Below are 922,746 nucleotides of genomic sequence, written 5' to 3'. Positions count from 1 at the left end.
TCAATCTCTATAACCGCATTCTGGAAACTGGCCGCACCCGCCTGTTTATCACTGGCGATCGTCCGCCGCGCCAGCTAAATCTGCATTTGCCGGATCTGGCCTCGCGCCTGGATTGGGGGCAGATCTACAAGCTACAGCCACTGTCGGACGAAGAGAAACTACAGGCGTTACAGTTGCGTGCCAAACTGCGTGGTTTTGAACTGCCGGAAGACGTGGGCCGTTTCCTGCTCAAGCGACTGGATCGTGAAATGCGCACGCTGTTTATGACGCTCGATCAGTTGGATCGTGCGTCCATCACGGCACAACGCAAGCTGACGATTCCATTTGTGAAGGAAATCCTGGGGCTGTAGCCAGCCACTCTTCCTCACTCCCACTCTTTAGACTATTCAGCCTTCGTGCAATAACGCACTGCGGAATGACAGGATGTGCGCCTGCGCAGCGCTGGCGGCGGCGTCGCTGTCCTGTGCGGCCAACGCGCTGATAATCGCCCGGTGTTCATCGATAACTTCCTGCATATGCCCTTCTCGCGACAGCGTGCTGGCCCAGAAACGTTGGGCTCTGGCGTGCAGTACGCTCAGAATATCCGCCAGCATGTTATTTCCGGCAATCTGTGCCAGCTCCTGATGGAACTGATGATCCAGCGTCATCATCCGCACACGGTCACGATCCTGGCTGGCGGTTTCGATCTGCTGGTTCAGTGCGTTCAGCGCGGCAACCTGTGCCTGGGTGATCTTGGCACTGGCCAGGCGCATACACAGCATTTCATTGGCCAGCCGGACATCAATCAACTCTAACGCATCGTCTATCGACAGCGGCGAGACCATCACCCCTTTGCGCGGGATCACCTGCAGCAAGCCCTCATTCGCCAGACGGTGGATCGCCTGATTGATCGGTGTTCTGCCCATATCCAGCTCACCCATTACCTGCGCGGTATTGAGGTATTCACCCGGTTTGTAACTTAACGTCACCAATGCCTGCTTGAAGCGGCGGTAGGCCACTTCATTGAGTGACAAACCGGCTTCATCTGCTACCGGGAACCCTCGATCCTCTGCGTCAATGGTCTTCACATACTACTCCTGCAAGAAGAAATTTTTAGACATGGTACACAAAAACGTCACATGGCAGTCGCTTAGTTGTTAACTGAAGATATAGTGAAATTTCACACCATTTTAACTAAAGGGACACAATTGCCATGAGGCTGACCTTTACTTTACCAGAAACCTGTAGTGCCAAGACGCTGGATGCTGACATCGATCATCTGGTCATCGCTGGCTGGACCGGTCGCGATTATAAGGCAATTCAACATCATATCCAGGAACTGGCCGAGCTGGGTGTCCCTCAACCCAGCAGCGTCCCGCTGTTTTACCGTGTGGCGGTTAATCAACTCAGCCAAGGCGATTGCATCGAAGTGATCGGCGAGGCGACCTCCGGCGAAGCGGAACCGCTCATTTTCAGCCATGGCGGCGAGCTGTATGTCTCATTAGCGTCCGATCATACCGATCGTCAGTTGGAAGTACACAGCGTAGCACTGTCCAAGCAGATCTGCGTTAAACCGGTAGCGCGTGCTGCCTGGCCTTTACACGAAGTGAGCGATCACTGGGACTCCTTGATCCTGCGTTCATGGGTTAAGGAAAATGGCGCGTTTCAGCTTTATCAGCAGGGGACTCTCGCCAGCCTGCGCACTCCCGGTGATTTGCTCGAACGCTATCTTGGTGGGCAGCAACTGCCAGAAAGCGGCATGGCGTTCCCCCAGGTACCAAGTGACGGCCTGGCAATGACCTGCGGCACAGTGGCGGCAATCGGGGGGATCCGGCCCTCAGCCGAGTTCCGTATGGAACTGGTGGATGAGGTGTTGGGGCGCACCATCGCCCATAGCTATCGCAGTATCGAACTGCCGGTGGTGGCGTGATGGCGAAATTAACGCTTGTGCAGGCCGCCGCCGGGTTGGCTAGTGGAGAGTTTACCTCTAGGCAGTTGATCGCCGATGCCATGGCGCAGATCGTCGATCCGCAAGGGGAAGGGGAGCGTACTTTTACTCAGGTGTATGCCGAATGGGCACAACAGCAGGCGCTGGCGGCTGACCAACGTCGTGCAGCAGGCAAACCGCTGTCCCCTTTGGATGGCGTGCCGGTTTCGATCAAAGACCTGTTTGACGTGAGCGGACAGGTGACTACCGCCGGTTCTTGGGTGCTGGCTGATGCTGCGGTGGCCAAGAAGCACGCTGCGATAGTGGAGCGTCTGTTGCAGGCGGGAGCGGTGGTGATCGGTAAAACCAACATGACCGAGTTCGCCTACTCCGGGCTGGGACTCAATCCGCATTTTGGTACCCCTGCAAATCCTTGGGATCGTGCCGTCCGGCGTATCCCCGGCGGATCGTCTTCCGGTGCGGCAGTCTCGGTAGCCGACGGTATGTGCTGCGGTGCTGTTGGCAGTGATACCGGGGGATCGGTACGTATTCCGGCCGCTTTCTGTGGCTTGACCGGCTATAAGCCTACCGCCCGTCGAATGGCCAGCGGTGGACTGCTGCCGTTGTCGCCTTCGCTGGACTCTATTGGGGTGATTGCTCATGACGTTGCCAGCTGTATCGCACTGGATGCGGCGATCGCCGAGCAAGCGCTACGGCCTGAGTCACAATCCTTGGAGAGTGCACGTTTTGCCGTCCCGCAAACGTTAGTGCTGGATAGCTTGGACGAAGAGGTTGCAGCGGCGTTTGAGCGCACCTTGAAACGTTTGGCCCAGGCCGGTGCGCAGATTGAAGCTATCCCTTGCAGCGAATTCGCCGAATTGGCGGAGATCAATGGTGCCGGTGGTTTTACGGCACTGGAGTCTTGGCATTGGCACCAGCCGTTGATTGCCGAATATGCCGAGGGTTATGACCCCCGGGTGCTGTCACGCATTCGCCGTGGCCAGCCGTTGGGCGAGAGCGATCTTCAGCAGCTACGGCAGTTGCGTGCCAGTTGGCAGCAGAGGGTGACGGCCAGAGTGCAAGGCTTTGACGCCTTGTTGATGCCAACCGTGCCGCTGATAGCACCAACCCTTGCCGAACTGGCAGAGGACGACGAAGCTTATTTCCGTGCCAACGGTGCCGCGCTGCGTAATCCTTCCGTCATCAATTTCCTCGACGGCTGTGCGTTATCACTACCCTGCCAGCGGCCAGGTGAGGCCCCCGTCGGCCTGATGGTGGCCGGGTTACCCATGCATGACCAGGCGCTGCTGGGTTGGGCGCTGGCAATCGAACGTTGCCTTGCCGGCGCGTGATTTTTCGGCAGGGTGCCACCTTGCCTTACTGACTCTACCAGGAGAATACCCATGATCGGTTCCCCGAACGGAATGCTGTTTGTTGCAACGGATGTCGCCGCGCAGGATGAGGCGGATTTCAATCAGTGGTACGACCGTGAACACGTGGAAGAGCGGGTGCGTGTTCCCGGTTTTCTCTCCGGTACGCGCTATCAGGCGCTACAGGGGGGGCGCAAATACCTCGGGCTGTATAAAACCGCCTCTCTGGCCAGTTTTACCTCCCAGGCCTATCGCAACGCTTTTACCCAACAGACGCCGTGGTCGGTTGCCTGCCTGGGCAAGATGCGCGATCCCATGCGCCGGGTTTGCACGGTTGAAGCCGTCACCGGCCAGGGCAGTGGTAGCCATCTGAGCATCATCACGCTGGCTGTGAGTGAGCAGGATGTTCTGAAAAACGATGTTAAGCACCTGGGTTCCATGTTGGCTGAACAGCCGGGTTTTGTGCGCAGCAGCCTACTGTTGCCGAACGCCGAGCTCAGTTCACCGCTTCCGCAAGAGTCGCGGGACAATCGTCAGCTGTTACCGATGGTGTTGATCGAAAGCAGTAGCGCAGAGGCGGGGCAGCGTTTGAGTGGGCTGGCTTACCGCATGTTGAAAATCCCTGCTGGCGAGGCGGTGCATTACGCACTTGGCTGGCAACTGACCTCACAGGAGCTGGCATCATGAATACGTCCACCACTGAAACGCCGATTGTGGACTTATCGGTGAAAGATCACGCCGTCGATCCTCCTAAAACCGGCAGGTTGGCGGCCGCCAGTTCGATAGGTACCGCGCTGGAATGGTATGACTTCACCGTTTACAACATCATGGCGGCGTTGATTTTCAACCATGTTTTCTTCCCGTCATTCGATCCGTTGGTCGGCACCATTCTGGCGTTTTCCACTTATGCGGTCGGCTATGTTTCACGGCCCATCGGCGGCATCGTCTTCGGGCATCTTGGCGACGTGTTGGGACGGCGTTTTGTGCTGGTTGCCACGTTGGTGATCATGGGTGTGACCACCACGCTGATGGGGTTACTGCCCGGCTATGCAAGTTGGGGGATTTGGAGCCCGCTGCTGCTGGTGGCACTACGCTTTATCCAGGGCATTGCGCTGGGTGGGGAATGGGCTGGAGCCGTGCTGCTTTCGATGGAACACGGTAAGCCACATCAGCGTGGGCGTAACGCCTCATTTGCGCAGGTTGGTCCCTCCTGTGGTTCGCTGATTGGCACCGGGCTGATCGCGTTGGTGACCATGGCGATGTCGGCAGACGATTTCCAACAGTGGGGATGGCGTATTCCGTTCCTGTTGAGCCTGGTGCTGGTGGTTTTTGGCCTGTGGTTGCGCCGTGGAGTCGGGGAAACACCGGCATTCCTGAAATTGGAAGCGTCGAAGGATGTTACCCATTCGCCGATCCGCGAGGTTTTCACCCAACACCCACGTTCGCTGCTGATCGCCGGTGGTTCGCGCATTGGCTCCGACGTATTGTACGCGTTGGTGGTGGTGTTTACCCTAACTTACGTGACCACGGTGCTGAACTTGCCACGGCCACTAGCGCTGACTGCCACCATGCTGGGGGCGATAGGCAACGCGATTACCGTACCGATGTTTGGCGCCTTATCCGATCGCTTAGGCCGCCGGCCAGTGTATATCGGCGGCGCACTGGCGGGGATAGTCTGGGCTTTTGCCTTCTTCGTGTTGCTCGATAGCAGTCAGCCGGTGTTGATTTGTACCGCGGTGGTGGTTGGCCTACTGATCCATGCGGCGATGTTCGGCCCGCAGGCGGCCTTTATCACCGAACAGTTCCCGACTAGGGTGCGCTATGCAGGTTCTTCGCTGGCTTATACTCTGGCGGGGATCGTAGGAGGTGGCTTTGCGCCGTTGATCATTGCTTCGTTATTCACTTCTTTTGACAGCACGCTGGCGATTTCGGCCTACGTTGTGCTGGCGCTGTTAATTACCTTGTGGGCCTTGCTCGCCGCCCGGGAAACAGCGCATAAACCGTTGTAAATACAGCAGCCGGGCGGGTGAACGCCCGGCTTAACGTCAGGGGATCACAAGATCTCCAGTACCTGCTCTGGTGGCCTGCCAATACGGGCTTTGCCTCCTTTCACCACGATTGGGCGTTCGATCAGTTTCGGATTGCTCACCATCGCTTGCAGCAGTTGTTCTTCACTCAGGATTTCATCCGCCAGCCCCAGCTCCTTGTAGAGATCTTCTTTCTTACGCATCAGTTCACGTGCTGAAGCGAAACCGAGCTCTTGCAACAGCTTTTTCAGCTCGGCGACGGAAGGCGGCGTATCCAGATACAGCACCACCTGCGGTTCAACGCCATGCTGTTCCAGCAGTGCCAGCGTCTCACGGCTCTTCGAGCAGCGTGGGTTGTGATAAATAGTGACGTTTTTCATTTTTTCTCTTTCCTTGTTCAAATCAAGTGCGTTGGAACTTGCTGAAGGTTCTTTGCAACTGACGCAGTTGGTCAATCCGCGCGTCATAACGAGCCTGTTTCAGGCTGCCCAGTTTTTGTAATGAGCTGGCGTTGCTGAGTAAACCGATCGCCTGATCCAGACGGCCTGCCAGCGCCAGGCTTTCTGCCCGGGCGGAAAGTTCTTCATCGCGTAGACCTTGGGCGGCACTGGCCTGAGCCAACAGATCCCAGCCGTTCGGATCGTCCGGATGGGCAAAGGTATATCGGTTGAGGATTTTTGACGCTTGAGCGGGTTGATTACCCTCAACGTAGGCGTTTGCCAGATTGAGCAGCAACACCGGGTTATTGCTTTGCGCCGCATTGACCGCCTCAAGGCGAGCAATAGCCTGAGCCGCCTTATTCTGACCCAGATCGATGTCGGTCAGCAGATCCAGCATCCAGACGTTTTTCGGATCTTTTGCCAGTAGGGGCTGAATAAGATTGCGCGCTTCGTCGTATTTCTTGGCTTCATAGAACAGGATCGCCCGGCCATATTTGGCGGCTATTTGCTCGCGAATGTTGCCTTTGCTGTAAGTGTTCAGCAGGTCTTCGCTCAGACCATAGCCTTCCGAGCTGTACATGCCCAGCGTACGTACCCTTGCTAGCAGATAGTCTTGGCTGGATTGCACCAGATGGCGCGGCATTTGGTTGGCGCGGTTGCGGGCGTCCGAAAGCCGGCTGTCTGGCAATGGGTGCGTCAGCAGCATTTCCGGTGGTTTTGAGGCATAGCGGGACTGATCGGCCAGCCTTTGCAAGAAGTCTGGCATCGCTTCGGGATCGAACCCGGCGCGCTGCAATACCTGAATACCGATACGGTCGGCCTCTTGTTCATTTGCCTGGGTGAAGCTGATCATCCCCTGCTGCGTTCCCGCCAGCGTACCGCTCAGCGCCGCCATGCCCATGGTTGGGTTGGCCATCGCCAGCAGGATAGAGCCCAGTGCGCCCACCCAGGTCAGTGGTGCGTTGCGTTGCTGGTCTTCCATTGCGCGGGCCAGATGGCGCTGGGTCACGTGTGAGATTTCGTGCGCCAGGACCGAGGCCAGTTGGCTCTCGTTGTCGGTTTCACGGAACAGGGCCGAGTGCAGCACCACGTTGCCGCCGAAGAAGGCAAAGGCGTTGATCTCGTCGTTACGGACTAGAAAGAAGTGGAACGGGGTGCGCACCGAATAGGCGCTGGCGACCAGCCGGTTACCCAACTGGTTGATATATTGGGTCAATAGCGGATCGTTGATCAACGGGGCGCTTGCGCGTAGCTGCCGCACGTAAAAATCGCCCATGGTCAGTTCCTGGCCGATGCTCAACGTCCCCCCCGCGGAAGTCCCCATATCCGGCAGTTGGTCTTGCGTTTGGGCGTTAACCGGCGCCAACGCAGAGGTGCAAAGTGAGCCGAGCAGCAGGACTGTTAACGCTGTTTTAGTCAACCGGATGGTCATAGTCAGGTCATTCCCTCAATAAAGTCATCAAGTAAGACGTCAGTATCAGATAAGAGTTCTTCTTCCGTGCCAGACTCTCCAGTACAATCAGCGCGAAAGTGCGTTGGCTCACAAAAATGCATTTTCAGGGGATCGTGCGCCTGAGCGGCAAACGTTATCACATCATAGCCAGCCACAACCCACATTGAAACGTCTGCACGGTGATAACCGGGCTAAAATTATCTAAAAATCATGTCATATCTGCTCGGCCGCATAGGGACTGGCGAGCCTCACCCCCATTGATGGAATAAGGAGCAATCTCTGATGTTGGAGTTGTTATTACAGTGGTACCGACGTCGTTTCACCGATCCACAAGCTATTGCGTTGCTGGTGATCCTGGTTGCCGGGTTCTGCATCCTTTATTTTTTTCACGGTATCTTGACCCCCTTGCTGGTGGCGCTAGTGCTTGCTTACCTGCTGGAGTGGCCTACCGCTCGCCTTCAGCGTCTGGGATGTTCGCGCACCTGGGCGGCAAGTATCATGCTGATCGTGTTTGGCGGTATTGCCATGCTGTTGGTCTTCGTGGTCGCGCCAACCGCCTGGCAGCAGGGCATCAACCTGATGACCGATTTACCGGGCATGCTCAATCAGTTCTACAACTATGCGGCGACCTTGCCGACACGCTACCCGGCGCTGGTGGATGCAGGTATCATTGATATGATGGCGCAGAACCTGCGTGAGCGTCTGTCGGGCATGGGTGAGTCGGTGGTGAAATTCTCGCTGGCCTCACTGGTTGGGCTGCTGACGCTGGCCATCTATCTGATCCTGGTCCCGTTGATGGCGTTCTTCCTGCTGAAGGACAAAGAGCAGATGATCAATGCGGTGCGCCGCGTGCTGCCGCGCAACCGTGGGTTGGCAGGGCAGGTATGGGTCGAGATGAACCAACAGATCACCAACTATATTCGCGGCAAGGTGCTGGAGATGGTGATCGTCGGGGTGGCGACCTATCTGGTGTTCTTCATCCTGGATATGCGTTATTCCCTGTTATTGGCGGTGTTGGTCGGCCTTTCGGTGCTGATCCCTTACATCGGCGCGGTGCTGGTGACGATCCCGGTGGTGGTGGTGGCGATGTTCCAGTGGGGCATTGGTGCCGACTTCTGGACGCTGATTATCGCTTATCTGGTGGTGCAAGGGTTGGATGGCAACCTGCTGGTGCCGATCTTGTTCTCCGAGGCGGTCAACCTGCATCCGCTGGTGATCATACTCTCGGTGATTATCTTCGGCGGCCTGTGGGGGTTCTGGGGCGTATTCTTCGCCATCCCGTTAGCGACGCTGGTGAAAGCCGTGATCCACGCCTGGCCGGATGACATGCTGGTGGATGTGGGGGATGAGGTGAAGTGAGAAAAATAAAGCGCAGCAACTCATGTTGCTGCGCTTTACCCTTTACTGCTGCAGGTAGTTCAGAACGATTTCGTGGTGATTGGTGGTCTTGAAATCATCGAACACTTTTTCAACCTTGCCGTCGGTGCCGATCAGGAAACTGATACGGTGAATGCCGTCATAGGTTTTGCCCATGAAGGTTTTCTCGCCCCAAACGCCAAACTGCTGAGCTACCTGATGATCTTCGTCGGATAGCAGCGTGAAATTGAGCAGTTCTTTCTCAACAAAACGCGAGAGCTTTTCGGGTTTATCGGTGCTGATACCCAGCACTTCGACGCCCGCTTTTTTCAATTCATCCATGTTGTCCCGTAACCCACAGGCTTGCACGGTGCAACCTGGCGTCATGGCTTTGGGATAAAAATAAACCAGTACTCGTTGTCCCTGGAAGTCGGCCAAATTAATTTCCTCGCCATCCTGGTCGAGTAAACTAAATTTCGGCGCTGTATCACCGGCTTTCAATGGGCTCATAACTACTCTCCATCTCTCTCATCATGCTGTGGATAGTTCACCACGCTAATACTGCCTTGCGCATTCAATTCTGTACATAGGCGATAAAAGGCTTGTTCAATATTTGTTGCATCCTGGCCACCTGAACTGTGGGCGGTGATCTGGATATAGAGCTGGGAGGGCTGATCCCCCTGTGCTGGCTGAGTCCGTGACACCAGCTCGGCAATGTTCATCTGGCTCGAATCAAACAGGCCGGTAAACCGCTCGATGATATGCGGGGAGTCTTTTACCTCAACCTGTACCCACACTGTAGCTGGCATTGGCGGTCTTTCTTGCGAGTTTGTGCGTTTCATCACGATCAGTAAATCCAGCTCGGCGCCTTTTTGCGGCAAAGTGGATTCGATCAGGGTAATCGCGTTCCAGCTACCTGAAAGCAGCATGATGAAGGTGAACTCTTCACCCAGCATGGCCAGACGGCTATCTTCGATATTGCACCCGCAGCTACTGACGTGGCGGGTGATGGCGTTGACGATACCGGGGCGATCGGCGCCCAGTGCGGTGATCACCAGATAGTGTTCATCAGGCTTAGGCAAAATGCAGCTTCCTGTCGTGCTGAATGGGGTTACCAAGGTAAACATAAAAAAAACCGCCTGCCAAGCGCTTAGACACGTTGTTTGCTTGCTTTTGGATAGGTGACAAAAGTACCATGGGAACCTATTCAAAAGTTTTTAACCCGCGCCATTACTGCATTAACCCTTATCAGACCGCTATTCACAAACGTTTTAAATCCGATTAAGTCCGGTGCAATCCGGGTATTTTGGGCAAAATGTGGATCACTTTTGTTAGGGCAATCACAAGTAAAAAGCCGCCCCGAAGGGCGGCTAGTGGCTACTTGTTTTGAATGTTCACATTGATGCTGATCTGGTTGCTAGTGATTGACCAGCCCCCGCTATCTAGACCAAAAATCCCACCAAAAACAATGAGTACAACACAGATGTGTTTTTTCATTGTGCGGTTCCGATTAAACCGCAATCCCTGATTGCCCCACCGGCAAAACGACAGCGATACAAGCATGTCTTGTGCTTGCGTTTACGGCGTTTGGATTCCCTATCCTAGGGCCGGTGACCGATTGCTAGTCGGCGATAGGGGCCAGCGAGGATAATAACATCCTTGATCTAACTTGTACGCATCACATCAAGGCTGTTTTAAGGTTGTGCGGATTTGTAGGGATTCTATGAGCTACTTATAGCTGCCTATAGGGGCTAATTGGGTTGAAAAAAGCACTGCGTAGGTTTATAGTCATACCTGTCTTGTGCTTGCGTAATACTTCCTCTAAGACCGCTAATCTTGGAGGAACAAAGAAACCACCTTAGGGTGGTTTTTTTGTTTTCGTTTTTATTGATTTTCCAAAGGATTTAACCGCACTGCATCATTGAGATAATCCGGGGCAAAGTGGGCGTAAGTCATCGTTTGCACAATAGACGAATGTCCTAGTATTTTCTGTAATGTCAGGATGTTGCCGCCGTTCATCATAAAATGACTGGCGAAGGTATGCCGCATAACGTGGGTTGCTTGGCCGTCTGGCAAGTCGGGGATCACCGATTTGAGAACGCGCCGCACGTTTAAGTAATTGACGCTAGGGAATAGGCGCTTGCCATCACCTTCCATGATCTCATCATAGAGAGATTGTGAAATAGGCACGGTTCTGTTTTGCCCATTCTTAGTGTTAAAGAATGTGACCTTATGCTTTATCACTGCGGAACGGGCCAAGGTAGCCGCTTCGTTCCAGCGCGCACCCGTGGCAAGACATAGGCGAGCCGCTTTGAGATCATCCCCGGTTAACGCATTCAAAAAGCTGTGAATTTGGTCTTGTGCGAGAAAGGTCATTTCAGATTGATTTTTGCTAAGTAAATCAATTCCTTTCATCGGGTTAACGTCTTTATACTGCCCGGCTTTAATCAACGTTGTGAAAACACCACTCAACAGCTTTTGATACTTGTTCACTGTTGCAGGTTTTAAACCACGCTTAAGTTGTTCTGCTCTGTAATCTGAAAACATGGCCTTAGTCATTTTCGAGGCCAGTGGGTTACCAACGGCCTGGGCAATGTTCAGCAAATGGAGCTTTGCTTGTGCGCCGGATTTCAAAGACTGTCCTTTATACTTCCACCATAGTTCTATGAACTCGACCAGGGTGCGGCGATCGGTTGGCTTATCCAGCCAATCTTTATTGTTCTGTGTGGCGATCACCCACCGTTCATACTGTTGCGCTTCCCCCTTGGTGTCAAAACGCTTACGTATGCGTTTACCGCCGCGCCCCTGGGGGCGAACGTCGACAAGGTAGCTACCGTTATCCAGTTTACTGATCGTCATTCAAAATAATTCCGTTCGTAGCAAATCCCACCGGTAGACCATTTATTCATGATTTTCAATGCAGTTAGCCAACCTTCTGATCTTTTTGGTGGTTGGATGTGTCGTTGTGCCCATCAGGGGAGAGAGTCGGGGATATTTGCCCCGCCACTTCTGACGTTTTATCACTCATTAACCACATCATGTATTTTTCGAATCTGGGGTGCTGAGTGATTTTTAGAAGAATGTCACTTCCAATGCTCTCAACCCTCCCCGTTTCGTAATACTTCTGCGTACCTGATGGAATACCTGTTAATTCAAAGAATTGAACGCGAGTTAATCCTTCTGCTTCACGAACAGACCTTATTTTTTCACCTATGCTCATTGACATGGTAGAGATTACCACCCTAAACTGTGTCTAAAGGGTAGTGATTACTACCCCTGAATCCGAAAGAGTCCGGTTAAATCCGGCGTGATCTATAAGGATAAACCATGACAACACGCAAGCCAAAGCCGTTGATGGTGAAAATGCCAGATTGCCCTGTAGTTTTTTGCCTTCCATCGCCAAAGCTGACGCTATCGGCTTACGCGGAAGTAACAGGCCAATCAGTCAGAACCGTGCAACAGCAAGCCAATGAAAAGCGGCTCACGATCTCCAAAAAGAAAAGAGGCAGAGAACGCGAAGTAAACATGGTTTACGAGTTCTTGGTTGCTTACGAAGAAGCGCAGGAAGCGCTACGGATGAAGGTTTAAGGGGGAGCATGAGCCAGCCAGCCCACGCGCTGACCAAGGTCAGTGAACATACCAACGTTTATCGGGGGTTCGGGATCACCCGTTTGCCCCGCAATAAATTCCAGCCAGTCACGCGGTACCACGTCAGCCAGGGTGATCAGTCTTATGGCAAGTTTGACGCGCAGGCGCAGGCAACTGGCTATATCGATGAGTTATATCAGCAACGCGAGGGAACAGCATGAAACAGCCATTTTATGAAGCCGCAAATGCCGTTATCAAAATGTATGCATTGCGTCAGGAACGGGCTAGCGTTCAGGCTCCGCCGCATTCACCTGCTGAAATCTATTGGGCATGTGAAATGCTTCAAGATATCGCCTGCGCGGCTGCTTATGCCGGTAGCAGAGAAGCGGTGGCGCTTCGCGCAGCTATAGATCTCTGGAACAGAACAGAGAAAGCCCCTGAGCTTTTTATTGAAGAGGAAGCCGAATAATGACAACCGCGCAATGTCCATCACTGGCATCCATGCTGACCAACGGCCAGAAAATCACCCACCGCCAACACCAGCGCGGATGGATTGAAACCCCGGACGGTCGTCACTTCCAGCCGAAGGCCAGCGAAGTGCAATTCATTAAGGGGTGTCGTACTCCATTTATGGCAAAGCCACTACACCGGCCGCGCTGGTTCGCCCGGCTTATGGGCATATTCGCATGATTACATATATAGCGTAGCCGGGGTAAGCCCGGCCCTATATGTGAGTGCATCCCTTTCCTTCAACGGGTGGCGGGGCGCTACAGGGATGTGCTCACATATAGGTATAAACGGAGGTTGATTATATGAATAGGCAAATTGCTGATATAGGCATCGCACCGAATACAACCCAGATTAAAAAAGGGTTGGAACATTCATATAAAATTATGCAGATGATTGAGGCCTTTAAAAATGGCCCAAATGAATCAAGGTTATTTATTAACTCTTTGCATTCTCGCCATCGTGGGATTTTATATTTCATGGCTGATATTAAAAAGGACAGACACAGTCTTAAATTTGAACAGTTAACAGAACGTGAGCGGTTAGCAGTGATAGAGGCGATGAGGGATTTAAGAGAGCTAGCCGCGACACTGCCTAAAAGATTGTGCAGTAGTGATAGTCTAATAAAAGATAACGTATAGTTAATACCGGGCTAACTGGCGTTTTTTATATTGCACCGGGTTTTCTATTATCTAAATTTGGAGTTGAGTAAATGAATTATTTAACGAAGATATCCGAGGCTATTAAAGGGCTTGATTGTGTTATCCATAATGTTGCGTTGAAAGATTTTGAACACGGGAATTTAGTTGACGCCAAAGCCACGTTGGCAGGTGTTCAATCAGAAATGAATACCCTATACGGAAAACGTACCGTTGCGGAATCTAGCCGCGATGCCTTGTTACTGGCAATTGCGGGAACTACTGAAGGGCGTGGCCTTGATATCACCAGGCCGGATGAGGTTTTAAATCAGGCGATGATAGTGATCAGGACTATGGACGCCGACCTTAGAAGAAACCGTGAGGCCGAGGAAATTCCTTTCGGGGCAGTAGAACAAGACCACGACAAGATGCAGCTACAGCAGCGTGTTGCCGAGCTTGAATTACAGCTTGAATTGAAAGTTGATGAATGTATCGCGATTGATAACCAGTTGCGAGAGTTTAAGGCGCAATGGTTATCTATAATTAATTATATAAATAACATCGCGCCCGGTGAGTTGAGTTGTGCAGATTCGTTCAATTTAAGGAATGGCACTGCGGTGGAGATTTCTAAATCATCGTCGCATGAGTTAAAGATTCTGCCGGAGTTTTTCAGGGCTGTTATATCAGGACATAAAAAGACTGAGATAAGACAAGCTGATAGATTGTTTTCTGTTGGTGATGAGTTGTGGCTTAGAGAATGGACTGTTCAGGATGGTTATACCGGCTGGGATGTGTACAAAACCATAACGCACGTTACTGACCTTATGGGTTATGCGCCGGGTTACGTGATGTTAAGTATTGAATCCAGTGACGAGGTGGAACGCGAAGCGTTGTTAGAGGAAAAGTACATCGAGAAATACAGAGCAAAACACCCATGAAAAAAGGCGGCACAAGTGCCGCCCTCAGTCATTTACCCATTACGAATAAAGAACTAATCGCGATGTTAGGGGGCTGCAATGGCATGTAAATGCTTTGAAAAGTATGAAGAATCTATCAAGGAAAGCATTAATAAAAAAAATCATGACCAGATAGGGGAAATTGTAACCACTGGTTTTGAGCATTCTCTTTGGCATTTTTCTGGCGGTGACCATTCACCTATCGCCATGAATTATCAGTTTCGCTATTTTCGTAAACGGAAGAACGGGCAAAACGAATCGCGTTTAACAAAGGCTGACCACCTTGTGACCATGAATTACTGTCCATTCTGTGGGGCTAAATTCGAGGGTGATAAGCATGATTAGTAGTGCCTATGCAGACGCCATTAATGCCGAATTAGTCACCCTGTTTATTTCTGCCCATCTGGATATTTTGCAGGGCAGCGAATGACCCATGACAGCAGGGGCCGCAAGGCTCCAACCCCGCCAGCCGCCAACCCCGGAAACGTTGAACCGTTTACCGGGGTTTACGCTTGGAACCGGCCCCGTGAATCCATCTGCACCGAAGCAGCCAACCCGCCGATAGATGAATGGGCATTTAGACAGGGCCAGATTCTTGATCCCCTGACCCCTGCGCGCCGGGTTCGCCGTCGCCTGGATTCTTTGCCCTACTTCATTAAGCGATTCTATGCCCAGCAGGCTGACCGGCTGGAGCAACAGCACGGCACAACGCTAGCCAATAAATATTTAATCGGCACTTTTGCCAAGTATGTATTGCCGCGCATTGATGGCGTTAATGATCGGTACCGTCTTGGCGTGGTACCTGGCCCGCTGATCGGCTTTGTGGACGATTTCGCCCGCCTGCCCTGGTACGGTAAGCGCGAATTGAAGCGCCTGGCGCACCGGCTGACTGACTGCATCACCGCCGAATTCATGAACTACTACGAAAACCAGTATGAAAAAACCGGCGATGTGTCGTTTTCGGTGATCTATTCCTATGGCCGCGCCGCCTGGCTAGTGTCGCACCTCAACATGACTGCACCAGGCTGGGGCCAGTATTGCCAAGCACAACTAACGGACGTCGATGCCTTGCGCTGCATGGCTCGGTTAGAGTCACCCGCCTGGTGGTTGCGTCGTCTTAAACGCATTCATGACCAGTGGCGCGAACATCTGATGATCGCAGCCGGTTACGTCAGCAAAAAGGGGACTCCCTATTGCAGTGATCCGGCGCTCAAAGAGTGGCGGGCTCAAAAGAAAGCCAACACCGAATATTTAAAGGCGATGGAGTTAGAGGATCAGGATACCGGTGAACGGATATCACTGATTGAGAAAGTGATCGGCAGCGTGGCTAATCCAGCTAACCGCCGCCGTGAGCTTATGACTCGTATGCGATACTTTGAGGATATCGCCGATGACCTGTGCCTGGTGGGGGATTTCTACACCCTGACCGCGCCATCTAAATACCACGCCATGCACAGCAGTGGGCACCGTAACGACAAATGGCGCGGAGCCAATCCACGGCAAACACAAAAATACCTTTGTAAAATCTGGGCTCGTGTTCGTGCTGCGTGGAAGCGCAAAGGCATCCGGGCCTTTGGTTTCCGCGTCGTTGAACCTCACCATGACGAAACGCCACATTGGCACCTCTTACTATTTATGCGCCCGGAAGATATCGACCAGGCCCGCGATATTTTTTGCCTATATGCCCGCATGGAAGATTCGGAAGAATTGAAAGGGGCGGAAACCCTGAATAATGCGCGCTTCACGGTTAAGCCGATCGACAAAGAGAAAGGCAGCGCAACCGGCTATATCGCCAAATATATTTCGAAAAATATCGACGGGTACGCGTTAGAAGGTCAACTGGATGAGGATACCGGCCAACCACTGCAAGAAATAGCCCGCCGTGTTAGCGCCTGGGCATCACGCTGGAGCATTCGCCAGTTCCAGCAAATCGGCGGTGCACCAGTTACGGTCTACCGTGAATTGCGCCGACTGCGCGATCGTGAGCTTTGCTTACACCCGGAAATTGCACCTGCGCACGATGCTGCCACCGTAGGGGATTGGGGCGGGTATACGATGGCCCAGGGCGGGCCACTGGTTGCCCGCGAAAATATCCGTGTGCGCCTCAACTATGAGGTTACGCCTGACGGTAACGCCTACGGCGACGATGTAAGCAGGATTAACGGTATCTATGCCCCCGCATCGGGCCCTGACTCTTTGATTATTACCCGCACTGCAACCTACAAAATCGTGCCCAAAGCCAAGGCGGGCGAGGGTTTGGCCGTTGACGTTCAGGGCGCACCGCGCCCCCTTGGAGTTCTGTCAATAACTGTACCCGTCGCCGCCAGTACGGCCCAGGGATCGGGGTTGGATGGTACCCAAACAGGTGACGGGGCCACGCCAAAACCGGTCGATTTTGACCGTATGACCAAGGAAGAACGGCGGGATCTGCGTGATAGGTTGAAAAACCAGGCATCGGAAAGAAGCCCGCCACCCGAACCGGCCCATAAACCGCACATTGTTACCCCTGAAATCGTCGCAGGGTTGGACGATTTCGCCGTTCAAGTGCTGGCTTTCGTCCGGTCGATTGGTCTGGAGCCCACGCCGTGGGAGTTTGACGCCTTGTTATCCGGGGCGGTGGTGAACTTTGGGCCGGGGCATGCCTTTAGGTTGGATGGTGCTCGGCTGTTACCGGTCGGGTAATGCATATTGAGAACCCGGCAATGCATTAATCTTGCAGGTTAATGGGTTGCCGTGTTGGCCTGCGGCAGCAAAAGAAAACCCCCGCACTTTGGCGGGGGGGCTTGTTATCCGGCATGCCCTTGCAGCAGGTCTAGCGCAAATTGCCGTTCATCAGGCTTCAACCTTTCCAGCAGTGCCTTGACCAGTTTGTTGCCGGTCAGCCCGCTGGGACTGAGTGAGTGTGAATAGGTCGCGTTGAATACGAAGGTGTGACCACACTCCACGTCTGAACAGGCACAATACAGATCCGCCAGTTCCTTATTCTTCCATTCCGTCTTCCGGATGATTGCCGGGGCATTACACTCCGGGCAATTAATCTTAAATATGCGCATGTTTACCACCCCGCACGCCAGCGTCAACAATGGTGATGATTTTAGCTTAATTATGCTCATTTTTCGCCCTTATCCGTGTTGATTATTGCTGTTTCGACATCAAATTTCAGGTGCAGGCGTTCCGGGACTTCCCGATCGGCGTTGACGCCATTCATAAATTTGCGCTGGAGTGGGATCACTTCGTCCTTGCGGTAGGTGCCTCGGGCGGTTTCAGGGTTGCCCATGACCGCGCCGTTCGTCGGAATGATGCCCCCCAGGCCAGCAGGGAAACGGTGCGCGGTAAAAATGTCCTGGGCAGTAATGCCTTTCACGTTGGCAAACTCGTCCTTTGCGCTGACCTCGCCGATCGACAGCAATTTGACCCCTTCAGGGTCACCGTTTGGGATATTAATAAACATGTTGCGGAAGTTACCCAGCCCTTTGGACTGTTCAATCTTGTCCTTGATTTCGGTTTCCACCTCCTGGGTCATGCTCGCGTCATTGGCATAGAGAATAAAGCCCATATGGGCCCCGTTGTTGTAGTACCGGCGTCTAAAAATCGTCGCCTCACTGTTCAACAACACGGAATGAATGCCGCCGATATAGTCAGGCAGGCCGTAAACCTGCTGGCGCGGGTCATACATTTTGAAAAAGATAATGTCGCGTTGGTCATAGACCAGGGCCGGGCCTTCCTGCAACACCACGAAGTCGCCATTTTTACGGCAGCGCAGATACAGCGATGGCAGTGGCAATAGGTCGATCACTTCCCCGAATACGTTCCTGATTTTCAGGATGGCCACATCGCCAAACAGCAGATAATCAAATGCCATCTGTTCCACCTGGTCAGTCGTCAGCCCCCCGCCCAGGTAACCAGCGGCTACCATGTTGCGGCGGTAATACAATACGCCGCCGTGCTGGCCGTTAAGGTTTGGCAATTGCGCCAGGGCCAGCCGGTCGATGGGTAACCGCCAATGGTCATAATCGTTGTCATACCAGATATTGTGATAATCCGTGCCGGTGGTGAGGATCGGCTCTGGTTCGCCAAAAGTAATGACGCTGCCTTTGCCTGGCGTGAAGGTTTCAGGCTTGACCGCTGGGGTTCCTTTCTGGGTAGCAAATTGCTTACGGGGCTTGTGCTTTTTCGTTGTCATGCTGCTTTTCCAAAGGCCCAGGTAGACGGGCGGTCAAATTCGAAGGTAAGAGGCTCGTTAATCATGGCGTGGGACGTTGCCCAGAAAACATCCGCGTGACCCGTGGTTTCTGAGCGTTCGGCGACAAATGTCAGCGCGTTGCCGCTGGCTGTGACGGTGCGGCGGATAGCCATAAAACTAGGGGCGATCTCCGCCCGCTCTTTGTTGGTTTCGTCCAGGGCATCTTTGGCCCATTCGATGCGTTTACGTTCAATAGTGTCTATCATTTTGAAAACAAGCCGATTTTTGTTTTCTACGCTGTACAGGATAGGGTGAGCCTCACGAGGTGCAAACTTGCTGACCGTGTCATAGATCTGCCGACCAATACCGGTGGTGTCGATGCCGATATAGGTGATATTGAAACGCTTCATCAGTTGCTTGATCTGCTCGGCCTGCCAACTGAAGTTCAATCCCTGCCATTGATGAATAGCCAGGATACGGAACCGCTCACCATCATGGATCGGCGGGGCTACTATCACAAACGTGGAGTTATCGCCCGAACGGGAGGGGTCGAAGCCTGCCCATACTTCACGATTGCCAAATGGCCGTGCAGAAGTAGGGTCGTAATCGCCCCAGGTTGCTGGGTCGACCTCACAAGCCACCAACGTGGTAAATTTGAATACCGCGTCTTTACTGTCGACAAATTCACACATATACAGCATGGCGAATGCCGTTGCGTTGTACTTGTTGCGGAGCCGTTCGATATCGACCAAGGCACCGAGGCCACCTTTAACCGCGTCCTCCATCGTGATGACGTAGCGCCAAATTCCGTCTGGGCAGCGTTGGCCCGCTTCCCGCAGTGCGCCTTTGCCTGGGAAAACGGCGGCCTTACGATCGGACTCATCACCGCGCCAGGCGTCCCCCGTCCACACGCCGTAAGCCTGGTGCGTTTTGGCGCTGGGCGTTGAAAAGTAGGTGGTGCGGAATTTGTTGTGTGTCGCCATCGCCGATGCGACTTCATGCAGTCGGGTAAATTTGGGTATCCAAAACACCTCGTCACCATACAGGTGCCCGTTAAAGCCCTGGGCGGTGCTGGCGTTGGTCGACAGGAAACGCAGGATTGCGCCGTTACTCAGGCGGATGTTCTTGCCGGTCAGGGTGACGTCAAAATACTGCTGGGCGATCTGCACGATGTATTCGCGGAAGATTTCTGACTGTGCGCGGCTTGCCGAGAAAAACACCTGGTTATCGCCGCTGATCACCGCATCTTCAAAGGCTTCCCAGGCGAAATAATAGGTCATGCCGACCTGGCGACTTTTCAGTATAAAGCGCCAGTCTTCATCCTTGTGGTCGCGGCAATGCAGTTGATAGTCAAACAGGTGCTCATTCGCCCAGGCGTCCAGCATTTCCGGCGTGATACCGGACACATCATTTTTCTTGTACTTGCGTTTGCGGTCGTCCCCGCCTTCACCGCCGCCGATATCGCCGTCAAAGGTTGCCCGGCTTTGGGCCTGGATTTCAGCCATCTTTTCGGCGTGCTTATTGCGCTGGGCTCTTAGCTTGACGTCTGCCGCGATCAGGTCGCGCAACTCTTCCAGTTCCAGTGCGGTTTTTTTCTCTTTGTTGGATAACTGATGATAGCGTCGGGAAATGGCCGCTTCTATCGACTCCGCAGGCAGCAGGTCAGCCCACTGGCCGACATCCGCCCAATGGTAAATGGTGCGCGGTGGGAGGTTTAACTCCTGCGCAATATCGCGGGGCGTCCAGCGCTTTATATACAGTGCGCGGGCCGCCTCTTTTATTTCATCTGAATATTTAGCCATGTGTCTATTATGGCGGGGAAAGCGAAGCGAATTTATCATTAAATATCGGATGTATGGGGTTATCCATGAATAACCGAATGCATCCGATATAAAGTCAATGCGTACGCCTGGGCAATTCGTAATACTGAGTCCCACAACGTCCCGTTCATTATATTTACTGACTATTTAAGGTTTGTTATGCCGCAATCCAATTACCGCACTGATTGGTTATGTATTGCCACATCGGGCCAGGCCGTAGACGGTCGGGTCATTGAAAAGCAATGGCTGATTGATGCGGCAGAAACGTACACCCGTAACACCTACACGGCCATGATTTGGCCGCATCACCCACAGTATGATATTGGCGAACGTGAATTCACCTGCAACCTGGGTGAAGTCGACGCGTTGAAAACAGAGTCGGAAGGTGATGTCGTTAAGCTGTATGCCCAACTTATCCCCAATCAGTTTTTGATTGAAGCCAACCGCCAGGGGCAAAAGTTATTTACCTCCGCAGAGTTTATTTCTGACTTTGCCGGTAGCGGTAAAGAGTATTTGTTCGGTCTTGCTGTTACCGATATTCCCGCGAGTCTTGGCACCGAAAAAATGAAATTCATTTTAGCCGGTGAAGAAAAAGACGCAGAACGCGGCAGTCTAGAAACATTTAGCCTGGGAAAACTAAAGGCTAACAAGGTTGAAAAGAAAGAGCCGTCTTTCTGGGGGAAGTTATTTACCACCCGCAAAGACTTCACGCCAACACCAGCCCCTAATACTGACACTAACCAGCCCAATGAGGGCGAGGAAGAGAAGATGGATGAATTAAAAGCCCTCTTGCAACAAATGATGCAAATGCTCACCGACATGAGCGACGCCAGCACCGGCGACGATCCAGACGCTGCCACCCCGGATTTAGCCGCTGACCAGGTCGCTGACATTGCGGGAGAAATCGCCGACGCAGCCGACCAGGTCGCCGAAATTGCCGCAGACGTTGCCGAGAATCCGGACGACGAAGTGAAAGCGGCTGAATTTACCGTCGCAAAAGCCAACCTGGTGAAAGCCATGAAGGCGTTTAACGTCGGTTCGAAACTGGCGCGTACGGCCCGCCGTGAACGTCGCCAGTTCAGTGCCCGCCGTCCAGGTAAAAACACCAAAAGCGACGCGATCACCCAACTGACTGCGCAGATTTCTGACGTCATGACCAAGTTGTCAGCTCAGGAAAATGGCGGCACGCAGCGCCCAAACCGCGCACCTGGCGGCAGCGATAAGCCCCGCAACTTAGTGTAAGCCGCCCGTTTATTGCGTTAACGCGTCAGTTTTTGAGGAAAACATAATGCACCAAAACCAGCAACTGTCCCCCCAGGCCGAAGAACGTCTTATCAAGTTCACGGCGGCCCTGGCTCGCTCGTATGGCGTGCGTGACACCGCGAAATTTTTCGCGATCACCCCGCCAAAAGAAACCATCCTGCGTAATGCGCTGCTTGAGGTATCGGATTTCCTGCGCCTGATTAACGTCACCGACGTCAACCAGACCACCGGCCAGGTCGTCAGCACCGGCAAACCGGGCATCTATACCGGGCGTAAAAAAGGGGGCCGCTTCTCCCGCCCGCTGGGCGTGGATGGCAACGAATACAAGCTGTATGAGACAGATTCAGGTTCATACCTGGACTACAACACCCTGACCAACTGGGCGAATTCCGGCAGCGAAGACGAGTTCTTCCAGCGTATCCAGGCGTTCAGTAATGAATCCTTTGCGCTCGACATGCTGCGCGTCGCGTTCAACGGTACCCACGCTGCCGAAAACACCGATCCGGAGGCCAACCCGAACGGCGAAGATGTCAACTTCGGGTGGCATAAAATCGTCAAAGACCGCACACCGAGCCAGATTATTACGGATACGGTCACGCTTGGCGGCTCCGGGGCTGATTTCGTGTCACTGGATGCGGCGGTCACTGACCTGCTTCATGCCTGCATCCTGGAACAGTACCGCAATGACCCGCGCCTGTGCGTGCTGATTTCCGGCGACCTTATCGGTAAAGACGCCACCACCATGATGAACATGGTCGACCGTCCGACCGAGAAAGTGGCCGCGCAGCTGATGAACCGCCAGATTGCGGGCTTGACCGTCCACACGCCGCCATTTATGCCGGAAGGGCGTTTGATCATCACCACGCTGGATAACCTGCATATCTACACGCAGGCCGGTACCCGCAAGCGTAAAGCCGACTGGAGCGATGACCGCAAACAGTTCGAAAATAGCTATTTGCGTATGGAAGGCTACGCCGTCGAACATGACGAGCTGTATGCCGCGTACGACAAAATCAGCCTGGCAACCGGTGAAGCCGAACCGACACTACTAGCAGTCGGAGGCGTATAACGATGGCCATGTCCCCCTGTCAACGTCACCGGGCACGCATTAAAGCCGCCGAGGCATTGGACAACCGCGAAGCGCTGACCGCGTCGCCGGTCAGCTTCCATCTGCAAAAGCTGGAACTGGAAGCCGATGTCGTGCGGTTGCGGTCGCAGCCGATGACCGCCGATCGCATCGACATGAAGCGCGATGAGCTGTTGCCGCGTTGGTTGCCAACCGTGGAAGCCTACCTTGCAGGTGAAAAGCGCTACATGAACCCGGCTCTGGTCTACTGCGTTATCTGGCTGTTTGACACGGGGGAAATGGAACGGGCGCTCGACTGGGCGGACATTGCCATCAGCGAAGGCCAGGCGATGCCGGAGAACTTCAAGAGCACGATGCCCGCATTTGTCGCCGACACCGTGCTGGCATGGGCGACCGATGAGGCCGCCGCAGGCCACAGCATTGAGCCTTATTTTAGCCGGACGTTTAACAACATCCGTGACAAATGGCGGTTGCATGAAGACATCAACGCCAAATGGTTCAAGTTTGCCGGTCTGTACCTGCTGCGCGACGAGAACGGCACCCCCCGCGCCACAGCGGTGGAGGATGTCGCCGTCCTGGAACAGGCCGACGCCTTACTGGCCCAGGCTGAAAAGTACAACAAAAACGCCGGAGTCAGGACAATGCGCACGAAGATTGCCGCGCGTATCAATGGCCTGACGGCGGAATAAAGACTACCGAAAGCCGGGGCGGGCGCGGTGGAGGCATAAAGCCCGCAAGGCTTTTTGGCCGTGGAAACCGTTAGCCCGCTTCTCTTTTTGCAATGAGGTATGACCCGATGAATGGCCCGAGCTTCAGCATTAGCGGACGTCCGATTGATTACCAGAAAGACGCGATCACCAACGGCGTGGCGTTCTGGCCAGATTTGAACCTGGCCGAGTTTCAAAAGTCGCGCACGTTGCCAGCCGACCTACCCGCAGAAACCGCAGGTATCGCGGTGCTGGCCGCCATTGCAGAGGTCAACGACACCTGCGCATCCGTGGTCAGCTACTGGACAGCCAAAGGCCATGCCCGGGCGGCAGACGTACCGGGGGCCAAAATGGGCGAAGAAACCCAACTGACGGCGCAATACAAAAAGGCCGTGTATGCCAGGGCAAAGGCCGATCTCTTGGGCGAGTTCGCCACCATCGGGCGACGTGAGTCCCACCCTGGACAGGAAAGCGGCGAAACGCGCGCCATTTTGCTGGCTGAGGCGGCGTTTGCCATGCGCAACATGCTGCGCTTGCCGCGCGTTGGGGTGCATCTGATATGACCGAACTCGAAAGCCTGACGGCGTTCATCACCGCCAACCTGCCGGCGCGGGCCATGCAGATGTTTTCCAGCACCCTGGATGACTGCGAGATTATCCGCAATGCCAAGGGGCTGGGGTTGGGGCAAAAACGGATCGGCGTCTTGCGCTACAACGCGACCTTGTCCTGGGACAATTTCCCTTATCGGGAATGCTCGCCGGGGTTGGTCTATGCGCTGGTGCTGACCTGGCTGTCAGAACATGCCAACGACTTGCATGATGAGCTCAAACTCCCCGACCCCACGGTTGACCCTGAGTTTGATGATGAAGGGTCATGCATCCTTCAGGTGGTGGTCGCGGTCGCGGATGAAATCATCCTCAAGCCCAGCGACGCCGGGCCGGTACCCTCGAAGGGGCTACGCTGGGAGGTGGTTTACCCCGAGGTCTGGACGGCTGAAGAAGCCGAGATTATCAGCCAGCACGGTGGTGCATTGTGATCCGGGGCGAACTGAGTCAGCAACAACTTAAACAGTTGCGTGCAGCACTGGCCGCCGCTGACCTGCCAGAGAAGAAGCGCCAGCGTTTGTTATGGCGTATTGCCAAACTCGGCATCATCATGGCGGCCAAACGCAACCAGAGAAACCAGGCAGACCCAGACGGGACGCCATGGTCACCGCGTAAGCGTGGCAAAGGCAAGATGCTGCGCGGCCTGCCCAAACTGCTGGCCGTGCGGGAAATGCCCGAAATCCAGGGCGTGAGGATTTACCTCAAGGGCGGTAACTACCGCAACGGGTCGAAGCCGATTGCGGCGGGCTTGGTCGGCGCGGTGCAACAGGACGGTGCACACATTCAGATGAATGCCAGCAACGCGCCGAGAAAACCACAGGCCAACCGGCCCGCTTTGCCGCGCCAGGCTAAACGGCTGCGTGCCTTGGGGTACAAAATCCGCCAGGGCAAACGCTGGGTGAAGCCATCAAGCAAAAAAATCATGGAAACCATGAGCATGGCTCAGGCGGGATTAGTTATCAGGAAATTACGCGGTACGCCCTCAAAGCGTACCTGGACAATCGACATACCGAGCCGCGTGTTTTTAGGCGTGAGCAATGATGAATTTAACAAAATACTTGTGCGTCAATTGCAGGCGATCGGCTTTGGCTGGGACGTCAACGCGCAGGATATCAGGGGGTAAACATGAGCTGGCCCAACGTCAACGTCAGTCAGATTAACCGCTATAACGGCACCACGAAAGACGTCGAGCGCGTCGTTTTGTTTGTCGGTTATGGCAAAACCAACGCGGGCAAAACCCTGGCGTTGAATACCGGCAGCGACCTGGACAAGGTCTTGGGCGCTGAGGACAGCCTGTTAAAACGTGTGGTGGCAGCGGCCAGCAATAACGCAGGGCAAAACTGGTTTGCGTATGTCCATGTTTTGTCTGATCCGGGCAAAGCTACCGACGTCAAGCCGGATGAAAACTGGATGAACGCCGTCAGGTTGGCGCAAAACGTCGCCTCCGTGGAAGGCGTTGTCCTGGCCTTTGATACTGACAACGCGGCCACCATCAACCGTGCCACCGAGATGCGCGAAACCCTGAAAGCCAAATTCGCCCGCTTTGTCTGGTTCGCCCTGACCGTAGGCGGCCCGAGTAAGGATGAAACCTGGACAGATTACCTCACACGGCTGACCACCCTTCAGGACAAGATCGCCTCACCGGGGGTGCAACTGGTGCCACGACTCTGGGGTAACGAACCTGGCGTGTTGGCGGGCCGACTGTGCAATCGGTCGGTGACCATTGCGGACAGCCCGGCGCGAGTCGCCACCGGGGCCGTCACGGCACTGGGTAACGACAGCCTGCCGGTCGATGGCGCTGGGGTTGAGATTGATCTCGCCGTATTGCAGGCGCTGGAGGTCAAACGCTTCAGCGTGCCGATGTGGTACCACGATTTCGACGGCATTTATTGGTCAGACGGTCGCACCCTGGACGTCGAGGGCGGCGATTACCAGACCATTGAAAATGTGCGCATCGTGGATAAAGCCTCACGCAAGGTGCGTTTGCGGGCTATTCCGAAAATCGCCGACCGTTCTCTGAACAGCACACCGGGCAGCATTGCCGCCCACGTGACCTATTTCGGCAAGCCCCTGCGTGAGATGTCAAAGGCCGTGCAAATCAACGGGATTGAATACCCAGGGGAAGTGAAGCCGCCTAAAGAGGGCGACATTACTATCGAGTGGGCCAGCGCCGTGAAGGTGCAGATTTTTATCGTGGTGCGGCCGTATGAGAGTGCGAAAGAAATCGCCGTCAGCATCGAACTTGACACCTCACTGGAGAGCTAACCATGGGTGAACGTATTAGCGGCGGTTCGTTCGACGTGAACTATGACAGCGTCATGATCCACGTCGAGAACGCCACGGTGACCATCACCGACAACAGTGCAGCCGTACAAACGCGCGGTGTGCCAAACGGGCATGTTAAAGGGTCAGTCAGTGCCGACGTCGAGATTGAAGTTGACGCACTGAACTTCAAGAAATTCACGGCAGTCGCCCGCGCCGCAGGCTCCTGGCGCGGTATCGACGCGAAAGATTTTCTGTTCTACGCCAACTCCGGCGATGAAGAAGAAAAAATCGAGGTGTTCGGCTGCGTGCCGACGCTGTCCGACCTGGTCAACATCAGCCCCAGTGAAGCCAGCAAAACCACCCGGAAAATCAAATTCATGGTGACCAGCCCTGACTTTGTGGCGATTGATGGCGTGCCCTATCTGTCAGCACGCGACACTCGCGATTTGAAAGGGTGACGCCATGCATAACGGTGAAACAACGCTGTTTGCCAAGCTGGTGCTGATCGGTGCCCTGATTGGGGCCGGTCAGTTACTGGTTGGCCAAGAGAAGATCACCGCCCGTCTGTTTGTTGGGCGCGTGATTTTGGGGTCGGCAGTGTCCCTGGTATCTGGGGTCGTGCTGATCCAGATGGGGGATATCCCTGATTTGGCGGTGATCGGTATTGCCTGCATGTTGGGTATTGCCGGACACACGGCCGTCGAAGCTGTCGCACAACGCTGGCTAAAAACCAAGAAGGATAAGACTTCATGACACTGAGCCAAAAACAACAACAGTTTACGCGCATGGTGGGCAAGTTGATTGTCTGGGCCGATGCCAATGGCTATGCGCTGACCTTCGGCGAGGCCCATCGCACGCCAGAACAGGCCAGGCTGAATGCGAAATCCGGTAAAGGGATCGCCAACAGTCTGCATAGCCAACGTCTGGCGGTGGATTTTAATCTGTTCATCGGGGGCGTCTGGCAGACCGATAGCCGGGCCTTTCTGCCCCTGGGTGAGTATTGGGAAAGTCTCGGCGGCAGTTGGGGCGGTCGCTTCAAGACCAACCCGGACGGCAATCACTTCAGCCTTGAACATGATGGGGTGCGCTGATGCGTGCGGCATGGGGGCAATTGCTGATTTTGGTCGCCGTGTTTTATATCGGCTGGATAGCGCACGACTGGCATACCGCCAAGCTGGCGCTGGCTGCTAACGAGTCCGCCGACCTGACCCGTCAGGTGGTGACCGAGATCACCCGCCAGTCGGGTGAAGTGTTAGAAAAGAAACTCGCGGAGTTAAAAGCCAATGAAACGCACACCGAGCGGGTTATTCGTACCGAGGTTATTAAGCCGGTATTTAGCAACGTTTGCGCTACTGATGAGTATGTCCGGGTGTTCAACCAGAGTGTTGACCAAGCCGAGCGAACCCTATCAGGAAAACCAGATGACCCGGTGCCCGGTGAACCTGCCCCGGCTAACGGGCAAAACCGGCATTGATTTTGACGCGGCGCTGACCGCGTACATGCAGATATATACCGCCTGTGCGGTGAGACACAACGCCCTGGTGGACATCATTCGACAACGTAAGGATTTATAGACATGAGCGAAGTAAAAAGCACAACCATTACCCTGAGCGTGGCCGGTGTTGAACTGGGGTTTTCACCGAATAAAACCGCCTTCAACGCATTGATTAACGAAATGACACTGACCAACAAGGTGGCCCCGATGGTCACCTACCTGGGCCGCATCATCGACGCCAATTCAAAAGCGGCGTTAGGGGAGCTACTGGAACGTTATCCCGGTGTCGAGATGCAGATCACCGAGAAGGTCAACGCGATTTACTCGCCGCAGGTTGAGATCGAAATAAAAAACTGACGGCGCGGTTGGCGGCCATACGCGCCAACCCGTTGGAACAATACCTCGCCTTGCGCCGGTATTACCTGCCAGCGGAAGACGACAGCGAAGAAAGCCTCGCCCGTGCCCTGTGGCTGGATGAGTATTTCGCCCAGACGAAAGCCTATAAGACCGCCGAGGGCATTGCCATTGCCCTGAATGGAATATGACATGAGCCATTTGGATTTTACCCTGAGCCTGATCGACAAACTGACGCGCCCGCTGAAACAGGCGCAAGCGTCGGTGACCGGTTTCGCCGAAAAATCGCAGGCGTCATTTACCCGCATCGGGATCGGTGCGGGGGCCGTCTGGGCTGTAGCACAGTCTATCCAGGGGGTATTAGGCCCAGCCACCGAGATGAAAGACGCGCTGGCCGAGTTGGATGCCAAGGGGGTGGCTGAAGATACGCTGAACCGTCTGTCAAACCAGGCGCTTAAATTCGCCATGCGGTATGGGAAAAGCGCGGTCGACGTGGTGAATTCAAGTTATGCCATGAAAGGCGCGATGGTAGGTCTGGCTGACCAGGATTTACCGCGTGTGACCATTGCCGCCAATACCCTGGCCGCAGGGGTAAAAGCCAGCGGTGAGGAAGCCGGGGAATATATGGGAGCCATGGCGGCCCGCTTTAATCGCGAGTTGTCCAGCCTCGGTCATGTGCGTTTTGCTGAGGAGTTGGCAGGCAAGACGGCCTACATGGTGCAGAATTTTGGCGTCAAGATGCAGACCATGCAGGAACTCATGGAAGGCACCAAGAATGCCGGTGCCGACTTTGGCGTCAGCATGAACGAACAGTTCGCTGTGCTGGGCGAGTTGTCCCGCACCATGGGTTCCGAGTCCAGCGGGATATACGAGCAATTTCTCCGAAGCGCCCCCGCAGCTGCGCAAAAGCTGGGCATGAGTTTTGTTGATGCCACCGGCAAGATGTTGCCGATGGGCGACATTCTGCAAAAAATCCAGACCCGATACGGCCAGAACATCGAAGGCAACGTCAAGGCGCAGCAAGCGCTTGACGGGGCTTTCGGTGGTGGTGCAGATGTGATTAAAAAACTGTTGGGCCGCCAGGATGCGCTGAACAAAAGCATTACCGAACTGGGGCGCAATGATGGCATGAAGCGGGCGCAGGAAATGGCCGAGAAGATGGCGAAACCCTGGGAACGCATTACCGCGACCTGGTACGCCATGCGGGCGGCGATCGGTAACACCCTGCTGCCGGTGATCACACCGCTGATTACCCGCGTCGCCGATGTTGGTGCCACCTTCGCCCGCTGGCTGGAGATGTTCCCCAATATTGCCCGCTGGCTGGGTTACATCACCCTGGGCGTTTTATCCCTTGGGCTGGCCGGTGCGTCCGTCAATATCATTATGGGCGTTTTCGGCTTTGTCATGGTGGGGCTAAAGGGGATCATCTTTGTCTTGGGCGGTGCGCTCAAGGCACTGGTCTGGACATTCAACCTGTTGCGCCCGTCACTGCTGGCGACCCGTATCGGTCTGGCCGCGCTGTGGGTGCAGTCCAAATTACTGGCGTTATGGACGGGCATTTGTCGCGTTGCGCTGTTCGCCTGGAATGCGGTGTTAAAAGCGGCGGCGCTTGCCATGCGGGTGTATGGCATCGCCACGATGTTTGCCGGTGTGGCCATGCAACTGCTGACCAGCCCGATCACCCTGATTATTGCCGCGTTGGCGTTGCTGGTCGCGGGGATCTGGTATGTGGTCACTCACTGGGACGAGCTCAAAACCGCCATCATGAATACCGCCGCGTTTCAGTGGGTAATGGAGACGGCCGCCCAGGTCGGTGAGGTGTTCGCCGGGGTATGGAAGTCCATTTCTCTGGGCTGGGACATGGTGATCGCCTTCTTTATGGGGCTGTCACCGGTTGCCGCGTTTGAAGGATTTGGAGAGAAGATCGGCAACATATTCCGTGACCTGTTCGCCAGTCTGAAAAATGCGTTCGCCGGAACCTATAACTGGATAGCAGAAAAACTCAACAAGATCCCCGGCGTCAATATTGACCTGAAGCAGACCGCAGATGCTGCTCCCCTGCCGGTCGTCCCCCCGCTCACGGGGCAGTCGCTGCTGACCGGCAACACTGCGGGGGCTGCCGTTCCGCGTGACGGGCTGATGAAACAGGTTAAATCCGACACAAAAACCACTATCGACAATCGTCGCAGTATCGGCGAAGTGAACTTCGTCATGCCCAACGGCATGACGCCAAGTCAGTTGGCCGAATTTCAGGAGATGAACGCCGGATGAATACTGAACTGCTTTACATCGATCTGCTGATCACCGATGGAGATTTAACCCTGGACAGCGGACACGAGCCCCTTCGTTGTGACAACCGCCAGAGTATCGGGCAGGACATCGTTCACAGCATTGTCGAAAGCGGCATCACTGCCCGGCTCATTGGCGAACGCAGCCCTACGATGCGCGGAGACGTGATCACCCAACTGATTTTATTGGTTGAGAGTGACGAACGCTTGGTACCTGGCACGATTGTGATCGTCGAAGAATCGCTGTCACGCCTGTATATCACCGCTGAAACCTACGATTTCGGCCCTATCAGCACAGGGGTTGATTATGAATGAAAAACCGACCGTCGACTTTGAACAGGTGCTGCGTGATAGCGGTATGCCGACCACCGAAGCCGAGATCACCGCCGAGTTCAAAACCCTGGTACAGGCTGAAGGCTTCATCACCAACACGTCGCGCATGTCACCGTTCTGGCGGTTGATCACAAGGATTGTCAGCACGCCAGTGCTGTGGCTGAAAGATGTGCTCGTCCAGGTCGTACTGACCAACATGTTCGTCGCGACGGCGGGCGGTGCCATGCTGCGCCTGCTGGCCTGGGCGGTCAATATCGAAGCCAAACCGGCCAGCGCGGCGATCGGGGCCGTACGGTTTTACAAGACCACCGCCGCCAATGCGGTGACCGTTATCGCGGGCACTTTGGTGCAAACCGAGCGCATCAACGGGGTGGTGTACGTTCTGAAGGTGACGGAAGACACTCTGTTACCAGCAGGGGCTGAAAATGGCCTGGTGCCGGTTGTCGCCACCGGTACCGGCAGCGGTTACAACCTGGCCCCCGGTTATTACCGCATCCTGCCGGTGGCCGTGAACGGCATCGCCAGCGTGGTAAATGAAGAGGATTGGCTAACGACGCCAGGGGCCAATGAAGAAACAGACGACGAATTACGCGACCGTACCCGTAATCAGTTCAATCTGGTGGGCAATTATCACACCGATGCGGTGTATCGCAGCATGATCGCCAGCGTCGTGGGCCTGAGCGTTGACCGCATTTTCTTCCTTCACGGAGCCCCGCGCGGCCCAGGAACGGCCAACGCCTATTTGCTGCTCGACAGCGGCGAGTTATCAGCGCCCTTTGTTGAGGCGGTCAATGACTATATCAACAGCAAGGGGCATCACGGCCATGGCGATGATATGCAGTGTTTTGCCCTGCCGGAAACCCGTCATGACCTGGCTGTCACGGTGTATGTGCTGAGTAAAGAGAACATGACCGCCGACGCCCTGGGCGAACTGAAAACCGGGGTAACCAATTTGATCCGTTGTGCCTTCAGAGAAAATGCGACCTACGACGTGAAGAAGACCTGGCCCTATGCGCGTTTCTCCATGTCGAATCTCGGCCGCGAGCTGCATAAAGCGTTTCCGGTGATCGACTCGCTGGCCTTCTCGTTGCCGGACATCGTCAGCGAACTGTCGGTACCACGACTGAACAGCCTGAGCGTGGTGATTGCCAATGATTGATTTTGCCCGCCTGCTGCGCGGCCTGCGCCTGCCCTCCTGGATGGACAGGGGCGACCTGGCCAGGTTGCTACGCGCCAGCCGCCTGTTCTGGACGAAGGTCAATGACTGGGTGCAATGGCCACTTAAACAATTTGATCCGCTGACCTGCGCCGAACCGCTGCTCAACCTGCTGGCGTATGAACGCGATATCACCCGATTTGATGGCGAACCGCTCGACCTGTACCGCAAGCGCGTGGCCTTCGCGTTTATCAACGCTGAGGATTCGGGGGAGATAGCCGGGTTCATTGCCATTTTCGACCGCTTGGGGATCGGCTATGTCGAACTGCTGGAGCGTCAGGACGGTATCGACTGGGACGTGATCATCGTACGGGTGACGGACAGCCAGATAGCCGAGAACAGCGACCTGTTACTGGAGATCATCCGCAAGTACGGTCGCACCTGCCGGCGCTATCAATTTGAGGTTATCACCGCGCTGGGTATGCACCTGCGTGCCGGGTGGTACCAAGGTGAGTACGTATGTTATCCGGTGAGTCTGGGTGACGTGAAAACAGAATACAGCGCGACCTATAGCGCACGTTTGTAAGGGTGAATAATGTCACAATCCGTTATTACCAAAGCCTTTGTTGAATGGAAAGCAAAGCAGGCAATCGACAACAAACCGGTGATCCTGGACGAATTCATTTTCGCCCATGTCCCCGGTCTGGACATCAACAAGCCCATCGCCAATACCGAGGGTATACCCGATGCGGGGAAAATTGTTCACCGCCAGGCTGTGGGCAAAGCCGGTGTCGTCAACCTGAACGCCGTCGTGTATTCGGTGACGATGGGGGCCGATGTCGGCGATTTTGATTTCAACTGGATCGGCCTGGTCAACAAGGCCAGTAACACACTGGCGGCAATCATCCATGCGCCGACACAGCGCAAGGTAAAAAATGCCAGTGGTCAACAGGGCAATGTGCTGACCCGATCGGTGTTGATGGAGTACAACGGCGCACAGACCGGGACACAAATCAACGTGCCCGCTGAAACCTGGCAGATTGACTTTACTGCCCGCCTGGCTGGGATGGACGAAGCTGTCCGACTGGCTAGCCTGGACATTTACGGCCAAGGGGCGTTTTTTGATAACGGCTTTTTAGTAGCGAAAACCGCCAATCAGTATTTTGTGAACCAGGGGCTCGGCTACATCGGCGGGCTACGGGCCATGTTGGCGGTAAACCAGAACATTACCCTGGCTGCGAAACCGACCAAGGTCTGGGCTGATGTCAGTTATCACGGCACGGTTACCAGTGCCCACCGGACTGAAATCAAAATCACCGTCGCCGCCAGCCTGGCAGATTACGTCGAAAACGGCATCGCGCATTACGTGTTTGCCCTGGCGAGCATTGACGCTGCCGGGGTGATCACTGACCTGCGTCCGAAAGGGTCACTGGGTGAACAGCAGGGGAACAGCGACTTTTTGCGCAAAGACGACAACCTGGCCGCACTGAAAGACAAGACAAAAAGCCGGGAAAATCTGGGGCTGGGTAGCGCTGCAATCAGAAATACAGGAATAGGAAGTGGTGAGATTGCCCTTAATGGCAGTTTTGGTATCGGCGGGGTGACCCCGGAAGTAGCAAAAGACAATACGCTGTCCGTAATTAAGGGAATGGGAAGTGGTAACTATGCGGTTAATGCCCCTTCACCGGATATGCCATCAACAGCCGTTTCCTATCAACTGGACTGGTCATTAACGTCAGCCAGTGGTAACCGGTATGGGGTTTTGATAGCCAGGGCATTGAGCGATAAGGGACAGGTTAACGATAAACACTGGCGAAACTCGTTGCGCAATGGCGTATGGCAAGGCTGGGTGATGTTCTATGATTCTGAGAATAAACCTACTGCCGCGGATGTTAACGCCTATGCAAAGTCAGAGTCGGATAGCCGCTATGCCTATAAGTCGATCACGATTAATGGGAAGCCATTATCATCAAATGTGAATTTAGCCGCAGGTGATGTTAATGCCTGGAATAAAACAGAGTCTGATGGTCGTTTTATTTATAAGACGGGTGATACAATTAATTGGCTAAATGTTAATAGCAACCTGAATATTGGCCTTGATGCCAGTGTTAACAGGGCGTTGTATGTTAATGGAATGGATTTCATCATTAAACGCGGTTTGCAAGACCCCGTTAATAACGAAAGGCAAACTAATGGCATGCGCATACAAGGTGCAGGGAATTTGTTAGTTGATATATATCATCATGAGCGCATAGGTCAGTATCATCATTTTGGTATTCACCTGGCCGGTGGCGGTGCGGATGGCTGGTATGAATTCCGGGGGGACGGGTCATTCAGCGCCGGTGCCACAGTAGGCGCAGGCGGCGCGAATGGAGCAAAGTTATACCAGGACGGTAATCTGTCAGGTTCGCAATGGGGCGGTTATCTCAGTAATTGGCTGAGTAATAACACCATCAGTCGTGTAATGCGCGGTTCTCAAGGAACAATGGTAATGGATGGTGCATTGGTTGAGGCCCCGACAGGGTGCGTACTGACTGGTGGGAATGGCAATGAAGGCAATCAGATCGGCTTGGCTTTGTATCGTCCATTGCAGATTTGGCGTAGCGGTGGTTGGGTAACTATAGAGGGTTAAGAATGAAACTTGTTAATTTACAGCGTTATGTTCCTGATGTGTTGTTTAATGGTGTTGGAATACAATATTTTATCGATGCTACTGGATTGGATTGGTTTAAATCGCTGCCGCTGTTTACCAAAAAATATAGTATCGCGATTGAAAACGACACGGGGGTAATTCGCAGTATTAGTGAGGACGCTTCCCGTTTATACCCCGTTGGTTTAACAGTGGTCGATGTAGACAACTTGCCTGATGGGTGCGATATTTTTGGCGGATGGCTGTTTGATGGTGAAAAAGTTATTCCTCGCATTGAAACGCATGAGGAGATTGTTGCGAAAGCACAGAGAAACAAAGAAAGGCTTCTAGAAATAGCCACCAAAGCAATGGGGCCACTCCAGGACGCAAAGGATTTAGGTATTGCTACAGAAGAAGAACTGGCGAAACTGAAAGCGTGGATGCTTTTCCGGGTGCAAGTCAATCGTATTGATGTCAATACAGCGCCAGATATTGATTGGCCGGAGGTACCGAGTGTGGCGTAAGGCAACCTTGCGGATAGCTGACGATATGGCCCCGCTGTCCTGCGCTATCGTACCTGCTCACCCCTGGGTTTACGGATTGGGCCAGATGACAGACTCGGGGAACTATCTTAGCCCGGCCAACGCCCTGGGTTATCTGGCTAAAAAACTGGCCGGGAGTGGGGGCCAGGGTGAGGCGATTGTTTTCATGATTGCCGAAAATACCCATGATGCCTTTATGTCCGGGTTGAACAGTCTCGCCGCCGTTTTTCCTGCCCCTGCATTTACCCAGGTCAGCCGGATGGCCCAGGCTGCCGCAGAGCTGAGCACGGTCAAAATGCAGTTGCCTGGCAAAGCCGCCACTGCGCTGCCCGCCGCTATTCCGTTATCGGTGCCTACCAACCGGGCCGCAGTGAACGCACAGCGTGTGGCCGCTGCCCAGATGGCCGCCGCCGTGGGTACCAGCGTCACCGAGTTGCAAGCCCAGGTGACCGGTTTTATTCAGGCCCGCGCCGGTATGCTGACAGCAATCAGTGATGGCCTGGCGGCCCTGAAAGGGGCCAGCGCTGACGCCTGGGTGTTTACGCATTCGGGCGATATTGCGACCGCTGCCGTGGAACTGCTGAAAAATATACCGCAGGCGACGGCTGTCCACACTGCGGCCATGATGTTTACCGGGGATACCTTGGGCGATTTGGAGAAGATGATCGATGAGCCAGGCCGCATTACTCGCTCTTGATGGTGAAGGTATCAGCATGAAAAACATGCTGGTTTCACCGTCTATGCAGTTTCAGGAAAAAGACCAGTCCGGGCAAACGTCCAGCACGGCCAATGCCGAACAGGGCATCAAGGCCAAGGAATTGCGGGTGTCCGGCCTGGTGACTTTCGACGAGGAAGCCACGCTTCAGCGTCTGTTTCAACTGGCATCGGCGACCGAGCCGAGCGGCGCACTGAAAAAATACCGTATCGCCAACGAAACGGCGGCGGCTATTAACTTCAGGGAGGCGACGTTTACCGGTTCGATTGACGCAACCCCCCAGGAAGATCGCCTCGCCTGGCAGGTCAACTTTACGTTACGGGAAAAAATCAGTGTGCCGGAAAAACGCCAGGCCAGAAAAGGCAACGCCACGACCAGCACCAAACAGACCGGTGGCGCCGGGGCCGGTGGCAAAGGGCAAGCCGCCGCCGAGGATGCCGACAAAATGAGTTGGTTCGAAGAAAAAGTGTTGAAGCCTGTTAACGATGCACTGGGATAAGCCACGCCATGAAACCGATTAAGCGCCTGTACCTGTCCGCCGATACCGTTCACCTGGTTGACGTCAACATCATGTTGGAGATCAATGCGTGCGGTCGGGGATTTATCACCGCCCAGACAGAAACGGATTACACCGGCAAAATGGTGCGCCTGGATGTGGGTTACGATGGCCTGGTGTTGCGCTGGTTTACCGGCTACGTGGAGCGCTCACAGCCTGCCGAGAACGGCTTTCAACGCCTGTTTGTTCGTGAGCTGATCGGCGTTTTTGATAAACTCTGGCCGTGCTCTTTCCAGCACCCTACCTTGCGCGACATCACTGCCTGGCTATCTGAGCAAAGCGGCCTGACGGTCACGGCTCCCGAGGGGGCCGCCTATGCCGACAAACCGATCCCCCACTTTACGCACAGTGGTACCGGGTACCAGCTTTTCGCGTCTCTGGGACGCGCTTTCTCCATCACGGATTATCAGTGGTACCAGCTACCGGATGGCGGCATTTTTGTCGGTGCCGCCGAACATGGCCTCATGGCGGGGAAGCCCGTAGACATCCCCAGCGAATTTAGCCAGGCCACGGCGGGCGGGAACTCCATGACCGTGCCGATGATCCAAAGCTTGCGCCCCGGTGCAGAAGTGAACGGCCAGCGTTTAAATCAGGTTAGATTGGAAAACGACAACATGGCGATCACCTGGTTACCGCGCAACAAGACCACCGGCCAGCCGCTGCAAAAATCGCCGATACAGCGCCAGGTCGAAGGGGCGTTTCCTGAATTGGCGTCTGGGTTACATCTGCCGAAGTTTGCCCGCGTGATTGCAGCCAGCGAAGACGTGGCCAGTGGCAATATCGCCGACCCATTTCGTCCCCGCTATGCTGTGGATTTACAACTGATAGACGCGGACGGCAACCCGGTACCCAATACACCGGTGTATCCGGCTGTCCCGCTGCCGGTGCCCTTGGCCGGGAGTGAATCGGGCCTGTTCCAGTTCCCGCCAGCGGGCACGCTGGTTGAGGTCGGATTTACCGAGGGCCGCCCGGATAAACCCTTTGTGCGTCAGACTGTGGCCCAGGGGCAAAACCTGCCCGCAGTTAAACCCGGCGAACAGCTTCAGCAGCAGCGGGATGGTGTCTCGCAGCGTGTCACGGTGGCCGGTGACTGGGTACGGCAGACTGACCAGGCAATCAGCGAATCCTCAATGAATCGTGTGATTAAGGCCGATGACGAAACCCGCACGCTGGTTGTGCGCGACACCACCGTCCAGGCGACGGATAAAACCACCGTGCTGGGCACTGCCACGCTGTTGGCCGGTGCCGTGGTACATATCAGCCAGGGCGACTACAGCCTGGGCACATCGGGAAGTCTGATAGTGACCTGCAGCAAAGACGTTTCTGTCGATGTTGGCCAGAACGTGAAACGCAAGGTCAGCGGTAACCAGGAAGATACCATCGGCGGATCGTTCACGCTCGACGTTGGGGCCGCACTCACTGAGAAGATTACCGGCATTCGCCGCAGCGTTGCCAAGGCACAACAGTTGATAGCACCCGTGGTAAAATTGGGTACCGATGACATTAACGTCCTTACTCTACTGACGGATACGCTTGACGTGCTCAACGAGCTGGCAACGCTGACCGCCAGCCATACGCACCCTGATACCGGGGCAAGCCAGCAGTCTGGAAAGTTCATCGCCACCGCGCAAAAGACCGTGGCGCTGAATAAAAAATACAGCCCGCTGATTGGCTGATTTTCGTCACCCTCACGAAAGCCTCCTGTAACGCCCACCATTGACCGCATGACCTGTAGGCCGACACTGTTCGGCCCTCTTTGCGTTCGTCCAACCACGCCACGCAGACGAAACAGAAACCCACAGACGAAAGCGCATACGAGACGGAAACGGCGCTACACCGCACCCGCCTGCACGTTTTGGATCATAAAAATTTTGCAAAAGAATTTTGGTGCAAATCGACCGCCAGCCAGCGCCGTGGCTGGGGTTCTGGCGTCTGGGTGGTTTTGCAATGTGTGCAAGGTTTTGCAATGTTTTGCAAAAGCCAGGCCGGAGCATGTGGCTAACCTATTGGATAACATCATGTTTATAAAAGGATCTCTTTGCTTTCCGTGAGGATCGGCGCAGCCGGATTTATGCGGGGGTGGTGTCCGTATGAAATGACGACAGGCTAGGCATGGCGCGGGTTGCGGGGCTATTTAATGGGCGAATAAGTTTTGCACTTTCTTGCGCAGACGATCGCGAAAGGATCGCGCTTTATCCGTCATGATGATGCTCGCTATCCGTTATCAAGTTGCCAATTCCGTGATGATTTCGTGACCTGCCCATGCACTGCGTTTCGATCGGTTTTAGCGATCAATTTGCAGGTGATTGATCTGTGCAATCAATTGGAGGTAGAGGGGATATCTCAGTAGGATAAAAAGCGAACAGAATAACGCCATTACCCTGGCGGCTCAGTATCAAGGGCGGAATATGGTTTTTTGCAAGACGTGCGGGAAATGGCTTTACCACCTGTCTGATGGTGGTGATTCAGGGTCTGATTATTGTGATAAATGCAGGCCACCGGGTTTTATACGCCGGGCCGTCACAAAAATTATAAAGCTCGTTCGGACCACCTTCAGCAGCAAAGAGAATTAACCAAACACCAGGGAACGCCATTAAGGCCCGCGAAAGCGGGCTTTTTTGTGGCATACAGGACACAACAGGTTGAGAAGGCAGAAATTTGCAGGGAGGGTGATTACTGTTACACTTCGGGCGGGTGCTCTGGATCTTTCTGTCTGGAGCATTGAGCAAAGGATAGAAAGAGAAAAGCCCCGAATTGATATTAATCAACCCGAGGCCCCTCTATGCTCAACAACATAAAGGTAGCGCCTCATATGCTTAAAAGCAAGGATAAGGAGGCTATCATGCCGCAAAAGTTAGTTGTAATCGCCCTGGTCGTTATCTGTATCACCGTACTGGTGTTTACGTGGATGACCAAGAAAACGCTCTGTGAAATCCGTATTCGAAGCGGACAAACAGAGGTTGCGGCCATGATGGCTTACGAATCCGTGAGGTAATGCAACCCAACGGCGGGGCTTGTCCCCGCCTGTTGGTTGTTTGAGCTAAGATCCAAGAGCACCCATTCTGGTTTTGTCACATATCGCTTTCAGCCAGCCTACGGGCTGGCTTTTTTATGCCTTGAACTGCTGCGATTGAAGATAAACGCTGATACAATTCGACAGATGCTTATATTGTGCTTTCTGAGCTGTGGTCAATATGAGGGCAGACTTTAATTTAAGGCTATACAAATCAAATGATTAGCCTAGCATTTAAAGTACCATGGGTGACTTGTTTGTGAAGGGGACGGCCAATGTTTACGGGAAGTATTGTTGCACTGGTTACGCCGATGGACACCAAAGGTGCTGTCGATCGTGCGAGCCTAAAAAAACTGATTGATTATCATGTAGCCAGTGGGACTGCGGCGATCGTTTCCGTAGGAACTACCGGCGAGTCCGCCACGCTGCCCCATGACGAACATGTGGATGTGGTCTTGCAGACGCTGGAACTGGCCGCAGGCCGTATTCCGGTGATCGCCGGTACCGGTGCCAACGCCACCAGCGAGGCTATCTCACTGACGCAGCGTTTCAGCAATACCGGTGTCGTGGGCTGCCTGTCGGTCACGCCTTACTACAACAGACCGACCCAGGAAGGCCTGTACCAGCATTTCAAAGCCATTGCCGAAAGCACCGATCTGCCGCAGATCCTCTATAACGTGCCTTCACGTACCGGTTGTGACATGCTGCCGCCAACCATCGCTCGTTTGGCCAAAATTAAGAATATTGTTGCCGTTAAAGAGGCAACAGGGAACTTAAGTCGTGTTAGTCAGATCCAAGTGCTGGTTGATGATGAAGACTTCATTTTGCTGAGCGGCGACGACGCCAGCGGTCTGGACTTCATGCAACTGGGTGGCAAAGGGGTGATTTCCGTGACGGCCAACGTGGCTGCGCGTGAAATGGTCGAACTTTGCCGCCTGGCGGCGCAAGGCAATTTTGCCGAAGCCCGCCGTTTGAATCAGCGCTTGATGCCTTTGCATCAGGATTTGTTCGTAGAAGCAAACCCAATTCCGGTGAAATGGGCCTGTAAGGCATTGGGATTGATGGCAACCGATACGATGCGTCTGCCTATGACGCCGTTGACCGACGCTGCCCGTCCTGTCGTGGAGCGTGCGTTGAAAAGCGCCGGTTTGCTGTAACTCTTAGGGAGATTTGATGGCTTATTCATTGCAAAAGTCGACGCTAGCAACGGTCGTGGGATTAGCGCTGGTGATGACGCTGGCGGCATGTTCTACCGATCAGCGCTACAAACGCCAGGTTAGCGGCGATGAGGCCTATCTTGACGCCGCACCGCTCAAACCGCTGAGCGCGCCGTCCGGCCTGATCCTGCCGGTACAAACTGGTAATTATGAAGTTCCGGCAAACGCGCAGAAAGGCGCTGTTGGCAAGCAACTGGATATCCGGCCACCGGTACAGCCGCTGGCACTGCTGAGCGGTTCCCGAGGTCAATATGCCGGTGACAGCGGCACGCTGCTGCTGGAAAGCAGCCCGCAGAACGATAACCTGTGGTCCCGCGTAGCCAGCCTGTTGCAGAGCAAAAACATTCCGATCGCCTCACGTACGGATGCCAGCCAAACGCTGACTACCGACTGGGTGAAGTGGAACCGTCTGGATGAAGACAACCAGTACGAAGGCCGCTACCAGATCACGGTACAGAAACAGGGCTACCAACAAGCGTTGGTGGTGAAAACCCTCGAACTGCGTCAGCAGGGGCAAACCGACAAGGTTACCGACCCTTCTGAAGTTCAGCGCTACAACGGTATGATGATGAACACCATCGTTGAGGGCCTGGACAAGCAGGACAACCTGTCGAGCAGCCAGTCCGCCAACCGTGTTGGTGTGTTGGACGTGCAGAGCGGTGCGGATGACACCGGCCTGCCAACGCTGATCGTGCGTGCGCCGTACACGGTAGTGTGGGATCGTTTGCCACCGGCACTGGAAAAACTGGGGATGAAAGTGGGTGACCGCAGCCGTCCGCAGGGTAGCGTCGCCGTAACCTACAAATCCCTGAGCAGCAGTGATTGGGATGCGTTGGGCGCCAAAGATCCTGAACTGAAAGAAGGCGATTACAAACTGCAGGTCGGTGATTTGAATAACCGTACCAGTTTGCAATTTATCGATTCCAAAGGTAAGCCGTTGACCCAGTCGCAGAACGATGCGCTGGTAGCGGTGCTCCAGACGGCTTTCAGTAAAACCAGCGTGAAATAACTACATCTAGGGGCTGCGGCCCCTTTTTGTTTTGCTGATACGGTATCGTTTGCGTCGCAGATTTGGCACAATAGTTATCAGCAAACCAAAGAACTTATCAGGTCAATTTTGTGCCCAGTAGGCTGCCAGGCAGCCGGAAGGTACCATCTCATTGGAGTAAGTTAAGATGCAAAAGCTAGCTGAACTGTATCGCGGCAAGGCAAAAACCGTCTACACCACCGAAAACCCGGATCTGCTGGTGTTGGAATTCCGTAACGATACGTCAGCACTGGATGGTCAGCGCATTGAGCAGTTCGATCGTAAAGGGATGGTGAACAACAAGTTCAACCATTTCATTATGAGCAAGCTGGAAGAGGCCGGTATCCCAACGCAGATGGAACGCCTGCTGTCAGACAACGAAGTGCTGGTGAAAAAGCTGGAGATGGTACCGGTTGAGTGCGTGATCCGTAACCGTGCCGCAGGCTCTTTGGTCAAGCGCTTGGGGATCGAAGAAGGTTTGCCGCTGAACCCGCCGCTGTTTGATCTGTTCCTGAAGAACGACGCGATGCACGACCCAATGGTGAACGAATCCTATTGCGAAACCTTCGGCTGGGTGAGCAAAGAGCATCTGGCGCGCATGCGCGAGCTTAGCTATATGGCTAACGACGTGCTGAGCAAGCTGTTTGACGATGCGGGCCTGATCCTGGTCGATTTCAAACTGGAGTTCGGCCTGTTCAACGGTGAAGTGGTGCTGGGCGATGAGTTCTCCCCGGACGGTAGCCGCCTGTGGGACAAGAATACCCTGGCCAAGATGGACAAGGATCGCTTCCGCCAGAGCCTGGGTGGCCTGATTGAAGCCTACGAAGAAGTCGCTCGCCGTATCGGCGTGAAGTTGGACTAATCGTTAAATCATGCCCCTCACTTTAGCACTCTCTTACAGGGGAAGGGCTAGAGTGAGGGGCAAAGCATCGAACTGAGCCTCCCACCCCTCATTCACCACTTTCCAGAAAATTACTGCATTCGCTGCGCCACGAACGCCTTATAATAGTAACCAGGGCTAGTTTCCTACGATTATTAAAAATCATCTCTGGAGTTTATTTATGCGTTGGCAAGGGCGTCGAGAAAGTGACAATGTCGAGGATCGCCGTGGGCAGTCTTCAGGTCTGGGCGGCGGCGGTGGCGGCCCCCGGATACCTATCGGCGGCAAAGGTGGCCTGATCATTCTGGTCGTGGTGCTGGTTGCCGGTTACTACGGGGTAGACCTGACTCCTCTGCTGAATGGCGGAGATGTCTCCCCACAGTCTCAGCAGCAAAGCGCCAGCATCAGCCCGCAAGACGATCAACTGGCCAAGTTTACCTCGGTGGTGCTGGCGTCTACCGAAGATAACTGGCAGGGCATCTTCAAGCAGATGGGGAAAAACTATCAGGATCCGAAACTGGTGATGTACCGGGGCGCGACGCGTACCGGCTGCGGCACCGGTCAATCGGTGATGGGGCCGTTTTACTGCCCTGCGGACGATACGGTCTATATCGATCTCTCGTTCTACCAGGATATGAAAACCAAGCTGGGTGCTGGCGGTGATTTTGCCCAAGCTTATGTGGTTGCGCATGAAGTGGGCCACCACGTGCAGAATCTCTTGGGGATTGAGCGCAAGGTTCGCCAGATGCAGCAAGGGGCTAGCCAGGCAGAGGTTAACCGCCTGTCGGTGAAAATGGAGCTTCAGGCCGACTGCTTTGCTGGCGTTTGGGGCCATTACGCCGAGAAACAGCAGATGCTGGAAGCAGGCGATCTGCAATCCGCATTGAATGCCGCGCAGGCGATTGGTGACGACCGTTTGCAGCAGCAAAGCCAAGGGAGAGTGGTGCCAGACAGCTTTACGCATGGCACTTCGCAGCAGCGTTATACCTGGTTCAAGCAAGGGTTCGATAGCGGCGACCCTAATACCTGCAATACCTTCGCCTCCCGTTGATATTACTCAGTGCCGGTGCCTAGAGCCCGGCACTCTGCTTTCAGGCCTCAATATTCATGTTACAAAAAATGCAACAACGCATGCAGCAGCAGGGTATTCGGCGGCTGTTGGTGATCAGCGGAGAATCGCAATGGTGCCGAGATCAGGCGCAGCAACTGGCGGCACAGCTGCCGGGGGACTGGCCTTGGGTCGGTAATGACGTGCCCGCAGGAATCGATGCGTTGGCGAGTCACGCGGTCAGAACCCTGTTGGGGCAGGAGCGGTTGCATGCGGTGTTTGATGCGTTAGCGGGGCTGGATGTCGAAGCGCTGGCCCAGCTTTGCGGGACATTACAAGCCGGTAGCTGGTTACTGTTGCTGGTGCCACCATGGCAAAGCTGGCCGCAGCAGCCAGATAGCGACAGCCTGCGCTGGAGCGATTGCCCACAGCCGATCGCCACGCCCCATTTTATCCACCATCTGCAACAACGGTTGCTGGCCGATAGCGAAGTGTCTATCTGGCGGCAAGGTGAACCGTTGTGCCTGGCTCCCTTACCATTACGGCCAGCTTGGCAGGTTCCCCAGGGTAATCCGAGTGAGGAACAGCAGGCCATTTTGGCCCGCTTGTTGGCGGCCGAGTCTGGGATCTGGGTATTAACCGCTGCGCGTGGCCGGGGGAAATCAACGGTGGCGGGGATGTTGATGGCCAGCAGCCCGTTAACCTGTTGGATCACCGGCCCGAGCCGCGCCGCTACCGACGTTGCCAGCGAGTGGGCCGCAGGGCGGGCCCAGTTTTGGGCACCGGATGCTTTGCTACAGCATTGTGCTGAACAGGGGGCAGAGGGGGTTGGCTGGCTGCTGGTGGATGAGGCCGCCGCGATCCCTGGACCTTTACTGCAACAGTTAATGGACTATTTCCCACGCGTATTGCTGACAACTACGGTGCAGGGATATGAAGGAACGGGGCGCGGATTTTTACTGAAGTTCTGCGCCTCCTTACCGCAGTGGCAGCCGTTAAGCTTGCAGCAACCGATGCGTTGGGCGCTGGGCGATGCCCTGGAGCGGATTATCGATCACGCCTTGCTGTTCAACGAGGAACCGGTATGGGCAGTGGCCGGGCAGTCACCCACTTTGGGTGCTATTGAACAGGCTGAACTGTGCGCCGATCCGCAACGGTTACGGCGTTTCTATGCGTTGCTCTGTAGCGCACACTATAGAACCTCACCGCTGGATTTACGCCGCCTGATGGATGCGCCCGGGATGCACTTCAGTGCGGCGTCGCTGGGGGATGAGGTGGTCGGGGCGTTATGGCTGGTAGATGAGGGCGGCTTATCGGTTGAACTGGCCCACGAGGTGTGGGCGGGCCGCAGAAGGCCGCGTGGCAATCTGGTCGTTCAATCTTTGGCGGCACATAGCGGCCAATGGTGGGCACCTACGCTGCGTTCCCGTCGCATTACCCGTATCGCCGTGTTGCCGGAGTTACGCCAGCAAGGGATCGCCAGCCGGTTGTTGGAACAGCAAAAACGTGACTCGCAGGGGTTGGATTTTCTTTCCGTCAGCTTCGGCTATACCGAGCCGCTGTGGCGGTTTTGGCAATCTTGTGGCTTCACCCTGGTGCGGATTGGCAACAAACCGGAGGCCAGCAGTGGCTGTTACACCGCCATGGCGGTGCTGGCCATTAGCGAGCAAGGAGAGGCACTGTGCCATGCGGCGCATAAGCACCTGGCACGGGATTGGCGCTGGTTGCGGCAACGTAGCGACCTGTTGCTGGAGCTCGACGATGATACCGATCCGCTATTAAATGAAGAAGACTGGCGCGAGCTGGCCGGTTTTGCCTTTGCCCATCGGCCCTTGGAGGCCAGCCTGGGGGCATTACAACGTCTGCTGTTGAGCAGCTCATTGCCCTGTGCGGCATTGCGTGCGCATTTGCAGCAACAACAAACCGTGGCCCAGTGCGCTGCCCAATATGGCCTGAGTGGCCAAAAAGCCTTGCTGCGGCTTTGGCGGCAAGAGGCAGGGCAGGCGTTGCAACAGCTTAATGCGCAACATTGCCGCTACTGGCAGGAGTGGGCGCAGTCGTTGCAATAAATGGAAAGAGTTGTTCAATAAAACCCGATTTTCCTGATTTCTCCGCGGCGTATAGTAAGGGCAGTTGCCGGGTCTGTCCCGGATGTCTCTAACCTGAGGAGTCCCCTATGAAACACTCGCATTTCGTTGTCCAAAGCCCCGCAGCTCCGGCAGAGCAACTGATACTGCTGTTTCATGGCGTAGGGGATAATCCGGTGGCAATGGGGGAGATCGGCAGTTACTTCGCCAAAGATTTCCCACAGGCTTTGGTGGTGAGCATTGGTGGTCCATTCGCTTTTGGCAACGGTGAGGGTCGCCAATGGTTCTCGGTTCAGGGGATCACCGAACACAACCGCACGCAGCGCATTGCCGAAGTGATGCCAACCTTTGTTGAAACCGTGCGCTACTGGCAGCAGCACAGCGGTGTGGGCTACGCGGGCACCGCGCTGGTTGGTTTTTCGCAGGGTTCGATCATGGCGCTGGAAGGGCTAAAAGCCGAAGCCAAACTGGCCGGGCGGGTAGTGGCCTTCAGCGGCCGTTTTGCCCAGTTACCGCAAGCCGATTTTGGTGACAGCGTGGTACACCTGATCCATGGTGAGACGGACGGCGTTATTGCTGCGGAACATGCGCAAGCGGCTGAGGCTCAGTTGCAGGCCGTTGGCGCAGATGTGACGTTGGATATTGAACCAGGCGTCGGGCATGCAATCAGTTCGGGCATGATGAATGCTGCTCTGGAGCGTTTGCATTACTACGTGCCGCAGCGCTATTGGGAAGAGGCGATGTTTGGTAAACGGGGCGATCTGATCGCCTTTAAATAAACAGCAGGGCGCTATGTGCGCCCTGAGGTTATGGCTTTTTCGGCCAGTCGTCTTCGTCGTCCCACTTGGCGTTGTTATCGCGGTGGGGCGGCAATTCAGGCTTGTTGGCCAGGAATTTTCGATGATCCAGGCGGCGTAATTCCTTGATCCCGCTAATGATAATACCTGCCAATATCACCAGGATTATCCACCAGTAGTCAGCTAACCAATGCATGTTTACACCTTTCCTTCAGGGCGAACAAAACGCGAGAATATCGTGGGCAGATGGCTTGCGAGCCAAGCTGCACCAGCAACGTCCTTATCTCGCCAGGCCGCCAGCAGCAGCTCGGGCGTCAGTAAATGCTCGGCCTCTTGCGCCAGCGGGCGATAACTTAAATGCCAGGGTTCCACCGCCACCCCACCTTGATCGGCGGTAAACGGGCGATAGAAGCCAAACTCGGCCATATGTGCAGTCAGCCAAAGATTTAGCGGATGGAAATAACCACCGGCTTCATATTCCCACGGCTCTAACTGCAACTTTTGCCCAACGGGCAGCAGCGACGGATCGTAAACATCCAGATCGCTGCCCCAGTGGTGACGGCTGGCACCCGGTAGGGCCGACCAACGCAAAATGGCTTCACAACGCTCGGCGGCAGACAGTGGCTGGATATCCATCGGTTGGCTATTGTGATCTAATACTGGCCGCTCTCCGCAGAACTTACCATTCCAGATCGCCAGCTGCCGGTCAAAATCGCGAAAGGTGCTGGCCGGTTGCAGATCAAAGCCTGCCGTTTTAGCCGCCTGTTGCATGGCCTGAAAGGCCACCACCGCAGCGGGTTGCAGCCGGTGATTGCCGCTCAGTACGGTAAGGTGCTCCGTTGAGCGCCCGGTGAGCATTTCTGCGCTGATCATGCGACCAGTTGCTCCATGATACGCTGATACATGCGGCTCAGTAACTGCAGATCGGCCGCATGTACGCATTCATTCACTTTATGGATGGTGGCGTTGACCGGCCCCAGCTCAACCACCTGTGCTCCCATCTGAGCGATAAAGCGGCCATCAGAAGTCCCGCCGGTAGTCAGTAGTTGCGGGGTGAGCTCGGCATAGTGTTCTACCGCATTCACCACGGCATCGACCAAAGCGCCTCGAGCGGTCAGGAAAGGCTGGCCAGACAGCCACCAGTCGATGCTGTAGTTCAAGTTATGGCGATCCAACAGTTCCTGCACCCGCTGCTTGATCAGGGTGTCGGTAAGCTCGGTGCTGAAGCGGAAGTTGAACTGCACGAACATTTCACCGGGGATCACGTTGTTGCTGCCGGTCCCGGCCTGCACATTGGCAATTTGCATGCTGGTTGGCGGGAAGAATTCGTTGCCCTGATCCCACTCAATGGCGACCAGTTCGTTTAACGCAGGCATAGCCCGGTGAACCGGATTATCGGCCAGATGTGGATAGGCGACGTGACCCTGGACTCCATGAATACGCAGATTGGCGGTGATCGAGCCACGGCGGCCATTTTTCACCACGTCTCCGACCCGTTCGGTGCTTGAAGGTTCGCCGACCAGGCAATAATCAAGGCGCTCGTTGCGAGCCATCAAGGCTTCCACTACCTTCACGGTACCATGAGTGGCGCTGGCCTCTTCGTCTGAGGTGATCAGAAACGCCAAGCGGCCCTGATGGTTGGGGTTGGCGGCAACGAAGCGTTCTGCGGCTACCACCATGGCGGCCAGGGAGCCTTTCATATCGGCGGCTCCGCGCCCATAAAGCATGCCGTCGCGGATGACGGGCTCAAACGGTGGGTTATCCCAATTTTTCTCGTCGCCGGTTGGCACCACATCGGTGTGGCCAGCAAACGCCAGCGTGCTGCCCTGACCGCGCCAGGCCCAGAAGTTTTGCGTATCGCCAAAGTTCATTGGTTCGACGGTAAAACCGATCGCTTTCAGGCGGGCGATCATCAACTCCTGACAGCCTTCGTCATGTGGGCTGAGGGAAGGGCGCTTGATAAGCTGTTGCGCCAGTTCGATAACAGGGCAGATCATGAGTTAACCTCGGTAATAAATTGCTGATAGCTTTCGCTGCTGAAGCCTAGCAGGGCATGTCCTTTACCATCATCCAGCAAGGGGCGTTTGATCATGGCCGGTTGCTCCAGCATCAGGGCGATGGCGGCATCAGCATTGTCGCAGGCATTGCGCTGGGCTTCATCCAGTTTACGCCATGTCGTGCCACGGGTATTCAACAAGGGTTCCCAACCCAGACGCGCGACAAAATCACGCAACAACTGCTCGTCGAGCCCGTCTGCGCGATAGTCGTGGAATTGATAAGCCACATCCTGTTCTTCCAGCCAGCGGCGGGCTTTTTTGATGGTGTCACAATTTTTGATGCCGAACATGGTCAGCGAGGCGTGCTGCGGTTTGTCTGTCATGGCGTAAAAGCTACCTTTTAATCGTCAAAATCTGTACTGAGTGGCACAAGCGTTGATCACTAACTTATACCGCACGGTGATAGCACAGATAATGCGGGAAAACGGGGTTTAAATCCAGACAGAGATGTACTCATCATTGACAGAGAGAGGTTTTTATTTAAAGGGTAATACATACAGAATACGTCTGGTTTAGGCAAGTTTTTACTCGTTTGTTAGCGTGGAAGGTAAAGCTCCACTCAGTACTAATTGCTGAATTGTTCGAGCTGTATGGCAGTTGGCAAAAGTCACAGTATGGTACAGGTTTTTATACTGATACTATGTGGTTATTGTGCATAAACGACTATTATGATGAATGCTTGTTTTTAAAAATATAATTGAATCTTTAGGTTTTGCTTGTTCTATAGTAATCGATTAAGTTAGAATAAGAGAAATGTCAGCTGCAATAAGATAACAGTAATGCTATGAAAATCAATGAATTAATTTTGAAAAATGGATTCACTTACCAAGAGCTACTAAAATTAAAGAATCAGTATAGAGATAAAAAGAATGAAACCTATGGAAAAGGAGTAAAAGCGACAGATGATGAATCATTAAAAAACTATATTCTGCTAGTTGCTGAGCTATGCGGTGGAAATATGATATTTCTTTCCTCTGTTTTTTTTGTGATGATGTTTGGAGCTTGCTTCTTTAGTGATGATGTAAAGCAGGCTATCTTCTATTTTGTATTGTTAATTATTTTTGTTTTATTTTATATCTGGATTAATAGCAGAGGAATGAAGCTAAGTCTCTTGCTAACAGCAAAATTGGTTAGACTTCGATTCCGTATGTTTTTATATCGAGTTTCACCTCCAAAAGTAGAATGTTTTGATAAATGAATTTTTTCATTCATCATTTAGTTCATATGTACCATCGACAAAAAGAATCTTAGCTTTAACGATGGATGTACCTACCATGAAAATTCTCATTGGAACACCTTTAGTATCCCACTTAGCCCCATAATCAGGTTTAAGATTATTGAATAGCATACCAGTACCGGGTTTTTCAAACAATCCACTTGTCGCGAGTCTATTAGCATTGTTCTTTAAAACTAAGCCACGATACCCAGCATAAGCAGTTATAGCGAAATCAACAGTGCTATAAGCTAAGTCACCATATTTTTGGTCCAAGCCAGCTAATTTAGCTCCTTTTCTATAAGCATCTCTGAGTAAACCAGAGTCCTTATGCTCATGTTCATAAATAAGAGGAGATATAGACTCATATGCATTGTTTAGACCATAAGCAAATAATATAGCACCATAACCTTTCAATTTTCTTGAATGAAGTTTACGGCCAAGATTGGCCATCAATGCACCACCCACAGCTTGACCTGAACCAGTGACAACTCCCCAGCCTATTTTGGCATACTTAACCACTCCCTGATCTTCATATATATCGGTAATAAGATATTTTGTATAATTACCCTGTCTTAAAATCTGATATTCTTGACTTGCTAATTCACTTTCAGAACGCATTTCATATATTAGTCTCATGCGTTCGTTTATATCAAATGTATTTTTAAATTTACGATTGATGTTGTTTATAAACTCCTCAACTTGTCTGAGATACTCTCTTCTTGTCTGGTAATCAGGCATAAAGTAAGCAGAGGCTAATGTAGCAATACGTCTTAGGTCAGTAGCATGCCTATCTAAATCGTACTTCAAGTGAGCTATTGCAGTAGTTCCCATGATTAATACACCCTATCATCCCAGATGCTATAAGCACTTGTTCCAGCCATAACATGTTCCCAAGTGATAGATTCATATTTGATGGAAATACTTTCATCAGATTGAACCTCATTATGCGTTAATGAGTTAGGGCTAAACATTCTGATTTCAGTTAACGTCGCTCCTGTTAGTTTTATCTTAAAGAAAATTTCCAGCCCACCAGATGCATTCATTCTGTAAAACACAAACTCACAGGTTAAACGTTCATTCTGGTTCATTGCCAAGGCTAGGAGTGGAGTGGCTTTATCTATGGGTTTTCTGATTTGGAGAGGGTGGAGTTGAACGTTACTTTCACGAGTCATAAGATTAAGCAATTCAAGGACAAGGATCTGATCCTCATGTCCCTTCTGGTACTTATTTCCTATTGAATCCGGAGTTGAGCACCCCGCAGAGATCAGCCCTTGCTTGTCACCCTGGATGGTTCCGTAAATTATATTAGCCATGAAAATCCCTTACATTAAGTACAGAAAAATTTATAATATATAGAATCTGATCTAAAATCCAGTATCTAAAGGATGCTATGTATTCGCCATATAATTAAATCGGCACAAACATATTCATGGGGTGTATTGATTGGGTGGGGGAGTTATCGTTTATAACCGTATTGCCTCAGGCTTCGGTGGTACGGTATTAGGTAAAGTTATTTAGCGTAGGATCCCAGACGCTAAATCTGTCTTAGAGGCCTCGCGAGTATCTCCACACCATAAAGATTTAGCATTAGACTTTACATATATAAGCTTATAATGTAATTTTTTTAAATTAATTAACCAAAGATGTATTAGAAATGAAATCGATTAATGGAAAAACTAAAACGACGAATAGATTGCTGCTGGAGTCAGGTTTCACTCGGCATGAAATCAGGCAGGCAAAAGCCAATGCTAAAATTTTCAACCTTGATTTTATCTATTCGGTCAGGGATGTGGGGAAAAGGACCTTCAGAACGAGCGTTACTTTAACTGTGATATTAACAATCTTCACGATTGGTACCACGCTTAAAAATGGTGCCCCAGCCTTAGGGATTATCATTCTCATGTTCCTTATGTTAATCATTCCATCATATTATATAACACCAATGAGGTTCTATATTAAATCGATGTGGTTTTTTATTAAGGAGAAAATGCTAAACGTCAATGTGAGCTAGGCATTGAAACGGATATAAGCTGTAAGAAAGTAGGTTGATGGTTTTTCTCTCACATGCTATCCATACACTAGGCTTATTAGGAATCGCGATTTAGCAGTTTGGGGTTCAACGCACATACCCGCTATTTTGTAACCTTTCCAGCGCGCTCCCATCGGCGTACACCATGCCGGTAGTCAGATCGTGGAAGCCATATCGCTTATAAAATGCCAATTTGTCCGGCACCGAGTAAATAAACACTTTACCTAATGGGGCCAGATCATGCATGACGCGATCCATCAACTGCTGACCATAACCTTGCCCCTGGAAGCGCGGATGGATGGCGACATCGGCCAGATAAGCTACCGAGGTCATGTCACTGATGGCATGGGCGGTGGCCATCAACTCACCCTCAATAAAGCCCCAATAGCAGAATTGGCTATTTTGGTATACCTTCTGTAAGACCTGTGGATCACGCTCGCCCAGTCCGGCAGCGGCCAGCAATTCGCCCAACTGTTGCCAGTCGATATTACAGTTACGCAGATCGGTGATGAGCTCCACCATTCTCCCCTTAACCAATACGATCCAAATCCGCAGCATATTGCTGGATCGCACGCTGGTAGCTGCTGATCTCCGTATGTGCCGAGGTCTCTGCCAACAGGATCAGCAGGTCCGATACCGCCTGTTTGGTTTCCCCCAGATTGTAGAGCGTCATGGCGCGGAACAGCGTGATCTCCTTGGCCTGCGGGAACTCGTTTAGCCCGTCGTCGAAAGCGGTTAGCGATTTCTGGTATTCCCCCAATGCGCGATAGGTGCTACCCAGGCCCAGCCAGGCTTCCTGGCGTAACTGTGCAGGCAGGCCGTGCTGCAAGGCGGCGAGATAGCAGGGGATCGCCTGCTGTTCAAAGCCCTGCACATCGTAAAGGCACGCCAACTGGTAATGTAGCGAACCATTCAACGGTGCCTGTTGCAGCATCTGTTGGGCCAGCTCGGTGGCTTCCGGATAGCGACCTTGTTGTTTCAACTGCTCGATGGTGATACTCGAAGACATGATTTTCCCTTTCAACGGTGTTTCGCTAACTCCTGTAGCAACGTTACTCCTTCACTATTCATCCGCAAAGAAATATATACCCGGATAGATCTCTGATGAGTTTGCAATGGTGAGTTCACTCATTCTGATGGATAATGTCCTATGATTAAACAGGTTTTTTTTGACGGTAACCCGTGATATTTTTCACAAAAAATGCCTGCGGGCATACCAGTGAGTAAAAAATGACACCCCACGTTCCATCATATGTTCGACAACTTGTCACCCTGCTGCTATGGGGGATCATCTATTACCTCGCCGGATTGATCTCATTAAAATTTGACGATCCCGATTCGCCGATCGCTATTGTGTGGTTTCCCTCCGGTGTTGCGGTTGCCGCCTTTCTTTTGACTCGCTGGCGCAGTTATTTATCCCTGTTCGTCATCTTGACGTTGGCGGACTTGTTGTTGACGGAAAGCTGGCAGAATAATCCACTGATATCGCTGATCTATACCCTGCTATCCATGCCAGCCAACGTCGCGATCGCCTGGGCCGTTCGCCGCTTTGCACGGCTTAATGACGATCTCCATACAATCTTAATTTGTATCACCGCAACCGTGGTCTTCAGCGGTCTGGATGCGCTAATTATCGGTGGAGGTTATGCACTAATCCACCAGCAGCCTTTGTTCAGCTTGTTCTGGCAGAATTTTATCGCTGATGTTACCGGTATTATCTTTGCCACAGCCGTTATCATGGGGGTTGTCAATCGGCGTTTGGTTGCCGCCAGTTGCAATCTAAAAATGGGCCTTCTGGGAGGGGCACTTTGGCTGCTGCTGTGTGCTTCGATCTGGTTTATCTTCGGCTACCCACTTCTCTGGCTGCAACACAACGCCGCTGCGCTCTACTTTGCCTTGGCATGCCTCCCCATTATTCTGGCTATTATGCTGTCTGTGGCCTGGGGGAATCGTGGGGGATCTCTAGCGCTTCTCACTCTTGGGTTGGGAGTGATTTATTATACCGATAATCAGCATGGACCATTTTTTATCAAGGGGTTACATCTCAATGAGTCTCTGTTATTAGCCTTGAGCTACCTTTCCGCGACGGCGTTGTTGATCGTGTTTATCAGGGTGTTGAAGCACTCTACCAACAGTTTTAACCCAGACACTGGCCGGATAACCGGCAAGGGGGTGATTTATAGCCTCAATCCGCGGACCGGGGTTTTGCACTGGGAGGATGAGCTCGGCAGTTTGTATGAGCAGAAGGTTCCCAGCAAGCTAGACACCGTAGATGACGTGATGCAATGGGTTCACCCGCATGATCAAGGCAAACTGCGTGACCATTGGCTCCTCAATGATAGTCCTCAACCCCGTGCCCCGTTGATATTCCGTATCCAGATGCCACAGGGAGAGTGGTTGACGTTGGTGGATAACAGCTGCGTTCTGCTGGATGAGGAAGAACAGAGCATTATTGTCGGCAACTGGCAAGCAAGCCACTATCACCAGGACAGTTAAATGAACCTATTATTTGCGTATTGTGGAGAGTTGCAGCAGTGATCCAGATTGCCTTGTTATTATTCGGCGTTGATTTTGTGCGCTCCAAAGCCAAATTTTTGGGGGTAATCGGAATTATCTGGGGGCTTATGGGGATCGGTATCTTTATCGATGGCCTTGATGGTGTGCTCTATTTTCCCTTACAGGTTTTTGGTGCCCTGATGCTTCTGGAGAGCCTGGTCACGTTGAGTATTGCCTCCAGCGGGGTTGGGGCGCAGAAAGCCGTGCTCTACTTCAAGGGGGGGATCTTTTGTGTTGTCGCACTGTTGATTCTGGCGAACAAACCCTACAGTAATCTGCTCCTGGCAATTCTATTTGGTTTCTCCTATTTCGTTATCGGCTTGTTTATGGTCGCTTCTGCCTGGATCGTCCGGTTTCCACGTTGGAGGAATGCGCTGGTCAGCGGCATTGCTCAAATACTGTTCGCCATGCTCTTATTTAGCCCTTATCCGGCGCACTATAAGGCCACCATATCGTTTTTCCTGGGCACATTGATGGTTTTCAGTGGCATCAATATCCTGAAATTAGCCAGGCGGGCCAACCTGTTAAGGGAAGGCACCTCGGTGTTTGAATTGTTGGCACCCACCGAGATGTTATATGCCTTTGGAAAGAAATCGGCGGCTCGGCCAGCCGAGGTGGTTGCTCCCAGCATTGATTTTAAACAGCCTTTAACCGTCCATATCTGGACTCCGGAAGGAACGGCGAGTGCGGCCCCAATCCCCCGGCCAGTCATTAATCGCTATATCGCGGCAGTAGATGCTCAAGGGGTTATCTCTACCGGGCATGCTGCATTGGAACTGGTACCGAGCATCTACATCAGCCTGTATCCAGCGGCAGATATCGATCGTTCTCCTTCAGAGTTCCTCAATGTGTTGAAGGCGACGCGAGAAAATGACGTGCCCGGCACCTTCCAGCCGGACTATGTTACCGAGGCGACCAACTGGTGCGATTCGAATCGGCAGATCCAGTTTCACCGTTATAACAGCTCGGCACTGCTACGTTTTTGGAGCGGCTATCAGCAGACAAAAGTCTACAACCTGACGTCGCGTAACTGCTCCAGTAGTGTTGCCTATGCCTTGGAAGCCTCACTGGATGGCGTGCTTGCCAAACAGAGTAAAAGCTGGCTGGGTACCTTACGTATTTTGACCATGCCGGAACTGTGGATTGCCGCGCAGGTACGCAGACGGGCACTCTCAATGGCCTGGACGCCGGGGCTGGTGATGGATTACGCCCGAGCGCTGCGACATATTGTTCACCCCGTGCCTCAGCCATGGTATCAGCGTATTCTCAAGCGCAGGCAGCCGGAAAAAGAGGGATAGCGACGCGTCATGATTATTTTACAACAATAATCAGCCACACAATTGTTTTGGCTAAGGCAGACCGCGGATCATCCAAATTATTCGGCGGGTTTCGTTAAAAAAGTAACATCCGGGTAGGTTTTTGATTAATCTGAAAATATGCTCCGCTCCTGGGTTTTGTTAACTGGCATCGTTCCCAAAAGGCTTCACTTGGTCAAAAAACAGGCGTAGAATCCCTGCGTCCAATAACTGGAGGTTATGAAGTATCATGGTTGATCGAGAGTTAACAAATTGGAAAGACTTTATTGATGAGATGTTGGGTAACTAACACCATATAGGGTTTAAAGCTTGAATAAGGCTATTGGGTTTGTTTTTATTTAAAGCACCTAGGGTAACAATATTAAGTCTTTAGCAAAGCAGCCTCGGTTTCCCGAAGCTGCTTTTTTTACGCCTGCTATTGGCTATCGTGATGGTGAGGCAGCGCCTTACCAGGGAAGCGGCGGCGTACCAATACGAAGAACAGCGGCACAAAGAAAATTGCCAGAACGGTGGCTGAAATCATACCGCCCATCACTCCGGTACCTACTGCATGCTGGCTGCCAGAACCCGCACCGGAACTGATGGCCATTGGCAGAACGCCGAAGATAAACGCCAGTGAGGTCATCAGGATAGGGCGCAAACGCAGGCGCGAGGCTTCCAGCGTTGCCTCCAGCAAATCCTGGCCTTTACTGTTCAGTTCGTTGGCAAATTCCACGATCAGAATGGCGTTCTTGGCCGACAGCCCGATAATCGTCAATAGTCCCACCTGGAAGTACACATCGTTTTCCAGCCCGCGCAGCCAGGTGGCCGTGACGGCACCGATCACCCCCAGCGGTACCACCAACATGACCGAGAACGGGATCGACCAGCTTTCATACAGGGCCGCCAGACACAGGAATACCACTAACAGCGAGATGGCATACAGCGCCGGTGCCTGGGAACCGGACAGGCGTTCCTGGTAAGACATTGCGGTCCATTCCAGACCGAAACCGGTCGGTAGCTGGCTGACGAGTTTTTCCATTTCATCCATCGCGGTACCGGTACTGACGCCCGGGGCAGCCTCACCCACGATTTCTACCGTGGAGTTACCGTTGTAGCGTTCCAGACGCGGTGAACCATATTCCCAATGGGAGGTAGCAAAGGCGGAGAAGGGCACCATCCCACCGCTGTCGTTACGCACGTACCACTTGTTGATGTCCTCTGGCAGCATGCGGAAGGGCGCTCCGGCCTGGACGTACACTTTCTTCACTCGCCCGCGGTCTAAAAAGTCGTTGACGTAGGTGGAGCCCCAGGCGGTTGACAAGGTGCTGTTGATATCGTCGATCGACACGCCCAGCGCCTGCGCCTTGCGTTGGTCGATATCGATCTGCAACTGCGGGCTGTCATCAAGACCATTATGGCGCACGCGCGATAGCTGCGGGTTTTGCCCAGCCAACTGCAGTAATTGATCGCGAGCCTCCATCAGCTTGACGTGCCCCAGCCCGGCGTGGTCTTCCAACTGCATATCGAAGCCCGAAGAGTTCCCCAGCCCGGTGATTGCTGGCGGGCTGCTGGCAATAACGCGCGCTTCGTTAATATTGCTAAAGGCTTTGGTAGCTCGCTCGATGATATCGAACGAACTATTGGCTCCCGAACTGCGTAGATCCCAGTCCTTCAGGCGCAAGAACAGGCGTGCGACGTTCTGGCCGTTGCCGCCTGGCCCGGCACCGATGGTGGAGAACACTGACAGCACGTCGGCTTTCTCTTCGGTCAGGAAGTAGTGCTCGACCTTTTCCACCACCTTGGTGGTTTGCTGAAGTGTGGAGCCTGCTGGCAGCTGCACCTGCACGGTGAACACGCCACGGTCTTCCTGCGGCAGGAACGAGGTCGGCAGTTTGATAAACAGCACCGCCATACCGGCCAACAGCAACAGGTAGATCACCATGTAGCGGGCACTGTGGTGCAGCACGCGCGCTACCCCACGTTCATAGCGTTCGGTATTGCGGTTGAACATGCGGTTAAACCAGCCGAAGAAACCGCGCTTGCCGTGATGATGGCCTTTGGCGATCGGCTGGAGAATAGTGGCGCACAGCGCTGGGGTGAGGATCATGGCGACCAGCACCGAAAGCACCATTGCGGAAACGATAGTGATCGAGAACTGGCGATAAATGGCGCCGGTGGTGCCGCCGAAGAAGGCCATAGGAATAAATACCGCCGAAAGCACCATGGCAATCCCCACCAGCGCGCCCTGGATCTGCCCCATGGATTTACGGGTGGCGTCCCTGGGGGAGAGACCTTCCTCGCTCATCACGCGTTCCACGTTTTCCACCACCACGATGGCGTCATCCACCAATAGGCCGATCGCCAGCACCATGGCAAACATCGTCAGGGTGTTGATGCTGTAGCCGAAGGCCGAAAGGATGGCAAAGGTGCCCAACAGCACCACCGGAACGGCGATAGTGGGAATTAGCGTGGCGCGGAAGTTCTGCAAGAACAGGTACATGACTAAAAACACCAGCAAAATGGCTTCCAGCAGGGTTTTTACCACATCATGGATCGACGCCTGCACGAACGGCGTCGTCTCATAGGCGATCTTGGCTTCCAGCCCGTGGGGGAAATAGTGTGAAAGCTCGGCGATCTTGGCTTTCACCAACTGGTCGGTTTGCAATTCGTTGGCACCGGAAGCCAGCTTGATGTTCATCCCGGCGGCCTGCAATCCGTTGTAACGGCTGAGGTAGTTATAGTTTTCCCCGCCCAATTCCACCGTGGCAACGTCACCCAGGGTGACCAGCGAACCGTCCCGATTGACGCGCAGCGTGATCTGGCGGAACTGCTCCGGCGTTTGCAACTGGGATTGAGCGTTGATGGTGGCGTTTAGCGCCTGCTGATCCACGGAAGGGGATCCGCCCAACTGGCCCACCGCGACCTGGGTGTTCTGCGAACTGATGGCGCTGACTACATCCTGAGTGGTCAGCTGATAGCTGGTGAGCTTGTTCGGATCCAGCCAGATACGCATGGCGTATTGTGAACCGTAAACGTCCATGCTGCCCACGCCGTTAATGCGGCTGAGGGGGTCTTGCAGATTGGAGACGATGTAGTCCGCGATGTCCTGCTTATCCATGCTGCCATCGTTGGAGACAAATGCCACCATCATCAGCGTGGTATCGCCCGATTTTGACACCGTTACGCCTTGTTGCTGTACCGCCTGTGGCAACCGCTTGATGGCGGCTTGCAGCTTGTTTTGTACTTGTTGCATTGCCTCGTTGGGATCGGTGCCGGCATCAAAGGTCAGCGTAACCGAGGCCTGGCCGGTATTGGTGCTCTGGGACGACATATACATCATGTTGTCGAGGCCGGTCATGTTCTGTTCGATAATCTGGGTAACGGTATTTTCCAGCGTCTGTGCCGATGCGCCTGGATAGGAGGCGCTGATACGCACGTTTGGCGGAGCGAGGTTCGGATATTGTTCGACAGGCAGAGAAAAAATCGCCAACGTCCCCGTCAGGCAAAGAATAATTGCCAGAACCCAGGCAAAAATCGGGCGATCAATAAAAAAATTGGCCATGCGGCATGAACCTCGTTGTGACTTATTCTATTTTTGACTGCATCAGTTATGCTTACGCCTGGCACTGACTGGTGGCCGGGCTGTCGCAGGATTTGATTGTACCCAAAGGTGCTACTGCACTTTACTCGTCGAGCGCAGATAAAGCGTGGAGAAAAAAAGGAGATAATGTAAATAACAGTAGTAGAAATCTACAGTTACACATTGCATCGCCACGAAACGCGCCATTATGGCGATTTTATTGCGTTACGGTGAAATAATCAGGATGTTTTCCTCAGCAGGAGTTAAGCATGGAAATTAACCCGGTATTTGCTCGTCGTCTTTATCTGTGTTGGCTGATCAGCAGCAATGAACGCCCTAACGTTCCGCGCCTGATGGAACTGACCGGTTGGCCGCGCCGTACGTTGCAGGATGTACTCAAAGCTTTGCCAGGCCTGGGCCTGGAGTTGCAGTTTGTGCAGCAGGGGAAGCGTAATAATGAAGGCTATTACCAGTTGGTAAACTGGGGCCCGTTAAGCCAAAGCTGGGTTATTCAGCATCATGAGATGCTGCTGGCGGCCATTGGTTGAATGTTCCCCGGCGTGCCGGGGAAGCATTACTGGCTTTTCGCTTCCAGATACATCACGGTCGCTGCCACGCGTGAGCGCACGTTGAGCTTGCGCAGCATATTGCGGATGTGCACTTTCACCGTCTCTTCAGAAATATGCAACTGCGCCGCGACCTGCTTGTTTGACATGCCACGCGCCACTTCCTGCAACACATCCAGTTCACGCTCGGTGAGAGCGGCAAAGGGATCGTGTTGCTCGCTGCGTGACGAAAGATAGTCCGCTACCGCATCGCTAATCACGTTCTGGCCCTCGGCAGCCTGGCGAATATGCTCCAGCAACTGTTCTGGCTCGCTGTCTTTCAGCAGGTAGCCATCGGCGCCCGCATCGATCAGCGCATAGACGTCGCTGCGGGAGTCGGAAACGGTCAGCACGATAATGCGTGCATCTACCCCTTCATCGCGCAGTGCTTTCAGCGTATCCAGCCCGGAAAGCCCCTTCATGTTCAGATCGAGCAGGATCACGTCTGGCGTGAACTGCGCGGCCAGGGCGATCGCCTCAGCACCGCCGCTGGCTTCTGCCACTACGGTGAAAGTAGGATCTAGCCCCAGCAACTGTTTGATGCCACGGCGCATCAATGGGTGATCGTCCACGATCATTACTCGGTAATTATTCATCACAATAAAACGTGCTCCCTGTAGCGAGTAAAGCCACTGCCTACTGCCGGCAGTAAAGCTGACTCTTAAAATATAGTAGTAATTAGCATTGTCGCTCGGCTCGAATGGCCGCCGTGCAATGCTGTTAGCCCTTATGGCGGGAAGCTAAGACAGACCTCCGTGCCCCCGGCATTGCCACGCCTGATATGTAACGTCCCGTTCAGGCGCGATGCGCGTTCGCTCATAATGGTTAGCCCGTAATGGCCTTCCGGTTCATCCAGGCTGTCGATGCCGCAGCCGTCGTCACAAATGGTGATCTCGTTGTCGCCGCTGGGGGAGACTTCGCAATGGATCACAATTTCCTGTGCATCGGCGTGTTTGATGGCATTAAGCACGGCTTCACGCACGATCTGTAGCGCATGAACCTGTTGTTGGGCATTCAACGCCTGTGAGGCTAACCGACAGTGTAACTGAATCCGCGCGCTGGTCAGCAGTTTTAATGGTTCCAATACCTGCTGCAACGCGGCGTTCAGATCGGCATCCTGAATGCTCAACCGGAAGGTGGCCAGTAGTTCGCGCAATTGGCGATAGGCATCCGCCAGCGCCCGATCAAAATCATCAATGATCTCATCCGCCTGCGATGAATGGCCTGTCAGGGTACGTTTGAGCAAGGTAAGCTGGATGCGCAGGAAAGTGAGGGCCTGGGCTAACGAATCGTGTAGTTCACGGGCAATGGTGGCGCGTTCCTCCATCAGTAGGAACTGCATATGCTGCTTTTGTGCGCGGTTAAAGTAAACCCCGCGGCTGAGCATATTGGTCACGCTTTGCATCAGGTGCGGGTGGGGCGGCTGTTGCTCATGTTGCCAGCTCAGGCTACCCAAGGGTTTGTTGTCTTGCATGATCACCTGTGAATGCCAGGCCAGTTCCGCCACGGGTTCACCACTGCTGACCTGCCATTGGCTTAGGCTGTCTTCCACATTGAGCCGGATACAATGTAATTGTTCGCTTAGCTTGATGATATGCAAGACCTTCTCAAACGCCCGCTGATCCAACTGCCCAACGCTCAGCGCCTGGGAGCAGCTGTAGAGCACCTCCAGCGTGCGGTTGGCCTGCTGTAGGCGCTCGGTTTTTTCCTGCACCTTTTGTTCCAGTGACTGGTAGAGCTTCGCCAATTCGCCAGACATGGTGGTGAAGGTTTGCGACAGGACGCCCAGTTCGTTTGGCAATGAAACGTCGAGCGGCGGATGATTAAAGTCACGTTGTTGCATACGCAGGCTGGCGTCCACCAGGCGTTTGAGCGGGGTGACCACTTGGCGGCGCATAAAGCGGATGCAGAACAGCACCAGGGCAATGATGGCGATGTAGCCCATCACGCTGATCGTCGCTACGATGGTCAGTTTTTGTTCGGAGTAGCGCTGCAAAGCCAAGACAAAATGGTCGATCTGGTTAACATAGCTGGCCACGTTGGCCTGATAGTTTTCCGGGTTCCCGGCCAGGATCTGTTTTTCCAGTACCAGCCAGGCCTGGCGCAGCGTCAGGTATTTTTGCCGCACATCGTCAGGCACATAAAATCGATCGAGTTTAAGCAAGGCCGGAGCCATCAGCGACTGCTGATACTGCACCAGGTGCTGCTGCACTTCAGCGGAACCGTTAGTGAGCTCATACGCCAACCGGTAGCTCTGCATGCGCAACGATCCCGCGATATTGATCGCTTCGGCATCTTGCAGGCTGCCGGCCACGGTAGTCAGTGCCAGTCCGGTGGACAGCACGGAAAGGATCACGATACTTATCAGCGCCTTCGCCAGGCTGCCGGTCACTGAGCGTTTTACGAGCAATTAAGCGTCCTTCTGGTTATAGGCCTGAGTGTTATGCGCCGTCAAATTATAACTTTTGCTGGCAAAAAGCATGGCGATTTTGAGCAAACGGCCGATTTAGCGCCAAAAAAAATCTTCGCTATATAATCAATTAAATAGCGATTTGGCGGTCTACCGTTGGCAAAATGCCCTATATCGGCTATCAGTGATTGATCTGGCGCAAGTAATACCTACTTTTACCTATTTAGGGTGATTATCTACCCCCTCCGATAAGCCTATTTTATCCTTGCCTCTTACCCGAGGTGCGAGACAAAAAATAATAAAGTCACACTATAATAATTTTTTACACGCGCGCGTGTTGCCAACTTTGAAGGATAACCCGAATGGCCGAATTGTCGCGACGCAGATTGCTCAGCGGACAATGGCGTCATCAAACTGATGCGATCCGTCCCCCGTGGTCGCGTGAAGCCCCTCTCTTCCTTGCGGGTTGTACTCGGTGCCAGGCCTGCGTTAATGCCTGCGAAACCGGCGTATTGATCAGTGGCAGTGGCGGTTATCCCGAAATCGATTTCCAACGCGCGGAATGTACCTTTTGCCGACAATGCGCAGATGCCTGCGAAGCCCCACTGTTTTACCCACCCCAGCACCAACCCTGGCAACAAGTGGCCTCGTTTTCGGCCGTTTGCCTGGCGATGCAGGGGGTAGAGTGTCGCAGCTGTCAGGACAGTTGTGAAACGCAGGCAATCCGTTTTCGGCCACGGTTAGGCGGCATAGCCCAACCGGCGCTCGAGGCGGCGGCGTGCAATGGTTGCGGTGCCTGCGTTGCCGGTTGCCCGACCTCGGCGATTGCAATAACCCGGAGTGAAAATAATGAGCAGTGAATGGCACGTAAGCGGGTTGATGGTGCAGGCCCGGCCTGACAAATTCCCGGCGCTGATCTCGGCGCTGCTGGCAATCCCTGATACGGAAATTCCGGCACAGGATCAACAGCAGGGCAAACTGGTCGTCGTTATGCAAGCAGCACGCTCCCAGGCGTTGCTGGAAAAAATTGAGTCGGCGCGCAATCTGGAAGGCGTGTTGGCAGTGTCGCTGGTTTATCACCAGCAGGATGAGCAAGGTGAGGTAATGCCATGAAACTCAGTCGTCGAGACTTCATGAAAGCGAACGCTGCCGCGGCTGCTGCCGCAGCTGCCGGGCTGACGATCCCAACGGTTGCCCAGGCCGTGGTCGGCAGTGGTGACGAAATCAAATGGGATAAAGCACCTTGCCGTTTCTGCGGCACCGGGTGTGGCGTTCTGGTCGGCACCCAAAATGGCCGCATCGTGGCTTCGCAGGGCGATCCGGATGCTCCGGTTAACCGGGGCCTGAACTGTATCAAAGGCTACTTCCTGCCCAAGATCATGTACGGCAAGGATCGACTGACACAGCCAATGCTGCGCATGAAGAACGGGCAGTACGACAAAGAAGGTGAGTTTACTCCCATCACTTGGGAAAAAGCCTTCGATGTTATGGAAGAAAAATTCAAAGGGGCCCTGAAAGAAAAAGGGCCAGAGGCGGTAGGCATGTTCGGCTCCGGCCAGTGGACGGTATGGGAAGGCTATGCGGCCTCCAAACTGTTCAAAGCGGGTCTGCGTTCCAACAACCTCGATCCAAACGCTCGCCACTGCATGGCTTCTGCCGTGGTCGGCTTTATGCGCACCTTTGGCATGGATGAACCGATGGGCTGCTACGATGATATCGAGCAGGCCGACGCCTTCGTGCTGTGGGGCTCCAATATGGCGGAAATGCACCCGATCCTGTGGTCGCGCATTACCAACCGCCGCCTGGGCAACGATAAGGTCAACGTCTCGGTACTTTCCACCTTTGAACACCGCAGCTTCGAGCTGGCGGATAACGGCATGGTGTTTACCCCGCAGACCGATCTGGCGATCATGAACTACATCGCCAACTACATTATTCAGAACAATGCGGTTGACCAGGATTTCCTCAAGCAGCACGTCAATATCCGCAAAGGGGCGACCGATATCGGTTACGGCCTGCGCCCAACCCACCCGTTGGAGAAAGCGGCCAAGAACCCAGGGAGCGATGCTTCGGAGCCGATGAGCTTCGAAGATTACAAGGCCTTTGTGGCGGAGTACACGCTGGATAAAACCGCTGAGTTAAGCGGTGTGCCGAAAGACCAACTGGAAGCCTTGGCCAAACTGTATGCCGACCCGAATGTGAAAGTCGTCTCTTACTGGACGATGGGCTTCAACCAGCATACCCGCGGCGTCTGGGCCAATAACCTGTGCTACAACCTGCACCTGCTGACCGGTAAGATCTCCAAGCCGGGCTGTGGGCCGTTCTCACTCACTGGCCAGCCTTCTGCCTGTGGTACCGCGCGTGAAGTGGGGACGTTCTCCCACCGCCTGCCAGCGGACATGGTCGTGACCAACGAGAAGCACCGCCAGATTGCCGAACAGAAATGGCAACTGCCAGCTGGCACCATCCCGGAAAAAGTCGGGCTGCATGCGGTTGCGCAGGACCGTGCGTTGAAAGACGGCAAGCTGAACGCCTACTGGGTGATGTGTAACAACAACATGCAGGCCGGGCCAAACATTAACGAAGATCGTATGCCGGGCTGGCGCGATCCGCGCAACTTTATCGTGGTTTCCGATCCGTACCCAACGGTGAGCGCATTGGCCGCCGACCTGATCCTGCCTACTGCGATGTGGGTAGAGAAAGAAGGGGCTTACGGTAACGCCGAGCGCCGTACTCAGTTCTGGCATCAGCAGGTGAAAGCGCCTGGCGAGGCCAAGTCTGACCTGTGGCAGTTGGTGGAATTTGCCAAACGCTTCAAGGTGGAAGAAGTGTGGCCTGCGGAGCTGATTAACCAGAAGCCGGAATACCGGGGTAAAACCTTGTACGACGTCCTGTTCGTTAACGGTGAAGTGAACAAGTACAAGCTGGAAGAGATCCCGGCCGACCAGTTGAACGACGAGTCGCGCGACTTCGGTTTTTACATCCAGAAAGGGCTGTTTGAAGAGTATGCCGGGTTTGGCCGTGGCCATGGTCACGATCTGGCGGCCTTTGATATGTACCATAAGGCGCGCGGTTTACGCTGGCCGGTGGTGGATGGCAAGGAAACCCTGTGGCGTTACCGTGAAGGGACCGATCCTTATGTGAAGGCAGGTGAAAGCGTGCGCTTCTATGGTAAGCCAGACGGCAAAGCCGTGATCTTCGCACTACCGTTCGAGCCAGCGGCGGAAAGCCCGGATCAGGAGTTCGATCTGTGGTTGTCCACTGGCCGCGTGCTGGAACATTGGCACACCGGTTCGATGACTCGCCGGGTGCCAGAATTGCACAGAGCCTTCCCAGAGGCGGTGCTGTTTATCCATCCGCTGGACGCCAAGAGCCGCAATCTGCGCCGTGGTGACAAGGTGAAGGTAGTGTCACGCCGTGGTGAAGTGGTGAGCATCGTCGAAACCCGTGGCCGTAACCGTGTGCCGAAAGGCCTGGTGTATATGCCGTTCTTTGATGCCGCGCAACTGGTCAATAATCTGACGCTGGACGCTACCGATCCGCTGTCGAAAGAGACCGACTTCAAGAAGTGTGCGGTAAAACTGGAGAAGGTATAAGGCCAACGGAATGAGCCAGCAACGAGATAAAACACCGGCCCGGCGGCGCTTCCTGCGGGATGCTGCGCGCAGCGTGGCCGGGTTGGCAGGGATAGGCGTACTGCTGGGGTTGCAACAAAAGCAGTCTCAGGCACGTGATGGCCTGGCCCTGCGGCCGCCGGGAGCACTGGCCGAAGGGGCGTTTGATAGCGCCTGCATTCGCTGCGGTCAGTGTGTGCAAGCCTGCCCGTACCAGACGCTGAAACTGGCGACGCTGCTGTCGCCGAGAGCGGCGGGAACGCCGTACTTTGTGGCGCGGGATATCCCTTGCGAGATGTGTGAAGACATCCCGTGTGTGGTGGCCTGCCCGAGCGGTGCGCTGGATCCGAACCTGACGGATATCGATCAGGCGCGGATGGGGCTGGCGGTGTTGCTGGATCATGAAAACTGTCTGAATTGGCAAGGGCTGCGTTGCGATGTGTGTTACCGGGTTTGCCCGCAGATCGACAAGGCCATCACCTTGGATCTGCAACACAACGAGCGTACCGGCAAGCACGCCATGTTTCTGCCGACGGTTCACAGCCAGGATTGTACCGGCTGTGGCAAGTGTGAGCAGGCTTGTGTACTTGAGCAGGCGGCGATCAAGGTGTTACCGATGGAACTGGCGCGTGGCCAATTGGGTGAACACTATCGCTGGGGCTGGCAGGAAAAGCAGCGTGCAGGGCATTCACTGGTGCCGGAAGGCCTCACATTGCCGGCACGCGGCGTAAAGGGAGGTGAATGATGGCTAATCCAGTCGCTGAAGCCGGGCGTGATGCCCGTCTGCGCCATGGCTGGTTGCGCAGCAACCGCTTCCTGATCCTGCGCCGTTGCAGCCAACTGTTGATCTTGTTGATGTTTCTCTCCGGGCCGCTGTGGGGCATCTGGATCCTGCGTGGCAACTACAGCGCCAGCCTATTGGCGGAGACGGTACCGTTAACGGATCCGTTGATGATGCTGCAAAGCCTGTTGGCCGGGCATTGGCCAGCTTGGTTGGTGTGGGTAGGCGCGGTAGTGGTGCTGATCTACGGCCTGATCGGTAATCGGGTGTTTTGCGGCTGGGTTTGCCCGGTCAACCCGGTGACCGATCTAGCGGCCTGGCTGCGGCGCAAGTTAGGTTTGCGTCAATCGGCCAGCCTGCCTCGTTCCCTGCGCTATGGCATCTTGCTTGTCGTACTGGTTGGCAGTGCCGTGAGTGGTACGCTGATCTGGGAATGGATTAATCCGGTGGCCCTGATGGGGCGCGGGCTGATCCATGGCAGCAGCGGGGAAGGGGTATTAGCCTGGCTGAAAGGGCTGGGTGCCGCATTTGGTGCTGGCATCTGGCTGATTGTGGCGCTGTTCCTGTTCGACCTGCTGGTGGTCGAACACGGCTGGTGTGGCCATCTTTGCCCAATGGGAGCGCTGTATGGCGCCATTGGTAGCCAGGGTGTGGTGCAGATCAGCGCGGAGCATCGTGATAACTGTACCCGCTGCATGGATTGTTTTCATGTTTGCCCAGAACCGCAGATCCTGCGTGAGCCGTTATTAGTTAAAAAAGGCACACCACGGGTTGCCAGTGATGCCTGTATTGCCTGCGGACGTTGTATCGACGTTTGTGCAGAAAACGTATTCGAAATTAAGAGCAAATTTCATTATTCGGGAGCCAAAAAATGACCAGCAATGTCCTGAAAAAGCAGCTTTCCCTGTGGGGCGCGCTGTTAACACTGGTAGTTGCCAGTGCCGCGTTTGCCGCCAGTGATGTCGATCTCAAGCAATCGCCAGAGGTTTCCGGCACGGCTGAAGGGCAGATCAAAATGCCCAAGCAGCAGGAAAAGATGGCGCTAAACTATGTCAACCAGCCGCCGATGATCCCGCACAGCGTCGACGGCTACCAGATTAGCAAAAACACTAACCGCTGCTTGCAGTGCCACGGCGTGGAGCACTATCGCACCACCGGCGCACCGCGTATCAGCCCGACACACTTTATGGACAGCGATGGCAAGGTGCTGGGGGAAGTTGCTCCACGCCGTTATTTCTGTCTGCAATGCCACGTACCACAAACCGATGCGGCACCAATCATCGGCAATGATTTCAAGCCTATGCAGGGCTTTGGGCACTAAGCGGGGGAGCTATGGCCGAACGTAAGAACGAAACATCCGAGAAAAAGGCCGGACCGATCCGTCGTCTATGGCGCTGGTGGCGCAGGCCGAGCAGGCTGGCCCTGGGGACTTTGCTGCTGTTGGGCTTTGTCGCCGGGATCGTTTTCTGGGGCGGTTTCAACACCGGTATGGAAGCGGCCAACACCGAAAAATTCTGTATCAGCTGCCACGAGATGCGTGAAAACGTCTACGAAGAGTATATGGAGACGGTGCACTACAACAACCGTAGTGGCGTACGTGCCACCTGCCCGGACTGCCACGTCCCGCATGAGTGGGGGCCAAAGATGCTACGTAAGCTGAAGGCCAGTAAAGAACTTTACGCCAAGGTGTTTGGCATTATCGACACGCCGCAGAAGTTCGAAGAGCATCGTCTGACCATGGCCAGCAACGAATGGGCGCGTATGAAAGCCAATAACTCGCAGGAGTGCCGTAACTGCCACAACTTCGAGTATATGGATTTCACCGCGCAGAAAACCGTGGCGGCCAAGATGCATGACAAAGCCATCACCGAAGGCAAAACCTGTATCGATTGCCATAAAGGGATCGCACATAAACTGCCGGACATGCACGGAGTCCCTACCGGATTCTAACTCTGGTAGATATCAACCCCGCAGCGCTGCAAGGCCTGCGGGGTTTTTTTTCAATATGATGAGGTGTCGGATTATTCGCTACCCCGCCCTTCCGTGATCAAATGATGAGTGTTTGTTTCAGAGTCAGCACAACAGGACTGGATATCATTATTTACCCCAATTACATATATTATTTTTATCCAAGTAGGTGCTTGGGTTGGAAAACCAAACGACACACTGACTGAAGAGGATTGATAATATGGACGCTCATGAGTTTATTACTGATGCACGTATGCATGGTTGGGATAAAGAGGATAAGAGTAGCATTTATTCGATGCTGAGTTTTGAAGTTAATCCCAATGTGACAGATGCCGATAAAAAAATAAAAGTTGGTATCTATTTGTTTAATGCCAGCTTTGATTCCGTAGCCGTCAGGGAGGCTATCGGCAATGAGAATTTTTCGGGATTTGCTAGCGGCTTTTATAACTGTTTTAATCAAGCGGCCTTAAATAGCGTCAGTACGGGGTATGCTCAAGTCGGTGGTGATACCGTCGGAGAGGTATTGGCACGGCAGCAGGAACTGATCGCTGCATATCAGGATATGATCGATAAAGGGATCTTGACGCCCAATTCAATGATGTTACCCGCTAATGGAGGGCAATTTACCAGTGCATGGCTCGGTGTTGATTTCTATGATGACGAGGGTAACGTGACCAGTGGAACAAGTTTCCAGTTGGATGCCATTCCTAAACCGTAAATAAGCCAGGTTATTCTCAGGTTTTACAGCTGTCTTTTTGATAAAAACCTTTTGTTGTGAAATGAGAGGTTTTTATCTCATTGGTATATTTCAGCTGTGTGGCATTGGCTAGCCACTGTAATATCATCTCGCTGAAATTTTAGTCGCCCCAAGCCCCCATTTCTGTTCAGCCTGCGGTTTTTTGTTGCAAATCCGCCGTGGCTGCGCTTTGCTAGTGGCCAAAGGTTGCGGTGCGTTGGCTTACGGAAGAAGAGAATATGTCGTCAAAAATAGAAAATATCAGAAAGCAGCTGTTATCGGACAACTGGTACGTATTGAATAAATACACCTTTGAGTTAAAACGTAAAAACGGCGGAACCATCGAACAGGTGCGCGAGGTCTATGACCGCGGTAACGGGGCGACCATTTTGCTGTATAACCGGGCCAAGGGCACCGTGGTGCTGACCAACCAATTCCGTATGCCAACCTACGTCAACGGCAATGCCACAGGCATGTTGTTGGAAGCCTGCGCTGGGCTGCTGGATGACGATCAGCCCGAACAGTGCGCTCGCCGTGAAGCGGTAGAAGAAACCGGTTTTCAGGTTTCGAAGGTGCAAAAGATCTTTGAGGCCTACATGTCACCGGGCGGCGTGACGGAAATACTCCACTTCTTTATTGCTGAGTACCAGGATAACGAACGCCAAACCAGCGGGGGTGGCATTGAGGATGAAGATATTGAAGTGGTGGAATTGCCCTTTGGTGAGGCAATCGCGATGATCGCCGACGGCCGCATCAAGGATGGTAAAACCATCATGCTGTTGCAGTACTTGCAGATCCACCGGGTGATGGAGTAGTTTCCCTCACCCCAACCCTCTCCCACAGGGAGAGGGAGCTGTTAGCCCCAGCTCTTTTGCAGGTAAATAGATAATCTCAGCAAACTCGAGCGACCCCCAATCCAATGCGTATCGCCGGATTTTCGAGCCACGTAAGGGATTAGGAAGAAGAAAGATAGGGTATTACACAGAGTAATCAACGAACTCGATCGGTCCCCTCTCCCTGTGGGCTGAGTGATCCCCAGTAATATGGTCAGCATCCCATGACCATATTACTGTACTCATTCCCTAACTTTTTCAGCATATTAACTATATTCATCCGTCTCACTATTCCCGCTCTGTCTCTCAGGACCTCACCAGCAAGCCTCAGATACGACAGGATCCGTCTCCCTTTCTCACTATTTGCCTGATAATGCCGATGAAGTTGTTTCTTTTCCGCCATATACCCCGTCAGCCACATCACCAGGCTGGCCATCGCTGCCACTACACTCAGAACCGCCAGGCGACCCCAGCCCTGGCTGCGGCTTAGTCTCAGCCCATATCCGAAGCGCGGACTTTTTTCGTCGCGGAAGTTCTGCTCTATCTGCATCCGACGACTGTAGAGGGTCATTATCTGATGAGGCTCCAGGCCTTCAACATTACTGAACAGCAACCACGGTTCCTGAGCGCTACTTCGATGCTCTTTCTCCGTTTTTGACCGTCTGCCTTTTCCGTGACGTCCCGCCGATGGGCGCTTTTGCAGATAAAAGCTACCGTAACAAGGCTCCCTCGGCTTACGAGCAAGTACACCGTAACCGACTTTTATGGGAGTGCTCTCCGCCTGCAAGTCACTGATTTTCATCCAGCGGGTGCTTCCTTCCAACTGGAAGCAGACGAGCCCTCTGACCCTGCCCGTAAAACACCAGCCCAGTTGGCTTATGTGCCTGAACCAGTCAGTTCTGAAGCCCGCATCCGTGATTATTGTGACGGGTTTTCCGTCGGGAATGGCCCCGTGGAGACGGTCAAGGAAGGCGCACTGAACCTGGCTGTTTTGTGCCAGCCAGGCGGGCACCACTTCGCTCATCAGAGGGAGGGAACGGCCATTACAGACTAGGCTTGCTCGCAACAGATGCCAGTTTTTGTCATGCCATCCGCTCCAGTCGACAGCAATAACGCAGAACGGCATCAGTGAGGTGATAGACCGCGTAATCATCTGTTGAATAAGGGGAAGCTCGTGATGAATAGCGGTATTACCGAGGGCCCGATCGACACGTTTAATTTTATTTTTGACGTGAGCTCTGCCTGGAAGCGAACGGCCGAGACTGGTTAGCGTCAAGTCAGCGCCGTTGCAAAGTGCAATGGCCATAGAGATAAGTACATTGATCCGAAAGGAATGAATACCACGTAAAGACGCGGAGAAAAATTTCTGGCAAACTGTTTGTAAAGGCACGATGAGGTCTCTTCTGTTTTGTTAGCGCAACCAGTAGATCACACTTCATCGTGCCTTTCATTTTTTTGTGGGGATTCCTCAGCCCTGTGGGAGCTGTTAGCCCCAGCTCTTTTGTAGGTAAATAGATAATCTCAGCAAACTCGAGCGACCCCCAATCCGATGCGTATCGCCGAATTTTCGAGCCACGTAAGGGATTAGGAAGAAGAAAGATAGGGTATTACACAGAGTAATCAACGAACTCGATCTATCCCCTCTCCCTGTGGGAGCTGTTAGCCCCAGCTCTTTTGTAGGTAAATAGATAATCTCAGCAAACTCGAGCGATCCCCAATCCAATGCGTATCGCCGAATTTTCGAGCCACGTAAGAGATTAGGAAGAAGAAAGATAGGGTATTACACAGAGTAATCAACGAACTCGATCGGTCCCCTCTCCCTGTGGGAGCTGTTAGCCCCAGCTCTTTTGTAGGTAAATAGATAATCTCAGCAAACTCGAGCGATCCCCAATCCAATGCGTATCGCCGAATTTTCGAGCCACGTAAGGGATTAGGAAGAAGAAAGATAGGGTATTACACAGAGTAATCAACGAACTCGATCGGTCCCCTCTCCCTGTGGGAGCTGTTAGCCCCGGCTCTTTTGTAGGTAAATAGATAATCTCAGCAAACTCGAGCGATCCCCAATCCAATGCGTATCGCCGAATTTTCGAGCCACGTAAGGGATTAGGAAGAAGAAAGATAGGGTATTACACAGAGTAATCAACGAACTCGATCGGTCCCCTCTCCCTGTGGGAGCTGTTAGCCCCGGCTCTTTTGTAGGTAAATAGATAATCTCAGCAAACTCGAGCGATCCCCAATCCAATGCGTATCGCCGAATTTTCGAGCTACGTAAGGGATTAGGAAGAAGAAAGATAGGGTATTACACAGAGTAATCAACGAACTCGATCGGTCCCCTCTCCCTGTGGGAGAGGGTTAGGGTGAGGGGCAATTGCTTTGCCGATCTCACTTTTCTATCATCGTCTTACAGCTGTGCGATCAGCATGTCTTCCAGCTTCTGCTGGTCGACGGCGAACAGGCGAATGCCTTCGGCCAACTTCTCAACCGCCATGGCATCCTGGTTATGCAGCCAGCGGAACTCCGCCTCGGCCAGTGGTGCTGGCTGATAAAACCCTTCGGTAGACGGCGTCAGTTTACGTTCGATAGGCTGATTGCTTTGCTTCAACTCTTCCAACAGGTTTGGCGCAATGGTCAAACGGTCACAACCCGCCAACGCCAGGATCTGCTCAACCTTACGGAAGCTGGCGCCCATGATCACGGTCTGATAGCGGTGCTGTTTATAGTATTCATAAATGGTACGAACGGACTTCACGCCCGGATCCTGCTCGGCATCGTAATCGGTCATCGGCTGTCTGGCCTGATACCAGTCGTAGATACGGCCAACGAACGGCGAAATCAGATAGACACCGGCTTCGGCACAGGCACGGGCCTGAGCAAAGGAGAACAGTAGCGTCAGGTTGGTGTTGATGCCTTCTTTTTCCAGCTCTTCGGCCGCCTTGATCCCTTCCCAGGTGGCTGCCAGCTTGATCAGAATGCGGGATTTATCGATCCCCTGGTTTTGATACATGCCGATCAGCTTGCGTGCTTTAGCCACGCACATACCGCGATCGAAGGATAGACGGGCATCCACTTCGGTGGAGATTCGCCCTGGTACGCTTTTTAGAATTTCGACCCCAATATTCACCGCCAGTCTGTCACTGGCGTTAATCAGTTGGGTTTCTTTGCTGCCGCCTTGCTGGCGGGCGTACTCCAGCGCTTCGGTGATCAGTGACTTATACTGCGGCAGCGCCGCGGCCTTGAGGATCAACGAAGGGTTGGTGGTGGCATCCTGCGGTTCGAACTGGCGGATGGATTCGATATCACCGCTGTCGGCAACAACCACGGTCAACTGTTTGAGTGCGTCTAACTGGTTCATTTATAAGCTCCTTGCCCAAAGTCATAACAGTAAATGAGAACGTATTTCATTATGGTTAACACCATGCATCATATGGCTGATGAATGAAATACGCTTTTTCTGATTGTTGCGATGGATAGAAACAATGGGGGCAGAAATACCACATGGGCCCCCCAAGCCGTGACCCTCTGTCGACGTTGGTTCAGCGTTGGCCAACAACCTGTTCGTAATAGCCGATCCTTGCCACCTTAGGCGCCGATCCCCCTCCTTCAAATTCAGAGCTCAACCAGGCTTCGACGATCGATTTTGCCAGTTCCGGGCCAATGACGCGTGCGCCAAGCGTGATGATTTGTGCATCGTTGCTTTTACGTGCGCGCTGTGCCGAATAGGTATCATGGCACTGTGCTGCGCGGATCCCCGGGACCTTGTTGGCCACAATGCTCATGCCAATACCGGTGCCACACAGCAAAATGCCACGTTGGTGTTTCCCATCCTTAATGCCTTGCGCCACCTGAAAGGCGATATCGGGATAGCCGATGGGGGGCGTATCGCTTCCCGGTGAGTAGTCGGTAACCTGAATATCGCGCTGTTGCAGAAACGCAACGATCACATTCTTCAGTTCAATGGCGGCATCATCGGCGCCAATCGCAATAGGCTGCATAACACATCTCCTGTTGATCAAGGGTAAGGCTGACGATCCCCGCTGGCGCGTCATGGCGAATACCATAACCATGATTTATCAAATGTTCAATTGATGTTCATTTGTTTTTATTTTGACTAAGGGATTATGGCCGATAAAGGTGATGAATATCACGAATAAATCGACTTTATGGCCTGTTAGGTGACTTTAAGGGGGCTTCTTGAGCAGGATCACAATTTCAAAGGTTGGTGGTGGGCAAACATGTTGAGAGTATGTAGTGTTTATTTGTTCTTTGTGTGTACTTATGATCATAAAAATAAACCCTACCCGAGGATAGAACTATGTGTCAGAACTGCGTAACAGCGGCAACCATGGCCGAAGGCATTCCTGAAACCATGAAAGCGGTGGTGGCTTATGCCCCGCAGGATTACCGCCTGGAGCTTGTGGAGGTACCGAAAATTGGCCCGCACGAGATCCTGGTGAAAGTTGAAGCCTGCGGCATCTGCGCCGGCGATGTTAAAGCGTTTGAAGGAGCGGCCAGTTTTTGGGGAGATGAAAAACAGCCGGCTTACATCAAAGCGCCGATGATCCCAGGCCACGAATTTATCGGCCACGTGGTGGGCTATGGGGAGGGCGTTGAAGGATTCAAGTTGGGCGATCGGGTGATTTCAGAACAGATCGTTCCCTGCTGGCAATGCCGTTTCTGTAACCGGGGCCAGTATTGGATGTGTGAGAAACACGATCTGTACGGCTTCCAGAATAACGTTAATGGCGGCATGGCGGAATACATGAAGTTCACCAAAGAGGCCATCAACTATCACGTTCCTGCGGATATGCCGATAGAAGACGCCATTCTGATCGAGCCCTATGCCTGTTCTTTCCATGCGGTACAGCGCGCCAACATCAAGCTGGGGGACGTGGTAGTGCTGGCCGGGGCCGGAACGCTGGGCTTGGGGATGATCGGTGCGATTAAAAAATCCGGTCCATCGAAGCTGGTGGTGCTCGACCTGTCAGACGAACGCCTGGCGCTGGCGAAAGAATTTGGTGCTGACGTTGTGCTGAACCCACTGCGCGATGATGTGATGGCGATCGTTAAGGACATGACCGAAGGCTACGGCTGCGATATCTACATTGAAGCCACCGGCGCCCAGCAATCTGTCGAACAGGGGCTGATGCTGATCCGTAAGTTGGGCACCTTTGTCGAGTTCTCGGTATTTAAAGATCCGGTGACCGTCGATTGGAGCATTATCAGCGATCGTAAGGAGCTGGATGTGCTGGGATCGCACCTGGGCCCTTATTGTTATCCGTTGGTGATTGAAGGGATACGCAATGGCGATCTGCCCACCAAAGGCGTCGTCACCCAAACGTTGCCGCTCGAACAGTTTGCTGAAGGCTTCGCCATGATGAAACGGGGCATCGGCTCAATCAAAGTGGTGCTCAACCCAAATCTGTAATGCCTGCATCATTCTTCGGGTGCGGGCTAGCCTGCACCTCCACAATTCAATGTGCTGGGGTGTTTTATGCTGAATGGACTGATTCATCGCATTGGTCTGTCACCAAAATTAATGCTCGGTTATGCCGGTGTGTTGGTCTTTATGATGGGGGAGGGGCTGGAACAAGGCTGGCTTTCACCTTATTTGATCGGCAAAGGCTTAACCATTCAGGAATCTGCGCTGCTGTTTAGCGTTTACGGTTTTGCTGCGGCAATCTCCGCCTGGTTTTCCGGCGTTTTGGCAGAAATCTTTACCGCTCGCCGCGTCATGCTGGCTGGATTGTTGTTGTTCCTGCTGGGCTCAGTGTGTTTTCTGGTGTGGGGATTACCCAGTAACAACCTGTCGGTGATGATACCGACCTATGCGCTGCGCGGGCTGGGCTATCCCCTGTTTGCCTATGGTTTTCTGGTATGGGTCGCCTATGAGGCTCCGCCGGAAAGGCTGGGTTCCGCCGTGGGGATTTTCTGGTTTGTCTATAGCGGTGGGTTGAGCGTACTGGGCGTGCTCTATTCCAGCATCATGCTGCCGTTCCTGGGGGAAATTCACACCTTATGGAGCGCATTAATCTTTGTGGTGCTCGGGGCGATGATCGCACTGATGCTTAACCGCACTCCTGGCCATAGCGACGTGGGGGACAGGCAAAAAGCCTCCCTCAGCTATGTGCTAAAGGGGATCACCATTGCGTTTGAGAACCCGAAAATCGGCCTGGGTGGCATTGTCCGCACCATCAATACCTCTGCGGCGTATGGCTTCGTGGTGTTTATGCCGATGTACATGATGGATATCGGGTTTAGCCGCACTGACTGGCTACAGATGTATGCGGCACTGTGGACGGTGAACATTATCTTCAACCTGATCTTTGGGGTGATCAGCGACGGCTTGGGCTGGCGTAACGTCGTCATGTGGTTCGGTTGCGTCGGCTGCGCTATCACCACGCTGATGTTCTATTACGTGCCTTACTTCCTCGGTCCCAATTATCTGCTGACCGTCGTGGCCGCCGGGCTATTCGGTGCTTGCCTGGCGGCCTTCGTGCCTCTTTCGGCCATTATGCCAACGTTGGCCCCGGAGAATAAAGGTGCCGCCATGTCGATCCTGAATCTTGGCGCGGGGTTGAGCACTTTCGTTGGCCCGGCAGTGGTAGGGTTATTTATCGGCAGCTTGGGGAGCAGCGGGGTGATTTGGATTTTCACCGGCCTGTATTTGTTCAGCGGCGTCTTGATGAAATATGTCACCTTGCCTAAAGCCGTGCCTGCCGCCGTGGAAGAAAATCATCACAGCTTGGCGTAACTAACCGTTTGAGGGAGTTTTCTATGATTACTGGTCAAAGCAAGGGAGCCTTGCAAGGGAAAGTGGCGTTGATAACCGGCGGCGCGGCGGGAATAGGTCTGGCTATTGCCAAATGCTATCTGCAAAACGGCGCGCAGGTCGTACTGTTGGATCGTGCTCCACAGGTGGTGCAGATTGCTCAGCAGCTGGATCAGCGACAGGCGTTAGGCATCGTGATGGACGTCACCGACAAAGCCTCTGTAGAACAGGCGGTTGCGCAGGCTAATGCCCATTTCGGGCGGCTGGATGTGCTGGTCAATAGCGCCGGGATTGTCGCGCTGTATCCGGCGGAAGAACTGCCCGAAGACGCTTGGGATAACACCATGGCGGTGAACCTGAAAGGGGTGTTTCTTACCAGCCAGGTCGTGGGCCACTATCTGATCCGTCAGGGCAGTGGCAGCATTATCAACCTGGCCTCGCAGGCCGGCGTGGTCGCCTTGCCCAATCATCTGGCTTACTGCGCCAGCAAAGCCGGCGTAATTGGCTTGACCCAGGTTCTGGCACTGGAATGGGGGCCGCACAACGTGCGGGTAAACGCCATTTCGCCCACGGTGGTGCTGACCGAGTTGGGGCGCAAAGCATGGTCTGGCGAGGTTGCAGAACAAATGAAGCAGAAAATCCCCCTGAGGCGCTTTGCCGAACCCGAGGATATTGCCGCCAGCGCGCTGTTCCTGGCGAGCGATGCGGCCAGCATGATCACCGGCAGCAATCTGGTGGTTGACGGCGGTTACACCATTCAATAACTCGATACTCAGGCAAAAGAGAGGCCATGATGAACAGAATCATTAACGATCCCGATCGCGTCGTGGAAGATGCCATTCAGGGCTATCTGAAGGCTCATCCGGAATATTTCACCGCGACCGATAATGCACGAGTCCTCAAATACCCTGCCGCACCGATCAAAGGCAAGGTGGGTATTGTTACCGGTGGGGGCTCGGGGCATGAGCCTGCGTTTCTGGGCTATGTTGGCAAGAACATGCTCGATGCTGTGGCCATCGGTGAGATTTTCTCTTCGCCAACGGCGGGGGCATTTCTGGATGCGTTCAAGGCCGCGGACAGCGGGGCGGGGGTCGCCTGCCTGTATGGCAACTATGCTGGCGATAATATGAACGTCAAAATGGCGATGAAGAAGGCCAGCGCCGCCGGTATCACGGTAAAAACCGTGGTGGCAAATGATGATGTTGCTTCTGCGCCCGCCAGTGAAATTGAAAAACGTCGTGGCGTTGCCGGTGAGATTCTGATGTGGAAAATCGGGGCTGCTGCCGCAGCGCTGGGTTACGATCTTGACGGGGTGATCGCTGCTGCGCAAAAGGCGATTGGCAATTGCCGCTCGATCGGCGTCGGGCTCAGTTCTTGCACCATCCCGGCGGTAGGTAAGCCCAACTTCCATATCGCCGATGGCCACATGGAGATCGGGATTGGGCATCACGGTGAGCCTGGGATTGAGGTATCCCCGATCCAGTCGGCGTCCGCGATGGCTGGCACCATGCTCGACTTTGTGCTCAATGATATGCCGTTGAACAAGGGGCAGGAAGTTGCCCTGTTGATTTCCGGCCTGGGGGCCACGCCGGTGATGGAGCTCTACATCTATTATGCCGAGATTGAAAAGCGGCTGACGGAGCGCGGTATCAAGGTTCACCGTCGCTATGTGGGTAACTATTTTACCTCGCTGGAAATGATGGGGGTGACGTTAACCTTGATGAAGCTCGACGACCAATTGAAAACGTTGCTCGATATGCCCGCTCATTCATTGGGCCTAACTCAGGTGGAGTGAATCATGACCACACAAATTTCTACGCAGTATGGCAATGAGATCGTCGCGGCGCTGATTGGCGTGATTGTCAGCAATCGCGAGTATCTCAGTGAAATAGATGGTGCGATTGGCGACGGCGATCACGGCATTAATATGTCAAAAGGCTTCACCTTATGTGGTGAGGCCATCAAGGGCCAAAAACTGACGTTGGCGCAGGCTTTTGACGCGGTCGCGGACGCATTGATGGAAGGGATTGGTGGCTCGATGGGGCCGCTGTATGGCAGCCTGTTCATGGGCATGGCCGACAGCGTGCGTGATAAAATGGCGCTGGATAAACAGGTTTTTCTGGCCATGTTGCGCAATGGGCTCACTGAACTGCAGGACATCAGCAGCGCTGGCGTAGGCGACAAGTGCCTGATGGATACGCTGATCCCTGCTATCGAAGGGTTTGAGCAGGCGGTTCGGCGTGGCGATAGCTTCAGTGAGTCGCTGGAGCAGTTGAAACGGGCTGCCGTTGCCGGGCGTGATTCAACCCGCGATCTGGTTGCCAAGATTGGTCGCGCGAGCCGATTGGGGGAACGTTCGCGCGGCGTGCTGGATGCCGGTGCGGTATCCTGTTGTCTACTTTTATGCCAACTGGCTGATGCGGTGGAACAACGCTTGAATACCGTTGCCGCCTGAACAGGTTATACTAGCGGGCAATGCGATAAGATGGGTTCGGCATGCTGAACCCATCTTCTATTGAAAAAGACCAATCTGCCGTGGGGAAACGTGTAACGGATGGAAAAAAAAACAGGATCCCAGGATAACGAACTGCTGACTGAAATTGCCGTGGCGTATTATCAGGATGAAATCACTCAGGAAGAGATTGCAAAAAAGTTCGGTATTTCGCGGATTAAGGTCGGGCGTTTACTCAAGCGGGCCAAAGAAGAAGGCATTGTTGAGATCACCGTCCGCTATCATCCGGTATTCAGTACCCGGCTGGAGCAGCAAATGCTGGAGCGTTTCTCCCTCAGCCGTGCATTAATCGCGCTGGATCATCAGGATGAGGAAGAACAGCGGCGTCAGGTAGCAGCATTGGTTTCCGGTTATCTGGCCATGTCCCTGAAAGACGATATGGTGCTGGCGGTTGGCCAAGGGCGTAACGTGGCCGCGATCGCCGATCATGTGGGCAGCGTGGCCCCCAAAAATTGTAAGTTTATCTGTGGCATTGGGGGAACACATCGCCCCGGTGACGCCATCAATGCTGACCACATCAGCCGCCGTCTGGCGAAGAAGTTTGGTGGTAGCAGCGAGACGCTGTATGCCCCGGCGTATGTAGAAAACCGGGCGCTGAAAGAAGCGTTTATGCAAAACGGCACCATCAAGGAAACCCTGGATCGGGCGCGCAAGGCCGATGTGGCCCTGGTGGGCATCGGTGATATGAATGAAAACAGCTATATGGTCAAGCTTGGCTGGTTTACTCCCCACGAGATCATTGATGCCAGTCTGAATCAGGGGGTGATCGGTGATATCGCCGGTTATGACTTTTTCAACGCGCAGGGGATGCATGTAGATACGGTGATGAACGATCGCGTCATTGGCCTGAGTATTGATGAGCTGCGGAAAATCCCTTGTGTGATCGCCATTGCTTCTGAGAATACCAAAGCGTTGGCTATTCTGGGCGCGCTGCGTACCGGGGCGATCGATATCATCGCGACTAGCGCCCTCAATATCCGCACCATTCTTAATATGTCACAGTAATCGCTGTGGTAAAAAAGGGTTTAACTGCGTCAGGTTGAGCCCTTTGCCATTTCCCCTCTCACTCACATACACCTACGAACCTTCGTGGTAAACGGTTGACGCAGGCATAATAAAACTGCTGCTTTTCTGTTCGTTTAACTTCCTTTTAACTTTTATTTACGAATTTTACCCAAGGTTATGGCACGCTTCAAAGTTTGTGACGATTCTCTCACTATACTGGTTCAGCGATAAAGCCTTACCTCAACATAAAAGAAGAAAGCAAAGGAACCCATAATGGACGAACAGCTCAAACAGAGTGCCCTTGATTTCCATCAGTTTCCGGTCCCAGGGAAGATCCAGGTATCGCCGACTAAACCGCTAGCGACACAGCGCGATCTGGCCTTGGCCTATTCGCCGGGTGTGGCTGCCCCCTGCCTGGAAATTGCCGCCGATCCGCTGGCCGCTTATAAATATACCGCCAAGGGTAACCTGGTGGCGGTGATCTCCAACGGCACCGCGGTGCTGGGATTGGGGAATATCGGGGCGCTAGCCGGTAAACCGGTCATGGAAGGTAAAGGGGTTCTGTTTAAGAAGTTTTCCGGTATTGACGTGTTCGATATCGAAGTCGATGAACTCGATCCTGACAAGCTGATTGACGTGATCGCCGCGCTGGAACCGACCTTCGGCGGCATTAACCTGGAAGATATCAAAGCGCCCGAGTGCTTCTATATTGAGAAGAAACTGCGTGAGCGCATGAAGATCCCGGTGTTCCATGACGATCAGCACGGCACGGCGATTATTACCACCGCTGCGGTGCTCAACGGCCTGCGGGTGGTGAAGAAAAATATCTCCGACGTACGCCTGGTGGTATCGGGAGCCGGTGCGGCCTCCATTGCCTGTTTGAACCTGCTGGTCGCGTTGGGTCTGAGCAAGCAGAATATCACCGTTTGCGACTCCAAAGGCGTGATCTATCAGGGCCGCGATGCCAAGATGGAAGAAACCAAGGCGGCGTATGCCATTGCGGATAACGGCCAGCGTACGCTAGGGGATGCCATTCCCAATGCCGATATTTTCCTGGGTTGCTCCGGCCCTGGCGTGCTGACGCAGGACATGGTGAAAACCATGGCCAGAGATCCGCTGATCATGGCGCTGGCTAACCCGGAACCGGAAATTCTGCCGCCGTTGGCGAAAGCGGTGCGCCCAGATGCGATCATCTGTACCGGCCGTTCTGATTACCCCAATCAGGTGAACAACGTGCTGTGCTTCCCGTTCATCTTCCGTGGCGCGCTGGATGTGGGGGCCACGACCATCAACGAAGAGATGAAGCTGGCCTGCGTGCACGCCATTGCCGATCTGGCGCTGGCAGAGCAGAGCGACGTGGTGGCTTCGGCGTATGGCGATCAGGACCTTTCCTTTGGCCCGGAATACATCATTCCCAAACCGTTCGATCCGCGCCTGATTGTCAAAATCGCCCCGGCGGTAGCCAAGGCAGCCATGGATTCTGGCGTGGCGATGCGCCCGATCGAAGACTTCGATGCCTACGTGGAGAAACTGACCGAGTTCGTTTACAAAACCAACCTGTTTATGAAGCCGATCTTCTCCCAGGCGAAGAAAGAAGTGAAACGCGTGGTAATGGCCGAAGGTGAAGAAGAGCGCGTCCTGCATGCTACCCAAGAGCTGGTATCGCAGGGGCTGGCTTACCCGATCCTGGTGGGTCGCCCAAGCGTGATTGAAATGCGCCTGAAGAAACTTGGCCTGCAGCTGACGCCGGGTAAAGACTTTGAAGTGGTGAATAACGAGTCCGATCCGCGTTTCAATGAATACTGGGGTGAGTATTACCAGATCATGAAGCGCCGTGGCGTCTCCCAGGAGCAGGCTCGCCGTGCGGTGATCGGTAACCCAACGCTGATTGCTGCCATCATGCTGCACCGTGGGGAAGCCGACGCCATGATCTGTGGCACCATCGGCAGCTACCACGAGCATTATGACGTGGTGGAAAAGGTATTCGGGTTCCGTGAAGGGGTACATGTGGCAGGAGCAATGAACGCCTTACTGCTGCCGAGCGGTAACACCTTCATCGCCGATACCTACGTCAACGATGATCCAACGCCGGAACAGCTGGCGGAAATCACCCTGATGGCGGCAGACACGGTACGGCGCTTCGGGATTGAACCGAAGGTGGCGTTGTTGTCCCACTCCAGCTTTGGTTCTTCCAACTGCCCGTCGGCGAGCAAAATGCGTAAAACGCTGGAGCTGGTCAATCAGATGGCACCAGGATTGGAGATCGACGGTGAGATGCACGGTGACGCCGCGCTGGTAGAAAGTATCCGCCACGATTTGATGCCGGACAGCCCGCTGAAAGGCTCGGCCAACATCCTGATCATGCCAAGTATGGAAGCGGCGCGGATCAGCTACAACCTGCTGCGTGTCTCCTCTTCCGAAGGGGTGACGGTAGGGCCGGTATTGATGGGCGTGTCCAAGCCGGTACATATCCTGACGCCGATCGCTTCGGTGCGCCGTATCGTCAACATGGTGGCATTGGCCGTAGTGGAAGCACAAACCCAACCGCTGTAATAGCGTGAAAGTGACCCCCTGCGGCTTCGGCCACAGGGGGTTTTTTTATGCGTGGCAGAGTTCGGCAATCGCCTGAATGTCGGCAGGCGTGGTTCGGCAGCAGCCGCCAATCAAGCGGGCACCGGCATGCTGCCAATCGGCCAACTGATTGATCAGATGCTGCTGGTGGTTACCGCAACTGTGCCAGGTTTTGCTCACCGCGTCGTAGTGTTCGCCGGAGTTAGGGTAAACCAGTAACGGTTTATTGCTCAGCGCGGCAAGCTGCTGCAACGCCGGCGTGACGTTTTCCAACGCGATACAATTGACGCCTACTGCCAGTACCTGCGGGTTATCGTTAAGCTCAGCCATGACGACGGCCAGTGGTGTACCATCGCTTAGATGTTGGCTATCGCGCAGAGTGAAAGAGAACCACCCACCCAGCGCTGGGAATTCCTCCAGCAGCGCCAGCAGGGCCTGTAATTCGGCGAACGAAGGCAGCGTTTCACATGCCAGGAGATCCACTCCAGCATTGGCCAGAGCAGTGATACGCGGACGATGGAACGCGATCATCTCTGCTTGCGGCAGATGGTAGTCGCCACGGTATTCAGAGCCGTCCGCCAGATAGGCACCATAAGGGCCGACCGAACCGGCCACCAGCAAAGGCAATCGTTGTGGGTGCTGGGCCAGATAATCGGCGCGCGCCTGCTGCGCCAGGTGGACGCTTTGGGCGATCAGTGCCAACGATTGCGGCTCATCCAGACCCCGGCGTAAAAAACCTTGGGGCGTGGCCTGATAGCTGGCGGTAATAGCGCACTGTGCTCCTGCTTTGAAGTAATCCAGATGCACCTGATAAATCAGCTCCGGGTTTTCAATCAGCACCTTTGCCGACCATAGCGGATCGGTGAGATCGCAACCTCGGGCCTCCAGTTCGGTGGCCATTGCCCCGTCCAAAATCAACGTGCGGTTATCGGCCAGCAAGGCGGCCAGAGGGTTGTTAACCGACATGTTCTTCTCCGGTGTTCAGTAGATTTTTCTGCCCGGAACGCCGGGTCAGGTAATAGGCCAGATAGCAGATCGCCACAAACGGCAGGCCGCAATATAGCGCTACGCGTTGCTCTGGGTCGAATGCCAGACCGATACAGGCCAATAAACACAGCGCAAAGCCGACAATAGGCGTCAGCGGATAGCCTGGTGCTCGGTATTTCAGCCCTTCAATCGGTTGACCGCTGCGCAGGTAGCGGCGGCGAAAAACGTAGTGGGCGGCACAGATGCTCAGCCAGACGGCAACGACCGCAAAGCCGGAAATGGCAGACAGTGCCACAAACACCGTATCGGGCGCGATCACGCTGGTCAACAGGGCCAGCACGCCGCCGAGCATGCTGAACGTCAATGCATTCATCGGGATCCCGCGCGCATTCACCCGTGAAAAATAGGCAGGCAGGGTGCGCTGATTGGCCAGCGACCACAGCATGCGTCCCGAGGCATACAGCCCGGAGTTGGCGGCCGAGAGAATGGCGGTCAGGATCACGAAGTTGAAAATATCGGCGGCATAAGGCACTCCAATGCGTTCAAAGACCAGGACAAACGGACTTTTCACAATCCCGGCCTGCTCCATAGGGATCAACGCTGCCAGGATAAATACCGTTCCGATAAAGAATACCATCAGGCGGATCACCGTGGTGCGGATGGCCCAGGGCACCACTTTTTCCGGATTTTCGGTTTCGCCCGCCGCAATGCCGATCAGCTCAGTACCGGAGAAGGCGAAATTGACCGCAACCATGGTCATCAGGATCGGTAACGTTCCATTGGGCAGCCAACCCGATGAGGTCAGGTTACTCAGGAAGGGCGCTGGCGTGCCGTCTTTCATCGGGATCAGGCCAAACATGGCCGCACCGCCCAGCACGATGAATGCCAGAATAGTGATCACCTTGATCAGCGAGAACCAGAATTCACTTTCGGCAAAGAAGCGGGTGGTAATGACGTTGAGCAGAAAAATGGCCAGACAGAAAATCAGACACCACAACCAGACCGGTGATTGTGGAAACCAGTATTGCATACAGAAACCGGCGGCGGTCAGGCTGGAGCCCAACGCAACGGTCCAGGTCAGCCAATACAGCCAGGCAACGGTATAGCCGGTTGCCGGGCCAAGATAGCGTGCCGCATAGACGTGAAATGCGCCGGTTTCCGGCATGGCAACGGCAAGTTCCCCCAGACACAGCATGACCAGATAGACCACGACAGCGCCAATCAAGTAGGCCAGCAGGGTGCCTAGTGCACCGGTCGTGGAGATGATATAGCCGGTGTTGAAAAACAGACCGGTACCGATCACGCCGCCCAGCGACAGCATCACCAAATGCCGGGCTTTCATGGTGCGTTTGAATTGCCCTTCAGCGGCAGGTTGCATAACAATCTATCCATATGGACGTCTAAATGGCTATCAGTTATACCGGTTCCATTACGCGAAATCAACGTAACTCAAAACAAGGTAACGAAAAAACAGCTGTCAGCCACCAGTTGCTGCCAATTTCTATATGCAAATGATAATTATTCTCTATAATGTCGCCACTTTTGTGTAAGGAAAGACGACATGAAATTTCTGATAGTGTTTGCAACGCTGGTGCTTACAGCCTGTAGCCAGGGGCCTGTCTCCCCCCCGAAAAGCGACATTACCACGCTAGGCAAGATTGTTGATTTACGCAGTGGCGAGACGTTGACGCCGCAGCAGTTACTGACGCGCCTGGCAGAACAGCCACGGGTGATCGTGGGTGAAAAACACGACAATCCTTATCACCACCAGATCGAACTGTGGCTGGTAGAGCAATTACCGCAACAGCGGCCACAGGGCAGCGTGCTGATGGAGATGATCACGCCCAGCCAGCAAGGCAAAGTGGATGAAGTAAAACAATGGCTGCAAACCGAACCGACGGTGCGTGATAGCCGCGTAGCTGAACTGACCGCCTGGCAAGCCAGTTGGAAGTGGTCACTGTATGGCGAGGTGGTAATGGCGGCGATGCGCGCACCTTATCCTCTGTTGTCTGCCAACCTCGATCGCAGCGAAATCATGGCGTTTTATCAACGGCCCGAATTCCCCAAAGGCCAGCTTTCGGTGCGGCCAGAAGTCCAGCAGGCGCTCGCTGCCACCATCCGTGATTCCCATGACGGCAAAATTGATGCGGTGCAGCTGCATGCCATGCTGGCTATTCAGCAGCAACGCGATCGCCGTATGGCCGAAAGTTTACTGGCTGCACCCACCCCGGCACTGCTGATGGTGGGCGGTTATCACGCCTCCAGAACGGTCGGTGTGCCACTGCACATCCAGGATCTGCAGCCCGGTGCCAAATTTACGGTGCTGATGTTGGCAGAGCAGGGCGTGGCCATCGATCGGCCTATGGCGGATTACCTTTGGGTCACGCCAACCGCAAAATGATTACGTCAAGATAGCGAAAAGATCTGTCATTAACATTTGCAAATGATTATTATTAGCAAATGTGATCTGCAATCATTCGCGATTAGGTAATCTACTATCCCTATGTTTAGTCAGCCTTATGGCCCTCAGGCGGCAACTCTGCCGCAGCCGCGCTGGGGGCGTGGTTTACTGTATGCGCTAGGCATTCATCTGGCGCTGGTATGGCTGTTTTACTGGCCGCAAACTTCGCTGCCGCCGGTGCTGATGCCACCACCGGCGATCATGCTCAGTTGGGCGGCGCAGATCGAAGCGCCAAGCCAGCCCAAGCCGTTGCCGCTGGGGTTGCAGCAACAGGCGGATAGTTCGGCGGCACAGCCTGTGCAACAGCAGAGGGAGCCAGAGATGCCCGAACTGGCACGTGCCGAAGCGGCAAAAATTGTGGTGGCCGAGCGCAGTAAAAATGCGCATAAGCAACAGCGTAAAGCACCGCCAAAGCCGCCAACGCCTATGGAGAAAGAGCAAGACGTCACGCATTCCGCAGCGGCCAGCACGGCGGCACCCAAGGCGCAAAACCTGGCACAGCGGGTGGCGGCACCGTTAAACAGCGATTCTACCACGCAGGCACAGGCCAAGCTTTCCTGGGAGAGTCAGGTTAAAGGGATGCTCAACCGCGTGAAGCGTTATCCGGCAGACGCCAAACGGCGTCAGCGTTCGGGGGCACCGGTGGTGAGTTTCGTGGTGGATGCTCAGGGGCGAGTGGCCAATGTCGTACTGAAAACGCCCTCAGCTACCGCGTCGTTAGATCGTGAAGCGCTGGCGGTGATATTGCGTGCGCAGCCGTTACCTACGCCACCGGCGGAGATGCTACGCCAAGGCAAGGTTGCCGTGACCATGGCAGTAGATTTTAACCTGGCGCTGTTGTAAGCCAGCCAAAACGTATTTACCCATCAGGCTTTATCTCTTGTTGTGCGCAACAGGAGAGGGGCAAGCTATGCTCAAATTATCGTGAGGGGTTATGACATTACCTGTTCAATCGGCTCGCTGCTGCAGGCCTTTGGTGACTTATTTACTGATTTTTATGGGGTTATTAATCTTTACCACCAAGGCGGCCGTACAGCCGCCCCAGGCTGAAATTATTCCGCATAAATTAACCGCCCAGGGCGAAACGCGAATCGATAATTATTATTGGCTGCGCGATGATGGCCGCCAGAATAAACAGGTGTTGGCTTATCTGACGGCGGAAAACCGTTATACCGAACAGGTGATGCAGCCATATCAGACGCTGCGCGAGCGCTTGTATCACGAGATGCTGGACCGCATGAGTCCGGAAGATCGCTCGGTTCCCTATCAGCTCAACGGCTACCGCTATCAAGAACGCATTGATGCGGGTAAAGAGTTTGCCGTCTACCAGCGGCAGGCCGTGGCAGATGGCTCCGCCTGGCAGACGCTGCTGGATGGCAATCAGCGTGCCCAAGGCCAAGATTATTACCGCGTGGGGGGATTGGCAGTCAGTGAAGATAACCGCCGCCTGGCCGTCGCGGAGGATACTCAAGGGCGCAGGCAATACCGCATTTCCCTGCGCGATCTGGCTAGCGGCGCTTGGGCCAAAGAGGTGATTGAAAACACCTCGGGCAATATGGTGTGGGCCAACGACGGCAACAGCTTGTTCTACGTGCGCAATCATCCCCAAACGCTGTCACCCTATCAGGTCTACCGCCATCAATTCGGTACGCCGGTGGCTGCCGATAAGTTGGTGTATCAGGAAAACGATGAGGCCTTTTACCTGAGCCTGGATCGCTCCTCTTCGCGGGATTACGTGATTGTCACCATCAGCGGGAATACCACTTCCGAAGTGCGCCTGATCGACGCCAACCGGCAGCAAACTTCGGTGCAACTCTTTGCCCCGCGTCAGGCCGGGCGCGAATATTATCTCGACCATTATCGCGGTGAGTTTTATCTGCGTTCCAATCATCAAAGCCCGCACTTTGGTTTGTACCAGACGGCATCCGCGAACCTGCCTTGGAAGCCGCTGATCGGTCCTCAGGAAAACAGTGAGTTGGAAAGTTTTGCCCTGTTTCGTGACTGGCTGGTGGTGAAAGAGCGCAGCGAAGGCTTGGTGCATTTACGGCAGATTGCCTGGCAAGGGGGCGAGCAACGCAGCATTCCGTTTGATGATGCCAGCTATATGGCCTGGCTGGGCTACAACCCGGACCCGGAAAGTGACCGCCTGCGCTATGGCTATTCGGCCATGACCACGCCAACCAGCACCTATGAATGGGATCTCAACAGCGGTAAACGCGAGTTGCTGAAACGGCAGGAGGTGAAGGGTGTAGAACCAGGCTTGTATCACAGTGAGCGCTTGTGGATCACCGCCCGCGACGGGATAAAGGTGCCGGTCTCGCTGGTATACAACAGTGCCAAATTCAAACCAGGCAAAAGTCCGCTGGTGGTGTACGGCTATGGTGCCTACGGCATGAGCATGGACCCGGCGTTCAGCGCCAACCGCATTAGCCTGTTGGATCGCGGTTTCGTCTATGCGCTCATCCACGTACGCGGCGGCGGTGAGCTTGGTCAAAATTGGTATCAGCAGGGAAAATTGGCGAACAAGCCAAACACCTTCAATGACTTTATCGATGCCACTCAGGCGCTGATCGATAAGGGATACGGGCAGCCGGGGCGCGTTTACGCGATGGGAGGCAGTGCCGGAGGCTTGCTGGTAGGGGCGGTGATCAATCAGGCTCCCCGCCTATACAACGCTGTGGTGGCACAGGTGCCTTTTGTCGATGTGCTGACAACGATGCTGGATGACAGCATTCCGTTGACCGTCGGCGAATACGAAGAGTGGGGCAATCCCAATCAGCCGCAGCCCTATGCGCTGATCAAGTCCTACAGTCCGTACGATAATGTGCGCGCGCAGCACTACCCGAATCTGTTGGTCACCAGCGGGCTCTATGATTCACAGGTACAGTATTGGGAACCCGCCAAATGGGTGGCGAAACTGCGCCAATTCCAGCAGGGGGATGCGGTGTTATTGCTGTCCACGGATATGTCGGCGGGCCACGGGGGGAAATCGGGCCGCTTGAGTCGGTTGGAAAATAGCGCACTGGAATACAGCTTTATTTTAGCAATGGACGCAAAAACACAAAAATAAGGATCTTGGCCGCGCGGCTTAATGGCTGCGCGGCAGATAATAACCATAATTAATTTCCGCCTTCCTAGCGGTATTTTCTGCTGAGCATTGATCACTCACTGATTTTGATAGCAATACTTTAGGGGATATATGAAATTTAAACTGCTTATTGGTGCGGTTGGCACCGGTATGGTTTTGGCTGGCCCGCTGTTGGCTGCAGAAAATAAAGGCCAGGCGGTATTCAGCCCGCTGAACGTTTCGGCGGCGGCTAATAACAGCGAACAGGAGGCATTGGAAAAGCCTGGGGCATTCAGTTCGCGCGATGAAAATAAAAATCTACAGTCGATAGATAATATCCTGCGCAGCATGCCCGGCACTTTTACTCAAATCGATCCCAGCCAGGGGTCGGTCAGCGTCAATATCCGTGGGATGAGCGGTTTTGGCCGGGTAAATACCATGGTTGATGGCATTACCCAGAGCTATTTTGGCACCTCGACCTCTGGCGTGATGTCCCATGGTTCCACCAACAATCAATCCGGCGTGCTGATCGATCCGAATTTTATTGTTGGGGTCGATGTGGCGCGTGGTGAGAACAGCGGCGCATCTGGGGTGAACGCATTGGCGGGCAGCGCCAACTTCCGCACTATCGGCGTGGATGATGTGGTGTTTGCCGATAATCCGTTTGGCGTGCGCACCAAGTTCTCCGTGGGCAGTAACGGCATTGGCCGCAGCGGTATGATCGCCGTTGGGGCCAAAGGGGCGGCGTTCACCGATAGCGGCAGTTTGGGCGTGATGGCTGCCATTAGCGGCAGCTCCATCTATTCCAACTTTAACAACGGCGACGGCGTGAGCAGTGAGGACTTCGGCTACGACGAGTTTATGAAGCAAAACCCCAAATCGCAGCTGTTCAAGGTGGATATCAAGCCCAACGAATATCACAGCATTGAATTATCTGCTCGGACTTACCAGAATAAATTCTCGCGTCGCGATATCGACAGCAACGATTTTTATCTCAAATATCACTATGCGCCATTTTCCGAGCTGGTGGATCTGAATATGACCGCCAGCCACAGCAAGGGTAATCAGAAGTATGACAGCGATTCACTGTTCACTTTCTTTAATACCAATGCGGAAAACCGCTCCGACGCGCTGGATATCAATAATACCAGCCGTTTCAGCCTGTGGCAGACCGACGTAGCGTTCACCTACGGCGGTAAACTGATGCGCAACCAGTACGACAAGCACGTTGAATCACAGATTGAGGATCCGCAGACGGCGCATGAGGCGATCGAGAACAACACCTTTGCCCCGTCGGGTGACCAGCGTATCGCCAGCCTGTACACCGGTTTGCAACTCAACCGTGATATCTACCAGCTCGATCTCAATCTCAATTATGCCAACAACAAGCTCACCGGCTTTAAACCGGCCTGTGATTTGCGGGTGGAGTGTTTTCCGCAGGGCAGTGCCAATATCGATCTGAAGGAGCACGGATTTAACCCGTCAGTGATGCTGTCTGCACAGGTCACACCTTGGCTGCAACCTTTTGCCAGCTACAGCAAATCGATGCGTGCCCCCAACATCCAAGAGGTGTTTTTCTCTAATTCCGGCGGCGCTTCGATGAACCCGTTCCTGAAAGGCGAACGTTCAGAAACCTGGCAAGCGGGCTTTAACCTCAGCGGCAACGATCTGCTGTTCAAGCAGGACACACTGCGCTTTAAGGCGGTGGTTTACACCAGCAAAATCAAAAACTATATCTTCAGCGAGTCTTACATGGTGTGCCGAAATGGCCGTAAGTGTAGTTTGGGTGAGAACTTGCAGAATGACTGGAGCGATGCCAGCGAAGCGTTCTCGGATAACATGTATATCTACGTCAACTCCCTGACGCCGGTGCGTACCCACGGGGTGGAGCTGGAAGCCAACTATGATGCTGGCCGCGGTTTTGCCCGTGCCTCATTTAGCAAGCAGCACACCGACCAGCCTACCTCTATCGCCAGTAGTTACTTTGGCGCAGGAGATATCAACGAACTGCCGGATATGTACTTCACGCTGGATAGCGGGTTACGTTTCTTTGACGAAGCGTTGACCGTGGGGAGCATCATCAAGTATACCGGCAAGGCTCGCCGCCTTTCTCCAGACTATGAAACCAGTGAGCAAACCGGGAAGCTGATGAAACAGGAGATGCCAAATATTCCCACCGTTATCGATCTGTACAGCACCTATCAGATCAACCGTAATGTTTTGCTGAAATTCAGCGTGCAAAACGTGATGGATAAAAGCTATTCCGACGCGCTTAACAAGCTGAATATGCTGCCGATCCAGGGAGATGAGGCAACCGCGGCCAACACCGCCCGCGGGCGGACTTATCTGTTTGGCGGCGAGGTACGCTTCTAAGCTGGTGGAGGTTCCTCTCACACTAGCTCACCTTTACAGTGTGAGGGGGCTGAAAGTGCCACAAATTAACGCCCAGCTTCGAGAGGTGGGACGTGCTCCAAATTAGCTCTCGTTGCTGATTCCAACACTGAATCAGCAACGGGCTATCTCTTGTTTTGAAGTTATGAGTAGCAGTCTTTGCGAGTCAGATTCAGGATCAATGAGGCCATAAGGTGTAAAGAGGGGAGCTTGTGGTAGGTTTTTTTATGTTAAGTCCAGGATGACCAACATGAAAAAGACCACCCTCACTTTGCATGATGCATTATTCAAACAGTTTCTTACCCACCCAGACACGGCTCGAGACTTTCTGGAATCGCATTTGCCTCCAGACTTGCTGCAACTTTGCGACCTGGATACGTTAAAACTGGAATCCGGTAGTTTTATCGAAGACGACCTGCGTGTGTATTACTCTGACGTGCTTTACTCGCTGAGCACCGGTCAGGGTGAAGGTTACGTCTATGCCCTTATTGAGCACCAAAGTGTTCCCGACAAACATATGGCATTTCGGCTAGTACGCTATGCGATCGCTGCTATGCAACGCCATCTTCAGGCCGGGCATGATCAACTTCCATTAGTGATCCCAATCCTCTTTTACCACGGCCTGACAACCCCTTATCCTTATTCCCTGAGCTGGCTGGAAGGATTCACTGAACCCGATTCGGCCAGGCAACTTTATACGGGGCATTTTCCGCTGGTTGACGTTACCGTTATCCCAGACGATGAGATCATGAAACATCGCCGCATGGCCATTCTGGAACTGTTGCAAAAGCACGTACGCCAGCGAGACCTGGCTGAGCTGCTAGAACAACTAGTCACATTATTGTTGGCCGGATACACTACTAAAGAGCAGCTCATATCGTTGGTGAACTATATGCTGCAGGTGGGGAAAGCAACCGAACCGGAGAAACTGCTGCGTGAATTGGCCAGACGTGCGCCGCGGCATGAGGAGGAATTGATGACTATTGCAGAATATCTCGAGCAAAAAGGTTTTGAGAAAGGCCTTGAGAAAGAGCGGGAAACCGTGCTGAAAATAGCGAGCTCCATGCTGGCCGAAGGCTTTGATCGTGCGATGGTGATGAAATTGACCGGTCTTTCCGCAGATGATTTGGCAGTGATCCACCGCTAACACGAGCGGCAGGTTGAATGGCATGGTAGTACCGTTCTTACTTAACCTGTCCGCCCGCCCGCTTGTGGTTAATTACCTTCAGCCCGTTTCGCTTGCTGCAGCCACTTGTCCAGCTCATTGGCAAACTGCTGTCTATCGCGCTGGTTGAGGGTGTTCGGCCCCCCGGTCTGGATCCCGCTGGAGCGCAGGGTATCCATAAAATCACGCATGTTCAGGCGTTCACGTATGGTGTCTGGCGTATAACGCTCACCGCGAGGATTCAGGGCGATAGCGCCTTTTTCTATCACTTCGGCGGCCAGCGGGATATCCGCGGTGATCACCAGATCGCCTTTTTCACAGCGGCGAACGATTTCGTTATCCGCCACGTCAAATCCTGCAGCCACCTGCAAGGTGCGGATAAATTTCGAAGGGGGCGTGCGCAAAGGCTGATTAGCCACCAGGGTGACAGGCATTGCCGCGCGGTCTGCGGCACGGAACAGCACTTCTTTGATCACGTTTGGACAGGCGTCGGCATCGACCCAAATCTGCATTATTGTTGCTCCTGTAGCCAGTCGCGCACCGGTAGAAAGTCACGGTATAGCGCGGCTTCCGGGCTGTCGGTTGCGGGCTGGAAGTTATATTCCCAACGCACCAAAGGCGGCATCGACATCAGGATCGATTCGGTGCGGCCCCCGGTTTGCAGGCCGAACAGCGTACCGCGATCCCACACCAGATTAAACTCGACATAGCGGCCACGGCGATACAGCTGAAACTGGCGTTCGTTGTCGCCCCAAGGCTGTGCTTTACGTCTTTCCACGATCGGCAGATAGGCCTCCAGGAAGCCTTCACCTACCGCCTGGGTAAACGCGAAGCAGCTTTCGAAATCCGGGGTATTCAGATCGTCAAAGAATAAGCCGCCGATACCGCGGGCTTCGTTACGGTGTTTGATAAAGAAATAGTCATCGCACCACTTTTTGTATTTCGGGTACACGTCGTCGCCGAAGGGGGCGCAGAGTTGAAGCGCTGTGCGGTGCCAGTGAACGGCGTCCTCGGTAAAGCCATAGAAGGGCGTTAGGTCAAAGCCGCCGCCAAACCACCAAACCGGCTCTTCGCCCGCTTTTTCCGCGATAAAGAAGCGCACGTTGGCATGGCTGGTCGGTATATAGGGGCTGAGCGGATGGATCACCAGTGATACGCCCATCGCCTGAAAGCTGCGCCCGGCCAGTTCTGGACGATGCGCAGTAGCAGAGGCGGGCAGCGTGGCACCGGAAACGTGGGAAAAGTTTACTCCAGCCTGTTCGAATACCGCACCGTTAGTCAGCACCCGGCTACGGCCACCGCCGCCTTCTTCACGCGTCCAGCGATCTTCCTTAAAATCGGCACCGCCATCGGCCTGGGCCAACTGCTCACAAATCTTGTCTTGCAATGCCAGCAGGAAGGATTTTACTGCGGCAATGGTGGGTAAACTCATACGGGTTTTTCGCAATGGGTAACTGAACAGGGCGGCAAGTATACCTTCTCGCCCCGTATTTTGCAGGTCTAGCGCGGCTTACGTTGGTGAACGTCGTAATAGTGGAAGAAATTGATCACGCCGTCTGCGATGGCGCGGGCAATTTTTTCGCGAAAGGCGGTGGTACCTAACAGGCGCTCCTCACCGGGGTTGGTGATAAACGAGGTTTCTACCAGCACCGAAGGAATAGAAGGGGACTTTAATACGGCAAACGCTGCCTGTTCGGTGCTTTCGCTATGCAGGCGGTGAACCGGGCGGATCTGGCCCAGCACGTGGCGGCCCAGGGTCAGGCTGTTGTTGATGGTGTCGGTTTGCACCAGATCGAACAACACCTGCTGTAGATAGTTGTCCTGATTTTTGTATTTGCCCCCCGCAACGTCATCGGCGGCGTTTTCCTTATTGGAGAGATAGCGCGCCATCGCGCTGCTGGCTCCGCGATTGGAAAGGGCAAACACCGAAGCACCGGTGGCATCCGGGCTGGTAAATCCATCGGCATGGATCGAGATAAACAGATCGGCCTGGTGCTGGTGGGCGATCTCCACGCGCTGGAACAGCGGGATAAACTCATCCTCCTCACGTGTCAGGCGGGCTTCAACGTGCTCGTGCTCATGCAGAAAACGCCGCACATGGTTGGCAATTTCCAGCACCACGTGTTTTTCCTGTGAGCCTTCATGCCCCACTGCACCGGAGTCAATACCGCCGTGGCCAGGATCGATCATCACTACTCTTTTGCTCCCAGTGGCTTTGGGTAGCGGTTTGCTGTGCGGTTTTGGTTGCAGCATATTGGCCTGGGTGGCTGAGGTTTTGCCCCCGAGCAGGGCCAGAGCCAGGCCGGAGAGCAGCAGTTGGCGGCGGGTTGATGAAACGGTGAGGGGGCTGAAATTGAGGTAGGTTTTGCTCTGTTTCTTCATCACGCGCGGCTCCAACTCGATCAATCTATTTCGCGACGTTATAGCGTATTGATCCTCATTAATCGACTTGATAACTATTGCCATTTATTACCTGGCAAAACGCTGCAGCTTGAAAGACTGTGGGTATCAGTTAATAATTACGCAATAATCAGAAAAAAGTGCAATTAACAGTAGCGAGCAACGATGGAAATTCGCGTATTTCGGCAAGACGACTTTGAAGAAGTCATCACCCTGTGGGAGCGTTGCGACCTGTTACGGCCATGGAACGATCCCGAGATGGATATTGAACGCAAACTGAACCACGATCCGGATCTGTTTTTAGTGGCGGAAGTGGGCGGTGAGGTGGTTGGCTCGGTGATGGGCGGTTACGACGGCCACCGTGGTTCGGCGTATTACCTGGGCGTTCACCCAGACTATCGCGGGCGCGGCATTGCCAATGCGTTGATTAGTCGGCTGGAGAAAAAGCTGATTGCGCGCGGCTGCCCGAAAATTCAGCTGATGGTGCGTGAAGACAACGACACCGTGATCGAAATGTATGAAAAGCTCGGCTACGAAATTCAGGCGATCACCAGTCTGGGGAAACGCCTGATCGAAGATCAAGAATATTGATCGTCAGGGCGGTGGTTGCCACCGCCCCAAGCCCTGGTTTAAGGCAGTTTTTTGATGTTTTTCACATCGACTTCCACGTTGTTCCAGTCCTTATCCACTTTCCCTTCCAACTGTACCTTGTCTTTTGGGGTGATGGTCTGGCCGTTCCAGCGCTTTCTGTCGATCTCTACCGTCAGCGTACCGGTGGCGTCGCGGAAGGTGTAGGTGTCATCACCCACGCGCTGTTCGATATTGCCCTGCAACATCACCCAGGTATCATCGCTCAACGATTTGACCTTATCTACCGTGGTCAGCGTGGCGCTAGGGCCGGAGAAACCACCTTGCGGGCTGGTTTGCGTTTGAGCCGGTGTCGCGTTGGGGTCGATGAACCCGCCCTGTTGAGCTAGAACCGGTGCGCTGCATAATGCGATGAGTGTAAGTAAAGCGATCTTTTTCATCTGGATTTTCCTTATCAGTGGTCTGAATGATTTCCCGTTAGCGGGACATGACCTGATTAAACCATAAGGATCTTAAGAGCTTCTTAAGCTGCAGATTGAAAATGGTGGCCAGCGTCGCCATTTGCAAGGGTAATCATAACATCGGCAAGGAAAAGTCTTTGAAGGCGTCAACACACCGGTTTTCACCGGACGATTACGATCAGCACGGTATGTTACGGTTGCCGCTGTGGTTTTGGGGCGTACTGATCATACAGGCCCGTACCTGGCTACTGTTTGTGATGGCGGGTACCTCACGCGATCAGGGCGCTGGCTTGTTACAACTGTTCTATCCAGATACTCAGCGCTTTTGGTACGGTATTGCGCTTGGGCTGCCTGCGGCGCTGGCCTTTTTGATTGCTGGCCGCCGCCAGCATTGGCCCCGTCTATGGCGTTGTTGGCGTTGGGTACTGGTAGTGTCGCTGGCGGCAGCGCTGCTCGGATCGCTTTATAGCCTATGGCAGCAAGACAGCAATGAACCTCCGCTGGATCTCCTACTGGTGCTGTTGGATGTGCTGGCGATGGGGTATCTGTTAATGAATCGGCGCTTGAAAGCCTGTTTTATCCCGCAGGATGAGGCGGGTTAATTGTTAAAAGTTGCGGCACTTTTCCCAATTTACGTACTCCAAGCTGGCAATTGATGGCGCAGCCCCAGCGGTTATGAGAGGCTGCATATCGCCGATGTTTTTGATGTTAAGGAGCTATGAATGAATATTCGCCCACTGTTGTTAGGGCTACCGCTGTTGTTGACCGGCTGTTCGGCCATGTCAAACTTCTCCTGGTCCAGCCTGTCGCCGTTCAACTGGTTTGGCGGCAGCGTAGAGGTTAGCGCCAAAGGTGTCGGTGATGTGGGTGCGGGTACTCCCATGACGGAGGCGGCGATTGGCAAGGGCCTGAATAACAACTACCGCATGCGTGGTGGGATGGCGACCAACCAAGGGCAGATCGTTTCCTACTTCCAGGCATTGGACGGCGATGACGTTAAGCTGGTGATCACCGGAGAACCTAAAGGCCACGTGCAGCGCGTTGACGTAATGGACGCCAAGATCGCCACCGAATGGGGCAGCAAGCTGGGTACGCCGTTTAGCGAACTGTTCAGCAAGGCCTATGGTGCCTGTAAACCGGCCGACGGCGAGGATATTGGCAAGGTCGAGTGCGTGGCGCAGCAAAGCCGCAATGTCAGCTATATCTTCAGTGGCAAATGGGCTGGCCCACAGGATCTGATCCCACCGGACGATACTCTGCAAAACTGGACGGTGAGTAAGATCGTCTGGCATGCCAAAGCACAATAATTCTTATTGCGGGCGCACCTTGCGGTGTGCCTGCCTCGCTTGGCGTTAAATCCCTATTTTCTTTGCGTTCGGGCAAGGCAATCAGCCTGCTGTGCGTTATGATATTGCGCGTTTATAACAGGGCAACCTGTTACCCGATTCAGGTCTTGAGGAAATCAACATGACACAGGTTCAGAGCGGCATCCTGCTGGAACACTGCCGTTTTGGTATTTTTATGGAAGCTATGGTGCAGGGCGAATTCGTCGATCTGCGCCAGGGTTGCAAACAGTTCTGTCAGGCGCTCGGTGAGTTGCAGCAACAGTTTCCAGATGCCCACTTGGGCGCGGTTATCGCTTTTGGCTCCGACGTTTGGCATGACCTTTCCAATGGCCAGGGAGCCAAAGAACTGAAGCCTTTCGCACCGCTGGGCAAGGGGCTGGCACCGGCCACCCAACGCGATATGCTGATCCACATTCAATCGCTGCGTCATGACGTTAACTTTACCCTGGCGCAGGCCGCACTGGCCGCGTTTGGTAACACCATTCGTATTGAAGAAGAAACGCACGGTTTCCGCTGGGTAGAAGAGCGCGATCTGAGCGGCTTTATCGACGGTACCGAAAATCCACAGGGTGAACAACGCCCGGAAGTCGCGGTGATTGGTGCTGGCGAAGAAGACGAAGGTGGCAGCTACGTGCTGGTTCAGCGTTACGAGCACAACCTGCGCCAGTGGCAGCGTTTCACCACCGAACAGCAGGAACAGATCATTGGCCGTACCAAACAAGACAGTGAAGAACTGCCGCCGGATCAACGGCCAGATACCTCGCACGTCAGCCGTGTCGATCTGAAAGAGGACGGCAAAGGGCTGAAAATTTTGCGCCAGAGCCTGCCTTATGGCACCGCCAGCGGCAAACATGGCCTGTATTTCATCGCCTATTGTGCGCGCCTGCACAACATCGAACAGCAGCTGTTAAGCATGTTCGGCGAACTGGACGGCAAACACGACGCGATGCTGCGTTTCAGCCGTGCGGTGACCGGCAGCTACTACTTCGCACCTTCGTTGACGCGTCTGTTGTCACTTTGAGGCGTCTCCTGGGGCCAGTTCCTCTGGCTCCGGGCTTTCCTTCCCTCTGCGGTGAACCGCTCCCCTCCTGGCTTATAGCGTTTGATGCTTGAAAATCACTAAACGGTATATAAAAGCGTTACAGGTCTGCATCAAGTTATAAATACACTGGTCAATATCAGGGCATCAGCCCGGCGGTAAGACTCAGTGATAAGGTGCAGAATGAAACATTCCCGGGTTAAAAATACGCTGTTGCAAGGTTGGCTGGTGGCGGCATTGTTAGCCAGCGGTACGGCTTCGGCGGCAGAATTGCTCAACAGCTCTTATGACGTCTCCCGCGAACTGTTTGCCGCGCTGAACCCAGGCTTTGAAAAGCAGTGGGATCAGCAGCATCCGAACGACAAACTGACCATCAAACAGTCCCATGCCGGTTCTTCCAAACAGGCGTTGGCGATCTTGCAGGGGCTGCGTGCCGATGTGGTCACCTATAACCAGGTCAGTGACGTGCAAATCCTGCACGATCGCGGCCAACTGATCCCGGCAGATTGGCAGCAACGCCTGCCGAACAACAGCTCTCCATTCTATTCCACCATGGCGTTCCTGGTGCGCAAGGACAACCCGAAAGGCATCCACACCTGGAGCGATCTGGTGCGTGATGACGTGAAGCTGGTCTTCCCGAACCCGAAAACCTCCGGCAATGGCCGCTACACCTATCTGGCCGCCTGGGGTGCTGCCAGCCAGGCTGATGGCAACGATCAGGCCAAGACCCGTGAGTTCATGACCCGTTTACTGAAAAACGTGGTGGTGTTTGATACCGGTGGCCGTGGCGCAACGACGACCTTTGTCGAACGTGGCCTGGGTGACGTGCTGATCAGCTTTGAATCCGAGGTGAACAATATTCGCAAGCAGTACGGTGCAGACAAGTATGAAGTGATCGTGCCGCCGGTCGATATTCTGGCGGAGTTCCCGGTGGCCTGGGTGGACAAAAACGTTGAGAAAAACGGCACCGAACAGGTGGCCAAAGAGTACCTGAACTATCTCTATAGCCCGGCGGCCCAGAAGCTGATCACCAGCTTCTATTATCGCGTCAATGATCCGCAGGTGATGGCGGCGGCCAAGAGCCAATTCCCTGAGACCAAGCTGTTCAGCGTAGAAGATCAGTTCGGCGGCTGGCCGCAGGTGATGAGTGCCCACTTTGCAACGGGCGGCGAATTGGACCAACTGTTAGCGGCAGGGCATAAGTAATGTTTTCGATGGCCAGCAAGCGGGTTCTGCCTGGGTTTACTCTCAGTCTGGGAAGCAGCCTGCTTTTCACCTGCCTGATTTTGCTGTTGCCGCTCAGCGCGCTGGTGATGCAGCTGGCGCAAATGAGCCTGGCACAGTATTGGGAAGTGATCACCAATCCGCAGGTCGTGGCCGCTTATAAGGTGACGCTGCTGGCGGCCGGAGTCGCCAGCGTTTTCAACGCGGTGTTTGGCATGCTGATGGCCTGGATCCTCACCCGTTACCAGTTTCCTGGCCGCTCCTTACTGGATGGCCTGATGGATTTGCCGTTTGCATTACCTACGGCGGTGGCCGGGCTGACCCTGGCGGGGCTGTTTTCTACCACCGGTTGGTACGGCCAATGGCTGGCTCATTTTGATATCAAGGTTTCCTTCACCTGGTTGGGGATTGCGGTGGCGATGGCCTTTACCAGCATTCCTTTCGTGGTGCGCACGGTGCAACCGGTACTGGAAGAGTTGGGGCCAGAATATGAAGAGGCCGCCGAAACCCTTGGGGCTACCCGCTGGCAAAGTTTCCGTCGCGTGGTGTTGCCAGAGGTTGCGCCAGCGCTGCTCGCCGGTACGGCGCTGTCGTTTACCCGTAGCCTGGGGGAGTTTGGGGCGGTGATATTTATCGCAGGCAACATTGCCTGGAAAACCGAAGTGACCTCATTGATGATTTTTGTGCGCTTACAGGAGTTCGATTACCCGGCCGCTAGTGCGATTGCCTCGGTGATCCTGGCAGCATCACTGCTGTTGCTGTTTGCCATTAACACCTTGCAGAGCCGCTTTGGCCGCCGTATTGGAGGGCACTGATGGCTGATGTTACCGCCCTGAACGGCGCAGAGCGCCCACGCGTGAATTGGGGAAAATGGACGCTGATTGCCATCGGCGTGCTGTTCTCCATCCTGCTGTTGGTCGTGCCGATGGTGATGATCTTTATCGAGGCATTTTCCTCTGGCGTAGGTGCAGTGTGGCATAACCTGTCGGATCCGGACATGCTGCACGCCATTTGGCTGACGGTGCTGGTGGCGTTGATCACCGTGCCGGTCAACCTGGTGTTCGGTACTTTGCTGGCCTGGCTGGTTACGCGCTTTACGTTCCCTGGCCGCCAACTGCTGCTCACGCTGTTCGATATGCCGTTTGCGGTGTCGCCGGTGGTGGCGGGGCTGCTGTATCTACTGTTTTACGGCTCCAACGGCCCGATCGGCGGCTGGCTGGATGCCCATGATATTCAACTGATGTTCGCTTGGCCCGGCATGGTGCTGGTGACGATATTCGTGACCTGCCCGTTTGTGGTCCGTGAATTGGTGCCGTTGATGATGAGCCAGGGCAGCCAGGAAGACGAGGCCGCGGTGCTGTTGGGCGCTTCCGGGTGGCAGATGTTCCGCCGCGTCACCTTACCGAACATCCGCTGGGCATTGCTGTATGGCGTGGTACTGACCAACGCCCGCGCGATTGGCGAGTTTGGTGCGGTATCGGTGGTGTCCGGCTCTATCCGTGGCGAAACCTATACCCTGCCACTGCAAGTGGAATTACTGCATCAGGATTACAACACCGCCGGGGCGTTTACCGCCGCGGCACTGTTGACCCTGATGGCGATAGTCACCCTATTTCTGAAAAGCGGACTGCAATGGCGCCTGGCGCGTCAGGATGCGCGTCTCGAGCGGGAGGAAAATCATGAGCATTGAGATTAACGGTATCAACAAGTCTTTTGGCCGTACCAAGGTATTGAACGATATCTCGCTCGATATTCCTTCCGGTGAGATGGTGGCGTTATTAGGCCCATCCGGTTCGGGCAAGACCACTTTGCTGCGGATTATCGCCGGGCTGGAAAGCCAGAGCAGCGGTAAGCTGGGCTTTCACGGCACCGACGTCAGCCGCGTGCATGCGCGCGATCGTCGCGTCGGCTTCGTGTTCCAACACTATGCGCTGTTCCGCCATATGACGGTTTTCGACAATATCGCCTTTGGCCTGAGCGTGCTGCCACGTCGCGAACGTCCGAATGCGGCGGCGATCAAACAGAAAGTGGAGCAGTTGCTGGAGATGGTGCAGTTGGGTCATCTGGCTAATCGCTACCCTTCACAGCTTTCCGGCGGCCAGAAGCAACGTGTCGCCTTGGCGCGCGCGCTGGCGGTGGAGCCTCAGATCCTGCTGCTGGACGAGCCGTTTGGTGCGCTGGACGCGCAAGTGCGTAAAGAACTGCGCCGCTGGCTGCGTCAACTACATGAAGAACTGAAGTTTACCAGCGTGTTCGTCACTCACGATCAGGAAGAAGCGATGGAAGTTGCCGATCGCATCGTGGTGATGAGCCAGGGGAATATCGAGCAGGTAGGTTCACCGACCGAGATCATGCGTGAACCCGCCACCCGCTTCGTGCTGGAGTTTATGGGCGAAGTTAACCGCCTGAACGGTGAAATCCGCGGTTCACAGCTGTTTGTGGGCGCTCACCAATGGCCGCTGTCGTTCCAGCCAATGCACCAAGGCAGCGTCGATCTGTTCCTGCGCCCGTGGGAAATGGAGATTGGCACCGATTGCAGTGCCCGTTGCCCATTACCGGTACAGGTGTTGGAAGTCAGCCCGCGTGGCCACTTCTGGCAGTTGACCGTGCAGCCGATTGGCTGGCATCAGGAGCCTATCAGCGTGATTATGTCGGAAGGCCATGCCGCACCGGCGCGCGGGGACCGTTACTACGTTGGCAGCCTGAATGCCCGTCTCTACGCCGGTGAACAACTGTTACAACCGGTTGCGTTAGCTAAAAGCGCCTGATAATTTCTAACCATTCCCATTTAAGGCAACCCTGGGTTGCCTTTTTACATTATACGCAGGCAATGATTGTGACCACGCTGGAACAATGCATCGGTAATACACCGTTAGTAAAACTACAACGACTGGCCGAAGGGCTGGACAGTGAAATCTGGCTCAAGCTGGAGGGCAACAATCCGGCGGGGTCGGTCAAGGATCGGGCCGCGCTGGGGATGATCCAGCAGGCGGAGCTGCGCGGTGAAATCCAGCCGGGCGATACGCTGATCGAGGCCACCAGTGGCAATACCGGCATCGCGCTGGCGATGATTTGTGCGATGAAGGGCTACACGCTGAAGCTGCTGATGCCGGAAAACATGAGCATGGAACGCCAGGCGGCAATGCGTGCCTATGGTGCAGAACTGATCCTGGTCAGCCGTGAACAGGGGATGGAAGGGGCGCGTGACCTGGCGCTGGAGATGCAGCAGCAGGGTCAGGGCAAGGTGTTGGATCAGTTCAACAATCTGGATAACCCCTACGCGCATTTCACCACCACCGGCCCGGAAATCTGGCAGCAGACCGCTGGCCGTATCACCCATTTCGTTTCCAGCATGGGCACCACCGGCACCATTACCGGCGTTGGTGGCTACCTGAAAAGCCAAAATCCGCAGGTGAATATCATCGGTTTACAGCCTGCTGAAGGCAGCAGCATTCCGGGCATCCGCCGTTGGGCACCGGCCTATTTGCCGGGTATTTTCCGCCCTGAGCTGGTGGATCAGGTGTTGGATATGGCACAAAGCGAAGCCGAACAGACCATGCGCCAACTGGCTCAGCGGGAAGGTATTTTCTGCGGCGTCAGCTCCGGAGGTGCCGTAGCCGGAGCACTGCGCGTTGCTGCGGCCAATCCTGGCAGCGTCATTGTCGCCATTATCTGCGATCGCGGTGACCGTTACCTGTCTACCGGCGTATTTTCCTAGCTGAGTAATAATCGGTAGGGAGGAGCGTGACTCTCTACCTATTCCCTAACCTCTGCCATTTATCCCCTCAAGATCGATTATCCCCTGAGCCTTAAAGCCCCATCTTTCATTTGTGTCGGGAGAATGTCAATGTGTAAGGATTAGGTAAAACCGGCTGCGTACAGCGACAATAGACGCGAAAATGGCGGCAAATCAGCGGAGGAGTGGGCATGAAAATTTTATTGGTCGATGACGATCTGGAACTTGGCACCATGCTGAGCGAATACCTGACGGCTGAAGGATTCAACGCGTCCCTGGTGCTGACCGGCAAGGCTGGAGTAGATGGTGCACTTTCTGGCGAGTATATCGCGATGATCCTCGACATCATGCTGCCGGACATGAGCGGTATCGACGTGCTGCGCGAGGTACGTAAAAAGAGCCGCTTGCCGATCATCATGCTGACGGCCAAAGGGGACAACATCGACCGGGTAATCGGGCTGGAGATGGGCGCCGACGACTATGTCCCCAAACCTTGTTACCCACGCGAACTGGTGGCACGCCTGCGTGCGGTGCTGCGCCGGTTTGAAGAGCAGCCGGAAGCGGTGGATAAGGTTTCTGTCCTGAGCTTTAACGAATTGACGCTCAACCCGTCCACCCGCAGCAGTGCCTGGCAGGGTAAGACGTTCGACCTCACCGCCTCAGAGTTCAACTTGTTGGAGTTACTGCTGCGTTCGCCAGAACGAGTGGTGTCGAAGGATGAACTGTCAGAGAAAGGTCTGGGGCGGCCACGTGAGGCTTACGATCGCAGCGTGGACGTGCATATCAGCAATATCCGCCAGAAGCTGGGCGCGCTAACCGATAACCGACTGAGCATTGAAACCGTGCGCAGTATCGGTTACCGCATCAGGTAATGCCGATGCGCGGAAGACTGTTCTGGAAAATCCTGCTCGGTTTCTGGCTGACGTTTATCATCATGACCCAGGCGCTGTGGGTGACGTTTACCTTTTATGGTAATCGCCATGAGGTCCCGGAAAACAGCATGACCTGGCGTATCGCTAATCTGCAACTGACCTCTGCGGCCTCGGTGTTGCGCAGCAGTGGGATGCCTGCGTTGAACGCAATGGTTGCCAAATGGCCTGAAACCGAACGCCGCTTCTTAAGCGTAACGCCAGCCATTAAGCCATCGGCTGATGAGTCAGGCCAAAACCCACAGACCAACCAGCCAGCGAAAATGATGGTGGAATGGGTAACCGGTGCAGATAACCAGAGCTACCGGTTGAGCTACGATCTGGCAGGACTGCGTGCCGAATATCGGCCACCCAAGCGCTGGCGTCTGCTGAACATCCCGGAGCCAATGGTGTGGGTCGGTGGGCTGGGGGGCTTGCTGTTCAGCGCCATGTTGGCCTGGAACCTGACGCGCCCGATGCGCCAACTGCGCGCCGGTTTTGAGCGGGTAGCGCAGGGCGATCTGGCGGTGCGGCTGTTCCCGGCGATGCGGAGGCGCCATGACGAGCTTTCTGAGGTGGCTCGTGACTTTGACAGCATGGCGGAGCGGCTGGAGGTACTGGTCAGCGCCCGTGAGCAATTGCTGCATGATGTCTCCCATGAGTTGCGTTCGCCATTGGCCCGCTTGCAGCTAGCCATCGGCCTGGGGCGGCAAAATCCGGAGAACGTGGAGAACTCGTTGCAGCGTATCGAGCACGAAGCCGGGCGGTTGGACAAGATGATTGGCGAACTGCTGGCGCTGTCGCGCACCGAGAACAACGGCCTGTCCAATGATGAAGAGTATTTCGATCTCTATGGACTGGTGGAGGCGGTGGTTAACGATGCGCGCTATGAGGCGCAGATCCCTGGCGTAGAAATCGTGTTGCAGGCCAGTTCCGACGAGGAATACACCGTAAAAGGTAATGCCGAACTGATGCGCCGGGCGGTAGAGAATATTGTGCGTAATGCCCTGCGCTTTTCCAGCCACGGCCAACGGGTGACCGTGGTGCTGACGCGTATCGACCAGCTGTTCCAGATCCAGGTCAGCGATCAGGGGCCGGGCGTGGAGGAGTCGAAGCTGTCCAGCATCTTTGATCCTTTCGTCCGGGTAAAGTCGGCGATGTCTGGCAAAGGTTATGGCCTGGGTTTGGCGATCACGCGCAAAGTGGTGCTGGCCCATGGTGGGCAGGTTGAGGCACACAATGGCGAACAGGGTGGCCTGGTGATCACGCTTCGGGTACCGCGCTGGAGCTAAAGGTTACAGACAAAATAAAGACTGCTGACAAACTCTCTCTGGGCTCACAATGGGGCGCTGCATGCCGCGCCCGTATGGGTTAGCTTGGTACTCAGAGCCACAACCCACAGCATGCTGGCTATTTATTCGGGATCACTGTTATGTAATCACTGACAAAGTCTATCAGCTTGTTATCACTTGTGATCAGAGCAAGTTTGTTGTTTTTCGCCTGAGCGACAATGAGCCGATCAAACGGGTCTTTATGTAGCTTTTCAGGTAAATCACTGACAGCTAGCGCATGTTCGCTTTTAATGGGAATTTCAATCAAACCTGCATCAAACAGTCCTTCCCTGAACTGTTTGGGATCGATAGAAAAATCGGGTTTGTTCAAATTGCTTTTAATGACCACTTCCCATATTGACGCTGCACTAAAACAAAGCGTTTTATCGGTATCTTCCAGGACTTCCACAACATCAGCTGTCAGTTTTTCCGGTTCATAAGCCATGAACAGCAATATATTGGTATCTAACAGGAAATCCATTACGAGTATTTTCCTTCGAATAAATCAACAAGTTCGGTGCTGTTCATATCGTCGAAATTGACAGGAACGCTCCCCTTACCTTTGAGGAAACCCAGCTTGCGCTTAGGTTTATCTTCTCTGTATGCGATGACCTTAACCAGAGTATGACCATTTTTTGCGATCAGCACGGGCTCACCTGTACGAGCAACTTCCTGGACAATTCTTGACAGGTTGGTTTTCGCGTCGTAGATGTTTACCTTTTCCATAACATGACCTCTTATTGTACTTGCTCAAAGTATAGTCATTTTATTGGTCTGGTCAATAAGGTTAGACCAGGATTTACGTTCGCTGCAAGCTAGACGGGCGCTGCATGCAGCGCACCTACGTGTTAGGTCAGTTGAGGGATGTTTGCAGCTTGATTTCAACGATAATGCTGCTTGTCCAGATCGTACTTTTTCATCCGCAGGTAGAGCTTTTTACGCGGGATCTGTAAATATTCGGACACCTCGTTAATCCGTCCCTGATGCAGGTTCAACGCCTCGGTAATGATCTGGCGCTCATAGTCTTCGATACGCTGATCCAGCGGAGCGGGATCGGAGCCGTGCAACAGCGGGTTGGCGGTCTCTGCCAGTGGCATCACCCCTACGGCAAACAGCTCTGCGGCATTGGCCAGCTCGCGCACGTTATTTGGCCATACCCTTTTGACCAAACGCTTAATCAGCTCGGCTGGCAGATCCGGCAACGGATGGTTAAGGCGCAGGCAGGCCTGTTCCAGGTAATGGCGGAATAACGGCTCTATATCGTCAGGGCGCAGAGAAAGCGGCAGGCAGGCGATTTGGGTCATGGCAAAGCAGTAATAGAAATCGGGCAGTAGGGTATGCCCGGCGGCCAGTTCCACCAGCGGTGCAGTCCCAATGCCGATCAGCCGGAAGGGCAGAGGGTCTTGTCCCTGGAGCTGGATCAACCGCGCCTGCTGGGTGATAGACAAGTGCTCGAGGTGGCGTAAAATCAGCGTCCCGCCGCTTGCCTGCTCAATCCATTGTTCTAACGGTGCCTCACCCCCCGGTGTCAACTCACCCACGATCAACGGCTGTTCGCTGCGATGGCTCATGCGGTGTAAATAACGGGCTGCCAACGTCCTGCCGACGCCTAACTCCCCTTGCAGATAAACCGCCAAATCGGTTTCGGCTACCTGCTGCAAACGCACTCGTAGCTGCTTTATCCACTCACTACGGCCAATCAGATTGCTCTGCAGCTGTTCCTGTTGCCAACGACGACGGGCAATGTAAGAACGTCTCTGGGCCAGCGCGGTCGCGACCTGTTCGAGTAGCTGGGCCGGGTTGACCGGCTTTTGCAGAAAGTCCCAGGCCCCTTTTTTCACCGCTTCAACCGCCATCGGCACATCGCCATGGCCAGTGATCAACAACACCGGCAAACAGGCATCGTGAGCGAGCAGTAGCGCCATCAGCTCAATCCCGGAACAGCTAGGCATACAGACATCGCTGATCACGATCCCTGGCCACTCCTCACCGAGCATTTCCTGTGCCTTAAGCGGGTTATTACAGGCCTGAACCTGATAGCCTGCCTGGTTGAGCAGCATGGTATAGGCATCGAGGACGTCGGCATCGTCGTCGATTAACAGAATTTGCGCTTGTTGGCTTAACATGGTTGATCCACCGGTTGAAACTGTAAAACGACGCAGGCGTTCTGCGTCAGCGTAGAGGCCAGATGCAGGCTGCCGCCCATTTGCTGCATCAGCGAAAGCGAGATGGACAGGCCAATCCCCAAGCCCACCGATTTGCTGGTGGTGAAGGGTTTGAGTAACGATTCAGCCCGCGCCAGCGGCCAGCCAGGTCCGTTATCCCACAGCATGATCTGCCAACCGGACGCCTGGCGTTGCCAGCTAATCTGCAATAATGGCCGCTCTTGGCAGGCATCCAGCGCGTTACTCATCAGATTGACCAATACCTGCTGAATGCGTACCTCATCACCTAACACGTTTGGTGAGCCTTCCGGTAGCCGCAGTTCCCCCTGCAGCGGTTGGTGGCGCAGAGCCAGCAACTCCCAGGCGGCGATTAGTGACTGGCGCAAATCAACGGGCTGAGAGGGGCTATCCTGTTCCGTTCGCCGGGTGAATTGCCGCAGCATACGGATGATGGCATCCATGCGGCCAATCAGACCGTCGGCTTTGGTCAGGGCCAGCGTGGCCGCCTCTGGCTGTTGTTTCTCCACCGCATGACGAGCGGTAAACAGATACATCGACAGGGCGTTCAGCGGTTGGTTGATCTCATGGGCCAGCGTGGTCATGGTCTGCCCAACCACGGCCAGTTTGGCGGCCTGCACCAGCTCATCCTGTGTGGATCGCAAATGTTGCTCAATGCCCTTGCGCTCGGTGATTTCCTGCTCCAGTCGGGATTTTTGCTGGTTCAACTGGCCTAGGGTGCGCCGCAACAGACGGGCGATGCGGCCCAGTTCATCGCCACCGTAAACCGGGATCGCCGCGTTGGTTTCCCCAAGGCCGATACGCACCACCACCTGGTTTAGCAGGGTAAAGCGCTTGACCAGGCGGGAACGGATAAAATAGTGATTGAGCAAATACACCAATAACATCGCCAGCAGGGTGGCGATCACAATTAGCCTGCCGCTGACGCGGATGATCTGCTCCAGACGGTGGTTAAAGGTTTGCATCTGCCGGTGGCTGTTACTCAGTTGCGATTCCAGCTGTGTGCGAAAGCGGGCAAGCGTCGCCTCCTTGGCCTGAGTAGCCAGCGTAAGTGCTCGTTGTGCCTGATGATAGTCTTTCATCGCCGCAGGCATACTGTTTTCGGCAATGCCGGTCTCCAGCAGTTCGTCGATGGTTTGCCGCAGCGTGATGGTGCTGGGGTGAGTCTGCAACCCCTGCATATTTTCGTTCGCCGTTTTTTTCAGGTAGGCGAGGTAACGTACGTGCTCGGCAACCGAAGTGGGCTCTTCAGCGCCGGATTGCAGCTCATTGAGGCGATCGCGCAGGGCATCGGCGATCTGGTTCTCGATGCGTGCCAGGGCGTAAACCTGCTGCTGTTCACTTTGCACCTCGCGCAAACTGGCCTGCAAGCGGGGGAGCGCCTGGCCAGAGCCTGTCTCCATCTGATCGAGCAAAGCTCCCTGTTGCCAGCTAAAATCCTGCACCAGCGAATTCAGCTCGGTGGTGAAGTCATCATGTAACCAACTGATGCGTGCGGCGATCTCATTGACCTTTTCCCTGGCGATAAACATGTTGTAGAGCGCATTGTCCAATCGTCCCAACAGTTGGCGGCTTTCTGCCAGCGTCGCCTGAATTTGCTGACGTTCAGGGTTATCCAACTGCATACTGGCCTGCTCGATTTGCTCCAAATGACCGACGATCTGATTTCTTAACTGCAGGCGGGCATTGGTATTGGCGGCCTGCAAAAACTCATTGAGCTGATCGACCAGCGTGTTCAGATTACTTTCGATCACGAACGAGGATTGGATGCGCGGAAAGTAATCATCCAGCGCATAGCGGACCTGCGAGCTTTGCTCATGCCAGGAGTACAGGCTGACCCCGCTGACGGTAAGCGTCAGCAGCGCGCCGGTGAGAAAGGCACCCCGCAGGCAGGCGCTGATGGTCAGGCGTTTGAAGAAGCGCGGCAATAAACGGCTCATTTTAACTCTTCCAGCGCCTTGATGGCCTTTCTCTGCTGTTGCTGAAAGAACAGTTGCCATTCCATGACCTGCTGCTCGCTCTCGCTACGTGCAGCAAACTGTTTAAGGTACTGCGGATCTTCGCTTTGGGCCTGGGTGACGGGAATGGCGGTCAACAGCGCACGGATCTCCGGCAAGGGCCGTTTGAGGCGGCTTTCAGCACCATGCAACGCTTTCCAAGCGTCCTTGAGTTGAGACAGGCGGAAGCTGATGGCCGTATCAAACAGCTTTTGGACCAGGCGCTGGCGTTGCAATATTAGGGAGTCATTCAGCGGTGGCCGCTGTAACAGCTTTTGCTGCTGCGCGAAGCGTGGGCTGTCTGCCGGCAGTGGAACCACCGGGTATTTTCCCGTGCTGGTATCGGCCAGGACCCGCTGCCCCTGTGGGCTGAGGAGGAACTGAATAAAGCGCCGGGCCTCGGCGGGGTAATGGCTATTGCTTGTCACGGCAATATAGGTGGGGGAGGCCGCGGCCTGAGGGAAATAATGGAAGGCCAGGTGTGGATCGTCAAGCAGCAGATTGGCATAGTTATCGATAATCGGCCCGACCGAACCCAGGCCGCTTTTGACTTTATCCGCCACGCCAAAGCTGCGCGAAGAGATGGTGATCAGGTTACCGGCCGCCGATAGCATCGTTTGCCAGCCGGATTGCCACCCCCGCTGTTGCAATAGCGATTCCACCATCAGGTGGCTGGTATCCGAGCGGGAAGGGCTGCTCATCAGCAGGGCCCCCTGGTAGCGGGCATCGGTCAGATCGTCCCAATCGTCTGGTAGCGGCAGCCGTTTCTCTGCCAGATTGGTGCGGTTGATCAGCAGGCCAAAACCCGAAATGGCCACCGCCACGGCGGTATTGCGGATAGGTTCAGGCACCAGCCGCTGTGATTGTTCCGGAGCACCCTCATAGTTTGCCAGGCGCTGATGCTGTTGCAGGTGCTGGAGCAGCATGGGGGAGGAGGTCAGCACCAGATCGACGTTGTCACTGCCGGTGCTGTCGAGCAGTTGTTCCAGGGAGGTGCTGGTGCGGTTCAGCGTGCGGATGACTACAGACTGGGGCTGGCCTTGCCAACGGCTAATGAGGTAGGCGGTTGCCTCTGGTGAAAAGGTGGTGGCCATCACCAGTTCATTTCTTTTGGCGCAGGCAGCAGTGGATAACAGCCAGCAGGCCATTGCCGCAAAAACGAGCGTTGCACGCATAATAAAACTCTCCCTAGACCTCATCGATTGTGATCTTATTCATAAAATCGCAATAACGATAAAAATAACCCGCAAAGCATTTGGGACAAAAATATTTTTCGTCAACCAACAGAATTTAGCCGGGGTTATAACGTTGATGAAGTCAGAATATTACCATCGATAGCCCATCAATACTGTTAACGCCTTCAAAAACATCACCACTTGTGGGCTGGCTTTGTGCGCAACCTTAGTGCTGTGGCGCTCTGGCGCGGGGAAGTGAGCGAGCTGGTTTTTGGTTAATAACGGTAATGTTAATTGATGGGTCAAAACTGGGCTTATTTGTTCTGGGTTTGAGTCAATTTTGACACATATTACAGGGCTTGTCTTATTAATGAATTAATTACACCATCCGCTGCGAGCGTTATTAATAAATAGCAGGCGCATCGAGCCAGTACAGATAAACCTCACAGGGGAATAACATGTTTTCATTATTAAAACCTAGCGCGGCGGCGAAGCGTGTTCCGCCAGAACAGGTGCAGGCAACCTACCAGCGTTATCGCATGCAAGCGTTACTGAGCGTCTTTTTGGGCTACCTGGCCTATTACATCGTGCGTAACAACTTCACCCTTTCGACGCCCTACCTGAAAGAGCATCTGGATCTGAGTGCGACGCAGATCGGCATGTTGAGCAGTTGCATGCTGATTGCCTACGGCATCAGCAAAGGGGTGATGAGCAGCCTGGCCGATAAGGCCAACCCTAAAGTGTTTATGGCTTGTGGCCTGGTGCTGTGTGCCATCGTCAACGTCGGTTTGGGGTTCAGCACTGCCTTCTGGGTCTTTGCCGCATTGGTGGTGTTTAACGGCCTGTTTCAGGGGATGGGAGTAGGGCCTTCGTTCATTACCATTGCCAACTGGTTCCCACGCCGTGAGCGTGGCCGCGTTGGCGCATTTTGGAATATATCCCACAATATCGGCGGTGGGGTAGTTGCCCCCATCGTCGGCGTGGCTTTTGCGGTATTGGGTAGTGAACACTGGCAGAGCGCCAGCTACATCGTCCCAGCAGGTGTAGCAGTGTTGTTTGCGTTGGTGGTGCTATGGCTGGGTAAAGGTTCCCCGCGCAGCGAAGGTCTGCCTGCCTTGGAACAAATGATGCCGGAAGAAACCGTCAGGGTGAAAACCGGTGTACAGGAACAGGCGCCGGAAAATATGAGCGCCTTCCAGATCTTCTGTACCTATGTTCTGCGTAATAAAAATGCCTGGTATGTCTCGCTGGTGGACGTATTTGTCTACATGGTGCGCTTTGGCATGATCAGCTGGCTGCCTATTTACCTGCTCACCGAAAAGCATTTCTCCAAAGAGCAGATGAGCATCGCCTTTCTGTTCTTCGAATGGGCTGCGATCCCGTCCACACTGTTGGCTGGGTGGCTGTCGGATAAGCTGTTCAAGGGACGCCGTATGCCGCTGGCGATGATCTGCATGGTGATGATTTTCATCTGCCTGATTGGTTACTGGAAGAGTGACTCGCTGTTGATGGTCACCATCTTTGCTGCGATCGTCGGTTGCCTGATCTATGTGCCACAGTTCCTGGCTTCGGTACAGACGATGGAGATCGTTCCCAGCTTTGCTGTCGGCTCCGCCGTTGGCCTGCGCGGCTTTATGAGCTATATCTTTGGGGCTACGCTGGGCACCAGCCTGTTTGGCGTGATGGTCGATAACATGGGGTGGCATGGCGGCTTTTATCTGCTGATGGGCGGCGTGGTGTGCTGCATCTTGTTCTGCTATCTGTCACATCGTGGCGTATTGGCCTTGGAGCGTGAAAGACAGCAACAGGAGCTACAAGCGGAACCGCTGGTAGCGCAGTAGGGCTTAGAAGTCTTGGATAAAAAAATGGCGCCGATAAAGGCGCCATTTTTACGATCGAACCGCGATTACTTCTTGATGCGGATGATCGGGGTCTCGCCAACGGTGACGCTGCCGGACAGTTTGATCAGCTCTTTGATCTCGTCCATGTTGGAGATAACCACCGGAGTCAGGGTAGACTTGGCTTTCTCTTCCAGCAGGGCCAGATTGAACTCGATAATCACATCGCCTTTCTTGACGCGCTGACCTTCTTCCGCGATGCGTTTGAAGCCTTCGCCTTTCAGTTCAACGGTGTCGATACCAAAGTGCACGAACAGCTCAATGCCGCTATCAGATTCGATAGAGAACGCATGGTTGGTTTCGAAAATTTTACCGATAGTGCCGTCAACCGGAGCAACCATTTTGTTGCCAGCAGGTTTGATAGCAATGCCGTCGCCAACGATCTTCTCGGCGAATACGACGTCCGGTACATCTTCGATATTGACGATTTCGCCAGAAAGTGGAGCGACGATCTCGATAGTGCCCATGTCTTTCTTGTCATCAGAAACCAGAGACTTCAGTTTATCGAACAAACCCATGATCTTCTCCTAAGCATTAAATTGGGCGGCGTTCCAGTGTCGTGGAATTTTAGCAGAGCGTTTTTTCTTCGATGAACTTATTGACGCAGTTCATCAAATCCTGTGCCGTTGGTTGTTCCAAGGCCTGCGCTGCCAATGCCTTCACATCTTCGAAATTGGTATTACGAATAATTTTCTTGATGCGCGGGATTGCAATCGCACTCATGCTGAACTCATCCAGCCCCATGCCCAAAAGCAACAGTGTAGCACGCTCATCGCCAGCCAGCTCGCCGCACATACCGGTCCACTTGCCTTCTGCGTGAGATGCATCAATAACCTGTTTGATCAGGCCAAGCACTGATGGGGACATCGGGTTATAGAGATGAGAAATCAGCTCGTTGCCGCGATCTACTGCCAGAGTATACTGGGTTAAATCGTTTGTCCCAATACTAAAGAAGTCGACTTCTTTCGCCAGGTGGCGAGCAATCACTGCCGCGGCCGGTGTTTCCACCATTACGCCCACTTCAATGCTCTCGTCAAAGGCTTTGCCTTCTTCACGCAGCTGCGCTTTCAGCGTTTCCAGCTCGCCCTTCAGATCGCGCACTTCTTCCACCGAGATGATCATCGGGAACATGATGCGCAGTTTACCGAAAGCAGAGGCACGCAGGATGGCGCGCAGCTGAGCGTGCAGGATTTCCCGGCGGTCCATCGCGATACGGATCGCGCGCCAGCCCAGGAACGGGTTCTCTTCTTTTGGCAGGTTCATGTACGGCAGGTCTTTATCGCCGCCGATGTCCATGGTACGGACGATGACTGCCTGTGACCCCATGGCTTCCGCAACGGCCTTGTAAGCCGAGAACTGCTCGTCTTCGGTTGGCAGTGAGTCGCGGTCCATGAACAGGAATTCGGTACGATACAGGCCGACACCTTCGGCGCCATTGCGCTCTGCACCGGCGACGTCGCGCACGGTACCGATGTTGGCACAGACTTCAACCTGATGCCCGTCCAGCGTGATCGCCGGCAGGTCTTTCAGCTTGGCCAGATCGTTTTTCTCGGTGACGTATTGGGTATGAACCGCTTTCAGCTGTTCAATCACCTCGGCCGTCGGGTTGACGTAAATCTTGTTGTTAACCGCATCCAGGATCAGGTAATCGCCGTTTTTTACCTGGGTGGTCACGTCGCTGGTGCCAACGATAGCAGGCAGTTCCAGGGAGCGAGCCATGATCGAGGTGTGGGAAGTACGGCCACCCAGATCGGTGATGAAGCCCAGCACTTTGTCCAGGTTCAACTGTGCGGTTTCTGACGGTGTCAGGTCCTTCGCGACCAGGATCACCTCATCCTGAATGGCGGTCAGATCGACAATCGCCAGGCCCAGGATGTTTTGCAACAGACGCTTACCGATATCACGCACGTCAGCCGCGCGCTCTTTCAGGTATTCGTCGTCTAATTCTTCCAGCGCTTTCGCCTGGCCTTCGATCACGGTGTAGGCTGCCGCATCGGCAGACGCCAGATCGTCTTTGATGAGGGCTATGATTTCCTGCTCAAGCTCTTCGTCTTCCAACAGCATGATGTGGCCTTCGAAGATCGCTTCTTTTTCTTCGCCGAAGGTCTCGCCTGCCTTGGTTTTGATTACTTCCAGCTGTTCAGACGCTTTGGCGCGGCCTGCCAGAAAACGTGAGATTTCCTGCTCTACATGGTCTGCAGAGATTTTTTTCCGGTTGATGACAATCTCATCTTCCTTCAGCAAGAGAGACTTACCAAAAGCGATACCCGGTGATACTAAAATGCCTGAAATCATAACCCTACCTTACTCTTGACTGGTGTTAACTAAAAAGACGGGCCGATTACTCAAGCTCTGCCATCAGTTTTACCAAGTGCTCAACGGCTTTCTGCTCGTCTTCACCAACGGCTTCGATGGTGACTACTGTTCCTTGGGTCAGGCCCAGAGTTTGCAGCTTAAACAGGCTTTTGGCGCTAGCGCTCTTGCCGTTGGAAGTCACGGTGATGTCAGACGCGAAGCCTTTGGCTTCTTTTACGAACTGAGCGGCAGGGCGAGTGTGCAGACCATTCGGAGCGGTGATAGTCACTTCTTGCTGGAACATTGATGTTTCCCCAACTTATCGGATTTAAGGTTGTGGAGCTAAAGTTTAGCCTAACGGCGTGATTTTAGCTTGTCTGGTTAGCGCCTGACTATGGTACAGGGGCGAGCATGGATGCAACATAAAACGACGCTTTAAGCATTTCAGATCAAAAAATCCGAGCATCTGGCGTTGTTTCAATCAGCTCCCCATTATGCCGTGTTTTTCGCTGGAGCAACAAATGAGTAAATCGATTCAGCTCAAACAATGGCAGGAAGGTGATTAATTTTGCGCATCGAAATAATTGACCGGTTAAATACTAAAGCCAGCGGTGAAAATCAATCGTTGAGTGGTGTAAACTTTGATCCAGTCCACAAAAAAAGCACCTGAATAGGTGCTTTTTTAGCTATTTGTGCACTGTTTGCGCTATTGCTGCAGTTCCTGTTCGGTGAACAGATCGGCAAACAAAGCGGTGCTCAAGTAGCGCTCACCTGATGAAGGCAGAATAACCACAATTGTCTTGTCGGTAAAGTCGGCTTCTTCGGAAAGTTTGACGGCGGCCGCCACGGCGGCACCGGAAGAAATCCCGGCCAGGATGCCTTCTTCTTCCATCAGGCGTCGTGCCATGCTGATGGCCTCGTCGTTGGTGATCTGCGCGACGCGGTCAACCAGGCTCAGATCCAGGTTGCCCGGAATGAAACCGGCACCAATGCCCTGGATTTTGTGCGGGCCGGGTTTGATTTCCTGGCCTGCCAATGCCTGGCTGATGACCGGTGAGTCGGTTGGTTCAACCGCCACTGTGGTGATAGCCTTGCCCTTGGTGTTCTTGATAAAGCGGCTGACGCCGGTCAGTGTACCGCCAGTGCCGACGCCCGCGATAAAGACATCGACCTCGCCATCGGTATCTTCCCAGATTTCCGGGCCGGTGGTTTGTTCGTGGATTTCCGGGTTGGCCGGGTTGCTGAACTGTTGCAGCAGGATGTAGCGGTTCGGATCGGTGGCCACAATCTCTTCGGCCTTGGCGATCGCCCCTTTCATGCCTTTGGCACCTTCGGTCAGCACCAGATTGGCACCCAGCGCCTTGAGCAGTTTACGACGTTCGATGCTCATGGTTTCCGGCATGGTCAGCGTGAGCTTGTAACCCCGCGCCGCGGCGACAAACGCCAGAGCGATACCGGTGTTGCCGCTGGTTGGCTCCACCAGCTCTTTGCCTGCGCTCAGAATGCCACGCTTTTCGGCATCCCAAATCATATTGGCACCGATGCGGCATTTGACGCTGAAGCTCGGGTTGCGAGATTCAACCTTGGCGAGAATGCGTCCGTTGCCGATACGGTTCAGACGAACCAGCGGCGTATGGCCGATTGTTAATGAGTTGTCTTGGTAAATCTTGCTCATGGCCCGTCCTTATAACTCTATGAAATGTAGGGAACATCGAAAGCATACGCTAACGGTCTCGGCAGGGAAGTAAAGAATTGGTATATCGATATGTTATTAGAGAATAAGTTTTAATCACAATAGCAAGGGCGCACGAAGCGCCCCCAAATAAAGCCGTTAGTGACGAACAAATTGTGCACGATAACGGTCGACCCACATCGCCGTGGCACCGCAGACCGCCACTGGCAGGATCACCAGATTGAGGATGGGGATCATGGTGAACAGGCTGACCAACGCACCAAACTGTAGGTTGTCGGTTTTGTGCTGCCGCAACGCCTGGCGCATCTCGGCGAAGCTGACCTTGTGGTTATCAAACGGATAATCGCAGTATTGAATGGCCAGCATCCAGGCGCTGAACAGGAACCACAGCACCGGAGCCAGCGTTTGGCCGATGCCCGGTATAAAATAGAGCAACAGCAGGCCCAGCGCGCGTGGCAGGTAATACATCAGCTTGCGCCATTCACGGGACATGATGCGCGGCAGATCTTTGACCACGCCGAGCATACCGGTATCCGGCAACGGTTTGCCGGTCAGGCTGCCTTCGAGCTGTTCCGCCAGCAGCCCGCAAAACGGGGCGGCGATCAGGTTGGTGATGGTACTGAACAGGTAACTGAACACCAACAGCACGGAGATGACCGCCATCGGCCAGAGTAAATAACTTAGCCACTGTAGCCAGCTTGGCACATGGCTCATCATGCTCGGGATCCAGTCGCCCAGTTGGCTGAACAGCCACCAGAAGGCAGAGCCCATCAGCAGCACGTTCACCAGCAACGGCAGGACGACATAGCGTTTAATACCCGGGCGCGAAATCAGGCGCCATCCTTGGGCAAAATAATGGAAGCCGTTGGTGGATCCGACAGGGGGAGGCACATAGGACATATCTTAAGATTTTCTCTTTGGCTAAACAGGCCAAGCTATCATATAGGGTTGATTTTCCACTGGCTAGAGCCACATTGGCTGAAAAAACAGCAAAAAAATGCCGAATAATCATCTTTATTGGCATAAAGTTCAGCACGGACTTGCACTTGTGCCTGTGGGCAAATAGAGTTAAAGAGTGAATGTTTGCCGCGGTGGCAATGTCTTGGAACAACAGAGATAGCAATGATGCAGGATTTGCGTCTGATATTAATCGTTGTTGGCGCGATCGCCATAATAGCGTTGTTATTACATGGTCTTTGGACCAGCCGTAAGGAACGCTCGTCCCTTTTTCGCGATCGCCCAGCCAAACGCTCGAAAAATGAGCGTGAACCTACACCACTTGATGATCCTGCCGAAAGCGTGGGAGAGGTACGTATCCGTGCCACTCGCGCAGAAGTTGAGGATGAGCCATCAATGGGTCATATCGATGTCGCACGCGAAGAGCCGGTGATTGCACCAAGGCCAGCTCCAGCAGCTCAACCTGCGCCTCGGCCAGCCCAGCCCGCGCCGCTCTCCCAGCGGCCGGATTACGATGACATCCTGCTGGATAACTATGCCCAGGACGAGGACGAAGAGCCGCAGCAACCTGTTGTGCGTCGTGAGCCGCGCGTTGACGATATGCCCCCGGCTACCGCTCCTGCACCAGAGCCAGCCTTCCAGCATGCAGAGCCTGTGCGTGAACCGCAGCCAGCGCCGGAACCGTTGAAACCGGCAAAACTGCAGGAGACCGTATTGGTGCTGCACGTTGCAGCTCATCAAGGCGGTGTGATCGGGGGGGAGGTGTTACTGCAGAGCGTACTGCAGGCGGGCTTCCAATTTGGTGAAATGGGGATCTTCCATCGCCATATCAGCCCGGCAGGCAGTGGCCCCGTGCTGTTCAGCCTGGCCAATATGGTCAAGCCTGGCTCATTCGATCCGGAAATGATGTCCGATTTCTCCACGCCGGGCGTATCGATGTTTATGATGGTGCCGTCTTACGGCGACGCCAATCAGAACTTCAAGCTGATGCTGCAATCGGCACAACGTATTGCCGACGATGTGGGCGGCGTGGTGCTTGACGACGAGCGCCGCATGATGACCCCGCAAAAGCTGGAAACCTATAAAGCACGCATCCGCGAAGTGTTGGAAAACAACGCCTGACCGGTTGCCTGTGCACTGCATAATCCGTAATCCAGAACCCCCGCCAGCCGGGGGTTTTTTATCTTTGATGGTGAGCCATGGCATCGATTAACGAAACAATCAATCAACTACGCACCTCATTGCGCCATCACGAATATCAGTATCACGTACTCGATGCGCCGGAGATCCCGGATGTGGAATACGATCGCCTGATGCGTGAGCTGCGTGAGCTGGAAGAAGCCCATCCTGAGCTGATCACCGCCGATTCGCCGACGCAGCGCGTCGGGGCCGCCCCCTTGGCGGCGTTTGATCAGGTGCGTCATGAAGTGCCGATGCTGTCGTTGGACAACGTCTTTGATGAAGAGAGCTATCTGGCGTTTTACAAGCGCGTGCAGGATCGCCTGAAAAGCAACGAGCCACTGACCTTCTGCTGTGAGCTGAAGCTGGACGGGTTGGCCGTCAGCCTGCTGTATGAAGATGGCGAGCTGGTGCGTGCCTCCACGCGTGGTGACGGTACCACCGGGGAAAATATCACCTCTAATGTGCGCACTATCCGCGCCATCCCGCTGCGCCTGACCGGCGACAATATCCCGCGCCGGGTGGAAGTGCGTGGTGAAGTCTTTATGCCGCATGCCGGCTTTGAGCAGATGAACGAAGAGGCGCGCCGCAAAGACGGCAAAATCTTCGCCAACCCGCGTAACGCCGCAGCAGGCTCCCTGCGTCAGCTTGATCCGCGTATCACGGCCAAGCGTCCGCTGACCTTCTTCTGCTATGGCGTTGGCCTGCTGGAAGGGGGCGAATTGCCGCGCAGCCATTGGCAACGCCTGATGCAGTTCAAAGCCTGGGGCTTGCCGGTGAGCGATCGCGTCAAGCTTTGCACCGGTAGCGATGAGGTGCTGGCGTTTTATCGTCAGGTAGAGCAGGACCGCATCAACCTTGGCTTTGATATCGACGGCGTGGTGGTGAAGATCGACGATATCGATCTGCAAGAATCTCTGGGCTTTGTTGCTCGCGCACCGCGTTGGGCTACGGCGTTCAAATTCCCGGCACAAGAGCAGATCACCGTGGTGCGGGAAGTGGAGTTCCAGGTCGGGCGTACCGGTGCGATTACGCCGGTCGCGCGCCTTGAGCCAGTTTTGGTCGCCGGGGTGATAGTCAGTAACGCCACGCTGCATAATGCTGATGAAATCGAACGCCTTGGCCTGCGCATCGGCGACACGGTGATCGTACGCCGTGCCGGGGATGTGATCCCGAAAGTGGTCGGGGTGATCGAAGATCGCCGCCCGCAGGACGCGCGTGAAGTGGTATTCCCACTGCATTGCCCGGTGTGCGGTTCCGATGTGGAACGGGTGGAAGGCGAAGCCATTGCGCGTTGTACCGGCGGGCTGATCTGCGGTGCCCAGCGTAAAGAGGCGCTGAAGCACTTCGTTTCCCGCCGGGCGATGGACGTTGACGGCATGGGCGATAAAATTATCGAACAGCTGGTCGATAAAGAATATGTCAAAACGCCAGCCGATCTGTTCCGTCTTTCCGCCGGTATTCTCACCGGGCTGGATCGCATGGGGCCCAAATCGGCACAGAATCTGGTCAATGCCTTGACCAACGCCAAACAGACTACCTTTGCCCGATTCCTGTATGCGTTGGGTATTCGTGAGGTAGGAGAGGCCACGGCAGCCGGACTGGCGGCGCATTTTGGCTCGTTGGAGAAGCTGCGAGAGGCCGATCTGGACGCGTTAAAACAGGTGCCGGACGTGGGCGAGGTGGTGGCCAGTCACGTGGTGAACTTCTTTGCTGAAGCACATAACCAGCAGGTGATAGCAGAGCTGACCAGCCCGGAAATCGGCATTAACTGGCCTGCGCCGGTGGTGGTAGTTGCCGAAGAGATCGACAGCCCATTTGCCGGTAAAACCGTGGTGCTGACCGGATCTCTCAGCCAGCTCTCCCGCGATGAAGCCAAAGATCGGCTGACGGCGCTGGGGGCCAAGGTCAGCGGCAGCGTATCCAAGAAAACCGATCTGGTGATTGCCGGTGAGGCTGCCGGCTCCAAGCTGGTCAAGGCACAGGAACTGGGGATCGAGGTGATCGACGAGGCGGAGATGATCCGCCTGCTGGGGGCCTGATGGAAAAAGAGAACCTGATCGAAATCGCCAACACCGTGATGCCCTTTGGCAAATACCAGGGCAGGGTGCTGATCGACCTGCCGGAAGAGTATCTGCTATGGTTCGCCCGTAAGGGCGAATTCCCCAACGGCAGGTTGGGAATGCTGATGGAAATGACGTTGGCGATTAAAATTGAAGGGCTGGATCACCTGATCAAACCCCTGAAGAAAAGCTGAGTCGATGGGCGTAACGCCCTGTTGCGCCCTTCATCTCAGATATAAACGTCCACGGCGTTGGCGGCGGTTGGGCGGTTCACGCCATCACCGCTCATGGCCTTGGCCATCTGCTCTTGCTGCTGTTTTTCCATTTCTTGTTTCTGAATGCGCGCGATCTCAGCCTGGAGCATTTCGATCTGGCTCATGATCAGCTGTTTTTGTTGTTCGATCTCTTGAGTGTCGCCACCCGAGTCTTTCAGTTCGATCAGCTTTTGCTGCAGGTTCTGGATCTGCTTATACAGCGCTGCAATACGTGACGCCGCGCTGCTATCTTTTGGGGTCACTGGCGCATCATTATCGGTTTTCTTGGATTTCTCCCCTTCAGGGGCATTGTTAACCGGTGCCGACATCAGTGCAGCCCCGCCTTTACCCGTGGCGGTAAACACCTCACGGACTCCGGCAATCGGGTTCTTGATGGGCACCATCATGGTAATGTTGGTCGACATGCGATCCTCCCAGGTAGCTTGTCAGAGGTATCGGCAAATCGCGGCAAAACTTTACCTTGGCGTCAGCTTTAGCTGTGGCCAGAGTTCGAGCCACTGTTTCTCCACCACGCGCTGTTCGAAAGCGGCCAGGTTGTTGCTCTTGGGGTTGAAGGTGATGCTGTGGTTGAACAGCGCCTGTAGGCCAAAAGGGGCGACGAGCTGGATGCTGCCATCGGCCTGCAATCTGGCACCCACGGCGGTTTCGATTTCCGTCCAATAACTGATGGCGTCTTCGCTGTCGCGATAGGGGGCGCGGTGACTACGCAGGTGCATACGCGCCTGATTCTTAACCGACCAGGGTTGTGCTGACCACTCCAACAGGCGGGACTCCAGCATCTGGTCGCGCTCGGCATCGCTATGGCGCGCATCGAAATGGATCACATCGATATCGTTGAGCGGCGTGCTGGTTGTAAAACCATGCAGCCGGTCCCACACCAGATTACGCACAAAGCCTGCGCCAAGGCACCAATCGTTCAGCCCGAGCCGCCGGGCGGTGGCTAATATCTGCATACGTTCGCTGTCTTGGCGTAACCAATCAATAATTTGTTGCTGTGGATCCATCATTTCTCCTTTGTCAGCGTTACTCTAACCCGAAATGGGCAGCAGCGGGATCGGGATGAGTGTGGAAAACGGCAAAAAAAAAGCGCGGCATAAGCGCCGCGCTGAGATTGGCTCGGTAGCATACATTTAGAACTGGGTATTCAGGCTCATAAAGTAAGTCCGGCCCGGTTCGTTATAGGTTGCCGCCCCGGCTCCATAGATATTGACGGCCCCGGTGACTGGGTTACCCACGTTTTGCGAGTTACCGGAACGGAACTGGCGTTTGTCGAACAGGTTCTCGATCCCCGTTGTTACGCTGATATTTTTAGTCAACGCATAGGTGCCGCTCAGGCCAAAGATTGCGTAAGGGCTGACCTCACGAGTTTCCGGCCCGGTGGTTGGCTCCCCACGGTAGTTGTATTTCTTCGGCTTTTGACGGCCATACCAGGTCGCGGTGGTCTGCAAAGACAGATCCTGCGTGGCCTGCCAGCTCAGGGTAGAGTTGATGGTGAACTTGGGAATAATCGACAGGTAATCACCGGTGGTTTTATTCTCGTTCTCAATCATATAGGTGGCGTTATTATTCCAGGCTACCGTTTCGCTCACCGGCACGTTCAACGTACCTTCCAGACCCTGGATCACCGCTTTCGGCACGTTCTCCCAGCGATAGATATCGGTTTTACTGGTGTTAGAGGCCGTTGGCGAATAGCCCGCTTCGATCTTGTTGCGGTAATCGTTACGGAAGTAGGTGATACCTGCCAGCCAGCCTTCATGGTGGAATTCCAGCCCGATCTCTTTGTTGATGCTGTTCTCGGCCTTAAGATCGTCATTACCCATCAGATAGCAGCCGGTTCCCGTTGCGCTGGCAGCACAGCCCTGGCCTTTGCTGTAGAGAATGTAATCGCCGTTGCTCTGGAACAGGTTAGGTGCTTTGTAGGCGCGAGCGATACCCATTTTCAGGGTAAACAGATCGCCCAATTCCTGTGACAGGTTAAGCGACGGGCTCCAGTTGTTACCGGCCATGGAGTGATGATCGTAACGTAGGCCTGGAGTCAGCATTGTGGTATCGGTCAGCTCGATATTATCTTCGGCAAATAGCGAGAAGATATCCGCGGAGGAATACGGGCTGCGGTTGCTACTATCGGTACCTGGGATCGCTCCCCCGGTATTAGTGCCGGTTAGCGATTGGGTGGTCGAAGAAGGATCTTTCATCTTCTGCTGGTTCCACTCGGTACCCAGCGTGGCGGTTTGTGGCACCCACATATCGAACGGAATGCTGATTTCACTGTGGGCCAGGAAATCGTCCAGACGGGTGGTGTTGTAACTGTCGTTGGCGAAGATCCCTTCCAGGCCACCGGCCAACCCTTCGGCTAAACGAGTATTGCGCGTGCGCTCAAACTGGACGTAGTTGTTGGTGCTAACGCCACTATCCCATGCGCCACGATAATTGACCGCATAGGTTTCACGATACATACGGTTGGTTTCTTTACCGTAGTTGCTCTGCACCAGCGCATTGGTGTTGGTGTTCTGGGTATCCCCGGCGTACAGGTTACCCTGGCGGCCATAGGCATATTGGAAATCCAAGGTCTGCAGGTGGGCGAATTCCCAGCTCAGCAAGGCATCGATATTTTTGTCGATCACCCCTTCGCGACCGGCAGGTAAAGTATTGGCATAGGTGCCGGTACGCTCGGACTGATGCCCCTGGTTGATATCCCAGGCGTCGGCCTGCGTTTTGCTGTAGCCACCGAACAGACGGAAGCTCAACTGATCGCTTAACGGACCGGAAAGGCTGAAATCGGTACGCTTGGTGGCGCCTTCTTCCTTATGTTGCGGTACGTTGAAATAACCGTTCAGTGTACCGTGCAGGTCCTGGCCAGCTTTTTTGGTGATGATGTTGACCACGCCACCTGCCGCGCCGTTACCATAGCGGGCAGCCGCTGGGCCACGCAGCACCTCGATACGCTCGATCATCTCCGGCGGTACCCAGGCAGTATCGCCACGGGTATCACGCTCGCCGCGCCAGCCTTGGCGCACCGAGTTACGGCTGCTGGCCGGTTTGCCGTCGATCAGGATCAGGGTATTTTCTGGCCCCATGCCACGAATATCGAGTTGGCGGTTGTTGCCCCGCTGGCCGCTGGTGGAGTTACCGGTCAGGTTGACCCCTGGCATGGTACGGATCAGCTCATTGATATCACGGGCGGGAGGGCGTCTTTGGATTTCTTCGGCAGTGATGGTGGAAACGCCGGGAGCTTGAAGGTTTTGTTTGGCGGCGGTGACGACGATGACATCTTCAGAGGCGGATTCTTTTTTGCTTTTCTCAGCCAGCGCGGCGCTGTCTGAGGTGGTGGCCGTTTGCTCGGCATTGACCGTAACGGAAAATGCAGATGTGCCCAATCCTAACCCGATGAGTGTGGCTAAAGAATAACGAGATAACTTCCGATTCATTTTGAGGTTCCTACCTAACAACCCTTCCTGATGCGGCGCTGTGTGACAACCGGTAACGGAACGGTTTGTTGTAGTTTTATTGTGTAGTCGAAAATAGTAACGAAACCCAGAGGCCAGGCTGACTGGCAGCAAGATCCCGCTCAATAATTCGGCATCCATCCCTGTTGAAGAATGCCCGCTCTATTTCGAGCCTGTATACACTATTGCAAATGCAAATAATTATCAATAGTATTCCTTGTGCCGTTTGGCATTTGGGAACCGGTGAGTCGCACGGCGTGCCTTGCCAACAACACAATGAGTGGGCGTTTTGAAAACTGAACAACAACCAGCAAGCAGTACGTTATTGGCGAGCAAGCATGCAGGGAGCCACGGTTGGTGGCTGGATATCGCCCGGCGTGGTACCCCCTTGGTGGAACCGCAGGATAATGGGCGATGGAAGGTGACGTTCTTGTGGCGCGACCCTCAGGGTGGCGAACTGACCTCGGCTTATCAACGAGTCTGGATCCATATCAACTGCCTCACCGATCATCACCAAGCGTCGCCCCCGCAGAGCCTGCAACGGCTTGCGGGTTCGGACGTCTGGTATTGGCAAACCGAGCTGCAAGGCGACTGGCGCGGCAGCTACTGCTTTATCCCCTGCATGGAGGATCGTCCCTTCGAACCGCAGGGGGACAATTCTCACGCCAACATGCTTTCTATTCGCCACTGGTGGCACCAGGTGTTTGCCCACGCAACTCACGATCTGCTTAATCCTTACCGCGCCTGGCCTGGAGTCGGGGGGCACACGCTTTCCGGCTTGCATATGCCACAGGCTCCCCAACAACCGGCCTGGCGGGACTTTGACAACTATGCCGTGACCAGCGGCCGCTGTACGCCAGCACCGCCTGCCAAACTGCAACGGCATACCTGGCATAGCCAGCGATTGGGAACCTCCCGCCACGTCTGGATCTACTCCACCGGTGAAAGTAACCCGGCGGCGCGGCCATTGGCTATTTTGCTGGACGGCCAATTCTGGGCCAATCAGATGCCGGTCTGGGATCCGCTGATGCAACTGACGCGTACTGGCCAACTGCCGGAGGCGGTCTATCTGCTGATCGACGTGATTGACCAGCAACACCGCGCACGGGAACTGACCTGCAACGATGAGTTTTGGTTGGCCCTACAGGAAGAGTTATTACCGCAATTGGCCGACTGGGCTCCGCACAGCCGTGAGGCTGCCAACACCGTAGTTGCAGGGCAAAGCTTTGGTGGCTTGGGTTCGCTCTATGCTGGCCTGCGCTGGCCGGAATATTTTGGTGCCACCATCAGCCAATCGGGCTCGTTCTGGTGGCCACGCCGCGATATGTTGCAACTGCCCACCGTGCCCGAGGATGCCTGCTGGTTGATCCGCCAGGTAGAAGACGGGCAGTTGGGTGCGCGCGGCAAGCTGAAGGTATTTTTAGAGGCCGGGGCGCATGAAAAGCTGGTCCACCGGGTGAATGACCGTATGGCGGCCCTGTTAAGTGAAGCCGGGCATCAGGTGCAGTATCGGCTGGTGGAGGGCGGGCACGATGCGTTGTGCTGGCGCGGCGGTTTACTCGATGGTCTGCAAGCGCATTGGTCGGAGCTGGTCAACCGCCGTGCCGAATGGAAGCCGTCCGCCAACCCTCTTCATGCTTAAGGAGCAAGTAATGGAAACCTTAAACCCGTTCGATGACGAGCAGCAAATTTGCTACGTCCTGCGTAATGAAGAACTGCTTTACAGCCTGTGGCCGGATTTCAGCGCCATACCGGCCGGTTGGGTCAGCGTTTTTGGCCCGGCTTCCCGGGAGCACTGCGTCAACTGGCTAGAACAGAATTGGCAGGATATGCGGCCCGCATCACTGCGTAAGGCGTGATGGAGACGCAGCAAGAACCGACAACAGGAGCGAACGTCGTGTCAGAAACCTCTATTTTACCCACCGGGCAACAGGTTACCGTTGAGTTGCCATTGGTGGCGGCGCAGCCCGGTATTTGGGTTGCCGATCAAATTTCACCGTACGGCAATGCCTATGCGGTCGCCCATTATATCGAACTGAACGGCCCGCTGGATAAAGAGCACCTGTTACAGGCGATCTCACTGGGACTGGCCGAAGTGGACACCTTAAGGCTGCGTTTCGTTGAGCGTGACGGTGTGCCGATGCAGTATTACGACGCCACGATGCCGTTGGCTGCGCCGGAATGGGTTGATTTAAGCGACTCGGCGGATGCAGAGGCGGCGGCCCACGCGCTGATGCAGATCGACCTTGGTGCCGAATTACGGGTGAGCAGCGGCAAACCGCTGTATCGCCATATCCTGATGCGTCTGGCCGACGATCGCTGGTTCTGGTATCAGCGTTACCATCATCTGGTGGTCGATGGCTTCAGCTTTACCGCCATCGCTCGCCGTATCGCCAATATTTATACCCGCCTATATCAGCACGAGCAGCCAGAGCCGACGCCGTTCACGCCTTTTAGCGATGTGGTGGCGGAATATCAGCAATACCAGCAATCCCCAGGTTATCAGCGCGATGCCGATTTTTGGTTGAACAAGGCACGGCAGTTGCCCCCGCCAGCTACCCTATGCCCGCAACCGTTGGCCGGGCAGGCACCTTCGACGCGTATTCACCGCTTGGCACAGCGCTGTGCCGCGCAGGATCTTGCGCCACTGGTCAGTCTGGGCCAGCAACAGCAGCTCAGCGCAGCCGATATGGCGATGGCGCTGGTGGCCGTGTGGGTGGCTCGTCTGACAGGTCAAACCCGCTACAGCGCCGGGTTTATTTTTATGCGCCGCATGGGCTCGGCTGCGCTTTGTGCCACCGGGCCGGTGATTAACGTATTGCCGGTGGAGATGCACGTCGCGCCGCAGGCAACGCTGGCCGATATCGCCGCACAAATCAGCCGTGAACTGAAGTTTGCCCGCCGCCATCAGCGCTATGATGCTGAACAGGTACAGCGCGATCTGGGGCGTATTGGCGACAGCCAGCCGCTGTATGGCACCGTCTTCAACTTCAAGATGTTCGACTACCAGCTCGATTTTGCCGGTATCAAAGGGATCACCCACGACCTGGCCTCTGGCCCGGTGCGAGATCTGGAAATCGCCTTGTTTATCGATGAGGCGGGCACGCTGAAGATTGAGCTATTAGCCAATGCCGAGCGTTATCAGTTGGCCGAATTGACGGAGCACTTACAGCGCTTGCCGCTGCTGCTGCGGCAGTTTGCGGGCCAACCGACATTGCCGGTGAGCGAAGCCGATTTGCTGAGTGAAAAAGATCATGCGCTGCTGGCCAAGGTGAACGACACCGCTTATCCGGTGGCAGCCCAGACCCTCAGCGGTCTGTTGGCCGAGCAGGCAAAAAAGACCCCGAATGCCCCGGCGCTGGCAGATGAGCACCACCGGTTCAACTACCGCGAAACTCGCGAACAGGTGATCGCCTTGGCCCAGCGTTTGGTGGCTCAGGGGGTGCAGCCGGGCGACATCGTGGCGGTGGCATTGCCGCGTTCGGTCTTCCTGTCGCTGGCGTTAATGGCGATAGTGGAAGCGGGAGCGGCCTATTTACCACTGGATACCGGCTATCCCGATGAGCGCCTCAGCATGATGCTGGAAGACGCGGCCCCACGCCTGATTATCACCGATGCTTCCCAACAGGCGCGTTTTGCGGGGCAGGGGGAAGTGCTGTTATACGATGCACCACGGGTTGCCACCGCTGCTGCACCGAGCGTGATCCAAGGCCCGACGCCGCATCATCCGGCTTATATCATCTTTACATCCGGCTCAACCGGGCGGCCAAAGGGCGTGCTGGTTGGGCATCAGGCCATCGTTAACCGTTTATTGTGGATGCAGCACCAGTACCCGCTGGCAGCAGATGATGTGGTGCTGCAAAAAACGCCGTGCAGCTTTGACGTCTCGGTGTGGGAATTCTTCTGGCCATTGATGGTGGGCGCGCAGCTAGTGATGGCTCCGCCGGAGGCGCACCGCGACCCTCAGCAACTGCAAACGCTAATCGATCGGCATAAAGTCACTACCCTGCACTTTGTTCCTTCGATGCTGGCGGCATTCGTTGGTGCCTTGGACAGCACAACCGCCATCGCCCATTGCCAGCCACTGCGTCAGGTGTTCTGCAGCGGAGAAGCGTTACCTGCAGAACTGTGCCGCCTGTGGCAGAGCCGCACTCAGGTGCCGTTGCATAACCTCTACGGCCCTACCGAGGCGGCGGTGGATGTGACCTGGCATCCGGCCTATGGTGACGCCCTTGCTGCTGTCACCGGTGCTAATGTCCCTATCGGGCTGCCGGTGTGGAATACCGGTTTACGTATTCTCGACGCTCGCTTACGCCCAGTGCCACCGGGTGTAGCTGGCGATCTATATCTGACCGGCGTGCAGCTGGCTCATGGTTATCTGGCCAGGCCGGACCTGACCGCCAGCCGCTTCGTCGCCGATCCGCAGGGCAACGGTGGCCGGATGTATCGCACTGGTGACGTCGCCCGCTGGCTGCCAGACGGTGCGGTGGAATATCTGGGCCGCAGCGACGACCAACTGAAAATTCGCGGCCAGCGGATTGAACTCAGTGAGATCGACCACGCCCTGCTGTCATTGCCGGGCGTGAGTCAGGCGGTGGCTCATGCCTTGGTATTGGAGGGCACGGTCGTTGATGCGATGGGAGGCGATGCCCGGCAACTGGTAGGCTACCTGGTCCCTCAGCCCGGCGTGCATCTGGATAGCGAAGCCCTACGTGCCGCGCTAGCCGATCGCTTGCCGCCGCATATGGTGCCGATCGCCCTGGTCGAAATGGCCGAGTTGCCGCTTAGTGCCAACGGCAAGCTCGATCGCAAAGCCTTACCACAGCCGCAAATCGGGGCTGGAAAGGCCGGGCGCGAGCCGGAACCCGGGTTGGAAAGCGAGATTGCTGCCGTTTTCGCTCGTTTGCTTCAGCGCGAGCAGGTATTTGCGGATGATGATTTCTTTGCCTTGGGCGGGCATTCATTGCTGGCCATGCGCCTGGCCGCCGAGTTGCGGCGCGATCTGGGTAAAGCGGTGTCGGTTGGTCAGGTGATGGTCGCTTCGAAAGTAGAGCAACTGGCTCAGCTATTGGCAGAAGAACGTACGCAGGAAGAGGCCGATCAATGCGGTTTTGACAGCGTGTTGCCGCTGCGCGTTACCGAAGGCCCAACGCTGTTCTGCCTACACCCGGCTTCCGGTTTCTCCTGGCAGTTCAGCGTGCTGCCGCGTTATATCGATCAGCATTGGTCGCTGGTAGGCATTCAGTCTCCACGCCCGGATGGCCCATTGGCGCTGGGTGAGGATATGGATCAGGTCTGCGATGCGCATCTGGCCACGGTATTACAGGTACAGCCACACGGCCCGTATCACTTTATCGGTTACTCCTTGGGGGGAACGTTGGCTCAAGGTATCGCAGCACGTTTGCAGGCGCGTGGGGAGGAGGTGGCTTTCCTTGGCTTGCTGGATACCTATCCGCCAGAAACCCAGAACTGGGACGTGATGCTGGACGACAACGTGCTCAAAGAGGTACAGCGCGAGCGCGAGCAGTTCCTGGCGGTATCAGAAGATACGCTCGATCCTGCGTTGGGCGAGGCGCGGGTCGCGATGTTTGACAATATCGAAGCCAACTATGCGGATTCGGTCAGGCTGTTGTCACACACCCATACGGCGCATTTCCAGGGGCAAGCGACGCTGTTTGTGGCCAAGCGCACCTTGCAACCAGGCATGGATGTGCAGCAGACCTGGGCGGAATATGTCGATGCGTTGCAGGTGTTTGAGCTGGATTGTGCGCATGTGGATATCGTTTCACCGGCTTCGTTCAAGGTGCTAGGCCCCTTGTTGAACCGGGTGTTGCGGGCACTGTAACTGTAAGCCTGGTGCAAACTGCAGGTTAAAAACGACGGTGAGCCGTCCTCGTTGGAAAAACATTTCCTGGTGGAGTGTCTGCGATAAGTGGCAGGAGATCTAACGCGGCACTTGCCCTGTTGCTGTTGCCACCAAGTATGACCTGTCTTATCATCCCAACCGGGCAATAGCAATATTGCCCGTCAATGGAGGCGATCCGCGTGCGCACGGGCAGCGGTGACGGACATTATCCAGTCAGGAAGGAATAAAATTTGAAACAGCTACAGAAAACCCGTGGATACCGGCAGCCACTGCTTGCCTGTCTGATCATCAGCAATGTCCTGCTGATGGCTGGCTGCGCGAATGAACGCCCGGTCACCTCGTCTGTCACACCGACTGCGGAGCCTACGCCTGTTGTCGTTGAAACCCCGCCATCCCCGCAAGAACCGACGCCTATAAGCAGGTGTCAGAGCGATCTTGCCGCGTTGCAAACCGTTAGTCCTCGGACCTATGCCGTCAGGAAGGCTAATTTTGACAGTCTGCTAGCCAACGTCTCGTTTTACAGCGGGGTACGCGGTGATGTGAACGCATTGACCAAAAATACGGTAGACGCACTGTATAAATATAAAACCAATCAGTTGTGCACACAGATCGGGCAGGACTTGCTTAACGGACTGATCCGCAAAATGGAGAGCGTGAAATGAAGTTGGGGTTAAAGTATGGTTTGGCCTTGAGCCTGACGTTGCCGGTGGGCTGCGCATTGGGTGCAGAGCAACTCAAGGATGACAGGGCCAGCACCATCAATGCCTTGGAAGCGATCACCAGCCAAGAGAGCGAGGCTCCGGCGTTGTTGCTGTTGAGCCCTTCTCAACTCAATGAGATCAGCCCTCCCGCAGAAAGGAAAGTGAGTAAACCTTCCACCAATACCAAGACCCGCGAGTCAGCGCCCCTGCAAGCACAAATCAAACAGCTAAATGCTGCCCTTGCCCAACGGGACCAAGAGCTGCAGCAGCTGCGTCAGGCAGCACAGCAGGATGCGGATGCTCGCGCCGAGATTAGCCAGTTGAAAAAGACCCTGCAGGAGAATTTGCAGGCGACGGAGCAGATGCAGCAGGATATGGTGGCTGCGGCGACGGCTAAAGGTGAGAACTCCAACGAAAACGGTAGGCTACAGCAGGCGCTGGACCAAAGCCGCCAACAGAGTTCGGCGTTGCAGAAACAGTTGGCTGCCCTGGCCAAAGCACACACCGATAATAGCGAGGAAAACAAGGCGTTGCAGGCAGAGTTGAACGATAGCCGTCAACAGGCCGAGCAAGCGAAAAAGGCGTTGGCCGAGTTAACGGCGAAGACTGAAGCTAAACCCATCTTGCAGCTTGCGCTGGACGAAAGCCTGCACAACCAACTGACGATGCTGAAAGTAGCCAACGAACAGCAACAGGCGGAAAACAGCCGGCTGCAGCAACAGCTGGCTACGCAGCCACGAGAAATCATCGAGCCGAAGTCAGAGCGTGAGATCCGTGATTATGCCATCGGCAGTTCCCTGGCAGAAGACATGTTGGCCTTGCTCAAACAGCGAGCGGCTCAGGGAGTTGAAGTGGATAGCCGTCTGGCGCTGGCGGGGGTGCAAGATACCTTCGCGGGCAAGCTCAAGCTGCAACCGGAGCAGATCGACAAGGCCTTGGATGCCAGCGAAAAGTTGGTGCAACGTAATGCACAGCAGCAAAAGTTGGACACCGAAAAGGCAGGGGCAGCTTACATTGAGCAGTTCGCCAAACAAAAACAGGTGAAGAAAGAAGCTTTAGGTTACTTTTACCGGATCGATAAGGTCGGTAAAGGAACTATTGGCGCGAACAACATGGTCAGCGTGGCGGTAAAAGAGAGCCTGATTAACGGTAAAGTCGTCAAGGATATGCAGGCGGCAGGCACCTCGGTCACCCAGCTACTGAGCAGCTATCCACCGATATTCAGAACGGCGATCTCGAAGCTGCAAAATCACGGCAGTATCACGATGGTCGTCCCGCCAAGCTTGGCTTACGGCGATAAAGGTCTGCCCCCTGATATCCTGCCGGGATCGACCATGGTCTATAACGTAACGGTATTGGATGTCGCACCTGCCAAGTAAATGGAGCACGGCTGTGGCTACCTGAGTAACGGTTTTTCAACCTTGCACGGCCATAGTTAGTAACAGCTCACGGTGATGAAGTCTCAGTAGAGCCATCGGCTATCAGCCGGTGGCCTGATTGTGCACAGAAAACCTCCAGCTAGGCTGGAGGTTCCGTAAAGCTTTCAGCTTTGAGCCAGTTATAAAAACCCCTTTTGATTTGTTAAAACAGTTTGCGGTCTGGCAACTGCAAACGTTCAACAAGAAATCAAAAGGGGGTCCCTATGAGGGACGAAAAGAGCTTAGCTCACACGCGATGGAACTGTAAATATCACATAGTTTTTGCGCCGAAGTACCGAAGACAGGTGTTCTACGGGGAAAAGCGTAAAGCGATAGGTAGCATCTTAAGAAAGCTGTGCGAATGGAAAAGTGTGAATATTCTAGAAGCAGAATGCTGTGCGGATCACATCCATATGCTTCTGGAAATCCCACCGAAGATGAGTGTGTCAGGTTTTATGGGATATCTGAAGGGAAAGAGTAGCCTGATGCTTTATGAGCAGTTTGGCGATTTGAAGTTCAAATACCGTAACAGGGAGTTCTGGTGTCGAGGGTATTACGTTGATACGGTTGGTAAAAATACAACCAGGATACAAGAATACATAAAGCACCAACTGGAAGAGGATAAAATGGGTGAGCAACTGTCGATCCCGTATCCGGGTAGCCCGTTTACGGGCCGTAAGTAATCCATAAATGCAAATGTCAGATCGCAATGCGCCTGTTAGGGCGCGGCTGGCAAGAGAGCCTTATAGGCGCATATGAAAAACCTCCGGCTATGCCGGAGGATATTTATTTTTCATTGTGAGTTTGCTGGCCGCTATTTCCCCAATGGCACCACCAGCGGCGTATGCGAAACCGGATCGTCGATGATCACGCACTTCAGCCCGTAAACTTCCTCGATCAACTCTGGCGTTACAATGTCTTTTGGTGCCCCCTCGGCCACCACTTTGCCGTCGCGCATGGCGATCAGATGGGTGGCATAGCGGCAGGCATGATTGAGATCGTGCAGCACCACCACCAGCGTGTAATGATTCACCCGATTCAACTGGCGCAGCAGTTCCAGCAGATCGATTTGGTGAGTGATGTCCAGCCAGGTGGTCGGTTCATCCAGCAGCAGCAGCGGCGTTTGCTGGGCCAACACCATGGCGATCCACACCCGCTGGCGTTGGCCACCGGAAAGGGTGTCGACGGGTTGATCGGCCAACTGCGCCACGCCGGTTGAGCGCATGGCCTGTTCCACTGCCTGCTGATCTTCGTCGCGCCAGCGGCTGAACAGGCTCTGATGAGGGTAGCGGCCACGGGCAACCAGATCGAACACCGTGATATCACCTGGGGCAATTGAGCTTTGCGGTAACAGGCCCAGTTGGCGTGCGACTTCTTTGGTGGGATATTCGCGGATTTGTCGGCCATTCAGCCATACTGAGCCCGCCTGGGGTTGCATCAGGCGGCTGAGGGTGCGCAGCAGCGTGGATTTACCGCAGGCGTTTGGCCCGATAATGACCGTCAGTTCGCCGTGAGGAATAGACACTGAAAGATCGCGTGCGACGATTTTCTTGTCGTAGCTCAGCGTCAGGTTTTCGGCACGCAATGGTGCGGTTAACGGGGTTTCAGCATTCATTTTTTTCGTGACTCACGGATTAGTAACCAAATCAGATAGATGCCACCGATGCTGACGGTCAACACGCCGACCGGCAACTGATAAGGCATAAACAGGCGCTGCGCTGCCACATCGGCCGCCAGCAATAATAGGGCACCGGTCAGCGCGGTGAGCAGCAAGACATGCTGGTTGGCGCACAGGCGGCGGGCAATTTGCGGGGCGACCAGAGCAATAAAGGAAATCGGCCCGGCCACGGCGGTGGCGGCAGCGGTTAGTATCACCCCGACCAGCAATAGCATCAGCCGGGAGCGTTCAACCCCAACGCCGAGCGCGCAGGCGGTGTCATCTCCCATTTCCAGCAGCCGCATACGTCTTGTCAACGTCATCAATACCAGTAACGTCAGCAGCAGTACCGCCAGCACCGGCAGGCTTTTCGCCCAGGTGATGCCGTTGAGGGATCCGGCATACCATAGCCCAGCGGTCATGGACGCTTCCAATGAGGCGCTGATGATCATCCAGGTATTGGCGGCCAGCAGCAGGGCGCGAACGGCAATCCCGACAATAATCAGGCGGAAGGTTTCTACCCCGTTACTCCAGGCCAACAGATAAACTACCCCGGCGGTAAGCAGGCCACCGGCCAACGCCCCAGAGGTAATGCCGATAACGCTGCTGTTAAACAGCACGATGGCGACCAGCACGCCGCTATAGGCTCCCGTATTGAAACCAATAACGTCAGGGCTGCCGAGTGGGTTACGCAATAATGACTGGAAAATCGCACCGCTCAGGCCGAGCGCCGCCCCCAACAGTAACGCCATAGCGACGCGAGGCAAACGCCACTGGGTGACGATCACCGCAAGATTGGTCGGACCTTCGCCGCGTAGCGCGTCGATCACCTGCGCCGCGCTGAGTTGCAAGGTTCCAGAACCGAGGGCATATACCGCCAGGGCAAGGCAGGCGAATAACAACAGCAGGGCAGTCGCCAACGGACGCGCCAACCGAAACGGTTTTTTGGTAAGGATTTGGCGGGAAACCAACAGGCTCATCTTATCCTCCCCGCCGGAACATACGGCGCTGGCGCACCAACATAATCAACATCGGCGCGCCGATCAGGGAAAGTACGATGGAGACCCGCAGTTCCCCCGCGACCAGAAAGCGGCCCAGTAAATCAGCGCTCAGTAGCAGGATCGGCGTTAAAACCAGCGTCCAGGGCAGCATCCAGTTGAGTTCTGACCCTGCCAGCCGCCGGGCAATGTGGGGCATCATCAGCCCGACAAAGGCGATAGGACCAACGGCGGCGGTAGCTCCGCCACACAGCAGCGTAATAGCTAACAGGCCAAGCAGTTGGGTGCGAATAATTCCGGTGCCGAGCGCCGCTGCAAGCTCACTCCCCATACTTAAGCTGTTCAACGCCTTGCTAAGCCACAGAGTGATCAACGTGCCCAGCAGGATTGGCAATGCGACGCTGCGCACTACCGCCATATTCTGAATGTCCAGTGTGCCAGCTTGCCAAAAACGCAGCTGATCGAACACCAAAGGATTGAGCAGAGCGATGCCGGTGGTCATCCCTTCCAACACGGCGGCCAGCGCCACCCCGGCTAGCGTCAGGCGTACAGGATTAACGCGGCTGCCGCCCATTGCGCCTACCAGCGCCACCAACAGCGAGGCAAACAGCGCACCGGCAAAGGCGAACCACAGATATTGGCTGACGTCGGTCGCACCAAAGAAGGTAATGCCCAACACCACGGCGAAACCGGCTCCGGAGTTAACCCCCAAGATACCAGGGTCTGCCAGCGGGTTGCGGGTGAGGGTTTGCATGAGCGCGCCAGCCAGCCCAAGTGCGATGCCAGCCAACACGCCGATCAGCGTGCGTGGCAGGCGTGCTTCGGTAATGATGACGCAGTCTGCGCCGCTGCATTGGCCATTCAGCGCGGCAACGACGTTAGTGAAAGGAATGGATTTAGCCCCCAGCGACAGGCTGAGCATCATCACCAGCAACAGCACGACAAAGGCGCACAGCAGGCCAAACAGGCGCAGCCAGAAGGAGCGGGATAACCCCATAAACAGAGTGCCCCTGCGGTCAGGAAGCGGAGGAGAGCAATTAGGTGTAAGCCGGAACATGACAGCCCATTATTAACTGAATATCAATGATATCTATTATCATTATTGATTGTATTTATCTATGGTAGCATGGCAGCCTGACCAGCACTAGCGCTGAGCCTCTCGAATATCGTGTCGTTGTTTGTGGAAGATCAAGGATATAAGTTGTGGTGATAACAAAATGAATAAACCCTCTATTTTGCTCGATTTTAGCCTGCTTAGGACCAACCCCGCTTTTCGTGCCGTATTCTGCGCCCGTTTTATTTCGATCCTGGCATTGGGCCTGATGGCGATCGCCATTCCGGTGCAGATCCAGGCGCTGACTGGGTCAACTCTGTTGGTTGGGCTTGCGGTGACCCTGGCGGGCGGCGGAATGTTTGCCGGTTTGCTGATGGGCGGGGTGCTGGCCGATCGCTATGAACGCCGTCGGTTGATCCTGTTTGCGCGCTCAACCTGCGGTGTGGGCTTTCTGGGGTTGTGCCTCAATGCTGCGCTGCCTGCACCTTCGCTAACGGCGATTTATCTGCTAGCGGTATGGGACGGATTTTTTGGTGCGGTAGGCGTGACGGCGTTGCTGGCGGCGACACCGGCGATCGTTGGCCGTGAGAATATCGTGCAGGCCGGGGCCATCAGCATGCTGACCGTACGCTTTGGGTCGATCCTGTCTCCCGCTATCGGCGGGTTGGTGATCGCTGGGGCAGGTATCAGCTGGAACTATGCGCTGGCGGCCTTGGGGACGCTGATCACTTTGATCCCGCTATTAAAATTGCCTCAGTTGCCACCACCACCGCAGCCGCGTGAACATCCGTTGCGGGCGCTGATCGGCGGCTTCACCTTCCTGTTCCAGAACAAGGTGATTGGCATGGTGGCGCTGATTGGTGCGTTGATGACCATGGCCAGCGCGGTGCGCGTGTTATATCCGGCCATCTCCGGTATGTGGCAGGTCACTACCCAGAGCCTGGGGATCATGTATGCGGCGGTGCCATTAGGGGCGGCGATTGGCGCATTTACCAGTGGCCGGGTGGCTCAGGTGGCGCGGCCGGGCTGGATGATGTTGATAACGGCGATAGCGGCTTTCGTGGCCGTGGGGCTGTTTGGCCTGATGCCTTGGTACGGTATGGCGCTGTTGTGCCTGGTGGTGTTTGGCTACCTCAGCGCGCTGAACTCGCTGCTGCAATATGGCCTGATACAGAACCTGACGCCGGACGCGTTTCTGGGCCGGATTAACGGCCTGTGGACCGCGCAGAACGTTGTAGGGGATGCGCTTGGTGCCTTGCTGCTCGGCGCGATGGGGGCATTTATGCTGCCAGCGATGAGCTCTACCAGCTTCGGTTTTGGTGCGGCGCTGCTGGCCGTGGTGCTGGCGTTTGCCATGCGTGGTTTGCGCAACGTGAGCATGGGCGGGCAGAGCGATAAACTCCAACCCGCCGTTGCGGCTACGGAGAAATAAACAGCTTTTCCAGACGCGTCAGCAAGTTGCTGGCGCTGTAATAATCCAGGCGGAAGGTGTCGTTCCCCAATGGGTAAACCCGCTTATTCTCCACCGCTGGCAGATGAGCCAGGAAACTGTTGCTCATCAGCCGCTGTGCATCACTTTCATCGTTGGCGAATAACAGCAGCGTTTGCCCATTCAAGCCTTCTGCCAGGTTTTCACCGCCAAGTTGGACGATATCTTTACGCGCCCCTTGGCTGGTGCTGGCGTTGAGTTTTGGTGGCAAAGTGGCCAGGGTAAAGCCTAGCTGTTGCAGCAGTTGCCCTTGGGATGAGTCTGCGGTCCACAGGTTGGCATTCTTGCCATCGCTGCGAAATACCAGTGCCGTTATGGGCTGTGGTGGCAATGTCATCTGCTGTTTCAGCGTTTTCTCACGGCGATCAAACTCGCTGACGATCTTCTCCGCTTGTGCTTCATGGCCGGTCGCTACGCCGAGGATGTTGGCCAGTTCCTGCCAGCTTTTATCGTCGTAGTTCACCACCAGCACCGGAGCGATGGCCGACAGCTGATCGTACAGGCGCACCGCAGAATCGGCCCCGGTAGCGGACATCACAATCAGGTCAGGTGCCTCACCGGCGATTGCCTCGGCGTTGGGTTCACCAATATATAACCGCTTCACTCCACGTTTGGCCGCAATCTCTCCCCACTGGTGGAAAAAGCCCTGCCGATCCGATAGCCGGTTGTTTGGGCTGGTGGCTCCGCTGGCGATCACCGGAGCGTCGATCGCCAACAGCGTACCGGTGACCGTCACGCTGGTGGAGACGATGCGCTGTGGAGGTTGTTTAAGGGTGATAACGCCGTGTGAGGTTTCGATACTGCGCGGCCAGGCTTGAGTCTCGGCTTGGGCAACGCTCAACGCCAGCAGGCCAAACAGCGCCAGGCTGAGCCGCAGGGGGATTGACATCGGTGAGATCCTTTTAATCCGAATGATTATCATTCATTGGTCATAAACCACCAAGTTTACCCCTTAATGTGGGTTAGCAGAAGAGGTTACGTTTATTGACATGGTCAGTTCTGGCAGGTACTTTATCGCGGATGCAATACAAATGATAATCATTATTATATTGGTTATTGTTAATGAAACAAGAGGAAGTACCTATGGACGTAGCCGTTAAGGGCGCTGCGCAAAAGGACCTGCAACAGGGTGTAGATCTGGCACAGGCCGCCACAATATCCCCGACTTCAGGTTTCTTTTTTACCTCGCCTTTTCGCAGTCTGAGCACCCAGGGATGCTTTGCCCGCATCACCTTGCCAGCGGTGGATGGCGATGACCTGCAGGGCCAATTCCAGCAGGCGATACAGCAGACATTTGCGCAGGCCCGCAAGGCAGGCATCAAGGATCCGCTGCTGTGCGGCGCAATCCCTTTCGATACTCGTCAACCCTCGTCACTGTTTATCCCGCAACAGACGCAATGGTTCGAACGTGAAACCCTGCTGACCAGCTTAGCGCCTGCTGCTGGACCGATCCCTGAGATTGTCCGCCAAACCGAGTTGCCAGCGCAGCCGCAGTTTATGCAGATGGTTAGCGATGCCGTGCAGGCAACTAGCGGTGATCGATTGGATAAGGTCGTGCTCGCCCGCCTGTTGGACATTGAAACCAGCAAGCCGGTAGACCACGCAGCGCTGATGGCGCGCATCATTGCCCAGAATCCGCACGGCTTCCATTTCCACGTGCCGCTGGCAGAGGGGGCATTGGTGGGAGCCAGCCCGGAGCTGCTGCTGCGTAAATTTGGCGACCAGTTCCATTCCAACCCGCTGGCGGGTTCGGCTCGGCGCGAAAGCGATCCGCTGCAGGATCGGGCCGTCAGCGAACAACTGTTGGTTTCGGGTAAAGACCGCTATGAACACCAGATCGTGACCGAAGGCATGCGCCAGGTCTTGGCTGGGCGTTGCAGTCATTTGCATATTCCCGCAACCCCTGAACTGCTCAGTACCACCACGCTGTGGCATCTTTCGACGCCAATCGACGGTGAAGTGGCCGACCGGGCAGAGAATGCCCTGTCGCTGGCCTGCCTGTTGCACCCTACGCCGGCATTATGCGGTACCCCAACGCTGGCAGCTCGCGATCTCATCGAACAGCTTGAGCCGTTTGACCGGCAGCTGTTTGGTGGCATCGTCGGCTGGTGTGACGCCGAGGGCAACGGAGAATGGGTCGTCACCATCCGTTGCGGCACCGTGAAGGGTAATCAGGTACGCCTGTTTGCCGGTGCGGGCATCGTGCAGGACTCTTCCCCGCAGTCCGAATGGCACGAAACTGGTACCAAACTCAGCACCATTCTGCGTGCGTTTGGCCTTAATCAAGGATAGAGAGTCCCCCATGACTATTGCTTTTACCCCCTGGCCTGAAGAGTTCGCGCGCCGTTACCGCGAACGCGGCTATTGGATCGATCGACCGTTGACCGACATCTTGGCCCGTCAGGCAGATAACGACGCTATTGCCATGATCGACCCGCAACGCAGCTTAAGCTATCGCCAACTGGAACAGCTTTCCGATCGTCTAGCCGCCGCCCTGTTACGGCGCGGGCTACAATCCGGTGATACTGCGTTGGTTCAACTAGGCAACGTGGTTGAATTCTATGTGGTGTTCTTTGCCCTGTTGAAAATCGGCGTGGTGCCGGTGAATGCCCTGTTCAGCCATCAACGTAGCGAACTGAACGCCTATGCCAGTCAAATCAAGCCTGCGCTGCTGATTGCCGATCGCGAACATGCCCTGTTCGCGCAGGAGCCGTTCCTGGATACGTTCAGAGAACAGCATCCTTCGCTACGGGTGGTTGGGCTGCGTAATCAGGCCGAAGGTGAACAGGCGTTGGCTGCTTGGCTGGAAGAGGATCCAGGTGCTTTTGAACCGACGCCAACGGCCGCCGATCGGGTGGCGTTTTTCCAGCTTTCCGGTGGCAGCACCGGTACGCCGAAGCTGATCCCGCGCACCCATAACGATTATTACTACAGCATTCGCCGCAGCGTAGAGATTTGCCGTTTTGACAGTGCTACCCGCTATCTGTGTGCGTTGCCGGTGGCCCACAACTATCCAATGAGTTCTCCGGGCGTGTTGGGGGTGTTTTACGGTGCCGGGCTGGTGGTATTTGCCAGCGATCCTGCGGCTGCCCAATGTTTCAAACTGATCGAACAGCATCAGATCACGGTCACCGCGTTGGTGCCGCCTGCGGTTACCCTGTGGTTGCAGGCGATCGAAGAGTGGGGCAGCAATCAGCCGTTAGCCAGCCTGGCGCTGCTGCAGGTCGGCGGAGCCAAATTGGGGGAAACCCTGGCGGCCCGCATACGCAATGAGATCGGCTGCCAGTTGCAGCAGGTGTTTGGCATGGCTGAAGGGCTGGTGAACTACACATTGCTGGATGACGACGACCAACACATTCTCACCACCCAAGGCACGCCAATGTGTCCGGACGACGAGCTGTGGGTGGCAGATGAACAAGGTAATCCGCTGCCGGTAGGGGAAACGGGTCGTTTGATGACGCGTGGGCCATACACCTTCCGCGGCTATTACCAAAGCCCTGAGCATAATGCCGAAGCCTTTGACGAGAACGGTTTCTACTGTTCCGGCGATCTGATCAGCCTGACGGCGGACGGCTATGTGCAGGTACAAGGGCGGCAGAAAGACCAAATCAACCGCGGTGGTGAAAAGATTGCTGCAGAAGAAATTGAAAACCTGCTGCTGCGCCACCCGGCGGTGATTAACGCCGCGCTGGTGTCGATGCCGGACGATCTGATGGGTGAAAAAAGCTGTGCCTTTGTCATCGCTCACGAGGCCGTCAAACCCGTGGTACTGCGCCGCCATCTGCGTGAGCAGGGCGTGGCCGAATTTAAATTGCCCGACCGCTTTATTCAGGTGGAGTCACTACCGTTAACCCCGGTCGGTAAAGTCGATAAAAAACTGCTGCGTGAACGCCTGGAAGCGCAACAACTGGCTCAGGCCAAAGGAGAATAAGTCATGGCGATCCCTAAACTTAACGATTATGCGTTGCCAACGCCGAGCGAACTGCCGGTTAACAAGGTTAACTGGGCCTTCGAGCCACAGCGCGCAGCACTGCTGATCCACGACATGCAGCAATATTTCCTCAATTTCTGGGGTGAAGATAGCCCGCTGATCAAACAGGTGGTCGAGAACATCGCCGCTCTGCGCCGCTACTGCAAGCAGCAGGGTATCCCGGTGTTTTATACCGCGCAGCCTAACCAGCAAAGTGATGAAGACCGTGCTTTGTTGAATGATATGTGGGGGCCGGGGCTGAACAAGCACCCAGAGCAGCAGGCGGTGGTCAGCGAATTGGCGCCGGATGCTGACGACACGGTGTTGGTGAAGTGGCGTTACAGCGCGTTCCACCGCTCGCCGCTGCAAGAGATCCTGCAAGAAAGTGGGCGCGATCAGCTGATTATCTGCGGCGTCTACGCGCATATTGGCTGTATGACCACGGCTATCGACGCCTTTATGCGTAACATCAAGCCGTTTATGGTGGCCGACGGTCTGGCGGACTTCTCCCGTGAGGAACACCTGATGGCCCTGCGTTACACCGCCGGGCGCTGTGGTCGGGTGGTGACTACCGCCGATCTGCTCCCTGGTATTGCCAGCATCGATGCGTTGCGCCAGCAAATTATCCCATTGCTCGATGAAGATAGCGAAGACATCGGCAATGATGAAAACTTGATCGATTACGGTCTGGACTCGGTGCGTATCATGGAGTTGGCAACCCGCTGGCGTAAAATTCGTGAAGATATCGATTTTATCGCGCTGGCCAAATCACCGACGATCGATAGCTGGTGGGCGTTGCTTTCCGAGAGGAAATCCTGATGGCTAGAGAACAGGAATTTAGCGGTAAACGCGTTTGGGTGACCGGTGCCGGGGCGGGAATCGGTTATCAAACCGCATTGGCGTTTGCACAGAGTGGGGCCGAGGTTATCGGCTTCGATCTGCATTTTGGCGATCTGGACTACCCGTTCCGCACCGAGGTACTGGATATCACTGATGCCGATGCGGTAGAGAGCGTTTGCCAGCGTTTATTGGCGGAACATGAGCGGTTGGACGTGTTGGTCAATGGGGCTGGCGTTCTGCGCATGGGGCTGACCGATGAAACCAGCAATGCGGACTGGCTGGCCTGTATGGCGGTGAACGCAGGTGGTGCCTTTAACCTGTTCCGTCATACCTTGCCGGTGTTCCGCCGTCAGAAGCAGGGGGCCATCGTGAGCATTGCCTCTAACGCAGCCCATGTGCCACGTGTTGGCATGGCGGCCTACTGCGCCTCCAAGGCCGCTATGCGCAGCCTGTGTCAAACCGTGGGGCTGGAAATGGCGCCTTATGGTGTACGCAGTAACCTGGTTTCCCCCGGTTCGACCAATACCCCGATGCTGCGCGGGATGTGGCAGGATGAACACGGAGAAAGCAATATGATCAAGGGTTTCCCCGACCAGTTTAAGTTGGGGATCCCGTTGGGCAAGATTGCCCAACCGCAGGAAATTGCCGATGCGATCCTGTTTCTGGCGTCTGACCGGGCTAGCCATATCACGATGCAGGATATTGTGATCGATGGTGGGGCGACGTTGGCGGCTTGAGTTTGGGTTGAGCGGTTGATTTGAAGAAGGGGGCTGATTATTCGGCTCCCTTTTTTGTTTTTGGGGAGGTTAGTTTTGCAGGAAGACTGGCTGTTTGCGTCCGCCGATAGTCAGGTTGAAGGCGATATTGCTGGTGGCACGGACTGTTCCCTCTCCCTGTGGGAGAGGGTTAGGGTGAGGGGACATCACCGTGGGCTAAGGGGGCGGTTGCCAGGTAGGTCAAAAGAGTAGCAGGGGGCGAGCATTTGGCACCTGTACGGTGGGTCGTGCAGGATGACCGGCCGCCGCCGTTGTCTCGCAAGCGAGACTCGAACCTGAACGCAGGTTCTCACCCACACGACCCTTCTTTGCGTATGTGGTGAAGGAGATGGCACTGTTGTGGGGAGCACATATGCGAAAAAGGCGCCTGAAGGCGCCTTTTTCTAAATGGTGGTGGGTCGTGCAGGATTCGAACCTGCGACCAATTGATTAAAAGTCAACTGCTCTACCAACTGAGCTAACGACCCACGAATGTGGTTTACTGCTTTCTAAAGCTGAAATGGTGGGTGATGACGGGCTCGAACCGCCGACCCCCTCCGTGTAAAGGAGATGCTCTACCAACTGAGCTAATCACCCACTTCAGGACTTCCAGATACTACCCAATGAGAGAATGATGGTGGGTGATGACGGGCTCGAACCGCCGACCCCCTCCGTGTAAAGGAGATGCTCTACCAACTGAGCTAATCACCCTCATTGTTCTCATTTTTTACTGCGTTAACAAGATGGTGGGTGATGACGGGCTCGAACCGCCGACCCCCTCCGTGTAAAGGAGATGCTCTACCAACTGAGCTAATCACCCCGTCTTGTTGGAGTCGCATTATAGGGATAGTTGAAAGTGAGTCAACGGTTTTTAAAATGATTTCAATCGTTCGCCGCAAATTTAGACAGGATGCGATATTTATCGCCGACCAGGACGATTCTTTGCACAGTATCCTGCGTAGTGGGCCGCAAAGCGTAGTGGCCGATAGCGCGTCGGCGTTGAGGAATTAGCATGGAGTGGTAGAATGTCGTCCACTATTTTACATTCCGAGCAATCGTCGGCACTCCGCTGACACGCGTTGCGTAATAAGGCAGTGAACCCAATGAAAATCAAAACCCGTTTCGCCCCAAGCCCGACCGGCTATCTGCACGTCGGCGGCGCCCGTACTGCGCTCTATTCCTGGTTGTTCAGCCGCCATTTCGGCGGTGAGTTTGTATTGCGTATCGAAGATACCGATCTCGAACGTTCAACCCAGGAAGCTATCGACGCAATTATGGATGGCATGAACTGGTTAAACCTGGATTGGGATGAAGGCCCGTACTTCCAGACCAAGCGTTTCGATCGCTACAACGCGGTGATTGATGACATGCTGCAACAGGGAACGGCCTATAAGTGCTATTGCTCGAAAGAACGCCTGGAAGCGCTGCGCGAGAAGCAAATGGAAAACGGCGAGAAGCCACGCTATGACGGCCATTGCCGCGATAGCCAGTGCAGCCACACTGCCGATGAGCCACACGTAGTGCGTTTTCGTAACCCGCAGGAAGGTTCGGTCATCTTCGACGATAAAATCCGTGGCCCGATCGAATTCAGCAACCAGGAGCTGGACGATCTGATCATTCGCCGTACCGACGGTGCGCCAACCTATAACTTCTGCGTAGTGATCGATGACTGGGATATGGAAATCACCCACGTGATCCGTGGTGAAGACCATATCAACAACACGCCGCGCCAGATCAACATCCTGAAAGCGCTGGGGGCACCGGTGCCGGAATATGCTCACGTGTCGATGATCCTGGGTGATGACGGCAAAAAGCTGTCTAAACGCCACGGTGCCGTTGGCGTGATGCAATACCGTGATGACGGCTACCTGCCGCAGGCGTTGTTGAACTATCTGGTGCGTCTGGGCTGGTCCCATGGCGATCAGGAAATCTTCTCTATTGATGAGATGAAAGAGTTCTTCACTCTGGATGCGATCAACAAATCCGCCAGCGCCTTCAACACCGAAAAACTGCAGTGGTTGAACCATCACTACATTAACCATATGCCAGCGGAAGAAGTGGCGGTCTATCTGGCATGGCATGTTGAGCAGCAGGGGATTGAAACCCGCAACGGTCCAGAATTGAAAGATCTGGTCAAACTGCTGGGCGAGCGTTGTAAAACCCTCAAGGAGATGGCGGAGTCTTGCCATTACTTCTACCAGGACTTCAACGAGTTTGACGCCGATGCGGCGAAGAAACACCTGCGTCCGGTCGCACGCCAGCCGCTGGAAGCCGTACGCGCCAAATTGGCCGCTATTACCAACTGGACGCCAGAGAACGTGCACGACGCCATTCAGGGCACTGCAGACGAACTGGGCGTGGGTATGGGCAAAGTAGGGATGCCACTGCGCGTCGCGGTCACTGGCGCTGGCCAGTCACCAGGCATGGACGTTACCGTACATGCTATCGGCCAGGCTCGCTCCCTCAAGCGTATTGATCAGGCGTTGGCTTATATTGCCGAGCGCGAAGCGCAAGCCTGACCGTTAGTTGCCCGCTAAACCGACAAAGCCCTGCGAAGCGATTCGCGGGGCTTTTTTCTTGCCGGTTTATTTTGTACCCAAAGCGGCGGTTTTTTAGCATTAAACGCGCTGATTTGGCGGCTTTTTCAGCGCTTGATCGAGGAATTCAATTTAGCCGTTGACAGGGTTTCTGGGGTTTCATATCATGCGCCCCGTTCACAGGATTTCGTGATTGTGAATTGGGGCTATAGCTCAGCTGGGAGAGCGCTTGCATGGCATGCAAGAGGTCGACGGTTCGATCCCGTCTAGCTCCACCAACCTTTTATCTCAGGAAGGTTGAGGAATACCGTAACGCACGGTTAACGCGTACCACTTTTGTGGGGCTATAGCTCAGCTGGGAGAGCGCTTGCATGGCATGCAAGAGGTCGACGGTTCGATCCCGTCTAGCTCCACCACCATTTGAAAAGCCGACCCAAGGGTCGGCTTTTTGCATTCTAAGGCTTTACCTCTGGACTGAATTATTGTTATCAGTTTTTATATAGACTATATTTGGTCTTTTACTGGCAATAATTTACTGCTGGAGACATTATGAAAACAGAAACTATCAGCTATCTGAAACAAAATGCCGCCAAGCTCGATCTGTCGGAACCTTTGATTGTGACGCAAAACGGTCTTCCTGCTTATGTTATCGAGTCCTACGGAGATCGTATGCGCAGGGATGAAAGTATTGCTTTGCTCAAGCTTATGACGCTGTCTGAGAAAGATATTGAGCTAGGGCGAACCTTCTCCCGTGAACAAATCTTGGATTCACTCTGATGACTGCGAAAGCGGTAACTTTCATTTATTCAGGGACCGCGAAAATGACGATACAAACCATCGCGTATTTTTTGCGCTCTCACCAGATTGACCCGAAACCGGTTATAAAAAGAGCATTGGTTGAGTTTGAAGAGAAAACCGGTGTTTTTCCTGAAGGAAGTCCTGTCTGTGATGAATTGCTAGCTCTTGGGTGCGCTAAATACCGGGAATGTAATACAGCTGACGGATACCGAGTGCTCTATAGCACCACGTTTGGCAAAGAGGATACGCGGATTTACGTCCACGCGATGTTGTCCCAAAAGCAAGACATTGCAAGCTTACTTTTCAACCGCATACTTGAATGGCAGTAAGATTTTCTGAGCGTCATGCCAGCAATAACTATGTCCTCCTCAAAAAATAGAATCGCATGCTTTATCGGCATCAAATAAAAAACGCCCGATAAACTTCATCGGGCGTCTTAAGACTAGAACTTGTCGATTCTAAAGCTGTTAGCCCAGAACCAAGCCTGTGATGGCCGCTGACAGCAGGCTAACCAGGGTAGAGCCGTAAACCAGCTTAAGGCCGAAACGTGAAACCACGTTGCCCTGATGCTCGTTCAACCCTTTAATCGCACCGGCTACGATACCGATAGAAGAGAAGTTGGCGAAGGACACCAGGAACACGGACAGGATACCCATGCTGCGTGGAGACAGCTCAGCACCGATTTTCTGCAGTTCCATCATGGCAACGAATTCGTTGGAAACCAGCTTGGTCGCCATGATGCTGCCAACCTGTAACGCTTCATGCTTAGGCACGCCAAGGACCCAGGCAAATGGATAGAAGAAGTAACCCAGGATTTCCTGGAAGCTCAGGCCGAAGATGGCGCTGAACAGGCCGTTAAGCGCGGCAATCAGGGCGATAAAGCCAATCAGCATCGCGGCAACGATAATCGCCACCTTGAAGCCTGCCAGAATGTATTCACCCAGCATTTCAAAGAAGCTTTGGCCTTCGTGCAGATTGCCGAGGTGCAGCTCTTCTTCTTTACTGGTGTCATAAGGGTTGACCAGTGACAGGACGATAAAGGTGCTGAACATGTTCAGTACCAGTGCCGCCACGACATACTTGGCATCCAGCATGGTCATGTATGCGCCAACGATGGACATGGAAACTGTCGACATCGCGGTAGCGGCCATGGTGTACATGCGTTTTTCTGACATCTTGCCCAGTACATCTTTGTAGGCAATGAAGTTCTCAGACTGGCCCAGGATCAACGAACTGACGGCGTTGAAGGATTCCAGTTTACCCATACCGTTCACTTTAGACAGCACGGTCCCGATGATGCGGATGATAAACGGCAGCACTTTGATGTATTGCAGAATACCGATCAGGGCAGAGATGAACACGATTGGGCACAGCACCTTCAGGAAGAAGAAGGCCAGACCTTTGTCACCCATCCCGCCGAACACAAAATCAGTCCCTTGCCCCGCAAACCCGAGCAACTTGTCGAACATTGCTGCAAAGCCTTTTACAAAGCCTAAACCTGCTTCCGAGTTCAGGAAGAAATAGGCCAGTAACACTTCAATAACCAACAACTGAATAACATAGCGGATGCGGATGTTTTTACGATCGCGGCACACTAACAGGGCCAGGATTGCAACCACCACTAACGCTAACGCAAAGTGCGCAATATGGGACATGTTTGCTCCAAATTTGAGGCAGGCTGAATTTCGGTTGTCATTTTATGTAACGCCAAGTTTAAAAACGAGACATTCATAGCAAATATGGAAAATCATAGTGGAGATAGTCCTAATCTATGACGGCAAAGCACCAAAGATCAAGATGTTAATAAATATGCGTGTTCGTGGCATTTTTGTGCTATTTTTATTATCAAGCGTGATCCGCTCTGAACCTTGTGATCTAGAGTAGATGGAAACGCTAGGATTTCATGCGATCTGTTCGATAAAACCTTCGTTTTTGGCTATCGCAGAGATAACCATTATCGCTGCAAATGCACTTGATAATCATTATCACTTAAGTAAAGATGAAGGTAAGCTAAATTAGTAAGGGTTTTCGCTATGCTGAACAGTCGCGCGGTTAACAATACTTCCTCCAGCCGCCCGTCCAGAAAGATCAAACTTTCTCTGATGGGGCCTGCCTTTATCGCCGCCATCGGCTATATCGACCCCGGTAATTTTGCCACTAATATTCAAGCTGGCGCTTCTTTTGGTTACACGCTGCTGTGGGTGGTGGTATGGGCCAACGTCATGGCGATGCTGATCCAATTGCTGTCTGCCAAACTGGGCATCGCTACCGGTAAAAACCTTGCTGAGCATATCCGCGATCGCTTCCCGCGCCCGGCCGTCTGGGCTTATTGGGTGCAGGCGGAGATTATCGCGATGGCCACCGACTTGGCCGAGTTTATCGGTGCCGCGATCGGTTTCAAACTGCTGCTGGGAGTAACGTTGTTGCAGGGGGCAGTCCTCACCGGCATTGCCACCTTCCTGATCCTGATGCTGCAAAAACGCGGGCAAAAGCCGTTGGAACTGGTGATTGGCGGCCTGCTGCTGTTTGTGGCAATGGCCTATATCGTGGAGCTGGTATTTTCTCAGCCGCAGTTGAGCGGGTTGATTAGAGGGATGGCGATCCCGGATTTGCCGAATGGTGACGCGGTGTTTCTTGCTGCGGGGGTGTTAGGGGCAACCATCATGCCGCATGTGATTTATTTGCACTCCTCGCTGACGCAGACTGCCGGTAAAGACTCTAAAGCCGAACGTTATTCGGCCACCAAGCTGGACGTGGCGATCGCCATGACCATTGCCGGTTTTGTTAACCTGGCGATGATGGCCACCGCCGCTGCCGCATTCCATTTCAACGGCCACAGCGGCATTACCGATCTTGACCAAGCTTACCTGACGTTGCAGCCGTTGCTCGGCAATGCGGCGGCCACCATTTTTGGCCTGAGCCTGGTTGCAGCAGGTCTTTCTTCTACCGTGGTAGGCACTTTGGCGGGGCAGGTGGTGATGCAGGGCTTTGTCCGCTTCTATATCCCTATCTGGGTACGGCGGGTGGTCACCATGATGCCATCGTTTATTGTCATCATGATGGGGATGGATGCGACGCGTATTCTGGTTTTGAGCCAGGTGCTGCTGAGCTTTGGTATCGCCCTGGCGTTGGTGCCGCTGCTGGCGTTTACCGGCAACCGTGAACTGATGGGGGATATGGTCAACGGTCGTCTAATCCAGAATCTCGGTAAACTGATTGTGTTGGTGGTGGTTGGGCTCAACGGTTATCTGCTGATCAGTAACTTGCTTTAGGATCGTTCCTCTCACCTTAGCTTATGTAGAGGGGTTAGACGTGCTACAGACTGACTTCTGCACCTGATTACTATGCCGAACAGCTCCCTCGCCCTGTGGGAGTGTATAGACCGGGGGCATGTTGAACACTTAGCATCCTTTACCCAGCCTTTCTTCTTCTTACATCACTTTCCGAAGCAGTACGAGCTAATCAAAAGCTCCAGACAGCTCCCTCTCCCTTTGGGAGAGGGTTGGGTGAGGAGTCAATCATCATGATCGTGATGATGATTTTTGTGATGGTGCTTATTCTTATGGTGCTGCTTTTTATACTGTTTGTAATAATATTTATCAGCCTTGCGGTAGCGGCCATCATGGTAGTAATAATTTTTATGCCAGTAATCGCGGTCCCGCCAGCGATAGCCATCCCAATAGTAGCCACGGCGGCTGCGCTCCCCTAAATCACGCCCCTGATGGCCATGCCACCAATCGCGATCGCGCCAATCGTAACCGTCCCAGTAATTGCCGCGTTTGTCCTGGTCACCAATCTGCAGCGAGACCCCCGGCAGCAAATCAATATTGACGCTGCTGGCATGGGCGATGTGGGCGATGGGCATGAAAAGCGCCGCCAGAATGGCTGCGGTAAACAGAGGTTTAAACATTTAGGCTCCCTTGGCCGAATACCGATAATGAAGCACGTTCATCGGTATAGGTTTTGGCCATGCAAACGGTTGTTATCCCTCGCTCTTTAACGCTGTGCGTAAAATCCCTGAGGTATTTATCTGAGAGATGTTAACGCCGTGGGGCGACCGCGCCTTTGGGCAAATTCTGAAAGCCATGGAGAACACCGGGGATTGGGAGTTATCTGAGGAGAACGGTGAGAAAACCGCCGATACCCTACCGGCGGCTTGTAAGCGATTACATCAGGATCTGCTCTATCTTGGCGATCTCTTCTGCGCTGAATTTACGGTTGGCCAACATACCGACCGCATCTTCAATCTGGCTGACTTTGCTAGCACCGATCAAAACGGAAGTGACGCGATCGTTACGCAACACCCAGGCTAGCGCCATCTGCGAAAGTTTTTGGCCACGCTGCTCTGCTAGCGCGTTCAGTTGGCGAACCTTTTGCAGTTTCGTTTCGGTAATCTGTTCGGGAGTGAGGGATCGGCTACCGCTCGCTGCGCGGGAATCAGGCGGAATGCCTTGCAAATAGCGATCTGTCAGTATGCCTCCGGCCAGCGGCGAAAAGGCGATGGACCCTACGCCATGTTCTTCCAGCGTATCCAGCAACTCGGGTTCGACCCAGCGTTCAAACATCGAGTACTTTGGCTGGTGGATCACACAAGGAGTGCCAAGCTGCTGCAGAATGGCAAATGCCTGCCGCGCCCGTTCGGCCGGGTAATTCGATAATCCGACATAAAGCGCTTTCCCTTGGCGGACTATCAAATCCAACGCCGCCATGGTTTCTTCCAGCGGCGTATCCGGGTCAGGGCGGTGATGGTAGAAGATATCCACATAGTCGAGCCGCATGCGCTGCAGGCTTTGATTGAGGCTGGCGATCAGGTATTTCTTCGATCCCCAGTCACCGTAGGGGCCAGGCCACATGGTGTAGCCCGCCTTGGAGGAGATAATCAGCTCATCGCGATAAGGCTGGAGATCCTGATGCAGAATACGGCCGAAATTCTCTTCGGCAGAACCCGGCGGTGGCCCGTAGTTATTGGCCAGATCGAAGTGGGTAATGCCAAGATCGAAGGCACGATGCACCAGATTGCGTGCGTTGTCATACAGCGTGCTATCGCCAAAGTTGTGCCACATACCGAGTGAAACGGCCGGAAGTTGCAGCCCGCTGCGTCCGCAACGGCGATATTCCATATTCTGGTAGCGGGCAGACTCAGCTTGATAAACCATAAGATCCTCATCGACAGCGGGGAAGGGTATTCAGTGTATGCGCTTCCACATGGGTTGTCAGAGTGTGAGATCACGCTAATTGTTCGCCATTTATTCAAACTGCTTATGGATGATCCCTGCTGCATGCTGCTGGTGCGTAGATGTAAAGCAGAGTTTCCAGTTCATCTCTGGTGATAAAGTTCGAGATTTCGGCTAAATCTCTAATACTTAATGCTAACCATTCTTCCGTTACCTAGGTGATGATCATGAGCAAGAGCTATACGGTGGCAGATTACCTTCTCGATCGGTTAGCCCAGATTGGCATTCGCCACTTTTTTGGCGTACCGGGAGATTACAACCTGCAGTTTCTCGATCATGTTATTGATCATCAGCAGATAACCTGGGTAGGCTGCGCCAACGAGCTAAACGCCGCCTATGCTGCCGATGGTTATGCCCGCTGTAAGCCAGCCGCGGCACTGTTGACCACCTTTGGTGTGGGTGAATTAAGTGCGATAAACGGCATTGCCGGCAGCTATGCCGAGTACCTACCGGTGATCCACATTGTTGGCGCCCCGGCTTTGCGAGCACAGCGTGCCGGGGATTTGCTGCACCATTCGTTGGGGGATGGGGACTTCGGCCATTTTGCTCGTATGGCGAAAGAGGTAACCATCGCCCAGGCCAGCCTGACGGCCAGCAATGCGGAAGCGGAAATCGATCGCCTATTGACCACCGCACTCTACGAGCGCCGCCCGGTGTACCTGCTGTTACCAAGTGACGTTGCTGAAGCGCCGTTGGCTTCGCGTCCGGCACCTTTGGTGTTGCGTCAACCCAATCTGTCCGACGTTTCCCTACAGGCATTTATCGCTGCCGCACGGGCAAAACTGCAGGCCGCCCATCGGGTTTCCCTGCTGGCGGATTTTCTGGCCGAACGCTTCGGTACCGAACTCGTGCTGGAACAATGGATGAATGAGGTCAATATTCCCCATTCAACAATGTTGTTAGGCAAAAGCGTGTTGGATGAAACTCATGCCTGCTTCACCGGAACTTATGCCGCCGCCGCCAGCGATCCACTGGTCAAGCAGCAGATTGAGGGAGCTGATGTGGTGATTAACGTCGGGGTGCGCTTCACCGATACCATCACTGCCGGTTTTAGCCATAATCTGCCCGTGGATAAATGCATCGATATCCAACCGTTCGAGGCGCGGGTTGGCCAGCAGGTATTCAGCCAAATCCCTATGCGCGAAGCCGTGAAGGCTCTGCACCAACTGACGTTATCGTTAGCCAGCAAGTGGCCGCTGCCGTCGATAAAACGGCCAGCATTGCCGGAGCCGAGTGCCAGCGGTCTGGATCAACATGGTTTCTGGCGGCAAATCCAAGACTTCTTGCAGCCGGGAGATATCCTGATTGCTGAGCAGGGCACTGCCTGCTTTGGCGCGGCATCGTTGACGCTGCCGCAGGGGTGCCGGTTTATCGTACAGTCCTTATGGGGTTCGATCGGCTATACCTTACCGGCTGCATTTGGCGCGCAGACTGCTGAGCCTCAGCGTCGGGTTATATTATTGATTGGCGATGGAGCCGCTCAGCTTACCGTGCAGGAGTTGGGCAGCATGTTGCGCGATGGGCAAAAGCCAGTGATTTTGCTGCTGAATAATGACGGTTACACCATCGAGCGAGCCATCCACGGGCCAGAACAGCGCTATAACGATATCGCGCAATGGAATTGGACGCGGTTATCGCAGGCTTTTTCGCTCGATCGTCAGTTGAAATGCCTGCGTGTCACCGAACCTGAGCAGTTGCGTGCGGCGCTTGGTGAGGTCGGTGGTAGCGATCAACTGGCCTTTATCGAGGTAGTGTTGCCGAAAATGGACATACCTGAACTGCTCGATTGCGTGTCGCGGGCTATTCAATTGCGTAATGCGGCGGCTTGATCGGCGGCGTTTTCCAGTAAGCGATCCAATAACCACAGCCCCGCCGGCCCCGGCGGGGTAAGCTTGGACCATACGGCATCGACCGAGATGGTTTGCGGCCAGCCACGCATTTTCAGCTCTGTCAGACGTTGCCGCCCGTACTGTTTGACCAGCCAGTGCGGTAGTATCGCCCAACCCGCCCCTTGTTCCGCCATCTCCAACAGCATCAGATAACTGGGCGCCGACCAGGTTCGCCCGCGCGGTTTGGTTGCGTTGTTACTGGTATAGGTGTTGAGGTAAAGTTGGCGGCTGCTGGCAAGGTGGGCCTGTGTCAGGGCCGGGAGACGGGTCAGCGGATGGTCATGAGCAACAAACACCCCCATTTCAGTCTGCTCTGGCAGCCTGGCGACGGCGATCTCGGGGGGGTAGGTGGGTTGTACCGCCAGCATTCCCAGGTGAGCGCGGCCAGTCTGTAGCAGATCCAGTACATCCTCCCCTTCGGCGATCATGCATTCCAGCTCAATATCCTGATAACGCCGCTCGAAATGTTTCAGCAGGTTATCGTGATGGTTGGGTTGATAGGTATCGGAAAATACGATGGTTAGCCGCGGTTCGATATTGTCCCCCAAGCGGATGCTCAGCGCATCGAGTCGCTCGCTGGCTGCGAGGATTTCCTGCACGTGGCCCAGCACCTTGCGGCCAGCTTCCGTCAATACAGGCTGGCGCGCCTGGCGATCGAACAGCGTCAGCCCAAGGTCCGCCTCCAGATTGGCAATGGCGGTGCTGATGGTGGACTGGCTTTTGCGCAGTCTGCGTGCGGCAGCAGAAAACGAGCCTAACGCGGCAGCCTCAACAAAGGCCAGTAGGGCTTCTGGGGAATAGCGCATGATGTATCTACTTTATCGATGGAACCTATTTTTAATCTACGCAAAAAACCGATGATAATCACCTGACATTTTCAATAACGGTCACAAAACAGGTGAAGTATGCAGTTGCAAAACAAGTCGTTGGTTGAACGTATCGTTCACGCCGTGGGGTTCGAAGCTATCGCCGTGATGATCTGTGCCCCTTTGGGGGCGTGGCTGCTTAACCGCTCGATGGCGCAGGTCGGGGCGCTGGCGGTCATGTTATCTACCGTCGCCATGCTGTGGAACATCGTCTATAACTCGATCTTTGATCGGCTGTGGCCGGTGAGCCGAGTGGTCAGAACGCTGAAAGTGCGTATTGGCCACGCCTTTGGCTTTGAAGCCGGGTTTGTACTGATTGGTCTGCCGATAGCCGCCTTTATGCTCAATATTTCGTTGTGGCAGGCTTTTGTGCTGGAGATCGGTTTCTTCCTGTTCTTCCTGCCTTATACCATGGCGTATAACTGGGTCTACGATACCCTGCGCCAGCGTTGGTTTGAGCCGCGCCAGGCGAAGGTTAGCAGTTCGCACAGCAAATAATTGCTTCGTCAGTCAGGTCGTTCTCGGGTAATGTCTGGTTGATAGTGAGTCACAGCCAAGGAGAACTGAATGAAAGTGTTGGGATTATTGGGCGGGATGAGTTGGGAATCCACCATCCCCTATTACCGAATGATCAACGAGCAGGTGAAACAGCGGCTTGGTGGCCTGCATTCAGCCAAAATCGTGCTCTACAGCGTGGATTTTCATGAAGTGGAGCGCTTGCAGCACCAAGGTGATTGGGAAGGCGCTGGTCGTTTGCTGGCAGCGGCCGCCGCTTCGCTACGTGCTGCCGGTGCCGAGGCCATTGTGATTTGTACCAACACTATGCATAAGGTAGCTGATGCGGTGGAACAGGCCAGCGGCCTGCCGCTGATCCATATTGCCGATGCCACAGCATTGCAGGTACGCCAGCAAAATATCCGCCGTATCGGCTTGCTCGGCACGCGCTTTACCATGGAACAGGATTTTTACCGTGGGCGTTTGCAGGACAAATTTGCTATCGACGTAGTCACGCCGGATGCTGCCGATCGCGATATCGTACACCGCATCATTTATGAAGAGCTATGCCTGGGCAAAATCGTTGATACTTCACGCAATGAATATCGCCGGATTATTGCCAAGCTGGAACAGCAGGGCGCCGAGGGGATCATCTTTGGCTGCACTGAAATCGGCCTGTTGGTTAGCGCACAAGATGCCACCGTGCCGGTGTTCGACACCACGGCCATTCATGCGCATGCCGCTGCCGAGTATGCTCTGGCCTAGTCTTCATGTGGAGGCTGGTATTTTACTACCAGCATCAAAGGTTTGCCCGCCAGCATCAACCAGGCGGGCAACATTACAATACACAGTATCGGTAACAGGTGCAGCTCTGGCACCACCGCTACGGCCATAAACAGGCTCAGCCAGCCGTCGCGAGTTACCACCAGCACCAACCCCATAATGGCACAGGAAACGGTGATCGCTGCCGGAACCGCCGGGACATGCTGATGCAACATCAACCCCAGCGCGACGCCGATAAATACCGCCGGGAAAATACGCCCGCCGCGGAATCCGCACGCCGCTGCGACCACCAGGGCGGCCAGCTTGGTCAGAGTGATCACCAGCAGTTGGCTGGTGGTGAAACTGCCGTCGACCACCAACAGTTTCATCTCATCCAACCCTTTGAATAGGGTGATATCTCCGCCAATGACCCCAAGGATACCTAGCAGCAGGCCACCTAGCCCGAGCATCAATACCGGGTTTTTCAGCGAATGGAACATGTGGTGCATGCGTGGGAAGCACCAGATCGCCACCATCCCCAGGGCAATAGCGATCAGCGCGACCACCGAGCCGCTGAAGATATCGCGTAGCCGGGTCACATTGTAAGCATCAAGCTGTAGGGTAAAGTTCGGGGTAAAGAACATCTGGGTAGTGACGGCACCGGCGGCAGCGGCCATCAGCGGGGCAAACAGCCGATCCCACAAGGGGACTTCGTTATTTCCCCCTAGCGTTTGCGAGAAAATCAGAGCGGCGGCAACCGGTGTACCAAACATTGCGCCAATCGTGCCAGCGGCGGCGAGGATGATCCAATCCATCTTCGGCACCTTTGGCAATAACCTTGCACCCAGTGCGACCACCAGGGCAATATTGATGGCGGTGATCGGGTTTTCCGGCCCCAAACTGACGCCACCCGCCAGGCCCACCATCAAGGCTAATGCCAACCCCGGTACGGCGGCCAGCGGCAAAGGCATACCAATCAGCGACTCGGTAGCCGGATCTGGCCCGGCATGGCCCGGCACGAAGCGTACGATTAGCCCAACGGCGATACCGGTCAGTGTAAGCATGCCGATGGTCCACCAAGGGGAATGGCTATCGATATTGAGCAGCTCCGGGAGGCGAACCCACAGCCAATTCTGCAGCACGTTGGCACTTTCCATCAGCAAGATAAGGATCAGGCTGGAGGCGGAACCGATAACGATCGCGGGCAGGGCGAAGGCCAACATAGCATTGGCGCGCGGATGCAGCATGCGGGATCCCTTGTTGTCACGTCCCTGATTGGCAGGGAAAACAGAGAGTAAAGCCAGCAGAATCGCCAGGCCTCAGAGAAATGGTTTGCATAGTATATAGCTCCAACGGAGCGATTTCGCTAATGGTAGCCGCACGCGATCGCTTTCATCTCATGTTTTTTGCACCAATCTGTAACCGACGGTATAAATCGGTGAAATAGGGTCTGGCTGAAACGTTTTTTGTGATCTGGATCGCTATTGAGCAGCGGGCCGCAGAATGCCGATTGTTGTTTGGGCGGCGTGATTTTACAGTGTACCCAATTTCGCATTTTTCATTTTAGGGAGAAACACCGATGACCTATGCCCTCGTAGGTGATGTTGGCGGCACCAATGCCCGCCTGGCGCTGTGCACTGTCGAGACGGGCGAGATCGCCCAGGCGAAAACCTATTCTGGTCTGGAGTTCGATAGCCTGGAAGCGGTGATCCGCCAATACCTGGCCGAGCTGCAACTGGAGGTTCAGGATGCCTGTATCGCCATCGCCTGCCCGGTAACCGAGGATTGGGTCGCCATGACCAATCACACCTGGGCCTTCTCCATCAAAGCGATGAAAGAGAACCTGGGCTTAAAGCACCTGGAAGTGATTAACGATTTTACTGCGGTTTCGATGGCGATTCCGATGCTGTCCGAAGATGACGTGTTGCAGTTTGGCGGGGGCAAAGCGCAAAAGGATAGACCGATTGCCGTTTACGGTGCGGGTACGGGGCTGGGGGTATCACATCTGGTACACGTAAACCGTCGTTGGGTGAGTTTGCCGGGTGAAGGTGGTCACGTAGATTTTGCACCGAACAGTGAAGAGGAGGACATCATCCTGGAGGTGCTGCGTGGCGAAGTGGGGCACGTCTCTGCGGAACGCGTGCTGTCTGGCCCTGGGCTGGTGAATCTGTACCGTGCCATCGTCAAGGCAGACAAGCGCCTGCCGGAGAAGCTGCAACCCAAAGATATCACCGAGCGCGCGCTGGCGGACAGCTGTACCGATTGCCGCCGTGCCCTGTCCCTGTTCTGCGTGATCATGGGGCGGTTTGGCGGCAACCTGGCGTTGAATCTGGGGACGTTTGGCGGGGTGTATATCGCCGGGGGCATCGTGCCGCGCTTTATGGAGTTCTTCAAGGCCTCCGGGTTCCGCGCTGCTTTTGAAGACAAGGGCCGCTTTAAAGACTACGTGCGAGAAATTCCGGTGTTTATGATCACCCATTCCCAACCGGGGCTGCTGGGGGCTGGCGCTCATCTGCGGCAGACGCTGGGTATGCATCTGTAATCAACACAATAAAAAAAGGCGCTACCGGTTTGGCAGCGCCCTTTTTTTTACTCGCCTCTTAGCCGTTGGCTTTGGCCAACACAGGCTCTGCGTGAGACACTTCTTCCTGCTCAACCGCTTTCGGCGCTTTGATAAACAGGGTAATCAGCAGTGAAATCACCGACAGCACACCCATCACCATGAAAGTCGCGTGGAAGCCGCCGAAGTGGTTGGCCACAAACGACCCAGCCAGCGCGCCCAGACCAAAGCCCTGATAAATGATGCCGTAGTTTTTGCTGTGGTTTTTCAGGCCGAAGAAGTCACCGACAATCGCCGGGAAGACGGTAATGTTGCCACCGAAACAGAAGGCGACCGCGCCGACGCAGATAAAGAACAGCGTATGGCTCAGCGTCAGGAAGCTCAGTGCGGCAATCGCCAGAATAGTGACCAGCATGGTGAAGCTGATGACGCGCATACGACCTACTTTATCGGACAGGGTGCCTAGAATGATGCGGCCTGCGGTATTGAAGATTGCTACGGCGGAAACGGTGTTGGCGGCGGTGGCCAAATCCATCCCGGCCAGCTGTACGCCCATGTCTTTAACGATACCAATCAGATACAAGCCGCTCATGCAGGCCGCGAAGAAAATCACGAACAGCATATAGGCCTCTTTGCTGGCCAGCATCTGGCGCACGGTGTAATCGTTGCCCAGCGTACCGTGGTTAGCCTGTTGGTTAACCTGTACCGGTTCTTTGAGCAACATGGAACCCAGCACAATCAGCGCCATCACGATCACGCCCCAGTAGAAGAAGGCGGCAGAGACACCGGCACCGCTAATCAGGGCGGCGTTAACGTATTTGAACAACAGGCTGCCGCTGCCGAACGCCCCGACGGAGATGCCGGAAATCAGCCCCTTGTTGTCCGGGAACCATTTGATCAGGTTGGACAGGGTAGAGATGTAAGCGATACCCACCGCAAAACCGACCACCACGCCCGCTAACAGATAAATCATATCCAGCGATTGCACGTGGGCACTGGCAATCAGCCCCAGGCCGACCAGCACGCCGGAAACCAGCGTCAGATTACGAATACCAAAACGTTCTTGCAGCTTACCGGCGAACAGCGTGGCGAAGGCCAGGAAGAAGCTGGTGATCGAGAAGGTAGTAGCGACATCGCCAAGGCCCCAGTGGAACTTGTCTACCAGCGGCTGGTTGAACAGGCTCCAGGTATAGATAGTGCCGAGGCCCATCTGGCAGATGATGGTGCCGAGAACGATTAAGCTGCGATTTGCCGGTTTGCTGTTCATGGCCGGTCTCCTTCCTGTATTGGCGTTGCCCATTGGCAAAATTAGCAAGGCAACCAGAGCCCTGCGGTATGGGCTTATTATAAAGGGGGCGATCGTTGCCAATGGCGGATCGGGAATGAACTGCCGCTGCCGAGGAATGAAATGCCGTTATCGCTGCATGAGTTGCCGAATAAGGGCTAAAAAGCCGTTGGAATGCGGCCTGCCGGGCGTGATCTACATCAAAGATATGTCAGAAAGATGGCCAAAGCGCTGCGGCAAACTGTGTGGTAATTGTGAAGGATATGCCTGAAAGGCGTAATTGGGCTTTCGTCCTATAGAGAACGTACCGGTGCGGAACTACTGTGATCGGTAAATGGACCCGTTCCATGCTCTGGGAGAGACCTGATGAAAAAAGTGCTGTTGTTATTGGCTGCGTTGTTGCCGCTTTCATTGCCTGCGGTGAGCCATGCGGATATTTCTGTCGGCATCAATGTGCCTGGAATGTCGCTGCATATTGGCGATCGTGATGATCGGGGGCATTACTGGGATGGTGGTCGCTGGCGTGAACCGCGCTGGTGGCACGAGCATTATGGCCCCCGCGGATATTACGGCCCACCGCCAAGGGCGGTTTATTACGGCCCCCCACGTCGTGAATGGCGTGATGGCCCACGTTATTACCGCATGCCACCACCACCACCGCCACGCTATTACCAACGGGAACACGGCCCGCGAGGCCCACGTTGGTAACTATAACCGCATCAGTTGGCGAAACGCCTTGACCTTGCTGCGGCTGACCGGGACTTCAAAATCCAGATCGCTCAGCCGCAGAATATAGGTGTTGTTGAACCAGGGAACGATTTCCCGGATCTTGGATAGATTGACGCAATACGAACGGTGGCAGCGGAAGAAAAACTCTTCCGGCAGCCGCTGGTAAAACTCGGTGATATTCATCGGCATTACAAACTCTTCGCGCCGGGTATACACCCGCGTGACTTTCTCATCGGCGGCGGCGTAGTAGATGTCGTTGATGTCCGTGACGATGATGCGCTCGTCTTTGATCAGGTTAATGCTGTGGCTGGTACGATTCGCCGGTGCGCTAGGCTCTGGCGTCTGCGCTGGTCGGTTATGCAATGCCTCCAGCTTTTGCAGCATGGTGATGATGCGTGCCTCATGATACGGCTTGAGGATATAGTCGAACGCCTCGATCTCAAACGCCTCCACCGCATGCTCTTTATAGGCAGTGATAAACACGATTGACGGACGATGCGCAAACTTGCTGATGTTCTGTGCCAACAATACGCCGTCTAACGACGGAATATTGATATCGAGGAAAATGGCGTCAACCTGATGGGTTTGCAGGTATTTCAGCACGTCCAAACCGTCTTCAAAGGTGGCTTCGATGGTGATATTGCTGTGTTTGTTAATCAGATAAGTCAGCTCTTGCTGGGCGAGAAACTCATCTTCCACAATGATGGCTTTCATAGTTGTTCCCCGGCAGGTTGTGGGCTGTTTTCGCTATGCAGTTTATTGCCGTTTTTGGTGACGTAGAAGGCGATTTCCGTTCCCGGCTCCAGCCGCCGGATGCGCAATCCTTCACCGTACAGCAGTGAAACCCGGTGGTGTACGTTGAGCAGGCCGATATTGTGGCCTGGCATTTCATTGCGCGCCACGCGTTCGATCACCAGCGGATCGATGCCGTTGCCAGTATCTTTCACCGAAATCCTGACGCGATCGCCCCGATCTTTCACCGCGATCACCACCACGCCTTTCCCTTTACAGGGCTGAATACCGTGCACGATGGCATTTTCCACCAGCGGCTGGATCAGCAAGCTAGGGATGCGTACGGCAATATCGTCGTCGATATCATAAATCACCGTCAGCTTACTGCCGAAGCGCGCCTGCTCAATGGCGATATAGTCCTGGATCTGATGCAGTTCCTTACGGATATCGATCAGTTCGTCGTTCAGTTCCAGGTTATAGCGCAGGTAACGCGACAGGTTGATGATCAACTGGCGGGCGGTATCCTGATTTAGCCGGATCGACGACGAGATGGCGTTCAGCGCATTAAACAGGAAATGCGGATTGATTTTGCTTTGTAGCGCGCGCATTTCGGCCTTGTCCGCCATTTGGCGCAGATGCTCGATGCGCGAAACCTCCATCTGGGTGGAGATAATCTGCGATAGGCCAACCGCCATCACCTTCAGCGTATTAGTGATCTGATGGGCATGGCAGTAGTAAATTTTCAGCGCCCCGGTCACCTCACCTTTTTCCCATAGCGGGATCACCAGTTGGGAATGGATCTGCGGTGCGGTCTGGTTCTCGAGGTTGTTTTTGATGATGATTTTGCCCTGCTGGATGCTTTCCAGCGTGACTCGGCTCAGCCCTGCGCGCCCGAGTGGGTAATGTTCTGCTCCCACGCCAACGTAGGCCAGCACATGTTGGGTATCGGTGATGGCGACCGCATCGGCATTAATATCGTGGCGGATAATTTCGCAAATGGTGGCCAGCGATTCGCTATTGATATTACGGAAATAGGGCAGCGTTTTGCGGGCAATATCCAGCGCCAGCTTGGCCTGCCGTGCCGCAATCACCTCTTTTTCGTCTTCGACGCTTTGCACCAGCAGCACGATCAGGCCGATACACACCGTGCCGAGGATCATCGGCAGGGCAATTTTAGACACGATATCCAGCCCGAGTTCGGTGGGTTTGGCCCAGACAACGATCAGCAGCATGGTGAGTGATTCGCATAGCATGCCCCCCAAGATCCCGGCACGCCAGCGCTGGCCTTTCTTCACCTTCAGGTTGATATAACCGGCGCCGATCCCGGCAATAATGCTGGTGATCAGGCAGGGAACCGAGGTGATACCGTCGATATCGATCAGATAGCGGTGCAATCCGGCGATAATGCCGGTAATGATGCCAACCCAGGGGCCAAACAGGATCCCCCCGGCCATGATGGCGATCACCCGTACGTTAACCAGAGAGCCTTCGACATTGATGCCAGAATAGGTACTGAACAGGGCGAACAGAGAGAAGATGGCCGTGACTGCGGCCAGTTCCAGCGGAGTATGATCTTCCTTTTGCAACAGCTGGCGAAACAGCCGGGTGCGGGTGAGGAAAAACAGGCAGATCAACATCAGGGCGGCACGATCGAATACCGCTAACAACATTTCAAAAACAGGGTGCACAACGGCGGCTCACTGCGACGAACGGGAGACCACAGTATATCACAGCGTGGCAATGACCGCGGTGGCCGGAGCACACCGCGGTCATCAGGGTTATTTAAACCCCAACTGTTCCTTGCCGAGCGGCGTCAGCAGCTCAACGGTGGCGCGGCCAATGAAATCCACTTCGAAATCATCTGCAGCAAAATCCACCGGGCTTTTACCTGACAGGAAGCTTGGCAACTGCCGTTGCAGATAGGCATCGTTCTTCTCGCAACCCGGCGCGGCGGCAATGTACATCACGTTGCTGTCGAACTCGCCGTTATGCTCGTTTTCTACCGAATGGATCACGTCACAGTGCCAGAATACCGTATCTCCCGGCTCCAGATCGGGAATAGGGGATAACCCACTTAATAAAAGGGGATGCCACTGTTCCGAGATTGATAACGCCCGGCCTGGGGCGGCCCCACACAGATCGTCATCCGCCACATCGTCTTGCAGGGCGCGCAGCAGGATATAGGCCATGGCGTTGGCGATCGGTACTACGTTCAGCGTTCCTGCATGGGTACGTTGCGGCGTCAGCGCTGTCCAGCCCTGGAAAGTGCGGAACATGGAACAAACCGCCGGTGAGGCGATCTCGCGCACTTCGGTGCGGCCATCGGCGGCAAAGGGATCGTATTGCTGCCAGTTGCCGGAGAACACGTGACGATAGACGTAGCGGAAATTCTCATCCAACCAGCGTTCGATGGTGCCGCTATCCACATGCGGAGAAAGGCCCAGTGAAGAAGAGTTTGGCGGACGACGGCGGGTACGATCGGCATAGGTAGCAACGCGCGTTGGGTCAAAGTGCTGTTTGCCGTTGCTCTCGGTTGCCCACAGGCTGTTGAGGAACACCTGCACCGCATGCATGCGCTGATCTTGACGAGCCTCGACCTGAGGCTTCGACCAGTAAATGCCGTAGATCTGTGGCTTACTGGCGGCCAGTTTGCCAAAGTAGTTATCTTCGGCGGCATTTTTTAACCGCTCGACGAAGTTATTGCGTTCGAGATAGTCGCCAATCTCCTGATTCCAGGCCTCGGCTTTGCTGCGTGGGAATACGCCTCGAATAGCGCACACGCCGCGCTGTTTAATCAGGGCAATTTGTTGTTCGGTAACGCGTTGTTGCAGAATATCTTCGGCGTCCACCTGCGGCACCGGGTCCTGGCCGTTGGCCAGTTCCTGACGGATTTGCTCCACCTGCTGGCGAATATTGTCTTCCAGTTCCAGGAAGACTTCGCGATAGTTGGGTAGAGCCTGGCGTAACTGCTGCTTGACGCTTTTTATTGCGGTAGGCACATCATCGATAAGTAATGAAGCCATGGTGTTCTCCTTGGCCCGCCGGTGGGCGAGGATGTTAGTGGTAGGGTAGCGTTATAAAGTTGCTGTTTTGTTGTAACCTGGTTAATGATTATCTGGATTTAATAGGGGAAAATAAAGGGATATCTTTCATTCGTAACTTCCTCTTTTTCGTTTTTCGGAGATTTACCTGATGAAATTGGAAACACCTCGCTTGCTGCTGACATCGCTTACCGCGGATGACTGGCCGTTATTCCTACGTCTGTTCCAGGATCCCCAGGTGATCCGTTACATTGCCGATCCGCTGCCGGAACACGAGATCCGCGAACGTTTCGAAGCACGCTTGCCCGCATGGGATAAGCATTGCGATCGCTGGCTATGCCTGGTGATGAGAGAAAAAAGCAGCGGTCAAGCGGTGGGAATGACCGGGTTTCGCCCTGAGTGGTCCCCTTGCCAGCAGGCCGAAGTGGGCTTTGGCAGCCTGCCGGAAGGGCAGGGGAAAGGTTATGGCAAAGAGTCGCTGCCTGTGGTCTTGGACTTTGCCTTCAATGCCTGCGGGTTTCACAAAGTGTATGCCACGGTGACAGAGGGGAATTTAGCCTCACGGGGTCTGTTGGAGAGCTGTGGTTTTCAACTGGAAGGGACGCTGCGTGACAATTTCCGCCTGGCGGACCGGTGGTGTAATGACTGGCGGTTGGGGTTGTTGGCGACGGAATTTGCGGCTGCCGAACGGTAAAAAAATTGTTATGCGAGGGGCTCGACAGCCTGACAAGGCTGAGTTATGTTCGATGTTTGGCCATTCTATGGCCAACGTCGCTCGGATGGTCCGGGCGCTAACGTCTCTTCGAGGTAACTATGTCTGATAACAACCCGCGCCGTTTCACGCGCATCGAACGCCTGCCCCCTTATGTGTTTAATATCACCTCTGAACTGAAGATGGCTGCACGCCGTCGCGGGGAAGATATTATCGATTTCAGCATGGGTAACCCGGATGGCCCGACGCCGCCGCATATCGTAGAGAAACTCTGTACCGTAGCCCAGCGTGATGATACACATGGCTACTCAACCTCTCGCGGTATTCCGCGCCTACGCCGTGCTATTTCGCACTGGTATCAGGAACGCTATCAGGTCGATATCGATCCCGAAAGCGAAGCCATTGTGACTATTGGCTCGAAAGAGGGCCTGGCGCACCTGATGTTGGCAACGCTCGATCATGGGGATACGGTGCTGGTGCCGAATCCAAGTTACCCGATCCATATTTATGGCGCGGTGATCGCCGGTGCGCAGGTGCGTTCCGTGCCGCTGGTGGACGGCGTGGATTTCTTTGGTGAGCTAGAGCGCGCCATTCGTGAAAGTATTCCGCGGCCAAAAATGATGATCCTGGGCTTCCCATCCAACCCGACTGCGCAGTGTGTAGAACTGGATTTCTTTGAGCGGGTAGTGGCACTGGCGAAACAGTATGACGTGCTGGTGATACACGATCTGGCCTACGCCGATATCGTCTATGACGGCTGGAAAGCGCCTTCGATCATGCAGGTGCCGGGAGCCAAAGACATTGCGGTAGAATTCTTCACCCTGTCGAAAAGCTACAATATGGCCGGCTGGCGTATTGGCTTTATGGTGGGGAATCCTGAGCTGGTTAGCGCATTGGCACGTATTAAAAGCTACCACGACTACGGCACCTTTACGCCGCTGCAGGTGGCCGCTATCGCCGCATTGGAAGGCGATCAGCAGTGCGTGTTGGACATTGCCGAGCAGTATCGCCAGCGCCGTAACGTGCTGGTGAAAGGGCTGCACGAAGCTGGCTGGATGGTAGAGAATCCGAAAGCCTCGATGTATGTGTGGGCAAAAATTCCTGAGCCTTACGCGCATCTGGGGTCGCTGGAGTTCGCCAAGCGTCTGTTGGCGGAGGCTAAAGTGTGCGTATCGCCGGGGATCGGCTTTGGCGATTACGGCGATACCCATGTGCGTTTTGCCTTGATTGAAAACCAGGATCGTATCCGCCAGGCGGTGCGCGGTATCAAGGCGATGTTCCGTGCCGATGGATTAATCAAGCCAGCTAAAACGGCGACTCCTCCTACCAAATAACACCCCATCTTGAGGGGACTGATGTGTTGCCTGAGATTAGGCAATCGCTGTTGCCCCTCACCCCGACCCTCTCCCACAGGGAGAGGGAGCTGGCCGGAGCGCTTGGTTGGTCCGCGCAGCTTCGGAAAGTAGGGAGCAAAAACAAGAAAGATAAGGTATTACGCAAACCAAAAACTAACTCGATCGCCACCCCAGCCAAGGTGTGCCACCGTATTTTCAGACCCACTCGATCGGTCCCCTCGCCCTACGGGAGAGGGTTAGGGTGAGGGGGATCAGTTTCCGCTATTTTTCTTCTACTTAAGGTTATCTTCAGTTGTTATCCGCTATGCTCTGCTAATACCGAATTTAGTGGGAGTCTCTATGAGCGTTCGTTTTGCAAAATCACAAATCCTCCTGCACTGGCTGACGCTGGTGATGGTGATCCTGACTTACAGTGCCATATTGCTGAAGGACTCGGTGCCGGATGACAGCGCGGCATTGGTGAAGGATCTGCACTTTAACTTCGGCCTATCGGTATTTGTGCTGATGTTTATCCGCCTTGGGCTACGCCACCGGCATCCTACTCCACCGATCACTCCGGCCTTGCCGAAACTACAGGCGCTAGGGGCGAAAATGCTCCATTGGGTGCTGTATCTGCTGTTTTTATCGTTGCCGATATTGGGCTTCTTGACGTTGGCCTATGGGGGCAAACAGTGGTTGCTGCTGGGCTGGCAGGTGCCGCAGTGGATCACGCCTGACACGGGCATACGCCGCACGCTGAAAATGGTGCACGAAACCTTGGCAAACACGGGGTATTTCATCGTCGGCATCCATGCCTTGGCCGCGATTTATCATCACTATGTGCGTGGTGACGACACCCTGCGCCGGATGATGCCCGGCAAATAGTTCGCGCTGCAGAAACAACAAAGGGGCGCAGAAGCGCCCCTTTATCAATGTACCTGGCGAGATTGCCGTTAGGCAACCATCAGCATGAAGGTGCCTACCCATGCAACCAGCATGAATGAAACGCCCATCAAAAAGTATTTCACGTAACAACTCCTTGTGGAGTCCTCGCAAACCAACGATCCCGATTGTTGTCTGAGTATTTTGTGGCAAATCAGCGGCGGATGGCGGGTTCTTCAATCAGAAGGAACAACGTCCAGAGCTACGATTTACCGGTCGTTGCGATTCAAGTTCCTTGAGGTTAACCAGGAATCACAACAGGATCGGCGCTAATGTACTCCCAAAATCCTACCCATTTCAATACTGTGTTTTTGATCACATTTTTTGTCGGTTTTTTACCCTGCAGTGAGTTGAAACGGGCGCAGTATGCAGCATCCCTACGAGGTGGGATGGTTGATAAATGCCATAAGTAACAGTTTGTTACAAGGCATCAGGCTACGGCGCTGACGCTGGCGATCAGAATAGCCCAGAAAACCAGACAAGAAAGCAGGATAGCGGCCCAGACATGACGACGGTTGAGTTCCATTTTTAGCCTTCACTTTGCAATCGGTGGTTGTTTAATAACCCTATCGGCGCAAAACGGTAAAAATTTACTCTCTGGGCAAACTATTTATTCTGATTGCTGGCGGATCGCCACTACCGTGGTATGCACTTCGTAGCCGAGCAGAAACAGGGCTTGTTCAAGGGCCTCAACCTTCGAGGCATAGGCCACATCCAGCAACCGATCGATCTGAGCACCGTTAAGGCCCATCTGGCGTGCCAGCAGTGCTTTTGAGGTGTTGCTGCTCAACATATGGTTGTGCAGTTCCAGCTTTAATTTCACCAGCACCGGTAAATGCAGGGCGATGTCACCGCTTTGCAATGCGGAGGCCGCAGGCACCGGGCGCCCTTCTTCCATTTCAATGGCGATAGCCGTCAGCAGGCTTTCCTGCGCCTCCAGTTCGACATCCTCACGTTTGTAGCAGGCGGCTTGCTGCTCGGGGAAATCCCGTAGGGTAATTTGCCAGGCATCGCTTTCGCTATCGAAGGCGTAATGGGCGGGATAGTGGCAAGGCATCATATTTCCTGCTTGGGGGGAAGTGAGCCGCATTGTGACCGGTTGGCGACAACAATGCCAGAGATTGGCGTCCTTAAAGCACGGGGATAATCGCTGTGTAGGCCGCCAAGCTGAAAACAGGGTTATGCAGTATTTTTTTTGGACGGTGACTGATGTTTTATTAGCAACTTATGCCAGAATTATCCTATAGCCCAATGATGATCCGGATTAACATGAAATACAGATTTAACGATCGTGTGCTGTTTGATGGTGATACCGGAACGTTGGGTCCAAGCGACTTTTCCGACGAGCCCACGGCTATTTCCAATCCCGCCAAACGTCTTTTGCTATTACTGATCGCCAACTATGGCAAACCCGTGGAACGTGAGGTGATTTTCAAAAAGGTGTGGGACGACTACGGCATGATCTCCAGCAATAACAACCTTAATCAATGCGTGAGCAAGTTGCGCCGGGTGCTTAAGGTGATGGGGATCGATGATGAGGTGATTGTCACCGTGCCGAAGATAGGGTTTATGTTGCGCCGCGAGATCCAGGTTGAAATCAGCCAGGAAGACGATGGACATTTTACCCCGTTAGTCCCTGCACAGACAGTGAGTGATGAGGCCTATTTGCCATTAGAGAGCGGGCTGGAAACCGAAGCCGAGACTGACGATGATATTGCTTCAACTTCCGAGGCAGACGATGAGCCCGATCTGCCGACAAGCGTAGAGATTGCTGCTCCTGCCAACAAAAAACGTCTTGGTTGGGGTCTGATCGCGACGGTTGCTGGTTTGGTTTTTGTACTGGGGATCGCATCTACGATGTACGCCACCAATTCACTGGCCAGACAGGAGGTGTTTCTTGGCAAGGCGGGGAGTTGCAAGGTATTTATGTCGACATCCACGCAGTCAGGGGTCCCCAGCTCCAGTCTGAATCAGGACATGTTGTCCTATGTGGAGCAACGAAAAGCCGAATGCCGGGCAGATGAATACCTGCTAGTGGTACGCAGCAACCAGGTTCGTTCTTTTATTTCTGGCGTGAGTCGCCTGTTTTTTGTTCGCTGCACTATCGTACGTGAGCACAAAATAGAGTTTTGCTCAGGGCTAGAGAACGACAGTTTGCCGTTGTTGCAGTAAGGCTAAGTAAAAGAATGGGCCTGATCATTGCAACAGTAGTCTGGTTTTTTGGTGGGGTGAGCAACAATTAGCCGAATTGTTTAATTTTTGTATGAAATGAACATAAAACAAACAAGTTTTTTGTGCTTAACAATGAGACCGTGTAGAGTTTTACGCATAAAACAGGCCATTAAAAACATTAAATTTGGATTTTAAACCTAAATAATTCCAATTTAATAGTTAATGATTCTTTTATACCGCTTGTGGGTTAAGATTTTTCTCGTCAACGGGTGGTTAGGATTGTTCTTAAGTAACTGACTGGTGACGCTCACCACGGAACCTGCGAAGTTATCGCAGAACGGTGGAAACAAACAAGTACGGCAGGATGGTAAATAACGGACCGATGACAGTAAAGCTTCTCGGGCGCACCAATCGGCAATGTGCTTGGTTAACTACAGTTATCTTATAACGGATTAGGATCATTATGAAATTTTACAACACCAAAACTACCCTGCTGGCCGCTGTTATCGGTATGACTTTTGCGGGCTCAGCCCTGGCAGCCGATGGCACTATTACCATCAATGGCACCATTACTGACACTACTTGCGATATTTCGGTCAACAACCAGTCTAAAGACGCCACGGTAACGTTGCCGACCATTTCCATCTCTGCGCTGCCAGCCGTTGGGGCAACTGCAGGGGCAACACCTTTCAGCATCGCACTGACCAACTGTGCGGGGGCTACACTTAATACTGCCAGCACCTTCTTCGAAGCGGGCGCTTATGTTGAACAGAGCACCGGTCGCCTGAACAACTCGGCATCGGGCACGGCGACCAACGTCCAGGTTCAGCTGTTGAACGCCAATCTGGGCAGCATCATGGCGGGTAGCGCACATAGCCAAGGCGATTTGGCCGTTGATATTAGCTCCGGTGGCGGCGTAATGAATTATTACGCGCAATACTATGCGAACGGGACGGTCACGCCAGGTACGGTTAATACCCAGGTGGATTACACCATCATCTACCTGTAAGACATCCAGCCGTGGGATGAGGGCAGCCTCATCCCTTTCAGAGGACAGCGCCATGTTAAGAACTCTATTTACCGTTTCCGCCTTTAGCTTGGCGCTGACATGGACAGTTGCCGCTGATGCTGGTGTGATCATCAACGCCACACGCATTATTTATAACGAAAACAGCGGTGAAGCGATTACCCAACTGCGTAACCAAGGGACCAGCCCGGTGTTGATCCAGTCCTGGATCGATAACGGCGATGTTAAATCCAAACCCGACACCGTCAAGGTGCCTTTTACCCTGACGCCACCGGTAGCCCGTATCGATCCGGGCAAAGGGCAGGCGTTGCGTATTGCACGTACCGGCGGCGGATTGCCGAGTAACCGTGAATCACTGTTCTGGCTCAATGTGTTGGAGATCCCACCCAAGGCTACCCAAAAAATAGCCGCGGGCGACAACCTGATGCAGTTCTCTTTCCGCACCCGCATCAAACTGTTCTATCGGCCGAATAACCTGCCAATGACCCCGGCTCAGGCTTACGAAAAGCTGGATCTGAGCTTACGCAAAGGGGCTGCGGGTTATGAAATCGTCGCCAAGAACCCATCGCCTTATTACCTTACTTTCCGCCAGATTGAAATTCGTAGCGCCAAAGGTGCGCCAGTACTGGGCGATCTAGGGAAAACGCAGGAAAGGATGGTGGCACCCTTTGGCGAGTTGGTGATGAAAATTCAAGGAATGAAATCGGCACCGTCAGCAGGCTTAAAAGCGTTTTATAGCCTGATTGATGATTTCGGTGGGGATAACAAAAATGAGCGGACGTTGGCGGGCAGTGGTAAGTCTTGATTGGCGGCCCTCTTTTCTCAACCAGATTTATATTGCGGGAGCCATTTTACTGGCTCCCATAACGTTGGCTTATGCGGATGAAAGTGAGGCTATTGAGTTCAACGAGTCTTTTCTGCGTTCGTCCGTCGATGTCAGCCAGTTCTCCAGCGGTAACCCGGTTGCTCCCGGCATTCACCGCATCGATCTCTATCTTAACGACCAATGGAAAGGGCGTCAGGACGTCAACTTTTCCCTGGCTTCGCCGCAAAGCAGCATCGCTCAACCTTGTTACGATCTGAAACTGTTAAGCCTGTTCAATATTGCCTTGGATAAACTGGACAAGGCGGTGCTGTCGCGCTTGCAGCAAGGGGAACAGTGTATTGCGTTGGGTGAACTGGTACCTGGCGTGGAGGGCAATTTTGATAGCGGTGGCCAACGGTTGGACGTGCGTGCGCCGCAGTCTTTGCTGCAGCATGAAGCCCGTGGTTATGTCAGCCCTGAGCTGTGGGATAACGGCATCACGGCGGCGACCCTGCAATATGACTACAACGCTTACCGTGCTGATCATTCCGACTCATCTGCTCAAACCACCCAATTTCTGGGGTTGCGTGGCGGATTAAATTGGGACGTGTGGCGTCTGCGTTACCGGGCGTCGGCCAATTGGAATGATGACGAGGGTTTTCTCTATCAAAGCAATGAAACCTATCTGGAACGGCCTCTGGTTGGCTGGCGTAGCCGGATGGTGCTGGGCCAATCGACCACCGACGGTCAAGTCTTTGACAGCATTGGGTTCATTGGCGCTCAGATCAGCTCGGACGATCGTATGTACAGCGATTCCCAACGTGGCTTTGCCCCGGTGGTGCGCGGTATCGCCAATACCAACGCGTTGGTGCGTGTAAGCCAGCGTGGCAGCCAGATTTATGAGACCACCGTACCGCCGGGGCCGTTTGTTATTGACGATCTCTATCCTACCGGCAGCGGCGGCGATCTGCTGGTCACGGTGACCGAAGCCGACGGCACTGAACGCAGCTTTACCGTCACCTATGCTTCGATTGCCGAACTGCTGCGGCCAGGTGTAACCCACTATTCACTGATGGCGGGGAAATATCGCAATAACTCGGTGAGCGAAGAACCTGCCATTGCGGTGGGCACCTTGAGGCATGGTTTCACAAACCTGCTGACGGGGTATACCGGTGTGATCGGTGCCGATGGCTATGCGGCGGCCTCGGGCGGTTTGGCATTCAATACCGATTTTGGTGCGCTGTCGGCGGATATTACCCAGGCACAAACGCAGTTTGAGCACCGTCCTAACGAGCAGGGGCAGAGCGTACGTCTCACCTATGCGAAAATTTTGCCGGTAGTGGATACCAACATCACTCTGGCCAGCTACCGCTATTCCAGCTCTGGGTATTACAACGTGGATGACGCCATGTTGCTGCGCGATCGCGACAGTAACGATAGCGGTTTTGCTGACTATAACAGTTGGAAACGACGTAATCGTTTCCAGATTAACGCCAGCCAGTCGTTGCCGGAGGGGTTTGGGACTGTCGCGTTGAATGCCAACGTGCAGGATTATTGGGATCATGACCAGACCGACCGCGAATATCAGCTTAGCTACAACAATCATTATAACAAGCTGAATTATGGGGTTAACTTCGCACGGACACGCAACCTGGCAACCGGAAACTGGGATAACAAAGCCATGCTGACCCTGTCGATCCCATTGGGTTCCAGCTCGCGCGCACCTAACCTGACCAGCAGCTATACCCAGCAAAAGGATCGTCAGGGGTTGCAGAACTCGCTGTCCGGTAGCCTGGGAGAGGACCGGCAGTATAACTACAGCGCCTTTACCAACTACGACTATGATAAAAATGGTAGCAACAGCGTTAGCGGTGGCGTCAACGGCTCATGGGCCGCGCCTTATGCCTTCGTTGGGGGCAGCGTTTCCGCAGGCCAGGGTTATCAACAATATGGCGCCAATATGTCCGGTGGCCTGGTTGCCTATAGCGGCGGAGTGGTGTTTACACCGATGCTGGGGGAAACGTCGGCAATCGTCGAGGCAGAAAACGCCAAGGGGGCCAGGATCACCAACTACAGCGGTCTGCGCCTGGATAACAGCGGAAAGGCGGTGGTCCCTTACCTCAGCCCTTACCGTCAAAATACCGTGGAGTTGGATCCGAAAGGGCTTTCCAGGGATGTGGAACTGAAATACACCAGCCAGAAGATCGCGCCGACCGCCGGTGCCGTCGGGCTGTTACGTTATGAGACCGAAAGCGGCTACTCGATCCTGGTGACGGCCCGAGACGTTGCGGGTAATCCGTTGCCCTTTGGCGCAAACGTGTCAGACGAGCAGCAGCGTAGCGTGGGGTATATTGGTCAGGTTGGTGAAGGCTTACTGCGGGTCAACAACCCTAAAGGCCAGTTAGAGGTGAAATGGGGGGAAGGAGCCGGAGAAAGTTGCCGGTTTAACTATCAGTTGCCCGCCGTATCGCATGGGGATGAACCAGACTATCGCCGCCTGGAGGTAATATGCCAATGAAGCAACGACTGACGTTGGTCCGTTTGTTCACACCGAGGCTCGGCGCAGAGTTCCGGCTGCGGGGTAAGCGCTTGCTTCTTGGCTTATTGCTGATATTTGGCTACGGCGGAGCGACCAGCGCCGAAGGGCTTGCGGTCAGTTGCGCGCGTAACAGCGGTTATTATCAGTTTTTCGACACGGCCACCATTGAGATTGGCAAAGACAGCGCCGTGGGTGACGTGCTGGGGCCTTGGATCAACTCTTACAACTCCACTGCCTGGAACTGCACCCCCAATAGCGCCTACCAGCAGCCGGTGCAGTTTAGCGTACAGGGTTACCCGCCTTACACCACACGCAATACCATCGTGGTCGATGGGCAAACTTACATGCTGTATAACACCACGGTAAAAGCCGGTCTGGGGTATATCGTCCGTTGGCGTTATACCCTGAATGGTAAAACCACCAACTGGCAGCCGTTGACCATTGGCACGGGTGGGCAGCAGACCCATCCTGAGACCATTACCGTCAACTACAGCGGTAACCGCTTCTATTTGGGCGTTGATGCTCAGGTGCGGTTTGTGAAAACGACCACCGGCCTGACCGCTGGCGCAATTCCCTTGTTCGATCCAATTTATCTGCGGCATTTAGAGACGTATAACGGCATTGCTCTGCCGGGCGATCTCACCTACATGATTGCCCAGTTCAAAAGCGGCGGCACTATCGCCAGTGGCGGCACCTGCACCACTCCGAATGTGAATGTCGATCTGCCGGAGGCCAGCGTCGGTCAGTTCAACGGCGTGGGTTCGGTGGCAGGGCGTAAAGCCTTTGAGCTGGCGTTCAACCAATGCCCGGCTGGCTTGGCCAGCATTGGTTACAGTTTTGCCGCCACGACACAGGTGCTGGATGCTGCCAATGGTGTAGTTGCACCGAACGCTACCTCAAGCGCTAGCGGCGTCGGGATACAGTTACTGCGTGGCAACAACCTGCCGGTGACGTTTGGCACTATTTATCTGCTGGATAACTATAATAGTTCTGCCAAGGCCAACTATCGGGTTCCCATGCAGGCTGGCTTGTTCCAGGTGGGTAATGCGGTAACCGCAGGTACGGCCAACACCGCAATCACTTTTACGCTCAATTATAAGTAGGGTAAAAATGGCAGCTATGTCTGGTTTCACGCCACAATATCGCAGGCTTGGCCGTTGGCTATTGATTACGGTGATGGCCTTATTTATCCCACTGAGCCACGCCGAGATATACCTGGGAGCCACGCGCCTGATTGTCAACGGCAAGGATAAGGAAGCGACGCTGCGAGTGACCAACGAGGGCCGCTCTGCGGTGCTGCTGCAAGTCTGGGTGGACAATGGTGATAGTGAGGCGGAACCGGAGAAAATCGCCACGCCGTTTACCGTAGCGCCGCCGATCTTGCGCCTGGACGGGAAGCGGGCACAGCGTCTGAGAGTGTTGTTTACCGGGGCAGAACACACGCTGCCGAGCGATCGTGAGTCGGTGTTTTGGCTTAACGTGTTGGAGATCCCGCCTAAAGTGGCCAGCAATACGGCCAGCCAGATGCAGATGGCGTTCAGAACCCGCATTAAATTATTCTACCGGCCACGGTCATTACAGACGATGAACACGGCCAACGTGCAGGAGCAGTTGCGCTTTAGCCTGGCAAAACAGGGCGGCAACCCGGTATTGGTGGTCAGCAACCCCACGCCGTTTCACCAGACATTACTAGAAATGACGGTGGGCCGCGATAAGCAGCAGGCCGTCGTTACCCTGGTACCGGAAAATGGCATGGTAAGCCCAAAAGGGCAGGCTGATTTTGCCTTAACGGCGGCTAAAGGCCCGGTGAATACTGGCATGAAGGTATTTTACTCGGTGCTTGACGATTTTGGCTCTGTGGTTACGGCAGAGCAAGTCTTGCAGGCGGAGCAATCTTCCTTGCCGCGCTAGGTATTTCTGCGATCTCTGCCCACTTTTTAAGCACACCGCACGTATGGCGTATATTTTTTAGCTTTTGCGAGTATTCTTAGAAGTGCAGCACATTTTACGAGCGATTGTCATCCTGCTTGTGGCACGTCAACTTTACTGTAAAACGTTGAGGAGGAGATCATGGAAACTTTGGAAAAGTGCTATGTCTATGCCAAGAACACCAGCAACATGGATTTTCTCGCTTCTACGGTGGCATTCTTGGAGTTTCAGGGTCGTGAAGTCGATGCTAACGGCGTGGCGGGTAATATGTCGCGTGAACAGAGCGATAACTTCTTCGAACGGCTCAATCATTACCGTTCTATCTACAAAAAGCAGAGCCAGCCAGCTTGAATTCACCCCTAAGGCCCCGTTTTCGGGGCTTTTTTATTTAACTTTTTAATTTAAATAAGATTTTTTGTGATTTACTTCGAAAACGAAAAGATAGGTCGAAATGCCCCTGCGGTTGAGCTCTAGGGGCGTTGTTGCTTAGGGGCTGGTCGCTGTAAGCCTCTGGAAAGTTTGTTTACCACATCAGATCGTCAGGCACGACAAAATCGGCATACGGATCTTCTTCATCTTTAGCCTCTTTACTCAGCTCGGCATTTAATACAATGCTGCTCGCATCACGCTGCGCTATTTTATCGGCCACGATCGCGGGTATAATCGCGTATTCGCCTTCAGGGTTCTTATCGGTAATCAGACGAGCAATGGCAAGGCGGCCACTAATCAACTGAGATTGGGTCGTTTTATCCACATATATTTTTTTAATTAAATTGTTATCTGTGAAGTTATAACCAATATCGCCATTTGCAATAACGATGCGGTTCATTTCAATAAGCTGCTTAACCTGGGCTTTATATTCTTTCGCTAAGGCGGCCTGCTTTTGCTGCTCATTCAACTGTTTATCACGTTCAACCTGAGCCTTTTTGTTTTCTTCCACGGCCTCTCTTGCCTCACGAGCCTGAACCCGCGATTTTTTAGCCGTTCTTTCCACTTTCGCCAGTTTTTTACTGTTGACCAGTCCAGCTTTAAGCAGCTGCTCTTGTAATGTTAGCTTTGCCATGTTCGTTTCCGAAACCGATTAAATAATGCCTTGGATTATACCCTTAACCTAAGAGGTTGTGCCAGGGGACGGAAAATTTCCACGCAAATTACTGATAGCATTGACTATTATACCCTCAACCTAATCAAGGCCTGTGCTCATCAGCCATGGCGATAAACCTGAACAACCTGACAATGGGTAATGAACATTATGCATGAAATTCAAACAATTAGATATGTGACTGGATTAATAGGTTCTGCTTTATGAAGTCTTCAACATCCTCCTTCGCCTGCTTTAAGGATCCCTCCGAAGGTAGCGTGAACAGATATTCACTGTAGCCAAATAGCATCGCGTCTAGCTGTCGTGCTACGCGGGGGGCTTCAACACTGCGAAATGCTCCTTCTTCCATACCGGATCGAATAATTTGGGTAAGAACCTGATGCCACTCTTCTAAAATCGACTGCATCAGACTGGCATAAGATTCATTATGCGTGGAGAGTATCCATAGAGACCCGTACAGTTTCCTGGTAGGGTCAGGCGTTGCAGAAATATTACCATCAATAAATTCTTGCAATTTCTGATGGGCAGGTAATGGTTTAAGCATTATGCGAAACTCTTCCAGTTCCGTAAGCATAAATTTTGTTACTGCTTCGAGACATAGCGATTGCCAGTTTTTAAAGTAGTGATAAATATGGCTACGGGAGAGGCCTAAGGACTCGGTGAGATCACGTGTTTTCACATTCTCAACGCCTTTTTCAATAAACAGTTCGACAACAGCACTGAGAATTTTATCTCTCATCGGTTCTGATTTACATTTCACGGCCCATCTCCTTCTTGACTTTGAGCAACTGCTCAAATAGCATGTTCTTATCATTTGAGCGATTGCTCTATTATTATTTTAACAGAAACCCCTTCAATGAACAGTCGAAATATTCCCGCTCCTCCAGTGGCCGGAAGTGCTTCCAACACTCTGAAATCACTGGCGAGTCGTCACCGAAGAAAGTTATCCCTGACTTTTTTCCTGGTGATTGCCGAGAACGTTACCTACCTGCTCTATCCAATACTGGCAGGTGTGTCCATCAACGCCATCCTGGCAGGGCAGACGTTAAGTGCTGTGCTGTATGGGGTAATGATCTTATTTATCTGGTGCCTTGGTGCGACACGAAGGAGTGTGGATACGCGTGCTTTCGCCAGAATTTATGCCGCGCTGGCGGTCTCTGTGGTGATGACGCAGCGTAAAATAAAGCTGAATTATTCTACCGTGGCGGCCCGCGTAGCGTTATCAAGAGAGTTTGTCGATTTCTTTGAGTTGCATTTGCCGATGCTCATTACTTCTCTGGTCTCTATGATTGGTGCTGCCGTCATGTTACTGCTCATTGAATTTTGGGCCGGTGTGGCTTGTCTGGTCATATTGGCCTTTTTGGCCTGCTTCCTCCCAGGATATGCCATTAAAAATGAAGCACTGTATAACAGACTGAATAACCGCCTTGAAAAAGAAGTGGATTTTGTCAGTACAGCCACCAGGCTTTCCCTGGAACGGCATTATTTGACACTTGCGAGGCTGCGCATAAGGCTATCCGATCGCGAAGCCATAGGCTATCTGTCTATTGGGGGGCTGGTTGCCCTGTTGTTTAGCCTAACTATCGTCTGGATGACTCAGGCGAAGGGCATCAGTGCTGGTCATATCTATTCTGTGATGACCTATATGTGGATGTTTGCTACAAGCCTTGATGATGGTCCGCAGCTATTGGAAAAATATTCACAACTTAAAGATATTGGTAAAAGGATCAACACTGAAATAGTGGAAAAGGACTAATGCCGCTCACTTTTCATTATGTTTGGAATACACACGGTATTTCTAAATAAATCATCATCAATACGGATGTCATTCAATGTCCCAGTTTTTTATCAATAGGCCAATTTTTGCCTGGGTCATCGCCCTATTTATTATTCTGGGAGGGGTCCTTGCTATCCCGCATTTGCCGGTGGCCCAATATCCAGCCGTTGCACCACCCAGTGTGTCGATAACGGCAACCTATCCTGGAGCAACGCCAGAGACGATGAATACGTCAGTTATTTCACTTCTCGAACGCGAGATAGCAGGGGTTGATAATCTGCTTTATTTTGAGTCGTCCAGTGACACGTCGGGTATGGCATCCATTACGGTGACGTTCAAGCCTGGCACGAATATCAACCTTGCCCAAATGGATATTCAGAACCAGATAAAAGTGATCGAACCTCGCCTTCCTCAGGTGGTGCGTCAGAATGGTGTCAATGTTGAAGCCGCCAATTCGGGGTTTCTGATGATGGTGGGATTGACGTCGCCTTCCGAGCAATATGAAGAAGCCGATTTGAGCGACTATTTTGCACGCCATGTGTCTGATGAATTGCGGCGAGTGCCTGGCGTGGGCAAAGTTCAGTTATTTGGTGCCGAAAAGGCGATACGTGTTTGGTTGGATCCCATCAAGCTGTTCACCTATAAACTGTCGGTTAATGATGTGCTCACGGCGCTCGGTCAGCAAAACATCCTGGTTTCACCGGGGCGTATGGGTGATGAGCCCGCCCTTTCTGGACAGCGGGTTACCTACCCACTGACGGTTCAAGGACAGCTTTCTTCACTGGACGAGTTCCGCAATATTACACTTAAAGCAAACAACAACGGCTCGCGATTGAGATTAGCGGATGTTGCCCGAGTGGAGTCCGGTTTACAAAGTTATGCTTTTGCGATCCGCGAGAATGGGTTGCCTGCAACTGCAGCGGCGATCCAGCTCTCCCCTGGGGCAAATGCAATCAGTGCTGCCGAGGGTATCCGTATGCGTCTTGATGAACTGTCCGCAAATCTGCCGCAAGGGATGCAATTTACAGTTCCTTTTGACACGGCCCCGTTTGTGAAACTCTCGATCGAGAAAGTCATCCAGACCTTTGTTGAAGCAATGATCCTGGTGTTTCTCGTGATGCTGCTTTTTCTGCACAAAATTCGCTGTACGGTGATCCCTGCCATTGTTGCGCCAGTCGCTTTGCTGGGCACATTGACCATCATGTTATTCAGTGGTTTTTCCATAAATGTACTGACCATGTTCGGTATGGTGTTAGCTATCGGCATCATTGTGGATGATGCGATCGTGGTTGTTGAGAATGTCGAACGTCTCATGGCGGAGAAAAAGTTACCGCCCAAGCAAGCGACACGTATTGCGATGGCGGAAATTACCCCGGCAATTATCGGTATCACCCTGGTATTGACCGCCGTATTTATCCCTATGGGCTTTGCCAGTGGTTCGGTCGGTGTTATTTATCGGCAGTTTACACTCTCGATGGCGGTGTCCATCCTTTTTTCGGCATTTCTCGCCCTGACGCTGACACCTGCACTGTGCGCTACCTTGTTGAAACCTCATGGACAAAAAGAAGGTTTGGGGAGTAGATTTTCACACGGCTTCAATCGTAAGTTTGATGGCTTATCTGTTCGCTATGGATCTGGATTGAAGTATGTGTTGAAGCGTACAGGAAGAATGATGCTGCTTTATGTTGCTCTATGCGGCTTGCTGTTTTTCGCGTTGCAAAAACTGCCTTCATCGTTTCTGCCGGAAGAGGACCAGGGCTATTTTATGTCCTCAATGCAACTTCCTTCAGATGCGACTATGGAGCGGACTCGTGAAGTCGTACAGCAGTTTGAACAGACAATAGCGACACGTAACGCCATTGAGAGCAATATTTCTATTCTGGGATTTGGATTTTCGGGGTCGGGCCCAAATACGGCAATGGCATTCACCACATTAAAAGACTGGAAAGACAGAAAGGGTTCGACGGCTCAGGGAGAAGCCGATTTTGTTCAGACAACACTGGGCGAGGTGCCTGATGCCACAATTTTAAGTTTGTTGCCGCCAGCGATTTCAGATATGGGGACATCATCAGGATTTACGCTGTATGTTGAAGACCGGGGGGGAAAAGGTTATCCCGCATTAAAGCAAGCGGCAGAAAAGCTCGTCGCACAGGCTAATCAAAGTCCACTATTAACCGATGTCTACATTGATGGATTACCTCAAGGCGTGAGTGTTGCACTGAATATAGATAGGGAGAAGGCTGAAGCATTCGGCGTTTCTTTTGACGAGATCGGCCAGGCGCTTTCTGCCGCCGCTGGTTCTTATTATGTGAATGATTACACGGAACGCGGCCGCGTTCAGCAGGTCATCGTTCAGGCTGATGCCGATTATAGAATGCAGCTTACTGACTTACTGAAAATCTCCGTCAGAAATAGAACCGGTGAAATGGTGACGCTTTCGTCTTTCGTGAGCCCGTCTTGGACTTTAGCCCCAAGTCAATTGAATCGCTATCAGGGATATCCTGCATTCAGGGTAATGGGAAGCGCAGCGGCGGGCCAATCGAGTGGCACGGCGATGGCTGAAATGGAACGATTGGCTGATTCGTTACCTCATGGATTCCAGGCCGAGTGGGCCGGGAGCTCTCTGCAGGAAAGAGAATCTGCATTACAGTTTCCCATGCTTATTTTGCTGTCCATTCTTGTGGTGTTTATGGTGCTGGCGGCACTCTATGAAAGTTGGTCAACGCCTTTTGCCGTTATGTTGGTGGTTCCGTTGGGGCTGGCTGGTGCAGTATGTGCGGTGATCATTGCTGGTATGTCAAATGATGTCTTTTTTAGAGTTGGCATGATCACCATCATCGGACTTTCTACTAAAAACGCCATTCTGATCGTTGAGTTCGCTCGGAAACTACGTATGCAGGGGATGGATACTGTTACTGCAACATTGCTAGCGGCTAAACAAAGATTACGGCCCATTGTTATGACTTCTCTGGCCTTTACGCTGGGTGTTGTTCCCTTGATGCTTGCTACTGGTGCTAGCGATAAGACTCAGCATGCAATAGGTACGGGTGTCTTTGGCGGCATGATCAGTGGGACTTTATTGGCAATATTCTTTGTGCCCGTCTTTTTTGTCTTTGTCAGTGGATGGGTAGAAAGAAAAGGCAACGTTAAATAGATAAGGCAGTATCTGGCCATGGTTATATTTCCATCATGGCCAGCGTTAATCTTTTTTGTCCCCGTTATGATTCTGCTCTGGTTTACTGGCATGAACAGTCCCAAAAGGCCAAAGCCGTTTCCGCTGTCGTGCGTTGTGATACGTATTCTAACGAACCTATATCTATCGATGGTGTTGCTATTTTAGGTTTCAAAACTAATCAGTATTATTGATTGATTTTGCGACCATAACAAAGTGAAATTGATATTTTTGTTTGTGCTGCCAGTTGAGAGTGTTGTTCGGTCTTGTAAAGGTTGTTGTTGTGCTATAACTGGCTATCATCTCTCTTTTAAGTTTTTGCCGCCTTTGAAAGGATTGTCTATCGTTATGCCCGTTAATTTTGATCTCAACGATCTTTATGCCTTCCGCGCTTTGGTTGAATACGGTAACTTTAGGCTTGCTGCGGAGTCCATCTGCCTTTCACCGTCAGCATTGAGCCGCAGGATCGAGAAGCTGGAATCAGCGCTTGGCATAAAATTGTTCGACAGAACCACCCGGCGCGTTACGCTGACACTTTATGGGCAGACCTTTGCCGAGCGTTCAGATCAACTATTGATGAACTTTGAGTTGGTATTAGCGGATATCAATAAGGCCAGTCAGACTCGAACGGGGTTGGTCACTGTTGCCACGGTGCCTTCGGCTGCCTATTATTTTATGCCCGACGTCATTCGTCGCTTCCAGGCTCGCTATCCGCGTGTTCGCGTTAAACTGATTGATAGCAGTGTAGGTAATGTTATCGAAGCGGTTACGAGTGGGCAGGCGGACTTCGGCATCTGTTTTGCGAGAAGCCTGCAACCCAATATTGAATTCCTTCCCTTGATAGGGGATGTTTACGTGGCTGCCTGCAGGCGCGATCATCCCATCGCCAGTAAAAAAAACCTCACCTGGCGCGAATTTTATCAGCAGGACTATGTGGGGTTGGACAAGACGTCAGGAAACCGTAATCTGCTCGATCAGATGTTGGCACATATCATTCCCGAACGCCCCAGTGTCTGCGAAACTCGTCATGTGACGACTCTGCTGGGTATGGTTGAAGCGGGCATCGGCATTGCTGCCGTGCCCGCTATGTCAATGCCATCTTCAGAGCATTCGGTACTGACCCACCTGCAGTTAACCGATCCAATTGTGAAGCGTACAGTTGGTCTAATCAAACGCAGTGGACGCATTCAGTCCTATATTGCTGCCGAGTTAGAAAAGTTGATTACTGAACAGTATCACTCTAGTTAACCGGCTGTTCAGCTTTCACGGTTCTCATCCCTGTGGCCCGAATGACCTTTTGAGCCTGGGCGGAAGACAGGAAATCCAGCAGCGCTTTACCCCCTTGACGATGTTCTGCTTTCGCGGTGATCGCGCCAGCAAAGCGGGTAATGTACTGCACATCTTCTGGCAGTTCGCCAATAAAGGTTACGCCCGGGACAGGAAGCAGTTCACTGACTTGCTGGAAGCCCAGCTCATATTTTCCTTTTGCCACTTCTGATGCCACAGGAATACGTTCAATCATATAAGTTTTCTCTTGCAACTTGGCTTCAATACCCAGCTTTTTGAACAGCTGGCTGCTGACATAGCGGCCGCTGGCACTGTCAGAATAGGCAATGGATTTAGCATGTAGCAGAGCATTACGTAGATCTGCAGTCTTCTCGATATTGGGTATCGAGTCCCCTTGCTTTACTACCATGCCAATTGGCGAGTCGGCCAGCTCCACGCGTGAACCTGGTTGGATCCAATTATCCTTTTCTAAATTTTCCAGTGCGCCTCCAACCATTATCACCACATCGGCCTTTTCACCGCGCGCCAAGCGTGCAGGGATCGCCTGGGGAGTCTTCCCCATGGAGGGGCCGGATACCAAAATGATTTTGTCGCCACTCTTCGCTTCGAATTGTGGGGTCAGTTTCTCCAGTGCGGCTTGAAAGCCGCCTGAAATCATGACGGTAATGTCTTTGGCCTGTACGCCCACGCTGACAGAGGAGAGCACCAGTGTTGCAAGGAGTGAACGAGAGATCTTTTGCATGATGTAATCCCTGATTTAACGTGCTGTTTGTAGTGATAACGTGCTGCGGCGGTATAGATATAGCGTCGCCAGCAATGCGCACAAGGCGGCAAAGCACATCCAATAGCCAGGTGAAGCTTTATCGCCGGTATACTCAATCAGTGCGGTAGAGATAACCGGTGTGAATCCGCCAAAGACCGCGGTTGCCAGACTGTAGGCCAGCGAGAAACCTGCAACCCGAACTTCGGCCGGCATGATCTCTGTCAAGGCTGGGATCATGGCACCGTTATAGAGGCCGTAGATGAAGGACAGCCATAACAGTACTGTCAGCATCATGGAAAAACTTGGGGCTTGCGCAAGCAGGCTGAGTGCTGGATAAGCCGTGAGCAACGTCAACAGTGTCATGCTAACCAGAACCGGCTTGCGGCCGAAACGATCTGACAGGGCGCCGCCTATTGGCAGCCAGAGGAAGTTAGAGATTGCGACCAACAAGGTCACCAGCAAACTGTCAGATGCGCTAAGCATCAACACTTTTTTACCGAAGGTTGGTGCATACACTGTGATCAGATAAAACGCGGTGGTCGTCATGGCAACCATTAGCATGCCAGCGATAACAACTTGCCAGTTCGTTAACAGGGTTTTAAATACGTCACGCATTGCCAGGTGGGTGCGACGGGCAGTGAACTCCTGTGTTTCTTCCAGTTTGCGGCGCAGGAAAAAGATGAAAGGTACAATCAGGCAGCCAAACAGGAAAGGAATACGCCAGCCCCACTCGCGAATAGCGCTTTCTTCCATGGCTGCATTCAGCGCGAAGCCCATCGCCGCGGCCACCATAATGGCCACTTGCTGGCTGCCGGACTGCCAGCTGGTATAAAAGCCTTTACGGCCCGGAGTGGCAATCTCAGCCAGATACACGGATACGCCACCCAGCTCTGCTCCTGCCGAGAAACCTTGCAATAAGCGCCCCCCCAGCACCAGCAATGGGGCCCAAAGACCGATTGTCTGATAGGACGGAATGAGCACAATCAGGAAGGTTCCTGCGGCCATAATCGACAAGGTAACAATCAGTCCTTTGCGTCTGCCTACTTTATCAATGTATGCCCCCAACACCACGGCACCGATAGGGCGCATCAGAAAGCCTGCGCCAAATACTGCAAAGGTCATCATCAACGAGGCGAATTCACTGCTGGCAGGAAAAAAGGTATGTGCAATGTAGGTGGCATAAAACCCGAACAGAAAAAAATCAAACTGCTCCAAGAAGTTGCCAGAGGTAACACGCAGTATCGCGTCGGCTCTTGCTCGAGTCGTCATGGGAATGTTGGGTGAATTCATCGTTATCTCCAGTTGGCTATTGACGCTTTTGTTGCGTCTGTTTCTGAAGACTGGAACAGGAAAATAAACTAATTAAGCGCAATAAACTCATGAACTGATGCGTATCATGCATCAATGGCCATTAACAATTGGATGTGACAGTGGTAACGGCTTGTTAACAAGCTTGGCGTGTGCAGCCTTCTACAAAGCCCACAAAAAACATCATTCACGTTTTGTGACCAGCTTCATACAAGGATAATGGAAGAACAAGCTAAATACGGGTGGAGCAGGGCACTATCTGGTACATCACTGAGCGGGACAAAGTAGAAATCTGAGCGACTTCCGCATTTTTAATGCGTGAGGTTGCGACCTGTTTCAAGGTCAGCATGGGTAAAATATGTTGTCCGATATTTGCCTGCGATGGAGTACCGCCGTCAATGAACCGATGCGAACTGGGTTTAAAGGGATTTTGCGAACTAATACGGAGGGTAGCGAACGATGGACTGGTGTCCCCTGCAGGAATCGAACCTGCAACTAGCCCTTAGGAGGGGCTCGTTATATCCATTTAACTAAGGGGACTTTAGGCGGCTTTGATTTGAAGTGTTCGCCTTAGTTTCTATCCTACCGTAAATCCTCAATTTTTATCAAGCCTTATGTTTCTTTCCTTTCTCTATCATCCCTCCTAGTTTCGCCGTTTGCTCGCTTCGTTCACTTGCCTTTGAGTACAGATTGAGTACAGAATACAATTAACGATTGTGTACAGGATCTATAACATGGCCCTTAGCGATACCAAACTGCGAAGCATACACAACAAACCATATTCAGGGCCTGCGGAGCTTACCGACAGTGACGGCCTAAGTGTACGCATAACCCCGGCTGGTACTGTTACTTTCCAGCATCGATACCGCTGGAATGGCAAGCCGGTGCGCCTAACTGTTGGCCGTTATCCGGTGATATCACTCAAGGATGCGCGGGTAGCCGTTGGCGAGATGCGCGAATTGTACCTGAAGGGCATCAACCCTAAAACCTATTTTGTAGGCGCAACGGGAGAACTGACCCTTAAAGAGTGCCTAGATCAGTGGTGGGAGAAGTATGTAAAAGGGCTTAAGCCTAACACCCAGACGCTTTACCGTTCCGTTGTGTACAACACGATGTACACACAATTCGAAGATGTACCAGTTGCTAAAATCCCCGTGTCGCTATGGGTGCAATTTTTCGATAAGCAGGAAAAACTTAACAAGAAGAAAGCCCGAGTTTTACTGCTCCAACTGCGTTCGGTGGTCAACTGGTGTATCAGCAGGCAGTTGATCCCTTCATGCGAACTAACCAAGCTGAGCGTAAAGAATATTGGTAAAAAGCCCGATACCGGTAGCCGTGTCTTAACGTTCACAGAACTTGCAAAAGTATGGCTGGCGTTGGAGAACAGCAAAATCGTATCTTCCAATAAGTTGCTTCATCAGTTGCTTTTACTGTGGGGTGCCCGGTTGTCAGAACTGCGCCTGGCCAGGGTTGAAGAGTTCAATATGGAAGATCTGATTTGGACTACACCCGGCGCACATTCGAAAATGGGTAACGTGATCCGCCGCCCTATATTTGCTCAAGTTAAACCGTACATAGAGCGGCTGATAGCAGCCAAAAACCCGGTTCTCTTTCCTGGGCAAGAGCTGGATAAATCGATTGATCGGTCTTCGGCAAACCTGTACATGAAAAAGCTTAGGGATAAGATTGATATTCCGGAGTGGCGTACGCACGATTTCCGGCGTTCGCTGGTGACGAATCTTTCAGGGGAAGGGGTCATGCCCCATGTCACCGAAAAGATGCTGGGGCATGAATTAGGGGGGGTGATGGCCGTGTATAACAAACACGATTGGTTGGCAGAACAAAAAGAAGCGTATGAGCAGTATGCTGATAAGATTTTTTGGCACGTTAAACAGCTCGGTTAACGCCACCCTCATCGATCCACTTTTCAACTGCCTGGCGGCTGTAGCGTGATGGGTGGGTAAGAACGGGGGAAGGAAAACCGTGCTTAGTGCGCAGCCTCCATAGCGCTGTGCGTTTTTTTCCGACACGTTCAGAAACTTCTTCTTCAGTCATGAAATCAGTAATCATTTTAAGCCTCTCTTCATTAGGTATAAAAAACCCCGGCGCGTAGCCAGGGAGTTTTCGTTCTACTATTTTGCTATTTAAGCCTTCGCAAAGAACTTGCTTGGTACGTACGGCCAACACGTAGCACGGTGGCGATCAGGGATTCAACACAACGCGCCGCTTGTGGGTCTACTGCCAGTAGATCACTATTTATCTGAGCCCACGATTTTTCAATCGTGTTAAAGCATTCAAAAAAACGCTCAACGTCTATCGCTGAAGCATCAGGTTCTATTTCAGCACTCTCTGTAAAAGGAACTTTATTAGTTGACATAAGGTCTCTCTAATTAATTGAAAATAATGGACAAATGTCCTTTCACGAGTGCGCACTGATTGAGTGTTGTTAATGAGTGATAAACAATCAAATAGAACCTAACGATCAATTACGCTTTATCGATCGCTTTAACAGATCGATGGTGGTAAGTGACTAATTTTGCTGGTGGGGCGCAAGTAGCCGCTGATAGATAGCCGAGACATATTTAGCCTGGTGTATCGCATCATGCAGAGCATTATGGGGCTCGCCGTCGAAGGGCATGTCCCGCTTAGGGTTGAACCCGATTTCACGCCCTAGCTCTACTATGGTGCGTACATCGCGATCATTGAACCAGTTCCAGGGCTCAGGAAGAGCGGTGCGGTTGTAGGACTCACACAGGATGACATTATCGAAAACGGCACCATTTCCCCAAACACGAAGGTAGGCGGGGTTATTGGCGTTTGTCTTGATGAATTCGGCTAACTGTAGAAGCGCCCCATTGAGCGATGGCACTTCTTTGTTACAGACCGCCGCCCTTGCTTCTGCTGACTGCTCCAGCCACCATAGGATGGTTTCTGGTTCAGCAATTGCACCACTGTTCACCGCACTTTCAAGGTTCACTGCGCAATAGAACTGCTCGCCAAGTTCACCGGATAGTGGGTTGAAGAACACTGCTCCGATAGAGAGGATTGGCGCGGTAGGTTTTTTTCCCATGGTTTCGATATCAACCATCAAATGTTCATTAACCATATGTTTTGTCTCTCTTATGTCATAGTTTGCGTGAATGAGTAAAACCCCTAACCGCAAAAAAAAACTGTATGTATAAACAGTATCAGCGAATCAGGGATTGATCAATCTGGGGGAGTGGTAATAAGGACACTTTGCATACAACATAATGATTATTGTGTTGTATGAGGCACTGCACACAACAACTAGTAATTTCTTAGTCTGCCTTGGGAGCTGCCGCGAGCATGGCCTGAAAGATGCCCTTGACACATTCGGCGCTTTCTCGGCAACTGTAAGGCCAACCCTTTTTATCAAGCACTGCGTCAGCAAGCGCATTAAACGCCTCTGACTCAAAGCCATCTATTACCATATCCTCGGTCGGTTCTACCGGAACCAGCTGGAAGCCAACAGGCACGCTCTGCGCCTCCCTTACAGCCAGCAGATCAACATCACGCGCCCGCACCATGTCGATCAGCTTGCGGATTGTTGCGCCAGTGCCGCCAGCATCATCCAGCTTGCAGAGCAAGTCGAAGCTAGCATCCTCATCGCCAGTGGCCTCTTCATGCACGGCAGCTTCATAAATTTCCTGCACCTGCTCACTTGATATGGTCATGCATCCTCCGGTTGGTCTGGAATTTCATCCCAATGAGTAATGTTCACATCTTCATGGCTCAGTTCGACAACTTGGAAATTCCACCGCCAATCACCAGTTTCCTCTCCTCCTAAGGTATGAAAGACACTACGCCAGCCCAGTAACCAGCCTTCGCCGTTTGCATCAAACAGAAGCACGGTATTATTTGGTGCTGGCAGGCTTTCAGACACCGGTTTAGGCTGGCTGATGACTAGATCACGCCAAGCAACGGAAACCAGCTTCCCGCCCAGAATGAGAGTCTCTGCGCTGACTTGCGGCTCTTTCCCGTCTTCATACTCAACAACAAAAGTTACCTTTCCCATCAGCAGCTCCATGCATCGATTTCAGCTTCTACATATCCATCAATTTCAGATAAGTCAGCTTCTTCATCGAGATAATCACGGGCCTCCTTCTCGTACTGAGCCCGTTGCCCGTCATACCAAGCTGCAAACTCGGGTGACCAACCAACAACACCATAATCCACCTGAGCATTACGCTGCGCCATGTCATGTACCATAACAGCGGCGGTTAGCCTGCCGGTTTCTCGGCAAAACTTACCCAGATCGCGTTTTTGCCAGTACGGATTCACTTTCGAATCGCACCAAGGTTTTAATGCAACGCGCCAGCGACGAATACAGCGACCAATTAATGATTTTTTCATGCTTGTTTCCTCAGTGCGGTAAGGATTTCGCACATAGCTAAAGGTGGGACGGCATTACCAGCCATATTAACTACGAGCTGGTGGCTATCGGGGCGCTGATAATGTTCAGGGAAAGACATACCCGCCATAACCTCATCGCCAATAATCATGCGCATGCGATCACCATCGACCACTGCCCAGCGGTCACGGGTAGTAATGGTGCCGATCGGGCGATTCAGGCAACGGCCAGTTAACCCGCTACCGTTGCCGTAATAGGGCATGAGGAACCGATCTCCAAACCGTTTACGGCCAGCCTTAACACGTTCAAGCGTTGCTATTGCTCGGCGAGGTTTGTTAACCAGGCTCCATTTGCCCTTGGTAAAATCAATGAAGGTATCTGCGCCTTTATGGGGGAGCTTAGGCAGGTTCAGGAAAAGCGGGTTTTTGCTTTTGGTGCAAACGATGAATAGGCGGATACGGTTTTGAGGAACACCCAGATCGGCACAATCAACAACGTGAGGAGCAACCGAGTAACCAAGCGCTTCCATGGCTGATTTCCAAGATGGATATAAAGACCACTCAAGGAACTCGCGAACGTTCTCGACAATAATTGAAGGCGGCTCCAGGCATTCAGCAGCGGCAACAACAGCCCATGCAGTAGAGCGACTGGCGTCATGCTGTGGATTGCCTGCTTTGCGCCCCCGCGCCTTACTATGGCCTTGGCAGCACGGGGAGGCCATCATAACATCGTGCTTGGGTACTAATGACCAATCGGCTTGGTGTAAATCCTGACAGACGTGTATAGCTTCAGGATGGTTAAGAGCGTGGGCGTTAACAGCGGGTTGCCAGTGATTAGCAGCCCATACAACCTCAACGCCAGCCTGACGGGCTCCCTCAGAGGAACCGCCAAGGCCAGCGAATAAATCAGCTCCTTTCATGGGGCCTCACTCGTCAACTATTGCGTTGTAATCATTACTGGTAAGCAACTCCCAATTCTTACCTTTATCGCGAGACAGCAAACGCCAGCGTTTGTTAACACGAAAAGTCAGGTAGTTCTTTGCTTTAGTACGGCGGGGAATTAATCGGCTGTTGCTGAATTGAGATAAGATATGCAGCGCCTTTGCTGTTATCCACAAAGGCGCATTGTTAAAGTTAATATTGCTCATCGCTGGTGGCCTTCATTTTGATAGCAGAATGGATTTCGGCACGCAGGATTCTGATGCTTTCCCATTTATCACAAGGGATGGTATCTACAAGTGAAATGAAATCGCCCATATTCATCACTGGACTTTCCGGATCACCCATAGTCTCTGACGAGACATCATGCAGCCGCTCAAACATCGAGTCAGGCACTTCAGCATTACCGAACTTTTCATTCAGCCAGGTTCGAAGCTCTTGAGCTTCCTGATATTGGGTAATAAGTGCTTTGGCCTTATAGATTGTATCTGTTGGCACAACAACGGCTTCTGGATTTTCGAAAGAATCCGCCGCCCAGGTGTGAGCGAACTTCGACTCGTGAAACAGAAAATCATCTTTATCACCAAATGCTGCTGCCGCGCATGCCCATACCTCTATTCCACTCTTACTGATAATGTCGGTTTTCAGTAAAGGGAGTTGATCGCCATCGGTCTTCACTGGTTCACTTTTTGAGGCCGTGTTGCTAGTGCTGGTAGGCTTATTTTCGTGACGGTATTCCTGAAGGATTGAGAGTAGTTCAGCCTTAACGGAAGGATGGACGCGCAAATAGTGCTCGTCGCCGTTCTCTACTGGTTCCGCATCGAACAGGAGCTCAAGCGCTCGACGGGCTTTTTTGGCGCTGAACTGCGGCTGTGCAATACTTTTGGTAACTTTGGTTTTACCAGCACCCTCAGCTTTTTTCATGAGTCGCGCTGCTTCGCGGTCTGCGTAAACGCCATGCTCACGATGGATTCCGATCGCAATCGCGTAGTTCATAGAGCCAGCGCGAACAAGGCTCTTAATATATCCTGAGCATTCTTCTAATTGGATATGCTGAAGAACATCTGACTCTGAGCGTTTTACCTTCTTCGCTATCTCGGCTGGAGTCCAGTTTTGATTTGCCAAGCGCTGATATGCTGCGGCCCGTTCCAGGGGGGTTAACGCTAAACCTTGAGAGCTGGTCACCATGAAGGCGATTTTATCCGCCTCAGTACCTACAAAGTCTTTACACTCAAGACGTGGAATTTCATGCCCGGCCTCAGTAGCGGCAAGAGCACCATAATAACGGTGGTGACCGTCAATTACTTTCACACCTTTTTCAGTAACCTCAACAGCCAAAGGCGGAATATATTCACCTGCAATAAACGCATCGCGGAATTCTTCTACGTGGGGCTGGTTTAATTCACGAACGTTATAGCCTTCTTCGGCATAAATTTCAGAGATAGGAACCAGAAACGTTTTTTTAGTAGAGATTTCTGAGTTTTCTGCTTTCTTATTGGCATAGCGTTGACTTAAGGTTGCCATGATGACTCATTCCTTAATTTATGATTGGAAAGTGCTTCACTATGCGCCACACAAGGCGGCGCATAAGACAGCACTTTATTAAGTGGTTAATACTTAAATGCGGCCTTCAAATACCGGTACATCTGGTAGTTGGTTCTGCAAATCAACTAAAATTGCATCGTATGCATCTTCAATGACTTTCCGAGGTTCAATCAGTTCATACCACAGGGTTAACTTGCCTTCACGCAGTCGGTAGCGAATACGAGCTTTGACCTCATATGCCGGGCCGTTATGGAATGGCGAAAGCGCGAGACAGATTTTTTCCGGTAATTTGGTGTTACCAGCGCCGGTTTTCTCATTGCTGTGTGCAATTTGGAAGGTGCCATCATTTAAACGTGTTACAGATTTAAACTCAGACTGGCGTGTTTCTTGGAATGCTAACACCATTTCTAGCAGTTCGCCGCCAGATGTTGGGTTTTCATCAGAGATAGGGGCAATACTTTTAATGTTTTGCTCAATAAATTCGGCAAACTCAACCTGATTCATTCCTTGCTTATCACTGCCGGTAAAGGCTTTCCACTCTTCAGATAGTGGGCAGTCATACGTAACAATATGCGTGTTTTTGAATGGGCTTTTACTATCCAAATGATAATCCAGTATTCCGCGAAAACGCGTATTATCAGTGTCGGCAAAAATAACGCTACGGTCATCTTTGAAGCGCACAAGATAGGCGATTAGAGAAGAGGCAGACGTAACCATTACACTCTGTTTAATCTGCTCCTTATCAATCATGTATTTTTCAAGCGATGCGAGCTCATAACCGCGCGGCACAACTGCATAAGGAATATCAGTTTTAACCAGGCTGCTTGCTACCGCTAGTTCTGCAACATGCTTAACTGACTCGTTGGTAATATCCATTTTAAATCCTTTCTTTATGGTGAGGGTTTAACTGCGGGGGTTATTAGCCGTTCTGCGTCAAACGAATTGGCGCGGCGGCTGGCTGTGTATCAATAACTTTCAAGTCCATTTGAACTTGTGATGGGTCGTCACGCATCAAATCACCATCAGCGGTTGAGAACATAATAGTGTCAGCCCGGCCAAGTTCAGGGATTGACGTTTTAACGGTTGGCGTGATTTTCATTGTATTTTCATCACGTGTGTTGAGCATTGAACAAGTAAGGACTAAAGTAACCGCACCTTTTTTACCTGTTTCACGCACAGCTTTAATTACTCTTGCCAACTCATCAGTTAGTTCGCTGTCAAGAGTGCCTTTATTGATATATGAAAGATGTTGACTGAATGATGTAACCTTACTTTCACTCATTGATTAATCTCCTGAGTTACAGATTTTTGAGGAAAAACATAACGCGGATGTTATTAGGCCCAGACAAGCGCCTACGACAGCTCCTATCACAAAAGCAATTAGCAGCATTTTGATATTCCATTGAGAAGTAAAAAGGGCGGCTACCCGCTGAACATTGTCGCCATCCTCCGTTAAGTTGATTGGAAGAATGGATACACCCGTCATAGCCGAAGCTGATAGATGTGAGGGCTCATAAAAAACACTCATTGCGTTTCATACCCGACATCATTGGAACCTGGTCGCCGTCACAGCCGGATCGCGACTGGTATTCGTTGTGCGCCAGAATCACCTATGAACCCGGTATTTCATCCGACTTTGCTGATTTTTAAAGAGCGGGCGGCGAGTGCCGGTGGAATGAATATCACATATCGTGTAATTAAAATCAAACACGAATCGTGTCATTTGAGTGTGTGCCATGATCCCCCTTTGATTTGGATGGAGATTTATTTTCAGTAATGTTTGTGGAGACAGGATTTTCAGGCACAAAAAAACCGGCTCAGGGCCGGTTCAGTTTGGGGGGGGGTTACTCATAGTAGGGATGTTGTTAAAACTTATCATCGCCCCATTTTGCAGCAATGACTTTACCCACTAACTTCACCCCACGCTCTATGAATTCAATCATATGGAACGAAGAGTTAAGGGCTACGAGATACTCAGTTCCTGCATCTTTCAAGTATTGCCTAAACACAGCCTCATCACTGTTGTTAACTTCAGAAATGCAGTAATCACCTGATGCTAAGTCTTCAAGCGGGTCTACAAGAATCAGCATTCCAGCAGGAAAGCTAGGGCTTGCGCCTTGTGGGGCGGTCATTGAATGCCCTTTTACCTCTAACCAGAATGAAGCCTCACTTGCTCGCTTATCAGATGTGATCCATCTAATCGGCTCGAGGTCTGCGCCACTGCCTGGTGAGGATATGGGGCTACCTGCCTTGAGAGAAGTAAGAAGCATGTACTTATAATTTTTATAGACGGCTGAGCTTTCTTCACCAAAAAGCAACTCTCCCGGCGAAATCTCCAGGGCAGCACTTATCACCACAGCATCTTCTGCGCTGATCTTTCTAGTACCTAATTCGTAGTTGCCAATACGGGATATAGAACTCCATCCGCAAAGCCTTGCTAGCTGGGACTGGCTAAGGTTTTTGCTTTCTCGGAGCTGCCGCAACCGTTCATTGGGTTTTTGCATCAGCATTTTCATCCCTCAATCCTACCACATAACGTGTTTCTTTCAATTTCACGCTTTGAGTTGATCTCTTACACATATTGTGTGATATTTATCGAAATCAAATTGTGTGGAGTAGTTATGAACAACATAGCCGTACACCGAAAAAAGCTCGGTTTATCTCAGTCTGCACTGGCTTCGCTGATCGGTTGGACTACCTCGCGACTCTCAAATTATGAAATCGAGATTCGCACTCCTAGCCTAGATGACTCTCGTCTAATCGTTAGCGCCTTGAACAGCTTAGGGGCAGAGGTAACGCTGGATGACATTTTCCCGCCGCAAGCTGCTTAGCTGGTGGAAAGAGTATCTCCCGTTAACTCACGGGATGTAACTACCAAAGGAAAAGCGAAATGGTAGAGCAAAACCTTAAAGAAGTTGTGAAGGAGATGTGTGCTGCCTTCCCTGGTGGCCGTTCAGCAATGGCTGGCGCATTGGGTATGAGCAAAACGCAATTCGATAACAACCTGTACGAAAAAAACGGTTGTCGCTTTTTTGAAGTAAGCGAGTTGGAAGCGATCGAAGACCTTTCTGGCACATGTTTGTTGGCTGATTACTTCTCTGCCCGCAAGGGACGGATCAGCGTGAAAGTGCAGTCTCGGGATGATTTGGATCACGTTGAACTATTTGCCCTGGGAACGCTGGTGGCGGCTAAACGAGGCCAAGTTGATTTAACCATTCAGGACTCAATTGCAAATGATGGCGTTATCGACGCTAGAGAAGCTGCGGAAATCCTAACCCTGCATAACCGCCATGTTGCAGCTCGTGAGGAATACGTGAGAGCCGTCATTGCTTTACACAGGGAAAACTGATGAACGCTCTGGCACTGACTGGAGGCACATCACTGTGACGTAAGCCATGGGGGTTGAGCATGTACGAAAACACGTTCGTGAGAACAGTAATGCCCACGGCTTATTGCCGTGAGGATGCCGCATGGATACAGGCAAGGTTGGGTGAATTACCGATCGGGACGCGCAGCAAGGTAGCAAACCAGTATTCGGATGTTTACCAAGAAGCGTTTGACGCTGAGCCAGTGACCTACAGGCAAGAGAACGCGGGGCGCAGGGCAGCAAACAAGCGGTTGAGGTTATTCGCTGACAGGTACGCAAGGGCTAGCGTTGGACATACGCAACCGCCGCCGCTGGCGAGATAAGTTTTATTAATTTCAATTGGAGGTTTAGACGTCTAGAAGTGTCACCCCCTAAAAATGTGAATGGGGGAAAGGGGGCGGTGTTGGGTGTTAGTGCGAAGCACTGGAACAGGCTGAACCAAGAAACAGATCTAACAGATAGATCACAGTAGAAAGCCCACACGGAAGCCTAGCGGTTTAGATGGCTAAATGAGGATTCGAGAATGAATAATATTAAATCTGACGAGCAAGAAAAGTGGTTGTCAGTCCCGTTGGCTGAATATGCCGCTGCATATGAAATCAGCACAATGGGGCGGATTCGTGGAATTAACCGGATTGCAGCATCTGAAACCTTCATTCGCAAAATTCGTGGGGTAGTGCTGAAAGGGCGTATTCGTCGTGACGGTTATAAAACTGTGAACTTGAGCTATCTCCGTAACCGGGCGCAATTTTCTATTCACCAATTGGTTGCACTGGCATTTATTCCAAATCCAAAACGTTTACCGCAAGCAATTCATAAAAACGGCGACAAGTTAGATAACCGTGTTTCTAATTTGATGTGGGGAACTATCAGCGATCGCAATGATCTCTCTGTTACTTCTGGTCGCAACAAAAGCGCTGGCGCTGATAACGCACAGTTCAAAGGGCTGGTAGTTGCAAAGAACATCAAAACTGGTGAAGACAAGGTACTTTGCGGCAAGAAAGAAATCATCACGGCAGGTTTCGATCACTCGGCGGTCTATAGCTGTCTCAACGGAAGGATTAAAAGCCACCGTGGCTACAAGTTTTCCCGCACCCAAGGGGAGAATGCCTAATGTTGACAATCCAGCCACGCGAAAAACAGATTGTTGCATTGAACATGCTGCGCGCGGCATGGAAGCAACACGCATCATTCATGATGTACGCACCTGTCGGATTTGGTAAGACGGCCATAGCGGCGTTGATTACTGCCGGATTTATCAGTCGCAACATGCGCGTAATGTTTGTGGCTCCTTACACCGTTCTGTTAGACCAGACGGCAACGCGCTTTATCGAATACGGCTTGCCTGCTGAAGAAATCGGTTACATCTGGCGTGATCACCCGGCATACGACCCGCGCCGCCTGATTCAGATAGCCTCTGCTGACACGTTGATCCGCCGTGACTTTCCGGAAGATATCGATCTGCTGATCATCGACGAGGCACACCTCAAGCGTAAAAAGATTCTTCAGACCATCGAACACCTAACCACTAACACAGCAGTGAAAGTGCTAGGCCTGTCTGGCACCCCGTTCGCCAAGTTCCTCGGCACGTATTACCAGAAGCTCATCAAGCCAACGACCATGAAAGAGCTAATCAGCATCGGCGCTCTTAGCCCTTACGAGTTTTACGCACCATCCCAACCTGACTTGAGCGATGTAAAAACCTCCGAGCAAGCTGGCTATGGACGTGATTACAACGAAGAGCAGATCGGCGAGATCATGAGCGACGTTAAGTTAGTGGGCGATATCGTTAAGAACTGGCTGGAGAACGGGGAAGACCGACCAACGGTATGTTTCTGCGTGAACGTGGCTCACGCCAATTACGTTACTGTTGAATTCAACCGGGCCGGGGTAGCTGTTGAGATTATGACAGCAGCCACGCCGCATGAAGAACGTCAGCTTACTATCCGTCGCTTTGAGCAAGGTATCACCAAAATAATCGTTAACGTTGGTGTGCTGGTGGCCGGTTTCGATAGTGATGTTCGCTGCATTATCTTTGCCCGTCCTACCAAGTCAGAAATTCGTTGGATTCAGATTTTAGGGCGCGGCCTGCGTCCAGCTCCAGGCAAAGACACCTGCCTCATCTTCGACCATAGCGGCACCATCCACAAATTGGGCTATCCCGACGATATCGAATATGACTACCTGCCTGCCACGTCTGACGGCATGGAAGATGCCCCGGCCAGGGTGGTTAAAACCGATGAACCCGAGTGCCTGCCGAAAGAATGCCCCGAGTGCCACTACGTCAAGCCTTTGGGTATCTACATTTGCCCTAAATGCGGTTTCAAGCCTATCGGCGGCGAAGACGTAGAGACAGACAAAACCCGCAAGCTCAAGAAAGTGAAGCAAACCAAGGAAGTGATCACCAAAGCGGTGAAACAAGCCTGGTGGAGTCAGATCCTCTATTACCAACGTTCCCGCAGCGCACAGGGCCGACCTATCAGCGAAGGCTGGTGTAAACACATGTTCCGCGAAAAATTCAGCGAATGGCCGAACGGCCTGAGCCATATGCCAAGGGAGATCACTCCAGTGGTAAGCAACTTCATTAAATCAAGACAGATCGCTTTTGCTAAGGCGAAGCAGAAAGAAGGGAAAGCCGCATGAATACCAAACAAGCAGTAATCGGGCGTTGGCCCGAAATATTCAAGTTTTACGGCTTACCTCCGGTGACCGGTAAAAACCATTTTAAGGGTGAATGTCCGCTGTGTGGCCGTAAGGGGAAGTTTCGTTGTGATGACAAGAACGGCTCAGGTTCCTACGTATGCACTTGCGGTGCTGGAGATGGTTGGGCATTGCTGACTGGTTCCACAGGCAAGGACTTCAAGACGTTGGCGGCAGAGGTAGACAAGCTGATCGGTAGGGTATTTGTGCCTGGTGAATCTGTTCCTGCCCCCCGTTCTGGAATAGGCCCATTGCGTGAGCGTGTCAGCCATAAGTTTGCAAAGCTTACGCCGCTGCGTGGGACAGGTGCAGATGCATACCTGAAGAAGCGTGGGATCACGTCCTTGCCAATGGAGCATGTTCGCTACTGCGATAGCCAGCGGGCTGCTGGTGGTGAGTACCAATCGATATACGCGCTAGCAACCGATGATAAAGGCGAGCTTTGCTACCTGCATCGCACCTTATTAGATGGTGACAAAAAAGCGGCTGCTGCTGGTGGAGCCCAAAAGAAGATGATGAAACTACAGGAAGACAGCTATCTAGAGCATGCCAGCTCGGTAGCAATCCGCATGTTCCCACCGTCTACCACGTTGGGTATCGCAGAGGGCATAGAAACCGCGCTTTCCTGCCATCAGATAACCCGTTGTAACACCTGGGCGACTCTCAACACGGCATTCATGAAGAAATTCCGTGTTCCGCTTGGCGTTCAGACCCTGATTATTTTTGCTGACACAGACCGCCACGCAGCGGGGCATGCTGCGGCTTTCGAGTGCGCCCGTGCCAACCTTCACGCAAAGAACGATCTTCAACGGGTATTGGTTCGCTGGCCCAAATCTGGCGACTTCAATGATCTGCTGCAAAACGGCTCAGAGGTTTACGAGTGGGTATTCGAGAGGGAAAACAAATGAAGACTAAGCCGAAAAAGCCAAAGCATTACAAGGATAAGGTCTGCGCCCAATGTGGGAAGACATTCACCCCGGTTAAATACCTCCAAAAGGTCTGCGGCCCTCGTTGCGCCATTGACTACAACCGTGCTGCTAAAGCCCGTCAGGAAGAGAAGGAACGTAAAACCAAGTTGAAGATTCGCAAGCTGGCTGTTAAGCCGCTGCGCTACTTCATCAACCAGGCTCAGACAGAATTCAATAGTTATATCCGTGAACGTGACGCCGCCGAACCATGCATTAGCTGTGGGCGCTATCACGATGGTCAATACCATGCCGGGCATTACCGCACTGTAGGGAGTAACCCTGAATTAAGGTTCGATGAGGATAACTGCCATAAGCAGTGCTCGGCATGTAACAACCACTTATCCGGCAACTTGGCAGAGTACAAGCCCCGGCTTATTGCCAAGATAGGGCAAGCCAGGTTTGACCGCCTGGTAGGCCCACCGCCAAAGGTAGCCAAGCCTACTCGTAGTGACTATGAGCACATCCGAGATACATACAAAGCCAAGTGTAAGGCACTGAAGAAGGAAAAAGCAGCATGACACCTAACCAAAAGAGAAAGTTAAAGCATGAGGCATGGGCTCTTGTTGCCGGTATTCCTCGTAAGTATTACCTGGGTAAGTACAAGCGTCTTACCGAGATACAAACCCTCTGGATAAAATCATTATTGCGAGCCTGGGGTGATATGTACGGTGGCCGGATTGATGGAAAGCTGAGGTGTAGCGGCGGCAGCGGCGTATGGGGGCAACTGGTCGCTGAAGAGTGGGACGACGACAACGCTAGCCAGATAGTTAAGGTAATGGGAGAACTGCGCAAGAACGGCTATAGAGGGGAAGCACAGTTAGAGCGGGCAAAAGCCATCTTGTGGCCTAAACAATCACTGGGGGCAATGCTGGTGGCTGCTGACCGGAAGGAGGAAGAGGATTTCATGGAACGTGCAGTGCTCACAGCCATGGAACACCTAAACCCTGCATACATCATCGGTAAAAGCTTCTATGCCGGTCATCACACCGTAACAGAGCTTGGTGAAACCCTCCGTAATCATTACGCGCCGTGGCTCTCTCGCATACAGTCTGAAGATAGAGTTCGCTGGTGCTTGGAAGTGTTCAATTCTGCTGTATTCTGTTCCGTTCGTGTAGCTATCTGCATCGAAAATGAAAAAAATATGGAAAAAAGATTGCAAACGGATAATGAAACTCTATAATTCAGGTATGCTTTCGCAAAGCTGTACCATCAAGCGACTGAACAAAATGACCCGCCATCTGAGCGGGTTTTTTGCGTTTATAGGGAAAGGAAAAATGATGCATTGCCCTCTGTGCGGTCATACGGCGCACACCCGATCTAGTCTGTTAGACGACAATTACAAAACGCACTTTGGCGACAATTACACCGTGTAAACGTGACATAATATTTGGTCAAGATTAACTGGCAGTATTTCGCTTCCTTGGCAAGGCTGTTCGGTGCTCACTATGCTCCGCTCCGCCTCAGCCATACCTCGATAGCGTTGCCAATACTACCTCTGCGTTTTGAACAGCAACATCGCTGTAATTGACGCGAAAGCGGTCACGGTAATTGTCGCCATCGAAAAAGTTACATGTCTACTGGTTGTAACTCAGGCACTCTAATTGACGCCGAACGCACCGTTTTAATTGTCGTGCAACACTAGTCGCTATCTGACTGAAAAAATAGCGTTATCACCAGTGCCGGAATATTGATTGCAGTTGCACGTTTGCAAATCATGAGACAGTGGCCCGTTTAATAGCAACGCCGCAGTTGGTGGGCAAAAAAATGCCCCGAGCTAGTAGTTAGCTTAGGGCGATGGCGTTCAGAAGCATGTTGTTATTCTACATCGGCATGCTACCGATACTACAAGCGTAGTCGATAGGCTGGAATTAACTAGCTAAAAATAAATGGGAAATATCCTAAGCCTCGTGCGGACTGCGCTGATGAGTTGCCTTTTGGCATTAAAAAAGCCCTGCCAGGGTAGTGGATCAGGGCGAGGACATTCAAAGGACGTGATAATTTTATTGGACGGCACGCCACCGTCACTTGATAGGATAGCGCAAGTTCGCTCTATTACAATTTCAAGAAAAAAAACCACCCCCTCCGTTACGGGGGTGGGAGTCAATATGACCAACACCAGGGAATCTGCCTTGCTTGGGGCCATGTGGCTTCTTGATCATTTCAAGGATAAGCATGATTAATGATTTCATGAGTAAAAGCAATACTGTATGCATTGCTAATGTATGAACTGCAACAATACATAGGGCTGCGCTAATGCGTAGCCTTTTCTTTAACTTGAGGAAATGCACATGCAGAACGAACCGTATTTTTACAATCCTGGCATGACGCCGGAACAGCTTGAGGATTGGCTCGGTCAGCAAAAATTGCACCTGAGCCATTACAATCGGTTGGTTTCAGAAAGAGCCGCCTTGATCAAGCGGCTCACGGAAGTGGACAACGATTTAGAGCGATACGCACCTACATTGAAGCCAGAAAAGTTGAGTTTTCCTTGGGAGCCCAGTCCTCTTCTGGAAGCTCTTCAAAAATAAAGGCTGCTTCTGGAAGGTTAGCTGCATTGAGTAAATGCTTTGCTTCTTCTGGCACTCTACTCATCCTAAGCTCGTCTTGGAGCACGAACAAGCATTCCTCAAGTGAAAGCTGTTTTATATCAACGAGTTTCCAATTTGTTTTTGTGAAAATAAGGTGATATAAGGCATCCTTGCCATCTAGAGGTTGAAATATCGTTGCGTACTGCAGGCGGTGTTTGTAGAGGATCATCTCTAATACGAACAGTTGCGCAGTTCGGTTTCTGGCTCGATTGCCTTCGAGGTTACCATTGTTAAAATCTAAAAGGCTAACGCCGTGGTTATGGCAAACCCGTGATTTGATGGCATGCCATAAATTATGAATCGAGCTCATTAAGTTTCCCTTTTGGTTGATTTAAGCACCACCAAGATACCACCACTGCCTGAGATAAAAAATAATCAGGCTCGCAAGGCTCACTCAGGTGAGCTTTTTTTATTTCTTACGCTGGAGCACTGGTAATGGACAATAACAACCTGCCGCCCGGCTTTGTCGAGGCGTTTCTTATGTGGATAAAACTTAACGCCCCTGCGGTATACGGCTCTTTTGCCGCGTTCGGCATGGCGACGCTATTAACGCTGCGTGATGGTAAATCGTGGCTTGACGCGCTTTATGCGGGCCTTATCTGCTTATTAATAACGCTAGGCGTTATCAATTCCCTCGAGCTGTTTGGTATGAGTCAGGACAACGCACTGATCGTCGGTGTGGTCATTGGTGGCATGGGGGTAGAGAGATGCATCTCTATCCTCCGCATATTTGCCAGCATGAAGACCAATACACCGCTGGATGAAAAGGACAGGAAAAATGACCAGTAACTCTAAGTTATCAGAGCATTTCAGCAGTAACGAATTTGCATGCCGTTGCGGCTGCGGTGCGAACCAGGTATCGGCGGAACTGATCAAGGTTCTTGAAGACGCCCGCACACACTTTGCTGTGCCCATTACCATCGTCAGTGGTCGTCGTTGCCCGGCACATAATGCAAAAGTTGGCGGGGCAAAGTCCAGCCAGCATCTGCTGGGTACCGCCGCCGACATTCAGGTAAAAGGCATTCAGCCAGCCGCAGTGGCCGCGTATTTTGAAGGGAAGTATCCGGGCCGCTACGGTGTGGGGCGCTATGCCACGTTTACCCATATTGACGTTCGCACTGGCCCTTCACGTTGGAAGCAATGATGGACAAGTTCGGAACGATAGGTGCGTTGCTGGTGGCTATCTGTCTGGGCTGGTATGCCTCTTCGCTATCAGACGATTTGGATACTGCGCAGGAGGCCAACGGAAAGTTGGTAAAAGCCCTGGAAAGTAGGGATGAAACGATCGGCGCCCTAAAAGGTGCTGCTGATGCCGATCGCCGCGCCACCCAAGAACAACTGAAAATCGAACAGCAGAAGAGGGCCAAGGCCGATGCTGAAAACAGAACGTTACGCGACGCGCTGGAGCATAGCGGTTGCAATAACCAGCGCTTGCCTGATGATGCTCTCCGTATCCTGCGCAGAGAGACCAGCACCCCCGCCAGCCCCTAAGCTGATCTATGTGTACCCGCCAGCGGTACTGCTTCAACAATGCAAACAGACCCCGTTCACAGGGGAAACCTTCGGTGATGCCGTCATTGCGTTGCAGGTGAGCCAGGGTGAACTGGATATATGCGCCTCTCGTATTGAGGGGCTGATTAAGTGGCAGCGGGATAATCCGAGAGGTAATAATGAACATCAAAAACTTAAATAAAGCTAATGGTATAAAAATATTATTAGAAGAACTGCAAGATCAGCACCAGATGATTGTTAGGGGGGATGCATTAGGGGTAACTATCTCAGGTCGTTATCAGGACGCTGCGTTTGTTAAAACCATTCAACCTCATGTGTTGGCTGAATTGAACGGGCGTATTGAGGCAAAGAAACAAGAACTCGCTGAGCTTTGTATTACCTTCGCCTGACTGTTATGGCATTACAGGTGGCATTCACAGAGTGCCATCGATAATGCACGATAACCAAGAGCCTCGGCATAGTCCGGGGCTTTTCTATTTGAGGTACCCCAATGAAACAATTACAGCTTAAAGACGTTATGCAGCGCTTCACCATCACCACCCATGAGGATGGCTATGAGGTAAGCAACCCTGCCGGTACCGCTCAATATGATGCATGTGGCGCACGTACCACCGTGAATGGTATACCTGAATACTTCCCTAGCAGCATTTCCGTGAAGGATGGTACCAAGCCTGAAGCGGTGAGAACTGATGCTGAGTTGGCATCTGGTGGCTTCCCTGATGCTGCCAAGGTGCAGGCAAAGCAATTCAAGGTACACAAGGCAGAGATGAACATCAGCGTTAACGTTGATAAAGACAATCTCGATAAGCTTGAGGCGCAACTGAAACGAATTGCCGCACTGAGCCAGCCGCTCAAAATTAAAGACGGTCAGATATTTATCAAAGAAGCCGTGATCAATAGTTGCACTACAACCCGCTCTGCGATTGAAGGGCAAATAGCATTCCAGAACTGGCAGGAAGCGCACAACCAGCATGCCCGTGATGCAGTGGTGGAGGTCATCAATAAAGAGCTTCAGCCAGGCGGCGTTATCCACCAAGCCTTGAGGCGCTAAGGTCATGCAATGAAAGAGCCACGCATATATGGCAGCAGATGGGACAAGGCTCGGCGCGGGTTCCTGCAACTGCATCCCCTTTGTGTTATGTGTGCCGAGCAGGGGAGAACGGTAGCCGGTAACGTTGTAGATCACATCACTCCGCACCGCCTCAAAGAAGCGCTGAAGTCTGGTAACCGCATGGTGATAGCGAAAGCACAGAAGCTGTTCTGGGATAAAAAGAACTGGCAGACGTTATGCACATCCCATCACAGTGCAACCAAGCAACGCATGGAGAAGAGCGGCGCGGTGGTAGGTTGTGACGCCAGCGGGTTACCGCTCGATCCTAACTCACACTGGAATAAATGATGACTGCTGAACAACAAACATTACTGATGTTCAAAGGGCTGATTGCTTCATTGCCTGAAGAGAGCCAGGCGAAGGTGAAGGAAGCGGCAACAAAGCTTCGCGGAATCATTGCGGACTACCCAGGAGGTGAGGCGACGGTGGCCTTTGGCATGATTGGTGCCGAGCTTCAGATGGGTGATAGTGAAATGATAACAAAGTGAAATCATTCAAATTGCAATCATATAAATGATAATAATTATCAACTGCATCGAGGGGGAGGGCAAAAACTTCAAAAAAAATGCCCCAAATGACCGCTCGCATCCCCTCATTTTAACGCTAACCCGATTTTTTTAGTTTTAGGTAAACCCAATGGTGCAAAAACGAACTCGCTCCGACAGCTCGACGGCGGCGGTTCAGGCCATGAAAAATGCCAGTGAGGACACCATTCCACCACCGGCACATGCTGGCCTGGATAAAAAAGCCGAACCTTTCTGGCATGACAATATCAGATCGAAAGCCCTTGACAGCTGGACACCGGCTGACCTGCTGGCCGCAGCCGAACTGGCAAATAATCAGCTGTACGCGATCGACCTCCGCAAGGCTCTCAAGAAGGAGGAGCGGCAGCGCGGCGAGGAACGTAACGAACCGCTGATCAAAGATTACCGAAAGCAGATTGTCGAGTTACAGCGCACCATTCTGGCGCAGCGTCGTGATCTGCAAATCCATTCCCACGCCACTAACGGTGAAAGCCGTGACCAGAAAAATCGTAATAAAAACGATGCGGATGCTCGCCGGACAGCCGGTAAACACCAGGCAGATGATGGCAACCTGATCGCATTTCCAAAACACGGCTAGGAGTAAAGCATGACGCGAGGTGAGCGCGTGATAGCGTTCATTGAGCGCTATTGCATCGTGCCAGAGGGCAAGCTGATCGGGCAACCGATGTTGCTTGACGAGTTTCAGAAGAAATTTCTACTGGCCATCTACGATAACCCCCACGGAACGGATAAAGCCTATCTCAGCATTGCGCGAAAGAACGGCAAAACTGGCTTGATTGCGGGAATACTGTTAGCGCACCTGGTAGGCCCGGAGGCGGTGCAAAACTCGCAGATCGTCAGCGGTGCAATGAGCCAGGAACAGGCGGCGGTTGTATTTGATCTGGCCGTAAAGATGATAGGGCTTAACCCCGAATTGCAGGACATTGTTCATATCATCCCAAGCGGCAAAAAGCTGTTGGGCCTGCCGTGTAACGTTAAATACAAAGCATTGGCCGCAGAGGGAAAGACGACACACGGCCTTTCTCCTCTTCTTGCCATTCTCGATGAGGTAGGGCAGATCGTCGGGCCGCAATCGGCTTTTGTTGATGCTATTGTCACGGCGCAGGGTGCACACGACGCTCCATTACTTATCGCAATCAGTACGCAGGCGGCGAACGATGCCGATTTGTTCAGTATCTGGCTGGATGATGCGGAGAATTCAAAGGATCCGCACATTGTTTCCCACGTCTACGAGGCACCGAAAGATGCCGAATTAGATGACCGGGAAGCATGGGCCGCAGCAAATCCCGCGCTGGGTACTTTCCGATCTCTTCGTGATATGGAGAGGATGGCGGAAATGGCCGGGCGCATGCCCAGCTTTGAGAACACTTTCCGAAATCTGAATCTGAACCAGCGTGTTTCTACCGTATCGCCGTTTATGTCTCGCAACGTGTGGGAATCATGCCGCGAAGCTCCGCGGGCGATTACCGGTCAGTGCTATGCCGGGCTGGATTTGTCAGCAAGCAAGGATTTAACCGCATTCGTTATTGCGGGTCAGTCAGCGGATGGCTGGTGGAATATTTACCCCTATTTCTGGACACCAGAAAAAACCATGCGTGACAGGGCCAAAACTGACCGTGTGCCTTATGACGTGTGGGCAAAACAGGGCGTTCTGAAAACCACGCCGGGATCGTTTGTCGATTATGCCGTGGTGATCCGTGACATTGCGGAAATCATCAGTGATTTCGATATTGGCGCGATTGCCTTTGACCGCTGGCGCATTGACCTACTGAAAAAAGAGGCTGATTTGATTGGCCTGGCGCTGCCGTGGGTACCGTTCGGGCAGGGGTTCAAAGATATGGCCCCCGCTCTGGATACGCTGGAAGCAGCAATGCTAAACGGGCGTGTCAGGCATGGCATGCACCCGGTGCTGACGATGTGCGCCGGTAATGCTGTTGTGATCATGGATGCCGCCTCAAACAGAAAGCTCGACAAGTCGAAAGCGACCGGGCGAATCGATGGAATGGTGGCACTCGCAATGGCGATGGGCGCAGCAAATGGCGAAGCCGTAGCACCTGGTGGCGACTTCGATGACTTCTTATCAAAACCGTTGAGCATGTGATGGCAGATAAAACTAATTACAGTATCGACCTGCGAACGAATAACGGTTGGTGGGCGCGCGCTGCGTCGTGGTTCGTCGGTGGCCGCCTGGTGACGCCGGATCAGGGTTCGCAAACAGGCCCGGTGTCAGCGGGAGGTACGCTGGGTGATTCCGTTATCACTGACGAGCGTATTTTGCAGATCTCTACGGTTTGGCGTTGCGTCAGCCTGATTTCTACGCTGACCTCATGCCTGCCGCTGGACGTATTCGAGACAGACAAAAGTGACAACCGGATGAAGGTCGGCCTGGACAATCCCCTTGCTCGGTTGCTGCGCTTTTCCCCCAATCAGTACATGACCGCGCAGGAGTTCCGCGAGGCTATGACCATGCAGCTGTGTTTTTACGGTAATGCGTATGCGCTTATCGAACGTAACAGCAGTGGGGACGTGATCAGCCTGATCCCGTTATTGTCAGCCAATATGGATGTTCTGCTGGAAGGTAAGCAGATTATCTACAAGTACCGGCGCGACAGCGAATACGCCAAATTCAAGAAAAGCGAAATATTCCACCTGAAAGGCTTCGGCTTTAACGGGCTGGTGGGCTTGTCACCGATCGCCCATGCGGCTAAATCGGGCGGGGTTGCCGTGGCGATGGAAGACCAGCAGCGTGACTTTTACGCCAACGGTGCCAAGTCTCCGAAAATCCTCTCTGTTGGTGATCGCGTGATGTCCAAAGAGCAACGCGACCAGGTGGAAGAAAACTTCAAAGAGATTGCCGGTGGCCCTGTGAAAAAGCGCCTATGGATCCTTGAGGCCAACTTTGAAGCGCATGACATCGGTGTCAGTCCCCAGGATGCCGAAACCATGGCTTCACGCAAGTTTCAGGTCAGCGAACTGGCGCGATTCTTTGGCGTCCCCCCTCACCTTGTGGGTGATGTTGAAAAATCGACATCATGGGGTACCGGCATTGAGCAGCAGAATATGGGTTTCCTGCAATATACATTACAACCCTATATCACCCGCTGGGAACAGTGCATTCAGCGTTGGATAGTCAAGCCATCTGACCTGGGTAAATACCATGCCGAGCATAACCTTGATGGCTTGCTGCGTGGTGATTCGACTTCTCGTGCTGCCTTCATGAAAGCCATGGGGGATTCTGGCCTGCGTACTATCAACGAAATGCGACGGCTGGATAACTACCCACCGTTACCAGGGGGCGATGTTGCCACACGGCAATCACAAAACGTTCCTCTCACCGAATTAGGCAAGCAGCCCCGCGAAAGCGGGGTTTAGTTTTTATGGGGGATCCATGACCGAAATAAAGAAAACCCTCTCTTTCGAAGAGACGGAAATCAAATTTACCGGCGACGGTACGCAGGGGATTTTTGAAGGCTACGCGTCTGTTTTTGGCAATGTCGATTCAGACGGCGACGTGATCCTGTCCGGCGCGTTCAAGAACACCTTGGAGAAACAGACCCGCAGGGTTGCCATGTTCTTCAATCACCGGGCGTGGGAATTACCCGTTGGTAAATGGGATGCCTTGCAGGAAGACACCAAAGGGCTGTTTGTCCGTGGGCAACTAACACCCGGCCATAGCGGAGCGAGTGACCTCAAAGCCGCCATGCAGCACGGCACGGTAGAGGGTATGTCGGTCGGGTTTTCAGTAACCAAAGACGATTACTCGCTGGCGGCTAATGGCGGGCGCATTTTCAAAAATATCTCCGCACTGCGAGAAATCAGCGTGTGCACCTTCCCGGCTAACGAGCTGGCCGGAGTATCAGCGATGAAAAGCATCGATGGTATCGAAACGATTCGTGATGTTGAGAACTGGCTGAGGGATTCAGTGGGTTTAAGCAAATCACAGGCCGTGGGGCTTATTGCCCGGTTCAAATCAGCTATTCGGAGTGAGTCCGACAGTGACGAGAACAAAACAGAAATATCCGCTCTCATCGAGCGCATCAGTTCATTCCCTCAAACATTAGGTAAATAATATGTCCGAATTAGCGCAAATTCAGAAAGCCATCGAAGACTCACAGAAGAACATGACCCAACTTTTCGACGCTCAGAAAAAAGAGATCGAAGAAACGGGCCGTGTTTCCAAATCATTACAGGACGATCTGGCCAAGGTTCAGGAAGAACTGAAGAAGTCCGGCGAGCGCCTGTTTGACCTTGAGCAGAAAGGGGCCGGTGGTGCAGATGATCCGTCAGTTAAAAAAGACTTCTCAGAACGCGCCGCCGAAGAGCTCACCAAGTCATGGAACGGTAGCACGGGCACGTTTGAGGCTAAAACCTTCAACAAATCGCTCGGGAGTGATGCAGCCTCTGCCGGTTCGCTGATCCAGCCGATGCAGGTACCGGGTATTGTCATGCCGGGACTCCACCGCCTGGTTATCCGTGATCTGCTGGCGCAAGGGCGCATTTCCAGCAACTCGCTGGAATACGTACGAGAAAAGTTGTTCACCAACAACGCGGCATCCGTGAAGGAAAAGGCCCAAAAGCCTGAGTCTGATCTGACGTTCTCAAAAGAAACGGCGAACGTGAAAACTATCGCTCATTGGATCCAGGCATCCCGCCAGGTGATGGATGACGCCCCGATGCTGCAATCTTACGTCAACAACCGGCTGTTGTTTGGTCTTGCCTTTAAGGAAGAAGATCAGTTGCTGAACGGTGATGGTACCGGCGATAACCTGACGGGTATTAACGCCGTGGCAACAGACTATGACACTGCGCTGAATGCCACCGGGGATACGCGGGCAGACATGATTGCTCACGCCATTTTCCAGGTTACAGAGTCAGAATTCAGCGCCTCGGGCATCATTCTTAACCCGCGAGACTGGCACAACATCGCTTTGCTGAAAGATAACGAAGGTCGTTATATCTTCGGCGGCCCGCAGGCGTTCACCAGCAACATCATGTGGGGGCTGCCAGTGGTACCGACCCGCGCACAGGCTCAGAACACCTTCACCGTGGGCGGCTTTGACCTGGCTTCTCAGGTATGGGATCGCATGGATGCCACCGTGGAAGTGAGCCGTGAAGACCGCGACAACTTCGTGAAAAACATGCTGACCATCCTGTGCGAAGAGCGCCTGGCGCTGGCGCACTATCGCCCGCAGGCGCTGATCAAAGGCACTTTCACGGCACCAACCAAGTAACGCGGAGGGGGCGGGTAATTCCGCCCTGATGTTATGGCGATTAAAGTCACTGATGTCGTGCAGGTTGAAGAGTTACGCCAGCACATCGAGTTTGACAGCGATGATCGCGACGCGGTGATCACCCGTTATGCCCAGGCTGCACTGGATTACTGTTTGCGATGGTGCGATGACCCGCGCTGGGTAAAGGCGGGTGATATTCCTTCCCCTGTTGTATCTGCAATGCTGCTGGTTTTTGCTGATCTGTTTGAGCATCGCACCGGGCAAAGCGAAGTACAGCTATACACCAACGCCGCCGCCGAAAACCTGATGTGGTCGTGCCGCAATTGGCGCGGCGTGAAGGTGGAAGAAAGCGAAAGCGAGGAAGAACCGTAATGGAGCCAGGGCGCTTTAGGCATCGCATCATGATCCAGAACTTCGAAACGGTAGAGCTTCCCTCGGGCGGTGAAAAGGCGGTGTGGGTGGATGCATCCATAAAGCCGATCCCCGCCGAGGTGAAGGCTATCAGTGGACGGGAACTATTGGCATCAGGTGCGGAACATTCAGAGGCTACCGTTCGCGTGTGGCTACGCTTTCGTGATGACGTTTCCAGCTCTTCACGCATGCTTTTTCGCGGGTTGGTCTATGACATTGTGGCAGCGTTACCGGATGCGCGTCTGACGCGACTGGAGCTGCTCTGTAAAAGTGGGGTGAAACCATGATCAGCGGCAATCTGGATTTTTCCGGTCTGCTCGACATTTCGAAGGATTTGGAACAGTTAAGCAAAGCTGAGAACCGCAATGTGTTGCGTCAGGCTACGCGGGCGGGTGCAAACGTGCTCCGTGATGAAGTTCGAGCGCGGGCGCCGAAGAAAACCGGCAAGCTGGCGCGTAACGTCGTTGCGGTGAACATGCGGGCAAAAGATGGTGGGGCGGTTGCCGGGGTGCATATCCGGGGCCGCAATCCACGAACGGGCAACAGCGACAACTCGATGAAGGCCAGCAACCCGAAAAATGCTTTCTACTGGCGCTTTGTGGAGCTGGGGACGGTGAAGATGGCACCTGTACCGTTTATCCGACCCGCATACGATGCCAAAGAGGGGGCGGCGGCAGAGGCGGCGTTTGCCAAGGTCAACGAGGCGATCGATAAGGTACTGTCCAAATGACCGAAGCCGATCTTAACCCGTTGTTAAAACCGCTGGTGGGCGGGCAGGCTTATCCCTATGTCGTCAAACTGACGCCGGAGGGGCAGCCAGCGGTAAAGCCACCGTGGATCGTCTACACTGTTCCTGATGAAAATCGGGGTGATGTGTTCTGCGGTAACGCTGAAACTGCCTACATGGTGCAGATCGACGTGTACGCCAGCAGCATTGACGAGGCGAAAGCTCTACGTCAGCAGGCCGAGGCGGCGGTAACCGTGCTGTCACCTGCCGAAGTCCATCTATTTAGCGGTCACGAACCCGAAACCGGCCTTTTTCGTGCCTCATTCGAATTCCGAGTGTGGCAATAACCCAACCCGCTTTCACCACCGCTTACGAGCGGTTTTTTTATGTCTGGAGAAAACTTATGTCAAGTAAGTATGAAAAAACACAAGGCACGTTGATCAGCGTTTCCGCTGGTGAAGTCAGCGAAGCTAATCCTGTTGGGATCACCTGGCTTGCCGCATCGTGCAGCACCAAGGAACTCAGCTACACGGGTGGCCAAAAGGCTGATATCGATGTTACCACGCTGTGCTCGGAAGAACAGGAGATGACAAACGGCCTGAAAGCCCCGTCTGAAATGACCATTGGTAAAAACTGGAGCGGCTACGATGCTGCCCAGGATTCTCTGATGGATGCGTATGACGATGACAGTCGCCGTGCCATTCGTATCGTATTCCCTTCCGGCAACGGCTTTGCCTACCTTGCCGAGGTGCGTCAAAACAGCTGGAGTGCCGCCACATCCGGCATCGTATCCGCTTCATATACGCTGCGCATTATCGGCAAACCGGTACGTATTTACGCTGTAAACATTCCAGTGACTGGCGTCACGCTGGATAAATCCACCGCCTCCGTGGCTGTTGGTGCCAGCATCACACTGACCCCAACTATCGCCCCGGCGTCAGCCACTAACAACGGCATGACTTGGGCATCATCGGCACCCGAAAGCGTCATGGTAACCAATAAGGGCGTCATTACCGGTCTTACCCCTGGCAGTTCAACCATCACCGTCAAGACCACGGACGGCGCTAAAACGGCTACGTGTGTCGTGACCGTCACGGACAAATAGGAGCATTAACCCATGGCAGCAAAGAAATTAAGCCTTAAGGCGCTGGCGTCGGCACCAATGGCGGGTTTTCGCACCAAGCTGGTTGAGGTCGCCGAGTGGAATGGGGCGAAGGTGATCCTGCGAGAACCCTCGCCAGCGGGCTGGGGCCAGTGGCGCGAGATTATGGAGCCTGCAGAGTCCAAAGAGGGCGCAAAGGCGGTCGAGCTTTCAATTACAGAGCAGACGCAACGTAACATCCGCGCTGACGCGGTGATGTTTATCGATGTTCTGCTCGATGAAGATCAAAAGCCGGTATTTACCTGCAAAGAGCTGGACGAGGTGGTGGGTTTTTACGGGCCGGTGCATTCCCGTCTGCTCAAGCAGGCGCTTGCCCTGCAAACTTCGCAGGAAGACGCTGAAAAAAAGTCAGAGAGCCAGAAACCTTCTTCTTGATGCAACTGGCTTTACGCCTGGGTAAAACACTGGGCGAGCTGCAGCAGTCAATCAGCGTCAGTGAATTGCGTATGTGGATGGCCTTTAACCGGATAAGCCCGATTGGCGACGAGCGCAATGATTACCACGCGGCGCAAATCGCCACGGCCGTTTTCAACTCCCAGCGAGCGAAAGATCCTCTGTCTATTTCCAGCCAACTTCTGTGTTGGAATAAAGATGAGGAAGCGGAGGACGCGGAAGAAGATACGTCAGGGCTTGAGGCATTTTTGGGAAATCTGGCTGATTAATACCCGCTCACGTAGCGGGTTTTTTTATAGGTGAAATATGGCATCTTTGCGCGAGCTCATCATTAAAATATCGGCCAACTCCAGTTCGTTCCAATCGGAGATCGCCCGCGCCTCACGCATGGGGGCCGATTATCATCGAACCATGACGCAGGGGAACCGCCAGGCGGCGAATGCGACCCGACAAAGTCAACGGGCTTTAGCCGATCTGAACGGGCAACTTGCCACGGTGCGCGGCAGTGCTCTGGCGATGGCGGGGGCTTTCGCCGGGGCGTTTGCTACCGGCAACCTGATCGCGATGGCTGACAACTGGAACTCGCTGAATGCGCGGGTAAAGCTTGCGACGACGTCTGCGCAGGATTTCAGCATTGCACAAACCGAGCTGATGCGGATCAGCCAATATACTGGTTCAACGTTTGAATCTAACGCCAGTCTTTTTTCGAAAGCATCAAGTTCGCTGCGTGAATATGGGTACACAACCAAGGATATTTTGTCTCTTACTGAAGCGTTGTCTACCGGTTTGCAAGTGTCAGGGGCTTCTGCTGCGGACACCGAATCAACAATCACCCAATTATCACAGGCGTTGGGGCGCGGTGTTCTGCGCGGGCAGGATTTCAACTCCGTTGCGCAGTCCGGTGGGCGGATTATGAAAGCGCTGGCGGATGGTCTTGGCGTTGCGCAAAAAGATCTGAAAGGGCTTGCTGATGCTGGAGAACTGACAAACCCGAAGATCGTTCCTGCTTTGATCAGTCAGCTTGGCCAATTGAGGAAAGAATATGAAACGATGCCTAATAGCGTTAGCGCGGCGTCAACCCGCATCAACAACGCATTTATGCAGTGGATTGGCGGGCAGAACCAGGCGACAGGAACCACGGCAGCACTTTCCGGCATCCTGGATGGATTAGCTAAAAACATTGATACCGTCGCATTATCTCTTGGTGCACTGGTGTCTGTTGGCGCTGTGCGCTATTTCGGCGGTATGGTGTCAAGTGTGGGGAGCGCCACAGCGGGCATGGTATCCGCATACCGTGGCGAAGTCGCTCTGGCTTCTGCACAGGTGCGAGGCACTCAGGTCGCAACAGCCAGAGCAAGGGCTGCTGAATACCGCGCACAAAAGGCGTTGGCCGCTGCGCGGGGAACGGATGGGCAGGCGGCAGCGGAAAGACGGCTGGAGGCTACGCAGCGTGGCGTTACGCGCAGTATTGCAGCCAGAACTGCCGCACAAGGCGCATTGAATAATGTGACAGGCTTGGGTAGCCGATTAATGTCAGGGGCGCTTGGCCTGGTTGGCGGCTTCCCTGGATTAATTATGGCAGGCGCTGCTGCCTGGTATGTTTATAACCAAAGGCAGGAACAGGCTCAACAGACAGCCATTGCCTATGCGGATTCGCTGGGTTCCGTCGTTGAGAAGATGCGTGAGCTTAATCAGGTGCAACTGAAGGGTGCTCTCGCTGAGGCGGGCGATTCCATCAAGGCACAAAGAGACAATATTGACGATCTGACCTCTGCTCAGGCAAATGCAAAGGCTGAGCTGCTTGAGCGGCTGAAACTGGTCAAGCAGTTCTCCGTTACGCAGGGGGAAAGTAACGGGCATACGACCAATGCGGCTAAACTTCAGAGAAAATACGATAAAATCACTCGTGACCTGAGCGATGCCCAGACCAAACTGGGTAGAACAATTGCAGATCAAGCCAAGTTGCAAGGTGAACTGAACCGTGTAACCACTGAGTCCGAAGCATCGTTTAATGTTTTTAAAAAGGGGCTGGTTGAAACTTTCCACCTGTCAGAAGCTGCGGCGGTGGGGTTGGCGTCAACGCTCCAGGTGCTTAAGGAGCTCAACGCCGAACAGGGAAAATCAGGTGCCAGCGTAACCCCTCCTGTTGATACAGCGAAATATGACGACTTCATTAAAAAACAGCAAGAAAGTCTTGCCTTGTTAAAAGTTGAAGGCGTCGAACGGGCAAAACTGAAAGCCGTACAGGACGCCATCAAAGGTGAGGCGCTGAAAGTTGATGGCGCTGGCAATGTCGTTGCTGATATGAAGGATCAAAAAGCAGCTATCGAGGCCAATGCCGTAGCTGAATACAACCTTCAGGAGCAGCAGAAAGAACGCAACAAGACCACCAAGGCAGGAGCCAGTGTCGCGGGTGATTACCAGCAGAAGATCGCCAGCTTGAACAAGGAAATCCAGATTGAAGGTGTCCGGCTAAAAGATGGCGATGCGGCCGCCCGTCTTTTTGCTGCATCAATGGAAGCGGGTACTAAGTGGACGGAAGCCCAAAAGAAAGAGCTGATTGCCCGTAATGACGTGTATGAGAAACTTAAGCAGAAAAATGAGGATCGCTCCGCAGCAATTTCCAACGACCCTTACCGCCAGGCAGCCGAAACCCAGAAAAGGGCTAGCGAGCAACTGCAGCGGCAGATTGCAGATGGTGAAATCAAGGGGGCGGAGGACATCGCCCGCCGCAAGCAGGATATCGACACCGCCTATCTGCAGGCGAAGGCCGAGGCCGCCCAGCGTTACGCGGTTTCCGGTACCGCTGAGCTGGCCGGTAATGTCGATCCTATCCAGAATCTTGAAAACCAACTGGCTAAACGGCAGGCGCTGATCGAGAGCTATGCCACTGCGGGTGTAGTGTCGCAAAGCCGCGCCAATCAGCTGATTGTTGCGGCGGATCGTGAAGCGATGGAGCAGCGTTACCAGGCATCACTGCAACTGTATGCCAGTCAAGGCGATATGCAGAAGGTGGCCGTCGATATGTTCCAGGCAACCACGGAACGGGCAAGCAACATGCTTACCGGTCTGCTGACAGGCACCCAAACGTTCAAGGAGGGGGTAACAAATCTCTTCGCTTCCCTGACTCAATCCATCGTTCAAAACCTTATTGATATGGCCGCGCAAGCGCTGGTTACCAGTTCCATCATGCAGACGATCACCGGCGTAGTCGGTGGGCTTGCCGGTGGCATTGGTGGGGCGGCATCCGGGGTTAGTGGCGCAGCAGGATCGGCAGGAACGGGCGCGATGGGATTGAGCACGAGCTGGACTGAGTATGACCTTGGCGGCTACACAGGTGCTGGCGGTAAATATGAACCCGCTGGTGTGGTGCACCGAGGCGAGTTCGTGATGACCAAAGAGGCCACGGAACGGATAGGCGTAGAGAACCTTTACGGCATGATGCGTGGCTATGCAACGGGCGGGTTAGTTTCTCCTCCCAATGCTAGCGGTTCTCTGGGCGTACGGGCAACGACTGCTAGCCAACCGATCGGTGTGAGCGTTGGCAGTAACGCGCCGATCGTTAATATTACGGTTGAAAGCAGCGGGCAAACGACGACATCAGCACCGCCAGGCATGGAACAGTTTGGTAGTGAAGTGGGCGCGTTTGTCGATCAGCGTTATCGGGCGTTGATTGGTAAGGACTTAGGCCAAGGGGGCAGGATCACCACGGCAATCAGAGGGGGCAGATAATGGCGCTGGAAACGTTCATTTATGCTGCCAGGGTAAACCCGACAGGCGATCACTCCTTCCGGGTTCGTGAGGTGCAATTTGGCGATGGCTATAAACAGCAGGTTGGCGATGGGCTGAATACTGAGCTCCAAAGTTGGTCATTAACCTTTGTCGGCAACTGGAAGCGAACTTATGAGATCAGGAGTTTTTTCAAACGGCATGCCGGGTATAAAGCGTTTAAGTGGACAACACCAAATTTTGAAGCCGGGTTGTTCACTTGCAAAGCGTATCAGGTAACCGCACTGGGTAAGAATGGCCGCGGCGATCAGATGTATCAGCTTGCGGCCACCTTTGAAGTAGCCTTCAGACCGTAGGAAAAACCAATGTCTATCAACACCGATCACCAGACGTTAGAGCCTGGTAGTAAAATACGCCTGTTCGAAGTGGACGGCAGTCAATTTAGCGGGCCGGAGTTGTATTTTCACAGCCACCCGATCCCGTTCACACCGGCAGAGCTGGAAAAGGCCGGTGATGATCCAGCCAAGCTACCGGCAAAATCTATCTGGTTCGGCGGGCGAGAGTACAAGCCGTGGCCGGTAGTGATCGAGGGGCTGGAAGTCACGAGCGACGGTACCGCGCCGAGCCCCACGCTGTCAGTCGGTAATATCGATGGCACCGTTGGCTCGATGTGCCTGGCATACCAAAATCTGGCTATGTTCAAGGTCACGATCCGCGACACCTACGCACATTACCTTGATGCTCGAAACTTTCCGGAGGGCAATACGCAGGCCGATTCGACACAGCAAAAAGTTGATGTGTGGTACATCGACCGCAAGATCAGCGGCAACAATACCGGCATCCAGTTTGCGCTATCTTCGCCTGCTGACCTGCAGGGCATCATGATCCCAACCCGGCAGATCCATAGCCTTTGTACCTGGTGCATCCGTGGTCAGTACCGCAAAGCGTCCTGCGGGTACACCGGTACCAAGTATTTTGACGCAGACGGCAAGCCGGTTAGTGACCCGTCTAAAGATGTTTGTTCGGGCCTGTTGTCCACCGGCTGCGAACCTCGCTGGGGGAAAGGTAATCCGCTGCCGTTCGGTGGCTTCCCCGGCTCCGCATTGTTGAAGAGGTAGCCATGAGAAAGCACATTATCAGCGCCATAATGGCGCATGCCGAAGAAAGTCACCCGGCAGAGTGCTGCGGGCTGGTTGTGCAAGTCGGCAAGCGGCAACAATATCTGCGCTGTCGAAATACCGCCTCGGAGCCCACCGAGCAATTCAGTATGCACCCGGAGGATTACGCCAGCGCGGAGGATTCCGGCGAGATTGTCGCCATTGTTCACAGCCATCCGGACGCTACGACGCAACCCAGCCAACTCGATGTGGCGCAATGTGACCTGTCACAGCTTCCGTGGATTATTGCGAGCTGGCCGGAGGGGGATATTAGAACGATCATACCCACTAATGGTATTAAGCCGCTACTGGGCCGTACGTTCGTGCATGGCATATGGGATTGTTACGCTATCGTGCGGGACTGGTATCAGTTGGAGTGCGATATCAAGATACCCAACTTCGAGCGTTCGGATGGCTGGTGGGAGCGCGGCGAAAACCTTTACATGCAGCACTATGCCGAGGCTGGATTTATACCGGCTACCGGTGATCTGCTGGTGGGGGACGTAATTATTATGCAGGTGCGTGCCGACGAGCCGAACCACGCAGGGGTCTATCTTGGCGATAGTGTGATGCTCCACCACATGTATGGTCAACTAAGTAAGCATGTTCCTTATGATGGATATTGGCAGGATAGGACGATTATCACGCTTCGCTATAGTGCCTGATCTGCTATTATCTTTCCTTGACCATAAGAGGGATAACAGAATGCGGAAGTTACTTTTAGCCTTTGCGGCCACAACTCTATTGTCTGGGTGTGCTACGGACGCGGTTCCAGTAAAAGAGGCCATTACTGCGCCAAATGAGCGCGTTTTTAATTATCAAGATTCATCGAAAGGCGACTCATCCCTCACTATCATTAGAGATAGCGGGGTGGTTGGTGGTGGTTGTTATATAACAGTGTTTTTAAATGGCGCAAGAGTAGCGAAGTTAGATACTAAAGAGAAAGCAACATTTCATATTAATAGTGGTGAATGGATTGTTGGAGCAGGGCATGAAGGAAGGGGGTTGTGTTCTGGGGGGAAAGAAAGGCAAGAGCGTGATTTTATAATTAAGCCTGGTGAAGAGAAGAATTTAAGAGTTTTCACTGATAATAATGGTAATGTGGATATAAAACCAACCACCATTCAGTAAATCTAATTTTCATATAAAAGGTCGCAAAGCGGCCTTTTATGCTTTGGAGGGAGCATGAACACTACACCGCATGAATATAGAATGGTCAGACTATATGGCATTCTTGGGGCGAGGTTTGGCCGGGTTCATAAACTGGTCATATCAACCCCAAAAGAAGCTATCAAGGCACTTTCTATAACTATTCCTGGCTTTGAGCGTTTTTTGAAAACAGCTAAAGAAAGAGGGCTAACCTTCTCTGTTTTTATTGGGAAGAAGAATATCGGCAAAGATGAGCTTGAGTTCTCAGGATGTGAAGATATCCGTATTGCTCCAATGATTATCGGCAGTAAAAAGGCTGGTGTTTTCCAAACAATTCTAGGTGCCGTAATAGTAGCTGCGTCAGCAATCGGCTATTACTTTGCACCAGGAAACCCATTCTCAACTTTTGGTTTTCAAATGGGGGGCGCAATGATGCTCGGCGGGGCGATTCAGATGCTATCACCCCAGCAGGGCGGCCTTGCTCGACGTGAAAGCCCAGATAATAAGCCGTCCTATGCTTTTGGCGGGCCAGTGAACACGATCGCCCAAGGGAATCCCGTCCCGATTCTTTATGGCAAGCGCCGGATCGGCGGTGCAATCATCTCAGCGGGGATTTTCGCGGAAGACCAGCAGTAAGTAACCCGCTTTCCTCATTGGCCAGCCTCGAGCTGGTTTTTTTACGCCTGGAGAAAACCAATGTCTGTGATAGAAGGCCGCAAGGGTGGCGGCGGTGATGCGCGCACACCTGTAGAATCCAATGACTCTCTGCAATCCACCTCTTATGCAAAAATCCTGTTGGCGCTAGCCGAAGGGGAGTTGGCCGGTGGTTTGGATGGTACCAACATTTTTCTTGATGGCACCCCGATCATCAGCCATGACGGATCGGAAAACTTTCCTGGTGTGAAGTGGGCGTTTCGGCCAGGTACCCCCGACCAAGACTATATTCCCGGTATGCCGGATGTCGAGAACGAGATCACCGTTAGCACCGAGCTCACCAGCCTAAAACCGTGGGTTCGTTCGCTGACCAATACCCAGCTTTCCGCCTGCCGTATTCGTTTTTCGTGGTCACAGTTGCATCTGCAGCAGGATAATGGCGATGTTGTCGGTTATCGCATCGAGTACGCGATCGACGTTGCGACAGACGGAGGTGCTTATCGTGAAATGCTGACCGCGGCCGTTGATGGTAAAACCACGACCAAATACGAGCGTAGCCACCGCATAGATTTACCGAAAGCGTTCAGCGGCTGGCAGATCCGTGTACGCCGCCTAACACCGAACAGCACCAGTAACCGGCTAGCCGATAAGATGGTTATTGAGTCGATTACGGAGATGATCGACGTGAAACTCCGGTACCCAGAAACGGCTCTGTTATTCGTCCAGTTCGACGCGAAGCAGTTTCAGAACATCCCGCAAGTTTCCTGTGAGCCGAAAGGTAGCGTGATCCGCATTCCCACGACCTACGACCCGATCAGTCGCACCTATACCGGTACTTGGAACGGCAGCTTTAAATGGGCATGGACGAATAATCCCGCGTGGGTGTTTTATGATCTGCTTATCAATGACCGCTACAGCATTGGCAGCCGTGTGAAAGCCGAGAATCTGGCGCTCACCAAGTGGGACTTGTACGCCATTGCGCAATATTGCGATCAGCTTGTTCCTGATGGTCGCGGGGGTAGCGGTACTGAGCCACGCTTTCTCTGTGATGCTTACATTCAGTCCCAAGAGGAAGCCTGGACGGTTTTACGTGACTTCGCGAACATCTTCCGAGGCATGACCTACTGGGCAAACAACAGTATGAATGCGCTGGCAGACATGCCCCGCGACGTGGATTACATTTATACCCGCGCCAACGTCAAAGACGGGCTGTTTACAGAGAGTAGCGCCAGCGAAAAGACGCACTACAGCACGGCAATGGTGAGCTGGAGCGATCCGGCCAACGGCTACCAGGACTCCGTAGAGTCGGTGTTCGATAATGAGCTTATTCGCCGCTACAACGTCAAGCAGGCCGATCTGACCGCCATCGGCTGCACCCGGCAAACCGAAGCGATCCGCCGAGGAAAGTGGCTACTGCTGACCAATGACAAAGACCGCTTGATTAACTTCACTGTAGGCATGGATGGCAATATCCCGCTGCCGGGGTGGATCATCGGTGTTGCAGATGAGGCAATGGCTGGCCGCCCGCTTGGTGGCCGTATCAGTGCTGTTTCTGGCCGCAACATCACGCTTGATCGCGTGTCGTCGGCAAAGGTCGGTGAGCGTCTGATTGTGAACCTGCCCAGCGGCAAATCACAGGCCCGCACAATCAGTGCCGTGAGCGGAAAAGTAGTCACTGTCTCGACCGGCTACAGCGAAGTGCCAGTGTCAGAGTGCGTATGGGCTGTGGATGCGACCGACCTGGCCATTCAACAATTCCGCGTCACTGGCATCACTGAAAAAGAAGACGGTGTTTCGTTCGATATAACGGCCATCGAGTATGATCCGAATAAGTACGCCCGCATCGACACAGGCGCACGTATCGAAGACCGCCCGATCACTGTCATTCCACCTGGCGTTCAGGCTCCACCGCAGAACGTTAAGATCGGCAGCTTTACAAAGGTAAGCCAAGGGCTGGCTGTAACCACATTGCGCGTTACGTGGGATTCGGTCGAAGGGGCGATCGCTTACGAATCGGAGTGGCGGCGTGATAATGGCAACTGGATACCCGGCCCCCGTACATCAACGCTCGGTTTCGAAGTTGCTGGCATTTATGCAGGCCGCTACCAATCCCGCGTCCGAGCGATTAACGCTGCTGAAATTTCGAGTATCTGGGCAAATGCCATGGAAACGCAGCTTAACGGCAAGGAAGGGAAGCCACCCAAGCCTGTGGGGTTTACTGCATCGCCGTTATTGTGGGGGATAGCACTCAGTTGGGGATTTCCTTCGGGTGCCGAAGATACGCTTAAGACGGAAATTCAATATTCTGATAACCCCGCGGGCAATAACGCCATGCTGCTTTCAGACGTACCCTATCCGCAGCGCAGTTATGAACAATCAGGGCTGAAAGCGGGCCAGGAATTCTGGTATCGCGCGCGATTGGTTGATCGCACAGGAAACCAGGGCGACTGGATTGAGTGGGTGCGGGGGCAATCCAACGCCAATGGAGGGGATTATCTTGAAAATATTGGTGATGGCTTTATGTCGTCAGCTGATGGTGATCGTCTTACCAGCCAGATCAACATGAGCCTCGACGGCATTCTCCAGGATGCACTGGCCAATAACGCCACGGTAGATCACCAGTGGGCGCAGTACGGCGAAGTGCGTGCCGATATCCTGGTTGTCAAAACAACGATTGCTGAGGTTGATAAGGCATTTGCTGACATGGCGACGCAGGTGCAGGCGCAGATCGGGGGCGTTACCGCGGCTCTGGAAGATAAACTGACGGCTACGGTTGATGTTGCTGGCGCAACGGCGGTGCATACGCTGAAAGCCGGTGTAAAGATAAATGGCGTGTATTACAGCGCCGGGATGTCTATTGCGGTATTGGCGCAAGCTGGCCAGCCAGTAGTAACTCGCATCGGATTTAACGCCAATCAGTTCGTACTGATGAGCGGTAGCGGTGAAAACCAATATTCGCCTTTTGCTGTGGTTAATGGGCAGGTATTTATCAGTGATGCCTTTATTCAGAATGGTTCTATTACCTCAGCAAAAATAAAAAACGCATCAATCGGTGGCGCTCAAATTACGGATTATCTCCAGTCAGATAATTACTCTCCGGGGGGCGTTGGTATGAAACTGGGGTTCAGGGATGGATATGTTGAAATCAATGGTTCAGTGCCTGGTCTTGGAAGGACTGTTGTCAATAACGATGGTGTGGCAGTTTACGACGGTGCAGGGCAAATAAGAACAAAGCTCGGGAGGACATATTGAGCCGATATGGACTTGTAGTTTATCCCAAAGACGGTGGTGCGGGTGTTGATATCAGCAACGGTTCTAAAGCCTGCGCCTATCGTGGCTTTTTTAACCCAGAGTTTGACCAAAACGGAGAAACATGGTCATACCCCGACCTCTCGCCTGGAGCCTCATTATTTATTGTCCCAAGAAGAACGGTTGCCATTATTCAAACAGGCGCGGTTCCCAGGGTAATATCATGCAGTGGTGTACAAATATCGGGAGGTACAGTGCATGCCTGGTTTGATGGATTTAATTCCAGGCAGGACAAAGGCAGGCGTCCCATAGAGTTTGATGCCTTTCAGGTATCAGGCGCTGGAGGTGTACCTCGTTATGGACTCCAGCTTATCGATGCAACAGATTACAGCGAAATTAACGATCTGGGCGTTGCGGGGAAATGCGTCTGGCGTGGTGTTGTTACCGTGCGCGGTGCCTGGGCAATCCCCGACATTCCTGATCGTGCCAACGCGATTGTTTTTGCTTACTGGGATCGTGGTGATCGCGCTGTGGATTTTGACCGTGAAAGCATGACTGTGAATGTCTATAGAGAAGCAGGTAGAGATGTCATCAGCGACGGCAGTGCAGATTGCCAGATGTGGATATGCATCTTTTCAAACGGCTCTTATCCGGTTCCTCCACGCTATGGATTGGCAATCTGGAATGCTGCTGGCCAGTGCACCTTCTCGTCGGATAATGCACCGATGCTTTATCGTGGTAATTCATTAAACACGCAGCGCATACCGGGTAACTATGCATACCCCCTCATGGCGACAGCAAAGCCGCTGGTCCCACTCTGCCGCCTTGGTATTCATGATGGTATGAATCTATCGAATAACTATCTTGATTATCGCCATGCTGGAATGCGAATGGCTGGCGGTGGTGTTACGGCTTGGCGCACGAAATACATCAACAGTTACGACCATAGCAAAATCAATATTCAGTATCGGCTGACAACAATCAATCTGCCCGTACTGGACGCCGCAGATTATTTTAGTCTTTAAATAAGGGGCAGCTTATGCCAGCAGGAACTATCACGCTCACGACCAACTCGGCTACCGTTAAAGGCGTGGGTACGGCGTTCATAACAGAACTGAAGCCCGGTGATTTTGTTGTAGCGGTTGTCGGTGGCATTACGTATACACTGCCGGTGAAAACCGTCGATAACGCGACACAGGTGACGCTAATCCGCGTCTACGATGGCCCTACGCAAGCCGGAGCAGCATGGTCAGCCGTGCCGCGTGAAACACAGAACTCAATCACCGCTCAGCTCGTCGCTGAAGCATCAAGAGCGCTGCGCGGGCTGAACTATGACAAAGACAACTGGCAGCAGGTATTCAGCGGCACGGGTAATGTCACGGTCAAGTTGCCCGATGGCAGTGCGTTTACTGGCCCGGCATGGCGTGGTTTTACAAACCAGCTTTCTGAAAAGCTTAGCAAGTCTAATAACCTTGGCGACGTTGATAATGCCGCTACTGCTCGCTCAAATCTAAAGCTAGGTACTGCAGCCACGGCCAATATTGGAGCTAACAAAGACCAGGTGATGTTAAATGCTGCATGGGGGTTGGGTGGTGGTTGGTCAGGCTATCAAGGGTTCTCGCTAAATAATATAAACGATATTCCAGGGGTGGTAGGCGAACGTGGCCTCATTGCTTTTCGCAATAATACGGCCATCAATACCGGAGGATGGGAAACCCCTGCGTGGGGGCCATCGCTCTGGTGCCGCACTCAAGACGTGTATGCCGTGCTTAACTTTGCGACTACTGAAAATCATCTATCAGTATCATGCGGTCAAACAAGCATTGGCTGGATTCGGCATAAAGTTATCTGGCATAGTCTGAATACCGTCGTTGACGGCAACGGATACCTTAAAAAGGCCTCACCGGTAACGAGTATTTATCGGGATGGTACCTGCAAAAACAATATGGAGTCGGAGGGGGTTACCTGCAAGCGGCTTGATGTAGGCATTTATCACGTTGATGGGTGTTTGGGTTTTTATAACGATAATGGTTGGAAATTCGAAGTACCCAAGGACGAAAACGGCAGTGCATTATTGTGGGTGGACTATGAAGTGAAAAAGGACGGCTCAATTATATTCAAGACGTACCACAGGACAAATGATTGTCCCATTTCTGCGTTGCAGAATAACATTGACGGTTACGCCAATGGTGACAGCATCGATATCCCTGAAGGTAAGTTTTTAATGGTTCGCCTAAACGTTCCAAACAGTCAATTCGCCGAATATGTTCCGGATGATTCAATCCCCATACCAGAGTCGGCATTAGCTGACTAAAAAGTCAGGCTAGTCAATGGATATCCAAGGCGGTCGCTGGATTGATCTGCGTGTCGAGATGCCTGGCGGCGATGAGCCAGAGTATGAGCCGAAAGTAGCCCCGGAGGTAACAGAGCCGGTAGGTGGTGAAGAACCCAAGGAGTGATAGTTGCGCCGGGAGAAATCCCGGCTTAAAAATAATGTGTACATTTAAGTGTACTTATTTTGAATTAATTTAATGGTTAAGTCTTTGTTTTTATTGATTTTTAATTAATTTGTTTGCTATATCCATTTAACTAAGGGGACACGGCGGGCGCAGTATACCCATTTTTGCGCTTGGGTTTAAGGGGCTATTGGTCTGATTGCCTGAAATATAATCGGTTTTCTCCCGTTATGCCCCATTTTCCCGATTATCCACCTTTTACTGTGCCGCGAACGGGTTGGAGAAGTTTTATTCGCGGTCTGATTTATCCGTGAGTTCCTTCCTGGGTTGATTCTCCCGTTGTGCCTTCAACCGTTCTGCCTTGGCCTTGTCACTCATATCGTTACGGATCTGCGCATGGCTGATCAGCGCGAAGATAAAGCTGCCGCCGATGATATTGCCCGCCAACGTCGGGATGGCGAACGGGTAGAAGAACTCCTGCCAAGGGAGTGCGCCGCTAAACACCAGGTACAGGATCTCGACGGAACCGACCACGATATGGGTCAGATCGCAAATCGCCACCAGGTAGGTCATCAGTACGATCACCCAGATTTTGGCAGCCCTGGCCGAAGGGAACATCCACACCATCGTGGCGATGATCCAACCCGCCAGGATGCCGTTGGCAAACATCTCTCCCGGGGTGTTATGCATGATTTCCTGTGACAAGCTGGTGAAGGCCGCACGGGTATTCTGATCAAAAATAGGCATATAGATAAATGCCAGCGCGGCCAGGCCAGTGCCGAGCAGATTCCCCAACAGCACTATCCCCCATAGGCGGAACAGAATGACGAAGTTCTTCGGCGTCGGTTTATGCATGATGGGCAACACTGCAGTGACGGTGTTTTCCGTAAACAGCTGCTGGCGAGCCATGATGACGATGATAAAGCCGAAGGTATAGCCGATGTTCTCGATAAAAAATCGGCTTGGGTCGTCCGGTAGCCGTGCGTGAAAAATTCCTTTAGCTGCCAGAGAAGCCCCCATCGACAAGCCGGCGGCCAAGGCTGACAGCAATAGCGCCAGCCAGTCACGCTCCAGTTCTTTCTCCCCCTCCATGCGGATTTGTTCATGCACGGCAGCGGCGCGCGAGGGCAGTTTTTCCTCATCGACCTCAATGGTGGATTTGCCCCGATCGTGCTCTTCGCTTTCGACCTTGACGCTGTTTTCATCGCTGTTGGCTGGACGATCTGGTTTTGTGCTCAATGGTCATTCTCCTATTGGCTGATAACTAAAGCGTAGTTGCTGATGGGGCGAAGGAAAGTGCGCCGGAAAAGTGATTAAAAAGTAACGAAATTTTAACGTTGATGATTTTTTCTACGCAATTTTGATCTGATGCGCAATATTACCCCTAATGGAGTACATCCAAGCCAGGCTGCGGGCTACGAGCGCACTGTGGCTTATGCTATGATTCGCTATCCCAAAGAAAAATATGAGTCCTCCATGCTGGAAGCCAAAAATCTTAGTTGTGTACGAGATGAACGAACTCTGTTTGACAGGTTGAGTTTTTTGGTGAGCCCGGGCGACATTATTCAGGTGGAAGGCCCTAATGGCGCTGGCAAAACCAGCTTGCTGCGTATTTTGGCCGGGTTGGCGCAGCCAGACGCAGGCGAAGTGCTGTGGCAGGGCGAAAATACGCGCCATCGCCGTGAGCAATATCATTTGGACCTGCTGTTTCTGGGGCACCAGCCAGGGATTAAATCCATGCTGACCCCGTTTGAGAATTTGCAGTTTTACCAGGCGGTTAGCCAGTCATCCGATCGTCAGGCCATCTGGCAGGCGTTGGAGCAGGTAGGCTTGGTCGGTTATGAGGATTTGCCGGTGGCGCAGCTTTCCGCCGGGCAGCAGCGGCGCGTGGCGCTGGCACGGCTCTGGCTCAGCAAATGCCCGCTGTGGATCCTGGATGAACCCTTGACGGCCATAGACAAGCAGGGCGTGTTGGAGCTGACCGCGCTGTTTGAGCAACATGCGCAACAGGGCGGTATGGTGCTGCTAACGACGCATCAAGATTTAACCGGTACACGGCAGGCGGTAAGGAAAATTCGCCTGACACAGACCAGCGCGGAGATCGCCTGATGTTCTTCATCATACTGCGGCGGGAACTGAAAATTGCCTTTCGTAAAGGCTCCGAGATCGTCAACCCGCTGTGGTTCTTCCTGATCGTGATCACGCTGTTTCCCTTGGGCGTTGGGCCAGAACCGCAATTGCTGGCGCGTATTGCGCCGGGGATTATTTGGGTAGCGGCGCTGTTAGCCTCGTTGCTTTCGCTGGAGCGATTGTTCCGTGATGACTACCTCGATGGCTCTTTGGAACAGTTATTGTTATTGCCAACGCAGCTGCCAATGACGGTGTTAGGCAAAGTGTGTGCTCACTGGGTAGTGACCGGGTTGCCGTTGTTGATCCTGTCGCCGTTGGTGGCGCTGCTGCTGTCGCTGGATGTGAATACCTGGATGGCGATGGCGCTGACCCTGCTGCTGGGTACCCCAACGCTGAGTCTGATTGGCGCTATCGGAGTGGGGTTGACGGTGGGGCTACGCAAAGGCGGTGTGCTGCTGAGTTTGCTGGTGCTGCCGCTGTATATTCCGGTACTGATTTTCTCTACCGCGGCGATAGATGCCGCCTCGATGGGGATGCCGATCGACGGTTACCTGGCCATCCTGGGCGCGATGCTGGCGGGCAGCATCACGCTGGCACCTTTTGCCACCGCAGCTGCGTTGCGTGTAAGCGTACACTAGCTGAAAATTTAATCGCGGATGAATGCCTATAAGAGCTTTTCCGTGCGCAAGACTTTCGCCGTTCTGCCATCAGGGAGCGGTTACTGAATGATTTCTTACCGTGAGCAATGACGACAATGTGGAAATGGTTACATCAATTTGCCAAGCCGGAACGGCTGTACCATGTCTGTGGCCGCTTTGTCCCCTGGTTGGGGATAGCGGGCGCCATCTGTCTGCTGATCGGCTGGGTGTGGGGCTTCGGTTTCGCACCTAAAGATTATCAACAGGGTGACAGCTTCCGTATCATGTACATTCATGTTCCGGCGGCCATCTGGTCGATGGGCATTTATGGCTCGATGGCGATAGCGGCGTTTATCGGCCTGGTCTGGCAGATGAAAATGTCCGATACCGTGGTCGCGGCCATGGCTCCGGTCGGTGCGGTGTTCACTTTTATTGCTCTGGTCACCGGATCTGCCTGGGGCAAACCGATGTGGGGCACCTGGTGGGTGTGGGATGCTCGCCTGACCTCGGAGCTGGTGTTACTGTTCCTTTATATGGGCATCATTGCGTTGTATAACGCTTTCGACGATCGCCGCCTGGCCGGGCGAGCCGCCGGTATTCTGGTGCTGGTAGGGGTGATCAACATTCCGATTATTCACTTTTCGGTCGAATGGTGGAATACCCTCCACCAGGGCTCAACCAATATGCAGCAGAGCATTGCGCCAAGCATGCGTTACCCGCTGCGTTGGGCGATCTTCGGTTACCTGTTGTTCTTTATTACGCTGACCTTGATGCGCCTGCGCAATCTGATCCTTTTCCAGGAACGTCAGCGCCCTTGGGTCGCCGAATTGGTTAGCAAGGAGCGTCAGTCATGAATGCTGCATTCAGTTCCTGGCAGGCGTTTTTCGCCATGGGCGGTTATGCGTTTTACGTTTGGTTGGCCGTGGCCGTAACCCTGCTTTCCCTGTTGGGGCTACTGGTCCACACCCTGTGGCAGCGTAAGCAGCTACTGGCCGAAGTCAGCCGCCAGGCGTCGCGTGAACGGCGTATCCGCCAGTCACAACAGTCAAAGCAATCCGCGGCCACACCGCAGCCTGTTAACTCGCGGGAGAAATCACAGTGAATCCACGTCGTAAAAGCCGCCTCTATCTGGTCATTGTCGTACTGATTGGTGTCGCGCTCACCGCCACGCTGATGCTGTATGCCTTGCGCTCCAATATCGACCTGTTCTATACCCCGAGCGAGATCCTGCAAGGCAAGGGTGAAAAGCATGAAAAACCGGAGGTGGGCCAGCGCCTGCGTATCGGTGGCATGGTGATGCCTGGCTCGGTCAAACGCGATCAGCAAAGCCTGCAGGTGAGCTTCAAGGTATATGATGCCCACGGAGCCATCGAAGTGACCTACAACGGGATTTTGCCGGATCTGTTCCGTGAGGGGCAGGGCGTAGTGGCACAGGGTGTGCTGGGGGAAGGTAATGTGGTCAACGCGCGTGAAGTGCTGGCCAAACACGATGAAAAATATACGCCACCAGAAGTCGCGGATGCCATGAAAGAGAATCATAAAAGCCCGGCCGCTACCTATAGCAGTTCGCCGGACGGGGGCAACAAGTCATGATGCCGGAACTTGGAAGTTTTCTGCTGTGCCTGGCGTTGGCGATTTCGTTGCTGCTGAGCATTTACCCGCAATGGGGAGCGGCGCGCCAGGATACGCGCATGATGGCGGTAGCCCGCCCGTTAACCTATGGTATGTTTATCGCCATCGCCCTGGCATTTGCCTGCCTGGTGTATGCGTTTATTACCAATGATTTTACCGTCTCCTATGTAGCCGCCAACTCCAACACCAAGCTACCGGTGTATTACCGCATTGCGGCAACATGGGGGGCGCACGAAGGTTCCCTGCTGCTGTGGGTGTTGCTGCTGAGCTGCTGGTCACTGGCGGTTGCCATGTGCAGCCGTGCAATGCCGCAGGATGCCGTAGCGCGTGTGTTGTCGGTGATGGGGATGATCACCGCCGGGTTCTTGCTGTTCATCATTATGACCTCCAACCCGTTTACCCGCACCTTGCCGAGTTTCCCGATCGACGGGGGCGACCTTAACCCGCTGTTGCAGGATATCGGGCTGATCTTCCACCCGCCGTTGCTGTATATGGGCTACGTGGGTTTCTCGGTGGCCTTTGCCTTCGCCATTGCCTCACTGATGGCCGGGCGGCTCGATACGGCCTGGGCTCGTTGGTCGCGTCCGTGGACTACGGCGGCCTGGGTCTTCCTGACCATGGGCATCGTGTTGGGGTCAGCGTGGGCTTACTATGAGCTGGGCTGGGGCGGCTGGTGGTTCTGGGATCCGGTCGAAAACGCCTCCTTTATGCCATGGCTTGCCGGTACGGCCTTGATGCACTCGCTGGCGGTCACCGAAAAACGCGGGACCTTCAAAGCCTGGACGGTGCTGCTGGCGATCACGGCCTTCTCCCTGTGTCTGTTGGGCACCTTCCTGGTGCGTTCCGGCGTACTGGTCTCCGTCCACTCCTTTGCCTCCGATCCGGCGCGCGGGATGTTTATCCTCGCCTATCTGGTGATCGTGATTGGCGGCTCGCTGTTGCTGTATGCCGTGAAGGGCGGGCAGGTGCGTAGCCGGGTGCAGCATGAAACCTTCTCGCGGGAAACCTTCCTGCTGGGCAACAACGTCTTGCTGATCGCCGCCATGCTGGTGGTGTTGCTGGGGACCTTGTTGCCGTTGGTGCATAAACAGTTGGGGCTGGGCAGTATTTCCATCGGCGAGCCTTTCTTCAACACCATGTTTACCTGGCTGATGGCACCGCTGGCGCTGCTGCTTGGCATCGGGCCGTTGGTGCGCTGGCGTCGTGACGAACCTACCAAGCTCTGGCGTCGCCTGGGCGTGGCGCTGGTGATCACATTAGTGCTGTCAATCCTGCTGCCTTGGCTGCTGCAAGACAGTATCGTCGGCATGACGGTGGTCGGGCTGATCATGGCCATCTGGGTGATCTTGCTGACTCTGATGGAGCTGCATGAGCGGGCCACCCACCGGCACGGTTTCTGGCAGGGGCTCAGGCACCTTTCCCGTAGCCATTGGGGCATGGTATTAGGCCATCTGGGCGTGGCGGTCACGGTGATCGGGATCGCCTTCAGCCAAAACTACAGCGTTGAGCGTGATGTCCGCATGAAAGCCGGTGATAGCGTGGAAATTCACGACTATCGCTTCATCTTCCGCGACGTTCACGATATCCGCGGTTCAAACTACACCGGCGGTGTCGGGATTATCGATGTCACCCGCAACGGTAAGGCAGAAGCCACCCTGCATGCGGAAAAACGTTATTACAGCGTGGCGCGCAGCATGATGACGGAGGCCGCCATCGACGGTGGCCTGACGCGCGATTTGTACGCCGCGTTGGGTGAAGAGTTGGACGATGGCTCCTGGGCCGTACGGCTTTACTACAAACCTTTTGTCCGCTGGATCTGGTTCGGTGGGGTGTTTATGGCGATTGGCGGCGTGCTATGTATTCTTGATCCGCGCTATCGCATGAGCAAAAAACTCAAACGTGAAGCCAAACAAGGGGGGCAGGCATGAACCGCAAACTGTTATTTATTCCGTTAATCCTGTTCCTGCTGTTGGTGGTGGCTTTGTTGGTGCAGCTGACGCGTAACGCCGGCGGGGAAGATCCCACCATGCTGGAGTCTGCGCTGATTGGTAAACCGGTGCCGACCTTCAAGCTGGAATCCCTGGAACATCCAGGTAAAACCTTCGATCAGGCGGTGCTGCGCACTGGCAAACCGATATTGTTGAACGTGTGGGCGACCTGGTGCCCCACCTGTCGGGCAGAGCACGAGTATCTCAATACTCTGGCGGCCAAAGGCATCCGCGTAGTCGGGCTAAACTATAAAGACGATCGCCAGAAGGCGGTGGTGTGGCTCAATCAGTTGGGTAACCCTTATGCGCTGAGCCTGTACGACGGCGACGGCATGCTGGGGCTGGATCTCGGCGTGTATGGCGCACCTGAGACCTTCCTGATCGACGGTGAAGGCATTATCCGCTACCGCCACGCCGGGGACATGAACGAGCGTGTCTGGCAGCAGGAAGTGTTACCGCTGTACCGTAAATATGGGGGCGACGCATGAGGCTGATAACCTTACTGGTGGCGGCATTGCTAAGCTGGAGTGCTGCTGCGGCTATCGATACCTACAAATTCAATTCGGTGGAGCAGGAACAGCAATACCGTGAGTTGACCGAACAGTTGCGCTGCCCTAAATGCCAGAACAACAGCATTGCCGATTCCAACGCCATCATCGCGGCGGATATGCGCACCAAGGTGTATGAGCTGATGATGCAGGGGCAAGACAAGCAGCAGGTCATCGACTATATGGTGGCGCGCTACGGTAATTTTGTGACCTATGAACCCCCGGTGACGCCAGCAACCTTGATCTTGTGGGTCGGGCCGCTGCTGTTTGTGCTGATTGGCGGGGCGGTGGTGATACTGCGCACTCGTCAACGGCGGGCGGGCGTAGTCAACGAGGAATTCTCCGAGCAGGAGCAGCAGCGTCTTGCGGCGTTGTTGAAAGAGACTGACAGGAAGAAACCCTAATGGCTTTTTGGCTGATAATTATAGTGCTGTTGGTCGGTGCGAGCGCGTTGCTGGTCGTGCCTGCGATGCGCCAAGGCAAAGAAAGTACGGCGGCCAGCCGCGATACGCTCAACAAGGCGTTCTACCAGGATCGCCTTGACGAGCTGGCACAAGATGAAGATCAAGGGGTAGTTGCGGAACGCCCGGAGCTGGTCAAAGAGCTGCAACAGAACTTGCTGAACGATATTCCTGGGCAACCGGATGAGCAGCCTGCACGGCCTATCAATCGTTGGGCTTTAGTGCCTGGCGTGATGGTGTTGGTGGTGGTATCGGTTGGCTTTTATCTGAAAACCGGCGGTTTGGCTCAGGTTATGGCCTGGCATCAGGTAGAATCCCAAATGCCGGAACTGCGTGCGCGGGTGGCGAATGAGCGTGCCCAACCGCTGAGTATGGAAGAGATCGCCCGTCTTGGCTTGGGTTTACGCACCTCGTTGCAGGACGATGACAGGAACCTGAACGACTGGATGATGCTTGGCCGTGTCGGGATGGCGTTGAATAATGCCACCACCGCGACCCAGGCTTTTGCTCGAGCTTACAGCCTGGATCCGAGCAATATGGAAGTGCGCCTGGGCTATGCTGAAGTGCTGACGCGCTCGGGCGATCCGGAAGACAACAAGCAGGCCACCGCAATGCTGCGCACCATGGTGGCAGAAGATCACACCAACGTGCGTGTACTGAGCCTGTTGGCGTTCAACTCCTTTGAGCAGGGCGATTACCAACAGGCGATCGGTGCCTGGCAGGTAATGTTGAAACTGTTACCTGCCGATGACCAGCGTGTTGCAGTGATAAAGCGCAGTATTGAACAAGCAAAAGTTCAGGTGGGCGCAGAAACTGTTAAACTCTCCGTCACTGTCACGCTGTCGCCAGAGGCGGCAAAAGCATTACCACAACAAGGAACGCTGATCGTTTCGGTTACCGATGGCACCAACCCGGTGCCGGTAGCGGTCAAGCAATTGCCACTGAGTCGTTTCCCGCTATCATTCACATTGGATGACAGCAACGCCATGATGCCTGAGCGGCTGCTATCGGCTCAGCAGAAGGTGAAGGTGCACGTCAGGCTGTCACAGGATGGTTTGGCAACGCCACAGGCGGGCGACTGGTTTGGCGATAGTACGCTGCAAGCCTATAGCGGCAAGGAACAGGTCAGCGTTCAGATTGATAAACAGGTTCCCTGATAAAAAAGAATCCAAGGGTTTTCATGGAGATAAATATGAACTTTCGCCTGACTGGGCTGGCTTTCGCAACGGTGTTATTGGTAGGCTGTGCCAGCTCGCCTGGTGACGATCCGCAAGGGCGTTCCGACCCTCTTGAAGGGTTTAACCGGGCGATGTTTAACTTCAACTATAACGTGATGGATCCCTACGTGCTGCGCCCGGTTGCGGTGGCATGGCGTGATTACGTCCCGATGCCTGCGCGTAATGGCTTGAGCAACTTTACTTCCAACCTGGAAGAGCCGGCCAGCATGGTGAACGAATTTCTGCGTGGTAACCCTTATCAGGGCATGAAGCACTTCAACCGTTTCTTCCTCAACACCCTGTTGGGGATGGGCGGGTTGATCGACGTGGCCAGTATGGCTAACCCGAAACTGGCGCGTGAAGAACCACGCCGCTTCGGTGGCACCTTGGGGAACTACGGCGTAGGTTACGGCCCGTATGTCCACTTACCGGTCTACGGCAGCTTCACTATTCGTGAAGACGGTGGCGATTGGGCGGATAGCGTTTATCCGGTGCTGAGTTATCTCACCTTCTGGATGTCGGCGGGGAAATGGGTAGTGGAAGGGGTTGAAACCCGTGCTCAACTGCTGGATTCCGATGGGTTGCTGCGCAACTCTTCCGATCCCTATGCGATGGTGCGTGACGCCTATTTCCAACGCCATGACTTCCTGGCGAATGGCGGGGTGCTCAAGCCGCAGGAAAACCCGAATGCCAAGGCGATCCAGGGCGATCTGGACGAGATCGACTCCGCCAACTAAGGATTGTTCTTTCAACTTATCCTGTGGTGAATACCGTTTGAAAAAGGATCCCGGAAGTGTAGGGATCCTTTTTTATTTATGTAAATGATAATCATTTTTATTGATGATTTTCTGGGATGGCGCGGCAGTAAATGCTAAAATCTGCGCCAGGCGACTGCCGCTGGTGACTTGGAAGGCAGAGCCCGTGGCTTGGGAACCGGCTTGTGTGGCACAAGGAACGTTTATAGCGGATTGCAGCATCATCTTTACCGCGTTTTGTACCCTCTTTCCTGCCGGTTTTCTGCTGCCGCGATATTTTCGCTGTGATGCGCACGGAGAACGCCAATATGGACCTACTTTCTTCAGGCAATGCCCCTTTCTTGATCGCTCTGCTCCTGCTGCTGTTTATCGGCGTGCTGGAAACGCTGGCGGTGTTTCTCGGTGCTTCCCTTTCCAGCCATTTCGATGCGGCTATAGACTCTCATCCGGATATTACCCTGGGTGAGAACGTTTTCGCCCAGGGTCTGAGCTGGCTGCATATCGGGCGCTTGCCGCTGCTGATCATCATCGTGCTGTTTCTCGGCGGTTTTTCACTGAGTGGCCTGATACTGCAATGGCTGGCAGGCGGTGAACTACCGGTGTGGCTGGCGGTGATCGTTGCCTTTATCGTCGCTGTGTTCAGCGTACGCTGGTGTGGCCGCGGCATTGCTCGCTACTTGCCACGTGACGAAAGCAGCGCAGTTTCCACAGACAGCTTTATTGGCCGGATGGCAATTATGACCAGCGCAACGGCCACGGCTGGCTCCCCGGCAGAAGCCAGGTTGACTGACGAGCACGGGCGTACCCATTACATTTTGATCGAGCCGGATGAGGAGGATGTCGCCTTTGTGCGTGGAGCCAAGGTGCTGGTTACGGCGCGCATCTCCGGATCCCGCTTCAGCGGCAGCGCCAACCCTTGGCCGGACCTGCTGTGAACACGGTTTTAACGGAATTATTTTGATAATGCTTATGGAGAGGTAACCCTGGTGATAATTAGTGATGGTCTTACGTTTTGGGGTTCGATTGCGGGTGGCATCTTTGTTGTCCTGCTGATCATCGGACTGATTTTTTCACGCCTGTATCGCCGCGCCTCGGCGGAACAGTCGTTGGTGCGTACCGGTCTGGGCGGGCTTAAGGTGGTGCTGAGCGGTGGTGCTATCTCCCTGCCGGTGTTTCATGAGATTGTTGAAATCAACATGAAGACCCTGAAACTGGAGGTCAGCCGTGCCATGCACGACAGCCTGATCACCAAGGACAGAATGCGCGTCGACGTGGTGGTGGCATTTTTTGTCCGCGTGCAACCGACCATTGAAGGGATTTCCACTGCCGCACAGACTTTGGGCCAGCGTACGCTGTCACCGGAAGATCTGCGCCAACTGGTGGAAGACAAGTTTGTCGACGCCTTACGCTCCACCGCAGCGCAGATGACCATGCAAGACCTGCAAGACACGCGCGAAAACTTCGTGCAGGGCGTGCAGAGCACGGTATCTGAAGATCTGGCGAAAAACGGCCTGGAGCTGGAAAGCGTATCGCTGACCAACTTTAACCAGACCTCGAAAGAGTATTTCGATCCTAACAACGCCTTCGATGCCGAAGGTCTGACCAAGCTGACGCAGGAAACCGAACGCCGTCGCCGCGAGCGTAACGAAGTTGAGCAAGACGTGGAGGTTGCAGTACGCGAGAAAAACCGCGATGCCATGTCACGCAAGCTGGAGATCGAGCAGCAGGAAGCCTTCATGTCGCTTGAGCAGGAGCAGCAGGTCAAAACCCGCAGCGCCGAGCAAAGCTCCCGGATCGCCACCTTCGAAGCGGAACGCCGCCGCGAGGCCGAGCAGAGCCGCATTTCCGCCGAGCGCCAGATTCAGGAGGCGGAAATCGAGCGTGAGCAGGCGGTACGGACCCGTAAGGTAGAGGCGGAGCGTGAAATCCGCGTCAAAGAGATCGAGCAGAATAAAGTCACGGAAATGGCCGCCATCGAGCAGAAAAAAGTGACGGAAATTGCCGAACAGGATAAGGCCATCGCCATTGCTGCCAAGTCCGAGCAGCAGTCCCAGGCTCAGGCGCGCGCTAATGATGCGTTGACCGAAGCGGTGAAAGCGGAGCAAAACGTGGAAACCACGCGCCAGACCGCCGAAGCCGATCGTGCCAAGCAGGTTGCTCTGATCGAAGCCCGTCAAGGGGCGGAAACTGAGGCGATGCAACTGACGCTGAAAGCCCGTGCGGAGAAAGAGGCGGCTGAACTGCAGGCCGCCGCCATCATTGAACTGGCCGAAGCCGCACGTCAGAAAGGCTTGGCAGAGGCGGAAACCCAGCGCGCGTTGAACGAAGCGGTCAACATGCTTTCCAGCGATCAGACCAGCCTGAAGTTCAAACTGGCGTTGCTGCAGGCACTGCCGGCGATCATCGAGAAGTCCGTTGAGCCGATGAAGGCCATCGAAGGCATCAAGATCATGCAGGTGGATGGGTTGAACCGTTCTGGCGGTATCGCAGGGGCGACGGCGGCTTCGGTCGGCGGCGGCAACCTGGCCGAGCAGGCGATGTCTGCCGCGCTCGCCTACCGCACGCATGCACCGGTCATCGATTCCCTGTTACAGGAAATCGGTATCAGCGGTGGTTCATTGCAGGCGTTGACCGCTGCTTTGCCGCAGGCGCAGCCAGTTGCTCCGGTGGCGGAGCCTGACGCTGTAGTCGTTCAAGAAGAAATTACGGAACAAAAGCCGGAGTCGTATGCTCCGTCGACTGAGCACAGCATCACGACGGTAAGCCTTTCCTGAGTTACGACTGGATGGGGTTAATAGAATAAAAAACGGCGGGATAATCCCGCCGTTTTTACGTTTCTGTCCAGGAACACAGATTAGAAACGGTAGTTGAAGCCAGCACCGTACAACCAGGCTGAACCCTTCGATTCGAAGGTATATGGGCCTTCTTTGATGGTGACTTTCTGGCCGTGCATGTAGGACACACCCACGTCGACAGAAGCGTCTTTATTGAACGCGTAAGTGGTACCGGCGCTGATCCAGGTGCGATCCTGATCCGGGATTGAGATAGAGCGGTTTTGTGCCGGAACCGGGCTATCATCGAAGGCGATACCGCCACGGAAGGTCCAGTTATCGTCGTAGAAGTAGGTGGTACCCAGCGCGATACGGTAAGCGTCACGGAAGCCTTCATGCTTCTGGAACAGCGTTTTGCCGTTGCTGTCTGTCGCTTTCAGCTCCTGGAACTGGCTCCAACTGGTATAGGCCATGCTGTAGTGGATCGCCCACTGCTGTGCCACTCGGTTATACCCGGAGACCTCCCACATTTCTGGCAGGTTCAGGGTCAGAGAACCCGGGACGTTGTTACCGTCGGTCCCCATTGGCAGGCCAAACTGCCCCAGCAGGCCGTTATAGGCGGAAGGCAGGCTGCTGCGGTAGTCACCGTCAAAGTCGATTTTCACTTCAGAGCGGTAGGTGAAGCCGTAACGGTTTCTGTCGTCTACTTGATACAAGATGCCAGCGTTCCAGCCGTAGCCCCACTTGTTACCTTCCAGATGAGAGATCTGAGTATCGGCAGGGATCCTGGCTACCTGGCCAGCCAGCGCCGGAGGCAATTTGCCGGAGCCTGCCAGCAGCAGTGGTAAATCGCCGGCGAAGCGATCGATCTTGGCTTTGGCATACACTGCATCGAAGCCCAGACCGAAGCTGAATTGTTGGTTCAGACGGTATGCGAGGCTCAGGTTGAGGTTTGCCGTGGTCAGGTCGGTAGTCCCGCCGACGGAGCCAGCGGTGTAGCCTTCGTTGTATTCGGTGGCCAGGCCATAGTTGCTGGTCACAGAACCGCCAACGGCCCATTGGTCATTCAGCGGTTGGATGTAGTGCAGGTTGGGTACCCAGGCGGTCGGGGCAATGTTCTTCGCATCCAGGCTGCGGCCTGAAGGTGAGGTGCCGGTAATGTTAACGTCTGGGTCAATAAAAACGGCGCCCGCAGAGAAAGAAGGGCGGTCAAACATCATCATGGTCGCCGGGTTACGGCTTGCTGAGGCTGCGGTATCCGCCACTGCGCCTTCGCCAGAATAGGCTCGCCCTAAACCAACTGCCGAGAACTCGTTCAGCTGGAATCCTGCGGCATACACGTTCGAAGAAATAATTGCCACTGCAGCTGCGAGAGCTGATTTAGTGAATAGGTTTTTCTGGCTCATGACCAAAACCTCATTTTATGTGTTTATTATTTAAACAATGTTACACAAAGTAACATGGAGCGCGCGATTGTAGGGTCCGTTATCAATCTGACAAATCAGACCAGTGGCTGAATTATAGGTCCGACCTGTTAAGATGTTGCAAGTTTGTTTTTGAAATATTTCCAAATTGATATCAGAAAAGAGATCCACATAACAAAAAACGACCGATACATAACAAAACTCTTATGTTTTTTTACCAGGTGGCTATTTAGTTATGTGATTTCCGTCACTTAAAATGCTTACAAAAAGTAAGGCTAGTGATTGGCAAGCCCGAGGAGTAAAATAAACACAGAATTTTGTTTATTTGCGCCAGATCATAAATGGCTATTTGGGCGAGCTTAACCGCGGCCCGTGAGGAGATTTCAACTATGTCAGATGCAATCAATAAATGTAACGCTCAGGAAACTGCGGCCTGCTGCTGTGTCGATGTCGGAACCGTGATGGATAACACCGATTGCACCGCTTCCTACAGCCGAGTGTTTGCCAATCAGCAAGATGCAGAGCAAACCCTGGCAGCACTGACTGAAAAGGCGCGCGGCGTGGAGTCCGATCCTTGTGACATCAGCAGTAGCATTAAACCGGTTGACGGCGGCGTGCAACTGGATGTGGATTTCACCTTCTCTTGCCAGGCAGAAACCATGATCTTCCAGCTCGGCCTGCGTTAATCCCGACCCGATCCCGTAGGGGCGTAATATGCGCCCCTGCTGGTATCCGCACAGCTTTACCCCCTGCCAGAAAGTTGCTCCCGCTCTCAGTTTTCACTTCTACCGGTTTGCCAAATGTAAACATTTGGTTAACAATGACCTCATCAGGTCAGACCTCTTTTTGTCCGTTGTGTTGACGGCCTCTCTTCAGGAGCGTTTATGAGTAAGGCATTGCCGCTGGTTACCCGTCTCGGCGACCGTATCGCCATCGTTCAAGGGCTGCGCACCCCTTTCGCCAAGCAGGCCACCGCTTATCACGGTATACCTGCGGTCGATCTTGGCAAGACTGCGGTGAGCGAGCTGCTGGCGCGTAGCGGCATCGATCCCGCCCTGATCGAGCAACTGGTATTTGGTCAGGTGGTGCAAATGCCTGAAGCGCCGAACATTGCGCGGGAAATTGTGCTTGGTACCGGCATGAGCGTGCACACCGATGCCTATAGCGTTTCACGTGCCTGTGCTACCAGCTTCCAGGCGATTGCCAACGTGGCGGAAAGTATCATGGCGGGCAGCATCAGTGTTGGCATTGCCGGTGGGGCGGATTCTTCCTCCGTGCTGCCGATTGGCGTTAGCAAGGCGCTGGCTCGTACGTTGGTGGACGTCAACAAGGCCCGCACGCTGTCGCAGCGCTTGAAACTGTTCAGCAAGCTTAAGTTCCGCGATCTGATGCCGGTTCCTCCCGCCGTGGCGGAATACTCTACCGGCCTGCGTATGGGGGATACCGCCGAACAAATGGCGAAAACCCATGGCATTACTCGCGAGCAGCAGGATGCTTTGGCACACCGCTCGCATCAACTGGCCGCCAAAGCCTGGGAACAGGGGCTGTTGCGCGATGAAGTGATGACCGCCTATGTGCCGCCCTATAAAACCCCGCTGGCCGAAGATAACAACGTCCGCAAAGATTCCAGCCTGGAGTCTTATGCCCGCTTGAAACCGGCATTCGATCGCCGCCACGGTACCGTCACGGCCGCCAACAGTACGCCGCTGACCGATGGTGCGGCAGCGGTGCTGATGATGAGCGAATCCCGTGCGAAAGAACTCGGCCTGGAGCCTCTAGGCTACCTGCGCAGCTTCGCTTTTGCCGCCATTGATGTCTGGGAGGATATGCTGCTCGGCCCTTCCTATGCTACCCCGTTGGCGCTGGATCGTGCGGGTATTACCCTGGCCGATCTGACCCTGATCGATATGCATGAAGCCTTTGCAGCACAAACGCTGGCCAACCTGAAAATGTTCGCCAGCACCGAGTTTGCCCAGCAGAAGCTGGGGCGTGAGCAGGCGATCGGCGAAGTGGATATGGAAAAATTCAACGTGTTGGGTGGCTCTATCGCCTATGGCCACCCGTTTGCCGCGACCGGCGCACGCATGATTACCCAGACGCTGCACGAGCTTAAACGGCGCGGTGGCGGTCTGGGGCTGGCCACCGCCTGCGCGGCTGGGGGATTAGGTGCGGCGATGATTGTGGAGGTGGACAAATGAGTTTCGAGAACGCATTGCACGAACAGCGTGCCAAGCCTTCGGCATTTCATCTGACCTTGCGCCCGGACAATATTGGCGTGATCACCATCGATGTGCCGGGGGAGAAGGTCAATACGCTGAAGGCGGAGTTTGTTGAGCAGATCAACGACGTGCTGCTCAAGGCACAGCAGCTTGCCACCCTGGAAGGCTTGGTGATCCTGTCCGGCAAGCCAGATTCCTTTATTGCCGGTGCAGATATCACCATGATTGCCGCGTGCCATACGGCCCAAGAGGCACAAACGCTGGCGAAGAAGGGGCAGAGCACGCTGGCACAGATTGCCGCGTTCCCAGTGCCGGTGGTTGCCGCCATTCATGGTGCTTGCCTTGGGGGCGGGCTGGAGTTGGCTTTGGCTTGCCATAGCCGCGTCTGTTCGCTGGATGACAAAACGGCGCTCGGCCTGCCGGAAGTCCAGTTAGGCTTGTTGCCTGGCTCTGGTGGCACCCAGCGCTTACCACGCCTGATTGGTGCCAGCAAAGCGTTGGATATGATGCTGACGGGAAGACACGTTCGCGCGCGTCAGGCGCTGCGTATGGGCCTGGTGGACGAGGCCGTACCGCAATCTATTCTGCTGCAAACCGCCATTGAGCGTGTGAAACAGGGCTGGAAGTCGCGCCGTGCGTTACCGTGGCAAGAACGCCTGCTCAACGGTCCGTTAGGCAGAAGCCTGCTGTTCAGCATCGTGCGCAAGAAGACCCTGGAGAAAACCCACGGTAATTACCCGGCAGCGGAGCGTATTATTCAGGTGGTGCGCACCGGTCTGGATCAGGGTAGTGCCAGCGGCTATGAAGCGGAGGCCCGCGCCTTCGGTGAACTGGCTATGTCACCACAGTCTGCTGCATTACGCAGCCTGTTCTTTGCCTCTACGGCGCTGAAAAAAGAGCGTGGCGGGGATGCTCAGCCCCATGAATTACAGCGCATCGGTGTTCTTGGCGGTGGTTTGATGGGCGGAGGTATTGCCTGCGTCACGGCGACTCGCGGTGGGTTACCGGTGCGCATTAAAGACGTGAATGAGCAGGGGATCAACCATGCGTTGAAATACACCTGGGATCTGCTGGGCAAACGGGTACGTAGCAAACGCATGCGTCCGGCAGAGCGTCAGAAACAGATGATGTTGATTTCCGGCAGCACCGATTACAGCGGTTTTGAACGGGTCGACATCGTGGTGGAGGCGGTATTTGAAGATATCGCGCTCAAGCAGCAGATGGTGGCCGATATTGAACGGTATGCCGCGCCGCATACCGTATTCGCCTCCAACACCTCATCATTGCCGATCGGCCAAATCGCGGCGCAGGCAGCCAGGCCGCAGCAGGTTATTGGTCTGCACTACTTTAGCCCGGTGGATAAAATGCCGTTGGTCGAAGTGATCCCGCATGCCACTACCAGCGAACAAACCATTGCCACTACCGTTGCTCTGGCCCACAAACAGGGGAAAACGGCGATCGTGGTCGCCGATCGCGCTGGTTTTTACGTCAACCGCATTCTCGCCCCTTATATTAATGAGGCGGCGCGCTGCCTGCTGGAAGGCGAGCCGATCGAATCGGTGGATAAGGCTTTGGTCGATTTTGGTTTCCCAGTGGGCCCCATCATGCTGTTGGACGAAGTGGGTATCGACGTTGGCACCAAAATTATCCCGATCCTGACGGCGGAACTGGGGCCACGCTTTGCCGCTCCAGCGGCGTTCGACGCAGTGCTGAAAGACGACCGCAAAGGGCGCAAGAATGGCCGTGGTTTTTATCTGTACCCGGCCGAGGGCAGCAGGGCACGCCAGAGGCGCAAGAGCGCAGACAGCAGCATCTATCCACTGCTGGGTATCACCGCCAAGGCGCATATTCAACATGCGGTGATCGCCCAACGCTGTGTGATGATGATGCTCAACGAGGCGGCGCGTTGCCTGGATGAGGGCGTGATCCGTAGCGCTCGCGACGGTGATATCGGCGCGGTGTTTGGCATTGGCTTCCCGCCGTTCCTGGGTGGCCCATTCCGCTATATGGATGAGCTAGGCGCGGAGAAAGTGGTAAAAACCCTGCGCTATCTGCAACAGCAATACGGTGAATATTTTGCTCCTTGCGAACGCCTGCAGCGCATGGCTGAGCAGGGGGAACGCTTCTATCCGCAAGGCAGTTAACCAGCATAGCGGCCCGGTTTGCGCTACAGTTTGAGAAGGAGCCGCATTGTGATCGTCATCACTCCTTGCAATCAGGGCAATCCCGGATGCTGTACAGGGAGATTGGGGAGGGGTAACGTAGCGTTTTGGTGGGTGGCTCACTCAGCGCTCCCAAAACTTCATAGCAACAAGGTTAAAATTTAACCCGTTGAATTGGTTGTTATGTCAGCGATGAATTTGTGTAAGGGCGCAAATGTTGTAAAAAACAGCGTTTTCTTTACGCGAACTTTCAGGCAAAATGCCCGGCCGCCATAGAGAGACGGCGCGTTATCGTTTGAAGCAGGCCTGTGTTCTTGAGTTCAACTCGGCGATACAGCACGCTCGGCGTTTCTGTATAGCGTTATTTTGTCAACAACAGCGGTGCAATATGCAAGTTTTGATTATGCGTCACGGAGAGGCGGCACTCGATGCAGCCAGCGATGCGGTAAGGCCTCTTACCGTTTGTGGCCGTGATGAGTCACGTCAGATGGCGGCCTGGTTGAACACCAAGTCTGTGGATATTGAACGAGTGCTGGTCAGCCCCTATTTGAGGGCCGAGCAGACGCTGGAAACGGTACGCGAAGCGTTAACGCTGCCGGAAGGTGAAGAAGTGCTGCCGGAGCTGACTCCTGGGGGCGACGCTGGGCTGGTGAGCTGTTATCTGCAGGCGCTGGCGAAAGAAGGCATCGGTGCGGTGTTAGTGGTTTCCCATCTACCGCTGGTGGGTTATCTGGTGGCCGAACTGTGCCCTGGGGAATGCCCGCCAATGTTTGCTACCTCCGCCATCGCTAATGTCGAGCTGTCCGAGGATGGCAGCATCGGCAAGTTTGAATGGCAGGTCAGCCCGTCACAGGTGATGGCCAAGGTCTGAGCTTGTTCCCACCCTCAAAGGGCGATGATAAACATCGCCCTTTGTCATTAACGTCTTCAAAATTGCCACTGTAACGTAAAGCCGAGATTGACCGGGCTGGTGGCGAAATTATCCGGCTTGGACAGCGGCACCCCGACGAAGGCGTCATAACCGACCGCTTTTACCTTTCCTCGAATACCGGCGACGCTACCGAGCAGGTGGCCATCGGCAAAGTCGTTACTACCGTCTCCTTTCACCCGGCCATAATCCATACCCAGGTATAACTGCTGCTCCAGTCTTGGCAGGTTCAGGTTCAGGTCATTGCGCAGGGAGTAACCCTTGTTGGCCATCATATTCATTTCACCGTCAAAACCACGTACGGTCCAGCGGTTACCGATACTGAATTGATCCTGAGTGGTCAGGCGGTCCGGACTGTATTGATGGCGAAAGCGGGATTGATAACTCATTGAGAGATCTTGCACAGTAAATGGCGTATAGGTGCTGATATCCAGGTTGACGATGCGGCTTGACGGATCGCTGTCCACCGGCCTTTCGGCACCAAACCAGGCGGTATCACGCTGATAGCTCAACATGGCATCGACAATAGATTGGCCGACGTAGTGGCGATGAGTGAACTCAATGCTCCAGTTGGCCATATTACGCTTTTGCAACTGCAGTTCCGTATCGTTCAGATAAAAATGTGAGTTACGCCTGAGGACTTGAAAGCTGAGCGTGTTTTTTTGGCTCGCGTTGCGATACAAGAGGCGATTGATTTTTAAGCTAAGGTTGCGATATTTGCCGCGGTAGGAAAAATCGGTATAGATACCATGGATATTTTGCAAATACTCGCTGCGGCTGGCATATAAATCCACTGACCAAAAGCCGTAGGGCACCGAGTAGTACAACGAGCCATTATTAGCATGACGGGTCGATTGGAACTGCAAATCACGACCGGCAGAAACGTAGAACAGATCGTTCATCGAGGTCGGGTTATCAATATATAAAGCCAGGCCGCTTTGATAGCGGCCGGTTTGTTTACTGCCTGAGTCATCCAGCCAACCGCCCAAACGCCAGAATGAGGGTTGTTCACGGGTGATTTCCAGGTCGGATTCACCCGCATGCTTGCCTGGGTGGAGTGAAATATTGGCAACGACATCAGGAATGCGCTGCATGTTTTCCAACCCCTGCTCAATAGCACGCAGATCCAGCAGATCCCCTTGGCTGCCAGGGAAGGTGGTGTGCAAGTTGACGTACTTATCGCTGTCATCGGTTAGCCTGACGTTGCCAATGGTGCCGGGCAGGATCTCCAGGGTGAGAAGCCCTTCGGTCAAATTTTGCTGGGGGATCATTACTCTGGTAGTGATATAGCCATGCCCAATCAGGTCATTTTGTAAGGCAGTTGCGAGCGTTTTCACCCCCTGGATCCCCAGGCAGCGCCCTTGTGCTTGTTCTGTCAGTTTGTGCAAGGGTATCCAATGAGGGATCTTGTTGTCCTTATTCAGTTCAACCCGTTGAATGGTGAAGCAGGGTTGTTCTTCAGGAAAGTCAATGTGGGTACTTAGTCCAGCGTTGCCGGCGGAGCGCACGTCTTTACCTACGGTTTCCAATTGGTTGTAGCGTGCTTTTTCCTGTTCCTGCTGGTGGCTCATTTGCTGCTCAATAAACTGGCCATTTTCAGCTGCCTGAACCAAGGGGGTGAGAATAAGCAATAGCCAAGCATGGGGAGAGCGAAAACGCATGTTAACTTCCTTATTAATATGATTTTTCTTAAATCAGACGCGGTATGGATATAGGTAAAAAAAGAAAAACAGCTGATGGCCATTGTTAACATGGCTATCAGCTTGTAATTAGCTATCTCGCGATGAATAGATGTGATAGGGGGGCAGCATTAGCACTGGATTAGCGCTTGCTATGGATTTCTACAGTATTGTCTGAGATCAGTTTGCCGTAATTACTGAATTTCCCATCAGTACTGACCTTGATCTTGTTTTTGCCAGCCAAGGTCCCTTGATTATAGAAGCTGCCATCGACCTGCTGACCGCCGGAAAGCGGGCCGCGCTTCATGTTGATCTCTAAAGTATCACCGGCCTCAATGTTTCCAGCAGTGCTGGCCGATGAGCCATTATCTAAACGTGAGGCATTAACCACCAGATTTTCGCCAGCAATCATATTGCCATTGTGATTGCCAATGTTGGCCGCAGTCAGCGTGATGTTTTTATCGCTCCCAATATGCCCATGCTTATTGGCTATGAGATACTTAGAGATAATGGTGATATCACCCTGAGAAGCGATGACACCATACTCATTATTGAGTGAGGAGCTTAAATTTAGGTTCATGTCACCACCGCTGAATATTCCGTATTCTTGGGTCGGATTGTGATAAGCACTATTAACCAGACGAGCGGCGTCGATATTCAAGGCTTCTTGAGCCATGATTTTACCTGAGTTGCTTTTAATCTCTGACGCTTTTATAGCTATGTTGCCTTCTGCCAGGATTTCACCCTGGGTGTTATTCAGTTCGGATGAGACGTTGATAACAACGTCATCCTTGGTTTGGATGAGGCCATATTGACTGCTTATCTTGTAGGCATTCAGCGTCACGCAGCAGTTAGCCTCAATAATCCCTCTGTCGTTGAAGAGCGTGTTAGCGGTATTAACCGTCACGCCACCGACATCTGATACAATTCTACCCACGTAGTTATTCACACCATACTTGGCGTCCAGGGTGACATCGTCCACGGCACTGATGATACCGCTGCTGTTTTTGATTGAGGATCCTTTGGTGCTAATCGTAATCCCCTTTCCAGCGCTGAGTTCACCATTATCATTATCAACCCCTACATTTGAAGATGAGGCTGCGGAAATGTCGATGTTGATATTGCCATCGGCCGCCATGGTCCCTTTGATGTTTCTCACGTAAGAGCTTTTAATATCAATATCATTGCCCGCTTCAAGATAACCATCTGGGCTGTTTATTACGTATGTATTGTTGTTACTGGGGGTCAATACCACCCTGAGATCTTTTTGGGCAGAAATAGTCCCCTTATTGGTGAGTGAACCATTCATGTTCATGGTCACATCACCAACAGAAGCGGCGAGGGTGCCAGCGTTATTTACACCCACGCCATTCCCGGTACCGATCAGCGTAATTTTGTTGGCGTACATGCCGCCCAGGTTGGAAACGTCAAGACCTATGCCAGACTGACGAGCAGCAGAGAGCAGGGTGGCTTTGGTGTTGTCGACATTAACGCGGTTTTGGCCATAAGTGACCCTTAGATCCTGAGCCTGCACGTCGGCGTTAATGGCAACGGTGTGGGCAATTAAATCGGTATAGTTGGCGCTGGAACTCTGCAAGCCATCGCCAGTAATGGTAATTTTACCTTTGTTGACAACGTAATCGAGGACGCGCCCATTAGCCACCGAGGCCTTGCCCGTGGTCAAGGTCGCACGATTGGCGTTGATGAAACCGCAGCCGTTACAGGTAATCCCCGATGGGTTGGCAATAATAACCTGTGCATTCTGGCCTGCTACCTCAATCATCCCGTTGAGTTGGCTGGCTTTAGCGGAGTTGACTTCATTGAGGATAACGTTAGCGGCCCCTTTGGCCATATTCTTGTTGCCGTTAATGGCACCCGCCACCTGGGTCGTCGAGTTTTGTGCGCTGTTATTTAGCACCACTCCACCACGGTCTACGTCAAACTGGTTATAGATATTGTGAGAAACGCCCCCTCTGCCGGGCTTATTAATCTCGATAACCGTACCGCCTTTGATGGAGCTGGCACCGAGCGATGGGCCACCTGGTGCGGAAACGATAGCGGCTTGGGTAACGGTGACTCCCTGTAAGGCCAGCAGGCTAAAGAAACAAATTGGCGAAAGTTTGGCAAGAAACGGCTTCTGTTTGTTTTTTAGGGTCATAATATTATTTCCTATAATATTTGAAATGCAAAGGCTATCAATATTGATAGCCGAACTGGTGGAAAAAGGCTTTGCAGCTAACTTCATTTCTGTCAACCATGAGGGATCATCCCCAAGTTGTGCAGGTGGTATATACTATTATTTGATTAACTTAAGGTGCTATATTTGCGATGCGGCTATTTGTAGCAGTTATTAACTGCGCATAACAATGTATACGCTTTATCTACGTATAACAAAATGCGCATTCTACTGACAATATTCCCCTTGTCTACTTTTTGGCGTTAATACAGGATCATTCTCGTAAATTTTAAATCACATCAATGATTTTTGTTTTAAGCATATTTAAAACAAATGTTTTATTTGAAATCCCAGCTTACAGGCGTTTGGTGTATTTAAGTGGATAGGGTACTGGGGAGGGGACTTAAGTTTTTGCCAGGATTGGTAGGGGCTATTTCGTCAAGGTGGTTCCCAACTCATGGCCCCTTTTGGACACCGTCACTGCGGATTGTTTGGCACCGCCAAGTGCCATTTTATTTCGCTATTCGGCTAGTTCGATCAACAGCAGTATGGCTGCGTTACCGCCCCATTCTTTGGGAGCCTGGTGGAACGCCAGCACGTCCGGATGTTGCGCTAGCCACAGCGGCGTTTGCTGCTTGAGGATGTGTTTACCGTGGCCGTGCATCACGCAGGCACAATGCACGTGCTCACGCTTGCAGGCGGCGATCATCGCCCCTAGCTCCTGCTTGGCCTGCATCTGCGTCAAGCCATGCAAATCCAGGAACAGATCCGGCACGTAATCTCCGCGGCGCAGTTTCTTCAACTCATAGTGGCTGTAGCCGGGACGCACATAGCGCGTTGGGCCCTCATCTTCCAACTGCGGTTGAAACTCATCGGAAAAGTAAAAGCTGGCATCCACCTGCTCTTGCAACAGGCGCTGCGGCGCGATCTGTTTGGTTTTCATTTTCGGTTTTGGGTGGACGATGGTGTCCTGCGGCAGCTTCTTTGCTCCCGCTACCGACTCTCTAAAGAGCAATAATTCATCTTTGCTCAGAGGGGGCTTATTCTTCATTATTCGCTCGTCGCCTATCATTTATCGCGCTAGTTTACCTGCTCGAAGGTTTCTGTCGACGCAAAACTGGCACTGAATGCCAACCAGAATGCTGCTACGCTGCTATTGCTGCTGATTTGTCGCAGGCTTCATGGCAAACTACGGGGCTAAATCATGAATCATCGTGCCTGCCGGAGGGCAAATTGGACAAAATTTTCGTCGAAGAAGCAGTGAATGAGCTGCACACCATTCAGGATATGCTGCGCTGGGCCGTAAGCCGTTTCAACGCCGCCAATATCTACTATGGCCACGGAACCGATAACCCGTGGGACGAAGCCGTGCAATTGGTCTTGCCCAGCCTGTTCCTGCCGTTGGATATTCCTGAAGATATGCGCACTGCGCGTTTAACCTCCAGCGAGCGTCACCGCATCGTTGAGCGAGTGATCCGCCGTGTCAACGAGCGCATCCCGGTTGCTTACCTGACCAATAAAGCCTGGTTCTGCGATCTGGAGTTCTATGTCGATGAGCGCGTGCTGGTACCGCGTTCACCGATTGGTGAGCTGATCAACGATCGCTTCAGCGCGCTGATCCCACATCCGCCACGCCATATCCTGGATATGTGTACCGGCAGTGGCTGTATCGCTATCGCCTGCGGCTATGCCTTCCCGGAAGCGGAAGTGGACGCGGTAGATATCTCCACCGACGTGCTGGCCGTGACCGAGCGAAATATTCAGGCGCACGGCGTGGAACACCAGGTGATCCCGATCCGCTCCGATCTGTTCCGTGACGTCCCCGCGATCCAATACGATCTGATCGTCACCAACCCGCCGTATGTCGATGCGGAAGATATGTCTGACCTGCCGCAAGAGTTCCGCTTTGAGCCGGAACTGGGCCTGGCCGCAGGCAGCGACGGCCTGAAGCTGGTGCGCCGCATTCTGGCCTGTGCGCCAGACTTCCTGAGCGATGACGGCGTGCTGATTTGTGAAGTGGGCAACAGCATGGTACATCTGATGGAACAATATCCGGATATTCCGTTCACCTGGCTGGAGTTTGATAACGGCGGGGACGGCGTATTCATGCTGACCAAACAGCAGCTGATTGACTGCAAAGAGCATTTCAGCCTCTACCGCAGCTAACCAACAACCTGGGCTCACCATAGTGCGGGCCTGTATGCCCCGTTTGCACGCGAACGGGATGACAACCAACGGTAAGGAGCCGTGATGGCAGGGAACAGTATTGGGCAGTTTTTCCGCGTCACCACATTTGGTGAATCTCACGGTGTGGCGCTGGGATGTATCGTAGACGGTGTGCCGCCCGGCATTCCGCTGACAGAAGCTGATTTGCAGCACGATCTCGATCGCCGCCGCCCCGGCACTTCGCGCTATACCACCCAGCGCCGCGAGCCGGATCAGGTGCGTATCCTCTCCGGGGTATTTGAAGGCGTCACTACCGGCACCAGCATTGGCCTGATGATAGAAAACACCGATCAGCGCTCGCAAGACTACGGCGCGATCAAAGATGTGTTCCGCCCTGGTCATGCTGATTACACTTACGAACAGAAATACGGCGTGCGTGATTATCGCGGCGGTGGCCGTTCTTCGGCGCGTGAAACCGCGATGCGCGTTGCCGCCGGTGCTATCGCCAAAAAATATCTGGCGCAGAAGTTTGGCGTACAGGTGCGCGGCTATCTGGCGCAGATTGGCGATGTGAGTTGCGAGCTGAAAGATTGGGATCAGGTTGAACAGAACCCGTTCTTCTGCCCGGATCCGGACAAGCTGGAAGCCCTGGACGAACTGATGCGCGCGCTGAAAAAAGAGGGCGACTCCATCGGTGCCAAAGTGACCGTAGTGGCGGAAAACGTCCCGGTAGGGTTGGGCGAACCGGTGTTCGATCGTCTGGATGCCGACTTGGCGCATGCGCTGATGAGCATCAATGCGGTTAAAGGTGTAGAAATCGGCGACGGTTTTGCCGTAGTCACCAAACGTGGCAGTGAAAACCGCGATGAAATCACCCCTGAAGGTTTCCAGAGCAACCACGCTGGCGGCATTCTTGGTGGTATCAGCAGCGGCCAGCCAGTGATTGCCCATCTGGCGCTGAAGCCGACCTCCAGCATCATGGTGCCGGGCCGTACGATCAACCGTCAGGGTGAAGCGGTGGAAATGGTCACCCGTGGCCGCCACGATCCGTGCGTCGGGATCCGTGCGGTGCCGATCGCCGAAGCGATGATGGCGATCGTGCTGATGGATCATCTGCTGCGCCAGCGTGCGCAAAACGGTGATGTGATTTCCGACGTACCACGCTGGTAAGGGACTACGATGAAAAAATGGCTGCTGGGTTTCGCTGCGTTGATCGCTTCCAGCTCTGCCTTGGCGTTAACGCCGTGGCAAAAGATTGATCACCCGGTCAGTGGCACTGCGCAGGCCGTTGGCGGTTTCGCCAATGGCTGTATCATCGGGGCGCACCCGTTGCCACTGAATTCACCGGATTATCAGGTGATGCGTACCGACCAACGGCGCTATTTTGGCCATCCTGACCTGCTGGCGTTTATTCAACGCCTGAGCAGCCAGGCCAACCAGAAAGCACTGGGCACGGTGTTGATCGGGGATATGGCCATGCCGGCCGGTGGGCGCTTCAGCAGCGGCCACGCCAGCCACCAATCCGGTTTGGACGTGGACATCTGGTTGCAGCTGCCGCGCCAACGCTGGAGCGCTCAGCAACTGTTGAAACCGCAGCCGATCGATCTGGTCTCTGGCGACGGTAAGCAGGTAGTGGATCGCCAGTGGCAGCCGCAGATCGAATCCTTGATCAAGATGGCGGCGCAGGACAGCGAAGTGACGCGGATCTTCGTTAACCCGGCGATCAAACAGCGTCTGTGCCAGGATGCCGGTGCCGATCGCGGTTGGTTGCATAAGGTGCGCCCTTGGTTTGGGCATCGTGCGCATATGCACGTACGCTTGCGTTGCCCGGCGGGGAGCCTGGAGTGTCTGGATCAGGATGCGCCGCCGGTGGGGGATGGCTGTGGTGCCGAGTTGGCCAGTTGGTTCAAACCGCATCAGCCGAATGCCAATCCGGTCAAGAAGGAGCCGCCGCCGCTGCCGCCAACCTGTCAGGCGCTGCTGGATAGCCACTTCGCCAACCGCTGATAGCCTGCTAAAAACGCCTCGAATGGGGCGTTTATTTTTTGAGTTTTAAGGCGTAGTGTGTGCGCAAATAATAAGTGCGCAAATAAAAAAGTAGGCAGACGACTTATGGATGGGCTGGTGTTAGGTCCCGAATTGCTCGGGATACTGTTTTTGGTAGCAATGTTCGCCGGGTTTATCGATTCGATCGCCGGTGGTGGTGGGCTGTTGACCGTACCGGCTCTGCTGGCCGTTGGCGTTCCTCCCACGCAGGCGCTGGCGACCAATAAATTGCAGTCGGTGGGGGGATCGTTTTCCGCCAGCCTGTACTTTGTCCGCCGTCGCGCTGTCGATCTTAATACCCAGAAGCTGACCATCTTCCTGACGTTGGTGGGGTCGGTGATCGGGGCGATCCTGGTGCAGCATATGCGTGCCGATATACTGCGCCAGATGCTGCCGCTGTTGGTGATCGGTATCGGTGTCTATTTCTTGCTGACGCCACGGCTGGGGGAAAACGATCGTCAGCGTCGGCTGGGGGCGTTACCCTTTGGCCTGGTAGCTGGGGGCTGTGTAGGGTTCTACGACGGTTTCTTCGGGCCAGGAGCCGGTTCGTTCTATGCCTTGGCCTATGTGACGCTGTGCGGTTTTAACCTGGCTAAGGCAACTGCCCACGCCAAGGTGCTGAACTTCACCTCCAATCTGGCCAGCCTGGTGCTGTTTATTATTGGCGGCCAAGTGATCTGGAGCATTGGTCTGGTGATGTTGGTTGGGCAGGTGTTCGGAGCCCGTCTTGGGGCGCACATGGTGCTGACCAAGGGCCAGAAGCTGATCCGGCCGATGATCGTGATAGTGTCTCTGATCATGAGCTGCAAATTGCTGTACGACAATCACGGGGCGGAAATCCAGCAATGGTTGGCGTTGCATTTTTAACATTTCAAAGGGGCGGCAAGCCGAGAGATATCGGCTATAATGGCCTCCTTAATTTTGTGGTTATTTGAGTTTTTTTATGCCAAACACACACCAGTATCCGCAACTGATTGAAATCTTTAATCAGTGTTTTAGCGATGAGTTCAATACCCGCCTGGTTAAAGGCGACGATGAGCCTATCTATCTGCCTGCCGATGATGAGCTGCCTTATAACCGCATCGTCTTTGCACACGGCTACTATGCCAGCGGCATGCATGAAATTTCCCATTGGTGCATCGCCGGGGCCGAACGCCGCAAGCTGGTGGACTTCGGTTACTGGTATTGCCCGGATGGGCGCGATGCCCAGACGCAAAGTGAATTCGAAGCGGTCGAGATTAATCCGCAGGCGCTGGAGTGGATGTTCTGCGTGGCGGCGGGTTTCCCGTTCAACGTCAGCTGCGACAATCTCAGTGGAGACTGCGAGCCGGATCGCATTGGTTTCCAGCGTAAAGTCCGTACCCGGGTGCTGGAATTGCTGGAGCGGGGAATACCCACACGACCTGCGCGCTTTATTCAGGCGCTGCAATCGTTTTACAATACGCCTCCGCTGGCGGCCGAGCATTTTCCCTACCCGGAAGATCTCTGAGGCCAGAGTCTGTTTGTTAACGAGGAAATTTGATGATCGCAGAATTTGAAGCGCGCATTCTGGCGCTGATTGATGACATGGTAGAGCACGCCAGCGATGATGAACTGTTTGCCGGTGGCTACCTGCGCGGTCATCTGACTTTGGCGGTGGCGGAATCGGAAGAACATGCCGAACACAGCGCCGAACAGCTCAAGGTGCGGGTGCAGAGCAGCCTGGACAAGGCCATCAAGGCCGGGGAACTTTCCCCACCGGATCAGGTACTGGTGCTGGGCATGTGGGAAAACCTGTATCAAACAGCGTTGCCGACAGAGTAATTGCTCTAAAGGGGACGGCATCACGCTGGCCCCTCAAGTGAACTATACCTCTCGTCCTTTCAGTAGCTTCCTGACCCACATGCGGTTTGGGTTCAACGCTGCCAACATCTCGCTATCCCCCGGTAAGGGCTCGCCAAACAGCTGAGCCGCTAAAATTTCTGCGGCCAACGGCGCCGAGCACAGGCCGCGTGAGCCCAAGGCTCCGATCATAAACAATCCCGGATACATTGGCGCATCGGCAATTGCTTCGCCGCGCTGGCGTTGCTGCTGTAAATCGCCATACAGCGCCAGAGTGGCTTGATAGTCCGGTACGGCACCTACCATCGGCATGTGGTCTCGCGTAGCGCTGCGCACGCCACAGCGGGCCTGCTGGCCACTGATATCCACCTCTTGCGGCCAATCCTGTTCTGGCAGACAGCGCAGCAGGCGATCGCGGTTCTCTTCCTGCTCTGCCTGGCTATATTCAGTGCCTGATTCACCACGCTGGTAGCTGGCGCCAATGCAGTGCTGCTGGTTGCCAGGATTCACCGGCGTCAGGTAACCGTCGTAACAAAGCACCTGCTTTAATTCACTTAAGATTGGCGTAGTCGGAATATGTGAAACCTGGCCGCGCACCGCATAGGCCGGTAGAGCGGCGCCAGGTTCCAGTGTGGTGAGTTGGTGCCCGTTCGCCAGGATCACCGTCGCATGTTGGTGAGTTTTTCCCTTAGCAAAATGCAACTGCCAACCTTCATCATGGCGGTTCAAATCGGAAAGCGTATGCAGATAGTGGCAAACCAATCCCTGCCGTTCGGCCAGGGCAATCGCGGCACGCGTCAGGTCGGCAGGGCACAGCCATCCCCCGAGCGAATAGTGGATGGCACCAAACCCCGTATCGACCCCACACAGTGTGCTAAGCGTAGCGCGATCGGCCGGATGTGCCAGAGTGTGCGGCCAGGCAACGGCCAGGATCTTGGCGATCTTCCCCGCGCTCTTCTCGTCATAGGCCAATTGGCTGACGCCACACCACTGGTGATCGAATTCAACCTGCTGTTGCAGCAAGGCGTCATACTGGCGGCGGGCAAAGGGGAAGGCGGCGCAGAAGAAGTTTTCCAACGCATCGCCCCGGCCATTCAGTAACGGGTACAGCGCCCCCTGGCGATTGCCGGATGCGCCCTCTGCGGGCTGTGCATCGGCGCAATACAGGGTCACCCTGGCCCCACGGCGCAATAAGGCCAACGAGGTGAGCGCACTGGCTACGCCGCCGCCAATAATGGCGACATCGTCGGTATTCTCCGCTGCCGGGCGCAGGAACCACGGGCTTGGATTGACGCTTGCCGGGGTGCCGGCAGGTAGCTGACCGGTGAGCATCTCGCGTTTCTGGCCAAAGCCTTTGCATTTGGTAACCTCAAACCCGGCCTGCTGCAATCCACGGCGGACAAACCCTGCGGCAGTGAAGGTGGCAAAACTGCCGCCTGGGCGAGCAAAACGCGCCATGGTGGCAAACAGCGGTTCGCTCCACATATCGGGGTTTTTGGACGGCGCAAAGCCATCGAGGAACCAGGCGTCAATTTGATCGTTCATGCTGGCATCAAAGTGCGGCAACAGGGTATTGACGTCACCGAACCATAAATCGAGCGTGATCTGCCCTTCGGCAAGCAGCAGGCGGTGGCACCCTGGCAGCGGCAAAGGCCACTGGGCGCGAAGCTCATCGGCAAAGGGAGCCAGTTCTGGCCATTGGGCATGGGCTGCCGCCAGATCCTCCAACTGCAACGGGTATTTCTCAAAGCTGATAAAATGCAGACGCTGCAAACTCGCCGCCGGTGTCTCCTGGCGGAAACGGGCAAAGGCCTGCCACAGAGTCAGAAAATTCAGCCCGGTACCGAAGCCGGTTTCAGCCACAATAAACAGTGAGCGAGGGTGATCGCTGAAGCGTTGTGGCAAGCGGTTGCCCCCCAGAAAGACGTAGCGGGTTTCCTCCAGCCCATCCTGGTTGGAAAAATAGACGTCATCAAACTGTTTCGAAACAGGTGTACCTTGTTCATTCCAGCTTAACGCTGCGGTTTGGATGGGGGCATTGCTCACGGTAGGTTGCTCGTAACTCAAGGGATAGCGCGATTTTAACGGGGGTAGCCCCGAGGTGCAAACTGGGTAAAGATAATGCAAAATTATTCTGATCGGACTTGTTCGGCGTACATCTGTACGCTAAAGTGCGTTGCAAAATCCCGAATGTAAATTGTGGAAGAGGTACTTGAATGAAACGTGCAGTGATTACTGGCCTGGGAATCGTCTCCAGCATTGGTAACAACCAGCAGGAGGTCCTGGCAAGTCTGCAGGAAGGCCGCTCTGGGATCACCTTCTCCCAGGAGCTGAAAGATTCCGGCATGCGTAGTCACGTATGGGGTGATGTCAAACTCGACACTACCGGTCTGATTGACCGTAAAGTGATGCGCTTTATGAGCGACGCGTCGGTTTACGCTTATCTCTCCATGGAACAAGCGATTCAAGATTCCGGCCTGGCAGCCGATCAGGTGTCCAACGATCGCACCGGTCTGGTGGTCGGTTCCGGCGGTGGTTCTCCACGTAACCAGGTTGCGGGTTCTGACGGCATGCGCGCCAAAGGCCTGCGTGGCGTTGGTCCCTACATGGTGACCAAGGCGATGGCATCAGGCGTTTCTGCCTGCCTGGCTACCCCATTCAAAATTCGTGGCGTGAACTACTCCATCAGCTCTGCCTGCGCAACGTCAGCACACTGTATCGGCCACGCCGTTGAGCTGATCCAACTGGGTAAACAAGACGTCGTCTTTGCTGGCGGTGGTGAAGAGCTGTGCTGGGAAATGGCCTGCGAATTCGACGCTATGGGCGCGCTGTCTACCAGCTACAACGACACGCCAGAAAAAGCTTCCCGTACCTATGACGCAGCGCGTGACGGTTTCGTTATCGCTGGCGGCGGCGGCATGGTAGTGGTTGAGGAGTTGGAGCACGCTCTGGCTCGCGGCGCACATATCTATGCGGAAATCATCGGTTACGGTGCCACTTCAGACGGTGCCGACATGGTGGCTCCATCGGGCGAAGGCGCGGTGCGTTGCATGAAGATGGCAATGCAGGGCGTAGACACACCAATCGATTACATGAACGTACACGGCACCTCCACGCCGGTCGGCGACGTGAAAGAGCTGGGTGCGATCCGCGAAGTCTTTGGCGATAACACTCCGGCCATCTCTTCAACCAAAGCCATGACCGGCCACTCACTGGGTGCTGCGGGCGTGCAGGAAGCGATTTATAGCCTGCTGATGGTCGAGCACGGTTTCATTGCGCCAAGCATCAACATCGATAACCTCGATGAGAAGGCGGCAGGGATGAACATCGTGACCGAGCCAACCAAGCGTGAGCTGACCACGGTCATGTCCAACAGCTTCGGTTTCGGCGGCACCAACGCTACGCTGGTAATGCGTAAACTGCAGAAGTAAGCCTAAGGCGTTCTATTATCAATCGGGCACCGTAATAGGTGCCCGTTTTTTTATGCGTTTTTAACGCGATACCTTATATCAGTGAAAATTAAGATTTCTCAGATCAAAAAACTGACAGCAGATAACTTAAACGGCGAGCGTTTTTTCGTTTAATTTAGCCGTGGCCTGACAGGATAATAAATTAACCCGGTTAATTTTTGTCCCAAAAAATAAATAATACCTCAACGAAATTACCATTTCTCCTATACGAATAATCAAACCAGTCATAATGCCCACGCTTTATCTAGCTTTACGATCTCGTTATGGCGAGGCTCCTATACGAACACAAGTTACCGCTCTAATGGCATCGAGAGAGGCCACCAAGGGTAAAACAAGCATTAGCCGAATCAAGGCATTGCTAAGGTAACTTCCCCCTGGGGATACGTTGTATAGTGCTAAACCCAAGACGTGGGGATCGGCTTTCGCTGTCCTGTCTTGTCGCCTCTATGAGACTCCATCTTTCAATCGGGAGTATCTAGAATGTCACATGTTGTATTGCAAGACCTTTATCAAAACGCCAACTTTGAAGACGACGCCATCGCGCGTTATATGAACAAGAAAGTCTCTGTTCTGCATCAAGATCTTTACGTTGGCGAAGCCAGGAAAATATTCGTTAACCAACTTTCCAACGACGATATTCCCGCACAAATCTTTATTGAAGACGGCACCAAACTGGTGGGCGTTCTTTCTGTTAAACGTTTATTGCAGGAAGAACATAATGGCGAGCGTATCAAGGATATGATGGAAACCACCTTCTTCCATGTAAAGCCCACGGACGAACGTGAACATATCGCCAAACTGGTGGACAATAATAATTTAGATATTGTGGCGGTGGTCGATAATGGCCGTTTGGTAGGGTGCTTAACCGAGCGCGAAATCGCGCAGATTATCGAGGATGAAAACACCGAGGATGCCCATTTGCAAGGGGCAAGCCTGCCGCTTGATAAGCCTTACCTTGAAATGAGCTCCTTCGAGCTGTGGAAAAAACGTAGCGTATGGCTGCTATTGCTGTTCGTCGCCGAGGCTTATACCAGCACGGTTATTCAGCATTTTGAAGAGTCATTGGAAGCGGCGATTGCCCTGGCCTTCTTTATCCCGCTATTGGTGGGTACAGGTGGTAACAGCGGTACGCAAATCACCTCCACCATTGTGCGAGCGATGGCTTTGGGAGAGGTTCGCATGCGCGATTTGGGGCGCGTACTGAGCAAGGAAATGACGACTTCGGTCATGATAGCGTTAACGCTGGCCTGTGCTGGTGCGTTCCGTGGCTGGATGATGGGTATCGGCTATGAGATTACGCTCATTGTGAGCCTGACCCTGGTTTGTATCACGCTCTGGGCCGCGATTGTCTCTTCCGTGATCCCAATGGCACTGAAACGCTTCGGTGTGGATCCTGCCGTAGTCTCCGCCCCGTTTATCACTACGCTGATAGACGGCACCGGCTTGATCATCTACTTCAAAATAGCCCAGTGGACCTTGGGACTAAATTAATCATGGAAACCGGCGAAAGCCGGTTTTTGCTATGATTAACGGGATTTTTTAAGCAGCGTAGTTGACTGAAATCAAAGCATTTCCAGTTTACAGGATCGTTCCGAGGCGGCTTTGTCAGCGGGTGTAAATTCCGTTCCTGTGACGGTTTTCTGCCGATATACTCAGCACGGTTTCTTACTCTGGAATTTTTGCATGTCGGCTTTGGCGTCCATCTCAATATCTATGCACCGGTTGCGCTTCGCCAAGAAGCGGGCTGCAGCATGGCTATTGGCCGTCTGCTGGCTACTGCTCAATAGCCAACTGGCGATCGCCAGCCATCACTGCAACCTGCAACTCACCACCGTTGCGCCAGCCGCGCAGCATACGATGCATATGCAGGCCGCCGATGCGCTAGCCAATGAGATGATGCAGGCCGAAGGGCCGCTGTGTGAAAAGCACTGCGTCCCAGATTCGGCACAGCAAGACCACGGTAGCCTTGCCCTGGCGGCAGTAATACCTGCCAACAGTGAGCTGTTGGTTGCCGATCCTCAGCCCCAGGCGCAGTTCTCCCGCCTCGATTGGCAAACCCCTCCGATAGCAGGCCCGCCGGCAGAGATCGTCTTCTGCCGCTTCCGTGAATAGCCAAACCAACCGCTTTGCCGTCCAGCACGGTGACCTGAGTTGTTTTTGTCTATTCTATGGAGCTATCGTTATGCGTAATCTGATCACTGCCGTTTTCATCTCTCTGATGTTCTCTTCATTCGTCTCCGCTGCGGAGATGCAACATCACCAACATGCCAGCCAAGACGTCGCCGTCTATCACTCTAAAGGGACCGTTAAGGCCTGGGGTGAGCAGAAAGTATCGCTCGCCCACCCAGCCATCCCTGCCTTGAACTGGCCGCCGATGACCATGAATTTCCTTCAGCCACAGCCGCCATTGCCTGCTTTGGCTGCCGGGACTGCGGTGGAGTTCAGCTTCCGTCAGGTTGACGGCGGCTATCAGCTGACCGCCATCCGCGCCAGCCAAGACTAACGGGGGCACCATGTCCAGACTACTTTCTCACCCCTTGCGGGTGGGCTGGCTGCTGCTCGCCTGTTGGACGGCGAGTGCGCAGGCAACCGGCCTGACGTTGGAGCAATCGCTGGCGGCGGCCGAGCGCTATTCCGCCGAGCTCTCGGCCAACCAGCATCAGGTGAATGCGTTGCAAAACATGGCGGATTCGGCGATGGAGCTACCCGATCCCAAGCTGAAATTCGGCATTGAAAACGTGCCGGTACAAGGTGGTAACGCCCGGCGTTTGACCCGTGAAGGGATGACCATGGAGCGGGTTGGCATCATGCAGGATTACGTCAGCAGTACCAAGCGCCAGCGTAAGGCGGATACCCTGCGTGCCGAGGCCAGTAAAACCGAGGCCAACAGTGCGACAATCCGTGCCCGCTTGCAGCAGCAGACGGCACAGGCCTGGTTGGAACTGGCGTTGAGCCAGCAGACGCTGAAAGATGCCACGGCTTTGCTCAAAGAAAGTGAAAAGCAAATCGCCGCCCAACATGCCGGAGTGGCCAGTGGCAGTTCGCCCGCCGCTAACGTCATCGATGCTCGCTTGACGCTGTTGGCGATGCAGGACCGGCTTAGCGAGGCGCAGCGTGACGTCACCATCGCCCAGGCGCGCTTGACCCAGTTGACCGGGCAGCAGGTTGAGGGGATCGGTGGGCCGTTGCCACGTTTCGAGCGCCTGCCCGCCGAGAGCAATCTGTTGCGACAAGCGATCAAACAGCACCCTGAAGTTGTGCAGGCCAGCCGTGAGGCCGATGTGGCCAAGGCGCGATCGGCGCAGTCCGAGGTGGCCGCCATTCCTGACGTGGGCATAGAAGTATCGTATGGCAAACGGGCCGATGGCTATGAGGATATGGCGGGCGTGATGTTTACCGTCGATCTGCCGCTGTTCCGCTCCCAGCGGCAGGATAAGGACTATGCCGCCGACGTTTCCCGTTCGATGGAGGCCAACGATCAGTTGACGTTATTGATCCGCGACCATCAGGCCCAGCTAGATACTCTGTTGGCGCAGTATCAGGCTGCACAGGCGCAATGGCAGCGTCAACAGCAGCAAGCGATCCCACTGCAACAACAGCGCGTGGCACTGCAACTGGCGCAATACCGCAGTGGCAAAAGCGATCTCTCCTCGGTGTTGGAAGCGCGCCGGGCCTTGCTCGATAGTCGTCTGAGCGCCGGTAAGGCTGCGCGTGAATTGGCGCAGCTGTGGGCAGCCATCCGTTATCTCACCGTGCAGGAGGCAATGTAATGAAAATGCGTTTTAGCCTGACGCTGTTAGCCGCCTTATTGGGCGGTGCTATGGGCGGTTACTGGTTGGCCGGGGAAAGAACTGCGGCGCAACCTGCTAGCGGCGGTGCCGAACGGCAGGTGCTGTATTGGTACGATCCGATGGTGCCAGGCCAGCGTTTTGATAAGCCGGGCAAATCGCCGTTTATGGATATGGAACTGGTGCCACGCTATGTCGATGAGCAGCAGGATGACGGTGGTGTCACCATCAGCGCCCGCCAACAGCAGAATCTGGGTGTGCGTACAACGGCTGCACAACTGCGTGAACTGAATTTGCAGCTTGATGCCTATGGCAGCGTTGCCACCGATGAACGTGGCGTGCAGGTTATTGCCGCACGTGCCAACGGTCTGATAGACAAACTCTATGTGCGTGCCAGCCAGCAACAGGTAAAGAAAGGGCAAGCGTTGGCACAGCTATGGATCCCGGACTGGAGTGCTGCACAGCAGGAATACCTGGCGATCCGCAAACTGGGCGATAGCGCACTGACCTCTGCCGCCCGCCAGCGCCTGGCATTGCAGTTTATGCCTGAAGCCATCATTCGCCAGGTTGAACGCAGCGGCCAACCCCAGACCCGCATTACCATTACCGCCCCGGAGAGTGGGTTTATCAACAAGCTGGACGCACGGGAAGGGATGCAGGTTACCGCAACGCAGGGCCTGTTTGAGTTGGCCAGTCTCGATCCGGTGTGGATGGTGATTGATTATCCGCAGGCGCAGGCCGGGCTGTTGCAGGTTGGCGATGCGGTGGCAGCCAGCTCCGCCAGTTGGCCGGGTGAACGCTTCACCGGGGAGGTCAGCGAGCTGCTGCCTAACGTCGATCTGCTAACCCGCACCTTTAAAGCGCGTATCGTGCTGAAAAATCCTCAACAGCGCCTGAAGCCGGGCATGTATTTGCAGGTGCAACTGGCGCAAAACGCCGGGGCCAAGCCGGTGCTGGCTATCCCGCAGGAGGCGCTGATCGGCAGTGGCGATCGCAACCGGGTGCTGGTGGCGGAAGGTAACGGCCATTTTGCTCCGGTTGATGTTATCGCCGGCCTGGCACAGGACGGCTGGGTAGAAATCAAACAGGGTCTGCAAGCCGGGCAACAGGTGGTGACTTCAGGCCAGTTCCTGATTGATTCCGAAGCCAGCATGCGCAGCGCCTTGCCGCAGATGGCCACGCAGGAGGGGGGAAAACAGTATCAGACGCTGGGCGTAGTCGAGGCGGTGGATAATGATACCGTCACGCTGTCGCACGATCCGGTCGCAGAGTTGCAATGGCCCGCGATGACCATGGATTTTACCTTGCCAGCGGGTGGCTTACCCGCCGGGATTGGCATCGGCAGCAAGGTGATGTTCCATTTTAGCGTGGATGAAAACGGCTCGCACATCAGCCAAATCATGCCGCAAGGAGGCCACCAATGATCGCCTCCGTGATCCGCTGGTCGATACGCAATCGCCTGTTGGTATTGCTGGCTTCGATATTGCTGGCCGGGTGGGGCGTATGGGCGTTGCAGAAGGCGCCGCTGGATGCGCTGCCCGATCTCTCTGACGTGCAGGTGATCGTCCGGGCGACCTATCCGGGCAAGGCGCCGCAGGTAATAGAAGATCAGGTGACCTACCCGCTGACCACCACCATGCTAACGGTGCCGGGAGCCAGCACGGTGCGGGGCTTCTCCATGTTCGGCGATGCCTATGTCTACATTCTGTTTGCAGACGGTACCGATCCTTACTGGGCGCGTTCGCGGGTGTTGGAGTCACTCAGCCAGGTCCAGTCCTCTCTGCCGCCACAGGTTAAAGTGGCGCTGGGCCCGGATGCAACCGGCGTTGGCTGGGTCTATGAGTATGCGCTGGTCGATCGTACTGGTAAACACAGCCTGGCGGATTTACGCGCCTTGCAGGACTGGACGCTCAAGTTTGAGCTGAAAACCGTGCCTAACGTGGCGGAAGTGGCCAGCGTTGGCGGCATGGTGCGGCAATATCAGGTGATATTAAATCCGCAAAGTATGCGGGCGCTGAACATTACCCATCAGCAGGTGGTGAGCGCCATTCAGGATGCCAACCAGGAAGGCGGCGGTGCGCTGCTGGAAATGGGGGAGGCTGAGTATATGGTGCGTACCTCCGGCTATCTGAAAAAACTCGCCGACTTTAATAACGTGGTGATCACTGCGCGCGACGGTGTGCCGATCCTGCTGTCGCAGGTGGCAGAGCTACGTGAGGGGCCGGAAATCCGCCGTGGCGTGGCGGAGCTCAACGGTGAAGGTGAAGTGGCTGGCGGCATTGTGGTAATGCGCTACGGTAAGAATGCGCTGGAAACCATTAATGCGCTGAAGGCCAAGCTGCAACAGCTTCAGCACACCCTGCCGCCGGGCGTGGAGATCGTGCCGGTTTATGACCGATCGCAACTGATCGAGCACGCGATTGATACGCTGTCATTCAAGCTGTTGGAAGAGTTCCTGGTGGTTGCGGTGGTGTGCGCCTTGTTCCTGTCCCACTTCCGCTCGGCGCTGGTGGCGATGGTGACTCTGCCGCTGGGGATCCTGGGTGCCTTTGTGGTGATGCACTATCAAGGGGTTAACGCCAACATCATGTCGTTGGGAGGGATCGCCATTGCCATCGGCGCGATGGTGGATGCGGCGATCGTGATGATCGAAAACATGCACAAGGTGCTGGAGCAGTGGCGGCAACGTCATCCCGGCCAGCAGCCCACCTCAAAAGATTACTGGCACATCTCAGAGCAGGCGGCGGTTGAGGTTGGCCCTGCGCTGTTCTGTAGTCTGTTGATCATCACCCTGTCGTTTATCCCGGTGTTTTCGCTACAGGCACAGGAAGGGCGGATGTTTGCGCCGCTGGCGTTCACCAAGACCTATGCGATGGCGGTATCGGCGGGGTTGGGCATCACGCTGGTACCGGTGCTGATGGGCTATTTTATCCGGGGCCGTATTCCGGACGAACATGCCAATCCGATCAATCGTTGGTTGATCCGCATGTATCAGCCGTTGCTGGCGGCGGTGCTGGCACGGCCTAAAACCACCCTGGGGATTTCCGCTCTGCTGTTGGTGCTGACCTTATTCCCACTCAGCCGTCTGGGCAGCGAGTTTATGCCACCGTTGGACGAAGGGGATCTGCTGTATATGCCTTCGACGCTGCCGGGGATCTCGGCCCGCGAGGCGGCATGGCTTCTGCAACTGACCGACCGCTTGATCAAAACCGTGCCGGAAGTGGACACGGTCTTTGGCAAGGCCGGGCGGGCGGAGACGGCAACCGATCCGGCCCCGTTGACCATGCTGGAAACCACCATTCGCTTTAAGCCCCGCGACCAGTGGCGGCCTGGCATGACGATGGACAAACTGGTGGCCGAACTGGACAGCGTGGTCAAGGTGCCCGGCATTGCCAACGTCTGGGTGCCGCCGATCCGTAACCGTCTGGATATGCTGGCGACCGGCATCAAAAGCCCGGTAGGCATCAAGGTCAACGGCAGCAATATTGCCGATATCGAGCTGGCGGCCAGCCAGATTGAGCAGGTGGTGAAGCAGGTTCCGGGTGTGACTTCCGCGCTGGCGGAGCGCCTGGCCGGAGGGCGCTATGTGGATATCGATATCGATCGTCAGCGTGCAGCGCGTTACGGTGTTTCGGTGAAAGAGCTGCAATCAGTGGTTGCCACGTTGGTGGGAGGGGAAAACATCGCTGAAACCATTGAAGGGCGCGCGCGTTATCCGATCAACGTCCGTTACCCAAGGGAGATCCGTGATTCGCTGCAAAAGCTGCGTGAATTACCGGTGGTGACGGCGACCGGTGGGCAAGTCCCTTTGGCAGAACTGGCGGATATTCGCATCACCGAAGGGCCACCGATGCTGAAAAGCGAGAATGCCCGGCTTTCCGATTGGATCTATGTCGATCTGCGCGGGCGCGATTTGAAATCGGCGGTGGAGGAGATGCAACAGGTGGTGGCGCAGCAGGTGAAGCTGCCTGCCGGGGTTTCCCTCAGTTGGTCCGGGCAGTTTGAGTATCTGGAACGCGCCAGCGCCCAGTTGAAGATTGTGCTGCCGGTGACGCTGGCGATCATCTTTGTGTTGCTGTTTGTCACCTTCAACAGCGTGAGCGATGCGCTGCTGATCATGGCGACGCTGCCGTTTGCGCTGATAGGTGGAGTCTGGCTGTTGTATCTGCTCGATTACAACCTGTCGGTGGCGGGGGCGGTGGGCTTTATTGCCCTTGCCGGGGTAGCGGCAGAGTTTGGCGTGATTATGGTGCTGTACCTTAATCAGGCGCTGGCGAAACATCGTCAACCGGGCCAGCCGTTGAGTCATCAGCAACTGATGGCGGCAATTAGCGAGGGGGCGGTGTTGCGCGTCAGACCCAAGGTGATGACGGTGGCGACCATTATGGCCGGTTTACTGCCAATTATGTGGGGCGGTGGTGCCGGTTCAGAGGTGATGCAGCGGATTGCCGCACCGATGATTGGCGGCATGGTGAGTGCGCCATTGCTATCGATGCTGGTGATCCCGGCGGTGTATTCGTTGCTGCACAGAAAGGATGAAAAACCCGGTGAGAAAGTAGAGTAAATTCACCGATAACGAGCGTAAATCCCCCCTGCTGGGGGGATTTCACAGGGTTACTGCACTAAAAATGCCTTAAACTGCGGCGTCATCACTGCGTTGAATCCGTTATCGGTTTTGCTGATCAGATACACCGCCAATCCTTTCTCTTCGGCCAGTTTCAGCGCTTTTTCCGTACCCAGCACCATCAACCCGGTATCCCAACCGTCGGCCTCCAACGCCGTAGGGGCAATCACCGTAACGGAAACCAGCTTATGGGTGATAGGCCGCCCGGTGACGGGATCGATCACGTGGGAATAGCGCTGGCCATCCTGCTCGAAGTAGTTACGGTAACTCCCCGCAGTGCTGATGCCGTAGCCTTGCAAATCCACCAGCGCCTGCACCGCATTTTCGCGGTCGGTGGGCTTTTGGATTGCTACCCGCCAAGGCTTGTTCTGGCCATTCACGCCGCGTGATGAAACGGCTCCGCCCACCGATACCAGATAGTTGGTGATACCTTTGCGCGCCATCAACTGGACCAACTGATCCACGCCGTAACCTTCGCCTAGCGTGGAGAGATCGACATACATCTCAGGGAGATCTTTTTGCAGCCATTCACCTCGGCTGTCGCTCAGCAGTTTCAGATGCTGCAAACCAATATGCTGACGGGCTGCATCGATCTGCTGCTGGCTGGGGACCTTGACGGCCCGCTTATCCGGGCCGAACCCCCACAGGTTAACCAACGGGCCGACGGTGATATCCATCGCGCCCCCGGTATCACGGCCAATGCGCTGAGCGGTGAGGATGATATCGGCCATTCCACGGGGGATGTGCTGCGGCTCGGCAGAGGTGCTCTGGTTGAAGCGGGATAACACCGAATCGGGGCGGTAAGTGGAAATATCGTCGTTGGCCTGTTCCAGCAGCGCATCGATCTCCTGCTGCAATTGTTGCTTGCTCTCGGTGATAGTGCCGCTGACCTTTACGCTATAGAACGTCCCCATGGTTTTGCCTTCGATGTCGATCTGGGGGCGGGTGTTGGCATCGTTACAGGCGGCTAGCAGCATCAGCGCTGCGCTGAGCAGCAGCCTTTTGGCAATGGAATTGGCCATAGAAAATCCTAAAAGCAGGGAAAGACGACGGGTATAAAACAAAATACGATAAATGGAAAGGGCAACGTGCTTTTTTACTGGCGTATTTCAAGAGCTTCGGCTAACGTCGTTTTCCAGCCTTAGCTTGAAAAATAAGAGTAAATCCATGAGTTCAAATGCGGTGACCAGTTTGTTGAGGCCATTTTTGCATGACCGCTTTCTGCATGCGTTGCTGCTGATGGGGATGTTGCTGTACGCCATTGGGCCACAGTCGCTGAGTGTACTCTCTGGCTTTATCGATTGGCGCACCATCATGACCCTGCTGGGGTTGATGCTGCTGACCAAAGGCGTTGAGGTGAGCGGTTATTTCGATTTTATCGGCCGCCAGATCGTGAACACCCTGCAAAGTGAACGCTCACTGGCTCTGTTTCTGGTGTGTGCCGCTGCGGTGCTGTCGTCGTTTCTCACCAACGATGTGGCGCTGTTTATCGTGATCCCGTTGACCATTACGCTGAAAAAGCTATCTTCACTGCCGATAAGCCGCCTGATCATCTTCCAGGCACTGGCGGTTAACGCCGGGTCGTTGCTGACGCCGATTGGCAATCCGCAGAACATTTTGCTGTGGAGCAAGTCTTCGCTGACCTTTATGGAGTTTATCGGACGCATGGCACCGTTCGGCATTATCATGATGCTGAGCCTGCTGGTGGTCACCTGGTTCAGTTTCCCGGCGCGGAAAATTGTCAAAGCCCCGAACACCCAACCTTATCCTTATCAAATGCGCCTGTTGCTGGCCAGTGTCGCGCTGTATGTGGCCTTTCTGATCTGCCTGGATTTGGACGTGCCGTTGTATGGCATGTTACTGGTGTTTGTCGGTTTTCTGCTGTTGGCTCGCCAGGTGCTGCTGCAGATCGACTGGAGCCTGATCTTTGTATTTCTCGCCATGTTTATCAATATTGGTTTGCTGACCCAACTGCCGGCGGTGCAACCGCTGTTTGACCAGATTGCCTCGCTGGCGGATGGCAGCGTGTATGCGTTGGGGATTGCGCTATCCCAAGTGATCAGCAACGTCCCGGCGACCATTTTATTGCTGAACTATGTGCCGTCCAGCGCCTTGGTGGCCTATGCGGTAAACGCCGGGGGATTTGGCCTGGCGATCGGATCGCTGGCGAACCTGATCGCCCTGCGGATGGCGGGAGAACGTCAGATCTGGCTGCAGTTCCATTACTATTCGATACCGTTCCTGGTCTGGGCTACGTTAGTGGGTTGGCTGCTACTGGGTTAATTTGACTCAAGCACTTTGTCATCACTCTTAATGCATTGGAGTTCTATTATGAGCATCTCTTCATTGGTATTGGCCTATCCCCCGGCTACGGCGGCACAAAGCCTGGATTATCTGGCGGCAAAGCTCGCCTTCTACGCCGACTCGGCGGATGTGGCGGAAGATTTGCGCAATGGCGTCAACGAGATTGTGGTGATCGATACCCGTGCCAGTGCGTTGTACGCCGCCGGGCACATTCCTGGTGCGGTGAGCTTTCCCCATCGTTTAATGGATGAAAGCAGCACCTCATCTCTCGATCGCGACAAGGTCTATGTCACCTACTGCGACGGTATCGGCTGTAACGGTTCCACCCAGGGGGCATACAAGTTGGCCAAGCTTGGCTTTCGGGTCAAAGAGCTGATTGGCGGGCTGGATTTCTGGCTACGCGATGGCCATCCGGTGGCCATCGGTGTTGAGCTGGGTACGATGCAGGGGCGGGATAAAGCACCGGAGTGCGGCTGTTAAAACAGCGCCCACAGTACCAGTATCAATACGATAACGCCGACAACCAGCGCCAGAGGCTTACTGAACATCGACTGTAAAGGCTGCGGCAGGGCGGCGATTAGTGGGTTAAGCAATGGCTGTGGCTGTTGGACGTCACTGTGTAATGACGGAGCGTGGCCAGCCTTGTCCAGACGGCGGGTAAACAGCTGCTGGATCACGTCGTTTAACTGTGCGTGGGTCAGCGGCGTATTCAGGTTGCCGTTAAAGCGGCTCTGGCAATAGTCATTGAGCTGTTGCTGCTCTTGCTGGTCTGCTGGCTGTTTCAATACCGCCAGCAGGTTTTGCAGCGTCGGCGCCGTTTGCGGGCTGAGCGCCAATTTCACCTGCATAAACTGACTGAGCAGTTGGAAGTGGCGTGCGGGCAACGGATCGTTGATTTTTACCCCGACCAGATCGAACAGTGCCTGCCAGAGTTTGGCCGTTGTCTCACCGGTGGCCGCGCTAAGCTTGGTGACCTGCAACTGCAAGTGCTGATGTTCCGCAGGCAGCAGCGAACGATCGCTGGTGGCCGTTTGTTGCGGGTGAGGGATTGTCAGTTCGCCGGTTTGCAGCAGGTTCAACACTTGCTGGAGCTGTGGATGGCTCAACTGGCTTAACACCGTATGGCCAAACTGCTGGCGGATAAAGTCGCTGACCGCCTGGCGGTTATTGCCTTGTGGCAACAGTTCGGTGAGCTGTTGCAGCAGTTGGCGGCTGGCATGGCTCTGTTGTGCCACGCCAAGGCGGTTTTGCAGTAGCTGCTCCGCCGGTTGGAAATGGCGCGCCAACAGTTCGCTGTGGTTATCCGCCCCTAATTCATGACGCAGCGTGGCCCAGATCTCGGCGGATTTGGCCGGGCTGAGGGCCATGATCTTGACGATCAGTTTTTCCAACTGGGTGCGTTGGGCTGGGGAGAGCGGTTGATCGTCGGCAGGAGGGATTTTGCCAGCGGTTGGAGGGTGATCGGCTGCGCCAGGAGCGCCAGGTCCACTTAACGGTTGCATATCACCAGTCCTTCGCAGTGTATAAAGTCGACATACCTGGCGAAAAGCACAGGCTTAATCGCTTATGATACCTGTAATTTCGTGCCATCAATACCGCCGCCAGACATTTCTTTACAGGCCAATCGTTGCTTATCCTGTTTGCGCCGCTAAGATAGGCGCAGATACGGCATTGAGGGCGTGATGATAAATCGGCAGCGGATTGCAAAATGGTTTTTAACCCTGGCTTGCCTGGTGGTACTGACGTGCCTCACCCAGCGCATGGCGGGCTTGCATACCTTGCAACTGGCCCTTGGCCTGCCCTCTGTCAGCGTCAGCCAATCCGTGGCCAGCGGTGATGAAGAGGCCACCACCACGACCCCCTGTGAGCTGAGTGCCAAATCGTTGTTGGCTTCTTCCCCGGTAATGTTTGAAAACGTGCTGTTTGGCCTCGGGATGTTACTGGTCCTGTTGACCCCGATCATCGCTCCACGCTTGTCGTTCCCTCCTGTACGCGTTATTTCCCCCACCACCCTCAGGGTGCATCTGCGATTATGCGTGTTCCGTGAATGAGTTAATCCCTCGCCAAACCGAGTGACTAATTTATTTATGGAGAACAACTATGTGGAATATCATCAGGCTGGCATTGGCTTGCCTGTTATTGCTTTGGCTACCTGCGACACAGGCGGCGGATAGCGGCTGGCTGCAAAGCCCGCAGAACGATCATGCAAAAGTCAGGCTGCGTGCCGACACCAACAACGGGGACGAAACCCGTGTGCTGCTCGCTGTTGAGCTGGAAAAAGGATGGAAAACCTACTGGCGCTCACCAGGGGAAGGTGGTATTGCGCCAGCAATCACCTGGCAGGGCAACCCACCACCGGCAACCTGGTTCTGGCCAACGCCGCAGCGCTTTGACGTGGCGGGGATCTCGACGCAGGGCTATCAGCAGCGGGTTACGCTGCCCATCGTATTGAAGGGCGCTGCGCCGCAGCAACTGGCGGGTACGCTTACCTTATCCACCTGTAGCAACGTCTGCATCTTGACCGATTATCCGTTCAAACTGGATCTCACCACCCCGGCTGATCCAAAGTTCAATCACGACTTTGCTCAGGCGATGGGGCAGGTGCCGATTGCCAGCGGGCTGGTGGACAGCCTGCGTGCCGGTTATCACAACGGTGAGTTGCAGATTAGCGCGCAGCGTACCGCGGGCTGGCAACAACCTGAGCTGTTCTTTGATACCTTGGCAGGAGCCGATCTGGGCAAGCCAACGGTCAGCAGTGATGGCGAGAGTCTGCAAGCGCGAGTTCCCGTGAGTGATGGTTGGGGAGACGCAGCACCGGATCTGCGTGGTAAACAGCTGCGGCTGGTTATCAGCGATGGAGGGATAGCTCAGGAGGCTACGCTGACCATTGGCGGGCCGCTTGCATTGCCTTCCACCGCGGCTTTCCCCCTGTGGCAAGCGGTATTGATGGCGTTAGCGGGCGGTTTCATTCTTAACCTGATGCCTTGCGTGCTGCCAGTGCTGGGGATGAAGCTAGGTTCCATATTGCAGGTCGAACAGCGCGATCGGCGTAGCGTGCGTTGGCAATTTCTGGCCTCTTCCTTGGGGATCGTGGTGTCCTTCATGGCGCTGGCCTTGCTGATGACGCTGTTGCGCCTGAGCAATCACGCGCTGGGCTGGGGGATCCAATTCCAAAACCCGTGGTTTATCGGCTTTATGGTGCTGGTGACGCTGCTGTTCAGCGCCAATCTGTTCGGCCTGTTCCACCTGCAACTCTCTTCCTCGTTGAATACCAAGTTGGCTACTCATAACGGGCATGGCTTGAGCGGTCATTTCTGGCAGGGAGCGTTTGCCACGCTGCTGGCGACGCCTTGCTCGGCGCCTTTCCTGGGAACGGCGGTGGCGTTTGCGTTGGCGGCTCCGTTGCCGGTGCTTTGGGGCATGTTTGTGGCACTGGGAATTGGCATGAGCCTGCCCTGGTTGCTGATTGCCGCCTGGCCTGCGCTGGCGTTACGCCTACCACGTCCTGGCCGCTGGATGAACGGGATGAGGTTGGTGCTGGGCTTGCTAATGCTGGTTTCTTCGCTCTGGCTGCTTAGCCTGATGACCAACCATATCGGCGTGAAGCCGACTTTGATTGTCGGTGCCATCTTGCTGCTCGGTTTATTGCTGGCGGTGTGGCAACAGTTAGGTGCCCGGTCAGCGGGGATCGCGACGGCCAGCGTGCTGGTGGTAGGCGGTTTGGCATTGCTGGTGGGATCGTTGACCGCCAACCAATGGCGACAGCCGTTACACGACAATATCGCTTGGCAGCCGCTTTCTGAACAGGCGATTGTGCAGGCGTTGGCCGACAACAAACGGGTGTTTGTCGATGTGACCGCCGACTGGTGTGTGACCTGCAAGGCGAATAAATACAACGTATTGCTGCGCGACGAGGTGCAAAAAGCACTCAGCGCTGATGATGTAGTGGCGCTGCGCGGTGATTGGAGTCGCCCGTCTGAAAGCATCTCGGCCTTCCTGCAACAGCGCGGCAGCGTTGCCGTTCCCTTTAACCAAATCTATGGCCCCGGCTTGCCAGACGGCGAAGTGTTGTCACCGCTGCTCACTCGTGAAGCCGTACTGCAAGCCCTGTCTACTGCCAAAGGAAACCAATAATGAACAAGTTACTGATGTTACTGCTGTTGATTGTCACCCCGGTCTGGGCTGCGGCCCCTTTCACCGCCGAGCAGGAAGTGCGGATCAAAGAGCTGATCCGCGAAACGCTGGTCTCTAACCCGGATATTCTGGCGGAAGCGGTTAATGCTTGGCAGCAGCAAACCAACGGCCAGCAACTCGGTCAGGCGATTGAGCAAAATAGCAAAATCCTGTTCGACGATCCTGCCAGCCCGCGGTTGGGGGCCAAGAATGCCAAGCTGACGCTGGTGGCCTTCACCGATTACAACTGCCCGTACTGTAAGCAGTTTGATCCGATGTTGGAGAAGATCGTCAACAAATATCCCGATGTGGCGCTGGTGGTGAAGCTGTTGCCGTTCAAAGGGGAAAGCTCGATCGCCTCATCGCGGGTGGCGTTGACGGCTTGGGAGCAGCATCCAGAACAGTTCTGGCCGCTGCATCAGCGCCTGATGGCGAAAAAAGGCTTTCATGACAACGCCAGCATCGCCGCAGCGCAAGAGAAAACGGGTGTTAAGCCGGTGGCACCTAGCGAGCAGAGCATGACCACGCTGCGTACCAATATGCAGTTGGCTGAACAGTTTGGCGTGCAGGGAACGCCTGCCACCCTGATTGGCGATCAGATGCTGCCGGGCGCGGTGTCTTATGAGGATCTTGAAGCGTTAGTGAAGCAGCAATTGGCGAAGATGAAAAATGGCTAGGTTACGGCGCTGGACGCGCGAACTGCTGATTCTGCTGTTGCTCGTGCTGGGCGTGACGTTCGCCATGGACTGGTGGCGAGCTCCACAGGCTCCCTTGACCTTTGAGCAGCAAATGCTGGAAACTCTGGACGGAGAGCCGGTGTCGTTGGCGCAGCTCAGCCAGGATAAGCCTTTATTGGTCTATTTCTGGGCCAGTTGGTGCGGAGTTTGCCGCTTTACCACGCCTTACGTGGCCAAACTGGTGGCAAACGGCGGGAACGTAATGACCGTGGCGCTGCGTTCGGGCAATGACCAGCAGGTTGAGCAATGGCTGGCGGCCAAGAAGCTGCAACTGCCGGTAGTTAACGATGAGCAGGGCAAGCTATCGGCGCAGTGGCAGATTGGCGTAACGCCGACCATCGTGGTGATCTCTCAGGGGAAGGTGGTGCAAAGCACCACCGGCTGGACCAGCTATTGGGGCATGAAACTGCGGCTCTGGTGGGCCAGCGTTTAATTCCCCGTCACCTCAACAATCGCCCGGCAAAGCCGGGCGATCCCTTCGGTAATCAACTCCGGCGTATTGGCGGCAAAATTCAACCGCAAGCCATGTGCGCCGTGCTGTTCCTCAACATAAAAGCATTCGCCACGGGCAAAGGTGACACCCTGTTGCCAGGCTATTGGCATCAAGGTTGTGGTGCTTACGGCAGGTGGCAATTCCAGCCAGATAAACAGCCCTCCCGCAGGGATTTCAAACCGACAGCCCGGCGGCAGGTGCTCGCTTAATGCAGCCACCATAGCATCTCGGTGCTGGCGGTATATCCTTCCCGCCCGGCGCAGCTGCTTGTCGTAGCTGCCAACGGTGACAAAGGCGTCCAGCGCGCGCTGGATCAGGTTAGAACTGGTAAAGCTGTCGACGTGTTTGAGCCGTGAGAATTGCAGATACTGTTCGCTGTCTGCCACCAGATAACCGATGCGCATACTGGGCAGCAGCATTTTGGAGAAGGTACTGACATAGATCACCGTGCCAGCGGGAGCCATGGCGCGCAGTGACGGCAGGCTTTTACCGTTGTAACGCAGATCGCCAACAAAATCGTCCTCCAGGATCACTATCCCGGCCTGTTGCGCCAACGCCAGCAAGCGGCTGCGGCGGACTTCGCTCATACAGCGCCCGGTGGGGTTATTGAAATTGGGGATGGTGTAGATCATTTTGGGCTGATGCCGGGCGATCAGCTCCGGCAGTTGCTCAACGCACATACCGTGACGATCGCTGGGCACTGGAACAATGTTGATCTGGTGCAGGCGCAGCAGTCCCAGAGCTTCGGCATAGGTGGGCTCTTCGACAATCACCGTATCCCCTGGGCGTAATAGCGTCTGGAAAATCAGGCTGATGGCATGTTGCGAGCCGTTGGTGATCAGCACCTGTTCGGCTCGGGTGGGGATACCTTGTGCGGTCAGGATCCGGCTTAGCGTGTCGCGCAGCGGGTAGTAACCACAATAATCACCATAGCTGAAGGCCTCTTCCGCATGACGGCTGAGGATCGACAGCAGGATCTTGCGGAACGCCTCCAGCGGGAACACCTTGGGGCTGCCGACGCCAGCGGCAAAGTTGATGATGTGCTCCGGCAAAGGAATATCCGGATAACCGTCCAGCCGCGACGTGGTGGTGGTGAAGCGATCCGCAGGGAATAGCTCGCTGGATGCTGGCCGTTGCTGCATGGGGGCCGGTTGCAGGTGGCGGACATAGGCGCCGCTGCCACGCCGCTGTTGTAACAATCCTTTGGCCGTCAGTTCGGCGTAGGCACTTTCCACCGTCAGGCGGCTGACCGAAAGCTCGGAGGCCAGGCTGCGCGTTGACGGCAATTTATCGCCATCGGCAAAGGTGCCGCCAAGAATGGCGCGGCGCAGCGCTTCTTCGATCTGCAGATACAGCGGAATGTCCTGCTGACGATCCAGTGGAATGTGCATGAAATTGGCCCGGTCAAAAAAAGTCTGTTTTCACTATATCCCAGAGTAACAAGGCTTGGCACCGATAAAAGTGGCCTGCACAACATCGTAGCAAAGTGGCTATGGTGGCAAAATCTGGCCGCGTTAAAATCTCCGCCAGAGAATTAAGCGGTGGAATTTTGAGGGTGTTATGTCGTTACCGTCGGGTGTTGTAGCAGAACCAGTTGTGGTCAGTGGCGGGATCCTGCGGGGAACCAACCAGGGTTACGTGATCGCCATAATCAGTGCCATGCTGTTGGCGTTTACCGCCATCATCATCCGCGCGCTGACCGAGTATTACCATCTACCGACGTTTGTGCTGGCTTTCTGGCGTGCGGCCCTGGTGGCCTTGGTGTTGTTACCGTTATTGCTGCTGTTCAAACCACAATGGGCTTATCTGCGACGTGAACAGGTGCCGTTCTACGCTGGCTACGGTTTGCTGTTGGCATTGTTTAACAGCTTATGGACGCTGTCGGTGGCGCTCAATGGCGCTTCGGTGGCGACTATTTTGACCTACTGCTCGGTCGGTTTTACCGTATTCCTGGGCTGGATGATGTACAACGAACGCCTCAGCCTGCGCGAATTGCTGGTGATCGTGGTCAGCCTGGGTGGCTGCTTCCTGGTCAGTAACGGCGACAGCATGGGCAACAGCCGTTTTGATCTGTTGGGGCTGATGGTCGGCATGCTGTCCGGCATTGGTTACACCCTGTACACCCTCGGCGGGCGTATCGCCAGCGAGCGGCGCTATCCGGTGTGGAATACCATCCTGTACGTATTTGGTTTTTCCGCCGTGTACCAGTGGTTGTTCAACACCTTGCTGACATTTTTCCCCTTGGCGGCATTTCACGGCATGGCGGGGGACCTGTGGTTTCTATCCCAGGGAGTTCAAGGCATTCAGTGGAGTGGCTGGCTGTTGCTGCTCACGCTGGCCGCAGGGCCAACGCTGCTGGGGTTTGGCCTGTACAATATCAGCCTGAAAACCCTGCCGCTGGCGGTGGCCAACCTTATCCTGTCGCTGGAGCTGGTGTTTACCGCGGTCATCGCCTACTTCCTGTTGGGAGAAAATATGAACCAGTTACAGCTATTGGGTAGCGCGCTGGTGATGGGCGGGGTATTGATGCTGAGAAGAGCGAAGTAGGCTTGGCTTTCTGCGCCGGTTTGTTACCATTGGCCGCGAAACAACAGGGTGCAAACAGCAAATGATCATTAATCCAAGGTTAAAACGAGCGCTTATCGCTTGATTGGGCAGTGTTTTTGAACGGAAAACGCTGCCACTGACATTACGTTCCGTGGCTCTTGCAATAAATTAAGAGAAGATGCCATGTCTGATAAACACTGGTCACAAGTAGAATTACTCCACCAGACGGTAACCAACCCCAATATCCTGATCAAGGGAACCCACAGTTATTACAGCCATTGCTGGGATGACGGCTTTGAACGCTCCGTGGTGCGCTATTTACACGGCGATGCGGTCAGCCAACAGTGGGAGCCACTGGGGCAGCTAGACAGGTTGCACATTGGCGATTATGTCTGTATTGGCGCCGAAGCGGTGATCCTGATGGGAGGGAATCATACCCACCGTATTGATTGGCTGAGCCTGTATCCGTTTATGGAAACCATCCAGGCGTCTTATTTACCTAAAGGTGATACCCGCCTTGGCGATGGTTGTTGGATCGGGATGCGGGCCATGCTGATGCCTGGCGTGACGATTGGCGAAGGGGCGATAGTGGCTGCCGGCAGCGTGGTGACTGCGGATGTCGAGCCCTACGCTATCGTTGGCGGCAATCCGGCCCGGATGATTAAACGGCGGTTTTCTGCGGAGACAATCGAGCGTTTACTCGCGTTGCAGATTTACGATTTGTCCGCCGAAGCGTTCGCCAGCATCCAGCCCTTGTTGGCCAGCGATGATATTACGGCCTTGGAACAGGCTGTTGAGGTTATACGCCAATAATAAGTCGGGCGGGTTAGTCCCGCCCGATTTTTAACCGGCTCACAACATTGGGGCGCTGCATGATGCAGCGCCCTTTTTGCATTACTCAACTTCCGTCGCTTCCCCGCTGATACGACGGTGCTTGCGGAGTTTGCGCAGCAGTGGGGGTAACACCAACACGGCGACGGCCAGCACCAACAGGCATTGGGCAATGGTACTGCTCCACAGAATATCAAAGTTCCCATTGCTGATAGACAACGCCCGGCGCAGGTTTTGCTCCAGCATTTCTCCCAACACAAACCCCAGGATCAGCGGCGACATCGGGAAGTGCATTTTGCGCAGGATGTAGCCAAACACGCCTAGCCCCACCATCAGCAGCAAATCGAAGGTCGTGCTGTGTACCGCATAGACCCCAACGGCGGAAACGGCGGCGATCGCCGGTACCAGGAACCACAGCGGCACGGCCAGCATACGGGTGAACAGCCCAATTAACGGGATGTTCATGATCAACAACATCACGTTAGCGATCAGCAGCGCGGCGATCAGCCCCCAAACGATATCCGGCTGTTCGGTGAACATTGCCGGGCCAGGGGTGATGTTATACAGCGTCAATGCTCCCATCATCACCGCCGTAGTGCCTGAACCCGGTACGCCCAGGGTCAGCATCGGGATAAATGAACCGCAGGCGGAAGCGTTATTGGCGGCCTCCGGTGCGGCGACGCCACGAATATCCCCTTTACCGAACGATTCACTGTTGCCGCTGATGCGCTTCTCGGTCATATAGGTGAGCGCACTGGCAATAGTCGCCCCGGCACCGGGCAGAATACCGACGAAGAAACCGACAAAGGAGGATCGCAGGGTCGGGCCAACGCACTCGGCGGCCTCTTTACGGTTAAACAGCATGCGGCCGGTTTTACGGATCAGCTTCTGGCCCGTGCTGGTGCTTTCCAGCATCAGCAAGATCTCGCTGACCGAGAACAACCCGATCACCACCACAATAAACTGAATGCCGTCGGAGAGGTGTACGCTGTCGAAGGTGAAGCGATACACGCCGGTATTGGCGTCCACCCCCACCGTGGCCAGCCCCAGCCCAATCAGGGCCGCCAGCAAGGATTTCAACGGGTTCTGGCTCATCATGCTGCCAAGGCAGGCAATGGCAAAGACCATCAGGGCAAAGTATTCCGCCGGGCCAAACGCCAGCGACCAGCGGGCCAGCATGGGGGCGAACAGAATAATGCCGATAATGGCGACCAGCGAGCCGGTGAAAGAGCTGACAGCGGAGATCGACAGGGCAACCCCTGCACGGCCCTGCTGGGCCATAGGATAGCCATCCAGCGCGGTCATGATTGCGGCGGCATCCCCCGGGACGTTGAGCAGGATCGAAGAGATCCGCCCACCGTATTCACAGCCGATATACACCGTGGCCAGCAGGATCAGGGCCGACTCGGCGGGTAGCTTCAAGGCGAAAGCCAGCGGTAAGAGGATCGCCACGCCGTTGATCGGGCCAAGGCCCGGCAGCAGCCCGACGATAGTGCCAACGAAGCAGCCGATCAGGGCGATCATCAGGTTCTGGGGCAGTAGCGCCACTTCGAACCCTTGTGATAAATACATCCAGGTTTCCATTATCGCTCCCGTTAGCTCAGCCAAACGCCGAGTGGCAGTGTGACATCCAGTAAATAATCAAAGGCGTAGAACAGAGAAACGCCCATTATGACGCCTGAAATCAAGGCGGCTTTGATACTGGCCTGGAACAGCAGGCCAATGCTGAAAGTCAGCAGAGTCGTTGCCAGTGGGAAACCGAGCCACTCGAATCCCCAGGCGTACAGCACCAGCGTGATCACTAGCACCAGCAGGCGTTGCAGCACGTTTTTATGTGGCCACTCGACTAGCTGTGGCCGACGCAACAGCAGCAATGCGGCACACAGGGCCATCAGGCTCAGGATGGCCAAAGGAAAGGGGCGTGGTCCTAAAGGTTCATAGCTGTATTCGCTCTGGATGCCCCAACCGATAAACAGGCCGCCGCCGCAGAGCAGCAGCCACAGAGCAGCAAAAATACGATCGCTCATGTCAATCCCCTAGGTTATTTGGCCAGCCCGAACGCTTTGGCCTGTTCACGATACTGGGTAACCTGGTTTTTCACGTAGGTATCCAGCTCCTTCCCGGTCAGGTTGAATTCAAACAGGCCGCGTAGATCGCGCTGTTGTTTGAACTCCTCGGTTGCCGTCATGGTTTTGAAGGTGTCGATCCACCATTGATACTCGGCCTCGCTGACCTTTGGGCCAAGGTAGAAACCGCGGATGATCGGCCACACCAGATTGAACCCCTGCTCCTTGGCGGTAGGGACGTTTGCCAGCTCGCCTGGCAGGCGTTCTTCGGCATATACCGCCAGCACACGCAGCTTATCGCCCTTCAGGTAAGGCACCATCTCGCTCAGATCGCCGGATACTGCCTGAATGTGATTACCCAGCAGCGCGGTCACCGGCTCGCCGCCCCCTTCAAACGCCACATAGCGCATCTTGTGGGGATCTACGCCAACTTCACGGGCCAGCAGGGCAGTTTTCATCCAATCCTGGCTGCCAATGGAGGCTCCAGCACCAAATACCACGCTGTTCGGGTCTTTCTGGAAGGCTGTCATCAAGTCTTTCAGCGTCTTGTAAGGCGAGTCGGCGCGTACGGCGATCATGCCGTAATCGGTGCCCACTGCCGCCAGCCACTTCACATCATCCACGTTGTAGCGGCCAAACTTGCCTTGTGAGAGGTTCAGCAGGGAACCGCCAGAGAACGCCACCACGGTGCCAAATTCGGCTGGCCGCTGGGCAACGATGGCGTTATAGGCCACCGCCCCCACGCCGCCGGGCATATAGGTGACGCGCATCGGCTTATCGATGGCCTTGGTTTCTTGCAAGGAGACCTGGATCAGTTTGCAGGTGAGATCGAAGCCTCCGCCGGGTTTGGCTGGGGCGATACATTCGGTGCGTTTTGGCGCTTCCACGGCGAATGCCTGGTTGGCGGCGAACAGCAGAACAGTGGCGGTAAGCGTACGGGTAATTATTGTTTTCATGACGTTTCCCCATCGGTTTTGTTTCAGTTTGTGAGAATCCCCGCTGACACGGGGTTGCTAAATTGTTAAAACAGAAACCTTTCATTTACCTTTCAGTGACCGGGAAAGTTTACAGGATGTGATATGCGTCTCTTGTTAGTGGAAGACCACCCCGAGCTGGCTCATTGGTTGCAGAAAGCCCTCAGCGGCCTTGGGTTTGCAGTGGATGTGGCGATAGACGGCGTGGCGGCAGACCATTTGTTGCTACACGAAAGCTATGCGCTGGTGGTGCTGGATGTCGCACTGCCCCGGCTCAACGGCCTCGAACTGTTGGCGCGGCTGCGTAAGCGTGGGCAGACACTGCCAGTATTGCTATTGACGGCCCGTACCGAGGTGGCCGATCGGGTTAAAGGGCTGAACCTTGGGGCTGACGATTACCTGACCAAGCCCTTTGAACTGGATGAATTGGAGGCACGCATCCGGGCGTTGCTGCGCCGCAGCGTCGGCGTGACGCAACAGGCATTGCAATACGGTTTGCTGACCTATCACGACGAGGGCTACTTCTTGCTGGCCGAAAAACCCCTGTCGTTAACTCCCCGTGAGCTGGCGGTGTTGACCACCTTGATGCATCGCCGTGGCCGTCCGGTCGCCAAGCAGCAACTGTTTGAGCAGGTGTTTACCCTCTCTGACGAGGCTAACCCCGAAAGCATCGAACTTTACGTCCATCGCGTGCGTAAAAAACTCCAGGGGAGCAACGTGGCGATCGTGACGTTGCGTGGCCTGGGCTACAGCCTGGAGCTGTGCGATGAGGTGGTTTAAAGCACCGCGTTCGTTGTTCTATCAATTGCTGCTGTTCTTTGGTTTACCGCTGCTGGTATTGGGTGGGATCTCAATCTATACCCACTATTTCAGCGCGATGAGTGCGGCGACGATGGCCTACGATCGCACCTTATTGGCGTCGGCCCGCACGGTGGCGGAGCGGCTGGTAGTGCGCAATCAGCGCCTGGAGGTGGATGTGCCTTATGTGGTGCTGGATAGCTTCGAGCGCAATATGAACGACCGGCTGTACTATCAGGTTATTTCACCTGAGGGGCAGAGTATTTCGGGCTATAACGATTTGCCCGAGATGCCGCCCTATATTCCTCGTTCCAACCTCTATCCGGCCCTGGTGCATTTTTACGATGCGCACTATCGCGGGCAGCCAATCCGCGTGGCGGCACTGTTCCAGCCGGTGAATGAGGGTGGGGTGATGGGGATGGCGACCATTCTGGTGGCGGAGACGTTAGAGTCGCGGCGCTATCTGGCGCGGCAGATGCTGCTGGCGGCGCTGCTCAGCCAGGGGACAGTGGTGGTATTGACGCTCACTCTGGCTTACATCCTGCTGAAAAAGCTGCTGCAACCGTTGCGCAAGCTGTCCAGCATGATGCTGCGGCGCGATCCGGGGGAGCTGACGCCTTTGCCGATGGTGCTGCCCTGGTCGGAAATGCAGCCGCTGCTGCTGGCATTCAACCGCTATATTGAGCGGCTGCGGTTGATGGTGGCGCGTCAGGAACGTTTTAGTGCCGATGCCTCCCACCAGCTACGTACGCCGCTCACGGTTTTGAAAACCCAGGTGGGGGTGGCATTGGCCAGCGAACGGCCCGAGCAATGGCGTGAGAGTCTGGAAGGGATGAGCGCCACCCTGGACAGTACCGTCGCGTTGACCGATCGCCTGCTATACCTCTCACGGCTGAAGGCGCACGAGCATCAGGCCGAGCGTAAGTTGCAGCCGGTTAATCTGGCGCAGGTGTTACGCGACGCCTGTTTTTCGCGCCTGCCGCAGGCTCGCAGCAAGCGGATCGATCTTGGTTACGAAGGGGTGGGAGTTTGTTGGGTGGCCGGTGAGGCGTTGCTGTTGGCGGAGCTTTGCGCCAACCTGTTGGATAACGCGCTGAAATACACGCCAGCCAAGGGGGTCGTGACCGCCCGTTTATTGATGGTAGAGGGGCAGGGGCTGTTAGAGATAGAAGACAGCGGCCCAGGTATTGCTCAGGATCAGACGGTTGCTGCGCTACAACCGTTTCGACGGTTGGATAATGTGGGTGACCAGCCTGGCGCAGGGTTGGGGCTGGCATTGGTCAAAGATATTACCGCTTATCACGGTACCCGCCCGGAATTGCTGAGTTCTGACGCGCTAGGTGGCCTGTCGGTGCGGATACGCTTTAGGCTGTTGGGGTGATAGAGGGTAAGGGGGCGCATCTCCCCCCGAACCTTATGGTGTAACGGTGGTTTTTCTGCGCCCTAACGGCGTGCGCAGGCGCTGTGACAAGATCACCCCCAGCAGGGCGATACCGCCACCAATCAGATGGTAGCTATGCAACTGTTCATGCAGGAACAGGACCGCAATTATTGCGGTGAACACCGGCGCCAGATTCATAAAGATCGAAGCCTTGTTGGCACCCAGGCGCATCACCCCTTGGATCCACAGGAACGGCGCGGCAATCGAAGCAGGGATACCGGCAAACAGCACCAGCGGGATATTCTGGCTAGTCAGCTGCACGTCATGCGCCATCAGGAAGTTCGGCAATAGCAGTACCACGCCAAACACGATCTGCACATACAACGACTGCCAGTTGGGTAACGGGATCGCCCAACGTTTGGTCAACACGCCGTACAGGGCGTAGGAGGCCGAAGCGGCGAACATCATCAGTTCACCTTTGCCAATGCCGTGTTGCAGCAGCAGCCCGGGTTGCCCCGCGCTAACCAGCCACACCAGCCCACCCAGCGACAGGATACTACCCAGTGCGATACCCACGGTGGGGGCAACGCGCAGGACGAATATACCGATTAATACCGTCAGCAGCGGGATCAGCGAGTTGAGGATGCCCATAAACAGCGCGCTGACGCTATGTGCGGCGTAATAGGCCAGGCTTTGATACAGCACCATCCCCAGCAGGCCGAGGATCATCAGTTTCCACCAGTTGGCGCGAATGGTAGGCCAATTACGGATCGCTCCCGGCAGAACGAAAGGGGTGAGCACGATCAGCGCCAATGCCCAGCGATAGGAGGAGATGGCAGCCGGATCGATGGCGGTTGCCGATACTTTACTGACTACGGCGTTAATCGACCAGATCAGCACCGCCAGCAGGGGAAAGAGCACGTTCATGATAATAATTCTCAACAACGAATAACATGCTGGCTAGTCTACCCGTGTCCGGTTTATTATATATAGTCAAAATCAGACAGCATTTCGCGAAATCAAGACAACTTCACCATGGCCGAAACCCGTAATTATCCCACCGCAGACGTCGCTGCTCCGCGCACGCTGTTTTTCCGCTGCGAAGAAACCCATGCGGATACCGAATATCTGCCGCACAGCCACGACTGGGGGCAGTTGATTTGCGTCAAAACCGGGGTGATTGCGCTGAATATTGCCGGGCAGCGTTTTTTGGCTCCGCCGGAGTTCGCCGTCTGGTTGCCGCCGGGCATGGAGCATTCCAGCCATAACCGCAAACCGGTGCTGTTCCGCACCATCAATATCGCCAAATCCTTATGCGTCGGGTTGCCAGAGGAGGCCTGTTTGATCAACGTCTCGCCGGTGTTCAGCGCCATTGTTGAAGATTGCCTGGGGCGAAAAATGCTGGAGCCCACTAGTGAAGAGGATCTGCGCCTTTGCCGGGTGCTGATCGACCAACTGCGGATTTCCCCGGTGCAACAGACCTATCTGCCGACCTCGCAAGACAAGTTTTTGGGGCCAGTGTTACAGGCGTTGGAACGTTGCCCAGCGGATAACACCTCATTGGCGGTATGGGCCAGCAAGGTGTATACCACTGAGCGGACGCTTTCACGCCGTTGCCAGCAGGAACTGGGCATGTCGTTTAGCGAGTGGCGGCAGCGCCTGCGCTTTTTACATGCGCTTTCGCTGCTCGAACAGGGGAAAACCGTGCAGGATGTCGCACTCGATGTGGGCTACAGCTCGGCTTCCGCGTTTATTGTGATGTTCCAGCAGATCGCCGGCACCACGCCAGAACGTTTCCGCCGGGCATGACAATCCCAACACGACATCAACTGGCCCAGGTTACGTCGAACCGAACGTTCACATCACCACTCCAGGTGCCTGCCGGCAAGGTGCTGAAGTCGGTCACCGGGGTCGTGCCATCAGCCGTCGCACCGATGATAGTGAAATCGAAGTGGTCTTGCGCACTCTGGCGGCCAGGCTGCTTGTCAGCGTTAGCAAGTTTGCTCAGGTTACCGCCTGATATACCGGCCGAAGTATCAATCAGGGTGGTTTGAGCGGTTTTTGTTATCGCAGCGCCGTGGTGTTTAACCCCCACTTCCAGGGTGGAACCGGAGGTGCCTAATTGAGTCAGGGTATTGGAAACCAGTTTGGCGGTCAGTTTAATCGCGGTTCCTTCGCCTTGGAGAGCTACGTCGAACACGCCTTGCTGGCTATTGAAGCGCTTTACGCCTTCAGCATATTGGAAATACAGGTTGCCAATGGGGGTAACGACCAATTGACTGGAGGAGTCTTTCACCGCTATCGCAGGCCAGGTGGCCAATGCTTGTGTAGTCACGTTTTCAGCCTGAGCGGTACCAACGGCTGTGAGTGTTGCAACGATCGCCAGAACAAGTGTCGCTTTTTTCATGGTTAACACCTTTGATTTTCGATTTGTTTCTGCCCGTTAGCCGGTCGCTAACGCGAAGGTTCGCCTCCTTGCCTGGTAATTATCGGAAAAAACTCAATAAAGCTTAGAAGAAAAACATCGTTATTCCACTGTGCATAACAAGCTTGGGTTTCTAAACCATTCAGTGGCACACTATTTTGCAGCTATTGCTTACCTATACCCGTCGGAGAGTGACGTGAAGATACTGGTTGATGAAAATATGCCCTATGCGGTGGATTTGTTTAGCCGCTTGGGGGAAGTACAGGCCGTGCCTGGCCGCCCGATCCCAACCGATGCGCTGGCCGAAGCCGACGCCTTGATGGTGCGCTCGGTGACCAAAGTGAATCAGGAACTGTTGGCTGGCACCAAGATCGGTTTTGTTGGCACCGCTACGGCGGGTACCGACCATGTGGACGAGGCGTGGTTGCAGCAGGCGGGGATTGGTTTCTCGGCCGCCCCTGGCTGCAATGCCATTGCGGTGGTGGAGTATGTGCTTTCGTCATTAATGCTGTTGGCGGAGCGCGATGGCTTCTCTTTGCGTGATAAAACCGTTGGTATAGTGGGTGTCGGCAATGTTGGCTCCCGGCTGGATGCTCGCCTGAAAGCCATGGGCGCGCGTACGCTGTTGTGCGATCCACCACGCGCCGATCGTGGGGACAGCGGCGAATTCTGGCCGTTGGAAAAGCTGGTGGCAGAGGCCGACGTGCTGACGTTCCATACCCCGTTGAACAAGACTGGCCCGTATAAATCGTTGCATCTGGCCAACGCGGATCTGCTGGATGCTTTGCCCGACGATCGCATTCTGATCAACGCTTGCCGGGGGGCCGTGGTGCATAACGCCGCGTTGCTTAACGTGTTGGAGCGGGGTAAGCGATTGAGTACGGTACTGGACGTGTGGGAGCCGGAGCCGGATCTCAGCGTGCCGTTGCTGGATCGGGTGGATATCGGCACCGCCCATATCGCCGGTTACACCTTGGAAGGCAAGGCACGCGGCACCACGCAGGTGTTTGAAGCCTTTGCCCAGCATCTGGGGCAGCCGCAAGCTATCGAGCTGGCCTCGCTGCTGCCGGTGCCAGAGTTCAGCGAAATCCGCCTCAATGGGCCGCTGGACGAAGGCAAGTTAAAACGATTGATGCACTTGGTGTATGATGTGCGCCGCGATGATGCGCCGCTGCGGCAAGTTGCCGGGCTGCCGGGTGAGTTCGATCGCCTGCGCAAGCATTATCAGGAACGCCGGGAGTGGTCTTCACTGCGGGTGCAGTGCGATGACAGCGCCAGTGCGGAACTGCTGCACAAACTGGGCTTCGGCGTCCTGTAACAGGGCGAGCATAAGGTTGCCTTAAGGCAATTGGCGGTAAAGTTTATCGGGCGGTGACTGCATCGCCCGTTTGCATTTGAATCAAATACTCTGGAGAAACCCAATGTCTGACGGCTGGAATATCGCTGTGCTCGGTGCCACTGGCGCAGTAGGTGAAGCGTTGCTGGAATTGCTACAGGAACGCCAGTTCCCGGTGGGTGAACTCTTTCCTTTAGCCAGCGAGCGCAGTGCTGGCGCTACGGTGCGTTTCAACGGCAAATCCTTGCTGGTGGAAAACGTAGAAGAATTCGACTGGTCGCAGGCGCAACTGGCGTTTTTTGTTGCCGGTAGCGACGCTGCGGCCCGTTACGCTGATGATGCGGGCAATATGGGCTGCCTGGTGATCGACACCAGCGGCCATTTTGCACTTGAGCCGGACGTGCCGTTAGTGGTGCCAGGTGTTAACCCGCAAGTGCTGGCGGATTACCGCAACCGCAATATCGTCGCGGTGGCCGACAGTATGGTGAGCCAACTGTTGACGGCGATTAAACCGCTGACCGAACAGGCCGGGCTTTCCCGTCTGCACGTCACCACGCTGATGTCGGTTTCGGCTCGCGGCAAGGTCGCGGTGGACGATCTGGCAGGCCAGAGCGCGCGTCTGCTGAACGGCATTCCCGCAGAACCAGGCGTGTTCGCCAAGCAGTTGGCGTTTAACCTGCTGCCATTGATGACCGATGAGCAGGGCAGCGTGCGTGAAGAGCGTCTGATCGTCGATCAGGTGCGTAAGGTGTTGCAGGATGAAGGGCTGCCGATTTCGGTAAGCTGCGTTCAGTCGCCGGTTTTCTACGGCCATGCGCAAGTGGTGCATCTGGAAGCGCTGCGTCCAATCGCGGCAGAGGAAGCTCGCCACGAGCTGGAGCAGGCTGAAGATATTCAACTGAGCGAAGAAGACGATTATCCGACTCAGGTTACCGAAGCTTCCGGCAGCGATATGCTGAGCATTGGCTGTCTGCGCAATGATTACGGTATCCCCGAGATGCTGCAGTTCTGGTCGGTGGCCGATAACGTGCGCTTTGGCGGCGCGTTGATGGCGATCGAAACCGCTGAACGGCTGTTGCAGGAGCAGATGTACTGATGTCCGAGGTGGAGTTGCCAACCCAGCCAATGCTGAAAATTGCGCTGGGGATTGAGTATGACGGCAGCCGTTATTACGGCTGGCAGCGTCAGCAAGAAGTTACCAGCGTCCAGGCATGCCTGGAAAAAGCGTTAAGCAAGGTGGCGGATGCGCCGATCGGCGTATTCTGCGCCGGGCGCACCGATGCTGGGGTGCACGCTACCGGGCAGGTGGTGCATTTCGAAACCGCCGCACAGCGTAAAGACGCCGCCTGGACGATGGGGGTGAACAGCCATTTGCCGCCAGATATCGCGGTACGCTGGGTGAAAGAGGTCAGCAGCGATTTTCATGCTCGCTTTAGCGCCACCGCGCGGCGTTATCGCTACATTATTTATAATCACCGCTATCGCCCGGCGGTCTTGCAGCAGGGGGTGACGCACTTTTATCATCCGCTGGACGCCGATCGCATGCATCGTGCCGCGCAGGCCCTGCTGGGGGAAAACGACTTTACCTCATTCCGGGCGGTGCAATGCCAGTCACGTACGCCGTGGCGAAACGTAAAACACGTTAAGGTTTCGCGCTATGGCGAATATATCGTGGTAGATATAAAGGCCAACGCCTTTGTCCATCATATGGTGCGCAACATTGTTGGCAGCCTGATGGAGATTGGCTGTGGCAATCAGGATGAGAACTGGATGGGCGAGCTGTTGGCGCTCAAAGATCGCAGCCTGGCGGCCGCTACCGCACGGGCTGAAGGCCTGTATCTGGTCGCGGTTGATTATCCAGAGTCGTTTGCCTTGCCCCGGCCGCCGATGGGGCCGTTGTTTTTAGCTGACGATTAACTGGCAGGCTGGCAGATTAATGCGTTATTTATTGGTGCCAACGCTGGGTGAGAGAGACACCCGGTCAATTGAGAGAGTTTATGGACATCATCAAGTTTCTGATTGATTTTATTTTGCATATTGATGTGCACCTGGCCGAACTGGTCGCGCAATACGGTATGTGGGTTTACGCCATTCTGTTCCTGATCCTGTTTTGTGAAACCGGGCTGGTGGTTACGCCATTCCTGCCGGGGGATTCTCTGCTGTTTGTCGCCGGTGCGCTGGCCGCGTTGCCTTCCAACGATCTCAACGTGCATACCATGGTGGCGTTGATGGTGATTGCAGCGGTGATTGGCGATGCCGTCAACTACACTATTGGTCGGCTGTTCGGCGAAAAGCTGTTCAGCAACCCGAACTCGAAAATTTTCCGTCGTAGCTATCTGGACAAAACCCACCAGTTCTACGAGAAACACGGCGGAAAAACCATTATTCTGGCGCGATTTGTGCCGATCGTGCGCACCTTTGCGCCGTTCGTGGCCGGTATGGGGCATATGTCCTATCGCCACTTTGCTGCCTATAACGTGATTGGTGCGCTACTTTGGGTGCTGCTGTTCACTTATGCTGGCTACCTGTTTGGCGACTTGCCGATCGTGCAGGAAAACTTGAAGTTGTTGATTGTTGGCATCATCCTGGTTTCAATTCTGCCGGGCATTATTGAAATCTGGCGCCATAAACGCGCGGCTGCCCGCCAACAAAAACAGTAAAAACACCGCTTAACCCGTCGGTTCGACCAGTTTTTTGTCCACACAATCGGGCCGATATGGTTTAATGAGCGACATTTATGGTCTGTTCCCGCGAACGACCCTGAAGCCAATGCCTTGGTAGCGCGCCAGTTGCGCTTAGCTCGGCATTTTTGCATGGGGTGTGTTGCGGGAGGATTGTTAAGGCATGAACAGCGGACGGGTGTCTGCCAGGTTCAAACAGAAAGGTCATCGATGAGCTGGATTGAACGAATTCTCAACAAAAGCAATGTTACGCAAACCCGTAAGGTGAGCATTCCTGAAGGGGTCTGGACCAAATGCGATAGCTGTGGTCAGGTCCTTTACCGTGCTGAACTGGAGCGTAACCTTGAGGTCTGCCCCAAGTGCGACCACCACATGCGCATGTCAGCCCGTATGCGTCTGCATACCTTGCTGGATGAAGGCAGTGAAGTGGAACTGGGCAGCGAACTGGAGCCGAAAGACGTTCTGAAGTTCAAGGATTCCAAAAAGTACAAAGACCGTCTGGTTGCCGCACAGAAAGCAACCGGCGAGAAAGACGCGCTGGTGGTGATGAAGGGCACGCTGTATGGCATGCCGATCGTTGCGGCCTCCTTCGAATTCGCCTTTATCGGCGGTTCGATGTCTTCCGTGGTTGGTGCACGCTTTGTGCGTGCGGTTGAACAGGCGTTGGAAGATAACTGCCCGCTGGTGTGCTTCTCTGCCAGTGGCGGTGCGCGTATGCAGGAAGCGCTGATGTCGCTGATGCAGATGGCGAAAACCAGCGCCGCGTTGGCCAAGCTGCAAGAGCGTGGCCTGCCGTATATTTCGGTACTGACCGATCCGACCATGGGTGGCGTATCCGCCAGCCTGGCGATGCTGGGCGATATCAACATTGCCGAGCCAAAAGCGCTGATCGGCTTTGCCGGGCCACGGGTTATCGAACAAACCGTACGTGAAAAACTGCCGCCGGGCTTCCAGCGCAGTGAGTTCCTGATTGAAAAGGGCGCCATCGACATGATCGTGCGCCGCCCGGTGATGCGTCAGACACTGGCCAGCATTCTGTCCAAGCTGACCAACCAGCCGCAGCCGCATTTCGATGAGGCCGCGCCGGTCATCGCTCAGGAAAATCAGGCCGACGCCTGAGGCGCAGACAAAGACCCGGTATAGGTGCAAGCCTGCGCCGGGTTCTGCCGCCATTTTGTGGCTAAGTTGCGGCGGGAAACGAAGAGCATCGCTTTTGACATCGTCAGGGCGATGCGTCTTACGGATTTATGAACCCAAAGTCAGTGATGGGACTCATGCAAAACCACCAAATTCCCCAAGCCACGTCGCCATTGAGCTCGTGGCTTTACTATCTGGAACGTCTGCATAGCCAGGCGATCGAACTCGGCCTGGAGCGTGTGCAACACGTTGCGGCGCACCTTGACCTTCGCACTCCTGCTCCTACGGTATTTACCGTTGCCGGTACTAACGGCAAAGGCACCACCTGCCGCACGTTAGAGGCCATTTTGCTGGCTGCCGGGCTTCGGGTCGGGGTTTACAGTTCACCGCATCTGGTGCGTTATACCGAACGGGTGCGCATACAGGGTGAAGAGCTGAGTGAAGCTGAACACTGCCGCTCTTTTGCCGCGATTGAGGCTGGCAGGGGGGAAACCTCGCTGACCTATTTCGAATTTGGCACCCTGTCGGCATTACAGCTGTTTAAACAGGCTAAGCTTGACGTGGTGATCCTGGAAGTGGGGCTGGGCGGGCGTCTGGACGCGACCAATATCGTTGAGCCAAGCGTCGCCGTGGTGACCAGCATTGCCTTGGATCACACCGACTGGCTAGGCCACGATCGTGAAAGCATTGGCCGCGAGAAGGCGGGGATATTCCGTGGCGGCAAGCCTGCCGTGGTCGGTGAACCGGATATGCCGCATAGCATCCAGCAGGTAGCGGAAGATCTCAACGCTCAACTGTATCGCCGTGATGATGCCTGGTCGTTCAGCGAACAGGGTGAACGCTGGCAATGGGAAGGGGGCGGCACACGTCTGACCGAGCTCCCTATGCCTAATGTCCCCTTGGCGAACGCGGCGACGGCATTGGCTGCGCTGCACTATTCGGCGCTGGAAATCGACGAGAAGGCGATTTTTGCCGGTCTACAACAGGCCGCTTTGCCAGGGCGTTTTCAGACCGTGCAGCAGAACCCGCAGCTGATCCTGGACGTTGCCCACAACCCTCATGCTGCGGCCTATCTGGCTGGGCGGCTGGCGAAACTCCCCCGCAATGGCGGTGTGGTTCGCGCGGTGGTGGGGATGCTGTCGGACAAAGACATTGCCGGTACGCTGGCCTGCCTGAGTGAACAGGTGGACGAGTGGTATTGTGCACCGCTGGAAGGCCCACGCGGAGCCAGCGTTGAGCTGCTGGCACAGTATTTAACGGAACCACGCAAATTTGCCGATGTCGAAACTGCCTGGCGTCAGGCTATGCAGGACGCAGATATTCAGGATATTGTGATCGTCTGTGGGTCTTTCCACACTGTTGCCCACGTGATGGCGGCGTTAGACGAGAGGCGGGGAGTGTGAGTGGCAAGTAAATTTCAGAATCGACTGGTTGGAACCGTGATTTTGGTTGCCCTGGGGGTGATTGTCCTGCCGGGGCTGCTTGACGGCAAAAAGAAGCATTATGAGGATGAGTTTGCGGCGATCCCGTTAGTGCCCAAACCGGGGGATGCTCATGAAATCGACGTGATCCCACCGGCCAATCAGGCGCTACCTTCGGTTCCACCGGAGGGGGCTGGTGCTTTGGTTGAACAGCAGCAGGCCGCCGCCGAGGCCTCCGCCCAGCAGGCGGCTAATCAAACGACTCAACAGCAGCAGCCTGCGGTTGTTGCTCCGCCGCCCATCGAAACCAAACCGGTTCAGCCAACTAAACCTAAACCGGTAGAGGTGAAGCCGGTGGAAGTGAAACCTAAGCCAGTGCCAACACCGCCAAAGGTAGAGCCAAAGCCGGAAGTGAAACCAGAGCCAAAGCCTGAAACCAAACCTGCGGTTGAAGAAAAGGCGCCGGCTGGTCAGGCCTATGTGGTGCAGTTGGGGGCGTTGAAAAATGCTGCCAAGGTCAATGAGATCGTCGCTTCGCTGCGCCTGTCTGGGCACCGGGCTTATACCGTGCCTTCCACGCCGGTGCAGGGTGAGATCACCCGCATCTACGTTGGCCCAGATGCCTCGAAGCAGAAGCTGCAGGCTTCGCTGGCGGAGCTGAATGGGATCAGTGGGCTGAGCGGGCAGGTGAAGGCGTATAGCGCACGTTGATCCATTGGGGCTGTCATATGTATGCCCCTCACCCCGACCCTCTCCCACAGGGAGAGGGGGCGTTCCCTCAAGCATTGTGCGTAGAGGGGGAGGGGTTCTAATATTCTTGCTCACTTAATCCAAGGTTCGGGTAAGTTGGAATTGTGTCACAACCGCTAAGCGCGACTCGGACGATCCGTCTCTCTGTGGGAGAAGGTACGGGGGAGTTGGAATTGTGTCACAACCGCTAACCGCGACTCGGACGATCCCCTCTCCCTGTGGGAGAGGGTTAGGGTGAGGGGCCAGTGCTCAAGGAGGAGGATTGCCAAATCGCCACAAAAATTGTGCCTTTCAGGGGCCGGATATCCTATGTAGGCGCGGCGATTAGCAATTTTAACATCGCCGTTTTTTATTTGTTACGTGGTGGGAAATCCGCTACGCAAACGTTTTCTTTTTCTGTTAGAATTCGCCGCGATTGGATGCAGGGGCGATTCATCATTGGAATAGTTCATGGTCTGGATTGATTACGTCATTTTAGCGTTGATTGGATTTTCGGCTCTGGTGAGCCTGATCCGAGGTTTTGTTCGCGAAGCATTGTCACTTGTGACATGGGGATGTGCGTTCTTTGTTGCCAGCCATTTCTACCCATACCTTGCAGCCTACTTCACCCGTTTTGAAGATGAGCTGGTACGTAACGGCATTGCGATTGCCATTTTGTTTATCGCAACGCTGATTGTGGGCGCTATCGTTAACTATGTGATTGGGTCACTGGTAGAGAAAACCGGATTATCGGGCACCGATCGGGTGCTGGGCGTGTGTTTCGGCGCACTGCGCGGCGTGTTGATCGTGGCAGCGATACTGTTCTTCCTGGATACCTTTACCACCCTGTCGCAAAGTGCGGACTGGAAACAGTCACAGCTGATCCCCCAGTTCAGTTACATCATCAGATGGTTCTTTGACTATCTGCAAAGCACGTCGAGTTTCTTACCAACCCAATTACCGGGGCGGTAGCGGCTTAGAGGAAAAGACAACATGTGCGGTATTGTCGGTATCGCCGGTTTTATGCCGGTAAACCAGTCGATTTATGATGCATTGATGGTGCTCCAGCATCGTGGACAGGATGCCGCTGGCATCGTCACTATTGATGCCCATAATGGGTTCCGCCTGCGCAAGGCAAATGGTCTGGTGAAAGATGTATTTGAAGCCCGGCATATGCTGCGCCTGCAGGGCAACATGGGCATTGGCCATGTGCGTTACCCAACGGCTGGCAGCTCCAGCGCTTCAGAAGCTCAACCTTTCTATGTCAACTCGCCGTTCGGCATTACGCTGGCACACAACGGCAACCTGACCAACGCCCACGAACTGCGCCAACAGCTGTTTGAACGTGGCCGCCGTCATGTCAACACCACTTCCGATTCCGAGATCCTGCTGAACGTGCTGGCCACCGAGCTTGACCGTTTCCCGCATTATCCACTGGAGTCCGACAACATATTTACCGCCGTTGCCGCGATGCATCAGCAACTGCGTGGCGCTTACGCCTGCGTAGCCATGATTATCGGCCACGGTCTGGTGGCGTTCCGCGATCCCAACGGCATTCGCCCGCTGGTGATCGGCAAACGTGAGCTGGAAGATGGCCGCTGTGAGTACATGGTAGCCTCTGAGAGCGTGGCGCTGGATACCTTGGGCTTCGACTTCCTGCGCGACGTAGCGCCGGGTGAAGCGGTGTATATCACCGAAAAAGGCCAGTTGTTCACTCGCCAGTGCGCGGAGAACCCAAAAACCAATCCATGCCTGTTCGAGTATGTCTACTTTGCCCGTCCTGACTCCTTTATGGACAAGATCTCCGTCTACAGCGCCCGCGTGCGTATGGGGCAGAAATTGGGTGAGAAGATTGCGCGCGAATGGGAAGATCTGGATATCGACGTGGTGATCCCGATCCCGGAAACCTCTTGCGATATCGCGCTGGAGATTGCCCGTATTTTGGATAAGCCGTATCGCCAGGGCTTCGTCAAGAATCGCTATGTTGGCCGCACCTTCATCATGCCGGGCCAGCAGGCTCGCCGTAAGTCGGTACGCCGCAAGCTGAACGCCAATCGTGCCGAATTCCGCGATAAGAACGTGCTGTTGGTTGATGACTCCATCGTCCGTGGTACCACTTCAGAGCAGATCGTGGAGATGGCGCGTGACGCCGGGGCCAAACGGGTTTATCTGGCTTCTGCCGCACCGGAGATCCGCTTCCCTAACGTGTACGGCATCGATATGCCGAGCGCGACGGAGCTGATTGCCCATGGGCGTGAAGTAGACGAAATCCGCCAGATTATTGGTGCCGACGGCCTGATTTTCCAGGATCTGGATGACCTGATCGCCGCAGTGCGCGAAGAGAACCCGGACATCGCCCAGTTCGAATGCTCGGTGTTTAACGGCATCTACGTGACCAAAGACGTTGACCAGAGCTATCTGGAATATCTGGAAACGCTGCGTAATGACGATGCCAAAGCGTTGCGCGGCCAGACGGAAGCCGAAAATCTGGAAATGCATAACGAGGGTTAACGCCCACGTGCCTCACCAAAACAGTGCATCGTAGCGTTAGTTATGGTGCATTGTTTTATTCCCACCTTGAATCTACGAAGGTTTGCTGCCAAACCTGCCCCTATTCGGCTATCCTTACGGCATATTTCCCGACAAAGGCCAGCTTGATGAAAAGACTCATTATCGGTATTTCCGGCGCCAGCGGCGCTATCTACGGCGTGCGCTTACTACAGGTGCTACGTGGTGTAGAAGAGGTGGAAACCCACCTGGTAATGAGCAACGCGGCGCGCCAGACGCTGGCGTTGGAAACCTCTCTGAGCCTGCGTGACGTTCAGGCCCTGGCCGATGTGGTGCACGATGCGCGTGATATTGCCGCCAGCATTTCCTCCGGCTCGTTCAAAACCATGGGGATGGTGATTTTGCCATGCTCAATCAAAACCTTATCTGGCATCGTCAACAGTTACAGCGATGGGCTGCTGACTCGCGCCGCCGATGTGGTCCTCAAAGAGCGTCGGCCACTGGTGCTCTGCGTGCGTGAAACGCCGTTGCACCTGGGCCATCTGCGGCTGATGACCCAGGCCGCGGAGATGGGGGCGGTGATTATGCCGCCGGTACCGGCCTTCTACCATCGTCCGCAAACCGTTGATGATATTATCGATCAGACCGTTAATCGGGTTATCGACCAGTTTGACATCGAACTGCCGCAAGATCTCTTCACGCGTTGGCAAGGCGTTAATTAACCAACTTACCCTCAAATTTATACATTTGTGCAACATCGCACTGATTTAGTGCGATTGATGCATCATAATGATCCTGCTTCCCCATGCACTCTGTTTCAGTAACTTGTAGGTTTTCCATGGCGAAGCCCGAGTTTGCCGTTCATTTTGTCGTTCGTTGCCTCTGGGAAGAGCTTTGAACAGAGCGTGGCCGTTCCCCGCGCTCGCTAATGACAAAGTGGCATGATTACTGCAAATCCTGTGTGTGATGAAAGTAATGCCCGTAGTGGCATCGGCAAAAATATCCATTTGAGGGTAATTATGAAAAAGCTTGTTAAAGTTCTCCCTTTAGTTTTGGCTTTGAGCGCGGTTGGCAGTGCATTCGCCGCATTACCTTCCACACTGAAAATCGGTACCGATCCGACCTATGCGCCGTTTGAGTCGAAAAATGCGCAGGGTCAACTGGTTGGCTTCGATATCGATCTGGCCACCGAGCTGTGCAAACGCATAAATACCAAGTGTATCTTTGTGGAAAGCGATTTTGATGCGCTGATCCCCTCCCTGAAAGCGAAGAAAATCGACGCGATCATCTCTTCTCTGTCCATTACCGAAAAACGCCAGCAGGAAATTGCCTTTACCGACAAGCTGTTTGCGGCCAACTCACGGCTGATCGCACCAAAAGGCTCCAAGATCCTGCCTACCGTCGATGCGCTGAAGGGCAAGAGCATCGGCGTATTGCAGGGTACCACCCAGGAAGCTTTTGCTAACGCCAACTGGCAGCCAAAAGGCGTGACCGTGGTGCCTTACCAGAACCAGGATCTGGTGTATGCGGATCTGGCTTCCGGGCGTATTGACGCCGCGTTTCAAGATGAAGTCGCCGCGAGCGAAGGCTTCCTGAAGCAGCCTCCAGGCAAGGAGTATGAGTTTGCCGGTGAGTCGGTGAAGGACGATAAATTCTTTGGTGTCGGCACCGGTATGGGCCTGCGCAAGGATGAAACCGAGCTGAAAGCGGCACTGGACAAAGCCTTCGCCGAAATGCGCAAAGACGGCACCTACGATAAGTTCGCGAAAAAATACTTCGACTTTGACGTTTACGGCGGCTAATTCCTGTCGGGTACTCTCTATGACAACAGGCCCGGTTTTCCGGGCCTGTTCTGGCTGGAGTGTCATGACGTGCTCAATGACGACAGGGTGACGTAAATGCTACAAGGTTACTCCCAACTGATATTTGAGGGGGCTCTGGTGACGCTGGAGCTGGCCCTCAGTTCCGTATTGCTGGCGGTGGTGATTGGTTTGATCGGCGCTGGCGGTAAACTTTCGCAAAACCCTGTTATTTCCACGATCTTTGGTGCCTATACCACCTTGATCCGTGGCGTGCCGGACCTGGTGTTGATGCTGTTGATCTTCTACGGTCTGCAAATTGCCCTTAACCATGTGACGGAGTTTATTGGCTTCTCGCAGATTGATATCGATCCCTTGGGGGCGGGCATCATTACCCTGGGCTTTATCTACGGAGCCTATTTTACCGAAACCTTCCGGGGAGCCTACCTGGCGGTGCCTCGTGGTCAGATCGAGGCGGCTACCGCCTTCGGTTTTTCCAACGGGCAGATTTTCCGCCGCATTCTGTTTCCGGCCATGATGCGCTTTGCGTTACCCGGCATCGGCAACAACTGGCAGGTGATCCTCAAGGCGACGGCCTTGGTCTCCATTCTTGGACTCAACGATCTGGTAAAGGCCACGCAGCTGGCAGGAAAGGGCACCTATCAGCCTTTCTTCTACGCCATTGTCGCAGGCTTGGTGTATCTGTTGTTCACCACGATTTCCAACGGCGTGTTGCTGTGGCTTGAGCGGCGTTATTCACTGGGCGTCAAAAGGGCCGAACTATGATCGATATCCTGCATCAGTATTGGCAGCAACTGCTGTGGACCGATGGCTATCGTTATACCGGCGTGGCGGTGACCCTGTGGTTGCTGATCTCTTCGGTGGTCATGGGCGGGCTGCTGGCCATCCCGATGGCGGTAGCTCGGGTATCTTCCATCCGCTGGGTACGCTACCCGGTGTGGCTGTATACCTATGTTTTCCGCGGTACGCCGCTGTACGTACAACTGTTGGTGTTTTATTCCGGTATGTACAGCCTGGAAATCGTGCGGGGTACCGAACTGCTCAATGCGTTTTTCCGCAGCGGGATGAACTGCACCATATTGGCGCTAACGCTGAATACCTGTGCCTATACCACAGAGATTTTCGCCGGAGCCATTCGTTCGGTGCCGCATGGGGAAATTGAAGCAGCCAGGGCCTATGGGTTTTCCAGCTTTAAACTGTACCGCTGCATTATTTTGCCTTCGGCGCTGCGTTCGGCACTACCGGCGTACAGCAATGAAGTGATTCTGATGCTGCACTCGACCGCACTGGCCTTTACCGCCACGGTGCCGGACCTGTTGAAGGTGGCCCGCGATATCAACGCGGCGACCTACCAGCCGTTTTATGCCTTTGGCATTGCGGCCGTGCTGTATCTGATTATCTCCTATACGTTGATCAGCCTGTTCCGCAGGGCAGAAAAACGCTGGATGGCACACGTAACTCATCGATGAATGACGGGGATCCACCATGCCTGAACAAAAATTAGCCGTCACCGAACTGCACAAGCGTTATGGTGACCATGAAGTACTGAAAGGGGTCTCCCTGGCGGCCAATGCGGGCGATGTGATTAGCATTATCGGTTCTTCCGGCTCCGGTAAAAGTACCTTTCTGCGTTGCATCAACTTCCTGGAAAAGCCCAGCGAAGGCTCCATCAGCCTGAATAATGAAAATATTCGCATGGTGCGCGACAAGGATGGCCAGCTCAGAGTCTTTGACAAGAAACAGCTGCAGTTGCTGCGTACCCGCCTGACCATGGTGTTCCAGCATTTCAACCTGTGGAGCCACATGACGGTGTTGGAGAATGTGATGGAAGCTCCAATCCAGGTATTGGGGCTGAGCAAGGCCGAGGCGCGCGAACGGGCGGTGCGCTATCTGGATAAGGTCGGCATTGACGCGCGGGCGCAAATTAAATACCCGGTGCACCTCTCCGGCGGGCAGCAGCAACGCGTTTCTATTGCCCGGGCGTTGGCAATGGAGCCGGAAGTGCTGCTGTTCGATGAACCGACTTCGGCGCTGGATCCTGAACTGGTGGGCGAAGTGCTGCGCATTATGCAGAAATTGGCGGAAGAGGGGAAAACCATGGTGGTAGTGACGCACGAAATGGAATTTGCGCGCCATGTCTCCAGCCACGTCATTTTCCTGCATCAGGGGGTGATTGAAGAGCAGGGGCCACCTGCGGAGTTGTTTGGTAACCCTAAGAGCCCGCGTTTGCAGCAGTTTCTTTCAGGAGCGCTGAAGTAGATATTTTTCCTCTCACCGTCTCCCGCAGGGAGACGGTGAGAGGGCATCAAGCCTGTTGATTGATCACATCATCCAGCGCTTGTTCCAATTCAAAGAAACGGAAAACAAATCCCGCCTCTTCCAACCGCCTCGGCACTGCCCGTTGCCCCCCTAATACCAACACCGCCGCTTCCCCCATCAGTAACCGCATGGCAAAGGCTGGCGCACGCAAAAATGCTGGACGATCCAGCACCTTGGCCAGGGTGGCGGTGAACTGTTCATTATGCACCGGATAAGGTGCCACCATATTGAATGGCCCACGCAGCGCAGGATTGTCCAACAGGTAAATGATGGCATTGACCATATCGTCGATATGGATCCAGGGCAGATACTGGCGGCCATTGCCGATCGGCCCGCCTAACCCCATACGGAATGGCGGTAGCATCTTCGCCAGCGCTCCCCCTTTGGGCGACAAGACAACGCCGGTACGTAGCAGGCAAACGCGCGTGTAGCTACTTTGCGCCCGAAGGGCCAGAGCCTCCCAGCGTTGGCACAGCTGGTGGGTAAATTCATCGTGCGGAGGTTCTTCTTCCGTTACCACCGCCTGGCCCTGATCGCCGTAATAGCCGACCGCCGAGCCGGAAATCAGTACCGAAGGTGGCGTATTGCTGGCGGTGATGAGCGTGGCTAGTCGTTCGGTTAAATCCCAACGGCTGTGGCATAGCAGTTTTTTCTGCTCCTTGCTCCAGCGTTTGTCGGCAATGGGTTCACCCGCCAGGTTGATCACGGCATCAAAGCCGTCCAGAGAGCGTTGTTCATCAAGCGAAGCCCAGTAGCTGAGCCGATCGCCGAACTTATCCCGTGCCTTGGCGACGTTGCGCGTCAACAGGGTGATCTCATGCGAAAGGTGCAGCAGTTGCCTGGTCAGGCTACTGCCGATCAACCCAGTCGCGCCGGTAATCAGGATTTTCATGGTCGGCCTCCCTGGTAGGGTGAGTGCTAAGCGGTTTCCCGTCGGTAACTCATGGTCATGGAAACCGAGTCGGCATAACGTAGGGCCAGCAATTTATCTATCTCTACTTCAGCATAGGTTACCCATGGATGTTGTTTCACTATGTCGAGCACATCCTGAGTTAATTTTTCCAGCAGCGCGAAGCGATTGTCTTCGATATGGCGAATGATCGCCTTGGTGATGGTGCGATAGTTGAGGGCGTCGCTAATGTCTTCGCTGTTACGCGCCTTGTCTGCCGGGTAGTGGATCGCTACGTTGATCAGAACGTCCTGACGGTTGTTGATTTCTTCTTCCTTGATACCGATGAAGGTGCGTAACCGCAGGTTTTTAATACGGATAATGGCATCGGGTTGCTGGCATGGCATCAGAGATTCTCCGGAGGTCTGATTGTTTGTATTCAGAATACACGGAAAGTGAAGAAAAGATAATGTAGCCAGACGCTTAAAGAGAGCAACGCGGGGGAGATCACACCGGTTTCCCCTCTCCGATGTGTACACGATGCAAGAGAGGGGGAGGGCAGCGTTAGGCTTGATCTGCCAATTTATAGGCGCGTTCCGTGGCCGGGCGGTTGCGGATGCGTTCGAACCAGTTACGCACCGCCGGATAATCCGCCAGATCGATGCGCTGGCGTGGATGCGACACTACCCAGGGATAAGTCGCAATATCGGCAATGCTGTAGTTATCGCCGCCCAGGTAAGGATGCCGTTGCAACTCGGTTTCCAGTACGCCATACAGGCGTTTGGTTTCCTGCTGGTAGCGTTCTATCGCGTAGGGGACAGGTTGTGGTGCGTAGTGGTTGAAGTGATGATTTTGCCCAAGCATCGGCCCAAACCCGGCGACCTGCCAAAATAACCACTGTAGAGTTGCTGCCCGCTCGCGAACCCCTTTGCTGAGCAGTTTGCCGGTTTTCTCCGCCAGATAGAGCAGGATCTCGCCTGACTCAAACAGGCTGATGGGTGCCCCACCGTCAACGGGTTGTTGATCAACGATGGCCGGGATTTTGTTGTTGGGAGAAATGGCCAGAAACGCTGGTGTGAATTGATCGCCAGCACTGATATTTACGCGATGGATACGATAAGGTAAACCAACCTCCTCCAAAAGCAGGGTAATTTTGTGCCCATTGGGAGTCGGTGCGTAATACAGATCAATCATATGATAATACTCCTTATAAAACATCAAGATAAGATGAGCATAGATCGGTTGGTTCGCTTGAGACTATGCGAACATCCGCATGGGCTTTATCGGCGGCCCTGTTGCGGATGCAGAGGGTACTGTTACAGCTTATATGATAGCGTGATGTTCGATCCAGGCTTTGGTCATGCGGAGTATCGCAGATGGGGGGAGGGCACCTGAAGGGCCAACAATAATGGGCAAAATGTCCTCCCATTTGTGAAAGAAGAAAAGCCCTACTACTCTAACTGATATCCCGTTGGAGTAATCCTCCGTGACATTAAAACCTCTAGTTGTGTGGGTTAATGTTACCTTTCAACTGTTATTGCCGTTGAGCCTTTCCTTTGCCCCAGTAATAGCAAAAATGCTTGCCCCAGCTCCTCTAACCAAGCCTGTTACGCTGTATGAAACCGAGCCATATACCTTGTCAGCAGATGAAACCGTCTATAGCGTTGCCCAAAAACAGCGTATTACGTTGGATGAGCTAAAAAAGGTTAATCAGTTTCGCTCATTTTCAAAACCGTTCAATCAACTGGGGAGCGGCGATGAAATTGATATCCCGACCGCAGCATCATTACGCTTGAAAAACCAGCAAGCAGAAGCTTCCCCAGCGGTACCCCCTCCTCAACATAATGAGAGGCTGGCACATGGCCTGTTAAAGGGGACCACACTGTTAGCCGATGATAACACTCCGTTGGCAGCGGCTGGCATGGCGCGTTCGATGGTGGTGGGTGAAATCAATGATTCGGCACAACATTGGCTGAGTTCGTATGGCACGGCGCGCGTTCAACTTAATCTTAATGATGACTTCAGCCTGGAAGGGAGCTCGGCAGATCTTCTGGTGCCGCTTTATGATGATAGGAAATCGCTTTTATTCAGCCAGTTAGGGATGAGAAACCAAGACAGCCGCAATACCGTCAATCTCGGGGCAGGCGTTCGGACGGTGCAAGATAATTGGATGTATGGGGTTAATGCCTTTTATGATCGTGACATGACGGGTAAGAACGACCGTGTCGGTTTTGGGGTTGAAGCCTGGACGGATTACCTCAAGCTGTCGGCTAACAGCTATCTGGCTCTCACCGATTGGCATCAATCCCGGGATTTTGCCGATTACAATGAGCGCCCTGCCAACGGCTATGATCTGCGGGCAGAGGCTTATTTGCCCGCTTACCCTCAGTTGGGCGGAAAGTTGATGTTTGAGCAGTACCGGGGGGACGAAGTGGCATTGTTTGGCAAAGATGACCGGCAGAAAAATCCCTATGCGATCACCGCGGGGATCACCTATACGCCGATCCCCCTGATCACTATCGGAGCAGAGCACCGTGCAGGTAAAGGTAGCCGTAACGATAGCAGCATCAGTATGCAACTGAACTACCGTCTGGGGGAATCATGGCAGGCGCAAATTGATCCCTCTGCGGTGGCAGCAAGCCGTACTCTGGCCGGTAGCCGTTATGATCTGGTGGAGCGTAATAACCAGATTGTGCTGGAGTACCAGAAACAGACGTTAATCCAATTGGCATTGCCGGATCAAATGACCGGCAGTGCCTTTGAAACCATCAAAGTGGATGCGCAGGTAACGGCGAAATATGGGCTTGAACGCATCGATTGGGATAGCACATCGTTAGTGGCAGCCGGAGGGAGGGTAATACAAACGTCTTCACAAAGCATTTCGCTAAAGTTACCCCCTTTTATGGCTGGCAATAATAATTACACGTTAGCTGCCGTGGCTTATGATAATCAGGGCAATGCTTCAAACCGCAGTACCACGCAGATCGTTGTTACCCAACAAAATGTCAGCATAGTCAATTCCAGCATTCAGGCTTCCCCGGACGAAATACCTGCTGATGGCGTTGCCAAAAGCGTGATTACCTTGAATTTAAAAGACCTTAACAATTTTCCGGTTCGGGGAATGGGGGACCAACTGACTGCGGATTTGCGTTTTACACCGAATACGGGGGCAACCCAGCCTATCAGTAACCCGCTGTTGAGTACCGTTACCGAGACCGCACCGGGGGTCTACACCTATCAGTTAACGGCAGGGTTCTCTCAGGGAGAAGCTATTATTGCTCCAACCCTTAATGATATCTCTCTGGCTTCAGCTAAAGTTAATTTAATCGCGAGTAGTCAGGAACTGAGCCCGGAAAACTCCCTTTTTAGCGTAGAGCCGGCAGAAATTATTGCTGATGGTTTACAGACCAGTACGTTGGAGTTTACCGCTCAGGATATCAATCACCAGCCGATTAATGGGTTAACGGTGGCCTTTGAGGTTACGGGCATTCCCGAAGTTACTCTGAGCGCGGTAACGGAAAATAACGGCGTGTACAGCGCCAAACTGAGTGGAACAGCCGCAGGCACGGTAACCGTAGTTCCTACAGTAAATGGTGCCGCCGTGGAGATGAAGTCACACGACGTGGTGCTCACCGCCGATCGCAGCGCTGCCACCATTGAGCTGAGGGTGATTAGCGATCATGCATACGCTAATGGCGTTGATGTTAATAAGGTTGAAGCAAGGGTAACCGATAGCCATGGCAATCCTATCGATGCTACCGCAGTGGAGTTTGAGGTAGACAATGGTGCGACGGTGCTGTCCCCTATGGCCAGAACAGATAATGAGGGGCTGGTGACGGTGGAGCTAGCCAATGTTAATGCCGGAGTTGTTACGGTTACCGCCTCTATTGGTGACTACCAGGTGAGTACAGAGCTCTCTTTTGTGCCAGAAACACCCGTCAAATTGTTGATATACAGCAACGGCACCGAGCTGGCTGGGCATCCTGTCGTTGGGGATAACCTCCTGGCCGTTGCAATGTGTTCAATTGCCTTGTGTAACGGAATACCAATGAATTATCAGTGGGAAGTGGAGTCATCTGCGGGTTCGGGGGTCTTTGTCGCTATTCCTGGTGCAACCTCAGAAACATTGACGGTGACAGCAAACCTACAGAAACGGGCTATTCGAGTGGTATCGCATTAACACCGGGGTTTTATCATTCTTCCAGGCAGGTCTGGAAGGTGATTCAAACATTGATTTTGAGTACAGCAGAGGAAAGAAAACAATGAACAACAAAATTGGCTCATGCAGAGGGCTGGTTCCTCTGCTATCGGGAATGTTGCTCAGTATACTGATAGTCGGTTCTGCCTGGTCGGCGGTGACCTCCAGCCCGACTTCCACCGTAAGAGGGCGGGCCCCGGTAGTGACGCAGAGCACCATCGTTTCTGACAATGCCAGTGGCAACGGCTTGATCGATATCGGCGATACCTTGAGTATCGGTACCGCAGGGGCGTTCAGCGATGCGGATGGTGACGCGGCGATACCGGAAACCTACCAATGGCAGGCTGATGGTGCAGATATTGCAGGGGCTACCGGCAACACCTACACCATTGTTGCCGGAGACTTGGGCAAAGCCATTACCGTGTTAGTGACTCCGCACACCGACCCGGCCATTACCGATCCTGCGGTGGGTTTAGTGGTTCCTTCCAATACCTTGACCGTTATTGCTGGTGGGACAGTCACCGGTGTGACGGTTACCGGTGAAGTAGGTGGCTATCCACAGGTTGATTCTACTCTGACTGCGACAGCAACCTGTGCGGGGGGGACCTGTACTGGCCTGACCTACCAGTGGCAGCTTGAAACTGGCCAGGGAACAAATACGTACAGCAACATAAGTGGGGCAACCAGCAGCACCTATACTCCAGTGCGGACAGACCAGAGGCTGAGAGTCCAGGTTGTTGTCAGCAACCCTGCGGCTCAGTAATCAAGAGTCAGCCCAGGCATGCTTAAGGTGTGCCTGGGTCAGTTGGTTTAACCAATCAGTATGATGGATACGCTGGATGTTGCATCGCAATAATATCTTTAAGGTTTTTGTATTCAGGATATTACTGGTTCTGATCGTCTTGATGAGCCAGGTGGTGCAGGCTGTCCAGCAATCTACCCAGCCAGTTCACGGGCGAGCACCGACCACCACGCTCTCGGTAGACAACGCCAAGCCGCGGGCCGGGGAGGTCATTACCGTGACATCGTCCTTCAATGATGTGGATGGCGATACGGAACAGGGAACGACCTACCAGTGGATGTTGGACGGTGCTGCCATTAATGGGGCAACCAGCCCGAGTTATACTCTGGAGCTCAGCGACATCCTGGCGGGCAGTGAGTTGAACGTGATCGTAACCCCTCAAACCAACCCCGATATTACCCTTCCAAGTGAAGGGCTGCCGGTTCAGCTAGCTAGCCCTATCAATATCAAGTGGCAGCGGATGCTTTCCAGCCTGGTATGGGCCGAGTCTCCCCTGGGGGCGGTTGCCGATGGGCTGGCGGTGAACACCGTACATGCTACCGTTCAGTATCTGGACGGTACACCTGTTGTGGGCGCAACGGTGCTTTTTGATGCCGATAATATGGGCGCGATTTCGGCCAGTGCGCAAACTGGAATTGGGGGCGAGGCAACGGCTTATGTGACGAATGTGATCGCCGGTACCACTCAGGTAACGGCCAGGATTGATGATGATGTTCAGTCGGTCAATACGCTGTTTGTTGCTGGCCCAGTGGAGGTTGTGCATGCGGAAGTCACCCAGGACAATGCGCTGGCCAATGGCATCGACGATAATAATGTGCTGGTCTATGTCGAAGACCGCCATGGCAACAGTATTGAGGGTGAAACGGTAAACTTCACCGCGACCAATGGCGTAACGCTGCTGGCGACCAGTGGTGTGACGGACAGCAACGGTGAGGTAAAAATAGCCCTGACCAGTGACACTGCCGTCAATAGTGATGTCACCGCCACTGCCGCCAATGGTGTTTCAGCTACCGTCAACGTTGCGTTTTTTGCTGATGTGCAGATGACGCATATCTTGGCCAACGGCGCCTCTTTCTCGGCGGATGATGGCTTCCCGAAAACAGGCTTTACCGGTGCGGAATTTCAGTTGGTGGTTGGCGAGGATCCTGCCGGGAACAGTTCCTATAGCTGGAGTAGCGACCAGAGTTGGGCCAGTGTGGATGGCAGCGGTAATGTGAGATTTAATCAAGAACCTACATCGGCTAATAATCGGGTCACCATTACGGCCGAACATACAGGCAATGGCTCAACGTTAACCTATCAATTTACCGTCAACCGCTGGTTCAGAAATAATAACTATTTCCTTATGGATGTCAGTGAGGCTGCCGCGTGGTGCAGTTCCCAAGGGGGCGGCTACGCGGTGCCGAGCTATAGTGAGATGACAGACCGAACCCCGATAGCCCAGACCGGGGCCAACCGGGATGCCAATGCCAGATTATGGAATGAATGGGGCAGCATGAGTCGATACTCTAGCGGTTGGTTTGCGGGTAACTACTGGGGGAGGGAACTTACCGCTGCCGGTAACGAACGGCATTATGTTTACCTGGGGAACGGTAATTTATTCAGTTTCCCGTTAGACGGCGTAACCTATGTGACTTGCTCAACCTCTCTATAGGCGAATGTGGCAAAGGCAGCAGGACCCGATAGGAAGCTTAAAAAGGGTAGGACAGTCATCGATAGCTATGATAGCGTGTACTTTTAAACTAGTTAGAGAGTACGACAATGCGTTTTTCTTCTATCGAAGACGTAAGAAATGCCATAGATGGTATCGACTCCCAACTGGTTTCACTGATTGCCCAACGTGGCCGGTTGGTGAAAGCAGCCGCTGGATTCAAAAAAGATCAGGATGCTGTTCGCGCTCCTGACAGGGTTCAGAGAGTCATTGACAAGGTCAGGGCAGAAGCCGCGGTGGTTGGGCTCCCCGAAGACATTATTGATAAAGTTTACCGTACGATGATTAACGCGTTTATTGATTATGAGCTGGAACAGCACCGAAATCTGGTACAAAAGTAGTATCGGTCAAACTCTTGCCGAATAGGGTGGGAGCAACAAGGGCGTGCGGGTATTTTTCCAAATGACACCGGTATTATAAGGACAGGTCATACCCGTGTCCGACTTAATTGCTTGACTAAAATCTCAAAATTTATACTGAATAAATACTCTATCTTAAGGAAATTATCAGTGAAAGTATCCGATTGGATTCAAAAAAACATACGACACTCAGCACCACTTGAACCTAATACACTCGAAGTAGTATCCGACTTCACGCTTATGTGGTCAGTTTTTGAGGCTTCAGAAGCTCATAATGAGAATGTTGTAGATCAGATTGGGGGTCTTTCAAAACGAGTCGCAAGGGATATGCCAACAGATGCGATCGACTCCCAGCTAGCATATTGGTCTAAACGCTATATACACGAAAGCGGTGAACCAACAGAGCATTTCCATTACCTCTATTTTAGAGAAGCGTCACAAACTGAGAAATCACTTGACGTATTGAGAAATAAAGAAACTTCTTTTGAAGATAAAATCGAAGTGTGTCTCTTAATTGTCTATAGGTATCGAAATAATTTATTTCACGGTATCAAAGACATCACGTTGCTAAATGCCCAAGTAGAAAATATTCGGAACGCAATCGAATTGCTACAAATAATTATGCCATATAGCGGGAGGTACCTTTTTCTCGGAGCCTAGTTAGCTATATGAAGCAGCGGAGTCTATTTCAATTATAATCTAAGTAGACTCACTTCCATAGATGCCTTGAACTGGTCGATGGATTTCGTTATGGGCCATTGGCCACCGGACGTAGGATCAAGTGCCTTATCTGCGTGGATAATTTTACGAAGAAGTGCCTGGCGGTCACTGTTGCCTTTAGGATTTCAGTCGTGCAGGTCACGCGTATTCTGGACAGCATTGCGCAGTTTTAGTTGACCACTACAACATCAGGCTTGCGACGTGATGCTTTTCGCAGCTACCACATGCCATTAAATGGCACGTGTAGCGGTATTAGGCGCAGCTATTAGAGGGATAATATTCATAATGTCTATATTGGCAAAATGGAATAGGTTTTTCTTGACTCCGCAGAGTGAGTGAGATTACGCCTGTCAACACATGTCATCTCGCCAATTAGATAATAATTTCCGCCAGTGTGTCCTTTAAGTTTTTTAAAAAACTCCTTAGAAACTGTAAAATAAGTTCCGAGAGAGTTACCTACACCTGCGTGATAAACTGGATACCACTGGTTGACCCAGTACCTCCAGGTACCATTATGTATACTACCGCCGAAATACTCTATGCAATAATCGCTTTGCCTAACGGAGTTAAAAGGTAAATCTCCTACGGAGTAGGTCGGCCGAAAATAACCTCTGATTAACCAGTCAATCTCCCATCTTCCAAAGGAGGAAGGCCAACCCTTCTTTGCTAAAGGGAAAATCCCTTGCTCAGAATTTCGCATGTAATCTATTGACTCAAAAATTGCCTTAGGATCGTCAATTTCAGAGCTTTGAAGTTTGACTAAAATGACCTTTAGATCAAGGCATATGCCAGAGTGATTTCTTAGGACGGGGCCGTTGGCATAAAGTAATATCTCATCAGCAGAAGCGGCAAAATTTGCTAAATATCGTTCAAGCTCTTTCTGATCGGGCAAATGATCGTTTTTTTCTAAGTCTTCTATTACGGGCCAATTGTATGGTGAGTCAGAAGGAGAAAGATTTACAGCAATAGAACCGAATGGTAAAACCTCTTGGGCATGTACCAAACAAAGCTCGGCAGGTATGGAGTGCTTTTGCATAGCATACGCTAATGTTCTGACAAAAGCAGATAAAATGGACACTTCTGCTCGCCATGAAAAACTACAGCAAATCTTGTCTTGAGGATAAAATTGTTCACTTGCAAAGTTGTGAGGTCTAAATATATAACAAGCATTCGCGTTGTGGATTTGTTCCCATTCAAGGAAAAAATGCCTTAACAGTTGGACTTGGTATTCATCTTCGAGCTCATTGATAATGCCTATAAACCTCAATGCAAGACCATTAGCATATTTGTCATATTTGTTTTTATTCGGTTCTAAGTCATCTGAAAAATCAGAGTAGAGAGCCGAAAAATCATACCGTCTTTCAGTAGCTAAACCCAGGGAATATAGAATATCATCAGAGATAAGCGAAGGATGATGAATGCATTTGGTAATTTCTTCTTTAGTAAATAAGCGATCCTCGATAAGCAATAAAACAGATAGATAATCAATGACATCAACCTCATAGGGTTGTTTTTCCAGAAAGCTCAAGTACAAGTCACGAAATTCGATACTGGAGTCGTCTTGTAATAAAACTGCTATTTGCTTCGTTGTTAGGAGCCTGGCGTATCTGTCGGGCCATTTAAAATGTAATAGCATTAGATGAAATGGAATGTTTTCGAATGATACAGGATCGTCATACCAGTACAGTTTGGTCAAAGGAAGATGTGCAATATCGCCCTCAAGGCTAGTGACCATAATTTCAGTAACTTCGGTTGCCAGAGCGACCTGTCCAGCTGAGGCCAAATAAGTAACAAGGTGAGTGGAAGGAACTACTATATTCTCATCTCTCTGTAGGCTCGCAGAGTCTGGAGCCATCGTATCACGAAGAAGGTTTTCCCATTGCTCGCTGTAAGTATTTCCATATTCCTTTAAGGCTTCTTTTGACCCTGATGAATAATAAGGACTCCAGCAGTTATTTAATTTTATATTCCTGACAGCCCATTTATAAGCTGCTTTCCTGCCTTCGATTTTTTTGCTCAACAAGAAAATATGGTGTAAGCATCGATTCAGTTCATAGTCTGATTTACTTTGATTGTAATAGTCGCTGAAAGAAGTGAGAATCGTGCGGGCGTGGCCTTTATCAACCCAATAACCAATCCAGTCCGAAATAAATCCTTCGCGAATCTGGTATGAAACCAAATGTAAGGCTGCAATAAAATCATTAAGATTAGCAGGTGGTATGGTGGATACTTCAGGACAATCTGTAATGACATCTTCGGTAGTGGAGGAATATTCTCTTGGTTGTGGGGGCATTCCTCCAAGAACTTTGCACTGGTCTTCGTAAATACCTTTCAGAACATCATTGTCTTTGCTTCTTTCATCTAATGCAGTCATTGCATCAACTGTTGTCATGCACCTAAGAAAAGAGTGCTCTGGCTGCGTAGAAAGTGGAAATGACTTTACGAAATTTTCAAAAATAAGATGTGTTCTATGCCAATTCTCTTCTGATAAATGATAGTCAAATTCGTCAACAAGGCGTTCTGGGTTATGCTTTGCCAATAATTTCGTGAACAGGCCAGGAATATGTCGAATTTCTCGTTCTGAAAAATCAAATACATCAGTTGTAAAAGTTGCTACTCGTTTTAGCCAATCAGAAACTTGATGGTAGTTGGAATCAGAGCATTCTTGTAACGCTTCAAAAACCTCATGTAAAGTAATGTCCTTTCTATGGCCATATCCGACTATATTGAATGCGGCACGCTCAAGAAACACCCTTGCTTCATTATACAGGCCTAAATTGGTTGCTAATTTTGCTAGGTCAAGACTGTCGTTGGCCAGCGTAGCAGTATCATCTCTGCGTAGTATTTCAGAATCAAAAAACTTTTTAAACTCCTGAATAATATAATCTTTAGGGAAATTGGAAATTGCATTCTTAGAGGAAATATCAAAAAATACCCTAGAATCCCACCAATTGCTCATTGATAGTGTATCAAACTGATCTATGTCAATATTTGAAAATGCTTTTATTGAGTTGCATAAAATATTTAGGTGAATGGCAATTCTTATTAAGGATTTTCGAATATTGAATAAGATAGCATCGATTTGATAGCCCATCAATAATTTATCTGGTTGTTCTAGTAAGTCAAATGATTCATACAAATTAGAAATTTCAAAATTGCGACCTTCTTTTATATTTTTTGCAATTTTTGAGGAAGCATATTGGAATGTCATCCAAGCATTATTTAGGAATCCCTGAATATCTGTGGGTGTGGTTAACTCCGGAGCATCAAATTCGGTTGATTTTGTTAAATTTACTATAAGCTTTCTAAAAAAATGCTCATAAAAAGGAAGGTGACGTGTATGTTCGTACTCAACAGGGCACTCAATTTCCTTAAGTTGGTCTATTTTGATGTCGTTTCCAGCTAAAAACTGATAAAGCAGATATATGCTTGAATTAGTGCTATCAAATAAGGAGTTTTCCTCATTGATAGTTACGCCTTCGATGCTTGCAGCCAAAACGACTTCGTCACAGACTGCCGAAGCAATATCATCCGGAACGTCAAATAGAGATAAATCAACCAGTAAGTGTCTATGGCCATACTGAATGAGCAATTCGACAATTCGAGTGAAAGACGAAGCCTTGTCAATAAGTGTTTCATAGAAAGCATTTATAACAGCTAAGTCGGGATTACTATAGCTGGTTAGCGTATGAAGATAATCATCTACAAGGCTGTTCAATGTTTGATAATGATTAGAGTCATCTAGTCGGGCATAAAAGTGTACTCGACGAGAGATTTCATTGGTGCACGCATCTACTATTCTTTCATCTCTTCCTTGAAAATGCTTAGCAATAATAACAATTTCATTATCTGGGATAATTCTTAGATTGTCCGCTCGCCAAAGAAGACCAAAATTATCGTGTGAGATACTTAATGAACAGTCCAGAAAATCGCTAAAATTCTGTACTTGAAACTCGGGACCATTTAATAGCCTTGTTTTCAAAATTCGCAGTCTCAACAACTCGGGATATAGGTTTTGATCAAATGCGATATGTTCTGCAACACTGAATATGTGTTCTATATGCTCTAGAGGATAACCATTGCAGAGAGATTGAACAAGCCAGTCCCTATCTACACCTTGAAATAGAGGGGTGATATTCCCGAGGTTGGCTTCAATGATCCATTCCCAGCCCCACCGCCAATACTCTGGAGCATGTGTATTGATCCAAATTTTAGAAATTCTATTTAACCTATCTCTTGATTGAACGAAGGAGTCTTTGCGTCTTAGGTATACGAATAGGCTGCTATGGAAAGGGGATATCCCACTTAGTCTTTGTTCAATGAGGTGTTGAATTTCTGAAAAGCTGGTTTGGAAAGTTAGGCTATCTTCAAAACAGTAACTGATGTGTGTTTTGTCCGGCCATGAAAAATCTGCATTTGCTATAAGCAGAAGAATTTCTTTTGCTCCTTCAGATAGTGATACCCATAGATTCTCGTAATATTCATGAATATCGCCATCAGGACAAGTGGGTAGTCGTTCTATATCATATTTACTGATGTTTTTATCTGCTAACTGCAAACTGTTTAAAGAGTAAATAATATGAAGAGGATATCCATGTGAAATGTCAAGTAGAGCCTGTGAAATTTCTACTATTTCACTTTGTTTGTGATTTTCATTGCCTACTACTTTTATTTCATTGTTCGATGCTATAAAGTCGAGTCTCGACTTTATAGCATCAAGTCCCATAGGGGGAATATCTATCCAAGCACGTTCTCTTGGCGCTGAACGTAATAGGGAATTGGGAAGATGCTCGTCGCTTATTGGTTGTGTTCCGAATAGCAAACAAACTTTTCCTTTAAAGGGTGTAATCCGATTAACTAAATGTTCGAGTTGGCTAATATCCGATCTTTCACGATAAACATGATCTAATCCATCAATAATTATAACTAGAGTTTTGCCATTTTCTGCAGCTTTAACTACCGCCTTGCTTATCCAAGCCTCTAGATGTTCAGAATCAAGTTTATCGCTATCGAAGTCATTGGGATAAAGTGTTCTAATCTGGCTTTGTAATGAATGAGCTGCATTATTAAAAGCAATTCTGTCGCCAATAAACTGAGGGGATAAGTAATAATGATGTCGGATAACAGGCGTTTTCGATTCTATTAGCTGGTCAGTTAAAAAGGATAGAAAAGTACTTTTCCCCATTCCGGGCAATCCAGATATGACATGGCAGCCAGGGTTAGCTATAGCGTTAAGAATTTCATTGTGAAATTCATCTGTTGGTGGTTTGTAGCCGCCAGGAATTTCAAAAAACTGAGAAATAGTTCTCCTGGAGCCAAGCGATAAAATTTCATGTATATGCTTAAGGTAGATTTTGCCGTCTGGGGCCGGTTCTCTTTTTCGTGAAGCCCAGCGCTCAACGGTTTTTAATAACTGAAGCCAACTTTCTTCATTTGCGTGGTCTGGTACCAGTGAGTCACGTAAGTGCAACTCTAAATCATCAATTTCCTTTTGGCTATGTTCGAAAATAAGAATTTCGAAAAAATCTATGGACTTTTCTTCACTACCAAGCTGAGCTAATATTTTTGATTTGACGTCTTCTGGAACGAGAGAGTAATCAATTTTTTTATCTATTAGGCAATTTGATAAAACCTTGTCAGGTATTCTATTTGTAATAAGCTTGGCAATCGCTATTGTGCTGGAAGAACCGAACTTCTCTATATCTGCTGACCATTTTTCGATAAGGGATGTGCCCTTATCCTTCTTCTTGAGTAGCCAATCGAAATCTAAATGTAAATCGTCACGTTCAGAATCGATTGTAAATTTGACTTGATAGAGTTCATATTCTCCACTGGCTGTGAAGCAAATAACATCATCGAGGCTCTTAACATGATCAAGCCCTTGATTGCCCTCTATGCTTATCCACTGGTACTTCTCTGGATCGTGAAACCAATTGATCAATGTGCGAATACACATAAGGTCTTGGTACGTGTATCCAACACGTGTTAACTGTGAGGGCTTAATTTTTGACGGTATCATCAAAATAACAATCCATATTTTATGATCGCAACTTACTTAAACTACTACTGAAGTACTTACTTTTCAATCAATTTTATCGAATACGTAAAGGCGCAACAGACAAAATCCATACCTATGTCTGTTTCTGGCACTAAGCAGGCTGCCAGATCTGGTAAGAGCTAGAAGTAACAAGAGTTCCAAAAAATGTGTGGAGGCGAGTGTTACAACTTTGCGATAGCATTTTGTTGGATCCAGAATTTGCTTGTGAGGGCCCCCAACTGGGGGCGTATGAAGGGGGAGGTTCAGGCCACAGCTATCCTGCTGGCGATGATGACGAGACTAAAGATGTAAATCCTGAGGTCTTTTGCTACAGATCTTTTTCATCGCCCGGTTTTTATAACAGTTGATGGTTTTTAGCCTGAGCTTGAGCTTTTTGGCGATCTCATAAGGCTGTGCACCGCTGTAGATTTCATTGATGACGATCAGCTCTCGGCCGGTCAGATACTGCCGGCTCGTGGCTTCCTCTACCTCGGCATCAAACTCATCCTGCACCGTTTGGGGAGGGAAAATCGCTAGCAAGATATCCTCCACACAGGCATTTTTATCCAGAGTGATAAAGTGGTTGTACATATCCGGGTTGGTCAGGCACAGGCTGTTTTCGTACATCAAGATGATCCTGGCCTCCAGCGTGCCCTGCTCCAGGGCGGCATAGAGCGCAGAACAGGCGCCGTAATAATGAATAAAGCCGCAGCTGCAATCCAAAATCAGAAAATCACAGGCGCTATTTTTCAGTTCCGGCAGCGTGTGAGCCTCAAACGTCTCTTTCTCGAAGGGTAATTCATGCAACGCTATTTTATTGTGGGGTAAGGTTTCACCGTGCCTGAGCAGCGCGTGCAAACCAGCGGAGAAATAGCGGTCATTACTCACCGTGTAGATATGAATATCAGGCATAGTTGATCATCCTAATCAGTAATAATCTTAGCTTGTGCGCGGGTTGGCGGATGAGCCGCAATCTTGTCGATGGCGTGCACGGTTTTTTGCCGACTTTCTGAAAATCAGGACGAGTTTCTTACTGCACATCCAGCAACTACCCGCCCCCTCAACGTAGGGGGGAACGTTCCCTGTCAACTCGATGGAAATATCACAATGTGGGCAATAGGCGACATACTCGCAGTAAGCCATGAGATTTACTCATTCCATTGATTTATATTGAAAATTTATATTACATAGGATAGCAGAGTTGTTTTTAATGATCAATAAAATAGATCGATATGATAAAAACAATTGATTTTATCGATAAGTTACCAATTATTTCAATAAAATCAAAAGATAAGAACTATCCTGTAACTTACCGGTCAATGACTGATAATTACCTATATGCATTCACTGTGTGTATGTGTTTGTGTTTAATTGTTTGGAATATGAATTATTGATATTTCTCGTCTGTGGCCGGTTTGGCGGCAGGCATATTGATGGTGTGGGCAAGGGGAACAGGGTAATTTTCTGCAAGAGGAGGGGGGAATTACTACAGCTTATTGGGTGCCAAATGCTCCCGGCATGATGGCCGGGAGCACATAAGATTATTTCAGAAAATCTTCACGCTGTGGAGTGAAGGTATCCAGTAAGGTTCCGGCCTCCAGGCAGACGCAGCCATGCACCACGTCGGGCTTTTTGTACAAGGTATCTCCGGCAGCGACTTCTTTGGTGACGCCATCGATGGTGAAGCTGAAGCGGCCGGAAAGCACGTAGGTCAGTTGCTCGTGCGGATGGCTGTGCAACGGGCCGACAGCGCCTTGGCTAAAGTTGACCTCCACCGCCATCATGGTGCCGCCATGGGCGAGAATGCGGCGGGTCACGCCGTTTCCTAAGTCTTCTAGCGCACAATCCTGTTTGTAGATAAACATGGCTGTTCCTCAATAAAATAGTGCCATCAAGCAAAGAGATCTTCCGGCAAGCGGGCTAGATACAGCGCAGGTTCTCCCTCAAAATCTGAGGTGAAGAGCACTTGCCGGTTGTCCGGAGTAAAGGATGGGTGCGGATGCGTTACCTGACGGTCACCATTCAGCACGCGCCATGAACTGTTATGTGCGGCCAGACGTGCCTGACGTTTTTGTTTGGCGTCGAACACGTAAAGCCACGGGTCGTTCTCAATGGTGTAGCCTTGAGAATCCTTGATATCGACCGGCGTAGCCGAACCGTCACCCACTAACAGACTGCCGTCGTAGTTGCTCATCAGGTGCGAACAGGCTGGCATGGTCATCACGATCTCATCCTGCCCGGTCTGTGGATCGTAACGGCAGATGTTGCGCTCTTGCTGGCCTTTCAAATAAGAGACGTACATCAGGGCTGAACCGTCCGGCACCCAGAATTCGTGCGTACAGCTCTCGCCTGGGGCATGAGTTTTTACCTTACGCATATTGCTGCCGTCTTCGTTGATCAGCCACATGCGGGCATCAACCAGATCGTGTGGCCCTTCGTGGCAGAAGGCGACGCAGTCGCTATGGTATGGGCGATAGATTGGGTGGCCCAACCAGAGGCGATCCTCATAAATCACACGTGATTCACCGCTGGCCAAATCGACACGCAGCAGGCGGCAATGCGGGTTTTTGGTGAAGAAGCTGTGGAAAATTTTCCAGTCGGTCAGAGGCTGCCAATCCTGGCGATCGATTTCGATACCCACCAGGCTGGTGCATTCACTGTTGGCAACCCAGGTGCCGTAGCCAACCCACTCTTCAGGCACGCGATACACGGTTTGTTCAGTGCAGTTGCTCAGTTCTACCCGGCGCAACTCACGTTCATTCTTCACGTAATACAGGAAACGATCGTCCGGGGATAAAAAACCGCCGAAGGTGTTATCGCCTGGACCTTCGGTCAACTGCACCGCTTGCTGCCGTTGCAGATCCAGCAGGTAGTAGTTGCGGTTACCGTCAAATTCGCCAGCAAACAACAGCTTACTGCCGTCGTTGGTGAAACACTTCTGGTAGAAGTAGTTGCGGTGGCACAGCACTTCAGGCGGTGTCAGGCGGGTGAGCTGTGCGCCGGTACCGGCATCGGTTGTGCGATGGAAATTGAATTGGTGGATTGAACCTTTAGCCACGATGGCCTCCCTTAACCTTATCGATAAACCGCCGCTGTTCAGACGATCCTTTAATTAAATAAAACATTGTTTCATAAATTTAGAAAAATGATATCAAAGTGACGGATTAGGCCAACCCGAACGGGTGATTTATGAGAGCTACATCGCATAAATCGTTGCGCTTGGCCCGATTGTTAGCGGATCGTGGTTTTGCTCATAGCCAACCAGCATGACGCCATTGCATGCTCGCCACTATAGAAAAAAAACGGATGGGCAATCCCTGATGCTGGGGCCATGGCCGGATGCTGCCTATGTTTTAAAGTTGGTTAAATCAGATCCCCTTATTTTTTATGTGACTTTCATCACAACATTATAACCCGCCTAAAAGTATAAAACGTTATTCCTGTAAAAATGAAATTGCAGTTCATTATTTTTATTTGCGAGAAGAAACGATGACAACGAATGGTATTAACGCTCTGGGTAAGGGAAGAACGGTCAGGCTAGGACATCAGCTGGCTTATGGCGGGGGTAACCTGCTGGGCAGCGGGGCGCTGGCGATCAGCGGTGCCTGGCTGCTCTATTTTTACACCACGTTCTGTGGGCTGACGCTGCTGGAGGCGTCATTCATCTTCTCGGTTGCGAGCGTCATTGATGCTATCAGTAACCCGGTGATGGGCTATCTGACCGATAACTTTGGCAATACCTGGCTCGGTAAGCGCTTTGGTCGGCGCCGTTTCTTCTTGCTGATTGGTGCGCCACTGATGGTCTTTTACCCGCTGCTGTGGGTCGAGGGCTTTGGTTTTTGGTACTACCTCGCCACCTACGTCATTTTCGAACTGATTTATACCTCGGTGATGGTACCTTACGAGACGCTGGCGACCGAAATGACCGATGATTTCGCCATGCGCTCCAAGCTGACTGGCTATAAAGCGATTTTTGGCAAGATGGCCAACTTCCTGGCGGCGTTTATCCCAGGGCAATTTATTCTGCTCTACGGCAAAGAATCGGCTCAGCCTTTTCTGTATACCGGCATCACCTACGGCGTGATCCTGTTTACTGCCATCACCGTGCTGTATCTGTTCTCCTGGGAGCGCAAGGATGAAGCAATAGCGGAGGTTAAGCATAAGAAATCGCTGCTCAAAACGTTGGCTTCATTGGCGCGGGATATGCAATCGACCTTCTACCTGCGGGTATTTCGCAAGCATCTGGGCATGTATCTGTTCGGCTTCGGCGCGGAATGGCTGTTTGCCTCGGTATTTACCTATTTCGTGATTTTCGTGCTGCAATACGATCCTGCCATTCTGGCCGGATTGAACAGCCTGAATGCCATCTTACAGTTGATATCGACCGCCATCTTTATTGGCCTGTGCGTGAAAAAAGGCTTCAGTAAACCTTATTCCTGGGCGCTTGGTATCGTGATGTTTGCGGTCTGTTGCTACTCCCTGCTGCACTTCTTTAACCTGCCTGCGCATATTGCCACAGCTGCCATTATCGGTATCACCGTGATCTTCGGCCTGGGCACCGGCGGGGTGTATTACATTCCCTGGACGGTGTATACCTTCCTGGCAGACGTGGACGAAGTCTTTACTGGCCGCCGTCGTGAAGGGATCTATGCTGGGGCGATGACCTTCTCCGGCAAGATTATGCGTTCGATTATCGTCTTTACCATGGGGGCAATCCTCAGTTACTACGGCTTCCAATCTAAGTCTCACACTCAGCCGGAAACCGCTATTACCGCCATCTCCTGGGTATTCTTTGCTGGTGTGATCCTGTTGGCGCTGATGGCGATTATTTTCAGCAGCCAGATGACGCTCAACCGCCAAACCCACCAGGTAGTGTTGTATGAAGTGGCCCGCATCAAGGCGGGTGGCAAGATCGGCGATATTAAACCCGACGTTCGCCTGGTCATCGAGAAACTGGTGGGGTTGCCTTACGAACAGTGTTGGGGCAACAGCAAGATCTGCCAGAAGATGAATATCACCCCTGAAGTCTCTCCCCCTGTGTATAAACCGGCCTAACGGGCCTGATCTCCCCAAAACCCAGTGACAGGATCTTCTCGCCAACATGGCGGGGGGATCCCTACCGATTAAAAACAAGGAAAGGGAAATGAAGATCGTACCTCTGTCGTTATTAATTGCTCTGACCAGCGTGTGTCATCACGCTGTCGCCGCACCGCTGCCTGCCGCTAATGAACTGGTTTGGCAAGCCATCGCTTTCGGCCAGTCAACGGATGCCAACTTTGCCACCAACGTGCTGCCGGAAAAAGTGGGCACCAATCAGGTGACGATGGCCAATGGCAAGCCGATGCAGGCCGGGCCGCTGAAAATGCCGTTCCACGTCGAAAGCCGGGGGGGCAAAATCGGCAACAGCCATGATGGCCTGACCTTCTACTACACGCGCGTTCCCGCCAATGCCAATGTGGTTCTGGAGGCGGAGGTGACGGTCGATCAGTTTGGCCCGGAAAATATGGCCCTGCCCGCCGGGCAAGAGGGGGCGGGATTGCTGATCCGCGATATCCTCGGCAAACCACGGTTGGAGAAGGTCCAGCAGGGGTATGAGGAGTTTCCGGCGGCATCCAACATGGTGATGAATGCCATCATGACGCAGGATAAAAAAGATCATCAGCGGGTCAAAATGACGCTGATTTCCCGCAACGGCGTGCTCAATTCCTGGGGTAACGCGGGCGTCGAGATCAAACGTGAGGGGTATCAACCTGAGGTCGATCTGCAGAAAACGCCAACCTTCCGGCTGCGTCTGGCTCGCACGGATCAGGGGTTTACCGCGGCCTATGCTCCGCTGGGCAGCGACAACTGGGTCAGTAAAACGACCAACGATCCGCACCGCGTCACCAAGCTGGATCCTGAAGGTTACTACGTGGGCTTTTTTGCTTCACGTAACGCACGCATTACCGTCAACCAGGCCAGCCTGACGCTCAGCGAAAGCCAGCTTCCGGCGGCACAGGAGTTTGCGGTTAAAGCGATGCCGTTGCAGATCGAGATCGGTTCTGCGCCAATATCCGCCACGGATGATTACGTCTTCCAACTACGCAGCAATGAGAGTGGCATTCTGTCGCTGAGCCAGGACGGCGTGGTCATTGCCGCAGAGCGTAAGGTACAGGCCGGAGAGATGCTGGCGGTGAAGGTTGCGCTGAAGAAGGCGGAAACCGTGCTGGATTACCGTTTCACTACGGTAAAAGGCAACGCTCAGAGTGACAAGCTGATGGTGCGCAAAGCGCACTATGCCGACGCCGCTAATCTGTATGCTGCGCCACAGGGCAAAGCCGAAAATGATGGTAGTCAGCAGCATCCGCTGGATTTTGCCACCGCCGTGCAATCCTTGACGCCGGGTGGCACGCTTTGGCTGGCGGCGGGGGATTACCCCTTGGCTGTCATACCTGCCTTAGCCAGTGGCACCGCCACGCATGCCAAAAAGCTCCGGCCGCTTGGAGATGGCGTGGTGCTGCACGGGATGGAACTGGCAGCCAGCTATTGGGATATTCAGGGCATCACGGTAACGGAAAAAAGCCTGCGCATTACGGGTAGCCATAACCACCTTGACCGGGTGGTGGCACACCATGCGGATGATACCGGAATTGTCATTTCTTCCCCGGCTAACGCCGACCGGCCACTGTGGGCCAGCCACAACCTGATAAGCCATTCCGAATCATACGCCAACAAGGATCCAGGTCTGATCAATGCGGATGGTTTTGCCGTCAAAATGCGTGTGGGCGAGGGAAATCGGCTGGTCGCCTGCTTCTCGCATGACAACGTGGATGACGGCTTTGATCTGTTTAACAAGATCGAGGATGGCCCGAACGGCAAGGTGATCATTGAGAACAGCGTCGCGCTGCGCAATGTCAATAATGGTTTCAAACTGGGGGGAGAAGGGTTGCCAGTGGCCCATCAGGTGACTAACAGCCTCGCCATTGAAAACGGCATGGATGGGTTTACCGACAACTTCAACCCTGGCGCCCTGCAAGTCACCAGCAATATGGCGATTGATAACCAGAGGTTTAACTACATTTTCCGTCCGGGCCCCTATACCACGCAGGACAAGCAGGGCGTATTCAGTGGCAACGTCTCGCTGCGTAGCAAGCCGGGAGAATATGCCGATGCGGTGGTGGGGAACATCGCCGACAACAATGCCTTTTTGTTGCCAGTAGCTCCTTAAGGCGCTGTATGCGATATCGATGTAGATAAACCCAGCGGTTATGCCGTTTTTGCTCCGGTGAAAACGGCACTCATCACATAAACAAAAATTACTTTCATTTAAAATAAAACATTGTTTCAATTTTATTGATCGCGCCAAGGATAAGCGTTAGACTTGCGCCATCATGATGACAGGGGCGGGCAATATCGTTCCCCCTGTATGGCAGCAAGCTGCGGACACTGGCGGGATTGCAACGCTATCCCCACTTTTGACAAGGGCCGCTGATGCCCTGAGTACTAAGGACAAGAGCATGATTCTCGATAATTTTTCATTGCAGGGTAAAGTGGCGATTGTGACCGGTTGTGACACCGGGCTGGGACAGGGGATGGCCATAGGGCTGGCTCAGGCAGGTTGTGATATCGTTGGCGTTAACGTGGTTGAGCCGGACGAAACCATCGCCAAAGTTACTGCGCTGGGGCGTCGTTTCCTGAGCCTGAAAGCCGACCTGAGCAAGCTGGAAGTGCTGCCTGAGCTGCTGGAGCGCGCGGTAGCCGAATTCGGCCATATCGATATTCTGGTCAATAACGCGGGCATCATTCGCCGCCAGGATGCGCTGCAGTTTAGCGAAAAAGATTGGGATGACGTGATGAACCTGAACATCAAGACGGTGTTCTTCATGTCTCAGGCGGTGGCCCGCCAGTTTATTGCTCAAGGCTCCGGCGGCAAAATCATCAATATCGCCTCCATGCTGTCTTACCAAGGGGGCATCCGTGTGCCGTCTTACACCGCGTCCAAGAGCGCCGTCATGGGTGTTACCCGTCTGTTGGCCAACGAATGGGCCAGCCACGGTATCAACGTCAACGCGTTGGCTCCTGGCTATATGGCGACAAACAATACTCGCCAACTGCGCGACGATCAGGCCCGCAGCGAGGAAATCCTCGAGCGTATCCCGGCTGGCCGTTGGGGCCTGCCAGAAGATCTGATGGGGCCGGTGGTATTCCTGGCTTCACCGGCGTCGGATTACATCAATGGCTACACCGTAGCGGTAGATGGCGGCTGGTTGGCTCGCTAACGAGACAAAGAATAACCGATTGATTTTATTTGCGGAGAGCAAAAGATGAATATTGCACTGATGATGGAAAACAGCCAGGCGGGTAAAAATGCGCTGGTTCTCGAACAATTGCAGGCGGTTGCGGCTGGCAATCATGATGCGGTGTTCAACGTGGGTATGAGCGATGAGCAGGATCACCATCTGACCTATATCCATTTAGGGATTATGGCCAGCATTCTGCTGAACGCTGAAGCGGTCGACTTTGTGGTCACCGGCTGCGGTACCGGGCAGGGCGCCTTGATGTCATTGAACATCCATCCTGGCGTAGTGTGCGGTTACTGTATCGATCCTGCGGATGCTTTCCTGTTCGCTCAGATCAACAACGGTAATGCGCTGTCCTTGCCGTTTGCCAAAGGCTTTGGCTGGGGTGCTGAGTTGAACGTGCGCTATATCTTTGAGAAGGCCTTTACCGGGCGTAAAGGTGAAGGTTATCCGGTAGAGCGTAAGGAACCTCAGGTTCGTAACGCCGGTATCCTCAATCAGGTTAAGCAGGCGGTGATCAAAGACAACTACCTGGATACGCTGCGTGCCATCGATCCAGAGCTGGTGAAGACCGCCGTGAGCGGCCCTCGCTTCCAGGAATGCCTGTTCTCCAACGGCAAAAAGCCGGAGATTGTGGCGTTTGTCAAAGAACTGCTGGCCCGCGCCTGATGTTCTTCAGGTGGCCGAATTTCGGCCACCTGTTTTCCCCACCGCTTGTTGTCTAACCCAGCTACGTTAAAATGGTTTCATATTCCGTACCAAAGGAAAGATTATGAAGCTGATGTTCGCCTCGGACCTGCATGGTTCGCTCTCCGCCACCGACAAAATCCTCGAATTGTTTGCTCAAAGCCAGGCCGATTGGTTGATCCTGTTGGGCGATTTGCTCAATCACGGTCCGCGCAACGCCTTGCCAGACAACTATCAGCCAGCGCAGGTAGCCGAACGATTGAATCACGTTAGTGACAAGATCGTTGCCGTTCGCGGTAATTGCGACAGTGAAGTCGATCAGATGCTGCTCTCCTTCCCGATGATGGCCCCTTACCAGCAGGTGCTGTTAGCCAAAAGACGATTGTTTTTAACCCACGGGCACCTTTATCATCCCAACACATTACCGCCTTTAACGGGCGGGGACGTGCTGGTGTATGGCCATACGCATTTGCCCCAGGCACAAAGGCAGGGGGAGATCTACTGCTTTAATCCAGGCTCGGTCAGCATCCCGAAAGGGGGTTTTCCTGCCAGCTATGGCATACTGGCAGACGACGTCTTGAGCGTACTCGAGTTGCACAACGGCAAGGTTGTTGCAGAGGTGGCGTTAACGCACTAATTTTAGAGTCCCGATAGCTTGAAAGTGGCAGCCAGGGTTGTTCCTTGGCAGAGCTGGGACACATACCAAAAATAATTGAAGCATAACCCGTGCGCGGCATGCATCGCGCCCAAAATAGAAGGTTTTACAGGATGGCGGAACAGGATCAGGCTGCAGATACCGAGTGGGTTGATATCGTCAACGAGCAAAACGAAGTGATTGCTCAGTCCAGTCGTCAACAGATGCGTGCCCAACGGCTGCGTCATCGTGCGACCTATATCGTGGTGCATGATGGTATGGGGAAAATTCTGGTGCAGCGGCGCACAGACACCAAAGATTTTTACCCGGGTTGGATGGATGCCACCGCCGGGGGAGTGGTACAAAGCGGGGAAAACGTGTTGGATTCTGCCCGCCGTGAGGCGGAAGAAGAGCTGGGTATCGCCGGGATCCCGTTTGCCGAACATGGTCTGTTCTACTTTGAAGAGGAACAGTGCCGTATTTGGGGGGCGTTATTTAGCTGCGTCGCCAATGGCCCGTTTGCTCTGCAGGAAGAAGAAGTGGCTGAAGTGAGCTGGTTGACGCCAGAGGAGATCACCGCCCGCTGCGACGAATTCACCCCCGATTCACTGAAGGCATTATCGTTGTGGCTGACGCGTAATAACGGCCAGGACTACGGCAAGCCGCTGCCGCGCGAAAGCAGAGCCAGCTCTGGCGAGGAAGACGCCTGATTTAACGCACGGCCTTGCTGCCCATAGAGTAGCAAGGCCGTCTATTCTTCTCTTCATTTAGACCCTCCCCACTTGCCAACCGTCTGAAATCACAAATGTAACCATCAATGATGGCATTTATACTTACCCTCTCGGCCCAAATCTGCTGATTTTATCTACCTACAATTAGTTAACCCATCTCATCAAAATTTCTATCCTTAGTGCTACAAATTCAAAAAGTATAAATATCTCTATTTATCATTTGGTTATACATTGACTTTGTTTTGGTTTTGATAATTTTTGTTTTTTTATAAAAAAATCAAAACAACGTTTCTACTTTGGTCACACTTTTGCCATCCACTGAATGACGTTGGAAAAATTTCAGATATAATAATTTGAAATAGTGTTTCAGTTTGTTGGTTGGTAGATGACAGGATCATCTGGGAGACCGAAAAATGGAATTATCCTACTGTAACAAGCAACCTAACGGCATAGTGACAATGCGAGCATTGGCTGCTGATGACTGGCGGAGATTGGCCAGTGAATGCCTGAAAAAATTTATCGATTTATCACGACGGGGAGGATGCTGAACCTGGGCAGACTGCCGGGCTTGTCATTTCTATTGTTTAATAAGACTTAAATTTCACTTAACTAATTTCATTTCTTTTTCTATTTAAATGGCTATGGGTAACAACCATGAATGAAAACAGAATGCTGGGGTTAGCCTATATATCACCTTATATAATAGGGTTGATCATATTTACGGCGTTCCCCTTTGTGTCATCATTCTTGCTGAGCTTTACGGAATATGACCTGATGAATCCCCCGGTGTTTAACGGGGTGGAAAACTATCGTTATATGCTGATGGAAGACCATCTTTTTTGGAAATCGATGGGCGTCACCTTTGCATATGTGTTTCTGACCATCCCGTTAAAATTGGCATTTGCGTTAGGTATCGCGTTTGTCCTTAATTTTAAACTGCGCGGCATCGGCTTTTTCCGTACGGCGTATTATGTTCCCTCCATTCTGGGCAGCAGCGTGGCTATTGCCGTGCTATGGCGTGCTCTGTTTGCCATCGACGGGCTGCTAAACAGCTTTATCGGTGTCTTTGGTATGGATCCGGTCAACTGGTTGGGCGAGCCTTCTCTGGCATTGATGTCGGTTACGTTGCTGCGCGTATGGCAGTTCGGCTCTGCGATGGTGATCTTCCTGGCGGCGCTGCAAAACGTACCACAGTCACAATATGAAGCGGCCATGATTGATGGTGCTTCCAAGTGGCAGATGTTTATGAAGGTCACGGTACCGCTGATCACACCGGTGATTTTCTTCAACTTTATTATGCAGACCACGCAGGCGTTCCAGGAGTTTACGGCTCCGTATGTGATTACCGGGGGTGGGCCTACCCATTACACCTATCTGTTCTCACTGTATATCTACGATACCGCCTTTAAATATTTTGATATGGGTTACGGTGCCGCATTGGCGTGGATCCTGTTCCTGGTTGTGGCCCTGTTCGCCTCAATCGCCTTTAAATCATCGAAGTATTGGGTCTTCTACTCGGCAGACAAAGGTGGCAAAAATGGCTGACATGCAACAGAACCAATTACCCATGTCCAGTGCGCAGGAAATCGCTGAGCGTGAAGTTCAGCGCACATTGCGCCGGGAAAAAATCAGTGCCGCTATTCGTTACGTCGTGCTGCTGCTGGTGGGATTGTTGATGCTTTATCCGCTGGTGTGGATGTTCTCGGCCTCGTTTAAACCCAACCAGGAGATCTTCACTACCCTGGGCCTGTGGCCGGAACATGCGACCTCGGACGGTTTCGTCAACGGTTGGAAAACCGGCACGGAATATAACTTTGGTCATTACATGCTTAACACCTTTAAATTTGTGATCCCCAAGGTGTTATTAACCATTATTTCATCGACCATTGTGGCCTACGGCTTTGCCCGCTTTGAGATCCCGTGGAAGAAATTCTGGTTTGCCACGCTGATCACTACCATGTTGCTGCCGAGCACGGTGTTACTGATCCCGCAATATATCATGTTCCGTGAAATGGGCATGCTGGACAGCTATCTGCCGCTTTATTTACCGCTGGCATTTGCGACTCAAGGGTTCTTTGTCTTTATGTTGATCCAGTTCCTGCGAGGTGTGCCACGGGATATGGAAGAGGCGGCCCAGATTGATGGTTGCAACTCGTTCCAGGTGCTGTGGTATGTGGTGGTGCCGATCCTGAAACCGGCGATTATCTCCGTCGCGCTGTTCCAGTTTATGTGGTCAATGAATGACTTTATTGGCCCGTTGATCTACGTCTATAGCGTTGATAAGTACCCGATTGCGCTGGCGTTGAAAATGTCTATCGACGTGACAGAAGGTGCGCCGTGGAACGAAATCCTGGCTATGGCAAGCATCTCTATTTTGCCGTCCATCATCGTGTTCTTCCTGGCCCAACGCTACTTTGTGCAGGGCGTTACCAGCAGCGGAATTAAAGGTTAATTGAGGATCTATCATGGCTGAAGTCATTTTTAACAATCTGCAGAAAGTGTACAGCAACGGTTATAAGGCGGTGCATGGCATCAATCTGACCATTGCCGATGGCGAGTTTATGGTGATTGTCGGCCCTTCCGGCTGTGCCAAATCGACCACGCTGCGGATGCTGGCAGGGTTGGAAACCATTAGCGGCGGCGAAGTGCGCATAGGCGATCGCGTGGTGAATAACCTGGCCCCTAAATCCCGTGGTATTGCCATGGTGTTCCAGAACTATGCGCTATATCCGCATATGACGGTAAAAGATAACCTGGCCTTTGGCTTGAAGCTGAGCAAGATGCCTAAAGAGCAAATTGAAGAGCAGGTTAACGAAGCCGCCAAGATCCTGGAGCTGGAAGAGCTGTTGGATCGTTTGCCACGCCAACTCTCCGGTGGGCAGGCGCAGCGTGTGGCCGTAGGCCGCGCAATTGTGAAAAAACCAGACGTGTTCCTGTTCGATGAACCGTTGTCTAACCTGGATGCCAAGCTGCGTGCGTCGATGCGTATCCGTATTTCCGATTTGCACAAGCAGCTGAAAAAGAGCGGCAAACCGGCGACCACCGTCTATGTTACCCACGATCAGACCGAAGCCATGACCATGGGCGACCGTATCTGCGTGATGAAGCTGGGCCATATCATGCAGGTGGATACGCCAGACAACCTGTACCACTTCCCGAAAAACATGTTTGTCGCCGGATTTATCGGTGCGCCAGAAATGAACATCAAGCCGAGCAAGCTGGTAGAGCAGGACGGCAAAATCGGCCTCACCGTCGGTAACTACACCTTGACCCTCAGCCAGTATCAGCAGGATAAGGTCGCCAGCTTTGTCGGGCAGGACGTGTTCTTTGGCGTGCGGCCCGAGTTTGTATCGATTTCAGAGTCGCCGTTTGAGGGCAACCACTCTGAAGGGGAACTGGTCCGCGTCGAGAATATGGGCCATGAGTTCTTTGTTTACCTGAAGGTGAATGATTTTGAACTGACCTGCCGTATTCCTTCCGATGACGTCAAACCGATCCTGAAAAATGGGCTGCATCGTCCGGTTTACTTCAAATTCGATATGGATAAATGCCACATTTTTGATGCGAAAACAGAAAAGAATATTTCTCTTTAACAGGAGTGGTCAATAATGAAAAAAATAGTCTTACGTACCCTGGTAGCCTCGTCCATGGCGATATTTGCCCATCAGGCCTTTGCCGCTGAACAGGTTGACTTGCGTATGTCCTGGTGGGGAGGCAATGGCCGCCATCAGGTTACGTTGAAGGCGATTGAGGAATTCCAGAAGCAGAACCCGAATATCAAGGTGAAATCGGAATATACCGGCTGGGACGGTCACCTTTCACGCCTGACCACACAGATTGCCGGGGGCACCGAGCCGGACGTGATGCAAACCAACTGGAACTGGCTGCCGATCTTTTCAAAAACCGGCACCGGATTCTATGACCTGAACAAGGTGAGTGAGTACCTGGATCTGACGCAGTTTGATCCCAAAGAGCTACAAACCACCACGATTGACGGCAAGCTGAACGGCATTCCGATTTCAGTGACCGCACGTGTTTTCTATTATAACGATGTCACCTGGAAAGACGCGGGTGTGCAATATCCCAATAATTGGGATGAATTGCTCGCCGCCGGTAAAACCTTCAACGAAAAACTGGGCGATAAATATTATCCGGTGGTGTTGGAGCACCAGGATACCTTCGCACTGTTACGTTCCTACATGATCCAAAAATATAACGTCGATATTATCGATGAAGCGCAGAAGAAGTTTGCCTATAGCGAAGCACAATGGGTCGATTTCTTCCAGATGTATAAAAACATGGTAGACAGCCACGTCATGCCATCATCGAAATACTACGCCTCGTTCGGCAAAAACAACATGTATGAGATGAAGCCATGGATTGCGGGGGAATGGGGTGGGACCTATATGTGGAACTCCACCATCAACAAATACTCCGATAACCTGAAAGCACCGGCCAAGCTGGTATTGGGCCCATACCCGATGCTGCCGGGTGCCAAAGATGCCGGATTGTTCTTCAAGCCGTCGCAAATGTTTTCGATTGGTAAAAGCAGCAAGCATCCAAAAGAAGCGGCAATGTTGATTAACTTCCTGTTAAACAGCAAGGAAGGCGTTGAGGCGCTGAAGCTGGAGCGGGGGGTTCCGTTAAGCAAAGTGGCTGTCAGCCAATTGACCGAAAGTGGCGTGATCCAGGATAGCGATCCGGCGGTTTCCGGGTTGAAACTGGCGCTGTCACTGCCGCATGCCATCAGCGCTTCACCGTATTTTGACGACCCGCAGATTGTAGTGCTGTTCCAGGATGCCATTCAGAATATCGATTATGGCAAGAAAACGGTGCAGGAAGTGGCTGCTGATTTCCAGCGCCAGGGCGACCGTATTCTGAAACGCGCAATGCGCTAACAAGAATTGTCCCCACCTTATCTTGGGTGGGGGCTTATTTATCAGCTAATCATTACATTCATTAACGCTAACAGGGAAGCCGTAAGAAAAATAAATTTGTATTAAATAGCAATGACGCTTTGCCCATTTTCAAATAATAAGTATTTCAAATAACTCTATAACCCCCTTAATTAAAGTGGGGATGTCTTTTCTATAATTAAATGATAAGGGTAGTAATAATGAAATTTAAATTATTGACTCTGGTGTTAGCCTCTGTAGCAAACTTTAGTGCAATGGCCATGTCGCTTGATTTGCGCCATGAATGGCAGGATACAGCCAAAGGCGACCATAAAAATAGAATGCTGGTCTCGCATCGTTTCGATAACGGCCTGGGATTCTCTCTGGAAGCAAAATGGCGTCAGGACTCTTCAGACTCTACGCCTGATAAACCTTTCCACGAGCAGGTCAGTAATGGCACAGAAGCCGTCGTCAGCTATCAGCATAAATTTGATGCAATCACCCTGCAGCCTGGGTTCTCGCTAGAGTCCAACAGTAATAATAACGGCTATCGCCCTTATCTGCGTGCGCAGTATAACTTTACCAAAGACATTTATGTAGCGGGCAGATATCGCTACGAATATAAGCGTACCACCTCAAAAGGTTCAGAGGGGGATGAGAAAACCAACCGTGGTGATTTTTGGTTAGGTTATAACTTCTACAAGGACTGGTCGGCCGAATATAACTACGTGTATAAGAGCAGCAACAAGGTTATTTTTGACGACGGCAAAACCGATTACGAGCATAACGTCAAGCTGGCTTACAAGTGGGATAAAAACTGGAAGCCTTATGTTGAAGTGGGGAACGTGAAGCAGGATAGCCAACACGATAACCGCCAGACGCGCTACCGTGTTGGGGTCTCTTATAGCTGGTAAGCAAGGGTGAAACTACCGGGAATACCGACTTATCGGCGGGTTCCCGGTATCGTCATCGTTAGCAGCTGCTACGACGGCACAGGGTTGAAGGGATCGAACCTTTGGGCTGCCAGGGCTGATCGTTCAAACGTGCCAACAATGCCTTACCTGCCTGAATACCAATCTCCTTATGCGGCACGGTCATGGTCGTCAGCGGTGGCTGGCAGACCTGGCTGACCTCGCTGTTACCAAACCCCACGATCGCCAGCTGTTCCGGTACCTTGATGCGCCGCCGCTGGCATTCATACAGCGCGCCGCAGGCCAGTTCATCAGACGCACAGACCAAGGCATCCAACTCAGGCCAGGCCAGTAAAAACTCCGGCAATTGCTGGGCGCCGAGGCTAAAGCTTGCGGGTTGCGCGGCATTAATCACCCGATGAGGGGACATGTGGTTCTGCAGTAGCGCTTTGTGCCAGCCTTGCAGATGCTGTTGGAAAATCCACTGTTCCTGATTAGCACACAGCAGCCCAACATTCTGATACCCGCTGGCAATCACGGTTTGCGTGAGCTGATACATGGCGGCGACGTAATCGATGCCGATATTGATGTCGATCGGGTCGGTACGGATTGCTCCAATTTCCACTACCGGAATATTGGCTGCGGTTAATGCCTGACGGGTATTTTCAGAATGCTCAATGCTTAACAGCACGGCCGCCGCCAGGTTGTAAGAGAGCAGGGTTTCCAGCAACGTTTCTTCACGCTCGATATGATGTTGGGACTCGGCTAGCATGATCTGGTAACCCGCCGGTTGCAGTACCCGCTGTAACCCTGCAAACATATCCGCACAGCCGGACTCGGAAAAACTCGGCACCACCATGGCGATGGTATAAGAAGACGCCGAGGCTAACGAACTCGCCGCCAGGTTGGGGAGATAACCTAACTCACTGACCGCCGACTCAATTTTTTCTCTCAGCTTATCTGAAACCTGTTCCGGCGTGCGTAGCGCCCGCGAGACGGTCATGGTGCCCACGCCTGCCAATTGGGCTACGTCGGCCAGGGTAACCCGGCCGGTACTGCGTCGTTTTCTACCGATCGACATTGCTGATCCTGACTGAAATGCGCGCATAACGCATAAATGAGCTCATGGGTTGAAACCCATTACTGGGCTTCGTCGTTCCCGCTTCTGTGCCCATTCTACCCCGTTCCTTTGGCGATCGATAAAAAAACTGAGCCGCCGGGTTTCATCCCCGATAGTTTTGATAGCGCTATCACAGATCTGGATGAAGGATTTTTGGTAGCGCTATCTTTGTGCGATAAGTCACAGTTTAACCCCTGCACGTTGATTAAAGTTTTACCGTCGCCGGGCTTTTCCATGACGGCTACGTGCCATCAAACGATCCATAGCCAACAGATTTCGTCCCGTTTAGGTTCGGAAACTCTGGCGGTTTAAGGGAAAAAACCCATAAGGAGGAGATGTGCTCAACGACTGGCTGAACGCCGACCATATTCAACTGTGCGATCAGGTTATTGACTGGCAGGAGGCGGTCACATTGTGTGCTCAGCCACTGCTGCAGCGCGGTGTGATCACCGCTGATTACCTGACAGCCATATTTCGCCAACATCAGGCGCTGGGGCCCTATTACGTGTTGGCACCCGGTATCGCGATGCCCCATGCCAGGCCGGAGGAAGGCGCCAAAGCGCTTGGTCTTTCACTATTAAAGATCAATCAGGGCGTGCATTTTCAGTCCGAAGATAACGATCCGGTCTTCATCGTGGTGATGCTTTCCGCTCCAGATAGCAGTAGCCACATTGAAATGATCTCGCAGCTGGCCGAGTTATTTTCTGATAGCGAAGCCATGGAGAAACTGTTCCTGGCGCAAACCAAACGGCAAATTGAGGATGTTATCGCTAATTATTAATCTCTAACCGGTTATACCCGCAGCTTTTGATAATACTCAGCATCCGATAGATATCGGGTGACGCTATCCTACACATAAAATCTGGCAGGTAAGAATAATGAAAATCATGGCTATTTGTGGCTCAGGATTGGGCAGCAGTTTTATGGTGGAAATGAACATCAAGAAAGTGCTGAAAAAAATGAATATTGAGGCGGAGGTTGAACATTCCGATCTTTCCTCGGCAACGCCGGGCGCGGCAGATATCTTCGTGATGGCGAAAGATATTGCCGCTAGCGCCAGTGTCCCAGCCGACCAGTTAGTGGTGATCAGCAATATCATTGATATTAATGAGCTTGAAGCCAAGCTGCGTGCTTACTTCACAGCCCACTCCATTATTTAATCTAACCCATTGGCGAGGTGGATATGTTTATCCAGGAAACGCTCAGGTTTGTGGTTGATATATTAAAGGTCCCGGCGGTATTGGTCGGGGTGATTGCCTTGATTGGTCTATTGGCACAAAAGAAATCTTTTTCTGACGTGGTCAAAGGGACGGTTAAAACCATTCTGGGCTTTATTGTGTTGGGCGGTGGGGCGACGGTATTAGTCGGCTCACTGAATCCATTGGGTGGCATGTTTGAGCATGCGTTCAATATTCAGGGCATTATTCCCAATAACGAAGCCATTGTCTCTATCTCACTAGAGAAATACGGTGCCTCCACCGCGCTGATTATGGCGTTTGGCATGGTGGCCAACATCATCGTGGCTCGCTTTACCCGCTTGAAATACATCTTCCTGACCGGGCACCACACCTTCTACATGGCCTGTATGATCGGCATCATCCTTACCGTGGCCGGTTTTGAGGGCGTACAGTTGGTGTTCACCGGAGCGCTGACTCTGGGATTGGTGATGGCGTTCTTCCCGGCTATCGCCCAGCGCTATATGCGCCGCATTACCGGTAACGACGACATTGCCTTTGGCCATTTCGGCACCTTGGGCTATGTCCTTTCCGGCTGGCTCGGTTCCAAGGTGGGGAAAAACTCGCGTTCCACCGAGGAGATGAACTTACCTAAAAACCTCAGCTTCCTGCGTGACAGCTCGATTTCCATCTCGATGACCATGATCGTGATCTACCTGATCCTGGCTATCTGCGCGGGCCAGGATTACGTCGAAAGCCAATTGAGTGGCGGGCAGAACTACCTGGTGTACTCGATTATTCAGGCGATCACTTTTGCCGCCGGGGTATTCATCATTCTGCAAGGTGTGCGCCTGATCCTGGCCGAGATCGTCCCGGCCTTTACCGGCTTCTCGGAAAAACTGGTCCCTAATGCCCGCCCGGCGCTGGACTGCCCGGTGGTCTATCCCTACGCCCCCAATGCGGTGTTGATTGGTTTCCTGTTCAGCTTCCTGGGTGGCTTGGTGGGTCTGTTCTTGCTCGGCCAAATGAAGATGGTACTGATCCTGCCGGGCGTGGTGCCGCACTTCTTTACCGGGGCCACTGCCGGGGTGTTCGGCAATGCGACCGGTGGGCGGCGTGGTGCCATGCTGGGGGCATTTGCCAACGGTTTGTTGATTACCTTCCTGCCGGTGCTGTTGTTACCGGTACTGGGCGCGCTGGGTTTTGCCAACACCACTTTCTCCGATACGGACTTCGGCGTGGTGGGGATCGTGTTGGGCAATATGGCACGCTTCCTGACCAAAGAAATGATCATGGTCGCGATCGTCGCCATCTTTGGCCTGCTGGTCGCGCATAACTTCCTGGGAAAACGCAAAGATGTCCCAGCCAGAAATAAGGAGGAAAGTTCATGAGCAACATCGTGACTGATTTGACGCAATTGGCCGGGGCGATCCGTCTGGAAACGCTGAAGGCCCTCACTGGGCTGGGGTTTGGCCATTACGGCGGCTGTATGTCGGTGGTTGAAACGCTGGCGGTGCTGTATGGCGAAGTGATGCGTATCGATCCAGGTGACCCGGATTGGCCTGAGCGCGATTATTTCGTGCTGTCGAAAGGCCATGCTGGTCCGGCACTGTATAGCGTGCTGGCGCTTAAGGGCTATTTCCCGTTGGAACAGCTGCAAACGCTCAACCAGAATGGCACCCGGTTGCCGAGCCACCCAGATCGCTTGCTAACCCGTGGGGTGGATGCCACTACCGGATCGCTCGGGCAAGGGGTCTCTATTGCAGCCGGTATGGCGCTTTCACACCAACTGGCAAAGCGCAGCAACCGGGTATTCTGCATCCTGGGGGATGGTGAACTGAACGAAGGCCAATGCTGGGAAGCGTTCCAATTTATCGCCCACCACAACCTGCATAATTTGACGCTGTTTATTGATTACAACAAACAGCAGTTGGACGGCACGCTGGATGAGGTGATCAAACCCTTCGATCTGGCCGGTAAATTCCACGCCTTCGGTTTTGAGGTGCAAACCGTTCGTGGGGATGACATTGCCGCGATCCGTGATGCCGTATTGCCGGAACGCAGTGGCGAGCAGCGGCCGTTGGTGGTGATCCTCGATAGCCTCAAGGGGCAGGGCGTGGCGTATCTGGAGAACCTGAAAAACTCACACCATCTGCGCTTAACGCCAGATGTTCGTAGCGAAATTGAAAAGGCCATTGCCGACCTGGAGGCCGCCTATGTTTAACCTGGAAATGCCGTTTGAAAAAGACGCCGTAGAAATGCGTAAGGTGTACGCCAGCGTGATCCGCCAACAGGCCGAAGCCGATACGCCGGTGATTGCACTGGAAGCCGATCTGATGAGTTCGATGGCGATGGATGGCGTACATAAGGATCACCCAGAGCGGGTCATCAACTGCGGCATCATGGAGGCTAATGTGATTGGCGTAGCCGCCGGTTTGTCGCTGACCGGGCGGGTCCCTTTCGTCCACACCTTCACCGCTTTTGCCAGCCGCCGCTGTTTCGATCAGCTGTTTATGTCGTTGGATTATCAGCGCAACAACGTCAAGGTGATCGCTTCCGATGCCGGGGTCAGCGCCTGCCATAACGGCGGCACGCATATGTCGTTTGAAGACATGGGGATCGTGCGCGGCCTGGCGCATTCGGTGGTGTTGGAGGTGACCGATGCCACCATGTTCGAGGATATTTTGCAGCAACTGGTGAAGTTGCAAGGCTTCTACTGGGTACGAACCATTCGTAAGCAGGCGACACGCATTTATCCTGCAGGCTATCGTTTCACCATCGGCAAGGCTAATCTGCTGCGTGACGGCAGCGACATTACGCTGATCGCCAACGGCATTATGGTCGCCGAAGCGTTGCAGGCGGCTCAGCAACTGCAACAGCGTGGTATCAGCGCGGCGGTGATTGACATGTTTACACTCAAGCCTATCGATCGTGAAATCATCAAAACCTTTGCGGCGAAAACCGGCAGGATCGTCACCTGCGAGAACCACAGTATTCATAATGGGCTTGGTTCGGCGGTGGCGGAGGTGCTGGTGGAAGAATGTCCGGTACCGATGCGGCGAGTGGGAGTCAAAGGCCGCTATGGGCAAGTGGGCACGCAGGAGTTCTTGCAGCAGGAGTATGGCCTGACGGCGGCGCATATTGTGGCGGCGGCGGATGAGTTGTTGACCCCTCACCCCAACCCTCTCCCAAAGGGAGAGGGAGCTGATAGGCGGTGCTCTGCTGGAAGTAAATAGGTCATCTCAACAAATTTACCTCAACACTTTCCCTTTACAGACCGGGGACAGGGTAGAACGGTGTTCAAGGACATAGTGAACACTTTTTAATATCCTTCACTCATGACGATCGGCCTATTTCTCAGGCCGATCATCTCCTCATCCAAGGTGAGCCACCGAATTTTCAGATCTACTCGATCGGTCCCCTCTCCCTGTGGGCTGAGTGATCCCCAGTAATATGGTCAGCATCCCATGACCATATTACTGTACTCATTCCCTAACTTTTTCAGCATATTAACTATATTCATCCGTCTCACTATTCCCGCTCTGTCTCTCAGGACCTCACCAGCAAGCCTCAGATACGACAGGATCCGTCTCCCTTTCTCACTATTTGCCTGATAATGCCTATGAAGTTGTTTCTTTTCCGCCATATACCCCGTCAGCCACATCACCAGGCTGGCCATCGCTGCCACTACACTCAGAACCGCCAGGCGACCCCAGCCCTGGCTGCGGCTTAGTCTCAGCCCATATCCGAAGCGCGGACTTTTTTCGTCGCGGAAGTTCTGCTCTATCTGCATCCGACGACTGTACAGGGTCATTATCTGATGAGGCTCCAGGCCTTCAACATTACTGAACAGCAACCACGGTTCCTGAGCGCTACTTCGATGCTCTTTCTCCGTTTTTGACCGTCTGCCTTTTCCGTGACGTCCCGCCGATGGGCGCTTTTGCAGATAAAAGCTACCGTAACAAGGCATCCTCGGCTTACGAGCAAGTACACCGTAACCGACTTTTATGGGAGTGCTCTCCGCCTGCAAGTCACTGATTTTCATCCAGCGGGTGCTTCCTTCCAACTGGAAGCAGACGAGCCCTCTGACCCTGCCCGTAAAACACCAGCCCAGTTGGCTTATGTGCCTGAACCAGTCAGTTCTGAAGCCCGCATCCGTGATTATTGTGACGGGTTTTCCGTCGGGAATGGCCGCGTGGAGACGGTCAAGGAAGGCGCACTGAACCTGGCTGTTTTGTGCCAGCCAGGCGGGCACCACTTCGCTCATCAGAGGGAGGGAACGGCCATTACAGACTAGGCTTGCTCGCAACAGATGCCAGTTTTTGTCATGCCATCCGCTCCAGTCGACAGCAATAACGCAGAACGGCATCAATGAGGTGATAGACCGCGTAAGCATCTGTTGAATAAGGGGAAGTTCGTGATGAATAGCGGTATTACCGAGGGCCCGATCGACACGTTTAATTTTATTTTTGACGTGAGCTCTGCCTGGAAGCGAACGGCCGAGACTGGTTAGCGTCAAGTCAGCGCCGTTGCAAAGTGCAATGGCCATAGAGATAAGTACATTGATCCGAAAGGAATGAATACCACGTAAAGACGCGGAGAAAAATTTCTGGCAAACTGTTTGTAAAGGCACGATGAGGTCTCTTCTGTTTTGTTAGCGCAACCAGTAGATCACACTTCATCGTGCCTTTCATTTTTTTGTGGGGATTCCTCAGCCCTGTGGGAGAGGGTTAGGGTGAGGGGCATCGGGGGGCATTGCTTGCTCTTTGTTGACGCCAAAAATAAAACGGCCCGGTGATGATCACCGAGCCGTTATGGGTATTACCAGAGTCTAAAGGTGCCGTAGTGGCACCTCTGTCTCATCAGGCAATAGCAGCCTGTGCATCAGCCTGAGCCGACTGGATCGCCGTCAGGGCTACGGTATAGACGATATCGTCAACCAGAGCACCACGTGACAGGTCGTTCACCGGCTTGCGCATGCCTTGCAGCATTGGCCCGATAGATACCAGGTCAGCAGAACGCTGTACCGCTTTATAAGTGGTGTTACCGGTGTTCAGATCCGGGAAGATGAACACGGTCGCCTGACCGGCTACTGGCGAGTTAGGCGCTTTGGATTTGGCCACGTCGGCCATGATCGCTGCGTCATACTGCAGTGGGCCATCGATGATCAGATCCGGGCGTTTTTCCTGGGCCAGACGGGTCGCTTCCCGCACTTTCTCAACGTCGCTACCCGCACCGGAATTACCGGTAGAGTAAGAGATCATCGCTACGCGTGGTTCGATACCGAATGCGGCTGCGGAATCGGCAGACTGAATAGCAATTTCAGACAGCTGTTCAGCAGTTGGATCCGGGTTGATCGCGCAGTCGCCGTAGACCAGAACCTGGTCAGGCAGCAGCATGAAGAACACGGAAGAAACCAGTGAGCTGCCCGGTGCGGTTTTGATCAACTGCAACGGTGGGCGGATGGTATTGGCGGTGGTGTGAACGGCACCGGAAACCAGGCCGTCAACTTCGCCTTTCTCCAGCATCAGGGTGCCGAGAACCACGTTGTCTTCCAACTGCTCACGCGCAACCACTTCGGTCATGCCCTTGCTCTTACGCAGCTCAACCAGACGCGGCACATAGAGTTCACGCACGGCAACCGGATCGACGATCTCGATGCCTTTACCCAGCTCAACGCCCTGCGCGGCGGCAACGCGTTTGATCTCTTCCGGGTTACCCAGCAGCACACATTCCGCGATACCACGTTCGGCACAGATGGCCGCCGCTTTCACGGTGCGTGGCTCGTCGCCTTCCGGCAGCACGATGCGTTTACCCGCTTTGCGCGCCAATTCGGTCAGCTCATAACGGAACGCCGGTGGGGACAGACGACGTGAACGCTCAGACGTGGCGGTCAGGGACTCGATCCATTCGGCGTTGATGTGGCTGGCCACGTAGTTCTGTACTTTCTCAATACGCTGATGGTCGTCTGAAGGCACTTCAAGGTTGAAGCTTTGCAGGCTCAGCGAGGTCTGCCAGGTGTTGGTGTCAACCATGAACACCGGCAGGCCGGTTTCAAAGGCGCGCTCACACAGCTTGTTGATGGAGGCATCGATTTCGTAGCCGCCGGTCAGCAGGATGGCACCAATTTCCACGCCGTTCATCGCGGCCAGGCAGGCTGAAACCAGCACGTCTGGACGGTCGGCAGAGGTAACTAACAGGGAACCTGGGCGGAAGTGTTCAAGCATGTGCGGAATGCTACGCGCACAGAAGGTCACAGATTTCACCCGGCGGGTCATGATGTCGCCTTCGTTGATCACTCGCGCCTTCAGGTGGCGGGCCATATCAATGGCACGGGTAGCGATCAGTTCGAAGCTCCACGGCACGCAACCCAATACCGGCAGCGGGCTGTTGGCGAACAGCTGTGCAGGATCGACGTTGGCTACGCTGGCCTTGGTGGAATCGTCAAAGATTTCGGACAGGTCTGGGCGAGTACGGCCCTGATCGTCCACCGGAGCGTTCAGCTTGTTGATGATCACGCCGGTAATGTTTTTGTTCTTGCTGCCGCCGAAGCTGGAGCGAGCCAGTTCGATGCGCTCGGTTAACTGGGCTGGAGAATCGTTACCCAGTGCCAGCACAAAGACGATCTCTGCATTCAGCGTTTTGGCGATCTCGTAGTTCAGCGCGTTGGCGAACTGATGCTTACGGGTAGGCACCAGGCCCTCAATCAGCACAACTTCTGCGTCTTTGGTGTTTTCGTGGTAACGGGCCACGATCTCTTCCATCAGCACGTCCTGCTTGTTGGAGCTCAGCAGGCTCTCAACGTAGCTCATGCGCAGGGGTTCGGCCGCCGGGATGGTCGAGTTGCTGCGGATGATGGTGGTGGTCTGGTCGAGAGAATCGCCGCCGGTACGCGGTTGGGCAATAGGTTTGAACACGCTCAGGCGAACGCCTTTTTGCTCCATGGAGCGGATGACACCCAGGCTGACGCTGGTCAGACCGACGCTGGTGCCTGTGGGGATCAACATAATTGTACGTGACACAGAATAGTCCTCTTCACGGTTTTCTGCCTGCAACGGGGGCGCAGACAAAGATGACAGGCTCAAAACAACACCGCCAGCCTGGGCTGACGGTGTGGAGAGCATTAAGCGGTCAGACGGGAAGCGTCTTGCGCGATGACCAATTCTTCGTTGGTCGGGATCACCAGTGCCGGACGGCTGCCGTCTTTGGTGATGTTGCCTGATTTGCCGAAGCGGGCAGCCAGGTTGCGTTCGTGATCGATTTCAAAGCCCAGCAGGCCCAGTTTATCCAGGGTCAGCTCACGTACCATCGCAGCGTTCTCACCGATACCGCCGGTGAAGATCACAGCATCCAGACGGCCTTCCATCAGGGCGCTATAGGCACCGATATACTTGGCCAGACGGTGGCAGAAGACGTCCATGGCGCGCTTGGCATCGGCCTTGGTGTCATAGTTGTCTTCAACGTAACGGCAGTCGCTGGTGACTTCGGTCAGACCCAGCAGGCCAGACTCTTTGGTCAGCATCTTGTTGATCTGGTCAACGCTCATGCCCATGGCGTCGTGCAGGTGGAAGATGATGGCTGGATCGATGTCACCACTGCGGGTACCCATTACCAGGCCTTCCAGCGGGGTCAGACCCATGGAAGTATCAACACACTTACCGTTGCGTACTGCGGTTACGGAACCGCCGTTGCCCAGATGGCAGGTGATGATGTTAACTTCTTCAACCGGCTTGTTCAGCGCCTTCGCGGCTTCTTGAGTCACGTAGAAGTGGCTGGTGCCGTGTGCGCCGTAGCGACGAACGCCATGGTCGCGGTACAGGCTGTACGGCAGGGCATACAGGTAGGACTCTTCCGGCATGGTCTGATGGAACGCGGTGTCAAACACGGCAACGTTTTTATCAGCCAGATTAGGGAAGGATTTCAACGCTTCAGCAATACCGATCAGATGTGCCGGGTTATGCAGTGGTGCAAAAGGTACCGAATCTTTGATACCCTGCAGGACTTCGTCGTTGATGACGGCAGAGGCCGTGAACTTCTCGCCGCCGTGCACGATGCGGTGGCCGATAGCGGTCAACTGGGCGGAAAGCTCTGGTTTTTGTGCCAGAATAGTATTAACAATGAAGTTCAGCGCTTCGCTGTGCGCTGCGCCGGCACCCAGTGCCGCTTCTTGTTTACCGCCATCCATTTTCCATTTGATACGGGCTTCAGGAAGATGGAAGCACTCGGCCAGGCCAGAGAGGTATTCTTCACCGTTGGCTGCATCGATGATAGCGAATTTCAGGGAAGAACTGCCGCAGTTAAGGACCAGTACTAGCTTACTCGACATGGAAGTACCTACTTATAGTTCGTGTTGGTATTAAGGAAGACCCAAAAACACGTGGTGAATAAAACGTCAATCAGACAACAAGCGTAGCGCATAATGCCGTTGACATTTATGATTAACATCATGTCAGTGATACAAAGGACATAATGATGAAAAAACCGATGATTTCTCTGCGGTTTAAGCGATCCTGATTTTTACCGCTTCCTAGCCCCACATGGCCGCCAACGGCAGGATTAGGGAGATAGGGCTAAAAGTTGACAAATCTTCTGTCATCTTCTACCGGCACATGGCCGGCTTAGGATACCGATAGCCCGCCACAAACACAAAATAAATTTAAAGCTTCAACTTTTTTGTTAGTGTGTTTGCAAGAATATTTTATTTTTTATACGTGAAGTTGAGGTGCGCAATGACGAGCAGACCATCCGGTTCCGTAAGCTGGTTTCAGATATTCCAGCGCGGGCAGCATTACATGAAAACCTGGCCAGCAGACAAACGGCTGGCACCGCTTTTCCCTGAGAACCGCGTGTCACGCGCTACCCGCTTTGCCGTTCGCTTTATGCCCCCGTTGGCGATTTTTACCCTGACCTGGCAGATTGCGCTCGGCGGTCAGCTTGGCCCGGCGATTGCCACCGCACTGTTTGCCTGTAGCTTGCCGATGCAGGGGCTGTGGTGGTTGGGCCGACGTTCCGTGACACCATTGCCGCCAACCTTGCTGCAATGGTTCCATGAGGTCCGTAACAAGCTGGCGGAAGCTGGGCAGGCGATTGCCCCCGTAGAAGGGACGCCAACCTACCAGGCGCTGGCGGACGTGCTGAAACGAGCCTTCAAGCAGTTGGACAAAACCTTCCTCGACGATCTTTAAGTGCCACTGGGCCGGGATTTCGCCGGCCTTGCTTTATGCCGCAAATTCGTGCCCGGATCATGTCTGGCTACTCCCCACATTTGACGAATATCCCGGTTCAAATCAAAGAATGGGTTAGTTGTGATTCCACGCCATACTGAAGTCATGCGATGCTCTGGTTAATTTGCAGAACTGAGGACAATGAAATGGAAATGACTCACGCCCAACGGCTGATTTTGTCGAATCAATACAAGATGATGACCATGCTCGATCCGGACAATGCGGAGCGCTACCGCCGCTTGCAGACGATCATCGAGCGCGGTTTTGGTTTGCAAATGCGCGAGCTGGATCGTGATTTTGGTGAGATGAGCGAAGAAGTGTGCCGCACCATCATCAATATCATGGAAATGCACCATGCGCTCCAGGTTTCCTGGGAGAACCTAAAGGATCGCCAGGGGCTGGACGCGCGTCGCCTGGCATTCCTGGGTTTTGATGCGGCAACCGAAGCACGTTACCTGAGCTATGTGCGTTTCCTGGTGAATACGGAAGGGCGGTATACTCATTTCGATTCTGGTAGCCACGGGTTTAACGCCCAAACCAAAATGTGGGAAAAATACCAGCGCATGCTGAGTATCTGGCTATCCTGCCCACGCCAGTATCATTTGAGCGCCGTCGAGATTGCGCAAATCATCAATGCCTGATTAAACGTAGAGGGGTTTCCCGTGGAGTGTAAGGGTTTTCTGTTCGATCTTGATGGAACGTTAGTAGATTCATTACCGGCGGTAGAGCGAGCCTGGACGCAATGGGCAGAGCGCCATGGCATCAGCCCGCAACAGGTGCTGGACTTTATCCACGGAAAACAGGCGATCACCTCGCTGCGTCACTTTATGCCGAATGCCACCGAGGCTGAGCTACAGCATGAGTTCACATTGCTTGAGCAGGTAGAAGCAGAGGATACCGACGGCGTCCGTGCCCTGCCAGGGGCATTGGTCCTGCTGGAGCGGATCAAGGCGTTGGGGATACCTTGGGCAATCGTCACCTCGGGGTCCGTGCCAGTGGCCAACGCACGCCGCCTTGCCGGTGGGGTGCCGCTTCCTGAGGTGTTTATCACCAGTGAGCGGGTCAAACAGGGTAAACCGCATCCAGACGCCTACCTGTTAGGGGCACAAGGTCTTGGGTTGGCACCACAGGATTGTGTGGTGGTGGAAGATGCTCCTGCCGGGATACTTTCCGGTTTGGCCGCAGGTTGCCAGGTGATTGCGGTTAATGCACCGGCAGACGCACCGAAGCTGAACCAGGTGGATCTGATCCTTTCCTCTTTGGAACAGCTCAAGATCGCCAAGTCCGAACAGGGCGCTGTCATCGAACTTATTGCTTAATCTGCACATTCTTACCTCAATTTGATTAGACCCCGCATCGTCGGGGTTTTTTTATGCTAATTTCTTATGCCGGGATCACTGCAGAATGAGGCCGTTTTGAACAGCGAATTACTTTGGGTTTTGAGTTTACTGTTAATAGCCATTGTGCTGTTTACCACCAACAAGCTGCGCATGGATGTGGTGGCACTGTTGGTGATCATCGCGTTTGTGCTCAGTGGAACCTTGAGTCTGCAAGAGGCAACGGCTGGCTTCAGCGATCCTAACGTCATTTTGATCGCCGCTCTGTTCGTCATTGGCGAAGGGCTGGTACGCACCGGGGTGGCCTATCAGGTTGGCGACTGGCTGGTGAGAGTGGCGGGCAGCAGTGAAACCAAGATGATGATGCTGCTGATGTTTACCGTCGCCGGGCTGGGGGCCTTTATGAGCTCGACCGGGGTGGTAGCCATCTTTATTCCCGTGGTGCTCAGCGTCGCGGTGCGCATGAAAATCTCGCCAGGGCGGTTGATGATGCCGCTGAGCTTTGCCGGTTTGATCAGCGGCATGATGACGCTGGTTGCCACGCCGCCGAATATGGTGGTCAACAGTGAACTGGTACGTGAAGGCATCGACGGTTTCGGCTTCTTTGGCGTTACGCCAATTGGCCTGGTGGTGTTGCTGTTGGGCGTGGGGTACATGCTGGTTGCAAGACGCTGGCTCGGCGACAGCGGCGGCACCAAGACCAAGTCGGCGTGGGAGCGCCGGACTTTCCGCGATTTAATCCGCGATTATAAGCTCACCGGGCGGGCGCGTCGTTTGGCGGTACGTAGCGGTTCGCCACTGATTGGCCGTTCGCTGGATGAACTGCATTTGCGCGCGCGTTACAGCGCCAACGTTATCGGCATTGAGCGCTGGAAGCGTTTCCGCCGGGTGATGATCAGCGCCTTTGGCAGCACGGAACTGCGCGAAGGGGACGTACTGCTGATCGATATGACGGATTGTGATATCGATCTGCGTCAGTTCTGTAGTGAGCAACAGCTTGAGCCCATGGTGCTGCGGGGGGAATATTTCTCCGAACAGTCGCGCAACGTGGGCATGGCCGAAGTTTCGCTAATCCCTGAATCGGCCCTGCTGGGAAAAAGCGTGCGCGATGCCGCTTTCCGTAGCCGTTACGATCTCAACGTGGTCGGTATCCGCCGCAATGGTGAAACCCTGCAAGGCAAGCTGGTGGATGAACCGCTGGGCCTGGGGGACATTCTGTTGGTGATCGGCGACTGGAAAGCAATCCGCCAACTGCAGGCCAAAACCCATGACTTTATCGTCTTGAACCTGCCCGCCGAAGTGGACGAAGTGGCACCGGCGATCACCCAGGCTCCTCATGCGCTGTTCTGTCTGGCGCTGATGGTGGCAATGATGCTGACCGACGAGATCCCGAATCCGATCGCCGCACTGATCGCTTGCCTGTTGATGGGGCGCTTTCGCTGCATCGATATGGAAAGTGCCTATAAGGCGATCCATTGGCCGAGCATCATTTTAATCGTCGGTATGATGCCCTTTGCCCAAGCGTTGCAGAAAACGGGCGGGGTCGATCTGATCGTCCGTGGGTTGATGGATGTTGCCGGTGATGCCGGGCCGCACGTCATGCTGGCCTGTCTGTTTGTCCTGTGCGCCACCATAGGGCTGTTTATCTCCAACACCGCCACGGCGGTATTGATGGCACCGATTGCCATTGCTGCGGCCCGTGAAATGGGCGTTTCGCCTTATCCGTTTGCCATGATTATCGCGATTGCCGCCTCCGCCGCCTTTATGACGCCGGTGTCATCGCCGGTCAATACGCTGGTGTTGGGACCGGGAAACTACAAGTTTGGCGATTTTCTGAAAATTGGGGTGCCGTTCACCGTGCTGGTGATGATTGTCAGCGTGATATTGGTGCCTTGGTTGTATGCGTTTTAAGCACACAGTTTGCGTTTTATGTCAGGAATGAGTAAAGGCACTTTATTGACTCTTGAGAATGCGCTTAAGTAGCTAACGACCGAAACCATAAAGAGTTTTGGCATTTTATCGGCTCATGCTGCAGCTCGTTGAGGCTTTACGGCGACCGGTGTCGCCCAGGCTTAGTTTAGCGATCCTTCTGGAGTTGCCATGAAAATGAAACATGGATTTATAACCCTTACTTTAGCTTCTCTGTTGTTGCTGTCCGGCTGTGCGAGATACATGAGTGGCTCTCTCAATTCGGTGCCCGATCCGGGTTATGCCTTTGATAAGAATGCGCCAGTGTTGGTGCTTGTCGCCTCAGATTCTGATGAACCAATGCTGGCGAAACACTTCTTCGGTAATACGCTGACGTTTTTGCGCGCAAAGGGGTTTCAGCGCGTTTATACCGAGGATAACCTGCCAAATGGCGGTGTGGTGCCCAAGCTGTTTGTGGTGTTGGACGTAGATAAAAACACCCGGGTACATGAATATACCAGCGCGGATTACGGGGATGTGGCCACCGGTGAGACCACCGAATGCACCACTGAAAATACCAAGAAAGGGGAAAAGGCGACCTGCACCACCAAGGCCATTATGACCAGAGAGATCATTGGCTATTCGAAGAAAAGGGACTACTACACCGAGCGCCGTTTCCTGCTGAGTATGTTTAACAGCGATAAAAAACCGGTGCTGGAGGCCCAGGCTTCTTACTTTGGCAACCAATGCCCACAGGATAAAATTTACCGCTTCCTGGTCACACAAACTTTCCAGCGTATCGATTTACGCTCGGTGGTGGAGCAGGAGTTCACGGTAGAAATGCCGGAAGGTACGACCTGCGGCTAAGGTGTCTCAGACTGCCAGGTGCAAAGCACCTGGCTTTAGACTCACAGTGGTGAATCGCTGCTGATTTCATCCAGCGAAAGGCTGAAGCTTGGGATGAACACCGTCATGAAATACTCCATTTCCGGGCTGTGGCGCATTTGCAGCGTTTTCTCCAGACGAGCCTTGGCCTGCTTGAACTCATTATTCCCCGCAGACAACTCCTCCAGACACTTCAGGTAAGCGCATAGCGCATCGGCCTGCTTCACGATCAGCTTTTCATCCTCGCTGTGATGGTGCTCATCCAGGATCGAGCGGAAATCGTTTTGTAACTCTTCCGGCAGCATCTCCAACAGCTTTTGTTGGGCAATCTTCTCGATTTTTTTGTATTCGTGGGCTATCTGCGGGTTGTAATACTTGATGGGAGTGGGCATATCGCCGGTCAGCACTTCGCTGGCATCGTGATACATCGCCAACAACGCCACGCGTTCGGCATTCAGGTTGCCGTTAAACTTGCGGTTTTTGATCGCGGCCAGCGCATGGGCGACAAAGGCGACCTGCAGGCTGTGTTCGGAAACGTTTTCGGTACGCACATTGCGCATCAGCGGCCAGCGGCTAATCAGTTTCAAACGGGACAGGTGGGCAAAGAAGTGGCTCTGGCTCATGGTGCTCTCTCTACAACGGCATGTGAGAGCATTATACGCTATGGAGCTAAGTACATCCCTCGGAATTGTAGGGCGCAGCGAACCGCGCCCGGCAAAATTACTGGTGATAGGTTTCCAGGAAGCGGCCCAGTTTGCCCACCGCCATTTCCAATTCATCCACGCGGGGTAGCGTAACGATACGGACGTGGTCTGGGTAAGGCCAGTTGAACGCGCTGCCCTGTACCAGTAACACCTTCTCTTGCAACAGCAGATCCAGCACCAGCTTCTGGTCGTCGCGGATGTTAAAGCGCTTGGCGTCAATGCGTGGGAACATATAGAGGGCCCCCTGAGGTTTCACGCAGGAAACGCCAGGGATCTCGTTTAGCAGTTCCCAGGTGCGGTCGCGTTGTTCATACAGGCGGCCACCAGGCTGAATAAATTCGCTGATGCTCTGGTAACCCCCCAGTGCCGTCTGGATCGCATGCTGCATTGGCACGTTAGCGCACAGACGCATGGAAGCCAGCATCTCCAACCCTTCAATATAGCCTTTGGCATGTTTCTTCGGCCCGTTGAGCACCATCCAGCCCTGACGGAAACCGGCAACGCGATAGGTTTTGGACAAGCCGTTAAAGGTGACGGTCAGCAGATCTGGGGCCAATGCGGCGATCGAGTGATGCTCTGCCTCGTCGTAGAGGATCTTGTCGTAGATTTCGTCGGCAAAGATGATCAGGTCATGCTGGCGGGCGATCTCGACGATCTGTTCCAGCAGTTCTTTGCTGTAGACCGCACCGGTTGGGTTATTAGGGTTGATGATCACGATGCCACGAGTGCGTGGGGTGATTTTGCTGCGAATATCGTCCAGATCCGGGAACCAGCCAGATTCTTCGTCGCACATATAGTGCACGGCCTTGCCGCTGGAAAGCGACACGGCGGCGGTCCACAACGGGTAGTCTGGCGCAGGTACCAGCATTTCATCACCGATGTTCAGCAGCGCTTGCATGGATTGCACGATCAGCTCAGAAACGCCATTGCCGATGTAGATATCCTCAACGGTCACGTCACGCATGTTACGTGCCTGATAGTGCTGCATGATTGCCTTGCGCGCCGAGTAGAGCCCTTTGGAGTCGCAGTAGCCTTGTGCCGTTGGCAGATTGCGGATCACGTCGACCAGAATTTCATCGGGGGCATCAAAGCCGAACGGGGCAGGGTTGCCAATGTTCAGCTTGAGGACTTTATTGCCTTCTTCTTCAAGACGTTTAGCTTCTTTGAGTACCGGGCCACGAATGTCATAACAGACGTTGTCCAGTTTGCTGGATTTCTCAATGGGGGACATAGAAAGTTGAGCCTTTTGCTAAGATAGGGCCGTTCCTACCGTGGAACACCGCAATCCGTCCAATGTACTCCTGGAGGCCGGGCTTTTGAAGGGTTATGCATTGCTTTGGTGAAAACGATCGGCAAAAATCGTTTTTTAAGACAATAACCGTCTGTATTGATCGTTTTTTCAGTGTTTAAATCTGATGGCGTCACTATTTTAAGGTTTATATGTCGACGGAAGGGCTTGTCACGTAAAGGGTTTTTATCAGTTAACCGCATAAATGTGTATGCCAAGCGCCAGAAAAACGCCAAAGCCGCTTAAAGATAGTAATATGGGATTAATCTGGTTTCTTGTCTGTACTGACAATACCACACTGAGTTGAAGTAGAATTACATTAGGTCCACTTCAGTAATTAACTTAAATTTTATTTAAGTAATAGTCAGGGTCTTTTAATAATCAAAAGACTTACTGCTTGAATTTATTAAATTCCCTAATCGATGCGTCGTTCGATATACGGGGGGGTTGTTAATATTTTGTACAGAAAACAACAATGCTGTCATGGTCTCTGGCGGCCAGAGATCGAGGTAACCGGGAGGAAAGGGGGGATTTTGCCCGCATAGGATTATCAATGCTTATAAGGGTAAGCACTTTTCGTCGTAACTTTCACCACTATCAATAAGCCGTTGCGATAGATCACGGATAAAAAGCGATGCAGATAACGAAATATAAGTAATTTTTTTGCCCTCTTCTAATGAGTGGGGTACTGTCATAAGTGGCGCATGCCCTTTTAAGCTGCGTCTTAGAAATACACCAGGGTAGTTTGTAAATTAGAATTTAAAAAGTGAAGAAAACACTATGACAAGTGCAAATCGTCCGATACTTAATCTCGACCTCGATCTGCTAAGAACTTTTGTTGCTGTTGCTGATTTGAATACGTTTGCGGCTGCTGCCGTTGCCGTGTGTCGTACTCAGTCCGCAGTCAGTCAACAAATGCAGCGGTTAGAGCAATTGGTTGGCAAAGAGTTGTTCGCCCGTCATGGGCGCAATAAATTGTTAACCGAACATGGTATCCAGCTTCTCGGCTACGCCAGGAAAATCCTGCGCTTCAACGACGAAGCTTGTGCCTCCTTGATGTACAACAATATCAACGGCGTTCTGACTATCGGTGCTTCTGATGATACCGCCGATACCATTTTGCCTTTCTTGCTAAACCGCGTGACGTCGGTCTATCCCAAGCTGGCGATTGATGTGCGGGTGAAGCGTAGTCCGTTCATGATCGACATGCTGAAGAATGGTGAAGTGGATCTGGCCATCACCACCGTGGATACCGAAGGGCATCCGCACATCATTCTGCGTACATCTCCAACGTTGTGGTACTGCTCGGCGGATTACCATTACCAGGCGGGGGAACCGATCCCTCTGGTGGTGATGGATGAGCCAAGCCCGTTCCGAGCGATGGCGATCAAGCACCTCGAAGCTGCCGATATTCCTTGGCGTATTGCCTACGTGGCCTCTACGCTTTCTGCGGTGCGCGCGGCGTGCCGGGCAGGTTTGGGGATCACCGTGCGGCCAATCGAAATGATGAGCCCAGATCTGCGAGTTCTGGGCGCGGCGGAAGGTTTACCGCATCTTCCTGATACGCAGTATGCGCTATGCAAAGACATGAAGTGCGAAAATGAACTGGCCATGGCGATCTTCAGTGCCGTGCAAAACGGCAGTGAGATTTACCACTTCGGCGGCGGCGAATCTTCGGTGATCGATGAAGGTTCCAGCGTGGCGGATAGCGAAGAGTAGCGTTTTACCCTAAGCTAGCCATAGTAAAAGTTACAAACCTCTGCCACGGCGGAGGTTTTTTTTAGCTCAAAAAAATGAAATCAAGAATTTTGGCGTGTTGAAGGTAAATGCGATGCCAAATGGGTATTTATTCATGGTTTCTAGCAGGTGAAACCCGCATTTTTTCACATTGCTCGTTTTTTATGCAGTGATAACAATGAGTAAATACCTGGAGTTGATGGGGTTATTTTGCTATTTTACGCTGACGTTTTTTTACCTGAAATTGACAAAAATTGTTAAACCGCCACACTTTTTTTGAGGATTTCTGCCCGAAACGTGTCCTGGATCAAAAAAATACCCCTAGGTAGTGAGTGGAACAACAGGGAATTCCTGAGAGAATGGTATAGTAAAAGTGAAATGTGCCTGTGGGGTTATATCTATCTGTTTCCGTTGAGCAATCAACTGACACGATTTAGCCTAAGCCAAGCGCATCATATGTTAATTAAATGCTTCGTATGTAAATTAGTGTGTAGATACTTTTGTCAAAGTTGACAGAAGGTTATAGAAAGGAGTAAAAAGCCCACAGTAAAACACTGCCTAACTCTCTGTAAAAGCAGCTTGTTTGTGTGGTTATTTATCCTTCCCTTAAATCGATGTGGTGCACTAACTGCCAGTTACAAGAGCAGAACGATCGACGCCACTTTTGATGAGTAAGCATAGAGTATGTCAACAACCATTGAAGTCATCGCTCATCACTGGGCGTTCGCCGTATTTCTTATCATGGCTATCGGGCTCTGCGGCTTCATGCTGCTGGGTGCGTTCTTCTTGGGTGGGAGAGCCCAGGCTCGCGCCAAAAACACCCCTTATGAATCCGGGGTCGACTCGGTCGGTACGGCGCGTTTGCGTCTGTCCGCCAAGTTCTACCTGGTGGCCATGTTCTTCGTCATTTTCGATGTTGAAGCCTTATATCTGTACGCCTGGTCGGTCTCGATTCGTGAGAGCGGTTGGGTAGGCTTTATCGAAGCCGCCATTTTCATTTTGGTGTTATTGGCTGGTTTGGTTTATCTGGTGCGTATCGGCGCATTGGATTGGACTCCAACGCGCTCCAAGCGTTTGAGTAAGCCAACTATCATCAAGAACGCTAGCAACAGTCATCCGCAGTAACAGCGAGGCATTAAGATGGACTATACGCTCACCCGCATAGACCCGAACGGTGAGAACGACCGTTATCCCCTGCAAAAACAGGAGATCGTAGGCGATCCCCTTGAGCAGCAGGTTCACCGTACGGTTTACATGGGTAAACTCGAACATGCTTTGCATGACATGGTGAACTGGGGGCGTAAAAACTCTCTTTGGCCGTATAACTTCGGCCTTTCGTGCTGTTATGTGGAAATGGTGACCTCGTTTACCGCCGTTCACGACGTGGCGCGTTTTGGTGCGGAAGTATTGCGTGCCTCCCCACGCCAGGCCGACTTTATGGTCGTTGCCGGCACCTGCTTTACCAAGATGGCCCCGGTCATTCAGCGTTTGTACGAGCAAATGCTGGAGCCTAAATGGGTGATCTCGATGGGCTCCTGCGCCAACTCAGGCGGCATGTACGATATCTACTCAGTAGTCCAGGGCGTGGATAAATTCCTGCCGGTCGACGTGTATATTCCTGGCTGCCCACCGCGCCCGGAAGCTTACATGCAGGCACTGCTGCTGCTGCAGGAATCCATTGGTAAAGAACGTCGCCCGCTGTCGTGGGTCGTTGGCGATCAGGGCGTGTACCGCGCCAATATGCCATCAGAAAAAGAACGTAAGCACGCCGAGCGTATTGCGGTAACCAACCTTCGGTCGCCTGACGAGATTTAAGACGTTCATTTAACGTCCATCTTAGTGCGCTATTGGTTAACACAGCGAAAAGTTGAACTTGCGGCGAAATAACCCTTTAGTGTGGTGAAAAAAATTATGACAGATTTAACGACGCACGAAGCTCTGCCTGCATGGCATACCCGCGATCATCTCGATGATCCGGTGATCGGCGAACTGCGCAACCGTTTTGGGCCGGAAGCCTTTACTGTTCAGCCCACCCGTACCGGAATGCCCGTGGTATGGGTCAAAGTTGAGCAGTTGCTGGAAGTTATGACGTTTTTGAGAAAACAACCGAAGCCGTACGTCATGCTGTTCGACCTGCATGGCATGGACGAGCGTCTTCGTACCCACCGTGAAGGCTTGCCTGCCGCGGACTTCTCTGTTTTCTACCATCTGATCTCTGTCGAACGTAACCGTGACATCATGCTGAAAGTGGCGCTGTCTGAAAAAGACCTGCACGTGCCCACAGCAACCAAGATTTTCCCGAATGCCAACTGGTATGAGCGCGAAACCTGGGAAATGTTCGGTATTACCTTCGACGGTCACCCGCACCTGACGCGCATCATGATGCCGCAGAGTTGGGAAGGTCATCCACTGCGTAAAGACTACCCGGCGCGCGCCACCGAATTCGATCCTTTTGTGTTGACCAAACAAAAAGAAGATCTGGAGATGGAGTCGCTGAAGTTCAAGCCGGAAGAGTGGGGCATGAAGCGCGGCACCGAGAATGAGGACTTCATGTTCCTTAACCTCGGCCCGAACCACCCTTCTTCACACGGTGCATTCCGTATCATTCTGCAGTTGGACGGTGAAGACATCGTTGACTGTGTGCCGGACGTGGGTTACCACCACCGTGGCGCAGAGAAGATGGGCGAGCGCCAGTCTTGGCACAGTTTTATCCCGTATACCGACCGTATCGAATACCTCGGCGGCTGCGTAAACGAAATGCCTTACGTACTGGCGGTGGAAAAACTGGCCGGGATCGTGGTGCCGGATCGTGTCAACACCATCCGCGTCATGCTGTCTGAGCTGTTCCGCATCAACAGCCACCTGCTGTACATCAGTACCTTTATCCAGGACGTGGGCGCCATGACCCCGGTGTTCTTTGCCTTTACCGACCGTCAGAAAGTTTATGATGTCGTTGAAGCGATTACCGGCTTCCGTATGCACCCGGCCTGGTTCCGCATAGGTGGCGTGGCGCACGACCTACCGCGTGGCTGGGATCGCCTGCTGCGTGACTTCCTGGACTGGATGCCGAAGCGCCTCGATTCCTATGTGAAAGCGGCACTGCACAACTCCGTTCTGAAAGGGCGTTCTGTCGGCGTGGCTTCTTACAACGCCAAAGAAGCGTTGGAATGGGGTGTGACTGGTGCTGGCTTGCGCGCTACCGGCGTTGAGTTTGACGTGCGTAAATGGCGTCCATACTCCGGCTATGAAAACTTCGATTTTGAAGTGCCGGTCGGCGACGGTAACAGCGACTGCTATACCCGCGTGATGCTGAAAGTGGAAGAGCTGCGCCAGAGCCTGCGCATTCTTGAGCAGTGCCTGAACAATATGCCGGAAGGCCCGTTCAAGGCCGATCATCCGCTGACCACGCCGCCGCCGAAAGAGCGTACGCTGCAACATATTGAAACGCTGATCACCCACTTCCTGCAGGTTTCCTGGGGCCCGGTGATGCCAGCCAACGAATCATTCCAGATGGTTGAAGCCACGAAAGGGATCAACAGCTACTACCTGACCAGCGACGGCAGCACCATGAGCTATCGCACCAGGATCCGTACGCCAAGCTATGCTCACCTGCAGCAAATCCCTGCGGTGATCCGTGGCAGCCTGGTCTCTGACCTGATCGTCTATCTGGGTAGTATCGATTTTGTAATGTCAGATGTGGACCGCTAACTATGCATGATCTTAAAGACACTCACGTGAGTCACGATGCGCTTGAGGCCACCAATGCAGCCGCTCCCCAGAGCGGCGCTGATGCATTTGTGCTGAGCGCGGAAGAACGTGATGCGATCGAGCACGAAAAGCACCATTACGAGGATCCACGCGCCGCCTCCATTGAAGCACTGAAGATCGTGCAGAAGCAGCGTGGCTGGGTTCCGGATGGGGCGATTTATGCCATCGCTGAAGTGCTGGGCATCCCAGCCAGCGACGTAGAAGGCGTGGCCACGTTCTACAGCCAGATTTTCCGCCAGCCAGTAGGACGCCATGTGATCCGTTACTGTGACAGCGTGGTTTGTCACATCAACGGCTACCAGGGCATTCAGGCCGCGCTGGAAAAGAAACTCAACATCAAGCCGGGCCAGACTACCTTCGACGGTCGCTTCACCCTGCTGCCGACCTGCTGTCTGGGCAACTGCGACAAAGGCCCGAACATGATGATCGATGAAGATACTCATGCTCACCTGACGCCAGAAAACGCGGTCGAACTGTTGGAGCGGTATAAATGATGATTGATATCAAACGTACTGCCGAAATGCATCCGCTGACCTGGCGCCTGCGCGATGACCAACAGCCGGTCTGGCTGGATGAATATCGCAGCAAGAACGGTTACCAGGGCGCGGAAAAAGCGCTGAAAGGCATGGCCGCCGACGACATCGTCACCCTGGTGAAAGATGCCGGGCTGAAAGGCCGTGGTGGTGCAGGTTTCTCCACCGGTTTGAAGTGGAGCCTGATGCCGAAAGACGAATCCATGAACATCCGTTACCTGCTGTGTAACGCCGATGAAATGGAGCCGGGCACCTATAAAGACCGTCTGCTGATGGAGCAACTGCCACACCTGTTGGTGGAAGGCATGCTGATTTCGGCATTTGCGCTGAAAGCCTATCGGGGTTACATCTTCCTGCGTGGCGAATACGTCGAGGCTGCAGTGCACCTGCGCCGTGCGATTGCGGAAGCTACCGAAGCAGGCCTGCTGGGCAAAAATATCATGGGCAGCGGCTTTGACTTCGAGCTGTTCGTCCACACCGGCGCTGGCCGCTACATCTGCGGTGAAGAAACGGCGCTGATCAACTCGCTGGAAGGCCGCCGTGCCAACCCGCGCTCCAAGCCGCCATTCCCCGCTTCCGTGGGCGTATGGGGCAAACCGACCTGCGTGAACAACGTAGAGACCTTGTGTAACGTGCCTGCCATCCTCGAGCATGGTGTGGACTGGTACAAAGGGATCTCTGCCGGTAAGAGTAACGACGCCGGTACCAAACTGATGGGCTTCTCTGGCCGGGTGAAAAACCCAGGCGTCTGGGAGCTGCCGTTTGGCACTACCGCGCGTGAAATTCTGGAAGATTACGCCGGTGGCATGCGTGATGGCCTGAAATTTAAAGCCTGGCAGCCGGGCGGGGCGGGTACCGACTTCCTGACCGCCGATCACCTGGATCTGCCAATGGACTTCGAAAGCATCGGTAAAGCGGGCAGCCGTTTAGGTACGGCGCTGGCGATGGCGGTGGATCACGAAATCGGCATGGTTCCCCTGGTGCGTAACCTGGAAGAGTTCTTTGCCCGTGAGTCCTGTGGCTGGTGTACACCGTGCCGTGACGGCTTGCCGTGGAGCGTGAAGATCCTGCGTGCTTTGGAAAGAGGCGAAGGCCAGCCGGGGGATATCGAAACCCTCGAGCAGCTGTGCCGCTCCCTTGGCCCAGGTAAAACCTTCTGCGCCCATGCGCCAGGTGCCGTAGAGCCACTGCAAAGCGCGATTAAATATTTCCGTGAAGAGTTTGAAGCCGGGATTTCCCCACAGTACTTGGGCAATCTCCAGGCGGTTGGCGGCATTCAGCCAAACAACTTGTTGAAGCAACGCTGGTAATCCTGCTTTGCCTGGGTGCGGTGAGCGCGCCCCGAAACACGGCCAGAATTTTTGATTAACGCCTGCCTTATGGGCAGGCCACTTGGAAGCATGCTGACTATGGCTACGATTCATGTAGACGGCAAAGAATACGACGTAGATGGAGCCGACAACCTGTTGCAGGCGTGTCTCTCCCTCGGCCTCGATATTCCTTACTTTTGCTGGCATCCGGCGCTTGGAAGCGTCGGCGCTTGCCGCCAATGTGCGGTAAAGCAATACCAAAACGCGGACGATACGCGTGGCCGTTTGGTGATGTCATGTATGACACCGGCATCCGATGGAACCTTTATTTCCATCGATGACGCAGAAGCCAAACAGTTCCGTGAAAGCGTGGTCGAGTGGTTGATGACCAACCACCCGCACGACTGTCCGGTATGTGAAGAGGGCGGTAACTGTCACCTGCAAGATATGACAGTAATGACCGGCCACAGCTTCCGTAAATATCGCTTCAGTAAGCGCACCCACAACAATCAGGAACTGGGGCCATTTATCTCGCACGAGATGAACCGCTGCATCGCCTGTTACCGTTGTGTGCGTTACTACAAAGACTACGCGGATGGCACCGATTTTGGTGTCTACGGCGCGCATGACAACGTCTATTTCGGTCGTCCGGAAAGCGGCACGCTGGAAAGCGAGTTCTCCGGTAACCTGGTAGAAGTGTGCCCAACCGGCGTATTCACCGACAAAACCCACTCCGAGCGTTACAACCGTAAGTGGGACATGCAGTTTGCCCCGAGCATCTGCCAGCAGTGCAGCATCGGCTGTAACACCAGCCCAGGTGAGCGCTATGGCGAACTGCGCCGTATCGAAAACCGTTACAACGGCAGCGTGAACCACTATTTCCTGTGTGACCGCGGCCGCTTTGGTTATGGCTATGTGAACCAGAAAGATCGCCCTCGTCAGCCGCAGCAACTGCGTGGCAACGACTGGATCACCCTGAACGCCGAACAGGCGATGCAGGGCGCGGCAGATATTCTGCGTCAGGCCAACAAAACCATCGGTATCGGTTCACCGCGTGCCAGCCTGGAAAGCAACTTTGCGTTGCGTGAACTGGTCGGCGCCGAGAACTTCTATACCGGCATCAATCAGGCTGAACAACAGCGCCTGGACCTGATGCTCAACGTGTTGAAAAACAGCGGCGTTTATACGCCTAACCTGCGTGAAATCGAAAGCTACGACGCGGTGTTGGTACTGGGTGAAGATTTGACCCAGACAGGCGCTCGTATCGCGCTGTCGGTACGTCAGGCGGTGAAAGGGAAAGCCCGCGCGATGGCTGCGGCACACCGCGTTGCCGATTGGCAGATCGCGGCGGTGCAAACCATCGGGCAGCACGCCAAACACCCGCTGTTCGTCACTAACGTTGATAACACCCGTCTGGACGACATCGCCGCCTGGAACTACCGTGCGCCGGTGGATGAGCAAGCCCGTTTAGGCTTCGCCATTGCCCACGCGCTGGATGAGTCCGCGCCGGCGGTGACCGATCTGGCCGAAGGTCTGAACAAGAAAATCGACGTGATCGTGCAGGCCCTGGCCGGTGCGCAGAAACCCTTGATCATCACCGGCAGCAATGCGGGTAGCACAGCGATCATTGAAGCTGCGGCCAACATTGCCAAGGCGTTGAAAGGTCGCGGTGCCAATGTCGGCATCACCTTCGTTGCCGCCGCTGCCAACAGCATGGGCTTGGCGATGATTGGTGGTGGCTCGCTGGATGAGGCGCTGGTGCAGTTGGAAAGTGGTGCCGCTGATACCGCCATCGTGATGGAAAACGATCTCTATCGTCACGCCCCTGCGGCCAAAGTGGATGCCGCATTGGCCAAGATCAGTAACCTGATCGTTGCCGATCACCAGCGCACCGCCATCATGGACAAAGCCAACCTGATCCTGTCTGCGGCCAGTTTTGCAGAGAGCGATGGGACCTTGGTCAGCCAGGAAGGCCGCGCGCAGCGCTTCTTCCAGGTCTACGACCCGGCTTATTACGATGATGCCAAGAAAAATATCTACAGCGTGATGTTGGAAAGCTGGCGTTGGATGCACTCGCTGCATTCCACCTACACCAGCCGCCAGGTTGACTGGACCCAGCTCGATGACGTGATTGCCGCGTGCGTGAGCGCATTGCCGCAGTTGCAAGGTATTGTCGAAGCTGCCCCAGATGCGACCTTCCGTATCCGTGGTCAGAAACTGGCCCGTTCACCGCACCGCTACAGTGGCCGTACCGCGATGCGTGCCGATATCAGCGTGCATGAACCGCGTCAGCCGCAAGATAAAGACACCATGTTCGCCTTCTCGATGGAAGGGAACAACAGCCCGCTGGCTGACCGTCAGCAGATCCCATTTGCCTGGGCACCAGGTTGGAACTCACCGCAGGCATGGAACAAGTTCCAGGCCGAAGTGGGTGGCAAACTGCGCCATGGCGATCCGGGTATCCGCCTGATCGAAGCAGGGGAGGGCAACCTCGGTTACTTCACCGCTATCCCTACGGCGTTCAAAGCCGAAGGCTGGCGTGTTGCGCCGTATTACCACCTGTTTGGCAGTGACGAAATGTCACAGCGCTCCGAAGTGATCCAGCAGCGTATGCCTCAGGCCTACGTGATGATCAACGTTGCCGATGCCGCACAGCTTGGTGTCAATGCCGGTGCCTGGGTCGAGTTCAGCTGTGCAGGTCAAACGCTGCGTTTGCCGGTACGCCTGAGTGAAACCCTGAGCCAAGGCCAGGTTGGTTTGCCGCTCGGCTTGCCAGGGATCCCGCCGGTACTGGTGGGTGCGAAGGTTGAAAATCTGCGGGAGGCGGCACTATGAGCTGGTTGACACCTGAGGTGATCGACATCCTGATCGCCGTGTTGAAAGCGGTGGTGATCCTGTTGGTCGTGGTCACCTGCGGGGCGTTTATGAGCTTCGGCGAACGCCGTCTGCTGGGGCTGTTCCAGAACCGTTACGGGCCAAACCGTGTCGGCTGGGGCGGTTCGCTGCAGCTGGTCGCCGACATGATCAAAATGTTCTTCAAAGAAGACTGGGTTCCGACCTTCGCCGACCGCATGATCTTTACGCTGGCCCCGGTGATTGCCTTTACCTCGCTGCTGTTGGCCTTTGCCATCGTGCCGGTCAGCCCGACCTGGTCGGTGGCCGATCTCAACATCGGTATTCTGTTCTTCCTGATGATGGCTGGCCTGGCGGTGTATGCTGTGCTGTTCGCCGGCTGGTCCAGTAACAACAAATACTCGCTGTTAGGGGCGATGCGTGCTTCGGCACAAACCCTGAGCTACGAAGTGTTCCTCGGCCTGTCCGTGCTGGGCGTGGTGGCGCAAGCCGACTCGTTCAACATGCAGGCGATTGTTGAATCACAGGCGCACATCTGGAACGTCATTCCGCAATTCTTTGGTTTCATTACCTTTGCGATTGCCGGTGTGGCGGTATGTCACCGCCACCCATTTGACCAGCCGGAAGCCGAGCAGGAACTGGCCGACGGTTACCACATTGAATATTCCGGTATGAAATTCGGTCTGTTCTTCGTGGGGGAATACATCGGTATCGTGACCGTGTCCGCCCTGATTGTGACGTTGTTCTTCGGCGGTTGGCAGGGTCCATTCCTGCCGCCATTCATCTGGTTCGCACTGAAAACGGCCTTCTTCATGGTGATGTTCATTCTGATCCGTGCTTCGTTGCCGCGTCCGCGTTATGACCAGGTGATGTCATTCGGCTGGAAGATTTGCCTGCCGTTGACGCTGCTGAACCTGCTGGCAACCGCCGCGGTCATTTTGTACAACGCTCAATAAGGGGTGAATAAACCATGACATTGAAAGAGTTAGTGGTTGGTTTCGGCACCCAGGTGCGCAGCCTTTGGATGATTGGCCTACACGCCTTCGCCAAACGCGAAACCCAGATGTATCCGGAAGAACCGGTTTACCTGCCGCCGCGCTACCGTGGCCGCATCGTGCTGACGCGCGATCCGGACGGTGAAGAGCGCTGCGTAGCCTGTAACCTGTGTGCGGTTGCCTGCCCGGTTGGCTGTATCTCCCTGCAAAAAGCAGAGCAGAAAGATGGCCGCTGGTATCCGGAGTTTTTCCGCATCAACTTCTCACGCTGCATTTTCTGCGGTCTGTGCGAAGAAGCTTGCCCAACTACCGCGATCCAGCTGACGCCGGATTTCGAAATGGGTGAGTTCAAGCGCCAGGATCTGGTGTACGAAAAAGAAGATCTGTTGATCTCGGGGCCGGGTAAATATCCGGAATATAACTTCTACCGGATGGCCGGTATGGCGATTGACGGCAAAGCCAAAGGCGAAGCCGAAAACGAAGCCAAACCGATCGACGTCAAAGGTCTGTTGCCTTAAGGAGCCAGCAAGCATGGAAATTGCCTTTTATTTGGCAGGGTTCATTGCGATTATCGCGACCATTCGCGTCATCTCGCATACCAATCCTGTGCATGCGCTGCTGTATCTGATCGTCTCTTTACTGGCGATCTCGGCAGTCTTTTTCTCACTGGGTGCCTATTTTGCGGGTGCTCTGGAAATCATCGTCTACGCCGGTGCCATTATGGTGCTGTTCGTGTTCGTGGTCATGATGCTCAACCTCGGCAACGCGGTGCAGCAGCAAGAGCGCGACTGGCTGAAGCCTGCCGTCTGGATTGGCCCTGGTCTGCTGTCACTGATCTTGCTGGTGGTGCTGATTGTGGCGATCCGCAGCGTGTCCGATCAGGGCATCACCGGTGAAATGGTGGATGCTAAAGCGGTTGGGATCAGCCTATTTGGTCCTTACGTGCTGGCGGTTGAGCTGGCTTCAATGCTGCTGTTGGCGGGCCTGGTCGTTGCCTTCCACATTGGTCGTGAGCACAAACCGGGTGAAGTGTTCAGCAATACCCCGGCAAGCAGCGAAATGGCGAAAAGAAAATCGGAGGACCAAGCATGATCCCTCTTCAACATGGGCTGATCCTGGCGGCGATCCTATTCGTCCTGGGGCTGACTGGCTTGATGTTACGCCGTAACCTGCTGTTTATGCTGATCAGTCTGGAAGTGATGATCAACGCTGCGGCGTTGGCGTTTATCGTGGCGGGTAGCTATTGGGGCCAAACCGACGGGCAGGTGATGTACATCCTGGCCATCAGTCTGGCGGCAGCCGAGGCCAGTATCGGCCTGGCGTTGCTGCTACAGCTCTACCGTCGTCGGCATACCCTGGATATTGACACTGTCAGTGAGATGCGCGGATGAACCTATTATATTTAACTATTCTGCTACCGCTGATCGGGTTCCTGCTGTTGGCATTTTCCCGTGGTCGCTGGTCTGAAAACGCCGCGGCGACCGTTGGCGTAGGGTCGATTGGCCTGGCGGCACTGGTCACGGTGTATGTGGCGATTGATTTCCTGGGCCAAAAGGCCGCTGGCGTGCAGCTGTATGAGCAAAGCCTGTGGAACTGGATGAGCGTTGGCGACTTTAACGTCGGCGTTACCCTGGTGCTGGACGGCCTGTCCCTGACCATGCTGTCGGTAGTGACCGGCGTTGGCTTCCTGATCCACATGTATGCTTCCTGGTACATGCGTGGGGAAGAGGGCTACTCCCGCTTCTTCGCTTACACCAACCTGTTTATTGCCAGCATGGTGGTATTGGTACTGGCAGACAACCTGCTGCTGATGTACCTGGGTTGGGAAGGCGTGGGCCTGTGCAGCTATCTGTTGATCGGTTTCTACTACAAAGATCCGGCCAACGGCGCGGCGGCAATGAAAGCCTTCATCGTTACCCGCGTGGGCGACGTGTTCCTGGCCATTGCGCTGTTCATCCTGTACCACGAGCTGGGTACGCTGAACATCCGTGAACTGATGGTGCTGGCACCGCAGAAACTGGCGGTTGGCGATACGGCATTGACCTGGGCAACCCTGATGTTACTGGGTGGCGCAGTCGGTAAATCAGCTCAGCTGCCGTTGCAAACCTGGCTGGCAGATGCGATGGCGGGGCCAACCCCGGTATCTGCCTTGATCCACGCCGCAACCATGGTTACCGCAGGTGTCTACCTGATTGCCCGTATGCATGGCCTGTTCCTGATGACGCCGGAAGTGCTGAATCTGGTCGGTATCATTGGTGGCGTTACGCTGCTGCTGGCGGGCTTTGCCGCGCTGGTGCAGACCGACATCAAACGTGTACTTGCCTATTCCACCATGAGCCAGATTGGCTACATGTTCCTGGCGCTGGGCGTGCAGGCATGGGATGCGGCCATCTTCCACCTGATGACTCACGCGTTCTTCAAGGCGCTGCTGTTCCTGTCCTCCGGTTCAGTCATCCTGGCCTGTCATCATGAGCAGAACATCTTCAAGATGGGTGGCCTGCGCAAGAGCATTCCGCTGGTGTATGTGTGCTTCCTGGTGGGGGGCGCGGCGCTGTCTGCTCTGCCTATCGTCACCGCTGGCTTCTTCAGTAAGGATGAAATCCTGGCGGGCGCCATGGCGAACGGCCACGTCAACCTGATGATTGCCGGTCTGATTGGTGCATTCATGACCTCACTGTATACCTTCCGCATGATCTTCATCGTGTTCCACGGCGAAGAGAAAATCAAAGCGCATGCGGGAAAAGGTATTACTCACCACCTGCCACTGTTGGTTCTGATGGTGCTGTCCACCTTCGTCGGCGCGATGATTGTGCCGCCGTTGCAGGGTGTACTGCCGGAAACCACCGAACTGGCACACGGCAGCGTTCTGACATTGGAGATCGCCTCTGGCGTGGTCGCTATCGTCGGGATCCTGCTGGCAGCTGCGCTGTGGCTGGGCCAACGTCGCCTGGTCAACAGCATCGCGAACAGCGCTCCGGGTCGTTTCTTCTCGACCTGGTGGTTCCATGCCTGGGGCTTCGACTGGCTGTATGACAAAGTGTTCGTCAAGCCATACCTGGGCATCGCCAAGCTGCTGCAAAGCGATCCGCTGAACTCACTGATGAACCTGCCTGCGCTGTTCTCCCGCTGGGGGAACCGTGGCCTGACGGTGAGTGAGAACGGTCAGATCCGCTGGTATATCGCGTCTATGGGTGTGGGTGCAGTGCTGGTACTGGCTCTGTTGATTTTGGTTTAACTGAATAATTTAAACAGACGCATTTTGGGTTCGGCCCTTGTCGAACAAGGGCCCGATACAAGTTTTTTAGATTATTCATATAAGGGACACAAAACGCCATGCTATTACCTTGGCTAATTCTTATCCCCTTTATCGGCGGTCTGCTGTGCTGGCAGTGCGAGCGTTTCGGTACTAAGGCGCCGCGCTGGATAGCGTTGATCGCAATGGGGCTGACGTTGGCGCTTTCTCTGCAACTGTGGTTGCAGGGGGGCTATTCGTTGATAAAACCGCAGGGCATGCCGCAGTGGCAGTCTGAGTTTATGTTGCCGTGGATCCCACGCTTTGGCATCAGCATTCACCTGGCGCTGGACGGCCTGTCACTGCTGATGGTGGTGCTGACCGGTTTCCTGGGCGTGCTGGCGATCCTCTGTTCCTGGCGTGAAATCCAGAAGTATCAGGGCTTCTTCCACCTGAACCTGTTGTGGATCCTGGGCGGCGTGATTGGCGTGTTCCTGGCCATCGACCTGTTCCTGTTCTTCTTCTTCTGGGAAATGATGCTGGTGCCGATGTACTTCCTGATCGCCTTGTGGGGTCATAAAGCATCGGATGGTAAAACCCGTATCACCGCAGCAACCAAGTTCTTCATCTATACCCAGGCCAGCGGTCTGGTGATGCTGATTGCGATCCTGGGCCTGGTATTCGTGCACTACAATGCGACCGGCGTGTGGACCTTCAACTACGAAGATCTGCTGAAAACCCCAATGTCGCACAACGTTGAATACCTGTTGATGCTGGGCTTCTTCATCGCGTTCGCGGTGAAAATGCCGGTGGTGCCATTGCACGGCTGGTTGCCGGATGCGCATAGCCAGGCACCAACGGCGGGTTCTGTCGACCTGGCGGGGATCTTGCTGAAGACGGCGGCCTACGGCCTGCTGCGTTTCAGCCTGCCGCTGTTCCCGAACGCGTCCGCCGAGTTTGCCCCTATCGCCATGTGGCTGGGTGTGATTGGTATCTTCTACGGTGCCTGGATGGCGTTCGCACAGACCGATATCAAACGTCTGATTGCCTACACCTCCGTTTCCCATATGGGCTTCGTACTGATCGCCATCTACACCGGTAGCCAGCTGGCTTACCAGGGTGCGGTTATCCAGATGATCGCTCACGGTTTGTCTGCCGCTGGTATGTTCATCATCTGTGGCCAGTTGTACGAACGTCTGCACACTCGCGATATGCGTCAGATGGGCGGCCTGTGGGGACGTATCAAGTACCTTCCTGCGCTGTCACTGTTCTTCGCGGTGGCAACTCTGGGGATGCCGGGTACCGGTAACTTCGTCGGTGAATTCATGATCCTGTTCGGCAGCTTCCAGGTTGTACCAGTGATCACCGTGATTTCTACCTTCGGTCTGGTGTTTGCTTCGGTTTACTCGTTAATCATGATGCAGCGTGCCTACTACGGCACCCCGAAATCTGATCAACCGTTGCCGGGCATGACCGCACGTGAACTGTTTATCATTCTGCTGTTGGTGGTACTGCTGGTGCTGCTGGGTGTCTATCCTCAGCCAATCCTCGATACCTCAAGTGCGGCGATGAGCAACGTGCAACACTGGTTTGGTCCGTCAGTTTCAGCAATTTCAACAACAAGGCCGTAATTCGCCATGACAATAACTCCTCAACAACTGATCGCACTGTTACCGCTGTTGATCGTCGGATTGACGGTGGTGGTTGTGATGCTGTGCATTGCGTGGCGACGCGACCACTTTATCAACGCCACCCTGACAGTGATCGGTCTTAACCTGGCGCTGCTTTCACTCTACTTTGTTGGCCAGGTAGGCCCAATGGACGTCACCCCGCTGGTGCGGGTTGACGGTTACTCGATGTTCTACACCGGGCTGGTGGTGCTGGCGAGTCTGGCAACCTGTACCTTTGCCTATCCATGGCTGGTGGGTTACCCGGATAACCGCGAAGAGTTCTACCTGCTGGTGCTGATTGCTACCATGGGTGGCATTCTGCTGGCGAGCGCCAACCACCTGGCTTCACTGTTCCTGGGTATTGAGCTGATCTCGCTGCCGCTGTTTGGTCTGATAGGGTATGCCTATCGCCAGAAGCGTTCGCTGGAAGCGGCCATCAAGTACATGGTGCTGTCTGCGGCGGCCTCCAGCTTCCTGCTGTTCGGTATGGCACTGCTGTATGCCGAATCCGGTGACCTGTCACTGGCAGGCCTGGGCAAAAGCATGCAGGAGAACATGATGCATCAGCCGCTGATCCTGGCAGGCATGGGCATGATGATCGTCGGTCTGGGCTTCAAACTCTCCCTGGTACCTTTCCAGCTGTGGACGCCGGATGTGTATCAAGGGGCGCCAGCGCCGGTCTCAACCTTCCTGGCTACCGCCAGCAAGATTGCGATCTTCGCCGTCGTGATGCGTCTGTTCCTGTACGCACCGGCTGCCGACAACGAAGCGCTGCGGATGGTGTTGTCGATCATCGCCGTCTGCTCGATCCTGTTCGGTAACCTGATGGCGATCAGCCAGACCAACATCAAGCGACTGCTGGGTTACTCCTCGATCGCTCACCTGGGTTATCTGCTGGTAGCGCTGGTTGCGGTGCAAACCCACCAGCTGTCGCTGGAAACCGCCGGGGTGTATCTGGCCGGTTACCTGTTCAGCAGCCTGGGTGCCTTCGGTGTGGTTAGCCTGATGTCCAGCCCGTACCGTGGCCCGGACGCGGACTCGCTGTTCTCCTATCGCGGCCTGTTCTGGCACAAGCCAATCCTGTCAGCGGTTATGACAGTGATGATGCTTTCCCTGGCCGGTATCCCGATGACGCTGGGCTTTATCGGTAAGTTCTTCGTGATTGCGATGGGCGTTAGTGCTCACCTGTGGTGGTTGACCGGTGCCGTGGTGCTGGGTAGTGCGATCGGTTTGTACTACTACCTGCGTGTGACCGTCAGCCTGTTCCTCAGCGCGCCGGAAACGCTGGTTCGCGATACGCCAAACAACTGGGCGTTGACCGCCGGTGGTGTGGTGGTGCTGATCTCTGCCGCGTTGGTGCTGTTGCTGGGTATCTACCCGCAGCCGCTGATTACGCTGGTGCAGATGGCACAGCCGATGTTCTGATTGATCTCGAGCTAGACAACAAGGGTCGCCAAATGGCGGCCCTTGTTTTTTTGTGGACTAGAGTACGCCGCCGTTAAACGAGATTTCCAGCTCTTGCACCACCGCGCGTATTCTTGCCGTGTGTTGCAGATCCGGATGTAACACCAGCCAGATATCGACCCAGTCCTGATTCTCTGGGAGGATACGCACCAGATCGGGATCGCTATCGGCCAGGAAGCAAGAAAGCAGGCCGATGCCCAACCCGTTGCGCGTTGCCGAACGCAGTAACAGCTGTGAGTTGCATTGCAGCACCACGTTTGGCTCGTTCAACGGCTCTCCACCGAAGTTGTCCCAGTGGCGTGGTACCAGCTCGCGCGGGAACATCAGCAAATCGTGGCCGCGCAGATGGTCGCCTTTACTCGGCGTTCCGTGTTGATCCAGGTAGCCCTGCGTGGCATATAACCCCATCTCAATAGTTGCCAGACGTTTGATGACCAGCTCATCAGATTCAGGGCGAGCACCACGAATAGCCAGATCGGCCCCGCGATAGGAGATGTCGGAGATATTGAGCGCCGTCAGTAGCGTGATGGTGATATGCGGGTATTTCTCGCGCAGCCGTTTCAGTGCCGGTATCACAAAGGCCTCGGCCAAGGTATCGGTGGTAGCGATGCGTACTTCACCCGTCAGGCTTTGATCGCCGCTGCTGGCTTTACGAGCGATAGCCTGAACCGCATTTTCCATTGCCAGCACTTCTGCCAGCATGGCTTCACCCAGCGGGCTGAGCGAGAAGGATTTTGGCGTGCGGATAAACAGTTTTGAACCCAACGCCTGTTCGAAAGCGCTGATCCGCCGCCCCACGGTAGCTTGATCGACGTGAAGTTCATGGGCAGCCTTGCGTAACGTACCGCAGCGTGCCACCGCCAGAAAGAAGCGTGCATCATCCCAATTCATTGTGCAGTGTCCTTGGTGGCATCCGATCTATTTTGGCCGCCAGCGGCGGCAGAGAGAGTTATTATCTGGTAAGCGATAAGTAAATGCATCTGCGGGACGTTATGGAGCAAGCTTATTTGTAGCAGGCAATCCATTTTGCGCAAGAATGCTGGTATTCTTGGTCGGTGCTGCTAACACATTTCCGACGGTGAAAACCGCCGCGTAAGAGATTATTTGCAGCCCGGCAGGGCTGCATTCTGGGGAAATCATGGTTGCTTTATGGATGGTCGCTGCCAGCGTGTTCTTCGCGCTGATGGGGGCCTGCATCAAACTGGCTTCGGCCAAGGTCGGTTTCTTCGATATTATTTTTTACCGTTCATTGATCAACATGGCCATCGTGGCGGCGCTGATAAAAATCAAAAATATCGGTTTTCGTACCCGCCATCTTGGCTTGCACATGAAGCGCGCCGCGATTGGCAATGCGGCCATGTATTGCGGCTTCTATGCGCTGATCCATCTGCCTATCGCTACCGCAACCACGCTGGGCTATACCAATCCGATTTTCCAATCGGTGATCACCTTCGTCACGGCAAGAGGCCAACTGACCGGCAGGTTGCTGTTCTCGGTGCTGCTGGGCTTTGTGGGCATCCTGATCCTGTTGCGTCCAGATGTACCGAACGGGGAATATACCGCCACCTTGATTGGCTTGCTGTCAGGATTGCTGACGGCACTGGCCTATTTCAACGTCGGCAAACTGGTGCGTACCGGGGAGCCTGAACTGCGTGTGGTGTTCTACTTCTCTCTGGTTGGTACCTTGTTCGGCGTGGTGATGAGTTCGATTGTCGGATTCGCGGCGTTGGATGCCACCAGCCTGCTGTATGTCTGCGCTATCGGCGTATTCGGCAGCCTGGGGCAGATCACCATGACCCGCGCCTATGGCGGTGGCAATGCGGTCACCGTCGGCATTCTTTCCTACAGCACGATCATTTTCTCCACGCTGCTCGGCTACCTGATTTTTGCCCAGACCCTGTCGTTTATCGCCGCGGCGGGGATGGTGCTGATCATCCTTTCCGGAGCGTTGGCCATTTTGCGCCGTGCACCCGCTAAAAAGGTAGCCACGGCTTCGGTGTGATTTTGCCGCTCTGGCCACCTGCAACAATGCATCATAGTGCTGCATTGTTGGTGGTTTTGGCGGTCTGCTCTGAACGCTATGATGAGCGCCTGATATTTTGCGGGTGAGGTGATTTGCCTGCGTATTTAGGGAGAAAATCATGTCCGACGGTGTAGCCGTTGATAAAACCGCGCGAGCCAACACGGCCTCCTCGCCTGGAGCCATTGTACTGTTTCTAGCGCTGGCATTGATGTCGGCACTGCTCAACAGCAGTGCACCAACGCCGCTTTATCCCTTGTACCAACAGCAACTGGCACTGACCTCGGTCAGCCTGACCCTGATCTACGGGGCTTATGCCGCTGGCGTACTGATTTCCCTGTTCGCCGTGGGCAACCTGGCTGGCAAGGTAAAAGATTTACGCAGCATGATCGTCCCGGCGCTGCTGGTGGTGTTGTTGGGAGCATTGCTTTTTGCCCTGGCTGATTCATTTTCCCTGATGTTGATGGCTCGCTTGCTGGCCGGTGTAGGCACGGGGGCGTTGACCGGTGCGGCAAATATTGCGTTGGTGCGTTTTGGCCCTGCGGACGGTGGCAAGCAGGCGGCGCTAATTGCTACCTTGTCCTTTACTGCCGGGTTGGCATTGGGGCCGATTTTTAGTGGTATAGCGTTGCAGACCGGTTTTCATACCACCTCGCTGCCGTTTGTGATCATCATGGCGGTGGCAACGATTGCCGCTTTGGGGATTATGCTGAGCTGGCCTGCGCGCGTGGTGGTCAAAGCTGGCGTCCGTTTGGCTGAGGATACTGGGGCAGGGGAAAATACCTTAGCTGCGGGCCTGCGCGCGACCGGGAGCCGGTTTTTCGTGTGTGCCGGCGCGCTGTTTGTCTGTTGGGCGCTGGCTGCCAGCATCCTGGCGATCGGCCCCAACGTGGCGGAAACGCTGCTGGGTATGCAAAACCGCAGCAGTTTCGGCTATGTGATTGCGGTCTACCTGCTGATTGCCGGGGCCAGCCAGATCCTGAGTCGTCAAATCAATGCACGCCATTCGCTGATGTTTGGCTGCCTGGCACAGGCGTTAGCGGTGGTGGTCTTTGCCGAAGCCATTCAGATCCATTCACTGGGGCTGGCCGCTGCGGGGATGGTCATTGCCGGTTATGCTTACGGAGCCATCTTTGTCGGCAGTGCGACGCTGGTTAACCTGATTTCACCCCAAGCCAGCCATGCACGCCTGATCTCGCTGTTCTATGTGATTGCTTATGTTGCCAACTGGGTGCCCATTCTACTTGGCAGTATCATCGACCATGCCAGTCTGCATCTGGCGGTAAACCTATTATTCCTGGTGACTGTCATCGTCTGCGTGGTGTTGGGGCTATGGGTTACGCGAGTGGGCTTCCCGCGCTGAACCTGGCTATTTGGCTGGTGGTCGCTCTTGTGATCACCGCCTTTATTCAATCATGTGGCTAGCGGTTTTTTCGCGTAGGATGATGAAAAAATGCCCTATTTTGTGATTAATATCTCATTTTAATGATTACAATGCATCAATTTGCACTATTGATGTGATTTTTATCACATCGTATTGACTGATTTCGCGTAAACTGTGTGGATTATTTTTAGCGGATCAGGATTATGAACGTCATTTTTGCCATTGCGGTAACTACCGGTATTCTCTCCGGCGTATGGGGCTGGGTTGCCATCAGCCTTGGGCTAATCAGTTGGGCGGGCTTTCTTGGCTGCACGGCCTATTTTGCCTGCCCGCAAGGTGGCCTCAAGGGCTTGGCGATCAGCACGCTGACCTGCTTGAGCGGCGTGTTCTGGGCGATGGTCATCATTCACGGCAGCGCGTTGGAACCTGCCTGGAGCATTCTGGGCTACCTGCTGACTGGCATCGTCGCCTTCCTGATGTGCATTCAGGCCAAACAACAATGGTTAGGTTTTGTTCCCGGGACTTTTATCGGTGCCTGCGCCACCTTCGCCGGTGATGGCAACTGGCCATTGATCACCGTCTCACTGCTGGTCGGGCTATTGTTTGGCTACGCCATGAAAAACAGTGGCTTGTGGCTGGCCGCACGCCGTAAATCGCCCTCTGTAGCGCTGGCCGAACAAGCCTCCACCGACGCCTGAAAGGGCGTCAGTATCTTGCCTCGCCTCTTTTTTAATCAACATTCCGATGGCGTGTATCCAGGTCGTGTCCTACCATGGGACTATGACCAATGATTGTTGATGGTTAAGCAACGTTGAATTTGTTAATAACGGAGAGCTTAAAGATGGCGATAAATCGAAACGAGAACCAAACGACGCTGGACGACGATCTGAGAATGCTGAGTGACACACTGCAAGACGTGTTGGATTACTCTGGCGATCGAGCCGATCAGGCTTATACGGATATCAAAGCCCATGCCGAGCGGGCGCTAAAAGACATCAAGTCGCGTCTGGCAAATAGCTCAGAATGTTATTACGTGCGGGCGAAAGAGGTGGCATGTCGTGCCGATGACTATGTCCATGACAAGCCTTGGCATAGCGTTGGCATTGGTGCCACGGTAGGTTTGGTGCTTGGGCTATTGCTGGCCCGCAAGTAACACCAATGAGCGCGATAGCTGCCGAATAGTGTCACAGGAAGGAGTCATGCAGAAAGCCGACACGCCGTAAACCCGTCCCTGGGGGCTCGCAATCGCGCATCCATGCGCTCAACGGTCGGCTAACCTGCAATGACTCCCTCCTGTCTCAAGCTTCGGGTGTAGCGCTATTAAACATAGCTATTTAGCTACTGCGTACCTTATTGCTTTCCCAGAATTACCTCCACCAGGTAGGTTTTAGCCTCCTCAGTCAAGGTAATTACCGCTTCCTGCTGCAACACACCATCAATCATCACCTGCGTTTCTCCTTCCCCTTGGCGTAGGGTGAAGTGATATTCACTCTCCCCTTCACGGTAGGTTAGGGTGACCGGTGGCCAATCTGCCGGTAAGCGGGTATGGATGGAAAGCGTATTGCCGTGGCGTTTTAGCCCCAGCAGCGACTCGACGATCAACCGATACATCCAGCCCGCCGAGCCGGTATACCAGCTCCATCCTCCGCGCCCAACGTGCGGGGCGACCGCGTAAATATCCGCCGTGGCGACATAAGGTTCGACCTTGTAGCGCTCCGCCGCGGTGCTATCCAGGCTGTGGTTGATGGGGTTGATCAGCGTCATCAGTTCCCAGGCGCGCTCGATATTGCCCATCTCGGCAAACGCCATCACTGCCCATACCGCCCCGTGAGTGTATTGACCGCCGTTTTCTCGCACGCCGGGCAGATAACCCCGGATGTAGCCAGGATTCGGGCCGTTGCCGTCAAAAGGTGGGGTCAGCAGTTTGATGATGCCGGCCTGGTCGTCCACCAGGTGCTTATCCAGAGATTGCATTGCTTGTGCGCTGCGATCTTTGTCACCCGCACCGGAAAGGATCGACCAACTCTGGGCGATGGCATCAATGCGACATTCTGCCGCTTGGTGTGAACCCAGCGGTTCTCCACTATCGAAGTAACCACGGCGATACCATTCGCCATCCCAGGCGTTGTTGTGCAGGTTGGCGCGCAGTTTTTCTGCTTCCTCGCGGCACAGTTCTGCCAGTTCCAGATCGCCGCGGCGGGTGGCCAGTTTGCCGTAACGTTGCAGAATATAGAACAGGAAGAAGCCCAGCCAAACGCTCTCACCCCGGCCTTCCAATCCCACCATGTTCATGCCGTCGTTCCAGTCACCGGCACCCATTAGCGGCAAACCATGCTCGCCAAAGGTCAGGCCATGCTTCAGCGCCCTGGCCCCGTGCAGATACAGGCTTTCCTGTTTCGAGCTGACACCAGGCTGTTCATAAGAAGACTCTTCACCCGGTGCCAGTATACGGGCCTCCAGATAACCCACCTGTTCTTCGAGGATCGATGAGTCTTCGGTCGCGTCGAGGTAGTGGCAAATGGCCAGCGGCAACCACAGGTAATCATCGGAGCAGCGGGTGCGCACCCCGTTGCCCTGCGGAGGATGCCACCAGTGCTGAACGTCGCCCTCAACAAACTGGCGCGAAGCACACAGCAGGATCTGCTCACGCATCCGCTCAGGCAAGGCATGCGTCAGGGCCAGGGTATCCTGGAGCTGATCGCGGAAGCCAAATGCGCCGCCGGACTGGTAATAACCGCTGCGCGCGTGAATGCGGCAGGAGAGGGTTTGATACAGCAACCAGCCGTTAGCCAGCAAGTTAACCGCGGGATGAGGCGTACCGATTTGCACCTTGTTGAGGATCTTGTCCCAGTGGGCAGCGACCTGCTGCAATTCGTGTTGCAATGCCTCTTCGCTGAGATACTGACGCAGCAGAGATTCGGCTTCGTCGGCATCTTGTCCCAGACCAAGCGCAAACACAAAGCTGCGTTGATCGCCATCGATCATGCTGATGGCCGATTGAACTGCGCCACAAGGATCCAACCCGGCACCGGTCTTGCCGGATAACCGCCGCAGCTTAAGTACGGCAGGAGCGGCCAACGAACCGTTACGGCCAATGAATTCCCGCCGATCGCCAGTGACTGAGCAATGGACGCCGGTAACGCCGAAGAACGCAGTACGTGGCGATCCGCTGCTGGTGTAATGGTTGGTGGCGAGGATGCCACAGCCACCAGGTGGTGTGGCTACGCGGGTGACCACGTGCATCGCCGATTTCTGGCGCAAATCACCGAGAATTAGCTCGGCATAGCCGGTAGTCGAGAGCTTCCGCGTACGGCCAGAAGTGTTGGTGAGCGTCAGCAGGAACAGTTTCACCGGAGCGTCTTTGGCAACCAGCATCGTCAACTGGCTGTCGATACCGCCTTCCCGGTGTTCAAACACGCTGTAACCAAAGCCGTGACGCGTCAGGTAATGACCACGCCCACGGGCGGGCAGCGGCGTTGGTGACCAGACGTGGCCACTCTCTTCATCGCGCAGATAGAAAGCCTCGCCGCTGCGATCGCTGACCGGATCGTTATCCCAAGGCGTCAGGCGGTATTCATGCGCATTCTCATACCAGGTGTAGGCTTGGCCACTTTCAGAGATCACCGAACCGAACATCGGGTTGGCGATAACGTTTGACCACGGCGCTGGCGTTACCTTGCTTTCGTTCATGGCGATCACATATTCGCTGCCATCCTCTGAGAACCCGCCAAATCCGTTGTAGAACTGGAGCTTGTCGATGATTGGCAACTGTGGCGAATGCAAATTACGCGGCAGATTGGCCATGGTAGCCAGTTTGGAGGAGGCGGTCGGCGGCCCTAATGGCTGTTGCAGCGTTTGCGGCAATTGCAACCGTTGGTTGAGTTGCTCCGTCAGGCCACCGCGGCGGTCATCCAGATAGATCCGCGCTACGCTCAGCAGCAAGGTGTGATCTTCCGGTGACATATGTTCACTGGAACGGACGAAGATCCCTCCGGGTTTGTCCGTCAGGGAAGACTCCATCCCGGCGGCGATCAGCCCCATGATCCGATTTTGCAGATCTTGCCGGTAACCACCGGAATCCTCATTGAGGATCACCAGGTCGACCAGCAATCCTTTCAACCGCCAGTAGTTGTGCGCCTGAATGAGCTGTTGCACCAGCCCGATATTCTCACTGTCGGTGACGGACAGCAGCACGATCGGCAGATCGCCGGAAATCGAATAGCCCCACAGGCCTGACTGCCCGCGGCGGTTATTGATGATTTCATTGCTGGCGGCACGCATTTCCTGCGCCGGGAACACCACCGCGCTGGCCAGACGATTAAACAGATTGGCGTCTTCTTCGTTAGCGTTCAACTGGCGCAACACCACCTGGCTGTGCGACCAGGCGAGTTCGAAAATACGGTCGGCCATATGGCGGTCGCGATACTTCTCCAACATCGCCAGGCTGGTGGCGCGGTCTTCACACACGCCGTAGAAGATATCCAGAGTCAGCGGCACGTTGGGTTCCAGCCGGATCCGCTGACGGATGGCGATGATCGGATCGATCACCGGCCCGGCGCTATTGGTCAGGGGTTGATTCTGATATAGCGCCTGCGGGTTGGCTGCCGTGCGGCCACGGCCGATAAACTTGGCCCGGTCGGTTTCAAAGGAGGTTTTACTGCTGGCACCCTGGACCGACATCATATGCAGCAACCACGGCGATTTCTCTTTCGGCTCACGCGGACGGCGATGGCACAGAATGGCATCCTGTTCCGGCAACAGTTCGGTTTGGACAAACAGATTGCTGAACGCCGGGTGCGCCAAATCGTTGCTGGCCGGGGCCAGCACCACTTCGGCATAGCTGGTGATCTCAATGGTCCGCGGCTGTTTGCCCCGGTTCACCAAGGTTAAGCGCCGCAGTTCGATGTCGTCCTCAGGGGAGATCACCACCTGGGTTTTCACCGACAGTAGCCCCTGCTTGCGTTGGAATTCCGCCCCGGCATCGTTGAAGACCGCGCGATAGCCGCCTTTCTCGGTTTCGCCGGTAGGGTGCCAGGTATTGCTCCACACCTCGCCGGTTTGCGGATCGCGCAGGTAGCAGAACGCCCCCCAGTTATCGCAGGTGGCATCCTCACGCCAGCGGGTCAGCGCCAGATTCTGCCAGCGGCTGTAGCTACCGCCGGTTTGGGTGATCATCAGGTGGTAGTTGGCATTCGACAGCAACTGAACTTCCGGGATCGGTGTATCCACACGGGTGAATTCACGTGCGGCGAAGCTAGCCGGTTTAATCGCGCCTTCATGGGTTTCGAAGTGGCGGCGGGTGCTGTAAAGCTCAACCGCATCAGGCACCCGTTCCTGCAACAGCAAACGGGTCGACTGGAAGGCGGGGTAACTGGCAAAGCGTTTCACCATCGGCGCATCCAGCAACAGGTGTGACAGCGCCAGGAAACTCATACCCTGGTGGTGAGCCATATAGGAGCGAACAATGACATACAGCTGCCCCCGGCTGAGGCGTGAAGTGGTGTAGTCCAGTGCTTCATAGAAGCCATAACGGCCCTTGGCACCGTTTTTTTCCAGTTCCACCAGGTTGCTACAGGCACTGTCCGGATCGACAATCAGCGCCATCATGGTGGCGTAAGGGGCGATCACCATGTCGTCACCCAGTCCACGCCGCAGCCCTAAACCCGGCACACCAAAGGCGTGATACTGGTAGTTTTGCAAAGCGTCAAAGCCGAAGTAACCGGACTCGGAAATCCCCCACGGTACGCCGCGCTCTTTGCCCCAGGCAATTTGCCGCTCCACTGCAGAGCGGCACATCTGTACCAGCAACGTATCGGGATAGGCAGGCATCACCAGTTGCGGCATCAGGTACTCAAACATCGAGCCGCTCCAGGACATCAGCGCTGGCTCCTTGTCGATCACCGTAAACAGCCTGCCTAAGGCAAACCAGCTCCGTTGTGGAATTTGGTTGGTGGCAATGGCGACATAGTTGGTCAGGCGGATTTCCGAGGCCAGCAGATCGTATTTACCACTGTCGGCACGGTTTTGATCGCAGTTGAAACCGACGGTCAGCAAATGGGTGGCTTCGTCATACAGGAAGCTGAAGTCCATTTGCGCCATTGCTGTCAGGCGTTGGGCCAGCTGAGCCAACTGTTCCAGGCGTTCCCTTGCCAATTGCTGTACGGTATCCAACTGCGTTTGCTGTTCTGTCGACAACGTCAGTTGTTTAGGTGGGTTGGCCAGCCAATGCAAACCAGGGATTTGTTCCAGCTCCGGCATGCTGTCGCTCAGCCAGCCAAACCATAATGCCCATTCGGCGCACAGTTCGTTGAGCTGCTGGTGCAGGTTGCCGGCCCAGCGTTTGACCTCGTCACCCTGTTGCAGAGCGGGGTCCTGCAATCCATTACAGTGGTTACGCATTTCATTGAGTTCAGCCTGTAGTGCCGCCGGATGGGCGTTCTGCGCCTGTTCCCAGTGTTTGCGCAGTTTGGTTAATCCTTTCGGTGCGGCGTTACCCCAGTGTTGCTCCAGTATCAGCAACGTATCTTCTAATCCGGCCAGAATACGGGCTGGCTCGATAACTGGCTGCATGGCTAACCCTGGCAGGCCCGCGCTCAGGGTTAGCAGATGGCCCGCGAAATTACCGCTGTCCACGCTGGAAACATACCGTGGATTCAGAGGTTCCAGAGTGCGCGTGTCGTACCAGTTGTATAGGTGACCACGGTAATGCTCCATGCGATCGAGCGTATTCAGCGTCAGGGTAATACGCTGCAAGGCCGAACTGAGGGTGATATAGCCGAAGTCATAGGCGGTAAGGTCGGCCAACAGCGCCAGCCCGATATTGGTGGGTGACGTGCGATGTGCCACCACCGGCTCTGGAATTTCCTGGTAGTTATCCGGCGGCAGCCAGTTTTCCTGCTGGTTGACAAAGGTGGCAAAAAACTCCCAGGTTTCTCGGCTGCTCTGGCGCAGGAAACGGCGCTGGCGATCGTCGATGGCCGTTTTGCTGCGCTGTGGCTCCAGGCTAAGCGAATAAAGCAGGTACGGCGACAGGATCCACAAGGCGGCCAGCGGGATAGCGGCTAACAGCGCTACCGGGCTGGAAAAAGCGGCCAATAGCAACAGTGCAACACCTGCCAACGGGTTGATCCACAGGTTACGATAAAAATTCGCCAGCGTGACGGTCAGGTGGTGTTTGGATTGGTCGAAGCTGGTCCACTCTTGCAGATTGCGTTTGCTGATCAACAGACGCCACAGGGTGATACCAATGGCCTTTAGGCTGAACCAGGCTTCATGAGGTAGCTCGGCCAGACGCAGGCCAATCTGAGACAGCCGATGCAGTGAGCCCTTCAGTGCCAACTGCAAGTGCTGAATAACAGGCCGACGCGGGGGCTTACGCACCACATCCTGCAACAGCGCCAGTAGCGTAGGCAGCAGCAGAATAATGGCGAACACCGCCAACCAGTATGGGGTATCCGGTAGCCAGGTTAAGCCAAAGAACAACAGCAACAGAAAGCAGGGGGCTACCAGGCTGCGGCGTAGGTTATCGAACAGTTTCCAGCGCGACAGGGGGCTTAATGGGTTAGCGGCCCGCGAACCGTCTTCGGTGATGACCCGGGGCAACAGCCAGTTAAACAGCTGCCAATCGCCGCGGATCCAGCGAGTACGGCGGGCAACATCGACCAGATAGTTGCTTGGATACTGCTCATAGAGCAAGACATCGCTCAATAAACCGGAACGGGCATAGCAGCCTTCCAGCAGATCGTGGCTTAACACCAGGTTTTCCGGGCAGGTGCCCTTCAGGCTGTGGGAGAAGACGTCAACATCATAAATCCCTTTGCCGATAAACGAGCCTTCGCCAAACAGATCCTGATAGATATCTGAAGCCATCTGGGTATAAGGATCGTTGCCCGGCGTGCTGCTGCACAGGGCAGCATAACGGCTCTGACCATAAGCAGGGATCTCTTCGGCCATGCGGGGTTGCAGGATGGCATAACCCTCCACCACTCGCTGCAGTTTGGCATCATACTGAGGTTGATTCAGGGGATGGGCCATAGCGGCGATCAGCCGGTGTGCGGTTTCACGCGGTAGCACGGTATCGCTGTCCAGGGTGATCACGTATTTGACGTTTTTCAGCACCTCCAGCCCTTGGCCAACCTGAGTGGTAAACGCATTGCCACGGTTACGCAGCCAGTCGTTCAGCGCGTTCAACTTGCCACGTTTACGCTCCAGCCCCATCCAGCTCTGCTGTTTTTCATTCCATTGGCGATCGCGATGGAACAGGAAAAAGTGGCTTGGCCCTTCGCAGGCATACTTTGCATTGAGCTCGTTCATCTTTTGGCTGGCATAGGCCAGCAGTTCGGTATCGTCGGGCTGCTGTTGCCGGGGCGAGTCATTGAAGTCGGTGAGCAGGGCAAAATGCAGGTGTTTAATGGCGTTGCCCAGATAACAAACTTCCAGCGTGTTGATCAACTGGTCAATGCCGGACTTGCTGCTTATCAGCGTGGGAATGGCAACCAGCGTACGGAACTCTGCCGGGATACCACAGGAAAAATCCAGCCTTGGCAACGGCTGCGGAGAACGGCTGCGGGTGGTGACCTCACTGAGCAGACTGATGACGAACTGAGCGAGCACCATCCCTAATGGGAACAGCAAGATCAACAACCCCCAGGTGAGTCCGGTTTGATGGGCATGGCGTAACAGCAAAGCCCAGCAGGCCGTCGTGAGCAGGCTGATGCTGCCCAGCCAGGAAAGCAGTGGGGATTGGCTGAGCGCCTGACGGATGCGCGTAATACGGCTAAGCCGCACGTCAAGCTGTTGCTCTAACTGCGTGCGGCCATGGTCAATCAGGTAATAGCCGATGTGATGAGTGCGTGGATCGTTGCGCGGATCTTCGGCGGCGATCCGTGCCATATTCAGAGCGTGTTGTGCGACCTCCACCTCGTTGTGAGAACAGTGGCGAGCCAGCCTCTCGATCACATGGCGATAGTTGTCACGGGTATCGAAATGCATTAAAGGATAAACCCCGGTGGGGTCTTCGCGCAGCGTCTGATCGACCTTGCTCATGGTCTCAACAAATTCTGCCCAATCCATTTCGCTCAGTTGCCGCAGGCCGGCGATACTGTTGCTGACGGAAAGTTGGCTGACCGCCAGTTGTTGGTTGAAACGATGGATAAGCTCATCGGAGGTCAGGCTGACTTCGGCCAGGCGTTGCTCAACCCAGGTCAGCGGTAGCGCCAGCATGGTGCCGTGCCCCTGCAGACGACGCACCAGTTCTGCCACGAAGGCGCTGGTGCGGGGCGGGTTGGAGCGCGCCATATCGGCAATCACAATGATCAGGTTGGCCGGATCGTTTTCCGCCGATTCCAGCATTTTGGTCACCCAACTATCGGCCAGGCTGCGTTCTTCCTGTGCCTGAGCCACTTCTACCGCCACGCGGCGCAGGTTTTCAATGAGTGCCAGCCTCAGCATGCCCGGTAGCGCCCACAGCTCGCCCAGGGTCAGATTGGCCTCTTTTTGGTAGGCGGCAATATAGCGCGTCAGGCTCTCGGCATCCCATCGCCCGTCGCCATGAGCAATGGCTTCGGTGGCGATATCGAAAATGCGTGGGCAATTGTGCGGGGCGGTTAACTGCGGCAGCCCACGGCCGAAGGTTTTCGGCAGATGGTGCCGAACGACGCGGATCTGCTCCTCGATAAGATAAAAGTTATCCAGCAGCCAGTCGCCCGCCGGGGTCATGGTGTTTCTCTTGTCGTTGCTCAACCTGCGGCAACTGTCCGTTAATACCTGCTCGTTGTTATCGAGACGTTTGAGCAAATAGTAGGGCGTTTTATGGGTTGCCAGCTTATGGGAGCGTGCCAGGCGCTGGCCATAGCGTTCCATTTGGTCGACCGAAAACAGCTCTGCCTTGATGTTGCTGGCGGGAGGGGTTTCGGCCGTGGCACGGTTATGCCGTAAGGGCAACCGAGCTACTTTGGGGTGTCGGCGCTGCTTCTTTAACCAATTGATAAGTATTTCTTTCACGCAAAAAGCTCCTTACATCTGACCCAAAGGACAGCGGGTTAATACCGTTGGGAGGCTGTGAACATCTTGATTTAACTATCGATTTGATATGACAAGATTTCACTGCGGCAGGAACATGACGTCTAAGTATAGTTCCGCCGTGCGCGTGTGGTTGTTTTTTAATCTCAAACTTCAATTTTAATAAATAATTAGCGACGCAAGGTATGGGTTAATAGACGCTATTTTTCCGCCCGTGAGGGTTGATTTACCGTATAATTCCCCACATAGCGTTTGGTTAATGAGGTGGCAGTGGAACAACTTTCGGGAGTGCTGCGGCGGTTACGTCAGCAGCTTGGGCACGACTTTCCCCGTGAAGCCGGATTTCGGCAGTTAACTCTGGTGGTTCCCGGCCATCTGAGCGATATGTTGCTGGAGTGGCTGGCGGCGCAGGTGCTGTTCCCTCAATTCTACTGGCGTCATCGCGAAGGGCGGCAGGAGGCGGCGGTGTGCGGCGCTTTGCGGCAGTTTTCACACCCTTCAATGGCGCAGGCATTCGTGAATGCCTATCCTGCGGCCCGTTTGTGGGGGCTGACTGCCTTTGACGGTGACGCCCAGCTGTTTTTGCCGCGCCTGGAAATTCTCAACCGCCAAGGCAAGTGTGAACTGACGCTAAACCTGTTTTCTGAACAAGCATTGAGTGATGATGCCCAAGCGGCGCTTGCCTGGCTTGAAAATCTGCTGGTAACCAAACCGATCGAGAATTTACAGGTGAAAGTGCTGTCGGTGCAGCATCAGCCGGAACGTTCCGGGTGGGAAATCATGCTGCGCGATGCGCTGAAGGCGATAAATCGGCAGCAGATGGATAAGGTGGTTTTGGCGCGCAGCTCGGTGTTGACGCTGGAGAGTCCGTTGTTTGCTCCTGCGATGATGGCCGCCAGCCGCAGGGTGAATCACCAATGCTACCACTTTATGCTGCGCTTTGATGCACATTCCGCATTTCTTGGCTCCAGCCCGGAAAGATTGTACCTGCGTGAGGGAAAACATTTGCTGACTGAAGCGTTGGCGGGGACGGTTGCCAACCATCCCGATGAGCGGCAAGCCCAGGCACTGGCCCAGTGGTTGCGGCAAGACGGCAAGAACCAACAGGAAAACCTGCTGGTGGTTGATGATATCTGTCAGCGTTTGCAAGGCGGTGCCAGAGCGGTCGATGTGTTGCCACCAGAGGTGGTGCGGTTGCGCAAGGTACAGCATCTGCGGCGGCGTATTGAAGGGCAACTGAACCAGGGTGATGATGCCGATTGCCTGCAACGGCTGCAACCGACGGCTGCGGTCGCCGGGCTGCCGCGCCAGGCCTCGCTAGAGTTTATCCGCCAGCATGAGCCTTTTTCCCGCGGTTGGTATGCCGGCTCTGCGGGTTATCTCTCTGCGTCACAGGCGGAGTTCTGCGTTGCGCTGCGTTCCTGCCAGATCGAGGATGCTCGTGTTGAGCTGTATGCCGGGGCGGGGATTGTGGCCGGTTCCGATCCGGCGCAGGAGTGGCAAGAGATCGAAAACAAGGCGGCGGGCTTGCGCACGCTGTTGCAGTCAGAACATTCTGGGCCGGTACATTGAGCAGGCCGATCTTCGTGTGTAAACTTGTTGTGTTTTATATGTTTCTTTTTTGTTCTCTTTCGGGGCGCTATTGGGCATTGATGGGTCGAAATTGATTTATTGCAGGCCACCTGCCACAGGGAAATACGGCGTTTTTGCGCCAGCGCAAAAGCCGTAAAGATAATTACTTATATAATTCAGAGTTATGATCCCCGGTTCGCTACCTCGTTTGGGTAGGCTTCGGCGCGTAACCTCTGTTTACTACTGATGAGCGAAATATGTCGACAAGTGTTTTTAATCGCCGGTGGGCGGCGTTGTTGCTGGAAACGCTGGTCCGCCATGGAGTGCGGCATGTCTGTATCGCTCCGGGATCGCGCTCAACGCCTCTGACTCTGGCCGCTGCCGCGAACCGCGCTTTTGTCTGTCATACTCATTTCGATGAGCGGGGCCTGGGCCATTTAGCGCTCGGTCTGGCAAAGGCCACGCGTGAGCCGGTGGCGGTGATCGTCACCTCGGGTACCGCGGCAGCAAATCTTTATCCTGCCCTGATCGAAGCCGGGCTAACCGGGGAGCGGCTGGTGTTTCTCACCGCCGATCGCCCGCCGGAGTTGATTAACTGCGGTGCCAATCAGGCGATACGCCAAAACGGCCTCTACTCGAGCCACCCTACCTTGAACATCGATCTGCCGCGCCCAAGCCCGGATATTCCGGCTCGCTGGCTGGTGTCTACCCTGGACAGCGCGATGGCGCGTCTGCGGCACGGTGCTCTGCATATCAACTGCCCGTTTGCGGAGCCGTTATATGGCGGAGATGAACAGCAGTATGAGCAGTGGTCGGCGGAGCTAGGGGACTGGTGGCAGGATACGCACCCTTGGCTGCGTGAAATGGATCCCCATCGGGTTATTAAGCAGCCGGACTGGTTTTTCTGGCGGCAGAAGCGCGGCGTGATTATTGCTGGCAGGATGGGGGCGGAAGAGGGTGTGCAACTGGCCGAATGGGCGGGCATGCTCGGTTGGCCGCTGATCGGCGATGCCCTCTCGCAAACGGGGCAACCGCTGCCCTGTGCCGACTTATGGTTGGCCAACCCACAGGCCCGCGATCTGTTGGCCAGTGCGCAGGTGGTGGTGCAGTTTGGCAGCAGCCTGACGGGCAAACGCCTGCTACAGTGGCAGGAGCGCTGCCAGCCGGAGGAGTTCTGGCTGATCGACGATCTGCCTGGGCGCCTCGATCCTGCGCATCATCGTGGCCGCCGTATTCGCTCTACCGTTGGCGAGTGGCTCGATCTGCATCCGGCGCAACCTCGCTCACCTTGGGCTGGCGATCTGTCCGCGTTGGCGGATGATGCCCTCGATGCGACTTCGCAATACCTGGTTAACCGGTTTGGTGAGGCGCAACTGGCCCATCGCCTGCCTGAGCTGTTGCCAGAGAACGGCCAGCTGTTTCTCGGCAATAGCCTGATTGTGCGCCTGATCGATGCCTTAACCCAGTTGCCTGCCGGTTATCCGGTGTTCAGCAACCGCGGGGCAAGCGGTATCGACGGCCTAATCTCCACCGCGGCTGGCGTTCAGCGCGCCACAGCCAAGCCGACGTTGGCCGTGGTAGGCGATCTCTCCGCGCTATACGATTTGAATGCCCTGGCTCTGTTGCGCCAATGTTCGGCGCCCACGGTGCTGATCGTGGTGAACAACAATGGCGGGCAGATTTTCTCGCTGTTGCCAACGCCGGAACCTGAGCGCCAGCGATTTTACTGTATGCCGCAGGATGTGGAGTTCAGCCAGGCGGCAGCCATGTTCCAGCTTGATTATGCTTGCCCGGAAAACTGGGGGCAGTTGCAGCAGGCAGTGGAAAAAGCCTGGCGTCACAGCGGAGCCACGCTGATTGAGTTGCAGGTGCCGCCGAGCGATGGCGCAGAAACCTTGCAACATCTGGTACAAAAAATGGGGGCAAACTGATGCTGGCTTCCCGCGTGCTACAACAAGGTGAAAGCCAGCGGCCATGGTTGATCTGGCTGCATGGTCTGCTAGGGAACAACAATGAGTGGCGGGTGATCGCCTCGCGTTGCGAACAGTGGCCCTCGCTGGCGATTGATTTACCCGGCCATGGCGATTCTGCCGATCAATCCTGCCTGGACTTTGCCGACGTCAGCAGGCAAATCACCGCTACGCTGCAGCAGCATAATATTGAGCGTTACTGGCTGGTGGGCTATTCACTCGGTGGGCGCATCGCCATGTACCATGCTTGCTGCGGAGAAGCGCAAGGGCTGCAAGGTATTGTGATCGAGGGCGGTAATCCTGGATTGGAGAACGAGGATTTACGTGCCCAGCGGCGTGCCCATGATGCCGCCTGGGCGAGCCGTTTTCGCACCGAACGCATCAAAACGGTTTTGGCCGACTGGTATCTCCAACCGGTCTTTGCCAACCTCAGCCCGATACACCGCGAGGCGCTGATCGCCGCCCGTGCAGATAATCATGGTCCGGCCATTGCCGATATGCTGGAGGCGACTTCCCTCGGGCGGCAACCTTGGCTGGTGCCGCAATTACAACAGTTGGCACTGCCAGTGATGGTGTTATGCGGTGCCGACGATCACAAGTTTCAGGCGTTGGCGCGTGATGCCGGTTTGCCATTGCAAACCGTGCCAGAGGCGGGTCATAACGCTCATCTGGCCAATCCGGCAGATTTTGCCGCCGCGCTCGATGCATTTCTTGCTAAAAAAGGAACCAAACATGCTGTATCCCAATGAAGAACAACTGTACGCCGCGATCGACTGGCAGGACTGCTCGGGTGATTTCGAAGACATCCTGTATCACAAGTCCAGCGATGGCATTGCCAAAATCACCATCAACCGCCCGCAGGTGCGTAATGCCTTCCGCCCGCATACGGTGAAGGAAATGATTGAGGCGATGTCGAACGCGCGCTATGACGACGGCATCGGCACCATCATTCTTACCGGTGCCGGGGATAAAGCCTTCTGTTCCGGTGGCGATCAGAAAGTGCGCGGTGACTACGGCGGCTATCGTGATGATAGCGGCGTGCATCACCTGAACGTGCTGGACTTCCAACGTCAGATCCGCACCTGCCCTAAACCGGTAGTGGCGATGGTGGCCGGATACTCCATCGGCGGCGGTCACGTGCTGCATATGATGTGCGATCTGACCATTGCGGCCGATAACGCCATCTTTGGCCAGACCGGGCCGAAAGTCGGCTCCTTTGACGGCGGCTGGGGGGCTTCCTACATGGCGCGCATCGTAGGCCAGAAGAAGGCCCGTGAGATCTGGTTCCTGTGCCGCCAATACGACGCCGCTGCGGCGCTGGATATGGGCCTGGTGAATACCGTGGTGCCGTTGGCCGATCTGGAAAAAGAGACCGTGCGCTGGTGCCGTGAAATGTTGCAGAACAGCCCAATGGCCCTACGCTGCCTGAAAGCCGCACTGAACGCCGACTGCGATGGTCAGGCCGGGCTGCAAGAGCTGGCGGGTAACGCCACCATGTTGTTCTATATGACCGATGAAGGTCAGGAAGGGCGCAACGCATTTATCGAAAAACGCCAGCCTGACTTCAGCAAATTCAAGCGTAACCCGTAATGACGGCACTAACCCGTGTTGCTGCGATCTATCGCTATAGCCTGCCGATGGAGGCGGGCGTGGTGCTGCGCAACCAGCGGCTGAAAACCCGAGATGGCTTGCTGATCCACCTGCAACAGGATGGGCAGCAAGGATGGGGGGAAATTGCCCCCTTACCGGAGTTCAGCCAGGAGACACTCGACCAGGCGCAGCAGGCTACTTTGGCCTGGGTGCAGGCTTGGGTTGCGGGCGAACTGCCTGTGCAGAGCGAGTGGCCATCGGTGGCCTTCGGTACCAGCTGCGCGCTGGCGGAAATGGCCGGGCAGTTGCCAACGCAGGCAGACTATCGCAAGGCACCGCTGTGCACTGGCGATCCCGACGAGCTGTTCGACCTGTTGGCCGCGCTGCCGGGGGAGAAAGTGGCCAAGGTGAAGGTGGGGATGTATGAGGCGGTGCGGGATGGCATGGTCGTCAATGTCCTGTTGGAAGCCCTGCCTGACCTCAAGCTAAGGTTGGATGCCAACCGCAGCTGGAGCCGGGCCAAAGCGGACGGCTTTGCCAAATACGTTAACCCAGCGTGGCGCGATCGCATCGCGTTTCTGGAAGAGCCCTGCAAAACCCGTGACGAATCACGTGAGTTTGCCCAGGCAACCGGTATTGCCATCGCCTGGGATGAAAGCGTGCGTGAAGCCGATTTTGTCGTGCAGGCCGAGCCGGGGGTGGCAGCGATTGTGATCAAGCCGACGTTGGTGGGGAGCCTGGCCCGCTGCCGTGAACTGGTCATGCAGGCGCATCAGGCCGGATTGGTGGCGGTGATCAGTTCCAGCATTGAGTCCAGTCTGGGGTTGACGCAGCTGGCGCGCATCGCGCATTGGCTGACGCCGCAAACGGTGCCAGGTTTGGATACGTTGAACCTGATGCAGGCCCAGTTGATACGCAACTGGCCAGAGAGCACCTTGCCGTTATTGGGCATTGATACCTTGGAGTGTGTATGGCGCAGTTGAGTGATTGGCCGTGGCGGCATTGGGCCAAACAGCGCCCGCAGTCGACCGCGGTGATCTTTGAACACCAGCCGGTCAGTTGGCTGATGTTGCAACGGCAGGTAGAAGTGCTGGCTGCCGACTTTCAGCGCCAGGGCGTATTACCCGGTAGCGGCGTGCTGCTGTGTGGGAAAAACAGCTATCCGCTGCTGTTGGCCTATCTGGCGCTCTTGCAGTGTGGTGCGCGCCTGCTGCCGCTCAATCCGACGCTGCCGGCGCCGATGCTGGCGGCTTTGCTGCCGGATCTGGATATCGATTTTGCTTTCAGCCCGGACGGATTACCTGAGTTGCCCCCTGGCGCGATCGTCTTGTCGCCGCCGGGCGTTGATGAGTGCCACTTGCAGTTGCTGCCGTGGGATGAACAAAGACTGGCAACGTTGACGCTGACTTCCGGCTCCAGCGGCTTGCCAAAAGCCGCCGCCCATAGCTATGCCGGCCACCTTGCCAGTGCTGATGGCGTGTTGCAACTGCTGGAGTTTCAGCCACAGGATAGCTGGCTGCTCTCGCTGCCGCTGTTTCACGTGTCTGGTCAGGGTATTATCTGGCGCTGGCTGGCGGTGGGGGCACAGCTTGTGGTGCGTGAAATGCAACCTTTGGCCGATGCGCTGGCGGGATGCACCCATGCTTCGCTGGTGCCCACTCAACTTTGGCGCCTGCTGTCTGAACCGATGGCCAAGCATGCGCTAAAAGAGGTGTTGCTCGGCGGGGCGATGATCCCGGTGTCACTCACCCAGCAGGCCGAGGCGGTAGGGATCCACTGCTGGTGCGGTTATGGTTTGACGGAGCTGGCTTCAACGGTTTGTGCCAAGCGTGCCGACGAGCTGCCCGGCGTTGGAGCACCTTTACCAGGCCGTGAAATACGCCTGGTGGATCAGGAAGTCTGGATCCGCTCCACCAGCCTGGCGCTGGGTTATTGGCTGCGGGGCGGGCTAGTGCCCATTACCGACGATCAAGGATGGTTCCATACTCGCGATCGTGGCGCGATGGAGCAGGGTGAACTGCGTATTATTGGCCGGCTGGATAACCTGTTCTTTAGCGGCGGGGAAGGCGTTCAGCCGGAAGATGTGGAACGCGTTTTTGCCGCGCATCCACAGGTGTTGCAGGTGTTTATCGTACCGATTGACGATGCGGAGTTTGGCCAACGGCCGGTAGCGGTGGTCGATCTGGAAGGCGAGTTGACGCTGGAAGGGTTAATGCTTTGGGCGCAGGACCGGCTGGCGAACTTCCAGCGGCCGATTGCCGCATTGGCGTTGCCCGACGAGCTAAAAAACGGCGGCATAAAGATTTCGCGCCGTCGTCTACAACAGTGGGCGAGTAGCCAACTGCAGGCATAACCTGTAGCGTTGCGAAAAAGGCCGCCCGAGGGCGGCCTTGCTATTGGTATAACCGATTATTTCAGACCCAGGGCCTTGGCAACGCCGTTGCCGTAATCGGGATGTACCTTGGTGAACAGTTCAACCTGACGGCGTTGGATCTGTTCTGGCACCTGCGATAGCTCACCGGCGATACGGGTGAACATACGTTGGTGCTCCTCGGCACTCAGCAGATTGAACAGCGCGCGCGGTTGGCTGTAGTAATCGTCGTCTTCACGATGATTCCAGTGATCGGCGGCACCTTCTATGCTCAATGGTGGTTCGCTGAAATCTGGCTGCTCCTGGAACACCCCAAAGCTGTTTGGCTCATAGGTTGCGCCATTGCCGCTGTTACCATCTACACGCATCGCCCCATCGCGATGGTAGTTATGGAACGGGCATTTGGCACCGTTGACCGGGATTTGGTGATGGTTGACGCCCAGGCGGTAGCGGTGTGCATCGCCATAGGAGAACAGACGGCCCTGCAACATTTTATCCGGCGAGAAGCTCACGCCAGGCACCACGTTGGCCGGGTTCATGGCCACTTGTTCTACTTCGGAGAAGTAGTTATCCGGATTGCGATTCAGCTCGAAGAAGCCGACATCGATCAGCGGGTAGTCGCCATGTGGCCAGACTTTGGTCAGGTCAAACGGGTTATACGGGGTTTGTGACGCTTCATGCTCTGGCATGATCTGGATTTGCAGTTTCCAGCGCGGGAAGTCACCGTTCTTGATGGAGTCGAACAGATCGCGCTGCGAACTTTCACGATCTTTGGCGATGATGGCTTCTGCTTCATCGTCCATCAGGTTTTCGATGCCTTGCTCACAGCGGAAGTGGAATTTGACCCAGAAACGCTCGTTATTGGCATTGATAAAGCTGAAGGTGTGGCTGCCGAAGCCGTGCATATGACGGTAGGATTTAGGCAGGCCACGGTCGCTGAAGTCGATGGTCAACTGGTGCAGTGATTCAGGCAGATGGGAGAAGAAGTCCCATTTATATACCGGATTGCGCAGGTTGGTGTGCGGATCGCGTTTTACCACATGGTTCAGGTCTGGGAATTTCAGTGGATCGCGCAGGTAGAACACCGGGGTATCATTACCGACCAGATCCCAGTTACCTTCTTCGGTATAGAATTTCATGGCAAAGCCGCGGATATCACGTTCGGCGTCGGCAGCCCCGCGCTCACCGGCAACGGTAGAGAAGCGGACGAACATTTCGGTTTGCTTACCAATCTCAGAGAAGATTTTTGCGCGGGTGTACTTGGTTATATCGTGGGTGACGGTAAAGGTGCCGTAAGCTCCGGACCCCTTGGCGTGCATACGACGCTCTGGGATCACTTCGCGGTCAAAGTGGGCTAGTTTTTCCAGGAACCAAACGTCTTGAAGTAGCATCGGGCCGCGTTTACCGGCGGTGATCACGTTATTATTATCAACAACGGGTGCGCCAGCCGCAGTAGTTAATCCTTTCTTGCTCATCAATTGCTCCTTACTGTGTAGCAGTTAAGTTGAAAGCTCAGCTTCGGGTGCTGCAGATCTTCATCATATTGACTAATGAAAAGGCCAGCCCTGCTGACCTCCATCAAAGGCACTACTAGTTGTAGACTTATTCTCAGTCCTCGGCAAATAGGTAGCACTTATCGTTGTAATTTTGGGGTAACTGATTGGTATTTGTTTACAGTTTATTGAAAAATGAACGGGTTATCGCTTTAAATTTTCCGGAAACTGATGACAATTCGGTTACACTTACCCGCGTGTTTTTCCGGTGACAGACATCATCACTCCTTGATGATGAAGAATGAAAAGGATCAATAATGAACAAAACTTTAGTCGCGTGTGCAGCAGGTTTGCTGTTTGTGGCTGGCTCTGCCAATGCGATCAGCGTGAGCGGTGAGGCAGGGGAACATTACACCAACCTGGGCGTCGGCTTGGGAGGCACAACGGCGGGCCTGGGGATCAACGGCAACTGGATCCGTAGCGATCATGATGGTGATATCGGGAGCCTGGGGCTGAGCTTCGGCCTGCCGGTTGGGCCTTTGACGGCCACCGTGGGCGGCAAGGCCATTTATCTTAGCCCGAAAGATGGCAAAGATGGTGGAGCATTGGCATTAGGCGGTGGTCTGCAATGGGATCTCAACCGCTATCTCAGCCTGTATGGCGAAGGCTATTTTGCGCCGGAGTCTTTGACCAGCGGGGCAAAAGCCTACAACGAAGCTAATGGCGGGGTGCGCTTAAACGTGCGTCCGTTCAATGTGGATGTCGGTTATCGTTACATCAACATCGAAGGTAAAGACGGCAACCGCGACAACGCGATAGCCGACGGCCCTTATATCGGTGTGGGTGTGGGCTTCTAATCCTGCCTGCTATTAAACGGGCGCCGCATATGCTGCGCCCATTTTTTTCTGTCAGCCGATGGCCGGTAACAGGCCGCTGGCAATGCTGATCTGAATGGCGATCACCGCCACCCCACAGACAAACACCAACGCCAACGCTGGCGTTCCGCCCCAGACTCGATAGCTGGCCTGATGCCGCCGCCGAGTCTTCCAGACCAGCAATGAAGGCAGCAACAGGGCGAGAACGGACAGCGCAATTGCCGCGAACCCGAGTGCCAGCACAAAACCGCGTGGATAGAACAGCGCAAATGCCAATGGCGGCAGGAAGGTGATGGCACCGGTCTGCAAACGGCCCCGCACGTTATCCTGGCGTTTGAACAGATCGGCCAGGAAGTCGAACAACCCGAGTGAAACCCCCAGGAACGAGGTTGCCAGCGCCAAATCGGCAAACAGGTGCACCGCCAGCTCGACATGAGGCGACGCAACCACGTCACGCACCGCTTGCAGTAAACCGTTCAGCCCGGCCTGTTGTGCCAGAATGCCGACAAAGGTGGTGGAACTGATGCTGCCCAGCGTCGCCAACTGCCAGAAGATATAAGCCACTAACGGGATGGCACTGCCGATGATAAAGATCCAACGCAGCTTGCGGATGTTACCGCCCATATAGTTGACGATGCTGGGGACGCTGCCGTGGAAACCAAACGAAGTGAAGATCACCGGGATGGCCGAGAGCGCCAGCCCTTGTTCCAGCGGGAGCGTCAGCAGGTTGGTTTGCTGGATGTGCGGCATCATCAGGCCAAGCATGACGATCAGGAAAATCGACTTGGCGGTAAACAGAATACGGTTGAACAGATCCACCGAATGGGTGCCGATGCAGACGATCCCCCCTGCGACCAGGGTGAACAGCAGCACGCCGAGGTAAGTCGGGAAGTCCTGAGACGTCCACTGGCTGATGCTGACAGCCAGCAGTTCGCCAGCGCCGCTGATATAGGCCGCGGTCAGCGCATACATCAAGAACATCATGCTGAAACTGGTAAGCCACTGACCACCGCCGCCCAGATAACGTTTGGCCAGCGTTCCCAGACCGGTGTCCGCCTGCTCATGCTGATAAACTTCGACCAGCAACAGCGCGGTGTAGCACATCAATAACCACAGCCCGACCAGCAGTGCCAGCGTTACGCCAAAACCCACGCCAGCCGCCGCCAGGGGCATAGCCAGCATCCCTGCACCAATGGTGGTGCCTGCCACGATAAAAACACTGCCCAGCGTGCGATTCTTCACGTTTTTCTCTGCTATTGGATAATTTAGGGGCGTTTTGGGGAGCCCTATTTTTAGTGCGGCAGAATAGTTGATTGCCGATTTTGTGTCAAACCGACGTTACGTCTGATGTACATATAAGTTTACGATTGTGAGTGAGGCCGCGGCGGTATCAGAAGGGGGCTCTCTGTCCAGTCAGTTCATTAGCGAGCCAGCCCGCTGCTTTGTCGCTTCGTTTCTGTGTTCCGTCAGACTGATACCGAAAGACAGCAGTAAGGCGATGGCGGCGATGCCTCCGGCCAGCCAGAGGTTGGCGGTCATGCCAAGTTCATCCACAACTTGGCCACCTGCCCATGCCCCCAATGCAATGCCGATATTGAATACGCCCACATACAGTGCGGTAGCAATCTCTACGGCTCGCGGTGCGACTTTCATTGTCCATGTCATTAGACCGACTGATACACCGCCATAGGCCAGCCCCCAAACTAGCAGTACCACTCCACCGCTGATGTAGGAGTCACCAATGGTCAGGAATAGCACCGGAGTGAGCAGTAGGCCCATCGAGACCGCTATCAAGGTCAGGGTCGTGCACCGCGCCGCGATGATACCTGCCAAGAAGTTGCCAACAATGCCTGCAAAGCCGTAGGCGAAAAGCAGTGCGCTAATCCATTGCGTATCGAATCTCGGTACTGACAGCAGTAACGGGCGCACGAAGGTAAAGACCATGAAGTGGCTGGCTACCAGCAGTAACGTCAGAAATAACCCGACTTGCAGCTTCCGATTACCGAGTTGTTTGCCGAACTGGCGTAGGGTAGCCGAACTGGCAACGGGGAGTGCAGGAACGACGGCAAGATGCAAAACCAACACCGACACGCTAAGCAACGCCATACTGCCAAAAGCCCAGCGCCACCCCACAAAGTCACCGACCAGCGCTCCGAGTGGAACCCCAAATACAGAAGCGGCCGCTACACCACCAAAGATAATGGAGGTTGCCAATCCGATGGAGTTATCAGGAACAAGCCGGGAAGCCAAGCCACCTGCGATAGCCCAGACTCCCCCCATACAAAAGCCGACGAGAACACGAGCAGCCAGCATCCAAGCTATGTTCGGTGCCAATGCCGATACAATGTTGGCTATAGCCAGTAGGCCCAGTAATCCGCACAGGATCCTGCGCCGATCCATACCACCAGATGCAATCACCACCAGCGGCGCGAACAAGGCCGCCAGCACTGCTGGCAGCGAGATCATCTGGCCTGCAGTGCCAGTGGATGTCTCCAGAGTGTCGGCAATCGGTGTCAGCAGGCCGACCGGTAGCATTTCTGTCGTGACCACCGAAAAGGTGGCAAGACCTATGGCGGTGACGGCCAACCATTGGTGTCGGGTAGACGTTTGAGGCGCAGTACTTGAAGATTTATCCATAGTTAAGCTCCTTGTGAGTAGGGAAAACAGGTAGTGCCCATATCACGCGGCATTTGGTACGGATGAGTCACGCAGGCGCTGACTCCCCCAAAGAGCGACCAACAGCACCAAAGCGCCCGCGCACAGGGCTATAACAAATCCAGCACGCGCACCGCTTTCATTAACAACCTGGCCGGATACGGCTGCTCCCAGCGCAACCCCGACATTTAGAGCGGCCAGCAGCCAGGTCATGCCTTCCGTCAATTGGCGCTTCGGTACCTGGCGTTCGATAAGCGACATTGCCACGATCATCGTTGGCGCGAAAAACAGACCTGCTACGAACACCACAGTGGCTAATGTGGCAATGTTGCCTGCCAGCAGCAGGGGCAGCGTTGTCACAGCTGTCGCCAGCCCACCCAGCAACAGCAGGCGGGATAATGGGATAGGTAACTTGAGTGCGCCAAACAGCAGACCTGACAGGCATGATCCTACGGCATAGGCAGATAGAACCAGACTGGCCGCCGCGGGTTGCCCCAGTTGCTCGGCGAAGGCCACGCTGACGATATCAACAGTGCCGACGATGATACCCATCGCCATCATCAGCAGTGCCAGCAATCGCACGCTCGTCAATTTGATGACAGATCCTGGCAGGCCCGAAGTAGCGTCATGTGTTTTGACCAACGGTTCGGTGCTGCGCTGTGCGATCAGGGCCAGCACTCCTATGGGGAGAAGTATCGCCGCCGCTAATGGGCCAGCTTGTGGAAATAGCGCTACGGACAGGCCAACTGACAGCGGCGGCCCGGTGATGAAGGTGACTTCATCGAGCACTGTCTCAAGCGAATAGGCCGTCTGCAAGCGCGGTTGGCCCTGGTAGATAGCTGTCCAGCGTGCCCGCGCTACCGCCGACATGCTGGGCATAAAACCGGCCAGTAAGGCACCTGCGAACAAAGTCCAGTCGGGTGCCAGCCACCAGGAACTGGCGAGTAGAAGCAGTATCCCGATGACGCTGATGGCCGTCGCAGCTGGCAGTACTCGGCTCTGTCCGTGGCGATCCATCAAGCGAGATATCTGTGGCGATAGCAGAGCGTAGGCCAGCACGAAGGTGGCGGATACGGCTCCGGCCAGAGCGAAGCTGCCACGCAGCTGTGACAACATGGTGATGATGCCGATGCCAGTCATCGACAGCGGGAGCCGTGCCAGCAGTCCGGCCAGAGCTAAGCTCTTGGTGCCGGGAGCGGTGAACAGTTCTCTATAAGGGTTAGCCATCTCAGTCTCCAGGGGGCATCGCTTGCCTTAGTGGCATAGCGCGGTGATAATACATACGGCACGTATGAATAGGAGTGTATATTCATACGGAGTGTATGTAAATAAACATACGTAACGTATCTAAAGGGGAACATCAATGGCTCGCCGCACCCGCGCAGAAATGGAAGAAACCCGTGCCACATTGTTGGCAACTGCCCGTAAGGTCTTCAGAGAACACGGCTACGCCGAGACCTCGATGGATGAACTCACCGCGCAGGCGGGCTTGACCCGTGGCGCGCTTTATCATCACTTTGGTGACAAGAAAGGGTTGCTGACGGCAGTGGTGGAACAAATCGATGCCGAGATGGATGCGCGCCTACAACTCATCTCCGACACCGCCGAAGATGCGTGGGAAGGTTTCCTCAGCCGTTGTCGTGCCTATCTGGATATGGCGCTGGAGCCGGAATTCCAGCGCATCGTGCTTCGCGACGCCAGGGCGGTGCTGGGCGGAGCTTCGCCGGACTCGCAACGCCATTGTGTTGAGTCGATGCGGCGGCTGATAGACAACCTTATCCAACAAGGTATCGTCGCTAAGGTCGATCCCCAGGCGCTAGCATCGCTGATCTACGGTAGCTTGGCTGAGGCTGCGTTCTGGATCGCGGACGGTGATGACGGCAATACGCGGCTGGCGGGAAGTGTTGGCGCGCTGGAGCTATTGCTGCGAGGATTGTTGACCAAATCATAAGTTAACGAAACTCCCTGTTCATACTGCTCCCCCTGCCTGTAGCACTATTAGCCGCAGCTATTTGGTGAAAAGTTGGTTACAGGCTTCTATAGTGGTGGGATCTGAACATAAAGGGAGAGGTCAATGTTAAGGGTGGAGATGCTCAGCACTGGTGATGAGGTGCTGCATGGGCAAATTATTGATACCAACGCTGCCTGGCTGGCAGATTACCTGTTCCAGCAAGGCTTGCCGATGAGCGGGCGCGAAACGGTGGGGGATAGCCTTTCTTCGCTGATCGAAATCCTGCAGGAGCGTAGCCATATTGCCGACGTGCTGATCGTCAACGGCGGTCTGGGGCCAACCAGCGACGATCTCAGCGCGTTAGCGGCAGCAAAGGCTTGCGATACCGAGCTGGTCGAACATCCCGAATGGATCGCCCGTATGGAAGCCTACTTTGCGGAACGCGGCCGCCCAATGGCGGCTTCAAACCGTAAACAGGCGCAGATCCCGGCTAATGCGGAAATGCTGGATAACCGCGTTGGTACCGCCTGCGGCTTCGCCTTAACGCTGAATAAGTGCCGGATGTTCTTTACGCCGGGTGTGCCTTCCGAATTTAAAGTGATGGTAGAAGAGCAGATCCTGCCACGCCTGCGCCAGGGTTTTACTCTGCCTGAGCCACCGTTGTGTCTTCGCCTTACCACCTTCGGGACTTCGGAAAGCGACTTGGCTGCTGAACTGGACGGCATGCCTTTGCCGCCGGGTGTCGTACTGGGCTATCGCTCTTCCAGCCCGATTATTGAATTGAAGTTGACCGGTCCACAGGCTCAGCGCGCCGCGATGGAACAAGCCTGGCAGCGAGTGCGACAGGTTGCGGGTGACAATACGATTTTTGAAGGTACGGCTGGGCTACCGGCAGAGCTGACGCAACGCTTACTGCAGCAAAACTTGACGTTGGCGCTGAGCGAGCAATTTACCGCCGGGCTAATCAACCTGCAGTTGCAGAGCGAAGGGGCCCCGCTGGCCGGTGGCGAACTGTTACCGGCACATTGCTCCGAGACATTGGCAACGGTGCTGGCGCGTGCCCAGTCTTTGGCGCAGCTCACCGGTGCGCAGTTGGCGTTGGCGGTTAGCGCCATGGCAGGGGATCGTGTCAGCGTTGCCCTGCATACGCCAAAAGGCGGTATTGGCCAGACGGTGAGCTATCGTGCATCACGTCATGGTCTGCGTTTACGTCAGGAGTCGGTCGCGATGCTGGCGCTGGATATGCTGCGCCGTTGGCTGAATGGCGGCCAGGTTTGCGGCAAAAACGGCTGGCTGGAAATTGTGGAAATTATCGAGTAGAAACATTCCTCAGCAGGTTCAAAACGTAAGGGGCCTCATGCAGTAAAGCGGGCGGTCCCCTACGGTCGAACATGTGCGATCCCTTCCATTTCTGCAAATCTTCACTGGCGCCCCTATCGCCGAGCAACGGCTAGCGGGGAACAGTCGCTATTACCAGAGAGAAACTGGTTGATTGCGCTGATATATCCTCGATGAATTGTTGCTTTTTTGTTTTATTATTGTGCGTGTGTTTTTTGGTAAATATATAGTTATCTTATTGATTATCAATATTAATTAAAAATTATAAGTTAATTATTTACGTTTTTTTATTAACTTTTTATTATTTATAGTTATTGCCTATCAAACGACAGAAATTTACTTGGATTTATGTCTTCCAAAAGCCAGCGTTGGTGATTTACCATTCTGCCCCTCATTTTTATTGCAGCTTTTTATTTCAAATAATTCAAAAAAATTGGAATTAGATTTCTGTTTGTTGGTTTTTCATGGAGGAAGTATCCGAGATAGGGATGGTCAAGGTTGGTTGATCTTAAGAATGGTATTTAAATGAAATTGTTTAAAATTACAACGCTGCCCCTTATTCTGGCTACTTCTGCCGTTTCCCTTCCTGTGATGGCAGCGGAAACGGCCCAAATTATGGTGAAAGGGTCCATCGTTCCTACCGCATGTTCGATCTCTGTTGCTGGCTCGGCAGACTTCGGCAATTTGACCGAAAATGAACTGAAAGAGAAAAGCAAAGTGCTTAATGCTTACCAGCTAGGCTATAAGCCCGTTAATTTTGATATTCAATGCAACTCAGCAGCAAAAGTGGCGTTATCTACACAGGCGGATATTCCACCCTCGGGCTCGAGCACTATGGGTGTTGTGAGCTACGTTAATGAGACTGAAAAAACGTCCCGTACCAAAACCGAACACTTGGGCAATCTGGGCGTGATTGAGGGGCATGACATTGGCTATTTTACCACGGCGCTGGTAAGTGCAAATTTGGATGACAAAAACTCCGAGCTGATTTTTTCCCAAGATAACGGCAATGATTGGCAAGCGGTCTCTGGTGCAGATGAGCATGTGATGTATCAGGATGGCTCTGCATTTTATAGTTGGGGGAAAGACAATACCCCACAGGAAGCAACCAATATCTCTGGTGTTATCAATATCTCTGCTGCCATTGATGCTCGTTTTATCGATGACATGAAAGAAGTCCTTAACTTTAACAGCAGCACAACCCTAAGCCTACAGTACCTGTAAACCCTCGTGGTTTTGTCTGGCAGTTGCCTGCCAGACAATGTTTACCCGCTGTTATTTTATCAATACTGTTTTCTATAAGGTGTGTTTGTCATGCGCTGTCAACTGCTCGCTTATTTTACTTCCGTTAGGCGAATAATCTCCAATAAGTTATTAGTGATTGCCCGGTCTTATTATGGGAGTGAAAATTTAAAATCAGATTGGGTGTTGTGCAGTTTATTACTGGTCGCGTTATCCATTTTCGCTACTCAGTCGCACGCATCTGGCGTATTACCTGAATCTTCGGCGGTCATTATTGACGAGGCACAGAAGGGGGGCAGCATTAATGTTAAAAATACGGAAAAACTTCCGGTGCTGTTGTATACCAGAATCGTCGAGTTACCTGACGATCCAACTCCTCGCTTGATTGTGACCCAGCCTGTGGCTCGTTTGGAGCCAGGCCAGTCTCAACGCGTACGCTTTGTGTTGAACAGCAATACTCCATTGCAGAGCGAACATATCAAGCGCGTATATTTTGAAGGCGTGACTGAACGGACTACGGATAACAGCCAAGTGTCCGTTAGCGTGCGTCAGGATCTTCCGGTGATTATCGTGCCAAAGGGGCTGAGCGCTAAACGCGATATGTGGAGCGATCTGGACTGGTCCGTTAGCGCAAACCGCCTGAAAGTCACCAACACTGGCCGCCATGTGGTGCGCTTGACCCCGCAGGTCAAACTTCAACCCGCAGGTAATATGCTGTCTCTGAACAAGAGCTATATCCTGCCTGGCGAAACCCTGGTGGTCACCGCACCTGCCAGTCCTCGTCTCAGTAGCCAGCAGCAGGTGGAGTTCTCCCCCGTTACTCGTTACGGGTTTGGTGTAGGTGTACAAACTGCCCCTCTGAGCGGCAAATAATTACTCATACCATGAAGACAACCCGCCATTCATTACTGATCTCAGCCATTTTACTGGTTTGCTGGGGGGGACCCGTACCAGCAGAAGGGGCCAAATTGAGCAGCTTCAGTGAAAGTCGGCTGAAGGCGTTGGGTATCGATCCGTCTACTGCTGCCTACTTTGCACAAGGGGCGCGCTTTACGCCTGGTATTACCGAAGTGGAGCTAGAGGTCAATGGCGCCTACCGAGGTATGCAGAGACTGGCATTTGGTCACAGTGGTGAAATGTGTGCGGATGAAGCCTTTTTTGCGTCTGCCGGTATCCGATTGGAGCCGCCACTGCGGCAGGAGAGTGCGGACGCAGATACCTGTCCGCAACTTATCGACGTCTGGCCGACCGCGACGGTCTCCCTACTTCCCGCCACTCAAGAAGTACATATTGTGGTGCCACCAGAAGCGGTAGAGAAGGCAAATGACCTGGCGCATTTCCAGCAAGGTGGCACGGCTGGTTTGCTGAACTATTCCGCTTACCGTTCCTATTTTTCCTCGTACGGTTACCATTCAAGCAACAGCTACCTGAATCTGGAAAGCGGTTTTAACGCGGGTGACTGGATGGTGCGCGGTGCGCATAACCTGCGCCAGAGCAGCGCCGGTGGATTTACCTTCGACAATGCGTATGTATACGCACAGAAAACCCTGGTGGATAGCAAGCAATTATTGCAGGCCGGGCAAATCAACTTTTCCAATAATCTCCTGTCCGGTGCGTCCATCGATGGGATGCAACTGATCCCACAGTCTGCGCTGAGCAGCCAGGGAGAAGGGGCACAGGTGCGCGGTATTGCCCGGGCAGACCAATCACGGGTGGAAGTCCGTCAAAGCGGTATCCTGATTTATTCCACGCTGGTGCCCGCGGGTCCCTTTACGCTAACGGAACTCCCTGTGCTGAATTCCACTAGTGACCTGCAACTCACGGTGATAACCCCGAGCGGGCAGGAGGAGGCTTACACCATCACTGCGGCATCGTTTCGCAGTTTGGTACCAAAGGCTCCTGAAACCTGGTCTTTGGCGCTGGGACGCCTGCGTGCGGACGGCGTCAGCCAGAGCTATGAGCGGCCCTGGGTGGCCAGCCTGTCTGATGGGCGGGCGATTTCCCAGCGGGTATTGCTGGAGGGCGGGTCAATTATCGCCTCTGGCTATCTGGGCAGCGGTGTGGGGATCACCGTCAGTCCGCGCCAAGAAGTCTCTGTAGGCCTATCCGCCGCGCTGAGCCAGGATCGCAACCATGACCGACAGGGGGCAAAGAGCACGGCTTCGGTGAACTGGCAAGCTCCACTGAATCTCGGATTTGGTGGTGACATCACCCTATATTCTCCCGGCTATCGGGAACTGACGGACTCGGTTTCCCTCACTGATAGCCCTTATAGCCGCGCCAGTGCAGGTCTGCGGATGAATTGGTACCAAAAGACACTGGGCCATATTTCGCTCTCTGCCAGCCAGACCCGTCAAGGGGATAATGGCGGGGATTCTCGGCGCATGATGGCCACCTGGAACCGCAATTTTGGTTTTGTAAACGCCTCGGTGAACTGGCAGCGCCAGAGCCGGAGTTTACGAAACTGCCACGCATCTTATCGGTGCCGCAATACCGACCGCGATAGCCTGTTTGTTAACCTCAGTTTTCCACTGGGTGGGCAAGTGATCGGTAGCCATTATCGTCATACCCCAGATTCAGCGGCCGTGGGCATGCAAACGAGCGGTGTCCTGACGGAAAACAGCAACTGGTCATTGGCGACAGAGCACAGTATGAAACAGCAACGCGATACCAGCCTGTCAGGCAGCCTGAACGGCAACCTGCACTACACCACTGGCGGGTTATATGGTTACGCTGCGACCGATCATACCCGCAACTACTCCGGCACTTTATCTGGCGGCATCGTAGCCCATCAGGAAGGAGTGGTGTTCTCACCGCATAAGATTAACGACACCTTTGGGGTCGTGGCGGTGGAGCCTGCGGTCAGTGGGGTAGAAATCAACACCCCACGGGGAAAAGTATGGACTGACTGGCGGGGTAAGGCGGTGGTTCCTGGGTTGCCAGCTTACGCTGCAGGCCGGATAGAGTTGAACACGGAACAATTGCCAGCAAATACCGATGTCAGCAATGGCTTGCGGCAAGTTGTGGCGGGGCACGGGGCGGTGACCAATACTCATTTTCTTTTACAGCAGACGCGCAACGGGTTGTTGACGGTGAAGCTGATGGATGGATCGCCGTTGCCAAAAGGCAGCGCCATTATCGCGCAAGACGGTAGTTATGTGACCACGGCGGTAGATGCAGGCACGGTGTTCCTCACCGACCTGAACGATAAACGCCCGCTGATGGCGCGTTGGCAGGAGCAGCAATGCAGTCTGCATTATTCCGTACCGGAAAAGGCGCTAAAGGGGGAGGCCTATGAAAATGTCAGCGCACAATGCAGTTAACCGTAGAACCAGGGTGGGCGTGTGAAACAGAAGGTTATCACATTAATCCGGGGATTGAGCCTCATCACTGTGCTGTGGCTTGTCACTCCAGACGCTATGGCACAGAACTGTCAGGTGGTGGTATCACGCCCCGAGATCCAGCTGGGCAAACAGATCCATGTTGCCAATGCAGGAACGTTGTTTACCCAGCAAGAGATGACAATCGCCGCTGAGTGTGTGGGGGAAGGGCCGATCACGTTGCTGGTTGATGGCACTCCAGATGAGGGGGGACAACACTTTCGCTTTGGCGCAGCGGGCAGAATGACACTGTCGCTGCTTGCTGCGCAGTATGACGGTAGTGACACAGGGCTGAGGCTGAGTTCTGCGCTGCAGGGGGAAAGGCAGCTATCGTCGGGTTCATCGGTACTGCTGTCTCCTGGCAGCCAGCTGACCACGCTCGCAACAGGGGCCGTCGAGAAGGAGACTCATCTGCTGATAGTGCAACTGCGCCTGGATTTTCCCGCCGCAGGGGATGAGGGCCGGATCCGCGATCTGACGGAGATGAGCGGCCAAGTGAGGTTTGAAGCGCGGCAATAGTCGATATCGCCTGAGGCTGCTGACAAACCCCAATGGGTTCACAGCGGAGGGGCACTGCATGCTGTGCCGGTATTGCCTCTGTTTTTGTTATGGAAGAAGTATCCAGTCTAGGGATGGTTAATGTTAGTTAATCTGAAAAATGGTACTTAAATGAATATGTTTAAAATTACAGTTCTGACCCTTGCCATCGCTACTTCTGCGAGTTCTTTGACTGCGATGGCGGCGGAAACAGCTCAAATTACGGTGAAGGGGGCGGTATTTCCTTCTGCGTGTGCCATCTCTGTTGATGGTTCTGTTGACTTCGGTAATTTGAAAAAAAACGAGCTGCAAGAACAAACTAAAAATCAAAATGCCTATCAATTAGGCTACAAGCCTGTTGGTTTTAATATTCAATGTAAATCGGCAGCCAAAGTGGCACTATCTGCACAGGCGGACACCCCTGTTTCTGGCACCCCCACGATGGGCGTTGTTAGTTACCTCAGTGATACCGACAAAGCCCTGCGTGCCGAACCCGGGCAGCTTGCATCCCTAGGGGCGCTTGAGGGTGAAGACATCGGCTATTTTACCGTGATGCTGGCAAGTGCCACCCTGGATAGCAAAGATGCCGAGCTTATCTCCTCCAAAAATGGCGGCAGTAGCTGGAGCGCGGTTTCTGGCACCGCCGAGCATTTGATGTATCAGGATGGATCCGGGTTCCATGGTTGGGGGAAAGACAACGCACCACAGGAAGCCACTAATATCTCTGGTGTTATAACGGTCTCTGCGGCACTTAACGTTAAAGTTGTGGAAGAGCTGAAAGACGTTGTCAACTTTAACACTAACACCACTCTAAGCCTGCAATACCTGTAAACCCTAGGAGTATTGTCTGGCGGTTGTCTGCCAGACAATAAGCCCACCATAGCTTGCGTTTACGTTAAGCATCGGTAGTGGCCTGGTGCTGGATTTGCTGCGTCGTTGGCTGAATGGCGGCCAGGTTTGCGGCAGAAGCGGTGGGCTGGGAATGGTCGACATTACCGCAGAGAAACTTGTTGATGGCGATGATATATCCCTTATGGATCATAACAATATAAGGGGTATTCGCTGTGGGATTGTGTTGTTACACTCTTTGCGGGTGCTTGAGACTTTTCGTCTTGGGCATTGTGTGGCAAGGCGGAAAGTTGAAAGCCCCAAACTGACGTTAACTCAGAATGGGGCAACCAATAACGCCTAGACACCGTTATGGTAGCCCCTTCACAGCAAGGAGGCAAGCCATGTATAAAAAACATGCGCTCTACGCGTTACTAACTGTATGCATTACGGTTTTGGTATTGATACCCGTCGCCTTTCAAGCTGCAGCGTTGTTGGCTGCAGGTGCTCACCCCAGTCACTTACTAAACGTAAGCTCCTGGGGATTCACACCTTTGCCGCCTAGCTGCAACTTGAAATTCTTAGGGTATCCCAGTGTTTGAAGATTATTTTGCGTGGTTAAATTTCTAATTCGATATCCATGGCGGGCATGCAGCAGCAGGGCAGGATCTCGCCGTGATTGATAAATGCCAACGGCTGCTGGTGGTAAGCGACCTCACCCTTCAGTAATTTCACTCGGCAGGCACCGCAATAGCCGGAGCGGCATTGGTATTCCACTTCTACCTCATGCAGTTCCAGCACGTCGAGCAGGCACTTCTCACCTTCGGGGCAGGAGAGCTGCGTACCGGTGGCACGCAGCGTGATGGTTGGTGCCGCCACTTACAGCTCGAAATCACTCAGGTCGTCGGCGTTGACTTCAGAGTCAATCTGGCCGACCAGGTAAGAGCTGACTTCAACTTCCTGCGGAGCCACCTGCACGTTATCCGACACCAGCCAGGCGTTGATCCACGGGATTGGGTTGGAGCGGGTAGGGAACGGTGAACCCAGGCCGACGGCCTGCATGCGGATATTGGTAATGTATTCCACATACTGGCACAGGATGTCTTTGTTCAGGCCAATCATGGAGCCGTCACGGAACAGATATTCGGCCCACTCTTTCTCTTGCTGTGCCGCCAGGACGAACAGGTCATAACACTCTTGCTGGCATTCCACGGCGATTTCGGCCATCTCTGGGTCATCGGCGCCTGAGCGCATCAGGTTCAGGATATGTTGCGTACCGGTCAGGTGCAGGGCTTCGTCGCGGGCGATCAGCTTGATGATTTTGGCGTTGCCTTCCATCAGCTCACGCTCGGCGAAAGCAAACGAACAGGCGAAGCTAACGTAGAAACGAATGGCCTCTAGTGCGTTGACGCTCATCAGGCACAGATACAGCTGCTTTTTGATGGCGCGCAGGTTAACGGTCACCGTTTTACCATTGACCTGATGCGTGCCTTCACCCAGTAGATGATAGTAACTGGTCATTTCGATCAGATCGTCGTAGTAGCCGGAGATATCTTTTGCCCGCTTGAGGATCTCCTCGTTGGTGACGATATCGTCAAACACCACCGACGGATCGTTAACGATGTTACGAATGATATGGGTGTAGGAACGCGAGTGAATGGTCTCTGAGAATGACCAGGTTTCGACCCAGGTTTCCAGCTCCGGAATGGAGATCAGCGGCAGAAATGCCACGTTAGGGCTACGGCCCTGAATGGAGTCCAGCAGCGTCTGATACTTCAGGTTGCTGATGAAGATGTGCTTCTCGTGTTCCGGCAGCGCTTGATAGTCGATACGATCGCGCGCGACGTCAACCTCTTCCGGACGCCAGAAGAAGGAGAGCTGCTTTTCGATCAGCTTTTCGAAGATTTCATGTTTTTGCTGGTCGAAACGCGCCACGTTGACCGACTGGCCGAAGAACATCGGCTCAAGCAACTGGTTGTTTTTGTTTTGAGAAAAAGTAGTGTAAGCCATGAGCTTGGATCCATTAGTGCCGAGCTGAAAATTAAAGGGGCCGGAAGAGTTCCGGCCCGCTGTGTCAAACGTTAGATCTTGCAGGCGCCGCCTTCACAGTCGTCATCGCCGCCCTGAGCAGGCTGCATGTCTTCCTGGATATCATCTGCACCGTCGCGGGTATTCTGATAATACAGCGTTTTGACACCAAACTTGTAGGTGGTGAGCAGATCTTTCAACAGCTGCTTCATCGGCACCTTGCCACCCGGGAAACGGGTTGGGTCATAGTTGGTGTTCGCCGAGATCGACTGATCGATAAATTTCTGCATCAGGCCAACCAGTTGCAGGTAACCGTCGTTATTCGGTAATTCCCACAGCAGTTCGTAGTCATTTTTCAGACGCTCATACTCAGGAACGACCTGGCGCAGAATACCGTCTTTGGACGCTTTGATACTGATGTGGCCGCGTGGTGGCTCAATGCCGTTGGTGGCATTGGAGATCTGCGACGAGGTTTCCGACGGCATCAAGGCAGACAGCGTTGAGTTGCGCAGGCCGGTCTCTTTGATCTCTTTACGCAGCGTTTCCCAGTCGTAATGCAGCGGTTCGCTACAGATCGCGTCTAAATCTTTCTTGTAAGTATCGATTGGCAGGATGCCTTGCGCATAGGTGGTTTCATTGAACCACGGGCAAGCCCCTTGCTCCTGAGCCAGACGGTTCGAGGCTTTCAGCAGGTAGTACTGGATCGCTTCGAAGGTTCTGTGGGTCAGGTTGTTGGCGCTGCCGTCGGAATAACGTACGCCGTTCTTCGCCAGGTAATAGGCGAAGTTGATCACACCGATACCCAGAGTACGGCGGCCCATCGCGCCACGGTGAGCGGCTTTGATAGGGTAATCTTGATAATCCAGCAGGGCGTCGAGCGCACGCACGGCTAGCGTAGCCAGCTCTTCCAGATCGTCCAGGCTCTCAATCGCACCCAGGTTGAAGGCTGACAGCGTACACAGCGCGATTTCACCGTTTTCGTCGTTAACGTCATCCAGCGGTTTGGTCGGCAAAGCGATTTCCAGGCACAGGTTTGACTGGCGTACCGGGGCGATCTGCGGATCGAACGGGCTGTGGGTGTTGCAGTGGTCGACGTTCTGGATGTAGATACGGCCAGTAGAAGCACGTTCCTGCATCATCAGTGAGAACAGCTCTACCGCTCTCACGCGCTGCTGGCGAATGCTACTGTCTTTCTCATACAGGGTGTACAGACGTTCGAACTCGTCCTGATCGGCGAAGAACGCGTCGTACAGCCCTGGGACGTCAGACGGGCTGAACAGGGTGATGTCTTCATTCTTGATCAGACGCTGATACATCAGGCGGTTGAGCTGTACGCCGTAGTCCATGTGACGGACGCGGTTGCCTTCAACCCCACGGTTGTTTTTCAGCACCAGCAGGCTTTCCACTTCCAGATGCCACATTGGGTAGAACAGCGTTGCTGCACCACCACGCACACCGCCCTGAGAGCAGGATTTTACTGCGGTCTGGAAGTGCTTGTAGAACGGGATACAGCCGGTGTGGAAGGCTTCACCGCCACGAATTGGGCTACCCAAGGCACGGATACGGCCAGCATTGATACCGATACCGGCACGCTGTGAAACGTATTTCACAATGGCGCTGGAGGTGGCGTTAATGGAATCCAGGCTGTCACCACACTCGATCAGCACGCAAGAGCTGAATTGGCGGGTTGGGGTGCGCACGCCAGACATGATCGGCGTAGGCAGTGAAATCTTGAAGGTGGAGATCGCGTCATAGAAACGTTTTACGTAGTCCAGACGGGTGGCGCGCGGATAGTTGGAGAACAGGCACGCGGCAACCAGGATATACAGGAACTGGGCGCTCTCGTAGATCTCGCCGCTAACGCGGTTCTGCACCAGATATTTCCCTTCCAACTGCTTCACGGCAGCGTAGGAGAAGTTCATATCACGCCAGTGATCGATAAAGGAGTCCATCTGCTCGAACTCTTCAGTGGTGTAGTCTTCCAGCAGATGTTTATCGTATTTGCCCATTTCCACCATGCGTGCAACGTGGTCGAGCAGCTTCGGCGGCTCAAACTGACCGTAAGCTTTTTTACGCAGATGGAAGATGGCGAGGCGAGCGGCCAGATACTGATAGTCCGGTGCGTCACGGGAGATCAGATCGGCTGCAGCCTTGATGATGGTTTCATGAATATCGGCGGTTTTGATGCCGTCATAAAACTGAATATGTGAACGTAACTCTACTTGAGAGACCGAGACGTTGTTTAAACCTTCCGCGGCCCAGTCGATGACTCGGTGGATTTTGTCGAGGTTGATGCGCTCTTTACTGCCATCGCGTTTAGTTACAAGTAGGCTTTGGTTCATTTTTACCTGTCCGTGAGATTCCCCTAAGCAGAAAGTGTAGTCGCTCTGCTCAGTATGTAAACACTATATATAGGGGGTGTATGTCGGTGAGGTAACAAGATAGTGATAAAACGGTGGGTTTGCAAGTGAACAAAACCTGCCGATCTTGTGGATAACTTGGGGGTGAAATGTTACCAATTGTTCCTAGTGCGCGCCCTATCTGGGGTGGCAAGGTTGTCAATAAGCACGATGAGATTTTGCTGATTTTGTGAAAACCCCGATCGTTTGCCGCTTTATTAAACGTTAGAAAAAAACCGCATATTGATCTGCTTTTATATTCTTAAAAATGGTTTAGATCGGCTTTTTTGATCGAGAACGGATAAATAGGTATTTATCTTATACGCTTAGTTGCACCGGCGGCGGAAACATCGCCCCCGGTACGTTTCGGCAGTTTCAACCCTGGTGCTGGGTATGCACCATGTAGTTCACATCAACGTTGCGGCCCAGCTTGAAATGGTCGGTGATCGGGTTGTAATGCAGGCCGATGATATGTTTTTCACGCAGCTCGGTGCCGTCGACCCAACCGATCAGTTCAGAAGGGCGGATGAACTTCTTATGATCATGGGTGCCCTGTGGCACCATCTTGAGCACGTATTCAGCGCCGATGACCGCCATCAGCCAGGCTTTGCTATTGCGGTTGATGGTGGAGAAAAACACATGGCCGCCTGGTTTGACCAAGTGTGCACAGGCGCGCACGACGGAGGCCGGGTCAGGGACGTGCTCGAGCATCTCCATACAGGTGACGATGTCATACTGTTGTGGATGAGCTTGCGCATGGCTTTCTACCGTTTCTTGCACGTAGGTCACCTGCATACCGCTTTCCAGCGCATGCAGTCGCGCCACCTGGAGTGGTTCTGCCCCCATATCCAGCCCGGTCACTAACGCACCTTCACGTGCCATGCTCTCTGCCAGAATGCCGCCGCCGCAGCCAACGTCGAGCACTTGTTTGTCAAAAATGCCTCCTGCGCGCTGCATGATATAATTCAGACGCAGCGGATTGATCCGATGCAGCGGCTTGAACTCACCTTCCAGATCCCACCAGCGCGAGGCGACAGCTTCAAATTTGGCGATTTCCTGGTGATCAACGTTAGGCGCGTGACGGGATGATTCAGCATTCATGGGCGTTATTAGCTCCTGGTTCTCTTATGATGCAGATTATACATGTTCCGGCACGCTTGGCGCAGCGCTGTTGTTATCGAGGCAAGTGTTATCGAGGTAATTTTCGCCCGCAGGGCAGCACATTTCAGCGAAACAGCGCCGGTAATTTCCCCGTAAAGCGCGCTTTGTGATATAGTTTTACACCTTTGGCACTACGCCAAGGCAGATGAATCATTCAGTATGAGGGATAGCAGCTCCATGAGCGACCTTGCCAGAGAAATCACACCGGTAAATATCGAAGAAGAGCTGAAAAGCTCGTATCTGGATTACGCGATGTCGGTTATTGTCGGCCGTGCGTTGCCAGATGTTCGTGATGGACTGAAGCCGGTGCACCGCCGCGTTCTGTACGCGATGAATGTACTGGGTAACGACTGGAATAAACCCTACAAGAAATCGGCCCGTGTCGTTGGGGACGTGATCGGTAAGTATCACCCGCATGGTGACAGCGCGGTGTATGACACGATCGTCCGTATGGCCCAACCGTTTTCGTTGCGTTACATGTTGGTGGACGGCCAGGGTAACTTCGGTTCTGTGGACGGCGACTCCGCCGCAGCAATGCGTTATACCGAAGTGCGCATGTCGAAAATCGCCCACGAACTGCTGGCGGATCTGGAAAAAGAGACCGTCGACTTCGTGCCAAACTATGACGGTACCGAGCAGATCCCGGCCGTTATGCCAACCAAGATCCCGAACCTGCTGGTCAACGGCTCGTCCGGTATCGCTGTGGGCATGGCGACCAACATTCCGCCGCATAACCTGTCTGAAGTTATTAATGGCTGTCTGGCCTATATCGAGGATGAAAACATCAGCATTGAAGGGCTGATGGAACACATCCCAGGCCCGGACTTCCCGACGGCGGCGATCATCAATGGCCGTCGTGGTATTGAAGAAGCCTACCGTACCGGCCGTGGCAAAGTGTATCTCCGCGCCCGTGCCGAGGTAGAGGCGGACGCTAAAACCGGCCGCGAAACCATCATCGTGCATGAAATTCCTTATCAGGTGAACAAAGCGCGCCTGATCGAGAAAATTGCCGAGTTGGTGAAAGAGAAACGCGTTGAAGGCATCAGCGCGCTGCGTGACGAGTCTGATAAAGACGGCATGCGCATCGTGATTGAAGTCAAACGTGACGCCGTGGGTGAAGTGGTGCTGAATAACCTGTATTCGCTGACTCAGCTACAGGTCACCTTCGGTATCAACATGGTGGCACTGCATCAGGGCCAGCCAAAGTTGCTGAACCTGAAAGATATTCTGCGTGCATTTGTGCGCCACCGCCGTGAAGTGGTGACCCGCCGTACCATTTTCGAACTGCGTAAAGCCCGCGATCGCGCCCATATCCTGGAAGCGTTAGCCATTGCCTTGGCCAACATCGACCCGATTATCGAACTGATCCGCCGCGCGCCGACTCCGGCAGAAGCGAAGATTGCGTTAATCGCGCAGCCTTGGGATCTGGGTAACGTCGGGGCGATGCTGGAACGTGCCGGTGACAACGCTGCACGCCCAGAGTGGCTGGAGCCAGAGTTTGGCATCCGTGACGGCAAATATTACCTGACCGAGCAACAGGCTCAGGCGATCCTGGATCTGCGCTTGCAGAAACTGACCGGCCTGGAGCACGAGAAGCTGCTGGACGAGTATAAAGAGCTGCTGAACCTCATCGCTGAGCTGATCTTTATTCTGGAAAACCCAGACCGCTTGATGGAAGTGATCCGTGAAGAACTGGTGGCCATGCGCGATCAGTTCGGCGACGCACGCCGTACCGAAATTACCGCCAACACGTCTGATATCAACATCGAAGACCTGATCAACCAGGAAGATGTGGTCGTGACATTGTCGCATCAGGGCTACGTGAAGTATCAGCCTCTGACCGACTATGAAGCGCAGCGTCGCGGTGGTAAAGGCAAGTCAGCCGCCCGTATCAAAGAAGAAGACTTTATCGATCGTCTGCTGGTGGCCAACACCCACGACACGATCCTGTGCTTCTCCAGCCGTGGTCGCCTGTACTGGATGAAGGTGTATCAACTGCCTGAAGCCAGCCGTGGTGCTCGTGGCCGGCCGATCGTCAACCTGTTGCCGCTGGAAGCCAACGAACGTATCACCGCCATTCTACCGGTACGTGAATACGAAGAAGGCCGCCATGTATTCATGGCTACCGCTAGCGGTACCGTGAAGAAAACCGCATTAACCGAGTTCAGCCGCCCGCGCAGCGCAGGCATCATCGCCGTTAACCTCAACGAGGGTGACGAGCTGATTGGTGTTGACCTGACCGACGGCAGCAACGAAGTGATGCTGTTCTCCGCCAACGGTAAAGTGGTCCGCTTCCCAGAAGGGCAGGTTCGTTCAATGGGCCGTACCGCTACCGGCGTTCGCGGTATCAACCTCGGTGAAGGCGATCGCGTAGTTTCGCTGATTATTCCTCGTGGTGAAGGCGATATCCTGACCGTGACGCAGAACGGCTACGGCAAGCGTACCGCGGTAACGGAATACCCGACTAAATCGCGCGCGACCCAAGGGGTTATCTCCATTAAGGTCAGCGAGCGTAATGGCCAGGTTGTTGGGGCTGTACAGGTAGAAACTACCGATCAAATCATGATGATCACCGATGCAGGCACGCTGGTGCGTACCCGTGTCGCGGAAGTCAGCGTGGTTGGCCGTAACACCCAGGGTGTCACCCTGATCCGTACTGCGGAAGACGAGAACGTTGTCGGCCTGCAGCGCGTTGCTGAACCGGTTGAAGATGAAGAGCTTGATAGCCTTGAACCGGGCGCAGAAGAAGCGGAAGAAGATACCACACCACTCGATGAGGGTGATGAGGATACCGGCGCCGTAGACGATATGGATGACGAGAACGCCTAAATAGCACGGCCTTGGCCGTATAATCTGGGTGGTTCAAAAAGGGCTTGGCAGCGATGCTAGGCCCTTTTTCAGTTGTATGGTTTAATTGCTGCAATCACTTGTCGATGCTGCACGGGATCGTTGTTTTGCTATGATTATGCTCGTCACCCCTTACACTGGCATGGTACCTGCTTGAAATACTTAGCCTCTTTCCGTACCACGTTAAAAATTTCCCGCTATCTGTTTCGGGTACTGGCGTTCATGCTGTGGTCGCTGGGTGCACTGCTGACCACGTTTTATATCCTGGATATCGTGCATGAGAAAGAATCCGATATCAGGCAGGAATATAATCTCAACTTTGACCAGGCTCAGGGCTACATTCGCCACTCGGCGGATATCATCCGCGACATCAAATACATGGCGGAAAACCGCCTCAACGGCACGGTAGGGAGCCTCGAGCTGTTCACCGGCATGATGAATGGCAAAGACAGCCAACCGGAGATGAAGCCGCTGTACCCGGAATCCAACTGCGCGCTGAACTCCAACTACCGTGACTCGATCACCTCGTTAAACAGTCTGATCCAATACTGGAAAGAAAACTTTGTCGCGGCCTATGATCTGAACCGGGTGTTTTTTATCGGCAGTGACAGCCTGTGCATGACCGAATTCGGTAGCAGTAACGGCATCACCGATCGGCAAAACGTGCTCAAGGCGCTGCATGAGCGCATCCTTAAATACCGTAACGCCGCCAACAGCGCGGAGAAAGACAATAACCTTTACTGGATCAGCCCCAGCCAGCAGCGGCCTGATGTAGGTTACCTGTATGTAATGACGCCGGTCTATGTCGGCAACAAACTGGAAGCGCTGCTGGGGATTGAACAGACGATCCGCCTGGAAGACTTTGTCACCACCAGCAACTTGCCGGTGGGGGTTAATCTGCTGGATGAGAACAACGAATCGGTGCTGCGACTGGCCAATGGCGATCGCTATGCCTCTTCGCTCAATGTTTATCCGCAGGAACACACTTATTTTGGCTATGTAGACAGTTACCAGGATCTGATCATGAAGAAGGCGCTGCCGCCTTCGTCGCTCAGCATCGTGTATTCATTGCCGGTGAAGAGCGTGGTGGAGCGTTTCAAGGTACTGATCCTCAATGCGGTGCTGCTTAACCTGCTGTCGGCCGTGGTGTTGTTCAGCCTGGCGTGGTTGTTCGAGCGCAAGATGTTTCTGCCAGCGGAAGAGAATGCCTTCCGGTTGGAGGAGCATGAACAGTTCAACCGCAAAATCGTGGCTTCGGCACCGGTGGGTATCTGCATTCTGCGCATCAGTGATGGTACCAACATCCTGAGTAATGAACTGGCGCATAACTATATCAACCTGTTGACCAACGAGGATCGGGATCGCATTACACGCATTATCTGCGAACAGCAGGTCAACTTTGTAGATGTGATGACCAGTAATAACAACAATCTGCAAATCAGCTTTGTGCACTCCCGTTATCGCAATGAGGACGTGGCTATCTGCGTGCTGGTTGACGTTAGTGCCCGCGTCAAAATGGAAGAGTCGCTGCAGGAAATGGCCGCGGCAGCGGAGCAGGCCAGCCAGTCCAAATCGATGTTCCTGGCCACCGTCAGCCATGAGCTGCGCACGCCGCTGTACGGGATTATCGGCAACCTGGATCTGCTGCAGACCAAGGCGTTGCCGCAAGGGGTCGACCGTCTGGTCAATGCGATGAACAACTCCTCGGGGCTGTTGCTGAAGATCATCAGCGACATCCTGGACTTCTCCAAGATTGAATCCGAGCAGTTGAAGATAGAACCCCGTGAGTTTTCTTGCCTGGAAGTGATTACCCACATTGCGGGCAACTACTTGCCGCTGGTGGTGAAAAAGCGGCTCGGTTTGTACTGTTTTATTGAACAAGGTGTGCCTGAACGTATCAATGGCGATCCCGTGCGTTTGCAACAGGTCTTGTCTAACCTATTGAATAACGCCATCAAGTTTACCGACACCGGCTGTATTATCCTGCAGGTCTGCACCCGTGACAGCTATCTGGAGTTCAGCGTTCGCGATACCGGCGTCGGTATTCCAGAAAAAGAGGTCCTGCGCCTGTTTGATCCCTTCTTCCAGGTTGGCAGCGGGGTACAGCGCCATTTCCAGGGCACTGGGCTTGGGCTGGCGATTTGTGAAAAACTGATCAACCTGATGGACGGTGATATCGCGGTGGAGTCCGAGCCTGGTCTCGGCAGCCTGTTTACCATTCGCATTCCGTTGTTTGGAGCGCAGTTCCCGACGCCGCAGGCCAGCGACACCTGGCAGGGCAAAAACCTGTGGCTGCAAATTCGTAATCAGCGGTTGGAAAGCTATCTGCAGGCGATCCTTGGCGGCTTCGGTGCCACGGTATTACGTTATGAGGGGCAGCAAACCGCAGCAGGGGACGTTCTGCTCAGCGATTATCCTTTGCAGGTGGATACCCCGCTGTTGGCACAGATTGAATTCTCCATTGCGCACATCGGACCGTCATTGGAAACGCACCCGGGTTACTGGCTGCATAGTACCTCTACGCCACGGGATGCCATCCAACTGTTGAACCGGCTATTTGGTGTGGTTACCGAAAGCGATAAGGCGTTGGTACAACTGCCGTTATCGGTTAAGGCCAATAATGCCGATAACGGGGATATTCGCCTGCTGGTGGTAGACGATCACCCGATCAACCGGCGCTTGCTGTCCGATCAGCTGTCATCGTTGGGCTATCAGGTGATTACCGCCAATGATGGTGTCGATGCGCTCAGCGTACTGGAACGCAATGCGGTGGATATCGTATTGACTGACGTCAATATGCCGAATATGGATGGCTATGAATTGACACGTTGCCTGCGTAAGTCGAATTTCACTGCCCCGGTGATTGGCGTAACGGCTAATGCGCTGGCAGAAGAGAAACAGCGCTGTCTTGAGGCCGGGATGGATAACTGCCTGTCGAAACCGGTCACGCTGGAGACGCTGGAGCAGTCGCTGGGCTATTACAGTCAACGGGTACGGCGGCTTAGGGCTGAATCGGAAACGGCATAAACACTAAAGGGCGCCTAAGAGCGCCCTTTAAATTGATAACCATGCTGGTTCAGGGGCGCCGCATGCTGCACCCGTTGAACTTTAGTCTTTATCCAACTGCGTCATACTGACGGAGGAGAGATAGTTAAGCAGTGCGATATCGTTATCAACACCCAGTTTCATCATGGCTGATTTCTTCTGGCTACTGATCGTCTTGATGCTGCGGTTCAGTTTTTTGGCGATTTCGGTCACCAGGAAACCTTCGGCGAACAGACGCAACACTTCGCTTTCTTTCGGAGAGAGGCGTTTGTCACCGTAACCGCTGGCACTGATTTTCTCCAACAGCTTCGAGACGCTCTCTGGCGTGAATTTCTTGCCTTTCTGCAATGCGGCCAGCGCTTTTGGCAAATCGGTAGGAGCCCCCTGTTTCAGGACGATGCCTTCGATGTCCAGATCCAACACCGCGCTGAGAATGGCCGGATTGTTGTTCATGGTCAGAACGATGATCGACAATTGCGGATAGTGGCGTTTGATATATTTTATCAGCGTAATGCCGTCGCCATATTTGTCACCCGGCATCGAAAGATCGGTGATCAGGACGTTGGCGTCCAGCTTGGACAGATTGTTGATCAGTGCTGTAGAGTCCTCGAACTCCCCAACGACATTCACCCACTCAATTTGCTCAAGTGACTTCCGGATGCCAAACAGTACGATAGGATGGTCATCGGCAATAATTACGTTCAGGTTATTCATGTTGTTGGCTACCTTGCTGCAGCAGTCTACTGACGAAAAAATCAATCTGACTGATGTTATTCTCGATCTTGAGCGCATCACCGTCCGCGATGTGCTGTTCTAACGATTCACACAGAAGCTTTCCGGGAAGCAGATTTAACATGGCAAACACGCCCTTCAGGCGGTGTGCGGTTTGAGACAGCGCTGCAAAATCACCGCTGCCCGCCTCAGTATACAGTTTTTTGATATCGTCGGGTACTGTATCAATAAACAAACCATAGTAATCACTTGATCTCAATTGTTTTTCATACACTTGGGCGCTTTCTGCCAGGGATCCTACAGAGTTTTCTTCCTGCTCTTGTGCCGCCATCTGGTGTTCTATCAAGATCAGAACCGCGTCGATCATGGCATTGTGCAGGTTATAGTTGACGCGGATATAGCCTTTATCAAGCTGTTGCCAGCCTGCTTCATCGCTGGTTAGCAGCAACGTATAGTCGTCGGCCTGCTGCGGGTTATCGGTCAGTAAAACATCATATTCCCGGCTGTTTTGGTGCTCCTCGGCCACGATGCAGTTGGCCCCATATCCCGCCAGTAGCTGAGTTACGATCCGGCGGATCTCGTCGGAGGTGATATCCAGCAGCGCCGTTACCCCATCGAGTAATTTCTCCGTCGCCTGTTCCTCTGTTTTCTCCTGCTCCATAGTGACACGAATGGTATAGCGGGTACCGATATCGATTTTGCTGCGGATATCCAACTGGCCATTGAGTTTTTTGCACAGCTGATTACACAGGAAAAACGTCAGCCCAGAGCCGTGATCGAAGCGATCGACCAGCGTTTGGCTGAGGAACGGGTAGGTCAGATTGCTGATTTCCTCATTGGAAATGCCGGTGCCGGTGTCGTTGATATGAAATACCAGGTGTTCAGGGCGATCGACTTCCTGTTCCACTACCAGGGTGATCTTGCCGTAGGCGGTAGTGATGATGGCGTAGCGCAGCAGCAATGAAAGGATTTTGCGCAGTGCGCCAGCATCGCCAATGTACTGTTGGTTGACGTCCAGATTAACGTGATTGAACAGCGCCAGCCCTTTCTGGTTGATGGCTGGCAGCACGTCCAGCAGCAGTTCATCCAGCAGTACAGTGGGGTTGAAAGGTTGACGAACCGGCTGCCAATCCTGTGTCTCCAGCCGGGTGAGCAGGGTGATATTGTCGATCAGATCCAATACCGATGCCGAAGCCAGGTTGAGTTGTTTAAGCAATGTCTGTTGCTGTTCGGCGTCTGATGGTTGGCACAGGCTTGCGGCCAGTTCGTGCATTTGCCGCACCGGCTGATTCAGCTCGATCCCCAGGTTGTGTAGCATCAACTTACGGGCCTGAACGTTTTTATCGTATTCGCGGCGGGCCTGTTGCAGCCGTTTGTTCACCATCACCTCTTTATCCTGATCGTTGAGCAGGAACAGATAGGTTTCCGCCGTGCGTTGGCTGCGGAAGATGCGGATCTCATAGACTTCGTTGTTGACCGTCGCCTGGATCACGCCATGATGCTGCTCCGCCATATGGGCAATTTTGGACAGGCTGAGGTGTGGCATCAGGTGCTCAGCGATCTTGTTGCTGGTGATCACGCTGTTATCGGCAAAGTCATAGACCAGCAGCCCGCAAGGCAGACTGGCAACAATTTCCTGGTTGAGCGAGCGTTGGAGATCCAGCTCGGCGGCGATATTTTCGCTGGGGCGGATGTATTGCTGGCGGAGGAAATAAATGCCCACCATCGATAGCGTCAGCAACAGCAGATTGACCGCCAGTAGCCAGATGTTATTGCGCAGCAGGTCAATCGCCAGATTGAAAGCTGAAACGCGGTAAATCAGCTGCAGCGGCGAGTTGGGTAATGAAACACTGAACTCAACCCAACTGCCTTTCAGGGCGGCCTGGGCGTTGATTGCCGTTTCGCTTGGCACCATGCTGTCGTCGATCTCTGCATTATCGGGCAGCAGCAGGAAGTTGGAGCGGGCCATATTAAGCGGAATGATATCGTTAATCGGCAGGTCGAAGGCGATCACCGTGGCCAAATGCCCCGGCTGGTTAAAGGTGGTGCGGATAGAAAACGAGTAGGCGTTCTGGAAGCGCTGTTTACGCAGGCCGGAAAAACTCTCGCGTTCGTCCAGCATATTGGCCTGTTGCAGCATTTCGGTGCGGCGGTCTGACACCGACGTAGTCAGGTAGTTTTCTTTCAATCGCGAAGTCAGGTCTTTCAGCGATTGGGTCGTCACCAGGCTCAGGCTGTTATCTTGCCCGTTGAGAAAATACATCGCATAGTTTTCCGTCTCGGTTCCCCAGCGGTTATCCAGGAAGTCCGAGATATTGGCAACCGTAGCCAGCGTGGCGTTGTCGTGGTTGCCAAAAATGACCGCATCGGTTTTGCTGCGTCGCTTCTCGACATAATATACATCCGGACGCAGCCGGGTTTCCTGCAGGTTGGTCTCAACAGCAAGCGACGCGGTATTACCAAATTTGTCGTAGATTTGCTCGGTCAGAGAGCGGTAGCTGTCGATACGCTTTTGCAGCATGTTGGCGATGGTGTTGACGGCATGTTTTTTCTCCGTCAGATAGGCGTTGGTATAATTATAGCTGTACAACCCAATGGCCACGGCCAGCAGCACGACAAACAGCCAGAAGCTGCGGGTGATGTAGCGGGAGTTGATGGTCAGTTGTCTATCTTGCAACATGGCTACGCATTCCTGAAATTAGCGAGTGACCGCTTTGGCGCTGGCAGTGACGATTAGCAGCAACGCAGCGACACAGGCCAGGGCAAACGTCAGGCTGGAGACCTGGGCGATTAGCCCGATCACTGCCGGGCCGGCCAGAATACCGGCATAGCCCACCGTGGTGACCGAAGCGATGGCCAGGTTGGCAGGCATGACGCGTTGGTTCCCCGCTGCGCTAAACAGAATAGGGACCACATTGGATGCCCCGACGCCAACCAGCATAAAACCAATCAAAGAGGCTATGGCGCTGTCTATCGTAATCGCCAACGCCAGGCCGATGGCCGCACACAAGCTACCCAGCAACAGTACCTGATATCTGCCCATGGCATTCACTACGCGATCGCCATTCAGCCTGCCGATCGTCATGGCAATGGAGAACAAAGCGTAACCCAAGCCAGCCTGGTTATGATCCATCCCGCGCATGGTGGTCAGGTACAGCGCGCTCCAGTCGAGCATTGAGCCTTCCGCCAGGAACATGATGAAGCACAGTAGGCCAATGAACATCACCCAGCCTCGTGGCAGAACGAACATCGGGCCTTCTTTATCTCCGCCGCTTTCACGCAGCAGGTTTTTACTGGCAATCAGCAGCAGAGCCAGAATGGCGACGACGGCGATCAGAGTGGCTTGTAGCGGACCGAGCCCCAACCATAATAGGGCGCTGACTCCACCCGCACCGGCTATCCCGCCAATGCTGAAGAAACCGTGAAAGCCGGACATCATGGCTCGATTGCTGGCGCGTTCGACCACCACGGCCTGAATGTTCATGGCCACGTCAATCATACCAATCGCTGCACCGAACAGCAGTAAGGCTAATGCCATCCCCAAGGTGGAGTCCATCAGCACCAGCAGCGGCAAATCGATGCATAGGGCGATACCCGCCAGCAGGATCACGCGGCGACAGCCAAATTTGCCGGTCAAAAGCCCAGTCAACGGCATTGCCATGATCGAGCCAACTCCGATGCACAGCAGCAGCAGGCCTAATGAGCCGTCATCTATATTGATACGCGTTTTGGCAAAAGGCACCAGCGGTGCCCAGGTGGCCATTGCCAGTCCGGCGATAAAAAAGGCCAGGCGGGTGGCATTCTGCTCGGGCACACCGGGCTTAATTTGTTCGTTGCAAGTGACTGTCATGTCGGTATCGGGATCGGCTCTGGATAGTGGCTTAAATGAACCCCTGTTTTTATCACAATCTGTGATCGGGGTCGAAAGGATTCGCGTTAACCGTGTAACCCATCAGGGGGGCAGGAGCGGTGTAAGATCACTCGCGGATGAGGGAGAAATAGTTTCTCAAGGTAACAAATCTATTATCTAGGGAATTGAAGCGGGATTCATTGCTATTTTGTATGTGATTGTTGTCTATTTAAACGATGAGCGGCGACAAATTATTCGTTGGTTAATTAATTGGCGGTCTTTTAGGGTTGATTTAGCTATTAGTGCGGTAATTGATCATGTTTATGATATCTCTCTGTGATTAAATTTGTGCATAAAATGCTTTATTGGCACGATTTTATCGCTGATTTTTGGGTATAAAAAAACCGGCCAGAGGCCGGTTGTAACTACAAAAATTATCATACGGATAATGAAGGTAATAATGAAAATAATGATGATAGCGGGATGATTATAGCGTCAGGCATGGCAACGATTTTTGGCACAATGTGCTTATTGCTGGATACTTTTGTACTGTTATCTTTATTTTTATAAAGTTTTGTATATGTAATTGATTTATATTGGTTATTTTATTTTTTTATCTTTCGGTGCTTTATTTGTCTTGTCGGTAATGTTTTGTGAAAGTTCGCCAGCATTTACATTTTGAAACCTTTAAATATAGGTATGAAACACCATCGGATACTTGGTATCATTTTCTTTCTGGATTAATATAGCCCTTGTTACCAGAATGGTGATTCACAGTCGCGCTAATAATGCTCAGAAGAGCAGTGGCCGTAGCTCGACATAATTAAGAGGATAATAACGATGAAACTTCGAGTACTCTCCCTGGTCGTCCCAGCTCTGTTGATGGCAGGCACAGCAGGTGCAGCAGAAATCTACAACAAAGACGGCAATAAACTGGATTTGTTCGGTAAAATCGATGGTCTTCACTATTTTTCCGACAACGATAAAACCGACGGCGATCAGTCTTACATGCGTTTTGGCCTGCGTGGCGAAACTCAGATCAACGATCAGCTGACCGGTTATGGTGAGTGGGAATATCAGGTTCAGTTGAACAAAACTGAAGACGAAAATGACTCCTTCACCCGTGTGGGCTTCGCTGGTCTGAAATTCGGCGATTACGGCTCATTGGATTACGGCCGTAACTACGGTGTGATGTATGACATCGGCGCATGGACCGACGTGTTGCCTGAGTTTGGTGGCGATACCTATGGCGCGGACAACTTCCTGTTCCAACGCACCAGCGGTGTTGTGACTTATCGTAACAACAACTTCTTCGGCCTGGTTGATGGCCTGAACTTTGCTCTGCAGTATCAGGGTAAAAACGGCAACGGTGAAGAAAGCAACAATGGCCGTGATGTCCTGAACCAGAACGGTGACGGCTACGGTATGTCCGTATCCTACGATCTGGGCTATGGCATCAGTGCTGCCGGTGCGTTCTTCAACTCTGATCGTACCAACGATCAGAACGGTGGCCCTAACGGCACCTCTTCCATTCTGGGTCGTGGTGACAAAGCCGAAGGCTATAGCGGCGGTCTGAAATACGACGCCAACAACGTCTATCTGGCAGCGATGTATACCCAGTCTTACAATGCTACCCGTTTCGGCAACAGCAATAGCTCTCTGTACGGTTACGCGAACAAGGCACAGAACTTTGAAGTGGTTGCACAGTACCAGTTCGACTTCGGCCTGCGTCCTTCCGTGGCGTACCTGCAGTCTAAAGGCAAGGACATTGGCGGCGGTTACGGCGACCAGGATCTGCTGAAATATGTTGATGTGGGTGCGACCTACTACTTCAACAAAAACATGTCCACCTACGTTGACTACAAAATCAACCTGCTGGACGACAACACATTTACCGACAACGCCGGTATCAATACCGACAACGTGGTTGCTGTAGGCCTGGTTTACCAGTTCTAAGCAATACTGTGAATGTGACCACGCGGCCTTCGGGCCGCGTTTTTTTTGCCCATTAGCCACCCGCACAGATTGATCTTCACGCGGCACTGATTGCTATTCTGTTGAGTCTGTAACTGCCTACCCTGTTTGTAAATTGATAAATCAGGAGGTTGGTATGGAACTTAAGATTGAGCGTGTGATTGAGACGGTGCTGTATGTTAACGATATCGAACGTGCCGCAGCCTTCTATCAGCAGGTGTTGCAACTGCCCGCGATGGTCGCGAACGATCGTTTCCGGGCCTATAACATCTCCGATCAAAGCGTGTTGCTGCTGTTTGTTGCCGGAGATTCGCTGAACGGTGCTCAGTATCCGGGAGGCTATATTCCCCCTCATGACGGCAGCGGCCCACAACATCTTGGTTTGGCCGTGAGCAAGGCCCAGTTACCCCTGTGGGAGCAGCAGTTGGCCGAACACGGTGTTGAGATAGAAGGGCGTATGCGTTGGGAGCAGGGCGCGGAGAGCATTTATTTCCGCGATCCGGATGGCCACCTGTTGGAACTGGTGACGCCGGGTATCTGGGCCAACTATTAACAGCGGCAACGCATTATTGGCATAAAAGCCTTTTAGCTTCTACACTTACATAACAATAAGCATGCTAAGGAGATAAGCTATGACAATGAAACTGGTTTTGGCCGGATGTACTGCGGCGCTATTTACCGTACTGACTGGGTGTACCACTTACGACAGGGCCGCGAGCTATGTGAACGAGCCTGTGGTAAGCGATGTAAAAGTCGGGATGACTAAACAGCAAGTGCGCGCAATTGCCGGGCCACCATCAACCTCAGCCAGCCTGATCCATGCGCAGGGTACCTGTGATACTTATGCCGTGGCACCACGGGACGGCAAAGCACAGACCTATTTTGTCAGCTTCAACGACACGGGCCACGTGATGAACAAGGGGTATCAGAGTTGTTCAGAGTACGATACCCAACCTAAATAACTGCCTGCTTATTGTCCGAAAAGAGCCTCGCTGATGCGGGGCTCTGGTTTTTTTAAGCGCAATTGGTCTGAAATTTAAGCTAACGAGCGTTTTGACGCATTTTTTTACGTCAAAACGATAGACATTTCATAACGGTACCGTTAATATCTGCGCTCATTGGAAGGATGGCCGAGTGGTTTAAGGCAACGGTCTTGAAAACCGTCGAGTGTAACAGCTCCCAGAGTTCGAATCTCTGTCCTTCCGCCAAATACAGACCCCAAGCTCGTAAGAGCTTGGGGTTTTTCGTTTTCAGATGGCCTTCAGGTCTTTACTTTCCAGGCGCTTGCACCACTTCGCCAGGTGATTTTCCGCGTGTTCACATTGCCATCAGGATCTCGGTAAAATCGTTAGTGATAGACGATGTCATGGGCTCGTCACGTTTAATAATATAAAAGCATGCGCTGATATTGATATCTTCAGCAGATTTTTTCTTGAGGTTCAGCTGTGGGCTGTAATGCTCCACAACACGATCGCTTAATAGCGCGAGATAACCCTGTTGTTTCACTAGACACCAGGTGGCGAGGAAAGAGTCAGTTTCCACGACATTACCCTGCTGCGTGCACGGGAAAGAGGAGTCTTGCATTGCTAAACGGCCTGCAGTACAGGAATGTGGAACTACCCACTTTGTTTCTTCCAGCGGCAGCTCATCAGAGGAGTGATTGTTCCCTTGATAAAGCGAAAACGTCTCACATTTGAAGTCCTGCGTTACCAGATCGACACTGTTAATCCCCTCGCTGAGGTTGCAGACCACCAGATCCAATTCGTTATTTCTCAACTTGGCAATCAACTCTTCGGAGCAATCCTCAATCACGATAATGCGGGTGTGTGGATAACGCTGATTAAAGATCTCAAGTGCCTCGGGGAGATAGCATAGCAGTGGGTAGGTGCTCATGCCTAAGCGCAAGAATTTCTCTCCGGTTTCTTTCAGTCCACGGAATTCATAAATGGTATTTCTTAACTCATTGGTGATAGCGTCAATGCGTTGAAAAAATGCTTCACCTACTGGAGTGAGCCGGACACCGCGGTTGCTGCGTTCCAACAGACGCGAGCCAATATTTTCTTCAAGTTCTTTAATAATACGGCTGAGTGTCGGTTGTGAAATAGCCAGCTTTTTTGATGTTTCATGTAAGCTACCGCAGTAAATAATTTCTTTAAAAGTAGTCAGATGAGATAATTTCGGCATACTTTTCATAATCAGTCTCTTCATTCATATTTGAATTGGCGGTGTAAAAGGGGGCTGTATGACGTTTTTAACCAGAGCCACAAATTCTGCTGTAATAGGCCTGTTTCATCATGCTATCGCCAAGTAAAGTATTGACGGTTTTATCAAGTACCGTAGTAGTGACAGAGGCGGGCATGAGAGTTGCGGTGATTTCTACGTCATCATCGCCAAAAGGCTCAATATCCAGGTGCGAGATAAAGCAGTTTTCGGCTTGCATCACCTGTTTGAATTTGGCTAACGCTTCGCGTTGCTCGTGTTCAAAAGCAATCACGCAGATCTGGTAGGTGGATTCACCGTTAACATCGCTGAAGGGTTGTTTGTTGACCATATTGACGATCGGGCGCAGCAGTGTATTGGCAGCCAGTACGTATAACGTAGCGGCCAGTGCATCTCCATATAATGCACAACCCGCGCAGGTACCGACGGCTGCCGATCCCCACAGCGTAGCCGCTGTGTTCAGACCGCGGATATTCATTCCTTCTTTCATGATTGCCCCGGCTCCGAGAAAACCGACGCCAGAAACCACATAAGAAATCACTCTTACCGCCCCCCCACTGCCATCAATGGTCATGGCCAGATGGACAAAGATAGCTGCGCTGGTGGCAACAAGTGTATTGGTGCGTAACCCGGCAGTGCGTTGCCGGAACTGTCTTTCATAGCCAATAATTGCGCCAAGTAAAGATGCTGTTGATAGCGTTATTAATGTTTGAATAAAATGCATGATAAAAACCAACATGTTATCTGCTTATCATGAAACACCGATAAAAAGGTAGTCCTTGATAAACAGGTAGTTAAAATGGCAGACTTTTCATCTGCCAGTCAGCGATTAAAAATTGATATTATGCCTGGCAGACGCGGAGCAGTGGCGTTTATACAGGCCGGGCTTTAATAGACCGAAGTAGCAATTTGCTGGCTTAGCTCAGCGCTGATTTCTTCGATCAGGCTTTGCATTGAGCGTTTGTTCCGCTCCTCACGCCGCAGGGTGATTTCATAATTTCCAGTAACGGTACCGGGGTCTGAACCTAGCAAAATAATCCGATCTGACATCATTACGGCTTCTGTTATGCTGTGGGTTACTAAAATCATGGAGCGAGTTTTTATTTGCCGCGTCGACCAGATCTGCATTAGGTCGTTGCGTAGATTTTCTCCGGTATAAATATCCAGGGAAGAGAAAGGTTCATCCAGTAACAGCAACGCAGGTTCGACGACGAGCGCACGGGCAAACCCCACCCGTTGGCGCATACCACCGGAAAGTTCTCGTGGGAAAGCATTGCGGTATTTTTCCAGACCAATCAGGTTCAGCATTTTTATCACCTGTTTGTCGATGGTGTCTTGGGAATAATGCTGTGCCTGCAATCCAAAGGCGATATTTTGATAAACGGTTAACCAAGGGAAAATAGCAAAGTTCTGGAAAACCATGTTGATTTGTGGGTTAGGGCCTGTGACTTTGTCCTCACCGAGCATGACATCCCCAAAATCAGGAGATATCAAACCTGAGATGATCCGCAGTAGGGTGGATTTGCCCGAGCCGGATTTCCCTAATACGCTGATCACTTCATTGTCATAGACGTTGAGGTCGATATCACTAAGGACCAAATGTGATTTTTGGGTCGTAGCTTGGAAGCTCTTACTCACGTTGCTGACAGTAAGTAATATTTTTTTCTTGGCCATCATATTTCCTTGGTTATCTTATTAAAAAATAAATAGGTGAATAGGATATGCCGCTGATTTTTGCACAGAAACATCCAGACGTGAAAATATACACTAGAGAATGCCAGCGGTCTTATTGGTCTGATTAATAAGTTGAATTCTGGTTATTGAGAGATGCTGTCAGCTTAGGATCGCCTAGTATAAGGCGCTGAAGGAGGTGAGAATAAAGTGCAGCTGTAACGTGATGACGTCACATACGAATACTTTTCAGGACGCAGTAAAATGACTATTGCGCCTAAGCCTCCAGCAGGCTCAACAAACCAATGAATAACGAACCGTCGGTGTCCATAATTTTATCCTGTATCAAATCGGAGTCTCATAGTACCCACAAGGGTCAGGAAGCTCAATAACTGAGTGATGTTTTATAACTGCAAAATGTAATTTAATATTAATGGATATCGCAAGGGATGTTTAAACTAAACACAGCATCAACGAGATTGGAGTTTAAATGAGTGGTTGACTATAAACCCCGGAGCATTGGAAGTGAAACTAAAACGTTAAATGAAGGTAATGCAGTCAACGTGGTGATTGTTATCTTTGGCGTCGCTATGAAAAATACTCTAATTTCAGAGGGAAATGCCTATTGGCAATGTGGAATGGGGAAAGAAACGGCTAATATGATTGTATTCACTGTTTTTAACTTTCATTCATATGTCTTGCTTGCTAGCTTTTACCCATTCAAAAACGCTAAAAAGCCCAATGAGGTCAAACCTCATCAGGCATGGGTTTCAGCGCTTAACTTCTCAGAACTGGTACATAATCCCCGTTTCAACGACATCATCAGAACCTAAACCGGCTGCATTGTGTTTATCCAGCAGGTTCAGTTTGTACTCTACATAGGCTGACATATTGGCATTGAAGCTATAACCCAGCGCCATATCTATATACTTGACCAGATCGGTATCACCGATGCCAAGTAGGTCACGCCCACGTGACTGCAAATAGGCAAGAGAAGGGGTGATGCCAGAATCAAAGTGATACTGCGCCACGGCTTCGACGGCATCTGCCTTTGGTGCAAAGCCGGTGTAGTTGCCACCCTCTACGTAGGTCATGTTCTGAGTGCGGGTATAGTTTGCTGCCAGATAGAGGTTATCCCGATCGTACTTCAGGCCCAAAGTCCAGGCTCTGGCACGATCGCCATTGGCCAGACCAAAACTACGCTGTGCCTGTGTACGATCCGAATTGGCGTAGGCACCGCCAGCGCTCAGTCCCCAACCTATGTCGTAGGTCGTGGAGAAGGAATATCCGTCGCCGTTTTGTGTCTGCAGGTCTTGCGTGTGATGGGCATCGTCGCCCCGATTCTTTCCCTGATATTGCATGCCAATATTCAGGCCATCAATAATCCCCCCCAAACCCTGATTATGATAGGTCAACATACCGTTGCCCCGACTGGTCATAAAGTTATCGGCAGCTTCATAACTGTCATTACCAAACTCGGGTAATACATCGGTCCAGCTTCCCACGTCATAGAGTAAACCGTAGTTGCGCCCATAGCTGATGCTGCCAAACGGGCCGAATTTCACCCCGGCAAAACCCAACCGCGTGTAGTTACCACTTTGCTCGCCGCTTTCCGCTCCGTTCAGCCCAATCTGATATTCCCATTGGCCGTATCCAATGATGTCATCATTAATTTGTGTTTCGCCTTTAAAGCCAAAGCGAGTGTAGGATTGATCGCCGCTGCTGCCAGCATTATTACTGAAATAATGAACACCATTAATCTGCCCATATAAATCCAATTTATTGCCGTCTTTATTTACGATTTCTGCAGCTAACGTGGTGCTGGCTACTGGCAATAGTAACCCCAATACAGCCAAGTGCATTATTTTTTTCATTTCAATAACCTGATGTTAATAAATACGTTGAAAGCTATGATGCTTTTTGTGATATCGCAATTCTCTTATACAAACGATCGCTGGTTTCATCAATAATGGCTGCCATATTCTGTCTGCCTCGTGATTCTCTTGGCCTGTCGATAACGATCTCATCGGTGATTTGCCGTTTATTGGCATCCATAATGACGACTCGGTCGGACATCATGACCGCTTCCTCTATGTCATGGCTCACCATGATGATGGCGCTGATATTATTTTTTTTGTTCGTCCAGATATTCATTAAATCCATCCGCAGTTTCTGTGCGGTAAAGATATCAAGAGAAGAAAAGGGCTCATCCAACAGCAAAACTTTGGGCTCCACGGCTAATGCTCGGGCAAAACCTACGCGCTGGCGCATACCACCGGAAAGTTGACGGGGCCAGGCTTTCTCATACCCATTCAGGCCAACCAGCGTGAGTAATGCTTTCAGCTTTTTGTCGATCAATTGCGGTGGCAAGTCTTGTGCGATCAGGCCAAAGGCGATGTTGTCATACACCGTGAGCCACGGATAAAGAGCATAAGACTGGAATACCATACTGATATCGGCATTGGGTCCTTCGATAGGTTTTCCTGCCAGCGATACCGTGCCGGTATCAGGGAAAATCAGGCCGGCAAATATGCGCATCAACGTTGATTTGCCAGAACCTGACTGCCCAAGGATCGTAACGAACTCCCCCTTGTGAACATTCAGATCCACGTCGCGCAGTACTTCCTTGGGGAGCTTGTTTTCTCCAATGAAGGCTTTGTTTACCTGCTTGGCGCTGAGTACCACTTCTTGAATAGTCATTTAATTTCCCTGCATTAATCATATTTGAATTTGGTTTCTGCAACGCGATACAGTGGCTGCCAGATAAAGATTACGCATAACGCCACCAGTGAGCACATGGCAGCACAGCCCAGCGCGGATTCCGGATTTTTACCGGCATCGGTCACGACTGAAATAAAAGCGCCCAGCCCGGTAGTACTGATCGTGGTAGTTCCCCATTGAATGACTTCTGCTGCAATGGCGCTATTCCAGGCACCGCCTGCTGCAGAAATAATGCCGGTAACGATGTAGGGGAAAATCGCGGGCAGCATATAGTAACGCCACCATTTGAAACTCCGTAAACCGAAGGTTTCGCTGACTTCGGTGATATGTGATGGGATTGCCGTGACGCCGGCAATGACGTTAAACAACACATACCACTGCGTGCCGAGCATGATCATTGGAATCGCCCACCAGCCAAGATCCTGATGATAAACAGCGATAAAAGCGGCGATCAGAGGATAGAAAATATTGGGTGGGATAGCAGCCAGGATTTGAATGATCGGCTGGAAGAATTTCACCAGGCGTGGATTCATCCCTATCCAGACGCCGAGTGGGGTGAAAATCACGATACTGAGCACCATTGCAGCCACTACACGTGCAGTAGTCAGCAGCATCCATTCAGGCATCATGGCGAAGTATTGCTTTGGGAAATACTCCCACAGTTGATAACCAAACCAGGCACAGGCCATGACCACCGCGAGATACCAAGTGCTGCGCCACAGCCAGTTGGCTTTTGCGGTGATGCGAAACAGCTTGTGCAAACCAAGGCCGTACCAGATCTGCGGCAGCTTAAATAGCCATACATCAGCCAGCATGCGTAGGGCCGCTGACAACATTGATCCTAGATGGGAATAGCTCAGGCAGTTATAAAACCATGAGCTGCCTTCAGTTTTATTGGCGCTAACATCTTCGTATTTGAAACGGGAGGTATAGCGAACCAACGGGCGGAAAACCAATTGGTCAAGCACGATAATATTGGCCGCTAATGTGATCACGGCAAACAGAATAGCGTGCAGGTTTTGCTGCGCCAGCGCTTCGGCAATATAGGAACCTACACCAGGCAACGCCACCGATTTATCGTTGACCGGGATCGCCTCCGACGCCACCAGAGCGAACCATGCTGCCGATTGTGACACCATGGCATTCCACAATAATCCGGGTACGGAATAGATAAACTCTAACCGCCAGAAACGTTGCCATGGATTGTAGTTGAAACTGCGTGCGGCTTCATCCAGTTCACTTGGAACGATGCGCAGCGTCTGGTACAACGTTAGCATCATGTTCCATGCCTGGCCGGTAAATACCGCAAAGATAGCGGTACACTCCAGCCCCATCACACTGTGTGGGTACAGGCCAAGAAAATACACCGTGGTGAAGGTTAAAAAGCCCACCAAGGGTACTGACTCCATAAAGTTGACGAAAGGTAATATCACCCTGCGTAACGGCACGTAGCGCGCCGCCAGGACGGCAAAGACAATGGAGAATAACAATGACCAAATCATGCCGATGGCAAACCGCATTGTCGTTCTTAGTGAGTAATAGAAAAGATTCCAGGTATCCAGACTAATGGCACCCACGTTGTGTTCATCGAACGAACCGTGCATGTCCCCCCAGGCACGGATAAGAAAGACGATGACCAATGATGCTATTACAAAAACAATAAGGTCATTTAGATAGTACTTTCTAGAAATAGATGTACTTCTGCTTTTTTGCATAATGCCAATCCCATAAATTTCTCAAAAAACCGGCGGGAACGTCAACTTGATAAAGCCGAGCGCCTCCGTTTTAAACGAACATATATAGCTTGAGATAAATTAATTTGCTGATTGTTACGCTGATGGTGAACGATGAATACTACAGGAACAGGCATGACAAGCCGGTATTATCAGATGCCAAGGCACATAGGCAGTGCCAGGACGTTGCTGATAAGCCGTTGATTGATTGTCTACATTCTGTTTATTTCAGAATGTAGCATGAACTACATTACTGAAATTTATCCAGTAGTACTAAGCTAAAACTAAAACTTCCATCGTCCATAAGGCCCCCGTGGTGAGAATAAAGCGGTGAGATAGTAATGCTTGAACATAATGAATAGCAAGTAGATGTGATGGTTTTCATTATTGTATGTGTAACAGGATGAAAATAGATTTTTTAAAAGATATATCCATAAATTAAAATGATGAGGGAGATATTGTTAGATAGACAAGGACATCAAAAAATTGAAGCCTATATAGCTAGGATGAATGTTTCTTAACGTGGCAAAATATAACTTTTTTACTTGAGTTACGCGTATTATTGATGATCCCGAGCTTCCGGGAAGTTCGGGGGAGGAGGGAGAACACCAACTCACCTTGTCATCCCCACATACCTTCCAAGATCTCAATGGTTCTTGGTTCCAACGGAACACGGTGCTTGTTGCGCGCAGTGCTCTACTTGTGTGGCGACGAGGTAAAATGCAAAGCACTGAAAATGAATCTGCAAGCGGGATCGCAATAAGGAAAACTTTTCTCTCTAGCAAGTGACAGTGCTGGGGGATTTGTTAAAATAGACCCACTTAATCAAGATAAGATTATTATTATCATGCAGTTAACTAAGATTTTTCGTCTTGTCCCTGTGTTGCTTTTGCTGGTAATGGCGGGTTGTCAGCAACCGCGTTCTTCTGTGCAAAAGGAGCCGGTCGCCCTTAATGAACAGGTAGAGCAGCTGGCTTCAGTGATTGCCAGCACCAAGTATTTGAAATATAAGTGTAATCGTAGTGATTTACCCAGCGATGCGGTCATTGACAAGGTGGCCTACAAAGTCGCCAAACAACGAGGCTGGAATAGCGCTGGCTACGGGGCTTTGCCGCAGCGTAGTGAGGAAATTTATCAAAGCCTGATGAGAGACAACACGCCGGAACAAACCAAGTGCAGCAGCTTTAACAGCCTGTTGGCACCTTTTACCGACGAACTGCGTGCAGAAAAAAGCAGTTAGTGACACCAACTTGGTGTCCTGTGCCCAGTGTACGGGCTAGTGGTAAGGTTTATTCTGACTCTTCAGCGGTGCTTTCGCTATCCACCTTGCCGCCCGGCCAATCCTCTAATGCGTCAAGTGTGAATACCTCGCCATTGAAGTTAAAGATGGTCACGTCCTGTTGTATTTGCTCAATCGTAAGGTTGGGGGCAGGGCTGTCTCCTTCCTGATAACGCTGACCGTTCAGCGTGATGCTGCGTTTGTCATCTTCCGATGCGTAAACGTGCGCGCTGTATCTTAAAGGGGCTAATTCATCACTGGCTAAGGAGGGGGGGACTTTATTATCTGATCCCACTTGTTGCGCTGGTTTATTTTCATCATACGCAGTTTCTCTATCAGCGTTGGTGGCCGTATGCCTGGGCATCTCCATTTTTACCACGGCAGAGGGGACAACTTGATGAGTCAACGCGGGGGCGGCGAAAGCTTCGTTGTTACGCCAGTGCTGTCCGGAAAACCAGCCTATCGCTATTAACAGCAATGCATACACTGGCAGCAGATAGCGGGGAATAAACAGCCCCTTGGCGGGGTGAACGCTGGCTTCTAGCTCTACTTTCGATTTATTGTCCACATCCCTGAACCTTTAATAAACGCTGATTTCTACAGCCAGAGGTTGTTTATTGGCGTGTCGCCAACGCTTGAGCAAAGCCAAAGTATCAAGGGTATATCCTGCCCGAAAACTCAGGTCAATAGCATTGTACTTTTATTCGGGAGTGATGTGACTCAGTGGGTGTAACCTCTCGTTTCGGGCCACCTGATGGTGGCCCGAAACGGACCGTTTTATTTACTGCTTACAGGCAAACCTGCGCCCTGGGCAGAGACTTGTTGTTTGACCAACAAGGCTACCGACCAGGCGGGAACTGTAACGCTGCCCTCTGCGGTAATATTGACACCGGAGGCGAGTGAGCGGTCTCCCAGGTTTTGTTGGATTGCGCTCAGGGTGAGATTTTCACCGGTAAAGTCATTAAGCGTTCTGGCTTCCGGCGCTGCGTTGATGATAACGACTAACGCATCGGCTTGGGGATCAAGATCGTTTCCGGCCTGAACTCCGTCATCAATGGTCATTACCAGTAAGCCCAGTTGCTGTTCTGCGCCCGTGTTACGGAAATCGACACGTTTCATCACTTCGTGGCCGCTACCCAAGGCAATCAGAGGCGAGGATTGGCGCAGTTGCGTAAGCTCCTGATAGAACGAGGTCATCTGTGCGATCTCTGTTTGGCCAGGTGTGGCAACAGCATCTTTTACGCTGGCGATCAGCGAATAGTTGTCACCGTCATCGCTGATGCGTGGCATACCAACGTTGAAGTTGTTGTCTTGATAGCTGTAATCCACACGGTTGAACCAGTCCCCGGCATCATATGAGTCACGGGTAAATGACTTGGAACGCAACAGTTCAGAGCCTTGTTGATCGAATGCCAGCCCTTGGCCCAACAACGTAGTGGCCAGTGACACCGCCTGCATGCGTACGCGAGTGGTGAGATCGGCTTCACGTGCGGCTTTGTAGCTGATCATATCCCATAAGGTTTGGTTGTCGTGTTTGGAAACATAGTTGACCACTTCGGTCGGATCGTTGGCATAACCCCCAATCGCCCCGTTATAGTCAATTTCGCTGCCTTTTTTGACGGAGCCGTCTTTATCGATCAACAGGAATTCAGCCAGGTTGCCGGCCATGCCCAGACGGGTCAGATCGGCCAGATGGCGCACGGTATCCTCGTTTTGCTGGGTTAACTCGTTAGCCAATACTCCGGCACCGTTACCCACCCCCTGGTTTTGACGCAAGGCATCACCAGAGTCAAACGGGCCGCCTCCACGAACAGCATCACGCAGACGATCGGAGAAGGTGCCAATGCCGGTGCCTTTTAACGTGATCTGCGAAGCGATTTCGAAGCGATCGTCCTGACCTGAATTCCAACCTTCACCAAAGAAATAAACGTTGGGGTTCACCGATTTTACTTTCTCCCGGGCCGCCAGGATTTGTGCTTTCGGATGATAGCCCATCAGGTCAAAGCGGAATCCGTCAATCTTGTAGTCTCGGCTCCAGACCACCAGAGAGTCTTCAATCAGTTTGGCAAACATCCGGTGTTCGGGGGCCGAGTCGGAACAGCAGGTGGCCGACTCTACACTGCCCGTAGTTTCATTCAATCGTTGATAATACCAGGGCACGATTTTATCCAGCACCGAGGTGCGATCCGTTGGGCCAGCCGCATTGGTGTGGTTATAAACCACGTCCATGATGATGTTCATACCCAGTTGCTGTTTGATGGTCTGCACCATGGTACGAAACTCTTTGATGCGGGCAGTGCCTTCGGGATTGGTAGAGTAAGACCCTTCAGGCACCGTGTAATGGAACGGGTCATAACCCCAGTTGTAGGAGTCAGTCTGTGAAACATAGTCATTCAATTCCTGCACCTGCGGATTGTCCTGGCTGTCATTCTGTTTCAGTTCTTCTAGTACATCACCGATGGTGGTTGAACTCCCACAGTAGCCAGCAAAACGGCTTTGCTTAACGGCGCTGTTTAGTTCACAAAGCCGACTGAATGGATGGGTGAGATCCGCCACTTTGTCGCTGAACTCATTGACGGTTGCCAGATCAAACACCGGTAGCAATTCAATGTGGGTTACGCCCGCATGCCCAAGCTGTCTGAGATGCTGCACCATATTGCTGTCACTGGCAGTCAACGCCAGATATTTACCCCGTACCTGTTCAGGCACGGTCTGATCCCAGGCGGAAAGATCGCGGATATGCGACTCATGGATGACCATCTTGGCAATATCAGCCTGGCTGGTCTGTGGGTGTGGCATTGTCAGGCCGTCCCAGCCTTCTGGTTTCAACGCGCTGTCATTGAGATCCACGACCTGGCTGTATTCGGAGTTCGTGGAGAGGCTATGGGAGTAAGGGTCGGTGACCTCATACTGCTCCACTTTGCGCGATTGCGGATGATAAACGGTCAGGGCGTAACGATAAAAAGCGTCTTTAAGGTCATGACTTCCTTGATATGACCAGGCACCGGAATCGTTATCTCTGGTCATCGGATGGCTACCAATGACTTTTTTATCCGCACTGTAGATCACCAGTTCTGCCTGCTGGGCCGTGGGTGCCCAGACACGGAAAGTGACGCCAGAATCGGTCAGCAGAGCACCATATTCCAGGCCTTCCGCTGCGGCTGAGAAGCGATCATCGAGAACGCCAGCGGTCTGTACCTGGGTGGCTGAAATAAGGATGCCGTCCTGATTGGCGGCCAGGGCGACGGTCTCGCCGCTAACCAGTTCGTCTACTTTTGCATTGTCCGGCAATTTGAAGGCGGCATAACCCGCAAGGTGAGGGAAGCGTGAACCCAGTTCCTGGTTGATGCTGGTCGGTGTCAGCGAAAGATAGCGATCGGTAAACTTCCCTTCGCTGTTGGCGGCCACTTTGCCATTGTGGTTGTAGTACAGACGTACGATAGGTTTCCCTTCCCCGGCAGGCCACAGCAGGGTGTGTTTATCTACCCAATGGGCTTCAGCCAGAGCCACCCCGAAGGCCGCGCGGAAAGCTTCGGCACGGGTATCATAAAGCGTACTGCTGCCTGCAAGCGCAGAAACGGTCCTGTCCGGAAAATCACTGAACGATAAACGCATATCCGCATCAATCAGCTTATTGGTGCCATCACGCAGAATGAAGTTGATACACCCAGTGGTTTTGCTCAGAGGTAGCACCCAATACGGGCCATAACTGTCGCTGCCTGTCGGTGTTGTACTGGTGTCATTCCAGTCCCCAGAGGGCTTATCCAGGGCGTCACAGGTGTCGTTATTCCACAAAAACAGGTTCTTGGTACTGTAATCAGCGGCGGAGCCGCTGGTGATACCAGCAATATCGACCAGATGAATGACCGCCTGGTTTTCACCTGCCATGACGGCTTCGCCAGGCATGGCTATGTCAGGCAGACGTGCAATCGGCTCTTGGTTGTTGGTATCGGGGCTAACGTCTGAAGAATTATTATTATCACAGCCGCTCAATATGACGAGCGAGCCGAAAAGTAGGGCATTACAGGTATTTTTCAGCATTCTAAATTCCCTATCAGGCTTGCATTATAGAAAGTAAAAAATCGTATCAATGTGTAAAGCAGTGGTATTAGATATTGCATGATAAGGAGGAGCATCCTCCTGCTTTAGGAGGAGGAGGGGCGTAGGTGGAAGGAGGACGCGAAGTTTAGAGTAGGGAGATTAAACGGGTTAAACCGCTTTTATGCTAGCGAGATTAAGAAATAAATAGCTATAAAAACAGAAAGATAAATTATTTCGATAAGCAAAAATAATGATTTATTATTGAGGGGAGTATGTATAAAGTAACCCTTTCTGAGAGGATGTATTCAGAAACGTAAGGGCTGATGGAGGTACTGAGTTGTAAGGTTTCAGTCATAACCTTACATATTCTCCAACGACAATGCCCCCAACGATATGCCCACCGATTGACTGATATCGGTGAACTTCTGGCTGGCGTAAACAGAGAAGCAGGCAAAGGAAGGCAAGATGCGATTTTCTGTATTGTTATCGGTATGCAGAGAGGCTACTTTCAGGCTGTTCACGCCGCGATGGGCTTTATGCGTGCTGTCACTGTTGATTTGCAATCAACTCGCCTTGCTCACCTGGCACGGGCTCCTGCCCCCTGAAATATCCCCCGTACGCTTATCCAAAGCAGACTTCGCACCAGTAACAACTGGCGTTGGAGGTGAGTCTGAACGTTACCGCTTCACCCTCTTTGGTACTTCGCTACCCTCATCTTCCGCCGCTGAGCATTCTGTCTCTGACCAAACCCTGCGTAACGCACCGCCTTCTTCTCTCAAGCTAAACCTGACCGGCATTGTCGCCAGCCCCAGTCCAGAGCGTTCCATCGCCATTATCGCCAAAGATAGCAAACAGTTCAGCCTTGGCGTGGGGGAGAAGGTGCCTGGTTATGACGCCCGAATTGCGTCAATTTTTGCCGATCGTATCGTGATCGCCTATCAGGGGAATTATGAATCGTTGTTGCTGTTCAGCGAGCAACCCGAGGCCGCTAAAAGTGACAAAAAAACCTCAGCGTCGCAGCTCAAGGCACAGCTGCAAAAGCAGCCGCAAAGCATTCTCAATTACCTGAATATCTCACCGGTGATGGTGGATGACAAACTCATCGGCTATCGACTCAATCCGGGCAAACAAGGCGAATTATTCCGCAAGGTCGGGCTGCAGGAAAACGATCTTGCCATAGCGCTAAATGGCCTGGATCTGCGCGATGCACAGCAGGCTCAACAGGCATTGAAACAGCTTTCAGAACTCAGTGAACTGAATCTTACCGTTGAGCGTGGCGGTCAGTTACAGGATATCTATTTGGCTCTTGGAGATGACTAATTGTTGAATACAAAAATAATCAGGAGCTTACGCATTGTGCTACTGGCGGTGATGCTGCTTGGTACTCGGCAGGGCTGGAGTGCCGAGTTTTCTGCCAGCTTCAAGGGCACGGATATTCAGGAGTTTATTAATACGGTCAGCAAGAACCTGAATAAAACGGTGATTATCGATCCTGCCGTGCGCGGCACTATCACCGTACGCAGTTATGACATGCTCAATGAGGAGCAGTATTACCAGTTCTTCCTCAGCGTGCTGGACGTTTATGGCTTTGCCGTGGTGGATATGCGTAATGGCGTGTTGAAAGTGGTGCGTTCCAAGGATGCTAAAACCGCTGCGGTACCGGTAGCCAGCGATGCTCAGCCGGGCGAGGGTGATGAAGTGGTGACACGTGTCGTGCCGGTCAATAACGTGGCGGCACGCGATCTTGCCCCGTTACTCCGTCAATTGAACGATAACGCCGGGGCTGGCAGTGTTGTGCATTATGAGCCTTCCAACGTGTTGCTGATGACCGGGCGTGCAGCGGTCATCAAACGCTTGATGGCGATTGTTGAACGGGTTGACAAGGTCGGTGACCGTAGTGTGGTCACGGTACCGCTGGCCTATGCATCTGCTGCTGAAGTCGTCAAACTGGTCACCGAATTAACCAAGGATGCCAGCAAATCAGCGATGCCAAGCCTGATGGTAGCCAATCTTGTTGCGGATGAGCGAACCAACTCGGTCCTGGTGAGCGGAGAACCCAACTCCCGCCAGCGGATCATCGCCATGATCAAGCAGCTGGATCGTGAGCAGGCCGTGCAGGGCAATACCAAAGTGATTTACCTGAAGTATGCCAAAGCCACCGATCTGGTTGAGGTGTTGACTGGCGTCAGTACCAGTATTCAAAGTGAGCAACAGAATGCCAAGCCAGCGGAAGCACTGCGTAAAGACATCACCATCAAAGCCCATGAGCAAACCAATTCACTGATACTGACGGCGGCTCCGGATGTCATGCGAGATCTGGAGAAGGTGATAGCTCAGTTGGATATTCGCCGTGCACAGGTACTGGTAGAGGCGATTATCGCAGAGGTACAAGACGCCGATGGTTTGAACCTGGGGATCCAGTGGGCCAACAAGAATGCTGGAGTGACGCAGTTCACCAATACCGGTTTGCCTATCACTACGGCGATTGCCGGAGCCAATCAATACAATCAGGACGGGACGGTGAATAGTACCCTGGCCAGCGCTCTCAGCAGTTTTAACGGTATTGCTGCTGGTTTTTATCAGGGCAATTGGGCAATGCTGCTGACCGCGCTTTCCAGCAGTAGCAAGAATGACATTCTGGCGACACCGAGCATTGTCACGCTTGACAACATGGAGGCGACATTCAATGTCGGCCAGGAAGTGCCTGTCCTCTCCGGCTCGCAAACGACGTCGGGCGATAATATCTTCAACACGGTAGAGCGTAAAACCGTCGGCATTAAGCTGAAAGTCAAACCGCAGATCAACGAAGGGGACTCCGTGCTGCTGGAGATCGAGCAGGAGGTTTCCAGTGTGGCTGATGCGGCGTCCAGCAGCAGTGCTAATCTGGGGGCGACCTTTAATACCCGCACGGTCAATAACGCGGTGCTGGTAGGCAGCGGTGAAACCGTGGTGGTGGGTGGCTTGCTGGATAAAACCGTCCGCGACAGCAGCGACAAGGTTCCGGTGCTGGGGGATATCCCGGTGCTGGGCTATCTGTTCCGCTCCAACAGCAAACAGGTTTCCAAGCGCAACCTGATGCTGTTCATCCGCCCGTCGATCATCCGGGATCGTGACCAGTATCGCCAGGCCTCCTCAGAAAAGTATCAGGCTTTTAATCAGGAACAAGACCATCAGCGTGGCAAACAAGGGAGCGAAGCCACGCTGAATAACGAAGTATTGAAGTTGCCACCCGATCAAAACGGTGCCACTTTCCGCCAGGTTAATGCCGCGATCAGCGCATTCTATTCAACGGGGGGACGATGAACACCCTCCCCGAGGACCTGAGTGAATTACGCCCGCAGTTGCCATTTGCCTATGCGCGCGAGCAACGCATTTTGCTTTTGCGGGATCATGCTGGGTGCCGAGTGCTCCGTCTGGCGGAAACCACCGCCACAGCATTGCTTGAGGTGCGTAGGGTGGCCGGGTGTGGGCTGACTATCAGCACGGTGTCGGATGAAGAGTTTGAGAAACAACTGGTGATCAGCTACCAGCGCGATTCGCAAGAGGCGCGACGCATGATGACCGATATCGGCAATGAAATGGATTTTTATACCCTGGCAGAAGAGCTACCCGACAGCGACGACTTGCTGGATGCCGATGATGATGCCCCTATTATCCGCCTGATCAATGCGATGCTGACGGAAGCCATCAAGGATAAAGCCTCGGATATCCATATCGAAACCTATGAACGCCATTTGCAGATCCGTTTCCGGGTCGATGGCGTGTTGCGTGAAATTCTGCGCCCTCAGCGGCGGTTGGCCTCTTTATTGATATCGCGCATCAAGGTCATGGCACGGCTGGATATTGCCGAGAAGCGGATACCGCAGGATGGGCGCATGGCATTGCGAATCGGTGGCCGAGCCATTGATGTGCGGGTTTCGACCTTACCGTCTAATTATGGTGAACGAATTGTTCTGCGTTTACTGGATAAAAACAGCGTCAGTCTGGATCTCGCCGCGCTTGGCATGTCTTCACATAATCGGCGGCAGATCGATGAACTGATCCAGCGGCCACACGGTATTATCCTCGTCACCGGACCTACAGGTTCGGGTAAGAGCACCACCCTCTATGCAGCATTGAGCCGCCTCAATGCCAGCGAACGCAATATCATGACGGTCGAAGACCCGATCGAGTATGAACTCGAGGGTATCGGCCAGACGCAGGTAAACCCCAAGGTAGATATGACATTTGCTCGCGGTCTGCGAGCCATTCTGCGTCAGGATCCTGATGTAGTGCTGGTTGGGGAAATCCGCGACAGCGAAACCGCTCAGATTGCGGTTCAGGCATCACTGACAGGGCACCTGGTACTCTCCACGCTGCACACCAACAGCGCGCTGGGGGCCTTATCGCGGCTGCAGGATATGGGCATCGAGCCTTTTTTGCTTTCCACCTCATTACTGGCCGTGCTGGCGCAGCGACTGGTTCGCACACTCTGCCCCGATTGTCGTCAAACTTACGCCGCCGATCCGGCCTTGGCCGATCAAATGGGGATTTTACCCGGAACCCCATTATGGCAGGCGAAAGGATGCTCGCAGTGTAATTTTACCGGTTACCGTGGGCGTACGGGTATCCATGAGCTGCTGCTGATTGATGACCGAGTGCGTACGGCGATCCATCAGGGAGAGAGTGAATTCGCGATTGCTCGTCAATTACGTCATGAGTACAAGACATTGCGCCAGGGGGGATTGGAAAAAGTGTTGGCGGGTGAGACCAGTTGGGAAGAGGTGATCCGCGTGACCGAAAGCCAGTCTCAGGAAGAGGGATGACATGGCCCTATTTCATTATCAGGCGCTAGACGAGCGCGGCAAAAAACGGCGGGGAGTGCAGGAAGCGGATTCAGCCCGCCACGCCCGTCAACTTTTACGGGAACAGGGGGTGGTCCCTGTAAGCCTGGAAGAAGGGCAGGATGAACGCCAGCAGGCCCAAAACGGGCGGCGTCTTTCATGGGGGCGGGGGATTAGCAGTGCCGATCTGGCGTTGTTGACTCGTCAGCTTGCGACCTTGGTCGCCGCCTCCTTACCCTTGGAGGAGGCGCTGGATGCCGTGGCAAAACAGAGTGAAAAACCCCGCCAGCGCAGCCTGATGGCCGCAGTGCGCACCAAAGTACTGGAGGGGCATTCCTTGGCTGAAGCCATGAGCGCTTATCCCACCAGTTTTGAGCGGCTGTACTGCGCGATGGTGGCGGCGGGTGAAGCTTCTGGTCATCTGGATCTGGTTCTGAACCGGTTGGCGGATTACACCGAGCAGCGCCAGCAAATGCGAGCTCGTATCCTGCAGGCGATGATCTACCCCTGCGTGCTGACGGTGGTCGCCATCAGTGTGATCGCCATTTTACTTTCCGCCGTCGTGCCCAAGGTGGTGGAACAGTTCATTCACATGAAGCAGGCACTTCCGCTATCAACGCGTGTGCTGATGGGGCTGAGTGACGGAGTTCGAGCCTTTGGCCCTTGGGTGCTGCTGTTGCTGTTATTGGCGCCGATGCTGATGCGTCTGTTGCTGCGCCAAGAAGCCCGGCGCATTGCTTTCCATCGGCAGTTGCTGCGCCTCCCGGTGATCGGACGCATCGCACGAGGGCTCAATACTGCCCGTTACGCCAGAACGCTAAGCATTCTCAATGCCAGCGCGGTGCCATTGCTGCAAGCGATGCGCATCAGCGGAGAGGTTTTAACCAATGAATATGCGCGCCGCCAGCTGTCACTGGCAACGGAATCTGTGCGCGAGGGGGTGAGCCTGCATCGGGCTCTGGAAATCACTGCGCTGTTTCCCCCGATGATGCGGCACATGATCGCCAGCGGTGAACGCAGTGGGGAACTGGACAGCATGCTGGAACGTGCGGCAGACAACCAGGATCGGGTGTTTACTGCCCAAATGCAGTTGGCATTGGGGCTTTTTGAGCCCTTGTTGGTAGTGAGTATGGCGGGCGTGGTGCTGTTTATCGTTTTGGCGATCCTGCAGCCAATCCTGCAATTAAATACCTTGATGAGTATGTAAATTCAATCTGCAAATAACGGAGAGAAAAATGCGGCAACAGCGTCAGCGAGGTTTTACCCTGCTGGAAATTATGGTGGTGATTGTGATCCTGGGCATCCTGGCGAGTCTGGTAGTGCCTAACCTGATGGGAAATAAAGAGAAGGCGGACCATCAGAAGGTCGTCAGCGATATTGTCGCGCTGGAGAGCGCATTGGATATGTACAAGCTGGATAACAGTCGATATCCCACCACCGAACAAGGGTTGCAGGCACTGGTGACCAAGCCCTCGGCACAACCGGAACCGCGCAATTATCCCCAAGGTGGCTATATTCGCCGTTTGCCACAGGATCCATGGGGGGCAGACTATCAGTTGCTTAGCCCAGGCCAACACGGTCAGTTAGACGTTTTCTCTTATGGCCCCGATGGCATACCGGACACCGAGGATGATATCGGTAACTGGACGATTGGGAAGAAGTAGTGCGCCAACGCGGCTTTACGTTGTTGGAAATGATGCTGGTTGTGCTGCTGATCGGGAGTGCAGCCAGTTTGGTGATCATGTCATTTCCGGCCATGCAACAAAATAACCCGCAGCTACAGCTGAAACGTTTTCAGGCTCAGTTGGCGTTTGCCATGGATGCCGCGGTGCAAAATGACCAGTTGCTGGGGATCCGGGTTCGACCTGACGGCTGGCAATTCCAAATGCTACAGCGTCAGGCCGCTGAAAAACGCGGGGCGGTATCTGGCTCGGATAGTTGGCAAGGTTACGGCTGGCAGAATTGGCAACCCCGTCAGGCGGCGTTAGGGAGCCAAATGCCTGATGATATTCGTCTTAAGCTGCATTTCCCCGATCGGCAGGAGTGGCCGCGTGCTGCGGAATCGGCACCGGAACCCGATATTCTGCTGTTACCTGGCGGGGAGATTACGCCGTTTGAGCTGGTGTTCAGTGAGGCCGGTAGCCAGCCATTGGTATGGCTGCGGGTCGACGACGTGGGCGCGATCGAATCGTCAGTAAACGGAGCAGCACAGTGAACGCCCAAAGAGGGATGACGTTGCTGGAAGTGCTGGTGGCACTGATCGTTTTCGCCTTGGCGGGGTTAGCCGTGTTGCAAACCACGGCACAGCAGGCTGGCAGTATTGGCCGTATGGAGGAAAAAATACTGGCAAGTTGGTTGGCGGATAATCAACAGGCCAGGTTACATCTTGATAAAACCTGGCCGGAAAAGCGCTGGGTCGGCACCACGGTGACCTATGCTGGCGAGGAATGGTCTGTACGCTGGCAGGGGGTTGATACCGAACTGGGTCAATTACGGGCACTGGATGTTGAGGTACGGCGTCATAAAGAAGACGCTGCGCCAGTGGTTTCTTTACGCAGCTACGTGGTGCGGGAATGAATGGTCGTAGCCAGCGGGGCTTCACGTTGCTTGAGATGCTGTTGGCATTGGCAATTTTTGCTGCGTTGAGCATCAGCGCCTTCCAGGTGTTGCAGGGGGTGATGCGCAATGATGAGATTTCGCAGCGCAAGGCGCAGCGGTTGGCCGAACTTCAACGTGCCTTTATGCAGTTGGAAGGGGATTTCGGTCAGATCATCCCTCGCCATCACAGAGGGAATGAACGCGTATTTTCCGCGGCGCGCTATCAATTACAAAGTGAGGACTGGGGCGTCTCTTTCATGCGCAACGGTTGGCAAAATCCGATGGGAATGTTGCCCCGCGCCGAGTTACAACCGGTGGGATATCGTCTGCGCCATCAGCAGTTAGAGCGGCTGAGCTATGCCCATGCGGATCCGCTCGTTGGGGAAGCGCCGGTGGTCAAGGTCTTGCTCAATGAGGTCAGTGTCTTTCGTCTGCGCTTTTTTTCCGAGGGGACGTGGCGGGAGAGTTGGGACAACGCGTCGGTTTTGCCGCAGGGGATTGAAGTGACATTAGTGGTTGCTGGCGTGGGTGAATTGACCCGTCTGTTTTTGATCACGGCGGTGGGGCAAGAATGAGGGCGCGGCAAAAGGGTGTTGCCCTGCTGGTGGTGTTGCTGATCCTGGCGCTGATGGTGACGATTGCTGCGACCATTGCCGAGCGAAACGGGCGTACCTATCTGCGCACAGCGGCTCATTTGGATCGCCAGCAGGCAAAATGGTATGCCCGCTCGGCAGAAACACTGGCGGTAAAAATTTTGCAACGAGACGCGCTGGACTCACCGAATAAAACGCATTTGGCGCAAAACTGGGCGCAAGAACAGCGCCGTTTCCCCGTTGAAGGCGGGGAGGTGTTTGGGCAGATTGTTGATGGCCAGGCCTGCTTTAATCTCAATGCCATTAACCAAGGGGCAGCCAGTGAGGGGATGCAGCCGACATTGCCTTATCCTAGCCAGGTTTTTAGACAGCTTTTAATCAACCTGGGGGAAGAGCCCCTGCGTGCGACGCAGATAGCCGCGGCACTGCGCGACTGGGTAGACAGTGATAGCGAACCAGTTAGTGACGGGGCTGAAGATGAGGTCTATATGGCCCAGGCGGTGGCTTACTTGCCAGCCAATCAACCCATGCAGGATGTCAGCGAGTTGCGCACCGTCTCAGGGGTTGATGCCAGCCTTTATCGGCGTCTTTTGCCTTACGTTTGCGCGCTGCCAACCCAGACGCTGTTGGTAAACGTTAATACCCTGAGTGAGTCTCAAGGGCCATTACTGGCGGCGCTATTTCTCAAGGAGCTTGATACAGCCATGGCGACTCGATTGTTACAACAGCGTCCACGTGAAGGGTGGAGCAGTACGACGGCATTTTTGGCACAGGTTGCCCTGAAGGACATCGACACCTCAACGGTCAGATCGCTGTTGACGATAAAGAGTGAACTGTTTTTAGCCAGTTTCACCGTGCTGATGGGGGAGACTCACTATAGCCAGCGCAGCCTGTTGCGCAAAGCCGGTAACAGTTTCCAGGTAGTACAGCGGCAATATGGATTAAGCATGATGGTGGAGCCTTGATGCCTAACAGAAAGCCCCGTGAGCAAGCCAGGTTGATACTGCGCTTACCCAGCGATGAAACGCAGCCAGTGCTGTGGTATTTCGCTTCAGCAGACGGTCATCAGCAAGGTAGTTTGGCTATGGGGGAGAACGATGACCAATTGGTGAGCCTGCTTGCCAGATATCCTGCCTGGGTATTGGTGCCTGCGAGCGAGTTGGTTTTCCATCGTGTGACGCTGCCTCGTCGTGCCAGGCGTCAGAGTCTGCAAGTACTGCCGTTTATGCTGGAGGAGCAACTGGCAACGGAGGTTGAACGGCTGCATTTTGCCATTTTGCAGCAAAGTGGTGATGTGTGTGACGTTGCGGTAGTTGATAAAAGCCTGATGCATCAGTGGGTAGCCCGTTGTGAACGTCTGGGGGGGCAGGTGCAGGCAATGTTGCCAGATGTGCTGGCGTTACCCTTGGCCGCCGACGGTTGGAGTGCGGTCAGTCTCAATGATCAATGGTTGTTTCGCCGGGAAAAGCATGCCGGCATGATTGTTGAATCCTCCTGGTTATCGGAGTTTTTGGCCGTGTGGGCACCGCCGGTCATTGAAAGCTACTCCGCGCCACCAGCATCAACCGCTAGCCCTCCGGAATGGCGTGTTCAACCACCGAGGGATTTACTGCAACTGGCGGCAGAAGGTGTGCACGAGAGCGGAGCCGATCTGCGCCAGGGCGAATTCACCCGCTCTAGCCCCTGGCGTACACGATTACGCCCCTGGCGAACCGTGATGATGGCATTAACGGTGTATTTACTGCTGTTGTGTGTGAGCGCCGGGCTGTCTCATTACCGGCTTTGGCAACAGGCTGAACATTGGCGACAGGAAAGTGTGCGGGTCTACCAACAGCTTTTTCCGGCTGATAAAAAGGTGGTTAATCCGCGCGTGCAGATGCAGCAGCACTTGCAACAATTACAACCCATCGAGCAAGCCGGTGTGGTCGCACAGATGCGCCAATTGCAACAGCTGATGGCGGAGAACTCGGCAATCCGGTTTCAGGCGCTGTCTTATGACGCTGGCCGTAAAGAGCTGAAAGTTGATATACAGGCGGCCTCTTTTCAGGCGTTGGAACAGTTTCAGGTTGCTGCCGGGCAGCGTTATCAGCTGCAACCTGGTGAAATCAAGCAGAATCCAACTGGGGTAGAGGGCCGACTGACTCTGGGGATAAAGGATGAATGAACTCAAGCACCGCTGGCTACAGCTCAGCCTTCGGGAACGAGGATTGGTATTGGGCTGTGGTGTATTGGTTATCGTCAGCTTGTGCTACTACGCACTGTGGTTGCCCTGGCAACAACAGGCTAGCCAATGGCAGCGTACTATCGCTCGTGAACAAAACACGGTGGAATGGATGTTGCAACAGGCTCCGCGCTTGCGCCAGCAAGGGACACAACCCATACAGGAGGCATCTCTAAGCTTGTCGGCCAGGGTGGCACAGAGCGCTACAGCTCAAAACATGAACATTACCCGCATGCAGCCTCAGGGAGAGCGGCTGGCGGTCACGCTGGAACCTGGCGATTTTAATGCCCTGATGCTTTGGCTCACACAGTTGGAAAAACGTTATAGCGTTCGCATTGTGGCGCTTGAGGTGGCGATGCGTCCCGATAAACCCGGATGGGTGACGGTAAACAAACTGATGCTGGAGCGCAGCGATGGGCGCTAAAGCCAAAAAGGCCGTGCTTTTGTTGGCCTGTTATCTCCTATTGCTGGGTGGCCATGCGCCAGCACGGGTATTACAAGCTTTTATACCCGCAGATATGAAGGTCGGTGGCTTTTCGGGGTCCCTGTGGCAGGGCAGTTTGCACCAGTTAAGCTGGCGTAACATTATGCTGGCCAAGCTGAACTGGCAGTTCACTTTTTCCTCTTGGATGCCAGCCTTGGAGATTGAGCTAAAGGATCCGCAAGGCTTGCAGGGTGCCGGGATCCTGCGTGGTTGGCAGGATCTTCAACTGCATGAATGGCAACTCTCTGTTCCTGCGGATGTTGTGCGGCAACAGTTGTCGTTGCCTTTGCCGATCACCGCCCAGGGAGAGCTGCGACTGCGGTTGCAACAAGGAGAGTTCAGTTCCGCGGGTTGTCTGAGTCTTGGCGGTGGTGTTGTCAACTGGCAGCACGCACAGCTTGCGACCCCGTTGGGGGCGTTGGAGCTGGCCAACGTGCAAGGACAATTGAGCTGTGATGGAAAAGGGGCTCTGGTGTTGGTGTTGAAACAAGACTCCTCTCATCTGAGCCTGACGGGGCGTGGCACCGTCGGATTTGACGGGCGCTATCAGTTCAACGGTCAGGTGCGCCGAGGGCCGGTGTTACCGGAGACGATGAGGCCACTGATAAATCAGTTAGGCAGGGCCAACGATCAGGGGCAGATACCCTGGCAGGTTCAGGGGCGGTTGCTTTAAACGGCGCTAGGCTGTCTTAAAAGGGTTGGGTAGGTACTTGGCTGACTGCAGGGAGGTTTTTTGAGTTTATTATTGGATTTTACCGTTGCATTTCCCCTCCTCTGGCTGTGTGTCGCGGGGATATTGGGGGCCATAGTGGGTAGCTTTCTCAACGTGGTGATTTATCGATTACCGGTGATGCTGGAAAAGCAATGGCAGCGTGAGGCGCTCGTGCAACTGGCGCTGCCCTTACCTGAATCCACACCGCGTTTTGATCTGCTATTACCGCATTCCTGTTGCCCGCATTGCCAGCATCCTATTGCAGCCAGGGACAATATCCCCTTGCTGAGTTTTCTGTTGTTAAAGGGTAAGGCTCGTTGCTGTGGTGAGCGGATCCCAAGGCGCTACCCGCTGGTTGAAGTGGCAACGGCTATGATGTTTGTGCTGACTGCGCTTATATTCCCGCTAGGTTTCCCTTTGCTGGGCGCCTGGATATTGCTCTCCTTTTTGCTGACGCTGGCAGTTATTGACCATCACAGACAACTGTTGCCAGATGTGCTGACGTTGCCACTGCTGTGGATCGGACTTTTGTTCAATACTCAGGGGAATTTTGCCTCGTTGGAACAGGCGACGATTGGCGCAGTAGCGGGTTATGTCTGCCTATGGAGCGTGTTCTGGCTATTCAAGCTGGCAACCGGTAAAGAGGCTCTCGGCTATGGTGATTTTAAATTACTTGCGGCGTTAGGGGCCTGGTTAGGTTGGCAAGCGTTGCCACAGGTGATTTTGGTGGCGGCGGCCAGTGGGCTGCTGGTTACGCTGATACAGCGCGGGTTGGCGAAACAAGATCTTAATCAACCGTTAGCCTTTGGCCCCTGGCTCGCCGTGTCGGGCGCGGTCAATATGTTTATACCCTGGAGCTTTTAAGCGCCTATATCTTGATTGGAAACGCTAGCAAGCGCACCCAGTCTTGTTCCTGAAGTACGACTTTTGTTAGTCGGTTGACCAATGATCAAGAAATCACACGCGTGTTACTTACTGATACTAAAGGGAATGGTTATGCATAAGATTACGATGTTGGCGGTGTTGCTTACGGGAATGCTTAATGCTCAGGCGGCAACGGTTTATACCGGAGATAAAATTGAGGGTAATCCGGTTATCAGCAAGTTGGATGTAGACGATCTGGAGGCAGGAAAGGTTTATCGCTTCATGTTCCAGGGAACCAGCAATGGGATCGGTCAACATTGGTATGTTCCTGTTATGGTGGCCAAAGGTGCGCAGCCTGGTCCTAAGCTGGGTCTGCAAGCGGCGGTCCATGGTGATGAATTAAATGGTACCCGGGTGATACAGCAGGTGTTTGAAAAGCTGGATCCCGCAGAGTTGAAAGGCAGCGTGATCGGTGCCGTGGGCGCGAATCCTTCTGGCATGTTGGCCAATAACCGAAACTGGCAATTGGCCAATGACGGGGGAGATATGGTCGATTTCAACCGGGTCTGGCCGGGTAAAGAAAAAGGTAACGCCGCCGAACAGCAGGCTTGGCTGCTATGGAATAATTTGTGGGCGGGCAATGCCACGCTGTTCGTTGATATGCACACGCAGAGCCGGGGGACCGAATATCCCTTGTTCATCTATGCGGATTATCGTAACCCGCAGGTGAAGCAAATGGCTGAACTGTTCCCGGCGGACCAGATAAAAGCCGATCCTGGTGAGAAAGGCTCCGTCGAAACCACTTTCGTTGAGAACAAGATCCCTGCCATTACACTCGAAATTGGCAAGCCCAAGCTCTATCAACCTGAACTTATCGCGCGCAGTTTGACAGGGGTGCGTAATCTGATGGTTCAACAAGGCATGACAGCCGGAACATTAGGGACAACGGCTAAAGAGCAAAAAACCTTTATCGGTAATGAAATGAGCTCGATCCGAGCTGAGGTTGGCGGATTTGCCGAGGTTCTGGTTAAGGTCGGCGATACGGTGGTCAAAGGGCAGAAGGTGGCGGTTCAGCGTAATGCATTTGGCGACATCATTCGGGAATATACTGCGACCCATGATGGCCGAGTGTTAGCTATCGGCAATGATCCGTTGCGCGAACCCCGGGCTTTGCTGGTTCGTATCCTGTTCAACAATCCTGAACCCCAGTGTGCTGATGGTTGCTAATTGACGTGAGGTTTTTTTACCCCCTTGAAGATCCCTTCAAGGGGGTAAATAGGCTAATTATTCCAATAGCCTGGGGTTGTTTATCAGGCCGAACGCAAATGTTTTCTGCTACCTAACAGTGCCCAGCCGCTCAGCAGTGCCATCATCATCAGATAATAGCTGGGTGCCAGGCTGGTTCCAGTTGCGGTGATTAGCAGGGTGCAGATCAGCGGTGCAAAGCCACCAAATACCGTCACCGCCACGTTGTAACTGATCGCCATACCGCTGGCCCGTGTTGCCATCGGGAACAAGTCGGCCATCACCGAAGGCACCGTCGAGAAGTAAATGGACTTCAGCAAGGCCAGCCAGCCAACCATTAACATCAGCATCATCGGCGAAGTGTGGTTCACCACCAGCAGGAATGCCGGATAAATAGTCAGCAGCAGCAGGATCAGTGAACCCCACATCAACGGCAGGCGGCCGACTTTTTCCGCCCATAATCCCATTATCGGGGTGACTACCGTTAAAATCACACCGGCTAACAGGGTTGCACTAAAGGCGGCGGAACCGGACAGATTCAGGTTTTTGGTGGCGTAGGTGGGCACATAATTCAGCATGTAGTTGATGGCGGTGGAAATCACCATCAGCCCGATGGCCAGCAACAGCAGGTTTTTTTGATTACCGACCAGCATCTTTAACGGTGCTTCGGGTTTCTTCTGCTGTATGAAGCTGGCTGGCTCATGCACATGGCGGCGGATATACAGCCCCACCGGGCCGATCAGCAAGCCAAAAGCAAAGGGAATACGCCAGCCCCAGTCCTGGATTTGGTTTTCTGTCAGCCAGTGGGTCATACCTAACCCGAAGGCGGAAGCCATCAGCGTGCTGGCGCCTTGTGTGGCAAACTGCCAACTGGCGATAAACGCCTTGCGCTCCGGGAAGTGTTCGACCAGAAAGGCGGTTGAACTACCAAACTCCCCACCGGCGGAAAAACCCTGAATCAATCGGGCAATCAAGATCATCAGCGGAGCCGCCAGCCCAATGGTGGCGTAAGTAGGCATAAAGGTGATGATCGCACCGCCAAGCAGCATCAGGCTGATGGACATCAAGAGTGCCTTCTTGCGGCCAACCCGATCGGCGTAGGCTCCGAGCACCACAGCACCCAGTGGGCGGATTAAGAATGAGACACCGAAGCTGCCGAAAGTCAGCAACAATGAAACGGCCGGATCCTCCGTAGGGAAAAAGGCATGGGCGATATAGCTGGCGAAAAAGCCATAAACCGCGATATCGAACCATTCCAACGCGTTGCCGATGCAGGTGGCAAACAGCGTTTTATACAAATTGGGCTTGGCCGCTACGCTATCCTGTTGGGCTATCGCGCTCATGAAGACTCTCCTGCCCGGCGTTGTGCCAGGATCGTGCTGCCATTTTCGCCCAACTCCCAGAACAGGCGAGTCATGATCTGCAATCCTTCACGTGCGATGGATTTCAACATATGCTCATTGACCCCGTGTTGACCACAGGCCGGATAGGAGTGGGGGATCCACAGCGTGGGCAGTCCCAACGTATCGGCAAACACGTCATTAGGCAGCGAACCGCCCAGATTGGGCAGCAATGCGGGCTTTTTGCCGCTGGTTTGTTGCAGGATCTCAAGTGCCCAGGGAACGAGTGGATCTTGTGGATTGAGCCGGGTGGCCGGTGAACCATGCAGCCATTCCACCTCCACATTGCCAAAGCCGTGTAATTGCAGATGCTGTTGGATATGGTTAACCAGATTTTGCCAGTCGGTACCGACCACGAAGCGCAGTTGGCATACCGCCGTTGCGCTGCCGGGGATGGCGTTCATTGGCCGAGCCGGGTTGCCCGTTTGATAGGCCAGTACTTCAAGCGTGTTCCAACCATACAGGCGCTCGCTAGGGGGCAGGCCAGCTTCACCCCAGTTCTCATCGATCGCCGGATCGCCAGCTTGGCCGCCAACGCTGAGATCGCGCAAAATGGCACGCAGGTTGCTATCCAGAGGGGCGGGTTTCAGCGCTGCAACCTGTAACTGCCCATGTTGATTAACCAGAGAAGCGATGGCATTAGCCAGTTGGGTTCCGGGATTGCTGAGTAATCCCCCCCAGTTGCCAGAGTGATAGGCGTTATCCCTGGCGTGAATGCTGAGGCGAAAATTGATACAGCCGCGTGAGCCTAGGAATAATGTGGGCTGTGTGGCGTTCAGCCGTGGGCCATCGGAGGCGATAAACAGATCTGCTTGCAGCAATTCGCGTTGCTGCTGGCAAATGGCCGCTAGCCCAGGGGAACTGATCTCTTCGCCCATTTCGAAAATCAGCTTGCAGTTGAACCCTAGTTTGCCCCCGCGTGCGTGGAAAACCTGCTCCAGCGCCGCCAGGTTAATACTGTGCTGGCCTTTGTTATCCGCGCTGCCACGGCCGTACCAACGATCGCCTTCTTCACTCAATTCCCAAGGCGAAAGACCTGTGCGCCAGTTCTCGTCATCGCCGAAAACCACATCGCCGTGGCCATAGCTCAGCAGGGTAGGTAAGGAAGGATCTTCAATGCGTACGGCGATCAGAAACGGGCGGTTGGCCGCTTCCGGGTTATCGAACAGTTGTAACTCGAAACCCAATGCCCGTAACGGCGGCATGATTTCCTGTTCGAGGTAGAGCAAAATGCCGGCATCGTCGTCATGCCGCTGGCTTTCGGTGGCCAGCGCGATGCGCCGCGCCAATATGCGGCGGAATTCGCCACTGTCAAAATACGCTGTCGCCAAAGCGACGGCCTGTTCACCCGTCATGGTTATTTTCCCCGTTGTGTTTGCGTTGTGTTGTTTTACTTGTTGTGTTTGTTATCTAAGCTAAAATCGGGGTTTGCCACAATTATCCATTTAACAAACAAGCTTTGCTTTAAAGGCAACGGTGGGTTGCTCGTTGGCAAGCTTTGCACCATGGAGAGGGACGGCATGTTGAGTAGCGAGGTTCGCTTTTTTCTGGTGGTCGCCAACTGTGGTTCGCTCAGTGCGGCCAGTGAACAGCTGTTTGTGGCGGTCTCGGCGATCAGCAGGCAGATCCAGCGCCTGGAAGTGCAGGTTGGCACGCCATTGTTCGAACGCCACGCGCGGGGGATGGTGCTGACCGAGGCCGGGCAGATTTTTGAAAATCATATTCGTAAAAGCCTGTTGAATATTGAACAGGCGGTAGCAGAAATCAAAGGGTTGAAAGCCGAACGGCGCACAGCGCTACGCGTGGCCTGTAGTAATGGAGTGGCTTTTATGCTGATGCCACAACTGATGGCGCGTTTTCGTGCAGAATACCCGGCTGTCAGCTTCGTACTGACGGTGGCAGACACTAAAACGTTGGCGCGGTTGGTACGTAATGGCGAGTGTGACATGGTGCTGCAGTTTAGTTTGCACCCAGAGCGGGGTGTTGAGGTAGCGGCTTCGTGGCCTGCACCGGTCTTGTTGTTGATGAGGAAGGAGCACCCATTAGCCGGCAGACAGGTGGTTTTGGCAGATCTCTGCCAGTATCCGGTGTGTCTGCCAGAGCCGGGCTCCACAATACGTCAGCTGTTTGATATCGCTTGCCAGATGAATGGCACCTTCATTGAACCAGTGCTAACCTGTGATAACTTCTCCACGCTGTACTATTTTTTACAGGGCTCCCCGTTGGCGGTGACCATCTGTAGCCAGTTTACTGCGATGCCGTTGTTGCAGCCGCAAGGATTGATCCTGAAACCTTTTGCTGTCGAGCAGCAAAGCCCGCGGACCTTGCAGCTGCAATTACCTCTGGGGCGGCAGCGGAGCACGGCGTTGGAGCTGTTTGTGGACTATATTAATCAGACATTAAGCCGTGAAGAACGGGCTATCGGTGAGAAATTCGGCATATAAGCCGTTTTTTAATCAACAAGATAAATAATCTGTTGATTACGCTTGATTGTTCCAGTCTGGCTGTATTATATTGCGCCCCACGGAAACAGCACGACTTCCGACAGATTTCGCCGGCTTAGCTCAGTAGGTAGAGCAACTGACTTGTAATCAGTAGGTCACCAGTTCGATTCCGGTAGCCGGCACCATATAAGAAACCCCAGCAGAAATGCTGGGGTTTTTTGTGCACAGAAAACCTCCAGCTAGGCTGGAGGTTCCGTAAAGCTTTCAGCTTTGAGCCAGTTATAAAAACCCCTTTTGATTTGTTAAAACAGTTTGCGGTCTGGCAACTGCAAACGTTCAACAAGAAATCAAAAGGGGGTCCCTATGAGGGACGAAAAGAGCTTAGCTCACACGCGATGGAACTGTAAATATCACATAGTTTTTGCGCCGAAGTACCGAAGACAGGTGTTCTACGGGGAAAAGCGTAAAGCGATAGGTAGCATCTTAAGAAAGCTGTGCGAATGGAAAAGTGTGAATATTCTAGAAGCAGAATGCTGTGCGGATCACATCCATATGCTTCTGGAAATCCCACCGAAGATGAGTGTGTCAGGTTTTATGGGATATCTGAAGGGAAAGAGTAGCCTGATGCTTTATGAGCAGTTTGGCGATTTGAAGTTCAAATACCGTAACAGGGAGTTCTGGTGTCGAGGGTATTACGTTGATACGGTTGGTAAAAATACAACCAGGATACAAGAATACATAAAGCACCAACTGGAAGAGGATAAAATGGGTGAGCAACTGTCGATCCCGTATCCGGGTAGCCCGTTTACGGGCCGTAAGTAATCCATAAATGCAAATGTCAGATCGCAATGCGCCTGTTAGGGCGCGGCTGGCAAGAGAGCCTTATAGGCGCATATGAAAAACCTCCGGCTATGCCGGAGGATATTTATTGTTTGGGCATCCATGGTGCGGCGCAGTCAATGACCGCGCCCTTAGGCCCTTTAAATATCGGTGGCCAGCCATTGATCAGACTCTTCAAACATCTCTTCCAGCATACGGTTTAACTTCTCGCGGTCACTTTTGCTGGCGTCTGAGTTAAGGCCGTTGGCCTGCATGGGTTTTACCTTCACTTCTGCATCCGGGAAGATGCGATGTACCCGTTTTGTCAGCTCGGCCTTGATGATTTCATCGGCACCGGGGATCCCTGCGACATTACGCTTATCAAACACCAATTCAACGAACATAGCCCAACCCTAAATTTACTGTTTATGTATACAGCTATTTTGACCGAAGGGACGGGGTGAGTGCAAGAGGGGGAGGGGAAAATTTTATCGTGGCCTATGCTAGGGGATGTGATCTCTATTGTCATTACACACTAATTGTCAAGGTATGAATCGTTGGTTTTTATGATGCATATTGATCTTTGCGCGTCCGTTTGAATGCACCCATCATAATTGAGTGCAAAGATGAGCTGTTGTGCAATACTTCTTGTTATATGTCATATGGTTATTATTTAAGCTGTCATATTAAAACTTTTTCAAAACGGAATTAATACCATGAAAAAAACATTACTCTTTTTAGGTGTGCTGTCGGTTGGCACCATCGGTGTGGTGACGTCGGCAGTTGCCCAAGATGCTGATAACAAAAATGCACTAAAGCCAGCGATTAATTTGGCAGAGTTGTTTGCTGAGAAGTCTACTATATGGTCGACTTATCCAGAAAATGATGTCTATGTTTTTGATCGCTCAGAGGAAAGCTATACTGTCGTCGCTAAACGAGCGGATGGTGTTGTTGCACTGGTCAATAAACAGGAGAGCTATACGACCCCAGGAAAAATGGTATTAATGGGGACCTACTTTAACTGCAATAAAATGACTGATGCGACTTTTTATGTTGAAGATGTCAGTGTAGACGACGTAGCCAAGCAGCTTGCTGACCCGGCTATTGATGATCCAGAGAGAGTGCGTGGTTTTGATGCGAGTATGCCCGTTCACGATCTTTATCTGGTCGCTTGCCCGCAGAGCTGAAACTCGTTGGCTTATTAATCGGTGGTGATCTCTGATTAGTGATGTGCTTGTGAACAGTCACGCTATCCATTGAGAGACACAATCTGGCGAACGACCTGAGATGACCCATTGGTATGGTCTGTTAAAGGGGCGGTACCATAGCCAAAATTCAGACATAAAAAAACCAACCGTAAGTGGTTGGTTTCTCTATCGAATATTGGTCGGCATGAGAGGATTCGAACCTCCGACCCCCGACACCCCATGTCACCGTTTAAAATCCTCCGCAAGCCGCGCCAGCTCTGGCTTTCAAGCCTTCAGGCTGATCATGCAAACAGTACATTTTTTGCATAAGTCGGCATTTATGCATCAATGGGTTAGGGTGAATATTACCATCACCCTGTTTTGATTTCCCCGTGTGGCACCACCACCCAATCGATATGGTTCTGGGTGTAAATCTTGGTGGATTTAGCATCGCTGTGAGCCATGCGCGCCTGTGGGTCGATCCCCTGGTTATCGAACAGGTGCGCGGCCAGTGCGCGGATTTCATGGAACGTTGGCCGCTCGTCCATTTCCAGGTGATCGGATAGACCGAGCTTGTCCCGCACCGCCGAAAAGGAACGGCTGAGATAGTCCGGGGCAACCTGCGTTGGGTGTGCCACTTCTCTGCTGGGCTTAACTCTTCGATCTGGGATCCTGTGCACTATGTAAGGACTGGCCACGCTATCTCGACTGTCGTCAATAATCCGCTTCAGCTCGGCACCGATCGGGATGGCAACGTGCGATGCCTCTTTCTTCTGCACTTTCTGCCGGTGGATGTACAGCGTGCCATAGATGCCATCTACTGGTTGTTCCAGCCACAGGCAGCCGCATATACCGTTTTTGGGCTCTCGGATGGTGTAGCGGATCCGAGATACCTCTAGCCTTGCGTGTGTCGTCTGCAGAGCCAGGTCCATAGCCGTTCGCAGCCATGGCGCCGCAGCGGCGCGGATAGCCATGAAGTTTTCAAAGGACAAGCGCTGGCGTCTTTTCTCGTCTATCCGGCGCATTTTCTTGCGTGTGGCTGGGTTATCTAGCATCAGCGATTCATCGACCGCATAGCTGAATAATTTCTTCAAGAAGCTGACCTTACGGTTTTGCACGTTTGCTGATGCTTCTGCATGATATTCCTTTATATAGGCGTTCACGTGCTCAAGCTCTATATCGCAGGCTGGAATATTACTGAAGAAAGCTTTCACGCGGACAGCATCATTATTCCAATCTTCACTGGTGCTTTCTGATGGCTTTTCATCAGTAATAGCTCTTTCCATAATATGATCGACGTGCTCAGCAAACGGTAATGCCTCCCCCTGTACCCCACCGGATTCACGGATCAGATAGTCTACTGATACTGCCACCTCTGGCCGCATCCTATTATTATATTCTCTGGCGATAGCAATTGCTGTTGCGCGATCCAATGGTTTACGAGTGGACGCATCAACGAGTGATTTTCTAACGCCGTTTATTAAAGTAAATCGGTAGACGCCCGCGTCTTTGTCATAATAAAGACAATCGGGCAGGTGCCTATTTTCCCGATGGCGCGGGCGGCCAGCCATTTTAAGACTCCCTGATTAATTGGGTAACTGCATGGGAAATAGTAGATTGAACTCCCCATTTCTCAGTGGATACGACAAAAGCCGAACCATCAACAACCTTGCCCTGCAGTTTGCCTATTTCGATCCAGCGCTTGATTGTTCGATTATCTGGTATTGAACCCACCTCAAACTCTCTTTGACCCCAAGCGCTGGCCTTCATCAGTTTTGCCATGGTTTTTTCTCCACACAAATTAGGCCCGCTGCAACGGGCCGCCAATATTAAAGTAACTCTTGATCATGCTGGTGGGCGCTCATCAGTCGCTGATAAATTGCCGAAACGTATTGCGCCTGGTGAATGGCATCGGCAAGAGCGTTATGCCGGTCACCGCCGAAAGGCATATCCCGCTTCGGATCAAAATCAATCTGACGACCCAACATGACGATGGTGCGTACATCAAGGTCATTAAACCAATTCCAGCACGGAGGTAGGCTACAGCGCTCATATGCGCTGCGTAGGATCACATTATCGAAAGAGGCTCCATTACCCCAGACCGTCAGGCGCTTAGGTTGCTCGCAGTTGGCGGCAACATAAGTAGAGAGATTAAGGAGCGCTTCCCCAATTGGAATAGCCTGATCGCTGGTTATTGCGGCGCGGGCTTCGCTGCTTTGCGTCAACCACCAGGTAATGGTGTCGCCACTCGGTACCGCCCCACTGGCCATATCGCTTGCGAGGTTTACCGCAGTGTAAAACTTTTTCCCTAGTTCGCCAGTAGCCGGATCAAAGAACACGGCACCGATCGCCACGATTGGCGCGTTGGGCTTATTGCCCATTGTTTCCAGGTCTACCATCAAGTTATTCATTAACGTTTGCCTTCTTGTTATCCATGGCCCGCTCAATCAGCAGGCGCTCTGGGTCTTCTAAGTAATGGGTGCACATCTTGGCCACTTCACGATGTGCGTTATTCTGATTAAGGATCACCACCAGTATTGGACTCAGCGATCGACGGTCGACGTTCCAGCCGTACTTAGTCAGCGTGCCGATCAGGTCGTCCACAATGGCCGTATCAGCTAGCTGTGGCGTGGCTGTCATCGGCACCTCCAGGGGAAGGAGCAACTTCCACCATCGCTTTGAATATGCCAGTAACGCACTCAGCGCTTTCTCTGCAACTATAAGGCCAGCCCTTTTTATCCTGTACAGCGTCAGCGAGCGCTTCAAAACCCTCAGACTCAAAGCCATGTATGACCATTTTTTCAGTCAACTCAACAATCGGCACCAGTTTCCAACCATCCGGAATTACCGGAGAGTTCAACGTGTAACCCTGGCTTACATGTTCGGAATTACCAGACAACTGAATCATTGCGGCGCGGCAGTCGGAAATAGCGGCCTTTGCTCGGTCCCAAGCTTCATGGTCACGATCAGAAATGCGAATGACCTCAGCCATTGCATCGAGCAGTTCAGTAGGTACCGCAGGCGCAGTCTGGGCGGTGTAGAGCGCCACCTCGTTAATTCCCATGCCCTTAGTCCACATACAGGCCATGTCATGGTTAAATGCCAACTCCTCCCTGTCAGTCCAGGCCACCGGCACACTCTGCGCCTCCCTTACAGCCAGCAGCTCTTTAGCCATCCGATAATCGGCGTTTGTGCGAATAACCATGCAATGGCCTTTTTCGTGGCTGTCGATAATCTGGCGCAGCTCTGCGTTGGTTAATTTCTCAGGTAATGTGGTCACTCAGCCACCTCCGGATCTTCAGGAATAAGTGCATAATGGGTAATGTTCACATCGTCATGGCTCAGGCCTTCAATCTGGAATGTCCATTGCCACTCGCCTGTTTTCTTCCCGCCCAGCGTCCGCCACATGCTGCGCCAACCGATGATCCAGCCCTCGCCGTTAGCATCAAACAGTAGGGCGGATTCGTTTTCTGGGGGCAGGCTTTCAGTTACGGGAATTGCTTTCCCGCCGGCCGTATCGCGCCAGGCCACGGATACCAACTTCCCGCCTAAGACTGCTGTATCCGCGCTGACTTGCGGCTCCAGCCCATCGATAAAATCGACAACAAAAGTTACCTTTCCCATCATGCCTCCTCGACTTTGAAGCACGTCTTAACCGCCTCATAGAAACAGCCTTTGAGATTGTTAAACTGGTGACCATTCAGCGGTCCATGCTCTGTCAGCATGTCGTGTAGCTTCCACGCGGCGTCGTTAACCTCAGTAGAGCCAATGGCAGGAATGATAGGTTTCGGCGGTCTCTGCTCATGATCTTCCATTACTGTAAGCGCCTCCTGATAAGCTTCAACTACAACCGGCAGCAGTTGGGCATCTTGGATCTGTTGGACCAGGGAGGGCTTAAAGGCCACATGGTCAACACTAGGATCCTGAAAGGTTGCTTCCATTGTGGTGTAGGCGCACAGCAACCGAGCAAAGTCGCCAGTGTTGATGAGGATGTTCCAGCAGGCAGAGAAGAAAGAGCACTCATCATCATTTAGATCGCCTTTGAACATGCGTTCCAACATTTCTGTTCCGGTCTCACGGCTCCAGCGATCCTCCGCTGCGTCAGCTGCATGCATCAGGCTATAGAACTGCTTCATAACCTCGGCGCTGGGCAGTGCAATTTGAACGGTATAGACGGTGGTGCCCATCAGTAACCTCCACGCGGGGTTGCCAGCCTGATCTGCTGATAGATTTCAACCGCGGCTACACGTTCCTCACCCAGATCGCATGCGCAGAAATAAGCGTGAGCTGCCTTTGTGAATTCCCGGTGCAGGCGGAGTAACTCGATTTTCAGCGCCTCAACGTGGCATCTGCTGATAAGGTCTGCCAGGGCGGTTGGCTCACCCTCAACTTGGCGCAGCCAGTAACATACCGGGCCGTCCTCGGTATCGTGGATAGAGCCGATAAACCAGCCTTCACCTGCTGGTGGGGTTGGGATCCATTCGCTGATATCGGCATCGCCGGCTTCCAGAGCTTCCAGTTGTTCATCGGTGATATCGCTTTCCATCCTCTGAAGGTGGCCAACAACGCGATTGGCATCTAGCCAGGCTTCAAACTCACCTGGTGCGGCGCATTCCATGCCGTTAGCCGGTTCGAAGAAATCAGGGTGGGTCCAGTGGCCGCACTGATCGCGCTGCGGTTCCATTGTTGTGATGAGTTTTTTCATACTGCCTCCGGTTGATAGACAAAGAATTTAGCCATGGCACTGTTGACCAAATTACGGCGGTCATACTGTTGGATGCCCCAGACGATCGCGAACAGACACCAAATAAACCCGCTGGTGACCCTTCGGCAGCTATCCTCCCAAAAGTCGCTAAGGTCGATATAATCAGAGGTGAACTCTTGGTAAGCAGTGCATGCCTCCCATTCGCTGTACGAACCGCTCTTCAATTCGTTGATATCTGCAAGGACATCTGCCTTGATTTTGTCGGTTATGCCGTCACTGTCATCGATACCATCCAGCCAATCGTCGTAAAACTCCTGGGCGCGAGCCTCAAAAGCATCGGAAGACCACTCTGTATAAAGTTCCCTGCGGTTGCCGCCTGTTTCCAGCTTTTCAGCCCAGTACCCTGTATTGATGAGTGGATCATCACCGTGGCGCTGGTAATCTCGATGATCCATGCGGAAGAAGTCGAACATGTCATACAGGCGGCGGAAAACGTAAGTCCCCATGTCACCACCTATGCACAAATGGCCCGGCCAAGTAGTCAGGGTGAAGTGATAGCAACTGCTACCGCCCTGAGAAAAGGGCAGGTGGCGAAATACGCCGTTATCATTTTCGACGGTCATCGAGTGGTTACGGATATCACGCTTGAAGCGCTCCAGAACTTTTTCTTCTTTCATTCCCTTTCTCCCTGATCCTGCACTGTGGCTGGAATCACGCCGTCAACCGGCAGGCATTCATACTGGGGTGGCAACTGCTGCTGGTGGATATCCGCCAGGCAGTTGGAGCGGTCCGGGTACACCCAGCCCTGGGGGACATAATCGCAAGGCTGGTAGGTGTAGCAGACGAGGAGGAATAGACCGAACATCAGGACCCCCTTACGCCGGAGAGCTGCAGGAACCGCTGCATAAACATGGTGCGGGCCTGTAGCGGATTAACCGGGCGTACCAGGATCACGTCCGAAGGTGCGATGCCTGCAAGCATCGGCCACGGCTCGGCGTCATCGATATCAAGATCCCGGCGCTCGGTCGCCAGCAGGACCAGATCGGCATTCTTGACTGCTTGGCTATGGGTCGGAGGTAGTCCGAACTTATGGCGGATCACGAAATCAATACTGTTTTCAATCCCGCGGTAATCCGGAATAAGCTTCTTCAGTGGCGATGGAATATCTTTGCAATAGGCCTCATGAGCATCATGCAATAAGGCTTCCAGCGCAAACTCACCCGGCACGATCTGGCTAACCAAAACGCAATGCTGGGCCACGCTGTAGAACTCTGTCAGGTGCCCGGCAAAGCGGCATTCATGAGATAAAGCTTGTGCAATATCTTCAATGCAAATACTTTCAACAGTTGGTTTGGCATAATTAAAACGCTTGCCGGTGAATGTTTGAATCCATGACATATATATTTCCCCACACGGTTTAGGCAATACTTCACCAAATACCCCATTACTGAGGTATTTGAGGCTGCATTACTTAATTAAAAATCAGGCTTTAAAATTACCAATAAAGGTATCAACGGGCTCACCGTCGAATTTACCGATCAGAAGATCGCGGAATTCATTGGCGATAGCTTCTTCCTTGGCTTCCAGTTGAACGATGCGGAGGGTGAAGCACGGCTCATCGCTTTTCAGAAGGCTATTGCGAAGGCTGAACGGGCGCTCACTCAGGCCTTCATAGGGTACGCATTTGAATTCAAACGCAACCGGCATGGTCTCTTTGCTGGTAGCCTCAACACTTTGCATCAGTGATTTTCTGCCGCTGAAATCACCATCTTCATGATCCGCTTCCTGCATCTGTTTAATGCTTACGCGACGTACTGCGCTGGCTGCTTGCGCCATCGTCAATGTCTGGCCGTCGGCATCGAACGCCGTGAGGAAATCACTCCAGTCCTCTAGCCACTCTGCGATCTGCTTCTGATTTAGGCGCTTGCCATCAATGGCCAGTAGTGCGCTGAATGGCGCGGTTTTCTTGAGCTGGATCTCTGCGACGTTATCAGCGTGACCTGGGGCTTCAAGGTTGCCGATGTTGAACACGGAGCGTGCACTCATGTTTTCTGCATCGATAAAGCAGCGGGCAGGCACGTCAGCATTGGCGTAGCCAACCGAGTAGCGCACGAAGTCATCAATGCTGGTTGTTCCCATGAAGCCACGGAAGCGGAAGCGGTTTTCATTGAAGCGTTCCAGGCTAACCACATCAATATCTTTAGGTAGAACAGAAACAGGGCAATCGGTGCGGTGTACATCTTCAAGAAATGATGCTCCCAACGTTAATGCTTGAATTTGAGCGATTGCGGATCCGTCTAATTGAGACATAATAATTAATCCTTATTAATATTGGATTGAGAAATGCGCGTTATTACTGCGCGACTTTTAATTTTCCGTCAGGGTGCCCACCGACCGTAAATAATTGGCCTTGGTCTTCCTGTAGAATAGTCAGCTTGCCACCCTTGCCGACATACATAGGCGTTTCAGTGGTATCTTCTTCTGAAACTTTCCCGCGTGGGGTAGGGGTAACAAATTTCAGTTTATGCTTAATGCTGACGCGTTTTTCCTCAACTGAATTACTGAGGCGGTCAAGATCAAATTCAAGAACGACTTTCCCCTTTCCACCATTATTGAGAACGCCCAGCGCGGTAGCGTTTAAAGCCGCTGAGATTTTGTTTTGAAATACACCGGCATCCAGTTCACCCAGAAAATCCGGTACGTTAGTCTTACGGTCTTCACTCATTGAATAGCCCTCTACGGAGCGGCCGGGGCCGCATGTTTCTCCACACACCAGGTGGCGCACCGTTCCGGTTTTTCTTAGACTATCCAGGTTTAAGGGTCCGGACAGTACGCCACCTGATGTGTAAAAAGGGCGGCCAGGCCCATGAACATTGTCGTCACCTCTATTAAGTAGAAGTTAGGCGAGGCCGCCAAAGCTAAACATCACAACGAAAAGAGCACTGCCTTTGACCACCTTGCGCCGCGTTGCCCGTAACGTCGGCTCTGCGACCTCACAACCTTGCCGCATATCCGGTGCAGTGCCCTTATCGTTGTGTGCTGGTCTTTCCCAGCGGTCAGAAAGTTTTGGCTGATTCAGCGGGCTTGCAACCGCGTATCATGTTTACTAATCAAGCAGGAAAACATGAAACCTTACTTGATACCGGTCTTTCCCAGCTGTCAGCGGTCTACTTCCCGCCGTCACTGCCGTCGAGGGTGCTGGCATCTCACCGTTTTCAGTTGAACGTCTGCCGGTAGTTTTACACCGTTGGCGGGCGGCCGGTGTGACCGGCGTACATGCTCCGGTAGGGTGGGGCCCTACGGTTCGCATTGGGTTGTGGTAGCTGGCAGACAACGCCCCCGAAGACCACCAACCAATTCCACAACGGTCTGCTCACTCACCTGAGCTGGTCCCCACCATTCGCCCCCGTATTGAGGAGTCGGATATGAGTGAGCAGACCGTTATGGGCCTGGGCACTTCTCCACCTCAGGCGGCGGTGGTATCTTGGTGGTGCTTAATCAACCAAGAAGGTTTTCATATGCTTAAATCAACTCTTATTGCTAAATGCTTGCACCAATGCCGCATGATCTCGGATGTGCCTACTGGTGAAGCTGCTGTTGAATCTATTTTTGGTGAATACTTCCCCGATCACAGTTACAAGAAATGGAACACTCAGTTAGCTGATGACGTTACCAGTCATTTCCTCAGCGAATCCCGCAATGCCGGGACCATCCACGTTGACAGTTTTATTAAAGATCTTTGGTCGTTGTGATCGGGAGTGACCCAAGGGTTTCAAATTTGGCATGCTTAATGGTTTTTTCTGACATGTTTGCTTCTTTTTCAAGCTGTTCTGTGTCATTAAGCAGTGCCGTTGTAACGCCATCGATAAAGCTTAGGTAGTCTGCTGCTACTGCATTTTTGGTGTTAAAACCAAGCAGGATTGCACCGTTTACCATCAGGGTGAATGTCTTCCCGTTTGGCTGGGGACTCACGCTACTCCAATCCAACTGTGCGGCATCTTCCTTTGATATTTCCATCGAAAACCCCTTACTGATTACCACCACTGTCGCGAATCATCCCGACCTTCTACGCCTCGGGCGGCTACTTCGTGGGCGTCCTGCCTGTTCGCTGTTGATAATGTCTAGTTTACATAACAAAACAAAATCGTCAAGATCAAAGTTCGTATATCAAAACTTTAGCGGGCGAGAGATACAAGAAAACCCAGCGATGCTGGGTTGGTTAATTATGTATTCTTAGCTTGCGTGCTGTATTTAAGGCAGTCTTAATAGTACTTGTAAACAGATGCCAATTACTTGTTCTATGCTGCCAATCTGGATGGCCTTATAGTTGCTGTTAAGGGGGACAAGATAGACATTTGGCCCATCTATAGATAATCTTTTGATTGTGACAGTTTTTTTATCATCAAGTAACGCTATGACAATACGCCCTGCGGTTGGCTCCTGAGTCGGGTCAACAATCACTGTTGCGCCGGGTGGGATGGTTACCTCACCGACAACACTTACCATAGAGTCATTATCCATTTGTACAGCGAATGAGAATGGGGATATGTCTTCAGAGACAGTTATCCAGTTTTGGAAAGCAGTTAAATCTTGATTCATTAGATCGCTCCATTCTCCCGCCTGCTGTAATGATAATAGAGGAATTTTTTGGAGTTCTCTGGTATTCGCGATCTGTGCTTTCTGCCTTTGCCCCCCCCCCAGCAACAACCACTGTTCACTGACGCCAAGTACTTTAGCTAATGGAGCAATGTATTGTGCAGATGGTTCGTTGCCGCCGTTCACCCATTGGCTTACGGTGCCTTTTGATGCCCTTGTGGCTTCAATAAGATCTTTGCTTTTCAGATTGAGTTTTTGCATCTGAATTTTGATGCGTTCGCTCATCGTCATGTCTTGAATTTTCATGTTTGTATTCTTAAACACATATGGTTTTGATGCTTGACCTTTATTGGTTTTGATAGTTAAACTAAAAAGTAAACTAGGAGAATGAACATGAAAAAGTCAGAAGTCTTGACCCATTTCGGCGGAACTAACGCCACAGGAAAGGCTTTAGGTGTATCAAAAAGTACAGTCAGCCTGTGGGGGGATGTTATTCCATGGCAATACGCATTGTTGATATCCGAACTTACTGATAATGCGATGAAATTTAACCGAAAATATTATCCGGAAAGATTCAGGAAGCTAACGCAGCCTGAGTTGCATAAGAAGTCTACCGCCTAAAGGCGATAACAGTAACTACCAAAGGAAAATCAACATGGTAGAGCAAAACTTGAAAGACGTAGTGAAGGGCATGTGTAAGGCAGTAGCTGGTGGCCGTTCTGCTATGGCCGGAGCCTTGGGCATGACTGATACCACCTTCACCAACAACCTGTATGAGAAGAACGGTTGCCGCTTCTTTGAGATCAGCGAACTGGAAGCCATGGAGGATATTTCGGGCACTAACCTGCTTACGGAATATTTTGCCCGGCGCCGTGGGTTGCTGTTGGTTGAGATCCCTGTGTTCGAAGAACTGGACCAGGTGGAGCTGTTCAGCAAAAGCATTCGCACGGCTGCACGTCGCGGCCATGTGGATCAGATCATCCAGGAGTCGCTTAAAAATGGGGTTATTGATGAGAAAGAAGCGGATGAAATCATGCGCTATCACCGCAAGCATCTGCAAGCGCGTGACGCCGAGGTTAGAGCGATATTGGCGCTGTTTGGCAAAAAAGCCAATGTCCAGAAAGGTTGACGCCCAAAGGTTGCAGCCCTTGGGCGTCGGGTGCGAATAAATCGTGTGTGGAGAAATAATCGCATGAGCATTGTAACCAGAAATTCAACAGTACCGCAAATATGTTGCCGTGCAATGACTGTCGATAATTCTACGGTGTCATTCCGGTATGAGGTCAATGTACTCGTCCAGTGGGTTACCAACAACTACCAGTTTGCGTGCTGGGTGGTAGATAACGGCAAGTGGCTGGCGCGTGAGCGGGAGGACGGCTGATATGGGCGATAACATCCAAGAGTTAAATCGAATTTTCCGCGATCAGCATGGTATCGCCGTAAATGTGATCCGCTATGAGCGTGACACGCAGAGAGTTGTTTACCGCCGCCCGGGCTACGAGTGGGAATGTGCCTGCCCGCTGATTATCTTCCGGGCACGTTTTACCGAGGTTGTTGTATGAGTGTGAAAATTTCTAGCTACGTATGGGATGGCTGCGCCGCACACGGCGTTAAAGGCACCAAGCTGCTTGTAATGCTTCGCCTGGCTGACTTCTCGAACGATGAGGGTGTCTGTTATCCCGGGATTGCGAAAATTGCCCGCCAGATTGCCGCTGGCCGGAGCACGGTCACAGGTGCGATCGGTGAGCTTGAAAATGATGGGTGGTTGACACGTAAGGAGCGCCGCAAGGGGCAGCGCAATGACAGTAATATTTACACCCTGAATGTGGCAAAGCTGAAAGCGGCGGCATTAAGTGCTGATTCTCAATGTCCAGATACTGACACGTCAGAATCTGACCATTCAAAATCTGACACATCAGGATCTGAACGTTCAGAATCCGGCAAAAACGGGACTTTTGACCCTCCAGAATCTGGATACGATCCGTCAGTAAATTCAAAACAAGATCCATCAGATAAAAACACTATTGGGCAACCGCCTGCGGCGGCAGCCCAGGATGAGGGTATTTCTGAAGAGATTCACATCACTGACCAAGCCATTTTGGTCTTGAAGCACCTGAACCTTCTGACCGGTGCCAAGTACACCACCGCCAAGTCCACCCTGGAGAACATGCGGGCCCGACTGGTTGACGGCAATTCACTGGATGATCTGAAACTGGTGGTCGAGTACCTGGTTGATCGTTGGTTGGGTACCAAGTGGGCTAAATACTTGAATCCTGAAACCATGTTCAAGCCGGGTAAATTCCCCGGTAATTTGCTGGCAGCCACTGCATGGCATGACGGTGGTCGAAAGCCAGAACAGGGCCGCACCCCGGCAAACAACACCGATCGCGATGCAGCCTATCGCCGGTTTATCGGCAGCAGTCTGCCCCTACAGAACCCTGGTGAGCTTGAACAACTGGTACGGACAGAGGCCAGCAATACCGGTGTGCGAGGCATGCAGCCTAGTTACTCCGTGAATGCGTGGAATCGTATCTGGGCTGACTGTGAGCAGCGTATCCACGGAGGAAAGGCCGCATGAAGCCAGTAACACAGAAGATTTTAGGCGTTAACGTTTATCCGCTGATCGCCATGGTGCAACAGGCCCGCCGGTGGTGGAAGATCCGCGAGTTAAAGCGGCTGTAGTGGGAAGACATGCGCATGCGGAAAATCGCCAAACGGCGTAAATGGGTCAACGTGTTGGACTGGATGAACATTGAAGGTAGATATCGCTTAATCAAGGTGTTTGCCCAGATAGCGGAAGAAAGGGGGCATCTGTGATCTATCAACTCAATGTAGGCCGCTGTGAAGAAGTGTTGCGCGGTATGGCTGATAACTCAGTTGACTCTATCGTCACCGATCCACCATATGGCCTGAAGTTCATGGGTAACAAGTGGGATTACCAGGTGCCGACCGTAGCCCAATGGGGAGAGTGCCTGCGCGTCCTGAAGCCTGGTGGCCATCTGCTGGCCTTCGGTGGATCGCGCACCTATCACCGCCTGGTGGTGAACGTTGAGGATGCTGGTTTTGAAATCCGTGATCAGCTTATGTGGATCTACGGCAGCGGGTTCCCCAAGTCGAAAAATCTCACTGATGAGCATGCAGGGAAGGGTACCGCGTTGAAACCAGCTCACGAACCGATCGTGATGGCCCGTAAGCCGTTGGCGGGAACAGTGGAGGGTAACGTTGATCAATACGGTACCGGTGCCCTAAATATCGATCTATGCCGTGTGCCGACCGAAGAAGCATTAACCGGTGGTGCCGGTGGCCTGCTGTCGCATGTACGGGATGATAAAGCCCCTGATGCTGAAGAGTGGAAAGCCGATCAGCTTGGCCGGTGGCCTGCCAATGTCCTGCACGATGGCAGCGAAGATGTTGTGGAGGCATTCCCTGACGCCAAAGGCCAGCAAGGTGATCTAAAAACCACTGGTAAGGCCCGGCCAACTCGAGTTGTTTATGGCGACATGAGCGCGCCGCGTGAGCATGCCATGCGCATCGAAACCAGCAAATCGGCTGCACGTTTCTTCTACTGCGCAAAGGTCAGCAAGGCCGAGCGTGATGAGGGCATGGAAAGGTTCGTGCCGTTCTCGGCCAGCGACATGACCGGCGGCCGCAAAGAAGGTAGCGCAGGGATGAATGATCCCCGAGCTGGCGCCGGGCGCACCGGTGGCGCCAGAAACAACCACCCAACGGTTAAACCTGTCGATCTCATGCGCTACCTCTGCCGCCTGGTCACCCCTGCTGGCGGTGTAGTGCTGGATCCGTTCATGGGTTCCGGCAGTACCGGCAAAGCAGCGCTGCTCGAGGGACTTGGCTTCATTGGCATTGAGCTGGATCCCGACCACTTAACCACAGCAGCAGCACGTATTGGCCACTCGCTTAAAGTTCTCGGAGAGACCGATTCAGATACCTATGAGGACTTCCAGCCAGAAGAACAACAACCAGAGCCCCAAAATATTCCAGAAATTATTTCTACTGGGGAGGTGGACGCATGATCTTAACCCTCCCATTCCCGCCAAGCATGAACAGCTACTGGCGATCACCGAACAAAGGGGCGCTCAAGGGGCGCCACCTAATCAGCGAAAGAGGGCGCAAGTTCCGGACAGAGGCTATTGCCAGCGTGCTGGAGCAACTGCGCCGCCAACCTAAACCGATCACCGCTGATATTGCCGTTACTGTGGTGTTCTGTCCTCCGAACAATGCCAGCCGGGATCTGGATAACTACTTCAAGGCTCTGTTTGATGCCATGACCCATGCCGGTGTGTGGCTCGATGACAGCCAGGTGAAGCGGATCGCTGCTGAGTGGGGGCCGGTAACCAAGGGCGGCAAGGTTGAGCTGAGCATCAGCGAGGTGGTTACGTGAGGGCAGGTGACATCATGAAAAATAAGCAATATAGTGATCCGTGCGCATCCACCCTTGCAGGGGTAAGAGATGCGCTGGTTGGTTCCGTATATTTGCAGATAGCGGGGCGGGACCTTACAACAGCTTGTGTGGAGAAAAGAACATGAATCAGTCTAATCTGATTGGTGGCGCTTGCGCATACCAACCTACCGTTAATACCCTCGAATTAGCCATGACCAGCTTGGAGATCGCCGAGTTGGTAGAGTCTCGTCACGATAATGTAAAGCGGACCATAGAGAGCCTTGTCAGTAAGGGTGTGATTGCTTTCCCTCAGACTGAGGAAAAGCCTACTGCTGGCCGCCCAGTAAGCTACTACGTTTTCGAAGGTGAGAAGGGTAAGCGTGACAGTATCATCGTTGTTGCCCAACTTTCCCCTGAATTTACCGCCCGCTTAGTCGATCGCTGGCGGGAGCTGGAAGGGAAGGGACGTACCCCCCAAACATTCTCCGAGGCATTGCGCCTTGCCGCTGATCTGGAGGATGAAAAGCAAAGGCTCAAAAGTCAGCTTGCTGTAGCAGCCCCAAAGGTAGAGTTTGTTGATCGGTATGTTGAGGCTACTGGTTCACAGACATTTCGCCAAGTGTGCAAGCTGTTGAAAGCCAAAGAGCCGGACTTCCGCTTGTTCCTGTATGAAAAACATATCATGTACCGCCTCTCCGGAACATTTACCCCTTACCAGCAGCACATAGACGCAGGCCGGTTTGAGGTGAAAACCGGTACCAGTCAGATCAATAACCATGCCTTTACTCAATCACGCTTTACTGCGAAAGGCATTAAGTGGATCGCCGGGTTATGGGCAGAACATTTGGCTAAGGAAAGTGCTGCATGAGGGCGCTACTAAAGCCGGTTGTTGTTCGTGAGCTAAACCAGGTGATATTGCGCCCAGGCAAGGATCTTCTGCCTATGTTCGGCGGGCGAGTCCTGATATCGACCGAGCCGCACGAATTCAAGCCGCTGCCATCTGGAGCGCTGCCAGTGGATAACCAACACCTGGCTACTGATCCGCGCCTTTCTTCTTTCTTCTGCAATGAGCGGGTGCTTTCTGCAGCTGGTGGCATCAATGCGTTGGTGGACTGGCTAGACCGGTCGAATGAGTGCCAGTGGCATGCTGACGCTGACGATTATCACGATCGGAACATGAGCACGCTGCGCTACGGTGTCGGCGCAGTTCGCCTGTGCTGGCACCATGAACACACTCTGGCTGAGCAGACGTTACCGGCCCTCGATGATCTGGCCACCAGGAATGTGGCGGATTTTGTCCTTTACCGCGCCAGAACGCACTTCCGCTTTGACGAAAACCACCAGCTAAGCCTGCCAGAACTATGCTGGTGGGCTGTGATGGAGCAGGTTTCCGATCTGCTGCCTGAGTCGGTGGCCAGGTTCTCTTTGCGCCTGCCACCGGCAGAGGTTCCAACCGGCACCCGGAAAGAGGCGGATATTGTGTGGGAGCGTGCACCGGCGGAAATAATCAATGACTACGTCGAGCAGATTAAGCCAGTGCTGGCGGTCGATATCGATCCGGAACCACCAGCAGGTTTCATGCTTCGCCCGAAGATGAAGCGCTGGGAGTGCGAAAAATACACCCAGTGGGTTAAATCGCAGGTGTGCTGTTGCGGTTGCGGCCGCCCGGCGGATGACCCGCATCACATCATCGATCAGGGCTTCGGCGGTACCGGGACCAAGCCACACGATATATTCGCAATCCCTCTCACCAGAGAGTGCCACACCAAGCTGCATGACAATGTGGCCGCATGGGAAGCAGAACACGGCAGCCAACTCTATCACCTGGCGCGTACCCTCGACCGGGCGTACGGCATCGGGGCAATCGTTACAGCAAACAAGCGCGGGGCAAAAAATGAATCAGCAATATCTTGAGTATGTTCGCGGCGCTGTATCGTTGGCCCTTGCCGATATCCACGGGATGACCAAAGGTCAACTGGCAGCATTCGAGGGGGCGGCACTGGCGCACACCACGCGGTTCAAACGCCAGCGCCACCGTACTGTGGTAGTCGGAAACCGCAAGGTCTGCCCGGATACCGATCCTATTCATTGCCCGGAGACTCGCGCCCGTGCGAAACCCTTCCCGCCGATAGAAGAGCTGACATATTGCACCAGCTCATGGCGCCGGGCGATTTCCGTTCTTGAGACGCATCAGGAAGCGTGGATCCGGTATTGCTATGGCGACTATAGCTATCACCACAATCAGTTATTGGTGGTGCCGTATATTTGGGCGCAATTTTCAGCCCAGTGCCCTGGCAAGATCAGCAAAAAGGTTAAGCTCCGGATGCAGAGCCTGACGCTGCTGGCCGTGCAGGTTGTGGCCAGTGAGATAAAAGGGCATCCAAAGGAATACAGCCACACGAAGTTGGCGGAGCTATCAGGGGTGAGTAAATCAACCTGGTCTGAAACCTACAGCGGGCACTGGAATACGTTGTTATCCCTAGTGGAGACATTGGACGCGGGATCTTTGAAGTGGACGGCAGACAAGAGGATCAAATCACGATCAAAACATTTAGCATCGTGATACTTGCAAAACCGAACAAAACAGGTCATATTTAGTGTGATTTTGATATTTTGCCAATATTGCAATTGGTGCAAAGACCTCGCTTCGGCAGGTCTTTTTGCTTATAGGGATGTACACATAGTGGTGGTGTATTCCATGTGTGCGAAATTGCTACCTCGGCCCGAAATAAGTGTAGTAACGTGCTTAAATCGTTAGTGCGTCCGCAAAAAGTGTTGTAGTGTGATATTAGTGCTTACTTTTGATCCCCACAGGCAGTTTTGAAAAAAATCTTGAAAATGGGAAATGAAAGTAGTAAAAGGCTTTATGCTGTAGAGAAGTTTCAATCTGATGACCTGCCAAAGCGCAGGTTTTTTATTGCCTCTTGAAAAAATTAATAATTGCACGTAAATTCTCAATAATGGCCTGAGTTGTATAGGTCATTACAAATCGAGCCCGCCATTGTGCGGGTTTTTGCATTTTAGGCCTCGACTTCTGTCGGGGCTTTTTTGTATCCAGCACCGCGCCGGTGCTAAACCCCGCCAAGAACCTGTTCAGAAATGAGCCTTTGAGGATGCCAGTAGTGGTAGGCGTACCCTCTTGGGCTGGTTTCCTGGGCGACAAGGGTTCATTTCTGAAAGGAAACACGCATGAAACAAGTAACAGTGATCCCCAAGTTCGACTTTAAGCAAATGGTGATGGCAATCCATGGAAAGGTGGTCACCACCTCCGTATTAGTTGCAAAGCACTTTAATAAGCAGCACAAGAACGTGATTCGTGCCATTCGTGAGTTGAAGTGTTCGGAACAATTTAAGCGGCTCAATTTTGAGCCTGCTGATTTTATTGATAAAAATGGCGAAATCCAACCAATGTACAATATGACCAAGGATGGGTGCATCTTCTTGATCATGGGATTTACAGGTGAAGCGGCTGCGGCGGTGAAAGAAAGCTATATCAACGCTTTCAACTGGATGGCCGAGCAGCTTACTCGTTGGCAATCAATGGGAGAGGAGGCCCAGCAACGCCACGCTATCAAGGCAGCTCGTTCTGAAGTTAAAGGCCGTTTTGGCAGCCGCCTGATGCATGAGCGGAAGAAGGAGAAACGAGTGCTTAATCTGGAATACGAGCAAATTCTATCGCTTACACAACCGCGATTAATAATCGAATAGAGGCCCGCCGATGAGCGGGTTTTTTTATGTCCCAAAATCGGCCCTGGTAAACCCAGGGCTTTAAATTTTCTGAAGGCTGGAGATCGGTATATGCATTCTTAAACGGATAGACCGCACGAGCCTTAAGGCGCGCAAGCCACTGTCATGATGTGGCCCCGAGTCCCCGCGTAGGGAGCCAGCTTTGCATCTGGTTAGGGTTAATGTAAAAGGCGCACCGGCGGCGCAGCGTTAAAGCCAATCACGCACCGGTTACAGCTGAGGGGTAGCAGAGACGAACCCAACAAGACGACTCAAGGGCATGGGCGCGGCCACGGCGTAATGTGGCGACTATTGTCGGATTAGTTCAGTGGCAGAGCGGCGGCTTCCAAACTCGCCAACCGGGGTTCGATTCCTCGATCCGATGCCAATTCTAGCTGCGCTGTTGCGTGTCCTTTTTGCATTAAAAAAAAGCCCTGCACGGGTAGGAGAGGCAGGGCGAGGGCGTTCAAAAAGCATGTAATTATTCTACATCGGCATGCTACCGATACTATAAGCGTAGCTGATTGATTGTAATTAACTAGCTAAAAGTAAAAAAGAAATATCCTAAAACCATACAGGCTGCGCTCATGCGTGGCCTTTTTTATTCCTTACGCCGGAGCACTGGTAATGGACAATCACAACCTGCCGCCCGGCTTTGTCGAGGCGTTTCTTATGTGGATCAAACTTAACGCCCCTGCGGTATACGGCTCTTTTGCCGCATTCGGCATGGCGACGCTATTAACGCTGCGTGATGGTAAATCGTGGCTTGACGCGCTGTATGCGGGCCTTATCTGTTTGTTAATAACGCTAGGTGTTATCAATTCCCTCGAGCTGTTTGGTATGAGTCAGGACAACGCACTGATCGTCGGTGTGGTCATTGGTGGCATGGGGGTAGAGAGATGCATCTCTATCCTCCGCATATTTGCCAGCATGAAGACCAATACACCGCTGGATGAAAAGGACAGGAAAAATGACCAGTAACTCTAAATTATCAGAGCATTTCAGCAGTAACGAATTTGCATGCCGTTGCGGCTGCGGTGCTAACCAGGTATCGGAGGAACTGATCAAGGTTCTGGAAGACGCCCGCACACACTTTGCCGTGCCCATCACCATCGTCAGTGGTCGTCGTTGCCCGGCACATAATGCAAAAGTTGGCGGGGCAAAGTCCAGCCAGCATCTGCTGGGTACCGCCGCCGACATTCAGGTAAAAGGCGTTCAGCCAGCCGCAGTGGCCGCGTATTTTGAAAGTAAATATCCGGGCCGCTACGGTGTGGGGCGCTATACCACGTTTACCCATATTGACGTTCGCACCGGCTCGGCGCGTTGGAAGCAATGATGGACAAGTTCGGAACGATAGGTGTGTTGCTGTTGGCTATCTGTCTGGGCTGGTATGCATCCTTACTCTCAGACGATTTGGAAGCAGCGGAAAAGGACAATAAAACGCTGGTAGCCATGGTGGAGAGTCGCGATGAAACGATCAGTGCGCTAAAAGATGCCGCTGACGCTGACCGGCGCGCTACTGAGCAACAGTTGCTGATCGAACAGCAGAAGAGGGCAAAGGCCGATGCTGAAAACAGAACGTTACGCAAAGCGCTGGAGCATAGCGGCTGCAATAACCAGCGCTTGCCTGATGATGCTCTCCGTATCCTGCGCAGAGAGGGTTAAGCCAGCACCGGCCCCGCGGTTGATCTACGTGTACCCCCCAGCTGTATATACGCAGGTCTGCGAGAAAACGCCGTTCACCGGTACCACGTTTGGGGATGCTGTCATTGCATTGCAGGTGGCGCAGAACGAACTGGATGTGTGCGCCTCTCGGATTGATGGGCTGATTAATTGGCAGCGGGATAACACGAGAAACAACCAATAGCCTCGGTATAGTCCGGGGCTTTCTTTTTTGAGGATAACGCATGAAAACCAATTTTCAATTGTTACCACCGGAAGGGCAAGCAGCTGCGCTAGAAGTGATTAAGGCCAGATTGAGCAGCGCAGGAATGTCGGCAGCAGGCTCATCAGAAGTGAAAAAAATCACTGAAATCTTCATGGGCATCTATGGGATTGAGCTGCGGGAAGAAAAGGCCGCAGATGTTGGTAAAGATGGTACCGCGCAGTCTGCCAGTGAATTAACTGGTCAGAGTAAACCTAAATTAGCGCTAACTGATGGAGCACCGGAATCCGGAGGTTTCCCTGATGCCGACAAGATACAGGCAAAGCAATTCAAGGTTCACAAGGCAGAGATGAACATCAGCGTTGACGTTGATAAAGGTAATCTCGATAAGCTTGAGGCGCAACTGAAGCGCATTGCCGACCTGCGTCAGGGAATTGAAAGTCCGAGACTATTCCTTACCTGCCTGGATGAGCAGCGCATTCGGGAGGAGATAAATAAGGCTATCACCAAAGCATTACAGCAAGGCGGTTGCCTTCATGAATCCATGAGGCGCTAAGGTGGTGCCGTGAAAGAGCCACGCATATACGGCAGCAAATGGGACAAGGCTCGGCGCGGGTTCCTACAACTACATCCCCTTTGTGTTATGTGTGCCGAGCAGGGGCGAACGGTAGCCGGTAACGTTGTAGACCATATCACCCCGCACCGCCTCAAAGAAGCGCTGAAGTCTGGTAACCGCATAGCGATAGCGAAAGCACAAAAGCTGTTCTGGGATAAAAAGAACTGGCAGACGTTATGCACATCCCATCACAGCGCAACAAAGCAACGCATGGAGAAGAGCGGTGCGGTAATAGGTTGTGACGCCAGCGGCTTGCCGCTCGACCCTAACTCACACTGGAACAAATGATGACTACTGACCAACAAACATTACTGATGTTCAAAGGGCTGATTGCTTCATTGCCTGAAGAGAGCCAGGCGAAGGTGAAAGAGGCTGAGGCAAAGCTTCGCGGAATCATTGCGGACTACCCAGGAGGTGAGGCGACGGTGGCCTTTGGCATGATTGGTGCCGAGCTTCAGATGGGTGATAGTGAAATGATAACAAAGTGAAATCATTCAAATTGCAATCATATAAATGATAATAATTATCAACTGCATCGAGGGGGAGGGCAAAAACTTCAAAAAAAATGCCCCAAATGACCGCTCGCATCCCCTCATTTTAACGCTAACCCGATTTTTTTAGTTTTAGGTAAACCCAATGGTGCAAAAACGAACTCGCTCCGACAGCTCGACGGCGGCGGTTCAGGCCATGAAAAATGCCAGTGAGGACACCATTCCACCACCGGCACATGCTGGCCTGGATAAAAAAGCCGAACCTTTCTGGCATGACAATATCAGATCGAAAGCCCTTGACAGCTGGACACCGGCTGACCTGCTGGCCGCAGCCGAACTGGCAAATAATCAGCTGTACGCGATCGACCTCCGCAAGGCTCTCAAGAAGGAGGAGCGGCAGCGCGGCGAGGAACGTAACGAACCGCTGATCAAAGATTACCGAAAGCAGATTGTCGAGTTACAGCGCACCATTCTGGCGCAGCGTCGTGATCTGCAAATCCATTCCCACGCCACTAACGGTGAAAGCCGTGACCAGAAAAATCGTAATAAAAACGATGCGGATGCTCGCCGGACAGCCGGTAAACACCAGGCAGATGATGGCAACCTGATCGCATTTCCAAAACACGGCTAGGAGTAAAGCATGACGCGAGGTGAGCGCGTGATAGCGTTCATTGAGCGCTATTGCATCGTGCCAGAGGGCAAGCTGATCGGGCAACCGATGTTGCTTGACGAGTTTCAGAAGAAATTTCTACTGGCCATCTACGATAACCCCCACGGAACGGATAAAGCCTATCTCAGCATTGCGCGAAAGAACGGCAAAACTGGCTTGATTGCGGGAATACTGTTAGCGCACCTGGTAGGCCCGGAGGCGGTGCAAAACTCGCAGATCGTCAGCGGTGCAATGAGCCAGGAACAGGCGGCGGTTGTATTTGATCTGGCCGTAAAGATGATAGGGCTTAACCCCGAATTGCAGGACATTGTTCATATCATCCCAAGCGGCAAAAAGCTGTTGGGCCTGCCGTGTAACGTTAAATACAAAGCATTGGCCGCAGAGGGAAAGACGACACACGGCCTTTCTCCTCTTCTTGCCATTCTCGATGAGGTAGGGCAGATCGTCGGGCCGCAATCGGCTTTTGTTGATGCTATTGTCACGGCGCAGGGTGCACACGACGCTCCATTACTTATCGCAATCAGTACGCAGGCGGCGAACGATGCCGATTTGTTCAGTATCTGGCTGGATGATGCGGAGAATTCAAAGGATCCGCACATTGTTTCCCACGTCTACGAGGCACCGAAAGATGCCGAATTAGATGACCGGGAAGCATGGGCCGCAGCAAATCCCGCGCTGGGTACTTTCCGATCTCTTCGTGATATGGAGAGGATGGCGGAAATGGCCGGGCGCATGCCCAGCTTTGAGAACACTTTCCGAAATCTGAATCTGAACCAGCGTGTTTCTACCGTATCGCCGTTTATGTCTCGCAACGTGTGGGAATCATGCCGCGAAGCTCCGCGGGCGATTACCGGTCAGTGCTATGCCGGGCTGGATTTGTCAGCAAGCAAGGATTTAACCGCATTCGTTATTGCGGGTCAGTCAGCGGATGGCTGGTGGAATATTTACCCCTATTTCTGGACACCAGAAAAAACCATGCGTGACAGGGCCAAAACTGACCGTGTGCCTTATGACGTGTGGGCAAAACAGGGCGTTCTGAAAACCACGCCGGGATCGTTTGTCGATTATGCCGTGGTGATCCGTGACATTGCGGAAATCATCAGTGATTTCGATATTGGCGCGATTGCCTTTGACCGCTGGCGCATTGACCTACTGAAAAAAGAGGCTGATTTGATTGGCCTGGCGCTGCCGTGGGTACCGTTCGGGCAGGGGTTCAAAGATATGGCCCCCGCTCTGGATACGCTGGAAGCAGCAATGCTAAACGGGCGTGTCAGGCATGGCATGCACCCGGTGCTGACGATGTGCGCCGGTAATGCTGTTGTGATCATGGATGCCGCCTCAAACAGAAAGCTCGACAAGTCGAAAGCGACCGGGCGAATCGATGGAATGGTGGCACTCGCAATGGCGATGGGCGCAGCAAATGGCGAAGCCGTAGCACCTGGTGGCGACTTCGATGACTTCTTATCAAAACCGTTGAGCATGTGATGGCAGATAAAACTAATTACAGTATCGACCTGCGAACGAATAACGGTTGGTGGGCGCGCGCTGCGTCGTGGTTCGTCGGTGGCCGCCTGGTGACGCCGGATCAGGGTTCGCAAACAGGCCCGGTGTCAGCGGGAGGTACGCTGGGTGATTCCGTTATCACTGACGAGCGTATTTTGCAGATCTCTACGGTTTGGCGTTGCGTCAGCCTGATTTCTACGCTGACCTCATGCCTGCCGCTGGACGTATTCGAGACAGACAAAAGTGACAACCGGATGAAGGTCGGCCTGGACAATCCCCTTGCTCGGTTGCTGCGCTTTTCCCCCAATCAGTACATGACCGCGCAGGAGTTCCGCGAGGCTATGACCATGCAGCTGTGTTTTTACGGTAATGCGTATGCGCTTATCGAACGTAACAGCAGTGGGGACGTGATCAGCCTGATCCCGTTATTGTCAGCCAATATGGATGTTCTGCTGGAAGGTAAGCAGATTATCTACAAGTACCGGCGCGACAGCGAATACGCCAAATTCAAGAAAAGCGAAATATTCCACCTGAAAGGCTTCGGCTTTAACGGGCTGGTGGGCTTGTCACCGATCGCCCATGCGGCTAAATCGGGCGGGGTTGCCGTGGCGATGGAAGACCAGCAGCGTGACTTTTACGCCAACGGTGCCAAGTCTCCGAAAATCCTCTCTGTTGGTGATCGCGTGATGTCCAAAGAGCAACGCGACCAGGTGGAAGAAAACTTCAAAGAGATTGCCGGTGGCCCTGTGAAAAAGCGCCTATGGATCCTTGAGGCCAACTTTGAAGCGCATGACATCGGTGTCAGTCCCCAGGATGCCGAAACCATGGCTTCACGCAAGTTTCAGGTCAGCGAACTGGCGCGATTCTTTGGCGTCCCCCCTCACCTTGTGGGTGATGTTGAAAAATCGACATCATGGGGTACCGGCATTGAGCAGCAGAATATGGGTTTCCTGCAATATACATTACAACCCTATATCACCCGCTGGGAACAGTGCATTCAGCGTTGGATAGTCAAGCCATCTGACCTGGGTAAATACCATGCCGAGCATAACCTTGATGGCTTGCTGCGTGGTGATTCGACTTCTCGTGCTGCCTTCATGAAAGCCATGGGGGATTCTGGCCTGCGTACTATCAACGAAATGCGACGGCTGGATAACTACCCACCGTTACCAGGGGGCGATGTTGCCACACGGCAATCACAAAACGTTCCTCTCACCGAATTAGGCAAGCAGCCCCGCGAAAGCGGGGTTTAGTTTTTATGGGGGATCCATGACCGAAATAAAGAAAACCCTCTCTTTCGAAGAGACGGAAATCAAATTTACCGGCGACGGTACGCAGGGGATTTTTGAAGGCTACGCGTCTGTTTTTGGCAATGTCGATTCAGACGGCGACGTGATCCTGTCCGGCGCGTTCAAGAACACCTTGGAGAAACAGACCCGCAGGGTTGCCATGTTCTTCAATCACCGGGCGTGGGAATTACCCGTTGGTAAATGGGATGCCTTGCAGGAAGACACCAAAGGGCTGTTTGTCCGTGGGCAACTAACACCCGGCCATAGCGGAGCGAGTGACCTCAAAGCCGCCATGCAGCACGGCACGGTAGAGGGTATGTCGGTCGGGTTTTCAGTAACCAAAGACGATTACTCGCTGGCGGCTAATGGCGGGCGCATTTTCAAAAATATCTCCGCACTGCGAGAAATCAGCGTGTGCACCTTCCCGGCTAACGAGCTGGCCGGAGTATCAGCGATGAAAAGCATCGATGGTATCGAAACGATTCGTGATGTTGAGAACTGGCTGAGGGATTCAGTGGGTTTAAGCAAATCACAGGCCGTGGGGCTTATTGCCCGGTTCAAATCAGCTATTCGGAGTGAGTCCGACAGTGACGAGAACAAAACAGAAATATCCGCTCTCATCGAGCGCATCAGTTCATTCCCTCAAACATTAGGTAAATAATATGTCCGAATTAGCGCAAATTCAGAAAGCCATCGAAGACTCACAGAAGAACATGACCCAACTTTTCGACGCTCAGAAAAAAGAGATCGAAGAAACGGGCCGTGTTTCCAAATCATTACAGGACGATCTGGCCAAGGTTCAGGAAGAACTGAAGAAGTCCGGCGAGCGCCTGTTTGACCTTGAGCAGAAAGGGGCCGGTGGTGCAGATGATCCGTCAGTTAAAAAAGACTTCTCAGAACGCGCCGCCGAAGAGCTCACCAAGTCATGGAACGGTAGCACGGGCACGTTTGAGGCTAAAACCTTCAACAAATCGCTCGGGAGTGATGCAGCCTCTGCCGGTTCGCTGATCCAGCCGATGCAGGTACCGGGTATTGTCATGCCGGGACTCCACCGCCTGGTTATCCGTGATCTGCTGGCGCAAGGGCGCATTTCCAGCAACTCGCTGGAATACGTACGAGAAAAGTTGTTCACCAACAACGCGGCATCCGTGAAGGAAAAGGCCCAAAAGCCTGAGTCTGATCTGACGTTCTCAAAAGAAACGGCGAACGTGAAAACTATCGCTCATTGGATCCAGGCATCCCGCCAGGTGATGGATGACGCCCCGATGCTGCAATCTTACGTCAACAACCGGCTGTTGTTTGGTCTTGCCTTTAAGGAAGAAGATCAGTTGCTGAACGGTGATGGTACCGGCGATAACCTGACGGGTATTAACGCCGTGGCAACAGACTATGACACTGCGCTGAATGCCACCGGGGATACGCGGGCAGACATGATTGCTCACGCCATTTTCCAGGTTACAGAGTCAGAATTCAGCGCCTCGGGCATCATTCTTAACCCGCGAGACTGGCACAACATCGCTTTGCTGAAAGATAACGAAGGTCGTTATATCTTCGGCGGCCCGCAGGCGTTCACCAGCAACATCATGTGGGGGCTGCCAGTGGTACCGACCCGCGCACAGGCTCAGAACACCTTCACCGTGGGCGGCTTTGACCTGGCTTCTCAGGTATGGGATCGCATGGATGCCACCGTGGAAGTGAGCCGTGAAGACCGCGACAACTTCGTGAAAAACATGCTGACCATCCTGTGCGAAGAGCGCCTGGCGCTGGCGCACTATCGCCCGCAGGCGCTGATCAAAGGCACTTTCACGGCACCAACCAAGTAACGCGGAGGGGGCGGGTAATTCCGCCCTGATGTTATGGCGATTAAAGTCACTGATGTCGTGCAGGTTGAAGAGTTACGCCAGCACATCGAGTTTGACAGCGATGATCGCGACGCGGTGATCACCCGTTATGCCCAGGCTGCACTGGATTACTGTTTGCGATGGTGCGATGACCCGCGCTGGGTAAAGGCGGGTGATATTCCTTCCCCTGTTGTATCTGCAATGCTGCTGGTTTTTGCTGATCTGTTTGAGCATCGCACCGGGCAAAGCGAAGTACAGCTATACACCAACGCCGCCGCCGAAAACCTGATGTGGTCGTGCCGCAATTGGCGCGGCGTGAAGGTGGAAGAAAGCGAAAGCGAGGAAGAACCGTAATGGAGCCAGGGCGCTTTAGGCATCGCATCATGATCCAGAACTTCGAAACGGTAGAGCTTCCCTCGGGCGGTGAAAAGGCGGTGTGGGTGGATGCATCCATAAAGCCGATCCCCGCCGAGGTGAAGGCTATCAGTGGACGGGAACTATTGGCATCAGGTGCGGAACATTCAGAGGCTACCGTTCGCGTGTGGCTACGCTTTCGTGATGACGTTTCCAGCTCTTCACGCATGCTTTTTCGCGGGTTGGTCTATGACATTGTGGCAGCGTTACCGGATGCGCGTCTGACGCGACTGGAGCTGCTCTGTAAAAGTGGGGTGAAACCATGATCAGCGGCAATCTGGATTTTTCCGGTCTGCTCGACATTTCGAAGGATTTGGAACAGTTAAGCAAAGCTGAGAACCGCAATGTGTTGCGTCAGGCTACGCGGGCGGGTGCAAACGTGCTCCGTGATGAAGTTCGAGCGCGGGCGCCGAAGAAAACCGGCAAGCTGGCGCGTAACGTCGTTGCGGTGAACATGCGGGCAAAAGATGGTGGGGCGGTTGCCGGGGTGCATATCCGGGGCCGCAATCCACGAACGGGCAACAGCGACAACTCGATGAAGGCCAGCAACCCGAAAAATGCTTTCTACTGGCGCTTTGTGGAGCTGGGGACGGTGAAGATGGCACCTGTACCGTTTATCCGACCCGCATACGATGCCAAAGAGGGGGCGGCGGCAGAGGCGGCGTTTGCCAAGGTCAACGAGGCGATCGATAAGGTACTGTCCAAATGACCGAAGCCGATCTTAACCCGTTGTTAAAACCGCTGGTGGGCGGGCAGGCTTATCCCTATGTCGTCAAACTGACGCCGGAGGGGCAGCCAGCGGTAAAGCCACCGTGGATCGTCTACACTGTTCCTGATGAAAATCGGGGTGATGTGTTCTGCGGTAACGCTGAAACTGCCTACATGGTGCAGATCGACGTGTACGCCAGCAGCATTGACGAGGCGAAAGCTCTACGTCAGCAGGCCGAGGCGGCGGTAACCGTGCTGTCACCTGCCGAAGTCCATCTATTTAGCGGTCACGAACCCGAAACCGGCCTTTTTCGTGCCTCATTCGAATTCCGAGTGTGGCAATAACCCAACCCGCTTTCACCACCGCTTACGAGCGGTTTTTTTATGTCTGGAGAAAACTTATGTCAAGTAAGTATGAAAAAACACAAGGCACGTTGATCAGCGTTTCCGCTGGTGAAGTCAGCGAAGCTAATCCTGTTGGGATCACCTGGCTTGCCGCATCGTGCAGCACCAAGGAACTCAGCTACACGGGTGGCCAAAAGGCTGATATCGATGTTACCACGCTGTGCTCGGAAGAACAGGAGATGACAAACGGCCTGAAAGCCCCGTCTGAAATGACCATTGGTAAAAACTGGAGCGGCTACGATGCTGCCCAGGATTCTCTGATGGATGCGTATGACGATGACAGTCGCCGTGCCATTCGTATCGTATTCCCTTCCGGCAACGGCTTTGCCTACCTTGCCGAGGTGCGTCAAAACAGCTGGAGTGCCGCCACATCCGGCATCGTATCCGCTTCATATACGCTGCGCATTATCGGCAAACCGGTACGTATTTACGCTGTAAACATTCCAGTGACTGGCGTCACGCTGGATAAATCCACCGCCTCCGTGGCTGTTGGTGCCAGCATCACACTGACCCCAACTATCGCCCCGGCGTCAGCCACTAACAACGGCATGACTTGGGCATCATCGGCACCCGAAAGCGTCATGGTAACCAATAAGGGCGTCATTACCGGTCTTACCCCTGGCAGTTCAACCATCACCGTCAAGACCACGGACGGCGCTAAAACGGCTACGTGTGTCGTGACCGTCACGGACAAATAGGAGCATTAACCCATGGCAGCAAAGAAATTAAGCCTTAAGGCGCTGGCGTCGGCACCAATGGCGGGTTTTCGCACCAAGCTGGTTGAGGTCGCCGAGTGGAATGGGGCGAAGGTGATCCTGCGAGAACCCTCGCCAGCGGGCTGGGGCCAGTGGCGCGAGATTATGGAGCCTGCAGAGTCCAAAGAGGGCGCAAAGGCGGTCGAGCTTTCAATTACAGAGCAGACGCAACGTAACATCCGCGCTGACGCGGTGATGTTTATCGATGTTCTGCTCGATGAAGATCAAAAGCCGGTATTTACCTGCAAAGAGCTGGACGAGGTGGTGGGTTTTTACGGGCCGGTGCATTCCCGTCTGCTCAAGCAGGCGCTTGCCCTGCAAACTTCGCAGGAAGACGCTGAAAAAAAGTCAGAGAGCCAGAAACCTTCTTCTTGATGCAACTGGCTTTACGCCTGGGTAAAACACTGGGCGAGCTGCAGCAGTCAATCAGCGTCAGTGAATTGCGTATGTGGATGGCCTTTAACCGGATAAGCCCGATTGGCGACGAGCGCAATGATTACCACGCGGCGCAAATCGCCACGGCCGTTTTCAACTCCCAGCGAGCGAAAGATCCTCTGTCTATTTCCAGCCAACTTCTGTGTTGGAATAAAGATGAGGAAGCGGAGGACGCGGAAGAAGATACGTCAGGGCTTGAGGCATTTTTGGGAAATCTGGCTGATTAATACCCGCTCACGTAGCGGGTTTTTTTATAGGTGAAATATGGCATCTTTGCGCGAGCTCATCATTAAAATATCGGCCAACTCCAGTTCGTTCCAATCGGAGATCGCCCGCGCCTCACGCATGGGGGCCGATTATCATCGAACCATGACGCAGGGGAACCGCCAGGCGGCGAATGCGACCCGACAAAGTCAACGGGCTTTAGCCGATCTGAACGGGCAACTTGCCACGGTGCGCGGCAGTGCTCTGGCGATGGCGGGGGCTTTCGCCGGGGCGTTTGCTACCGGCAACCTGATCGCGATGGCTGACAACTGGAACTCGCTGAATGCGCGGGTAAAGCTTGCGACGACGTCTGCGCAGGATTTCAGCATTGCACAAACCGAGCTGATGCGGATCAGCCAATATACTGGTTCAACGTTTGAATCTAACGCCAGTCTTTTTTCGAAAGCATCAAGTTCGCTGCGTGAATATGGGTACACAACCAAGGATATTTTGTCTCTTACTGAAGCGTTGTCTACCGGTTTGCAAGTGTCAGGGGCTTCTGCTGCGGACACCGAATCAACAATCACCCAATTATCACAGGCGTTGGGGCGCGGTGTTCTGCGCGGGCAGGATTTCAACTCCGTTGCGCAGTCCGGTGGGCGGATTATGAAAGCGCTGGCGGATGGTCTTGGCGTTGCGCAAAAAGATCTGAAAGGGCTTGCTGATGCTGGAGAACTGACAAACCCGAAGATCGTTCCTGCTTTGATCAGTCAGCTTGGCCAATTGAGGAAAGAATATGAAACGATGCCTAATAGCGTTAGCGCGGCGTCAACCCGCATCAACAACGCATTTATGCAGTGGATTGGCGGGCAGAACCAGGCGACAGGAACCACGGCAGCACTTTCCGGCATCCTGGATGGATTAGCTAAAAACATTGATACCGTCGCATTATCTCTTGGTGCACTGGTGTCTGTTGGCGCTGTGCGCTATTTCGGCGGTATGGTGTCAAGTGTGGGGAGCGCCACAGCGGGCATGGTATCCGCATACCGTGGCGAAGTCGCTCTGGCTTCTGCACAGGTGCGAGGCACTCAGGTCGCAACAGCCAGAGCAAGGGCTGCTGAATACCGCGCACAAAAGGCGTTGGCCGCTGCGCGGGGAACGGATGGGCAGGCGGCAGCGGAAAGACGGCTGGAGGCTACGCAGCGTGGCGTTACGCGCAGTATTGCAGCCAGAACTGCCGCACAAGGCGCATTGAATAATGTGACAGGCTTGGGTAGCCGATTAATGTCAGGGGCGCTTGGCCTGGTTGGCGGCTTCCCTGGATTAATTATGGCAGGCGCTGCTGCCTGGTATGTTTATAACCAAAGGCAGGAACAGGCTCAACAGACAGCCATTGCCTATGCGGATTCGCTGGGTTCCGTCGTTGAGAAGATGCGTGAGCTTAATCAGGTGCAACTGAAGGGTGCTCTCGCTGAGGCGGGCGATTCCATCAAGGCACAAAGAGACAATATTGACGATCTGACCTCTGCTCAGGCAAATGCAAAGGCTGAGCTGCTTGAGCGGCTGAAACTGGTCAAGCAGTTCTCCGTTACGCAGGGGGAAAGTAACGGGCATACGACCAATGCGGCTAAACTTCAGAGAAAATACGATAAAATCACTCGTGACCTGAGCGATGCCCAGACCAAACTGGGTAGAACAATTGCAGATCAAGCCAAGTTGCAAGGTGAACTGAACCGTGTAACCACTGAGTCCGAAGCATCGTTTAATGTTTTTAAAAAGGGGCTGGTTGAAACTTTCCACCTGTCAGAAGCTGCGGCGGTGGGGTTGGCGTCAACGCTCCAGGTGCTTAAGGAGCTCAACGCCGAACAGGGAAAATCAGGTGCCAGCGTAACCCCTCCTGTTGATACAGCGAAATATGACGACTTCATTAAAAAACAGCAAGAAAGTCTTGCCTTGTTAAAAGTTGAAGGCGTCGAACGGGCAAAACTGAAAGCCGTACAGGACGCCATCAAAGGTGAGGCGCTGAAAGTTGATGGCGCTGGCAATGTCGTTGCTGATATGAAGGATCAAAAAGCAGCTATCGAGGCCAATGCCGTAGCTGAATACAACCTTCAGGAGCAGCAGAAAGAACGCAACAAGACCACCAAGGCAGGAGCCAGTGTCGCGGGTGATTACCAGCAGAAGATCGCCAGCTTGAACAAGGAAATCCAGATTGAAGGTGTCCGGCTAAAAGATGGCGATGCGGCCGCCCGTCTTTTTGCTGCATCAATGGAAGCGGGTACTAAGTGGACGGAAGCCCAAAAGAAAGAGCTGATTGCCCGTAATGACGTGTATGAGAAACTTAAGCAGAAAAATGAGGATCGCTCCGCAGCAATTTCCAACGACCCTTACCGCCAGGCAGCCGAAACCCAGAAAAGGGCTAGCGAGCAACTGCAGCGGCAGATTGCAGATGGTGAAATCAAGGGGGCGGAGGACATCGCCCGCCGCAAGCAGGATATCGACACCGCCTATCTGCAGGCGAAGGCCGAGGCCGCCCAGCGTTACGCGGTTTCCGGTACCGCTGAGCTGGCCGGTAATGTCGATCCTATCCAGAATCTTGAAAACCAACTGGCTAAACGGCAGGCGCTGATCGAGAGCTATGCCACTGCGGGTGTAGTGTCGCAAAGCCGCGCCAATCAGCTGATTGTTGCGGCGGATCGTGAAGCGATGGAGCAGCGTTACCAGGCATCACTGCAACTGTATGCCAGTCAAGGCGATATGCAGAAGGTGGCCGTCGATATGTTCCAGGCAACCACGGAACGGGCAAGCAACATGCTTACCGGTCTGCTGACAGGCACCCAAACGTTCAAGGAGGGGGTAACAAATCTCTTCGCTTCCCTGACTCAATCCATCGTTCAAAACCTTATTGATATGGCCGCGCAAGCGCTGGTTACCAGTTCCATCATGCAGACGATCACCGGCGTAGTCGGTGGGCTTGCCGGTGGCATTGGTGGGGCGGCATCCGGGGTTAGTGGCGCAGCAGGATCGGCAGGAACGGGCGCGATGGGATTGAGCACGAGCTGGACTGAGTATGACCTTGGCGGCTACACAGGTGCTGGCGGTAAATATGAACCCGCTGGTGTGGTGCACCGAGGCGAGTTCGTGATGACCAAAGAGGCCACGGAACGGATCGGTGTAGAGAATCTTTACGGCATGATGCGTGGTTATGCTAATGGCGGGTTGGTTTCTCCTGCCAATCCTAGCGTTTCGTCGGGAGTTCGGGCGCTAACAGCCAGTCAGCCTCTTAGCCCCGGTACGCTCGGTGGCGGTTCCCCGCTGGTTAACGTTGTGATTAACATTGACGGTAACGGGAATGCTGACACGCAAGCCACAGAGGGCTGGGGCGCTTTTGGAAAGCAAATGGGTAGCATTGCCGCGCAAGAAAGCCAAAAGGTGATCAACAGAAACCTCATGCCAGGAATGCCGATCTGGAAGGCGATTAAGGGATAATTATGGCTATCAAAACCTTTACTTTTCCGGCTCGAGTGAATGCCTCCGGCGATGTGCAGTTTCGACTGCGCAAGGCGCAATTCGCTGATAGTTATTCACAGGTGGCCGGTGATGGCATCAACCCGATCACCCGATCATGGGAGCTCTCTTTTGTCGGAAAAATCGACAAAATTCTACCGGTGATCCGGTTTCTTGAAGAGCATCAGGGCGTTAAGTCGTTTCAGTGGCTCCCGCCCCTCGGCGTCCTCGGCCTTTATCGCTGTGAAAGTGGGTATAAGCCGGTGGCGTTGGGTGCTGGAGTTTATTCCCTTACTACGACATTCACCGAGGCATTCAACCCATAAGGATAAAAGAGTATGGCAATCAATGCTGATGTGCAAAAACTTGAGCCGGGTAACCGTGTCCGGCTCTATGAAGTTGACGGTACTTTGTTCGGTGCCGATATTTTACGATTCCACAGTGACACCCTGCCTTATACCGCCGCAGAACTGACAGCAGCCGGTGGTGACGAAAAAAAGTTACCAGCCAGATCGATCTGGTGGCAGGGGAAAGAATACGGCCCTTGGCCCGTTCAGGTTGAAGGGTTGGAAATGTCCGGTGATGGGCAGAGCGCACAGCCCAAACTGTCGGTTGCCAACATCAACGGGCTGATCACTGCGCTTTGCCTCAAATTTGACGACATGGCGCAAGCCAAAGTGACGATCCACGACACCTTCGCTCACTATCTTGATGCGCGTAATTTTCCAGCCGGTAATTCGACCGCCGACCCGGTGCAGGAAAAAATACAAGTGTTCTACATCGACCGCAAAGCGACGGAAACGGATGAGGTGGTCGAGTTTGAGCTATCCAGTCCTGCCGATCTACGCGGTCAGCGGATCCCTACGCGGCAAATTCACGGCCTTTGTACCTGGTGCGCTCGTGGATGGTACCGAACCGGTAAAGGGTGTGATTACGCCGGTAGTCTGTATTTTGACGAGAAAGGGAACCCGGTCAGCGACCCAAGCCTAGACCGTTGCGGCGGCCTGTTGAGTGATTGCCAGAAGCGATTCGGGGAGAACAACCCGGTACCGTTCGGCGGTTTCCCCGGCGCCGCGCTGATCCGACAATAGGAGTGAGGCATGCGGAAAAAAACATTATCGTCAATCATGGCCCATGCCGAGGTGGAGTATCCCAAAGAGTGCTGCGGTGTGGTGGCGCAAAAGTCCCGCGTAGAGCGTTACTTTCCTTGTAATAACCTCGCCGAAAACCCTACGGAGGACTTTCACTTAGACCCAGCAGGTTACTTGGTTGCCGAAGGGTGGGGTACGGTTACCGCTATCGTCCACAGTCACCCTGATGCAACCACGCAGCCGAGCGAGTTGGACAAGGTTCAGTGTGATGCTACCGAATTACCCTGGCACATTGTGAGCTGGCCAGAGGGAGACTTACGGACTATCTACCCGCGTGGTGATCTACCTCTCATCGGTCGCCAGTTTGTGCTGGGGCATACTGACTGCTGGGGGCTGATCATGAGCTACTACCGGCAGGAGCATGGCATCGAGCTTAATGATTACAGAGTGGATCACCCCTGGTGGGAATCCGGTACCGAAAACCGCTACTTGGACAACTGGCACGAATGCGGCTTTCGTGAGTTCAGCGGCCCGCACCAACCGGGTGATATGGTCATCATGCAGATCTCTGCCCCAGTGGCGAATCATGCCGGAATACTGCTAGCCGATGGGATGCTGTTGCATCATATGTACAGCATGCTGAGTCAGCGCGTTCCCTATGGAGGCCAGTGGCTTGAGAGAACTGTGAAGGTACTACGTCACAAAAATCTGCTGTGAATGCTATCATTCCCTTTTTCGACTTAAGGAAGGATGCGATGAAGAGAATAATGATTGTGGCGGCGCTGCTGGCTTTGTCTGGGTGCTCTTCGACAGCTAATGACCTAAGGACAACACATCCGTTTTTATCTGGGGATTCAAGTAAATCACCACAGGTATTTATTGGGTGTGTTTTAAATAATTGGAATGAAAAAAACACTATTGCACCTATTAGCGCTCAGCCATTAGAAAATGGTTATACCGCTCAAATAAACGACATGACAAGAGGTGTTGTTATGTTAATTGACGTAATGCCAACTAAAGATAATTCCGGTGGCGAGTTTAAATTCTATAAAAAGAGAAATATGGAATATTATGAGCGCTCAGTAATTAGTTGTAAGTGAAAATGCAATAACCCGCTAAAATAGCGGGTTTTTTTATTGGAGAGCAAAGATATGGCTTTTATCGATGTACCTATACGTAAAATGGTCTTTCATGGCCCATTGATTGAGCGGTTTGGGCGTAATTTTAAGTATAAGGCCCACAATGTTCCCAAGATGATGTCAGCGGCTAAAAGCTTACTTGATGGGTTTGAGCGGTACATGGCCGAAGCGCACAAGCGCGGCTTAACCTTTGCGGTGTTCGTTGGTAACAAGCAGAAGCGTAACATTGCCGAAGCCGAGTTGGAAATGACGAAAGGTAATGAGGATATTCACCTTGTTCCGGTAATTATCGGCAGTAAACGCGCCGGACTGTTCCAGACCATCCTTGGTGTAGCGTTGGTTGGTCTCGCTTTATGGAATCCTGTAATAGGTGGAACTGCTTTAATGTCAGCTTCAACAGCGAGCAGCTTAGCAATGGCTGGCGGGGCTATGGCGCTGGGCGGCCTTGTCCAGATGCTATCCCCTCAGGCGGGCGGCTTGCGAATGCGAGAAAGCCCAGACAACAAACCCAGCTACGCCTTCGGCAGTCCAGTAAACACTACCGCGCAGGGTAATCCTGTTGCCGTGGGTTATGGCTGTCGTGAAATCGGTGGCGCGGTTATCTCTGCGGGGATATATACCGAAGACCAGATGTAATCACTAAATAAAAATCACCTTCAATTGAATGCCGCTTTTGCGGTTTTTTGTTATGGGAAAAATATGACAAAGCTAATTAAAGGCCGCAAGGGTGGCAGCGGCGGCGGTCACACGCCTGTGGAATCCCCTGACAGTATTCAGTCCATTGCTCGCGCCAAAATATTGCTAGCGCTCGGCAATGGGGAGTGGGCTGGTGGGTTAGACGGAAAGAATATTTATCTTGATGGTACCCCGATCACTAATGATGATGGGACGGATAATTTCGGCGGTGTGAGTTGGGAATTCCGTTCTGGTACTCAGCACCAGGAATACATTCAGGGTGTTCCTGCTGTAGAGAATGAAACCACGGTAAACACTGCGCTGAAAAGTGCCACTCCCTGGGTTCGCTCGATCAGCAACACGCAGCTTTCTGCCGTGCGTATCCGGTTCGGTTGGGCAAACTTAATACGCCAAGAGGATAACGGCGACGTTAACGGCACACGCGTAGAGTATGCGATTGATCTGGCGACTGATGGCGGGGCTTACAAGGAGATGTTGAAGACGGCTGTCGATGGAAAAACCACGACGCTTTATGAGCGCTCGCACCGCATCAACCTACCCAAAGCGTCTACGGGCTGGCAAATTCGAGCCCGTAGAATTACCCCCGACTCGGCCAGCGCTCGAGTAACTGACGCAATGAACGTTTCGGCGCTTACTGAAATCATTGATGCCAAATTAAGTTACCCCAAAACGGCGTTGCTGTTTGTTGAGTTCGATTCCAAGCAGTTTCCGAACATCCCAAAAATCAGCTGCAAGCCGAAGATGAGCATCATCCGTGTACCAGATAATTACGACCCGGTTGCCCGCACCTATACGGGTACCTGGTACGGTGGTTTTAAGTGGGCACACAGCAATAACCCTGCCTGGGTGTTCTACGACATCCTTTTATCTGACCTGTACGGGCTTGGTGATCGGATTGACTCAACGCAGATTAAAGAGGAGGAGCTTTACCGGATTGCTCAGTATTGCGATCAGCCCGTTCCTGATGGGCGTGGTGGCAACGGAACCGAACCGCGCTTTCTCTGTGATATCTATATTCAGTCGAGAGAGGAGGCCTGGACGGTATTAACTGACCTGGCCGCAATCTTCCGGGGTATGACCTACTGGGGCCAGAATCAACTGGTTGCTCTGGCTGACATGCCTCGTGATGTTGATTACATCTATACCCGCGCTAACGTTATCAAAGGCAAGTTTTCCTACGCCGCATCGAGTGAGCGCACACGCTATACCACCGCTATGGTGAGCTGGTCAGATCCGGATAATCATTATGCCGATGCTGTAGAGGCTGTATCGGATAACGGCTTGGTCCGACGGTACGGGGTAAACCAGACTGAGCTCACTGCTATTGGATGCACCCGCCAAAGCGAGGCTAACCGGCGCGGGCGCTGGGCGCTGCTGACAAACAGCAAAGACCGAGTGATCTCCTTTTCCGTGGGGCTGGACGGTGCAATCCCTTTGCCTGGCCACATTATCGGAGTTGCCGATCAGATGCTAGCCGGCAGGGTAATCGGTGGCCGCATTCGTTCGGTGTCAGGTAGAAGCTTAACGCTCGACCGTAAGCCAGAGGCAAAACCCGGCGATCGGCTGATCATTAACTTGCCGTCTGGTGTATCTCAAGCGCGAACTGTGCAAGCAGTAAGCGGCAATGTCGTGACAGTCACAGTGAGCTACAGTGAAGCGCCTGCAGCTGAATCTGCTTGGTCAGTTGATGCGGATGATCTGGCTATTCAGCAATACCGCGTAACTGGCATTAGCGACAACGGGGACAACACTTACTCAATAACAGCAAGCCAGCACGAGCCTGATAAATACGCGCATATTGATAGCGGTGCTCGCCTGGAGGACAGGCCTATCTCTATCATTCCGCCAGGTGTTCAGGCTCCACCGCAGAACGTTAAGATCGGCAGCTTTACAAAGGTAAGCCAAGGGCTGGCAGTAACCACATTGCGCGTTACGTGGGATTCGGTCGAAGGGGCGATCGCTTACGAATCGGAGTGGCGGCGTGATAATGGCAACTGGATACCCGGCCCCCGTACATCAACGCTAGGTTTCGAAGTTGCTGGCATTTACGCAGGCCGCTATCAATCCCGCGTCCGCGCGATTAACGCTGCTGAAATTTCGAGTATCTGGGCAAATGCCATGGAAACGCAGCTTAACGGCAAGGAAGGGAAGCCACCCAAGCCTGTGGGGTTTACTGCATCGCCGTTATTGTGGGGGATAGCACTCAGTTGGGGATTTCCTTCGGGTGCTGAAGATACGCTTAAGACGGAAATTCAATATGCTGATAACCCCGCGGGCAATAACGCCATGCTGCTTTCAGACGTACCCTATCCGCAGCGCAGTTATGAACAATCAGGGCTGAAAGCGGGTCAGGAATTCTGGTATCGCGCGCGATTGGTTGATCGCACAGGAAACCAGGGCGACTGGATTGAGTGGATGCGGGGGCAATCCAACGCCAATGGAGGGGATTATCTTGAAAATATTGGTGATGGCTTTATGTCGTCAGCTGATGGAGATCGCTTAACCAGCCAGATCGACACGAATATCGACGCAATCCTGCAGAACGCACTGGCCAATAACGCCACTGTGGATCACCAGTGGGCGCAGTACGGCGAAGTGCGTGCCGATATCCTGGTTGTCAAAACAACGATTGCTGAGGTTGATAAGGCATTTGCTGAAATGTCGACGCAGGTGCAGGCGCAGATCGGGGACGTTACCGCGGCTCTGGAAGATAAACTGACGGCGACGGTTGATGTTGCTGGCGCAACGGCGGTGCATACGCTGAAAGCCGGTGTAAAGATAAATGGCGTGTATTACAGCGCCGGGATGTCTATTGCGGTATTGGCGCAAGCTGGCCAGCCAGTAGTAACTCGCGTTGGATTTAATGCCAATCAGTTCGTACTGATGAGTGGTAGTGGCAGTAATCAATATTCGCCTTTTGCTGTGGTTAACGGGCAGGTGTTTATCAGCGATGCATTTATTCAGGATGCATCAATTACTTCTGCAAAAATTAAGCATGCATCAATCGGTGGTGCTCAAATTACGGATTATCTCCAGTCAGATAATTACTCCCCCGGAAGCGTTGGAATGAAGCTGGGCTTTAGGAATGGTTATGTTGAAATCAATGGTTCAGTACCTGGGCTTGGACGAACTGTTGTCAATAACGATGGTGTGGCAGTTTACGACGGTGCAGGGCAAATAAGAACAAAGCTCGGGAGGATATATTGAGCCGATACGGACTTGTAGTTTATCCCAAAGATGGTGGCGCGGGTGTAGATATCAGTAACGGTTCTAAAGCCTGCGCCTATCGTGGCTTTTTTAACCCAGAGTTTGACCAAAACGGAGAAACATGGTCATACCCGGACCTCTCGCCTGGAGCCTCATTATTTATTGTCCCAAGAAGAACGGTTGCCATTATTCAAACAGGCGCGGTTCCCAGAGTAATATCATGCAGTGGTGTGCAAATATCGGGAGGTACAGTGCATGCCTGGTTTGATGGATTTAATTCCAGGCAGGACAAAGGCAGGCGTCCCATCGAGTTTGATGCCTTTCAGGTATCAGGAGCTGGAGGTGTACCTCGTTATGGACTCCAGCTTATCGATGCAACAGATTACAGCGAAATTAACGATCTGGGCGTTGCGGGGAAATGCGTCTGGCGTGGTGTTGTTACCGTGCGCGGTGCCTGGGCAATCCCCGACATTCCTGATCGTGCCAACGCGATTGTATTTGCTTACTGGGATCGTGATGATCGCGCTGTGGATTTTGACCGTGAAAGCATGACTGTGAATGTCTATAGAGAAGCAGGTAGAGATGTCATCAGCGACGGCAGTGCTGATTGCCAGATGTGGATATGCATCTTTTCAAACGGCTCTTATCCGGTTCCTCCGCGTTACGGATTGGCAATCTGGAATGCTGCTGGCCAGTGCACCTTCTCGTCGGATAATGCACCGATGCTTTATCGTGGTAATTCATTAAACACGCAGCGCATACCGGGTAACTATGCATACCCCCTCATGGCGACAGCAAAGCCGCTGGTCCCACTCTGCCGCCTTGGTATTCATGATGGTATGAATCTATCGAATAACTATCTTGATTATCGCCATGCTGGAATGCGAATGGCTGGCGGTGGCGTTACTGCATGGCGCACGAAATACATCAACAGTTACGACCATAGCAAAATCAATATTCAGTATCGTCTGACAACAATCAATCTGCCCGTACTGGACGCCGCAGATTATTTTAGTCTTTAAATAAGGGGCAGGCTATGCCAGCAGGAACTATCACGCTCACGACCAACTCGGCTACCGTTAAAGGCGCGGGTACGGCGTTCATAACAGAACTGAAGCCCGGTGATTTTGTTGTAGCGGTTGTCGGTGGCATTACGTATACGCTGCCGGTGAAAACCGTCGATAACGCGACGCAGGTGACGCTAGTCCGCGTCTACGATGGACCTACGCAAGCCGGAGCAGCATGGTCAGCCGTGCCGCGTGAAACACAGAACTCAATCACCGCTCAGCTCGTCGCTGAAGCATCAAGAGCGCTGCGCGGGCTGAACTATGACAAAGACAACTGGCAGCAGGTATTCAGCGGCACGGGTAATGTCACGGTCAAGTTGCCCGATGGCAGCACGTTCACCGGGCCAGCATGGCGAGGTTACGCAGGACAATTATCTATTCTAAGAAATGATATTAATACAGTAGCGGAGACAACCGCAGGTAAGTTAGCAAAAGATAAAAATCTATCTGACTTAAGCGATAAAGCAGCAGCTCGTACTAGCCTTGGCCTGGGAACCGCAGCAACGGCTAACGTAGGTGCCAATAGTAATCAAATCATGTTAAATGGCGCATGGGGGCTGGGGGGGAGTTATAAAGGATTTAAAACCATTAATAGCAATAATGTTAATTACCTACTTAATGAACTTGGCGAGCGTGGCCTTACAGCCTTTAGAAACAATGCGCCAATAAATGACAACGGTGACGGATGGTATACTCCTGCTTGGGGACCGTCGATATGGTGCCGAACAGAAGACGTTTATGCTGCGTTTAACATGGCATCAACAGCAAACCATCTATCAGTATCATGTGGCAACCTTCGCGAAGGCTGGGTAATGCACAAAGTCATTTGGCATAGTTTTAATACAGTTGTTGATGGTAATGGATTTATTAAGAAAGCCTCGCCAATAACGAGTATTTATCGGGATGGCACCTGCAAAAACAATATGGAGTCGGAGGGAGTTACCTGCAAGCGGCTTGATGTAGGCATTTATCACGTTGATGGGTGTTTGGGTTTTTATAACGATAATGGTTGGAAATTCGAAGTACCCAAGGACGAAAACGGCAGTGCATTATTGTGGGTGGACTATGAAGTGAAAAAGTATGGCTCAATTATATTCAAGACGTACCACAGGACAAATGATTGTCCCATTTCTGCGTTGCAGAATAACATTGACGGTTACGCCAATGGTGACAGCATCGATATCCCTGAAGGTAAGTTTTTAATGGTTCGCCTAAACGTTCCAAACAGTCAATTCGCCGAATATGTTCCGGATGATTCAATCCCCATACCAGAGTCGGCATTAGCTGACTAAAAAGTCAGGCTGGTCAATGGATATCCCAGGTGGTCGCTGGATTGATCTGCGTGTCGAGATGCCGCCCTGGATGAGCTGTATTCGGAGCTTGCACAGTGTGAAACGCCAGCACCGACCGAAGAACCCAAGGAATGATCGCAGCGCAGGGAGAAATCCCGGCACTATTGATAGCGTGGAGCTGCAATTAAGACGGCGATCTAACGGCTAAAAAGAGGAGGAACCTAAGTGCAGAAAGGCGATGGCTTGTCGGCAATTTTACCACCATTTTACCATCATTTTACCATGTGAAGATTTTGTTAATAAAAAAACCAACCCTAAGCGGTTGGTTTTTCTATAAATAGTTGGTCGGCATGAGAGGATTCGAACCTCCGACCCCCGACACCCCATGACGGTGCGCTACCAGGCTGCGCTACATGCCGACGCAGAACCCTATACTACCGTTTTCGGATGTAAATTCAAGCAGCTACCTCACCGATTGCTCTAGATTTAAGCAGTTAGTTGGCGATAAAGCGTTTTACATCCGTCAGCACCTGTAACAGCAGGGCTAGCTGGGGTTTCTCGTCTTTGATCTCGTTATCGTCTTGATCGTAGGCACGGTAGTTGCCATTACCATCCAATGTCAGCGTCTGCGTTGGCGTGGTGATCACCAACTGGGTGCCGTCGCCGGTGGCGAGCCAATTGTTTTTACGCTGTGCGGCAAACAGGTCTTCGCCCTGCGAATAGTCGTTAGCCGGTGTTTTCACATGCAGCAGACGTTGCATCAGCGTGCGCATCACATCGTTATGATTGGTCAGCTTATTGATGGTTTGTGCCGGGGTGCCTGGCCAGTGAATGACCAACGGAACCTGCAACTGGCTGCGATTAAAGCTGCTACCTGCTCCCCAGTTGCCTTTACCGGTATCGTTGAATTCTATGCCGTGCTCAGCGGTGATCACCACCACGGTTTTATCCAACAGGCCTTTTTCTTTCAGCGTTGCCAGCACCTGCTCGATCTGCGCATCGACGTCTTTCGCGCCAGTACGATAGAGCTGGGTAAAGGCTTCCGGCGAGAGCTTATTGTCGCCTTCTGGGAACTTTGCACCGCTGAAATTGATATAGGAGAACCAGGGGCTATTTCCGCTCTGTGTGGCCAACCAGCTCTGCCACTGATGCGTGGTGGCAGCATCGCTCTGCACGAACGGTTCCGGCGGGAGCGAGAAATCGGTCAATAGTGCCTGGCGGTAAAGCGTGGCGTTGAAACCGTCTGAAGAGAACAGGCCGAACTGATAGCCTTGATCGCTCAGCGCGCTAATCAACGCGGCCGGTTTGCGCCCGGCCAGAATGCCATCCAGATAGGTAGGCGAAATACCGTAGAACAGGCCAAACAGGCCGGTGTCCGCATGGTTACCGGAGCTGTAATGGTCGCTGAAGCGGATATTTTCCTGGGCAAAGCGGCTCAGGCCTGGCATGTCTTGCGCCATATCCTGGGTACGCACACCGTTCACTACGATCATCAGCAGGTTGTAGCCGCTGCCTTTATCGCTGTAGTTCAGACTATTGAGCGGGTATTCAACGGCAGCCGCTTCTGGATTGCCCTGTTGCATCAGGCGGCGCTCATATTCTTGCTGATCGAGCAGGCCGTGTTTTTCCAGGAACTTACGCGCGGTCATTGGGTAAGAGAGTGGTAAGTTGGCGCGTTGCATGGTGATCGGCCGATAGAAATTGGCATCCGCCCAGATATAAATCAGGTGCGAAGCAAAGAACGAACAGATGAACAGCACCGCCAGCGGTTTGCCGAAGTTGCGCCGGTTCAGGCTGCGCAGTTTCTGCCAGCTCCAGGTCGCAAACAGCATTTCGATCAGGAATATCACCGGCACGCAGATAAACACTAGCTGCCAGTCTCGCGCCAGCTCACTTTGGTCCGGGTTGATAACCAACTCCCACACCACCGGATTAAGATGCAGGTGGAAGTGGGTAAAGACTTCGCTGTCGACCAGCAGCAACGTCAGCCCAGCGGTGGCCAACGTCGCGGAAATAAATCGCAGCAGGCGCTGCGACATCACCACAAAGGTGAGCGGGAAGATGATCAGCAGGTAGGCGGCAAAGACAATAAAGCTGAACTGCCCAATCAGGCTGACCAACGCATAGACTCGCCCCAGCAATGAGGACGGCCAGTCGGTAACAAACAGGTAGCGGCTGCCCAACCCGATACTGAGCAGAATATTAAATAAGGCGAACCAGTGCCCCCAGCTAATCATCTGGGAGACTTTTTCACGATAACGCTGACGGTTTGTCACCATAAGTAATTATTAATGCGCTTTATCTTCACGGATAGAAGCCTGCAGGGCTTCAGCAAACGATCTGGCCAGTGTCTTCCGCTGTGCGGGAGCAATACTGGTGTTGATCAAATTGGTTACCATGTTGCCCAGAACCATCAAAGAGAGGTCGGTGGGAGTATGGTGTTTTTCCAGAACGTTGACCAGCTCAGAGAGCAGTTGTTCAACGTGTTCGTCACTATAACGAGATGATTGTGGCATAAATATTGTGCTCAAAGCTCGACAAAGTCCCATATCTTACCGTATGGGGCCGTGATTTTCCGCTCTTTTATAGCGTGAAGATCGTTAAGGCATTGCCATGCCCGTTGTCTTTCGGCTTCGTCAGTGCTTGAATACGCGCTCAAAGAACAGGAGGATTGATCATGAGTCTGGATATCGAGCAGATTGCACTGCACCAGTTGGTAAAACGCGATGAGCAGACGCTGGAAGTGGTGTTGCGCGATTCCCTTCTTACCACCAATGCGGCGGTGGAAGAGATGATGGCAGAGCTGCATCGCGTTTACAGCGCCAAGAGTAAGGCTTACGGCCTGTTCAACGAGCAGAGCGAACTGGCGGACGCGTTGCGTAACTGCCGTAAGGGTGATGACGATTTCCTCGCATTTAGCCGTGCTGCCACCGGCCGTCTGCGCGACGAACTGGCCAAATATCCGTTTGCCGACGGTGGCGTGGTGCTGTTCGCTCATTACCGCTATCTGGCGGTGGAATACTTGCTGATCACGGTGCTGAACAGTTGCAACAGTACGCGTGTCAATGAAGAGTTGGATATCCGCACCACCCACTATCTGGATATCAACCACGCGGACATTGTGGCGCGTATCGATCTGACCGAATGGGAAACCAACCCGCAATCGACTCGCTACCTGACATTCCTCAAAGGGCGGGTAGGGCGCAAGGTCTCCGATTTCTTTATGGATTTCCTGGCGGCGTCGGAAGGGCTGGATACCAAAGCGCAAAACCGTGGCTTGTTACAGGCGGTGGATGATTACTGTGCCGATGCTCAACTAGGCAAACACGAACGCCAGACGGTGCGTCAGCAGGTTTACAGCTACTGTAATGAGCAGTTGCAGGCCGGTGAAGAGATTGAGCTGCAGGAACTGTCGAAAGAGATAGCCCCGGTGGGCGAGAAGGATTTCCTGCAGTTTTCCAGCGAACAGGGCTACGAACTGGAAGATAGCTTCCCGGCGGATCGCGGCACGTTACGCCAATTGACCAAATTTGCCGGCAGCGGCGGCGGTATCAGCCTGAACTTTGATGCGATGCTGCTGGGGGAGCGCATTTTCTGGGATGCGGCCACCGATACCCTGACGATCAGAGGTACGCCACCGAATCTGCGCGATCAGTTGCAACGTCGCACGGGCGGCAGGTAAGCATCGCAGAATGATAGCCAATAAAAAACGCCGCAATTGCGGCGTTTTTCACTTCGGCGTCCCGAAAATCGATAACGTGGCGATTAAACGCGAACGAAGTCGATGTGAGCCAGTTTTGGCTTGAACGGGTGACGCTGTACAGCCTGAACCTTAACTTTGGTTTCTTTACCGTCGACAACCAAAACTACGGCTTCGCTGTAGAATTCTGGTTTAACTTCCATGTTCTTGACAGAATCATGGTCTAGTTCGATAGCAATCGCAGCTTCTTCGCCACCATAGATGATAGCTGGGAATTTGTTTGCTGCACGCAGGCGGCGGCTCGCACCCTTACCCTGGTCTTTACGTACTTGTACGTTGATAGTGAACATTGTTTTTTCTCTTAAAAGAAAATTTACCCTGCTACAGGCGACCCAGTAACAGGCTCGATAACCTGCTTTCACACTGGGCGAACCCAGGTAAAGCGGGCGGCATTTTAACGGAAAGCCGCTCGCTGGGCAATGAAAACCTGCCGCTCGGGCCTAATACAGCTCATTGGCACGGCGAAAGCGGCCCTGATAATCAAAAACTTTTTCACGTATTTGCCAGAACTGGCCGCGTTTACGTGCGACGACAAAGTCTGGATGGCGCAACAGCGCCTGCTGAGCCAGAATGTCCGCTGCGTTTTGCCAACCGAAGGGGACGCCTGGTGCCCGTTGGTGCGGGCGCAGGAACAGCATCTCGAAGGCCTTGCGTTGTGCGGGCGTTTGCAGGCGGAACCGTTCGCTGGTGCTGGTGCCATCTTCGTCATAATAGGTGGCTTTCAGCCATTCCCCTTTGTCGTCCTTGCCGCTTTGCAGTTCCATTCCGCCACAGCGCAGGACTAGCGCATCCTTCAGCTTCAATGCGGCCTTCAGCATATCATCCGGATCGACCAGCACTTCCTGGCACTGATGGCAGCGGCGTGCTGCAATGTCGTTCTCTGCGCCGCAGTGCGGGCAGCATTTGAAACGGAAGCGATAGTCACACTGCTCGCGATGCCCCTCATCATCTTCCAGCCAGCCCTGACAGCGACGGCCATAGTGCTCGATGATGTCGCCGTTCTCGGTGCATTTACCCCAAAACAGGTTGGCAAAACCGCAGCCAGGGCAAAAGACCTGCACCGGTTGGCTGTCTGAGTGGGGTTTGCTGACGCCGACTTCCGGCGTGAACAAATCATGGGGATTGCCTGCGTAGTCCAGGATCAGGCAGTCGGTCTTGCCTGGGGACAGCCGTAAACCGCGCCCGACGATCTGCTGATACAGGCTAACAGACTCGGTGGGCCGCAAAATAGCGATCAGATCGACATGAGGCGCATCGAAACCCGTCGTCAGCACCGCCACGTTGACCAGGTAGCGCAACTGCTGTTGCTTGAAGGCTTCGATTAGTGCGTCGCGTTCGCCGGGGGGAGTTTCTGCACTGACCAGCGCCGCCTCCCCGCTTGGCAACAAGCCATGCACTTCACGGGCATGCTCCACCGTGGAGGCAAAAATCATCACGCCTTTGCGGGTTTCGGCGTATTCAACGATCTGGCTGATGATGTGGGGCGTAATGCGGTTTTGCTGTTTCAGCTCGCGGTTAAGATCCGCTTCGCTGAACAGGCCGTTGCTTCTGGCCTCCAGGCGGCTGAAATCGTATTGCACGATCGGCATATCCAGCCGTTCTGGCGGCACCAGGAAGCCGTGTTTAATCATATAGCGCAACGGCAGTTCATAAATGCAGTCGCGAAACAGGCTGTTGCCGTCGCCACGGGTGATGCCGTGGTAGTGATATTGATAGATCCAGCCTTTGCCCAGCCGGTAAGGGGTGGCCGTCAGACCAAGCAGGCGCAGCTGTGGGTTGGTTTTTTGCAGGTGTTGAATAATCTGTTGGTATTGGCTGTCGTCATCGTCGCTGATGCGGTGGCATTCGTCGACGATCAGCAGGGAAAATGCACCGTCGAACAGCGATAAATTACGTGCTACCGATTGCACGCTGCCAAACACCACCTTGCCGCTGCTCTCTTTTTGCTGAAGCCCGGCGGCGAAGATGTCGGCCTCCAGGCCGTAAGCGCAGTATTTACTATGGTTTTGCGCCACCAGCTCTTTAACGTGAGCCAGGACTAACACCCGGCCACGGGCGCGTTTTGCCAACTCGGCGATCACCAGGCTTTTGCCTGCGCCGGTTGGCAGTACGATCAGGGCCGGTTCAGGATGTTGGCGGAAATGCTTGATGGTGGCATCGACCGCTTCCAACTGATAGGGGCGTAGGGTAAAAGCCATGCGTTAGTATCGCTCGCTGAAGTGGGCTGTAACATTCCACTGAAATTGTGACATTTTGCTCCTCAGACGGCGGAAAAATTTCTATTATTATGCCCTCTGCGGCTACGCAGTGCGAGAAGCATGGAAATTACCCCTGTTATGGCATCGTTTCCGTCGCTATACTAAGCGGCTTCCCTACGCGAACATCCTCTTCGAACCTGTTTTCTGCACCTGGTGCGACAGCGGGGCGTCATATTTAGCAACCAGATCAATGCGATCATAACAACGACAGGCAAAGCAGATTCAATGCGACTGGACAAGTTTTTATCTCAGCAGTTGGGTATCAGCCGTGCGCTGGTAGCGCGTGAACTCCGTGCAAAACGTGTCACCGTAGACGGTGAAGTGGTCAAGAGCGGGGCGCTCAAGCTGGCTCCGGAACAGGAAGTGCGGTTTGATGGCAACGTGTTGTCACAGCTGAACGGGCCACGTTACTTCATGCTCAATAAGCCACAGGGGTATGTGTGCTCAACCGACGATCCGGATCATCCAACCGTGCTCTATTTCCTGGATGAACCCGTTGCGTACAAGCTGCATGCGGCAGGGCGGCTGGATATTGATACCACCGGCCTGGTGCTGATGACCGATGACGGCCAGTGGTCGCACCGTATCACCTCACCGCGCCACGAGTGTGAGAAAACCTATCTGGTGACGTTGGAACATCCGTTGGCCGCCGATACCGCTCAGCAGTTCGAGCAAGGCGTGCAGCTGCATAACGAAAAAAATCTGACCAAGCCAGCGAAGTTGGAAAAAATCGAAGATACCCTGGTGCGCCTGACTATCAGCGAAGGGCGTTACCATCAGGTGAAGCGCATGTTTGCAGCCGTGGGTAACCGGGTCATCGAATTACACCGTGAGCGCATTGGCGCCATTGTGTTGGATGACGATTTGGCACCTGGGGAATATCGCCCGCTGACCGAAGAAGAGATTGCCAGCGTAGGCGCACCGCACCTGCTGGATTAATTTTTGCGACCGACCAAGGAGTCGTTGAACGTGCAACAGAACCGGACCTCTCACCTCGGTTTGATCTTTATTCTGGGCCTGCTGTCCATGCTGATGCCGTTGGCGATCGACATGTACTTGCCCAGCATGCCGATAATCGCCCAGGAGTTTGGCGTGGAGTCTGGCCGGGTGCAGATGACGCTCAGCGCCTATATGCTGGGCTTTGCCGTTGGCCAACTGTTCTATGGGCCGATGTCCGACAGCATTGGTCGCAAGCCGGTGATCCTGTGGGGCACGCTGATTTTTGCTATCGCCGGTGGGGCCTGTGCGATGGCCCAATCCGTGGAGCAACTGATCAACCTGCGTTTCCTGCACGGCCTGGCCGCAGCGGCGGCAAGCGTAGTGATCAACGCCCTGATGCGTGACATGTTCACCAAGGATGAGTTCTCACGCATGATGTCGTTCGTGATCCTGGTGATGACCATTGCGCCATTGCTGGCTCCGATGATCGGTGGTGTGCTGCTGCTATGGTTCAGCTGGCATGCCATCTTCTGGACCATGGGGGCTGCGGCGTTGTTGGGGTCGGTACTGGTGGCGTTCTTTATCAAGGAGACGTTACCCAAGGAGCGGCGGCAAAAATTCCATCTGCGTACCACGCTGAGGAATTTCGGCTCGTTGTTCCGCCACAAGCGCGTGTTGAGCTATATGCTGGCCAGTGCTTTCTCGTTTGCCGGGATGTTTTCTTTCCTCAGCGCCGGGCCGTTTGTCTATATCGAGCTGAATAACGTTTCACCGCAGCATTTTGGCTATTACTTTGCGCTGAACATCGTGTTTCTGTTCCTGACAACCCTGATCAATAGCCGCAACGTGCGACGCCTAGGGGCAGTAAAAATGTTCCGTCTTGGTCTGTTTGTGCAATTGACGATGGGCGTGTGGTTGCTGGCCGTCACCGCCAGCGGGCTGGGTTTCTGGGCTTTGGTGCTTGGGGTGGCGGTTTATCTCGGCTGTATCGCCATGATCTCGTCTAACGCGATGGCAGTGATCCTGGACGATTTCCCCCATATGGCGGGAACCGCTTCTTCACTGGCCGGGACGTTGCGCTTCAGCATTGGCGCGCTGGTTGGGGCAATACTGTCCTTGGCCCCAGGTAAGAGCGCGTGGCCGATGGTTTCATCGATGGCTCTGTGCAGCATCGTTGCGGTGTTGTTCTATTTTTATGCCAGCCGTCCGCGCAATAATCCTGCCTGATTACCCCTCACCCTAGCCCTCTCCCACAGGGAGAGGGGACCGATCGAGCTATTTTATCGATACTGAGATCACCTTGGCTCTTCCAATGAATGTGCCACCACTTTACGCCTGAACCCTACCACAACACCTGACTCCCTCGGGGCCGGATGTGCCATAGGTTAAATCCTGCACCTGATTACAGCTCCGCACCAGCTCCCTCTCCTTGGGGAGAGGGAGATCAAATGCAATTAGCCCCTAATCTGCCTGCTTGCAAGTTTAAGTTTGTTGCTAAATATATGCAGGCTAACTAAACGTCGGCCAAACGAACTGTAGTTTTTTTGTTAAATATGACGGCGTTATTTTCCCTGGTGGCCAGAGGTGCAACCCGTTGGCTGATGGGGCATTTCTTTGGCGACTAATCGGACTAATATTGTTTTAAATCAAAATATTATTGATTTAACCTGCCTTGGGTATTTGAGCGAGATGTTTGCACAATGTAAAATTATACCGATTGTAAAGTAACCGCATTGCAAGAAAAAAATGTTGAGATCGCGGCGGGAAAGGGTTACATATAACGCAAAAATGCGAGCTGAGTCGCAAAACGCCGTGAGAGAACCTTCTACGGTGGAGAAAAACTGAGTGATATCAGCAAGCGCAGGATGTGGTTAATTGTTTGTTGCAAATTTTACTTTAAAATAACATTTGTAGGCGGCAAAGTCGGATGATCCCGGCTATAACTAAGTCATCCTGTGATGTAAAAAGTGTTTCATCTTTTCATACTAGGGATTTCATGTGGACAGTTTCCAGCTTTCGGTAGTGCATCGCTTGCCGCAAAGTTATCGTTGGCTATCAGGTTTTACCGGCAGCAAGGTTGAACCGATTCCGCTTAGCGGCATAGACGAAGATAACGATCTGATCGGCCTCAAGCTGCTCAGCCATGACGGGCGCGAAGCCTGGCGGGTCATGCAGCAGCTCAACCTGTCTCTGCAAGAGATCCAGGTCAACTGCTCCATTGTTGAATGGGAAGGCGAGCCTTGCCTGTTCGTTCATCAATGTGATGAAAGTGCCGCCATGTGCCGCTTGAAAAACGTCGGTGCGGCGATTGCCGAGCAGCTCAGCGCGCAGTACCCCTTCTGAATGATGCCGCTAATCAACCAACTGCAATAACTGCTGTGTATAGGCAGCAGCAGGTGCGTTGAAAATCGTCTGGCAGTTACCCTGCTCCACGACTTCTCCCTGACGCAGTACGATCACCTGATGGCACAACGATCGTACCACCTGCAAATCGTGGCTGATAAACAGATAGGCCAGCCGGTGACGGAGCTGAAGCGACTTCAGCAGCGTCAGGATCTGTGCCTGCACCGATTTATCCAGTGAGGACGTCGGTTCATCCAGGATCAACAGCTGCGGCTGCAGGATCAGCGCACGCGCGATGGCGATACGTTGTCGCTGCCCACCGGAAAACTCCGTGGGATAACGATAGCGCAGGGCCGGATCCAATCCGACTTCCTCCAACGCCTCAATCACCCGCTGTTCGCGTTGCTCTGCGGTCAGTTGCTGGTGGATCTCCAGCCCTTCGGCGATGATTTGCAGCACGTTCAGGCGTGGATTCAGCGCGGAATAGGGGTCCTGGAACACGATCTGCATCCGGCTGCGGTAAGGCAACATCTGCTGGTTATTGAACTGATGCAGCGGTTGGCCATCAAACCAGATCGCACCTTTGGAGCTCAACAAGCGCAGCAGCGCCAGGCCAGTCGTGCTCTTACCTGAACCCGATTCGCCTACCAGGCCCACGCTTTCCCCAGGCTGTATTTCGAAGCTCAGATCTTTCAGCGCGTAGTTCTGATCGACGATACGCCGTAACAGGCCACGTTTGATCGGGAAGCTGACCTGCAGGTGTTCCACTTTGAGCAGTGGCATAGGCTTATCGTTGGCAGGTAGTGGCAGAGGCTCGCCTACGTCTTCCGCAGCCAATAACTGACGGGTATAGGCGTGTTGTGGGGCACTAAACAGCCCATCGCGGCTATTTTGTTCTACGCACAACCCTTGGCGCATTACCGCCACGTTATCCGCCAACCGGCGCACGATGTTCAGGTTGTGGGTGATGAACAGCAATCCCATCCCCAGCTCCTGCTTTAACTCTTTCAGCAGCATCAGGATCTGCGCTTGAATGGTCACGTCTAGCGCGGTGGTCGGCTCATCGGCAATCAACAGCTTGGGCTTGGTCAACACCGCCATGGCGATCATCACGCGTTGACGTTCTCCGCCTGAGAGTTGATGGGGATAGTCCTTCAGGCGCGCTTTGGCGTTACGTATTCCCACCCGATCCAGGCACTGAATGATTTCGGCACGGGCGCTGTCACGGCGCATACCCATGTGGAGCATCAGCACTTCGGCCAGTTGCTTTTCGATGGTGTGCAGCGGGTTGAGCGACACCATCGGCTCCTGGAATATCATTGAGATCTGGTTGCCACGTACTTTGCGCAGTTCGGCTTCCGATGCATGTAACAGTGAGTTGCCGTTAAACAGAATATCCCCACCGGGATACACCACCGGCGGGGAAGGTAGCAGCCGCAGCACGGAGAGGGCGGTGACGCTTTTGCCTGAGCCTGATTCACCCACCAACGCCAGCGTTTCCCCTTGTTCCACCTGTAACGAGACGCCGTTGACCACCTGATTCAAGCTGCCTCCCTGGCGGAAGGCGATGCTGAGATCCTGAATAGCGAGCAGAGGAGTGGTCATATTAATGCGCCTTGCTTGGGTCGAAGGCGTCGCGCACCGCTTCGCCGATAAAGATTAACAGTGAGAGCAGCACCGCCAGCACCAGGAAGGCGGTAATGCCCAACCACGGAGCTTGCAGGTTGTTTTTGCCCTGTAAAAGGAGCTCACCCAACGAAGGCGAACCGAGCGGCAAGCCGAAGCCGAGGAAATCGAGAGAGGTAAGGGTGGTGATCGAACCACACAGAATAAACGGCAGGAAGGTCAGCGTGGCCACCATGGCGTTAGGCAGCATATGACGATACATAATCACGCGATCCGGCACGCCCATCGCTCTGGCGGCACGAATGTAGTCGTAATTACGGGTACGCAGGAATTCGGCACGCACTACGCCCACCAGGCTCATCCAGCCAAACAGGATGGTGATGCCTAACAGCCACCAGAAATTGGGTTGGATGATGCTGGACAGCAGGATGATCAGGAACAGCGTCGGCATCCCCGACCAAACCTCGATCAGCCGTTGCCCCCAAAGATCGAATCGGCCGCCATAATAGCCCTGCGTCGCTCCCGCACAGATACCAATCACGCTGGAACACAGCGTTAGCGCTAGCCCGAACAGCATTGAGATACGGAAACCGTACAGCACCCGGGCCAGCACATCGCTGCCATTACTGTCGGTGCCGAGCAGGTTTTGGCGTGACGGCGGCGACGGGAAGGGCACTTTGGTGGCAAAGTTGATGGTGTTGTAGCTAAAGCGGATCGGGGCCCAGATAGCCCAGCCGTGTTGCTCAATCTGCTTGATAACAAAGGGATCCTGAAAATCGGTAGTGGTATTCAGTTCCCCGCCGAAGGTCGTTTCGCTGTAGTTGACCATAAAAGGCACATACAGCCGGCCTTCATAGCGCACCAGCAACGGCCGGTCGTTGGCGATCAGGTTGGCGGCCAGGCTCAGTGCAAAGGCAGACAGAAAAATCCACAGCGACCAGTAACCACGGCGGTTGCTGCGAAAACGTGCCCAGCGGGCCTGATTGATGGGGCTTAAGCGGCTCATTGACGGCCCTCGAAATCAATGCGCGGATCGACCAGGGTATAGGTGATATCGCTGACGATATTCAACAGCAAGCCGATCAGGGTAAATATGTAGAGCGTTCCGAACATCACCGGATAGTCGCGTTGCAGGGTGGCATCGTAGCCCAACAGCCCAAGGCCGTTGAGCGAGAACATCACTTCGATCAACAACGAACCGGTGAAAAACATGCTGATAAAGGTGGCCGGGAAACCGGCGATCACCAGCAGCATGGCGTTACGGAACACGTGGCGGTAAAGGATCTTCTTCTCGTCCAGCCCTTTGGCACGGGCGGTGACCACATACTGTTTGCGGATCTCATCAAGAAACGAGTTTTTAGTCAGCATGGTCAGGGCGGCAAAGCCACCGATCACCGTAGCCAGCACTGGCAGGGTAATGTGCCACAGATAATCGGTGATTTTACCGTACCACGGCAGTGTGTCGAAATTGCTGGAAACCAGCCCGCGCAGTGGGAACCAGTCCAGATAGCTGCCACCGGCGAATAGCACGATCATCAGGATGGCGAACAGGAATGCCGGAATGGCGTAGCCGATGATAATCAGCGTGCTGCTCCAGGTGTCAAAGGCGCTGCCGTTGTGGATGGCCTTGCGTATCCCCAGCGGGATCGACACCAGATAAATGATCAGCGTACTCCATAGCCCCAGGGTCGCGGAAACTGGCAGACTCTGGCCAATTAGCTGCATTACCGAGGCCCCGCGGAACAGGCTTTCGCCGAAATCGAGGCGCATATAGTTCCACAGCATGGTGAAATAGCGTTCGTGCAGCGGCTTGTCGAAACCGTAACGCTTGGTGATCTCGGCGATCACTTCGGGATCCAGGCCGCGTGAGCCACGGTATTGGCCTTCGGCCACGTTGCCCGCGCCGGCCTTCATATGCCCTAGGCCTTCACCTGCGCCACCGCCGCCAAAGCCGCTGGTTTGCCCCATCTCAATAGAGGCAATGGCCTGATCGACCGGTCCACCGGGGGCGATTTGCACAATGAAAAAGTTAATGGTGATGATCGCCCACAGCGTGGGGATCACCAGCAGTAATCTGCGTATCAGATAAGCGGCCACCTGAGGCTCCTTATTGCCGTTGCGCCGGCAAGCGTGCCGCCTTGTTGACGTCGAACCACCAGTTGTCGAACCCGATCGAATAGGCCGGGCGTACCGCTGGCGAAGAGAATTTGTCCCAATAGGCGTAACGGTCGTGATTGGAGTACCACATCGGCAGCATATACATGTTCCAGGTCAACACCCGATCCAGCGCACGGCCAAGGGACAGCAACGCTTTTTCATCCCCTTGATGCTTCATGATCTGTTCTATCAGGGCGTCGACGGCTGGATCGCTGACGCCAGGGCTGTTGTAGCTGGAATTCAGATATTCAGTGGCCCAGTAGATCTGCAGGTTGGAGTTGGGGAACGGCATAGCGGGGTAGACCCTCGGCATCATATCAAAATCACGCTCGCGCATACGGCGGGTGAATTGACTGATGTCGATCTCACGGATCTGCATATCGATTCCTAACCGCTTCAGATTGTGCTGGAAAGGCAGTACATATTGGAAATTGCTGCCACTCGGCAACATCAGTTCAAAGGTAAAGGGCTTACCGGTTTTGCTGTTGACCAACTGCTGGTTTTTCACTTCCCAACCGGCCTGTTTAAGCAACTCGGTGGCTTTCAGCAGGTTCGCCCTGTCATTGCCGCTGCCGTCGGATGTTGGAGGCTGGTAGATTGAGGTAAACACTTCTGCTGGCACTTTACCTTTTAGCGGGGCCAGCCAGGCCAGCTCAGCAGCGTCTGGGTAGCCGCTGGCCGCGTATTCGGTATTCTGGAAATAGCTGTTGGCGCGCTGATAGGCATCGTAATACAGCGCCTTGTTCATCCAGTCGAAGTCGAAGGCCAGGGTAATGGCTTCCCGCACCCGGCGATCGGCGAAAATCGGGCGCTGGATATTGAATGCCAGCCAGCGGGCATTCTGCGCCGCCTGATTGGTTTCATCCTGTTTGATGATGAAGTTGCGCGCGAAGTTACCGCCTTGATACTGGGTGGCCCAGCTTTTTGGCGAGCCTTCGACGCGGAAATCGTAAGCCCCGGCCTTAAAGGCTTCCAGCGCCACCTTATCGTCCAGGTAATAGTCGTAACGCAGCGTGTCGAAGTTATAGCGCCCACGATTCACCGGCAGATTGGCGGCCCAATAGTCACGTACGCGCTCATAAGTAATATATTGGCCCAATCGGTAGCTGCTGATTTTATAAGGGCCACTGCTTAGTGGGGGAACAGTCAGTGGTTCATTCAGTTTATGGTCTTTCCAGAAGCTTTCTGGCATCACCGGCAGGCTTAAGAGGCCGAGTAGCTGATCTCTATCCGGTTTGGGGAGTTCTATGCGCACAGTCAGACGGGAGATGGCCTTGACGGTGACGCCTTTATACGACGAACGGAATTGCGGCACCCCTTCGGTCATAAATTTGTTGAAGGTAAAGGCCACGTCGGCGGCGGTGATCGGGCTGCCATCATGGAAGCGCGCGCGTGGGTTGATATCCAGCTCCATCCAACGCATATCTGCCGGATAGCGGGCAGATTCCGCAATCAACGGATAATAGCTGGAAGGCTCATCGTCCGAGCTGGTGAACAGCGTGTCGTAGAGTTCCCCGGTTCTTTCACCAGGTACACCGCGCGAGGCGAAACGGTTGAAGTTATCGTAGGTGCCGATGGCTGCCAGCCTAACGTCGCCGCCCTTGGGGGCCGCAGGGTTCACGTAGTCAAAATGGCTAAAGTCGGTGGAATATTTCGGTTCACCGAGCGTGGCGAAAGCGTAGCTTTCATTAAGGGTTTCGGCCTGCATGCTAAAACTGAGTGCCGAAAGCACCAAGGCAGCAAAAATGCGTACGGACATCTCTACGGTAAGCTCCTGCTAGCTATACCCGTTGCCTTTCAAGCCATGGCTTGAAATACGTCGGATATAAGTCAATTAATCCAGCCGGTAGCATAGCATTTCAGGCTGGTTTTCTGAGTAAAGAAGTTTAAATATCAGGGATTAACTGCGGCCTGATAATCAAAAACGGCCTTATTCTGGCAAAAGGCCACAAACTCCTCAATACCCAGTGGCTTACTGAAATAATAGCCCTGCATGAAATTAACGTCGCGTTCTTGCAGAAAACTCACCTGTTCGGCGGTTTCAACGCCTTCCGCCACGGTCAGCATTTTCAGCTTTTTAGACAGCGAGATCACTGCGTCCAGGACGGGAGCGGTCGCCGTATCCTGGCCAATGGTATTGACAAAACCGCGGTCGATTTTGAGGTAATCCAGGGTAAAGCGTTGTAGATAGATTAAGGCGCTGTGGCCGGTACCAAAGTCATCCACGGCGATTTCAACCCCTTGGCGATGTAGCCAGTCAAACTCTTCCAAGGCATTTTGCTCTTCCACCATGCCGCGCTCGGTGATTTCAAACACCACGGTGAAATAGTCGGTTGGCAACTTAGCCAGTAGCTCGGTGATATCGTCATGGAACGAAGGCGCATTAAGGTGAGAAGGCGCGAGGTTAATGCCCAGTTTGGCGCCCCGTGGCAGAGCTTGTACCAATTGCGGGATATCTGCCACGATCCTACGGAACAGGTGGCGGGTCAGCGCTACGATCAACCCTTCGCTTTCAGCATAGGGGATAAACAGATCGGGTGGAATGCGCCCCTCGGTGGGATGCTGCCAGCGGATCAATGCCTCAAGGCCGGCAATGGTGTTGGTTGCAGAGTGGAACACGGGTTGATATTCAGCAAAGATCTCATTGTGCTTGATGCCTCTCATCAGGGCCCGTTCGGGGCTTTGGCGCAGTATCTGCATATAGTAATACAGCGCGCCCACCATCAGGGAGAGCACCAGACTACCCAGCACGGTCAAACGGATATCATTAGCCGTCAGGGATTGGTGATAGAAGATCATACTCAGTGGATAGCCCGGGACGGCTAGTTGGTTGGCGTGGCTTTTAGGTAATTGCGCCAGCGGCAGCATATTCGAGCTGAAGGTGGTAACCGCATGCCCCCCGATCACTATGGCAAATCCGGGAGTATCTCTATCGGGTGAATTGAGCAGCAGATAGGGGGCCAGGGTGAGATCCAGCGTGGCTAATATGCCGGTATTGCCTGGCCCTGGTTGGCGTAACCACACGGCAATCGCCGGTTTTCCAGGCACCATCGGCGTGCCTTGTTGTAATGCCATATCCAGTGGCTTATGCCAGTCGATATCGGAATAAATATGGCTCATCCGCAGCATCATGTTACCGGTTGCCGAGGAGCAATAGGCAAAACCGTCTTTTACCAGAACAAAGGTGCGTACGCCGGCGGTAAATGCAGCACGGTAGGTCAGATCGGACTGAGCCTGTTCGCAGGGTTTACCGGTAAGCGGCATGATTTGTTGCATCATTTCTTGCAGATGATCGAGGTAATTAACGGCAAATTTCTGCGTACGGGTTTCGATTTTATGCTGATATTGCGAGCGCTGATGATCGATCAGAAATAAGGTGACAGAGGTAAAAACAATGAGGAAAACGACGGCGACAATACAGCTTTTAGTCAGGCTACGTCGTGTGTTGGATGCATGGCGTGCAAATGCTCCCTTCAATCCCATTACTCGCCCCCTGAGCGCAGCATAAAAATATTATTGTTATATTGCTGGTGATTAATATATCCCACCGATCCTGCCTGCGTCATTATTCGTTTGGCTTGCAGCAAGGCTGTTTGTTTAGACACAGCGTAAATAGTGCGTTACGAAATGGCATGTCACTTGACGATAATAGGCTATTTTTTCAACCGTTGCGTGGTTTATGGCACAGTGATAAGCGAAAATAGCGATGCGGGTTTGTTCGGCGCCAGCATGACCGTGAAAAAAAACGCTGCCCTGGGGCAGCGTTCTCGTCTCGTTTGTTTGGCTTTCAGGACCAGATTCAGATACTACGCCGTTAGCTGGAGCTTTTACCCAGTAACCGGCGGCCTTCACGATAACGTTTATCCCAATAGTTATCCGAAAGGCTAGAGATTGTCACACCACTGCTGGTAGAGGCATGAACGAATTTGTCGTTACCCAGATAGATGCCGACGTGGCGGCCAGTAGAACCGGCGCGGAACAGCACTAAATCGCCTGGGCGCAGTTTGGCGCGTTGGATTTGTTTGCCCATATCTTCTTGCTCATAGGTTGAGCGGGGCAGATCCATACCAAACTGTTCGCGGAAGGTACGTTGCACAAACGCCGAGCAATCAATACCGCGCTTGCTTTCACCGCCTAAACGGTAGCGGACGCCTTTCCAATCAGCATACTGGTCCATAATCTTTGACTTGACGTCAACGTTACGCACCATCGCTTCGAATTCATCCTGAGAGGCTTGCAGTAAAAGACCGTTTTTGTCATTAACTGCATGCATCTCAGTTTGCTTACTATCTAACTTCGAAGTGTTTGTTGAGCTACAGGCGGAGAGCACCAAGGCTGCCGCAATTGCAGGTAAAACCCGCAAAAAATATCTCAGAAAAGGTTGAGATTTGACCATTGTAATTGTTTTCCCTTGAAGTCCTTAACGACGCAAGTCGTTATCTGAAAAATACCAAACGGAACGAGACTAGTTGGCACTGGCAGGAAGGACAATCAGTTAGCATCGGAAATGTGCAGGAACGCACAGTTTTCGGATTTTTACTAATGAGCCAAGCTAAACCAGGCACAAACGCATCCGAGAGTACCGGAATGACGTGAGGATTGCGAGCCTTTTTCCGACATTCTTTATATGAAATTGTGATGTAACATAATGTAAATCTTCATATAAAAAACCGCGGTTTGGCGGTTATGTTGGATTGAGGTTAATTAATGGGGTAGGCATGTTAACGGTGTGGTTGTTGAGTAAACAAGATGCGACAGGTAAATAACCGAGAGGCGCTGGCCTCCCGGCTATCATAACCTAAAGTTATGGCTGCGTTGGGCGATACTTACCAGGTAGTTTGCAGTTCAACCAGTGGATCACAACATCGCTGGCCGGTGTCATCAGCCACCAACTGGTTCCGACCATCACCACCGACAGCGAACCGACAGCAATATCGGTAAACCAATGTGCACCGATCATGATGCGTGGCAGGCAGAAGACCAGGGTGATCAGCAGCGCGATGGCAAATGCCGTGCGGTTAAAGTAGCGCAGCATAAAGCAGGAGAAAATCATCAGCATCATGCCATGATCGCCAGGGAAGCTGTCGCTGGAGGCGTCTTTGGTTGGGATGCCGGTGAGTTCGCTGACCCGGTTGATATTGTCAAAAGTCAGGGTTGGGCTGGCGTGTTTGACCGGCAGCAGGTGGCCAAACTGGTTGAGCACCACTCCCGTTAACAACATCACGACGCCGGTAACGATCAGACGGCGGCGGCCAAAGGCATCCTGCTTGAGGTAGAAGTAAAGGTACAACAGCCCCATGGCGATGAGTGAAATGACGTCGAATATCCGATTGTTGGTGATCGCCACCATTCTCAGAAACCAGGCATCGCTGGCCAGATGTTGGTTGAAGTAGAAAAAGATTGCTGAGTCAATCTTGAACCAGAACCCGTGATCCGTGGGTAAATACCAGGAAAGAAATAGCACGATGCCCAAGACGTTGAGCATGAGGATGAAGGGTAAATTACGGCGTGTCATGGCTAACCTGTAAAAATCAAAAAAATAATGCCAACGTTAAAAGCATTAACTTAAACGAATGTTAAACAAGGCCGCTTGCAAAGCATTCCAGTTGGCCTCGTCGCTGTGGATCAATTCGATACGGCTGTCGAGCGGAGCGGTGGGGCGCGTCTCGATACTGAGATCCTGCCCTTGGCGGTTGATCAGCAAACTGCCTTCGGCAATGCGTACCACTGCCTTGGCCCGATCAACCGGAGCTAGCCTGATCCATTCCATCATACCGACGGTATCAAAGACGGTCTCCCCATCGAAAATCCAGCCGCAGCTGGTGAATCCTTGGCCTTGATTAAGGGCGCGGCGCCAGCGGGAGTTTTCGGGCAAACGCAACGCTGCCAATCCTTGGGTCTTGGCGTGGCTATGATGATGCTGTGCGTCCGGCAATTCTGTGCAATTGGTGCGTGGCCGATCCAATAGCTTGATATCCATGCGCCCTTGCTCGATGGTAAAGACCGGCCGCTGCTGGCCATGCAGGGTTTGCCAGGTTTCCAGAGCCAGGGCATCTTGCGGCTGCCAGGTATCCATTTTATTGGCGATGATGACGTCGGCTGCGGCCAGCTGATCGCGGAAATTTTCATTTTCGCTATAGCGAGATTCGCCGAGTTGGCGGGGATCGAGCACACAGATCGTTGCCAGCAAATCGATCCACCCTCCATAGGTTTCCTGGGTCAACAGTGCCAGGATCTGCTTAGGGTGACCTAATCCAGTGGGTTCAATCAGTAACCGATCGGGTTTGGCCTGTTGCAGCAACATATTCAATCCTACCTGCATAGGTAGCCCGTTAACGCAGCACATGCAGCCTCCGGGGATCTCTTTCAATACCGCACCGCTGTCGGCCAGCAGGGCGCCATCGATACCAATCTCGCCAAACTCGTTGACCAGCACGGCCCAACGCTCATTTTCCGGCTTATTGGCCAACAGGTGTCGAATGGTGGTGGTTTTGCCGCTACCGAGAAAGCCGGTGATCAGATTGGTTTTTGTCATTTGGAGATTCCCGTTAGTAATGTTTTCAATGTATGCAGGTTGGCAATTATTTGCTTATTTATCGCTCTTGGCCAACTAGGAGGGGAAGATCACAAATTTAAGCATAAAAATCGCCTGTTTTTGTGCGCTTATTTTTCGCTAAAACGATAGGATTTTTCCCATAAAAACGTGGCGTTAACAAAGTCAACTGTACCGTACCGTATTGTTTCCACGGCCTTAATTCAACGATTAACCGTTAAAAAAACTGCCTATCCTTACGATTATTCCTAAAAAAGTAACCTATCTTTAAAGTGGCTTAACAAAAGTGAGGTTGCCATGAATAGCTTACGGTTAATTTTGATCGCAGGAGCGTTGTTTTCATGGATGGCAGCAAGTCATGCGGGTTCCACAGGTGGCGTTATCCACTTTGTGGGTGCCATTGTCGAAGGCCCTTGTACGGTAGATGTTAGCAACTCAACGGCGAATACCCAATGTTATCGTAACGGGCGAAACTACACAGGCACGCAAAGGCTGGCAAGTTTTGATGCCAGCAGTAAAGAACTTCCGCTGAATATCGGTACCACCGAAATGCGGTGGGTCGATCAGCAGAAAAAACTCGCAATAATGACAGTGATTTATCGTTAAGTCCTCTAGTCATGCCGAGTGGGGCTCGGCATGACTTCCCCAGATCCCGCATTTTGATTCGTTTTCTCCACACCTTTCATTGCCCAACCGACTGACCAGGATTGTGCACGGCAAGCCGTCTGCACAGCAGGCCGTTGTCAGAAAATAAATTAAGACTTTTCCGGCTTGAAATCTGTATTTCGCGGCAATAAATTATGCGCCGCCAGAGAGGTGGGTAGTTATCTAACTAGATGATAAATAGATAAAACCTCTCTAACTTGCGCTTAATCCAAGAACTTTTTTTCAGGTTTATATTGGCTTAATAACAAGTGAGGTGACCATGAAAAGCTTACGGTTATTTTTGATCGCAGGAATGTTGTTTTCATGGCTGGCAGCTGGTGTGGCTAATGCAGCTACCGGTGGCGTGATCCACTTCTATGGCGCCATTGTCGAAGGCCCTTGCACGGTGGAAGTCGCTGACTCAACGGCGCAAACGCAATGCTATCGCGACGGGCAAAACTACACCAGCAAACATCGGTTAGCGAGCCTGCAGAGCGGTAGCAAAGCGCTGCCAATGAATCTCGGCAAGAGCGAAATCAAGTGGTTGGATCAGCAGAAAAAACTCGGAATAATGACGCTGGAATACCATTAATCCACATTCAGTCAAGTGGCCGTCATGCCTGGTAGATTGGCATGGCGGCCGGTAGGGATCAATTCAACTGGGTGGTTACCCAATCTTTTACCGTCTGGCGTGCCCCTCGATCGCGCAATGACAGATAGGCTCGGGTTACCTCCGCCACAAACGTACTATCTGCTGGCAACTGCTCGCCAAACACGCTTTTCAACGCCAGCAATGCGGTCACGCGGGGTTCTCCGTCCTGTGAGCTGCTAACGGCCTGTTGCAACGTGGCCAGCATGGGGTCGCGGATATCAATCGGTTGCCCGGCGTCATCAATCCCGCCGACATAACGCATCCAGCCCGCTACGCCAAGCGCAAGCCCCGCATGGCTGCCGCCATATTGCCGATGCCAACGGATGGACTCCAGCAGGCGCTGAGGCAACTTTTGCGTGCCATCCATAGCGATCTGCCAGGTACGGTGTTGCAGTGCCGGGTTACTGTAACGTTCGATCAACTGCTCCGCGTAGGCGGCCAGATCGATGCCAGTGACCTGCAGCGTCGGAGCCTGCTCGTTCAACATCAAATGGTGTGCGGCGCGGCGATAATTCTCATCCGCCATACAGTCAACTATGTATTGGTAACCCGCCAGATAGCCGAGGTAGGCCAGGAAGGAGTGGCTGCCGTTGAGCATCCGCAGTTTCATCTGCTCGAACGGCAGAACGTCGTCCACCAGTTGCACACCGGCATCCTCCCAGCGTGGACGGCCAGCGACAAAATTATCTTCCACCACCCATTGAATGAAGGGTTCACAGGCAATAGCGCATTCATCACGCACGCCACCCAGAGCGGCGGCGATTTCATCAAGCGTTGCTGGCGTAGCGGCTGGAACGATGCGATCGACCATGGTGCTGGGGAAGGTGACGTGTTGCGCGATCCACTCGGCCAGCTGTGGATCGCGCGCTTTGGCTAGCCCAGTCACCGCATTGCGCACCACATGCCCATTCTCTGGAATGTTGTCGCAGGACAGCACGCTAAAGGCGGGTAGATGACGTTCTCGACGCCGGCGCAGTGCTTCCACCAGGATCCCCGGCACCGTGGTGGGTTGGGCCGGATTAGCCAAATCGGCTTTGATCGCGTCGTGTTGCAGGTCTAATTGGCCGCTACCGGGTTCGATACAGTAGCCTTTCTCCGTAATGGTCATGGAGACGATCGCCACCTGTGGCTCGGCCAGCTTTTCCAGCACGGCGTCGATACCTTCCAATTTGCGATGTACGCTTTCGTGAACGGCCCCCACCACGATGGCCTGATCGCCCGCCGCGCCCTTTTCCAACACGGTGTAAAGATGATCCTGGTCGCGCAGGGTCTGGAATAGCTTATCGCCGCCGAACAGACTGATCTCGCAAATCCCCCAATCGCCGCCGTTACGGTTGAGTACTCTGTCGGTCAGCAATGCCTGGTGAGCGCGGTGAAAAGCCCCAAAGCCCAGGTGGACAATTCGGCTGCGCAGGCTCTGGCGATCGTACTGGGGCAGTTGTGTCTTGGCGGGTAACGGTGAGTTGGCGATAGTTTTCATTAATGGCTCCATGACGAGAGCAAGGGGCGGTTGATCGCTGGTATAAAGCTATCAGACCAGTTAGCCGCAGGTGTATGCCCGGCTCTCGCGTATCTGTTAACAACCGCCAGTGTAGAGCGGTAGAGAGGTGAATAAAATTGGTCGGTCCAAAATATCCCAGGATCGTGAGTTGGATCAATCAATCGACGTTTCTGTTTTGACAGCATGCCGCTAATCAGTAAGGTTAAAGATGAATGATATCTACTGCAATGTGGTATAACAGGATTGATTTGATTTTGCGATCTACCTCACCACCGATATCGCTTTAACGATGACAGAGCGACTTTTACAAGGATAAATCAATGGAACAAACATGGCGTTGGTATGGGCCGAACGATCCGGTTTCGCTGGACGATGTGCGTCAGGCTGGTGCGACTGGCGTAGTGACCGCGTTACACCATATCCCTAATGGCGAAGTGTGGCCGGTTGAACAGATCAAGGCGCGGCAGGCTCTGTTAGCGGAAAAAGGGCTGGTGTGGTCGGTGGTGGAAAGTATCCCGGTGCACGAGGAAATTAAAACCCACAGCGGCAACTATCAACGTTATATCGCCAACTATCAACAATCGCTGCGCAATCTGGCGGAATGTGGCATTGATACCGTGTGCTACAACTTTATGCCGATCCTCGACTGGACGCGTACCGATCTGGAATACCAACTGCCGGACGGTTCCAAGGCTTTACGCTTTGATCAGATCGCCTTTGCGGCCTTCGATTTGCATATCCTGTGCCGCCGTGGGGCAGAAAAAGATTACACTGATGAAGAGCTGGCCCAGGCACAAAGCTATTTCAAGGCGATGAGTGCGGCAGATATTGCCAAGCTGACCGGAAATATCATTGCCGGATTGCCTGGGGCGGAAGAGGGATACACGCTCGATCAGTTCCGTGCTCGGCTGGCGGAGTACGATCATATCAATAAGGCGCAGCTGCGCGAAAATATGGCCGTATTCCTGCGCGCTATCGTGCCGGTAGCGGAAGAGGTGGGGGTCAGGTTGGCAGTGCATCCCGATGATCCACCGCGCCCCATCCTTGGCTTGCCGCGTATTGTTTCCACCATCGAAGATATGCAGTGGCTGAAAGAGACGGTAGATAGCATCTATAACGGCTTCACCATGTGTACGGGTTCTTACGGCGTGCGTGCGGATAACGATCTGGTGCGGATGATTGAGACCTTTGGCGATCGCATTCACTTTACCCACCTGCGTGCTACTTGCCGCGAGCAAAACCCTAAAACCTTCCACGAAGGGGCGCACTTGCAAGGGGATGTGGATATGGTTGCGGTGGTTGAAGCTATTCTGGCAGAAGAACAGCGCCGTCATAAAGCGGGCGATCTGCGGCCTATCCCAATGCGACCAGACCATGGTCACCAGATGCTGGACGATCTGAAGAAGAAAACCAATCCGGGCTATTCGGCCATCGGTCGGTTGAAAGGTTTGGCGGAGGTTCGTGGGGTTGAGCTGGCGTTAAAGCGGCGGTTTTTCCCAGAGTTACTCTAGCAAAAGCAGGGCGCACTCAGGTTGCGCCCCTACCGTTGACTAGTCTGCGCGGCTCATATAGCGGCGTTCTGCAATATGAATGCGGATTTTATCACCGCTGCTCAGGTACTCGGGTACCAGAATGGTCAAGCCGGTCGCCATGGTGGCCGGCTTGTTACGCGCACTGGCAGAAGCTCCTTTGATGCCCGGAGCGGTTTCAACAATTTCCATATCCACGGTCTGCGGCAGTTCCAACGCCAGCACCTGGCCATCCAGCGTTAGTACCTGCATACCCGGCAAACCCGCTTCAGGGATGAACAGCAGCTCATCTTCGATCTGATCTTTCTTGAAGATATAAGGGGTGTAGTCTTCATCGTCCATGAACACATACTCTTCGCCGTCAATATAGGAGAAGTTTACCTTGCGGCGGGAGAGGCTGATGGTGTCCAGAATATCATCACCTTTAAAACGCTCTTCTACCTTCAGCCCGGTACGGACGTCGGAGAAGCGCATTTTATACAGCGTGCTGGCACCACGGGCGCTTGGGCTCTGGACATCGATGTCCTTTACCAGCAGCAGTTTGCCGTTGTAATTGATCGCCATACCGCGCTTGATTTCGTTCGCTCTTGCCATTGGAATACCCTGTCGAAATGGAATTTAGGAAGTTGCGACAAGTTACTCGCGCCGTGCTTTTCAGGCAAGTGCCGCGCGCAAAAAGAGTGGGGAAAAAGGGCGGCCGTAGCCGCCCTGAGGCTTATTTAAACACTGGCAGCAAATCTAATAGCGTTAGCACGTGAGCCACGGCGTTAATCGCCCCAAACAGGATGATGAACAGGATCATGCCTTGACCGCCGGGAGCACGGTAGCTCGCCTGTGGGAAACGGCGGCGGCTGGCGCGTGCCATCATCGCAGGGACGATCACCGCCCAAATGGTGGCGGCCAGGCCAGCAAAGCCGATGGCGTACAGGAAACCGTTCGGGAACAGTAACGCGGCTAACGTTGGCGGCACGAAGGTCACCAGTGCCGATTTGGTGCGGCCTGCCTGGTTATCCTTGAACTTGAAGAAGTCGGCGAGAAAATCAAACAGCCCCAGCGACACCCCCAGGAATGAACTGGCCAGCGCCATATACGAGAAGGCATTCAGCAGTTGGCCTACTGCATAGCTACTGGAAACGTTACCCATCTGCTTGAGCAGGCTGCCGATGTTGCCCCCTTCGGCGATCACCTGTTTGAAGGCATCACGGGCGATATTGCCCTGGATCACATACTGCCACAGGATATAGATCGCCAGCGCCAGCAAGGTACCGTATACCAGGCTGCGCACCACGGCACCGCTGTCTTTCTGATAATACTTCACCAGGCCGGGCACGTTGCCGTGGTAGCCGAACGAGGTCAGCAGGTAAGGCAATGCCGCCAGCGCATAGGGCAGGTAGTTGGCGTCGCTACCACCCTGGTTGAACAACACGGCGGGTTGCACGTGGGTGAACATATCACCGACGGACAACACAAAGGTGATCACCATACCGCCAATCAGAATGGTGCTCAGACGATCCACGGCGCGGGTGGATAACCAGACGATAAAGGCCACAACGATGGCAAACACCAATCCGGACAGGGTTTGGTTGGCCCCGAAGACGCCTTCCAGCGTATGGGCGATGATCGAGCCGCCAGCCGAGATATAGGCATAGGTCAGAATATAGAGTACGAAGGTGATCGACAGGCTGTTAAGGGTATTCCAGCCTTTGCCGAGCAGATCTTTGACCACGGTGTGGAAGCTGGCGCCCGCCGGATAATTCATGGTGGCTTCCAGGATCATCAGCCCGGAGATCAGCATACAGAACCAGGTATAAATCAGCAGCGCCACGGAGCCGCTGAACCACACGCCAGAAGTTACGATAGGAATGGAGAACATACCAGCACCTACGGCGGTGCCGGCAATGATCATCGCGCCACCGAGTACGGAAGGGCGGGAAAGCTTCTGGATGGTGTCCGCAGACATTATTGCTCCTGGTTGGCCGTTGGCCTTGAGTTCTTTTGTACTAGCTTAATGGTACGTGCGCGATGTGTGCATGTAAAGCGGATATTTGGAGGGATTGGTGCAATCTTCAGCGGTTAGGAGCGTTATTTTGGTGGTTTTTTTGCTCATACAGCCCTCTCTAACAGGGCGGGGCTGCAATGGCGTTGTGGTCAGGTGCAGAAATCTGTCTGTTCGCACTCACGAAGGGTTAGAACTGTGCTGTAGTCAGGTGCCGAAGTCTATCAGTGTCACGTTAAAATATTCCCTAAGCGAGATGGAGTTATTGCGGTGCCGAGGCCAGTTACTGACGTTAAGTTGTAGCACATTCAGTCCCCTCTCCCTGCGGGAGAGGGTTAGGGTGAGGGGCGTCACTTTACGTATTGTGATGTATTTCTTTGTCTAATTGGCGGGTATTGCGGGAAATGCCACTCATCTACAAAGTGATAAATCTTTCACATAAGTCGTTGGTGACATCCAGGAAATTTTATCGCACGTGAAATAGCCAACATGTATGAGTTTGTAGTTCACATAAAGAGATACAGGAAAACTAAAAATTAATGATGTGAACGCTATCATGATTAAATACTTGCTGATTATTATGTTATATTTAGGTTGTCTGTCAAAAATAAAGAAAAAAACAGAGCAAGAAAAAGTATAGAGTATCAAAGGCGTTGCAAAAAAGCAGATGAATACAGATGCTGAAAATGTTATTTCATCCTCCATCAATATCAATGAAATAGCGTAACTGTAAATCAATAGCGATAGACATATGAATATTGCCAGTAATGCTGATGCCCCTAATATTTTCCAGTATCTGTTTTTCACAAGACTATGCTTATCTTATTGTAGGTTTCACTGGCAAAGTGATAGGTTCGTGACATAAGTTGTAGGTGACTGCCATGATATCCTGTCACATGTTAAATAACCGGTATGCTTTAGTTTATAATCAACATATAAAGCAATGGGTAAGCTGATAACAAATGAGGTAAACATTAGATAAACCAAATATCGAGTAATTCCTTTGTCATATTTTGGGCGCTTATTGAAAATAAAAAAGTATATGCCGCTAAGCATTGCATATAATAGTAGTGGGCAGGTAAGGAAACCGATAACAACAGATGCGGAAAAGGTTATTTCATCCTCCATGAATACTAACGCTAAAACATACTGGCAGACTAATAATGTCACAAGTGAAAACACAATTAAGAGTGTTGTTGACAGTAATATTTTAACGTATTTATTATTCACATCCATTTACTCAATCCATTGTTCGTTCTGCGCTGCCATGCTCCATTAAGGTTAGATTCTAGCACTATTAGTAAGATTTATGAATGAGTATAACTTAGCCTTGGCTTCTGTTATTGTCTCAACCACATAATCAGCCCCCCATAGGATCGCAGATGGACTGCCGTGCCGACTGTGGTGCCTGCTGTATCGCACCTTCGATTTCCAGCCCGATCCCTGGTATGCCCAACGGCAAACCGGCCAATACCCGCTGCATCCATCTGGACCCGCAACTGCGCTGTGGAATATTTCATTCGCCGCTGCGGCCCAAAGTCTGTGGCAGCCTGCAGGCCAGCCGTGAGATGTGCCACGACCGCCGTGATGAGGCGCTGATCTATCTTGCCAAGTTGGAGGCGGATACCGCCCCTTGAACGTCCTTCAGCCGCCACATACACAGTACGGCACCCAGTACCATAGCCAACGCAAAGTAAAATACCGCGTGATAACTCCACATTTCAGCCACGACCCCGGCGATCGAACCGGCAATAATCCATCCTACGCGGGTGGTATTGGTAAACAGCGTGGTGGCCGCTCCGGCCTGGCCGGGCATCAAATCCTGGAAATAGAGCATACCAATTCCCGCCAACACCCCTATAAACAGCGCGTTCAGCAGTTGCAGGGCGATCAGTTGCCAGGTACCGGTAATAAATAGTAGCCCGGCATAGAACAGCATCCCGGCAATCACCGCACAGCGCATCAGGAAGCGCTTGCCAAAGCGTTGGGCCACCATGCCTGCGAGCAACATGGTCGGGATTTCCAGCCCGGCAGCGGTACCCATCAGTATTCCCGTCAGTTTTTCCGGTAACTGTAGCTCCCGCACCATGTACAGCGGCATATTGATCAAATACATGCTGTTGGCCGTCCACATTAAGGTGCAGGCCACAAACAGCAATAACGTATCGCGGCGGTTCTGGCGGGGGGCTTCCAACGTCGCCCCGCTGGTACTCTGCACTTTTGGCATGGAGGGCAACATCTTCCATACCAGCGCTCCGCAGAGAATAAAGGCGGCGGCGGCGGCCAGATACATCACCTTAAAACCAAACCCCAAGGCTAGCGCAAAGGCGATCGGCGGGCCAATCACCCAGGCCAGCGAAACCTGAGCGCGCAGGATAGAACTGAACATCACCGTTCCCCGGCCGGTGTGCTCGGCATGTTCCCGTGCCAGGGCAAACATCTGTGGGTTGGCGGTCGAGCCGAAGCTGCTCAGCAGCACGCCGACGAACAGCAGCAGGTAATAGTTACGGTTCCAGGCGAACAGTGCACAAGCCAAGGCACCTAACATACAGCAGAGAAAGATCAGTGATTTGCGATCGCCCCTCTTGTCTGAGCGGCTGGCCAGAAACTGGCTGACCAAAATGCCGATCACCGCGCTGCCGGTAAAGAACAGCCCGACCATCGTTGGCCGTACGTTCACTTCGGTGGAGAGGAACAGACTCAGCGTGGGCGTCTGTAGGGCACCGGCAATCCCGGTGAGAAAAGCCACGACCAGAAATGCCAACGAAGTTAAATCGGGCAAGCGTCGTGTCGCCGCAGTGGAAGTACGCATAAGCTGAATGACTAGCCAAAGAGAAGGGAGACGCGCGCATGATACGCTCGTTTAAAAAAAACAAAAACCGGTTTCAATCAAGGAAAGGGTAAATACATTGTCTCTGTCGGCAGGAAAAGCGCAGGGCGATGTCACCATCACCCTGCGCTGGTGGCGAGCGGTTATGCGCCAGCAGGAACGTCGTGCGCGGTATTCTTCAGCACTTCGCCCTGATATTTCTCAATTTCCAGCTGTGCCATCTGGCCGCAGTTGCCCTGTGCCAGGTTGGATGAGCCAATATCGAAAGTCAGGCAGTTGACGTTGCCGTTCTTACAGATCGACCCCGGCGTTGACGGATCGGCCGGATCGTACCAAGCACCTTCGCTGATCCGCACCGCACCTGGGCGCACGTCTTCACTGACAATGGCACCAACCAGGATCTGCCCACGGTCGTTAAACGCCCGCACCAAATCGCCGTTAGTGATGTTGCGCGATTTGGCATCCTCTGGATGGATCAAGATCGCTTCACGGTCGGCCACCGCATACTTCTTACGCAGCGGCGTGTTGTCGAGCTGTGAGTGCAGGCGGTTGGTCGGGTGCGCGGTATTCAGTGACAGTGGGTATTTGGCTGCCTCTGGGCCACGGTACCATTCATGCGGCGGCATCCAGGTAGGAATACCTTTGCAATCAAGATACTCCATCTTCGAGATGGCATCGGAATAGATCTCAATCTTGCCGGATGGAGTCCCCAATGGATTAAGCAGCGGGTTTTCACGGTAATCGGCGAAACGTACCCACTGTTTGTTTTCCTGCGGGATCGGGAAACGAATGTAGTTGTTCGACGCCCAGAACATGTCAAACGGCGGCAGGGCAACGCGGGCGGCGCGGGCCTGCAACTTCATGTCGTCGTACATGCCTTTCAGCCACTGAGTTTCGTCTTTGCCTTCGGTAAAGGCATCCAGCACGCCAAGCTTGGCGGCCAGAGCGGCGAAGATATCGAAGTCGTTGCGTGACTCATGCTGCGGCGGCACGCACTGATGCATCGGGAAGACATACAGCTGCGAGTAGTCGCCGCCCATCTCCAGATCGTTACGCTCATAGCTGGTGGTCGCAGGCAGCACGATATCCGCATGCTTGGCGGTGGCCGTCCAGTACGGTTCGTTAACCACGATGGTTTCCGGCCGCTGCCAGGCTTTGACCAGATTGTTGGTATCCTGATGCTGGTGGAAGGTATTACCACCGGCCACGTATACCATCTTCACGTCTGGGTAGGTGACATCGGTCCCATTGAAGTGAATGGTCTTGCCTGGGTTGGTCAGGCATTCGGCAATACGTGCCACCGGGATCGGCGTTGGTGAGTTTTTCGGTGCATTCCCCGCAGAGATACCGGAGAGGATGCCGCCTTTGGCCGTTGGGCTACCGCCGGAAGAGTAGTGATAGCTAAAGCCAAAGCCGCCGCCCGGCAGGCCGATCTGGCCAAGCATGGCCGCCACGGTCACCAGCAACCAGTGCTGCTGCTCACCGTGATGCTGACGCTGGATCCCCCAGCCGCCCATGATCATGGTGCGCTGTTTTGCCATATCGCGCGCCAACTGGCGCAGCACTTCGGCATCGACGCCGCTGATATCGGCAGCCCACTCGGCAGTTTTTGGCGTACCGTCGGTTTCACCCTGCAGATAGGCCTGGAACTTGTCGAAGCCCACGGTGTAGGTTTTCAGGAAGTCCGGGTTATGCAGCTTTTCGGTCAACAGGGTGTGGGCGATACCGATCAGCATCGCGCTGTCGGTATACGGACGCGGAGCGATCCACTGTGCGCCGACATACTTGGCACTGTCACTGTGCACCGGATCGATGCTGATGATGCGGGTGCCTTTCTTCTTCAGCGCCTCAAAGCCGGTCTGGCCGACGTGGTCTGGCACGTTCCAGCTGTTTTTCAGCGTAACCATAGGGTTACAGCCCCACAGGATCACCAGTTGGCTGTTGTCGATGACGTTTGGCCAGGCAGTTTGCTGTTCGTAAACCTCCATTGACCCCATCACGTGTGACATGATCACCTGTGCAGCACCGGTAGAATAGTCACCGGCATAGCCAAGGAAGCCGCCGCTCAGGTTCATCAGGCGTTGCAGCAGGGTACGGCTGTTGTGCAGCATGCCCACGCTTTTCCAGCCGTAAGAACCGGCATAAATTGACTGAGGGCCGTGATCTTTTTGCAAACGGATGATTTCGTTACCGACCAGATCGATAGCCTTATCCCAACTGACGCGCACCCATTCATCGTTGCCGCGCAGCTCGGTACGGCTGCCAGGGCCGCCTTCCAACCAGCTTTTACGTACCATTGGATACTTGATACGGTTTTCCGCATGGACCTGGTGGGGGGCCATGGTGATCAGATCGTTCGGGTAAGGGTCGTCTTTGACCGGCAACACGCCGACCATTTTCCCGTCTTGCACGATGGCTTCAAATGCGCCCCAGTGCGCCCCGGTCAGGATGCCCTTCTGCGCTTGGCGTAGGGCCACGAACTGTGGCAATGCCTGGCTGATGGCTTCCGCCAATGCTGATTTAGGCCACAGACCCGCAAACAGAGGCACGGCGGCCAGGGCGCTGGCACCGGTCAGGAAACGACGGCGGCTCATGGCCAATGGTTGTTGTTGGTACTTGCTCATTTCGCTTCTCCCTTAACTTTTGGCCGGTGTGGCAGGTTGCATATCGCTGGCATGTTTCTGAACGTACTGCGTCAGAACGCGCAGTTGTTCTTGCGACAGCGAGGTGCGAGGAGCCATACCTTTAATCACGCCGATCCACTGGTTGGCGTTGAAGCGATCAAGGGCGGTCAGGCCGTGGCAGCCGGTACAGTTGGCGGACATCATATCGGCGGTGTAACGCCAGATTTTCTGCTGATCGTCGATCAGTTGCTTACGTGGCAACCAGACCTGCAGAGACACCTGATGCCAGACCAGGCCGGTTTCGTCATCGGTCATGGTGCTGCCGGTTTTCAGCAGTTTACGCGCGTCTTCGCCCAGCAGGACGCTGAGGATGCGTTTACCTTGTGCTGCGTAGAAGACTTCACTGACGCCATCCTGTTGCCAGCCGCTAACGTCTACCAGCACCTTGTCACCTTCCTGTTTCACGACGTGAACTTCGGTTGAAGGCATCAGGTTACCGGCATTATGCGTATCGTCGGCTTTCAGGAAGAACGGTTCGGTAGCGATGGTAAACAGCGTGGTTGCTGTTGGTGAGGTTTCCGCCGCGGCTTTTGCCAGTTCGGCAGCGCCGGCCTGTGCGGCACCGCTCATATCCGGCAGGATATGCGCTACGCCCTTATGGCAGTCGATACAGGTTTCACCTTGCTTGATGGCTACCGGGTGCTGAATACGGGCTTCAGGACGCTGGGCGGTGATATCCATGGCATCGAAGCTATGGCAAGAACGACAAGTGGCTGAATCGTTTTCTTTCAACGTTTTCCAGACCGATTGTGCCATGGCCAGCTTATGGGCTTCGTATTTTTCCGGGGTGTCGATTTTGCCGGTCATTTCGCCGTAAATGTCTTTCACCGCACGGATCTTGGTCCACAGGTAATCGAGTGGCTCATGAGGGACGTGGCAATCGGCACATTCCGCGCGGATCCCCTTGGCGTTCTGGAAGTGGACACTGCCTTGATATTCGGCCAGAGGTTGTTGCATGGTGTGGCAGGAGACACAGAAGGCGGTATCGCTGGTTTTATGGAAGACCGTTGCGGTCCCCGCCAGCAGTGCGGCACCGAGAATAATCCCGATCACTAAAATCCATAGCCATCCCCACCGGCGTCGCTTTTCAAAGCCAGCTTGTTTTTTGCTCATATTGAACCCACTTATAGTTATGAAATACCAAGGAAAAACTTGCCAAAAAGGTTTCGACACCAGGTCAAAAACACCTGAATTAGTATAGGTATTTTCGCAAAAGAAACCTAATACCTTAGGGGTATTTACAGCGAAAAGTAGAGTGATTGAGCAATAAAGTAGCGCTATATTCTGGGTTATATAGGGATCTGCTTGAGATGAGCTGAGGATAAATTGAAGGGAATAACGTCACAATATCGGCAGATATACCTGCTGGCTCAGCCATAGGTGGATCGCCGTTCTGCTTGCTTCAAAATGGGGTTCCGGCAGGTCGTGCGGGGAACACCAGCGCCATTCGGCACATTTTTCCGGCTCTTTCAGCTCGGCTTCTCCTCCTGGATGCTGAACCAGCATACAGATCGACACCGTATGTTTTCCCTCTGCCCGCCAGGTTTGCAGATTATTGCTGACGCCAATAAAGGTTGGCGGAGCTATCTGCAACCCGGTCTCTTCGGCGATTTCGCGTTGGGCGCACTGTTCAAAGGTTTCCCCCGCGTCCAGATGCCCCCCAGGGATCGACCAAAAAGGGGCATGGGTGCTGCAGCGTTTCCCCAGCAGGATTTGCCCTTGAGCGTTAACGATTATGACCCCGATACCGGTGGCAACCATGTTGTTATCTTCCTTCAGCACTGTTTCAGCACAGTATGCCATTTTCCCCCGTGGAAGGGGGTTTTAGCCAGAAAAGTGTGCGTAAGGTCAAAAAACTATCACGCGGAGATCGAGAAAACTTGCTTTCGGTGATAGCTGCTCACACACTCATTGAAACGTTTCAGCGTCATCGATGGCCTGGTTAGGCGATGGGTAACGCTCCTTTTTCTTAACTTGGCTGAAACGATTCAATTCAGCAGGAGAGGAGAACCATGTTCCAGTTGTCACAGCAAGATATTCACCTGGGAGCTGCCGCTAGCGGCAAACAGGAAGCCATCCGGCAGGTAGCGGCAGCGCTTACCTCCGCCGGATGCGTCAGCGCCGCCTATGTTGACGGCATGCTGCAGCGCGAGCTGCAAACCTCGACTTATCTGGGCAACGGCATCGCCATTCCACATGGCACTACAGATACCCGCGATCTGGTGCTGAACACCGGTGTTCAGGTATTCCAGTTTCCACAGGGTATCGAGTGGGGCGAAGGCCAGACGGCCTATGTGGTGATCGGTATTGCCGCGCGTTCCGATGAACACCTGGCGCTACTGCGTCAGCTCACGCACGTGCTCAGTGATGACAGCGTCGCCGAACAGCTGGCAAAAACGACTTCAGCTGAAGAACTGCGCAGTTTGCTGATGGGCGAGAAACTGGCGGCTGAATTCAAGTTTGATGCCTCATTGATTGCTCTTGATGTGGCCGCTGATTCGCTGATGACGCTGCAAGCGTTGAACGCGGGCCGTCTGCAAAAAATCGGTGCGGTTAATGCCCAGTTTGTCAGCGATGTGATCACCCGCAAGCCGCTGAATCTGGGGCAGGGGATCTGGTTGAGTGACAGCACTGAAGGCAACCTGACCAGCGCCGCTACCGTCAGCCGCCCGGCACAGGCGTTTGATGAAGAGGGCGAAAAGGTCGCGCTGTTACTGACCGTCGCCGTCGCCGATCAACAGCCGCTGACGGTGCTGAACTACTTAAGCGATCTGTTAGTGAACCAAAAAGCTGAACGCTTGCTGAACGCCGATGCGGTGGGCGTGCTGGCGTTACTGACCAGCGAAGTTGCTGAAGAGAGCGCGGTTCTGAGTGCGGAATACGTGGTGCGCAACGAGCATGGCCTGCATGCCCGCCCAGGCACTGCGTTGGTCAACGTAATCAAACAGTTCTCCAGTGAAATTACCGTCACTAATCTCGACGGCAGCGGTAAACCGGCTAACGGCCGTAGCCTGATGAAGGTTGTGGCACTGGGCGTGAAAAAAGGTCATCACCTGCGCTTTACCGCCAGTGGTGACGATGCTGAAGCAGCGCTGAAAGCCATCGGCGAAGCCATCAGTGAAGGTCTTGGCGAGGGTGCAGCATGAGCAGAAGAGTAGCCACCATAACCCTGAATCCGGCTTACGATCTGGTGGGCTTTTGCCCGGAGATCGAACGGGGTGAGGTTAACCTGGTAAGAACCGCCGGTCTCCATGCGGCAGGTAAAGGGATCAACGTTGCCAAGGTACTGAAAGACTTGGGTATCGACGTCACCGTTGGCGGTTTCCTTGGTAAAGATAACCAGGATGGTTTCCAACTGCTGTTCAGCGATTTGGGCATTGCCAACCGTTTCCAGGTGGTCCCTGGGCGTACACGTATCAACGTTAAGCTGACGGAAAAAGACGGTGAAGTGACCGATTTCAACTTCTCCGGTTTTGAAGTGACGCCCCAGGATTGGGAACGCTTTGTGGTGGATTCCCTGAGTTGGCTGGGCCAGTTCGACATGGTAGCGGTCAGCGGTAGCTTGCCTGCCGGGGTTGCTCCGGAAGCCTTCACCGAGTGGATGACCCGCCTGCGTGCGCAGTGTCCGTGCATCATTTTTGACAGCAGCCGTGAAGCGTTGGTGGCTGGGCTGAAAGCCTCGCCGTGGTTGGTAAAACCTAACCGTCGTGAACTGGAAATCTGGGCAGGCAAACCCCTGCCGAAGTTGGAAGATGTAGTGGAAGCCGCTCACGCCCTGCGTGAACAGGGCATTGCCCACGTGGTGATCTCACTGGGTGCTGAAGGCGCGCTGTGGGTTAACGCCTCCGGCGCCTGGATCGCCAAACCGCCAGCCTGTGAGGTGGTCAGCACCGTGGGGGCTGGTGATTCCATGGTCGGCGGCCTGATTTACGGCCTGCTGATGCGTGAATCCAGCGAGCATACCTTGCGCTTGGCCACTGCCGTGGCTGCCCTGGCGGTGAGCCAGAGCAACGTTGGCATCACCGATCGCCCGCAGTTGGCCGCGATGATGGCGCGCGTCGATCTGAAACCCTTTAATTAATCGCAGGAGTCAGAATGAAAACGCTGCTGATGATAGACAGTTCGCTCGGGCAGGCTCGTAGCCACCTGGCGAAACGCATGCTTGAGGCCGCTGCGGCCAAAACCGGCCTGACGCTGGTTAATACGGCCAACGAGGCCGAACTGGTGGTAGTGGCTGGTGTTGCTGCACCTGCTGACGCTGAGCTGAACGGCAAACAGGTTTATATCGGAGATGTGGAACACGCGGTGCGTGAGCCTGAAGCCTTCCTGGCCACGGCACAGGCGCAAGCCAAACCGTATCAGGCTCCGGCCCAGACGGTAGCACCGGCAAAATCCGCCGGTCCGAAACGCATTGTTGCCGTTACCGCTTGCCCGACCGGCGTTGCGCATACCTTTATGGCGGCCGAAGCCATCGAGAGCGAAGCCAAGAAACGTGGCTGGTGGGTGAAGGTTGAAACCCGCGGTTCCGTCGGTGCCGGGAATGCGATCACCCCAGAAGAAGTGGCGGCGGCCGATCTGGTGATTGTCGCGGCAGATATCGAAGTGGATCTGGACAAGTTTGCCGGCAAGCCGATGTACCGCACCTCGACCGGTTTGGCGTTGAAGAAAACCGCGCAGGAGCTGGATAAGGCACAGGTAGAAGCCGAGATTTTCCAACCGCAAAAAAGTGGCAGTACCGCGAGCTCAGGCAAGAAGAAAGAGAGCGCAGGGCCTTATCGCCACCTGCTGACCGGCGTGTCTTACATGCTGCCGATGGTGGTGGCGGGCGGTCTGTGTATTGCGCTGTCGTTCGTGTTTGGTATCAAGGCGTTTGAAGTCAAAGGGACGCTGGCTGCGGCGCTGATGCAGATCGGTGGTGGTTCGGCCTTTGCGCTGATGGTGCCGGTTCTGGCGGGCTACATCGCGTTCTCCATTGCGGATCGTCCTGGCCTGACGCCGGGCCTGATCGGCGGTATGTTGGCAGTTAGCACCGGTGCGGGTTTCCTTGGCGGTATCATTGCCGGTTTCCTGGCGGGTTACGTGGCCAAGGCCATCAGCGGTAAGTTGCGTTTGCCACCGAGTATGGAAGCGCTCAAGCCGATCCTGATTATTCCGCTGGTTGCCAGCCTGATCACCGGTTTGATCATGATTTACGTAGTGGGCACACCCGTTGCCAAAATCATGGTTGGCCTGACCAACTGGTTGCAATCGCTGGGCACCGCCAACGCGGTACTGCTGGGCGCAATCCTCGGTGCAATGATGTGTACCGATATGGGTGGTCCGGTTAACAAGGCGGCCTATGCCTTTGGTGTAGCGCTGTTGAGTTCTTCGGTCTACGCACCTATGGCAGCGATTATGGCGGCAGGTATGGTGCCACCGCTGGCGATGGGGCTGGCGACCATTCTGGCTCGTCGCAAGTTCGAGAAGTCCGAGCAGGAAGGGGGCAAGGCCGCGTTGGTGTTGGGCCTGTGCTTTATCACTGAAGGGGCAATTCCGTTTGCTGCCCGTGACCCGATGCGCGTTCTGCCGTGCTGTATCGCAGGTGGAGCCCTGACAGGTGCACTGTCGATGGCCTTCGGTGCAAAACTGATGGCACCACACGGTGGTCTGTTCGTGCTGTTGATCCCTGGTGCTATCTCGCCGGTGCTGCTGTATCTGCTGGCGATTGTGGCGGGTACCCTGCTGGCGGGCGTGGCCTATGCGGTCCTTAAACGTTCTGAAGCGCCGGTAGCCACGGTGGCGTAACGGTTACTTGATAATAGGCTGTGCTCCTTAGGAGCACAGCCTATTCAGTTCTACCCACCTGAGGATTTGCCGCAACAAGAGCTTCCCTTTTCCCACCGTTTCTCTCCTGCATAATTAGTATTTGTCTCGTAAAAATCGGCAATACCATCGCCTTCACTGTTCATTAAGCGATCATTTCCGAATGGCGATGAAAATGAAAATCATTTACATTTAACTCTAATTGATTGAATAACGATCACGATAGTAACTAAACGTAAATGGATGTATTAAAATGTTTGCATGGAAGCGATCGGTCTCATCTTTGGTATTTATTGCATCCACCTGCGGTGGGATGACTCATTACAGTCAGGCAGCAGAATTTAGCCCGGCTGACCGCGATAGCATCATTCAACGGCAAAGGGGGATGTTGGAGCAGGCACAGCAACAGCGTGAAGCATTAGAAAACCAAGTTTCGTTGCCTACACTTCCTTCTCCGACGCCAGATCTGTCAGGGGAGGCCTGCCAAAAAGTTCACCAGATCATTTTACAGGGAGTTGGCAGCCTTTCATGGTCAGTGCAGGAACAACTTGTCTTCCCCTTTCGAGGGCGCTGCCTGACGTTGGCCAATATCAACCAATTGGTACGTGAAACGACCAATGCTTATCTGCAACGTGGTTTTGTGACCTCTCAGGCCTACCTGAAAGCCCAGGATATTTCTAGTGGTGTGCTGATCATCAGCGTTAGCGAAGGGCGGATTGGTTCCATAACCCTTGATGGGAAAGAGACGCAGGCGCTGAAAATGGCGTTTGCGGGCCTGATCGGCAGAGTATTAAACCTGCGGGATATTGAGCAAGGCATGGAACAGCTCAATCGCTTGCCTTCGCAGCAGGTGAATATTGATATCCAACCCGATTTACGTCCCGGATATTCAAACGTTGTATTGCTGCGAGTTTCCAAGCGCTTGCCGCTGAGTCTCTCTTTAGGGGCCGATAACAGCGGCCAAAAAAGCACGGGCACCGGCCAGATGAATGTGGGGATGACACTGGATAATCCCTTACACCTTGCCGACCAGTGGGCATTTTCCGTCGCGCGCAATAGCCATTTCAACCATAACCACCGTAGTCGCAGCTTCAGTGGTAGCATGAGTCTGCCTTACGGCTACTGGCAAGTTGGTTATCACTATGCCTGGAGTGATTTTTTTCAGGCAATACCGTTCAACCAAGCGACTTACCGCTATCAGGGAGATAGCCAGACTCATCGATTGAGCGCCAACCGAACGCTGTTTCGTGATGGTACGCGTAAGTTCGGCATAGATATAGGGCTGACCCGGCGGCGTACGGAAAATCGGTTGGCGGGGGAACGATTGGCAGTAAGTAGTCCAACAATCAGTTCACTGAGCTTTGGCGGCAATTACAGTGCGGTTTTAGGGCAGGGCTATCTGACGTTCAATCCCACTATCAGTCACGGTTTGTCTATATTGGGAGCGACGGCGGACGATCCGCAACACCGTGACCTGCCGCGCAGCAAATTCCGTAAATTCAGTCTCAGCACTAGCTATTTTCATCCTCTGGTTTCTTCCTTGTCCTACCTAGCTTCAGCCTATGGTCAAACCACCCCGGACAACCTGTATTCCAGTGAACGTATTTCCGTTGGCGGGCAATATTCGGTGCGTGGCTTCAGAGAGCAATACCTGACCGGTAACCGCGGAGCTTATTGGCGTAATGAGCTTAGTTGGCAGCCGGGGTCGGGAGATCTCACCCTTTTCGGTGCAATGGATTCAGGTTGGGTTCAAGGCCGGGCAGGGAGAATCGACGGGGGAAATGTCACCGGTGCGGCGGTGGGGGCGGTAATAAACAGCCGCTGGTTCGGCCAGTCGTTCACTTTTGGCAAACCGTTAAGATACCCGGAAAGCTTGCAACCGGATCGTTGGGTGGCCTATTGGCAAGCCACCGTTACGTTATAGCGTCAACACAACCGAGGCCGGGAAAGGGCCTGAAACCAATATCTTTTCGAGGGACAGAATATGGATAAACTCAATCACCCGCTGGCTCGGGGAGCCAGTTACCTACTGATTTATCTGACCGCCCTACAGCCATTGCATCCGGCATTTGGTGCTGGGATCAATACCACAAATAATCAGACTAAAGTGCGGCAGGGTAATGTGCCGGTCGTAGATATTGCCACACCCAATGAGGCGGGCATTTCGCACAATAGCTACAAAGACTTCAACGTCGGTGTGCCTGGCGTTGTGCTGAATAACGCCACTCAGGCTGGCAAGTCGCAGTTGGCGGGAGAGTTAAGCGCCAATGGCAATTTAAACGGCAATGCCGCCCATCTGATCGTAAACGAAGTCACTGGTGGTAGCCGCTCAGAGCTACAGGGCAAGCTGGAAGTTTTCGGCAATAAAGCTAACGTGATAATTGCCAACCCTAATGGTATCAGTTGTGATGGCTGTGGTTTTATTAACACCCCTGGCGTCACCTTGACTACAGGTAAACCACAGTTTGACCTGCGGGGAGCATTAGAGGCGTTAGAGGTAAAAAAAGGCGCTATAACTATCGGCGGCAAGGGGCTGGATGGTAATTCGGCCGATTATGTCGACATCATCAGCCGCGCCACCGAGTTGAACGGTAAAATCAACGCCCAAAATCTGTCGTTAATCCAAGGCGCTAACCGAATCAGCATCAAGGATGGCACCATCAAACCGATCAACGGCGAAGGGCCCAAGCCTCAGTTAGCAGTCGATACCAAAGCATTGGGTGGCATGTATGCTAACAGGATCCGTTTGGTTGCTAACGAGACTGGTATTGGGGTCAATCTTAACAATATCAACAGCTCGCAGCGTGATATTACACTTAACGCCAATGGAAAGATTGTGTTGGGTAGCGTGCACGCGCAAACGGATCTGAACGTCAGCGCTAGTGAGGTCGCTATTCCTGCTAATGCAAGTGTGCGTGCTGAACGCGATATGACGCTGGCGGCGACCGCATTAAGTAATAGCGGCAATGTGACAGCGCATCGTGATATGCGGATCTTTGCCGACTCAGTAAGCAACGTCGGTGACAAGGCTGCACTGCACAGTAACAAGAATCTGTGGATACAGAAAGACGCGCAGGGCAACAAGGCTAAACTGGTGGATAACCGCTCTGCACGTATTCAGACCAATAGTGGCGATCTGGTTATTCGGGCGGACAGACTCAATAACGTGCGTAATTCGGTGATCGCGGAGTGGCGGAATATTCCTGGCAATTCCAAGGCGTTTAATAAATCTTTCGTGGGTAGTTACTACGACACACGCAACGGTGTAGATGCTATTGTACGGCTGGAACCAGAATTGAAAGACTTTGGTTTTGGCAGTTGGTTCGGGGAAATCAATCTTTCAAAAAGCGATAAGGTCAATGTCAAACGGGATGAATATGTGATAACCCAATCACAAGCTCCTGCAACGATCAGTTCTGGCAGTAATGCTTATATTAATGTCACTACATTATGGAATGACCAATCCACGATTAAAGCCGCTAAAGATCTTATACTGACCGGGAACACCTTCTCAGTTAAAGGGGAACAGTTGGGGCAAAAGGATCTTTATTGGCGATTGGCGTCTACCACTTTTGGCGTCGGCGGTTTTGCCAGCGATGAAGATGCGCCACCTGGAAACTGGGATTTATTATATGTTAATGAAAAGGCGCCATATAACAAACAGCAGGGGATTCTGACGTGGAAAATAACGGGGTGTCAGAATTCATCAATTACCGCGGGTAATAATTTGACGGCGGATTTTAAAGATAAAATACATTTTTATACATCGTCACCGCTGGAGGGGAGTGTCAATGAAGTTATCGGATTAGGGCGAACAGATACGTTAGCTGCGAAAAATATTCTGTTGCACGCCAATCAAATTATCAGCACAGATAAAATTAGTGCACATGACGATTTAACTGTTATTGCTGATGATCTATTTTATACCGACGGCGCAGAACTGACGGCGGGTAATAGTCTATCCGTTTTGGCGGTTAATGAGTTGGATACCCGCCAAGGCTACCTGAAAGGGAAAAACATTACCCTGACCAGCCGAAACGGCAACGTCAAGGTTCACACATCGCCGACTCAACGTTATTTCGGCAGCGATGGTTCTCGCTGGCTAAGCCAGTTAAATGCCTCGGGCGATTTGACGTTGAACGCGGGCAAAAGCATCTATTTACGCAACATCTATATGGCCCCACAAAGCAACAATATTGCCATGACGGCCAGCGCTGGCATCTCGATCGAAAGAAATGATGAGGCGTTGGATAACGAGAGAGTAGGACAACATCTTTCTGCTGAGAACCGGCAGGTGCAGTTTAACCAGATGTTGAATGCCGGGCAAATGAACTCTACCGGCTCGGTGTTGCTCAACAGTGGCGGCTATCTGGCATTACGCGGCACCCATATTAAAGCCGGAAAGGATATCACCTTACTGGCTGGTCATAACGCCGATCTTAATTACCGTGTATTGGGGAAACAATTTAATGCTTTATTCCCCGCTTCACGTACGCCTGAGCTGGGTAGCCAGATACAGGCTGGTGGTAATTTATTGATCAATACAGCACGCGATCTCGGTACCCAGGGGGCAACGTTAGCCGCCAATGGTAATATCACTCTGCTTGCGGGGCAAAACCTATGGTTGTCTGCACTGGGGTACTCCGTCGTTGATGCGGCTAATGATAACAACAAGAACGATCGCCAACTGATCACCACTCTTCATGCAGGAAAAAACCTGACGGCGGCGGCAAATAATCAACTGTTGGCTTACGGTGCTAAGTTGACCTCGGGTGGCAATATGACGCTGACCTCTGGCGGCGATATTCGCTTCGAGGCGGTGGAGAACAAGACTCACCGTGTACATTCCGGTGGCTACACGGAACAATTGATTCAGCAGGGTAGTGAACTGATTGCTGGTGGCCTGCTTACGATAATTTCCCGTGGCAGCATTTTGTTCCAGGCGACCCGGTTACAGTCTAAAGGGCAAACTGGCCCGGTAGCGCCTGCGGCGAATCTATCCGGTGTGGATGCCGCATTGGCAGCGGCCGAGCGACAGTTTCAGGCATCCCGTCAGAGATTTGACGAGGCGCAACAGAATAAAGCGCAGGCAGAGGGGCAGCTTGGTGCTCGTAAACGTGAACTAGGCGCTGCGCAGCAACATCCGGATACGTTGTCACTATTTGATGTCGGCGCGCATCCCATAACCTCGTCAACAGCCCGTTTCGTTGCGGTGCCAAGTTACAGTGGTGGAGGCGTTCATTTTGATGCATCGGCTCGCATTGACAATAAAGATCATCTAGATCGGCTGTTGCGGGAAGGCGGAAGGGCCTTTGTCAATAATGTCTTGCAATGGGGAGAGGCTTGGGCTCCCACCCCTGACGGTGTCAAAGTTGCCAATGCGATAAAAGAAGCCACTGTGGCGGAATATGACAAGATACGCCAGCGCCTAATTGACCGGCAGAATGCGGTAAATAGTGCCAAAAATGCGGTTAACACGGCACAAAACACGTTCAACCAGGCTCAGCAACGTTTGGAACAGCCTGCAAGAGAAAAGAGTGTTGCTGAAAACCGCCTGAACGCTGCGCGGACTGAAAAACAACGTCAATATGATGCGGAAAAACAACGCAAGGCACAGGAGGATGCACGTAATCGGGAGTTGGCTGTTCGTACTGGCACTCTAGATATAGCGGCGCAAGGAGGTTATCTGTATGCGCAAGCCATGGAAGAGTCGAATCACTACGAAGACAAAAAGAAAAAATGTAATAAATGGAGCCTATGTATCACCAAGAAAGAGGTGACGCAAACACGTCATGACGTCACCAATAAGGTCACCGAGTTTATCGCTGGCGGCAATATCAATCTGCTGAGCCGAGACGATAGTACTTATGAAGCGAGCAAAATAGCCGCTGGGAATAATGCTCGTTTGACCAGCACTCTGGGAGCGATTAATTTCCGAGCTGTCAAAGACACTGCTTTTGAACAAACGGTTTCCCTGTCTAAGGGATTCTTTATCAAACAGGCTGATAAAGGCTATTCAGAGGGGAAATGGGTAATACCAAGTATTCATGCTGGTGGCAAATTGGTGATCAATACTGCCAATGGTATCAGCACCGATGTGAAGGTGAAGAACGGGCAGGCACTGCAAAGCGCTATTGATGCGTTGGGGAATACGCCGAGCATGGCCTGGATCAAAGATCTCAACAAGCGCAACGATGTGCAATGGAACGCAGTGAAGGACGCCTATGACAGTTGGGACTATCAGAGCCAGAAACTGAATCCGGCCGTGGCGGCGGTCATTGCCATTGCTGCGGCGACAGTGACAGCAGGCAGCTCATTAGTTGCAACCGCTGCCAGCAGCACGGCTACAGCAGTAGGCGGTGGGGCCGTGACTAGTGGTGTTGTGACCGCCGGAATGTCTTCGCTAGCGTCGCAGGCTGCCGTTGTGCTGGTAGAGAATCAGGGCAACCTGTCGAACACGTTGAAGGCGTTGGGTAACAGTGACGCAGTTAAGGCTACTGCAACCGCTATGGCAATTGGAGGCGCGCTGAACGGTTTTGATAGTGTAACAGGATGGAATAAGGATGCAGCAGGCAAGCCACTCAATCCCAAAGATGTGAAGCTTCCCCATCTCAGCAATGGTGATTGGAGTAAGGTGGCGCAGCGCGTGGCGGGCCAGTCGATTATCAGCTCGAGCCTGAATACCGCAATTAACGGTGGGAGTTTTAGGGATAACTTAACCAATGCTTTGCTGAGCAATATCGGTGGTCAACTTAATGCTGAAGGGGCCAATCTGATTGGCGAAAACGGGCAGGTATTGGGTGTTCCTGGCAAGGTACTAAGCCATGCTGTGGTGGCCGGAGTTGCGGCAGAGATTGGGCGTGGTGACGGTAAAGGCGCTGCCGCAGGGGCAATGGCGGCTGAGTTGGCTGGGGTTATCATGCAAAGTTCATTGTTTGAGCCAGCCAATCTCAATGAAAAAGAGCGTCAGTTAAGGCGGTTGCATGAAGCGCTAAACGGAAATGAAACAAAAGAGCAAACGGCCCGTGTTATTGGCGCGTTGACGGGGGCTCTCATCACTCATACACCTGAAGGTGCTTTTAGCGCAGCTGACAGTGCCCAAACGGTATATCGCTATAACATGACCGATCATATGCTCATGCAGTATGCCTGGGATAATCAGATGGATATTTTGGCTGCTGATAAAGGAGATGTTGCTGCGGCAAAACGTGTGGTGGCACGTCGAGAAGCTGCCGTGATGGCCGCTGCTGTTGGCGGCGGTGGCTTGGTGATTGCTACTGGGGGCATCACTCTGGTTGGCGCGGCTCCTGAGCTTGTATTGGCTGCGCGTCTGGCTATTGCCGGTTGTAAAACCAACCCTGCACTGTGTTTGAATCAGGCCGGAATTTATGCAGCAGATCTCGTTGCTCCAGAGGCTATTATTGGGGCTGGTGCAGTAACTACTGGCAGCACACTGATACTTGGAAAATCCGAGGGTAGCGCAAAGAAACTAGCACAACAGCTAGTTAATACCTCCGATGAACTGTATAAAACCAAGAGTCTCAATACTCAGCCTGTTGCAGACTTCATCAAGAGTGAGGCGACGGCGGGTGCTAATCTGTCGACTAAGACTGCTGATTATCTGCGCGAAATTCAGAAAACTAATATTGACCAGTTGGTTAAGCTGTTCGATAAGAAACAGCCAAATAATAGACTAAGTGTGTTCGGTAAACAGTTTAAACAGGTTCTCGGTGAGGGAGGGAGTGATAGAAAAGGAAAGACTAAAGTTTTTTCTTCTCAATCGCTTACTGAAAGGGAGATTTTTGATTTTGCTCAATCTTTGATTGGTGGGGGTTCTTTAAAAGAGGTGATGACTCCCAGAGGCAAGGTATACTTCGCAAAATCAGGTAACATGACGATTAACCTTAGAAATTACTCCAACTCATCAGAGGAAACACAAGCTCGATGGACGATTGATATCATTGGCAATGAACGAATCAAAGATGCTGCGGGAATCGCTTCAAATAAATATGAATTGAAATTCCGATAGGTAAATATATGTTGACAGAAAATCAGTATGAGGAACGAAAAGACACTTTAGAAGGTTTATCAATTGGAAACCTTTGGAAAAACATTCATCCTGAAGGTGTTTCAGGAGAGATAACCTTAAACTTTGATGAAGAAAAAGCTATTTTCCTATGGTTCCTTCGGCGATTAATGGAGGATGGGAAAATAAGGTTAGCTAGTCGTGGGGTCTTTTTACCCGGAACTGTAGAGGAACAGATGAATCACTTTGAGAAAACGTTCCCCAAAAACCAGGAGCAAATGGATGACGGGGCGTTCGATGGGTTTTGGTTTCTCACAGAGAAATGCCCTGGAGGGATCGTTTGGATCCACGAAAACGGCTATCTGGACTGGACATAATCTGTTTTTTCTCTAAACACCTGCCTCATACCCCCTAGCACAAAAGTGCTGGGGGGTATGTCGAACAAGCGCAAGTTGATGGTTATTGCTGCGCCTTCAGCCATGCAATCTCCTCGGCCCAGATATCCGGGTTCACCGTCTCCAGGATCAGCGGGATGTTATCGAAGCGCTCGTCGCGCATGATATAGCTGAACACGGTCTTACCAATATTGCCTTCACCCAGGCTGTGGTGGCGGTCAACGCGGCTGCCAAACTCGCTCTTGGCATCGTTAAGATGCATACCGCGCAGGTAATTAAAGCCCACCACGTCGCCCAGCTCTTTAAACGTCTTCTGGCAATCTTCTTCGGTACGCAGATCGTAACCGGCGGCGAAGGCATGACAGGTATCAATACAGACACCGACGCGGCTCTTGTCTTCTACACCGTCGATGATCGCCGCCAGATGTTCAAATTTGAACCCCAGATTGCTGCCTTGCCCGGCGGTATTCTCGATCACGGCGGTGACGCCGTGGGTTTTATCCAGCACGATGTTGATCGACTCGGCGATCCTTGCCAGGCACTTATCCTCATCTATCTGCATCAGGTGGCTGCCCGGGTGGAAGTTCAGCAGCGTCAGCCCCAGTTGCTCACAGCGTTGCATCTCATCAAGAAACGCCTCACGGGACTTCTCCAGCGCTTCCGTTACCGGATGGCCAAGGTTAATCAGATAGCTGTCATGCGGCAGGATTTGCCCTGGGCCGTAGCCGTACTGTGCGCAGGCACTTTTAAACTTGTCTATCACGTCGGCAGGCAGCGGGGCAGCCTTCCATTGACGCTGATTTTTAGTGAACAGGGCGAATGCGGTCGCCTCTAATTCGTGTGCGCGGATCACGGCCTGATCTACGCCGCCAGAAGCGCTGACGTGTGCACCGACAAACTTCATTTTCATTCTCCTGTGTTAACGCTGCCATTATGGCATTGATAAGCGAAGGATTGAATGGTGGGGGTAAAACAAGCAGGCCCGAAAGCTCGGGCCTGAAGAGGGGGGATTACAACAGGTGCTGCACCAACAGGTTGATGGCACCGCCGCCAACGATCAGCCAGACAAACAGCAGCGTTGCCAGCAGAATGGGTTTCACACCCGCCTGACGTACCGCACTAATGTGGGTGGTCAGCCCTAAAGCGGCCATTGCCATGGCCAGCATCCAGGTGTCGATGGTGATCAGATGCTGTACCAGCGAAGCCGGGATCAGGTTGAACGAGTTCAGCCCGGCAACGGCGATAAACAGCACAGCAAACCACGGAATGGTGATGGCCGATTTTTCACTCTTGCTGCCGTTACCGGCCCGGCGGCTGATATAGCCAGACAGCAACAGCAGGAACGGGGCTAACATCATGACGCGGATCATCTTGGAGATCACCGCCGCGTTTTCCGCATCTGGGCCGATGGCATGGCCAGCAGCAACCACCTGAGCCACCTCATGGATTGTCGAGCCAGCGTAGATGCCGAAGGTTTCCTGCGTCAACGGCAGCCACTGGAAGTGCTCATTGAGTTGATACAGCCACGGATAGGCAAAGATCGCCAGCGTACCAAACACCACTACGGTAGAGACTGCGACGGCAACCTTACTGGAGTCTGCCTTCAGCACCGGCTCGGTGGCCATTACGGCCGCGGCTCCGCAGATGCTGCTACCGGCACCGATCAGCATGGTGGTTTGGCTGTCGAGGCCGAACACTTTTTTACCCAACCAGCAGGCCAGCAAGAAAGTGCTGCTCAGGGTCAGGGCATCGATAATGATCCCGCTGGCCCCCACGTCGGCAATTTGCTGGAAGGTTAAACGAAAGCCATAAAGAATGATCCCCAGGCGTAGCAGCCGCTGTTTGGCCAGCTGTACGCCGCTATGGCAGCTAGGCTGCAACCAGGGATAAAGAGTGTTGCCGATCAGGATGCCGCACAGGATCGCCAGCGTCAGGGCGCCTAATCCCAACCCGGCAACCCAGGGAACATCGCCCGCCCAGACCGAAAACGCGGTCAGCGCGCCGGTCAGCAGTAAGCCTGGTATCAACCGTGGTAGTCCAAACAGCGGAAAACGCTGTTCGGGATAGGTATGAGTGCTGTGACTCGCCATGATTATTCTGTCCTCTGCTAAATTCCTGAGTGCAATGATAAAAGCAGGTGACCTAAAAGAGAAATTGATTATATATTTATAACTTATCGGAATAAGTGGTTGATCGGCTGGACGGTCGGCTACTCCGCCAAGCCTAATCCTGTAAACGTGATAACCTTATAAGGCAGGGCAGTAAGCATTACCAATGCCGTGTAACTGATTTTTGGTGTTTTCATTTTAATGGTTTTGTCTGACCATTCTCTTTATGTCGAGGCTGTTATGCATATCACTTTGCGCCAACTGGAAGTTTTTACCGAGGTGCTGAAAAGCGGATCCACCACTCAGGCCTCAGTGGTATTGGCTTTATCACAATCGGCAGTCAGCGCGGCGCTGGCCGATCTGGAAGGGCAACTGAAGGTGTTGTTGTTCGATCGCGTGGGTAAACGCCTGGTGATCAACGAACATGGCCGCTTGCTATACCCCAAAGCGCTGGCTCTGTTGGAGCAGGCTGGGGAAATTGAACAACTGTTCCTGCATGACAGCGGCGCGTTACGCATCGCCGCCAGCAGCACCATCGGCAACTATATGCTGCCAGAGATGATCGCCCACTATCGCAAAGATTTTCCTGCTACAGCGTTGGAACTGAACGTGGGCAATAGTCAGGAGGTGATTGTTGCGGTAGCCGATTTTCGAGTCGATTTGGGGCTGATCGAAGGGCCGTGCCACATGCCTGAGTTGGTCACCCAGCCGTGGCTTGAAGATGAACTGGTGGTGTTTGCCGCGCCGGATAACCCATTGTTACAGCAACCGGTGACTCTGGCAACGCTGGCCAGCGCCCCTTGGATCCTGCGGGAGCGGGGGTCTGGCACTCGTGAAGTACTGGACCATCTGCTGTTGGCGCACCTGCCAAACTTCCAGTTGGTGATGGAGTTGGGCAACTCGGAAGCGATCAAACACGCGGTGCGCCACGGTATCGGCATCAGTTGCCTGTCACGTCGCGTAGTGGAAGAACAGTTGGCTAGCGGTGTATTGGTGGAACTGAGCATTCCTCTACCGCCATTGATGCGCACGTTGTATCTGATCCATCATCGGCAAAAACACATTTCCAATGCGCTACAGCGTTTCTTGAGCTATTGCGTTGGGCAAAAACCGGACAAGATCGCATAAAGTCATCATTAGGGCCGCTGCTAATAATTGGCGGCGGATTATGAAGCTATCTTATATCAGGGCAATGTTACTAGTTCGCTGGCGGGTATTTGTTACAATCCGGCCCTCATTTTTGACGAGCAGATAGGGTAAGAATGGCTCAGCAGGATATAAAAACAGCGGGGCAGAAAGCACCCGGATTACGCCGCGAGCTGAAAGCGCGGCATTTAACCATGATTGCCATTGGCGGTTCCATCGGTACCGGCCTGTTTGTTGCCTCTGGCGCAACGGTTTCCCAGGCAGGCCCAGGCGGCGCGTTACTCTCCTATGCATTGATTGGTCTGATGGTGTATTTCCTGATGACCAGCCTGGGTGAGCTGGCGGCGTTTATGCCGGTTTCAGGATCGTTTTCCACCTATGGTGCCAAGTATGTTGAAGAAGGTTTCGGCTTTGCGCTGGGCTGGAACTACTGGTACAACTGGGCGGTGACAATTGCGGTCGACCTGGTAGCGTCACAGTTGGTGATGAACTATTGGTTCCCAGACACGCCAGGCTGGATCTGGAGCGCCCTGTTCCTTGGCCTGATGTTCTTGCTTAACTACATCTCGGTCAAAGGCTTCGGTGAAGCGGAATACTGGTTCTCGCTGATCAAGGTGAGCACGGTAATTATCTTTATCGTCCTTGGCGTACTGATGATCTTCGGTATCTTGAAGGGCGGTGAAAATGCCGGTTGGCATAACTGGACGATCGGCGATGCGCCGTTTGCCGGTGGCTTCTCGGCCATGATTGGTGTGGCAATGATCGTCGGCTTCTCGTTCCAGGGCACCGAGCTGATCGGTATTGCGGCGGGCGAGTCGGAAGATCCGGGCAAGAACATTCCACGCGCGGTGCGTCAGGTGTTCTGGCGTATTCTGTTGTTCTATATCTTCGCGATCCTGATCATCAGCCTGATCATTCCTTATACCGACCCAAGCCTGTTACGCAATGACGTGAAAGACATCAGCGTCAGCCCGTTCACGTTGGTATTCGAACATGCTGGCCTGCTCTCTGCGGCGGCGGTGATGAACGCGGTGATCCTGACGGCGGTACTCTCTGCGGGTAACTCCGGGATGTATGCCTCAACCCGTATGCTGTTCACGCTGGCTTCGGAAGGTAAGGCGCCACGCATTTTCGCCAAGCTGTCAAAAGGTGGAGTGCCGCGTAATGCGCTGTATGCCACCACCGTTGTAGCGGCGCTGTGCTTCCTTAGTTCGATGTTTGGTAATCAGTCCGTTTATCTGTGGCTGCTTAATACCTCGGGCATGACCGGCTTTATCGCCTGGTTGGGGATCGCCATCAGCCACTACCGTTTCCGCCGCGGCTATGTGATGCAAGGGAATAGCCTGAGCGATCTGCCGTATCAATCCGGTTTCTTCCCGTTGGGGCCAATGTTTGCCTTCGTGCTGTGCTTGATCATCACGCTGGGGCAGAACTATCAGGCCTTCCTGGCGGACCGTATCGACTGGTACGGCGTGACGGCAACCTACATCGGTATTCCACTGTTCCTGATTATCTGGTTCGGTTATAAGCTGACGCGCGGCACCAAAGTGGTGAAGTACAGCGAAATGGAATTCCCGAAATGGAACCCTGATAAGTAAGCGATTAGTTCTAGACGCGGCGGGTTACCGCCGCGTTCTCCCCCCCCTCAAAAATCCCCCCAGCTAAAAACCAAACAAAAAAAGGGCCGCACGATGGCAGCCCCTTGGTACAAACTCTGTTTGGCAATCAGAAGTTGTAAGTCATGCCCACGGTATAACGACGGCCATCCAGCGTGGTGTTGTAGTGCTCGTAATCCACGGTTTTATCCAGAATGTTGTAAACTCCGCCGCTAAGCTGCAGGTTTTTCAGCGCCTGGTAACTCACCCCGGCATCAACAAAAGTATAGGATGGCGTGCTGACCGCCATTGAGGTGCGGCTCAGGTATTCCGAGGTTTCGCTGCGGAAGTTAACGCGTGACCACAGGCCGAGATCCTCGGTGGCTTGCCAATCCAGCACGCCATTGATCATGTGCTTCGGCATCTGGTTCAGCGCCTTGCCCTGGAACTCACCGCTCTTTTGTTCAGATTCGGTAAAGGTGTAGTTGGTGCTCAGCTTCCAGTCTTCGGTGATCTGCCAACCGGTGGTCACTTCGATACCGCGCATATTGGCTTTATCCACGTTGACGCGGTCGCTGACGAAATCATAAGTGGTGTTACCGATGGTACAGGCCGGATCCTCTGAACTGTTACAGCGGCGAACTTCGGTGATCTTGTCTTTGAAATCGGTGTTGTACAGAGTGATGCCTGCGTTCAGCCCCTCCTGGTTATCCCACAGGATACCGACCTCTTCACTGATGCTTTTTTCTGGCTTCAGATTCGGGTTACCCACGATGATGCCGTTGCTCACGCCACCGCCGGTGATCTGGCCCCAGTTGGCAGAGGACTGGCGCAGGTCTGGCGAGCGATAACCCGCAGAAACCCCGCCTTTCACGGTCCACATTTCTGTCAGGTGCCACACGCCATACATGCGCGGTGTCCAGTGGCTACCGTAGTTCTGATCGCGATCCATACGGATCCCGGTGGTCAGGCTGAAATCGTTGGTCAGCGCCCATTCGTCTTCGGCGAACAGCGCCCAGCTCCAGCGGGTCAGTTGGTCCAGACCGTCAGCCGCTTCCAACTGGTTGCCACCGTCACTCAGTTTCTCATAGCGGTATTGCCCGCCGAGGTTCAGCATGTGGGAACCAAGATCAAATTGGGTCTGGGTGTTGAAGATGGTGTTGTACATCTTCATGTTGCGTCCGGGGTTATTGGTCTCTTCCCGTTGAACGTAGCTGGTGCTGTTACCAAAGTCGTAATAGCCGTTATGGGTGATCGAGTAGTTATTACGGGTATACAGATTGTCGCTGGAGGAGTTCGGCTTACAAACGCCTTTGCGGCAGTTTTCTAATGCGACGGACTTACCCGGTGTGCTGTTGCGATCCTGCAGGGAACGACCGATTTCGAAATCAAAATCGTTTTTCTCATCCGGCGTCAGGCTGAATACCGCCGTGCCGCTGCGCATACGCTGTTCGTTAAAGCCATTGGTAAAGTGGTCTTCCCCACGATGGGAGAACAGACCATTCACCCGCAGGCCAAGCAGCCCATCGATCAGCGGGCCAGAGGCGTAGGCGTTAGTCTGGTAGATATCACCGGAATCCCGGTCTTCCTGAATGGTGGCATCGCCTTGCAGGGAGCCAACCCAGTCTTTAGTGGTGGAGGTTTTGCGCGTGATGATGTTGATCACCCCACCCATGGCATCGGAGCCATAGAGAGAAGACATTGGCCCGCGTACCACTTCAATACGTTCAATAGCCTGCAATGGCGGCAGCCAACCTTGCTCGATACCGGCGTTGTCGCTGTTAGGGCGGGTGCCTCGGGTATCGACACGTTTACCATCGATCAGGATCAGCGTGTATTTAGAGGACATCCCACGAATGCTGATGTCGCTGCTGCTGGCACCGCCGGTTACCACCACGCCCGGCACGTCTTTCAACGCATCGGTGACGTCGCGGTACGCGCGGGTTTCCAACTGTTGGCGAGGGATCACCGATATGGTGGCCGGCGAGTCTTGAATTCTTTGCTGGAAACCGGAGGCGGTGACCACCATGGTATCTTCTGTTTGTGCCAGAGCGCTGCCGCTGGCGAGTGATGCGAGGATTAACGCGGTTAAAGTGTTATAGCTTGGCTTTTCCATGGGTTAAATATTCCCGTCCGAGGTCAACAGGTTTTCCTGTTAGTTGTTTGATTTAAAAGAATATGTTTTCACGCTGCCGCGAGAATTTTCGTTGCGTGAGGAAAACGTCAGGCCATTGTAAGGAAATCGTCATGAATGTAAATACAAATGATAACAACTATCATTTGTATATTTGTTAGGTAATATATTTAAACCCGGGGAAAAGGGGGGATAGCCCGGCGCAGCGCGGTGGTGCGCCGGGTGGATTAGCGTTTTTGGATGTAGGTGATCGCCAGTGCCAATGCCAGCACCAGCCCTTTAATGATATCCATAGCGTAGTAGGGCACGGAGAGCATCACCAAGCCGTTTTGCAATACGCCCAGGATAATCGCGCCAACCAGGGTACCCAGCGCATTAGGTTTGCCGGAGCCCGCCAGGGAGAAACCGATATAGGCCGCCGCTAACGCATCCATCAGGTAACCGCCTCCGGCGTTAACCTGTGAGGAACCGATACGTGACGCCAGCAAAATGCCGCCAAGGCCCGCCAGCAGCGAAGAAAGCACGTATGCGGTAACCCTGTAACGTACCGTGCGGATACCCGAAAGCCGGGCGGCCTCCGGGTTACCGCCGATGGCATACATCCGGCGGCCATGCTTGGTCAGCGACAGGAAAAGCTGCATGATCACCGTCACCGCCAGCATAATCAGCACGATCACCGGCACCTGGCCCAGAGAGGAAAACACTTCTGGGATCACGCCTTCGGCCATATCCCCGTTCGGCAGCACCATATTCTGGGTGATGGAGCCGCCGTAGCTGTAGGTCATGGCCACGCCCTGGATAACGAACAGGCTGGCGAGCGTGGCGAGCATATCGGGGATCTTTAGCAGCACGATCAAAAAGGCATTGAACAGGCCGACCAGCGTACACAGCAGCAGCGTCAGCACGATGGCACCGGTAGTGCCGAAGCCGTACCAGGCAAACAACGAAATCACTAACGCATTAGCCAACGACGCCGTAGAACCGACGGAGAGATCGAAGCCGCCCACCGAGAGTGAGATCGACACGCCAATGGCAATCACCGTCACGATGGCGATCGAACGCAGAATGTTGATGATGTTGTTGGCTTCGAGGAAATTGTCGGAAGCCAGGCCAAACAGCGCGATCAAGGCGACAACGGTGAGCAACATCCCCCATTTATACAAAAACTCAAACAGCTGGTGGCGCCAGGGCAGAACGCTTTTCAGGGACAATGCTTTACTCACGCAGGAGTTCCTCCGGTGGAATACAGTAACAGGGTTTCTTCATCAATATCGGCGGCGTTGAGCTCCGCCACTACGCGGCCATCCCATAATACGCAGATGCGATCGCACAGGCCCACCAGCTCGGAAAACTCGCCGGAAGCATAGATAATGCCTTTGCCGTCACGAGCCAAACCGTCGATCAGCCGGAACAGATCCTGTTTGGCCTTGATATCTACGCCTTTGGTGGGTTCGTCAAAGATCAGCACCTCGGCGTTGCCACGTAACCATTTGCCGATCGCCACTTTTTGCTGATTGCCGCCCGACAGGCGGGCCAGCTTTTGCTGTGGGCCGGAGGCCCGTACGCCAAGCCGTTGCATTATCTCTAAGGCCCAGCGCAGTTCCTGGCGGCGGCTGAACAGGCTCCAGCGGGAGAAGCTGTCATCGGCACTGACGCTCAGGTTCATCGGGACGGCTTCGTGGATAAAAATGCCCTCCTTGCGGCGCTCTTCCGGCACCAGCGCCAGGCCTTGTTCTACCGAAATATGCGGTGAATGCGGTGCCCAAGGTTTGCCGCGCAGCTCTCCCTGCGTCAATTTACTGGGGGTTGCGCCGAACAACGCTTTGCAAAGCTCGGTTTTTCCTGCGCCCGCCAGCCCGGCAATGCCTAGGATCTCCCCTTGATGCAGGGTTAAAGAAACGTCACGCAGTTTATGGCGATCGTGCAATCCCTCTACCCGCAGCAACGGGCGCGAGCCGTGCTGTGGGCGCGGGGCCGGGAAGATATCGTCCAGCGAATGGCCCAGCATTTTTTCGACGATCTGTTCACCGCTCAGGCCCTGCATGCTGCTTTCACCGGCATGGCGACCGTCGCGCAGGACCGTCAAATGATCACAGACGGTTTTCAATTCGTGGATACGATGGGAAATAAACACGATGCCGATGCCTTCGGCGCGCAGGCGGCGCACGATGCGGAACAGGCGTTCGCTCTCATTGCTGTCCAGTGGAGCCGTCGGCTCATCAAGCACCAGAAAACGGCAGCGGTGGGATAGTGCCCGAGCCAGCAGCACCTGCTGTTTCTCCGCCAACGTACAGGCTTCCAGGCGTTGGCGTGGGTTGATATTCAGCCCAAGCTGCTGCAACAGCGCGGCAGCCTGGCGATGCAACTGCCGCCAGTTCAGCAGATGGCCCGGCTGATTGAGCCAGTCCAGCATGATGTTTTCCGCGACGGACAGCGTGGGGATCAGCGCTACATCCACCTCCTGCTGCACCACCTGGATCCCGTGCTGGCGGGCCTGCAGCGGCGAATGAATATCGACCTTTTGGCCGTCGATAAAAATTTCACCCTGGTAATGGTTATGCGCGCCGGAGAGAATGCCCATCAGCGTGGATTTGCCCGCGCCGTTGGCTCCCACCAGCGCATGGGTTGAACCGCCTTGCAGCGTAAAATCGACGTTTTGCAGAGCGTTGAACCCGGCAAAGGCGATGGAGATATTGCGCATCTCCAGGCGTGAAGCGGTATTGGTCGGCATAGTTTGGCTGAAGACGTTGCGCCCCTCGTGTTTCAAATCGCGGCGTGGTGGCGGCAACGTGAAATTCATTTGGATGTATAGACGGCTAAAGAAACTCTTTTGTAACATGAATTGCCATTTTTGCAACATGCAAAATGGCATAACGTAGATAAAAAGCGGGATCAGAACCCTAAGCGATCGCGCAGGGCATAGTAGGCGGCACCTAGGGCGGTAAATGGCACCTGTAAATGGCGGCCACCGAAGAACGGCAAATGGGGGAGTTGAGCGAATGCGTCAAAGCGTTCCGCGTCGCCGCGCAGCACTTCGGCAATCAGTTTGCCTGCCAGATGGGTCAAGGTCACGCCGTGGCCGCTGTCGCCTTGCAGGTAGTAAACGTTATTTTCCAGGCGGCCAAACTGTGGCATGCGCGACAGGGTCAGCAGGAAATTGCCGGTCCAGCGGTAATCGATGCGCACCTTCTTCAACTGCGGGAAGGTTTTGAGCATCAAGGGCCGGATCCTGGCTTCGATATCTGCTGGATCCTGTGCGCCATAGACCACGCCACCGCCGTATAACAAACGGTTGTCTGCCGTCAGGCGAAAGTAATCCAGCAGATAGTTGCAGTCTTCAACGCAGTAATTATCGGGCAGCAGCGATAGAGCCATATCCGCAGATAAAGGCTCGGTGGCGATGATTTGCGAGCCGCAGGGCATACTCAGGCGGCCGAGGCGGGGTTCCAGCTTTTCCCCCAGATAGGCGTTGCCTGCCAGGATCACCAAGCTGGCGCTGACGGAGCCAAGAGCAGTGTGTAGTGTGGCGGGCTGACCATAATCGATATGGGTGACCGCCGATTGTTCAAACAGCCGCCCGCCGTGGCGGCGTACCGCTTCGGCTTCACCCAGCGCCAGATTTAACGGATGCAAATGGCCACCTTGGCGATCCAGCAGCCCGCCGACATAGCGTTCGCTGGCCACGGTGCGGCGCATGGTTTCCCCGTCCAGCAGTTCCAGTTGCTGGTGGCCATAACGCTGCCAATGCGCCATTTTTTCCGTTAGCGCGTTAAATTGTTTGGTGGTTAAGGCGGCAGAAACCGCTCCGGGGCGATAGTCACAGGCGATGGCGTAGCGATCGATACGCTGGCGAATGATCTCCGCCCCTTCAAACATCATGCTGCCGAGCATGGCTGCAGTTTGCTGGCCGTAGCGAGCCTCGATCACATCGATATCGCGGCTGTAGGAGTTCACCACCTGCCCACCGTTGCGCCCACTGGCTCCCCAACCGATGCGGGCGGCTTCCAGCACCACCACGTCGTAACCGGCCTCGGTCAGGTGCAGGGCGCTGGAGAGGCCGCTAAAACCGCCACCGACGATGCAGACATCGCAGCGGGTAGCCTCGTTCAACTGGGGATAAGGAGCATGGGGGTTGGAGCTGGCGGCATAATAGCTGGCAACATGTTCCATCATCACTCCTCCGGCGGGTCTTGTCAGAAGGTGGTTGGGGTATGCGCGCTGACGATCTTGCAAACGCGCGTTGAGGTATTGCTGAAGCTGTGGGGCATGCCGGTGTTGATGGCATAGCTCTGGCCAGCGGTCAGCAGATAGGTCTGGCCATTGACCGTCAGCATGATCTCTCCTTCCAGCAGCGTGCCGATCTCTTCGCCTTGATGTTTGATCTTCTCACCGGTGGTGGTGCCCGGTTGATAGGTCTCCAGCATCATGGCCAGGCTGCGGGTAGGGCTGCCGTTATGCACCAGCTTCATCGAAACGCCCTGGCTGCCGATCTCGATCAGATCGTCCGGCTCGATCACCACTTTGGGTTCATCTGGCCGTTCAGGTTCAGCAAAAAATTCAGACAGCGATAGCCCATAGACCTTCAGCAGTTTCTGTAACGTACTAATGGCAGGGCTGACTTTGTCCTGCTCAATGGTGCTGATGGCGCTGTGGGTTAATCCGGACAGTTCGGCGACCCTGCGCTGTGACAAACCCAAGTGCTGACGGATCTGCGACAGGCGCTTGCCTGGTGCCAAGCTGACTTCGCTCATAGCGGTAGTTCCTTCTGATAGGAGCGACAGGTTGGGATCACACCCGGAGCCGGGTACCTGTCTAAGTGATATCGAAACCACATGATATCGGTTGTTGGGCGGCCGTTGGAAAATATATTGCCCATGTTTCCCCCTGGTCTGGCGGAAGAAATTCTGTACCAACAAAGCGCAAACAACGCCTTTTCGGTCAATATTTTATCAATTTAGCAGTCCATGGCGAATAATCAAACGCCATTGTAACATTTGCAAACCATTTATGTTAAAGCTATGTTTCATATTATGGGTGTTATTTTGAGCGCCAGCCTGTGGCGCACTCTACAGAGAAATCAGACCATGTGTTAAGTCAATCGGCAAGCGGATGCGAAGGCATTCCCAAGAGCACAACGGCAGGTGATGTATGCAAACCAATAGCGCAGTAGTAGAAGATTTTGCACAGCATAATGAAGAAAGGCGAAGTAGCGCGTTCCAAAGTGAGGTTGCTCACTATTTGGAACGCCACCCTGCCACGCAGTATATCGATATCCTTCTCACCGATCTCAATGGTTCCTTCCGCGGTAAACGCATTCCCGTCTCCGGGCTGAAAAAAGTTGAAAAAGGCTGCTATTTCCCCGCTTCGGTGTTTGCTATGGACATTTTGGGCAACGTGGTGGAAGAGGCTGGGTTGGGGCAGGAACTGGGCGAGCCGGATCGGATCTGCATGCCCGTGCCCGGTACGCTGACGCCGTCGGCGGCGGATCCGCAACATATCGGTCAGGTGCTGCTGACCATGCTGGATGAAGATGGTACTCCCTTTGACGTTGAACCCCGCAATGTACTGAACCGAATATGGCAGGCGTTGCGCCAGCGCGGACTGTTCCCGGTGGTAGCGGTAGAGCTGGAGTTTTATCTCATCGATCGACAGCGAGACTCGGAAGGTTATCTGCAGCCGCCGTGCGCACCAGGCACCCAGGAACGTAACGTACAGAGCCAGGTCTATTCGCTGGATAACCTCAACCATTTTGCTGGGGTGCTCAACGACATCGACACATTGGCACAGATGCAAGGGCTACCGGCGGATGGCGCGGTGGCTGAAGCTTCCCCCGGCCAGTTCGAGGTGAACCTGAATCATACCGACAACGTGCTGCAAGCCTGCGATCATGCGCTGGCGCTGAAGCGGTTGGTGCGCCAAGTGGCCGAACATCACCATATGCATGCCACCTTTATGGCAAAACCTTATGAGGATTACGCGGGAAGTGGCATGCACGTCCATCTCAGCGTGGTAGACAGTGCGGGGAAAAACCTGTTTGCCGAAGCGGATGGCGAAGACTCGGCGCTGCTTAAGCGGACATTAGCCGGGATGATCGCCTTGATGCCCGCATCGATGGCGGTGCTGGCGCCCAACGTGAATGCGTTCCGCCGTTTCCAGCCGGGGATGTATGTGCCGGTCCAGGCGTCCTGGGGGCATAACAACCGTACCGTGGCGTTACGTATTCCCTGTGGCGATGCGCAGAACCACCGCGTGGAGTACCGCGTTGCCGGTGCCGATGCCAACCCTTATCTGGTGGTGGCGACTATCCTGGCGGGGATGCTGTACGGGCTGGACACCGAATTACCGCTGCCTGAGCCAGTGACCGGCAACGGTTTGGAACAGGAGGGGCTACCGTTCCCGATCCGCCAAAGCGATGCCCTGTACGAATTCGAGCATCAGCACGAACTGACGCACTACCTCGGCGAACGCTTTTCACAGGTTTATCACGCCTGCAAAATGGGGGAACTGATGCAGTTTGAACGGTTGGTGACGGAAACCGAGATCGACTGGATGCTGAAAAATGCCTGATATCAGGTACCCTGATGGCAATGAAGGGCGTTTTTCCTGATATTAAGCAAAAGAATTTGTATTAGAAGGTTTCAGGATCTTGTCTTTCTGCGATCTTATGGCAAAATACGCGAAATGCAGATAGCCGACGTTTTAACGCGTCGGTTATTTTTTTTTGCATTATGTTCTACCAACGTGCGTTTCATACATCAAGCGAGGCCGGACATCGAGCCGGATAGATAAATAGGTTCGTCGCGATCAACCAAAACTTTATGGTCGTGACTCATGAGGATAAGAAAGATGGGGCAATTTTTCACCTTGGCACCGGTGCACGCCGGTTTCCGTTGCGGTCGCAGCGATTATGGAGCAACACAGGCTATTGTGCCTAGTTATCCAGCTTCCCTCATCCCCCTTTTAGAATTCAGTCGCACGTTGCGAAGTTTCCCCGCAACCTTGAGTCTTGGCGTGTCTATTATCCGCAAGACTGAAGGTAAGGGGGGGCTACGCGATGTCCGATAACATCATCAACGCCGCACCCGCTGCCGGCCAACGCGCCCAACTGCGTAAAACACTGACTTTAGTCCCGGTCGTCATGATGGGTCTGGCCTATTTGCAGCCTATGACCATCTTTGACACCTTCGGCATCGTCTCCGGCCTGACCGACGGTCACGTCGCGACCGCGTACGCCTTTGCTCTGCTGGCGATCCTGTTTACCGCCCTGAGCTACGGCAAACTGGTGAAGAAATTCCCTTCAGCCGGTTCTGCCTATACCTATGCCCAGAAAGCCATTAGCCCGCACGTCGGCTTTATGGTGGGTTGGTCATCACTGCTGGACTACCTGTTCATGCCGATGATCAACATCCTGTTGGCAAAAATTTACCTGGAAGCCATTTTCCCGGGTGTGCCTTCGTGGATCTTCGTTGCGGCCCTGGTTGGGCTGATGACGGCGTTCAACCTGCGTGGCATCAAGCTGGTGGCCAACCTGAACTCCATAATCGTGGTGGTACAGGTGGCAATCATGATCGTGTTCCTGGGCCTGGTCATTAACGGTATCTCCCACGGTGAAGGCGCCGGTACGCTGGTGAGCAGCCGTCCGTTCTGGTCTGACAACGCGCACGTGGTGCCGATGATCACCGGTGCGACCATTCTGTGCTTCTCGTTCCTCGGCTTTGACGGCATCAGCTCGTTATCCGAAGAAACCAAAGACGCAGAAAACGTGATCCCGAAAGCCATCTTCCTGACGGCCTTGATCGGCGGCGTGATCTTTATCGTGGTGTCGTACTTCGTGCAGCTGTACTTCCCGGATATCTCGCGCTTCAAAGATCCTGATGCGTCACAGCCGGAAATCATGCTGTATGTGGCTGGCAAGTTCTTCCAGTCGGTGATCCTGGTGTTCTCATGCGTAACCGTACTGGCTTCCGGTATGGCATCTCACGCGGGTGTTTCCCGCCTGATGTACGTCATGGGCCGTGATGGCGTATTCCCGGAGCGTTTCTTCGGTTATGTGCATCCAAAATGGCGTACTCCGGCGCTGAACGTGCTGCTGGTCGGTGCGATTGCGCTGTCTGCCGTTTCGTTCGATCTGGTCACGGCTACGGCACTGATCAACTTTGGCGCACTGATTGCGTTCACCTTCGTTAACCTGTCGGTGATCTCACAGTTCTACATTCGCGAGAAACGTAACCGTACGCTGAAAGACACCTTCAACTACCTGATCCTGCCGGTGTTGGGGGCGTTAACCGTCGGTGCATTGTGGGTCAACCTGGAAGTCAGTTCCATGACGCTGGGTCTGGTCTGGGCGGCGATTGGTCTGCTGTATCTGACGTTTGTCACCCGTAGCTTCAGCCTGCCGGTGCCACAAGCAAGCGAAGACGTGGCTTAATCCATTCTTCTGCTTCGCGATAGCAAAAAGGGTTCCACATGTTGGAACCCTTTTTATTTGCTTGAAGAAATGTAATGCCACTCAGTGAGAAGGTGTGTTGAGGCTACCCCACCAACTGTTTACCGTAATCAAACAGCGCTTTTAGCAGCGCCATCTTCTCTTTATCCCCTTCGTGCAGGTTGTACAGCGACTCCAGTTGCAAGATATAGCTTTGCACCCGCTCGGCACTGAGCACCTCCTGGCGGTGCTGCAACCAACGGCGCTGCTCTGCGTCGTCCAGCGTATTGGGATAGTTACGGGCGCGGAAGCGGAACAGCAGCTCTTTCATCCGGCCATCGCTGAAGGTCAAATCCAGCGCGGGTAAATTCTGCGGTTTGGTTTGCTGAATGATCCTCATCGCTGCTTTGTCGGCATCGCTGAAGAAACCGTCGTACAGTTTGGCATCCACATCATCGTTCGGGGTGAAAGGAGCAGCTTCGGCAAATAGGGCCACCACTTTTTCACGGATCTCCGGGTGTTGGCGCAGCACCTTCAGATTATCCAGACACGCCTGACGATCGATGCCTAGCCTGTCTGCGTTTTCTGGCAGCAACGTCTTGGCCGGAGCCAGCACCGGGCATTTATTGATATGCACCAGCTTGATCGGCACCGGGGCCTGATCGGCCGCCAATTGATCGCGGCGGGTGTAGAGGCGTTCTCGCAGCTCGTCGGCATTCAGTTCCAGCAGCGGGGTAATATCCCCTGCCAGATCGCACATAATCACCGCATTTTTATTGTCCGGGTGCCAGGCCAGGGGTGAAACCCAACTGGTGTTACCCCGTGCCGCGCCAAACATGCCGGAAACGTGCATTAACGGCGTCATTTCCGCGACGTCGATCAGCGCATTGAGCTTGTGCTTGTTGCGGTGCTGCAACAGGTAGTCAAACAGCCTTGGCTGCGCCTGTTTGACCAGCTTGGCCATGGCGATGGTGGCATGCACATCGGACATCGCATCGTGAGCGTGTTCGTGTTCAACGCCGTTGGCACGCGTCAGATGTTCCAGACGGAAGCTGGGAAAGCCATCTTCGTTTTCTGGCCAGATGATGCCTTCCGGGCGCAGGGCGTAGCAGGCCCGCATCACATCCAGCAGATCCCAGCGGGAATTGCCGTTTTGCCAGCTGTAGGCGTAAGGATCGTAGAAGCTGCGGTAAAAGATGTTGCGGCTGACTTCATCATCAAAGCGGATATTGTTGTAACCCAGAATGCAGGTGCCAGGGACGCTGAACGCTTCATGAATACGGCGGGCAAACTCGGCCTCGTTAACACCTTTGGCCAGCGCCTGCTGAGGCGTGATGCCGGTGATCATCACCGCTTCGGGGTCAGGCAGGTAGTCATCGGCTGGCGCACAGTAAAACACCTGCGGTTCTTCGATAATGTTGAAATCCATATCGGTACGCACCCCGGCAAACTGCGCCGGACGGTCCATTGACGGGCTTTTGCCGAAGGTTTCGTAGTCGTGGATGTAGAATGTGGCCGGTGCCTTGCTGCTCAAAGTCGCATCTCTTGTTGGCGTAGGGAATAGCCCTATTGTAACGGCGCGATCACCGATGCCAAGTATTGGTTAAGGCTTAACGTTAAATTGAGTGGCGCTGCGCAGTACGATAGAAGTTCAACCGTTGCTGAAAGTAGCCGCGTAGATGCGTGGGGACGTGCGTTTCGGCGCTTTCCCACTCGGCGGCGTAGCCGTAGCGTTCGCTATAAATAATTCTGAGTGCCAGCAAATCGGTTTGGATCTTTTCACGTTCTTGCTGGGGTAGGCCATCCAGTGGTCGTGGCATGTCTTTCTCCCTATTCGATAGCGCATAATATTTGGCTAAAGAGAATTTGTCGCTACCTCATTCAGGGCAGAACCTTCATAGCGCCTGTGCCAGAGTGGGGTGGTGCTTTACTGGCTTGATGCTCATCGCTTGTTCTTGCTGGCCATGATCGTGCTGATGATCCAATGATTTAGCATAGGTATACAGACCGCTAATCAGGGCAAGCCAGAATAGCGTGCAAACCGTTAATACAGCCAGCCAGACCTTTTGGTTGTAGCTCATGATAGCTCCTAAAAAGCGTATGGGATTAATCTGGTTAATTAAATCAGAGATAACATAAATGTTAATTAAACAAACGGAATGAAAGAGGCATTGAGCTGTTACTCATTGTCTGTGAGTGTTTCAGGATATTCCTTAAGAGAATATTAATAGGGGTAGTTACGTAATCAGTTAATTTCTATTTACTTCTGGTTTATAAATATAGGCATACACTCCACCTCATTCAATGCAAATGTAGGTATGTAAGATGAAAACGTTACTGTTGACTGGAGCGACTGGCTTTCTCGGTGGTGCGGTGCTTGAAAAGTTACTGAAAGAAAATCAGAAGGTTAACTATCTATTATTGGTGCGTGCGGAAACAGAAGAGCAGGGCTTGAACCGTATTTTCACTAATATGGAAAAGTTCAATATAGATAAAAACCTTCTGAATAAGCTCACTGTAGAGAATATTTTACTGGGTGACTTAAGCGAACCTGAATACTTTTTGTCTGACGCCCGCATTAACCAGGTAACCCATGTCGTTAACTGTGCCGCGGTGGCGTCATTTGGTAACAACCCCCTTATTTGGAAGGTTAACGTTGAAGGCACTCTGGCATTTGCGCAGCGAATGGCTCAGGTGGTTGGATTAAAACGTTTTCTGCATGTGGGCACGGCAATGTCTTGCTCACCTCAGGTGGGTTCGTTGGTGGCAGAAAGCGCCGAGTTTGAGGAAACCGCCGAACACTTGGTGGAATATACCCGCTCCAAATCGACTATCGAGCAACTGATGCGGCAAACCTGCCCACAGCTGCCGCTGGTGATCGCCCGGCCCTCGATCGTGGTGGGGCATACGCAGTTGGGTTGCAAACCCTCCAGCAGTATTTTCTGGGTATTCAGTATGGCGTTGATGTTGCGTAAGTTTATGTGTTCGCTGCAAGATAGTATCGATGTGATCCCGGTGGACTATTGCGCCGATGCGTTAGTGATGCTGCTTAACCGCGAGAGCTTGGATAACGATGTTTACCATATTTCGGCGGGGGAGGAGAGCAGCGTCAGTTTTGCAGATATCGATTATGCCATCGCCGCCGCATTAGAGGAGCCACCGGTGGGCGATCGCTATGCACAGGTCAGCTACGAAGCCCTGTTGCAAATGCGCAAACAGTTGAAGGATATCTTCGGGCCGTGCAATGAGCGCCTGATGTTGAAAGCGATGCGTCTGTACGGCTCCTTTGCCATGCTGAACGTGCGCTTTAGCAACGAAAAAATCCTCAAGCTGGGTATGCCTAAACCGCCGCGCTTTACCGATTATATTGGCCGCTGTGTGCAATCGACGCGTGGGTTGTCGATACCGCAGCAAATGGCGGTGGATTTTAAATAGAGGCTGATTGGTCGGTTACGGAGGGGCGCCGCATGCTGCGCCCGCTTCCAGGATCTTACCAGGAGGAGGAAGACCAGAATACCCGGCCCAGCACTACCAGTTGCTCTTTGCGCTGTGGATAGCTGAGCTGCTCATCCTGATACTCTTCCCGATTCAGAGAGCGGATGACCACGCCACCGTCGGGCTGCTCAATCAGGATCTTGACCCGTAACAGATTGCCGTGGCGGATCGCATAGGTTTTCCCTTCGCGGATGCGGGTATCGGCGGTATTGATTCCCACCACATCCCCATCCTGCAATCGGGGTTCCATGCTGGAGCCGGAGATGCGGATAATGCGCGCCGCGTTTACCGGCACCCCCATCTTGTGCAGATAGTAGCGGCGGAAGATCAGCGAAAACTCTTCACTATCGACAATTTCGTAGCAGCCGTCACCGGCGGAGAAATCGATATCCAGCAATGGGATCTCCACAAACTCTTCCTTGTCCTGCTCGGTATCTTCCCATACCACGGGTTTGAGCCGTGCCGGTTGGAAATCAGACTCGGCCGCCACGTTGGCAAACGGCTGTTCCAGCGCCTTCTCATGGAACACATCGAACCAGCCTTTGGGCAAGCCGAGTTTGGCCTCAATGCGTCTGGCGAGGTTGTCGCCCAGGTTGCGGGAGGATTTTTCACCGGTGATCTGGCTCAGCGTTGGCGCAGAAGATCCCACCAGTAGAGCAAACTCATTCTGGTTGGTGCCTTGCCGGGCGAAACGTGCCATCAGATCGCGCAGGTTATTGCGCCTGATTTCTTTGGTTTCCATGGGCCGATGATCTCACTCTTTAGCAAAAAGGTAAATCCTTCGCCGCTAAAATCTTTAGCGCCAACCTAAACCTATTCCTAACCAGGAAACATCTTTCAACAGCTTGTGTGTACCTCAGCCGCATTGTTCCACTAAAATAAGGGTTTTACAGCAGGGTTGGCGGGTACAAGCGTGCGTCTGGATAGAAAAATCTCTTCTTTTGAACATCTGATCTACCGTAATTACCGCATCGTCCACGGGGTACGGATCGGGTTGGCTTTTATCCTGACCTTTCTGCTGATCCGTCTGCTGGCGGTGCCGGAGGGTACCTGGCCGTTGATCACGCTGATCGTCGTGATGGGGCCGATCTCTTTTTGGGGTAACGTGCTGCAACGGGCGCTGGAGCGTATTGCCGGTACGGTGTTTGGTGCGGCCTCTGGTCTGATTGCGCTATATCTGGAGCTGTATTCACTGCCGCTGATGCTGGCCTGGTGCGGGGTGGTGATGTTTGCCTGTGGTTATCTGACGCTAGGCAAACGGCCCTATATGGCGTTGCTGGTGGGCATTACGCTGGCGGTGGTCATCGGTGCCGGGGCTGGCGATATCTCTATCGCACTGTGGCGCAGTGGCGATGTGATTTTTGGTTCGTTGCTGGCGCTGCTGTTTACCAGCATCTACCCGCAGCGGGCTTATGTATTGTGGCGAATGAAAATGGCGGATTGCCTGGAGACGGTAGGGAAGATCTACGGCGCTTACCTTTCACCCAATATGATTGAGCGGCCCCGGCTGGAGCCCCGGCTCAAAAACTTGCTGGGCGATGTGGTAAAACTACGCGCACTGATCGCCCCCGCCAGCAAAGAGACTCATATCGCCAAACCGGTCTTTGAGGCGGTACAAACCCTGAGCCGCAATCTGGTTTGCACGTTGGAGCTGTTAGCCGATGCTTACTGGGCCTCGCGTGAAACCCATTTTATTATGCTTAATGCCAAAACCTTGCGTAGTTCACAGCTGTTGACGCAGCGCGCGATCGAATCGCTGGCGAGTATTATGCGAGATGGTGAACCCCTGCATGCACAGGTTATTGCCGGGGAACTGAACGATATCTCCGCAGAGCTGAAGGCATTAATGCAAGAGGCCAGTGCCGCTCAACTCAGCGAAGCCCCGATCTATGGCTATGTCTGGCTGAGCATGGAACTGGCGCAGCAGTTGGAAGAGTTGGGCGATCTGCTCAAGGTCTGTACGGCCAATACTCAGGAATAGTGGATCAGATCATGAAGCAGGTGCATCAGGATAGGGTCAATGCGCTAAAGTGGGTAAGATAAGGCAATGACAGTTGTGTCTGACGGCCACAACCCTGTATCTTGGTATCATTGTGGCCGTAAGCAAATGAATCTGTGTATTACTAAAGCAAGGGTATAAAGATGGATAATGCAAATAAGCCGAGTTTCCAGGACGTTCTGGAGTTTGTGCGTATGTTCCGCCGTAAAAACAAGCTACAGCGTGAAATTGTCGACAACGAAAAGAAAATTCGTGACAACCAGAAGCGTGTGCTGCTGCTCGACAACCTGAGCGAGTACATCAAGCCGGGCATGAGCATTGAAGACATTCAGGGCATCATCGCCAACATGCGCGGTGACTATGAAGATCGCGTTGATGATTACATCATCAAAAATGCCGATCTGTCGAAAGAACGCCGCGAACTGTCCAAAAAGCTGAAAGCAATGGGCGAAGTGAAGTAATTCGCGTCAAGCAGGGCTGGGGATCTCCCGGCCCTGCGTCTTTTCAGGGGCGCAGCGCCCCGAACGACCATAAAGAATAACGATATGTTACCGTGCTATAGCAAATCTGCTTAAAGCCGCTACGCTAATGTTATAAATAGACTTTGCCCAATCGCTTTCACGATGTCGCTTGAAGGACGACGGGTATAAATTTCTTCGCCAGCAGAGGCTGTCATCGATGGCAGAACCGCAACTCAGCACCTTTCTCAACCTGGACGAGACGCTCCATCCTCCCCGTATCTTGGCATCTGGGGATTGGGTGTTGGCACATTATCGCCTGTTGGAACCCTCCGTTGGGCAACTGCAAGCCCGCTTGCCGGCCGATGTGGTGTTCGATCTCAGCCAACTGGGCAGCCTGGATACCGCAGGTGCCACCTTGCTGGTCAATCTGCTGGGTGACCAACGGATATCCGATCTCAAACAGTTAGCCCCCACGCTTCCTGTGGAACGCCGCGTGCTGTTGGAAACCGTTGGCCGTGCCTTGCAAGGATTTACGCCACCACCGGCAGAAAAGCCGCCCGGTCTGGCGATCGAACTGCTGGCCAACGTCGGCCGGTCGATGGAAAATTTCTGGCGCAACCTGGTTGCCCTGCTGGGGTTTATCGGCCTGACGTTGCAAACCCTGTTTGCCAATCTGTTACGCCCTACGCGCTGGCGGATCACCTCACTGGTAGCCAATCTCCAGCAAGTCGGCCTGAACGCGGTGCCGATCATTATGCTGCTGACCTTCCTGGTAGGGGCCGTCATCGCTTTCCTGGGGTCAACCGTCCTGTCTACCTTCGGTGCCAGCATCTTTACCGTGCAACTGGTGGTGTTTTCCTTCCTGCGAGAGTTCGCAGTGCTGCTGACGGCTATCTTGATGGCGGGCCGTACCGCCAGCGCCTTTACCGCAGAGCTTGGGCTGATGAAGGCCAATGAGGAAATAGACGCTATTCAGGCGATGGGCCTGAATCCGGTTGAACTGCTGGTGCTGCCGCGCGTGTTGGCGCTGCTCCTGGCGTTGCCGATGCTGACCTTCATCGGCATGATTAGCGGCATCTTTGGCGGCATGGTGGTTTGTGCCCTGACGCTGGATATCTCACCCACCATGTTTTTAACCATCATGCAGAGTAGCGGCGGTTTTCAGAACTTCCTGGTGGGGATGAGCAAGGCGCCGGTATTTGCGTTCCTGATTGCCATTATCGGCTGTTTGGAAGGGTTTAAAGTCAGCGGTAGCGCCGAGTCGGTAGGGGCTCATACCACCGCCAGCGTCGTGCATTCAATCTTTGTGGTGATCCTGCTGGATGCGGTCGCTGCACTGTTCTTCATGGAGATGGGCGTGTGAGCCAGACGACCCCTGAAGCCATTATTCGCATCCGTAAATTGCGAAACTGTTTTGGCCCCCAATGCGTGCATGTGGACCTCGATCTGGACGTGCGCCGAGGAGAAATCCTGGGCGTGGTCGGTGGTTCGGGCACCGGCAAGTCCGTGCTGTTGCGTAGTATCGTTGGTCTGCGCCGCCCAACCGCTGGACAGATCCACGTCTTTGGCGAGGATCTGATGGCGCTCTCTGGTACGCGCCGCTCTGTGCTGGAAAGGCGGTTTGGCGTGCTGTTTCAGCGTGGTGCCTTGTTCAGCTCGCTGACGGTGACGGAAAACGTGGCGCTGCCGCTGATTGAATACGCAGGCTTACCGCGCCGTGATGCCGAGCAGCTGGCCCAGGTGAAGCTGGCGCTGGCCGGGCTGCCTGCCAGTGCCGGCAACAAGTATCCGGCCTCGCTTTCTGGCGGCATGGTCAAGCGTGCCGCGTTGGCCCGATCGCTGGCGTTGGATCCGGAAATCGTATTTCTGGATGAGCCAACGGCCGGGCTGGATCCCATCGGTGCCGCCGCTTTTGACAGCCTGATCCGCACGTTGCGCGATGCCTTGGGGTTAACGGTGTTTCTGGTCACCCACGATCTCGATACGCTTTATACAATCTGTGACCGGGTAGCGGTACTTTCGCAGAAGAAGGTGCTGGTGGTGGATACGCTGGAGGTGGTGGCCGCCACTGACGATGCCTGGATCCAAGAGTATTTCCACGGCCCGCGTGGGCGGGCGGCACAGCAGGCCGTAACGAATATCCCAGAGAGGCAATAACAAATGGAAACCCGTGCGCATCATGTCTTGATTGGTTTATTTACGCTCATTATTTTCACTGCCGTGCTGCTGTTCAGCCTGTGGCTAACCAAGTCCGGCACCGATCGCCAGTTCAAGCAGTACGATATCGTGTTTAATGAAGCCGTCAGTGGCCTGTCACAGGGCAGCACGGTCAATTACAGTGGGATCCGTGTGGGGGAAGTCACTCAGCTGCGATTGGATCCCAATGTGCCGACCAAAGTCTGGGCGCGCATTCGGGTCACGGCCTCTGCACCGATCCGTGAGGACACTCAGGCTCGCCTGGCGATAGCTGGCATTACCGGTACGTCCAATATCCAGCTCAGCGGTGGGAGCGAAACCAGCCCGATGCTGACAGGAGAGGATGGGGCAATCCCGGTGATTGTCGCCACGCCATCACCGTTGACCCAGTTGCTCGCCAATGGCGAAGATGTGATGAGCAATGTCAACCAGGTGCTGGTGCGTTTGAATCAGCTCATGACGCCGGACAATCAGCAGCGTTTGGTGAATACGCTGGATAATCTGGAACAGATCACCTCTACCGTAGCCGGGCAACGTGAAGATATCCGCACCATCTTGCAGCAGCTGGCGCTGGTGACCAAGCAAAGCAACGATACGCTGGCGCAGACCAATCGGTTGGTGCGCAATGCTAACGTGTTGCTGGACGGGCAGGGCAAGCAATTGGTGACCAATGCGGCAAATACCATGGCTTCGCTTGAGAAAACCACTGCACTGCTCAACAAGCTGATTGGTGAAAATCAGCAGTCACTGAATAGCGGCATCCAGGGATTCAACGATCTTGGCCCGGCGGTAGATGAATTACGCAGAACCTTATTGACCTTACGCGGTGCCATGAGCCGCCTGGAAGAGAACCCGTCCGCCTTGCTCAGGGGCCGCGAACGTACCAAGGAGTTTACCCCTAAATGATTAAGCTAAAACTTCGCCAGATGCTTCGGTTGTTGGTGCTGGTGGCCGTGATGCCGCTGGCCGCCTGCACCATTTTGCCGGAAAGCCCGATACAGCAGGTGTATTTGCTGCCAGCCCAGCCAGTGGCCGTGGCAGGGGGCCAGGCGTCTGAACGCTCGGTACGTATCGTGCAGCCCAATACCAGCCAGTTTTTGAACGGTACGCGCATTGCTGTGCAGCCTCAGGGTGCGGAGATCACCTCTTTTAGCGGTTCACGCTGGAGCGATCCGGCCCCGCTGTTGTTGCGTAATCGCCTGATCCAGGAGTTCCGTACTAACGGCCATTTCCGCTCGGTGAGCAGCGACGATGACAATTTACAGGCAGATCTTGAGCTAGGCGGCGATTTGTCCTCCTTCCAAGGGGTCTATAACGGAGATCGGGGCGAAGTGGTGATCCGTTTTGATGCTCGCCTGGTTCGCACCTCCGATCGCCGAGTGATGGCCAGCCGTAGTTTTGCGGTGCGCGAGCCGATCCACGGCACATCGATGGACAACGTCGTGCAGGCCTTTGGCCTGGCCAGCGATAAGCTGGCAGCGCAGACGCTGGCATGGGCGCGCCAGCAGGCGGCTAATTAAGACTCGTCGGCCATGGCCTTTAACCACTGGATAAAGGCGTTGATTTTAGGCCATTGCCGGTCCGAGAGCGTGGAAATGTAGTAGCGCTGGGCGCATTGCATTTCCATGCCGGGGAAGGGCGCGATAAGTTCGTTATTCTCCAGGCGCTTACTCACCAACTTCTTGCGGCCCATGGCAATTCCCACGTGGTTCATGGCCGCGATCACCGCCAGATCCGAACGATCAAACCCCATACCGCGCTGGCCTTCAGCAAACTCCAGGTCAAAGTGTTTAGCCCAGGTATTCCATTCCCCAATGTCCGAGTCGTAACTCCATGCCTGACGATCGTGCAATAACGTGCAGCGGCGCAGGTTGGCGGGATTACCCGCTAGCTCATGGCGCTCGGCGTACTCCGGGCTGCAAACGGGCACGATCGACTCATCCATCAAATGCTGGCAATCGAGTTTCTCCGGCGTTTTGTCATCAAAATAGATTGCCAGATCGATCCCAGCGCCGTGGAAGTTCACCATTTCGTTGCCGGTGAGAATATTCAGGCTGATGGCCGGGTATTGGCGATCGAAATCTGCCAGCTTGGGCACCAGCCAGCATTGGGCAATCGACGGGCGGGAGTAGATAGTCAGGGTGCCAGACAGTTCCTGACTTTTAATCTCCAGTATCTCCTGATTGAGATAGCTGAGTGACGATTTCAACACCCAGAACAGCCGCTCGCCCTCAGGGGTGAGTTCGATCCGGCGGTGAAAGCGCTGGAATAGCTTGAAACCCAACTCGGCTTCCAGATTGTTGATCCGATGGCTGACGGCGCTGGGAGTGATCGCCAACTCTTCGGCGGCAAGCACGAAGGAGCCTTGCCGCGCCGCAATCTCAAACGTATGCAGCTTGGCTAGCTGATAGCCATTCAGGTGCCTGTTGCGGGCGAGCTGGTGCTTGTCGTCGTACATGGTTATCACCGGTGAAATAAACCAGATTATATCGAAGCTGGGGGTTTAAAGATGAAGCAATGTGAGTCAAAGACAGAAATAGTACCAAATGTTGACCGAAATCACCTGATTGATTGAATCTGGCTCATGTGAAGAGGCGTTTTGATCGTTTGTCAGCGCTGGGGCGTTAGTTTCCAATAGGAGTGAAATTTATCCTGGAAGGACGCTGAACATGGACTCGCAGATCTGGGTAGTCGCTACGTTATTAAGCAGCATCGTTATCATTATTCTCACTATCGTAAAATTCAAGATCCACCCGTTCCTGGCGCTGCTGCTGGCCAGTTTTTATGTGGGCGCCCTGATGGGCATGAACCCGCTGGAAATGGTCAATGCCATTGAAGGCGGTATCGGCGGGACCTTGGGTTTCCTGGCGGCGGTGATTGGTTTAGGCACCATTCTGGGCAACATGATGGAAGTGTCCGGGGCGGCAGAACGCATTGGCATCACCTTGCAAAAGTGCCGTTGGCTGTCGGCTGACGTGATCATGGTGCTGGTGGGGTTGGTCTGCGGTATTACGCTGTTTGTTGAAGTGGGCGTGGTGTTGCTGATCCCGCTGGCGTTCTCGATTGCCAAAAAAACCAATACCTCCTTGCTGAAGTTGGCGATCCCGCTGTGTACCGCATTGATGGCCGTGCACTGTGTGGTTCCTCCGCATCCGGCGGCGTTGTTTGTCACCAACAAGCTGGGTGCCGATGTGGGCTCGGTGATTGTGTATGGTTTGATTGTCGGGTTGGCCGCCTCGCTGATCGGTGGGCCACTGTTCCTCAAGTTGGTCGGTAAGCGTCTGCCGTTCAAACCCGTACCCGCCGAGTTTTCCTCCGTGGAGGTACGCAACGAGCAGGACTTGCCTTCGTTGGGTGCCACACTGTTTACCGTGCTATTGCCGATCATTCTGATGTTGGTGAAAACCGCAGCGGAACTCTATATGGCCAAAGACAGTGCGCTGTATACCTTCCTGGAGTTTATCGGCAACCCGATCACCGCCATGTTTATCGCCGCCTTCGTGGCCTACTACGTGCTGGGGATTCGCCGCAACATGGGCATGGGCACCTTGTTGACCAAAACCGAAAACGGCTTCTCTTCCATCGCCAACATCTTGCTGATTATCGGGGCCGGCGGTGCATTCAACGGCATATTAAAAGCCAGTGGGCTGGCAGATACGCTGGCCGTGATCCTATCGAATATGGACATGCATCCGATCTTGCTGGCCTGGCTGGTGGCTATCTGCCTGCATGCGGCGGTAGGGTCGGCCACCGTGGCGATGATGGGGGCGACGGCGATTGTTGCTCCCGTGCTGCCGCATTACCCTGGCGTCAGCCCGGAGATCATCGCGTTGGCTATCGGCTCTGGTGCCATCGGTTGCACCATTGTCACCGACTCGCTGTTCTGGTTGGTTAAACAATACTGCGGCGCGACGCTCAGCGAGATGTTTAAGTATTATACCTCGGCCACCTTTATTGCTTCGCTGATTGCGCTGGGAACCACATTCCTGCTTTCTTATATCATCTAGACCAAAAGAGACTCTTTATGAATACGTTAGACATTGAAAACCTGGTAGTGAAATTTCCTTTGGTGCAACGGCTGATGGATTTGGAAGCGGTTACCTGGTTCAACCCCAATACGACCACGCTGGAGGAAGGGTTACCCTATGTCGGGTTGACGCAAAATGATGTCGCCGAAGCCGAAGCGCGCTTGCAACGCTTTGCTCCGTATCTGTGCCTGGCCTTCCCCGAAACGCAGCAAACGAACGGCATTATCGAGTCTGAGGTAGTGGCGATCCCGGCGATGCAGGGCGCGTTGGAGCAGCGTTATAAGCAGGCGATCGCGGGCAAGATGTGGTTGAAAAAGGACAGCCATTTGCCGATTTCTGGCTCCATCAAGGCCCGTGGCGGCATCTATGAAGTGCTGACCCATGCGGAAAAGCTGGCCATCGAGGCGGGCATGCTGTCTGTAGACGACGATTACAGCATCCTGTTTAGCGACAAGTTCCGCCAGTTCTTCAACCAGTACAGCATTGCCGTGGGCTCAACCGGTAACCTGGGGATGTCGATTGGCATCATGAGCGCCAAGCTGGGGTTCAGGGTCAGCGTGCATATGTCTGCCGATGCCCGCGCCTGGAAAAAGCGCAAACTGCGTGAGCACGGCGTTAACGTGGTGGAGTACGAGCAGGATTACGGCGTGGCGGTGGCTCAAGGGCGTAAGCAGGCAGAATCGGATCCGCGCTGTTTCTTTATCGATGATGAGAACTCGCAAACCCTGTTCCTCGGCTATGCGGTGGCCGGTGGTCGCCTGAAAAAGCAGTTTGCGCAGATGAACATCCCGGTTGATCAGGACCATCCGTTATTTGTCTATTTGCCCTGTGGCGTAGGCGGCGGGCCTGGCGGAGTGGCGTTTGGTCTGAAGCTGGCGTTTGGCGACCATGTGCACTGCATCTTTGCCGAGCCGACGCACTCACCTTGCATGCTGCTGGGGATCCACACCGGGTTGCACGATCACATTGCGGTGCAGGACCTGGGGATTGATAACGTCACGGCGGCGGATGGTTTGGCCGTCGGCCGGGCTTCCGGGTTTGTCGGGCGTGCCATGGAACGCTTGCTGGATGGTTTCTACACCCTGAGCGATCAGGAGATGTACGACCTGCTTGGCTTGCTTGCCGCTGAAGAGAGCATTCAGTTGGAGCCTTCTGCGTTGGCTGGCATGGCGGGGCCAGCTCGAGTCTGCGCCGACCCACATTATCTGGACCACCACCAGATCGACGCCCAACGGATCGCTAATGCCACGCATTTGGTGTGGGCAACCGGTGGCGGTATGGTGCCTGAGGAAGAGATGGCCAAGTACCTCGCAGCCGCAAAACGCTAGCGCTATATGCGGTTAAATGGGTGTAGTATCATGCTACGCCCGTTTGGTCATGCCTTACCTCCATAGTTTGACCTTAATCAGCCTATGTCCTTGATGCGAAATTAATAATAAGAATTACGCCTATTAAAAGAATTGCTATCATGTCAATGTGTACTATAAGTCGGATCCTGTTTTTCTGTGACGGATAATATTTTCTCAGCTCTGTAGCGCTGGCTGCCACAAACTATCCACAGCGGAGCGATAACTTTCAGTCACACCTGGATAAAACCTGGTAGCTCTACCAGTAACAACGGATTGCTGAAGCCTGCAGCGAAGTAAGGGTAGCCAGCAGCCCATTTCGGCAATAACCAAGCATTAAAACGGTAGAGTAATTAACTGATAAGCGAGTAACACGGAACACTATTAATAGCGCGTTTGCCAGGCTCCGTCCCGGAATTGGTCCAGACTCCTGGTGTGATCTATAAAAATAGCTGCGCCTCCTGCTATGGACACTATGGTGAAAAGAACGCCTCAGACAAAGCCCGCCCGCTGAAAGAGTTAACGTAGCAGGAAATCGCAGAAGGTCTGTGGCACACTATGCTGGTGAAATAGTGGGGCAGGCAATAAGGCCAAAGCGCGTTTAAGTGACAAATCTGCACTCGTATAGATGTTATAAAAATGTAGGAGTTTGTGTGAGTGTTGTGACCTGTATCATGGAAGCCACGAAAAACCTCCTGTAAGTTGACATTACAAAAGAGCTTGCGTCATTTTCTATTTCTCTCAATATATCGTCGAACTTTACTCGTTGCTTATTGCTGTTAATTCTGACGTTAGTCTTGATTCGTGTTTAGGTGATTCATTCTTTAATTTGATGAAATTCATATGTGGTATTGCTACAGTCTAAGGTGTTTCATATTTGAGACTAAAAATTCGATACGTTTAAGACGCATTGTGATTTATTGTATGTTATTGATGTGGCAATAATTTAATTAATGATAATGAGTGCCTTATCTGCGATCCTTAGTCCATGATGACATCATTTAATCGGTGTTGTAGTTAGTGTAGTAGAGTAATTGATAGTCTGAATAAATGTAATTTTTTTAGATAAAATATCTATACATCTGGCACGGGAGGAATCCTAAGGGATGTGATTATAAAATCAAGGAGGAACATATGAATACAGTTTTTAAACCTCAAGATAATCAATCTGCGTTATTATCTCAATATTGCGCTGTGAGTTCGTATACCGAATGGGATCCATTGGAAGAGGTTATTGTCGGTGTTGTAGATGGTGCGTGCTTCCCACCTTGGCATGTTGCTCTTGAGCCCGTATTGCCCGCTGCACAACATTCACTGTTTCAGCGCATGGCCGGTCGCTCATTTCCCGTGAATCTTATCGATAAGGCCCGTGAGGAACTCGAGGAATTTGTCAGTATTCTTACAGGAGAAGGCGTCACAGTTCGTCGTCCAGTTCCCCAAGATCAGACATTGATTTTTGGTGCACCGGGTTGGTCTAGCAGCGGGTTATATTGTGCAATGCCTCGAGACGTATTGTTGGTGATAGGCAACGATATTATCGAATGTCCTCTTGCATGGCGCTCCCGTTACTTCGAGGTTTCCGCATATAAACCATTGCTCAAAGAGTACTTTAATAGCGGCGCTCGATGGAGTGCCGGGCCGAAACCGCAGTTGACGGATGAGCAGTTTGATCCTGATTGGGAAAAAAATGCCTCGTTTGGCACAATACCGCTAGTGGTCACTGAATTCGAGCCTACGTTTGACGCGGCGGATTTTGCTCGCTGTGGCCGAGATATCATAGCCCAAAAGAGCAATGTGACTAATGCATTCGGCATTGAATGGTTAAGACGCCATCTTGGTAGCGAATATCGTGTCCATGTTTTGGAGTTTGATGACAAGCATCCGATGCACATAGATGCAACTCTGGTTCCACTGGCACCAGGCAAGCTGCTGGTAAATCCTGAGCGCGTACGAGAGAAACCCTCCATCTTCAAAAACTGGGATATGTTACTGGCACCAGAACCAATAGTTCCAGACTCGCATCCGCTATATATGACCAGTAAGTGGATAAATATGAATATCCTTATGCTGGATGAGCACCGTGTGATTGTTGAAGCACAGGATGAACCGATGATTAGAAAAATGAAGTCTTGGGGATTTACGCCTATCCCATGTAATTTCAGGTGTTTTAATAGTTTCGGTGGTTCTTTTCATTGCGCAACATTGGATGTTCGCCGGCGTGGCAACCTCCAATCCTATCTATAGTAGGAGGGCCAGCGATGAAACTGTGGAAATATTCTCAATGGGATATTCTGATGTTTATCCTGAGTCTGGCACAATTGGTGCTAACGTTCTGGCTAGCCTCGCGATGGTCTTTTTTTTCTTGGAGTGCTTGGGGTTTTAACGTACTGCTGCTTGTGGTTATGACGACTTATAACATTATAATTATTTCACATTTTTTTACGCATACCCCTTGGTTTGTTTCATCAAAATTAAATGTCGCAGTATCTATGTTTAACTCCATAAATATTGGGCAATCCGTCCAAGCTTACCATTTGACGCATGTACGGAATCATCATCGATACAATAATGATCGTGGTAAAAACGGGCATCCGCCTCAAGATACTTCTTCTACGTTCGTCGATGGCGTAAACGGTGAACACGTGGGCCTAATACATTACGCATTTCGGGGAGCGTTCTACACTTTTTTCAGCAGTTTAGTTGCAATGGTCAAATCAGTTTGCTTTTGGAGGAGTCATGCGGGTGTCGTTGAGATGGACCTCTTCTATTCGCGCTCGCCATCAGCAAGATCGCGTGAGATAGCGCAATTACGCTGGGACCGAGTGGTGCAGTGCTTAGCGCTATTCCTATTGTTATGTGTGGCATGGGATTGGGTGCTCTTGTGCTATTTTCCTGCACTCTATCTGTCTTTCGCGCTGGTTAATATCCAGAACTACTACGAACATTTTGGTGCAAATCCCGATGACCCATTTGCCAACTCGGTAAGTCATTACGGTCGGTTTTACAATTTTATCGCGTTCAACGATGGTTATCATCAGGAGCATCACCTTGTGCCAACAGCGCACTGGCTATATTTACCCTTAACGCGTCAGAAATATGCTAAGCAACTCTCAGAGCATCAGCGTGTCATCAGCCCGGTTCCTGCAATTTTGGGTTTCTTGCATCGACAGCGGACGATGCTGCACAAAAAAGTGAACACGGGTCATCTTCGCCAAGGCGATTAAGGAGGTCATCATGTCTTTGAATAGAGAGACAATTACGGGGGAAAGGCTATTTGATAGCAATTTCATGGTTCAGGGATCTGTTGAGCGTTTGGATCTCACTTGGGCTAATCAGGTGCTATCCGGACAGTGGGCTGCGTATCGAGTACGCCAGTTTCTATCTGTGGAAGAGAGGACGCAAATAGTAAAGAATTTTTGGTGTTCTAAAGCGCGCACGCCACGGTATGGAGAAGGTGAGGGTGGGATTGAGGGATACTTTGTCGGCGCATCACATATTGAAAAGACGACTCAAGAGTATCTGGATCAAGTCGCTTTCTTTAAGAAACCGGTAGATGCGATTTACGAGGGCAGTGTGGATCCGCTTGCTCGAGTGAGGGAAGGATTCCGTAAGGAATCTATGAATGTTCGAGCAGCAATCCACGATGGACGACCTGCGGGGGATGCTAAGGCTGTTTACTGGAACAATACTGGAGATTATTTGCTACTACCGCATGACGATTTGGCCCAATTGAGCGATCCTTCACAACATGGCTTTGAGATTCAGGGGGTTGAGCATGTAATGGCTATGAACTTCTACGCAGATATGCCAAGTGAAGGTGGCCAACTCAAAGTTTGGAATATCGCCCCAGATAATGATTCCCGAATAAAGCTAGGACTTGAATATAGTGGTTTTCCTTATCCAGTAGAGCTTTTGCACGAACATGCTCATCTAACTATTGATTTGGAAGCAGGTGACCTCGTACTGCTAAATGGTAATCTCGTTCATGCTGTACTTGGTGGTAGCGGTATTTCTGCACGGCAACGCCTGTTGATTACTTGTTTTATGGGGCAATTACCTACGGGGGAGGTTGTCTGGTGGACCTGAAAAGACAACAATATAGGCAGATTATATGATGCTAACCAAGAATGCCTGGGCCTCGTACGGCACAACCATGCTTTTTGTTCTGCTTTGGGGCAGCGGAGCAATTTTCTCACGCTGGGGGCTTGACCACAGCTCAGCGTTCGCCATCCTTACCTTGCGCTTTATTCTCGCGCTGTCACTGCTCGTCGTCATCGCCAGCTTTAGCGGAGGATTGCTGCCGAAGTCGGGCACTCGTGGGAAAGTAGCACTGACAGGAGTGTTGCTTATTGGCGGTTATTCGATTTGCTACTTTCTGGCTCTCGAGCATGGGGTCACCCCTGGCGTACTTGCCACTATCCTAGGCGCACAACCCATCCTTACATTGGTGCTTACCGAGCGGAATTTCTCGTTAGCTCGTCTAGGCGGTTTGGTATTGGCTCTGTGTGGCTTGACTCTGGTGGTATTTGAAGGGCTAAGCTTTGCTAGGATGTCGGTCCTGGGATTGGCTTTTGCCCTGTTGGCACTAGTCAGCATGACGACAGGGGCGCTATTACAAAAAACAGTGCAGCAGTCACCCCAGGAAGTGATGCCTCTTCAGTATCTTGTCAGCTTGGTATTCTGCCTTTGCTTTGTGCCATTTAAACCCTTTGAGGTCGACTGGGGAGTGGGGTTCCTATTGCCACTGTTATGGCTGGGTTTGGTTATCTCCGTTGGAGCACAGTTTTTGTTGTATCGACTGATCCGCAGTGGAAATATGGTCAACGTGACCAGCCTTTTCTATTTGGTTCCTGTTGTTACGGCTGTCATGGATTATCTGTTCTTAGGCAACGTATTACCGGCACTCAGTTTGCTAGGTATGGCCGCAATCCTATTGGGTTTGGTGTTGGTATTTAGAGTTGGCCAGAGAAAGACTAATAATAGCGAAAACAAATGATTTTTTTCGCTTCAAGCTGTCGTTTTCGTGGCAATTGTTGGTGAAAAATCAATTGACCGACTTGTTAAGTCGCGGGCGATCACATACAGTTATTCCGTTAATGCCATGATTACATTAATTTTATCGAATAAATTGGCTTCCCTTTGACGGGGCACCTTGTGCTTCAATTTTTAGGACAATAATCACTCATATTGGCCATGGTTGATTTTGGTCAGGGGAAGGTTGATGTCGAATATTTTCAGATGAAGATTTTTGGCCCCCATCGCCTCAGCCCGTTTGACGTGGTGTTCGGCATATTTTTCGGCAAACGCTCGGTTTTCGAAAAAGTATATTCCACCCGCCTCGCCAGTATGCTCATTCTCAGTCCATATCTTGGAGATGAAACCCGGCTCTTGATTGATGCTTTCGGCCAGCGATTGCGCATTTTTGGACAGGGTTGCACCAAGCTGGTCGGCTGGGAAACTAAAATCAATCTGTAAAATGACACTCATGTCGTGATCCTTTTCGTGACGGGTGGTTGTATAAGAAACAGGGTTATTCCGTGGTGTGCTCTGCAACAGGGGGTAACTGTGCGTTGAGACGGTTAAGCAATGTCTCGGTGTCAACGTAACCCGAAGATAGCAGCGATATCTCACCTTGACGTTCCAGCAATAGGGTGGGGAAGGAGCGAACGCCCCATTGGCGACATAACGCAAAGTCCTGGCTAACCGCCTCTCTGGCCTGTTGTGACGTAAAGGTTTGGCTGAATTCTTCAAATGGCAGGCCAACCTGGTCACAGATGTCACGATAAAACGCCACGGTTTTAGGATCCTGCCCATCTACATAGAATTTGTACTGGCTTGCTGCGAGAAACGGCAACGCTGCCGAGGAAGGTAAACCCCGCTCAACCAACAGCAGAGTAGCTGTTGCGACCGCCCGGCAGGCCGGCTCGGTATCGTAGTTGAATTGCTCTGCTTCCAGCAGACTGAAACCAAAAGGTTGGCCGGTTGTTTTCTGGATGTGGCGCCACTCCTCCCTTAAGAAGGCTTTGAATGCCGAGTTCCAAGGATCGCCGCCGCCAGCGCGCAAGCCACCCATGGTCATCACAAAACTCAGGCCATGTTGATTGCAATACTCCGCCAGTTTCTTCACCACGGGTGAAATGCCCCAGCACCAGGAGCACATCGGATCGCCGACGTAGCGAATGACTACATCGCTGGGCGTAGTGGGTTGCCGTTGTGCATCAAAGTACTCGTCAGGCAGTAGACAACTGCCGGTGGTGGGATCGCATTGCATCATGTGGAAACTCCAAGCTGGGTTGAGAGCGCGATCGTCATGATATTTGACAGCAAAAATTAATAAATAGACTATAAAAGCTAACTATGTTCAACATTTGTGAACAAATGGACAAACTTGCAGCCATGGCCACTTTTGTCAAAGTGGTTGAAACCGGAAGTTTCACCCGCGCGGCTATCGCCATGGGGCTTCCCAAAGCGCGGATCTCCCAGCGGATTAGCGATCTTGAGCGCGTCCTGAGCGTGCGCCTGTTGCATCGAACGACCCGGGCGTTGAGCCTGACGGAGGATGGCAGCGCCTATTTTGAGCGCTGCCAGCATATTCTCGCGGAAATTGATGAGTTGGAAGGGGGGCTCAGCGGCGGGGTGACAACGCCGAGCGGCAAGATCCGTATAGAGGCTTTGGCCTCGATTGCGCGTTGGATCCTCGCACCTCAGTTGTATGACTTTCAGGCACGTTTTCCAGAGATCGTGGTGCGGCTTGCCAGCAGCGATCGCATCAGTAATTTGTTTGAGGAAGGCATTGATTGCGCGATCCGCGGCGGTAATCTGGAAGATTCGACGCTGGTGGCCAGGCACGTTTGCGATGTGCAGATGGGCCTTTATGCTTCCCCTCATTTTCTCCGCTCAACGCGAGCTATCAGGCAGCCTGAAGATCTTCAGCATCATCGATGGGTTGGGGGTTTTGGCATTCAGCGCGGTAGGCAGCTTACCTGGCATCTGCAATCGGCAAGCCAGAGCATCGCGGTAGTAGGCAACAGCAGTTTGCTGATCGAAGATCCCGATGTGGCCATGAGTGCTTGCCTTGCCGGGGCGGGCATCTGCTCCGGAGCACCCTTCGCGGTGGAAAGCTATGTGAAGAGTGGGCTCTTGCAGCCGGTGTTACCCGAGTGGCACTTTGCTCCACGACCCATTCATATTATCTACCCCACCGGCAAGCATTTGTCGGTTCGGGTGAGAAGCTTTGTGGATTGGTCATTTGAGCTGATGAAAACCCATCCGCTGTTGGCTATGACGCCTTTAGCGCTGGCAAACTCACTGAGTTGAGTCGTTTGAAGGCTGGTTAACCGGGGGGTAAAGAGGTGGATGGCGTTGCCGCACATCCACCTGATAATCGACGATCAGTGAAGCTTTTTACCATCAACAATGATGTGGTGCGGGCTACGTGCCTTCGGATGGATGAAGAAATGCCCTTCCTGAGCGCTATCCGTGTTGATTGGCACCAGAGTGATATTTTTCGCTCCGGCAGCTTTATTATGTAGTGCATAAATAATGAAGGGGATGACCAGCACCACCAGGAAGCAAACGACCAGTAAACCGGCATAGACGTCGTTAGCTTCTCCACCCGGTAGCCCCGAAGGAGGGAAGAAGGAGACGACAAAGGCGACCAGAGAGGTCAGCAATCCGATGACCGCCACCGCAATTTTAACCCCATTGCCTCCCGGTATATTAAAGGTGCGTTTGTTATTCGGCTGTTTGCGGATCAGCTGGATATAAGCCAGGAATAACAGGAAATAGCTGCAAAGATAAATTACCACCGTCAGCGCCAGCGCAATCAGGAACGACATGTTATTGCCGCCCCCGGTATTGGTCAGCACAATCAGTGCCACCGAGGTGATGAGTAACTGGGAAATGACCAGCACTACCGGGACGCCGTTTTTGTTCATTTTGGCAAAGCGGGCAGGCAGGATCCCTTGTTGTGCCGTCACTAACATCCCACGGGAAGGCCCGACAATCCATGCCGCGATCTCAGCTAACACGCCCAGGAGCAACAGCGCAGCGATACCGCGGATAGCCCATTCAAAGCCCGTCCCCAAATGATTGATCAGCACCGTGAAGGTTTGCATCACGCCCGCAGAGAGGTTGATTTGCTCATGGGGGATCACGGCGGCAATGGACAGCCCGCCGACTGAACTCAGGCAAATCGCCGCAAACATCAGCAGCAGCATGGCGAGCGGATAATCGCGGCCCGGGTTTTTCATCTCATTGACGTGAGTAGCCGATGCTTCGACCCCCATATAGCTTAGGATGAAGGCCACAAACACCACTAACGTGCTCATGCTGGTGAAGTCCGGCCAGAAGGTTTCGGCATTCATTTCAATCGCAATGGGAGCACCAGAGCGCAGATAAGTGACGGCCAGGATCACCAGAATGGCGGCTGGCAGCAGGATACCGGCAAAAAAACCAATCTTGGCGATGCGAGCGGTATTTTTGGTGCCGCCAAACTGAGTCAAGGCCAGGCCCCATAAAATAATCAGCGCGGCGACGGTCTTGACTATCGGATCGTTATTGAGCTCGGGCCAGTTAAGAATATAGGACAGAGCCCCTAGCACGAAGTACAGCATCGGGATAAAGCCGATCGCGATTTGCAAATAGCCAAACGAAATAGCGGCAAACCCCCATTTCTCACCCAGGGTTTTAGAAACCCAGGTAAATACGCCGCCCTCCTGCCAACCCTCAACCGTTGCCATTTCAGCGGCACACAATCCTACCGGAATGAACCACAGCAAGCCGCCAAGGATCAGGAAGAAGGTCAGTGAAAAACCAGAGGTCGCAAACGTTGGGTATTCGTAAACCGCCATCACCATTGATGCCGTTATGGCAAAAAAGCCCAACAGCGTGAGTTGTTTTGGCGCAGCGATGATTTGAGAGGTAGCCATGGCAATTCTCCTGGGACAAGCGAAGATGCTTGCCAGTTGATTTCTTATGGTTAACAGGAGTGGCGAAGAGCATGCCACTCCATTAACAGACCAACTGCGGATCAGGCGTGGTTAAAACCGGCCGCTTCATCTTCCGAAAGTGGATTAACGACCGGATGATTTTCGAAATGCTCAAGCGCTCGTTTCAGATCGTCAAGCAACAGACTACCCAGGTCAAAACTCACCCCGTGGCGTACAAGAATACGCTGGATAACCAGATCTTCCCGATTAGCTGGCATGGAGTATGCCGGGACCTGCCAACCGCGTGAACGTAATTTATCGGCGAGGTCATACAGCGTGTAGCCACCGATGTTGGCGCCTTCTTTCAGTTTCCATGCCAGCGCCGGGATGCCTTTGGCGCTGTCGCCATCAAACAGGATTTCAAACGGGCCGAGCTTACCGATCTCGTCAGCAAGATACTGGGCCGTGGCATAGCAGGCATTATGCACTTTGGCGTAGCCTTCGCGGCCAAGGCGTAAGAAGTTGTAGTATTGAGCGATGATCTGTCCACCAGGGCGCGAGAAGTTGAGCGCAAAGGTAGGCATATTGCCGCCAAGATAGTTGACGTTGAAAATAAGCTCTTCGGGCAAGTCTGTCGCTTCACGCCACACCACCCAGCCCGCTCCCAGAGGGGCTAACCCAAATTTATGGCCTGAAGTATTGATGGATTTTACGCGTGGCAGGCGGAAATCCCATTCCAGATCGGGGGCACAGAATGGGGCGAGAAAGCCGCCGCTGGCACCGTCGACATGAATAGGAATATCCAGTCCGGTGTCTTTTTGCAGCTTATCGAGTGCGTCGCTGACCGCTTTTACCGGCTCGTACTGGCAGGTAAAGGTCACTCCGAGGGTGGGTACCACACCTATGGTATTTTCATCGACTCGTTTCAGTACCTCTTCCGGGCTCATGATCAGACGATCGCCCTCCAGTGGAATTTCTCGCAATTCCACGTCGAAATAACGCGCGAATTTGTGCCAGCAAATTTGTACCGGCCCGCAGATCATATTGGGCTTATCGGTGGTTAGGCCCTGTGCGACACGCTTTTTGCGCCATTGCCATTTTAACGCCAACCCCCCCAACATAGCGGCCTCTGACGAGCCAATGGTGGAGCAGCCCAGCGTGGTGTCCGGCGACGGTGATTTCCACAGGTCGGCCAACATGCGCACGCAGCGGGCTTCAATTTCGGCTGTTTGTGGATACTCGTCTTTATCAATCATATTTTTGTCGATAGACAGATCCATCAGGTCACGAATTTCTTCGTCAACCCAGGTTTGGCAGAATGTCGCCAGGTTTTGCCGTGAGTTACCGTCCAACATTAATTCATCGCGAATGGCACTGAATACATGGCGAGGATTTCGCTCTGAGTCTGGAAATCCAGATTTTGGTAGCGAAATGGCCAAATCTATCGAGGAGTAAACATCATCATTAACATTGCTGTTATTTTCCTGGTTGTTTGTACTCATAAAAACCCTCTTGATTTTTATATTCCAATATACTCGGCAGGATCACGTAAAACCGCCCCCTGTGCTCTACTAACGCCACTACGTCTTGGCGTTAATTCTAGAACATTTTCTGAAAAAGGCAGGAAATCATTTTAAATATAATGTTTTTCTTTTAAAATCAGTAATAAAGAGGGTTGTGTTGTTGGTCGTTTTCTCAATATCCCCCAAAAAAGTGAGGGGCGATTCATTGGGGTGTTCTCACTCGGATTTTTATGCCAGTAATTTAAATGTTGTTACGTCATGGTTGTGATAACGTTAAATTAATTAATGAGACTTTACTCTCGATTGACAAGGTAATTCTGATTTTATCCACTGCAAAATAATGTTTTATTAATGAAGATATAAAATTATTGAAAAATAAAGCGTTGTGAGGATTACGTTCTACAATTACTCTAAACAAAACCTGCAGTTACCCGCGAAGTCGGTTTAATTTGATAAGGAGTGATGTGTTATGCAGCAAAGCGCCATGGACTTGCCTGCCCACGAACATTCTGAGGCATGCCTATGCCACAGCCCGGCATTTTTACGCATTAATACGGTGCTAACCCGCCAGGCGGCGAAAGCGCCGCCGATAACGACAGCCACGGTCGCAGCAGCAATACCCGCAGGACAATCCACACATTCCAATGCGACCGCCAGCGCTACGCAGTTGAAAGTGTTTATCAACGTACGGATTTTTGACGGGGTTTCTGACCAACTGCGCGAGGGCATGCAGGTTATCGTTGAAGGCAACAAAATCAAATCGATTGAACCTGCTGATACGCCCCCGCCAGCGGAAGCAACGATTATAGACGGCAACGGTGGCGTACTGATGCCCGGCCTGATTGATGCGCACTGGCATGCCATCATGGCTCGTCCTTCCATGATGACGGCGATGACGGCCGATTTTAACTATATCCAGGCGCTGGCGATTGCCGAAGCACAGGCAACGCTGCTGCGTGGTTTCACCACGGTACGCGATATGGGCGGGCCGGTGTTTGGTTTGAAACGTGCGATTGATGAGCAGATTACGGTTGGCCCGCGCATTTATCCGTCCGGGGCGTTCATTTCCCAGACCGGCGGCCACGGTGATTTTCGCATGCTGAGCGAAGTCCCACGTGCACCCGCGGACTCCCTGAGCTATATCGAGCGGGTGGGGATAACCGCCATTGCTGATGGTGCCGACCAGGTGCTGTTGCGCGCCAGGGAACAGCTGATGAGGGGGGCATCCCAGATCAAATTTATGGCCGGTGGCGGTGTAGCCTCACTCTATGACGGCATCGACGTAACGGAGGGGTCCGTGCCCGAAATCCAGGCGGCGGTGACCGCCGCGGAAAATTGGGGTACCTACGTGACCGTTCACGCCTATACGGCCCGCGCTGTCACCATGGCAATCAAAGGCGGCGTGAAATGCATCGAACACGGCCAGTTGGTGGATGAACAAACCGTGGAGCTCATGGCGCAACAGAATCTGTGGTGGTGTCTGCAACCTTTCCTGGACGATGAAGATGCCGTACCGATGGCGAACCCGGCTTCACGCGCCAAGCAACTGGTGATGTCCGCTGGAACCGATAACGCCTACCAACTGGCGAAAAAGCACCACATCAAGACCGCCTGGGGTACCGACACACTGTTCGACGCCAGGCTTGCCACACGTCAAGGCGCCCAGCTTGCCAAGCTGATCCGCTGGTATACGCCTCTCGAAATTCTTAAAATGGCTACCAGCGTCAATGCCGAACTTTGCGCGCTCTCCGGCCCGCGTAACCCTTATCCCGAGAAGCTCGGGGTGATAGAAGCAGGCGCCCTGGCCGATATGATCATTGTCGACGGCGATCCGCTAACGGATATTCAACTGCTGGCCCAGCCTGAGGAAGCATTTCAGATGATCATGAAAAATGGGCAAATTTATAAAAATACGCTGGTAAACAGCGCGGTTTAATACAGCGCCGCAATGCGGTTTTGGGAGATAAAATGGCAAGCGCACACTCTTTTCGTCAACGCCGGGGGCCTGTGTTTTTTCGTACAGGCCATACGCGTTACGGAGCGTTGGCCTTATTGCTGGTCAGCACCTTTAGCCTTATCGGGTGTCGTGACTTTGGTGCGCCAGCATTTTCCTTGCTCGGCTCTTATTTCCCAGCCTGGCTAGCCTGTGCTGGGATTGGCCTCGTGGTAGCGATAGGAGCGCGCGTTCTGCTGATTTTTGCAGGAATTGACGAAGTTCTGCCGTGGCGACTCTTCGTCTATACCTGCCTGGCGCTCGCCGTAGCCTTTATGTCATCGCTTTTATTCTAAGTGCGCTAAAAATGAACACGTTAAAACAACCGGGCAATAAACGTCGGATAGCGATCGTCATCGGGGTGGTTATCGTTATTGCTGCCGCTATTTCAGGGTGGCTGACGCTGCGTCAAAACACGTTAAATCCCACGTCGCAGGATACGGTCATCGGTGCTAGCGTGGTGAACGTCAGCAGCTCCGTACCTGGGCGTATTCAGTCCATTAATGTGACAGAAAACGGCAGGGTCCAACGAGGTGAGGTGATGTTCACCCTCGATCCCACGATTTATCGTTTGCGGGTCGAGCAGGCACGGGCGGAACTGCAGATGGCGCAAGCTGCCTGGGATACTCAGCACCGCACGATGATCGCAGAACAATCTAATGCGGCTATTACCGATGAACAGGTAAACCGGGCGCGAGCCAACCTCAAGCTTGCCACCCAGACTCTGGCGCGCATTCAGCCACTGCTGGGCAAGGGGTATGTCACCGCCCAGCAGGTGGACGATGCCCAGACAGCCAAACACGATGCGGAAATCAGCCTGAAACAGGCGCTGAAGCAAACCGTCGCTTCGCAGGCATTAATCAGCAGCGCTGCGGAGTCTGAGGCCCTGCTCAGCGCACGCCGCGCCGCATTGGCCATTGCCGAACAAGAACTGGAAAATACCCAGATACGAGCGCCGCATAATGGTCTGGTAGTGGGGCTGAATGTTTCGGCGGGGGAATTTGTGATGCCGGATCAGGCGGTATTTACGCTGATTAATAGCGACCACTGGCACGCCTCGGCATACTTTCGCGAAACAGAGCTGGCGCACATTAAACCGGGGAATTGCGCCACGGTATATGTTATGGCCGATCGTCAGCGTGCGATTCAGGGCAAAGTGGAGGGGATTGGCTGGGGGATCAGCTCCGAGGAGCAGTTTAACATTCCACGAAATCTGCCCTATGTCCCAAAATCGCTGAACTGGGTGCGGGTCGAACAGCGTTTCCCGGTGCGGATAACCCTTAAAGATCCGCCGGCGGAGTTGATGCGAATTGGTGCCAGCGCGGTAGCAATAGTACGAGACGACCATGGTTGCTGACAGCCCCTTGGGCAGAATGTTGCGCCAGGTGAAACGCGATTTGGCCTATTTCCCTGGCCGATTGGCGATGGCCTGGCGGGTCGGTGCGCTTTGCGCACTGATGACGCTGGTGGCCATGCTGTACGGTATCCCCGAATCAGCGATTAGCTGCTATCTGATTTTGTTCGTGATGAAACCAGACGCCGCCGAAAGTATGGCGATGGCCATTGCGGTGACCCTGCTCGTGTCCATAGTGGTGGGGCTGATCTTGCTGATCCTGCCTTATACCTTGGAATCTGCGCCTTTACGCATGGCGGTGCTGGTGCTTAGCTCGTTTGCCTTTCTCTGGCTAGGCTCGGCGAGCAAGCTCGGGCCGGTAGGCAGCATTATTGCGCTGGTGATCGCTTTCATCATGTCGCTACTTGGCGACGCGCCGAATGGAGAGTTAGCGGTACGCGCGGTGCTGTATGCCTGGCTGATGGCCGCATCCCCGATGCTGCTATTGGTAGCCTTTAATCTTTTCATCGGGCGGCCACCCTGGAAACTGCTACGCGCAAGTCTGGCAGAGCGCTTAGCGGTTGCCGGTGAGGCTTTACGCCACCCGGATGCCCCCAGCCTGCATAAAGTAGAGGAGCTGTTGCGGGAAGGGCAGAGCGAACATCAACAGCGGGCTATGCTCGTGCGCATTTTCCATCTGCGGCCTGCCGCAGAGGCTGCCTGGTTAACCGCCGCTGTCAACAGCAGCTATCGGTTACTGCTGGCCATTTCAGCCCTCAATAAAACCGAACCGGCGTTAACTCGCCCGAATTTGGCGGACTGGTGCAGTTCCGCCGCCGAGGCTATTGCCGCGGGCCGGGGGATTGAACCCCCAGCGTTTAATCAGAGTGGGGAAAATGACGAAGTCACCCACGCGCTGGTGCAACTTGCAACGCCAGATAATGCGGTAGACACCAGTGCGCCCAAAGCCTCATTTTTAGCCGCAGACGCCTTTACCAATCCCGTCCATCAGCAATTTGCCTTAAAGACCACGGCGGCCAGCGTGATCTGTTATCTCGTCTATACCGCACTGGACTGGCAAGATATTCATACCGCCATGATCACCTGTTATGTCGCTGCGTTAGGCACTGCGGGAGAGACGGTACACAAGCTGACGTTACGCATTGTTGGTTGCCTGATAGGCGCATTGATGGGCGTGCTTTCGCTGATTTTTATTGTTCCGTCGCTTAGTGATATCGGCCAGTTAATGGCGTTGGTATTCGGCGCGCTGCTGCTCAGTGCCTGGGTATCGAGCGGCAATGAGCGGATTGCTTATGCGGGCATACAAATCGGACTGGCATTCTTACTGACCGTGTTACATGGCTTTAGTCCGAGTACGGATTTGGGCGTTGCGCTCGATAGGGTACTCGGGATCCTGCTGGGGAATCTGGTGGTGTATTTGATATTCACTTACGTGTGGCCCGTCGCCATTGCTGATTTTGTCCGCACTCGCATCCGTAGCCTGGTCACGGGATTAAGCAATCTTGCCGCGTTATCGCCAACAGAGCGCCCGGCAGCGATAAGACAGGCGGCAGAGGTTGAAGAAGAACTGACTACGGCACGGGAGGCGCTAAGGCTGGTTCCTTTTGAGCCAAGATCGCTACGCCCCTCTCCCGAAGAATACCGGCGTCTGCAAGCGATCCTTGGCGAAATGGAAAACCTCTGTCCGGCGCTGTTTTTGCCCTTTGATAAGTCCTTCTCCGATGTGGAACGGCTTAGCCGGCTTTCCTCGAGCGGTGGAGTGATTAATCCCTCAGTACCAACAGGCAGCAACAACGGTTTGCCACCCGCCGTTGAACTTGAGATCCAACAAAGCATCAGGCGACTTGAGGAACTTCTTGGATGAAGCCGCGCACTCAGACTTTCAAAATACGAACTTTCAGCACGGCAGTGGGATTATGTCTGTTAGCAGGCTGTGCCACGGACCAACTGGCGTTGGCTCCGGCTAGCCCTTCCTCTCCCTGGACACCTGACGGCATCAGCAGTCATGAATTTGCTGTTCCGGCCAACCCGGCGGTAGCAGAACTCCCTGCACCGCCTGCGATCAACCAGCAGCAGATCTATCAGTTACCTGAGCTGATAGACATTGCCCAGATGCAAAACCCGGATACCCGCATCGCCTGGCAACAGGCGCGGCAGGCTGCACTGGGTGTCGGCATGGCTGAAGCGACATTTTTGCCAATGATGTCAGCCAGCGTGATTGGCGGCTACCAAAGAACGCGAACGCCGTTGCCCTATGACATTGGCGACCAACACGATCTGGATACCTCCGGCAGCGCGGTAGTGCCGGCACTGGCGTTGCAGTGGTTAATTTTCGATTTTGGCCAGCGTAGCGCTTTGCAACAGGCGGCCAAGCACACCTCCTATGCCGCCAACGTCGCCTTTAACGGCATGCATCAAAAGATTATTTATGAGGTTACGCGCAGCTATTACCAATACGGTGCGGCCCAGTCACGCCGAAAAATAGCGCAGGAGACGCTGCGCAATAGCCAGAAAATCCTCGATGCTGCCTTGGCGCGTAACAAAAATGGCGTTGCGACAACGGTGGAAGTTGCACAGGCACGCCAGCAGGTCGCGCAATCTGAATTGAATCGCGTTGTTGCGCAGGGAACAGAACGTGACGCATGGCAGGCTTTGCTGGCATCCATGGGCATTTCTGCCTCATCGCAAATTAAAGTGGGCTATGCCGAGGATAAACCTTTGCCGCAGACGGCCAGTGCGCCAACCCAGCAGATGATTAAGCTGGCGCTCTCTCAGCGGCCAGACGTATTGGCAACTTATGCTGCTGCTCAGGCCGCTACTGCCGGTATCAAGGCGGCAGAGGCGGATTTTCTGCCTAAGGTTTATCTTGCCAGCGCGGTCGCGGGTGGCGATGGGCGTTTTGACATTCAGGGATTGCCGTCCATTGGCCAGCAAACGTCGTCCTCTAGCATTCTGTTGGGCGTTACCGTACCGCTTTACGATGGTGGAATACGAGCTGCCCGCGTGAAAGAGGCCGAATCACGTGCCGCCGTGGCAAACGAGACTTTCCAAAAGACGCAGGAGGCTGCGGTTCGTGAAATTATCGTGGCGGCCGATACGTTACAATCTGCGCTAGAAGCCAACCAGGCAGCATTGAATCTGGTAAAAACCGCGTTTATTACCTACGACGCCGCGCTGGAGTCTTATCGCAACGGCGTGGGGACCATCACCGTAGCCAACGAGGCTGCCAATGGTCTGCTCTATGCGCAACAGATGAGTACCGATGCCCATGCTGCGGCACTGATCGCGGCGGCTAATTTAGCCTTTGTGATGGGCAAAATGACCCACGTGGACCCAGAGTAATTCAAGGGTGGTAAGCCGACGGCTATCGACATAAGGAAGAAAATCATGACATCTCCATTCTCGGCACTGATCATCGGTGCATCACGCGGAATAGGTTTAGGCATTGTCAGGCAGCTATCCATGCAGGGCTGGCAGGTAGTTGCAACCTGTCGCGGCGCGGTGCCTGCCGATAGCCCGGCTGACACGCAATGGCTGAAATTAGATATCAATCATCATGATGAAAGGATTGCCCTGAAAGAACGGCTGTTGTCACAACAATTCGATCTTATCTTTATCAACGCAGGTGTTTACGGGCCAGCCCATCAGGACGTTACCCAGGCGAATGATGATGAGATCGTTGAACTGTTTATGACCAATACCTTTTCCCCGGTTCGCTGTGCGGCAGCGTTAATACCGCTGGTGAAACCGCAAACCGGCGTGATGGCGTTGATGACATCGGAGTTGGGCAGTCTAAATGAGAACGAAGCGGCGACCTATCCGCTGTACGCCGCCAGCAAGGCTGCTCTGAATATGTTAACGCGCGGATTGCGTGATACCGCTGCCCTGCAGGAGGTGACTTTGCTGTCGGTGCATCCGGGCTGGGTACAAACGGATATGGGCGGAACCAATGCCACGCTGACTGTCGAACAAAGCTGCTCTGGGATTGTGAGCCAGGTTCTGGCCTGGCGCGGCAAAGGAGGGCACCACTTTATTGACTATGCAGGCAACGTGTTACGTTGGTAAAACGCTTTGTGCTGCAGATTTTGCTTTATGGGAAGCCCGGACCATCCGGGCTTCTATGACTTAATACATCACCATGAGCAATGAAATCCAACTATCCCCCCTTTGGGGAGGGGAAAGTGGTTCTCGTTGGCAACGCTATCCTTACTTACTTCAACTCAGGCCAGTAGTCCTTGTTCGCCTCAATCAAGTCATCAAGTATTGCTTTGGCAACCGATGCGCTCGGCACGGTTTTGGATAGCGTAATGGCTTGCCACAGTTTCTGATAAGAACGCTGTTCCCAGGCATCGACCACCAGTTTTTCTACCGCTACCTGCTGGCTCATCAGCCCTTTCTGGAATTGCGGGATATTGCCAACCACCAGCGGTTGCGGGCCACTTTTGCCAACCAAACAGGGGATCTCGACCATGGCTTCCGGATCGAAGTTATTGATAGCGCCGTTGTTTGGCACAATCAACAGCATGCGCTCCTGGGTGTTGAAGGCGATGGCGGTTGCCAGATCGACGATGTAGGAGGCATGCTCATCGATTTCCAACTCGCCTGCCGAGGATTTACCCGCCTGGATAATGGCATTGCAGGAGCCGAAAACGTGCTTCTCGCGGTGATCCATGACCTCGTTAGCGCGGGTACGCTCTGGGTTGGAATGCTCTACTACGTAGTCTGGGAACAGATAGTATTTCAGGTAAGTATTGGGGAAGGTTTCTGGATCCAACGCCCAGACATCTTTCGCTTTGGCGAAGGTGTCATTCCAGCTAGCCTCCGTACCATGTTCATCTGATGGCGGAACGTAGCCAAATTTAGCCACGTATTCACGGATTTTAGGCATCAAGTCGTTGCCCTGTAGATCCTCAATAGACGTCCACCAGCCGAAGTGGTTCAGCCCGTAGTAACGCACGCGCATCTCTTTGCGGTCTTTCAGGCCAGCAATTTGCGCCATACGGCTTTCAATGCCGATGGGCATATCGCAGATATTGAGGATTTTCGCCGTAGGGCGCAGACGACGGGTTGCTTCTGCCACAATCGCCGCCGGGTTGGAATAGTTCAGCATCCAGGCGTTTGGCGAGTATTGTTCCATGTAGTCGGCAATTTCCAGCACGCCACCGATGGAGCGCATGCCGTAAGCAATTCCACCTGGACCGCAGGTTTCCTGGCCAAGCACGCCGTGGCGCAGAGGGATTTTTTCGTCTTTTTCACGCATCGGGTATTTGCCCACGCGGATGTGTGCCATCACGAAATCCACATCGGTAAATGCCTCTTTGGGGTCCGTGGTGTAGCTGAATTCAATGTCTGGTGCCTGTTCTTTCAGGATGATTTTGCACGCCTCGGCAATGGTTTCCTGGCGCGCACCATCGTTATCATAGAATTTCAAGGCGCGCAGCGGGAAACGGTGCTGGTTTGCCAGTAACATCAGTACGATACCTGGAGTGAAGGTGCTACCACCGCCAGCTACAACTACAGAGAATTTATTCATGATACTGCCTCCGTCATGGATTTAAGTTCGCTCGAAGAAGCGTCTTTCATCAGGTTTTCGATCTTGTCACGGACCTGCGGGACGTTCAGCCCCACAATCACCTGTATAGCGTTGCCGCGTCGCACCACACCGTGGGCGCCCAGCGCTTTAAAAATGTCGTCGCTTTGCGTCAGCGACATATCCACCAGGGTAATACGCAGGCGGGTCGCACAGTTGTTAACGCTCAGGATGTTGCTTGCTCCGCCAAGAGCTTCGAGAAAACCGACAGCCTGGCCTTGTTTGGTTTCTTTCGCTGCCGTAGTTTGCTGGCGGGATGCTTGATAATCCGCCTTGCTGTAGAGCTTGATTTCGGCCTCTTCCCGGCCCGGCGTTTTCAGGTTGAAGCGCAGGATCAGCAAGCGGAACACCACGAAGTAGAGGCCAGTGAAGACGAGGCCGATGCCAATCTGGATGAACATCATTGACGCATGGTTGTGGAACATCGGGATCCAGTTTTGCGGCAGGAACTGGTCAAGCAGACCGCCGCCCATGTTGCCCACCACGCCGCACATATACATGACCGTTGCCATGGTAGCGGCCAGAAATGCGTGAACGACAAACAGTACCGGCGAGATAAACAGGAAGGTAAATTCCAGTGGTTCGGTAATGCCGACCAGCATCGCCGTTAACGTGGCGGGGATCAGCAGGCCTGCCACCTTCACTCGATTTTCAGGTGCCGTGGTGGCGTAGAGAGCCAGCGCAATCCCCAGACAGCCAAACACCTTCGAGTTACCGTGCAGCGCAAAGCCGCCTTCTGGGAACAGCGTTTTCAGCGGCAGCGTACTCTGACTGAACTCCTGCAAATGCTGCGCCCAATAAACCTGAATGCCTCCTTCCACGACTGCCGGACCATAGACAAATGGGCCGTAGATGAAGTGATGAAGCCCTGTCGGGATCAGGATGCGCTCAAGGAAGGTGTAAACCCACACGCCGAGCGAGCCAGCGCTGCGCAGGAATTCCTGCAGTGATTCAATCCCCATCTGTACTTTTGGCCAGCCGAACAGGGTTAGCCACGCGCAAGGGATCATGACGAAGAAGGCAACAATGACCACGAATGAGCTGCCTTGGAAAATACCGAGGAAAACGGGAAGTTGTTTATCGAAATAGCGGTTATGGATAGCGGTGACCAATCCGGAAATCACAATCGCACCGATAATACTGGTATCGAGCGTTTTGATGCCGGCAATCATCGTGAGCCCGGTTCCCGCCACCGGGTCGACGTTAAAATCAACGCCAAAGTACTGGCCCCAGGTCATTCCCATTGCGTTAATGAAGTAGTTCCAGGTCATGAAACTGACTAGCACAGCCAGGCAGGCGCGGCCCTGAGCCTGTTTTGCCAGGCCAATAGGTAAACCCACGGCAAAAATCAGTGGCATATTACGAAATACCGTCCAGCCGCCTTCTTCAATAATGTGGACGATTTGCGCAAATAAGTTATCGGGTGCAGTGAGCGCTTCGCCGACAAACATCGGGTTACGCAGCATAATGGCGATACCGACCACAATCCCGGCAAACGGGAATAGCAGGACCGGGGTAAACATTGCGCCACCAAAACGTTGTATTTGACTGAGCATGTTAAATCCTCATGTAACAACCTGTAGGGGAAGTGACCTTATTCTTTAACGCGGGTCTGAGAAGCAGAGTAGGGAGTACGTGAGGGGTTATCTTTGTCCGTCGCACCGATTCGTGATCGCAATCATGGTTTTTGTTTGCACCAAGTTGTCTACTTTTCGTCATAAAACTGTACACGACGATTTCGCTTGGAATTTTCACTTGATGAGGTTGTTTGCAACTTCAATAAAAACAGCCTATTAATTTATAGGGTGTGGATTATTTAAGCGCAGCGCGGAACTCCAGAGAGGTCTATCAGTGATCTACAAATCCATAGCCGACAGACTACGCATTCGGCTCAATTCCGCCGATTATCATATTGGCAGCCCATTGCCTGCGGAGGTTCGCCTGGCAGAAGAGTTTGGCGTCTCCCGCATGACTATTCGCAAAGCGATAGATTTGCTAGTGGGGTGGGGATTGGTGGAGCGCCGCCACGGTAGCGGCACGTATGTCGCGAAGAAAGATGTGCATCATGAAACCACCAACCTGACCGGATTTATCGAGGTAATGCGCAATCAGGGTAAGGAGGTGGTAAGCGACGTGCTGGAGTTTACTATTATGCCCGCGCCACCCGCTATCGCCAGCCAGCTGCGCATCAAGATTGATGAACGGATCTACTACTCGCGCCGGGTTCGTTCGGTCGACGGCAAGCCACTGATGGTAGAAGACAGCTATATGCCAGCGAAGCTCTATCGCAATTTGTCCGTTGCCCACCTGGAGGGGTCAAAATTCAGCTATATCGAAGATGAATGCCACATCATCGTGCGCGGCAATTATGAGAGCCTCACGCCTGTGCTGGCCGATAAAAAGATGGCGAAGCTGCTGAATGTCGATGAACAGACACCTATTTTGCGCATCACCTCGCTGTCATACAGCGACAGCGGCGATTTCGTGAATTACTCGGTGATGTTCAGAAATGCCAGCGAGTATCAGGTGGATTACCATTTACGGCGGGAGCATGTGAAAGTATAGGCAATAGGGCGAACTGCTGAGACACCGTTGAAAAGCAAAAAGCCCGCTTAGTTTCCTAAGCGGGCTTCTCTAAATATGGCTCCTCTGACTGGACTCGAACCAGTGACATACGGATTAACAGTCCGCCGTTCTACCGACTGAACTACAGAGGAATCGTGTGAACGAGGCGAATAATAGCGAGGCGTATTGGGTTTGTCAAAGCACTAAAGTGAGGGAAAAGTGCGTTTGCTGCCAGATTGAGCATATTGGCTCGTTTTTCGGCACTTTGCTTTGGTTAACAACGCGTAAAATGCGGAACCATGAGGAAAAGATCAGCGCGTTCAACATGCAGCTTAACGAGCATGACAGAATGCTAAGTAGCACCGTCATAAAGCGATCCCACAAAAACACTACTCACCGAATATAAATTAATCAGGAAGGGTCTTGATGCCATCTGAATGGGCCATTAGCGAAAACCCAAAATATCTGCTTATCTTTTACCAAACTGTGATCGAGATTGTTTTTTTATTTTTCATCTGCCAGATGCTTGGTTTTTCCAGAAAAGTTGATTTAAATCAAAATGGTAAGTCGTTCTAATTGGCGATAAGTGATTTTTTTTAAGATTTTTCTATGTTACTCTGGCGGGCATTCTATGCTGATAGCAGTAATGAGGCCCTCGCAGATCTTGTCAATGCTTGCTTTATTACTCTATGCTACGCCAAGCCATTTTTATAGCGGTAAACCACGCCGTTCCTTTGTTTCCCGGAGTTTTTTAGTAATGAAAAAAACAATCGCCATAGCTGCATTGTGTGTGTTGCTGGCAGGGTGTCAGACTGCGAAGAACAAACCTGCCACCGCCGCCGGTGTCCCAGCGCCAGCCCCAGTCACGCCGAGCGCTACTGTTACGCAGCCAGCTCAGCCGATGGCTTCTGTGGGTACCGATGACATCATGTATCCCTGCATGAAAGAGCTGAATGCTCTGCAACAGGTTAGCCCGCGGTTGTATCAAACCCGCAGCGTGGAATTGAACGATATCGTGGCGCAGGCCAAGCTTTACATGCGCATTCGTGACAACGTCAGCACCGAAATCCATCAAATCATGGATGCTGCCTATCAGTTCCGCATTGCCAAAACCTGTAACCGTATCAGCACCGACCTGACCAATGCCTTGATCGAGCGTGTGACTGGCGCCTAACGCGCATACCCCGTATTCAGATGTTCCGGGAATACATGGTGTTGTACCAGAAACGCTCTCTTAGGGAGCGTTTTTGTTTTCTGCTCATCCAAAATGCATTCCAGTTGCACCAGCAAGGTGCGCCAGCAAATTCTCCGCGTTCTTTTCTATCGCTCGTTGCCCGCTAAAACCAGTGAGCCTCCTCATTTTTACGGCTGAGAGCGCCAGCAAATCGGCTCTATTTTTGTATGCGCCGTCACAATGGCTAGATTTTTGCTTGGATAAACGCGGGTAAATCGGTTGCGCTCTCGCGCAAATTATTTTCCCCGACTACACATAAAGTGACTGCTCCACGTCATTTACCCGTCGTCCTGCAACTGCCGCCGTTATTGGCCGCAATCTGCAATCTGCCGGGTCTACGGTCTTTCGCTAAAACAGTGCTGAGGAATGCAAAATGTCATTGAGATTGCTAAAAACCCCGCTTGCTGCTCTGCTTATTGGTTGTTTTAGTACGGCTTTTTCTGCACATGCCGATATCGTGATTGGCGTTGCCGGGCCATTCTCCGGCCCAAATGCCACCTATGGGGATCAATACTGGCGTGGGGCCTCGCAGGCTGCCGCAGACATCAATGCGGCCGGGGGAATTAAAGGGGAAAAAATCAAGCTGGTGCAAGGCGATGATGCTTGTGAACCTAAGCAGGCAGTCTCGGTAGCTAACCGGTTGGTCGATCAGGATCACGTCGCTGCGGTAGTTGGGCACTTCTGCTCGTCTTCCACCATGCCCGCTTCGGAGGTCTATGACGAGGCTGGGATCATTGCTATCACACCCGGTTCCACTAACCCGCAAATCACCGAACGTGGCATGAATAACATGTTCCGCATGTGTGGCCGCGACGATCAGCAAGGGGTTATCGCCACCAATTACATGCTGGATACCCTGAAGGCGAAGAAGATTGCCGTCATCCATGATAAGGACACCTATGGCCAGGGGTTGGCAGATGCCGCCAAGGCAGAAATGAACAAACGTGGCGTGAAGGAAGTGATGTATGAAGGGCTGTCGCGCGGTGAGAAAGACTTTAACGCCCTGGTGACCAAAATCGCTTCGGTTAATCCAGACGTGGTGTACTTCGGCGGCTGCCACCCAGAAGCAGGTCCGCTGGTGCGCCAAATGCGTGAGCAAGGGGTAAAAGCCAAATTCTTCTCCGGCGACTGTATTGTTACCGAGGAGCTGGTAACGGCGGCCGGTGGGCCACAGTACACCACTGGCGTGCTGATGACCTTCGGTAACGATCCGCGTCAGATCCCAGAAGGGAAGGCGGTGATTGCCAAGTTCCGCGAGAGTGGGTTTGAGCCAGAAGGTTACACGCTGTACTCCTACGCCTCGATCCAGGCCATCGCTGCAGCGTTCAATGCCACCGGCGGTAAAGACAGTGCCAAAGCCAGCGAGTGGCTGAAATCTCACGATGTGGATACCGTGATGGGGAAAAAAGCCTGGGATAAAAAAGGTGACCTGAAGGTATCAGACTACGTGGTCTACCAATGGGATGACAAAGGCAAATATCACCAGCTCTGATGTAAAGATCAACGGATCCGAGCCTGCGGCGGATCCGTTCCTTAACCTCCTTTGGGCCGCGTGGTGCTGAACTTGCGGCCCGCCCATCAGGTGAGATTGCTTATTATGGACGTATTCTTCCTGCAACAGCTGATTAACGGCCTGACCCTTGGCGCAGTGTATGGCTTGATCGCCATCGGCTACACCATGGTGTACGGCATTATTGGCATGATCAACTTCGCCCACGGCGAGGTGTATATGATTTCTGCCTATCTGTGTGCGATTGGCCTGGCGCTGCTCTCTTTCTTTGGTCTGCACTCTTTCCCGCTGTTGATCCTGGGCACCCTGGTTTTCACCATCGTGGTTACCGGCGTTTATGGCTGGGTGATTGAGCGTATTGCTTATAAACCGCTGCGTAACTCCACGCGTCTGGCTCCGCTGATTTCTGCCATTGGTATGTCGCTGATTTTGCAGAACTACGCGCAAATTAGTCAGGGGCCGCGCCAGCAGGGTATCCCCACGCTGCTGGACGGTGTTTTTCGGCTCAATTTTGATGGCGGTGTGATCCAGATTACCTACACCAAGGTATTTATTCTGATAGCGGCACTATTGGGTATGGCGGTGCTTACCTACGTTATCCAACGCACGCGCCTGGGGCGTATCTGCCGGGCTACCCAACAGGATCGCAAGATGGCATCGATACTCGGCATCAATACCGATCGGGTGATCTCGCTGGTGTTTGTGATTGGCGCAGCGATGGCCGGGCTGGCCGGGGTGCTGGTCACCATGAACTACGGCACCTTCGATTTTTACGTGGGCTTTATTATCGGCGTCAAAGCCTTCACCGCAGCGGTGCTGGGGGGCATTGGCTCATTGCCCGGCGCGATGCTCGGAGGCTTGCTGCTTGGGGTGGCAGAGGCCCAGTTCGCCGGCATGGTGAACTCGGATTACAAGGATGTGTTTTCATTCGGTCTGCTGGTGGTGATCCTGATTTTCCGCCCTCAGGGCCTGCTGGGGCGGCCAATGGTCGCTAAGGTGTGAGGGAAACTATGTCTCAATCCACAGTTCATCAAGGGCTGAGTATTAAACGCAGCCTGTTGGATGCCGTTCTCGCGGGCCTGATCGCGCTGATTGTGTTTGGCCCGATCGTCGGTATTGTGCTGGACGGCTACAGTTTCAACTTTGAGCCACACCGCCTGGTGGTGATTATCTCGGTAGTGATGGCGGGGCGGCTGTTACTCAGCCTGTTTTTGCAAACGCCGTTGGGGCGCAGGGTGTCGGCGCGTTTTGAAGGGGGCAATGACGGTGTTTATGTTCGGCCAGTCGGAGCCAGAACGAGCCTGCGTTGGATCCTGCCGTTACTGGTGGTGTTGGCATTGCTGTTCCCGTTTATGGCGACCAAATACCTGCTGACCGTGGCGATCCTCGGCCTGATTTATGTGTTGTTAGGGCTAGGATTGAACATTGTGGTGGGGCTGGCCGGGCTGCTCGACCTGGGTTACGTGGCGTTTTATGCCATTGGTGCCTACGGCCTGGCACTGGGCTATCAGTATCTTGGTCTGGGCTTTTGGGCGATGTTGCCGCTGGGGGCGTTGATGGCGGCGCTGGCCGGGGCCTTGCTGGGATTCCCAGTGCTGCGTATGCACGGTGACTATCTGGCGATTGTGACGCTAGGCTTTGGTGAGATCATCCGCCTGGTGCTGAATAACTGGGTGTCGTTGACCGGCGGGCCAAACGGCGTTTCGGTTCCTGCTCCGACCCTGTTCGGCCTGGAATTTGGCCGTCGGGCCAAGGAAGGGGGAGTACCGATCCACGAGTTTCTTGGTATTACCTACAACCCCAACCTGAAGTTTATCTTTATCTACGCCGTATTGTGTCTGGTGGTGTTGCTGGTGCTGTTTGTCAAACACCGCCTGACGCATATGCCAATAGGGCGAGCGTGGGAGGCACTGCGTGAAGATGAAATTGCTTGCCGTTCGCTCGGGCTTAATCATGTGCTGGTCAAACTCTCGGCGTTTATGATGGGAGCTTCCACCGCGGGTATCGCCGGGGTGTTCTTTGCTACCTATCAAGGGTTCGTCAATCCAACGTCGTTTACCTTCTTTGAATCGGCGCTGATCCTGGCGATCGTGGTGCTGGGGGGAATGGGATCGACTTTCGGCGTCGTGCTGGCTGCCTTTGTGCTGACGGTGGCCCCGGAACTGCTGCGCAGCTTTGCCGAATATCGAGTGTTGCTGTTTGGCGTACTGATGGTGTTGATGATGATCTGGCGGCCACGCGGCCTGGTGCGTATCAGCCGTAGCAGCTTTACGCCACGCAAGGGGGTAGCACCATGAGCGATGCCATTTTGCGCGTTGAACATTTGATGATGCACTTCGGCGGCATCAAAGCGCTGAACGATGTAAATCTCGAAGTGGAGCGTGGGTCGATCACCGCGTTGATCGGCCCGAACGGCGCGGGGAAAACCACGGTGTTCAACTGCCTGACGGGTTTTTATCGCGCCAGTGGCGGGGCGATCCTGCTCAATACTCACAAACGTCCCATTGATGTGATCCGTATCCTCGGGCAGAAATTCCGTGCAGGGGATTGGATTAACCCCGCGCAGCTGGGGTCGCGCCTGTACTACAAAATGTTTGGTGGCACACATCTGGTGAACCGTGCCGGATTGGCCCGCACCTTCCAGAATATCCGCCTGTTCCGTGAGATGTCGGTGGTGGAGAACCTGTTGGTGGCGCAACACCGTTTGAGTAACCGCAACCTGATTGCTGGCGTGCTCAATACGCCTGCCTATCGCCGGGCAGAAAATGAAGCACTGGACCGAGCATTTTACTGGCTGGAGGTGGTCGAGTTGGTGGACTGTGCCAACCGGCTGGCGGGGGAGATGTCCTACGGCCAGCAGCGGCGGCTGGAGATCGCCCGCGCGATGTGCACCACCCCGGAAATGATCTGCCTGGACGAACCCGCCGCCGGGTTGAACCCGGTGGAAACCGCCACCCTGAGCCGGATCATCCGCTTTTTGCGCCAGCATCATGATATTACGGTGCTGCTGATCGAACATGATATGGGCATGGTGATGGAGATTTCCGACCGGGTGATCGTACTGGATCACGGCAATGTGATCGCCGAGGGGACGCCGCAGGAGATCCAACACAATGACAGCGTGATCGCCGCCTATCTGGGCGCAGACGAAGAGGAGCTGGCGGGATGAGCGAGGTGATGCTGGAATTTCGCGAGGTAGATGTTCATTACGGCCCGATCCAGGCGCTGCAACAGGTGTCACTGCAAGTCAGGCAAGGGGAAACCGTAGCGTTGATCGGGGCCAACGGGGCGGGGAAATCCACCTTGCTGATGTCAATCTTTGGCCAACCTCGCATCAGCGGTGGACAGATCCTGTTTCAGGGGACGGATATCAGCCAGCGGTCGACGCATTTTGTGGCCAGTAGCGGCATTGCCCAGGCTCCGGAAGGGCGGCGGATTTTCCCTGACATGAGCGTGGAAGAAAATCTGCTGATGGGCACCATCACCCTTGGTAACCGCTATGCCGCTGAAGATATGCAACGTATGTATGAGCTGTTTCCGCGCCTGAAAGAGCGGCGTAACCAGCGGGCGATGACCATGTCCGGCGGTGAGCAGCAAATGTTGGCGATAGCCCGTGCGCTGATGAGCCGGCCAAAGTTGCTGTTGCTGGATGAGCCGAGTCTGGGGCTGGCACCGATCATCGTCAAACAGATCTTCAGCATTCTGCGCGAACTGGCCAACGGCGGCATGACAATTTTCCTGGTGGAGCAAAACGCCAACCATGCGCTGAAGCTGTCCGATCGGGGTTATGTGATGGTCAATGGGCAAATCCGCCTGAGCGGCAGCGGTGCCGAACTGCTGAGCAATCAGGAGGTGAGGAAGGCTTATCTGGGAGGCGCATAAAGGTAACCGCCCCGATGAGGGGCGCATTGAACATCCTCGATCGTAGGGGCGTCACAAATGGCGCTCCTACTGTTGAAAAAAACAGCGCCACAAAAACGTGATCTAGGTCGCATTTTGGTTACGGGTTAGTTAAAATGGCGCCACTGCCAGCCCCTGTTCCGGAACACCTACAATGGATGAAATCAGCACTTCCCGCTCGACCGCCTGGATGCGCGTGGTCGTCTTGGCCATTTCGGCATTTATCTTTAATACCACCGAATTTATCCCCGTCGGGTTATTGAGTGATATTGCCCAAAGCTTTGGGATGCAAACCGAGCAGGTGGGGCTGATCATCACGATTTATGCCTGGATCGTTGCCACTATGTCGCTGGTCTGTATGTTGCTGACCAGCAAGATTGAGCGGCGTAAGCTGCTGATCGGGGTATTTATCCTGTTTATTGCCAGCCATGTGCTCACCGCGGTGGCGTGGAACTTTACCATCCTGGTGATCTCGCGTGCCGGTGTGGCGTTGGCGCATTCGGTGTTCTGGTCGATCACCGCGTCATTGGCCATTCGTGTCGCCCCAGCAGGCAAAAAGGCACAGGCGTTGAGTATGCTGGCGGGGGGAACCGCGCTGGCGATGGTGTTGGGTTTACCGTTAGGGCGAGTGGTGGGGCAGCTACTCGGTTGGCGTATGACGTTTATTGGCATTGCCGTGTGCGCCACCCTGGCGTTGGTGATGCTGTGGCGCTTGCTGCCGGTGCTGAAAAGCGAGCATTCCGGTTCACTGGCCAGCGTTCCCCTGTTGTTCAAACGCCCGGAGCTGGTCAGCCTGTATATGTTGACCATCATTGTGGTGACGGCGCACTTTACTGCCTACAGCTACATCGAGCCCTTTATCCAGACCGTGGCCGAGTTATCCGCCAACTTTACCACCTTGATGCTGTTACTGTTTGGTGCTGCGGGCATTGTCGGCAGCCTGCTATTCAGCCGCTACAGCGAACGTTTCCCGTCGGGTTTCTTTATGGGTGCAATTGGTCTGCTGGCCCTCAGCCTGTTATTGCTGTTGCCCGCCTCCGGTAATGAAACGACCTTGACGTTACTGTGTGTGGTCTGGGGCATGGCCATCATGGCGATTGGTCTTTCGATGCAGGCGAAGGTGCTCAGTCTGGCACCGGATGCGACCGATGTCTCGATGGCGATCTTCTCCGGCTTGTATAACTTTGGGATCGGCGGCGGGGCGTTGCTGGGCAACCAGGTCAGCCTGCATCTGGGAATGCCAAACATTGGCTTCGTCGGCGCGCCGTTGGCCCTGATCGCCCTCGGCTGGTGTATCTTGAGTTTCTATCGTAACGAACGCTTGCAGCACCATCGGGCTTAATCAACGCTCCCTTGATTGCCGGGCCCGGTAATCAAGGGCCCCCTAAGACCTATCCTCTCTTTACCTCCCATCTTGCCGCCATGTTTTGCTAGCAGATACGCAAAATATCAACGAGCATGCTTCACCTTCATCGAAATGCCGGGATCGGCTTCCAGCTTCACCATTGTGGCCAATGCCTCGCGTTCCAAGCTCCGACATAATGCAATTTATAGGTTTACACCTATATAGTTTTTGACCTATATTGCCAAGGAGCACCTGTGTGGAAGATTAAAACAACGGATACGTTTGACGAGTGGTTCAGCCGGTTGGATGACACTGACAGAGCTTCTGTGCTGGCGTCACTCATTGTACTACGTGAAAAAGGTCCTCAGTTGCCCAGACCCTATGCCGACACGGTAAAGGGATCGCGCTACAGCAACATGAAGGAACTGCGCGTGCAAAGCCGAGGCATACCGATACGGGCATTCTTTGCCTTTGATCCACGCCGTCGCGGTATTTTGCTTTGTGCTGGTAGCAAGGTCGGTAATGAGAAGCGTTTTTATGAGGTGATGATCCCGATTGCCGATCGGGAATTTACCCAATTTCTGAATACAGCAGAGAACAAGGAGTAGGCCATGGGCAGAACACTCGAACAAATCCTGGCGGAAGAAAAACCCGAGGTAGTGGCCAGCGCTGAGCGCATTGCGGCGGATACGCTGCTCAATATTCACCTGGCCGAGCTACGTGAGCGGGTGCAGAAAACCCAGGTTGAAATGGCGCAGGCACTTGGCATCAAACAACCCACCGTGGCGGGCATGGAAAAACCAGGCCGCGATCTGAAGCTCTCCTCGCTCAAACGCTATATCGAGGCCGCAGGGGGCAAGCTGCGTCTGGATATCGAGCTGCCAGATGGTTCGCACTATGGGTTTGTTATTTAATCAACTGGCTCGATGATTCAACCCTAAATCAGTTGTGCATCGGTTTGAACGCTGTAGCTTGCCAGGCGACGGGTATATATTGTTTGCCTATCGTCGGTAATAGCAGCGTCTGAACTTTGCGCCATCTTATTAGGAGTTTGATTATGTCCAGCACTCATCTGTCAGGTACCTTTGCGCTCGGCACGCATACCGTCAAGCGGCTCGGCTATGGCGCCATGCAGCTCGCCGGTCCAGGTGTTTTTGGCCCACCGAAGGATCCTGAAACGGCCATCGCAGTTCTGCGTGAAGTGGTTGCCAACGGGGTCAACCATATCGATACCAGCGATTTTTATGGCCCGCATTACACCAATCAAATTATTCGCCAGGCACTGCATCCTTATGCCGACGATCTGGTCATTGTCACCAAGATCGGCGCGCGCAGGGATGAGCAAGGCGCATGGTTGCCTGCATTTTCTCCGGCGGAGTTGACCCAGGCCGTGCATGACAACCTGCGTAATCTGGGGTTGGATGTGCTTGATGTGGTCAATCTGCGCTGCATGTTTGATGCACATGGTCCGGCAGAGGGGTCGCTTGAAGAGCCACTCTCCGTGTTAGCCGAGCTACAGCAGCAGGGGCTGGTCCGCCATATCGGGCTGAGCAATGTCACCTCGGCTCAGGTTGCGCAAGGGCAGAAGATTTGTGAGATTGTCTGCGTACAGAATAATTACAACCTGGTACATCGGGATGACGACGCACTGATCGACGAACTGGCTGGCAAGGGCATTGCCTATGTGCCGTTCTTCCCGCTGGGTGGATTCACGCCGTTGCAGTCAACGACGTTGTCGGAAGTTGCGCAGCAGGTGGGAGCCTCGCCTATGCAAGTGGCACTAGCCTGGTTGCTGCAGCGTTCACCCAACATTCTGCTGATCCCAGGGACATCCTCCTTGGCACATCTGAAAGAGAACCTTGCCGCAGCCCAACTCAAACTGCCGGGCGAAGCTATTGCGAAGTTGAATGCGATCTAAGGCAACCCGGCAACCATAACCTCTGCGGGAGCCCTGGGTTCCCGCTAAAAATACATCCTCCCAGCATTCTCAGCCCTCTGCGTTTCAACGCCAGCCCTGTTTTCTTTAATGTATTAATAAAATCCCTTCTCGTCAGGAAAGAGACAAATGTTGTCTTAAATGTGTCCATTTTATAAGATGATTGTTAATATGTTAACGAATAATCACCAAGACTCACGCCCACAACCGCTGAGGCGTTATTGATGATAAAGGAGCCGCTATGCCACCTGCCTTTACTAACCGGCCGCCACGTTGGTTGATCCCGCTACTGGGATCGCTGGTGGCTTTTGGCCCACTGTCGATTGATATGTATCTACCTGCGTTACCTGCGATGGGGCAACAACTGCATGCCACACAGGGGCAGATGCAGCATTCATTGGGGGCATTCTTTGCCGGTTTTTGCATCGGCATGTTGCTGTACGGGCCACTTAGCGATCGGCTAGGCAGGCGAAAGCTGTTGCTGAGCGGCATGCTGCTGTTTGTGATTGCCAGCGTGCTCTGTACGCAGGTCACTCAGGTTGAGCAACTGGTGGTACTGCGGGCGTTACAGGCATTTGGTAGCGGGGCCGCTGTAGTGATGGCGCGCGCCATTGCCAGGGATGTTTATGCCTCGGATGAGCTGCCCCGAGTGTTATCGCTGATGACGCTGGTTACCATGATTGCACCGCTGCTGGCCCCGTTGTTAGGCGGTGCTTTGCTGACTATCTTCGACTGGCAAGCCATCTTCATGCTGTTGGCGGTGGTGGGTTGTATCAGTGGGTTATTGGTATTTTTGATACTGCCGGAGACGTTAAAGACCCCGCCAGGGCAGTCAGGCAGCATCCTGAAAGCGTTTCATAACTATTGCCTGTTGGTTCGGGACAGGGAAGCGATGGGCATTATTGCTACCCTGGCGTTTTCCTTCGCGGGCATGTTTGCCTTTATCAGCGGTTCTCCCTTTGTCTACATCAGCTACTTTCAGGTGCCCGCTGAGTATTACGGGCTGCTGTTTGGCTGCAACGTCATTGGCATGATCGCCGTACTGCTGCTGAACGTGCGGATGCTGAAGGTCTACAGCCTGCCGCGCCTGTTGATGATACAAAGCAGCGCCCAGGTGGTGTTTGGGCTGTTGCTACTGGTGTTCCATCAGCAGAGCCTGTCCATCCTGGTGATCCTGGTAGTGCTGTTTATGTCGCTGGTGAATGCTATCGGCACCAACAGCCTGTCGCTATTGTTGCAACAGCGTGGCCAACAGGCTGGGAGTGCTAGTGCCCTGGCGATCTCGTTGCAGTTTGGTATGGGGGCGTTGGCAAGCCTGGCCGTTTCCTGGTTGCAGGATGACACGCCGTTTGCCATGACGTTGGTGATGGCCGTCTGTGCGGCACTAGGTTGGGTAGGGCAGAGGATGTCTGTAGCGCGAATAGGTTCACGGCTGCATGAATAGGTAGGATGCGGTGGTGAGGTTTTCATGCGCATTGCCGTTGCCGACAATGCGCATGAGGTTTACCGATTTAACTCACTGACTACTGGCAATAATACCGCGCAACAGCTTCTTCAAAATGCCCACCTCGTCTGCCGTGAAGGCAGACAGGACCTGTTCTTGCTGTTTGGCGGCAATATCTCTCAGCACGCTGGCCTGGCGTTCGCCTGCCTCGGTCAAGTGATGGCCATTCTCGGTGCTGGACACCAGGCCTTTACGGTACAACGCCTCCTGCGCCTCTTCGATCTCTCTGGTTGGCATCGCCATTTCTGCCAGCAGGCAGGCCTTATCAAGGCAGGCGTCGCTGTCCAACACTAGCAGCATTCTGGCCTCGCTGGCCCGCAACCCGGTGGAGAGCTGCTTGGGCTGGTAGCTACTTTGATAGCTGCGCAGAGCCTGGGTGAGCAAGTAGAAGACGTTGTTATTCAAGCGTTCCTGCCTGGCGCTGCCTACTGCATTCTGTGCAACGCGCTCCGTTACCTGCGGGTAAGGCAGCACCATGGAATAGGATCCCTGATGATATACCAGCGGTGCGCGGCCCAGGTCGTCAAACGCGACCACTTTGCCAATCAGGATCCAATGGTCACCGCCGTCAACCTGCTGATATTTCTCACATTGAAAGCGCGCGGCACAGTCGGTAAGCAAAGGCACGTCACCCGCGCCGACCTCCACCTTAATCCCGGCAAATTTATCCTCGCTGGGGCGGGCGAAACGATTGGAAATATCCATCTGATCGGCGGCCAGCACGTTAATGGCGAAGTGGCTGGCTTGCTCAAAGATCGCGTAGCTGCCGGAGCGTTTATCAATGCTCCACAAGACCAACGGCGGATCCAGTGATACCGAGTTAAAGCTGTTGGCCGTCACTCCCACGCGGGTGCCATCTGCGGTTGCTGCAGTCACTACCGTCACGCCGGTGGCGAAATTACCCAGCGCACGGCGAAATGCGCGGGGATCCAGGGCTGGTTCTGTGTGATGTGTCATTAAATAGGAACTCCTGCTCGTTACACCATCGTCGGATCGGGTTCTAACCCCATCAACTCGCGGCCTAATATCTGTGCGCAGACATCGTAATCGGTATAGGCGTGTGCCCCGGTCATGTGCGAGTCGCGGAACAGGCGCTGGATCTCATTGCTTTCCATCCAACTGGTTGCCCCTGCGGCGCTGAACAAGCGATCAACCGATTCGATGCACATTTTGACCGCGTAGGCCTGGTTGGTACGCCAGAACGTCAATGTCTGATGAGAGGGATATTGGTGCTTACGGCCGTGTTCGGCATGTTCTTGCCAGGTTTTTTCCAAAAAGGCGCGGGCGGCAGCAACCTGATGGGTGGACTCCGCCAGACGCATCAGCGCCGGGGTGGCCGTCCCCACGCTGGCTCCGGTATAGGCTCGCACGCGGTTTTGGGTTTTTTCTTTAAAGGCGACCAGCATACGCTCCGCAACGCCAAGGCTGATGGCGGCAAAACCGCAGGCGAAATAGGGGCGATAGGGCGAGTAGAAGATATTACTGTCCGGGTAGAGGCCGAAACCTGCAGAGCGCCCATGCATCATATCTTGAGCGGCTTCAATGCGGTGGTTCGGTACGAAGGCATTTTTTATGACCAGCGTTTTGGAACCGCTGCCGCGCATGCCAACTGCAAACCAGTCATCACGGATTTCGTAATCGCTGCGTGGGATCACGCCAAAGCTGTAGAGCAGCTCACCTTCGGCGTTTTTGCGGCGAAAGCCGACAATCGCCCATTCGGCGTGGTCACAACCGCTGCTCCAGCCCATTTCACCGCTCAGATAAACACCGCCTTCGGCTTCCTCAATGCGGCCAAACGGGGCAATACTGCTGCTGGCGGTGGCGTCTGGATTATCTCCCCAGATCTCTTGTTGTAGTTTGGGGGAAAACATCGCTATCTGATGGCTGTGGGTGCATAGCAGGCTGAAAGCCCAGGCCGTTCCGCCACAGGCTCCGGCCAGCGCGGCGACACAGTCGGTGAATTCTGGCAGGGAGATTTCCAGGCCACCGAATTTTTTCGGTTGGAATACCCGGTGCATACCTATGCTTTTTAACAAACGGATATTCTCATCCGGTACTTTTCGTTCGCTTTCCGCCTGTGCGGCGTTGGCAGCGATAAGTGGCAGAATGGGCAGTAATTTTTCCAGCATCGGGTTGCTAGTTTTCATCAGTTGGTTCCCTCGGTAGGGGTGGGCGTGGGATGAGTATGGGGGAAGGGTAATTTAATGGAATGTAACATTCAGGTAAAAAATTGTACTTTTCATGTTAAATGTTGAGGGTGTGATCTGGAGGCGGGTTTGAGGGGCTGGGTGTGAGGCTCTTGGTTAGCCACCTGATATGCGCTGGTTGAGATTGCATAAATTTTCTGCTCTTTTTTGGGGCGATTAGAATGGTGTTAGTTGAATAATTAAAAAGAGAGGCAGTGCATGCCTTTTTATCTTAACTACCTCCCTAATTTGGCTGTTTTTTAGTCTTGTTTATACATGGCCCCTGTATTTTCTTCATGGCGTACTAAAAGGAGATCGGTTGCTAGTTGTTTACTGTCCCGATTAAAAAGAGATAGAGTACCTATCGCTGTCTTCAGATCTTTAGTCTTGGGAGTTATTCCTTCAGTAGGTAAATTGGATTTATAACTGACAAAAGAAGATAACGTTTCTAATCTCGACCAATAATCTTTGCGCAATTTACGGCCGGCCAAAGGAGAACGAAGTAATACATGCATCGCCTGACCATAAAATGAAAGGGGATGAGAGCATGAGGTCATAAAGTAATCAGGGGATAAGAGGGAGGTGACCACATCCTGGACATGATTACGGCCACATGCATAAGTGGTCAGACGGAGGTCAAGACTCCCATGTAAGCGACAGTTAAGCTCGACTAGTGCTGGGCCATTTTCAGTCAGAATAACCTCAAGATGTGAAGGGCCATTACGGACGCCAAGAGCATTTAAAACAGCTGTTGCATACTCCCGAATTACAGTGTATTTCGGCAAGGTGTGATCAACTGTTTCCATATTATCAAGAAACGGCGATGACCCATTGTCACGTTTGACAAGCCAAATACTGGTTAAGTAGTGTTTTCCATTTAACGATACGCTATCAAGAATATATTCCTTCCCAGCTAAGAAGCTTTGAATTAAAACAGTTGTATTTGGCTCTTCATAGTATGAAGACGAGTTCATTACCTTATTAAAGTACCGGTGTACTTCCTTAATAGAGCTACATTTAAAGACACCTTTTACTCCTGCGCTTTCAACAGGCTTTATAATAACAGGATACTGATTTCTGTTCTCGACCCAATTTAAGATGACTTGTATGTTATCTGATAATATCTGTTCTGGGGCTCGTAATCCTGCTTTTCTGACGGTTTCTATCATTTCAAACTTGTGCCGCCTAGCTAGATTTAACTCCGGCTCATTGACATATGTCAGATTCAACGCGTTGGCGATGGCTCCTGCCACTGCTAACGCTGAGTCCAAACCATGTAATACAGCTGAGATTTGCCATTTGGATAGACGCTCAAGGGTTTGCGTTATGTCACCCTGATGGGTCAAACATGCTACGTAATCTTGCTGATTGATCATTGCTCCAAAGTGACTGGCTATAACAGGATCGCTAAACAGATGGATGCAAGGAATGCCATAAGCTCGGAATAAAGGAGCATAACTTGCAGAAGTAGAAGCCCCATCGACAATAAGAATATTACTGATATTCATCTTAAACCCTCTTGATTTCAGACTCATAAAACATTGTATAGGTAAGGAGTACTGTTATCAGCATGGTAAAGGCTGCAATAAGAAAGCCGGTGGCAGCTCCGACATTTACTGGGAAATGTACGCCGGAGACAAGAAGCCCAAGCAACGCTACGCCAATAGCACCACCGATTTGACGCATGGAGTTAATCGCTGCTGAGGCGGTTGCCGTCTTATCGGCAGGTGCTGCATGAATGAAAGCCGAAATAAGCGTGGGCAAGGCAATTCCGCCACCTATCGGCATAAGAAATAGGAAACATACAAAAGCAAGATAACTCGCATCGGTATACGTAAGAAAAGCCAGAATAGTGTAGGTCACAGAGGCAGTAACTAGTCCGGTCATGATGGTTAGGCGGGGGCCAAAGCGTTCAGACAAGTAACCGCTGGCAGTATTGGCCACAGCAATAATAGTGAAAGTCAGCAGAGCTAACCCTGTCATAACGGGTGAAAATTCGCGATAAACCTGAAAATAAATGGTTAATATAAAGATAGAACCATAAAATGAAAAGTTCATGGTGGCGCCTAGAAGCAATCCCATTGAGAAAATGGGGGTTCGCAGTAAAGTTGGCGGTATAAAAGCATATTCATTATTTCTTAGGTGCCGAATTAACAGTGTCGCTGAAATGAAAAATAATATTATAAATGAAAGGTCAGAAAGGGAATGTACGGATTTTTTTCCAAAATTGATAAGTAAAAACACTAGTGAAAAACTAGCTATAATAAAAATCACTATCCCTTTTGTATCAACTTTTTGGCGATGATGACATGGGGGTTCCTTGATAATATAAAGAGTAAAAATTATACCAGCAAGACATAACGGGATATTTATCAGAAAAAGTGCGTGCCAAGATGAATATTTTAGTATAAGCCCTCCAATAAAAGGCCCTGCGGCACTAATAATGCCACCAATAGCACTCCACCATCCAATGGCTTTTGTACGGAGTACTGCATCGCCTTCGCTGACTGCAGAGAGCAATGCGAGTGATGAAGGAAGAATAAGGGCTGCACCTACCCCTTGTCCGATACGGCCAACAATCATAATATCAATTGAGGTAGCGGAAGCACAAATTAGCGATGCAAACAGGAAAATGACCATTCCAACGAGGTTGATTCTCCGACTGCCAAATCGATCGCTCAATCCGCCTGCTGCAAGCAGAAGGGCTGCAAAAACGATGACATACGCATCTGGGATCCACTGTAGCCCAGACATGTCAGCTTGGAATATTCTGGCAAAGGTCGGTAGGGCAACGTTGACGATAGTGACATCAAGCTGAACCACGATATAGCCAAGTGAAGTAACAAGAGCAGCTTGAAGAAGTGAAGGTCGATGTGCTTTCATTGCTCACTCCACCACAAGATAAACATAGGCTCGGCGCTCCCTTTCCGGAATGAACTGCGGTGCATATATCACTTTGATTTTAGAGTCCGTCAGTTGACTTGCTACAGGGACTTGCCATGATTCAGGATCACAACCAAGAAAAAACATTACTTGAGCAAATTTTTTTGGCTCACGTCGTCTAAAAATTTCAACGTGCTTCCCACTCAAGCGTTTTAATAGTGCATCCGCGATATCAAACATCCATGCATCTCGAATGATAGCGGTAATAAAGCTTCCGGCAATGCGCGGGTTAATTTCAATGATATATATCTGCTCTTCATTAATAATACAGTCTATATGTATAGGGCCCCACATCAGATTCAGTGAGGCTGTAATTTTCTCTGTCATGAGGATGAGTCTGTCAATCTGAGACTCTGTCAAATCAATATCAGAGCTGTAACCCCGTTCAATAAAGCGTGAGCCTGCACGCTTGTTTTTTTTCATAGTGCCAATAAAAACTCCATCAAATAGTTCAACACAATACTCCTGCCCTGCAACGAAGTGTTCAATCAGTACTGCGCCACCAGGGATAATTTCTGGCTGAGCCCTGTATTTAGCACTGAGGTGTTCAAGGTGGACTAAAGCTTCTTTCGTTGTCCGGCATAGACTGATCCCTTGGCTGGCCGAGCCTTCAACCGGTTTAATGACCACAGGATAACTTAAGGTCGCGATCAAGGATGCAGGTAGCTGTTCTGATAGAGAAACTCGAGTTGGAGAGGCTTGCTGAAAACCTAGGCGGCTAAGTGTCTCGCTCTGGTTAATTTTAGATACACAGTAAGCTACTGCTTTTTTATCAGGGCCGGGAACACCAAACCAATCGGCAACTTGAGCTGCAACTGTTGCATATAAGTCGTGTGCAATTGTTATCAGTAATGCCGAGGTAAATACTACCAGGTTGTTTTTAATCCAATTTATAACGTTCTCAGTGGAAATATTCAATGAGATAACCTGCACGGCGTTTTCAAAAGCGCCATTGAGATTATCATGTTCAGCCGTTAACACGGTGACGCTATAACCATAGCGAATCGCCAGCGACACAAGATATAAGCTGGTGCCAGTATTTCTAGCACCTAAAATGACGAGTTGCATTTCAGCCTCTTATTCATCAGTACATTTTTGATCTGCGGTGAGCAATTTAGCGTTGTAAATCCTTTCGCCTTGGCAACTAAAATTGCGGAAAGGCCATAAATTTTTAGTGACGAAAATACGCTGAACCCAGCGATAGGCTCGGCCATTTTCATCATAATTGGCTGTGAATTGATCGCGAGAATGCAGCATGAAATTGTTGTTGATTATCACCATTGTACCAGGAGTAATATGAATGCCTTCAGCCACACTCCGGATAGTGATATGTAATTTCTCTAATGCTACTTGAGCCCTGCTATTAACGGGTATAACCATATCTGGGTAAAATGCCACGGTTATCCTAGGCGCATTTATCGGTCCAGAAACGACAGGGACTAACTCTGTATTATCTCTGGGAGTAACCGTGGCCGATCTCCAGCGATGAGGGACTTTGATAATGAAAGATCTTTCTCGTAATACAGCAATATCATCTGCAGAAAGCTGCTTAAGCGCTTTGCGAGCATCAGAGATTCGAGTTAATGGTTTTGCTTGTGTATCTTCCCTCACCCCTAGAAGTATGAGTACGAAAGGGGAAGTATCATCTTCCTCCTGATAAACTTGTGCTGCATTTTCAATATGAAAGTCAAGTTCGACTGCGGAGCCTAATCCGGTATAATCAGACGCTTTTTCTTTATGTGGGGTCAGGTTATTGACCAATTCATATCCTTCATGAGCAATGGAGTAGGGTTCTCCTAAAATAGCGCCCATGCCAACTAAAATATTCTCTGTTACAGAACCACTTTTGAATAGTCTACCTGTTTCATTGTTGTGAGGGCTACCAGTAATAACGCTATCAACAGGAAGATTTTTAACTTTAATACCTGCATATTCTGGAAATGGCTTTTTGAGGTCTTCTAGGGCATCAGTTAAGTGTTCAGGCAGAATACTCCACATCAGTTTTCTTATAGCTTTAATATATTCTGAACTTCCTTCTGGCGAATAGGTTAGCCCTGCTATTTTATCGAGAATTACTGATTTTTCTTCGTGACTAAGTTCGATTAACTTCAGTGTTTTTTCCTTATTCATAGCGATCTCCATATGAAAACATTAATTAATCACAGCTAGAATTACATGTGGTTTTTATGCTGTGGAAGTATCAAAAAGGAATAAAAAAGAATAGATTGGTTGTTAAATTGAATAAGAGTGATTTGTGAAATCAAACATCTTTCCAATCATGATTGTAAAATTCAAGTAAAAACATGCGGTTATTTTAATTATATGATTACTTTCTTTTATTAATCATTAACCTCTTGACTTGTGGATTGATTAATCTACAATTCATGGTGGGCTTATATCACGATAAGAAAAAATAGTGGAAAATATGAAAAAAAATCTTGGTAGACCTCGAGAATTTCACCCGCAGGATTTTCTTGATGCTGCGCTTAGCGTGTTTTGGATGAAAGGTTTTCACGCCACATCAATGGCTGACTTAATGCAGGTATCGGGCTTGGCCAGCGCGAGCATCTACAAGCTATACCCGGATAAAAGGTCCATTTTTCTGGCTGCGTTAACGCAGTATATGGATGATGGTTTGCGGAGAATGGAAAAACGCGCAGGTGAGCAGGATCCTGAAAAAGCACTGAGAGAAACGCTGAATTACTGTGCTTTACTGTCTACCGGCGAAGATGGTACTCGGGGTTGCTTTACCATTGCTACGGCGAGTGAATTGCTCCCAGACGACAAGGATATCTACGAAAAAGTCAGCTATATGTTCAGTGGAATTAAGAAAAACCTGTTGATCATAATCAAGCAGGGCCAAGAAAAAGGCATATTCAGGCTGGATGTCAAGGCCGAGATTATGGCTGAAAGCCTCTTCATAATGCTTGAAGGAATGCGTGTTTATGGCAAGGTCAAACCTGACTTTTCTGCCCTCAAACAGGCAAACGAATTCATTATGATGAGTGTATTAAAGATGGGACAGACTAATAGCTCTGCTTTAGCAGGGGGCGGTTAATGTTTATGCCTGGGATGCTTGTACGCTTACGTAAACGACCTGCAATCATGGTCGTCAGTGGAACTACGTCTGATAAGGGACTGGTGCATTGCTGTTGGTATTACCGGGGTGAGCGAAAACGGCAGACTTTTAGTGCAGAAGAGTTGACCGTTATTGAAGGCGGCTACAATCATCTGAGTTTTACTTGAATGCAATGACAAATGGTTTTTCTCGGTCGATAAATACGACTGGGGGATAGGGGCCGGGAATAGTAAGCTCGAATTCCATAAACAGAACAAAGCTATTACCCGGTCGGGCCCGTCAGAACGGTTTTATTTTGTGTATTTTCACTGTCTAGACAAGATGATAGCGTATTTTTTAATCACAGTGCGATCTGGGTGACCAGCTCAAGCTGTTCTTCAAGTTCCCTGATCCTTTGTTCAGGAGTTAAAGGGGCAGGCGGTTGGCTCATGGGCAACTCCCGGCTGGAGAGATGGGGAAGATCTGGGGCCCAGTTAAGATGGCCATGCTTGCGCAACCAGGTCAGAACGGTCGAACGTCCCCGAATACCATAGCGCAGTTGAGCCTGTTTGTAGGTCATTTCGCCTTTATCAACCTGCTCAACAACAGCAATTTTAAAAGACAAAGGATAGTCACGTTGTGTACGTTTAAACTCGGCCATTATCACGTTCTCCGGATTTAAGTCGAAAACGTGTCAACGCTATTCAGGACGGGTCACTGAAAAGCAAAAAGCCCGCTTAAGTTTCCTTAAGCGGGCTTCTCTAAATATGGCTCCTCTGACTGGACTCGAACCAGTGACATACGGATTAACAGTCCGCCGTTCTACCGACTGAACTACAGAGGAATCGTGTGAACGGGCGGAATCATAACGGGGTGCAGGGGGGAAGTCAAAGGGGATTACGCATTCTGCGTTTGTTTGCTTACAGAATGCGCAACCCGTTGAGCTTTTGGCAGATTTACCCCATAGATGCCCGCGTTAAGTTCAACCGATAGTGATAATGCCCGACGGCGGCGAGAAACAGAGCGAGATCACATCAGTGCCGTAAATGCGGTGATATCGAGACGGGAGTAGGGAATGGACATCGAAAAATCCCCGCCCGGAACCACGAGCGGGGAGTAAATTAAGGCTTACTCGTCGGCGAGGACAAACATGCCGAACGGATGGATTTGCAGGAAATAGCTGTCGCCCGGTTCGGGCTGCAACTGCGTAGCGTTTACCTGCAGCAGCAGCGACTGATCGTGCCAGTTCACCAGCACTTCATACTGCGGCCCCATATAGGCCACCTTGCTGATGGTGCAACGCTGACTTGGTTCCCCATGTTGGCTGAGGGTAATCGCTTCTGGGCGCACGCCCACGGTACATTGCTGCAAACCAGCAGCAAAGCCTTGTGGGCGTGGCACCGCGTAGCCAAAGATCTCTACGCCGCTGCTGGTCACCTTGGCCGGGAAGATGTTGGCATCCCCCATAAATCCGGCCATAAAGCGCGAGGCCGGGTAGCGGTACAGCGTTTGCGGTGCGCCAATCTGCATGATTTCCCCTTTGTTCATCACCAGCACGGTGTCGGAAACCGCAAAGGCTTCGCTCTGATCGTGGGTGACATAGAGTGAGGTGATGTTGAACTGCTGCTGCAATTCGCGGATTTTTTCACGCATGCTGCGGCGCAGGTTGGCATCCAGGTTACTCAGCGGTTCATCGAACAGCAGCACCTTGGGTTTGAGGATCAGCGCACGTGCCAGGGCGACGCGTTGCTGCTGGCCGCCGGAGATCTGATCGACATAGCGCTCTTCAAAACCCTCCAGATCGACCAGCATCAGGGCTTCACGTACCCGATCGCGGATCTCTGCCTTGGGCCTTCCGAGCATTTTCAGGCCATAGCCGATGTTATCCCCCAGCGACATATGAGGGAACAGCGCGTAGGACTGGAACACCATACAGATATCCCGCTGCTGAATGGAGCGATCGGTCACGTCCTCGCCGTCGATAAAGATCTGCCCGCCACTGGGTTTCTCCAGCCCGGCGACCAGGCGCAGGACTGTGGTTTTACCGCAGCCGGAAGGGCCAAGCAGCGTCACCATATCCCCACGTGGGATCGCCAGGCTCAGGTTTTCAATCACGGTATTGTTGCCAAACCGCTTGGCGACGTTCTTCAGTTCAACAAAGTGTTTCTTATCTTGAATGTCAGACATGTTGTTCATCCTTCTCCGCCGGGTATCAGGCCGCATTCCGGGCTTTGGAACGCGCGACCCGCGCTTCGCCAACCAGGGCATCAAACAGGAAAATAATCGCCAGCATCACTACGATCAGGATCGATCCGTAGGCAATGGCTACGCCATACTCGCCGTCCTCGACCCGGTTAAGGATGTAGGACGTTGCGACGCGCGTATCTGGCGTCACCAGGAAAACAATGGCGCTCACGGTGGTCATGGCACGGACAAAGCTGTAGACCAACGCCGAAAGGATCGCCGGGCGCAGCAAGGGCAGCAGGATATACACTATGGTGCGTAGCGAACCGGCACGCAGGCTGAGAGAGGCCTCATCCAGCGACTTGTCCAACTGCCCCAAACCGGCGATACCCGCGCGGATCCCCACCGGCACGTTGCGCATCACCATCGAAATGATCACGATGGCTGCCGTTCCGGTCAGATAAACCGGTGCGCTGTTGAACGCCAGAATGTAGGAAACACCGGCCACGGTGCCTGGCACCGCGAAGCACAGCATAGTGCTGAACTCGATCACTTTTTTACCCTGGAACTGCTGGCGTACCACGATGTAGGCAATCAGCAGGCCAAAGATGGCAGTGATCGGTGCGGCAATCCCGGCATACAGCAAGGTATCGAGCAGGGAAGGCCACGCGCCGTCGCTGAAGCCTTGGCCGAACAGTTTGCTGAAGTTGTCCAGCGTCAGCGTGTAGTCCACGCCCCAGTTAACGGTGAAGCTGCCGTAGAAAATGCTGCCGTACAGTAAGATGTTGAAGGCGATCCAGACATACAGCATCAGCGAGACGCCCCACACCAGCGTCACCGGTAGCGGCTGAACGTCGCCGTGGTTGGATTTGCCGGAAATGGTCACGTAGGAACGCTTGCCGATCCACATGTATTGCACGCAGAACACCAGCAGCGAGAACATCAGCAGCACCACGCCTAGCGTACTAGCTGCCTGATAATCAAGCTGCGCACCGGTAATGTAGAAGTAGATCTGCGTGGCCAATACGTCGAAGTTGCCGCCGAGAACCAAGGGGTTACTGAAGTCCGCCAACGATTGAACAATGACGATCAGGAACGAGTTGGCCAATGCCGGTTTCAGCAGCGGCATAAACACCTGGGTAAAAGTCTGGAAGCGGTTGGCGCGCAACGTGTAGGACGCCTCTTCCAGCGACGGATGGATGGTCTTGATAGCCCCATCGAGGATCATGAATGACATGGGCGTAAAGGCCAGTACCTGAGCCAACCAGATCCCGGTAAAGCCGTAGAGCCAGTTGGTGTTGGTCAGGCCGAACCAGGTCACCATCAGCTCGGTGATGTAGCCGGAGCGGCCCATCATCAGGGTGACGCCTAAACCAACCACAAACGGCGGTGTGACGATTGGCAGGATCGAGAAGATACGGCCAATCACCGCCGAACGGCGGGCGATACGCGTGGTATAAATCGCCAGCACCATGCCAAAGAAGGTACAGCCAATCCCGACGGCGACGGAGAGCAGGAAGGAGTTCCAGATCACCTGCAGGATATGCGCCTGCCCGAGCGTTTGCATAAACGCCAACGGGGCGAAGGCACCGGCCTCATCGGTGAACATCGGGATAAAGATGGCGATGCTGGGATAAATGATAAACAGCACGATCAGGGCGATCACTGCCACCAGCGAACCGAGTACAAAGCGATCGCCACCCAGCCATTCCAGCCTTGAGAGAGCAAGAGTGATCACTGCGCCGATTGCCACCAGCAGCGGCAAGGTAGCGAATCCCATCCCGGTACCGGTCGCGGCGGCGCTGATAAATACCAATAGCCCGCAGGCCAGAGCATAGCCAGCATCAAACAGATGGCGGTTGCGTTGCTTGCGGCCAGTGGTAATCTGCGGGCGTACAGCCAGCAGCAACGGGGCGGCAAACCACAGCATGGCCAAGCCTGCATGTGACCATCCGTAGGCCGCCAGCAGCTCTTCGCTGGTCGCCTCCAGCAGCCCGTAGTCCAGGCTGTAGGAAGGCAGTAGGGCGAAACCTGCCAGCGCCAGCAGCAACCAGTAGAAAATGGGATCCCGCCCCTGCGTCGTGCGCAAGGTGATGGTTTCAGACATGATATTCCCCGGAATAAACGAAAATGAAGCGGGCGTAGAGCCTACGCCCGATAGATGCAGGATGGGATCAGTGGCCCATCTTCACGTCGTTAACCCATTTGGTGATCAGCTTTTTACGCATGTCGGAAGCGCCGTAGGTATCCATGTCGTAATCGATCAGTTTCAGTTGATCCAGCTTCAGCGAGTTAGGGGAGGTCTCTGCCGTGGTGTTGGTCAGGATCTGGTAAGACTGCCCCTTTTTCCAGGAAAGCTCCTGGGCCTCTTTTGACAGCGCCCAGTCCACGAACAGCTTGGCGTTTTCCATATTGCGGGCGTTTTTCAGGATGCTGATACCGCCGATTTCATAGCCAGAACCTTCGCATGGGGAAACCAGCGTCAGAGGTGCGCCTTTTTCTTTTTCCAGCGAATAGTCGTGCAGGAAGCCAATGCCGATCGTGGTTTCACCACGCGCGGCGTTGCGGGCCGGGGCGATGCCGGACTTGGTGTACTGCGAGATATTGCCGTTCAGCTGTTTCAGGTAATCAAAGGCGGCCTCTTCGCCCCACAACTGCGCAAAGGTGGCCAGCGCGGTGTAGGCCGTGCCGGAACTTTGTGGATCGGCGATCTGGATTTCCCCTTTGTAGATCGGGTTGGTCAGATCCTTCCAGCACTTGGGTTCAGGCAGGTTTTTCTCTTTCAGGCGATCGGTGTTGACGCCGAAACCGAGAATGCCGATATACACCGCAGAGGAGTAGTTGCCTTTACGTTTGGCCGGATCGCGGAACTGCGGCATGATTTGCTCCAGGTTCGGCGAGGCGTAAGCCTCCAGCAGGTCCATTTCACCGGCCTGCGATTGGGGATCCAGCGTGCCCCCGTACCAGACGTCGGCCTGCGGGTTTTTCTTCTCCGCGTCTACCTTGGCCAGGGTGCTGCCAGAGCCGTTGCGGATAAAGCTGGTCTTGACGTCGTATTTTTCCCCGAAGGCTTTGGCTTCTTCCTCGCACATGGCGTTGGTGGCGCTGCAATAGATCACCAGACGGCCTTTGGCCTGCACGGTTCCGGCCAGGGCTGTCAGCGCCAGCGTGGTGGCCAGCAGGGTGTTGAGAGGTGTCAATTTCATGGTGTTGTCCTTTTTGTTGTTGTCTTTGTAGGGTAAAGCAAACCATTTTCCCCTCACCCCAACCCTCTCCCACAGGGAGAGGGAGCTGATCCGGTGTTGCTATTGGGTGCGAGGATCAATCCATTAACCGTATAAAAATTACGTCTATTGTTGCCGTATCTGCCCGGCCATCAGCAGCGGCATCAACAGCAGGCCGACGCAGGTGGCTGCCAGCGCCAGCAGGGCAAAAAAGCCATACCAGCCGTAATGCTGCAATACCTGCGCCAGCGGCCAACCGGCCAGCGCGGCACCCAGGTAGGCGAACAGGCCAAGAAACCCGGTCACGGTCCCGGCCGCGTCCTTGTGGCAGTGCTCCGTGGCGGCCAGCCCGATCAGCATCTGCGGCCCAAACACAAAAAAGCCGAGGCCGAAAAAGCAGGCCGAAAGCAGCCCGTAATGGTGCAGCGGGGCCAGCCATAGGGCGGTCGTCGTCACAAAGAGTCCGATGGAGAACAGCAGGATCATCGGTGCTCGCAGGCCGCGAAACAGCAGATCCGATCCCCATCCGGCAAACAGTGCGCCAAACAGCCCACCCAGTTCAAACAGTGACAACGTGGCGTTGGCCTTCATCAGGTTGACGCCGTGGCTCTCCGCCAGCCAGATGTTGCCCCAATCGTTCAGCGCAATGCGTATCAGGTACACCAGGATGTAGGACACGCCGAGCAACCAGATGGTTGGGTTGCGCAATATGGTGTCAAACAACATCCGCCGCATCGGCATCGCCGGGCTTTGCTGCTCTTGCCACAGCTCCAGCTGATCGCGCCGCCAGTGGCCTACGCTGGGTAATCCTTGCTGCTGCGGTTTACCGCACAGTTGCCAGCACAGCCACAGCCCAATCAGCATCCCGATGGCTCCCGGCAGCAACAGCGCAGCCTGCCAACCGTAGTGTGAAGCCATAAATCCGGACAGCAATGGCACGGCCGCACCGCCCAGGCTGATCGAAGTATTCCAGGTGCCCCACCAGAAGCCTCGCTCGTTGCGCGAATACCAACTGGTGAGCATCTTGGCGCAAGGCGGCCAGCCCCAGCCCTGAAAGAAACCGTTTAACGTCCAGACCACCAGCAACGCCGTCAGCGAATGGCAAAAGGCGAACACGATGTTCAGCACGCCGGTGATAAACAGCCCGACACCCATAAACCAGCGCGCCTGGCTGCGATCGCTGACAATGCCGGAGACAAACTTCGAGCCGCCGTAGGCCAGGTAAAACAGCGTACCCAGCAGGCCGATATCCCCTTTGTCCAACCCCAGTTCGAGCTGCATCACCGGCATGGCATAGCTGACGCTCTTGCGTGTCAGATAAAAGGCGCCGTAGCCGACGATCATCGAAAACATCAGGCGTGGTCGCCAGTAGCGGTAACGAGCGCTGATTTGTTCCGCGGTTAACGTGGCCGATGTCATGAGTTCCTCCGGACAGTGAGAGCAGTGTAGGGTGTTGAAAACAGGATTGGATGAGACAAGGTTTTAGGCACCTAAGACTTAGTCCTAGTCAGACGGAGTTTTTGTTCAGTTTTGTGGGCAGGTTAACAATTATGCGCGTGCCATTACGCCGATGGAGCCGCCAATCGCCCCCCAATGCGCGCACTCGCTCTTCGATACCGCGCAGGCCAAAGCCGCTGGTGGGTTGCAACGGCATACCCTGGCCGTCATCACGGACTTCCAGAGTGATCGTCTGGTGGGTTTGCGTCAGGCTTAAATGCACATGGCTGGCGCAGGCGTGTTTGCTGATGTTATTGAGCAGCTCCTGTGCCACGCGGTAGAGGGTAAATACCAGGGTTTCATCATCTGGCGTGGCTGGCAGGCGGTAATCCAGCTGGAAGCTGATCCCCTGTTCGGCAAAGGAAAACTCATCGGCCAGGTGATGCAGAGCTTTGTCCAGCTCCATCTCTTCCAACACCGGTGGGCGCAATTGCCGTAGCAGGGTGCGGGTGGTGTGGTGGATGCGTTGCGATAGCGAATCGATCTGCTCCGCGGCCAGGCGGGTGGCCGGGGCGGTGGCGCTGCGGTTCACCAACATTGCCTGGATCTGAATGGCGGTAATATTCTGGCCGATCTCGTCATGCAACTCGCGAGCGATGGCCTTGCGCACCTCTTCTTCGGTACCTATCAGCCGCTCCATCAGGTGTCTTTTGGCCGCTAATTCCTGCTCCAACTGTTGGCGATAGCGCTGTAGCTTTTGCGCCAATTGCTGCTGACGGCTGATGGCAATCCCCAGCCCAATCCCCAACAGCGCCTGGGTAGAAAGGAATAGCTCCAACTCTTGCAGACCCTGAAACGCGCCACCGGCCTGACGGGTGAGGGTGATCATCACGCTACCAAACAGCGCCGCCAGGACGCCCCCTTGCCAGCCAAAGCGATAAGCCATAAACACGTTGGGCAAAAAGATAAAGATCAGCAGCAGCCGCTCCATCTGCGGGGCGATCGCCAGTTGCACGCAAATCCCCATGGTGAGAAACAGTGAACACCACAGCAGAAGAGAGGTGCGTAGCTGTGGTGTCGAGGGGCGCGGAACGGGCATCGACGTCACCAGTTGCTGGCGCAGGTAGGTATAAATCAGATAGACGAAAGGCACCAGCAGTACGCCGCCGGTAAAGCTGGTCAGCAAGGTTTGACTGATACTGGATGGCAGCCAGACCCCCGCCAGTAACCCGCACAGCAGCGCATTGGCCGCGATGGCCGCCAGCAATAGCGATAGCCGTTGCCAATACAGGTGATAGCGATACCACAGCCGCTGAGTGCCCCATGCTGGTAGCAGGCTTAACAACGGTAGCAATAGCACCAAGCGATCGCTCAGCAATTGCTGGTCATACAGCCATAGCAGCGTAGCGGCTTCCGCTAATAACAGCGTGGGCCAGTAACGCCGGGGCAGCAGGATCAGCAGCGCTAGCCGCAGCCCTTGGGGAAACAGCAGCACGGCCTGCTGGCCGTCATGGCTCAGATGCAGGCTAATGGTCCACAGGGCTAGCCAACTGAGGGCAAAAAACAGCGCCAGAAACAGCGAAAGCGCCAGGCGGCGCACCATTGGCGGCACCGGCTAACTCCCGGCAAGCAGTTGATGTTGCAGCGCGAAATGCACCAGTTCCACGGTGGTGTCGCAATGCAGTTTGCCGAGGATGTTGGCGCGGTGCACCTGCACGGTCTTATGGCTTAAGGTCAACTGTTGGGCGATGGTTTTGACACTCAGGCCGTTGACCAGCAGATCGAAGATCTCTTTCTCGCGCGGGGTGAGTACCTGCAATTCTTTCGGTGGCTGCGGAGTATGGCGCAGCGCTCGCAAGGCATCCGCGCACAGGTAAAGCCCACCGCTGCTGACGGCGCGAACCGCCTGCACCAGTTCATGGGGGCCGCAGCGTTTGGTGAGATAACCACCGGCCCCGGCATCGATAGCGCTTTGCACGAAGGCATTGGTGTCATAGATGCTGAGGATGATGGCGCGAAAGGTGGGGCGCTGTTGGCGTAAACGCTGGAGCAGGCTGAGGCCGCTTTCATCCGGCATGGCGATATCCAGCACCGCTACGTCGATCGGATCGCGCAGCAAGTGCGGCCATGCCTGTGCCGCCGAGTCGAACTGGCCGACGATACGGATATCCTCTTCCAACGACAGTAACTGGGCAAACCCGGAACGAACCACCACGTGGTCGTCTATCAGCGCAACGTTAATCATAAGCCTGTAACAAAGTGTGAGATTTTCCGCATCATGCGCAGGAAAACTCTGGCTGGCAACTGTTGCGCTGCAAAATGGAAGGGAGTTAACAGATTGGCATTAAAATGGCCTGCCGCATCGATCCAGAGTATCCCTGTCACCAGCGCTGTTATTGCCTTCCTGACGGTTATTTTTACGCAATTCGCTTCGTTTCTCCCCTGCGGATCATGACCTCTGTCGCAAACCGGGAAGGTTGCAGGTTTGTCCATATAAATAGCATTCAAAGATATGGGGGAAATCGCTATCGAGGCTGTAGAGTCCCTCTACGGGAATGTTGTGCAGATGTAAAATCGGCATCCCGGGAAATCGTCACTAACAATAAAATATAAATAATACCAATGAGTTACCTCGCTACTTGGCGGTTATGCCTCAACCTACATTAGATCCGGGAGTGTTAGATGAAAAAATTGAGTGTGAAAACGTTATTGGCGGCTAGCCTGTTCAGCATGCTGGTGGGCTCGGGCGGTGCATTGGCGCAAGAAGTGGAAGTCGTCAATATTTCGAAAATCGCGGGAATGCCCTGGTTCAACCGCATGGGTGAAGGTGTGGAACGTGCCGGTAAAGACCTGGGTATCAAAGCCTATCAAGTCGGCCCATCCAGTACCGATGCTCCACAACAGGTTAAAATTATTGAAGATTTAATCGCCAAGAAAGTCAGTGCCATCAGTATCGTGCCGAACGATGCCGATGTATTGGAGCCCGTCTTCAAGAAAGCGCGTGACGCCGGTATCGTGGTATTAACCAACGAATCACCAGGGCAGCCTAGCGCTAACTGGGATATTGAAATCATTGATAACGCCAAATTTGCCGCCGACAACGTGGAAGAAATGGCAAAAGCGATGGGCGGCAAGGGTGGGTATGTCATTTATGTCGGCAGCCTGACCGTGCCACAGCATAACCTGTGGGCAGATTTGTTTGTTAAGTACCAGAAAGCGCATTATCCGGAAATGTTTGAAGTGACCAGCCGTATGCCCGTCGCCGAGAGCATTGATGACTCACGCCGCACCACACTGGATCTGATGAAAGCGCATAGCGACCTGAAAGGGATTGTGGCCTTCGGTTCACAAGGCCCAATTGGTGCAGGCCGTGCAGTGAAAGAGAAGCGGGCGAAAAACAATGTCCACGTATTCGGCATGATGATCCCCTCTCAGGCAGCCTCGCTGATTAAAAGTGGTGATATCGCCATGGGTGTCACTTATGACCCAGGTTCTGCTGGATATGCACTGACCGCCGTTGCTGACAAAGTGCTTAAAGGTGAGAAGATCGAAACAGGCATGGAGATCCCTGGGGTGGGTAAAGCGGAAGTTGATCAGGAAAAACACCTGATTCAGTTCCACAATGTACTGCGAGTTACCAAAGATAACGTGGATTCCCTGTATTAATTCCCCCGCATGACCGCAGAGCCGGATGCCTTGTCCGGCTCTGCAACCATTGCTCGCCTGGCGTAAGAGGATGTATGCAGCCATTTATTACCCTGGAAAATATCAGTAAAACCTTTTATGGCGTCAAGGCGCTGAATAAGGTGGCTATGACCCTGTTACCGGGTGAGGTACATTGCCTCGCTGGGCAGAACGGTTGTGGCAAATCAACACTGATCAAGATTATCTCCGGTGTTTACCAACCCGATAGAGATGCCGCCATTATTATTGATGGCAAAACCTATTCAACCCTGACACCTATTGAGTCTGTCCGCCTGGGGATCCAGGTCATTTATCAGGATTTATCCTTATTCCCGAATCTGACCGTGGCTGAGAATATCGCCATGAACCATTATCACCATCAGCTGTGGGTGAATAAACGTCAGATGCGTGAGACCGCCGAACGCGTCATTAACAGCATTGATGCCCACCTTAATCTGGACGAATTGGTTGAGAATTTATCCATCGCCCAGAAACAATTAGTCGCTATCTGTCGTGCACTGGCACAAGATGCCCGCCTCATTGTGATGGATGAGCCAACCGCGTCGCTGACCCGGCAGGAAGTCAACGGCTTGCTACGGGTGGTGCATGAGCTGAAATCACGCAATATCTGTGTGGTATTTGTGAGTCACCGGTTGAGCGAAGTGCTGGAGATTTCAGACCGTATTACCGTGCTGAAAGATGGCCAGTGGGTTGGAACCTACCCTGCGGCTGAAGTGGACAACCAGCGGCTTGCCTGGCTGATGACGGATATGAAATTTGATTTTCAGGTGCTACCGCCTTACAGCGAAGCACGCCCTGTCGTGATGGCAGTGGAAGCGCTTTCCCGTGGCAATCAATATCAGGATATCTCACTGGCTTTGCATCCTGGCGAAATTGTCGCGCTGGTTGGTTTGCTCGGGTCTGGCCGCACAGAACTGTGCCTCAGTCTATTTGGTTTAACCAAACCCGAGTCGGGCAGCATTCGTATCAATGATAAGCCAATGCGGTTCGCCAGTAACCGCGATGCCATTGCCGCCGGTGTGGGCTATGTCTCGGAAGACCGGATGAGCACCGGGCTGATTATGGAGCAATCAATCCGCGACAATATCAGTGCCACGGTATTACACCGGCTTAAAAATGCCTTGCACCTGATGCGGGCCGAGCGAGTCGACACGCTGGTCGAAGACATGGTGAAACATCTGTCGATCAAAATCGGTAATAGCGACCTGCCGGTCAATACGTTATCCGGTGGAAATGCCCAGCGTATTGCCATCGCCAAATGGCTGGCAACCGACCCGCAAATACTGATCCTCGACTCGCCGACCGTTGGGGTCGACATCGCCAACAAAGCAGGCATTTATAATATTATCAATGCATTGGCGGCGCGGGGGATTGCGGTATTAATGGTTTGTGATGAGATTGATGAAGCTTACTTTAATAGCCACCGTATTCTGGTTATGCGGTCTGGGCGGCTTGTGCAGGAGTTCTTGCCGAGTAACTGCAGCGAAGCTGCCATTGCGGAGGTAGTCAATGGCTAATCCCCATGCACTCAATAAGCCTGATGTAGGCAAAACAGGATTATTTAATAAAGAGCATCTGAAACGCCATGAAGTTATGTTGGCTTTTACCCTATTGATTATTTCGACTTATCTTGCTTTCACCAGCCCAGAATTTTTGACGCTCGCCAATATTTATGACTTGATAAATAACTACGCCATGCTGACCATTTTGGCGTGCGGGTTTTTTATCGTCTTGATTTCTGGCGGTATTGATATTTCATTCCCGGCGATGACCATTATCTCGCAATATGTCATGGTGACATTCATTGCGAAGTTTGGCGGTAATTTCCCGGTGGCTTTCGCGTTGGCAGGAGGCATCGGATTGTTGCTGGGGTTGATCAATGCGCTCTTGGTTAATCGCCTGCGGGTACCGTCCATCATTATTACCATTTCCACGCTGAATATCTTCTACGGGTTGCTGCTGTATCTCAGCCGGGGTGTCTGGCTGTATACCTATCCGGAATGGTTCGAACATGGGCCAATGCTGTTCTCCTTCACCGCCGCTGACGGCTATGACTATGGCCTTTCGCTGCCCATTTTGACCTTGCTGGCGACGATTATTGTCACTGCTTTGGTGATGACACGCACCAGCATTGGCCGGCAAATTTATGCGTTGGGCGGTAATCAGGAAGCGGCATCCCGCATGGGGTTCAGCATTGTAAAGCTGCAACTGTTTGTTTATGGCTATATGGGGTTTTTATCCGGTATCGCCGGTGTGGTGCAGTCCTATACCGTCTTGACGGTGGCACCGGATTCGTTGCTCGGTTATGAACTCACCGTGCTGGCGGCGGTGGTGCTGGGCGGTACCAGTATTGTCGGTGGACGGGGGACCCTAACCGGCACTCTGCTCGGGGTGATCTTGCTGGCAATATTGCAAAATGGTCTGAATTTACTGGGTATTTCGTCGTACTGGCATAGCGTGGTGATCGGTCTGGTGATAGTCATCAGTATCAGTGTGACAGCCTGGGGCCAACGTCATAAGGTAGGGATATAACCATGTCGAAAACAACTCAACGTGATCATACCGAGCGCTGGTTGGTGGCACTGCTGGTGCTGGTGGCGGGCGTGTTCAGTGTGCTGATCCCACAGGTATTCTGGTCTGCGGCCAATTTCCAATCCATCGCCTCACAGATCCCCGTCGTGGGGATATTGACGCTGGCAATGGCGATCACCATGCTGACCGGTGGCATCAACTTATCCATTATTGCCACTGCGAACGCCAGTGCGCTGGTGATGGCCTGGGTGTGTACCCATCTTGAGCCAACGTTCAGTTCATTGATAGTGATGCTGTTGGCGGGGGGGGCGGTTGCCTTGGTGGTGGGGATCATCAATGGGGTGCTTATCTCGGTGGTTCGGGTATCCCCAATTTTGGCGACACTGGGCATCATGACCTTGCTCAAAGGGATCAATGTGCTGATCTCCAAAGGCTCGGCGATTTCTAACTTTCCGAGCTATGTACTGGCATTGGACCGCAGCTATTTTCTTGGGGTTCCAGTCCCGCTTTACCTGTTTGCCGTGGTGGCGTTGCTGCTTTGGCTTATGTTGGCCAAGACCCCGCTGGGCCGTCAGATATACCTGTCCGGCTCCAACGAGAAAGCCACCTTTTACTCTGGGATTAACACCCGCCGCACGCTGATTTGGGTTTATGTGATTTCCTCGTTACTGTGCGCCGTCGCGGCGTTGCTGATGATGTCGAAACTCAACTCGGCCAAAGCCTCCTACGGCGAGTCACTGTTACTTATCACTATCCTGGCGACGGTATTGGGTGGGGTAAATCCTGACGGCGGATTTGGTAGGGTCTTCGGCATTGTGTTAGCGCTGTTCCTGCTGCAAATGCTGGAGAGCGGGCTAAATATCATGGGCGTCAGTAGCTATATCACCATGGCACTGTGGGGGTCGCTACTGCTGGCGTTTATCTTTGTCAAAGGTGCGAAGGTCCCGGCATTGCGTTTCTTAAGGCAGAACAAGCCGTTGTAGTGATAGTGCAAGTTCACCAAACAGGTTCGATAGCCTCAGAAGCAGCCCACTACATCACTGTATGTTGGGCGCTCCTGTTTAACCATGGCTTGCTGAACGATAGATCCGCTGGGGTCTGCCCACCTTGCCGTAAATAATCTCCGCCACTAATTGATCGTTGGCGCTAAAAAACTCCAGGTAGCGCCGAGCGGTGGTGCGGCTCAGCCCAATTTGTTGTGCCACGCTTTCTGCCGTATGACGCACCTGCGGATCTTCGAACAAATCGCGGATCTTTATCAGCGTCAGCTCATCAATGCCGGTGGGCAACGCGGCCTGATCGCCACCGCGGGCGTAGGTGTTGAACATTTCATCAATGCGGCGTTGGTTGACCCGCGCCTTGTCTTTCAGCGCTTCGCGCCGTTGGCTAAAGCGTTGCAGGGTTTGCGCCAGGCGGTCATAGGCCAGGGGTTTGATCAGGTAATCGAACACGCCATAGCGCAGCGCTTCGGCCACGGTGTCCATATCGCTGGCGGCGGTGATAAACACAATGCCACCGCCGTAGCCTTGTAGCGTCAGTTCGCGCAGTAGTTCTATGCCTTGGCCGTCTGGCAGGAAATTATCCAGCAGGATCAGATCGGGTTTGAAACGCTCGGTCATCGTGCGTGCCTGTGCCAGGGTACCCGCCAGCCAAATCTGCCGGCATCCGCCATTCTGCTTGATGAATTCCGCATGCATTTCTGCCAACGGCGTTTCATCCTCAACAATCAGAATATTTAGCCACTCCATGTTAATTCCCCGTTGCTTAATTACGTTGCTAATTAAATCTCAGCGAGATGGTTATTTAATTAAACACTATGTCGCTAATAAAAACTATAAAAATAATTAAGTAAATAAAAACCATTAAACAACTTATTTACTGCGGGTAGATTGTGAAATAGGTCAATAATCAGGGCGTTATTTGTGTTTAACATGGCGCCATTAAATACCCCGTTCGTGTTATGGACCATTTCAACTCGATGGTTTTTAAGGTTTTTATTACACCTTAATGTTAACTGTAATGGGGTTTTGTATTTCAAATGTTATTGATAAGTTATTTTAGAGAGACTGACATGCTGGGCGATACCGTATTTACTCGGGTGAAAAGATCGGATCACAAAAATATAGCGTCAATTAATGCTTTTTTGCGTAGTAACGATCTGAATATTGATACCACGGTCGAGGTTTTTATCACCGTGACCCAGGGCGAGCAATTGGTTGCCTGCGGAGGTATCGCCGAAAATATTATCAAATGCGTGGCCATCAGCCCGCAAATGCGCGGTGAAGGCCTGGCGTTATCATTGGCGACCGAACTGGTGAATCTGGCCTATGAGCGCCATCACACCCAGCTGTTTATCTACACCAAAGTGCAGAATGAGACGCTGTTTCGCCAGTGTGGTTTTTATCCGATTGCCAGCGTGCCGGGCATCGTGGTGCTGATGGAAAACAGCCCGTGCCGCCTGAAGCGTTACGCCGCGCAACTGGCCAGCGAGCGCCAGCCGGGCGACACCATTGGCAGCATCGTGATGAATGCCAACCCCTTTACGCGTGGCCATCAATATCTGGTACGGGAAGCCGCCGCCCAATGTGACTGGCTGCATCTGTTCCTGGTGAAGGAAAACACCTCACGCTTCCCGTATGAAGATCGCCGCGATCTGGTACTGAAGGGCACCGAGGGGATCACCAATCTGACGGTGCATGAGGGGTCTCAATACGTGATCTCCCGTGCCACTTTCCCTTGCTACTTCATTAAAGAGCAGGGGGTTGCCGACGACTGTTACACCGAAATCGATCTGAAAATCTTCCGCCAGTATCTGGCCCCCGCGTTGGGCATCACGCATCGATTTGTCGGCAACGAACCGTTCTGCGCCGTAACGGCGAAATACAACCGCGACATGCGTTATTGGCTGGAAACTCCGGCGCTGCCTAGCCCACCGATCGATCTGGTGGAAATTGAGCGCTTGCAGTACCAGGGCACGGCGATCTCTGCCTCCTGGGTGCGCAAGCTGCTGGCCGCGGGAGACTTCCACGCCGCAGCGCCTTTGGTGCCGAAAGACACGCTGTACTACCTGCAGGATCTGCAGGCACAGCGCCGGGCCAAGCCAGTACCGCAAGAATTTGAGTCCGCACAATCAGGTGAACAATGAAAATAATCCGAGAAGCAATGGCCGGCACGCTGGAATCCAGCGATGTCATGGTACGTATCGCGCCAGCAGAGGGCCCGGAACACGATCTGCTGATTGCCAGCAGCGTGGAAAAACAGTTCGGCGATGCCATCCGCCACACCCTGTTGCAGGTTTTGCAGCAGTACGACGTGCCGCCGGTGCAGGTGATTGTCGACGATAAAGGCGCACTGGACTGTGTGCTGCGTGCACGGCTGGAAACCGCGCTGATGCGTGCCAGCGAAACCGCCACGCTGCCTTGGGAGGAACGCCGTGAAAACGCTGAATAAACACCGCATGCGCCGCAGCATGCTATTCGTACCGGGGGCGAATGCCGCCATGGTCAGCAACGCCTTTATCTATCAGGCCGATGCGTTGATGTTCGATCTGGAAGACTCGGTGATCCTGCGTGAGAAAGACGCGGCCCGTCGCCTGGTGTATCACGCGCTGCAACACCCGCTGTATCAGGAAGTAGAAACCATTGTGCGCGTTAATGCCTTGGATTCGGCCTATGGCCTGGCGGATCTGCAAGCGGTGGTGCGTGGCGGAGCGGATATCGTCCGTCTGCCAAAAACCGACACCGCGCAGGACGTAGTGGATATGGAGCGTGAAATCGCCGCCATTGAACGTGCCTGTGGTCGCCCGGTCGGCAGCACTGGCCTGCTGGCGGCGATCGAGTCCGCACAGGGCATCACCAACGCGGTGGCGATTGCGCAGGCTTCCCCAAGGTTGATCGGGATTGCGCTGGGTGCCGAAGACTATGTGCGCAATCTGCGTACCGAGCGCTCGCCGGAAGGCATTGAACTGCTGTTCGCCCGTTGCTCACTGTTGCAGGCTGCCCGCTCGGCCGGGATCCAGGCGTTCGATACCGTCTATTCCGATGCCAACAATGAAGCGGGTTTCCTACAGGAAGCGGCGCTGATCAAACAGCTGGGTTTTGACGGTAAATCCCTGATTAACCCACGCCAGATCGAACTATTGCACAACCTGTATGCGCCAACCGCCAAAGAAGTGGCTCATGCCCAGCGAGTGGTCGATGCGGCAGAAGCGGCAGAAAAAGAGGGGCGCGGCGTGGTTTCGCTGAACGGCAAGATGGTCGATAGCCCGGTGATTGAACGGGCCCGTCTGGTACTGCAACGCGCAGCGCTTTCCGGCGTGCGTGAAGAACCGAACCACAGCGAGGAAGCATGATGAAACGCCAACAACGCCTGATGACCTTGAACAATCACGCCGAGATGCGGCTTTATCAGGAAGCCTCCAAGGCCAACCTGCAGGCGCGTAAACCGCGCGATATCAAACGCTGTGAGTCGCTGGAAGTGGCGATCCGCCGCAGCGGCCTGCAGGACGGCATGACCATCTCTTTCCACCACGCATTCCGTGGCGGCGATCTGGCCCTCAACCAGGTGATGGATGTGCTGGCGAAGATGGGCTTCCGCAACCTGACGCTGGCCTCCAGTTCATTGACCGATTGCCATGCGCCGCTGGTCGGCCATATCCGCAACGGGGTGGTAAGCCGTATTTATACCTCTGGCCTGCGTGGGCCGTTGGCAGATGCCATTTCGCGCGGCCTGCTGAAAGAGCCGGTGCAGGTTCACTCGCACGGTGGCCGGGTCAACCTGGTCGAGTCGGGTGAATTGCAGATCGACGTTGCCTTCCTCGGGGTGCCTACCTGCGATGAGTTCGGCAATGCCAACGGTTATACCGGCGATGCCTGCTGCGGTTCGCTCGGCTATGCCAAGGTGGATGCCGCAGCGGCCCGTAGCGTGGTGCTGCTGACCGAAGCGATCGTGCCTTATCCGCATCATCCCGCCAGCCTGGCACAGGATCAGGTCGATCTGATCGTGCAGTTGGAGCGAGTAGGGGATGCGGACAAGATCGGGGCCGATGCCACGCGTATGACCTCCAACCCGCGTGAGCTGCTGATTGCCCGCCGTGCTGCCGAAGTGATCGTCGATTCCGGCTACTTTACCGAAGGCTTTTCCCTCCAGACCGGCACCGGTGGCGCTTCGTTGGCCGTAACCCGCTTCCTGGAAGACAAGATGCGTGCCCGTGGCGTTCGCGCCAGTTTTGCGCTGGGCGGCATCACCTCCACCATGGTGGATCTGCATGAGAAAGGCCTGATCGGCAAACTGCTGGACGTGCAGAGCTTTGACCGTGCGGCAGCAATGTCATTGGCTCGCAACCCAAACCATATCGAGATCAGCGCCAATCAGTACGCCAACTTCAGCTCCAAGGGCGCGTCGGTTGATCGTCTGGACGTGGTGGTGCTGAGCGCGCTGGAAATTGACACCGGCTTTAACGTTAACGTGCTGACCGGCTCCGACGGGGTGATCCGTGGCGCTTCCGGTGGCCACTGTGATACCGCAGCGGCGGCGCGCTTGGCGATTATTGTCGCACCGTTGGTGCGTGGCCGCATTCCTACGCTGGTTGAGCAGGTGACCACCTGCGTTACACCGGGCTCCAGCATCGACATTCTGGTGACCGACCACGGTATTGCCGTAAACCCGGCTCGCCCAGAACTGGCGCAGAGATTACGTGATGCTGGCCTGCAGGTGGTCACCATCGAATGGCTGCGTGAGCGTGCGCTGGTACTGACCGGCGAACCGAAACCGATCGCCTTTACCGACAACGTGGTGGCCGTGGTGCGCTATCGCGACGGTTCGGTGATTGACGTCGTACATCAGGTCGCGGAGTAACGCCATGGCTTACATCTCCCCCGAATTGGCCGCCAGCCGCGCCGTAAGTTTGCCCGAACTGCTTTCCAGCCGTGAATGCCGGCAGGCACGGCAACAGGCGTGGCTGGCGCGCCATCCTACCGCCACGCTGGTGGTGCTCACACTCGTGGTGCCGGGGGCGGTGAAAGACAGCCCCATGACGCGGCGCGTGTTCAATCTGGGCAGGCAGGCCTTGCAGCAGATGTATCGCCAGCAAGGCTGGCTTTGTTTGCAGCAGAAGACCCTGGCACTGCCCACTGGCTGCGAGGGCTATCTGGCGCTGCAAGCCGATGCCCGCGCGGTGAAAGAGGCCACCATCCAACTGGAAATCCAGCAGCCGATTGGCCGCCTGTGGGATATCGATGTACTGACCCCGCAAGGGAAGATCCTGTCGCGGCGTGAACTTGGTCTGCCTGAACGCAGCTGTCTGCTGTGCAATCAGCCAGCCAAGATTTGCGCCCGCCAGCAGAGCCACAGCACCGAACAACTGCTCACTGCAATGGAAAGGATGCTCAATGATGCACTCCCAGCCTGACTGGCAGCCGACGGTTACAGATCTTTCGCACAGCCAGCGCTTTGCTCGCGACGCCTATCGGGCGCTGTTGGTGGAGGTCAACCTGACGCCGAAACCGGGGTTGGTCGATCGCCACAACAACGGCGCGCATCGCGACATGGATATTGGCCATTTCTACCGTAGCTCAAGGGCGATTGGCCGGTGGCTGCCCTATTTTATCCGCCAGGGTATGGCCGACGCCGCTTTGCCCGCGGAGCAGCAGCTTGCACGCCTGCGCCCATTGGGCATGGCCTGTGAAGAACAGATGTTCCACGCCACCGGCGGCATCAACACCCATAAAGGCAGCGTGTTCTCGCTGGGGCTGTTGTGCTGCGCCTTTGGCCGCTTACAGCAACAACAACGGCAGATTGACGCCCAAAGCCTGTGTGGCGAAGTGGCCGAGATGTGCCGTGGGTTGGTTAGCCGGGAGCTGCAACGTAACAACGCGGGCCAGACGGCAGGGCAACGGTTATTTGCCGAGTTTGGCCTGAGCGGTGCCCGTGGTGAGGCTGAATCCGGCTTTCAGCGGGTGATCGGCGGTGCGTTACCGCTGTATCACCAGAGGATCGCCAGTGGTTGTGGAGAACAGGTCGCGCTGCTGGACAGCCTGCTGTGGCTGATGGCGCATAACGATGATACCAACGTCGCCTCGCGGGGCGGCATTAAAGGGCTGCGCTGGTTACAACACTATGCCAGCCAGTTATTGGCACAGGGAGGGGCTGGCGATGCGCAAGGAATTGCCCGTTTGCGGCAGTTCGACGTTGCGTGCATCGCCCGCAATCTTAGCCCCGGCGGTAGTGCCGATTTATTGATAGTCACCTGGCTGTTGGCGCAGTTGCCGCAGGCGGGGGCTTAAAAAAATAACGAAGCCTTCAGGAGAAGTGTCCATGTCCGAAACCAAAGAGAAAATCTGGAAAGCGATCGCCCCGTTGGTGGTGCTTGCCGTCCTGTTAATGATACCCACGCCGGAGGGGATGCCACCGCAAGCCTGGCGTTACTTTGCCATCTTTGTGGCGATGATTGTCGGTATGATCCTGGAGCCGATCCCGGCCACGGCGATCAGCTTTATTGCCGTGACCGTCAGCGTGCTCAGTTCCAACTGGGTGCTGTTTGGTGCCGAAGAGCTGGCCAATCCCAGCTTTAAAGCCGGTAAAGAGGCGCTCAAATGGGGGCTGGCCGGATTCTCCAGTACCACCGTCTGGCTGGTGTTTGGGGCCTTTATCTTCGCGCTGGGCTACGAGGCCACCGGGTTAGGGCGCCGCATCGCGCTGTTCCTGGTGAAGTTCATGGGCAAACGCACCCTGACGCTAGGCTACGCGGTGGTGATCATCGATATCATGTTGGCGCCGTTTACCCCGTCCAATACCGCGCGTACCGGTGGCACCGTATTCCCGGTGGTGAAGAACCTGCCGCCACTGTTTGATTCCTTCCCTAACGATCCTTCCTCACGCCGCATTGGTGGTTACCTGATGTGGATGATGGTGGTGGGGACCAGCATCAGTTCCTCCATGTTTGTGACCGGCGCGGCACCTAACGTGTTGGGCATCGAGTTCGTCAACAAGATTGCCGGGATCAATATCACCTGGATGCAATGGTTCCTGGCCTTCCTGCCGGTTGGGCTGTTGCTGCTGATCGTTGCTCCGTTGATTTCCTACTACCTGTATAAGCCAGGTGTAACCCACAGCAACGAAGTGGCTGGCTGGGCCAGTACGGCACTGGGGGAAATGGGTAAACTGACCCGCAAAGAATATACCTTGATCGGTCTGGTGTTACTCAGCCTGTGTCTGTGGGTGTTCGGCGGTAAAATTTTGGATGCGACCACGGTGTGCTTGCTGGCGGTATCGCTGATGCTTGCCCTGCACGTGGTCAGTTGGAAAGACATCACCAAATACTCCAGCGCCTGGAATACCCTGGTTAACCTGGCAACCTTGGTGGTGATGGCCAGCGGCCTGAGCCGTTCCGGCTTTATTGACTGGTTTGCCACCACCATGAGCACCCATCTGGACGGTTTCTCACCGAAAATGACGGTGATTCTGCTGGTGCTGGTGTTCTACTACGCGCACTACCTGTTTGCCAGCCTGTCGGCCCACACCGCGACCATGTTGCCGATGATCCTGGCGGTAGGTAAAGGCTTGCCGGGCGTGCCGATGGAACACCTTTCCATCCTGCTGGTGCTGTCTATCGGTATCATGGGGGTATTGACCCCGTATGCCACTGGCCCAGGGGTAATCATCTACGGCTGTGGCTATGTGAAGTCGAAAGACTACTGGCGTCTTGGCGGTATCCTCGGCGTGGTGTATATCGCGGCGCTGCTGTTGATCGGCTGGCCAATTCTTAGCCTGTGGTATTAAGTTAATCGGCGGCCATCCACGGATGGCCGCTGTTGCAATCCCTTCCCCCGTGACGCCCGTCACACACTTTCATGTCGAACGCCGTCATTATACAAATCCAACGTTAACCTATTCAAAATAATCATATTTAGGGAGCCTCTGCGGATGAGAAAAAAAACGTTATTACTTTGCCTGCCTTTGCTGTTCAGCGGCACCGCCTTTGCTGAGAACGACGGTTATCAACTGGAGCAGGTGCTGGTGATGAGCCGCCATAACCTGCGCGCTCCGCTGGCGAACAACGGTAGCGTGCTGGCCCAGTCCACGCCGAAAGCCTGGCCACAGTGGGATACGCCAGGTGGCTTGCTGACCACCAAGGGCGGCGTGCTGGAAGTGTATATGGGCCACTATTTCAACGCGTGGCTCAAGCAGGCGGGCATTTTGCCGCAGGAAGGTTGCCCAGCCGCTGACAGCGTTTACGTGTATGCCAACAGCCTGCAACGCACGGTAGCCACCGCGCAGTTCTTTACCAACGGCGCATTCCCAGGCTGTGACATCAGCGTGCATCATCAGGAGAAAATGGGGGAGATGGATCCTACCTTCAACCCGATTATCACCAACAGCAGCGAAACCTTTAACCAGCAGGCGTTGAGCGCCATGAATGCCGAGCTGGCATCGCTGAAGCTGGACGCCTCCTACAAACAGCTCGAGCAGATCATCGACTACAAAGACTCCCCCGCCTGCAAGATCGACAAGCAGTGCAACCTGGCCACTGAGCCGAACAAAATGAGCGCGGTACCGGGGAAAGAGCCAGGCGTTTCTGGCCCGCTGAAAGTGGGTAACTCGCTGGTGGATGCCTTTATGCTGCAGTATTACGAAGGCTTCCCGATGAAAGAGGTGGCCTGGGGCAAGATTGTGACACCGCACCAGTGGCAGCAGTTGGCCAAGCTGAAAGATGGCTATCAGGATTCGCTGTTCACCTCGTCGGTCGTCGCCCAGAACGTTGCCAAACCGCTGCTGACCTACATCAACTCGGCGCTGATTAGCGAGCGCAAGGCGGATTCACCGAAGCTGACCGTGCTGGTGGGGCATGACTCCAACATCGCTTCCTTGCTGTCTGCGATGAAGTTCAAGCCGTATGCGTTGCCGAAGCAGTATGAGAAAACCCCGATTGGCGGCAAGCTGGTGTTTCAACGCTGGCATGATGGCGAGGGCGATCGCGATCTGTTGAAGATTGAGTATGTCTACCAATCCACCGAACAGTTGCGTAATGCCGAACCGCTGACGCTGAGCACCCCGCCGCAGCGCGTCACCCTGGCGCTGGAAGGCTGTCCGGTAGATAAAGACGGCTTCTGCGCCTGGAGCGACTTTGAAAAAACCATGAAGGACGTCTTGCAATAACCGTGCTGCCGGGGCGAACCGTTTCGCCCCGGCCTGCCGCGCGGTATATACTGTCTCAACGGACCCTTGTCACGGATGAAACGTGCTCTCTTCTTTTATTCTCAATGCTGAATTATTACCGGTTGACGGTTTTGCTGGCCTGATCGCGCAGTGTCACTTCTCTGTCGCGGATTATCACGACGATCTGTTTGCTGCCGCCGGTATCGATTTCCCTGAACATGTCGCACCCGCAGTCGCCAAGCGTAAGGCGGAATATCTTGCCGGGCGCTATCTGGCGCGCTGGGTGCTGGCAGAGTTGGGCCATCAGGATTTCACTTTATTGCGCGGGGAGAAACGTGAACCGCTCTGGCCCGCCGGAATTGCCGGGGCGATCAGCCACAATAATGATACGGCGCTGTGTGCCGCTCAGCATGAGGATGGGGCAGGTGGCGTGGGCATTGATGTGGAAACGCAGATGCCATCTGTACGAGCAGAAGAGTTGTGGAGCGGCATCGTCAATGAGAACGAATGCCAGTGGTTACGCCAACATCCACAGCCTTTTAACCTGCTGTTGACGCTGGTGTTTTCCGCCAAGGAAAGCCTGTTCAAGGCGCTTTACCCGCAGGTACGCTGCTACTTTGATTTTATGGATGCGCGGATCGTCGGGTTGGATATGCAGGCGCAGACCTTTGAGCTGGAGTTGCTAACAACGTTGACGCCACGATGCCAAGCAGGCCGTCGGTTTAAAGGACGTTTCTGGCCGCGAGGTGACGCCGTAACAACGTTTATTTGTTTTTAAAATCAGCGTTTTAATACCTACGGCGTCGTAGCAGATGGCGCGCACCTTCCAGCACCAGCAACATGACCGCCAGCCAGATCGGGATATAGGTCAGCCATTGGTTGGCGTTAATGGTTTCCCCCAATAGCAGCGCGACGATCACCAGCAACACCGGTTCTACATAGCTCAGCAGGCCAAACAGGCTGAAGGGGAGCAGGCGGCTGGCAAGGATATAGCACACCAGCGCCAGAGCGCTGATAATGCCCAACAGCGGGATCTGCAAATACAGCAGCGGTTTGGCCGTCAGTGCCGCCAGCGGTTCTGAGCCACCAAGGGCAAACAGCGCGGCAACTGGCAGCATCAGCGTCAGTTCACACCACAACCCGCCCAGATGATCGGTGCCCAAGCGGCGACGCAGAATAAAGTAAACCGGATAACCTAGCGCGACGACCAGCGTTGACCAGGAAACCCCGCCCACCAGGATCAGCTCATTACCCACGCCGACCAATGCGCATAGGGCCGCCATTTTTTGCAGCACAGACAGGCGATCGCGGAAAAACACTCGCCCTGCCAACACCATGGTCAGCGGCAGCAGGAAATAGCCGAGTGAGACATCCAGCGCCATCCCGTGCAGCGGTGCCCACAGGAATAGCCACAGTTGCACGCCCAGCAGGGAAGTGGTGAGCAGCAACAACAGCACGCGTTGCGGATGCTGCCGTAGCCAGTGCAGCATCTCTTTCACCCGCGCCCAGTCGCCGGAAAACAGCATAAACAGCGTCAGAAACGGCAGCGTCAGCAGGGTGCGCCAGCCATAGATTTCCTCGCCGTCGAGTGGGGTTAGCATTGAGGTGTAGTAATACATCACGCCGAACAGCAGGGAAGCGACGACGGAAAGTATGATGCCTTTGATCACCAGCGTTCCTGATTATTAATGGAATTTCCTGCGGCTACTCTAAGGCTATTTAGCTCTAACAACAATGGATTACGCTGGACTGGACAACAACGGCCAAGCGGTTAGAATTACACCTGTGTATTTATCCAGGTAATGACGATGACAATCGATCTGTTTGAAGATGCGCTGCCGCCGCCCTGGCGTGAGGAAATCGCGCCGGGGGCGGTGGTATTGCACGGCTTTGTTCGCGATCACGGGCCGGAACTGCTGGCGGCGGTCAACGGCGTGGTGGCACAGGTGCCTTGGCGGCATATGACCACGCCGGGCGGCTTCACCATGTCGGTGGCCATGAGCTGGTGCGGCAACGGCTGGAACAGCGATAGCAATGGCTACCGCTATTCGCAACGCGATCCCGGTACTGGCAAAAGTTGGCCAGAAATCCCGGCAATTTTGCTGGCTTTGGCCGATGAAGCGGCCTTGCAGGCCGGGTTCGGTCATTACGTCCCGGACTCCTGCCTGATGAACCGCTACGATCCGGGCAGTAAGCTTTCACTGCATCAAGATAAAGACGAGCATGATTTTACGGCACCGATCGTTTCGGTATCGCTTGGGCTACCGGCCGTTTTTCAGTTTGGTGGCCTGCATCGCAGCGACAGAACGCGGCGCATCCCGCTGGCCCACGGTGATGTGGTAGTCTGGGGTGGCCCGTCGCGATTATGTTTCCACGGCATCATGCCGGTGAAAGAGGGCTATCATTCCCTGGTGGGGTCACACCGTATCAATATCACCCTGCGCAAGGCGCTTTAACGCGGGTTCCTGGCCTAAACTGGCCACCAGATAATCGATAAACACTCGCAGCTTGGGGGGCAGATGCTGAGTTGGGGCATACAGCAGCCACAGATCGCCATGATAGCTGCTGAGGAAATCCCACTCTGGCAACACCTGCACAATCTCACCGCTGGCTAGCGCCTGGTGGGCGGTAAAGTAAGGCAGGCTGCCGATACCGATATGCTGTTTCACCGCATCCAACCGAACCCCGGTGTGGTTGGCGGCATAGCGACCCCGCACATTGACCGAAACCGTCTTGCCATTGCGGCGAAAACGCCAACGTGCGTCGCTGGGCGTCTCCCCCAGATAAATACAGCTATGCTCCGTCAGGTCTCGTGGGTGACGCGGCGTGCCCTGTTGGGCCAGGTAATGCGGAGTGGCGCATAGCAAATGTTCGATGGTCATCAACGGGCGGCCGATCAGGCCCGGTGACGGTCGGTCGGTGATGCGCAGCGCCAGATCGACCCGATCGTCGATCAAATCCATATAACGGTCCTCCAGCCGCAGATGGACATCCACCTGCGGATAGCGCCGTAAGAACTCTGGCATGTGAGGGTGCAGGACAAAGTGCCCGACGGCTTTCGGTACGCTGATGCTGATTGTGCCTTCCGGCTCCGAGCTGTTCTGGTCGCTGATGGTCAACACTGAGTTGGCGGCATCCAGCATGCTGCGGCAGCGCTGAAACACGGCCTCGCCTTGCTCACTCAGGCGCAGTTTGCGGGTGGTGCGGTGCAACAGCCGTACGTTCAGCGCTTGTTCCAACCTGGCAACGCTGCGGCTGGTGGCAGAAGGCGAGCTGCCTAACTGGCGGGCGGCGGCGGAGAAGCTGCCGCTTTCCACCACCTGAACAAAAACGGCCATTTCAACCAGCAGTGTGGTGGAAAGATTTGTGCTCACGGCGCAAAGGTCCATTGTAAAGAAGACGGATTATCAGCCGATTATGGCACGAATATAATAACGGCGTTAACCAGGAGAGAGCCCATGACCGAACGACTTTATTATTATCACGATGATTTGCAGCTCCAGGCTCAGGTATTGTCCTGCACGGCGCAAGAGGATGGCAGCTATGCGGTGCAGTTGGATGCCACGCTGTTTCACCCACAGGGCGGCGGGCAGCCGAGCGATAGCGGCACGATCGGCGGTGTAGCGGTATTACGTGTTGCTGCGCAGGGCGATCAACTGCTCCATTATCTGGCCGCCCCCCTGCCTTGTGGTCCGGTGACGCTGGAAATCGACGGGGAGCAACGCCACTTACATACCCGCTGGCATTCTGCCGGGCATCTGATTGGCTGGCTTGGGGAAAACCGGGGCTGGCAGCCGGTGAAAGCGCACCACTGGCCGGGGGAAGGGCGTATTACCTTTGCACCGGGTGCACAGGCAACGGAACTGCAACCAGAATATTTGCAACAACGGCTGACGGACTTGATCGCCGCCGACTTGCCACGCAGGCAGCAGGAACAGCAAGGCGTCCGTCAGGTTGGGTTTGGCGATCTGCCTGCTTATGGCTGCGGTGGCACCCATGTGCGTTCGCTGGCGGAGTTGGGCAAGGTGCAAATTACCGCCGTCAAGATGAAGAAAGGGCAGTTGATTGTGCAGTATCAGGTAGCATAACCAAGGGCACCCTCTTTATTTTCCTGACCCTGCATTGCGTAACTGCGTACAGAAGGCGCACTGGCAGCCCATGACCGGCACGGCTGCACAGGTGCTGGTATTCACGGCCTGCATTGCCATGAAATGAAAACCGTAAAACTGATTTACCAGCTGCTTTTCAATGCTGGGAGCCTTTGCTGGTGGTAATTCGGGTTGGCGAGGTTGGAAGGCGGTAGCCTTGCCAGCCAGCATGCTAAGGAATAACAAAGAGAGCTGTGCCTTCATGCTTTATCTCCTGCAAGACGAAAATGATACATTATAACAAAATCGGTTTATTGCCAAGCCACCTGCCTTGTGCGTTTTCTATCATTAGTTAGCTAAATTAGTTCGTTCAACTCCGTGCCGTTTTGGTTTGTTATCTACCCCATAACAAACCGACATAAAGAAGGCACGGCACCCATGTTTAATTTTCCTTTCAAGACGTTAACCAGCGGACTGGCGGTGGTATTAGGCGCTGCGGCTGCGGCGAGCCCGGCCATCGCGGCGGTGCAGGGCGGTACGCTGATCTATCTGGAGCAGCAGGCCCATACCAATCTGTATCCCCCTTCAGGTGGGTTTTACCCCAACGGCGGTATCCTTAACCAGATCACCGACAAGCTGACCTACCAGAACCCAAAGACACTGGAGATCGAACCCTGGATCGCCGAGTCCTGGTCCAGCAACCCCGATAAAACGGAATATACCTTCAAACTGCGCCCTGGAGTGACCTTCTCCGACGGGACACCGCTGGATGCCAACGCGGTAGCCAAGAACTTTGATACCTACGGCTTGGGCAATAAAGCGCTGCGCTTGCCGGTTTCCGAGGTGATCAATAACTATGACCACAGTGAGGTCATCGATCCGCTGACGGTCAAATTCTATTTCAAGCGCTCGTCCCCAGGCTTCCTGCAAGGTACGGCGACCATCGGTTCCGGGCTGGTGTCGCTCAGCACGCTGAACCGCCAATACGATGAACTGGGTGATGCGCGCCATATTATCGGCTCTGGCCCGTTTGTGGTGAGCGGTGAAACCTTAGGGCGGGAGGTCGATCTCAGCGTACGCCAAGACTATAGTTGGGGGCCCGCCAAGCTGCCTCAGCAAGGGCGGGCCAATCTGGATGCCATCAAGGTGATCGTCACCCCGGAAGACAGCGTGCGAATTGGCGCGTTGCAGGCCGGGCAGGCGGACTTTATTCGCCAGATCCAGGCTTACGATGAGAAGCAAACCCAGGATCAGGGCTTTACGATCTATGCCGCGCCAACCCGGGGCGTCAACGACAGCATTGCCTTCAGGCCAGACAATCCGCTGGTGGCCGATATCCGCGTGCGGCAAGCGCTGCTGCATGCCACCGACAGCAAACAGATCGTCGATACGCTGTTCTCCGCCAACTATCCACAAGCCAAATCGGTGATTGCCTCCTCGGCAGCCGGTTTTGTCGATCTCTCCGATAAATTGACCTTCGATTTGGCGAAGGCCAACCGCCTGCTAGATGACGCTGGTTGGCAAAAGGGCAGCGATGGTCTGCGCCAGAAAGACGGTAAAAAGCTGTTGTTAACGGTGTACGAGTCGCTTCCGCAGCCGCAAAACAAGGCGGTGCTGCAATTGGTCTCGCAGCAATGGGGCAAGGTGGGGGCTCGGCTGAATATCTTGGCAGGCGATGCTGGCAGCCGGGTGGCAGATAACCTCGATCCGCAAAAGACCCCGGCTTCGGTGGTCGAAGTGGGCCGTGCCGATCCCGATGTGATTAAAAGCCAGTTTTATCCCACCAATCGTGATGGCCTGTTGCAGCAGGGGGGCACCAGCCAGAACAGTCAATTTATCGACAATTCGCTGAACCAACTGCTGCTGGGGATCGCCTCTGAAGTGGATCCGGCCAAGCGCTTGCAGATCGCCGGTGAGGCTCAAAAGTATCTGCTGGATCAGGCCTATGTGATCCCGTTCTTTGAAGAGCCGCAGGTCTTTGCCGGTGCTCCCTATCTGAAAGGCGTCAACTTTGAGGCCGTGGGTCGGCCAAGCTTCTATGGCGCGTGGTTAGAGAAACGCTAACGCCATATTCGAGGAGATAAAGATGCTGAAATACCTGAGTGGCCGAACCGGACAGGCGTTGCTGGTGCTGTGGGCGGCATTTACCCTGTCGTTTATCTTGCTGCAGGTACTGCCCGGCGACGCGATCCTGATTAAATTCCAGAACCCGGATATGGGGCTTAGCCCGGATCAGATCGCCGACATGCGCGCCGCCTACGGTGCCGATGTGCCCCTGTGGCAGCAATATCTGCATACGTTGGGGAATTTCCTGCGCGGTGATTTGGGCTATTCGATCCAGAACGGCGTGCCGGTCAGTGCTTTGCTGGCTGCCAATCTGCCCGCCACCCTGCAATTAGCGGTGCTGGGCTTCACCCTGGCCTTGCTGTTGGCGCTGGCCATTGCCTTTGTCTCCAATCTGATCGGTTTTGGCTGGCTGAAATCGGCGCTGCAATCGCTGCCTGCGCTGTTTGTATCGGTTCCCACCTTCTGGCTTGGCATCGTGTTGATCCAGATCTTTTCATTCCGGCTGAAACTGGTGCCGATCATCAATCCAGGGGAGTGGGTTGGGCTGGTGTTACCGATCGCCACCCTGGCAATCCCAATCTCTGCTCCGTTGGCGCAGATCCTGATCCGCAGCATCGATAGCGTGCAAACCCAGCCGTTTGTGGCGGTGGCGCGAGCCAAAGGGGCTAGTCGTAGCGGAGTGCTGTGGCGGCATGTGGCGCGTAACGCGATGCTGCCAGTGCTGACCATTGCGGGCATTCTGTTTGGCGAACTGATCGCCGGGGCGTTGATCACAGAAACCGTATTTGGCCGCAGTGGCCTGGGGCAACTGACGCAGCAGGCGGTCGTGAATCAGGACGTGGCGGTGTTACAGGCGGTAGTGATGATCTCTGCCGCCGCCTTTGTCTTCCTCAATCTGCTGGTCGATCTGCTGTTCCCGCTGCTCGATCCCAGATTGAAATCCTATGCAGGAGCGACCCGATGAGCAGTATTCCGTTGGAAAAATCCGTGATGCCGGAACGCGATCTGTCCGGCGGGGAAACCGAAGGTAGTTTACCCACCGCCAGGCGCGCTCAGCGGCGTTATCCGCTCAGCCTGGGGCTGGCCTGGGCCGTGCTGGCGATCGCTGTGCTTTGGGCGATCGCCCCTGAGATCTTTACTGCGTACAGCGGCACGGAAGGAATTGCCGGAGCACAGCGTCTGGCACCGGGTGGTGAACATTGGCTGGGCACAGACCCACTGGGCCGCGATCTCTACGCCCGGATCGTGTATGGCGCATCGCACACTTTATCCGCAGCGTTGGTTGCTGTGGCGCTGGGGCTGGTTGTGGGGACGTCGTTGGGCGTGGTTGCCGGGGCTTTGGGCGGCATCGTCGATGATGTTGTTATGCGTTTGGTTGATGTTTTGCTGTCGATCCCTGGGTTGCTGCTTTCCTTGAGCGTAATCATCCTGCTGGGTTTCGGTACGGTGAATGCGGCGCTGGCGGTGGGGATCTCGTCGGTGGCCAACTTTGCGCGTCTGGCCCGTGCTGAGGTGCTGCGGGTGCGGCACAGCGACTACGTTGAGGCGGCTTACGGTAGCGGCGGACACTTTTGGGCGGTGCTATGGCGCCATATTCTGCCTAATTCACTGACCTCGGTGATTGCATTCTCTGCCCTACAGTTTGGCAATGCCATTCTGGCGATCGCCACCCTGAGCTTCCTGGGGTACGGCACGCCACCGCCCACGCCGGAGTGGGGCTTGCTGATCGCCGAAGGGCGTAACTACATCTCAACGGCCTGGTGGCTGACGACCTTCCCCGGCCTGATGGTGGTTGCCGTGGTGCTGGCGGCCAACCGAATCAGCCATGCATTAGGGAGAGCGCGCCGATGACCCCACAGACAACCGTTTCACCCGCGCCACTGCTGGAACTGGATAACGTTTCTATCGCCTATAGTAACCAGCGGGTGGTGCACAACGTTTCTTTTACCATTCAGCCGGGGGAAGTCGTTGCCCTGGTGGGGGAATCGGGATCGGGTAAAACCACCACGGCCCAGTCGATAATCGGCCTGCTGGCGGAAAATGGCCGCCTGGAGCAGGGGGCCATCCGGCTTAATGGCACCGATATTGCGCACTGGACACCGCGCCAGTTGGATGCAGTGCGTGGCGCGCAGATAAGTCTGATCCCGCAAGATCCCGCCAGTTCACTGAACCCGGTTAAAACCATCGGTGAGCAGGTTGCCGAGATCATCAATATTCACCAGCGTCTGCCACGCAAGCTGGTACAGCTTCGGGTAGTGGAGTTACTCACCCGTGTGGGGCTGACTCATCCTGAATTGCGCGCGCGCCAATATCCGCATGAGCTTTCCGGCGGCATGAAACAACGGGTGCTGATTGCCATCGCCATTGCGTTACGGCCCGCGTTGATTATTGCCGATGAACCGACCAGCGCGCTGGACGTCACGGTGCAAAAACGCATCCTCGATCTGATCGACGAACTGCGTCAGGAGTTTGGCACGGCGGTGCTGTTTGTCACCCATGATTTGGGCGTGGCGGCGGAACGGGCCGATAGGCTACTGGTGTTTCGTCAGGGCAGAGTGCAAGAGCAGGGGCAAACGGCGGCGGTGTTGCAGGCACCGACGCATGAGTATACCCGCCGCTTGTTTGCCGATGTGCCTTCGCTGGCTTCCGTTGCTCCGCCAATTATCGTCCGTAAGGCGGAACCGGCGATCGTCGTCAACGAGCTGGTGAAGGATTTCCGTTTTGCTGGCAGAGGCGGGCAGGCGTTCCGGGCGTTGGATCGGGTGTCGTTCAGCGTGCAGCGCGGCACTACTCATGCGTTGGTCGGCGAGTCTGGCTCCGGTAAAACCACTTTGGCCCGCTGCCTGCTGGGTTTTCAGCGGCCGGATGCGGGGCAAATCATCATCGACGGCGTCGATTTTACCCGGCTGAAGGGCGAGGCGCTGCGCCAGTTTCGGCGACGTATTCAACTGGTCTATCAAAACCCCTTTGCTTCGCTCGATCCGGCGCAAACCCTGTATCAGACGATTGAAGAGCCGTTGCTCAACTTTGAGCCTGTCGCCAAAGCAGAGCGTTACCGGCGGGTGCGGGAATTGTTCGAACGAGTCGCTCTGCCTGCTGAACTTCTGACGCGCAAACCGCGTGAGCTTTCAGGGGGCCAACGCCAACGGGTTGCCATCGCTCGTGCTCTGATATTGCAACCTCGGGTGCTGGTATTGGATGAAGCTACCTCGGCGTTGGACGTCACCGTGCAGGCGCAAATCCTGCGCTTATTAGAGCAGCTACAGCGAGAGTTGGGGCTGACCTACCTGTTTATCTCGCACGATCTGGCTACGGTGCGGCAAATCTCGCACAGCGTCTCGGTGCTGTGCCGTGGGCAACAGGTAGATGCAGGCACTACCGCCGAGGTATTTGCCCGGCCCGGCAGTGACTATACCCGCCAATTGATTGCGGCCATTCCTGGCCGTGCGATGTACCAAACTTTGAAGGATGCCTCATGAGCGCTAAACGTCTCGGCTTTTTTACCCGCCTGCTGGATAACGGCAGTGCTCAGGAACGTTACCGGCTGGCCACCGAGCAGATTGTCCATGCCGAACGCGCCGGGTTCGATACCGCCTGGGTAGCACAGCACCATTTTCATCAGGATGAGGGCGGCTTACCTTCACCCCTGGTTTTTTTGGCTCAGGCTGCGGCGCATACCCGGCATATTCGTTTGGGGACTGGAGTGATCACCTTGCCGATGGAGTCTGCCGTTCGCGTGGCGGAAGATACGGCGGTGTTGGATCTGCTCTCTGGTGGCCGGCTGGAAGTGGGGCTGGCGGCAGGGGGAACCCCGTCTTCGTTTAGCGCTTTTGGTATTGATGCCGAGCGGCGTAATGCGGCGTTTAACGATAATTTACGCATTCTGCTGGACGCCTGGAGTGGTGAGGCGCTCGGCAACTCCGCCAACCGTCTTTATCCGGCTGCTCCCCAACTGAAAAAACGCGTCTGGCAAGCCACCTTCTCGGTTGACGGTGGGATCCGGGCTGGTAAGGCTGGAGATGGGCTGATGTTGTCTCGCACTCAACCCAGGCCGTCAGATGCACCGGATACGCCACTCGATGAGCTGCAAAATCCGATTATTGATGCCTATCTCGCCGCGCTGCCGCCTGGGGTAGAGCCCCGCATCATGGGATCGCGCACCGCTTTTGTGACTGAAGATCAGAACCGTGCGCGGGATTTTGCTGCACAGGGGCTTAGCCGTGGATTGGAGCGCTTACGCGCCAGTGGGCATCAGGTACAGGATGAGTCGCTCGACGGTCTGATCCGCGCTTTTGACGTGCATCTCGGTACGCCAGAGCAGGTGATCGCCTCGTTGCAACGCGATAGCGCGCTGGCCCGTGTCACCGATCTGGCGTTTCAGGTGCACTCTATCGATCCGCCACACGCCTATATTTTGCGCTCCATTGAGCTGATAGCTCGCGACGTTGCACCGGCATTAGGCTGGCAGCGGCGCAATCCTGCCACGTTGGCTTATTCACATCACGCAGAGGAAAACGTATGACCGAAACCCAGGATCATCTGACCAGACTGGCTGAAATCACCCCAGACTCTCCTTTGGCACAGGCCAGAGCAACACGCCAGGCGGCAACCGACGGGATTGAGGCCAGCTATCAGAGGCTGTTCGCGCCACAGGATGTGGGCGGTTTTGGGATTGCGGAACGCCTGCTGTTGGCTCAACGTATCAGTGAATGGCACGGCGATCGGCAATTGGCGGGGCATTATGCTCAACTGCAGCAGACTCCGCCCGCAGACGGCCCACGTTTGCAGGCCGCATTGGATCACGCAGAACGCCTGGCCTTCAAACCTGCCGGGGCAGAAGCCAAACACTTACAGGCTCTGCAACAGGCGGGGTGGTCATTGGATGACATCGTCACGCTTTCACAGCTGATCGCCTTTGTCAGTTTCCAGAGCCGTCTGCTGTACGGCTACCGCTTGCTGGCAGGATTGCCGGTAGCGACCAGTGGCCGTGCTCCCGTTCGAGCTTCCGACTGGCGCACCGCGAGTCATACAGCCAGTGGCCGCCATGCACCGCCTGCGTTCACCAGCCAGGAGTTGGGATGGGAGCCCTGGATTGCGGCTAAACCCTTGGAGGCGTTTGACGAACCGGGAAAAGCCTTGTTGACCAAGTTCGGTCACGCGGATTCTGACTATTTCCGTTTGTTGGCGCGCGATCATGCGGTGCTGGAACAGCGAACCATCACCGATAGGGCCATTTTCTACACCGTGGGTGGCCTGGCCCGCCAGGATAGGGAGTTGGCTGCGGCGGTGGCCAGCAAGGTGAATGGCTGTATTTACTGTGCCTCGGTGCATGCGCGTAAAGCGGTGCAGTTATCCAAAAGGGCTGAAGAGGTGCAGCGCCTGCTGGATGTCGCGCCTGGAGGGATCTTGAGCGAGGGGCAGGGTGAGGATTGGCGTACGCAAATAGACTTTGCCGCAGCGCTTTCGGCCACGCCACCGCAGGCCAATGCGGCTCAGCTGGTTGCGTTACGCGAACAAGGGCTAGGCGAACTGGAGTTGTTGGACCTGGTGCAGGCGACGGCCTTCTTTGCTTGGGCCAACCGGTTGATGCTGACACTCGGCGAACCTTATGACGATTGAGTCACCCAGTGGTTAAACAGCAAAAAGCCCGCTTAGTTGCCTAAGCGGGCTTTTCTAAATATGGCTCCTCTGACTGGACTCGAACCAGTGACATACGGATTAACAGTCCGCCGTTCTACCGACTGAACTACAGAGGAATCGTGTGAACGGGGCGAATAATAGCGGTGCCGATGGGGCTTGTAAAGCATGAAAATGCACAAATGTTCCGTTTGTCGAGGTTATGAGCAAATTGGCTTGTTTTCCAGCAGGTTAAACTTTATCACTGACAGACAGGCCGCTATCATTGCAGGGCGGGGACACTGTGTAAGTTAATCCCGAGTTTTTCGGGGTGCTGATATTTTAAAGGCTAAACCCAAGAAAATTCCTAATTATAGAGTGAGGGATTGAGCTTGTTCGCTAAGATATTTCCTGTAATTTTCATGGATTATTCCTAGTGATCGATGGAAAAATAAGTTTAAGGATTATCATCAAGTCCTGTATTTTTAATACAACAATCAGAGTGCCTCGGATAAATCTTTAGATTGCGCTGTCGCTATGGAAAAACATCCGGGCACGTGTGGAGTAAATCGCCAAAAAATGCGTTTTTAATAATATAAATATCTATTTTTAATCGTGGGGGATAGTCATTTTCATTAGGAAAAACGGGGGTTGCGATGATAGCAGCGGAGATTGTCAGGTTTCCATGCATATCATTGTTTTTAATCTATTTTGTTTTATTTTTTGGCGCTTTTTTTACCAAGAGATCAGAATGAATGCTGCTGTATGCGGGAGTGTGTCTTTGTCCTTACTTGGCGACAAGCGCCGTTTTTGCCACGCAACTCGGCGTTCAGGCCCGCTTGCAGAGTTGCTGGATATAAAAAATACCAGTATTATTTTGCACTTCATAAACGTCGTGGGCAGGTTAAATCGCTGGCAAGTTGCAGGCGCCTTATTGCGCTATGCAGGTCACCGATGAAGCCCGGTTAAGTATTCGTTAAGTTAATAGACCATGGCGAACGTTGCAAGAGTAGGGGCAATGAGCGGCCATAGTATAGTTCCAGTGAATGTTTGCTACTGAAGAGCCACCCCTATATCATTGCTGAAAAATGCTTGTATTATTTATCCAGGATATAGCCGATCTGGTCTGAGTTGACCTGTCGGTAACGGAATTTTTTGAAAGGAATTTTCGATGATAAGCACCCAAAAGAACCTCTGTTTAGGCGTAATACTGTGCAGTGGTTTGTTGCTGGCAGGATGCCAGAAAACCGCACAGACCCGTTGGCAAGAAACCCCACCAGCGACCACCGTACAAGCTCCCCCTCAACAGATCAGCGTGTCCCCACCGCCAGAACCCGCTGCCGCAGAAACCAAAACCAGCAAAATTGGCCTTTGCCAAAGCGAGTTGGCGTCACTCAAGCAGGTCAATCCGAAGGCTTACGCGGCCAAGCAGGCCAACTTTAACCGTCTGGTGAACAATGCCTCGGTTTATGGCGCGGTACGCGGCGATGTCAATGCGACAACCAAAGATACCCTTGATGCGTTGTACAAATACAAGACCAATCAGCTATGTGCCGAGATCGAACGTGACGTCCTGCAAGGCTTGATCCAGAGAGGGGAAAGCGTGAAATGAAACGCAGGATATATTGCGGTGCCTTGTTGACGTTGGCGTTGCCGCTAGGAGTAGTAAGGGCTGAGGAGGCGGTTACTCCCGATGCCCATGCGTTGAATTCACTGGACGCGATCACACGCCAGGTGGATGAGGCTCCGGCGCTCCTGTTTCTAACGCCTTCACAACTGGATACAGCAGAACCTGCAAGACCCAAAAGTAGTAAACCTGCCAGCAGCAAACCTAACGAACTGGCAAAGTCGGCGGATGAGAGGGGTAGTGAGCGTATTCGCGAAATGAAGACGCTGCAGGCAACCATCAATCAGCTGAAAGCCAAAGTCACCAGCCAGGAAGCGGCTCTCGAGCAGTTGCGTAAAACGCAATCTCAGTCAGCGGGCTCTTCTGCAGAGTTGGCGCGTCTGCAACAGGCCATTGAGCAAAGCCAGCGGGAAAATGCGCGGCTGCAGCAGCAGCTTGCTGCACAGGCCAAGGAAAGCGAGCGGCAGATGCAGCAAATGAAGCTGCAACAGCAGGAACAACGTAACAGTGCGCAATTGCAGCAACAGTTGGCAGCGCAAACCAAAGATAACGAACAAAAAGCGCAACAGATCAAACAACTGCAGCAAACGTTACAGCAAAACCAGCAGGCCATAGCCCAATTGCAGGATCAGCTGTCAGCGCGTAGCAAAGAGAATGAACAGAAGTCCCAGCAGGCAATGGCGAAGCTGCAGGAGCAACTGGCTGCGCAAACCAAAGACAGCCAGCAGAAAGCCGAGCAGGTGAAACAGCTGCAACAGGCTGGTGCCAAGTTGCAAGAGCAGCTAACGGCGTATGCTAAAACTAACGATGAAAAAGCCCAGCAGGCCAAGCAGCTGCAACAAAATCAGCAGGAGGTGGCGAAACTGCAAGCACAGTTGGCTGCCCAGGCCAAAGACAGTGAACAAAAAGCCTTGCAGGTAACACAGCTGCGAGAACAACTGGCGGCGCGCAGCAAAGAGAATGAGCAGAAGACCCAGCAAGCAATGGCGAAGCTGCAAGATCAACTGGCCGCACAGACCAAAGACAGCGAGCAGAAAGCCGAACAGGTGAAGCAGCTGCAACAGGCGAGCGTCAAGCTGCAAGAGCAGCTAACGGCGTATGCTAAAACTAACGATGAAAAAGCCCAGCAGGCCAAGCAGCTGCAGCAAAACCAGCAGGCGTTGGCGAAGCTCCAAGAGCAGTTAGCCACCCAGACCAAAGACAGTGAATACAAAGCCCAACTGGTCAAACAGCTGCAAGAACAGCTGACGACACGCAGCAAAGAGAATGAGCAGAAGACCCAACAGGCGATGGCGAAGCTGCAAGAACAGTTGGCTGCTCAAACCAAAGACAGTGAGCAGAAAGCCGAACAAATTAAGCAGTTGCAGCAGGCCAGCGCCAAGCTGCAAGAGCAACAGATCGCGGCTCAAACCAAAACTACCGATGAAAAAGCGCAGTTGGCTGCACAACTGCAGCAAAACCAGCAGGCGTTGGTGAAGCTGCAGGAACAGTTGGCTGCCCAGACCAAAGAGCGTGAGCAAAAGGCGCTGCAGGTAACACAACTGCAAGATCAACTGGCGGCGCGCAGCAAAGAGAATGAGCAGAAGACCCAGCAAGCGATGGCGAAGCTGCAAGATCAACTGGCCGCACAGACCAAAGACAGCGAGCAGAAAGCCGAACAGGTGAAGCAGCTGCAACAGGCGAGCGCCAAGCTGCAGGAGCAGTTGACGGCACAAGCCAAAGTCAACGCTGAAAAAGCCCAACTGGCTACACAGCTACAGCAAAACCAGCAGGCGTTGGCGAAGCTGCAGGAACAGTTGGCTGCCCAGACCAAAGAGCGTGAGCAAAAGGCCCTGCAGGTAACACAGTTGCAAGATCAGTTGGCGGCGCGCAGCAAAGAGAATGAGCAGAAGACCCAGCAAGCGATGGCGAAGCTGCAAGATCAACTGGCCGCACAGACCAAAGACAGCGAGCAGAAAGCCGAACAGGTGAAGCAGCTGCAACAGGCTAGTGCCAAGTTGCAGGAGCAACTGACCGCGCAAACCCAAGGCCTTGATGAAAAAAACCAGCAGTTGAAACAACTGCAGCAAAACCAACAGTCGTTGGCAAAACTGCAAGAACAGCTGGCCGCTCAGACCAAAGACAGCGAGCAGAAAGCTGAGCAGGTGAAGCAGTTGCAACAGGCGAGCGCCAAGTTGCAGGAGCAGTTGACCGCGCAAACTAAAGATAATGAGCAGAAAGCGCAGCAAGTGATGCAGCTGCAACAAAATAAGCAAACCGTCGCAGAGTTGCAGGCACAGCTAGCCATCCAGACCAAAGACAGCGAGCAAAAAGCCGAGCAGGTGAAACAGTTGCAACAGACCAGTAGCAAGCTGCAAGAGCAACTAGCTGCACAAACCAAAGCCAATGATGAGAAAGCGCAACAGCTGAAACAGCTGCAGCAAAACCAGCAAGAGCTGGCCAAGCTGCAGGCTCAGTTAGCTACTCAAGCCAAGGACAGCGAGCAGAAAGTGCAGCAGGTCAAACAGCTGCAGGAACAGTTGGCGGCTTCCAGTAAGGATAATGAGCAGAAAGCCCAGCAGGTGAAGCAACTCCAGCAAGGCCAGCAAGAGTTGGCCAAGTTGCAGACTCAACTGGCTGCCCAGGCCAAGGATAGCGAACAAAAAGCGCTACAGGCCAAGCAGTTGCAGGAGCAATTGGCGCTTAATAACAAAGATTTCGTGCAACAAGCTCAGCAAATGAAGAAATTGCAGCAAGAGCTGCTGACGATGGCGAAACTGCAAGATCAACTGACCGTGCAGACCAAAGACAGTGAACAGAAGGCGCAGCAGATAAAGCAGCTGCAAGAACAGTTGACGGTGTATGGCAAAGACAACGATCAGAAGGCTCAGCAGGTTAAACAACTCCAGCAAAGCCAGCAGGAATTGGCGAAGTTGCAGGAGCAGTTAGCCGCTCAGACCAAGGACAGTGAGCAGAAAGCGCAGCAGATTGCCCAGTTGCAGCAGGCCAGTCAGCAGTCGAACACCAAGCTGCAAGAGCAGTTGGCCGCACAAACTAAAGACAGCGAGCAGAAAGCGCAGCAGATCGCTCAGTTGCAGCAGGCGAGTCAGCAGGAGAGCGTTAAGCTGCAGGAGCAGTTAGCGGCTCAGACTAAAGACAGCGAGCAGAAAGCGCAGCAGATCGCCCAGTTGCAGAAGGCGAGTCAGCAGGAGAGTGCGAAGCTGCAGGAACAGTTGGCCGCTCAGACTAAAGACAGCGAGCAGAAAGCGCAGCAGATCGCCCAGTTGCAGAAGGCGAGTCAGCAGGAGAGTGTCAAGCTGCAAGAGCAATTAGCCTCTCAGGCTAAAGACATCGAGCAGAAAGCGCAGCAAATCGCCAAGTTGCAGCAGGCGGGTCAGCAAGAGAGTGCCAAGCTGCAGGAACAGTTGGCCGCTCAGACTAAAGACAGCGAGCAGAAAGCGCAGCAGATCGCCCAGTTGCAGCAGGCGAGTCAGCAGGAGAGCGCCAAGTTGCGGGAGCAGTTAGCGGCTCAGACCAAAGACAGCGAGCAGAAAGCGAAGCAGATCGCCGAGTTGCAGCTGGCGAGTCAGCAGGAGAGTGCCAAGCTGCAAGAGCAGTTGGCGGCACAAACCAAAGACAATGAGCAGAAGGTGCAGGAACTTGCCCAGCTACAGCAAAAGCTGACTGCAGCCGAGAAAAAGCAAACGGCTGGCACGTCCGTGGTCACGGAGCCGAAAACGCAGGTGGAAAAACGCGATTATGCGATCGGTACCGCGTTGGGTAATGACATCCTGGATTTGCTCAACAGCAAAAAGACCCAGGGTGTAGACGTGAACCGCCAACTGGCGCTGGCAGGTGTCACTGATGTCATCAATGGCCAGACCAAACTGGCCAAAGAACAGATTGCCAAAGCCTTGTATGAAAGCGAGTTGGAGCTGAGCAATCAGCATAAAAAGATCAAACAGCAGAACGAAAAACAAGGCAGCAGCTACATCGATAAGTTCAAGAAGCAGCCACGCGTCGTACAGTCTAAGCAAGGCTTCTATTACCGCATCGATTATGTTGGCGATAGCGTGATTGGTGAGGGTGATACCGTTGCCGTGGTGGTTAAAGAGAGCTTGACCGACGGTAAAGTGATCAAGGATATGGATCTGGCTGGCACTTCAATTTCGCAGCCGCTGAGCGCGTATCCACCGCTGTTCCGCGAAGCGCTAGGTAAGTTGAAGAACCACGGTAACATGACGCTGGTGGTGCCACCTGAACTGGCCTATGGCGAGAAAGGTATGGCACCGGATATCCCACCGGGCGCGACCATGGTCTATAACGTACGCATCCTGGATGTGATACCGGCCTCCGAGCAAAAAGCTCCGTAACCCTATAACTAACCCGCCAGACGATTGGCGGGTTTTTTTTAGCTGAACCACGCTGGGGACTGGCAATGCCCCAGTGTGGTGCAGAACCCGGCTTTACCTTTTCACCCAATCCCGCCATATCGTTACCTTTCATTATTTTTTAATCACTTAGGCTGATAATGCACTGCTTGTTCTGCCTGGCCCGTTTTTTGCTGTAGTTGCAGTCGTTGATATTGAATGCAGTTAACCGCAGCTAGGAGCCACGATGAATTTCAGACGCCTGAAGTATTTCGTAAAGATCGTCGATATCGGCAGCCTGACTCAGGCGGCAGAGGTGTTGCATATTGCGCAGCCTGCGCTGAGCCAGCAAGTTGCCACTCTGGAAGGGGAACTGAAACAGCAATTGCTGATCCGTACCAAGCGCGGAGTGATGCCCACGGAGGCCGGCAATATTCTTTATGCGCATGCGCAAACCATCCTTCAGCAGTGCGAGCAGGCCCAGCAAGCGGTGATCAGCAGTGGGGAAACGCTGGTTGGGCAGGTGGCGGTCGGCCTGGTGCAAGGCAGTGCGGCCTCGCAGTTGGCGCTGCCGCTGTTGCAAGCGGTACGCGATCGGCATCCTGGGATTTTGCTGAGCCTGAATGAGAATATCGGCAGCGCGTTGAGCCAACAGGTGGCGACGCAGGCTCTGGATATGGCGGTGATGTACGGGCAGAACATGCCACCGAACCTGAACGTTACGGCGTTGGCGAAAGAGGATTTGTATCTGGTCGCGGCAAGAAGTATCCCTCATCCGGGCAACAGCATCGATTTATCGGCGGTGAGCAGGTTTAATCTGTTCTTGCCACGTGAGGGGGATTTGGTGCGTGACCTGGTCGATGAGGCTCTGGCGCTGCGCCAACTCACGCCGAATGTGATTGGTGAGATCGAATCACACAGCATGCTTTGCGCCGCTATCGCTAGCGGAATGGGGGCGACGATCCTGCCAGAATCGATTGCCAGGGCGACGATCGGCCCGGCCAAGGCCTGGATGATCCGCCTCAATGCTCCGGCGCTTTCGGTACCGCTGGCGTTAGTGGTTTGCGGCCAAAAGCCGCTCACTGCGGTGGCGGGAGCGGTGAAGGAGATCCTGCTGGAAATTACCGTCAGCCATCATCAGCCGACGCGAATGCTGGCTTTGGCGCTGTAGGGGCGCCGCGTGCGGCGCCCAGCCTTTGGGTTAGCGGAACGGCGGCTCGTTGAAGGTGCGCAGTTTGCGTGAATGCAGATGTTCACCTTCAGCCCGCAACAGGTCGATGGCACAAATCCCGATCTGCAAGTGCTCCGAAATCGCACCCTCGTAGAAACGGTTGGCTTGGCCCGGCAGTTTAATCTCGCCATGCAGCGGTTTATCAGACACGCACAGCAGAGTGCCATAAGGCACCCGGAAGCGATAACCCTGCGCCGCGATGGTGGCGCTTTCCATATCGACGGCGACGGCGCGGCTGAGGTTAAAGCGCAGTGCGGAAGCCGAATAGCGCAGCTCCCAGTTACGATCGTCGGTGGTGACCACCGTCCCGGTACGTAACCGCTGTTTTACCGCTTCCCCAGGCATACCGCTTACCGTTTTGGTGGCGTCATACAGCGCGCGCTGAACTTCCGCGATGCTTGGAATTGGGATATCCGGTGGCAGCACCGAGTCTAATACATGATCGTCACGCAGGTAGGCGTGGGCTAACACGTAATCGCCAATTGACTGGCTTTCCCGTAGGCCGCCGCAGTGGCCAATCATCAGCCAGGCATGGGGACGCAGCACGGCCAGGTGATCGCAGATGGTTTTGGCATTGGAAGGGCCGACACCAATATTGACCAGCGTGATCCCCTGGCCATCGTTGGCGATCAGGTGATAGGCGGGCATTTGGTGGTTCTTCCAGGCTAGATCGGACACCGTCTGCTCTGGATTTGGCGTTTCTGGCGTAACAAAGTGGCCACCGGCGCAAGAAAGCGCGATATAGGGGCTGGCCGGATCGGCGATCTGGCTACACGCCCAGCGGATAAACTCATCGACATAGCGCGTGTAGTTGGTAAACAACACAAAGTGCTGAAAATGTTCCACCGGCGTGCCGGTGTAGTGCCGCAGACGGGCCAGTGAGAAATCGGTCCGCAGCGCGTCAAAATGGGAGAGTGGAAAATGGTTGGCAAAAGGGGACAGGCCGTCTGCATTTTCATCGCCAATCTGCGCCAGCTCGGTAGTGGGGAAATGCTTGGTAAGCCCGGCACTCATGGTTCTGTCCAAGGCCAGATCGGAGCCGTCGATCACATAAGGGAAGGGGATCTCCTGTTGAGAAGGAACCACTTCGATCACGGCGGCATATTCACTGGTCAGCATTGCCAACTGTTCGGCAAGATAAGGGCGGAACAGCTGCGGCCGGGTGATGGTGGTGGTGTAGCTGCCAGGCCGGGTAAACCGGCCATAGGCCCGAGTTCTTGGATGGTCGGGATGTTCACCATCCCAGCGTACTCGCAGCTCCGGGTAGGAAAACAGCCCCGAGGCACGGGCCTGCGATTCTGGCAGGGTGCCATCCGCGATAAATTGTTTGATGGCAGCGCGCAAGGCGTTGACCGATGCGTCATACAGTACTTCGAGTTGGTCGAGGGCTTGCAGGGCAGTCAGCGACTTTTTTTCAGGGGTATTCATTGTTTTTCCTCGGTTCTTGCGATACCTCAGCATAGCGTAAAGCGTTGGCCGAATGAATCTATCTGCTGCTGCACTTGCGTGGAGTAGGGGCGCATCATGTGCGCCCGCTCATATGATGACTCCGAACTAAAAACTAAAGCGTAACCAGGCAAACAGCACGTTGCCGTTGTTGTAGGTACCGGGGATATAGGTGAACTGAACGGTTGCCTGCTTATAGCCAGCGGAAAACAGTGGCAGCACGATCGGCAATGGAATGTAGTTGCCGAAATCTTCACGTGCGGTGATCCCCGCCGTCACACCAAACCCAAGGCGGAAATCTTGATTCTGATCCAGATACCAGCCCTTTTCCCAGCCATAGCCGACAATCGGCTGCCACTCATTGTGGGAGTCTTTAAACATCATCGCGTACAGGGCACTCCAGTCACCTTCTTCGTTATAGCGCGATATCCCAAAGCCGCCGCCCCACGGCATCTCATTGTAATGATCCGTCTCGTCGTACATAAAACGGGCGTGCCAACTGATAAACGGCAGATAAAGATCGTGGTATTGCGGGTCCTCCCAGGTTTGTGCGACACCGCTGGTTAAAGAGTTCCACCAGCCCGAGACCCGCCCGGTGCTGGGTTCCGGTTCTGCTGCATGAGTTGGCGTGGTTAGCAATAACAGCCCTGTCCAGACCACTGCAAGAAACATCCGCATAGCGTGCTCCTTTGATGGGTAATGACCCATATTATTCTGTTTACGACGCAATTTTTCTCTTTATAGGTATCGATCTAGCAGTACTGCACTGACAAGTTAAAGTCTAGCCGATGGCTGGCGCTTTTCTGGTAATCGCGAAAATTCATTGGTTGGTTTGTGGAGGGGATGAAGAGAAGGGAGGCGATGAGGGGCGCTGCACAGAGCGCCCGCTTAGCGAAATTACAAACCGCGTTGGTCCATCAAAACAGCCAGATCAACCAGACGATGAGAGAAAGCCCATTCGTTGTCGTACCATGCGAGGATCTTCACCAGATTGCCGCCGATGACCAGCGTAGACAGCCCGTCGATAATTGATGAACGTGGGTCACCCTGATAATCGCTCGATACCAAAGGCTCATCGCTGTAGCCCAAGATATCTTGTAAGGGGCCTGAGGTTGCCGCTTTGCGAAATGCCGCGTTCACTTCTTCTACCGTCACATCACGTTTGAGCGTGACGGTCAGATCAACAATAGACACCACGGGCACAGGTACGCGCAGTGAATAGCCGGTCAGGCGTCCGTCCAACTCCGGGATCACTTTACCGAGCGCTTTAGCCGCACCGCTAGAATAAGGCACGATAGACAGTGCGGCGGCACGGGCTCCGCGCAGATCTTTTTCCGGTTGATCGTGCAGGGCCTGGCTGTTGGTATAGGCATGGGTGGTGTTCATCAAACCATGTTCAATACCGAAGCTTTGGTGCAGAACCAGCGCTGCTGGTGCTAAACCGTTAGTTGTACAACTGCCGTTGCTGACCACTTTATGCAAGGCGGGATCGTATTTCTCATGATTGACGCCCATCACGACCGTGATGTCATCGTCTTTACCGGGTGCAGATAAAATCACGCGTTTTGCGCCGCCTTTGGTGATGTGCACTTCGGCTTTGGCTTTGTCGGTGAAGAATCCGGTGGCTTCGATAACCAAATCAACCCCCACGCTGCTCCACGCAATAGCGCCTGGATCGCGTTCGGAGAAGACGTGAATGGTTTTACCATCCACCAGTAACTGTCCTTCGGAGGCTTCAACACTGGCGGCCAAGGTGCCCTGCAGCGAGTCGTATTTCAGAAGATGAGCCAGGGTTTTGCTGTCGGTCAGGTCATTGATTGCCACCACCTGAAAGTCATTGCGACCCAGCGCGGCGCGCAGTACGTTTCTGCCAATGCGACCAAACCCATTAATGCCTACTTTGACCATGATGTGCTCCTAGGTGAGTTATCTGGTTCCAAAATAGTGCGTGGATCATTTGGCGTAAATGACAAATAACAATCAATTTAGGACATAGTGCGAGCGTGAAAACGCTCTCGATAATCTGAGGGTGTGAGTTGTAAATTTCTTTCAAACACGCGACGCAGGTTGAGGCTGTTGCCAAAACCCGTGGCGGTAGCGATTTGTTCAAGCTTATCCGAGCTTTGTTCCAGGTGTTGCCGTGCTACGTCGAGGCGGACTTCTTCCACATACTTGGCGGGGCTGATCCCGGTTTCACGGGTGAAAACGCGGGTAAAATTCCTTGGGCTCATGGCCACGTGCTCCGCCAGCCTTTCAACGGATAAATCGCCGGACAGATTTTGCAGTATCCACGTTTGCAGGTCACGAATTGGGCCAGGCGAGCTGGCTTGACTGAGCAGAAAACGGCTGAACTGAGACTGTCCTCCGGGGCGGCGCAGGAACATCACCAAGTCTTGGGCGACATCGCGCGCTAACGTGAAGCTGTGATCGTCTTCCACTAAAGCCAGCGTGAGGTCGAAGCCCGAACTGACGCCAGCGGAGGTCCAGATGTTGCCGTCTTGAAGATAAATCGGGCCTTTCTCAACGTGGACACTGGGGAATTGAGCTTGCATCGCTTCCAGGAGCCGCCAGTGCGTGGTGGCACGGCGGCCATCAAGCAGACCGGCCTGAGCCAATAGCCACGCACCGCCGCAAATCGATACGATCCGCCGTGCATACGGCGCAGCCTGACGCAGCCAATTGACGACGATATCGCTTTCCTCAACGCTCATACCTTTGCCGGTGATCATAATGGTGTCACGCGGCAGGGTGGGATCAAGGTCAGTCAGACGGTGATCGGCCAGCAGATTTAGCCCCGACCCCCCATGGATCACGCGGTGCGCCTGGGTCGTGGCAATCGACACCTGATAAGGTGGATGCGCGGCATCCGTCGGCCTCAAGCGGTTGGCTTGCATCAGGATATCGGCAATGCCCGTAGGCTCGAATAACATGCCCCCTTCGGGGACGATAATCAAAAAGGTGTGCATGTCCTTAAAATACAAATTAGACAAAATAAGTCAAGTGAGGGGGCTGACTAGATTGATCGGTAGCGGGGGCTCTTGGGGCCAATGAAAAAGCAAAAAGCCCGCTTAGTTGCCTAAGCGGGCTTTTCTAAATATGGCTCCTCTGACTGGACTCGAACCAGTGACATACGGATTAACAGTCCGCCGTTCTACCGACTGAACTACAGAGGAATTGTGTGAACGGGGCGCATCATATCCAGCCGTGCAGATCGTGTCAACGCAAAATTGATTCTGGGGGTGCGACAGCTCATCATCTGAGCAAACTCAGTCCCGTTGTGGCTCGCTGTCCGCATACCAACGCTGCAAACGTGCCAGTGGGTTTTGTTTGTAGAAGCGGCAGAAATGCTCGTACAACTCAGGAAAGCGGTTGGCCAGCAGTTCAGGGGCACTGAAGAAGTACTCGGACAGCACGGCAAAGCACTCTGCCGGATCGCTGGCGGCGTAGGCATCCATGCTGGCTGCTTCTTCACCCACCATATCGATTTCATCCTGCAGGTTTTCCATCGCGGCGTGTAAATCGTATTCCCAGGCGGCGATATCGCGCAGCGGGATTGGGGGCACGCCGGTAGCGGTGCCGCCATTACGCATATCCAGTTTGTGCACCGCTTCATGGATCACCAGGTTGAAGCCGGAAAGGTCGAAGGAGTCTTGCACGTCTAGCCAGTTGAGTACGATAGGCCCCTGTTCCCAGCTTTGGCCCGATTGTACCACCGGCCCTGAATGCACCAGACCAATATCATCCTGCCATTCATCTTCCACCACGAACGGGGTTGGGTAGAGCAGGACTTCGTTAAAACCGTCCAGGCATTCTGCCCCCAGTTCCATCACCGGCAACGCAAACAGCAGGGCAATACGCGCCTGCATCAGGGATGTCACTTCCAACCCTTGTAAAGGCACGATGCGTTTATTTTGCAAAATCTGGCTGGCAACCGCCACCAAACGCCGCTGCTCTTGCTCATCCAAAGGTGAGAGCAGGGGAATGGACAGGGCTTCCTGCCAGTCGGCAAACGTTTCCGCCTGCGCTTGATTTGCTTTCCACGGCCATTTAATCATTGCGTTGCTCTAAGGGTCACTGGAACATTCGGCTGGGGCTGATAATGTCAACATGCCGCAAAAGGGGGCACTATAGCAAGCGTTTCACGCAGAGCTGCCGGAGTGGCTGAACGCGACGGCCTTGCAAACCGTCTCAAGGCTACCCGCTATGCGGATTAAAACCTTGCTCTGCGCTACTATTCAATCACTTACGCTTAACTTTGTCTGTGACCAACGTCCCGAAGAATGGAATGGAAACGATAAATAAGCAATTTTATACCAATGGGTTTAATGGCGCTCAAGCGGTGATCCCCGCAGTAGCGCGGGGATCGGCATGCGCTACTTGGCCGCGGCTTCCTCTGCCTTTAGTATTTTGTGTAACTCATCCTTGATATGTAGCTTCTCTTTTTTCAAGCGAACCACCTCGTCAGAGTAGCCGTTGCCTGCAGGCCCTTCTAACCTGGAGATTTGGTGGTCGAGTTGGTTGTGCTTATCAAACAATGACTGGAAGCGGGGATGGCTTGATTTCAGGTGCGATATTAACTCACGGTATTCTGGAAACATACTCAAGCTCCTTTGAGTCAAACTGTACACTGGAGGGCTTCTCCACTTTCACTGTAACCCAGCGTGGATTTATTTAAAATGGCGCTAGCTAGCAAAAATAGATCCTGCTGTGCAGATTGATGACAGCGTGGCAATGTCGCTGAATGGGGATAGGGCGAGCATGCGCGACCGTTTAGCTTTCTGCGTGATTTTGCCAAATACCCGTGCGTAACGTTGCCGGAGAGAACTCAACGTTTCTGCCGCGCCAGCCCAGTGCCTGGCGAAAACGCCATGCACTGGTGATATCAAATCGCCAGTAGCGCTCGGCTCCTTCGACGGCTTCGTTTTCCGCCTGCCATAAGATCTGGGTTTCCCCTTGCAAATGTAGAATGTCCCCGCGTGCAAAATCGATAAACAACAGCGCCGCCCTCGGCTGTGCCAGCAGGTTTCCTAGCGTATTCATATAACGGTTACCGCGAAAATCCGGTATCCACAGGGTTTCTTCAGCCAGATGGATGAACCCCGGTTTACCGCCGCGATGCGAGATATCTACGCCACCTTGCGCTGAATCACCGTGGGCATAGCTGGCCACAAAGCAGGTATCCGCCTGTTGGATCAGTTGTCGGGCCTGATCGTCTAACGAACTCAACTGCTCAATGGGGGCGGCAACGCTCGGCTCGGCGAACAGCTCTCGCCGTTGAATGTACTGCGGACAGTTGCCAAAGCTTTGTTGCACCACAATCTCCAAGCGGTTTTTATCCGTGCGGTTAATGATGCCGTTGACCCGGTTGCGCCTGCGGTTACTGAAATCTAACCCTAATGCGCCGACAGGCTGCCCGGGATAGAGCGATGCCTGAGCGGGATCGTCCGCCCGGCGTGGCGAAACGATCCGCAAATGTGTTTCATCTGGCGAGCGCAAAAAGCCGGCAGGCCCACTGAACACCGTAGCAACCGGCCACTGCCGCTCATCCAGTGTGGCAACAAACAGGTAGGGCAGGTGAGCGAAGAACTCGCGATGTTGATCGGGCATGGCGGTATAGATATTCCCGCTCACCGCATCAAAACCGGCCAGATCCTGCGCCAACTGCTCATCGGGATGAAACATGGAGGGAGACATGTTATTGGCCTACAGCCTGGTCAGGCAGGGGTAACGCAGGCATGGGGAAGAACCCGGGTAGCGCGGCAATACGATCTAGCCAACGCTGGATTGCCGGGAAGGACTTGAGGGAAAGTCCACCTTCTGGGGCGGCCGCCACGTAGCTGTAACAGGCCAGATCGGCAATCGTTGGCAAAGACGTTGCCAAAAACTCGCGTTCTGCCAAATGTTGCTCTAACTGGGGTAGAAAGCGTGCGCCGATGGCTTGTGCAGACGGGTAGTTCTCTGGCGCAGAAAATTGCACCACCATCCGACAAGATGCGGGGCCATAGCGCACCTCTCCGGCCGCTTTGGAAAGCCAGGCTTGAACTTGGGCTGCTGCCAACGGATCTTCTGGCAACCAGTGGCTATCCGGCGCATAGCGTTTGACCAGGTACACCATGATGGCGTTGCTGTCGCTCAATACCTGCTCATCGGCCAGCAATACCGGGATTTGTCCAACGGGATTAAGCCTCAGGAACGCCTCGCTGCGGCGCACCGAGGCCGGGGCTTCGCAATACTCATAAGGCAGATCTAGCATCCGCAATAGCAACTCGACGCGGTGGCAATGGCCAGAGGCCGGAGTGCCGTATAGTTTCAACGTTTGCATGGTGAGTCTCCTTTATGGTCTTGCTGACCAGAATACTCTTGCGCCAGATGATGGGTATCCGGGAAGATGGCAATTGATAATTTCACTTGGCGGAATAATCTATGGATCGTTTGGACGAGTTGGCGATTTTTGTGGCGGTGATCCAGCAGGGGAGTTTGGCCGGTGCGGCCCGCAAGCTGCGCCGTTCCGCTCCGGCGGTAACCCGAGCTATCGCTGCTTTGGAGCAGCGGTTGGGGGCGCGGCTGGTGGAACGCACTACCCGGCGTCTGGCACCTACGGAGGCCGGTTTGCGTTTAGCCGAACGCGCGCGTGCTCTGTTGCATGACTATCAAGGTGCGGTAATGGATACCGCAGAGGCTCAACTGAGCGGACTGCTGCGTATTACTTCGCCGGTACAGTTTGGGCGCAAGCATGTGGCACCGATGGTGATGGCTTTTCTCGAACGTTATCCGCAAATCCACATCGACATGCAGTTAAATGACCGCAATCTGGAGCTGATCGATGAAGGGCTGGATGTGGCGGTGCGCATCGGGCATTTGCAGGATTCCTCCAAGGTGGCGCGTAAGCTTGGAGAGGTGACACGCATCACCGTGGCTAGCCCAGCCTATCTGGCGCAACGAGGGGAGCCGCTGGAACCGGCGCAGTTGAGCGATCATGACACTATTGTCGGCACTTTACGTCCGACGTCAGGTGAATGGCGCTTTGGGCCTGACGAAAACGGTGAGCGAGTACGTTTGACGCCGCGCTTGTTGTTGAACGAGGTGGAAACTCAACTGTTGGCGGTGCGGGCAGGCAAGGGGATCGCAAGGCTACTGTCTTATCAGGTGGCGGACGATCTGGCCAATGGTACGCTGGTGCGGCTGCTGGCCGCCTACGAGCCCATGCCAGTGCCGGTGCAACTGGTGGCGAATAATGTGCAATACATGCCGCTGAAGGTGCGTACCTTTTGGGATTACGCTTATCAGCACCTCAGCCAAATTGCGCAAATACAACCGGCTCGCCCGTAGGGGCGAGGCATGCTGCGCCCACTTATCCTTTATCCTCAATTTATTTTCGAGTTTCATGGATGAAACTTTAAAATAACCTCTAAATGTTTAACCAGTGAAACTTATTGCCGGAAAAAATAAATTTATCTCGCCGAACACGCATTGCCGCATGCGCTGTCTTGACAATATTTTAACATGTTGCTAATAGTTAACTCACATCTTAAATAATAAACAAAGTTTAATATATGAAACTTTTAGCGGGCAGTTACGATAACGCAACGACGGTGGCTGATGAAAACGAGATCCTGCTCTCATTTCAATCACGCAGTCAGCGAGTTTACCAACAGCAACGCCATGAGTTGAATATGGCTTATGGGGATGCGCCGCGTGAAGTTTTTGACTGGTTTTATTCAACTGAAGAATATAAAGGCACGATAATATTTATTCACGGCGGCTATTGGCAGTTTTGTGATAAGCAGGATTTTGCTTTTATTGCAAGCATGCCATTGTCATTAGGTTTTGATGTGGTACTGGTGGAATATACCCTGGCGCCAGCGGCTAACTTGGCCGATATTTGTCAGCAAATTGGGGGCGCGCTGGATGCCATCGAGCGGCGGCTGAAGCCGCGTGGCGATAAACCGGTTTATCTCACAGGTCATTCTGCCGGTGGACATTTGGCAGCGTATTGGCAACACCATCCGCGGGTGCAGGCGGTGTTTCCCATCAGCGGCATTTTTGAGTTACAGCCGCTGCTGGCGAGCTACGTAAACCAGCAGCTAAAGCTGACCACCCAGCAGATAGAGGCCTTGAGCCCGGCGCGTAATATACCGCTATCTTTGAAGCCCATGGTGCTGTTTTACGGCGCGGCGGAACTGCCGGAGCTGATTGGGCAATCGCTTTATTATTATTCCGCATTGCGGGCGCAGGGGCTGCCGGTTAGCCGTTATGCGCTCCCCGGTGCTAATCATTACAGCGTGCTGGATGCGGTCTTTGCCGCCGATGGCGCTCTGCACCGTTTCCTGCTTACCGATGGAGAGTATCTTGATGCGCACAGTCATTGAAACCGGCCTGCCGGAGATCGGGCAACCTTTTTCCTGGGCGACCAAAGGCGGCGGGATGTTATTCACCGCCCATGGCCCGGTCCGCCAGGATGGCACTATTGAAACCGGCGATCCGGAAAAACAAATTACGCTGACGTTTGATAATTTAGCCACCACGCTGAAGGCCGCCAATAGCCATAGCGATAATGTATTACAGGTTATTGTTTATCTTACCGATGTTAATGACGTTAAACTGCTCGATAAAATCTATCAACAGTATTTTAATTATCCGTATCCCAACCGCTCAACGGTGATTGTTGATAAATTGGTGGTGCCAGGAATGAAAATAGAAATCACCGTTAGCGCCACAGCGTAATTAAATCTTCATAAAATAATATTCACCTGCTGATTCATTACATAATGAGTTAAGGATAATCTATGTTCGCACATATTACCCCGTCAACGCCCGATCCTATTATGTCACTGATGGAAGCCTATATGCAGGATGCTAATCCGCAAAAGGTTAACTTGGGTATAGGCCTGTATTACGACCATCAGGGTAATATTCCCTTGATGCAGGCCGTACATATTGCCGAACAGCGTTTACTGGAACAACAGCGGCCACATACTTACCCGCCAATCGAAGGTTCTGCACTGTTTGCCCGCCAGATCCAGACGCTGCTGTTTGGTGAACCGGCGGACCGTATTGCTACGGTACAAAGCGTGGGTGGCTCTGGCGCACTGAAACTGGGTGCCGATTTTATTTATCACTATCTGGCGCGCCGCGAAATCTGGGTTTCCGATCCTACCTGGGCCAACCACTGGGCGATCTTCGAAGGGGCTGGCTTGAAAGTGAATACCTACCCGTATTTTGACGATGCGTCTGGCCAACTGCGTTTGGAAGCCATGCTCGACATGCTTTCCACTTTGCCGGAGGGGGCAGTGGTATTGCTGCATCCGTGCTGCCATAACCCCACCGGCACCGATCTCAGCCCGGCGCAATGGCAAAGGGTGATCGATGTGGTGCAACAGCGTCGGCTACTGCCTTTCTTTGACATCGCGTATCAAGGCTTTGGCGATGGGCTGGACGAAGACTGCTTCGCGCTGCGGGCGATGTTGAAAACCGACGTGGATTTTCTGGTCAGCAACTCCTTTTCCAAGAACGTGGCGCTGTATGGCCAGCGTTTAGGGGGGCTATCGGTGCGCTGCGCTACGGCCGAGGCGGCGGCGAACGTAAAAGGTGCATTGAAGACGCTGATCCGCCGTAGTTATTCCTGCCCACCGACTCACGGTAGCCAGATTGTGGAAACCCTGCTGGCAGACCCGCAGCTATACCAACAGTGGGCCAGTGAGTTGACCACCATGCGTCAACGCATCAAACAGATGCGCGTTGGCCTGGCTGCTGGCCTGGAGCAGGGCGGTACCACGCTGGACTACACCCGCATTCGCGATCAAAAGGGCATGTTCAGCTACACCGGGTTGAATGAACGCCAGCTCGGTCAACTGCGGCAGCAATATTCCATTTATCTGGTGGCGCCCGGCAGGATGTGTCTGCCTGGCCTGAACCAGCAAAACCTGGACTATGTGACCGCCGCCATCCTTGACGTTACCCGTACCGCATAGAAAAGGTGAGCAACCATGAAAGATGCGAAACGTTTTGACGCTATCGCCCAGCGGCAGGATGGGCTGAAAAAGCACCTGACCGCCGGGCAGATGTCGATGCTGGCGATCGGTGGGGCCATTGGTACCGGCCTGTTTCTGGGGAGTGCTTACGCGATCCAGATGGCTGGGCCAAGCGTATTGCTGAGCTATTTCATCGGCGGGGTGATTGCGCTGCTGCTGATGGGATGCCTGGCGGAAATGACCTCCGAGCACCCAACCCCAGGATCGTTCGGCGATTATGCAGAGTTCTATCTCAGCCCGCTGTTTGGCTTTCTGGTGCGCTATTCCTATTGGTCTTGCGTGGTGTTGGCGGTGGGCACCGAGGTGACCGCCATCGGCATGTATATGCAGTTCTGGTTCCCAGGTACGCCGATCTGGCCGTGGGTGCTGTTGTTCTCGGCGGCGGTGATCGTCGTCAACGTGGTTGGGGTCAAGTCTTTTGGCCAGGTGGAGTACGCCCTCTCTACCGTCAAGGTGGTGGCCATTTCAGCGTTTATCATGATTGGCATCGGCATCCTGGCGTTTTCCGCTAACCCGACCTTCGGCATCCGTAACTTCACCGACAACGGTGGCTTCTTCCCGTTCGGGGTGAAAGGCATGTGGTTTGCGGTGATCGTATCGATATTCAGCTATCTGAGTATTGAGATGATCGCGGTTGCCGCAGGGGAAGCGAAAAACCCGGTGGTTGCCGTGAAAAGCGCGTTTAAAGGCACCATTCTGCGGCTGTTTATCTTCTATATGATGTCGATAGCGCTGATGCTGGCCATCGTACCGTGGCGGCAGTCTGGCACTGGTGAAAGCCCGTTCCTGGTGGCGATGAACGTGATCCATCTGCCTGCCGCCGCCGGGATCTTTAACTTTGTGGTACTGATTGCTGCACTGTCTGCCATGAACAGCCAGCTGTATATCACCACCCGCATGATGTTTTCACTGTCCCGTGCCGGGCAGGCTCCGGCGGCGCTGGGGCGGCTTAGCAAACGGGGGATTCCGGTCAATGCGTTGGCGCTCTCCTGCGTGGGGATTATTGTCTCTATCGTGCTGAGTATTGCCGCCCCAGAGCAATCGTTCGCGGTGATGATGTCGATCTCGGTGTACGGTGCCTGTTTCACCTGGCTGATGATCTTTGTTACCCACCTGTTCTTCCGCCGCCAGCATACGCAGACGCACCTCAAGTTCCGCATGTGGGGTTATCCTTACTTTACCTTGGCGGGGGCGCTCCTGATGGCTGGCTTGATGATAACCACGTTGTTCACGGACTTCTTTAGAATGACGCTGTGGTTTGGCATTCCCTTCACCGCGCTGCTAGTCGCCATCTATTTTTACAGTCGACGAGGGCAGGCATCGGTTGCAGCTGAAGCACCGGTACAGAGTTTGGAGTAATGTTGACCGGGCTGCGGCCCGGCCAAGCACTAAAGCTGGCTTTTGGGGATGATGTGGTCGCCGAAGTTCAGACGTTGGCGGCCTGGCTCTGGTTCAGAGAGAGGGGCCACTTCTTTCAGGCTGTTTTTGCAGCGTAAGACTAACTCCTGATACTGGAGTGTGCCAGTGCGTTTCCAGGCTAATTCCTGTTCGGTCAGTTCGCGGATCACCCTTGCCGGGCTGCCAATCACCAGTTGGTTGGCGCCAATCTCCGCGGCGGCCTTGACGAAGGAACCCGCGCCGACGATGGAGTTCTCACCAATGACCGCACCGTCCATGATGACGGCATTCATGCCAATCATCGCGTTACGGCGCACGCGGCAGCCGTGCAATATGGCGCTGTGGCCGATATGCCCATCTTGTTCCACTACCGTGTCCTGCAGCGGGAAGCCGTGCATCACGCAGTTATCCTGCACGTTGGCACCGTCTTCGACCACAATGCGCCCAAAGTCGCCGCGCAGGCTGGCATTGGGGCCGATGTAGACGCCTTTGCCGATAATCACGTCGCCAATCAGGACCGCAGTGGGGTGAACATAGCTGCTGGGATCGACCACCGGCGTCAAGCCGTCAATCTGATACACGGGCATAGCGCAAACTCCTCAAAATGTAGTGGGATCGCGCGGCAGTCCGCCAAAGCGGCGATAGTAACCGGCACTGGGTGCAGGTAAGGTGCCGATGGAGGTTTCTGCCAAAGCGCTGACATATTCCGTCGCGGCGCGATCCACTCGCTGATAGATATTGATGCACAGGTTGCGGGCGATTTGGCCCTCCCATTGAGCGGGTAACAGGGCATCTGGCAGCAGAGGATCTTTCAACACCACGCGGCGGAAAAAGTGGATTAATAATAGCTTAATCTGAAAGCATCGCAGGGGCGTCAGTACCTGCTCATCGGCTTCGCGCAGCAGGGCCATCAACGGGCGGAAGGAGACGATAAACTCATGGTAGTAACCGGCTACCTCGCTCAACGACCAGCAGTTGGCGACCATTTGGCGCAGCGTCTGTTCGGAACGGTTATAGGGATAGTCGGCACGGAAGTAGATCACCTGTTCACTGGCGTTGAGCTCGCCGAGCAGGGCGGCGACGTCGGTTTGCGCATGAGTGGGGGCGGCCATCAGGTTATTGGCGATCTGGCCAAAGCCCAGCCAGCCCAGCTCTTTTTTCAGCCGTGCACGCTCGGTTTTTCCCGCACTTTCCAACAGCAGTAGCTCCCACTTGCCGTCCCACTGTGGCTGTTCGCTGAGGTAGATTTTGGATTCGGCATGGCGAAACTGGCGCATACCCTGTTCGGTAACGCGGTAATAGCTGCGCCGCCCGATCTTCTCTACGTCCAGCCAACCCTCTTTTTGCAAACGAAATACCGAGGTACGCACGAAACGATCGCCGAAGCCCAGGGCTTCCAGCAGTGCGCTCAAGCTGCCCAGCCACACCTCACCACCGCGATGGCTCAGCGCATCACCGTAGAGTGAGATGATCAGCGAGGTGCCGCTGATCGGTTGGGCACTTAACGCATGGCGGATAAAGTCGTCCAGTTTATGTTCCATATTTTTCCCTGGGTAAGCCTTTGCTGAGACACGACATTAGCATAAACGACAAAGGCTTGCCCCTCACCCCAACCCTCTCCCACAGGGAGAGGGAGCTGATAGCCCCTGCTCGTTTGGAAGTAAAGTGATAATCTCAGCAAACTCGTTCGGTCCCTCCCACACAGGGAGAGGGAGCTGATAGCCCCTGCTCGTTTGGAAGTAAAACGATAATCTCAGCAAACTAGGGCTTCTCTTCATCTCATCCAAGGTGAATCACTCTAATTTCAAACACACTCGATCGGTCCCCTATCTAAGGTGAGTCACTCTAATTTCAAGCGCACTCGATCGGTCCCCTCTCCTTTGGGAGAGATACCGTCTTGTCGGCTATCCGGCAAGCGGTATTTCCGCATTAAATGTCTTTCCTGATTTCACCACACCATAGGCCAGTTGCAGCAACTTTCGCATCGCCGCACACACTCTTTCTTTGCCCGACTTCCCACGCAACTTTAGCCTTTCTGTTAAGTCTTTAACCACAACATTGTATTGGCCTGCCACTACCGCGGGCATGTATAACGCACTTCGCAGCTCACCGTGCCCCACTTTCGATAACCGGCTTTTCCCTTTAAACATCCCCGACTCACATCGCTGTGGATTCAGTCCTGCGTACGCTACCAGGGCCTTGCTGCTGGTGAACCGACGCAGGTTTCCTGCGAAGGCCAGCAGGCTGGAGCTCAGCATCTCTCCCACTCCAGGGATACTTTTTAGCAACTCGCTGTCCCGTTTCAGGTCAGGGTTATCATCGATGTGCTGACTGATTTTCTTTTTCGTTTCTCGTATCAGTTCATCCAACGTGGCGATGTGCTCATTGAGTGAAGGGACGATGACTGCTTCGGCCACCTCCAGGCGATTTTCTTCCATCTGACGCATCTCTTCCAGGTTCTTAAGATGCCTGACCAACGCGGTCAACTGGCGCTCGCTCAACGGGGCTGGGAACCACGGGGCAGGCTGATGCAGTGCGCAGTAGCGGGCTATCATCGCTGCATCGCTTTTGTCCGTTTTGTTCCGGGCCAGTTCTGTATTGCCGAAGGAATGGATACACGCCGGGTTCATCAGACTGACGTGGTAGTTGTTGTCTGCCAGATAAGTGGCCAGTTCCGTGCTGTAGCTCCCGGTGGCTTCCATACAGACATGACAGTCGCCAAAGCGGCTCAACCAGGCTGCGAACTCGCGGCATCCAGAAGGGGTATTGGCAAACTTTTTGGTTTTATACTTCTGATTGTCCAGCAGTACGGCGACATCAAATTTGTGTTTAGCGATATCAACGCCGACAGGGGTTCTACGCATTATGGCACTCCATAACCATGTCTGAAATTTATCGCCGGACCATCCTTATATGTAGGTGCTCATAGGCACAGGATACCGTTCGGTCTACAAGGCGACAGGGAAATAGACAGCCGGGGCACAATCTCTCCCACGGGCTCATAGGCACTAGGGTTAGGGGGAGCTCACCGGCTATCTCCCGATGATCAGTCGGGGATCTTCTCCGCTAAGGCGGAGAAGATCAAGACATAAGGGTTAGGGTGAGGGGAAAAATCACCTTGGTCGCAGATCGATCACCCGCTGGGCCTTGCCTTCCGAGCGAGGAATATCGCCACAGTTGGCAATGCTGACGTCGGTGCTGACCCCGACTATCGATTTGATATGGTGACGCAGTTGGTGGCAGATATCGCAACGCTGCTGGTGGCTGAGCGTAAGCGCCGACTCTTTCAGTTCCACCCGTACCGCCAAGGTATCCAGATGCCCGGCACGGCTCACCTGCAGTTGATAATGCGGCGACAGATGCTCGAACTGCATAATCTGTTCTTCGACCTGTGAAGGGAACACGTTCACGCCGCGAATGATCAGCATATCGTCGGAACGGCCGGTGATTTTGCCCATCCGGCGCATGTTGCGGGCATCCCCTGGCATTAGGTGGGTGAGGTCGCGCGTACGATAGCGGATCACCGGTAGCGCCTCTTTGGTCAGCGTGGTGAAAACCAGTTCGCCATGCTCGCCGTCAGTCTGTATCGCACCCGTCTCCGGGTTGATGATCTCTGGCAGGAAGTGGTCTTCCCAGATGGTCGGGCCGCCGCCGCTTTCGGCACACTCCATCGCCACGCCTGGCCCCATCACTTCGGAAAGGCCGTAGATATCCAGCGCCTTGATCCCCATGCGTGACTCGATCTCATGGCGTAGAGATTCTGTCCAGGGTTCTGCACCAAACACGCCCAAACGCAGGGAGCAGTTGCGTGCATCGCCGCCCATTTTGCGTTCCAACTCGTCGATCAGCGTCAGGCAGTAGGACGGAGTCACCATGATCACGTCGGGTTTGAAATCCAGGATCAGCTGCACCTGCTTCTCCGTCTGGCCGCCGGACATCGGGATCACCGTCGCACCCAGGCGTTCTGCGCCATAGTGCGCACCCAGCCCGCCGGTAAACAGGCCGTAACCGTAGGCAACGTGGATTTTGTCTTTGGCCGTGGCTCCGGCAGAGCGCAGGCAGCGGGCGACAATATCGGCCCAGTTATCGATATCCCGCTGGGTATAACCGACTACCGTCGGGCGGCCTGTGGTACCAGATGAAGCATGAATGCGTACCACCTGTTCCATCGGCACGGCAAAGGTGTCGAAAGGATAGTTGTCACGCAGATCCTGCTTGGTGGTGTAGGGGAACAACGCCAGATCGCTCAGTTGCTTCAGATCGCTCGGGTGAACGCCGGCCTGATTGAACTTGCGCTGATACATAGGTACGTTGTTGTAGGCATGGTGCAGGGTCCATTGCAGGCGTTCCAGTTGTAATGCTTCGATTTCGTCGCGTGAAGCAAATTCAATCGCGTCGATGGGCCGTGGATTTGTAGTCATCTTTTTAGCCTCGCAGGTGTTAGACACGCTCAATAATCATGGCAATGCCCTGACCGACGCCAATGCACATGGTGCACAGTGCGTAGCGGCCAGCGCGACGTTCCAGCTCAAACAGGGCGGCCAGCGCCAGGCGAGCACCGCTCATGCCCAATGGATGGCCAAGCGCGATGGCCCCCCCGTTGGGATTGACCCGTTCGGCATCATCCGGCAGACCAAGCTGGCGCAATACCGCCAACGCCTGTGCGGCGAATGCTTCGTTAAGTTCAATGACGTCCATCTGAGCCAGGCTTAATCCGGCAATTTCCAGGACTTTGCGGGTCGCGGGCAGCGGGCCGATCCCCATCAATCGTGGCTCCACGCCGCAGGTGGCGGTGGCGACAATGCGTGCCCGTGGCGTCAGACCTTGCTGCAAGGCCATGGCTTCGGAAGCGACAATCAGCGCCGCCGCACCGTCGTTGACGCCAGAGGCATTGCCAGCCGTGATACAGCCCGGCTGACGGAACGGCGTTTTCAGTTTCTGTAACTGCTCCAACGTGGTTTCTGCACGCGGATGTTCGTCTTCGCTGAACTGAGTAATGGCCCCTTTTTTGCCGCTGAGGCTCATCGGGATAATTTCCTGTGCCAGGATCCCCCGCTGTTGTGCCAGAGCGGTGCGCTGCTGGCTGCGCAGGGCAAAGGCATCCTGATCGGCACGGCTGATGCCAAACTGTGCCGCGACGTTTTCGGCGGTTTCCGGCATGGAGTCGGTACCGAAAGCTTCATGCATCAGTGGGTTAACAAACCGCCAGCCGATAGTGGTGTCAAACAGCTGTGCCTGGCGGCTGAACGCGCTGTCTGCCTTACCCATTACCAGCGGGGCACGGGTCATGGATTCGGCTCCTCCGGCCAGGACCAGGCTGGCCTCTCCGGCCTTGATGCTGCGGGCCGCCATCGCCAACGCATCCAACCCTGAGCCGCATAGCCGGTTGATGGTGGTACCGGAAACGTTTTGCGGCAGCCCGGCCAGCAGCGCCGCCATACGGGCCAGATTACGGTTGTCTTCCCCGGCCTGATTGGCGCAGCCGAGGATCACGTCATCCACCCGCGACCAATCCACATTAGGGTGGCGCTCTAGCAGAGCACGCAGCGGTAGGGCAGCTAAATCGTCAGCCCGCACGTTTGCCAGTGCGCCGCCGTAACGGCCAATCGGCGTGCGGACGCCGTCGCAAATAAAGGCCTGGTTCATGGCTGCTCTCCCAAAATGCTGTGGCCCAACCGATGGGCGCGGCCACGGAACCAGGCGACGGTTTTCCCCAGTTGGTTAACGATCTCAACGTCGTATAATCCGGTGGTTTTACCCTGATGGCGCACTTCCGCGCATGCGGTTAGACGATCGCCTGCCAGTGCAGGGCGGATAAAATCGATGGTGCAGCCAGAAGCGACCGCCGCCAGCCCCTGACTGTTGCAGGCATAAGCAAAGGCGGTATCTGCCAGGCTGAACAGTTGGCCACCGTGACAGGTCTGGTGGCCATTGAGCATCTGTGGGCCGACGGTCATGCTGACTTTGGCCATGCCGGCATCCACGGCATCGATGCGCATATCCATTGCCTGTGCGCAGGTATCTTGGCTAAACATCTGTTCGGCGCAACGCTGGGCCAGCGCGCGGGGAGTGTTGGCATTCATCAGCATTTGGCTCCTGAATAATGGGAGGCATAACGGCGCAGCAGCGGCATTGGGCGATAGCGGGGTTCCGCGTAATAACGTTGCAGGTTTTCCAGCGTGGTGAGAATTTGTTGCCAGCCGAGCTTGCTGCCCCAAGCCAACGGACCTTGCGGGTAGTTGACGCCAAACCGCATGGCATCGTCGGTATCGGCGGCATTGGCCACGCCTTTATTCACCACGTCCAGGGCTTCATTAGCCAGCATGGCGACGGTGCGCATCACCAGCAGGCCCGGATAATCAGGCAGGTGGATCACCTGTTTACCCAGCGATTGCAGCAGGCGGATGACCTTGGCCGTGTGCGGCACCGCGTTCTGCTCGGCGCTGCTGATGGCGATAACGGGGGCGTGCTGATAGTTGACGGACAGGTCGAACAGAACCACGGGCGATCCGATTTCTTCGGCGACTTGGCTTGCCGTTTTACCATTTGTTAACATAAATGTAACTTCATCGACCCGGGCAAACGGACTGGTCTGGCCAGAATGTTTGATCGCCGCCGCATTTCCCGTCAGCAACTGTGCAAACTCACCGATGGCCGACCAGTCGCCGTGCAACGTGACGGAATGAGGCAAGTCAGCCGTTACCGCCGAAGCAAAAGTTGCTGACGGTACGGCCTGCTCACTGCCATAGCGGTAGAAACCCCGGCCACTCTTGCGGCCCAAATGCCCGGCAGCCACCAGTTCCTGTTGCACCAGCGAAGGAGTAAAACGGCTGTCCTGATAGAAAGCGTGATAGACCGACTCGGTGACGGCATAGTTGACGTCTTGACCGATAAGGTCGGTTAGTTGCAATGGTCCCATGGCGAAACCACCGGCATCACGCAGTACGGCGTCAAGGGTGGCCGGATCGGCAATCTGTTCTTCCAGCGCGCGCAGGGTTTCGCCGTAGAAAGGTCGGGCTACGCGGTTGACGATAAAGCCTGGCGTAGAACGGCACACGACGCTGTGTTTACCCCAATGCTGAGCCAAGACTTGCAGGCAGCTCAGCGTTTCCGGGCTGGTTTCCAGCCCTCCGACGATCTCCACCAGTTTCATTAGCGGAGCCGGGTTGAAGAAGTGCAGGCCCGCCATGCGCTGCGGGTGCTGAAGCGCGCTAGCGATGGCGGTAATAGAGAGTGAAGAGGTATTGCTGGCAAACAGCGTATCGGTGGAGCATATCGCCTCCAGATCGCGAAACAGGCTCTGTTTGATCGCCAGCTTTTCCGCCACCGCTTCGATCACCAGGCTGCAGTCGGCCAGATCGCTCAACGAGCCAGTCAACTGAATATGTCCCAGCAGGGTTTCGGTGCTGTGGGCATCGGCTTTACCTGCCTCGACCCGTTTGCGTAGGCGTTGCTCGAGCTGTTCCAGCGCGCGGGAGGCGGCGGGCAGGGCGATATCGAACAGCTTGACCTGATGCCCTGCCGCAGCGGCTACCTGGGCAATACCGATCCCCATGGTTCCAGCACCAATCACGGCCACCGTTGCGGAGGTGGCTAGGGTATTTATCGCCATCTTCTCTCTCATGGCTATTTCCCGCTGAAGTTCGGTGAACGTTTGGCGAAGAAGGCGCTGACGCCTTCGCGATAGTCTTCACTACGGCCACCCAGGCGCTGTAAATCGCGCTCTAAATCGAGCTGCTGGTCGAGCGTATTGCTGGCCGAGCTGTACATGGCTTTTTTAATCAGCCCCAGGCCGTAGGTAGGTTGGGTAGCAAGCTGTTTGGCCATGCTCTGGGTGTGGTCGGCCAGCTCGGCGGCAGCCACGACCTGCCAGATCATTCCCCACTCCAGCGCCTGCTGAGCGCTGATTTTGTCCCCCAGCAGCGCCATACCCATGGCTCGCGCATGCCCGGCCAGGCGGGGTAGATACCAACTGCCGCCGGAGTCTGGCACCAGGCCCAGTTTGCAGAAGGATTGGATGAAGTTGGCGTTGTCGGCGGCCACCACGATGTCGCAGGCCATTGCCAGCGCGGCACCCGCTCCGGCAGCAACGCCGTTAACCGCGCAGACGATCGGCTTGGGTAGCGCGCTCAGGCGGCGGATCAGCGGGTTGTAAAAACGTTCTACGGACAGCCCAAGATCCGGAGGAGCCTGATCCACACTGACGTTACGATCGTTCAGATCCTGCCCGGCGCAGAAGCCACGCCCGGCACCGGTGATCAGCACGCAACGCACGCTGTCATCGCGTTCGGCTACGGTCAGCGCCTCGCTGAGCTGGTGGTGCATTTCATCGTTAAAGCTGTTGAGCCGGTCGGGGCGGTTCAGGGTAATGGTCAACACCCCGGCTTCGATGTGGCTAAGAATGAATGCGTTTTCCATAAATCAGCGCCCTTGATAGTTCGGTGTACGTTTTTCGAAGAAGGCGGCAATGCCTTCCCGGCGATCTTCGGTGGCGGCCAGGGTGACAAACTGCTGGCGTTCCATCTGCAAGCCTTGGCTGAGGCCAGTTTCCTGCGCCTGTTTTAGCGCCTGTTTGGCCGCGCGCAGCGCCAGCGGCGCCTGTTGGCTGATGCGTTGGGCCAGTTGTTGAGTACGCTCCAGCGTTAATGCGTCGACGCAAACCTCGCTCACCAGCCCGGCTTGCAGTGCGCAGCGGGCGTCTATGGCTTCACCGGTCAGCACCATTTGATAGGCGCGGGACTTGCCCACGCTGCGGATCAGGCGTTGAGTACCACCGGCTCCGGGTATCAGGCCTAAAGTGATTTCCGGCAGGCCGAAGCGAGCGCTTTCGCCGCAAATCGTAATGTCGCAGGACAGAGCCAGCTCACAGCCAGCACCGAGCGCGTAACCGTTGACCGCCGCCAGCAAGGGTTTGCTGAACTGGGCCAAGCGCTGCCATAGCAAAGGGCGGTGATCGAGCTGGGTGGCGGCGACATCCTGTTGCTGCAATTCGCGCAGATCGGCACCGGCGGCGAAGAACCGGGCGGCACCGGCGATCACCACGGCACCGACGTCGGTATCGCTATCGGCCTGTTCCAGTTGATAAACCAACTGCTCCAGGCAGACGGTGCTCAAGGCGTTGCGGGCATCGGGGCGGTGCAGCGTCAGTGTGACCACGCGTTGCTGCTGTTCGCGCAGGATCCAAGGGGTTTCCATCGTCGGCTCCTAAACGTCAAAGTCCAGCACCACGCCTTCACCGCGTGGCCAGGACTGGCAGCTCAAGACATAACCTGCCGCCAACTGATCCGGCTCCAGGCTGTAGTTGATCGCCATATCCACCTCACCGGCCTTCAGCTTGCATTTGCAGGTGGCGCAGACGCCGCCTTTACAGGCATAGGGCAAATCGGCTCCTTGGCGCAATGCGGCATCCAGAATGCTGTCATCCTCGCTGCCGACGTCGATTTTGAGGCTGCGGCCGTCGAGCCGGATCTCTACCTGGGTAGCGTTGCGGCTACCTGCATTGGCAGGCCGGGCGACGATGCCGCTGGTGTTGAAACGCTCGCTGTGAATACGCTCGGCAGGCATACCGGCCAGCTCCAGCACGGTGTGCGCGTCGTCCATCATCGCTTCCGGGCCGCAGATAAAGGCGTGGTCGAACTCGTTGAAGTCCACCAGCGTGTTACCCAGCGCGGTCAGGTGGTCACGGTCGATGCGGCCACTGAGCAGTGGGCTGTCGAGATTTTCCTGGCTAAAGAGATACAGCGGCTGGAAGCGCTGTGGATAACGGTTTTTCAGATCCGAGAGGGCTTCTTTAAACATCACCGAGCGGCTGGTACGGTTGCCGTAGATCAGCGTGAACTGGCTGTTGGGTTCCAATTGCAACGTCGCCTTGATGATCGACAGCATCGGTGTGATGCCAGAACCGGCGGCGATCGCCAGATAGTTGCCCTGGGTTTGTGCCTGCGGCTGGTAACCAAAACGGCCTTGCGGCAGCATCACTTCCAACTCATCGCCCACCTGCAAACTTTGGTTGATAAACGAAGAGAAGCGCCCCTGATGGATCGCCTTGATGCCGATTTGCAATACGCCATCCTGCGGTGCGCTACAGATGGAGTAGCAGCGGCGCAGCTCTTCACCATTGACCCGCGCTTTGAGCGTGAGGTGCTGGCCGGGGGTATAGCCGTAATGGGATTTCAGTTCATCCGGGACGCGCAGCGTGATGGCTACGGCGTCCGGGGTTTCGCGCTCGATGGCTGCGACATTCAGGCGATGAAAGACCGTCATGGTTTTCAGTACTCCTAAATACATTTGAAATAGTCGAACGGTTCCCGACATTCGCAGCAGCGGTAAAGCGCTTTGCAGGCGGTGGAACCGAACTCGCTGATCTTTTCCGTGTGCTCGCTGCCGCAACGGGGGCACTGCACCGGGCCGTCGGCTAAAGGCTTCTCACAGGTTTGCCCCTGCGGTGGTGCCACGCCGTATTCACGCAGGCGCTGGCGAGCATCCGCATTCATCCAGTCGGTGGTCCAGGCCGGGCTGAGGCTGATGGTGATCTTCACCGGGCTGAAACCCGCCTCGTTCAGCGTCTGTTCAATGGCGTTGAGCAGGAACTCGGTCGCCGGGCAGCCGGAATAGGTTGGGGTAAAGGTGATGTGCCAGCCTGCACCATCGCGCTCTACGTCACGTACCATGCCCAGATCGGTAATGGACAGTACCGGCAGTTCGGGATCGCTGATCTGCTGTAAGCAGTGCCAGATCTGCGGGATCTCGGCCGGTTGCAGTCGGGTGATATTCATCATTGCTTCTACCAGCTACAGTTCGGGTAAGCGCGTGGCAGAAACTGCATCTCTGCCAACATTGGGCCGAGGTGTTCAGTGTGCCGCCCTTGCTTGCCGCCGTGGCGAAATGCCTGCTCGGTGGGCAGCGCGAGCGTGGCCTGTTGCAGCGTATCGTTCACCATCGCCTGCCACGGTGCCTGCAATTGGCGTGGATCGACGGCAATACCCCGTTCGGCCAATTGCAGCTCAATCTCGTCGGCGTGGAACAGCTCGGCGGTGAAGCGCCACAGATCGTTTAATGACTGCTGGATCTTCTGGTGGCTGATTTCACTGCCGTCACCCAGGCGGATCATCCAGCCGTGGCTGAAACGCAGGTGATAATCCGCTTCCTTCAGCGATTTGGCGGCGATGGCGGCCAGTTGGCCGTCTTTGCTGCGGCTCAATTCCCGGTGCAGCAGCACGTGGTAGGTATCGAGCAAGAACTGGCGTACCAGCGTGTCGTTAAAGCCGCCGTTGGGCTGTTCTGCCAACAGCAGGTTGTGGAATTCACGTTCGTCGCGGCCGAAGGCCAGGCTGTCTTCGCTGTGCTGCGGGCCGGAAAGCTCGGCGGCATAGGCCAGAAAATTGCGCGCCTGGCCCAGCAGATCGAGGCCAATATTGGCCAGTGCCAGGTCGATCTCCAGCTCAGGAGCATGACCACACCAAGCGCACAGGCGCTGTGCCAGAATGAGCGGTGTATCGCCCAAGCGCAGGGCATAGCTGATTGTTGCTGCGTTACTCATCGTCATGGCCTGCCTCTACATGTTCTTGATGCCGTCGGGGATGGTGTAGAACGTGGGATGACGGTAGATTTTGTCGTCGGAAGGATCGAAGAATGCCGCCCGATCCTCCGCTTGAGAGGCGATCAGATGGCAGGATTGCACCACCCAGATCGAACAGCCCTCACTGCGTCGGGTGTAGGCATCGCGGGCGTTTTCCAGCGCCATCTGATCGTCTGCAGCATGCAGGCTGCCCACGTGGCGATGGGCCAAACCCTGCTTGCTGCGGATAAACACTTCATACAACGGCCATTCGGCGTGAGTCATTTTTCTCTCCTCGATTAAGCTGCATTTGCCGCGCGTTTGCTGGCATGTGCCATGGCACCATCCCGTACCCAACTGCCTTCGTCCCAGGCTTTACGCTTGGCTTGCAGGCGTTCGTGGTTGCACTGCCCACGCCCCTGGATCACGTCGTGCAGCTCTGCCCAGTCGATCTCGCCAAAGCGGTAATGTCCGCTGGCTTCATCCCATGCCAAATCGGCATCGGGGGCGGTCATGCCCAGGGCTTCCAGTTGCGGTACGGTGTTGTCGATAAACTTCTGCCGCAGCTCGTCATTGCTGTGGCGTTTGATTTTCCAGGCCATGCTCTGTGCGCTGTGGGGGGAATCGCTATCGTTGGGGCCAAACATCATCAGCGCTGGCCACCAGAAGCGGTTGATGGCGTCCTGTAACATGGCCTTTTGCGCTTCGCTGCCCTGGGCCATCACCATCACGGCTTCATAGCCTTGACGCTGGTGGAAGCTCTCTTCTTTACAGATTTTCACCATCGCCCTGGCATAGGGGCCGTAAGAGGCACGGCACAGAGCTACCTGATTGACGATGGCGGCACCGTCGACCAGCCAGCCGATCACGCCAATGTCAGCCCAGTTCAGCGTTGGATAGTTGAAGATCGAGGAGTACTTCATCTGACCGGCGAGCATCTTTTGGTAGATATCCTGGCGGGTGCAGCCGAGGGTTTCCGCCGCGCTGTACAGATAAAGACCGTGCCCGGCCTCATCCTGGACTTTCGCCAGTAACACCGCTTTGCGCCGTAGGGAAGGGGCGCGGGTCAGCCAATTGGCTTCAGGCAACATGCCGACCACTTCGGAATGCGCATGTTGGCCGATTTGCCGGATCAGGTTGCGGCGATAGGCATCCGGCATCCAGTCTTTGGCTTCGATGGAGATATCGGCGGCGATCTTGTCGTCAAAGTGCTGCTGAAATTGTGCGTCAGTTGTCATACTTGCCTCTTGGTGATTCATGTTTTTCACATTAAAACCAAAAATGTGAATCACTTTAACTAACCGTAAAGTTACAAGTTGATAACGGCAAGATCAAATGCAAATACTGTGATTTTGCGATGGCTATCACAATGTATTTTGTTATTTTGTTGATTTTAATGATTATTTGTTTTTCTGGGTTATCGATCAAGTTGGCGTTAACGCACCGGTTTGATGATTTTGTTTTGCTTTTGTTAAATTTTAACCTGGCGCAGAGTGGAAAATATGTGATACATCATTAATCTTGGTGGTGTCTATTTATGAATTCCGGAGGAGCAAATGCAGCAGTTAACCAGTTACCTTTCTGGCGCTTGGGTGTACGGCCAGGGGCAATCCCGCCAGATCCAGCATGCCGTGACCGGCGAGCCTTTGTATCAGGTCTGCTCCGACGGGCTGCCGTTGGCCGCCAGCCTGAGCTATGCCCGCAAGCTGGGCGGCACGGCGCTGGCAAAGATGACGTTTCAGCAGCGCGCCCAGATGATGAAAGCGGTGGCTAAACACCTGCTGGCTAATAAAAAAGCGCTGTATCAGATCTCCTATCAAACCGGCGCCACGCGCAATGACAGCTGGGTTGATATCGAAGGTGGTATCGCCACGCTGTTCTCCTATGCGGGATTGGCAGGGCGCGAATTGCCGGACGATACGCTGTGGCCGGAAGATGAACTGATCCCACTTTCCAAGCAATCGCAGTTTGCCGCACGCCATGTGCTGACCTCTCGCCCTGGCGTTGCGCTGCATATCAACGCCTTCAACTTCCCTTGCTGGGGAATGTTGGAGAAGCTGGCACCTACCTGGCTGGCGGGGATGCCGGCCATCATCAAACCCGCCACCGCTTCGGCACAGCTAACACAGGCGATGGTGAAGCTGATTATCGACAGCGGGCTGGTGCCGGAAGGAGCTTTGCAACTGATCTGCGGCGGCGTGGGCGATATGTTCGATCACCTCGATTATCAGGATGCGGTGACCTTTACCGGCTCGGCGCAAACCGGGCAGAAGCTACGTTCCCACCCGCGCCTGCTGGAAAAATCCATCGCCTTTACCATGGAAGCCGACTCGTTAAACTGCTGCGTGTTAGGGGAGGACGTGACGCCAGAGATGCCGGAGTTTGCGCTGTTTATCAAAGAGGTCAGCCGCGAAATGACCAGCAAGGCGGGGCAAAAGTGTACTGCTATCCGGCGCATTATCGTTCCGGCGGCCCGCATTGCCGAGGTACAGCAAGCGCTGTTGCAGCGGCTGGCGGGCGTAAAAATTGGCGACCCAGTGTTGGAGCAAGTGCGGATGGGGGCGTTGGTCAATCAGGAACAGCGCGATGACGTGCAGCAAAAGGTGGAATTCCTGCTGCGCAATGGCTGTGAGCCACTCTGTGGCGCTACGCTGGATAAATTGGAGGTGGTGGGCGATGGCGCGCAATCAGGCGCATTTTATCCGATCACCCTGCTGTACTGCGCCGATCCGTTCCGCCATCAGGCCGTACATGGCACCGAGGCGTTTGGCCCGGTGGCGACGCTGATGCCTTATCAAACTACCGAACAGGCCATTGAGTTGGCGTTGCTGGGGCAAGGTAGCCTGGCCGGATCGTTGGTGACGGCTGATGCGGAGCTGGCGTCACAGTTTATTCGAGCAACCGCCTGCGCACACGGCCGTATGTTGGTGCTGGATCGCCACGCGGCTACTGAATCGACCGGCCACGGCTCACCATTGCCTTTGCTGGTACACGGCGGGCCTGGGCGAGCAGGCGGTGGGGAAGAGCTTGGTGGGCTGCGGGCGGTAAAACACTATATGCAGCGCACGGCAATCCAGGGCAGCCCGTCGATGCTGGCGGCCATCAGCCGTGAATGGGTTCGGGGTGCCGACGTGGTGGAGGAGCAGGTACACCCGTTCCGCAAATACTTTGAGCAGTTGCAGATTGGCGAAAGCTTGCTGACTGCCCGCCGTACCATTACCGAAGCCGATCTTGTCAACTTTGCCTGCCTGAGCGGCGATCATTTCTACGCGCATATGGACAAGATCGGTGCGGCGGAATCACTGTTTGGTGAGCGAGTGGCCCACGGTTACTTTGTGGTGTCTGCCGCCGCCGGGCTGTTTGTCGATCCGGGCGTCGGGCCGGTGATTGCCAACTACGGCATGGAAAACCTGCGTTTTATCGAACCGGTGAAGATTGGCGACACCATTCAGGTGCGGTTGACCTGTAAAAAGAAAATCCGCAAGCCGCAAAAAACCACCGAGGATCGTCCGCATGGCGTGGTGGTCTGGGATGTACAAGTGCTCAACCAGCATCAGCAGGCCGTGGCGCTGTATAGCATTCTGACGCTAGTGGCGCGCCAGGAAGGGGATTTCAACAAGGTGCACTAAGGCTGGATCGTCGGGGGCATCATGTTAAGATGCCCCATAATTTGCTGAAATGATCTACACATGACTATTCAACAGCTTACCCTCAATGGTTTTCGTTCCATCCGTAATGTGCAGCTTACTCTTGGCCGTGTAAATGTGATCAGTGGCCCAAACGGATGTGGTAAATCCAACCTGTATAAAGCCGTGCGATTAATCCATGAAGCAGCCAGTGGGCGGCTTTCGCTCGCCTTGGCAGAAGAGGGTGGCATTCAAAATGCGATGTGGGCGGGTGGAGCACGCTTGGGCGATAAACGCGGCGATCCCAAACGGATGATCCTGTCGGCCACCCTGGAGGATTTTGATTATGAAATCCAGCTTGGCTTTCCCCCTCCCGATAATAGTTCTGAGCCAAGCCTGTTTACGCTGGATCCACTGGTCAAGCAGGAGTCGCTGTGGCTGAGTGGGCATCGGCGCCGTAATTCGATGCGTCTGTTGGAACGCGTTAATCAAACCGCATTTCTCACCAATATTCAGGGGGAAAGGGCGGCTTACGCCGGAGTGTTATATGCGGAAGAATCGGTATTTGGTCAGTTGTCCGATCCGCATCTCTACCCCGAGTTATCACAGGCCAGGGAAATTCTGCGGCAATGGCGTTTTTACCATGAGTTTGCGGTTTGGCCGGGTTCACCGCTGCGTGTCCCACAGGTTGGTATTCGTGCCCCGGTGCTGGCGCACGATGGTAGTAATCTGGCGGCGGCATTCAGAACCATCATCGAGATTGGCAATGGTAATTTATTGTGCGGCATTCTGCGGCGGGCTTTCCCTGATTCTGAGTTTGAGGTGCAGGCACCGCAGGGGCGTTTTGAACTGTTGATGCATCGAGAGGGGATCCTGCGGCCGCTTGAAGCGGCAGAACTCTCCGACGGTACGCTGCGCTTTCTGTGTCTGGCGGTGGCTATGCTCAGCCCAAGACCTCCGGCCTTTATGGCATTGAACGAGCCGGAGAACAGTTTACACCCAGATCTGTTGCCCGCGTTGGCACAACTGATTGCTGAAGCCAGCCGTTACAGTCAGCTGTGGGTGACCAGCCATTCTCCGTTACTGGCGGATTTGATTGCCGAGCATTGTGCCGTAACGCATTACCAGCTCACTCAACAGCAGGGGGAAACCATCGTTGCGCAGCAAGCCTGAGCCTAGAGGCTGCAAACCCGGTTCTTACCGCTTTTCTTCGCCGTATACAGGGCGTTATCCGCCAGGTTGACCAAGCTCAGCGGCGTATCGTTATACGGATGCGGGACTTTAGCACTGGCACCGATGCTGGCGGTGATCATCCCCAGGGGGCTGCCTGTGTGGGCGATCTTTAACTGCCGGATGCCCTCCAGAACCCGTTCGGCAAAGGCGATTGCGCCTTGAAGATCGGTATCCGGCAGAATAATCGCCAGCTCCTCACCACCGTAACGCGCCATCAGATCGCCAGGGCGGTTGACCATGCTTTTCAGCATGCGCCCCAACTGTTGCAAACACTGATCCCCAGCCACGTGGCCGTAGATATCGTTAAACTGTTTAAAATAATCAATATCCAGCATCAATAGGGCTACGCTGCGATCGTTACGCGCCGCCCGCGTCATTTCGTTTTTTAGCGCGATATCAAACTGGCGGCGGTTGGCAAGGCCAGTCAAGCCATCTAACAAGGCCAGTTCTTCCAGCGTGTGGTTCATCAGCGTCAGTTGATCACGGGTGCGCACCAGCTCGACTTCGGTCTGTACGCTCTGGTTAATCTGACGTATCAGCACCAACCCCAGGGCCAACAGTATGGACAGCAGGACTCCTCCACCGAGTGCAAAAAGTGACGCATCGTTGCGCCAGTCGGCCAGAACGTCTTTTTTCGACAGCCCGGCGGTGATCACCAGTGGATAGCGTTCCACCCGCGAATAACCATATATCCGTTCAACATTGTCGAATTGTGAGAGCATGGTGACGTTGCCAAAGGACGAATGCGGCAGAACTTCGCGGAAGAAAATGCTGTGGGAGATGTTTTTCCCGATGGCATTCTCATTGTAAGGGCGGCGGTACAAAACGGAGCCGTCAGCCAGTATCAGGCTGAGTGAGGCATCGTTGTTAAGGGCAAAGGTGTTGTAAAACTGGCGGAAATAATCGACATACAGCGTCGAAATGACCACGCCGGCAAAGCTGCCGTCCGCAAGGTTCAGGCGGCGCGATACCGGGATAACCAAATCGCCGGTCGAGCGACTGCGGATCACCTCGCCGATATAAATCATATTATTGTTGTGGGTGAGGTGGTATTTAAAGTAGGCCCGGTCAGCATTATTGGCATGGCTGAGGGGTTTACCGTTGGACGTCAGGATCCAGTTGCCCTGAGCATCATAGATAAAACTGCCATGCAGTTGCGGAAAGTTACTGGCCTGAGTCTGCATGATTTTTTGCAGGCGTAAACGCTGGGGTTGGCCTAAGCCATCGGTTTCAATGCGTTCGCCAAGATCGACCAGGTTACTGTCTACCTGCGCAAAGGTATCTTCGGCATGTTGCGCCAGCGATCTGGCCAGATTCTGCGAGTCATTTTCGGCAATCTGCAGATTGCGTTGATGAGCGTTCCAGATTTGCCAGGCATTGAACATGATTAAGGTGAGCACGACGATAATCACAAACACGCCAGCCTGATAGAGTAACGGCGAGTTTTTGTTTTTCCCGGATAATGGTTGTTTTTGGGGCGGGAGCTGGGGTGCTAGCATAGCATTCCTGTCATGGAATCAGTTAGGTACGGGGATTGCGAACAATCTTAACCCTTCTATTTCCATCTTGCATGTTCCGTTATATTTCCGGGATATGTTCAGCATAAATTGGTATCGGGGGGGGCGCATGGCAGCATTATCTGACGCTATGATGCAGGTTTTACTGATACTGGCGGTATATTACCCGTTTACGCTTCTGGCGCTGGCCGGATTGATGATTATCGCCTACCAGCGGCGCAAAGCACCTTTCTGGCGGTTGGCTCTGGTATTGTTGCTGGTGTTGTTTGTCTTGTTCTCACTGGTGGCTGCTAGCTGGCATCGTTAGCGTTGGGCAGTGCCTATCCTCACAGCCAGGCACTGCACCGTGCGATTACTCGACGTTGACCATCCAGTTGACACCGAACTTATCGGTCAGCATGCCAAAGCCCTTGGCCCAGAAGGTCGGTTGGAAAGGCATGGTGATGGTGCCACCTTGGGCTAGCCGGTTAAATACCTCGCCACCTTGCTCGACGCTCTCACTGCGGATCGACAGTGAATACCCTTTATGTGTCTGCCCGCTTGAGTCGGCCGGGCATCCATCCGATGCCATAATGACGTTATCCCCGATCACCAGCCTGGCATGCATAATCGAGTCAGGGTCGGCATTGGACGGCCCATTTTGCTGCTCCTCTGCCGGGATATCTTTGTAACGCATCATGATTTCTATATTGCCGTTTAGCTGCTGGGCATAAAAATTCACCGCTTGCTCACAGTCACCGGCAAAAAACAGATAGGGTTGAATCAGCATGGCTCCTCCTGTTTCTTTCACATAAACAACAGCGCAGCGGAACCATCCCACACGGCGGCCAAGGTATAAACCAAAACCAAAAACAGCATGAAAGGGGGGTTGCTCATGGCGCTATCCTCGGTCGAAGTTCGGTTGAGCATCATTGAGTATAGCTGATTATCGCCACTCAATATGACAGCTGGATGAAAATTGCACAAATTACACGCAGTGATTTTCAGACTGCAAGAGGTAGGTAACTCGCTGATTTTTGACTATAGTAGTAAGGTACAGAGACGTAAATACTGTCAGCGGGTGGTCGCTGGCGGACAACGTCTTGATAATGGCATTGCCAGCAAGTTCGGGCAACGGGTTAATGAGGGAGAGTAAAAATGGGTATCATTTCCTGGATCGTTTTTGGGTTAATCGCCGGTATTTTGGCCAAGTGGATCATGCCGGGTAAAGACGGCGGCGGCTTCATCATGACCGTGATCCTGGGTGTGGTGGGTGCGGTTGTCGGCGGCTATATCAGTACCTTCTTCGGTATGGGCCGGGTTGATGGCTTTAACCTAGGCAGCTTTGTGGTTGCTGTTATCGGTGCCCTGGTGGTGCTTTTTGTCTACAGAAAGATCAGAAGCTAAGCCGGGTTCGATCAACTGGGGTCGCTGCGGCGGCCCTTTTTCTTTTAAATACGATGAACGTACAGCGTTTGAGAAGGGGATAGCGATGGGATTACTGGATGGGTTAGTCGGAGCATTGAGCGGTGGCAAAGGAATGGATTACAGCGCCATCTTGCAGTGGGTTGAACAGCAAGGTGGCCTGCCGGCTATCCTGGACAAATTCCGCCAGGGAAATTTGGCGGACGTGGTCGCCTCCTGGATCGGCACGGGTGAAAATCAGCCAATCAGCGGTGAACACGTTGAGCAGGCGTTAAGTACCGATGCCATTGCACAACTGGCAGGCAAATTGGGGATCGATCCGGCACAGGCTTCTGCTCTGATTGCCCAGTATTTGCCGATGATCACCGATAAACTGTCACCCAATGGCCAGGAGCCACAGGGCGGCGATCTGATGAGCGCCGGGATGGATTTGCTGAAAGGTAAACTGTTCGGCTGATATGGGACTGCGACGGCACCACGGTCAATTGAGGGACACAGCCTAGCCCTCCGGTTTATGGCCGGAGGGTTGCCATTACAGCGTCAGCATAATTTTACCGATATGCGCACTAGACTCCATCAGGGCATGGGCCTGTGCGGCTTGCTGTAACGGGAAAGTCTGGAAAATCTGCGGCTTTAACTCCCCGCGTTCCAGCAACGGCCACACTTTCAGCTCCAGTTCGGCAGCGATCTGGGCTTTATCTTCCACACTGCGCGGCCGCAGCGTTGAGCCGGTATGGGTCAGGCGCTTAAGCAGCAGTGGCATCAGGTTCAGTTCCTTCACTATGCCGTTTTGCGTGCCGATTTGTACGATACGCCCGTCCATTGCGGCGGCACGGTAGTTCTTCTCCACGTAATCCCCCGCGATCAGATCGACGATGACATCGGCTCCTTTGCCGTTGGTGGCGGTTTTGGTCAGCTCGACAAAATCTTCAGTGCGGTAGTTGATGGCGACGTCGGCACCTAATGCCAGGCTGGCCTCACGCTTTTCTTCAGAACCAACGGTAGTGATGACATAGGCGCAGAACGCTTTGGCCAACAGGGTGGCAACCGTGCCAATGCCAGACGTGCCACCGTGGATCAGCACGGTTTCCCCGGCCCGAAGATGACCACGTTGAAATACGTTGACCCAAACGGTGAAGAAGGTTTCCGGCATGGCGGCCGCTTCAATCATGCTGAGGCCTTTCGGGACCGGCAGCGCATTGCTTTCATGCACCTTGCAGTATTCGGCATAGCCTCCACCGGCGATCAGAGCACATACTGCATCACCAGGGGCATAGCGTTGTACCCCAACGCCAACGGCTACCACCGTGCCAGCAATTTCCAACCCTGGAATGTCCGAGGCGCCCGGAGGTGGCGCATATTGCCCACGACGCTGCAGAACATCCGGGCGGTTGACGCCGGCGGCAGCGACTTTCACCAGTATTTCACCCTGGCCCAATACCGGTAACGGGCGCTCCGCACTCACCAGAACCTCTGGTTCGCCCGGCTGGCTGATTTCGATGACCTTCATTTTTTCAGGTAGTTGTGCGTTGGCTGACATGCCGTTCTCCTTGATCAATCTGCGTATTCGGGGTATTCCCGGCTGGATTATCTTATAGGGATAACAGAGTTGGCATGTGTGCGAAAGGGCGGTTTTGTCTAGACAAGCAGAAATACCGCCGCAGAGGGGCAGTGGATCAGTCGTTTGGTGGGATACGAAAACCTTTCAGCGAGACGATAAAGTGCTTTTTGCCTTTGGAAATCTTGGCACCCTGATCGCACCACAGGCTGGCGAGCTGGAAAAAATCGTCGCTGTCAATGTCATAGGCCAGCTCAATCTTTTTCGCCGATCCTGAACGGATCAGCGTCTCTGCCTGCTGGTGATTAATGGCTTTTAAGGTGTTCATAGGCGAAATCCTTGGTGTTAACCCGGAGCGGATAATCGCTAGCCATCATATGGCTGGATTGTGACATTTTTGTGATGGAAATATGACGCTGGGCCGTTTTGCGGCTTGGCGCCCGTTTTCTCATGATCCTGTCATGGGTTAAATTTGGTGGCAAGGAGGTTCAGATTTAGTATGAGCGCAAACCTTTTGAGCAGACAATGGATTATGACCAACAAAGTGCGAAAGCAGACCCTGCGCCAGCGTAGCTATCAGCTGTTGTTCAGCAACCAAACCCGCACTGGGCGCAGGATGCAGCTATTTTGGGTGAGCACGGCGCTGCTCAGCGTGCTGTTGCTGTTTATCGAACCCGGCGGCAGCTCGCTGTATACTCCTAATGCCCAAGTGTTGTATCAGCTGTTTTTGGCGGAGGTCTTTTTCACCACCCTTTTTACGGTGGAGTATCTGTTGCGGCTTTGGTGCACGCCGAGTAAAGAGCGCTATGCCATCAGCTTTTTCGGTATCGTCGATCTGCTGACGATGTTGCCGATGTATATCATCTGGATATTCCCGCATATGGCGGTGGAGTATATTGCTCTGCTGCGTGTATTGCGGATCCTGCGCGTGTTGCGGGTGTTGAAACTGTTGCGCTACATGAGTGAGATGAGCATTGTCTGGCGCAGTATCAAGCTGGCGCGCCATAAGCTGACCCTGTTCTTTGGTTTTGTCGGCGTGATGCTGTGCGTATTTGGTGGCTTGATGTACGCGGTGGAGGGAGGCAGTGGTGGATTTACCAGCCTTGGCGCATCGATGTATTGGGCGGTAGTCACGTTAACCACCGTGGGCTACGGTGATATTGTGCCCCACACACCATTAGGACGGATGCTGGCTTCGGTGCTGATCCTGGTAGGGTATTCGATTATTGCGGTGCCTACGGGGATCCTGACCGCCTACATGTCGCAGGAGATGCAGCGCTATCGGGAACAGCGCCATTGTGCACAATGCGACCGCGGTGGGCATGAAGCCGAGGCGAAGTTTTGTAAATTTTGTGGCGCTGCGTTACCACCATTGTCAGTGAAATCCGCAAGATAACGCCGATAATTTCGCCAGGTGGGAGCAAATTCTGTGCGTTTGGTCTCCCTTTCCAGCCTCACGAGCTAAAAAGAGTTGCTATTATACGCCCGACATGAGTTAATGATTCTCGGCCTGTGGTACAGACCTATTTATGCACGACATTTTGAGTAAAGTAGTTCAAATTTAAAGCGTTATCCTTGATAGCTCTTCACTGACGAATTTCCTTTCTAGTGCCTCCATAAGTAACTGATGACCGGCTATTTCATGCCCATGGTGGCTTAAATTTTTTATTGAAGGAATTCAACATGTCTAACATGATCAAAGGCCAAGTGAAGTGGTTCAACGAGTCTAAAGGTTTTGGTTTCATCACTCCTGCAGACGGCAGCAAAGACGTGTTCGTACACTTCTCTGCAATTCAGGATCAAGGCTTCAAGACCCTGGCTGAAGGCCAGAACGTACAGTTCTCTATCGAGAACGGTGCTAAAGGTCCGTCAGCGGCTAACGTTACCGCTATCTAATCGGCCTCTCGCTGATTAACAAAAACCCGCCAAGGCGGGTTTTTTTGTGTCTGTGATATGAGCACGGTGGGGCGCAGAGACGTTTAACGCGCTATTCCAGAGGTCTGAAAGACCCCGTCTCAGTTCTGCTAAGCTTAATGGGTGGTCGCCGCATGATGGCTCAGAGGCGGAGTGCATTACGCAACGGTGGGTTCTTTTCGTCAACTGTAATAGACTGATATCCGGGATAAATAACGAGGTAGAGCATGAAAGTTAACGATCTGGTGACGGTAAAGACCGACGGTGGCCCTCGTCGTGAAGGGGTAGTGCTGGAAGTTGAAGTGTTTAATGAAGGCACGATGTATCTGGTGTCACTGGAAGATTATCCGGCGGGCGTGTGGTTCTTCAATGAGATCGATAGCCGCGATGGCACCTTTGTAGAATTGCGCAGCGCTGAACAGGATTAAATCTTTGCCTGCATTTACCTGCTTGCCGCTGGTCTGGCTGGCGGGCTTAAACCTGGCCACACTGTCATGCGGTGTTGAAAGTCTGTCCAAATACCCGTAGCGGCAGCATTGCCGCTGAAAACGGGCGTTTTTCTGTCGAACTCTACACCACTGCGTTCCGCTGTCGCTTTATTTGGTCGTAATGGCTATCAACGGCTGTTGACGAAAATGCCGCTGGTAAGCGTGTCGGTCAGGCGGACAACATGGTAGATGATCTGCTTGTTGTGGGTTTTGATCTTTCTTTTGATGTTTCCCTTATGGGAAGAGACGGTTTTCACCTTGATCTGCATTTGATCGGAGATCTGGATGGTGCCTTGGCCGGACATCCACATGCGCAGCATGTTTGACTCGGTTTGGCTTAGTGTGACAGGTGTCTGATCCAGCGAGTTTTTTTCCGGGCGAACCAGCTTTCTTTCGAGGTAGTGGTTAAGCAACTGACTCATGGTTTGCGGTTTAATCGATTTTGACGAGATGATCACGTTCTTGCGGACGTATAAATAATCGTCGAAATGTACGTTGGTGATGGCCATGAAAATAAAGAATAAAGTATCGGGATTAAGAGATATCACGCGTTTTATTCTTTCTGTCGCATCCGCTTCATGAATGAAGCAGTCTTCATTCAGGAATACCATATTAGGCTTAAGTTTGGCGCACTTCTCATGCAGGCCGTCGATATGATTGACGGCGCTAATATGACGCTTTTTCATCCCGTGCGACGTCAGGTAGTCGGTTAATCCTAATCTAGTGTAACTGCATGAATCCATAATGATTATTGGCATAGAGCCTCCCACTTAAGTCCGTTTCCACGCGGTTATAAAAAGAAAAGCCTGAAGATAAAAGGCTAAAAGTTATAAAAAAATCACATCTTATGAATGCAACTTTCTATCAATAAAACCGGCATGACTCAACGTCTTTTCGAATTATATTTTTAAATCTACCAAAAGCATCAGTTTAGCTTAAGTCGACTTATTATGCTGTGGCGATTTTGCGGCTGGAAATATCAGTAGGCGCCGGGTAGTCAGCCTTAAATTTGTTGCTAAGGTTAGCTATTTTCATCGTGGTACTATTTTCCGTTAATCAGATGATTCTTAAGGGTCTCTTATGGCTCGTAATGACGCCAGCGTTGGCGGTTTTTTGACTGATAGTATTGCTTCTGTTTCATCACCTGACGCCATTAAGTATTCTTATTCAATTGATTGTATCAATGTATTGGCTTAAATGGTAACGATTCTTAGTTACTTTTATACGCTTGAGGAAGGAGCTTATGATCGGAATCAAGTCAAAATAAGTAGTTCTGCTAACCATGGGGTCGCTAATTAAATAACAATGGTAAATTATTTCATTTGTTAATTATTCATCAGTGAATAACCTTATCCGCGACATATCGATTTTCCTGACGTATCTTACTGCGCAGAGGCAACGAAATGCTGCTAGAGGCGATTTCAACTCACAACCAGGAGGACGGGTGGACCACAATCAGTTTGGGCAACCCATAGGTACAGCGCTTGAGGGCTGGCAACCTGCGGGTGAACCGGGAAAACAGAATCTCCAAGGGCGTTTCTGCTGCTTGCAGCCGATGGATATCGCGCGCCGTGCCGATGAGTTGTTTCATGCCTACCAACTGGCGGAAGACGGGCGCGACTGGACCTATCTGTCTAGTGAACGTCCCACGGAGCCATCTGTTTTCCAGCAGTACTTGCAGCAACAGCTGGCAACCCAGGGTAGAAACACCTTGGCGGTGATAGATGCGACTACCGGTAAAGCGGTCGGCACCTGTGCTTTCTTGAACATCGACCAACCCAACGGGGTGGTTGAGCTGGGGATGATCAACTGGTCACCCTTGATGAAGCGGCGAGCGATGGGGAGTGAAGCCATCTTTCTGATGCTCAAGCATGCCTTTGACGACTTGGGCTTTCGCCGTTGCGAATGGAAATGCGATCGTCTGAATGCCCCCTCTCGCGAGGCTGCACTGCGTATGGGTTTCACCTTTGAGGGGACTTTTCGCCAGGCGATGACCAGAAAGGGGCGCAACCGCGACACGGACTGGCTATCCATCATCGATGGTGAATGGCCGGTATTGCGCGAGGCGTTTACCGCCTGGCTATCGCCGTTGAATATCACAACCGACGGCCAGCAGAAGCAAAGCCTCGCCACTTTCAGACCTCAGCCCGACAAGCCTGCATTGATGCCAGCGCCAAAGTAATATCCTGCTCTTCAGTCATCCAATTCACCAGAGCTGCCCTAATACCCGGTTGGCCCGCATAGCTGGTGGGCGTGCAGCGCACCACGCCGTGCCGATCCAGGCGATCGATGAATCTGTTGCGTGCGGCAGTGGCATCGCCTGTAACGCCCTTCAGCGCAAAACATACGATATTCAGTTCCACTGGGGCCAGCAGGCGGAAGCCTTCACTGGTCGCCAATCCGTTACCTAAACGTCGCGCCAACGTCACGTTACGCTCGACGATCTCCCGCATACCGCTGCTGCCGTAAGCTTTCAATGCCATCCACAAGGGCAGGGCGCGAAAACGCCGCGAGTTCTCGGGCGTCAGGTGCAAATAGTTGTCTGGGCGCAACGTGGGGGCCTCCAGATAGGACGAGTGATTCTGGAAAACCTGCATCTGCAATGCCAGATGACGGGTAAATTGAATGGCGCTGTCATAAGGGACATTCAGCCATTTATGGGCATCTACGGTGATTGAGTCCGCCTGGTGCCAACCGTTCAGCAGATGGGCCAAGCGGGGAGAACAGGCCGCGATCCCACCAAAGGCGGCATCAACATGCAGCCAGAAGGGATAGCGTGCACGCAGTGCCAGCAGGCGGGGCAGATCGTCGAAAACGCCGGTGTTTACCGTACCTGCGCTGGCGAGCACTATCGTTGGGATATCTGGCGTGGCGGCAAGATGATGCTCCAGCGCGTCGATATCAATAGCTTCGCAATCAGCCTGGCTGGCAATAGACTTTAAAGCATCACGCCCAATACCGAGCATGCTGAGCGCTTTCACGCTGCTGGCATGCGCATTGGCAGAAAGGACCTGAATCGGCCCCAAGGCGGCCAAGCCAAACTGTGCCACATCGATCCCACGCTGCTGCCCTAGCCACTGGCGGCCGATGGCAATCCCGGTGAAGTTGGCCATGGTGGCACCGCTGACAAAGCTACCGCTGAAGTCGGCGGGCAGTTGCAGCAGGGTTTTCAATTGCTCAATCGTTGCCAGCTCGATCGCGGCCGCCACGGTATCATGGCTCAGTTGGCTATTCTGGTCGGCAGTGCTAACCAACCAGTCGGCAGCCAGCGCCGCAGGCGTGCTACCGCCAGTGACAAAGCCAAAGTAACGCGGCCCGGCACTGCCGGAAAGGCCAGCCTCATAGCGCTGCCAAAACTCTTCTAATGCCACTAGCGCCCCGCAACCCTCTTCGGCCAGCCGATCGTCACCGGTTTGCAACTGTTGTTCGGCCAACGGCGGGCATACCGGGCGCTGGTTTAAACTGGCAAGGAAGCCCTGCGCCAATTGGTTGGTATGGTCAAGTATGCGGGGTAAATCGTCGAGATCCTGCTGCAAACGTGGGTGCATGGTCATGCCTTGGGTTCGGGGTGAATATGTTTGCACTATAGGCGATCCTGATTAGTGCTAATATCGATAAAAAATGACCCTTTTGGATAGTAAGGCTAACCAGTAATGATTGAGCGTCTTCCTCTGCATATTTTGCCAACCTTTGTGATCGCTGCCCGGTTGGAGAATTTGCGTGCCACGGCGCAACGCGTCAGCCTGACTCATGGAGCCGTTAGCCAACAAATTCAGCAGCTTGAACAGGCTATTGGCTATCCACTCTTTGACCGCTCCGGGCGTGGGGTACGGCTAAATGCTGCGGGGCGCGAACTGCTGGCAGCAGCTGAGCCTGCTTTACTCGCTTTGCAACAGGGCGTTGACCGGGCCAGGCGGATAGCGGAAAGCCAGATGTTGCGCATCAGCGTACTGCCTTCCTTTGCGCATTACTGGTTGTTGCCCAGATTGGCGGAGTTTCATCGTGATTGCCCTGGGATCCGATTGGATATTGACGCCTCGCTGGCGATTCAGGATCTCGGCCGTAAAGGATTCGATGCCGCGATCCGCATTGGTGATGGCCAATGGCCAGGCGTTCAGGCTCAGCGTATCGCCTCAGGAGTAGTGCTGCCGGTAGCGGCCCCGGAGCTGGCTAGGCAATGGCAGGAGGCATTTGATGCTGGAGATCCACACACCCCCTTGCTTGAGCATGACGTCACACCCTGGCATAGCTGGTTTAGCGCCGTAGGGAGAATTGGCGGTGGACAACAGTTGGCGCTGTTCAACGATGCAGGGTTACTGCTGCGCGCAGCCGAGCAGGGGTTTGGTATTGCGCTGGTGAAGGCCGTGTTGGCGAAGGATGCGATTGCAGCAGGGCGCTTGGTGCCATTGTCGGCTGCGCTGCATTTGAACGATAGCGATGTCTATCTGGTGTGGCCGCAAGCCGCTGGTTTAACGCCTGAGGTGGCAGCGTTACTGAACTGGTTACAACAGCGCCTCGTAGCGTAGGGGGCCGCATTGCGGCGCCCGATTAGCGTTCTTATATTATTGTTCCTATAACAGTCATTAAATAAGGGGAATATTCGGTTTAGTCTTCGTTTAATAATATAACCTTTACTTCACAACCTCATGTCACTATACTCCAGCCAAAATTACCGTGGAGAAAACCAATTGGACAGTTGCAGTAGTAGCGAAATAATAAAGGCAAGTTGACCAATCTCCTGTGATTTGTTGCTTGCCGAACACGGCGGGCAGCACCCCTCTCTAGTTATTCCGAGCTGTGCAAACCCGAACATGATTGTTGTCCCCGAGGCGCTTGCGCATTGGGCGTATTGATTCGGATATGATTATGGTATTTAACCATCACCACGGCCTTTTCCCTCCAGGCACTCAAACGCTGACCCGCTGATTAATTATCGGCGCGATTTCGCGTGTGCTTAACAGCACATGATTCAACCTCAATGATTAATTAAGGGGAAGATCATGGCTATGACTCCTTTTATCCTGAATTTATTCCTGGCAATGGGCCTGGGTGCCGTTATTGGTGCCGAGCGTCAATGGCGTCAGCGTATGGCGGGTTTGCGTACCAATTCTTTGGTTGCGACCGGAGCCGCAGTGTTTATCCTGAGCTCTTTTGACACCGAACCTTCCAGCGCGGGGCGTATTGCGGCGCAGATCGTTTCCGGTATCGGTTTTCTCGGTGCCGGTGTAATTATGCGGGAAGGGCTGAATATCCGCGGCCTGAACACGGCGGCCACCTTGTGGTGCTCTGCTGCCATCGGCGTGTTATGTGGCCTGGGGCAGCATTGGGAAGCCGTCTGCGCCACCCTGGTGATCCTGTGTGCCAATATCCTGCTGCGTGAAGCAGCGCAGCGTATTAATCTGCAACCCCAGCAACAGGCGGTGGATCTGGAGCTGCGTTATCGCGTCCAGGTCACCTGTGGGGAGCAGGATGAAATCCTGGTTCGTACCCTCATCCTACAGGCATTGAACGGCGTGGCATTACGTTTGCAATCGCTGCGTAGCGCCGATATTGCCATTCCTGGTCAGTTGGAAGTCTGTGCGGAAATTGTGGCTAATCCGGCCGCGCAAAAAGAGATTGAGGGCATTGTCTGCCGTATTAGTTTAGAACGCAGCGTGAGTGCCGTGCATTGGCGCGTGGCGTCAGAATTACCCGTTTAACGATAAATAACCTTCACCAATAGGGTGATAAGGAGGTGTTATGCAAACTCACCCCAGATACTTTATTACTACTGCGTAGTTAAGGAAATTAGCGTTACTTTAGCAACGCCAACAAAGTAAATTCCACTTTGTGCATGTTCACCCGTTATTACGGGCGGGGTAACCCTGTGTGCAAAGTAAAAAAAGAGAATAGCATCATGACCCATATTAAAGAAAATAGCCGCCGCCGTGATAAACAGCGCGAGCCGTATGCCATTGCTCTCGAGGCAAAGAACAGCCTCGATCAAACGTTGGCTAATTTAAACTGTAACCGCATTGGATTAACTCAGGAAGATGCCCAGGAGCGTTTGCAGTATTTTGGTAGCAATCAGGTTGCCCATGAGAAGGCACCGCATGCGCTGGTGCAGTTAGTCAGCGCGTTTAACAACCCGTTTATCTTTGTGTTGATGGTGTTGGCAGGGATCAGTTTCTTTACCGATTACTGGTTGCCCATGCAAAACGGTGAAGAAACCGATCTTACCGGCGTCATCATTATCCTGATTATGGTTACGTTGAGTGGGTTGCTGCGCTTCTGGCAGGAATACCGCACCAATAAAGCGGCCGAATCACTCAAATCGATGGTACGTACCACGGCAACGGTGTTACGCCGTAGTAATTTTAGCACCCAGGCATTAGCGGTGGAAATTCCCATTCGTGAGTTGGTTCCGGGCGATATTATTCAGCTCTCTGCCGGGGACATGGTACCCGCGGACCTCCGCTTGCTCAGCTCACGCGATCTGTTTATCAGCCAGGCCATTTTGACCGGCGAAGCTATTCCGATCGAAAAATACGATGCCTTGGCTGGAGTGAGCCAAAAGTCCAGCGAGATCGATGCCTCCAGCGAAAGCGAACTGCTGGAGTTGGCCAATATCTGCCTGATGGGCACCAACGTGGCCAGCGGAACGGCGACGGCGGTGGTGGTCGCGACCGGTGGCCGCACCTACTTTGGCTCCCTGGCGAAGTCGATCGTCGGTACCCGTTCGCAAACGGCCTTTGACCGTGGAGTCAACAGCGTTAGCTGGCTGTTGATCCGCTTTATGTTGGTGATGGTGCCGATCGTCTTGCTGATTAACGGTTTTACCAAAGGAGACTGGACGGAAGCGGCCCTGTTTGCCTTGGCGGTCGCCGTGGGGCTGACGCCGGAAATGCTGCCGATGATCGTCAGCTCCAACCTGGCGAAAGGCGCAATTGCCATGGCGCGCCGCAAGGTGGTGGTCAAACGGCTGAATGCGATCCAGAACTTTGGCGCGATGGACGTGCTCTGTACCGATAAAACCGGCACCCTGACGCAGGATCGCATCATTCTGGAACACCATCTGGATGTGAATGGCAGCAAGGATAACCACGTGCTGCATTTAGCCTGGTTGAACAGCTTCCATCAGAGCGGTATGAAAAACCTGATGGATCAGGCAGTGATCCGTTTTGGCCAAGGCCAGCCAGGCGTTGAGGCGTTGGGGCGCTACAGCAAGGTTGATGAGCTGCCGTTTGATTTTATACGTCGTCGCTTGTCGATCGTGGTACAGGATGAACAACAGCGCCAACTGCTGATTTGCAAAGGTGCCGTTGAAGAGATGCTGGAGATTGCCACTCACGTCCGTGTCGGGCAGCAGGTGTTGGCGCTTGATGAGGCTCGCCGTGCCGATTTGCAGGCGTTGGCCTGCCAGTACAATGAAGATGGTTTCCGTGTGTTGGTGTTGGCAACCCGAGATCTGGGTCTGGAAGGTTGCACTCTGCCACTAAGCATTGTAGACGAACGCGATCTGGTGATTGAAGGCCTGTTGACCTTCCTCGATCCGCCAAAAGAGAGCGCTCGTGAAGCGATTGCCGCCCTGCAGGAAAATGGCGTGGCGGTGAAAGTGCTGACCGGCGACAACCCGGTAATCACCTGTAAAATCTGCCGTGACGTTGGCCTGGAACCAGGAACCCCGCTCTCCGGCCTGGAGATTGAACAGATGGACGATGCCCATCTGATGCGTGAGGTTGAGCAGCGTACGGTATTCACCAAGCTGACGCCGCTGCAAAAATCACGCGTGCTGAAAATGTTGCAGGCTAATGGCCACACCGTGGGCTTCCTGGGGGATGGTATTAACGACGCCCCGGCGTTACGCGATGCCGACGTGGGCATTTCTGTCGATACCGGTACCGACATCGCCAAGGAATCCGCCGATATCATCCTGTTGGAAAAGAACCTGATGGTGCTGGAAGAGGGGGTGATCAAAGGGCGTGAAACCTTCGGTAATATCATCAAGTATCTGAACATGACCGCCAGCTCCAACTTCGGCAACGTGTTCTCGGTGCTGGTGGCCAGTGCGTTTATCCCGTTCCTGCCGATGCTGGCGATCCACTTGCTGTTACAGAACCTGATGTACGATATCTCCCAGCTTTCCCTGCCGTGGGACAAGATGGACAAAGAATTCCTGCGTAAACCCCGCAAGTGGGATGCCAAGAATATTGGTCGCTTTATGCTGTGGATTGGACCGACGTCGTCGATTTTCGACATCACGACCTATGCGTTGATGTGGTTTGTGTTTGCCGCCAATAGTGTAGAACATCAGGCGCTGTTCCAGTCCGGCTGGTTTATTGAAGGGTTGCTGTCTCAGACACTGGTAGTGCATATGCTGCGTACCCAGAAGATCCCGTTTATTCAGAGTACGGCGGCGCTGCCGGTATTGTTGACCACCGGGATTATTATGGCACTCGGTATCTATATTCCGTTCTCGCCGCTCGGGGCATGGGTCGGGTTGCAACCGCTGCCGTGGGAGTATTTCCCTTGGCTGGTGGCCACGCTGGTCAGCTACTGTGTGGTGGCGCAATTGATGAAGCGTTTCTACATCCGCCGCTTTGGCAAGTGGTTCTAATCTACATTTTTGCCGGGCGTAATGCCTGGTGATAAACCTCAATCGGCCTGTTTCTTAAAGGGGGGCGCATCATGCGTCCCCCTACGCCAATCAGCAATATTGCTACAGGCTGCGGCAATGTCTGCGATATTCAGAGGGGGAGCGATCGGTATGCTTTTTGAATATCCGGCAAAAATAGTTACTGTCGTCGAACCCACAGCTATGCGCGATCTCTTTGATCTTCAGATCATAGCCACGCAATAGATTTTTCGCCCGCTCGAGGCGCACCGCGGTGATGTACTCATTGAAACCGACAGGGCCAGACTTTTGAAACAGGTGGGACAGGTAGTTAGGGGTAATATGAAATCGTTTGGCAACGCCTTCCCGTGTTAGCGGCAGCCCGGCGTGGTCATCGAGGTAGTCCTGTATGGCCAGCAGCAGCTCCTGGCTTTTACTGACGGTTTGCCCCTGGCCTGCGAGCTGTTCCAGGCAGTGGCTGACCAATCCGGTAAAGATCAGCTGCGAGGTCAATGCATCAGGTTGCAGCAACACCTCATTCATCGCCAGTAGCAGGTATGAGCCGACTCTGGGCCCACGCCGCGCAACGTGCTGTTTTTGCGTTTCACACAGCGCTTGCCCGTCCCATCTTTGCAGGCTGAAACCCAGCTTTTGCTTACTGAACAAGATACTCAGCGTGGTGGCTGGCCGGGTCCATTGCGGAAAACTCCATTTGCCCGCAGGGACATAAAGCACCTGATAGCTGGAGAGTGTGTTATTGGCCAAAGGTAGACACTGATCTTCAACTTCCCCATCTAGCACTATCTCAAGCCGCGGAAAAGGCACGCAGAAGGCCAAGGGCGGAGCGGGAAAAGTGGGTTCAGGAAACCTGACCTGGATCGCATTCTGATGGGCAATCAGCTGTTCAAGCAGGGTAACTAGCGTTTCAGACATCGCGATCTCCAGTGCGCTTCGGCGGTTAACGATGCATTTAAGAATGATGGTAAACCCAGGTGGGCAGCGCAATTAAGATGCTATTTCCCGGCATTTAAGGGACTTTTGCACATTTATGACCCAGGTCACATTTTGGGCTGGCGTACATCTGTGTCCAGTATTTCGTAGTAAAAGCCCCCTGTTTTTGGCCCAGGCTTCCAGTAAATTTGCCGTTATGTTATCAAAAAGTAAATGGAGAAATCATGATGCAACGTCAATCCGAGATATACCTGGAGGCTTTAGGAGCCAGCATCGAGTTAACGGCACAGATGAAGCAGGAGCTTGATACGTTAGGATATACCGTGGTGCACAACGTGGCCGATCCTGACTGGCTGGTGGCGATGCGCAATCTTATTGATGAGCTGGTGGAGAAAGAAGGGGATAACCTGGCCATTGAGCACCATCAGGAAGCGACGGCAACGCGCATTGCCAACATGGTAAATAAAGGTGTGGTGTGGGAAAAGGTGTGGTCGCACCCGCTGATCCTGTCTGCCTGCCGCTATATTTTCAAGGGTGAGTTCAAGGTCTCTAGCCTCAATGCCCGCGAAGCCTTGCACGGCGGCGGCCATCAGCCTTTGCATGCCGACTGGAAAAAGCCGCGCCCTGATTTTCCCAAAGTACACCTGGTCAATGCGATATGGGCGATTGACGACCTTAGTGCGGAAAATGGCGCGCCGCGGATCATCGCCGGAACGCATCTGCGGCCGGAACTGCCGGAAGAGGTGTTGGCCGATCCTGATTTAGCACATCCTGATGAAGTTGTTTTTGCGGCCCCGGCCGGGAGCGTGATGATCTATAACGCGCACACCTGGCATGGAGGGACTCAGAACAGGATCGGCACCCGGCGGCGGGTATTACACGCACTCTATATCGACCGTGCAGATACCGCCCAGCAGGACCAGCGCCGCTGGCTGAAGGAAGAAACGGCCAGCCGACTGACCCCGGCGCAAAAATGGCTGCTGGATGTGCTTTGAGTATCCGGAGTAGGGGCGCTGCAGCGCCCGTTAAATCCGATGTCAGCACCGGATCTGCGAGGCAGCTCTCGTTAATTGTTACGTTAATGTTGCCGTAATGGACTATTGTCTTCTCTTCACTTGCGAACCAGCAACGCGCGTCACGTTTGCCAAAGGCGTGAGCGACACGGAGAGAGAATATGAATCAGCGGGAACTAGAAAGCGCCATCGTTACCGATTTTTCCAAGCGCATGAGCTATGGTGATTACCTGTGCCTGGATCGACTACTGGATTGCCAGCAGCCACTTTCCAACCCGCAACATCATGATGAGATGCTGTTTGTGGTGCAACATCAAACCTCGGAACTGTGGATGAAACTGATGCTGCATGAACTGCAGGCGGCGAGGACTCTGGTGCAGCAGGATAAGCTCAGCCACTGCTTCAAGATCCTGGCCAGAGTAAAACAGATCCAGCGTTTGCTGTTTGAGCAATGGGCGGTGCTGGAAACGCTGACTCCGTCGGAATATGTGGAGTTCCGTGGTGTGCTGGGTAACTCTTCAGGTTTCCAATCTCATCAATATCGTTCGATCGAGTTTTTGTTGGGTAACAAAAATGCTGCCATGCTGGCCGTCTTCAGCGACGATGCGCCAAAGCATGCCGCGTTGAAAGCGATCCTCGAAGCTCCGAGCCTGTATGACGAATTCCTCCGCTATCTTTCCCGCCACGGTCTTGCGGTACCTAAGGCGTGCATTGAACGAGACTGGACCCAGCCTTACCAGCGCAATCCAGAGCTGTTACCGGTGTTTAAACTGATTTACGATAATCCGCAAACCTACTGGGCGGCCTACGAAATGGCCGAGAAGCTGGTGGATATTGAGGAAAGCTTCCATCTATGGCGTTTTCGCCATATGAAAACGGTCGAGCGGATCATTGGTTTTAAATCGGGAACCGGCGGCTCCAGCGGCGTCAGCTTCTTGAAGAAGGCGTTAGAGTTGACCTTTTTCCCGGAACTGTTAGACGTACGCACCGAGATTGGCGCTTGACTGCTTTGTCTCGGTGTGAAGCAGTATCAGGGCGCATAGCGCCCTGAACAGAGGATCACTCCTCGGCGACGCGGATGATCAATTTGCCGAAGTTTTTCCCTTTTAGCAGACCGAAAAAGGCCTGAGGGGCATTTTCTAACCCGTCGACTACGTCCTCGCGGAATTTGATCTTGCCCTGGCTGACCCATTCCCCCATCTGTTGTAGAAACTCGCCGAAGCTTTCTGCGTAATCATCGAAGATGATAAAACCCTGCATCTTGATGCGCTTGCGCAGGATCAGGCCTTGTAACAACGGCAAGCGATCTGGGCCTGGCGGTAACTCGGTCGCGCTGTAGTGGGCGATAATGCCACAGACGGGGATACGTGCCTTGGTATTGAGCAAAGGAATAACCGCATCGAATACTGCGCCGCCGACGTTTTCATAGTAGATATCGATGCCCTGGGGGCAGGCTGCTGCCAGTTGGGCCGCAAAGTCGGCCGAGCGGTGATCGAAACAGGCATCAAATCCCAGTTCTTCCACCACATAGCGGCATTTCTCTGCGCCACCCGCCACACCCACCACGCGGCATCCTTTCAGCTTGCCAATCTGACCTACCACGGAACCTACGGCTCCGCTGGCTGCTGCGACCACCAAGGTTTCGCCCGCCTGTGGCTGACCGATATCCAACAGGCCCATATAGGCGGTAAAACCAGGCATACCTAATACGCCAAGCAACCGGGAAGGGTGATCCAGTTTGGCCCCCAGATTACGCAGGCCGCTGCCGTCCGACAGCGCATGGCTTTGCCATCCGTCGTAACCTAGCACCCAATCCCCAACGTTAAAGTCTGGATGTTGTGAAGCCTGCACGCGGGATACGGTGCCGCCGACCATCACTTCGCCTATCTGTACCGGGGGGGCATAAGAGGGCGCATCGCTCATACGGCCACGCATATAGGGATCTAATGAAAGGTAAACCGTGCGCAGCAACAACTGCCCGGCGGCGGGCTGTGGGATGGGGCTGGTTTCCAGGCGGAAATTGTCTGCCTGCGGTTCCCCGTGTGGGCGTGAAGCTAAAACAAAACGGCGGTTATGCGCTTGCTGAGACATCGATGACTCCTTGGCGACGGTGTTGAACGAAAGGCGTTCAGGTAGTGGCTAGTCTAGTGAATCTGTCGCAGTGGAAAATAGCGTTATGTGCGCACTTATGCGATAACGTAAAAAGCGTAGCGGGAACCTTGTTGAAAAATATTGCGTAATAGCTGCGGTGGCGGAATGTTCGTTGACCACTTTCTTATATTGTGATGAAAAATAACAGTCGAAATCTGATTGTCAACCATAGGTAACAGTGATATTTGATATTGGGTATATTGATAGAAGTGCGATAATTCCGATCTCATATATTGATACTGATGATGATATTAAGGGCGATTTGTAGAATAAACGATGCTTCATTGGCGAGCCAGTATTGCTTACGACTTACTTAATTTGTTAAAAGAAAAAAGAGGCCCACCTGAATAGCCAACGGGAGGTGATAACTGTGCGTTATAGCGGAACGATCAGCACGTCAATGCTGCTGGTATTGATAAAGCGCGCGGCGGAGCAGGCTACTTTATTCATCATGCTATCGCTATGGTTGCCACAGATGACCAGATCAAAGGGTTGCTTCTGGTTGGCGTAGGTCAGACAGTCGCCCAACTCGCCGTGGATGATCCGCGTAGCGATATTGGGATAGTTTGCCCGTAGGCACAGTTCTTCCATAAACAGCAGCGTCTCTTCCTCCATCAGCGCACGCAGGTCACCCAGCATGGGGGCGGGGAAAATCTCGGCATTGGCAATGATGCTGACTAGCGTGATTTTCCCATCGCAGGGACGCACGATCGAGACGGCTTTCTCTACCAGCCGGTGGCTGTCCGCTGCGACGGCCACCGTAACCAGAACGTTGTGATATCCCATGTTCTACTCCCGCTGCCTGAATGTGTGCTTAAAGGGTAGAGCAATGCCTGCGCAAGAAATGTGGTATGTATCACGCGCAACGCCAAACCCCAGGGCAAGGAAAAAATTCCGCCATAAAAGATAAAAAGATGCGCGCATCACTGTCTGGGTGATTAAAGCACCTGTGCCCAGAGTGACTTTGGCACTTTGCCCAGGTCGAACAGTTTGCCAGAGACCAGTTCCGCACGGCGATGATCCGCAGCACGGTACATGTTGCTCATTTCATTGTCATCCGTCAGTGAGTAATTCAGCTTGTCGTAGACTTTTTCCAGACTGTCCAGGCTGGAACATTTGCGAAACGTCATCAGGTAATCGATGGTACTTGTCATAGTTAAAACATAGCCTATTAATAGTATTAAAGCGGAAAGAAAAATCTCACATATTCGCAGAAATCGCCACAAGATGAAGAGATGTCGCCAGGCAAAATAAAAGAAAAGTGAGTAAATGGAACACGCTTAGCCAAAATACCCCGGTTAGGGGGGAGAGGCACCATCGAATGATAATATGTGCCGAGCATCTGGGCAATGTATCTTGACAGATAAACTGTCAATTAGGGGGAATCTTACCTTATTGGCTCTGGGGGAGTTTGTCAGCAAAGCGCTGCGTTTCTTTGCCCATGGCAAAGAAAATGATAACGGCAGTGGTTTTGGCTGGTGGATACCCGATGTATTATCATTGGGCGAGTGCAAAAATTTTTGTGAAGAAGCGTAAGGCCAAAACATAATTCAGTTGGTGCTGAAAAGTGGCTGGACAATAAAGCAAGCTTGATTTAATGCTTGTTCAGGTTGACGTTAGGCAGCGTTAGGAATTTTCCATATCATCGTTCGGGGAGAGGCTTGAGTAATAATTAAAATGCTAAGTAAAAATCAATTTGCTACTTTCCTGATCGACCAATGCTAGTTGACATTATCTTTTCTGACTTACCCCTGGTTGCCCCTATCGCGACGAAACACATTGTTACTTCTGCTAACTTGTTCAACCCATAATACTGCCCCTTTAACCGCAGGAGTCGCCCTGTCGAAAATTGAAACAGCGACACAAGTTAAATCTTACTTTTCAGTCGGGGGTGGTTTTAGCGGGTGATGTTATTCGTAAGGAACTGCTTTTAAATGACAATCAGAATTTTAAACTACGCTAGTGGCGGGGTGGCAGATTTTTTCTCTGTGATTTGGCTTTAGTTAAGCTTTTGTTCGAATTGATCTAAAAAAGCGTATTTTTAGGCTATAAAAGCTGGTTTTTAAGACCTTTTCTTACTTTAGCGTGTTTATTGCACAGCTTGGTGGCTAATAATTGGTCGGATTTTGGTCTTTTCAAGCTTGATATTTTTTATTTTTGTGAGCTGTGTCACATTGTTTTTAAAATAGCGTGTCGCTTACGTTGTGTGGGCTAAGTGATCGGGGGTAGAGTTGCGCTGTTATTAAGATTAATCTTATTATTTTTGTAAAAATAGTCTTACGAAAAACACACTTTTGAAGCAGGATGCTGTATATCCATACATGTATTTGCATGTATATCCAATACTGAGTAACAACCCGAAATGTGTATAGTCGCGCAGTTATCGCGGCTGGCGTACAGGGATTTGTTTGCCAACTTTGGGAATGAACCCAGGTCATGGGCGATAATTTATCACCCAGCATATGTTTTTAAACATAGTCTGTCGGGATGGGAATATGGGTACGTCTGAACTACTTAAACATATTTATGACATTAATTTGTCATATTTGCTTCTGGCACAGCGTCTGATTAACGATGAAAAAGCGTCAGCAATGTTCCGTCTGGGTATTGATAACTCGATGGCGGATGCGCTGTCGCAACTCACGTTGCCACAAATGGTGAAACTGGCAGAAACTAATCAGTTGGTTTGCCACTTCCGTTTCAACGATCACAATACTATCGAGCGCCTGACGAAAGAATCCCGCGTGGACGATCTGCAACAGATCCACACCGGCATTTTGCTATCGAGCCATTTACTCCAAGAACTATCGGGTAAAGGCGGTTGTGTGACGAAGAAAAGAGCCTGATGATGAGTGAGAAAAGTATTGTTCAGGAAGCCAAGGACATTCAACTCGCCATGGAACTGATCACGCTGGGCGCGCGCTTGCAGATGTTGGAGAGCGAAACGCAGCTTAGCCGTGGGCGATTGATCAAACTGTATAAAGAATTACGCGGCAGTCCGCCGCCCAAAGGGATGCTGCCATTCTCGACCGACTGGTTCATGACCTGGGAGCAAAACATCCACTCGTCGATGTTTTTCAATGCCTATCAGTTCCTGCTCAAATGCGGTCAGTGCCACGGGGTTGAAGCCGTGGTCAAAGCCTATCGACTGTATTTGGAACAGTGTCCGCAGCAGCCAGGCGAACCCCCGTTGCTGGCGCTGACACGAGCCTGGACGCTGGTGCGTTTTGTCGACAGCGGTATGTTGCAGCTATCCGCCTGCAGCTGCTGTGGTGGGGCTTTTATCACCCATGCGCACCAGCCGCTTAACAGTTTTGTCTGCAGTTTATGCCAACCCCCATCCCGCGCAGTAAAAAGACGTAAACTTTCGCCGCAACTGGCCGATATTATTCCACAACTGCTGGAAGAGCAGGTTAAACGCGCAGTCTGAGCCTGCTTGCAGGCTTATACAGCAACACAGACTGGTGAAACTCAAGGGCTCGGTACTCCGGGCTCTCTGGGCGACACGCGCTGTTGCCTAATTTCACCCGCGCTGACTCACCTTCCACCCATATTGTGAATTTAAGGAATACGTGTGCTAGTTATTTTGGGTTATCTCGTGGTTCTGGGAACCGTGTTTGGCGGCTATATGATTGTCGGGGGGCACCTCGGCGCACTCTATCAGCCTGCCGAATTTTTGATCATCGGGGGGGCTGGTGTGGGAGCCTTTATCGTCGGCAACAACGGTAAAGCGATCAAATCCACGCTACGCGCTCTTCCCAAGCTGATGCGCCGCTCAAAATACAACAAAGAACTGTATATGGATCTGATGGCGCTGCTGTATCGGCTGATGGCTAAATCCCGCCAGCAAGGCATGTTGTCGCTTGAGTTTGATATCGATAATCCGCAGGAAAGCGAAATTTTCTCTAATTATCCGCGCATTCTTGCCGATAACCACTTGGTGGAATTTATTACCGACTATTTGCGACTCATGGTGAGCGGCAATATGAACGCCTTTGAGATCGAAGCGTTGATGGATGAAGAGATTGAAACCTTCGAACAGGAAAGCGAGGTACCCGCAGGGAGCCTGGCGATGGTCGGCGATTCGTTGCCGGCTTTCGGCATCGTGGCTGCCGTGATGGGGGTAGTGCACGCACTTGCTTCGGCTGACCGGCCAGCGGCGGAATTGGGGGCACTGATCGCCAATGCGATGGTGGGCACTTTCCTCGGCATTCTGTTGGCCTATGGGTTCATCTCCCCGCTGGCTACTTTACTGCGCCAGAAGAGTGCTGAAACCACCAAGATGATGCAGTGCATCAAGGTCACCTTGCTGTCGAGTTTGAATGGTTATGCCCCACAGATCGCGGTCGAGTTTGGCCGTAAAACGTTGTACACCACGGAGCGCCCTTCCTTCATTGAGTTGGAAGAGCATGTGCGTAAGGTGAAAGCCCCGGCACAGCAGGCGACGGAAGAGCAGGACGCATGAAACAGAATCACCCGGTTATTCTGGTCAGAAAACGCAAAGCCCATCATGCCGGTCATCACGGCGGCTCCTGGAAAATTGCCTATGCCGATTTTATGACGGCGATGATGGCGTTTTTTCTGGTGATGTGGCTGCTGGCGATTGCCAGCCCGCAGGAGTTGACGCAGATAGCCGAATATTTTCGTACCCCACTGAAGGTGGCGCTGACCAGCGGCGACAAGAGCAGCTCGGAAAGTAGCCCAATCCCGGGCGGTGGGGACGATCCAACCCAGCAGCAAGGGTTGGTCAAAAAGCAGATGGATTCACCGGAAAAGCGAGCAGAAGAGCTGCGCCTGAACAAGCTGCGCGAGAAACTCGATGAGCTGATTGAGTCGGACCCGCGCCTGAAAGCGCTGCGACCGCATTTGCTGATCAACATGATGGACGAAGGATTGCGCATTCAAATTATCGATAGCCAGAACCGGCCGATGTTCAAGACCGGCAGCGCACAGGTGGAAAGCTATATGCGCGATATCCTGCGCGGGATAGCGCCGATCCTCAATGGATTATCGAACAAAATCAGCCTGTCGGGCCATACCGACGATCTGCCTTATGCTACCGGTGAGCGCTATTACAGCAACTGGGAGCTGTCCGCCGATCGTGCCAATGCCTCGCGGCGTGAACTGATCGCCGGTGGTTTGGCCGAAGGCAAAGTATTGCGGGTGGTTGGGATGGCCTCGACCATGAACCTGAAACAGCACGGCGGTGATGATGCGGTTAACCGGCGGATCACCATTCTGGTGCTGAACAAAGCAACCCAGCAGGGGATAGAACACGAGAATGCGGAGAGCAGCGCTACGGAAATCGATCAGCCAGAAGGCCTGAAGCAGTTGGCTCCGCAGGCGACGGCACCGGCTATAGCGACACCGGAATTACCGCCGTCGCCGCCTGCTCCAACCGCCGAACTGCCGGCAACGCAGGGCACGCCAGAGCAACCTCCGGCAGCGGTGAAAGCCGCAGACACCGGGCCGACAGCGGCTATTCCGGCGGCACCTTCCGCCACTTCACCGACTAACAGCGACTCACAGCAGAGGTGACCCCGTGAGCATGGACATTAGCGCTTTTTATCAGACCTTTTTTGATGAGGCAGACGAGCTGCTGGCCGATATGGAGCAACATCTGTTGGAGCTGGACCCGCTGGCCCCGGATATTGAACCACTGAACGCGATTTTCCGCGCTGCCCATTCGATCAAGGGCGGGGCAGCTACCTTCGGCTTTAGCGTGCTGCAGGAAACTACCCACCTGCTGGAGAATTTGCTGGACGGTGCCCGGCGTCAGGAAATGAGCCTGAGCACCGAAATTATCAACCTGTTTCTGGAAACCAAAGACATTATGCAGGAGCAACTGGACGCCTATAAAACGTCGCAACAGCCTGATAGCGAGAGCTTTGAGTATATTTGTCAGGCGTTGCGGCAGTTGGCTTTGGAAGCGCAACAGCAGGATGCTCCTGCGGCGGCGGTAACGGTAACCTCACCGGTGGTTCATGCCGCTGCTCCGGCTGCAATTGAAGGCGGGATGCGGATCAGCCTGAGCGGTCTGAAGCCGAATGAAATTCCGCTGATGCTGGAAGAGTTGGGCAATCTCGGCGAGGTGGAAAACCCGCAGCAGACCGAGACCAGCCTGGAGGTCACTTTACTGACCTCTGCCAGTGAGGAGGATATCAGCGCGGTGCTGTGCTTTGTGCTGGAGCCGGAGCAGATTGCCTTTTCCACGCCGCCGAAGGCCGTGGAGAAGATCAGCACGCCGGAACCCGTGGCCGTTGTCACACCTACCGCGCCCGCCACGGTGGCTGAAGCGCCGAAGCCCAAAGCCAAGGCTAGCGAGTCCACCAGTATTCGCGTGGCGGTAGAAAAGGTCGATCAACTGATCAACCTGGTGGGGGAATTGGTGATCACTCAGTCGATGCTGGCCCAGCGTTCCGGCTCCCTGGATCCGGTCAACCACGGCGATCTGCTCAACAGCATGAGCCAGTTGGAGCGTAACGCTCGCGACCTGCAAGAGTCGGTGATGTCGATCCGCATGATGCCGATGGAGTACGTTTTCAGCCGCTTCCCGCGTCTGGTGCGCGATCTGGCCAGCAAGCTGGACAAGCAGGTGGAGTTGACGCTACGCGGCAGCTCTACCGAACTGGACAAGAGCCTGATTGAACGCATTATCGATCCGTTGACGCACCTGGTGCGTAACAGCCTGGATCACGGTATTGAAGAACCTGCTGCGCGCCTGGCCGCCGGTAAGGCCGAAGTCGGTAGTCTGATCCTGTCCGCCGAACATCAGGGCGGCAATATCTGCATTGAGGTCACCGATGACGGTGCCGGTCTCAATCGCCAGAAAATTCTCGCCAAGGCTGCTTCGCAGGGGCTAGCGGTGAGTGACAACATGAGCGATGAAGAGGTCGGCATGCTGATCTTTGCCCCGGGTTTCTCCACCGCCGAGCAGGTGACAGACGTCTCCGGGCGCGGAGTGGGCATGGACGTGGTGAAGCGAAATATTCAGGAGATGGGGGGCCATGTCGAAATCCATTTCCAGGCTGGGAAGGGCACCTCAATCCGCATTTTACTGCCGCTGACGCTGGCCATTCTTGACGGCATGTCGGTCAAGGTGAATGAGGAAGTGTTCATTCTGCCATTGAATGCCGTGATGGAGTCATTGCAACCGCAGGCCGAGGATTTGCATCCGCTGGCCGGTGGGGAGCGTGTGCTTCAGGTACGCGGCGAATATCTGCCTCTGGTCGAGCTGTATCGGGTGTTTGAGGTTGACGGTGCCAAAACCGAAGCCACTCAGGGCATCGTGGTGATTTTGCAAAGTGCAGGCCGCCGCTATGCGCTGCTGGTCGATCAGTTGATCGGTCAGCACCAGGTGGTGGTGAAAAATCTGGAAAGCAATTACCGCAAGGTGCCGGGCATTTCGGCTGCCACCATTCTGGGGGATGGCAGCGTGGCGCTGATTGTAGATGTTTCGGCGCTGCAAACGCTGAACCGGGAAAAGCGTCTGACGGACGCTGCCGCATAATTATTAACCGACTGATTTAAAGGTGATCGAAATGGCAGGACTGGCAGCCGTCAGCAAACTGGCGGGCGAAACGGTAGGTCAGGAGTTCCTGATTTTTACCTTGGGTAACGAAGAGTATGGCATTGATATCCTCAAGGTTCAGGAGATCCGCGGTTACGATCAGGTAACGCGCATCGCCAACACCCCGGCGTTTATCAAGGGCGTGACCAATCTGCGTGGGGTGATCGTGCCGATTATCGATCTGCGCGTGAAGTTTGCCCAGCAGGACGTCTCTTATGATGAAAACACCGTGGTGATCGTGCTGAACTTTGGCCAGCGGGTGGTGGGTATCGTGGTGGATGGCGTATCTGATGTGCTGTCGTTAACGACGGATCAGATCCGCCCAGCCCCTGAGTTCGCGGTTACGCTGGCGACGGAATATCTCACCGGTCTGGGGTCGCTCGGTGAACGTATGCTGATCCTGGTGGATATCGAAAAGCTGCTGAGCAGTGAAGAGATGTCGCTGGTGGACAACGTAGCGAAAAGCGCCTGATTGCTGAGTAGCTGTTTGTCACGGCTCAACAGGTGGGGATAATGCAGAACGCCGACACGCCGTAAATCCGTCCCTGGGGGCTCGTATCGCGCATCCCTGCGCTCAACGGGCCCCTCACCGAGTTAAAATCTTACCCTCCGCACAATACAAAAAAATAGTTACAGATTTTTCTTAAAGTTCTCTTCTGCCACGCCGATAACCCAGACAGTTAACGTACACAGCACTTGTCTGTGCGGGCTTCCAAGAAGGGTAAAAATGTTTAATCGTATGAAGGTGGTCACCAGCTTATTGCTGGTGCTGGTGTTATTCGGTGCCTTGCAGCTGGTTTCCGGTGGGCTGTTTTTCACTTCGCTGAAAGATAACAAAGAGAATTTTACCGTACTGCAAACTATCCGACAGCAGCAGTCAGAACTGAATGAAAGCTGGGTAAACCTGCTGCAAACCCGCAATACCCTCAATCGTGCCGGGATCCGCTACATGATGGACCTCAATAAAGCGGGCACCGGTGCCACCGTTGATGAACTGCTGGTTTCGGCGAAAAACACCTTGAGCATGGCGGAACAGCACTACACTGCCTATGAAAAAATCCCTCTGGATGCTCGCCAGGATGCCGCAGCGGCAGACGAACTCAAGCAACGCTATACCACTTTGCACACTGCGTTGTCGGAACTGGTCACACTGTTGGGTGACGGCAAGCTGGACGCCTTCTTCGAACAGCCCACTCAACGTTATCAGACTGAATTTGAACAGCTCTATAACCGCTACCTGACTCAGAACGACAAGCTATACCAGATCGCGGTCGAAGATGGCGACAGCTCTTTCGAATTCGCCGTTTGGACGTTGGTCGTGGTGCTGGTACTGGTGGTTGCGGTGATCGCCATGGTTTGGTTCGGCATCCACCATATTCTGGTGCGCCCACTCAACCGTATGATTGAGCACATCAAACTGATCGCCGCAGGCGATTTGACTCACCAAATCGACGTCAACAGCCGCAACGAAATGGGCGTGCTGGCAGCCAGCCTTAGGCACATGCAAGGCGAACTGATTGACACCGTCAGCGGCGTGCGTCAGGGGGCCGATGCCATCTACAGCGGTGCTTCCGAGATTGCCGCAGGTAACAACGATCTCTCTTCCCGTACCGAACAGCAGGCCGCCTCGCTGGAAGAAACCGCCGCCAGCATGGAGCAGTTGACCGCGACGGTGAAACAGAACGCCGAAAACGCCCGTCAGGCCAGCCAACTGGCGTTGAGCGCCTCAGAAACCGCGCAGAAAGGCGGCAAAGTGGTCGCCAACGTGGTGCAAACCATGCACGACATCGCGGGCAGTTCGCAGAAAATTGCCGACATTACCAGCGTGATCGACGGCATCGCCTTCCAGACCAATATCCTGGCGTTGAATGCGGCAGTTGAAGCTGCCCGTGCCGGTGAGCAGGGCCGTGGTTTTGCCGTGGTTGCCGGGGAGGTACGTAACCTGGCAAGCCGCAGCGCGCAGGCAGCCAAAGAGATCAAAGGCCTGATTGAAGACTCGGTTAGCCGCGTCGATATGGGCTCGGTGCTGGTGGAAAGCGCCGGTGAAACCATGGGCGATATCGTCAATGCCGTCACCCGCGTCACCGACATCATGGGTGAAATCGCTTCGGCCTCCGACGAGCAAAGCCGTGGTATCGATCAGGTTGGCCAGGCGGTTGCCGAAATGGATCGCGTCACTCAACAGAACGCCTCTTTGGTCGAAGAATCGGCCTCTGCGGCGGCAGCTCTGGAAGAGCAGGCCAGCCGCTTGACCCAGTCCGTTGCGGTATTCCGACTGAAAGCGGAAGGCCAAAACGAGTTCAAGTCATCCGCCAACAGTAAAGTCGTTACCCCGGTAATCAATCATAAAAAAATGAACGCCAGCGATCCGCAGGAGAACTGGGAAACGTTCTAACCGGCATTGGGCTGCGTTCTCCCTGCGAGATCGTGGCCCTTTTTTCCGTCCTAAGTCGTGTTAACCCGCGGCTACCTGGAGGTTTATCGTGTTTAACCGAGTCCGTATCTCTACCAGTCTGTTTTTATTACTGCTGACCTTTTGTCTGATGCAACTGATTAGCACCGGCTTGTCGTATACCGCTTCCCGCTCCGATAACCACAATCTTAATCTGATTAGTCTGGGTAGCCAGCAGCGTGATGCCCTCAGCCTGAGCTGGGTTTCGCTGCTACAGGCACGTAACACCTTGAACCGGGCCGGCACCCGTGCAGCGCTGAAAGTACCGCAAGAACAGGTCGATGCGCTGATGGGCAACGCCCGCAGTTCGTTGCAGAAAGCCGATCTCTATTTTAATCAGTTCCTGGCCGTCTCGCGTAACAGCGACCAGGAGCAGCAACTGACAGAAACCACCCAAGCCAGCTATGAGCGGCTACGCGGTGCGCTGCGCGAACTGATTGTCTTCCTGGAGGGCGGCAACCTGCAGGGCTTTATGGATCAACCTACACAGAAAATGCAGGACCTTTTCGAAGCCGACTTCGTCCAGTACCTGCAACTGGTCAACGAAAATATCGCCCAGGCCAATGCGGCCAACCAGCGCTCCTTTACGCTGGCCGGTTGGCTGGTGTGCGGCGCAGTGCTGATGCTGATCCTGGTGACCGCCAGCGCCATGTGGTGGTTACGCAATATGTTGGTTCAGCCGCTGAATATTATGCGCAGCCACTTTGACCGTATCGCCGACGGCAACCTGGCCACGCCGATCCAGGTGTATGGCCGCAACGAGATCAGCATGTTGTTTGCCAGCCTGCACCGCATGCAGAACTCGTTGATTGGCACAGTCGGCGCGGTGCGCGAAGGCGCCGAGTCGATCCTGATCGGGCTACAGGAGATTTCGGAAGGCAATAACGATCTCTCTTCCCGCACCGAGCAGCAAGCCGCGTCGCTGGAAGAATCAGCCGCCAGCATGGAGCAGTTAACCGCCACGGTGAAACAGAACGCCGACAATGCCCGCCAGGCCTCAAAGCTGGCGCGCGATGCTTCAGCCACCGCTGCCAAGGGCGGGGAAATGGCCGACGAGGTGGTCACCACCATGCACGATATTGCCAGCAGCTCGCAGAAAATTGGTGCCATTACCAGCGTGATCGACGGTATTGCCTTCCAGACCAACATCCTGGCGTTGAACGCGGCGGTTGAAGCTGCGCGGGCGGGGGAACAAGGGCGTGGTTTTGCCGTGGTGGCCGCAGAGGTGCGCAATCTGGCTCAGCGTAGCGCTCAGGCAGCGAAAGAAATCAAAGTGCTGATCGATGAGTCGGTTGGCCGTGTTAAGCAAGGGTCGGTGCTGGTCGAAGACTCCGGTGCCACGATGAAGGATATCGTGCGTTCGGTGACCCGCGTTACCGACATTATGGGCGAGATCTCCTCGGCTTCCGATGAGCAAAGCCGCGGTATCGAGCAGGTCACTCAGGCCGTGACCCAGATGGATCAGGTGACGCAACAGAACGCCGCGCTAGTGGAACAAGCGGCCTCTGCGGCGGCGGCATTGGAAGAGCAGGCGATTACGCTGGCCGATGCGGTAGCGGTATTCCGCCTTGCGGACGACAACATCACCTTATCAGACAGCCTTAACAACGGAGTTTTATCAGTGGCAAAGGAAGCAACTAGTGTCGAATTGTATGGCAAGTAACAACCAATTGGGTGAAGGGCTATGAGTGGTTCCTCTTCACCCACCAATAAAGAGTCTCAGTCTTTGTTGACACAGATGGTGCAACGGCTGCCCCTGTCGGATGTGCATTTCCGACGGATCAGCCAGTTGATCTATCAGCGTGCCGGTATTGTGCTGGCAGAGCACAAACGCGAGATGGTTTACAACCGTCTGGTGCGTCGTCTGCGGCTGCTGGGAATACCCGATTTTGGTAGCTATCTGGTGTTGTTGGAAAGCGATAGCAACAGCGCTGAATGGCAGGCATTCATCAACGCCCTGACCACCAACCTGACGGCGTTTTTCCGTGAGGCGCATCATTTCCCGATCCTGGCGGAACATGCGCGTTCGCGGCCCAACGGCTACAGCGTGTGGAGTACCGCCGCCTCGACCGGTGAGGAGCCTTACTCGATTGCCATTACCTTGAATGAGGCGCTAGGGCAGAGGGCGACGGGAACGCAGGTGTGGGCCAGCGATATCGATACTCAGGTATTGGAAAAGGCCGAAGCGGGGGTGTATCGCCAGGAAGATCTGCGCACCCTGACACCGGCGCAGATGCAGCGTTATTTCCTGCGAGGGACCGGGCCTCACCATGGTCTGGTACGGGTTCGGCCAGAACTGGCGGCACAGGTGCATTTTCAGCCGCTCAATCTGCTGGCCCCTGAATGGGCGTTGCCGGGGCAGTTTGATGCGATATTTTGCCGTAACGTGATGATCTATTTTGACAAGGAAACACAAGAGCGCATTTTGCGGCGCTTTGTGCCGCTGCTTAAACCGGGGGGCCTGATGTTTGCCGGCCATTCCGAAAACTTCAGCCAGATCAGCCGGGATTTCTACTTGCGTGGGCAGACCGTGTATGGCCTGACCAAGGAGAGGTAATGAATAAAATCAGCGTATTAAGCGTAGACGACTCTGCCCTGATGCGGCAGCTGATGACCGAGATTGTCAATAGCCATCCCGATATGGAGATGGTGGCGACCGCCCCCGATCCGCTGGTGGCGCGCGATCTGATCAAGAAATTCAACCCGCAGGTGCTGACGCTGGACGTCGAAATGCCGCGTATGGACGGGCTGGATTTTCTGGAGAAACTGATGCGCCTGCGGCCGATGCCGGTGGTGATGGTGTCGTCGCTGACCGGAAAGGGATCGGAGATCACCCTACGGGCGTTGGAACTGGGCGCGGTGGATTTTGTCACCAAGCCGCAACTCGGGATCCGCGAAGGCATGCTGGCCTATAGCGAGTTGATTGCCGAAAAAATCCGCACGGCGGCCAAGGCGCGTCTGCCACAGCGTTCAACGGCACCGGCTCCGGAGATCCTCAGCCATACGCCGTTGTTGAGCAGTGAGAAGCTGATCGCTATCGGGGCGTCTACCGGGGGGACTGAGGCAATCCGCCACGTCTTGCAGCCGTTACCGGCTACCAGCCCGGCGTTATTGATCACCCAGCATATGCCGCCCGGTTTTACCCGTTCATTTGCCGAGCGGCTCAACAAGCTGTGCCAGATCACGGTGAAAGAAGCCGAAGACGGCGAGCGCGTCTTGCCGGGCCATGCCTATATCGCGCCGGGAGATCGTCATCTGGAGCTGACGCGCAGCGGCGCCAACTATCAGGTTCGGCTGCATGATGGCCCGCCGGTGAACCGGCATCGTCCTTCGGTCGATGTGCTGTTCCGCTCGGTGGCCCAGTTTGCCGGGCGCAATGCGGTGGGGGTGATCCTCACCGGCATGGGGAATGACGGTGCGGCAGGCATGCTGGAAATGCACCGTGCCGGGGCGTACACCCTGGCGCAGAACGAAGCCAGCTGTGTGGTGTTTGGCATGCCACGTGAGGCTATTGCCACCGGCGGAGTCAATGAAGTAGTGGAATTGGAGCGCATGAGCCAACGCATGTTGGCGCAGATCGCGGGTGGTCAGGCGCTGCGTATTTGATGTTATGCCCCGAACCTCGGGGCAAAAACGATTAACCTTAGGAGCAATAATGGCAGACAAAAACCTTAAATTTCTGGTGGTGGATGATTTTTCCACCATGCGCCGCATCGTCAGAAATTTGCTGAAAGAACTGGGTTTTAACAACGTCGAAGAGGCGGAAGACGGGGCGGATGCGTTGAACAAACTGCGCGCCGGCAGCTTCGATTTCGTGGTATCAGACTGGAATATGCCGAACATGGATGGCCTCGAGCTGCTGCAAACTATCCGTGCTGACGGCGCGCTGGCGTCAATGCCGGTATTGATGGTGACGGCGGAAGCCAAGAAAGAGAACATTATTGCTGCCGCTCAGGCGGGTGCCAGCGGTTACGTGGTGAAACCCTTCACGGCGGCGACGCTGGAAGAGAAGCTCAACAAGATCTTTGAAAAACTGGGCATGTAAAAAAGGAGAGGGCGATGAGAGATATTCCAATGCCTGCCAGCGATGCAGCGACAGCGGGTGAGATCATCTCCCGTATCGGTCAACTGACCCGCATGCTGCGTGACAGCATGCGTGAGCTGGGGCTAGATCAGGCTATCGCTCAGGCTGCCGAAGCGATCCCGGACGCACGCGACCGTCTTGATTATGTGGTCACCATGACGGCGCAGGCGGCGGAACGAGCGCTCAACTGCGTGGAAGCGGCACAACCCCGCCAGGCGGAGTTGGAGTCGCAGGCCAATATGCTAAAAGGGCGCTGGGACGAGTTGTTTGCCAATCCCATCGAGCTGGCTGATGCCCGTTCACTGGTGACGGATACCCGTCAGTATCTGGATCGGGTGCCGGAACACACCGCATTCACCAACGCCCAGTTGCTGGAGATCATGATGGCGCAGGATTTCCAGGATCTCACCGGCCAGGTGATCAAGCGCATGATGGACGTGGTGCAGGAGATTGAAAAGCAACTGCTGATGGTACTGATGGAAAACATCCCGGATCAGCCAGCCAAAGAGAAAAGGCCGAACGACAGCCTGCTCAATGGCCCGCAGCTGGATCAGAACGGGGCTGGCGTAATTGCCAATCAGGCCCAGGTGGACGATCTGCTCGACAGCCTGGGTTTTTGATCATTTATTAGGGCGCACACTGCGCCCTAAATCTTTTCGCTAGCCCATCCCCGAAATAACCGGCCTTTTGCGCCGTTGTTCCCGCAATGAAATCCGCATTTTTTTGGCATGCTGGCGGCAATTCTATTCTTCGCACGCAATGGGAACCCTCGCCTTGGCCGAAGACAGTGATATGGAAAAAACTGAGGCCCCCACACCCCACCGGCTGGAAAAGGCGCGTGAAGAGGGCCAGATTGCGCGTTCGCGCGAGCTGACCTCGATCCTGATGCTGATTGCGGGGTTGTCGATCTTGTGGGTCGCGGGTGGCCATATGGCGCAACAGTTGGCGAGGATGTTATCGGAAGGACTGCATTTTGATCACAACATAGTCAGCAACGATAAGCAGATGCTGCGCCAGTTTGCCATGTTGCTGCGTCAAGCGGTGTGGGCGCTGATGCCGATCCTGGCCGGATTGGTGCTGGTGGCGCTGTCGGCCCCGATGCTACTGGGTGGCGTGGGCTTCAGCCTTAAGTTTGATGCCAAGCGCATGAACCCTATCTCCGGATTAAAACGGATGTTCTCGACCCAGGTGCTGGCAGAGTTGCTGAAGGCCATTCTCAAAGCGACGCTAGTGGGTTGGGTGGCAGGGCTTTACCTGTGGCACAACTGGGCGGCGATGCTGCATCTGGTTACGCAGCAGCCGCAGGATGCACTGCGCAATGCGCTACAGATCGTGATTTTCTGCGGTATGTTGATCGTCCTTGGGTTGGTGCCAATGGTGGCCTTCGACGTGTTTTATCAGCTCTGGAGCCACTTCAAGAAATTGAAGATGACCAAGCAGGAAATCCGCGACGAACATAAGCAGCAGGAAGGCGATCCCCATGTCAAAGGGCGTATTCGCCAGCAACAGCGGGCCATCTCTCGCCGCCGCATGATGTCCGACGTGCCGAAGGCCGACGTGATCGTCACCAACCCGACACATTACGCCGTGGCATTGCAATACAACGACAAGAACATGAGTGCGCCAAAAGTCCTTGCCAAAGGGGCAGGGGAGATTGCCTTGCGTATCCGTGAATTGGCGAACGAACACCGTATTCCAACCCTGGAAGCTCCGCCGCTGGCGCGGGCGCTATACCGTCACAGTGAGATTGGGCAACACATTCCCACGACCTTGTATGCCGCGGTGGCCGAGGTCCTGGCCTGGGTCTACCAGCTGCGCCGTTGGCAGCGTGAAGGTGGCCTGATCCCGAAAAAACCTCAACGTTTACCGGTGCCGGAAGCACTGGATTTTGCTGGAGAGAATAACTCAGATGGCTAATTTGGCCTCCCTGCTTCGTTTGCCGGGTAATTTTAAAGATACGCAGTGGCAGGTGCTAGCTGGCCCGATACTGATCCTGATGATCCTGTCGATGATGGTGCTGCCATTACCGGCATTTATCCTCGATCTGCTGTTTACCTTCAATATTGCCTTGTCGATCATGGTGCTGTTGGTGGCGATGTTTACCCAGCGGACGCTGGAGTTCGCCGCATTCCCAACCATCCTGCTGTTCTCAACCCTGTTACGCCTATCGCTGAACGTCGCTTCCACGAGGATCATCCTGATGGAGGGGCATACCGGTGCGGCGGCGGCGGGGCGGGTGGTTGAAGCGTTCGGTCACTTCCTGGTGGGGGGCAACTTCGCCATCGGTATCGTGGTGTTTATCATCCTGGTGCTGATCAACTTTATGGTGATCACCAAAGGGGCCGGGCGTATTGCCGAAGTGGGTGCCCGTTTTGTCCTTGATGGGATGCCGGGCAAACAGATGGCGATCGATGCCGATCTGAACGCCGGGCTGATCGGCGAAGACGAGGCTAAAAAGCGCCGTTCCGAAGTGACGCAGGAAGCGGATTTCTACGGTTCGATGGACGGGGCCAGCAAGTTTGTGCGCGGTGACGCGGTAGCAGGCTTGATGATCATGGTGATTAACGTAGTAGGCGGCCTGTTGGTCGGCGTGATCCAGCACGGCATGGAGTTGGGTACCGCGGCTGAAACCTATACCTTGCTGACCATCGGTGATGGCCTGGTTGCCCAGATCCCTGCGTTGGTGATCTCGACGGCGGCCGGTGTGATCGTCACTCGCGTAGCGACCGATGAGGACGTTGGCGAGCAGATGGTCAACCAGTTGTTCAACAATCCGCGCGTGATGGTGTTGAGTGCTGCGGTGTTGGGGCTGTTGGGGATGGTTCCGGGGATGCCAAACCTGGTGTTCCTGCTGTTTACGGCGGCACTGCTGGCGTTGGCCTGGCGGCTGCGCGGGCGTGAACAGCAGGCGCCGAAAGTCAAAGAACCGCCGCTGCCGCAGGAAAATCCGCAGGCGGTGGAGGCCAGTTGGTCTGATGTACAGCTGGAGGATCCGTTGGGCATGGAAGTCGGTTACCGCCTGATCCCTATGGTGGACTTTCAGCAAAACGGCGAGTTGCTGGGGCGTATTCGTGGCATCCGTAAAAAATTCGCTCAGGATACGGGCTATTTGCCACCGGTGGTGCATATTCGCGACAACCTCGAACTGTCGGCGGCCAGTTACCGCATTCTGATGAAAGGGGTGGAGATCGGTAGCGGTGAGGCACATCCGGGGCGCTGGCTGGCGATAAATCCGGGCAATGCGGTGGGTGAGCTGGCCGGTGACAAAACCGTCGATCCGGCCTTCGGACTGGAGGCAGTGTGGATCGATAGCGCACTGCGTGAACAGGCGCAGATCCAGGGGTTCACGGTGGTGGAAGCCAGCACCGTTGTTGCCACTCACCTCAACCATTTGCTTGGTCAGTTTGCCAGCGAGCTGTTTGGTCGCCAGGAAACCCAGCAACTGTTGGATCGTGTCTCGCAGGAAATGCCGAAGCTGACGGAAGATTTTGTCCCTGGCGTAGTTTCTCTGACTACGCTGCACAAGGTGCTACAGAATCTGCTGGCTGAGCGGGTGTCGATTCGCGATATGCGTACCATTATAGAAACGCTGGCGGAACATGCGCCAACGCAAAGCGATCCTTTCGAACTGACCTCCGTGGTGCGGGTGGCGCTTGGGCGGGCTATCACTCAGCAGTGGTTCCCGGGTAACGGTGAGATCCAGGTCATTGGTCTGGATACGCCGCTTGAGCGCCTGCTGTTGCAGGCCCTGCAAGGGGGCGGAGGTCTTGAGCCGGGGCTGGCGGACCGCTTGTTGGATCAGGCCAGGCAGGCGCTGCAACGTCAGGAAATGCTCAGTGCACCGCCGGTGCTGCTGGTAAACCACGCGTTACGTGCCCTGCTGGCGCGCTTCCTGCGCCGTACTTTGCCGCAGCTGGTGGTGCTGTCGAACCTGGAAATCAACGATGAGCGTCAGATCCGCATGACCTCAACCATAGGAGCCGCCTGATGAAAGCTTTCCTTCCTTTGTTGGTGTTGTTCGCTCCGCTGGCTGCGCAAGCGGTGTCGGGGTCTTGGGCTGCCGATGCCAGCGGCGTCACGCTGGAAACGGGGAGCGTGCGTGATGTCTCCCCCAGCCTGCGGCCAGCTAATCCACCGGCGGCCGAGGCTCGGGTGACCAGTGTAAGCTGGCGTTATCAGTTGCTGGCAGGTGCGCCTGCCGGATTAGAGGTACAGCTTTGCACCTCGTCACGCTGCCTACCGCTCGGCGCGGGCAGTGGCCGCAGTGAGGCTTTCAACGGTATTCCCGCAGACAGCGAGTTCCGCTTCATTTATTACGTGAAGTCTCGCGGCGCGTTAAACCCTCCGCTGCGGGCGATTTCTAATCAGGTGATTGTGAATTACCAATGAGTTGCGAGTCGGATCCAGCATTAAGGCGGCAGTAATGTGAAGTAATAAAAGCCTGTGGTAGGTTTTTTCATGTTAAGTCCAGGATGACCAACATGAAAAAAACCACCTCTGTTTCGCATGACGCGGTATTTAAAAAGTTCCTCACTAACCCAGACACGGCCAGAGACTTTCTGGAGTTACACCTGCCGTCGGTCTTGCTGCAATATTGCGATTTGAGTACGCTAAAACTTGAATCCGGCAGTTTTATCGAAAGCAATCTGCGAGCCAGTTACTCTGACGTGCTCTACTCATTACGTACTGAGAGGGGAGACGCGTATGTATACGTTTTGATCGAACACCAAAGCAGCCCTGATAAGCATATGGCATTTCGTTTAATACGTTATGCGATCGCTGCAATGCAACGCCACCTTGATACGGGTCACGATCAACTTCCCCTAGTGATCCCAACCCTGTTTTATCACGGCCAGGTGACGCCTTATCCCTATTCGATGAGCTGGCTGGAAGAATTCAGTGAACCTGATTTGGCCAGGCAGCTTTATGCTGGACATTTCCCATTGGTTGACGTCACCGTCATACCGGACGATGACATCATGCAGCACCGCCGTATGGCTACCTTGGAACTGCTGCAAAAACACGTGCGCCAGCGTGACCTATTCGAAATAAAGGAACGACTGGTCACATTATTATCGTTTGGGTACACTACCAATGAGCAATTGATCTCGTTGGTGAACTACATGTTGCAGGTGGGGAACACGACCGAACCGGATAAGCTGATCCGTGAGTTGGCCCGTCGTACGCCACGGCACGAGGAGGAATTGATGACCATTGCAGAATATCTCGAGCAAAAAGGCTTCAAGAAAGGCATGGAGCAAGGTATCGAACAAGGTATTGAGAAGGGTATGGAGCAGGCACGGGCAACCGTCTTGAACATAGCGAGTGCCATGCTGGCCGATGGCTTTGACCGTGCTGTAGTGATGAAATTAACCGGCCTTTCCGCAGACGATTTGGCACAACTTCACCACTAACATCTGTGGGAAATTGCCGGTGTTAGTTGGTTGATCGTGTTCAAACCCCAATCTTACGGCCCAGCAGGCTCCCCGCACGGGACTGACCATCGGGGCCGTACAGCGATTTATTCTGCTTGTTTAAAATCGCCAGCGCCTGCGTATTGTGCTCAATATGGTGATTGAGCAGCATGCCGTTATGGTGATTCTGTTCGCGCAGTTGCAGGCTTTGCTGTTGCACTTGCTGCCAGCGGGACGCCAACTGCGGTTGGCCCTCATAAGGTGCTTGGCAGTGTTGCAGCCGTTCCATCTCCAGCCGCTGTTGGTCCAGATAATTGACCGTCGCCAGCAGTTGGCTTTTAGCATCTGTCACGCGCTGCAAAGCCACGCCAGCCAAAGTTTTCGAGCACAGTAAAGCGTGCTCTTCCGTCTGCACCGTGCCTAACGCCTGCAAGGTGTCCAGCAGCTTATCCAGCAATTGTGCCAGGTTTTCCATATCAATGACTCACCCTTGGTGTTAACCCCGATCGGCGCCGGACTGCCATTCGCTTTGCACGTCTTGTAACAAGGCATCGGCAATCTTGCCGGTATCCATCTTCAATTCGCCGTTGCGGATCGCCTGCTTGATGCTTTCCACTCGCTCCATATTGATATCTTGGCTGCCCGGCTGCATCAGGCGGGCCTGTGCATCACTCAGCTTAACCTGGGTACCGCTGACCGAGGTTTCCGCCGTGACTTTTTTGCGCGCCTGAACTGCGTTGTCTGATTGTGTTTCTCGCGGCTGTACCGTGGGCACGGGTTGCAACCGTTGGGTACGATCGATACTCATGTTCAATCTCCATCTGTACCACCGTCGCCTAGGCAACGGGGAGTTCAAATCTGTGGCCCTGGTGGCCGGATAAGTGCTGCTATGACTTTGTTATCGACAAGTATTGGCAAAGCTTTATTTTTTTATAAAGTAATACGAATTGTGCCATCAACATTGGCAATGCCGCTAACAATCTGCCCGGAGACCATGCGTACGCGCACGCTGTCTTCGGCGGCGGCGTTGGTCATCGCTTTCCCAGCACCGCTGATATTAAAACCATCACCCTGCGCCAACACCTGTACCGTTTGCCCGGCCTTGACCGCCCAGGCCCGTCTTAGCATGACCGTATTCAACGGCTGCCCAGGGCTGATATTGCGCAGGCTGACGGCACCGATCGCCTTGGCGTTATCGGTCAGGGTACGTGGCGGCAGGGTGTCTAATCGGCCGGTTTTCAGCTTGATATCATCTGCAGTGAGTTTGCTGCCCGCACTGATCCCCCGTGCGGCCACCAGATAATGCCCCATCAGCTGCACCTGTGCCTGAATGAAACGCCGCTCCTGGCCACAACGGGCCGAGATGCTGATGTTACCCCAGCGGCGAGCATTCTGAGGCATCGAAAGCTGCGGCAACTCACACTGCGGCCAACGGCTTGCTGGCGTGCGCACCAACACTTTGACGTCGGTCACGTTGGCACTGGTGGCAAATTGGGACTTGATAAAGCTCTCCACCTGTCCGTCCAGGCCCTCGGCGTGCGCGTTCAGACCGATCAGCAAGCCGACCAACAGCAGGATCCTTTTCATATTTTGCCTCACAGACGCAGCGACCACAGGGGAACAAGTGTAACCGTTACGCGCGCAGGCTAAGCAGACAAATAGCGACGCATTTTGCCCTTATTCCCACGATAGGCTGACAGGTAGGGCGTTTATGCTGTCGGCTCCAAATTCTAACCTCGCGGAGGGAGCATGCTCGACAAATTGGACGCTGCTCTGCGTTTTGGCCAGGAGGCGCTGAACCTGCGCGCCCAGCGGCAGGAAATCCTGGCGGCCAACATCGCCAACGCAGATACGCCGGGCTATCAGGCTCGTGATATCGATTTCGCCAGCCAACTGAACAAGGTCATGGCGCAGGGGCGCGTCAACGGCAGCGGCGTGGCGCTGAATCTGACCTCGGCACGCCATATCCCGGCGCAGAATATGCAGCCACCGTCGCTGGATCTCCTGTTCCGCGTGCCGGATCAGCCTTCCCTGGACGGCAACACGGTGGATATGGACCGTGAACGCACCAACTTTGCCGATAACAGCCTGAAATATCAAACAGACCTGACGCTGTTGAACGGCCAGATCAAAGGCATGATGTCCGTGCTGCAAGGAGGATAATTCCCATGTCGTTATTGAATATTTTTGATATTTCCGGCTCGGCCCTGTCTGCACAATCCCAACGTCTGAACGTCAGCGCCAGCAATATGGCCAACGCCGACAGCGCCACCGGCCCGGACGGCCAGCCTTATCGGGCCAAACAGGTGGTGTTTGAGGTTGCAGCAGCTCCGGGCCAGTCGACCGGTGGTGTGCGTGTCGCTCAGGTGGTTGACGATCCCTCACCGGAGCGTTTGGTGTTTCAGCCGGGCAACCCGCTGGCGGATGCCAAAGGCTATGTGCGGATGCCCAACGTCGATGTTGTCGGGGAAATGGTCAACACCATTTCGGCCTCGCGCAGCTATCAGGCCAACGTCGAAGTGCTGAATACCACCAAGTCCATGTTGATGAAAACCCTGACGCTGGGTCAGTAACCGGAGCTTTTATTTATGGCCATTGCCGCCACCACCAATGAATCACTCGACAACAGCATCGCCGGTGCCAACGCCAAGAATGGCGTGAATGGTAACAGCGCCAGCCAGGACTTGAACAAAAACTTCCTCACGCTGTTGGTGGCCCAGTTGAAAAACCAGGACCCCACCAACCCGATGCAAAACAACGAACTGACTACCCAACTGGCCCAGATCAATACGGTCAGCGGGATCGAGAAGCTCAACACCACGCTGGGGTCGATCTCCGGCCAGATCAGCGGCAACCAGTCAATCCAGGCCAGTTCGCTGATTGGCCACGGCGTGATGGTGCCGGGCAAGGAGATCCTGGTGGGGAATGACGCTGGCAAGGTCAGCACCACGCCGTTTGGCATCGAGCTGGAACGCACCGCCGATGCGGTCACGGCGACCATCAGCGATGCCACCGGCAAAGTGGTACGCACCATCGATCTGGGCGGGCTGACCGCCGGTGTGCACTCCTTCTCCTGGGACGGTTCGCTGGAGGATGGCACCAATGCGCCCGATGGCTCTTACACCGTGGCGATCAACGCCAAAAACGGTGGTGAGCAGTTGGTGGCGCAGCCACTGCGTTTCGCCATGGTTAACGGCGTCACGCGCGGAACGGACGGGGCAAAACTGGATCTGGGCGTGGCGGGGACTTCAACGCTGGATGACGTGCGCCTGATCCTGTCCAAACTGGGTTCGTCAAACTAAGCGCAGTGATTTTCCACGTCGGCAATGGATCGCTCGATCCTGAAGACACCTTTTTAAATGACCTATTTCGGAGAACGACATGGCTTTTTCTCAAGCGGTCAGCGGTTTAAACGCGGCTGCAACCAACCTGGATGTGATTGGTAACAACATCGCCAACTCCGCCACCTACGGCTTCAAATCCGGCAGCGTATCCTTTGCCGATATGTTTGCCGGCTCGCAGGTCGGGCTAGGGGTGAAAGTGGCGGGGATCACCCAGAACTTCAACGGTGGTACTACCACCAACACCAACCGGGCAATGGATATCGCCATCAGCCAGAACGGCTTCTTCCGTATGCAAGACGCCGATGGCGGCATCTTCTATACGCGTAATGGGCAGTTCATCATGGATGCCAACCGCAACATCACCAACATGCAAGGGTTGAGCCTGACCGGCTACCCGGCGGCTGGCTCACCGCCCACCATCCAGCAGGGGGCCGATCCGGTACCGCTGAGCATTCCTGAAGGGATGATGAACGCCAAAGCCAGCACCAGCGGCAATATGGTGGCCAACCTGAAATCGACCCATAAGCCACCGGCGGTGACGCCGTTCGATCCCAACAAGACCGACTCGTTTAACTACGTCAACACCATTACCACCTACGACACCCTGGGCAATGCACACAACATCAACGCCTACTTTGTAAAAACGGCTGATAACAAGTGGGACGTTTACACTCAGGACGGCAGCGTGCCGGGTGCTCCGTCTGCCAAAGCGGGCAGCCTGAACTTTGACAACAGCGGTACGCTGACCGGCACGTTGAAGCCAGATGGCACACCAAGCGCCACGCCATTCAACCTGGTCGTGCCAATGTCGGCTAAAGACGGCGCGCTGGCGCAAAACTTTAACCTGAGCTTTGCCGGTAGCCTGCAACAGAACGTCGGCAGTGACTCTGTCAGCAAGATTTCCCAGGACGGCTACGCCACCGGGGAATACCAAGGTTTCCAGATCAACAAAGATGGCACCGTGGTCGGGGTATACAACAACCAGCAGACCCAACTGCTGGGGCAGATCGTGTTGACCAACTTCTCCAACCCGGAAGGGCTGGCCGCACAGGGCGATAACGTCTGGAAGGAGACCGGTGCTTCAGGTCAGCCACGCGTGGGCCTGGCGGGCGGTGGCGGTTTCGGTTCACTGACCAGCGGCGCGCTGGAGTCTTCCAACGTCGATCTGAGTCAGGAACTGGTGAACATGATCGTCGCGCAGCGTAACTACCAGTCAAACGCGCAAACCATCAAAACCCAGGATTCGATCCTGCAAACGCTGGTCAGCCTGCGCTAATAGGATTGATTTATGGATCACGCGATTTATACCGCGATGGGGGGGGCCCGGCAGACGCTGGAGCAGCAGTCGGTCACGGCCAACAACCTGGCCAACGCCTCCACTCCTGGGTTCCGCGCACAGCTTTCGGCGCTGCGTGCGGTGCCGGTTGATGGGCCAAGCATGCAGACGCGCACGCTGGTGGCTGCGTCGACGCCTGGGGCAGACATGAGCCAAGGGCCGCTGAACTACACCGGGCGGCCACTGGATGTGGCATTGCAGCAGGACGGGTTTCTGGCACTAAGGCTGCCGGACGGCACCGAAGCCTACAGCCGTAACGGCAGCATCCAGATCTCCTCCACCGGGCAGTTGATGGTGCAGGGCGTGCCGCTGATGGGCGATGGCGGGCCGATCGAAGCCCCGCCGCAGGCAGAGCTGACGCTGGCGGCGGACGGCACCATTTCGGCGTTAAATCCGGGCGATCCGCCTAACACCATTTCCCAGATTGGCCGCCTGAAGCTGGTGAAGGCCGATGCTCGGGAAGTGGTGCGCGGGGACGACGGCCTGTTCCATCTGACTGCCGAGGCTCAGCAGCAGCGTGGCAACCAACTACCGAACGATCCCGATGTGCGGATCATGCCGGGAGTGTTGGAGGGCAGCAACGTCAAACCGCTGGAGACGATGGTGGATATGATCGCCAACGCCCGCCGGTTCGAAATGCAAATGAAGGTCATCCACAGCGTGGATGAAAACGCACAGCGCGCCAACTCATTGCTGTCAATGAGCTGAGTGCAGAGGAATAAATCATGATCCCATCCTTATGGATTGCCAAAACCGGTCTGGATGCGCAGCAGACCAACATGGACGTGATCGCCAATAACCTGGCGAACGTCAGTACCAACGGGTTTAAACGCCAACGTGCGGTGTTTGAAGATCTGCTGTACCAGACCATGCGTCAGCCCGGGGCTCAGTCTTCCGAGCAAACCACGCTGCCTTCCGGTTTGCAGATTGGTACCGGCGTACGTCCGGTGGCGACCGAGCGCATCCACAGCCAGGGCAACCTGTCGCAGACCAACAACAGCAAAGACGTGGCGATCAAGGGGCAGGGCTTCTTCCAGGTGGTATTGCCGGATGGCACCCAGGCCTATACCCGCGATGGTTCATTCCAGATCGATCAGAATGGCCAGTTGGTGACCGCCAGTGGTTTTCAGGTGCAACCGGCGATCACCATTCCGGCCAACGCCCTGAGCATTACCGTGGGCCGTGATGGCATCGTCAGCGTGACCCAGCAGGGCCAGACGGCGGCGCAGCAGGTAGGGCAATTGACGTTGACCACCTTTATCAACGATAGCGGCCTGGAAAGCATGGGGGAAAACCTGTACCAGGAAACCGAAAGCTCCGGTGCGCCTAACGAAAGTACCCCTGGCCTCAACGGGGCAGGCCTGTTGTATCAGGGTTATGTTGAAACCTCTAACGTCAACGTGGCGGAAGAGTTGGTCAACATGATCCAGACCCAGCGCGCCTATGAGATCAACAGCAAAGCGGTATCAACGTCTGACCAGATGCTGCAAAAGCTGACGCAACTGTAATCGACGGGCGCAGCGTGCTGCGCCCGTAATCCTTATCCTGAGCAACAAAGGCGATACCCGTGGTAACCACCTTTTTAGCGGCCAGCGTGCCGCAGCAAGGCAAACGCGTCCTGGCCGGGCTGCTGATGCTGACAGTCGGCGGCTGTGCCTATATTCCGCATACCCCCCTGGTTGACGGAGCTACCACGGCTCAGCCCGCTCCGGCAGGCGCTCCGGTGCCGAACGGTTCGATTTTCCAGACGGTACAGCCGATGAACTACGGCTATCAGCCGCTGTTTGAAGATCGTCGCCCGCGTAATATCGGCGACACCCTGACCATCGTGCTGCAAGAAAACGTCAGTGCCAGCAAGAGTTCATCCGCCAACGCCAGCCGCAATGGGGCCAGCAAATTTGGCGTAGCCACTTCACCACGTTATCTCGACGGGCTGCTCGGTAACGCGCGCGCCGACATGGATATCTCCGGCGACAGCACCTTCGGCGGCAAGGGCGGGGCCAACGCCAACAACACCTTTAACGGCACCATTACCGTCACGGTCAATCAGGTCTTGGCCAACGGCAACCTGCACGTGGTGGGCGAAAAGCAAATTGCCATCAATCAGGGCACCGAGTTCATCCGTTTTTCCGGTGTGGTTAACCCCCGCACCATCAGTGGCAATAACTCGGTCACGTCCACCCAGGTGGCGGATGCGCGTATTGAATACGTCGGTAACGGCTATATCAATGAAGCGCAGACCATGGGGTGGCTACAGCGCTTCTTCTTAAATGTTTCACCGTTCTAAGGATTGACCGATGTTGAAAAAGTTACTTCTCACACTGTCCATGATGCTGGTTTGCCTGCCCGCGACGGCGGAACGCATCCGCGATCTGGTGACGGTACAGGGTGTACGTGACAACGCGTTGATTGGCTACGGCCTGGTCGTGGGGTTGGACGGCTCTGGCGATCAGACCATGCAAACCCCGTTTACCACCCAGAGCCTGAGCAACATGCTATCGCAACTGGGGATCACCGTGCCGCCAGGCACCAACATGCAGTTGAAAAACGTGGCGGCGGTGATGGTAACCGCCAAGCTACCGCCGTTTTCCCGTGCGGGGCAGAACATCGACGTGGTGGTGTCCTCAATGGGTAACGCCAAAAGCCTGCGTGGCGGGACACTGCTGATGACGCCGCTCAAAGGCGTTGATAATCAGGTTTATGCGTTGGCACAGGGTAACGTGTTGGTCGGCGGGGCCGGTGCGTCCTCCGGGGGCAGCAGCGTGCAGGTCAATCAGTTGGCCGGTGGGCGTATCAGCAACGGCGCTTCCATCGAACGTGAATTGCCTACCACCTTCGGCCAGGATGGCGTGATCAACCTGCAACTGAACGACGATGATTTCACCCTGGCACAACAGATCAGTGATGCTATCAACCGCCAGCGCGGGGGCGGCACAGCCTCTCCACTCGATTCCCGTACCGTGCAGGTGCTGGTGCCACGCGGCAATAGTTCGCAAGTGCGCTTCCTGGCAGATATCCAGAATATCAGCATTAACGTTGGGGCAATGGATGCCAAAGTGATCATCAACTCCCGTACCGGCTCGGTAGTAATGAACCGCGATGTGGTGCTGGATTCCTGCGCAGTAGCACAGGGGAACCTGTCTGTGGTGGTCGATCGGCAAAACACCGTCAGCCAGCCGGATACGCCATTCGGCGGTGGCCAGACCGTGGTGACGCCGAATACCCAGATTTCCGTGCAGCAGCAGGGCGGTTCACTGCAAAAAGTGAACGCTAGCGCCAACCTCAATAACGTAGTTCGCGCGTTGAATGCGCTGGGGGCGACGCCGATCGACCTGATGTCTATCTTGCAGGCAATGCAGAGCGCTGGCTGCCTGCGTGCCAAACTGGAAATTATCTGATGAGCAGCGATCTGATGGCCATGTCGGGTGCGGCCTATGACACCCAGTCGCTGAACGGCTTGAAGCGCGATGTTGCCGCCGATCCGCAGGGCAATATCAAACAGGTTGCCCAGCAGGTGGAAGGAATGTTCGTGCAGATGATGCTGAAAAGCATGCGTGCGGCGTTGCCGCAGGACGGCGTGTTGAGCAGCGATCAGACGCGGCTGTATACCTCGATGTACGATCAGCAGATCGCCCAACAGATGTCGCAGAAAGGTTTGGGGCTGGCGGACATGATGGTCAAGCAGCTCTCCGCCGGAAACAGCCGCCCAAGCGAAACCGCAGGGACGGTGCCGATGGCGCTGGACAACGAAGTGTTGCAGACCTTGCCGCGTCAGGCATTGGAACAGATGGTACGCCGGGCGGTGCCAAAAATACCTTCGGCGCCTCCCTTGCCGCTGAGCAATGGCAACTTTGTCGCGCAGCTGTCTATTCCAGCACGGGTTGCCAGCCAGCAAAGCGGTATTCCGCACCAGCTGATCATGGCGCAGGCCGCGCTGGAGTCTGGCTGGGGGCAACGCGAGATCCCCGCGGCGGATGGTTCACGCAGTTACAACCTGTTTGGTATCAAGGCCGGTAGCAGTTGGGACGGCCCGGTGACGGAAATCACCACTACCGAGTTCGAGGAAGGGGTGGCGAAGAAAGTCAAGGCCCGCTTCCGCGTCTATGGCTCCTATATGGAAGCGATTGGGGATTACGTCAAATTGCTGACCAACAACCCGCGCTACGCCAACGTTGCCAGTGCCAGCAGTCCCGAGCAGGCGGCGCATGCGCTGCAAAAGGCCGGTTATGCTACCGATCCGCTGTATGCCAAAAAGCTGGTCAGCATGATCCAGCAGATGAAAAGCGCTGGGGAACAGGTAACCAAAGCCTATACCCACGATTTGCAGGATCTGTTTTAGTGGCTCCTCACCCCAACCCTCTCCCACAGGGAGAGGGAGTTGATAGCCCCAGCGCTTTTGGAAGTAAATCGGTGATTTCAACAAACTCGAATGCCTCCTTTCCCACAGGGAGAGGGAGCTGATAGCCCCAGTGCTTTTGGAAGTAAATCGATAATCTCAACAAACTCGAGTGCCTGTTTAGCCAAGGTGAGTCACTACTATTTTCCTCAAGTTTTCTCCATCGTGGCCGATAACCCAAGCAGGCTGGATGGCAACGCCCGGCACAATTTTTGACCTCTGTGGGCCGCTGGCACCGCAGCATAAGGAACCTCTATGTCCAACAGCTTAATCAATACCGCGATGAGTGGCCTGAATGCGGCGCAGGTTGCGCTTAGCACCGTCAGTAATAACATTTCCAACTACAACGTGGCGGGCTATAACCGCCAGACCGCGATCCTGGCGCAAAACGGCGGCCTGGGCACCATGAACGGATTTATCGGCAACGGAGCCACCGTGACTACGGTCAATCGCGAGTATAACCAGTTCATCATGACCCAGCTGCGCGGAGCGCAAAGCGAAGCTTCGGCTCAGAGCAGCTACTTCGAAAAAGTCTCCCAGATCGATAACCTGCTGGCGTCTAAAACCAACACCCTGGCATCGGGGATGGAAGATTTCTTCAAAAACCTGCAAAACGTCGTCAGCAATGCCGGGGATGACGCAGCCCGTCAGACCGTGTTAGGCAAGGCCAACGGCCTGGTGAATCAGTTCAACAATGCGGACAAGTATCTGCGCGATATGGATGCGGGCGTCAACCAGCAACTGAGCGACAGCGCCAACCAGATCAATACTTACAGCCAGCAGATCGCCCGCCTGAATAACGAAATCACCCAGGTGCGGGCCAGCAGCGGCGGCAGCGAGCCGAACGCCTTGCTGGATCAGCGCGATCAGTTGGTGACGGAGCTTAACAAGGTGGTCGGCGTTCAGGTCACCCAGCAGGACGGTGATGCCTATACCGTGACCTTCGCCAACGGCCTGACGCTGGTGCAGGGCAACTCCTCCTATCAGGTGACGGCGATGCCTTCCAGCAAAGACCCGTCCCGCCTGACGCTCGGTTACGATCGCGGCAATGGCGCCAGCGAAATTCCGGAAAGCCAGATTGGCAGCGGTAGCGTCAGCGGCGTGCTGAAGTTCCGCAGTGAATCACTGGATGGCGCACGTAACCAGTTGGGGCAACTGGCCCTGGCGCTGGCCGATAGCTTTAACCAGCAGCATCGCGAAGGCTTTGATATCAACGGCGATCCAGGGGAAGATTTCTTCAGCTTCTCAGGTGGGCGTACGGTTAACAATACCAACAACACCGGCAATGCCTCGCTGTCGGTCTCCTTTACCGATACCAGCAAGGTCAAGGCCAGTGACTACCGCATGGAGTTTGACGGTGCCAACTGGCAGGTTACGCGCCTGTCCGACAACGTCAAAGTACCTGCCACCGCAGGCACCGATGCGGATGGCAAACCGACGCTGAGCTTTGATGGCCTGCAGATCGGCGTGACGGGCAACGCGAAAAAGAATGACAGCTTTACCGTGAAACCGGTTAGCGATGTGGCTGGTACCCTGAAGGTCGCTATCAGCGACTCGGCCAAGTTTGCTGCCGCAGGAACGGAAGATGGCGGTAAGGGCGATAACGACAACGTCAAGAAACTGCTCGATCTGCAAACCGCCAAAGTGGTGGAGGGTAAAGCAACCTTGAGCGGCGCCTATGCCGGATTGGTCAGCAGCGTGGGTAACCAGACCGCTACCGCCAAAGTCAACGCCACCGCACAAACCAATATTGTGACCCAATTGCAAACCCAACAGCAGTCCATTTCCGGGGTTAACCTGGACGAAGAGTATGGCGAACTGCTGCGTTTCCAACAGTATTACATGGCCAATGCGCAGGTGATCCAGACCGCCAGCTCGTTGTTTGACGCCATACTGAATATTCGTTGATTTTACCGTTAACCGCAGCCGGTATGCCGGCTGTGGATGCCCTTAGTGAGGAACCTAACCCATGCGCATGAGCACCAGCATGATCTACCAGCAGAATCTGTCGGGGGTCACCAATAATCAGTCTCTGTGGATGCAGTCCGGGCAGCAGCTTTCCAGCGGCAAGCGCGTGCTTTACCCTTCGGACGATCCGTTAGCGGCGTCACAGGCGGTGATGATCTCGCAGTCGATGTCAGAAAACAGCCAGTACGCGTTGGCGCGCACCTTTGCCCGTCAGAACATCTCGATGGAAGAAACCGTGCTGCGTAGCGCCGCCGATGGCATCAAGGACATGAAAGCGCTGATCGTCAATGCCGGTGACGGCACAATCAGCGACAATGACCGTGATTCTTTGGCCACCCAGTTGCAGGGGCTGAAAGATCAGCTACTCAGCCAGGCCAACAGCACCGACGGTAACGGCCGTTTTATTTTTGCCGGCTTTGCCAATGATAAAGCCCCGTTTGTCGAGCAGGGTGGCAAGGTGGTTTACCAGGGCAGCAGCTCGGCCATTGAGCAGAAAGTGGACGCCAACCGCACCATGACCGTGGGCCACACCGGCAGCTCGATATTTATGTCGCTGACCAGCAATATCAAACCGGAACCGGACGGCAGTCCTTCCGAAGCGAACGTGTTCGAGAGCATCGATATGGCGTTGAAAGCGTTGAAGACCCCTCTGCAGGGGGCCGATGAGGCTACCCGTGAGCAGGTGACGGCGGCGCTCGATAAGGCAACCCGTGGCCTGGATAACAGCTATAACAACGTGCTGAGCACCAATGCGGTGCTGGGGACTCAGTTGCAGGAGTTGGAGGTGCTGGACAGCATCGGCATCGAAAACAATACGGCTAACAAAAATCAGCTGACCGCGTTGGTTGAGGCGGATGTGGTGGAGGCGATCTCGTCTTACTACATGCAACAGGCGGCTTTGCAGGCATCGTATAAGACCTTTAGCGATATGCAGGGTATGTCATTATTCCAAATAAACCGATAAGAAATAGTTATTCACGCTTGTAGGGCACTGCGCCCTATAACGTGGATATAGAGCGCAGCACCGTTTTTACACAGCCTGATTTAACGGCGGGAAACGTCAGGATATTCAGGCTGGATAAGTGATTTTACTATTTTTAACGCTGCGCATTAAAAACAGATTATTTTTTCTTTTTGGCTACGGTCCAAATCTTGCCGCAGGCTGACGGCGTAATCTGAACGCGGTTGGTTACCCAATGCGCCATACCCAAGGCTCTGCGTGCTTTCCTGTTGGTTTTCGTCTTCATTCCGTGCTCCTGGCCGTATTGAGATAAGTCAGTTGAGAAAAATAAAATACCGTAGCCCGAAGGCTCCGTTGTTTTATTTTCTTGGTTATCCATTTTTTAATAAATCACCAACCAAAAATAATGGCTTTGGTCCGTAGTTTTATACGGTGTGGGATTTATTTAATGAGGCCATTCTAAGGGGGGTATTTTATTATTCAAGCCCGGCAGAATAATCGCCGCTAAATCTGGTTAATTTCGCTTTTTCAACTTTTTATCTCGGAAAATATCTTTCCCTGCTAGTTTGTCTCGCAGGTAACCTCGGGATTAAGGGGACATACCGCCGATCACCGTCGCCAGCCGATCGAAAAACTCACCGAACAGGTGTTCGCAGAAGGGGGCCAGCATCGGCATCATCATGCCAAGGGTCAACATGCCGATGGTTAACGTAACCGGGAAACCGATCACAAACACCGAAAGCTGCGGGGTAACGCGGTTGAGCAGGCCAAGCGCCAGGTTCAGCGTCAGCAGCAGGCAGATCAGCGGCAGCGCCAGCATCATACCGTTAATGAAGATCAGCGTTCCTGCCTGGGTCAGCGCCAGGAAACCGTTGCCGTTCAGCGGCCGTGCCTGGATCGGCAGGGTATGGAAGCTGTCTGCCAGCAGCGAGATCAGCCACAGGTGACCATCGAAGCTGAGGAATAATAACATCGCCAGCAGGTTCAGCAGGCGCGCCAGCAGTGGCGTATTGGGGCCGCCAGAGGGATCGAAGAAGGTGGCAAAGGACAGCCCCATCTGCATGCCGATCACCTCACCCGCCAGGCGCACAGCTGCAAAGGCGAACTGCATTGTTAAACCGATCGCCACGCCGATCAGGATCTGCTGCACGGCCAGCCACAGGCCGGTGACAGAAAACAGCGGGATATTGCTGGTGGGCAGCGTAGGGGCGATCAGCAATACGATCAGACCGCCCAAGCCAATTTTCACCCGCTTGGAGATCTGCTTTTCGCTGAACAGCGGGGCGGTGCTAATCAGCGCCAGGACGCGCAGCAGAGGCCAGAAGAACTGGCTGAGCCAGACGCTGAGTTGGGCGCTGTCAAAGGTTAGCATGGTTAGCCGATCAGGTTCGGCAGGTTGCTGAACAGCATGCGCATGTAGTCCAATAGCAGATTGAGCATCCACGGCCCGGCAACGATCAGGGTGGCGACCACGGAGAGAATTTTGGGAATGAACGACAGCGTCATTTCGTTAATCTGCGTGGCGGCCTGCAACAGGCTGACGATCAGCCCGCTGAACAGCGCGGCTAGCAGCAGTGGGGCGGCCAGCGCCAGCGCCACTTTCATCGCTTCCGTACCCAGCGCCATTACCGATTCAGGTGTCATCTTTTTGCTCCAATAGAGGGGAGGGGGTCTGCTAGCTGTAAAAACTCTGCGCCAGCGATCCCAACAGCAACTGCCAACCATCCACCAGCACAAACAACATCAGTTTGAACGGTAGCGAGATGGTCGCGGGCGGTACCATCATCATCCCCAGCGCCATCAGCACGCTGGCCACCACCAGGTCGATGATCAGGAACGGAATAAATACGGTAAAACCAATCTGGAAGGCAGTTTTCAGCTCACTGGTGACATAGGCGGGCAACAGAATACGCATCGGGACGGCCTCCGGACCTTCCAACGCGGGCAGGTTAGCTAGCCTGGCGTACAGGGCGAGATCGCTTTCCCGCGTCTGGCGCAGCATAAACTCACGTAGCGGCTGCGAACCTTTGTCGATCGCTACCTCCATGCTGATCTTGTCCTGGCTGAACGGCAGGTAGGCATCCTGATATACCTTGTCGAACACCGGTGACATGATAAAGAAGGTCAAAAACAGTGCCAGCCCCAGCATTACCTGATTGGGCGGTGCCGATGGGGTGCCGAGGGCGTTACGCAGCAGCCCCAGCACGATGATGATGCGGGTAAAGCTGGTCATCATCAGCAGCATCGCGGGCAGGAAGCTGAGTGAGGTGATCAGTACCAGCGTCTGCACCGGCAGCGTCCAGCTTTGGCCGCCGTTGGCCGTAGGTTGGCTAATCAGCCCCGGCAACTGTGCCAAAGCGGCAGGGCTGAGCAGTAGCAGGCCTGCGGCCAGCAGCGGGCCAAAAGCCCGGCGGTAGGAGAATGGATTCATGCCGATTTATCCGGGCGTTTTAAGACGTTTTGCATCAGTTGGCGGAAATCTGCCGGTGACTTGTGATCGGTTGCTTCCTGAGTCGGTGGCGCGGACAGGGTGTGCAACGGGGTGATTTGCTGAGCCGTAACGCCCAGCACCAGCCAGGTGTTATCCACTTCAACCACCACCACCCGTTCGCGTTGGCCAACCTGACAGCTGGCACGCAGGTTGAGCAATTTTTGATTGCCACGGGCCTGCGGGGCAAAGCCCAACCGACGAAACAGCCAGCCAGCGAGCAGGATCAGCAGCAAAATAGCACCGAGCGCGCTGCTGACCTGCATCAATACCGAGCCGGTGGGCAGCGCCGTACCGGCGGGCTGCTGAGTGCTTTGTGTCTGCACGCTGGCGTTGGGGTTCATTAGCGGCTCAGGCGGCGCATGCGCTCGGAAGGCGTGATGATATCGGTGATGCGTACGCCGAACTTGTCGCCGACCACCACCACTTCGCCCTGGGCGATGAGATAGCCGTTAATCAGGATATCCAAGGGTTCACCGGCCAGACCATCCAACGCCACCACCGAGCCTTGCGACAGGCGCAGCAGCTCTTTGATGGTCATCTTGGTGCGGCCCAGTTCCACGGTCAGCTTGACCGGAATATCCAGGATCAGATCGATATCTTGCAGGCTACCCAACGCATCCTGAGCTTCCAGCGATTTGAATACGCCCTCGGTAGAGGCGGATTTTTCGGTCGCCTGTTGCTCGTTAAACGCATCAGCCCACAGATCGTCTACGGAGTCCTTCTCTTCGCCAGACGGTTGTTTAGGATCACTCATTGGGCCGTTCCTCACTCAGGGCATTCAAAATAGGGTTAATCAAATGTTCAACACGCAGGGCGTACTGCCCGTTCAAGGTGCCGTATTGGCTGGTCAAGACCGGGACGCCGTCAACATGGGCGATCAGGCGCTCCGGTTTATCGATCGGTAACACGTCGCCCGGCTGGAGTTTCAGCACTTTCGACAGGCGCATCGGGATATCGACAAAGTTGGCTATCAGCTCCAGTTCGGAGTGCTGAACCTGTTTCACCAGCGTTTCTCGCCACTGGCTGTCTTCCTGGCGGGAGTTCTCCACCGGTGGGTTAGTCAGCAACTCGCGCAGTGGCTCGATCATGGCGAATGGAATACAGATATTAAATTCACCGCTCAGCGCCCCGATCTCCACCTGGAACGGCGTGGTTACCACGATATCGTTGGGAGAGGTGGTGATATTGGTGAACTTGACCTGCATTTCGGCACGTACGTATTCCACATCGATCTTGTAGATGGCGCTCCAGGCATCGCCATAGGCGTCCAGCGCCAAGCGCAGCATGCGTTTGATCACCCGCTGTTCGGTTGGCGTAAATTCCCGGCCCTCGACCTTGGTAGGAAAACGGCCATCGCCACCGAACAGGTTATCCACGGCGATAAACACCAGGCTGGGGGCAAACACAAACAGCGCCGTGCCGCGCAATGGATTCAGGTGGACCAGGTTCAGGTTGGTCGGCACCGGCAGGTTGCGGGCAAACTCATGGTATGGCTGGATCTTGATCGCCCCGACGGTAATATCCGGGCTACGGCGCAACAGGTTAAACAGCCCCATGCGAAACTGACGGGCAAAACGCTCGTTAATGATCTCCAGCGCTTGCAGGCGCTCACGCACCACGCGCCGTTGGGTGGTGGGATCGTAAGGTTTGACCTCGCTTTCATGACCGATGACGGCGGCGGGTTCATCCCCCGCGCTGTCGCCATTGAGCAGTGCGTCGATCTCGGCCTGTGAAAGAATATTGTCGCCCATGGTTTATTACCGCAGTATGAAGGCAGTGAACAGCACATCGCTGACCACTTGCTTCGGTTGTCCCGTCACCAGCGGTGGGCTGAGCACGTCTTTAATCTGTGCCACCAGTTGCTGTTTCCCTTGCTCGTTGGCCAGTTGGCTTGCTTCCTGTCGTGAAAGCAGCATTAGCAGACGGCTACGCACTTCCGGCAGAAAATCGTTCAACCGGCGGCGTGTTTCTTCATCTGGCAGGCGCAGCGTCAGGCCGATATACAACACGCGGTCCAGGTTGTTATCCGGCGTCACCAGATTGACGGTAAAGGTATCCAATGGCATAAACACCGGGGCCGGAGGCGGCTGCTTTTTTTCCTCGGCGGCGGGTTGACCGTTCTTATGCTGCTGCATCAACCACCAGCTGTAGCCTGCGGCACCACATGCGCCTAAGGCGATCAGTACCAGCAGGATCACCAGTATTGGGCGTTTTTTTGTTGCTGCTGTTGGAAGGGAGTTCTGAGACATTACTAAGTCAAATCCTGTTCTCTGCGTGCTGACAAGCTGCACGCAATACATGTAATTCCATTATCCCGCTTATTCTGGGCTGCAATAGCCAGAATAGGCGGGGAAAAGCGTGCCAGCTTGAGCGTTTGCACGCCGTCAGGCGAAAATATCAACGCCGTCGACCGAGCGGGCCATCGCCTGCAGCGCTGCTGGGGCGCTCAGGGCTTCAACGCCGGTTTCCGCGCTGCCGTGTTGTTCACGGTAAGAAGGCTGCCCGCCTTGGTGAGAGGCCTGCTGCTGTGACTGTTGCGGCTGTGGCAGTGACTCACCGCCAACGCTGCTCTGGCCAAGGTTGATACCACTTTCCGCCAGCGCATGGCGTAGATGGGGCAGCGCGGCTTCCACCGCCGCACGAACCTGGCCGTGTGCCGAGGCGATATGCAACTGGGCCTGGTTATCGTCGAGCTTCAGCGTGATTTGCAAGGCACCCAGTTCCTGCGGATGTAGGCGTAACTCGGCGCTCTGCTGGCCGTTGCGGTGGAACATCAGCACCTGTTGACTCAGTGCCTGTTGCCATTCCTGGCTGCCGAGTTGAGCGTTCAACTGTGGCGTTGCCGGTGCGCTCACCGTCGCGCTGACGGGTTGGCTGGCGATCACCGGGCTGGAAACTGGCGCAGGGGCTGCGTGCTGTGGCGTTGCAGAAGATTGCGCTGATTCAGCCGCCAGTTTCAGTGGAGTGGTACCGCTATCCTGATTGTTATCGGCCTGAGAAGACAGTACTGACGACGCGTCAGTTTTGGCGGCCAAGGCGGATTTATCGTCTGCGTTCGGCTGCGATTTTGACGCTGGCAGGCCAGCAGTGGATAACGCTGGTTTTTCGCTCAGGGTGGCTAACAGTGATGCGGTTCCCGTCAGCGGCGCTTCGTCCCCGCTTGGCTCAGCGGCGGTTGCGACCCCATTTCCTGGTAACGGTTGCACTACGGCGGCAGGCAGCATGGCAAACAGAGCCTGCAAGCTGGCCGCATCCAAAGTATCTACAGGGTGCAGCGGCTGTTCGTCATCGCGCTGGGTTAACCGGGTTTGGCTATCGTCTGCCGTATCCAGTTCCTGCGGAGCGGCCAGCAAACGGCCACGATCGCTGAGCGAGGTCAGCAATTGGTTAAGCTGTTGGCGGCTGAGGGTTGAGATTTGTGGATCTTCGGCCAGTAGCTGGGCCACGTTCGGCTTGCCTTTCAGTTGACCTTCGGGCATGAAGCGCTCGCCGAGCAGTTGAGCAAAGCTGGCAGACAGTCCGGCATCATCCAACGACAGCGCGGTAAGGCCAGTCTCCGTGCCATCAACTGTCGCGGGCAAACCAGAAAGAACGTTGAGGTTCATGGGTTTAGATTCCTTTGTGAACTGCGTTGAGCGAACTCATCCATCAGTTTTTGGTCACGCTTGTTTTCCAGCATCAGTTCGGCGCTGAGGGCACGGGTGTTGAGCGTTTCAAAAGCGTTCAGCCGCTGCTGTTTGTCCTGCCACTGTTTGACCGCCCGTTCTACCTTCTCGCTCCACTGGAGCAACTGCTGGCGATGCTGGCTGATGGCCTGCTCGAGCGTGCCGATAAACTGCTGGTAGTTTTGCCAACTGGCGGAACCCATGCCGCTAGACAGGGTGTTGTTCAGCTTTTGCCGATACTCATCCTGGTAGTTGAGCAGCATGGCAAGCTGTTGCTCCGCCGCCTGTTGCGCCTGACGTGCCTGGCCGAGGTGCTGTGCGGCCTGTTCTACGGCATCCTGCGCCAGATCGCGCAGGATAATCAGCGGTGACTGTGGTTTCATGGTGCTCAGGCTCCGTGGTTAAACAATCAGTTGCTGCAACTGTTGGCAGGCATCGTCGTAGCCGCTGCGTTCGAAAATGCCCTGTTGCAGATAGGCTTCCATCTGCGGATACAGCGTCATGGCCTTGTCCAGCAGCGGATCGCTGCCTGCGGCGTAGGCTCCTACACTGATCAGATCGCGGTTACGTTGGTAACTGGCCAACATCTGTTTGAAGTTACGTACCCGCCGGTAATGCTCCTCATCGATCAGCGAGGTCATGGCACGGCTGATCGACGCTTCAATATCGATGGCAGGGTAGTGGCCCGCTTCCGCCAGGCGCCGGGAGAGCACCACATGGCCATCAAGGATGGCGCGTGCCGAATCGGCAATCGGGTCTTGCTGGTCATCACCTTCGGTCAACACGGTATAAAACGCGGTGATGGAACCGCCGCCGCTGATGCCGTTACCGGCACGCTCTACCAGCGCGGGTAGTTTGGCGAATACCGAAGGCGGATAGCCTTTGGTAGCCGGGGGTTCGCCGATTGCCAGGGCGATTTCACGTTGCGCCATGGCGTAACGGGTCAGGGAATCCATAATCAGAAGTACGTGTTGGCCCCGATCGCGGAAATCCTCGGCGATACGGGTGGCATAGGCGGCGCCTTGCATGCGTAGCAGCGGCGAAACGTCTGCCGGTGCAGCGATTACCACCGAACGGGCGCGTCCCTCGGTGCCGAGGATGTTTTCGATAAAGTCTTTCACTTCGCGGCCACGTTCGCCGATCAGTCCGACGACGATCACGTCGGCCTGGGTGTAACGCGCCATCATGCCGAGCAGCACGCTTTTACCCACGCCAGAACCGGCGAACAGCCCCATACGCTGGCCGCGGCCCACGGTGAGCAGCCCGTTGATGGTGCGCACACCGACGTCGAGTACCTGTTCGATCGGGGTGCGCTGCAACGGGTTGAACGGGGCGGTGATCAGCGGCGCGCGGTAGCCGGTATCTGGTGCTGGCAGGCCATCGAGCGGTTTGGCACCGCCATCGAGCACTCGGCCAAGCAATGCCGGGCCAAGGGGTAACTGTTTGCTGGCGCTTTGTCCTTCGGGGGAGACGCGAGCATAGACCCGAGCGCCTGGCACGATGCCGTCGACCTCTTCCAGCGGCATCAGAAACAGCCGTTGGCCGTTAAAACCGACCACCTCGCTTTCTACCTCCTGCACCACACCGCTGTCATGGCGTTCGATCAGGCAGGTGGCCCCCAGCGGTAACTGCAAACCGGTGGCTTCCAGTACCAGCCCGGTAGCTCGCGTCAGACGGCCATAGCGGCGCACCGCGGGCGCACGGGCAATGCGTTTTTCCAGACTGTCCAGCGAGTTCAGCCAACGGCCGAGACGAACGGTCATCACAGCTCTCCCGGTGCGGCCAGACGGCACAGTTCATGCCAGCGGGTGGCCAGGCTGGCATCCAGATCGCCTTCTTCTGCGCTGACCTTGCAGCCGCCTGGATGTAACTGTCCGTCGGCCAGCAGCCGCCAGCCGTGCAGGCTGAGTGTCATGCCAAGCTGCTGCTCTACCCGTTCGTAATCATCCGGGTGTACGCGCAACTGAGGTTTGCCGCTGAACATCGGTTCTTGCTGGATCAACTGTTGGATCTGGCCGAGCAGGGCGGTGCCATCGCACACCGGCGCTTGGCCGATGACCTGTTTGGCCGCCGTCAGGGCCAACTGCATCAGGCGCGAGGCAATCACGCTGTCGAGCGCGTCCAGCGTGTGCTGGAACTCGGTGACCAACTGCTGCCAATGTTCGGTGATCGGTTGCTGCTGCTGTTGGCCCGCCAGAATGCCTTGCTGACGGCCTTCCTCCAGCCCGGCCTGGAAACCGGCGTCATAGCCTTTCTGCTGGCCCTCGGCAAAGCCTTGTTGCTGACCTTGCTGTTGGGCCTGCAAACGCAGCATCTCCAGCCGTTGCTGTTCGTTGATGCTGTCATCCTGCGGGATGACGATCACTTCAGGCGGGCTTTCCGGTTCCAGCACCGGTTTGGGATCTGCCAGATCGCTAAGCGCCCAGGGCTGCCAGGGCAGGGTGTTGAGGCGATCAGACATAGGTGTCCTCGCCACCGCCGATGATCATTTCGCCGGTTTCTGCCAGGCGGCGTACCACCAACAGGATAGCCTTCTGTTCGTTCTCCACCTGCGACATCCGCACCGGGCCACGGTTGGCCAGATCGTCGCGTAGGATATCGGCGGCACGTTGCGACATGTTCTTGAGGAACTTCTCGCGCAGCGGCTGTTCGGCCCCTTTCAAGGCGATCAACAGGGATTCGCTTTCCACGTCCTGCAACAGGCGCTGGATGCTGCGATCGTCCACTTCGACCAGGTTTTCGAACAGGAACATTTCGTCGATGATCTTCTGCGCCAGCTCGCCGTCGTAGTCACGCATGGCACCAATAACCGCCTCTTCCTGCTGGGTTTTCATCAGGTTGATAATCTCGGCGGCGGTACGGACACCCCCCATTTTGCTGCGCTTGAGGTTCTGGCCGTCCAGCAGATTGTTCAGCACTTCTGTCAGCTCTGCCAGGGCGTCTGGCTGTACACCGCCGAAGGTGGCGATACGCAGCATCACGTCGTTGCGCAGGCGCTCCTCGAACTGTGCCAGGATATCCGCCGCCTGGCCGCGCTTGAGGTGAACCAGGATGGTGGCAATGATCTGCGGGTGTTCGTCGCGGATCAGATCGGCCGCGCTCTGCGGCTCCATAAAGTTGAGCGTTTCCATGCCGGAGGTGTCTTCGCGTGATTCGAGAATATCCTCCAGCAGGCTGCTGGCACGTTCTTCACCCAAGGCTTTTACCAGCACCGAGCGCAGGTAGTCGCTGGCATTGACGCTCAGCGCGGCATACTGTTCGGCATCGTCTTCAAACTCTCTGAGGACCTCCCCCAACTGTTTGTGGGACACCTGCCGCATACTGGCCATGGTGCCACTCAACTGCTGCACTTCCCGTGACGAGAGGTGCTTGAAGACTTCGGCGGCGCGATCTTCACCCAGCGTCATCAGCAGGATGGCGCTCTTTTCGGTACCTGTCAGACTCATAGTTCGTTACTCATCCATTGACGGATCACCAGGGCCACCACGCGTGGATCTTTATCTGCCAGTTCGCGGATCCGCTGGCCCTGGACTTCAGCATTGACGCGCTGCTGTGATTTCTTGTGCAGCGCCTGCTCTTCATGACTTGGCTTGTTCACCTCAGCCGGGCGACTGGCTGGCGTATTGGCAGCGGCCACTGCAGCTTGTTGCGCCACCTGACGGCTTTGCAGCTGCGGACGAACCAGCTTGCGCCACAAAATCCAGGCCACCAGCAGCACCAGCAAATAGCGGCCTGCGTTGAACAACCGATCGATAAACGACTGTGACTGCCAGAAAGGCAACTCGCCGCCGGTCTGCTCTACATCGTTGAACTGGGTGTTGACCACGTTAAGCGTATCGCCACGGCTGCTGGAGTAACCCATCGCTTCACGGACCAGCGACTCCACCTGAGCCAGCTGTTCTTTGCTCATCGGCTGTGGTTTACCGTCTTTATCGGTACCCAGGGTGTTGAGCACCACGGCGACCGACAGGCGTTCCACCGCTCCAGCCTTGTGCTGGGTATGACGAATGGTGCGATCCACCTCGTAGTTGGTGGTTTCATCACGGCGACTGTTTTGCGCTACGTTACCGCTAGCCCCGGTACGCGTGCTGTTATTGGCATTGCTTGCCGTGGCAGGGGTATTTGTATTGCCCGCCGCCGTAGTTTTTGGTGTTTCTATCGGTGCAGTCGGCGCTGCACTTGGCTGGTTGGAAAGGGCACCCGGTACGCCGCCGATCTGTTGCCCGCCGTTCTGTTCACTCTGGCTGAGCTGTCTGGAGCGTATTGCAGATTTATCCGGCTGTTGGTTGGGCTGGTACTGTTCGTCGGTTTGCTCGCGAGTGGAGAAATCGATTTGTGCCGTTACCTGTGCACGCACGTTCGCGCTGCCGACAATCGGTGCCAGAATAGCTTCAATACGGCGCTGATAGCGGTTCTCAACCTCATTGGCGTACTTCAACTGTGCGGCATTGAGATCGCGTCCGGTGCCGTCAGATTGGGTCAGCAGGCGGCCAGCCTGATCGACCACCGTGACGTTGCCCGGCGGCAAACCGGCCACGCTGCTGGATACCATATACACCACGGCATTGATCTGGCCGTCGTCTAACGTGCGGCCAGGTTGCAGCGTGAGCGTCACGGAAGCTGAGGGGTTCTTTTGTTCGCGTACAAACAGCGAAGGCTTAGGCAGTGCCAGATGCACACGGGCATTCTGTACCGGCCCCAGGGATTCGATAGTGCGTGACAGTTCGCCTTCCAGCGCGCGCTGGTAGTTGATCTGTTCGCTGAACTGGCTGATGCCGAATTTTTCCTGATCCAGCAGTTCAAAGCCGACGGCACCTCCCTTAGGCAGCCCCTGTTGCGCCAGACGCAGGCGGGTTTCATGCACCTTCTCCGCCGGGATCATCAACGCCGAGCCGTTCTCGGTAAAGCGATAGGGGATGTTCATCTGCGTGAGTTGCGTGACGATAGCGCCGCCGTCACGATCGTTGAGATTGCTGTACAGCACGCGGTAATCCGGGCTTTTGGCCCATAGCATCAGCGCAACCACGATGGCGATCGCCGCCGAGGCCGCGATCAGCAGTGGAATTTTAGGGTTGGCACGCAAGCGATTCCATAGGGCCAGCAGGCCGTTATCACGGCTTTCACCATTCATGCTGGTACCCACTCTGGCGGGTTCGAGGTATGGCTAGCGTTGTTGTGTGATGACAAAACAGACTCCCTGAATACACAGTTCTTTACGGCCTAACAAAAGCGCCCCCATTTTTGGGCATGCCATTATTTGCTCTAGGGGCAAGTTTTGATGGCCCGATAAACCGGTGTTTTTGCAGTTAATTAGCCGCTTTAACCGGAAAGCACTGTGGTAGGGTGTGCAGCATCGGGATCATGCAGGCGAATGAAGGCGCGGTTTTCCCGCCGTTTTTCAGGCCAGCGCTTGAAATCCATAGGGTATGAATGAAGTAACGAGGTCATGATGGCAATTCAGGGTATTGAAGGAGTGGTGCAGCAGTTGCAAGCCACGGCGGTTCAGGCCGGAGCGCTGCGACAAAACGATCCGGTGCAGGAAGCCAGTTTTGCCAATGAGTTAAAGGCGGCTCTCGGTAAGATCAGCGAGACTCAGCAAACTGCGCGTCAGCAAGCACAGGATTTTGAATTGGGTGTGCCGGGTATCAGTTTGAACGACGTGATGGTCGATCTGCAGAAGTCTTCGGTGTCTTTGCAACTGGGTGTGCAGGTACGTAATAAACTGGTTGCGGCTTATCAAGACGTAATGAATATGGCGGTGTAGCGGTAAATAAAGGGTGGCTATAGCGCAAACAGATAATCTATTCTGTATTGGCGTAAGCCTCCCTAATGTGATTTTCAGTGGTTTTCGACCCGTTTGCCTAATCAATAAATCATGGCAAGCCGGTGTCTTGAGCGTCGTCGGTGTTTTTTATGGGCAACACCAATCTTTTTACTATCAATGACTTTGGCGTGTTTCTTAAAGGAAAAAAGGCATAAAACAGTCAGCGATGCTACCAAATACTCCATTATCTTATCCTCCTTGAAATTGGTTAATTAAGCTAATATTTGTAGTTATTGTCCTAAATGTCAATTAGCGAGGGTGTAATGTAGATATATCCTCATCGAGCCCAGGAACTGTCTTATATCTTTGAGTGGATTCGTACGGTGTCGCTCGTAAACCACGCAAAAAATAATCGCTTACGCTGAAGAGATTGAGTCTCATTCAAGCAATGCCAGAGAACCGTGAGCGGTGTAACTTAAAGAAATATCTCTGTTTTATTGAAAGACCTAATTCCTGTTGTGCGGTGGCTATTATTTTTTTGACCGTGCTTTGGAGTAGGCTGATGCTTTGTGAATAAGATGAAAGATCCACAGCTTTACAAGGATATTATTTTTTCTATGGAAATAATCGCGCTAATAGTATTTATTCGGGAAAAGTGATGAGCACTAAAAGTGAAGTAAGATGGCGTTTTTTCAGCATTGTCATGTTAATTGTGTTGGCCGTATTGACCTATGTGTTAGTTAAACTCAACTGATGTACGGGCCACTCAGGGTGGCCTTAGTCACATCCTCAGCCTGCCGTTGTTAAACCCAGCATCTATTCCTCTACCGTATTTAGCCATGGATATGCCGGAGGCTGCGCGGCGGTGGGCTGCATAATTCGCTGGTGCCCACGGATGGCGGTAGGCGCGAAGCCGAATCGTTTACGAAAGCGTTCGGCAAAACGAGAAGAACTTTCATAGCTCACATATTGTGCAATGGCGGAGATCGGCCAGTCTGTGGCCTGCAATAACAGCAGCGCGCGGCTCATACGTACATCGATCATCAGGTTGCGCAAGGCGCTATTCTCCGCCGACAGTTTGCGCCGCAGCACCACCTCGCTCATCATCAGATTTTCAGCCACTTCGGCGGCGGTCCAAATCCGTTGCGGATCGCTTGCCAGCAAGCGGCGCACCTGCTGGGTCAGATTATTGGCTTCCTGGTGAGTAAAGCGGATCCCCAGGTGTGCCAGCCACAGTAGGATTTCGCACATTTTATGGCGGATAATCATCTGGGGAAAACGATCGTGCAGCGTCAGTGCCAGCGCCGCGGTTTCAAAACTGTGCAAGAACGGGCAGGGCAGCTTCGTCAGCGTAGTGACGCCAGTGAAAGGGGTAGGCGGCGCGATAGGCGCATTGGCTACCGTATCAAACAGCAAGGGATCGCAAATCAGCAGTTGGCAGCTGTATACTCCGCTGTCTGAAAGACTATTAATCACATCGGCGGTTAGCCCACCTTCTACGATCAACAGCTCTCCGGCGCGAGCTACCACCTCCCGTTGCTTCCACCGTATACGTGTTTGCCCTTGCTGGATCAAAAACAGATGCGTCTGCTCAAAATAGAGCGACGGAAGTCGCAGTTCAGTATGCTGAATGATGTGTGCTGAGGCACCGATCCCGGGACAAAAATTAATTAAGCGTTCCATCAATATTCATTTCATCGTTATTATCTACGAATATCTTTACGCTTTGCTGGAGGATGGAGCAACATTTTTTCGCCTGTTGCCGATCACAACTCGATAATTTACTTGTCAAGAATCAGTTTCCTGTTGAACAGAAAACGTCCGTGTCGGGATAAGTGTTATCCATTAAATCGGCAATAGTGCCAGCGGTTTGCATTTTCATGCATTACCTGCCATACGAATTATTCAAATCTCATGCGTTTATATTATGGTGCAACGGGATAATAATAGTGTTTTATCCTATTAATTACTTAGGATAGGCGGTTAAACATAAGATTTATCTTGATTGCGGCTCACCAAGCAGCAAAGCGCGGTCATGGAATTGACCGTAGGTGCTGTTGACCGCGCTCTGGCGGGTAGACTGCCCGATCAAAACCGTTAATTCGTCCATGCGTCGCTGCATCAGTCGCTTCACTTCGGTTTCGTTTTTGAGGATTTGCTGCAATTTACCGCGTAAAATATCCTGCAAGATCGAAGATGGCTCAGGGATACCCGCCAGTTGGGCGGTTTTTTCTACCGCCTGAACGTAGGTGATCTCCATTTCAATCAGCGCATCCCACTGGCCAGCCTGCGCCAGTGTGATCATTTGCTCGCTCAGGCTATGGATCTTTTGATAGGCCAATAGCAGTTGTTGGTGGTGTTCCATTATACGCCGTCCTGAACGGATTGATAATTGGGGCCAATTTGACGCCAGGCGTCGGCAATGTTCTCCAGCAGCCCGCTGACTTCGTCAAGGGCCGCGACATCATTGTGCAGGTTGGCCTGCATCAGACGGCGTTTCATATAGTCATATAAGGCGGCGAGATTATCGGCGATCTCCCCTCCCTGTTCATGATTGAGGCCATTTTTTAGCCCGTTATCAATGATATTAATGGCTTTTGAGATCGCCAGCCCCTTGCCGGCGATATTCCCCTGATCCATCAGGATGCGTGCACGAAGCAGGGCGCTGAGCGCCCCGTCGAATAGCATCACGATGAGCTGGTGCGGGCTGGCACCCATCACGCCACTTTCTACACTAACCTGGGCGTAAGCCTGGGTTCCGCTGCGGTTGTACATGCTATTTTACCTGGTTAACGCGCCTATTTAGACGTGAACTGTTGGGTTAAATAATTACTGGTACCATTCAGTTTCGACATCATGGTATCCAACTGAACAAATTGCTGTTTGTAACGATCGATGGAGCTTTGAATACTTTCGGTCACGCGGGTGATTTGGGTATTCAAACGGTCGAGGTTGGTATTGATACTCTTGGTCGAGTTCTCAATCACGCCACCGGCCTTGATATAGTTTTGGATCTCATTGTGGATTTCCGTCGCCATACCGCTCTCTTTACCATCACCAGCGAAGAAATTGGCCACCTGATCGGGTTTTTCATCGATCGCTTTTTTTAACTTTTCGCTGTCCAATTCCAGTTTGCCGGTTTTGGTATTGGTAGTAATACCCAGGTTGCCCAAGCCCTTCAGCTCCGGGTTGTCCTGTGCGGCGCTTAGCGCGCTCTTAATGGAGGATTGGATGCCGCGCAGCGTGTTGTCACCCAACAGCGCCCCATTTTTGTTGTTCTGTGCTTCACCACTCTTTACTGGGGTGTATTTCGTCAGGGAATTAAAGGTATCCAACAGCGAGTTATAGCTATCAACCCAAGCCTTGACCTTGTCCGAGGTGCCGCTTTTATCGGCGGTGACCACCAGGTTCTGCGGTTCGCCCGGTTTGGTGATGGTTTTCAGATCCAGCGTCACCCCTTGCAGGGCGTCGGCGATCGAGTTGGTGCTGCGCTTGATGGTGGTACCGTTAATGGTCAACTCGGCATCCTGGCCTTTGACCGTTTCCTTCATCGCGTTGCTGGTGCTGGTAGGATCATAATTTAAGATCGCTCCCAGTTTATCGTCATTATTAACCTGCACCTTAACCGTATTTTTTTCGCCGGTGGTGGAGGAACTGATGGCCAACTGATAGTCGTTGTCGCCCACGCGCATGATGGTGGCGTTCACCCCGGCTTTGGCGCCGTTAATCGCATCGCGCATTTCCAGCAGTGAGGTTTGATCGTCACCTAGCGGGATTTTGACCTCTTTAGGGGGGTTGCCAGCGGTGATCGAAATCGAACGATCGCTGGCGCCGCTAGTGCCCAGTTTCTCCGCTTGATCGTTAATATCGGCCTTTGTCGTCAAGGTTTGCGGCTGTGCCAGATGCAGCACCTCGACGCTGTAATTACCCGGGACCGATTTGGCGGTGGTAGTCACGTTAAACTGATCGTGAGTGGTGGCGGTAGTATTGTTAAAGAATTCTGGCTTGGCCAAATCCTTGCTCAGGTTATCGAATTTTTCCAGCGAGCTTTTCAACGTGCCGTAGGCAGTCAGCTTGGCGTTATAGCTGGTTTGCTGGGTTGTATAAGGTGTCAGACGTTGTTGTTCCGCCTTGGTCAGCTTGTCCAGCAAGCCGTTGAGGTCCAGCCCTGAGCCGATGCCTAATGAACTAATCGATGCCATTCGTGATTCTCCTATGGTCAATGACTTTTACGCTCTATGCGTTATCGGCTCAGTATGTAAAAAGTTTACGGATAAATAGAAAAAACGATGGCGCAGTAGAAGAGGGAAAAACAGCGTTATTCGCGCCATTGGCGAAAAGTGAAAAAAACGGAAAAAAAATCTAAAGGTTGTGGGGGGAGCGCCGATACCTGAGGAGACGGTGGTTGACGCCGTGGACCAACAAGGTCCGAACCCTTTAATTGTGAATGCGAACGTCGCAACTGATTCGTAAGGAAAGCAAATTATGGCACAAGTAATTAATACCAACAGCCTGTCGCTGATGGCGCAGAACAACCTGAACAAATCTCAGTCTTCTCTGGGGACCGCTATCGAGCGTCTGTCTTCCGGTCTGCGTATCAACAGCGCGAAGGATGACGCTGCGGGTCAGGCGATCTCTAACCGTTTCACAGCTAACATCAAGGGCCTGACTCAGGCTTCCCGTAACGCTAACGACGGTATCTCTCTGGCGCAGACCACTGAAGGCGCACTGAACGAAGTCAACGACAACCTGCAGAACATCCGTCGTCTGACCGTGCAGTCTCAGAACGGTTCTAACTCATCCAGCGACCTGCAGTCAATCCAGGATGAAATCTCTCAGCGTCTGAACGAAATCAACCGTATTTCAGAGCAAACCGACTTCAACGGCGTGAAAGTGTTGAGCAGCGATCAGAAGTTGACTATTCAGGTTGGCGCTAATGATGGTGAAACCATTGATATCGATCTGAAAGATATTAATGCTAAAACTCTGGGCTTGGATAAATTCAGCGTTGCAAACCCAATCGATACTGCCAAAGTGGGCGGCGCAGCATTGACCACCGTTGATAAAATGGGGCCACCGGCTATTCAGGCTGATGGTAACGCAGCGACAAAAACCAGCGATGGCAAACTTTACACTGCGAATGGCACTGATTTCTTTGTAAAAGCTACCGATGGTGCTATTTACGATGCCACCGTTGCCGCTGACGGTAAAGTGACCTGGGATTCTACCACTGCGACCACTAACCCAACCGCTGGTATCAAGGAACAGTCTCAAGTTAAAGTGGGTACCACCGCCGTTACTGGTTTAACTGGTAGTGATGAACTGCGTACCTATACAGATCCAGCCGGTAAATCAGGTTATATGGTTAAAGGTAAGGATGACAACGGTAACGACGCTTACTATGCAGCTACTGTAGATGCATCTGGCAAAGTAACCAAAGGCGCGCAACAGTCTACCGATCCAAAAACTGCTGACCCACTGGCAACCCTGGACAAAGCTCTGTCACAGGTTGACGGCCTGCGTTCTTCCCTGGGTGCGGTACAGAACCGTTTCGACTCTGTTATCAACAACCTGAACAGCACCGTGAACAACCTGTCTGCTTCCCAGTCTCGTATTCAAGATGCCGACTACGCGACCGAAGTGTCTAACATGAGCCGTGCCAACATCCTGCAACAGGCTGGCACCTCTGTTCTGGCCCAGGCTAACCAGTCTACCCAGAACGTACTGACCCTGCTGCGTTAATCACTCTCTCCGATTAGCCTGTCATCCAAACCCTGCTTCGGCAGGGTTTTTTGTCTTTTGCTGCCATCAGGGTTTTTACATGGCACAAATAAAGCCCGTTTTGTACGGCTGTTCAGACGATTGGTATTGCGCCTGCTACGGATAATAGCCATGACTCCGTTATCCGCAGGTTAGACATAGTGAGCGATCTGTATACCGCCGAAGGCGTCATGGACAAAAATTCTCTCTGGCTGCGCTACGTTCCGCTAGTGCGCCACGAGGCGTTACGCCTGCAGGTTAGGCTGCCCGCCAGCGTGGAACTGGACGATCTGCTGCAAGCAGGGGGAATCGGGCTGTTGAACGCCGTTGAGCGTTACGATGCCCTGCAAGGAACGGCCTTCACGACCTATGCCGTGCAGCGTATTCGCGGTGCGATGCTCGACGAGTTGCGTAGCCGTGACTGGGTGCCGCGCAGCGTACGCCGCAACGCTCGGGAAGTGGCGCGCATGATGCAGCAGTTGGAACAGCGGCTCGGCCGCCCGGCCAGCGAAATGGAGGTGGCACAGGGGTTGGATGTCTCGCTGGACGAGTATCGCCAGATCCTGTTGGACACCAATAATAGCCAGCTATTTTCCTACGACGAATGGCAGGAAGAGCATGGCGACAGCGCCGAACCGGTGCTGGAAGGTCATGAAGCTGCCAATCCGTTGCATCAACTGTTGGAAGGCAATCTGCGCCAGCGGGTGATCGATGCCATCGAGGCGCTGCCGGAACGCGAAAAACTGGTGCTGACGCTGTATTACCAGGAGGAGTTGAATCTGAAGGAAATTGGCGCAGTGCTCGATGTGGGTGAGTCGCGAGTCAGCCAGTTGCATAGCCAGGCAATCAAACGCCTGCGGGCACGTCTGGCTCAGGACAACTGAACCCCCAAGCCTGCCTCCCTAACCAACCTGATTACTGCCGCAATAAATGGACTGCAAAAGATGCCAGGAAAACAGTTGAAGAAACGGCCACTCAGCCGCTACCTGAAAGATTATAAACACAGCCAAACCCATTGTTCCCAGTGCGAGAAGGTGCTAGACCGCATGGCACTGGTGTTCCGTGGCAAGATCATCAATAAGGAAGCCATCGCCCGGATGGATCAGCCGATTGACGATCAGGTCTGGCAAAACGTGCAAAGCGAGTTGACCGCGCTATGCCGGTTTTGTAGTGAAATCTCCTGTAATAGTCACCCCAGTTACTTCGACATCATGGCGTTTAAACAGTATCTGTTTGAACAGACCGAGATGAACCACAGCACCATCCGTGAATATGTCGTGCGCCTGCGGCGCCTGGATGAAATGCTGGTGGCACACAACTATCCTGCCGATCAGTTTGCCAGCGCCTTCAACCATCAGCGTATTATTGACGATCTGCCACCGGCGGCGAGCGATAACTACCGCATTGCGCTGCGCAAATACGACCAATACCTGGCCTGGCAAAAAAGTTATTGATTGACCTGACCCGGTCGGTTGGCCGGGTTACCCTGCAGCCATCCCCACGAATAAAGAGTGATTATTCAGAGCACATCTGATAAATCTATCATTCAAACACCGTTATTTTATTCCCTGGGGGAAGTTGTGGATCTGCAACAGCAACTGGCGCAATTCCCGCGCCTGGATTTGGTTGGCTCTGCCACGCCGCTCGAAAAGTTATCCCGCCTTTCAGACTACCTTGGCCGCGAAATTTACATCAAACGTGACGATGTCACTCCGATGGCAATGGGTGGCAACAAGCTGAGAAAGCTGGAGTTTTTAGCCGCCGACGCGGTACGCCAAGGGGCCGATACCCTGGTTACCGCCGGTGCCATTCAATCCAACCACGTTCGCCAGACCGCCGCCGTGGCGGCCAAGCTCGGCCTGCAATGCGTAGCGCTGTTGGAAAACCCCATCGACACCAAAGCGGAAAACTACCTCAGTAACGGTAATCGCCTGCTGCTCGATCTGTTCAATGTTGAAGTGGTGATGTGCGATGCCTTGCACGATCCGCAGATGCAACTGGCCGATCTGGCCACACGTTTGGAAGCCCAGGGTTTCCGTCCTTATGTCATCCCCGTAGGCGGTTCCAACGCGCTCGGCTCATTGGGCTATGTGCAGTGTGCGCTGGAAATTGCAGCACAAAGCCATGGCATCAACTTCAGTTCGATCGTAGTGGCATCCGGCAGTGCCGGGACTCACGCCGGTCTGGCGGTGGGGCTACAGCAACTGCTGCCGGAGAGCGAACTGATTGGCGTGACCGTTTCCCGCAAGGTGATCGATCAGTTACCGAAGGTTGAACAGTTGCAAAAAGCGGTCGCCTGTTCGCTGAATATTGACGAGCTGGCCCCCATAACCTTGTGGGATGACTATTTTGCCCCGCAGTACGGTATGCCGAATGACGAAGGTATGGCGGCGGTGAAGCTGTTGGCGCAGCAGGAAGGTGTGCTGCTGGACCCGGTCTATACTGGTAAGGCGATGGCGGGGTTGATTGATGGCATCAGCCAGAAACGTTTTCGCGATGAAGGTCCGATCCTGTTTGTGCACACCGGTGGGGCACCGGCGCTGTTTGCTTATCACCCGCAGGTCTGATGCCGAGCAAAGTTGTTATTCCATTTAGAACTATAGTTATTAGGTTATATTCCTTTATGAAGTATTTATGACTGTTAAAATCATGAAATCAAAAAGATAAACAACAGATGGGGTGTCTATGGTCTTTTCAAAATTTCGTCGTCAACTGCTGCTGGGTGTGATGGCCGTGGCGCTGACCACCGGCTTGAACGTGAAAACCTACGCGGCCGATAACCTGCTCGATCAGGTCAAGCAGCGCGGCACGCTGATCGTTGGGCTGGAAGGCACCTATCCGCCGTTCAGCTTCCAGGGGGAGGACGGCAAACTGACCGGCTTTGAGGTGGACTTCGCTAATGCACTGGCGGAACATCTGGGGGTGAAGGCCAAGCTCAATCCAACCAAATGGGATGGCATGCTGGCCTCGTTGGAGTCCAAGCGTATCGACGTGGTGATCAACCAGGTCACCATCTCCGATGAGCGTAAGAAAAAGTACGATTTCTCTACCCCATACACCGTTTCCGGTATCCAGGCGCTGGTGAAGAAAGGCAACGAAGGCATTATTACCAAGGCCGACGATCTGAAGGGCAAGAAGGTCGGCGTGGGTCTGGGCACCAACTACGAACAGTGGCTGCGTGACAACGTGCAGGGTGTTGATGTGCGTACCTACGACGATGACCCAACCAAGTATCAGGATCTGCGCGTAGGCCGCATCGATGCCATTTTGGTCGACCGTCTGGCGGCGTTGGATCTGGTGAAGAAAACCGGTGATACGCTGGCCGTCGCTGGCCCGGCATTCTCTCGCCAGGAAGCTGGCGTAGCGGTGCGTAAAAACAATCCGGAACTGCTGGCCGCTATCGATCAGGCGATTGCCGAAATGCAGAAAGACGGGACGTTGGCGAAGATCTCTGAAAAATGGTTTGGCGCGGACGTAACTAAATAATGCAAGAGAGTATTCAACTGGCGCTGGATTCAGCGCCATTTTTATTACGGGGTGCGCTGTTGACCCTCCAGCTCAGTCTGGGTGGCATGGCGCTCGGTTTGATCCTCGGGTTTTTGTTGGCGCTGATGCGCCTTTCGCCGTTATGGCCGATCTCCTGGCTGTCACGCATCTACGTTTCCCTGTTTCGCGGTACGCCGCTGATCGCCCAGCTGTTTATGATCTATTACGGCTTACCGCAGTTTGGCATCGAGTTGGATCCATTCCCGGCGGCATTAATCGGCCTTTCGTTAAACACCGCAGCCTATACCTCGGAAACGCTGCGTGCGGCGATCTCCTCGATCGATAAAGGGCAGTGGGAAGCGGCGGCCAGTATCGGCATGACGCCCTGGCAGACCCTGCGCCGGGTGATCCTGCCGCAGGCGGCTCGCACCGCGCTGCCTCCGCTGGGCAACAGCTTTATCGGGTTGGTCAAAGATACCTCGCTGGCGGCGACCATTCAGGTGCCGGAGCTGTTCCGTCAGGCGCAGTTGATCACTTCACGTACGCTGGAAGTGTTCGCCATGTATCTGGCGGCATCGCTGATCTACTGGGTGATGGCCACCTTGCTTTCCGCGTTGCAGAACCGTCTGGAAGCGCACGTTAACCGTCAGGATCAGGAGTAGCCGATGAGCGCCATCGAAGTCAGACAGTTGGTTAAAAAGTTCAAAGGGCAGACCGTATTACACGGCATCGATCTTGAGGTGAACGCGGGTGAAGTGGTGGCGATTATCGGGCCGAGTGGTTCCGGTAAGACGACCTTGCTACGCAGCATCAACCTGCTGGAGGTGCCGGATTCTGGCACTATCCGTGTCGGTGACATCTTGATCGACAGCGCTCGCCCGCTGAGCAAACAAAAAAATCAGGTACGGGCCCTGCGCCAGCAGGTGGGCTTTGTGTTTCAGAGCTTCAACCTGTTTCCCCACCGTTCGGTGCTGGAAAACATCATCGAAGGTCCGGTGATTGTTAAAGGAGAAGCCAAGGCCAGCGCTGAAAAACTGGCGCGTGTCCTGTTGGCAAAAGTGGGGCTGAGCGGTAAAGAGCAGGCCTACCCTAAACGTTTGTCCGGCGGTCAGCAGCAGCGCGTAGCCATTGCCAGGGCGTTAGCGATGCAGCCCGAGGTCATTTTGTTTGATGAACCGACCTCTGCGCTGGATCCTGAACTGGTTGGCGAAGTGCTCAATACCATTCGCGCCTTGGCAGAAGAGAAACGCACCATGGTGATCGTCACCCACGAAATGAGCTTTGCCCGTGACGTGGCCGATCGCGCCATTTTTATGGATCATGGCCGCATTGTCGAGCAGGGGCCCGCGAAGGCGTTGTTCGCCAACCCGCAGCATCAGCGCACCAAGCAGTTTCTGGATAAGTTTCTCAACCAGTGATCTTGTCAGGGGGCGATGCCCCCTTAACCTCGTTATCCTGCCTTTAACAACTCATTACGCGCTGCGGCGGCGAGAAATGCGCTGCGGCTGCCATAGCCCGGATGCTGCTGCACCAGCGCATCAATACGGTTGAGCAACCTGTGGGGCAACGTGATATTGATACGTTCAGCCCGGCCATCAAACTTGTCCATATTAATATCCACCAGCAACCACTGGCCGCCGTTGAGAGCGTCGTTGCCCTGAGCCAGATGGAAGGACACCGCCTGTGGGCGCGGAATGACCTGATTTTCTTCACTCAATAATTCAAAGTGGGCATCCAGAGCGCTTTTGGCGGCCTGGAAGGTTTGATCGAGACTGACTTCGGCAAAGTAGCAGCCGGGCACATCGGGAAAATCGGCTGATTTTTATGCAGGCAATAAAAAACCCCGCGTCAATGCGGGGTTGGTGGTGTTACTCGAAATGTGGCGATTAACCGATCGTCATCAAGCTGGCGTTACCCCCGGCGGCGGCGGTGTTGACGCTTAATGAACGTTCGATCAACAGGCGTTCCAACAGGATATTGGTTTCACCGCGGGCAAAGCCCTGCACCGAGACAATAGCACCGCTACGTTGAGCAATCTGCTCACACAGCGTGCGCAGCTGATCGGCGTCGCCGTGATAGATGGCCGCATCAAACTCGACATTATCCTGCGCCCAATCCTTGGTGAAACCGATCCGTGCCTGTACGGCGGCTGGCAAGCTGCGATACAGCGTACGCTGCAATTCCGCCTCCGGCCACAGCGCCTGGCTGCCAACCGCCAGCACGGCAGCCAACTGGTTCAGCGCATCGGCGTTGTTGTCCGCCAGGCACAGCACGCGTTCACGTGGCAGCAGGGCGTAAGTGTTGCGTTCCCCGGTTGGGCCTGGCAGCGGACGTACGGTGCCACCCTGGCCCAGTTCGGCGTATTGTTGCGCCAGGACGGCCAACTCGCGATGGTTCTCCGCCACGGCCCATTGTTCCAAGGCCTGATGCGGCACAAGCAGCGTAGGGCGTACGGTGGCTTCCAGAGGACGCTCGTTATCCTGGCGATTCAGCGTGCGCTGCACGGCATCCTGTGGACGACTGGCCAGCAGGCGGTACAGATAGAGCGGGCCACCGGCTTTCGGCCCGGTGCCAGACAGGCCTTCGCCGCCAAACGGTTGCACGCCTACCACTGCACCCACCATATTGCGGTTGACATACAGGTTACCGACCTTGGCATGATCGGTGACTCTGGCGATGGTTTCATCGATACGCGTATGGATACCCAGCGTCAGACCATAGCCTGAAGCATTGATCTGATCGACCAACGCGCCCAGATTGGCACGCTGGAAGCGAACGACGTGCAGCACCGGGCCAAAGATCTCTTTTTGCAGCTCGTCAAAGCTTTCCAGTTCGATCAGCGTTGGCTTCACAAAGGTGCCGCGAGCCCACTCTTTCTCATCATCTCCCAGGCTTTTTGCCGCCTGATAAACCTTGCGGCCTTTGGCCCGCATGGCCTGGATATGGCGTTCAATGCCGGTTTTGGCTTCGGCGTCGATCACCGGGCCAATGTCAGTAGACAGGCGTTCTGGATTACCCATCCGGCATTCTGCCATCGCCCCGCGCAGCATTTTCAGGGTGTGTTCTGCCACGTCTTCCTGCACACACAGGATGCGCAGGGCAGAGCAACGCTGTCCGGCACTGTCGAAGGCAGAGGCCACAACGTCGGTCACCACCTGTTCGGTCAGGGCAGAAGAGTCGACGATCATCGCGTTCAAACCACCGGTTTCGGCAATCAACGGGGTTGGGCGGCCTTGAGGGTCCAGACGGCCTGCGATATTGCGTTGCAGAATGCCCGCAACGTCGGTAGAGCCGGTGAACATCACGCCGCGTACGCGGGCATCATTGACCAATAGGGAACCTACGGTTTCACCCTGGCCAGGCAACAGTTGCAGAACGCCCTGAGGAATGCCAGCCTCAAGCAGGATACGCACCGCCTGAGCGGCGACCAACGGCGTCTGTTCCGCCGGTTTTGCCAGCACGCTGTTACCGGCAGCAAGGGCGGCGGCAACCTGGCCGGTGAAGATGGCCAGCGGGAAGTTCCACGGGCTGATGCAGACTACCGGGCCTAACGGCCGATGGCTGTCATTGGCGAAGTCGTCACGCACTTGGCCAGCATAGTAATGCAGAAAATCTACCGCCTCACGGACTTCTGAGATGGCGTTATTGAAGGTTTTACCCGCTTCGCGCACCAGGATCCCCAGCAGGCTTTGCAGTTGGCTTTCCATCAGCTCTGCCGCGCGTTCTAAAATGGCGGCACGTTCGGAAGGTGGGGTGGCAAACCAGATCGGCCCGGCTGCGACGGCAGAGTCTAATGCACGGCTGACTTCACCTTCGGTGGCCTCACGCACATAGCCGACAATATCACCCGGTTCGGCTGGGTTGATCACCGGTTGTTCAACTCCTTGATCCAACGGAGCATCGATCATCGGCTCAGCACGCCATTGCTGGCTTGCGCTGGTGAGCAGGGCGCTGGACAGCGAAGCCAGCCGCTGTTCGTTGGCGAGATCCAGACCGCTGGAGTTAACGCGTTTTTCACCATATAGCTCACGCGGCAACGGAATACGCGGATGTGGCAAACCTATGCGGCCTTCGCTAGCCGCCATGGCCTCGACCGCGCTGACCGGATCGGCCACCAGTTCATCGAGCGGCAGGGTGGCATCGGCGATACGGTTAACGAATGAGGTATTGGCCCCGTTTTCCAACAGACGGCGTACCAGATAGGCCAGCAGCGTTTCGTGCGTGCCGACTGGCGCATAAATACGGCAAGGGCGGTTCAGCTTGCCGTCGGCCACTTTGCCTACCACCTGTTCGTACAGCGGTTCGCCCATGCCGTGCAGACACTGGAATTCGTACTGGCCCGGATAGTAGTTATTGCCTGCCAGATGATAGATGGCGCTCAGCGTGTGGGCGTTGTGGGTAGCAAACTGCGGATAAATCAGGTTCGGCACCGCCAGCAGCTTGCGGGCGCAGGCCAGATAGGAAACGTCGGTATACACTTTGCGGGTATACACCGGGTAGCCTTCCAGGCCATCCATCTGGGCGCGCTTGATTTCGCTGTCCCAGTAAGCGCCTTTAACCAGGCGGATCATCAGGCGACGACGGCTGCGGCTGGCCATGTCGATCACCGCATCAATGGCAAACGGGCAGCGCTTCTGGTAAGCCTGAATAACAAAGCCGATGCCGTTCCAACCGGCCAACTGTGGCTCAAAGCACAGCTTTTCCAGCAGATCGAGGGAGATCTCCAGGCGATCGGCCTCTTCGGCGTCGATATTGATGCCGATATCGTATTGGCGTGCCTGCAACGTCAGCGACAGCAAGCGTGGATACAGCTCTTCCATCACGCGATCGTACTGGGCGCGGCTGTAACGTGGGTGCAGCGCTGAAAGTTTGATCGAGATGCCTGGGCCTTCATAGATGCCACGGCCATTGGAGGCTTTGCCGATAGCGTGGATGGCTTGCTGATAGGAAACCAGGTAAGCCTGGGCATCGGCTTCGGTCAGTGCGGCTTCACCCAGCATGTCGTAAGAGTAACGGAAACCTTTGTCTTCCAGCTTGCGCGCGTTGGCCAGCGCTTCGGCGATGGTTTCACCAGTCACAAACTGCTCGCCCATCAGGCGCATCGCCATGTCGACCCCTTTGCGGATCAACGGCTCGCCGCGCTTACCGATGATGCGGTTCAGGGCGCTGGAGAGATTGGCTTCATTATGGGTAGAGACCAGCTTGCCGGTAAACAGCAGGCCCCAGGTTGCGGCGTTGACGAACAGCGAAGGGCTGCGGCCAAGGTGGGAGTGCCAGTTGCCGTTGCTGATTTTGTCGCGGATTAACGCATCACGTGTTGGCTTGTCTGGAATACGCAGCAGCGCTTCGGCCAGGCACATCAGAGCCACCCCTTCCTGAGAAGAGAGTGAGAACTCCTGCAGCAACCCTTGCACCATACCGGCACGGCCGTTGGCACTCTTCTGGTTACGCAGCTTTTCGGCAATGCCATAGGCCAGTTTATGGGTGGCCTGTGCCAGATCGGCGGGTAAACGCGCTTGTTCCAGCAGCATCGGCACAGCTTCAGTTTCCGGGCGGCGGTAGGCAGCGGTAATAGCTGCGCGAGTGACGGATTGCGGCAGGATCTGTTCGGCAAACTCAAGGAAGGGTTGATGAGACTCTTCAGGCACCTGCGGTGTGACGTCATCCGCTTCTGCCTGGCCGGCAGCGGCCAGCGTCGGGATTTCTGGCAGATCGGAACCACTCTCCAGACGTTCAAGATAATTGAAAATAGCCTGCTTGATTAACCAGTGTGGCGTGCGGTCAATCCGTTGCGCCGCGCTCTTGATGCGATCGCGGGTTGCTTCATCGAGCTTCACGCCCATTGTGGTAGTGCCCATGCCAATCCAACTCCTGTGTTTGGACCCCCTCCCAATCTGCCAGATTAAGAGGCGAACCATTGTGTAATAAGGTTATTGATGCCGACAATATCCTGCATGTTGCAACTTTGTGCAACCTTGTTAAATATGCGCCGTGGCGAAGTGTGACTTCCATCGATTTTTAACATCTTGAGCGCTACGGATTATGGGCAGATAAGTCAGGGGCGTGGTGTGAGACTAGCTTATTTCCCTGTGTCAATCAGGGTTAAGTAAGAGGTGCAACTCGTTTTGGCTGTGACGAGTGCAACCTTGACAGCGAATAAATGTGACCTGGCGTGAGTTTCGTGTGACTTTTTTGTTAAATCTCTTGTTGGTTGTTGACTGCCTCAACTAGGATAGCCAGCGTTCAGACCATGATGGGTATAAACGTTGTTTATCCGCCACCATCGCAATGCGCCCCGTTCCGGCGCGTGGCGGGTGAAATTACTGACATAAAAATACCCGATAACTTTCAAGAGGCTGCTAACATACGGCGGCTTGAAAGGGAGAAGGGAATAAAAAGTGGAGAGTTTGAAATAATGAACACACCTATGCTGGTGACCTTCGTGGTCTACATCCTTGGGATGGTGGTGATCGGCCTGCTGGCCTATCGGGCCACCAACAACTTTGACGACTACATTCTGGGGGGCCGCAGCCTGGGCAGCGTGGTAACCGCGCTCTCTGCCGGGGCATCCGATATGAGCGGCTGGCTGCTGATGGGCTTACCGGGCGCGATTTTCCTCTCCGGGATTTCTGAGAGCTGGATCGCCATCGGGCTGACCATCGGTGCCTACCTGAACTGGAAGCTGGTGGCAGGACGGTTACGCGTCCATACCGAAGCCAACAACAACGCCTTGACGCTGCCGGATTATTTCACCAGCCGTTTTGAAGATAACAGCAAACTGCTGCGGGTGATTTCCGCCATCGTGATCCTGGTGTTCTTCACCATCTATTGTGCTTCCGGCATTGTGGCCGGTGCGCGCCTGTTTGAAAGCACCTTCGGTATGACCTACGCCACCGCGCTGTGGGCCGGGGCGGCCGCCACTATCCTGTATACCTTTATTGGCGGGTTTCTGGCGGTCAGTTGGACCGATACCGTGCAGGCCAGCCTGATGATTTTTGCGCTGATCCTCACTCCGGTGATTGTGATCTTCGCCGTGGGCGGCATCGACAGTTCGATGTTGGTGATCGCGGCTAAAAACCCGGCCAATCTGGATATGATGAAAGGGCTGAATCTGGTAGCGATCCTGTCGTTGCTGGGCTGGGGTCTGGGCTACTTTGGGCAGCCGCATATTCTGGCGCGCTTTATGGCGGCGGACTCCCACCGCACCATCCGTAGCGCTCGCCGCATCAGTATGACCTGGATGATCCTCTGCCTGGCGGGGACCATTGCGGTTGGCTTCTTCGGCATTGCTTACTTTGCCAATAACCCGGATCAAGCGGGCAATGTGACGCAAAACGGCGAGCGGGTGTTTATCGAACTGGCCATGTTGCTGTTTAACCCATGGATTGCCGGGATCCTGCTGTCGGCCATTCTGGCGGCGGTAATGAGCACCTTGAGCTGTCAGCTGCTGGTTTGTTCGAGTGCGATCACCGAAGACCTGTACAAAGCCTTCTTGCGCAAAGGAGCCAGCCAGCGTGAGCTGGTGTGGGTAGGGCGTGCGATGGTGCTGGTGGTAGCGCTGGTGGCGATTGCCCTGGCGGCTAACCCGGAGAACCGCGTGCTGGGTCTGGTAAGCTATGCCTGGGCCGGTTTTGGTGCCGCATTTGGCCCGGTGGTGCTGATCTCGGTACTGTGGTCGCGTATGACCCGTAACGGCGCACTGGCCGGTATGCTGGTTGGGGCGATCACCGTGATCGTCTGGAAGCAGTACGCCTGGCTGGATCTGTATGAAATCATTCCAGGCTTTGTGTTTGGCTGTATCGCCATCGTGGTGGTTAGCCTGATGGGCCGCCAGCCTTCGGCAACTATCACCAAACGTTTTGATCTGGCAGAAGCCGAGTTCAAAACGGTCTAAATCCGCCTTAATCTCTCCCCGGCAATCGGGGAGAGATCTGCTTTTCTCCTCACGACTCTCATCAAGCTGTAACAACTAGCGACATTTGATTAATAAAAATCACACTTCCGCCTCTTGTTTTTCTTTTCAGTAGAATGATAATCACTATCGTTCTGGTTTACTTTTCTTTACATTGCCGCAGCCTGGTTACTCAGCGCCAGCGGCTGACTACAAACGCCTTTTCAGGGGTTAATATTCTATGTTTGTTCCTTTCCTTATCATGTTCCGTGAGGGGCTGGAGGCTGCGCTGATCGTCAGTTTGATCGCCAGCTATCTGAAGCGGACTCAACGCGGTCAATGGCTTGGTGTGGTATGGATTGGGGTAATCGTCGCCGTTGCTCTGTGCCTGGCGCTAGGTATCTTCATCAATGAAACCACCGGCGAGTTTCCGCAAAAACAGCAAGAGCTGTTCGAAGGGCTGGTAGCGGTGGTGGCGGTGTGCATCCTGACCTATATGGTGTTCTGGATGCGCAACGTTTCTCGCTCGGTGAAGGTGCATCTTGAAGAGGCGATCGATAACGCCCTCAACTCGAGTAAAAGGCAAGGGTGGGCGTTGGTGGCGATGGTGTTTTTTGCCGTTGCCCGTGAGGGGCTGGAGTCGGTGTTCTTTCTGTTGGCTGCGTTTCAGCAGGATGTGGGCATTGCCGCGCCTATCGGTGCGATGCTCGGGCTGGCGTGCGCCATCGTGGTGGGCATGCTGATCTATTGGGGCGGTATCAAACTGCACCTGGCCAAGTTCTTCAAATGGACCAGCCTGTTTATTCTGTTCGTGGCTGCGGGCCTGGCCGCCGGGGCGATCCGTGCCTTCCACGAGGCTGGACTGTGGAACCACTTCCAGGACATCGCGTTCGACCTCAGCAACCAGCTATCCACGCATTCACTGCTGGGCACCCTGTTAGAGGGAGTGTTCGGCTATCAGGAAGCGCCGTCGGTCAGCGAAGTGGCGGTCTATTTCCTGTATCTGATCCCTGCTCTGATTTTCTTTTTCCTGCCGCAGCGTACGGAATCCTCTGCGATCCCGGCGCAACGCAAGACACATCACTAATTTACTAGGGAATCCCGTATGTCTACTCCGTTATTTCGCCGCAAGGCATTGCATGCCGCATTACTGGCCGTTCCTGCTTTCGCGCTGAGCCTCAACGCGCTGGCGGCGGATATCCCTCGAGTTTTGGTGACCGTTAACGACAAACAGTGTGAGCCGATGCAGTTGACCCTGCCCGCCGGTAAAACCCAGTTTGTGGTGCATAACACCAGCCAGAAGAACCTGGAGTGGGAAATCCTCAAAGGCGTGATGGTGGTGGAAGAGCGTGAAAATATCGCGCCAGGTTTCACCCAGAAAATGACGGCAAACCTCGAGCCGGGTGAATACGACATGACCTGTGGGCTGCTGAGCAATCCGAAAGGCAAGCTTGTCGTCACGGCTGCGGGTGCGGTAGCTGATGGCAAACCGAATGTGATGGATCTGGTTGGCCCGATTGCCGAATATAAAGTCTATGTCACCAAGGAAGTTGAAGGGCTGGTCAAGCAGACCAAGCTGTTCACCGATGCGATCAAAGCCGGTGATGTGGCCCAGGCCCGCAAGCTTTATGCGCCAACCCGTCAGCACTACGAGCGTATCGAACCGATTGCCGAGCTGTTCTCCGATCTGGACGGCAGCATCGACGCCCGTGAAGACGACTATGAGAAAAAAGCCGAAGATCCGAAATTCACCGGCTTCCACCGTCTGGAGAAAGCGCTGTTTGCCGATAACACCACCAAGGGCATGAATGAGTATGCCGATGGTCTCTATAAAGACACGCTGGAATTGCAAAAACGCATCGGTGAACTGACCTTCCCGCCAAGTAAAGTGGTGGGTGGCGCTGCTGGCCTGATTGAAGAAGTGGCGGCCAGCAAGATCAGCGGTGAAGAGGATCGCTACAGCCGTACCGACCTGTGGGATTTCCAGGCCAACGTTGATGGCGCCCAGAAGATTGTCAACCTGTTGCGTCCGCTATTGGAAAAGGCCAACCAGCCACTGCTGGCCAAGATCGACGCCAACTTTAAAACCGTCGACACCATCCTGGCTAAATACAAGACCGCAGAGGGTTACGAGTCTTACGAGAAGCTGACTACCGCGGATCGCAATGCGATGAAAGGGCCGATCACTACGCTGGCAGAAGACCTGTCACAGCTGCGTGGCGTGCTGGGTCTGGATTAAGGCTGAGCATGATGAACAACAAGACCGGCCCGCATAACGGGCCGTTTCCTCAAGATGAGCAGGCCGCTTCGCCTTCGCGTAGGCGGTTGTTGCAGGGTTTGGGCATGATGGGCGGTGCTCTGGCGTTGGCGGGGCCATCCCTGGCGCGGGCAGCAGAAGAGCCACTGGCTACCTCGCAGGACGAACGCTGGCAAAAACAACCGTTCTACGGCCAGCACCAAGCCGGTATTTTGACGCCGCAGCAAGCGGCCATGATGCTGGTGGCTTTCGACGTATTGGCGACCAACAAGCAGGATCTTGAACGGCTATTTCGCCTGTTGACCAGCCGTATCGCTTTCCTCACCAGCGGCGGTAAGGCTCCGGAGGTCGATCCCAAGCTGCCACCGTTGGATTCGGGCATTATGGGGCCAGAGATCTACCCCGATAATCTGACCATCACCGTTTCCGTTGGCACCTCGCTGTTTGATGAGCGCTTTGGCTTACAGGCGCAGAAACCGCTGCACCTGCAAACCATGACGCGTTTCCCCAACGATTCACTTGATGCTGCCCTGTGTCATGGTGACCTGCTGCTGCAAATCTGTGCCAATACCAATGAAACGGTGATCCACGCGCTGCGCGATATCATCAAGCATTCGCCAGACTTGCTCAGCGTGCGCTGGAAGCGGGAAGGTTTTATCTCGGCTCACTCGGCCCGCAGCCGGGGCAAAGAGACGCCGATTAACCTGCTGGGCTTCAAAGACGGCACCGCCAACCCAAAAACCAGCGATAAGCCGTTGATGGATCAGGTGGTGTGGGTCGGTGATAAGGCGGGGGAACCTGCCTGGGCTGTTGGCGGTAGCTATCAGGCCGCGCGTATTATTCGTTTCCACGTCGAATTTTGGGATCGGACGCCGTTGCAGGAGCAGCAAACCATCTTTGGCCGTGAAAAACACAGCGGTGCGCCGTTGGGGATGAAGCACGAGCATGATGAACCGGACTATGCCAAAGACCCGGAAGGTAAGCTGATCCGCATGGATGCCCATATTCGGCTGGCCAACCCGCGCACACCGCAAACCCAGAGCAGCCTGATGCTGCGCCGTGGCTACAGTTATTCGTTGGGCGTTTCCAATTCGGGGCAACTGGAGATGGGCCTGCTGTTCGTCTGTTACCAGGCTGACTTGGAGCAGGGTTTCCTGACGGTGCAGAAACGCTTGAACGGTGAAGCGCTGGAGGAATACGTTAAACCTATCGGTGGCGGCTATTTCTTTGTGCTACCGGGCGTCAAGACGAGTGGCGATTATTTGGCCAGCGGCTTGCTGCAGGCTTGAACAGCTAAGTTTTTCAGCATAACAGAGAAGCGCAGCGCAAAGGTTGCGCTTTTTTATATGCTCAATTTTTAATCCGGAAACCTAAATGTCATTCACCGGGATTAATACCAATACATTGATATTTAACAATAAAATAATTTAATGCCAAGTCGTTTTCGCTTTGATATAGTGGTGTTGCAGCGGGTTAAAACAAAAAATATTAATTTTTTTTACATTTTAGCAACGCGGCGCGGTTGAATGTCATTATACTGTAATCATCTGGCGGTAGTTTTCACACGGTGCACAGCTTAGTGCTGTAAATATCACTGCGGGGATCGCTAATGGTAAAGTCCTTGGTTGGGCTACAAACAACAAATAACATACCTTCCCTGATTTCTCGTTGTAACGAGGGCTCTCTCTACGACTCTCAATTTCTGACCGACTCTTGGCTTTCCTTTCACATTAATCCGGCTGACACACACTCCTGTTTTGTACCAACCTCGTTGTTCTGTGAAAAAGAGCCGCGCCTTTTGGCGGCTAGGTGTTTACGTCATTCTATGGCTTTAAAGGGGGCCACAACCTAATACGTGTGTAACATAATCGCTCGGTGTTTGCTGCCCTGCGGTAGGTGAAACAAACTGTAAGGTGCCACTATGGGAAGACAGAAAGCAGTGATCAAAGCACGTCGTGAAGCCAAACGCGTCATTCGTCGTGACGCTCGTAGTCATCGCCAGCGTGAAGAAGAAAGCGTGACCTCGCTGGTACAAATGGGTGGTGTGGAATCTATCGGCATGGCTCGTGACAGCCGGGATACTTCTACCATCGAGGCTAGAACCGAAGCTCAAGGTCATTACTTATCAGCCATAGAAAACAAGCTGTTGATATTTGCCACCGGTGAGGCAGGTTGCGGTAAAACCTTCATCAGTGCAGCCAAGGCAGCTGAAGCCCTGATACATAAAGAGGTGGATCGGATTATCGTCACTCGTCCGGTTCTGCAGGCGGATGAAGATCTCGGCTTTTTGCCGGGGGATATCTCTGAGAAGTTCGCCCCTTATTTCCGGCCGGTGTATGACATTCTGCTACGCCGTTTAGGATCGTCGTTCTTGCAATACTGCCTGCGCCCGGAAATTGGCAAGGTAGAGATCGCGCCTTTCGCCTATATGCGCGGGCGTACCTTCGAAAATGCGGTAGTCATCCTGGACGAGGCCCAGAACGTGACCGCCAGCCAGATGAAGATGTTTTTGACCCGCCTGGGTGAGAACGTCACGGTGATCGTGAACGGCGATATTACCCAGTGCGATTTGCCACGCGGTGTGAAATCCGGCCTTAGCGACGCGCTGGAGCGCTTCGAAGAGGACGAGATGGTCGGCATTATTCGTTTCGACAAACAGGACTGTGTGCGCTCTGCCTTGTGCCAACGCACGCTTAATGCTTACGATTAATTTGTCTGAAAGCTTGCAAAAGGCCACTTCGGTGGCCTTCAGATTGCTAACTAACCCCACTTTTTTAGGTGGGGTTCTTCTTTTTTAGCGACCTGTACCCATGGTGTTGTTTCGCATCCGCGAAGCTTTCTGTTGTTATTGGGTGGTCGAAAATTGATCAAAATCACAAAAATGGTTAAATTATAGGCACTGATTGTTAATTTCATGTGAGCTATTGCTTTACAGTAACTCTTGTTGGGAAGAGGTCTAATAATAAGGTTGCAACGAGCCGATAAGGAATGACGATGAAAATAAATGCGGAGCAAAAAAAGACACAAATATCGAGTTCACATCGACTGATTGGATTAGCATGTTTGTGCGGTTATTTCAGATGGCACGATTTCATTCAGGACAAAGTTTGAGATTTTGCAATTAGCTGGTGTGAAAAAAGTTTACCTATCACAAGAAAGTGCCTTTGATTGGCTAAGGTTTAGAGGGCAACCTTTTTTTACAGTAATGATACTAAAGAGGTTTACTTGTCTGTGTTAAGGTCAAAGTTATTTTATGAGTAATCTAACGGGAGGAGGTTGTTATGAATAAGGAATATATCACATTGACCGCACTTTTTTTGGGGCAGGGGCTTACTGGTTCTATAATTTCGTTGCTGACGCTAACCTCTACATTGGCTGGTAATATGCTGTCGCCCGTAAGCTATTTAACAACGCTACCGGTGACTGCTACTGTTCTGGGGGCTGCGCTAATGGTCTACTATGCGTCATTCTTAATGAGTAGGTATGGGAGAAGAACCGCATTTGCTATTGGTAGTTTAATTGGGTTGGCTGGGAGTATATTAGCTATAGCGGCTATTTTTTATCACTCCTTCGCGCTGTTTGTATTTTCTACATTCATTATTGGCGGCGCGACAGTATTTAATCAATATTACCGGTTTGCGGCTGCTGAAGTATTTGACTGTGAAAGTATGAAAAAACGATGCACTTCGTTTATCATTGGTGGCGGCATACTTGGGGGCGTGTTAGGGCCATTTCTTGCAACTCAAGGTGCATACCAGTTTAGTAATCATGTTTTTCTTGGAACGTTTTTAATATCAGCTTCCGTATTTGTATTAACGCTGCTGACGCAAATGTTTATAATTTTGCCAAAATCAGAAGTGGTTGTTAAAGGAAAGAGCTCAAGCGACTCTGATACAGGGAGTAATCTCTATCGTCATACGATTAGGTCTAATGATTTTATCATTGGGACGCTAAGTTGTGCGTTAGGTTTCGCTGTAATGACATTATTAATGAACTCTGCACCGTTAGCCATGCATCACGCTCATTTTGATATAAATCAAAGTGCTGTTGTTTTACAGTGGCATTTTTTTGCCATGTATGCACCGGCATTACTATTGCCGTTTATTTTGAGTAAATTAAGCACGTTTAATTTAATTGCGTTAGGGGCTTTGTTATTTCTGGTGGGTGTTTTAGTTGCACTCTGTCTTGATGCGTCAATGGGTTACTTGATTTCGCTGATTGCCGTTGGTATTGGCTGGAGTTTTATGTTCAGCGGTGGCACATTTTTAATTAATAGATGCTCGCTACCGGAAGTAAAGCATAAGGTACAGGGACTAAATTCATCAATGACGTATTTATGTAATCTCGTTGCTTCTTTCTCTGTTGGTATGTTTATGATTAATGAACGTGGGTGGTGGGTTGTTAATGCCATGTCTGGCCTGATTATGATTATCTTCCTTATTTACCTGATGAAGGGGAGGATGATTAAAAAACAATGAAAACGGGATGAGGCGAGGTCTTATTGATGGTTTATCTGGTAGCTTGAGTTTGAGAAAACGGCGCTAACAATAGATAAACCGAAATTTAAGGGGAAGAATCGCCAGCTTCTCGTCTCAATTTTTCTGGGGATCCCTCGACCCTGTGAGTGGGGGCGGTCTCGATGACCAGAGCAAGACGTCGATCTCCATTTTTCCCTAGCGTAAATCCCATTCTCGTTTAAGCTTTGTGTAAATTTTTGCGGTTTTTTGTATAGAATTTTGGTTTCAATAGCGTTAATTATTGGTGTCTTGCGGCCGTTAAACCGATCTTAACGGAGCTATGGGAATCGTTGGGTTGTGTGCTGTGCTTGCATGCTGATGGTCGTATTTTGGGGCTCTGAAGTTATCATGAAATATATCATTCTTATCTTATTGATTTTGTGCGTTATTTACATTCATTATCGTGGCCGTGTTCGCTATCCCTTTTGGCGTCAGCTTTCCGACCATTCCACCTTTACCGCTCCGCTGAACGTGTTTATGTACCTGTTCTCGCGGGTGCCGACCACGCCTTACCTGCAACCGGAGCAGTTCCCCGATCTCATTATCCTGCGTGACAACTGGCAGACCATTCGGGAAGAAGGGCAGCAACTGATGGAGATCCAGCAAATCAAGGCGTCGGATAAATTTAACGACGCCGGATTCAACTCCTTCTTCAAAACCGGCTGGAAGCGCTTTTACCTGAAGTGGTATGAGGATAACCATCCTTCGGCAATGGCGTTATGCCCGCAAACCACTGCGCTGTTGCGTAGCCTGCCTTCGGTGAAGGCCGCGATGTTTGCCGAATTACCCCATGGCAGCCGCTTGCCACGCCACCGCGACCCTTATGCCGGTTCGTTGCGTTATCACCTGGGGTTGATCACCCCGAATGACGACCGCTGCTTTATCGAAGTGGATGGCGAACGCTACAGTTGGCGCGATGGTGAAGGGGTGATGTTCGATGAAACCTATCTGCACTATGCCGAAAACCAGAGCGGGGAAAACCGCCTGATCCTATTTTGCGACATCGAGCGGCCGATGCGTTACCGTTGGGCGCAGGCGGTGAATCACTGGTTGGGGCGTAATTTGATGAGTGCTGCGACGGCACCGAATGAAGAGGGCGATCGTACCGGCGGCGTCAATCGGCTATTCAAATATATCTATGCCGTGCGTAAGGTTGGCAAGCGATTAAAAGCCTGGAACAAGACGGGCTATTACATTATCAAATGGCTGCTGTTTGGCGGGATTGCAGCACTGATTTTCTTTGCACTATAAATAGAACGGGGCGCAAATAATGCGCCCCGTTGATGTTTTGTAACCACCCGCTATCAGGCAAATATCGTCATCATATAAGCGGCAAACAGCGCCAGGTGCGCGGTGCCGTTTAACACGTTGGTTCTGCCGGTAGAGAACGAGATATGGCACAAGATCAACACCGTCAGCATCACTACCATATGCGGTGCTTGCAGGCCGAAGATTAGCGTCTGGCCAGTCAGGGTGGCAATAATCGTTACCGCTGGCACCGTCAGTGAAATGGTCGCCAGCACCGAGCCGAAGAACAGGTTCATGGCGCGCTGCACCTGATTGTTCAAAACCGCGCGCAGAGCACCCAACCCTTCCGGGGACAGGATCAGCAACGCAACCAGGAAACCGGTGAACTGGGTTGGTGCGTTCAGCTTGGTAAGCAAGCCTTCAAGCGGGTTGGCGTTGAATTTGGTTACGGCAATGACCGCGACCAGGTGCACGATCAACCAGGCGGCATGCCACAGGCTGCTGTGCGACGAGGGTTTACCGTGGTGCGGGTCGCCATCGTCATCTTCGTGTTCATAAACAAACAGGCTCTGGTGGGTTTTGGTCTGGATCAGCAGGAACACGCCGTACATTGCCGCCGAGATGGCCGCAACCAGCAGTGACTGGCCCACGCTGAAGTTGCCCCCAGGCAAGGCGCTTGGCAACACCAGCACGATCACCGCCAGTGGGAGGATCGCCATCAGGTATTGTTTGATACCGCCAAGGTTAACGTACTGGGTAGCAAACTTGCGCCCGCCGAGCAGCAGGGCAACCCCAACCAATCCGGCTGTCACAATCATGATGATTGAATACAGTGTGTCGCGCATCAGGGCCGGGGCCGCGTCGCCGGTTGCCATCAGTGCCGAAATCAGGCTCACTTCCAGGATCACTACCGACAGGCTGAGGATCAGCGAGCCGTAGGGTTCACCCAAGCGGTGGGCCAGGACGTCTGCATGGCGTACCACGCTGAAAGCACTGCTGAGGATACCGACCAGGGCAATAATGTTGATGGCCACAATCAGTGGGAAACTGCTGGTACCGCTCCACAGGTTGAGCACAACCAACGCGGCGATAGGGAAAATCAGGGAATACTCTGTGTGGCGAGATTTGGATCGGCCAGGATCGTTGTGCGACTTCATTACGGTACATCTCCTTCTCAAACTGCGTGGCCCGTCATCGCTGTTCACCTGCAGATAGGGTCAGCGTATCCAGAAAGTTGTTAATAATAATAGGATACACTCTGCGCATGACGCCGAGTAATAATGTGATGTTGTGTTTGGTTTTTAGAAAGCAAAACTTTGCTTTATGTGATAAGAGTAACAAAAAAACCGCATACGATGCGGTTTTTTTTACTTACTTTTACGTAAAAATCCAGGTGTTCTATGTTAAACGCCTATAAAAGGGTTTTAACTGGCATTTTTCACGGTAAATAAGGCAGATAATGGCGTTCAGGAGTCAATGTTATCCATGATATCGTGCCTTTTCTGGTGGTAACCCTCTTCATTTAGCCCTTCACGCCAGTAAGGTACGGCATAAAGCTGATTACGCTCACATTGGCGCTCCCGGCGCAGGTAACGACGCAGTTCGACCACCAGGCGGTCCTCACCTGCCAGCCAGTACTGGGTGCCGCTTTGCGACAGTGGCAAGGCGCAGAATTGCGTGATGAGATCGGCCGTTTTCTCCGTGCCGCCAATGATCCAGCTTAGTTCAACACCGGCAGGTTTTTGCAGATCGATAACGTCCGCAGGGGTATCGACACGGATAAACGCGTGGCCTTCGCTATGTGCTGGCAAGTTTTCCAGCAGTGCGGCGATGGCCGGTAATGAAGAAGGATCGCCAGCCAGGCAGTAGAAGTCGGCCGCTGGCAACATTGGTTTGGGGCCGCCAGGGTTGCTGATACCAATTTTATCCCCCGGCTTGGCCTGGCGTGCAAAGTTCACCGCTGGCCCGCTGTGGTCGTGCAGGGCAAACTCAATATCAATCTCACCCTGTTGCGGGCGGACGGCTCGAATAGAGTAGGTGCGAATTAGCGGGCGCACTGCATCGGCGGCCCACACCGGGCCCTTCTCGGTGAGCGTGGGCAGGTCTGGCTGGGTTTGGCCTGCGAGCGGTAAGAACACCTTGATATGTGCGGCGGCGGTTTCAGCAGGGTAAAAACGCAGGTCTGGCGCGCTGAAGGTGATACGGCGCAGGTGCGGCGTGATGTCGCGTAAACGGGCAACTTCGATCAAATAGGGTGCGCGGCTGCGAGGGGTTTCGGTTGTCACGGGGTTCTCCTTTATCATTCTGCAGGCAGTATATCATGCCATTTGATAATGAGAATTGTTTGCTGATTGGCGTGGCACATCAGGCCAAGCGGCGTGATCCGCCCGGATTGTATTTTTTTACGGTTAAAACGCTGAGCTCTGTTAACAAAACGCAGGGGAAGAGTAAAGTTTTACGTCTATAATTATTATTGCTTCTGGGTACAAATACTTTTTCACATTAAATATGCCTGGAAACTTGATTGAAGGGTCAGAAAAGAATATGGTCATTTATACCCGTCGTCTTTCAAGTTGCAGCGTTGTTATCTGCACTTACCCACCCCAGTCACTTACCCAAAAGTAAGCTCCTGGGGATGAGTAAGCTTGTTGCCTAGCTGCAACTTGAAATCCATAGGGTATATATTTTTGCTGGGCGGTGGAAATAAATACGCCCCGAATCCCAAAAAAGAAATTGCATACACAGTGGCGAAGGGTTTAGGGCAATCCTATTCCCAGGAGGTTGTATTAGGTGTTAACTCGAGATTTTCTGCAAAAAGCAGACTGCAAAACGGCATTCGGCACGATCGAAGAGTCGCTGTTGCTGACGCCGGAACAGCGCTCGGCCTCACTGACATGTACACTCTCCAGGCGGCCGGATAATAGCCCAGTATGGGTTTTCGGCTATGGTTCACTGATGTGGAACCCGGTATTTGAATCCGAAGAGGTGCGCCCGGCGACGCTGCAAGGCTGGCATCGGGCATTTTGCCTGCGTTTGACCGCCGGACGGGGCACGCTGCATCAGCCAGGGCGCATGCTTGCTCTACAGGAAGGGGGGCAAACCACCGGTCTGGCCTTCCGCCTGCCGGAAGATAAGCTACGTGAAGAGCTGGAACTCCTGTGGAAGCGTGAGATGATCACCGGTTGCTATCTGCCAACCTGGTGTGACCTGACGCTGGAAGACGGCAGCATCGTCACCGCCTTGGTGTTTGTGATGAACCCGCAGCATCCGCTATTTGAAGCGGATACCAGCCATCAGGTGATCGCTCCGCTGATCGCCAGCGCCAGCGGCCCGTTGGGCACCAATGCGCAGTATCTGTTTGCCTTGGACAACGAGCTGAAAAATCACGGCATGAAGGATGACTGCATCGGCGATCTGGTCGGCTATGTCCGCCAGTGGCTGCAACAGAACACCTCGGGGCCAATAGGTGGCGAAGCCACGGCCTAACCTTCAGTTACCGTCGGGGCGTGGTATTGCGCGCCCCCAAATGCTTCAACAACCTTCGCGTTGATATATCTTATCCCTCTAGGTAATAACTTTTTGCTGCATAAATCATTTAGCCACAATATCAAGGTGGTTATTTATCTCATTAATTTTAAAGCCATTTAAAATCTAAAGAAAAGCGGTGGTGAATTTTTAATGATAAAAAATGCACTTAGCATTAAAAGCTATAAGTAAAGACTATTCCTTATTTGTTCTGTTTGCCCAGACTCCGTATCAATATTGTTAACGGTTTTGGGGAGAGAAGAGGACGGAATGAATTTTCAGCAATTAAAAATTATCCGTGAGTCAGCGCGTTGCAACTACAACCTGACTGACGTCGCGAATGCGTTATTTACCTCACAGTCTGGGGTTAGCCGTCATATTCGCGAGCTGGAAGAGGAACTGGGGATTGAGATATTTATCCGCCGTGGCAAACGGTTATTAGGCATGACCGAACCGGGCAAAGAGCTGTTGGTGGTCGCGGAACGCATCCTCAATGATGCCAATAATATCCGCCGTCTGGCCGATGTGTTCAGCAGTAAAGACGCGGGCCAACTCCATATTGCCACCACCCATACCCAGGCCCGCTACAGCCTACCGGGGGTGATTAAGGAGTTTCGGGCGCTGTATCCGCAGGTGCGCGTGGTGCTTAATCAGGGGAGCCCGGAGGAGATTGCCGCCATGCTGGCCTGCGGCGAAGCGGATATCGGCATCGCCAGTGAACGCCTGATGAGCGAAGAGTCATTGGCTGCTTTTCCCTATTACCGCTGGAACCATGCAATCCTGGTTCCGGAAGGCCACGAATTGACACGCCAACCGCTGGTTACGTTGGAAATGCTCAGTGCGTTGCCGTTGATTACCTATCGCCAGGGGATCACCGGGCGCTCACGGCTGGATGCGGCATTCAAAGCCGCAGGGCTGACGCCGGATATCGCGCTAAGCGCCCAGGATTCTGACGTCATCAAAACCTATGTTGAGTTGGGGCTGGGTGTAGGCATTCTGGCGGATATGTCGTTTGAAAAAGAGCGCGATCGTGGGTTGGTGAGCCTCAATGCCGAACATTTGTTTGAGCCTAATACCGTCTGGTTGGGGCTGAAGCGCGGTCAGTTACAACGTAACTATACCTGGCAGTTTATCCAGCTATGTAATCCCACCTTGTCGCTCACGGACATTAAAGAGAAAGTGTTCTCCGATCAGTTGGAACAGGTTATCGACTATCAGATCTGAAGTTGTAATGCGCTGGAATGGTGCAAAGCGCGCCATATCACTGTGCAATAGTGAGGGGTGGATTACAGATTGCACGGCAATAACACTCTAAAATCTGTAGCTTGGCAAAGTGGCATACAAGCTGCTTTACCTTTAACGCGGAAACGTTGACTATCCGCGACGAATTTCAACAGGCGTCCGTGCAGCACGTTTGCCCCAATGGTGGAATGTGCTGTTCGGACGTCTTTTTTATCGCTGGTAATACCCTTGGTTGAGATCCCCGATTACAGGTTTTTCCGATGGCTTCTTTTTGCCGATCGCTTACCCTATGGCTTCAGGTTGCATTATGCTGTGCGGCAGGTTTTTTCTTCCTGCCGGAACGGTAGTGTCAACGAGGTAAGTTTGCCATGCGGCAAGGAAGACGAAGGGCAAACGTGGTTATGACCAAGGTTATTCAGCAAAAGATGTCACAGTTGTTATCCAGCACGCGCTTACTCGGGTTATTAGCTCTACCGGTGATAATGTTTAACGCCCAGGCTGAGGCACCCGCTGCAGTAAAAAGTGAAGCTGAGGTTACGGTGGAAGCACCCTCGGTTGGGACGAGCGTGATTGACGATCTGGCTAAAGCGCCACCGACAGCAACAGTAGAAACCCAGACGGTAGTACCACCGGCGCCTGCAGCAGAAACCCAGACGGTACCGCCACCGGCTGCGGTAGCAGAAGCACAGACAGTAGCACCCCCTGCAGAGGCCCAGGTTATTGCCCCACCGGCGGTGGCAAATGCGGCTGATATCGCGGCTAAAGTGCCTGCGGCCGTGACCCCGGTAGAAAAGCCTGCGGCTGTGGTCAGTGAGGTCAAGGCGCAAGCATCCCCGGCGCAAGAACTGCCGGATCTGGGCAGCGCTGGCGTCAACGATGCCGAAAAAGAAAAAGAGTGGGCTACGCGGGCGAAAAAGCTGGCAGAGCAGAATCTTAATCAGATATCCAGCGAGCGGGCGCGCGCCGATACCAAAGATTACCTGACCAACCAGGCCAGCTCGGTCTTACAGCAGGAGACCGAGGAGCTGCTTTCGCCACTTGGCACCGCTAAACTGTCGCTTGCGGTCACACCTGAAGGGGATTTTACCGGCAGCAGCGGTCAGTTGTTCAGCCCGCTCTATGACGTGGATGGCTTGTTGACCTACAGCCAGGTGGGTTATCTGCAAAAGGCTAACGGTTCACAGGGTAATTTTGGTCTGGGGCAGCGCTGGGTGGTGGGGGATTGGCTGCTGGGCTACAATTCCGTACTCGACAGTGATTTCCAGAATCAGCGCAACCGCGGCAGCATCGGTGCAGAAGCCTGGGGTGACTATCTACGCTTATCGGCAAACTATTACCACCCGCTATCATCATTTTCACCACAGGCAAATAATGCCGTCTTTCTCGGCCGTCCGGCGCGTGGCTACGACATTACCACTCAAGGTTATCTGCCGTTTTACCACCAGCTTGGGGCCTCGCTCAGCTTTGAACAGTATCGCGGCGCCAGTGTCGATCTGCTAGGCAATGGCAACAAACAAACCGATCCTAGCGCTATGCAGGTGGGGCTCAACTATACGCCGGTCCCGTTGGTCACGGTCAAAGCCTTGCACAAACTGGATAATGTGGGCGAAACCCAGGACAAGGTCGAGCTGGCCATGACCTACCGCCTTGGGGTGCCGCTGCTCAAACAGATTTCTCCGTACTACGTAGAACAGGCCAAATCATTGCGCGGTAGCCGCTATGACAGCATTGAACGTAATAATGTGCCGGTGCTGGAGTTCCGTGAAAGCAAAACGTTGCAGGTGTTTCTGGCGACGCCGTCATGGAGCCTGAATCCAGGGGAAACGCTGCCGCTGGTGCTGGAAATCAAGGCGGCCAATAAGATCGCTGCGGTCAACTGGCAAGGGGACACTCAAGCAGTCAGCCTGACGCCACCGGCGAATATCAACGATCCGCAGGGGTGGACCTTGACGGTGCCCGCGTGGGATGAGACGCCAGGGGCCAGTAATCACTACCAACTGTCCGTCACCCTTGAGGATGAAAAGCAGCAGAAAGCCACCTCGAACTGGATCACGCTACAGGTTACCGCTCCCCTGAGCTTGTCTATTGAAGGGGAGCCTGGGTTACCACCGCCGCAAACCCTGCAGCCACCGGCAATCCCGGCGGTTACCGGGCCGTTGCACCCAGAGGGTAACTAATCCTTCTTATTACCCAACACCCAAACGGCGGCTTCTACGCGGGACTTCAGTTTCATCTTCTTCAGCAGGTGTTTCACGTGCACCTTGACGGTACTCTCGGTGATCATCAGTTTACGGGCGATCAGCTTGTTTGGCAGCCCCTGCGCGATCAGCTTGAGGATGTCGCGCTCGCGCGGGGTTAACTGCTGGATGTCGCGTTCTACCGCCGGGCGGTTTTCCCTCAGGCTGGCCGCCAGCACTGGAGTCAATGCTTCGCTCAGTACCATTTGCCCTGCCGCCGCCTGATGCAGCGCCTTGAGCAGTTCCTCTGGTTCCATATCTTTCAATAGATAGCCATCTGCACCGCGTTTCAGCGCGCTCACTACATCGTCTTCATGGTTGGAGACGCTAAACACCACCACGCGGCCGGAAAGGGCGGTTTGGCGTAGGCGATCCAGGGTTGCCAGGCCGTTCAGTCCGGGCATATTCAGATCCAACAGGATCAGGTCGGGATCGTGCGTCTCCGCCAGTTCCACCCCTTGTTCGCCATTGCTGGCTTCGGCGATGACTTGCAGCCGCGGATCCATGCTAATCAACTGCTTGACGCCGTTACGCAGCATGGGGTGATCGTCAATCAGCAGTATGGTGGCAGCTTCTTCGGTCGTCATAGTATTTCCTTATTCAATAGCGGAGTTATCCGGGCGGAACGTCACCCGGACTTCGGTGCCGCCGCCGCTGCACGGCAAGATTTCGCACTGGCCATGCAGGCTTTTGGCGCGATCGCGCATGATGATTAGGCCGTAATGATCGGGCCGTTCACTGATATCTGGCAGACCACGGCCATTGTCGCTGACGCTCAGGGTGACTTCGCCCTGCAGGTTGGTCACCCGAATCGCGACCTGGCTGGCCTGCGCGTGTTGGTGAATGTTACTCAATGCCTCACGCGCGATCTGCAGCAGGTGGATCGCCTGATAGGCCGGTACGCTACGTGGGCCTAACTGATAATCCAGTTCGATGGTGATCCCCAGCCGCTGGTTGAATTCTTGCACCGTAGACTGTAGTGCCGCCAGCAGGCCAGGTTCGGTCAGGCGCAGGCGGAAGGTGGTTAACAGCTCGCGTAACTGGCGATAGGCGGTGCTGATCTCTTCACGCATCTGTTGCACCAGCGCCAGGCTAGCCGGAGGGAGTTCGCTTCCCTGCATTTGCAGGCAACTGGTCTGCATTTTCAAACAGGTGAGGGACTGAGCGATGGAGTCGTGTAACTCGCGGGCAATCGCGGCCCGCTCTTCCATCAACATCAACTGCTGCTGGTGGTCAACCTGACGCTCTATCGCCAATACGCTGGTCAACTGCTCTATCAGGGTATTCATCAACTGACATTGCTCATCGCTTAGCCGTTGTTCTGGTGCATGTTGAGCGACGACGATGCCATAATTGCCCAGTTGGTCACTCAGGCTCCAGCTAAGAGAAGGATGGCCCTGACTATGCGGCTGATGTTCGCTCAAGCAGGCGCTACAGACCGGATTATGGCAATACTCCGGCCTCAATGGCTGGTTACCGCTTAATTGTAGAAACTGTTCCTGACTGTTGTTTTCATACAGCCGTACCTGGATGCTGTGTAGCGGCGTCAAGGTTTGCAACTGGTTGAGGATCGGCGTCAAGCGGCTACAGATCGGCTCGCTGGTGTGCAACTGGCGGCTGGTGCGATACAGAAAACCCAGCACCTGATTTTTCTGTTGCAGGTCGGCGGTTTTCTCTGCGACACGTTGCTCCAGCCTGGCATAGATGGTGGCAAGCTCGTCGGACATGGTGTTCAGCGCGGCGCCTAGGGAAGACATCTCGTCCTGATGTCCACGTTGGGCAAAGCGGTGGCTGAAATCACCGCGGCCAACCGCCAGCGCCAGTGCCACCAATTGACGCCAAGGGTGCAGCAAACGGCGGCGTAGATAACAGATGGTGCCGACCAGCAGCAACAGCGTCAGGGCGATAAATCCCCCCTGAACCAGCGTCACCATCAACAAGCGCCGTTCGGTTTGATGATCGATATCGGAAACCAGCTTGTCCAGCAGGCTGACAAAATGGGCCACTTGGGGAGCCGCATCGGCGGGGCGTTGTGCTTGGCGCAGCCGCGGTTGCAGCTGGTTTAGCCAATAGTCACGCAGCGTCAGCAACTGTGGGGTTAGCCCTTCGCGCTCCAACGCCAGCTGCAAATCGCGGCTGGTTTCATCCTGATCCAATCCCTGCATCAGGAGGTCACTGCGGGCATCCAGAGGGACCTGAGACAGCAGACGGTAGCTCTGCATCCGTAGGGAGCCCGCCTTGTTGATGGCATGAGCATTGCCCTGAATGCTTTGCGACATCCAGGCGGAAATACTCATTCCGGCGATACCCAGCACCCCCAGCAGTAGCATTAGCAGGGCAACCTGGTTAACGATGGAAAGCGGAGCCAGCAAGCGTTTCATCGAATACGCGTCCCCTAGAGAGCAGCAGAAACCAGAGAGTAGATACCCGAAAATCCGGCCGCCAAATTACGTCAATAGCAGCCATTTTTCCTCATCCCCCGGCGTAACCCCATACCCCTAACGAAGTACCCCTTAGTTTCCGGTGGTCTGACCCATAGCCAAACCATTAGCTCTACTGTGGTATAACCTGCTGAATACCAATAGATTAGCTGGACTGGATTGGCTACTCACTAAGGGATGTATGAGGTTTTTCCGCCATGAGTTACCTGCTTGCTCATTGATTTGCATCAACTTTACCGCTTGAGGGGATCAACTAGGGTGTGCGCAGTTATCACCGTGTTTCTGAGGTTATTATGTCGCAATCTGCAACGCCTTTAGCAAAAAAAACGGGTGCGGTTATTCAGGACTGGCAACCTGAGAACAGCGAATTCTGGCAGCAGAGCGGGCACCGCATTGCCCGCCGCAACCTGTGGATCTCCATACCCTGCCTGTTGCTCGCCTTCTGCGTCTGGATGCTGTTCAGCGCCGTGGCGGTTAATCTGAACAAAGTGGGTTTTAACTTCACCACCGATCAGCTGTTTCTGTTGACCGCATTGCCTTCGGTTTCCGGCGCGATCCTGCGCGTGCCGTATTCCTTCGTGATCCCGATGTTTGGTGGCCGCCGTTGGACGGCCATCAGCACCTGTTTCCTGCTGGTACCTTGCCTGTGGTTGGGCTATGCGGTGCAGGATCCGACCACCTCATTCAACGTATTTATCATTATCGCGCTGTTGTGTGGTTTTGCTGGGGCCAACTTTGCTTCCAGCATGGCGAACATCAGCTTCTTCTTCCCGAAGGCGAAGCAGGGTGGCGCGTTGGGGCTGAACGGCGGTCTGGGAAATCTGGGGGTCAGCGTAATGCAACTGGTGGCTCCGTTAGCCATCTCGCTCGCCATGTTCGGCTTCCTGGGCGGCACTGGGCAGACACAGCCAGACGGCAGCCAGCTGTGGTTGGAAAACGCCGCCTGGATTTGGGTGCCTTTCCTGCTGGTGGCAACGCTGGCGGCCTGGTTCGGTATGAACGATTTGGCCGCCTCAAAGGCTTCTTTGCGCCAACAGCTGCCGGTACTGAAACGGGGTCACCTGTGGGTTTTGAGCCTGCTGTATCTGGCGACCTTTGGTTCCTTTATTGGTTTCTCTGCCGGTTTTGCCATGCTGGCGAAAACCCAGTTTCCTGACGTGGTGATCCTGCATTATGCCTTCTTCGGGCCGTTCCTTGGGGCGCTGGCTCGTCCCGTGGGCGGGGCGCTTTCCGATCGCTTTGGCGGTATTCGTGTGACGCTGCTGAACTTTATCGTCATGGCTATTTTCGCCGCCTTGCTGTTCCTGACCTTGCCGGGTAGCGATCATCAGGGCTCGTTTATGGCCTTCTATGGCGTGTTTATGGTGCTGTTCCTCACCGCCGGGTTGGGCAGCGGCTCGACCTTCCAGATGATCGCCGTGATATTTCGTAAAATCACCGTGGACAGAGTGAAAGCCGAAGGAGGAAGCGATGAGTTGGCACAGCGCGAGGCGGTAACCGATTCGGCTGCGGCGTTGGGCTTTATCTCGGCGATTGGTGCAGCAGGGGGGTTCTTTATTCCCAAGGCGTTTGGGACTTCGCTGGCGTTGACTGGCTCACCGGCTGGGGCGATGAAGATCTTCCTGGTGTTTTATATTCTGTGTGTCGTGGTGACCTGGGGGGTTTACGGCCGTAAAAAGGTTTCACGCTAGTTGAGTTAAGCGAAGGCAATATGCGGCGGCCCTACTGTCGAACATGTGCGACGCCTACCCATTGTGCACCATTGCCTATCAGTAATCAGACACTCCTCGCTTGCCGGGGAGTGTCTACCCTCTCAATTCCCATCCGTTGTTTCAGTGATTGCCAATCGGTGAAGTCACCGCTATTTTGCCGAAACTCCGCTGTGTAATATTACCGGCTTTTGGCGGTTTTATTGGTCTATATTAACATCGCTTTTTTGTTGAGTGAGGATAAGAGCAACCCATGTTTATCTATTGATAAAATCTTAATGCCCACTGTTTCATCAGAAAATAAAACCCATAATCCTTTGTGCAGAGTGCTTTATGTCTGAATTGGCCATGGACCAGGAGGGGGTGGTTTTTTCTCAGTGAGCTGCATGATTTCACTAAGTTATGAAAAACAGGTGAAATATAAAGTCAGTCTGTTTCACCGAGTTTATATTTAAATTGTTGAACATTTTTTCATATGTCTATACAAATGGGGACGCTGTGAACTCATAAGGAAAATGAAAAGTGGCTGCTGAACAGGAAATAAAAATCATAAATTTTGATGTTTTGCTCCCCTCCAGGCAGCGTTCACGCCTACGTTGGAAAGAGCTGCAGATCCTTTCCCTGCTGGTTAACCGGTCGCCTGAGTTGGTGAGCCGCTCAGAAATCATTGAGACTATCTGGAAAGGCACCTATTGCTCAGACTCGACAATCAATCAGACGATTAAGTCCATTCGCCAGAAAATTGGCGACACGGAGCATGCTCTCATCCGGACCATTCCTCGTCTTGGTTATAAGGTGGACGATAAAGCAATTTTTAACTTTATATCATCAGGAGAATCTGCCGTCGCCACGGAGATTATTCCTGGCAATAATAATGCTGAAACTATTAATAGTGATTTATCTGCGGGCAAATTAAATCATATGGTCGATGAAATTATTGAAAATGCAACGGTGCCGGAAGATTATTCCTGCATGCATCCGATATTAAGCGAAATGGCTTTGGATGATCCCAGGCAAAACACGCTAATACCAGGGGGCCGGGTATTGACGTATCTGGCGGCGTTTATTGCGCTGTTGACAGTTTCACTTTTATCCTATGCATTGGGCAGTCGGACCAGGCCTGCAATACAGCATGAGCAGCTAAACAGCCCTCGAATGTTTCTCTCTTTTTCATTAGACACCTCTGCTGGTGTTAATCCCCAGGCGCTGAACTGCGTGTATCTGGCGGGGAATGAAAAGGAAATGCGGGTTGAATGTCGGACTCGCTAGCAGGGAGTCCCTGGAAGCCGTTTCAGACAAGATTATCCGGTCATTCTGTCATTAATCTTGCTCACATTTCCGTTTTTACCGCCTCTACCCCCAAATTTCCGCTTCAGGGGGTTCGCCAGGCGCGTCTCTTTACTGGTCTATAATTCTTGTTTTATTACAATGTGATAGCGTTAATTCTAACGATCATCCTTTAGTGGTATTTCCAACGTCCCCCACGTTTTTCCTCACTGATTCCCTTGATCGCAATCAAGTTACGCCCGGCAGAGCATCAGTAGCCTTGGCCGCAGATTGAGCAATGTCACTTGGCAACTTCTTACAACAATATGCCCGTCGTCTTTCAAGCTGCGGCTTGAAACTCGTAGGGTGATGAGCCTTCAGGAGAACTCCGGATGAGCAAATTTCTAGACCGGTTCCGCTACTTCAAGCAGCTGGCCGAACCTTTCTCTGGCGGTCATGGCCAAACGCTGAACACCAACCGCGATTGGGAAGACGGTTACCGCAGCCGTTGGCAGCACGACAAAGTGGTGCGATCCACCCATGGTGTTAACTGCACCGGCTCCTGTAGCTGGAAAATCTATGTGAAAAACGGCCTGGTTACCTGGGAAACCCAGCAGACCGATTATCCACGCACCCGTCCTGATTTGCCCAACCATGAGCCCCGTGGCTGCCCACGTGGTGCCAGCTATTCCTGGTATCTCTACAGCGCCAACCGCCTGAAATATCCGCTGATGCGCAAACGCCTAATCAAGCTATGGCGCGAGGCTAAAGCCTTACACAGCGATCCGGTTGATGCCTGGGGTTCGATCGTTTCCGACCCGGAAAAAGCCAAAAGCTACAAAGTGGCCCGTGGCCGCGGTGGTTTTGTTCGTTCCAGTTGGCAGGAGGTCAATGAACTGATCGCCGCCTCCAACGTCTATACCGCCAAGACCTTTGGCCCGGACCGCATTATCGGCTTCTCGCCGATCCCGGCGATGTCGATGGTGTCTTACGCAGCCGGTGCCCGTTATCTATCGCTGATTGGCGGCACCTGCTTGAGCTTCTACGATTGGTACTGCGATTTGCCACCGGCCTCGCCGATGACCTGGGGCGAACAGACCGACGTGCCTGAATCCGCCGACTGGTACAACTCCTCGTATATCATTGCCTGGGGCTCCAACGTGCCGCAAACGCGCACCCCGGATGCCCACTTCTTCACCGAGGTTCGCTACAAGGGCACCAAAACCGTCGCGGTGACGCCAGACTACGCGGAAGTAGCCAAGCTATGCGACCAGTGGCTGAACCCGAAACAGGGTACCGATAGCGCCATGGCGCTGGCGATGGGCCACGTGATGCTTAAAGAGTTCCATCTGGATCGTGAAGTTGGCTATTTCCGCGACTATGTACGCCGCTACACCGATATGCCGATGCTGGTGATGTTGGAACCGCGCACCGAGGGCTATTACGCCGCTGGCCGCCTTCTGCGCGCCGCCGATCTGGTGGATGGCCTTGGGCAGGAAAACAACCCCGAGTGGAAAACCGTCGCGCTGGATCAGACCAGCGGTGAACTGGTGGCGCCGCAGGGCTCCATCGGCTTCCGTTGGGGTGAGAAGGGCAAATGGAACCTGGAACAGCGTGAAGGTAAAGCCCAGCAGGATGTGGTGCTGCAACTCAGCCTGCTAGGCAGCCATGATGAGGTAGTTGACGTTGGCTTCCCATACTTCGGCGGTGCCGAGAGTGAGCATTTCAACAGCGTGGCGCTGGACGACATCCTGCTACACAAGCTGCCGGTAAAACGCCTGCAACTGGCGGACGGCAGCCAGGCGCTGGTGACCAGCGTCTACGACCTGACGCTGGCTAACTACGGCCTGGATCGTGGTCTGAATGATGCCAACTGCGCCAACGGTTATGACGAAGTCAAAGCCTATACGCCAGCCTGGGCAGAACAAATCACCGGCGTATCACGCCACAACATCATCCGCATTGCGCGCGAGTTTGCCGAGAACGCCGAGAAAACCCACGGCCGTTCGATGATTATCGTTGGGGCCGGTGTCAACCACTGGTATCACATGGACATGACCTATCGCGGGTTGATCAACATGCTGATCTTCTGCGGTTGCGTTGGCCAAAGCGGCGGCGGCTGGGCGCACTATGTCGGCCAGGAAAAGCTGCGCCCACAAACCGGTTGGACGCCGCTGGCCTTTGGTCTGGATTGGCAACGGCCTGCGCGCCATATGAACAGCACCTCGTTCTTCTACAACCACTCCAGCCAATGGCGCTATGAGACGGTTGGCACCGAAGAGCTGTTGTCACCGATGGCGGACAAGAGCCAGTTTGCTGGCAGCCTGATCGACCTGAACGTGCGTGCCGAGCGCATGGGATGGTTGCCATCGGCACCGCAACTGGACACTAACCCGCTGTATCTGGCCGCTCAGGCTAAAGCGGCCGGTCAGACGCCGCTGGACTTCACCGTGGAGAGCCTGAAACAGGGCAACGTCCGCTTTGCTGCCGAACAGCCGGACAATCCGCAGAACTTCCCGCGTAACCTGTTCGTCTGGCGCTCCAACCTGCTGGGCTCCTCCGGCAAGGGGCATGAATACATGCTCAAATACCTGCTGGGGACCGAGAATGGCATCCAGGGCCAGGATCTGGGCCAACAGGGCGGCGTAAAACCGCAGGAAGTCGAGTGGTTGGATAACGGCGGCGAAGGCAAGTTGGATCTGGTCGTGACGCTTGATTTCCGCATGTCCAGCACCTGCCTGTATTCCGACATCGTGTTGCCCACCGCTACCTGGTACGAGAAAGACGATATGAATACCTCGGATATGCATCCGTTTATTCATCCGCTGTCTGCGGCTGTCGATCCTGCCTGGGATTCCAAGAGCGACTGGGAGATCTACAAGGGTATCGCCAAAGCCTTCTCCGAGGTGTGCGTTGGCCACCTGGGCCAGGAGACCGACATCGTCACGCTGCCGATCCAGCATGACTCCGCCGCCGAACTGGCACAGCCCTACGGCGTGAAAGACTGGAAGAAAGGCGAGTGCGAGCTGATCCCGGGCAAAACCGCGCCACACATCATGGTGGTAGAACGCGATTATCCCGCGACCTACGAGCGCTTTACCTCACTTGGTCCGCTGCTGGACAAGCTTGGCAATGGCGGTAAGGGCATCAGTTGGAACACCCAGACCGAAGTCGACTTCCTGAAAAAGCTCAACTACGTGAAGACCGAAGGCCCGGCAGTTGGGCGGCCTAAGATCGAAAGCGCTATCGATGCGGCGGAGGTGATCCTCTCGTTGGCACCGGAAACCAATGGGCAGGTGGCGGTGAAAGCCTGGCAGGCACTGAGCAACATTACCGGGCGCGATCACACCCATCTGGCGCTGAACAAGGAAGACGAAAAAATCCGCTTCCGCGATATTCAGGCCCAGCCGCGCAAGATCATCTCCAGCCCAACCTGGTCTGGCCTGGAAGACGAACACGTTTCTTACAACGCCTGCTACACCAACGTGCATGAGCTGATCCCATGGCGCACCCTGAGTGGCCGCCAACAGCTGTATCAGGATCACGAGTGGATGCGTGCCTTCGGGGAAAGCCTGCTGGTTTATCGTCCGCCGATCGACACTCGTGCCGCGCAGCCGTTGCTGAATAAAAAGCCGAACGGCAACAAAGAGAAGGCGCTGAACTTCCTGACGCCGCACCAGAAGTGGGGCATTCACTCCACCTACAGTGACAACCTGTTGATGCTGACCCTGTCACGCGGCGGGCCAATCGTCTGGCTGAGTGAGGACGATGCCAAAGATTTGGGCATTGAAGATAACGACTGGATCGAGGCCTTCAACGCCAACGGCGCGCTCACCGCTCGTGCGGTGGTCAGCCAGCGTATTCCGTCGGGGATGACCATGATGTATCACGCGCAGGAACGTATCGTGAACATTCCAGGCTCGGAAATTACCAGCCAGCGCGGCGGGATCCACAACTCGGTGACCCGCGTGTGCCCGAAACCGACCCATATGATCGGCGGCTATGCGCAGTTGGCCTACGGTTTTAACTACTACGGCACCGTTGGCTCGAATCGCGATGAGTTTGTGGTGGTGCGCAAAATGGACCATATCGACTGGTTAGACGGCGAAGGTAACGACTACGCGCAGGGCAGCCAGCAGGAGAAAGCCAAATGAAAATTCGTTCGCAAGTTGGCATGGTGCTCAACCTGGACAAGTGCATCGGTTGCCATACCTGTTCGGTAACCTGTAAGAACGTCTGGACCAGCCGCGAAGGCATGGAATATGCCTGGTTCAACAACGTGGAAAGCAAGCCGGGCATCGGCTATCCCAACGCCTGGGAAGATCAGGATAAGTGGAAGGGCGGCTGGATACGCAAAATCAACGGCAAGCTGGAGCCGCGCATGGGTAACCGCGTTGGCCTGCTGTCGAAGATCTTTGCCAACCCGGATGTTCCCGCGCTGGACGATTATTACGAGCCGTTCGATTACGACTACCAGAATCTGCACACTGCCCCGCAGGGCAAGCATCAGCCGATCGCCCGTCCGCGCTCGCTGATCACTGGTCAACGGATGAACAAGATCGAAAGTGGCCCAAACTGGGAAGAGATCCTCGGCGGTGAGTTCGACAAGCGTGCCAAGGACAAAAACTTCGACAACATGCAGAAGGCGATGTACGGCCAGTTCGAAAACACCTTCATGATGTATCTGCCACGGCTGTGCGAGCACTGCCTGAACCCGGCCTGTGTGGCGACTTGTCCGAGCGGTGCGATCTATAAACGCGGCGAAGATGGCATTGTGCTGATCGATCAGGATAAATGCCGCGGCTGGCGGATGTGCCTGACCGGCTGTCCGTACAAGAAAATCTACTTCAACTGGAAAAGCGGCAAATCCGAGAAGTGCATCTTCTGCTACCCAAGGATTGAGGCTGGCCAGCCGACCGTCTGTTCGGAAACCTGCGTGGGGCGTATCCGCTATCTCGGCGTGCTGCTGTACGATGCCGACCGCATTGAACAAGCGGCCGCTACAGAGAACGATAAAGACCTGTATCAGAGCCAAATGGATATCTTCCTCGATCCGCACGACCCGACGGTGATTGAGCAAGCGCTGAAAGACGGTATCCCGCAAGGGGTGATTGAGGCTGCGCAGCAGTCGCCGGTTTACAAGATGGCGATGGACTGGAAGCTGGCGCTGCCGCTGCATCCGGAATATCGCACCTTGCCGATGGTGTGGTATGTGCCGCCGTTGTCTCCGATCCAGTCGGCTGCTGATGCCGGTGAGTTGGCCCATAGCGGCGTGTTGCCTGATGTCGAAAGCCTGCGCATCCCGGTGCAATACCTGGCGAATTTGTTGACCGCCGGGGATACCGCTCCGGTGCTGTTGGCGCTGAAACGGATGTTGGCGATGCGCCACTACAAGCGGGCAGAAACCGTGGACGGCGTGGTGGATACCAGCGCGCTGGAGCAGGTGGGGCTGACAGAGGCGCAGGCGCAAGAGATGTATCGCTATCTGGCGATCGCTAACTATGAAGACCGTTTCGTCGTGCCTTCCAGCCATCGTGAACTGGCGCGCGAAGCCTTCCCGGAAAGCAAAGGCTGTGGCTTCAGCCTTGGCGACGGTTGCCACGGCAGCGACAGCAAGTTCAACCTGTTTAACAGCCGCCGCATCGATGCCATCGACGTGACGCAGAAAACCCCGCGCAAGGAGGATGCTTCATGATCGCTCTGCGAATTATTGCCCGCCTGCTGGATTATCCTGAGCAGGAACTGTTTGACCATCAGCAAGAGCTGGTGGAAGCCCTGGAACCGGCCTGTGAACTGGACTTGCATCACAGCGCCCAGTTGATTCTGTTTATCCGCCGCTTCTGTGCCCGTCCGTTGCTGGACGTTCAGGCGGAGTATTGCGAGCTGTTCGATCGTGGCCGTGCGACTTCACTGTTGTTGTTTGAGCATGTTCACGGTGAATCCCGCGATCGCGGCCAGGCTATGGTCGATCTGATGGCGCAATACCGCGAAGCCGGGCTGGAGATCGATAGCCGCGAACTGCCGGACTTCCTGCCGCTGTATCTGGAGTATCTGGCTAGCCGCAACAAAGAGGAAGCTCAGGGCGGATTGCAGGATATCGCCCCCATTCTGGCCCTGCTGGGTGCTCGCTTGCAGCAGCGTCAAAGCCCGTATGCGGTGCTGTTCGATCTGCTGCTGGTGTTGTCTGCTAGTGGCGTTGCAGCCCAAAGTCTGCAGCCGCAAGTTGCCGGTGAAACACGTGACGACACGCCACAGGCACTGGATGCCGTCTGGGAAGAAGAACAGATCAAGTTTTTGGGTGAGCAGGGTTGTGCTTCGGCGCAGCAAGCCACTCACCAGCGGCGCTTTGCTGGGGCGGTGGCGCCACAGTATCTGGATGTGGGCTCGATGACCACGGCAACCAAAGGACGCTAATCATGCACTTTATGACGCTTTTCTTCTTCGATATCTATCCGTATATCGCCGGGGCGATCTTCCTGATCGGCAGTTGGCTGCGTTACGACTACGGGCAATACACCTGGCGTGCTGGCTCCAGCCAGATGCTGGATAAAAAGGGCATGCGGCTGGCCTCCAATCTGTTCCATATTGGCATTCTGGGCATTTTTGCCGGGCATTTCCTCGGCATGCTGACGCCGCACTGGATGTATGAGTCTTTCCTGCCGATGGCCGTGAAGCAGAAAATGGCGATGTTTGCCGGTGGGGCCTGTGGCGTGATGATGTTGGTGGGCGGTGTGCTGTTATTAAAGCGCCGTCTGACCAACCCACGTATCCGCGCCACCAGTAGCGTAGGGGATATCCTGATCCTGACGTTGCTGGTCGTACAGGTGTGCCTGGGGCTGTTGACCATTCCGTTCTCTGCTCAACACATGGACGGCAGCGAGATGCTGAAGTTGGTCGCCTGGGCGCAAGCGGTGGTGACCTTCCATGGCGGTGCAGCTCAACACCTGGAAGGGGTTGCACTGATATTCAAGATTCATATCGTGCTCGGCATGACTCTGTTCCTGATATTCCCGTTCTGCCGCCTGGTGCATATCTGGAGCGTGCCGGTGGAATATCTGACTCGCCGCTACCAGTTGGTGCGTAACCGCCGTTAATTCCCCGCGTTACCCAGCGGCAAGGTCTTTGGACGTTGCCGCTGTTCGGTTTTCCCCGCATCAATACCCTTTTACCGTTGATTCAGTCATTGATTTTGGCCTGCCTTAGCCGCCCAGGACTTGGCCAAACAGCTTATTCTTATAGATCTCTTTTCGGCGTTGATCTAGGCTGTGCCATTAGGTTAACGGCATGGTTTACCAGGTTAGTTAAGCGAACGGAATCAATCAGTAAAAATTCCTGTTAGGATTTTCCTTATGCTGATGTTAAATAAGGGCTAGATCAAAAGAGCGTAAAAAGTTTGATTAATTACGCTGGATGCTAAGCCAAACGAGTTAGGGATAAGCAGACTGAACACCTATGACCATTGATAACCTGTCCCACCCCGTGCTGCCGCTGAAAATCATTGCGACAGGAGCGGCTTTGCCTCCCGGCTGCGTCGAATCTTCGGCGTTGGATCGGCAGTTGAACAAACCCGACGGCTATGTAGAAAAACGCTCGGGGATTATTCATCGCTTTCATGCCAGCAATCAGGCCAGCCAGGCTGAACTGGCCGTCGCCGCATTGGATGACGCGCTGGCTCGCCATACTATTGCGCGTGACTCCATCGATCTGTTGATCTCGGCCTCGGCCATTGCCGTACAGGCATTGCCCTTTAGTGCCGCGCATATTCTTAAAATCGCCGGCTTACCCTCAGGTACCGCAGGTTTTGATATCAATACCAGCTGCGTCAGCTTTATTAGCGCATTGCAGGTGGCGGCTGGGCTACTCAACGCAGGCGTTTACCGGCGTATTGCCATCGTCTCTGCTGATATCGCCTCGCGCGGTATCGACTGGGAAGATGAAGAGTCCTCACTGATTTTTGGCGATGGTGCCGCCTGTGCCATTGTGGAACGAGGCGATGGGCGCAGCGGGATTTTGTCCTACCTGATGGAAACCTACCCGGAAGGCAGTGATCTGTGTGAAATCCGCGCCGGTGGCACACGTCGTAACCCGCGTGCCGGGATGAACGACAGCGATTTTCTGTTCCATATGAAGGGTAAGCAGCTGTTCCGCCAGGCTTCGGCGCTGATTGAAGGCTACCTTGAGCGTTTGCTGAACGCCGCGGGGCTCACCTTGCCACAAATCGCCACCGTGGTGCCGCATCAGGCCAGCCATCTCTCGCTGGAACATATGCGCAAAAGGCTGCATGTAGCGCCAGAGGCGTTGGTGGATATCTATCGTTACCGGGGCAACCAGGTGGCGGCGTCAATTCCTTCCGCGTTGCACGAGGCGGCGATCACTGACAGGCTGAATGCCAATCAGCCGGTAATGTTGATCGGTACCGCTGCTGGGCTGACCCTGGGCGGCATGGTTCTGCTGCCATGAAAGTCTTGGTAACCGGAGCGACCAGTGGGTTAGGGCGCAATGCGGCCGAGTGGCTGCTGGCTACCGGACATCAGGTGCATGCCACCGGGCGTGATGAAGCCGTTGGCCGTGAGTTGGCGGCACTGGGGGCAAAGTTTACCCCGTTGGACCTGACCCGTGCTGGGGCGGAACAGTGCGAACAGCTGATGAAAGGGTATGACATTGTCTGGCATTGTGCCGCCAAATCTGCCCCGTGGGGCGATCGCAGGGCGTTTTTCCAGGCCAACACCTACGTCACGGAAAAGCTCGCCAAAGCTGCCGGGCGCTGTGGCGTGAAGCGCTTTATTCATATCTCGACCCCGGCGATCTATTTTGACTTTAAACATCATCACAACATTGCCGAGGGTGAATCTGCCCGCCGGTTTGCCAATCATTACGCCGCCAGTAAGTATGCTGCCGAACAGAGCATTGGTGCGCTGTTGCATCGCTATCCGCAAACCACGTACCTGATCCTGCGACCTCGTGGCCTGTTTGGGCCACATGACCGAGTGATAGTACCCAGGATCCTGGCCCAGATGCAGCGTGACAAAGGTGCTCTGCGCCTGCCCGGTGGCGGTAAAGCCTATCTGGATCTGACCTTTGTGCTCAACGTAGTGCATGCAATGGATCTGGCCAGCAACCGGCCGAATTTGCCTTCTGGCGGCATTTATAACATCACCAACCAACAGCCGCAGCGGCTGGAGGATATGCTGCACCAACTGCTGGCCCAGCAGCTAGGCTGGCAATATCGGGTGCAGGCATTGCCTTACCGGCTGTTGTGGGCGGTGGCAGGGGGCATGGAATTGATAGCCCATTTTACCGGCAAAGAGCCGATGCTGACGCGCTACAGCGCGGCGGCCGCCTATTTTGATATGACGCTGGATAACAGCCGCGCGATTGAAGAGCTGGGTTACCGGCCACGTTATAGCCTGGAGCAGGGGATAGAGCTGACAGGGCAATGGATGAAACAGCAGGGGATGGCGGCGCATGGCTAACATTACCCCCTTTGAAATCGGCTATTGTACCCACCTTGGCTGCATGGCGCTGCGTGGCTCGCCAATGCGTAGCTGCAAATTCCCCTCTCGTGCCTACCTGTTGGAGGTGGGAGAGCGTCGCTGGTTATGGGATACCGGTTATGCCAGCTATTTCCAACAGTACACCGCCAGCGGTATTTTCCGATTGTATAGCCAGATCACCCCGGTTTATTTCAGCCCACAGCAGGCGCTGCTTGAGCAGTTGCGGAGCCGGGGTGTCAGTGTGAGTGATATTGAGGCGGTGATTATTTCCCATTTTCATGCTGACCATATCGCTGGCCTGCGTGATTTCAGCAGCCTCAACATGATTTGTTCCGGTGAGGGCTGGCAGCAAACTCGAGAGCTGCGTGGCTTTGCCGCCCTGAAGCGGGCGTTTATACCGGGGTTGATCCCCGAGGAGTTTGAATCCGCATTGCAGTTTGTGGAGTCATTCCCGCTACAGAGTCTGCCAGCCGAACTGGCACCGTTCCAGCAGGGATATGCGCTGCCGGGCAGCGATGGGCAAATCTTCATTGTTCCTCTGCCAGGGCATGCTGCGGGCCACCTTGGCGCCTTTGTCCAAACCGACGCGGGCTGGACGCTGCTGGCAAGCGATGCCGCCTGGTCGCCGCTGAACTACCAGCAACTGCGTGGCCCTTCGCGGCTGGCGAACCTGATCATGGACAACCCGCGTAGCTACTACCAAACCCTTGAAGCGCTCAACCAGCTGCATCACGGCGGCGCGGCGGAGATCCTGTTGTGCCATGAGGGGGATTTATGATCCCGCTGATGACGCTGTGGCACTATCTGCGAGCGCGCAGGCTGCATTTCACCGAACGGGCAGAACTGGAGGCTTACCAGGCGCGTCAGTTAAAACGCTTTGCCCGCCGGGTATTGGCGTATAGCCCCTATTTCCGGCCATACTGTCTGTTACCTGTGAGCGAATGGCCAGAAATGGACAAAGCGATCATGATGACGCATTTTGATCGGATGAATACCGCCGGGCTGCAACTTGAGGCGCTGTTGGCCTGTGCCCGGCGCAGCGAAACCGATCGCGACTTCACTCCAAAAGTGGGCAAATACAGTGTAGGTCTATCGACCGGCACCTCCGGGAGGCGCGGCGTATTTGTGGTCAGCCCGCAGGAGCAGCAGATCTGGGCTGGCGGTATGCTGGCCAAAATGCTGCCGCAAGGGGTATTTGCCGGTGAGCGTGTCGCGCTGTTTCTGCGTGCGGACAACAATCTGTATCACAGCGTCAACAACCGCTGGTTGAGCCTGACGTTTTACGATCTGTTTGCACCCTTTGCCGAGCACTTACCGCAGATTGAACGGGAGCAACCCACCATCGTGGTCGCACCTGCGCAGGTATTGTGCGCGTTGGCTCATGCGGTCGAACGGGGCGAGTTACAACTACAGGTGAAAAAGGTGATCTCGGTGGCTGAGGTGCTGGAGCCGCAGGATCGCCAACTGCTAAAGCGGGTATTTGCCGACGTGGGCGAAGTCTATCAGGCCACCGAAGGTTTTCTGGCTGCCACCTGTAGCCACGGCACCTTGCATCTGAACGAAGAGTTTATTCACGTGGAACCACAGTGGATCGATGAGCAACGCTTTACCCCGCTGATCACCGATTTTACCCGCCGTACGCAGCCGATCGTACGTTATCGGCTGGATGATATTTTGGTTCGGCGTAAAGAGCCTTGCCCGTGTGGCCAGGCCAGCATGGCGTTGGAGCGGATTGAGGGACGCTGTGACGATCAACTGATGCTGCCAGGATTGCAGGGGGAGGCGCAGCGAGTCTTTGCCGATTTGTGCCGCCGGGTGATTGCCAACGCGTTGCCCGCCGTGGCGGATTATCGCCTGACCCAGTTGTCTGGCCAGCGGCTGCACCTGATGGCCGACTGCAGTCCGGAAGAACTGGTACATTGCCAGCAGCAACTGATTGCGCTGTTTACCCAGCAGGGTATCGCGGTGCAGCAACTGGAATGGCAACTGACCGCGCAAAGCATCATGCCGCAGTTCGATGCCAAACGCCGACGTATCGTACGGTTGCCGGAGGTGCCATGAAAGAGGTGATCTATCGCCTATGGCAAATGCTGCTGGGTTGGGGCTTTGTCGGCCTGATTTATAACAGCACTGACCGATGGCAAGGCGCTGGTTATCAGCTGACGCCGAGTTGGCTGGATCGTGCCATTCCCTTCAGCCCGCATGCTATCTGGCTATACCTGTCTTTTTTCCTGATCGTTCCGCTGTGCTATCTGCTGTGTCCGCTGAGCCGGATCAAATGGCTTAGAAGCTCAATGCAGCTTGCCGCTCTTGTTGCGGGGGCCATCTATCTGCTGTGGCCGACGACGATGGACTACCCGGTCGATCAGGGCAGTTCACTCAGCTCAACCATGCTGGCGGCATTGATCGGGATTGATTCCAAACAAAACTGTTTACCTTCTTTGCATATAGCCTTGACGGCCCTGGCCGTGTGGGCCGTGGCGGACAGCCGGAAAAAATGGCGCAGCGTACTGTTGTCGGTTTGGGGAGTGGCGATTGCCTTCTCTATTCTGCAACTGCGCCGTCACCTGTTGGTGGATTTGCTCAGTGGAGCGGTGTTGGCCATGGCCGTAGGCTATGCCTGCCAGCATGTTCGATGGATTGTCAGTGATTATCGTCAGGGAGAACGACCATGACCGATCTGGTAATACCGATAATATTTATGCTGTGCGTGGTGCTGGGCGAAGCCCTGTGGCTGCAAAAGCGCAACCGGGGCAGCGTTGATTGGCACGATGTGATCTTCAACCTCAACTCCGGGCATATCATGCTGTGGCTGTTCCGGGGGCTGGAGATCTTCTGCTATGGCTATGTGGCGACCCATTACAGCCTGGGCCTGGTAGATAGCTGGCCGGTCGCGCTGGTGTGGCTGTTTGCCCTGCTGGCGTGGGACTTTGGTTTTTACTGGTTACACCGTCTGCATCACCGTTTCCGCCTGCTGTGGGCGGTGCATGTGGTGCATCACCAAGGCGAACACTTCAATCTGTCGTTGGGCGTGCGTAACTCGTGGTATTCGTCATTAACGTCGATCCCGTTCTTTATGCTGCTGGCGTTGGCCGGTGTGCCGCTTTCGGTATTTATCACCGTTTCGATCCTGCACTACGGCATTCAGTTGTTTAACCATAATGCGCTGACCCCAAAACTGGGCTGGCTGGAAAAAATCTTCGTTACTCCGGCGCACCATCGGGTGCATCACGTCAACGATCTGGCCTATTCCAACCGTAATTTTGGCGGCAGCTTTATCTTCTGGGACAAGCTGTTTGGCACCTTTGGCCCATCGCTGCCGACCGAACCTTTCGCCTATGGCGTACGCGGGGAGAAATCGTCGGCTAACCCGTTCTGGGCCAGCAATCAGCCGTTTTTACGTTACTTCAAACTGCCTTGCAAACCCTCGGCCAATAGCGCCCGTTTCCGCAGTTCCGCCTGGTGTATGGTGAGTGGTGCGTTGCTGCTGTTCGCCCTGGTGCTGGGCTACGTGTATCGTTTCGGGTACGGCTACAACGGCCTGACCGGCGAGCAGGCGGTACTGTTTATGCTGTTGGCGGTAGGTGCGGTGGCGCTGGGTGGGATTGCCGAAGGCCGTAGCTGGGGCGTAAAGGTCTGGTTACTGGTGGCGTTGGCCGCTCCACTGCTGTTGCTGCTGGCGCTGGGTTGGCACCAACCTTACTGGTGGATGATGACCTGCGGCATTGCCGTGCATGGCTGCGCCGTTGCTGCTGGCTGGGGACGCCAGAAGGAGGCAGTGCATGGCTGATTCGTTGCCGCCACTCTCTTTCCCTGCCGATGGGGAACAGGCCTTTCATCGTGAACTGAAACGCCGGGCCCATGCTTATCTGAGCGGTCGTAACGATCACCGCTTTGCCGATGTGACCCGCTGGGCCAAAGCTATCGTTCTACTGTTGTTGTGTGTGGGGTTCTACCTGCTTAGTCTGATGCAGCAGCAGGGGCTGGCGTTTATGCTGTGCTACTTTGCCTTTGTCATGATGGGCATGTTGCTGAACGTCAACGTCAATCATGACGCTTCGCATAACGCGTTCGCCCGCACTCCTTGGGTGAATCGCCTGGCGGGGCGTTTGGTGACGATCCCGCTGGGGGTCGATCCGGACTATTGGCGGACAAGGCACGTCAGCTATCACCATGTTTATGCCAACGTCGAACATTACGATCTGGACACCGAAGAGAACGGCTTTTTCCGCCAGACGCCGTTCCAGCAATGGCGAGCGCACATGCGCTATCAGCACCTTTACTGGCCGCTGATTGCCGCCTTGTCGCTGCCCTATATCGCGCTGGTGTTTGATTGGTCAGACCGGTTGGGCAAAACCCCGTTGGCCGCCGAGGGTGTGCTGGCCGGACGCAAGGGCTGGGCGGTGTTTATTGCCAGCAAACTGTGTCACATAGTGGTGGTGCTGGTGATCCCGTTGGTGGTTTGCCAGCAACACGGCATTGGCTGGCAAACGGTGCTGATCGCCTATCTGTTGAGCCAGATGTTAGCCTCGCTGCTGGTGGTGTTCTTACTGCTGGGTACCCACTGGGCGCAGGCTGAGTTTTACGCGGTGCCAGAAGGAGGCCAAATGCCGCAGGGCTGGTATCGGCACAACTTTGCCACTGCCTGCGACTGGGAAACCTCGCCGAAGTGGTTGCATCATCTGACCGGCGGGCTGAATTATCATCTCACCCATCATCTGTTCCCCGGCTGGAATCACCGCCATTATCCAGCGCTAGCCGCCATTCTGGCTGAACTCGCGCCACGCTATGCCATGGATTATCGCTGCATCAGCTATCGTGAGCTGTTGCAACAGCAGCAACGCTTCCTACGTACGATGGGGCAACAGCCTCTATGAAGATGCCAGACACCACGCCGCTGCGGCCCTTGGCGTTCCAAAGGGAGAACCGCGACATTCATCTGGCGCTGATGCGTGGCAGCCAGGCTTATCTGGCGGAGCGGGGCGACCATCGCTTTGCCGACCGTGGGATGTTCGCCAAGGTGTTGCTGCTGATCCTGGTGTGCGCGGGCTTTTATGCACTCAGTTTGCAACAGCAAAACGCCTGGGCCTATTTCGGCTGCTACGTCGGTTTTATTTTCTCCGCCATGATGTTGACGGTGAACGTGGTGCACGACGCCTCACACAATGCCTTTTTCAAACAGGCACGGCTGAACCACTGGCTTAACTTTATTGTGAGCATCCCGTTGGGGCTGGATGCGGACTGTTGGCGGGTGCGTCACGTTATCTTCCACCATGCCTACAACAATATCGAAGGTTACGATCCGGATATTGAGCCTAACGGCGTGCTGCGGCAAACGCCGTTCCAGCAGCGCAAAACCTTTATGCGTTTGCAGCAATACTACTGGCCGATGGTGGCGGCACTGACTTTCCCGTATTACATCTGGCTGTTTGACTGGTTGGATCGGGCTGGCAAAACGCGCATGACGCCCAAGATGATGTTGCAGGGGAGCAAAGGCTGGGGCGTTTTCTTGCTGAGCAAGCTGGCACACTTCACGTTGGCGTTGGCAATCCCGCTATGGCTGATGCCGCCTGAGGTCAGCGCCACCGCGATCTGGCTAACTTACCTGCTGAGCCAGATGCTGTCGTCGTTGGTGTTTGTGATGCTGATTGTGGGTACCCATTGGGCCAAAGCCAATTTTTATCAGGCTCCCGAACAGGGCAAGATGGTGCATGGCTGGTATCAACATCTGTTTGCCACCACCTTCGACTGGCAGGCCACGCCACGCTGGGTTGGTTACTGGCTGGGCGGTGCCAACCTGCACCTGACCCATCATCTGTTCCCACATTGGAGCCATCGGCATTACCCTGCCTTGGCGAAAATCATTGCCGAGGTTGCGGCCCAACACGGGCTGGATTATCAGTGCCTGGATCTGAAAACGCTGTTGCGGATGCAACAGCGTTTTTTGGGGGCGATGGGGAAGCAGTAGGAACTATTCCGGCTTCATCCCGGCGGCGGTCATCAGCAGGCGAAATAGCGAAGCGACCAAAAACAGCCCCAGGACGCTGGCACTCCAGATAACCACCAGCCAGCCGACGCGTTTCCACCAGGGAATGGTAGCGGTGTTCTCATTCATCGTCTTATTCATCATCAGTGATACCCATCCTCATGGCTCACCTTGCCGCGGAACACGTAGTAGCTCCAGAAGGTGTAGACCAAAATAATCGGAATAATAAACAGCGCGCCCACCAGCATAAAGCCCAGGCTTTGTAGCGGCGCAGCGGCTTGCCACAGGGTGATGGTCGGTGGGATCAGCAGCGGCCAGATGCTGATACCCAGACCGCTTAGTCCCAGAAACACCAGCAGCAGCGTCAGCAGGAACGGTGAATAGTGGGCATCGTGACGTACGCCGTGCCAGATCCCCCAGGCGCTGAGCAGCACCAGCAGCGGCACCGGCAGCAGCCAGAACAGGTTCGGCAGGCTGAACCAGCGGGTCGCAATTTCAGGGTGAGCGATCGGCGTCCAGACGCTGACGGCCAGCAGGATTAGCAGCAGGCTAACCAGCAGGGGAGTGGTCAGACGATGCATCCGGGTCTGCAAGCTTCCGGCAGTCTTCATCACCAACCAGGTGCAGCCGAGTAACGCATAGGTCACTACCAGGCCCAAACCGCAGAACAGGGCGAACGGAGTGAACCAGTCGAAGGGGCCACCGACATAGGCACGGCCTTCCACCGGGAAGCCGTCGATAATCGCCCCTACGACCACGCCCTGGCAGAAGGTGGCCAGGATTGAACCGCCGATAAACGCCTTATCCCAGATATGGCGTTTTTCCGGTTTGGCCTTGAAGCGGAACTCAAAGGCTACGCCGCGGAAGATCAGGCCAAACAGCATCAGCGTGAGGGGAATGGCCAACGCATCCAGGATCACCGCATACGCCAGTGGGAAAGCGCCAAACAGGGCAGCCCCGCCAAGCACCAGCCAGGTTTCGTTGCCGTCCCATACCGGTGCTACGGTATTCATCATCACATCGCGATCGTGGCTATCTTTCACCCATGGGAACAGAATGCCGATGCCCAGATCAAAGCCGTCCATGACCACGTACATCATGGTGCTAAACACGATGATCACAAACCAAATCAACGGAAGATCGATACCCATGTTCAGCTCCTGTCGTCCAAAGTTTCGTGTACCGCTGAGAGCGGACGTGCCGGAGTGCCGTGGCCGCTTGGCTCGTCACCTTCATGGGCCTGCGGGCCTTTGCGGATCAGGCGCATCATGTAGGAATAACCGACGCCAAACACCGAGCAGTAGACGGCGATAAAGGCCAACAGGCTCACGCTCATATGGATGTCGCCATGGGCAGAGACGGCATCGGCGGTGCGTTGCAGCCCGTAGACGACCCATGGCTGGCGGCCAATCTCGGTGGTGAACCACCCCGCCAGCAAGGCGATCAGCCCCGAAGGCCCCATCCACAGAATGAAGTACAGGAAGGGTTTGGACTGATACAGTCCGCCGCGCCAGCGTAGCCACAGGCTCCACACGCCAGCCAGGATCATCAGCATGCCCAGCGCCACCATGATCCGGAACGACCAGAACACTACGGTGGAGTTGGGGCGATCTTCTGGTGCGAAGGATTTCAACGCCGGAACCTGCTCGGTAAGGCTGTGGGTGAGGATCAGGCTGCCTAGGTAAGGGATTTCCACCTTAAAGCGGGTTTCTTCACGCTCCATATCCGGCCATCCGAACAGGATCAGCGGAGTGGCCTCTCCCGGCGGGTTTTCCCAGTGGCCTTCGATGGCGGCGATTTTGGCCGGTTGATATTTCAGCGTATTGAGGCCGTGTGCGTCGCCGATCACCGCCTGGATAGGGGCGACGATCAGCGCCATCCACATAGCCATTGACAGCATCTTGCGCATGGCTGGCGTATCACGGCCACGCAGCAGGTGCCAGGCCGCCGAGGCACCGATAAAGAAGGCCGATGACAGGAATGCCGCGGTGGTCATATGCAGCAGGCGGTAAGGGAAGGACGGGTTGAAGATCACTTTGAACCAGTCAACCGGCACGACCACGCCGTTGATGATCTCGTGCCCCTGCGGGGTCTGCATCCAGCTGTTGGAGGCCAGGATCCAGAAGGTGGAGATCAGCGTGCCGAGTGCTACCATGCAGGTGGCAAAGAAGTGCAGGCCGGGGCCAACACGATTCCAGCCAAACAGCATCACGCCCAGGAATCCGGCTTCGAGGAAGAAGGCAGTCAGCACTTCATAGGTCAGCAGTGGGCCGGTGATACTGCCGGCAAATTCGGAGAAAAAGCTCCAGTTGGTGCCGAACTGATAGGCCATCACCAGGCCGGAAACCACGCCCATGCCGAAGTTGACGGCGAAGATTTTGGACCAGAAATGGTACAAATCCCGGTAAGCCTGATTGCCGGTTTTCAGCCATAGGCCTTCGAGCACCGCCAGATAGCTGGCCATGCCGATGGTGATCGCCGGAAAGATAATGTGGAAGGAAACGGTGAAGGCGAACTGGATCCGTGCCAGCTCCAATGCATCAAGTCCGAACATGGAGCCTCCTTGATTTGTTCATAATCGGCCTCTTAGGAAAGCGAAAGCTTGCTTATTAAAACTTGCGCTAAGTAGAGCATGGAGTAGAGTAACGATAACAGTGACAGTTATTTTACTTTTTCCTATAACAGTTGGAATTGTATGACCAGATATGAACAGCTTGCCCAGCAGATCCGCGAACAGATCCAGAACCGGGTATGGCGTGCCGGGGATAAACTGCCCTCGCTGCGGGAAAGTGGCAAACGTGCCGGGCTGAGCCTGATGACGGTGGTGCAGTCATACCAGCTACTGGAAAGCCAGGGCTGGATCGTAGCGCGGCCGCAGTCTGGTTACTATGTGGCGGCCCGTTCACAGGCGTTACCACAGCCCATTCGGGGTGAGAAACTGCTGGTAAGCGAACAGGTGGATATCAACGCCTTTATCTTTGACGTGCTACAAGCCTGTAAGGATCCAGAGATTGTGCCCTTCGGTTCGGCTTTCCCGGATGCCACCCTGTTTATGCAACCCAAGTTGGCCAGGGCGCTGAGCAGCGTAGCCCGAAAATTCACACCTCACAGTTCCCTTGCCAATCTGCCGCCCGGCAACGAGGCATTGCGTCGCCATATTGCCCAACGCTATGCGCTGAATGGGATGCAGGTCTCCCCTGATGAGATTGTGATCACCGCCGGAGCGATGGAGTCGTTAAGCCTAAGCCTGCAAGCGGTGACGCAGCCGGGGGACACGGTGGCGATTGAATCCCCGGCATTTTACGGCGCGTTGCAGGCGCTGGAACGCCTGAAACTGAAAGCGGTGGCGATCGCTACCCACCCGCAGCACGGAATCGATCTGGATTCGTTACAGCAGGCGATTGAGCAGTATCCGATCAAGGCCTGCTGGCTGATGACCCATTTCCAGAATCCGCAAGGGTCGAGCATGTCGGATGAGAATAAACAACGGCTGGTGACGATGCTGCGCGAGCATCAGATCTCGTTGTTGGAAGACGATGTGTACGGCGAGCTCTATTTCAGCGCCGAGCGCCCCTTGCCAGCCAAGGCGTTGGATCAGGGCGGGCAGATTTTGCACTGCTCGTCGTTCTCAAAATGTCTGGCTCCGGGATTTCGCGTGGGTTGGGTAGCCGCAGGGCGATATGCACCGCAAATTCAGCGCTTGCAGTTGATGAGCACTGTTTCAACCAGCGTGCCGACCCAGATGGCGATTGCCGATTATCTGCTGCATGGCGGTTATGATACCCATCTGCGTCGCCTGAGGCGTTTATTGGCCCAGCGCCAAAGTGCCATGCATCAGGCGATCGCCCAACACTTCCCGCCGACGGTGAAGGTCAGCCAGCCGGACGGAGGCTATTTCCTGTGGCTGGAGCTGGAGGCGACACAGTCATCCATGGAGCTCTACCAGCGTGCGCTGGCAGAGGGCATCAGTATTGCGCCGGGGCGAATGTTCACCACCGGCGATCGTTTCAACCACTGTTTCCGCCTGAACGCCTCCTTTGAGTGGAGCGACAGGCTTGAAACCGCCATCAAGACCTTGGCCAGGCTGATCCGTAGCCTGGATTAGGCCAGGTAATGCTTCAATGCACGTCCGGCCTGATGAATAGCCGAATGCACCGCCGGAACCTGGGCGAGTGGGTTTAACAGGCCGTAATCGTGGATCAGCCCATTGTAGCGAGTGGCGGTCACCTCGACGCCAGCCGCGTTCAGCAGGCGGGCATAGGCTTCCCCCTCATCCCGCAGTACGTCCAGTTCGGCGGTCTGGATCAGCGCGGGTGGCAGCCCTTGCAGCTGTTCCAGGCTTGCATTGAGCGGTGAGGCGTAGATCTCCTTACGCTGGGCCTTGTCGGTGGTGTAGTTGTCCCAAAACCACTTCATCATATTGCGCGTCAGGAAATGGCCTTCAGCAAACTGATGAGAGGAATCGCGATCAAAACTGGCGTGGGTGACCGGCCACAGCAGGATTTGGCAGCGCAGTGCCGGCGTGCCTCGCTCTTTAGCCATCAGGCTGACCACCGTCGCCATATTACCGCCAACGCTATTACCTACTACCGCCAGCCGTGTACCGTCGACGTTGATCTTTTCTCCGTATTCCGCCACCCATTCCGTCGCCGCGTAGGCTTGCTCGATGGCGGTGGGATACTGGGCTTCTGGCGACGGTGTGTAATTGACAAACACCGCGACCGCTCCGGAACTGTAAACCAGATCGCGCACCAATCGTTCGTGAGTCGGGAAGTCACCCAATACCCAACCACCGCCGTGGAAAAACATGAATACCGGCAATTTACCTTTCACTCGTGGCGGGCGCACGATGTGCAGCAGGATGTCCTGACCGGCCACGTGAATGGTTTTCTCTTCGATCTCGACCTCACGCTGTACCACCTCGACGCTGCGTTGCGCGCCTTCCAACACCTTACGTGCCTCCTTCGGCTTCATCTGCTCCATCGGTTTGCCGCCGCTGGCATTCAACTCCGCCAGAAAGGCGGCTACGTCTTTGACCGCTGCGGGCTGGGTGGCATCAAAGGTTTTCTTGCTCATGTTGGGATCCTTAAGGTTGAGGAGGAACATTGAGTACGGGGTAACTTATCAGTGTAGTCAAAGACTGGGAGTGTGCCCTCACCCCAACCCTCTCCCATAGGGAGAGGGAGCTGATAGCTCCTGCTCATTTGGAAGTAAAGTGCTCCTCTCAGCAAACGCATCTCCTCATGCAAAGGTGAATCACCACAGTTTCAAATCCACTCGATCGGCCCCCAACAAAAGGACGAACACCCAGATAAATTGTGGCACGGACTGTCCCCTTGTATGTTTAAGGTACTTTAATTACCCGCCCAAAGGCGGGTAGACTTTAACCGAGTTGTACCTGACGCTACAGCCCGATTCCCCTCTGGGACAACAAGCCCGTGGGAGAGCTTATGGCGTGGCGTCAGTTTTCCTGTTAACCCGAACAGCTGCCAGGGCGGCATCAGCCAGCCCGTATCTTACAAGGCCGGGAGACTTGAAATGACTGAACATGCAACCGTCGGTATCGACATTGCCAAAGACACTTTTGACGTATACATCGACCCAACTCGTCAGCTTCTGCATCTGGATAACACACCGGAAGGCCATCAGCAGTTGCTGAGTTCGCTCTCTGCCATCACCGTCAAGCTTGTCGTGATGGAGGCGACAGGCCGATATCACTCGTTGCTGGCCGCCACGCTTGAGTTGGCTGGGTTACCCGTGGCCGTGGTCAATCCACGCCAGGTAAAAAACTTCGCTCGTGCGCTAGGGACCCTGTACAAAACCGACCCGAATGATGCGCGTATCATCTGCGAGTTTGGCCGGAGAATGGAGCCCGAAGCCCGCCCCACACCGGATGAACAGACGCAGCGTCTGGCCGGGATGGTGACCCGCCGTCGCCAACTGGTCGATAACAGGACCATGGAGATAAACCGCTATAAAAGCTGCGATGACGTGGTGGTCTCAGCGGGCATCAAGCGGCATATCGACTGGCTGACCGCTGAAATCCGGGATGCAGATGACGATATCGACAGGCAAATAAAAGTGATGCCTCTGTGGCGGGAAAAGGCGACGTTGTTGGAGGAAGTCAAAGGTATCGGGCCGACAACGATGGCGGTGCTTCTTGCGATGTTGCCGGAGCTGGGGAGGCTGAATCGGCACAAAATAAGCGCGTTGGTTGGCGTGTGTCCCTATGCCCATGACAGTGGAAAAATGAAAGGGAAGCGAAGTATCTGGGGAGGGCGAAGCGCGGTGCGTTCAGCGCTATACATGGCGACCTTGTCAGCGGTGCGGTACAACCCGACAATCCGGGAGTTTTACGAGCGCCTGACAGGGCGTGGAAAACCGTTCAAGGTGGCGGTGACCGCCTGCGTGAGAAAGCTGCTAACCATCCTGAATGCGATGCTGCGGGATAATAAAAAATGGGTGACAAATTAATCATCACCCGTTGATTTTAAACACAGCTGCTCTCCCTGTGGGAGAGGGTTAGGGTGAGGGGCATTTTGCTGCGCTAAATGAGGGCGCATTGCACAATTGCGGTGCAAAAGGGCGCCGATCCCGCCATCTCACGCAATTATTTTTGCGAGCAGGATCAGAAAAGCGAAAGAATTTTGCGATTGAATAGGATTTCTCCGTCGCTGATGATTTTAGGCCCTATTTTTGCCATTAATCATTACAAATGCATAATTATTGAATATTTATGCAATATAACTCCTTGTTTTAACGAAAAAAATTGGTAAATCCGTCAAAAACCCCGTTCTGGCACGATAGCTGCTCTACACTATTTATCAAATGGGCTGTATTTTAACTACTCATTAACATTTATTCCCCGCTCCGGGGCGCTAAATGCGGCATTAATAGTGAATAACCGATTTTATGTAACAGGTTTGTATCTGAATAGGCGGCGCTGAGCAGCATTATCGTCGGCCAGAAAAGACACCGGATAATAGGGTTAATTTGCTTTTTCGCCGGCCTTGCGCCACCAGAGCGGTCCTTACCGCCAAAATTCAGCCTTTGCTGACGTTATGAGGTCATTATGGAACAGCCAATCGCAGTTACCCGCCAGTCTTTCGACGACTGGATGATCCCGGTTTATGCCCCTGCGGACTTTATTTTGGTGCGGGGAGAAGGCTCACAGGTTTGGGATCAGCAGGGGAAATCCTATATTGATTTCGCCGGAGGCATTGCCGTCAACGCCCTGGGCCACGCCCATCCGCAGGTGTTGGCCGCGCTGGTCGAACAGGCCGGCAAGCTTTGGCATCTGGGCAACGGTTATACCAACGAGCCGGTGTTGCGCCTGGCCAAACAGCTGATTGATGCCACCTTTGCCGACAAGGTATTTTTCTGCAACTCCGGTGCGGAAGCCAACGAGGCCGCGCTGAAGCTAGCGCGAAAATATGCACTGGATAGTGGTAACAGAGAAAAGAACCAGATCGTCGCGTTCAATAACGCGTTTCATGGTCGCACCCTGTTTACCGTTTCTGCCGGGGGCCAACCAAAATACTCACAGGATTTTGCGCCACTGCCTGGCGGTATTACCCACACGCCGTTTAACGATCTGGCCGCCGCTGCTCAGGTGATTAACGACCGTACCTGCGCGGTGATCGTTGAGCCGATTCAGGGCGAGGGCGGTGTGGTACCGGCACAAGCGCAATTCCTGCAAGGGTTGCGTGAACTGTGCGATCGCCACGGCGCACTGCTGATCTTTGATGAGGTGCAAACCGGCGTGGGCCGAACTGGCTCGCTGTATGCCTATATGAATTACGGGGTGGTACCGGACGTGTTGACCACCGCCAAGGCGTTGGGCGGCGGTTTCCCGATCGGTGCGATGATCACCACCGACAAACTGGCAAAAACGCTGGGCGTCGGCACTCATGGTACCACCTACGGCGGCAATCCGCTGGCAGCGGCAGTGGCTGGGGTGGTGTTCTCGCTGATTAACACACCGGAGGTGCTCGATGGGGTGAAGCAGCGTCTCGAATGGTTTATCGCCGGGCTGACGGAAATCAACCTACAGTATCCGATCTTTAGCGAAATCCGCGGGGCGGGTCTGTTAATTGGTTGCGCTCTGAACCCGGAATATGCCGGTAGAGCCAAGCAGATCACCCAACTGGCTAACGAGGAAGGGGTGATAGCCCTGATCGCGGGTCCGGACGTGGTGCGCTTTACGCCTTCGCTGATCATCCCGGAACAGGATGTGAAAGAGGGGCTGGCGCGATTCGCGCGTGCTGTGGCGCGGATTTGCAGCTAATCAAGGCGGCTGCGCCCGGTGCGCAGCCGATGACTTCCGAGGTTCGCATTATGATGATTATCCGCCCCATAGAGCGTCGTGACCTGGCTGACCTGCTGACGCTCGCCGGTAAATCCGGTATTGGCCTCACCTCTTTGCCGCAGAATGAAGAGACGCTGTCGGCACGTATTGAGCGGGCGTTAAAAACCTGGCAAGGCGAACTTCCCCAAAGCGATCGCTGCTATCTGTTTGTGATGGAGGATACCGAACGGCAACAGGTCGTTGGCGTCAGTGCGATCGAAGTCGCGGTTGGGCTGACCGAACCCTGGTATAGCTTCCGCGTCGGTACCCAGGTGCATGCCTCAAAACAGCTTAATGTCTATAAATCGGTGCCAACGCTGTTTTTAAGCAACGATCATACCGGTCATTCGGAACTCTGTACGCTGTTTCTCGATCCGGACTATCGGCATGGTGAGAATGGCAAGCTGCTGTCAAAGGTTCGCTTCCTGTTTATGGCCGCATTTCGCAATCAATTCTCCCGCAAAGTGATAGCGGAGATGCGCGGTTATTCCGATGAAAATGGCCGTTCCCCCTTCTGGGAAAGCGTTGGCCGCCACTTCTTTTCTATCGAGTTCGCCAAGGCGGACTACCTCAGCGGCACCGGGCAAAAGGCGTTTATCGCTGAACTGATGCCAAAACACCCGCTGTATGTCGACTTTCTGGCCGAAGATGCGCAGAAGGTGATCGGCGAGGTTCACCCGCAAACCGCACCAGCGCGCAAGCTGCTGGAAGCCGAAGGGCTGCGCTATCAGGGCTACGTCGATATCTTTGACGGGGGCCCGACGCTGGAAGCCGAGATCGACGAGATCCGCGCGGTCAAGCGCAGCAAACTGGTGAAGGTGGTGCTGGATGAGGCACAGGTATTCAACGAAGCCCCAGCCTACCTGGTGGCCAACGACAACTATCAGAATTATCGCGCCCTGTTGGTGCATGCCCAACTGCATGATGATCGCCTGCGTATCAACGCCGAAACGGCAGCGGCGCTGGGCGTCGAGCAGGGGAGCCCGGTACGGGTCATCAAGCTTATCGCTCAGGAGAAAGTGTAATGTCGCATCCTGCATTGTTAATTAATGGCGTCTGGCTGGCTGGCCGAGGCGCTGAGTTCAGCAAAACCGATCCGTTGGATAACCTACCGCTATGGCAAGCCAATGCGGCCAATATTGACGACGTGGCTGCGGCCTGCGCAGCTGCACGCGAGGCTTTTCCTGCCTGGGCTCGCACGCCATTTGCGCAGCGCGAACAGTTGGTAAAACGCTTCGCGGCGTTACTGGAAGAGCATAAACAGCATCTGGCCGAGACCATCAGCCGTGAAACCAGCAAACCCCGCTGGGAAACCTTGACCGAAGTCCAGGCGATGATTGGCAAGGTGGGCATTTCATTACAGGCCTATCAGGCACGAACTGGGGTGACGGAAACCGCGATGGCCGACGGAGCCTCGGTGTTACGCCATCGGCCGCACGGCGTATTGGCGGTGTTTGGCCCGTATAACTTCCCTGGTCACTTACCGAATGGGCATATCGTTCCGGCGCTGTTGGCGGGCAACTGCGTGGTGTTCAAACCTAGCGAATTGACGCCGTTAACGGCGGAGGTGACGTTACAGCTATGGCTGCAGGCGGGGCTTCCGGACGGGGTGATCAATCTGGTACAGGGGGGGCGTGAAACCGGTGAGGCCTTGGCAAGCTGTGCTGATATTGATGGGCTGCTGTTTACCGGCAGCGCAGGCACCGGTTATCACCTGCATCGCCAGTTGGCCGGTCAGCCAGAAAAGATCCTGGCGTTGGAGATGGGTGGCAACAACGCGCTAATCGTCGAACAGGTTGAAGATTGTGACGCGGCGGTGAATCTGGCCATTCAATCGGCGTTTATTTCTGCCGGGCAGCGCTGTACCTGTGCTCGCCGCATCTTGGTGAAAAATGGGCCGCAGGGTGATGCCTTTATTGCACGCCTGGTTCAGGTGGCATCTACACTGCGCATTGGCCGTTGGGATGCTGAACCTCAGCCGTTTATGGGCGGGGTGATTTCCTCCTCTGCGGCAGAGAACATGCTGGCAGCTCAGCACCATCTGTTGGCATTGGGTGGCAAAGCCTTGTTGACCATGAAATCGCTGGAGAGCGGTAGTGCGTTATTAAGCCCTGGGATTATCGATGTGACCGGCGTGGAGGACGTGCCAGACGAAGAATATTTTGGCCCGCTGACTACGATCATTCGTTACGACCATTTCGACCAGGCGTTGCGCATGGCTAATAACACGCGCTATGGCCTGTCTGTCGGGCTGGTGTCCCCGCAGCGGGAGCAGTTCGAACGGCTGCTGCTGGAGGCGCGAGCCGGTATTGTCAACTGGAACAAGCCGCTGACCGGGGCTTCTAGCGCAGCACCTTTCGGTGGTGTGGGGGCTTCCGGCAACCATCGGCCAAGTGCGTTCTATGCGGCAGATTACTGCGCCTGGCCGATGGCGTCGCTGGAAAGTGCCAGCCTGACGCTACCCACCAGCCTGTCACCGGGTCTGATATTTAACTGATCGTTCGGCAGTTTACAGGAGAGCAAAATGTCCGGATATGAAGTCAATTTCGATGGGTTGGTTGGCTTGACACACCACTATGCCGGGCTGTCGTTTGGCAATGAGGCATCGACGCAGCACCGCAACAGCGTGTCGAACCCCAAGCTGGCGGCAAAGCAGGGGCTGCTGAAAATGAAAGCGCTGGCGGATATGGGCTTCCAGCAGGGCGTGTTGCCACCGCAGGAACGGCCTCATCTCCCCACGCTGCGCAAATTGGGCTTCAGCGGTAGTGACGAGAGCGTGCTGGCCCAGGTGATGCGAACCTCACCGCGCCTGCTCTCGGCGCTTAGTTCGGCCTCATCCATGTGGACGGCCAATGCCGCGACGGTTTCGCCTTCGCCAGACAGTCAGGATGGGAGAGTGCATTTCACCGCCGCCAATCTGAATAACAAATTCCATCGTGCGATTGAGGCCGAAACCACCTCCAGCGTGCTGCGTGCCATCTTCAATGATGAGCAATACTTTGCTCACCACGATGCCTTACCGCAGGTGGCACTGTTTGGAGATGAGGGCGCTGCCAACCATAACCGCCTTGGGGGCGACTATGCCAAACGCGGGGTGCAGGTCTTTGTGTATGGCAAGCAGGAGTTTGGCGGGGAAAGTGCCCCCACGCGTTACCCGGCTCGCCAGACGCGCGAGGCCAGCGAGGCGATCTCCCGCCTGCATCAGTTGCACGAGCAACAAACGGTATTTCTGCAACAGAATCCGGCGGTGATCGACCAGGGCGTTTTTCATAACGACGTGATCGCCGTCAGCAATCAGCAGGTGCTGTTCCATCATCAGCAGGCGTTCCTGCATCAGCAGCAGGGGCTGGATCAAATCCGCCGTAAGATGGCCTTGCTGGAGACGGAGCTGGTGGCGATAGAAGTGCCAACCTCCCGTGTCAGCGTGGGGGATGCGGTGGCGACCTACCTGTTTAACAGCCAGATCCTGACCAAAGCCGATGGCAAGATGATGATCGTAGTGCCGGAAGAGTCCCGCCAGCATCCGGGCGTTTGGCATTATCTGTCGGAGATGGTGGCCAGCGGTGGGCCAATCGACGAGATCAAAGTGTTCGACCTGCGCGAAAGTATGCGCAACGGCGGCGGCCCGGCTTGCCTGCGTTTACGCGTGGCGCTGAACGATGCCGAGTTGGGGGCGGTGAACCCACGGGTGATGATGAACGATACGCTTTTCGCCACCCTGAACGACTGGGTAGACCGCTATTACCGCGATCGCTTGGTACAGGAGGATCTGGCAGACCCGCAACTGCTGCATGAAGGGCGTGCGGCACTGGATGCTCTGACTTCTATCCTTGGGCTGGGTAATGTTTACCCGTTCCAACAGTAACCGGAGGCAATAGTGAACAATTTATTGGCTCTGACGTTGGCAGGAACTCCACCAGCTACCACCCAGGGTGAAAACGCTGCACTGAGCTGGAAGTGGTTGGGGGAAGGGCTATTGGAGCTCACTCCACTGCAAGGCTATCGGCAAGCCGTGGTGCTTTCAGCCGGTATTCACGGCAATGAAACGGCCCCGATCGAACTGCTCGACCGGTTAGTGAACGAAATCTTCGCAGGTGTGCGGCCATTGGCGGTGCGCTTGCTGGTGGTGTTGGGCAATCCACCAGCGATGCGAACCAATCAACGTTATCTGGCAAGCGATATGAATCGCATGTTTGGTGGGCGCTATCAGCAGTTTGAGCCCTCTGGCGAAACGGCGCGGGCGCAGCAGTTAGAGCAAGTGGTCACCCGCTTCTTTGCCGGAGAGCAGGCTACTCGTTTTCATTACGATCTGCATACGGCGATCCGCGGATCGCTGTTGCCACGTTTTGGTATCCTGCCCTATCAACTACAGAGTTACAGCCCCGAGATGTTGGCGTTACTAGACGCCGCCGAGTTGGATGCACTGGTGATACACCAGGCGCCTGGTGGCACGTTCAGCCACTTTTCCAGCGAGCATGCGCAGGCGGCCAGCTGTACCCTCGAATTGGGCAAGGCGCGTCCCTTTGGCAGCAACGATCTGCAGCAGTTTTCCGCTATCAATGAAGCACTGCAGGCGTTGGTTTGCGGGCAATCTCTCCCTTTGCGGGAGGAGGTTCCGATTAGGGTGTTCCGTGTCGATCGGTCGCTGATTAAACGCAGTGAATCTTTCAAACTTCATTTGAGCGATGAGACTGCCAATTTTACCGCTCTGCCGCAGGGCACTTTATTGTATGAGCAACCGGGGGATAGTTATCGGGTGCAGCATGAAAAGGAGTGGGTCCTGTTTCCCAATCCCAAGGTGGCATTGGGGTTACGTGCAGGCATGATGTTGATAGAAGTACCGCGCAGCACCCTGTTTTAATCTCACCCGTTCATTACGCCACAGGTCAGTGACCTGTGGCGCCGTTTTTCCTTTCAAACATTAATAGCGTAATTTATTTAATCAGTTGATAGGGTATTTTGCCTGTTACGTGCCCTTACTTTCGATGATTTACCCCAATAAGTAAAAAACAGAGTAAAGATACAATTATTTGCACCATTCCTGGTAATCAGATTGATATAAGTAAAAAGTGTGAAATAAGTAACGCTATTGATTAGCATGCTAATTTTGTGGTTATTCAAAATCGTAGGTAAATCACACAAAATGAAACGTGGTTGCACTGTTTTGGTGCTTTTAAATGTGATCGTTATGGCTTATGCATTAAATATCTATTTAAATCATTATATTAGAATAGTGTTTTGATGTAATATTTAGTTACAAATAAACATGCTTTATGCGCGCTATTTCATGAACTTTTTTATTTTAAGTTTTTATTCATGATGCTAATGTCACATGGCGCTTTATTAAGGGGCGTAGATAAAAAACAAAATGATAAAAATCACAGCCCAAAGCATAAATTGGGCGTGACGGGCAGCTTTTAATAAAATCTAGGAAAATAAATGATGAAACGCAGTGTAGTAGCCCTGGCGGTTGTTCTTGCCACCGCCGCCTCAATGGCCAATGCGGCCGAAATCTACAACAAAGATGGCAATAAACTCGACCTGTACGGCCGTGTTAACGCCAAGCACTTGTTCAGCGATAACAAATCTGCCGATGGCGACGCGACCTATGTGCGTTTTGGTTTTAAAGGCGAAACGCAGATTAACAGCGATTTGACCGGTTATGGCCAATGGGAATACAACGTCCAGGCTAACCACGCCGAGTCAGCGGGTACCGAAGGCACCAAAACTCGTCTGGGCTTCGCTGGTCTGAAATTCGCCGAGTACGGTTCCTTTGACTATGGCCGTAACTACGGTGTGGTTTACGATGTCGAATCCTATACCGATATGCTGCCGGAGTTTGGCGGCGATACCTATACCTTCACCGATAACTTCATGAATGGCCGTTCTACCGGTCTGGCTACCTACCGTAACCGCAGCTTCTTCGGTCTGGTCGATGGTCTGAATATCGCCTTGCAGTACCAAGGTAAGAACGAGAATGACCGCAGCAACATCCACAAGCAGAACGGTGACGGCTATGGTATGTCTGTGGACTATCAGGACATCGGCGGTAGCGGCATTGGCGCTGCGGTAGCTTTCTCTGATTCTAACCGTACGAAAGATCAGAAGGCCGTTCAATACGGTAAAGGCGACAGCGCGACGGCCTGGACCACCGCGCTGAAGTATGACGCCAACCAGGTGTATCTGGCGGCCATGTATGCTGAAACCCGCAACATGACCCCGATCACGGTTAACAGCGTTGCTGGCTTTGCCAACAAGACGCAAAACTTTGAAGTGGTCGCGCAATACCAGTTCGAAAATGGCCTGCGTCCATCACTGGCTTACCTGCAATCCAAGGGTAAAGACATTGAGAACATCGGCGATGTCGATCTGGTGAAATATATCGATATCGGCGCGACTTACTACTTCAACAAAAACATGTACACCTACGTTGATTACAAAATCAACCAGTTGAATGACGATAACAAGCTGAAACTGAACACTGACAACATCGTGGCAGCCAGCTTGACCTACCGTTTCTAAGTCGTATTCAAACCTCATTCCTGTGTCGGAACGTGGTTCAAAAGGCAGGGCGCAAGCTCTGCCTTTTTCAGTTTGGCGCGTGGGATCAGAAAGGAGCGTACTCGCTGGCAGGCAGCCAGAAGCCGTCGATAAAGTCCTCGATCGGAAAACACCCAGCATGACGTAACCGTTGTTCTTTCATCGCTACCAGGCATTGATGCTCATCACGCAGCACGTCGACAACGATGTCGGCACAGCCACCATCCAGATAGCAAACGAACATCACCAATGCGTACATAACCTATTGCGTCCCCCCATTAAGGTTCCAATCCCTATTGTAGGTAAAATTTGGCTGAATTTAGCTAATTAATACAAAAAAATAATAATTGACCAGACAAAAACGGTATTTTCAGAATTATGGCAGCGTTTAATCATCCCTTAGAGGATTGAAGTTCCGCTCGGTACTGCTAAGCTTAACAAGTTTTAAAATTTCTTAACTATCCAATCATTAACGGGAGCGAATATGGGATTGTTTAACTTCGTCAAAGAAGCTGGCGCAAAACTGTGGGATACGGTGAGTGGTAACGCTGAAGATCAAAGCGCCAAGCTGAAAGCGCACCTTGATAACAGCGGCCTGCCAGATACGGACAAGGTGGATGTTCAGGTCGTTGATGGCAAGGCTGTGGTCACCGGGAACGGTATCAGCCAGGAACTGAAAGAAAAAATTCTGGTAGCCGTGGGTAACGTGGCGGGTATCAGCGGCGTGGAAGATAATGTGGCAGTGGCGCAACCAGAAGCGGAAAGCCGCTTTTACACCGTCAAGAAGGGCGATACCCTGAGTGCCGTTGCCAAAGAGATGTATGGCAATGCCAACCTGTACAACAAGATCTTTGAAGCCAACAAACCAATGCTAAGCCATCCAGATAAAATCTATCCGGGCCAGGTATTGCGCATCCCGCAATGATGCTGAAAGCCAGGGTAATTGACGCTCGAGCTTAGAACGGCGTAATCCGGCGCCCCATCTGGGGCGCTGTGCAGCAATCCCTCACCAATGCGTATGTTCATACATATGTTAACCCCTATAAGTTTCCCACCCGCAATTCGATAAACCCAAAGAATGTTTCCAGTCCACAAGCTGGTGACTAACCTTCAGAATCTTGACCCTGTTGCAGAAAATTGGTAGCGTCTGCATGCAAGAAAAATCTTAGCCATCTCTGGCGTAAATTGGGTTGTTGCTTGAGCCTAGGGTTATCCCTTTTTTGCATCAAGGCGTTATGCTAGGTGATAAGAGAGTAGAGGGTGTGAACGCCCCATTAGACAAAAAAACACCAGGAAAACCATGGACAATGCGCAACGGGTCAGCACAACGTTGACGGCGGTTGCTGCATATTGATCATTCTTACGTTGACGATCACACAGTGGGTGGGAGTTACTTACTGTTTTTAGGAGATAAAATGGAACATAATCCGCATGATGAAACCAAGCTTATTGCGGTCATTGCCTTATTGATCTCAGTGTTGCTTGTCGTGTCGATCTTGTTTGGCATCACGTATTTATCCGATCTGCGGCATAACGATCAAGAGGTCGATGCCAAAAGTTGTTACATCAAAGGCGGCTGAAGTTGGATCTGCGTTTATCGCAATCCTTGATTCGACGATGAAATATTTTTGCCATATGCCTTGGTTTATTTGGGACTTAACGTACTAGCTGCGATTAAACCACTAATAAAGGTTATGGTGAATCATTCGTCGGTTGTGGGCCATTAAATAGACAATGGATAGTTGGATGGCATTTTTTCTGCCCCGGCAAAGCCGCTACAGCTCGGGTGTAGCAGGGAGATGACACACTTTTTGATGGCCTTTCCTTATGAGAGTCAGGCAGCATGGTCTGCGGACTTTATTGGTTAACTTATCTAAATAAATTCACTTTAATTATATTTAAGTCGCAATGAATTATTAAAGTGAATGTATTTCTTAAATGTGTTTGTGATGTTAATCAAATATTGTTATTTACCCCGAATGAGCACGCTGTCGTAACTAGTCAGGCCCTGCTAAGCTAAGACTAATCTGTACGGAAATCTCTGTCAGTTCTATTGCCGATGTAAGCGAGGTGTTTATGAGTCAATTACTCTCCCGTGCAAGATTATCCCATGTTGTGATCGCCACGGCGGTGTTTTGGGTTTGCATTGCTGTACTCGTGGCGGTAGCACTAAAGTAACGCTGGATGACTAATCAACAATCCTGACATAGCTGACATACTCAGCCAACGGCTCCTTTCTGGGGCCGTTTCTTTTGTAATAACTTAAGCAACCCGCTGCCGTCTCACGCCATCTTCTGGTGAATAATATGCAGCGGAGGCTCGATGTGCAGATCGACACTCAAATCCTGGCGGAAGTCATAGGGCGTAATGTTGAAACGCTTTCTGAACATGTAGGTGAAGTGAGATTGGGAACCGAAACCAAAATCCAAGGCGATATCAAAAATGGAAGCCTCGCTGCTACGCAACTGGTACACCGCTCCGGCAAGGCGGCGCTCGCGGATGTATTTGCCCAGCGAGATCCCCGTCGCTTCTTTGAACAGCTTCTGCATATGCCACAGTGAATAGCCGGAATACTCGGCCAACTCTTCAAGGTGGATCACTCGTCCCAGGTGGGTTTCGACCCATTTACTGAGTGCGCAGACTAGTGCGAGATGATGTTCTTGTATCAATAACTTTACCCAATTGATTTTGTCGTTTAACCGCAGCGCAGAGCTTACGGCAGGCTCACTTAGCGTACCTTACAGGCTCCGGGTTGTCACCTTCGTGCCGGTTAAAGCGGGATCGTTTTGACCTTTGCCATCAGGCGGTCAGCCAGACGAACAATCTCTTCCGGGTCGTCTGGAATAAACCCCATGGTGATCGCCATCCCCAACAGGACGTTATCCTGGCTGAAAATCGGGCAGGCAATCGCGCGTGCCCCTGGGATGCCTTCGGTAACATTGTAACGTACCGCATAGCCCTGCAGACGGATCTTTTCGAGCTCTTTAGCCTCAAGCAGGGGGGTAATAGAGCCATCAAACGCCTGATAGGCATAACCCGCCGCACTGGCATTCATAGGGATGAGGGTGTTTTCGAGGTAGTCGATATCGATATTTTTATGGCTGCGATTATAGCGCGTCAGCAAGATGCTACTTCCTTGTCGCACCGCCCAGCCGGTGGAGTAATTCAACTCATCACGCAGCTCACACAGCGCATTATTGATGATTGTCGCCAACGTCTGCTGTTTGCCTGCCGCCGCCGCGAGCGCCAACAGCTTGCTGCCAAGCGAGTAGCGGCTGGTCTCCTGCTCTTGATACAGCATCTGGCTACGGCACAGTGAAACCAGATATTTATGCAGCCGGCTTTTCGAAAGCCCGCTGTGTTTGGCGATATCCGAAGCGCGGGCGTTTCCCCCCAGTGCGGTGACACTCTCTAATACCGACACGGCAATATCGACCGAATTTACGCCTTGAACTTCCGACATTCTGCTTACCTTGACTTGCTAATACTTCGATCCGCTCACTTTACCAGTTTAAGGCGGTGAATGCCCCAGTTAACCCGATCCTGGCTTCCGCAGCAGCAGCATTTTCAGCGCGCAAGGACTAACTATTTTGAGGTGGATTGATCTGCTTCAATATACTATGGGTTAACTCGGTTTATTTATAGTGAACACCAGGGCGTGTGATTACCGAGATAAAAACTATGAACGAACTTTCTTCACTCCGGCTCAAACGGCGTACTTTGCTAAAAGGACTTGGCGTTATTGGCCTGGCGTCAATCTCGCCTTGCGCTTTCTCCTTAACATCCGAACAAAAAGAACCCCTACGGCACATCCACCTTAAACTGACGGACTATCAAACTTTCCGCTCAACCTGTGCGATGGAGTGCCTGCACTGCAACCTGACCGCTTACGTCTATCAGAAAAAACTGATGAAGATTGAAGCGACGGAAGGTTTTAATGTGAAATGTTGCCTGCGGGGCATCAGCCGAACCAAATGGGTTTATCATCAGCAGCGAGTCACGACGCCTCTGCTGCGGGTAGGCAAAAAAGGTGAGGGTAAATTCGAGCCTATTACCTGGCAACAGGCACTGGATTTAATCGAAAAAAACATCCGTACCACCATCAAGGAACAGGGCAACGAAGGGCTGCTGTTGTCCACTCATGCTGGCAACATGGACTCGATAAAGAACGATATGGGCAAGGCGTTCTTCGACTATCTGGGCGGTTCGGTGAAACAGGCGGGTTCGCTCTGCTGCTCGGCAGTGACGGCGGCGATGATGCCAATGGTGGGGCTACGTTATGCCGATACCCGCGACACCATTGCCGACAGCCGTTTGATTATCTGCTGGGGTAACAACCCGGCGGTGACCATGCAGGCGTATTTTAAAAATTATCTACGTGCGCAAGAGCAGGGCGCTCGCATCGTGGTTATCGACCCACGTTTTAACGAGACCGCCGCCAAAGCAGACGAATGGATCCCGATTGTTCCAGGTACGGATACGGCTTTAGCGCTCGGGATGATGAAGATCATTATTGAAGAGCAGCATATTGACGCGGATTTCCTGCGTCAGCATACCGGCGCGGTGTATCTGGTGGATGCCAAAGATCAATTGGTGCGTGCCGATGCCAACGACACTGAAAGCTATCTGGTTTATGACTGCACCAGCCAGAGCCTGGTAAGGCATGACAAGGCGGGGATCACTCCGGCGTTGTTCCAGCACCAACTGCCAGCCGACAGCGGCTATCGCACCGTATTCGAAACCGTTTATCAGCAGGCTGCACCATGGACGCTTGACCGGGTTGCGGCTGAAACCGACATTCCCGCCCACACCATTTTGCGTTTGGCCCGCGACTATGCCACCACCGCTCCTGCGATGATTGTGCAAAATATGTCAGGCGCTCAGCGCACCGAATTTGGTACCTACGTGGCCGCCAGCCAATTCTACCTGGCCCTGCTAACTGGCAATATCGGCAAGCGAGGGGCGGGGGTCTGTGACGCAGGCGGAGCACGCCAAATGGCAAAATTCAGCCCGATCATTCCACCAGCGCCTGCGGTGAAGAAAATCACCCCGATCCCGGTTGCCAAGGTGGGGGAGTGGGTGGTCAATGACCGGCCTTACCCAATTAAATTCTGGTGGATTATGACCATGGGGGTCATGACCCAACTACCCAACACCAACATGGTCAGGAAGGCGTTGGAAAAGGTTCCCTTCGTGGTGGTGGCCGATAACCTGATGAGTTCTACCGCGCTGTATGCTGATCTGGTGCTGCCGGTGACGACCATTTTTGAAGATGTCAGCCTGATGGCGGGCGTGCGTAGCCACTATGTGCAACTGATGGAGCAAGCGGTCGAGCCACCGGGTGAAGCCAAGCCGGATTATTGGATCTTTGCGCGTCTGGCTGAGCGTTTTGGCTTTGGCGACGTGTTTAACCAGCCGATTGAGCATTACATCAATGCGTGCCTGCAAGGTTCCGGTATCACCCTGGAACAGTTGAAAAAAGGACCGGTGCTGCCGGTGAGCGGTGACTGGATCCCGTTTGAACATGGGGTGTTCCGCACGCCGACCCGTAAAGCCCACTTCTTTATTGAAGAGTGGCAGAAGAAAGAATTTTCGCCGGTCGTTACTTATCTGCGGGTGAATGAATCGCCACAAGGCTCGCCGGAATTGGCCGCTAAATACCCGTTGATGGCGGTACAACGCAAGCTGGCCCGCAGCATTCACTCAAGCCACGGCATGAACGAATGGATCCTTGAGGTGCAGCGCAATAAGCCTAACGTGATGATCCATCCGCAGGATGCACAGCAGCGCCGGATCAAACATGGCGATTGGACCACCGTATTTAATGAGCGAGGGGAGCATCGGGCTATAGCCGTGGTGACGACACATATCAAGCGAGGAGTGGTTTCCTTGGATAACGGCTGGTGGGAACAACAGGGAGGCAGTAGCAGCCACGTCACCAATGACGCCGTAGAGGCGTTGGGTACAGGGCATTGCTGTAACAGTACGCTGGTTGATGTACGGGCGGAGGGATAACCCATGACCAAACAATATGGCTTTCTGATTGATATTAAACGTTGTTACGGCTGTAAAACCTGTTCCATGGCCTGTAAGTCAGAGAATCAGACGCCACCGGGCGTGCTTTGGCGGCGGGTGCGGGAGTATGAAACCGATGGCCCGAATTCTGAAGGGTTTATTTCGATGTCCTGCAATCATTGTGACGATCCGCAATGCATGAAGGTATGCCCGGCGGATACTTACCATAAGCGCCCGGACGGTATTGTGGTGCAGGATCATGAGAAATGCATCGGCTGCCGCATGTGCATTATGGCTTGTCCGTACAACGCCCCAGTGTTTGATCCGCAGGAAGGTAAAACCAGCAAGTGCAATATGTGTGCCGAGCGTTTGGACGAAGGGTTACCGCCGCGTTGCGTGGCGTCTTGCCCGGCGGGCGTCTTGAAGTTTGGTGATATCGAGGAGTTAAGGAAAATCCACTCAACGGATTGGGCGGTACTGGAGGATAGATATCACATGCCCGATCACCGTATCAGCGGCCCGAACGTGGTCATTATTCCAGCGGATAAATAATAGGGTGCTACCATGAACGAATATGAACTGCCGTTGGTGTTTTTTACCGTGCTCTGCCAATGGGGCATTGGCGGTATTATCGCCTTGACGCTCTATCGGTTGCGACCAACCTCCCAGATGTCCGTTGGGCAACTGAAATATCTGGTTCTGGGATTGTGGCTGGTGGAAGTCGTTGGCTCCAGCTTGTCACTGCTGCACCTGGGGAGCCCGTTTGGGGCTTACCGCGCGGTGCTGGGCCTGCCGCACTCTTGGCTAAGCCGTGAGGTGATCGCCTTTATCCTGGTGAATATCAGCCTGTTCCTGATGTTGGCAGTTTGCTGGCTGCGGCCGCAGAAGTCGGCCTTGATCACCACATTGGGAATGGTGACCTCGGTATTGGGGATTGCCGCCATTCTGGTCTCGGCACAAATCTACTACCAGATGGTCAGCCATCCGCTGTGGCATACGCCACTGACCCAATTGGCGTTTCTGAGTACCGCGTTACTGCTGGGGTTCGCTACCTTGGGGATCTATTTGAATGGCTGCGGCCTGGCCGTTCCGCGCACGGTTCGCTACGGTTTGCTGGTGGGCTGCCTGATGCTGCTGGCCACGCTGGTGGGGCGTTACCAAATTGCCGGGGCCAGCGCTCAAGGGATCATGCTTTGGTGGCAGCTGGTTGGCAGCATGTTGGTGGGCGGTGTGCTGTTCGCGGTGCTTGGCCTGCGTACACGTTTGGCCCCATCGATGGCCGTGATAGCCGGAATGGCATTGGTGTCGGGGGAGATTGTCGGGCGTATGTTGTTTTATCATAACGTCATGGGCCAATTCCCCTGGTTCTGAGGCAATAAACTGAGGTCGGTCCAGTCCGTGCAACCGCCGAGCGACGGGCCGACCCAACATCCTGCAGAAAAAAGCCTCAATACAGGGCTTGCCAGCATTCGGAAAAACCAGCTAATCTGAGATTGCCCGCTACCGCAAATGCCAAGTAGTCCAGGCCAGCAATGTAATTAACCAAAACAGAGAGTCAGCCGTAACAACGCCACGTTGATGGGGTGATCGCATGTTAATGACAGTGATTATTACTCTTTTTGTGATCGTGGGCGTCGCCGCTTTTCTGGCAATGCCAGTGATGATGGTCAATAACACGCAAGGCGTGGGAGGTGAAGAACCGTGAAACTGGCTAGCAACCGGAACCTGCAATGTTAACTCGAAATTCACTCACTACCTGTTGACCGGCTCAGATATGGGCCGTGTCATCAACACTTTGTCAGCACCGCAATTCCCGCACGTTCCGCAACCAATCAGCTCGAAACGCTAAATCACCGCGTGAAGTGATGCGCATACTGCACTAACTGCTTGATGGCGCTACAATGAGTCTTATCTCCTAAACTTGCTCACGTATCAACGCGCTATCCACTTTTCCGGCCACAGTAAAGAGACCATAGCATTATGGAAATCAAGGATTACTACGCCATTCTAGAGGTTAAACCCTCAGATGATATCAAGGCTATCAAAACCGCCTACCGCCGCCTGGCACGCAAATATCACCCCGATGTCAGTACCGAGCCCGATGCCGAAACGCGCTTTAAAGAAGTCGCAGAAGCCTATGAAGTGCTGAAAGACAGCGAACGCCGGGCCGAATATGACCAAATGCGGCTGCATCGTAACGAGCCCAATTTCGGCCGCCAGACCCGGCGTGAAGAGTATGGTGGTGCCGAGGATTTCTCCGACATCTTCTCCTCGATGTTTGGCCAACGTGCGCGTGGCCGCCAGCAGGGCCAACCGCGTGCGGCCCGTGGGCAGGATGTTGAGATCGGCGTGGCGCTGTTCCTGGAGGAAACCCTCACTGAGCAAACCCGCACCCTGAGCTATAAGGTGCCGGTGTACAACGCATTTGGTCAGACAGAGAAAGAGATCGCTAAAACGCTGAACGTGAAAATCCCGGCGGGCGTGGCAGACGGGGAGCGTATCCGCGTGAAAGGCCAAGGCGTGCCTGGTATGGCTGGCGGAGCCAATGGCGATTTGTACCTGATCATTCAGCTGGCACCTCATCCGTTGTTTGAGGTGATCGGGCACGATCTGGAAATCGTTCTGCCCTTGGCTCCTTGGGAGGCTGCGTTAGGAACCAAGGTTTCTGTCCCTACACTGGCGGACAATATCCTGTTGACCATCCCTGCGGGGAGCCAGACCGGGCAGCGGTTACGCGTCAAAGGGAAGGGGCTGGTCAGCAAAAAAGAGACCGGCAATTTGTATGCGGTGATCAAGATTGTCATGCCGGCTAAACCCGATGCAGACAGCGCCGCACTCTGGCAACGACTGGCCGAGGCGAATCAGGCCTTCGATCCTCGTACGCAATGGAGTAAAGCATAATGGCCAAGCTACAGATAACCCTCACCATTACCGAGTTTTGCCTGCATACCGGCGTAACGGAAAGTGAATTGGCCGAGGTGGTGGGGTTGGGAGTGATCCAGCCCCGCGATCTGACGGTGGATGATTGGCTGTTTGATGATGGGGCGGTGGCGGCGTTTAATCGCGCTCAGCGTCTGCAACGTGAACTGGCTCTGGATTGGCCCGGTATTGCGGTGGCGCTGACGCTGCTTGATGAGATTGAACAGTTGCGCAGGGAGAACGCTCAGCTACGCCATCGTCTTGAGCGCTTTATCGCAGAGTGATGCCCCTCACCCTAGCCCTCTCCCACAGGGAGAGGGGACCGATCGAGTGGGGTGAAAGTGCAGTGATTCATCATGAGCATCGGCTGACTCACCTTGGACTAAAGGGTGATCGAGTTTGCTGATATGATCTCTTTAGTTCCAAATGGGCAGGGGCAAACAACTCCCTCTCCCACAGGGAGAGGGGACCGATCGAGTTGGGTGAAAGTTGAGCATCGGCTGACTCACCTTGGACTAAAGGGTGATCGGGTTTGCTGATATGACCTCTTTAGTTCCAAATGGGCGGGGGCAAACAACTCCCTCTCCCTGTGGGAGAGGGTTGGGGTGAGGGGGCCTCAGACGTTTTTACGCTCGATGGTTTCTTCACCCCAGTAAAGTTGGTCGGCATCGGTTTTACCGAACGCCAGCGGTAACACTTCATCGCTGCCTTCCTCCCAAATTTTTTGCGCCAAAACCTCGTCATTACCGGCCAACTCAAAGATCGCTTCGGCAATTTCTACCGAGGTTTCACGCACTGTCGCCCAAGATTTCACATTATGATTTGCCATGACTGCTCTCCTGTTGAGTGTGAGGCACAGCCTAGTATAGGCCACAATTCTGCCGCTGGTTTTTGCAAGGCATGCGTATTATTGCCGAAAATTCAGGGCGGAACGCCTGCGGCAAAATGCAAAACGGCGTGGTATTCTTTGCCGCGTTTAAATCAACAGAGGAAAAATTATGTCTAGCGCACTGAGCAACGATCAAGAACTGGTTTCCGATCTGGTTGCCTGCCAACTGGTTATCAAGCAGATCCTGGATGTGATCGACGTGATCGCGCCGACCGAAGTACGGGACAAAATGGCCAGCCAGCTCAAGAGTATCGATTTTAGCAGCCACCCGGCCGGCGCCGATCCGATCACCAAGCGGGCGATTGAAAAAGCGATTGCGCTGATTGAGATGAAATTTAACCGCGAGTAACCGGGTTATTTTTTGTTCCAGATGGCTGAGAAATCTAAACGGCCGGTTAAACTTCGTTTAAGTTGCCTATGCTAGCATCGATGATTAGGTTAACAACATAATCATAAGGCTGCTAAGGTTTGGGGCGTAAAAAACTGCTGGTGATAGCGGCAACGCTGTTTGCCTGCTTGCTTTTCTATCTGCTGGCTCTGGATAGCTATTGCGATCAAGGTGAGAAGTTTGCACTGGGCATTTGCTCAATCACGCGTATCGTTCCCTGGTAACATGGCGAAATAACAATTTTTCGCAAACTTGCCCCTGGCCTTGGTGAGAATGTTACTATGTCGGCTTGGTTGAGGCAGTAGAGTAGATAGGGTTGTTCATGTTTGATTTAGCTTCTGGCCCGTCCGGCCTGATTTCCATCGTCGTTGTGGTGTTGGCTGCATTGTTTGGCTTGTGGGTCTGGTTCATCGTGAATCGCGCCAGCGTACGCGCCAACGAACAGATCCAGCTGTTGCAGGAAATCGCCGAGCAGCAGCGCCAGCAAACGGCACTGTTAAAAACGTTGGTGCAAACCGCCCGCGGGGACAAGGCATCGGTTGACGATTATGATGATGACCTTAGCCCGGCACTGAGTTATAAAGGGTTTATCCCAGAGCGTTAATCGCGTCCCTCATTTGGTGAGAAGGTTAAGGACACGTCGGTTATCTCAGTTTCAGTTTTAACCGGATCGCCTTCTCACCATTCCGTTTCAGTAAAACACCATCCCCTGATAGGGTTTCTCCCGGCAGGCTGCCAACCGGCTTGCCAGATCGCCACAGTGAATTTCCAGCGCGTGCCGATCGGGATCGAGAAAATAGCAAGATTCGCCCTCACTGTGATTACTCTTCCACTCCTGTACGCCTGATTTGCGCAAACGCTCCACAATGAGCGCATAGTTCTCCGGTGCCACGCTAAACGCGTAATGTGTATAGTCGCCCAACAGCTGATTTTTTCGGGCATCATCCAATGACAGGCATAACCACAGTTCACCCAATACAAGATAGGCACCTTGATGCCAGCGGGCTTTAGGGATAAACCCCAGCACCTCAACATAAAAGCGAAAACTGCGTTCTACCTCACTTACCGCGAGCGTCAGGTGGTTAAGACCCAGCAACATAATCAATTTATCCGTTAGTAAAAATAATGTTTACGGCACACGAGCTGTCATAAATCTGTCGTATTGGCGTCGTAATGTAGCGCCAACTCTATGAAAGATGGATATCAGCAATGATTAGATGGTACGAAGAAAGCGACGCCGAAGTAAACCGCAGCATTGCGTTAATCACCGGAGAAAATCCGGACAAATGGTACCCTTACGGCGGCGTGAAAGGGAAAGATTACTGCAAGAACCCCTCCGATGCCTGGCCGATTATCTGCGCCAACAAAATAAGCCTTAATGCCCCCGAACAAAGTGACCAGCCACAGTGGCAAGCCAGTATGATCACCCAGCAAGGGGAGTGGCAAGCTGGCAGTCACAGCCCGTTGCGTGCCGCAATGATCTGTTTTTTATTGAGTCAGCAAGCGCAATAAATCAAATGTTAGTCGATAATGTAGATGACCCGTAATGATGAGACACCGCCTTATTCTGACAATGGACCTGTCGCTGACGGAGACTGTTTTATGAAGCGCATTATCAAAGGTGATACCACTCTCTCTCATTTAGTGATTGCCCATGCGGCGATCGATTGTCATGCCAAAAGCTATGGGCTGCACCGACAGGGCTGGCCCTCAACCTACCTGATAAAGTATCAAAACGATCGCGTGGCGGTGGAGGTCATCACTCGCCGTCAATCCTATGTGGCGACGCTGATGATCGGCGCACGTAACCTCAGCAAACTGTGCGGTATGCCAAGCTAGCTGGCGTAGCAAACCTCCTGCAACCCTCTGGCCCGGTTAACGATCGCCGGGCGCTAATCCTTGATGCCTGAAAGGTTAAGTGTTAAAACGCCCGCAGGTTTATTTATTGGTTGGCGATATCTTGCGCAATGCTGCCTGGATACTCAGCCGGACGAGGATAAGATGGGCGGTCAGCTTCAGGATACCCCGCTAAAACGCGGTTTAAAAAACAGACACATACAACTTATTGCCCTGGGAGGTGCCATCGGTACCGGCCTGTTCCTGGGTATTGCACAAACCATTCAGATGGCCGGGCCTTCCGTGCTGCTAGGCTATGCCATAGGTGGTTTTATTGCCTTTTTGATTATGCGCCAACTGGGGGAGATGGTAGTGGAAGAGCCGGTTGCCGGTTCCTTTAGCCATTTTGCCTATAAATATTGGGGGGACTTTGCCGGTTTCTTATCCGGTTGGAACTACTGGGCGATGTTTATCCTGGTCGGTATGGCGGAACTGACCGCCGTAGGGATTTATATTCAATACTGGTGGCCGGAAATCCCAACCTGGGCATCGGCGGCCGTTTTCTTCGTCGTGATTAACCTGGTCAATCTGGTGAACGTACGCCTGTATGGGGAAACCGAGTTCTGGTTTGCCATCATCAAGGTGGCGGCGATCCTGGGGATGATCGTATTTGGTGCCTACCTGTTGGCCAGCGGCAACGGTGGCCCGGAAGCCAGCATCAGCAACCTGTGGGATCAGGGCGGTTTTATGCCACACGGCATTAGCGGCCTGGTGATGGCGATGGCGGTGATCATGTTCTCGTTCGGTGGACTGGAAATGGTGGGTATTACCGCAGCAGAAGCCGCCGATCCACGCCGTAGCATTCCTAAAGCCACCAATCAGGTGGTGTATCGTATCCTGATTTTCTATATCGGCTCGTTGACGGTGTTATTGTCACTTTATCCGTGGGGCAAGGTTGTGGAAGGGGGCAGTCCGTTTGTGATGATCTTCCATGCGCTCAACAGCAACCTGGTGGCGACCATGCTCAACATAGTGGTACTGACGGCAGCGCTGTCGGTCTACAACAGCGGCGTGTATTGCAATAGCCGGATGCTGTTTGGCCTGGCGACACAAGGCAATGCGCCAAAGGCGCTGACCAAGGTTAACAAACGTGGCGTACCGGTGCTGTCTATCGCGTTATCGGCGTTGGCCACCTCGGTAGGCGTATTGATTAACTACGTCATGCCCGGCGAGGCGTTTGGCTTACTGATGGCGCTGGTAGTCTCGACGTTGGTGATTAACTGGGTGATGATTTGCCTGGCGCACCTGAAATTCCGCGCAGCCAAAGATCGCCAAGGGGTGATCACCAGCTTTAGGTCGCTATGGTATCCGTTTGGCAACTATCTGTGCCTGGTGTTCCTGTCGTTGATCCTGGTGATCATGTACTTCAGCCCAGGGATCCGCATCTCCGTACTGTTGATGCCGGTTTGGGTACTGTTGTTGTGGGTTGGATTTTTGCTGACCCGGCGTAAAAAGGCAGTTGGTAACAAGAGGTAGTATTCACGTTGGAGGCGCCTCAGCGCCTCCGAACGGTTAACGGGCGACGGCATTGCCCTGAGGGTGGCGCCCCAGCCGCAGCAGCTTTCTGCACAGCAGGAACAGGGTGCTGATAACATCAATCACCACCACGCTAAGCATCAGCAGGCCCAGCATAAAAAAGCCTGCCAGGGTGCTTGCCAGTAACAGCAGCGGTGACGGTACGCGTAGCCGGCGCAGCTTCATTGCCAGATACATTTTCCAGTATTGCCCTTGCGTCGCCAGCGCTCGGCGATAGCGGCCCATACGAACGCGTGACTTGCCTGATGCAGTCCGGCTCATAACTCCTCCTTTTTCAGAATGTCCTAGTAAGTAAATCACAAGGTTCTTAAGAAAGGCTTAACAGGTTCTTGGCGACCTTGGCCTTCTTACTCTGGCTATGACAACAACATCCACAAAAAGGTCAGTTGTTTGTCATTGCGATACTATAAGCTATTGGGTAGGCAATCTTGTAACGATTGCGGCACCACTATGGTACTACAGGGAGAGAATGGGTTGAAAATAACCAACAAATATTACGACGCCAGCAAAGCGCATCATACGCCACAGGGATTCTGCAACCCGGAGCCGTCGTTACACCAGCCCGGGGATCTGAAGCGCTGGCAAGACGAACGCAAGAAGCTCGGCCTGCCCAAACCTCCTCAGGCAGGCTACGAGCAGTTTATCGCCAACTGGTGGCAAGCCGCCGATCTGAGCGGCGATCAGGACCGTGTATGGTGGTTGGGCCATGCTTCTCTGCTATTGCGCCTGGGGGGCCGCCACGTGCTGATCGATCCGGTACTGTCGCCAAGGGCATCACCTGTGAGCTTCTACGGCCCACATCGCAAGACGCCGCCCCCGCTAACGGTAAAACAGCTGCCAGCGGTAGATGTGGTGCTGATTTCCCACAATCACTACGACCATCTGGATCGTCAAACCATCAGGGAACTGACCAAACGCTTTCGCAATGCCACCTTTGTCGTCCCGCTGGGCCTCAAACGCTGGTTCAGCCATTACCCGGCCAAACGGGTGGTCGAACTGGATTGGTGGGAGAGCCTGACGCTGGATGAGATGACGTTCTACGCCACGCCAGCACGCCACTGGAGCATGCGTACACCGTGGGATCGCAATCGTTCTCTATGGTGTGGCTGGGTGATCCATCACCCGGCGCTGCGTTTTTATTTCTCTGGTGACAGCGGTTACAGCGAACGGTTGGTTGATATCGGCACCCGCCTTGGGCCGTTCGATATCGCGGCGTTGCCCATTGGTGCTTACGCCCCAAGATGGTTCATGCAAGAGCAGCATATGGACCCACAGCAGTCGGTGAGGCTGTATCAGCAATTGAATGAACCCAGAGTGATCCCTATCCATTGGGGCGTGTTTGAATTGGCCGACGAGTCGTTGGATGAACCACCTGTGCAACTCAGCCTGGCACTACGCGAAGCCGGGGTCGAGCAGCACAGTTTTTATCCGCTGAAGATTGGTGAACATCTGGAGGTTAGCCCTAACTCCTAATGAGTATCATGGGGTTGCGGCGTACCCCGCATCGGGTGGCGCTGGGCGTGGTGCGGCTTTGCGGGGTTTACGGCGGGTAATGGATAAAACCGTCACGCCAAGAGTAGTGAAAAAAATGCCTTGGCGATTTCGTTAATCTTCGGCGGAAATAGCTGCTGAGTGGCTAGGTGGTATTTTTAATATTTTTTTTATCCTTACTAACTTAGCTACGGATATAAACCCGCAGGGTGGGGTGGCTATTTCGTCCAGTTGCACATTCTTGGTGCAAAATTTGGCTCGCTGCATGATTATGCACTGGCCTGTGTGAGCGTTTTGGCCCGAGTGAACGGTTCTGTTGCGGTGGCCAAAGCATAACTATCCTGCTATGACAGGCTTTGCTCCCCAAAGGTCGGATCAGTGGGCCGTTTGGCCCCCGGCCTTCGATATTCAATAGTTGCATATAAAATTCCATAAAGATTCAAATTTTTTTACGTTCTTTGGCCTGTCTGCGGCTTATATGTGGTCTAAATCGCTCGCTGTCGAGTTGAAAGAATTGTTAAAACTGAGGCGCCACGCGGAGTACAGCGCGGCGTCTTTACAAAGCAGAAAATAGCCAAGGCTTCAACCTCTTTTGCCCTATTTAAGCTATTCTTGCGGCTGACCGTTTCAAATATGTGCGACACGTCCATGAGTGATTAAAAATGGCTTGCCATCGATTCCAGAGTATGTGATAACGCACTTGGGTAAAACGAGGTACAGTTCTGTATATGTGTGGCATTTTCAGTAAAGAAGTTCTGAGTAAAGACGTTAGCGTTGAATACCGCTTCTCTGCCGATCCTTATCTTAGTGCCTCAAGCAGTAACGACTCTAGTTTGTCTATGTAACGCCTACGGGCGGTTTAAACAATCCAAAGGAAATACTCAAGATGGCAAAGATCAAAGGTCAAGTTAAGTGGTTCAACGAGTCTAAAGGTTTCGGTTTCATCACCCCAGCTGACGGCAGCAAAGACGTGTTCGTACACTTCTCTGCAATCCAGGGTAACGGTTTCAAAACCCTGGCTGAAGGCCAGAACGTTGAGTTCGAAATCCAAGATGGCCAGAAAGGCCCATCTGCAGTAAACGTTACTGCAATCTAATCAGCTTCAGCTGAACAAAAAACCCGCCTTAGTGCGGGTTTTTTCGTATCTGGCGTCGATGAATATCACCTGGTGATGATGATGCCGGAATACTGGTTGCGGCCTTTAATCCCCGGATGGTTGGGATCTTGTGCGCGGCGATGGCTGTTGCGGCGATAGCTGGTGTATTTAAAGCGCTGGGGCTGCCGTGGGTCGCTGTTGAGCGTGCAGATGGTGCAAGAGCCTGCGTGATCGACTGCGGCGAAGCCCAAGGCTTTGAGCTTGTTTACGGCGATGGCGGCCAGATCCAGATGGCGTTGGGTCGGGCTGATCAGCTCTGCTGGCAAGGGCAGCGCCTGCTGAAACTGTTCGACCAACTCCTGGTTAACCTGATAGCAGCAAGCGCCCGCAGCGGGGCCGATGGAGGCCAACCAGTTGGCGGTATCGTCATCCTGGCCGATACGTTTGGCCATCTGCTCCAGAATGCCATCCAGCAGGCCGCGCCAGCCCGCATGTACCGCAGCAATGGCGCTACCGTCTTTACGGCTGAAAATCACCGGCAGGCAGTCTGCGGTTAATACGCTGATCAGGATCCCTGGCTCACGGGTAAAGAAGCCATCGGCCTCACCGCATTGCTGGCCCGCCTGATGGATATCGACTATGCGAGTACCGTGTACTTGTTTTTTCTCAGGCAGCGTATTGCGAAAGGGCTGTAACGGCGTTGGCAGCAGGGCACCTTTATTGCCAAAGCCATGAGCGATGCCAGGAACGCCGCTGAGCAGCGGGGAATAGTCGGTCATAGAACGTTTTTGCCTGTGGCTGAGAGGAGATATCCAGTGTAGCCAGCTTTTGGATTACTTGGCTAGTGGCAGATGGGCATCCGCCTTGCATCGTACACCAGCCTTCTTTAGACTACCCGCGCCATCTCTCTCTGGGATCTCATCCATGTCTTATCAGTGCCCCCTGTGCTTCCAACCGCTTGATTTCGCAAACCAACAGTGGCGTTGCGAAAATAACCATCAATTCGACCGTGCCAAAGAAGGGTACGTCAACTTAATGCCGGTGCAACACAAGCGTTCTAAACAGCCGGGTGACAGTGCCGAGATGATGCAGGCCCGCCGCGCATTTCTTGACGGCGGCTACTACCAGCCGTTGCAACAGCGGGTGGCTGAACTGTTAGCCAGCACTTTGCCTATTGAGCCACAGGCACTGCTGGATATTGGTTGTGGTGAAGGCTATTACACGGCCGCCGTGGCGGCACGCTTGTCTCAGGAGCGGACCGTAGCGGTGTATGGCCTGGATGTTGCCAAGGTGGCTATCCGCTCGGCAGCCAAACGCTACCCGGCGGTCTCTTTCTGCGTGGCTTCCAGCCATCGCCTGCCGTTTGCTGACGCGTCGCTCGATGCTGTGTTACGTATCTATGCCCCCTGTAAAGCCGAGGAGTTGGCGCGGGTCGTCAAGCCGGGTGGGGTGGTGGTGACAGTGTCACCGGGGCCGCGTCACCTTTATCAGCTAAAACAGCAGGTTTATCAGGAGGTTCAATTGCATGCGGAGCATGATGAGCAGCTTGAGGGCTTCAGCTGTGAATTGGCCGAGTCACTGGCTTATCCGATGGCGCTGCCGGGTGAGCAGGCTGCCAATCTGTTGCAGATGACGCCGTTTGCCTGGCGCGCTTCGCCGGAGGTGCAGCAAGGTTTGCTCGACATGGCTACCTTTGCCTGCGAGACGGATTTCGCCATCCGCTTGTACCGTCGGGTCGCCGCTCACCCCAACCCACTCCCACAGGACGAGGGAACTGAACAGAGTAGGTAATTGGCCAATGTAGCTTCGGAAACCAGGGTGTAAAAGCAAGAAAGTTGAGGTATTACGCAGAAAGATCAACGAACTCGGTCGGTTCCCTCTCCTTGGGGAGAGGGTTAGGGTGAGGGAGTCTTCTTCTCTGCCAAGGATTAAGCCAGGTAGCCCAAGTGCTCCAGCAGGATATTAAAGCCAATCCCGATCAACACCACGCCGCCAAGAATTTCTGCGCGCTTGCCCAGCAGCGGGCCGATAAACCGGCCAACCATCATCCCCAGCGTCGCCATGATCATGGTCGCCATACCTATCGCCATCGCGGTATGCAGGATATTAACCTGTAGGAATGCCAGACCCACACCGATTGCCATCGCATCCAGACTGGTGGCGATGGCCGTAGCAACCAGCACCCAGAAACCATGACGATTGACTTTCTCTTCTTCCGGCTTGTTTTTCACCCCTTCAACGATCATGCGTGCGCCAAGGATAAACAGCAGGCTAAAGGCGACCCAGTGGTCCCATTCCATGATGTATTGGCTGGCAAACAGCCCGATACCCCAGCCGATAAGCGGGGTAATGGCTTCAATGATGCCAAAGATCAGACCGGTACGGATAGCTTCGCGAAAACGCGGTTGATGCAGAGTGGCACCTTTGCCGATCGACGCGGCAAACGCGTCCATAGACATGCCAAAAGCCAGGATAAGAGTTGCGGAAAGGTTCATTGAAATAGTCTCGGCCGGGTGGCTCCATATACACGTAACCCACCCCCAACCATACGACGGAGTTACGTGCCTATGGTCTCGCCAACCTACCTGGCTGCCCGCACCACGTTTCGCTGACGAAACGAGTATGTTGATACGGGCGTTTCTGGTTAAAACTCCCCCAGAAACCGGCTACTCCCCAATGACGGCGCAACCATACCATAATATTTTTGCTGCGGACAACGTTTAATTTCACCGGGGTATTGGGTGAAATTGAGACTTATTTTCATTAGCGGGCTTGGTGAGAGTAATAATGGCGATAGTTGCATCAATGGTGTGGAAAAAATAAGCAGGAAAAATACCAGCCATGCTGATTAATTATCCACAAAAACACTGTTAATTAATCAGGATGGGGTGAGGTGGATTTAACTCATTTATTTTCAAGGAAAAAATGATAGATTTTTTCCAGGTCATCCAAGTGCGTAACCTGGATTAATAACCGGCGCTGTTCTAAGTCGATAACCAGAATGCCGTCTTCGGATAAATTCATGGCTTTGATGCGTCGATAGTCAATAAACGCATTTGCATAGAAGAAGCCCGTAGTTTTAAACAACATTTTGGGCTTGCGGATATAGGAGATATATACCGCCATCAACGCCAGGGAAATTAGCAGGTAGGTAGTTATCGGCGCTCCCTGCTCGACCAGGTTGCGGTAGATCAGGATGGCGATCAGACCGACGAAGATCAGGCAGTCCAGGCGGTTACCCCGCTTGAGCTGCACCTTTAACAGCGTTTTTCCTTTCAGAAGGTTCATGCCGAACTCGTCATACAGCGCATACGCCAGCATCAGCAGAATAAAAATCAGTATTACGCTATCGGTCAGCGACATCTCACCACTCCATAAATAAAAAAACCGGGGGTTGCCCCCCGGCTATCAATTGCTATTACAGACCTAACAGACCAATCCAGTAACCGAAGATACCGATGGCGAAGAAGCCGATAATGATCCACAGCGCGTTGACCTTCTTGCGCAGTAGCCACATACAGCCGAAGGTCAGCAGTAGCGGTACCAAGCCAGGCATCAACTGATCAAGGATGGTTTGTACCGTGGTGACGTGGGTTTGCCCGGTCTGGTCGGTAATTTTTGACACCACCAGCGGGATATTCACGTGCGTCCACTTGTTAACCAGAGCCCCCATGACAAACAGGCCGAGGATGGACGCCCCTTCCGTCAGTTTTTGCAGGAAACCACCGCCCATATCGCTAACGATATCGACCCCTTTTTGATAACCGTAAGCGACACCGTAGTAACGAACCAACAGGCGTACCAGGTTAAACAGTACGAAGAACAACAGCGGGCCGAGCAGGCTGCCACTCATGGCAATACCGGCACCCAATGCGGCAAATACCGGGCGAACGGTACCCCAGAATATCGGGTCACCGACGCCGGCCAGTGGCCCCATCAGACCTACTTTGATGCCGTTGATGGCCGCATCGTCGATCGGTGCGCCGTTGGCACGCTGTTCTTCCATCGCCATGGTAACGCCAAGTATTGGCGCTGCGACGAACGGTTGCGTATTGAAGAACTCAAGATGGCGTTTGATTGCCTGCTTGCGTTCGTCGTTGTTGTCCGGATACAGGCGACGGATCACCGGCACCATCGAGAAACAAAAACCTAGCGCCTGCATACGTTCGAAGTTCCATGAACCCTGGAACAGGTTGGAGCGTACGAATACGCCTCGAATATCGGCAGGTGTCAGTTTCTTTTGAGTCGTTGTATCAACCATTTCTTTCACCTATTCCTAGTCCAATTCGTTATCGAGGTCGTTGGCACCGGCAGGGTTGGCCTGAACCACCTGAGACTTGTTGTATTTAGGGCTGAGCTGGATGTAGAGCACCGCCATCACCACGCCGATCACACCGAGTGCGACCAGGTTAAAGTTGGTGAAGGCTGCGGTAACAAAGCCCAGGTAGAAGAATGGCATCAGATAACCGGCTCGCATCATGTTGATGACCATCGCGTAACCGACTACCACGATCATGCCACCGGCGATGTTCAGACCGCCTGTGACCACTTCCGGAATTGAGTTAAGCAGGGCGTGGACGCCAGCTGTGCCGACAGAGACCGCCACGATCACCGCAGGAATAGCGACACGCATTGCCTGTACCAACAGGGCCGCGATGTGGATCACGGTAATACCGTTCAGGTTACCCCGTTCTGCCGCTTTGTCCGCCGCATGCTGGAAGGCCACGGTGATGGTACGCACGATAATGGTCAGTACCTGACCTGCTGCTGCCAGTGGGATCGCCAGAGCAATACCGGCACCGATGTTTTGCCCACCGGCGATAACCAGAATGGTGGAAATAATCGACGCTAACGCCGCATCGGGCGCAACCGCAGCCCCGATGTTCATCCAACCCAGTGCGATCATTTCCAGCGTACCGCCGATGATGATACCGGTTTTGATGTCACCGAGAACGAAGCCAATCAGCGTACAGGCCACTAACGGGCGGTGGAATTGAAACTCATCCAGGACGGAACCCATCCCGGCGATACAGGCAACGATAAATATCAGTACAATCTGAAGAGTGGTGATCTCCATTGCACTTCTCCTATATGACCAAACAGCTCTGAGTAAAAAAATTAACGACGTTGCCGTTAATTGAGTTTGTTAATCAGGTCCATCATTTTTAGCTGACTGTCGGAAGAGACCTTACGGACTTCAAGTTCAATCCCGCGTTCGTTTAACTTCTTAAACGCCTCGATGTCTTTCTCATCGACGGACACCGCGTTATTCACCTGGGTTTTGCCCTGGCGGAACGCCATACCACCGATATTCACCGATTTGATATCCACCCCTTCCTCTACCAGACGCCAAACGTCGGTTGGATTGGTGAACAGCAGCATTACGCGCTCACCCGCATATTTCGGGTTGTTCCAGACGCGGATCGCCTTTGCCACGTCAACAACGTGAGCGGTAACGCCTGGAGGAGCAACCTGAGTCAGCAAGGTTTTACGGACGTGGTCGGCGGCTACTTCATCACTGACTACGATGATGCGGCTGACGTTGGTCTCTTTGGTCCAGCGGGTAGCAACCTGGCCGTGGATCAGACGATCGTCGATACGCGCCAGACAGATTTTCATATGGTCATTGGGGCCGAGAGGCGCTTGGGGCGCAGCGGCTTTTGGAGCAGGGGCACTTTGTGGCGCGACGGGCTTAACACTCTCTTCCACCGGTTTCTTCAGCGCTTTCACGCCTTCACGGCCGGTTTCCAACGCCAGCGCGACCAGTTCGTCAAAGCTTGGGTTGTCATCACGGGCCATGAATGTTTCCACCAGCATGGGAATGTTAACCCCGGTGATAACCTCATAGTGTGGTTTGTCTACTGCGATGCGGCTGGCCGCGTTAAACGGGCTGCCGCCCCAGGTATCAACCAGAAACAGGACGCCATCGCTGGTATCGAGTTCACTGATTTTCCCATTATATTTCTCAATTAACGTTTCAGCATTTTCACCGGGAACGAAATCTATGTAGGCGACGTTGGCTTGCTCACCCAATAGCATTTCTGCTGTTTTCAGCAGTTGTTCCGCTGCAGTCCCGTGTGTGCCGATGATAATAGCTATTGCCACTCGCTACCTCCTCGTTGAACTTAAGGCACGGATCGTGTCTTGACTCATCACCATCCTGGCAGTCACTTCCGCGGTTCAGATACGTTGGTTCAAATACATTATGGTAGAAAAAAAGAAACTCACACTTAACATTTATCACGCAGTTTCAAAAACCTGTGGCCGTTAATTCCTGTTAACGACATTTATTTTAGTGCGTGAAAAAATAAATTTTGTGACATTGCTCTGCTATTAGTGGATCGATTAAGCCGAATAGTTGGTTTGCGGAATTAAACAGCAAAGCTGTTACAAAATGAGACGTAAACTGAACAAAGCCACTTTTCTGGCGAAAAGTTTCCTGTTAGAGTGCATTCTTCTTTCATAACCAAGGAGTGAAGGGCCTCAGCCCTCCCTATGGACTGTCACCGAAGTTACTGTTTTACAAGGTTTCACCCGCCACCTGTTGGCGCCACAACGTTCGCTCGGCCTTATGGCTGCTTCCTGTTAGTGCCATCCTGTTTTCTCTCTGTCATCGCCAACGCCACGTCTGCGTTTGCTTCCCTACGTCTGAGCACAGCTCTGCCAACCTGTCTTTCTTCTGGAGTCTGATATGGAAATATTAATGGACCCCTCGATTTGGGCCGGGTTATTGACCCTGGTGGTCTTGGAAATCGTGCTGGGTATCGACAACCTGGTATTCATCGCCATTCTGGCCGACAAACTACCGCCCAAGCAGCGTGATAAAGCGCGCATTATCGGTCTTTCATTAGCCTTGGTGATGCGTCTTGGGTTGCTGTCGGTGATTTCATGGATGGTGACGCTGACCAAACCGCTGTTCAGCGTGGGGGAGTTCGCTTTCTCTGGCCGCGACCTGATCCTGCTGTTTGGTGGGGTATTCCTGTTGTTCAAAGCCACGATGGAGCTGCATGAACGGCTGGAGGGCAGCACCCATCAGGAAGGTGCCAACCGTGGCTACGCCAAATTCTGGGCGGTGGTGGTGCAGATTGTCATCCTTGATGCGGTGTTCTCGCTCGACGCGGTGATCACGGCGGTGGGGATGGTCAACGATCTGCCGGTCATGATGGCAGCAGTAGTGATTGCGATGGCGGTGATGTTGCTGGCCTCGAAACCTTTGACCAACTTCGTGAACGCCCATCCGACCATCGTGGTGCTCTGTTTGAGCTTCCTGCTGATGATCGGCCTGAGCCTGATTGCCGAAGGCCTTGGCGTACACATTCCGAAAGGCTATCTGTATGCGGCGATTGGTTTCTCGATCCTGATCGAGATGTTTAACCAGATTGCACGGCGCAACTTCATCAAGCACGAGTCTCGTCGCCCGATGCGCGAACGCACGGCTGAAGCGATTATGCGCCTGATGGGGCAACAGCGTACCCAGCAGCAGGTGGATGAAGACAGCCTGCATAAGGTGAAAGAAACCTTTGCGCAGGAGGAACGCTATATGATCAGCGGCGTGCTGACGTTGGCTTCCCGTACCTTGCGCAGCGTCATGACGCCGCGCACCGAGATTTCGTGGGTAGATTGCGAACGCTCCCGCGACGAGGTGCGCGAACAGTTGCTGGATACCCCGCATAGCCTGTTCCCGGTTTGCCGCTATGAGCTGGACGAGTTTATCGGCGTAGTGCGAGCCAAGGATCTGCTGGTCGCGTTGGATCAGGGGGTGGATATCGCCGAGTTTGCCGCACGTACTCCACCGATTGTGGTGCCGGAAACCATGGACGTGATCAAGCTGCTGGCGGTATTGCGCCGGGCCAAGGGCCGTCTGGTGATGGTGACCAATGAGTTTGGCGTGGTGCAGGGGCTGGTCACGCCGTTAGACGTGCTGGAAGCGATTGCCGGTGAGTTCCCGGATGAAGATGAAACGCCGGATATTATCGAGGATGGCGACCGTTGGCTGGTGAAAGGCGGAGCGGATCTCCACTCGTTGGAGCAGGCGTTGGACTGTGACGATCTGGTTAGCCCCACCGAGGATTACGCCTCGCTGGCGGGCTTCCTGCTCTCATATTCTGGCCAGATGCCAACGGTGGGCGACGTGGTCGAACTTCACGACCTGCGCTTTGAAATCCTTGAGATCTCGGATTATCGCATCGAGCTGGTCAGTATCACCAAGGTGAAACCGCTGCACGAACAAGACGAGTAAGTGTTCAGGCCGGGGGTATCTCCCGGCCACAGTTTGCCGCGTTGCTGGTCCATTGGCTAACGTACATAGCGAGCCGGTTGAATTGTATCAGCCGTCTCGCTTTTCTTTTGTTTGCGGCTTTTTATGCAGCGCGCGTTGGCGGGTTTCATACTGCTGCAGCCACAGCGGGAACACGTTGATCGGCATCGGCTTGGCAAAATAATATCCCTGTAAGGCATTTACTCCCTGTGAACGTAGATACTCAGCCTGTTCCTCTGTCTCAACCCCTTCGGCCACCAGTTTTAATTTCAGGCGCTGTGCCAACGTTATGATGGTATCGGTCACGGTGGCATTGACTGCGTCAGTACCAATGGCGGCGGTAAAGCCACGATCGATCTTCAACACGTCCGGGCTGAGCTTTTTCAGGTAACTGAGCGAGCTGTGGCCGGTACCGAAGTCGTCTATCGCCAGCATGATGCCCATCTCTTTGAGCGTTTTAATCTGCTCATACTGAATTTCTGACAGAGCGGTTCGCTCTGTCAGTTCCAGCATCAATGAAGGCATCGGATGGGCGGGCAGCCAAATCCGGCGGATGTCATCGATAATGCTGACGGTATTGAAATGCTCAGCGGCGACGTTGATGCTGATATAGAAAGAGGGGCGGGGGGGGAACAGGTTGAGGTTTTCTACCACCGTGGTCATCAGATAACGCGTGAGGGGAATGATCAGGGCGTGCTGTTCGGCCAGCGGAATAAACACGTCTGGCGAAATCCAGCCTTGTCGTTTGTTTTTCCAGCGCATCAAGGTTTCAACACCGACGCAGCGCCCATTATCGCTGTTGATAATCGGCTGGCAATAAACGCGAAATTCGCGATGCGAAATGGCGTGGCCAATGTGGTAAGACAGGCTCATGCGGTTGGCGGTGATCAGATAGACCACGTAGGCCGCCAGCAGGCTCAGCATCAGCGCCAGAGGAATATGGCGGGGTAGTGCGGCCAGCGCCAGAGTTCGGGCATCAGGTCCAAACAGGGAGATGGAAAAAGGATATTTGGCGGATTTTGCAGTGTATTGCAGGCCGTCTGCATTGGCATCGCTCAGGGTAATTTCCTGTTGACCATATTCCAGCCTGTAGGCACCCACGTTCAGGGCTACGCGGTGAGCGTAAGGCTCTTGTGGTTCCAGCAGGAAATTGGACAATAGATCGATATTGAAAACGTTCAACACTCCGCTGGTACTTTGGTTGGGCAACGGAGTCCATAGCACCAGCGTTGGCGTTCCTTTTGCCACCATGAGGGAGGGGCGCAGTGCCAGTTGCATGCCGCCTTGGGTCATGGTCGGGAAAATGGAGGTAAACACATAGTGGCGCTGACCAAACAGGCTGGAGCAATAAATCGTACCATCCTTGACTAGCAGCAACGAGCGCAGCGCCTGATTCTGTGCGGCACGAAAGCGTAACGTTGGCATCACCGAATCGCAGGGTTGCCCGATTAGCGACATGGTGCTGAGAGCCTGTTGCTCTGCGGGCAGCAGCAACGCATTGAGTTTGGTGATCACTCGGCTGGCCAGGACGCGCTGGTTCTGCTCGGTATTACGGATTTCCTGATAGTAGCGGGTATAAAGCGAAATCAACAAAATAGCCAACCCAACCGCGCCGGCGAGAAGCCAACGGTAATAGCGGTATTTCGATGCGGCAAGTTGGGTCATCAACATCCGGTAAGTCCTTGTTCAGTCTAGCTGCCTGACGCCACTTCCAGGCGCAATTCAGTAATACTATGCTTGGCTAATTCTAGCCTGTTCGCATGGAAAATTGATGGTAACTCAACAAATTATTTCGGTTCGTGCAATCAAAGGGGAAATTTTGGGGTTAACCGGCGGATGGGCGAAGTGGTCAGGTTAGCAGTATTGCTGAATTTGTACGGGGCAACGAGGTTTTTCCCCAGCTAATCTATTGATTCTCTGAGTGTGCGCAGCACGCGGTTGCGTAGCCAGTTCAGGCTTTTTCAGCCGTTCCCCCTCGCCGGTGATGACGAGGGGGGACAGACTTAATCAGTCACACTGAACCTTGATCGCCAGACCGCCACGGGAGGTCTCACGATACTTGGCGTTCATGTCTTTACCGGTTTCGTACATGGTTTCGATCACCTTATCCAGCGACACACGCGGCTCGCTGGTGCGGCGCAATGCCATACGCGCCGAGTTGATCGCCTTCACCGAGGCAATGGCATTGCGCTCGATGCAAGGGACCTGTACCTGACCGGCAACGGGATCGCAGGTCAAGCCCAGGTTATGCTCCATGCCGATTTCGGCGGCGATGCAAACCTGCTCAGGGCTGCCGCCAAGCAACTCGGCCAGGCCCGCAGCGGCCATTGAACAGGCCACACCAACTTCGCCCTGGCAGCCCACTTCGGCACCGGAAATTGAGGCGTTCATTTTATACAGCGTGCCAATCGCACCGGATGCCATAAAGTAACGGACATAGGTTTCCGGGCTGACGGACTCGATGAAATGATCGTAGTAAGCCAGCACCGCAGGGACGATCCCGCAGGCTCCGTTGGTTGGGGCGGTCACCACGCGGCCACCGGCGGCGTTCTCTTCGTTCACCGCCAGCGCAAACATGTTGACCCAGTCGATCACGTTCATTGGGTCGCTGGACAGTTTGTCTGAGGAAACCAACAAGCGGCGCAGGGCGGAGGCGCGGCGTGGAACCCGCAGAGGACCAGGCAGTACGCCTTCGGTGTTCAGACCACGATCGATACAGGCGCGCATGGTTTGCCAAACGTTACCGAAATAGGCTTCGATCTCCTGCTTGCTATGCAGTGCCAGTTCGTTTTGCATGACCATCCCGGAGAGGGACAGACCGGTGGCGTTGCAGTGGGCCAACATTTCACTTGCCGAGTGGAACGGATAGGGAACCGAGATTTCATTACTTTCGGCTTTGCCGAAATGTTCTTCGTCAACGATAAACCCGCCACCGATGGAGTAATAAGTTTTGCTGTAAATCTGCTTGTCGCCAGCAAAGGCATGGATCTGCATGGCGTTTTCGTGCAGCGGCATATTGTCGCTACGGAATACCATGCCGCCGTCGCGGGGGAAATCGACTTCGTGCAGGCCGTTGGCCAGCATCAGGCGTTGACGTTGCTCAACATCGCGAATAAAGCCTGGAATGCCATCGATATCGACGGTATCAGGCATATTGCCCGCCAGGCCGAGAATGATGGCGATATCGGTATGGTGACCTTTACCGGTCAATGAGAGTGAGCCGTAAACATCGACGGCAACACGCGTGACGGAAGGCATCAAGCCTTCGTTTACCAGATCGTCGACAAACTGTTTGCCGGCTTTCATCGGTCCAACCGTATGAGAGCTGGACGGGCCGATGCCGATCTTAAACATGTCGAAAACGCTAATCACGCTAAAACTCCTTAAAGAGGCATATTGTTATGGCTGCTGCGGTTAAAAACCGCGCAGGGAACGGCGATAGTGTAAAAGGGCCGTACGGGTTTTGCGGCCCTTTTCGCATGAAATAAAGTAATCCTTGGTATTGCTGTTAACGCCTTAAAACGCTACCGGGGTAATCCTTATAATATTAGTGGTTTATTCCGGTCGTGGCTATTTTACAGGTATTTCGTAAGGTTGAAGAGAGAGTTTACAGTTTTTTTAAAACATCGATAGCGGTAACGGTAGTTGATAAAACAGACTGCTGGAGTGATAGCGATCGCTTTATACTCAAAACGATAGGTAATCCCGGCTTTAACGTGATGTATGTCTCAAAAAATGCCCGATTCAAAGGCTGACTTGCTGTGCCAGGCGGCGAATAATCGCGGCCGTCAGACCCCAGACGAACTGGCTCTGATACCAGGAAAGATAGACTCGATGTGCGTGGCCGCCACGATGAATGTCCAGCGGATAATAGCGTGAGAGCCGCAGCGCTTCTTGCAGCGGGATTTCGAACACCTCGGCGACCTCATCTTCGTTGGCATGAAACGCCACATCTGCCGGGATCAGGCCCACCACCGGTGTCACCTGAAAACCGGTGCTGCTGTCGAGCGGGGCCAACTGGCCGAGGATGTGCACCCGCTGCGGCGGGATCGCCACTTCTTCCTGCGCTTCACGCAGTGCGGTAACGATGGGAGAACCGTCTTCAGCATCGGTTTTACCGCCGGGGAAGGCCACTTGACCCGCGTGTTTACGCAGTGAATCGGCGCGGCGGGTGAGCAACAGGGTCGGTTCTGGCCGACAAACGATCGGGATCAGCACGGCGGCTGGACGCGAGTTGTGGGAGATCTGCATCGCCTGCGGCTGTTGCAGTTGAAAGCGGCTGATAAAATCGGCCAATGAGGCCGGATAGTCCTGATGGCTCACGAAACGGTAAACTCCCCCAGCTGTGGCAAGATACGGCCTACCTTATCAAAGGTTTCCTGATACTCCGCCTGTTCCTGACTATCTGCAACGATGCCACCACCTGCAGAACAGCTGATGCGCCCGTTTTCGGCAATCAGGGTGCGGATGGTGATATTGGTGTCCATGGTACCGCAAACGCTGAGATAGCCAATGCTGCCACAATAGGCATTACGGCGCTGTGGCTCCAGTTCTTCGATGATTTCCATTGCCCGCACTTTGGGCGCGCCGGTAATCGATCCGCCGGGAAAACAGGCGCGCAACAGCTCGCTAGCCGAGCGGTTAGCGGGCAGGGTGGCCGTAATGGTACTGACCAGATGATGTACCGCCGGGAACGGCTCAACCACGAACAGTTCCGGCACCTTGACGCTGCCAGGCTCTGCCACACGGCCAATGTCATTACGCAGCAGATCGACAATCATCAGATTTTCGGCCCGGTCCTTGGGGGAATTGGCCAACTTTTGTGCCTGTTCTGCATCCAGCGCGGCATCGGCAAGGCGGGGTAGTGTGCCTTTGATGGGCCTGGTCTGGATCTGCCGATCGGCCAACCACAGGAAACGTTCTGGTGAAACGCTCAACACCGCGTTGGCGGGCAGGCGCAGGAACGCGGAGAACGGTGCACGGTTGCTGGCGCTTAGCTGCTGGAATGCCTGCCATTCGTCCCCTTGGTACGGGGCGGAAAAACGCTGAGCCAAATTGATCTGATAGCAATCGCCACTGCGCAGATAGCTCTGGATCCGCCGGAATTTTTCGCCATATTGTTGGCGCGTCATGTTGGCCTGCCAGTTGCCGGTCAGTGCGAAGGGGGGCTGTGGCACAACCCGCTGCTGGTTAAGCCATTGCCAGCGCTGTTCTACATCCCCATAGCTGAGCAGGGTCAGTTTTTGCTGATGATGATCGGCGATCAGGGCCCAGTCATAAATACCCACCGCCATATCCGGCAGCTTGATATCGGCCTGTGCCAACTGCGGCAATGCTTCGATACGTCGCCCCAAATCATAGCCAAATAGCCCCAGCGCTCCCCCTTGAAAGGGCAGTTCGCCGTTCAGTGGCGGATGCAGGTTGAGAGCATCTAGCTGTTGCTGCAACAGCACAAAGGGATCTTCCGGTGAGTGACTGCGAGTCTCTCCCTGCTGGATCTCGGTGCTGGCACCGCAAGTCGTCAGCGTGGTGCGCGGTTCTGCCACCAGAATGTCAAACCGGTTATGCGGGTGCTCGGCAAAGCCTGAATGCAGCAGCATAGCCCAAGGCCGTTGTGCCAATGGAGCGAACAGCGTTAATACGGCTTCGCGCGTATAGGGTAACGATTTAAGGTTTGGGGCGGTGACATTCATAGGATCAATCAACCTGACTTACGTAAACAGCGGTGTTGGCAGCCATTCTGCCACATTACGCTATAGGGTGCTGCTTACAGATTAGCCGGATGAAAAGTAAACCAAGCGTAAATGGAGCATTTTTTGCCACGTCTGCCATATTATAACATGTAAAAATCTCGCCTATATTCACCGGAATAAATTTCCGCGATGAATGCTCTAATAAGTAAAAATAAATTCAAAATTATCTTTTTCACCCGAAAATCATTCTGCAGGTGAGGCGGCAATGTCATTAAAATTAAGCGTTATTGTTCCTTTGCATAATGTAGGGGAGCTATTTATTCCTTTCTTGAATTCATTGCTGGCGCAAGATGAGCAGCAGTTGGAGGTGATCATCGTTAACGATGGTTCCACCGACGGATCAGGAGAGATCGCGCACCGCTACGCTGCGCAGCATCCGCATATCAAGGTCATCGACCAGCCCAATTCAGGGGTTTCCAATGCCCGCAATGCTGGGCTGGCCGTGGCCCGTGGCAAATATGTTGCCTTCCCCGATGCCGATGACTTATTGCATCCAAAAATATATTCAACGCTGCTTACATTAGCCGAAGAACATCAATTAGACGTGATGCAATGTAACGGAGAACGCTATTTTGCAAATAATGGTGATGTGAACCCCATTATTCCTGTTGGGCGCTTGAAAGATACGGCGGTTATTTCTGGCGCGCAGTGGTTGGAAATGGCGTTGAAATCACGACGCTTTATTCATGTGGTGTGGTTAGCCGTGTATCGCCTGGATTTTATCAAGCAGCACCAACTTTATTTCGAACCTGGTTTACACCACCAGGATATCCCGTGGACCACCGAGGTAATGTTCAATGCTCAACGAGTGAAATACCTGAGCAAACCGCTATATCGCCAACGGGTACACGACCGCTCGATCAGCAACCGTCGGCGTACCGGGCAGGCAAACGTCGAGTATCAGCGTCACTATATGAAAATCGTCGAAATGCTGGTGGCGCTGAATCAGCGTTACAGCAGCAAGGTCCCGATTTGTGCGGCCTTCCACTGGCAAATCGCGCGTGAAGCGCTGGGGATTTGCCATAGTATTCGCCGTGAGCCCGAATTGCAGGCACAACAACAGATTGCTGAAGATTTCTACCGGCGCGGCATTCAGCGGATGATGATCGACAATATGCGAGGTATCAAGCAGACCTGGCATGTGATGCTGTGGCTGCATCGCTTAAAACAGTGGCGCATTGATAACGCGACCCCCTTGCGGGCCAGCGAATAACAGGTGTAGGGATCTGCGTCGTTAGCGCGTATAATTCATGCCTATTTTACCGGGGAGAAAGACATGCTTGCAGGTATGCCGTCACTGAGTCACCAAGAACAGCAGGAAGCTGCTGAACGTATCCATCTGCTGATGGGGCAGGGCATGAGCAGCGGAGAGGCCATCGCGACTGTGGCGCAAGAAATCCGCGAAAAACATGAGGGCGATCAGGTTAGCGTGATGTTCGACGATGAAGAAGAAGAACAGCAGCAGGAAGAACCGACCGAGTATCTGGACGAAGATAGCGAAGACGACGAAAACTACTGACGTTAGCGGGGGTCGGCGTCCCGAACCCCCAACCGGTTTACCCTTGCACCGTCACCGCAGCAGCAGCCTGTTTGGCCAGCTCTACCGCTTGCTCTACTTCTGGCGCAACGGCCAGTGCAACGCCCATCCGGCGTTTGCCCTCGATGTTCGGTTTACCGAATAACCGCACCTGATTATAACCATTCAGTGCCGTCTCCAACCCGCTGAAGCGCACGTTGTCGCTGCTTAGCTCCGGCAGGATCACCGCAGAGGCGGCGGGCCCGAACTGGCGTATCGCGTTAATCGGCAGCCCAAGGAAAGCGCGCACGTGCAGCGCAAACTCGGACAGATCCTGCGAAATCAGCGTAACCATGCCGGTGTCGTGCGGGCGTGGAGAGACCTCGCTGAAAATCACCTCATCACCGCAGACGAACAGCTCCACGCCGAACAGGCCAAATCCACCCAGTGCGTTAACCACCTTGGCGGCAATCCCCTGAGCACGGCTTAATGCCAGCTCAGACATCCGCTGCGGCTGCCAGGACTCGCGGTAATCCCCATCTTCCTGACGGTGGCCAATAGGCTCACAGAAATGTACGCCATCGACGGCGTTGATGGTCAGCAGAGTGATCTCGAAATCAAATTTGACCAGCCCTTCAACAATGACCCGGCCTCCGCCAGCGCGCCCACCGAGCTGTGCGTAATCCCATGCTGCGCCCAGTTGCTGCTCTTCACGGATCAGGCTTTGCCCTTTTCCGGATGAGCTCATCACCGGCTTGACGATACAAGGGTAACCAATTTCGGCCACCGCTTGGCGGAAGCTTTGCTCGTTATCGGCAAAGCGGTAGCTGGAGGTTGGCAGCTCCAGCGTTTCAGCGGCCAGACGGCGAATACCTTCACGGTTCATGGTTAGACGTGTGGCTTCGGCGCAGGGGACTACATTATGGCCCTGTTGCTCCAACTCAACCAGCATGCTGGTGGCGATAGCCTCTATTTCCGGCACGATAAAATCGGGGCGTTCCTGTTCGATCAACGCTTTTAGCGCCGCGCCATCCAGCATATTGATGACGTGGCTGCGGTGTGCCACATGCATGGCTGGGGCATCGGCATAACGGTCAACGGCAATCACTTCCAAGCCTAAACGCTGGCATTCGATGGCCACTTCTTTGCCCAGCTCGCCTGAGCCGAGTAGCATAACGCGGGTGGCGGCAGGACGCAGGGCGGTTCCAATAGTTAACATAGTCTGATACCTGGATCTGAATGAATTCACGGGTCTGACACTGAGCGCGCAGTATATACGAAAACGATTGCGTACGACCAGCGGTGCATAATAACCGCTTTTTTTAACGCCGAAATCCGGAAACCCCACCAACTCTGTTATCATCTGCGCCTGATCCGGTGCCAGCCAAGCGCAGCGCCGCCTTTCCACTTGCTATATAAGAGTTATTGCCGTGAGCACAGTTTCTTTTTCTTCCCTGCCGCTGCCAGCTGAACAGTTGGCCAACCTCAACGAACTGGGGTATGCCGAAATGACGCCGGTACAGGCCGCAGCGCTGCCTGCCATCCTGAACGGGCAGGACGTACGTGCCAAAGCGAAAACCGGTAGCGGTAAAACGGCGGCATTTGGCATCGGCCTGCTGGATAAAATCAACGTTGCCAAAGTGGCCACCCAGGCGCTTATTCTGTGCCCGACGCGTGAGCTGGCCGATCAGGTGAGCAAAGAGCTGCGTCGCCTGGCCCGCTTTACCCAGAACATCAAGATACTGACTTTGTGTGGTGGCCAACCGGTGGGGCCACAGCTCGACTCCCTGGTGCATGCGCCGCACATTGTGGTGGGTACGCCGGGCCGTGTGCAGGAGCATCTGCGCAAGAAAACCCTGGTGCTGGACGAGATGACCGTGCTGGTGCTGGATGAGGCCGACCGCATGCTGGACATGGGCTTTGCCGATGATATCGATGATGTGATCAGCTACACGCCGCCACAGCGCCAGACCCTGCTATTTTCTGCCACCTATCCGGCGGGCATTGAGCGTATTAGCGCCCGTGTGCAACGCCAGCCACTGAATGTGGAAGTTGAAGATGGCGATGAGCAAGCCTCTATCGAACAACGTTTCTATGAAACCACTCGCGATCAACGCCCTGCGGTGCTGGTGAGCGCCATCCGCCATTATCAGCCCGCGTCCTGCGTGGTGTTCTGTAACACCAAGCGTGATTGCCAGAGCGTGTATGAAGCGCTGGAAGCCCGTGATATCAGCTGCATGGCGCTGCATGGCGATCTTGAACAACGCGATCGTGACCAGGTGCTGGTTCGCTTTGCCAACCGTAGTTGCCGTGTATTGGTGGCGACCGACGTGGCCGCGCGTGGCTTGGATATCAAAGAATTGGAGCTGGTGGTCAACTACGAGTTGTCGTTTGACCCTGAGGTTCACGTCCACCGTATTGGCCGTACTGGTCGTGCCGGTCTGAGCGGGTTGGCAATCAGCCTGTGTACGCCGCAGGAAATGGTGCGTGTTCATGCTCTCGAAGAGTATCTGTCCATGCGCGCAAAATGGTCGCCGGTGTCTGAGCTGAGCGGGGCGTCTAACGCGCCGCTGGAAGCGGAAATGGTCACCCTTTGCATAGACGGTGGCCGCAAGGCAAAAATCCGCCCTGGCGATATTCTTGGGGCGTTGACCGGTGACGCCGGGCTAACGGCGGCAGAAGTCGGCAAGATCGACATGTTCCCGGTGCATGCCTATGTGGCTATCCGTAAGGCCAGCGCCCGTAAGGCACTGCAACAGCTTCAGCAAGGTAAGATCAAAGGCAAGAGCTGCAAAGTGCGGCTGTTGAAATAATAAACGGCAGGGCGCTTGCAGCCCTGCCCGAAATCACTCTATACTGTATAAAAATACAGTATCATAACCTTTGAGGAAGATGCTCATGGCTGTTGAAGTGAAATATGTAGTAGTGAGAAACGGTGAGGAAAAAATGACTTTCGCAAACAAGAAAGAAGCCGATGCCTACGACAAAATGTTGGATCTGGCCGATAGCCTCGGTGAATGGTTGCAGCAAGCGCCAGTCTCGCTGGAAGAAGAACAGCGTGAAGGGTTGAGCTTCTTCCTGGCGGAACACAAAGATGTGCTGGCGCAGATCCTGCGTGGTGGTGCCCCGCAAGAAGCCGCCAAAAAACCAGCCAAAACCAAAGGTGAGAAACCTGCCGCCGCTCCGGAAGAAGGCGCTGCGTCAGAAGAGCAGCAGGCCGCCTAAGCAGTGGTACAGCAACATGATGATAACCAAGGATCCAGCATGTCCCGTGAGATAACCTTCTTCAGCCGTTTTGAGCAAGATATTCTGGCCGGGCGCAAAACCATCACCATTCGGGATGCCAGCGAAGCTGACTTCCAGCCGAACGAGGTGCTGCGCGTCAGCCGTAACGAAGACGGCGTATTTTTCTGTTATATCGAGGTAAAGTCGGTAACGCCGGTGCGCCTGGATGAGCTAACGCGTGAACATGCGCAGCAGGAGAATATGACGCTCAGCGAACTCAAGCAGGTGATCCAGGATATCTACCCAGGGCTGGATGAGCTGTTTGTCATCGCGTTTACCAAGCGCTGATGCGGTACGCCATCTCACATTGCGATGAGATGCTGACAAACCTAACCGGTTCACTGCGTAGGGGCGCTGCATGCTGCGCCCATTTACTTACGCGGCTTGTTAACCTTGTGAAATTCGTGTCATTCTTGCCTTAATCAAAGTAAGCGGATGATTTAGCAATGATGACACCTCCCAAGGCAGAAAAACGTCCTTATCCCATCACTATCCATGGCGACACGCGTGTGGATGACTACTACTGGCTGCGCGATGACGAACGTACCGATCCTCAGGTATTGGAGTATTTGCGGGCCGAAAATGCCTACACCGACGCTCAGCTAAAGCCGCAACAGGCGCTGCGTGAAACTCTGTATCAGGAGATGGTCGCGCGCATCCCACAGCAGGAACATTCCGTACCTTACGTCAGGCGTGGTTTCCGCTATCAGACCCGCTATGAGCCGGGTAATGAATATGCGCTGTATGTGCGCCAGCCTGCAGCGGCTACCGAGCTTTGGGACACCTTGCTCGATGGCAACCAGCGTGCGGAAGGGCACGAATTCTATACGCTGGGCGGGTTGGATGTCAGCCCGGACAACCAGCGCCTGGCCGTGGCGGAGGATTTCCTGTCACGCCGCCAATACGATATCCGTTTCAAGGACCTACGCGACGATAGCTGGGCCGATGAGGTGCTGGAAAACACCTCTGGCAACTTCGAGTGGGCGAATGACTCCGCCACCGTCTACTACGTGCGTAAACACGCCAAGACATTGCTGCCGTATCAGGTCTATCGCCACGTGGTGGGTAGCGATCCGCAGCAGGACGTGCTGATCTACGAGGAACAGGATGACACTTTCTACGTCAGCCTGGAAAAAACCACCTCCGAGCGCTTTATTCTGATCCACCTCAGCAGCACCACCACCTCAGAGATCCTGCTGCTGGATGCGAACAGTGCAGACAGCAAGCCGCAGATGTTTGCGCCGCGCCGCAAAGATCACGAATATGCCATCGATCACTACCGTGAGCATTTCTACATTCGTTCTAACAGAAACGGCAAGAACTTTGGCCTGTATCAGAGCGAGCAGGCTGAGGAAAGCCAATGGCAGGAACTGATTGCCCCGCGCACCGATGTCATGCTCGAAGGGTTCAGCCTGTTCCGTGACTGGCTGGTGGTGGAGGAGCGCATCGCCGGGCTGACCCAGCTGCGCCAAATCCACTGGCAGAGCGGTGAAGACAAGCGCATCGCTTTTGACGATCCGACCTATGTCACATGGCTGGCTTACAATCCAGACCCGGAAACCGAGCTGCTGCGTTACGGCTATTCCTCCATGACCACGCCAACTACGCTGTATGAGCTGAATCTGGACAGCGGCGAGCGGGAGTTGCTCAAGCAGCAGGAAGTGAAAAACTTCACGGCGGAAGATTACCGTAGCGAGCGCGTGTGGGTGAAAGCCCGTGACGGCGTTGAGGTACCGGTATCTTTGGTTTACCGTGCTGACCGCTTCGCACATGGGACGAACCCGCTGATGGTCTATGCCTACGGCTCCTATGGCAGCAGCATGGATCCTGCATTCAGTGCCAGCCGCCTCAGCCTGCTGGATCGCGGTTTTGTCTTCGCGCTGGCGCATATTCGCGGCGGTGCCGAGCTGGGGCAGCTCTGGTATGAAGACGGCAAGCTGTTCAACAAGCAAAATACCTTTAACGACTTTATCGACGTCACCAAGGCGCTGGTAGAGCAGGGCTATGGCGATGCTGACCGGGTGTTCGCGATGGGGGGCAGTGCCGGTGGCTTGCTGATGGGCGCGGTAGTCAACCAGGCTCCTGAGCTGTTCAATGGCGTAGTGGCTCAGGTGCCGTTTGTAGACGTCGTCACCACCATGTTGGATGAGTCCATCCCGCTCACCACCGGTGAATATGACGAGTGGGGCAACCCAAACGACAAGGCGTATTACGATTACATCTTGCAGTACAGCCCTTACGACCAGGTGAAAGCGCAGGATTATCCGCATATGCTGGTCACCACCGGGCTGCATGATTCGCAGGTGCAATATTGGGAGCCTGCCAAGTGGGTAGCGAAACTGCGTGAGTTGAAAACCGACGATCGCCAACTGCTGCTGTATACCGATATGGATGCCGGCCACGGCGGCAAGTCTGGGCGCTTTAAGGCTTACGAAGATATTGCGCTGGAATATGCGTTTATTCTGGCGCTGGCGGAATAAATCATCGCGGGCAGGAGACTGCCCGCCTGATTAACCCAACAGATAGTATTTCAACGTGTGTTTCATATCCGGGCTGAGATCGTCGATGGATTTCAGCATCCAACGCAGATAGCCAGGATCGTCCAGCGCAACCTGCTCAATAGATTGCCCACGATATTTGCCGAACTTGAATTTTTTCAACAATACCGGCTGCTCGGTGATTTCCAGCATCTGTTCTGGCGTCCAACCGGAGTCTTGCACAATGCGTTGCAGCAGTGCGGCGGTGACGTAGCAGTCGTACAGTGCGCGGTGTGGATAAAGCGCGGTATCCTGCGGCAGTTGTACATCCAGATTCAGCGCATAGCGCAGGTATTGATTACCATATTTAATGTCTGGGTACAGCGTACGTGCCAGCTTGAGGGTGCAAATCCAGGCACCGTTCATTTCCGGCAGCATGGCACGATCAAAGGCGGCGTTGTGCGCAACATAATATTGGCTGCCCTGATAACGCCCAATGGCGACGGCGATACGCGGCTTGCCCTCAACCATCTGCTCGGTGATGTGGTGAATGGCCATGGCGTCCAGGCCGATAGGCCGGTCTGGGCTGATCAGGTCGCTCATCGGATTAGTGATTTGCCCGTCGATCACGTCAACGGAAGCGACTTCCACTACGCCGCCGTCTAGCCCACAGGTTTCAGTATCGATTACACGTAACATCATGATGTTCCCAGCTAAAGTCTACTGCCTAGCTTAACGATATGGGGTTGCGATGCCAACCTGTCTTTTCGCAGGCAACAAAAAACCCGCCTCGGCGGGTTTAACTACGGTCAGAAACTGATTTACTCACCAGATGTAGACGCCTGTCCTTTTTTGGAACGTTTCTCCGCTTTTTTCTCGGCTGGGGTTTTCAACGGCTTCTTCTTCGCATTTTTCTTGCTGTCCATTCCCTTACTCATGATGGCCTCTTGGTTAACCTATGGTTGGGTGGCTTGCCGGACCATTAACCCCCTAGCGACCATCATATGCAAGCAGCAAAGGGTATGGAAACGTCAACGCCTTGTTTATCCAATGATTATTTATTATTAACCTTTATGTGTTAAAAATGTTATAATGTAACAAACTTATGTACACGGAGTGTGCCATGACAGTCATGACATTATTAAGCGAGCAACAACTGCTGGCGATGCCAGAATCTGATTACATGAATACGGAGCAGCGGGCGTTTTTCCGCCAACGCCTATTGGACGAGCAACAAAAACTCTGGCAGCACATCGACGTGCTGAAACGTGATATCGACAGCGGCGATATCAGTGGTGACGAAGCGGATAAAGCCGCGCGCGAAGAAGATCTGCGCCTGCTGTTCCGCCAATTGGATCGGGAAACCCGCCTGCTGCCCAAAATGGCCGCCGCCCTGCAGCGCCTGGAAACCGGTGATTTCGGTTATTGCCTTGAAACGGGTGAGCCTATTGGCCTGCCACGCCTGTTATTGCGCCCCACGGCAGAGCTGAGTATTGAAGCCAAAACCGCACAAGAAATGCGCGAACCCCATATGCGTAAAAGCAAGTCGACTTCATTTTAAGCAAACGCGCACTAACATGTTGGTATAGGTGGAGGTTTTCGCGTTTTACCGTTGACCTGATGAGCGGCTTCGGCTTTGATGAAGGTATCACTCACAGAGAGACGTACGCGCCATGGAACAATTACGAGGTTTGTACCCGCCATTATCCGCCTATGACAGCGGTTGGCTGGATACTGGAGATGGGCACCGGATCTACTGGGAGCTGAGCGGCAATCCAAACGGTAAGCCTGCGGTCTTTATCCACGGTGGGCCTGGCGGTGGTAGCGCACCTTATCATCGCCAGCTGTTCGACCCGCAACGCTATAAGGTTTTGTTGTTCGATCAGCGCGGCTGTGGCCGTTCCAAACCGCATGCCAGCCTGGACAATAACACCACCTGGCATCTGGTCGACGATCTCGAAAGACTGCGTGTCATGGCCGGAGTGGACCAGTGGCTGGTCTTTGGTGGCTCCTGGGGTTCCACGCTGGCGCTAGCCTATGCGCAAACGCATCCGCAACGCGTCAGCGAGATGGTGCTGCGGGGGATCTTCACGCTGCGTAAGCAGGAACTGAGTTGGTATTATCAAGACGGCGCTTCCCGCTTCTTCCCAGATAAATGGGAGCGGGTGCTGTCTATCCTTTCGGAGGAAGAACGCAAGGACGTGATTACTGCCTACCGTCAACGCCTGACTTCACCGGATCTGCAAGTGCAGCTTGAGGCTGCCAAACTGTGGAGCGTGTGGGAAGGGGAAACGGTAACGCTATTGCCAAGCGGTGCTTCCGCCTCCTTTGGCGAAGATGATTTCGCGCTGGCCTTTGCTCGTATTGAGAACCACTACTTTAGCCATCAGGGCTTTCTCGACAGCGATGACCAACTGCTGAGCAACGTCCCGCTGATCCGTCATATTCCTGCAGTGATCGTCCATGGCCGTTACGATATGGCCTGCCAGGTGCAAAACGCCTGGGATCTGGCCAAGGCTTGGCCTGAGGCTGAACTGCATATTGTCGAAGGGGCAGGGCACTCCACGGATGAACCGGGTATTTTGCACCAGCTGATGCTGGCTACCGACCGTTTTGCTGGCCCCTCACCCCAACCCTCTCCCATAGGGAGAGGGAGCTGTTAGTCCCTGCTCATTTGGAGGTAAATCGGTAACTTTAGCAAATCGGTCGCCTCCTCTGCTGGCTACCGACCGTTTTGCACAACCCTTTCCCACTGGGAGAGGGAGACGTTATTGGAGGTAAATCGGTAACTTTAGCAAAATCGATCGCCTCCTGACCCAAGGTGAGTCGCGAGAAATTGTAAACACACTCGATCGGTCCCCCATTTGGAGGTAAATCGGTAACTTTAGCAAAATCGATCGCCTCCTGATCCAAGGTGAGTCGCGAGAAATTTTAAACACACTCGATCGGTTCCCTCTCCCTGTGGGAGTGTACAGACCGGGGACATCATGAACACTTGTTCGGGGACATGGTAGACACTTACAACATAGGTATGAGTACTTCTGAGTGGAGTTGCTTATGCCGTGGGATGAGAGATCTGCCATGTCATTACGTACCGAGTTTGTGCTTTTCGCCTCGCAAGAAGGCGCTAATATCCGTGCGCTATGCCGCCAGTTCGGCATAGCGCCTGCTACCGCATACAAGTGGTTACATCGCTGGCAGTCTGATGGGAGGGCCGGTCTGAACGAACGTTCTCGAGTGCCACACCATTCCCCCAGCAGAACCTCTGACACCGTTGTCCAACATCTCCGCGCTGCGCACCTGACCCATCCGATGTGGGGCGCGCGCAAGCTCAAGCGGTGGCTCGAGATGCAGGGGCATACGTTACCGGCCGCCAGCACCGTGCATAACCTCATGCGCCGCCATGACCTGCTACCGGGCGGTCCGTCACCGACGCCCACCGTCGGACGCTTTGAACATGACGCACCGAACCGACTCTGGCAGATGGACTTTAAAGGCCACTTCCCCTTCGCCGAAGGGCGTTGTCATCCGCTGACCTTGCTGGATGACCATTCGCGCTTCTCGCTCTGTCTGGCGCACTGCCCGGACGAACGACGTGTCACCGTGCAGTCTCAGTTGATAGCGGTGTTCGAACGTTATGGCTTGCCGGAGAGAATGACCATGGATAATGGGGCCCCCTGGGGCGACACGACGGGCAGTTGGACCGCGCTGGAACTGTGGCTGATGCGTCAGGGTATCCGAGTGGGTCACTCTCGGCCTTATCATCCTCAGACTCAGGGTAAGCTGGAGCGCTTCCACCGCAGCCTGAAGGCAGAGCTCCTGCAGGGACGGTGGTTTACCCATGCCGCGCAGTTGCAGGAGGTGTTCGACGCCTGGCGAAATACCTACAACCTGGAGCGTCCACACGAAGCCCTGTCAATGGCGGTACCGGCGTCCCGTTATCAGCCTTCATCGCGACAGTACAATGGCAATCCGGCGGCAGCCGAGTATGACGAGGGGGTTTTGGTCAGGAAAGTGGATGTCAGTGGAAAACTGAGCCTGAAAGGGATGGGTCTGAAAGTGGGCAAGGCCTTTATCGGTGAATATGTCGGACTGAAGGAAAGTGAGAGAGAGGGCTACTACGAGGTATGGTGGTACAGCACGAAAGTGGGGACGATCGACCTGAGAAATAGGTCGATCATCATGGGTAAAGGATGTTAAAAAGTGTTCACCATGTCCTTGAACACCTGTCTACCATGTCCCCGGTCTGTACAGGGAGAGGGTTAGGGTGAGGGGTCATTACTTCATTTTAGGCTCGTAAGGCAGGCGAGAGAATTTGTGTGATTCGACGCGATAGTGCATCACACGCTCGCGGAAGTAGTCCTGCAGATGCTTTGGCTGCTCACGTTCCACCATCTCAGGGATCACCGGCATATTGTAGCGTTCCTTGAATGCCACTCCAGACGCGGCCAGATCAACGTTCACCTTGTCCATTTCGTCTTTGGAAAGTTCTGCCAGATTGTAACCCATGGGATCCTCCTTCTTGTGTGTAACGGCAACTCAGCGCAGAAGGTAATCTACCGTGCCGCGCTTGGCAAGTTTCTCAAGCCTACATATCCCTGTATCTTCAGACTCTGAGTATAGAGTCATTACAAAAAGCAGGGTGATATAATGTTTAAGCCTAATGACGTTGGTTTATTTTGTTAAATAAGAATGATTCGTCTTCCTGCAAATATAAAGATGAAAATGATTATCATAATAATTTAATGTTAAATTTGGTGCTTTTCATAACTAATTGATTTTATGTGCAAATATTCATTTAAATAAATGAATGTAAATCAAGTGTTTTTATTTTGTGTTAATCAAGGCATAATGCGATCAATTAAGTTTATGACCTGCAAAAATAATAGGGATCCTCATGCTAACGCAAGCAATGACCACGAAACTGAATGAGCAACTGAATCTGGAATTCTATTCCGCCAATTTGTATTTGCAAATGAGCGCCTGGTGCAGTGATAAAGGCTTCGAAGGGGCTGCCGCATTCCTCAAAGAACATTCACGCGAAGAGATGCAGCATATGCAGCGTCTGTTCGATTACCTCAGTGATACCGGGGCATTGCCACTGATTGGCAGCATTTCTGCACCCCCGGTAGAGTTTGAATCACTGGCGGACGTTTTCCAGCAGACTTACGAGCATGAGCAACTGATCACTCGTCAAATCAATGAGCTGGCGCACGTGGCTATGACCACACAAGACTACTCAACCTTCAACTTCCTGCAATGGTACGTTGCCGAACAGCACGAAGAAGAGAAGCTGTTCAAATCCGTTCTGGACAAGTTGGCGCTGGTAGGCAACAGCGGCAAGGCACTGTTCTTCATTGATAAAGATCTGAAGAGAATGGGTGCTGAGGCAGTAAGCGGTAACGGCCAGGCCTGATAACCCGCTTTTGTCATCAATCTGAAAACCGCGTACTTTTCACCGTACGCGGTTTTTTTTGCCCTGCGTTTATCGAACTGCTATAGCGATACGTGCTGCCAGATCGCAAAATATCAGTGATGTGCTCGACTTGCCGATTCACCGTCGTTATGATTTAACGCGATACGCTACCGGGAGGTAGAGAGTTATAACAGTGAGTTACCCACTCCTTCTGCTGTTTACCCGTGGCGCAATCACAGTGGAGGGTTGAGGCTGCGGAAACATCGCTCCGCGTAACCGGTCTTGGCCCTTATCACCTACATAATTGATAAAGGACTCCTCCGTGATCGCTAAAATTCGTTCATCCTATCGCCTGCTTTCCACCATTTTTGTACTGTTTGTCGGCTTGTCTTCTCAGCAGGCGTTGGCGCATGCCCACCTGAAAGTACAGACTCCGGCGGCAGACGCCACCGTCAGCTCTGCGCCAAAAGTGCTGACGCTGAATTTCTCTGAAGGCATTGAGCCTAACTTCAGCGGTGTGAAAGTGACCGGCCCAGATAACGCCGTGGTTAAAACCGGCAAGCTGGATCTGGATCCAAGCAACAACACCCAGATTAACGTACCGATTGAAAGTGAACTGGCTGCGGGGAAATACCAGGTCAGCTGGCACGTGGTTTCCGTTGACGGTCATAAAACCAAAGGTCAGTACAGCTTTACCGTTAACTAAGCTATGACTCTGGCGACCCTGTTTGTGCTGTGTCGCTTTGTGCACTTTACGGCGGTGATGCTGATGTTTGGCGTCAGCCTGTTCACCGCCGTCCTGTCGCCACAGCGCCTCTCCCCGATAATCACCCGCGATTTGCGCCCGCTGCTGCTCGCCTCGACCTGGATCTCCGCATTAACCGCCTTGCTGATGCTGGCCATTCAGGCCGGATTGATGGGCGATGGCTGGGCGGATACCTGGCAATTGAGCATATGGTGGGCGGTGTTGGGCACCACCTTTGGTGAGGCCTGGCGCTGGCATCTGGGTTTTTCCCTGCTGGCCTTGTTAGCCTTGCTGTTGCCTGCGGCAAAGCGGGGGCAAGCGCTAGCGCTGTGCTCGGCACTGCTACTGATCAACATGGCGTTTATCGGCCATGCGGCGATGCATGCGGGCATATTGGGGATTGTACACCGCGTTAACCACGCCTTGCACCTGTTAGCGGCAGGCTACTGGTTCGGCAGCCTATTACCGTTGTTGTTTTGCCTGCGCTACTTGCCACAACCGCAGTGGCGTAGTGATGCTATCGCCACCCTGATCCGTTTCTCCCGCTGGGGCCATGTTGCCGTGGTGCTGGTGATCGTCACGGGTATAATCAACAGCCTGATCATCCTTGGCCGCTGGCCAGTCGATCTCGATTCCGCCTATCAACGCTTGTTGTTAGTTAAAGCCGGGCTGGTGGCATTGATGGTGATGGTGGCATTGGCAAACCGTTACGTTATCGTCCCCGCAATGCGCACCTCCCCCAATCTGGCACAGCGCGGGTTGGTGATCGCCTGTTGGCTTGAGGTGGTGTTGGGCGCAGCGGTGCTGCTGTTGGTGAGTTTATTTGCAACCTATGCACCGGTATGACAATGCGGCTTGCCGGATGCCCCCAAACTGCGGGAAAATCGATTTAAATCGCAACTTAAGGCCAAAAACATGAAATCTGTAATTCTTGGTATTGCGCTGCTGGCAACGGCGTCGAGCGCGCTGGCGGCAGATAAACTGGTTAACGTCACTAAGCTGGAGTACGGCAAACAGTGGGCGTTCACCAAAGAGGAAGTCACGCTGCAATGTCGCAAAGGGGCTGCCTTGTTCGTGCTCAACAACAGCACCCTGATGCAGTATCCGCTCAATGAAGCAGCAGAAGCACAGGTGAAAGCGGGGCAACAGCGTGCTCAATCGCTGGATGTGATCCTGCTGGATGACGCAAACCACCCCGGCCAGAAAATGAGCGTGCAACCTTTCCGCGAAAGAGCAGAAAAATTGTGTGCTGACTAATCAGCTAACCACCCGATACTTATGCAAAAGTTTACGGGTGGTGACGAGATGTACGTAATTAATTTCTGTTTGTAACTATCACTTGTGTGCGCTGGGCTGGCAAAACTGGCACCTTGGACTATTCTTAGAATGCACGGTTGAACAAACCTTGCATAAATGCCAACTTTTAGCGCACGGCTCTCTCCCAAGAGCCCTTTCCCTAGACCGAGTATAGGAATCGTACTCGGTCTTTTTTTATTTTTATGATTTATAAGGGTTTTTAACTGCATCGCGAAAACCGCCACCCCTCACCCCGAACACATCTTAGGCAACATGAACGTTTCCAAAGGGAGAGGGAGCTAGTCCTCAGCTGCGGGCTGGAACTGTATTAACATGTAGCACGTACTGTCCCTGATCTGTAAAGGGAGAGGGCTAGGGTGAGGGGGACGATCATTGATGCTGTATTGACCACAATCCCCTTCAAACCCCCACCCAACACCGCTATACTGTATAAAAAATCAGTATGGAGAGTACGATTGACCAGACGTTCTGCCGCACCAAGGCTTGAGTTTGAAGCAGAAGCTATCTACCAATACCCGGAACACCTACGCCAATGGCTGGAAGGCTTGCCCCCTTTACCTGGGGTGTACCTGTTCCACGGTGAAAGCGAGACCATGCCGCTCTACATCGGTAAGAGCGTGAACCTTCGCAGCCGGGTGCTTTCACATTTGCGCACCCCGGACGAAGCGGCCATGCTGCGCCAGGCGAGGCGTATCACTTTTATCAGAACGGCGGGTGAAGTTGGGGCCTTGTTATTGGAAGCGCAACTGATCAAACAGCAGCAGCCGCTGTTCAATAAACGCCTGCGCCGCAACAAGCAGCTGTGTGCACTGCAACTCAGTGATGATAAACCCACGGTGGTTTATGCCAAAGAGGTTGATTTTGCCCGGCACGCCGGATTGTTTGGGCTGTTCGCCAACCGGCGAGCAGCATTACAGGCGTTGCAGTCTATCGCCGACCAACATCAACTCTGCTATGGGCTGTTAGGACTTGAACCGTTGAGCCGGGGTCGCCCATGTTTTCGCTCGGCACTGAAGCGTTGCGCCGGTGCTTGTTGTGGCAAAGAAAGTTTGGCCGATCATCAGCAGCGTCTGATTTCAGCACTAGAGCAAAGTCGAGTGGTGTGCTGGCCGTGGCGTGGCCCGATCGCCTTGCGAGAGCAGGGGGCTGATATGGCGCAGTACCATATTATTCACCACTGGTTATGGCTGGGTGCAGTAGATAGCCTGGATGAAGCGAGGGAGTTAATGATTGCTGCGCCGGGCTTTGATAGCGATGGCTATAAAATTTTATGCAAACCCGTGATCGGCGGAGAGTACGAGATTATCGATCTCTACGAAAAAACCTGAGTTAACGTCTTCGCACCAGCCAGAAGGACTGCGCGAGTGCCTGCATCAAAGGCGGACGCCAGAACCGATACCAATAGTGGCCGTTGAACGCCCCGAACTACCGCCAGAGCCAGAAACACTGACTGAAGTGCATCCTGCCAGCAGGATGACTAAAAGGGTACCTGCAATAATTTTCATAAAGCCCGCCTGGTTAGCCCTGCAACACATGAATCAACTTAGCATAAAACCAACTCTAAGATGAATCCATATTGCTCGGTAGTCAGGGGAGGGCTAGATTGATCGGGTATCCCCCTCATTGAGGTTAGTTAAAATGCTCAAGCATCGCTGTTCTGCCCTCGCACTTGCGTTGGTCGTGTTCACTTCCTCAGCCTCCGTTATGGCCAATCCAGGGAATGGTAATGGTAATGGTAATGGAGGTGGGCATGGTAATTCCGCTAACCATGGCGACAATCATGGGAAGGGTAATTCAGGCAAAGACCATTCAGACAAAGGCAAAAAAGCCAAGAGCGGTCATGATGATCTGGTTACCGTGGATATCAATTATGACCGTGTCCGGCCCCTGGCGGTAAACTATGGATTAACCGGGTATCAATCTTTACCTCCCGGCATTGCCAAGAACCTGGCACGGGGCAAGCCATTGCCGCCAGGGATCGCCAAGAAAATGGTGCCTGCTTCAATGCTGGGACAACTGCCATCTTATCCTGGCTATGAATGGCGTATCGCCGGGAATGATTTAGTCCTGGTGGCCTTAAGCACGGCTATTGTTGCCTCTGTCATCAATGGGGTATTTGACTAGCTACTGGCCAGCTCTGGGTAATTATTTCAACGATAGTTACCCAATAAATCAATGGTTACATGTCGGCGGCCCCTATCTTAGCCGATGATGAGTATTGGCAGAGAGGCCAACTTTCTTTCCTTACCGATCATAGCCATATCATTCATGGTGAAAATCTCTCTTCCTCCCACCATTCGGCATATCTATACTGTATAAAAACACAGTATAGAGACATGTCCGATGAAACACTTTGTTCCAACACCAACCCCAGAGAAATTGTACCTGCCACTGTTTTCCGATCGGGTGCCTGCTGGCTTCCCAAGCCCGGCGCAGGACTACGTCCATGCCAGGATCGATCTCAACGAATATTGCATCAGCCACCCGAATGCCACTTATTTTCTCTACGCCTCCGGTGAAAGCATGTTGGAGGCGGGCATTACTGATGGCTCGATGCTGGTGGTCGATTGCAGCATTGGGGCCGAACATGGCGATATCGTGATCGCCAGCATTGGCGGGGAGTTCACGGTAAAGCGGTTATGTCTGCGGCCAATCGTGCAGCTCGAACCGATGAACCCCAACTACCAGCCAATCCCGCTACATGATGGCGCTGAAGATTTAGATATCGTCGGCGTCGTGGTGTCGACTATTACGAGGCTGAAGTAATGTACGCGCTGGCCGATGTGAACAACTTTTATGCCAGCTGTGAAATGCTGTGGCGGCCCGATCTGCGTGGCCGCCCGGTGGTGGTGTTATCAAACAATGATGGCTGCGTGGTGGCCCGTAACCAAGAGGCCAAAAAATTGGGGATGGCGATGACCGGGCCGTATTTCAAGGTCAAGCAGCAGTTGGAACGGGCGGGAGGCGTCGCTTTTAGCAGTAACTACGAGCTGTATGCCGATATGTCAGCTCGGGTGATGACGGCATTGGAAGCGTTGGTCCCCCGCGTTGAGATCTATTCTATCGATGAAAGCTTTCTCGATCTCTCCTCGGTGCCTAATTGCGGCAATCTGGAGCTGTTTGGGCGGCAGATCCGGGACAAAGTGCGGAGCGAGACGAGGCTAAAGATCGGGGTCGGGATTGCGCAAACCAAAACGCTGGCCAAGCTGGCAAATTTTGCCGCCAAAAGATGGGTGAAACAAACCAACGGCGTGGTCGACCTTTCCAGCCTGGAGCGGCAGCGTAAGCTGATGAATAAGGTGCCGGTAGAGGAAGTCTGGGGCATTGGGCGGCGGATAGCAAAAAAGCTGAACGCGATGGGCATAGAAAGTGCGCTGCAACTGGCTGATGCCAGTACCACCATGATACGTAAACGCTTCAGTGTGGTGGTCGAACGTACGGTACGGGAACTGTGTGGTGAGCCTTGCCTTGAGCTGGAAGAGTTTGCGCCAACCAAGCAGCAGATTATCAGCAGCCGCAGCTTTGGTGAGCGCATCACCGAGTATGAACATATGCATCAGGCGATTTGTTTATATGCCACACGAGCGGCAGAAAAGCTGAGGGCAGAACGGCAGTATTGTCGGCACGTCAGCGCCTGGATCAAAACCAGCCCGTTCGCCACTCACGAGGCCTATTACGGCAATTCGGCCAGCGTAAAATTGAATACGCCAACGCAAGACACCCGCGATATTATTGCCGCCGCGATGCGCTGTCTGGATGCCATTTGGCAACCCGGTCATCGCTTCGATAAGGGTGGCGTGATGCTGCAGGATTTTTTCAGCCAGGGTGTGGCACAGCTCGACATGTTCGATGAATATCAGCCTCGGCATGGCAGTGAAGAGTTAATGAAGGTGATGGACTCCATCAATAACTCGGGCCGGGCCAAGCTGTGGTTTGCTGGTCAGGGAACGCAGCAGGTGTGGTCGATGAAGCGTGAACTGCTGTCACCGGCTTATACCACCAGGCTGAGTGATTTGCCCCGTGCTCGGGTATACTGAGCGGCGCTTTTCCCTGACCACTACGTCATAATGTGGTGGTTAATGTATTCACAGGTTTGATCCTTTCCCGGACGAAGGGCGGGTCTTGCCTTTTATCTCGGGAACCGCCATTTTCTACAACTATATCGATCCGGTGCTGCATAACTCGACTCAGGATGGCTTTCAGCTCGTGTTCAACGTTGTGGGGCACCAGTTTGAAGGATAGTTGCTGCGTTCGGCCCCTCACACGGTTAAAGATCATATCTACCAAAAATCCCAGCGATTTATCCGTCGGCATCAGCGTCCTGCCATTGACAGCACAACGGTAACAGAAGGAATCCTTATCATTAAGTGGGTAATCTTTAATTAAGCAGAACAAACACTGCGAATTAAATCAGGTGGAACATCAGTTTCACTGTGCTCTCTTATTAGGATAAGGATATTTATCATGAATAATACCGTCAATGGAACCATCAACTTTGCTGGACAAATCGTTGCCCAAACCATGGGGATTGAAGAGGGTGGCATTATTGTACAGCGGCCACGCAATGCAGGCCTCACCGTCAGCGTTAACGGCAGCGAAACGCAAAATGGTTACGTGCAGCTTGGTGCAGTAAGCGAAGTGCAGCTGGCAAATCCTGGCGACAGGGCCATGCCACACCAATTTAACATCCGCGTTGCAGGTATCCCGGAGCAATATACTCACGCCTTGGTGTTTTTTGAGGGGGGTGCCACGGTTGATGCTGCCACCGGCGGCCTGATTAATATGGCGGAAGCGGGTAACGTGCAGATCCAACTGCGTAACCAGCAAGGCGATATTGTCCAGGCAGGGAGTCACTCTCAACTGGTCAGTTCGGCGTTTGTCCCGGTGATGGATGGTGAGGTTTATGCCTCCTTTGCCGCAAACTTCTGCAGTACCGGCCGCGCAACGCCGGGTAATGTGGCGAGCAAGGTTGACTACACGCTCTATTTATTTGAGCTGGCTGCCTGATTGATCAATAGCGATCTCTAACCCACCGCTCGGTGGGTTTTAGTCTGCTGACAACATGCTGCGCCCGTCTGGAAAATCAGCGGATAAGGCAATATCGGATCTGCATTTATTGCCCAGCCAAACCATCAGCTTTCACCCAGCCCGTGGTTTTATCGCCGGTTTTGGGGTGAAGATAACTCACAAACAAAAATCCCTTATAAGCCTGCCCGTGCATGGCGGTCACGCTATCGCCATTGACGACAAATTTCCCACCCTCATCCTGGCAGAGCTTATCCGGCGAGTCGTAAAAATAGAGTTTCTTGTTCTTCACCAGAAACCTCGCCGTAGGCGAGGCCGTTTTGCTTATTGCGGATTCGGCGCTGGCCTGCGCATCGTGGCAAACCTCGTCGAGCGGGGCCAGACGGTCAACGTTGATCCAGCCGGAGGCATTGCCATAACCGACTAACAGATAGCCATTGTTCTCGCCTTCGACGGGTTCAAGCGCGGCATAACCCACCACTTGCACTTTGTCATCCGGGATCACAAATTGAGACTCATTGACGCACTGCTCGGTGGGGGCAACGTGAAAATAAGCCCGTCCTTTACCACGCACCACATATTTAGGGGAATCGGCAATGATTGGGCCTAATTTCATCTGGTCCAAAATGGCCGCGCAGCGCTGCTCCTTCTGTAGGCATTGCTGATATTGTTTGCCGTACTGTGGATTAAAGGTGAGTTGCAGCGGATGCTGTTCGTCGGCGCTGTTATCCAGTAGCTGGCCGGTTTGCGGATCGTACATGACCCAACCAAGATGTCCGGCCCCTGGCGAATCGGGTGAGGTTGACTTGCGGCGGTCGAACAGTTGAATGGCCTGTATGCCGTTGGCCCGTGGTTCAATATTGATTTCCAGCTTGTTCGCTGGCACTTTCTCCGCCCGGATCAGCGCCTGATTGCTGCTGGCTAACAGCTTGATCAACGGAGCCTGACAGTCAAACAGCGAAGCAGGCCGGTCAGGGGTAAAACCTGGGCCCACTGGCGTCACGGCCTGTAGCGCTGTCCAGGGCGCAAGCAGCACTATTCCAACTACGGCTAATGTGGCGAGCTTCTCCATTTCTATCCTATCTACGGTGAGGCAGCATACCTGCCGGCCGCTATCATACCCGGCCAGCAGTGAGTTATGCCACACCGGCTACCCGCAACAGTGCCGTCACTGCCGCCGCAGCCAGCAACACCACGATTAACGGCGTTTTCCGCCAGGCTAATAATGCTCCCACGGCCACACCGCCTAAACGGGCATAACCAGCAAAGTGTTGCCCTTCGAACAGCGTCGCGATCACCGCTACGGCGAGCAGCAACGTGGTGGCAGAGTCGGCGAGCAAGGCCTGAACCCGATCAGAAAAGCTCAGGCTGCGGCCCAGCAGGAAACCGGCAAAGCGAAACGCAAAGGTGCCGCTGGCCAGAAGCAGAATGCCGATGATGAGTGTTTGGTTATCCATTATTTTTCTCGCTTTCTGATCAGTAAACCCAACAGTGAAAACAGCACTGGCATGCCAATCGGTACCAAGGGCACGCTAGCCAGGGCAATCAGGGTGCCGGAGCAGGCGGAAATACAGGTGCGCAGTTTTTTCAGCGAACCGACAATCAAGGCCAGCAAAATGGTGGGGAACACGGCGTCCAGCCCGATGGCATTGATATCGGGAATAAAGCTGCCGATGGTACCGCCAATCAACACGCCCAACGGCCAGCAGGCGGCAATCTCCAGCCCACAGAGCCAGTAGGCCGCCCGTTTTTTGGCCAACGTCGGTTGGGAAATGCCGAACACCACGCTTTCATCATTCATGATATGGCAACCCAATAACTTAAAGCGGCTGCGCTCGATCACCTCTTTCACTGCCATACCGAACGGCAGGTGGCGTGCATTTACCAGCAGCCCGGCTGCCGCCGCAGCGAAGGGGCTACCACCGCTGGCGACGATGCCGATAAACAGAAATTCAGAGGCGCCCGCCAACACCAGCAACGACAGCATCAGCGGGACCCAGAGCTCGAAACCCAGGCCGGTCGCCAGCGAACCATAGGAGATCCCCACGATGCCGTCCGCCAGGCAGACCAGCGCGATCCCTTTGATCACGCCCTTATCGAGCGAGGGGAAAAAGTTTTTAGCCATACTATTTTTCTCACTGCCTTTCTCAAAACGAACGGTTGTTCTATTATAATGAACACTTCAATCTCGATTTACAAGTCGAACGATCGTTCGTTATAAAGTGAGTTACGCGGCCTATGAAACAACCCATCAATATCATTGCGGAAGCTCTGGTGCGCGAACGCCAGCGTACAGGCCTCTCGTTGGCAGAAATTGCTCGCCGGGCAGGAATTGCCAAATCAACGCTGTCTCAACTGGAAGCGGGGAATGGTAATCCGAGCCTGGAAACGTTGTGGGCACTCTGCGTTGCGCTGGATATCCCCTTTGCGCGTTTGATGGAGCCGCAGCAGAGTAAAACGCAGGTGATCCGGCGTGGGGAAGGGGCGGCTGTGGTGTCGGAAGTGGCTAACTATACGGCGGTGCTGTTGGCAACCTGTCCGCCTGGCGCACGGCGAGATATCTATCTGCTGACGACCCAGCCGGGAGCCGACCGTCTTTCTCATCCGCACCCGTTAGGCTCGGTGGAACACATCGTCATCACCCAAGGGCGTGCCTTGGTCGGGCTGGTGGAAGGGCCTGCCGAGCTGAATGCCGGGGATTATATTTGCTACCCAGCCGACCGGCCGCACATCTTCCGCGCCCTGGAGCCGGATACGCTGGCCGTGCTGGTCTCAGAACAAAACTAACATCCCCATCACTCTAACTCTCTCCCAGAAGGGAGAGGGAACCGAATGTTGACTACGGCGTTCTGCCTTATACCTCCAGACTGACTTCCGTTCTTACCTACAACACCGTACCCGCTCCCTCTCCCTTAAACAGCTGTTTATGGGATCCCCCGATTTTACAATGGGAGAGGGCTGGGGTGAGGGGGAGCAGCGGTCACTTTACGTCCATTTGTTAGATCCCTGTCATGTTTTTGTTATTTGCTCATTCCAAAACACACGTTTCGCTTGTTTGGGTTAAAAAATTTCACTAGTCTCATTTTTGAAATAAACGTTTGATATCTGTGTGGGATGTTTAACAGTCACATCAGGAGTTCATTTCAATGCATTGTTTTAATGATTATTTTTAATTATCCCTAAGCATCTCATAACCAGTATTAACTGATGAGATACCGCGCGGAACAGGGTTTTAAGACGATAATAACGAGCGGGTTGTTGTTTGAATGTAAAAAATATTTTTCATTAGTCGTCAAATCAACAGGCCTCTTCATTCTAACAATTAAAGGGTACAGAACATGAAGCTGAAGAAATTGATCGTCACCTCGCTACTGATGTGCATGCTGCCAGCCTCGGTGTTAGCCAAAGATATCAAGATCGGCGTGTCGATGGCCTACTTTGATGACAACTTCCTGACCATCCTGCGCCAATCCATGCAAAACAAAATGAAGCAGGAAGGTAACGTCAGCGGCCAGTTTGAAGATGCCAAAGGCGATATCGCGCAGCAGATCCAGCAGATAGAGAACTTTGTCAGCCAAGGGGTCGACGCTATCATCCTTAACCCGGTAGATACCCAGGGCGTCAAGCCAATGATCAAGCTGGCGGAGAACGCCCATATTCCACTGGTGTTCGTCAACCGTCGGCCAGAGGCCACACTGCCAGCCGGTATGGCCTACGTAGGTTCAGACTCCAAACTGGCGGGCAAGCTGCAGATGGAAGAGCTGGCCAAGCTGATGAACGGCAAGGGCAATGTGATGATCCTGCTCGGCGAGCTTTCCAGTGAAGCCACCCGTGATCGGACTCGCGGCGTTGAGGAAGTGGTGGCCCAGTATCCGAATATTCATATCATCGATAAGCAAACCGCCAAGTTTTTCCGCAAAGAGGCGGTTGATGTGACGACCGACTGGATCCTCTCCGGCCAGCAGATTGATGCCATCGCTTCCAACAACGATGAAATGGCGATCGGTGCCATTCTGGCGCTGAAGCAGGCGAAGAAAACCGGTGTGCTGGTAGCGGGAGTGGACGGTACGCCAGATGCCCTGGAGTTTATCAAGAAGGGAGATTTGAGCCTCAGCATCTTCCAGGATGCCAAAGGTCAGGGGGAGGGCGCCGTGCAAACCGCCATTCAACTGGTCAAGGGTGAGAAGGTTGAAAGCAGCGTCATGATCCCTTACCAACTGATCACCAAAGCCAATTACCAGGACTTTGCCGACAAGAATAAAAAGTAATGACCAACCGGCCCTTTGCCCAACGGTACGGGGCATCGTTCACAGCGATCGGCAGGATAACGGCGGAGGTTATCAGTATGCATCCTTATGTGCTGGAGGCGGAAGGCATCAGCAAGCAGTTCCCGGGCGTTAAGGCGTTGGATAACGTGTCGCTCAAGATCAAACCGGGCAGCGTGCATGCGTTAATGGGGGAAAACGGTGCCGGTAAATCGACGTTGATGAAGTGCTTAATCGGTATTTATCGGCCCGATGCCGGCACCATCAAGGTCAAAGGGCAGCCGGTGACGTTTAACGATACGCAGGCGGCCTTGCACTCGGGCATCTCCATGATCCACCAGGAACTGAACCTGGTGCCGCATATGACGGTGGCAGAAAATATCTGGCTGGGGCGTGAGCCCGCCAAGCTGGGTTTTGTAAACCACGAGGAATTAAACCGTAAAACCCGCGAACTGTTGGCGCATCTCAAGATTAAATTAGATCCGGAAACCCAACTGGGCACGCTGAGCATCGCCAACCAACAGATGGTCGAGATTGCCAAGGCGGTGTCTTATAACGCCGACGTATTGATCATGGATGAGCCGACCTCGGCATTAACGGAAGGGGAAGTGGTGCATCTGTTTGCGATCATTCGTGAACTGAAGCAGCAGGGCAAAGGCATTATCTATATCAGCCACAAAATGGATGAGATCTTTGCCATCACCGACGAAGTCAGCATTTTCCGTGATGGCACCTCGATCGCCAGTGATAAAACCGAAAACCTGACCAAACAGTCGCTGATCACCATGATGGTGGGGCGCGAGCTGACCCAGATGTTCCCCAAGTTTAATAACAATATCGGTGAAGAGGTGTTGCGTGTGGCCGGGTTGCGGCGCAGCGGTTGGTTCCACGATATCTCCTTTGCGGTTAAGCGTGGGGAAATTCTCGGGGTTGCTGGGCTGGTGGGAGCTGGGCGCAGCGAAGTGATGGAGAGCCTGTTTGGCATGCATCCGGCTGAGGGGGGCGAGATTTATATTGAAGGCTTGCCGGTAAAAATAGGTTCCCCCTCCAAAGCCATCGAGCAAGGGCTGGCATTCCTGACCGAAGACCGTAAAAAGTCTGGTCTGTTTCTGGTGCTGTCGGTGGTGGAGAACATGAGTATCGTCAACCTTTCCGCCTATACCAGCAAAAACGGGTTTGTCAGCCAGACGCAAATGGCCAAAGACTGCATGGAGCAAATCAGCAAACTCAATATTAAAACCCCGACGATGGACCAGATTATCAATAACCTCAGCGGCGGCAATCAGCAGAAGGTCTTGATTGCTCGCTGGCTATTGGCGCAGCCGAAGGTCCTGATCCTGGATGAACCCACGCGCGGTATCGACGTGGGGGCCAAGGCAGAAATTTATCGCCTGATCAGCGAATTGGCGCACCGCGGCGTCGCCATTATTTTGGTTTCGTCTGAACTGCCGGAAATACTCGGCATGAGCGATCGCGTCATGGTGATGCACGCCGGACGCATTACGGGGATCCTGGATAAAGATGAAGCAGACCAGGAAAAAATCATGGCGTTGGCCTCGGAATAACGCAAAGGTAAAACACAATGAATAACGTCAAAGTGGAAACTCAGCCAGTCAAAGTCTCGCCGTTTGCCGATTTCAGCGGCAAGTTGCCGAAAGATACCGGCATCTTTATCGTCATGATCGGTATCGCGCTGATTTTTGAAATGCTGGGCTGGTACGTGCGCGATCAGTCATTCCTGCTTAACCCGAACCGCCTGCTGTTGATCGTTTTGCAGGTGGCGATTATCGGCATCATTGCTGTTGGTGTAACTCAGGTCATTATTACCACCGGTATCGATCTCTCATCTGGCTCGTTGATTGCCCTGACGGCGGTGGTGGCGGCCAGCCTGGCGCAAACCTCCGAAAGCATTTCGCCAATGTATCCGGGCCTGCTGGACCTGCCCGCCGCGATCCCCATCGGGGCCGGGATTGGGGTGGGTATTATTTGCGGATTTATCAACGGGTTCTTGATCACTCGCACCGGTATTCCGCCGTTTATCGCCACCTTGGGGATGATGGTTTCTGCCCGTGGTTTGGCGCAGTATTACACCAAAGGTAACCCGGTCAGTTTTCTGTCGGACGGTTTTACCTCGATTGGCCAGGGTGCCATGCCGGTGATTATTTTCCTGGTGGTGGCGGTGATTTTCCATATCGCCCTGAAGCACACCCGTTATGGCAAATACGTGTATGCCATCGGCGGCAATATGACCTCGGCCAGGGTCTCTGGGATCAACGTCAATAAATACCTGGTGACGGTCTACACCATTGCGGGTGGGTTGGCAGGATTAGCGGGCGTGGTGCTGGCGGCACGAGTCAGTAGCGGGCAGTCGAGCATGGGGGTGTCTTATGAGTTGGACGCCATTGCCGCTGCGGTCATCGGTGGCAGTAGCCTGATGGGCGGAGTGGGGCGCATTACCGGCACACTGATCGGCGCGGTGATCCTCGGCCTGATCAAAAGTGGCTTTACCTTTATCGGTGTGGATTCCTACATTCAGGACATTATCAAAGGCATGATCATCGTGGCCGCTGTGGCTATCGATATGCGCCGTAACCGCAAGAAGCTGTGATCCTCGCCTTGGCCGCCGGTGTGGTGACCGGCGGTTTGGCCAGGTGGGCAGGTTTATGCATCGCTGCCATTGATACGTCGGGCCAGTTCGTAACGCGCGCTCCAGTATTGGTTATCCAGGCTGGAAACGGTGACGCCCATACTGGTAGAGGCGTGAACAAACTCACCCTCCCCGATATAAACGCCGACGTGGCGCTGACGGGATGAGGTTTTAAAAAACACCAGATCGCCTGTGTTTAACTCGCTTTTGGCTACGCGCGAGCCCAGTTTCATTTGTTCACCGGTGCTGCGTGGCAAGCTGACGGCAAATTCATCTTGAAATACGCGCTGCATATAGGCTGAACAGTCGATGCCTTTGCGCGAGTTACCCCCGAATTTGTAACGTACTCCTTCCCATCGGTCATAATGCGACAGGATTTTTTTTAGCTCCTGAGTATTATTGTGGCCGGAACTGGCTGAAGCGGAAAAGCTCATGCAAAATGCTGAGCAAGTGAGAAATACAGCAAAAAATTTAAGCATAAAAGATTTCTGAAAGAGCAACTGAACGTCTATCCCTGTAATGGAGTGGCCGGATCGCCTGACTCATTCCTTCTGAGTGGTGGTAATATACACAGCTATTGCTCATAAATAAACCAAAAACAGGCTAATTATTGACCATTTCTATGTGGGTTATCGGCTTGTTACTTTTGATAGCGCACCTCTGGTTGGCTGTGGAAACCCGGGAATGACGGGCAATCAAGGAATTAGCAACCGGTGGCAGATTTTGCCAACCAAAATTGCAACATGTCGCTGCTATCGGTTTATCGGATGGGTATAGAGGTGGGGATCTCAAATTGAGACGAATCATATTGGTAATTTTATCAATTGCACCATTTTCGCTGAGGGGGGAATGTTATTTTTTATCTAATATAATGTTAATTAAATCGAAATAAATTAAGCCTCATCTGTGATGGTTTTCGCATTTAAAACACTCCCCTGCACAATACCACCTGAGAACAGCTCACTCTGCACACAAAATGCATGCCCCAAACTCGTGCCGTACATCCATTATCAGGGGGGTTATCAGGCTGTGCCCTCGAATCGTAGCCATCAGGAATGACAACCTGATCAAGGCCGTACAGGAGTGAGGTTTCATGACCAACTTGAATACTATTTTGCCCGGCGAAAAGGCGCAGACGACTGAAAAACCGATTGATAAAGTTGAAGAGATATTACCCATTGCCCATCTTTTTACCCTGGGGCTTCAGCATGTTCTGGTGATGTATGCGGGGGCGGTTGCCGTCCCATTGATGATCGGCGGCAGCCTGGGGTTGGATAAGCTGCAGATTGCTTATCTGATCAGCTCCGATCTGTTTTGCTGTGGCGTGGTGACGCTATTGCAATGCATCGGGATGGGGCGCTTTGCGGGTATTCGGTTGCCCGTCATCATGTCCGTCACCTTCGCAGCCGTCACGCCGATGTTGGCCATCGGTGCCAACCCCGAAATCGGCCTGACCGGTATCTTTGGTGCCACCATTGCGGCTGGAATTATCACCACGTTGCTGGTGCCGTTGGTAGGCCGTTTGATGCCGCTGTTCCCAACCCTGGTGACGGGGATTGTGATCACCTCTATCGGCCTTAGCATTGTGCGGGTCGGGATAGATTGGGCCGCCGGGGGCAGGGGTAATGCCAACTACGGTAATCCGGCCTATATTGGCGTCTCGCTGCTGGTGCTGATTTTTATTTTGCTAATCACCCGGTTTAGCAAAGGCTTTATCTCAAATATTTCCGTGCTGTTGGGAATTGGCTTCGGTTTTGTGGTGGCGCTGCTGATGGGAGAGGTCAGCTTTTCTGGCCTGGATGATGCCGCCTGGTTTGCCATCGTGCGCCCCTTTGCCTTCGGTTGGCCGACCTTTGATCCGGCTTCGATTATCACCCTGACGATCGTCATGCTGATCGTATTTATTGAATCGATGGGCATGTTTATGGCGCTGGGGGAAATTGTCGGTCGCCCAACCACCAAGCAAGATGTGGTCCGTGGGTTGCGGGTTGATGGCCTGGGAACCATTATCGGCGGTGTTTTCAATACGTTCCCGCATACCTCATTCTCCCAGAATATTGGCTTGGTCAGCGTTACTCAGGTGTCCAGCCGCTGGGTGTGCGTAATGGCAGGTTTGATCCTGGTGCTGTTCGGTCTGATCCCCAAAATGTCTATTCTGGTGGCCTCGATCCCGCAGTTTGTCTTGGGGGGCGCGGGTATCGTGATGTTTGGCATGGTGCTGTCTACCGGCATCAAGATCCTGACCAGGGTCAACTTCAATACCAACCGCTATAACGCCTATATTGTCGCCATCAGCCTGGGGCTTGGCATGATCCCGATCGTAGCGGCTGATTTCTTTACCCAGATGCCAGCGAGCCTGCAACCGTTGCTGCATAGCGGCATTTTGCTCTCTTCAGTGGCGGCGGTGCTGCTGAATCTTTACTTCAATGGCTATCATCCGGAGGAATAATGCTGCCGTTTATTGATGATCTCCGTTAACAGTGGCTTGCCAGCCAGTGGCGATAACAGGTAAAAACACTGTTCGACATAAAAGGAGTAATCAATGCGGATAACCTTGGCCCAATTTACCTGCCGTGAAGGGGACATTGCCCATAACCTGGCCGCCGTGCTGGCGCAGATTGAACGTTGCAGCGGCCAAACCGACCTGTTGGTGTTGCCAGAAACGCAGCTTACCGGCTTTACCCATCCTGACGGTAATACGGACTACGCGCTGCAACTGCAAGGCCCGGAACTCGCGCAAGTGGTGGCGGCAAGCCAGCGTACGGGGATTGCCGTCGCCGTGGGTTTTCTTGAGCAGGATGGCACGCAACTGTTCAACAGCTCGGTGCTGATCACACCGGAGCAGGGCATCTATCTGCATTATCGCAAAAGCCATTTATGGACCAATGAACGCGCCGAAGCGCAAGCGGGCGATCGCCTGGTCTGCGGGCTGTGGCGGGGGCGGCGTATTGGTTTACTGATCTGCTACGACATCGAATTCCCAGAGGCATCACGAGCGTTGGCTCTGATGGGGTGCGATCTGTTGCTGGTTACCGATGGCAATATGGATCCCTATGGTCACGTGCATCGTAACGCTTTGCTGGCTCGCGCTCAGGATAATCAGATGTTTGTGGCGATGGCCAACCGCGCCGGGCATGGATGTGGGATGCAGTTTGCTGGCGAAAGCCTGGTTGTTGATCCCTTGGGGCGTGAGGTGGCCAGACTGGGGCGCGAGCCGGGAATAGTGCAGGCAGAGCTGGATTTCAGCCTGCTGGAAGCGGCTCGCCGCGAATATCGTTATCTGCAAGACCGGCGTTTGGCACTCAGCGGGGAGACGCAGTGGCAGCAGCGGGATGATGAACAACGTTGGTGGCCGCTAATTCCACGTTAACACCGCTTGCTGAAAGGCCAATGGCTTAGGTAAAGTCATAGACAGATTGGTCACTGTAATTGATAGACTTGCAGCACTCTAAGGAGCCGTACCATGCGATACCTTGCCCTGAGTAAAAGAATCTTGCCATTGGCTGCGCTGCTGGTGCTGTCGTTGCCCACAGCCTGGGCAGCACAAAACGCCCCAGCCCCGATCCCATCGGCGTTAATCGGCAACTGGAGCGTGACCAAGATCATTCCCACCCAGACCGTGGGCTGCTGGGATGAAAAGCAGGCACAGCAGTTGGTCGGTAATAGTATCAACTATAAAGCAGACGGCTTTACCTGGCATGAACAGCAACTGATCAATCAGGGGGCGATCACCACCACGGTAGAGGCGCAAGAGTTTGTGGAAGATAACTCGGGCGATAATTGGTACGTCGATTTCCCGATTTTGGGTATCAGTACGCCTTCGGTGCAGCGAGTCATCATTCAGCATCAGGATGTCACCGTACCGGGGATCACCGATCAGGGGACTGAAGGGGTTCCCGGTGATAACGTGTTGGTGAAAGATCGTAATACGTTGCTCTTCTCCCAATGCGGCGTGTGGTTTGAGGCGCAACGGCAGAAAAAATAGCGAGATGTTAGACGGCGGGGGCGCCGCTGCGCCCCTATGTCGTGAAGCTGCTGGGTATCAGTTCGTCGGTTGGCAATCGGGTATTTCAAGTTTGCGTAACAGTGCGGGGATATCGACGGTGTCTATTTTATCGGCTTGCAAATAGCTCTGCGCGTAGTCATACCAAATACCAGACTCCAGGAACAGGATCATCAATTCGCGGTCCAGATGATTTTCATTCGCCATGCTGACCAAGATATTGAGTGCCTCAGATAACAGCTTGCCCGGTTTATAAGGCCGATCGGCGGCCGTCAGGGCTTCAAACACGTCGGCGATCGCCATCATGCGCACCGGAATGCTCATCTGTTGGTGGGTTAACTGGTAAGGGTAGCCTTTACCATCCATGCGTTCATGATGGCCACCGGCAATTACCGCCACGTTGGCCATGGTGCGTGGGAACGGCAGTTTTTCCAACATGATGATAGTCTGCATTATGTGCTCGTTGATTTTATAGCGCTCCTCCTCACTCAGGGTGCCTCTGCGGATACCCAGATTGTAAATCTCCCCGTGGTTATAGAGTAAGGTCGGCTCCTTGAGTTTGAAGTGATAGCTTTCAGGCAGATGGCTTTTCTCGTCGCGGTAGATGATATGTTCTTCTTTATCCGCCAGTAGTGGTTCCTGAGTAGGTAAGGGGACGGCAGGGCGGCGGTTTTTGCGCGCCAATTCTTCCCGTGCCACGCCTGCGGTATCATCCAGAGTGCGGGTCCATTGATATTGTGCGATTTGTTGAATGCGTGCGAGCGCGCTGTCAGACAGGAATTCGCCACCGATATTACACTGGGCAATAAAATAGAAATCTTCATCCAACTGCTGCAGCTCATCGCGTAGCCATTGTTCTTCCTGCTCGGTAGCGGCGATCGTAGCGTGCTTGCGCAGGAAGCTAACCTCTTTATCCCGCTTCAGCACCTCAAAGCGCATCCGCACCTCGTGAATACGGTCGTAAATCATCTCCAGCTTGGTGGCTTTATCCACTATGGCCTCCGGCGTAGTGATTTTCCCGCAGTCGTGCAGCCAGCAGGCGGTGTGCAGTTCCTCCCACTCATTGGCGGAAAGGGTAAAATCGGCGAACGGCCCTTGTTTGGCCTCAACCGCTGCCTTGGCCAGCATCTTGGTAATGACCGGTACGCGCTGGCAATGGCCGCCGGTATAGGCGCTCTTGGCGTCGATCGCTCCGGCGATTAACTGAATAAAGGCTCCCATCAGATGCTTTTGCTCTTGCAGCAGATATTGCGTCTCTATTGCTACCGATAAGCTGCCCACCAGAGCATTAATCAGTTGTACTTTGGCTTGCCCATGTTCCGGACCAGCTTCGGCAGGATTAAGCAGCAGTAAGAACCCCATCAGTTCCCGATCATGCGTTTGCATCGGGACAGCCACATAGTGCAGCGGCAAATGGGAACCAAAGATGGTGTGCAGTTGGCTGGGGATATTCTCGTTGGTAAAGACTCCGGCAACGGTTTTACCCTCCAGGATCTGCCAAAACGCGCTGAAATGTTGTGGATCAAACTGCAACGATGCCACCTCCGAACTGGCCACCTCTTTTCCAGCCCAGTTGCAGGCTATGGGTGAAAAGCAGCCGGGCGTTTTGTCTGACAGGAAAATAATGCCGCCGCTCATGTTCGCGATTTTGCTGGTTTCATTGAGCAAGCCCTGCATCTGCTGCGGGAAATTATCCTTGGCGGATAACAGGCTGCCCATCGAGATAAACTGCTTGAGCGTCAGCTTCATTTTGGACATGGCTTTGTGCAGGTCGTCCACTTCTTCAATCACCGAGCGTTCCTCCGCCCGCTCATCAAAATGCAGATTGCTGATGGCGTCGGCATCCTGGCGCAGGCGGATCAGCGGCCGGGAAATACGTAGGGAGAAATACCAGACCAGCGGCAGGCCGAGCAGCAGCAACGCAAAGGCGATCAGGGTCGAGCGGTTGCGGATGGCGTTGGCATCAGCGGTCAGATAGGCCGAGGGCGTGGCAATCACCAACTGGTAGCCTTGGCTTTGCCCCTTAAGCTCCACAACGGCTCCAAACCAGCTCTGCCCTTGTGCCGTAAATAGGCCGCTTGCGCCGTGATGGGGATCTAGCAACGCTTGCAGTACCGGGATGTGCGCAATGCTGTTGAGTCCATCCTGGCTTTTGGTGTTCTGTGCAGGCAGGCTGGCGATAGCTTCATTGGCAGAGTTAATGATCGCCGCCTGGCTATCCGGCGGTAGGCTTTGTTGAAGAAACAGCGAAAGTGAAGCCAGTGAAACGTCCAAACCGATCACGGCATGGCCATCTGGAGCCTGGATGCTGTAGGTGAAGCCGGTCTCACCGGTGCCTTTGAAGGTATAGAGCGGGGAGGTAATCAGTTGCTGAGTTTTTACTGCCAACTGATACCAGGTACGCTCCCGGGGATCATAATTATTATACGGCACGGTTTTTACCGCCATAACCTGCTGTTTACCGTCCAAAAAGATATTCTGAGCCTGGGGCGAGGTCTCTAAAAAGCGGTAGCTTTGCGCCAGCCATTCGGCATCTTCCGGCGCAGTAAATAAAGCTCGGTTGGCTGGGGTGAGGCGGCGTAGTATAAAGAAATCGCCGTTGGGGTAAGCGCTGTATACCGCATTGGCATAATCATTTTGCTTGAGTATCTCGATCAGCGGGCCGATAAATGCCATGCGTTGCTCGAGGGTGGTGGCTTCTGTTATTGGCATACGTGCCAACATCTTCGCCGACATTTTCATGCTGCGGGTCACGGAGTCCAGCTCCGCAGCAATGGCTTCGCCGGTTTTTTGATACTGCCGGTTGGTGCTGGCCTCGGTCAGTTTGCTGAGTTGGCTGTGGCTAAAAAGCACGATTACGCTGCCGATGGAGACAATCAGCAAGGTAAACAGCGCGGCAATCTGGATATGTAGCGGATAGCGGCTTCTTAAACCTGTGATCTTTCCTGCCATAGTGTCCACCTTGGATGCCAATTTTTAGCTTTTTTAAATTATAGACGAAGCAGGGGGGATCTGATTGGTGGCGTAGTAAGGCTATTGAGTTGAATTTAAGGTGAAATTTTTTGTTTCGTAGCTAAATAAACCAATACGTTATTAAAAAATAAAGCTTTATGAATCAACGGCGACAAAGATAACACTTTTGTCGCACGGGCGTTGTTCCTGAAACCCTTGAGGCTGTTACTTAACACCAAGCTTCTCCCTCAACAGTGGCATGTAGCTATCGATGTTATAAGTTTTATCCCCGGTGATGCTGGCGCAGGCGTTATGAGCATAAATAAAATAGCTTACGCCAACGCTTAGGCCTAAATCATTAAGATCGGGCTTTTGGGGGTCTAAAAGACTGTAGCTTTCTGGGATTAAGTGAGTGAAAACATCTTCTGATCCGATATTTAAGACTTCTCTAACAATAATAGACTTGCCCATGGCGAGGTCTAAAGGTGCTCTAGATTTAACAGTGTCATATTGCTCACTCATGCATAAGCGGTATTTATCGCATCCAGATAATCTGTTACTTTCACAATAAGCCGTTGATATTTCGGTTAGATTGTCAATATATAAATAAGAGATGTAGTTACTTTTGCACCCAGAGGTGAAAAGTAATAAAAAAAGCATGTGGTTATATTTTTTCAACTTTATTTGACTCCAGCTTAAACATTTCTTCGGCGTTAGCATGTCCGGTATAGGACATGCGAGGTAACACATTTAGTGCCTGATTATAATCAGCACCTGGACAGCTCTCCCAAGGGCCACCCGTTCGAGCGATTAGGTTCGCGGAGCTCCCATCAGCAATCGAATAATCAATGTAGATATTATCCCAGCGTTTGACATTGGCGGGTTTGGGGCTTTTTCCCTTCCTGGATACCGGATCAAGCGTTACCAATAGTTCAATCGGAATATCGGGGTTTTTCTTCGCCAATAAAATCGCCCGGTCTCCACCCCAACTATGACCTACCAGCACGATTTTCTGCCCGGCAGCATGCCATTCTTTCATTAGCGGCGCGACTTTCCCACCGCCATGTTCGGAGTAGGCCACATCCTGTTTGCGCAGGGTGATAACCTTACCACCGTTATCCGTGGTATCTCTGCCATTTTTTTTCTCATAAGGAGCAAAAACAAACTTTAACAAGGGTTGAAAACTTGCGTCCATCGCGCCACCAATAAACACCACCAGTGTCTTTAAACAATTGGCGGTAATCTTACCTTGCTGCTCTTTTACGCTAGGTAAGATAATATAGTCACTCGGGTCGTTATTCTTGTATTTGTAATCAAAACCCGGAAAAATAATTCCATCTGATGCGCACATTATCTTGCCTCCAAATGCTTACGTAACATCAATAGTTCCTTTCTGATGCGTCGCTGAGTGTAGGCCACCAACTCAGCGAGCCGTAGATCTTCCTGACTAACGTGATTATCAGCAAAATGCACCTTAACCCAAGGGTAGAGCGGGTCATCAAAGACTTTATGGCCGAGGAAGAACTGTAATGCCAGGATAACCGCCTGCCCGTGGAACGTGGTGACCCCATGCTCCTGAAACCAATGTTGATCTTGAGCTAATAGGCCGAACATCTGATGTATGGGAACGTACTGCGCCCGCTCAGGGTAAAGTGAGCGTACATAATCCACCACGTGCTGTTCTTCATACATATAGGGCAACTGGGTAAGTTGCAGGGTTTTTAGCCTTTCCAGCGCTGCCAGGTAGAGCTCTAACCGCTTGCCCATGCTTCGTACAAAAACCAGCCCCAACTGCTGATTTAACACGGCCAACTGCCCTGGCTCCTCTGCTGCGGTTGTCAAATAGGGCGCGACGATGTGCTCAAGCTGGAGATCGGTATCAAAATGGCTGCCTAAACTGCAGGCTAAATCAAGGAATTGGCAACGATCGTTAAAACGCTCCAGCCGGTGAGTTTGGCATTTTTCCGTGATGAGGGTAATGAACCGCTGGACCTGTTCATCGCCCAACAGGCGGGTGCGCTTCGGATATTTATCGGTAAAGTAGCGCTGTAGCTGGCTAACCTGCTCGTTCTGGTTTTGCTGCTTTAACTTGGCGAGTTGCGCTTCTTCCAGCGTCACTTTCCCTGTCAGAATTGGGGCTGCCTGGGCGGGTAATTCAATCATCTGTTGCCGGACCCAAAGCGAGCTGAATACCCCCATCAGCTGATTTTGCTGGGACTCGGTGGAGGCCGCCAGGATTAACGGTAGAAACTGGGCGTCCCAATAGCGGAAAAATACCGTCTTCCCATCTGGCAAATTAATCTGCGTCAGGCCCCGTAAATGGTCGAGAATGCGCTGACGCGGCTGTTCACTGACTGCCAGCCATCCCCAGTCCGTTGAGGATGCTTCACTCACCCACGCTAAAAACGGGCTCTTAACCGACAGCTCCACCAAATAGGGCATCACTTGGTGCCAATCTTTGTAGGCCGTATAGTGATAAATCCCTTCTGCAACGCGGGAGCCATCCAGTTGATAGTAGTGTTTCAATGGCTGCGCATCGCTAACGGTGGACAACACCGCATACAGCCGTTGTCCTGATGCGCAATTGGCCAGCCATTGCTGTAGTTGACTCTCCATATCTTCGTTGCCTCCGGCAAGCTGTCCCGATTAAATCGCGCAACCCTGTTGTTTACATCGCTCACACTCTTCGCAAAATGCTCGCGGTTGTTTAAACGCACTAACCTGTGCAGGATTTAGCGCAAAGGCAGGGACGCTGGCTGGGATAGGAATAACATCGGGCATTCTGCCACCCCATCCTCTGCCGGAGCCCGGGCTGCCGGTGCCCACATTGAGCGTGGGGCCGATCGTAACGCCGCTGGGATCGATTTTTATAAAGCTGGAACCGGCCTTTAAGGTGATTTCCGTGCCGGTTTCAATCACTATTTTAGTGCCGGACTTCAGGTGAATTTCCTGCCCAACCTCCGTCAATAAGGCGTTGCTGGCGTTAATGTGGAAATTGCTATTCACGGTCAGGGAATAATCGCTTTCTATCCGGTCACGCTTTTCGCCATTAACCTGCAGAAAATCATTGTGGACAACCTGTTGTCTGCGATCGTTGCCTATCCGCTGGTTCTCATCGTGATCGATACGTGCGCAACTGTCATGCAGCACTTCGGTTGTCATGTTCTTTTGCGCATGCAGATAGAGCTCTTCCTGGCCTTTTTCATCTTCAAAACGCAGTTCGTTAAACCCTTCGCCTTTATGGGTTTGCGAACGGATCGACATCTGGGTTTTGGTGCCCGGCAGCTTGCCCGGGGGCAGGTTGCTGGCGTGATAGGTGCGGCCGATAATGACGGGTTGATCGGGATCGCCATTCAGAAACTCGACGATCACCTCATGGCCAACGCGTGGCACGGCCGACATGCCCCAACGTGGCCCTGCCCAGGGGTGTGATACCCGGATCCAACAGGAACTGCTGTCGTCGGTTCTGCCCGAGCGATCCCAGAGAAAACGGACTTTTACCCGACCGAACTCATCACAAAAGATTTCTTCAGTGGCTGGCCCCGTGACAATGGCGATTTGTGCACCATCAATCCGTGGCTTGGGGTGTAAAGCGGGGCGCCAGGTCTGATCGTAGGGAATAAACGCAAACTGGCTGGTTACGATAGTTCCCGTCCCGCCTGTGTTACTTTCAAGCGCTTGGGGTTGCTGCCCTGAATGGTTAGCCTGGGTGATTTGCCAACGCGTATTGAGCGCCTCCAGAGGATGGTTTTCCAAGGTAAAGCGTACGCCGGGTTGCAGCGCCGGGCAGTTGCTTGCCCCTTCGCTCTGATGAGCATCGTTACGCAGCGCCTGGATGCGCCAGCGGGCAAAAGATTTACCCACCTCGGTGCTTTTGAAACGCCCTGGGAAATCGTAATGAAAGTACTTGCCGGGCTGATGCTCAGTATCGCGGGCGTCATCGCCAAACTCTGCCAACCATAAGGGATCTTTAAAGGTGTAATCTTTCAACAGCACTTCGGCGAGGCGTAAACTTTCCCGGCGCTTAAAGGTGGTGACGCAGGGTTCATCCAACGAGGTAGATGACTGGTCGGGATGATAGGGGAGCGTTGGCCCGTCATGCAGTGCGGCGCAATCATCGGAAAACACCAACGTATGTTTGCCATTTTGGTGCTCAAAGAAATAGTAAATCCCCTCTTCTGCGGCCAGGCGGTTAATAAAATCGAGATCGCTTTCATTATATTGGACGCAAAACTCACGTACGGCATGGGGATAGCGCAACGCGTGGGCATAGTCGACGATCTTGTTTTCTTTTAACAGGGTTTCCAGGATTTCCAGAAAGTTTTGTTGCTGGAAAATACGTGAACGGTGACCCAACCCGGCTCGCCAGAGCGAGGGACGAATGCTAAATCGATAACGCGTTTGATGAAGTCCGGCATCCCCTTGTTCGATGGAGGTGACAATGCCATTAACGACTCGCTGTACCTCGGTTTCACGCCAAATCGTCAGCGTGGCGGTATTATCCAGGATTGAACGGAACTCCACGCTGGGCTTGGCGCTAGCCACCTCAAGCTCTAGCGCGAACGGGCTGGAGAATTGTTCATGCAGAGTAAATTCCACCACCACAAAAGCGTCTGCTGGCAGGTTGCCAACGCTTAACGTAAACCTCAGCCCGCTGGCTTGTTTGCTCATCCCTGGCATGCGCTTCCCCCCATTTATTACATGAATATATTCCGCTCAATTACAACAAAAAATCCATAGATATATAAATAATATTAATGTATTTGTGGCGAAATAACAACCAGTGGCGTTTTATAAATGTGATCCAATACGACAATGTGTGATTACGCTAATTGTTGTCCTGCCTGGTTTAGAGCGGATTGGCGTATTACGCCATTTTCATGCGAAATGTCATGGAAACCGATCAAATATAACCACTATATTTACATGGTTATAACCTTACTGACACCTGCCTACGCCAGCCAAGATAAGGAGATAACGTCAACGAAAGCGTGTTTTTTCAGTCAGCCTGTTCGGAAAGGATACCTATGAATCAATTTATCGTTGCGGAATCAGAAGCCTGCATTGGCTGCCGGAGTTGTGAGGTCGCCTGCGTGACCGCACACCATCACGGGGCATACCCAAGCAAGCGCGAATATTTCACCCCAAGAGTCAAGGTTATTCAGGGCACCCATGGCAATACGGCCGTGTTCTGCCACCATTGCGAAGATGCGCCCTGTGCCAATGTTTGTCCTACCGGGGCCATTGAACAAAGTGATACCAGCATCCAGGTCAGCCAAGAGAAATGCATCGGCTGCAAAGCCTGTGCGGTCGCTTGTCCGTTTGGCATGATGACGGTGGTGACCGAAACGGTGCAGCCCGCCAATCATCGCCTGGCCGACAGCTATCAGAAGGTTGAGGCACAGAAATGCGACCTGTGTAGCGAGCTGAACCATGAGCCTGCTTGTGTACGTGCCTGCCCAACCCATGCACTCAGCCTGGTGAACAACCAAACGTTGCTGGACCAGCAGCGAGAAAAGCGGCTACGTGCAGCGGCGCGCGATCACCATAGCCAACTGTTTGGCAGTGCGGCTAATCAGAGCCCGGAAGCGAAAGCCCAGAAAAAATCAACTCCGATCCGTAATCTGCTGCAACAGCCTCGGGCACCTCGCCTGGAAGCCAGCAAAATCCCGCTCGAGTTGCGCAAAACCAGCTTTGCCGAAATCTACCAACCCTTTAATGAGCAACAGATCCAGCAACAGGCCGAACGCTGCCTGAGCTGCGGCAAGCAGAGTATCTGCTCCTGGACCTGTCCGCTGCATAATCAGATCCCTCAGTGGATCAAGCTGGCCAGCCAGGGGCGCATCTGGGAGGCGGCGGAGCTATCGCACCAAACCAGCAGCCTGCCGGAAGTGTGCGGCCGGGTATGCCCACAGGACCGACTGTGTGAGCAATCCTGTACGCTCAATGAGCACGGGGGAGCCGTCACCATCGGTAACATTGAACGCTACATCACCGAAACGGCCTTTGAGATGGGCTGGCGGCCAGATATGTCGGCGGTGAAAGACAGCGGCAAGCGCGTTGCCATTATCGGCGCGGGTCCGGCGGGGCTGGGCTGTGCCGATATCCTGGTGCGTCATGGCATCAAGCCGGTGGTGTTCGATCGCTATCCGGAAATTGGCGGGCTGCTGACCTTCGGCATTCCGGCGTTCAAGCTGAATAAGGACGTGATGGCCAGAAGGCGTGAGATCTTCAGCGATATGGGCGTGGAGTTCCGTTTGAATACCGAGATTGGCAAAGACGTCTCGATGGAAACCCTGCTCAATGATTACGACGCGCTGTTCCTTGGCGTGGGGACCTATAAATCGATGCGTTCCGGCCTGGAAAATGAAGGTGCGCCGGGAGTGTATGACGCCTTGCCATTCTTGATCGCCAATACCCAACAACTGATGGGCTATGCCGAAAACCCGCAAAGCCCTTACGTCAATATGGCGGGCAAGCGGGTGATCGTACTGGGGGGCGGTGATACCGCTATGGACTGCGTCCGTACCTCATTACGTCACGGTGCTGAGCAGGTGATTTGTGCCTATCGGCGTGATGAAAAGAGCATGCCGGGTTCGAAAAAGGAAGTGAAAAATGCGCGGGAAGAGGGCGCAGAATTCATGTTCAACCTGCAACCGCTAAGCATCGTGATCGATGAAGAAGGTAAGGTCAGCGGCATTCAGATGCGGCGAACCGAAATGGGGGCTCCGGACAGCCAGGGTAGGCGGCAGGCGGTCCCTGTTGAGGGTTCGGAACATATCGTACCGGCGGATGCGGTGATCATGGCCTTTGGCTTTAGCCCGCATCGTATGGGCTGGTTGGCAGAACATAACGTCATGCTGGATAGGCAAGGGCGCGTGGTGGCGCCAACGGTGGCGGGTTATCCGTACCAAACCAGTAACCGCAAGATTTTCGCCGGTGGTGACATCGTGCGCGGTGCCGATCTGATCGTGACCGCCATTGCCGAAGGGCGCAAGGCGGCGGAAAGCATCGGTTATTACCTCAATGTGCTCTAACGCGGCTCAAGGAGAGACGGTATGAATCAGTTTGTCATTGCAGATATGAAACAGTGCATTGGCTGCCGCACCTGCGAGATAGCCTGCGTGATGGCGCATCTGGGGGATAATCCGTTGCCGATGACGGCGGAAAACTTCAATCCTCGCTTACGGGTGATGAAAACCCTTAGCGTCAGCGTACCGATGCTGTGCCGCCAGTGTGAAAATGCCCCTTGCCCGAACGAGGCCATCTATAACCAGGATGGCAGCGTACAGGTGCTCCAGTCGCGTTGTATTGGCTGCAAGAGCTGCATGGTGGCTTGCCCTTATGGTGCGATGGAGGTGGTGGTCAATCAGGGGTATGTCAGCAATGGTGTCGCGTACCAACGGGCTCAGGCGAATAAATGCGATCTGTGTCAGGGGCGCGAAGCGGGGCCAGCCTGTGTCGAGGTGTGTCCAACGGCGGCGTTAACCCTGATCCGGCCAGTAGACCTGCAAGCCATGCAGTTGGAAAAGCAACAGCGCGCGGCCCGTGGCTCTGCACCGAACCTGCGGTAAATTATTCCTTACCTCACTACAACCCATTCTGCGTGATAACCGCGTGGAATGGGTTTTCTTTCATGATCCGCGCGACGTGGCTAAATGAAACGAATATCGCTGCTTTACCTTTGAACGCGATGATCTTTCAGAAATCTTACCAACAGGCTGCATGCTATAATTCGTCGATATTCTGCGCGGAACCTCTTTGTTAAGGATAAATGACGATGACCCTCTTCCCAGGATTTAAAACCACGCTGTTGGCGGCCTCGGTGCTGTTGGCCTGTACCGGCCTGGCTCAGGCGCAAAACGTCACGCTCAACGACGTGACGGTCTTTATTCGCGGTGCCGAGTTATTCAACAGCAGCAAAGTGACGCTACCGGCGGGGGAAAGCGAAGTCGTCTTTACCAATATTGCCAGCGGGCTGAACGAACAGAGCCTGATGCTTGATGCTGATAACGGCGTGGTCGTGCAATCTTTCAGCATAAAACGCGATTTTCTCACCGAACATGTGTCGCCTGAAGTGGAGCAATTAACCAAGCAGATTGATGATGAGGTGCGTGAGCAAAGCAAACTGAACGTACAGCGGGAAGTGATCCAGGCACAGCTGGCGGTGCTGGAAAGTAACCGGGCGCTGGGTTCGGAGAAAGAGGGCGCTTCCGTTGAGCAGGTTAATCAGATGCTTGAACTGGTGAGTCGCCGCATGAGTGAAGTGCTGCTGGCGGATATCGAGCTTAAAGAGAAGATCGCCGCGATTGACAAAAGCATCGAAAAGCTGAAGAGCCAGTTGGACGAGGCCCAGCAGAAGACTGGCCAAACGGTGAATCAGGTGGTGGTGAAGTTTTACACTGCGAAAGCCGTGACCAGCAACGTTAAGCTGTCTTATGTGATCCCAGATGCAGGTTGGGTGCCGACTTACGATGTGCGGGTCAACAGCATTACCCAGCCGGTCAAGCTGAGCTACAAGGCCAATGTGTTTCAGAACAGCGGCATCAACTGGGATAAGGTCAACCTGACGCTTTCCAGCGGCAACCCAAGCGAAGGGGCGCAGGCGCCGAAGTTGCAACCTTGGTATCTCGATTTTTATCAGGACTACTCAAGTTCCAAGATGGCAATGTCGATACCCAGACCGGCACCGGCTCCCGTTGCTGAGATGGCCGCTGGCGCGGATGCCCAAGAGCTTGATGGCGCAATGGCCAGCAGAGCTAAACGTTCTCTCTCAGATTATGTGGTCACCGATGCTGGCGGAGTGAATACCCGCTTTAGCATTTCCTTGCCTTATAACATTGCCTCCGATGGCAAAGGGCATTCAGTCACCATCAAGGATGTGGACGTTCAGGGCGACTATCGCTACGTGGTGGTGCCGAAAATCGAACCTGATGCCTTCTTGCAGGTACAGTTAAAAGACTGGGAACCGCTTAATTTGTTGCCGGGCAAGTCCAGTATTTTCTTCGAGGGTTCATTTGTCGGCCAGGGGTATATCAATATCGCCGAGGCCAAAGAAACGCTGGATCTGTCATTGGGTCGGGACAAAAAGATTATCGTTAACCGCGAAAATGGCAAGCAGCTGACCTCGAAGGCGGAGTTTTTTGGCAATTCGGTAAGCCAACAGTACTCCTTTGTCACCAGCGTGAAAAATACCCGTAAAGAGCCGATTAAGCTGGTGGTGATGGAACAGATGCCGCTAAGTCGTGATTCGGCGATTACTATCGACGGGCTGAAGTACGACGGTGCCAGCTACGATAAAGACACCGGCAACGTACAGTGGGCAGTGGATTTACCTGCGAATCAGTCCGAGAAATTCACCCTGTCTTATACGGTGAAGTATCCAAAGGATAAGCGCGTTAGCAATTTATAACTTTACCCCTCACCCTAGCCCTCTCCCACAGGGAGAGGGGACCGAACGTGCCACAAATTGGTTACTACATTCGTCCTCAAACCAGCTTGGTTAAAGACTAACTTTGCACCTGAAAATGGCTCCCCTTGGCTACTACATTCGTCCTTATCACCAATCTGCCTAAAGACTGACTTCTGTACCTGAAAATGGCGCTGTACCAGCTCCCTATCCCTGTGGGAGAGGGTTGGGGTGAGGGGCCAGTTCAGCTTCCTCGGTATATTGTTATACCGGAGCTGCCAGGGATTGGCTTTGAAGGTAAATCGGAGCTGATCAAGGTGATACGTGCTTTGGCGGAGTGATTGCGGCGCTGATAGGGCAGCGCCGCGTGGGGATTAAGCAGGTTTAAGACCGGGTTCAATCAGGCTATAGACCTGTTGATTGAGTGCGGGGGCACTTGCCAGTTGCTGGACATGTGCAGCAACATCCGCACGCATCACAAAGCCATGAACTTCCTGCCCCTGAAAACGTTGCGCCTTGCCGGTGGCATTGCCGTTTAGCAGCCCGCCGGGGCGCAAGATGGCGTGATCTAGCGTGCTGGTTTGTAACCAACTTTCCGCCAGCGATTTTTCACGTACCGCCTGGCCAAACCCCGCTTTGGCACGTGGTGACAGAAACGGCCAACCTTCGCCACAGCCCAACGAGGTGACGAGGATCATGCGCGATATCCCGCATTTCTCCGCCGTATCTATCACTGTCCGGTGGGCCAGATAATCCTGTGCTCCTCCCATTGACGAGATGATTGTTGCGTTGGCACCAGCAGCTTCGCAAGCGCGGGTGACCGCAATGGCATCACAAGCGTCACCGAGATAAACCTGTACGCCTTTCTCCCGCAGGCGAGCGGCGGCATCAGGATTACGCACCACCGCAACCACCGGACGCTGTTCCGCCAGCGCAAGTTCCAGAGTCAGCGCGCCGACCCCTTTACCGCCAGCGCCAAAAATCAGCCATGGTTTCATTGTTCACTCCTGTTAGAGGGTGGCTACCGCAATACGCGGCAGATCCAGTTGTTGGAGCAGCTCATCAAGAGACTGCAGAATATTGCTTGCCCAGAAGCGCCCTTCGTTGGTCAGGCGCAGGCAGGTTGAGGCGTCGCGGGTTAACCCCGCCTGATGCCACTGTGCGAGTAGCGGCTTCAACTGCTCTGCATGAGGCGTCAGTTCATCCAGCGGGATGCGCGCGTTTTCCACGCCAGCCTGTAGCGGCTGACGCCACTGGCTTCGGTTACCTGAGGTACGCATCATCATCATCAGCGGTTTGCGACCCGCGGCGATAGAGTCGTGCCAGCTAGTGAGGTTGCGCTCAATCATCCAGGAATAACCGTTGACCGAGCCTCCCGCGCCGGAGCCAAAGGCCAGGCAGTCTGCGCCCTGCTTAATCAGTAGGTTGTACAAATTGCGCTCTCGGGTGGTGCGCGCCCAGTGGCTATTGCTGATACAGCGCCAGCCCGCCTGGTCCATGAAGTCGCAGCCCTGCAAATAGAGATCTCGCCGCTCGGTAGGTGAGGGAACCGAGGTGCGGCCAGTTTCCACTGCCTTACCCAGGAGCGTATTGGGCAGCAGATTGAGGGCGTAGAGATCGACACCGTCCAGCCCGATATCGCGGGCAATCGCCAGATCTTCGCCCCAAACTTTCGCATCCTGACCAGGTAAGCCGAATAGCAAATCGCAGACCACGGCAGCGCGGTCGCGACGAACGAGTCCTTCCATAAACGCAATGGCGCTTGCGCCGTCGGAGGTACGAGCCATTTTTTTACGGATTTTGCTATTAAACGACTGAATACCAATCGAAAAGCGATTGGCTCCGGCATCCAGACAGGCGTCTATCCGCTGATCGTCAAAGTTTAGCACCCGGCCCTCGATGGTGATTTCACAGTCTGGGGCCAACGGCAGGCGTTCGCGTAGTGTGGTGATAATACGTGCCAGATCCCGTGCGGCAAGCGCCGAAGGTGTTCCACCGCCAAAATAGACGGCATGGATTGGCGCAGACTGATGCAGAGGGCTGTCTGCCTCCATTTCTATCTCGCGTAGCAGCGCATTGGTGTAGCGGGTGCAGCTGTCCTCCTCGAAACGGTTTTGGTAAAAGCCGCAGAAGGTGCAGTGGGTGGCACAAAACGGAATGTGTAGATACACCAGCCGCTTGCGGCTGGGCGCGGTCTGGCCGATAACAGTTTGCCAGGTTGGTGCCAGCAGCGGTTTTTCTACGGGGATCGCGCCGCGCAGCGGCATCATGGCTCGACGATCTTTAAACGGCTGATTGCCTGCCAGTGCAAAATGCGGGGTTAAATCCAGCTCAGTGTCATGTTTCAACAGCAAGTTCCTTCAATGGGGCAGAACTGATGGAGGTAGGGATGCTTAGCAACGTAACTATCCAGACCTGTCATAGTTTAACTGAAAATGATTACCATTTGCATTTATATACTGACAATCGTCAGCAGAGTCTATCCAGCCAGCGGCCAATTAAATGCAACGTTGACTTGGGTCAAACTTTTCGGCACCCCGAATTAAATTTTGGTGGCCGACGCGAACAACCATTGCTAACGCTGGAGTTTATATGTACTATCGCCGCGTTTTCCCATTCATTCACTTTGCAAAGGAGGTACATCATGAATTATCAAGCACTGTTTACCCTTTGCGGGTCGTATCCTCAGGCATAATTTCCTGTTCTCCAGGTATTGCTAGGGCTACCGCCCGCCAAATCCAAAAAATGAGATAAAATAGTAATCAGGATTGGTTATGAGCAATACTATTGCCTCCGTTACGCCGCGAGTTTCATTGATCGCGTCGGAACACACCTGGATTGAAGGAAATGCAATCCAACAATTAGAAATTACCGCCAAGCTGCCAGATATGGTGCGCGTGGTCGGGATGCCAGATTTGCATCCTGGCCGTGGCTACCCGGTCGGTGCCGCTTTCTTTTCACAACATCGCTTCTACCCGGCGTTAATCGGTAATGATATCGGTTGCGGTATGTCGCTATGGCAAACAGATTTGCTGGCGATGAAACAGTCGCTGGATAAATTGGAAAAAAAGCTGGGCAATATTAACGGCCCGTTAGAGCAAGAAGAGTTGGGGGATATTCCTCCCGCGCTTGGCGATTATTCTCGGGCATTGGGCACCATTGGCGGCGGTAATCATTTTGCTGAACTGTTACGCATCGACGAAATATATCAGCCGCAGGCCGGTCTCGATAAAAAACGGCTGATGTTGTTGGTGCACAGCGGTTCGCGTGGCTTGGGCCAGCTAATACTGGAACAGCATGTACGCGCTCATGGGCACCATGGCCTGCTGGAAAATACCGATGCGGCCAACGATTATCTGCAACAGCATCAACAGGCACTGGATTTTGCAGGCTTAAACCGGCAACGGATTGCCCAGCGGATATTGCAGCGGTTACGCGCTGCTGGCGATTGCCTGCTGGATATCCATCATAACTTGCTGGAGGCGGCCACTATCGAGGGCGTGTCTGGTTGGCTGCATCGTAAAGGGGCTACGCCGTCGGATGAAGGTCTGGTGGTGATCCCCGGCTCGCGCGGCGATTACAGCTATATCGTCCAACCGCTACCTGCCGCCAGCAGTTTGTATTCACTGGCGCACGGCGCGGGGCGCAAATGGATGCGTTCCGAGTGTAAAGATCGCTTATCAGCGCGTTTCAGCACCGAGCAGTTGGCCAGAACCCGCTTCGGCAGCCGGGTGATTTGCCGCGACCGCCAGCTGATTTATCAGGAAGCGCCAGAAGCCTACAAGCCGATTGATAGCGTAGTGGGAGCCTTGCAGCAGGCCGGATTGGTCACGTTGGTGGCGCGTATGCAGCCGGTGTTGACCTACAAAACCAGCGGGGGGCAGTGATGATCTTATTACAGATATCTGCCGCCCAGGGGCCGGATGAATGTTGCCTGGCGGTGAGCCTGGCACTGCGCCAGTTTCACAAAGAGGCTCAGGCCATGCAGGTGGAACTGCATGAGGTTGAGCGGGAAGAGGGCCGCCTGCCGGGCACGTTGCGTTCGGTGTTATTGACGCTTAATGGCGAAGCGGCGGAGCCATTGGCCGCCAAGTGGTGCGGGACATTGCAGTGGATTTGCGAAAGCCCCTGGCGCACTGGGCGCTCCAGAAAGAACTGGTTTATTGGTGCAGCGCGTTTCTCTCCGGCAGCGGTGCCAAAAGAGAGCGAGATCCGCTTTGAGACGTTGAAGTCCTCCGGGCCAGGTGGGCAGCACGTAAATAAAACGGAATCGGCTATTCGCGCCACCCATATCGCTAGCGGCATTAGCGTCAAAGTGCAGACCGAGCGCAGCCAACATGCCAATAAACGTTTGGCGTATTTGCTGATCGCTCACCGTTTGCAACAGCTTGAGCAACAGCAACTGGACGAACAGCGTGCTGAACGACGGATGTTTCACCATCAAATAGTGCGTGGTTCACCGGTTCGGGTGTTTAAAGGCGAAAGCTTTACGCCACTCACTTAATCAATATCGGCCTGATGGGGCAGGCCGGTAACGCTATAAGAAGAAAAGAAATGGAAACACATAAATATGGTCGGACATACCATTATCCGTTCTCACCGGGAACCACCAGTGACGATCGGATCAATAAGCATTATTGGCAAGACATACGGCTAATCCCCTCGCTGATCCATACGGAAAAGCTCGATGGTGAGAATAACTGCCTGAATCGGTATGGCGTATTTGCACGCTCCCATGCGGCACCGACGGTTTCTGCCTGGACGCGCCAGATCCGCCAGCGTTGGCAATTGATTAAAAATGACCTGGGCGATATCGAACTGTTTGGCGAGAACCTGTATGCCACGCATTCGATCGAATATCGTGGCCTGCAACAGGACTTCTATCTATTCGCCGTACGTTGTAAAGACATGTGGCTGAGTTGGCAAGAAGTGCAGTTTTACGCGGCATTATTTGATTTTGCCTGTGTGCCAGAAGTGGTGCAGGACGTGCCGCGCCAGACGGAACAAGAATACCGCTCGGCAATACTGGCGCTGGTGGGGGGAGTAGGGAGTTTTGCGCCGCATGACGTGCATACCGGCTTGCCATGCACCATGGAAGGGATTGTCACCCGCAATGCGGTTGAATTCCCAGTGGCTCAGTTTTCCCATAACGTGTTTAAGTATGTGCGTAAAAACCATGTAAAAACCGATCGCCATTGGAGAGTGAATTGGCAACGAGCGCGTATGGCGTACGAGTATCAGCAGGAGGATAAACCATGTGGTGCTTAAGTGAAGACAAGCAGTGGGGCAGGCTGGCGGATAAATTTCGCTGGGTGGCCGACATGCATCAGGTGCCACAAGATCCTCGCCATCATGCGGAAGGCGATGTGGCAATCCATACCCAGCTCGTGCTGGCGGCACTGACCGAGTCTGCGCAGTTTTTGGCATTGCCAGAGCAACAGCAGGAGCTGGTTTGGGCTGCCGCATTGCTGCACGATGTAGAAAAGCGCAGCACCACGCGGGTTGCAGACGATGGTTCGGTGACCTCACCCAACCACGCTAAACGCGGTGAACTGACCACGCGCTCGATCCTCTATCGGGATATCGTTACGCCGTTTGAGCTGCGTGAACAGGTTGCGGCCTTGGTGCGTTTTCATGGTTTGCCGTTGTGGATCATGGGGCGACCATCGCCGGAGCGGGCGCTGTTATTAGCGGCCCTACGGTTAGATACACGGTTGCTGGCGATGTTGGCTCGGGCAGATGTGTTGGGCCGCGAGTGTGAAGACCAAAACGGCCTGCTGGATAATATCGAGCTGTTCGAACTGTTCTGTCAGGAACAGCAATGCTGGGGGCAAGCGCGTCCTTTTGCGAGCGATAACCAGCGTTACCATTATTTGACGCATCCGCAGGCTAGCGTGGATTTTGTTCCCTACGAGCAATTTCAGAGCGAAGTAACGTTACTTTGTGCGCTGCCGGGAATGGGTAAAGATCGCTATATCGCGCAGCATGCCGCTGGGCTTGAGGTTATCAGCCTGGACAATATTCGCCGCCAGCATCGGCTTTCGCCAACCGACAAAAACGCGACTGGCTGGGTCGTGCAGCAGGCCAAGTTGCAGGCTAAAACGCTGTTACGGCGGGGTGACCCTTTTGTCTGGAATGCCACCAATATTACCCGGCAGTTGCGTAGCCAACTGGTTGAGTTGTTTATCGCCTATGGCGCAAGGGTGAAGATTGTTTACCTGGAAGTGCCTTACGCCCAATGGCAGCGGCAGAATGCCGAGCGGGAATACAGCGTACCTGCTGAGGCGATGGCGCGGATGCTGAGCAAATTGGAGATCCCGCAGGCGGACGAGGCGCATGAGGTGGAGTTGCGGGTGCAGGACGCAAGCTAGCCCGGGGCTGTTGTCAGATGCCGAGCCACTATGTAGCACATACAGTCCCCTATCCATGTGGATGGGGGACGTCACCGTAGATTAATTCGCGATCACCGTGACCAGCAGCGGTGATTCAAACATCGCCTTCGGCGAAATAACCGACCCCTCCCACGGGATTTGCGTTCCGTAGCGCTCTTTCAGTTTTTGCTGTACGGCAGGAGAGCCAAAGTTAAATTCACGTACTTTTTGCAGCTTGCCGATTTGTATCCCTAGTGCGCGATCGTAAATCTTCCACACCAATTCCGAACAATATAGCTTCTCATCCGACCAGGAAAACTGCATGTCGTAGGGCTTCCCGGCAAAGCTTTTAACCTGCTGGCGTATTTTTAACTGTGCGGACGGCGTCATCATTTGCTTGGCGTTCTTGAGGCGTTTAACGACAAAATGCTTTTGCTCTCCCCGATCGATCCAGGCGGCCAGCGGGGTATATTTCACCGTTGATACCGCTTCGAATACGTAAGGCTTGCCATCTCGCAGCACAATGATGCCCATGTGGCTGTAACGTGAGCCGGTTGTCTGCTGTATCGCCAGGCTCTGTGCCGAGCGGGAAGTGTGGAAAATGATGTCACCATCCTGCACCGCAGGTAGCTCGCGAGCTTGGCTGACCAGCACGGTCATCAGGCCGATGGTGAGAAAGAGGATAGCCCACAGGCGTTTGGTAAAAATCACGTTCAATCCCTCGAAGTTAGAATCTGGCCATTTTATCGGGGCTGTGTGAAGTGAGGATGAAGTGGTAGAGCAAAGGAGGGAGGTTGCATTGGCAGTCCTCATGCTTTAATAAAAATAATGATATTTATCAATGGGATAATAACAATTCTATCATTGTGGTTAAAGGGTACTTAAAGCAGGCCGATAGCTGTTCTATTGATGTTGTCACCTAAATAGGACGAAACCGGATGTTAGGGATCTACCGTATATCGATGAGAATGAAGCTTTTCATTGCTCTGTTTCCACTGCTACTGGCTTTATGCTGGTTTGCCGGGTCGGGTATGAAAACCCGTATCAATATCGAACGTCAGATGGATGTCATCGTTCAGCTAACGGCAATTGCGCGTGGTGCAGGGGATGTCGTGCATGAGCTGCAAAAAGAGCGTGGTATGAGCGCAGGTTACCTGGGCTCTGGCGGTGGGCAGTTTCGCGCTGAACTAGCGGATCAACGTAAACTGACCGATGCGGCTATGGCGAAATTTAGCCAACTGTTATCTAAAACCGATCGCAGCGCATTGGAAGGGATTGATACATCCGCGATTCAGTTATTTAACGACCAAACCCAGTTACTTGGCGAGGTGCGTAATAATGTCAGCAATTTACACACCGTGGCGCCACAAGCCATTGGTTTCTATACTAAGACCATCGCCCAAGTGCTGGATTTTGTCGGCGGTATTGGGCATTTGACGACATCGGGCAAAATCGGCCAAGAATTGTCAGCGTATTACAGCCTGCTTAACCTGAAAGAACAGTCGGGAATAGAGCGGGCATTACTCTCCAGCGTTTTCTCTAGCGATCGTTTTGGTGATGGGCAATTCCGCCAGTTGAGCGATGTGGTGGGAAAACAAGAGGCCTGGCTTTCTGCGACTCGTCGTTTCAGCACCGCGGAGCAGGCGGCGGCGCTTGATGGCGCATTACGTTCTACATCGGCAACTGATGCCCTAAAGTTTCGTGAGATTGCGCTCGATAAAGTCGCAACCGGTGGATTCAAGGTTAATCCTACTGATTGGTTCAAGGCTCAGACTTTGCGCATTGAAGTGCTGCGTCAACTAGAGAATCAAACCGCTGACGCGTTACAAAAGTATGCTGCAGAGTTGTCACGCACGGCACGTAGCGAATGGATGACTTTCCTGTGCATCAGCCTTCTTTCCCTGGCAGTTGCCTTGGCGATAGCCATCGTCGTTGCGCGGAGTATCCATCTGCAACTGCAAGGAACGTTGAAAACGATTGGTGAAATGGAGGGGGATTTGACCCAACGCCTTAGCGTGCCGGGTAGTGATGAGTTGTCAGCACTGAATCATGCCTATAATCAATCCATTGAAAATATTCAGCATATTGTTAAAGAGATTAAATCCGGCTCGGAGATCCTTCACCATGCTAGCAGTGATATTGCTGCTGGCAATCAGGATTTGGCGCAACGTACTGATGAACAGGCGGCATCTATCGTTGAAACTGCGGCCAGCATGGAACAAATGTCCACGGCGATCTCCCAGACTGCAGATAACGCCCGCGAAGCTGAACAACTCACGCTGGCGATGGAGCGCGATGTCATGCAGGCGAATCGCGTGGCGAATGAAGCCAGCCAGAGCATGTCGGAGATCCGTAATTCTAGCGAGCAGATTTCACGTATCGTGGCTTCTATTGACGACATTTCTTTTCAGACCAATTTATTGGCGCTCAATGCTGCGGTAGAAGCCGCTCGAGCTGGCGAGTCCGGAAGGGGATTTGCGGTGGTAGCGAGTGAGGTGCGTAACCTCTCTCAACGTTGTGCTAAAGAGGCGAGCCAGATCCGAGAGCTGATTAATCAAAATATGGAAAAAATTGCGCAAGGCGTCGCCCGGGTTTCGGCTTCCGGGATCGCGCTAAAAGCGGCAGCAGATAACTCTGGGCTGATGAAGCAATATGTTAGCGATATCGCTCAGGCCGCCAACGAACAATCATTGGGGGTGGGGCAGGTTCATCTGGCTTTGAATCAGCTTGAACAAGTCACCCAGCAAAATGCGGCTTTGGTTTCCCAAGCGGCCAGTGCCAGTCAGGTACTGGACAACCAAGCGGCAGCGATGACCCAATTAGTGAATCGGTTTATCGTATAATGTTGTTGTAAGGACGGTGGGAGTAATCCCGCCTCCTACTTGATCGTTTGCTCCGTAGCGTATTGTATTTTTCTTGAGACGTCTCCACTTTCCCGCATGCCGTTTACCGTATATTCCCAGATGTCTTTTTGCGTAAGCGGTATGTCGTTTTGTGCTGCCTGGGTGCATACTATTGCCCTCCCAAAGGCGGTGGGCAAGGCTTTGGCGCTATCTGATAATAAAAAAAGGAACGGTGATGGAAAGGCGTAAATTTCTCAAGGGTGCGGCGGCATTATCTTCTTTTGGGCTGATAAGCCCGGTCTGGTCTGAGTCGCGAAAAACGGATATCCCGGCGTCAACCTGCGTGGATAACAGAAGACGTTTTGTGATGACACAAACGTATCAATTGAAAGCGCCAGCAGGCTCAGAAGGTAAGGCCAATCTGTGGATCCCTGTCCCCCTGGACACCCCCTTCCAGCAACTGAAGCACATTTCTTTTTCTGGGAACTATCAGCAGGCCTACCTCACGGCAAATAATACCTACGCAGCCAAAACGTTGTTTGCTTCCTGGCCGGATTCCAAAGGCCCGATGGAACTGAAAGTGGAAATGCTGATTGAAACCTTGGACTGGGAACCGCTGAAGAGCAACCAACTGGCCGAATGGCACCTCCCGCAAACCGATCTGGTGTTCCCTGCAGAGATACAACCCTATCTTAACGCAACCCCACATATTCCGGTGGATGGGCTAGTGAAAGAAACGGCGTTGAAGATTATAGGCAGTGAGAAATCTCCTTTACAGCAGGCGAGGCTAATTCATGAATGGGTAAGAACCCATATGCATCGCGACGATGCGGTGATTGGCTGCGGGACCGGTGATGTGGGGCAAATCCTTAAGGCCGGCAAGCTGGGCGGGAAATGTACCGATATCAACTCCGTGTTCGTCGCGTTGTGCCGTGCCAGCGGGATCCCGGCGCGTGAGATGTTTGGTATTCGCTTGGGCGCATCCCGCAAGTTGGGGAGCTATTCTAAGAAGGCATTTGGCAGCGCTGATGAGCAAGGCGTGGCAAAAGTCAGCGGCGGGCAGCATTGCCGGGCGATGTTCTGGCTGGCAGGTTTCGGCTGGTTGCCGGCCGATCCGGCCGACGTTACTAAAATGCGTCTGGCAGAGAAAAAAGAAAACGGCGATGCCGCCGTTGAAGCCGTCAACGATTACCTGTTCGGCAACTGGGAAATGAACTGGGTTGGTTTTAACTACGCCCGTGATTTCGCGCTTTCACCAGAGGCAGAGCAGGGGGATCTCAATAACTTTGGTTACCCCTATGCTGAAGTAGATGGCGACCCGTTAAACTTCTACGATCCGGCCGAATTTAGCTATGACTATGTCTCTGTCGAACAGCGTTAAGGGCAGCATAGTGACGCTGCTGGCGGCTCTGCTTGCCGCCGCAGCATCGACACTCTGTTGCCTCGGGCCGTTGTTGTATCTGGTGTTTGGTATCTCGGCTGCCGGGCTCACGGGGATCCCGGCGCTATCCTGGTTGCAGTGGCCCATGATTATTGTGGCTATCGGATTGATGCTGCGAGGATTTTGGCGGCTTTATCTGTCGCCACGCCCGGTTTGCGTGAACGTCGTCAGCCGTCGGGTACTGATTTGGCTTTACTGGCTATCAGTACCGTTGATGTTGGCGTTGATGACCTACCCCTACGTATTACCTTGGATTTGGGAAATGATGGAATGAAAAAGCGCATTTTTCTGCTGTTGGCCCTGGTGCTCATTGCGCCACGGCTATGGGCGGAGAATCAGAAAGTCACTATTGATATCAAAGCTATGACCTGTTCGCTTTGCGTTATCTCCATCAATAAAGCGTTGCGCTCTACTGATGGGGTGATTAAGGCCAAAGCCTCACTGAAAACGCACCAGGTGGAGGTGATTGTGCCCGAGGGGTTTGATAATCAGGTATTGCTGACGGCAATTTCCCGCACCGGCTATAGCGGCGAAATCCAGAGCGTGGCGCCAGCCCCGTAGTTTTTACTCAGCATTTAGCCATTGTGATGTGCAACTAGAAAATGAAAACCCACGCAATTGCGTGGGTTTCAACGTTTTCAGCGCCGGTATTATATTCCACGACGCCATGATCCTTTCAGGTGTTAACGTCAGTCTCTTCAAGCAAAGCAGATATAAAGAACCTTAGGGCGCAACTCGGGTAACTTTCATATCCGGGTAATCAATGCATAGGCGCTTGAATTATTTAAATTTGATACTTGGCGATTTTATCCCAAGCGGCCATAAAACCGTCTACACTTTGCAGAGCAATGTTGAACGCTATCCACTTTCTCATCGTCGAGTTAACCAATTGGGTTGAAGGCTTTAATAGGGATTAACATGAAGACTAAGCAAAAACGTGTTGAAATACCTGGAGTTGAAGAGATAAAGCACAGTTTGATTAGTAAGTTGAGATACGATTTATGTTTGGAGCTTAAAGATGCCACCGCAACAGACATCTTTAATGCCCTGGCTCTGGCTCTGAGAGATTACCAGTTGGATAGCTTCTTCAATACCAAACGTTGTCAGGAGGAAGCAAGGCCTAAGCGACTCTACTATTTGTCGATGGAGTTTTTACTCGGCCAGTCGCTGCGTAATAATTTGATGAACCTGGGGTTGCTAACCAGTGCTAAACAGGCCGTGAGTGAGCTAGACTTTGATTTTGAAGAGATTATCAATCAAGAGCCGGATGCCGCACTGGGTAATGGGGGATTAGGTCGACTGGCCGCCTGTTTTATCGATTCGATGGCCACGTTGGATATTGCCGCTTCAGGCCATGGTATCAAATATGAGTATGGTCTGTTTAAACAATCCATACAGAATGGCAAGCAGGTTGAACAACCGGATGACTGGCACAGCACCCATTCTCCCTGGCTGATTGATCACCCTTCACAGCTGATGCTGATCCCTATCGGTGGTCATATCGAAGAGAGTGAAGATATTGATGGCAACTACAATCCTATGTGGATGGACTGGAAGGTCATCGTGGGTGTACCGCATGATTACTTCGTTACCGGCTATGGGGGTAATACGGTAAATAAACTGCGGTTATACAGTGCCAGCGCCTCTGATTCATTCGACGTTCATATATTTAACCGCGGTGACTATCTGCGGGCGGTAAGCCAGAAAATAGCGTCAGAAAATATTTCGAAAATACTTTACCCAGCCGATGAGATCCCGTCAGGTAAGGAATTGCGTCTGACGCAAGAGTATTTCCTGGTTGCCTGCACCTTACGCGATATTCTGCAAGAATATGCTCAGCGCTCGGACGACATCAGAGCATTGCCCGATGCGGTTGCCATCCAGTTAAATGATACCCATCCGGCTCTGACCATCGTCGAGATGATGCGTACGCTGGTGGATGAATACCGGCTGGATTGGGAAATGGCCTGGAGCATCACGCAAAAAACTTGCGCGTTTACCAACCACACGTTGATGCCGGAAGCGTTAGAAACCTGGCCTGTTGCTCTGTTTGAGAAGTTGCTGCCACGCCACCTGCAGATTATCTACGAAATCAACCATCGGTTCCTTGCCGATATAGCTCAGAAATGGCCAGACAAACCGGAGTTGCTGGCCTCACTTTCGTTGTTTGAAGAAGGGCCCGAGAAAAAAATCCGTATGGCTAATCTGGCCATCGTTGGCAGTCATAAAGTGAATGGGGTGGCTAAATTGCACTCCGAGCTGATTAAACAGCAGTTGGTTCCGCACTTTTATTTTATCACCCCGGAAAAATTCACCAACCAAACTAACGGCGTAACGCCAAGGCGCTGGATCCAGCAAGCCAACCCGAACCTGGCCGAATTTTTGTCCCGCCAGTTAGGCGCCGGTTGGGTTACCGAGCTTGATGAATTGCAACGATTGAAAAAGCTGGCCAGAGACAGTGCAGCCCTGGAGGAAATCCAGAGCATTAAACTGCATAATAAACAGGCGCTTTGCCGGCTCATCGCCACTCATCAGGGGATAAAGCTCGATCCGGCAGCCATGTTTGACAGCCAGGTAAAGCGTATCCATGAGTACAAAAGGCAATTGCTGAATATTCTGCACGTCATACACCTGTATTTGGGGATTGTTGAGTCTGGTCATGTTCTGATTCAGCCGAAGGTCCACCTGTTTTCTGGCAAGGCCGCGCCAGGCTATGCCATGGCCAAGCTGATTATTCAGTTGATTAATGAAGTGGCAAGGACGGTTAATCACGATCCGCGAACCAAAGGGCAGCTCAACGTGGTGTTCCTGGAGGATTATAAGGTCTCGTTGGCCGAACATATTATTCCTGCCACCGATCTTTCAGAACAGATCTCAACGGCTGGCACCGAAGCGTCAGGCACCAGTAACATGAAGTTTGCCATGAACGGGGCGTTGACCATCGGTACCATGGACGGCGCCAATATTGAAATCCGTGACGCGGTGGGGGCCGATAATTTTTATCTGTTTGGTGCCGATGCGGCTGAAATCAACACCCATCGGCAGGCGGGGTCCCATAATCAGGTCTACCAGGATGATCCGGCAATCAGAGAGGCCGTCGATGCCTTGGTATCAGGCCGCTTCAATCTGGACAAGTCGCTGTTTAAGCCGATTTACCGCATGCTGACAGAGGGCGATCACTACTGCCATTTGCTGGATTTTGACAGCTATCGTCAGGCCCAGCATCAGGCACTACATGATTTTTCCCAACCCCAGTTGTGGCACCAGCGGACGCTGTTGAACATTGCTGGCATGGGGGGCTTTTCAAGCGATCGCACTATCAAGGGGTATGCCAACGAAATCTGGGGGATCCCTTGTTAAGGGGATCGCAATAGATCTGGCCTCGGTCAGGGTGATTTCAACCTGAGTTGAACATGGGATCATGACGTATGGAACCGCTTACCCTCGGTCAGCCTTCGGAGACACAGCCAGTGAGCGTGCTGATTGTAGACGATTCAAAAAGCTATCGGCATCTGATGGCGGCAGCCTTGACGAAATGGGGATTTAACGTCTGTGAGGCTGAAGATGGTCGGCAGGCATTGCAAAAGTTGAACCAACGGTCAATCCATATCGTCATCAGCGACTGGGAAATGCCCGTGATGGACGGAGTCGCCCTGTGCCAGGCTATCCGCAGTGGCGATTTCGGCCATTACGTTTATGTCATTCTAGTCACGGCCCGCCAGTCTTTGGACGATCTGGTGACGGGAATGGAATCGGGTGCCGATGACTTTTTATCGAAACCGGTGAATCAAAGCCAACTTCGTGCCAGGCTACACGCGGCAGAACGCGTGTTGACGCTCGAAAGCACGCTGGCAGCGCGTAATGAAAAGCTCACTTATGCTTATCAACAAATAGAGTCGGACCTGCAGGTGGCAGCCAAGCTGCAGCATAGTTTCCTGCCTGCCCATAACCTGTTATTGGCTGGGTTCGAGTTTGACTGGATGTTTTTACCTTCGGCATATGTGTCGGGGGATCTATTAAACTATTTCCCGCTGGGGGAGTACCACATCGCTTTCTTTAGCGTAGACGTTGCCGGGCATGGCGTGAGCGCCGCCATGTTGTCACTGGCGGTTCTACGTGAGTTTATGGCGGGCCGAATCAGTAGTCATTTGTTATTGGAACTCTCGGCAGAGGGGGAAAGGACTCCTGTGGCACCGCACCGCGTAGTAGGGGAGTTGAATCAGCGTTTTTGCCTGGATAATGAGCAGGTCACCAGTTATTACACGCTGATTTATGGTGTCATTGATACCCGTAACGGCAAGGGGACTCTCTGCCAGGCTGGGCATCCGACGCCGTTTATCATCCGCGCAGACGGAGATAGGGTTTGCGTTGGGGACGGAGGTATGCCCGTGGGGCTGTTTGAGGAAGCCGAATATCAGGACAGTGATTTTAACCTCGACATCGGGGATCGGCTCTATCTTTACAGCGATGGCATCATTGAATGTGAGAGTCACAGTCAGGAACTCTACGGCGACCAACGCTTACAGACATTACTAAGCGAAAACCGGCATTTGGCTAAGAACCAACTGTTTGCCAGGGTGGAAAATGCCTTGAACGCCTGGCGCTGCCATGAACCTTTGCAAAAACCGCACGCAAGGCTGATGCAGTCCTTTGCTGATGATATCTCGCTGATGGCTGTGGAACGTATCGGTGTAGCAACGTTTACCAGGCCAGAACAACTATGACATTGTGAAAAAGGAATCGTTATGAACTTTGAGATCCAGTCTGAGAGTGGCGTAGAAATCATTGCTCCTCTGGTCCGTCGCCTTGATGCGTCAGTGGCCGCGGTGTTCAAGCAGGAAGTATTGTCTTTTATTCAGCAGGGTAAAAACAGCATCCTGCTGGACTTCAGCCATGTCGAGTTTATCGACAGTAGCTGCCTCGGCGCACTGGTTTCTATTCTCAAGACATTAAGTGGCCGCGGCGATCTGGCGCTCTGCGCCTTGAACAGCAACATTCAGAATATGTTCAAGCTCACGCGGATGGATCGGATTTTCATCATCGGCAGCGATCGCGCTGCGGCATTGAAGCTTATGCTGGGTTGAATCTGGCCTTGCGCTGAGGGAATGTCATATGACAAGTGCCAACACTACGCTGTGTTTACCGGCATCATTGGACAGCCTCGCGAAGCTGAGCAACGAGCTGCATGACTTTGTTGCACCGTTTTCGCTGGATCCCGCGCTGGTTTATCAGCTTGATTTGGCCTCCAGTGAAGCCTTTAGCAATATTGTCAGACATGCGGTGAATTATGATGATACGCAGAGCATCGTTATTACCTTGGTCAATGATGGTCATCGCCTGACACTCACTTTCTCGGATCCTGGTTTGCCGATCCCAGAGAACATTTTACAGCAATGGCGACAGCCTTCAGACCTGGCTCCAGACCCTCTCAATCAAACCAGTTGGCCGGAAGGCGGGATGGGCTTGATATTGATTCAAGCCATAATGGATCAGGTGCAGTATGAAACGGCTAATGGCCGCAATAGGTTGACGTTGACTAAGAACCTGTCGTAGGACGGAGGTATCAGGCTTCCTTTGCCGCTGCGAGGGAGGTCCGCAACCGCTGGCATAATTCATCCACGCCGCGATATTGAGCCGTGATTTCAGGCCAATCGGCTATTGCCGCAGCCTGCTCAATATTGCCTAACCTGCTTTCCAGGGGCTGGCAAACAAAGTGCAGGCACTCTCCTTTTAGCCGATGGGCGCTGCGCCGGATGGCTGCAAAATCTTGTCTCTCTATGGCGTCATGTAGCGCACTGGTCAAGGAGGGGAGTTCTCCCAGGAAGATCGCCACCAACTCGTTAAATAAGGCTTGGTCGTCGCCTAACTGCGTCAGCGATTGTGCATAATCGAAGATCTCGTCTTCTGGGCGTGGTTGAGCCGCATTCAGGGTCCGTTCGAGCTCGCTGGCAAGATTATCCAACAGAATGGGTTTGCTGATATAGCCGTCGAATCCTTGGGCCAGGCATCTTTCACGATCGCCTTTCATCGCATGTGCGGTCATGGCAATGATTGGTATGTGTTGGCCTGGTTGCTGTTGTTCGCCAGCTCGAAGGTGTTGTACCGCTTCGAGCCCATCCATTTCGGGCATTTGCAGGTCCATCAAAACCAGGTCGTATTGATCCTGCTGTAACTTTTGCAACGCCAATTTACCGTTGCCCACTACGTCGCAGGTATGACCCAATTTACGGATAAAGTTGATCGCCAATTGTTGATTAATAAGATTATCCTCCGCCACCAGAATGTGTATCCCAACCCCTGTAACCCTTACTGGTGCTTCCAGCACGGGCTCAGGATTGGCCATTTCTTGCGGAATAAAGCTGGCTATGATGGCCTCTAGTAACTCGTTGGCATCGATAGGTTTGGTTAAAAAGCTTGAAACGCCCACTTTACGCAATACGCCTGTGTCTATCCGATTTCCCATTGAACTGAGCATGATCAATTTACTTTGGCGAAGCTCCGGCGTTGACCTGATCTCCAGGGCTAGTGCCATGCCATCCATTTCCGGCATTTGCGAATCCAGCAGGATCAGCGGAAAGCGCTGGCCAGTGGCCATTAGCTCCAGTGCGGCCTGGCCAGAGTTGACCGTTTGTGGCTTGAGACCAACGTTGCGCAGCATGTCAAACAGCAACCTTTGGTTGGTTTCGTTATCATCCACCACTAATACGCTCATCCCATTCAACCGGGCCGGCAACGTTATTGTCGTACGGGCTGACGAGGGAGTAACAGGTAAGGAAAAATAGAAGTGGCTGCCGTGGCCAGGCTGGCTGGAAACCTGCAGTTTGCCGCCCATCATGGCAACCAGACGGGCTGAAATGGTTAATCCTAACCCTGTGCCGCCGTATTTGCGGGTGGTTGAACTGTCTGCCTGACTGAAAGATTCGAAAATAACCGCCTGTTTATCTTCGGCAATACCGATCCCGGTGTCGATAATACTGAATGTCAGCATCTTCGGGGTGGAGAGTGAAGGGGCGATCTGTAAAACCACTTCACCGGTATGGGTAAACTTGAGGGCATTACCAATCAGATTGGTCACGATCTGTCGTAAACGCAGGGCGTCACTATGCAGAATGGTCGGTACCTCAGGATGAATGTCTACCAGTAGCTCAATTCCCTTTTCGGAAAATTTGGGCATCAAAGGGCGGGTAATTTCATGGATTAGCTGGCGCAGGGAAAAGTCCTCAAACTCCAGGCTGACTTTCCCCGCCTCTATTTTCGAAAAGTCGAGAATATCATCGATGATTTTCAACAGGGCGCGAGCCGAGGAGTACACCATATTGATGTAATCACGTTGTTCTTTATTCAGATTGGTTTCGAGACACAATTGAGACATGCCCAGGATCCCATTCATTGGCGTGCGGATTTCATGGCTCATATTGGCCAGGAATTCACTCTTGGCCTGGTTCGCGGCGTGGGCTAATGCAACGGCCTGCTGGGACGAGGCCTCTGCTTCCTTGCGCTCGGTGATATCCTGTAAAGTCCCAATGACTCGCTGCACTTCCCCTTTGATACTGACACTGATGATTTGCCCCTGGATCAGTACCCAGTGTTCGTCACCATTACTGTGTTTGACACGCACTTCACAGTCAAAAACGGGTAATACCGCCTTGTTGGCTTGATGAAGGCAACGTAGGACCAGCGGTAAGTCATCAGGATGAATGACCTGTTGCCAAAGCGATGAGGAAAACTCCCCATTCTCACGATTAACCCCTAGCAGTAATTTCAAGGCATCGTTAACCTGCCACAGATCCTGGGTACATTCCCAATCCCAGATGCCGATACGTGAGTTTTCTGCCGCCAGAATAAAGTTACTATTTGGGACAGAGCTGCTATTGGCGTGCATTTTTATTGCCTTGCACTGCATCATGGTGCAACTCTGCCTGCCGCCGCATAAACTCCAACCCTGGGGCCATAAAAATTGCCCATGCGGTCAGGACTTCTTCATCGCATAACGGATCGAGATCGCGTACCGTTTGCAAAACGGCTCGCCGCCAATAGGCAAAAACAGACGCGGGCAGATTCAAACCCTGGGAACTCTGTTCCCGCGCCACGTGCTCCAGATAGTCGGCCACGATATGGCTAGTGGCAACAGAAAGCATATAAAAAAAGGATTTGTAGATAATTTTTTGTTGCGCTTGCTGATGCTCGGGTGTGGGCTGAATTTTCAGCCCCTGCGTGCTTTCAACGAATAATTGGTAGAAATGAGAGAAAAACAGGTCGCCCTGATCTTTGGCGGTGATCCGATCGTAACTGCTATTGAACAACGCTTCATAGTTGGTACTCACGGCATGCTCTCTTTTCGCTAGTTACCCGATAGTTGGTATGGCACCGTTATCCTATAAGGGAGGGCCAGGGAAGGTGATGACTTCTCGTGTAGAGAGCAAGTCGTTTTCATTAAATCAGTCTAGTTAACGCTTGGGGAAGCGCAAGGATAGGTGGTTATGGCGCATGGTTTTTTGGCTATGAGCGGGGGGCGTTCTGCGTGGATATGCCTGCTCTCAACATGGTAGATAGAGTGAAAATCACAAAAAAATCCACGCGAGGCGTGGATTTTAAGTGTCTTACTTAGTCTTCATGGATCATACTGAGATGAGTGACATCATTTAGACGTTAAACAAGAAGTTCATCACATCGCCATCTTTAACGACGTAGTCTTTCCCTTCTGAACGCATCTTGCCGGCCTCTTTGGCACCTTGCTCACCCTTGTAGGTGATAAAGTCTTCAAAGGCGATGGTCTGCGCACGGATAAAGCCTTTTTCAAAGTCGGTATGGATTTTACCGGCCGCTTGCGGAGCAGTAGCGCCAACTGGGATGGTCCAGGCACGCACTTCCTTCACGCCAGCAGTGAAGTAGGTTTGCAGATTGAGCAATTCATAACCTGCGCGGATCACGCGGTTCAGACCTGGTTCTTCCAGACCCAACTCAGCCATAAATTCAGCGCGGTCTTCATCTTCCAGCTCTGCGATGTCAGATTCGACAGCGGCGCAAACCGCTACCACCACGGAACCTTCTTCGGCAGCAATCTTGCGTACAACATCCAGATACGGGTTGTTCTCAAAACCGTCTTCGTTAACGTTGGCAATGTACATGGTTGGCTTCAGGGTCAGGAAGCTCAGGTAGCGGATCGCGGCTTTATCTTCAGCAGTCAGATCCAGCGCACGCAGCATACCGGCGTTTTCCAACTGCGGCAGGCATTTTTCCAGTGCGGCCAATTCGGCTTTTGCGTCTTTATCGCCGCCTTTGGCTTTCTTCTGCACACGGTGAATGGCGCGTTCGCAGGTATCAAGGTCGGACAGCGCCAACTCGGTGTTGATGACGTCGATATCGTCTGCCGGATCCACTTTGTTATTCACGTGAATGATGTTGTCATTTTCAAAGCAACGCACCACGTGGCCGATGGCTTCCGTTTCACGGATGTTGGTCAGGAACTGGTTACCCAGGCCTTCGCCTTTGGAAGCCCCTTTTACCAGCCCTGCGATATCAACGAATTCCATGGTGGTGGGCAGAATGCGTTGTGGTTTGACGATCTCAGCCAGTTGATCCAGACGTGCATCGGGCATCGGTACCACGCCGGTATTAGGTTCAATGGTGCAGAACGGGAAGTTGGCCGCTTCGATACCCGCTTTGGTCAACGCATTGAACAGGGTGGATTTGCCAACGTTAGGCAGACCGACGATACCGCATTTGAATCCCATGTTTATATCACCTTAAATATCTTGACTATCAACAGGTTAACATTAGCCTGCTGCATAAAGGACGAAATTATCCCGCCATTATACACGTAATGGGCAGTTATCTCGATCTGCCCGTTGCTGGCGCTATCACCTGAGGTGTTCCTTACGGCTGCTAACGCCCGGGTCGGCTCAATTCAACGTCGGTAGAGGTGTTCTGTAGGCAAGGTACAGATCCAGGTTGAATACATCTGGCAAAAGGACATAGAACGCTAATAGCGGAGATTATTCTGGCTATTTGTTATCAGATATTTAGTAATATAAGTGAGTTAATGTTTTATTTTAAATGCATGTTTAGCCACAAAGGCACTTTTTGCATAGGGTTATTCTGAGGCTTGCTGTTCCTCATCTAATGTATGACCTGGCAACATATCATAATAAAAGCTGGCGGATTACAGCGGGTAAAGAGTTACAGAACGTTAAACCTCAAGTTGTAACTTGTCTTATGGTGGGCTATCTATATAGGCTGGGAAATCCATTAATTTTAAGCTGAACCTCGTATGAAATATGATTATTATTTGTTCGCGCTGTCGATTTATAACCGTTTTTTTCAATAAGCAATTATCCTATTGTCATGTTTTTATTGTTGTTTTTTATTTTTTGAATATTTCTTTGTATTAAGCCTGAATAGTTAATATATTTAATATATAACTGATGCTGATTTTGAATATATAAGATTTATCTGCTTAAATTCAAAGAATTATCCTATACAGTAAGTAAGATATTGCCTCTAATACCTAAGTAATATCTTAATTATATTGAGGTATGCCGAGAGGGTTAACGATAAATTTAACTATAAGTATTGTTGGGCGTATTTTTTTAAGATATTATCCGCGTATTATTTGCTGTGCTATTTGAATTCAAGGAGGAATTTATTCCATGAATGGGATTGATGTGCTTTCCGCACCGATTTTATTATTACTTTCAGTTATTTCTTTTATTATTCATTTCAGGAACGAGCGGAGGAAGAGCCTGATTGAGCGGCCTTTTTTTGGTGGAAATGCGGATTTGAAAAAGAAAACTACGCCGGATGTGGTTGATGTTGTTGTGCAAAACAGCGTGCAACCATGCTGTACCCGCAAACTGTGCCGCTATTGCCCGATAAGTAGTAGGCCAAGCAAGTGATAGTCACATTACTTGGCCTAACCGCTTAGCTAGTCGCTTTAAATGCATGCAAACGATTCATGGCTTTAGTCATACCTTCCTTCAGCAAGATCTCCGTGCAACGTAGCGACTCATCGATGGCATCATCAATCAGCGTTTGCTCTGCTGCTGGCGGCTTACCCAGCACAAAGCCTACCACCTTGTTTTTATCACCTGGGTGGCCGATGCCAATACGCAAGCGATAAAAGTTCGGGTTATTGCCCAGCTTGCTCTGGATATCCTTCAGGCCATTGTGACCACCGTTGCTGCCACCTAATTTGAGTTTCGCCACTCCCGGTGGCAGATCCAACTCGTCGTGGGCTACCAGGATCTCCTCCGGCAGAATCCGGTAGAAGGTAGCCAAGGCGCCAACGGCTTTACCACTCAGGTTCATAAAGGTAGTAGGAACCAACAGCCGAACGTCGTTACCGGCCAAATTCAGGCGTGCGGTGTAACCGAAGAACTTACTCTCTTCCTTCAACGGCTGGTTGTAGCGTTGCGCCAGTAGGTCAACATACCATGCACCGGCATTGTGCCGTGTCTGGGCATACTCAGCGCCCGGGTTGGCCAGGCCAACAATCAGTTTGATACTGCTCACAAGAGATTCACTATGCTAGAAAAATGGAAAGGGCGTGCCCGTTGCCTTCCAGGTTGCAATCGCCTGAGGTTTCACAGCGGCACAGCTCGAAATTTATAGGCCGTTAGTGTACCTGCCTGCGTGCAGAATGACAAAAATCTGGCGTCGCCCCCGTGAATAGCTGAAAAGTGAATAATACATTAGTAAAATAATTCAGTTATCTCGCTAACTTTTAACATAAAGTAAAGAATTGTCAGCCTTTAGTTGCCATTTGTGATCGGTCACGCAATACCCATGCTGAAATAATGACTATACTTAACTAATCAAAGTGGGATAACGAGTTAGGATTTTCCCGCTATTGGCACATGGCACTCTGGAGGTGGCATATGAAACGTAAAAACGCTGAGGTCATTGGCAACGTTTTAATGGGAATGGGTATGGTGGTAATGGTTGGCGGGGTGGGATACTCCATCCTGGCTGAAGTATCACAGTTCAATTTGCCGCAGCTCTTTGCCCACGGCGCCATCATGAGTATCTTTATCGGCGCCTTGTTATGGCTGGCCGGTGCACGTATTGGTGGGCGCGAGCGGGTAGCAGATCGTTATTGGTGGGTAAAACACTTTGACAAACGCTGCCAAGACAACCCGCGCCGCCCCTCGCATTGATTAACCACAACCAGGGATCTGGCGTACAAAGGCAAGGGAGCTTGGCCGTATAAGGTTTAAGGTTATGTCCCACATCCCGTAAAAAACCCGTTGTTGCTCACGCTTCAACGGGTTTTTCGTTTTCTGAGATGTTCACCCGAACAACCTGGCGCAGTGGAGGTGAACCGCGCCAGAGAAGGGATTAATGTTCGAACATCGCGGAAATTGACTCTTCATTGCTGATACGGCGGATAGCTTCAGCCAACATACCGGACAAGGTCAGAGTACGCACGTTTTTCAACGCCTTGATTTCTGCTGACAGCGGAATAGTGTCACAGACGATCACTTCATCAATCACCGAGTTCCTGATGTTATCCACGGCGTTACCGGAGAAGATCGGGTGCGTGGCGTAGGCAAATACGCGCTTGGCACCGCGTTCTTTCAACGCTTCGGCTGCTTTACACAAGGTACCACCGGTATCGATCATGTCATCGACCAGTACGCAGTCACGGCCTGCCACGTCCCCGATAATATGCATCACCTGAGAAACGTTTGCGCGAGGGCGACGTTTATCAATGATGGCCATGTCGGTATCGTTAAGCAGTTTGGCGATCGCGCGGGCGCGCACGACACCACCGATATCTGGGGAAACCACGATCGGGTTTTCCAGGTTCTGTTGCAACATGTCTTCCAGCAGGATCGGGCTTCCGAATACGTTATCTACCGGGACATCGAAGAAACCTTGGATCTGCTCGGCATGCAGATCGACTGTCAATACGCGGTCAACCCCTACGCTGGAGAGGAAGTCGGCAACAACTTTGGCAGTGATTGGCACACGCGCAGAACGCACGCGGCGATCCTGGCGGGCATAGCCGAAGTAAGGAATTACAGCAGTAATACGACCTGCGGAGGCGCGACGCAGGGCATCAACCATAACAACCAGTTCCATCAGGTTGTCGTTGGTGGGGGCACAGGTGGACTGGATGATGAAAATATCACCGCCGCGTACATTTTCGTTGATTTGCACGCTCACTTCGCCGTCGCTAAAACGACCTACAGCGGCGTCACCAAGGCTGGTGTACAAACGGTTGGCAATACGTTGTGCTAGTTCCGGGGTGGCGTTACCAGCAAAAAGCTTCATATCAGGCACGAGAAGAACCTCAGCATGCGTCCAGAGAAGATATTGTCATACGGTCTTCGCCAAGGGGCAGTTGGCGATGCCGACGCAATATACATACGGGTGTGTAAAACTAACTTGAACTGCAGAGCAGCGCAGAGATGACAGGGCCAGGTAGAAGACCCTGCGCAACGACACGTTGAGCTACGGCTCAAACTGCCCGGAACGGATGCGATGTAGTGGTGAGACGTTAACGCCACGCGCTACAAATCCACGCAACCAGGCCGGGGCTTGATTTAACACCTGAAGAGCGGCGGGCTCGGAGTCGAATTCTGCAAACACACAAGCACCTGTGCCAGTCAGGCGTGACGGCGCGTATTGTAACAGCCATGAAAGAAGCTGTTCAACCTCGCGAAAACGTTTTCTTGCGATCGGTTCGCAATCATTTGCGTAAGGTGCCTGTAATAGGGCGTTCAGGGGGCGAACCGGGGTGTCTCTTTTTAATTCGGCATCGGCAAAAATCACTGGAGTGGGGATGCTGACACCGGGATGAGCGACCAAATACCACTTTTCTACCGGATTTGCCGGCTGTAACTGCTCACCAATCCCTTCGGCAAATGCCGCATGGCCGCGCACAAAAACCGGGACATCGGCACCGAGGGTTAGCCCCATATCGGCCAACTGGTCGTCGCTCAGGCCACATTGCCAAAGTTCATTCAGCGCGACCAGTACCGTTGCCGCGTTGGAAGAGCCGCCGCCAAGGCCGCCACCCATCGGCAAACGCTTGTCGATGCTGATGTCAGCCCCACGGGGAAGGGTGGCAATGGAATGGGTAGTGCAATGTTGCTGTAACAGACGAGCGGCCCGAACAATCAGGTTCTGCTCATCTGGCACCCCTTCTACGGGCGTTAGCAGCTGGATCTGGTCATCCTGGCGGGGAACGATGGTGAGCGTATCGCCGTAATCCAGAAACTGGAACAACGTTTGCAACTGATGGTAGCCGTCTGCACGACGGCCGGTGATATAGAGAAACAGGTTCAGCTTTGCCGGGGAAGGCCATTGGTGGATCATCACTTGAGCGTCCAGTTATCCATTTTCAGCTTGATGCGTTGATCGCCCTGTTGCAGCTCAAGGCGGCTCGGTAACGGGATTTTCAGATCGGTGTTGTAGTCCTGATAGGTGACAACCCAGGTCAGATCGCCCTGTTTGTAGGTCAGCTTGTTCAGGCGGTACTGGGAGTCCAGGCTGAAGTCGGTGGCTTGTCCTGGCAGGCCAAGCATCCACTGGCGCAGGTTATCCAGCGGGATCTGCATGCCGGTCAGCTTGCGGATCATCTCTTCCGGGTTGTCGCTGACATAGCGTTTGCCCTGGTTATCCGTTAGCTGCACTACGCTTTTTTGCACGTTAAGTTCAAGCTCGGTGCTGCCAAGCGGATTGGTCAGCAGCAGGCGGTAGCGGTCGGGCGTGTATTGTTGCCAGAAGAAGCGAGCATAGACTTTCTTCTGATCGGTAAGGTAAGCGAAAGCGCCCCGGGTCTGATATTGCTCAAGCTGTTGCACCGCTTGCTCATGAGCGAGCCACTGCGGAGACGTCGGGCTGGTGGCCGGGCCAGGCTTGGTGAGGGTACAGGCCGTCAGCACCAGGCTGGCTAATGGGATCAGGCGAAGCAAACTAACTTTGCGGATAGGCATAACGTTTTGTTGTCCTTTTGTCCTTGCGGGGCAGTGCGGGTTAGCATTTCTGCCACCACGCTAACGGGCGAGTGGCGTAACGTCAATAATACAATGGCGCAAAAGCCTTGCGGCAAGGGTGGTGTCTGGCGTGGGGAGGATTGTAAACGATGGCGGAACTTTTTGGGTTGGAAATCTGTGGGCGTAGCATGCTACGCCCCTTCAGAGCGAGTCTATCCTCTAAGCGCGCCGTATAATGGCGCGCTTTGGTGGGTCAGAAATCGTAACGCAAACGAACAACCGTCATATCGCCCAGATTATCGGTGCTGGACGTCAGCACGTGTTCGACGTCGGCGCGGAAACCGTAGTCAAACTGGAAGGAGATCCCCAAGCCATTATCAATACGCTGGTAATCGCGGCCAGTGGTGTACTGCAGGCGGTCGCCCATAAAGTAAGGCATGATGGATTTCACCGCGTATTCGCCAACCGGGAAGCTATAACCGGCGAAGTATTCAATCCCCCAGGCATCCCCTGCGAAGTAGTTGTTAACATCCTTCTTCTTGGTAGTCAGGTAGTTGTCATACCAGCCGCCACCGAAGCTGAGCGTCCAGTTATCCGGCTTCCAGCTCAATGCGGTACCGATGATGTTCTGATTATAGTCTTTGTTGTCGTTATTATTGGGGTTGCGCATCTCGGCGCTGGTGTAGTTCCAGGCGGTGCCCCAGGTGAGGTCTTTGGTCAAGTGATAATCCACACCCAGCGAACCGCCGCCCTTGCGCTTGTAGCGCAGGCCGTTACCTGGCAAGTATTCATCGTCGTTGAATAGGTAAGCGGCATAAAGGTCAGCGTCGCCAAAGGTATTTTTATATTTCAGCATGCTGCGTGAACGATAGGAACCGTCATAATCGCCGTTAATGCCGTTGCCCGGCGCTTGGGCAAGCATGTCGTAATCCCAGATGTCGGTTTTGGCCCCGACCACGTCGTAATAAACGCTGTTTTGCTTACCGTAGGTCAATTGGCCCCAGGTTTTGCTTTTTAAACCGGTATACAGCATGCGCCGCGAGGTGTTGTTGGCACCCTCGGCGTAGTGATTGTCCCAACTGAACAGCGCCGGGATGTTGACGCCTAACTCGTAATAGTTGATCCAACTGATGTCGTCGAACAGATAGTAATCGGTGGCGAAGCGAAAACGTGTGCCGCCGTCAAAACCGTTGCGTTTATAAGAGCCTTTATCGCCATCGCCAGTCATCATATTGAACTGAGGACGAATACTGCCGCCAACGGTAAAGGTGAGGCGACTAAGGGGATCGCCCGCTTGCGGGTCCTGCTTTAATAGGGTGATTTCAGCATGTGCTGCGAATGCGCTACAACCCGCTATCAGCCCTGCGGTAACCGCCTGGCTTAATCTACGTAATTTCATTGAACGTCCCTTCTTACGTGCTGCTCAAGATACGAAAACCCATCCATCGGCCAACACAGCCTGGGGCTTTCTGGTTTGCTCACTTTCCGGAAACAAAAAGTGAAATTCCGAAACGGTTTCTATGTAAATAGTTCGTCAGCTAATCATTTTTCGGGATTATGGAAACATGCCGAAAAAATTGCAATTAAAACAATGGAAACCGTAACTTATTGCGATTATCAGTAATGTGTAATGTTAAGCAGTGGGAATACGAAGGATGTCGCCAGCCAGGCTGAAAGGGGCGTTTGCAAGGGGTAGCGCTGCATTTCAGCGTTTTTCCCTTGAGGTTTCTGATGAGTTTGAAACATACCGAGTTTTGTCGTGCTGACTGATTTGTCCCGCCAATACCAGCGATTGGCCGGAAGATGCGGTTGTCACTTTAATTGATGTCGCGCATCAAGTAGAATGCCGGACAACGAGAACCCGTACCAAGAGAAGTATTACTCGAAGCAATGACCCTTCTGGCGTTAGGTATTAATCACAAAACCGCTCCGGTTTCTCTGCGAGAACGGGTGACCTTCTCCCCAGAGTCGATCGACAAGGCGCTGAATAGCTTGCTGCAACAGCCATTGGTGCAGGGCGGCGTTGTGCTGTCTACCTGTAACCGCACCGAGCTGTACCTCAGCGTGGAGCAGCAGGATCATCTGCATGAACAACTGGTAGCCTGGTTATGTGATTATCACCATCTGCGTGCGGAAGACGTGCGCAAAAGCCTGTATTGGCATCACGGCGACGAGGCCGTCAGCCACCTGATGCGCGTTGCCAGCGGGTTAGACTCTTTGGTACTGGGTGAACCCCAGATCCTCGGGCAGGTAAAGAAAGCTTTTGCCGAATCCCAGCGTGGTCAGTCACTTTCCGGTGAGCTGGAGCGCCTGTTTCAGAAATCCTTCTCCGTTGCCAAGCGTGTACGCACTGAAACCGAAATCGGTGCCAGCGCGGTATCCGTTGCCTTTGCCGCCTGTGCGTTGGCGCGTCAAATCTTCGAATCTCTTGCCGAACTGAATGTGCTGTTGGTCGGCGCGGGGGAAACGATCGAGCTGGTTGCCCGCCATCTGCGTGAGCATAAAGTGCAGCATATGATCATCGCTAACCGCACCCGTGAACGCGCCCAGGTCTTGGCGCAAGAGGTGGGGGCAGAGGTGATCTCATTGCCGGAGATTGACGCACGTCTGGCAGATGCCGATATCATTATCAGCTCCACCGCCAGCCCGTTGCCCATCATCGGCAAGGGCATGGTCGAGCGGGCCCTGAAGGCACGCCGCAACCAGCCGATGTTGCTGGTGGATATTGCCGTTCCGCGCGATATAGAGCCGGAAGTGGGCAAACTGGCGAACGCCTATCTCTACACCGTGGATGACCTGCAGGCCATTATTCAGAGCAATATGGCACAACGGCAGGCGGCGGCCGTACAGGCCGAGACCATTGTGCAGCAGGAAAGCAGCAATTTCATGACCTGGCTGCGCTCACAGGGCGCGACAGATACCATCAGAGACTACCGTTCGCAGGCCGATCAAATCCGTGCGGAAATGGAGTCAAAAGCGCTGGCAGCGATTGCTCAAGGCGCTAACGTGGAGCAGGTGATCCATGAGCTGGCCCACAGATTAACCAATCGTCTTATTCATGCCCCTACCAAATCCCTCCAGCAGGCCGCCGGTGACGGCGACATGGAGCGGTTGCACATTTTACGCGACAGCCTCGGGCTGGATCAGCATTAGTTCTCTTTTATTAACAGGGTTTAAAACCACGCATGAAGCCTTCTATTGTTGCCAAACTGGAAGCGTTACAAGAGCGCCATGAAGAAGTTCAGGCGCTGCTCGGCGATGCCAGTGTCATTGCCGATCAGGATCGGTTCCGTGGCCTGTCGCGCGAATATGCGCAGTTGACCGACGTCAGCCGTTGTTTTCTGGAATGGCGTCAGGTGCAGGACGATCTCGCCACGGCAGAAATGATGCTGGACGATCCGGAAATGCGTGAAATGGCGCAGGAAGAGCTGAAACAGGCCAAAGCGGCGACGGAAGAACTGGAACAACAGCTGCAGGTGTTACTGCTGCCCAAGGATCCGGACGATGAGCGCGACTGCTTCCTCGAAGTGCGCGCCGGAACCGGTGGCGACGAAGCGGCCATCTTTGCTGGCGATCTGTTCCGTATGTATAGCCGTTACGCTGAAACTCGCCGCTGGCGAGTTGAGATCATGAGCGAAAACGTGGGCGAGCACGGCGGTTACAAAGAGGTCATCGCCAAAGTGTCTGGCGACGGCGTTTACGGTCAACTGAAGTTTGAATCTGGCGGTCACCGCGTTCAACGCGTGCCGGAAACCGAATCTCAGGGTCGTATTCATACCTCTGCCTGCACGGTGGCGGTGATGCCAGCGGTGCCAGAGGCGGAGCTGCCAGAAATCAATGCGGGCGATCTGAAAATCGATACCTTCCGTTCTTCCGGGGCCGGTGGTCAGCACGTTAACACCACCGATTCGGCGATCCGTATTACCCACTTGCCAACCGGCATTGTGGTTGAATGCCAGGACGAACGTTCACAGCACAAGAACAAAGCCAAGGCGATGTCGGTGCTTGGGGCACGTATCCGCGCGGCAGAGATGGCGAAACGCCAGTTGGCAGAGGCTTCTACCCGCCGCAACCTGCTGGGCACCGGCGATCGTTCCGATCGTAACCGTACCTATAACTTCCCGCAGGGGCGTGTGACCGACCACCGCATCAACCTGACGCTGTATCGTCTGGATGAGGTGATGGAAGGCAAGCTGGATATGCTAATCCAGCCGATCGTGCAGGAATACCAGGCCGATCAGTTGGCTGCACTCTCTGCCGAGCCTGAGTAATGGATTATCAAACCTGGCTGAAAACCGCGACCTTACGCCTGACGCATAGTGATAGCGCCAAACGTGATGCGGAGATCCTGTTGGGTTTCGTAACCGGTCGGGCCAGAACCTACCTGTTGGCATTTGGCGAAACTCTGCTGACGGCAGAGCAGGCTGAGAAGCTAACGGTGCTGCTGGCTCGCCGTGAACGCGGGGAACCGGTGGCGTATCTGGTTGGCGAGCGTGAGTTCTGGTCGCTTCCGCTCTCGGTTTCGCCCGCTACGCTAATCCCGCGCCCGGATACCGAATGTTTGGTGGAGTTGGCTCTGGAGCGCCTGCCCGCAACGCCGTGTGCCATTCTGGATCTTGGTACCGGTACCGGCGCGATTGCCCTGGCGTTAGCCAGCGAACGGCCAGACTGCCAGCTTACCGGCATCGATCTGCAACCGGAAGCCGTGGCGCTGGCGCAGCATAACGCGCAAAAACTGGCGATTAACAATGCGCGCTTTTTGCAAGGGAGCTGGTTTACGCCGGTGGCCGGGCAAAAGTTTGCGCTGATCGCCAGTAACCCCCCCTATATTGATGAAGCCGATCCTCACCTTGCGCAGGGCGATGTCCGCTTTGAACCTGGCAGTGCGCTAGTGGCCGCCGAGCAGGGTCTGGCCGATCTGGCGGCGATCGTGCAGCAGGCCGCAGATTATTTAGAGCCGCAGGGTTGGCTGTTGCTTGAGCACGGTTGGCAACAGGGTGAAAATGTACGTACGCTGTTGAATGCTGCGGGATTTATCGCGGTGGCAACGCATCGCGACTATGGCGGCAACGATCGCGTGACTCTGGGCCAAAAACCACTATAAGAAACCAAGGGAACCACTATGGCCGCTTACATGGCGCTAAAACATCTGCATTTATTAACGGTAGCCATCAGCATTACGTTGTTTGTACTGCGTTTCTTCTGGAAGTGGCGTGCATCGCCGATGAGCAACAAGCGCTGGGTAAAGATCACGCCGCATATCAATGATACGGTGCTGTTTGCCACCGGTATTGCCCTGGTGGTGATGTTCAAACTTTACCCACTGCTTGGCATGGACTCGTGGCTGACCGAGAAGTTGTTTGGCGTTATTATCTATATCCTGTTGGGCTATGTCGCCTTGGGCAAGAAGACGCAAAGCTGGAATATCCGCACCTTGGCATTCGTTCTGGCACTGGGCTGTCTGTATCTGATCGTTAAACTTGCCACGACCAAAATACCGTTCTTGATGGGATACCTATGAGCAGCATTGCCGATTTTGAATTTAACACTTCCTCACTCAGTGAGGGGGTGATCCTGGTATCAAAGATCATTCGGCGGGACTTTCCGGTGGCGGAAGTTGAGCGCAAGTTACAACAGTTGAGTGAAGAAGCGCGCGCAATCATCCCGGACGATCTCAACCAGGATCAGCAGTTGGAAGCGCTTATCGAGTTATTCTTTAAAACCTGGGGATTCGGCGGTGCCAGCGGTGTTTATCGGCTCTCTGACGCTATCTGGCTGGATAAGGTGTTGGAAGCCCGCCAAGGTACGCCAGTCTCTCTGGGAACCATTTTCCTGCATATTGCCCACCAGTTGGATCTGCCGCTGATGCCGGTGATTTTCCCCACTCAGTTGATCATGCGTGCTGACTGGCTGGATGAGGAGATGTGGCTGGTCAACCCGCTGAACGGGGAAACGCTTAACGAACATCAGTTGCAGGTTTGGCTCAAGGGTAATCTGGGGCTGGGGGCTGAACTGGAAGATGACGATCTGGACGAATCGGAAAACATTCTGGTGGTGCGTAAGATGCTCGATACGCTGAAAGCCGCGCTGATGGATGAAAAGCAGATGGAAATTGCGTTGCGAGCCAGCGAGGCTGTGCTGAGTTTTGACCCGGACGACCCTTACGAGATCCGCGACCGTGGTTTGATTTATGCCCAGCTGGAATGCAACCATATCGCCATTTCCGATCTTAACTATTTTGTCGAGCAGTGTCCTGAAGACCCGGTGAGTGAAGTGATAAAAATTCAAATCCACTCCATCGAACTCAAGCAGGTCACGCTGCATTAATTCACTGATTCCGATTTATTAATCAATAAGGTGCAAGCATGGAACAGAAAGTAGTCAGCATTGGCGACATCAAGGTAGCGAACGATCTGCCGTTTGTACTGTTCGGCGGTATGAACGTACTGGAATCACGCGATTTGGCGATGCGCATCTGCGAACATTATGTCACCGTGACGCAAAAACTGGGCATCCCTTACGTTTTCAAAGCCTCTTTTGATAAAGCCAACCGTTCATCTATCCATTCTTACCGTGGCCCAGGCCTGGAAGAAGGGATGAAGATTTTCCAGGAAATCAAAAGCACCTTCGGCGTGAAAATTATCACCGATGTGCACGAAGCCGCACAGGCGCAGCCAGTTTCTGAAGTGGTTGATGTGATCCAGCTGCCCGCCTTCCTGGCACGCCAGACCGACCTGGTTGAAGCCATGGCGAAAACCGGCGCGGTGATCAACGTCAAGAAACCGCAGTTCGTCAGCCCGGGCCAGATGGGCAATATCGTCGATAAATTCAAAGAAGGCGGCAACGATCAGGTTATCCTGTGCGATCGCGGCAGCAACTTTGGTTATGACAACCTGGTGGTCGACATGTTGGGTATCAACGTGATGAAGAACGTGACCGGTGGCCATCCGGTGATCTTCGACGTGACCCACGCCCTGCAAACCCGCGATCCGTTTGGTGCGGCCTCAGGCGGCCGCCGTGCGCAGGTTGCCGAGCTGGCTCGTGCCGGTATGGCGGTAGGTTTGGCTGGCCTGTTTATCGAGGCGCACCCAGATCCAAGCAATGCCAAATGCGATGGTCCTTCGGCGCTGCCGTTGGATAAGCTGGAACCGTTCCTGGTACAGATGAAAGCCATCGACGATCTGGTGAAAAGCTTTGCTGAGCTGGATACCAGCAACTAACGACTGCTGACAAATCGCTCAGTGGGGGCGCGCATGCTGCGCCCGCCAATCTGAAGGCCCGACATTAAGCTGTCGGGCCTTTTGCTTTAGTGGGCGTTCAGCGCGGTGAGCGCTTCTGGCAGGGTGGGGTAGAAATGCAGCTTGCCATCGATTGGCTTCATGCGAGCACGAGCCAGGGTTTTTAGCGGCTGGAATGGAATATCGGTGATCACCAGCTGTTTTTCGGCGGGCAGGGCGTCGATATAACGTTGCAACGCGTTGAGCCCCCCGGCATCCAGCACCGGCACGGCATCCCATTGCAGTACGATGGTGTGATAGTTTTCACCGCGTACCAGCAGATCGTTGAACACGCGTTCGGCAGCGGCGAAGAACAGCGGACCGTTGACGCGCAGCACCAGCCGGCCATCTTCGGCGCTCAACTCGCTTAGGCGGGTCATGCGTGCGATTCGGCGCATAAACAGCAGTGAGGCCAGTACGATGCCAACGGTAATGGCAATCACCATATCAAACAGTACCGTTAGCGACATACACAGCAGCATCACCAAAATGTCGTCTTTCGGCGCCCGGCGCAGCAGATAAACCACTTTATGCGCCTCGCTCATGTTCCAGGCAACCAATAGCAACAGCGAAGCCATCGCCGCCAGCGGTAAGTAGGACAGCCACGGTGCCAGCATCAGCAAGGACAGCAGCACCATTAACGAGTGGATGATTGCCGAAACCGGTGAGGTTGCCCCTGCACGCACGTTGGCTGCCGAGCGGGCAATGGCGGCGGTTGCGGTGATCCCCCCGAAGAACGGGGCGATGATGTTACCCGCGCCCTGGCCAATCAGTTCGGCGTTGGAGTGGTGCTTTTTGCCCGTCATGCCATCCAACACTACCGCGCAAAGCAGCGATTCGATCGCCCCAAGCATCGCCATGGAAAAGGCTGCCGGTAATAGAGCGGAAAGCAGCTGCCAGCTTAGTTCCGTCGGTTTACCATCGCCAGCAGGCAGATGCCAGGGCAATAACCACTGCGGCAGGATCGGCGGGATACCTTGGCCTTGGCTGCCGTCGGCCAGTTCGAAACTGAAACGAGAGCCAATGGTCGCAACCTGATGATCGAACTGAGCCAGGATCGCCATCACCGCGGTGCCAGCCAACAAGGCGGGCAGGTGGCCGGGAATACGCAGCCCCAGCTTTGGCCAGAGCAGCAGGACTACCAGAGTGACCACGCCAATCAGCGTATCGCCATAGTCCAAGGTGGGTAAAGCATGCAACAGCGCATTTACCTTACCGATGTAGTTTTCCGGTACTTCCGCCAGCTGTAAGCCAAAGAAATCCTTCACCTGCATGGTGGCGATGGTAATGGCAATCCCGGAGGTAAAACCAAGCGTGACCGAAAGTGGAATGTACTCGATCAGGCGACCAAGCCGCGCTAACCCCATAATCAGCAGGAATACGCCGGACAGCATGGTGGCAATCAATAAGCCAGAGAGCCCAAACTGCTGTGAAACGGGGAACAGGATCACCACAAACGCCGCGGTGGGGCCGGAAACGCTGTAGCGCGAACCGCCGCTGACGGCGATCACGATGCCAGCAATGGCGGCGGTATACAGCCCATACTGTGGGGGAACGCCGCTGGCAATGGCTAGCGCCATCGCCAGCGGTATGGCAATGATGCCGACGGTAACCCCGGCAATGGCATCTTTCAGTAGACGTTGAAGGGAATAGGGCTCGCGCCAGCAGGCATCTATCAGGGCGCTGAAAGGGCGGATACCGTTGATTTCGTGCGTTTTCATCAAAGTTGCAAACCAAGTCTATAAAAGAGAACGGAATGGCGGGCCATGGAGGTCCGTCTCGGAATAGCTGGTAGATACCATACCCCTTTCTGCCCGGCGATACCTAGATTTGTATCAAAGCATCTGGATTGTGATTAATTTATATTTGTTCAGCGAACTATGTGCGCCAAGCGCCAGCCTGTGCAGATCGTCCGCTGCGGATGGGGGAAAAGCGCAGCTTTTATCGCTTAGTGTACTGCGGGTAAGGATAAGCCGAGAAACAGAGCAAGAGTGCTGACCAACAGATGATGGTCTTCGAGCTGCGGAGAGCCAGAAAGCGAGATGGAACCGACGCAACCCACATTGAGCAGGTTGATAGGGAATGCGCCGCCGTGGGCGGCATAGTCACGTACGCTAAGGCCATATCTTTCCTCCAGCGTAACCTGCCGCTGTTGCAGGCGTAAGCCCACGGCATAAGAGCTTTTATGAAAATGGTTGACCACGTTGCGCTTGCGCCGCACCCAGTCGGCAATGTCTGGCGTTGCCCCTGGCATGGCGTAATAAAACAGCGTTTGTCCGTTCAGCTGAATTTCGATAGCGATGGGTAATTGGCGCTGTTCTGCGGCATTTTTTAGCGCTACACCCAGCTCCCACGCGGTGGCATGGTCGAAATGGTGGAAGGTAAGGTCCGTTTCTTGGGTCACCAGCGCTTGCAATTCATCATCGATATTCATCAGATTTTCCCCGTGGTGTGATGGATAACAGACTATCCTGAATTGAGGATAGGACATAGATTGCCTGGCAATAACATATACCCGCCTAGTCATTGTGATTTTTAGTATGATGAGCGCTGTCGGAAGCGGTATTACAGGGGGCCGTTGTCAAAAATAACCCGAAAAACTACATTGCCGCATCCTGGAGTATGCCGAATAGTTATGACATATATTGCGTCGATCTCGTCTTTTTACAGTGACGCGTGCATCACCTATGCCACGCTGTCGGTCGCCTACTTTGCGCTTAGCAAAAATGCCCCTTTTTCCTTCCAGTCCGCCGTGTGGAAACGGGTGTTATTTGGTGTGCTGGCAGGGCTGGCGGTGTTGTATCTGAATCAGTCTCGGCTGTTGCTCACCGGTAATATTTATTACAGCTTTGCCATGATCCCGATGATTTTGGTGCTGTTTTTCGGAGGTGCAGTCAGTGGGATAGTGTGCTATCTGGTAAACTTTGGCTTTAACGGCGGCTTCACGCTGGATAATCTGTTTATCGGTTCGATCATCTTGCCGCTGTTGCTATCGGGGGTCTGGCGGAAAAAATCGAACCGGGTGTTTTACCTTACCATCGGTATCATTGCGCTTTACCGTATTGCCGTGGTCGGCTTGTTCGTCAACTTCCGTGAACTGTGGCTGGATATTCTGTTGTATCAGGCTGCATCGGCGCTTTGCCTGGCGATTTGCTACCACGCCCTGAGCTTTAAAGAGCGCCATATCAACGCCTTTTTCTCCATGCGCAACAAGGCGACGACCGACAGTCTGACCCACATCAACAACCGTGCCAGTGTGGACTACAAAATGATGCTGCAGCATGCTCAACGAGAGTCTTGTGGCCTGATGTTGCTGGATTTGGATAATTTCAAACAGGTCAATGACACCTATGGCCATTTGGCCGGTGACGGTGTGTTAGCCAGCGTAGGGGCCATTTTGCAAGAGTGCGTTCGCGATGAAGACTTTGTCGGGCGCTACGGTGGCGAGGAGTTTATGGTCATCACTTCCAGCTATGAACCGCAGCAGATTGCTGCCGTGGCGGAACGTATTCGCAGCAGGGTGGAAGGATTTGATTTTATTACCGATAACGGGTATCCGATCCGCATGACCATCTCCATCGGGACCTCGCTCTATCTGGCCGGTATGTCGGTGGAGAAAGCGATAGAAATGACGGATGAAGCGCTGTATGACGCTAAACGCGAGGGTAAAAACCGCGTGGTCAGCAGCCGGTTGATGTTGTTATCCCAGTTGGGGAGGAAGTTTAGCCCTATGGCGGCTAAGAAGTCTTAGCCTGGCCCAGGAGTTAACCGTGCTTTTTTTAACGTCTTTACTTTTTCCCTTCCAGCGTTGTTGCGTCGGTTTTAGCTTCGACAGCAACATTGTTTTCGGCATAATCTAACTCTTTAGATAAAAAGTAATTAAGGAATGTACGTATCACGGCAATGATGACCAGTTTAATCAACTCCTCCATGCTAGGGTTGATTGTCGTTGCCAAGATATCAGCCGCTAATTGAAACTCTAACGCCAAAGCAAGCCAGGTTCCAAAGCGCGCCCTGATTAAATAGAGTATAGACTGACTTTTAACTTTGGTTATTGTGGTATAAAGTGCCTTTACCAACCCGACAAAAACGCAAATAACGGATAGAAACTCTAAAAAAACCTGTAGCATTAGAGAGAAATAGATAATTATTTCTTTGATACTTTCCAATTAGATAGCTCCATTTTCCATGTTTATCAGCCTCTCACCAACAAACCGTGTTTAGTGAATGGCTTGGAATAGGGCGTTTTAGCTCAGGCCCGTAAAGGATTTTACTTTTCGCTATGCTTGTTGTTTAAGTGGAGTGAAAAACACCTGTTGAAATAAGCCTTGAGGTGTTCTTCCATCGCGTGAACTTTTTCGTCAATGCGCTGGCAAAGGAATTCGTCGCTATTCATTGCCTCGACTCGTTGTAACGCTATTAAGTCAATTTCTTGTTTTTGTTCTTCAGTCAATTCGCCGCCAGTGTGCTGATTAGTCATGATGATACCTGTATCCTGAGTAAAGTAACTAAATTATAACGCTATGGGTATTGTAGCAAATACTTTCTAACTTTTGTTTAAACGGAGTGTGGCGATAAATTGTCCGTTTTTATCGTTGTGACGTTTACCACTACCTTGAAGCCGCGCCACTCAGACTGGCCTTTTACCAAAAGAAAGGGGACATGCAAAAAAGTCTGAGCGTGAATTCAGACTTTTTCTTTAGAATATGGCGGTGAGGTCGGGCTTGATTCGCAAGCTCACCCTGCGGGCGGCCTGTCGGCCGTCCAAAATGTCTCTGCGATGCGAGCCATTTTGTCGAACCCTGTCGAGGTTTCTCACCCCTCTCTGATTGGGGTACATGCAATAAAAAAGCCTGAACGTTAGTCCAGGCTTTCTCATTTAATATGGCGGTGAGAGAGGGCTTGATTCGCAAGCTCACCCTGCGGGCGGCCCGTCGGCCGTCCAAAATGTCTCTGCGCTGCGAGCCATTTTGTCGAACCCTGTCGAGGCTTCTCACCCCTCTCTGACTGGGGTACATGCAAAAAAAAGTCTGAACGTTAGTTCAGACTTTCTCTTGTAATATGGCGGTGAGAGAGGGGTTCGAACCCTCGATACACTTTCGCGTATACACACTTTCCAGGCGTGCTCCTTCAGCCACTCAGACACCTCACCGTACGTTGCGCTTGCTCAGTGCAACGGGGCGCTACTATAGGGAGAGTCGGCTAACCGGTCAAGAATATTTTTACGGTTTTAGCTCAGGTGGTTAAGCCGTGGTCGCTTTGCCGTAAATCAAGGCCGGAAAACCGGTTTTACTAGCCCATCGACATCCACACCCATCGCAGCCGCCGGTTTTGCGTTCGGGATCCTCAAGTCGGTGTGCAAACGGTATATCGATGCCAAGTATCTGCAGGTTGCCGAAATAGCACTGCAAGGAAACAAATCAACACCGATGGCGAACTGATGCAGGCCTCGTTCGGAACCGCGATGGGCAAAAACCTTGGCTATTATCGCCAGGTCCCGTTGACTTCGATACCTGGTGGTCAGGCAACGGGCTGCTGCCGCGGCCCGTAAGAGAGAGGTTGCTGAGATAACCTCTCTTCCCCCAACAGCGCAGGGGCTATCATCTCCCTTTCCCTGTGGGTGAGGGCATCAAACCAATAAAGACCGTCTTTTTGCGTGGGCCGGTCATCAAAGACTCCAGCTCTTTGACACAGGCCAGGTAGTGCGGGGTCGTTTTATGGAAAGCCACGGCCTGCTCATCGGCGTAAGCCTCGTAAATATAAAAGCGCGTAGGGATGTCAGGGTCCTGTAACACATCGAAGCGTAGGTTGCCCTTTTCCTGGATCGCGCCCAGATGGTTTTGCCGAAACACCTCGATAAACCGTTCAACCTTGTCGTCATGAACGTTAATTTCGACCAGGGTAACGTGCATAATCAGCCTCCTTGAATG

865 protein-coding genes, 16 tRNA genes, 10 pseudogenes and 2 riboswitches (1 of these 893 cut by a window edge) are annotated in these 922,746 nt (G+C 53.7%); of the genes and pseudogenes, 572 read left to right on the top strand and 319 right to left on the bottom strand.

The window, feature by feature from the left end; translation table 11 throughout:
• Positions 1–350: the final stretch of a DnaA inactivator Hda gene (gene hda / locus KGP26_RS20620; protein ID WP_024484905.1), read on the top strand. 352 nt of this gene lie to the left of the window's left edge; the window shows 350 of its 702 coding nt (coding positions 353–702); its start codon lies off the left edge, out of view; it ends in the stop codon at positions 348–350.
• A 36-nt stretch (positions 351–386) separates the two neighbouring features.
• Here the strand turns inward: hda and KGP26_RS20615 are convergent, their stop codons facing one another.
• Positions 387–1,067, bottom strand: coding sequence for a GntR family transcriptional regulator (locus KGP26_RS20615; protein ID WP_223664557.1), 681 nt, complete (start codon positions 1,065–1,067; stop codon positions 387–389).
• Positions 1,068–1,192: 125 nt separating this feature from the next.
• Here KGP26_RS20615 and KGP26_RS20610 point away from each other — a divergent pair, with 125 nt between their 5' ends.
• From KGP26_RS20610 to KGP26_RS20595, 4 genes are read left to right on the top strand one after another with little or no spacing between them, the layout of a single operon-like run.
• The gene (locus KGP26_RS20610) at positions 1,193–1,909 is read left to right on the top strand and encodes a DUF2848 domain-containing protein (protein WP_024527061.1); all 717 of its coding nucleotides are present in this window, start codon (positions 1,193–1,195) and stop codon (positions 1,907–1,909) included.
• Complete coding sequence (locus tag KGP26_RS20605; protein ID WP_223664556.1) at positions 1,909–3,258, top strand: amidase; 1,350 nt, start codon at positions 1,909–1,911, stop codon at positions 3,256–3,258. The genes KGP26_RS20610 and KGP26_RS20605 overlap by 1 nt, the downstream gene beginning before the upstream one ends.
• 51 nt (positions 3,259–3,309) lie before the next feature.
• Positions 3,310–3,963 carry a DUF4286 family protein gene (locus tag KGP26_RS20600; protein ID WP_223664555.1) on the top strand — a complete coding sequence of 218 codons (654 nt, stop codon included), beginning with the start codon at positions 3,310–3,312 and terminating at the stop codon, positions 3,961–3,963.
• On the top strand, positions 3,960–5,285 hold the full coding sequence (locus KGP26_RS20595; protein WP_223664554.1) for an MFS transporter: 1,326 nt from the start codon (positions 3,960–3,962) through the stop codon (positions 5,283–5,285). Before KGP26_RS20600 ends, KGP26_RS20595 begins: the two co-directional genes overlap by 4 nt.
• Positions 5,286–5,329: 44 nt before the next feature.
• On the opposite strand, the gene arsC is transcribed toward KGP26_RS20595, so the two are convergent.
• Positions 5,330–5,683, bottom strand: coding sequence for an arsenate reductase (glutaredoxin) (gene arsC / locus KGP26_RS20590; protein WP_223664553.1), 354 nt, complete (start codon positions 5,681–5,683; stop codon positions 5,330–5,332).
• A 22-nt stretch (positions 5,684–5,705) separates the two neighbouring features.
• Positions 5,706–7,175, bottom strand: coding sequence for a M48 family metallopeptidase (locus KGP26_RS20585; RefSeq protein ID WP_021178754.1), 1,470 nt, complete (start codon positions 7,173–7,175; stop codon positions 5,706–5,708).
• A 303-nt stretch (positions 7,176–7,478) separates the two neighbouring features.
• Between KGP26_RS20585 and KGP26_RS20580 the strand changes: the two genes are divergently transcribed.
• Positions 7,479–8,555: an AI-2E family transporter gene (locus tag KGP26_RS20580; RefSeq protein WP_021807113.1), complete on the top strand. Its 1,077-nt coding sequence runs from the start codon at positions 7,479–7,481 to the stop codon at positions 8,553–8,555.
• 42 nt (positions 8,556–8,597) lie between these two features.
• On the opposite strand, the gene bcp is transcribed toward KGP26_RS20580, so the two are convergent.
• From bcp to KGP26_RS20560, 4 genes are all read right to left on the bottom strand, one after another.
• Positions 8,598–9,062, bottom strand: coding sequence for a thioredoxin-dependent thiol peroxidase (gene bcp, locus KGP26_RS20575; RefSeq protein ID WP_021178751.1), 465 nt, complete (start codon positions 9,060–9,062; stop codon positions 8,598–8,600).
• Positions 9,063–9,064: 2 nt separating this feature from the next.
• Complete coding sequence (locus KGP26_RS20570; RefSeq protein ID WP_021807112.1) at positions 9,065–9,679, bottom strand: glycine cleavage system transcriptional repressor; 615 nt, start codon at positions 9,677–9,679, stop codon at positions 9,065–9,067.
• Between the two features lie 757 nt (positions 9,680–10,436).
• Positions 10,437–11,411 carry a tyrosine-type recombinase/integrase gene (locus KGP26_RS20565; RefSeq protein WP_223664552.1) on the bottom strand — a complete coding sequence of 325 codons (975 nt, stop codon included), beginning with the start codon at positions 11,409–11,411 and terminating at the stop codon, positions 10,437–10,439.
• A gap of 64 nt (positions 11,412–11,475) precedes the next feature.
• Entirely contained in the window at positions 11,476–11,772 is a 297-nt protein-coding gene (locus tag KGP26_RS20560) for a helix-turn-helix domain-containing protein (protein WP_223665680.1), read from the bottom strand.
• Positions 11,773–11,879: 107 nt separating this feature from the next.
• Here KGP26_RS20560 and KGP26_RS20555 point away from each other — a divergent pair, with 107 nt between their 5' ends.
• The 8 genes from KGP26_RS20555 (at position 11,880) to KGP26_RS20520 (ending at position 16,923) form a co-directional block, all read left to right on the top strand.
• A complete protein-coding gene (locus KGP26_RS20555) occupies positions 11,880–12,140 on the top strand; it encodes a hypothetical protein (protein WP_223664551.1) in 261 nt (86 codons plus the stop codon).
• Between the two features lie 8 nt (positions 12,141–12,148).
• Entirely contained in the window at positions 12,149–12,361 is a 213-nt protein-coding gene (locus tag KGP26_RS20550) for a hypothetical protein (protein WP_223664550.1), read from the top strand.
• Complete coding sequence (locus tag KGP26_RS20545; protein ID WP_223664549.1) at positions 12,358–12,609, top strand: hypothetical protein; 252 nt, start codon at positions 12,358–12,360, stop codon at positions 12,607–12,609. Before KGP26_RS20550 ends, KGP26_RS20545 begins: the two co-directional genes overlap by 4 nt.
• On the top strand, positions 12,609–12,830 hold the full coding sequence (locus KGP26_RS20540) for a phage filamentation protein Fil family protein (RefSeq protein WP_223664548.1): 222 nt from the start codon (positions 12,609–12,611) through the stop codon (positions 12,828–12,830). The genes KGP26_RS20545 and KGP26_RS20540 overlap by 1 nt, the downstream gene beginning before the upstream one ends.
• Positions 12,831–12,952: 122 nt before the next feature.
• A complete protein-coding gene (locus tag KGP26_RS20535) occupies positions 12,953–13,288 on the top strand; it encodes a DUF5347 family protein (protein WP_223664547.1) in 336 nt (111 codons plus the stop codon).
• A 71-nt stretch (positions 13,289–13,359) separates the two neighbouring features.
• Positions 13,360–14,223: a DUF3850 domain-containing protein gene (locus KGP26_RS20530; protein WP_223664546.1), complete on the top strand. Its 864-nt coding sequence runs from the start codon at positions 13,360–13,362 to the stop codon at positions 14,221–14,223.
• Positions 14,224–14,301: 78 nt separating this feature from the next.
• Positions 14,302–14,586: a hypothetical protein gene (locus KGP26_RS20525; RefSeq protein ID WP_223664545.1), complete on the top strand. Its 285-nt coding sequence runs from the start codon at positions 14,302–14,304 to the stop codon at positions 14,584–14,586.
• A gap of 81 nt (positions 14,587–14,667) precedes the next feature.
• The gene (locus tag KGP26_RS20520; RefSeq protein WP_223664544.1) at positions 14,668–16,923 is read left to right on the top strand and encodes a replication endonuclease; all 2,256 of its coding nucleotides are present in this window, start codon (positions 14,668–14,670) and stop codon (positions 16,921–16,923) included.
• Positions 16,924–17,027: 104 nt separating this feature from the next.
• On the opposite strand, the gene KGP26_RS20515 is transcribed toward KGP26_RS20520, so the two are convergent.
• From KGP26_RS20515 to KGP26_RS20505, 3 genes are read right to left on the bottom strand one after another with little or no spacing between them, the layout of a single operon-like run.
• Positions 17,028–17,294, bottom strand: a complete 267-nt coding sequence (locus tag KGP26_RS20515; RefSeq protein ID WP_371824923.1) for an ogr/Delta-like zinc finger family protein — start codon at positions 17,292–17,294, stop codon at positions 17,028–17,030.
• A gap of 56 nt (positions 17,295–17,350) precedes the next feature.
• A complete protein-coding gene (locus tag KGP26_RS20510) occupies positions 17,351–18,424 on the bottom strand; it encodes a phage portal protein (RefSeq protein WP_223664542.1) in 1,074 nt (357 codons plus the stop codon).
• A complete protein-coding gene (locus KGP26_RS20505; RefSeq protein WP_223664541.1) occupies positions 18,421–20,226 on the bottom strand; it encodes a terminase large subunit domain-containing protein in 1,806 nt (601 codons plus the stop codon). The genes KGP26_RS20510 and KGP26_RS20505 overlap by 4 nt, the downstream gene beginning before the upstream one ends.
• 177 nt (positions 20,227–20,403) lie before the next feature.
• Here KGP26_RS20505 and KGP26_RS20500 point away from each other — a divergent pair, with 177 nt between their 5' ends.
• The 29 genes from KGP26_RS20500 (at position 20,404) to ypfH (ending at position 46,290) form a co-directional block, all read left to right on the top strand.
• A complete protein-coding gene (locus KGP26_RS20500; protein ID WP_223664540.1) occupies positions 20,404–21,486 on the top strand; it encodes a GPO family capsid scaffolding protein in 1,083 nt (360 codons plus the stop codon).
• Between the two features lie 46 nt (positions 21,487–21,532).
• Positions 21,533–22,576, top strand: coding sequence for a phage major capsid protein, P2 family (locus KGP26_RS20495; RefSeq protein ID WP_223664539.1), 1,044 nt, complete (start codon positions 21,533–21,535; stop codon positions 22,574–22,576).
• A gap of 2 nt (positions 22,577–22,578) precedes the next feature.
• Entirely contained in the window at positions 22,579–23,283 is a 705-nt protein-coding gene (gene gpM, locus KGP26_RS20490; protein ID WP_223664538.1) for a phage terminase small subunit, read from the top strand.
• A 107-nt stretch (positions 23,284–23,390) separates the two neighbouring features.
• Complete coding sequence (locus KGP26_RS20485; protein WP_223664537.1) at positions 23,391–23,864, top strand: head completion/stabilization protein; 474 nt, start codon at positions 23,391–23,393, stop codon at positions 23,862–23,864.
• The gene (locus KGP26_RS20480) at positions 23,861–24,337 is read left to right on the top strand and encodes a phage tail protein (RefSeq protein WP_223664536.1); all 477 of its coding nucleotides are present in this window, start codon (positions 23,861–23,863) and stop codon (positions 24,335–24,337) included. Before KGP26_RS20485 ends, KGP26_RS20480 begins: the two co-directional genes overlap by 4 nt.
• Positions 24,331–25,029 carry a hypothetical protein gene (locus KGP26_RS20475; RefSeq protein ID WP_223665679.1) on the top strand — a complete coding sequence of 233 codons (699 nt, stop codon included), beginning with the start codon at positions 24,331–24,333 and terminating at the stop codon, positions 25,027–25,029. Before KGP26_RS20480 ends, KGP26_RS20475 begins: the two co-directional genes overlap by 7 nt.
• A 2-nt stretch (positions 25,030–25,031) precedes the next feature.
• Positions 25,032–26,171 carry a DUF2586 domain-containing protein gene (locus KGP26_RS20470; RefSeq protein WP_223664535.1) on the top strand — a complete coding sequence of 380 codons (1,140 nt, stop codon included), beginning with the start codon at positions 25,032–25,034 and terminating at the stop codon, positions 26,169–26,171.
• Between the two features lie 2 nt (positions 26,172–26,173).
• Positions 26,174–26,629, top strand: coding sequence for a phage protein (locus KGP26_RS20465; RefSeq protein WP_223664534.1), 456 nt, complete (start codon positions 26,174–26,176; stop codon positions 26,627–26,629).
• Positions 26,630–26,633: 4 nt separating this feature from the next.
• Positions 26,634–26,924, top strand: coding sequence for a phage holin family protein (locus tag KGP26_RS20460; protein WP_223664533.1), 291 nt, complete (start codon positions 26,634–26,636; stop codon positions 26,922–26,924).
• Positions 26,921–27,262, top strand: coding sequence for a M15 family metallopeptidase (locus KGP26_RS20455; RefSeq protein WP_223664532.1), 342 nt, complete (start codon positions 26,921–26,923; stop codon positions 27,260–27,262). Before KGP26_RS20460 ends, KGP26_RS20455 begins: the two co-directional genes overlap by 4 nt.
• Complete coding sequence (locus tag KGP26_RS20450; RefSeq protein ID WP_223664531.1) at positions 27,262–27,645, top strand: hypothetical protein; 384 nt, start codon at positions 27,262–27,264, stop codon at positions 27,643–27,645. The genes KGP26_RS20455 and KGP26_RS20450 overlap by 1 nt, the downstream gene beginning before the upstream one ends.
• Before the next feature lie 102 nt (positions 27,646–27,747).
• Positions 27,748–28,023: a putative phage tail assembly chaperone gene (locus tag KGP26_RS20445; protein WP_223664530.1), complete on the top strand. Its 276-nt coding sequence runs from the start codon at positions 27,748–27,750 to the stop codon at positions 28,021–28,023.
• A gap of 8 nt (positions 28,024–28,031) precedes the next feature.
• The gene (locus KGP26_RS20440) at positions 28,032–28,211 is read left to right on the top strand and encodes a hypothetical protein (protein WP_142814694.1); all 180 of its coding nucleotides are present in this window, start codon (positions 28,032–28,034) and stop codon (positions 28,209–28,211) included.
• Between the two features lies 1 nt (position 28,212).
• A complete protein-coding gene (locus KGP26_RS20435) occupies positions 28,213–30,291 on the top strand; it encodes a phage tail tape measure protein (RefSeq protein WP_223664529.1) in 2,079 nt (692 codons plus the stop codon).
• Complete coding sequence (locus tag KGP26_RS20430; RefSeq protein WP_223664528.1) at positions 30,288–30,623, top strand: DUF2590 family protein; 336 nt, start codon at positions 30,288–30,290, stop codon at positions 30,621–30,623. The genes KGP26_RS20435 and KGP26_RS20430 overlap by 4 nt, the downstream gene beginning before the upstream one ends.
• A complete protein-coding gene (locus KGP26_RS20425; protein WP_223664527.1) occupies positions 30,616–31,800 on the top strand; it encodes a baseplate J/gp47 family protein in 1,185 nt (394 codons plus the stop codon). Before KGP26_RS20430 ends, KGP26_RS20425 begins: the two co-directional genes overlap by 8 nt.
• Positions 31,793–32,383 (top strand): hypothetical protein, encoded by a 591-nt coding sequence (locus tag KGP26_RS20420; RefSeq protein ID WP_223665678.1) that lies wholly within the window; start codon positions 31,793–31,795, stop codon positions 32,381–32,383. Before KGP26_RS20425 ends, KGP26_RS20420 begins: the two co-directional genes overlap by 8 nt.
• Positions 32,384–32,392: 9 nt before the next feature.
• The gene (locus KGP26_RS20415) at positions 32,393–34,429 is read left to right on the top strand and encodes a phage tail protein (protein ID WP_223664526.1); all 2,037 of its coding nucleotides are present in this window, start codon (positions 32,393–32,395) and stop codon (positions 34,427–34,429) included.
• Between the two features lie 2 nt (positions 34,430–34,431).
• Complete coding sequence (locus tag KGP26_RS20410; RefSeq protein WP_223664525.1) at positions 34,432–34,950, top strand: tail fiber assembly protein; 519 nt, start codon at positions 34,432–34,434, stop codon at positions 34,948–34,950.
• Positions 34,940–35,665 carry a hypothetical protein gene (locus KGP26_RS20405; RefSeq protein WP_223664524.1) on the top strand — a complete coding sequence of 242 codons (726 nt, stop codon included), beginning with the start codon at positions 34,940–34,942 and terminating at the stop codon, positions 35,663–35,665. The genes KGP26_RS20410 and KGP26_RS20405 overlap by 11 nt, the downstream gene beginning before the upstream one ends.
• On the top strand, positions 35,637–36,182 hold the full coding sequence (locus KGP26_RS20400) for a hypothetical protein (protein ID WP_223664523.1): 546 nt from the start codon (positions 35,637–35,639) through the stop codon (positions 36,180–36,182). The genes KGP26_RS20405 and KGP26_RS20400 overlap by 29 nt, the downstream gene beginning before the upstream one ends.
• A gap of 8 nt (positions 36,183–36,190) precedes the next feature.
• Positions 36,191–37,915 (top strand): hypothetical protein, encoded by a 1,725-nt coding sequence (locus KGP26_RS20395; protein ID WP_223664522.1) that lies wholly within the window; start codon positions 36,191–36,193, stop codon positions 37,913–37,915.
• Between the two features lie 1,166 nt (positions 37,916–39,081).
• The gene (locus KGP26_RS20390) at positions 39,082–39,234 is read left to right on the top strand and encodes a type I toxin-antitoxin system Hok family toxin (RefSeq protein WP_305801979.1); all 153 of its coding nucleotides are present in this window, start codon (positions 39,082–39,084) and stop codon (positions 39,232–39,234) included.
• Between the two features lie 293 nt (positions 39,235–39,527).
• The gene (gene dapA / locus KGP26_RS20385) at positions 39,528–40,409 is read left to right on the top strand and encodes a 4-hydroxy-tetrahydrodipicolinate synthase (protein WP_021807111.1); all 882 of its coding nucleotides are present in this window, start codon (positions 39,528–39,530) and stop codon (positions 40,407–40,409) included.
• A 16-nt stretch (positions 40,410–40,425) separates the two neighbouring features.
• On the top strand, positions 40,426–41,478 hold the full coding sequence (bamC, locus tag KGP26_RS20380) for an outer membrane protein assembly factor BamC (RefSeq protein WP_021178748.1): 1,053 nt from the start codon (positions 40,426–40,428) through the stop codon (positions 41,476–41,478).
• 166 nt (positions 41,479–41,644) lie between these two features.
• Complete coding sequence (gene purC, locus KGP26_RS20375) at positions 41,645–42,358, top strand: phosphoribosylaminoimidazolesuccinocarboxamide synthase (RefSeq protein ID WP_021178747.1); 714 nt, start codon at positions 41,645–41,647, stop codon at positions 42,356–42,358.
• 199 nt (positions 42,359–42,557) lie between these two features.
• Positions 42,558–43,427: a neutral zinc metallopeptidase gene (locus KGP26_RS20370; RefSeq protein WP_021807109.1), complete on the top strand. Its 870-nt coding sequence runs from the start codon at positions 42,558–42,560 to the stop codon at positions 43,425–43,427.
• Positions 43,428–43,483: 56 nt separating this feature from the next.
• On the top strand, positions 43,484–45,493 hold the full coding sequence (locus tag KGP26_RS20365) for a tRNA(Met) cytidine acetyltransferase TmcA (protein WP_223664521.1): 2,010 nt from the start codon (positions 43,484–43,486) through the stop codon (positions 45,491–45,493).
• A 107-nt stretch (positions 45,494–45,600) separates the two neighbouring features.
• Positions 45,601–46,290 carry an esterase gene (gene ypfH / locus KGP26_RS20360; protein ID WP_209529259.1) on the top strand — a complete coding sequence of 230 codons (690 nt, stop codon included), beginning with the start codon at positions 45,601–45,603 and terminating at the stop codon, positions 46,288–46,290.
• A 28-nt stretch (positions 46,291–46,318) separates the two neighbouring features.
• Here ypfH and KGP26_RS20355 read toward each other — a convergent pair whose 3' ends face one another.
• The 4 genes from KGP26_RS20355 to KGP26_RS20340 are packed head-to-tail and all read right to left on the bottom strand — an operon-like array spanning position 46,319 to position 48,688.
• Entirely contained in the window at positions 46,319–46,504 is a 186-nt protein-coding gene (locus KGP26_RS20355; protein ID WP_021178743.1) for a YpfN family protein, read from the bottom strand.
• A 2-nt stretch (positions 46,505–46,506) separates the two neighbouring features.
• Entirely contained in the window at positions 46,507–47,181 is a 675-nt protein-coding gene (locus KGP26_RS20350) for a M15 family metallopeptidase (protein ID WP_223664520.1), read from the bottom strand.
• Positions 47,178–48,305, bottom strand: a complete 1,128-nt coding sequence (gene dapE / locus KGP26_RS20345; RefSeq protein ID WP_021807105.1) for a succinyl-diaminopimelate desuccinylase — start codon at positions 48,303–48,305, stop codon at positions 47,178–47,180. Before dapE ends, KGP26_RS20350 begins: the two co-directional genes overlap by 4 nt.
• Complete coding sequence (locus KGP26_RS20340) at positions 48,302–48,688, bottom strand: ArsC family reductase (protein ID WP_059201473.1); 387 nt, start codon at positions 48,686–48,688, stop codon at positions 48,302–48,304. The genes dapE and KGP26_RS20340 overlap by 4 nt, the downstream gene beginning before the upstream one ends.
• Positions 48,689–49,149: 461 nt before the next feature.
• Here KGP26_RS20340 and KGP26_RS20335 point away from each other — a divergent pair, with 461 nt between their 5' ends.
• Positions 49,150–49,563: a hypothetical protein gene (locus KGP26_RS20335; protein ID WP_223664519.1), complete on the top strand. Its 414-nt coding sequence runs from the start codon at positions 49,150–49,152 to the stop codon at positions 49,561–49,563.
• Between the two features lie 6 nt (positions 49,564–49,569).
• Here the strand turns inward: KGP26_RS20335 and KGP26_RS20330 are convergent, their stop codons facing one another.
• From KGP26_RS20330 to KGP26_RS20315, 4 genes are all read right to left on the bottom strand, one after another.
• Positions 49,570–50,412, bottom strand: coding sequence for a DUF4225 domain-containing protein (locus KGP26_RS20330; RefSeq protein ID WP_223664518.1), 843 nt, complete (start codon positions 50,410–50,412; stop codon positions 49,570–49,572).
• A gap of 2 nt (positions 50,413–50,414) precedes the next feature.
• The gene (locus KGP26_RS20325) at positions 50,415–50,894 is read right to left on the bottom strand and encodes an Hcp family type VI secretion system effector (RefSeq protein ID WP_094982739.1); all 480 of its coding nucleotides are present in this window, start codon (positions 50,892–50,894) and stop codon (positions 50,415–50,417) included.
• Between the two features lie 803 nt (positions 50,895–51,697).
• Complete coding sequence (locus KGP26_RS20320) at positions 51,698–52,129, bottom strand: GNAT family N-acetyltransferase (protein WP_094982798.1); 432 nt, start codon at positions 52,127–52,129, stop codon at positions 51,698–51,700.
• A gap of 10 nt (positions 52,130–52,139) precedes the next feature.
• Positions 52,140–52,619 carry a tetratricopeptide repeat protein gene (locus KGP26_RS20315; protein ID WP_209529249.1) on the bottom strand — a complete coding sequence of 160 codons (480 nt, stop codon included), beginning with the start codon at positions 52,617–52,619 and terminating at the stop codon, positions 52,140–52,142.
• Between the two features lie 221 nt (positions 52,620–52,840).
• On the opposite strand from KGP26_RS20315, the gene KGP26_RS20310 reads away from it, so the two are divergent.
• The 3 genes from KGP26_RS20310 (at position 52,841) to ypfM (ending at position 55,771) form a co-directional block, all read left to right on the top strand.
• Entirely contained in the window at positions 52,841–54,106 is a 1,266-nt protein-coding gene (locus tag KGP26_RS20310; protein WP_223664517.1) for an MASE1 domain-containing protein, read from the top strand.
• A 38-nt stretch (positions 54,107–54,144) separates the two neighbouring features.
• A complete protein-coding gene (locus KGP26_RS20305; protein ID WP_094982735.1) occupies positions 54,145–55,464 on the top strand; it encodes an HdeD family acid-resistance protein in 1,320 nt (439 codons plus the stop codon).
• Between the two features lie 247 nt (positions 55,465–55,711).
• Positions 55,712–55,771 carry a protein YpfM gene (ypfM, locus tag KGP26_RS30445; RefSeq protein WP_138106377.1) on the top strand — a complete coding sequence of 20 codons (60 nt, stop codon included), beginning with the start codon at positions 55,712–55,714 and terminating at the stop codon, positions 55,769–55,771.
• A 126-nt stretch (positions 55,772–55,897) separates the two neighbouring features.
• On the opposite strand, the gene acrD is transcribed toward ypfM, so the two are convergent.
• Positions 55,898–59,026, bottom strand: a complete 3,129-nt coding sequence (gene acrD / locus KGP26_RS20295; protein WP_209524199.1) for a multidrug efflux RND transporter permease AcrD — start codon at positions 59,024–59,026, stop codon at positions 55,898–55,900.
• Between the two features lie 287 nt (positions 59,027–59,313).
• Between acrD and KGP26_RS20290 the strand changes: the two genes are divergently transcribed.
• Positions 59,314–59,592 carry a helix-turn-helix domain-containing protein gene (locus KGP26_RS20290; protein WP_223664516.1) on the top strand — a complete coding sequence of 93 codons (279 nt, stop codon included), beginning with the start codon at positions 59,314–59,316 and terminating at the stop codon, positions 59,590–59,592.
• A gap of 26 nt (positions 59,593–59,618) precedes the next feature.
• Here the strand turns inward: KGP26_RS20290 and narP are convergent, their stop codons facing one another.
• Together narP and narQ are read right to left on the bottom strand one after the other, a co-directional pair.
• Positions 59,619–60,251, bottom strand: a complete 633-nt coding sequence (gene narP, locus KGP26_RS20285) for a nitrate/nitrite response regulator protein NarP (RefSeq protein WP_059201467.1) — start codon at positions 60,249–60,251, stop codon at positions 59,619–59,621.
• Positions 60,252–60,376: 125 nt separating this feature from the next.
• Positions 60,377–62,059, bottom strand: coding sequence for a nitrate/nitrite two-component system sensor histidine kinase NarQ (gene narQ, locus KGP26_RS20280; RefSeq protein ID WP_021807094.1), 1,683 nt, complete (start codon positions 62,057–62,059; stop codon positions 60,377–60,379).
• 362 nt (positions 62,060–62,421) lie between these two features.
• Here narQ and napF point away from each other — a divergent pair, with 362 nt between their 5' ends.
• The 9 genes from napF (at position 62,422) to nudK (ending at position 69,973) form a co-directional block, all read left to right on the top strand.
• Positions 62,422–62,919, top strand: coding sequence for a ferredoxin-type protein NapF (gene napF / locus KGP26_RS20275; protein WP_021807093.1), 498 nt, complete (start codon positions 62,422–62,424; stop codon positions 62,917–62,919).
• Entirely contained in the window at positions 62,906–63,172 is a 267-nt protein-coding gene (gene napD / locus KGP26_RS20270; RefSeq protein WP_166735081.1) for a chaperone NapD, read from the top strand. The genes napF and napD overlap by 14 nt, the downstream gene beginning before the upstream one ends.
• Positions 63,169–65,655 carry a nitrate reductase catalytic subunit NapA gene (gene napA, locus KGP26_RS20265; protein ID WP_024527084.1) on the top strand — a complete coding sequence of 829 codons (2,487 nt, stop codon included), beginning with the start codon at positions 63,169–63,171 and terminating at the stop codon, positions 65,653–65,655. Before napD ends, napA begins: the two co-directional genes overlap by 4 nt.
• 10 nt (positions 65,656–65,665) lie before the next feature.
• Positions 65,666–66,418 carry a ferredoxin-type protein NapG gene (gene napG, locus KGP26_RS20260; RefSeq protein WP_021807091.1) on the top strand — a complete coding sequence of 251 codons (753 nt, stop codon included), beginning with the start codon at positions 65,666–65,668 and terminating at the stop codon, positions 66,416–66,418.
• Positions 66,418–67,329 carry a quinol dehydrogenase ferredoxin subunit NapH gene (gene napH / locus KGP26_RS20255; RefSeq protein ID WP_059201466.1) on the top strand — a complete coding sequence of 304 codons (912 nt, stop codon included), beginning with the start codon at positions 66,418–66,420 and terminating at the stop codon, positions 67,327–67,329. Before napG ends, napH begins: the two co-directional genes overlap by 1 nt.
• A complete protein-coding gene (gene napB / locus KGP26_RS20250) occupies positions 67,326–67,775 on the top strand; it encodes a nitrate reductase cytochrome c-type subunit (RefSeq protein ID WP_021178725.1) in 450 nt (149 codons plus the stop codon). Before napH ends, napB begins: the two co-directional genes overlap by 4 nt.
• Before the next feature lie 11 nt (positions 67,776–67,786).
• Positions 67,787–68,404, top strand: a complete 618-nt coding sequence (gene napC / locus KGP26_RS20245; RefSeq protein WP_024484507.1) for a cytochrome c-type protein NapC — start codon at positions 67,787–67,789, stop codon at positions 68,402–68,404.
• Positions 68,405–68,642: 238 nt separating this feature from the next.
• Positions 68,643–69,140, top strand: coding sequence for a hypothetical protein (locus KGP26_RS20240; RefSeq protein WP_094982732.1), 498 nt, complete (start codon positions 68,643–68,645; stop codon positions 69,138–69,140).
• Between the two features lie 257 nt (positions 69,141–69,397).
• Positions 69,398–69,973, top strand: a complete 576-nt coding sequence (gene nudK / locus KGP26_RS20235) for a GDP-mannose pyrophosphatase NudK (RefSeq protein ID WP_037376378.1) — start codon at positions 69,398–69,400, stop codon at positions 69,971–69,973.
• A 232-nt stretch (positions 69,974–70,205) separates the two neighbouring features.
• On the opposite strand, the gene KGP26_RS20230 is transcribed toward nudK, so the two are convergent.
• From KGP26_RS20230 to rpiB, 3 genes are all read right to left on the bottom strand, one after another.
• Positions 70,206–71,381: an IS4 family transposase gene (locus KGP26_RS20230; protein ID WP_223664515.1), complete on the bottom strand. Its 1,176-nt coding sequence runs from the start codon at positions 71,379–71,381 to the stop codon at positions 70,206–70,208.
• Positions 71,382–72,392: 1,011 nt separating this feature from the next.
• Entirely contained in the window at positions 72,393–73,343 is a 951-nt protein-coding gene (tal, locus tag KGP26_RS20225) for a transaldolase (RefSeq protein ID WP_024484505.1), read from the bottom strand.
• Positions 73,344–73,524: 181 nt separating this feature from the next.
• Positions 73,525–73,983, bottom strand: coding sequence for a ribose 5-phosphate isomerase B (rpiB, locus tag KGP26_RS20220; RefSeq protein WP_021178721.1), 459 nt, complete (start codon positions 73,981–73,983; stop codon positions 73,525–73,527).
• Positions 73,984–74,303: 320 nt separating this feature from the next.
• Here rpiB and KGP26_RS20215 point away from each other — a divergent pair, with 320 nt between their 5' ends.
• From KGP26_RS20215 to maeB, 7 genes are all read left to right on the top strand, one after another.
• The gene (locus KGP26_RS20215) at positions 74,304–75,416 is read left to right on the top strand and encodes an alcohol dehydrogenase catalytic domain-containing protein (RefSeq protein ID WP_021807087.1); all 1,113 of its coding nucleotides are present in this window, start codon (positions 74,304–74,306) and stop codon (positions 75,414–75,416) included.
• 66 nt (positions 75,417–75,482) lie between these two features.
• A complete protein-coding gene (locus tag KGP26_RS20210; RefSeq protein WP_021178719.1) occupies positions 75,483–76,742 on the top strand; it encodes an MFS transporter in 1,260 nt (419 codons plus the stop codon).
• Positions 76,743–76,765: 23 nt separating this feature from the next.
• Complete coding sequence (locus KGP26_RS20205; RefSeq protein ID WP_094982050.1) at positions 76,766–77,524, top strand: SDR family oxidoreductase; 759 nt, start codon at positions 76,766–76,768, stop codon at positions 77,522–77,524.
• 29 nt (positions 77,525–77,553) lie between these two features.
• Complete coding sequence (locus tag KGP26_RS20200) at positions 77,554–78,555, top strand: dihydroxyacetone kinase subunit DhaK (protein WP_094982062.1); 1,002 nt, start codon at positions 77,554–77,556, stop codon at positions 78,553–78,555.
• Between the two features lie 3 nt (positions 78,556–78,558).
• Positions 78,559–79,215 carry a dihydroxyacetone kinase subunit DhaL gene (gene dhaL, locus KGP26_RS20195; protein WP_059201461.1) on the top strand — a complete coding sequence of 219 codons (657 nt, stop codon included), beginning with the start codon at positions 78,559–78,561 and terminating at the stop codon, positions 79,213–79,215.
• A gap of 99 nt (positions 79,216–79,314) precedes the next feature.
• Positions 79,315–80,277: a sugar-binding transcriptional regulator gene (locus tag KGP26_RS20190; protein WP_021178715.1), complete on the top strand. Its 963-nt coding sequence runs from the start codon at positions 79,315–79,317 to the stop codon at positions 80,275–80,277.
• A gap of 273 nt (positions 80,278–80,550) precedes the next feature.
• On the top strand, positions 80,551–82,830 hold the full coding sequence (maeB, locus tag KGP26_RS20185) for an NADP-dependent oxaloacetate-decarboxylating malate dehydrogenase (RefSeq protein WP_021807083.1): 2,280 nt from the start codon (positions 80,551–80,553) through the stop codon (positions 82,828–82,830).
• Positions 82,831–82,875: 45 nt separating this feature from the next.
• Here the strand turns inward: maeB and mmuM are convergent, their stop codons facing one another.
• A complete protein-coding gene (mmuM, locus tag KGP26_RS20180; protein ID WP_223498177.1) occupies positions 82,876–83,814 on the bottom strand; it encodes a homocysteine S-methyltransferase in 939 nt (312 codons plus the stop codon).
• Complete coding sequence (gene mmuP, locus KGP26_RS20175; RefSeq protein ID WP_021807081.1) at positions 83,804–85,213, bottom strand: S-methylmethionine permease; 1,410 nt, start codon at positions 85,211–85,213, stop codon at positions 83,804–83,806. Before mmuP ends, mmuM begins: the two co-directional genes overlap by 11 nt.
• 183 nt (positions 85,214–85,396) lie before the next feature.
• Between mmuP and KGP26_RS20170 the strand changes: the two genes are divergently transcribed.
• The 5 genes from KGP26_RS20170 (at position 85,397) to KGP26_RS20150 (ending at position 92,901) form a co-directional block, all read left to right on the top strand.
• Positions 85,397–86,236 (top strand): ChaN family lipoprotein, encoded by an 840-nt coding sequence (locus tag KGP26_RS20170; RefSeq protein ID WP_059201459.1) that lies wholly within the window; start codon positions 85,397–85,399, stop codon positions 86,234–86,236.
• A gap of 102 nt (positions 86,237–86,338) precedes the next feature.
• Positions 86,339–87,139 (top strand): energy transducer TonB, encoded by an 801-nt coding sequence (locus tag KGP26_RS20165; protein WP_223500197.1) that lies wholly within the window; start codon positions 86,339–86,341, stop codon positions 87,137–87,139.
• A gap of 154 nt (positions 87,140–87,293) precedes the next feature.
• On the top strand, positions 87,294–89,366 hold the full coding sequence (locus tag KGP26_RS20160; RefSeq protein ID WP_223665676.1) for a S9 family peptidase: 2,073 nt from the start codon (positions 87,294–87,296) through the stop codon (positions 89,364–89,366).
• Positions 89,367–89,495: 129 nt separating this feature from the next.
• Complete coding sequence (locus KGP26_RS20155; RefSeq protein WP_223664514.1) at positions 89,496–91,736, top strand: TonB-dependent receptor domain-containing protein; 2,241 nt, start codon at positions 89,496–89,498, stop codon at positions 91,734–91,736.
• Positions 91,737–92,004: 268 nt separating this feature from the next.
• Positions 92,005–92,901: an Rpn family recombination-promoting nuclease/putative transposase gene (locus KGP26_RS20150; RefSeq protein WP_305801975.1), complete on the top strand. Its 897-nt coding sequence runs from the start codon at positions 92,005–92,007 to the stop codon at positions 92,899–92,901.
• Positions 92,902–92,969: 68 nt separating this feature from the next.
• Here the strand turns inward: KGP26_RS20150 and KGP26_RS20145 are convergent, their stop codons facing one another.
• The 3 genes from KGP26_RS20145 to amiA form a co-directional block, all read right to left on the bottom strand.
• Positions 92,970–93,431: a YaiI/YqxD family protein gene (locus tag KGP26_RS20145; RefSeq protein ID WP_021807075.1), complete on the bottom strand. Its 462-nt coding sequence runs from the start codon at positions 93,429–93,431 to the stop codon at positions 92,970–92,972.
• On the bottom strand, positions 93,431–94,351 hold the full coding sequence (gene hemF / locus KGP26_RS20140) for an oxygen-dependent coproporphyrinogen oxidase (RefSeq protein WP_218519062.1): 921 nt from the start codon (positions 94,349–94,351) through the stop codon (positions 93,431–93,433). The genes KGP26_RS20145 and hemF overlap by 1 nt, the downstream gene beginning before the upstream one ends.
• Before the next feature lie 68 nt (positions 94,352–94,419).
• The gene (gene amiA / locus KGP26_RS20135; RefSeq protein ID WP_223665675.1) at positions 94,420–95,301 is read right to left on the bottom strand and encodes an N-acetylmuramoyl-L-alanine amidase AmiA; all 882 of its coding nucleotides are present in this window, start codon (positions 95,299–95,301) and stop codon (positions 94,420–94,422) included.
• Between the two features lie 183 nt (positions 95,302–95,484).
• On the opposite strand from amiA, the gene KGP26_RS20130 reads away from it, so the two are divergent.
• Entirely contained in the window at positions 95,485–95,910 is a 426-nt protein-coding gene (locus tag KGP26_RS20130; protein WP_021807072.1) for a GNAT family acetyltransferase, read from the top strand.
• 38 nt (positions 95,911–95,948) lie between these two features.
• On the opposite strand, the gene KGP26_RS20125 is transcribed toward KGP26_RS20130, so the two are convergent.
• Positions 95,949–96,347: a YgiW/YdeI family stress tolerance OB fold protein gene (locus KGP26_RS20125; protein ID WP_021178705.1), complete on the bottom strand. Its 399-nt coding sequence runs from the start codon at positions 96,345–96,347 to the stop codon at positions 95,949–95,951.
• A 158-nt stretch (positions 96,348–96,505) separates the two neighbouring features.
• On the opposite strand from KGP26_RS20125, the gene KGP26_RS20120 reads away from it, so the two are divergent.
• The 11 genes and pseudogenes from KGP26_RS20120 to KGP26_RS20075 all read left to right on the top strand — a co-directional run.
• Complete coding sequence (locus KGP26_RS20120; RefSeq protein ID WP_021807071.1) at positions 96,506–96,970, top strand: DUF2919 domain-containing protein; 465 nt, start codon at positions 96,506–96,508, stop codon at positions 96,968–96,970.
• Positions 96,971–97,090: 120 nt separating this feature from the next.
• Positions 97,091–97,675 (top strand): RpoE-regulated lipoprotein, encoded by a 585-nt coding sequence (locus tag KGP26_RS20115; RefSeq protein ID WP_021807070.1) that lies wholly within the window; start codon positions 97,091–97,093, stop codon positions 97,673–97,675.
• 160 nt (positions 97,676–97,835) lie between these two features.
• Positions 97,836–98,735 carry a Dyp-type peroxidase gene (locus tag KGP26_RS20110; RefSeq protein WP_021807069.1) on the top strand — a complete coding sequence of 300 codons (900 nt, stop codon included), beginning with the start codon at positions 97,836–97,838 and terminating at the stop codon, positions 98,733–98,735.
• 201 nt (positions 98,736–98,936) lie between these two features.
• The gene (locus KGP26_RS20105; protein ID WP_223664512.1) at positions 98,937–99,959 is read left to right on the top strand and encodes a sulfate ABC transporter substrate-binding protein; all 1,023 of its coding nucleotides are present in this window, start codon (positions 98,937–98,939) and stop codon (positions 99,957–99,959) included.
• Positions 99,959–100,792, top strand: a complete 834-nt coding sequence (gene cysT, locus KGP26_RS20100; RefSeq protein ID WP_021178700.1) for a sulfate/thiosulfate ABC transporter permease CysT — start codon at positions 99,959–99,961, stop codon at positions 100,790–100,792. Before KGP26_RS20105 ends, cysT begins: the two co-directional genes overlap by 1 nt.
• Complete coding sequence (cysW, locus tag KGP26_RS20095; protein WP_209554869.1) at positions 100,792–101,667, top strand: sulfate/thiosulfate ABC transporter permease CysW; 876 nt, start codon at positions 100,792–100,794, stop codon at positions 101,665–101,667. Before cysT ends, cysW begins: the two co-directional genes overlap by 1 nt.
• Positions 101,657–102,745 (top strand): sulfate/thiosulfate ABC transporter ATP-binding protein CysA, encoded by a 1,089-nt coding sequence (gene cysA / locus KGP26_RS20090; RefSeq protein WP_021178698.1) that lies wholly within the window; start codon positions 101,657–101,659, stop codon positions 102,743–102,745. The genes cysW and cysA overlap by 11 nt, the downstream gene beginning before the upstream one ends.
• Before the next feature lie 68 nt (positions 102,746–102,813).
• Entirely contained in the window at positions 102,814–103,695 is an 882-nt protein-coding gene (gene cysM / locus KGP26_RS20085) for a cysteine synthase CysM (RefSeq protein ID WP_039995377.1), read from the top strand.
• Positions 103,696–103,904: 209 nt separating this feature from the next.
• Positions 103,905–104,585, top strand: coding sequence for a response regulator transcription factor (locus KGP26_RS20080; protein ID WP_021807065.1), 681 nt, complete (start codon positions 103,905–103,907; stop codon positions 104,583–104,585).
• Between the two features lie 5 nt (positions 104,586–104,590).
• A pseudogene (locus tag KGP26_RS30440) lies at positions 104,591–104,819 on the top strand (sensor histidine kinase); the annotation flags it as partial.
• 92 nt (positions 104,820–104,911) lie between these two features.
• A pseudogene (locus tag KGP26_RS20075) lies at positions 104,912–105,913 on the top strand (ATP-binding protein); the annotation flags it as partial.
• 118 nt (positions 105,914–106,031) lie between these two features.
• Here KGP26_RS20075 and KGP26_RS20070 read toward each other — a convergent pair.
• From KGP26_RS20070 to KGP26_RS20050, 5 genes are all read right to left on the bottom strand, one after another.
• Positions 106,032–106,433: a type II toxin-antitoxin system VapC family toxin gene (locus KGP26_RS20070; protein ID WP_059201450.1), complete on the bottom strand. Its 402-nt coding sequence runs from the start codon at positions 106,431–106,433 to the stop codon at positions 106,032–106,034.
• The gene (locus KGP26_RS20065) at positions 106,433–106,678 is read right to left on the bottom strand and encodes a type II toxin-antitoxin system Phd/YefM family antitoxin (protein ID WP_021807062.1); all 246 of its coding nucleotides are present in this window, start codon (positions 106,676–106,678) and stop codon (positions 106,433–106,435) included. Before KGP26_RS20065 ends, KGP26_RS20070 begins: the two co-directional genes overlap by 1 nt.
• Positions 106,679–106,833: 155 nt before the next feature.
• Positions 106,834–108,078 carry a sigma-54 dependent transcriptional regulator gene (locus KGP26_RS20060; protein WP_223500190.1) on the bottom strand — a complete coding sequence of 415 codons (1,245 nt, stop codon included), beginning with the start codon at positions 108,076–108,078 and terminating at the stop codon, positions 106,834–106,836.
• Positions 108,072–110,075 carry an ATP-binding protein gene (locus tag KGP26_RS20055; RefSeq protein WP_223664511.1) on the bottom strand — a complete coding sequence of 668 codons (2,004 nt, stop codon included), beginning with the start codon at positions 110,073–110,075 and terminating at the stop codon, positions 108,072–108,074. The genes KGP26_RS20060 and KGP26_RS20055 overlap by 7 nt, the downstream gene beginning before the upstream one ends.
• On the bottom strand, positions 110,072–111,307 hold the full coding sequence (locus KGP26_RS20050; protein WP_280922719.1) for an ABC transporter substrate-binding protein: 1,236 nt from the start codon (positions 111,305–111,307) through the stop codon (positions 110,072–110,074). Before KGP26_RS20050 ends, KGP26_RS20055 begins: the two co-directional genes overlap by 4 nt.
• A 458-nt stretch (positions 111,308–111,765) precedes the next feature.
• Here KGP26_RS20050 and pgtP point away from each other — a divergent pair, with 458 nt between their 5' ends.
• Positions 111,766–113,148 (top strand): phosphoglycerate transporter PgtP, encoded by a 1,383-nt coding sequence (gene pgtP, locus KGP26_RS20045; RefSeq protein ID WP_021807058.1) that lies wholly within the window; start codon positions 111,766–111,768, stop codon positions 113,146–113,148.
• Positions 113,149–113,213: 65 nt separating this feature from the next.
• Here pgtP and crr read toward each other — a convergent pair whose 3' ends face one another.
• From crr to cysZ, 5 genes are all read right to left on the bottom strand, one after another.
• Positions 113,214–113,723, bottom strand: coding sequence for a PTS glucose transporter subunit IIA (gene crr, locus KGP26_RS20040; protein ID WP_021807057.1), 510 nt, complete (start codon positions 113,721–113,723; stop codon positions 113,214–113,216).
• 49 nt (positions 113,724–113,772) lie between these two features.
• Entirely contained in the window at positions 113,773–115,500 is a 1,728-nt protein-coding gene (gene ptsI / locus KGP26_RS20035; protein ID WP_223664510.1) for a phosphoenolpyruvate-protein phosphotransferase PtsI, read from the bottom strand.
• 46 nt (positions 115,501–115,546) lie between these two features.
• Positions 115,547–115,804, bottom strand: a complete 258-nt coding sequence (gene ptsH / locus KGP26_RS20030; protein ID WP_021178688.1) for a phosphocarrier protein Hpr — start codon at positions 115,802–115,804, stop codon at positions 115,547–115,549.
• 402 nt (positions 115,805–116,206) lie between these two features.
• Entirely contained in the window at positions 116,207–117,175 is a 969-nt protein-coding gene (gene cysK / locus KGP26_RS20025; protein ID WP_021178687.1) for a cysteine synthase A, read from the bottom strand.
• Between the two features lie 156 nt (positions 117,176–117,331).
• Positions 117,332–118,093, bottom strand: a complete 762-nt coding sequence (gene cysZ / locus KGP26_RS20020; RefSeq protein ID WP_021178686.1) for a sulfate transporter CysZ — start codon at positions 118,091–118,093, stop codon at positions 117,332–117,334.
• Between the two features lie 222 nt (positions 118,094–118,315).
• Here cysZ and zipA point away from each other — a divergent pair, with 222 nt between their 5' ends.
• The 3 genes from zipA (at position 118,316) to KGP26_RS20005 (ending at position 121,586) form a co-directional block, all read left to right on the top strand.
• A complete protein-coding gene (gene zipA, locus KGP26_RS20015; RefSeq protein ID WP_021807055.1) occupies positions 118,316–119,272 on the top strand; it encodes a cell division protein ZipA in 957 nt (318 codons plus the stop codon).
• 77 nt (positions 119,273–119,349) lie between these two features.
• A complete protein-coding gene (ligA, locus tag KGP26_RS20010) occupies positions 119,350–121,371 on the top strand; it encodes an NAD-dependent DNA ligase LigA (protein ID WP_021807054.1) in 2,022 nt (673 codons plus the stop codon).
• Positions 121,371–121,586: a DUF3820 family protein gene (locus KGP26_RS20005; RefSeq protein WP_021178683.1), complete on the top strand. Its 216-nt coding sequence runs from the start codon at positions 121,371–121,373 to the stop codon at positions 121,584–121,586. Before ligA ends, KGP26_RS20005 begins: the two co-directional genes overlap by 1 nt.
• Before the next feature lie 35 nt (positions 121,587–121,621).
• Here KGP26_RS20005 and KGP26_RS20000 read toward each other — a convergent pair whose 3' ends face one another.
• From KGP26_RS20000 to KGP26_RS19990, 3 genes are all read right to left on the bottom strand, one after another.
• Positions 121,622–122,071 (bottom strand): FlxA-like family protein, encoded by a 450-nt coding sequence (locus KGP26_RS20000; protein WP_021807053.1) that lies wholly within the window; start codon positions 122,069–122,071, stop codon positions 121,622–121,624.
• A gap of 51 nt (positions 122,072–122,122) precedes the next feature.
• Entirely contained in the window at positions 122,123–122,671 is a 549-nt protein-coding gene (locus KGP26_RS19995) for a nucleotidyltransferase family protein (RefSeq protein WP_223501549.1), read from the bottom strand.
• A gap of 126 nt (positions 122,672–122,797) precedes the next feature.
• Positions 122,798–125,095 (bottom strand): TonB-dependent siderophore receptor, encoded by a 2,298-nt coding sequence (locus KGP26_RS19990; protein WP_037376376.1) that lies wholly within the window; start codon positions 125,093–125,095, stop codon positions 122,798–122,800.
• A gap of 307 nt (positions 125,096–125,402) precedes the next feature.
• On the opposite strand from KGP26_RS19990, the gene fes reads away from it, so the two are divergent.
• The 6 genes from fes (at position 125,403) to tnpA (KGP26_RS19960) (ending at position 133,781) form a co-directional block, all read left to right on the top strand.
• On the top strand, positions 125,403–126,755 hold the full coding sequence (gene fes / locus KGP26_RS19985; protein ID WP_223664509.1) for an enterochelin esterase: 1,353 nt from the start codon (positions 125,403–125,405) through the stop codon (positions 126,753–126,755).
• Positions 126,756–126,765: 10 nt separating this feature from the next.
• Positions 126,766–126,972 carry an MbtH family NRPS accessory protein gene (locus KGP26_RS19980; RefSeq protein ID WP_021807049.1) on the top strand — a complete coding sequence of 69 codons (207 nt, stop codon included), beginning with the start codon at positions 126,766–126,768 and terminating at the stop codon, positions 126,970–126,972.
• A gap of 38 nt (positions 126,973–127,010) precedes the next feature.
• Entirely contained in the window at positions 127,011–130,958 is a 3,948-nt protein-coding gene (locus KGP26_RS19975) for an enterobactin synthase subunit F (RefSeq protein WP_223664508.1), read from the top strand.
• 251 nt (positions 130,959–131,209) lie between these two features.
• Positions 131,210–131,641, top strand: a complete 432-nt coding sequence (locus tag KGP26_RS19970) for a hypothetical protein (RefSeq protein WP_218519067.1) — start codon at positions 131,210–131,212, stop codon at positions 131,639–131,641.
• Positions 131,638–133,059 carry an FKBP-type peptidyl-prolyl cis-trans isomerase N-terminal domain-containing protein gene (locus KGP26_RS19965; protein WP_021807046.1) on the top strand — a complete coding sequence of 474 codons (1,422 nt, stop codon included), beginning with the start codon at positions 131,638–131,640 and terminating at the stop codon, positions 133,057–133,059. The genes KGP26_RS19970 and KGP26_RS19965 overlap by 4 nt, the downstream gene beginning before the upstream one ends.
• A 263-nt stretch (positions 133,060–133,322) precedes the next feature.
• On the top strand, positions 133,323–133,781 hold the full coding sequence (tnpA, locus tag KGP26_RS19960; RefSeq protein ID WP_179250519.1) for an IS200/IS605 family transposase: 459 nt from the start codon (positions 133,323–133,325) through the stop codon (positions 133,779–133,781).
• 131 nt (positions 133,782–133,912) lie between these two features.
• Here the strand turns inward: tnpA (KGP26_RS19960) and KGP26_RS19955 are convergent, their stop codons facing one another.
• The 3 genes from KGP26_RS19955 to fepD are packed head-to-tail and all read right to left on the bottom strand — an operon-like array spanning position 133,913 to position 136,810.
• The gene (locus KGP26_RS19955) at positions 133,913–134,713 is read right to left on the bottom strand and encodes an ATP-binding cassette domain-containing protein (RefSeq protein ID WP_021807045.1); all 801 of its coding nucleotides are present in this window, start codon (positions 134,711–134,713) and stop codon (positions 133,913–133,915) included.
• The gene (fepG, locus tag KGP26_RS19950; RefSeq protein WP_223664507.1) at positions 134,710–135,735 is read right to left on the bottom strand and encodes an iron-enterobactin ABC transporter permease; all 1,026 of its coding nucleotides are present in this window, start codon (positions 135,733–135,735) and stop codon (positions 134,710–134,712) included. Before fepG ends, KGP26_RS19955 begins: the two co-directional genes overlap by 4 nt.
• A gap of 1 nt (position 135,736) precedes the next feature.
• On the bottom strand, positions 135,737–136,810 hold the full coding sequence (gene fepD, locus KGP26_RS19945; protein ID WP_037376375.1) for a Fe(3+)-siderophore ABC transporter permease: 1,074 nt from the start codon (positions 136,808–136,810) through the stop codon (positions 135,737–135,739).
• 160 nt (positions 136,811–136,970) lie between these two features.
• On the opposite strand from fepD, the gene entS reads away from it, so the two are divergent.
• On the top strand, positions 136,971–138,239 hold the full coding sequence (gene entS / locus KGP26_RS19940; RefSeq protein WP_094982034.1) for an enterobactin transporter EntS: 1,269 nt from the start codon (positions 136,971–136,973) through the stop codon (positions 138,237–138,239).
• Here the strand turns inward: entS and fepB are convergent.
• Positions 138,226–139,185: a Fe2+-enterobactin ABC transporter substrate-binding protein gene (gene fepB / locus KGP26_RS19935; RefSeq protein ID WP_021178670.1), complete on the bottom strand. Its 960-nt coding sequence runs from the start codon at positions 139,183–139,185 to the stop codon at positions 138,226–138,228. The genes entS and fepB overlap by 14 nt on opposite strands.
• Before the next feature lie 194 nt (positions 139,186–139,379).
• Between fepB and KGP26_RS19930 the strand changes: the two genes are divergently transcribed.
• The 4 genes from KGP26_RS19930 to dhbA are packed head-to-tail and all read left to right on the top strand — an operon-like array spanning position 139,380 to position 143,843.
• The gene (locus KGP26_RS19930) at positions 139,380–140,588 is read left to right on the top strand and encodes an isochorismate synthase (protein WP_094982033.1); all 1,209 of its coding nucleotides are present in this window, start codon (positions 139,380–139,382) and stop codon (positions 140,586–140,588) included.
• Between the two features lie 10 nt (positions 140,589–140,598).
• Entirely contained in the window at positions 140,599–142,227 is a 1,629-nt protein-coding gene (locus tag KGP26_RS19925; protein WP_223664506.1) for a (2,3-dihydroxybenzoyl)adenylate synthase, read from the top strand.
• A 3-nt stretch (positions 142,228–142,230) separates the two neighbouring features.
• On the top strand, positions 142,231–143,085 hold the full coding sequence (locus KGP26_RS19920) for an isochorismatase (protein ID WP_021807039.1): 855 nt from the start codon (positions 142,231–142,233) through the stop codon (positions 143,083–143,085).
• Entirely contained in the window at positions 143,085–143,843 is a 759-nt protein-coding gene (dhbA, locus tag KGP26_RS19915) for a 2,3-dihydro-2,3-dihydroxybenzoate dehydrogenase (protein ID WP_059201433.1), read from the top strand. The genes KGP26_RS19920 and dhbA overlap by 1 nt, the downstream gene beginning before the upstream one ends.
• Before the next feature lie 430 nt (positions 143,844–144,273).
• On the opposite strand, the gene KGP26_RS19910 is transcribed toward dhbA, so the two are convergent.
• From KGP26_RS19910 to KGP26_RS19895, 4 genes are all read right to left on the bottom strand, one after another.
• Positions 144,274–144,349: transfer RNA gene (locus KGP26_RS19910), tRNA-Lys, on the bottom strand.
• Positions 144,350–144,382: 33 nt separating this feature from the next.
• Positions 144,383–144,458 (bottom strand) — tRNA-Val (locus tag KGP26_RS19905).
• 38 nt (positions 144,459–144,496) lie between these two features.
• A tRNA-Val gene (locus KGP26_RS19900) sits at positions 144,497–144,572 on the bottom strand.
• Between the two features lie 33 nt (positions 144,573–144,605).
• Positions 144,606–144,681: transfer RNA gene (locus KGP26_RS19895), tRNA-Val, on the bottom strand.
• Between the two features lie 56 nt (positions 144,682–144,737).
• Here KGP26_RS19895 and KGP26_RS30325 point away from each other — a divergent pair.
• The 6 genes from KGP26_RS30325 to KGP26_RS19870 all read left to right on the top strand — a co-directional run bounded on the left by KGP26_RS30325 (position 144,738) and on the right by KGP26_RS19870 (position 147,525).
• Positions 144,738–144,872 (top strand): hypothetical protein, encoded by a 135-nt coding sequence (locus tag KGP26_RS30325; protein WP_021178665.1) that lies wholly within the window; start codon positions 144,738–144,740, stop codon positions 144,870–144,872.
• Between the two features lie 92 nt (positions 144,873–144,964).
• The gene (gltX, locus tag KGP26_RS19890; protein ID WP_021807037.1) at positions 144,965–146,380 is read left to right on the top strand and encodes a glutamate--tRNA ligase; all 1,416 of its coding nucleotides are present in this window, start codon (positions 144,965–144,967) and stop codon (positions 146,378–146,380) included.
• A gap of 220 nt (positions 146,381–146,600) precedes the next feature.
• Positions 146,601–146,676, top strand: a tRNA-Ala gene (locus KGP26_RS19885).
• Positions 146,677–146,738: 62 nt separating this feature from the next.
• A tRNA-Ala gene (locus tag KGP26_RS19880) sits at positions 146,739–146,814 on the top strand.
• Between the two features lie 133 nt (positions 146,815–146,947).
• Entirely contained in the window at positions 146,948–147,175 is a 228-nt protein-coding gene (locus KGP26_RS19875) for a type II toxin-antitoxin system Phd/YefM family antitoxin (RefSeq protein ID WP_021178663.1), read from the top strand.
• Between the two features lie 44 nt (positions 147,176–147,219).
• Positions 147,220–147,525, top strand: coding sequence for a type II toxin-antitoxin system RelE/ParE family toxin (locus tag KGP26_RS19870; RefSeq protein ID WP_223664505.1), 306 nt, complete (start codon positions 147,220–147,222; stop codon positions 147,523–147,525).
• A 138-nt stretch (positions 147,526–147,663) separates the two neighbouring features.
• Here the strand turns inward: KGP26_RS19870 and KGP26_RS19865 are convergent, their stop codons facing one another.
• The gene (locus KGP26_RS19865; protein ID WP_021178662.1) at positions 147,664–148,851 is read right to left on the bottom strand and encodes a NupC/NupG family nucleoside CNT transporter; all 1,188 of its coding nucleotides are present in this window, start codon (positions 148,849–148,851) and stop codon (positions 147,664–147,666) included.
• A 378-nt stretch (positions 148,852–149,229) separates the two neighbouring features.
• On the opposite strand from KGP26_RS19865, the gene KGP26_RS19860 reads away from it, so the two are divergent.
• Positions 149,230–150,468 carry an Nramp family divalent metal transporter gene (locus KGP26_RS19860; protein WP_021807035.1) on the top strand — a complete coding sequence of 413 codons (1,239 nt, stop codon included), beginning with the start codon at positions 149,230–149,232 and terminating at the stop codon, positions 150,466–150,468.
• A gap of 242 nt (positions 150,469–150,710) precedes the next feature.
• Here the strand turns inward: KGP26_RS19860 and KGP26_RS19855 are convergent, their stop codons facing one another.
• The gene (locus KGP26_RS19855) at positions 150,711–151,106 is read right to left on the bottom strand and encodes a DUF2502 domain-containing protein (RefSeq protein ID WP_021807034.1); all 396 of its coding nucleotides are present in this window, start codon (positions 151,104–151,106) and stop codon (positions 150,711–150,713) included.
• Between the two features lie 256 nt (positions 151,107–151,362).
• Positions 151,363–152,352: an L-glyceraldehyde 3-phosphate reductase gene (gene mgrA / locus KGP26_RS19850; protein WP_209555389.1), complete on the bottom strand. Its 990-nt coding sequence runs from the start codon at positions 152,350–152,352 to the stop codon at positions 151,363–151,365.
• A gap of 245 nt (positions 152,353–152,597) precedes the next feature.
• Here mgrA and KGP26_RS19845 point away from each other — a divergent pair, with 245 nt between their 5' ends.
• On the top strand, positions 152,598–154,259 hold the full coding sequence (locus tag KGP26_RS19845) for an alpha-keto acid decarboxylase family protein (protein ID WP_223664504.1): 1,662 nt from the start codon (positions 152,598–152,600) through the stop codon (positions 154,257–154,259).
• On the opposite strand, the gene KGP26_RS19840 is transcribed toward KGP26_RS19845, so the two are convergent.
• Positions 154,235–155,125 carry a LysR family transcriptional regulator gene (locus KGP26_RS19840; RefSeq protein ID WP_094982027.1) on the bottom strand — a complete coding sequence of 297 codons (891 nt, stop codon included), beginning with the start codon at positions 155,123–155,125 and terminating at the stop codon, positions 154,235–154,237. The genes KGP26_RS19845 and KGP26_RS19840 overlap by 25 nt on opposite strands.
• A 99-nt stretch (positions 155,126–155,224) precedes the next feature.
• Here KGP26_RS19840 and KGP26_RS19835 point away from each other — a divergent pair, with 99 nt between their 5' ends.
• Both KGP26_RS19835 and KGP26_RS19830 read left to right on the top strand, forming a co-directional pair.
• The gene (locus tag KGP26_RS19835) at positions 155,225–155,683 is read left to right on the top strand and encodes a multidrug/biocide efflux PACE transporter (protein ID WP_021807030.1); all 459 of its coding nucleotides are present in this window, start codon (positions 155,225–155,227) and stop codon (positions 155,681–155,683) included.
• 69 nt (positions 155,684–155,752) lie between these two features.
• The gene (locus tag KGP26_RS19830; RefSeq protein WP_209524214.1) at positions 155,753–156,445 is read left to right on the top strand and encodes an aspartate/glutamate racemase family protein; all 693 of its coding nucleotides are present in this window, start codon (positions 155,753–155,755) and stop codon (positions 156,443–156,445) included.
• On the opposite strand, the gene KGP26_RS19825 is transcribed toward KGP26_RS19830, so the two are convergent.
• The gene (locus tag KGP26_RS19825) at positions 156,442–157,689 is read right to left on the bottom strand and encodes an ion channel protein (protein WP_059201428.1); all 1,248 of its coding nucleotides are present in this window, start codon (positions 157,687–157,689) and stop codon (positions 156,442–156,444) included. The two genes, KGP26_RS19830 and KGP26_RS19825, sit on opposite strands and share 4 nt — an antisense overlap.
• A gap of 332 nt (positions 157,690–158,021) precedes the next feature.
• Between KGP26_RS19825 and glk the strand changes: the two genes are divergently transcribed.
• Positions 158,022–158,984 carry a glucokinase gene (gene glk / locus KGP26_RS19820; RefSeq protein ID WP_021807027.1) on the top strand — a complete coding sequence of 321 codons (963 nt, stop codon included), beginning with the start codon at positions 158,022–158,024 and terminating at the stop codon, positions 158,982–158,984.
• A 58-nt stretch (positions 158,985–159,042) separates the two neighbouring features.
• Here the strand turns inward: glk and KGP26_RS19815 are convergent, their stop codons facing one another.
• Positions 159,043–160,269, bottom strand: a complete 1,227-nt coding sequence (locus KGP26_RS19815; RefSeq protein ID WP_223500177.1) for an OFA family MFS transporter — start codon at positions 160,267–160,269, stop codon at positions 159,043–159,045.
• A gap of 384 nt (positions 160,270–160,653) precedes the next feature.
• On the opposite strand from KGP26_RS19815, the gene KGP26_RS19810 reads away from it, so the two are divergent.
• Positions 160,654–160,995 (top strand): DUF2502 domain-containing protein, encoded by a 342-nt coding sequence (locus KGP26_RS19810; RefSeq protein WP_059201426.1) that lies wholly within the window; start codon positions 160,654–160,656, stop codon positions 160,993–160,995.
• Here the strand turns inward: KGP26_RS19810 and KGP26_RS19805 are convergent, their stop codons facing one another.
• From KGP26_RS19805 to KGP26_RS19795, 3 genes are all read right to left on the bottom strand, one after another.
• A complete protein-coding gene (locus KGP26_RS19805) occupies positions 160,996–161,730 on the bottom strand; it encodes a LytTR family DNA-binding domain-containing protein (RefSeq protein ID WP_021807023.1) in 735 nt (244 codons plus the stop codon).
• Complete coding sequence (locus tag KGP26_RS19800) at positions 161,727–163,418, bottom strand: sensor histidine kinase (protein WP_037376373.1); 1,692 nt, start codon at positions 163,416–163,418, stop codon at positions 161,727–161,729. Before KGP26_RS19800 ends, KGP26_RS19805 begins: the two co-directional genes overlap by 4 nt.
• Positions 163,419–163,526: 108 nt before the next feature.
• Positions 163,527–164,771, bottom strand: coding sequence for a DUF1479 domain-containing protein (locus KGP26_RS19795; RefSeq protein WP_021807021.1), 1,245 nt, complete (start codon positions 164,769–164,771; stop codon positions 163,527–163,529).
• A gap of 169 nt (positions 164,772–164,940) precedes the next feature.
• On the opposite strand from KGP26_RS19795, the gene KGP26_RS19790 reads away from it, so the two are divergent.
• The 3 genes from KGP26_RS19790 (at position 164,941) to KGP26_RS19780 (ending at position 167,720) form a co-directional block, all read left to right on the top strand.
• Positions 164,941–165,483 carry a GNAT family N-acetyltransferase gene (locus KGP26_RS19790; protein ID WP_223664503.1) on the top strand — a complete coding sequence of 181 codons (543 nt, stop codon included), beginning with the start codon at positions 164,941–164,943 and terminating at the stop codon, positions 165,481–165,483.
• 119 nt (positions 165,484–165,602) lie between these two features.
• Positions 165,603–166,835, top strand: a complete 1,233-nt coding sequence (gene alaC, locus KGP26_RS19785; protein WP_021807019.1) for an alanine transaminase — start codon at positions 165,603–165,605, stop codon at positions 166,833–166,835.
• A gap of 360 nt (positions 166,836–167,195) precedes the next feature.
• Positions 167,196–167,720, top strand: a complete 525-nt coding sequence (locus KGP26_RS19780) for a cytochrome b (protein WP_059201422.1) — start codon at positions 167,196–167,198, stop codon at positions 167,718–167,720.
• Between the two features lie 68 nt (positions 167,721–167,788).
• On the opposite strand, the gene ypdK is transcribed toward KGP26_RS19780, so the two are convergent.
• Together ypdK and KGP26_RS19770 are read right to left on the bottom strand one after the other, a co-directional pair.
• Positions 167,789–167,863, bottom strand: a complete 75-nt coding sequence (ypdK, locus tag KGP26_RS19775; RefSeq protein WP_099782600.1) for a membrane protein YpdK — start codon at positions 167,861–167,863, stop codon at positions 167,789–167,791.
• 524 nt (positions 167,864–168,387) lie between these two features.
• The gene (locus tag KGP26_RS19770; protein ID WP_021806090.1) at positions 168,388–168,834 is read right to left on the bottom strand and encodes a hypothetical protein; all 447 of its coding nucleotides are present in this window, start codon (positions 168,832–168,834) and stop codon (positions 168,388–168,390) included.
• 212 nt (positions 168,835–169,046) lie between these two features.
• Between KGP26_RS19770 and KGP26_RS19765 the strand changes: the two genes are divergently transcribed.
• The 7 genes from KGP26_RS19765 to KGP26_RS19735 all read left to right on the top strand — a co-directional run bounded on the left by KGP26_RS19765 (position 169,047) and on the right by KGP26_RS19735 (position 176,600).
• A complete protein-coding gene (locus KGP26_RS19765) occupies positions 169,047–169,949 on the top strand; it encodes a transcriptional regulator (RefSeq protein ID WP_021806089.1) in 903 nt (300 codons plus the stop codon).
• Between the two features lie 463 nt (positions 169,950–170,412).
• The gene (locus KGP26_RS19760; protein ID WP_021806088.1) at positions 170,413–170,958 is read left to right on the top strand and encodes a fimbrial protein; all 546 of its coding nucleotides are present in this window, start codon (positions 170,413–170,415) and stop codon (positions 170,956–170,958) included.
• Positions 170,959–171,010: 52 nt separating this feature from the next.
• Positions 171,011–171,781, top strand: coding sequence for a molecular chaperone (locus tag KGP26_RS19755; RefSeq protein WP_021806087.1), 771 nt, complete (start codon positions 171,011–171,013; stop codon positions 171,779–171,781).
• Positions 171,747–174,299 carry a fimbria/pilus outer membrane usher protein gene (locus KGP26_RS19750; RefSeq protein ID WP_223664502.1) on the top strand — a complete coding sequence of 851 codons (2,553 nt, stop codon included), beginning with the start codon at positions 171,747–171,749 and terminating at the stop codon, positions 174,297–174,299. The genes KGP26_RS19755 and KGP26_RS19750 overlap by 35 nt, the downstream gene beginning before the upstream one ends.
• Positions 174,290–175,423: a fimbrial protein gene (locus tag KGP26_RS19745; protein ID WP_223664501.1), complete on the top strand. Its 1,134-nt coding sequence runs from the start codon at positions 174,290–174,292 to the stop codon at positions 175,421–175,423. The genes KGP26_RS19750 and KGP26_RS19745 overlap by 10 nt, the downstream gene beginning before the upstream one ends.
• A 7-nt stretch (positions 175,424–175,430) precedes the next feature.
• Positions 175,431–176,231: a molecular chaperone gene (locus KGP26_RS19740; RefSeq protein ID WP_223664500.1), complete on the top strand. Its 801-nt coding sequence runs from the start codon at positions 175,431–175,433 to the stop codon at positions 176,229–176,231.
• Between the two features lie 159 nt (positions 176,232–176,390).
• A complete protein-coding gene (locus KGP26_RS19735) occupies positions 176,391–176,600 on the top strand; it encodes a hypothetical protein (protein WP_021178640.1) in 210 nt (69 codons plus the stop codon).
• Positions 176,601–176,772: 172 nt separating this feature from the next.
• Here the strand turns inward: KGP26_RS19735 and KGP26_RS19730 are convergent, their stop codons facing one another.
• Both KGP26_RS19730 and KGP26_RS19725 read right to left on the bottom strand, forming a co-directional pair.
• Positions 176,773–177,312, bottom strand: a complete 540-nt coding sequence (locus tag KGP26_RS19730; RefSeq protein WP_021806083.1) for a DUF2058 domain-containing protein — start codon at positions 177,310–177,312, stop codon at positions 176,773–176,775.
• A gap of 208 nt (positions 177,313–177,520) precedes the next feature.
• Positions 177,521–178,111 carry a TetR/AcrR family transcriptional regulator gene (locus tag KGP26_RS19725; RefSeq protein ID WP_037375551.1) on the bottom strand — a complete coding sequence of 197 codons (591 nt, stop codon included), beginning with the start codon at positions 178,109–178,111 and terminating at the stop codon, positions 177,521–177,523.
• Between the two features lie 96 nt (positions 178,112–178,207).
• Here KGP26_RS19725 and KGP26_RS19720 point away from each other — a divergent pair, with 96 nt between their 5' ends.
• The 3 genes from KGP26_RS19720 (at position 178,208) to KGP26_RS19710 (ending at position 183,548) form a co-directional block, all read left to right on the top strand.
• Positions 178,208–179,107 (top strand): ABC transporter six-transmembrane domain-containing protein, encoded by a 900-nt coding sequence (locus tag KGP26_RS19720; RefSeq protein ID WP_037375550.1) that lies wholly within the window; start codon positions 178,208–178,210, stop codon positions 179,105–179,107.
• Positions 179,108–179,183: 76 nt separating this feature from the next.
• Complete coding sequence (locus KGP26_RS19715) at positions 179,184–182,282, top strand: multidrug efflux RND transporter permease subunit (protein ID WP_223664499.1); 3,099 nt, start codon at positions 179,184–179,186, stop codon at positions 182,280–182,282.
• A 366-nt stretch (positions 182,283–182,648) separates the two neighbouring features.
• A complete protein-coding gene (locus KGP26_RS19710) occupies positions 182,649–183,548 on the top strand; it encodes a LysR family transcriptional regulator (RefSeq protein ID WP_021806080.1) in 900 nt (299 codons plus the stop codon).
• Here KGP26_RS19710 and KGP26_RS19705 read toward each other — a convergent pair.
• The 3 genes from KGP26_RS19705 to KGP26_RS19695 form a co-directional block, all read right to left on the bottom strand.
• Complete coding sequence (locus KGP26_RS19705; RefSeq protein WP_021806079.1) at positions 183,541–184,329, bottom strand: substrate-binding domain-containing protein; 789 nt, start codon at positions 184,327–184,329, stop codon at positions 183,541–183,543. The two genes, KGP26_RS19710 and KGP26_RS19705, sit on opposite strands and share 8 nt — an antisense overlap.
• A gap of 15 nt (positions 184,330–184,344) precedes the next feature.
• A complete protein-coding gene (locus KGP26_RS19700) occupies positions 184,345–185,640 on the bottom strand; it encodes an MFS transporter (RefSeq protein WP_021806078.1) in 1,296 nt (431 codons plus the stop codon).
• Between the two features lie 483 nt (positions 185,641–186,123).
• Positions 186,124–186,198 (bottom strand) — tRNA-Arg (locus KGP26_RS19695).
• Positions 186,199–186,392: 194 nt separating this feature from the next.
• Here KGP26_RS19695 and KGP26_RS19690 point away from each other — a divergent pair.
• Positions 186,393–187,562 (top strand): integrase family protein, encoded by a 1,170-nt coding sequence (locus KGP26_RS19690; protein WP_223664498.1) that lies wholly within the window; start codon positions 186,393–186,395, stop codon positions 187,560–187,562.
• Here the strand turns inward: KGP26_RS19690 and KGP26_RS19685 are convergent.
• The 12 genes from KGP26_RS19685 to KGP26_RS19630 form a co-directional block, all read right to left on the bottom strand.
• Positions 187,546–187,728 carry an AlpA family transcriptional regulator gene (locus KGP26_RS19685; RefSeq protein WP_223664497.1) on the bottom strand — a complete coding sequence of 61 codons (183 nt, stop codon included), beginning with the start codon at positions 187,726–187,728 and terminating at the stop codon, positions 187,546–187,548. The genes KGP26_RS19690 and KGP26_RS19685 overlap by 17 nt on opposite strands.
• Positions 187,729–187,798: 70 nt before the next feature.
• The gene (locus KGP26_RS19680) at positions 187,799–188,035 is read right to left on the bottom strand and encodes a hypothetical protein (protein WP_223664496.1); all 237 of its coding nucleotides are present in this window, start codon (positions 188,033–188,035) and stop codon (positions 187,799–187,801) included.
• Positions 188,036–188,188: 153 nt separating this feature from the next.
• Positions 188,189–188,746: a 3'-5' exonuclease gene (locus KGP26_RS19675; RefSeq protein WP_245399443.1), complete on the bottom strand. Its 558-nt coding sequence runs from the start codon at positions 188,744–188,746 to the stop codon at positions 188,189–188,191.
• 211 nt (positions 188,747–188,957) lie between these two features.
• Positions 188,958–189,353 carry a hypothetical protein gene (locus tag KGP26_RS19670; RefSeq protein ID WP_223664494.1) on the bottom strand — a complete coding sequence of 132 codons (396 nt, stop codon included), beginning with the start codon at positions 189,351–189,353 and terminating at the stop codon, positions 188,958–188,960.
• Positions 189,350–189,694 carry a DUF551 domain-containing protein gene (locus tag KGP26_RS19665; protein WP_223664493.1) on the bottom strand — a complete coding sequence of 115 codons (345 nt, stop codon included), beginning with the start codon at positions 189,692–189,694 and terminating at the stop codon, positions 189,350–189,352. Before KGP26_RS19665 ends, KGP26_RS19670 begins: the two co-directional genes overlap by 4 nt.
• Complete coding sequence (locus KGP26_RS19660) at positions 189,694–190,032, bottom strand: hypothetical protein (protein ID WP_223664492.1); 339 nt, start codon at positions 190,030–190,032, stop codon at positions 189,694–189,696. Before KGP26_RS19660 ends, KGP26_RS19665 begins: the two co-directional genes overlap by 1 nt.
• Positions 190,029–190,949, bottom strand: a complete 921-nt coding sequence (locus tag KGP26_RS19655; protein WP_223664491.1) for a DNA cytosine methyltransferase — start codon at positions 190,947–190,949, stop codon at positions 190,029–190,031. Before KGP26_RS19655 ends, KGP26_RS19660 begins: the two co-directional genes overlap by 4 nt.
• A gap of 6 nt (positions 190,950–190,955) precedes the next feature.
• Entirely contained in the window at positions 190,956–191,177 is a 222-nt protein-coding gene (locus KGP26_RS19650) for a hypothetical protein (protein ID WP_223664490.1), read from the bottom strand.
• Positions 191,164–192,492, bottom strand: coding sequence for a DNA-binding protein (locus KGP26_RS19645; RefSeq protein WP_223664489.1), 1,329 nt, complete (start codon positions 192,490–192,492; stop codon positions 191,164–191,166). Before KGP26_RS19645 ends, KGP26_RS19650 begins: the two co-directional genes overlap by 14 nt.
• Before the next feature lie 93 nt (positions 192,493–192,585).
• Positions 192,586–193,389 (bottom strand): DUF2303 family protein, encoded by an 804-nt coding sequence (locus tag KGP26_RS19640; protein ID WP_223664488.1) that lies wholly within the window; start codon positions 193,387–193,389, stop codon positions 192,586–192,588.
• Between the two features lie 43 nt (positions 193,390–193,432).
• A complete protein-coding gene (locus KGP26_RS19635; RefSeq protein ID WP_223664487.1) occupies positions 193,433–193,795 on the bottom strand; it encodes a hypothetical protein in 363 nt (120 codons plus the stop codon).
• A 583-nt stretch (positions 193,796–194,378) separates the two neighbouring features.
• Complete coding sequence (locus KGP26_RS19630) at positions 194,379–195,029, bottom strand: LexA family transcriptional regulator (protein ID WP_223664486.1); 651 nt, start codon at positions 195,027–195,029, stop codon at positions 194,379–194,381.
• A gap of 105 nt (positions 195,030–195,134) precedes the next feature.
• On the opposite strand from KGP26_RS19630, the gene KGP26_RS19625 reads away from it, so the two are divergent.
• From KGP26_RS19625 to KGP26_RS19585, 8 genes and pseudogenes are all read left to right on the top strand, one after another.
• Complete coding sequence (locus tag KGP26_RS19625) at positions 195,135–195,344, top strand: helix-turn-helix transcriptional regulator (RefSeq protein WP_074030473.1); 210 nt, start codon at positions 195,135–195,137, stop codon at positions 195,342–195,344.
• 59 nt (positions 195,345–195,403) lie between these two features.
• Positions 195,404–195,862, top strand: a complete 459-nt coding sequence (locus tag KGP26_RS19620) for a YmfL family putative regulatory protein (protein WP_024529212.1) — start codon at positions 195,404–195,406, stop codon at positions 195,860–195,862.
• 541 nt (positions 195,863–196,403) lie between these two features.
• Positions 196,404–196,994 (top strand): NUMOD4 domain-containing protein, encoded by a 591-nt coding sequence (locus KGP26_RS19610; RefSeq protein WP_223664484.1) that lies wholly within the window; start codon positions 196,404–196,406, stop codon positions 196,992–196,994.
• A complete protein-coding gene (locus KGP26_RS19605) occupies positions 196,994–198,523 on the top strand; it encodes a DEAD/DEAH box helicase (RefSeq protein WP_223664483.1) in 1,530 nt (509 codons plus the stop codon). Before KGP26_RS19610 ends, KGP26_RS19605 begins: the two co-directional genes overlap by 1 nt.
• Positions 198,520–199,488: a toprim domain-containing protein gene (locus KGP26_RS19600; protein WP_223664482.1), complete on the top strand. Its 969-nt coding sequence runs from the start codon at positions 198,520–198,522 to the stop codon at positions 199,486–199,488. Before KGP26_RS19605 ends, KGP26_RS19600 begins: the two co-directional genes overlap by 4 nt.
• Positions 199,485–200,066, top strand: coding sequence for a recombination protein NinG (locus KGP26_RS19595; protein ID WP_223664481.1), 582 nt, complete (start codon positions 199,485–199,487; stop codon positions 200,064–200,066). Before KGP26_RS19600 ends, KGP26_RS19595 begins: the two co-directional genes overlap by 4 nt.
• Entirely contained in the window at positions 200,063–200,728 is a 666-nt protein-coding gene (locus KGP26_RS19590; protein WP_223664480.1) for a hypothetical protein, read from the top strand. The genes KGP26_RS19595 and KGP26_RS19590 overlap by 4 nt, the downstream gene beginning before the upstream one ends.
• 485 nt (positions 200,729–201,213) lie before the next feature.
• A pseudogene (locus KGP26_RS19585) lies at positions 201,214–201,333 on the top strand (ogr/Delta-like zinc finger family protein); the annotation flags it as partial.
• A 672-nt stretch (positions 201,334–202,005) separates the two neighbouring features.
• On the opposite strand, the gene KGP26_RS19575 reads toward KGP26_RS19585, so the two are convergent.
• Positions 202,006–202,446 (bottom strand): hypothetical protein, encoded by a 441-nt coding sequence (locus tag KGP26_RS19575; RefSeq protein WP_223664478.1) that lies wholly within the window; start codon positions 202,444–202,446, stop codon positions 202,006–202,008.
• Positions 202,447–202,571: 125 nt separating this feature from the next.
• On the opposite strand from KGP26_RS19575, the gene KGP26_RS19570 reads away from it, so the two are divergent.
• The 30 genes and pseudogenes from KGP26_RS19570 to KGP26_RS30320 all read left to right on the top strand — a co-directional run bounded on the left by KGP26_RS19570 (position 202,572) and on the right by KGP26_RS30320 (position 225,625).
• Positions 202,572–202,925, top strand: coding sequence for a phage holin family protein (locus KGP26_RS19570; RefSeq protein ID WP_223664477.1), 354 nt, complete (start codon positions 202,572–202,574; stop codon positions 202,923–202,925).
• A complete protein-coding gene (locus tag KGP26_RS19565) occupies positions 202,915–203,280 on the top strand; it encodes a D-Ala-D-Ala carboxypeptidase family metallohydrolase (RefSeq protein ID WP_223664476.1) in 366 nt (121 codons plus the stop codon). The genes KGP26_RS19570 and KGP26_RS19565 overlap by 11 nt, the downstream gene beginning before the upstream one ends.
• A complete protein-coding gene (locus KGP26_RS19560) occupies positions 203,277–203,627 on the top strand; it encodes a DUF2570 family protein (protein ID WP_223664475.1) in 351 nt (116 codons plus the stop codon). The genes KGP26_RS19565 and KGP26_RS19560 overlap by 4 nt, the downstream gene beginning before the upstream one ends.
• 179 nt (positions 203,628–203,806) lie before the next feature.
• Positions 203,807–204,037 (top strand): hypothetical protein, encoded by a 231-nt coding sequence (locus KGP26_RS19555; protein WP_223664474.1) that lies wholly within the window; start codon positions 203,807–203,809, stop codon positions 204,035–204,037.
• 101 nt (positions 204,038–204,138) lie between these two features.
• On the top strand, positions 204,139–204,699 hold the full coding sequence (locus KGP26_RS19550; RefSeq protein ID WP_223664473.1) for a hypothetical protein: 561 nt from the start codon (positions 204,139–204,141) through the stop codon (positions 204,697–204,699).
• A gap of 9 nt (positions 204,700–204,708) precedes the next feature.
• Entirely contained in the window at positions 204,709–205,047 is a 339-nt protein-coding gene (locus KGP26_RS19545; RefSeq protein ID WP_223664472.1) for an HNH endonuclease signature motif containing protein, read from the top strand.
• Positions 205,044–205,247: a hypothetical protein gene (locus KGP26_RS19540; RefSeq protein ID WP_223664471.1), complete on the top strand. Its 204-nt coding sequence runs from the start codon at positions 205,044–205,046 to the stop codon at positions 205,245–205,247. The genes KGP26_RS19545 and KGP26_RS19540 overlap by 4 nt, the downstream gene beginning before the upstream one ends.
• Positions 205,248–205,395: 148 nt before the next feature.
• Positions 205,396–205,881 carry a terminase gene (locus KGP26_RS19535; RefSeq protein WP_223664388.1) on the top strand — a complete coding sequence of 162 codons (486 nt, stop codon included), beginning with the start codon at positions 205,396–205,398 and terminating at the stop codon, positions 205,879–205,881.
• 9 nt (positions 205,882–205,890) lie between these two features.
• On the top strand, positions 205,891–207,405 hold the full coding sequence (locus KGP26_RS19530; protein ID WP_223664387.1) for a terminase large subunit: 1,515 nt from the start codon (positions 205,891–205,893) through the stop codon (positions 207,403–207,405).
• Entirely contained in the window at positions 207,405–208,676 is a 1,272-nt protein-coding gene (locus KGP26_RS19525; protein WP_223664386.1) for a phage portal protein, read from the top strand. Before KGP26_RS19530 ends, KGP26_RS19525 begins: the two co-directional genes overlap by 1 nt.
• Positions 208,677–208,692: 16 nt before the next feature.
• Complete coding sequence (locus KGP26_RS19520) at positions 208,693–209,373, top strand: HK97 family phage prohead protease (protein WP_179248006.1); 681 nt, start codon at positions 208,693–208,695, stop codon at positions 209,371–209,373.
• Position 209,374: 1 nt separating this feature from the next.
• The gene (locus KGP26_RS19515) at positions 209,375–210,535 is read left to right on the top strand and encodes a phage major capsid protein (protein WP_223664385.1); all 1,161 of its coding nucleotides are present in this window, start codon (positions 209,375–209,377) and stop codon (positions 210,533–210,535) included.
• A 33-nt stretch (positions 210,536–210,568) separates the two neighbouring features.
• Complete coding sequence (locus tag KGP26_RS19510) at positions 210,569–210,907, top strand: head-tail connector protein (protein ID WP_179248008.1); 339 nt, start codon at positions 210,569–210,571, stop codon at positions 210,905–210,907.
• Complete coding sequence (locus tag KGP26_RS19505) at positions 210,907–211,233, top strand: phage head closure protein (RefSeq protein WP_179248009.1); 327 nt, start codon at positions 210,907–210,909, stop codon at positions 211,231–211,233. The genes KGP26_RS19510 and KGP26_RS19505 overlap by 1 nt, the downstream gene beginning before the upstream one ends.
• Positions 211,230–211,676 carry an HK97-gp10 family putative phage morphogenesis protein gene (locus KGP26_RS19500; protein WP_223664384.1) on the top strand — a complete coding sequence of 149 codons (447 nt, stop codon included), beginning with the start codon at positions 211,230–211,232 and terminating at the stop codon, positions 211,674–211,676. Before KGP26_RS19505 ends, KGP26_RS19500 begins: the two co-directional genes overlap by 4 nt.
• Entirely contained in the window at positions 211,673–212,020 is a 348-nt protein-coding gene (locus KGP26_RS19495) for a DUF3168 domain-containing protein (RefSeq protein ID WP_121606653.1), read from the top strand. Before KGP26_RS19500 ends, KGP26_RS19495 begins: the two co-directional genes overlap by 4 nt.
• Positions 212,021–212,076: 56 nt before the next feature.
• Positions 212,077–212,523 (top strand): annotated as a pseudogene (locus KGP26_RS30435) (phage tail protein); the annotation flags it as partial.
• Positions 212,524–212,526: 3 nt separating this feature from the next.
• The gene (locus KGP26_RS30430) at positions 212,527–212,778 is read left to right on the top strand and encodes an Ig domain-containing protein (protein WP_371824952.1); all 252 of its coding nucleotides are present in this window, start codon (positions 212,527–212,529) and stop codon (positions 212,776–212,778) included.
• Positions 212,779–212,790: 12 nt separating this feature from the next.
• A complete protein-coding gene (locus tag KGP26_RS19485) occupies positions 212,791–213,210 on the top strand; it encodes a phage tail assembly chaperone (RefSeq protein WP_223664382.1) in 420 nt (139 codons plus the stop codon).
• Positions 213,210–213,497 carry a DUF4035 domain-containing protein gene (locus KGP26_RS19480; RefSeq protein ID WP_223537698.1) on the top strand — a complete coding sequence of 96 codons (288 nt, stop codon included), beginning with the start codon at positions 213,210–213,212 and terminating at the stop codon, positions 213,495–213,497. The genes KGP26_RS19485 and KGP26_RS19480 overlap by 1 nt, the downstream gene beginning before the upstream one ends.
• 37 nt (positions 213,498–213,534) lie before the next feature.
• Positions 213,535–216,960 carry a tape measure protein gene (locus KGP26_RS19475; RefSeq protein WP_223664470.1) on the top strand — a complete coding sequence of 1,142 codons (3,426 nt, stop codon included), beginning with the start codon at positions 213,535–213,537 and terminating at the stop codon, positions 216,958–216,960.
• Positions 216,960–217,313: a phage tail protein gene (locus tag KGP26_RS19470; protein ID WP_223664469.1), complete on the top strand. Its 354-nt coding sequence runs from the start codon at positions 216,960–216,962 to the stop codon at positions 217,311–217,313. Before KGP26_RS19475 ends, KGP26_RS19470 begins: the two co-directional genes overlap by 1 nt.
• A 9-nt stretch (positions 217,314–217,322) precedes the next feature.
• Positions 217,323–218,075, top strand: coding sequence for a phage minor tail protein L (locus KGP26_RS19465; RefSeq protein WP_223664468.1), 753 nt, complete (start codon positions 217,323–217,325; stop codon positions 218,073–218,075).
• Between the two features lie 2 nt (positions 218,076–218,077).
• On the top strand, positions 218,078–218,779 hold the full coding sequence (locus KGP26_RS19460; RefSeq protein WP_223664467.1) for a C40 family peptidase: 702 nt from the start codon (positions 218,078–218,080) through the stop codon (positions 218,777–218,779).
• 40 nt (positions 218,780–218,819) lie between these two features.
• Positions 218,820–219,245, top strand: a complete 426-nt coding sequence (locus KGP26_RS19455) for a hypothetical protein (RefSeq protein ID WP_223664466.1) — start codon at positions 218,820–218,822, stop codon at positions 219,243–219,245.
• A 54-nt stretch (positions 219,246–219,299) separates the two neighbouring features.
• Positions 219,300–219,899: a tail assembly protein gene (locus KGP26_RS19450; RefSeq protein ID WP_223537398.1), complete on the top strand. Its 600-nt coding sequence runs from the start codon at positions 219,300–219,302 to the stop codon at positions 219,897–219,899.
• A gap of 60 nt (positions 219,900–219,959) precedes the next feature.
• Positions 219,960–223,169, top strand: coding sequence for a host specificity protein J (locus KGP26_RS19445; protein ID WP_223664465.1), 3,210 nt, complete (start codon positions 219,960–219,962; stop codon positions 223,167–223,169).
• Positions 223,166–224,191, top strand: coding sequence for a DUF6453 family protein (locus KGP26_RS19440; RefSeq protein ID WP_223664464.1), 1,026 nt, complete (start codon positions 223,166–223,168; stop codon positions 224,189–224,191). Before KGP26_RS19445 ends, KGP26_RS19440 begins: the two co-directional genes overlap by 4 nt.
• A gap of 14 nt (positions 224,192–224,205) precedes the next feature.
• Positions 224,206–225,480, top strand: coding sequence for a DUF3430 domain-containing protein (locus KGP26_RS19435; RefSeq protein WP_223664463.1), 1,275 nt, complete (start codon positions 224,206–224,208; stop codon positions 225,478–225,480).
• Positions 225,481–225,496: 16 nt separating this feature from the next.
• Entirely contained in the window at positions 225,497–225,625 is a 129-nt protein-coding gene (locus tag KGP26_RS30320) for a hypothetical protein (protein ID WP_256461533.1), read from the top strand.
• Between the two features lie 285 nt (positions 225,626–225,910).
• On the opposite strand, the gene KGP26_RS19430 is transcribed toward KGP26_RS30320, so the two are convergent.
• On the bottom strand, positions 225,911–226,861 hold the full coding sequence (locus tag KGP26_RS19430) for a formate/nitrite transporter family protein (RefSeq protein WP_223664462.1): 951 nt from the start codon (positions 226,859–226,861) through the stop codon (positions 225,911–225,913).
• Between the two features lie 237 nt (positions 226,862–227,098).
• Here KGP26_RS19430 and ccmA point away from each other — a divergent pair, with 237 nt between their 5' ends.
• From ccmA to mlaA, 10 genes are all read left to right on the top strand, one after another.
• Complete coding sequence (gene ccmA, locus KGP26_RS19425; RefSeq protein WP_037375630.1) at positions 227,099–227,731, top strand: cytochrome c biogenesis heme-transporting ATPase CcmA; 633 nt, start codon at positions 227,099–227,101, stop codon at positions 227,729–227,731.
• Positions 227,731–228,390 carry a heme exporter protein CcmB gene (gene ccmB, locus KGP26_RS19420; RefSeq protein WP_223664461.1) on the top strand — a complete coding sequence of 220 codons (660 nt, stop codon included), beginning with the start codon at positions 227,731–227,733 and terminating at the stop codon, positions 228,388–228,390. Before ccmA ends, ccmB begins: the two co-directional genes overlap by 1 nt.
• Before the next feature lie 116 nt (positions 228,391–228,506).
• Complete coding sequence (locus KGP26_RS19415; RefSeq protein WP_021806073.1) at positions 228,507–229,244, top strand: heme ABC transporter permease; 738 nt, start codon at positions 228,507–228,509, stop codon at positions 229,242–229,244.
• Positions 229,241–229,492 (top strand): heme exporter protein CcmD, encoded by a 252-nt coding sequence (gene ccmD, locus KGP26_RS19410; RefSeq protein WP_021806072.1) that lies wholly within the window; start codon positions 229,241–229,243, stop codon positions 229,490–229,492. The genes KGP26_RS19415 and ccmD overlap by 4 nt, the downstream gene beginning before the upstream one ends.
• On the top strand, positions 229,489–229,983 hold the full coding sequence (gene ccmE, locus KGP26_RS19405) for a cytochrome c maturation protein CcmE (RefSeq protein ID WP_021806071.1): 495 nt from the start codon (positions 229,489–229,491) through the stop codon (positions 229,981–229,983). The genes ccmD and ccmE overlap by 4 nt, the downstream gene beginning before the upstream one ends.
• Positions 229,980–231,950, top strand: a complete 1,971-nt coding sequence (locus tag KGP26_RS19400) for a heme lyase CcmF/NrfE family subunit (RefSeq protein WP_021806070.1) — start codon at positions 229,980–229,982, stop codon at positions 231,948–231,950. Before ccmE ends, KGP26_RS19400 begins: the two co-directional genes overlap by 4 nt.
• Positions 231,947–232,498, top strand: coding sequence for a DsbE family thiol:disulfide interchange protein (locus KGP26_RS19395; protein WP_021178627.1), 552 nt, complete (start codon positions 231,947–231,949; stop codon positions 232,496–232,498). Before KGP26_RS19400 ends, KGP26_RS19395 begins: the two co-directional genes overlap by 4 nt.
• Positions 232,495–232,962, top strand: a complete 468-nt coding sequence (locus KGP26_RS19390) for a cytochrome c-type biogenesis protein (protein WP_021178626.1) — start codon at positions 232,495–232,497, stop codon at positions 232,960–232,962. Before KGP26_RS19395 ends, KGP26_RS19390 begins: the two co-directional genes overlap by 4 nt.
• Positions 232,962–234,176 (top strand): c-type cytochrome biogenesis protein CcmI, encoded by a 1,215-nt coding sequence (gene ccmI / locus KGP26_RS19385; RefSeq protein ID WP_021178625.1) that lies wholly within the window; start codon positions 232,962–232,964, stop codon positions 234,174–234,176. Before KGP26_RS19390 ends, ccmI begins: the two co-directional genes overlap by 1 nt.
• 35 nt (positions 234,177–234,211) lie before the next feature.
• Positions 234,212–234,973 carry a phospholipid-binding lipoprotein MlaA gene (mlaA, locus tag KGP26_RS19380; protein ID WP_021178624.1) on the top strand — a complete coding sequence of 254 codons (762 nt, stop codon included), beginning with the start codon at positions 234,212–234,214 and terminating at the stop codon, positions 234,971–234,973.
• Between the two features lie 72 nt (positions 234,974–235,045).
• On the opposite strand, the gene KGP26_RS19375 is transcribed toward mlaA, so the two are convergent.
• Positions 235,046–235,216, bottom strand: coding sequence for a hypothetical protein (locus KGP26_RS19375; RefSeq protein ID WP_021806069.1), 171 nt, complete (start codon positions 235,214–235,216; stop codon positions 235,046–235,048).
• Between the two features lie 83 nt (positions 235,217–235,299).
• Here KGP26_RS19375 and KGP26_RS19370 point away from each other — a divergent pair, with 83 nt between their 5' ends.
• Complete coding sequence (locus KGP26_RS19370) at positions 235,300–235,926, top strand: OB-fold-containig protein (protein WP_223664460.1); 627 nt, start codon at positions 235,300–235,302, stop codon at positions 235,924–235,926.
• Between the two features lie 51 nt (positions 235,927–235,977).
• Positions 235,978–237,765: a flotillin family protein gene (locus KGP26_RS19365; protein ID WP_223664459.1), complete on the top strand. Its 1,788-nt coding sequence runs from the start codon at positions 235,978–235,980 to the stop codon at positions 237,763–237,765.
• Positions 237,766–237,845: 80 nt separating this feature from the next.
• On the opposite strand, the gene fadL is transcribed toward KGP26_RS19365, so the two are convergent.
• Positions 237,846–239,168 carry a long-chain fatty acid transporter FadL gene (gene fadL / locus KGP26_RS19360; protein WP_021806066.1) on the bottom strand — a complete coding sequence of 441 codons (1,323 nt, stop codon included), beginning with the start codon at positions 239,166–239,168 and terminating at the stop codon, positions 237,846–237,848.
• A 407-nt stretch (positions 239,169–239,575) separates the two neighbouring features.
• Here fadL and KGP26_RS19355 point away from each other — a divergent pair, with 407 nt between their 5' ends.
• The 4 genes from KGP26_RS19355 (at position 239,576) to sixA (ending at position 244,438) form a co-directional block, all read left to right on the top strand.
• The gene (locus KGP26_RS19355) at positions 239,576–239,872 is read left to right on the top strand and encodes a YfcZ/YiiS family protein (protein WP_021806065.1); all 297 of its coding nucleotides are present in this window, start codon (positions 239,576–239,578) and stop codon (positions 239,870–239,872) included.
• Positions 239,873–240,070: 198 nt separating this feature from the next.
• A complete protein-coding gene (gene fadI, locus KGP26_RS19350) occupies positions 240,071–241,384 on the top strand; it encodes an acetyl-CoA C-acyltransferase FadI (RefSeq protein ID WP_024485084.1) in 1,314 nt (437 codons plus the stop codon).
• Complete coding sequence (gene fadJ, locus KGP26_RS19345) at positions 241,381–243,549, top strand: fatty acid oxidation complex subunit alpha FadJ (protein ID WP_223664458.1); 2,169 nt, start codon at positions 241,381–241,383, stop codon at positions 243,547–243,549. The genes fadI and fadJ overlap by 4 nt, the downstream gene beginning before the upstream one ends.
• A 406-nt stretch (positions 243,550–243,955) precedes the next feature.
• A complete protein-coding gene (gene sixA / locus KGP26_RS19340) occupies positions 243,956–244,438 on the top strand; it encodes a phosphohistidine phosphatase SixA (protein WP_059201361.1) in 483 nt (160 codons plus the stop codon).
• A gap of 56 nt (positions 244,439–244,494) precedes the next feature.
• Here the strand turns inward: sixA and KGP26_RS19335 are convergent, their stop codons facing one another.
• From KGP26_RS19335 to smrB, 3 genes are all read right to left on the bottom strand, one after another.
• On the bottom strand, positions 244,495–246,156 hold the full coding sequence (locus KGP26_RS19335; RefSeq protein WP_223664457.1) for a ShlB/FhaC/HecB family hemolysin secretion/activation protein: 1,662 nt from the start codon (positions 246,154–246,156) through the stop codon (positions 244,495–244,497).
• 160 nt (positions 246,157–246,316) lie between these two features.
• The gene (locus KGP26_RS19330) at positions 246,317–248,419 is read right to left on the bottom strand and encodes a filamentous hemagglutinin N-terminal domain-containing protein (RefSeq protein WP_223664456.1); all 2,103 of its coding nucleotides are present in this window, start codon (positions 248,417–248,419) and stop codon (positions 246,317–246,319) included.
• Between the two features lie 451 nt (positions 248,420–248,870).
• Positions 248,871–249,401 carry an endonuclease SmrB gene (gene smrB, locus KGP26_RS19325; RefSeq protein ID WP_021806058.1) on the bottom strand — a complete coding sequence of 177 codons (531 nt, stop codon included), beginning with the start codon at positions 249,399–249,401 and terminating at the stop codon, positions 248,871–248,873.
• A gap of 182 nt (positions 249,402–249,583) precedes the next feature.
• Between smrB and prmB the strand changes: the two genes are divergently transcribed.
• From prmB to KGP26_RS19295, 6 genes are all read left to right on the top strand, one after another.
• Complete coding sequence (gene prmB / locus KGP26_RS19320; RefSeq protein ID WP_021178614.1) at positions 249,584–250,516, top strand: 50S ribosomal protein L3 N(5)-glutamine methyltransferase; 933 nt, start codon at positions 249,584–249,586, stop codon at positions 250,514–250,516.
• Positions 250,517–250,600: 84 nt separating this feature from the next.
• A complete protein-coding gene (gene aroC, locus KGP26_RS19315) occupies positions 250,601–251,686 on the top strand; it encodes a chorismate synthase (protein ID WP_021806057.1) in 1,086 nt (361 codons plus the stop codon).
• 9 nt (positions 251,687–251,695) lie between these two features.
• A complete protein-coding gene (gene mepA / locus KGP26_RS19310) occupies positions 251,696–252,523 on the top strand; it encodes a penicillin-insensitive murein endopeptidase (protein ID WP_021806056.1) in 828 nt (275 codons plus the stop codon).
• A 105-nt stretch (positions 252,524–252,628) separates the two neighbouring features.
• Positions 252,629–253,429: a sulfite exporter TauE/SafE family protein gene (locus KGP26_RS19305; protein ID WP_021806055.1), complete on the top strand. Its 801-nt coding sequence runs from the start codon at positions 252,629–252,631 to the stop codon at positions 253,427–253,429.
• A gap of 76 nt (positions 253,430–253,505) precedes the next feature.
• Positions 253,506–254,051 carry an elongation factor P hydroxylase gene (locus KGP26_RS19300; RefSeq protein WP_024529154.1) on the top strand — a complete coding sequence of 182 codons (546 nt, stop codon included), beginning with the start codon at positions 253,506–253,508 and terminating at the stop codon, positions 254,049–254,051.
• A gap of 32 nt (positions 254,052–254,083) precedes the next feature.
• The gene (locus KGP26_RS19295) at positions 254,084–254,365 is read left to right on the top strand and encodes a YfcL family protein (RefSeq protein WP_021806053.1); all 282 of its coding nucleotides are present in this window, start codon (positions 254,084–254,086) and stop codon (positions 254,363–254,365) included.
• Between the two features lie 42 nt (positions 254,366–254,407).
• Here KGP26_RS19295 and mnmC read toward each other — a convergent pair whose 3' ends face one another.
• Positions 254,408–256,429: a bifunctional tRNA (5-methylaminomethyl-2-thiouridine)(34)-methyltransferase MnmD/FAD-dependent 5-carboxymethylaminomethyl-2-thiouridine(34) oxidoreductase MnmC gene (mnmC, locus tag KGP26_RS19290; RefSeq protein ID WP_223664455.1), complete on the bottom strand. Its 2,022-nt coding sequence runs from the start codon at positions 256,427–256,429 to the stop codon at positions 254,408–254,410.
• 170 nt (positions 256,430–256,599) lie between these two features.
• On the opposite strand from mnmC, the gene fabB reads away from it, so the two are divergent.
• The 7 genes from fabB to KGP26_RS19255 all read left to right on the top strand — a co-directional run bounded on the left by fabB (position 256,600) and on the right by KGP26_RS19255 (position 266,205).
• The gene (fabB, locus tag KGP26_RS19285) at positions 256,600–257,814 is read left to right on the top strand and encodes a beta-ketoacyl-ACP synthase I (RefSeq protein WP_021806051.1); all 1,215 of its coding nucleotides are present in this window, start codon (positions 256,600–256,602) and stop codon (positions 257,812–257,814) included.
• 289 nt (positions 257,815–258,103) lie between these two features.
• Positions 258,104–258,274: riboswitch (M-box (ykoK) riboswitch) on the top strand.
• 59 nt (positions 258,275–258,333) lie between these two features.
• Positions 258,334–259,344 (top strand): magnesium transporter, encoded by a 1,011-nt coding sequence (locus tag KGP26_RS19280; RefSeq protein WP_223664454.1) that lies wholly within the window; start codon positions 258,334–258,336, stop codon positions 259,342–259,344.
• Between the two features lie 192 nt (positions 259,345–259,536).
• Positions 259,537–259,965 (top strand): hypothetical protein, encoded by a 429-nt coding sequence (locus KGP26_RS19275; protein WP_094982011.1) that lies wholly within the window; start codon positions 259,537–259,539, stop codon positions 259,963–259,965.
• A 70-nt stretch (positions 259,966–260,035) separates the two neighbouring features.
• Entirely contained in the window at positions 260,036–260,356 is a 321-nt protein-coding gene (locus KGP26_RS19270) for a copper-binding protein (RefSeq protein WP_021806049.1), read from the top strand.
• A gap of 10 nt (positions 260,357–260,366) precedes the next feature.
• Positions 260,367–261,623, top strand: a complete 1,257-nt coding sequence (locus KGP26_RS19265) for a TolC family protein (RefSeq protein ID WP_037375546.1) — start codon at positions 260,367–260,369, stop codon at positions 261,621–261,623.
• Positions 261,623–263,065: an efflux RND transporter periplasmic adaptor subunit gene (locus KGP26_RS19260; protein ID WP_223664453.1), complete on the top strand. Its 1,443-nt coding sequence runs from the start codon at positions 261,623–261,625 to the stop codon at positions 263,063–263,065. The genes KGP26_RS19265 and KGP26_RS19260 overlap by 1 nt, the downstream gene beginning before the upstream one ends.
• On the top strand, positions 263,062–266,205 hold the full coding sequence (locus tag KGP26_RS19255) for an efflux RND transporter permease subunit (RefSeq protein WP_223664452.1): 3,144 nt from the start codon (positions 263,062–263,064) through the stop codon (positions 266,203–266,205). Before KGP26_RS19260 ends, KGP26_RS19255 begins: the two co-directional genes overlap by 4 nt.
• A 50-nt stretch (positions 266,206–266,255) precedes the next feature.
• Here the strand turns inward: KGP26_RS19255 and apbE are convergent, their stop codons facing one another.
• Positions 266,256–267,287, bottom strand: a complete 1,032-nt coding sequence (gene apbE, locus KGP26_RS19250) for an FAD:protein FMN transferase ApbE (RefSeq protein WP_223664451.1) — start codon at positions 267,285–267,287, stop codon at positions 266,256–266,258.
• A gap of 145 nt (positions 267,288–267,432) precedes the next feature.
• Here apbE and KGP26_RS19245 point away from each other — a divergent pair, with 145 nt between their 5' ends.
• Together KGP26_RS19245 and KGP26_RS19240 are read left to right on the top strand one after the other, a co-directional pair.
• Complete coding sequence (locus tag KGP26_RS19245; RefSeq protein WP_223664450.1) at positions 267,433–268,548, top strand: SLC13 family permease; 1,116 nt, start codon at positions 267,433–267,435, stop codon at positions 268,546–268,548.
• 48 nt (positions 268,549–268,596) lie between these two features.
• Positions 268,597–269,049, top strand: coding sequence for a rhodanese-like domain-containing protein (locus KGP26_RS19240; RefSeq protein WP_021806043.1), 453 nt, complete (start codon positions 268,597–268,599; stop codon positions 269,047–269,049).
• Here KGP26_RS19240 and flk read toward each other — a convergent pair.
• Complete coding sequence (gene flk, locus KGP26_RS19235) at positions 269,046–270,071, bottom strand: flagella biosynthesis regulator Flk (protein ID WP_115158230.1); 1,026 nt, start codon at positions 270,069–270,071, stop codon at positions 269,046–269,048. The genes KGP26_RS19240 and flk overlap by 4 nt on opposite strands.
• A gap of 180 nt (positions 270,072–270,251) precedes the next feature.
• Between flk and KGP26_RS19230 the strand changes: the two genes are divergently transcribed.
• Genes KGP26_RS19230 through KGP26_RS19215 form a run of 4 tightly spaced genes read left to right on the top strand, consistent with a single transcriptional unit; the run spans position 270,252 to position 273,912 of the window.
• Positions 270,252–270,620, top strand: coding sequence for a hypothetical protein (locus KGP26_RS19230; RefSeq protein ID WP_021806041.1), 369 nt, complete (start codon positions 270,252–270,254; stop codon positions 270,618–270,620).
• 49 nt (positions 270,621–270,669) lie between these two features.
• Positions 270,670–272,703, top strand: a complete 2,034-nt coding sequence (locus KGP26_RS19225) for a protein-disulfide reductase DsbD (RefSeq protein ID WP_223664449.1) — start codon at positions 270,670–270,672, stop codon at positions 272,701–272,703.
• Positions 272,703–273,419: a DsbA family protein gene (locus KGP26_RS19220; RefSeq protein WP_223664448.1), complete on the top strand. Its 717-nt coding sequence runs from the start codon at positions 272,703–272,705 to the stop codon at positions 273,417–273,419. Before KGP26_RS19225 ends, KGP26_RS19220 begins: the two co-directional genes overlap by 1 nt.
• Entirely contained in the window at positions 273,412–273,912 is a 501-nt protein-coding gene (locus tag KGP26_RS19215) for a protein disulfide oxidoreductase (RefSeq protein ID WP_021178592.1), read from the top strand. The genes KGP26_RS19220 and KGP26_RS19215 overlap by 8 nt, the downstream gene beginning before the upstream one ends.
• Here KGP26_RS19215 and KGP26_RS19210 read toward each other — a convergent pair.
• Positions 273,909–275,363 carry a PLP-dependent aminotransferase family protein gene (locus KGP26_RS19210; RefSeq protein WP_223664447.1) on the bottom strand — a complete coding sequence of 485 codons (1,455 nt, stop codon included), beginning with the start codon at positions 275,361–275,363 and terminating at the stop codon, positions 273,909–273,911. The genes KGP26_RS19215 and KGP26_RS19210 overlap by 4 nt on opposite strands.
• Before the next feature lie 169 nt (positions 275,364–275,532).
• Here KGP26_RS19210 and KGP26_RS19205 point away from each other — a divergent pair, with 169 nt between their 5' ends.
• Entirely contained in the window at positions 275,533–276,519 is a 987-nt protein-coding gene (locus KGP26_RS19205; protein WP_094982003.1) for a DMT family transporter, read from the top strand.
• A 183-nt stretch (positions 276,520–276,702) separates the two neighbouring features.
• Entirely contained in the window at positions 276,703–277,332 is a 630-nt protein-coding gene (locus tag KGP26_RS19200; RefSeq protein ID WP_021178589.1) for a CatB-related O-acetyltransferase, read from the top strand.
• Between the two features lie 81 nt (positions 277,333–277,413).
• Here KGP26_RS19200 and KGP26_RS19195 read toward each other — a convergent pair whose 3' ends face one another.
• The 3 genes from KGP26_RS19195 to KGP26_RS19185 are packed head-to-tail and all read right to left on the bottom strand — an operon-like array spanning position 277,414 to position 280,372.
• Positions 277,414–278,934, bottom strand: coding sequence for a tripartite tricarboxylate transporter permease (locus KGP26_RS19195; RefSeq protein ID WP_223664446.1), 1,521 nt, complete (start codon positions 278,932–278,934; stop codon positions 277,414–277,416).
• An 11-nt stretch (positions 278,935–278,945) separates the two neighbouring features.
• Complete coding sequence (locus tag KGP26_RS19190; RefSeq protein WP_021806035.1) at positions 278,946–279,377, bottom strand: tripartite tricarboxylate transporter TctB family protein; 432 nt, start codon at positions 279,375–279,377, stop codon at positions 278,946–278,948.
• 14 nt (positions 279,378–279,391) lie between these two features.
• The gene (locus KGP26_RS19185; protein ID WP_021178586.1) at positions 279,392–280,372 is read right to left on the bottom strand and encodes a tripartite tricarboxylate transporter substrate binding protein; all 981 of its coding nucleotides are present in this window, start codon (positions 280,370–280,372) and stop codon (positions 279,392–279,394) included.
• 123 nt (positions 280,373–280,495) lie between these two features.
• On the opposite strand from KGP26_RS19185, the gene tctD reads away from it, so the two are divergent.
• Positions 280,496–281,170: a transcriptional regulator TctD gene (gene tctD / locus KGP26_RS19180; protein ID WP_021806033.1), complete on the top strand. Its 675-nt coding sequence runs from the start codon at positions 280,496–280,498 to the stop codon at positions 281,168–281,170.
• Entirely contained in the window at positions 281,157–282,569 is a 1,413-nt protein-coding gene (locus KGP26_RS19175) for a sensor histidine kinase (protein ID WP_021806032.1), read from the top strand. The genes tctD and KGP26_RS19175 overlap by 14 nt, the downstream gene beginning before the upstream one ends.
• 33 nt (positions 282,570–282,602) lie before the next feature.
• Here the strand turns inward: KGP26_RS19175 and KGP26_RS19170 are convergent, their stop codons facing one another.
• On the bottom strand, positions 282,603–283,496 hold the full coding sequence (locus tag KGP26_RS19170; RefSeq protein ID WP_223664445.1) for a DMT family transporter: 894 nt from the start codon (positions 283,494–283,496) through the stop codon (positions 282,603–282,605).
• A gap of 108 nt (positions 283,497–283,604) precedes the next feature.
• Here KGP26_RS19170 and KGP26_RS19165 point away from each other — a divergent pair, with 108 nt between their 5' ends.
• Entirely contained in the window at positions 283,605–284,378 is a 774-nt protein-coding gene (locus KGP26_RS19165) for a helix-turn-helix domain-containing protein (RefSeq protein WP_115158221.1), read from the top strand.
• A 16-nt stretch (positions 284,379–284,394) separates the two neighbouring features.
• Here KGP26_RS19165 and KGP26_RS19160 read toward each other — a convergent pair whose 3' ends face one another.
• A complete protein-coding gene (locus KGP26_RS19160) occupies positions 284,395–284,976 on the bottom strand; it encodes a common pilus major fimbrillin subunit EcpA (RefSeq protein WP_021806029.1) in 582 nt (193 codons plus the stop codon).
• A gap of 214 nt (positions 284,977–285,190) precedes the next feature.
• On the opposite strand from KGP26_RS19160, the gene pdxB reads away from it, so the two are divergent.
• The 14 genes from pdxB (at position 285,191) to hisP (ending at position 298,885) form a co-directional block, all read left to right on the top strand.
• The gene (gene pdxB / locus KGP26_RS19155) at positions 285,191–286,312 is read left to right on the top strand and encodes a 4-phosphoerythronate dehydrogenase PdxB (protein WP_223664444.1); all 1,122 of its coding nucleotides are present in this window, start codon (positions 285,191–285,193) and stop codon (positions 286,310–286,312) included.
• Positions 286,313–286,415: 103 nt separating this feature from the next.
• Positions 286,416–287,426 carry an aspartate-semialdehyde dehydrogenase gene (locus KGP26_RS19150; protein ID WP_094981997.1) on the top strand — a complete coding sequence of 337 codons (1,011 nt, stop codon included), beginning with the start codon at positions 286,416–286,418 and terminating at the stop codon, positions 287,424–287,426.
• A complete protein-coding gene (gene truA / locus KGP26_RS19145; protein WP_021178578.1) occupies positions 287,426–288,247 on the top strand; it encodes a tRNA pseudouridine(38-40) synthase TruA in 822 nt (273 codons plus the stop codon). The genes KGP26_RS19150 and truA overlap by 1 nt, the downstream gene beginning before the upstream one ends.
• 80 nt (positions 288,248–288,327) lie before the next feature.
• The gene (locus tag KGP26_RS19140; RefSeq protein ID WP_021178577.1) at positions 288,328–288,990 is read left to right on the top strand and encodes a DedA family protein; all 663 of its coding nucleotides are present in this window, start codon (positions 288,328–288,330) and stop codon (positions 288,988–288,990) included.
• Between the two features lie 231 nt (positions 288,991–289,221).
• Positions 289,222–290,130, top strand: a complete 909-nt coding sequence (gene accD, locus KGP26_RS19135; RefSeq protein WP_021178576.1) for an acetyl-CoA carboxylase, carboxyltransferase subunit beta — start codon at positions 289,222–289,224, stop codon at positions 290,128–290,130.
• A gap of 155 nt (positions 290,131–290,285) precedes the next feature.
• Positions 290,286–291,551 carry a bifunctional tetrahydrofolate synthase/dihydrofolate synthase gene (gene folC, locus KGP26_RS19130; protein ID WP_223664443.1) on the top strand — a complete coding sequence of 422 codons (1,266 nt, stop codon included), beginning with the start codon at positions 290,286–290,288 and terminating at the stop codon, positions 291,549–291,551.
• Entirely contained in the window at positions 291,552–292,280 is a 729-nt protein-coding gene (gene dedD, locus KGP26_RS19125) for a cell division protein DedD (protein WP_059201332.1), read from the top strand.
• Between the two features lie 489 nt (positions 292,281–292,769).
• The gene (cvpA, locus tag KGP26_RS19120) at positions 292,770–293,270 is read left to right on the top strand and encodes a colicin V production protein (RefSeq protein WP_021178573.1); all 501 of its coding nucleotides are present in this window, start codon (positions 292,770–292,772) and stop codon (positions 293,268–293,270) included.
• A gap of 21 nt (positions 293,271–293,291) precedes the next feature.
• Positions 293,292–294,809 (top strand): amidophosphoribosyltransferase, encoded by a 1,518-nt coding sequence (gene purF, locus KGP26_RS19115; RefSeq protein WP_021178572.1) that lies wholly within the window; start codon positions 293,292–293,294, stop codon positions 294,807–294,809.
• Between the two features lie 146 nt (positions 294,810–294,955).
• Positions 294,956–295,528 carry a UbiX family flavin prenyltransferase gene (locus KGP26_RS19110; protein WP_024530661.1) on the top strand — a complete coding sequence of 191 codons (573 nt, stop codon included), beginning with the start codon at positions 294,956–294,958 and terminating at the stop codon, positions 295,526–295,528.
• 297 nt (positions 295,529–295,825) lie between these two features.
• Positions 295,826–296,608, top strand: a complete 783-nt coding sequence (hisJ, locus tag KGP26_RS19105) for a histidine ABC transporter substrate-binding protein HisJ (RefSeq protein ID WP_037375624.1) — start codon at positions 295,826–295,828, stop codon at positions 296,606–296,608.
• 96 nt (positions 296,609–296,704) lie between these two features.
• Positions 296,705–297,391 carry a histidine ABC transporter permease HisQ gene (locus KGP26_RS19100; protein ID WP_021178569.1) on the top strand — a complete coding sequence of 229 codons (687 nt, stop codon included), beginning with the start codon at positions 296,705–296,707 and terminating at the stop codon, positions 297,389–297,391.
• Positions 297,388–298,095: an ABC transporter permease gene (locus tag KGP26_RS19095; RefSeq protein ID WP_021806023.1), complete on the top strand. Its 708-nt coding sequence runs from the start codon at positions 297,388–297,390 to the stop codon at positions 298,093–298,095. Before KGP26_RS19100 ends, KGP26_RS19095 begins: the two co-directional genes overlap by 4 nt.
• 16 nt (positions 298,096–298,111) lie before the next feature.
• Complete coding sequence (gene hisP / locus KGP26_RS19090) at positions 298,112–298,885, top strand: histidine ABC transporter ATP-binding protein HisP (RefSeq protein WP_021178567.1); 774 nt, start codon at positions 298,112–298,114, stop codon at positions 298,883–298,885.
• A gap of 46 nt (positions 298,886–298,931) precedes the next feature.
• Here the strand turns inward: hisP and KGP26_RS19085 are convergent, their stop codons facing one another.
• The 3 genes from KGP26_RS19085 to yfcG all read right to left on the bottom strand — a co-directional run bounded on the left by KGP26_RS19085 (position 298,932) and on the right by yfcG (position 301,028).
• Complete coding sequence (locus tag KGP26_RS19085; protein ID WP_115158217.1) at positions 298,932–299,837, bottom strand: TIGR01777 family oxidoreductase; 906 nt, start codon at positions 299,835–299,837, stop codon at positions 298,932–298,934.
• Positions 299,838–299,863: 26 nt separating this feature from the next.
• Complete coding sequence (gene folX, locus KGP26_RS19080) at positions 299,864–300,241, bottom strand: dihydroneopterin triphosphate 2'-epimerase (protein ID WP_021178565.1); 378 nt, start codon at positions 300,239–300,241, stop codon at positions 299,864–299,866.
• Between the two features lie 157 nt (positions 300,242–300,398).
• Positions 300,399–301,028, bottom strand: coding sequence for a GSH-dependent disulfide bond oxidoreductase (yfcG, locus tag KGP26_RS19075; protein WP_021806021.1), 630 nt, complete (start codon positions 301,026–301,028; stop codon positions 300,399–300,401).
• A 382-nt stretch (positions 301,029–301,410) separates the two neighbouring features.
• Between yfcG and KGP26_RS19070 the strand changes: the two genes are divergently transcribed.
• From KGP26_RS19070 to KGP26_RS19045, 6 genes and pseudogenes are all read left to right on the top strand, one after another.
• A complete protein-coding gene (locus KGP26_RS19070) occupies positions 301,411–304,014 on the top strand; it encodes a ZirU family protein (protein ID WP_223664442.1) in 2,604 nt (867 codons plus the stop codon).
• Positions 304,015–304,096: 82 nt separating this feature from the next.
• Positions 304,097–304,795 (top strand): ZirU family protein, encoded by a 699-nt coding sequence (locus KGP26_RS19065; RefSeq protein ID WP_223498128.1) that lies wholly within the window; start codon positions 304,097–304,099, stop codon positions 304,793–304,795.
• A gap of 76 nt (positions 304,796–304,871) precedes the next feature.
• The gene (locus tag KGP26_RS19060) at positions 304,872–306,488 is read left to right on the top strand and encodes an Ig-like domain-containing protein (protein WP_209522610.1); all 1,617 of its coding nucleotides are present in this window, start codon (positions 304,872–304,874) and stop codon (positions 306,486–306,488) included.
• A gap of 107 nt (positions 306,489–306,595) precedes the next feature.
• On the top strand, positions 306,596–306,886 hold the full coding sequence (locus KGP26_RS19055; RefSeq protein WP_218519107.1) for a chorismate mutase: 291 nt from the start codon (positions 306,596–306,598) through the stop codon (positions 306,884–306,886).
• A gap of 168 nt (positions 306,887–307,054) precedes the next feature.
• Entirely contained in the window at positions 307,055–307,564 is a 510-nt protein-coding gene (locus KGP26_RS19050) for a hypothetical protein (protein WP_223664441.1), read from the top strand.
• A gap of 66 nt (positions 307,565–307,630) precedes the next feature.
• Positions 307,631–307,794 (top strand): annotated as a pseudogene (locus KGP26_RS19045) (transposase family protein); the annotation flags it as partial.
• A gap of 119 nt (positions 307,795–307,913) precedes the next feature.
• On the opposite strand, the gene KGP26_RS19040 reads toward KGP26_RS19045, so the two are convergent.
• From KGP26_RS19040 to KGP26_RS19025, 4 genes are all read right to left on the bottom strand, one after another.
• Positions 307,914–313,643 (bottom strand): ATP-binding protein, encoded by a 5,730-nt coding sequence (locus KGP26_RS19040; RefSeq protein ID WP_223665674.1) that lies wholly within the window; start codon positions 313,641–313,643, stop codon positions 307,914–307,916.
• Between the two features lie 318 nt (positions 313,644–313,961).
• Positions 313,962–314,573 carry a LuxR C-terminal-related transcriptional regulator gene (locus KGP26_RS19035; RefSeq protein WP_209529481.1) on the bottom strand — a complete coding sequence of 204 codons (612 nt, stop codon included), beginning with the start codon at positions 314,571–314,573 and terminating at the stop codon, positions 313,962–313,964.
• 629 nt (positions 314,574–315,202) lie between these two features.
• Complete coding sequence (locus tag KGP26_RS19030) at positions 315,203–315,526, bottom strand: cupin domain-containing protein (RefSeq protein WP_021806015.1); 324 nt, start codon at positions 315,524–315,526, stop codon at positions 315,203–315,205.
• Between the two features lie 26 nt (positions 315,527–315,552).
• Positions 315,553–316,719, bottom strand: coding sequence for an oligogalacturonate lyase family protein (locus tag KGP26_RS19025; RefSeq protein WP_021806014.1), 1,167 nt, complete (start codon positions 316,717–316,719; stop codon positions 315,553–315,555).
• Positions 316,720–317,150: 431 nt separating this feature from the next.
• Here KGP26_RS19025 and KGP26_RS19020 point away from each other — a divergent pair, with 431 nt between their 5' ends.
• From KGP26_RS19020 to KGP26_RS18970, 11 genes are all read left to right on the top strand, one after another.
• On the top strand, positions 317,151–318,716 hold the full coding sequence (locus tag KGP26_RS19020) for an MFS transporter (RefSeq protein ID WP_094981991.1): 1,566 nt from the start codon (positions 317,151–317,153) through the stop codon (positions 318,714–318,716).
• 88 nt (positions 318,717–318,804) lie between these two features.
• Complete coding sequence (locus tag KGP26_RS19015; RefSeq protein WP_223664440.1) at positions 318,805–320,868, top strand: right-handed parallel beta-helix repeat-containing protein; 2,064 nt, start codon at positions 318,805–318,807, stop codon at positions 320,866–320,868.
• Positions 320,869–321,157: 289 nt separating this feature from the next.
• Positions 321,158–321,919 carry a 2-dehydro-3-deoxy-D-gluconate 5-dehydrogenase KduD gene (gene kduD / locus KGP26_RS19010; RefSeq protein WP_021806011.1) on the top strand — a complete coding sequence of 254 codons (762 nt, stop codon included), beginning with the start codon at positions 321,158–321,160 and terminating at the stop codon, positions 321,917–321,919.
• Positions 321,920–321,964: 45 nt separating this feature from the next.
• Positions 321,965–322,609, top strand: a complete 645-nt coding sequence (locus tag KGP26_RS19005) for an RpiB/LacA/LacB family sugar-phosphate isomerase (protein WP_021178550.1) — start codon at positions 321,965–321,967, stop codon at positions 322,607–322,609.
• Between the two features lie 103 nt (positions 322,610–322,712).
• Positions 322,713–323,264 (top strand): phosphodiesterase, encoded by a 552-nt coding sequence (yfcE, locus tag KGP26_RS19000; RefSeq protein WP_021806010.1) that lies wholly within the window; start codon positions 322,713–322,715, stop codon positions 323,262–323,264.
• A 131-nt stretch (positions 323,265–323,395) separates the two neighbouring features.
• Positions 323,396–323,971 (top strand): NUDIX hydrolase YfcD, encoded by a 576-nt coding sequence (yfcD, locus tag KGP26_RS18995; RefSeq protein ID WP_021178548.1) that lies wholly within the window; start codon positions 323,396–323,398, stop codon positions 323,969–323,971.
• Between the two features lie 675 nt (positions 323,972–324,646).
• The gene (locus KGP26_RS18990) at positions 324,647–325,537 is read left to right on the top strand and encodes a carbohydrate ABC transporter permease (protein WP_024530676.1); all 891 of its coding nucleotides are present in this window, start codon (positions 324,647–324,649) and stop codon (positions 325,535–325,537) included.
• Positions 325,530–326,444 (top strand): carbohydrate ABC transporter permease, encoded by a 915-nt coding sequence (locus KGP26_RS18985; RefSeq protein WP_059201296.1) that lies wholly within the window; start codon positions 325,530–325,532, stop codon positions 326,442–326,444. Before KGP26_RS18990 ends, KGP26_RS18985 begins: the two co-directional genes overlap by 8 nt.
• Before the next feature lie 13 nt (positions 326,445–326,457).
• Complete coding sequence (locus KGP26_RS18980; protein ID WP_021806009.1) at positions 326,458–327,585, top strand: ABC transporter ATP-binding protein; 1,128 nt, start codon at positions 326,458–326,460, stop codon at positions 327,583–327,585.
• 15 nt (positions 327,586–327,600) lie between these two features.
• Positions 327,601–328,890: an ABC transporter substrate-binding protein gene (locus tag KGP26_RS18975; protein ID WP_059201295.1), complete on the top strand. Its 1,290-nt coding sequence runs from the start codon at positions 327,601–327,603 to the stop codon at positions 328,888–328,890.
• A 218-nt stretch (positions 328,891–329,108) separates the two neighbouring features.
• Positions 329,109–329,801 carry an oligogalacturonate-specific porin KdgM family protein gene (locus KGP26_RS18970; protein ID WP_021806007.1) on the top strand — a complete coding sequence of 231 codons (693 nt, stop codon included), beginning with the start codon at positions 329,109–329,111 and terminating at the stop codon, positions 329,799–329,801.
• Between the two features lie 58 nt (positions 329,802–329,859).
• Here KGP26_RS18970 and KGP26_RS18965 read toward each other — a convergent pair whose 3' ends face one another.
• Positions 329,860–330,879: a LacI family DNA-binding transcriptional regulator gene (locus KGP26_RS18965; protein WP_021806006.1), complete on the bottom strand. Its 1,020-nt coding sequence runs from the start codon at positions 330,877–330,879 to the stop codon at positions 329,860–329,862.
• Positions 330,880–331,255: 376 nt separating this feature from the next.
• Here KGP26_RS18965 and KGP26_RS18960 point away from each other — a divergent pair, with 376 nt between their 5' ends.
• The 5 genes and pseudogenes from KGP26_RS18960 to KGP26_RS18940 all read left to right on the top strand — a co-directional run.
• Complete coding sequence (locus tag KGP26_RS18960; RefSeq protein ID WP_209522603.1) at positions 331,256–331,699, top strand: PTS sugar transporter subunit IIA; 444 nt, start codon at positions 331,256–331,258, stop codon at positions 331,697–331,699.
• A gap of 97 nt (positions 331,700–331,796) precedes the next feature.
• Positions 331,797–332,078, top strand: coding sequence for a PTS sugar transporter subunit IIB (locus KGP26_RS18955; RefSeq protein ID WP_021178540.1), 282 nt, complete (start codon positions 331,797–331,799; stop codon positions 332,076–332,078).
• Between the two features lie 23 nt (positions 332,079–332,101).
• Entirely contained in the window at positions 332,102–333,484 is a 1,383-nt protein-coding gene (locus tag KGP26_RS18950; RefSeq protein WP_059201293.1) for a PTS ascorbate transporter subunit IIC, read from the top strand.
• Entirely contained in the window at positions 333,481–334,317 is an 837-nt protein-coding gene (locus KGP26_RS18945) for a transketolase (RefSeq protein ID WP_223664439.1), read from the top strand. Before KGP26_RS18950 ends, KGP26_RS18945 begins: the two co-directional genes overlap by 4 nt.
• Positions 334,310–335,260, top strand: a pseudogene (locus KGP26_RS18940) (transketolase family protein); the annotation flags it as partial. The gene KGP26_RS18945 and the pseudogene KGP26_RS18940, both read left to right, overlap by 8 nt.
• A 290-nt stretch (positions 335,261–335,550) precedes the next feature.
• On the opposite strand, the gene KGP26_RS18935 reads toward KGP26_RS18940, so the two are convergent.
• From KGP26_RS18935 to ackA, 3 genes are all read right to left on the bottom strand, one after another.
• Entirely contained in the window at positions 335,551–336,726 is a 1,176-nt protein-coding gene (locus tag KGP26_RS18935) for an IS4 family transposase (RefSeq protein ID WP_059199164.1), read from the bottom strand.
• Positions 336,727–336,955: 229 nt separating this feature from the next.
• Positions 336,956–339,115: a phosphate acetyltransferase gene (gene pta / locus KGP26_RS18930; protein ID WP_037375617.1), complete on the bottom strand. Its 2,160-nt coding sequence runs from the start codon at positions 339,113–339,115 to the stop codon at positions 336,956–336,958.
• Between the two features lie 101 nt (positions 339,116–339,216).
• Positions 339,217–340,419, bottom strand: coding sequence for an acetate kinase (gene ackA / locus KGP26_RS18925; protein ID WP_021806000.1), 1,203 nt, complete (start codon positions 340,417–340,419; stop codon positions 339,217–339,219).
• Positions 340,420–340,822: 403 nt separating this feature from the next.
• Here ackA and yfbV point away from each other — a divergent pair, with 403 nt between their 5' ends.
• The 5 genes from yfbV to KGP26_RS18900 all read left to right on the top strand — a co-directional run bounded on the left by yfbV (position 340,823) and on the right by KGP26_RS18900 (position 345,429).
• The gene (yfbV, locus tag KGP26_RS18920; RefSeq protein WP_025122796.1) at positions 340,823–341,278 is read left to right on the top strand and encodes a terminus macrodomain insulation protein YfbV; all 456 of its coding nucleotides are present in this window, start codon (positions 340,823–340,825) and stop codon (positions 341,276–341,278) included.
• Positions 341,279–341,463: 185 nt separating this feature from the next.
• Positions 341,464–341,958, top strand: coding sequence for a YfbU family protein (locus KGP26_RS18915; RefSeq protein WP_021178532.1), 495 nt, complete (start codon positions 341,464–341,466; stop codon positions 341,956–341,958).
• A 21-nt stretch (positions 341,959–341,979) separates the two neighbouring features.
• Positions 341,980–342,636 carry a sugar phosphatase gene (locus KGP26_RS18910; RefSeq protein WP_021805998.1) on the top strand — a complete coding sequence of 219 codons (657 nt, stop codon included), beginning with the start codon at positions 341,980–341,982 and terminating at the stop codon, positions 342,634–342,636.
• Positions 342,637–342,732: 96 nt separating this feature from the next.
• Complete coding sequence (locus tag KGP26_RS18905; protein ID WP_021178530.1) at positions 342,733–344,565, top strand: SLC13 family permease; 1,833 nt, start codon at positions 342,733–342,735, stop codon at positions 344,563–344,565.
• Positions 344,566–344,754: 189 nt separating this feature from the next.
• Positions 344,755–345,429, top strand: a complete 675-nt coding sequence (locus KGP26_RS18900; RefSeq protein ID WP_037375528.1) for a hypothetical protein — start codon at positions 344,755–344,757, stop codon at positions 345,427–345,429.
• A gap of 41 nt (positions 345,430–345,470) precedes the next feature.
• Here KGP26_RS18900 and yfbR read toward each other — a convergent pair whose 3' ends face one another.
• Both yfbR and KGP26_RS18890 read right to left on the bottom strand, forming a co-directional pair.
• Positions 345,471–346,070, bottom strand: coding sequence for a 5'-deoxynucleotidase (yfbR, locus tag KGP26_RS18895; protein ID WP_021805996.1), 600 nt, complete (start codon positions 346,068–346,070; stop codon positions 345,471–345,473).
• Between the two features lie 97 nt (positions 346,071–346,167).
• On the bottom strand, positions 346,168–347,382 hold the full coding sequence (locus tag KGP26_RS18890; protein WP_021805995.1) for a pyridoxal phosphate-dependent aminotransferase: 1,215 nt from the start codon (positions 347,380–347,382) through the stop codon (positions 346,168–346,170).
• Positions 347,383–348,219: 837 nt separating this feature from the next.
• Here KGP26_RS18890 and lrhA point away from each other — a divergent pair.
• The 14 genes from lrhA to nuoN all read left to right on the top strand — a co-directional run bounded on the left by lrhA (position 348,220) and on the right by nuoN (position 364,962).
• Complete coding sequence (lrhA, locus tag KGP26_RS18885; protein ID WP_037375525.1) at positions 348,220–349,158, top strand: transcriptional regulator LrhA; 939 nt, start codon at positions 348,220–348,222, stop codon at positions 349,156–349,158.
• A 702-nt stretch (positions 349,159–349,860) separates the two neighbouring features.
• Positions 349,861–350,301, top strand: a complete 441-nt coding sequence (locus KGP26_RS18880; protein WP_021178526.1) for an NADH-quinone oxidoreductase subunit A — start codon at positions 349,861–349,863, stop codon at positions 350,299–350,301.
• A gap of 15 nt (positions 350,302–350,316) precedes the next feature.
• Entirely contained in the window at positions 350,317–350,991 is a 675-nt protein-coding gene (locus tag KGP26_RS18875) for an NADH-quinone oxidoreductase subunit B family protein (RefSeq protein ID WP_021178525.1), read from the top strand.
• A 96-nt stretch (positions 350,992–351,087) separates the two neighbouring features.
• Positions 351,088–352,884, top strand: a complete 1,797-nt coding sequence (gene nuoC, locus KGP26_RS18870; RefSeq protein WP_037375523.1) for an NADH-quinone oxidoreductase subunit C/D — start codon at positions 351,088–351,090, stop codon at positions 352,882–352,884.
• Between the two features lie 2 nt (positions 352,885–352,886).
• Positions 352,887–353,438 (top strand): NADH-quinone oxidoreductase subunit NuoE, encoded by a 552-nt coding sequence (gene nuoE / locus KGP26_RS18865; protein ID WP_021178523.1) that lies wholly within the window; start codon positions 352,887–352,889, stop codon positions 353,436–353,438.
• Positions 353,435–354,787: an NADH-quinone oxidoreductase subunit NuoF gene (gene nuoF, locus KGP26_RS18860; RefSeq protein ID WP_021805992.1), complete on the top strand. Its 1,353-nt coding sequence runs from the start codon at positions 353,435–353,437 to the stop codon at positions 354,785–354,787. The genes nuoE and nuoF overlap by 4 nt, the downstream gene beginning before the upstream one ends.
• 99 nt (positions 354,788–354,886) lie before the next feature.
• Positions 354,887–357,622, top strand: coding sequence for an NADH-quinone oxidoreductase subunit NuoG (nuoG, locus tag KGP26_RS18855; protein ID WP_218519118.1), 2,736 nt, complete (start codon positions 354,887–354,889; stop codon positions 357,620–357,622).
• Complete coding sequence (gene nuoH / locus KGP26_RS18850; protein ID WP_021805990.1) at positions 357,619–358,596, top strand: NADH-quinone oxidoreductase subunit NuoH; 978 nt, start codon at positions 357,619–357,621, stop codon at positions 358,594–358,596. Before nuoG ends, nuoH begins: the two co-directional genes overlap by 4 nt.
• 14 nt (positions 358,597–358,610) lie before the next feature.
• Positions 358,611–359,153, top strand: a complete 543-nt coding sequence (gene nuoI, locus KGP26_RS18845; RefSeq protein ID WP_021178518.1) for an NADH-quinone oxidoreductase subunit NuoI — start codon at positions 358,611–358,613, stop codon at positions 359,151–359,153.
• 13 nt (positions 359,154–359,166) lie between these two features.
• On the top strand, positions 359,167–359,727 hold the full coding sequence (gene nuoJ / locus KGP26_RS18840) for an NADH-quinone oxidoreductase subunit J (protein ID WP_021805989.1): 561 nt from the start codon (positions 359,167–359,169) through the stop codon (positions 359,725–359,727).
• Entirely contained in the window at positions 359,724–360,026 is a 303-nt protein-coding gene (gene nuoK, locus KGP26_RS18835) for an NADH-quinone oxidoreductase subunit NuoK (protein WP_021178516.1), read from the top strand. Before nuoJ ends, nuoK begins: the two co-directional genes overlap by 4 nt.
• Complete coding sequence (gene nuoL / locus KGP26_RS18830) at positions 360,023–361,870, top strand: NADH-quinone oxidoreductase subunit L (protein WP_223664438.1); 1,848 nt, start codon at positions 360,023–360,025, stop codon at positions 361,868–361,870. Before nuoK ends, nuoL begins: the two co-directional genes overlap by 4 nt.
• Before the next feature lie 98 nt (positions 361,871–361,968).
• Entirely contained in the window at positions 361,969–363,498 is a 1,530-nt protein-coding gene (gene nuoM / locus KGP26_RS18825) for an NADH-quinone oxidoreductase subunit M (RefSeq protein ID WP_021805987.1), read from the top strand.
• A 6-nt stretch (positions 363,499–363,504) separates the two neighbouring features.
• The gene (gene nuoN, locus KGP26_RS18820; protein WP_021805986.1) at positions 363,505–364,962 is read left to right on the top strand and encodes an NADH-quinone oxidoreductase subunit NuoN; all 1,458 of its coding nucleotides are present in this window, start codon (positions 363,505–363,507) and stop codon (positions 364,960–364,962) included.
• A gap of 57 nt (positions 364,963–365,019) precedes the next feature.
• On the opposite strand, the gene KGP26_RS18815 is transcribed toward nuoN, so the two are convergent.
• Positions 365,020–365,892, bottom strand: a complete 873-nt coding sequence (locus KGP26_RS18815) for a LysR family transcriptional regulator (protein WP_094981982.1) — start codon at positions 365,890–365,892, stop codon at positions 365,020–365,022.
• 247 nt (positions 365,893–366,139) lie between these two features.
• Between KGP26_RS18815 and KGP26_RS18810 the strand changes: the two genes are divergently transcribed.
• The 4 genes from KGP26_RS18810 (at position 366,140) to elaB (ending at position 369,558) form a co-directional block, all read left to right on the top strand.
• Positions 366,140–367,003, top strand: a complete 864-nt coding sequence (locus KGP26_RS18810; RefSeq protein WP_223664437.1) for a DMT family transporter — start codon at positions 366,140–366,142, stop codon at positions 367,001–367,003.
• A 139-nt stretch (positions 367,004–367,142) separates the two neighbouring features.
• Complete coding sequence (locus KGP26_RS18805; RefSeq protein ID WP_021805983.1) at positions 367,143–368,384, top strand: MFS transporter; 1,242 nt, start codon at positions 367,143–367,145, stop codon at positions 368,382–368,384.
• A 224-nt stretch (positions 368,385–368,608) separates the two neighbouring features.
• Positions 368,609–369,103 carry a DUF1097 domain-containing protein gene (locus KGP26_RS18800; protein WP_115158196.1) on the top strand — a complete coding sequence of 165 codons (495 nt, stop codon included), beginning with the start codon at positions 368,609–368,611 and terminating at the stop codon, positions 369,101–369,103.
• 143 nt (positions 369,104–369,246) lie between these two features.
• Positions 369,247–369,558, top strand: coding sequence for a stress response protein ElaB (gene elaB, locus KGP26_RS18795; RefSeq protein ID WP_223664436.1), 312 nt, complete (start codon positions 369,247–369,249; stop codon positions 369,556–369,558).
• 197 nt (positions 369,559–369,755) lie between these two features.
• On the opposite strand, the gene KGP26_RS18790 is transcribed toward elaB, so the two are convergent.
• On the bottom strand, positions 369,756–378,407 hold the full coding sequence (locus KGP26_RS18790) for a glycoside hydrolase family 94 protein (RefSeq protein ID WP_223664435.1): 8,652 nt from the start codon (positions 378,405–378,407) through the stop codon (positions 369,756–369,758).
• Positions 378,408–378,695: 288 nt separating this feature from the next.
• On the opposite strand from KGP26_RS18790, the gene menF reads away from it, so the two are divergent.
• The 6 genes from menF (at position 378,696) to menE (ending at position 385,910) form a co-directional block, all read left to right on the top strand.
• Positions 378,696–379,997, top strand: coding sequence for an isochorismate synthase MenF (gene menF, locus KGP26_RS18785; RefSeq protein ID WP_209522587.1), 1,302 nt, complete (start codon positions 378,696–378,698; stop codon positions 379,995–379,997).
• Positions 379,998–380,254: 257 nt separating this feature from the next.
• Entirely contained in the window at positions 380,255–381,928 is a 1,674-nt protein-coding gene (gene menD, locus KGP26_RS18780; protein ID WP_021805978.1) for a 2-succinyl-5-enolpyruvyl-6-hydroxy-3-cyclohexene-1-carboxylic-acid synthase, read from the top strand.
• Positions 381,928–382,716 (top strand): 2-succinyl-6-hydroxy-2,4-cyclohexadiene-1-carboxylate synthase, encoded by a 789-nt coding sequence (gene menH / locus KGP26_RS18775; RefSeq protein ID WP_223664434.1) that lies wholly within the window; start codon positions 381,928–381,930, stop codon positions 382,714–382,716. Before menD ends, menH begins: the two co-directional genes overlap by 1 nt.
• A complete protein-coding gene (gene menB, locus KGP26_RS18770) occupies positions 382,700–383,557 on the top strand; it encodes a 1,4-dihydroxy-2-naphthoyl-CoA synthase (RefSeq protein WP_021805976.1) in 858 nt (285 codons plus the stop codon). Before menH ends, menB begins: the two co-directional genes overlap by 17 nt.
• Positions 383,557–384,540, top strand: a complete 984-nt coding sequence (menC, locus tag KGP26_RS18765; RefSeq protein WP_094981977.1) for an o-succinylbenzoate synthase — start codon at positions 383,557–383,559, stop codon at positions 384,538–384,540. The genes menB and menC overlap by 1 nt, the downstream gene beginning before the upstream one ends.
• Positions 384,528–385,910: an o-succinylbenzoate--CoA ligase gene (gene menE / locus KGP26_RS18760; RefSeq protein WP_021805974.1), complete on the top strand. Its 1,383-nt coding sequence runs from the start codon at positions 384,528–384,530 to the stop codon at positions 385,908–385,910. Before menC ends, menE begins: the two co-directional genes overlap by 13 nt.
• A gap of 56 nt (positions 385,911–385,966) precedes the next feature.
• Here the strand turns inward: menE and katA are convergent, their stop codons facing one another.
• Complete coding sequence (gene katA / locus KGP26_RS18755; RefSeq protein WP_021805973.1) at positions 385,967–387,403, bottom strand: catalase KatA; 1,437 nt, start codon at positions 387,401–387,403, stop codon at positions 385,967–385,969.
• Between the two features lie 335 nt (positions 387,404–387,738).
• Here katA and KGP26_RS18750 point away from each other — a divergent pair, with 335 nt between their 5' ends.
• On the top strand, positions 387,739–388,278 hold the full coding sequence (locus KGP26_RS18750) for a YfaZ family outer membrane protein (RefSeq protein ID WP_021178499.1): 540 nt from the start codon (positions 387,739–387,741) through the stop codon (positions 388,276–388,278).
• A 51-nt stretch (positions 388,279–388,329) separates the two neighbouring features.
• On the opposite strand, the gene tyrP is transcribed toward KGP26_RS18750, so the two are convergent.
• The 3 genes from tyrP to KGP26_RS18735 all read right to left on the bottom strand — a co-directional run bounded on the left by tyrP (position 388,330) and on the right by KGP26_RS18735 (position 392,178).
• Positions 388,330–389,538 (bottom strand): tyrosine transporter TyrP, encoded by a 1,209-nt coding sequence (gene tyrP, locus KGP26_RS18745; protein WP_021805972.1) that lies wholly within the window; start codon positions 389,536–389,538, stop codon positions 388,330–388,332.
• Positions 389,539–389,709: 171 nt separating this feature from the next.
• Entirely contained in the window at positions 389,710–390,933 is a 1,224-nt protein-coding gene (locus KGP26_RS18740) for an MFS transporter (RefSeq protein ID WP_223664433.1), read from the bottom strand.
• Between the two features lie 42 nt (positions 390,934–390,975).
• Entirely contained in the window at positions 390,976–392,178 is a 1,203-nt protein-coding gene (locus KGP26_RS18735; RefSeq protein WP_094981974.1) for an MFS transporter, read from the bottom strand.
• A gap of 136 nt (positions 392,179–392,314) precedes the next feature.
• Here KGP26_RS18735 and KGP26_RS18730 point away from each other — a divergent pair, with 136 nt between their 5' ends.
• The 7 genes from KGP26_RS18730 (at position 392,315) to KGP26_RS18700 (ending at position 400,230) form a co-directional block, all read left to right on the top strand.
• Positions 392,315–392,902 carry a TetR/AcrR family transcriptional regulator gene (locus tag KGP26_RS18730; protein ID WP_094981973.1) on the top strand — a complete coding sequence of 196 codons (588 nt, stop codon included), beginning with the start codon at positions 392,315–392,317 and terminating at the stop codon, positions 392,900–392,902.
• A 123-nt stretch (positions 392,903–393,025) separates the two neighbouring features.
• Positions 393,026–394,222: a nicotinamide mononucleotide deamidase-related protein YfaY gene (locus tag KGP26_RS18725; protein WP_021805969.1), complete on the top strand. Its 1,197-nt coding sequence runs from the start codon at positions 393,026–393,028 to the stop codon at positions 394,220–394,222.
• Between the two features lie 543 nt (positions 394,223–394,765).
• Positions 394,766–395,464, top strand: a complete 699-nt coding sequence (locus KGP26_RS18720) for a DUF1120 domain-containing protein (RefSeq protein WP_037375520.1) — start codon at positions 394,766–394,768, stop codon at positions 395,462–395,464.
• A 201-nt stretch (positions 395,465–395,665) separates the two neighbouring features.
• The gene (locus KGP26_RS18715) at positions 395,666–396,355 is read left to right on the top strand and encodes a fimbria/pilus chaperone family protein (protein ID WP_223664432.1); all 690 of its coding nucleotides are present in this window, start codon (positions 395,666–395,668) and stop codon (positions 396,353–396,355) included.
• A gap of 95 nt (positions 396,356–396,450) precedes the next feature.
• On the top strand, positions 396,451–398,805 hold the full coding sequence (locus KGP26_RS18710) for a fimbrial biogenesis usher protein (RefSeq protein ID WP_245399442.1): 2,355 nt from the start codon (positions 396,451–396,453) through the stop codon (positions 398,803–398,805).
• A 21-nt stretch (positions 398,806–398,826) separates the two neighbouring features.
• Complete coding sequence (locus KGP26_RS18705; RefSeq protein ID WP_037375516.1) at positions 398,827–399,381, top strand: hypothetical protein; 555 nt, start codon at positions 398,827–398,829, stop codon at positions 399,379–399,381.
• A gap of 150 nt (positions 399,382–399,531) precedes the next feature.
• Positions 399,532–400,230 (top strand): DUF1120 domain-containing protein, encoded by a 699-nt coding sequence (locus KGP26_RS18700; RefSeq protein ID WP_059201269.1) that lies wholly within the window; start codon positions 399,532–399,534, stop codon positions 400,228–400,230.
• 64 nt (positions 400,231–400,294) lie between these two features.
• Here KGP26_RS18700 and KGP26_RS18695 read toward each other — a convergent pair whose 3' ends face one another.
• The 5 genes from KGP26_RS18695 to ubiG all read right to left on the bottom strand — a co-directional run bounded on the left by KGP26_RS18695 (position 400,295) and on the right by ubiG (position 405,755).
• Positions 400,295–400,441, bottom strand: coding sequence for a hypothetical protein (locus KGP26_RS18695; protein ID WP_223500049.1), 147 nt, complete (start codon positions 400,439–400,441; stop codon positions 400,295–400,297).
• A gap of 404 nt (positions 400,442–400,845) precedes the next feature.
• Entirely contained in the window at positions 400,846–401,106 is a 261-nt protein-coding gene (gene yfaE, locus KGP26_RS18690) for a class I ribonucleotide reductase maintenance protein YfaE (RefSeq protein WP_021805960.1), read from the bottom strand.
• On the bottom strand, positions 401,107–402,237 hold the full coding sequence (nrdB, locus tag KGP26_RS18685) for a class Ia ribonucleoside-diphosphate reductase subunit beta (RefSeq protein ID WP_021805959.1): 1,131 nt from the start codon (positions 402,235–402,237) through the stop codon (positions 401,107–401,109). It lies immediately after the preceding gene.
• 71 nt (positions 402,238–402,308) lie between these two features.
• A complete protein-coding gene (gene nrdA, locus KGP26_RS18680; RefSeq protein WP_021178494.1) occupies positions 402,309–404,597 on the bottom strand; it encodes a class 1a ribonucleoside-diphosphate reductase subunit alpha in 2,289 nt (762 codons plus the stop codon).
• Between the two features lie 432 nt (positions 404,598–405,029).
• Positions 405,030–405,755 (bottom strand): bifunctional 2-polyprenyl-6-hydroxyphenol methylase/3-demethylubiquinol 3-O-methyltransferase UbiG, encoded by a 726-nt coding sequence (gene ubiG, locus KGP26_RS18675; protein ID WP_223664430.1) that lies wholly within the window; start codon positions 405,753–405,755, stop codon positions 405,030–405,032.
• Positions 405,756–405,992: 237 nt separating this feature from the next.
• Between ubiG and gyrA the strand changes: the two genes are divergently transcribed.
• Both gyrA and rcsC read left to right on the top strand, forming a co-directional pair.
• Positions 405,993–408,644, top strand: coding sequence for a DNA topoisomerase (ATP-hydrolyzing) subunit A (gene gyrA / locus KGP26_RS18670; RefSeq protein WP_115158186.1), 2,652 nt, complete (start codon positions 405,993–405,995; stop codon positions 408,642–408,644).
• A gap of 171 nt (positions 408,645–408,815) precedes the next feature.
• Positions 408,816–411,689, top strand: coding sequence for a two-component system sensor histidine kinase RcsC (gene rcsC, locus KGP26_RS18665; protein WP_223664429.1), 2,874 nt, complete (start codon positions 408,816–408,818; stop codon positions 411,687–411,689).
• A gap of 81 nt (positions 411,690–411,770) precedes the next feature.
• On the opposite strand, the gene rcsB is transcribed toward rcsC, so the two are convergent.
• Genes rcsB through KGP26_RS18650 form a run of 3 tightly spaced genes read right to left on the bottom strand, consistent with a single transcriptional unit; the run spans position 411,771 to position 416,289 of the window.
• Positions 411,771–412,421: a response regulator transcription factor RcsB gene (gene rcsB, locus KGP26_RS18660; protein WP_021178490.1), complete on the bottom strand. Its 651-nt coding sequence runs from the start codon at positions 412,419–412,421 to the stop codon at positions 411,771–411,773.
• Positions 412,414–415,116 (bottom strand): phosphotransferase RcsD, encoded by a 2,703-nt coding sequence (rcsD, locus tag KGP26_RS18655; protein WP_223665673.1) that lies wholly within the window; start codon positions 415,114–415,116, stop codon positions 412,414–412,416. The genes rcsB and rcsD overlap by 8 nt, the downstream gene beginning before the upstream one ends.
• Before the next feature lie 21 nt (positions 415,117–415,137).
• Positions 415,138–416,289, bottom strand: coding sequence for an MFS transporter (locus KGP26_RS18650; RefSeq protein ID WP_037375510.1), 1,152 nt, complete (start codon positions 416,287–416,289; stop codon positions 415,138–415,140).
• Positions 416,290–417,129: 840 nt separating this feature from the next.
• Between KGP26_RS18650 and ompC (KGP26_RS18645) the strand changes: the two genes are divergently transcribed.
• The 4 genes from ompC (KGP26_RS18645) to KGP26_RS18630 all read left to right on the top strand — a co-directional run bounded on the left by ompC (KGP26_RS18645) (position 417,130) and on the right by KGP26_RS18630 (position 419,471).
• Complete coding sequence (gene ompC, locus KGP26_RS18645; protein WP_094981967.1) at positions 417,130–418,245, top strand: porin OmpC; 1,116 nt, start codon at positions 417,130–417,132, stop codon at positions 418,243–418,245.
• A gap of 154 nt (positions 418,246–418,399) precedes the next feature.
• The gene (locus tag KGP26_RS18640) at positions 418,400–418,816 is read left to right on the top strand and encodes a VOC family protein (protein WP_021805953.1); all 417 of its coding nucleotides are present in this window, start codon (positions 418,400–418,402) and stop codon (positions 418,814–418,816) included.
• A gap of 79 nt (positions 418,817–418,895) precedes the next feature.
• The gene (gene osmE, locus KGP26_RS18635) at positions 418,896–419,225 is read left to right on the top strand and encodes an osmotically-inducible lipoprotein OsmE (protein ID WP_021805952.1); all 330 of its coding nucleotides are present in this window, start codon (positions 418,896–418,898) and stop codon (positions 419,223–419,225) included.
• A gap of 158 nt (positions 419,226–419,383) precedes the next feature.
• Positions 419,384–419,471: transfer RNA gene (locus KGP26_RS18630), tRNA-Ser, on the top strand.
• 109 nt (positions 419,472–419,580) lie between these two features.
• On the opposite strand, the gene KGP26_RS18625 is transcribed toward KGP26_RS18630, so the two are convergent.
• The 3 genes from KGP26_RS18625 to KGP26_RS18615 all read right to left on the bottom strand — a co-directional run bounded on the left by KGP26_RS18625 (position 419,581) and on the right by KGP26_RS18615 (position 422,160).
• Positions 419,581–420,456 (bottom strand): LysR family transcriptional regulator, encoded by an 876-nt coding sequence (locus KGP26_RS18625; protein WP_059201263.1) that lies wholly within the window; start codon positions 420,454–420,456, stop codon positions 419,581–419,583.
• A gap of 58 nt (positions 420,457–420,514) precedes the next feature.
• Entirely contained in the window at positions 420,515–421,222 is a 708-nt protein-coding gene (locus KGP26_RS18620) for an MgtC/SapB family protein (protein ID WP_021805950.1), read from the bottom strand.
• A gap of 149 nt (positions 421,223–421,371) precedes the next feature.
• A complete protein-coding gene (locus tag KGP26_RS18615) occupies positions 421,372–422,160 on the bottom strand; it encodes an ABC transporter ATP-binding protein (RefSeq protein ID WP_071681063.1) in 789 nt (262 codons plus the stop codon).
• 488 nt (positions 422,161–422,648) lie between these two features.
• On the opposite strand from KGP26_RS18615, the gene KGP26_RS18610 reads away from it, so the two are divergent.
• Entirely contained in the window at positions 422,649–422,987 is a 339-nt protein-coding gene (locus KGP26_RS18610) for a hypothetical protein (RefSeq protein WP_147280991.1), read from the top strand.
• On the opposite strand, the gene KGP26_RS18605 is transcribed toward KGP26_RS18610, so the two are convergent.
• The 3 genes from KGP26_RS18605 to KGP26_RS18595 are packed head-to-tail and all read right to left on the bottom strand — an operon-like array spanning position 422,940 to position 426,479.
• Positions 422,940–424,028: a porin gene (locus KGP26_RS18605; RefSeq protein ID WP_305801962.1), complete on the bottom strand. Its 1,089-nt coding sequence runs from the start codon at positions 424,026–424,028 to the stop codon at positions 422,940–422,942. The genes KGP26_RS18610 and KGP26_RS18605 overlap by 48 nt on opposite strands.
• A 34-nt stretch (positions 424,029–424,062) precedes the next feature.
• On the bottom strand, positions 424,063–424,854 hold the full coding sequence (locus KGP26_RS18600) for an ABC transporter ATP-binding protein (protein ID WP_059201261.1): 792 nt from the start codon (positions 424,852–424,854) through the stop codon (positions 424,063–424,065).
• Positions 424,855–424,868: 14 nt separating this feature from the next.
• Complete coding sequence (locus KGP26_RS18595) at positions 424,869–426,479, bottom strand: ABC transporter permease subunit (RefSeq protein WP_223498107.1); 1,611 nt, start codon at positions 426,477–426,479, stop codon at positions 424,869–424,871.
• A 976-nt stretch (positions 426,480–427,455) separates the two neighbouring features.
• Here KGP26_RS18595 and gspS point away from each other — a divergent pair.
• Positions 427,456–427,848: a type II secretion system pilot lipoprotein GspS gene (gspS, locus tag KGP26_RS18590; protein WP_223664428.1), complete on the top strand. Its 393-nt coding sequence runs from the start codon at positions 427,456–427,458 to the stop codon at positions 427,846–427,848.
• A gap of 49 nt (positions 427,849–427,897) precedes the next feature.
• Here the strand turns inward: gspS and gspB are convergent, their stop codons facing one another.
• The 3 genes from gspB to KGP26_RS18575 form a co-directional block, all read right to left on the bottom strand.
• On the bottom strand, positions 427,898–428,455 hold the full coding sequence (gene gspB, locus KGP26_RS18585) for a type II secretion system assembly factor GspB (RefSeq protein WP_223664427.1): 558 nt from the start codon (positions 428,453–428,455) through the stop codon (positions 427,898–427,900).
• Positions 428,456–428,664: 209 nt separating this feature from the next.
• Complete coding sequence (gene pulA / locus KGP26_RS18580) at positions 428,665–431,928, bottom strand: pullulanase-type alpha-1,6-glucosidase (RefSeq protein ID WP_223664426.1); 3,264 nt, start codon at positions 431,926–431,928, stop codon at positions 428,665–428,667.
• Positions 431,929–432,287: 359 nt separating this feature from the next.
• Entirely contained in the window at positions 432,288–432,491 is a 204-nt protein-coding gene (locus KGP26_RS18575) for a hypothetical protein (RefSeq protein ID WP_166732627.1), read from the bottom strand.
• Between KGP26_RS18575 and gspC the strand changes: the two genes are divergently transcribed.
• From gspC to KGP26_RS18505, 14 genes are all read left to right on the top strand, one after another.
• Entirely contained in the window at positions 432,469–433,248 is a 780-nt protein-coding gene (gene gspC, locus KGP26_RS18570; protein WP_245399441.1) for a type II secretion system protein GspC, read from the top strand. The two genes, KGP26_RS18575 and gspC, sit on opposite strands and share 23 nt — an antisense overlap.
• 18 nt (positions 433,249–433,266) lie before the next feature.
• Positions 433,267–435,231 carry a type II secretion system secretin GspD gene (gene gspD / locus KGP26_RS18565; RefSeq protein ID WP_037375612.1) on the top strand — a complete coding sequence of 655 codons (1,965 nt, stop codon included), beginning with the start codon at positions 433,267–433,269 and terminating at the stop codon, positions 435,229–435,231.
• The gene (gene gspE, locus KGP26_RS18560; RefSeq protein ID WP_223664425.1) at positions 435,228–436,733 is read left to right on the top strand and encodes a type II secretion system ATPase GspE; all 1,506 of its coding nucleotides are present in this window, start codon (positions 435,228–435,230) and stop codon (positions 436,731–436,733) included. Before gspD ends, gspE begins: the two co-directional genes overlap by 4 nt.
• A 1-nt stretch (position 436,734) precedes the next feature.
• Positions 436,735–437,958, top strand: coding sequence for a type II secretion system inner membrane protein GspF (gene gspF / locus KGP26_RS18555; protein ID WP_223664424.1), 1,224 nt, complete (start codon positions 436,735–436,737; stop codon positions 437,956–437,958).
• A gap of 28 nt (positions 437,959–437,986) precedes the next feature.
• Positions 437,987–438,415 (top strand): type II secretion system major pseudopilin GspG, encoded by a 429-nt coding sequence (gene gspG / locus KGP26_RS18550; protein ID WP_021805938.1) that lies wholly within the window; start codon positions 437,987–437,989, stop codon positions 438,413–438,415.
• Positions 438,415–438,966 carry a type II secretion system minor pseudopilin GspH gene (gene gspH / locus KGP26_RS18545; RefSeq protein WP_223664423.1) on the top strand — a complete coding sequence of 184 codons (552 nt, stop codon included), beginning with the start codon at positions 438,415–438,417 and terminating at the stop codon, positions 438,964–438,966. The genes gspG and gspH overlap by 1 nt, the downstream gene beginning before the upstream one ends.
• Positions 438,963–439,328, top strand: coding sequence for a type II secretion system minor pseudopilin GspI (gene gspI, locus KGP26_RS18540; protein ID WP_115158175.1), 366 nt, complete (start codon positions 438,963–438,965; stop codon positions 439,326–439,328). The genes gspH and gspI overlap by 4 nt, the downstream gene beginning before the upstream one ends.
• The gene (gene gspJ, locus KGP26_RS18535) at positions 439,325–439,924 is read left to right on the top strand and encodes a type II secretion system minor pseudopilin GspJ (RefSeq protein WP_209522560.1); all 600 of its coding nucleotides are present in this window, start codon (positions 439,325–439,327) and stop codon (positions 439,922–439,924) included. The genes gspI and gspJ overlap by 4 nt, the downstream gene beginning before the upstream one ends.
• Positions 439,921–440,907, top strand: coding sequence for a type II secretion system minor pseudopilin GspK (gene gspK / locus KGP26_RS18530; RefSeq protein ID WP_179247784.1), 987 nt, complete (start codon positions 439,921–439,923; stop codon positions 440,905–440,907). Before gspJ ends, gspK begins: the two co-directional genes overlap by 4 nt.
• The gene (gspL, locus tag KGP26_RS18525; RefSeq protein WP_223664422.1) at positions 440,907–442,106 is read left to right on the top strand and encodes a type II secretion system protein GspL; all 1,200 of its coding nucleotides are present in this window, start codon (positions 440,907–440,909) and stop codon (positions 442,104–442,106) included. The genes gspK and gspL overlap by 1 nt, the downstream gene beginning before the upstream one ends.
• Positions 442,099–442,587 (top strand): type II secretion system protein GspM, encoded by a 489-nt coding sequence (gene gspM / locus KGP26_RS18520; protein ID WP_223664421.1) that lies wholly within the window; start codon positions 442,099–442,101, stop codon positions 442,585–442,587. The genes gspL and gspM overlap by 8 nt, the downstream gene beginning before the upstream one ends.
• Positions 442,577–443,320 (top strand): type II secretion system protein N, encoded by a 744-nt coding sequence (locus KGP26_RS18515; RefSeq protein WP_179247787.1) that lies wholly within the window; start codon positions 442,577–442,579, stop codon positions 443,318–443,320. Before gspM ends, KGP26_RS18515 begins: the two co-directional genes overlap by 11 nt.
• Before the next feature lie 60 nt (positions 443,321–443,380).
• Positions 443,381–444,223, top strand: coding sequence for an A24 family peptidase (locus KGP26_RS18510; protein ID WP_223500038.1), 843 nt, complete (start codon positions 443,381–443,383; stop codon positions 444,221–444,223).
• A 132-nt stretch (positions 444,224–444,355) separates the two neighbouring features.
• Entirely contained in the window at positions 444,356–445,450 is a 1,095-nt protein-coding gene (locus KGP26_RS18505; protein ID WP_051363707.1) for a succinylglutamate desuccinylase/aspartoacylase family protein, read from the top strand.
• Positions 445,451–445,533: 83 nt separating this feature from the next.
• Here KGP26_RS18505 and KGP26_RS18500 read toward each other — a convergent pair whose 3' ends face one another.
• Positions 445,534–446,811, bottom strand: coding sequence for an MFS transporter (locus KGP26_RS18500; RefSeq protein WP_223664420.1), 1,278 nt, complete (start codon positions 446,809–446,811; stop codon positions 445,534–445,536).
• Positions 446,808–448,223, bottom strand: coding sequence for a M20 family metallopeptidase (locus tag KGP26_RS18495; protein ID WP_223664419.1), 1,416 nt, complete (start codon positions 448,221–448,223; stop codon positions 446,808–446,810). Before KGP26_RS18495 ends, KGP26_RS18500 begins: the two co-directional genes overlap by 4 nt.
• A 165-nt stretch (positions 448,224–448,388) precedes the next feature.
• On the opposite strand from KGP26_RS18495, the gene KGP26_RS18490 reads away from it, so the two are divergent.
• The 3 genes from KGP26_RS18490 to tnpA (KGP26_RS18480) all read left to right on the top strand — a co-directional run bounded on the left by KGP26_RS18490 (position 448,389) and on the right by tnpA (KGP26_RS18480) (position 450,134).
• The gene (locus KGP26_RS18490) at positions 448,389–449,312 is read left to right on the top strand and encodes a LysR family transcriptional regulator (RefSeq protein ID WP_179247793.1); all 924 of its coding nucleotides are present in this window, start codon (positions 448,389–448,391) and stop codon (positions 449,310–449,312) included.
• 109 nt (positions 449,313–449,421) lie between these two features.
• A tRNA-Thr gene (locus KGP26_RS18485) sits at positions 449,422–449,497 on the top strand.
• 178 nt (positions 449,498–449,675) lie between these two features.
• Entirely contained in the window at positions 449,676–450,134 is a 459-nt protein-coding gene (gene tnpA, locus KGP26_RS18480) for an IS200/IS605 family transposase (RefSeq protein WP_179250519.1), read from the top strand.
• Positions 450,135–450,292: 158 nt separating this feature from the next.
• On the opposite strand, the gene KGP26_RS18475 is transcribed toward tnpA (KGP26_RS18480), so the two are convergent.
• The gene (locus KGP26_RS18475) at positions 450,293–450,535 is read right to left on the bottom strand and encodes a DinI family protein (protein WP_021178442.1); all 243 of its coding nucleotides are present in this window, start codon (positions 450,533–450,535) and stop codon (positions 450,293–450,295) included.
• 312 nt (positions 450,536–450,847) lie between these two features.
• Here KGP26_RS18475 and KGP26_RS18470 point away from each other — a divergent pair, with 312 nt between their 5' ends.
• Positions 450,848–451,318, top strand: a complete 471-nt coding sequence (locus KGP26_RS18470) for a hypothetical protein (RefSeq protein WP_223664418.1) — start codon at positions 450,848–450,850, stop codon at positions 451,316–451,318.
• A gap of 371 nt (positions 451,319–451,689) precedes the next feature.
• Here KGP26_RS18470 and KGP26_RS18465 read toward each other — a convergent pair whose 3' ends face one another.
• The 13 genes from KGP26_RS18465 to KGP26_RS18405 form a co-directional block, all read right to left on the bottom strand.
• Positions 451,690–452,889, bottom strand: a complete 1,200-nt coding sequence (locus KGP26_RS18465; protein WP_223664417.1) for a recombinase — start codon at positions 452,887–452,889, stop codon at positions 451,690–451,692.
• 1 nt (position 452,890) lies between these two features.
• The gene (locus KGP26_RS18460) at positions 452,891–453,100 is read right to left on the bottom strand and encodes a hypothetical protein (protein WP_223664416.1); all 210 of its coding nucleotides are present in this window, start codon (positions 453,098–453,100) and stop codon (positions 452,891–452,893) included.
• Positions 453,101–453,147: 47 nt separating this feature from the next.
• Positions 453,148–453,729: a 3'-5' exonuclease gene (locus KGP26_RS18455; protein WP_223664415.1), complete on the bottom strand. Its 582-nt coding sequence runs from the start codon at positions 453,727–453,729 to the stop codon at positions 453,148–453,150.
• The gene (locus tag KGP26_RS18450; protein WP_223664414.1) at positions 453,722–453,958 is read right to left on the bottom strand and encodes a hypothetical protein; all 237 of its coding nucleotides are present in this window, start codon (positions 453,956–453,958) and stop codon (positions 453,722–453,724) included. The genes KGP26_RS18455 and KGP26_RS18450 overlap by 8 nt, the downstream gene beginning before the upstream one ends.
• A complete protein-coding gene (locus KGP26_RS18445; RefSeq protein WP_223664413.1) occupies positions 453,933–454,598 on the bottom strand; it encodes a hypothetical protein in 666 nt (221 codons plus the stop codon). Before KGP26_RS18445 ends, KGP26_RS18450 begins: the two co-directional genes overlap by 26 nt.
• The gene (locus KGP26_RS18440) at positions 454,595–454,942 is read right to left on the bottom strand and encodes a hypothetical protein (RefSeq protein ID WP_223665671.1); all 348 of its coding nucleotides are present in this window, start codon (positions 454,940–454,942) and stop codon (positions 454,595–454,597) included. The genes KGP26_RS18445 and KGP26_RS18440 overlap by 4 nt, the downstream gene beginning before the upstream one ends.
• Complete coding sequence (locus KGP26_RS18435) at positions 454,942–455,505, bottom strand: hypothetical protein (protein ID WP_223664412.1); 564 nt, start codon at positions 455,503–455,505, stop codon at positions 454,942–454,944. The genes KGP26_RS18440 and KGP26_RS18435 overlap by 1 nt, the downstream gene beginning before the upstream one ends.
• Entirely contained in the window at positions 455,505–456,023 is a 519-nt protein-coding gene (locus tag KGP26_RS18430) for a hypothetical protein (protein WP_223664411.1), read from the bottom strand. Before KGP26_RS18430 ends, KGP26_RS18435 begins: the two co-directional genes overlap by 1 nt.
• Positions 456,020–456,700, bottom strand: coding sequence for a hypothetical protein (locus tag KGP26_RS18425; RefSeq protein ID WP_223664410.1), 681 nt, complete (start codon positions 456,698–456,700; stop codon positions 456,020–456,022). Before KGP26_RS18425 ends, KGP26_RS18430 begins: the two co-directional genes overlap by 4 nt.
• Positions 456,697–456,888: a DUF1482 family protein gene (locus KGP26_RS18420; protein WP_223664409.1), complete on the bottom strand. Its 192-nt coding sequence runs from the start codon at positions 456,886–456,888 to the stop codon at positions 456,697–456,699. The genes KGP26_RS18425 and KGP26_RS18420 overlap by 4 nt, the downstream gene beginning before the upstream one ends.
• Positions 456,888–457,421, bottom strand: a complete 534-nt coding sequence (locus tag KGP26_RS18415; RefSeq protein WP_223664408.1) for an HD family hydrolase — start codon at positions 457,419–457,421, stop codon at positions 456,888–456,890. The genes KGP26_RS18420 and KGP26_RS18415 overlap by 1 nt, the downstream gene beginning before the upstream one ends.
• 84 nt (positions 457,422–457,505) lie before the next feature.
• Positions 457,506–458,333, bottom strand: coding sequence for a YfdQ family protein (locus tag KGP26_RS18410; protein ID WP_223664407.1), 828 nt, complete (start codon positions 458,331–458,333; stop codon positions 457,506–457,508).
• Positions 458,334–458,376: 43 nt separating this feature from the next.
• A complete protein-coding gene (locus tag KGP26_RS18405; protein WP_209526974.1) occupies positions 458,377–458,748 on the bottom strand; it encodes a hypothetical protein in 372 nt (123 codons plus the stop codon).
• Between the two features lie 700 nt (positions 458,749–459,448).
• On the opposite strand from KGP26_RS18405, the gene KGP26_RS18400 reads away from it, so the two are divergent.
• The gene (locus tag KGP26_RS18400) at positions 459,449–459,775 is read left to right on the top strand and encodes a hypothetical protein (RefSeq protein ID WP_371824922.1); all 327 of its coding nucleotides are present in this window, start codon (positions 459,449–459,451) and stop codon (positions 459,773–459,775) included.
• On the opposite strand, the gene KGP26_RS18395 is transcribed toward KGP26_RS18400, so the two are convergent.
• The gene (locus tag KGP26_RS18395; protein WP_223664406.1) at positions 459,753–460,040 is read right to left on the bottom strand and encodes a hypothetical protein; all 288 of its coding nucleotides are present in this window, start codon (positions 460,038–460,040) and stop codon (positions 459,753–459,755) included. The genes KGP26_RS18400 and KGP26_RS18395 overlap by 23 nt on opposite strands.
• Before the next feature lie 234 nt (positions 460,041–460,274).
• On the bottom strand, positions 460,275–460,925 hold the full coding sequence (locus KGP26_RS18390; protein ID WP_223664405.1) for a S24 family peptidase: 651 nt from the start codon (positions 460,923–460,925) through the stop codon (positions 460,275–460,277).
• Between the two features lie 87 nt (positions 460,926–461,012).
• On the opposite strand from KGP26_RS18390, the gene KGP26_RS18385 reads away from it, so the two are divergent.
• From KGP26_RS18385 to KGP26_RS18190, 41 genes and pseudogenes are all read left to right on the top strand, one after another.
• A complete protein-coding gene (locus KGP26_RS18385; RefSeq protein ID WP_223664404.1) occupies positions 461,013–461,240 on the top strand; it encodes a Cro/CI family transcriptional regulator in 228 nt (75 codons plus the stop codon).
• A gap of 34 nt (positions 461,241–461,274) precedes the next feature.
• Positions 461,275–461,748: a YmfL family putative regulatory protein gene (locus KGP26_RS18380; protein ID WP_223664403.1), complete on the top strand. Its 474-nt coding sequence runs from the start codon at positions 461,275–461,277 to the stop codon at positions 461,746–461,748.
• 114 nt (positions 461,749–461,862) lie between these two features.
• Positions 461,863–462,000 carry a hypothetical protein gene (locus tag KGP26_RS18375; RefSeq protein WP_223664402.1) on the top strand — a complete coding sequence of 46 codons (138 nt, stop codon included), beginning with the start codon at positions 461,863–461,865 and terminating at the stop codon, positions 461,998–462,000.
• 1 nt (position 462,001) lies between these two features.
• A complete protein-coding gene (locus tag KGP26_RS18370) occupies positions 462,002–462,181 on the top strand; it encodes a DUF4222 domain-containing protein (protein WP_223664401.1) in 180 nt (59 codons plus the stop codon).
• Positions 462,178–463,197 (top strand): conserved phage C-terminal domain-containing protein, encoded by a 1,020-nt coding sequence (locus tag KGP26_RS18365; protein WP_223664400.1) that lies wholly within the window; start codon positions 462,178–462,180, stop codon positions 463,195–463,197. Before KGP26_RS18370 ends, KGP26_RS18365 begins: the two co-directional genes overlap by 4 nt.
• 235 nt (positions 463,198–463,432) lie before the next feature.
• Positions 463,433–464,650, top strand: a complete 1,218-nt coding sequence (locus KGP26_RS18360) for a site-specific DNA-methyltransferase (protein ID WP_223664399.1) — start codon at positions 463,433–463,435, stop codon at positions 464,648–464,650.
• Positions 464,647–465,018, top strand: a complete 372-nt coding sequence (locus tag KGP26_RS18355; RefSeq protein WP_223664398.1) for a RusA family crossover junction endodeoxyribonuclease — start codon at positions 464,647–464,649, stop codon at positions 465,016–465,018. Before KGP26_RS18360 ends, KGP26_RS18355 begins: the two co-directional genes overlap by 4 nt.
• A 142-nt stretch (positions 465,019–465,160) precedes the next feature.
• Entirely contained in the window at positions 465,161–465,886 is a 726-nt protein-coding gene (locus KGP26_RS18350; protein WP_371824921.1) for a phage antirepressor KilAC domain-containing protein, read from the top strand.
• On the top strand, positions 465,883–466,932 hold the full coding sequence (locus tag KGP26_RS18345) for a DUF968 domain-containing protein (RefSeq protein WP_223664397.1): 1,050 nt from the start codon (positions 465,883–465,885) through the stop codon (positions 466,930–466,932). Before KGP26_RS18350 ends, KGP26_RS18345 begins: the two co-directional genes overlap by 4 nt.
• A complete protein-coding gene (locus tag KGP26_RS18340) occupies positions 466,913–467,581 on the top strand; it encodes a bacteriophage antitermination protein Q (protein ID WP_223664396.1) in 669 nt (222 codons plus the stop codon). Before KGP26_RS18345 ends, KGP26_RS18340 begins: the two co-directional genes overlap by 20 nt.
• A gap of 626 nt (positions 467,582–468,207) precedes the next feature.
• The gene (locus KGP26_RS18335) at positions 468,208–468,726 is read left to right on the top strand and encodes a Rha family transcriptional regulator (RefSeq protein ID WP_223664395.1); all 519 of its coding nucleotides are present in this window, start codon (positions 468,208–468,210) and stop codon (positions 468,724–468,726) included.
• A gap of 332 nt (positions 468,727–469,058) precedes the next feature.
• Positions 469,059–469,132: transfer RNA gene (locus KGP26_RS18330), tRNA-Trp, on the top strand.
• A 239-nt stretch (positions 469,133–469,371) separates the two neighbouring features.
• Positions 469,372–469,725, top strand: a complete 354-nt coding sequence (locus KGP26_RS18325) for a phage holin family protein (RefSeq protein WP_223664394.1) — start codon at positions 469,372–469,374, stop codon at positions 469,723–469,725.
• On the top strand, positions 469,715–470,080 hold the full coding sequence (locus KGP26_RS18320; protein ID WP_223664393.1) for a D-Ala-D-Ala carboxypeptidase family metallohydrolase: 366 nt from the start codon (positions 469,715–469,717) through the stop codon (positions 470,078–470,080). The genes KGP26_RS18325 and KGP26_RS18320 overlap by 11 nt, the downstream gene beginning before the upstream one ends.
• Entirely contained in the window at positions 470,077–470,409 is a 333-nt protein-coding gene (locus tag KGP26_RS18315) for a DUF2570 family protein (RefSeq protein ID WP_223664392.1), read from the top strand. The genes KGP26_RS18320 and KGP26_RS18315 overlap by 4 nt, the downstream gene beginning before the upstream one ends.
• On the top strand, positions 470,309–470,611 hold the full coding sequence (gene lysC / locus KGP26_RS30425) for an Rz1-like lysis system protein LysC (protein WP_223537676.1): 303 nt from the start codon (positions 470,309–470,311) through the stop codon (positions 470,609–470,611). Before KGP26_RS18315 ends, lysC begins: the two co-directional genes overlap by 101 nt.
• Before the next feature lie 40 nt (positions 470,612–470,651).
• A complete protein-coding gene (locus KGP26_RS18305; protein WP_223664391.1) occupies positions 470,652–471,185 on the top strand; it encodes a hypothetical protein in 534 nt (177 codons plus the stop codon).
• A gap of 9 nt (positions 471,186–471,194) precedes the next feature.
• Entirely contained in the window at positions 471,195–471,533 is a 339-nt protein-coding gene (locus tag KGP26_RS18300) for an HNH endonuclease signature motif containing protein (RefSeq protein ID WP_223664390.1), read from the top strand.
• Positions 471,530–471,733: a hypothetical protein gene (locus tag KGP26_RS18295; protein WP_223664389.1), complete on the top strand. Its 204-nt coding sequence runs from the start codon at positions 471,530–471,532 to the stop codon at positions 471,731–471,733. The genes KGP26_RS18300 and KGP26_RS18295 overlap by 4 nt, the downstream gene beginning before the upstream one ends.
• Before the next feature lie 148 nt (positions 471,734–471,881).
• Positions 471,882–472,367: a terminase gene (locus KGP26_RS18290; protein WP_223664388.1), complete on the top strand. Its 486-nt coding sequence runs from the start codon at positions 471,882–471,884 to the stop codon at positions 472,365–472,367.
• Positions 472,368–472,376: 9 nt separating this feature from the next.
• Entirely contained in the window at positions 472,377–473,891 is a 1,515-nt protein-coding gene (locus tag KGP26_RS18285; protein WP_223664387.1) for a terminase large subunit, read from the top strand.
• Entirely contained in the window at positions 473,891–475,162 is a 1,272-nt protein-coding gene (locus tag KGP26_RS18280) for a phage portal protein (RefSeq protein WP_223664386.1), read from the top strand. The genes KGP26_RS18285 and KGP26_RS18280 overlap by 1 nt, the downstream gene beginning before the upstream one ends.
• A gap of 16 nt (positions 475,163–475,178) precedes the next feature.
• Positions 475,179–475,859, top strand: a complete 681-nt coding sequence (locus KGP26_RS18275) for an HK97 family phage prohead protease (RefSeq protein ID WP_179248006.1) — start codon at positions 475,179–475,181, stop codon at positions 475,857–475,859.
• Between the two features lies 1 nt (position 475,860).
• Positions 475,861–477,021: a phage major capsid protein gene (locus tag KGP26_RS18270; RefSeq protein ID WP_223664385.1), complete on the top strand. Its 1,161-nt coding sequence runs from the start codon at positions 475,861–475,863 to the stop codon at positions 477,019–477,021.
• A 33-nt stretch (positions 477,022–477,054) separates the two neighbouring features.
• Positions 477,055–477,393 carry a head-tail connector protein gene (locus KGP26_RS18265; protein ID WP_179248008.1) on the top strand — a complete coding sequence of 113 codons (339 nt, stop codon included), beginning with the start codon at positions 477,055–477,057 and terminating at the stop codon, positions 477,391–477,393.
• Complete coding sequence (locus tag KGP26_RS18260) at positions 477,393–477,719, top strand: phage head closure protein (RefSeq protein ID WP_179248009.1); 327 nt, start codon at positions 477,393–477,395, stop codon at positions 477,717–477,719. The genes KGP26_RS18265 and KGP26_RS18260 overlap by 1 nt, the downstream gene beginning before the upstream one ends.
• Complete coding sequence (locus KGP26_RS18255; protein WP_223664384.1) at positions 477,716–478,162, top strand: HK97-gp10 family putative phage morphogenesis protein; 447 nt, start codon at positions 477,716–477,718, stop codon at positions 478,160–478,162. Before KGP26_RS18260 ends, KGP26_RS18255 begins: the two co-directional genes overlap by 4 nt.
• On the top strand, positions 478,159–478,506 hold the full coding sequence (locus KGP26_RS18250) for a DUF3168 domain-containing protein (RefSeq protein ID WP_121606653.1): 348 nt from the start codon (positions 478,159–478,161) through the stop codon (positions 478,504–478,506). The genes KGP26_RS18255 and KGP26_RS18250 overlap by 4 nt, the downstream gene beginning before the upstream one ends.
• A 56-nt stretch (positions 478,507–478,562) precedes the next feature.
• Positions 478,563–479,009: pseudogene (locus tag KGP26_RS30420) on the top strand (phage tail protein); the annotation flags it as partial.
• Between the two features lie 3 nt (positions 479,010–479,012).
• A complete protein-coding gene (locus KGP26_RS30415; RefSeq protein ID WP_371824952.1) occupies positions 479,013–479,264 on the top strand; it encodes an Ig domain-containing protein in 252 nt (83 codons plus the stop codon).
• Between the two features lie 12 nt (positions 479,265–479,276).
• On the top strand, positions 479,277–479,696 hold the full coding sequence (locus KGP26_RS18240; protein ID WP_223664382.1) for a phage tail assembly chaperone: 420 nt from the start codon (positions 479,277–479,279) through the stop codon (positions 479,694–479,696).
• A complete protein-coding gene (locus tag KGP26_RS18235) occupies positions 479,696–479,983 on the top strand; it encodes a DUF4035 domain-containing protein (RefSeq protein ID WP_223537698.1) in 288 nt (95 codons plus the stop codon). The genes KGP26_RS18240 and KGP26_RS18235 overlap by 1 nt, the downstream gene beginning before the upstream one ends.
• Before the next feature lie 37 nt (positions 479,984–480,020).
• On the top strand, positions 480,021–483,449 hold the full coding sequence (locus KGP26_RS18230) for a tape measure protein (protein WP_223664381.1): 3,429 nt from the start codon (positions 480,021–480,023) through the stop codon (positions 483,447–483,449).
• Between the two features lie 2 nt (positions 483,450–483,451).
• On the top strand, positions 483,452–483,793 hold the full coding sequence (locus KGP26_RS18225) for a phage tail protein (protein WP_223664380.1): 342 nt from the start codon (positions 483,452–483,454) through the stop codon (positions 483,791–483,793).
• Positions 483,794–483,805: 12 nt separating this feature from the next.
• Positions 483,806–484,558, top strand: coding sequence for a phage minor tail protein L (locus KGP26_RS18220; protein ID WP_223664379.1), 753 nt, complete (start codon positions 483,806–483,808; stop codon positions 484,556–484,558).
• Positions 484,559–484,567: 9 nt separating this feature from the next.
• Positions 484,568–485,275 (top strand): C40 family peptidase, encoded by a 708-nt coding sequence (locus KGP26_RS18215; RefSeq protein ID WP_223664378.1) that lies wholly within the window; start codon positions 484,568–484,570, stop codon positions 485,273–485,275.
• Between the two features lie 38 nt (positions 485,276–485,313).
• Positions 485,314–485,658, top strand: coding sequence for a hypothetical protein (locus KGP26_RS18210; RefSeq protein ID WP_223664377.1), 345 nt, complete (start codon positions 485,314–485,316; stop codon positions 485,656–485,658).
• Between the two features lie 51 nt (positions 485,659–485,709).
• Positions 485,710–486,333: a tail assembly protein gene (locus KGP26_RS18205; protein ID WP_371824920.1), complete on the top strand. Its 624-nt coding sequence runs from the start codon at positions 485,710–485,712 to the stop codon at positions 486,331–486,333.
• Positions 486,334–486,396: 63 nt separating this feature from the next.
• Positions 486,397–489,600: a host specificity protein J gene (locus KGP26_RS18200; RefSeq protein ID WP_223664376.1), complete on the top strand. Its 3,204-nt coding sequence runs from the start codon at positions 486,397–486,399 to the stop codon at positions 489,598–489,600.
• Positions 489,597–490,622, top strand: a complete 1,026-nt coding sequence (locus tag KGP26_RS18195; protein WP_223664375.1) for a DUF6453 family protein — start codon at positions 489,597–489,599, stop codon at positions 490,620–490,622. The genes KGP26_RS18200 and KGP26_RS18195 overlap by 4 nt, the downstream gene beginning before the upstream one ends.
• A gap of 14 nt (positions 490,623–490,636) precedes the next feature.
• Positions 490,637–491,959 (top strand): phage tail protein, encoded by a 1,323-nt coding sequence (locus KGP26_RS18190; RefSeq protein WP_223664374.1) that lies wholly within the window; start codon positions 490,637–490,639, stop codon positions 491,957–491,959.
• Positions 491,960–492,301: 342 nt separating this feature from the next.
• On the opposite strand, the gene KGP26_RS18185 is transcribed toward KGP26_RS18190, so the two are convergent.
• The 3 genes from KGP26_RS18185 to KGP26_RS18175 all read right to left on the bottom strand — a co-directional run bounded on the left by KGP26_RS18185 (position 492,302) and on the right by KGP26_RS18175 (position 494,475).
• Positions 492,302–492,378, bottom strand: a tRNA-Pro gene (locus KGP26_RS18185).
• A gap of 75 nt (positions 492,379–492,453) precedes the next feature.
• A complete protein-coding gene (gene yejM / locus KGP26_RS18180; protein ID WP_115158166.1) occupies positions 492,454–494,238 on the bottom strand; it encodes an LPS biosynthesis-modulating metalloenzyme YejM in 1,785 nt (594 codons plus the stop codon).
• Positions 494,239–494,247: 9 nt separating this feature from the next.
• Positions 494,248–494,475, bottom strand: coding sequence for a YejL family protein (locus tag KGP26_RS18175; RefSeq protein ID WP_021805879.1), 228 nt, complete (start codon positions 494,473–494,475; stop codon positions 494,248–494,250).
• A 161-nt stretch (positions 494,476–494,636) separates the two neighbouring features.
• Here KGP26_RS18175 and yejK point away from each other — a divergent pair, with 161 nt between their 5' ends.
• Positions 494,637–495,641 carry a nucleoid-associated protein YejK gene (gene yejK / locus KGP26_RS18170; RefSeq protein ID WP_223664373.1) on the top strand — a complete coding sequence of 335 codons (1,005 nt, stop codon included), beginning with the start codon at positions 494,637–494,639 and terminating at the stop codon, positions 495,639–495,641.
• An 83-nt stretch (positions 495,642–495,724) separates the two neighbouring features.
• Here the strand turns inward: yejK and rplY are convergent, their stop codons facing one another.
• Both rplY and KGP26_RS18160 read right to left on the bottom strand, forming a co-directional pair.
• Entirely contained in the window at positions 495,725–496,009 is a 285-nt protein-coding gene (rplY, locus tag KGP26_RS18165; protein WP_024486231.1) for a 50S ribosomal protein L25, read from the bottom strand.
• A gap of 150 nt (positions 496,010–496,159) precedes the next feature.
• Positions 496,160–497,917, bottom strand: a complete 1,758-nt coding sequence (locus KGP26_RS18160) for a DEAD/DEAH box helicase (RefSeq protein WP_021805877.1) — start codon at positions 497,915–497,917, stop codon at positions 496,160–496,162.
• A gap of 285 nt (positions 497,918–498,202) precedes the next feature.
• Here KGP26_RS18160 and rsuA point away from each other — a divergent pair, with 285 nt between their 5' ends.
• The 3 genes from rsuA to KGP26_RS18145 all read left to right on the top strand — a co-directional run bounded on the left by rsuA (position 498,203) and on the right by KGP26_RS18145 (position 501,259).
• Positions 498,203–498,916: a 16S rRNA pseudouridine(516) synthase RsuA gene (rsuA, locus tag KGP26_RS18155; protein ID WP_021805876.1), complete on the top strand. Its 714-nt coding sequence runs from the start codon at positions 498,203–498,205 to the stop codon at positions 498,914–498,916.
• 30 nt (positions 498,917–498,946) lie between these two features.
• Positions 498,947–500,143: a Bcr/CflA family multidrug efflux MFS transporter gene (locus KGP26_RS18150; protein ID WP_021805875.1), complete on the top strand. Its 1,197-nt coding sequence runs from the start codon at positions 498,947–498,949 to the stop codon at positions 500,141–500,143.
• 771 nt (positions 500,144–500,914) lie between these two features.
• The gene (locus tag KGP26_RS18145; protein ID WP_021805874.1) at positions 500,915–501,259 is read left to right on the top strand and encodes a YejG family protein; all 345 of its coding nucleotides are present in this window, start codon (positions 500,915–500,917) and stop codon (positions 501,257–501,259) included.
• Between the two features lie 9 nt (positions 501,260–501,268).
• Here the strand turns inward: KGP26_RS18145 and yejF are convergent, their stop codons facing one another.
• The 8 genes from yejF to KGP26_RS18105 all read right to left on the bottom strand — a co-directional run bounded on the left by yejF (position 501,269) and on the right by KGP26_RS18105 (position 511,577).
• A complete protein-coding gene (gene yejF / locus KGP26_RS18140) occupies positions 501,269–502,864 on the bottom strand; it encodes a microcin C ABC transporter ATP-binding protein YejF (protein ID WP_223664372.1) in 1,596 nt (531 codons plus the stop codon).
• Between the two features lies 1 nt (position 502,865).
• Positions 502,866–503,891: an ABC transporter permease gene (locus tag KGP26_RS18135; protein WP_021805872.1), complete on the bottom strand. Its 1,026-nt coding sequence runs from the start codon at positions 503,889–503,891 to the stop codon at positions 502,866–502,868.
• The gene (locus KGP26_RS18130; RefSeq protein WP_021805871.1) at positions 503,888–504,982 is read right to left on the bottom strand and encodes a microcin C ABC transporter permease YejB; all 1,095 of its coding nucleotides are present in this window, start codon (positions 504,980–504,982) and stop codon (positions 503,888–503,890) included. Before KGP26_RS18130 ends, KGP26_RS18135 begins: the two co-directional genes overlap by 4 nt.
• Before the next feature lie 10 nt (positions 504,983–504,992).
• Positions 504,993–506,801 (bottom strand): extracellular solute-binding protein, encoded by a 1,809-nt coding sequence (locus tag KGP26_RS18125; RefSeq protein WP_021805870.1) that lies wholly within the window; start codon positions 506,799–506,801, stop codon positions 504,993–504,995.
• A gap of 134 nt (positions 506,802–506,935) precedes the next feature.
• Positions 506,936–508,525, bottom strand: coding sequence for a cyclic di-GMP phosphodiesterase (locus KGP26_RS18120; RefSeq protein ID WP_021805869.1), 1,590 nt, complete (start codon positions 508,523–508,525; stop codon positions 506,936–506,938).
• A gap of 331 nt (positions 508,526–508,856) precedes the next feature.
• On the bottom strand, positions 508,857–509,438 hold the full coding sequence (gene mepS, locus KGP26_RS18115) for a bifunctional murein DD-endopeptidase/murein LD-carboxypeptidase (RefSeq protein ID WP_021805868.1): 582 nt from the start codon (positions 509,436–509,438) through the stop codon (positions 508,857–508,859).
• 408 nt (positions 509,439–509,846) lie between these two features.
• Entirely contained in the window at positions 509,847–510,557 is a 711-nt protein-coding gene (locus KGP26_RS18110; RefSeq protein ID WP_021805867.1) for a phosphatase PAP2 family protein, read from the bottom strand.
• A gap of 45 nt (positions 510,558–510,602) precedes the next feature.
• Entirely contained in the window at positions 510,603–511,577 is a 975-nt protein-coding gene (locus KGP26_RS18105) for a GTP-binding protein (protein ID WP_179245509.1), read from the bottom strand.
• Between the two features lie 315 nt (positions 511,578–511,892).
• Between KGP26_RS18105 and KGP26_RS18100 the strand changes: the two genes are divergently transcribed.
• Complete coding sequence (locus KGP26_RS18100; protein WP_037375456.1) at positions 511,893–512,201, top strand: fimbrial protein; 309 nt, start codon at positions 511,893–511,895, stop codon at positions 512,199–512,201.
• Between the two features lie 319 nt (positions 512,202–512,520).
• Entirely contained in the window at positions 512,521–512,832 is a 312-nt protein-coding gene (locus tag KGP26_RS18095; RefSeq protein WP_094983245.1) for a type 1 fimbrial protein, read from the top strand.
• A gap of 58 nt (positions 512,833–512,890) precedes the next feature.
• Here the strand turns inward: KGP26_RS18095 and KGP26_RS18090 are convergent, their stop codons facing one another.
• On the bottom strand, positions 512,891–514,372 hold the full coding sequence (locus KGP26_RS18090) for a mannitol dehydrogenase family protein (RefSeq protein WP_179253671.1): 1,482 nt from the start codon (positions 514,370–514,372) through the stop codon (positions 512,891–512,893).
• A gap of 341 nt (positions 514,373–514,713) precedes the next feature.
• Here KGP26_RS18090 and uxuA point away from each other — a divergent pair, with 341 nt between their 5' ends.
• On the top strand, positions 514,714–515,904 hold the full coding sequence (uxuA, locus tag KGP26_RS18085; RefSeq protein ID WP_218519143.1) for a mannonate dehydratase: 1,191 nt from the start codon (positions 514,714–514,716) through the stop codon (positions 515,902–515,904).
• 39 nt (positions 515,905–515,943) lie between these two features.
• On the opposite strand, the gene yeiP is transcribed toward uxuA, so the two are convergent.
• The 4 genes from yeiP to KGP26_RS18065 form a co-directional block, all read right to left on the bottom strand.
• Complete coding sequence (gene yeiP / locus KGP26_RS18080; RefSeq protein ID WP_021805861.1) at positions 515,944–516,516, bottom strand: elongation factor P-like protein YeiP; 573 nt, start codon at positions 516,514–516,516, stop codon at positions 515,944–515,946.
• A gap of 121 nt (positions 516,517–516,637) precedes the next feature.
• Positions 516,638–517,882 (bottom strand): tryptophan permease, encoded by a 1,245-nt coding sequence (gene mtr, locus KGP26_RS18075; RefSeq protein ID WP_021805860.1) that lies wholly within the window; start codon positions 517,880–517,882, stop codon positions 516,638–516,640.
• A 447-nt stretch (positions 517,883–518,329) separates the two neighbouring features.
• Positions 518,330–518,623: a DUF1240 domain-containing protein gene (locus KGP26_RS18070; RefSeq protein ID WP_306455332.1), complete on the bottom strand. Its 294-nt coding sequence runs from the start codon at positions 518,621–518,623 to the stop codon at positions 518,330–518,332.
• A 129-nt stretch (positions 518,624–518,752) separates the two neighbouring features.
• Positions 518,753–519,046 carry a DUF1240 domain-containing protein gene (locus tag KGP26_RS18065; protein WP_223499681.1) on the bottom strand — a complete coding sequence of 98 codons (294 nt, stop codon included), beginning with the start codon at positions 519,044–519,046 and terminating at the stop codon, positions 518,753–518,755.
• Positions 519,047–519,300: 254 nt separating this feature from the next.
• Between KGP26_RS18065 and KGP26_RS18060 the strand changes: the two genes are divergently transcribed.
• Positions 519,301–519,555 (top strand): YkgJ family cysteine cluster protein, encoded by a 255-nt coding sequence (locus tag KGP26_RS18060; protein WP_021805859.1) that lies wholly within the window; start codon positions 519,301–519,303, stop codon positions 519,553–519,555.
• Here the strand turns inward: KGP26_RS18060 and KGP26_RS18055 are convergent.
• The 4 genes from KGP26_RS18055 to KGP26_RS18040 form a co-directional block, all read right to left on the bottom strand.
• A complete protein-coding gene (locus KGP26_RS18055) occupies positions 519,519–520,730 on the bottom strand; it encodes a sugar efflux transporter (protein ID WP_209554752.1) in 1,212 nt (403 codons plus the stop codon). The genes KGP26_RS18060 and KGP26_RS18055 overlap by 37 nt on opposite strands.
• Positions 520,731–520,891: 161 nt before the next feature.
• Positions 520,892–523,372, bottom strand: coding sequence for a trimethylamine-N-oxide reductase TorA (gene torA / locus KGP26_RS18050; protein WP_223664371.1), 2,481 nt, complete (start codon positions 523,370–523,372; stop codon positions 520,892–520,894).
• Between the two features lie 12 nt (positions 523,373–523,384).
• Positions 523,385–524,545: a NapC/NirT family cytochrome c gene (locus KGP26_RS18045; protein WP_223664370.1), complete on the bottom strand. Its 1,161-nt coding sequence runs from the start codon at positions 524,543–524,545 to the stop codon at positions 523,385–523,387.
• Between the two features lie 228 nt (positions 524,546–524,773).
• Positions 524,774–525,235: an NUDIX domain-containing protein gene (locus tag KGP26_RS18040; RefSeq protein WP_024528058.1), complete on the bottom strand. Its 462-nt coding sequence runs from the start codon at positions 525,233–525,235 to the stop codon at positions 524,774–524,776.
• Positions 525,236–525,444: 209 nt separating this feature from the next.
• On the opposite strand from KGP26_RS18040, the gene fruB reads away from it, so the two are divergent.
• The 6 genes from fruB (at position 525,445) to KGP26_RS18010 (ending at position 537,637) form a co-directional block, all read left to right on the top strand.
• Positions 525,445–526,578 (top strand): fused PTS fructose transporter subunit IIA/HPr protein, encoded by a 1,134-nt coding sequence (fruB, locus tag KGP26_RS18035; RefSeq protein ID WP_021805854.1) that lies wholly within the window; start codon positions 525,445–525,447, stop codon positions 526,576–526,578.
• Positions 526,575–527,513, top strand: a complete 939-nt coding sequence (gene fruK, locus KGP26_RS18030; protein ID WP_021805853.1) for a 1-phosphofructokinase — start codon at positions 526,575–526,577, stop codon at positions 527,511–527,513. The genes fruB and fruK overlap by 4 nt, the downstream gene beginning before the upstream one ends.
• A 14-nt stretch (positions 527,514–527,527) precedes the next feature.
• Positions 527,528–529,216, top strand: coding sequence for a PTS fructose transporter subunit IIBC (fruA, locus tag KGP26_RS18025; RefSeq protein ID WP_021805852.1), 1,689 nt, complete (start codon positions 527,528–527,530; stop codon positions 529,214–529,216).
• Positions 529,217–529,487: 271 nt separating this feature from the next.
• Positions 529,488–531,158, top strand: coding sequence for a ShlB/FhaC/HecB family hemolysin secretion/activation protein (locus KGP26_RS18020; protein ID WP_223664369.1), 1,671 nt, complete (start codon positions 529,488–529,490; stop codon positions 531,156–531,158).
• A 60-nt stretch (positions 531,159–531,218) separates the two neighbouring features.
• A complete protein-coding gene (locus KGP26_RS18015) occupies positions 531,219–537,263 on the top strand; it encodes a DUF637 domain-containing protein (protein ID WP_223664368.1) in 6,045 nt (2,014 codons plus the stop codon).
• Between the two features lie 8 nt (positions 537,264–537,271).
• Complete coding sequence (locus KGP26_RS18010; protein ID WP_223664367.1) at positions 537,272–537,637, top strand: DUF596 domain-containing protein; 366 nt, start codon at positions 537,272–537,274, stop codon at positions 537,635–537,637.
• A gap of 82 nt (positions 537,638–537,719) precedes the next feature.
• On the opposite strand, the gene nfo is transcribed toward KGP26_RS18010, so the two are convergent.
• Together nfo and KGP26_RS18000 are read right to left on the bottom strand one after the other, a co-directional pair.
• The gene (nfo, locus tag KGP26_RS18005) at positions 537,720–538,559 is read right to left on the bottom strand and encodes a deoxyribonuclease IV (RefSeq protein ID WP_094981625.1); all 840 of its coding nucleotides are present in this window, start codon (positions 538,557–538,559) and stop codon (positions 537,720–537,722) included.
• A 106-nt stretch (positions 538,560–538,665) separates the two neighbouring features.
• Positions 538,666–539,745: a YeiH family protein gene (locus tag KGP26_RS18000; RefSeq protein WP_223536001.1), complete on the bottom strand. Its 1,080-nt coding sequence runs from the start codon at positions 539,743–539,745 to the stop codon at positions 538,666–538,668.
• A gap of 258 nt (positions 539,746–540,003) precedes the next feature.
• Between KGP26_RS18000 and yieE the strand changes: the two genes are divergently transcribed.
• Together yieE and KGP26_RS17990 are read left to right on the top strand one after the other, a co-directional pair.
• The gene (yieE, locus tag KGP26_RS17995; RefSeq protein WP_021805849.1) at positions 540,004–540,891 is read left to right on the top strand and encodes a DNA-binding transcriptional regulator YeiE; all 888 of its coding nucleotides are present in this window, start codon (positions 540,004–540,006) and stop codon (positions 540,889–540,891) included.
• Between the two features lie 134 nt (positions 540,892–541,025).
• The gene (locus KGP26_RS17990) at positions 541,026–542,507 is read left to right on the top strand and encodes an amino acid permease (protein WP_021805848.1); all 1,482 of its coding nucleotides are present in this window, start codon (positions 541,026–541,028) and stop codon (positions 542,505–542,507) included.
• A 127-nt stretch (positions 542,508–542,634) separates the two neighbouring features.
• On the opposite strand, the gene KGP26_RS17985 is transcribed toward KGP26_RS17990, so the two are convergent.
• The 5 genes from KGP26_RS17985 to puuR all read right to left on the bottom strand — a co-directional run bounded on the left by KGP26_RS17985 (position 542,635) and on the right by puuR (position 549,389).
• The gene (locus tag KGP26_RS17985; protein WP_166732960.1) at positions 542,635–544,620 is read right to left on the bottom strand and encodes a ligand-gated channel protein; all 1,986 of its coding nucleotides are present in this window, start codon (positions 544,618–544,620) and stop codon (positions 542,635–542,637) included.
• A 245-nt stretch (positions 544,621–544,865) separates the two neighbouring features.
• Positions 544,866–545,861 carry an ABC transporter permease gene (locus KGP26_RS17980; RefSeq protein WP_223664366.1) on the bottom strand — a complete coding sequence of 332 codons (996 nt, stop codon included), beginning with the start codon at positions 545,859–545,861 and terminating at the stop codon, positions 544,866–544,868.
• Positions 545,858–547,369: a sugar ABC transporter ATP-binding protein gene (locus KGP26_RS17975; protein ID WP_223665667.1), complete on the bottom strand. Its 1,512-nt coding sequence runs from the start codon at positions 547,367–547,369 to the stop codon at positions 545,858–545,860. The genes KGP26_RS17980 and KGP26_RS17975 overlap by 4 nt, the downstream gene beginning before the upstream one ends.
• 161 nt (positions 547,370–547,530) lie before the next feature.
• Positions 547,531–548,811 carry an FAD-binding oxidoreductase gene (locus KGP26_RS17970; protein WP_223664365.1) on the bottom strand — a complete coding sequence of 427 codons (1,281 nt, stop codon included), beginning with the start codon at positions 548,809–548,811 and terminating at the stop codon, positions 547,531–547,533.
• Between the two features lie 20 nt (positions 548,812–548,831).
• Positions 548,832–549,389 (bottom strand): HTH-type transcriptional regulator PuuR, encoded by a 558-nt coding sequence (gene puuR, locus KGP26_RS17965; protein ID WP_021805845.1) that lies wholly within the window; start codon positions 549,387–549,389, stop codon positions 548,832–548,834.
• A 397-nt stretch (positions 549,390–549,786) separates the two neighbouring features.
• Between puuR and KGP26_RS17960 the strand changes: the two genes are divergently transcribed.
• Positions 549,787–551,205, top strand: coding sequence for a glutamine synthetase family protein (locus tag KGP26_RS17960; RefSeq protein WP_094981620.1), 1,419 nt, complete (start codon positions 549,787–549,789; stop codon positions 551,203–551,205).
• 487 nt (positions 551,206–551,692) lie between these two features.
• Positions 551,693–553,066, top strand: coding sequence for an APC family permease (locus KGP26_RS17955; protein WP_059201212.1), 1,374 nt, complete (start codon positions 551,693–551,695; stop codon positions 553,064–553,066).
• Positions 553,067–553,169: 103 nt separating this feature from the next.
• Here KGP26_RS17955 and sbcB read toward each other — a convergent pair whose 3' ends face one another.
• The 3 genes from sbcB to KGP26_RS17940 form a co-directional block, all read right to left on the bottom strand.
• Positions 553,170–554,597 carry an exodeoxyribonuclease I gene (sbcB, locus tag KGP26_RS17950; protein WP_021805842.1) on the bottom strand — a complete coding sequence of 476 codons (1,428 nt, stop codon included), beginning with the start codon at positions 554,595–554,597 and terminating at the stop codon, positions 553,170–553,172.
• Between the two features lie 82 nt (positions 554,598–554,679).
• The gene (locus KGP26_RS17945; protein WP_021805841.1) at positions 554,680–554,883 is read right to left on the bottom strand and encodes a DNA polymerase III subunit theta; all 204 of its coding nucleotides are present in this window, start codon (positions 554,881–554,883) and stop codon (positions 554,680–554,682) included.
• A 75-nt stretch (positions 554,884–554,958) separates the two neighbouring features.
• A complete protein-coding gene (locus KGP26_RS17940) occupies positions 554,959–555,144 on the bottom strand; it encodes a hypothetical protein (RefSeq protein ID WP_021805840.1) in 186 nt (61 codons plus the stop codon).
• 244 nt (positions 555,145–555,388) lie between these two features.
• On the opposite strand from KGP26_RS17940, the gene KGP26_RS17935 reads away from it, so the two are divergent.
• Positions 555,389–556,498 (top strand): SDR family oxidoreductase, encoded by a 1,110-nt coding sequence (locus tag KGP26_RS17935; protein ID WP_223664364.1) that lies wholly within the window; start codon positions 555,389–555,391, stop codon positions 556,496–556,498.
• A 55-nt stretch (positions 556,499–556,553) separates the two neighbouring features.
• Here KGP26_RS17935 and KGP26_RS17930 read toward each other — a convergent pair whose 3' ends face one another.
• Positions 556,554–557,300, bottom strand: coding sequence for a helix-turn-helix transcriptional regulator (locus tag KGP26_RS17930; protein ID WP_021805838.1), 747 nt, complete (start codon positions 557,298–557,300; stop codon positions 556,554–556,556).
• Positions 557,301–557,471: 171 nt separating this feature from the next.
• On the opposite strand from KGP26_RS17930, the gene KGP26_RS17925 reads away from it, so the two are divergent.
• From KGP26_RS17925 to KGP26_RS17900, 6 genes are all read left to right on the top strand, one after another.
• Positions 557,472–558,539 carry an FUSC family protein gene (locus KGP26_RS17925; RefSeq protein WP_021805837.1) on the top strand — a complete coding sequence of 356 codons (1,068 nt, stop codon included), beginning with the start codon at positions 557,472–557,474 and terminating at the stop codon, positions 558,537–558,539.
• A 161-nt stretch (positions 558,540–558,700) separates the two neighbouring features.
• On the top strand, positions 558,701–559,018 hold the full coding sequence (tmaR, locus tag KGP26_RS17920) for a PTS system regulator TmaR (RefSeq protein ID WP_021805836.1): 318 nt from the start codon (positions 558,701–558,703) through the stop codon (positions 559,016–559,018).
• A 217-nt stretch (positions 559,019–559,235) separates the two neighbouring features.
• Positions 559,236–560,381 (top strand): ABC transporter permease, encoded by a 1,146-nt coding sequence (locus KGP26_RS17915; RefSeq protein ID WP_218519148.1) that lies wholly within the window; start codon positions 559,236–559,238, stop codon positions 560,379–560,381.
• Entirely contained in the window at positions 560,378–561,175 is a 798-nt protein-coding gene (locus KGP26_RS17910) for an ABC transporter ATP-binding protein (RefSeq protein WP_021805834.1), read from the top strand. The genes KGP26_RS17915 and KGP26_RS17910 overlap by 4 nt, the downstream gene beginning before the upstream one ends.
• A 3-nt stretch (positions 561,176–561,178) precedes the next feature.
• Positions 561,179–562,120: an MlaD family protein gene (locus KGP26_RS17905; protein WP_059201208.1), complete on the top strand. Its 942-nt coding sequence runs from the start codon at positions 561,179–561,181 to the stop codon at positions 562,118–562,120.
• Complete coding sequence (locus KGP26_RS17900) at positions 562,117–562,734, top strand: ABC-type transport auxiliary lipoprotein family protein (protein ID WP_021805832.1); 618 nt, start codon at positions 562,117–562,119, stop codon at positions 562,732–562,734. The genes KGP26_RS17905 and KGP26_RS17900 overlap by 4 nt, the downstream gene beginning before the upstream one ends.
• Here KGP26_RS17900 and dsdC read toward each other — a convergent pair.
• On the bottom strand, positions 562,731–563,672 hold the full coding sequence (dsdC, locus tag KGP26_RS17895; RefSeq protein ID WP_021805831.1) for a DNA-binding transcriptional regulator DsdC: 942 nt from the start codon (positions 563,670–563,672) through the stop codon (positions 562,731–562,733). The two genes, KGP26_RS17900 and dsdC, sit on opposite strands and share 4 nt — an antisense overlap.
• Before the next feature lie 211 nt (positions 563,673–563,883).
• Here dsdC and dsdX point away from each other — a divergent pair, with 211 nt between their 5' ends.
• From dsdX to KGP26_RS17865, 6 genes are all read left to right on the top strand, one after another.
• The gene (gene dsdX / locus KGP26_RS17890) at positions 563,884–565,221 is read left to right on the top strand and encodes a D-serine transporter DsdX (RefSeq protein WP_223664363.1); all 1,338 of its coding nucleotides are present in this window, start codon (positions 563,884–563,886) and stop codon (positions 565,219–565,221) included.
• Positions 565,222–565,238: 17 nt separating this feature from the next.
• Positions 565,239–566,570 (top strand): D-serine ammonia-lyase, encoded by a 1,332-nt coding sequence (locus tag KGP26_RS17885; RefSeq protein WP_223664362.1) that lies wholly within the window; start codon positions 565,239–565,241, stop codon positions 566,568–566,570.
• A gap of 1,152 nt (positions 566,571–567,722) precedes the next feature.
• Positions 567,723–568,832: an amidinotransferase gene (locus KGP26_RS17880; protein WP_094981618.1), complete on the top strand. Its 1,110-nt coding sequence runs from the start codon at positions 567,723–567,725 to the stop codon at positions 568,830–568,832.
• A gap of 14 nt (positions 568,833–568,846) precedes the next feature.
• On the top strand, positions 568,847–569,812 hold the full coding sequence (locus KGP26_RS17875; RefSeq protein ID WP_223664361.1) for a fatty acid desaturase: 966 nt from the start codon (positions 568,847–568,849) through the stop codon (positions 569,810–569,812).
• 10 nt (positions 569,813–569,822) lie between these two features.
• Complete coding sequence (locus tag KGP26_RS17870) at positions 569,823–570,674, top strand: hypothetical protein (protein WP_223664359.1); 852 nt, start codon at positions 569,823–569,825, stop codon at positions 570,672–570,674.
• A gap of 28 nt (positions 570,675–570,702) precedes the next feature.
• Positions 570,703–571,584: a DMT family transporter gene (locus tag KGP26_RS17865; protein ID WP_059202062.1), complete on the top strand. Its 882-nt coding sequence runs from the start codon at positions 570,703–570,705 to the stop codon at positions 571,582–571,584.
• A 182-nt stretch (positions 571,585–571,766) separates the two neighbouring features.
• Here KGP26_RS17865 and KGP26_RS17860 read toward each other — a convergent pair whose 3' ends face one another.
• Both KGP26_RS17860 and KGP26_RS17855 read right to left on the bottom strand, forming a co-directional pair.
• A complete protein-coding gene (locus tag KGP26_RS17860) occupies positions 571,767–572,075 on the bottom strand; it encodes a monooxygenase (RefSeq protein ID WP_094981616.1) in 309 nt (102 codons plus the stop codon).
• A gap of 43 nt (positions 572,076–572,118) precedes the next feature.
• Complete coding sequence (locus KGP26_RS17855) at positions 572,119–572,862, bottom strand: DsbA family protein (protein ID WP_223664358.1); 744 nt, start codon at positions 572,860–572,862, stop codon at positions 572,119–572,121.
• Between the two features lie 104 nt (positions 572,863–572,966).
• Here KGP26_RS17855 and KGP26_RS17850 point away from each other — a divergent pair, with 104 nt between their 5' ends.
• Complete coding sequence (locus KGP26_RS17850; RefSeq protein ID WP_223664357.1) at positions 572,967–573,905, top strand: LysR family transcriptional regulator; 939 nt, start codon at positions 572,967–572,969, stop codon at positions 573,903–573,905.
• A gap of 74 nt (positions 573,906–573,979) precedes the next feature.
• On the opposite strand, the gene gadC is transcribed toward KGP26_RS17850, so the two are convergent.
• Both gadC and KGP26_RS17840 read right to left on the bottom strand, forming a co-directional pair.
• Positions 573,980–575,518, bottom strand: a complete 1,539-nt coding sequence (gene gadC, locus KGP26_RS17845) for a glutamate:gamma-aminobutyrate antiporter (protein ID WP_021805825.1) — start codon at positions 575,516–575,518, stop codon at positions 573,980–573,982.
• 101 nt (positions 575,519–575,619) lie between these two features.
• Entirely contained in the window at positions 575,620–577,020 is a 1,401-nt protein-coding gene (locus KGP26_RS17840; protein WP_223664356.1) for a glutamate decarboxylase, read from the bottom strand.
• A gap of 490 nt (positions 577,021–577,510) precedes the next feature.
• On the opposite strand from KGP26_RS17840, the gene KGP26_RS17835 reads away from it, so the two are divergent.
• The 6 genes from KGP26_RS17835 (at position 577,511) to KGP26_RS17810 (ending at position 584,453) form a co-directional block, all read left to right on the top strand.
• Positions 577,511–578,977 carry an amidohydrolase family protein gene (locus KGP26_RS17835; protein WP_223664355.1) on the top strand — a complete coding sequence of 489 codons (1,467 nt, stop codon included), beginning with the start codon at positions 577,511–577,513 and terminating at the stop codon, positions 578,975–578,977.
• Positions 578,978–579,084: 107 nt separating this feature from the next.
• Positions 579,085–579,330, top strand: coding sequence for a YtcA family lipoprotein (locus KGP26_RS17830; RefSeq protein ID WP_037375583.1), 246 nt, complete (start codon positions 579,085–579,087; stop codon positions 579,328–579,330).
• An 11-nt stretch (positions 579,331–579,341) separates the two neighbouring features.
• Positions 579,342–580,391 carry a multidrug transporter subunit MdtN gene (mdtN, locus tag KGP26_RS17825; RefSeq protein ID WP_094981613.1) on the top strand — a complete coding sequence of 350 codons (1,050 nt, stop codon included), beginning with the start codon at positions 579,342–579,344 and terminating at the stop codon, positions 580,389–580,391.
• Entirely contained in the window at positions 580,381–582,252 is a 1,872-nt protein-coding gene (locus tag KGP26_RS17820) for an FUSC family protein (RefSeq protein ID WP_223664354.1), read from the top strand. The genes mdtN and KGP26_RS17820 overlap by 11 nt, the downstream gene beginning before the upstream one ends.
• The gene (locus KGP26_RS17815) at positions 582,249–583,730 is read left to right on the top strand and encodes a TolC family protein (protein WP_223664353.1); all 1,482 of its coding nucleotides are present in this window, start codon (positions 582,249–582,251) and stop codon (positions 583,728–583,730) included. The genes KGP26_RS17820 and KGP26_RS17815 overlap by 4 nt, the downstream gene beginning before the upstream one ends.
• Before the next feature lie 45 nt (positions 583,731–583,775).
• Entirely contained in the window at positions 583,776–584,453 is a 678-nt protein-coding gene (locus tag KGP26_RS17810; RefSeq protein WP_115158137.1) for an SDR family oxidoreductase, read from the top strand.
• 145 nt (positions 584,454–584,598) lie between these two features.
• On the opposite strand, the gene KGP26_RS17805 is transcribed toward KGP26_RS17810, so the two are convergent.
• Entirely contained in the window at positions 584,599–585,921 is a 1,323-nt protein-coding gene (locus tag KGP26_RS17805) for a 6-phospho-alpha-glucosidase (RefSeq protein ID WP_021805818.1), read from the bottom strand.
• Complete coding sequence (locus tag KGP26_RS17800; RefSeq protein ID WP_094981610.1) at positions 585,918–587,534, bottom strand: alpha-glucoside-specific PTS transporter subunit IIBC; 1,617 nt, start codon at positions 587,532–587,534, stop codon at positions 585,918–585,920. The genes KGP26_RS17805 and KGP26_RS17800 overlap by 4 nt, the downstream gene beginning before the upstream one ends.
• A 295-nt stretch (positions 587,535–587,829) precedes the next feature.
• Between KGP26_RS17800 and KGP26_RS17795 the strand changes: the two genes are divergently transcribed.
• Positions 587,830–588,543, top strand: coding sequence for a GntR family transcriptional regulator (locus KGP26_RS17795; RefSeq protein ID WP_021805816.1), 714 nt, complete (start codon positions 587,830–587,832; stop codon positions 588,541–588,543).
• Between the two features lie 76 nt (positions 588,544–588,619).
• Here the strand turns inward: KGP26_RS17795 and KGP26_RS17790 are convergent.
• Positions 588,620–588,695: transfer RNA gene (locus KGP26_RS17790), tRNA-Asn, on the bottom strand.
• A 605-nt stretch (positions 588,696–589,300) separates the two neighbouring features.
• Between KGP26_RS17790 and KGP26_RS17785 the strand changes: the two genes are divergently transcribed.
• From KGP26_RS17785 to KGP26_RS17735, 11 genes are all read left to right on the top strand, one after another.
• Entirely contained in the window at positions 589,301–589,717 is a 417-nt protein-coding gene (locus tag KGP26_RS17785) for a hypothetical protein (protein ID WP_021180266.1), read from the top strand.
• 433 nt (positions 589,718–590,150) lie between these two features.
• Positions 590,151–591,269 (top strand): branched-chain amino acid ABC transporter substrate-binding protein, encoded by a 1,119-nt coding sequence (locus KGP26_RS17780; protein ID WP_024485159.1) that lies wholly within the window; start codon positions 590,151–590,153, stop codon positions 591,267–591,269.
• Positions 591,270–591,374: 105 nt separating this feature from the next.
• A complete protein-coding gene (locus tag KGP26_RS17775) occupies positions 591,375–592,289 on the top strand; it encodes a branched-chain amino acid ABC transporter permease LivH (protein WP_094982871.1) in 915 nt (304 codons plus the stop codon).
• A gap of 8 nt (positions 592,290–592,297) precedes the next feature.
• Positions 592,298–593,584, top strand: a complete 1,287-nt coding sequence (gene livM, locus KGP26_RS17770) for a high-affinity branched-chain amino acid ABC transporter permease LivM (protein WP_223664352.1) — start codon at positions 592,298–592,300, stop codon at positions 593,582–593,584.
• Entirely contained in the window at positions 593,581–594,456 is an 876-nt protein-coding gene (locus KGP26_RS17765; RefSeq protein ID WP_024485157.1) for an ABC transporter ATP-binding protein, read from the top strand. The genes livM and KGP26_RS17765 overlap by 4 nt, the downstream gene beginning before the upstream one ends.
• Positions 594,453–595,169, top strand: a complete 717-nt coding sequence (locus KGP26_RS17760; protein ID WP_021805811.1) for an ABC transporter ATP-binding protein — start codon at positions 594,453–594,455, stop codon at positions 595,167–595,169. The genes KGP26_RS17765 and KGP26_RS17760 overlap by 4 nt, the downstream gene beginning before the upstream one ends.
• 172 nt (positions 595,170–595,341) lie before the next feature.
• Entirely contained in the window at positions 595,342–596,529 is a 1,188-nt protein-coding gene (locus KGP26_RS17755) for a sugar transporter (RefSeq protein WP_223664351.1), read from the top strand.
• Positions 596,530–596,786: 257 nt separating this feature from the next.
• Positions 596,787–597,140 carry a type II toxin-antitoxin system RelE/ParE family toxin gene (locus KGP26_RS17750; RefSeq protein WP_223664350.1) on the top strand — a complete coding sequence of 118 codons (354 nt, stop codon included), beginning with the start codon at positions 596,787–596,789 and terminating at the stop codon, positions 597,138–597,140.
• Positions 597,141–597,143: 3 nt separating this feature from the next.
• Complete coding sequence (locus KGP26_RS17745) at positions 597,144–597,446, top strand: helix-turn-helix domain-containing protein (protein WP_021180280.1); 303 nt, start codon at positions 597,144–597,146, stop codon at positions 597,444–597,446.
• 143 nt (positions 597,447–597,589) lie between these two features.
• Positions 597,590–598,450 (top strand): aldo/keto reductase family oxidoreductase, encoded by an 861-nt coding sequence (locus KGP26_RS17740; RefSeq protein WP_071680979.1) that lies wholly within the window; start codon positions 597,590–597,592, stop codon positions 598,448–598,450.
• Between the two features lie 259 nt (positions 598,451–598,709).
• The gene (locus KGP26_RS17735) at positions 598,710–599,912 is read left to right on the top strand and encodes a Bcr/CflA family multidrug efflux MFS transporter (protein WP_223664349.1); all 1,203 of its coding nucleotides are present in this window, start codon (positions 598,710–598,712) and stop codon (positions 599,910–599,912) included.
• A gap of 72 nt (positions 599,913–599,984) precedes the next feature.
• Here KGP26_RS17735 and KGP26_RS17730 read toward each other — a convergent pair whose 3' ends face one another.
• The 6 genes from KGP26_RS17730 to KGP26_RS17705 all read right to left on the bottom strand — a co-directional run bounded on the left by KGP26_RS17730 (position 599,985) and on the right by KGP26_RS17705 (position 607,231).
• Entirely contained in the window at positions 599,985–600,929 is a 945-nt protein-coding gene (locus KGP26_RS17730) for a p-hydroxyphenylacetate 3-hydroxylase reductase component (protein ID WP_223664347.1), read from the bottom strand.
• 20 nt (positions 600,930–600,949) lie between these two features.
• The gene (locus KGP26_RS17725) at positions 600,950–602,119 is read right to left on the bottom strand and encodes a p-hydroxyphenylacetate 3-hydroxylase oxygenase component (protein WP_179250062.1); all 1,170 of its coding nucleotides are present in this window, start codon (positions 602,117–602,119) and stop codon (positions 600,950–600,952) included.
• 299 nt (positions 602,120–602,418) lie between these two features.
• A complete protein-coding gene (locus tag KGP26_RS17720) occupies positions 602,419–603,666 on the bottom strand; it encodes an ATP-grasp domain-containing protein (RefSeq protein WP_223664346.1) in 1,248 nt (415 codons plus the stop codon).
• Between the two features lies 1 nt (position 603,667).
• Positions 603,668–605,041 carry an MFS transporter gene (locus tag KGP26_RS17715; RefSeq protein ID WP_223664345.1) on the bottom strand — a complete coding sequence of 458 codons (1,374 nt, stop codon included), beginning with the start codon at positions 605,039–605,041 and terminating at the stop codon, positions 603,668–603,670.
• 3 nt (positions 605,042–605,044) lie between these two features.
• Positions 605,045–606,169: an acetyl-CoA carboxylase biotin carboxylase subunit family protein gene (locus tag KGP26_RS17710; protein ID WP_223664344.1), complete on the bottom strand. Its 1,125-nt coding sequence runs from the start codon at positions 606,167–606,169 to the stop codon at positions 605,045–605,047.
• A 9-nt stretch (positions 606,170–606,178) separates the two neighbouring features.
• Positions 606,179–607,231: a carbon starvation induced protein CsiD gene (locus KGP26_RS17705; protein ID WP_223664343.1), complete on the bottom strand. Its 1,053-nt coding sequence runs from the start codon at positions 607,229–607,231 to the stop codon at positions 606,179–606,181.
• A gap of 295 nt (positions 607,232–607,526) precedes the next feature.
• Between KGP26_RS17705 and KGP26_RS17700 the strand changes: the two genes are divergently transcribed.
• Positions 607,527–608,159 carry a TetR/AcrR family transcriptional regulator gene (locus KGP26_RS17700; protein ID WP_059201165.1) on the top strand — a complete coding sequence of 211 codons (633 nt, stop codon included), beginning with the start codon at positions 607,527–607,529 and terminating at the stop codon, positions 608,157–608,159.
• Positions 608,160–608,544: 385 nt separating this feature from the next.
• Here the strand turns inward: KGP26_RS17700 and KGP26_RS17695 are convergent.
• The 9 genes and pseudogenes from KGP26_RS17695 to KGP26_RS17655 form a co-directional block, all read right to left on the bottom strand.
• A pseudogene (locus KGP26_RS17695) lies at positions 608,545–608,820 on the bottom strand (IS3 family transposase); the annotation flags it as partial.
• A gap of 107 nt (positions 608,821–608,927) precedes the next feature.
• Positions 608,928–609,003, bottom strand: a tRNA-Asn gene (locus KGP26_RS17690).
• Positions 609,004–609,287: 284 nt separating this feature from the next.
• The gene (gene fbpC, locus KGP26_RS17685) at positions 609,288–610,346 is read right to left on the bottom strand and encodes a ferric ABC transporter ATP-binding protein (RefSeq protein WP_039995816.1); all 1,059 of its coding nucleotides are present in this window, start codon (positions 610,344–610,346) and stop codon (positions 609,288–609,290) included.
• A gap of 25 nt (positions 610,347–610,371) precedes the next feature.
• Positions 610,372–612,450, bottom strand: coding sequence for an iron ABC transporter permease (locus tag KGP26_RS17680; RefSeq protein ID WP_223664342.1), 2,079 nt, complete (start codon positions 612,448–612,450; stop codon positions 610,372–610,374).
• A 67-nt stretch (positions 612,451–612,517) separates the two neighbouring features.
• Positions 612,518–613,549 (bottom strand): ABC transporter substrate-binding protein, encoded by a 1,032-nt coding sequence (locus KGP26_RS17675; protein ID WP_021180290.1) that lies wholly within the window; start codon positions 613,547–613,549, stop codon positions 612,518–612,520.
• Between the two features lie 144 nt (positions 613,550–613,693).
• Positions 613,694–614,986: an MFS transporter family glucose-6-phosphate receptor UhpC gene (uhpC, locus tag KGP26_RS17670; protein WP_115158125.1), complete on the bottom strand. Its 1,293-nt coding sequence runs from the start codon at positions 614,984–614,986 to the stop codon at positions 613,694–613,696.
• A gap of 88 nt (positions 614,987–615,074) precedes the next feature.
• Positions 615,075–616,607 (bottom strand): MASE1 domain-containing protein, encoded by a 1,533-nt coding sequence (locus KGP26_RS17665; protein ID WP_223665666.1) that lies wholly within the window; start codon positions 616,605–616,607, stop codon positions 615,075–615,077.
• Between the two features lie 12 nt (positions 616,608–616,619).
• Positions 616,620–617,249 carry a response regulator transcription factor gene (locus KGP26_RS17660; RefSeq protein ID WP_021805795.1) on the bottom strand — a complete coding sequence of 210 codons (630 nt, stop codon included), beginning with the start codon at positions 617,247–617,249 and terminating at the stop codon, positions 616,620–616,622.
• Entirely contained in the window at positions 617,246–617,497 is a 252-nt protein-coding gene (locus KGP26_RS17655; RefSeq protein WP_166732626.1) for a hypothetical protein, read from the bottom strand. The genes KGP26_RS17660 and KGP26_RS17655 overlap by 4 nt, the downstream gene beginning before the upstream one ends.
• 237 nt (positions 617,498–617,734) lie before the next feature.
• Between KGP26_RS17655 and KGP26_RS17650 the strand changes: the two genes are divergently transcribed.
• From KGP26_RS17650 to KGP26_RS17635, 4 genes are all read left to right on the top strand, one after another.
• On the top strand, positions 617,735–618,670 hold the full coding sequence (locus tag KGP26_RS17650) for an autoinducer 2 ABC transporter substrate-binding protein (protein ID WP_223665665.1): 936 nt from the start codon (positions 617,735–617,737) through the stop codon (positions 618,668–618,670).
• Positions 618,671–618,744: 74 nt separating this feature from the next.
• Complete coding sequence (locus KGP26_RS17645; protein WP_218519166.1) at positions 618,745–620,226, top strand: sugar ABC transporter ATP-binding protein; 1,482 nt, start codon at positions 618,745–618,747, stop codon at positions 620,224–620,226.
• Positions 620,227–620,302: 76 nt separating this feature from the next.
• A complete protein-coding gene (locus KGP26_RS17640; protein WP_037375581.1) occupies positions 620,303–621,241 on the top strand; it encodes an ABC transporter permease in 939 nt (312 codons plus the stop codon).
• A gap of 2 nt (positions 621,242–621,243) precedes the next feature.
• Positions 621,244–622,224: an ABC transporter permease gene (locus KGP26_RS17635; protein WP_223499999.1), complete on the top strand. Its 981-nt coding sequence runs from the start codon at positions 621,244–621,246 to the stop codon at positions 622,222–622,224.
• 78 nt (positions 622,225–622,302) lie between these two features.
• Here KGP26_RS17635 and dpiA read toward each other — a convergent pair whose 3' ends face one another.
• Positions 622,303–622,989, bottom strand: a complete 687-nt coding sequence (dpiA, locus tag KGP26_RS17630) for a two-component response regulator DpiA (RefSeq protein ID WP_059201159.1) — start codon at positions 622,987–622,989, stop codon at positions 622,303–622,305.
• Positions 622,990–623,312: 323 nt separating this feature from the next.
• Between dpiA and citC the strand changes: the two genes are divergently transcribed.
• The 9 genes from citC (at position 623,313) to KGP26_RS17585 (ending at position 632,174) form a co-directional block, all read left to right on the top strand.
• Complete coding sequence (citC, locus tag KGP26_RS17625; RefSeq protein WP_218519168.1) at positions 623,313–624,386, top strand: [citrate (pro-3S)-lyase] ligase; 1,074 nt, start codon at positions 623,313–623,315, stop codon at positions 624,384–624,386.
• Positions 624,383–624,691 (top strand): citrate lyase acyl carrier protein, encoded by a 309-nt coding sequence (gene citD / locus KGP26_RS17620; RefSeq protein ID WP_071680964.1) that lies wholly within the window; start codon positions 624,383–624,385, stop codon positions 624,689–624,691. Before citC ends, citD begins: the two co-directional genes overlap by 4 nt.
• Positions 624,692–624,698: 7 nt before the next feature.
• Entirely contained in the window at positions 624,699–625,592 is an 894-nt protein-coding gene (gene citE / locus KGP26_RS17615) for a citrate (pro-3S)-lyase subunit beta (RefSeq protein WP_059202058.1), read from the top strand.
• On the top strand, positions 625,592–627,097 hold the full coding sequence (gene citF / locus KGP26_RS17610) for a citrate lyase subunit alpha (RefSeq protein WP_223665664.1): 1,506 nt from the start codon (positions 625,592–625,594) through the stop codon (positions 627,095–627,097). The genes citE and citF overlap by 1 nt, the downstream gene beginning before the upstream one ends.
• Before the next feature lie 4 nt (positions 627,098–627,101).
• Complete coding sequence (citX, locus tag KGP26_RS17605; RefSeq protein WP_094982591.1) at positions 627,102–627,650, top strand: citrate lyase holo-[acyl-carrier protein] synthase; 549 nt, start codon at positions 627,102–627,104, stop codon at positions 627,648–627,650.
• Complete coding sequence (gene citG / locus KGP26_RS17600) at positions 627,631–628,524, top strand: triphosphoribosyl-dephospho-CoA synthase CitG (RefSeq protein ID WP_021805784.1); 894 nt, start codon at positions 627,631–627,633, stop codon at positions 628,522–628,524. Before citX ends, citG begins: the two co-directional genes overlap by 20 nt.
• A 31-nt stretch (positions 628,525–628,555) precedes the next feature.
• Positions 628,556–630,019 carry an anion permease gene (locus KGP26_RS17595; protein ID WP_021180306.1) on the top strand — a complete coding sequence of 488 codons (1,464 nt, stop codon included), beginning with the start codon at positions 628,556–628,558 and terminating at the stop codon, positions 630,017–630,019.
• A 144-nt stretch (positions 630,020–630,163) separates the two neighbouring features.
• A complete protein-coding gene (gene agp / locus KGP26_RS17590) occupies positions 630,164–631,396 on the top strand; it encodes a bifunctional glucose-1-phosphatase/inositol phosphatase (RefSeq protein WP_223664341.1) in 1,233 nt (410 codons plus the stop codon).
• A gap of 82 nt (positions 631,397–631,478) precedes the next feature.
• On the top strand, positions 631,479–632,174 hold the full coding sequence (locus tag KGP26_RS17585) for a 4'-phosphopantetheinyl transferase (RefSeq protein WP_223664339.1): 696 nt from the start codon (positions 631,479–631,481) through the stop codon (positions 632,172–632,174).
• A 10-nt stretch (positions 632,175–632,184) separates the two neighbouring features.
• On the opposite strand, the gene rarD is transcribed toward KGP26_RS17585, so the two are convergent.
• A complete protein-coding gene (gene rarD, locus KGP26_RS17580) occupies positions 632,185–633,066 on the bottom strand; it encodes an EamA family transporter RarD (protein ID WP_223664338.1) in 882 nt (293 codons plus the stop codon).
• Between the two features lie 138 nt (positions 633,067–633,204).
• Here rarD and alkB point away from each other — a divergent pair, with 138 nt between their 5' ends.
• Positions 633,205–633,852, top strand: coding sequence for a DNA oxidative demethylase AlkB (gene alkB, locus KGP26_RS17575; protein WP_021805780.1), 648 nt, complete (start codon positions 633,205–633,207; stop codon positions 633,850–633,852).
• On the opposite strand, the gene KGP26_RS17570 is transcribed toward alkB, so the two are convergent.
• On the bottom strand, positions 633,814–634,770 hold the full coding sequence (locus tag KGP26_RS17570) for a LysR family transcriptional regulator (RefSeq protein ID WP_021805779.1): 957 nt from the start codon (positions 634,768–634,770) through the stop codon (positions 633,814–633,816). The genes alkB and KGP26_RS17570 overlap by 39 nt on opposite strands.
• An 84-nt stretch (positions 634,771–634,854) precedes the next feature.
• Between KGP26_RS17570 and KGP26_RS17565 the strand changes: the two genes are divergently transcribed.
• Complete coding sequence (locus tag KGP26_RS17565; protein WP_223664337.1) at positions 634,855–635,484, top strand: alanyl-tRNA editing protein; 630 nt, start codon at positions 634,855–634,857, stop codon at positions 635,482–635,484.
• Between the two features lie 15 nt (positions 635,485–635,499).
• Here KGP26_RS17565 and KGP26_RS17560 read toward each other — a convergent pair whose 3' ends face one another.
• Positions 635,500–635,748 (bottom strand): hypothetical protein, encoded by a 249-nt coding sequence (locus KGP26_RS17560; protein ID WP_021805777.1) that lies wholly within the window; start codon positions 635,746–635,748, stop codon positions 635,500–635,502.
• Positions 635,749–635,922: 174 nt separating this feature from the next.
• Between KGP26_RS17560 and KGP26_RS17555 the strand changes: the two genes are divergently transcribed.
• Genes KGP26_RS17555 through KGP26_RS17530 form a run of 6 tightly spaced genes read left to right on the top strand, consistent with a single transcriptional unit; the run spans position 635,923 to position 643,170 of the window.
• Positions 635,923–637,548 carry a TIGR04028 family ABC transporter substrate-binding protein gene (locus KGP26_RS17555; protein WP_059201151.1) on the top strand — a complete coding sequence of 542 codons (1,626 nt, stop codon included), beginning with the start codon at positions 635,923–635,925 and terminating at the stop codon, positions 637,546–637,548.
• Between the two features lie 22 nt (positions 637,549–637,570).
• Entirely contained in the window at positions 637,571–638,515 is a 945-nt protein-coding gene (locus KGP26_RS17550) for an ABC transporter permease (protein ID WP_209528934.1), read from the top strand.
• The gene (locus KGP26_RS17545) at positions 638,512–639,402 is read left to right on the top strand and encodes an ABC transporter permease (protein ID WP_223664336.1); all 891 of its coding nucleotides are present in this window, start codon (positions 638,512–638,514) and stop codon (positions 639,400–639,402) included. Before KGP26_RS17550 ends, KGP26_RS17545 begins: the two co-directional genes overlap by 4 nt.
• Positions 639,399–641,030: an ABC transporter ATP-binding protein gene (locus KGP26_RS17540; RefSeq protein ID WP_223664335.1), complete on the top strand. Its 1,632-nt coding sequence runs from the start codon at positions 639,399–639,401 to the stop codon at positions 641,028–641,030. Before KGP26_RS17545 ends, KGP26_RS17540 begins: the two co-directional genes overlap by 4 nt.
• Positions 641,027–642,073: a putative FMN-dependent luciferase-like monooxygenase gene (locus KGP26_RS17535; protein WP_059201148.1), complete on the top strand. Its 1,047-nt coding sequence runs from the start codon at positions 641,027–641,029 to the stop codon at positions 642,071–642,073. The genes KGP26_RS17540 and KGP26_RS17535 overlap by 4 nt, the downstream gene beginning before the upstream one ends.
• A complete protein-coding gene (locus KGP26_RS17530) occupies positions 642,070–643,170 on the top strand; it encodes an alkylhydroperoxidase domain protein (protein ID WP_223664334.1) in 1,101 nt (366 codons plus the stop codon). Before KGP26_RS17535 ends, KGP26_RS17530 begins: the two co-directional genes overlap by 4 nt.
• A gap of 61 nt (positions 643,171–643,231) precedes the next feature.
• Here the strand turns inward: KGP26_RS17530 and KGP26_RS17525 are convergent.
• Positions 643,232–643,307: transfer RNA gene (locus KGP26_RS17525), tRNA-Asn, on the bottom strand.
• Positions 643,308–643,852: 545 nt separating this feature from the next.
• Here KGP26_RS17525 and KGP26_RS17520 point away from each other — a divergent pair.
• The 4 genes from KGP26_RS17520 to nac all read left to right on the top strand — a co-directional run bounded on the left by KGP26_RS17520 (position 643,853) and on the right by nac (position 650,314).
• A complete protein-coding gene (locus tag KGP26_RS17520; protein WP_218519177.1) occupies positions 643,853–644,125 on the top strand; it encodes a hypothetical protein in 273 nt (90 codons plus the stop codon).
• A 213-nt stretch (positions 644,126–644,338) separates the two neighbouring features.
• Positions 644,339–644,779, top strand: a complete 441-nt coding sequence (locus tag KGP26_RS17515) for a hypothetical protein (protein WP_021805770.1) — start codon at positions 644,339–644,341, stop codon at positions 644,777–644,779.
• Positions 644,776–649,146: an FKBP-type peptidyl-prolyl cis-trans isomerase N-terminal domain-containing protein gene (locus tag KGP26_RS17510; protein ID WP_223664332.1), complete on the top strand. Its 4,371-nt coding sequence runs from the start codon at positions 644,776–644,778 to the stop codon at positions 649,144–649,146. The genes KGP26_RS17515 and KGP26_RS17510 overlap by 4 nt, the downstream gene beginning before the upstream one ends.
• A 244-nt stretch (positions 649,147–649,390) precedes the next feature.
• On the top strand, positions 649,391–650,314 hold the full coding sequence (gene nac / locus KGP26_RS17505; RefSeq protein ID WP_223498008.1) for a nitrogen assimilation transcriptional regulator NAC: 924 nt from the start codon (positions 649,391–649,393) through the stop codon (positions 650,312–650,314).
• 30 nt (positions 650,315–650,344) lie between these two features.
• On the opposite strand, the gene KGP26_RS17500 is transcribed toward nac, so the two are convergent.
• From KGP26_RS17500 to KGP26_RS17460, 9 genes are all read right to left on the bottom strand, one after another.
• Positions 650,345–651,802 carry an AMP nucleosidase gene (locus KGP26_RS17500; RefSeq protein ID WP_021805767.1) on the bottom strand — a complete coding sequence of 486 codons (1,458 nt, stop codon included), beginning with the start codon at positions 651,800–651,802 and terminating at the stop codon, positions 650,345–650,347.
• Positions 651,803–651,928: 126 nt separating this feature from the next.
• Positions 651,929–652,498, bottom strand: a complete 570-nt coding sequence (gene pagP, locus KGP26_RS17495) for a lipid IV(A) palmitoyltransferase PagP (RefSeq protein ID WP_021805766.1) — start codon at positions 652,496–652,498, stop codon at positions 651,929–651,931.
• Between the two features lie 219 nt (positions 652,499–652,717).
• Entirely contained in the window at positions 652,718–653,728 is a 1,011-nt protein-coding gene (gap, locus tag KGP26_RS17490) for a type I glyceraldehyde-3-phosphate dehydrogenase (protein WP_021805765.1), read from the bottom strand.
• Between the two features lie 77 nt (positions 653,729–653,805).
• Positions 653,806–654,786 carry a GlxA family transcriptional regulator gene (locus KGP26_RS17485; protein WP_021805764.1) on the bottom strand — a complete coding sequence of 327 codons (981 nt, stop codon included), beginning with the start codon at positions 654,784–654,786 and terminating at the stop codon, positions 653,806–653,808.
• 131 nt (positions 654,787–654,917) lie between these two features.
• Positions 654,918–654,993, bottom strand: a tRNA-Asn gene (locus KGP26_RS17480).
• Between the two features lie 93 nt (positions 654,994–655,086).
• The gene (gene mtfA, locus KGP26_RS17475) at positions 655,087–655,875 is read right to left on the bottom strand and encodes a DgsA anti-repressor MtfA (protein WP_209528928.1); all 789 of its coding nucleotides are present in this window, start codon (positions 655,873–655,875) and stop codon (positions 655,087–655,089) included.
• A gap of 318 nt (positions 655,876–656,193) precedes the next feature.
• Positions 656,194–656,418, bottom strand: a complete 225-nt coding sequence (locus KGP26_RS17470; protein ID WP_021180872.1) for a YdcH family protein — start codon at positions 656,416–656,418, stop codon at positions 656,194–656,196.
• A 172-nt stretch (positions 656,419–656,590) separates the two neighbouring features.
• Positions 656,591–657,514 (bottom strand): pyridoxamine 5'-phosphate oxidase family protein, encoded by a 924-nt coding sequence (locus KGP26_RS17465; protein WP_223664330.1) that lies wholly within the window; start codon positions 657,512–657,514, stop codon positions 656,591–656,593.
• A 1-nt stretch (position 657,515) separates the two neighbouring features.
• Positions 657,516–658,142 carry a glutathione S-transferase family protein gene (locus tag KGP26_RS17460; protein ID WP_037375410.1) on the bottom strand — a complete coding sequence of 209 codons (627 nt, stop codon included), beginning with the start codon at positions 658,140–658,142 and terminating at the stop codon, positions 657,516–657,518.
• Between the two features lie 101 nt (positions 658,143–658,243).
• Here KGP26_RS17460 and KGP26_RS17455 point away from each other — a divergent pair, with 101 nt between their 5' ends.
• The 5 genes from KGP26_RS17455 to KGP26_RS17435 all read left to right on the top strand — a co-directional run bounded on the left by KGP26_RS17455 (position 658,244) and on the right by KGP26_RS17435 (position 663,210).
• Positions 658,244–659,149, top strand: a complete 906-nt coding sequence (locus KGP26_RS17455; protein ID WP_021805762.1) for a LysR family transcriptional regulator — start codon at positions 658,244–658,246, stop codon at positions 659,147–659,149.
• Positions 659,150–659,373: 224 nt separating this feature from the next.
• A complete protein-coding gene (locus KGP26_RS17450; RefSeq protein WP_223664328.1) occupies positions 659,374–660,189 on the top strand; it encodes an alpha/beta hydrolase in 816 nt (271 codons plus the stop codon).
• Positions 660,173–660,544 (top strand): RidA family protein, encoded by a 372-nt coding sequence (locus KGP26_RS17445; protein WP_021805760.1) that lies wholly within the window; start codon positions 660,173–660,175, stop codon positions 660,542–660,544. Before KGP26_RS17450 ends, KGP26_RS17445 begins: the two co-directional genes overlap by 17 nt.
• 62 nt (positions 660,545–660,606) lie before the next feature.
• Positions 660,607–661,791 (top strand): amino acid aminotransferase, encoded by a 1,185-nt coding sequence (locus KGP26_RS17440; RefSeq protein ID WP_021805759.1) that lies wholly within the window; start codon positions 660,607–660,609, stop codon positions 661,789–661,791.
• 15 nt (positions 661,792–661,806) lie between these two features.
• Positions 661,807–663,210, top strand: a complete 1,404-nt coding sequence (locus KGP26_RS17435) for an amino acid permease (RefSeq protein ID WP_021180879.1) — start codon at positions 661,807–661,809, stop codon at positions 663,208–663,210.
• A 29-nt stretch (positions 663,211–663,239) separates the two neighbouring features.
• Here KGP26_RS17435 and paaY read toward each other — a convergent pair whose 3' ends face one another.
• The 14 genes from paaY to paaA form a co-directional block, all read right to left on the bottom strand.
• The gene (gene paaY, locus KGP26_RS17430) at positions 663,240–663,836 is read right to left on the bottom strand and encodes a phenylacetic acid degradation protein PaaY (RefSeq protein WP_021805758.1); all 597 of its coding nucleotides are present in this window, start codon (positions 663,834–663,836) and stop codon (positions 663,240–663,242) included.
• 12 nt (positions 663,837–663,848) lie between these two features.
• A complete protein-coding gene (gene paaX / locus KGP26_RS17425; protein ID WP_021805757.1) occupies positions 663,849–664,790 on the bottom strand; it encodes a phenylacetic acid degradation operon negative regulatory protein PaaX in 942 nt (313 codons plus the stop codon).
• A 363-nt stretch (positions 664,791–665,153) separates the two neighbouring features.
• Entirely contained in the window at positions 665,154–666,113 is a 960-nt protein-coding gene (locus KGP26_RS17420) for an IS110 family transposase (RefSeq protein ID WP_059199085.1), read from the bottom strand.
• Between the two features lie 249 nt (positions 666,114–666,362).
• Positions 666,363–667,670, bottom strand: coding sequence for a phenylacetate--CoA ligase PaaK (gene paaK, locus KGP26_RS17415; RefSeq protein ID WP_021180882.1), 1,308 nt, complete (start codon positions 667,668–667,670; stop codon positions 666,363–666,365).
• A gap of 19 nt (positions 667,671–667,689) precedes the next feature.
• Positions 667,690–668,895, bottom strand: a complete 1,206-nt coding sequence (gene pcaF / locus KGP26_RS17410) for a 3-oxoadipyl-CoA thiolase (RefSeq protein WP_223664325.1) — start codon at positions 668,893–668,895, stop codon at positions 667,690–667,692.
• Positions 668,892–669,332, bottom strand: coding sequence for a hydroxyphenylacetyl-CoA thioesterase PaaI (paaI, locus tag KGP26_RS17405; RefSeq protein ID WP_024485592.1), 441 nt, complete (start codon positions 669,330–669,332; stop codon positions 668,892–668,894). Before paaI ends, pcaF begins: the two co-directional genes overlap by 4 nt.
• Positions 669,332–670,861, bottom strand: coding sequence for a 3-hydroxyacyl-CoA dehydrogenase (locus tag KGP26_RS17400; protein ID WP_209529013.1), 1,530 nt, complete (start codon positions 670,859–670,861; stop codon positions 669,332–669,334). The genes paaI and KGP26_RS17400 overlap by 1 nt, the downstream gene beginning before the upstream one ends.
• Positions 670,862–670,875: 14 nt before the next feature.
• Entirely contained in the window at positions 670,876–671,667 is a 792-nt protein-coding gene (gene paaG / locus KGP26_RS17395; protein WP_115158102.1) for a 2-(1,2-epoxy-1,2-dihydrophenyl)acetyl-CoA isomerase PaaG, read from the bottom strand.
• Between the two features lie 3 nt (positions 671,668–671,670).
• Entirely contained in the window at positions 671,671–672,444 is a 774-nt protein-coding gene (gene paaF, locus KGP26_RS17390) for a 2,3-dehydroadipyl-CoA hydratase PaaF (protein ID WP_223664324.1), read from the bottom strand.
• Positions 672,445–672,453: 9 nt separating this feature from the next.
• Complete coding sequence (paaE, locus tag KGP26_RS17385; protein WP_021180888.1) at positions 672,454–673,512, bottom strand: 1,2-phenylacetyl-CoA epoxidase subunit PaaE; 1,059 nt, start codon at positions 673,510–673,512, stop codon at positions 672,454–672,456.
• Between the two features lie 14 nt (positions 673,513–673,526).
• Complete coding sequence (gene paaD, locus KGP26_RS17380) at positions 673,527–674,024, bottom strand: 1,2-phenylacetyl-CoA epoxidase subunit PaaD (protein WP_059202055.1); 498 nt, start codon at positions 674,022–674,024, stop codon at positions 673,527–673,529.
• 8 nt (positions 674,025–674,032) lie between these two features.
• Positions 674,033–674,794, bottom strand: a complete 762-nt coding sequence (paaC, locus tag KGP26_RS17375) for a 1,2-phenylacetyl-CoA epoxidase subunit PaaC (RefSeq protein WP_059201131.1) — start codon at positions 674,792–674,794, stop codon at positions 674,033–674,035.
• A 9-nt stretch (positions 674,795–674,803) separates the two neighbouring features.
• Complete coding sequence (gene paaB, locus KGP26_RS17370; protein WP_021180891.1) at positions 674,804–675,091, bottom strand: 1,2-phenylacetyl-CoA epoxidase subunit PaaB; 288 nt, start codon at positions 675,089–675,091, stop codon at positions 674,804–674,806.
• Between the two features lie 14 nt (positions 675,092–675,105).
• Entirely contained in the window at positions 675,106–676,044 is a 939-nt protein-coding gene (paaA, locus tag KGP26_RS17365; RefSeq protein ID WP_021180892.1) for a 1,2-phenylacetyl-CoA epoxidase subunit PaaA, read from the bottom strand.
• A 318-nt stretch (positions 676,045–676,362) separates the two neighbouring features.
• Between paaA and paaZ the strand changes: the two genes are divergently transcribed.
• Entirely contained in the window at positions 676,363–678,435 is a 2,073-nt protein-coding gene (gene paaZ, locus KGP26_RS17360; protein ID WP_223664323.1) for a phenylacetic acid degradation bifunctional protein PaaZ, read from the top strand.
• A 60-nt stretch (positions 678,436–678,495) separates the two neighbouring features.
• Positions 678,496–679,605: an AAA family ATPase gene (locus KGP26_RS17355; protein WP_179252787.1), complete on the top strand. Its 1,110-nt coding sequence runs from the start codon at positions 678,496–678,498 to the stop codon at positions 679,603–679,605.
• Between the two features lie 2 nt (positions 679,606–679,607).
• Here the strand turns inward: KGP26_RS17355 and KGP26_RS17350 are convergent, their stop codons facing one another.
• Positions 679,608–681,164, bottom strand: coding sequence for a GGDEF domain-containing protein (locus tag KGP26_RS17350; RefSeq protein ID WP_094983077.1), 1,557 nt, complete (start codon positions 681,162–681,164; stop codon positions 679,608–679,610).
• A gap of 127 nt (positions 681,165–681,291) precedes the next feature.
• Here KGP26_RS17350 and KGP26_RS17345 point away from each other — a divergent pair, with 127 nt between their 5' ends.
• Positions 681,292–681,489, top strand: a complete 198-nt coding sequence (locus KGP26_RS17345; RefSeq protein WP_021805744.1) for a hypothetical protein — start codon at positions 681,292–681,294, stop codon at positions 681,487–681,489.
• A gap of 45 nt (positions 681,490–681,534) precedes the next feature.
• Here KGP26_RS17345 and KGP26_RS17340 read toward each other — a convergent pair whose 3' ends face one another.
• Entirely contained in the window at positions 681,535–681,951 is a 417-nt protein-coding gene (locus KGP26_RS17340) for a VOC family protein (protein WP_223664321.1), read from the bottom strand.
• Positions 681,952–682,319: 368 nt separating this feature from the next.
• Here KGP26_RS17340 and KGP26_RS17335 point away from each other — a divergent pair, with 368 nt between their 5' ends.
• Both KGP26_RS17335 and KGP26_RS17330 read left to right on the top strand, forming a co-directional pair.
• The gene (locus KGP26_RS17335; protein ID WP_021805741.1) at positions 682,320–682,568 is read left to right on the top strand and encodes a GlsB/YeaQ/YmgE family stress response membrane protein; all 249 of its coding nucleotides are present in this window, start codon (positions 682,320–682,322) and stop codon (positions 682,566–682,568) included.
• A gap of 85 nt (positions 682,569–682,653) precedes the next feature.
• A complete protein-coding gene (locus KGP26_RS17330) occupies positions 682,654–683,043 on the top strand; it encodes a YidB family protein (RefSeq protein WP_021180899.1) in 390 nt (129 codons plus the stop codon).
• 75 nt (positions 683,044–683,118) lie between these two features.
• Here the strand turns inward: KGP26_RS17330 and KGP26_RS17325 are convergent, their stop codons facing one another.
• Together KGP26_RS17325 and KGP26_RS17320 are read right to left on the bottom strand one after the other, a co-directional pair.
• Positions 683,119–684,126: an NAD(P)H-quinone oxidoreductase gene (locus KGP26_RS17325; RefSeq protein WP_223664319.1), complete on the bottom strand. Its 1,008-nt coding sequence runs from the start codon at positions 684,124–684,126 to the stop codon at positions 683,119–683,121.
• Positions 684,127–684,262: 136 nt separating this feature from the next.
• On the bottom strand, positions 684,263–684,472 hold the full coding sequence (locus KGP26_RS17320; protein ID WP_223664317.1) for a hypothetical protein: 210 nt from the start codon (positions 684,470–684,472) through the stop codon (positions 684,263–684,265).
• 204 nt (positions 684,473–684,676) lie between these two features.
• Here KGP26_RS17320 and KGP26_RS17315 point away from each other — a divergent pair, with 204 nt between their 5' ends.
• From KGP26_RS17315 to dsrB, 3 genes are all read left to right on the top strand, one after another.
• Complete coding sequence (locus tag KGP26_RS17315; RefSeq protein WP_021805737.1) at positions 684,677–685,540, top strand: ion transporter; 864 nt, start codon at positions 684,677–684,679, stop codon at positions 685,538–685,540.
• A gap of 287 nt (positions 685,541–685,827) precedes the next feature.
• The gene (cspE, locus tag KGP26_RS17310; protein WP_004946278.1) at positions 685,828–686,040 is read left to right on the top strand and encodes a transcription antiterminator/RNA stability regulator CspE; all 213 of its coding nucleotides are present in this window, start codon (positions 685,828–685,830) and stop codon (positions 686,038–686,040) included.
• Positions 686,041–686,285: 245 nt separating this feature from the next.
• Positions 686,286–686,486, top strand: coding sequence for a protein DsrB (gene dsrB / locus KGP26_RS17305; RefSeq protein ID WP_021180904.1), 201 nt, complete (start codon positions 686,286–686,288; stop codon positions 686,484–686,486).
• Between the two features lie 188 nt (positions 686,487–686,674).
• Here dsrB and rcsA read toward each other — a convergent pair whose 3' ends face one another.
• A complete protein-coding gene (rcsA, locus tag KGP26_RS17300; protein ID WP_021805736.1) occupies positions 686,675–687,304 on the bottom strand; it encodes a transcriptional regulator RcsA in 630 nt (209 codons plus the stop codon).
• 686 nt (positions 687,305–687,990) lie between these two features.
• On the opposite strand from rcsA, the gene KGP26_RS17295 reads away from it, so the two are divergent.
• The gene (locus tag KGP26_RS17295; protein WP_059201124.1) at positions 687,991–688,728 is read left to right on the top strand and encodes a GNAT family N-acetyltransferase; all 738 of its coding nucleotides are present in this window, start codon (positions 687,991–687,993) and stop codon (positions 688,726–688,728) included.
• On the opposite strand, the gene KGP26_RS17290 is transcribed toward KGP26_RS17295, so the two are convergent.
• Positions 688,682–690,094, bottom strand: coding sequence for a pyridoxal-dependent decarboxylase (locus KGP26_RS17290; protein WP_094983073.1), 1,413 nt, complete (start codon positions 690,092–690,094; stop codon positions 688,682–688,684). The two genes, KGP26_RS17295 and KGP26_RS17290, sit on opposite strands and share 47 nt — an antisense overlap.
• A gap of 105 nt (positions 690,095–690,199) precedes the next feature.
• On the opposite strand from KGP26_RS17290, the gene KGP26_RS17285 reads away from it, so the two are divergent.
• The 3 genes from KGP26_RS17285 to mgtA all read left to right on the top strand — a co-directional run bounded on the left by KGP26_RS17285 (position 690,200) and on the right by mgtA (position 695,142).
• Positions 690,200–691,072, top strand: a complete 873-nt coding sequence (locus KGP26_RS17285) for a LysR substrate-binding domain-containing protein (protein WP_179248870.1) — start codon at positions 690,200–690,202, stop codon at positions 691,070–691,072.
• Between the two features lie 474 nt (positions 691,073–691,546).
• On the top strand, positions 691,547–692,245 hold the full coding sequence (locus tag KGP26_RS17280; protein WP_021180910.1) for an MgtC family protein: 699 nt from the start codon (positions 691,547–691,549) through the stop codon (positions 692,243–692,245).
• Between the two features lie 197 nt (positions 692,246–692,442).
• The gene (gene mgtA, locus KGP26_RS17275; protein WP_021805731.1) at positions 692,443–695,142 is read left to right on the top strand and encodes a magnesium-translocating P-type ATPase; all 2,700 of its coding nucleotides are present in this window, start codon (positions 692,443–692,445) and stop codon (positions 695,140–695,142) included.
• Positions 695,143–695,244: 102 nt separating this feature from the next.
• On the opposite strand, the gene KGP26_RS17270 is transcribed toward mgtA, so the two are convergent.
• Positions 695,245–696,072 (bottom strand): helix-turn-helix domain-containing protein, encoded by an 828-nt coding sequence (locus tag KGP26_RS17270; protein ID WP_115158093.1) that lies wholly within the window; start codon positions 696,070–696,072, stop codon positions 695,245–695,247.
• A gap of 245 nt (positions 696,073–696,317) precedes the next feature.
• Between KGP26_RS17270 and KGP26_RS17265 the strand changes: the two genes are divergently transcribed.
• Both KGP26_RS17265 and kynA read left to right on the top strand, forming a co-directional pair.
• Positions 696,318–697,085: a phytanoyl-CoA dioxygenase family protein gene (locus KGP26_RS17265; protein ID WP_071681126.1), complete on the top strand. Its 768-nt coding sequence runs from the start codon at positions 696,318–696,320 to the stop codon at positions 697,083–697,085.
• 179 nt (positions 697,086–697,264) lie between these two features.
• Positions 697,265–698,107 (top strand): tryptophan 2,3-dioxygenase, encoded by an 843-nt coding sequence (gene kynA, locus KGP26_RS17260; RefSeq protein ID WP_021805728.1) that lies wholly within the window; start codon positions 697,265–697,267, stop codon positions 698,105–698,107.
• Between the two features lie 55 nt (positions 698,108–698,162).
• Here the strand turns inward: kynA and KGP26_RS17255 are convergent, their stop codons facing one another.
• The 3 genes from KGP26_RS17255 to ydgT all read right to left on the bottom strand — a co-directional run bounded on the left by KGP26_RS17255 (position 698,163) and on the right by ydgT (position 700,408).
• Positions 698,163–699,194, bottom strand: coding sequence for an NADP-dependent oxidoreductase (locus tag KGP26_RS17255; protein ID WP_223664315.1), 1,032 nt, complete (start codon positions 699,192–699,194; stop codon positions 698,163–698,165).
• Between the two features lie 435 nt (positions 699,195–699,629).
• On the bottom strand, positions 699,630–700,040 hold the full coding sequence (uspC, locus tag KGP26_RS17250; RefSeq protein WP_021805726.1) for a universal stress protein UspC: 411 nt from the start codon (positions 700,038–700,040) through the stop codon (positions 699,630–699,632).
• Between the two features lie 152 nt (positions 700,041–700,192).
• Positions 700,193–700,408 (bottom strand): transcription modulator YdgT, encoded by a 216-nt coding sequence (ydgT, locus tag KGP26_RS17245; RefSeq protein WP_021180917.1) that lies wholly within the window; start codon positions 700,406–700,408, stop codon positions 700,193–700,195.
• 202 nt (positions 700,409–700,610) lie between these two features.
• Between ydgT and KGP26_RS17240 the strand changes: the two genes are divergently transcribed.
• From KGP26_RS17240 to KGP26_RS17160, 17 genes are all read left to right on the top strand, one after another.
• On the top strand, positions 700,611–700,790 hold the full coding sequence (locus tag KGP26_RS17240; protein WP_141234382.1) for a hypothetical protein: 180 nt from the start codon (positions 700,611–700,613) through the stop codon (positions 700,788–700,790).
• A gap of 959 nt (positions 700,791–701,749) precedes the next feature.
• Positions 701,750–702,100, top strand: a complete 351-nt coding sequence (gene flhD, locus KGP26_RS17235) for a flagellar transcriptional regulator FlhD (protein ID WP_021805724.1) — start codon at positions 701,750–701,752, stop codon at positions 702,098–702,100.
• Positions 702,100–702,684 (top strand): flagellar transcriptional regulator FlhC, encoded by a 585-nt coding sequence (flhC, locus tag KGP26_RS17230; RefSeq protein WP_021180920.1) that lies wholly within the window; start codon positions 702,100–702,102, stop codon positions 702,682–702,684. Before flhD ends, flhC begins: the two co-directional genes overlap by 1 nt.
• A gap of 144 nt (positions 702,685–702,828) precedes the next feature.
• Entirely contained in the window at positions 702,829–703,719 is an 891-nt protein-coding gene (gene motA, locus KGP26_RS17225; protein ID WP_021180921.1) for a flagellar motor stator protein MotA, read from the top strand.
• Positions 703,716–704,792 (top strand): flagellar motor protein MotB, encoded by a 1,077-nt coding sequence (gene motB, locus KGP26_RS17220; protein WP_021805723.1) that lies wholly within the window; start codon positions 703,716–703,718, stop codon positions 704,790–704,792. Before motA ends, motB begins: the two co-directional genes overlap by 4 nt.
• 4 nt (positions 704,793–704,796) lie before the next feature.
• Positions 704,797–706,764: a chemotaxis protein CheA gene (cheA, locus tag KGP26_RS17215; RefSeq protein ID WP_059201118.1), complete on the top strand. Its 1,968-nt coding sequence runs from the start codon at positions 704,797–704,799 to the stop codon at positions 706,762–706,764.
• Between the two features lie 31 nt (positions 706,765–706,795).
• The gene (gene cheW / locus KGP26_RS17210) at positions 706,796–707,296 is read left to right on the top strand and encodes a chemotaxis protein CheW (RefSeq protein WP_021180924.1); all 501 of its coding nucleotides are present in this window, start codon (positions 706,796–706,798) and stop codon (positions 707,294–707,296) included.
• 255 nt (positions 707,297–707,551) lie between these two features.
• The gene (locus KGP26_RS17205) at positions 707,552–709,219 is read left to right on the top strand and encodes a methyl-accepting chemotaxis protein (protein WP_021805721.1); all 1,668 of its coding nucleotides are present in this window, start codon (positions 707,552–707,554) and stop codon (positions 709,217–709,219) included.
• An 88-nt stretch (positions 709,220–709,307) separates the two neighbouring features.
• Positions 709,308–710,939, top strand: a complete 1,632-nt coding sequence (locus tag KGP26_RS17200) for a methyl-accepting chemotaxis protein (RefSeq protein WP_021180926.1) — start codon at positions 709,308–709,310, stop codon at positions 710,937–710,939.
• Between the two features lie 21 nt (positions 710,940–710,960).
• The gene (gene cheR / locus KGP26_RS17195; protein ID WP_115158090.1) at positions 710,961–711,833 is read left to right on the top strand and encodes a protein-glutamate O-methyltransferase CheR; all 873 of its coding nucleotides are present in this window, start codon (positions 710,961–710,963) and stop codon (positions 711,831–711,833) included.
• Positions 711,833–712,882 (top strand): chemotaxis response regulator protein-glutamate methylesterase, encoded by a 1,050-nt coding sequence (locus tag KGP26_RS17190; protein ID WP_021180928.1) that lies wholly within the window; start codon positions 711,833–711,835, stop codon positions 712,880–712,882. Before cheR ends, KGP26_RS17190 begins: the two co-directional genes overlap by 1 nt.
• Before the next feature lie 49 nt (positions 712,883–712,931).
• Positions 712,932–713,321, top strand: coding sequence for a chemotaxis response regulator CheY (cheY, locus tag KGP26_RS17185; RefSeq protein ID WP_021180929.1), 390 nt, complete (start codon positions 712,932–712,934; stop codon positions 713,319–713,321).
• 14 nt (positions 713,322–713,335) lie between these two features.
• Positions 713,336–713,980, top strand: a complete 645-nt coding sequence (cheZ, locus tag KGP26_RS17180; protein ID WP_223664313.1) for a protein phosphatase CheZ — start codon at positions 713,336–713,338, stop codon at positions 713,978–713,980.
• Between the two features lie 154 nt (positions 713,981–714,134).
• Entirely contained in the window at positions 714,135–715,277 is a 1,143-nt protein-coding gene (gene flhB / locus KGP26_RS17175; protein WP_223664312.1) for a flagellar biosynthesis protein FlhB, read from the top strand.
• Entirely contained in the window at positions 715,270–717,348 is a 2,079-nt protein-coding gene (flhA, locus tag KGP26_RS17170; RefSeq protein WP_021180932.1) for a flagellar biosynthesis protein FlhA, read from the top strand. Before flhB ends, flhA begins: the two co-directional genes overlap by 8 nt.
• Positions 717,348–717,749, top strand: a complete 402-nt coding sequence (locus KGP26_RS17165; RefSeq protein WP_021180933.1) for a flagellar protein FlhE — start codon at positions 717,348–717,350, stop codon at positions 717,747–717,749. The genes flhA and KGP26_RS17165 overlap by 1 nt, the downstream gene beginning before the upstream one ends.
• 83 nt (positions 717,750–717,832) lie before the next feature.
• Positions 717,833–718,774, top strand: a complete 942-nt coding sequence (locus tag KGP26_RS17160) for an Rpn family recombination-promoting nuclease/putative transposase (protein ID WP_037375397.1) — start codon at positions 717,833–717,835, stop codon at positions 718,772–718,774.
• 40 nt (positions 718,775–718,814) lie between these two features.
• Here the strand turns inward: KGP26_RS17160 and KGP26_RS17155 are convergent, their stop codons facing one another.
• The 3 genes from KGP26_RS17155 to flgA all read right to left on the bottom strand — a co-directional run bounded on the left by KGP26_RS17155 (position 718,815) and on the right by flgA (position 720,361).
• The gene (locus tag KGP26_RS17155; protein WP_021805718.1) at positions 718,815–719,249 is read right to left on the bottom strand and encodes a flagella synthesis protein FlgN; all 435 of its coding nucleotides are present in this window, start codon (positions 719,247–719,249) and stop codon (positions 718,815–718,817) included.
• 21 nt (positions 719,250–719,270) lie between these two features.
• Entirely contained in the window at positions 719,271–719,582 is a 312-nt protein-coding gene (gene flgM / locus KGP26_RS17150) for a flagellar biosynthesis anti-sigma factor FlgM (RefSeq protein WP_021805717.1), read from the bottom strand.
• A 122-nt stretch (positions 719,583–719,704) separates the two neighbouring features.
• Entirely contained in the window at positions 719,705–720,361 is a 657-nt protein-coding gene (flgA, locus tag KGP26_RS17145) for a flagellar basal body P-ring formation chaperone FlgA (protein WP_021805716.1), read from the bottom strand.
• Positions 720,362–720,523: 162 nt separating this feature from the next.
• Here flgA and flgB point away from each other — a divergent pair, with 162 nt between their 5' ends.
• From flgB to flgL, 11 genes are all read left to right on the top strand, one after another.
• Entirely contained in the window at positions 720,524–720,937 is a 414-nt protein-coding gene (gene flgB, locus KGP26_RS17140; protein ID WP_021180938.1) for a flagellar basal body rod protein FlgB, read from the top strand.
• Between the two features lie 5 nt (positions 720,938–720,942).
• The gene (gene flgC / locus KGP26_RS17135) at positions 720,943–721,347 is read left to right on the top strand and encodes a flagellar basal body rod protein FlgC (protein ID WP_021180939.1); all 405 of its coding nucleotides are present in this window, start codon (positions 720,943–720,945) and stop codon (positions 721,345–721,347) included.
• Between the two features lie 15 nt (positions 721,348–721,362).
• The gene (gene flgD / locus KGP26_RS17130) at positions 721,363–722,076 is read left to right on the top strand and encodes a flagellar hook assembly protein FlgD (protein WP_021805715.1); all 714 of its coding nucleotides are present in this window, start codon (positions 721,363–721,365) and stop codon (positions 722,074–722,076) included.
• Between the two features lie 79 nt (positions 722,077–722,155).
• Positions 722,156–723,394, top strand: coding sequence for a flagellar hook protein FlgE (flgE, locus tag KGP26_RS17125; protein WP_021805714.1), 1,239 nt, complete (start codon positions 722,156–722,158; stop codon positions 723,392–723,394).
• 12 nt (positions 723,395–723,406) lie between these two features.
• On the top strand, positions 723,407–724,162 hold the full coding sequence (locus KGP26_RS17120) for a flagellar basal body rod protein FlgF (RefSeq protein ID WP_021180942.1): 756 nt from the start codon (positions 723,407–723,409) through the stop codon (positions 724,160–724,162).
• 17 nt (positions 724,163–724,179) lie between these two features.
• Positions 724,180–724,962: a flagellar basal-body rod protein FlgG gene (flgG, locus tag KGP26_RS17115; protein WP_021180943.1), complete on the top strand. Its 783-nt coding sequence runs from the start codon at positions 724,180–724,182 to the stop codon at positions 724,960–724,962.
• Positions 724,963–725,087: 125 nt separating this feature from the next.
• Entirely contained in the window at positions 725,088–725,741 is a 654-nt protein-coding gene (locus KGP26_RS17110; protein ID WP_051363709.1) for a flagellar basal body L-ring protein FlgH, read from the top strand.
• Between the two features lie 10 nt (positions 725,742–725,751).
• On the top strand, positions 725,752–726,852 hold the full coding sequence (locus KGP26_RS17105; RefSeq protein ID WP_021180945.1) for a flagellar basal body P-ring protein FlgI: 1,101 nt from the start codon (positions 725,752–725,754) through the stop codon (positions 726,850–726,852).
• The gene (gene flgJ / locus KGP26_RS17100) at positions 726,852–727,793 is read left to right on the top strand and encodes a flagellar assembly peptidoglycan hydrolase FlgJ (protein WP_021805712.1); all 942 of its coding nucleotides are present in this window, start codon (positions 726,852–726,854) and stop codon (positions 727,791–727,793) included. Before KGP26_RS17105 ends, flgJ begins: the two co-directional genes overlap by 1 nt.
• Before the next feature lie 312 nt (positions 727,794–728,105).
• A complete protein-coding gene (flgK, locus tag KGP26_RS17095) occupies positions 728,106–729,758 on the top strand; it encodes a flagellar hook-associated protein FlgK (RefSeq protein ID WP_021180947.1) in 1,653 nt (550 codons plus the stop codon).
• A 61-nt stretch (positions 729,759–729,819) separates the two neighbouring features.
• Positions 729,820–730,782: a flagellar hook-associated protein FlgL gene (gene flgL, locus KGP26_RS17090; protein WP_021805710.1), complete on the top strand. Its 963-nt coding sequence runs from the start codon at positions 729,820–729,822 to the stop codon at positions 730,780–730,782.
• A 157-nt stretch (positions 730,783–730,939) separates the two neighbouring features.
• On the opposite strand, the gene sra is transcribed toward flgL, so the two are convergent.
• The 14 genes from sra to fliF form a co-directional block, all read right to left on the bottom strand.
• A complete protein-coding gene (gene sra / locus KGP26_RS17085) occupies positions 730,940–731,158 on the bottom strand; it encodes a stationary-phase-induced ribosome-associated protein (RefSeq protein WP_141234381.1) in 219 nt (72 codons plus the stop codon).
• Positions 731,159–731,368: 210 nt separating this feature from the next.
• The gene (fliR, locus tag KGP26_RS17080) at positions 731,369–732,151 is read right to left on the bottom strand and encodes a flagellar biosynthetic protein FliR (protein WP_021805709.1); all 783 of its coding nucleotides are present in this window, start codon (positions 732,149–732,151) and stop codon (positions 731,369–731,371) included.
• Between the two features lie 2 nt (positions 732,152–732,153).
• A complete protein-coding gene (gene fliQ, locus KGP26_RS17075) occupies positions 732,154–732,423 on the bottom strand; it encodes a flagellar biosynthesis protein FliQ (protein WP_021180950.1) in 270 nt (89 codons plus the stop codon).
• 31 nt (positions 732,424–732,454) lie between these two features.
• Positions 732,455–733,210, bottom strand: coding sequence for a flagellar type III secretion system pore protein FliP (gene fliP / locus KGP26_RS17070; protein WP_059201113.1), 756 nt, complete (start codon positions 733,208–733,210; stop codon positions 732,455–732,457).
• The gene (gene fliO / locus KGP26_RS17065) at positions 733,207–733,611 is read right to left on the bottom strand and encodes a flagellar biosynthetic protein FliO (RefSeq protein ID WP_059201112.1); all 405 of its coding nucleotides are present in this window, start codon (positions 733,609–733,611) and stop codon (positions 733,207–733,209) included. The genes fliP and fliO overlap by 4 nt, the downstream gene beginning before the upstream one ends.
• Positions 733,611–734,024, bottom strand: a complete 414-nt coding sequence (fliN, locus tag KGP26_RS17060) for a flagellar motor switch protein FliN (protein WP_021180953.1) — start codon at positions 734,022–734,024, stop codon at positions 733,611–733,613. Before fliN ends, fliO begins: the two co-directional genes overlap by 1 nt.
• Positions 734,017–735,021, bottom strand: a complete 1,005-nt coding sequence (gene fliM / locus KGP26_RS17055; protein WP_021180954.1) for a flagellar motor switch protein FliM — start codon at positions 735,019–735,021, stop codon at positions 734,017–734,019. The genes fliN and fliM overlap by 8 nt, the downstream gene beginning before the upstream one ends.
• A 6-nt stretch (positions 735,022–735,027) precedes the next feature.
• Positions 735,028–735,519, bottom strand: a complete 492-nt coding sequence (gene fliL / locus KGP26_RS17050) for a flagellar basal body-associated protein FliL (RefSeq protein ID WP_021180955.1) — start codon at positions 735,517–735,519, stop codon at positions 735,028–735,030.
• A gap of 135 nt (positions 735,520–735,654) precedes the next feature.
• On the bottom strand, positions 735,655–736,875 hold the full coding sequence (locus KGP26_RS17045) for a flagellar hook-length control protein FliK (protein WP_223664311.1): 1,221 nt from the start codon (positions 736,873–736,875) through the stop codon (positions 735,655–735,657).
• Complete coding sequence (gene fliJ, locus KGP26_RS17040) at positions 736,872–737,318, bottom strand: flagellar export protein FliJ (RefSeq protein ID WP_021180957.1); 447 nt, start codon at positions 737,316–737,318, stop codon at positions 736,872–736,874. The genes KGP26_RS17045 and fliJ overlap by 4 nt, the downstream gene beginning before the upstream one ends.
• 18 nt (positions 737,319–737,336) lie before the next feature.
• Positions 737,337–738,698: a flagellar protein export ATPase FliI gene (gene fliI / locus KGP26_RS17035; protein ID WP_021805706.1), complete on the bottom strand. Its 1,362-nt coding sequence runs from the start codon at positions 738,696–738,698 to the stop codon at positions 737,337–737,339.
• The gene (gene fliH, locus KGP26_RS17030; RefSeq protein WP_223664310.1) at positions 738,698–739,396 is read right to left on the bottom strand and encodes a flagellar assembly protein FliH; all 699 of its coding nucleotides are present in this window, start codon (positions 739,394–739,396) and stop codon (positions 738,698–738,700) included. The genes fliI and fliH overlap by 1 nt, the downstream gene beginning before the upstream one ends.
• Complete coding sequence (gene fliG / locus KGP26_RS17025) at positions 739,389–740,381, bottom strand: flagellar motor switch protein FliG (RefSeq protein WP_021180960.1); 993 nt, start codon at positions 740,379–740,381, stop codon at positions 739,389–739,391. Before fliG ends, fliH begins: the two co-directional genes overlap by 8 nt.
• Complete coding sequence (gene fliF, locus KGP26_RS17020; RefSeq protein ID WP_021805704.1) at positions 740,378–742,066, bottom strand: flagellar basal-body MS-ring/collar protein FliF; 1,689 nt, start codon at positions 742,064–742,066, stop codon at positions 740,378–740,380. The genes fliG and fliF overlap by 4 nt, the downstream gene beginning before the upstream one ends.
• 318 nt (positions 742,067–742,384) lie before the next feature.
• Here fliF and fliE point away from each other — a divergent pair, with 318 nt between their 5' ends.
• The gene (fliE, locus tag KGP26_RS17015; RefSeq protein WP_218520375.1) at positions 742,385–742,699 is read left to right on the top strand and encodes a flagellar hook-basal body complex protein FliE; all 315 of its coding nucleotides are present in this window, start codon (positions 742,385–742,387) and stop codon (positions 742,697–742,699) included.
• A gap of 816 nt (positions 742,700–743,515) precedes the next feature.
• Here fliE and KGP26_RS17010 read toward each other — a convergent pair.
• From KGP26_RS17010 to fliD, 4 genes are all read right to left on the bottom strand, one after another.
• A complete protein-coding gene (locus KGP26_RS17010) occupies positions 743,516–744,382 on the bottom strand; it encodes a helix-turn-helix transcriptional regulator (protein WP_021805703.1) in 867 nt (288 codons plus the stop codon).
• Positions 744,383–744,695: 313 nt separating this feature from the next.
• Positions 744,696–745,064 carry a flagella biosynthesis regulatory protein FliT gene (fliT, locus tag KGP26_RS17005; protein ID WP_218519194.1) on the bottom strand — a complete coding sequence of 123 codons (369 nt, stop codon included), beginning with the start codon at positions 745,062–745,064 and terminating at the stop codon, positions 744,696–744,698.
• Entirely contained in the window at positions 745,064–745,474 is a 411-nt protein-coding gene (gene fliS / locus KGP26_RS17000) for a flagellar export chaperone FliS (protein ID WP_218519195.1), read from the bottom strand. Before fliS ends, fliT begins: the two co-directional genes overlap by 1 nt.
• 23 nt (positions 745,475–745,497) lie before the next feature.
• Entirely contained in the window at positions 745,498–746,901 is a 1,404-nt protein-coding gene (fliD, locus tag KGP26_RS16995) for a flagellar filament capping protein FliD (protein WP_094983056.1), read from the bottom strand.
• A gap of 283 nt (positions 746,902–747,184) precedes the next feature.
• On the opposite strand from fliD, the gene KGP26_RS16990 reads away from it, so the two are divergent.
• The 7 genes from KGP26_RS16990 (at position 747,185) to tcyN (ending at position 753,363) form a co-directional block, all read left to right on the top strand.
• On the top strand, positions 747,185–748,441 hold the full coding sequence (locus KGP26_RS16990; RefSeq protein ID WP_209523992.1) for a FliC/FljB family flagellin: 1,257 nt from the start codon (positions 747,185–747,187) through the stop codon (positions 748,439–748,441).
• 179 nt (positions 748,442–748,620) lie between these two features.
• Positions 748,621–749,343, top strand: coding sequence for an RNA polymerase sigma factor FliA (locus KGP26_RS16985; protein WP_021180968.1), 723 nt, complete (start codon positions 748,621–748,623; stop codon positions 749,341–749,343).
• 60 nt (positions 749,344–749,403) lie between these two features.
• Entirely contained in the window at positions 749,404–749,913 is a 510-nt protein-coding gene (fliZ, locus tag KGP26_RS16980) for a flagella biosynthesis regulatory protein FliZ (RefSeq protein ID WP_021805698.1), read from the top strand.
• Positions 749,914–750,039: 126 nt separating this feature from the next.
• Positions 750,040–751,026: a D-cysteine desulfhydrase gene (locus KGP26_RS16975; protein WP_059201105.1), complete on the top strand. Its 987-nt coding sequence runs from the start codon at positions 750,040–750,042 to the stop codon at positions 751,024–751,026.
• A 118-nt stretch (positions 751,027–751,144) separates the two neighbouring features.
• Entirely contained in the window at positions 751,145–751,945 is an 801-nt protein-coding gene (gene tcyJ, locus KGP26_RS16970; RefSeq protein WP_021180971.1) for a cystine ABC transporter substrate-binding protein, read from the top strand.
• Positions 751,945–752,607, top strand: coding sequence for a cystine ABC transporter permease (gene tcyL / locus KGP26_RS16965; RefSeq protein WP_021180972.1), 663 nt, complete (start codon positions 751,945–751,947; stop codon positions 752,605–752,607). Before tcyJ ends, tcyL begins: the two co-directional genes overlap by 1 nt.
• Before the next feature lie 3 nt (positions 752,608–752,610).
• Positions 752,611–753,363, top strand: a complete 753-nt coding sequence (gene tcyN, locus KGP26_RS16960; RefSeq protein WP_021805696.1) for an L-cystine ABC transporter ATP-binding protein TcyN — start codon at positions 752,611–752,613, stop codon at positions 753,361–753,363.
• A gap of 32 nt (positions 753,364–753,395) precedes the next feature.
• Here the strand turns inward: tcyN and KGP26_RS16955 are convergent, their stop codons facing one another.
• Together KGP26_RS16955 and putA are read right to left on the bottom strand one after the other, a co-directional pair.
• Positions 753,396–753,746 (bottom strand): type II toxin-antitoxin system HicB family antitoxin, encoded by a 351-nt coding sequence (locus KGP26_RS16955; protein WP_223499963.1) that lies wholly within the window; start codon positions 753,744–753,746, stop codon positions 753,396–753,398.
• A gap of 85 nt (positions 753,747–753,831) precedes the next feature.
• A complete protein-coding gene (putA, locus tag KGP26_RS16950) occupies positions 753,832–757,803 on the bottom strand; it encodes a trifunctional transcriptional regulator/proline dehydrogenase/L-glutamate gamma-semialdehyde dehydrogenase (RefSeq protein ID WP_094983053.1) in 3,972 nt (1,323 codons plus the stop codon).
• Positions 757,804–758,360: 557 nt separating this feature from the next.
• Here putA and putP point away from each other — a divergent pair.
• The 7 genes from putP to lpxO all read left to right on the top strand — a co-directional run bounded on the left by putP (position 758,361) and on the right by lpxO (position 767,861).
• Positions 758,361–759,839 (top strand): sodium/proline symporter PutP, encoded by a 1,479-nt coding sequence (gene putP / locus KGP26_RS16945; RefSeq protein ID WP_094983052.1) that lies wholly within the window; start codon positions 758,361–758,363, stop codon positions 759,837–759,839.
• Positions 759,840–760,077: 238 nt separating this feature from the next.
• Complete coding sequence (gene efeU / locus KGP26_RS16940) at positions 760,078–760,923, top strand: iron uptake transporter permease EfeU (RefSeq protein ID WP_223664309.1); 846 nt, start codon at positions 760,078–760,080, stop codon at positions 760,921–760,923.
• 18 nt (positions 760,924–760,941) lie between these two features.
• Positions 760,942–762,075 carry an iron uptake system protein EfeO gene (gene efeO, locus KGP26_RS16935; RefSeq protein WP_065684222.1) on the top strand — a complete coding sequence of 378 codons (1,134 nt, stop codon included), beginning with the start codon at positions 760,942–760,944 and terminating at the stop codon, positions 762,073–762,075.
• Positions 762,076–762,086: 11 nt separating this feature from the next.
• Positions 762,087–763,382 carry an iron uptake transporter deferrochelatase/peroxidase subunit gene (efeB, locus tag KGP26_RS16930; RefSeq protein ID WP_037375391.1) on the top strand — a complete coding sequence of 432 codons (1,296 nt, stop codon included), beginning with the start codon at positions 762,087–762,089 and terminating at the stop codon, positions 763,380–763,382.
• 632 nt (positions 763,383–764,014) lie between these two features.
• Positions 764,015–764,803, top strand: a complete 789-nt coding sequence (gene phoH, locus KGP26_RS16925; protein ID WP_021180979.1) for a phosphate starvation-inducible protein PhoH — start codon at positions 764,015–764,017, stop codon at positions 764,801–764,803.
• Positions 764,804–765,374: 571 nt separating this feature from the next.
• Positions 765,375–766,571 carry an MFS transporter gene (locus KGP26_RS16920; RefSeq protein WP_223664308.1) on the top strand — a complete coding sequence of 399 codons (1,197 nt, stop codon included), beginning with the start codon at positions 765,375–765,377 and terminating at the stop codon, positions 766,569–766,571.
• Between the two features lie 387 nt (positions 766,572–766,958).
• On the top strand, positions 766,959–767,861 hold the full coding sequence (lpxO, locus tag KGP26_RS16915) for a lipid A hydroxylase LpxO (RefSeq protein WP_021180981.1): 903 nt from the start codon (positions 766,959–766,961) through the stop codon (positions 767,859–767,861).
• Positions 767,862–767,914: 53 nt separating this feature from the next.
• Here the strand turns inward: lpxO and chaA are convergent, their stop codons facing one another.
• Both chaA and KGP26_RS16905 read right to left on the bottom strand, forming a co-directional pair.
• The gene (chaA, locus tag KGP26_RS16910) at positions 767,915–769,015 is read right to left on the bottom strand and encodes a sodium-potassium/proton antiporter ChaA (protein WP_021180982.1); all 1,101 of its coding nucleotides are present in this window, start codon (positions 769,013–769,015) and stop codon (positions 767,915–767,917) included.
• 309 nt (positions 769,016–769,324) lie between these two features.
• Positions 769,325–770,143: a siderophore-interacting protein gene (locus tag KGP26_RS16905; RefSeq protein WP_179252760.1), complete on the bottom strand. Its 819-nt coding sequence runs from the start codon at positions 770,141–770,143 to the stop codon at positions 769,325–769,327.
• Between the two features lie 505 nt (positions 770,144–770,648).
• On the opposite strand from KGP26_RS16905, the gene KGP26_RS16900 reads away from it, so the two are divergent.
• The 3 genes from KGP26_RS16900 to KGP26_RS16890 all read left to right on the top strand — a co-directional run bounded on the left by KGP26_RS16900 (position 770,649) and on the right by KGP26_RS16890 (position 774,802).
• Positions 770,649–771,344, top strand: coding sequence for a gamma-glutamylcyclotransferase (locus tag KGP26_RS16900; protein ID WP_021805682.1), 696 nt, complete (start codon positions 770,649–770,651; stop codon positions 771,342–771,344).
• A gap of 309 nt (positions 771,345–771,653) precedes the next feature.
• On the top strand, positions 771,654–772,607 hold the full coding sequence (gene cbl, locus KGP26_RS16895; RefSeq protein WP_021805681.1) for an HTH-type transcriptional regulator Cbl: 954 nt from the start codon (positions 771,654–771,656) through the stop codon (positions 772,605–772,607).
• A 419-nt stretch (positions 772,608–773,026) separates the two neighbouring features.
• On the top strand, positions 773,027–774,802 hold the full coding sequence (locus KGP26_RS16890; RefSeq protein WP_223664307.1) for a YchO/YchP family invasin: 1,776 nt from the start codon (positions 773,027–773,029) through the stop codon (positions 774,800–774,802).
• On the opposite strand, the gene narL is transcribed toward KGP26_RS16890, so the two are convergent.
• Both narL and narX read right to left on the bottom strand, forming a co-directional pair.
• Positions 774,799–775,449 (bottom strand): two-component system response regulator NarL, encoded by a 651-nt coding sequence (narL, locus tag KGP26_RS16885; RefSeq protein WP_021805679.1) that lies wholly within the window; start codon positions 775,447–775,449, stop codon positions 774,799–774,801. The two genes, KGP26_RS16890 and narL, sit on opposite strands and share 4 nt — an antisense overlap.
• Positions 775,450–775,458: 9 nt before the next feature.
• Positions 775,459–777,243: a nitrate/nitrite two-component system sensor histidine kinase NarX gene (narX, locus tag KGP26_RS16880; RefSeq protein ID WP_209523963.1), complete on the bottom strand. Its 1,785-nt coding sequence runs from the start codon at positions 777,241–777,243 to the stop codon at positions 775,459–775,461.
• Positions 777,244–777,596: 353 nt separating this feature from the next.
• On the opposite strand from narX, the gene KGP26_RS16875 reads away from it, so the two are divergent.
• The 14 genes from KGP26_RS16875 (at position 777,597) to KGP26_RS16810 (ending at position 795,740) form a co-directional block, all read left to right on the top strand.
• Entirely contained in the window at positions 777,597–778,994 is a 1,398-nt protein-coding gene (locus KGP26_RS16875) for a NarK family nitrate/nitrite MFS transporter (protein WP_094983211.1), read from the top strand.
• 540 nt (positions 778,995–779,534) lie between these two features.
• The gene (locus tag KGP26_RS16870; RefSeq protein ID WP_059201093.1) at positions 779,535–780,281 is read left to right on the top strand and encodes a winged helix-turn-helix domain-containing protein; all 747 of its coding nucleotides are present in this window, start codon (positions 779,535–779,537) and stop codon (positions 780,279–780,281) included.
• A 389-nt stretch (positions 780,282–780,670) separates the two neighbouring features.
• A complete protein-coding gene (locus tag KGP26_RS16865; RefSeq protein ID WP_166732792.1) occupies positions 780,671–784,432 on the top strand; it encodes a nitrate reductase subunit alpha in 3,762 nt (1,253 codons plus the stop codon).
• Complete coding sequence (gene narH / locus KGP26_RS16860; RefSeq protein WP_223499957.1) at positions 784,429–785,973, top strand: nitrate reductase subunit beta; 1,545 nt, start codon at positions 784,429–784,431, stop codon at positions 785,971–785,973. The genes KGP26_RS16865 and narH overlap by 4 nt, the downstream gene beginning before the upstream one ends.
• Positions 785,970–786,692, top strand: a complete 723-nt coding sequence (gene narJ / locus KGP26_RS16855) for a nitrate reductase molybdenum cofactor assembly chaperone (protein WP_094983214.1) — start codon at positions 785,970–785,972, stop codon at positions 786,690–786,692. Before narH ends, narJ begins: the two co-directional genes overlap by 4 nt.
• A 2-nt stretch (positions 786,693–786,694) precedes the next feature.
• Positions 786,695–787,372 (top strand): respiratory nitrate reductase subunit gamma, encoded by a 678-nt coding sequence (narI, locus tag KGP26_RS16850; RefSeq protein WP_094983215.1) that lies wholly within the window; start codon positions 786,695–786,697, stop codon positions 787,370–787,372.
• A 358-nt stretch (positions 787,373–787,730) separates the two neighbouring features.
• Positions 787,731–788,738 carry a 3-oxoacyl-[acyl-carrier-protein] synthase III C-terminal domain-containing protein gene (locus KGP26_RS16845; RefSeq protein WP_021805671.1) on the top strand — a complete coding sequence of 336 codons (1,008 nt, stop codon included), beginning with the start codon at positions 787,731–787,733 and terminating at the stop codon, positions 788,736–788,738.
• Positions 788,735–789,751 (top strand): NAD(P)-dependent oxidoreductase, encoded by a 1,017-nt coding sequence (locus KGP26_RS16840; RefSeq protein WP_021805670.1) that lies wholly within the window; start codon positions 788,735–788,737, stop codon positions 789,749–789,751. The genes KGP26_RS16845 and KGP26_RS16840 overlap by 4 nt, the downstream gene beginning before the upstream one ends.
• Entirely contained in the window at positions 789,744–790,550 is an 807-nt protein-coding gene (locus KGP26_RS16835) for an MBL fold metallo-hydrolase (protein WP_021805669.1), read from the top strand. The genes KGP26_RS16840 and KGP26_RS16835 overlap by 8 nt, the downstream gene beginning before the upstream one ends.
• Positions 790,547–791,833: a F390 synthetase-related protein gene (locus KGP26_RS16830; RefSeq protein ID WP_094983217.1), complete on the top strand. Its 1,287-nt coding sequence runs from the start codon at positions 790,547–790,549 to the stop codon at positions 791,831–791,833. The genes KGP26_RS16835 and KGP26_RS16830 overlap by 4 nt, the downstream gene beginning before the upstream one ends.
• Positions 791,830–792,447, top strand: coding sequence for a phosphatase PAP2 family protein (locus tag KGP26_RS16825; protein WP_021805667.1), 618 nt, complete (start codon positions 791,830–791,832; stop codon positions 792,445–792,447). The genes KGP26_RS16830 and KGP26_RS16825 overlap by 4 nt, the downstream gene beginning before the upstream one ends.
• Entirely contained in the window at positions 792,444–793,562 is a 1,119-nt protein-coding gene (locus KGP26_RS16820) for a sterol desaturase family protein (RefSeq protein WP_223664306.1), read from the top strand. The genes KGP26_RS16825 and KGP26_RS16820 overlap by 4 nt, the downstream gene beginning before the upstream one ends.
• The gene (locus KGP26_RS16815; protein WP_021805665.1) at positions 793,555–794,649 is read left to right on the top strand and encodes an acyl-CoA desaturase; all 1,095 of its coding nucleotides are present in this window, start codon (positions 793,555–793,557) and stop codon (positions 794,647–794,649) included. Before KGP26_RS16820 ends, KGP26_RS16815 begins: the two co-directional genes overlap by 8 nt.
• 2 nt (positions 794,650–794,651) lie before the next feature.
• Positions 794,652–795,740, top strand: a complete 1,089-nt coding sequence (locus KGP26_RS16810; protein WP_037375557.1) for an acyl-CoA desaturase — start codon at positions 794,652–794,654, stop codon at positions 795,738–795,740.
• A 3-nt stretch (positions 795,741–795,743) separates the two neighbouring features.
• Here KGP26_RS16810 and KGP26_RS16805 read toward each other — a convergent pair whose 3' ends face one another.
• Genes KGP26_RS16805 through KGP26_RS16795 form a run of 3 tightly spaced genes read right to left on the bottom strand, consistent with a single transcriptional unit; the run spans position 795,744 to position 798,312 of the window.
• Positions 795,744–795,887: a DUF2474 domain-containing protein gene (locus tag KGP26_RS16805; RefSeq protein ID WP_094983222.1), complete on the bottom strand. Its 144-nt coding sequence runs from the start codon at positions 795,885–795,887 to the stop codon at positions 795,744–795,746.
• A 14-nt stretch (positions 795,888–795,901) separates the two neighbouring features.
• The gene (gene cydB / locus KGP26_RS16800; RefSeq protein ID WP_059201083.1) at positions 795,902–796,909 is read right to left on the bottom strand and encodes a cytochrome d ubiquinol oxidase subunit II; all 1,008 of its coding nucleotides are present in this window, start codon (positions 796,907–796,909) and stop codon (positions 795,902–795,904) included.
• Between the two features lie 2 nt (positions 796,910–796,911).
• Positions 796,912–798,312: a cytochrome ubiquinol oxidase subunit I gene (locus KGP26_RS16795; protein WP_059201082.1), complete on the bottom strand. Its 1,401-nt coding sequence runs from the start codon at positions 798,310–798,312 to the stop codon at positions 796,912–796,914.
• Positions 798,313–798,453: 141 nt separating this feature from the next.
• Here KGP26_RS16795 and KGP26_RS16790 point away from each other — a divergent pair, with 141 nt between their 5' ends.
• Complete coding sequence (locus KGP26_RS16790; protein WP_021805660.1) at positions 798,454–799,863, top strand: PLP-dependent aminotransferase family protein; 1,410 nt, start codon at positions 798,454–798,456, stop codon at positions 799,861–799,863.
• Here the strand turns inward: KGP26_RS16790 and KGP26_RS16785 are convergent.
• On the bottom strand, positions 799,860–800,834 hold the full coding sequence (locus tag KGP26_RS16785) for an alpha/beta hydrolase (RefSeq protein WP_223664304.1): 975 nt from the start codon (positions 800,832–800,834) through the stop codon (positions 799,860–799,862). The two genes, KGP26_RS16790 and KGP26_RS16785, sit on opposite strands and share 4 nt — an antisense overlap.
• Positions 800,835–801,296: 462 nt before the next feature.
• Here KGP26_RS16785 and KGP26_RS16780 point away from each other — a divergent pair, with 462 nt between their 5' ends.
• The 7 genes from KGP26_RS16780 to ompC (KGP26_RS16750) all read left to right on the top strand — a co-directional run bounded on the left by KGP26_RS16780 (position 801,297) and on the right by ompC (KGP26_RS16750) (position 810,627).
• The gene (locus KGP26_RS16780; protein ID WP_059199132.1) at positions 801,297–802,232 is read left to right on the top strand and encodes an IS110 family transposase; all 936 of its coding nucleotides are present in this window, start codon (positions 801,297–801,299) and stop codon (positions 802,230–802,232) included.
• A 598-nt stretch (positions 802,233–802,830) separates the two neighbouring features.
• On the top strand, positions 802,831–804,045 hold the full coding sequence (locus KGP26_RS16775; RefSeq protein ID WP_223664302.1) for an aspartate aminotransferase family protein: 1,215 nt from the start codon (positions 802,831–802,833) through the stop codon (positions 804,043–804,045).
• Positions 804,046–804,095: 50 nt separating this feature from the next.
• Positions 804,096–805,130: an arginine N-succinyltransferase gene (gene astA, locus KGP26_RS16770; protein ID WP_021805657.1), complete on the top strand. Its 1,035-nt coding sequence runs from the start codon at positions 804,096–804,098 to the stop codon at positions 805,128–805,130.
• Positions 805,130–806,602 carry a succinylglutamate-semialdehyde dehydrogenase gene (gene astD, locus KGP26_RS16765; RefSeq protein ID WP_223664301.1) on the top strand — a complete coding sequence of 491 codons (1,473 nt, stop codon included), beginning with the start codon at positions 805,130–805,132 and terminating at the stop codon, positions 806,600–806,602. Before astA ends, astD begins: the two co-directional genes overlap by 1 nt.
• A gap of 27 nt (positions 806,603–806,629) precedes the next feature.
• On the top strand, positions 806,630–807,970 hold the full coding sequence (astB, locus tag KGP26_RS16760) for an N-succinylarginine dihydrolase (RefSeq protein ID WP_223664300.1): 1,341 nt from the start codon (positions 806,630–806,632) through the stop codon (positions 807,968–807,970).
• Between the two features lie 12 nt (positions 807,971–807,982).
• The gene (astE, locus tag KGP26_RS16755) at positions 807,983–808,966 is read left to right on the top strand and encodes a succinylglutamate desuccinylase (RefSeq protein WP_094983195.1); all 984 of its coding nucleotides are present in this window, start codon (positions 807,983–807,985) and stop codon (positions 808,964–808,966) included.
• Between the two features lie 578 nt (positions 808,967–809,544).
• Entirely contained in the window at positions 809,545–810,627 is a 1,083-nt protein-coding gene (gene ompC / locus KGP26_RS16750; RefSeq protein ID WP_021805655.1) for a porin OmpC, read from the top strand.
• Between the two features lie 85 nt (positions 810,628–810,712).
• On the opposite strand, the gene KGP26_RS16745 is transcribed toward ompC (KGP26_RS16750), so the two are convergent.
• Entirely contained in the window at positions 810,713–810,904 is a 192-nt protein-coding gene (locus KGP26_RS16745) for a YebW family protein (RefSeq protein WP_021181014.1), read from the bottom strand.
• 225 nt (positions 810,905–811,129) lie between these two features.
• On the opposite strand from KGP26_RS16745, the gene lysM reads away from it, so the two are divergent.
• On the top strand, positions 811,130–811,570 hold the full coding sequence (lysM, locus tag KGP26_RS16740; RefSeq protein WP_024529735.1) for a peptidoglycan-binding protein LysM: 441 nt from the start codon (positions 811,130–811,132) through the stop codon (positions 811,568–811,570).
• Between the two features lie 490 nt (positions 811,571–812,060).
• Positions 812,061–812,225, top strand: coding sequence for a hypothetical protein (locus tag KGP26_RS16735; protein ID WP_021805654.1), 165 nt, complete (start codon positions 812,061–812,063; stop codon positions 812,223–812,225).
• A 702-nt stretch (positions 812,226–812,927) separates the two neighbouring features.
• On the opposite strand, the gene KGP26_RS16730 is transcribed toward KGP26_RS16735, so the two are convergent.
• Both KGP26_RS16730 and KGP26_RS16725 read right to left on the bottom strand, forming a co-directional pair.
• Complete coding sequence (locus tag KGP26_RS16730) at positions 812,928–813,314, bottom strand: helix-turn-helix domain-containing protein (protein WP_024486415.1); 387 nt, start codon at positions 813,312–813,314, stop codon at positions 812,928–812,930.
• Between the two features lie 101 nt (positions 813,315–813,415).
• Positions 813,416–814,108, bottom strand: a complete 693-nt coding sequence (locus KGP26_RS16725; protein WP_021805653.1) for an IclR family transcriptional regulator — start codon at positions 814,106–814,108, stop codon at positions 813,416–813,418.
• Positions 814,109–814,326: 218 nt separating this feature from the next.
• Here KGP26_RS16725 and KGP26_RS16720 point away from each other — a divergent pair, with 218 nt between their 5' ends.
• The 5 genes from KGP26_RS16720 to cbpM all read left to right on the top strand — a co-directional run bounded on the left by KGP26_RS16720 (position 814,327) and on the right by cbpM (position 819,863).
• Entirely contained in the window at positions 814,327–816,660 is a 2,334-nt protein-coding gene (locus KGP26_RS16720; protein ID WP_218519219.1) for a molybdopterin-dependent oxidoreductase, read from the top strand.
• A gap of 3 nt (positions 816,661–816,663) precedes the next feature.
• Positions 816,664–817,212 (top strand): 4Fe-4S dicluster domain-containing protein, encoded by a 549-nt coding sequence (locus KGP26_RS16715; protein ID WP_021805651.1) that lies wholly within the window; start codon positions 816,664–816,666, stop codon positions 817,210–817,212.
• Positions 817,213–817,224: 12 nt separating this feature from the next.
• On the top strand, positions 817,225–818,031 hold the full coding sequence (locus KGP26_RS16710; RefSeq protein WP_094983194.1) for a DmsC/YnfH family molybdoenzyme membrane anchor subunit: 807 nt from the start codon (positions 817,225–817,227) through the stop codon (positions 818,029–818,031).
• Positions 818,032–818,640: 609 nt separating this feature from the next.
• Positions 818,641–819,561 (top strand): curved DNA-binding protein, encoded by a 921-nt coding sequence (gene cbpA / locus KGP26_RS16705; RefSeq protein WP_021805649.1) that lies wholly within the window; start codon positions 818,641–818,643, stop codon positions 819,559–819,561.
• Positions 819,561–819,863, top strand: coding sequence for a chaperone modulator CbpM (gene cbpM / locus KGP26_RS16700; RefSeq protein WP_021181020.1), 303 nt, complete (start codon positions 819,561–819,563; stop codon positions 819,861–819,863). Before cbpA ends, cbpM begins: the two co-directional genes overlap by 1 nt.
• Positions 819,864–820,195: 332 nt before the next feature.
• Here cbpM and KGP26_RS16695 read toward each other — a convergent pair whose 3' ends face one another.
• A complete protein-coding gene (locus KGP26_RS16695) occupies positions 820,196–820,408 on the bottom strand; it encodes a YccJ family protein (protein WP_218519222.1) in 213 nt (70 codons plus the stop codon).
• A gap of 169 nt (positions 820,409–820,577) precedes the next feature.
• On the opposite strand from KGP26_RS16695, the gene KGP26_RS16690 reads away from it, so the two are divergent.
• The 3 genes from KGP26_RS16690 to KGP26_RS16680 all read left to right on the top strand — a co-directional run bounded on the left by KGP26_RS16690 (position 820,578) and on the right by KGP26_RS16680 (position 821,460).
• Positions 820,578–820,817: a DUF2766 family protein gene (locus tag KGP26_RS16690; protein ID WP_021181023.1), complete on the top strand. Its 240-nt coding sequence runs from the start codon at positions 820,578–820,580 to the stop codon at positions 820,815–820,817.
• A gap of 119 nt (positions 820,818–820,936) precedes the next feature.
• Positions 820,937–821,080, top strand: coding sequence for a PhoP/PhoQ regulator MgrB (locus tag KGP26_RS16685; protein WP_021181024.1), 144 nt, complete (start codon positions 820,937–820,939; stop codon positions 821,078–821,080).
• A 98-nt stretch (positions 821,081–821,178) separates the two neighbouring features.
• A complete protein-coding gene (locus KGP26_RS16680) occupies positions 821,179–821,460 on the top strand; it encodes a YebO family protein (RefSeq protein WP_021806783.1) in 282 nt (93 codons plus the stop codon).
• Positions 821,461–821,547: 87 nt separating this feature from the next.
• Here the strand turns inward: KGP26_RS16680 and KGP26_RS16675 are convergent, their stop codons facing one another.
• Complete coding sequence (locus tag KGP26_RS16675; protein WP_209526762.1) at positions 821,548–821,955, bottom strand: VOC family protein; 408 nt, start codon at positions 821,953–821,955, stop codon at positions 821,548–821,550.
• A 110-nt stretch (positions 821,956–822,065) separates the two neighbouring features.
• Here KGP26_RS16675 and KGP26_RS16670 point away from each other — a divergent pair, with 110 nt between their 5' ends.
• The 3 genes from KGP26_RS16670 (at position 822,066) to KGP26_RS16660 (ending at position 824,228) form a co-directional block, all read left to right on the top strand.
• Positions 822,066–822,368 (top strand): phage protein NinX family protein, encoded by a 303-nt coding sequence (locus tag KGP26_RS16670; RefSeq protein WP_024486479.1) that lies wholly within the window; start codon positions 822,066–822,068, stop codon positions 822,366–822,368.
• Between the two features lie 90 nt (positions 822,369–822,458).
• Positions 822,459–822,695 carry a DUF4060 family protein gene (locus KGP26_RS16665; protein ID WP_021181027.1) on the top strand — a complete coding sequence of 79 codons (237 nt, stop codon included), beginning with the start codon at positions 822,459–822,461 and terminating at the stop codon, positions 822,693–822,695.
• A 162-nt stretch (positions 822,696–822,857) separates the two neighbouring features.
• Positions 822,858–824,228 (top strand): amino acid permease, encoded by a 1,371-nt coding sequence (locus tag KGP26_RS16660; protein ID WP_223664299.1) that lies wholly within the window; start codon positions 822,858–822,860, stop codon positions 824,226–824,228.
• Between the two features lie 36 nt (positions 824,229–824,264).
• Here KGP26_RS16660 and KGP26_RS16655 read toward each other — a convergent pair whose 3' ends face one another.
• Entirely contained in the window at positions 824,265–824,549 is a 285-nt protein-coding gene (locus tag KGP26_RS16655) for a hypothetical protein (protein ID WP_021806780.1), read from the bottom strand.
• A gap of 213 nt (positions 824,550–824,762) precedes the next feature.
• Here KGP26_RS16655 and KGP26_RS16650 point away from each other — a divergent pair, with 213 nt between their 5' ends.
• The 3 genes from KGP26_RS16650 (at position 824,763) to cspE (KGP26_RS16640) (ending at position 826,875) form a co-directional block, all read left to right on the top strand.
• A complete protein-coding gene (locus tag KGP26_RS16650; RefSeq protein ID WP_021806779.1) occupies positions 824,763–825,761 on the top strand; it encodes an MBL fold metallo-hydrolase in 999 nt (332 codons plus the stop codon).
• A gap of 746 nt (positions 825,762–826,507) precedes the next feature.
• Complete coding sequence (locus KGP26_RS16645) at positions 826,508–826,624, top strand: DUF2627 domain-containing protein (protein WP_002211058.1); 117 nt, start codon at positions 826,508–826,510, stop codon at positions 826,622–826,624.
• 41 nt (positions 826,625–826,665) lie between these two features.
• Positions 826,666–826,875 carry a transcription antiterminator/RNA stability regulator CspE gene (gene cspE, locus KGP26_RS16640; RefSeq protein WP_002221949.1) on the top strand — a complete coding sequence of 70 codons (210 nt, stop codon included), beginning with the start codon at positions 826,666–826,668 and terminating at the stop codon, positions 826,873–826,875.
• 65 nt (positions 826,876–826,940) lie between these two features.
• Here the strand turns inward: cspE (KGP26_RS16640) and pgeF are convergent, their stop codons facing one another.
• Positions 826,941–827,654 (bottom strand): peptidoglycan editing factor PgeF, encoded by a 714-nt coding sequence (gene pgeF, locus KGP26_RS16635; protein WP_179249033.1) that lies wholly within the window; start codon positions 827,652–827,654, stop codon positions 826,941–826,943.
• Between the two features lie 145 nt (positions 827,655–827,799).
• Here pgeF and rlmA point away from each other — a divergent pair, with 145 nt between their 5' ends.
• Positions 827,800–828,666 carry a 23S rRNA (guanine(745)-N(1))-methyltransferase gene (gene rlmA, locus KGP26_RS16630; protein ID WP_021806777.1) on the top strand — a complete coding sequence of 289 codons (867 nt, stop codon included), beginning with the start codon at positions 827,800–827,802 and terminating at the stop codon, positions 828,664–828,666.
• A 137-nt stretch (positions 828,667–828,803) separates the two neighbouring features.
• Here the strand turns inward: rlmA and mntP are convergent, their stop codons facing one another.
• The 5 genes from mntP to manX all read right to left on the bottom strand — a co-directional run bounded on the left by mntP (position 828,804) and on the right by manX (position 832,980).
• Positions 828,804–829,370, bottom strand: coding sequence for a manganese efflux pump MntP (gene mntP / locus KGP26_RS16625; RefSeq protein WP_024487163.1), 567 nt, complete (start codon positions 829,368–829,370; stop codon positions 828,804–828,806).
• A 12-nt stretch (positions 829,371–829,382) separates the two neighbouring features.
• A riboswitch (yybP-ykoY riboswitch) is annotated at positions 829,383–829,562 on the bottom strand.
• Between the two features lie 217 nt (positions 829,563–829,779).
• Entirely contained in the window at positions 829,780–830,238 is a 459-nt protein-coding gene (locus KGP26_RS16620) for a DUF986 family protein (RefSeq protein ID WP_021806775.1), read from the bottom strand.
• 55 nt (positions 830,239–830,293) lie between these two features.
• Positions 830,294–831,136, bottom strand: a complete 843-nt coding sequence (locus KGP26_RS16615) for a PTS mannose transporter subunit IID (RefSeq protein WP_037376029.1) — start codon at positions 831,134–831,136, stop codon at positions 830,294–830,296.
• A 15-nt stretch (positions 831,137–831,151) separates the two neighbouring features.
• The gene (locus KGP26_RS16610; protein WP_021181036.1) at positions 831,152–831,952 is read right to left on the bottom strand and encodes a PTS mannose/fructose/sorbose transporter subunit IIC; all 801 of its coding nucleotides are present in this window, start codon (positions 831,950–831,952) and stop codon (positions 831,152–831,154) included.
• 56 nt (positions 831,953–832,008) lie between these two features.
• Complete coding sequence (manX, locus tag KGP26_RS16605) at positions 832,009–832,980, bottom strand: PTS mannose transporter subunit IIAB (protein WP_021806774.1); 972 nt, start codon at positions 832,978–832,980, stop codon at positions 832,009–832,011.
• A gap of 586 nt (positions 832,981–833,566) precedes the next feature.
• Here manX and KGP26_RS16600 point away from each other — a divergent pair.
• On the top strand, positions 833,567–835,114 hold the full coding sequence (locus KGP26_RS16600) for a transporter associated domain-containing protein (RefSeq protein WP_021806773.1): 1,548 nt from the start codon (positions 833,567–833,569) through the stop codon (positions 835,112–835,114).
• Positions 835,115–835,201: 87 nt separating this feature from the next.
• Here KGP26_RS16600 and KGP26_RS16595 read toward each other — a convergent pair whose 3' ends face one another.
• From KGP26_RS16595 to pabB, 4 genes are all read right to left on the bottom strand, one after another.
• Complete coding sequence (locus KGP26_RS16595) at positions 835,202–836,803, bottom strand: EAL domain-containing protein (protein WP_218519226.1); 1,602 nt, start codon at positions 836,801–836,803, stop codon at positions 835,202–835,204.
• Positions 836,804–837,139: 336 nt separating this feature from the next.
• Positions 837,140–838,504, bottom strand: a complete 1,365-nt coding sequence (sdaA, locus tag KGP26_RS16590) for an L-serine ammonia-lyase (RefSeq protein WP_021806771.1) — start codon at positions 838,502–838,504, stop codon at positions 837,140–837,142.
• Between the two features lie 372 nt (positions 838,505–838,876).
• On the bottom strand, positions 838,877–839,455 hold the full coding sequence (locus tag KGP26_RS16585; RefSeq protein WP_021806769.1) for a CoA pyrophosphatase: 579 nt from the start codon (positions 839,453–839,455) through the stop codon (positions 838,877–838,879).
• Positions 839,452–840,825, bottom strand: coding sequence for an aminodeoxychorismate synthase component 1 (gene pabB / locus KGP26_RS16580; RefSeq protein ID WP_209526771.1), 1,374 nt, complete (start codon positions 840,823–840,825; stop codon positions 839,452–839,454). The genes KGP26_RS16585 and pabB overlap by 4 nt, the downstream gene beginning before the upstream one ends.
• A gap of 265 nt (positions 840,826–841,090) precedes the next feature.
• Here pabB and KGP26_RS16575 point away from each other — a divergent pair, with 265 nt between their 5' ends.
• Both KGP26_RS16575 and KGP26_RS16570 read left to right on the top strand, forming a co-directional pair.
• Positions 841,091–842,098 carry a glycosyltransferase gene (locus KGP26_RS16575; RefSeq protein WP_223664298.1) on the top strand — a complete coding sequence of 336 codons (1,008 nt, stop codon included), beginning with the start codon at positions 841,091–841,093 and terminating at the stop codon, positions 842,096–842,098.
• A gap of 63 nt (positions 842,099–842,161) precedes the next feature.
• On the top strand, positions 842,162–842,404 hold the full coding sequence (locus KGP26_RS16570; RefSeq protein WP_223664297.1) for a YoaH family protein: 243 nt from the start codon (positions 842,162–842,164) through the stop codon (positions 842,402–842,404).
• A 37-nt stretch (positions 842,405–842,441) separates the two neighbouring features.
• On the opposite strand, the gene purT is transcribed toward KGP26_RS16570, so the two are convergent.
• A complete protein-coding gene (purT, locus tag KGP26_RS16565; RefSeq protein WP_166732764.1) occupies positions 842,442–843,620 on the bottom strand; it encodes a formate-dependent phosphoribosylglycinamide formyltransferase in 1,179 nt (392 codons plus the stop codon).
• A 211-nt stretch (positions 843,621–843,831) separates the two neighbouring features.
• On the opposite strand from purT, the gene dbpA reads away from it, so the two are divergent.
• From dbpA to KGP26_RS16545, 4 genes are all read left to right on the top strand, one after another.
• Positions 843,832–845,214 carry an ATP-dependent RNA helicase DbpA gene (dbpA, locus tag KGP26_RS16560; RefSeq protein ID WP_021806764.1) on the top strand — a complete coding sequence of 461 codons (1,383 nt, stop codon included), beginning with the start codon at positions 843,832–843,834 and terminating at the stop codon, positions 845,212–845,214.
• Positions 845,215–845,299: 85 nt separating this feature from the next.
• Positions 845,300–845,626 carry a YebG family protein gene (locus tag KGP26_RS16555; protein WP_021181047.1) on the top strand — a complete coding sequence of 109 codons (327 nt, stop codon included), beginning with the start codon at positions 845,300–845,302 and terminating at the stop codon, positions 845,624–845,626.
• Positions 845,627–845,665: 39 nt separating this feature from the next.
• Complete coding sequence (gene yqfB / locus KGP26_RS16550; protein WP_021806763.1) at positions 845,666–845,974, top strand: N(4)-acetylcytidine aminohydrolase; 309 nt, start codon at positions 845,666–845,668, stop codon at positions 845,972–845,974.
• A 158-nt stretch (positions 845,975–846,132) separates the two neighbouring features.
• On the top strand, positions 846,133–848,166 hold the full coding sequence (locus KGP26_RS16545; protein WP_223535843.1) for a S9 family peptidase: 2,034 nt from the start codon (positions 846,133–846,135) through the stop codon (positions 848,164–848,166).
• Positions 848,167–848,196: 30 nt separating this feature from the next.
• Here KGP26_RS16545 and exoX read toward each other — a convergent pair whose 3' ends face one another.
• Positions 848,197–848,865, bottom strand: coding sequence for an exodeoxyribonuclease X (exoX, locus tag KGP26_RS16540; protein WP_021806761.1), 669 nt, complete (start codon positions 848,863–848,865; stop codon positions 848,197–848,199).
• A gap of 421 nt (positions 848,866–849,286) precedes the next feature.
• On the opposite strand from exoX, the gene KGP26_RS16535 reads away from it, so the two are divergent.
• The 3 genes from KGP26_RS16535 to KGP26_RS16525 all read left to right on the top strand — a co-directional run bounded on the left by KGP26_RS16535 (position 849,287) and on the right by KGP26_RS16525 (position 852,363).
• Positions 849,287–849,724 (top strand): TraR/DksA C4-type zinc finger protein, encoded by a 438-nt coding sequence (locus KGP26_RS16535; RefSeq protein ID WP_021806760.1) that lies wholly within the window; start codon positions 849,287–849,289, stop codon positions 849,722–849,724.
• A gap of 112 nt (positions 849,725–849,836) precedes the next feature.
• Positions 849,837–850,826 (top strand): prolyl aminopeptidase, encoded by a 990-nt coding sequence (gene pip / locus KGP26_RS16530; protein ID WP_051363733.1) that lies wholly within the window; start codon positions 849,837–849,839, stop codon positions 850,824–850,826.
• A 382-nt stretch (positions 850,827–851,208) separates the two neighbouring features.
• Positions 851,209–852,363: an IS481 family transposase gene (locus KGP26_RS16525; protein WP_371822128.1), complete on the top strand. Its 1,155-nt coding sequence runs from the start codon at positions 851,209–851,211 to the stop codon at positions 852,361–852,363.
• Between the two features lie 78 nt (positions 852,364–852,441).
• Here the strand turns inward: KGP26_RS16525 and KGP26_RS16520 are convergent, their stop codons facing one another.
• Entirely contained in the window at positions 852,442–852,672 is a 231-nt protein-coding gene (locus KGP26_RS16520; protein ID WP_021181054.1) for a DNA polymerase III subunit theta, read from the bottom strand.
• Positions 852,673–853,060: 388 nt separating this feature from the next.
• On the opposite strand from KGP26_RS16520, the gene ftnA reads away from it, so the two are divergent.
• The 9 genes from ftnA (at position 853,061) to KGP26_RS16475 (ending at position 860,648) form a co-directional block, all read left to right on the top strand.
• A complete protein-coding gene (gene ftnA, locus KGP26_RS16515) occupies positions 853,061–853,579 on the top strand; it encodes a non-heme ferritin (protein ID WP_021806759.1) in 519 nt (172 codons plus the stop codon).
• 322 nt (positions 853,580–853,901) lie between these two features.
• Complete coding sequence (gene yobA, locus KGP26_RS16510) at positions 853,902–854,285, top strand: CopC domain-containing protein YobA (protein ID WP_024485865.1); 384 nt, start codon at positions 853,902–853,904, stop codon at positions 854,283–854,285.
• 3 nt (positions 854,286–854,288) lie between these two features.
• Positions 854,289–855,170, top strand: a complete 882-nt coding sequence (copD, locus tag KGP26_RS16505) for a copper homeostasis membrane protein CopD (RefSeq protein ID WP_218519230.1) — start codon at positions 854,289–854,291, stop codon at positions 855,168–855,170.
• 69 nt (positions 855,171–855,239) lie between these two features.
• Positions 855,240–855,581 (top strand): YebY family protein, encoded by a 342-nt coding sequence (locus tag KGP26_RS16500; protein WP_021806756.1) that lies wholly within the window; start codon positions 855,240–855,242, stop codon positions 855,579–855,581.
• Positions 855,582–856,096: 515 nt separating this feature from the next.
• The gene (gene cho / locus KGP26_RS16495) at positions 856,097–856,969 is read left to right on the top strand and encodes an excinuclease Cho (RefSeq protein ID WP_223535717.1); all 873 of its coding nucleotides are present in this window, start codon (positions 856,097–856,099) and stop codon (positions 856,967–856,969) included.
• Positions 856,970–857,279: 310 nt separating this feature from the next.
• Complete coding sequence (locus tag KGP26_RS16490) at positions 857,280–857,765, top strand: anti-virulence regulator CigR family protein (protein WP_223499939.1); 486 nt, start codon at positions 857,280–857,282, stop codon at positions 857,763–857,765.
• 219 nt (positions 857,766–857,984) lie between these two features.
• Positions 857,985–858,407, top strand: a complete 423-nt coding sequence (gene umuD, locus KGP26_RS16485; protein WP_021806749.1) for a translesion error-prone DNA polymerase V autoproteolytic subunit — start codon at positions 857,985–857,987, stop codon at positions 858,405–858,407.
• Positions 858,407–859,678, top strand: coding sequence for a translesion error-prone DNA polymerase V subunit UmuC (gene umuC / locus KGP26_RS16480; protein ID WP_021806748.1), 1,272 nt, complete (start codon positions 858,407–858,409; stop codon positions 859,676–859,678). The genes umuD and umuC overlap by 1 nt, the downstream gene beginning before the upstream one ends.
• A gap of 427 nt (positions 859,679–860,105) precedes the next feature.
• Complete coding sequence (locus KGP26_RS16475; protein ID WP_059201044.1) at positions 860,106–860,648, top strand: fimbrial protein; 543 nt, start codon at positions 860,106–860,108, stop codon at positions 860,646–860,648.
• Between the two features lie 106 nt (positions 860,649–860,754).
• Here KGP26_RS16475 and KGP26_RS16470 read toward each other — a convergent pair whose 3' ends face one another.
• The 3 genes from KGP26_RS16470 to KGP26_RS16460 all read right to left on the bottom strand — a co-directional run bounded on the left by KGP26_RS16470 (position 860,755) and on the right by KGP26_RS16460 (position 862,791).
• A complete protein-coding gene (locus tag KGP26_RS16470; RefSeq protein ID WP_223497824.1) occupies positions 860,755–861,738 on the bottom strand; it encodes a hypothetical protein in 984 nt (327 codons plus the stop codon).
• A 64-nt stretch (positions 861,739–861,802) separates the two neighbouring features.
• Entirely contained in the window at positions 861,803–862,123 is a 321-nt protein-coding gene (locus KGP26_RS16465) for an AzlD domain-containing protein (RefSeq protein ID WP_021806744.1), read from the bottom strand.
• The gene (locus tag KGP26_RS16460; protein ID WP_223499937.1) at positions 862,123–862,791 is read right to left on the bottom strand and encodes an AzlC family ABC transporter permease; all 669 of its coding nucleotides are present in this window, start codon (positions 862,789–862,791) and stop codon (positions 862,123–862,125) included. The genes KGP26_RS16465 and KGP26_RS16460 overlap by 1 nt, the downstream gene beginning before the upstream one ends.
• A gap of 113 nt (positions 862,792–862,904) precedes the next feature.
• Between KGP26_RS16460 and KGP26_RS16455 the strand changes: the two genes are divergently transcribed.
• The 4 genes from KGP26_RS16455 to KGP26_RS16440 all read left to right on the top strand — a co-directional run bounded on the left by KGP26_RS16455 (position 862,905) and on the right by KGP26_RS16440 (position 867,539).
• Positions 862,905–863,453: a helix-turn-helix domain-containing protein gene (locus KGP26_RS16455; RefSeq protein WP_223499936.1), complete on the top strand. Its 549-nt coding sequence runs from the start codon at positions 862,905–862,907 to the stop codon at positions 863,451–863,453.
• A 551-nt stretch (positions 863,454–864,004) separates the two neighbouring features.
• Entirely contained in the window at positions 864,005–864,934 is a 930-nt protein-coding gene (locus KGP26_RS16450; protein ID WP_021181075.1) for a sugar ABC transporter substrate-binding protein, read from the top strand.
• Between the two features lie 77 nt (positions 864,935–865,011).
• A complete protein-coding gene (locus tag KGP26_RS16445) occupies positions 865,012–866,496 on the top strand; it encodes a sugar ABC transporter ATP-binding protein (protein ID WP_218520381.1) in 1,485 nt (494 codons plus the stop codon).
• 17 nt (positions 866,497–866,513) lie between these two features.
• Positions 866,514–867,539 (top strand): ABC transporter permease, encoded by a 1,026-nt coding sequence (locus KGP26_RS16440; protein WP_071683305.1) that lies wholly within the window; start codon positions 866,514–866,516, stop codon positions 867,537–867,539.
• Between the two features lie 53 nt (positions 867,540–867,592).
• Here KGP26_RS16440 and KGP26_RS16435 read toward each other — a convergent pair whose 3' ends face one another.
• Positions 867,593–868,012, bottom strand: coding sequence for an NlpC/P60 family protein (locus KGP26_RS16435; protein ID WP_021806740.1), 420 nt, complete (start codon positions 868,010–868,012; stop codon positions 867,593–867,595).
• A gap of 659 nt (positions 868,013–868,671) precedes the next feature.
• Between KGP26_RS16435 and KGP26_RS16430 the strand changes: the two are divergent.
• From KGP26_RS16430 to KGP26_RS16420, 3 genes and pseudogenes are all read left to right on the top strand, one after another.
• Positions 868,672–870,012 (top strand): annotated as a pseudogene (locus tag KGP26_RS16430) (nucleobase:cation symporter-2 family protein); the annotation flags it as partial.
• A gap of 108 nt (positions 870,013–870,120) precedes the next feature.
• Positions 870,121–870,948 (top strand): carbon-nitrogen hydrolase family protein, encoded by an 828-nt coding sequence (locus tag KGP26_RS16425; protein ID WP_021806738.1) that lies wholly within the window; start codon positions 870,121–870,123, stop codon positions 870,946–870,948.
• Between the two features lie 93 nt (positions 870,949–871,041).
• Positions 871,042–871,563 carry a hypothetical protein gene (locus KGP26_RS16420; RefSeq protein ID WP_021806737.1) on the top strand — a complete coding sequence of 174 codons (522 nt, stop codon included), beginning with the start codon at positions 871,042–871,044 and terminating at the stop codon, positions 871,561–871,563.
• 57 nt (positions 871,564–871,620) lie between these two features.
• Here the strand turns inward: KGP26_RS16420 and KGP26_RS16415 are convergent, their stop codons facing one another.
• The 5 genes from KGP26_RS16415 to KGP26_RS16395 all read right to left on the bottom strand — a co-directional run bounded on the left by KGP26_RS16415 (position 871,621) and on the right by KGP26_RS16395 (position 879,204).
• Positions 871,621–874,533, bottom strand: coding sequence for an HD domain-containing phosphohydrolase (locus tag KGP26_RS16415; RefSeq protein WP_223664296.1), 2,913 nt, complete (start codon positions 874,531–874,533; stop codon positions 871,621–871,623).
• Between the two features lie 225 nt (positions 874,534–874,758).
• The gene (locus KGP26_RS16410) at positions 874,759–875,211 is read right to left on the bottom strand and encodes a hypothetical protein (protein WP_223497822.1); all 453 of its coding nucleotides are present in this window, start codon (positions 875,209–875,211) and stop codon (positions 874,759–874,761) included.
• The gene (locus tag KGP26_RS16405) at positions 875,198–875,884 is read right to left on the bottom strand and encodes an alpha/beta hydrolase (protein WP_166732745.1); all 687 of its coding nucleotides are present in this window, start codon (positions 875,882–875,884) and stop codon (positions 875,198–875,200) included. Before KGP26_RS16405 ends, KGP26_RS16410 begins: the two co-directional genes overlap by 14 nt.
• Positions 875,884–877,149 carry a DUF4123 domain-containing protein gene (locus KGP26_RS16400; RefSeq protein ID WP_223664293.1) on the bottom strand — a complete coding sequence of 422 codons (1,266 nt, stop codon included), beginning with the start codon at positions 877,147–877,149 and terminating at the stop codon, positions 875,884–875,886. Before KGP26_RS16400 ends, KGP26_RS16405 begins: the two co-directional genes overlap by 1 nt.
• Positions 877,150–877,179: 30 nt before the next feature.
• A complete protein-coding gene (locus KGP26_RS16395) occupies positions 877,180–879,204 on the bottom strand; it encodes a type VI secretion system Vgr family protein (RefSeq protein WP_223664292.1) in 2,025 nt (674 codons plus the stop codon).
• Between the two features lie 356 nt (positions 879,205–879,560).
• Here KGP26_RS16395 and aegA point away from each other — a divergent pair, with 356 nt between their 5' ends.
• The 3 genes from aegA to KGP26_RS16380 all read left to right on the top strand — a co-directional run bounded on the left by aegA (position 879,561) and on the right by KGP26_RS16380 (position 883,945).
• A complete protein-coding gene (gene aegA, locus KGP26_RS16390; RefSeq protein ID WP_223664291.1) occupies positions 879,561–881,570 on the top strand; it encodes a formate-dependent uric acid utilization protein AegA in 2,010 nt (669 codons plus the stop codon).
• Positions 881,571–881,591: 21 nt separating this feature from the next.
• Positions 881,592–882,107, top strand: a complete 516-nt coding sequence (locus KGP26_RS16385) for a 4Fe-4S dicluster domain-containing protein (protein WP_223664290.1) — start codon at positions 881,592–881,594, stop codon at positions 882,105–882,107.
• Positions 882,108–882,307: 200 nt separating this feature from the next.
• Positions 882,308–883,945 (top strand): DUF4139 domain-containing protein, encoded by a 1,638-nt coding sequence (locus tag KGP26_RS16380; protein WP_223664288.1) that lies wholly within the window; start codon positions 882,308–882,310, stop codon positions 883,943–883,945.
• 371 nt (positions 883,946–884,316) lie between these two features.
• Here the strand turns inward: KGP26_RS16380 and chuY are convergent, their stop codons facing one another.
• Both chuY and hutW read right to left on the bottom strand, forming a co-directional pair.
• The gene (gene chuY, locus KGP26_RS16375) at positions 884,317–884,940 is read right to left on the bottom strand and encodes an anaerobilin reductase (RefSeq protein WP_223499925.1); all 624 of its coding nucleotides are present in this window, start codon (positions 884,938–884,940) and stop codon (positions 884,317–884,319) included.
• A 12-nt stretch (positions 884,941–884,952) separates the two neighbouring features.
• Positions 884,953–886,290 carry a heme anaerobic degradation radical SAM methyltransferase ChuW/HutW gene (gene hutW / locus KGP26_RS16370; RefSeq protein WP_223499924.1) on the bottom strand — a complete coding sequence of 446 codons (1,338 nt, stop codon included), beginning with the start codon at positions 886,288–886,290 and terminating at the stop codon, positions 884,953–884,955.
• Positions 886,291–886,716: 426 nt separating this feature from the next.
• On the opposite strand from hutW, the gene KGP26_RS16365 reads away from it, so the two are divergent.
• From KGP26_RS16365 to KGP26_RS16350, 4 genes are read left to right on the top strand one after another with little or no spacing between them, the layout of a single operon-like run.
• Positions 886,717–887,829, top strand: a complete 1,113-nt coding sequence (locus KGP26_RS16365) for an RNA ligase RtcB family protein (protein ID WP_223499923.1) — start codon at positions 886,717–886,719, stop codon at positions 887,827–887,829.
• Positions 887,829–888,446, top strand: a complete 618-nt coding sequence (gene prfH / locus KGP26_RS16360; protein ID WP_094981390.1) for a peptide chain release factor H — start codon at positions 887,829–887,831, stop codon at positions 888,444–888,446. The genes KGP26_RS16365 and prfH overlap by 1 nt, the downstream gene beginning before the upstream one ends.
• Before the next feature lie 50 nt (positions 888,447–888,496).
• Positions 888,497–889,210: an RNA ligase family protein gene (locus KGP26_RS16355; RefSeq protein WP_094981389.1), complete on the top strand. Its 714-nt coding sequence runs from the start codon at positions 888,497–888,499 to the stop codon at positions 889,208–889,210.
• Positions 889,198–890,313 (top strand): AAA family ATPase, encoded by a 1,116-nt coding sequence (locus tag KGP26_RS16350; protein WP_223664286.1) that lies wholly within the window; start codon positions 889,198–889,200, stop codon positions 890,311–890,313. Before KGP26_RS16355 ends, KGP26_RS16350 begins: the two co-directional genes overlap by 13 nt.
• 81 nt (positions 890,314–890,394) lie before the next feature.
• Here KGP26_RS16350 and KGP26_RS16345 read toward each other — a convergent pair whose 3' ends face one another.
• Positions 890,395–890,973, bottom strand: a complete 579-nt coding sequence (locus KGP26_RS16345; protein WP_094981410.1) for a YiiX family permuted papain-like enzyme — start codon at positions 890,971–890,973, stop codon at positions 890,395–890,397.
• A 278-nt stretch (positions 890,974–891,251) separates the two neighbouring features.
• Between KGP26_RS16345 and KGP26_RS16340 the strand changes: the two genes are divergently transcribed.
• From KGP26_RS16340 to KGP26_RS16305, 8 genes are all read left to right on the top strand, one after another.
• Positions 891,252–893,156 (top strand): methyl-accepting chemotaxis protein, encoded by a 1,905-nt coding sequence (locus KGP26_RS16340; RefSeq protein ID WP_218519248.1) that lies wholly within the window; start codon positions 891,252–891,254, stop codon positions 893,154–893,156.
• Positions 893,157–893,391: 235 nt separating this feature from the next.
• Positions 893,392–894,537, top strand: coding sequence for a transglutaminase-like domain-containing protein (locus KGP26_RS16335; protein ID WP_371822639.1), 1,146 nt, complete (start codon positions 893,392–893,394; stop codon positions 894,535–894,537).
• Positions 894,509–894,871, top strand: a complete 363-nt coding sequence (locus KGP26_RS16330; RefSeq protein WP_115157993.1) for a mercuric transporter MerT family protein — start codon at positions 894,509–894,511, stop codon at positions 894,869–894,871. Before KGP26_RS16335 ends, KGP26_RS16330 begins: the two co-directional genes overlap by 29 nt.
• A complete protein-coding gene (locus KGP26_RS16325) occupies positions 894,868–895,158 on the top strand; it encodes a heavy-metal-associated domain-containing protein (protein WP_223664284.1) in 291 nt (96 codons plus the stop codon). Before KGP26_RS16330 ends, KGP26_RS16325 begins: the two co-directional genes overlap by 4 nt.
• Before the next feature lie 357 nt (positions 895,159–895,515).
• On the top strand, positions 895,516–897,957 hold the full coding sequence (locus KGP26_RS16320; RefSeq protein ID WP_223664282.1) for a glycogen/starch/alpha-glucan phosphorylase: 2,442 nt from the start codon (positions 895,516–895,518) through the stop codon (positions 897,955–897,957).
• A gap of 68 nt (positions 897,958–898,025) precedes the next feature.
• Positions 898,026–899,321: a PP2C family protein-serine/threonine phosphatase gene (locus KGP26_RS16315; protein WP_059201023.1), complete on the top strand. Its 1,296-nt coding sequence runs from the start codon at positions 898,026–898,028 to the stop codon at positions 899,319–899,321.
• 21 nt (positions 899,322–899,342) lie between these two features.
• On the top strand, positions 899,343–899,681 hold the full coding sequence (locus KGP26_RS16310) for an STAS domain-containing protein (protein ID WP_021806707.1): 339 nt from the start codon (positions 899,343–899,345) through the stop codon (positions 899,679–899,681).
• A 28-nt stretch (positions 899,682–899,709) separates the two neighbouring features.
• A complete protein-coding gene (locus tag KGP26_RS16305; protein ID WP_094981383.1) occupies positions 899,710–900,150 on the top strand; it encodes an ATP-binding protein in 441 nt (146 codons plus the stop codon).
• 10 nt (positions 900,151–900,160) lie between these two features.
• On the opposite strand, the gene KGP26_RS16300 is transcribed toward KGP26_RS16305, so the two are convergent.
• From KGP26_RS16300 to ychF, 3 genes are all read right to left on the bottom strand, one after another.
• Entirely contained in the window at positions 900,161–902,479 is a 2,319-nt protein-coding gene (locus KGP26_RS16300; RefSeq protein ID WP_223664281.1) for a PAS domain-containing hybrid sensor histidine kinase/response regulator, read from the bottom strand.
• Positions 902,466–902,921, bottom strand: a complete 456-nt coding sequence (locus tag KGP26_RS16295) for a hypothetical protein (protein WP_021806704.1) — start codon at positions 902,919–902,921, stop codon at positions 902,466–902,468. Before KGP26_RS16295 ends, KGP26_RS16300 begins: the two co-directional genes overlap by 14 nt.
• 318 nt (positions 902,922–903,239) lie before the next feature.
• Positions 903,240–904,331, bottom strand: a complete 1,092-nt coding sequence (gene ychF, locus KGP26_RS16290; protein WP_021181096.1) for a redox-regulated ATPase YchF — start codon at positions 904,329–904,331, stop codon at positions 903,240–903,242.
• Between the two features lie 915 nt (positions 904,332–905,246).
• Between ychF and KGP26_RS16285 the strand changes: the two genes are divergently transcribed.
• The gene (locus tag KGP26_RS16285; protein WP_021806703.1) at positions 905,247–905,492 is read left to right on the top strand and encodes a hypothetical protein; all 246 of its coding nucleotides are present in this window, start codon (positions 905,247–905,249) and stop codon (positions 905,490–905,492) included.
• Positions 905,493–905,517: 25 nt separating this feature from the next.
• Here KGP26_RS16285 and pth read toward each other — a convergent pair whose 3' ends face one another.
• Complete coding sequence (gene pth / locus KGP26_RS16280) at positions 905,518–906,108, bottom strand: aminoacyl-tRNA hydrolase (protein ID WP_059201020.1); 591 nt, start codon at positions 906,106–906,108, stop codon at positions 905,518–905,520.
• A gap of 365 nt (positions 906,109–906,473) precedes the next feature.
• Here pth and ychH point away from each other — a divergent pair, with 365 nt between their 5' ends.
• Entirely contained in the window at positions 906,474–906,752 is a 279-nt protein-coding gene (gene ychH, locus KGP26_RS16275) for a stress-induced protein YchH (RefSeq protein WP_021806701.1), read from the top strand.
• A 181-nt stretch (positions 906,753–906,933) separates the two neighbouring features.
• Here ychH and prs read toward each other — a convergent pair whose 3' ends face one another.
• The 4 genes from prs to KGP26_RS16255 form a co-directional block, all read right to left on the bottom strand.
• Positions 906,934–907,881, bottom strand: coding sequence for a ribose-phosphate diphosphokinase (gene prs / locus KGP26_RS16270; RefSeq protein ID WP_002211240.1), 948 nt, complete (start codon positions 907,879–907,881; stop codon positions 906,934–906,936).
• Between the two features lie 171 nt (positions 907,882–908,052).
• A complete protein-coding gene (ispE, locus tag KGP26_RS16265) occupies positions 908,053–908,919 on the bottom strand; it encodes a 4-(cytidine 5'-diphospho)-2-C-methyl-D-erythritol kinase (RefSeq protein WP_021806700.1) in 867 nt (288 codons plus the stop codon).
• Entirely contained in the window at positions 908,919–909,539 is a 621-nt protein-coding gene (gene lolB, locus KGP26_RS16260; protein WP_021181100.1) for a lipoprotein insertase outer membrane protein LolB, read from the bottom strand. Before lolB ends, ispE begins: the two co-directional genes overlap by 1 nt.
• A 253-nt stretch (positions 909,540–909,792) precedes the next feature.
• Positions 909,793–910,938 (bottom strand): porin, encoded by a 1,146-nt coding sequence (locus tag KGP26_RS16255; protein ID WP_021806699.1) that lies wholly within the window; start codon positions 910,936–910,938, stop codon positions 909,793–909,795.
• 491 nt (positions 910,939–911,429) lie between these two features.
• Between KGP26_RS16255 and hemA the strand changes: the two genes are divergently transcribed.
• Genes hemA through kdsA form a run of 6 tightly spaced genes read left to right on the top strand, consistent with a single transcriptional unit; the run spans position 911,430 to position 916,759 of the window.
• Complete coding sequence (gene hemA, locus KGP26_RS16250) at positions 911,430–912,692, top strand: glutamyl-tRNA reductase (protein WP_021806698.1); 1,263 nt, start codon at positions 911,430–911,432, stop codon at positions 912,690–912,692.
• 32 nt (positions 912,693–912,724) lie between these two features.
• The gene (gene prfA / locus KGP26_RS16245; RefSeq protein WP_021181103.1) at positions 912,725–913,810 is read left to right on the top strand and encodes a peptide chain release factor 1; all 1,086 of its coding nucleotides are present in this window, start codon (positions 912,725–912,727) and stop codon (positions 913,808–913,810) included.
• Positions 913,810–914,643, top strand: a complete 834-nt coding sequence (gene prmC / locus KGP26_RS16240; protein ID WP_094981377.1) for a peptide chain release factor N(5)-glutamine methyltransferase — start codon at positions 913,810–913,812, stop codon at positions 914,641–914,643. Before prfA ends, prmC begins: the two co-directional genes overlap by 1 nt.
• 18 nt (positions 914,644–914,661) lie before the next feature.
• Entirely contained in the window at positions 914,662–915,060 is a 399-nt protein-coding gene (locus KGP26_RS16235; protein WP_021181105.1) for a SirB2 family protein, read from the top strand.
• On the top strand, positions 915,057–915,866 hold the full coding sequence (gene sirB1 / locus KGP26_RS16230) for an invasion regulator SirB1 (protein ID WP_021806696.1): 810 nt from the start codon (positions 915,057–915,059) through the stop codon (positions 915,864–915,866). Before KGP26_RS16235 ends, sirB1 begins: the two co-directional genes overlap by 4 nt.
• Positions 915,867–915,904: 38 nt before the next feature.
• Positions 915,905–916,759 (top strand): 3-deoxy-8-phosphooctulonate synthase, encoded by an 855-nt coding sequence (kdsA, locus tag KGP26_RS16225; RefSeq protein ID WP_021181107.1) that lies wholly within the window; start codon positions 915,905–915,907, stop codon positions 916,757–916,759.
• A gap of 86 nt (positions 916,760–916,845) precedes the next feature.
• On the opposite strand, the gene dauA is transcribed toward kdsA, so the two are convergent.
• Both dauA and KGP26_RS16215 read right to left on the bottom strand, forming a co-directional pair.
• A complete protein-coding gene (dauA, locus tag KGP26_RS16220) occupies positions 916,846–918,537 on the bottom strand; it encodes a C4-dicarboxylic acid transporter DauA (RefSeq protein ID WP_021806695.1) in 1,692 nt (563 codons plus the stop codon).
• Between the two features lie 227 nt (positions 918,538–918,764).
• Positions 918,765–919,250, bottom strand: a complete 486-nt coding sequence (locus KGP26_RS16215) for a heme-degrading domain-containing protein (RefSeq protein WP_115158811.1) — start codon at positions 919,248–919,250, stop codon at positions 918,765–918,767.
• 201 nt (positions 919,251–919,451) lie between these two features.
• On the opposite strand from KGP26_RS16215, the gene KGP26_RS16210 reads away from it, so the two are divergent.
• The gene (locus KGP26_RS16210; RefSeq protein ID WP_021806693.1) at positions 919,452–920,567 is read left to right on the top strand and encodes a GGDEF domain-containing protein; all 1,116 of its coding nucleotides are present in this window, start codon (positions 919,452–919,454) and stop codon (positions 920,565–920,567) included.
• Between the two features lie 37 nt (positions 920,568–920,604).
• Here the strand turns inward: KGP26_RS16210 and KGP26_RS16205 are convergent, their stop codons facing one another.
• From KGP26_RS16205 to KGP26_RS16195, 3 genes are all read right to left on the bottom strand, one after another.
• Entirely contained in the window at positions 920,605–920,985 is a 381-nt protein-coding gene (locus KGP26_RS16205; protein WP_037376011.1) for a DUF1622 domain-containing protein, read from the bottom strand.
• A gap of 101 nt (positions 920,986–921,086) precedes the next feature.
• A complete protein-coding gene (locus tag KGP26_RS16200; RefSeq protein WP_021806691.1) occupies positions 921,087–921,296 on the bottom strand; it encodes a hypothetical protein in 210 nt (69 codons plus the stop codon).
• Positions 921,297–921,878: 582 nt separating this feature from the next.
• Positions 921,879–921,968 (bottom strand) — tRNA-Ser (locus KGP26_RS16195).
• A 166-nt stretch (positions 921,969–922,134) separates the two neighbouring features.
• On the opposite strand from KGP26_RS16195, the pseudogene KGP26_RS16190 reads away from it, so the two are divergent.
• Positions 922,135–922,367 (top strand): annotated as a pseudogene (locus KGP26_RS16190) (glycoside hydrolase family 88 protein); the annotation flags it as partial.
• A gap of 49 nt (positions 922,368–922,416) precedes the next feature.
• On the opposite strand, the gene lsrG reads toward KGP26_RS16190, so the two are convergent.
• Positions 922,417–922,728 (bottom strand): (4S)-4-hydroxy-5-phosphonooxypentane-2,3-dione isomerase, encoded by a 312-nt coding sequence (gene lsrG / locus KGP26_RS16185; protein ID WP_021806690.1) that lies wholly within the window; start codon positions 922,726–922,728, stop codon positions 922,417–922,419.
• Between the last annotated feature and the right edge of the window lie 18 nt (positions 922,729–922,746).

Source organism: Serratia sp. JSRIV002, from assembly GCF_019968725.1.
Taxonomy (GTDB): Bacteria; Pseudomonadota; Gammaproteobacteria; order Enterobacterales; family Enterobacteriaceae; genus Chania; species Chania fonticola_B.
Note: the sequence above shows the minus strand (reverse complement) of the source record. Positions and strands in the feature narration are given on the sequence as shown.

Coding starts and splice junctions, on each gene's coding strand:
- KGP26_RS18020 (WP_223664369.1), top strand. CDS start 529,488: ATGTTTGCATGGAAGCGATCGGTCTCATCTTTGGTATTTATTGCATCC.
- KGP26_RS18750 (WP_021178499.1), top strand. CDS start 387,739: ATGAACAAAACTTTAGTCGCGTGTGCAGCAGGTTTGCTGTTTGTGGCT.
- pulA (WP_223664426.1), bottom strand. CDS start 431,928: ATGCTGAAAAATACCTGTAATGCCCTACTTTTCGGCTCGCTCGTCATA.
- dpiA (WP_059201159.1), bottom strand. CDS start 622,989: ATGGAGTGGCTAAATATTCTGATTGTTGAGGATGAAACGCCGTTGGCA.
- nuoE (WP_021178523.1), top strand. CDS start 352,887: ATGCATGATCTTAAAGACACTCACGTGAGTCACGATGCGCTTGAGGCC.
- KGP26_RS17160 (WP_037375397.1), top strand. CDS start 717,833: ATGACCAACATGAAAAAAACCACCTCTGTTTCGCATGACGCGGTATTT.
- KGP26_RS20515 (WP_371824923.1), bottom strand. CDS start 17,294: ATGCGCATATTTAAGATTAATTGCCCGGAGTGTAATGCCCCGGCAATC.
- KGP26_RS17045 (WP_223664311.1), bottom strand. CDS start 736,875: ATGAACCTCAACGTTCTTTCTGGTTTGCCCGCGACAGTTGATGGCACG.
- KGP26_RS18010 (WP_223664367.1), top strand. CDS start 537,272: ATGTTGACAGAAAATCAGTATGAGGAACGAAAAGACACTTTAGAAGGT.
- ubiG (WP_223664430.1), bottom strand. CDS start 405,755: ATGAATGCTGAATCATCCCGTCACGCGCCTAACGTTGATCACCAGGAA.
- KGP26_RS18400 (WP_371824922.1), top strand. CDS start 459,449: ATGAGTGAGCAGACCGTTATGGGCCTGGGCACTTCTCCACCTCAGGCG.
- KGP26_RS20560 (WP_223665680.1), bottom strand. CDS start 11,772: ATGAGCATAGGTGAAAAAATAAGGTCTGTTCGTGAAGCAGAAGGATTA.
- KGP26_RS19260 (WP_223664453.1), top strand. CDS start 261,623: ATGAAAATGCGTTTTAGCCTGACGCTGTTAGCCGCCTTATTGGGCGGT.
- chaA (WP_021180982.1), bottom strand. CDS start 769,015: ATGAAGTCGCACAACGATCCTGGCCGATCCAAATCTCGCCACACAGAG.
- ccmD (WP_021806072.1), top strand. CDS start 229,241: ATGAATGCTGCATTCAGTTCCTGGCAGGCGTTTTTCGCCATGGGCGGT.
- fepB (WP_021178670.1), bottom strand. CDS start 139,185: ATGTCAATCCCCCTGCGGCTCAGCCTGGCGCTGTTTGGCCTGCTGGCG.
- KGP26_RS19600 (WP_223664482.1), top strand. CDS start 198,520: ATGAATACCAAACAAGCAGTAATCGGGCGTTGGCCCGAAATATTCAAG.
- KGP26_RS16460 (WP_223499937.1), bottom strand. CDS start 862,791: ATGGCTAAAAACTTTTTCCCCTCGCTCGATAAGGGCGTGATCAAAGGG.
- KGP26_RS16775 (WP_223664302.1), top strand. CDS start 802,831: ATGGAACAGCCAATCGCAGTTACCCGCCAGTCTTTCGACGACTGGATG.
- pabB (WP_209526771.1), bottom strand. CDS start 840,825: ATGAATGTCACCGCCCCAAACCTTAAATCGTTACCCTATACGCGCGAA.
- smrB (WP_021806058.1), bottom strand. CDS start 249,401: ATGAAGAATAAGCCCCCTCTGAGCAAAGATGAATTATTGCTCTTTAGA.
- ligA (WP_021807054.1), top strand. CDS start 119,350: ATGGCATCGATTAACGAAACAATCAATCAACTACGCACCTCATTGCGC.
- KGP26_RS17535 (WP_059201148.1), top strand. CDS start 641,027: ATGAGCGCTAAACGTCTCGGCTTTTTTACCCGCCTGCTGGATAACGGC.
- narI (WP_094983215.1), top strand. CDS start 786,695: ATGCACTTTATGACGCTTTTCTTCTTCGATATCTATCCGTATATCGCC.
- KGP26_RS20240 (WP_094982732.1), top strand. CDS start 68,643: ATGGACGCTCATGAGTTTATTACTGATGCACGTATGCATGGTTGGGAT.
- cspE (WP_004946278.1), top strand. CDS start 685,828: ATGTCTAACATGATCAAAGGCCAAGTGAAGTGGTTCAACGAGTCTAAA.
- gspJ (WP_209522560.1), top strand. CDS start 439,325: ATGAATGGTCGTAGCCAGCGGGGCTTCACGTTGCTTGAGATGCTGTTG.
- KGP26_RS18505 (WP_051363707.1), top strand. CDS start 444,356: ATGCATAAGATTACGATGTTGGCGGTGTTGCTTACGGGAATGCTTAAT.
- KGP26_RS18295 (WP_223664389.1), top strand. CDS start 471,530: ATGATGACTACTGACCAACAAACATTACTGATGTTCAAAGGGCTGATT.
- fliP (WP_059201113.1), bottom strand. CDS start 733,210: ATGAATCCATTCTCCTACCGCCGGGCTTTTGGCCCGCTGCTGGCCGCA.
- KGP26_RS20005 (WP_021178683.1), top strand. CDS start 121,371: ATGGAAAAAGAGAACCTGATCGAAATCGCCAACACCGTGATGCCCTTT.
- KGP26_RS20525 (WP_223664545.1), top strand. CDS start 14,302: ATGGCATGTAAATGCTTTGAAAAGTATGAAGAATCTATCAAGGAAAGC.
- KGP26_RS17270 (WP_115158093.1), bottom strand. CDS start 696,072: ATGTCTGAAACGCTAGTTACCCTGCTTGAACAGCTGATTGCCCATCAG.
- KGP26_RS16455 (WP_223499936.1), top strand. CDS start 862,905: ATGAAACAACCCATCAATATCATTGCGGAAGCTCTGGTGCGCGAACGC.
- KGP26_RS18380 (WP_223664403.1), top strand. CDS start 461,275: ATGGTAGAGCAAAACTTGAAAGACGTAGTGAAGGGCATGTGTAAGGCA.
- KGP26_RS19240 (WP_021806043.1), top strand. CDS start 268,597: ATGAGCATCTCTTCATTGGTATTGGCCTATCCCCCGGCTACGGCGGCA.
- KGP26_RS17660 (WP_021805795.1), bottom strand. CDS start 617,249: ATGATTAACGTTGCGCTGATAGACGACCACGTGGTGGTTCGTTCCGGG.
- fliF (WP_021805704.1), bottom strand. CDS start 742,066: ATGAATGGTGAAAGCCGTGATAACGGCCTGCTGGCCCTATGGAATCGC.
- KGP26_RS19590 (WP_223664480.1), top strand. CDS start 200,063: ATGACACCTAACCAAAAGAGAAAGTTAAAGCATGAGGCATGGGCTCTT.
- KGP26_RS19035 (WP_209529481.1), bottom strand. CDS start 314,573: ATGCCTGATATTCATATCTACACGGTGAGTAATGACCGCTATTTCTCC.
- KGP26_RS18190 (WP_223664374.1), top strand. CDS start 490,637: ATGCCAGCAGGAACTATCACGCTCACGACCAACTCGGCTACCGTTAAA.
- KGP26_RS18135 (WP_021805872.1), bottom strand. CDS start 503,891: ATGAGCCGCTTAAGCCCCATCAATCAGGCCCGCTGGGCACGTTTTCGC.
- efeB (WP_037375391.1), top strand. CDS start 762,087: ATGAACAACAAGACCGGCCCGCATAACGGGCCGTTTCCTCAAGATGAG.
- KGP26_RS16305 (WP_094981383.1), top strand. CDS start 899,710: ATGACAAGTGCCAACACTACGCTGTGTTTACCGGCATCATTGGACAGC.
- KGP26_RS19210 (WP_223664447.1), bottom strand. CDS start 275,363: ATGCACATTCCACTGGATCGTCAGCAGGACATTCCGCTGTATCTGCAG.
- fruB (WP_021805854.1), top strand. CDS start 525,445: ATGTTCCAGTTGTCACAGCAAGATATTCACCTGGGAGCTGCCGCTAGC.
- flgC (WP_021180939.1), top strand. CDS start 720,943: ATGTCGTTATTGAATATTTTTGATATTTCCGGCTCGGCCCTGTCTGCA.
- KGP26_RS16825 (WP_021805667.1), top strand. CDS start 791,830: ATGAAAGAGGTGATCTATCGCCTATGGCAAATGCTGCTGGGTTGGGGC.
- putA (WP_094983053.1), bottom strand. CDS start 757,803: ATGGGCACTACCACAATGGGCGTGAAGCTCGATGAAGCAACCCGCGAT.
- KGP26_RS19505 (WP_179248009.1), top strand. CDS start 210,907: ATGGAGCCAGGGCGCTTTAGGCATCGCATCATGATCCAGAACTTCGAA.
- KGP26_RS18810 (WP_223664437.1), top strand. CDS start 366,140: ATGGTTGCTTTATGGATGGTCGCTGCCAGCGTGTTCTTCGCGCTGATG.
- paaC (WP_059201131.1), bottom strand. CDS start 674,794: ATGACGATGAGTAACGCAGCAACAATCAGCTATGCCCTGCGCTTGGGC.
- KGP26_RS17400 (WP_209529013.1), bottom strand. CDS start 670,861: ATGGCGATAAATACCCTAGCCACCTCCGCAACGGTGGCCGTGATTGGT.
- mepS (WP_021805868.1), bottom strand. CDS start 509,438: ATGGTCAAATCTCAACCTTTTCTGAGATATTTTTTGCGGGTTTTACCT.
- tnpA (WP_179250519.1), top strand. CDS start 449,676: ATGAGGGACGAAAAGAGCTTAGCTCACACGCGATGGAACTGTAAATAT.
- KGP26_RS18465 (WP_223664417.1), bottom strand. CDS start 452,889: ATGGCTGGCCGCCCGCGCCATCGGGAAAATAGGCACCTGCCCGATTGT.
- KGP26_RS19160 (WP_021806029.1), bottom strand. CDS start 284,976: ATGAAAAAAGCGACACTTGTTCTGGCGATCGTTGCAACACTCACAGCC.
- ftnA (WP_021806759.1), top strand. CDS start 853,061: ATGCTAACGCAAGCAATGACCACGAAACTGAATGAGCAACTGAATCTG.
- KGP26_RS18225 (WP_223664380.1), top strand. CDS start 483,452: ATGGCTATCAAAACCTTTACTTTTCCGGCTCGAGTGAATGCCTCCGGC.
- KGP26_RS18600 (WP_059201261.1), bottom strand. CDS start 424,854: ATGACTATTCAAGAAGTGGTACTCAGCGCCAAGCAGGTAAACAAAGCC.
- KGP26_RS17530 (WP_223664334.1), top strand. CDS start 642,070: ATGACCGAAACCCAGGATCATCTGACCAGACTGGCTGAAATCACCCCA.
- fruA (WP_021805852.1), top strand. CDS start 527,528: ATGAAAACGCTGCTGATGATAGACAGTTCGCTCGGGCAGGCTCGTAGC.
- fepG (WP_223664507.1), bottom strand. CDS start 135,735: ATGAGCCTGTTGGTTTCCCGCCAAATCCTTACCAAAAAACCGTTTCGG.
- KGP26_RS19375 (WP_021806069.1), bottom strand. CDS start 235,216: ATGATGCTGCAATCCGCTATAAACGTTCCTTGTGCCACACAAGCCGGT.
- KGP26_RS18625 (WP_059201263.1), bottom strand. CDS start 420,456: ATGAAAAGTATGCCGAAATTATCTCATCTGACTACTTTTAAAGAAATT.
- KGP26_RS18695 (WP_223500049.1), bottom strand. CDS start 400,441: ATGATCCATAAGGGATATATCATCGCCATCAACAAGTTTCTCTGCGGT.
- KGP26_RS17985 (WP_166732960.1), bottom strand. CDS start 544,620: ATGGAAAAGCCAAGCTATAACACTTTAACCGCGTTAATCCTCGCATCA.
- KGP26_RS19715 (WP_223664499.1), top strand. CDS start 179,184: ATGTCCCAGTTTTTTATCAATAGGCCAATTTTTGCCTGGGTCATCGCC.
- KGP26_RS17555 (WP_059201151.1), top strand. CDS start 635,923: ATGTTTAATTTTCCTTTCAAGACGTTAACCAGCGGACTGGCGGTGGTA.
- KGP26_RS18265 (WP_179248008.1), top strand. CDS start 477,055: ATGGCGATTAAAGTCACTGATGTCGTGCAGGTTGAAGAGTTACGCCAG.
- KGP26_RS16520 (WP_021181054.1), bottom strand. CDS start 852,672: ATGGGTTACAATCTGGCAGAACTTTCCAAAGACGAAATGGACAAGGTG.
- KGP26_RS16865 (WP_166732792.1), top strand. CDS start 780,671: ATGAGCAAATTTCTAGACCGGTTCCGCTACTTCAAGCAGCTGGCCGAA.
- hemA (WP_021806698.1), top strand. CDS start 911,430: ATGACCCTTCTGGCGTTAGGTATTAATCACAAAACCGCTCCGGTTTCT.
- KGP26_RS18455 (WP_223664415.1), bottom strand. CDS start 453,729: ATGAATAACTTGATGGTAGACCTGGAAACAATGGGCAATAAGCCCAAC.
- napC (WP_024484507.1), top strand. CDS start 67,787: ATGGCCGAACGTAAGAACGAAACATCCGAGAAAAAGGCCGGACCGATC.
- KGP26_RS17120 (WP_021180942.1), top strand. CDS start 723,407: ATGGATCACGCGATTTATACCGCGATGGGGGGGGCCCGGCAGACGCTG.
- bamC (WP_021178748.1), top strand. CDS start 40,426: ATGGCTTATTCATTGCAAAAGTCGACGCTAGCAACGGTCGTGGGATTA.
- sra (WP_141234381.1), bottom strand. CDS start 731,158: ATGGATAACCAAGAAAATAAAACAACGGAGCCTTCGGGCTACGGTATT.
- KGP26_RS17645 (WP_218519166.1), top strand. CDS start 618,745: ATGCAGCCATTTATTACCCTGGAAAATATCAGTAAAACCTTTTATGGC.
- crr (WP_021807057.1), bottom strand. CDS start 113,723: ATGGGTTTGTTCGATAAACTGAAGTCTCTGGTTTCTGATGACAAGAAA.
- citE (WP_059202058.1), top strand. CDS start 624,699: ATGCGCCGCAGCATGCTATTCGTACCGGGGGCGAATGCCGCCATGGTC.
- narL (WP_021805679.1), bottom strand. CDS start 775,449: ATGACGACCGAAGAAGCTGCCACCATACTGCTGATTGACGATCACCCC.
- KGP26_RS19750 (WP_223664502.1), top strand. CDS start 171,747: ATGAGCGGACGTTGGCGGGCAGTGGTAAGTCTTGATTGGCGGCCCTCT.
- KGP26_RS18955 (WP_021178540.1), top strand. CDS start 331,797: ATGAAAATCATGGCTATTTGTGGCTCAGGATTGGGCAGCAGTTTTATG.
- KGP26_RS19450 (WP_223537398.1), top strand. CDS start 219,300: ATGAACACTACACCGCATGAATATAGAATGGTCAGACTATATGGCATT.
- KGP26_RS20545 (WP_223664549.1), top strand. CDS start 12,358: ATGAAACAGCCATTTTATGAAGCCGCAAATGCCGTTATCAAAATGTAT.
- apbE (WP_223664451.1), bottom strand. CDS start 267,287: ATGGCCAATTCCATTGCCAAAAGGCTGCTGCTCAGCGCAGCGCTGATG.
- KGP26_RS19700 (WP_021806078.1), bottom strand. CDS start 185,640: ATGAATTCACCCAACATTCCCATGACGACTCGAGCAAGAGCCGACGCG.
- KGP26_RS16890 (WP_223664307.1), top strand. CDS start 773,027: ATGACCAAGGTTATTCAGCAAAAGATGTCACAGTTGTTATCCAGCACG.
- citF (WP_223665664.1), top strand. CDS start 625,592: ATGAAACGCCAACAACGCCTGATGACCTTGAACAATCACGCCGAGATG.
- KGP26_RS18640 (WP_021805953.1), top strand. CDS start 418,400: ATGGAACTTAAGATTGAGCGTGTGATTGAGACGGTGCTGTATGTTAAC.
- KGP26_RS17745 (WP_021180280.1), top strand. CDS start 597,144: ATGGGCAGAACACTCGAACAAATCCTGGCGGAAGAAAAACCCGAGGTA.
- KGP26_RS20335 (WP_223664519.1), top strand. CDS start 49,150: ATGAAAATCAATGAATTAATTTTGAAAAATGGATTCACTTACCAAGAG.
- KGP26_RS19770 (WP_021806090.1), bottom strand. CDS start 168,834: ATGCCTTGCCACTATCCCGCCCATTACGCCTTCGATAGCGAAAGCGAT.
- paaF (WP_223664324.1), bottom strand. CDS start 672,444: ATGGAAACCCCTTGGATCCTGCGCGAACAGCAGCAACGCGTGGTCACA.
- flgB (WP_021180938.1), top strand. CDS start 720,524: ATGCTCGACAAATTGGACGCTGCTCTGCGTTTTGGCCAGGAGGCGCTG.
- KGP26_RS17915 (WP_218519148.1), top strand. CDS start 559,236: ATGGCAGAACCGCAACTCAGCACCTTTCTCAACCTGGACGAGACGCTC.
- efeO (WP_065684222.1), top strand. CDS start 760,942: ATGTCTACTCCGTTATTTCGCCGCAAGGCATTGCATGCCGCATTACTG.
- KGP26_RS17805 (WP_021805818.1), bottom strand. CDS start 585,921: ATGAATAAATTCTCTGTAGTTGTAGCTGGCGGTGGTAGCACCTTCACT.
- KGP26_RS16335 (WP_371822639.1), top strand. CDS start 893,392: ATGGAAAGGCGTAAATTTCTCAAGGGTGCGGCGGCATTATCTTCTTTT.
- prfA (WP_021181103.1), top strand. CDS start 912,725: ATGAAGCCTTCTATTGTTGCCAAACTGGAAGCGTTACAAGAGCGCCAT.
- mmuP (WP_021807081.1), bottom strand. CDS start 85,213: ATGCAACCTGCCGCTGAAGGGCAATTCAAACGCACCATGAAAGCCCGG.
- ychH (WP_021806701.1), top strand. CDS start 906,474: ATGAAACGTAAAAACGCTGAGGTCATTGGCAACGTTTTAATGGGAATG.
- KGP26_RS18160 (WP_021805877.1), bottom strand. CDS start 497,917: ATGGCTTTTACCCTACGCCCCTATCAGTTGGAAGCGGTCGATGCCACC.
- KGP26_RS20425 (WP_223664527.1), top strand. CDS start 30,616: ATGAATGAAAAACCGACCGTCGACTTTGAACAGGTGCTGCGTGATAGC.
- KGP26_RS19755 (WP_021806087.1), top strand. CDS start 171,011: ATGTTAAGAACTCTATTTACCGTTTCCGCCTTTAGCTTGGCGCTGACA.
- KGP26_RS17280 (WP_021180910.1), top strand. CDS start 691,547: ATGGCTATGACTCCTTTTATCCTGAATTTATTCCTGGCAATGGGCCTG.
- phoH (WP_021180979.1), top strand. CDS start 764,015: ATGGGAAGACAGAAAGCAGTGATCAAAGCACGTCGTGAAGCCAAACGC.
- KGP26_RS16255 (WP_021806699.1), bottom strand. CDS start 910,938: ATGAAATTACGTAGATTAAGCCAGGCGGTTACCGCAGGGCTGATAGCG.
- KGP26_RS20215 (WP_021807087.1), top strand. CDS start 74,304: ATGTGTCAGAACTGCGTAACAGCGGCAACCATGGCCGAAGGCATTCCT.
- KGP26_RS16670 (WP_024486479.1), top strand. CDS start 822,066: ATGATTAGATGGTACGAAGAAAGCGACGCCGAAGTAAACCGCAGCATT.
- exoX (WP_021806761.1), bottom strand. CDS start 848,865: ATGATGTTACGTGTAATCGATACTGAAACCTGTGGGCTAGACGGCGGC.
- KGP26_RS16815 (WP_021805665.1), top strand. CDS start 793,555: ATGGCTGATTCGTTGCCGCCACTCTCTTTCCCTGCCGATGGGGAACAG.
- amiA (WP_223665675.1), bottom strand. CDS start 95,301: ATGAAGAAACAGAGCAAAACCTACCTCAATTTCAGCCCCCTCACCGTT.
- truA (WP_021178578.1), top strand. CDS start 287,426: ATGTCCGAGGTGGAGTTGCCAACCCAGCCAATGCTGAAAATTGCGCTG.
- kynA (WP_021805728.1), top strand. CDS start 697,265: ATGAATCAGCGGGAACTAGAAAGCGCCATCGTTACCGATTTTTCCAAG.
- yejF (WP_223664372.1), bottom strand. CDS start 502,864: ATGACCACTCCTCTGCTCGCTATTCAGGATCTCAGCATCGCCTTCCGC.
- acrD (WP_209524199.1), bottom strand. CDS start 59,026: ATGGCCAATTTTTTTATTGATCGCCCGATTTTTGCCTGGGTTCTGGCA.
- maeB (WP_021807083.1), top strand. CDS start 80,551: ATGGACGAACAGCTCAAACAGAGTGCCCTTGATTTCCATCAGTTTCCG.
- KGP26_RS18200 (WP_223664376.1), top strand. CDS start 486,397: ATGACAAAGCTAATTAAAGGCCGCAAGGGTGGCAGCGGCGGCGGTCAC.
- tcyJ (WP_021180971.1), top strand. CDS start 751,145: ATGGTCTTTTCAAAATTTCGTCGTCAACTGCTGCTGGGTGTGATGGCC.
- yfcD (WP_021178548.1), top strand. CDS start 323,396: ATGGCGGAACAGGATCAGGCTGCAGATACCGAGTGGGTTGATATCGTC.
- pagP (WP_021805766.1), bottom strand. CDS start 652,498: ATGCGGATGTTTCTTGCAGTGGTCTGGACAGGGCTGTTATTGCTAACC.
- ackA (WP_021806000.1), bottom strand. CDS start 340,419: ATGTCGAGTAAGCTAGTACTGGTCCTTAACTGCGGCAGTTCTTCCCTG.
- KGP26_RS19570 (WP_223664477.1), top strand. CDS start 202,572: ATGGACAATAACAACCTGCCGCCCGGCTTTGTCGAGGCGTTTCTTATG.
- KGP26_RS19710 (WP_021806080.1), top strand. CDS start 182,649: ATGCCCGTTAATTTTGATCTCAACGATCTTTATGCCTTCCGCGCTTTG.
- KGP26_RS18460 (WP_223664416.1), bottom strand. CDS start 453,100: ATGGCAAAACTGATGAAGGCCAGCGCTTGGGGTCAAAGAGAGTTTGAG.
- KGP26_RS18970 (WP_021806007.1), top strand. CDS start 329,109: ATGAAATTTAAATTATTGACTCTGGTGTTAGCCTCTGTAGCAAACTTT.
- paaA (WP_021180892.1), bottom strand. CDS start 676,044: ATGACAACTGACGCACAATTTCAGCAGCACTTTGACGACAAGATCGCC.
- mgrA (WP_209555389.1), bottom strand. CDS start 152,352: ATGGTTTATCAAGCTGAGTCTGCCCGCTACCAGAATATGGAATATCGC.
- KGP26_RS17775 (WP_094982871.1), top strand. CDS start 591,375: ATGGACGTATTCTTCCTGCAACAGCTGATTAACGGCCTGACCCTTGGC.
- KGP26_RS16830 (WP_094983217.1), top strand. CDS start 790,547: ATGATCCCGCTGATGACGCTGTGGCACTATCTGCGAGCGCGCAGGCTG.
- KGP26_RS16620 (WP_021806775.1), bottom strand. CDS start 830,238: ATGTCGCTGACCGATAGCGTAATACTGATTTTTATTCTGCTGATGCTG.
- KGP26_RS19540 (WP_223664471.1), top strand. CDS start 205,044: ATGATGACTGCTGAACAACAAACATTACTGATGTTCAAAGGGCTGATT.
- KGP26_RS19455 (WP_223664466.1), top strand. CDS start 218,820: ATGCGGAAGTTACTTTTAGCCTTTGCGGCCACAACTCTATTGTCTGGG.
- KGP26_RS19810 (WP_059201426.1), top strand. CDS start 160,654: ATGAAAAAAGTGCTGTTGTTATTGGCTGCGTTGTTGCCGCTTTCATTG.
- KGP26_RS16405 (WP_166732745.1), bottom strand. CDS start 875,884: ATGTGCGCATCAGATGGAATTATTTTTCCGGGTTTTGATTACAAATAC.
- KGP26_RS17735 (WP_223664349.1), top strand. CDS start 598,710: ATGCCACCTGCCTTTACTAACCGGCCGCCACGTTGGTTGATCCCGCTA.
- napH (WP_059201466.1), top strand. CDS start 66,418: ATGGCTAATCCAGTCGCTGAAGCCGGGCGTGATGCCCGTCTGCGCCAT.
- rpiB (WP_021178721.1), bottom strand. CDS start 73,983: ATGCAGCCTATTGCGATTGGCGCCGATGATGCCGCCATTGAACTGAAG.
- KGP26_RS19690 (WP_223664498.1), top strand. CDS start 186,393: ATGGCCCTTAGCGATACCAAACTGCGAAGCATACACAACAAACCATAT.
- KGP26_RS18965 (WP_021806006.1), bottom strand. CDS start 330,879: ATGTCGATCGGTAGAAAACGACGCAGTACCGGCCGGGTTACCCTGGCC.
- KGP26_RS17105 (WP_021180945.1), top strand. CDS start 725,752: ATGTTGAAAAAGTTACTTCTCACACTGTCCATGATGCTGGTTTGCCTG.
- ypfH (WP_209529259.1), top strand. CDS start 45,601: ATGAAACACTCGCATTTCGTTGTCCAAAGCCCCGCAGCTCCGGCAGAG.
- KGP26_RS20290 (WP_223664516.1), top strand. CDS start 59,314: ATGGAAATTAACCCGGTATTTGCTCGTCGTCTTTATCTGTGTTGGCTG.
- KGP26_RS16210 (WP_021806693.1), top strand. CDS start 919,452: ATGACATATATTGCGTCGATCTCGTCTTTTTACAGTGACGCGTGCATC.
- KGP26_RS18270 (WP_223664385.1), top strand. CDS start 475,861: ATGTCCGAATTAGCGCAAATTCAGAAAGCCATCGAAGACTCACAGAAG.
- KGP26_RS19480 (WP_223537698.1), top strand. CDS start 213,210: ATGCAACTGGCTTTACGCCTGGGTAAAACACTGGGCGAGCTGCAGCAG.
- KGP26_RS16690 (WP_021181023.1), top strand. CDS start 820,578: ATGTCTAGCGCACTGAGCAACGATCAAGAACTGGTTTCCGATCTGGTT.
- KGP26_RS19460 (WP_223664467.1), top strand. CDS start 218,078: ATGAGAAAGCACATTATCAGCGCCATAATGGCGCATGCCGAAGAAAGT.
- KGP26_RS16200 (WP_021806691.1), bottom strand. CDS start 921,296: ATGACTAATCAGCACACTGGCGGCGAATTGACTGAAGAACAAAAACAA.
- KGP26_RS18405 (WP_209526974.1), bottom strand. CDS start 458,748: ATGAGTGAAGACCGTAAGACTAACGTACCGGATTTTCTGGGTGAACTG.
- KGP26_RS16235 (WP_021181105.1), top strand. CDS start 914,662: ATGGCCGCTTACATGGCGCTAAAACATCTGCATTTATTAACGGTAGCC.
- KGP26_RS18980 (WP_021806009.1), top strand. CDS start 326,458: ATGGCTGAAGTCATTTTTAACAATCTGCAGAAAGTGTACAGCAACGGT.
- KGP26_RS19550 (WP_223664473.1), top strand. CDS start 204,139: ATGAAACAATTACAGCTTAAAGACGTTATGCAGCGCTTCACCATCACC.
- ccmA (WP_037375630.1), top strand. CDS start 227,099: ATGCTGGAAGCCAAAAATCTTAGTTGTGTACGAGATGAACGAACTCTG.
- KGP26_RS18255 (WP_223664384.1), top strand. CDS start 477,716: ATGATCAGCGGCAATCTGGATTTTTCCGGTCTGCTCGACATTTCGAAG.
- KGP26_RS17865 (WP_059202062.1), top strand. CDS start 570,703: ATGCTAACCAAGAATGCCTGGGCCTCGTACGGCACAACCATGCTTTTT.
- KGP26_RS20115 (WP_021807070.1), top strand. CDS start 97,091: ATGAATATTCGCCCACTGTTGTTAGGGCTACCGCTGTTGTTGACCGGC.
- sirB1 (WP_021806696.1), top strand. CDS start 915,057: ATGAGCAGCATTGCCGATTTTGAATTTAACACTTCCTCACTCAGTGAG.
- KGP26_RS17640 (WP_037375581.1), top strand. CDS start 620,303: ATGTTGGCTTTTACCCTATTGATTATTTCGACTTATCTTGCTTTCACC.
- KGP26_RS17445 (WP_021805760.1), top strand. CDS start 660,173: ATGCGCACAGTCATTGAAACCGGCCTGCCGGAGATCGGGCAACCTTTT.
- fliO (WP_059201112.1), bottom strand. CDS start 733,611: ATGAACCCCAACGCCAGCGTGCAGACACAAAGCACTCAGCAGCCCGCC.
- KGP26_RS19415 (WP_021806073.1), top strand. CDS start 228,507: ATGTGGAAATGGTTACATCAATTTGCCAAGCCGGAACGGCTGTACCAT.
- cysZ (WP_021178686.1), bottom strand. CDS start 118,093: ATGTCCTATGTGCCTCCCCCTGTCGGATCCACCAACGGCTTCCATTAT.
- KGP26_RS20420 (WP_223665678.1), top strand. CDS start 31,793: ATGATTGATTTTGCCCGCCTGCTGCGCGGCCTGCGCCTGCCCTCCTGG.
- KGP26_RS20570 (WP_021807112.1), bottom strand. CDS start 9,679: ATGTTTACCTTGGTAACCCCATTCAGCACGACAGGAAGCTGCATTTTG.
- KGP26_RS19495 (WP_121606653.1), top strand. CDS start 211,673: ATGACCGAAGCCGATCTTAACCCGTTGTTAAAACCGCTGGTGGGCGGG.
- paaX (WP_021805757.1), bottom strand. CDS start 664,790: ATGGAACATAAACTGGACGACTTTATCCGCCATGCGTTAAGTGCCCAA.
- KGP26_RS19825 (WP_059201428.1), bottom strand. CDS start 157,689: ATGCTGCATCCGCGCGCCAATGCTATGTTGGCCTTCGCCCTGCCCGCG.
- KGP26_RS17515 (WP_021805770.1), top strand. CDS start 644,339: ATGATAAGCACCCAAAAGAACCTCTGTTTAGGCGTAATACTGTGCAGT.
- KGP26_RS16215 (WP_115158811.1), bottom strand. CDS start 919,250: ATGAATATCGATGATGAATTGCAAGCGCTGGTGACCCAAGAAACGGAC.
- KGP26_RS19685 (WP_223664497.1), bottom strand. CDS start 187,728: ATGATTACTGATTTCATGACTGAAGAAGAAGTTTCTGAACGTGTCGGA.
- KGP26_RS19840 (WP_094982027.1), bottom strand. CDS start 155,125: ATGCGCTATTCCCCAGAAGCCCTACTGGCCTTTGTTGAGGCTGCCGCG.
- uspC (WP_021805726.1), bottom strand. CDS start 700,040: ATGGGATATCACAACGTTCTGGTTACGGTGGCCGTCGCAGCGGACAGC.
- KGP26_RS19565 (WP_223664476.1), top strand. CDS start 202,915: ATGACCAGTAACTCTAAGTTATCAGAGCATTTCAGCAGTAACGAATTT.
- fliH (WP_223664310.1), bottom strand. CDS start 739,396: ATGTCTGATCGCCTCAACACCCTGCCCTGGCAGCCCTGGGCGCTTAGC.
- ispE (WP_021806700.1), bottom strand. CDS start 908,919: ATGATCCACCAATGGCCTTCCCCGGCAAAGCTGAACCTGTTTCTCTAT.
- KGP26_RS17455 (WP_021805762.1), top strand. CDS start 658,244: ATGGATCGTTTGGACGAGTTGGCGATTTTTGTGGCGGTGATCCAGCAG.
- KGP26_RS19535 (WP_223664388.1), top strand. CDS start 205,396: ATGGTGCAAAAACGAACTCGCTCCGACAGCTCGACGGCGGCGGTTCAG.
- KGP26_RS17500 (WP_021805767.1), bottom strand. CDS start 651,802: ATGAATACCCCTGAAAAAAAGTCGCTGACTGCCCTGCAAGCCCTCGAC.
- KGP26_RS17335 (WP_021805741.1), top strand. CDS start 682,320: ATGGGTATCATTTCCTGGATCGTTTTTGGGTTAATCGCCGGTATTTTG.
- KGP26_RS16545 (WP_223535843.1), top strand. CDS start 846,133: ATGATGACACCTCCCAAGGCAGAAAAACGTCCTTATCCCATCACTATC.
- napG (WP_021807091.1), top strand. CDS start 65,666: ATGAGCCAGCAACGAGATAAAACACCGGCCCGGCGGCGCTTCCTGCGG.
- KGP26_RS17205 (WP_021805721.1), top strand. CDS start 707,552: ATGTTTAATCGTATGAAGGTGGTCACCAGCTTATTGCTGGTGCTGGTG.
- KGP26_RS18595 (WP_223498107.1), bottom strand. CDS start 426,479: ATGCACGGTTCGTTCGATGAACACAACGTGGGTGCCATTAGTCTGGAT.
- KGP26_RS16835 (WP_021805669.1), top strand. CDS start 789,744: ATGGCTAACATTACCCCCTTTGAAATCGGCTATTGTACCCACCTTGGC.
- KGP26_RS18230 (WP_223664381.1), top strand. CDS start 480,021: ATGGCATCTTTGCGCGAGCTCATCATTAAAATATCGGCCAACTCCAGT.
- KGP26_RS19470 (WP_223664469.1), top strand. CDS start 216,960: ATGGCGCTGGAAACGTTCATTTATGCTGCCAGGGTAAACCCGACAGGC.
- fliL (WP_021180955.1), bottom strand. CDS start 735,519: ATGTCTCAGAACTCCCTTCCAACAGCAGCAACAAAAAAACGCCCAATA.
- KGP26_RS18410 (WP_223664407.1), bottom strand. CDS start 458,333: ATGTCTCAATTAGACGGATCCGCAATCGCTCAAATTCAAGCATTAACG.
- KGP26_RS18280 (WP_223664386.1), top strand. CDS start 473,891: ATGGCAGATAAAACTAATTACAGTATCGACCTGCGAACGAATAACGGT.
- KGP26_RS16920 (WP_223664308.1), top strand. CDS start 765,375: ATGAATAAGGAATATATCACATTGACCGCACTTTTTTTGGGGCAGGGG.
- KGP26_RS19845 (WP_223664504.1), top strand. CDS start 152,598: ATGAGCAAGAGCTATACGGTGGCAGATTACCTTCTCGATCGGTTAGCC.
- KGP26_RS16795 (WP_059201082.1), bottom strand. CDS start 798,312: ATGTTCGGACTTGATGCATTGGAGCTGGCACGGATCCAGTTCGCCTTC.
- napF (WP_021807093.1), top strand. CDS start 62,422: ATGGCCGAATTGTCGCGACGCAGATTGCTCAGCGGACAATGGCGTCAT.
- rplY (WP_024486231.1), bottom strand. CDS start 496,009: ATGTTCACTATCAACGTACAAGTACGTAAAGACCAGGGTAAGGGTGCG.
- KGP26_RS30320 (WP_256461533.1), top strand. CDS start 225,497: ATGGATATCCAAGGCGGTCGCTGGATTGATCTGCGTGTCGAGATGCCT.
- KGP26_RS17765 (WP_024485157.1), top strand. CDS start 593,581: ATGAGCGATGCCATTTTGCGCGTTGAACATTTGATGATGCACTTCGGC.
- KGP26_RS20055 (WP_223664511.1), bottom strand. CDS start 110,075: ATGAGCCGTTTATTGCCGCGCTTCTTCAAACGCCTGACCATCAGCGCC.
- KGP26_RS19185 (WP_021178586.1), bottom strand. CDS start 280,372: ATGAAAACAATAATTACCCGTACGCTTACCGCCACTGTTCTGCTGTTC.
- KGP26_RS18090 (WP_179253671.1), bottom strand. CDS start 514,372: ATGAAAACTATCGCCAACTCACCGTTACCCGCCAAGACACAACTGCCC.
- KGP26_RS18725 (WP_021805969.1), top strand. CDS start 393,026: ATGTTAAGGGTGGAGATGCTCAGCACTGGTGATGAGGTGCTGCATGGG.
- KGP26_RS18495 (WP_223664419.1), bottom strand. CDS start 448,223: ATGACGGGTGAACAGGCCGTCGCTTTGGCGACAGCGTATTTTGACAGT.
- KGP26_RS20315 (WP_209529249.1), bottom strand. CDS start 52,619: ATGTCTTCGAGTATCACCATCGAGCAGTTGAAACAACAAGGTCGCTAT.
- paaD (WP_059202055.1), bottom strand. CDS start 674,024: ATGAATATCACCCGACTGCAACCGGCCGAGATCCCGCAGATCTGGCAC.
- KGP26_RS20340 (WP_059201473.1), bottom strand. CDS start 48,688: ATGACAGACAAACCGCAGCACGCCTCGCTGACCATGTTCGGCATCAAA.
- KGP26_RS18890 (WP_021805995.1), bottom strand. CDS start 347,382: ATGTCCCCCATTGAGAAATCCAGCAAACTGGACAACGTCTGTTATGAC.
- uxuA (WP_218519143.1), top strand. CDS start 514,714: ATGGAACAAACATGGCGTTGGTATGGGCCGAACGATCCGGTTTCGCTG.
- paaG (WP_115158102.1), bottom strand. CDS start 671,667: ATGGAAAACGCATTCATTCTTAGCCACATCGAAGCCGGGGTGTTGACC.
- gspM (WP_223664421.1), top strand. CDS start 442,099: ATGAATGAACTCAAGCACCGCTGGCTACAGCTCAGCCTTCGGGAACGA.
- KGP26_RS18275 (WP_179248006.1), top strand. CDS start 475,179: ATGACCGAAATAAAGAAAACCCTCTCTTTCGAAGAGACGGAAATCAAA.
- KGP26_RS17870 (WP_223664359.1), top strand. CDS start 569,823: ATGTCTTTGAATAGAGAGACAATTACGGGGGAAAGGCTATTTGATAGC.
- KGP26_RS19140 (WP_021178577.1), top strand. CDS start 288,328: ATGGACATCATCAAGTTTCTGATTGATTTTATTTTGCATATTGATGTG.
- alaC (WP_021807019.1), top strand. CDS start 165,603: ATGTCTGATAACAACCCGCGCCGTTTCACGCGCATCGAACGCCTGCCC.
- KGP26_RS20520 (WP_223664544.1), top strand. CDS start 14,668: ATGACCCATGACAGCAGGGGCCGCAAGGCTCCAACCCCGCCAGCCGCC.
- KGP26_RS18220 (WP_223664379.1), top strand. CDS start 483,806: ATGGCAATCAATGCTGATGTGCAAAAACTTGAGCCGGGTAACCGTGTC.
- astD (WP_223664301.1), top strand. CDS start 805,130: ATGTCGCATCCTGCATTGTTAATTAATGGCGTCTGGCTGGCTGGCCGA.
- KGP26_RS19245 (WP_223664450.1), top strand. CDS start 267,433: ATGAGTTCAAATGCGGTGACCAGTTTGTTGAGGCCATTTTTGCATGAC.
- KGP26_RS19255 (WP_223664452.1), top strand. CDS start 263,062: ATGATCGCCTCCGTGATCCGCTGGTCGATACGCAATCGCCTGTTGGTA.
- KGP26_RS19955 (WP_021807045.1), bottom strand. CDS start 134,713: ATGAATGCTGAAACCCCGTTAACCGCACCATTGCGTGCCGAAAACCTG.
- flgK (WP_021180947.1), top strand. CDS start 728,106: ATGTCCAACAGCTTAATCAATACCGCGATGAGTGGCCTGAATGCGGCG.
- KGP26_RS17545 (WP_223664336.1), top strand. CDS start 638,512: ATGAGCAGTATTCCGTTGGAAAAATCCGTGATGCCGGAACGCGATCTG.
- KGP26_RS18415 (WP_223664408.1), bottom strand. CDS start 457,421: ATGTCATGGATTCAAACATTCACCGGCAAGCGTTTTAATTATGCCAAA.
- fabB (WP_021806051.1), top strand. CDS start 256,600: ATGAAACGTGCAGTGATTACTGGCCTGGGAATCGTCTCCAGCATTGGT.
- KGP26_RS16645 (WP_002211058.1), top strand. CDS start 826,508: ATGTGTGGCATTTTCAGTAAAGAAGTTCTGAGTAAAGACGTTAGCGTT.
- elaB (WP_223664436.1), top strand. CDS start 369,247: ATGGCGATAAATCGAAACGAGAACCAAACGACGCTGGACGACGATCTG.
- KGP26_RS17485 (WP_021805764.1), bottom strand. CDS start 654,786: ATGCACACCTTTTTGATTATCGTCCCCGAAGGGGGCATGTTATTCGAG.
- KGP26_RS20450 (WP_223664531.1), top strand. CDS start 27,262: ATGCGTGCGGCATGGGGGCAATTGCTGATTTTGGTCGCCGTGTTTTAT.
- KGP26_RS20430 (WP_223664528.1), top strand. CDS start 30,288: ATGAATACTGAACTGCTTTACATCGATCTGCTGATCACCGATGGAGAT.
- alkB (WP_021805780.1), top strand. CDS start 633,205: ATGACAATCGATCTGTTTGAAGATGCGCTGCCGCCGCCCTGGCGTGAG.
- KGP26_RS18390 (WP_223664405.1), bottom strand. CDS start 460,925: ATGAAAATTCAAGACATGACGATGAGCGAACGCATCAAAATTCAGATG.
- KGP26_RS16325 (WP_223664284.1), top strand. CDS start 894,868: ATGAAAAAGCGCATTTTTCTGCTGTTGGCCCTGGTGCTCATTGCGCCA.
- flgD (WP_021805715.1), top strand. CDS start 721,363: ATGGCCATTGCCGCCACCACCAATGAATCACTCGACAACAGCATCGCC.
- KGP26_RS17450 (WP_223664328.1), top strand. CDS start 659,374: ATGAAACTTTTAGCGGGCAGTTACGATAACGCAACGACGGTGGCTGAT.
- KGP26_RS18210 (WP_223664377.1), top strand. CDS start 485,314: ATGAAGAGAATAATGATTGTGGCGGCGCTGCTGGCTTTGTCTGGGTGC.
- KGP26_RS17320 (WP_223664317.1), bottom strand. CDS start 684,472: ATGAACACCTTAAAAGCCATTAATCACCAGCAGGCAGAGACGCTGATC.
- KGP26_RS20455 (WP_223664532.1), top strand. CDS start 26,921: ATGACACTGAGCCAAAAACAACAACAGTTTACGCGCATGGTGGGCAAG.
- KGP26_RS17810 (WP_115158137.1), top strand. CDS start 583,776: ATGACATCTCCATTCTCGGCACTGATCATCGGTGCATCACGCGGAATA.
- KGP26_RS16990 (WP_209523992.1), top strand. CDS start 747,185: ATGGCACAAGTAATTAATACCAACAGCCTGTCGCTGATGGCGCAGAAC.
- nuoN (WP_021805986.1), top strand. CDS start 363,505: ATGACAATAACTCCTCAACAACTGATCGCACTGTTACCGCTGTTGATC.
- fliE (WP_218520375.1), top strand. CDS start 742,385: ATGGCAATTCAGGGTATTGAAGGAGTGGTGCAGCAGTTGCAAGCCACG.
- KGP26_RS18105 (WP_179245509.1), bottom strand. CDS start 511,577: ATGACAAAAACCAATCTGATCACCGGCTTTCTCGGTAGCGGCAAAACC.
- KGP26_RS18315 (WP_223664392.1), top strand. CDS start 470,077: ATGATGGACAAGTTCGGAACGATAGGTGTGTTGCTGTTGGCTATCTGT.
- KGP26_RS18205 (WP_371824920.1), top strand. CDS start 485,710: ATGGCTTTTATCGATGTACCTATACGTAAAATGGTCTTTCATGGCCCA.
- KGP26_RS20310 (WP_223664517.1), top strand. CDS start 52,841: ATGACACCCCACGTTCCATCATATGTTCGACAACTTGTCACCCTGCTG.
- KGP26_RS18740 (WP_223664433.1), bottom strand. CDS start 390,933: ATGGATAAATCTTCAAGTACTGCGCCTCAAACGTCTACCCGACACCAA.
- KGP26_RS17340 (WP_223664321.1), bottom strand. CDS start 681,951: ATGCTGATTCAACCCTATCTGTTTTTTGCCGGTGACTGTGAGCAAGCG.
- KGP26_RS20495 (WP_223664539.1), top strand. CDS start 21,533: ATGCACCAAAACCAGCAACTGTCCCCCCAGGCCGAAGAACGTCTTATC.
- KGP26_RS16675 (WP_209526762.1), bottom strand. CDS start 821,955: ATGTTGCTGGGTCTTAACCACCTGACGCTCGCGGTAAGTGAGGTAGAA.
- nuoG (WP_218519118.1), top strand. CDS start 354,887: ATGGCTACGATTCATGTAGACGGCAAAGAATACGACGTAGATGGAGCC.
- KGP26_RS20370 (WP_021807109.1), top strand. CDS start 42,558: ATGCGTTGGCAAGGGCGTCGAGAAAGTGACAATGTCGAGGATCGCCGT.
- lysC (WP_223537676.1), top strand. CDS start 470,309: ATGCTGAAAACAGAACGTTACGCAAAGCGCTGGAGCATAGCGGCTGCA.
- KGP26_RS19860 (WP_021807035.1), top strand. CDS start 149,230: ATGCTGAACAGTCGCGCGGTTAACAATACTTCCTCCAGCCGCCCGTCC.
- purT (WP_166732764.1), bottom strand. CDS start 843,620: ATGTTAACTATTGGAACCGCCCTGCGTCCTGCCGCCACCCGCGTTATG.
- KGP26_RS19610 (WP_223664484.1), top strand. CDS start 196,404: ATGAATAATATTAAATCTGACGAGCAAGAAAAGTGGTTGTCAGTCCCG.
- KGP26_RS17325 (WP_223664319.1), bottom strand. CDS start 684,126: ATGTCAGCCAACGCACAACTACCTGAAAAAATGAAGGTCATCGAAATC.
- cysT (WP_021178700.1), top strand. CDS start 99,959: ATGTTTTCGATGGCCAGCAAGCGGGTTCTGCCTGGGTTTACTCTCAGT.
- KGP26_RS17730 (WP_223664347.1), bottom strand. CDS start 600,929: ATGACACATCACACAGAACCAGCCCTGGATCCCCGCGCATTTCGCCGT.
- KGP26_RS18385 (WP_223664404.1), top strand. CDS start 461,013: ATGAAAAAGTCAGAAGTCTTGACCCATTTCGGCGGAACTAACGCCACA.
- KGP26_RS17945 (WP_021805841.1), bottom strand. CDS start 554,883: ATGCCACGACCACTGGATGGCCTACCCCAGCAAGAACGTGAAAAGATC.
- fliN (WP_021180953.1), bottom strand. CDS start 734,024: ATGAGTGATCCTAAACAACCGTCTGGCGAAGAGAAGGACTCCGTAGAC.
- KGP26_RS18420 (WP_223664409.1), bottom strand. CDS start 456,888: ATGTTCGGTCTATTCCTCCTCGTCTGCTACACCTACCAGCCTTGCGAT.
- lrhA (WP_037375525.1), top strand. CDS start 348,220: ATGACAAGTGCAAATCGTCCGATACTTAATCTCGACCTCGATCTGCTA.
- KGP26_RS18240 (WP_223664382.1), top strand. CDS start 479,277: ATGGCAGCAAAGAAATTAAGCCTTAAGGCGCTGGCGTCGGCACCAATG.
- KGP26_RS20060 (WP_223500190.1), bottom strand. CDS start 108,078: ATGTTAAGCCAACAAGCGCAAATTCTGTTAATCGACGACGATGCCGAC.
- mlaA (WP_021178624.1), top strand. CDS start 234,212: ATGAACTTTCGCCTGACTGGGCTGGCTTTCGCAACGGTGTTATTGGTA.
- KGP26_RS19170 (WP_223664445.1), bottom strand. CDS start 283,496: ATGAACGTGCTCTTTCCCCTGCTGGCGGTGCTGATCTGGTCGATTAAC.
- cheR (WP_115158090.1), top strand. CDS start 710,961: ATGAGTGGTTCCTCTTCACCCACCAATAAAGAGTCTCAGTCTTTGTTG.
- KGP26_RS18990 (WP_024530676.1), top strand. CDS start 324,647: ATGAATGAAAACAGAATGCTGGGGTTAGCCTATATATCACCTTATATA.
- KGP26_RS18605 (WP_305801962.1), bottom strand. CDS start 424,028: ATGAAAAAAATAATGCACTTGGCTGTATTGGGGTTACTATTGCCAGTA.
- paaK (WP_021180882.1), bottom strand. CDS start 667,670: ATGACTACAAATCCACGGCCCATCGACGCGATTGAATTTGCTTCACGC.
- pgeF (WP_179249033.1), bottom strand. CDS start 827,654: ATGACCGACTATTCCCCGCTGCTCAGCGGCGTTCCTGGCATCGCTCAT.
- lsrG (WP_021806690.1), bottom strand. CDS start 922,728: ATGCACGTTACCCTGGTCGAAATTAACGTTCATGACGACAAGGTTGAA.
- hisP (WP_021178567.1), top strand. CDS start 298,112: ATGCCTGAACAAAAATTAGCCGTCACCGAACTGCACAAGCGTTATGGT.
- kdsA (WP_021181107.1), top strand. CDS start 915,905: ATGGAACAGAAAGTAGTCAGCATTGGCGACATCAAGGTAGCGAACGAT.
- KGP26_RS19745 (WP_223664501.1), top strand. CDS start 174,290: ATGCCAATGAAGCAACGACTGACGTTGGTCCGTTTGTTCACACCGAGG.
- glk (WP_021807027.1), top strand. CDS start 158,022: ATGACCTATGCCCTCGTAGGTGATGTTGGCGGCACCAATGCCCGCCTG.
- KGP26_RS18110 (WP_021805867.1), bottom strand. CDS start 510,557: ATGACACGCCGTAATTTACCCTTCATCCTCATGCTCAACGTCTTGGGC.
- dsdX (WP_223664363.1), top strand. CDS start 563,884: ATGGACTCGCAGATCTGGGTAGTCGCTACGTTATTAAGCAGCATCGTT.
- cheZ (WP_223664313.1), top strand. CDS start 713,336: ATGAGAGATATTCCAATGCCTGCCAGCGATGCAGCGACAGCGGGTGAG.
- KGP26_RS18425 (WP_223664410.1), bottom strand. CDS start 456,700: ATGAAAGAAGAAAAAGTTCTGGAGCGCTTCAAGCGTGATATCCGTAAC.
- KGP26_RS17970 (WP_223664365.1), bottom strand. CDS start 548,811: ATGATGGAACATGTTGCCAGCTATTATGCCGCCAGCTCCAACCCCCAT.
- KGP26_RS18915 (WP_021178532.1), top strand. CDS start 341,464: ATGGAAATGACTCACGCCCAACGGCTGATTTTGTCGAATCAATACAAG.
- KGP26_RS20155 (WP_223664514.1), top strand. CDS start 89,496: ATGAAATTTAAACTGCTTATTGGTGCGGTTGGCACCGGTATGGTTTTG.
- KGP26_RS19165 (WP_115158221.1), top strand. CDS start 283,605: ATGGCCGAAACCCGTAATTATCCCACCGCAGACGTCGCTGCTCCGCGC.
- hisJ (WP_037375624.1), top strand. CDS start 295,826: ATGAAAAAGCTTGTTAAAGTTCTCCCTTTAGTTTTGGCTTTGAGCGCG.
- KGP26_RS17110 (WP_051363709.1), top strand. CDS start 725,088: ATGCTGACAGTCGGCGGCTGTGCCTATATTCCGCATACCCCCCTGGTT.
- KGP26_RS16315 (WP_059201023.1), top strand. CDS start 898,026: ATGGAACCGCTTACCCTCGGTCAGCCTTCGGAGACACAGCCAGTGAGC.
- KGP26_RS20190 (WP_021178715.1), top strand. CDS start 79,315: ATGGAAAAAAAAACAGGATCCCAGGATAACGAACTGCTGACTGAAATT.
- KGP26_RS17710 (WP_223664344.1), bottom strand. CDS start 606,169: ATGCAACTCGTCATTTTAGGTGCTAGAAATACTGGCACCAGCTTATAT.
- KGP26_RS18435 (WP_223664412.1), bottom strand. CDS start 455,505: ATGGGCACCACCGTCTATACCGTTCAAATTGCACTGCCCAGCGCCGAG.
- KGP26_RS17835 (WP_223664355.1), top strand. CDS start 577,511: ATGCAGCAAAGCGCCATGGACTTGCCTGCCCACGAACATTCTGAGGCA.
- KGP26_RS17840 (WP_223664356.1), bottom strand. CDS start 577,020: ATGAGTACAAACAACCAGGAAAATAACAGCAATGTTAATGATGATGTT.
- KGP26_RS16785 (WP_223664304.1), bottom strand. CDS start 800,834: ATGAGCAAGAAAACCTTTGATGCCACCCAGCCCGCAGCGGTCAAAGAC.
- umuD (WP_021806749.1), top strand. CDS start 857,985: ATGAAACACTTTGTTCCAACACCAACCCCAGAGAAATTGTACCTGCCA.
- narJ (WP_094983214.1), top strand. CDS start 785,970: ATGATCGCTCTGCGAATTATTGCCCGCCTGCTGGATTATCCTGAGCAG.
- KGP26_RS20595 (WP_223664554.1), top strand. CDS start 3,960: ATGAATACGTCCACCACTGAAACGCCGATTGTGGACTTATCGGTGAAA.
- KGP26_RS19765 (WP_021806089.1), top strand. CDS start 169,047: ATGAAATACAGATTTAACGATCGTGTGCTGTTTGATGGTGATACCGGA.
- KGP26_RS16365 (WP_223499923.1), top strand. CDS start 886,717: ATGAGCAATACTATTGCCTCCGTTACGCCGCGAGTTTCATTGATCGCG.
- KGP26_RS19065 (WP_223498128.1), top strand. CDS start 304,097: ATGAACAACAAAATTGGCTCATGCAGAGGGCTGGTTCCTCTGCTATCG.
- citD (WP_071680964.1), top strand. CDS start 624,383: ATGAAAATAATCCGAGAAGCAATGGCCGGCACGCTGGAATCCAGCGAT.
- nuoF (WP_021805992.1), top strand. CDS start 353,435: ATGATGATTGATATCAAACGTACTGCCGAAATGCATCCGCTGACCTGG.
- flhD (WP_021805724.1), top strand. CDS start 701,750: ATGGGTACGTCTGAACTACTTAAACATATTTATGACATTAATTTGTCA.
- KGP26_RS19175 (WP_021806032.1), top strand. CDS start 281,157: ATGAGGTGGTTTAAAGCACCGCGTTCGTTGTTCTATCAATTGCTGCTG.
- yfcG (WP_021806021.1), bottom strand. CDS start 301,028: ATGATTGATCTGTATTACGCACCGACTCCCAATGGGCACAAAATTACC.
- KGP26_RS20330 (WP_223664518.1), bottom strand. CDS start 50,412: ATGGGAACTACTGCAATAGCTCACTTGAAGTACGATTTAGATAGGCAT.
- KGP26_RS19965 (WP_021807046.1), top strand. CDS start 131,638: ATGAAGTTGGGGTTAAAGTATGGTTTGGCCTTGAGCCTGACGTTGCCG.
- KGP26_RS19280 (WP_223664454.1), top strand. CDS start 258,334: ATGTCACATGTTGTATTGCAAGACCTTTATCAAAACGCCAACTTTGAA.
- KGP26_RS17850 (WP_223664357.1), top strand. CDS start 572,967: ATGGACAAACTTGCAGCCATGGCCACTTTTGTCAAAGTGGTTGAAACC.
- KGP26_RS19520 (WP_179248006.1), top strand. CDS start 208,693: ATGACCGAAATAAAGAAAACCCTCTCTTTCGAAGAGACGGAAATCAAA.
- KGP26_RS18700 (WP_059201269.1), top strand. CDS start 399,532: ATGAATATGTTTAAAATTACAGTTCTGACCCTTGCCATCGCTACTTCT.
- KGP26_RS16680 (WP_021806783.1), top strand. CDS start 821,179: ATGTTTGATTTAGCTTCTGGCCCGTCCGGCCTGATTTCCATCGTCGTT.
- KGP26_RS16340 (WP_218519248.1), top strand. CDS start 891,252: ATGTTAGGGATCTACCGTATATCGATGAGAATGAAGCTTTTCATTGCT.
- KGP26_RS18065 (WP_223499681.1), bottom strand. CDS start 519,046: ATGGAGGATGAAATAACCTTTTCCGCATCTGTTGTTATCGGTTTCCTT.
- ompC (WP_094981967.1), top strand. CDS start 417,130: ATGAAACTTCGAGTACTCTCCCTGGTCGTCCCAGCTCTGTTGATGGCA.
- zipA (WP_021807055.1), top strand. CDS start 118,316: ATGATGCAGGATTTGCGTCTGATATTAATCGTTGTTGGCGCGATCGCC.
- KGP26_RS17550 (WP_209528934.1), top strand. CDS start 637,571: ATGCTGAAATACCTGAGTGGCCGAACCGGACAGGCGTTGCTGGTGCTG.
- fliJ (WP_021180957.1), bottom strand. CDS start 737,318: ATGAAACCACAGTCACCGCTGATTATCCTGCGCGATCTGGCGCAGGAT.
- flhA (WP_021180932.1), top strand. CDS start 715,270: ATGGCTAATTTGGCCTCCCTGCTTCGTTTGCCGGGTAATTTTAAAGAT.
- copD (WP_218519230.1), top strand. CDS start 854,289: ATGACTCTGGCGACCCTGTTTGTGCTGTGTCGCTTTGTGCACTTTACG.
- KGP26_RS19150 (WP_094981997.1), top strand. CDS start 286,416: ATGTCTGACGGCTGGAATATCGCTGTGCTCGGTGCCACTGGCGCAGTA.
- KGP26_RS18335 (WP_223664395.1), top strand. CDS start 468,208: ATGAAACAAGTAACAGTGATCCCCAAGTTCGACTTTAAGCAAATGGTG.
- KGP26_RS16415 (WP_223664296.1), bottom strand. CDS start 874,533: ATGGCAGGAAAGATCACAGGTTTAAGAAGCCGCTATCCGCTACATATC.
- purF (WP_021178572.1), top strand. CDS start 293,292: ATGTGCGGTATTGTCGGTATCGCCGGTTTTATGCCGGTAAACCAGTCG.
- KGP26_RS16595 (WP_218519226.1), bottom strand. CDS start 836,803: ATGTTGATGACCCAACTTGCCGCATCGAAATACCGCTATTACCGTTGG.
- KGP26_RS19980 (WP_021807049.1), top strand. CDS start 126,766: ATGGAAACCTTAAACCCGTTCGATGACGAGCAGCAAATTTGCTACGTC.
- KGP26_RS16600 (WP_021806773.1), top strand. CDS start 833,567: ATGGAAATATTAATGGACCCCTCGATTTGGGCCGGGTTATTGACCCTG.
- nuoI (WP_021178518.1), top strand. CDS start 358,611: ATGACATTGAAAGAGTTAGTGGTTGGTTTCGGCACCCAGGTGCGCAGC.
- KGP26_RS19110 (WP_024530661.1), top strand. CDS start 294,956: ATGAAAAGACTCATTATCGGTATTTCCGGCGCCAGCGGCGCTATCTAC.
- KGP26_RS18615 (WP_071681063.1), bottom strand. CDS start 422,160: ATGATGGCCAAGAAAAAAATATTACTTACTGTCAGCAACGTGAGTAAG.
- KGP26_RS16330 (WP_115157993.1), top strand. CDS start 894,509: ATGACTATGTCTCTGTCGAACAGCGTTAAGGGCAGCATAGTGACGCTG.
- KGP26_RS18880 (WP_021178526.1), top strand. CDS start 349,861: ATGTCAACAACCATTGAAGTCATCGCTCATCACTGGGCGTTCGCCGTA.
- KGP26_RS17800 (WP_094981610.1), bottom strand. CDS start 587,534: ATGCTCAGTCAAATACAACGTTTTGGTGGCGCAATGTTTACCCCGGTC.
- KGP26_RS19645 (WP_223664489.1), bottom strand. CDS start 192,492: ATGGCAACCTTAAGTCAACGCTATGCCAATAAGAAAGCAGAAAACTCA.
- KGP26_RS18985 (WP_059201296.1), top strand. CDS start 325,530: ATGGCTGACATGCAACAGAACCAATTACCCATGTCCAGTGCGCAGGAA.
- KGP26_RS18305 (WP_223664391.1), top strand. CDS start 470,652: ATGAAAACCAATTTTCAATTGTTACCACCGGAAGGGCAAGCAGCTGCG.
- mgtA (WP_021805731.1), top strand. CDS start 692,443: ATGACCCATATTAAAGAAAATAGCCGCCGCCGTGATAAACAGCGCGAG.
- KGP26_RS18290 (WP_223664388.1), top strand. CDS start 471,882: ATGGTGCAAAAACGAACTCGCTCCGACAGCTCGACGGCGGCGGTTCAG.
- KGP26_RS19835 (WP_021807030.1), top strand. CDS start 155,225: ATGCAGTTGCAAAACAAGTCGTTGGTTGAACGTATCGTTCACGCCGTG.
- KGP26_RS19265 (WP_037375546.1), top strand. CDS start 260,367: ATGTCCAGACTACTTTCTCACCCCTTGCGGGTGGGCTGGCTGCTGCTC.
- KGP26_RS16435 (WP_021806740.1), bottom strand. CDS start 868,012: ATGAGCTTTTCCGCTTCAGCCAGTTCCGGCCACAATAATACTCAGGAG.
- KGP26_RS16490 (WP_223499939.1), top strand. CDS start 857,280: ATGCTCAAGCATCGCTGTTCTGCCCTCGCACTTGCGTTGGTCGTGTTC.
- nuoM (WP_021805987.1), top strand. CDS start 361,969: ATGCTATTACCTTGGCTAATTCTTATCCCCTTTATCGGCGGTCTGCTG.
- fliD (WP_094983056.1), bottom strand. CDS start 746,901: ATGGCATCGATTAGTTCATTAGGCATCGGCTCAGGGCTGGACCTCAAC.
- KGP26_RS18000 (WP_223536001.1), bottom strand. CDS start 539,745: ATGGCGAGTCACAGCACTCATACCTATCCCGAACAGCGTTTTCCGCTG.
- KGP26_RS20485 (WP_223664537.1), top strand. CDS start 23,391: ATGAATGGCCCGAGCTTCAGCATTAGCGGACGTCCGATTGATTACCAG.
- KGP26_RS19465 (WP_223664468.1), top strand. CDS start 217,323: ATGTCTATCAACACCGATCACCAGACGTTAGAGCCTGGTAGTAAAATA.
- yejK (WP_223664373.1), top strand. CDS start 494,637: ATGAGTCTGGATATCGAGCAGATTGCACTGCACCAGTTGGTAAAACGC.
- agp (WP_223664341.1), top strand. CDS start 630,164: ATGAGAAAAAAAACGTTATTACTTTGCCTGCCTTTGCTGTTCAGCGGC.
- KGP26_RS19515 (WP_223664385.1), top strand. CDS start 209,375: ATGTCCGAATTAGCGCAAATTCAGAAAGCCATCGAAGACTCACAGAAG.
- KGP26_RS20160 (WP_223665676.1), top strand. CDS start 87,294: ATGGGGTTATTAATCTTTACCACCAAGGCGGCCGTACAGCCGCCCCAG.
- KGP26_RS18070 (WP_306455332.1), bottom strand. CDS start 518,623: ATGGAGGATGAAATAACATTTTCAGCATCTGTATTCATCTGCTTTTTT.
- astB (WP_223664300.1), top strand. CDS start 806,630: ATGTCCGGATATGAAGTCAATTTCGATGGGTTGGTTGGCTTGACACAC.
- dapE (WP_021807105.1), bottom strand. CDS start 48,305: ATGATCTGCCCTGTTATCGAACTGGCGCAACAGCTTATCAAGCGCCCT.
- KGP26_RS17255 (WP_223664315.1), bottom strand. CDS start 699,194: ATGTCTCAGCAAGCGCATAACCGCCGTTTTGTTTTAGCTTCACGCCCA.
- nuoK (WP_021178516.1), top strand. CDS start 359,724: ATGATCCCTCTTCAACATGGGCTGATCCTGGCGGCGATCCTATTCGTC.
- fbpC (WP_039995816.1), bottom strand. CDS start 610,346: ATGTCTGACATTCAAGATAAGAAACACTTTGTTGAACTGAAGAACGTC.
- KGP26_RS17655 (WP_166732626.1), bottom strand. CDS start 617,497: ATGGACAAACCTGCAACCTTCCCGGTTTGCGACAGAGGTCATGATCCG.
- KGP26_RS17350 (WP_094983077.1), bottom strand. CDS start 681,164: ATGCTAGCACCCCAGCTCCCGCCCCAAAAACAACCATTATCCGGGAAA.
- KGP26_RS19225 (WP_223664449.1), top strand. CDS start 270,670: ATGTGGAATATCATCAGGCTGGCATTGGCTTGCCTGTTATTGCTTTGG.
- KGP26_RS17740 (WP_071680979.1), top strand. CDS start 597,590: ATGTCCAGCACTCATCTGTCAGGTACCTTTGCGCTCGGCACGCATACC.
- KGP26_RS16710 (WP_094983194.1), top strand. CDS start 817,225: ATGAACGAATATGAACTGCCGTTGGTGTTTTTTACCGTGCTCTGCCAA.
- KGP26_RS16840 (WP_021805670.1), top strand. CDS start 788,735: ATGAAAGTCTTGGTAACCGGAGCGACCAGTGGGTTAGGGCGCAATGCG.
- livM (WP_223664352.1), top strand. CDS start 592,298: ATGTCTCAATCCACAGTTCATCAAGGGCTGAGTATTAAACGCAGCCTG.
- cbl (WP_021805681.1), top strand. CDS start 771,654: ATGAATTTTCAGCAATTAAAAATTATCCGTGAGTCAGCGCGTTGCAAC.
- KGP26_RS18055 (WP_209554752.1), bottom strand. CDS start 520,730: ATGCGTACTTCCACTGCGGCGACACGACGCTTGCCCGATTTAACTTCG.
- KGP26_RS20390 (WP_305801979.1), top strand. CDS start 39,082: ATGCCGCAAAAGTTAGTTGTAATCGCCCTGGTCGTTATCTGTATCACC.
- KGP26_RS18355 (WP_223664398.1), top strand. CDS start 464,647: ATGATCTTAACCCTCCCATTCCCGCCAAGCATGAACAGCTACTGGCGA.
- KGP26_RS19395 (WP_021178627.1), top strand. CDS start 231,947: ATGAACCGCAAACTGTTATTTATTCCGTTAATCCTGTTCCTGCTGTTG.
- KGP26_RS18040 (WP_024528058.1), bottom strand. CDS start 525,235: ATGGCATACTGTGCTGAAACAGTGCTGAAGGAAGATAACAACATGGTT.
- KGP26_RS17010 (WP_021805703.1), bottom strand. CDS start 744,382: ATGGAACGCTTAATTAATTTTTGTCCCGGGATCGGTGCCTCAGCACAC.
- KGP26_RS19650 (WP_223664490.1), bottom strand. CDS start 191,177: ATGAGCAATATTAACTTTAACAATGCGCCTTTGTGGATAACAGCAAAG.
- KGP26_RS19990 (WP_037376376.1), bottom strand. CDS start 125,095: ATGAATCGGAAGTTATCTCGTTATTCTTTAGCCACACTCATCGGGTTA.
- KGP26_RS20200 (WP_094982062.1), top strand. CDS start 77,554: ATGAACAGAATCATTAACGATCCCGATCGCGTCGTGGAAGATGCCATT.
- KGP26_RS17290 (WP_094983073.1), bottom strand. CDS start 690,094: ATGCACCCACGTTTGCAGCAGGATCTCGACGATTTACCCCGCATACTT.
- KGP26_RS19830 (WP_209524214.1), top strand. CDS start 155,753: ATGAAAGTGTTGGGATTATTGGGCGGGATGAGTTGGGAATCCACCATC.
- KGP26_RS19330 (WP_223664456.1), bottom strand. CDS start 248,419: ATGAAGTTAGCTGCAAAGCCTTTTTCCACCAGTTCGGCTATCAATATT.
- KGP26_RS19705 (WP_021806079.1), bottom strand. CDS start 184,329: ATGCAAAAGATCTCTCGTTCACTCCTTGCAACACTGGTGCTCTCCTCT.
- KGP26_RS20605 (WP_223664556.1), top strand. CDS start 1,909: ATGGCGAAATTAACGCTTGTGCAGGCCGCCGCCGGGTTGGCTAGTGGA.
- KGP26_RS20555 (WP_223664551.1), top strand. CDS start 11,880: ATGACAACACGCAAGCCAAAGCCGTTGATGGTGAAAATGCCAGATTGC.
- dauA (WP_021806695.1), bottom strand. CDS start 918,537: ATGAAAACGCACGAAATCAACGGTATCCGCCCTTTCAGCGCCCTGATA.
- KGP26_RS16805 (WP_094983222.1), bottom strand. CDS start 795,887: ATGAATGAGAACACCGCTACCATTCCCTGGTGGAAACGCGTCGGCTGG.
- KGP26_RS19995 (WP_223501549.1), bottom strand. CDS start 122,671: ATGGATCCACAGCAACAAATTATTGATTGGTTACGCCAAGACAGCGAA.
- KGP26_RS20505 (WP_223664541.1), bottom strand. CDS start 20,226: ATGGCTAAATATTCAGATGAAATAAAAGAGGCGGCCCGCGCACTGTAT.
- KGP26_RS19500 (WP_223664384.1), top strand. CDS start 211,230: ATGATCAGCGGCAATCTGGATTTTTCCGGTCTGCTCGACATTTCGAAG.
- rsuA (WP_021805876.1), top strand. CDS start 498,203: ATGCGACTGGACAAGTTTTTATCTCAGCAGTTGGGTATCAGCCGTGCG.
- KGP26_RS20500 (WP_223664540.1), top strand. CDS start 20,404: ATGCCGCAATCCAATTACCGCACTGATTGGTTATGTATTGCCACATCG.
- KGP26_RS20065 (WP_021807062.1), bottom strand. CDS start 106,678: ATGGAAAAGGTAAACATCTACGACGCGAAAACCAACCTGTCAAGAATT.
- KGP26_RS20165 (WP_223500197.1), top strand. CDS start 86,339: ATGTTTAGTCAGCCTTATGGCCCTCAGGCGGCAACTCTGCCGCAGCCG.
- KGP26_RS17315 (WP_021805737.1), top strand. CDS start 684,677: ATGACCAACAAAGTGCGAAAGCAGACCCTGCGCCAGCGTAGCTATCAG.
- KGP26_RS19635 (WP_223664487.1), bottom strand. CDS start 193,795: ATGAGTGAAAGTAAGGTTACATCATTCAGTCAACATCTTTCATATATC.
- KGP26_RS18620 (WP_021805950.1), bottom strand. CDS start 421,222: ATGTTGGTTTTTATCATGCATTTTATTCAAACATTAATAACGCTATCA.
- KGP26_RS17420 (WP_059199085.1), bottom strand. CDS start 666,113: ATGCGTAGAACCCCTGTCGGCGTTGATATCGCTAAACACAAATTTGAT.
- KGP26_RS19575 (WP_223664478.1), bottom strand. CDS start 202,446: ATGAGCTCGATTCATAATTTATGGCATGCCATCAAATCACGGGTTTGC.
- KGP26_RS19200 (WP_021178589.1), top strand. CDS start 276,703: ATGTCTGATAAACACTGGTCACAAGTAGAATTACTCCACCAGACGGTA.
- KGP26_RS19875 (WP_021178663.1), top strand. CDS start 146,948: ATGAAAACAGAAACTATCAGCTATCTGAAACAAAATGCCGCCAAGCTC.
- KGP26_RS19275 (WP_094982011.1), top strand. CDS start 259,537: ATGTCGGCTTTGGCGTCCATCTCAATATCTATGCACCGGTTGCGCTTC.
- KGP26_RS19655 (WP_223664491.1), bottom strand. CDS start 190,949: ATGAAAGGAGCTGATTTATTCGCTGGCCTTGGCGGTTCCTCTGAGGGA.
- KGP26_RS20565 (WP_223664552.1), bottom strand. CDS start 11,411: ATGACGATCAGTAAACTGGATAACGGTAGCTACCTTGTCGACGTTCGC.
- cysK (WP_021178687.1), bottom strand. CDS start 117,175: ATGAGCAAGATTTACCAAGACAACTCATTAACAATCGGCCATACGCCG.
- KGP26_RS19070 (WP_223664442.1), top strand. CDS start 301,411: ATGCTTGCCCCAGCTCCTCTAACCAAGCCTGTTACGCTGTATGAAACC.
- KGP26_RS17860 (WP_094981616.1), bottom strand. CDS start 572,075: ATGAGTGTCATTTTACAGATTGATTTTAGTTTCCCAGCCGACCAGCTT.
- KGP26_RS20350 (WP_223664520.1), bottom strand. CDS start 47,181: ATGATCAGCGCAGAAATGCTCACCGGGCGCTCAACGGAGCACCTTACC.
- KGP26_RS20550 (WP_223664550.1), top strand. CDS start 12,149: ATGAGCCAGCCAGCCCACGCGCTGACCAAGGTCAGTGAACATACCAAC.
- nuoC (WP_037375523.1), top strand. CDS start 351,088: ATGACAGATTTAACGACGCACGAAGCTCTGCCTGCATGGCATACCCGC.
- KGP26_RS17680 (WP_223664342.1), bottom strand. CDS start 612,450: ATGTCTGAAACCATCACCTTGCGCACGACGCAGGGGCGGGATCCCATT.
- paaZ (WP_223664323.1), top strand. CDS start 676,363: ATGCAGCAGTTAACCAGTTACCTTTCTGGCGCTTGGGTGTACGGCCAG.
- gspK (WP_179247784.1), top strand. CDS start 439,921: ATGAGGGCGCGGCAAAAGGGTGTTGCCCTGCTGGTGGTGTTGCTGATC.
- KGP26_RS17990 (WP_021805848.1), top strand. CDS start 541,026: ATGGCTCAGCAGGATATAAAAACAGCGGGGCAGAAAGCACCCGGATTA.
- KGP26_RS19390 (WP_021178626.1), top strand. CDS start 232,495: ATGAGGCTGATAACCTTACTGGTGGCGGCATTGCTAAGCTGGAGTGCT.
- KGP26_RS18100 (WP_037375456.1), top strand. CDS start 511,893: ATGAATAGCTTACGGTTAATTTTGATCGCAGGAGCGTTGTTTTCATGG.
- rlmA (WP_021806777.1), top strand. CDS start 827,800: ATGTCTTATCAGTGCCCCCTGTGCTTCCAACCGCTTGATTTCGCAAAC.
- KGP26_RS17975 (WP_223665667.1), bottom strand. CDS start 547,369: ATGCCGACCAATACCGCTTCACGCCTGGAGATGCGCAATATCTCCATC.
- KGP26_RS18975 (WP_059201295.1), top strand. CDS start 327,601: ATGAAAAAAATAGTCTTACGTACCCTGGTAGCCTCGTCCATGGCGATA.
- KGP26_RS16440 (WP_071683305.1), top strand. CDS start 866,514: ATGAATAACGTCAAAGTGGAAACTCAGCCAGTCAAAGTCTCGCCGTTT.
- KGP26_RS19205 (WP_094982003.1), top strand. CDS start 275,533: ATGTCGTTACCGTCGGGTGTTGTAGCAGAACCAGTTGTGGTCAGTGGC.
- KGP26_RS18950 (WP_059201293.1), top strand. CDS start 332,102: ATGTTTATCCAGGAAACGCTCAGGTTTGTGGTTGATATATTAAAGGTC.
- KGP26_RS20470 (WP_223664535.1), top strand. CDS start 25,032: ATGAGCTGGCCCAACGTCAACGTCAGTCAGATTAACCGCTATAACGGC.
- KGP26_RS17540 (WP_223664335.1), top strand. CDS start 639,399: ATGACCCCACAGACAACCGTTTCACCCGCGCCACTGCTGGAACTGGAT.
- narH (WP_223499957.1), top strand. CDS start 784,429: ATGAAAATTCGTTCGCAAGTTGGCATGGTGCTCAACCTGGACAAGTGC.
- mdtN (WP_094981613.1), top strand. CDS start 579,342: ATGAACACGTTAAAACAACCGGGCAATAAACGTCGGATAGCGATCGTC.
- KGP26_RS19670 (WP_223664494.1), bottom strand. CDS start 189,353: ATGACCATATCAAGTGAGCAGGTGCAGGAAATTTATGAAGCTGCCGTG.
- KGP26_RS19400 (WP_021806070.1), top strand. CDS start 229,980: ATGATGCCGGAACTTGGAAGTTTTCTGCTGTGCCTGGCGTTGGCGATT.
- KGP26_RS19680 (WP_223664496.1), bottom strand. CDS start 188,035: ATGTCAACTAATAAAGTTCCTTTTACAGAGAGTGCTGAAATAGAACCT.
- fliI (WP_021805706.1), bottom strand. CDS start 738,698: ATGACCGTTCGTCTCGGCCGTTGGCTGAACTCGCTGGACAGTCTGGAA.
- accD (WP_021178576.1), top strand. CDS start 289,222: ATGAGCTGGATTGAACGAATTCTCAACAAAAGCAATGTTACGCAAACC.
- mepA (WP_021806056.1), top strand. CDS start 251,696: ATGAAAAAATGGCTGCTGGGTTTCGCTGCGTTGATCGCTTCCAGCTCT.
- puuR (WP_021805845.1), bottom strand. CDS start 549,389: ATGAGCGAAGTCAGCTTGGCACCAGGCAAGCGCCTGTCGCAGATCCGT.
- KGP26_RS18045 (WP_223664370.1), bottom strand. CDS start 524,545: ATGAGCAAAAAACAAGCTGGCTTTGAAAAGCGACGCCGGTGGGGATGG.
- KGP26_RS17460 (WP_037375410.1), bottom strand. CDS start 658,142: ATGCAAACGTTGAAACTATACGGCACTCCGGCCTCTGGCCATTGCCAC.
- KGP26_RS20435 (WP_223664529.1), top strand. CDS start 28,213: ATGAGCCATTTGGATTTTACCCTGAGCCTGATCGACAAACTGACGCGC.
- KGP26_RS19015 (WP_223664440.1), top strand. CDS start 318,805: ATGAAGATCGTACCTCTGTCGTTATTAATTGCTCTGACCAGCGTGTGT.
- gyrA (WP_115158186.1), top strand. CDS start 405,993: ATGAGCGACCTTGCCAGAGAAATCACACCGGTAAATATCGAAGAAGAG.
- paaI (WP_024485592.1), bottom strand. CDS start 669,332: ATGAATGCCAACACTCCCCGCGCGCTGGCCCAGCGTTGCGCCGAACAG.
- KGP26_RS16615 (WP_037376029.1), bottom strand. CDS start 831,136: ATGGTTGATACAACGACTCAAAAGAAACTGACACCTGCCGATATTCGA.
- KGP26_RS18060 (WP_021805859.1), top strand. CDS start 519,301: ATGGACTGCCGTGCCGACTGTGGTGCCTGCTGTATCGCACCTTCGATT.
- cheW (WP_021180924.1), top strand. CDS start 706,796: ATGGCAGGACTGGCAGCCGTCAGCAAACTGGCGGGCGAAACGGTAGGT.
- fliT (WP_218519194.1), bottom strand. CDS start 745,064: ATGGAACACCACCAACAACTGCTATTGGCCTATCAAAAGATCCATAGC.
- KGP26_RS16425 (WP_021806738.1), top strand. CDS start 870,121: ATGCGGATAACCTTGGCCCAATTTACCTGCCGTGAAGGGGACATTGCC.
- KGP26_RS17635 (WP_223499999.1), top strand. CDS start 621,244: ATGTCGAAAACAACTCAACGTGATCATACCGAGCGCTGGTTGGTGGCA.
- KGP26_RS17345 (WP_021805744.1), top strand. CDS start 681,292: ATGGCAGCATTATCTGACGCTATGATGCAGGTTTTACTGATACTGGCG.
- mtfA (WP_209528928.1), bottom strand. CDS start 655,875: ATGATTAAATGGCCGTGGAAAGCAAATCAAGCGCAGGCGGAAACGTTT.
- KGP26_RS16610 (WP_021181036.1), bottom strand. CDS start 831,952: ATGGAGATCACCACTCTTCAGATTGTACTGATATTTATCGTTGCCTGT.
- KGP26_RS16470 (WP_223497824.1), bottom strand. CDS start 861,738: ATGGAGAAGCTCGCCACATTAGCCGTAGTTGGAATAGTGCTGCTTGCG.
- citX (WP_094982591.1), top strand. CDS start 627,102: ATGGCTTACATCTCCCCCGAATTGGCCGCCAGCCGCGCCGTAAGTTTG.
- KGP26_RS19445 (WP_223664465.1), top strand. CDS start 219,960: ATGTCTGTGATAGAAGGCCGCAAGGGTGGCGGCGGTGATGCGCGCACA.
- napB (WP_021178725.1), top strand. CDS start 67,326: ATGACCAGCAATGTCCTGAAAAAGCAGCTTTCCCTGTGGGGCGCGCTG.
- KGP26_RS17155 (WP_021805718.1), bottom strand. CDS start 719,249: ATGGAAAACCTGGCACAATTGCTGGATAAGCTGCTGGACACCTTGCAG.
- cvpA (WP_021178573.1), top strand. CDS start 292,770: ATGGTCTGGATTGATTACGTCATTTTAGCGTTGATTGGATTTTCGGCT.
- KGP26_RS18875 (WP_021178525.1), top strand. CDS start 350,317: ATGGACTATACGCTCACCCGCATAGACCCGAACGGTGAGAACGACCGT.
- KGP26_RS17190 (WP_021180928.1), top strand. CDS start 711,833: ATGAATAAAATCAGCGTATTAAGCGTAGACGACTCTGCCCTGATGCGG.
- KGP26_RS19005 (WP_021178550.1), top strand. CDS start 321,965: ATGAATATTGCACTGATGATGGAAAACAGCCAGGCGGGTAAAAATGCG.
- fliQ (WP_021180950.1), bottom strand. CDS start 732,423: ATGACACCTGAATCGGTAATGGCGCTGGGTACGGAAGCGATGAAAGTG.
- KGP26_RS16720 (WP_218519219.1), top strand. CDS start 814,327: ATGAACGAACTTTCTTCACTCCGGCTCAAACGGCGTACTTTGCTAAAA.
- yfcE (WP_021806010.1), top strand. CDS start 322,713: ATGAAGCTGATGTTCGCCTCGGACCTGCATGGTTCGCTCTCCGCCACC.
- sixA (WP_059201361.1), top strand. CDS start 243,956: ATGCAAGTTTTGATTATGCGTCACGGAGAGGCGGCACTCGATGCAGCC.
- KGP26_RS19220 (WP_223664448.1), top strand. CDS start 272,703: ATGAACAAGTTACTGATGTTACTGCTGTTGATTGTCACCCCGGTCTGG.
- KGP26_RS18430 (WP_223664411.1), bottom strand. CDS start 456,023: ATGAAAAAACTCATCACAACAATGGAACCGCAGCGCGATCAGTGCGGC.
- nac (WP_223498008.1), top strand. CDS start 649,391: ATGAATTTCAGACGCCTGAAGTATTTCGTAAAGATCGTCGATATCGGC.
- KGP26_RS17565 (WP_223664337.1), top strand. CDS start 634,855: ATGACCGAACGACTTTATTATTATCACGATGATTTGCAGCTCCAGGCT.
- KGP26_RS18095 (WP_094983245.1), top strand. CDS start 512,521: ATGAAAAGCTTACGGTTATTTTTGATCGCAGGAATGTTGTTTTCATGG.
- KGP26_RS18515 (WP_179247787.1), top strand. CDS start 442,577: ATGGGCGCTAAAGCCAAAAAGGCCGTGCTTTTGTTGGCCTGTTATCTC.
- flgE (WP_021805714.1), top strand. CDS start 722,156: ATGGCTTTTTCTCAAGCGGTCAGCGGTTTAAACGCGGCTGCAACCAAC.
- menH (WP_223664434.1), top strand. CDS start 381,928: ATGCTGGCTTCCCGCGTGCTACAACAAGGTGAAAGCCAGCGGCCATGG.
- KGP26_RS18450 (WP_223664414.1), bottom strand. CDS start 453,958: ATGACAGCCACGCCACAGCTAGCTGATACGGCCATTGTGGACGACCTG.
- KGP26_RS19740 (WP_223664500.1), top strand. CDS start 175,431: ATGGCAGCTATGTCTGGTTTCACGCCACAATATCGCAGGCTTGGCCGT.
- KGP26_RS16735 (WP_021805654.1), top strand. CDS start 812,061: ATGGAACATAATCCGCATGATGAAACCAAGCTTATTGCGGTCATTGCC.
- KGP26_RS19920 (WP_021807039.1), top strand. CDS start 142,231: ATGGCGATCCCTAAACTTAACGATTATGCGTTGCCAACGCCGAGCGAA.
- KGP26_RS16725 (WP_021805653.1), bottom strand. CDS start 814,108: ATGTCGGAAGTTCAAGGCGTAAATTCGGTCGATATTGCCGTGTCGGTA.
- KGP26_RS17355 (WP_179252787.1), top strand. CDS start 678,496: ATGACTATTCAACAGCTTACCCTCAATGGTTTTCGTTCCATCCGTAAT.
- KGP26_RS19525 (WP_223664386.1), top strand. CDS start 207,405: ATGGCAGATAAAACTAATTACAGTATCGACCTGCGAACGAATAACGGT.
- aroC (WP_021806057.1), top strand. CDS start 250,601: ATGGCAGGGAACAGTATTGGGCAGTTTTTCCGCGTCACCACATTTGGT.
- KGP26_RS19195 (WP_223664446.1), bottom strand. CDS start 278,934: ATGGAAACCTGGATGTATTTATCACAAGGGTTCGAAGTGGCGCTACTG.
- KGP26_RS17700 (WP_059201165.1), top strand. CDS start 607,527: ATGAAAAAAAATCTTGGTAGACCTCGAGAATTTCACCCGCAGGATTTT.
- KGP26_RS20105 (WP_223664512.1), top strand. CDS start 98,937: ATGAAACATTCCCGGGTTAAAAATACGCTGTTGCAAGGTTGGCTGGTG.
- KGP26_RS18365 (WP_223664400.1), top strand. CDS start 462,178: ATGAGTGTGAAAATTTCTAGCTACGTATGGGATGGCTGCGCCGCACAC.
- KGP26_RS20000 (WP_021807053.1), bottom strand. CDS start 122,071: ATGTCGACCAACATTACCATGATGGTGCCCATCAAGAACCCGATTGCC.
- KGP26_RS19930 (WP_094982033.1), top strand. CDS start 139,380: ATGGACGTAGCCGTTAAGGGCGCTGCGCAAAAGGACCTGCAACAGGGT.
- umuC (WP_021806748.1), top strand. CDS start 858,407: ATGTACGCGCTGGCCGATGTGAACAACTTTTATGCCAGCTGTGAAATG.
- KGP26_RS18015 (WP_223664368.1), top strand. CDS start 531,219: ATGGATAAACTCAATCACCCGCTGGCTCGGGGAGCCAGTTACCTACTG.
- KGP26_RS16820 (WP_223664306.1), top strand. CDS start 792,444: ATGACCGATCTGGTAATACCGATAATATTTATGCTGTGCGTGGTGCTG.
- KGP26_RS17520 (WP_218519177.1), top strand. CDS start 643,853: ATGCATATCATTGTTTTTAATCTATTTTGTTTTATTTTTTGGCGCTTT.
- folC (WP_223664443.1), top strand. CDS start 290,286: ATGCAAAACCACCAAATTCCCCAAGCCACGTCGCCATTGAGCTCGTGG.
- prfH (WP_094981390.1), top strand. CDS start 887,829: ATGATCTTATTACAGATATCTGCCGCCCAGGGGCCGGATGAATGTTGC.
- KGP26_RS20510 (WP_223664542.1), bottom strand. CDS start 18,424: ATGACAACGAAAAAGCACAAGCCCCGTAAGCAATTTGCTACCCAGAAA.
- KGP26_RS16300 (WP_223664281.1), bottom strand. CDS start 902,479: ATGCACGCCAATAGCAGCTCTGTCCCAAATAGTAACTTTATTCTGGCG.
- dhbA (WP_059201433.1), top strand. CDS start 143,085: ATGGCTAGAGAACAGGAATTTAGCGGTAAACGCGTTTGGGTGACCGGT.
- KGP26_RS18470 (WP_223664418.1), top strand. CDS start 450,848: ATGAAAAAAACATTACTCTTTTTAGGTGTGCTGTCGGTTGGCACCATC.
- KGP26_RS17820 (WP_223664354.1), top strand. CDS start 580,381: ATGGTTGCTGACAGCCCCTTGGGCAGAATGTTGCGCCAGGTGAAACGC.
- KGP26_RS19485 (WP_223664382.1), top strand. CDS start 212,791: ATGGCAGCAAAGAAATTAAGCCTTAAGGCGCTGGCGTCGGCACCAATG.
- KGP26_RS19295 (WP_021806053.1), top strand. CDS start 254,084: ATGATCGCAGAATTTGAAGCGCGCATTCTGGCGCTGATTGATGACATG.
- cbpM (WP_021181020.1), top strand. CDS start 819,561: ATGGCCAAGCTACAGATAACCCTCACCATTACCGAGTTTTGCCTGCAT.
- KGP26_RS19630 (WP_223664486.1), bottom strand. CDS start 195,029: ATGAAAATGCTGATGCAAAAACCCAATGAACGGTTGCGGCAGCTCCGA.
- KGP26_RS20610 (WP_024527061.1), top strand. CDS start 1,193: ATGAGGCTGACCTTTACTTTACCAGAAACCTGTAGTGCCAAGACGCTG.
- folX (WP_021178565.1), bottom strand. CDS start 300,241: ATGCCATGCCAGCAACCCGATGCCATTATCCGTATTAAAAACCTGCGG.
- KGP26_RS20210 (WP_021178719.1), top strand. CDS start 75,483: ATGCTGAATGGACTGATTCATCGCATTGGTCTGTCACCAAAATTAATG.
- pip (WP_051363733.1), top strand. CDS start 849,837: ATGGAACAATTACGAGGTTTGTACCCGCCATTATCCGCCTATGACAGC.
- ccmB (WP_223664461.1), top strand. CDS start 227,731: ATGTTCTTCATCATACTGCGGCGGGAACTGAAAATTGCCTTTCGTAAA.
- nrdA (WP_021178494.1), bottom strand. CDS start 404,597: ATGAACCAAAGCCTACTTGTAACTAAACGCGATGGCAGTAAAGAGCGC.
- menC (WP_094981977.1), top strand. CDS start 383,557: ATGACGGCACTAACCCGTGTTGCTGCGATCTATCGCTATAGCCTGCCG.
- KGP26_RS19230 (WP_021806041.1), top strand. CDS start 270,252: ATGATAAATCGGCAGCGGATTGCAAAATGGTTTTTAACCCTGGCTTGC.
- KGP26_RS17675 (WP_021180290.1), bottom strand. CDS start 613,549: ATGAAATTGACACCTCTCAACACCCTGCTGGCCACCACGCTGGCGCTG.
- fadJ (WP_223664458.1), top strand. CDS start 241,381: ATGAGTTTCGAGAACGCATTGCACGAACAGCGTGCCAAGCCTTCGGCA.
- KGP26_RS16780 (WP_059199132.1), top strand. CDS start 801,297: ATGACTGAACATGCAACCGTCGGTATCGACATTGCCAAAGACACTTTT.
- KGP26_RS17875 (WP_223664361.1), top strand. CDS start 568,847: ATGAAACTGTGGAAATATTCTCAATGGGATATTCTGATGTTTATCCTG.
- KGP26_RS18260 (WP_179248009.1), top strand. CDS start 477,393: ATGGAGCCAGGGCGCTTTAGGCATCGCATCATGATCCAGAACTTCGAA.
- KGP26_RS18345 (WP_223664397.1), top strand. CDS start 465,883: ATGAGGGCGCTACTAAAGCCGGTTGTTGTTCGTGAGCTAAACCAGGTG.
- yfbR (WP_021805996.1), bottom strand. CDS start 346,070: ATGAGCCAGAGCCACTTCTTTGCCCACCTGTCCCGTTTGAAACTGATT.
- KGP26_RS17465 (WP_223664330.1), bottom strand. CDS start 657,514: ATGTCTCCCTCCATGTTTCATCCCGATGAGCAGTTGGCGCAGGATCTG.
- KGP26_RS17440 (WP_021805759.1), top strand. CDS start 660,607: ATGTTCGCACATATTACCCCGTCAACGCCCGATCCTATTATGTCACTG.
- KGP26_RS17905 (WP_059201208.1), top strand. CDS start 561,179: ATGGAAACCCGTGCGCATCATGTCTTGATTGGTTTATTTACGCTCATT.
- paaE (WP_021180888.1), bottom strand. CDS start 673,512: ATGACGGTCTTTCATCGCCTGAATGTCGCAGCCATCGAGCGCGAAACC.
- citC (WP_218519168.1), top strand. CDS start 623,313: ATGCTGGGCGATACCGTATTTACTCGGGTGAAAAGATCGGATCACAAA.
- aegA (WP_223664291.1), top strand. CDS start 879,561: ATGAATCAATTTATCGTTGCGGAATCAGAAGCCTGCATTGGCTGCCGG.
- menB (WP_021805976.1), top strand. CDS start 382,700: ATGCTGTATCCCAATGAAGAACAACTGTACGCCGCGATCGACTGGCAG.
- KGP26_RS19055 (WP_218519107.1), top strand. CDS start 306,596: ATGCGTTTTTCTTCTATCGAAGACGTAAGAAATGCCATAGATGGTATC.
- ccmI (WP_021178625.1), top strand. CDS start 232,962: ATGGCTTTTTGGCTGATAATTATAGTGCTGTTGGTCGGTGCGAGCGCG.
- KGP26_RS20540 (WP_223664548.1), top strand. CDS start 12,609: ATGACAACCGCGCAATGTCCATCACTGGCATCCATGCTGACCAACGGC.
- KGP26_RS18500 (WP_223664420.1), bottom strand. CDS start 446,811: ATGAGCGCGATAGCCCAACAGGATAGCGTAGCGGCCAAGCCCAATTTG.
- KGP26_RS17960 (WP_094981620.1), top strand. CDS start 549,787: ATGCAAACCAATAGCGCAGTAGTAGAAGATTTTGCACAGCATAATGAA.
- yejM (WP_115158166.1), bottom strand. CDS start 494,238: ATGGTGACAAACCGTCAGCGTTATCGTGAAAAAGTCTCCCAGATGATT.
- yieE (WP_021805849.1), top strand. CDS start 540,004: ATGCATATCACTTTGCGCCAACTGGAAGTTTTTACCGAGGTGCTGAAA.
- KGP26_RS20585 (WP_021178754.1), bottom strand. CDS start 7,175: ATGACCATCCGGTTGACTAAAACAGCGTTAACAGTCCTGCTGCTCGGC.
- KGP26_RS17705 (WP_223664343.1), bottom strand. CDS start 607,231: ATGAATAAGGAAAAAACACTGAAGTTAATCGAACTTAGTCACGAAGAA.
- katA (WP_021805973.1), bottom strand. CDS start 387,403: ATGAGCAAGAAAGGATTAACTACTGCGGCTGGCGCACCCGTTGTTGAT.
- KGP26_RS16355 (WP_094981389.1), top strand. CDS start 888,497: ATGGAAACACATAAATATGGTCGGACATACCATTATCCGTTCTCACCG.
- KGP26_RS18395 (WP_223664406.1), bottom strand. CDS start 460,040: ATGGAAATATCAAAGGAAGATGCCGCACAGTTGGATTGGAGTAGCGTG.
- uhpC (WP_115158125.1), bottom strand. CDS start 614,986: ATGACATCGGCCACGTTAACCGCGGAACAAATCAGCGCTCGTTACCGC.
- yeiP (WP_021805861.1), bottom strand. CDS start 516,516: ATGGCAAGAGCGAACGAAATCAAGCGCGGTATGGCGATCAATTACAAC.
- KGP26_RS16310 (WP_021806707.1), top strand. CDS start 899,343: ATGAACTTTGAGATCCAGTCTGAGAGTGGCGTAGAAATCATTGCTCCT.
- KGP26_RS16810 (WP_037375557.1), top strand. CDS start 794,652: ATGCCAGACACCACGCCGCTGCGGCCCTTGGCGTTCCAAAGGGAGAAC.
- KGP26_RS16320 (WP_223664282.1), top strand. CDS start 895,516: ATGAAGACTAAGCAAAAACGTGTTGAAATACCTGGAGTTGAAGAGATA.
- KGP26_RS20325 (WP_094982739.1), bottom strand. CDS start 50,894: ATGGCTAATATAATTTACGGAACCATCCAGGGTGACAAGCAAGGGCTG.
- KGP26_RS19760 (WP_021806088.1), top strand. CDS start 170,413: ATGAAATTTTACAACACCAAAACTACCCTGCTGGCCGCTGTTATCGGT.
- tcyN (WP_021805696.1), top strand. CDS start 752,611: ATGAGCGCCATCGAAGTCAGACAGTTGGTTAAAAAGTTCAAAGGGCAG.
- KGP26_RS19805 (WP_021807023.1), bottom strand. CDS start 161,730: ATGAAAGCCATCATTGTGGAAGATGAGTTTCTCGCCCAGCAAGAGCTG.
- KGP26_RS16450 (WP_021181075.1), top strand. CDS start 864,005: ATGAAGCTGAAGAAATTGATCGTCACCTCGCTACTGATGTGCATGCTG.
- KGP26_RS17760 (WP_021805811.1), top strand. CDS start 594,453: ATGAGCGAGGTGATGCTGGAATTTCGCGAGGTAGATGTTCATTACGGC.
- KGP26_RS17330 (WP_021180899.1), top strand. CDS start 682,654: ATGGGATTACTGGATGGGTTAGTCGGAGCATTGAGCGGTGGCAAAGGA.
- KGP26_RS20600 (WP_223664555.1), top strand. CDS start 3,310: ATGATCGGTTCCCCGAACGGAATGCTGTTTGTTGCAACGGATGTCGCC.
- entS (WP_094982034.1), top strand. CDS start 136,971: ATGAATAAACCCTCTATTTTGCTCGATTTTAGCCTGCTTAGGACCAAC.
- KGP26_RS16655 (WP_021806780.1), bottom strand. CDS start 824,549: ATGAGCCGGACTGCATCAGGCAAGTCACGCGTTCGTATGGGCCGCTAT.
- KGP26_RS17650 (WP_223665665.1), top strand. CDS start 617,735: ATGCTGGTGGGCTCGGGCGGTGCATTGGCGCAAGAAGTGGAAGTCGTC.
- KGP26_RS18800 (WP_115158196.1), top strand. CDS start 368,609: ATGAACGTCATTTTTGCCATTGCGGTAACTACCGGTATTCTCTCCGGC.
- KGP26_RS20205 (WP_094982050.1), top strand. CDS start 76,766: ATGATTACTGGTCAAAGCAAGGGAGCCTTGCAAGGGAAAGTGGCGTTG.
- KGP26_RS17885 (WP_223664362.1), top strand. CDS start 565,239: ATGAATACGTTAGACATTGAAAACCTGGTAGTGAAATTTCCTTTGGTG.
- KGP26_RS16660 (WP_223664299.1), top strand. CDS start 822,858: ATGGGCGGTCAGCTTCAGGATACCCCGCTAAAACGCGGTTTAAAAAAC.
- menD (WP_021805978.1), top strand. CDS start 380,255: ATGTCGACAAGTGTTTTTAATCGCCGGTGGGCGGCGTTGTTGCTGGAA.
- KGP26_RS16445 (WP_218520381.1), top strand. CDS start 865,012: ATGCATCCTTATGTGCTGGAGGCGGAAGGCATCAGCAAGCAGTTCCCG.
- KGP26_RS16665 (WP_021181027.1), top strand. CDS start 822,459: ATGAAGCGCATTATCAAAGGTGATACCACTCTCTCTCATTTAGTGATT.
- flgL (WP_021805710.1), top strand. CDS start 729,820: ATGCGCATGAGCACCAGCATGATCTACCAGCAGAATCTGTCGGGGGTC.
- KGP26_RS19790 (WP_223664503.1), top strand. CDS start 164,941: ATGAAATTGGAAACACCTCGCTTGCTGCTGACATCGCTTACCGCGGAT.
- paaY (WP_021805758.1), bottom strand. CDS start 663,836: ATGCCCGTGTATCAGATTGACGGCTTGACGCCGGTGGTCGATCCCAGC.
- KGP26_RS19510 (WP_179248008.1), top strand. CDS start 210,569: ATGGCGATTAAAGTCACTGATGTCGTGCAGGTTGAAGAGTTACGCCAG.
- dsrB (WP_021180904.1), top strand. CDS start 686,286: ATGAAAGTTAACGATCTGGTGACGGTAAAGACCGACGGTGGCCCTCGT.
- KGP26_RS16385 (WP_223664290.1), top strand. CDS start 881,592: ATGAATCAGTTTGTCATTGCAGATATGAAACAGTGCATTGGCTGCCGC.
- KGP26_RS17720 (WP_223664346.1), bottom strand. CDS start 603,666: ATGAATATCAGTAATATTCTTATTGTCGATGGGGCTTCTACTTCTGCA.
- KGP26_RS16695 (WP_218519222.1), bottom strand. CDS start 820,408: ATGGCAAATCATAATGTGAAATCTTGGGCGACAGTGCGTGAAACCTCG.
- KGP26_RS19815 (WP_223500177.1), bottom strand. CDS start 160,269: ATGAACAGCAAACCGGCAAATCGCAGCTTAATCGTTCTCGGCACCATC.
- motB (WP_021805723.1), top strand. CDS start 703,716: ATGAAACAGAATCACCCGGTTATTCTGGTCAGAAAACGCAAAGCCCAT.
- gpM (WP_223664538.1), top strand. CDS start 22,579: ATGGCCATGTCCCCCTGTCAACGTCACCGGGCACGCATTAAAGCCGCC.
- ompC (WP_021805655.1), top strand. CDS start 809,545: ATGATGAAACGCAGTGTAGTAGCCCTGGCGGTTGTTCTTGCCACCGCC.
- KGP26_RS16345 (WP_094981410.1), bottom strand. CDS start 890,973: ATGACCGTGCTGGTCAGCCAAGCTCGCGAGCTACCTGCGGTGCAGGAT.
- KGP26_RS18375 (WP_223664402.1), top strand. CDS start 461,863: ATGACTGTCGATAATTCTACGGTGTCATTCCGGTATGAGGTCAATGTA.
- KGP26_RS18250 (WP_121606653.1), top strand. CDS start 478,159: ATGACCGAAGCCGATCTTAACCCGTTGTTAAAACCGCTGGTGGGCGGG.
- KGP26_RS20170 (WP_059201459.1), top strand. CDS start 85,397: ATGAAATTTCTGATAGTGTTTGCAACGCTGGTGCTTACAGCCTGTAGC.
- KGP26_RS20400 (WP_223664523.1), top strand. CDS start 35,637: ATGAGCCAGGCCGCATTACTCGCTCTTGATGGTGAAGGTATCAGCATG.
- KGP26_RS19435 (WP_223664463.1), top strand. CDS start 224,206: ATGCCAGCAGGAACTATCACGCTCACGACCAACTCGGCTACCGTTAAA.
- dapA (WP_021807111.1), top strand. CDS start 39,528: ATGTTTACGGGAAGTATTGTTGCACTGGTTACGCCGATGGACACCAAA.
- KGP26_RS18490 (WP_179247793.1), top strand. CDS start 448,389: ATGTTGAGTAGCGAGGTTCGCTTTTTTCTGGTGGTCGCCAACTGTGGT.
- KGP26_RS17265 (WP_071681126.1), top strand. CDS start 696,318: ATGCAACGTCAATCCGAGATATACCTGGAGGCTTTAGGAGCCAGCATC.
- KGP26_RS20415 (WP_223664526.1), top strand. CDS start 32,393: ATGTCACAATCCGTTATTACCAAAGCCTTTGTTGAATGGAAAGCAAAG.
- KGP26_RS17665 (WP_223665666.1), bottom strand. CDS start 616,607: ATGGTGCGCCGCCTGGCGCTTTCGCTGTTTCTGGCGCTGTTTTTTGCC.
- KGP26_RS18370 (WP_223664401.1), top strand. CDS start 462,002: ATGGGCGATAACATCCAAGAGTTAAATCGAATTTTCCGCGATCAGCAT.
- kduD (WP_021806011.1), top strand. CDS start 321,158: ATGATTCTCGATAATTTTTCATTGCAGGGTAAAGTGGCGATTGTGACC.
- KGP26_RS19060 (WP_209522610.1), top strand. CDS start 304,872: ATGTTGCATCGCAATAATATCTTTAAGGTTTTTGTATTCAGGATATTA.
- lolB (WP_021181100.1), bottom strand. CDS start 909,539: ATGCCTATCCGCAAAGTTAGTTTGCTTCGCCTGATCCCATTAGCCAGC.
- KGP26_RS17780 (WP_024485159.1), top strand. CDS start 590,151: ATGTCATTGAGATTGCTAAAAACCCCGCTTGCTGCTCTGCTTATTGGT.
- prmC (WP_094981377.1), top strand. CDS start 913,810: ATGGATTATCAAACCTGGCTGAAAACCGCGACCTTACGCCTGACGCAT.
- putP (WP_094983052.1), top strand. CDS start 758,361: ATGAACACACCTATGCTGGTGACCTTCGTGGTCTACATCCTTGGGATG.
- fepD (WP_037376375.1), bottom strand. CDS start 136,810: ATGTTCCGGCTTACACCTAATTGCTCTCCTCCGCTTCCTGACCGCAGG.
- nuoH (WP_021805990.1), top strand. CDS start 357,619: ATGAGCTGGTTGACACCTGAGGTGATCGACATCCTGATCGCCGTGTTG.
- fadI (WP_024485084.1), top strand. CDS start 240,071: ATGAGTAAGGCATTGCCGCTGGTTACCCGTCTCGGCGACCGTATCGCC.
- KGP26_RS17435 (WP_021180879.1), top strand. CDS start 661,807: ATGAAAGATGCGAAACGTTTTGACGCTATCGCCCAGCGGCAGGATGGG.
- KGP26_RS16285 (WP_021806703.1), top strand. CDS start 905,247: ATGAATGGGATTGATGTGCTTTCCGCACCGATTTTATTATTACTTTCA.
- ydgT (WP_021180917.1), bottom strand. CDS start 700,408: ATGACAAGTACCATCGATTACCTGATGACGTTTCGCAAATGTTCCAGC.
- KGP26_RS16400 (WP_223664293.1), bottom strand. CDS start 877,149: ATGGAGAGTCAACTACAGCAATGGCTGGCCAATTGCGCATCAGGACAA.
- KGP26_RS17285 (WP_179248870.1), top strand. CDS start 690,200: ATGATTGAGCGTCTTCCTCTGCATATTTTGCCAACCTTTGTGATCGCT.
- KGP26_RS17940 (WP_021805840.1), bottom strand. CDS start 555,144: ATGAGCTACAACCAAAAGGTCTGGCTGGCTGTATTAACGGTTTGCACG.
- KGP26_RS19305 (WP_021806055.1), top strand. CDS start 252,629: ATGGATGGGCTGGTGTTAGGTCCCGAATTGCTCGGGATACTGTTTTTG.
- KGP26_RS19475 (WP_223664470.1), top strand. CDS start 213,535: ATGGCATCTTTGCGCGAGCTCATCATTAAAATATCGGCCAACTCCAGT.
- KGP26_RS16350 (WP_223664286.1), top strand. CDS start 889,198: ATGTGGTGCTTAAGTGAAGACAAGCAGTGGGGCAGGCTGGCGGATAAA.
- fliR (WP_021805709.1), bottom strand. CDS start 732,151: ATGCTAACCTTTGACAGCGCCCAACTCAGCGTCTGGCTCAGCCAGTTC.
- KGP26_RS19595 (WP_223664481.1), top strand. CDS start 199,485: ATGAAGACTAAGCCGAAAAAGCCAAAGCATTACAAGGATAAGGTCTGC.
- KGP26_RS20460 (WP_223664533.1), top strand. CDS start 26,634: ATGCATAACGGTGAAACAACGCTGTTTGCCAAGCTGGTGCTGATCGGT.
- hemF (WP_218519062.1), bottom strand. CDS start 94,351: ATGAGTTTACCCACCATTGCCGCAGTAAAATCCTTCCTGCTGGCATTG.
- KGP26_RS30325 (WP_021178665.1), top strand. CDS start 144,738: ATGATTTCAATCGTTCGCCGCAAATTTAGACAGGATGCGATATTTATC.
- dhaL (WP_059201461.1), top strand. CDS start 78,559: ATGACCACACAAATTTCTACGCAGTATGGCAATGAGATCGTCGCGGCG.
- KGP26_RS20110 (WP_021807069.1), top strand. CDS start 97,836: ATGACACAGGTTCAGAGCGGCATCCTGCTGGAACACTGCCGTTTTGGT.
- KGP26_RS19300 (WP_024529154.1), top strand. CDS start 253,506: ATGCCAAACACACACCAGTATCCGCAACTGATTGAAATCTTTAATCAG.
- ptsI (WP_223664510.1), bottom strand. CDS start 115,500: ATGATTTCAGGCATTTTAGTATCACCGGGTATCGCTTTTGGTAAGTCT.
- KGP26_RS18235 (WP_223537698.1), top strand. CDS start 479,696: ATGCAACTGGCTTTACGCCTGGGTAAAACACTGGGCGAGCTGCAGCAG.
- KGP26_RS19865 (WP_021178662.1), bottom strand. CDS start 148,851: ATGTCCCATATTGCGCACTTTGCGTTAGCGTTAGTGGTGGTTGCAATC.
- gspF (WP_223664424.1), top strand. CDS start 436,735: ATGGCCCTATTTCATTATCAGGCGCTAGACGAGCGCGGCAAAAAACGG.
- KGP26_RS20050 (WP_280922719.1), bottom strand. CDS start 111,307: ATGCGTGCAACGCTCGTTTTTGCGGCAATGGCCTGCTGGCTGTTATCC.
- flgJ (WP_021805712.1), top strand. CDS start 726,852: ATGAGCAGCGATCTGATGGCCATGTCGGGTGCGGCCTATGACACCCAG.
- KGP26_RS17955 (WP_059201212.1), top strand. CDS start 551,693: ATGTCCGATAACATCATCAACGCCGCACCCGCTGCCGGCCAACGCGCC.
- KGP26_RS20130 (WP_021807072.1), top strand. CDS start 95,485: ATGGAAATTCGCGTATTTCGGCAAGACGACTTTGAAGAAGTCATCACC.
- cysW (WP_209554869.1), top strand. CDS start 100,792: ATGGCTGATGTTACCGCCCTGAACGGCGCAGAGCGCCCACGCGTGAAT.
- KGP26_RS19855 (WP_021807034.1), bottom strand. CDS start 151,106: ATGTTTAAACCTCTGTTTACCGCAGCCATTCTGGCGGCGCTTTTCATG.
- KGP26_RS19545 (WP_223664472.1), top strand. CDS start 204,709: ATGAAAGAGCCACGCATATATGGCAGCAGATGGGACAAGGCTCGGCGC.
- KGP26_RS19640 (WP_223664488.1), bottom strand. CDS start 193,389: ATGGATATTACCAACGAGTCAGTTAAGCATGTTGCAGAACTAGCGGTA.
- dsdC (WP_021805831.1), bottom strand. CDS start 563,672: ATGTACGACGACAAGCACCAGCTCGCCCGCAACAGGCACCTGAATGGC.
- cspE (WP_002221949.1), top strand. CDS start 826,666: ATGGCAAAGATCAAAGGTCAAGTTAAGTGGTTCAACGAGTCTAAAGGT.
- bcp (WP_021178751.1), bottom strand. CDS start 9,062: ATGAGCCCATTGAAAGCCGGTGATACAGCGCCGAAATTTAGTTTACTC.
- KGP26_RS20125 (WP_021178705.1), bottom strand. CDS start 96,347: ATGAAAAAGATCGCTTTACTTACACTCATCGCATTATGCAGCGCACCG.
- flgA (WP_021805716.1), bottom strand. CDS start 720,361: ATGAAAAGGATCCTGCTGTTGGTCGGCTTGCTGATCGGTCTGAACGCG.
- KGP26_RS20070 (WP_059201450.1), bottom strand. CDS start 106,433: ATGGATTTCCTGTTAGATACCAATATATTGCTGTTCATGGCTTATGAA.
- KGP26_RS18320 (WP_223664393.1), top strand. CDS start 469,715: ATGACCAGTAACTCTAAATTATCAGAGCATTTCAGCAGTAACGAATTT.
- KGP26_RS18175 (WP_021805879.1), bottom strand. CDS start 494,475: ATGCCACAATCATCTCGTTATAGTGACGAACACGTTGAACAACTGCTC.
- KGP26_RS18285 (WP_223664387.1), top strand. CDS start 472,377: ATGACGCGAGGTGAGCGCGTGATAGCGTTCATTGAGCGCTATTGCATC.
- KGP26_RS18815 (WP_094981982.1), bottom strand. CDS start 365,892: ATGAATTGGGATGATGCACGCTTCTTTCTGGCGGTGGCACGCTGCGGT.
- astA (WP_021805657.1), top strand. CDS start 804,096: ATGATGATTATCCGCCCCATAGAGCGTCGTGACCTGGCTGACCTGCTG.
- KGP26_RS18325 (WP_223664394.1), top strand. CDS start 469,372: ATGGACAATCACAACCTGCCGCCCGGCTTTGTCGAGGCGTTTCTTATG.
- KGP26_RS19530 (WP_223664387.1), top strand. CDS start 205,891: ATGACGCGAGGTGAGCGCGTGATAGCGTTCATTGAGCGCTATTGCATC.
- flgM (WP_021805717.1), bottom strand. CDS start 719,582: ATGAGTATCGATCGTACCCAACGGTTGCAACCCGTGCCCACGGTACAG.
- KGP26_RS18125 (WP_021805870.1), bottom strand. CDS start 506,801: ATGTCCGTACGCATTTTTGCTGCCTTGGTGCTTTCGGCACTCAGTTTT.
- KGP26_RS18215 (WP_223664378.1), top strand. CDS start 484,568: ATGCGGAAAAAAACATTATCGTCAATCATGGCCCATGCCGAGGTGGAG.
- KGP26_RS20365 (WP_223664521.1), top strand. CDS start 43,484: ATGTTACAAAAAATGCAACAACGCATGCAGCAGCAGGGTATTCGGCGG.
- KGP26_RS17900 (WP_021805832.1), top strand. CDS start 562,117: ATGATTAAGCTAAAACTTCGCCAGATGCTTCGGTTGTTGGTGCTGGTG.
- nfo (WP_094981625.1), bottom strand. CDS start 538,559: ATGAAGTTTGTCGGTGCACACGTCAGCGCTTCTGGCGGCGTAGATCAG.
- KGP26_RS17510 (WP_223664332.1), top strand. CDS start 644,776: ATGAAACGCAGGATATATTGCGGTGCCTTGTTGACGTTGGCGTTGCCG.
- nudK (WP_037376378.1), top strand. CDS start 69,398: ATGTCGTCAAAAATAGAAAATATCAGAAAGCAGCTGTTATCGGACAAC.
- KGP26_RS19800 (WP_037376373.1), bottom strand. CDS start 163,418: ATGTTGTTAGCGGTATTCGATCGTGCCGCCCTGATGTTGATCTGCCTG.
- KGP26_RS19215 (WP_021178592.1), top strand. CDS start 273,412: ATGGCTAGGTTACGGCGCTGGACGCGCGAACTGCTGATTCTGCTGTTG.
- flhC (WP_021180920.1), top strand. CDS start 702,100: ATGATGAGTGAGAAAAGTATTGTTCAGGAAGCCAAGGACATTCAACTC.
- pcaF (WP_223664325.1), bottom strand. CDS start 668,895: ATGAACCAGGCCTTTATTTGCGACGGCGTCCGCACGCCGATTGGCCGT.
- menE (WP_021805974.1), top strand. CDS start 384,528: ATGGCGCAGTTGAGTGATTGGCCGTGGCGGCATTGGGCCAAACAGCGC.
- KGP26_RS16875 (WP_094983211.1), top strand. CDS start 777,597: ATGTCGCAATCTGCAACGCCTTTAGCAAAAAAAACGGGTGCGGTTATT.
- KGP26_RS19870 (WP_223664505.1), top strand. CDS start 147,220: ATGACGATACAAACCATCGCGTATTTTTTGCGCTCTCACCAGATTGAC.
- tal (WP_024484505.1), bottom strand. CDS start 73,343: ATGAACCAGTTAGACGCACTCAAACAGTTGACCGTGGTTGTTGCCGAC.
- KGP26_RS18805 (WP_021805983.1), top strand. CDS start 367,143: ATGTCCGACGGTGTAGCCGTTGATAAAACCGCGCGAGCCAACACGGCC.
- KGP26_RS20465 (WP_223664534.1), top strand. CDS start 26,174: ATGGGTGAACGTATTAGCGGCGGTTCGTTCGACGTGAACTATGACAGC.
- KGP26_RS17935 (WP_223664364.1), top strand. CDS start 555,389: ATGAAAACGTTACTGTTGACTGGAGCGACTGGCTTTCTCGGTGGTGCG.
- flgG (WP_021180943.1), top strand. CDS start 724,180: ATGATCCCATCCTTATGGATTGCCAAAACCGGTCTGGATGCGCAGCAG.
- KGP26_RS17725 (WP_179250062.1), bottom strand. CDS start 602,119: ATGAAAACTAGCAACCCGATGCTGGAAAAATTACTGCCCATTCTGCCA.
- KGP26_RS16555 (WP_021181047.1), top strand. CDS start 845,300: ATGGCTGTTGAAGTGAAATATGTAGTAGTGAGAAACGGTGAGGAAAAA.
- KGP26_RS18340 (WP_223664396.1), top strand. CDS start 466,913: ATGAATCAGCAATATCTTGAGTATGTTCGCGGCGCTGTATCGTTGGCC.
- KGP26_RS19795 (WP_021807021.1), bottom strand. CDS start 164,771: ATGGCTTCATTACTTATCGATGATGTGCCTACCGCAATAAAAAGCGTC.
- gspL (WP_223664422.1), top strand. CDS start 440,907: ATGCCTAACAGAAAGCCCCGTGAGCAAGCCAGGTTGATACTGCGCTTA.
- KGP26_RS19030 (WP_021806015.1), bottom strand. CDS start 315,526: ATGTTTATCTACAAACAGGATTGTGCGCTAGAAGACTTAGGAAACGGC.
- cheY (WP_021180929.1), top strand. CDS start 712,932: ATGGCAGACAAAAACCTTAAATTTCTGGTGGTGGATGATTTTTCCACC.
- KGP26_RS19720 (WP_037375550.1), top strand. CDS start 178,208: ATGAACAGTCGAAATATTCCCGCTCCTCCAGTGGCCGGAAGTGCTTCC.
- KGP26_RS19555 (WP_223664474.1), top strand. CDS start 203,807: ATGAACATCAAAAACTTAAATAAAGCTAATGGTATAAAAATATTATTA.
- KGP26_RS19085 (WP_115158217.1), bottom strand. CDS start 299,837: ATGAAAATCCTGATTACCGGCGCGACTGGGTTGATCGGCAGTAGCCTG.
- fliM (WP_021180954.1), bottom strand. CDS start 735,021: ATGGGCGACAATATTCTTTCACAGGCCGAGATCGACGCACTGCTCAAT.
- KGP26_RS20355 (WP_021178743.1), bottom strand. CDS start 46,504: ATGCATTGGTTAGCTGACTACTGGTGGATAATCCTGGTGATATTGGCA.
- KGP26_RS19040 (WP_223665674.1), bottom strand. CDS start 313,643: ATGATACCGTCAAAAATTAAGCCCTCACAGTTAACACGTGTTGGATAC.
- tnpA (WP_179250519.1), top strand. CDS start 133,323: ATGAGGGACGAAAAGAGCTTAGCTCACACGCGATGGAACTGTAAATAT.
- KGP26_RS16570 (WP_223664297.1), top strand. CDS start 842,162: ATGCTTGCAGGTATGCCGTCACTGAGTCACCAAGAACAGCAGGAAGCT.
- KGP26_RS18900 (WP_037375528.1), top strand. CDS start 344,755: ATGAAAATGAAACATGGATTTATAACCCTTACTTTAGCTTCTCTGTTG.
- ptsH (WP_021178688.1), bottom strand. CDS start 115,804: ATGTTCCAGCAAGAAGTGACTATCACCGCTCCGAATGGTCTGCACACT.
- KGP26_RS16395 (WP_223664292.1), bottom strand. CDS start 879,204: ATGAGCAAACAAGCCAGCGGGCTGAGGTTTACGTTAAGCGTTGGCAAC.
- cydB (WP_059201083.1), bottom strand. CDS start 796,909: ATGGGTATCGATCTTCCGTTGATTTGGTTTGTGATCATCGTGTTTAGC.
- KGP26_RS17595 (WP_021180306.1), top strand. CDS start 628,556: ATGTCCGAAACCAAAGAGAAAATCTGGAAAGCGATCGCCCCGTTGGTG.
- KGP26_RS16845 (WP_021805671.1), top strand. CDS start 787,731: ATGACCATTGATAACCTGTCCCACCCCGTGCTGCCGCTGAAAATCATT.
- KGP26_RS16575 (WP_223664298.1), top strand. CDS start 841,091: ATGTCATTAAAATTAAGCGTTATTGTTCCTTTGCATAATGTAGGGGAG.
- KGP26_RS17470 (WP_021180872.1), bottom strand. CDS start 656,418: ATGTTTCCAGAATACCGTGAGTTAATATCGCACCTGAAATCAAGCCAT.
- yqfB (WP_021806763.1), top strand. CDS start 845,666: ATGTCCCGTGAGATAACCTTCTTCAGCCGTTTTGAGCAAGATATTCTG.
- gap (WP_021805765.1), bottom strand. CDS start 653,728: ATGGTCAAAGTAGGCATTAATGGGTTTGGTCGCATTGGCAGAAACGTA.
- chuY (WP_223499925.1), bottom strand. CDS start 884,940: ATGAAACCATGGCTGATTTTTGGCGCTGGCGGTAAAGGGGTCGGCGCG.
- KGP26_RS18735 (WP_094981974.1), bottom strand. CDS start 392,178: ATGGCTAACCCTTATAGAGAACTGTTCACCGCTCCCGGCACCAAGAGC.
- KGP26_RS16790 (WP_021805660.1), top strand. CDS start 798,454: ATGACCAGATATGAACAGCTTGCCCAGCAGATCCGCGAACAGATCCAG.
- KGP26_RS20580 (WP_021807113.1), top strand. CDS start 7,479: ATGTTGGAGTTGTTATTACAGTGGTACCGACGTCGTTTCACCGATCCA.
- KGP26_RS19560 (WP_223664475.1), top strand. CDS start 203,277: ATGATGGACAAGTTCGGAACGATAGGTGCGTTGCTGGTGGCTATCTGT.
- lysM (WP_024529735.1), top strand. CDS start 811,130: ATGGGATTGTTTAACTTCGTCAAAGAAGCTGGCGCAAAACTGTGGGAT.
- KGP26_RS18350 (WP_371824921.1), top strand. CDS start 465,161: ATGAATCAGTCTAATCTGATTGGTGGCGCTTGCGCATACCAACCTACC.
- KGP26_RS17715 (WP_223664345.1), bottom strand. CDS start 605,041: ATGAAAGCACATCGACCTTCACTTCTTCAAGCTGCTCTTGTTACTTCA.
- fruK (WP_021805853.1), top strand. CDS start 526,575: ATGAGCAGAAGAGTAGCCACCATAACCCTGAATCCGGCTTACGATCTG.
- tctD (WP_021806033.1), top strand. CDS start 280,496: ATGCGTCTCTTGTTAGTGGAAGACCACCCCGAGCTGGCTCATTGGTTG.
- KGP26_RS16380 (WP_223664288.1), top strand. CDS start 882,308: ATGACGATGACCCTCTTCCCAGGATTTAAAACCACGCTGTTGGCGGCC.
- KGP26_RS17815 (WP_223664353.1), top strand. CDS start 582,249: ATGAAGCCGCGCACTCAGACTTTCAAAATACGAACTTTCAGCACGGCA.
- KGP26_RS17880 (WP_094981618.1), top strand. CDS start 567,723: ATGAATACAGTTTTTAAACCTCAAGATAATCAATCTGCGTTATTATCT.
- KGP26_RS19020 (WP_094981991.1), top strand. CDS start 317,151: ATGACAACGAATGGTATTAACGCTCTGGGTAAGGGAAGAACGGTCAGG.
- KGP26_RS19370 (WP_223664460.1), top strand. CDS start 235,300: ATGGACCTACTTTCTTCAGGCAATGCCCCTTTCTTGATCGCTCTGCTC.
- napA (WP_024527084.1), top strand. CDS start 63,169: ATGAAACTCAGTCGTCGAGACTTCATGAAAGCGAACGCTGCCGCGGCT.
- KGP26_RS20445 (WP_223664530.1), top strand. CDS start 27,748: ATGAGCGAAGTAAAAAGCACAACCATTACCCTGAGCGTGGCCGGTGTT.
- ychF (WP_021181096.1), bottom strand. CDS start 904,331: ATGGGATTCAAATGCGGTATCGTCGGTCTGCCTAACGTTGGCAAATCC.
- KGP26_RS16715 (WP_021805651.1), top strand. CDS start 816,664: ATGACCAAACAATATGGCTTTCTGATTGATATTAAACGTTGTTACGGC.
- fadL (WP_021806066.1), bottom strand. CDS start 239,168: ATGAGCCAGAAAAACCTATTCACTAAATCAGCTCTCGCAGCTGCAGTG.
- cysA (WP_021178698.1), top strand. CDS start 101,657: ATGAGCATTGAGATTAACGGTATCAACAAGTCTTTTGGCCGTACCAAG.
- KGP26_RS18945 (WP_223664439.1), top strand. CDS start 333,481: ATGAGCAACATCGTGACTGATTTGACGCAATTGGCCGGGGCGATCCGT.
- rcsB (WP_021178490.1), bottom strand. CDS start 412,421: ATGAATAACCTGAACGTAATTATTGCCGATGACCATCCTATCGTACTG.
- fliS (WP_218519195.1), bottom strand. CDS start 745,474: ATGTACAACCGCAGCGGAACCCAGGCTTACGCCCAGGTTAGTGTAGAA.
- KGP26_RS18440 (WP_223665671.1), bottom strand. CDS start 454,942: ATGGGAAAGGTAACTTTTGTTGTCGATTTTATCGATGGGCTGGAGCCG.
- KGP26_RS16500 (WP_021806756.1), top strand. CDS start 855,240: ATGAAATCTGTAATTCTTGGTATTGCGCTGCTGGCAACGGCGTCGAGC.
- KGP26_RS16475 (WP_059201044.1), top strand. CDS start 860,106: ATGAATAATACCGTCAATGGAACCATCAACTTTGCTGGACAAATCGTT.
- gspE (WP_223664425.1), top strand. CDS start 435,228: ATGAACACCCTCCCCGAGGACCTGAGTGAATTACGCCCGCAGTTGCCA.
- KGP26_RS19735 (WP_021178640.1), top strand. CDS start 176,391: ATGGAAACTTTGGAAAAGTGCTATGTCTATGCCAAGAACACCAGCAAC.
- pgtP (WP_021807058.1), top strand. CDS start 111,766: ATGTTTTCATTATTAAAACCTAGCGCGGCGGCGAAGCGTGTTCCGCCA.
- KGP26_RS19100 (WP_021178569.1), top strand. CDS start 296,705: ATGCTACAAGGTTACTCCCAACTGATATTTGAGGGGGCTCTGGTGACG.
- lpxO (WP_021180981.1), top strand. CDS start 766,959: ATGAAATATATCATTCTTATCTTATTGATTTTGTGCGTTATTTACATT.
- KGP26_RS19190 (WP_021806035.1), bottom strand. CDS start 279,377: ATGAGCGATCGTATTTTTGCTGCTCTGTGGCTGCTGCTCTGCGGCGGC.
- rcsA (WP_021805736.1), bottom strand. CDS start 687,304: ATGCCAATAATCATTATGGATTCATGCAGTTACACTAGATTAGGATTA.
- KGP26_RS20410 (WP_223664525.1), top strand. CDS start 34,432: ATGAAACTTGTTAATTTACAGCGTTATGTTCCTGATGTGTTGTTTAAT.
- KGP26_RS20145 (WP_021807075.1), bottom strand. CDS start 93,431: ATGCAGATTTGGGTCGATGCCGACGCCTGTCCAAACGTGATCAAAGAA.
- KGP26_RS20535 (WP_223664547.1), top strand. CDS start 12,953: ATGAATAGGCAAATTGCTGATATAGGCATCGCACCGAATACAACCCAG.
- torA (WP_223664371.1), bottom strand. CDS start 523,372: ATGAGCAAGTACCAACAACAACCATTGGCCATGAGCCGCCGTCGTTTC.
- tcyL (WP_021180972.1), top strand. CDS start 751,945: ATGCAAGAGAGTATTCAACTGGCGCTGGATTCAGCGCCATTTTTATTA.
- KGP26_RS20480 (WP_223664536.1), top strand. CDS start 23,861: ATGACCGAACTCGAAAGCCTGACGGCGTTCATCACCGCCAACCTGCCG.
- purC (WP_021178747.1), top strand. CDS start 41,645: ATGCAAAAGCTAGCTGAACTGTATCGCGGCAAGGCAAAAACCGTCTAC.
- flk (WP_115158230.1), bottom strand. CDS start 270,071: ATGCAACCGTTAAGTGGACCTGGCGCTCCTGGCGCAGCCGATCACCCT.
- KGP26_RS17755 (WP_223664351.1), top strand. CDS start 595,342: ATGGATGAAATCAGCACTTCCCGCTCGACCGCCTGGATGCGCGTGGTC.
- KGP26_RS19335 (WP_223664457.1), bottom strand. CDS start 246,156: ATGCGTTTTCGCTCTCCCCATGCTTGGCTATTGCTTATTCTCACCCCC.
- KGP26_RS19730 (WP_021806083.1), bottom strand. CDS start 177,312: ATGGCAAAGCTAACATTACAAGAGCAGCTGCTTAAAGCTGGACTGGTC.
- gltX (WP_021807037.1), top strand. CDS start 144,965: ATGAAAATCAAAACCCGTTTCGCCCCAAGCCCGACCGGCTATCTGCAC.
- narX (WP_209523963.1), bottom strand. CDS start 777,243: ATGAAACGCTTGCTGGCTCCGCTTTCCATCGTTAACCAGGTTGCCCTG.
- KGP26_RS18730 (WP_094981973.1), top strand. CDS start 392,315: ATGGCTCGCCGCACCCGCGCAGAAATGGAAGAAACCCGTGCCACATTG.
- tmaR (WP_021805836.1), top strand. CDS start 558,701: ATGGATAATGCAAATAAGCCGAGTTTCCAGGACGTTCTGGAGTTTGTG.
- arsC (WP_223664553.1), bottom strand. CDS start 5,683: ATGAAAAACGTCACTATTTATCACAACCCACGCTGCTCGAAGAGCCGT.
- KGP26_RS16535 (WP_021806760.1), top strand. CDS start 849,287: ATGACAGTCATGACATTATTAAGCGAGCAACAACTGCTGGCGATGCCA.
- KGP26_RS16745 (WP_021181014.1), bottom strand. CDS start 810,904: ATGTACGCATTGGTGATGTTCGTTTGCTATCTGGATGGTGGCTGTGCC.
- nrdB (WP_021805959.1), bottom strand. CDS start 402,237: ATGGCTTACACTACTTTTTCTCAAAACAAAAACAACCAGTTGCTTGAG.
- cbpA (WP_021805649.1), top strand. CDS start 818,641: ATGGAAATCAAGGATTACTACGCCATTCTAGAGGTTAAACCCTCAGAT.
- KGP26_RS19675 (WP_245399443.1), bottom strand. CDS start 188,746: ATGGTTGATATCGAAACCATGGGAAAAAAACCTACCGCGCCAATCCTC.
- KGP26_RS19355 (WP_021806065.1), top strand. CDS start 239,576: ATGTCAGATGCAATCAATAAATGTAACGCTCAGGAAACTGCGGCCTGC.
- citG (WP_021805784.1), top strand. CDS start 627,631: ATGATGCACTCCCAGCCTGACTGGCAGCCGACGGTTACAGATCTTTCG.
- KGP26_RS20395 (WP_223664522.1), top strand. CDS start 36,191: ATGAAACCGATTAAGCGCCTGTACCTGTCCGCCGATACCGTTCACCTG.
- gadC (WP_021805825.1), bottom strand. CDS start 575,518: ATGGCTACCTCTCAAATCATCGCTGCGCCAAAACAACTCACGCTGTTG.
- KGP26_RS20080 (WP_021807065.1), top strand. CDS start 103,905: ATGAAAATTTTATTGGTCGATGACGATCTGGAACTTGGCACCATGCTG.
- fliG (WP_021180960.1), bottom strand. CDS start 740,381: ATGAGTCTGACAGGTACCGAAAAGAGCGCCATCCTGCTGATGACGCTG.
- KGP26_RS17165 (WP_021180933.1), top strand. CDS start 717,348: ATGAAAGCTTTCCTTCCTTTGTTGGTGTTGTTCGCTCCGCTGGCTGCG.
- mtr (WP_021805860.1), bottom strand. CDS start 517,882: ATGTCTGCGGACACCATCCAGAAGCTTTCCCGCCCTTCCGTACTCGGT.
- KGP26_RS19095 (WP_021806023.1), top strand. CDS start 297,388: ATGATCGATATCCTGCATCAGTATTGGCAGCAACTGCTGTGGACCGAT.
- KGP26_RS17930 (WP_021805838.1), bottom strand. CDS start 557,300: ATGGAAACCAAAGAAATCAGGCGCAATAACCTGCGCGATCTGATGGCA.
- mmuM (WP_223498177.1), bottom strand. CDS start 83,814: ATGTCGGTTAACAACCCTCTGGCCGCCTTGCTGGCCGATAACCGCACG.
- osmE (WP_021805952.1), top strand. CDS start 418,896: ATGACAATGAAACTGGTTTTGGCCGGATGTACTGCGGCGCTATTTACC.
- fliZ (WP_021805698.1), top strand. CDS start 749,404: ATGCCAGGAAAACAGTTGAAGAAACGGCCACTCAGCCGCTACCTGAAA.
- KGP26_RS19620 (WP_024529212.1), top strand. CDS start 195,404: ATGGTAGAGCAAAACCTTAAAGAAGTTGTGAAGGAGATGTGTGCTGCC.
- gspG (WP_021805938.1), top strand. CDS start 437,987: ATGCGGCAACAGCGTCAGCGAGGTTTTACCCTGCTGGAAATTATGGTG.
- KGP26_RS18720 (WP_037375520.1), top strand. CDS start 394,766: ATGAAATTGTTTAAAATTACAACGCTGCCCCTTATTCTGGCTACTTCT.
- KGP26_RS19660 (WP_223664492.1), bottom strand. CDS start 190,032: ATGAAAAAATCATTAATTGGTCGCTGTATTCGTCGCTGGCGCGTTGCA.
- KGP26_RS16465 (WP_021806744.1), bottom strand. CDS start 862,123: ATGGATAACCAAACACTCATCATCGGCATTCTGCTTCTGGCCAGCGGC.
- gspS (WP_223664428.1), top strand. CDS start 427,456: ATGCAGTTAACTAAGATTTTTCGTCTTGTCCCTGTGTTGCTTTTGCTG.
- KGP26_RS18120 (WP_021805869.1), bottom strand. CDS start 508,525: ATGGGATTGAAGGGAGCATTTGCACGCCATGCATCCAACACACGACGT.
- KGP26_RS19605 (WP_223664483.1), top strand. CDS start 196,994: ATGTTGACAATCCAGCCACGCGAAAAACAGATTGTTGCATTGAACATG.
- KGP26_RS17855 (WP_223664358.1), bottom strand. CDS start 572,862: ATGATGCAATGCGATCCCACCACCGGCAGTTGTCTACTGCCTGACGAG.
- KGP26_RS20530 (WP_223664546.1), top strand. CDS start 13,360: ATGAATTATTTAACGAAGATATCCGAGGCTATTAAAGGGCTTGATTGT.
- KGP26_RS19625 (WP_074030473.1), top strand. CDS start 195,135: ATGAACAACATAGCCGTACACCGAAAAAAGCTCGGTTTATCTCAGTCT.
- paaB (WP_021180891.1), bottom strand. CDS start 675,091: ATGACTCACGCCGAATGGCCGTTGTATGAAGTGTTTATCCGCAGCAAG.
- nuoJ (WP_021805989.1), top strand. CDS start 359,167: ATGGAAATTGCCTTTTATTTGGCAGGGTTCATTGCGATTATCGCGACC.
- efeU (WP_223664309.1), top strand. CDS start 760,078: ATGTTTGTTCCTTTCCTTATCATGTTCCGTGAGGGGCTGGAGGCTGCG.
- KGP26_RS19925 (WP_223664506.1), top strand. CDS start 140,599: ATGACTATTGCTTTTACCCCCTGGCCTGAAGAGTTCGCGCGCCGTTAC.
- KGP26_RS18475 (WP_021178442.1), bottom strand. CDS start 450,535: ATGTTCGTTGAATTGGTGTTTGATAAGCGTAATGTCGCAGGGATCCCC.
- yfbV (WP_025122796.1), top strand. CDS start 340,823: ATGACGAGCAGACCATCCGGTTCCGTAAGCTGGTTTCAGATATTCCAG.
- KGP26_RS18650 (WP_037375510.1), bottom strand. CDS start 416,289: ATGACAGTCACTTGCAACGAACAAATTAAGCCCGGTGTGCCCGAGCAG.
- KGP26_RS19270 (WP_021806049.1), top strand. CDS start 260,036: ATGCGTAATCTGATCACTGCCGTTTTCATCTCTCTGATGTTCTCTTCA.
- KGP26_RS17560 (WP_021805777.1), bottom strand. CDS start 635,748: ATGAAGGCACAGCTCTCTTTGTTATTCCTTAGCATGCTGGCTGGCAAG.
- KGP26_RS16420 (WP_021806737.1), top strand. CDS start 871,042: ATGCGATACCTTGCCCTGAGTAAAAGAATCTTGCCATTGGCTGCGCTG.
- nuoL (WP_223664438.1), top strand. CDS start 360,023: ATGAACCTATTATATTTAACTATTCTGCTACCGCTGATCGGGTTCCTG.
- mntP (WP_024487163.1), bottom strand. CDS start 829,370: ATGAACCTTTCCGCAACTCTTATCCTGGCTTTTGGCATGTCTATGGAC.
- KGP26_RS17785 (WP_021180266.1), top strand. CDS start 589,301: ATGAAAAAAACAATCGCCATAGCTGCATTGTGTGTGTTGCTGGCAGGG.
- KGP26_RS20150 (WP_305801975.1), top strand. CDS start 92,005: ATGAAAAAGACCACCCTCACTTTGCATGATGCATTATTCAAACAGTTT.
- KGP26_RS19665 (WP_223664493.1), bottom strand. CDS start 189,694: ATGGGAAAGGTAACTTTTGTTGTTGAGTATGAAGACGGGAAAGAGCCG.
- KGP26_RS19780 (WP_059201422.1), top strand. CDS start 167,196: ATGAGCGTTCGTTTTGCAAAATCACAAATCCTCCTGCACTGGCTGACG.